The sequence below is a fragment of the Pseudomonas sp. Z3-6 genome, from assembly GCF_051131985.1.
Classification (GTDB): domain Bacteria; phylum Pseudomonadota; class Gammaproteobacteria; order Pseudomonadales; family Pseudomonadaceae; genus Aquipseudomonas; species Aquipseudomonas zanjanensis.
The window spans coordinates 1,259,237-2,181,982 of the sequence record NZ_CP071644.1; the positions used below are offsets into that span (position 1 = coordinate 1,259,237).

General features: G+C 60.9%; 788 protein-coding genes, 16 tRNA genes, 3 rRNA genes, 1 other RNA gene, 9 pseudogenes and 2 riboswitches (2 of these 819 only partly in view). Of the genes and pseudogenes, 462 read left to right on the forward strand and 355 right to left on the reverse strand.

Annotation, left to right across the window (positions count from 1 at the left end):
- Positions 1–536, forward strand: partial view of a heme o synthase gene (gene cyoE / locus J3P88_RS05760; protein ID WP_003178131.1) — the 3' portion only. Its footprint begins 352 nt before the window's first position; only the last 536 of its 888 coding nucleotides appear in the window; its start codon lies beyond the left edge, outside the window; it ends in the stop codon at positions 534–536.
- Positions 537–850: 314 nt separating this feature from the next.
- Positions 851–1,080, forward strand: a pseudogene (locus tag J3P88_RS05765) (helix-turn-helix domain-containing protein).
- Between the two features lie 191 nt (positions 1,081–1,271).
- Here the strand turns inward: J3P88_RS05765 and J3P88_RS05770 are convergent.
- The 4 genes from J3P88_RS05770 to J3P88_RS05785 form a co-directional block, all read right to left on the reverse strand.
- Entirely contained in the window at positions 1,272–1,976 is a 705-nt protein-coding gene (locus J3P88_RS05770; RefSeq protein WP_411385587.1) for a hypothetical protein, read from the reverse strand.
- A 121-nt stretch (positions 1,977–2,097) separates the two neighbouring features.
- On the reverse strand, positions 2,098–2,841 hold the full coding sequence (locus J3P88_RS05775) for a DUF72 domain-containing protein (protein ID WP_434574399.1): 744 nt from the start codon (positions 2,839–2,841) through the stop codon (positions 2,098–2,100).
- Between the two features lie 79 nt (positions 2,842–2,920).
- On the reverse strand, positions 2,921–3,934 hold the full coding sequence (locus J3P88_RS05780; RefSeq protein ID WP_250965157.1) for a sensor domain-containing diguanylate cyclase: 1,014 nt from the start codon (positions 3,932–3,934) through the stop codon (positions 2,921–2,923).
- Between the two features lie 244 nt (positions 3,935–4,178).
- On the reverse strand, positions 4,179–5,081 hold the full coding sequence (locus J3P88_RS05785; RefSeq protein WP_434574400.1) for a LysR family transcriptional regulator: 903 nt from the start codon (positions 5,079–5,081) through the stop codon (positions 4,179–4,181).
- Between the two features lie 98 nt (positions 5,082–5,179).
- Here J3P88_RS05785 and J3P88_RS05790 point away from each other — a divergent pair, with 98 nt between their 5' ends.
- On the forward strand, positions 5,180–6,355 hold the full coding sequence (locus J3P88_RS05790; RefSeq protein ID WP_434574401.1) for an aspartate aminotransferase family protein: 1,176 nt from the start codon (positions 5,180–5,182) through the stop codon (positions 6,353–6,355).
- 153 nt (positions 6,356–6,508) lie between these two features.
- Positions 6,509–7,243, forward strand: coding sequence for an OmpA family protein (locus J3P88_RS05795; protein ID WP_434574402.1), 735 nt, complete (start codon positions 6,509–6,511; stop codon positions 7,241–7,243).
- Positions 7,244–7,491: 248 nt separating this feature from the next.
- Here the strand turns inward: J3P88_RS05795 and ehuA are convergent, their stop codons facing one another.
- The 4 genes from ehuA to ehuB all read right to left on the reverse strand — a co-directional run bounded on the left by ehuA (position 7,492) and on the right by ehuB (position 10,604).
- A complete protein-coding gene (gene ehuA, locus J3P88_RS05800; protein WP_408003292.1) occupies positions 7,492–8,361 on the reverse strand; it encodes an ectoine/hydroxyectoine ABC transporter ATP-binding protein EhuA in 870 nt (289 codons plus the stop codon).
- Entirely contained in the window at positions 8,361–9,017 is a 657-nt protein-coding gene (gene ehuD, locus J3P88_RS05805) for an ectoine/hydroxyectoine ABC transporter permease subunit EhuD (protein WP_250965161.1), read from the reverse strand. The genes ehuA and ehuD overlap by 1 nt, the downstream gene beginning before the upstream one ends.
- Positions 9,014–9,673, reverse strand: coding sequence for an ectoine/hydroxyectoine ABC transporter permease subunit EhuC (gene ehuC / locus J3P88_RS05810; protein WP_434574403.1), 660 nt, complete (start codon positions 9,671–9,673; stop codon positions 9,014–9,016). Before ehuC ends, ehuD begins: the two co-directional genes overlap by 4 nt.
- A 73-nt stretch (positions 9,674–9,746) precedes the next feature.
- Positions 9,747–10,604, reverse strand: coding sequence for an ectoine/hydroxyectoine ABC transporter substrate-binding protein EhuB (ehuB, locus tag J3P88_RS05815; protein WP_434574404.1), 858 nt, complete (start codon positions 10,602–10,604; stop codon positions 9,747–9,749).
- A gap of 290 nt (positions 10,605–10,894) precedes the next feature.
- On the opposite strand from ehuB, the gene J3P88_RS05820 reads away from it, so the two are divergent.
- The 8 genes from J3P88_RS05820 (at position 10,895) to J3P88_RS05855 (ending at position 20,663) form a co-directional block, all read left to right on the forward strand.
- Complete coding sequence (locus tag J3P88_RS05820; protein ID WP_434574405.1) at positions 10,895–12,289, forward strand: PLP-dependent aminotransferase family protein; 1,395 nt, start codon at positions 10,895–10,897, stop codon at positions 12,287–12,289.
- A gap of 363 nt (positions 12,290–12,652) precedes the next feature.
- Positions 12,653–13,624 (forward strand): hydroxyectoine utilization dehydratase EutB, encoded by a 972-nt coding sequence (gene eutB / locus J3P88_RS05825; protein ID WP_186729570.1) that lies wholly within the window; start codon positions 12,653–12,655, stop codon positions 13,622–13,624.
- 22 nt (positions 13,625–13,646) lie between these two features.
- Entirely contained in the window at positions 13,647–14,639 is a 993-nt protein-coding gene (locus J3P88_RS05830) for a cyclodeaminase (RefSeq protein ID WP_434574406.1), read from the forward strand.
- Positions 14,640–14,678: 39 nt separating this feature from the next.
- Positions 14,679–15,869 carry an ectoine hydrolase DoeA gene (doeA, locus tag J3P88_RS05835; RefSeq protein WP_434574407.1) on the forward strand — a complete coding sequence of 397 codons (1,191 nt, stop codon included), beginning with the start codon at positions 14,679–14,681 and terminating at the stop codon, positions 15,867–15,869.
- 3 nt (positions 15,870–15,872) lie between these two features.
- Positions 15,873–16,874, forward strand: a complete 1,002-nt coding sequence (gene doeB / locus J3P88_RS05840; RefSeq protein ID WP_434574408.1) for a N(2)-acetyl-L-2,4-diaminobutanoate deacetylase DoeB — start codon at positions 15,873–15,875, stop codon at positions 16,872–16,874.
- A gap of 309 nt (positions 16,875–17,183) precedes the next feature.
- Positions 17,184–17,663, forward strand: coding sequence for an Lrp/AsnC family transcriptional regulator (locus J3P88_RS05845; RefSeq protein WP_434574409.1), 480 nt, complete (start codon positions 17,184–17,186; stop codon positions 17,661–17,663).
- A gap of 130 nt (positions 17,664–17,793) precedes the next feature.
- Complete coding sequence (locus J3P88_RS05850; RefSeq protein ID WP_434574410.1) at positions 17,794–19,281, forward strand: NAD-dependent succinate-semialdehyde dehydrogenase; 1,488 nt, start codon at positions 17,794–17,796, stop codon at positions 19,279–19,281.
- Positions 19,278–20,663 carry an aspartate aminotransferase family protein gene (locus tag J3P88_RS05855; RefSeq protein WP_434574411.1) on the forward strand — a complete coding sequence of 462 codons (1,386 nt, stop codon included), beginning with the start codon at positions 19,278–19,280 and terminating at the stop codon, positions 20,661–20,663. The genes J3P88_RS05850 and J3P88_RS05855 overlap by 4 nt, the downstream gene beginning before the upstream one ends.
- 244 nt (positions 20,664–20,907) lie before the next feature.
- On the opposite strand, the gene J3P88_RS05860 is transcribed toward J3P88_RS05855, so the two are convergent.
- A complete protein-coding gene (locus tag J3P88_RS05860) occupies positions 20,908–21,345 on the reverse strand; it encodes a YhcB family protein (RefSeq protein ID WP_434574412.1) in 438 nt (145 codons plus the stop codon).
- A 148-nt stretch (positions 21,346–21,493) separates the two neighbouring features.
- On the opposite strand from J3P88_RS05860, the gene J3P88_RS05865 reads away from it, so the two are divergent.
- From J3P88_RS05865 to zapE, 3 genes are all read left to right on the forward strand, one after another.
- Positions 21,494–22,123, forward strand: a complete 630-nt coding sequence (locus J3P88_RS05865; RefSeq protein WP_434576359.1) for an alpha/beta hydrolase — start codon at positions 21,494–21,496, stop codon at positions 22,121–22,123.
- A gap of 24 nt (positions 22,124–22,147) precedes the next feature.
- Positions 22,148–23,503, forward strand: a complete 1,356-nt coding sequence (locus J3P88_RS05870) for a tryptophan--tRNA ligase (RefSeq protein ID WP_434574413.1) — start codon at positions 22,148–22,150, stop codon at positions 23,501–23,503.
- Between the two features lie 101 nt (positions 23,504–23,604).
- A complete protein-coding gene (gene zapE / locus J3P88_RS05875) occupies positions 23,605–24,699 on the forward strand; it encodes a cell division protein ZapE (protein WP_186705116.1) in 1,095 nt (364 codons plus the stop codon).
- A 213-nt stretch (positions 24,700–24,912) separates the two neighbouring features.
- Here the strand turns inward: zapE and J3P88_RS05880 are convergent, their stop codons facing one another.
- The 5 genes from J3P88_RS05880 to J3P88_RS05900 form a co-directional block, all read right to left on the reverse strand.
- Positions 24,913–25,902 carry an asparaginase gene (locus J3P88_RS05880; RefSeq protein WP_434574414.1) on the reverse strand — a complete coding sequence of 330 codons (990 nt, stop codon included), beginning with the start codon at positions 25,900–25,902 and terminating at the stop codon, positions 24,913–24,915.
- A 76-nt stretch (positions 25,903–25,978) separates the two neighbouring features.
- On the reverse strand, positions 25,979–27,196 hold the full coding sequence (locus J3P88_RS05885) for a hypothetical protein (protein ID WP_434574415.1): 1,218 nt from the start codon (positions 27,194–27,196) through the stop codon (positions 25,979–25,981).
- Between the two features lie 15 nt (positions 27,197–27,211).
- Positions 27,212–28,099, reverse strand: a complete 888-nt coding sequence (locus J3P88_RS05890) for a nitrilase family protein (protein WP_434574416.1) — start codon at positions 28,097–28,099, stop codon at positions 27,212–27,214.
- 186 nt (positions 28,100–28,285) lie between these two features.
- A complete protein-coding gene (locus J3P88_RS05895) occupies positions 28,286–30,232 on the reverse strand; it encodes a flavin monoamine oxidase family protein (RefSeq protein WP_434574417.1) in 1,947 nt (648 codons plus the stop codon).
- 204 nt (positions 30,233–30,436) lie between these two features.
- Positions 30,437–31,333 (reverse strand): GlxA family transcriptional regulator, encoded by an 897-nt coding sequence (locus tag J3P88_RS05900; protein WP_186705196.1) that lies wholly within the window; start codon positions 31,331–31,333, stop codon positions 30,437–30,439.
- 244 nt (positions 31,334–31,577) lie between these two features.
- Between J3P88_RS05900 and J3P88_RS05905 the strand changes: the two genes are divergently transcribed.
- Positions 31,578–32,714 (forward strand): acyl-CoA dehydrogenase family protein, encoded by a 1,137-nt coding sequence (locus J3P88_RS05905; RefSeq protein WP_434574418.1) that lies wholly within the window; start codon positions 31,578–31,580, stop codon positions 32,712–32,714.
- A gap of 116 nt (positions 32,715–32,830) precedes the next feature.
- On the opposite strand, the gene J3P88_RS05910 is transcribed toward J3P88_RS05905, so the two are convergent.
- Positions 32,831–33,871 (reverse strand): NADP(H)-dependent aldo-keto reductase, encoded by a 1,041-nt coding sequence (locus J3P88_RS05910; protein ID WP_053124986.1) that lies wholly within the window; start codon positions 33,869–33,871, stop codon positions 32,831–32,833.
- Between the two features lie 245 nt (positions 33,872–34,116).
- On the opposite strand from J3P88_RS05910, the gene rplM reads away from it, so the two are divergent.
- From rplM to J3P88_RS05945, 7 genes are all read left to right on the forward strand, one after another.
- On the forward strand, positions 34,117–34,545 hold the full coding sequence (rplM, locus tag J3P88_RS05915) for a 50S ribosomal protein L13 (RefSeq protein ID WP_003205365.1): 429 nt from the start codon (positions 34,117–34,119) through the stop codon (positions 34,543–34,545).
- Positions 34,546–34,559: 14 nt separating this feature from the next.
- Complete coding sequence (gene rpsI / locus J3P88_RS05920) at positions 34,560–34,952, forward strand: 30S ribosomal protein S9 (RefSeq protein ID WP_003205364.1); 393 nt, start codon at positions 34,560–34,562, stop codon at positions 34,950–34,952.
- A 256-nt stretch (positions 34,953–35,208) separates the two neighbouring features.
- Positions 35,209–35,802: a ubiquinol-cytochrome c reductase iron-sulfur subunit gene (gene petA / locus J3P88_RS05925; protein WP_039591565.1), complete on the forward strand. Its 594-nt coding sequence runs from the start codon at positions 35,209–35,211 to the stop codon at positions 35,800–35,802.
- Positions 35,802–37,013: a cytochrome b gene (locus J3P88_RS05930; RefSeq protein WP_186705118.1), complete on the forward strand. Its 1,212-nt coding sequence runs from the start codon at positions 35,802–35,804 to the stop codon at positions 37,011–37,013. The genes petA and J3P88_RS05930 overlap by 1 nt, the downstream gene beginning before the upstream one ends.
- Positions 37,013–37,795, forward strand: a complete 783-nt coding sequence (locus J3P88_RS05935) for a cytochrome c1 (RefSeq protein WP_186729579.1) — start codon at positions 37,013–37,015, stop codon at positions 37,793–37,795. Before J3P88_RS05930 ends, J3P88_RS05935 begins: the two co-directional genes overlap by 1 nt.
- Before the next feature lie 151 nt (positions 37,796–37,946).
- Positions 37,947–38,564, forward strand: a complete 618-nt coding sequence (locus J3P88_RS05940) for a glutathione S-transferase N-terminal domain-containing protein (protein ID WP_003178195.1) — start codon at positions 37,947–37,949, stop codon at positions 38,562–38,564.
- A 16-nt stretch (positions 38,565–38,580) separates the two neighbouring features.
- The gene (locus J3P88_RS05945; protein ID WP_053124982.1) at positions 38,581–38,994 is read left to right on the forward strand and encodes a ClpXP protease specificity-enhancing factor; all 414 of its coding nucleotides are present in this window, start codon (positions 38,581–38,583) and stop codon (positions 38,992–38,994) included.
- 900 nt (positions 38,995–39,894) lie between these two features.
- Here J3P88_RS05945 and J3P88_RS05950 read toward each other — a convergent pair.
- The 4 genes from J3P88_RS05950 to J3P88_RS05965 all read right to left on the reverse strand — a co-directional run bounded on the left by J3P88_RS05950 (position 39,895) and on the right by J3P88_RS05965 (position 43,339).
- Positions 39,895–40,473, reverse strand: coding sequence for a BON domain-containing protein (locus tag J3P88_RS05950; protein ID WP_030139689.1), 579 nt, complete (start codon positions 40,471–40,473; stop codon positions 39,895–39,897).
- On the reverse strand, positions 40,470–41,063 hold the full coding sequence (locus J3P88_RS05955; RefSeq protein ID WP_007928463.1) for a phosphoheptose isomerase: 594 nt from the start codon (positions 41,061–41,063) through the stop codon (positions 40,470–40,472). Before J3P88_RS05955 ends, J3P88_RS05950 begins: the two co-directional genes overlap by 4 nt.
- Before the next feature lie 102 nt (positions 41,064–41,165).
- The gene (locus J3P88_RS05960; protein WP_186705120.1) at positions 41,166–41,528 is read right to left on the reverse strand and encodes a YraN family protein; all 363 of its coding nucleotides are present in this window, start codon (positions 41,526–41,528) and stop codon (positions 41,166–41,168) included.
- On the reverse strand, positions 41,528–43,339 hold the full coding sequence (locus J3P88_RS05965; RefSeq protein ID WP_186705121.1) for a penicillin-binding protein activator: 1,812 nt from the start codon (positions 43,337–43,339) through the stop codon (positions 41,528–41,530). The genes J3P88_RS05960 and J3P88_RS05965 overlap by 1 nt, the downstream gene beginning before the upstream one ends.
- Positions 43,340–43,694: 355 nt before the next feature.
- Between J3P88_RS05965 and rsmI the strand changes: the two genes are divergently transcribed.
- From rsmI to lpxC, 18 genes are all read left to right on the forward strand, one after another.
- Positions 43,695–44,600 carry a 16S rRNA (cytidine(1402)-2'-O)-methyltransferase gene (rsmI, locus tag J3P88_RS05970; RefSeq protein ID WP_434574419.1) on the forward strand — a complete coding sequence of 302 codons (906 nt, stop codon included), beginning with the start codon at positions 43,695–43,697 and terminating at the stop codon, positions 44,598–44,600.
- A gap of 74 nt (positions 44,601–44,674) precedes the next feature.
- An RNA gene (gene rnpB / locus J3P88_RS05975) (RNase P RNA component class A) lies at positions 44,675–45,028 on the forward strand.
- A 308-nt stretch (positions 45,029–45,336) separates the two neighbouring features.
- On the forward strand, positions 45,337–45,792 hold the full coding sequence (mraZ, locus tag J3P88_RS05980; protein ID WP_003205355.1) for a division/cell wall cluster transcriptional repressor MraZ: 456 nt from the start codon (positions 45,337–45,339) through the stop codon (positions 45,790–45,792).
- Positions 45,789–46,736, forward strand: a complete 948-nt coding sequence (gene rsmH, locus J3P88_RS05985) for a 16S rRNA (cytosine(1402)-N(4))-methyltransferase RsmH (protein WP_434574420.1) — start codon at positions 45,789–45,791, stop codon at positions 46,734–46,736. Before mraZ ends, rsmH begins: the two co-directional genes overlap by 4 nt.
- A complete protein-coding gene (gene ftsL, locus J3P88_RS05990) occupies positions 46,733–47,026 on the forward strand; it encodes a cell division protein FtsL (protein WP_003178214.1) in 294 nt (97 codons plus the stop codon). The genes rsmH and ftsL overlap by 4 nt, the downstream gene beginning before the upstream one ends.
- The gene (locus J3P88_RS05995; protein ID WP_434576361.1) at positions 47,026–48,765 is read left to right on the forward strand and encodes a peptidoglycan D,D-transpeptidase FtsI family protein; all 1,740 of its coding nucleotides are present in this window, start codon (positions 47,026–47,028) and stop codon (positions 48,763–48,765) included. The genes ftsL and J3P88_RS05995 overlap by 1 nt, the downstream gene beginning before the upstream one ends.
- Entirely contained in the window at positions 48,765–50,228 is a 1,464-nt protein-coding gene (locus J3P88_RS06000; RefSeq protein WP_434574421.1) for a UDP-N-acetylmuramoyl-L-alanyl-D-glutamate--2,6-diaminopimelate ligase, read from the forward strand. The genes J3P88_RS05995 and J3P88_RS06000 overlap by 1 nt, the downstream gene beginning before the upstream one ends.
- On the forward strand, positions 50,221–51,588 hold the full coding sequence (locus tag J3P88_RS06005; protein WP_434574422.1) for a UDP-N-acetylmuramoyl-tripeptide--D-alanyl-D-alanine ligase: 1,368 nt from the start codon (positions 50,221–50,223) through the stop codon (positions 51,586–51,588). The genes J3P88_RS06000 and J3P88_RS06005 overlap by 8 nt, the downstream gene beginning before the upstream one ends.
- Positions 51,588–52,670, forward strand: a complete 1,083-nt coding sequence (gene mraY / locus J3P88_RS06010; protein ID WP_063324484.1) for a phospho-N-acetylmuramoyl-pentapeptide-transferase — start codon at positions 51,588–51,590, stop codon at positions 52,668–52,670. The genes J3P88_RS06005 and mraY overlap by 1 nt, the downstream gene beginning before the upstream one ends.
- Positions 52,671–52,675: 5 nt before the next feature.
- Positions 52,676–54,022 carry a UDP-N-acetylmuramoyl-L-alanine--D-glutamate ligase gene (gene murD, locus J3P88_RS06015; protein ID WP_434574423.1) on the forward strand — a complete coding sequence of 449 codons (1,347 nt, stop codon included), beginning with the start codon at positions 52,676–52,678 and terminating at the stop codon, positions 54,020–54,022.
- Positions 54,019–55,236: a putative lipid II flippase FtsW gene (ftsW, locus tag J3P88_RS06020; RefSeq protein WP_411385565.1), complete on the forward strand. Its 1,218-nt coding sequence runs from the start codon at positions 54,019–54,021 to the stop codon at positions 55,234–55,236. The genes murD and ftsW overlap by 4 nt, the downstream gene beginning before the upstream one ends.
- Positions 55,226–56,296 (forward strand): undecaprenyldiphospho-muramoylpentapeptide beta-N-acetylglucosaminyltransferase, encoded by a 1,071-nt coding sequence (gene murG / locus J3P88_RS06025; RefSeq protein ID WP_186705126.1) that lies wholly within the window; start codon positions 55,226–55,228, stop codon positions 56,294–56,296. The genes ftsW and murG overlap by 11 nt, the downstream gene beginning before the upstream one ends.
- Positions 56,289–57,749 (forward strand): UDP-N-acetylmuramate--L-alanine ligase, encoded by a 1,461-nt coding sequence (gene murC / locus J3P88_RS06030; protein ID WP_053124957.1) that lies wholly within the window; start codon positions 56,289–56,291, stop codon positions 57,747–57,749. The genes murG and murC overlap by 8 nt, the downstream gene beginning before the upstream one ends.
- Positions 57,746–58,711: a D-alanine--D-alanine ligase gene (locus J3P88_RS06035; RefSeq protein WP_053124955.1), complete on the forward strand. Its 966-nt coding sequence runs from the start codon at positions 57,746–57,748 to the stop codon at positions 58,709–58,711. Before murC ends, J3P88_RS06035 begins: the two co-directional genes overlap by 4 nt.
- Positions 58,712–58,714: 3 nt before the next feature.
- The gene (locus J3P88_RS06040; RefSeq protein ID WP_186705128.1) at positions 58,715–59,581 is read left to right on the forward strand and encodes a cell division protein FtsQ/DivIB; all 867 of its coding nucleotides are present in this window, start codon (positions 58,715–58,717) and stop codon (positions 59,579–59,581) included.
- A 15-nt stretch (positions 59,582–59,596) separates the two neighbouring features.
- Positions 59,597–60,856, forward strand: a complete 1,260-nt coding sequence (gene ftsA / locus J3P88_RS06045) for a cell division protein FtsA (protein WP_003205342.1) — start codon at positions 59,597–59,599, stop codon at positions 60,854–60,856.
- A gap of 97 nt (positions 60,857–60,953) precedes the next feature.
- Positions 60,954–62,147, forward strand: coding sequence for a cell division protein FtsZ (gene ftsZ / locus J3P88_RS06050; protein ID WP_042729563.1), 1,194 nt, complete (start codon positions 60,954–60,956; stop codon positions 62,145–62,147).
- 112 nt (positions 62,148–62,259) lie between these two features.
- A complete protein-coding gene (gene lpxC, locus J3P88_RS06055; RefSeq protein ID WP_030139673.1) occupies positions 62,260–63,171 on the forward strand; it encodes a UDP-3-O-acyl-N-acetylglucosamine deacetylase in 912 nt (303 codons plus the stop codon).
- A 427-nt stretch (positions 63,172–63,598) separates the two neighbouring features.
- Here lpxC and J3P88_RS06060 read toward each other — a convergent pair whose 3' ends face one another.
- The 5 genes from J3P88_RS06060 to J3P88_RS06080 form a co-directional block, all read right to left on the reverse strand.
- Positions 63,599–65,092: a sensor domain-containing diguanylate cyclase gene (locus J3P88_RS06060; protein WP_186705129.1), complete on the reverse strand. Its 1,494-nt coding sequence runs from the start codon at positions 65,090–65,092 to the stop codon at positions 63,599–63,601.
- A 230-nt stretch (positions 65,093–65,322) separates the two neighbouring features.
- Positions 65,323–66,690: a heavy metal sensor histidine kinase gene (locus tag J3P88_RS06065; protein ID WP_434574424.1), complete on the reverse strand. Its 1,368-nt coding sequence runs from the start codon at positions 66,688–66,690 to the stop codon at positions 65,323–65,325.
- On the reverse strand, positions 66,677–67,360 hold the full coding sequence (locus tag J3P88_RS06070) for a heavy metal response regulator transcription factor (RefSeq protein ID WP_186705131.1): 684 nt from the start codon (positions 67,358–67,360) through the stop codon (positions 66,677–66,679). The genes J3P88_RS06065 and J3P88_RS06070 overlap by 14 nt, the downstream gene beginning before the upstream one ends.
- 9 nt (positions 67,361–67,369) lie before the next feature.
- The gene (locus J3P88_RS06075) at positions 67,370–70,486 is read right to left on the reverse strand and encodes a multidrug efflux RND transporter permease subunit (protein ID WP_434574425.1); all 3,117 of its coding nucleotides are present in this window, start codon (positions 70,484–70,486) and stop codon (positions 67,370–67,372) included.
- Entirely contained in the window at positions 70,483–71,640 is a 1,158-nt protein-coding gene (locus J3P88_RS06080; protein WP_434574426.1) for an efflux RND transporter periplasmic adaptor subunit, read from the reverse strand. The genes J3P88_RS06075 and J3P88_RS06080 overlap by 4 nt, the downstream gene beginning before the upstream one ends.
- Before the next feature lie 466 nt (positions 71,641–72,106).
- Between J3P88_RS06080 and J3P88_RS06085 the strand changes: the two genes are divergently transcribed.
- Entirely contained in the window at positions 72,107–72,364 is a 258-nt protein-coding gene (locus tag J3P88_RS06085; RefSeq protein WP_186705134.1) for a hypothetical protein, read from the forward strand.
- Positions 72,365–72,392: 28 nt separating this feature from the next.
- Here J3P88_RS06085 and J3P88_RS06090 read toward each other — a convergent pair whose 3' ends face one another.
- On the reverse strand, positions 72,393–73,361 hold the full coding sequence (locus tag J3P88_RS06090; RefSeq protein ID WP_186705135.1) for a LysR family transcriptional regulator: 969 nt from the start codon (positions 73,359–73,361) through the stop codon (positions 72,393–72,395).
- A gap of 351 nt (positions 73,362–73,712) precedes the next feature.
- On the opposite strand from J3P88_RS06090, the gene J3P88_RS06095 reads away from it, so the two are divergent.
- From J3P88_RS06095 to J3P88_RS06110, 4 genes are read left to right on the forward strand one after another with little or no spacing between them, the layout of a single operon-like run.
- The gene (locus tag J3P88_RS06095; protein ID WP_434574427.1) at positions 73,713–75,290 is read left to right on the forward strand and encodes an efflux transporter outer membrane subunit; all 1,578 of its coding nucleotides are present in this window, start codon (positions 73,713–73,715) and stop codon (positions 75,288–75,290) included.
- Between the two features lie 11 nt (positions 75,291–75,301).
- Entirely contained in the window at positions 75,302–77,506 is a 2,205-nt protein-coding gene (locus tag J3P88_RS06100) for an FUSC family protein (protein ID WP_434576363.1), read from the forward strand.
- Positions 77,496–77,696 (forward strand): DUF1656 domain-containing protein, encoded by a 201-nt coding sequence (locus J3P88_RS06105; RefSeq protein ID WP_003205331.1) that lies wholly within the window; start codon positions 77,496–77,498, stop codon positions 77,694–77,696. Before J3P88_RS06100 ends, J3P88_RS06105 begins: the two co-directional genes overlap by 11 nt.
- Before the next feature lie 10 nt (positions 77,697–77,706).
- On the forward strand, positions 77,707–78,570 hold the full coding sequence (locus J3P88_RS06110) for an efflux RND transporter periplasmic adaptor subunit (RefSeq protein WP_434574428.1): 864 nt from the start codon (positions 77,707–77,709) through the stop codon (positions 78,568–78,570).
- Positions 78,571–79,038: 468 nt separating this feature from the next.
- On the opposite strand, the gene J3P88_RS06115 is transcribed toward J3P88_RS06110, so the two are convergent.
- The 15 genes from J3P88_RS06115 to yaaA all read right to left on the reverse strand — a co-directional run bounded on the left by J3P88_RS06115 (position 79,039) and on the right by yaaA (position 98,778).
- Positions 79,039–79,863, reverse strand: a complete 825-nt coding sequence (locus tag J3P88_RS06115) for an SDR family oxidoreductase (RefSeq protein WP_434574429.1) — start codon at positions 79,861–79,863, stop codon at positions 79,039–79,041.
- 33 nt (positions 79,864–79,896) lie between these two features.
- On the reverse strand, positions 79,897–80,361 hold the full coding sequence (locus J3P88_RS06120; protein WP_434574430.1) for a multidrug transporter: 465 nt from the start codon (positions 80,359–80,361) through the stop codon (positions 79,897–79,899).
- 174 nt (positions 80,362–80,535) lie between these two features.
- The gene (locus J3P88_RS06125; RefSeq protein WP_186705139.1) at positions 80,536–81,987 is read right to left on the reverse strand and encodes a mannose-1-phosphate guanylyltransferase/mannose-6-phosphate isomerase; all 1,452 of its coding nucleotides are present in this window, start codon (positions 81,985–81,987) and stop codon (positions 80,536–80,538) included.
- A 217-nt stretch (positions 81,988–82,204) separates the two neighbouring features.
- Positions 82,205–82,870, reverse strand: a complete 666-nt coding sequence (locus tag J3P88_RS06130; RefSeq protein WP_186705140.1) for an alginate O-acetyltransferase AlgF — start codon at positions 82,868–82,870, stop codon at positions 82,205–82,207.
- Positions 82,871–82,884: 14 nt separating this feature from the next.
- Positions 82,885–84,060 (reverse strand): alginate O-acetyltransferase, encoded by a 1,176-nt coding sequence (locus J3P88_RS06135; RefSeq protein ID WP_186705141.1) that lies wholly within the window; start codon positions 84,058–84,060, stop codon positions 82,885–82,887.
- 11 nt (positions 84,061–84,071) lie between these two features.
- Positions 84,072–85,637: an MBOAT family O-acyltransferase gene (locus tag J3P88_RS06140; protein ID WP_434574431.1), complete on the reverse strand. Its 1,566-nt coding sequence runs from the start codon at positions 85,635–85,637 to the stop codon at positions 84,072–84,074.
- Between the two features lie 221 nt (positions 85,638–85,858).
- Entirely contained in the window at positions 85,859–86,995 is a 1,137-nt protein-coding gene (locus J3P88_RS06145) for a mannuronate-specific alginate lyase (RefSeq protein ID WP_186705143.1), read from the reverse strand.
- Positions 86,996–87,006: 11 nt separating this feature from the next.
- On the reverse strand, positions 87,007–88,458 hold the full coding sequence (locus J3P88_RS06150; RefSeq protein WP_186705144.1) for an alginate O-acetyltransferase: 1,452 nt from the start codon (positions 88,456–88,458) through the stop codon (positions 87,007–87,009).
- Between the two features lie 11 nt (positions 88,459–88,469).
- Entirely contained in the window at positions 88,470–90,062 is a 1,593-nt protein-coding gene (gene algG / locus J3P88_RS06155) for a mannuronan 5-epimerase AlgG (protein ID WP_434574432.1), read from the reverse strand.
- Between the two features lie 26 nt (positions 90,063–90,088).
- Positions 90,089–91,579, reverse strand: a complete 1,491-nt coding sequence (locus tag J3P88_RS06160) for an alginate export family protein (protein WP_411387551.1) — start codon at positions 91,577–91,579, stop codon at positions 90,089–90,091.
- Between the two features lie 5 nt (positions 91,580–91,584).
- Positions 91,585–93,069, reverse strand: coding sequence for an alginate biosynthesis TPR repeat lipoprotein AlgK (gene algK, locus J3P88_RS06165; RefSeq protein WP_434574433.1), 1,485 nt, complete (start codon positions 93,067–93,069; stop codon positions 91,585–91,587).
- A gap of 15 nt (positions 93,070–93,084) precedes the next feature.
- Positions 93,085–94,254: an HlyD family efflux transporter periplasmic adaptor subunit gene (locus J3P88_RS06170; protein WP_434574434.1), complete on the reverse strand. Its 1,170-nt coding sequence runs from the start codon at positions 94,252–94,254 to the stop codon at positions 93,085–93,087.
- 35 nt (positions 94,255–94,289) lie between these two features.
- Entirely contained in the window at positions 94,290–95,771 is a 1,482-nt protein-coding gene (gene alg8, locus J3P88_RS06175; RefSeq protein ID WP_411385554.1) for a mannuronan synthase, read from the reverse strand.
- Between the two features lie 100 nt (positions 95,772–95,871).
- Positions 95,872–97,188: a nucleotide sugar dehydrogenase gene (locus tag J3P88_RS06180; RefSeq protein WP_053124910.1), complete on the reverse strand. Its 1,317-nt coding sequence runs from the start codon at positions 97,186–97,188 to the stop codon at positions 95,872–95,874.
- 810 nt (positions 97,189–97,998) lie between these two features.
- Complete coding sequence (gene yaaA / locus J3P88_RS06185) at positions 97,999–98,778, reverse strand: peroxide stress protein YaaA (protein WP_434574435.1); 780 nt, start codon at positions 98,776–98,778, stop codon at positions 97,999–98,001.
- A gap of 299 nt (positions 98,779–99,077) precedes the next feature.
- Between yaaA and J3P88_RS06190 the strand changes: the two genes are divergently transcribed.
- The 6 genes from J3P88_RS06190 to J3P88_RS06215 all read left to right on the forward strand — a co-directional run bounded on the left by J3P88_RS06190 (position 99,078) and on the right by J3P88_RS06215 (position 104,409).
- Positions 99,078–100,202, forward strand: a complete 1,125-nt coding sequence (locus tag J3P88_RS06190) for a polysaccharide deacetylase family protein (RefSeq protein ID WP_250962857.1) — start codon at positions 99,078–99,080, stop codon at positions 100,200–100,202.
- A 335-nt stretch (positions 100,203–100,537) separates the two neighbouring features.
- A complete protein-coding gene (locus tag J3P88_RS06195) occupies positions 100,538–101,932 on the forward strand; it encodes a PhoH family protein (RefSeq protein ID WP_186705150.1) in 1,395 nt (464 codons plus the stop codon).
- Positions 101,933–102,199: 267 nt separating this feature from the next.
- On the forward strand, positions 102,200–102,673 hold the full coding sequence (gene moaC / locus J3P88_RS06200) for a cyclic pyranopterin monophosphate synthase MoaC (protein ID WP_434574436.1): 474 nt from the start codon (positions 102,200–102,202) through the stop codon (positions 102,671–102,673).
- A complete protein-coding gene (moaD, locus tag J3P88_RS06205) occupies positions 102,670–102,912 on the forward strand; it encodes a molybdopterin converting factor subunit 1 (protein ID WP_186705151.1) in 243 nt (80 codons plus the stop codon). The genes moaC and moaD overlap by 4 nt, the downstream gene beginning before the upstream one ends.
- Before the next feature lie 3 nt (positions 102,913–102,915).
- The gene (gene moaE / locus J3P88_RS06210) at positions 102,916–103,368 is read left to right on the forward strand and encodes a molybdopterin synthase catalytic subunit MoaE (RefSeq protein ID WP_053124900.1); all 453 of its coding nucleotides are present in this window, start codon (positions 102,916–102,918) and stop codon (positions 103,366–103,368) included.
- 264 nt (positions 103,369–103,632) lie between these two features.
- Positions 103,633–104,409, forward strand: coding sequence for an ABC transporter substrate-binding protein (locus J3P88_RS06215; protein WP_434574437.1), 777 nt, complete (start codon positions 103,633–103,635; stop codon positions 104,407–104,409).
- A gap of 125 nt (positions 104,410–104,534) precedes the next feature.
- Here the strand turns inward: J3P88_RS06215 and J3P88_RS06220 are convergent, their stop codons facing one another.
- From J3P88_RS06220 to J3P88_RS06245, 6 genes are all read right to left on the reverse strand, one after another.
- Positions 104,535–105,161: a helix-turn-helix transcriptional regulator gene (locus J3P88_RS06220; protein WP_186705153.1), complete on the reverse strand. Its 627-nt coding sequence runs from the start codon at positions 105,159–105,161 to the stop codon at positions 104,535–104,537.
- A gap of 89 nt (positions 105,162–105,250) precedes the next feature.
- Entirely contained in the window at positions 105,251–106,378 is a 1,128-nt protein-coding gene (locus J3P88_RS06225; RefSeq protein WP_434574438.1) for an NAD(P)/FAD-dependent oxidoreductase, read from the reverse strand.
- 146 nt (positions 106,379–106,524) lie between these two features.
- Positions 106,525–107,475, reverse strand: coding sequence for an ornithine cyclodeaminase family protein (locus J3P88_RS06230; RefSeq protein ID WP_434574439.1), 951 nt, complete (start codon positions 107,473–107,475; stop codon positions 106,525–106,527).
- 159 nt (positions 107,476–107,634) lie between these two features.
- Complete coding sequence (locus J3P88_RS06235) at positions 107,635–109,251, reverse strand: glycosyl hydrolase family 18 protein (RefSeq protein WP_434574440.1); 1,617 nt, start codon at positions 109,249–109,251, stop codon at positions 107,635–107,637.
- A gap of 222 nt (positions 109,252–109,473) precedes the next feature.
- Positions 109,474–110,937 carry an ATP-dependent RNA helicase RhlB gene (rhlB, locus tag J3P88_RS06240; RefSeq protein ID WP_434574441.1) on the reverse strand — a complete coding sequence of 488 codons (1,464 nt, stop codon included), beginning with the start codon at positions 110,935–110,937 and terminating at the stop codon, positions 109,474–109,476.
- Between the two features lie 98 nt (positions 110,938–111,035).
- A complete protein-coding gene (locus J3P88_RS06245) occupies positions 111,036–111,692 on the reverse strand; it encodes an alpha/beta hydrolase (RefSeq protein WP_434574442.1) in 657 nt (218 codons plus the stop codon).
- A gap of 473 nt (positions 111,693–112,165) precedes the next feature.
- Between J3P88_RS06245 and J3P88_RS06250 the strand changes: the two genes are divergently transcribed.
- From J3P88_RS06250 to J3P88_RS06265, 4 genes are all read left to right on the forward strand, one after another.
- On the forward strand, positions 112,166–113,197 hold the full coding sequence (locus J3P88_RS06250; RefSeq protein WP_186705158.1) for an amino acid ABC transporter substrate-binding protein: 1,032 nt from the start codon (positions 112,166–112,168) through the stop codon (positions 113,195–113,197).
- Positions 113,198–113,262: 65 nt separating this feature from the next.
- Positions 113,263–114,444 carry an amino acid ABC transporter permease gene (locus J3P88_RS06255; RefSeq protein WP_434574443.1) on the forward strand — a complete coding sequence of 394 codons (1,182 nt, stop codon included), beginning with the start codon at positions 113,263–113,265 and terminating at the stop codon, positions 114,442–114,444.
- Between the two features lie 10 nt (positions 114,445–114,454).
- Positions 114,455–115,552 carry an amino acid ABC transporter permease gene (locus J3P88_RS06260; RefSeq protein ID WP_434574444.1) on the forward strand — a complete coding sequence of 366 codons (1,098 nt, stop codon included), beginning with the start codon at positions 114,455–114,457 and terminating at the stop codon, positions 115,550–115,552.
- 10 nt (positions 115,553–115,562) lie between these two features.
- Positions 115,563–116,327, forward strand: coding sequence for an amino acid ABC transporter ATP-binding protein (locus J3P88_RS06265; protein ID WP_003178331.1), 765 nt, complete (start codon positions 115,563–115,565; stop codon positions 116,325–116,327).
- A 225-nt stretch (positions 116,328–116,552) separates the two neighbouring features.
- Here J3P88_RS06265 and J3P88_RS06270 read toward each other — a convergent pair whose 3' ends face one another.
- Entirely contained in the window at positions 116,553–117,035 is a 483-nt protein-coding gene (locus J3P88_RS06270; protein ID WP_186705161.1) for a type II toxin-antitoxin system MqsA family antitoxin, read from the reverse strand.
- Positions 117,032–117,343, reverse strand: coding sequence for a type II toxin-antitoxin system MqsR family toxin (locus tag J3P88_RS06275; protein WP_134925673.1), 312 nt, complete (start codon positions 117,341–117,343; stop codon positions 117,032–117,034). The genes J3P88_RS06270 and J3P88_RS06275 overlap by 4 nt, the downstream gene beginning before the upstream one ends.
- Positions 117,344–117,508: 165 nt before the next feature.
- On the opposite strand from J3P88_RS06275, the gene J3P88_RS06280 reads away from it, so the two are divergent.
- The 5 genes from J3P88_RS06280 (at position 117,509) to J3P88_RS06300 (ending at position 121,421) form a co-directional block, all read left to right on the forward strand.
- A complete protein-coding gene (locus J3P88_RS06280) occupies positions 117,509–118,168 on the forward strand; it encodes a FadR/GntR family transcriptional regulator (RefSeq protein ID WP_434574445.1) in 660 nt (219 codons plus the stop codon).
- Complete coding sequence (locus tag J3P88_RS06285; protein WP_434574446.1) at positions 118,158–119,474, forward strand: CynX/NimT family MFS transporter; 1,317 nt, start codon at positions 118,158–118,160, stop codon at positions 119,472–119,474. Before J3P88_RS06280 ends, J3P88_RS06285 begins: the two co-directional genes overlap by 11 nt.
- Before the next feature lie 97 nt (positions 119,475–119,571).
- On the forward strand, positions 119,572–120,042 hold the full coding sequence (locus J3P88_RS06290) for a nuclear transport factor 2 family protein (RefSeq protein WP_434574447.1): 471 nt from the start codon (positions 119,572–119,574) through the stop codon (positions 120,040–120,042).
- A 40-nt stretch (positions 120,043–120,082) separates the two neighbouring features.
- Positions 120,083–120,406: a GIY-YIG nuclease family protein gene (locus J3P88_RS06295; protein ID WP_186705165.1), complete on the forward strand. Its 324-nt coding sequence runs from the start codon at positions 120,083–120,085 to the stop codon at positions 120,404–120,406.
- A gap of 79 nt (positions 120,407–120,485) precedes the next feature.
- Positions 120,486–121,421, forward strand: a complete 936-nt coding sequence (locus J3P88_RS06300) for a glutathione S-transferase family protein (RefSeq protein WP_186705166.1) — start codon at positions 120,486–120,488, stop codon at positions 121,419–121,421.
- 184 nt (positions 121,422–121,605) lie between these two features.
- On the opposite strand, the gene yejK is transcribed toward J3P88_RS06300, so the two are convergent.
- Positions 121,606–122,610, reverse strand: a complete 1,005-nt coding sequence (yejK, locus tag J3P88_RS06305) for a nucleoid-associated protein YejK (protein WP_030139623.1) — start codon at positions 122,608–122,610, stop codon at positions 121,606–121,608.
- A 396-nt stretch (positions 122,611–123,006) separates the two neighbouring features.
- Here yejK and J3P88_RS06310 point away from each other — a divergent pair, with 396 nt between their 5' ends.
- Positions 123,007–123,288, forward strand: a complete 282-nt coding sequence (locus tag J3P88_RS06310) for an HU family DNA-binding protein (protein WP_058544106.1) — start codon at positions 123,007–123,009, stop codon at positions 123,286–123,288.
- A gap of 110 nt (positions 123,289–123,398) precedes the next feature.
- On the opposite strand, the gene rlmF is transcribed toward J3P88_RS06310, so the two are convergent.
- The 5 genes from rlmF to J3P88_RS06335 all read right to left on the reverse strand — a co-directional run bounded on the left by rlmF (position 123,399) and on the right by J3P88_RS06335 (position 130,133).
- Positions 123,399–124,424: a 23S rRNA (adenine(1618)-N(6))-methyltransferase RlmF gene (gene rlmF / locus J3P88_RS06315; protein ID WP_186705167.1), complete on the reverse strand. Its 1,026-nt coding sequence runs from the start codon at positions 124,422–124,424 to the stop codon at positions 123,399–123,401.
- A gap of 254 nt (positions 124,425–124,678) precedes the next feature.
- The gene (locus tag J3P88_RS06320) at positions 124,679–127,525 is read right to left on the reverse strand and encodes a valine--tRNA ligase (RefSeq protein ID WP_434574448.1); all 2,847 of its coding nucleotides are present in this window, start codon (positions 127,523–127,525) and stop codon (positions 124,679–124,681) included.
- 242 nt (positions 127,526–127,767) lie between these two features.
- Positions 127,768–128,145: a DNA polymerase III subunit chi gene (locus tag J3P88_RS06325; protein WP_186705169.1), complete on the reverse strand. Its 378-nt coding sequence runs from the start codon at positions 128,143–128,145 to the stop codon at positions 127,768–127,770.
- An 8-nt stretch (positions 128,146–128,153) separates the two neighbouring features.
- Positions 128,154–128,582, reverse strand: a complete 429-nt coding sequence (locus tag J3P88_RS06330; RefSeq protein ID WP_186705170.1) for a DNA polymerase III subunit chi — start codon at positions 128,580–128,582, stop codon at positions 128,154–128,156.
- Positions 128,583–128,642: 60 nt separating this feature from the next.
- On the reverse strand, positions 128,643–130,133 hold the full coding sequence (locus J3P88_RS06335) for a leucyl aminopeptidase (protein ID WP_434574449.1): 1,491 nt from the start codon (positions 130,131–130,133) through the stop codon (positions 128,643–128,645).
- A 308-nt stretch (positions 130,134–130,441) separates the two neighbouring features.
- Here J3P88_RS06335 and lptF point away from each other — a divergent pair, with 308 nt between their 5' ends.
- From lptF to pdxJ, 8 genes are all read left to right on the forward strand, one after another.
- A complete protein-coding gene (gene lptF / locus J3P88_RS06340) occupies positions 130,442–131,563 on the forward strand; it encodes an LPS export ABC transporter permease LptF (RefSeq protein ID WP_186705172.1) in 1,122 nt (373 codons plus the stop codon).
- Complete coding sequence (gene lptG, locus J3P88_RS06345) at positions 131,556–132,617, forward strand: LPS export ABC transporter permease LptG (RefSeq protein ID WP_186705173.1); 1,062 nt, start codon at positions 131,556–131,558, stop codon at positions 132,615–132,617. The genes lptF and lptG overlap by 8 nt, the downstream gene beginning before the upstream one ends.
- A gap of 236 nt (positions 132,618–132,853) precedes the next feature.
- Positions 132,854–134,653 (forward strand): translation elongation factor 4, encoded by a 1,800-nt coding sequence (gene lepA, locus J3P88_RS06350; protein WP_135847028.1) that lies wholly within the window; start codon positions 132,854–132,856, stop codon positions 134,651–134,653.
- 5 nt (positions 134,654–134,658) lie between these two features.
- Complete coding sequence (lepB, locus tag J3P88_RS06355; RefSeq protein WP_186705174.1) at positions 134,659–135,513, forward strand: signal peptidase I; 855 nt, start codon at positions 134,659–134,661, stop codon at positions 135,511–135,513.
- A 185-nt stretch (positions 135,514–135,698) separates the two neighbouring features.
- Positions 135,699–136,388, forward strand: a complete 690-nt coding sequence (gene rnc / locus J3P88_RS06360) for a ribonuclease III (RefSeq protein WP_186705175.1) — start codon at positions 135,699–135,701, stop codon at positions 136,386–136,388.
- Entirely contained in the window at positions 136,381–137,283 is a 903-nt protein-coding gene (era, locus tag J3P88_RS06365) for a GTPase Era (protein ID WP_079303829.1), read from the forward strand. The genes rnc and era overlap by 8 nt, the downstream gene beginning before the upstream one ends.
- Positions 137,284–137,452: 169 nt before the next feature.
- Entirely contained in the window at positions 137,453–138,136 is a 684-nt protein-coding gene (recO, locus tag J3P88_RS06370) for a DNA repair protein RecO (protein ID WP_186705176.1), read from the forward strand.
- Positions 138,137–138,185: 49 nt separating this feature from the next.
- The gene (pdxJ, locus tag J3P88_RS06375; RefSeq protein ID WP_434574450.1) at positions 138,186–138,929 is read left to right on the forward strand and encodes a pyridoxine 5'-phosphate synthase; all 744 of its coding nucleotides are present in this window, start codon (positions 138,186–138,188) and stop codon (positions 138,927–138,929) included.
- Between the two features lie 186 nt (positions 138,930–139,115).
- Here the strand turns inward: pdxJ and mltF are convergent, their stop codons facing one another.
- Complete coding sequence (gene mltF / locus J3P88_RS06380) at positions 139,116–140,576, reverse strand: membrane-bound lytic murein transglycosylase MltF (protein ID WP_186705178.1); 1,461 nt, start codon at positions 140,574–140,576, stop codon at positions 139,116–139,118.
- A 288-nt stretch (positions 140,577–140,864) separates the two neighbouring features.
- Here mltF and purL point away from each other — a divergent pair, with 288 nt between their 5' ends.
- A complete protein-coding gene (purL, locus tag J3P88_RS06385; protein ID WP_186705179.1) occupies positions 140,865–144,761 on the forward strand; it encodes a phosphoribosylformylglycinamidine synthase in 3,897 nt (1,298 codons plus the stop codon).
- A gap of 4 nt (positions 144,762–144,765) precedes the next feature.
- Positions 144,766–145,077 (forward strand): YqfO family protein, encoded by a 312-nt coding sequence (locus tag J3P88_RS06390; protein WP_186705180.1) that lies wholly within the window; start codon positions 144,766–144,768, stop codon positions 145,075–145,077.
- Between the two features lie 348 nt (positions 145,078–145,425).
- On the opposite strand, the gene nagE is transcribed toward J3P88_RS06390, so the two are convergent.
- Genes nagE through J3P88_RS06415 form a run of 5 tightly spaced genes read right to left on the reverse strand, consistent with a single transcriptional unit; the run spans position 145,426 to position 152,598 of the window.
- Entirely contained in the window at positions 145,426–147,141 is a 1,716-nt protein-coding gene (nagE, locus tag J3P88_RS06395; RefSeq protein WP_434574451.1) for an N-acetylglucosamine-specific PTS transporter subunit IIBC, read from the reverse strand.
- A gap of 33 nt (positions 147,142–147,174) precedes the next feature.
- Positions 147,175–149,688: a phosphoenolpyruvate--protein phosphotransferase gene (ptsP, locus tag J3P88_RS06400; RefSeq protein WP_434574452.1), complete on the reverse strand. Its 2,514-nt coding sequence runs from the start codon at positions 149,686–149,688 to the stop codon at positions 147,175–147,177.
- A gap of 51 nt (positions 149,689–149,739) precedes the next feature.
- Positions 149,740–150,762 (reverse strand): SIS domain-containing protein, encoded by a 1,023-nt coding sequence (locus J3P88_RS06405; RefSeq protein ID WP_434574453.1) that lies wholly within the window; start codon positions 150,760–150,762, stop codon positions 149,740–149,742.
- Positions 150,743–151,849, reverse strand: coding sequence for an N-acetylglucosamine-6-phosphate deacetylase (nagA, locus tag J3P88_RS06410; RefSeq protein WP_434574454.1), 1,107 nt, complete (start codon positions 151,847–151,849; stop codon positions 150,743–150,745). The genes J3P88_RS06405 and nagA overlap by 20 nt, the downstream gene beginning before the upstream one ends.
- Before the next feature lie 17 nt (positions 151,850–151,866).
- On the reverse strand, positions 151,867–152,598 hold the full coding sequence (locus J3P88_RS06415) for a GntR family transcriptional regulator (RefSeq protein WP_181286541.1): 732 nt from the start codon (positions 152,596–152,598) through the stop codon (positions 151,867–151,869).
- A gap of 1,512 nt (positions 152,599–154,110) precedes the next feature.
- Between J3P88_RS06415 and J3P88_RS06420 the strand changes: the two genes are divergently transcribed.
- Both J3P88_RS06420 and J3P88_RS06425 read left to right on the forward strand, forming a co-directional pair.
- Positions 154,111–154,563: a hypothetical protein gene (locus J3P88_RS06420; RefSeq protein ID WP_434574455.1), complete on the forward strand. Its 453-nt coding sequence runs from the start codon at positions 154,111–154,113 to the stop codon at positions 154,561–154,563.
- Positions 154,564–154,811: 248 nt separating this feature from the next.
- Positions 154,812–155,168 (forward strand): DUF6124 family protein, encoded by a 357-nt coding sequence (locus J3P88_RS06425; protein ID WP_434574456.1) that lies wholly within the window; start codon positions 154,812–154,814, stop codon positions 155,166–155,168.
- A 296-nt stretch (positions 155,169–155,464) separates the two neighbouring features.
- Here the strand turns inward: J3P88_RS06425 and J3P88_RS06430 are convergent, their stop codons facing one another.
- The 3 genes from J3P88_RS06430 to J3P88_RS06440 form a co-directional block, all read right to left on the reverse strand.
- Complete coding sequence (locus tag J3P88_RS06430; protein WP_434574457.1) at positions 155,465–156,535, reverse strand: scabin-related ADP-ribosyltransferase; 1,071 nt, start codon at positions 156,533–156,535, stop codon at positions 155,465–155,467.
- 388 nt (positions 156,536–156,923) lie between these two features.
- Positions 156,924–157,430: a L,D-transpeptidase family protein gene (locus J3P88_RS06435; RefSeq protein ID WP_039591469.1), complete on the reverse strand. Its 507-nt coding sequence runs from the start codon at positions 157,428–157,430 to the stop codon at positions 156,924–156,926.
- Positions 157,431–157,471: 41 nt separating this feature from the next.
- Positions 157,472–158,023 carry an NUDIX hydrolase gene (locus J3P88_RS06440; RefSeq protein ID WP_186705189.1) on the reverse strand — a complete coding sequence of 184 codons (552 nt, stop codon included), beginning with the start codon at positions 158,021–158,023 and terminating at the stop codon, positions 157,472–157,474.
- Between the two features lie 146 nt (positions 158,024–158,169).
- Between J3P88_RS06440 and J3P88_RS06445 the strand changes: the two genes are divergently transcribed.
- From J3P88_RS06445 to J3P88_RS06455, 3 genes are read left to right on the forward strand one after another with little or no spacing between them, the layout of a single operon-like run.
- The gene (locus tag J3P88_RS06445) at positions 158,170–158,769 is read left to right on the forward strand and encodes a CoA pyrophosphatase (protein WP_250966037.1); all 600 of its coding nucleotides are present in this window, start codon (positions 158,170–158,172) and stop codon (positions 158,767–158,769) included.
- A 17-nt stretch (positions 158,770–158,786) separates the two neighbouring features.
- Positions 158,787–159,311 carry a gamma carbonic anhydrase family protein gene (locus tag J3P88_RS06450; RefSeq protein ID WP_250966038.1) on the forward strand — a complete coding sequence of 175 codons (525 nt, stop codon included), beginning with the start codon at positions 158,787–158,789 and terminating at the stop codon, positions 159,309–159,311.
- Complete coding sequence (locus J3P88_RS06455; RefSeq protein ID WP_411385531.1) at positions 159,308–159,517, forward strand: DUF1289 domain-containing protein; 210 nt, start codon at positions 159,308–159,310, stop codon at positions 159,515–159,517. Before J3P88_RS06450 ends, J3P88_RS06455 begins: the two co-directional genes overlap by 4 nt.
- 160 nt (positions 159,518–159,677) lie before the next feature.
- On the opposite strand, the gene J3P88_RS06460 is transcribed toward J3P88_RS06455, so the two are convergent.
- Positions 159,678–160,337 (reverse strand): Pr6Pr family membrane protein, encoded by a 660-nt coding sequence (locus tag J3P88_RS06460; RefSeq protein ID WP_434574458.1) that lies wholly within the window; start codon positions 160,335–160,337, stop codon positions 159,678–159,680.
- A 15-nt stretch (positions 160,338–160,352) separates the two neighbouring features.
- Complete coding sequence (locus tag J3P88_RS06465; protein WP_003205228.1) at positions 160,353–160,583, reverse strand: VF530 family DNA-binding protein; 231 nt, start codon at positions 160,581–160,583, stop codon at positions 160,353–160,355.
- A gap of 496 nt (positions 160,584–161,079) precedes the next feature.
- Between J3P88_RS06465 and J3P88_RS06470 the strand changes: the two genes are divergently transcribed.
- Positions 161,080–163,494 carry a glucose/quinate/shikimate family membrane-bound PQQ-dependent dehydrogenase gene (locus J3P88_RS06470; RefSeq protein ID WP_434574459.1) on the forward strand — a complete coding sequence of 805 codons (2,415 nt, stop codon included), beginning with the start codon at positions 161,080–161,082 and terminating at the stop codon, positions 163,492–163,494.
- 308 nt (positions 163,495–163,802) lie between these two features.
- On the opposite strand, the gene purT is transcribed toward J3P88_RS06470, so the two are convergent.
- The 4 genes from purT to J3P88_RS06490 form a co-directional block, all read right to left on the reverse strand.
- Entirely contained in the window at positions 163,803–164,984 is a 1,182-nt protein-coding gene (gene purT / locus J3P88_RS06475) for a formate-dependent phosphoribosylglycinamide formyltransferase (RefSeq protein ID WP_207966776.1), read from the reverse strand.
- 90 nt (positions 164,985–165,074) lie between these two features.
- Positions 165,075–165,542 carry a preQ0 transporter gene (locus tag J3P88_RS06480; RefSeq protein WP_434574460.1) on the reverse strand — a complete coding sequence of 156 codons (468 nt, stop codon included), beginning with the start codon at positions 165,540–165,542 and terminating at the stop codon, positions 165,075–165,077.
- A gap of 247 nt (positions 165,543–165,789) precedes the next feature.
- Positions 165,790–166,587 carry a siderophore-interacting protein gene (locus J3P88_RS06485; protein ID WP_434574461.1) on the reverse strand — a complete coding sequence of 266 codons (798 nt, stop codon included), beginning with the start codon at positions 166,585–166,587 and terminating at the stop codon, positions 165,790–165,792.
- Positions 166,584–167,162 (reverse strand): helix-turn-helix transcriptional regulator, encoded by a 579-nt coding sequence (locus tag J3P88_RS06490; RefSeq protein WP_434574462.1) that lies wholly within the window; start codon positions 167,160–167,162, stop codon positions 166,584–166,586. The genes J3P88_RS06485 and J3P88_RS06490 overlap by 4 nt, the downstream gene beginning before the upstream one ends.
- A gap of 427 nt (positions 167,163–167,589) precedes the next feature.
- On the opposite strand from J3P88_RS06490, the gene J3P88_RS06495 reads away from it, so the two are divergent.
- The 8 genes from J3P88_RS06495 (at position 167,590) to J3P88_RS06530 (ending at position 175,912) form a co-directional block, all read left to right on the forward strand.
- On the forward strand, positions 167,590–168,075 hold the full coding sequence (locus J3P88_RS06495; protein ID WP_434574463.1) for a CS1 type fimbrial major subunit: 486 nt from the start codon (positions 167,590–167,592) through the stop codon (positions 168,073–168,075).
- A 127-nt stretch (positions 168,076–168,202) separates the two neighbouring features.
- On the forward strand, positions 168,203–170,737 hold the full coding sequence (locus J3P88_RS06500) for a TcfC E-set like domain-containing protein (protein ID WP_434574464.1): 2,535 nt from the start codon (positions 168,203–168,205) through the stop codon (positions 170,735–170,737).
- A gap of 164 nt (positions 170,738–170,901) precedes the next feature.
- Positions 170,902–172,143, forward strand: coding sequence for a hypothetical protein (locus tag J3P88_RS06505; RefSeq protein WP_434574465.1), 1,242 nt, complete (start codon positions 170,902–170,904; stop codon positions 172,141–172,143).
- A 41-nt stretch (positions 172,144–172,184) separates the two neighbouring features.
- Positions 172,185–173,429 (forward strand): hypothetical protein, encoded by a 1,245-nt coding sequence (locus J3P88_RS06510; protein ID WP_434574466.1) that lies wholly within the window; start codon positions 172,185–172,187, stop codon positions 173,427–173,429.
- A gap of 60 nt (positions 173,430–173,489) precedes the next feature.
- Positions 173,490–174,233, forward strand: coding sequence for a molecular chaperone (locus J3P88_RS06515; protein ID WP_434574467.1), 744 nt, complete (start codon positions 173,490–173,492; stop codon positions 174,231–174,233).
- A gap of 43 nt (positions 174,234–174,276) precedes the next feature.
- Positions 174,277–174,759 (forward strand): CS1 type fimbrial major subunit, encoded by a 483-nt coding sequence (locus J3P88_RS06520; RefSeq protein ID WP_434574468.1) that lies wholly within the window; start codon positions 174,277–174,279, stop codon positions 174,757–174,759.
- A 90-nt stretch (positions 174,760–174,849) separates the two neighbouring features.
- The gene (locus J3P88_RS06525; RefSeq protein WP_434574469.1) at positions 174,850–175,344 is read left to right on the forward strand and encodes a CS1 type fimbrial major subunit; all 495 of its coding nucleotides are present in this window, start codon (positions 174,850–174,852) and stop codon (positions 175,342–175,344) included.
- A 73-nt stretch (positions 175,345–175,417) separates the two neighbouring features.
- Positions 175,418–175,912 carry a CS1 type fimbrial major subunit gene (locus J3P88_RS06530; RefSeq protein WP_434574470.1) on the forward strand — a complete coding sequence of 165 codons (495 nt, stop codon included), beginning with the start codon at positions 175,418–175,420 and terminating at the stop codon, positions 175,910–175,912.
- A 19-nt stretch (positions 175,913–175,931) separates the two neighbouring features.
- Here J3P88_RS06530 and J3P88_RS06535 read toward each other — a convergent pair whose 3' ends face one another.
- Positions 175,932–179,039 (reverse strand): transglycosylase domain-containing protein, encoded by a 3,108-nt coding sequence (locus J3P88_RS06535; protein WP_434574471.1) that lies wholly within the window; start codon positions 179,037–179,039, stop codon positions 175,932–175,934.
- A 568-nt stretch (positions 179,040–179,607) separates the two neighbouring features.
- Here J3P88_RS06535 and J3P88_RS06540 point away from each other — a divergent pair.
- The 4 genes from J3P88_RS06540 (at position 179,608) to J3P88_RS06555 (ending at position 184,063) form a co-directional block, all read left to right on the forward strand.
- Positions 179,608–180,069: an REP-associated tyrosine transposase gene (locus tag J3P88_RS06540; RefSeq protein WP_434574472.1), complete on the forward strand. Its 462-nt coding sequence runs from the start codon at positions 179,608–179,610 to the stop codon at positions 180,067–180,069.
- A 468-nt stretch (positions 180,070–180,537) separates the two neighbouring features.
- Positions 180,538–181,959, forward strand: a complete 1,422-nt coding sequence (locus J3P88_RS06545; RefSeq protein WP_434574473.1) for an amino acid permease — start codon at positions 180,538–180,540, stop codon at positions 181,957–181,959.
- Positions 181,960–182,135: 176 nt separating this feature from the next.
- Positions 182,136–182,510, forward strand: a complete 375-nt coding sequence (locus J3P88_RS06550) for a GtrA family protein (RefSeq protein ID WP_434574474.1) — start codon at positions 182,136–182,138, stop codon at positions 182,508–182,510.
- A complete protein-coding gene (locus tag J3P88_RS06555) occupies positions 182,507–184,063 on the forward strand; it encodes a glycosyltransferase family 39 protein (RefSeq protein WP_434574475.1) in 1,557 nt (518 codons plus the stop codon). Before J3P88_RS06550 ends, J3P88_RS06555 begins: the two co-directional genes overlap by 4 nt.
- Before the next feature lie 153 nt (positions 184,064–184,216).
- Here the strand turns inward: J3P88_RS06555 and J3P88_RS06560 are convergent, their stop codons facing one another.
- The 8 genes and pseudogenes from J3P88_RS06560 to J3P88_RS06595 form a co-directional block, all read right to left on the reverse strand.
- On the reverse strand, positions 184,217–186,529 hold the full coding sequence (locus tag J3P88_RS06560) for a glycoside hydrolase family 3 N-terminal domain-containing protein (RefSeq protein ID WP_434574476.1): 2,313 nt from the start codon (positions 186,527–186,529) through the stop codon (positions 184,217–184,219).
- A gap of 453 nt (positions 186,530–186,982) precedes the next feature.
- Entirely contained in the window at positions 186,983–188,602 is a 1,620-nt protein-coding gene (locus J3P88_RS06565; protein WP_434574477.1) for an FMN-binding glutamate synthase family protein, read from the reverse strand.
- Positions 188,603–188,997: 395 nt separating this feature from the next.
- Positions 188,998–189,666, reverse strand: a complete 669-nt coding sequence (locus J3P88_RS06570; RefSeq protein ID WP_434576367.1) for an ATP-binding protein — start codon at positions 189,664–189,666, stop codon at positions 188,998–189,000.
- A 57-nt stretch (positions 189,667–189,723) separates the two neighbouring features.
- Positions 189,724–189,810: pseudogene (locus tag J3P88_RS06575) on the reverse strand (hypothetical protein); the annotation flags it as partial.
- Between the two features lie 590 nt (positions 189,811–190,400).
- Positions 190,401–192,203 (reverse strand): DAHL domain-containing protein, encoded by a 1,803-nt coding sequence (locus tag J3P88_RS06580; RefSeq protein ID WP_434574478.1) that lies wholly within the window; start codon positions 192,201–192,203, stop codon positions 190,401–190,403.
- Positions 192,200–193,159 carry a cytochrome-c peroxidase gene (locus J3P88_RS06585; RefSeq protein WP_434574479.1) on the reverse strand — a complete coding sequence of 320 codons (960 nt, stop codon included), beginning with the start codon at positions 193,157–193,159 and terminating at the stop codon, positions 192,200–192,202. Before J3P88_RS06585 ends, J3P88_RS06580 begins: the two co-directional genes overlap by 4 nt.
- Before the next feature lie 42 nt (positions 193,160–193,201).
- Positions 193,202–195,076 carry a putative bifunctional diguanylate cyclase/phosphodiesterase gene (locus J3P88_RS06590; RefSeq protein WP_434574480.1) on the reverse strand — a complete coding sequence of 625 codons (1,875 nt, stop codon included), beginning with the start codon at positions 195,074–195,076 and terminating at the stop codon, positions 193,202–193,204.
- Positions 195,073–197,364: a GGDEF/EAL domain-containing response regulator gene (locus J3P88_RS06595; protein ID WP_434574481.1), complete on the reverse strand. Its 2,292-nt coding sequence runs from the start codon at positions 197,362–197,364 to the stop codon at positions 195,073–195,075. The genes J3P88_RS06590 and J3P88_RS06595 overlap by 4 nt, the downstream gene beginning before the upstream one ends.
- A gap of 228 nt (positions 197,365–197,592) precedes the next feature.
- Here J3P88_RS06595 and J3P88_RS06600 point away from each other — a divergent pair, with 228 nt between their 5' ends.
- The 4 genes from J3P88_RS06600 to J3P88_RS06615 all read left to right on the forward strand — a co-directional run bounded on the left by J3P88_RS06600 (position 197,593) and on the right by J3P88_RS06615 (position 200,750).
- On the forward strand, positions 197,593–198,960 hold the full coding sequence (locus tag J3P88_RS06600; protein ID WP_434574482.1) for an HD domain-containing phosphohydrolase: 1,368 nt from the start codon (positions 197,593–197,595) through the stop codon (positions 198,958–198,960).
- Between the two features lie 216 nt (positions 198,961–199,176).
- A complete protein-coding gene (locus tag J3P88_RS06605) occupies positions 199,177–199,593 on the forward strand; it encodes an NUDIX hydrolase (RefSeq protein WP_434574483.1) in 417 nt (138 codons plus the stop codon).
- A 24-nt stretch (positions 199,594–199,617) separates the two neighbouring features.
- Positions 199,618–200,256, forward strand: a complete 639-nt coding sequence (locus J3P88_RS06610; protein WP_186709917.1) for a LysE family translocator — start codon at positions 199,618–199,620, stop codon at positions 200,254–200,256.
- Positions 200,253–200,750: a GNAT family N-acetyltransferase gene (locus J3P88_RS06615; RefSeq protein WP_434574484.1), complete on the forward strand. Its 498-nt coding sequence runs from the start codon at positions 200,253–200,255 to the stop codon at positions 200,748–200,750. The genes J3P88_RS06610 and J3P88_RS06615 overlap by 4 nt, the downstream gene beginning before the upstream one ends.
- Before the next feature lie 128 nt (positions 200,751–200,878).
- On the opposite strand, the gene metR is transcribed toward J3P88_RS06615, so the two are convergent.
- A complete protein-coding gene (metR, locus tag J3P88_RS06620; protein ID WP_053124730.1) occupies positions 200,879–201,796 on the reverse strand; it encodes a transcriptional regulator MetR in 918 nt (305 codons plus the stop codon).
- 109 nt (positions 201,797–201,905) lie between these two features.
- Between metR and metE the strand changes: the two genes are divergently transcribed.
- Together metE and J3P88_RS06630 are read left to right on the forward strand one after the other, a co-directional pair.
- Positions 201,906–204,218 carry a 5-methyltetrahydropteroyltriglutamate--homocysteine S-methyltransferase gene (metE, locus tag J3P88_RS06625; protein WP_434574485.1) on the forward strand — a complete coding sequence of 771 codons (2,313 nt, stop codon included), beginning with the start codon at positions 201,906–201,908 and terminating at the stop codon, positions 204,216–204,218.
- Positions 204,219–204,525: 307 nt separating this feature from the next.
- A complete protein-coding gene (locus tag J3P88_RS06630) occupies positions 204,526–205,545 on the forward strand; it encodes an alpha/beta fold hydrolase (protein WP_434574486.1) in 1,020 nt (339 codons plus the stop codon).
- Between the two features lie 193 nt (positions 205,546–205,738).
- On the opposite strand, the gene J3P88_RS06635 is transcribed toward J3P88_RS06630, so the two are convergent.
- A complete protein-coding gene (locus J3P88_RS06635) occupies positions 205,739–206,620 on the reverse strand; it encodes a LysR substrate-binding domain-containing protein (protein WP_434574487.1) in 882 nt (293 codons plus the stop codon).
- A 158-nt stretch (positions 206,621–206,778) separates the two neighbouring features.
- Between J3P88_RS06635 and J3P88_RS06640 the strand changes: the two genes are divergently transcribed.
- Positions 206,779–208,410 carry a 5-guanidino-2-oxopentanoate decarboxylase gene (locus J3P88_RS06640; RefSeq protein WP_434576370.1) on the forward strand — a complete coding sequence of 544 codons (1,632 nt, stop codon included), beginning with the start codon at positions 206,779–206,781 and terminating at the stop codon, positions 208,408–208,410.
- Positions 208,411–208,551: 141 nt separating this feature from the next.
- Here J3P88_RS06640 and J3P88_RS06645 read toward each other — a convergent pair whose 3' ends face one another.
- Positions 208,552–209,481, reverse strand: coding sequence for an AraC family transcriptional regulator (locus tag J3P88_RS06645; protein WP_186706400.1), 930 nt, complete (start codon positions 209,479–209,481; stop codon positions 208,552–208,554).
- Positions 209,482–209,593: 112 nt separating this feature from the next.
- On the opposite strand from J3P88_RS06645, the gene J3P88_RS06650 reads away from it, so the two are divergent.
- From J3P88_RS06650 to J3P88_RS06660, 3 genes are read left to right on the forward strand one after another with little or no spacing between them, the layout of a single operon-like run.
- Positions 209,594–209,755 carry a hypothetical protein gene (locus J3P88_RS06650; protein ID WP_186706399.1) on the forward strand — a complete coding sequence of 54 codons (162 nt, stop codon included), beginning with the start codon at positions 209,594–209,596 and terminating at the stop codon, positions 209,753–209,755.
- A 53-nt stretch (positions 209,756–209,808) separates the two neighbouring features.
- Complete coding sequence (locus J3P88_RS06655; protein ID WP_053124710.1) at positions 209,809–210,162, forward strand: putative quinol monooxygenase; 354 nt, start codon at positions 209,809–209,811, stop codon at positions 210,160–210,162.
- Between the two features lie 43 nt (positions 210,163–210,205).
- Positions 210,206–210,439, forward strand: a complete 234-nt coding sequence (locus J3P88_RS06660) for a hypothetical protein (RefSeq protein WP_186706398.1) — start codon at positions 210,206–210,208, stop codon at positions 210,437–210,439.
- Between the two features lie 163 nt (positions 210,440–210,602).
- Here J3P88_RS06660 and J3P88_RS06665 read toward each other — a convergent pair whose 3' ends face one another.
- The 6 genes from J3P88_RS06665 to J3P88_RS06690 form a co-directional block, all read right to left on the reverse strand.
- Positions 210,603–211,223, reverse strand: a complete 621-nt coding sequence (locus tag J3P88_RS06665) for a flavin reductase family protein (RefSeq protein WP_186706397.1) — start codon at positions 211,221–211,223, stop codon at positions 210,603–210,605.
- A 299-nt stretch (positions 211,224–211,522) separates the two neighbouring features.
- Positions 211,523–211,951 (reverse strand): heme utilization protein, encoded by a 429-nt coding sequence (locus J3P88_RS06670; RefSeq protein ID WP_434574488.1) that lies wholly within the window; start codon positions 211,949–211,951, stop codon positions 211,523–211,525.
- A 298-nt stretch (positions 211,952–212,249) separates the two neighbouring features.
- Complete coding sequence (locus J3P88_RS06675; RefSeq protein WP_186706395.1) at positions 212,250–213,569, reverse strand: MFS transporter; 1,320 nt, start codon at positions 213,567–213,569, stop codon at positions 212,250–212,252.
- Positions 213,570–213,994: 425 nt separating this feature from the next.
- The gene (locus J3P88_RS06680) at positions 213,995–215,320 is read right to left on the reverse strand and encodes a sigma-54-dependent transcriptional regulator (protein WP_434574489.1); all 1,326 of its coding nucleotides are present in this window, start codon (positions 215,318–215,320) and stop codon (positions 213,995–213,997) included.
- Complete coding sequence (locus tag J3P88_RS06685; RefSeq protein WP_434574490.1) at positions 215,313–217,079, reverse strand: sensor histidine kinase; 1,767 nt, start codon at positions 217,077–217,079, stop codon at positions 215,313–215,315. The genes J3P88_RS06680 and J3P88_RS06685 overlap by 8 nt, the downstream gene beginning before the upstream one ends.
- A gap of 430 nt (positions 217,080–217,509) precedes the next feature.
- Positions 217,510–219,033, reverse strand: coding sequence for a fumarate hydratase (locus J3P88_RS06690; protein ID WP_003178511.1), 1,524 nt, complete (start codon positions 219,031–219,033; stop codon positions 217,510–217,512).
- Between the two features lie 464 nt (positions 219,034–219,497).
- Here J3P88_RS06690 and J3P88_RS06695 point away from each other — a divergent pair, with 464 nt between their 5' ends.
- The 3 genes from J3P88_RS06695 to J3P88_RS06705 are packed head-to-tail and all read left to right on the forward strand — an operon-like array spanning position 219,498 to position 222,310.
- Positions 219,498–220,604, forward strand: a complete 1,107-nt coding sequence (locus J3P88_RS06695) for a GGDEF domain-containing protein (RefSeq protein WP_186706392.1) — start codon at positions 219,498–219,500, stop codon at positions 220,602–220,604.
- The gene (locus tag J3P88_RS06700; RefSeq protein ID WP_434574491.1) at positions 220,597–221,532 is read left to right on the forward strand and encodes an iron-sulfur-binding ferredoxin reductase; all 936 of its coding nucleotides are present in this window, start codon (positions 220,597–220,599) and stop codon (positions 221,530–221,532) included. Before J3P88_RS06695 ends, J3P88_RS06700 begins: the two co-directional genes overlap by 8 nt.
- A gap of 28 nt (positions 221,533–221,560) precedes the next feature.
- Entirely contained in the window at positions 221,561–222,310 is a 750-nt protein-coding gene (locus J3P88_RS06705; protein ID WP_434574492.1) for an enoyl-CoA hydratase, read from the forward strand.
- A 329-nt stretch (positions 222,311–222,639) separates the two neighbouring features.
- Here J3P88_RS06705 and pyk (J3P88_RS06710) read toward each other — a convergent pair whose 3' ends face one another.
- Positions 222,640–224,091, reverse strand: a complete 1,452-nt coding sequence (gene pyk / locus J3P88_RS06710; protein ID WP_053124684.1) for a pyruvate kinase — start codon at positions 224,089–224,091, stop codon at positions 222,640–222,642.
- Positions 224,092–224,416: 325 nt separating this feature from the next.
- On the opposite strand from pyk (J3P88_RS06710), the gene J3P88_RS06715 reads away from it, so the two are divergent.
- Together J3P88_RS06715 and J3P88_RS06720 are read left to right on the forward strand one after the other, a co-directional pair.
- On the forward strand, positions 224,417–224,788 hold the full coding sequence (locus tag J3P88_RS06715) for a tetratricopeptide repeat protein (protein WP_207964963.1): 372 nt from the start codon (positions 224,417–224,419) through the stop codon (positions 224,786–224,788).
- A 285-nt stretch (positions 224,789–225,073) separates the two neighbouring features.
- Entirely contained in the window at positions 225,074–225,433 is a 360-nt protein-coding gene (locus J3P88_RS06720) for a PilZ domain-containing protein (RefSeq protein ID WP_434574493.1), read from the forward strand.
- 182 nt (positions 225,434–225,615) lie between these two features.
- On the opposite strand, the gene J3P88_RS06725 is transcribed toward J3P88_RS06720, so the two are convergent.
- From J3P88_RS06725 to J3P88_RS06760, 8 genes are all read right to left on the reverse strand, one after another.
- The gene (locus J3P88_RS06725) at positions 225,616–225,963 is read right to left on the reverse strand and encodes a DUF6124 family protein (protein WP_434574494.1); all 348 of its coding nucleotides are present in this window, start codon (positions 225,961–225,963) and stop codon (positions 225,616–225,618) included.
- Between the two features lie 470 nt (positions 225,964–226,433).
- Positions 226,434–227,765 carry a DUF58 domain-containing protein gene (locus J3P88_RS06730; protein WP_434574495.1) on the reverse strand — a complete coding sequence of 444 codons (1,332 nt, stop codon included), beginning with the start codon at positions 227,763–227,765 and terminating at the stop codon, positions 226,434–226,436.
- Positions 227,766–228,054: 289 nt separating this feature from the next.
- Positions 228,055–229,062, reverse strand: coding sequence for an AAA family ATPase (locus J3P88_RS06735; protein WP_186729429.1), 1,008 nt, complete (start codon positions 229,060–229,062; stop codon positions 228,055–228,057).
- 83 nt (positions 229,063–229,145) lie between these two features.
- A complete protein-coding gene (locus J3P88_RS06740) occupies positions 229,146–230,333 on the reverse strand; it encodes a Fic family protein (RefSeq protein ID WP_434574496.1) in 1,188 nt (395 codons plus the stop codon).
- Positions 230,334–230,491: 158 nt separating this feature from the next.
- The gene (locus tag J3P88_RS06745) at positions 230,492–231,655 is read right to left on the reverse strand and encodes a DUF4350 domain-containing protein (protein WP_434574497.1); all 1,164 of its coding nucleotides are present in this window, start codon (positions 231,653–231,655) and stop codon (positions 230,492–230,494) included.
- Positions 231,652–233,202, reverse strand: coding sequence for a DUF4129 domain-containing protein (locus J3P88_RS06750; RefSeq protein WP_434574498.1), 1,551 nt, complete (start codon positions 233,200–233,202; stop codon positions 231,652–231,654). The genes J3P88_RS06745 and J3P88_RS06750 overlap by 4 nt, the downstream gene beginning before the upstream one ends.
- A complete protein-coding gene (locus J3P88_RS06755) occupies positions 233,189–234,163 on the reverse strand; it encodes a stage II sporulation protein M (protein ID WP_434574499.1) in 975 nt (324 codons plus the stop codon). The genes J3P88_RS06750 and J3P88_RS06755 overlap by 14 nt, the downstream gene beginning before the upstream one ends.
- Positions 234,160–234,885, reverse strand: a complete 726-nt coding sequence (locus J3P88_RS06760) for an RDD family protein (RefSeq protein ID WP_186729424.1) — start codon at positions 234,883–234,885, stop codon at positions 234,160–234,162. Before J3P88_RS06760 ends, J3P88_RS06755 begins: the two co-directional genes overlap by 4 nt.
- A 370-nt stretch (positions 234,886–235,255) precedes the next feature.
- Here J3P88_RS06760 and sbcB point away from each other — a divergent pair, with 370 nt between their 5' ends.
- The gene (gene sbcB / locus J3P88_RS06765) at positions 235,256–236,692 is read left to right on the forward strand and encodes an exodeoxyribonuclease I (RefSeq protein ID WP_434574500.1); all 1,437 of its coding nucleotides are present in this window, start codon (positions 235,256–235,258) and stop codon (positions 236,690–236,692) included.
- Positions 236,693–236,774: 82 nt separating this feature from the next.
- Here sbcB and mvaT read toward each other — a convergent pair whose 3' ends face one another.
- Entirely contained in the window at positions 236,775–237,152 is a 378-nt protein-coding gene (gene mvaT, locus J3P88_RS06770) for a histone-like nucleoid-structuring protein MvaT (RefSeq protein ID WP_003205091.1), read from the reverse strand.
- Between the two features lie 306 nt (positions 237,153–237,458).
- Between mvaT and purU the strand changes: the two genes are divergently transcribed.
- Together purU and J3P88_RS06780 are read left to right on the forward strand one after the other, a co-directional pair.
- Positions 237,459–238,307 (forward strand): formyltetrahydrofolate deformylase, encoded by an 849-nt coding sequence (gene purU, locus J3P88_RS06775; protein WP_003178545.1) that lies wholly within the window; start codon positions 237,459–237,461, stop codon positions 238,305–238,307.
- Between the two features lie 233 nt (positions 238,308–238,540).
- Complete coding sequence (locus J3P88_RS06780) at positions 238,541–238,714, forward strand: hypothetical protein (protein ID WP_186706377.1); 174 nt, start codon at positions 238,541–238,543, stop codon at positions 238,712–238,714.
- 4 nt (positions 238,715–238,718) lie between these two features.
- On the opposite strand, the gene J3P88_RS06785 is transcribed toward J3P88_RS06780, so the two are convergent.
- From J3P88_RS06785 to J3P88_RS06795, 3 genes are read right to left on the reverse strand one after another with little or no spacing between them, the layout of a single operon-like run.
- A complete protein-coding gene (locus J3P88_RS06785; RefSeq protein ID WP_434574501.1) occupies positions 238,719–239,714 on the reverse strand; it encodes a lysylphosphatidylglycerol synthase transmembrane domain-containing protein in 996 nt (331 codons plus the stop codon).
- Positions 239,711–240,478 (reverse strand): DUF2334 domain-containing protein, encoded by a 768-nt coding sequence (locus J3P88_RS06790; protein WP_434574502.1) that lies wholly within the window; start codon positions 240,476–240,478, stop codon positions 239,711–239,713. Before J3P88_RS06790 ends, J3P88_RS06785 begins: the two co-directional genes overlap by 4 nt.
- A gap of 16 nt (positions 240,479–240,494) precedes the next feature.
- Entirely contained in the window at positions 240,495–241,616 is a 1,122-nt protein-coding gene (locus J3P88_RS06795) for a glycosyltransferase family 4 protein (protein WP_434574503.1), read from the reverse strand.
- A gap of 313 nt (positions 241,617–241,929) precedes the next feature.
- Here J3P88_RS06795 and J3P88_RS06800 point away from each other — a divergent pair, with 313 nt between their 5' ends.
- Positions 241,930–243,417 carry a helicase HerA-like domain-containing protein gene (locus tag J3P88_RS06800; protein WP_434574504.1) on the forward strand — a complete coding sequence of 496 codons (1,488 nt, stop codon included), beginning with the start codon at positions 241,930–241,932 and terminating at the stop codon, positions 243,415–243,417.
- Positions 243,418–243,958: 541 nt separating this feature from the next.
- Here the strand turns inward: J3P88_RS06800 and J3P88_RS06805 are convergent.
- A complete protein-coding gene (locus J3P88_RS06805; RefSeq protein ID WP_053124648.1) occupies positions 243,959–244,414 on the reverse strand; it encodes a DUF721 domain-containing protein in 456 nt (151 codons plus the stop codon).
- A gap of 307 nt (positions 244,415–244,721) precedes the next feature.
- On the opposite strand from J3P88_RS06805, the gene secA reads away from it, so the two are divergent.
- From secA to J3P88_RS06825, 4 genes are all read left to right on the forward strand, one after another.
- Positions 244,722–247,457 (forward strand): preprotein translocase subunit SecA, encoded by a 2,736-nt coding sequence (secA, locus tag J3P88_RS06810; RefSeq protein WP_186706369.1) that lies wholly within the window; start codon positions 244,722–244,724, stop codon positions 247,455–247,457.
- 120 nt (positions 247,458–247,577) lie between these two features.
- Complete coding sequence (gene argJ / locus J3P88_RS06815; RefSeq protein ID WP_250963403.1) at positions 247,578–248,795, forward strand: bifunctional glutamate N-acetyltransferase/amino-acid acetyltransferase ArgJ; 1,218 nt, start codon at positions 247,578–247,580, stop codon at positions 248,793–248,795.
- A 151-nt stretch (positions 248,796–248,946) separates the two neighbouring features.
- Complete coding sequence (locus J3P88_RS06820; RefSeq protein WP_434574505.1) at positions 248,947–249,579, forward strand: glutathione S-transferase family protein; 633 nt, start codon at positions 248,947–248,949, stop codon at positions 249,577–249,579.
- On the forward strand, positions 249,576–250,520 hold the full coding sequence (locus J3P88_RS06825; RefSeq protein WP_186706366.1) for a Nudix family hydrolase: 945 nt from the start codon (positions 249,576–249,578) through the stop codon (positions 250,518–250,520). The genes J3P88_RS06820 and J3P88_RS06825 overlap by 4 nt, the downstream gene beginning before the upstream one ends.
- A gap of 145 nt (positions 250,521–250,665) precedes the next feature.
- Here the strand turns inward: J3P88_RS06825 and J3P88_RS06830 are convergent, their stop codons facing one another.
- Genes J3P88_RS06830 through J3P88_RS06840 form a run of 3 tightly spaced genes read right to left on the reverse strand, consistent with a single transcriptional unit; the run spans position 250,666 to position 254,249 of the window.
- A complete protein-coding gene (locus J3P88_RS06830; protein WP_434574506.1) occupies positions 250,666–251,247 on the reverse strand; it encodes a cob(I)yrinic acid a,c-diamide adenosyltransferase in 582 nt (193 codons plus the stop codon).
- A gap of 2 nt (positions 251,248–251,249) precedes the next feature.
- The gene (locus J3P88_RS06835) at positions 251,250–253,286 is read right to left on the reverse strand and encodes a sensor histidine kinase (protein ID WP_434574507.1); all 2,037 of its coding nucleotides are present in this window, start codon (positions 253,284–253,286) and stop codon (positions 251,250–251,252) included.
- Positions 253,287–253,331: 45 nt separating this feature from the next.
- Complete coding sequence (locus J3P88_RS06840) at positions 253,332–254,249, reverse strand: putative 2-dehydropantoate 2-reductase (RefSeq protein ID WP_434574508.1); 918 nt, start codon at positions 254,247–254,249, stop codon at positions 253,332–253,334.
- 142 nt (positions 254,250–254,391) lie between these two features.
- On the opposite strand from J3P88_RS06840, the gene J3P88_RS06845 reads away from it, so the two are divergent.
- A complete protein-coding gene (locus J3P88_RS06845) occupies positions 254,392–254,877 on the forward strand; it encodes a YajQ family cyclic di-GMP-binding protein (RefSeq protein ID WP_186706362.1) in 486 nt (161 codons plus the stop codon).
- A gap of 144 nt (positions 254,878–255,021) precedes the next feature.
- Positions 255,022–255,864: a mechanosensitive ion channel family protein gene (locus J3P88_RS06850; RefSeq protein WP_186706361.1), complete on the forward strand. Its 843-nt coding sequence runs from the start codon at positions 255,022–255,024 to the stop codon at positions 255,862–255,864.
- A 167-nt stretch (positions 255,865–256,031) separates the two neighbouring features.
- Here the strand turns inward: J3P88_RS06850 and J3P88_RS06855 are convergent, their stop codons facing one another.
- A complete protein-coding gene (locus tag J3P88_RS06855; protein WP_186706360.1) occupies positions 256,032–257,285 on the reverse strand; it encodes an OprD family porin in 1,254 nt (417 codons plus the stop codon).
- Positions 257,286–258,166: 881 nt separating this feature from the next.
- On the opposite strand from J3P88_RS06855, the gene J3P88_RS06860 reads away from it, so the two are divergent.
- Both J3P88_RS06860 and J3P88_RS06865 read left to right on the forward strand, forming a co-directional pair.
- On the forward strand, positions 258,167–258,592 hold the full coding sequence (locus tag J3P88_RS06860) for an HIT domain-containing protein (RefSeq protein ID WP_434574509.1): 426 nt from the start codon (positions 258,167–258,169) through the stop codon (positions 258,590–258,592).
- Positions 258,593–258,595: 3 nt separating this feature from the next.
- Complete coding sequence (locus J3P88_RS06865) at positions 258,596–258,802, forward strand: SlyX family protein (protein WP_060740896.1); 207 nt, start codon at positions 258,596–258,598, stop codon at positions 258,800–258,802.
- 71 nt (positions 258,803–258,873) lie between these two features.
- Here J3P88_RS06865 and J3P88_RS06870 read toward each other — a convergent pair whose 3' ends face one another.
- Positions 258,874–259,479: a cold-shock protein gene (locus J3P88_RS06870; protein WP_186706358.1), complete on the reverse strand. Its 606-nt coding sequence runs from the start codon at positions 259,477–259,479 to the stop codon at positions 258,874–258,876.
- 396 nt (positions 259,480–259,875) lie between these two features.
- Between J3P88_RS06870 and J3P88_RS06875 the strand changes: the two genes are divergently transcribed.
- The 18 genes from J3P88_RS06875 to J3P88_RS06960 all read left to right on the forward strand — a co-directional run bounded on the left by J3P88_RS06875 (position 259,876) and on the right by J3P88_RS06960 (position 273,753).
- Entirely contained in the window at positions 259,876–260,349 is a 474-nt protein-coding gene (locus J3P88_RS06875) for a Dps family protein (RefSeq protein ID WP_053124624.1), read from the forward strand.
- Between the two features lie 205 nt (positions 260,350–260,554).
- Positions 260,555–260,896, forward strand: a complete 342-nt coding sequence (locus J3P88_RS06880) for a ribbon-helix-helix domain-containing protein (protein ID WP_434574510.1) — start codon at positions 260,555–260,557, stop codon at positions 260,894–260,896.
- A 284-nt stretch (positions 260,897–261,180) separates the two neighbouring features.
- A complete protein-coding gene (locus tag J3P88_RS06885; protein ID WP_434574511.1) occupies positions 261,181–261,402 on the forward strand; it encodes an FmdB family zinc ribbon protein in 222 nt (73 codons plus the stop codon).
- Positions 261,403–261,477: 75 nt separating this feature from the next.
- Positions 261,478–263,253 carry an aspartate--tRNA ligase gene (aspS, locus tag J3P88_RS06890; RefSeq protein ID WP_411385476.1) on the forward strand — a complete coding sequence of 592 codons (1,776 nt, stop codon included), beginning with the start codon at positions 261,478–261,480 and terminating at the stop codon, positions 263,251–263,253.
- 120 nt (positions 263,254–263,373) lie between these two features.
- Positions 263,374–264,120, forward strand: a complete 747-nt coding sequence (locus tag J3P88_RS06895) for a YebC/PmpR family DNA-binding transcriptional regulator (protein WP_434574512.1) — start codon at positions 263,374–263,376, stop codon at positions 264,118–264,120.
- Between the two features lie 153 nt (positions 264,121–264,273).
- Positions 264,274–264,798 carry a crossover junction endodeoxyribonuclease RuvC gene (ruvC, locus tag J3P88_RS06900; RefSeq protein WP_014339919.1) on the forward strand — a complete coding sequence of 175 codons (525 nt, stop codon included), beginning with the start codon at positions 264,274–264,276 and terminating at the stop codon, positions 264,796–264,798.
- Positions 264,799–264,912: 114 nt separating this feature from the next.
- Positions 264,913–265,521, forward strand: coding sequence for a Holliday junction branch migration protein RuvA (gene ruvA, locus J3P88_RS06905; protein WP_434574513.1), 609 nt, complete (start codon positions 264,913–264,915; stop codon positions 265,519–265,521).
- Positions 265,522–266,583, forward strand: a complete 1,062-nt coding sequence (gene ruvB, locus J3P88_RS06910) for a Holliday junction branch migration DNA helicase RuvB (protein ID WP_003178599.1) — start codon at positions 265,522–265,524, stop codon at positions 266,581–266,583. It abuts the gene before it with no gap.
- Positions 266,584–266,710: 127 nt separating this feature from the next.
- Positions 266,711–267,178 carry a tol-pal system-associated acyl-CoA thioesterase gene (gene ybgC, locus J3P88_RS06915; protein ID WP_186706354.1) on the forward strand — a complete coding sequence of 156 codons (468 nt, stop codon included), beginning with the start codon at positions 266,711–266,713 and terminating at the stop codon, positions 267,176–267,178.
- Positions 267,168–267,863 carry a protein TolQ gene (gene tolQ / locus J3P88_RS06920; RefSeq protein WP_030140798.1) on the forward strand — a complete coding sequence of 232 codons (696 nt, stop codon included), beginning with the start codon at positions 267,168–267,170 and terminating at the stop codon, positions 267,861–267,863. Before ybgC ends, tolQ begins: the two co-directional genes overlap by 11 nt.
- Positions 267,864–267,886: 23 nt before the next feature.
- Positions 267,887–268,339 carry a protein TolR gene (gene tolR, locus J3P88_RS06925; protein WP_172681749.1) on the forward strand — a complete coding sequence of 151 codons (453 nt, stop codon included), beginning with the start codon at positions 267,887–267,889 and terminating at the stop codon, positions 268,337–268,339.
- Positions 268,339–269,418, forward strand: a complete 1,080-nt coding sequence (gene tolA, locus J3P88_RS06930; RefSeq protein WP_003205033.1) for a cell envelope integrity protein TolA — start codon at positions 268,339–268,341, stop codon at positions 269,416–269,418. The genes tolR and tolA overlap by 1 nt, the downstream gene beginning before the upstream one ends.
- Positions 269,415–270,716: a Tol-Pal system beta propeller repeat protein TolB gene (gene tolB / locus J3P88_RS06935; RefSeq protein WP_434574514.1), complete on the forward strand. Its 1,302-nt coding sequence runs from the start codon at positions 269,415–269,417 to the stop codon at positions 270,714–270,716. Before tolA ends, tolB begins: the two co-directional genes overlap by 4 nt.
- 52 nt (positions 270,717–270,768) lie before the next feature.
- Entirely contained in the window at positions 270,769–271,266 is a 498-nt protein-coding gene (gene pal / locus J3P88_RS06940; RefSeq protein WP_003205029.1) for a peptidoglycan-associated lipoprotein Pal, read from the forward strand.
- A gap of 6 nt (positions 271,267–271,272) precedes the next feature.
- On the forward strand, positions 271,273–272,106 hold the full coding sequence (gene ybgF, locus J3P88_RS06945) for a tol-pal system protein YbgF (RefSeq protein ID WP_434574515.1): 834 nt from the start codon (positions 271,273–271,275) through the stop codon (positions 272,104–272,106).
- Between the two features lie 166 nt (positions 272,107–272,272).
- Positions 272,273–272,920, forward strand: a complete 648-nt coding sequence (queE, locus tag J3P88_RS06950) for a 7-carboxy-7-deazaguanine synthase QueE (protein ID WP_434574516.1) — start codon at positions 272,273–272,275, stop codon at positions 272,918–272,920.
- A 19-nt stretch (positions 272,921–272,939) separates the two neighbouring features.
- On the forward strand, positions 272,940–273,614 hold the full coding sequence (gene queC / locus J3P88_RS06955; protein ID WP_163006903.1) for a 7-cyano-7-deazaguanine synthase QueC: 675 nt from the start codon (positions 272,940–272,942) through the stop codon (positions 273,612–273,614).
- 63 nt (positions 273,615–273,677) lie between these two features.
- A tRNA-Lys gene (locus J3P88_RS06960) sits at positions 273,678–273,753 on the forward strand.
- A 302-nt stretch (positions 273,754–274,055) separates the two neighbouring features.
- On the opposite strand, the gene J3P88_RS06965 is transcribed toward J3P88_RS06960, so the two are convergent.
- The 6 genes from J3P88_RS06965 to J3P88_RS06990 all read right to left on the reverse strand — a co-directional run bounded on the left by J3P88_RS06965 (position 274,056) and on the right by J3P88_RS06990 (position 280,708).
- Positions 274,056–274,991: a LysR family transcriptional regulator gene (locus tag J3P88_RS06965; RefSeq protein WP_434574517.1), complete on the reverse strand. Its 936-nt coding sequence runs from the start codon at positions 274,989–274,991 to the stop codon at positions 274,056–274,058.
- A 277-nt stretch (positions 274,992–275,268) separates the two neighbouring features.
- Positions 275,269–276,456: a cyanate transporter gene (locus tag J3P88_RS06970; protein WP_434574518.1), complete on the reverse strand. Its 1,188-nt coding sequence runs from the start codon at positions 276,454–276,456 to the stop codon at positions 275,269–275,271.
- A gap of 258 nt (positions 276,457–276,714) precedes the next feature.
- Positions 276,715–277,626 (reverse strand): copper homeostasis membrane protein CopD, encoded by a 912-nt coding sequence (gene copD, locus J3P88_RS06975; protein ID WP_434574519.1) that lies wholly within the window; start codon positions 277,624–277,626, stop codon positions 276,715–276,717.
- A gap of 4 nt (positions 277,627–277,630) precedes the next feature.
- Complete coding sequence (gene copC, locus J3P88_RS06980) at positions 277,631–278,008, reverse strand: copper homeostasis periplasmic binding protein CopC (RefSeq protein WP_186706347.1); 378 nt, start codon at positions 278,006–278,008, stop codon at positions 277,631–277,633.
- Positions 278,009–278,052: 44 nt separating this feature from the next.
- The gene (locus J3P88_RS06985; RefSeq protein ID WP_434574520.1) at positions 278,053–278,955 is read right to left on the reverse strand and encodes a copper resistance protein B; all 903 of its coding nucleotides are present in this window, start codon (positions 278,953–278,955) and stop codon (positions 278,053–278,055) included.
- 10 nt (positions 278,956–278,965) lie between these two features.
- Positions 278,966–280,708 carry a copper resistance system multicopper oxidase gene (locus tag J3P88_RS06990; RefSeq protein WP_434574521.1) on the reverse strand — a complete coding sequence of 581 codons (1,743 nt, stop codon included), beginning with the start codon at positions 280,706–280,708 and terminating at the stop codon, positions 278,966–278,968.
- Between the two features lie 358 nt (positions 280,709–281,066).
- Here J3P88_RS06990 and nadA point away from each other — a divergent pair, with 358 nt between their 5' ends.
- Positions 281,067–282,125 (forward strand): quinolinate synthase NadA, encoded by a 1,059-nt coding sequence (gene nadA, locus J3P88_RS06995; RefSeq protein WP_003205010.1) that lies wholly within the window; start codon positions 281,067–281,069, stop codon positions 282,123–282,125.
- Between the two features lie 180 nt (positions 282,126–282,305).
- Here nadA and J3P88_RS07000 read toward each other — a convergent pair whose 3' ends face one another.
- From J3P88_RS07000 to J3P88_RS07035, 8 genes are all read right to left on the reverse strand, one after another.
- The gene (locus J3P88_RS07000) at positions 282,306–282,794 is read right to left on the reverse strand and encodes an RDD family protein (protein ID WP_186706344.1); all 489 of its coding nucleotides are present in this window, start codon (positions 282,792–282,794) and stop codon (positions 282,306–282,308) included.
- Positions 282,795–282,887: 93 nt separating this feature from the next.
- Positions 282,888–283,100 (reverse strand): cold-shock protein, encoded by a 213-nt coding sequence (locus tag J3P88_RS07005; protein WP_003175786.1) that lies wholly within the window; start codon positions 283,098–283,100, stop codon positions 282,888–282,890.
- A gap of 394 nt (positions 283,101–283,494) precedes the next feature.
- A complete protein-coding gene (gene gcvT, locus J3P88_RS07010) occupies positions 283,495–284,619 on the reverse strand; it encodes a glycine cleavage system aminomethyltransferase GcvT (RefSeq protein ID WP_434574522.1) in 1,125 nt (374 codons plus the stop codon).
- Between the two features lie 31 nt (positions 284,620–284,650).
- On the reverse strand, positions 284,651–286,027 hold the full coding sequence (locus J3P88_RS07015; RefSeq protein ID WP_434574523.1) for an L-serine ammonia-lyase: 1,377 nt from the start codon (positions 286,025–286,027) through the stop codon (positions 284,651–284,653).
- A 202-nt stretch (positions 286,028–286,229) separates the two neighbouring features.
- The gene (gene gcvP / locus J3P88_RS07020; protein WP_434574524.1) at positions 286,230–289,079 is read right to left on the reverse strand and encodes an aminomethyl-transferring glycine dehydrogenase; all 2,850 of its coding nucleotides are present in this window, start codon (positions 289,077–289,079) and stop codon (positions 286,230–286,232) included.
- 10 nt (positions 289,080–289,089) lie between these two features.
- Positions 289,090–289,473: a glycine cleavage system protein GcvH gene (gene gcvH, locus J3P88_RS07025; protein ID WP_434574525.1), complete on the reverse strand. Its 384-nt coding sequence runs from the start codon at positions 289,471–289,473 to the stop codon at positions 289,090–289,092.
- A gap of 425 nt (positions 289,474–289,898) precedes the next feature.
- The gene (locus J3P88_RS07030; RefSeq protein ID WP_186706339.1) at positions 289,899–291,407 is read right to left on the reverse strand and encodes a sigma-54-dependent transcriptional regulator; all 1,509 of its coding nucleotides are present in this window, start codon (positions 291,405–291,407) and stop codon (positions 289,899–289,901) included.
- A gap of 217 nt (positions 291,408–291,624) precedes the next feature.
- Positions 291,625–292,530, reverse strand: a complete 906-nt coding sequence (locus J3P88_RS07035; RefSeq protein ID WP_434574526.1) for a LysR family transcriptional regulator — start codon at positions 292,528–292,530, stop codon at positions 291,625–291,627.
- A 113-nt stretch (positions 292,531–292,643) separates the two neighbouring features.
- Between J3P88_RS07035 and J3P88_RS07040 the strand changes: the two genes are divergently transcribed.
- On the forward strand, positions 292,644–293,522 hold the full coding sequence (locus tag J3P88_RS07040) for an MBL fold metallo-hydrolase (protein WP_434574527.1): 879 nt from the start codon (positions 292,644–292,646) through the stop codon (positions 293,520–293,522).
- Positions 293,523–293,784: 262 nt separating this feature from the next.
- Positions 293,785–294,399 (forward strand): NAD(P)-dependent oxidoreductase, encoded by a 615-nt coding sequence (locus J3P88_RS07045; protein ID WP_434574528.1) that lies wholly within the window; start codon positions 293,785–293,787, stop codon positions 294,397–294,399.
- 8 nt (positions 294,400–294,407) lie between these two features.
- On the opposite strand, the gene J3P88_RS07050 is transcribed toward J3P88_RS07045, so the two are convergent.
- From J3P88_RS07050 to J3P88_RS07100, 11 genes are all read right to left on the reverse strand, one after another.
- Complete coding sequence (locus tag J3P88_RS07050) at positions 294,408–294,737, reverse strand: GlpM family protein (RefSeq protein ID WP_434576373.1); 330 nt, start codon at positions 294,735–294,737, stop codon at positions 294,408–294,410.
- Positions 294,738–294,762: 25 nt separating this feature from the next.
- A complete protein-coding gene (locus J3P88_RS07055; protein ID WP_238349475.1) occupies positions 294,763–296,043 on the reverse strand; it encodes a sigma-54-dependent transcriptional regulator in 1,281 nt (426 codons plus the stop codon).
- A gap of 44 nt (positions 296,044–296,087) precedes the next feature.
- On the reverse strand, positions 296,088–297,989 hold the full coding sequence (locus tag J3P88_RS07060) for a sensor histidine kinase (RefSeq protein WP_186706334.1): 1,902 nt from the start codon (positions 297,987–297,989) through the stop codon (positions 296,088–296,090).
- Between the two features lie 216 nt (positions 297,990–298,205).
- Positions 298,206–298,940, reverse strand: a complete 735-nt coding sequence (locus J3P88_RS07065; protein WP_018614195.1) for an amino acid ABC transporter ATP-binding protein — start codon at positions 298,938–298,940, stop codon at positions 298,206–298,208.
- Entirely contained in the window at positions 298,937–299,608 is a 672-nt protein-coding gene (locus tag J3P88_RS07070) for an amino acid ABC transporter permease (protein WP_014339892.1), read from the reverse strand. The genes J3P88_RS07065 and J3P88_RS07070 overlap by 4 nt, the downstream gene beginning before the upstream one ends.
- Positions 299,608–300,354: an amino acid ABC transporter permease gene (locus J3P88_RS07075; protein ID WP_053124568.1), complete on the reverse strand. Its 747-nt coding sequence runs from the start codon at positions 300,352–300,354 to the stop codon at positions 299,608–299,610. The genes J3P88_RS07070 and J3P88_RS07075 overlap by 1 nt, the downstream gene beginning before the upstream one ends.
- Before the next feature lie 190 nt (positions 300,355–300,544).
- The gene (locus tag J3P88_RS07080; protein ID WP_434574529.1) at positions 300,545–301,459 is read right to left on the reverse strand and encodes a glutamate/aspartate ABC transporter substrate-binding protein; all 915 of its coding nucleotides are present in this window, start codon (positions 301,457–301,459) and stop codon (positions 300,545–300,547) included.
- 449 nt (positions 301,460–301,908) lie between these two features.
- Entirely contained in the window at positions 301,909–303,447 is a 1,539-nt protein-coding gene (glpD, locus tag J3P88_RS07085; protein ID WP_434574530.1) for a glycerol-3-phosphate dehydrogenase, read from the reverse strand.
- Positions 303,448–303,766: 319 nt separating this feature from the next.
- The gene (locus tag J3P88_RS07090) at positions 303,767–304,522 is read right to left on the reverse strand and encodes a DeoR/GlpR family transcriptional regulator (RefSeq protein ID WP_186706331.1); all 756 of its coding nucleotides are present in this window, start codon (positions 304,520–304,522) and stop codon (positions 303,767–303,769) included.
- Between the two features lie 85 nt (positions 304,523–304,607).
- Positions 304,608–306,113 (reverse strand): glycerol kinase GlpK, encoded by a 1,506-nt coding sequence (gene glpK / locus J3P88_RS07095; protein ID WP_186729806.1) that lies wholly within the window; start codon positions 306,111–306,113, stop codon positions 304,608–304,610.
- A gap of 73 nt (positions 306,114–306,186) precedes the next feature.
- On the reverse strand, positions 306,187–307,038 hold the full coding sequence (locus J3P88_RS07100) for an MIP/aquaporin family protein (RefSeq protein ID WP_434574531.1): 852 nt from the start codon (positions 307,036–307,038) through the stop codon (positions 306,187–306,189).
- Between the two features lie 325 nt (positions 307,039–307,363).
- On the opposite strand from J3P88_RS07100, the gene ybaK reads away from it, so the two are divergent.
- Both ybaK and J3P88_RS07110 read left to right on the forward strand, forming a co-directional pair.
- Positions 307,364–307,834, forward strand: a complete 471-nt coding sequence (ybaK, locus tag J3P88_RS07105) for a Cys-tRNA(Pro) deacylase (RefSeq protein ID WP_053124560.1) — start codon at positions 307,364–307,366, stop codon at positions 307,832–307,834.
- A 174-nt stretch (positions 307,835–308,008) separates the two neighbouring features.
- Positions 308,009–308,797, forward strand: coding sequence for a PhzF family phenazine biosynthesis protein (locus J3P88_RS07110; RefSeq protein ID WP_186706327.1), 789 nt, complete (start codon positions 308,009–308,011; stop codon positions 308,795–308,797).
- 107 nt (positions 308,798–308,904) lie between these two features.
- Here the strand turns inward: J3P88_RS07110 and J3P88_RS07115 are convergent, their stop codons facing one another.
- The gene (locus J3P88_RS07115; protein WP_186729807.1) at positions 308,905–310,014 is read right to left on the reverse strand and encodes an ABC transporter ATP-binding protein; all 1,110 of its coding nucleotides are present in this window, start codon (positions 310,012–310,014) and stop codon (positions 308,905–308,907) included.
- Positions 310,011–310,931 (reverse strand): ornithine carbamoyltransferase, encoded by a 921-nt coding sequence (gene argF, locus J3P88_RS07120; RefSeq protein ID WP_186706325.1) that lies wholly within the window; start codon positions 310,929–310,931, stop codon positions 310,011–310,013. Before argF ends, J3P88_RS07115 begins: the two co-directional genes overlap by 4 nt.
- Before the next feature lie 403 nt (positions 310,932–311,334).
- Here argF and J3P88_RS07125 point away from each other — a divergent pair, with 403 nt between their 5' ends.
- From J3P88_RS07125 to grxD, 3 genes are all read left to right on the forward strand, one after another.
- Entirely contained in the window at positions 311,335–311,622 is a 288-nt protein-coding gene (locus tag J3P88_RS07125) for a hypothetical protein (protein WP_053124551.1), read from the forward strand.
- Between the two features lie 131 nt (positions 311,623–311,753).
- Entirely contained in the window at positions 311,754–313,862 is a 2,109-nt protein-coding gene (locus tag J3P88_RS07130) for a molybdopterin oxidoreductase family protein (protein ID WP_434574532.1), read from the forward strand.
- A gap of 89 nt (positions 313,863–313,951) precedes the next feature.
- Complete coding sequence (gene grxD / locus J3P88_RS07135; protein ID WP_186643646.1) at positions 313,952–314,293, forward strand: Grx4 family monothiol glutaredoxin; 342 nt, start codon at positions 313,952–313,954, stop codon at positions 314,291–314,293.
- A gap of 228 nt (positions 314,294–314,521) precedes the next feature.
- Here grxD and bfr read toward each other — a convergent pair whose 3' ends face one another.
- Positions 314,522–314,995 (reverse strand): bacterioferritin, encoded by a 474-nt coding sequence (bfr, locus tag J3P88_RS07140; RefSeq protein WP_186706323.1) that lies wholly within the window; start codon positions 314,993–314,995, stop codon positions 314,522–314,524.
- A gap of 198 nt (positions 314,996–315,193) precedes the next feature.
- On the reverse strand, positions 315,194–315,412 hold the full coding sequence (locus J3P88_RS07145; RefSeq protein WP_003178704.1) for a bacterioferritin-associated ferredoxin: 219 nt from the start codon (positions 315,410–315,412) through the stop codon (positions 315,194–315,196).
- A 313-nt stretch (positions 315,413–315,725) separates the two neighbouring features.
- Here J3P88_RS07145 and J3P88_RS07150 point away from each other — a divergent pair, with 313 nt between their 5' ends.
- On the forward strand, positions 315,726–316,328 hold the full coding sequence (locus J3P88_RS07150; protein WP_003204949.1) for a peroxiredoxin: 603 nt from the start codon (positions 315,726–315,728) through the stop codon (positions 316,326–316,328).
- A gap of 236 nt (positions 316,329–316,564) precedes the next feature.
- On the opposite strand, the gene rnt is transcribed toward J3P88_RS07150, so the two are convergent.
- Entirely contained in the window at positions 316,565–317,242 is a 678-nt protein-coding gene (rnt, locus tag J3P88_RS07155; protein WP_003204947.1) for a ribonuclease T, read from the reverse strand.
- Positions 317,239–318,285, reverse strand: coding sequence for a dihydroorotase (gene pyrC, locus J3P88_RS07160; protein WP_186706322.1), 1,047 nt, complete (start codon positions 318,283–318,285; stop codon positions 317,239–317,241). The genes rnt and pyrC overlap by 4 nt, the downstream gene beginning before the upstream one ends.
- A gap of 192 nt (positions 318,286–318,477) precedes the next feature.
- Here pyrC and J3P88_RS07165 point away from each other — a divergent pair, with 192 nt between their 5' ends.
- Both J3P88_RS07165 and J3P88_RS07170 read left to right on the forward strand, forming a co-directional pair.
- Positions 318,478–319,479 (forward strand): OmpA family protein, encoded by a 1,002-nt coding sequence (locus J3P88_RS07165; protein WP_186706321.1) that lies wholly within the window; start codon positions 318,478–318,480, stop codon positions 319,477–319,479.
- 128 nt (positions 319,480–319,607) lie between these two features.
- On the forward strand, positions 319,608–320,825 hold the full coding sequence (locus J3P88_RS07170) for an argininosuccinate synthase (RefSeq protein ID WP_053124536.1): 1,218 nt from the start codon (positions 319,608–319,610) through the stop codon (positions 320,823–320,825).
- 90 nt (positions 320,826–320,915) lie between these two features.
- On the opposite strand, the gene J3P88_RS07175 is transcribed toward J3P88_RS07170, so the two are convergent.
- Complete coding sequence (locus tag J3P88_RS07175; RefSeq protein ID WP_434574533.1) at positions 320,916–321,401, reverse strand: hypothetical protein; 486 nt, start codon at positions 321,399–321,401, stop codon at positions 320,916–320,918.
- A gap of 466 nt (positions 321,402–321,867) precedes the next feature.
- On the opposite strand from J3P88_RS07175, the gene J3P88_RS07180 reads away from it, so the two are divergent.
- Positions 321,868–322,494, forward strand: coding sequence for a response regulator transcription factor (locus tag J3P88_RS07180; protein ID WP_109753848.1), 627 nt, complete (start codon positions 321,868–321,870; stop codon positions 322,492–322,494).
- 55 nt (positions 322,495–322,549) lie between these two features.
- On the opposite strand, the gene J3P88_RS07185 is transcribed toward J3P88_RS07180, so the two are convergent.
- From J3P88_RS07185 to metG, 8 genes are all read right to left on the reverse strand, one after another.
- Positions 322,550–322,735, reverse strand: a complete 186-nt coding sequence (locus tag J3P88_RS07185; protein WP_186706319.1) for a PA3496 family putative envelope integrity protein — start codon at positions 322,733–322,735, stop codon at positions 322,550–322,552.
- Between the two features lie 107 nt (positions 322,736–322,842).
- On the reverse strand, positions 322,843–323,481 hold the full coding sequence (gene nth, locus J3P88_RS07190; protein ID WP_186706318.1) for an endonuclease III: 639 nt from the start codon (positions 323,479–323,481) through the stop codon (positions 322,843–322,845).
- Positions 323,478–324,011, reverse strand: a complete 534-nt coding sequence (locus J3P88_RS07195; protein WP_434574534.1) for an Rnf-Nqr domain containing protein — start codon at positions 324,009–324,011, stop codon at positions 323,478–323,480. The genes nth and J3P88_RS07195 overlap by 4 nt, the downstream gene beginning before the upstream one ends.
- On the reverse strand, positions 324,004–324,615 hold the full coding sequence (locus J3P88_RS07200; RefSeq protein WP_434574535.1) for an RnfABCDGE type electron transport complex subunit G: 612 nt from the start codon (positions 324,613–324,615) through the stop codon (positions 324,004–324,006). Before J3P88_RS07200 ends, J3P88_RS07195 begins: the two co-directional genes overlap by 8 nt.
- On the reverse strand, positions 324,612–325,598 hold the full coding sequence (locus J3P88_RS07205; protein ID WP_434574536.1) for an RnfABCDGE type electron transport complex subunit D: 987 nt from the start codon (positions 325,596–325,598) through the stop codon (positions 324,612–324,614). Before J3P88_RS07205 ends, J3P88_RS07200 begins: the two co-directional genes overlap by 4 nt.
- Positions 325,585–326,592, reverse strand: coding sequence for an electron transport complex subunit RsxB (gene rsxB, locus J3P88_RS07210; RefSeq protein WP_434574537.1), 1,008 nt, complete (start codon positions 326,590–326,592; stop codon positions 325,585–325,587). Before rsxB ends, J3P88_RS07205 begins: the two co-directional genes overlap by 14 nt.
- Entirely contained in the window at positions 326,589–327,161 is a 573-nt protein-coding gene (locus tag J3P88_RS07215) for an Rnf-Nqr domain containing protein (RefSeq protein ID WP_434574538.1), read from the reverse strand. The genes rsxB and J3P88_RS07215 overlap by 4 nt, the downstream gene beginning before the upstream one ends.
- A 129-nt stretch (positions 327,162–327,290) precedes the next feature.
- Entirely contained in the window at positions 327,291–329,336 is a 2,046-nt protein-coding gene (gene metG, locus J3P88_RS07220; protein WP_434574539.1) for a methionine--tRNA ligase, read from the reverse strand.
- A 299-nt stretch (positions 329,337–329,635) separates the two neighbouring features.
- On the opposite strand from metG, the gene apbC reads away from it, so the two are divergent.
- Positions 329,636–330,730 carry an iron-sulfur cluster carrier protein ApbC gene (apbC, locus tag J3P88_RS07225; protein WP_434574540.1) on the forward strand — a complete coding sequence of 365 codons (1,095 nt, stop codon included), beginning with the start codon at positions 329,636–329,638 and terminating at the stop codon, positions 330,728–330,730.
- Between the two features lie 129 nt (positions 330,731–330,859).
- Here the strand turns inward: apbC and J3P88_RS07230 are convergent, their stop codons facing one another.
- A complete protein-coding gene (locus tag J3P88_RS07230; protein WP_186706310.1) occupies positions 330,860–331,618 on the reverse strand; it encodes an SDR family oxidoreductase in 759 nt (252 codons plus the stop codon).
- 164 nt (positions 331,619–331,782) lie between these two features.
- Between J3P88_RS07230 and J3P88_RS07235 the strand changes: the two genes are divergently transcribed.
- The 4 genes from J3P88_RS07235 to groL all read left to right on the forward strand — a co-directional run bounded on the left by J3P88_RS07235 (position 331,783) and on the right by groL (position 335,289).
- Entirely contained in the window at positions 331,783–332,514 is a 732-nt protein-coding gene (locus J3P88_RS07235; protein WP_434574541.1) for a HugZ family protein, read from the forward strand.
- Positions 332,515–332,580: 66 nt separating this feature from the next.
- Positions 332,581–333,057, forward strand: a complete 477-nt coding sequence (locus tag J3P88_RS07240; RefSeq protein WP_434574542.1) for an FxsA family protein — start codon at positions 332,581–332,583, stop codon at positions 333,055–333,057.
- A gap of 244 nt (positions 333,058–333,301) precedes the next feature.
- Complete coding sequence (locus tag J3P88_RS07245; protein ID WP_003204913.1) at positions 333,302–333,595, forward strand: co-chaperone GroES; 294 nt, start codon at positions 333,302–333,304, stop codon at positions 333,593–333,595.
- 50 nt (positions 333,596–333,645) lie between these two features.
- Positions 333,646–335,289, forward strand: a complete 1,644-nt coding sequence (gene groL, locus J3P88_RS07250; RefSeq protein WP_053124505.1) for a chaperonin GroEL — start codon at positions 333,646–333,648, stop codon at positions 335,287–335,289.
- Positions 335,290–335,502: 213 nt separating this feature from the next.
- Here the strand turns inward: groL and J3P88_RS07255 are convergent, their stop codons facing one another.
- Positions 335,503–336,246, reverse strand: coding sequence for a phosphatase PAP2 family protein (locus J3P88_RS07255; protein ID WP_434574543.1), 744 nt, complete (start codon positions 336,244–336,246; stop codon positions 335,503–335,505).
- A gap of 244 nt (positions 336,247–336,490) precedes the next feature.
- Here J3P88_RS07255 and colR point away from each other — a divergent pair, with 244 nt between their 5' ends.
- The 5 genes from colR (at position 336,491) to J3P88_RS07280 (ending at position 340,166) form a co-directional block, all read left to right on the forward strand.
- Positions 336,491–337,174, forward strand: coding sequence for a two-component system response regulator ColR (gene colR / locus J3P88_RS07260; protein ID WP_024779529.1), 684 nt, complete (start codon positions 336,491–336,493; stop codon positions 337,172–337,174).
- Entirely contained in the window at positions 337,164–338,441 is a 1,278-nt protein-coding gene (locus J3P88_RS07265) for a sensor histidine kinase (protein WP_186706307.1), read from the forward strand. Before colR ends, J3P88_RS07265 begins: the two co-directional genes overlap by 11 nt.
- Positions 338,442–338,555: 114 nt before the next feature.
- Positions 338,556–339,224, forward strand: coding sequence for a class I SAM-dependent methyltransferase (locus tag J3P88_RS07270; RefSeq protein ID WP_434574544.1), 669 nt, complete (start codon positions 338,556–338,558; stop codon positions 339,222–339,224).
- A 4-nt stretch (positions 339,225–339,228) separates the two neighbouring features.
- Positions 339,229–339,942: a lipopolysaccharide kinase InaA family protein gene (locus J3P88_RS07275; protein ID WP_434574545.1), complete on the forward strand. Its 714-nt coding sequence runs from the start codon at positions 339,229–339,231 to the stop codon at positions 339,940–339,942.
- Entirely contained in the window at positions 339,939–340,166 is a 228-nt protein-coding gene (locus tag J3P88_RS07280) for a hypothetical protein (RefSeq protein ID WP_186706304.1), read from the forward strand. The genes J3P88_RS07275 and J3P88_RS07280 overlap by 4 nt, the downstream gene beginning before the upstream one ends.
- Before the next feature lie 254 nt (positions 340,167–340,420).
- Here the strand turns inward: J3P88_RS07280 and J3P88_RS07285 are convergent, their stop codons facing one another.
- From J3P88_RS07285 to J3P88_RS07335, 11 genes are all read right to left on the reverse strand, one after another.
- Positions 340,421–343,447, reverse strand: coding sequence for a multidrug efflux RND transporter permease subunit (locus J3P88_RS07285; protein WP_434574546.1), 3,027 nt, complete (start codon positions 343,445–343,447; stop codon positions 340,421–340,423).
- 13 nt (positions 343,448–343,460) lie between these two features.
- Positions 343,461–344,609 (reverse strand): efflux RND transporter periplasmic adaptor subunit, encoded by a 1,149-nt coding sequence (locus J3P88_RS07290; RefSeq protein ID WP_434574547.1) that lies wholly within the window; start codon positions 344,607–344,609, stop codon positions 343,461–343,463.
- 155 nt (positions 344,610–344,764) lie between these two features.
- Entirely contained in the window at positions 344,765–345,862 is a 1,098-nt protein-coding gene (locus J3P88_RS07295; protein WP_434574548.1) for a DUF1513 domain-containing protein, read from the reverse strand.
- Positions 345,863–345,864: 2 nt separating this feature from the next.
- Positions 345,865–346,929 (reverse strand): imelysin family protein, encoded by a 1,065-nt coding sequence (locus J3P88_RS07300; protein ID WP_250963916.1) that lies wholly within the window; start codon positions 346,927–346,929, stop codon positions 345,865–345,867.
- A 28-nt stretch (positions 346,930–346,957) separates the two neighbouring features.
- Positions 346,958–348,385 (reverse strand): di-heme oxidoredictase family protein, encoded by a 1,428-nt coding sequence (locus J3P88_RS07305; RefSeq protein WP_434574549.1) that lies wholly within the window; start codon positions 348,383–348,385, stop codon positions 346,958–346,960.
- Positions 348,386–348,611: 226 nt separating this feature from the next.
- The gene (locus tag J3P88_RS07310; protein ID WP_186706298.1) at positions 348,612–349,952 is read right to left on the reverse strand and encodes a sensor histidine kinase; all 1,341 of its coding nucleotides are present in this window, start codon (positions 349,950–349,952) and stop codon (positions 348,612–348,614) included.
- A gap of 66 nt (positions 349,953–350,018) precedes the next feature.
- Complete coding sequence (locus J3P88_RS07315; RefSeq protein ID WP_434574550.1) at positions 350,019–350,456, reverse strand: Spy/CpxP family protein refolding chaperone; 438 nt, start codon at positions 350,454–350,456, stop codon at positions 350,019–350,021.
- Positions 350,457–350,769: 313 nt separating this feature from the next.
- A complete protein-coding gene (locus J3P88_RS07320) occupies positions 350,770–351,447 on the reverse strand; it encodes a response regulator transcription factor (protein ID WP_186706296.1) in 678 nt (225 codons plus the stop codon).
- A gap of 7 nt (positions 351,448–351,454) precedes the next feature.
- Positions 351,455–351,865 (reverse strand): translation initiation factor 2, encoded by a 411-nt coding sequence (locus J3P88_RS07325; protein ID WP_434574551.1) that lies wholly within the window; start codon positions 351,863–351,865, stop codon positions 351,455–351,457.
- A gap of 103 nt (positions 351,866–351,968) precedes the next feature.
- Complete coding sequence (locus tag J3P88_RS07330; RefSeq protein ID WP_250963920.1) at positions 351,969–352,268, reverse strand: YciI family protein; 300 nt, start codon at positions 352,266–352,268, stop codon at positions 351,969–351,971.
- A 1-nt stretch (position 352,269) separates the two neighbouring features.
- Entirely contained in the window at positions 352,270–352,866 is a 597-nt protein-coding gene (locus J3P88_RS07335; RefSeq protein WP_186706293.1) for a septation protein A, read from the reverse strand.
- An 87-nt stretch (positions 352,867–352,953) separates the two neighbouring features.
- On the opposite strand from J3P88_RS07335, the gene J3P88_RS07340 reads away from it, so the two are divergent.
- The 5 genes from J3P88_RS07340 (at position 352,954) to rluB (ending at position 357,821) form a co-directional block, all read left to right on the forward strand.
- On the forward strand, positions 352,954–353,817 hold the full coding sequence (locus J3P88_RS07340) for a PHP domain-containing protein (protein WP_186706292.1): 864 nt from the start codon (positions 352,954–352,956) through the stop codon (positions 353,815–353,817).
- Between the two features lie 13 nt (positions 353,818–353,830).
- Positions 353,831–354,460, forward strand: coding sequence for an L-threonylcarbamoyladenylate synthase (locus J3P88_RS07345; protein WP_186706291.1), 630 nt, complete (start codon positions 353,831–353,833; stop codon positions 354,458–354,460).
- A 132-nt stretch (positions 354,461–354,592) separates the two neighbouring features.
- Positions 354,593–355,291, forward strand: coding sequence for a segregation and condensation protein A (locus J3P88_RS07350; RefSeq protein WP_186706403.1), 699 nt, complete (start codon positions 354,593–354,595; stop codon positions 355,289–355,291).
- Positions 355,292–355,302: 11 nt separating this feature from the next.
- Positions 355,303–356,250 (forward strand): SMC-Scp complex subunit ScpB, encoded by a 948-nt coding sequence (gene scpB / locus J3P88_RS07355; RefSeq protein ID WP_434574552.1) that lies wholly within the window; start codon positions 355,303–355,305, stop codon positions 356,248–356,250.
- Positions 356,251–356,585: 335 nt separating this feature from the next.
- Entirely contained in the window at positions 356,586–357,821 is a 1,236-nt protein-coding gene (gene rluB, locus J3P88_RS07360) for a 23S rRNA pseudouridine(2605) synthase RluB (RefSeq protein WP_186706289.1), read from the forward strand.
- Positions 357,822–358,094: 273 nt separating this feature from the next.
- On the opposite strand, the gene J3P88_RS07365 is transcribed toward rluB, so the two are convergent.
- Together J3P88_RS07365 and J3P88_RS07370 are read right to left on the reverse strand one after the other, a co-directional pair.
- Complete coding sequence (locus J3P88_RS07365) at positions 358,095–359,060, reverse strand: leucyl aminopeptidase (RefSeq protein ID WP_186729823.1); 966 nt, start codon at positions 359,058–359,060, stop codon at positions 358,095–358,097.
- Positions 359,061–359,152: 92 nt separating this feature from the next.
- Complete coding sequence (locus J3P88_RS07370; protein WP_003178782.1) at positions 359,153–359,290, reverse strand: hypothetical protein; 138 nt, start codon at positions 359,288–359,290, stop codon at positions 359,153–359,155.
- Between the two features lie 655 nt (positions 359,291–359,945).
- Between J3P88_RS07370 and J3P88_RS07375 the strand changes: the two genes are divergently transcribed.
- Positions 359,946–361,364: an amino acid permease gene (locus J3P88_RS07375; RefSeq protein WP_186706287.1), complete on the forward strand. Its 1,419-nt coding sequence runs from the start codon at positions 359,946–359,948 to the stop codon at positions 361,362–361,364.
- 285 nt (positions 361,365–361,649) lie between these two features.
- On the forward strand, positions 361,650–362,063 hold the full coding sequence (gene arfB / locus J3P88_RS07380) for an alternative ribosome rescue aminoacyl-tRNA hydrolase ArfB (protein ID WP_434574553.1): 414 nt from the start codon (positions 361,650–361,652) through the stop codon (positions 362,061–362,063).
- Here arfB and J3P88_RS07385 read toward each other — a convergent pair.
- From J3P88_RS07385 to J3P88_RS07395, 3 genes are all read right to left on the reverse strand, one after another.
- The gene (locus J3P88_RS07385) at positions 362,060–363,259 is read right to left on the reverse strand and encodes an MFS transporter (RefSeq protein WP_434574554.1); all 1,200 of its coding nucleotides are present in this window, start codon (positions 363,257–363,259) and stop codon (positions 362,060–362,062) included. The genes arfB and J3P88_RS07385 overlap by 4 nt on opposite strands.
- A gap of 102 nt (positions 363,260–363,361) precedes the next feature.
- The gene (locus J3P88_RS07390) at positions 363,362–363,592 is read right to left on the reverse strand and encodes a hypothetical protein (RefSeq protein WP_434574555.1); all 231 of its coding nucleotides are present in this window, start codon (positions 363,590–363,592) and stop codon (positions 363,362–363,364) included.
- Positions 363,593–363,629: 37 nt separating this feature from the next.
- Entirely contained in the window at positions 363,630–363,773 is a 144-nt protein-coding gene (locus J3P88_RS07395; RefSeq protein ID WP_162893862.1) for a hypothetical protein, read from the reverse strand.
- A gap of 288 nt (positions 363,774–364,061) precedes the next feature.
- On the opposite strand from J3P88_RS07395, the gene J3P88_RS07400 reads away from it, so the two are divergent.
- Entirely contained in the window at positions 364,062–365,687 is a 1,626-nt protein-coding gene (locus J3P88_RS07400; protein ID WP_434574556.1) for a methyl-accepting chemotaxis protein, read from the forward strand.
- Positions 365,688–365,894: 207 nt separating this feature from the next.
- Here the strand turns inward: J3P88_RS07400 and J3P88_RS07405 are convergent, their stop codons facing one another.
- From J3P88_RS07405 to J3P88_RS07415, 3 genes are all read right to left on the reverse strand, one after another.
- Positions 365,895–366,917, reverse strand: coding sequence for a transporter (locus tag J3P88_RS07405; RefSeq protein WP_186706282.1), 1,023 nt, complete (start codon positions 366,915–366,917; stop codon positions 365,895–365,897).
- Between the two features lie 186 nt (positions 366,918–367,103).
- Positions 367,104–367,409 (reverse strand): PepSY domain-containing protein, encoded by a 306-nt coding sequence (locus J3P88_RS07410; protein ID WP_186729826.1) that lies wholly within the window; start codon positions 367,407–367,409, stop codon positions 367,104–367,106.
- Positions 367,410–367,534: 125 nt separating this feature from the next.
- Positions 367,535–368,662, reverse strand: a complete 1,128-nt coding sequence (locus J3P88_RS07415) for a glycerophosphodiester phosphodiesterase (RefSeq protein ID WP_186706280.1) — start codon at positions 368,660–368,662, stop codon at positions 367,535–367,537.
- 244 nt (positions 368,663–368,906) lie between these two features.
- On the opposite strand from J3P88_RS07415, the gene J3P88_RS07420 reads away from it, so the two are divergent.
- The gene (locus J3P88_RS07420) at positions 368,907–369,233 is read left to right on the forward strand and encodes a DUF2025 family protein (RefSeq protein ID WP_186729827.1); all 327 of its coding nucleotides are present in this window, start codon (positions 368,907–368,909) and stop codon (positions 369,231–369,233) included.
- Positions 369,234–369,479: 246 nt separating this feature from the next.
- Here the strand turns inward: J3P88_RS07420 and J3P88_RS07425 are convergent, their stop codons facing one another.
- Positions 369,480–369,794, reverse strand: a complete 315-nt coding sequence (locus J3P88_RS07425) for an antibiotic biosynthesis monooxygenase family protein (protein WP_434574557.1) — start codon at positions 369,792–369,794, stop codon at positions 369,480–369,482.
- A complete protein-coding gene (locus J3P88_RS07430; RefSeq protein ID WP_434574558.1) occupies positions 369,791–370,501 on the reverse strand; it encodes a CTP synthase C-terminal region-related (seleno)protein in 711 nt (236 codons plus the stop codon). The genes J3P88_RS07425 and J3P88_RS07430 overlap by 4 nt, the downstream gene beginning before the upstream one ends.
- Before the next feature lie 14 nt (positions 370,502–370,515).
- Here J3P88_RS07430 and J3P88_RS07435 point away from each other — a divergent pair, with 14 nt between their 5' ends.
- Positions 370,516–371,463: a LysR family transcriptional regulator gene (locus tag J3P88_RS07435; protein ID WP_434574559.1), complete on the forward strand. Its 948-nt coding sequence runs from the start codon at positions 370,516–370,518 to the stop codon at positions 371,461–371,463.
- A gap of 3 nt (positions 371,464–371,466) precedes the next feature.
- Here the strand turns inward: J3P88_RS07435 and J3P88_RS07440 are convergent, their stop codons facing one another.
- Positions 371,467–372,075, reverse strand: a complete 609-nt coding sequence (locus J3P88_RS07440; RefSeq protein WP_186710581.1) for a TetR/AcrR family transcriptional regulator — start codon at positions 372,073–372,075, stop codon at positions 371,467–371,469.
- 188 nt (positions 372,076–372,263) lie between these two features.
- Between J3P88_RS07440 and J3P88_RS07445 the strand changes: the two genes are divergently transcribed.
- Positions 372,264–373,322 (forward strand): MBL fold metallo-hydrolase, encoded by a 1,059-nt coding sequence (locus tag J3P88_RS07445; RefSeq protein WP_434574560.1) that lies wholly within the window; start codon positions 372,264–372,266, stop codon positions 373,320–373,322.
- A gap of 17 nt (positions 373,323–373,339) precedes the next feature.
- On the opposite strand, the gene J3P88_RS07450 is transcribed toward J3P88_RS07445, so the two are convergent.
- On the reverse strand, positions 373,340–373,657 hold the full coding sequence (locus J3P88_RS07450; RefSeq protein ID WP_207965732.1) for a helix-turn-helix domain-containing protein: 318 nt from the start codon (positions 373,655–373,657) through the stop codon (positions 373,340–373,342).
- A gap of 83 nt (positions 373,658–373,740) precedes the next feature.
- Positions 373,741–374,517 carry an AraC family transcriptional regulator gene (locus J3P88_RS07455; protein ID WP_434574561.1) on the reverse strand — a complete coding sequence of 259 codons (777 nt, stop codon included), beginning with the start codon at positions 374,515–374,517 and terminating at the stop codon, positions 373,741–373,743.
- A 112-nt stretch (positions 374,518–374,629) separates the two neighbouring features.
- Here J3P88_RS07455 and J3P88_RS07460 point away from each other — a divergent pair, with 112 nt between their 5' ends.
- The gene (locus tag J3P88_RS07460; RefSeq protein ID WP_434574562.1) at positions 374,630–375,445 is read left to right on the forward strand and encodes a sulfite exporter TauE/SafE family protein; all 816 of its coding nucleotides are present in this window, start codon (positions 374,630–374,632) and stop codon (positions 375,443–375,445) included.
- Between the two features lie 6 nt (positions 375,446–375,451).
- Here the strand turns inward: J3P88_RS07460 and J3P88_RS07465 are convergent, their stop codons facing one another.
- Positions 375,452–376,441, reverse strand: coding sequence for a hypothetical protein (locus J3P88_RS07465; RefSeq protein WP_434574563.1), 990 nt, complete (start codon positions 376,439–376,441; stop codon positions 375,452–375,454).
- Positions 376,442–376,754: 313 nt separating this feature from the next.
- On the opposite strand from J3P88_RS07465, the gene J3P88_RS07470 reads away from it, so the two are divergent.
- Positions 376,755–377,627, forward strand: coding sequence for a LysR family transcriptional regulator (locus tag J3P88_RS07470; protein WP_434574564.1), 873 nt, complete (start codon positions 376,755–376,757; stop codon positions 377,625–377,627).
- Between the two features lie 27 nt (positions 377,628–377,654).
- Here the strand turns inward: J3P88_RS07470 and J3P88_RS07475 are convergent, their stop codons facing one another.
- Positions 377,655–378,275, reverse strand: coding sequence for a LysE family translocator (locus J3P88_RS07475; RefSeq protein WP_053124424.1), 621 nt, complete (start codon positions 378,273–378,275; stop codon positions 377,655–377,657).
- 338 nt (positions 378,276–378,613) lie between these two features.
- On the opposite strand from J3P88_RS07475, the gene J3P88_RS07480 reads away from it, so the two are divergent.
- The gene (locus J3P88_RS07480; RefSeq protein ID WP_434574565.1) at positions 378,614–378,859 is read left to right on the forward strand and encodes a type II toxin-antitoxin system Phd/YefM family antitoxin; all 246 of its coding nucleotides are present in this window, start codon (positions 378,614–378,616) and stop codon (positions 378,857–378,859) included.
- A 194-nt stretch (positions 378,860–379,053) separates the two neighbouring features.
- On the opposite strand, the gene J3P88_RS07485 is transcribed toward J3P88_RS07480, so the two are convergent.
- The 3 genes from J3P88_RS07485 to J3P88_RS07495 all read right to left on the reverse strand — a co-directional run bounded on the left by J3P88_RS07485 (position 379,054) and on the right by J3P88_RS07495 (position 381,958).
- Positions 379,054–379,563, reverse strand: a complete 510-nt coding sequence (locus J3P88_RS07485) for a BRO-N domain-containing protein (protein WP_434574566.1) — start codon at positions 379,561–379,563, stop codon at positions 379,054–379,056.
- Between the two features lie 391 nt (positions 379,564–379,954).
- On the reverse strand, positions 379,955–381,205 hold the full coding sequence (locus tag J3P88_RS07490; protein ID WP_030142465.1) for a ribonucleotide-diphosphate reductase subunit beta: 1,251 nt from the start codon (positions 381,203–381,205) through the stop codon (positions 379,955–379,957).
- A 489-nt stretch (positions 381,206–381,694) separates the two neighbouring features.
- Positions 381,695–381,958 carry a DUF2790 domain-containing protein gene (locus J3P88_RS07495; RefSeq protein ID WP_186729835.1) on the reverse strand — a complete coding sequence of 88 codons (264 nt, stop codon included), beginning with the start codon at positions 381,956–381,958 and terminating at the stop codon, positions 381,695–381,697.
- Between the two features lie 532 nt (positions 381,959–382,490).
- Between J3P88_RS07495 and acs the strand changes: the two genes are divergently transcribed.
- The 13 genes from acs to astE all read left to right on the forward strand — a co-directional run bounded on the left by acs (position 382,491) and on the right by astE (position 397,500).
- Complete coding sequence (gene acs / locus J3P88_RS07500; protein WP_434574567.1) at positions 382,491–384,446, forward strand: acetate--CoA ligase; 1,956 nt, start codon at positions 382,491–382,493, stop codon at positions 384,444–384,446.
- 718 nt (positions 384,447–385,164) lie between these two features.
- Positions 385,165–385,938 carry an ABC transporter substrate-binding protein gene (locus tag J3P88_RS07505; protein WP_411385420.1) on the forward strand — a complete coding sequence of 258 codons (774 nt, stop codon included), beginning with the start codon at positions 385,165–385,167 and terminating at the stop codon, positions 385,936–385,938.
- Between the two features lie 90 nt (positions 385,939–386,028).
- Positions 386,029–386,718 (forward strand): ABC transporter permease, encoded by a 690-nt coding sequence (locus J3P88_RS07510; RefSeq protein WP_003178836.1) that lies wholly within the window; start codon positions 386,029–386,031, stop codon positions 386,716–386,718.
- Positions 386,715–387,413 (forward strand): ABC transporter permease, encoded by a 699-nt coding sequence (locus J3P88_RS07515; protein WP_053124415.1) that lies wholly within the window; start codon positions 386,715–386,717, stop codon positions 387,411–387,413. The genes J3P88_RS07510 and J3P88_RS07515 overlap by 4 nt, the downstream gene beginning before the upstream one ends.
- Before the next feature lie 56 nt (positions 387,414–387,469).
- A complete protein-coding gene (locus J3P88_RS07520) occupies positions 387,470–388,234 on the forward strand; it encodes an ABC transporter ATP-binding protein (RefSeq protein ID WP_434574568.1) in 765 nt (254 codons plus the stop codon).
- Between the two features lie 113 nt (positions 388,235–388,347).
- Positions 388,348–389,328 (forward strand): GlxA family transcriptional regulator, encoded by a 981-nt coding sequence (locus J3P88_RS07525; protein ID WP_434574569.1) that lies wholly within the window; start codon positions 388,348–388,350, stop codon positions 389,326–389,328.
- 353 nt (positions 389,329–389,681) lie between these two features.
- On the forward strand, positions 389,682–390,902 hold the full coding sequence (locus tag J3P88_RS07530; RefSeq protein WP_186707070.1) for an aspartate aminotransferase family protein: 1,221 nt from the start codon (positions 389,682–389,684) through the stop codon (positions 390,900–390,902).
- A 176-nt stretch (positions 390,903–391,078) separates the two neighbouring features.
- Positions 391,079–392,098 (forward strand): arginine/ornithine succinyltransferase subunit alpha, encoded by a 1,020-nt coding sequence (aruF, locus tag J3P88_RS07535; protein WP_003178851.1) that lies wholly within the window; start codon positions 391,079–391,081, stop codon positions 392,096–392,098.
- Between the two features lie 54 nt (positions 392,099–392,152).
- The gene (astA, locus tag J3P88_RS07540; protein WP_434574570.1) at positions 392,153–393,178 is read left to right on the forward strand and encodes an arginine N-succinyltransferase; all 1,026 of its coding nucleotides are present in this window, start codon (positions 392,153–392,155) and stop codon (positions 393,176–393,178) included.
- Complete coding sequence (astD, locus tag J3P88_RS07545) at positions 393,175–394,644, forward strand: succinylglutamate-semialdehyde dehydrogenase (protein ID WP_434574571.1); 1,470 nt, start codon at positions 393,175–393,177, stop codon at positions 394,642–394,644. Before astA ends, astD begins: the two co-directional genes overlap by 4 nt.
- A gap of 132 nt (positions 394,645–394,776) precedes the next feature.
- Complete coding sequence (astB, locus tag J3P88_RS07550; RefSeq protein ID WP_434574572.1) at positions 394,777–396,123, forward strand: N-succinylarginine dihydrolase; 1,347 nt, start codon at positions 394,777–394,779, stop codon at positions 396,121–396,123.
- Positions 396,124–396,192: 69 nt separating this feature from the next.
- Positions 396,193–396,480, forward strand: a complete 288-nt coding sequence (locus tag J3P88_RS07555) for a hypothetical protein (RefSeq protein WP_003178862.1) — start codon at positions 396,193–396,195, stop codon at positions 396,478–396,480.
- Positions 396,481–396,492: 12 nt separating this feature from the next.
- Positions 396,493–397,500: a succinylglutamate desuccinylase gene (astE, locus tag J3P88_RS07560; protein WP_434574573.1), complete on the forward strand. Its 1,008-nt coding sequence runs from the start codon at positions 396,493–396,495 to the stop codon at positions 397,498–397,500.
- Positions 397,501–397,623: 123 nt separating this feature from the next.
- Here astE and J3P88_RS07565 read toward each other — a convergent pair whose 3' ends face one another.
- Positions 397,624–398,133 carry a 6,7-dimethyl-8-ribityllumazine synthase gene (locus J3P88_RS07565; RefSeq protein WP_186707065.1) on the reverse strand — a complete coding sequence of 170 codons (510 nt, stop codon included), beginning with the start codon at positions 398,131–398,133 and terminating at the stop codon, positions 397,624–397,626.
- A 98-nt stretch (positions 398,134–398,231) separates the two neighbouring features.
- A riboswitch (FMN riboswitch) is annotated at positions 398,232–398,399 on the reverse strand.
- Between the two features lie 269 nt (positions 398,400–398,668).
- On the opposite strand from J3P88_RS07565, the gene ltaE reads away from it, so the two are divergent.
- From ltaE to J3P88_RS07600, 7 genes are all read left to right on the forward strand, one after another.
- The gene (gene ltaE / locus J3P88_RS07570; protein ID WP_186707064.1) at positions 398,669–399,673 is read left to right on the forward strand and encodes a low-specificity L-threonine aldolase; all 1,005 of its coding nucleotides are present in this window, start codon (positions 398,669–398,671) and stop codon (positions 399,671–399,673) included.
- A gap of 146 nt (positions 399,674–399,819) precedes the next feature.
- Positions 399,820–402,441, forward strand: coding sequence for an alanine--tRNA ligase (alaS, locus tag J3P88_RS07575; protein ID WP_434574574.1), 2,622 nt, complete (start codon positions 399,820–399,822; stop codon positions 402,439–402,441).
- A gap of 90 nt (positions 402,442–402,531) precedes the next feature.
- Positions 402,532–403,773 carry an aspartate kinase gene (locus J3P88_RS07580; protein WP_053124398.1) on the forward strand — a complete coding sequence of 414 codons (1,242 nt, stop codon included), beginning with the start codon at positions 402,532–402,534 and terminating at the stop codon, positions 403,771–403,773.
- A gap of 184 nt (positions 403,774–403,957) precedes the next feature.
- Positions 403,958–404,146, forward strand: a complete 189-nt coding sequence (gene csrA, locus J3P88_RS07585) for a carbon storage regulator CsrA (RefSeq protein WP_003178872.1) — start codon at positions 403,958–403,960, stop codon at positions 404,144–404,146.
- Positions 404,147–404,208: 62 nt separating this feature from the next.
- A tRNA-Ser gene (locus J3P88_RS07590) sits at positions 404,209–404,299 on the forward strand.
- A gap of 107 nt (positions 404,300–404,406) precedes the next feature.
- A tRNA-Arg gene (locus J3P88_RS07595) sits at positions 404,407–404,483 on the forward strand.
- A 72-nt stretch (positions 404,484–404,555) separates the two neighbouring features.
- Positions 404,556–404,632, forward strand: a tRNA-Arg gene (locus J3P88_RS07600).
- A 40-nt stretch (positions 404,633–404,672) separates the two neighbouring features.
- On the opposite strand, the gene J3P88_RS07605 is transcribed toward J3P88_RS07600, so the two are convergent.
- Positions 404,673–405,176 carry a cell envelope protein SmpA gene (locus J3P88_RS07605; protein ID WP_434574575.1) on the reverse strand — a complete coding sequence of 168 codons (504 nt, stop codon included), beginning with the start codon at positions 405,174–405,176 and terminating at the stop codon, positions 404,673–404,675.
- 321 nt (positions 405,177–405,497) lie between these two features.
- On the opposite strand from J3P88_RS07605, the gene mgtE reads away from it, so the two are divergent.
- A complete protein-coding gene (gene mgtE / locus J3P88_RS07610; RefSeq protein ID WP_060741018.1) occupies positions 405,498–406,940 on the forward strand; it encodes a magnesium transporter in 1,443 nt (480 codons plus the stop codon).
- Between the two features lie 810 nt (positions 406,941–407,750).
- Here the strand turns inward: mgtE and J3P88_RS07615 are convergent.
- Positions 407,751–408,077 carry an Arc family DNA-binding protein gene (locus tag J3P88_RS07615; protein WP_186707061.1) on the reverse strand — a complete coding sequence of 109 codons (327 nt, stop codon included), beginning with the start codon at positions 408,075–408,077 and terminating at the stop codon, positions 407,751–407,753.
- 527 nt (positions 408,078–408,604) lie between these two features.
- Between J3P88_RS07615 and J3P88_RS07620 the strand changes: the two genes are divergently transcribed.
- The 5 genes from J3P88_RS07620 to J3P88_RS07640 all read left to right on the forward strand — a co-directional run bounded on the left by J3P88_RS07620 (position 408,605) and on the right by J3P88_RS07640 (position 421,283).
- Positions 408,605–408,681, forward strand: a tRNA-Arg gene (locus tag J3P88_RS07620).
- A 450-nt stretch (positions 408,682–409,131) separates the two neighbouring features.
- Entirely contained in the window at positions 409,132–410,793 is a 1,662-nt protein-coding gene (locus tag J3P88_RS07625; RefSeq protein ID WP_434574576.1) for a ShlB/FhaC/HecB family hemolysin secretion/activation protein, read from the forward strand.
- 9 nt (positions 410,794–410,802) lie between these two features.
- The gene (locus tag J3P88_RS07630; RefSeq protein WP_109753925.1) at positions 410,803–411,321 is read left to right on the forward strand and encodes a toxin-activating lysine-acyltransferase; all 519 of its coding nucleotides are present in this window, start codon (positions 410,803–410,805) and stop codon (positions 411,319–411,321) included.
- 45 nt (positions 411,322–411,366) lie between these two features.
- Positions 411,367–420,672, forward strand: a complete 9,306-nt coding sequence (locus tag J3P88_RS07635; protein WP_434574577.1) for a hemagglutinin repeat-containing protein — start codon at positions 411,367–411,369, stop codon at positions 420,670–420,672.
- Positions 420,669–421,283 carry a GAD-like domain-containing protein gene (locus tag J3P88_RS07640; protein ID WP_434574578.1) on the forward strand — a complete coding sequence of 205 codons (615 nt, stop codon included), beginning with the start codon at positions 420,669–420,671 and terminating at the stop codon, positions 421,281–421,283. Before J3P88_RS07635 ends, J3P88_RS07640 begins: the two co-directional genes overlap by 4 nt.
- Before the next feature lie 98 nt (positions 421,284–421,381).
- Here J3P88_RS07640 and J3P88_RS07645 read toward each other — a convergent pair.
- A pseudogene (locus tag J3P88_RS07645) lies at positions 421,382–422,724 on the reverse strand (IS4 family transposase).
- Between the two features lie 324 nt (positions 422,725–423,048).
- Between J3P88_RS07645 and J3P88_RS07650 the strand changes: the two are divergent.
- The 5 genes and pseudogenes from J3P88_RS07650 (at position 423,049) to J3P88_RS07670 (ending at position 429,652) form a co-directional block, all read left to right on the forward strand.
- Positions 423,049–423,948 (forward strand): annotated as a pseudogene (locus J3P88_RS07650) (PoNe immunity protein domain-containing protein).
- A 403-nt stretch (positions 423,949–424,351) separates the two neighbouring features.
- Positions 424,352–425,959 carry a tetratricopeptide repeat-containing response regulator gene (locus tag J3P88_RS07655; RefSeq protein ID WP_186707053.1) on the forward strand — a complete coding sequence of 536 codons (1,608 nt, stop codon included), beginning with the start codon at positions 424,352–424,354 and terminating at the stop codon, positions 425,957–425,959.
- Entirely contained in the window at positions 425,952–426,644 is a 693-nt protein-coding gene (locus J3P88_RS07660; protein WP_186728824.1) for a sensor histidine kinase, read from the forward strand. The genes J3P88_RS07655 and J3P88_RS07660 overlap by 8 nt, the downstream gene beginning before the upstream one ends.
- Positions 426,645–426,984: 340 nt before the next feature.
- Positions 426,985–428,226, forward strand: coding sequence for a glutamine synthetase family protein (locus J3P88_RS07665; RefSeq protein ID WP_434576376.1), 1,242 nt, complete (start codon positions 426,985–426,987; stop codon positions 428,224–428,226).
- Between the two features lie 70 nt (positions 428,227–428,296).
- Positions 428,297–429,652, forward strand: coding sequence for an MFS transporter (locus J3P88_RS07670; protein ID WP_186707052.1), 1,356 nt, complete (start codon positions 428,297–428,299; stop codon positions 429,650–429,652).
- 157 nt (positions 429,653–429,809) lie between these two features.
- Here the strand turns inward: J3P88_RS07670 and J3P88_RS07675 are convergent, their stop codons facing one another.
- The 4 genes from J3P88_RS07675 to flgA all read right to left on the reverse strand — a co-directional run bounded on the left by J3P88_RS07675 (position 429,810) and on the right by flgA (position 432,415).
- Positions 429,810–430,556: a flagellar brake protein gene (locus J3P88_RS07675; protein ID WP_186707051.1), complete on the reverse strand. Its 747-nt coding sequence runs from the start codon at positions 430,554–430,556 to the stop codon at positions 429,810–429,812.
- Positions 430,557–430,648: 92 nt separating this feature from the next.
- Entirely contained in the window at positions 430,649–431,116 is a 468-nt protein-coding gene (locus J3P88_RS07680) for a flagella synthesis protein FlgN (protein WP_186707050.1), read from the reverse strand.
- 47 nt (positions 431,117–431,163) lie between these two features.
- Positions 431,164–431,478, reverse strand: a complete 315-nt coding sequence (gene flgM, locus J3P88_RS07685) for a flagellar biosynthesis anti-sigma factor FlgM (protein ID WP_434574579.1) — start codon at positions 431,476–431,478, stop codon at positions 431,164–431,166.
- A 172-nt stretch (positions 431,479–431,650) separates the two neighbouring features.
- On the reverse strand, positions 431,651–432,415 hold the full coding sequence (gene flgA / locus J3P88_RS07690) for a flagellar basal body P-ring formation chaperone FlgA (protein WP_186707048.1): 765 nt from the start codon (positions 432,413–432,415) through the stop codon (positions 431,651–431,653).
- Between the two features lie 78 nt (positions 432,416–432,493).
- On the opposite strand from flgA, the gene J3P88_RS07695 reads away from it, so the two are divergent.
- The 6 genes from J3P88_RS07695 to flgE all read left to right on the forward strand — a co-directional run bounded on the left by J3P88_RS07695 (position 432,494) and on the right by flgE (position 437,596).
- The gene (locus J3P88_RS07695) at positions 432,494–433,420 is read left to right on the forward strand and encodes a chemotaxis protein CheV (RefSeq protein ID WP_186707047.1); all 927 of its coding nucleotides are present in this window, start codon (positions 432,494–432,496) and stop codon (positions 433,418–433,420) included.
- Positions 433,421–433,478: 58 nt separating this feature from the next.
- Positions 433,479–434,306 (forward strand): protein-glutamate O-methyltransferase CheR, encoded by an 828-nt coding sequence (cheR, locus tag J3P88_RS07700; protein ID WP_186707046.1) that lies wholly within the window; start codon positions 433,479–433,481, stop codon positions 434,304–434,306.
- A gap of 352 nt (positions 434,307–434,658) precedes the next feature.
- Entirely contained in the window at positions 434,659–435,066 is a 408-nt protein-coding gene (flgB, locus tag J3P88_RS07705) for a flagellar basal body rod protein FlgB (RefSeq protein WP_186707045.1), read from the forward strand.
- Between the two features lie 3 nt (positions 435,067–435,069).
- Positions 435,070–435,513 (forward strand): flagellar basal body rod protein FlgC, encoded by a 444-nt coding sequence (gene flgC / locus J3P88_RS07710; RefSeq protein WP_039591882.1) that lies wholly within the window; start codon positions 435,070–435,072, stop codon positions 435,511–435,513.
- Positions 435,514–435,528: 15 nt separating this feature from the next.
- Positions 435,529–436,251 carry a flagellar hook assembly protein FlgD gene (flgD, locus tag J3P88_RS07715; protein WP_434574580.1) on the forward strand — a complete coding sequence of 241 codons (723 nt, stop codon included), beginning with the start codon at positions 435,529–435,531 and terminating at the stop codon, positions 436,249–436,251.
- 28 nt (positions 436,252–436,279) lie between these two features.
- A complete protein-coding gene (flgE, locus tag J3P88_RS07720; protein WP_411385401.1) occupies positions 436,280–437,596 on the forward strand; it encodes a flagellar hook protein FlgE in 1,317 nt (438 codons plus the stop codon).
- 345 nt (positions 437,597–437,941) lie between these two features.
- On the opposite strand, the gene J3P88_RS07725 is transcribed toward flgE, so the two are convergent.
- Positions 437,942–440,833, reverse strand: coding sequence for a ribonucleoside-diphosphate reductase subunit alpha (locus J3P88_RS07725; protein ID WP_053124363.1), 2,892 nt, complete (start codon positions 440,831–440,833; stop codon positions 437,942–437,944).
- A gap of 877 nt (positions 440,834–441,710) precedes the next feature.
- On the opposite strand from J3P88_RS07725, the gene J3P88_RS07730 reads away from it, so the two are divergent.
- A complete protein-coding gene (locus J3P88_RS07730; protein ID WP_434574581.1) occupies positions 441,711–442,433 on the forward strand; it encodes a response regulator in 723 nt (240 codons plus the stop codon).
- The gene (locus tag J3P88_RS07735; RefSeq protein ID WP_186707041.1) at positions 442,430–444,040 is read left to right on the forward strand and encodes an ATP-binding protein; all 1,611 of its coding nucleotides are present in this window, start codon (positions 442,430–442,432) and stop codon (positions 444,038–444,040) included. The genes J3P88_RS07730 and J3P88_RS07735 overlap by 4 nt, the downstream gene beginning before the upstream one ends.
- Positions 444,041–444,156: 116 nt before the next feature.
- Here J3P88_RS07735 and J3P88_RS07740 read toward each other — a convergent pair whose 3' ends face one another.
- Positions 444,157–444,882 carry a 4'-phosphopantetheinyl transferase family protein gene (locus J3P88_RS07740; RefSeq protein WP_434574582.1) on the reverse strand — a complete coding sequence of 242 codons (726 nt, stop codon included), beginning with the start codon at positions 444,880–444,882 and terminating at the stop codon, positions 444,157–444,159.
- Positions 444,883–445,081: 199 nt separating this feature from the next.
- Positions 445,082–445,873 (reverse strand): dienelactone hydrolase family protein, encoded by a 792-nt coding sequence (locus J3P88_RS07745; protein WP_434574583.1) that lies wholly within the window; start codon positions 445,871–445,873, stop codon positions 445,082–445,084.
- A gap of 145 nt (positions 445,874–446,018) precedes the next feature.
- Between J3P88_RS07745 and J3P88_RS07750 the strand changes: the two genes are divergently transcribed.
- The 3 genes from J3P88_RS07750 (at position 446,019) to J3P88_RS07760 (ending at position 448,749) form a co-directional block, all read left to right on the forward strand.
- Entirely contained in the window at positions 446,019–446,618 is a 600-nt protein-coding gene (locus J3P88_RS07750; RefSeq protein ID WP_186707038.1) for a hypothetical protein, read from the forward strand.
- Positions 446,619–446,728: 110 nt separating this feature from the next.
- Positions 446,729–447,406, forward strand: a complete 678-nt coding sequence (locus tag J3P88_RS07755; RefSeq protein ID WP_053124352.1) for a response regulator — start codon at positions 446,729–446,731, stop codon at positions 447,404–447,406.
- Positions 447,403–448,749 (forward strand): ATP-binding protein, encoded by a 1,347-nt coding sequence (locus J3P88_RS07760; RefSeq protein WP_434574584.1) that lies wholly within the window; start codon positions 447,403–447,405, stop codon positions 448,747–448,749. The genes J3P88_RS07755 and J3P88_RS07760 overlap by 4 nt, the downstream gene beginning before the upstream one ends.
- A 162-nt stretch (positions 448,750–448,911) precedes the next feature.
- On the opposite strand, the gene J3P88_RS07765 is transcribed toward J3P88_RS07760, so the two are convergent.
- A complete protein-coding gene (locus J3P88_RS07765; RefSeq protein WP_434574585.1) occupies positions 448,912–449,910 on the reverse strand; it encodes an AraC family transcriptional regulator in 999 nt (332 codons plus the stop codon).
- 332 nt (positions 449,911–450,242) lie between these two features.
- On the opposite strand from J3P88_RS07765, the gene J3P88_RS07770 reads away from it, so the two are divergent.
- Together J3P88_RS07770 and J3P88_RS07775 are read left to right on the forward strand one after the other, a co-directional pair.
- The gene (locus tag J3P88_RS07770) at positions 450,243–451,574 is read left to right on the forward strand and encodes a dicarboxylate/amino acid:cation symporter (RefSeq protein WP_186707035.1); all 1,332 of its coding nucleotides are present in this window, start codon (positions 450,243–450,245) and stop codon (positions 451,572–451,574) included.
- Positions 451,575–451,879: 305 nt separating this feature from the next.
- On the forward strand, positions 451,880–453,061 hold the full coding sequence (locus J3P88_RS07775; protein WP_434574586.1) for a CaiB/BaiF CoA transferase family protein: 1,182 nt from the start codon (positions 451,880–451,882) through the stop codon (positions 453,059–453,061).
- Between the two features lie 120 nt (positions 453,062–453,181).
- Here the strand turns inward: J3P88_RS07775 and J3P88_RS07780 are convergent, their stop codons facing one another.
- Together J3P88_RS07780 and J3P88_RS07785 are read right to left on the reverse strand one after the other, a co-directional pair.
- Positions 453,182–453,676, reverse strand: coding sequence for a SprT family zinc-dependent metalloprotease (locus J3P88_RS07780; protein WP_250964199.1), 495 nt, complete (start codon positions 453,674–453,676; stop codon positions 453,182–453,184).
- Between the two features lie 148 nt (positions 453,677–453,824).
- On the reverse strand, positions 453,825–454,427 hold the full coding sequence (locus J3P88_RS07785; protein ID WP_039591896.1) for a Yip1 family protein: 603 nt from the start codon (positions 454,425–454,427) through the stop codon (positions 453,825–453,827).
- Between the two features lie 395 nt (positions 454,428–454,822).
- Here J3P88_RS07785 and ttcA point away from each other — a divergent pair, with 395 nt between their 5' ends.
- Positions 454,823–455,647: a tRNA 2-thiocytidine(32) synthetase TtcA gene (gene ttcA / locus J3P88_RS07790; protein WP_003178962.1), complete on the forward strand. Its 825-nt coding sequence runs from the start codon at positions 454,823–454,825 to the stop codon at positions 455,645–455,647.
- Between the two features lie 67 nt (positions 455,648–455,714).
- A complete protein-coding gene (locus tag J3P88_RS07795; RefSeq protein WP_109753950.1) occupies positions 455,715–456,389 on the forward strand; it encodes a DNA-3-methyladenine glycosylase I in 675 nt (224 codons plus the stop codon).
- Between the two features lie 99 nt (positions 456,390–456,488).
- Here J3P88_RS07795 and J3P88_RS07800 read toward each other — a convergent pair whose 3' ends face one another.
- The 3 genes from J3P88_RS07800 to arsC are packed head-to-tail and all read right to left on the reverse strand — an operon-like array spanning position 456,489 to position 457,862.
- Positions 456,489–456,914, reverse strand: coding sequence for a DUF2069 domain-containing protein (locus tag J3P88_RS07800; protein ID WP_434574587.1), 426 nt, complete (start codon positions 456,912–456,914; stop codon positions 456,489–456,491).
- Positions 456,907–457,512, reverse strand: a complete 606-nt coding sequence (wrbA, locus tag J3P88_RS07805; RefSeq protein ID WP_186728806.1) for an NAD(P)H:quinone oxidoreductase — start codon at positions 457,510–457,512, stop codon at positions 456,907–456,909. The genes J3P88_RS07800 and wrbA overlap by 8 nt, the downstream gene beginning before the upstream one ends.
- Positions 457,509–457,862: an arsenate reductase (glutaredoxin) gene (gene arsC / locus J3P88_RS07810; RefSeq protein ID WP_186728804.1), complete on the reverse strand. Its 354-nt coding sequence runs from the start codon at positions 457,860–457,862 to the stop codon at positions 457,509–457,511. Before arsC ends, wrbA begins: the two co-directional genes overlap by 4 nt.
- A 113-nt stretch (positions 457,863–457,975) precedes the next feature.
- Here arsC and J3P88_RS07815 point away from each other — a divergent pair, with 113 nt between their 5' ends.
- The gene (locus tag J3P88_RS07815) at positions 457,976–458,443 is read left to right on the forward strand and encodes a TlpA family protein disulfide reductase (RefSeq protein WP_250964195.1); all 468 of its coding nucleotides are present in this window, start codon (positions 457,976–457,978) and stop codon (positions 458,441–458,443) included.
- 227 nt (positions 458,444–458,670) lie between these two features.
- Here J3P88_RS07815 and J3P88_RS07820 read toward each other — a convergent pair whose 3' ends face one another.
- The 8 genes from J3P88_RS07820 to J3P88_RS07855 form a co-directional block, all read right to left on the reverse strand.
- Entirely contained in the window at positions 458,671–459,075 is a 405-nt protein-coding gene (locus tag J3P88_RS07820) for an META domain-containing protein (RefSeq protein ID WP_186707027.1), read from the reverse strand.
- The gene (locus tag J3P88_RS07825; protein ID WP_003204688.1) at positions 459,075–459,509 is read right to left on the reverse strand and encodes a hypothetical protein; all 435 of its coding nucleotides are present in this window, start codon (positions 459,507–459,509) and stop codon (positions 459,075–459,077) included. Before J3P88_RS07825 ends, J3P88_RS07820 begins: the two co-directional genes overlap by 1 nt.
- Before the next feature lie 197 nt (positions 459,510–459,706).
- Complete coding sequence (locus J3P88_RS07830) at positions 459,707–460,696, reverse strand: 2-hydroxyacid dehydrogenase (RefSeq protein ID WP_434574588.1); 990 nt, start codon at positions 460,694–460,696, stop codon at positions 459,707–459,709.
- A 188-nt stretch (positions 460,697–460,884) separates the two neighbouring features.
- Positions 460,885–463,635, reverse strand: a complete 2,751-nt coding sequence (locus J3P88_RS07835) for a response regulator (RefSeq protein WP_434574589.1) — start codon at positions 463,633–463,635, stop codon at positions 460,885–460,887.
- Between the two features lie 196 nt (positions 463,636–463,831).
- Complete coding sequence (locus J3P88_RS07840) at positions 463,832–464,959, reverse strand: SbmA/BacA-like family transporter (protein ID WP_434574590.1); 1,128 nt, start codon at positions 464,957–464,959, stop codon at positions 463,832–463,834.
- Between the two features lie 46 nt (positions 464,960–465,005).
- Complete coding sequence (locus J3P88_RS07845) at positions 465,006–466,418, reverse strand: TolC family protein (RefSeq protein WP_434574591.1); 1,413 nt, start codon at positions 466,416–466,418, stop codon at positions 465,006–465,008.
- On the reverse strand, positions 466,415–468,550 hold the full coding sequence (locus tag J3P88_RS07850; RefSeq protein WP_434574592.1) for a peptidase domain-containing ABC transporter: 2,136 nt from the start codon (positions 468,548–468,550) through the stop codon (positions 466,415–466,417). Before J3P88_RS07850 ends, J3P88_RS07845 begins: the two co-directional genes overlap by 4 nt.
- Positions 468,551–468,561: 11 nt before the next feature.
- A complete protein-coding gene (locus tag J3P88_RS07855) occupies positions 468,562–469,836 on the reverse strand; it encodes an HlyD family secretion protein (protein WP_434574593.1) in 1,275 nt (424 codons plus the stop codon).
- Positions 469,837–470,056: 220 nt separating this feature from the next.
- On the opposite strand from J3P88_RS07855, the gene J3P88_RS07860 reads away from it, so the two are divergent.
- From J3P88_RS07860 to J3P88_RS07880, 5 genes are all read left to right on the forward strand, one after another.
- On the forward strand, positions 470,057–470,497 hold the full coding sequence (locus J3P88_RS07860) for a hypothetical protein (RefSeq protein ID WP_434574594.1): 441 nt from the start codon (positions 470,057–470,059) through the stop codon (positions 470,495–470,497).
- 463 nt (positions 470,498–470,960) lie between these two features.
- Positions 470,961–472,694 (forward strand): hypothetical protein, encoded by a 1,734-nt coding sequence (locus J3P88_RS07865; RefSeq protein WP_434574595.1) that lies wholly within the window; start codon positions 470,961–470,963, stop codon positions 472,692–472,694.
- 161 nt (positions 472,695–472,855) lie between these two features.
- A complete protein-coding gene (locus J3P88_RS07870; protein WP_434574596.1) occupies positions 472,856–473,356 on the forward strand; it encodes a toxin-activating lysine-acyltransferase in 501 nt (166 codons plus the stop codon).
- Positions 473,357–474,341: 985 nt separating this feature from the next.
- Entirely contained in the window at positions 474,342–474,752 is a 411-nt protein-coding gene (locus J3P88_RS07875) for a hypothetical protein (RefSeq protein WP_434574597.1), read from the forward strand.
- Positions 474,753–474,845: 93 nt separating this feature from the next.
- Complete coding sequence (locus J3P88_RS07880) at positions 474,846–475,070, forward strand: hypothetical protein (protein WP_434574598.1); 225 nt, start codon at positions 474,846–474,848, stop codon at positions 475,068–475,070.
- Between the two features lie 122 nt (positions 475,071–475,192).
- Here J3P88_RS07880 and J3P88_RS07885 read toward each other — a convergent pair whose 3' ends face one another.
- Complete coding sequence (locus J3P88_RS07885) at positions 475,193–475,393, reverse strand: response regulator transcription factor (RefSeq protein ID WP_207965670.1); 201 nt, start codon at positions 475,391–475,393, stop codon at positions 475,193–475,195.
- A 1,407-nt stretch (positions 475,394–476,800) separates the two neighbouring features.
- Between J3P88_RS07885 and cysM the strand changes: the two genes are divergently transcribed.
- The 5 genes from cysM (at position 476,801) to J3P88_RS07910 (ending at position 483,028) form a co-directional block, all read left to right on the forward strand.
- On the forward strand, positions 476,801–477,703 hold the full coding sequence (gene cysM / locus J3P88_RS07890) for a cysteine synthase CysM (RefSeq protein ID WP_434574599.1): 903 nt from the start codon (positions 476,801–476,803) through the stop codon (positions 477,701–477,703).
- Entirely contained in the window at positions 477,703–479,073 is a 1,371-nt protein-coding gene (gene rlmD, locus J3P88_RS07895) for a 23S rRNA (uracil(1939)-C(5))-methyltransferase RlmD (RefSeq protein WP_434574600.1), read from the forward strand. Before cysM ends, rlmD begins: the two co-directional genes overlap by 1 nt.
- 101 nt (positions 479,074–479,174) lie before the next feature.
- Positions 479,175–481,421, forward strand: a complete 2,247-nt coding sequence (gene relA, locus J3P88_RS07900; protein WP_186707019.1) for a GTP diphosphokinase — start codon at positions 479,175–479,177, stop codon at positions 481,419–481,421.
- A gap of 207 nt (positions 481,422–481,628) precedes the next feature.
- Positions 481,629–482,462, forward strand: coding sequence for a nucleoside triphosphate pyrophosphohydrolase (gene mazG / locus J3P88_RS07905; protein ID WP_434574601.1), 834 nt, complete (start codon positions 481,629–481,631; stop codon positions 482,460–482,462).
- A gap of 26 nt (positions 482,463–482,488) precedes the next feature.
- Complete coding sequence (locus tag J3P88_RS07910; protein WP_053124301.1) at positions 482,489–483,028, forward strand: DUF2058 domain-containing protein; 540 nt, start codon at positions 482,489–482,491, stop codon at positions 483,026–483,028.
- 230 nt (positions 483,029–483,258) lie between these two features.
- Here J3P88_RS07910 and J3P88_RS07915 read toward each other — a convergent pair whose 3' ends face one another.
- The 4 genes from J3P88_RS07915 to purM all read right to left on the reverse strand — a co-directional run bounded on the left by J3P88_RS07915 (position 483,259) and on the right by purM (position 486,267).
- Positions 483,259–483,453 carry a hypothetical protein gene (locus tag J3P88_RS07915; RefSeq protein WP_186728790.1) on the reverse strand — a complete coding sequence of 65 codons (195 nt, stop codon included), beginning with the start codon at positions 483,451–483,453 and terminating at the stop codon, positions 483,259–483,261.
- A gap of 383 nt (positions 483,454–483,836) precedes the next feature.
- Complete coding sequence (locus J3P88_RS07920) at positions 483,837–484,550, reverse strand: DUF3108 domain-containing protein (RefSeq protein ID WP_186707016.1); 714 nt, start codon at positions 484,548–484,550, stop codon at positions 483,837–483,839.
- An 8-nt stretch (positions 484,551–484,558) separates the two neighbouring features.
- Entirely contained in the window at positions 484,559–485,209 is a 651-nt protein-coding gene (gene purN, locus J3P88_RS07925; protein WP_186707015.1) for a phosphoribosylglycinamide formyltransferase, read from the reverse strand.
- Positions 485,209–486,267 (reverse strand): phosphoribosylformylglycinamidine cyclo-ligase, encoded by a 1,059-nt coding sequence (gene purM / locus J3P88_RS07930; RefSeq protein WP_003204658.1) that lies wholly within the window; start codon positions 486,265–486,267, stop codon positions 485,209–485,211. Before purM ends, purN begins: the two co-directional genes overlap by 1 nt.
- 364 nt (positions 486,268–486,631) lie before the next feature.
- Between purM and J3P88_RS07935 the strand changes: the two genes are divergently transcribed.
- The 5 genes from J3P88_RS07935 (at position 486,632) to J3P88_RS07955 (ending at position 491,240) form a co-directional block, all read left to right on the forward strand.
- Positions 486,632–487,690: a DUF2066 domain-containing protein gene (locus tag J3P88_RS07935; RefSeq protein WP_434574602.1), complete on the forward strand. Its 1,059-nt coding sequence runs from the start codon at positions 486,632–486,634 to the stop codon at positions 487,688–487,690.
- Positions 487,691–487,722: 32 nt separating this feature from the next.
- Positions 487,723–488,796 (forward strand): AI-2E family transporter, encoded by a 1,074-nt coding sequence (locus J3P88_RS07940; protein ID WP_434574603.1) that lies wholly within the window; start codon positions 487,723–487,725, stop codon positions 488,794–488,796.
- 169 nt (positions 488,797–488,965) lie between these two features.
- Positions 488,966–489,670: a DnaA regulatory inactivator Hda gene (gene hda / locus J3P88_RS07945; RefSeq protein ID WP_003178999.1), complete on the forward strand. Its 705-nt coding sequence runs from the start codon at positions 488,966–488,968 to the stop codon at positions 489,668–489,670.
- Positions 489,671–489,914: 244 nt separating this feature from the next.
- A complete protein-coding gene (locus tag J3P88_RS07950) occupies positions 489,915–490,541 on the forward strand; it encodes a C40 family peptidase (protein WP_186707012.1) in 627 nt (208 codons plus the stop codon).
- Positions 490,542–490,706: 165 nt separating this feature from the next.
- Positions 490,707–491,240: a C40 family peptidase gene (locus J3P88_RS07955; RefSeq protein WP_186707011.1), complete on the forward strand. Its 534-nt coding sequence runs from the start codon at positions 490,707–490,709 to the stop codon at positions 491,238–491,240.
- Positions 491,241–491,376: 136 nt separating this feature from the next.
- Here the strand turns inward: J3P88_RS07955 and J3P88_RS07960 are convergent, their stop codons facing one another.
- Together J3P88_RS07960 and J3P88_RS07965 are read right to left on the reverse strand one after the other, a co-directional pair.
- Positions 491,377–492,693, reverse strand: coding sequence for a PQQ-dependent sugar dehydrogenase (locus tag J3P88_RS07960; protein WP_434574604.1), 1,317 nt, complete (start codon positions 492,691–492,693; stop codon positions 491,377–491,379).
- Between the two features lie 288 nt (positions 492,694–492,981).
- Positions 492,982–493,566, reverse strand: coding sequence for a hypothetical protein (locus J3P88_RS07965; protein ID WP_434574605.1), 585 nt, complete (start codon positions 493,564–493,566; stop codon positions 492,982–492,984).
- A 159-nt stretch (positions 493,567–493,725) separates the two neighbouring features.
- Positions 493,726–493,934, forward strand: a riboswitch (cobalamin riboswitch).
- 81 nt (positions 493,935–494,015) lie between these two features.
- Here J3P88_RS07965 and cobO point away from each other — a divergent pair.
- The 13 genes from cobO to J3P88_RS08030 all read left to right on the forward strand — a co-directional run bounded on the left by cobO (position 494,016) and on the right by J3P88_RS08030 (position 509,564).
- Entirely contained in the window at positions 494,016–494,642 is a 627-nt protein-coding gene (gene cobO / locus J3P88_RS07970) for a cob(I)yrinic acid a,c-diamide adenosyltransferase (protein ID WP_189656241.1), read from the forward strand.
- A gap of 11 nt (positions 494,643–494,653) precedes the next feature.
- Positions 494,654–496,051, forward strand: a complete 1,398-nt coding sequence (locus J3P88_RS07975; RefSeq protein ID WP_434574606.1) for a cobyrinate a,c-diamide synthase — start codon at positions 494,654–494,656, stop codon at positions 496,049–496,051.
- Positions 496,048–496,698: a 5,6-dimethylbenzimidazole synthase gene (gene bluB, locus J3P88_RS07980; protein ID WP_434574607.1), complete on the forward strand. Its 651-nt coding sequence runs from the start codon at positions 496,048–496,050 to the stop codon at positions 496,696–496,698. Before J3P88_RS07975 ends, bluB begins: the two co-directional genes overlap by 4 nt.
- Entirely contained in the window at positions 496,695–497,603 is a 909-nt protein-coding gene (gene cbiB / locus J3P88_RS07985; protein WP_434574608.1) for an adenosylcobinamide-phosphate synthase CbiB, read from the forward strand. The genes bluB and cbiB overlap by 4 nt, the downstream gene beginning before the upstream one ends.
- Positions 497,596–498,588, forward strand: a complete 993-nt coding sequence (gene cobD / locus J3P88_RS07990; RefSeq protein WP_434574609.1) for a threonine-phosphate decarboxylase CobD — start codon at positions 497,596–497,598, stop codon at positions 498,586–498,588. Before cbiB ends, cobD begins: the two co-directional genes overlap by 8 nt.
- Positions 498,585–500,036, forward strand: coding sequence for a cobyric acid synthase (locus J3P88_RS07995; protein ID WP_434574610.1), 1,452 nt, complete (start codon positions 498,585–498,587; stop codon positions 500,034–500,036). Before cobD ends, J3P88_RS07995 begins: the two co-directional genes overlap by 4 nt.
- 365 nt (positions 500,037–500,401) lie before the next feature.
- On the forward strand, positions 500,402–500,923 hold the full coding sequence (gene cobU, locus J3P88_RS08000) for a bifunctional adenosylcobinamide kinase/adenosylcobinamide-phosphate guanylyltransferase (RefSeq protein WP_434574611.1): 522 nt from the start codon (positions 500,402–500,404) through the stop codon (positions 500,921–500,923).
- Complete coding sequence (gene cobT, locus J3P88_RS08005; RefSeq protein ID WP_434574612.1) at positions 500,920–501,975, forward strand: nicotinate-nucleotide--dimethylbenzimidazole phosphoribosyltransferase; 1,056 nt, start codon at positions 500,920–500,922, stop codon at positions 501,973–501,975. The genes cobU and cobT overlap by 4 nt, the downstream gene beginning before the upstream one ends.
- Positions 501,972–502,547, forward strand: coding sequence for an alpha-ribazole phosphatase family protein (cobC, locus tag J3P88_RS08010; RefSeq protein ID WP_434574613.1), 576 nt, complete (start codon positions 501,972–501,974; stop codon positions 502,545–502,547). Before cobT ends, cobC begins: the two co-directional genes overlap by 4 nt.
- A gap of 2 nt (positions 502,548–502,549) precedes the next feature.
- On the forward strand, positions 502,550–503,284 hold the full coding sequence (locus tag J3P88_RS08015; RefSeq protein WP_434574614.1) for an adenosylcobinamide-GDP ribazoletransferase: 735 nt from the start codon (positions 502,550–502,552) through the stop codon (positions 503,282–503,284).
- A gap of 189 nt (positions 503,285–503,473) precedes the next feature.
- Entirely contained in the window at positions 503,474–505,444 is a 1,971-nt protein-coding gene (locus J3P88_RS08020) for a hypothetical protein (RefSeq protein ID WP_434574615.1), read from the forward strand.
- A gap of 293 nt (positions 505,445–505,737) precedes the next feature.
- Positions 505,738–507,942: an autotransporter outer membrane beta-barrel domain-containing protein gene (locus J3P88_RS08025; RefSeq protein ID WP_434574616.1), complete on the forward strand. Its 2,205-nt coding sequence runs from the start codon at positions 505,738–505,740 to the stop codon at positions 507,940–507,942.
- A 119-nt stretch (positions 507,943–508,061) separates the two neighbouring features.
- On the forward strand, positions 508,062–509,564 hold the full coding sequence (locus tag J3P88_RS08030; RefSeq protein WP_434574617.1) for a hypothetical protein: 1,503 nt from the start codon (positions 508,062–508,064) through the stop codon (positions 509,562–509,564).
- A 312-nt stretch (positions 509,565–509,876) separates the two neighbouring features.
- Here the strand turns inward: J3P88_RS08030 and J3P88_RS08035 are convergent, their stop codons facing one another.
- Both J3P88_RS08035 and J3P88_RS08040 read right to left on the reverse strand, forming a co-directional pair.
- The gene (locus J3P88_RS08035; protein ID WP_434574618.1) at positions 509,877–514,847 is read right to left on the reverse strand and encodes an RHS repeat domain-containing protein; all 4,971 of its coding nucleotides are present in this window, start codon (positions 514,845–514,847) and stop codon (positions 509,877–509,879) included.
- A 23-nt stretch (positions 514,848–514,870) separates the two neighbouring features.
- Positions 514,871–515,449, reverse strand: coding sequence for a hypothetical protein (locus J3P88_RS08040; protein ID WP_434574619.1), 579 nt, complete (start codon positions 515,447–515,449; stop codon positions 514,871–514,873).
- A gap of 169 nt (positions 515,450–515,618) precedes the next feature.
- On the opposite strand from J3P88_RS08040, the gene J3P88_RS08045 reads away from it, so the two are divergent.
- The 5 genes from J3P88_RS08045 (at position 515,619) to J3P88_RS08065 (ending at position 529,266) form a co-directional block, all read left to right on the forward strand.
- Positions 515,619–517,139 (forward strand): hypothetical protein, encoded by a 1,521-nt coding sequence (locus J3P88_RS08045; protein ID WP_434576667.1) that lies wholly within the window; start codon positions 515,619–515,621, stop codon positions 517,137–517,139.
- Positions 517,140–517,184: 45 nt separating this feature from the next.
- Positions 517,185–519,572 (forward strand): hypothetical protein, encoded by a 2,388-nt coding sequence (locus J3P88_RS08050; RefSeq protein ID WP_434574620.1) that lies wholly within the window; start codon positions 517,185–517,187, stop codon positions 519,570–519,572.
- Positions 519,573–519,612: 40 nt separating this feature from the next.
- Positions 519,613–522,513, forward strand: a complete 2,901-nt coding sequence (locus tag J3P88_RS08055; protein WP_434574621.1) for a hypothetical protein — start codon at positions 519,613–519,615, stop codon at positions 522,511–522,513.
- 125 nt (positions 522,514–522,638) lie between these two features.
- Positions 522,639–527,234, forward strand: a complete 4,596-nt coding sequence (locus J3P88_RS08060) for an RHS repeat domain-containing protein (protein ID WP_434574622.1) — start codon at positions 522,639–522,641, stop codon at positions 527,232–527,234.
- A 382-nt stretch (positions 527,235–527,616) separates the two neighbouring features.
- Positions 527,617–529,266 (forward strand): fibronectin type III domain-containing protein, encoded by a 1,650-nt coding sequence (locus J3P88_RS08065; RefSeq protein WP_434574623.1) that lies wholly within the window; start codon positions 527,617–527,619, stop codon positions 529,264–529,266.
- 151 nt (positions 529,267–529,417) lie between these two features.
- On the opposite strand, the gene J3P88_RS08070 is transcribed toward J3P88_RS08065, so the two are convergent.
- Complete coding sequence (locus J3P88_RS08070; protein WP_434574624.1) at positions 529,418–529,693, reverse strand: helix-turn-helix transcriptional regulator; 276 nt, start codon at positions 529,691–529,693, stop codon at positions 529,418–529,420.
- 494 nt (positions 529,694–530,187) lie between these two features.
- Here J3P88_RS08070 and J3P88_RS08075 point away from each other — a divergent pair, with 494 nt between their 5' ends.
- From J3P88_RS08075 to J3P88_RS08085, 3 genes are all read left to right on the forward strand, one after another.
- Positions 530,188–530,592, forward strand: a complete 405-nt coding sequence (locus J3P88_RS08075; RefSeq protein WP_434574625.1) for a MarR family winged helix-turn-helix transcriptional regulator — start codon at positions 530,188–530,190, stop codon at positions 530,590–530,592.
- 52 nt (positions 530,593–530,644) lie between these two features.
- Positions 530,645–531,853 carry an MFS transporter gene (locus tag J3P88_RS08080; RefSeq protein WP_434574626.1) on the forward strand — a complete coding sequence of 403 codons (1,209 nt, stop codon included), beginning with the start codon at positions 530,645–530,647 and terminating at the stop codon, positions 531,851–531,853.
- A 181-nt stretch (positions 531,854–532,034) separates the two neighbouring features.
- Complete coding sequence (locus J3P88_RS08085) at positions 532,035–532,586, forward strand: glutathione peroxidase (RefSeq protein ID WP_434574627.1); 552 nt, start codon at positions 532,035–532,037, stop codon at positions 532,584–532,586.
- An 88-nt stretch (positions 532,587–532,674) separates the two neighbouring features.
- Here J3P88_RS08085 and J3P88_RS08090 read toward each other — a convergent pair whose 3' ends face one another.
- From J3P88_RS08090 to J3P88_RS08100, 3 genes are all read right to left on the reverse strand, one after another.
- Positions 532,675–533,949: an OmpP1/FadL family transporter gene (locus J3P88_RS08090; protein WP_434574628.1), complete on the reverse strand. Its 1,275-nt coding sequence runs from the start codon at positions 533,947–533,949 to the stop codon at positions 532,675–532,677.
- Positions 533,950–534,093: 144 nt separating this feature from the next.
- Complete coding sequence (locus J3P88_RS08095) at positions 534,094–534,576, reverse strand: hypothetical protein (RefSeq protein ID WP_434574629.1); 483 nt, start codon at positions 534,574–534,576, stop codon at positions 534,094–534,096.
- A 276-nt stretch (positions 534,577–534,852) separates the two neighbouring features.
- The gene (locus J3P88_RS08100) at positions 534,853–535,077 is read right to left on the reverse strand and encodes a hypothetical protein (protein ID WP_008051046.1); all 225 of its coding nucleotides are present in this window, start codon (positions 535,075–535,077) and stop codon (positions 534,853–534,855) included.
- A gap of 1,093 nt (positions 535,078–536,170) precedes the next feature.
- On the opposite strand from J3P88_RS08100, the gene J3P88_RS08105 reads away from it, so the two are divergent.
- Both J3P88_RS08105 and rmuC read left to right on the forward strand, forming a co-directional pair.
- On the forward strand, positions 536,171–536,494 hold the full coding sequence (locus J3P88_RS08105; protein WP_186728746.1) for a sel1 repeat family protein: 324 nt from the start codon (positions 536,171–536,173) through the stop codon (positions 536,492–536,494).
- Between the two features lie 188 nt (positions 536,495–536,682).
- Positions 536,683–538,071: a DNA recombination protein RmuC gene (gene rmuC / locus J3P88_RS08110; RefSeq protein WP_186728854.1), complete on the forward strand. Its 1,389-nt coding sequence runs from the start codon at positions 536,683–536,685 to the stop codon at positions 538,069–538,071.
- A gap of 174 nt (positions 538,072–538,245) precedes the next feature.
- On the opposite strand, the gene J3P88_RS08115 is transcribed toward rmuC, so the two are convergent.
- The 4 genes and pseudogenes from J3P88_RS08115 to J3P88_RS08130 form a co-directional block, all read right to left on the reverse strand.
- Complete coding sequence (locus J3P88_RS08115) at positions 538,246–541,716, reverse strand: hybrid sensor histidine kinase/response regulator (protein ID WP_434574630.1); 3,471 nt, start codon at positions 541,714–541,716, stop codon at positions 538,246–538,248.
- A gap of 250 nt (positions 541,717–541,966) precedes the next feature.
- On the reverse strand, positions 541,967–542,914 hold the full coding sequence (locus J3P88_RS08120) for an IS110 family transposase (RefSeq protein WP_186710884.1): 948 nt from the start codon (positions 542,912–542,914) through the stop codon (positions 541,967–541,969).
- 490 nt (positions 542,915–543,404) lie between these two features.
- Positions 543,405–543,509 (reverse strand): annotated as a pseudogene (locus tag J3P88_RS08125) (TetR family transcriptional regulator); the annotation flags it as partial.
- A 283-nt stretch (positions 543,510–543,792) separates the two neighbouring features.
- Positions 543,793–543,921, reverse strand: a pseudogene (locus tag J3P88_RS08130) (TetR family transcriptional regulator); the annotation flags it as partial.
- Between the two features lie 101 nt (positions 543,922–544,022).
- On the opposite strand from J3P88_RS08130, the gene J3P88_RS08135 reads away from it, so the two are divergent.
- The 3 genes from J3P88_RS08135 to J3P88_RS08145 all read left to right on the forward strand — a co-directional run bounded on the left by J3P88_RS08135 (position 544,023) and on the right by J3P88_RS08145 (position 547,542).
- The gene (locus J3P88_RS08135) at positions 544,023–544,334 is read left to right on the forward strand and encodes a cupin (RefSeq protein WP_434574631.1); all 312 of its coding nucleotides are present in this window, start codon (positions 544,023–544,025) and stop codon (positions 544,332–544,334) included.
- Positions 544,335–544,437: 103 nt separating this feature from the next.
- A complete protein-coding gene (locus tag J3P88_RS08140) occupies positions 544,438–545,586 on the forward strand; it encodes a TDT family transporter (RefSeq protein ID WP_434574632.1) in 1,149 nt (382 codons plus the stop codon).
- Positions 545,587–545,667: 81 nt separating this feature from the next.
- Positions 545,668–547,542 (forward strand): MFS transporter, encoded by a 1,875-nt coding sequence (locus J3P88_RS08145; RefSeq protein WP_434574633.1) that lies wholly within the window; start codon positions 545,668–545,670, stop codon positions 547,540–547,542.
- Positions 547,543–547,723: 181 nt separating this feature from the next.
- Here J3P88_RS08145 and sugE read toward each other — a convergent pair whose 3' ends face one another.
- The 3 genes from sugE to rdgC all read right to left on the reverse strand — a co-directional run bounded on the left by sugE (position 547,724) and on the right by rdgC (position 550,187).
- Positions 547,724–548,038 carry a quaternary ammonium compound efflux SMR transporter SugE gene (gene sugE / locus J3P88_RS08150; protein WP_003204587.1) on the reverse strand — a complete coding sequence of 105 codons (315 nt, stop codon included), beginning with the start codon at positions 548,036–548,038 and terminating at the stop codon, positions 547,724–547,726.
- A gap of 118 nt (positions 548,039–548,156) precedes the next feature.
- Entirely contained in the window at positions 548,157–549,122 is a 966-nt protein-coding gene (locus tag J3P88_RS08155; protein WP_186709877.1) for a bile acid:sodium symporter family protein, read from the reverse strand.
- Positions 549,123–549,266: 144 nt separating this feature from the next.
- Complete coding sequence (gene rdgC / locus J3P88_RS08160; RefSeq protein ID WP_014339706.1) at positions 549,267–550,187, reverse strand: recombination-associated protein RdgC; 921 nt, start codon at positions 550,185–550,187, stop codon at positions 549,267–549,269.
- A 160-nt stretch (positions 550,188–550,347) separates the two neighbouring features.
- Between rdgC and J3P88_RS08165 the strand changes: the two genes are divergently transcribed.
- The 4 genes from J3P88_RS08165 (at position 550,348) to J3P88_RS08180 (ending at position 550,866) form a co-directional block, all read left to right on the forward strand.
- Positions 550,348–550,423, forward strand: a tRNA-Val gene (locus J3P88_RS08165).
- A gap of 20 nt (positions 550,424–550,443) precedes the next feature.
- Positions 550,444–550,520 (forward strand) — tRNA-Asp (locus J3P88_RS08170).
- A 176-nt stretch (positions 550,521–550,696) separates the two neighbouring features.
- A tRNA-Val gene (locus tag J3P88_RS08175) sits at positions 550,697–550,772 on the forward strand.
- 17 nt (positions 550,773–550,789) lie between these two features.
- Positions 550,790–550,866 (forward strand) — tRNA-Asp (locus J3P88_RS08180).
- Between the two features lie 646 nt (positions 550,867–551,512).
- On the opposite strand, the gene J3P88_RS08185 is transcribed toward J3P88_RS08180, so the two are convergent.
- Together J3P88_RS08185 and J3P88_RS08190 are read right to left on the reverse strand one after the other, a co-directional pair.
- Entirely contained in the window at positions 551,513–552,649 is a 1,137-nt protein-coding gene (locus J3P88_RS08185) for a catalase family protein (RefSeq protein ID WP_434574634.1), read from the reverse strand.
- 31 nt (positions 552,650–552,680) lie between these two features.
- Positions 552,681–554,486, reverse strand: coding sequence for a di-heme-cytochrome C peroxidase (locus J3P88_RS08190; RefSeq protein ID WP_434574635.1), 1,806 nt, complete (start codon positions 554,484–554,486; stop codon positions 552,681–552,683).
- A 270-nt stretch (positions 554,487–554,756) separates the two neighbouring features.
- Here J3P88_RS08190 and J3P88_RS08195 point away from each other — a divergent pair, with 270 nt between their 5' ends.
- The 7 genes from J3P88_RS08195 (at position 554,757) to J3P88_RS08225 (ending at position 562,833) form a co-directional block, all read left to right on the forward strand.
- A complete protein-coding gene (locus J3P88_RS08195; protein WP_030142016.1) occupies positions 554,757–555,470 on the forward strand; it encodes an FKBP-type peptidyl-prolyl cis-trans isomerase in 714 nt (237 codons plus the stop codon).
- 293 nt (positions 555,471–555,763) lie between these two features.
- Complete coding sequence (locus J3P88_RS08200; RefSeq protein WP_186709871.1) at positions 555,764–556,219, forward strand: YkvA family protein; 456 nt, start codon at positions 555,764–555,766, stop codon at positions 556,217–556,219.
- A gap of 102 nt (positions 556,220–556,321) precedes the next feature.
- Positions 556,322–556,663, forward strand: a complete 342-nt coding sequence (locus tag J3P88_RS08205; protein ID WP_186709869.1) for a helix-turn-helix domain-containing protein — start codon at positions 556,322–556,324, stop codon at positions 556,661–556,663.
- Positions 556,660–557,031, forward strand: a complete 372-nt coding sequence (locus J3P88_RS08210; protein WP_003179080.1) for a hypothetical protein — start codon at positions 556,660–556,662, stop codon at positions 557,029–557,031. The genes J3P88_RS08205 and J3P88_RS08210 overlap by 4 nt, the downstream gene beginning before the upstream one ends.
- Positions 557,032–557,433: a sel1 repeat family protein gene (locus tag J3P88_RS08215; protein ID WP_434574636.1), complete on the forward strand. Its 402-nt coding sequence runs from the start codon at positions 557,032–557,034 to the stop codon at positions 557,431–557,433.
- 184 nt (positions 557,434–557,617) lie between these two features.
- On the forward strand, positions 557,618–562,417 hold the full coding sequence (locus J3P88_RS08220) for an RHS repeat-associated core domain-containing protein (protein WP_434574637.1): 4,800 nt from the start codon (positions 557,618–557,620) through the stop codon (positions 562,415–562,417).
- The gene (locus J3P88_RS08225; RefSeq protein ID WP_434574638.1) at positions 562,417–562,833 is read left to right on the forward strand and encodes a hypothetical protein; all 417 of its coding nucleotides are present in this window, start codon (positions 562,417–562,419) and stop codon (positions 562,831–562,833) included. Before J3P88_RS08220 ends, J3P88_RS08225 begins: the two co-directional genes overlap by 1 nt.
- A gap of 228 nt (positions 562,834–563,061) precedes the next feature.
- Here J3P88_RS08225 and J3P88_RS08230 read toward each other — a convergent pair whose 3' ends face one another.
- Both J3P88_RS08230 and J3P88_RS08235 read right to left on the reverse strand, forming a co-directional pair.
- Positions 563,062–564,849 carry a bifunctional diguanylate cyclase/phosphodiesterase gene (locus J3P88_RS08230; RefSeq protein WP_186710139.1) on the reverse strand — a complete coding sequence of 596 codons (1,788 nt, stop codon included), beginning with the start codon at positions 564,847–564,849 and terminating at the stop codon, positions 563,062–563,064.
- Positions 564,850–564,967: 118 nt separating this feature from the next.
- Entirely contained in the window at positions 564,968–567,046 is a 2,079-nt protein-coding gene (locus J3P88_RS08235; protein WP_186710148.1) for a carboxy terminal-processing peptidase, read from the reverse strand.
- A gap of 139 nt (positions 567,047–567,185) precedes the next feature.
- On the opposite strand from J3P88_RS08235, the gene J3P88_RS08240 reads away from it, so the two are divergent.
- The 3 genes from J3P88_RS08240 (at position 567,186) to J3P88_RS08250 (ending at position 569,911) form a co-directional block, all read left to right on the forward strand.
- A complete protein-coding gene (locus tag J3P88_RS08240; RefSeq protein ID WP_434574639.1) occupies positions 567,186–568,148 on the forward strand; it encodes a zinc-binding dehydrogenase in 963 nt (320 codons plus the stop codon).
- 324 nt (positions 568,149–568,472) lie between these two features.
- A complete protein-coding gene (locus J3P88_RS08245; RefSeq protein WP_434574640.1) occupies positions 568,473–569,108 on the forward strand; it encodes a DUF1326 domain-containing protein in 636 nt (211 codons plus the stop codon).
- Between the two features lie 2 nt (positions 569,109–569,110).
- Positions 569,111–569,911 carry a DUF2182 domain-containing protein gene (locus tag J3P88_RS08250; protein WP_434574641.1) on the forward strand — a complete coding sequence of 267 codons (801 nt, stop codon included), beginning with the start codon at positions 569,111–569,113 and terminating at the stop codon, positions 569,909–569,911.
- A gap of 212 nt (positions 569,912–570,123) precedes the next feature.
- Here J3P88_RS08250 and J3P88_RS08255 read toward each other — a convergent pair whose 3' ends face one another.
- The 6 genes from J3P88_RS08255 to J3P88_RS08280 form a co-directional block, all read right to left on the reverse strand.
- The gene (locus tag J3P88_RS08255; protein ID WP_186710133.1) at positions 570,124–570,777 is read right to left on the reverse strand and encodes an HAD family hydrolase; all 654 of its coding nucleotides are present in this window, start codon (positions 570,775–570,777) and stop codon (positions 570,124–570,126) included.
- A 45-nt stretch (positions 570,778–570,822) separates the two neighbouring features.
- Positions 570,823–571,812: an ABC transporter ATP-binding protein gene (locus J3P88_RS08260; protein ID WP_434574642.1), complete on the reverse strand. Its 990-nt coding sequence runs from the start codon at positions 571,810–571,812 to the stop codon at positions 570,823–570,825.
- Positions 571,809–572,609: an ABC transporter permease gene (locus J3P88_RS08265; RefSeq protein WP_186710129.1), complete on the reverse strand. Its 801-nt coding sequence runs from the start codon at positions 572,607–572,609 to the stop codon at positions 571,809–571,811. The genes J3P88_RS08260 and J3P88_RS08265 overlap by 4 nt, the downstream gene beginning before the upstream one ends.
- Positions 572,596–573,432: an ABC transporter permease gene (locus tag J3P88_RS08270; RefSeq protein WP_186710146.1), complete on the reverse strand. Its 837-nt coding sequence runs from the start codon at positions 573,430–573,432 to the stop codon at positions 572,596–572,598. Before J3P88_RS08270 ends, J3P88_RS08265 begins: the two co-directional genes overlap by 14 nt.
- Positions 573,433–573,437: 5 nt before the next feature.
- Entirely contained in the window at positions 573,438–574,244 is an 807-nt protein-coding gene (locus J3P88_RS08275; protein WP_434574643.1) for an alkaline phosphatase family protein, read from the reverse strand.
- Between the two features lie 212 nt (positions 574,245–574,456).
- Positions 574,457–575,524: an ABC transporter substrate-binding protein gene (locus tag J3P88_RS08280; protein ID WP_186710124.1), complete on the reverse strand. Its 1,068-nt coding sequence runs from the start codon at positions 575,522–575,524 to the stop codon at positions 574,457–574,459.
- A gap of 349 nt (positions 575,525–575,873) precedes the next feature.
- Between J3P88_RS08280 and J3P88_RS08285 the strand changes: the two genes are divergently transcribed.
- Complete coding sequence (locus J3P88_RS08285) at positions 575,874–576,605, forward strand: UTRA domain-containing protein (protein ID WP_434574644.1); 732 nt, start codon at positions 575,874–575,876, stop codon at positions 576,603–576,605.
- 22 nt (positions 576,606–576,627) lie between these two features.
- On the opposite strand, the gene J3P88_RS08290 is transcribed toward J3P88_RS08285, so the two are convergent.
- The 6 genes from J3P88_RS08290 to minC form a co-directional block, all read right to left on the reverse strand.
- Positions 576,628–576,810, reverse strand: a complete 183-nt coding sequence (locus J3P88_RS08290; protein ID WP_186730647.1) for a hypothetical protein — start codon at positions 576,808–576,810, stop codon at positions 576,628–576,630.
- Positions 576,811–577,042: 232 nt separating this feature from the next.
- Positions 577,043–578,332 (reverse strand): M18 family aminopeptidase, encoded by a 1,290-nt coding sequence (locus J3P88_RS08295; protein ID WP_072406529.1) that lies wholly within the window; start codon positions 578,330–578,332, stop codon positions 577,043–577,045.
- A 270-nt stretch (positions 578,333–578,602) separates the two neighbouring features.
- Complete coding sequence (locus tag J3P88_RS08300; protein ID WP_018612476.1) at positions 578,603–579,238, reverse strand: RluA family pseudouridine synthase; 636 nt, start codon at positions 579,236–579,238, stop codon at positions 578,603–578,605.
- Positions 579,239–579,421: 183 nt separating this feature from the next.
- Positions 579,422–579,676, reverse strand: a complete 255-nt coding sequence (gene minE, locus J3P88_RS08305; protein WP_003179111.1) for a cell division topological specificity factor MinE — start codon at positions 579,674–579,676, stop codon at positions 579,422–579,424.
- Positions 579,676–580,488 carry a septum site-determining protein MinD gene (gene minD / locus J3P88_RS08310; protein ID WP_003179114.1) on the reverse strand — a complete coding sequence of 271 codons (813 nt, stop codon included), beginning with the start codon at positions 580,486–580,488 and terminating at the stop codon, positions 579,676–579,678. The genes minE and minD overlap by 1 nt, the downstream gene beginning before the upstream one ends.
- Before the next feature lie 200 nt (positions 580,489–580,688).
- Positions 580,689–581,426: a septum site-determining protein MinC gene (gene minC / locus J3P88_RS08315; protein ID WP_411385352.1), complete on the reverse strand. Its 738-nt coding sequence runs from the start codon at positions 581,424–581,426 to the stop codon at positions 580,689–580,691.
- Positions 581,427–581,544: 118 nt separating this feature from the next.
- Between minC and J3P88_RS08320 the strand changes: the two genes are divergently transcribed.
- Both J3P88_RS08320 and J3P88_RS08325 read left to right on the forward strand, forming a co-directional pair.
- On the forward strand, positions 581,545–582,477 hold the full coding sequence (locus J3P88_RS08320) for a lipid A biosynthesis lauroyl acyltransferase (protein ID WP_434574645.1): 933 nt from the start codon (positions 581,545–581,547) through the stop codon (positions 582,475–582,477).
- Positions 582,478–582,513: 36 nt separating this feature from the next.
- Complete coding sequence (locus J3P88_RS08325; protein ID WP_186710114.1) at positions 582,514–583,668, forward strand: patatin-like phospholipase family protein; 1,155 nt, start codon at positions 582,514–582,516, stop codon at positions 583,666–583,668.
- Positions 583,669–583,880: 212 nt separating this feature from the next.
- Here J3P88_RS08325 and J3P88_RS08330 read toward each other — a convergent pair whose 3' ends face one another.
- From J3P88_RS08330 to puuE, 6 genes are all read right to left on the reverse strand, one after another.
- On the reverse strand, positions 583,881–584,666 hold the full coding sequence (locus J3P88_RS08330) for an outer membrane protein OmpK (RefSeq protein WP_434574646.1): 786 nt from the start codon (positions 584,664–584,666) through the stop codon (positions 583,881–583,883).
- Positions 584,667–585,151: 485 nt separating this feature from the next.
- Complete coding sequence (locus tag J3P88_RS08335; protein ID WP_411385349.1) at positions 585,152–586,453, reverse strand: urate hydroxylase PuuD; 1,302 nt, start codon at positions 586,451–586,453, stop codon at positions 585,152–585,154.
- 51 nt (positions 586,454–586,504) lie between these two features.
- Positions 586,505–587,008: an ureidoglycolate lyase gene (locus J3P88_RS08340; RefSeq protein WP_039594514.1), complete on the reverse strand. Its 504-nt coding sequence runs from the start codon at positions 587,006–587,008 to the stop codon at positions 586,505–586,507.
- Between the two features lie 153 nt (positions 587,009–587,161).
- Positions 587,162–588,157, reverse strand: coding sequence for an allantoicase (alc, locus tag J3P88_RS08345; RefSeq protein WP_434574647.1), 996 nt, complete (start codon positions 588,155–588,157; stop codon positions 587,162–587,164).
- A gap of 68 nt (positions 588,158–588,225) precedes the next feature.
- Complete coding sequence (gene uraD / locus J3P88_RS08350; protein ID WP_039594512.1) at positions 588,226–588,741, reverse strand: 2-oxo-4-hydroxy-4-carboxy-5-ureidoimidazoline decarboxylase; 516 nt, start codon at positions 588,739–588,741, stop codon at positions 588,226–588,228.
- Positions 588,738–589,664: an allantoinase PuuE gene (gene puuE, locus J3P88_RS08355; RefSeq protein ID WP_434574648.1), complete on the reverse strand. Its 927-nt coding sequence runs from the start codon at positions 589,662–589,664 to the stop codon at positions 588,738–588,740. The genes uraD and puuE overlap by 4 nt, the downstream gene beginning before the upstream one ends.
- Positions 589,665–590,077: 413 nt before the next feature.
- Here puuE and uraH point away from each other — a divergent pair, with 413 nt between their 5' ends.
- A complete protein-coding gene (gene uraH, locus J3P88_RS08360; RefSeq protein WP_250964843.1) occupies positions 590,078–590,431 on the forward strand; it encodes a hydroxyisourate hydrolase in 354 nt (117 codons plus the stop codon).
- A 196-nt stretch (positions 590,432–590,627) separates the two neighbouring features.
- On the opposite strand, the gene J3P88_RS08365 is transcribed toward uraH, so the two are convergent.
- The 3 genes from J3P88_RS08365 to J3P88_RS08375 form a co-directional block, all read right to left on the reverse strand.
- A complete protein-coding gene (locus J3P88_RS08365; RefSeq protein WP_186710089.1) occupies positions 590,628–591,254 on the reverse strand; it encodes a LysE family translocator in 627 nt (208 codons plus the stop codon).
- A 62-nt stretch (positions 591,255–591,316) separates the two neighbouring features.
- Positions 591,317–592,666 carry an NCS2 family permease gene (locus J3P88_RS08370; RefSeq protein ID WP_434574649.1) on the reverse strand — a complete coding sequence of 450 codons (1,350 nt, stop codon included), beginning with the start codon at positions 592,664–592,666 and terminating at the stop codon, positions 591,317–591,319.
- Positions 592,667–592,907: 241 nt separating this feature from the next.
- Positions 592,908–593,345: a MarR family winged helix-turn-helix transcriptional regulator gene (locus tag J3P88_RS08375; RefSeq protein WP_053124112.1), complete on the reverse strand. Its 438-nt coding sequence runs from the start codon at positions 593,343–593,345 to the stop codon at positions 592,908–592,910.
- 80 nt (positions 593,346–593,425) lie between these two features.
- On the opposite strand from J3P88_RS08375, the gene J3P88_RS08380 reads away from it, so the two are divergent.
- Positions 593,426–594,592, forward strand: a complete 1,167-nt coding sequence (locus J3P88_RS08380) for a PLP-dependent aminotransferase family protein (RefSeq protein WP_434574650.1) — start codon at positions 593,426–593,428, stop codon at positions 594,590–594,592.
- A 145-nt stretch (positions 594,593–594,737) separates the two neighbouring features.
- On the opposite strand, the gene J3P88_RS08385 is transcribed toward J3P88_RS08380, so the two are convergent.
- The 5 genes from J3P88_RS08385 to J3P88_RS08405 form a co-directional block, all read right to left on the reverse strand.
- Positions 594,738–595,109, reverse strand: a complete 372-nt coding sequence (locus tag J3P88_RS08385) for a glutathione S-transferase N-terminal domain-containing protein (protein WP_186710078.1) — start codon at positions 595,107–595,109, stop codon at positions 594,738–594,740.
- A 104-nt stretch (positions 595,110–595,213) separates the two neighbouring features.
- Entirely contained in the window at positions 595,214–595,759 is a 546-nt protein-coding gene (gene folE / locus J3P88_RS08390) for a GTP cyclohydrolase I FolE (protein ID WP_003204506.1), read from the reverse strand.
- Positions 595,760–595,836: 77 nt separating this feature from the next.
- Entirely contained in the window at positions 595,837–596,394 is a 558-nt protein-coding gene (locus J3P88_RS08395; protein ID WP_025214971.1) for a Smr/MutS family protein, read from the reverse strand.
- Positions 596,395–596,467: 73 nt separating this feature from the next.
- Positions 596,468–596,788, reverse strand: a complete 321-nt coding sequence (locus J3P88_RS08400) for a hypothetical protein (protein ID WP_186710076.1) — start codon at positions 596,786–596,788, stop codon at positions 596,468–596,470.
- Between the two features lie 130 nt (positions 596,789–596,918).
- Positions 596,919–597,509 (reverse strand): cysteine hydrolase family protein, encoded by a 591-nt coding sequence (locus J3P88_RS08405; RefSeq protein WP_014339619.1) that lies wholly within the window; start codon positions 597,507–597,509, stop codon positions 596,919–596,921.
- Between the two features lie 254 nt (positions 597,510–597,763).
- On the opposite strand from J3P88_RS08405, the gene prmB reads away from it, so the two are divergent.
- Positions 597,764–598,672 (forward strand): 50S ribosomal protein L3 N(5)-glutamine methyltransferase, encoded by a 909-nt coding sequence (gene prmB, locus J3P88_RS08410; protein WP_434574651.1) that lies wholly within the window; start codon positions 597,764–597,766, stop codon positions 598,670–598,672.
- A gap of 171 nt (positions 598,673–598,843) precedes the next feature.
- On the opposite strand, the gene J3P88_RS08415 is transcribed toward prmB, so the two are convergent.
- Together J3P88_RS08415 and J3P88_RS08420 are read right to left on the reverse strand one after the other, a co-directional pair.
- Positions 598,844–599,632 carry a hypothetical protein gene (locus tag J3P88_RS08415; protein ID WP_186710072.1) on the reverse strand — a complete coding sequence of 263 codons (789 nt, stop codon included), beginning with the start codon at positions 599,630–599,632 and terminating at the stop codon, positions 598,844–598,846.
- A gap of 106 nt (positions 599,633–599,738) precedes the next feature.
- Complete coding sequence (locus J3P88_RS08420) at positions 599,739–600,704, reverse strand: alpha/beta hydrolase (RefSeq protein WP_434576381.1); 966 nt, start codon at positions 600,702–600,704, stop codon at positions 599,739–599,741.
- A 143-nt stretch (positions 600,705–600,847) separates the two neighbouring features.
- Between J3P88_RS08420 and aroC the strand changes: the two genes are divergently transcribed.
- From aroC to J3P88_RS08435, 3 genes are read left to right on the forward strand one after another with little or no spacing between them, the layout of a single operon-like run.
- Positions 600,848–601,939, forward strand: coding sequence for a chorismate synthase (gene aroC, locus J3P88_RS08425; protein WP_186710070.1), 1,092 nt, complete (start codon positions 600,848–600,850; stop codon positions 601,937–601,939).
- 34 nt (positions 601,940–601,973) lie between these two features.
- Positions 601,974–603,119, forward strand: a complete 1,146-nt coding sequence (locus J3P88_RS08430; RefSeq protein WP_434574654.1) for an MFS transporter — start codon at positions 601,974–601,976, stop codon at positions 603,117–603,119.
- A 34-nt stretch (positions 603,120–603,153) separates the two neighbouring features.
- Positions 603,154–603,699, forward strand: coding sequence for a 1,2-dihydroxy-3-keto-5-methylthiopentene dioxygenase (locus J3P88_RS08435; protein WP_434574655.1), 546 nt, complete (start codon positions 603,154–603,156; stop codon positions 603,697–603,699).
- 1,193 nt (positions 603,700–604,892) lie between these two features.
- On the opposite strand, the gene J3P88_RS08440 is transcribed toward J3P88_RS08435, so the two are convergent.
- On the reverse strand, positions 604,893–605,171 hold the full coding sequence (locus J3P88_RS08440) for a DUF3509 domain-containing protein (RefSeq protein WP_003204481.1): 279 nt from the start codon (positions 605,169–605,171) through the stop codon (positions 604,893–604,895).
- A 356-nt stretch (positions 605,172–605,527) separates the two neighbouring features.
- On the opposite strand from J3P88_RS08440, the gene J3P88_RS08445 reads away from it, so the two are divergent.
- From J3P88_RS08445 to J3P88_RS08460, 4 genes are all read left to right on the forward strand, one after another.
- Positions 605,528–607,354, forward strand: coding sequence for a long-chain-acyl-CoA synthetase (locus J3P88_RS08445; protein WP_434574657.1), 1,827 nt, complete (start codon positions 605,528–605,530; stop codon positions 607,352–607,354).
- A 94-nt stretch (positions 607,355–607,448) separates the two neighbouring features.
- On the forward strand, positions 607,449–607,967 hold the full coding sequence (locus J3P88_RS08450) for an ankyrin repeat domain-containing protein (protein WP_186708178.1): 519 nt from the start codon (positions 607,449–607,451) through the stop codon (positions 607,965–607,967).
- A 234-nt stretch (positions 607,968–608,201) separates the two neighbouring features.
- Positions 608,202–608,732 carry a hypothetical protein gene (locus J3P88_RS08455; RefSeq protein WP_186730941.1) on the forward strand — a complete coding sequence of 177 codons (531 nt, stop codon included), beginning with the start codon at positions 608,202–608,204 and terminating at the stop codon, positions 608,730–608,732.
- A gap of 71 nt (positions 608,733–608,803) precedes the next feature.
- A complete protein-coding gene (locus tag J3P88_RS08460) occupies positions 608,804–608,995 on the forward strand; it encodes a PLDc N-terminal domain-containing protein (RefSeq protein ID WP_003204476.1) in 192 nt (63 codons plus the stop codon).
- A 60-nt stretch (positions 608,996–609,055) separates the two neighbouring features.
- On the opposite strand, the gene J3P88_RS08465 is transcribed toward J3P88_RS08460, so the two are convergent.
- The 9 genes from J3P88_RS08465 to gcl all read right to left on the reverse strand — a co-directional run bounded on the left by J3P88_RS08465 (position 609,056) and on the right by gcl (position 620,124).
- Positions 609,056–610,258, reverse strand: coding sequence for an MFS transporter (locus J3P88_RS08465; RefSeq protein ID WP_434574660.1), 1,203 nt, complete (start codon positions 610,256–610,258; stop codon positions 609,056–609,058).
- 317 nt (positions 610,259–610,575) lie between these two features.
- Positions 610,576–611,574, reverse strand: a complete 999-nt coding sequence (locus tag J3P88_RS08470; protein WP_434574662.1) for a sulfate ABC transporter substrate-binding protein — start codon at positions 611,572–611,574, stop codon at positions 610,576–610,578.
- A 94-nt stretch (positions 611,575–611,668) separates the two neighbouring features.
- On the reverse strand, positions 611,669–612,493 hold the full coding sequence (locus J3P88_RS08475) for an ion transporter (RefSeq protein ID WP_186708170.1): 825 nt from the start codon (positions 612,491–612,493) through the stop codon (positions 611,669–611,671).
- Positions 612,494–612,514: 21 nt separating this feature from the next.
- Positions 612,515–613,426: an urea transporter gene (locus tag J3P88_RS08480; protein WP_434574664.1), complete on the reverse strand. Its 912-nt coding sequence runs from the start codon at positions 613,424–613,426 to the stop codon at positions 612,515–612,517.
- Positions 613,427–613,548: 122 nt separating this feature from the next.
- Complete coding sequence (gene pyk / locus J3P88_RS08485) at positions 613,549–614,964, reverse strand: pyruvate kinase (protein ID WP_434574665.1); 1,416 nt, start codon at positions 614,962–614,964, stop codon at positions 613,549–613,551.
- Positions 614,954–616,234 (reverse strand): glycerate kinase type-2 family protein, encoded by a 1,281-nt coding sequence (locus tag J3P88_RS08490; protein ID WP_434574666.1) that lies wholly within the window; start codon positions 616,232–616,234, stop codon positions 614,954–614,956. The genes pyk (J3P88_RS08485) and J3P88_RS08490 overlap by 11 nt, the downstream gene beginning before the upstream one ends.
- Before the next feature lie 149 nt (positions 616,235–616,383).
- Complete coding sequence (locus tag J3P88_RS08495; protein WP_434574668.1) at positions 616,384–617,274, reverse strand: 2-hydroxy-3-oxopropionate reductase; 891 nt, start codon at positions 617,272–617,274, stop codon at positions 616,384–616,386.
- A gap of 160 nt (positions 617,275–617,434) precedes the next feature.
- Positions 617,435–618,217, reverse strand: coding sequence for a hydroxypyruvate isomerase (gene hyi, locus J3P88_RS08500; protein ID WP_053123988.1), 783 nt, complete (start codon positions 618,215–618,217; stop codon positions 617,435–617,437).
- Between the two features lie 131 nt (positions 618,218–618,348).
- Positions 618,349–620,124, reverse strand: coding sequence for a glyoxylate carboligase (gcl, locus tag J3P88_RS08505; protein ID WP_434574670.1), 1,776 nt, complete (start codon positions 620,122–620,124; stop codon positions 618,349–618,351).
- A 268-nt stretch (positions 620,125–620,392) separates the two neighbouring features.
- Between gcl and J3P88_RS08510 the strand changes: the two genes are divergently transcribed.
- A complete protein-coding gene (locus J3P88_RS08510; protein WP_186730936.1) occupies positions 620,393–620,833 on the forward strand; it encodes a GlcG/HbpS family heme-binding protein in 441 nt (146 codons plus the stop codon).
- Between the two features lie 213 nt (positions 620,834–621,046).
- Entirely contained in the window at positions 621,047–621,505 is a 459-nt protein-coding gene (locus J3P88_RS08515; protein ID WP_186730935.1) for an REP-associated tyrosine transposase, read from the forward strand.
- A gap of 123 nt (positions 621,506–621,628) precedes the next feature.
- On the opposite strand, the gene J3P88_RS08520 is transcribed toward J3P88_RS08515, so the two are convergent.
- Positions 621,629–622,234: a TetR/AcrR family transcriptional regulator gene (locus J3P88_RS08520; protein WP_186708156.1), complete on the reverse strand. Its 606-nt coding sequence runs from the start codon at positions 622,232–622,234 to the stop codon at positions 621,629–621,631.
- A gap of 131 nt (positions 622,235–622,365) precedes the next feature.
- Here J3P88_RS08520 and J3P88_RS08525 point away from each other — a divergent pair, with 131 nt between their 5' ends.
- On the forward strand, positions 622,366–623,280 hold the full coding sequence (locus J3P88_RS08525; protein WP_434574672.1) for a DUF808 domain-containing protein: 915 nt from the start codon (positions 622,366–622,368) through the stop codon (positions 623,278–623,280).
- Positions 623,281–623,414: 134 nt separating this feature from the next.
- On the opposite strand, the gene J3P88_RS08530 is transcribed toward J3P88_RS08525, so the two are convergent.
- Together J3P88_RS08530 and J3P88_RS08535 are read right to left on the reverse strand one after the other, a co-directional pair.
- Complete coding sequence (locus tag J3P88_RS08530) at positions 623,415–624,203, reverse strand: MlaA family lipoprotein (protein WP_186708152.1); 789 nt, start codon at positions 624,201–624,203, stop codon at positions 623,415–623,417.
- Positions 624,196–625,494: a serine/threonine protein kinase gene (locus J3P88_RS08535; RefSeq protein ID WP_411385326.1), complete on the reverse strand. Its 1,299-nt coding sequence runs from the start codon at positions 625,492–625,494 to the stop codon at positions 624,196–624,198. Before J3P88_RS08535 ends, J3P88_RS08530 begins: the two co-directional genes overlap by 8 nt.
- A 422-nt stretch (positions 625,495–625,916) precedes the next feature.
- Here J3P88_RS08535 and J3P88_RS08540 point away from each other — a divergent pair, with 422 nt between their 5' ends.
- The 3 genes from J3P88_RS08540 (at position 625,917) to J3P88_RS08550 (ending at position 629,051) form a co-directional block, all read left to right on the forward strand.
- The gene (locus J3P88_RS08540) at positions 625,917–626,771 is read left to right on the forward strand and encodes a glycine betaine ABC transporter substrate-binding protein (protein WP_186708148.1); all 855 of its coding nucleotides are present in this window, start codon (positions 625,917–625,919) and stop codon (positions 626,769–626,771) included.
- Positions 626,772–627,084: 313 nt separating this feature from the next.
- Positions 627,085–627,396: a DUF485 domain-containing protein gene (locus tag J3P88_RS08545; protein WP_186708146.1), complete on the forward strand. Its 312-nt coding sequence runs from the start codon at positions 627,085–627,087 to the stop codon at positions 627,394–627,396.
- Complete coding sequence (locus tag J3P88_RS08550) at positions 627,393–629,051, forward strand: cation acetate symporter (protein ID WP_186708144.1); 1,659 nt, start codon at positions 627,393–627,395, stop codon at positions 629,049–629,051. The genes J3P88_RS08545 and J3P88_RS08550 overlap by 4 nt, the downstream gene beginning before the upstream one ends.
- Before the next feature lie 279 nt (positions 629,052–629,330).
- On the opposite strand, the gene gltA is transcribed toward J3P88_RS08550, so the two are convergent.
- The gene (gltA, locus tag J3P88_RS08555) at positions 629,331–630,620 is read right to left on the reverse strand and encodes a citrate synthase (protein ID WP_003204440.1); all 1,290 of its coding nucleotides are present in this window, start codon (positions 630,618–630,620) and stop codon (positions 629,331–629,333) included.
- A gap of 365 nt (positions 630,621–630,985) precedes the next feature.
- On the opposite strand from gltA, the gene sdhC reads away from it, so the two are divergent.
- From sdhC to J3P88_RS08610, 11 genes are all read left to right on the forward strand, one after another.
- Positions 630,986–631,360, forward strand: coding sequence for a succinate dehydrogenase, cytochrome b556 subunit (gene sdhC, locus J3P88_RS08560; protein ID WP_003179220.1), 375 nt, complete (start codon positions 630,986–630,988; stop codon positions 631,358–631,360).
- Positions 631,354–631,722, forward strand: a complete 369-nt coding sequence (gene sdhD, locus J3P88_RS08565; RefSeq protein WP_030138327.1) for a succinate dehydrogenase, hydrophobic membrane anchor protein — start codon at positions 631,354–631,356, stop codon at positions 631,720–631,722. The genes sdhC and sdhD overlap by 7 nt, the downstream gene beginning before the upstream one ends.
- A 3-nt stretch (positions 631,723–631,725) precedes the next feature.
- On the forward strand, positions 631,726–633,498 hold the full coding sequence (gene sdhA / locus J3P88_RS08570; protein ID WP_053123969.1) for a succinate dehydrogenase flavoprotein subunit: 1,773 nt from the start codon (positions 631,726–631,728) through the stop codon (positions 633,496–633,498).
- A gap of 11 nt (positions 633,499–633,509) precedes the next feature.
- Entirely contained in the window at positions 633,510–634,214 is a 705-nt protein-coding gene (locus J3P88_RS08575) for a succinate dehydrogenase iron-sulfur subunit (RefSeq protein WP_053123967.1), read from the forward strand.
- 263 nt (positions 634,215–634,477) lie between these two features.
- A complete protein-coding gene (locus J3P88_RS08580) occupies positions 634,478–637,309 on the forward strand; it encodes a 2-oxoglutarate dehydrogenase E1 component (protein WP_434574676.1) in 2,832 nt (943 codons plus the stop codon).
- 44 nt (positions 637,310–637,353) lie between these two features.
- Positions 637,354–638,577, forward strand: a complete 1,224-nt coding sequence (gene odhB, locus J3P88_RS08585) for a 2-oxoglutarate dehydrogenase complex dihydrolipoyllysine-residue succinyltransferase (protein ID WP_186730471.1) — start codon at positions 637,354–637,356, stop codon at positions 638,575–638,577.
- Between the two features lie 113 nt (positions 638,578–638,690).
- Entirely contained in the window at positions 638,691–640,127 is a 1,437-nt protein-coding gene (lpdA, locus tag J3P88_RS08590; RefSeq protein WP_186708138.1) for a dihydrolipoyl dehydrogenase, read from the forward strand.
- 196 nt (positions 640,128–640,323) lie between these two features.
- Positions 640,324–641,490 carry an ADP-forming succinate--CoA ligase subunit beta gene (sucC, locus tag J3P88_RS08595; protein ID WP_003179235.1) on the forward strand — a complete coding sequence of 389 codons (1,167 nt, stop codon included), beginning with the start codon at positions 640,324–640,326 and terminating at the stop codon, positions 641,488–641,490.
- Positions 641,490–642,374 (forward strand): succinate--CoA ligase subunit alpha, encoded by an 885-nt coding sequence (gene sucD / locus J3P88_RS08600; protein WP_014339581.1) that lies wholly within the window; start codon positions 641,490–641,492, stop codon positions 642,372–642,374. The genes sucC and sucD overlap by 1 nt, the downstream gene beginning before the upstream one ends.
- Before the next feature lie 529 nt (positions 642,375–642,903).
- On the forward strand, positions 642,904–644,217 hold the full coding sequence (gene brnQ, locus J3P88_RS08605) for a branched-chain amino acid transport system II carrier protein (protein WP_053123957.1): 1,314 nt from the start codon (positions 642,904–642,906) through the stop codon (positions 644,215–644,217).
- Positions 644,218–644,488: 271 nt separating this feature from the next.
- The gene (locus J3P88_RS08610; protein ID WP_186708136.1) at positions 644,489–645,226 is read left to right on the forward strand and encodes a DUF599 domain-containing protein; all 738 of its coding nucleotides are present in this window, start codon (positions 644,489–644,491) and stop codon (positions 645,224–645,226) included.
- A 73-nt stretch (positions 645,227–645,299) separates the two neighbouring features.
- Here J3P88_RS08610 and J3P88_RS08615 read toward each other — a convergent pair whose 3' ends face one another.
- Positions 645,300–645,560, reverse strand: coding sequence for a hypothetical protein (locus J3P88_RS08615; protein ID WP_186708134.1), 261 nt, complete (start codon positions 645,558–645,560; stop codon positions 645,300–645,302).
- 158 nt (positions 645,561–645,718) lie between these two features.
- Between J3P88_RS08615 and J3P88_RS08620 the strand changes: the two genes are divergently transcribed.
- The 4 genes from J3P88_RS08620 to J3P88_RS08635 all read left to right on the forward strand — a co-directional run bounded on the left by J3P88_RS08620 (position 645,719) and on the right by J3P88_RS08635 (position 649,443).
- Positions 645,719–646,195, forward strand: coding sequence for a PaaI family thioesterase (locus J3P88_RS08620; protein WP_434574679.1), 477 nt, complete (start codon positions 645,719–645,721; stop codon positions 646,193–646,195).
- On the forward strand, positions 646,192–646,653 hold the full coding sequence (locus J3P88_RS08625) for a PaaI family thioesterase (protein ID WP_434574681.1): 462 nt from the start codon (positions 646,192–646,194) through the stop codon (positions 646,651–646,653). The genes J3P88_RS08620 and J3P88_RS08625 overlap by 4 nt, the downstream gene beginning before the upstream one ends.
- A gap of 87 nt (positions 646,654–646,740) precedes the next feature.
- Entirely contained in the window at positions 646,741–648,645 is a 1,905-nt protein-coding gene (gene htpG, locus J3P88_RS08630; RefSeq protein ID WP_434574683.1) for a molecular chaperone HtpG, read from the forward strand.
- 69 nt (positions 648,646–648,714) lie between these two features.
- Complete coding sequence (locus J3P88_RS08635; RefSeq protein WP_186708128.1) at positions 648,715–649,443, forward strand: dienelactone hydrolase family protein; 729 nt, start codon at positions 648,715–648,717, stop codon at positions 649,441–649,443.
- 159 nt (positions 649,444–649,602) lie between these two features.
- Here the strand turns inward: J3P88_RS08635 and J3P88_RS08640 are convergent, their stop codons facing one another.
- The gene (locus J3P88_RS08640; protein ID WP_434574685.1) at positions 649,603–650,463 is read right to left on the reverse strand and encodes a pirin family protein; all 861 of its coding nucleotides are present in this window, start codon (positions 650,461–650,463) and stop codon (positions 649,603–649,605) included.
- Between the two features lie 183 nt (positions 650,464–650,646).
- On the opposite strand from J3P88_RS08640, the gene J3P88_RS08645 reads away from it, so the two are divergent.
- Complete coding sequence (locus J3P88_RS08645) at positions 650,647–651,600, forward strand: amidohydrolase family protein (protein WP_434576384.1); 954 nt, start codon at positions 650,647–650,649, stop codon at positions 651,598–651,600.
- Positions 651,601–651,811: 211 nt separating this feature from the next.
- Positions 651,812–652,276 (forward strand): DUF3859 domain-containing protein, encoded by a 465-nt coding sequence (locus J3P88_RS08650; RefSeq protein ID WP_018610122.1) that lies wholly within the window; start codon positions 651,812–651,814, stop codon positions 652,274–652,276.
- Positions 652,277–652,467: 191 nt separating this feature from the next.
- Here J3P88_RS08650 and fabB read toward each other — a convergent pair whose 3' ends face one another.
- The 5 genes from fabB to J3P88_RS08675 all read right to left on the reverse strand — a co-directional run bounded on the left by fabB (position 652,468) and on the right by J3P88_RS08675 (position 659,418).
- Positions 652,468–653,688, reverse strand: a complete 1,221-nt coding sequence (gene fabB, locus J3P88_RS08655; RefSeq protein ID WP_434574686.1) for a beta-ketoacyl-ACP synthase I — start codon at positions 653,686–653,688, stop codon at positions 652,468–652,470.
- An 11-nt stretch (positions 653,689–653,699) separates the two neighbouring features.
- On the reverse strand, positions 653,700–654,215 hold the full coding sequence (fabA, locus tag J3P88_RS08660) for a 3-hydroxyacyl-[acyl-carrier-protein] dehydratase FabA (protein ID WP_003204400.1): 516 nt from the start codon (positions 654,213–654,215) through the stop codon (positions 653,700–653,702).
- Positions 654,216–654,463: 248 nt separating this feature from the next.
- Positions 654,464–656,365: an ATP-binding protein gene (locus J3P88_RS08665; RefSeq protein WP_434574688.1), complete on the reverse strand. Its 1,902-nt coding sequence runs from the start codon at positions 656,363–656,365 to the stop codon at positions 654,464–654,466.
- Complete coding sequence (locus tag J3P88_RS08670) at positions 656,362–657,294, reverse strand: ABC transporter substrate-binding protein (protein WP_434574689.1); 933 nt, start codon at positions 657,292–657,294, stop codon at positions 656,362–656,364. The genes J3P88_RS08665 and J3P88_RS08670 overlap by 4 nt, the downstream gene beginning before the upstream one ends.
- The gene (locus J3P88_RS08675) at positions 657,295–659,418 is read right to left on the reverse strand and encodes a TonB-dependent receptor plug domain-containing protein (protein ID WP_434574691.1); all 2,124 of its coding nucleotides are present in this window, start codon (positions 659,416–659,418) and stop codon (positions 657,295–657,297) included.
- A gap of 199 nt (positions 659,419–659,617) precedes the next feature.
- Here J3P88_RS08675 and J3P88_RS08680 point away from each other — a divergent pair, with 199 nt between their 5' ends.
- From J3P88_RS08680 to J3P88_RS08715, 8 genes are all read left to right on the forward strand, one after another.
- Positions 659,618–660,643, forward strand: coding sequence for an NAD(P)H-dependent glycerol-3-phosphate dehydrogenase (locus J3P88_RS08680; protein WP_434574693.1), 1,026 nt, complete (start codon positions 659,618–659,620; stop codon positions 660,641–660,643).
- 29 nt (positions 660,644–660,672) lie between these two features.
- Positions 660,673–661,020, forward strand: a complete 348-nt coding sequence (locus J3P88_RS08685; RefSeq protein WP_053123936.1) for a DUF4389 domain-containing protein — start codon at positions 660,673–660,675, stop codon at positions 661,018–661,020.
- On the forward strand, positions 661,017–661,460 hold the full coding sequence (sixA, locus tag J3P88_RS08690) for a phosphohistidine phosphatase SixA (RefSeq protein WP_186708112.1): 444 nt from the start codon (positions 661,017–661,019) through the stop codon (positions 661,458–661,460). The genes J3P88_RS08685 and sixA overlap by 4 nt, the downstream gene beginning before the upstream one ends.
- Before the next feature lie 96 nt (positions 661,461–661,556).
- Positions 661,557–662,000, forward strand: a complete 444-nt coding sequence (locus tag J3P88_RS08695; RefSeq protein ID WP_186708110.1) for a hotdog fold thioesterase — start codon at positions 661,557–661,559, stop codon at positions 661,998–662,000.
- A 274-nt stretch (positions 662,001–662,274) separates the two neighbouring features.
- A complete protein-coding gene (locus tag J3P88_RS08700; RefSeq protein ID WP_057451981.1) occupies positions 662,275–663,069 on the forward strand; it encodes an alpha/beta fold hydrolase in 795 nt (264 codons plus the stop codon).
- Entirely contained in the window at positions 663,066–663,917 is an 852-nt protein-coding gene (locus J3P88_RS08705; protein ID WP_434574696.1) for an alpha/beta hydrolase, read from the forward strand. The genes J3P88_RS08700 and J3P88_RS08705 overlap by 4 nt, the downstream gene beginning before the upstream one ends.
- Before the next feature lie 129 nt (positions 663,918–664,046).
- Positions 664,047–664,865, forward strand: a complete 819-nt coding sequence (locus J3P88_RS08710) for a DUF4892 domain-containing protein (protein ID WP_434574697.1) — start codon at positions 664,047–664,049, stop codon at positions 664,863–664,865.
- 64 nt (positions 664,866–664,929) lie between these two features.
- Positions 664,930–665,967 (forward strand): AI-2E family transporter, encoded by a 1,038-nt coding sequence (locus J3P88_RS08715; RefSeq protein WP_434574698.1) that lies wholly within the window; start codon positions 664,930–664,932, stop codon positions 665,965–665,967.
- A 378-nt stretch (positions 665,968–666,345) separates the two neighbouring features.
- Here J3P88_RS08715 and J3P88_RS08720 read toward each other — a convergent pair whose 3' ends face one another.
- Together J3P88_RS08720 and J3P88_RS08725 are read right to left on the reverse strand one after the other, a co-directional pair.
- Positions 666,346–667,389, reverse strand: a complete 1,044-nt coding sequence (locus J3P88_RS08720) for a sensor histidine kinase (protein ID WP_434574699.1) — start codon at positions 667,387–667,389, stop codon at positions 666,346–666,348.
- Complete coding sequence (locus tag J3P88_RS08725; protein ID WP_186708100.1) at positions 667,389–668,135, reverse strand: response regulator; 747 nt, start codon at positions 668,133–668,135, stop codon at positions 667,389–667,391. The genes J3P88_RS08720 and J3P88_RS08725 overlap by 1 nt, the downstream gene beginning before the upstream one ends.
- A gap of 288 nt (positions 668,136–668,423) precedes the next feature.
- On the opposite strand from J3P88_RS08725, the gene pyrF reads away from it, so the two are divergent.
- Positions 668,424–669,122 (forward strand): orotidine-5'-phosphate decarboxylase, encoded by a 699-nt coding sequence (gene pyrF / locus J3P88_RS08730; protein ID WP_434574701.1) that lies wholly within the window; start codon positions 668,424–668,426, stop codon positions 669,120–669,122.
- 153 nt (positions 669,123–669,275) lie between these two features.
- On the opposite strand, the gene J3P88_RS08735 is transcribed toward pyrF, so the two are convergent.
- Positions 669,276–670,280, reverse strand: coding sequence for an NADP-dependent oxidoreductase (locus J3P88_RS08735; protein ID WP_434574703.1), 1,005 nt, complete (start codon positions 670,278–670,280; stop codon positions 669,276–669,278).
- Positions 670,281–670,506: 226 nt separating this feature from the next.
- Between J3P88_RS08735 and J3P88_RS08740 the strand changes: the two genes are divergently transcribed.
- The 4 genes and pseudogenes from J3P88_RS08740 (at position 670,507) to J3P88_RS08755 (ending at position 674,929) form a co-directional block, all read left to right on the forward strand.
- Positions 670,507–671,268: an SDR family oxidoreductase gene (locus tag J3P88_RS08740; protein WP_434574705.1), complete on the forward strand. Its 762-nt coding sequence runs from the start codon at positions 670,507–670,509 to the stop codon at positions 671,266–671,268.
- A 194-nt stretch (positions 671,269–671,462) separates the two neighbouring features.
- On the forward strand, positions 671,463–672,851 hold the full coding sequence (locus J3P88_RS08745) for a PLP-dependent aminotransferase family protein (RefSeq protein ID WP_434574707.1): 1,389 nt from the start codon (positions 671,463–671,465) through the stop codon (positions 672,849–672,851).
- A 992-nt stretch (positions 672,852–673,843) separates the two neighbouring features.
- Positions 673,844–674,020: pseudogene (locus J3P88_RS08750) on the forward strand (HAMP domain-containing protein); the annotation flags it as partial.
- Positions 674,021–674,224: 204 nt separating this feature from the next.
- Positions 674,225–674,929, forward strand: coding sequence for a methyl-accepting chemotaxis protein (locus tag J3P88_RS08755; RefSeq protein ID WP_434576387.1), 705 nt, complete (start codon positions 674,225–674,227; stop codon positions 674,927–674,929).
- A gap of 158 nt (positions 674,930–675,087) precedes the next feature.
- Here the strand turns inward: J3P88_RS08755 and J3P88_RS08760 are convergent, their stop codons facing one another.
- On the reverse strand, positions 675,088–675,846 hold the full coding sequence (locus tag J3P88_RS08760) for a hypothetical protein (RefSeq protein ID WP_186708088.1): 759 nt from the start codon (positions 675,844–675,846) through the stop codon (positions 675,088–675,090).
- A 373-nt stretch (positions 675,847–676,219) separates the two neighbouring features.
- On the opposite strand from J3P88_RS08760, the gene J3P88_RS08765 reads away from it, so the two are divergent.
- From J3P88_RS08765 to J3P88_RS08785, 5 genes are all read left to right on the forward strand, one after another.
- Positions 676,220–676,295, forward strand: a tRNA-Glu gene (locus tag J3P88_RS08765).
- A 2-nt stretch (positions 676,296–676,297) separates the two neighbouring features.
- A tRNA-Gly gene (locus tag J3P88_RS08770) sits at positions 676,298–676,373 on the forward strand.
- Positions 676,374–676,477: 104 nt separating this feature from the next.
- Positions 676,478–676,553: transfer RNA gene (locus J3P88_RS08775), tRNA-Glu, on the forward strand.
- Positions 676,554–676,556: 3 nt separating this feature from the next.
- Positions 676,557–676,632: transfer RNA gene (locus J3P88_RS08780), tRNA-Gly, on the forward strand.
- A 250-nt stretch (positions 676,633–676,882) separates the two neighbouring features.
- Positions 676,883–677,515, forward strand: coding sequence for a LysE family translocator (locus J3P88_RS08785; protein WP_434574709.1), 633 nt, complete (start codon positions 676,883–676,885; stop codon positions 677,513–677,515).
- Positions 677,516–677,730: 215 nt separating this feature from the next.
- Here J3P88_RS08785 and J3P88_RS08790 read toward each other — a convergent pair whose 3' ends face one another.
- The 4 genes from J3P88_RS08790 to J3P88_RS08805 all read right to left on the reverse strand — a co-directional run bounded on the left by J3P88_RS08790 (position 677,731) and on the right by J3P88_RS08805 (position 682,477).
- The gene (locus tag J3P88_RS08790) at positions 677,731–678,987 is read right to left on the reverse strand and encodes a PLP-dependent aminotransferase family protein (protein ID WP_434574711.1); all 1,257 of its coding nucleotides are present in this window, start codon (positions 678,985–678,987) and stop codon (positions 677,731–677,733) included.
- Between the two features lie 60 nt (positions 678,988–679,047).
- Positions 679,048–680,184, reverse strand: coding sequence for a PLP-dependent transferase (locus tag J3P88_RS08795; protein WP_434574713.1), 1,137 nt, complete (start codon positions 680,182–680,184; stop codon positions 679,048–679,050).
- Positions 680,181–681,665, reverse strand: a complete 1,485-nt coding sequence (gene amrS / locus J3P88_RS08800; protein ID WP_431481309.1) for an AmmeMemoRadiSam system radical SAM enzyme — start codon at positions 681,663–681,665, stop codon at positions 680,181–680,183. The genes J3P88_RS08795 and amrS overlap by 4 nt, the downstream gene beginning before the upstream one ends.
- Positions 681,666–681,763: 98 nt before the next feature.
- Positions 681,764–682,477 (reverse strand): YczE/YyaS/YitT family protein, encoded by a 714-nt coding sequence (locus J3P88_RS08805; RefSeq protein WP_434574715.1) that lies wholly within the window; start codon positions 682,475–682,477, stop codon positions 681,764–681,766.
- A 199-nt stretch (positions 682,478–682,676) separates the two neighbouring features.
- On the opposite strand from J3P88_RS08805, the gene J3P88_RS08810 reads away from it, so the two are divergent.
- Entirely contained in the window at positions 682,677–683,108 is a 432-nt protein-coding gene (locus J3P88_RS08810; RefSeq protein ID WP_060741195.1) for an Lrp/AsnC family transcriptional regulator, read from the forward strand.
- A gap of 27 nt (positions 683,109–683,135) precedes the next feature.
- On the opposite strand, the gene J3P88_RS08815 is transcribed toward J3P88_RS08810, so the two are convergent.
- Positions 683,136–684,005 (reverse strand): response regulator transcription factor, encoded by an 870-nt coding sequence (locus tag J3P88_RS08815; protein ID WP_434574716.1) that lies wholly within the window; start codon positions 684,003–684,005, stop codon positions 683,136–683,138.
- Positions 684,006–684,306: 301 nt separating this feature from the next.
- On the opposite strand from J3P88_RS08815, the gene J3P88_RS08820 reads away from it, so the two are divergent.
- The 12 genes from J3P88_RS08820 (at position 684,307) to J3P88_RS08875 (ending at position 694,544) form a co-directional block, all read left to right on the forward strand.
- On the forward strand, positions 684,307–684,498 hold the full coding sequence (locus tag J3P88_RS08820; protein WP_434574717.1) for a Flp family type IVb pilin: 192 nt from the start codon (positions 684,307–684,309) through the stop codon (positions 684,496–684,498).
- A gap of 144 nt (positions 684,499–684,642) precedes the next feature.
- Positions 684,643–684,834 (forward strand): Flp family type IVb pilin, encoded by a 192-nt coding sequence (locus tag J3P88_RS08825; RefSeq protein ID WP_434574719.1) that lies wholly within the window; start codon positions 684,643–684,645, stop codon positions 684,832–684,834.
- A 26-nt stretch (positions 684,835–684,860) separates the two neighbouring features.
- Positions 684,861–685,391, forward strand: a complete 531-nt coding sequence (locus tag J3P88_RS08830) for an A24 family peptidase (RefSeq protein WP_434574721.1) — start codon at positions 684,861–684,863, stop codon at positions 685,389–685,391.
- A 2-nt stretch (positions 685,392–685,393) separates the two neighbouring features.
- Entirely contained in the window at positions 685,394–686,722 is a 1,329-nt protein-coding gene (locus J3P88_RS08835; protein WP_186707160.1) for an AAA family ATPase, read from the forward strand.
- 15 nt (positions 686,723–686,737) lie between these two features.
- The gene (cpaB, locus tag J3P88_RS08840; protein WP_186707161.1) at positions 686,738–687,553 is read left to right on the forward strand and encodes a Flp pilus assembly protein CpaB; all 816 of its coding nucleotides are present in this window, start codon (positions 686,738–686,740) and stop codon (positions 687,551–687,553) included.
- Positions 687,554–687,624: 71 nt separating this feature from the next.
- Positions 687,625–688,941: a TadE/TadG family type IV pilus assembly protein gene (locus tag J3P88_RS08845; RefSeq protein WP_186730972.1), complete on the forward strand. Its 1,317-nt coding sequence runs from the start codon at positions 687,625–687,627 to the stop codon at positions 688,939–688,941.
- Between the two features lie 8 nt (positions 688,942–688,949).
- Positions 688,950–689,414 (forward strand): TadE/TadG family type IV pilus assembly protein, encoded by a 465-nt coding sequence (locus tag J3P88_RS08850; protein WP_434574724.1) that lies wholly within the window; start codon positions 688,950–688,952, stop codon positions 689,412–689,414.
- Positions 689,414–689,908, forward strand: a complete 495-nt coding sequence (locus J3P88_RS08855) for a TadE family protein (RefSeq protein WP_207964778.1) — start codon at positions 689,414–689,416, stop codon at positions 689,906–689,908. Before J3P88_RS08850 ends, J3P88_RS08855 begins: the two co-directional genes overlap by 1 nt.
- Positions 689,902–691,122 carry an AAA family ATPase gene (locus J3P88_RS08860; RefSeq protein ID WP_434574726.1) on the forward strand — a complete coding sequence of 407 codons (1,221 nt, stop codon included), beginning with the start codon at positions 689,902–689,904 and terminating at the stop codon, positions 691,120–691,122. Before J3P88_RS08855 ends, J3P88_RS08860 begins: the two co-directional genes overlap by 7 nt.
- 3 nt (positions 691,123–691,125) lie before the next feature.
- Positions 691,126–692,568: a CpaF family protein gene (locus tag J3P88_RS08865; RefSeq protein WP_186707166.1), complete on the forward strand. Its 1,443-nt coding sequence runs from the start codon at positions 691,126–691,128 to the stop codon at positions 692,566–692,568.
- Positions 692,565–693,551, forward strand: a complete 987-nt coding sequence (locus J3P88_RS08870) for a type II secretion system F family protein (RefSeq protein ID WP_434574728.1) — start codon at positions 692,565–692,567, stop codon at positions 693,549–693,551. The genes J3P88_RS08865 and J3P88_RS08870 overlap by 4 nt, the downstream gene beginning before the upstream one ends.
- A 27-nt stretch (positions 693,552–693,578) precedes the next feature.
- Positions 693,579–694,544, forward strand: coding sequence for a type II secretion system F family protein (locus J3P88_RS08875; RefSeq protein ID WP_434574730.1), 966 nt, complete (start codon positions 693,579–693,581; stop codon positions 694,542–694,544).
- 1,039 nt (positions 694,545–695,583) lie between these two features.
- Here J3P88_RS08875 and J3P88_RS08880 read toward each other — a convergent pair.
- The 5 genes from J3P88_RS08880 to J3P88_RS08900 form a co-directional block, all read right to left on the reverse strand.
- Positions 695,584–695,853, reverse strand: coding sequence for a DUF3613 domain-containing protein (locus J3P88_RS08880; protein ID WP_186707169.1), 270 nt, complete (start codon positions 695,851–695,853; stop codon positions 695,584–695,586).
- Positions 695,854–695,875: 22 nt separating this feature from the next.
- Positions 695,876–696,589: a tetratricopeptide repeat protein gene (locus J3P88_RS08885; RefSeq protein WP_186730583.1), complete on the reverse strand. Its 714-nt coding sequence runs from the start codon at positions 696,587–696,589 to the stop codon at positions 695,876–695,878.
- 56 nt (positions 696,590–696,645) lie between these two features.
- Entirely contained in the window at positions 696,646–697,869 is a 1,224-nt protein-coding gene (locus J3P88_RS08890; protein WP_186707171.1) for a type II and III secretion system protein family protein, read from the reverse strand.
- Positions 697,870–698,329: 460 nt separating this feature from the next.
- The gene (locus J3P88_RS08895) at positions 698,330–698,653 is read right to left on the reverse strand and encodes a hypothetical protein (protein ID WP_434574733.1); all 324 of its coding nucleotides are present in this window, start codon (positions 698,651–698,653) and stop codon (positions 698,330–698,332) included.
- Between the two features lie 196 nt (positions 698,654–698,849).
- Positions 698,850–699,476 (reverse strand): alanyl-tRNA editing protein, encoded by a 627-nt coding sequence (locus J3P88_RS08900; protein ID WP_434574736.1) that lies wholly within the window; start codon positions 699,474–699,476, stop codon positions 698,850–698,852.
- A 91-nt stretch (positions 699,477–699,567) separates the two neighbouring features.
- On the opposite strand from J3P88_RS08900, the gene J3P88_RS08905 reads away from it, so the two are divergent.
- The gene (locus J3P88_RS08905; protein ID WP_186707173.1) at positions 699,568–700,566 is read left to right on the forward strand and encodes a LysR family transcriptional regulator; all 999 of its coding nucleotides are present in this window, start codon (positions 699,568–699,570) and stop codon (positions 700,564–700,566) included.
- Between the two features lie 186 nt (positions 700,567–700,752).
- Here the strand turns inward: J3P88_RS08905 and J3P88_RS08910 are convergent, their stop codons facing one another.
- Positions 700,753–701,160, reverse strand: coding sequence for a PA2817 family protein (locus J3P88_RS08910; RefSeq protein ID WP_186707174.1), 408 nt, complete (start codon positions 701,158–701,160; stop codon positions 700,753–700,755).
- Positions 701,161–701,263: 103 nt separating this feature from the next.
- On the reverse strand, positions 701,264–703,711 hold the full coding sequence (locus J3P88_RS08915; RefSeq protein WP_434574738.1) for an acyl-CoA dehydrogenase: 2,448 nt from the start codon (positions 703,709–703,711) through the stop codon (positions 701,264–701,266).
- 400 nt (positions 703,712–704,111) lie between these two features.
- Here J3P88_RS08915 and J3P88_RS08920 point away from each other — a divergent pair, with 400 nt between their 5' ends.
- The 4 genes from J3P88_RS08920 to J3P88_RS08935 all read left to right on the forward strand — a co-directional run bounded on the left by J3P88_RS08920 (position 704,112) and on the right by J3P88_RS08935 (position 707,290).
- Positions 704,112–704,771, forward strand: a complete 660-nt coding sequence (locus J3P88_RS08920) for a transglutaminase-like domain-containing protein (RefSeq protein WP_434574740.1) — start codon at positions 704,112–704,114, stop codon at positions 704,769–704,771.
- 44 nt (positions 704,772–704,815) lie between these two features.
- Positions 704,816–705,439: a glutathione S-transferase family protein gene (locus J3P88_RS08925; protein ID WP_434574742.1), complete on the forward strand. Its 624-nt coding sequence runs from the start codon at positions 704,816–704,818 to the stop codon at positions 705,437–705,439.
- A gap of 136 nt (positions 705,440–705,575) precedes the next feature.
- A complete protein-coding gene (locus J3P88_RS08930) occupies positions 705,576–706,508 on the forward strand; it encodes an ABC transporter ATP-binding protein (RefSeq protein WP_186707178.1) in 933 nt (310 codons plus the stop codon).
- Between the two features lie 2 nt (positions 706,509–706,510).
- Positions 706,511–707,290, forward strand: coding sequence for an ABC transporter permease (locus J3P88_RS08935; protein ID WP_434576390.1), 780 nt, complete (start codon positions 706,511–706,513; stop codon positions 707,288–707,290).
- Between the two features lie 169 nt (positions 707,291–707,459).
- Here the strand turns inward: J3P88_RS08935 and J3P88_RS08940 are convergent, their stop codons facing one another.
- On the reverse strand, positions 707,460–707,975 hold the full coding sequence (locus J3P88_RS08940; protein ID WP_046063671.1) for a DUF2062 domain-containing protein: 516 nt from the start codon (positions 707,973–707,975) through the stop codon (positions 707,460–707,462).
- A 145-nt stretch (positions 707,976–708,120) separates the two neighbouring features.
- Here J3P88_RS08940 and J3P88_RS08945 point away from each other — a divergent pair, with 145 nt between their 5' ends.
- The 8 genes from J3P88_RS08945 to murB all read left to right on the forward strand — a co-directional run bounded on the left by J3P88_RS08945 (position 708,121) and on the right by murB (position 714,983).
- Positions 708,121–710,367, forward strand: coding sequence for a DNA internalization-related competence protein ComEC/Rec2 (locus tag J3P88_RS08945; protein ID WP_434574745.1), 2,247 nt, complete (start codon positions 708,121–708,123; stop codon positions 710,365–710,367).
- Between the two features lie 95 nt (positions 710,368–710,462).
- Entirely contained in the window at positions 710,463–711,098 is a 636-nt protein-coding gene (locus J3P88_RS08950; RefSeq protein WP_434574747.1) for a MotA/TolQ/ExbB proton channel family protein, read from the forward strand.
- A complete protein-coding gene (locus J3P88_RS08955; protein ID WP_207964794.1) occupies positions 711,095–711,523 on the forward strand; it encodes a biopolymer transporter ExbD in 429 nt (142 codons plus the stop codon). Before J3P88_RS08950 ends, J3P88_RS08955 begins: the two co-directional genes overlap by 4 nt.
- Positions 711,523–712,533, forward strand: coding sequence for a tetraacyldisaccharide 4'-kinase (gene lpxK, locus J3P88_RS08960; RefSeq protein ID WP_434574749.1), 1,011 nt, complete (start codon positions 711,523–711,525; stop codon positions 712,531–712,533). Before J3P88_RS08955 ends, lpxK begins: the two co-directional genes overlap by 1 nt.
- Before the next feature lie 23 nt (positions 712,534–712,556).
- Positions 712,557–712,742, forward strand: a complete 186-nt coding sequence (locus J3P88_RS08965; RefSeq protein ID WP_003179363.1) for a Trm112 family protein — start codon at positions 712,557–712,559, stop codon at positions 712,740–712,742.
- Positions 712,739–713,503 (forward strand): 3-deoxy-manno-octulosonate cytidylyltransferase, encoded by a 765-nt coding sequence (gene kdsB, locus J3P88_RS08970; protein WP_434574750.1) that lies wholly within the window; start codon positions 712,739–712,741, stop codon positions 713,501–713,503. The genes J3P88_RS08965 and kdsB overlap by 4 nt, the downstream gene beginning before the upstream one ends.
- Positions 713,503–713,967, forward strand: a complete 465-nt coding sequence (locus J3P88_RS08975; protein ID WP_186707183.1) for a low molecular weight protein-tyrosine-phosphatase — start codon at positions 713,503–713,505, stop codon at positions 713,965–713,967. Before kdsB ends, J3P88_RS08975 begins: the two co-directional genes overlap by 1 nt.
- Positions 713,964–714,983 carry a UDP-N-acetylmuramate dehydrogenase gene (gene murB, locus J3P88_RS08980; protein WP_434574752.1) on the forward strand — a complete coding sequence of 340 codons (1,020 nt, stop codon included), beginning with the start codon at positions 713,964–713,966 and terminating at the stop codon, positions 714,981–714,983. Before J3P88_RS08975 ends, murB begins: the two co-directional genes overlap by 4 nt.
- Positions 714,984–715,069: 86 nt before the next feature.
- Here the strand turns inward: murB and J3P88_RS08985 are convergent, their stop codons facing one another.
- Positions 715,070–716,323 (reverse strand): SEL1-like repeat protein, encoded by a 1,254-nt coding sequence (locus J3P88_RS08985; RefSeq protein WP_434574754.1) that lies wholly within the window; start codon positions 716,321–716,323, stop codon positions 715,070–715,072.
- Positions 716,323–718,142: pseudogene (locus J3P88_RS08990) on the reverse strand (phospholipase D-like domain-containing protein). Before J3P88_RS08990 ends, J3P88_RS08985 begins: the two are co-directional and overlap by 1 nt.
- 605 nt (positions 718,143–718,747) lie before the next feature.
- On the opposite strand from J3P88_RS08990, the gene J3P88_RS08995 reads away from it, so the two are divergent.
- Genes J3P88_RS08995 through J3P88_RS09010 form a run of 4 tightly spaced genes read left to right on the forward strand, consistent with a single transcriptional unit; the run spans position 718,748 to position 723,112 of the window.
- The gene (locus tag J3P88_RS08995) at positions 718,748–719,218 is read left to right on the forward strand and encodes a (2Fe-2S)-binding protein (RefSeq protein WP_053123841.1); all 471 of its coding nucleotides are present in this window, start codon (positions 718,748–718,750) and stop codon (positions 719,216–719,218) included.
- On the forward strand, positions 719,215–721,530 hold the full coding sequence (locus J3P88_RS09000; RefSeq protein WP_434574756.1) for a molybdopterin cofactor-binding domain-containing protein: 2,316 nt from the start codon (positions 719,215–719,217) through the stop codon (positions 721,528–721,530). The genes J3P88_RS08995 and J3P88_RS09000 overlap by 4 nt, the downstream gene beginning before the upstream one ends.
- The gene (locus tag J3P88_RS09005) at positions 721,530–722,501 is read left to right on the forward strand and encodes an XdhC family protein (protein ID WP_434574758.1); all 972 of its coding nucleotides are present in this window, start codon (positions 721,530–721,532) and stop codon (positions 722,499–722,501) included. Before J3P88_RS09000 ends, J3P88_RS09005 begins: the two co-directional genes overlap by 1 nt.
- Positions 722,502–722,521: 20 nt before the next feature.
- Entirely contained in the window at positions 722,522–723,112 is a 591-nt protein-coding gene (locus J3P88_RS09010; RefSeq protein ID WP_434574760.1) for a nucleotidyltransferase family protein, read from the forward strand.
- Positions 723,113–724,303: 1,191 nt separating this feature from the next.
- Here the strand turns inward: J3P88_RS09010 and rne are convergent.
- Positions 724,304–727,495, reverse strand: coding sequence for a ribonuclease E (gene rne / locus J3P88_RS09015; RefSeq protein WP_434574762.1), 3,192 nt, complete (start codon positions 727,493–727,495; stop codon positions 724,304–724,306).
- Between the two features lie 699 nt (positions 727,496–728,194).
- Here rne and rluC point away from each other — a divergent pair.
- From rluC to J3P88_RS09030, 3 genes are read left to right on the forward strand one after another with little or no spacing between them, the layout of a single operon-like run.
- The gene (gene rluC / locus J3P88_RS09020) at positions 728,195–729,151 is read left to right on the forward strand and encodes a 23S rRNA pseudouridine(955/2504/2580) synthase RluC (protein ID WP_434574764.1); all 957 of its coding nucleotides are present in this window, start codon (positions 728,195–728,197) and stop codon (positions 729,149–729,151) included.
- Positions 729,141–729,803, forward strand: a complete 663-nt coding sequence (locus J3P88_RS09025; protein WP_186707189.1) for an HAD-IA family hydrolase — start codon at positions 729,141–729,143, stop codon at positions 729,801–729,803. The genes rluC and J3P88_RS09025 overlap by 11 nt, the downstream gene beginning before the upstream one ends.
- Before the next feature lie 20 nt (positions 729,804–729,823).
- Positions 729,824–730,813, forward strand: a complete 990-nt coding sequence (locus J3P88_RS09030; RefSeq protein WP_186707190.1) for a S49 family peptidase — start codon at positions 729,824–729,826, stop codon at positions 730,811–730,813.
- Between the two features lie 146 nt (positions 730,814–730,959).
- Here J3P88_RS09030 and J3P88_RS09035 read toward each other — a convergent pair whose 3' ends face one another.
- Positions 730,960–731,538: a Maf family protein gene (locus J3P88_RS09035; protein ID WP_250962544.1), complete on the reverse strand. Its 579-nt coding sequence runs from the start codon at positions 731,536–731,538 to the stop codon at positions 730,960–730,962.
- A gap of 105 nt (positions 731,539–731,643) precedes the next feature.
- Between J3P88_RS09035 and J3P88_RS09040 the strand changes: the two genes are divergently transcribed.
- The 23 genes from J3P88_RS09040 to araH all read left to right on the forward strand — a co-directional run bounded on the left by J3P88_RS09040 (position 731,644) and on the right by araH (position 752,127).
- A complete protein-coding gene (locus J3P88_RS09040) occupies positions 731,644–732,171 on the forward strand; it encodes a YceD family protein (protein WP_003204262.1) in 528 nt (175 codons plus the stop codon).
- Between the two features lie 13 nt (positions 732,172–732,184).
- Positions 732,185–732,367 carry a 50S ribosomal protein L32 gene (gene rpmF, locus J3P88_RS09045; RefSeq protein ID WP_003179396.1) on the forward strand — a complete coding sequence of 61 codons (183 nt, stop codon included), beginning with the start codon at positions 732,185–732,187 and terminating at the stop codon, positions 732,365–732,367.
- Between the two features lie 4 nt (positions 732,368–732,371).
- Positions 732,372–733,382 (forward strand): phosphate acyltransferase PlsX, encoded by a 1,011-nt coding sequence (gene plsX, locus J3P88_RS09050; RefSeq protein ID WP_186707192.1) that lies wholly within the window; start codon positions 732,372–732,374, stop codon positions 733,380–733,382.
- A 123-nt stretch (positions 733,383–733,505) separates the two neighbouring features.
- Positions 733,506–734,444 carry an ACP S-malonyltransferase gene (gene fabD, locus J3P88_RS09055; protein ID WP_434574767.1) on the forward strand — a complete coding sequence of 313 codons (939 nt, stop codon included), beginning with the start codon at positions 733,506–733,508 and terminating at the stop codon, positions 734,442–734,444.
- Between the two features lie 15 nt (positions 734,445–734,459).
- Positions 734,460–735,203, forward strand: a complete 744-nt coding sequence (gene fabG / locus J3P88_RS09060) for a 3-oxoacyl-ACP reductase FabG (RefSeq protein WP_186707194.1) — start codon at positions 734,460–734,462, stop codon at positions 735,201–735,203.
- 191 nt (positions 735,204–735,394) lie between these two features.
- Positions 735,395–735,631 (forward strand): acyl carrier protein, encoded by a 237-nt coding sequence (gene acpP, locus J3P88_RS09065; RefSeq protein ID WP_003175607.1) that lies wholly within the window; start codon positions 735,395–735,397, stop codon positions 735,629–735,631.
- 108 nt (positions 735,632–735,739) lie between these two features.
- Positions 735,740–736,984, forward strand: coding sequence for a beta-ketoacyl-ACP synthase II (gene fabF / locus J3P88_RS09070; RefSeq protein ID WP_018613569.1), 1,245 nt, complete (start codon positions 735,740–735,742; stop codon positions 736,982–736,984).
- The gene (gene pabC / locus J3P88_RS09075; RefSeq protein ID WP_434574769.1) at positions 736,984–737,799 is read left to right on the forward strand and encodes an aminodeoxychorismate lyase; all 816 of its coding nucleotides are present in this window, start codon (positions 736,984–736,986) and stop codon (positions 737,797–737,799) included. Before fabF ends, pabC begins: the two co-directional genes overlap by 1 nt.
- Positions 737,800–737,802: 3 nt before the next feature.
- A complete protein-coding gene (gene mltG, locus J3P88_RS09080) occupies positions 737,803–738,963 on the forward strand; it encodes an endolytic transglycosylase MltG (RefSeq protein ID WP_434574771.1) in 1,161 nt (386 codons plus the stop codon).
- A 20-nt stretch (positions 738,964–738,983) separates the two neighbouring features.
- Positions 738,984–739,616, forward strand: a complete 633-nt coding sequence (gene tmk, locus J3P88_RS09085) for a dTMP kinase (protein WP_186730601.1) — start codon at positions 738,984–738,986, stop codon at positions 739,614–739,616.
- Entirely contained in the window at positions 739,609–740,595 is a 987-nt protein-coding gene (locus J3P88_RS09090) for a DNA polymerase III subunit delta' (protein WP_186707198.1), read from the forward strand. The genes tmk and J3P88_RS09090 overlap by 8 nt, the downstream gene beginning before the upstream one ends.
- A 42-nt stretch (positions 740,596–740,637) precedes the next feature.
- Positions 740,638–740,994: a PilZ domain-containing protein gene (locus J3P88_RS09095; RefSeq protein WP_186707199.1), complete on the forward strand. Its 357-nt coding sequence runs from the start codon at positions 740,638–740,640 to the stop codon at positions 740,992–740,994.
- An 11-nt stretch (positions 740,995–741,005) separates the two neighbouring features.
- A complete protein-coding gene (locus J3P88_RS09100) occupies positions 741,006–741,800 on the forward strand; it encodes a TatD family hydrolase (protein WP_434574773.1) in 795 nt (264 codons plus the stop codon).
- A gap of 384 nt (positions 741,801–742,184) precedes the next feature.
- Entirely contained in the window at positions 742,185–742,823 is a 639-nt protein-coding gene (locus tag J3P88_RS09105; protein ID WP_186707201.1) for a TetR/AcrR family transcriptional regulator, read from the forward strand.
- A 155-nt stretch (positions 742,824–742,978) separates the two neighbouring features.
- Positions 742,979–743,947, forward strand: a complete 969-nt coding sequence (locus J3P88_RS09110; RefSeq protein WP_434574775.1) for a GTP 3',8-cyclase MoaA — start codon at positions 742,979–742,981, stop codon at positions 743,945–743,947.
- 206 nt (positions 743,948–744,153) lie between these two features.
- The gene (locus J3P88_RS09115; RefSeq protein WP_186707202.1) at positions 744,154–744,759 is read left to right on the forward strand and encodes a DUF4823 domain-containing protein; all 606 of its coding nucleotides are present in this window, start codon (positions 744,154–744,156) and stop codon (positions 744,757–744,759) included.
- 15 nt (positions 744,760–744,774) lie between these two features.
- Positions 744,775–745,335: a DUF1285 domain-containing protein gene (locus J3P88_RS09120; protein WP_434574776.1), complete on the forward strand. Its 561-nt coding sequence runs from the start codon at positions 744,775–744,777 to the stop codon at positions 745,333–745,335.
- A gap of 341 nt (positions 745,336–745,676) precedes the next feature.
- Positions 745,677–746,423 carry a FadR/GntR family transcriptional regulator gene (locus J3P88_RS09125; RefSeq protein WP_060741242.1) on the forward strand — a complete coding sequence of 249 codons (747 nt, stop codon included), beginning with the start codon at positions 745,677–745,679 and terminating at the stop codon, positions 746,421–746,423.
- The gene (locus tag J3P88_RS09130; RefSeq protein ID WP_434574778.1) at positions 746,420–747,295 is read left to right on the forward strand and encodes an SMP-30/gluconolactonase/LRE family protein; all 876 of its coding nucleotides are present in this window, start codon (positions 746,420–746,422) and stop codon (positions 747,293–747,295) included. The genes J3P88_RS09125 and J3P88_RS09130 overlap by 4 nt, the downstream gene beginning before the upstream one ends.
- 235 nt (positions 747,296–747,530) lie before the next feature.
- Positions 747,531–748,349 carry an SDR family oxidoreductase gene (locus tag J3P88_RS09135; RefSeq protein WP_434574780.1) on the forward strand — a complete coding sequence of 273 codons (819 nt, stop codon included), beginning with the start codon at positions 747,531–747,533 and terminating at the stop codon, positions 748,347–748,349.
- Between the two features lie 174 nt (positions 748,350–748,523).
- Positions 748,524–749,528: a substrate-binding domain-containing protein gene (locus tag J3P88_RS09140; protein ID WP_434574782.1), complete on the forward strand. Its 1,005-nt coding sequence runs from the start codon at positions 748,524–748,526 to the stop codon at positions 749,526–749,528.
- 75 nt (positions 749,529–749,603) lie between these two features.
- Positions 749,604–751,148, forward strand: coding sequence for an L-arabinose ABC transporter ATP-binding protein AraG (araG, locus tag J3P88_RS09145; RefSeq protein WP_186707207.1), 1,545 nt, complete (start codon positions 749,604–749,606; stop codon positions 751,146–751,148).
- A 10-nt stretch (positions 751,149–751,158) separates the two neighbouring features.
- Positions 751,159–752,127, forward strand: coding sequence for an L-arabinose ABC transporter permease AraH (gene araH, locus J3P88_RS09150; protein ID WP_025214842.1), 969 nt, complete (start codon positions 751,159–751,161; stop codon positions 752,125–752,127).
- A gap of 401 nt (positions 752,128–752,528) precedes the next feature.
- Here araH and J3P88_RS09155 read toward each other — a convergent pair whose 3' ends face one another.
- Positions 752,529–752,909: a Rho termination factor N-terminal domain-containing protein gene (locus J3P88_RS09155; RefSeq protein WP_186707208.1), complete on the reverse strand. Its 381-nt coding sequence runs from the start codon at positions 752,907–752,909 to the stop codon at positions 752,529–752,531.
- A 32-nt stretch (positions 752,910–752,941) separates the two neighbouring features.
- The gene (locus tag J3P88_RS09160; RefSeq protein WP_207964821.1) at positions 752,942–753,289 is read right to left on the reverse strand and encodes a hypothetical protein; all 348 of its coding nucleotides are present in this window, start codon (positions 753,287–753,289) and stop codon (positions 752,942–752,944) included.
- A gap of 191 nt (positions 753,290–753,480) precedes the next feature.
- Here J3P88_RS09160 and J3P88_RS09165 point away from each other — a divergent pair, with 191 nt between their 5' ends.
- On the forward strand, positions 753,481–753,963 hold the full coding sequence (locus J3P88_RS09165) for a GNAT family N-acetyltransferase (RefSeq protein WP_014339485.1): 483 nt from the start codon (positions 753,481–753,483) through the stop codon (positions 753,961–753,963).
- Positions 753,964–753,966: 3 nt separating this feature from the next.
- Here J3P88_RS09165 and J3P88_RS09170 read toward each other — a convergent pair whose 3' ends face one another.
- Complete coding sequence (locus tag J3P88_RS09170; RefSeq protein ID WP_434574785.1) at positions 753,967–754,599, reverse strand: glutathione S-transferase family protein; 633 nt, start codon at positions 754,597–754,599, stop codon at positions 753,967–753,969.
- 189 nt (positions 754,600–754,788) lie between these two features.
- On the opposite strand from J3P88_RS09170, the gene J3P88_RS09175 reads away from it, so the two are divergent.
- The 5 genes from J3P88_RS09175 to J3P88_RS09195 all read left to right on the forward strand — a co-directional run bounded on the left by J3P88_RS09175 (position 754,789) and on the right by J3P88_RS09195 (position 759,971).
- On the forward strand, positions 754,789–755,769 hold the full coding sequence (locus J3P88_RS09175; RefSeq protein ID WP_434574786.1) for a 2-dehydro-3-deoxygalactonokinase: 981 nt from the start codon (positions 754,789–754,791) through the stop codon (positions 755,767–755,769).
- A gap of 19 nt (positions 755,770–755,788) precedes the next feature.
- Positions 755,789–756,409, forward strand: a complete 621-nt coding sequence (locus J3P88_RS09180) for a 2-dehydro-3-deoxy-6-phosphogalactonate aldolase (RefSeq protein WP_434574788.1) — start codon at positions 755,789–755,791, stop codon at positions 756,407–756,409.
- 49 nt (positions 756,410–756,458) lie between these two features.
- Positions 756,459–757,607 (forward strand): galactonate dehydratase, encoded by a 1,149-nt coding sequence (gene dgoD, locus J3P88_RS09185; RefSeq protein WP_186707213.1) that lies wholly within the window; start codon positions 756,459–756,461, stop codon positions 757,605–757,607.
- Positions 757,608–757,797: 190 nt separating this feature from the next.
- Complete coding sequence (locus tag J3P88_RS09190) at positions 757,798–759,108, forward strand: MFS transporter (protein WP_186707214.1); 1,311 nt, start codon at positions 757,798–757,800, stop codon at positions 759,106–759,108.
- 59 nt (positions 759,109–759,167) lie between these two features.
- A complete protein-coding gene (locus J3P88_RS09195; protein WP_013693986.1) occupies positions 759,168–759,971 on the forward strand; it encodes an IclR family transcriptional regulator in 804 nt (267 codons plus the stop codon).
- Between the two features lie 6 nt (positions 759,972–759,977).
- Here the strand turns inward: J3P88_RS09195 and J3P88_RS09200 are convergent, their stop codons facing one another.
- Complete coding sequence (locus J3P88_RS09200) at positions 759,978–761,030, reverse strand: NAD(P)-dependent alcohol dehydrogenase (RefSeq protein WP_434574791.1); 1,053 nt, start codon at positions 761,028–761,030, stop codon at positions 759,978–759,980.
- Positions 761,031–761,210: 180 nt separating this feature from the next.
- On the opposite strand from J3P88_RS09200, the gene J3P88_RS09205 reads away from it, so the two are divergent.
- Positions 761,211–762,101 carry an AraC family transcriptional regulator gene (locus J3P88_RS09205; protein WP_186730202.1) on the forward strand — a complete coding sequence of 297 codons (891 nt, stop codon included), beginning with the start codon at positions 761,211–761,213 and terminating at the stop codon, positions 762,099–762,101.
- 183 nt (positions 762,102–762,284) lie between these two features.
- Here J3P88_RS09205 and J3P88_RS09210 read toward each other — a convergent pair whose 3' ends face one another.
- On the reverse strand, positions 762,285–763,949 hold the full coding sequence (locus J3P88_RS09210; protein WP_434574793.1) for an electron transfer flavoprotein-ubiquinone oxidoreductase: 1,665 nt from the start codon (positions 763,947–763,949) through the stop codon (positions 762,285–762,287).
- A gap of 544 nt (positions 763,950–764,493) precedes the next feature.
- On the opposite strand from J3P88_RS09210, the gene J3P88_RS09215 reads away from it, so the two are divergent.
- The 14 genes from J3P88_RS09215 to J3P88_RS09280 all read left to right on the forward strand — a co-directional run bounded on the left by J3P88_RS09215 (position 764,494) and on the right by J3P88_RS09280 (position 776,106).
- On the forward strand, positions 764,494–765,243 hold the full coding sequence (locus J3P88_RS09215; protein ID WP_003179445.1) for an electron transfer flavoprotein subunit beta/FixA family protein: 750 nt from the start codon (positions 764,494–764,496) through the stop codon (positions 765,241–765,243).
- Positions 765,244–765,245: 2 nt separating this feature from the next.
- Positions 765,246–766,175 carry an electron transfer flavoprotein subunit alpha/FixB family protein gene (locus J3P88_RS09220; protein WP_053123770.1) on the forward strand — a complete coding sequence of 310 codons (930 nt, stop codon included), beginning with the start codon at positions 765,246–765,248 and terminating at the stop codon, positions 766,173–766,175.
- Between the two features lie 76 nt (positions 766,176–766,251).
- A complete protein-coding gene (locus J3P88_RS09225; RefSeq protein WP_434574796.1) occupies positions 766,252–767,076 on the forward strand; it encodes a substrate-binding periplasmic protein in 825 nt (274 codons plus the stop codon).
- Positions 767,077–767,085: 9 nt separating this feature from the next.
- Entirely contained in the window at positions 767,086–767,445 is a 360-nt protein-coding gene (locus J3P88_RS09230) for a DUF4398 domain-containing protein (protein ID WP_186707219.1), read from the forward strand.
- The gene (locus tag J3P88_RS09235) at positions 767,442–768,251 is read left to right on the forward strand and encodes an OmpA family protein (RefSeq protein ID WP_186707220.1); all 810 of its coding nucleotides are present in this window, start codon (positions 767,442–767,444) and stop codon (positions 768,249–768,251) included. Before J3P88_RS09230 ends, J3P88_RS09235 begins: the two co-directional genes overlap by 4 nt.
- A 200-nt stretch (positions 768,252–768,451) precedes the next feature.
- Entirely contained in the window at positions 768,452–769,894 is a 1,443-nt protein-coding gene (locus tag J3P88_RS09240) for a PLP-dependent aminotransferase family protein (protein ID WP_014339472.1), read from the forward strand.
- 85 nt (positions 769,895–769,979) lie between these two features.
- On the forward strand, positions 769,980–770,456 hold the full coding sequence (locus J3P88_RS09245; RefSeq protein ID WP_434574798.1) for a translation initiation factor 2: 477 nt from the start codon (positions 769,980–769,982) through the stop codon (positions 770,454–770,456).
- Between the two features lie 148 nt (positions 770,457–770,604).
- Entirely contained in the window at positions 770,605–770,859 is a 255-nt protein-coding gene (locus J3P88_RS09250; protein WP_186707222.1) for a YkgJ family cysteine cluster protein, read from the forward strand.
- Between the two features lie 53 nt (positions 770,860–770,912).
- Positions 770,913–771,518, forward strand: coding sequence for an START domain-containing protein (locus J3P88_RS09255; protein ID WP_434574800.1), 606 nt, complete (start codon positions 770,913–770,915; stop codon positions 771,516–771,518).
- Positions 771,519–771,656: 138 nt separating this feature from the next.
- Complete coding sequence (locus tag J3P88_RS09260; RefSeq protein WP_186730199.1) at positions 771,657–771,893, forward strand: hypothetical protein; 237 nt, start codon at positions 771,657–771,659, stop codon at positions 771,891–771,893.
- Between the two features lie 201 nt (positions 771,894–772,094).
- Entirely contained in the window at positions 772,095–772,436 is a 342-nt protein-coding gene (locus tag J3P88_RS09265) for a ribonuclease E inhibitor RraB (protein ID WP_003179463.1), read from the forward strand.
- A 500-nt stretch (positions 772,437–772,936) separates the two neighbouring features.
- Complete coding sequence (locus J3P88_RS09270) at positions 772,937–774,346, forward strand: circularly permuted type 2 ATP-grasp protein (RefSeq protein WP_434574803.1); 1,410 nt, start codon at positions 772,937–772,939, stop codon at positions 774,344–774,346.
- A 9-nt stretch (positions 774,347–774,355) separates the two neighbouring features.
- Positions 774,356–775,306 carry an alpha-E domain-containing protein gene (locus tag J3P88_RS09275; RefSeq protein WP_186707225.1) on the forward strand — a complete coding sequence of 317 codons (951 nt, stop codon included), beginning with the start codon at positions 774,356–774,358 and terminating at the stop codon, positions 775,304–775,306.
- The gene (locus J3P88_RS09280; RefSeq protein WP_186707226.1) at positions 775,303–776,106 is read left to right on the forward strand and encodes a transglutaminase family protein; all 804 of its coding nucleotides are present in this window, start codon (positions 775,303–775,305) and stop codon (positions 776,104–776,106) included. The genes J3P88_RS09275 and J3P88_RS09280 overlap by 4 nt, the downstream gene beginning before the upstream one ends.
- Positions 776,107–776,233: 127 nt before the next feature.
- Here the strand turns inward: J3P88_RS09280 and J3P88_RS09285 are convergent, their stop codons facing one another.
- Entirely contained in the window at positions 776,234–777,046 is an 813-nt protein-coding gene (locus tag J3P88_RS09285) for a c-type cytochrome (RefSeq protein WP_434574805.1), read from the reverse strand.
- Between the two features lie 611 nt (positions 777,047–777,657).
- Here J3P88_RS09285 and J3P88_RS09290 point away from each other — a divergent pair.
- The 3 genes from J3P88_RS09290 (at position 777,658) to J3P88_RS09300 (ending at position 781,855) form a co-directional block, all read left to right on the forward strand.
- Positions 777,658–778,863 carry an acetyl-CoA C-acetyltransferase gene (locus J3P88_RS09290; protein WP_434574807.1) on the forward strand — a complete coding sequence of 402 codons (1,206 nt, stop codon included), beginning with the start codon at positions 777,658–777,660 and terminating at the stop codon, positions 778,861–778,863.
- 24 nt (positions 778,864–778,887) lie between these two features.
- The gene (locus J3P88_RS09295; RefSeq protein ID WP_434574809.1) at positions 778,888–781,032 is read left to right on the forward strand and encodes a 3-hydroxyacyl-CoA dehydrogenase NAD-binding domain-containing protein; all 2,145 of its coding nucleotides are present in this window, start codon (positions 778,888–778,890) and stop codon (positions 781,030–781,032) included.
- An 88-nt stretch (positions 781,033–781,120) separates the two neighbouring features.
- Positions 781,121–781,855, forward strand: a complete 735-nt coding sequence (locus tag J3P88_RS09300; RefSeq protein WP_186707230.1) for an amidotransferase — start codon at positions 781,121–781,123, stop codon at positions 781,853–781,855.
- A gap of 83 nt (positions 781,856–781,938) precedes the next feature.
- Here J3P88_RS09300 and J3P88_RS09305 read toward each other — a convergent pair whose 3' ends face one another.
- From J3P88_RS09305 to J3P88_RS09315, 3 genes are all read right to left on the reverse strand, one after another.
- Positions 781,939–782,910, reverse strand: a complete 972-nt coding sequence (locus tag J3P88_RS09305; protein ID WP_434574811.1) for a magnesium and cobalt transport protein CorA — start codon at positions 782,908–782,910, stop codon at positions 781,939–781,941.
- 135 nt (positions 782,911–783,045) lie between these two features.
- A complete protein-coding gene (locus J3P88_RS09310) occupies positions 783,046–783,768 on the reverse strand; it encodes a 1-acylglycerol-3-phosphate O-acyltransferase (RefSeq protein WP_186707232.1) in 723 nt (240 codons plus the stop codon).
- Positions 783,769–784,124: 356 nt separating this feature from the next.
- Positions 784,125–784,814 (reverse strand): crotonase/enoyl-CoA hydratase family protein, encoded by a 690-nt coding sequence (locus tag J3P88_RS09315; RefSeq protein WP_434574813.1) that lies wholly within the window; start codon positions 784,812–784,814, stop codon positions 784,125–784,127.
- A gap of 307 nt (positions 784,815–785,121) precedes the next feature.
- On the opposite strand from J3P88_RS09315, the gene J3P88_RS09320 reads away from it, so the two are divergent.
- The 5 genes from J3P88_RS09320 to J3P88_RS09340 all read left to right on the forward strand — a co-directional run bounded on the left by J3P88_RS09320 (position 785,122) and on the right by J3P88_RS09340 (position 787,536).
- Positions 785,122–785,211 (forward strand) — tRNA-Ser (locus tag J3P88_RS09320).
- A gap of 325 nt (positions 785,212–785,536) precedes the next feature.
- The gene (locus tag J3P88_RS09325) at positions 785,537–786,019 is read left to right on the forward strand and encodes a nuclear transport factor 2 family protein (RefSeq protein ID WP_434576392.1); all 483 of its coding nucleotides are present in this window, start codon (positions 785,537–785,539) and stop codon (positions 786,017–786,019) included.
- A gap of 160 nt (positions 786,020–786,179) precedes the next feature.
- On the forward strand, positions 786,180–786,407 hold the full coding sequence (locus tag J3P88_RS09330) for a zinc ribbon domain-containing protein (protein WP_186707235.1): 228 nt from the start codon (positions 786,180–786,182) through the stop codon (positions 786,405–786,407).
- A gap of 158 nt (positions 786,408–786,565) precedes the next feature.
- Entirely contained in the window at positions 786,566–786,898 is a 333-nt protein-coding gene (locus J3P88_RS09335) for a type II toxin-antitoxin system HigB family toxin (protein ID WP_434574816.1), read from the forward strand.
- Positions 786,895–787,536: a helix-turn-helix domain-containing protein gene (locus J3P88_RS09340; RefSeq protein ID WP_434574818.1), complete on the forward strand. Its 642-nt coding sequence runs from the start codon at positions 786,895–786,897 to the stop codon at positions 787,534–787,536. Before J3P88_RS09335 ends, J3P88_RS09340 begins: the two co-directional genes overlap by 4 nt.
- A gap of 16 nt (positions 787,537–787,552) precedes the next feature.
- On the opposite strand, the pseudogene J3P88_RS09345 reads toward J3P88_RS09340, so the two are convergent.
- A pseudogene (locus tag J3P88_RS09345) lies at positions 787,553–787,687 on the reverse strand (DMT family transporter); the annotation flags it as partial.
- 189 nt (positions 787,688–787,876) lie between these two features.
- Here J3P88_RS09345 and J3P88_RS09350 point away from each other — a divergent pair.
- Both J3P88_RS09350 and J3P88_RS09355 read left to right on the forward strand, forming a co-directional pair.
- Positions 787,877–788,458 (forward strand): hypothetical protein, encoded by a 582-nt coding sequence (locus J3P88_RS09350; RefSeq protein WP_186707238.1) that lies wholly within the window; start codon positions 787,877–787,879, stop codon positions 788,456–788,458.
- 49 nt (positions 788,459–788,507) lie between these two features.
- Positions 788,508–789,068 (forward strand): GNAT family N-acetyltransferase, encoded by a 561-nt coding sequence (locus J3P88_RS09355; protein ID WP_434574820.1) that lies wholly within the window; start codon positions 788,508–788,510, stop codon positions 789,066–789,068.
- Between the two features lie 34 nt (positions 789,069–789,102).
- Here the strand turns inward: J3P88_RS09355 and J3P88_RS09360 are convergent, their stop codons facing one another.
- A complete protein-coding gene (locus tag J3P88_RS09360) occupies positions 789,103–790,218 on the reverse strand; it encodes a S1C family serine protease (RefSeq protein ID WP_434574822.1) in 1,116 nt (371 codons plus the stop codon).
- Between the two features lie 202 nt (positions 790,219–790,420).
- Here J3P88_RS09360 and J3P88_RS09365 point away from each other — a divergent pair, with 202 nt between their 5' ends.
- Complete coding sequence (locus J3P88_RS09365) at positions 790,421–791,581, forward strand: PDZ domain-containing protein (RefSeq protein WP_186707241.1); 1,161 nt, start codon at positions 790,421–790,423, stop codon at positions 791,579–791,581.
- 40 nt (positions 791,582–791,621) lie between these two features.
- On the opposite strand, the gene J3P88_RS09370 is transcribed toward J3P88_RS09365, so the two are convergent.
- The gene (locus J3P88_RS09370; RefSeq protein ID WP_434574825.1) at positions 791,622–791,951 is read right to left on the reverse strand and encodes a DUF2834 domain-containing protein; all 330 of its coding nucleotides are present in this window, start codon (positions 791,949–791,951) and stop codon (positions 791,622–791,624) included.
- 116 nt (positions 791,952–792,067) lie between these two features.
- On the opposite strand from J3P88_RS09370, the gene J3P88_RS09375 reads away from it, so the two are divergent.
- The 3 genes from J3P88_RS09375 (at position 792,068) to J3P88_RS09385 (ending at position 794,315) form a co-directional block, all read left to right on the forward strand.
- Positions 792,068–792,877, forward strand: a complete 810-nt coding sequence (locus J3P88_RS09375; protein ID WP_434576395.1) for a helix-turn-helix domain-containing protein — start codon at positions 792,068–792,070, stop codon at positions 792,875–792,877.
- A gap of 112 nt (positions 792,878–792,989) precedes the next feature.
- A complete protein-coding gene (gene dapF, locus J3P88_RS09380; protein ID WP_434574827.1) occupies positions 792,990–793,793 on the forward strand; it encodes a diaminopimelate epimerase in 804 nt (267 codons plus the stop codon).
- A gap of 75 nt (positions 793,794–793,868) precedes the next feature.
- A complete protein-coding gene (locus J3P88_RS09385) occupies positions 793,869–794,315 on the forward strand; it encodes an NUDIX hydrolase (protein ID WP_207964854.1) in 447 nt (148 codons plus the stop codon).
- A gap of 302 nt (positions 794,316–794,617) precedes the next feature.
- Here J3P88_RS09385 and J3P88_RS09390 read toward each other — a convergent pair whose 3' ends face one another.
- On the reverse strand, positions 794,618–795,178 hold the full coding sequence (locus tag J3P88_RS09390; RefSeq protein ID WP_434576397.1) for a nucleotidyltransferase family protein: 561 nt from the start codon (positions 795,176–795,178) through the stop codon (positions 794,618–794,620).
- A 98-nt stretch (positions 795,179–795,276) separates the two neighbouring features.
- Between J3P88_RS09390 and J3P88_RS09395 the strand changes: the two genes are divergently transcribed.
- Positions 795,277–795,765 carry a GNAT family N-acetyltransferase gene (locus tag J3P88_RS09395; RefSeq protein WP_434574829.1) on the forward strand — a complete coding sequence of 163 codons (489 nt, stop codon included), beginning with the start codon at positions 795,277–795,279 and terminating at the stop codon, positions 795,763–795,765.
- 130 nt (positions 795,766–795,895) lie between these two features.
- Positions 795,896–796,711, forward strand: a complete 816-nt coding sequence (locus tag J3P88_RS09400) for a suppressor of fused domain protein (RefSeq protein WP_434574831.1) — start codon at positions 795,896–795,898, stop codon at positions 796,709–796,711.
- Positions 796,712–796,744: 33 nt separating this feature from the next.
- On the opposite strand, the gene J3P88_RS09405 is transcribed toward J3P88_RS09400, so the two are convergent.
- Complete coding sequence (locus J3P88_RS09405; RefSeq protein WP_434574833.1) at positions 796,745–797,200, reverse strand: GNAT family N-acetyltransferase; 456 nt, start codon at positions 797,198–797,200, stop codon at positions 796,745–796,747.
- A 173-nt stretch (positions 797,201–797,373) separates the two neighbouring features.
- Between J3P88_RS09405 and J3P88_RS09410 the strand changes: the two genes are divergently transcribed.
- From J3P88_RS09410 to J3P88_RS09425, 4 genes are all read left to right on the forward strand, one after another.
- Positions 797,374–797,988: an alpha/beta fold hydrolase gene (locus J3P88_RS09410; RefSeq protein ID WP_434574835.1), complete on the forward strand. Its 615-nt coding sequence runs from the start codon at positions 797,374–797,376 to the stop codon at positions 797,986–797,988.
- A gap of 89 nt (positions 797,989–798,077) precedes the next feature.
- Positions 798,078–798,701, forward strand: coding sequence for an SMI1/KNR4 family protein (locus J3P88_RS09415; RefSeq protein ID WP_434574837.1), 624 nt, complete (start codon positions 798,078–798,080; stop codon positions 798,699–798,701).
- A gap of 241 nt (positions 798,702–798,942) precedes the next feature.
- On the forward strand, positions 798,943–799,344 hold the full coding sequence (locus tag J3P88_RS09420) for a GFA family protein (protein ID WP_434574839.1): 402 nt from the start codon (positions 798,943–798,945) through the stop codon (positions 799,342–799,344).
- A 122-nt stretch (positions 799,345–799,466) separates the two neighbouring features.
- Entirely contained in the window at positions 799,467–799,904 is a 438-nt protein-coding gene (locus tag J3P88_RS09425; RefSeq protein ID WP_434574840.1) for a GNAT family N-acetyltransferase, read from the forward strand.
- 144 nt (positions 799,905–800,048) lie between these two features.
- Here the strand turns inward: J3P88_RS09425 and J3P88_RS09430 are convergent, their stop codons facing one another.
- The 5 genes from J3P88_RS09430 to J3P88_RS09450 all read right to left on the reverse strand — a co-directional run bounded on the left by J3P88_RS09430 (position 800,049) and on the right by J3P88_RS09450 (position 803,347).
- Complete coding sequence (locus tag J3P88_RS09430; protein WP_434574842.1) at positions 800,049–800,735, reverse strand: HD domain-containing protein; 687 nt, start codon at positions 800,733–800,735, stop codon at positions 800,049–800,051.
- A gap of 36 nt (positions 800,736–800,771) precedes the next feature.
- Entirely contained in the window at positions 800,772–801,341 is a 570-nt protein-coding gene (locus tag J3P88_RS09435) for a DJ-1/PfpI family protein (protein WP_434574844.1), read from the reverse strand.
- A 75-nt stretch (positions 801,342–801,416) separates the two neighbouring features.
- Positions 801,417–802,472, reverse strand: a complete 1,056-nt coding sequence (locus tag J3P88_RS09440) for an alpha/beta hydrolase family protein (RefSeq protein WP_434574846.1) — start codon at positions 802,470–802,472, stop codon at positions 801,417–801,419.
- A gap of 135 nt (positions 802,473–802,607) precedes the next feature.
- A complete protein-coding gene (locus J3P88_RS09445) occupies positions 802,608–802,895 on the reverse strand; it encodes a hypothetical protein (protein WP_434574848.1) in 288 nt (95 codons plus the stop codon).
- A gap of 173 nt (positions 802,896–803,068) precedes the next feature.
- A complete protein-coding gene (locus J3P88_RS09450) occupies positions 803,069–803,347 on the reverse strand; it encodes a hypothetical protein (RefSeq protein ID WP_053123691.1) in 279 nt (92 codons plus the stop codon).
- 563 nt (positions 803,348–803,910) lie between these two features.
- Here J3P88_RS09450 and J3P88_RS09455 point away from each other — a divergent pair.
- From J3P88_RS09455 to J3P88_RS09485, 7 genes are all read left to right on the forward strand, one after another.
- Positions 803,911–806,100, forward strand: coding sequence for a response regulator (locus tag J3P88_RS09455; RefSeq protein WP_434574850.1), 2,190 nt, complete (start codon positions 803,911–803,913; stop codon positions 806,098–806,100).
- A gap of 129 nt (positions 806,101–806,229) precedes the next feature.
- Positions 806,230–806,442, forward strand: a complete 213-nt coding sequence (locus J3P88_RS09460) for a hypothetical protein (RefSeq protein WP_434574852.1) — start codon at positions 806,230–806,232, stop codon at positions 806,440–806,442.
- 424 nt (positions 806,443–806,866) lie between these two features.
- The gene (locus J3P88_RS09465; protein ID WP_186709693.1) at positions 806,867–807,277 is read left to right on the forward strand and encodes a glycine zipper domain-containing protein; all 411 of its coding nucleotides are present in this window, start codon (positions 806,867–806,869) and stop codon (positions 807,275–807,277) included.
- A 390-nt stretch (positions 807,278–807,667) separates the two neighbouring features.
- Positions 807,668–807,841 (forward strand): hypothetical protein, encoded by a 174-nt coding sequence (locus J3P88_RS09470; protein WP_162893857.1) that lies wholly within the window; start codon positions 807,668–807,670, stop codon positions 807,839–807,841.
- A gap of 71 nt (positions 807,842–807,912) precedes the next feature.
- Positions 807,913–808,116: a hypothetical protein gene (locus J3P88_RS09475; protein WP_434574854.1), complete on the forward strand. Its 204-nt coding sequence runs from the start codon at positions 807,913–807,915 to the stop codon at positions 808,114–808,116.
- A gap of 88 nt (positions 808,117–808,204) precedes the next feature.
- Positions 808,205–808,588, forward strand: a complete 384-nt coding sequence (locus tag J3P88_RS09480) for a hypothetical protein (RefSeq protein ID WP_186709690.1) — start codon at positions 808,205–808,207, stop codon at positions 808,586–808,588.
- Positions 808,589–808,849: 261 nt separating this feature from the next.
- The gene (locus tag J3P88_RS09485) at positions 808,850–809,545 is read left to right on the forward strand and encodes an HAD-IA family hydrolase (RefSeq protein ID WP_186709688.1); all 696 of its coding nucleotides are present in this window, start codon (positions 808,850–808,852) and stop codon (positions 809,543–809,545) included.
- An 86-nt stretch (positions 809,546–809,631) separates the two neighbouring features.
- On the opposite strand, the gene J3P88_RS09490 is transcribed toward J3P88_RS09485, so the two are convergent.
- A complete protein-coding gene (locus tag J3P88_RS09490; RefSeq protein ID WP_434574856.1) occupies positions 809,632–810,378 on the reverse strand; it encodes a 3-oxoacyl-ACP reductase family protein in 747 nt (248 codons plus the stop codon).
- 125 nt (positions 810,379–810,503) lie between these two features.
- Between J3P88_RS09490 and J3P88_RS09495 the strand changes: the two genes are divergently transcribed.
- Positions 810,504–811,427, forward strand: coding sequence for a LysR family transcriptional regulator (locus tag J3P88_RS09495; RefSeq protein ID WP_434574858.1), 924 nt, complete (start codon positions 810,504–810,506; stop codon positions 811,425–811,427).
- 146 nt (positions 811,428–811,573) lie between these two features.
- Here the strand turns inward: J3P88_RS09495 and J3P88_RS09500 are convergent, their stop codons facing one another.
- The 3 genes from J3P88_RS09500 to J3P88_RS09510 all read right to left on the reverse strand — a co-directional run bounded on the left by J3P88_RS09500 (position 811,574) and on the right by J3P88_RS09510 (position 815,084).
- Entirely contained in the window at positions 811,574–812,302 is a 729-nt protein-coding gene (locus tag J3P88_RS09500) for an aspartate/glutamate racemase family protein (RefSeq protein WP_060741345.1), read from the reverse strand.
- A gap of 60 nt (positions 812,303–812,362) precedes the next feature.
- Entirely contained in the window at positions 812,363–813,889 is a 1,527-nt protein-coding gene (locus J3P88_RS09505; RefSeq protein WP_434574860.1) for an NCS1 family nucleobase:cation symporter-1, read from the reverse strand.
- A 451-nt stretch (positions 813,890–814,340) separates the two neighbouring features.
- On the reverse strand, positions 814,341–815,084 hold the full coding sequence (locus tag J3P88_RS09510; RefSeq protein ID WP_434574862.1) for a phosphoadenylyl-sulfate reductase: 744 nt from the start codon (positions 815,082–815,084) through the stop codon (positions 814,341–814,343).
- 173 nt (positions 815,085–815,257) lie between these two features.
- Between J3P88_RS09510 and thrH the strand changes: the two genes are divergently transcribed.
- The gene (thrH, locus tag J3P88_RS09515; RefSeq protein ID WP_186730177.1) at positions 815,258–815,875 is read left to right on the forward strand and encodes a bifunctional phosphoserine phosphatase/homoserine phosphotransferase ThrH; all 618 of its coding nucleotides are present in this window, start codon (positions 815,258–815,260) and stop codon (positions 815,873–815,875) included.
- 147 nt (positions 815,876–816,022) lie between these two features.
- Here thrH and pabB read toward each other — a convergent pair whose 3' ends face one another.
- The 4 genes from pabB to J3P88_RS09535 all read right to left on the reverse strand — a co-directional run bounded on the left by pabB (position 816,023) and on the right by J3P88_RS09535 (position 820,703).
- Positions 816,023–817,366, reverse strand: a complete 1,344-nt coding sequence (pabB, locus tag J3P88_RS09520) for an aminodeoxychorismate synthase component I (RefSeq protein WP_434574864.1) — start codon at positions 817,364–817,366, stop codon at positions 816,023–816,025.
- A 276-nt stretch (positions 817,367–817,642) separates the two neighbouring features.
- Complete coding sequence (locus J3P88_RS09525) at positions 817,643–818,629, reverse strand: alpha-L-glutamate ligase-like protein (RefSeq protein ID WP_186709677.1); 987 nt, start codon at positions 818,627–818,629, stop codon at positions 817,643–817,645.
- Positions 818,629–820,161 (reverse strand): inactive transglutaminase family protein, encoded by a 1,533-nt coding sequence (locus tag J3P88_RS09530; protein WP_186709676.1) that lies wholly within the window; start codon positions 820,159–820,161, stop codon positions 818,629–818,631. The genes J3P88_RS09525 and J3P88_RS09530 overlap by 1 nt, the downstream gene beginning before the upstream one ends.
- A 5-nt stretch (positions 820,162–820,166) precedes the next feature.
- Positions 820,167–820,703, reverse strand: coding sequence for an ATP-dependent zinc protease family protein (locus J3P88_RS09535; RefSeq protein ID WP_434574866.1), 537 nt, complete (start codon positions 820,701–820,703; stop codon positions 820,167–820,169).
- A gap of 285 nt (positions 820,704–820,988) precedes the next feature.
- Between J3P88_RS09535 and J3P88_RS09540 the strand changes: the two genes are divergently transcribed.
- From J3P88_RS09540 to prpF, 5 genes are all read left to right on the forward strand, one after another.
- A complete protein-coding gene (locus J3P88_RS09540) occupies positions 820,989–821,702 on the forward strand; it encodes a GntR family transcriptional regulator (protein ID WP_053186063.1) in 714 nt (237 codons plus the stop codon).
- Positions 821,699–822,583, forward strand: coding sequence for a methylisocitrate lyase (gene prpB, locus J3P88_RS09545; RefSeq protein ID WP_186709668.1), 885 nt, complete (start codon positions 821,699–821,701; stop codon positions 822,581–822,583). The genes J3P88_RS09540 and prpB overlap by 4 nt, the downstream gene beginning before the upstream one ends.
- Before the next feature lie 119 nt (positions 822,584–822,702).
- Complete coding sequence (gene prpC, locus J3P88_RS09550; RefSeq protein ID WP_186709666.1) at positions 822,703–823,830, forward strand: bifunctional 2-methylcitrate synthase/citrate synthase; 1,128 nt, start codon at positions 822,703–822,705, stop codon at positions 823,828–823,830.
- A gap of 201 nt (positions 823,831–824,031) precedes the next feature.
- Positions 824,032–826,623, forward strand: a complete 2,592-nt coding sequence (gene acnD, locus J3P88_RS09555; protein WP_434574867.1) for a Fe/S-dependent 2-methylisocitrate dehydratase AcnD — start codon at positions 824,032–824,034, stop codon at positions 826,621–826,623.
- 53 nt (positions 826,624–826,676) lie between these two features.
- The gene (gene prpF / locus J3P88_RS09560) at positions 826,677–827,867 is read left to right on the forward strand and encodes a 2-methylaconitate cis-trans isomerase PrpF (RefSeq protein WP_434574869.1); all 1,191 of its coding nucleotides are present in this window, start codon (positions 826,677–826,679) and stop codon (positions 827,865–827,867) included.
- Between the two features lie 958 nt (positions 827,868–828,825).
- On the opposite strand, the gene J3P88_RS09565 is transcribed toward prpF, so the two are convergent.
- From J3P88_RS09565 to soxR, 10 genes are all read right to left on the reverse strand, one after another.
- Positions 828,826–829,719 carry a metal ABC transporter substrate-binding protein gene (locus tag J3P88_RS09565; RefSeq protein ID WP_186730985.1) on the reverse strand — a complete coding sequence of 298 codons (894 nt, stop codon included), beginning with the start codon at positions 829,717–829,719 and terminating at the stop codon, positions 828,826–828,828.
- On the reverse strand, positions 829,720–830,619 hold the full coding sequence (locus tag J3P88_RS09570) for a metal ABC transporter permease (protein WP_014339414.1): 900 nt from the start codon (positions 830,617–830,619) through the stop codon (positions 829,720–829,722).
- The gene (locus J3P88_RS09575; protein ID WP_434574871.1) at positions 830,619–831,371 is read right to left on the reverse strand and encodes a metal ABC transporter ATP-binding protein; all 753 of its coding nucleotides are present in this window, start codon (positions 831,369–831,371) and stop codon (positions 830,619–830,621) included. The genes J3P88_RS09570 and J3P88_RS09575 overlap by 1 nt, the downstream gene beginning before the upstream one ends.
- Positions 831,368–832,297 carry a metal ABC transporter substrate-binding protein gene (locus J3P88_RS09580; RefSeq protein ID WP_053123647.1) on the reverse strand — a complete coding sequence of 310 codons (930 nt, stop codon included), beginning with the start codon at positions 832,295–832,297 and terminating at the stop codon, positions 831,368–831,370. Before J3P88_RS09580 ends, J3P88_RS09575 begins: the two co-directional genes overlap by 4 nt.
- Before the next feature lie 35 nt (positions 832,298–832,332).
- Complete coding sequence (locus J3P88_RS09585) at positions 832,333–832,908, reverse strand: DUF6162 family protein (RefSeq protein ID WP_434574873.1); 576 nt, start codon at positions 832,906–832,908, stop codon at positions 832,333–832,335.
- Positions 832,905–833,231, reverse strand: coding sequence for a hypothetical protein (locus tag J3P88_RS09590; RefSeq protein ID WP_186709646.1), 327 nt, complete (start codon positions 833,229–833,231; stop codon positions 832,905–832,907). Before J3P88_RS09590 ends, J3P88_RS09585 begins: the two co-directional genes overlap by 4 nt.
- Positions 833,228–833,770, reverse strand: coding sequence for a thiamine pyrophosphate-binding protein (locus J3P88_RS09595; protein ID WP_434574875.1), 543 nt, complete (start codon positions 833,768–833,770; stop codon positions 833,228–833,230). The genes J3P88_RS09590 and J3P88_RS09595 overlap by 4 nt, the downstream gene beginning before the upstream one ends.
- Entirely contained in the window at positions 833,767–834,981 is a 1,215-nt protein-coding gene (locus J3P88_RS09600) for a PepSY-associated TM helix domain-containing protein (protein ID WP_434574877.1), read from the reverse strand. The genes J3P88_RS09595 and J3P88_RS09600 overlap by 4 nt, the downstream gene beginning before the upstream one ends.
- A 216-nt stretch (positions 834,982–835,197) precedes the next feature.
- On the reverse strand, positions 835,198–835,656 hold the full coding sequence (locus tag J3P88_RS09605) for a VOC family protein (protein ID WP_434574879.1): 459 nt from the start codon (positions 835,654–835,656) through the stop codon (positions 835,198–835,200).
- Between the two features lie 104 nt (positions 835,657–835,760).
- Positions 835,761–836,213 carry a redox-sensitive transcriptional activator SoxR gene (gene soxR, locus J3P88_RS09610; protein WP_250965315.1) on the reverse strand — a complete coding sequence of 151 codons (453 nt, stop codon included), beginning with the start codon at positions 836,211–836,213 and terminating at the stop codon, positions 835,761–835,763.
- 96 nt (positions 836,214–836,309) lie between these two features.
- On the opposite strand from soxR, the gene J3P88_RS09615 reads away from it, so the two are divergent.
- The 5 genes from J3P88_RS09615 to J3P88_RS09635 all read left to right on the forward strand — a co-directional run bounded on the left by J3P88_RS09615 (position 836,310) and on the right by J3P88_RS09635 (position 840,956).
- Positions 836,310–836,675, forward strand: a complete 366-nt coding sequence (locus J3P88_RS09615; RefSeq protein ID WP_186709636.1) for an antibiotic biosynthesis monooxygenase — start codon at positions 836,310–836,312, stop codon at positions 836,673–836,675.
- Positions 836,676–836,791: 116 nt separating this feature from the next.
- Positions 836,792–837,058 carry a hypothetical protein gene (locus J3P88_RS09620; protein ID WP_434574882.1) on the forward strand — a complete coding sequence of 89 codons (267 nt, stop codon included), beginning with the start codon at positions 836,792–836,794 and terminating at the stop codon, positions 837,056–837,058.
- Between the two features lie 103 nt (positions 837,059–837,161).
- Positions 837,162–837,776 carry a LysE family translocator gene (locus tag J3P88_RS09625; protein ID WP_053123629.1) on the forward strand — a complete coding sequence of 205 codons (615 nt, stop codon included), beginning with the start codon at positions 837,162–837,164 and terminating at the stop codon, positions 837,774–837,776.
- 159 nt (positions 837,777–837,935) lie between these two features.
- Positions 837,936–839,102, forward strand: a complete 1,167-nt coding sequence (locus J3P88_RS09630; RefSeq protein WP_186730978.1) for a cysteine desulfurase family protein — start codon at positions 837,936–837,938, stop codon at positions 839,100–839,102.
- A gap of 45 nt (positions 839,103–839,147) precedes the next feature.
- The gene (locus J3P88_RS09635) at positions 839,148–840,956 is read left to right on the forward strand and encodes an aminopeptidase P family protein (protein WP_434574884.1); all 1,809 of its coding nucleotides are present in this window, start codon (positions 839,148–839,150) and stop codon (positions 840,954–840,956) included.
- Positions 840,957–840,965: 9 nt separating this feature from the next.
- On the opposite strand, the gene J3P88_RS09640 is transcribed toward J3P88_RS09635, so the two are convergent.
- Positions 840,966–841,556: a 2-hydroxychromene-2-carboxylate isomerase gene (locus J3P88_RS09640; RefSeq protein WP_434574886.1), complete on the reverse strand. Its 591-nt coding sequence runs from the start codon at positions 841,554–841,556 to the stop codon at positions 840,966–840,968.
- 34 nt (positions 841,557–841,590) lie between these two features.
- The gene (locus J3P88_RS09645; protein ID WP_434574888.1) at positions 841,591–842,319 is read right to left on the reverse strand and encodes an SDR family oxidoreductase; all 729 of its coding nucleotides are present in this window, start codon (positions 842,317–842,319) and stop codon (positions 841,591–841,593) included.
- An 89-nt stretch (positions 842,320–842,408) separates the two neighbouring features.
- On the opposite strand from J3P88_RS09645, the gene J3P88_RS09650 reads away from it, so the two are divergent.
- Positions 842,409–842,978: a TetR/AcrR family transcriptional regulator gene (locus J3P88_RS09650; RefSeq protein ID WP_434574890.1), complete on the forward strand. Its 570-nt coding sequence runs from the start codon at positions 842,409–842,411 to the stop codon at positions 842,976–842,978.
- Between the two features lie 6 nt (positions 842,979–842,984).
- On the opposite strand, the gene J3P88_RS09655 is transcribed toward J3P88_RS09650, so the two are convergent.
- A complete protein-coding gene (locus J3P88_RS09655; protein ID WP_014337379.1) occupies positions 842,985–843,266 on the reverse strand; it encodes a hypothetical protein in 282 nt (93 codons plus the stop codon).
- Positions 843,267–843,434: 168 nt separating this feature from the next.
- Positions 843,435–844,325 carry a threonine/homoserine exporter RhtA gene (gene rhtA, locus J3P88_RS09660; protein ID WP_186709621.1) on the reverse strand — a complete coding sequence of 297 codons (891 nt, stop codon included), beginning with the start codon at positions 844,323–844,325 and terminating at the stop codon, positions 843,435–843,437.
- A 681-nt stretch (positions 844,326–845,006) separates the two neighbouring features.
- Here rhtA and J3P88_RS09665 point away from each other — a divergent pair.
- The 5 genes from J3P88_RS09665 (at position 845,007) to rrf (ending at position 850,296) form a co-directional block, all read left to right on the forward strand.
- Positions 845,007–846,543, forward strand: a 16S ribosomal RNA gene (locus tag J3P88_RS09665).
- Positions 846,544–846,703: 160 nt separating this feature from the next.
- Positions 846,704–846,780 (forward strand) — tRNA-Ile (locus J3P88_RS09670).
- A gap of 30 nt (positions 846,781–846,810) precedes the next feature.
- Positions 846,811–846,886 (forward strand) — tRNA-Ala (locus tag J3P88_RS09675).
- Positions 846,887–847,132: 246 nt separating this feature from the next.
- Positions 847,133–850,024 (forward strand): 23S ribosomal RNA (locus tag J3P88_RS09680).
- A gap of 156 nt (positions 850,025–850,180) precedes the next feature.
- Positions 850,181–850,296: ribosomal RNA gene (gene rrf, locus J3P88_RS09685) — 5S ribosomal RNA — on the forward strand.
- Together the 16S, 23S and 5S rRNA genes with 2 tRNA genes alongside form the textbook arrangement of a ribosomal RNA operon.
- A gap of 116 nt (positions 850,297–850,412) precedes the next feature.
- On the opposite strand, the gene J3P88_RS09690 is transcribed toward rrf, so the two are convergent.
- A complete protein-coding gene (locus J3P88_RS09690) occupies positions 850,413–850,814 on the reverse strand; it encodes a lysozyme inhibitor LprI family protein (RefSeq protein ID WP_434574893.1) in 402 nt (133 codons plus the stop codon).
- 153 nt (positions 850,815–850,967) lie between these two features.
- On the opposite strand from J3P88_RS09690, the gene J3P88_RS09695 reads away from it, so the two are divergent.
- Positions 850,968–851,426: an SRPBCC family protein gene (locus tag J3P88_RS09695; protein ID WP_434574895.1), complete on the forward strand. Its 459-nt coding sequence runs from the start codon at positions 850,968–850,970 to the stop codon at positions 851,424–851,426.
- Positions 851,427–851,906: 480 nt separating this feature from the next.
- On the opposite strand, the gene J3P88_RS09700 is transcribed toward J3P88_RS09695, so the two are convergent.
- Entirely contained in the window at positions 851,907–852,854 is a 948-nt protein-coding gene (locus J3P88_RS09700) for an AraC family transcriptional regulator N-terminal domain-containing protein (RefSeq protein WP_434574896.1), read from the reverse strand.
- Between the two features lie 203 nt (positions 852,855–853,057).
- Here J3P88_RS09700 and J3P88_RS09705 point away from each other — a divergent pair, with 203 nt between their 5' ends.
- Positions 853,058–853,795, forward strand: coding sequence for an SDR family oxidoreductase (locus J3P88_RS09705; RefSeq protein WP_186710396.1), 738 nt, complete (start codon positions 853,058–853,060; stop codon positions 853,793–853,795).
- Positions 853,796–853,981: 186 nt separating this feature from the next.
- On the opposite strand, the gene inhA is transcribed toward J3P88_RS09705, so the two are convergent.
- Positions 853,982–854,668, reverse strand: coding sequence for an isonitrile hydratase (gene inhA, locus J3P88_RS09710; RefSeq protein ID WP_434574898.1), 687 nt, complete (start codon positions 854,666–854,668; stop codon positions 853,982–853,984).
- A 99-nt stretch (positions 854,669–854,767) separates the two neighbouring features.
- Between inhA and J3P88_RS09715 the strand changes: the two genes are divergently transcribed.
- Positions 854,768–855,760: a GlxA family transcriptional regulator gene (locus J3P88_RS09715; RefSeq protein WP_434574900.1), complete on the forward strand. Its 993-nt coding sequence runs from the start codon at positions 854,768–854,770 to the stop codon at positions 855,758–855,760.
- Here J3P88_RS09715 and J3P88_RS09720 read toward each other — a convergent pair.
- On the reverse strand, positions 855,729–856,631 hold the full coding sequence (locus tag J3P88_RS09720) for an alpha/beta fold hydrolase (RefSeq protein ID WP_434574902.1): 903 nt from the start codon (positions 856,629–856,631) through the stop codon (positions 855,729–855,731). The genes J3P88_RS09715 and J3P88_RS09720 overlap by 32 nt on opposite strands.
- Positions 856,632–856,659: 28 nt before the next feature.
- Positions 856,660–857,037 (reverse strand): hypothetical protein, encoded by a 378-nt coding sequence (locus J3P88_RS09725; RefSeq protein WP_186710392.1) that lies wholly within the window; start codon positions 857,035–857,037, stop codon positions 856,660–856,662.
- 568 nt (positions 857,038–857,605) lie between these two features.
- On the opposite strand from J3P88_RS09725, the gene J3P88_RS09730 reads away from it, so the two are divergent.
- Positions 857,606–857,974: a DUF6124 family protein gene (locus tag J3P88_RS09730; RefSeq protein ID WP_434574904.1), complete on the forward strand. Its 369-nt coding sequence runs from the start codon at positions 857,606–857,608 to the stop codon at positions 857,972–857,974.
- A gap of 145 nt (positions 857,975–858,119) precedes the next feature.
- On the opposite strand, the gene J3P88_RS09735 is transcribed toward J3P88_RS09730, so the two are convergent.
- The 4 genes from J3P88_RS09735 to tam all read right to left on the reverse strand — a co-directional run bounded on the left by J3P88_RS09735 (position 858,120) and on the right by tam (position 862,975).
- Complete coding sequence (locus tag J3P88_RS09735) at positions 858,120–859,943, reverse strand: glycoside hydrolase family 15 protein (RefSeq protein ID WP_434574906.1); 1,824 nt, start codon at positions 859,941–859,943, stop codon at positions 858,120–858,122.
- Positions 859,936–860,736, reverse strand: coding sequence for an SDR family oxidoreductase (locus J3P88_RS09740; RefSeq protein WP_434574908.1), 801 nt, complete (start codon positions 860,734–860,736; stop codon positions 859,936–859,938). The genes J3P88_RS09735 and J3P88_RS09740 overlap by 8 nt, the downstream gene beginning before the upstream one ends.
- Before the next feature lie 243 nt (positions 860,737–860,979).
- Positions 860,980–862,113 carry a cupin-like domain-containing protein gene (locus tag J3P88_RS09745; protein WP_434574910.1) on the reverse strand — a complete coding sequence of 378 codons (1,134 nt, stop codon included), beginning with the start codon at positions 862,111–862,113 and terminating at the stop codon, positions 860,980–860,982.
- Positions 862,114–862,204: 91 nt separating this feature from the next.
- On the reverse strand, positions 862,205–862,975 hold the full coding sequence (tam, locus tag J3P88_RS09750) for a trans-aconitate 2-methyltransferase (protein ID WP_434574911.1): 771 nt from the start codon (positions 862,973–862,975) through the stop codon (positions 862,205–862,207).
- Between the two features lie 240 nt (positions 862,976–863,215).
- Here tam and J3P88_RS09755 point away from each other — a divergent pair, with 240 nt between their 5' ends.
- From J3P88_RS09755 to J3P88_RS09775, 5 genes are all read left to right on the forward strand, one after another.
- Complete coding sequence (locus J3P88_RS09755; protein ID WP_186710381.1) at positions 863,216–863,950, forward strand: alpha/beta fold hydrolase; 735 nt, start codon at positions 863,216–863,218, stop codon at positions 863,948–863,950.
- Between the two features lie 262 nt (positions 863,951–864,212).
- Positions 864,213–876,767, forward strand: a complete 12,555-nt coding sequence (locus tag J3P88_RS09760; protein ID WP_434574913.1) for a non-ribosomal peptide synthase/polyketide synthase — start codon at positions 864,213–864,215, stop codon at positions 876,765–876,767.
- Positions 876,768–887,855: a non-ribosomal peptide synthase/polyketide synthase gene (locus J3P88_RS09765; protein WP_434574915.1), complete on the forward strand. Its 11,088-nt coding sequence runs from the start codon at positions 876,768–876,770 to the stop codon at positions 887,853–887,855.
- Positions 887,855–900,394, forward strand: coding sequence for a non-ribosomal peptide synthase/polyketide synthase (locus tag J3P88_RS09770; protein WP_434574917.1), 12,540 nt, complete (start codon positions 887,855–887,857; stop codon positions 900,392–900,394). Before J3P88_RS09765 ends, J3P88_RS09770 begins: the two co-directional genes overlap by 1 nt.
- 186 nt (positions 900,395–900,580) lie before the next feature.
- Complete coding sequence (locus tag J3P88_RS09775) at positions 900,581–901,543, forward strand: alpha/beta hydrolase (protein ID WP_434574919.1); 963 nt, start codon at positions 900,581–900,583, stop codon at positions 901,541–901,543.
- Positions 901,544–902,102: 559 nt separating this feature from the next.
- Here J3P88_RS09775 and J3P88_RS09780 read toward each other — a convergent pair.
- Entirely contained in the window at positions 902,103–904,538 is a 2,436-nt protein-coding gene (locus tag J3P88_RS09780) for a TonB-dependent siderophore receptor (RefSeq protein WP_434574921.1), read from the reverse strand.
- 103 nt (positions 904,539–904,641) lie between these two features.
- Positions 904,642–906,291, reverse strand: coding sequence for a cyclic peptide export ABC transporter (locus J3P88_RS09785; RefSeq protein WP_186708668.1), 1,650 nt, complete (start codon positions 906,289–906,291; stop codon positions 904,642–904,644).
- Positions 906,292–906,824: 533 nt separating this feature from the next.
- Here J3P88_RS09785 and J3P88_RS09790 point away from each other — a divergent pair.
- Complete coding sequence (locus J3P88_RS09790; protein ID WP_434574923.1) at positions 906,825–909,302, forward strand: TonB-dependent siderophore receptor; 2,478 nt, start codon at positions 906,825–906,827, stop codon at positions 909,300–909,302.
- Positions 909,303–910,030: 728 nt separating this feature from the next.
- On the opposite strand, the gene pvdO is transcribed toward J3P88_RS09790, so the two are convergent.
- Genes pvdO through pvdM form a run of 3 tightly spaced genes read right to left on the reverse strand, consistent with a single transcriptional unit; the run spans position 910,031 to position 913,577 of the window.
- A complete protein-coding gene (pvdO, locus tag J3P88_RS09795) occupies positions 910,031–910,906 on the reverse strand; it encodes a dihydropyoverdine dehydrogenase (RefSeq protein WP_434574925.1) in 876 nt (291 codons plus the stop codon).
- Positions 910,907–910,929: 23 nt separating this feature from the next.
- Positions 910,930–912,210, reverse strand: coding sequence for a pyoverdine-tailoring periplasmic protein PvdN (pvdN, locus tag J3P88_RS09800; RefSeq protein ID WP_434574927.1), 1,281 nt, complete (start codon positions 912,208–912,210; stop codon positions 910,930–910,932).
- The gene (pvdM, locus tag J3P88_RS09805; protein WP_434574928.1) at positions 912,207–913,577 is read right to left on the reverse strand and encodes a pyoverdine-tailoring dipeptidase-like protein PvdM; all 1,371 of its coding nucleotides are present in this window, start codon (positions 913,575–913,577) and stop codon (positions 912,207–912,209) included. The genes pvdN and pvdM overlap by 4 nt, the downstream gene beginning before the upstream one ends.
- Positions 913,578–913,913: 336 nt before the next feature.
- Here pvdM and pvdP point away from each other — a divergent pair, with 336 nt between their 5' ends.
- Complete coding sequence (gene pvdP, locus J3P88_RS09810; RefSeq protein ID WP_434574929.1) at positions 913,914–915,530, forward strand: pyoverdine maturation tyrosinase PvdP; 1,617 nt, start codon at positions 913,914–913,916, stop codon at positions 915,528–915,530.
- A gap of 205 nt (positions 915,531–915,735) precedes the next feature.
- Here the strand turns inward: pvdP and J3P88_RS09815 are convergent, their stop codons facing one another.
- The 4 genes from J3P88_RS09815 to J3P88_RS09830 form a co-directional block, all read right to left on the reverse strand.
- Positions 915,736–916,062 (reverse strand): DUF6124 family protein, encoded by a 327-nt coding sequence (locus J3P88_RS09815; protein WP_186708679.1) that lies wholly within the window; start codon positions 916,060–916,062, stop codon positions 915,736–915,738.
- Between the two features lie 569 nt (positions 916,063–916,631).
- Positions 916,632–918,026 carry an efflux transporter outer membrane subunit gene (locus tag J3P88_RS09820; RefSeq protein WP_434574931.1) on the reverse strand — a complete coding sequence of 465 codons (1,395 nt, stop codon included), beginning with the start codon at positions 918,024–918,026 and terminating at the stop codon, positions 916,632–916,634.
- A gap of 10 nt (positions 918,027–918,036) precedes the next feature.
- On the reverse strand, positions 918,037–920,007 hold the full coding sequence (locus tag J3P88_RS09825) for a MacB family efflux pump subunit (protein WP_434574932.1): 1,971 nt from the start codon (positions 920,005–920,007) through the stop codon (positions 918,037–918,039).
- The gene (locus tag J3P88_RS09830; RefSeq protein ID WP_434574933.1) at positions 920,008–921,156 is read right to left on the reverse strand and encodes an efflux RND transporter periplasmic adaptor subunit; all 1,149 of its coding nucleotides are present in this window, start codon (positions 921,154–921,156) and stop codon (positions 920,008–920,010) included.
- Positions 921,157–921,616: 460 nt separating this feature from the next.
- Between J3P88_RS09830 and J3P88_RS09835 the strand changes: the two genes are divergently transcribed.
- Entirely contained in the window at positions 921,617–922,099 is a 483-nt protein-coding gene (locus J3P88_RS09835) for a sigma-70 family RNA polymerase sigma factor (RefSeq protein ID WP_186708687.1), read from the forward strand.
- Positions 922,100–922,245: 146 nt separating this feature from the next.
- On the forward strand, positions 922,246–922,746 hold the 5' end (the start) of the coding sequence (locus J3P88_RS09840) for a lysine N(6)-hydroxylase/L-ornithine N(5)-oxygenase family protein (RefSeq protein ID WP_434574935.1). It continues 834 nt past the right edge of the window; only the first 501 of its 1,335 coding nucleotides appear in the window; the start codon lies at positions 922,246–922,248; its stop codon lies off the right edge, out of view.

The window sequence follows — 922,746 nt, forward strand, 5'->3', positions numbered from 1 at the left end:
TCATCTACGTCGGCCTCTACAGCCTGTACCTCAAGCGCAAGTCGGTCCACGGCACGCTGGTGGGCAGCCTGTCGGGGGCGATGCCGCCGGTGATCGGCTATGTCGCGGTCAGCAACAGTTTCGACATGGCGGCGCTGACGCTGCTGGTGATGTTCAGCTTGTGGCAGATGCCGCATTCCTACGCCATCGCGATCTTCCGCTTCAACGACTACCTGGCAGCCTCGATTCCGGTGTTGCCGGTCAAGCGCGGCATCCGCGTGGCCAAGAAGCACATCCTGCTCTACATCCTGGCCTTCCTGGTGGCGACCTTGATGCTGACCTTCAGCGGCTACGCCGGCATGAGCTACCTCGCCGTCGCCGCTGCCATGGGCATGTACTGGCTGTACATGGCCTGGACCGGCTACAAGGCGGTGGACGATACGGTCTGGGCACGCAAGCTGTTCGTGTTCTCGATCTTCACCATCACCGCCCTGAGCGTCATGATGTCCCTGGATTTCAAGGTGCCGAGTGAGTTGTTGCTGACTTACGCGCCTTAAGCGCCAGAGCTGCAAAAAAAGCCCCGCCTTCGAGAGAAGCGCGGGGCTTTTTCTTGGGTGTTATTTCGGCTGACGAAGTTCCTGTGGGAGCGGGCTTGCTCGCGAAAGCGGTGGGTCAGTGGAGCTGATGTTGACTGACACGGCGCCTTCGCGAGCAAGCCCGCTCCCACAAGGATTGCTGCGTATCCATTATTGCTTTATGAATGCTGGTCCGCGCAGGATGTTCGCTAAGGGAGAGTTGGGGGAGCCGATCTCCGATCGAGAGAAAATATCCGGCGCGCCATAGAAGCTGAGTTGAAAGTACGAAGTACCTTATGAAAAAGCGCGATCTGTTTGCCGAGATGATGCAAGGCGTCGAGGAGATGGCCGCTCACCGCGAGGGCAAGATCACGCTTAAGCCGTCTTCGCCAAGAGCATCAGGACCAGCCCGGGCACCCTTGGAAACTGGGAGCAGGAAAAGTCCAAGCCTAATGCCCAGGCGGCTTTGTTGATCAAATTGGTCGAGAAGTTTCCGGATATGGTCGAGCGGCTTGGTGCTGTTTGAATCGCCGAAAGCTACGAAAAATCCCCGCCTTCGAGAGAAGTGCGGGGCTTTTTCTTGGGCGTTATTTCCGCTGACGATGTTCCTGTGGGAGCGGGCTTGCTCGCGAAAGCGGTGGGTCAGTTAAGTTGAAGTTGGCTGACCGGACGCATTCGCGAGCAAGCCCGCTCCCACAGGGGAAACTCAACCTGGGCTTATTGCTGGGCGATGCTGTAGCCGTCGAACGCTTTCTGCTGTTGCAGCGCGGTGACGATGCTTTTGCGGGTGACCGGTTGTTCAGTGCCGTCGTTGTCCAGGAAGGTTTCGCTTTCCAGCTCGGCTTCGTCGCCTTCGCCGACGAAGTTGAAACCCAGGAACTCGAAGGCTTCGCGGTCCACGTTCGGCTTGGAGCGCGGCGTGCGCAGGGGCAGGGTGACGCTGATGCCGTCCTTGCTGATAACAAACACTTCGGCTTCCTTCTTGGGCCGCGAGGCCTTGCCCTTGCTGCCGCTCGGGTTGCTGATGGCCTGGTGAGTCTGGTTCAGCACTTTCAGGGCCAGGCCGTAGACCAGCTCCTGGAACGACGGGTCGTCTTTGTAGCTGGAAAGAATGCGGCTGATCGGGAAGCGGCTGCCCAGGTCTTCCAAGGCTGCAAAATCCGCAGCCTCAGCGTCCTTGAGCTGCTTGAGCTGACCCATCAACTCGTAGGCCTTGTCGTCATCGAACGCATCGTGGGCCTGGCGAATGGCGTTGCGCAGTTCGCGGATCTGGTCGCTTTCGCGGTTCGACTGGAACGCATCGAGGACCATTTCGCTGATGGTCTTGGCCTGGGGCAGATGCTGTGAAAGATTGATGGAGTTTTCGTATTCCGCTTTGGACGACAGGGTGACTACGGATTCAGCGGTGTTGGAATCGGACATTGAAATTTCACTACTTCTGTTAGCGGGATGTGGCGAGAAAGGCATTGAGCTTTTTTCCGGCCGCCTAATCTATTGGACGCGGGCGGTGTTGTCACGGTCGGAGCGGTGGCCGGTACGTATTTCATTCGCGCATCAGTTCCATCAGCCGCAATGCGTCCGGCGTTGCGGCGCCGCTGGCGGTGTTGTCGAAGATGCACCAGGTCGGCGTATCCGCAGCGCTCTTCAACTGTTGCGCGAGCTGCTTCAGCCAAGTCTCCTCATAAGGGGAATAGTAGATTCGCGGCGAGCCATGCAAACGGTAATAACGAATGCCAGGCCAGCCTGCCGGTAGATCGCCCCCCGATAAGGGGGACGGATCGGCAGCAACACGACCGATCCGCTCGTTCTCCAGCATCGCCATGGCCTGCGGCGCGAGCCAGCTCGGGTGTCGGGGCTCGAGAACCGCGGGGCCCTGATACCGATCCCGCAAAGCCTCGAAGAAGCGCTCGGCTTGGCTGTTGTCGAAGGCCAGTGATGGCGGCAATTGGATCAACAGGCAACCCAGTTTTTCGCCCAACTGTGAACACTGCCCAAGGAACTCATCCACAAGCCCCTCGCAATCGTGCAGTCGTCGATCGTGAGTGATCTGCTTTGGCACCTTGACCGAGAAGCGAAAGTCCGGCCCCACGCTGTCCGCCCACTTGGCGTAAGTGGCGGGACGATGTGGGCGATAGAACGAACTATTGATCTCCACCGCCGGGAAGCGTGCGCTGTAGCGCTGCAAATGGCTGCCTTCATCGGGAAACGCCGGCCAATGTGCCCTGGGCAACGACCAGCCGGCACAGCCCAGGAAAAGGTTAGGAGAGCAGGGGAGTCGAGTCGGCAACGTGGGAGACCTATCGCGGGGGGGATAAAGCTATGACCGCGACAAACGCCTCATGGATTCATTCCTGGCAATTGCGGCTTCAGTTGCAGATCACGTTTTTGCCGGCCATCTTGGAGCGATACAGCGCCTGGTCCGCCCGATCCATCAGTACCTCTTGCGTCTCGTCGTCGAGCCGCTGCACCACACCAAAGCTCATGGTGATCGGGAAGTCGCCCACCGGGAGCAGGTCGGACAGGCCTCGGCGAATGGTTTCAGCCATCAGGACCGCATCGGCCAACGACGTGTTTGGCAAGATCATGATGAATTCATCGCCGCCCCAGCGCACCAACAGGTCACCGTCGCGCTCGCAGCGTTTGACCGCCTGCACCACCTGCACCAGCGCTGCGTCTCCAAAGGCGTGGCCGTAGCGGTCATTGATGTCCTTGAAGTCGTCGACGTCCATGGCGATCAGCGACAACGGTTCGCGAAAGCGCTGGGCACGCTCACAGGCCAGTGGCAGCGCCTGCTCCAGGCGATAGCGGTTGGCGACCAGGGTCAAGGCGTCGGTTTCGGCGAGCCTGCGGTTTTCGTCGAGTTGGATCTGCAGTTGATGGTTGACTCGAGACAACTCGCGAGTGCGCTCTTCGATGATCGCTTCCAGGGATTTGTTACGCCGTTCGAGTTGCTCGAACAGGCGTTTCTTGTCGTCGATGCTGCGATGGGCACCGATCATTCGAGCGACGCTGCCGTCGGGGTTGCGAGCAATCACGTAACCGCGGTCTTCGATCCAGATATAGGAGCCGTCATGGGCCCGGCAGCGGTATTCGGCTTGGTATTTCGGCGACCGTTGTTCCAGGTAATCGTCGAACAGGGCCATCACCTGGGGATAATCCTCTGGATGGATCACGCTTTCCCAGGTCAGCACGGTATTGCTCAGGGAATGGGGCGTATAGCCGAGCATGGTGTACCAGCCGGGGTTGCGATAGACGAACCCGGTATTGGCGTTCCAGTCCCAGATGCCGTCGCTGACCAGCTCCATGATGGTGTGCAGCACGCTTTCGTCCAGATCGGACAAATCGAACCGCAGCAAATCGATCTTCGAGGCGTCGTCCATCGTTGTTCCCTCAATCAGCCCTGATATCAAAATGCTCTTCAGGGGAGAAGAGTAGCCGATGGGGCTCGGCGTCACTAGCGGGCAGCGCTTCGGGTGAACGCCTGAACTGTGGCGAGAGAGCTTGCTCCCGCTGGGCCGGTCCGACGCTTCGGGCGAAGCAGCCCCAAAGCAGGGCTGCTTCGCGCCCCAGCGGGAGCGAGCTCCCTCGCCACGGGATTTATCCAACACTTATCGAGCACGCCCATCAGGGTTTGCCCCATTTCTCCAGCGCAAACTCGACAAAACTGCGCAGCTTCGGCAAACGGTAGCGATCCTGGGCGTACATCAGGCTCATCGGCCGATGGGGCAGTTGATAATCCTGCAGCAGCGCCACCAGATCCCCTTCCTGTAGATCCTTTGCCACCAGCGCGTCGGGCAGCATCACCACACCCATGCCGGCCAACGCGGCGCGGTGCAGGCCCGAGGAGCTGTTGATCAGCATCGGCCCGGTCACCGGCACCTTGATTTCGCCTTCTGGCCCGTTGATAGGCCAGAGGTCCTGGGCGAAGCGCCATTCGTCAGCGGCAGAATAGGCAAACGACAGGCAGTCGTGCTGTTGCAGGTCATCGGGTTGTCGTGGCGTGCCTCGCCGTGCCAGATAAGCCGGGGACGCGCAGATGGTCAAGGTGTAGTCCACCAGGGGGCGGGCGATCAGCTTGGGATCGACTGGACCCAGGCGGACGGCGACGTCGAAACCGTGGTCGAGCAGGTCGAGTCGCTGGTTGGTCAAGACCACGTCGAGCTTGACCTGTGGGTAGCGCTGGCTGAATTCGGCCAGGGCTGGCGCCAGGAGCTCCGTGCCGAAGGTCAGCGGCGCGGTGATGCGCAAGGTGCCGGTGGGGTCGCCCTGGGTCTGCTCCGCCAGGCGCTCGGAGTCGGCGACCAGCCCGATGACTTCCAGGCAGCGTTGATAGTAGGTCGCGCCGAACTCGGTCAGGCGCTGGCGCCGCGTCGTACGATTGATCAGGCGCACGCCGAGGCGCTGCTCCAATGCGCGAAGGTGATTACCCACCATGGTGGTGGACATCTCGCAGGCCTGGGCCGCCGCCGTCAGGCTGCCGGCTTCCACGACTTTCACGTAAACGGTCATTGCCTGGAACAGGTCCATTATCAAGCTCAGCTTTTAAATGATTGAAGTAAAGCGATGTTTATCCATTGAGGGTGGCTAACCATACTGGAAAAAACCACCCGATGGAGTTTGATGCCATGACCGCTGCCTGCCTGATGACCACTTACCAACCCCTGGCGTTGAATTTCACCCATGGCTTGGGGACGCGCCTGTGGGACCAGGACGGCCGCGAATACCTCGATGCGGTGGCGGGCGTGGCGGTGACCAATGTCGGCCACTCCCATCCGCGGCTGGTTGCCGCCATTAGCGAGCAGGCCGGCCTGCTGTTACACACGTCCAACCTGTACAGCATCGACTGGCAGCAGCGCCTGGCGCAAAAACTCACCCGGCTGTCCGGCCTGGAGCGAGCGTTTTTCAACAACTCGGGCGCCGAGGCCAACGAAACCGCGCTGAAACTGGCGCGCCTCTATGGCTGGCACAAGGGCATCGAGCAGCCGTTGGTGGTGGTCATGGACAACGCGTTCCATGGGCGCACCTTGGGCACTATGTCCGCCAGTGACGGTCCGTCCGTGCGGCTGGGCTACAACCGCTTGCCGGGGGACTTCATCAAGGTGCCGTTCGGCGATCTCGCGGCGCTGGAACAAATCCAGCAGGTTCACGCCGAGCGCATCGTCGCGGTGCTGGTGGAGCCGATCCAGGGCGAAAGCGGCGTGCAACTCGCCCCGCCGGGTTACCTCAAGGCCTTGCGGCAGCTGTGCAGCCGGCGCGCCTGGCTGCTGATGCTCGACGAGATCCAGACCGGCATCGGTCGTACCGGCCAATGGTTTGCGTTCCAGCACGAGGGCATCGTGCCGGACGTCATGACCCTGGCCAAAGGCCTGGGCAACGGCGTGCCCATCGGTGCCTGCCTGGCGCGGGGCAAAGCCGCCGAGCTGTTTACCCCGGGCAGTCATGGCAGCACGTTCGGTGGCAATCCATTGGCTTGTCGGGTCGGCTGCACGGTGCTGGACATCATCGAGGAACAAGCCCTGGTGGCTAACGCCAGGCAGCAGGGCGAACAATTGCTGGGTCGGCTGCGGGCCGAACTGGCGGACAACCCGAACGTATTGGCGATTCGCGGCCAAGGCTTGATGATCGGCATCGAACTCAAGCAACCGGTCCGCGACCTGACCCTTCGTGCTGCCCAGGACCACGGCCTGCTGATCAATGTCACCCGGGGCCAGACCATTCGCCTGCTGCCGCCGCTGACGATCGATGGGCGCGAAGTGGAGATGATTGTCAGGGGCGTGAGCCGCTGTCTGGCGCAAGGTTGAGGATACTTCGCCCGGACGACGGATTCTTATCCGGCAGCCGGGCGAAGCGCAACGCAGCGGGACGGAATTTTTAACGGTTGTCGCGTTCCAACGCCTGCCAGAGTCGATTGCCTACACTTTGGCAACCAGACTGAAAATCCCAGGAGCATCTTCATGTTCACCTCGCGTCGCTTGATCGTTGTCGCTACTGCTGTGGCCTTGTTGTCCGGCTGTGCGTCGCCCAACCCCTATGACAACCAGGGCCAGGCCTCTACCGAATCGTCGGGCATGAGCAAAACCGCCAAGTACGGCGGCCTCGGTGCACTGGCGGGGGCGTTGGCCGGTGCGGCCATCGGTCACGATAACCGTGGCAAGGGCGCCTTGATCGGCGCGGCGGTGGTGGGGGCTTCCGCGGCCGGCTACGGCTACTACGCCGACCAGCAGGAAAAGAAACTGCGCGCCAGCATGGCCAATACCGGTGTTGAAGTGCAGCGCCAGGGCGACCAGATCAAGCTGATCATGCCGGGCAACATCACCTTCGCCACCGACTCGGCGAACATCGCGTCCAGCTTCTACCAGCCGCTGAACAACCTGGCCAACTCCCTCAAGGAGTTCAACCAGAACCAGATCGAAATCGTCGGTTACACCGACAGCACCGGCAGCCGCCAGCACAACATGGACCTGTCCCAGCGACGCGCCCAGAGCGTGGCGACCTACCTGACGTCCCAGGGCGTGAGCGGTGCCAACCTGTCGGCCCGTGGCGCCGGCCCGGACAACCCGGTGGCGAGCAACGGCGACGTCAATGGCCGCGCGCAGAACCGTCGGGTCGAGGTCAATCTCAAGGCGATTCCTGGGCAGCAGTACCAGGCGCCGCAGCAGCAGGGCCAGACTTACCAGCAGTACCCTTGATCGCTGGGCGGTAAATGAAAGGGGGACTCGGAAATGGGTCCCCCTTTTTTGCGGCTGGCGTTTGGGCTTTTGTGGCGAGGGAGCTTGCTCCCGCTGGGCTGCGAAGCAGTCCTGAGAGCATTCGCCTAGATTCTCCCGACACACCGCGTTCGCTGATTTGGGGCCTGCTGCGCCCGAAGCGTCGGACCGGTCCAGCGGGAGCAAGCTCCCTCGCCACAAAGGTGTTCACTTGAGTGATGGGTTAGGGGTTAGTTAGCCTCTTTCACCGCACTCAAGAACGCACACGTACGCTCCTGCTGCGGATTCTCGAAAATCTGCGCCGGTGTGCCCTGCTCATGAATCTGGCCCTTGTAGAAAAAACAGACCCGATCAGCGAACTCCCGCGCAAACCCCATCTGGTGGGTCACCATCAGCATCGTCAGGTTGTGTTCGGCCCCCAGCTTGCGAATCACATTCAGCACCTCGCCGCACAACTCCGGATCCAGCGCCGAAGTCACCTCGTCAAACAACATCACCTTGGGCCGCATCGCCAGCGCCCGGGCAATCGCCACCCGCTGTTGCTGGCCACCGGACAGTTGCGACGGGTAATGGTCGAGCTTGTTGCCCAGCCCCACCAGCTCCAGCAGGTCGGCGGCGCGCTCCCGGGCTTCCTTCGGGTTCATGCCCAGCACCTGCACCGGCGCCTCGATCACGTTCTGCAGCGCGGTCATGTGGGGGAACAGGTTGAAGCTCTGGAACACCATGCCGATCTTGCCGCGCACCCGGCGGATGTGCCGGTCGTTGGCCGGCACCAGTACGCCGTTGCGGTTGGGCATGTGGGTCAGCGAGTCGTCCTCGACGCGGATCTGGCCCTGGTCGATGCCTTCCAGGGTCATCAACACCCGCAGCAGCGTGGACTTGCCCGAGCCGCTGGGGCCGATGATCGCGACTTTTTCACCGGGCGCGACATCCAGGTTCAGATGGTCGAGTACCGTGAAGCTGCCATAGCTTTTGGTCACGTCCTGGAAACTCACAATCGGCCGGGACGGTGTCGGAATTTGCATGGCCGGGGCCTCCTGCTGTGACGCCAGCGTGCTGCGCCGGGACAAATCGGTGGGCGTGGACAGGGGTAAAGTCATTAGCGTAGCTCCATGCGCGTTTCAAGGCGCCGTACCAGATAAGCCAAGGCGAGGCTCAGGGCGAGGAAGAACAGGCCGACCAGGGTGATGGGTTCCAGGTAACGGAAATGCTCGGAACCGATGTTCTTGGCCTGCTGCATGATTTCCACCACGGTGATCGCCGACAGCACCGGCGTGTCCTTGAGCATCGCCACCAGGTAGTTGCCCAGGGGCGGCACGATCGGTCGCAGCGCCTGGGGCAGGATGATGTTGCGGTAGGCGTCGTACGGCGCGATGTTCAACGCCGTCACCGCTTCCCACTGCGCCCGTGGCACCGCGTCGAGGCCACTGCGATAGACCTCGGCGATGTAGCAGGCATAGTGCAGGCCGATGCCGAGGATGCCGACTTGCATGGCCGTCAGGCTCAAGCCGTAGTTGGGCAGCACGTAGTAGAGGAAATACACCTGGATCAGCAGCGGCGTGCTGCGGATGAACTCGATCACCGCCGTGGCCGGCCACGACAGCCAGAACTTGCGACTGCGCCGGCCAATCGCCAGGAACAGCCCCAGCACAATCGCGATCAGGAAACCGATCAGGGTAATGCCCACGGTGTTGAGGGAGGCGCGCAGCAGGTCCGGGAGGATCAGTGCGGCGTAGGACCAGTCGAACAGCGTCATGACAGACCTCCACGCATCCGGCCCCGGCTCAGCCGTCGCTCGACGTTGCGCATGCCGAAGTTGATGGCTTGGGCGAGAATGAAGTACAGCACCAGCGCCAAGCTGAAGACCTCCAGGGTCTGGAACGTCGCCTGATCCAACTGGCGCGCCCGGAAGCTCAGGTCGGACAAGGTGATCAGCGACACCAGCGAGGTGTTCTTCAGCAACTCGATCAACAAGTTGGTGCCCGGTGGAATCGCCGCCAGCAACGCCTGGGGCAAGATGATTCGCTTGAAGCGGGTGAAGCCGCTGAAATTCAACGCCGTGCAGGCTTCGTATTGGCCCTTGGCGACCGAGCTGATGGCGCCGCGCATCACTTCGGCCCCGTAGGCGCCGATGTGCAGGCCCAGACCGACGATCGCCACGGCGTAAGGGCTCAGTTCGATGTTGAAGGGCGGCAGTGGCAGCACGAAGAACAGCCAGAACAATTGCACCAGCAACGAAGTGCCACGAAACACTTCGATGTAGGTGATGGAAAACCAGCGCAACGCGCGCCACGGCGACAGCCGTCCGAGGGCCGCGAGGACCGCCGCGACAATTGCCAGCAGCGAGCCGAAGAACGTTACCTGGAGCGTAACCCAGGCCCCTTGAATCAATAACGGAAGTAATTCGCCCATGGTTCAACCCGATATCCGATGAAGCAGGGAACAGGCATCACGCTCTGCGCGTCATGCCCGTTTCGGCGTGCCATTAGGGCTGAGCGCAAAGCTCGGCCACGGTCTTGCTGGTGACGTTGGATTTGTCGAAACCGAATGGCGCGACGGCCTTGAGGTGTTCCTCCGAACCCAGCCACTTCTTCAGCTCGGCATTGACCGCGTCGCGCAGGTCTTTGTCCTCGGGTCGGAAGGCCAGCGCGCCGTAGCCGATGTGGGACGGGTCGTCCTTGAATTCGGTCATCGCCTCTACTTTATCGCCACCCTTGCTGGCCAGGCCCTTCATGGTCAGTTGGGTGCCGACGGCCGCGTCGGCGCGACCGGCGCGCACGGCTTGCAACTGCGCGGTGGTGTCGGGGACCTGGAGGATCTGATCGTCCTTGACCCCGGAGTCGCGGGCATAGGCCAGGTTCACCGTGCCGGCCATGATGGCCAGCTTCACGTCCGGTTGCTTGGCGATGTCTTCATAGCTGTGGAGTTTTTTCGGGTTGCCCTTGGCCACGAGCAAGGCGTCGGGCAATTGATACTGCGGATCGGTGAACAACACTTGCTTGCAGCGCGCCGGGGTGATGTACATGCCGGCGGCAATCACATCGAAGCGACCTGCGCGCAGGCCAGGGATTAGCGAGCCCCATTCGGTGAGCACGCCATTGACCTGCTTGATGCCCATCCTGGCGAAAATGATCTTGGCGATCTCCGGCGACTCACCGGTGACGGTGCCGTCGGTTTCGGTGAAGGCGAATGGGGTTTCGTTGGCGTAGCCGATCCGGATGCTGCTGTTGCTTTTGACGGTATCCAAGGTGGCCGCTTGAACGCTGCCGGCCAGGCCCAGTGCGGCACAAGTCAACAAGAGTCGGCGCAAGGGTGTGAAAGTGCTGGGAAGAAAATTGCTCATCGATAAAATCTCCTGTTTCTTGTGGATCCGTCAGCGGACGGTTCTGTGTTAGGAGGCAGTGTGACAAGAGCAAAGCGTACAGCGGCGGATCCGGGCGGGGCCTGGAAGCGGTAACGGCGCCGGTACAGGTCGATCCGGCTTTTTATCGGGGCAATGAACCCGCCTGGAGGACGACCTTGGACCGAGCATACAAAAGCCCCGACGCGGATTGTATTGCACTAGGACAATTGCTTTGCCGCCATGGCCGCGCAATGCTGTGCGCCCCCGTTCTCACGCCGGTTGCAGCCGTTATGGATAAGTGGAAATCAGCCTTGGACCTCGCCCGCAGCGGTGAATCCAAATACAAGATCCTGGTGCAGGCCATCGCCGACGATATCGAACAGGGCGCCTTGGCCAACGACCAGCGCCTGCCGCCGCAGCGGCAGGTGGCCGACGCCATGGGCATCAGCGTGCAGACCGTCACCAATGCTTACAAGGAGCTTGAACGCCAAGGGCTGGTCCGTTGCGAAGTAGGGCGCGGCAGTTTTGTTTCGCGGCGCATGAGCGACCGGGTCGCCACCTACATACTCGACAGCCCCGAGCGGGCGCTGGTGGATTTTTCCATCACTCGCATCCTCCACACTCGCGAGCACGACCAGGCCTGGCGGGATACCTGCGCGGCGCTGAGCACTGAAGAGGACCAGCCGTGGATTCACGCGTTTCGGCCCATCGCCGGTTTCGAGTCCCATCGCGAAGCGGCGGCGCAGTGGATTGGCCGGCAAGGGCTGAAAGTCGACCGTAACGATGTGCTGATCACCAACGGCGCGGCCCATGGGATCTTCCTGGCGCTCGCTTCCCTGGCGGGCCCCGACGATGTGGTGCTCTGCGAAGGCTTGACCGACCACGGCGTGATCGGCAATTCCCAGGTGTTGGGCTTCACCCTCAAGGGCCTGGAGATGGATCGCCATGGCATCGATCCCGAACATTTCGAAGACATGTGCAGCAACGAGCGCATCACGGCGCTGGTGTGCACACCGAACCTGAACAACCCCACCACCAGCCTGATGCCCGACGCCCGGCGCCGGGAAATCGCCGAGATCGCCCGGCGCTTCGGTGTGCACATTATCGAGGATGATGTATACGGTCCGCTGCTGGACGAACGCCGCGCGCCGCCCATCAGTCACTATCTGCCGGAGTTGTCGTTCTACTGCACGAGCATGACCAAGTCGGTGCTCACGGGGTTGCGCATCGGTTACCTGGTGGTGCCCAAGCGCCTGGCACTGCGCACCGAGAGCATTTTGCGGGTGAACAGCTGGATGGCCACGCCGATGGTCTCGGAGATCGCCGCACGCTGGATCCGCGACGGGCGCGCCGATTCGTTGCTGCATCTGCAAAGGCGCCTGTTGGCCGGACGCCAGGCGATGGTCAGCGAGTACATGGGCGAACATGTATTGGCCCAGCATCCCCATGCCTTGAACGCCTGGATCGGCATCCCGCCCCACTGGGAAGTGGACAGCCTGGTGCGGGCGCTGCGCCACAAGCACATCGCCGTCACTTCCCCCGACCCGTTCACCGTACGCGGCACTCCCCGGCCGCGCGCGGTGCGAGTGTGTGTCGGCGCCGAATGCAGCGATGAAGAAATGCGCCATGCGCTGATCGGCATGCGCGAGATCTTCAACCAGTATCCGCAGATTCATGATTTCTAAACGCCGAATGTGTGAGCGACTCATCCCTTTTTGTGGGAGCGGGCTTGCTCGCGAAAGCGGTCTGCCCGTCACATCAATGCTGGATGTGCCGCCGCCTTCGCGAGCAAGCCCGCTCCCACAGGGGATTTGCGGCGGTCGCTGGATTTGTGTTTGCCCCCCCAAAAATGTGGGAGCGAGCTTGCTCGCGAAGGCGGTGTGACAGCCAGCAGGGAGGTTAACTGTGAGGGCCTCATCGCGAGCAAGCTCGCTCCCACAGGGGATTTGTGGCGGGGGCAAGTAATCGATTTAAATTGCCCTAGTACATTCATCACCACAATCCAGCCCTCTTAGACTGCGCCCAACACATCTGCTCGGGACGCAGTCATGACAGGGTTGCAGCTTCAGGACATTTACCTCGCCCGCCAGCGCATTGAGTCGCAGGTCAGGCGCACGCCCATGGAGCATTCCCCGAGCCTGTCGCGACGGATCGGCGTGCCCGTATACCTCAAGCTGGAAGCCCTGCAAATCACCGGCAGCTTCAAGCTGCGCGGGGCGAGCAATGCCGTCGCGCAACTCAGTTCCGAGCAGAAGGCCCAGGGCGTGGTCACCGCGTCGACCGGTAATCATGGCCGGGCGCTCGCCCACGCGGCCTCGCAGCAGGGCGTCCGGGCGATTGTCTGCCTGTCGAACCTGGTACCGGCCAACAAGGTGCAGGCGATTCGCGATTTGGGCGCCGAGGTGTGCATCGTCGGCCAGTCCCAGGACGATGCCCAGCGCGAAGCCGAGCGCATCGCCCGAGAGCAGGGGGCAACGTTTTTACCGCCCTTCGATCACCCAGCGATCATCGCCGGCCAGGGCACCCTCGGCCTGGAGATCCTCGAACAGCAGCCGGACGTGGCCCAGGTCCTGGTGCCGTTATCCGGCGGCGGCCTGTTCGCCGGGGTTGCCCTGGCCCTCAAAGGTGCCAACCCCGCGATCCAGGTCCACGGCATCAGCATGGCCCGTGGTGCGGCGATGCACGCCAGCCTCGCCGCCGGACAACCGGTGGACATCGAAGAGTTGCCGACCCTGGCCGACTCCCTCGGGGGCGGCATCGGCCTGGACAACCGCTACACCTTCGCCATGACCCGGCAACTGCGTGATGACCTGCATCTGCTCTCGGAAGCCTCCATCGCCAATGCCATCCGCCACGCCTATCACCACGAACGCCTGGTGCTCGAAGGCGCCGCCGTGGTGGGCATCGCGGCGCTGCTCGACGGCCTGGTCGAGCCGCGCGGCCCCATCGTCCTGGTGGTCAGCGGGCGCAACGTCGACATCGAACAACATGCCCGCGTGATCGCTGGTGCCAATGCCTGATAACCGTTAACGGAGCCCTGTCATGAGTGACGTCACCCTATTGAGCGAAGCCGACCTGCGCAGTTGCGTGGCCCTCGACCTGGCCAGCATCGACGCTGTCGAGCAGGCCTTCGTGCTCCTGGCCACCGCCGCCGTGGCGATGCCGCCGATCCTGCGATTGGACATTCCCGAGCACAACGGCGAAGTGGATGTGAAGACCGCTTACCTGCCGGGCCTGGAACGCTTCGCCATCAAGGTCAGCCCGGGTTTTTTCGATAACCCCAAGCTCGGCCTGCCCAGCCTCAACGGCATGATGATGCTGCTCTCGGCGCGCACCGGCTTGCTGGAAGCGTTGTTGCTGGACAACGGTTACCTCACCGCCGTGCGCACCGCAGCGGCCGGGGCAGTGGCGGCGCGTTGCCTGTCTCGCGAGGAAAGCCGCAGCGTCGCGCTGATCGGTGCCGGCGAGCAGGCGGCGTTGCAGCTTCAGGCACTGCGCCTGGTGCGGCCCATCGACGAGGTGCGGGTCTGGGCGCGCGATGCGCAAAAGGCCAAGGCGTTCAGTCAGGAACTGACGCGTGACACCGGGCTTGCCGTCACGCCATGCGTTTCCATCGACGATGCCCTGGAAGGCGTGGACATCGCCATCACCTGCACCCCCAGTCGCGAGCCGCTGATCGAAGCCCGCCATTTGCACCCTGGCTTGCACATCACGGCGATGGGGTCGGACGCGGAGCACAAGAACGAAATTTCCCCGCAAGCCCTGGCGGCCATCGATTGCTATGTCGCCGATCGCCTGAGCCAGACCCGCGTACTCGGCGAACTGCACCACGCCCTGGCGGCCGGCACCGTACACGATGACCTGGCGCTTCTGGAGTTGGGACGAGTATTGGCAGGGCAACGGCAGGGGCGCTCCGATGCGGCGCAAGTGACGCTTTGCGACCTGACCGGCACCGGCGCCCAGGACACCGCCATCGCCAACCTGGCGTTCGAGCGGGCGAGGGCGGCGGGCAAGGGCTTTGCGTTCGGTCGCTAGATCATTTTCTTCATGAGTTATTGAACAGAGGGCAGGTGGATGTCAGAGATCGTCGTCAATCTTCCGTTTAAACGGGAGGAATACGCCCAGCGCCTGGCGAAGGTTCGCGCGGCCATGCAGGCCCAGGGCCTGGAGCTGCTGCTGGTCACCGATCCGTCGAACATGGCTTGGCTCACCGGCTATGACGGTTGGTCGTTCTATGTGCACCAGTGCGTGCTGCTGGCGCTGGAGGGCGAGCCCGTGTGGTTCGGTCGCGGCCAGGATGCCAACGGTGCCAAGCGCACGGTGTTCATGCAGGCCGACAACATCGTCGGCTACCCGGACATCTACGTGCAGTCCCGCGAGCGCCATCCCATGGACTACCTGTCCCGGGAGGTGATCATCGCCCGTGGCTGGGGCGCGCTGAGCATTGGCGTGGAGATGGACAACTATTACTTCAGCGCCGCCGCGTACCTGTCGCTGCAAAAGCACTTGCCCGAGGCGACGCTGGTAGACGCGGTGGGCCTGGTGAACTGGCAGCGGGCCGTGAAGTCGCCCCAGGAAATCGCCTACATGCGCATCGCCGCGCGCATCGTCGAGAACATGCACAGCCGGATCCTCGAACGCATCGAACCGGGCATGCGCAAGAACGAACTGGTGGCCGAGATCTACAGCAGCGGCATCCTCGGTGCCGATGGCCATGGCGGCGACTACCCGGCCATCGTGCCGCTGTTGCCCACCGGGGCCGATGCCAGCGCGCCGCACCTGACCTGGGACGATTCGCCGTTCGAACAAGGCGCCGGCACGTTCTTTGAAATCGCCGGTTGCTACAAGCGTTACCACTGCCCGCTGTCGCGGACGATTTACCTGGGCAAGCCGCCCCGACATTTCCTCGACGGCGAAAAAGCCGTGGTCGAGGGCATCGCCGCCGGCCTGGACGCGGCCAAGCCGGGCAACACCACCGGCGACATTGCCGTGGCGTTTTTCAAGGTGCTGGAGAAGTTCGGCATCCACAAGGACAGCCGTTGCGGCTACCCCATCGGCATCAGTTATCCGCCGGATTGGGGCGAGCGCACCATGAGCCTGCGCCCTGGCGACAACAGCGTGTTGCAACCGGGCATGACCTTCCACTTCATGCCGGGGCTGTGGATGGACGATTGGGGCCTGGAAATCACCGAGAGCATTTTGATCACCGAGACCGGCGTCGAGACGCTGTGCAACGTGCCTCGTCAATTGTTTGTGAAGGATTGAGCCATGCCCGACTTGCCCAACAATCCCATCAGCGCCACGATCGACTTCAGCCGCGAGGGCGTGCAGCACGGCTTTCTCAAACTGCCGTATTCGCGGGACGATTCGGCCTGGGGCGCGGTGATGATCCCCATCACCGTGATCCAGCGCGGTAGCGGCCCGACGGCGCTGCTCAGCGGTGGCAACCACGGTGATGAATACGAAGGCCCGGTGGCCTTGAGCAAACTGGCCCAGCAGTTGACCGCCGAGGACGTCAGCGGGCGAGTGATCATCGTGCCGTTCATGAATACCCCGGCGTTCCATGCCGGGCGCCGCACTTCACCCATCGACAAGGGCAACCTGAACCGCAGTTTTCCCGGCCGGCCGGACGGCACCGTCACCGAGAAAATCGCCGACTATTTCAATCGCACGTTGTTGCCGTTGGCGGACATTGTCCTGGACATTCACTCCGGTGGTCGGACCCTGGATTTCCTGCCGTTCGCCGCCTGCCACGTCTTGCCGGACAAACAGCAACAGGCCCGCTGCGAGGCCGGAATGCTGGCGTTCAACGCGCCGTATTGCATGCGCATGTTGGAGCTGGACGCCGGGGCGATGTACGACACGGCGGCCGAATCCCAGGGCAAGGTGTTTGTCACTACCGAACTGGGCGGCGGCGGTTCATCAACCGCCCGCAGCGTGGCGATTGCCGAGCGCGGGGTGCGCAACCTGCTGATCCACGCCGGCATCCTGCGGGGCACGATCGAGCTGCAGCCGTCGCTGGTGCTCGACATGCCGGACGCCAGTTGTTTCATCGCCAGCGAGCACAACGGCTTGCTGGAAATGTGCCGTGATCTTGGTGAAAACGTCATCCAGGGTGAGGTGGTGGCGCGTATCCATGACACCACCCGCAGCGGCGTCGCCCCGGTCGAATACCGCGCCGCCCGCAGCGGCCTGCTGGTGGCCCGGCACTTTCCCGGGTTGGTGCAGTGTGGCGATACGTTGGTAGTGATTGCGGATGTGTTGGCTTGATAGCAGCCAGCCACAAATTTCCTGTGTACATATAAAAACTGTGGGAGCGAGCCTGCTCGCGATGGCGGTATAACAGATGATAGAGGTGCTGAATGTAATGGCCTCATCGCGAGCAGGCTCGCTCCCACAGGGATTTACGGTGATTGCAGGTTGGTGATTCGCCACAGATAAATGTGGGAGCGGGCTTGCTCGCGAACGCGGTGTGACATGCAATGGATATGTTGAGTTTGATGGCCTCTTCGCGAGCAAGCCCGCTCCCACAAAGGCCTGCGTTGAGTCTGAGTTTTTAACCACCCGGAGCCCGGCCCCATGCACAAACTCGATCGCTACGACCTCAAGATCCTGCAGATCCTCGCCGAGGATGGGCGCATCACCAAGTCGAGCCTGGCCGAGGCCATCAACCTGTCGGTGACGCCGGCCTGGGAGCGGGTGCGCAAGCTGGAAGCGGCGGGCTTGATCATCGGTTACCGGGCGCAGATCGATTGGGGCGCGGTGTTCAAGCGCCAGCAGGTGCTGGTGGAGATCACTCTGGCCCGGCACACCGCCCAGGATATGCGTCGTTTCGAGCAACGCATGATCGCCGCGCCGGAAGTGGCATTCTGTTACGCCACCGGTGGCGGTGTGGATTACCTGGCGATGATCCAGGCACCGGACGTTGATGCCTACCAGCGTTTCGTCGATCAACTGCTGCTCGAAGACCTCGGCATCGAACGCTACTTCACCTACATCGTCACCAAGACCATCAAGACTGCCGGTGCCTTGCCGGCGGAGTTGGCGTCCTCTTCCTGAGCACCGCAGAAAACACTGTCCAGCAGGTCGTTTCCAGAAAAAAGCCAAGGTCTGACCACGCGCAAACACCCGAAAGCCCAAGCGCCGCTGCCCTAGCATGGATTCACGCACACGCTCTGGAGTGAACGTCATGCCTTACCAACATCCGCTGCTGTTCAAAGCGCTTTGCTACATCGATGGCCATTGGGTCCACAGCGACAGTGGCCAAAGCATCGCGGTGCACAACCCTGCCACCCGCACGGTTATCGGCCATGTGCCGATGCTCGATCAGCCACAGATCGTCGCGGCGGTGGACGCGGCGCATCGCGCCTTCCCGGCGTGGCGCGAGCAGAGCCTGGAGACGCGCGGCGCGATCCTGCGGCGCTGGGCAGCGTTGATCACCGAACACAGCGATGACCTCGCACACATCCTCAGCCTGGAGCAGGGCAAACCGTTGGCCGAGTCCCGTGGCGAAATCGTCTATGCCGCCAGCTTCATCCCTTGGTTCGCCGAGGAAGCCCGGCGCCTTTACGGCCAGAACATCCCCAGCCATATCCCGAATGCGCACCTGGGCACCATCAAGGAGCCGGTGGGCGTCTGCGCGCTGCTCACGCCGTGGAATTTCCCTTCGGCGATGATTACCCGCAAGGCCGCCGCGGCCCTGGCTGCCGGCTGCACGGTGGTGATCAAGCCCGCCCACGAAACGCCGTACTCAGCGTTGGCCCTGGCGCAATTGGCCGAGGAAGCGGGCTTTCCCGCCGGGGTCTTCAACGTAGTCTTGGGCGAGCCGCAAATGGCCATGGAAACCCTGGTCAAGGACCGTCGTGTACGCTCGGTGAGTTTCACTGGCTCGACCCGGGTCGGCAAGCTGGTGCTGCAAGCGGCGGCCCATGACGTGAAGAAAGTCGCGCTGGAACTGGGCGGCAACGCGCCGTTCATTGTCTGCGCCGATGCCGACCTGACGCTGGCGGTGAAAGTCGCTGTGGAAGCGAAGTTCCAGACCTCGGGCCAGGATTGCTGCGCGGCCAACCGAATCATGGTGCAACGCCCGGTGTACCCAGCGTTCCTCAGTCGTTTCGCCGCAGCGGTGCGTGCCTTGCGCGTCGGGCCGGCCATGGTCGGTCAACAGGAACAGGACGTGGATGTCGGGCCGTTGATGCACCAGGCGGCGTTCGATGCGACCGCTGATCGTGTCGCCGATGCCCTGGCGCTAGGCGCTCAGCGCCTGGTGGGGGGCGAGGCCCACGCCTTGGGCGGGTTGTTCTATCAACCGACTGTGCTGGCCGATGTCACGCCGCAGATGCGCATCTACCGTGAAGAAAACTTCGCGCCCATTGCCGGGGTGATGCCGTTCGACACCCTGGACGAAGCCATCGAAATGGCCAACGACACCGAATACGGACTGGCGGCCTATATTTGTTCGAACCGCCTGGACGTCATCTATCCGCTGATTCGCCGTCTCGACCACGCCATGGTCGCGGTCAACGGCGTCAAGTTCACCGGCCACCCGATCCCCTTCGGTGGCATGAAAGCCTCCGGCCTTGGTCGTGAGGGTGGCAGCGAGGGCTTCGAGCCCTTTGTCGAAACCAAATATTTTTGCCTGCACCATCAAGGCCAGTTCCCAGGAGAGTCCGCATGAGCCAAGAATTCAACACGCTGTTCGAACAAGACCGTGCGCATTTCATGCACCCCTCGACCCACGCCCATGACCACGCCAGCGGCGCGCTCAAGGGCCGGATCATCAAGAGCGCGTCGGGCGTTCGCATTCGCGACCATGAGGGCCGTGAGTTCATCGACGCCTTTGCCGGGCTCTACTGCGTGAACATCGGCTACGGCCGCACGGAGGTGGCTGACGCCATCTATAAGCAGGCCAAGGAACTGGCCTACTACCACACCTACGTCGGCCACTCGAGCGAGGCGATCATCGAACTGTCCCGTCGCATCATGGACTGGGCGCCGGAAGGGATGAAGAAGGTTTACTACGGATTGTCCGGCTCCGATGCCAACGAGACCCAAGTCAAGTTGGTGCGCTACTACAACAACGTGCTGGGCCGGCCGCTGAAGAAAAAGATCATCTCGCGGGACCGTGGCTACCATGGTTCGGGCATCATGACCGGCAGCCTGACGGGGCTGGCGACCTTCCACCAGCATTTCGACCTGCCGGTGGAAGGGGTCAAGCACACCGTGTGCCCGCACTGGTATCGCAAGGCCCCGGTGGGCATGGACGAAGCGGCATTCGTGCGCTATTGCGCCGATGAGCTGGAGAAAATGATTCTTGCCGAAGGCCCGGACACCGTGGCGGCGTTCATCGGTGAACCGCTGATGGGCACTGGCGGCATCATTGTCCCGCCCGCCGGTTACTGGGATGCGATCCAGGCCGTGTTGAAGAAGTACGACGTGCTGTTGATTGCCGACGAGGTGGTCTGCGCGTTTGGTCGCCTGGGGTCGAAGATGGGTAGCCAGCGCTACGGCATGAAGCCGGACCTGATCACCACCGCCAAGGGGCTGACCAGCGCCTATGCGCCATTGTCGGCGGTGATCATCGGCGAAAAGGTCTGGAGCGTGATTGAAAAGGCCTCCCAGGCCGAAGGCGCCATGGGCCATGGCTGGACCTATTCCGGGCATCCGATCTGCGCAGCGGCGGCGTTGGCCAACCTCGACATCCTCGAACGGGAAAACCTCACGGCCAATGCCGAGGATGTTGGCGGCTACTTGAACTGTCGGTTGCGTGAAACGCTGGAAGGTCATCCGCTGGTGGGGGAGGTTCGCGGCGACGGCATGCTGGCCGCCGTGGAGTTCATGGCCGACCGCGAACAGCGCACGGCGTTCGACCCGGCACTCAAAGTCGGCCCGAAGGTCTCGGCTGCCTGCCTGGAGCGCGGCATGATCGCCCGCGCCATGCCCCACGGCGACATCCTGGGCTTCGCCCCACCGCTGATCCTGACCCGGGAGGATGCGGACCTGATCGTCGACATCACCAAAGGGGCTATCGACCAGGTGGCAGAAGAGGTGTTGGCTTAACTGAGATGCCTCAGTACACCGATCCCTGTGGCGAGGGAGCTTGCTCCCGCTGGGCCGCGAAGCGGCCCCAAAACCAGGCAACTCGGTGTGCCAGGAAAATCGAGTTCGCTGCTATAGGGCTGCTCCGCAGCCCAGCGGGAGCAAGCTCCCTCGCCACGGGAGATCAAATTGAAATAGGGAATTGGAACCAATAAAAGCCCGCCTGATCATGGGATCGGGCGGGCTTTTGGGTGTCGCTTGGAAATTACTTCTTCAAACCGTAATGCTCATCGAGCATGCCGGGCGAATTCGGGGCCTTTGGCGCGTAGTCCCGTGGCGGTTCCTGGATCCCTTTGGGTGGGGTCAGGCGTTCCCGTGGCGTCTGTGCCGTATCGGCTTGCAGGGCAGCCAGCAGGCGCTGGCGAGTCTGCTCGTCCAGGGCCAGGCGATTGGCACCCTCGGACAAATGATCCTGGACTTCCTGGTAGCTCTGGGTGAGTTTTTTCACCAGAGAGGCGGTGCTGTTGAAGTGGGTGACCACTTCATTCTGATAACTGTCGAAACGTTCCTGGATGTCGTCCAGCTGACGTTGGGTGCTGTTGGGCACCGCGTTGGGCAGCAGGCGGGCAAGCAGGAATCCAATGGCGACACCGGCAACCAGGGCAAGAGTCGGCAACAACCAAACTAAGAGCGAGTGTTCCACGAGTCCTTCCTCTATAAACGGCTTTGCTTTACGTTAACGGCTCGGACCTGCGCTGTATACCGCGAAGAACATCGCAATCATGCCAGGCACAGACTTTTAGCTAGACGAGTCGACCCCATTCGGGGTCACGGAGTTCTTTCCCTTGCTTATGCGCGAAACCCCTGTAGTCATCGATGGCCCCGTGGGCCAACTGGAAGCCTTGTACCTGGACAACGAGGCCCCCCGTGGCCTGGCGCTGATCTGCCACCCGAACCCGGTGCAGGGCGGGACCATGCTCAACAAAGTGGTCTCGACCCTGCAACGCACCGCCCGGGACGCCGGGCTGGTTACGTTGCGTTTCAATTATCGTGGCGTGGGCGCCAGTGCCGGCACTTTTGACATGGGCACTGGTGAAGTGGACGACGCCCAGGCGGTCGCCCACTGGCTGCGGGAAAAATACCCGCAATTGCCCCTGACCCTGTTCGGCTTTTCCTTCGGCGGATTCGTCGCCGCCAGCCTGGGCGGGCGCCTGGAAGCCCAGGGACAACCGGTCAAGCACTTGTTCATGGTGGCCCCGGCGGTGATGCGCCTGGATGAGCAGTCGCCTTTGCCGACCGGTGGCGAATTGACCGTGATCCAGCCGGAAACCGACGAAGTGGTCGATCCGCAGCTGGTTTACGCATGGTCCGACACGCTCCAACGTCCCCATGAGCTGCTGAAAGTGGCAGAATGCGGACACTTTTTTCATGGCAAGCTGACTGATCTCAAGGATCTGATCCTGCCGCGCCTCTCGAATTGACAGCAGTCTGACAAGCGATAACCCATGACGACGCGTACCCGTATCCTGACCGGCATCACCACCACCGGCACCCCACACCTGGGCAACTATGCCGGCGCCATCCGTCCGGCGATCCTCGCCAGCCGCGACAGCAACGCCGATTCGTTCTACTTCCTGGCCGACTACCACGCCCTGATCAAGTGCGATGACCCGCTGCGTATCCAGCGTTCGCGCCTGGAAATCGCCGCTACCTGGCTGGCCGGCGGCCTGGACGTGGACCGCGTGACGTTCTATCGCCAGTCCGACATTCCCGAGATCCCGGAGCTGACCTGGCTGCTGACCTGCGTCGCCGCCAAGGGCCTGCTCAACCGCGCCCACGCCTACAAGGCCTCGGTGGACAAGAACGTCGAGGCCGGCGAAGACCCGGACGCCGGCGTCACCATGGGCCTCTACAGCTACCCGATCCTCATGGCCGCCGACATCCTGATGTTCAACGCCCACAAGGTGCCGGTCGGTCGCGACCAGATCCAGCACGTGGAGATGGCCCGGGACATCGGCCAGCGCTTCAATCATCTGTTCGGCCAGGGCAAGGAATTCTTCACCATGCCCGAGGCGCTGATCGAAGAAAGCGTCGCCACATTGCCGGGCCTCGATGGCCGCAAGATGTCCAAGAGCTACGACAACACCATTCCGTTGTTCAGCAGCGCCAAGGACATGAAGGACGCGATCTCGCGAATCGTCACCGACTCCCGCGCCCCGGGCGAAGCCAAGGACCCGGACAATTCGCACCTGTTCACCCTGTTCCAGGCTTTCGCCACTGCCGAGCAGTCCGCCGAGTTCCGCAGCGAACTGTTGCAGGGCCTGGGTTGGGGCGAAGCGAAGAACCGCCTGTTCCAGTTGCTCGACAGCGAGCTGGGTGAGGCCCGCGAGCGTTATCACCAGTTCATCGAACGTCCATCGGACCTCGAAGACATCCTGCAACTGGGCGCGAGCAAGGCCCGGGCCGTGGCAACGCCGTTCCTCAATGAACTGCGCGAGGCCGTTGGCTTGCGGTCCTTCGTCAGCCAGGTCCAGGTGGCCACCCAGACCAAAAAGAAAGCGGCCAAGGCGGCACGTTTCGTCAGCTTCCGCGAGGAGGACGGCAGTTTCCGTTTCCGCCTGCTTTCCGCCGAGGGTGAGCAACTGTTGCTCTCGAACAATTTTGCCGACGGCAAGACCGCAGGGCAGGTGACCAAGCAATTGCAGGCCGGCCAACCCCTGGACGTACGCAGCGACGAGCTGAGTTTCAGCGTCTGGCTCGAAGGCGAATGCGTGGCGAATAGCGCAGCGTTCACCGACAGTGCCGCCCGGGACGCGGCCATTGATGCCTTGCGCATTGCCCTGACGCCTGCCCAGGACTGATCCGGCACGTCACCCGACCATCGGCCCGAATAAGGGCCGATTGCCATTCTTCTGGGCCATCGCTACAGTGACGGCCCGTTTTTGTTGCCTTGCTAACGAATATGACGCCCCTAGAACGATATCAAGCTGATCTGAAACGCCCGGAGTTCTTCCACGACGCAGCCCAGGAAACGGCGGTGCGGCATTTGCAGCGCCTGTACGACGACCTGGTCGCGGCCTCGAACAACAAGCCGGGCCTGTTGGGCAAACTGTTCGGCAAAAAAGACCAGGCGCCCGTCAAGGGCCTGTACTTCTGGGGCGGCGTTGGCCGTGGCAAGACCTACCTGGTGGATACCTTCTTCGAAGCGCTGCCGTTCAAGGAAAAGACACGCACGCACTTCCACCGCTTCATGAAGCGCGTGCACGAGGAAATGAAGACCCTGGGTGGCGAAAAGAACCCGCTGACCATCATCGCCAAGCGTTTTTCCGACGAGACCCGGGTGATCTGCTTCGATGAGTTCTTCGTTTCCGACATCACCGACGCGATGATCCTCGGCACCTTGATGGAAGAGCTGTTCAAGAACGGCGTGACCCTGGTCGCCACCTCGAACATCGTGCCGGACGGCCTGTACAAGGACGGTCTGCAACGAGCGCGTTTCCTGCCGGCCATCGCGCTGATCAAGGAACACACCGAAATCGTCAACGTCGACAGCGGCGTCGACTACCGCCTGCGCCACCTCGAACAAGCGGAGCTGTTCCACTTCCCGTTGGATGCGGCCGCCGAAGAAAGCCTGCGCAAGAGCTTCCGCGCCCTGACACCGGAATGCACCCAAGCGGTCGAAAACGACGAGCTGATCATCGAAAATCGCAAGATCCGCGCCATTCGCACCTGCGACGACGTCGCCTGGTTCGACTTCCGCGAACTGTGCGATGGCCCACGCAGCCAGAACGATTACATCGAACTGGGCAAGATCTTCCACGCTGTGTTGCTCAGCGGCGTCGAGCAGATGAGCGTCACCACCGACGACATCGCCCGTCGCTTCATCAACATGGTCGACGAGTTCTACGACCGTAACGTGAAGCTGATCATTTCGGCTGAAGTCGAACTCAAGGACCTCTACACCGGCGGTCGCCTGACCTTCGAATTCCAGCGGACCCTGAGTCGCTTGCTGGAGATGCAGTCCCACGAATTCCTGGCGCGGGCGCATAAGCCTTAGAAAATTCGGAACACCAAAAAAAGGCCTGCGATTGCAGGCCTTTTTATTTATTGATTCCCCACCGGACCCTGTGGGAGCTTGCTCGCGATAGCGTCCTGCCAGCCAACGTCCATGCTGCTGAACCACCGCCATCGCGAGCAAGCTCGCTCCCACAGTGGATCGGTGCCAGCCTCCGAGCTAACGCCGCAATGAATCGGTAAATTCTCAAAGCTACTAAAACCGGATGTCCTCTTTCAGATAACGAGCCAAATCATCCTGTCGCTGGCAGCCAATCAGCAGCCACAGGAGAATCCTGGCTTTGCGTGGGCAGAAAAAGCCAGCCATCGATGCGCCTCTGCGAATCAAATCCATCTCGCCACCCTTGAACCCGTAAGTTGAACGAGCCGTGGATCCTGAGCCGCAGCGAGTTGCAATAATGACCGGGATTCTTTTGGCAATGAGATCAACCAACGCTGTCCAGCTTTCAGAAAGATGTCCTGCACCGAAACCAGCGATCACTAACCCGTCGTAGCCCAGCGTGACAATGTTTTCCAACAACTGGGTGTCGGCAGACAGTGACGCTTGTAGCAAGGCAACTTTCTGTGTCGTTTGCTTCGGTAACGGCAAAACGTTGCGTCGCAGCGTGGGATGAGAGTAGTGAACGCTGCTTTCCAATAACAGACCGTTTGGGCCCACAATGGGCGACGAAAAAGCCTGCATTGCCATCGCATCGGTTTTGCGAACAGCCTGCGCCGAATGAATCTGCCCGTTCATGACCACTTGGACGCCACGCTGCCGGCTGCTCCTGGCCAGGCCAACCCGGCAGGCGTCCAACAGATTTCCCGGCCCATCGGCGCCTGCCTGGGTTGCCGAGCGCATTGCTCCCGTCAGAACCAATGGTTCGTCGTGGTCCCACAGCAGGTCGAAAAAAACCGCAGTTTCTTCCAACGTATCCGTACCTTGTGTGATGACAATACCCACCGCACCTTGCTCGATCTGATCGTTCGCCCAGCAGAGAACGCTCAATAAAAACTCGAAATCCAATGAAGCGCTGGGCAACATCCCCAGTGTTTCAACAGTAATGCGTGCCAGCTTCTTCAGTTCCGGCACCGAAGCCAGCAGGGTTGCGCCACTGATGGTCGGGACCACTCCTTCTCCTGCAGCCCGGGCCTGCATGCTTACGGTGCCGCCGAGTGACGCGATGGCCAGTTTGGGCAAGTCCATGTGGATCACCTCGCTTTTTAATAGGAATTGGCTGTACGCGCCTCAGGGGCGGCAATACAGCCATGGGATGGAAGGCTCAGCTGATCATCAGAAATCCGATAAACGGAACGACTAGCAGGGTGCTGATGGCCATGGACAGGACATTGGCGATGTAGGCATGCATGTCAGCGGGTAACCGTTTGGCAATTGCGCACGCCAGCGGCGGCGCAATCAATGCGCCCAGCAAAGCGCTTGAAGCAATGACCAGCCAACTGCCGCCGTAGGTCAAAACCGCCGCCGGTACGACGGATACCAACGGTATGTAGGTGGGGTACCACCCGCGTAGTATCCATTGTCGACGCCAGATGATCACGCCCAGAGCCGAGGTCAATGCTTGGGCACCGATCAGTTGAAGGAGCAAGCCCGAGCCGTAGGCAGGGCTCATAGGGTTCAAGCTATAAGCCAGTAATGCACCCACTATCAGCCCGAGGCTGGCCCACTCATTGCCGAAAAACGGCGCCTCCGAAAAGTCCGCCAAGACCCGGCGTAAGCTCCAGACGACACCGTAGTCAGGTTTCTTCGTGAGGGTGAGGGCTGGTTGTGGTTCTGATTCCGATGACTCTGCTTGAGCCTGCGACTGCATAAGGCTTGGCACGTAGCGACAGAGCAGGAAGGCAATGACGCTGGCGACAGCCATTCCCGAGACATTGCCAATCACGACGGGCAAGCCGAGCGGATTGCAGGCGTAGTTGACGATCAATAGACATGCAGGGGTAACCAGCAGGGCACCCATGATTGCGCCATTTATCGCGATCTTCCAGCCGCCGCCAAACATCAGCACCATCGCCGCTGGCAATGAAACGAAAGCCGCAAATGTGGGCTGCCAAGTCGTGGCTGTCACTGTCCAGCCCCACAAAAGGTTACTCAGCAAGAGCCCCAGCAATGAGCTGGTGACCAGCCACGGCCACAGGCCGCTGCCATAGCAGATGGAAAAACCTTGCCAGGCTTTTCCGGTCCAATTGGCCCGGTACGCCAGGTAGGCCCCGGCTAGTAATCCAATAGAGGCGAACTCATGTTTGTAAAAGGCAACCTCGCTGATATCGCCCAATACCCAGCGTAACCAGGCAGTGGGCTGTGGCAGGTTCGATACCATGTGGCTGTAGTCTGGCCAATGGGCAGGCCAGGAAGCGCTGTGGGTGAATGAAAGCCAGATGACCAGCATTATCGTGCCGAGCATCAGCAAAACGATGGCAACGTCCAGTAGTGATCTTGCAGTCTGCTGGGGTTGTTCGAGCTTTTCGCTTGCAGTTTCCATCGGGTCGCTCTCTTATCAACGTGGCAGACAAGGGTGCTGGGTATAACCGAGCATCTGATCGTATAGGTCAGATCGACGATCGCGGTGTAGATCATTCAAGTCGTTCCAGATGGCCGCGCTACGGGAGCTGGTCAGGTCGATATCGGCAAACAGGACTTCTTGCTGGTCAGCGGAAGCTACCGCGCCAATCGGCCAACCGTTGGTGCCCGCGATTAGCGAACAGCCTAGGTAGCGAGCACCTCGCTCTTCCCCTATGCGACTTGCCGCTGCGATAAATACATTGTTCACGTGAGCGGCTGTCATCGTCAGGTAGGACGCCATGCATTTGCCGGCATCATCAAACAGAGGCGGTGGCGTCCAGACCCAATTGTTCAAGCTGCATATGATGTCTGCGCCTTGCTGGCTGAGAATTCGCGGCACTTCCGGAAACCAGATGTCCCAACAGATCAACAACCCGATGCGACCTATAGCTGTTTCAAACACTGGAAAGCCCAAATCACCTGGCGTGAACCAGAGTTTTTCCAGATTCCACAGATGTGCCTTTCGGTATTTGCCGATGAAGCCGTCAGGCCCCACCAAGACGCCAGTGTTGAAGAGCCGCATGCCTTCGCGCTCCGTCAAACCGGCTACCAGGTAGATCTGGTGCTGGCGGGCGAAGTCCATCCAGGCCTGCACGCTTTGCCCGTCGGGGATCGACTCGGCGTGTTCAAACGCATCCTGTCGGTTGTGGAAGAAATAGCCAGTATTCGATAGTTCGGGCAGGACGATGAGATTGGCACCGCCGTCGACCGCTTTCTGCGCCAGTGCAAGGCTGCGATGCAGATTGGTTTCTCGATTGGTGATGCCTACCTGTGGGTCGAATTGCACGACGGCGACACGAACAGGGCTGGTTGGCTCGCTCATTGGGGTAACCTCTTTTTATTGTTATTCACGCTGTGTAGTGGCGTGTATATGAGAGGCTAAACAGGCAGGGGTGTAAGTCGGCCGTTTCCGTACAGGTTGTAGGCAGCTTCTGAAGATGAGTAATTGAAAGGATTGGTGAATCGGCAGCGCCATGCACAAACGTGCATGGCGCTAAGCGGACCAGGATCAGGTTCCAAGCTTATAGTGCGGGTAGTCGTTCAGGGAGAATCCGCCATTGAAGATCGCAGCGGTTTTGTCGCAGATGTGGATGACGGCATCGACGGCGCCTCGAAAGCAAGGTTCTGTCCAGCCGGCGTCCACGGAAAACGATTCTCCGGAAAAATACAGGCCCGAATGATGGCCAAAATCCCTGTTGTACTTCATCAGGCTCACAGCGTCGTAGTAGGTACCTGGTCGGTATAACTTTGCACAACCCAGCGAGTTTTTATCGGTTATCCACCGTTGGACCACGGCTTGGTCGAGTCCGATGTAGGGCGAAATCCTCTCTTGGATATTGGTACATTTCATGAGTATTCGATCCAGCTCCCTGGCGCACTTGCTGACAAGCTCCTTGTCGCTGAATGACGCGAGTTTGGTGGCATCGTCTTCCCACGTATAGCTCAGCAGAATGCAGTCGTAGCTGTAGTGGTCGTTGTAGCGATAGGTGTAGACGTCGTGAATGAAGCTGTCGGTGACGATGGCCTGTGGAATTTTGCTGTTTTTCGAAAGAAATGACTTTTTCAATGGCGCAAAGACTTTGCAACTGGTCTCCCAATGAGCGGTTTTATAGGCATTGATTGTCTCGAAGGGGAGCATTTTGGGGGTGAAGTTTTCAAGCTCGATACGAGTTTCAATCAGCCACGAGGGCAGCGTCATGATGACTGAGTCGAAATCCTCGAAACGGTGTTGGGTCTGTTCGGGCTGGCTGTATTTCCACTCGAAGTGGACGCGCGTCTTTTGGTTGGCCAGTTTTACCAGTTTTGTTACGGATGAATCTGTAAGCAGACCGTCGTTTCCTTCGAGGCAGTGTTCATAAAAAGACTTTCGAGTTTCATCGGTTTTCATGAATAACAGGCACTCGTTCAGCGCCCCTAGCCCGATGTAGCGGGGGCTGTCGAAAATCAGGCCCTTGGAGTCAAACACGGCTTCGCTATGCAGGTAGGGCGAAGCGAGCGGGTCCCCCGTCGAATCCACCCGACCATGAATCAGCTGCAGGTGGCTGCTGAATCCGAAGATGGCGGTACGCAGGGGATAAAGCGAGCAGACGTCATAGAAGGCACCCCAGCTGCCATCGCCTATGCCGATCGCATAGAAAATCGCGGACTCTTCCAGGGACATTCCCATCCCGCCAAAGTCCCCCGGTGAGCGTTCATTCCAGGTTTTTAAGGCCGGCATAGTCACCAAGTCGCGAAACGAAACGCCCTCGTACCTTGAAACAATAGCGGCCCACATGGTTTCCCACCCATCGCTGGCGTAAACCTCCGCGACGTGTCGAGTCATACGGTCGGCAAAGGTTTTCCACTTGGAATAGACCTTTTGCAATTCTCTGCCGGGAGGTGGTGTATGGCCGTCTTCATTTTTCCAGATTTGCATTTGCGGAGTCGATTCGCCGCCAATGCTACCCTCGCGCAGGTAAATACCCGTCGAGCGGACCCATTGGCTTCCTGGATTGGCGAAGTCCGAAGTCGATAAATCAAACGTTTTTGCGTAATAAGCCAACATCGACCGCCCTTCTGTCGGCGGCTCACCCGTCCGGTTAAAGAAAGGCATGCGCATCGCGCCCATCTCAAAGGGGGTATGGCTCGCGGTGGAGTGTTTGCTTCCGGGTACGGTCAGGTGCCTGCCGCCTATGCGCCTGGATTGCTCTATTAAGGTTATATGGGTGAATCCGCAACGATAAAGCTCTCTGGCGGCAGTCAATCCGGTGATGCCGGCGCCTATGATGCAAATTCTGTGTTGTGGATCAGTGGCCTTGGCGATGCCATTTTTCTGCTCGACCAACGCCCTGTAGTCGAAGCATAAATCGGGTGGGTTTGGAAAGCGAGCCGCCCATTTTCTGCCACCCGAACGCTTAGTCCGAGCGATTTCCCTAGCTGCGGAGGCGGGGTAGTCATAGCTTGATCCGATGGTCATTGTTGCTCTTCCCTGATGATGTTGTTCAGGGAGTGATGTTGCGGTGTTCACACGGCAGTGTATGTGAGCGAAATCCAGTGCTTAGGCGCTCCGCGTTCCGCTTTTTATGTAGGAATGTGCAAGAAGGTCGGCCTTGCGTCGTGCGCACGATCAAAGGCAGCGAGCAAGCTCGCTCCCACAGTGGATCGTTGCCAAACCCTCGGCCTACGCCGCCTGCTGAAACTGCTGCCGATACTGGTTTGGCGACAAGTCGGTGTGTTGCCGGAACAGCCGCGCAAAAAAACTCGCATCGTCGTAGCCGACTTCGTAGCTGATGGTCTTGATGCTCTTGCGGCTGCCGGAGAGCAGGCCCTTGGCGGTTTCGATCCGCAGCCGTTGCAGATAATGCAGCGGTTTGTCGCCCGTGGCGGTCTGGAAGCGGCGCATGAAGTTGCGGATGCTCATGCCATGCTCCCGGGCAACGTCCTCAAAGCGGAACTTATCGGCGAAGTGCTCTTCGAGCCATTGCTGGATCTGCAGGATGATCACGTCCTGGTGCAGTTTCTGCCCGCCGAAGCCGATCCGTCCTGGCGAATAGCTGCGTTGCACTTCATACAGGATGTCCCTCGCCACGGCCTGGGCCACGTTGGCGCCGCAGAAGCGTTCGATGAGGTAGATGTAGAGGTCGCAGGCTGAGGTCGTGCCGCCAGCGCAGAACAGGTTGTCGGCGTCGGTCAGGTGCTTGTCCTGGTTCAGGTGCACCTGGGGGAAGCGCTCCTTGAAGGCATTGAAGAAGCGCCAGTAAGTGGTGGCTTCCTTGCCGTCGAGCAGCCCGGCCTCGGCCAGCCAGAACACCCCGGTGGCTTCGCCGCAGAGGACTGCGCCGCGAGCGTGTTGTTCGCGCAGCCAGGGCAAGACCTGGGGATAACGTTGGCAGAGGCCGGCGAAATCATCCCAGAAGGCCGGCAGGATGATGACGTCGGTATTTTCCAGGCCACCGTCCACCGGCATGATCACATCGCTGAAACTGTTCACCGGTTTGCCATCGGGACTGACCAGCCGGGTTTCAAACGCCGGCGTCAGGCCGTGGCCCAGTTGTTTGCCATAGCGCAGGCTGGCCAGGTGGAAAAAATCCTTGGCTTGCATGAGGGTAGAGGCGAAGACCCGGTCGACTGCCAGGATGCTGACGCGCCGCAAGGGCGTGGAGGCGTGCATAGACATAATTCATCTTTATTTTTATAGGGGAAAGTGGTCAACAGACGGCTGGATCGTCTTATTTTTTGTCGGATGTGTCCAGTGTCCTGTCGTACGTCGCAGGCTTAGGCTCTGTCGGATAACCACGCCCAACAATAACCAAAGGTGCGCCATGATCCCAAGAACCCTGTTCAGTCCCGAGCACGAATTGTTTCGCGACAGCGTACGAACCTTCCTCGAAAAAGAAGCCGTGCCGTACCACAGTCAGTGGGAAAAACAGGGGCATGTCGACCGTCAACTCTGGAACAAAGCGGGGGAGGCGGGCATGTTGTGCTCGCACCTGCCAGAGGCCTATGGCGGCCTCGACGCGGATTTCCTCTACAGCACCGTGGTGATCGAGGAGATCGGCCGCCTGGGGCTGACGGGGATCGGCTTCTCGCTGCATTCCGACATCGTCGCGCCGTACATCCTGCATTACGGCAGCGAAGCGCTGAAACACAAGTACCTGCCGAAACTGGTGTCTGGCGAAATGGTCACGGCCATCGCCATGACCGAGCCGGGCGCCGGTTCCGACCTGCAAGGGGTGAAGACCACGGCGGTGTTCGACGGGGATGAATACGTCATCAACGGCTCGAAGACATTCATCACCAATGGCTTCCTGGCGGACCTGGTGATTGTGGTCGCCAAGACCGACCCCAAGGCCGGCGCCAAGGGCACCAGCCTGTTCCTGGTGGAGGCGGGCACCCCGGGCTTTGAGAAGGGCAAGCGCCTGGAGAAAGTCGGCATGAAGGCCCAGGACACGTCGGAACTGTTCTTCCAGGATGTCCGCGTGCCGAAGGAAAACCTGCTGGGGCAGGCCGGAATGGGCTTTGCCTACCTGATGCAAGAGCTGCCCCAGGAACGCCTGACCGTCGCCATCGGCGGCCTGGCTTCGGCCGAAGCGGCGCTGCAATGGACCCTGGACTACACCCGTGATCGCAAGGCGTTCGGCAAATCCATCGCCGACTTCCAGAACACCCGTTTCAAGCTCGCGGAAATGGCCACCGAAATCCAGATTGGCCGGGTCTTCGTCGACCGCTGCCTGGAGTTGCACCTGCAAGGCAAGTTGGACGTGCCGACGGCGGCGATGGCCAAGTACTGGGGCACCGACCTGCAATGCAAGGTGCTCGACGAGTGCGTGCAGCTGCATGGCGGCTACGGCTTCATGTGGGAATACCCGATTGCCCGGGCGTGGGCGGATGCGCGGGTGCAGCGGATCTATGCCGGGACCAATGAAATCATGAAGGAGATCATTGCGCGGTCGCTTTGATCATGGGGTGAATTCAAGATTGCTTTCGCGAGCAAGCCCGCTCCCACATAGGATTTGTGTCGATCACAAATCCTATGTGGGAGCGGGCTTGCTCGCGAAGGCTTTTTACTTGGCGATCAGGGCGCCGGGTTCGGCTGATCCTTGTGAATCGCCTCGATCCCCGCCAGCACTTCATCCGACAGCTTCAGATCGAAGCTGGCGATGTTGCTGTCCAACTGCTCCAGCGTGGTGGCGCCAATGATGTTGCTGGTCACGAACGGCTGCTGGGTGACGAACGCCAGGGCCATCTGCGCCGGGTCCAGGCCATGTTCACGGGCCAGGGCGACATAACGGCTGCAGGCGGCCTCCGATTGCGGGTTGAAGTAACGCATGAAGCGGCTGTAAAGGGTCAGGCGGCCCTTGGCGGGCCGTGCGCCGTTTTCGTATTTGCCCGACAGGAAGCCGAACGCCAGTGGCGAATAAGCCAGCAGGCCGCATTGTTCGCGAATGGCGATTTCCGACAGGCCGATCTCGAAGCTGCGGTTGAGCAGGTTGTACGGGTTCTGGATCGACACCGCCCGCGGCCAGCCACGGGCCTCGGCCAGGGCGAGGAATTTCATGGTGCCCCAAGGCGTTTCGTTGGACAGGCCGATGTGGCGGATCTTGCCGGCGCGGACCTGCTCGTCCAGGGCTTCGAGGGTTTCCTCCAGCGGGGTGAACGTTTCGTCGGCCTTGTGCTGGTAGCCCAGTTGACCAAAGAAATTGGTGCTGCGCTCGGGCCAATGCAGCTGGTAGAGATCGATCCAGTCGGTCTGCAGGCGCTTGAGGCTGGCGTCCACCGCTTCGACGATGTGGCGGCGATTGTGCTTGAGGTTCTTGTCGCGGATGTAGTCGATGGTGTTGCCGGGGCCGGCGATCTTGCTCGCCAGGATCCAGTCGGCACGGTCGCCACGGCTCTTGAAGTAATTGCCGATGTAGCGCTCGGTGGTGGCGTAGGTCTCGGCCTTCGGTGGCACCGGGTACATCTCGGCGGTGTCGATGAAATTGATGCCGGCACCCTTGGCGCGTTCGATCTGGGCGAAGGCCTCTGCCTCGCTGTTCTGCTCACCCCAGGTCATGGTGCCGAGGCACAGGGCGCTGACATTCAGATCGGTACGGCCTAGCTGGCGATAGTCCATCGGGAACTCCTTGGGCAAAACAATCATAAAAGCAGGTTGAAATATTTTTCGCAATCTGCATAATTGCGCACCTCTTTCTGCAGTGGAAGTGATGCGCCGCCGCCGAAGAATCTTGCCGTTGAACGGACGCGCCGACCCGAGCCCCCGAAAGCGTCTGTATCCGGCTGCCTTTGACTTGTCAAAGTACGCACTATTCAGTAAGATCCGCCGTCTAATTTACAGGGCGGCCCCTGAGGCTATAAAGAATGAAAACTTTTACTGCTAAACCGGAAACAGTAAAGCGCGACTGGTTTGTCGTCGACGCTGCTGGTCAGACCCTGGGTCGTCTGGCCACCGAAATCGCGAGCCGTCTGCGTGGCAAGCACAAGCCTGAGTACACCCCTCACGTTGACACCGGTGACTACATCGTCGTGATCAACGCTGAGCAAGTACGTGTTACTGGCGCTAAAACCACTGACAAAATGTACTACTCCCACTCCGGTTTTCCTGGCGGCATCAAGTCGATCAACTTCGAAAAGCTGATCGCCAAAGCCCCTGAGCGCGTGATCGAGACCGCGGTTAAAGGCATGCTGCCTAAGAACCCACTGGGTCGCGACATGTATCGTAAGCTGAAGGTTTATGCGGGCGCTGCTCACCCTCATACTGCTCAGCAGCCCCAAGAACTGAAGTTTTAACGGAATAGTTCATTATGTCGGCGACTCAAAATTACGGCACTGGCCGTCGCAAGACTGCAACCGCACGCGTTTTCCTGCGTCCGGGCACTGGTAACATCTCCATCAACAACCGCTCCCTGGATAACTTCTTCGGCCGCGAAACTGCCCGCATGGTAGTTCGTCAGCCGCTGGAACTGACCGAGACCGTCGAAAAATTCGACATCTACGTCACTGTTATCGGTGGTGGTGTAAGTGGTCAAGCTGGCGCAATCCGCCACGGCATCACTCGCGCCCTGATGGATTACGACGAGACTCTGCGTGGTGCTCTGCGCAAAGCCGGCTTCGTAACTCGCGATGCTCGCGAAGTTGAACGTAAGAAAGTCGGTCTGCGTAAAGCGCGTAAGCGTCCGCAGTACTCGAAGCGTTAATTTCGCTTCCGCTTTCAAAAGGCGCCCAGTTCCTCACGGAGCTGGGCGTTTTTTTATGGGCAAAAGAATTGCTCTGTGACAACTTGCCACATTCGTAGAGCCCCTATACTACAAGGCTTGGCGGTTTGGCCGCTTGGTAATTACCTTGTCAGAATTGGGGCTTTTCATTACCATTCGGCAAAATTTTTATAAGTTCAGATTTTTACTTAGTAGACGCCTGATCTAACAGGCCACAAAGCTGATGGGAGAGGACTGAATGAGCAATGACGGCGTGAATGCAGGCCGGCGTCGCTTCCTGGTAGCAGCCACATCCGTGGTGGGTGCTGCAGGAGCGGTGGGGGCTGCGGTCCCGTTCGTGGGGTCATGGTTTCCCAGCGCCAAGGCGAAAGCCGCAGGTGCACCGGTGAAAGTGAATGTCAGCAAGATCGAGCCAGGCCAGCAGATGATTGCTGAGTGGCGCGGCCAGCCGGTGTTCATCGTCCGCCGTACAGAGGAAATCCTGGGGAATCTGAAAAAGATCGAGGGTCAGTTGTCCGACCCGTCCTCCAAGAACTCGGTCCAACCGGAATACGTCAACCCTGAAACGCGTTCGATCAAGCCAGAGGTTCTGCTGCTGATCGGTATCTGCACGCACCTGGGTTGCTCGCCAACGTTCCGTCCTGAAGTGGCCCCTGCCGATCTGGGCAAGGACTGGGTCGGTGGCTATTTCTGCCCTTGCCACGGCTCCCACTACGACCTGGCCGGTCGCGTCTACAAATCGCAGCCTGCACCTCTGAACCTGCCAGTTCCCCCGCATTCCTATGAAACCGATGACATCATTGTCGTTGGCGTCGATACGGAGAAAGCGTGATGAGCAAACTTATGGATTGGGTTGATGCGCGCTTTCCCGCGACCAAAATGTGGGAAGACCATCTCAGCAAGTACTACGCCCCGAAGAACTTCAACTTCTTCTACTTCTTTGGCTCCCTGGCGCTGCTCGTTCTGGTCAACCAGATCGTCACCGGTGTCTGGCTGACCATGAGCTACACCCCGTCGGCGGAAGAAGCGTTCGCCTCCGTCGAATACATCATGCGCGACGTCGAGTACGGCTCGATCCTGCGTCTGCTGCACTCCACCGGCGCTTCGGCGTTCTTCATCGTGGTCTACCTGCACATGTTCCGTGGCTTGCTCTACGGTTCGTACCAGAAGCCTCGTGAGCTGGTATGGGTCTTCGGCATGCTGATCTACCTGGCGCTGATGGCCGAGGCCTTCATGGGTTACCTGCTGCCGTGGGGCCAGATGTCCTACTGGGGTGCCCAGGTGATCATCTCGCTGTTCGGTGCGATCCCGGTCATCGGCGACGACCTGACCCAATGGATCCGTGGTGACTACCTGATCTCGGGTATCACCTTGAACCGCTTTTTCGCCTTGCATGTCGTGGCCCTGCCGATCGTGATCCTCGGCCTAGTGGTGCTGCACATCCTCGCGCTGCACGAAGTCGGTTCGAACAACCCGGATGGCGTGGATATCAAGAAGCACAAGGACGAGAACGGCGTACCGCTGGATGGCATCGCCTTCCACCCGTACTACACCGTGAAAGACATCGTCGGCGTGGTGGTCTTCCTGTTCATCTTCTGCTCCATCGTATTCTTCTTCCCGGAAATGGGCGGTTACTTCCTCGAGAAGCCGAACTTCGAGCAGGCGAACGCATTCAAGACCCCTGAGCACATTGCCCCGGTCTGGTACTTCACGCCGTTCTACGCGATTCTGCGGGCGATCCCGGACAAGCTGCTGGGTGTTATCGCCATGGGCGCGGCCATCGCCGTGCTGTTCGTCCTGCCGTGGCTGGACCGCAGTCCCGTCAAGTCGATGCGCTACAAAGGCTGGCTGAGCAAGATCTGGCTCGTGGTGTTCTGCGTCTCGTTCGTGATCCTGGGCGTGCTGGGCGTACTGGCACCGACACCGGGCCGGACGCTGCTGTCGCAGGTCTGCACCTTCCTGTATTTCGCCTACTTCATTTTGATGCCGTTCTACACCAGGCTCGAGAAGACCAAACCGGTTCCGGAAAGGGTGACTGGCTGATGAAAAAGCTATTTGCTGTACTGATTCTTGCTGCTATGCCTGTACTGTCCTTCGCGGCTGAACACGGTGGTCCGGAGCTCGAAAAAGTCGACATCGATGTTTCCGACAAGGCGGCCATGCAGGACGGCGCCCGTACGTTCGCCAACTACTGCATGGGTTGCCACAGTGCCAAGTTCCAGCGCTACGAGCGTGTTGCCGATGACCTGGGCATCCCTCATGAGCTGATGCTCGAGAAGCTGGTGTTCACCGGTGCCAAGCTGGGTGATCACATGAACATCGGCATGCAGCCGGCGGACGCCAAGACCTGGTTCGGCGCCGCGCCGCCGGACCTGACCCTGGTTGCCCGTGTGCGTGGCACCGACTGGCTTTACGGCTACCTGCGCTCGTTCTACGAAGATCCTTCGCGTCCATGGGGCGTGAACAACAAGGTCTTCCCGAACGTCGGCATGCCTAACGTTCTGGTCGGCCTCCAGGGTCGCCAGGTGGTAGGCTGCAAACAGGTCCAGATCGTTGAAGACGGTAAAAAGCAATTCGATCCGCTGACCGGCTCCGCGTTGACTCACGAAGCTTGCGACCAGCTGACCGTATTGCCGAACACCGGCAGCCTGACCCCGGAGCAGTTTGACGAGAAGGTCAAGAACCTCGTGACCTTCCTGGCCTACTCGGCCAACCCGGTGAAGCTGGAACATCAGCGCATTGGTACCTATGTATTGCTGTACCTGGCGTTCTTCTTCGTATTCGCTTACCTGCTCAAGCGTGAATACTGGAAAGACGTGCATTGATAAAGCTGTAAGCCATTGCTGTTAATCGTGCGCGCCCAAGGGCGTCTCTGAAAATGTAACTAGCCTGGCCAGCCAGGTGTTACGGGAGGCGCCCTCTGGGCGCGCTCGCTTTTCCGTTTTTCGATAATTTCAACAAGCGAGGAGGATCGCCATGGGCGTGACCAATCGGTTGGCCTGTTACTCCGACCCCGCCGACCACTATTCCCACCGGGTACGCATCGTACTGGCAGAGAAGGGTGTCAGCGCCGAGATCATTTACGTCGAAGCGGGCCGTCAGCCGCCGAAGCTGATCGAGGTGAACCCTTACGGCAGCCTGCCCACCTTGGTCGATCGTGACCTGGCGTTGTGGGAGTCGACTGTGGTGATGGAATATTTGGATGAGCGTTATCCGCATCCACCTTTACTGCCGGTTTATCCTGTCGCGCGTGCCAACAGCCGTTTGCTGATCCATCGCATCCAGCGTGACTGGTGCGGGTTGGTGGACTTGATCCTGGATTCCCGGACCAAGGAGCCGGCGCGGGTCGTGGCGCGCAAGGAATTGCGTGAAAGCCTGACAGGCGTATCGCCGCTGTTCGTCGACAAGCCGTTTTTCCTCAGTGAGGAACAAAGTCTGGTGGATTGCTGCCTATTGCCCATACTCTGGCGTTTGCCGATTCTGGGTATCGAACTGCCGCGGCCTGCCAAGCCGCTGCTTGATTATATGGAGCGCCAATTTGCGCGTGAGGCATTCCAGGCGAGTCTGTCTGGTGTCGAACGCGACATGCGCTAAGGCTTAGGGAGCCGCTATGAACTCCAGTCGACCTTATCTGGTCCGCGCGCTCTATGAGTGGATTGTGGACAACGATTGCACCCCGCACATGCTGGTCAATGCCGAGTTTCCGTCGGTGCAGGTGCCGCAGGGTTTTGCCAATGACGGGCAGATTGTCCTGAACGTGTCGCCAGCCGCCGTGCGTCATTTGCACATGGATAACGACGCTGTCAGTTTCGAAGGGCGCTTCGGTGGTGTGCCGCATACCCTGTACGTGCCTGTTGCTGCGATCCTGGGCATTTATGCCCGGGAGAATGGCCAGGGCATGGTGTTCGAGCTGGAAGCGCCGCTGGACGGTGAGGAAGAGTTCGAGCCGGATGATGATTTGCCGCCACCGGATGACGAGCCGCCGCGTCCTAGCGGGCGGCCGAGTTTGAAAGTGGTGAAGTAGGTTGTAGATAAGTGCCAGTCACTGGTCGTGTGAGAGTCTGCAACTTGGTTAAGAAAATGCCTGTGTCGTGAGATGCGGGCATTTTTTTGTGTCGTGGTTTTGTGTGTATATCCGTTTCTGCGGTAACGCGTGCTTATGGTTCCGCTCTTACAACCATCCCTTTCAAGGTCCTGTGGGAGCGGGCTTGCTCGCGAAGAGGCCGGCAAGCCCAGTATCCATTCGACTGAACCACCGCCATCGCGAGCAGGCTCGCTCCCACATCCAACCTCCAGTGAACACAAAATTCATATCCAACACAGAACCCCTGTGGGAGCGGGCTTGCTCGCGAAGAGGCCGGCAAGCCCAGCATCCATTTGACTGAATCACCGCCATCGCGAGCAGGCTCGCTCCCACCTTCAATCTCCAGTGAACACAAAATTCATATTCAACACAGAACCCCTGTGGGAGCGGGCTTGCTCGCGAAGAGGCCGGCAAGCCCAGCATCCATTTGACTGAACCATCGCCATCGCGAGCAGGCTCGCTCCCACATCCGACCTCCAGTGAACACAAAATTCATATCCAACACAGAACCCCTGTGCGAGCCTGCTCGCGATGAGGTCAGTAAACCCTACATCCATGTGACTGAGTTACCGCCTTCGCGGCGGCCCGCGGAGCAATGCCATCGTTCAGGCATGCCGAGCCTAGGCGAGGCGCCGAGTGGTGGGGCAGAAGCGCTTTGGTTACTTTCGACTGGGCCGGCTTCCGGGCTTTTCGAAAGTGACCCGCCGTCAGGGCGGAACCCTAAGCGGCCGTTATCGCAGCAATGGATATACACACCGACCAACCAGCCCCAAAACGAAGCCATAAAAAAACGGCGCCTTCCTTTCCAGGAAAAGCGCCGTTCGTGTACCAGCATCTATATCAGTCAATGTACTCAAACAACTTCACAATCTTCTGCACCCCGGACACACCCTGCACCAGATTGGTCGCCTGCGCCGCTTCCTGCTTGGTCAGCAACCCCAGCAGATACACGATGCCATTCTCAGTCACAACCTTGATGCGCGAACCAGGAATGCTGGCGTCGGTCAGCATCTGCGTCTTGATCTTGGTGGTCAGCCAGGCATCGTTCTGGCGCGCCAGCAGCGAAGACGGCTGCAGAACCTGAAGCTCGTTATGCACGGTCTTGACCCGCTGCACAGCGCTGGCTTCCTGTTCGGCCTTGGCCTTGAGGTCGGCGCGTGGGGTCTGGCCGGCCAGCAAGACGACACCGTTGAAGCTGGTGACGACGATGTGCGAGTTGTTGTCCAGGTCCGGATCGGCCTTGGCGATGTTCACGCCGACCTTGGTTTCAATCAGGGAGTCGTCGATCTTGCTGCCGAAGGTGCGGGTGCCGCGGTCATCTTCAATCGGCTTTTCCCGGCTGGCGTTAACCACCGATGTGCAGCCGCTGATGCCGAGGCACAGGGTCAGGGCCAGAAGGCCTAGGCGATTAGGGGTCATTCTTCACTCCCGAACAGTTGGCTGTCGATCAAGTCGCAAAGGCAGTGGATCGCCAGCAGGTGGACTTCCTGGATACGTGCGGTGACATTGGCCGGTACGCGGATCTCGACGTCTTCGGGCAATAGCAGTGACGCCATGCCGCCGCCGTCACGACCGGTCAATGCTACGACAATCATTTCGCGATCATGTGCGGCCTGGATCGCTTGAATAATGTTGGCCGAGTTGCCGCTGGTGGAAATCGCCAGCAGGACATCGCCGGGTTGGCCCAGGGCGCGGATCTGTTTGGAGAAGACTTCGTTGTAGCTGTAGTCGTTGGCGATCGAGGTAATCGTCGAGCTGTCGGTGGTCAGGGCGATTGCCGGCAGGCTCGGGCGTTCGCGCTCGAAGCGGTTGAGCAGTTCCGAGGAGAAGTGCTGGGCGTCGCCGGCCGAGCCGCCGTTGCCGCACGAAAGCATCTTGCCCTCGTTGAGCAAGGCGTTGACCATCACTTGGCTGGCTTGCTCGATGTGCGGTGCAAGTACGTCCATCGCCTGTTGCTTGGTGTCGATACTGGCCTGAAAAAGCTGGCGAATTCGCGATTGCATGTCCATCTGTGTGACCTTAAGTAGCGCGACTTATCGGCACAAACATGTGCGGCGCGCAAAGCAAAGAGCAAAAAAGTTAGGTGAAGGTGTCCGGCTCGGCATGGGTGCTCAACTGTCGAAGGCGTTCTGCAGCCAGTTCAACTGGTCGGCGTTACTGTCGATGGCAACCACGTCGAAGCGGCAGGGATGATCGGCCCAGCGAGACTCGCGTTGCAGGAAGTACTGCGCGGCGAAAATCAACTTTTGGCGCTTGCGCCCGTCAATGCTGTCGAGCGCGCCACCCCATTGGGTATTTTTTCTATAGCGGACTTCGACGAATACTACTGTATCGCCGTCAAGCATGACCAGATCAAGCTCGCCACGTTTACACAACCAGTTCTGCGCCAGCAGCCGCAGGCCGTGTTGCTCGAGATGCGCGAGGGCCTGGCCCTCGGCATCCCGTCCGCTTTGCTGGCGTGATCGGTCAGGCATTAGCGCTGGGTGTCCGGCAGGCGCTGCACCTGGCCATTGACGAACTCGGCCCAGGGCAGTTGACGCTGTACGCGCTGGGTGGGAGATACGGCCAGGCTGCCCGACAGGCCTTCGATGCGGCTGTCCGGCAACGTCTTGAGCTGGCCCAGGCGCGGCGCCAGGCGATAGGCGTCCGCCCCCATCGCGTACAACCGACCCAGGCTGCCACCCGCCTGGGGCCACTGCGCGGTGACCTGCTTGCGCAACGGGTCATTGGCGTCGAGCAGCCAGGGGGTTTCACAGAAGCGGATGCCGCTCATGTCGTTGTACTGGTTCTGGTCGCCGCTGGCGCTGAACACCGAGGACGTTGCGTAGACCGGCACGTCGCCGGCGTACTGGAAGTTCAGGGTCGGCTTGATCTGCTGGGCCTGCTGCGGTGTCGAGGCAAGGAAGATGAACTCGATGTCCTGGCGACGGGACGGCTGGGCCGCGACCGTGGTGCCGACGGTGTTTTGCAGGCTCTTGGCGCGACCTTCGCTCTGGCGCAACTGGAACATGTCGGCGATCTGCTGGGCCAGTTGGACCGGCTGGTCGACACGTTCGATGGCGACGATGGTGCCGCCGTTGGCCTGCCAGTCCTGGCTGAAGGCCTTGAGCACGCGATCGCCCCATTCGCCCTTCGGTACCATGACGGCGGCGCGGTGCAGGCCATCGGCACGGGCGCGGCGGGACACTTCGCGGGCTTCATCCTCAGGCGCCAGGCCGAACTGGAACAGTTGCGGTGGCCCTTGTTCGCCTTCGCTGTAGTTCAGTGCCAGGGTGGTGATCGGCAATTGCGGGCGGGTGCTGATCTGCTTGACCAGCGGTTTTTCCAGCGGGCCGATGACCAGTTGCACGCCGTCGGCCTGGGCCTTGCGATAGAACTCGTCCATGGAGGTCAGGCTGGCGCTGTCATAGAATTGGATGCTTGGCGGCGTCTGCCCGGCCTGCTGGGCCTGGTAGTGGGCAGCCATGAAGCCCTCGCGCAAGGCCTTGGCAACCGCGGCCAACTGGCCATTCTGTGGCAGCAGCAGGGCGATCTTGCTCAGTGGCTGGCTGGCCAGTTCCTTGAGCTTGACCAGGGGTGTCGGCAGTTGGAGGGCGGCAGGGTGCTTCGGGTTCTGTTCGCGCCAGTGGTCGATGGCCGCCTGCTGCTGTTCCAGGGTCCCAGCGGTCTTGACGACTTGGGCCAGGCTCAGCCAGCCGCCGAGGTCGTCGGCGGAGGTGGGCTGCAACTGGTCGGTGGGCAGCGAGGCGATCAGCGACCAGATGGTTTCGTGGTTTTTCGCCGCGGCGTCGTTCTCCAGCAGGGGCGCAATGAAAATGCGCTCCTTGGCGGCGGCCAGGGTCTGGCCATCGGCCTCGAGGGCGCGGGCACGGACGGTGCCGGTGCGGACCTGCTGCTCCACCGGCATTTCGCTCAGGTGTTGCAGGCTTGGATGGCTCAGGGCGGTCAGCGCAGCCTTGGGCTGGTTGCGGGTCATTGCCAGTTCAGCCGACAGCGTGCTGGCGAAAATCTGCTGGCCGGGCTTGAGTTGCTCCATCGGCACTTGTTGCAGGATCTGTGCGGACTGGCCGGCATTGCCCTGGCGGTAGGCCAGGTCTGCGGCGCTCAGGCGCAGCAGGGCGGCTTTTTCCGGGTTTTTGCTTTGGGTGGCCTGTTCGAGCAGTTGCTCGATACTGGCATCCGGGGTCCGTGGGAGTTCGCCAAGGCTGGACGAGGGCGAGCTGGCGCAAGCCGCCAGGAGGGCAGCGAGGCAGAGGGCGGAGAGCAGCCGCAGGCAAGCGATCATGTAAGTGTTCCTGATACGAGATCAAATTAGCGTCGAATTGTACCCAAGCACTGGCCGGGGCGCGATGTTAGTGGCGTGAATCGATCAATTTAGGTATTTCAAAGAGTGCGGCGCAGCACAAAAGACAGGCATTGACCCTTTGTGGCGAGGGAGCTTGCTCCCGCTGGGCTGCGTAGCAGCCCCAAAAAACATTCAACACGCTACCTCAGGATGTGGCTGCAGATTTTTACGGCTGCTGCGCAGCCGAGCGGGAGCAAGCTCCCTCGCCACAAAGGCTGGTGCAACCTTCCAAAGGCCGGCATTGCTTCGGGTTACCCGTTACCGCGAACAGCCGAGACCGCCGCTACACGCTACAATGGCGGTTTTTACCGATCATGAGGTGCGCGTTTTGACTGCTCCAGGTGCTTTGAATTCCGCTGCCGGCTCGCTTTATGTGGTGGCGACGCCCATCGGCAACCTGGACGATATCAGTGCCCGGGCGCTGAAAATCCTGCAGGAGGTCGCACTGATCGCGGCTGAAGACACGCGCCACTCCCAGCGCCTGCTGCAGCATTTCGGCATTTCCACGCCGTTGGCGGCCTGTCATGAGCACAATGAGCGGGACGAAGGCAGTCGTTTTATTACTCGGCTGTTGGCGGGCGATAACGTGGCGTTGATTTCCGATGCCGGTACGCCGCTGATTTCCGATCCCGGCTATCATCTGGTGCGCCAGGCCCGGGCGGCCGGCATCAGTGTGGTGCCTGTACCGGGAGCTTGCGCATTGATCGCGGCGCTGTCGGCGGCAGGCCTGCCGTCGGACCGTTTCATTTTCGAAGGTTTCCTGCCGGCCAAAGCCGTTGGGCGACGGGCGCGCCTGGAGGCTATAAAGGAGGAGCCGCGCACGCTGATCTTCTATGAGGCGCCGCACCGCATCCTCGAATGCCTGCAAGACATGGAGCTGGTGTTCGGCCCTGAGCGCCAGGCGCTGTTGGCCCGTGAGTTGACCAAGACCTTTGAAACCCTCAAGGGCCTGCCCTTGGCCGAGTTGCGCGCCTTCGTCGAAAGCGACAGCAACCAGCAGCGCGGTGAGTGCGTCGTGCTGGTGGCAGGCTGGACGCCGCCGCAAAGCGAGGACGCCGTCAGCAGCGAGGCGATGCGCGTCCTGAGCCTGCTGCTGGAGGAAATGCCCCTCAAGCGCGCCGCGGCGCTGGCGGCGCAGATCACCGGCGAGCGCAAGAATGTGCTGTACCAGGTCGCACTGGAAAAACAGAAAGACCAGTGAAACCGGGACACGGTGCTGGCTCGGGGCTTTTAGCGCTTGTTCTTCAAGCGCTCTACCGTTAACCTTCGCGGCGGAGAGTCGATCGGACAGTCGCTGCCCTCTATGAAAATTAGAGGGGGGAGGAAAGTCCGGGCTCCATAGGGCGAAGTGCCAGGTAATGCCTGGGAGGCGTGAGCCTACGGAAAGTGCCACAGAAAATAACCGCCTAAGCGTTTCGGCGCCGGTAAGGGTGAAAAGGTGCGGTAAGAGCGCACCGCACGGCTGGCAACAGTTCGTGGCTAGGTAAACCCCACTTGGAGCAAGACCAAATAGGGTCCCAAGGCGTGGCCCGCGCTGGGACCGGGTAGGTTGCTAAAGATGTCCAGTGATGGCCATCGTAGACGAATGACTGTTCAAGACAGAACCCGGCTTACAGATCGACTCTCCACCTTTTCCCTTCCTGCCGGAATCACTGGCAGACGCAGTTCCTAATACCAAAAAAATCTTACTCTTAACAAATCACTTTAACTTGTGCGCGCAGTCCCCTGTGCTGCTTCAGGTTAGGGCGATTTTTCCTACGTCAGATTCTTGTTACCCCTCCTGAAACGCTCCTAAATCTCCGATCTATAAGGCTTTTCCTTCATTGCGCGCCTTGACGGTGCGGTGGGCGCATTCCTATAGTGTGCGCAAGTGGCGGAAAGTGGCATGAAGTGGGTTTTTTTGAAGGTAAAACGCCAAAAAGTGGAGAAACGCAGACGTGTTTCGCGGAGCTAACGCTATCAGTCTCGATGCAAAAGGCCGGCTAGCCATGCCTAGCCGGTATCGTGACGAGCTCGTTTCGCGAAGTTCGGGGCAGTTAATCGTCACGATCGACGCCGTTGACCCATGTTTGTGCGTTTACCCTCTGGATGAGTGGGAAATCATCGAAACCAAACTGCGCGCATTGCCTTCGCTGCGTGAAGAAAACCGCCGACTGCAACGCTTGCTGATCGGTAATGCCGTCGACCTCGAGCTCGATGGCAGCGGTCGTTTCCTGGTGCCGCCGCGCCTGCGCGAGTACGCCAAGCTGGATAAGCGCGCGATGCTGGTGGGCCAACTGAACAAGTTCCAGCTGTGGGACGAAGATGCCTGGAATGCGGTTTCTGCCGCTGACCTCGCTGCTATTCAACAACCGGGCGCCATGCCTGATGAACTGCGTGATTTGATCCTGTGACTATTGATAGCGGCTTTAACCACATCACCGTACTGCTTGACGAAGCCGTCGAGGCTCTCGCCGTACGTCCTGATGGCTGTTATCTGGACGGCACGTTCGGGCGTGGCGGACACAGTCGGCTGATTCTCAGCCAGCTCGGTCCGGACGGCCGGTTGCTGGGGTTCGACAAGGATCCTCAAGCGATTGCCACCGGGCAAGCGCTGGCGGCCGAAGACGGCCGCTTTGTCGTTGTGCAGCGCAGCTTTGCCGAGCTGGGCGCCGAAGTCGCCGAGCGTGGCCTGGCCGGCAAGGTCAGTGGCGTGCTGCTTGACCTGGGCGTGTCGTCGCCGCAACTGGACGACCCGGAACGCGGCTTCAGTTTCCTCAATGACGGTCCGTTGGACATGCGCATGGACCCGTCCCGTGGGATCAGCGCCGCCGAATTCGTCAATACCGCGCCAGTGGAAGAAATCGCCCGTGTCTTCAAGGAATACGGCGAAGAGCGTTTCTCCGGCCGCATGGCCCGCGCCGTGGTCGAGCGCCGCGACATCAAGCCCTTCGAGCGTACCGGCGACCTGGCCGAAGTGCTGAAAGTGGCCAACCCGGCCTGGGAAAAGGGCAAGAACCCGGCGACCCGTGCTTTCCAGGGCTTGCGCATCCACGTGAACAACGAGCTGGGCGACCTGGAAGTCGGTCTCGAAGCGGCGCTTGAAGCGCTGGAGATCGGTGGTCGGCTGGTGGTGATCAGCTTCCATTCCCTGGAAGACCGCATCGTCAAGCTGTTCATGCGCAAGCTCACCAAAGGCGAAGCCGATAACCTGCCGCGCAACCTGCCGGTGCGTTTCGAAGCCTTCGTGCCGAAAATCAAGATCCATGGCAAAGCGCAGTTCGCCTCCGACGCCGAACTCAAGGCCAACCCACGTGCCCGTAGCGCCGTCATGCGTGTCGCGGAGAAGTTGCGGTGAGCAAGCTCTTCGCCAAGCCCCTGCCTGGCGGCAGCTTTTTCATGCTGCTGCTGTTTATAGGCGTGCTCGTGTCGGCCATCGCCGTATCCTATAGCGCGCACTGGAACCGGCAGTTGCTCAACACCCTCTACAACGAGCTGAGTGTGCGCGACAAGGCGCAGGCCGAGTGGGGCCGGTTGATCCTGGAGCAAAGCACCTGGACCGCCCATAGCCGTATCGAAGTACTGGCCACCGAACAGCTGAAAATGCGCATTCCCGGCGCCGCCGAAGTGCAAATGGTGGCGCCATGATGAAACTCGAAGGGGCGCTGTTCCCGTGGCGGTTTCGTCTGGTCCTGGGCTTGCTCGGGATCATGGTGGCGGCGATTTCGTGGCGCATCATCGACCTGCAGGTCATCGACCGTGACTTCCTCAAGGGGCAGGGCGACGCTCGCAGTGTGCGTCATATTCCAATTCCGGCGCACCGTGGCCTGATCACCGACCGCAACGGCGAACCCCTGGCCGTGAGTACCCCGGTGACCACCTTGTGGGCCAACGCCAAGGAAATGCAGCAAGCCAAGGAAAAATGGCCGGCCTTGGCCGCCGCCCTCGGGCAGGACCCGAAGGCCCTGGCCGAGCGTCTTGAAGCCCAAGCCAATAAAGAATTCATCTATCTGGTGCGCGGATTGACGCCCGAGCAAGGCCAGAGTGTGCTCGACCTGAAAGTGCCCGGTGTCTACGGCATCGAAGAATTCCGGCGTTTCTACCCGGCCGGTGAAGTCACCGCCCACATGGTCGGGTTTACCGACATCGATGATCGAGGGCGCGAAGGGGTCGAACTGGCCTATGACGAATGGCTTGCCGGGGTCGCCGGCAAACGCCAGGTTATCAAGGACCGGCGCGGCAGGCTGATCAAGGATGTCCAAGTCACCAAAAACGCCAAGGCCGGCAAGCCCTTGGCGTTGTCCATTGACCTGCGCCTGCAATACCTGGCCAACCGCGAGCTGCGCAACGCCATCGTCGAGAACGGTGCCAAGGCCGGCAGCCTGGTGATCATGGACGTTAAGACCGGCGAGATCCTGGCGATGGTCAACCAGCCGACCTACAACCCGAACAACCGCCGCAACCTGCAACCGGCGATGATGCGCAACCGCGCGATGATCGACGTGTTCGAGCCGGGTTCGACCATGAAAGCCGTGTCCATGGCCGCCGCCCTGGAAACCGGGCGCTGGAAGCCAAGCGACACCGTCGAGGTCTACCCGGGCACTCTGCAGATCGGCAAGTACACCATCCGTGACGTGTCCAAGACTGAAGGCCCGGTGCTCGACCTGACCGGCATCCTGATCAACTCCAGTAACGTCGGCATGAGCAAGATCGCCTTCGATATCGGCGGCGAGACGATTTATCGCCTGGCCCAGAAAATCGGCCTCGGCCAGGACACCGGCCTGGGCTTTCCGGGCGAGCGTGTCGGCAACCTGCCGAACTACCGTGACTGGCGCAAGGCTGAGACCGCCACGTTGTCCTATGGCTACGGCGTTTCCGTGACCGCGATCCAGTTGGTCCACGCGTTTTCCGCGCTGGCGAACAACGGGCGCATGGCACCGCTGACCCTGATCAAGACCGACAAGCCACCGCAGGCCACCCAGGTGATCCCGGAAAACGTCGCCAAGACCATGCAGGGCATGCTGCAACAGGTGATCGAGGCGCCGCGTGGTGTCTACCGCGCCCAGGTGCCGGCCTATCACGTGGCAGGCAAGTCGGGTACGGCCCGCAAAACCTCCGTGGGCACCAAAGGCTACGCCGAGAATTCCTACCGTTCGCTGTTTGCCGGCTTCGGCCCGATGAGCGACCCACGCTACGCCATCGTCGTGGTCATCGACGAACCGAGCAAGGCAGGCTATTTCGGTGGCCTGGTCTCGGCGCCGGTGTTCAGCAAAGTGATGTCCGGCACCCTGCGCCTGATGAACATTACCCCGGATAACCTGCCGCCGACCCAGCAGGCCAATACCGCACCGGTCATTCCCTTGAAAGCCGAAGGAGGGCGTGGCTGATGTCCCTGAGCCTGAACAAGATTTTTGCCCACGCCGGTCACGATCTGCTGATTCGTGAGTTGGCCCTGGACAGCCGCAATGTACGTGCCGGGGACTTGTTCCTGGCGGTGCCGGGTGGCCGTGTCGATGGTCGCGACCATATCGCCGACGCCCTGAAGCGCGGCGCGGCTGCCGTGGCGTACGAAGTGCAAGGCGCGACCGTGCTGCCGATCACTGACGTGCCGCTGATTCCGGTGAAGGGCCTGGCGGCGCAACTGTCGGACATCGCCGGGCGGTTTTATGGCGACCCGAGCCGCCACCTGAACCTGGTGGGCGTGACCGGCACCAACGGCAAGACCAGCGTGACCCAACTGGTGGCCCAGGCCTTGGACCTGCTCGGCCAGCATTGCGGCATTGTCGGCACCTTGGGCAACGGTTTTCATGGCGCGCTGGAAAGCGGCCTGCACACCACGCCGAACCCGATTGCCGTGCAAGCGACCCTGGCGGACTTGAAGAAGGCCGGTGCCAAGGCCGTTGCGATGGAGGTCTCGTCCCATGGCCTGGACCAGGGTCGTGTGACGGCGCTGGCGTTCGACGTCGCGGTGTTGACCAACCTGTCCCGCGACCACCTGGACTACCACGGCACCATGCAGGCCTACGGCGAAGCCAAGGCCAAGCTGTTCGCCTGGAATGATTTGAAATGCCGGGTCATCAATCTCGACGACGAGTTCGGCCGGCAACTGGCCGCCGACAAGCGCGAGTCCCGGTTGATCACCTATAGCCTGGAAGATACCAGCGCCTACCTTTGTATACGCCAGGCGCAGTTCGACGATGAAGGCGTGCGCGCCACGCTGGTCACGCCCCAGGGCGAGCACCATCTGCGCAGCACCTTGCTCGGCCGCTTCAACCTGAGCAACGTATTGGCGGCCATTGGCGCCTTGCTCGGCCTGGACTACGCGCTGGACGAAATCCTCAAGGTGTTGCCAAGACTTGAAGGGCCGGCCGGGCGCATGCAGCGCCTCGGCGGCGGGGCTCAACCGTTGGTGGTTGTCGATTACGCCCACACTCCCGACGCGTTGGAAAAAGTCCTCACGGCCTTGCGTCCTCACGCCAAGGGCCGGCTGCTGTGCCTGTTCGGCTGCGGCGGCGATCGCGATCGCGGCAAACGCCCGTTGATGGCAGAAGTGGTGGAGCGTCTGGCGGACGGCGTGCTGGTCACCGATGACAACCCGCGCAGCGAAGACCCGCTGCGGATCTTCGATGACATCCGCGCCGGTTTTACCGCCGTGGATAACGTCACCTTCGTCGCCGGTCGCGGCCAGGCCATTGCCCAGTTGATCGCCAGCGCCTCGGCGGACGATGTCATCGTCCTGGCCGGCAAGGGCCATGAGGACTATCAGGAAATCAACGGCGAACGCCATGGGTTCTCCGATCTGGTGGAAGCCGATCACGCCCTGACCGCGTGGGAGGTGGCCCATGCTTAAGGCCCTGAAACTCAGCGAACTGACCAACGCCCTGAATGCGCGCCTCATTTCTGCGGACGCCACCTTCAGCGGCGTGAGCATTGACAGCCGGGCGATCGCGCCGGGGCAATTGTTCGTCGCCTTGGCCGGGCCGCGTTTTGATGGCCACGATTACTTGAACGAGGTCGCGGGCAAAGGCGCGGTCGCCGCATTGGTCGAGCGGGAAGTGAGCAACAGCACGTTGCCGCAATTGCTCGTCAGCGACACTCGCCAGGCCCTGGGCCAGCTCGGTGCGCTGAACCGCGCAGCGTATGGCAACCCGGTCGCGGCCATTACCGGTTCCAGCGGCAAGACCACGGTCAAGGAAATGCTTGCCAGCATCCTGCGCACTCGTGGTGCGGTGCTGGCGACCCGTGGCAACCTGAACAACGACCTCGGTGTGCCGCTGACCTTGCTGGAACTGGCGCCGGAACACAGCGCCGCCGTCATCGAACTGGGGGCTTCGCGGCTCGGCGAGATCGCCTACACCGTGGCCATGACCAAGCCCCACGTGGCGGTGCTCAACAACGCCGGGACCGCCCACGTCGGCGAGTTCGGCGGCCCGGAAAAAATCGTCGAGGCCAAGGGCGAGATCATCGAAGGGCTGGATGCCAATGGCGTCGCCGTGCTGAATCTCGACGACAAGGCCTTCGAAATCTGGAAGACCCGGGCGGGGGAGCGCAAGGTGCTGACCTTTGCCCTGAGCAACCTCGCCGCGAATTTCTACGCCAGCGACCTGGACCGTGATGCCCGCGGTTGCCCGGCCTTCAACCTGCACAGCCCCGACGGTGCCGAGCGGGTCCAATTGAACCTGCTGGGCACCCATAACGTTGCCAACGCCCTGGCCGCCGCGGCTGCCGCCCATGCCCTGGGCGTGTCGCTGCCGGGCATCGTTGCCGGACTGAACGCCGTGCAGCCGGTCAAGGGGCGCTCTGTCGCGCAACTGGCCAGCAACGGCATGCGCGTGATCGATGACACCTATAACGCCAACCCGTCGTCCATGTGCGCGGCGGTGGATATCCTCGCCGGTTTCTCCGGCCGTACCGTGCTGGTGCTGGGGGATATCGGCGAGTTGGGCGAATGGGCGCAACAGGGACATCACGATGTCGGTGCCTATGCGCGCGGCAAGGTCGATGCGCTGTATGCGGTCGGTCCGATGATGGCCCATGCGGTCGCTGCGTTTGGCGAGCACGCACGGCATTTCACTACTCAAGCCGAATTGATCCAGGCCCTGGGCGCCGAGCAGGACCCGAACACCACCTTATTGATCAAGGGTTCACGCAGCGCAGCGATGGAAAACATCGTCGCGGCGCTGTGCGGCACCACCACGGAGAAACATTAATGCTGCTGCTGCTAGCGGAGTACCTGCAACAGTTCCACAAAGGCTTCGCGGTCTTCCAGTACCTGACCCTGCGCGGGATCCTGGGTGTGCTGACCGCGTTGTCGTTGTCGCTGTTCCTGGGCCCGTGGATGATCCGCACCCTGCAGAACCTGCAGATCGGCCAGTCGGTCCGTAACGACGGTCCGCAATCGCACCTGTCCAAATCCGGTACCCCGACCATGGGGGGCGCGCTGATCCTGTCGTCCATCGGTATCAGCACTTTGCTCTGGGCCGACCTGGCGAACCGCTACGTCTGGGTCGTGCTGCTGGTGACGCTGTTCTTCGGCGCCATCGGTTGGGTCGACGACTATCGCAAGGTCATCGAGAAGAACTCCCGTGGGCTGCCAAGCCGCTGGAAATATTTCTGGCAATCGGTGTTCGGCCTCGGCGCGGCGATCTTCCTTTATATGACCGCCGCCTCGCCGGTGGAAACCACCCTGATCCTGCCGATGCTCAAGGACTACAGCATTCCGCTGGGCGCTGGCTTCATCGTGCTGACCTACCTGGTGATCGTCGGTTCGAGCAACGCGGTCAACCTCACTGACGGCCTCGACGGCCTGGCGATCATGCCGACGGTCATGGTCGGCGGCGCCCTGGGAATCTTCTGCTACCTGTCGGGTAACGTGAAGTTCGCCGAATACCTGCTGATCCCGTATGTGCCGGGCGCGGGTGAATTGATTGTGTTCTGCGGTGCGCTGATCGGTGCCGGCCTGGGCTTCCTGTGGTTCAACACCTACCCGGCGCAAGTCTTCATGGGCGACGTCGGCGCGCTGGCGCTGGGCGCGGCCCTGGGCACCATCGCCGTGATCGTTCGCCAGGAAATCGTCCTGTTCATCATGGGCGGTGTGTTCGTGATGGAGACCCTGTCAGTCGTCATTCAGGTGGCCTCCTTTAAATTGACCGGCCGCCGCGTATTCCGCATGGCGCCGATCCACCACCACTTTGAACTCAAGGGCTGGCCCGAGCCACGCGTGATCGTCCGTTTCTGGATCATCACCGTGATCCTGGTGCTGGTCGGCCTTGCCACCCTGAAGCTGAGGTAGAACGAGTGTCCCTGATCGCTTCTGACCACTTCCGCATCGTTGTCGGCCTCGGCAAGAGCGGCATGTCCCTGGTTCGCTTCCTGGCGAACCGGGGCGTGTCGTTTGCCGTGGCCGATACGCGGGAAAATCCGCCTGAGCTGGCCACGCTGCGCCGTGACTATCCCCAGGTGGACGTGCGTTGTGGCGAGCTGGATGTCGAATTCCTGTGCCGTGCCGATGAGCTCTACGTGAGCCCCGGCCTGGCCCTGGCGACCCCAGCCCTGCAGGCTGCCGCCGCCCGTGGTGTGAAATTGTCCGGCGACATCGAGCTATTCGCGCGCAACGCCAAGGCGCCGATCGTTGCCATCAGCGGTTCCAATGCCAAGAGCACCGTCACCACCTTGGTCGGTGAGATGGCTGCGGCGGCCGGCAAGCGCGTCGCCGTAGGCGGCAACCTGGGTACCCCGGCGCTGGACCTGCTCAGCGACGAGGTCGAGCTGTACGTGATGGAGCTGTCGAGCTTCCAGCTCGAGACCACCGACCACCTGGGCGCCGAAGTGGCCACCGTGCTCAACGTCAGTGAAGACCACATGGACCGCTACAGCGGCCTGCCGGCTTATCACCTGGCCAAGCACCGGATCTTCCGTGGTGCCCGGCAAGTGGTGTTCAATCGCCAGGATGCCCTGACCCGTCCGTTGCTGGGCGAGGGCATGCCGTGCTGGTCGTTCGGCCTGGGCGTGCCGGACTTCAAAGGCTTCGGGCTGCGTGAAGAGAATGGCGAGAAATACCTGGCCTTCGAATTCCAGAACCTGATGCCGGTGCGCGAACTGAAGATTCGTGGCGCCCACAACCAGGCCAATGCCCTGGCCGCGCTGGCCCTGGGGCATGCGGTCGGCCTGCCGTTCGACGCCATGCTCTCGGCCCTGCGCACCTTCGCCGGCCTTGAGCACCGCTGCCAGTGGGTACGCGATCTCGATGGCGTGGCCTGGTACAACGACTCCAAGGCCACCAACGTCGGTGCCGCGCTCGCGGCCATCGAAGGCCTGGGCGCGGACATCGACGGCAAGCTCGTGCTGATCGCCGGCGGCGACGGCAAGGGTGCCGATTTCAAGGACCTGCGCGACCCCGTTGCCGCCAACTGCCGCGCCGTGGTGCTGATGGGCCGTGATCGCGAATTGATCGCCCAGGCCCTCGGCGATGCCGTGCCGCTGGTGCGCGTCGCTTCGCTGGACGAGGCGGTGCAGCAATGCCGCGCCCTTGCTCAACCGGGCGATGCAGTCCTGTTGTCGCCGGCCTGCGCCAGTTTCGACATGTTCAAGAACTACGAAGAGCGTGGGCAGTTGTTCGCCCAGGCCGCGGAGGACTTGGCATGAACCTGATGAACATCATCAAGCCGTACCCGTCGCCGCTGATCACCGGTCGTGGCATCGATCTGGATTTCCCGATGCTCGCCGGTTGCCTGGCCTTGCTGGGCCTGGGCCTGGTCATGATCACCTCCGCGTCGTCGGAAGTGGCCGCCGTGCAGTCGGGCAACACCCTTTACCACATGATCCGCCACCTGATTTACCTGGTGATCGGCCTGGGCGCGTGCATCGTCACCATGATGGTGCCGATCGCCACCTGGCAACGCCTGGGCTGGATGATGTTGCTCGGTGCCTTCGGCCTGTTGGTGATGGTGCTCTTGCCGGGTATTGGCCGCGAGGTCAACGGCTCGATGCGCTGGATCGGCTTCAGCTTCTTCAACGTCCAGCCTTCGGAGATCGCCAAGGTCTTCGTGGTGATCTACCTCGCCGGTTACCTGGTGCGTCGCCAGAAGGAAGTGCGCGAGAGCTGGATGGGGTTCTTCAAGCCGTTCATCGTGTTGCTGCCGATGGCCGGCCTGCTGCTGATGGAGCCGGACTTCGGCGCCACGGTGGTGATGATGGGCGCGGCGGCGGCGATGCTGTTCCTCGGCGGCGTCGGGCTGTTCCGTTTCACTTTGATGGTCGCGCTGGCGGTGGCGGCGGTGACGGTGCTGGTGCAGGCGCAACCGTATCGGATGGCGCGCCTGATCACCTTTACCGATCCGTGGGCCGACCAGTTCGGTTCCGGCTATCAATTGACCCAGGCGCTGATTGCCTTCGGTCGCGGCGAGTGGCTGGGCGTGGGCCTGGGCAACAGCGTGCAGAAGCAGTTCTACCTGCCGGAAGCCCACACCGACTTCGTGTTCTCGGTCCTGGCCGAAGAACTGGGGATGGTGGGTTCCCTGTGCACCGTCGCCCTGTTCGTGTTCGTCTGCGTGCGTGGCATGTACATCGGCTTGTGGGCGGAAAAGGCCAAACAGTTCTTCGCCGCCTATGTGGCGTATGGCTTGTCGTTCCTGTGGATCGGCCAGTTTTTGATCAACATCGGCGTGAACGTCGGCCTGTTGCCGACCAAAGGCCTGACGCTGCCGTTCCTCAGTTACGGCGGCAGTTCCCTGGTGATCTGCTGTGCCTGTCTCGGCCTGTTGCTGCGCATCGAATGGGAGAGTCGAACCCACCTGGGCAGCGAAGAGATGGAATTCCAGGAGAGCGACTTCGCCGAGGAGCCGACTCATGGGCGCTAACGTGCTGATCATGGCGGGCGGTACCGGCGGGCACGTATTCCCGGCGCTGGCCTGTGCCCGGGAGTTCCAGGCACGCGGCTACACCGTGCACTGGCTGGGCACGCCACGGGGCATCGAGAACGAACTGGTGCCCGGCGCCGGCCTCGAACTGCACCGGATCGACGCCAGCGGCCTGCGGGGCAAGGGCAAGCTGTCGTTGCTCAAGGCACCGCTGATGCTGCTCAAGTCGGTCTGGCAGGCGCGGGCAATCATTCGTCGGCTGCGGCCGGTGTGCGTGGTCGGGTTCGGCGGTTATGTGACCGGGCCGGGCGGCGTTGCGGCAAAACTGGCCGGTGTGCCGGTGATCGTCCACGAGCAGAACGCCGTGGCCGGTACCGCCAATCGGTTACTGGTGCCGTTGGCCGCCCGGGTCTGTGAAGCCTTTCCCGACACCTTTACCCTGTCGGGCAGCCGTCGCACCACCGGCAATCCGGTGCGTACCGAGCTGTTCCTCGAAACACCGCGCCCGGCCCTGGCCGGACGCAAGGCGCGTTTGCTGGTCCTGGGTGGAAGCCTGGGGGCGGAACCGTTGAACAAATTGCTGCCCGAAGCCCTGTCGCAGGTCGCCCCCGAACTGCGCCCGGAAGTGTTTCACCAGGCCGGCAAAAACCACGATGAAGTGACCGCCGAGCGCTACCGCGCCGCCGGCGTCGAGGCGCAAGTGCAGCCTTTCATCAAAGACATGGCCCAAGCCTATGGCTGGGCCGACCTGGTGGTCTGCCGCGCAGGCGCGTTGACCATCAGTGAACTGGCTGCCGCCGGTCTGCCCTCGATGCTGGTGCCTTTGCCCCACGCCATCGACGATCACCAGACCCGTAACGCCGATTATTTGGCCCGTGAAGGCGCTGCCTTCCTGATGCCGCAAAGAACGACTGGCGCCGCGGATCTTGCCGCCCGCCTGACAGAGGTTTTGATGCAGCCGCAACGACTTGAAGACATGGCCCGCGCCGCGCGCCGCCTGGCCAAACCCGATGCCACGGCCCAAGTGGTCGATACCTGCCTGGAGGTGGCCCATGGTTGAGAATCGCAAAGCCATGCCGCAACCGGAAATGCGCCGTATCCGCCGCATCCACTTCGTCGGTATCGGCGGCGTGGGCATGTGCGGGATCGCCGAGGTGCTGCTGAACCTGGGTTACCAGGTCTCGGGTTCCGACCTGAAGGCTTCCCCGGTTACCGAGCGCCTGGAATCCTTCGGCGCGCAGATTTTTATCGGCCACCGTGCCGAGAACGCCGCCAATGCCGACGTGCTGGTGGTGTCCAGCGCCGTGAACACCTCCAACCCGGAAGTCGCCACCGCCCTGGAACGCCGCATCCCGGTAGTGCCACGGGCCGAAATGCTCGCCGAGCTGATGCGCTATCGCCACGGCATCGCCGTCGCCGGTACTCATGGCAAGACCACCACCACCAGCCTGATCGCCTCGGTGTTCGCCGCTGGTGGCCTGGACCCGACGTTCGTGATCGGTGGCCGCCTGAATGCCGCGGGCACCAATGCCCAGCTGGGCACCAGCCGCTACCTGATCGCCGAAGCCGACGAGAGCGATGCGAGCTTCCTGCACTTGCAACCGCTGGTGGCCGTGGTGACCAACATCGACGCCGACCACATGGCGACCTACGACGGCGACTTCAACAAGCTGAAGAAAACCTTCGTGGAGTTTTTGCACAACCTGCCGTTCTACGGTCTGGCGGTGGTGTGCCTGGACGATCCGGTGGTGCGTGAGATCCTGCCGCTGATCAAGCGTCCGACCGTGACCTACGGTTTTGGCGAAGACGCCGACGTACGCGCCATCAACGTGCGCCAGCAGGGCATGCAGACGTTCTTCACCGTGTTGCGTCCTGATCGCGAGCCGTTGGACGTGTCGGTGAACATGCCTGGCAACCACAACGTGCTCAACGCCTTGGCCACTATCTGCATCGCCACCGACGAAGGTGTCAGCGATGAAGCCATCGTCCAGGGCCTGTCCGGGTTCCAGGGTGTGGGCCGACGCTTCCAGGTCTACGGCGAATTGCCGGTGGACGGCGGCAACGTGATGCTGGTGGACGACTACGGCCACCACCCGACCGAAGTCGCGGCGGTGATCAAGGCCGTGCGCGGTGGCTGGCCGGAGCGGCGCCTGGTGATGGTCTACCAGCCGCACCGCTACAGCCGCACCCGCGACCTGTATGACGATTTCGTCCAGGTGCTGGCCGACGCCAACGTGCTGCTGTTGATGGAAGTCTACCCGGCCGGTGAAGAGCCGATCCCGGGGGCCGACAGCCGCCAGCTGTGCCACAGCATTCGCCAGCGTGGCCAGTTGGACCCGATCTACATCGAACGCGGCGTGGACCTCGCGCCGTTGGTCAAGCCGCTGCTGCGCGCCGGCGACATCCTGCTGTGCCAGGGTGCCGGCGACATCGGTGGCCTGGCCCCGAAACTGTTGAACAGTCCGTTATTCGCCGGAGCCATCGTGGCGTCCAGCGAGGGGAAACTGAAATGACTGCTGCCTACGCCAACCTGGTCTCGACCCTCGATCCGAAAGCCTTCGGCCGCGTTGCCGTGCTGTTCGGTGGCAAGAGCGCCGAGCGCGAGGTCTCCCTCAAGTCCGGCAACGCCGTGCTGCAAGCCTTGCAAAGTGCCGGCGTCGACGCCTTCGGCATCGATGTGGGCGACGATTTCCTGCAGCGCCTGCTCAGCGAAAAGATCGACCGCGCCTTCATCATTCTCCACGGTCGCGGCGGTGAAGACGGCAGTATGCAAGGCCTGCTCGAATGCCTGGGCATTCCCTACACCGGCAGCGGCATCCTCGCGTCCGCCCTGGCGATGGACAAGCTGCGCACCAAGCAGGTCTGGCACAGCCTCGGCATTCCAACGCCGCGTCATGCCGTGCTGGCGTCCGAGGCCGATTGTATTTCGGCGGCCACGGAACTGGGCTTCCCTTTGATCGTCAAACCGGCCCATGAAGGTTCAAGTATCGGCATGGCGAAAGTGAATTCGCTGCCTGAGTTGACCGCAGCCTGGAAGGACGCCAGTTCCTACGATTCGCAAGTGTTGGTCGAACAGTGGATCACCGGTCCCGAGTTCACCATCGCCACCCTGCGTGACCAGGTGTTGCCCCCGATTGCGCTGGGCACGCCCCACACGTTCTACGACTACGACGCCAAGTACATCGCCAACGATACCCAGTACCGCATTCCCTGCGGGCTGGATGCGGCCAAGGAAAAACAACTGATGGACCTCACGGCCAAGGCCTGTGAGGCGCTGGGTATCGCCGGTTGGGGCCGGGCGGACGTGATGCAGGACGCCGATGGGCAGTTCTGGTTCCTGGAAGTCAACACCGCCCCTGGCATGACCGATCACAGTCTGGTGCCGATGGCGGCCCGCGCCGCCGGCCTGGATTTCCAGCAACTGGTGCTCTCGATCCTGGCCGCCAGTGTCGGCCAACAAGAGCCAAGAGGTTAAGCCATGCAAGGCGCATCGCTTCGTCATCAGCCATCCGCACCCGGTCGCAAGCCGGTGCCGCGGGGTGCCAGCCGAATGGTGGCCAAAGAGCCGATGTCGGCGCGCTTGCCGAAAGCCAATTTTGGCTTTCTCAAGAGCCTGTTCTGGCCAGTGATGCTGGTTGCGCTGGGGTTCGGTACGTATGAAGGCGCGCAACGGTTGTTGCCGTATGCCGATCGGCCAATCGCGCGGATCAACGTCCAGGGCGACCTGAGCTACATCAGCCAGCAGGCGGTGCAGCAGCGGATCGCCCCGTTCGTCGCGTCGAGCTTCTTCACCATCGACCTGGCGGGCATGCGCACGGAGCTGGAGCAGATGCCCTGGATCGCCCACGCCGAAGTCCGGCGGGTGTGGCCCGACCAGGTGTCGATTCGCCTGGAAGAACAGCTGCCGGTGGCCCGTTGGGGCGACGAGTCGCTGTTGAACAACCAGGGCCAGGCGTTTACGCCGCGGGAACTGGCCAACTATGAACATTTGCCGCAACTGTTCGGTCCACAGCGGGCCCAGCAGCAAGTCATGCAGCAATACCAGGTGTTGAGCCAGATGTTGCGGCCGTTGGGCTTCTCCATCGCGCGCCTGGAGTTGCGTGAGCGCGGCAGTTGGTTCCTGACCACTGGCGCGGGCAGCTCGGGGCCGGGCATCGAGCTGTTGCTCGGTCGCGGCAACCTGGTGGAAAAGATGCGCCGCTTCATCGCCATCTATGACAAGACGCTCAAAGAACAGATTACGAACATTGCGCGCATCGATCTGCGCTACGCCAACGGCCTGGCTGTTGGCTGGCGGGAACCTGTAGCGCCGACGACGGCCGAACCCGCCGTCGCGAAGAATTAAGAAGAGGCAGGACCCATGGCAAACGTGCAAAGCGGGAAAATGATCGTCGGTCTCGATATCGGCACTTCCAAGGTGGTGGCGCTGGTAGGCGAAGTCGCGGACGACGGCACGCTGGTCATCGTCGGGATCGGTACACACCCGTCCCGCGGCTTGAAGAAAGGCGTGGTGGTGAACATCGAGTCCACCGTGCAATCGATCCAGCGCGCCATCGAAGAGGCGCAACTGATGGCCGGTTGCCGGATCCACTCGGCGTTCGTCGGCGTGGCGGGCAATCACATCCGCAGCCTGAATTCCCACGGTATCGTGGCGATTCGTGATCGCGAAGTCAGCTCCGCGGACCTTGAGCGCGTCCTCGACGCGGCCCAGGCCGTGGCGATCCCGGCCGACCAGCGTGTGCTGCACACCCTGCCGCAGGATTACGTGATCGATAACCAGGAAGGCGTGCGCGAGCCCCTAGGCATGTCCGGCGTGCGCCTCGAAGCCAAGGTCCACGTGGTGACCTGCGCGGTGAACGCTGCACAGAACATTGAAAAATGCGTGCGCCGCTGCGGCCTGGAAATCGACGACATCATCCTCGAGCAACTGGCTTCGGCCTACTCGGTGCTGACCGACGACGAGAAAGAACTGGGCGTGTGCCTGGTGGACATCGGCGGCGGCACCACCGACATCGCGATCTTCACCGAAGGCGCCATTCGCCACACGGCCGTGATTCCGATTGCTGGCGACCAGGTGACCAACGACATCGCCATGGCGTTGCGCACCCCGACCCAGTACGCCGAGGAAATCAAGATCCGCTACGCCTGCGCCCTGGCGAAACTGGCCGGTGCCGGTGAAACCATCAAGGTGCCAAGCGTCGGCGACCGTCCACCGCGCGAACTGTCGCGCCAGGCCTTGGCCGAGGTGGTCGAGCCGCGTTACGACGAGCTGTTCACGCTGATCCAGGCCGAGCTGCGTCGCAGTGGCTACGAAGACCTGATCCCGGCCGGCATCGTGCTGACCGGCGGTACCTCGAAGATGGAAGGCGCGGTCGAGCTGGCCGAGGAGATTTTCCACATGCCGGTGCGCCTGGGCGTGCCCCATGGCGTCAAGGGCCTGGATGACGTGGTCCGCAACCCGATCTATTCCACCGGCGTGGGCCTGTTGATGTACGGCCTGCAAAAACAGTCCGACGGGATCTCGTTCTCGGGCATTGGCAGTCGCGACAGCTACAGCAGCGACGAGCCGAAGGCACCGCTGTTCGAGCGTCTCCAGGCTTGGGTCAAGGGCAACTTTTAACAGTTTCAAAGCTTCACGCGGCAGGTTTCAGGCTTGGCGCTGGAAGACGCAGCAAACGCAGTAGGCGAAAAAACTAGAGAATGAAAGGAGAGGGAACATGTTCGAACTCGTAGACAACATCCCCGCTAGCCCGGTTATCAAAGTAATCGGTGTCGGCGGTGGCGGCGGCAACGCTGTCAACCACATGGTCAAGAGCAACATCGAAGGCGTCGAGTTCATCTGCGCCAACACCGATGCTCAAGCGCTGAAAAACATCGGCGCGCGGACCATCCTGCAACTGGGTACCGGCGTGACCAAGGGCCTGGGTGCCGGCGCGAATCCCGAGGTTGGCCGTCAGGCTGCCCTGGAAGACCGCGAGCGCATCGCTGAAGTCCTGGCCGGCACCAACATGGTGTTCATCACCACGGGCATGGGCGGTGGTACCGGTACCGGTGCTGCGCCGATCATTGCCGAAGTGGCCAAGGAAATGGGTATCCTCACCGTTGCGGTGGTGACCCGTCCGTTCCCGTTCGAAGGCCGCAAGCGCATGCAGATCGCCGATGAAGGCATCCGCGCGCTGAGCGAAAGCGTCGACTCGTTGATCACCATCCCCAACGAGAAGCTGCTGACCATCCTGGGTAAAGACGCAAGCCTCTTGTCGGCTTTCGCCAAGGCCGATGACGTGTTGGCCGGTGCCGTTCGCGGTATCTCCGACATCATCAAGCGTCCAGGCATGATCAACGTCGACTTCGCCGACGTACGCACCGTGATGTCCGAAATGGGCATGGCGATGATGGGCACTGGCTGCGCCAGCGGTCCGAACCGTGCGCGCGAAGCCACCGAAGCGGCCATCCGCAACCCGTTGCTCGAAGACGTCAACCTGCAGGGCGCTCGTGGCATCCTGGTGAACATCACCGCCGGTCCGGACTTGTCCTTGGGCGAGTACTCCGACGTGGGTAGCATCATCGAGGCGTTCGCTTCCGACCACGCGATGGTCAAGGTCGGCACCGTGATCGATCCGGACATGCGTGACGAGCTGCACGTGACCGTGGTTGCCACTGGCCTGGGCGCGAAAATCGAGAAACCGATGAAGGTGATCGACAACACCGTGCAGACCGCCATGGCCTCCCAGCCACAGCAGCAAGCCCCCGTTCGTCAGGAACAGCCTGCGGTGAACTACCGTGACCTGGACCGTCCGACCGTCATGCGCAACCAGGCCCAGGCCGGTGCCGCGACTGCCGCGAAGATGAATCCGCAAGACGATCTGGATTACCTGGACATCCCAGCTTTCCTGCGTCGTCAGGCCGATTGATGAAATGTATCAGGGGGATACGGGTGATTGGTGTTCAGCAAAGGTCTGGTCTGCTATTATCGCCAGCCTTTGTTGATACCAGTTCGCAATTTGCGCTGAAGCGGCCCATGCCATGATTAAACAACGCACCCTGAAGAATATTATCCGTGCCACAGGTGTCGGCCTGCACTCCGGCGAGAAGGTCTACCTGACCCTCAAGCCCGCGCCTGTCGATACCGGCATCGTGTTTTGTCGTGCCGACCTCGACCCTGTGGTGCAGATTCCTGCTCGCGCGGAAAACGTTGGTGAAACCACTATGTCGACCACGTTGGTCAACGGTGACACCAAAGTGGATACGGTGGAGCATTTGCTCTCGGCCATGGCTGGCCTGGGCATCGATAACGCCTACGTCGAGCTCTCCGCGTCCGAAGTCCCGATCATGGATGGCAGTGCCGGACCCTTCGTATTCCTGATTCAATCGGCTGGCCTGGAAGAGCAGGACGCAGCCAAGAAGTTCATCCGCATCCTGCGGGAAGTGACAGTGGAAGACGGCGACAAGCGCGCCACTTTCGTCCCTTTCGAAGGTTTCAAGGTGAGCTTCGAGATCGATTTCGATCACCCGGTTTTCCGTGACCGCACCCAGAGTGCAAGCGTGGATTTTTCCAGTACTTCGTTCGTAAAAGAAGTCAGCCGCGCCCGTACCTTTGGTTTCATGAGTGATATCGAGTACCTGCGCAAGCACAACCTCGCACTCGGCGGCAGTGTTGAAAACGCGATCGTGGTCGATTCCGATGGTGTATTGAACGAAGACGGTCTTCGCTATGAAGACGAATTCGTCAAGCATAAGATCCTCGATGCAATCGGCGACCTCTACCTGCTGGGCAATAGCTTGATTGGTGAGTTCAAGGGCTTCAAGTCCGGACACGCACTGAACAACCAGCTGCTGCGCAAGTTGATTGAGCAGAAAGATGCTTGGGAAGTCGTGACGTTCGAAGACGCCAGCACCGCACCAATTTCTTACATGCGTCCTGTCGCGGCCGTGTAAGCAAAAAACCTCTCTAGTTTTTGAAGGCTGCCTTTGGGTGGCCTTTTTTTATGGGCGCGTTTTGGGTGTGTATATCCATTTCTTCGGCAACGGCTGCTTAGGGTTCCGCCCTGATGGCGGGTCATTTTTGGAAGAGCCGTGTTCCTCCTGTGGGAGCGAGCCTGCTCGCGAAGGGGCCGGTATATCCAACATCACCGCAAACTTACACACCGCCATCGCGAGCAAGCTCGCTCCCACAGTGTTTACCGTTGATCAATCTGTGGCGTGATGGCTGGGAAGCTTTTGTGGCGAGGGAGCTTGCTCCCGCTTGAGTGCGCAGCGCTCATCGCTTTTTTGGGGCCGCTGCGCGACCCAGCGGGAGCAAGCTCCCTCGCCACAGGACCGTGCCGCTCCCAAAACCCTTGTGGGTATCCAACATCACCGGACATCACATCGCACAAACCACACGATTTCGCCCACTGGCCTTCGCCTGGTACAGCGCCTTATCCGCAGCGAACAAAAGTTGCGAAAGCTCACCATATGGCCCATTCAGCCAAGTAGCGATGCCGATACTTACCGTCATGGTCGCTCCCCCCTCGGTCACTGGCGGTAATTGTTCAACCGCGTCGCGAATGTTCTGGGCCATGGTAAAGGCGCCCGCAGTGGTGGTCTCCGGCAGAATCACCGAGAATTCTTCACCGCCATAGCGCGCCGCCAGGTCGGCGGGGCGTCGCACATGCTGGCCGATCAACTGCGCCAAGGCCCGCAGGGCCTCGTCACCCTGTTGATGACCATGGCGATCGTTGAACGCCTTGAAGTGATCGGCATCGATCATCAACACCGACAACGGTTGACCCGAACGTTGCGCACGCAACCACTCCTGCTGCAACGTTTCGTCCAGGGTTCGCCGGTTGGCAAGGCCTGTGAGGGCGTCCGTGGCGGCCAGCTGTGCCAGTTCCCGTTCGGCATTGTGGCGGCGGCGCAATTCCCGGCGCAGCAGCCAGGTGAGCCAGAGCAAACCGATGCACAGCGCACCGGTGGCGCCACTGACCAGCAATGCCGTGCGTTGCCAGGACGCGAAGACCTCTCGGGAGGAGAGCGCCACCACGACGATCAGTGGCAGGTTGCCTACCTGGGAAAAGGTGTATAGGCGCTGTGTCTGATCGACACTGGATATGCTGGTAAAACTGCCGTTGCCCTCGCGCAGGATACGCACGAAGTTCGGTCGGTTGCTGAAGTCCTTGCCAATCATGTCGTCAGCCAGGGGCGGTTCCTGGGCCAGCAGGATTCCATCGCGGCTGACCAGGTTGACCGTCCCATGGCCGATGTTCAGGCTCTTGAACAACTGGCTGAAGTAGTTCAGGCGCATCGCGGCTTCGGCCACGCCCATGAACTCGCCCTGGTCATCGCTCAGTCGATAGCTGAAGCTGATGCGCCAATCCTTGGTGGCACTCCTGGAACGGAACGGGCGGCTGATCATCATGTCCGGAGTCGGGTTTTGGACATGGGACTGGAAATACTCCCGGTCGGCGTAGTTGCCTTTGCGCGGTTCGACCGAGGCGGAGTCGGCGATCACATCGCCCCGCTTGTCGAGCAGCAGGATGTCGCCTTTATAGGGAACGGTGGTGGCGCGGTCGAACAGGGCCAGGTGGCGGATCGTTGGCGAAACGTCTTTCAGGTCGTCGCGTTTTGCCGTGGCGATCAAGCCTTGTAGCGACAGGTCGTAGAGTTCGACGTTGCGCAGCACGTCGGCATCGATCAGTTGCACGATATTGTTCGCCGCGCGTGTGGCCGCCTGCTGAGCCGTTGCGTGTTCGCGAATCAACAGGAACGTCACGATACTCAGGATGGCAATGACAACCAGCGAGCTGGCCAGTACGAGTACCCGTTCCGAACGTATCGAAGACGGGGTGTTGCCGGGTGTCGCACTGCGCGCGCTCATGGTTCCGATGTCTGCATTGTCATAGGGTTGGGATCCGTCCCAAAGGATTGCAAACCGGCAAATGCACCAGATGCTGGCCTTTTGCTGATTGTGCTTGGATCGATGAGAGCGGGCAATCAGTGTTTGCGCAATAACTCGGTAGGAGCTGCCGAAGGCTGCGATCTATTGATTTTGGTCGAGTTGGCTTTCGCCCAGCATTCAGATGGAAAAGATCGAACCTTTAAGCGGTGTCAGGCAGGCAAGCGGATCCCGAACGTGTTGGCGCCCTGGTCGCTGTGCACAAAAACATCGCCACCATGCATCAGTGCGATGGCCTTGACGATGGCCAGCCCCAGCCCATGGTTGGCGCCGCTGTTGCTGCGCGAGGCATCGACGCGATAGAAGCGTTCGAACAGGCGCGGCAGGTGTTCGCCGGCAATCGGGTCGCCGGGGTTGGTGACGGCGAGGCAGATCTGCTCGCCAAGGGCTTCGATGCGCACATCGATCACTTGACCGGGCGCCGTGTGCTGGACGGCGTTGCTCAACAGGTTGATCAGCGCCCGGCGCAGGTGGGCGATCTCGATGTTGGCCTGGGCATCGCCGCTGACCCGGACCTGGACTTGGGCATCTTCCAGAATGAAGTCCAGGTAATCGAGGGTGGTTGCCACCTCGCTGGCCAGGGAGGTGCTGGTCAACTTGGTGGCCTTGCTACCCTGGTCGGCGCTGGCCAGGAACAGCATGTCGTTGATGATCGAGCGCAGCCGCTCCAACTCCTCGAGATTCGATTGCAGCACTTCGAAGTAATGTTCGGCCGAGCGACCACGGGTCAGCGCCACCTGGGTCTGGCCGATCAGGTTGGTCAAGGGCGAGCGCAGTTCATGGGCGACGTCGGCGTTGAACGACTCCAGCCGTGAGTAAGCCTGTTCGACCCGGTCCAGAGTGGCGTTGAAGGAGCTGACGAACTGGTTCAGTTCCGGCGGCAAGGGCGACAGTTGCAAGCGCCCGGACAGGCGGGGCGGGGTCAGGCGTTGGGCTTCATCGGAGAGCTTGATCAGCGGCTTTAGGCCGATGCGTGCGACCCAGTAGCCCAGCAACGAAGCCAGGAGCACGCCGACAATCGCCAGGCTTACCAGCGCCACCAACAGGCGATGCTGGGTCTGGTAGAAGGTCTCGGTGTCGATGCCAATCATGAAGCGCAGCGGCGGGCGTTGGTCCTTGGCCGGGAACTGGCTCACCAGGACTTTTATCGGATAGTGTCGATGGGGCAACGTCAGGTCGCGTTTACCCAGGGGACCTTGGGCAAAGGTGCGGATCTGCCCATCGGGATCGCCGTACTCAAAGCGCGGATCGTCACTGACGATCCAGAAATGGATGCGCTTGTCTTCCTCGCCGAGCAATCGCAGCTTGTTGTTGATCTTCACCCAGTGTTCAGGCGTGCCATAGCGACCGACAGTAGACTCCAGGACACTGTAGCGGGCATCGAGCTCGGCTTCGGGCAACAGGCCCAGGCCTTTGGCGACTTGTTGATACAAAGCGCCACCGATCAACAGGAACACCAATGCCGCCACCAGCGTGAACAGGCCGCTGAGGCGCAGGGCGATGCTGTCAGGCAATTTCATTGCCGCGATTCTCCAGCACATAACCCATGCCGCGAATGGTGTGCAGCAACTTCTGCTCGAATGGCCCGTCGAGCTTGGCCCGCAAGCGTTTGATCGCCACTTCCACCACGTTGGCGTCACTGTCGAAGTTGATGTCCCAGACCATTTCGGCAATGGCGGTCTTCGAAAGGATTTCGCCCTGGCGGCGGGCCAGGACACTGAGCAGGGAGAACTCCTTGGCGGTCAGGTCCAGGCGCTGGCCGGCGCGTGTGGCCTTGCGGCTGATCAGATCGATCCACAGGTCGGCGATGCTCACCTGCACCGGTTCATGGCCGCCACTGCGGCGGGTCAGGGCTTGCAGGCGGGCCACCAGTTCCAGGAACGAAAAGGGCTTGCCCAGGTAGTCGTCGGCGCCGTCGCGCAGCCCCTTGATGCGGTCCTCGACCCGTTCCCGGGCGGTGAGCATGATCACCGGCGTCTGCTTGCGGGCGCGCAAGGCCCGGAGCACGCCGAAGCCGTCCAGGCCCGGCAGCATCACGTCGAGCACGATCACCGCATAGTCGGTTTCCAGGGCGAGGTGCAGCCCCTCGATGCCGTCCGGCGCCACGTCCACGGTGTAGCCCTGTTCGGTCAGGCCGCGGTGCAGGTAGTCCGCGGTTTTTTCTTCGTCTTCAATGATCAGAACGCGCATGGCTCCGCCTCAGTGGTCTGTGCTTGCCAGCGCCGCCGTCGGCGCCGACCCTGGCTGATGGGCAGGCCGATGGAACAGGCGCTCGAGCCACAAGTATATGACCGGTGTGGTGAACAGCGTCAGCGCCTGGCTCACCAGCAGGCCGCCCACCACCGCGATGCCCAGGGGCTGGCGCAGTTCCGCGCCGGCGCCGTAGCCGAGCATCAGCGGCAGCGCACCGAGCAGGGCGGCCAGGGTGGTCATCATGATCGGACGGAAGCGTGTCAGGCACGCCTGGAAAATCGCCTCCTGGGGCGCCAGCCCTCTGTTGCGTTGGGCGTCGAGGGCGAAGTCGATCATCAGGATGCCGTTCTTCTTGACGATCCCGATCAGCAGCACCAACCCGATCAGCGCCATGATCGAAAAGTCCTGGCCCAGCAGCCAAAGCATGATCAGCGCGCCGAGGCCGGCCGAGGGCAGGGTAGAAATGATCGTCAACGGGTGTACGAAACTCTCGTAGAGCACGCCGAGGATGATGTAGACGGCCACCAGCGCGGCGAGGATCAGCCATGGCTGGCTCGCCAGCGAACTTTGGAAAGCCTGGGCCGCGCCCTGGAAATTACCGGTGATGGCGGCGGGCATGCCGATTTCGTTTTTTGCCTGGTCGAGCAGGCGCACCGCGTCTCCCAGGGCCACGCCGGGCGCCAGGTTGAACGACAGGTTGGCGGCCGGGAACATGCCGTCGTGGGCAATGGACAGCGGGCCGTTGCTCGGCGCATCGAAGCGGGCCAGGGCCGAGAGCGGCACCATTTCCCCGCTCAAGGGCGAACGCAGGTAGAAATATGCCAGGCTTTCGGCCTTGCCCCGCTGCGCGGTGTCGAGCTCCAGAATCACGTTGTACTGGTTGGTCTCGGTCTGGAATTCATTGATCTGCCGCTGGCCGAAGGCGTCGTACAGGGCTTGGTCGACATCGGTGGCGGTGAGGCCGAAACGCGCCGCCGCGCTGCGGTCGATGTTGATGTGGGTGATGCTGCCGCCCAGTTGCAGGTCGTTGGAGATGTCGCGGAACGCCGGGTTGCCGCGCAGCTTGTCGGTGAGTTTTTGCGTCCAGGCGTTGAGGCTCGGCCCGTCGTTGCTCTTGAGCACGTATTGGTACTGGGCGCGACTGGGGCCGGAGCTGAGGTTGATGTCCTGCCCGGCCCTGAGGTACAGCACCACGCCAGGGATTTTCAACAATTGCGGGCGGATCCGGTCGATGAAGCCACTGGCCGACACGTCACGCTCGCCCCGGGGCTTGAGGGCGATCCAGAAGCGGCCGTTGGCGATGGTCTGGTTGTTGCCCGAGACACCGACGGAGTGGGAGAAGGTCTGCACCGCCGGGTCGGCGGCGACGATCTCGGCCAGGGCCTTGTGCTTGGCCACCATGTCCGGGAACGACACATCGGCGGCGGCTTCGCTGGTGCCCAGCACCAGGCCGGTGTCCTGTACCGGGAAGAAGCCCTTGGGAATGAACACATAGCCGACCACTGCCAGTGCGAGGGTCAGGCCGAACACGCCGATCATCAGTTTTTGATGGGCGAGGGCCCGACGCAGGCCGCGCTCGTACCAGCCCAGCAGGCGTTCGCCGAACCCAGGTGCGCCGTGGGCGTGGTGCACCGGGGCACGCATGAACAGCGCGGCCAGGGTCGGCGCCAATGTGAGGGACACCACCACCGAAATCAGGATGGTCGAGGTGGCGGTCAGGGCAAACTCCTTGAACAGACGCCCGACCACGCCGCCCATGAACAGCAGTGGAATGAACGCGGCGATCAGCGAGAAACTGATGGAAACCACGGTGAAGCCAATTTCGCCGGCGCCCTTGATCGCCGCCTCGCGCATGCCATCGCCGGCCTCCAGGTGCCGGTGGATGTTTTCCACCACCACGATCGCATCGTCCACCACGAACCCCACCGAGATGACGATCGCCACCAGGGTCAGGTTGTTCAAGCTGAACCCCATCACGTACATCAGGGCGAAACTGGCGATCAGCGACACCCCCAGCACCGCCGAGACGATCAACGTCGCCGAGAGCTGGCGCAGGAACAATGCCATCACCGCCACCACCAGCAGCACCGCGATCAGCAAGGTGATCTCCACTTCATGCAACGAGGCGCGGATGGTCTGGGTGCGGTCGATCAACACTTTGACCTGCACCGCGGCGGGCAACATCGCTTGCAAGGTGGGCAGGGCCGCCTGGATGCGGTCGACGGTCTCGACGATGTTCGCCCCCGGCTGCCGGAAGATCACCAGGTTGACCCCCGGCTCGTTGTCGGACCAGGCCTGGACGTAGGCGTTCTCCGAGCCGTTGACCACCTTGGCGATGTCCTTGAGATGTACGGGTGCCCCGTCCCGGTAGGACACGATCAGCTCGCCATACTCGGCAGGCTGGAACAATTGGTCGTTGGTGGACAGGGTGGAAATGCTCGACTCGCCGTACAGCGCGCCCTTGGCCAGGTTGAGGCTGGCCTGTTGCAGCGCCAGGCGAATGTCCGCCAGGGTCAGGCCGATGGCGGCGAGCCGGTCGGCCGAGGCCTGGACGCGGATCGCCGGGCGTTGCTGGCCGGTGATGTAGATTTGTCCGACGCCGTCGATCTGGCTGATCTGGCGGGCGAGCAGGGTTTCGACGTAGTCGCTCAGTTCGGTGCCGGGCATCAGGCTGGAGCTGATGCTGAGGATCAGCACCGGGCTGTCGGCGGGGTTGACCTTGCGCCAGGTCGGCAGGTTCGGCATGTCGTTGGGCAATTTGCCGGCGGCGGTGTTGATGGCGGCCTGCACTTCCTGGGCGGCGGTGTCGATGCTTTTATCGAGGCTGAATTGCAGGATCAGGTTGGTCGAGCCCAGGGCACTGCTGGACGTCATTTGGGTGATGCCGGGAATGGCGCTGAATTGCACTTCCAGCGGCGTCGCCAGCGACGACGCCATGGTTTCGGGGCTGGCCCCGGGCAACTGGGCATTGACCTGGATGGTCGGGAACTCCGCCTCCGGCAACGGCGCGACGGGCAGGCGAGGAAAGGCGATTACCCCCAGCAATACCAGGGCAAATGTCAGCAGTACCGTGGCGATGGGGTGGTCGATGCACCACGCCGAAACCGAGCCGCGGCCCTTCATGGTTGCGGCTCCACAGTCTTGGCCAGGGCGGGCGGATCACTGAGCACCTGGATGTGGCTGCCCGGCTTGAGCCGTGACTGGCCGTCGCTCACCAGTTGGTCGCCGGCGTTGACTCCCTTGATGATGTGCAGGTCGCTGTCCTGGTAAACCATCGTCACCGGCACGCTCTCGACCTTGTCGCCCTTGATCCGGTACACGAAGTGTTGCTCCAGGCCACGCTGGACCACGGTGGGCGGCACCACCAGGGCGTCCTTGTCGATGGCCGTCTGGATTTTCAGCGTCACCAGTTGCCCAGGCCACAGTCGTTGCGCGGCGTTGTTGAATTCGGCCTTGGCCCGCAGGGTTCCGGTGTTGGCGTTGATCTGGTTATCGATGAGGCTCAGGCGCCCCTCGCCGAGCAGTTCCCCGGTGGCGCCATCGGCACCGATGTAAGCCTTGACCAAGGCTTGCTCAGGGGCGGCGATCAACCGTTGCAAGGTCGGCAGCATTTGTTGGGGCAGGGAGAACTCCACCGCGATCGGGTCGATCTGGGTCACCGTGTACAGGCCTTCGGCATCGCTGGTGCGCAGGAAGTTGCCTTCGTCTACGTTGCGAATGCCGACGCGCCCGCTCACCGGGGAGCGGATCTGGGTGTAGGACAGTTGCACCTGTGCCGAGTCGATGGCCGCCTGGTTGCCCTGGGCGGTCGCCTTGAGCTGGTTGACCAGGGCCTGTTGCTGGTCATAGGTCTGCTTCGAGACGCCGTCATCGACGCTCAGCAACTTGTAGCGCTTGAGGTTGACCTGGGCCACCGCCAGCTGCGCCTGGCTCTCGCCGAGCTGGGCCCGGGCCTGGTCGAGGCTGGCGCGGATCGAGCGGTCGTCGATGGTCGCCAGCAGGTCACCCTTCTTGACCAGTTGCCCTTCCTTGACCAGAAGCCGGGTGAGGATGCCGTCGATCTGCGGCCGGATCACCACGCTGTGCAGCGACAGGACCGTGCCGATGCCGCTGGCAAAGCGCGGCACATCCTTTTGCACCACGCTGACGGCCCGTACCGGAACGGCGGCGGGGGCGCCGGGCTTGGCGGCCACGGGCTTGAGCGCATACCAGAGGACGAGGGCCGCCAGGGCGACCAACAGCATGACAAGCAGGACAGTTTTCTTCTGGGTGCGCATGGATATGAAGGGCCGGTTCGGGACGCAGGAGTTTGAGCTTTCTTATATAGCGTTGCGAGCCGGTCAGGAAGGTGACGGCTAACTGACAGGCGTGTCAGTTTTGTCCTGGATTGCTGTCGGATGAAGGGATGTTGGGTTTGCTGGCCCCATCGCGAGCAAGCTCGGCTCCCACAGTGGCTCTGCGTTGGATATCAGTTTTGTGCCCACTGAAGATTAATGTGGGAGCGAGCCAGCTCGCGATGGCGGTGGTTCATGTTGGATGAAACTGGCCTGCGCGCCGGGATATCGGGCAGGTATACTGCCGTCTTTCGCGGCTTGCCTACCGAGCCCGGCATACTGAATTGTGGCGAGGGAGCTTGCTCCCGCTGGGCTGCGAAGCGGCCCCATCCCTGTGAGCGCTTCGCACTCAAGCGGGAGCAAGCTCCCTCGCCACGGGTTTGTTGTCCTACTCAAGTGAATAATTCAAATGACTTCCTCAATACCATCGCCCGCGGACGAACGCTCGCAAGGCGAACCGTCTGGCCAGACGGACAGCGATGTTTCCAGCAGCGAGGACGTGAAAGCGGCGATCCCCGCCTTCAAATTCCCATTCAAACCCGGTGAACTGGCTGCGGCCAAGGGCGCCGGCCAGCAGCCGTGGTACAAGAATGGCGCAAAGAATGGCCACACCAAGACCCCGGGCGCCGCGCCTCCCGGCACGCGCCGTTCAATGGGCAAGCGCTGAAGTCATCCTTCGAGCATGGGGCACGACTTCAGTTCGCGACCCGTGTGCCTGCCAGGCTGCCGCTCAATTCATAAGCCGTCAGTTCAGCCTGGTGCGCCGCGAGGATTTCCGGCAACGAGCCGCGCAGGTATTCGACCCAGGTCTTGATCTTCGCGTCCAGGTATTGGCGCGACGGGTAGATGGCGTAGAGGTTCAGTTCCTGGGAGCGGTAGTTGGGCATGACCCGCACCAGCGTGCCGTTGCGCAAGCCTTCGATGGCGGCGTACACCGGCAGCACCCCCACGCCCATGCCACTGGTGATCGCGGTTTTCATCGCATCGGCGGAATTCACCAGGAACGGTGAGCTGTTGATGGTGACCATCTCTTGGCCTTCCGGGCCGTCGAACACCCATTTTTCCAGCGGGATGACCGGGCTGACCAGGCGCAGGCAGGCGTGGTTGAGCAGGTCGCTGGGTTTTTGCGGGCAGCCGCTGGCTTTCACGTAGGCGGGCGACGCGCAGACGATGCTGTAGGTGATTCCCAGGCGTTGGGAAACGAAGCCCGAATCCGGCAGTTCGCTGGCGAGCACGATGGAGACGTCGTAGCCCTCGTCGAGGATGTCCGGCACGCGGTTGGCCAGGGTCAGGTCGAAGGTCACGTCCGGATGAGTCTTGCGGTAGCGGGCGATGGCGTCGATCACGAAATGCTGGCCGATGCCGGTCATGGTGTGAACCTTCAACTGCCCGGCCGGCCGCGCATGGGCGTCGCTGGCCTCGGCTTCCGCTTCTTCGACATACGCCAGGATCTGCTCGCAACGCAGCAAGTAGCGTTTACCCGCCTCGGTCAACGCAATGCGTCGGGTGGTGCGGTTGAGCAGACGGGTTTGCAGGTGGGCTTCCAGGTTGGAAACCGCACGCGAGACGTTGGCTGTGGTGGTATCCAATTGCGCGGCGGCGGCGGTGAAACTGCCGGCTTCGGCCACACAGCTGAACGCGCGCATGTTTTGCAAGGTGTCCATGGAGGGCTCTCTTGGGAGGTGGCAAATTGTGACATGAAGTTACAGAGATGCGGGACCCGACTAATGGATTATCGCGTTAACGGTAACAAAGATTCGCAGAAAGGTCGGCTTATCGCCGGGGAGGGCGATGCCTAGAATTGCCGCCAATCCTGGGTCACTGACTCCTGTGGAAGCGAACTTTGTGGGAGCCGAGCTTGCTCGCGATGAACGATGACGCGGTCCTGTGGTTAAACCGTGTCGTCCCCATCGCGAGCAAGCTCGGCTCCCACAAAAGCTTGCTCCCACAGGTCTTGTGTCCACAGGCAAGCACTCTCATCCCATCGTTGTGCCCCTCTCAGGAATTTTGCGCCAGTGCCGCGTTGCATCAGCAGAGAGCTGAAGACTCTCAGTGTTTGGGTTCTGACATTAACCATCAGCGGTTGCATCGGCACAGGCGGCATTGCGCCACACGGCCAGGTAGTGCGGGCCAACCAACTGGCAACCGATGCCGGCATCCGCGAGGCCGCCCGCGATGCCCGCTGGCCCGCCGGCCAATGGTGGCAAGCCTACGGTGATCGGCAATTGGATCGCTGGATCGACCTGGCGGTGCAGGGCAGCCCGAGCCTGGCCATGGCGGCCGCCCGGGTGCGCCAGGCCAAGGCCGTGGCCGGTGTTGCCGAGGCCGCCGAGTCGCTGCAGATCAATGGCCAGGCGATCCTCAAGCGCCATGACTGGCCTACCGATCAGTTCTACGGCCCGGGCGAGTTGGCCGACACCACGACCTGGGACAACAAGGCTTCCCTGGGCTTGAGCTATGCCCTGGACCTGTGGGGTCGTGAGCGTAATGCCAGTGAACGGGCGGTTGATCTGGCCCACGTAAGCGTCGCTGAAGCACGACAGGCGCAACTGGAGTTGCAGAACAACATCGTGCGCGCCTACATCCAGTTTTCACTGCACTATGCCCAGCGCGATATCGTCGCCGCGACGCTTCATCAACAACAGCAGATTCTCGCTCTGGCGCAAAAGCGTCTGGACGGCGGCATCGGTACCCAGTTTGAAGTCAGCCAGGCCCAGGCGCCCCTGCCCGAGACCCATCGCCAACTCGACGCCCTCGACGAAGCCATCGCCTTGAGCCGCAATCAGTTGGCGGCGCTGGCAGGCAAGGGGCCGGGCGCAGGCGCGCCGTTGCAACGCCCGACCCTGGCCCTCGGCGCGCCCTTGAAGCTGCCGTCGGCCTTGCCCGCCGAACTGCTTGGCCAGCGGCCGGATGTGGTGGCCGGGCGTTGGCAAGTGGCGGCCCAGGCCCGGGGCATCGATGTGGCCCGGGCCGGTTTTTATCCCAACGTCGATCTGGTGGGGAGCCTCGGCTACATGGCCACCGGGGGTGGGGCGCTGGAGTTCTTGACGGGTAAGAAGCTCACCTACAACGTCGGGCCGGCGATCACCTTGCCGATCTTCGACGGCGGGCGCTTGCGTTCGCAGTTGGGCGAGGCGGCCGCCGGTTTTGACATCGCCGTGGCGCACTACAACCAGACACTGGTGAACGCCCTCAAGGGCATTTCCGATCAGTTGATCCGCCGCCAGTCCCTGGACAAGCAACAGGTCTTCGCGGCTGAATCGGTGGCTGCGGCCCAGCGCACCTACGACATCGCAAGGGTGGCGTTCCAGCGCGGGCTCACCGACTACCTCAACGTGCTCAACGCTCAAAGCCTGTTATTCAAACAGCAACAGGTGCAACAGCAGGTGCAGGCGGCCCGGTTGAGTGCCCATGCCGACTTGGTGACGGCGCTGGGTGGCGGGCTTGAGGCCGGCAACGACAGTCCTGACTCGGGCCATACCCTGTGGCGAGGGAGCTTGCTCCCGCTGGGCTGCGCAGCAGCCCCTCCAATCGCGCCGCAAAGTGGGTGCTGCGCACCCAAGCGGGAGCAAGCTCCCTCGCCACAATGCTGAGTCGTTCTATTGTGATGTCTTTATTCGCCCCTGCCCGCTGGCTGTACCGTCTCGAATGGCGCCGTGGTTTCTTCGACTGGGCCCGCAGCGACGGGGTGACCTGGGTTTATATCTTCAAGGTCCTGTTGGCCGCGTTCCTGACCTTGTGGCTGGCGATGCGCCTGGAATTGCCACAACCACGCACGGCCATGATCACCGTGTTCATCGTCATGCAACCCCAGAGCGGGCAGGTGTTCGCCAAGAGTTTCTATCGTTTCCTCGGCACCCTGGCCGGCTCGGCGGTGATGGTGGCGCTGATCGCCTTGTTTGCCCAGAACACTGAGCCATTCCTCGTTTGCCTGGCGATCTGGGTCGGCCTTTGTTCGGCGGGAGCGGCGCGTTACCGCAACTTCCGCGCCTATGGTTTCGTGCTGGCCGGTTATACCGCGGCGATGATCGGCCTGCCGGCCCTGGCCCATCCAGAAGGTGCATTCATGGCGGCGGTCTGGCGGGTGCTGGAAATTTCCCTGGGGATTCTTTGCGCCACCCTGGTCAGTGCCGCGATCCTGCCGCAAACCGCCAGTGCCGCCATGCGCAATGCCTTGTACCAGCGCTTCGGGGTGTTTGCCCTGTTTGTCACCGACGGCCTGCGTGGACGCAGCCAGCGAGAGGCGTTCGAGGCGCGCAACGTGAGCTTCATTGCCGAGGCCGTGGGCCTGGAAAGCCTGCGCAGTGTGACTGTGTTCGAAGACCCGCACATGCGCCGGCGCAACGGTCGGCTCAGTCGCTTGAACAGCGAGTTCATGGGTATCACCACTCGCTTCAACGCCTTGCACCAGTTGCTTGAGCGCTTGCGCAGCAGCGCGGCGGGTCATGTCGTCAATGCCATCAAGCCTGGTTTGCAAACCCTGGCCGAACGGTTGGACGGTTTCAGTGGCCGGGCCCTGACCGACGCCGATGCGGCCCGTCTGTCGGCGACGCTGGCCGAGTACAAGGCCGATTTGCCGGCCCAGGTGCGGCGGCTGCGGACGGTTTTCCAGGACACCGCGCCGAGCGACGGGCAACTACTGGATTTCCACACCGCCTATGAACTGCTGTATCGCTTCGTCGACGACCTGCATGGCTACGCTCAGACCCACGCGTCCCTGGCCGAGCATCGCCATGACCGTGAACGCTGGGACGAGCCGTTCGTGCCGCAGACCAACTGGCTGGCCGCCACGGCGTCGGGGGTTCGCGCTGCTTTCATCCTGTTGTTGCTGGGCAGCTACTGGGTCGCCACCGCCTGGCCGAGCGGCGCAACCATGACGATGATCGCCGCCGCCACCGTGGGCTTGTCGGCCGCGACGCCGAACCCCAAGCGCATGGCCTTCCAGATGGCCTGCGGCACGTTGGCCGGGGCGTTGATCGGCTTCGTCGAAATGTTCTTCGTCTTCCCGTTGATCGATGGTTTCCCATTGCTCTGCGTGATGCTGGCACCGGTGATCATGCTGGGCTCGTTCCTCAGTTCGCGTCCCCAATACGCCGGGGTCGGGCTGGGGCTACTGATCTTTTTCTGCACCGGCTCGGTGCCGGACAACCTGACGGTCTACAACCCTTACGCCTTCATCAACGATTACATCGCGATGATCCTCGGCATGCTGGTGTGCGCCGCGGCCGGGGCGATTATTCTGCCGCCCAACAGCCGCTGGCTGTGGCGTCGGCTGGAACAGGACCTGCGCGAGCAGGTGGTGTTTGCCATCAGTGGCAAGCTCAAGGGCCTGGCCTCGGGTTTCGAGAGCCGTACCCGCGACTTGCTGCATCAGGCCTACGGGCTGGCGGCGGGGCAGCCTCGGGTGCAACGGGACTTGCTGCGCTGGATGTTCGTGGTGCTGGAAGTCGGCCACGCGATCATCGAGCTGCGCAAGGAACAGGCGATTTTACCGGTGCATCCGGCGTATGCCGAAAGCCAACCGTGGCGCCAGGCGATCCGGGTGATGGGGCGGGCGCTGGTGCGGCTGTTCCGCCAACCGAGCCCGAGCAATCTGGAGCGTGCCCTGGTGGCGGTGGATCATGCCATCGGCCGCGTGCAGGCCACCGACGAACCCTTCGCCCCGCATTTCGACACCTCGGCCCTGCGCCGGGTGAAAAGCTACCTGCATTTCATCCGCACCTCGTTGCTCGACCCGCAATCGCCTTTGGCCGGCTATGTCATACCGCATGCCATGCCGTTGCTCCAGGAACCTGAACATGCCCCGTGAAATCGCCTTCCATGGCGTGTACATGCCCACCATGACCCTGATGTTTTTCATCGCCGCCGGCCTGGCCTGGGCCTTGGACCGGTTCCTGTCGGGGCTGGATTTGTACCGCTTCTTCTGGCACCCGGCGTTGCTACGCCTGAGTCTGTTTACCTGTCTGTTCGGCGCACTGGCGCTGACGGTCTACCGTTGAGAACGATGCGATGAAAAAGTTTTTCAGCCTGCTGGCGACGCTGTTGGTACTGGCCTTGGCGTTGTGGATCGGCCGTACGCTGTGGGTCCATTACATGAATACGCCCTGGACCCGCGATGGCCGGGTGCGAGCCGACATCATCAACGTGGCCGCCGATGTCAGCGGCGAGGTGGTCGAGGTGCCGGTGGGCGACAACCAGTGGGTGAAAAAGGGTGATCTGCTGATGCGCATCGACCCCGAGCATTACCGCATCGCGGTGAAGCAGGCGCGCTCCCTGGTGGCGTCGCGCAAGGCCACCTGGGAAATGCGCAAGGTCAACGCCCATCGGCGTGCCGACCTGGACAGCCTGGTGATCTCCCGGGAAAACCGCGACGACGCCAGCAACATCGCCGACTCGGCCCTGGCCGATTACCAGCAGGCCCAGGCGCAATTGGAAGCCGCCGAATTGAACCTGTCCCGTACCGAGGTTCGCGCAGCGGTGGACGGCTACGTCACCAACCTCAACGTCCACCGTGGCGACTATGCGCGCATCGGCGAGGCGAAGATGGCCGTGGTGGACATGCATTCGTTCTGGGTCTATGGCTTCTTCGAAGAGACCAAGTTGCCCAAGGTGCGGGTCGGCGATTCGGCGCAGTTACAGTTGATGAGCGGTGAGGTGCTCAAGGGGCATGTGGAAAGCATCTCCCGTGGTATCTACGACCGCGACAACCCCGAAAGCCGCGAGCTGATTGCCGATGTCAACCCGACCTTCAACTGGGTACGCCTGGCCCAGCGGGTGCCGGTGCGTATCCATCTGGATGAGGTACCGGACGGCGTGCTGCTGGCGGCGGGGATGACCTGCACGGTGGTGCTAGAACCCCGCGACAAGCGTTGAGGCCAGTGGCTTGCTTGTGGATGATGTTGAGTTTGTTGCACACCAAAAAAACCTGTGGGAGCGAGCCTGCTCGCGATAGCGGTGGTCCAGCTTGAACTGATGTTGGCTATGGCGCCGTCATCGCGAGCAGGCTCGCTCCCACATTCGATCTTCGCTAGGCCTGAATGTTGTGTTCACCCCAGGTCCCTGTGGGAGTTCAGCTTGCTCGCGATAGCGGTGGTCCAGCTTGAACTGATGTTGACTGTGCCGCCGTCATCGCGAGCAAGCCCGCTCCCACTTTTTCCGGTTGCACCCGGAACTCTCGTTCACCCGTGGCGAGGGAGCTTGCTCCCGCTGGGTGGCGAAGCCACCCCAAAACAGGCATTGCGGTGCGACGGATTAACCGTGCCAGCCGGGTTACGACTGCTGCGCAGCCGAGCGGGAGCAAGCTCCCTCGCCACAACAGCCAAAAAGCCAGGTTTGCGATGATTACAGCGATTTGCCCAACCCAAACCGCTTCATCAACCCCTTCTCCAGCAACCCTTTTGGCAACAAACCGGCCATCATGGGCAACGCCCGGCTGCCATTGCCCAGTCGCAGCAGGCGGGGCGGCTTGGGTTGTTGTACGGCCTTGAGCAGCGCGGCGGCGAATTCGTGGGCCGGGGTCGGGTTGTCCTGGGAGGCCTTGGCCCGGGCGCGGATGCCCTCGCGCAGGGGCCACCAGGGCGATTGTTCGCTGATCAATTGTTCGGCTTCGTGGCCGGCATTCTTGGCGAAGCTGGAGGCGATCGCGCCAGGCTGGACCTCCATCACGCGGATGCCGAACGGCGCCAGTTCCATGCGCAAGGCATCGCTCAGGGCATGCACAGCCGCCTTCGAGGCGCAGTAGGCGCCGGCAAACGGCGTGACCAACACCCCGGACACGCTGCCAATGTTCACCACCAGCCCCCGGGCCCGACGCAATACCGGAAACAGCGCCCGGGTGACCCCGACGATGGCGAACACGTTGGTTTCGAACTGACGTTGCATGGCCGGCACGCCGCCATCCAGCAGTGGGCCCATGGCGCCGTAGCCGGCATTGTTGACCAGCACATCCAGGCCACCCTGCTGCTGGTTGATCCGTTCGCTCAACAGCTCCAGCGCCTGGCCATCGTTGACGTCCAGTTGCACGGCGGTGAACCCGGCCGTGGCGAGCGTCGCCACGTCCTCAGCCTTGCGCGCCGTGGCCCAGACCTGATAACCCGCGGCCTTGAAGGCGTCGGCGAGGGCGCGGCCAATGCCGCTGGAACATCCGGTGATCAACGCAACAGGCATGGCGCGTTCCTTGTGCAAAAAGTGGGGAGGCAATCAGTTGGAGAAGCTGCCGTGCAAGCGCTCGGCGCGAAACTCCAGGGTTTGTGGGCGATAACCTGGACGCAGGGGCGGCAGGGGCAGGCAATCCTGCCAGTCGGCGCCGGCCTGCAATTCGCCAGGGCCACGGTAGCGTGGTGCGTCGTAGGGACTGTCGGCCAGGTTGATGGTGTCACCAGGTGCATAGGCCGCGACCCGCCAGCGCAGTTCGAGCAGCGGCACGTCGTTGTTGTTCTTCAGGGTCAGAGACAGCGGCCGGTCGGCGGGGCACAGTCCGGGGGCATAGCTGATGCGCAATTCCAGGCGCTCCAGTTGCCGGGTCTCGCGACTTTCCTGCCAGAGCACCCACACGGCGACCAGTCCCAGCCCGATGAACGCCGCGAGGGAGACCGGCAAGGCCTTGGCCGGGTAGCGCAGCAGCAGGATGAGCCAGGTGATGACCAGCAAGACGCCGATAAGCATGGTGGAAGCCTCCGTTACCGTAGGCACATCCTACCGAAGGGCGCGGGCAATGTTGAAGCAATGATGCCCGGCCATGACTTACTTGCAAAAAAAAAGCCCCCACCCAACCCACTGCGGATAGGGGACGCAGTGGGCTGGATGGGGGCTTCTTGTACGGCTGATCGTTGCTGCGGGTTACTGTGCGATGGTCTTCACCGACACGCCACGTTCGATCGGGGTGGAGCGACCGTAGATATCCTCGAAACGCTCGATGTCGTCTTCGCCCAGGTAGCTGCCGGACTGCACTTCGATGATTTCCAGCGGGATCTTGCCCGGGTTGCGCAGGCGGTGCACCGACGCGATCGGGATGTAGGTCGACTGGTTTTCGCAGAGCAGGAACACGTTCTCGTCGCAGGTCACCTCAGCGGTGCCGCTGACGACGATCCAGTGTTCGGCGCGGTGGTGGTGCATCTGCAGCGACAGGCACGCACCCGGCTTGACCGAGATGTGCTTGACCTGGAAGCGCCCGCCCATGTCCACCGAGTCATAGGAACCCCACGGACGATAGACTTCGCAGTGGTTCTGAGTCTCGGTACGGCCCTGTGCGTTGAGGGTGTTGACCATCTGTTTCACGCCTTGGACCTTGTCCTTGTGGGCGATCATCATGGCGTCCTTGGTTTCGACCACCACGATGTTTTCCAGGCCGATCACCGACACCAGCTTGCCGTTGCCGTGGATCATGCAGTTGCGGCTGTCCTGGACGACGACGTCGCCCTTGGTGACGTTGCCATTGGCGTCTTTCTCGTTGACTTCCCACAGCGACGCCCAGCAGCCGACATCGCTCCAGCCAGCCGACAGCGGTACGACGCAGGCACGCTGGGTCTTTTCCATCACGGCGTAGTCGATGGAGTTGTCCGGGCAGCAGGCGAAGGTGGCTTCGTCGAAGGTGATGGTGTCGGCGGTCTGCTCACTGCGCTCCAGGGTCAGCAGGCAGGTGTCGTAGATGTCCGGATCGTGCTTTTTCAGCTCTTCGAGGAAGCGGCTGGCGCGGAACAGGAACATGCCGCTGTTCCAGAAATAACCGCCGGCCTCGACGAACTCGGTGGCACGCTTGACGTCGGGTTTTTCGACGAAGTGCGAGACGCGGCTCACGCCCTCGGGCAGCAGCGCATCGTTGGTCGACTTGATGTAGCCGTAGCCGGTTTCCGGTTTGGTGGCCGGTACGCCGAACAGCACCATTTCGCCACGCTCGGCGGCCACGGTGGCCAGGGCCAGGGCGCGTTGCAGGGCTTTCTGGTCGTCGATCACGTGGTCGGCCGGCAGCACCAGCATCAGCTCGTCGCGGCCTTCGTTGACCAGCATCATCGCGGTCAGCGCCACGGCCGGAGCGGTGTTGCGGCCGAACGGTTCCATCAGGATGCGCTGGGTTTCGAGCTTACGGGCGCTCAGTTGCTCGTTGACGATGAAACGGTGGTCTTTGTTGCAGACCACGATCGGCGTGTCCATGCCTTCGAACACCAGGCGCTCGAGGGTCTGCTGGAACAGGGTGTGTTCACCGGTCAAGGCCAGGAACTGTTTAGGGAATTGCTTGCGCGAAAGCGGCCAAAGACGTGAGCCACTACCACCTGACAAGATCACCGGAATCATGTTTGTTACTCCTTGAAGCGAAATGGTTGTTAGAGCTACTGCGTTCTGTCGTTTCACTCTCTTGTTGTTGTTCCGTACCCGATTGACACCCCGATTCAGGGTGGGAGCGGGCTTGCTCGCGAAAGCGGTGGTTCAGCCAACATCAATGTTGAATGTGAGACCGTATTCGCGAGCAAGCCCGCTCCCACAGGGGTACAGCGTCAATCAGGTGAATTCATCATCGGGTCGACACTGGGCGTTTCACCCACACTGGCGACAGGCTGCTGCCTGAACCGGTGACGTACAGCACGGCCGCTTCGCCGCGCTCCAGGGCCACGGGCTTGACGTCGCCGACTTTCTTGTCGCCTTCGAACAGGGCCAGGGACACTTTCACTGGGTTGATTTCACGTTCGCCACGGCCCTTGGCGGCCACGTTCGGCACCACTTCGGTCTTGCCGTCGGCGGTCTTGAGGGTCAGTGCCTTGTCGCTGAGGTTCTGTACGCGGACCAGGGACTTCTGTTTGTTCTTGAACGGTGGCTCTTCGATCAGTTGCGGCTGGCCGGTGGCGTTGTTGACCAGGGTGTAATAGTGATCGGAGGCCAGTTTCACCGGCACGGACTGGCTGCCGACCTTGGCGCTGTAGTCGCCACCGGGCATGAAGCTGAAGTCGCTGCTGGCCAGGGGGGCTACGTCGCTGATGTTGGTGCTGCCGACGGTGGCGCTGACTTCGGCGTTGCTGGCGTTGTACACCCGCACGAAGCTCGAGCCTTTTGGCGCGACCGGACCGTAGAGGGCCGAGTCACCGGCGAAGGCCGAGAAGGAAAGGGCGCTCATGCTGGCGACCAGGGCAACGGCCTTGAAGGAGCGAGCAGCGAGACGGCGAGGAGTAGTGTTGAAAGTCATGGTGGACCTCTCTTTCAGTTTTGCGCCCGGTCGGGCGTCTCGGATTGTGTGTTAGCAGCTACGTTCTGTTGGCGGGCGCCGGCCTGCTTGAGCTCGGCGACCCACTGCGGATCGGCGTCGCCGATCTCGTTGTTCACGGGCAGATAACGTTCAGGGAACTCCCAGATCAGCACCTGTGGCGGGCTGTTCTTGAAGGCATCGCTCTTGAGGTAGCTGAGCATCGGCAGAATCGGCCCATGGCCGTCTTCGGCGTAGTTGACGACGTCGCTGTGCAGGGCTTGCTTGAGCGCACCGACGAAATTCCAGTTGGGGTTGGCGCTGTAGCTGGTGCCGATCAGGGCCACGGGCACCTGGGCATCGGCGAACAGTGCGTCATCGCTGGCCGGCTGGTCGTCGGCTTCGCGGGTGTTGCGCTTGACGAGCGGCTCCTGGGCCGGCATCAGGTTTTCGAACAGCGGGTCCAGCGGCAGGAACTGACGCAGGTCGCCTTTATGAATGACTTTTTCTGCCGGCTCAGTGACGAAACGCTGTGGTTCGCCATTGAGTGGTGTGCGTTCGGCAATGGCTTTGGCCAGATGTTCCGCAGCAATTTGCGCGCCTTCCGGTGTCCAGTGGGTGTCGGTGCGCAGGAACACTTGCTGGCCGCTTTGCTTGGCCTGCTGCAGCGGGGCGAGCAGGTCAGGGGCGACGATCTTGTCCGCTGCCACGCGGGCATGGAAGTCCTGGTACAGGTTGGCGTGAATGCTCGAAGGCTTCACTTCACCCAGGTGCTCGGGGTACAGCCGCGCCTTGGCCGGCACGATCGCCATGACGAGGGTGATGCCTTGCTCCTTGAGCTTCTGGCGCACGCCTTCGATCAGCGCGTAGTTGCCTTGCAGGTTCTGGTCTTCGTTGACGATCGGGTTGAACTCTTCGTCGCTGTACAGCCACTGGTCGCGGCCCAGGACCACGCCTTTGCGGCCCTCGTTGAACAGCTTGTAATCCAGCGCGGCCCAGATGTTGGTGCCCAGGCGCTTGATCGGAAACTCTTCGTCGTAGTGCGTTTCCACGGCCTTGGCCCAGCGCCCGTTGAGCACGGTCGCGTCGGGGTTGGTGCTGAAGCCGAAGAAGCTGCGCATCGACCACAGGCCCAGCGCTGTCAAAATCAGCATGAACAGTGCGATGTAAAAGATGCGTAATGAGCGGGTCATGTTCAGATCCCTCAGAACTGGAAGTAAAGGAACGGCGAGAAGCTTTGCGCCGAGAGTTTGAGAATCGAGGCAATGAACAGCAGCAGCACCAGGGCGCGCATCACGTAGCGTGACCAGTCCACGGTCCAGTAGGCCGGTTGCACTTGGGCCTCGACGCCGACGGTGTAGCCCGGCTCGTGGATCGCCGCTGGGTTGTCACCCGGCACGGCCCTGATCATTCCCGGTTGCGCGGTGGCCGGGCCGTTGGCTTCGGTATTGACCTCAGGCTTGGTCTTGACCGGTGGACGGTTGGTGTAGAAGTCCCGCAGGCCGAAGAAGGCGAGGGTGGCGTAGGCCACTACCAGCGTGGCGATCTGCAGGCCGGTGAGGTTGGCGCGGGTCAGTTCCGACAGCGACCAGTCGCCGAAGCTGAACATCGCGCTGTACATGCGACCGGCCACGTGCAGGTTTTCGGCGCGGAAGATCACCCAGCCCATCACCACCAGCAGGAAGGTCAGCGCCCAACGAATCGGGTTGATGCTGCGTGGGTTGGTGTCGATGCCTACCGCTTTTTCGATGGCCAGCCACATGCCGTGCCAGGCACCCCAGATCACGTAGGTGATGTTCGCGCCGTGCCACAGACCACCGAGCAGCATGGTCAGGAACAGGTTGCGATAGGTCATCAGCGTGCCTTTGCGGTTACCGCCCAGGGTGATGTAGAGGTAGTCGCGCAGCCAGGTCGACAAACTGATGTGCCAGCGGCGCCAGAACTCGGTGATCGACTGGCTGATGTAGGGCTGCTTGAAGTTTTCCATGAAACGGAAACCCATCATCAGGCCCAGGCCGATGGCCATGTCGCTGTAGCCGGAGAAGTCGAAGTACAGCTGTGCGGTGTAGGCCAGGGCGCCGAGCCAGGCATCGCCCGTGGTCGGGTTCTGCAAGGCGAAGCAATGGTCGGCCACCACCGCCAGGGTGTCGGCGATGAACACTTTCTTGATGAAGCCCTGCATGAAGCGGGTGCAGCCTTCGGAGAACTTGTCCAGCGTGTGGGTGCGGTTGTTGAACTGGTCGGCCAGGTCGCGGAAACGCAACACGGGGCCGGCGATCAGGTGCGGGAAGATCGCCACGAATGCCGCGAAGTCGATCAGGTTGCGAGTCGCCGGTGTGTCACCGCGATAGACGTCGATGATGTAGCTGATGGACTCGAAGATGTAGAACGAGATCCCGATCGGCAACAGCACGTGGGTCAGGATGAACGGGTTCAGACCAAAGCCGGTGATGATCGCATTGAGGCTGTCCACGCCGAAGTTGGCGTATTTGAAATAGCCCAGGATCGCCAAGTCCACGCCCACGCCGAGCAACAGCCAGCGCTGGGCCGGTTTGGTGCGCACGCCGGCGGCGCCGACTTTCAGGCCGATCCAGTAGTTCCACAGGGTCACGCCGGCGAACAGCGCGAGGAAGTCCACGCGCCACCAGGCATAGAACACGTAGCTGGCGATCAGCAGCAGCAGGTTGCGATAGCGTTGCCCGCTCAAGTAGTACAAGCCGAGAAAGATCGGCAGGAACAGGAACAGGAACACGTTGGATGAAAATACCATCCCGATCTCTCCATGTTGAATCAACAGTCAAGGGCCAGAGCCCCCCCAACCCCCCCCATGAAAACCGGGGGGCGTATACAGTTCATGTCTGACACTGCCCCTGTGGGAGCGGGCTTGCTCGCGAAGGCGGTGTATCAGTCGACATCATTGTTGGATGTCAGACCGATTCGCGAGCAAGCCCGCTCCCACAATGGGTTTGCCGCCAGGCAAGGGGTACGGTGTCAGCTCCCTTTCTCGCCTTTCTCCCGCGAAGGGTCATACACCCGGGTCAAGTCCCCGCCGAGGCGGAAGGTCTTGAACGGTTGCATTTCGTGCTTGCGTTCCAGCACGTCCTCCGAGCAGGTGTAGAGGCTGCAGAACGGTTCGAGCCAGGCGAATTTCGAATCGACCTTCAGGTCCTTCATGTCCTGCTCTTCGCCGTTCTTCTCTTCGAAGATGTCCGGGTCTTTCACCCCGGCCAGCACCCGGTCGCCCAGGCGCTTGAGCGCACCGTTGTTTTCCTGGCGCAGGTCGACGCCGTTGACCTGGGCGAAACTGGCGATCATCGCCAATGGCGGCAGGGCGTAGTTGTGGTAGGACAGGGCCCGTTGCTTGCGCTTGAGTTCGTTGGGCAAATAGCCTTCGGCGTCGACTTGATTGACGCCGACCTTGTATTCCTTGACGGCCCAATCGAACAGGTCGCGGCGGTTGGTTGCCACGGAGGTGGCCATCACCGACCAGGCAGCCCAGTAGGAATGGTTGTTGATCTTGTCCAGCGGCAGGTTGTCCCAATCGCTGACCACCTGGTCGGCCATCCGACTGAACCAGCCTTCGATCAATTGCGCCTGCTCCGGGTGATTGGCCAGCGGACGGGACTCGGAGAACTTCAGGCGCACATAGGCCGAAGCCATGCTGCCCAACGCCCATTTGCGCATGGACTTGCCGGTGTGGTTGAAGTCCTTGGACATCAACGCATCGGCCTGGGCCCAGGCGGTCAGCCAGTTCAGCGTGCATTCCAGTTGCTCGGGGCGGCCGTCACGCATGAACTGCATCACTTGCTTGCTGACGCCACGCTCGATCTTGGTGATGTCGGCGGTGCTGTCGCGGAAGGCTTTTTCCGATTGCACGTTCAGCGTCGCGCGGGCCTTGTCGGAGCCCTCGTACTTGCTGCGAAATTGCAGGGAACCGGTGTAGGGCGTCGGCGTGGCGTCGCAACCTTTGGCCGCTTCGCCGGCCTTGACCTTCTCGATCGGTGCGAAGTAACCCTGTGGCGGGCGCAGCGGGGCCGCCGCCTGCGTGGCCCCGGCGAACATCGCCAGGGTCAGCAGGGAGGGCGCCAGCAGCGTTTTCAACGTTCGGGTGCGCGTGGTACTGGTCATGAGACGAGACCTCATTGTCCGATTTGAGCCGTTTGTTGCCCGGCTTGCGGAGATGCGTTGCGTTTGCAGACTTTCGCTTCCACTTGCAGTGGCTCCTTGCCGGCTTCAGGACCCTGGACCTCTAGAGCCAAGAGGTTCTGGGAGGCCCAGTCCTCGTCGGTACGCAATTGGAAGGCGAAACGTCCGTCGGTGTCGGAGGTATTCGGTTTTTCGATCTTGATGTCCTCGTGGCGCCCATTCATGTACCAGAGGGTGGCTTGCAAGGTTTTCACCGAGGTGTCGGCGAAGCGGATGTCGACCTGGTGGCTGCCGTTACGCAGATCCATGTTCTGGCTGTTGACCATCAATTCGTTCTTGCCCGGCTTGAGCTTGGCCTTGCTGCTCATCAGGGCCGGCTTGCCTTCGCAACCGTTGTTGTCCAGCAGCGCCATCATCTGGCGGTAGATGGTTTCCTGGTCCAGGCGATACAGCGGCGAGAATTCCCAGATGAGAATCTTCGGCGGGTTCTTCTGGAACTCTTCGCTGCCCAGGTACTGGATCATCGCGCCCTCGAAACCACCGCCGGGGAAGGCGACGTTGAGGATGTCGGCGCCGATGGCTTCTTCCAGGAAACCGGCAAAATTGTAGTTCTTGCCGCTGTGACTGGTGCCCACGAGGGTGATCTGCGGGTTGCCGGAATCGCCGAACAGGTCGCCGTCGCCGGCCTCGCCCTTGGGTTCGGTGGTGAACTGGTCCATGTACTGGATCGCGTAGCTGGTGCCGCACAGCTGCCCGGCCATGTTGTGCAGGGTGCCGGTCTTGCCCATGCGGCCGGACTTCTTGGTCTCGAACTCACGCTTGGGGATGTCGGCGAAGGCCGGGATCTGCTTGACCTTCTCGGCCACGACCTTGGCGGTGCGCTGGGCGCCGTATGGGGTCCAGTGCTGGTCGCCACGGAAATAGAAATCGTGGGCCGGCAGGGTTTCGGGCAGGTTTTCGTTAGTCAGCGGCGACAGGTCCGGCACCACATAACCCATCTGGGCGAAACGGCCGAGCATGGATTTGTAGTTGGCCAGGGCTTTCTCATAGTCGAAAGCGGCTTTTTCCTGCGGGTTGAGCTTGTTGCGGTTCACCAGGCCCCGGGTCGGCTGGTAGACGAGCACCAGCTCGACGCCTTTGGCCTTGAACGCATCGTGCAACTGCTGCAGGCGCTTGTAGCCGGCCGGCGTGGTGTTGAATTCGGTGCGCAGGTCTTCCTGGGTCCGGAACAGCCAATCGCCCTGGGCTTGTACCAGCGTGGTGAAGTTCTGCTGGTAGCGCGTGGTGTAGTTCTTCGCGTCATGGGCCGCCGGGCACAGGTTGCAGCACGGTTCGGCGGTGAAGCTCGGTGCCTTGACTTCATCGGCGCGCGCGCCACTTGCAGCGGCGAGAATGCCGGCAGTCAGGGCGGACAGGCCCAAAAGTTTGATCATCTGTGGGTTCATAAAGGTCATCCTCAGTCCCGCATTTCGGTCTGGCGTTCGACAGGGTCGATCAGCACGGCTTTCTGCTGGCGCACCAACAGGTCGAGAATTTCATCCTGGCGCTCGCCAAGGATCCCCGTGAAGCTGATGCCGCTGGATTTGGTCGGCGCGAGCATGGACACGCGGTACAGCTCAACGCTCAAGGGCGAGTCAATGGACAATGGGCCGCTGCCATTGGCGGCGAGTTCGCCACCCACCACGATCAATGACACTTCGGTATCGAACGGGTCGAGCTTGATGTCCCGGTCGGTGTCCGACAGGTCTTTGATGTGGCCGTAGAGACCGGTCAGGCCGTTGGCCATGGACACGTTTTCGTAGAGGCGGATGTTCACGCTGTTACGAATCCGGATGCCGTGGCGGCGGTTGCTGATCACTTTGTTGCCCCACAGCAGGTTGTCACCACTCTCGTACAGCGTGATGCCGTCGGTGTGGTTCTTGTAGATCTCGTTGTAGGCGATCAGGTTGTTCACGCTGTTACGGTCGATCACCAGGCCCGAGAGTTTGTTGTCATAGCTGCGGTTGTTGAAAATGAAACTGTCGTTGACCTCACGGGAAATAATGATCCCGTGCTTTTTCTTGGTCCCGTAGACGGTGTTGTCGGCAATGATCAGCCGATGGGAACGGTCGTGGGGGTCGATGCCGTAGACGATGTTGTCCTTGTAGGTATTGCCCTTGACCACGAAGTCGTTGGTTTCGTAGCAGTAGAAGCCGTACCACATGTCCGAGAACTCGGAACCGATGATCCAACCGGTCGGTTCCGGGCGCTTGAGGACCTTGGCCATGTTCGGCGTGTACTGGGAAATACTCACCCCGTACGACTTACTGTTGGCGTAGCCGAAACTGGCCATCTTGCTGTTGACGATGTAGGTCTCGGTGCCGCCCCAGGACAGCAGGAACGGACGGAATTCATTGGGCGAGCGGAACGTGGCAGGGCCGTTTTCCTTTTCGCGCCAGCCGGTGACCTTGGTGTCGCGGATGAACATCCGGCCATCGTTGATCAGGAATGCGCCGCCCTCCTGGGACAGGCGCAATTCCTGGGTTTGCTTGTCGATCTCAAGGATGCCTTTCTCGCCGACCACAATCGGAATCCTGGCCAGGAATACGCCTGGCGAGGTTTCGCTGAGGTACTGCTTGGGCACCTTTTTGACCAGGTCCTTGAGGTTCATGTAGCCATCGTCGATGAAGATGGCCTGTGGGATGCCGCGCTGGCGCACCACCCACTCGGCCATCTTGTTGTCGCCGCCGATGAAGTCCTTCAAGGCGTTTTCCTGCATCATCCGGCGCACGCTGATCTTGCCGGGCTTGCTGCGCACGATCTTGGCCGCGACCGCTTCGGGCGTATAGCCTTTGAGGTCGGGCAGGGTCGGCGCGGCCAGCTCCAGCGGTGCGGTCGGCGCGCTGCTGACGGTGTAGGTCTTGGCTTGTTGCAGTTCCTTGGCCACGTTGCCCGGCTTGACCACCGGTTCAACGTTGGCGAACGCCGGCGAGCCGGCCAGCAGCATCGCTGCGACCAACAGGCTGATCGAACCTTTCATCGCCTGGCTGTTCCTGAGGTAGCGGTTCATATCGGGCACTCCCATGGCCATTCGCATCAGAAGCGCCAGATCACGTCGACAAAGGCGCGATGCATGTACGAATCGACCTCTTTGCCGTAGGCGTCGCCTGGCTTGAACACGCCGCCACGAAAGCGCACCAGCGCCGACGGCTCATCAATGGACTGACTCAGCGCGGCCGGCAGCAGGCCTTGCTTGAAGTACTTGGTAACGACGAGGTCGACTTCCTGGCCCAGGTCCTTGTCGCCATCACGCAGCGGCAGGGTCGAGGTGGACAGGATCGCGCCGGTCACGTCGTCGGTGTTGTTTTCCACGGCGTTGATGCCGTTGCTGCCCACCGGCTTGTTGCCGTCCACGCGCCAGAACTTGTGGTACACAAGGCTTGCGTCGTATTCGTCACGCAATTGCCAGGAACCGAACAGGCTGGCGCTCTGGGTGTTGGCCATTTCGCCGCGGAACGCTTCGCCGAAACGGTGCACGCGCGAGCGGGTGCCGGTGAAGTTCGAGCGGTTGCTTTGCAGGCCGTTCTGCTCGTAGTCCTCGCTGGCGCGGGCATAGGCCGCACCGACTTGCCATTGCGGGTCCAGACGCAGACGGATACCCAGGTCGGTGGCCCAGCCGTCGACGTCATCGCTGTGCTTGGCTTCTGTTGGGCGCGTGCCGTCGGCGTTGAGCGGGTTGACGGTGTCGCGGTCGCCGGTCATGCCGGTGAGGCTCGCCCAGTAGTTGACGGTGTTGGTGTTGCGCCAGTTGTAGGCGTCGCTGTTGGCTTCCAGGCCCAGCCAGGTCAAGTCACCGTTCTCGGTCTTGTCCAGGGTGTCGGTGGCTTCGCCCGGGGTCGGGTAATCGAGGCTGCCGCTGTCATGGGAGTGGTGGGCACGGATCCCGGCCCACTGGCCTGGCATCCACTGGTAGCCCACGTCGCCGTAGACGTGCATGCGGTCCTTGTCCTTGGGGGACAGTTCCTTGAGGTCGGTGCGGTATTCGCTGAACCGTTCGGCCACGCCGAGGTTGGCCCGCAGCAAGGTGGTGTCGAAGGTCCAGTTCAGGGCTTCGATGTTGGTGTCGCGCCATTGGCCGTCGTCGTTGCGCAGGCGCTGGCGACCGAACTTCAACTGCTCGCCCGGGTAAGGGGTCAGGCCACGGTAGCCGATCCAGAACTCGCGCATGGCCAGGTAGCTTTTCTTGGCTTCGCGATCACCGCTGTCGGTTTGCTGGGTGTTGCCATCGGACTGCTGCAGGGTGTCGGTCTCGATGATGTCGCTGGACGTCACGGCCTGGGCCATGGCGTAGGCGCTCCAGGCGCCGCTTTCGCTTTCGCCGTAGACCCATGGACGCAGGTCCAGGCCGACACCGTTGACGTCGCCACCGCTCTGGGTGCCGAGGTCACGGTCGTCTTCGGACTGGCCGGTGATCTTCACTTCCAGGCCGAAGTTCTTGGTGTCAGTCAGGGCCGCCAGGGTCGGGCTGGACCACAACAGGGCAAACGACAGGCCAATACCAGCCTGTACAAAAGGATTGAGCTTCAAAAGCTTCATAGAGGTTCCTCGCCGTCATCTTCTTTTAGGGCTTGCAGTTCAAGCGTATCGGGGCTCATTGCGCCGCGAATGGCCTGCTCTTGTTGTAGCAGGCGTTGCGCTTGTGCAAGTTGTTCCGGCGGTAATTGTGCTTCGAGGGTTTGGGCAAGCTCGGTGGCTTGCGGGGTGTTCTGCGCCTTGGCCAACTGGCTGAACACATACGCGTTGACCGGGTTGGGCTTGGTGCCCTTGCCCTGGGAGAACAGCTGGGCAATGGCGTAGTCGGCGCTGTTCTGGCCGTTGCGGGCGGCCTTGAGCAGGTGGTCCAGGGCTTTTTGCGAGTACACCTGGCCCAGGTAACCGCGGCGATAAATCTGGCCGAGGTAATAGTCGGCGGCCACTTCACGGCCCACGGCTTTCTGGAAATGCGCCTCGGCGACCTTGGCATCGGCCGGGACCCACTTGCCTTCGTAGTACAGCTTGCCCAGCAACAGATCAGCGCGCGACTGGTCGGCGGCGCGGCCGTTTTCCAGGTACTGCATCATCTTGTCGACGTCACCCAGTTCCGGGAAGTCGTAGAGCAGTTGCGCCAGGCTGACCCAGGCAGCGGGGTAGCCAGGGGCGATGCCTTCGAGCAGCGATTGGGCGGTCTTTTCATCGGTCTTGCCCAGGCTGGCATCGGCCAGGACGCGGGCGACGCTGTCCACGCGCTGGGCGGAAACGACGCCACGGGCGTGGCCGTCCTGCATTTGCTTGAGCAGCGCGGCCTGCTGTTCCGGCTGGCCGCGTTTCTGATAGACGGTGGCCAGTTCGACGTAGCAGATGTCCGTGGTCGCCAGCGCGGCCTTGCAGACTTTCTCGACTTCATCCAAGTGCTGGTCGTAGGTGCCTTGGGTGCGGTAGAGCAGGATTTGCGCCAGGCCCGCTTCCGGATAACCGGCGCTGCGCCATTGACTGATCTGCTGCTGGGCGTTGACGTTCGGGAAGCTGTGGGGATATTGCAGGTACAGCATCGCCAGCGGGATCAGGGTGTTGCCTTCGCCGTTGGCGAAGGCTTTCTTCAACAGGCCTTCGGCTTCGTGTTTTTCCGCTTCGGTGGAACCGGGCTTGGCCACCAGCAGGCGACCCAGGCGCGCCTGGGCCCGCGGCGAGATGTCGGCCGCGGCGCGGTAAGTCGCCTCGGCTTTTTTCATCTGTTCGGGATCGCGGCTGTCCACCTGGATATCGGCCAGGCCTACTTGGGCTTCGCTGTAGCCCAGGTCGGCCAGTTGCTGGTAGTTCTGCTGCGCCAGCGCCGTGTCGCCGCGCTTGAGGGCTTCGTTGGCCAGGCGTTGATCGGGCAGGCCGGCGCAACCGGCCAGGCTGACGGCCAGTGCCAAGGCACACAGTGTTCCCATCTGGGAACGAGCTTGCGGCATATCATCCTGACCGCGTGGATCCTTTCGCGAGCAGGCTCGCTCCCACAGGGCCTGTGGGCTGTTCAGGATTTTTATAATGGTCACGGGCATATCCTCGACTTAAATACCGACGGCCATGGCTTTGTCGATCAGCCAGTTCAGGTTCGGGCCACGGTCGCTGGTGACTTCTACCGGACGGCCGGCCAGCGCGCTGTCCAGGGGTTCGTCAGGCTGGATCAGCACACGGATATCGGAGGACAGGTCGGCACTTTTCAGGCTGGTGCTGCTGACGATCTTGCCGGTACGGGTGGTGTCTTCGCCGGCGACCTGGAAGCTGACCGGCGTGCCTGGGCGCACGTCGCCGAACTGGCGATAGGAGAAACGCGCTTCGACGTTGGCCTCAGTGCCCCGTGGAACCAGTTGGAAGATCACGTCGCCCTTGCTGGCGTACTGACCGTTGGCAACCAGTTGTTGGGCCACGATGCAGTCGCACGGCGACGTCAGGGTGCCGGTCATTTGCTTGCCGAACAGCTCTTCGACTTTGGACGGCTGCAATTGGTTGTCGTCCAGGTGACCCTTGAGCACATCGAGCATGCTGGTGCTGAAGGTCGCCAGTGGGGCGCCCTTGGCGGCCACGCCGTCGGCCTTGACCAGGCTCTGCACAGTGCCGTCGCGCGGCATGGTGATCGCCATGCCCGGTACGTTCACCAGGCCTGCCTGGGCGTGGCTGACGAAGTACATGCCATACACCGACTTGAAGATGAACCCGAACGCCGCCAGGCCAACGATGAAGATCCCGAGGCTGAAGGTCACGGCGCGCAGGCGACCGAAGGCGCTCATGCCGCCGTTGTCGTCTTTCTGCTTGCGAGCCTTGGTGAAGTTGTCGCGCTGCAGGGTCGCCAGCACGTCGCCGACGCCGACGATGTCGCCGGCCAGGTGCGAGGTGATGATGTGACGCAGTGTCGAGATGTCCCGCGGCTCCAGGTTCTGGAATTGGCAACCGGTACGGCCGGTCTCGCGGTCGTAGGAGCGGATCTGCAATTCCACGTCCATGGCCAGGCCAAGGTTGTCGATGACGAATTGCAGGCGAGCCTTGTAGGTCTCGCCAATCTTGAGCGGCAGCTGGCCGGCGTTGAAGCACAGCCCGCCGGCGGACAGGTCCAGGACCTTGACTTCCATGGGCGTGCGGTCGGGACCGAAGAAGCGCAGCTTGGCCGGGATTTTGACCCGGGCGTGTTGGCGCTGGGCTTCGGATTCATGCACTACGTTGACATTCACGGCGGTGTTCATAGGGGCGATTTCCTAGTTAATTCATTCAAGTCCGGTCAGACCATCGTCAGCAGCACGGCGACAAAAATGCTGCCGGCGGAGAAGGTCATGGTCCGAGACGACCAAGTGTTGAACCAACGTTGAAAGCTGGCGAGATCACGGGTCAGGTGGGTGGGCTGGCGAGTCCAGGACTGCTGGTCGAGGCGGAAGAACACGTAGATCTTCACCAGGGCACCGACGATCTGGTTGTAATAGAGAATCGCCGGGTAGGCAGGGCCGATCTTGTGTCCGGAGCACGACAGCAGCAGGGTCAGCAGGAACCGGGTGATGCCGATCCACAGCAGGTACACCAGGATGAACGCGGTGCCGTACTTGAAGCTGGCGATCAAGGCCACGGTCAGGCCCAGCAGCGAGGTCCACATCGACACCCGTTGGTCGAACAGCACCACCGAGGTGAACAGGCCCAGACGCCGCATGCCCAGGCCCAAAGCCCGGGAGTTCTGCCGCAGGTTGTTGCCGTACCAGCGGAACATCAGCTTGCGGCTGGCCTTGATGAAGCTCTTCTCCGGCGGATGCTCGACGGTGTTGATCGCCGCATCGGGCACGTAGAAGGTGTCGTAGCCCAGGCGCATCAGGCTGAACCAGCTCGACTTGTCATCGCCGGTCAGGAACTTGAAGCGGCCCAGGCGCCAGTGTTGCAGCGAGTCGCTTTCCACATCGGCGATGAAGTCCGGGTTGGTGACCACGGTGGCGCGGAATACCGACATGCGCCCGGTCATGGTGAGCACGCGCTTGGACAACGCCATGGAGCACATGTTGATGTGCCGCTGGGCGAAGCGCAGCTTGTGCCACTCGCTCATGATGTAGCCGCCGCGCACTTCGCAGAACTCGTTGGTGGTCAAGCCGCCGACATTGCCGAACAGTTGGAACCACGGCACGGTCTTGCGCACGACGCCTTCGGCGAGCACGGTGTCGCCGTCGATCACCGCCACCACGGCGCGGTCGTCCGGCAAGTGACGGGAGATGGCGCGGAAGCCGAAGGCCAGGCCGTCGCGCTTGCCGGTGCCGGGAATGCGCACGAAGTCCAGCTTGACCCGCGCTGGCGGGTTCATGCGGGCCCAGAGGCTCTTGACCAGCAGTTCATCGGACATTTCCACGATGGAGCAGACCACGGTGGTGGGCAGCCCGCAGTCGATGGCCTCGCGAATAACCGAGCTATAGACCTGGGCCGTAGTCAGCGCGTCGATCCGGAAGCTGGTGACCATCAGGTACACATGGGACGGATCCGCCGCCTTGCCCAGCTTGCGGACCTTGCGGCGCAGGTGCGGGTAGACGATGTACAGGAAGATCATGCCGCGCACGAAATGCGTCGCTCCCATGGAGTAACGCCAGATGCCCACGGCGCCGATCAGGAAGATGAAATCCTTGGATTCGGAGTCGAACGTGGACGTGGGCAGCGCCATGGCGATGCCCATCAATAAACTCATGTAAAACAGCCAACCGGCGGCCTGAAGCAGGCCGTGCTTTAGCCTGTGCATAATCTGCATCCGTCTCTATCTCGGGCGGGCCTTGTGGGCGGCCCGATGGGTTAAGGCAGGCGAAAGGCCGGCCAGGGCATGCCCCGGCCGGCAAACAGACTTACCAGCAGATGCCTTCGGTCCGGCCACTCGGGTTGGTGGCCTTGGACATGAAGCCGACCAGGTCGATGACCTGCTTGCCTTCCGGTACGTTTTCGGTCAGCGCGCGGAACTTCTCGTCGCGGTTGCCCAGGATGATGATGTCGGAGCTGTCGATCACCGAGTCGAAGTCGGCGTTGAGCAAGGACGAGACGTGAGGAATCTTCGACTCGATGTAGTCCTTGTTCGCACCGTGGACGCGGGCGTATTCGACGTTGCTGTCGTAGATCTTCAGGTCGAAGCCCTTGCCGATCAGCATTTCCGCCAGTTCTACCAACGGGCTTTCACGCAGGTCGTCGGTGCCGGCCTTGAAGCTCAGGCCCAGCAGCGCGACTTTGCGCTTGTCGTGGCTGGAAACGATGTCGAAGGCGTTCTGCACTTGGGATTCGTTACTGCGCATCAACGAGTTGAGCAGCGGTGCTTCCACGTCCAGGGCGCCGGCGCGGTAGGTCAGGGCACGAACGTCCTTGGGCAGGCAGGAGCCGCCGAAGGCGAAGCCTGGACGCATGTAGTACTGGGACAGGTTCAGGGTCTTGTCCTGGCAGACCACGTCCATCACTTCACGACCATCGACGCCGACGGCCTTGGCGATGTTGCCGATCTCGTTGGCAAAGGTCACCTTGGTGGCGTGCCACACGTTGCAGGTGTACTTGATCATCTCGGCAACGGCGATGTCCTTGCGGATGATCGGCGCGTCGAGTTCTTCGTACAGCGACTGCAGAACGTCGCCGGAAGCGGTGTCGAACTCACCGATCACGGTCATTGGCGGCTGGTCGTAGTCCTTGATCGCGGTGCTTTCGCGCAGGAATTCAGGGTTGACCGCGACACCGAAATCGACGCCGGCTTTCTTGCCGGAGCAGTCTTCCAGGATTGGGATGACAACGTTTGCCACCGTGCCCGGCAATACGGTGCTGCGAACCACGATGGTGTGGCGGGTGGTCTTGTCACGCAGGACAAAACCGATCTCGCGGCACACGGCCTCGATGTAGTTCAGTTCCAGGTCACCGTTCTTTTTGCTGGGTGTGCCGACGCAAATCATCGACAAGTCAGTATCACGAATGGCTTCGGCGAAGTTGGTTGTACCGCGCAGTCGGCCTGTTTGAATGCCTTGCGCCAATAGCTCGCCAAGACCAGGTTCAACGATCGGCGATTTGCCCGCGTTGATCATGTCGATTTTGTCTTTGGCGACATCTACGCCAACTACATCATGGCCCCGTGCAGACAGGCAACCGGCACATACTGCACCGACGTAACCCAAACCAAATATGCTAATGCGCATCGCATTTACCTCTGTTTTTCACGCCATTAAATGGCCGGAGTTAATAGTGTTCAGCGGTCATCGTGCACTCGGAAGTGTGGAATGCAGGCGCCACAGTGCCGTGTGCAGGCATACTAAGTTCCGAGTGTCTAAATAATTGCACTCAAGTTGTGCGCAAAGCGGCCTAGTTGTTATGACCTGCCCTGTTATGCAGCCAGTCCTCGTTGTCGGGAACGCTCGTGCAAAGGTCCTTCACTTCCAATCCCTGGCGAAAAGCCCACAAAATCAGAAGCTTGTGTGCTCGGGTGAGCACGTTATAGGGGCGCAGCCTTGGCCTTGTAGGGGATAGTAATGGTGCGTTATCTCCCATCCTTTAAGGGTGGATCCAATTAGACGACCGTTTCGCTAAGTTGTCGTGACAACTTGGTTAATCCGTTCGACGTCCTGTGTAAGTTATCTCCTACAGATCTGCGAAGAATCGTTACGGGTGGTATGAGCCGTGCGATTTCACATAGTTCCGATCCGCTCATCGCGATTTTCGAAATTTTTCGAAATATTATCGAAGATGGCACTGCTCTCAAGATGATGGCACTTGCCGTTTTGGCCTTTATAAATGGGGAGTTAATGAGCTGAGATATTTTTGTGCCACTACCGATGAAAAAAATCGGTGCCACTACGCAAAAAACTGACGAGTGTCGAGTGAAAGAAAAGTTAGCGGGGGAGCGGGGCGATTTATTGACGCCATGAAACTGGCGAAACAGGCGAGGAACTAAGATGACAGATCGGGGCTTGATCGAAGCCCCCGATCAGAGAACGATATAAGGGGGTGCCTTATTCGGGAGCGTGATCGCGCAGGAACACCAATTTGTTCTGGCTCGATTGCTCGGGGTTGAAACGATAGCCTTGCACGTCGAATTGGCTGAGTGCCGCAGGGTCGTTGATCCGTTCCTCGATCACGAAACGACTCATCAGGCCCCGGGCTTTCTTGGCGTAGAAGCTGATGATTTTGTACTGGCCGTTTTTCAGGTCGCGGAATTCGGTATCGATGACGCGCGCTTTCAGTGCGCTGCGCTTGACCGCCGAGAAGTACTCATTGGAAGCCAGGTTCAGCAGTATGTCGTCGCCCTGGTCGGCCAAGGCTTCGTTCAGCCATTCGCTGATGCGCGTGCCCCAGAAGGCATACAGGTCCTTGCCCCGGGCGTTGGCCAGCTTCGTGCCCATTTCCAGGCGATAGGGTTGCATCAGGTCCAGTGGCCGCAACAGGCCATAGAGGCCGGAGAGCATGCGCAAATGTTGCTGGGCATAGTCGAAATCGGCTTCGCCAAGGCTTTGCGCATCGAGGCCGGTATACACATCACCCTTGAAGGCCAGCAGCGCCTGCTTGGCGTTGGCCGGGGTGAACGCCGGTGTCCAGCTGCCGAATCGCGCGGCATTGAGGCCGCCGATCTTGTCGGAGACGTGCATCAGCTCGCTGATCTGTGCCGGCGAGAATTCGCGTAGCTGTTGGATCAGTTCCTGGGAGTGATCCAGGTACTGCGGCTGAGTGAAACGCGCGGTGGCCGGCGGTGTTTCGTAATCGAGGGTCTTGGCGGGGGAAATCACCATCAGCATGCAATCGTCTCCTTGAAGGTGCGGCGATTCTAGGGGGTTGTCCGGGTGGACTCCAGCTATTGGGGTGATAGGTGATGGATGGGCGTGTTTGGATGGTTGCTCTCCTGGGCAGGCGCTTTTGTGGCGAGGGAGCTTGCTCCCGCTCGGTTGCGCAGCGACCGCAAAAATTCTGGGGCCGCTTCGCAGCCCAGCGGGAGCAAGCTCCCTCGCCACAAGGGCTTGTCCGCCAAGTTTGCGCAAGGGGGACACGTCAGGATCAGCTATCATGCCGCGCGGGTTTCGTTATGGAGACATCCCTTTTGCGCATCGCCCTTCTGTTATCGGCCTGGTTGTTGAGCCTGGGTGCCAGTGCCGCGCCCAACGACGTCGCCACCCTGGACCGCAGCACCTGGCCGGAACAACTTACCAGCCCGACGCTGTTCGACGTGGCCTCGCGGGCCGAGATCCTGATGTTCGCCCGGGGCCTGCTGGATATCGATGCCATGGATGAAATCGCGCTCAAGCAGTACTTGGGGTTGCGCACGGTCAACATGGCTGCGGTCGACGCGCTTCGCGCACGGCTGTGGCAGCGGCTGCTGGCCAATTACAACTTTGCCCAGCGCAGTTGCGATCAGGATGCTTCTTTCTGTTATTTGGTCGAGGACATGGCCACCCTGCGCGAAGAGGCTCGCAGGTTCCATCTGGATGACAACTCCTACTACATCAAATGGGCGGCGCCGAGCCAGATTTTCCATACCCAATATCGCGATGAACTGCTGCGTAAAGCCGCGCTTTTTCCGCAAACCAGCAGTGAAGTCGCTCGTTTTGGCGACTACGAGCGCAATGGCGAGAACATGAACGATCGGCTGTTCCTGCTGACCTTCGACAGCGCCGCCAACGTGGTGCCGGACAACACCCCGTGGCTGACCGATTACCTGCGCAAAGCCAACATGAACGGCACTTTTTTCGTGCTGGGCAAGGACATCCAGGCGCGGCTGGAGGAACGCTCGGCCAACAGCCTCCAAATGTTGTATGCGGGGCAGTGCGTGGGTGTGCAGGGCTGGGAGTTTCGTTCCCACAGCCATTGGCAGGACTGGCAAGACTCGGTCCGGCGCAGTGTCGAGCTGGTAAAAGGCAAGTTGCCCGAGAATTACGTACCGCTGTTCCGTCCGCCCCAAGGCCAGCGTCGAGGCGATGCCGAAGGGTTTTTCCGGCAGCAGGGCCTGCAAGTGGCGCTGTGGGACATCGATCCCCAGGACAGCGGCAATCGGCTCAAGCCTGAGCAAAGCGCCCAGCGTGTACTGACCCTGATGCTGCTATGGCGTCACGGGGTGATCAATTTCAACGCCAAGCAGGATGGGGTGAAAACGGCAATGCCCTGGCTCATGGCGCAGACGGCGCAGAGCGGGATCGGTTGGGCGGACTGCCAGGAAGCGTTTCGCTGAAACCGGAAAAAGCCCGGAAACATTGGGGAGGGAGGAAAACCCGGGCCACATTCGTGACAACCGGACTTCCGACTTTAACGGCGCAATGACGGTACGCCAAGGGTTATTCGTCACTCTGAAAAATAAACTTCAAAAAAACGTCAAAGTGCTTTTTCCTGTCATGTGTTTTGGAGTATCAAGAAGTCAGACCGCCGAAACCTGCAACACAGGTGGCGTCTTCCAAGACCCAATTGTGTGCAGTTCACCTGAATCCTCGCGGGTGAATTCGGTGGCTACCTCGAGGCGCAGCACTGTCACGGTATTGCGTCGAATGGCCCCCACATAGGTGACCGAGTATGGATGACCACGGACGTAGCCCTTCCTCCAACCAGCCAATCCTCTATGTACTCGATACCAACGTATTGATCCACGATCCAAACGCGCTCCTGAACTTCGAAGAACACCACGTTGCCCTCCCGATGACCGTGCTTGAAGAGCTGGACAAGCTCAAGAGCGGGCACCACAGCGTTGCGGCCGAATGCCGGCAGGCGATCCGCCTGATCGACAAGACCCTGGGCGATGCATCCCCGGAAGATGTCGAACTCGGCGTGCCGATCCAGCGTGGAAAAAGTGGCCCCAAGGGCCTGCTCTCGATCCTGATGAGCAAGCGCACCGAACCCAACCTGGTGCTGCCTGAACACCTGAACGACAACATCATCATCAACCAGTTGATCGACCTGCACGCGCGCAACAAGGACCAGGCCGTGGTGTTGGTGACCAAAGACATCAACATGCGCCTCAAGGCACGCGCCTGCGGGATCGCGGCGGAGGACTACAGCACCGACCAACTGGTCGACGACGTTTCGCTCTTGCCCAATGGCTACCACAACATGACCGGTTCCTTCTGGGACCGTGTGAGCAAGGTCGAGACCCGCCAGGACCATGGCCGCACCTGGCACCAGGTGCAACTGATCGACAACCTGCCGGCGGTGCACATCAACGAATTCATCATCGACGAACAAGGCTTCGTCGGCTGGATCAAGGAAATCCAGGTCGACAAATTGCTGATCCTGGATTTGCACCAGGAACCGCTTTTGCATCAAGAGGCGTGGGGCCTCAAGCCTCGTGACATCTACCAGAGCCTGGCGCTGTTCGCCTTGCTCGATCCGGATATCCACCTGGTCAACCTGTCCGGCGCCGCCGGTTCCGGCAAGACCATCCTGGCCCTGGCCGCCGCTATCGAGCAGACCATGGTCAGCAAACGCTACCGGCGCATCATCGCCACCCGCAGCGTGCAGGGCCTGGACCAGGAGATCGGTTTCCTGCCCGGTACCGAAGCGGAGAAAATGGAGCCGTGGCTGGGGGCGATCACCGATAACCTCGAAGCCTTGCACATGGATGATGAAAGCACCCATGGCAGCGTCGACTACATCCTCAGCAAAGTGCCGTTGCAGTTCAAATCCCTCAACTACATTCGCGGGCGCAGCTTCCAGCAGAGCCTGATCCTGATCGACGAATGCCAGAACCTGACCCCGCACCAGATGAAAACCATCATCACCCGTGCCGGTGCCGGTTCCAAAGTGGTGTGCCTGGGTAACCTGGCGCAGATCGACACCCCGTACCTGTCCGCGACCAGCTCCGGGCTGACCTACCTGACCGAACGTTTCAAGGACTTCCCCAACGGGGTCCACATCACCCTGCAGGGCGTACCGCGCTCAATCCTGGCCGAATACGCCGAATCCCATCTGTAACTAATCATAAAAACCGGGCGACCTCACCGTCGTCCGGTTTTTTAATGCCTGACACATAACCCCCTTGTGGGAGCGGGCTTGCTCGCGAAGGCGGTGCACCAGTTGACCTATATGTTGCCTGACACACCGCCTTCGCGAGCAAGCCCGCTCCCACAGATGGGATTTGCAGTGTTTGGGAAATAACAGTCATCACAAGGTGCGACAATCAGCCCTGCCGGAATCTGACCCACGGGTTTACAATCGACGTTCCTGATCAGGAGTAACCCTGTGCTGACTCATCTCGATTCCCAAGGTCGCGCCAATATGGTTGACGTGACCGACAAGGCCGTGACTTTCCGTGAGGCCACGGCCGAAGCTTTTGTGCGCATGCTGCCCGACACGCTGCAGATGATCGTCAGCGGCGGTCATCCCAAGGGCGATGTATTCGCCGTTGCGCGCATTGCCGGCATCCAGGCGGCCAAGAAAACCAGTGACCTGATTCCGCTCTGCCACCCGTTGATGCTCACCAGCGTCAAGGTCGAACTCAATGCCGAAGGCGAGGATCGGGTGCGCATCGTCGCCCGCTGCAAACTGTCGGGACAGACCGGCGTGGAAATGGAAGCGCTCACCGCCGCCACCGTCGCTGCGCTGACCATCTATGACATGTGCAAGGCCGTCGACCGGGGCATGACCATCGAAGGCGTGCGGGTGCTGGAAAAGCTCGGCGGCAAGAGCGGCCATTTCCAGGCGGATGCGTCATGAACATCACCGTGAAGTTCTTTGCTCGCTACCGTGAAGCGCTAGGCGTGGACTCGGTAAAGGTGGAAGGCGATTTCGCCACGGTCGACGATGTGCGCGCATTGCTCGCCCAGCGGGACGGTGCCGAGGTGCTGAAAGAGCAAAACCTGATGTGCGCGCGCAATGAAGATCTGTGCCAGCTCGACGAACCATTGGCGGACGGTGACGAAGTTGCGTTCTTCCCCACCGTGACCGGAGGCTGAACCATGGCGATTCGTGTGCAGGTCGAACCGTTCGACCCGGGTGTTGAAGTCAACGCGATGCATGCGGCCAATGTCGGCGTGGGGGCGGTGGTGAGCTTTGTCGGCTACGTGCGCGACTTCAATGACGGCCTCGATGTGTCAGGGATGTTCCTGGAGCATTACCCGGGCATGACCGAAAAAGCCCTGGGCAAGATTGCCACCGAGGCCGAGCAGCGCTGGCCGTTGCTCAAGCTAGAGGTGTTGCACCGTATCGGGGCGCTGGAGCCGGGTGAGCCGATCGTTTTTGTCGGCGCCGCCAGTGCCCATCGCCAGGCGGCGTTCGACGCCTGCGCCTTTGTCATGGACTACCTCAAGACCCGCGCGCCGTTCTGGAAGAAGGAAAACACCGTCGACGGGCCGCGCTGGGTGGAAGGGCGGGACAGTGATCATGCGGCGGCGGATCGCTGGAAGCAGTGAGTAGCCTGAGAGTCCGCTATCGTCGGATCGCCGCCCGGAGCAGGCTCGCTCCCACATTTGATCTGTGTGGAACACAAATGTCGTGTATGACACGGATTCCCTGTGGGAGCGAGCCTGCTCGCGAAGGGGCCATCAGCCTCCCATCACATTCCCTGTTTCCCCCAATTGACGATATGTACATTAAAGTCCACTATGGATTTATAAGTACAAAACAGTCGCGCCCACCTTTCTCTGCCAAACCAACAACAACCGCGAGAGAACATCATGAGCAAACTCCCCCTCATCACCGGCCTGGCCTTGAGCCTGTTGGCCTCCAGCGGCCTGTTCGCCGCTGAGAAAACCCTGCGCATCGGCATCGAGGCGGCTTATCCGCCGTTTGCTTCCAAGACCTCGGAAGGCAAGATCGAAGGTTTCGATTACGACATCGGCAACGCCTTGTGCACCCAGATGCAGGTCAAGTGCGAGTGGATCGAGGGTGAGTTCGACGGGCTGATCCCGTCGCTCAAGGTGAAGAAGATCGACCTGGCGCTGTCGTCCATGACCATCACCGAAGAGCGCAAGAAGTCGGTGGATTTCACCCACAAGTACTATTTCACTTCATCGCGGCTGGTGATGAAGGAAGGCGCTGTGGTCGATGACCAGTACGCCAGCCTCAAGGGCAAGACCGTGGGCGTGCAACGGGCGACCACCACGGATCGCTACGCCACTGAAGTGCTCGAACCCAAGGGCGTGGTCGTCAAGCGCTACAGCAACAACGAAGAAATCTACATGGACCTGGCGTCCGGTCGCCTGGACGCGATTTTCGCCGACACCATCCCGCTGGAAGACTTCCTGTCGATGCCTCGTGGCAAGGGCTACGCGTTCGTCGGGCCGGAGCTCAAGGACCCGAAATACGTGGGAGAGGGCGCTGGTATCGCAGTGCGCAAAGGCAATACCCAGTTGGTGGCGGACTTGAACAAGGCCATCGATGGGATTCGGGCGAATGGGGAGTATCAGAAGATCCAGGCCAAGTATTTCAAGTCTGATATCTACGGCGACTGATCAATCGCCTTCGCGAGCAAGCCCGCTCCCACATGGATCTTCGTCGGACATAAATCTCGTGTTCAACGCAAATCCCTTGTGGGAGCGGGCTTGCTCGCGAAGGCGTCAGTAAGGCATCAAAGGTCTCAGCCCTTCAACTCCTTCAAATGCTTGTACACCGTCGCCCGCCCCATGTTCAGCACATTCGCCACATAGTTGGACGCACTCTTGCCCTTGAACGCGCCTTCGGCATGCAGCGCCAATACCAGCTCGCGTTTGTGGTCGCGGGTCAACAGGTTCAAGCTCAGTTGACGCTCGCGCATCCAGGCGTGCAGGAAGGTGTTGATCCGCTCCTGCCAGTCATCGCGAAACAGTGAATCCGGCTGGGGGATCAGCTTTCCCGGCGACAGGAACAGATCCAGCGCGGCCTTGGCATTCTCGAACAGCGAAATATTCAGGTTGATGCACAGCACCGCCAACGGACGACCCTGGGCATCGCGCAGGACGCTGCTGAGGCTGCGAATCTTCTGTCCGTCCCAGTTCAGTTTTTCATACGGCCCGATGTTACGTTCGCTGACGTCCTCACTGAGCATGTCTTCCAGGGACGAGTCATCACCGATTTCGCGCTTGGACAGGTTATTGGCGATGTAGTCGACCTTCTGGGTGCGCAGGTCGTGCAGCACCACTTCGGCGTGGGGGTAGAACAGCGTGGCGATGGCGTCGGCGATGGTGCGGAAGTTTTCCAGCGCCGTATCGGAGGGCGAAGCAGTCATGACAGGGCTCCAGGCAGCGTCAGCGCCCCGTGGAACAGGGGCGCGGGGGGAGTGTGCCGCAATCGTGGCGATGCGTCACCTGAGTGGGTTCATCCCAAGCGCTCGGGAGAGAGCATGGCGCTGCTCAGGCCGAAACGCGCCAGGGCTTCGGGCAGCGGTTCGCCACGCACCAGCGCCGCGCTGGCCTGGCCCATGGCCGGGGAGGTCTGGATGCCGTAGCCGCCCTGTGCCGCGACCCAGAACAGCCCGGGCACCTGTGGATCGAAACCGGACAGCAGATCACCGTCGTGGACGAAACTGCGCAACCCGGCCCAGGTGCGGGTCGGACGGCGAATGGTCAGGGTGGTGGCCTCTTCGATCTGGTAGATGCCCATGGCGATGTCCAGCTCCTCCGGCTGCACGTCGTGGGGTTCCACCGGGTCGGCGTTGGCCGGCGAGCCGAGGAACATGCCGGCGTCGGGCTTCATATAGAAGGATTCGTCGAGGCTCACCAGCATTGGCCAGTCGTGGATATCCACGCCCTCGGGGCCGGCGAAGATGAACGCCGCGCGGCGCTTGGGTTGCAGGCCCAGTTTGCGGGCGCCGGCCATTTCGGCCAGTTGATCGGCCCAGGCGCCGGCGGCATTGATCACGATGGGGGCGGTGAAGGTCTGGCTGGCGGTTTTCACCTGCCAAAGTCCTTGGTCATCGCGGCCCAGGCCCAACACTTCGCTGTCGGTGTGCACACTGCCGCCGCTGCGACGGATGCCACGCAGGTAGCCTTGGTGCAGGGCATCCGTATCGATGTCGCAGGCCGTGGGGTCATAGATCGCCCCGTGGACCTTTTCCCGCCGCAGGATCGGCAGCCTCACGCAAGCTTCGTCGGCGCTGAGCAGTTGCATCTGCGGCACCGTGGCCTTGGCGCTCAGGTATTGGTTGTTCAGCTCGGCGGGGTCACCGGTGAAGTCCACGGTCATTTCGCCCCGTGGGCTCAGCAGCGGGTGCTCGCAGAAACCGGCCGGTGGTGCGTCGAAAAAATCCCGGCTGGCCTGGGTCAGCGCCCGCACCTGAGGGGTGCCGTAGGCCGCGGTGTACAGCGCCGCCGAGCGTCCGGTGGAATGGTAGGCCGGGTGCGATTCGCGTTCGAGTACAACGACCCGGCCGTGGGGTGCCAGCCAGTAACCGGTGGAAGCACCGGCAATGCCGCCGCCGATGATGATGAAGTCTGCTTGTGTCATGAAACGCTCCTGTCGAGCACATTGCCGGGAGTTCGCGGAACCTGTGGGAGCGGGCTTGCTCGCGAAAGCGGCGTGTCTGCCACATCAATGTTGAATGTGCTGCCGCCTTCGCGAGCAAGCCCGCTCCCACAGGGAATCGAGTTGTGTCAGTGGTGGTGCAACCGATACAGCGCATTCGCCAACGCAACATCCTCCAGCCCCAGGCCGATGGAGCGGAAGAATACGTGGCGGTGGTAGTCAGGACGCTCCACGTGTTCGCTGAGCAATTCAGGTAAGTCACCGATGATGCTCGACGCTTGCCAGCCGTGCTGTTCGCTGGCGATCAACATTTCACCGGCCGAACCCGGGGTGGTCTGACGATAGTCGCAGAATACGTCCATGTCATTGAGGCGCTGGGGCGGTATTTCGTGGGCGCGTGGGGCGTTGGTGCTGATCGATGTAATCAACGCCGGCTTGCCCAGAGCCTGGGGGTCGAACACCGCTTTGGCGGACGAGGTGCAGAGCATCACCACATCGGCATCGTGCAGCGCCGCTTCGAGGGTGTCGGCGATTTGCAGGCGCGGGTCCAGGCCGGTGAGCGAGGCAAGTTCCTGTGCCGACTTGGTTTTCAGGCCGGGCGAAAACAGGCTGATGCCTTGCCAGTCCCGCAGGTCCTTGACGTAGTGCACGTGCGCCTGGGCCACCGCGCCACTGCCGATGACCGCCAGGCGCCGGGCGGTATGCGGAGCGAGGGCATCGACGGCGACGGCAGTGGTGGCGGCGGTGCGGGCGGTGGTCAGCTCGGCGGCATCGCACAGCAGCAGCGGCTGGCCGGTCTGCATCGACATCAGCAAGGTCCAGGCGGTGACCAGTGGGCCTTGCTCGCGCACGATATAAGGCGAGGTCTTGATGCCGTAGACCTGCTCCTCAGCCAGCACACCCAGGTAGTTGATGAAGTCCCCGGCGCCTTGGGGAAATACCACCAACTGCTGGGGTGGCTGCACCGCTTGCCCGGCTGCGAGATCACGAAACAGCTTGCGCAGGATCTGCAGCACGTCGATTTGCCCGAGCAGTTCGTGGGCCTGGGTTCGGGTCATGATATAAGGCGTGCTGGGCATGGGGGGCTCCGGGGTACTCAGATAAACTAATTTATCTATTATGGACAAATTAGTTTAGCTGAGCAATTCCCGGGATGGAAAGGAACCTATTTCTCACCCGGGCTGATAGAAGGCATTGTCAACGGTGTATCCGCGACCCCTTCCCTCGATATCGATGTTTCAGGACTTTTCGTCGGATCGAGCATTTTTTCCTGGGTTATAAAACCGAGCCATATCGACCGTGGCGGGAGCCACCAGTTGAGCCCCCAACCCCTCTCGAGCTGCGTTGGTTAAAAGACCGTTGTCGCTGTCGATCATCCAGAGGAATAGACCACCCAAATTATTGTCCTTGACGTATCTGGCTTTCTCCAACACGGTACGTGGTGTCTCAATTGACATGAATACTCCCGTTTGATCGTTATAAAGAAACTCGGCTTTGCATTGCGCGTCACGATGAAGTTCGAAGCCGTTGATACCTTCCAAATCCTCATCCAAGTACAGACGAAGTAGATCGGGCCATTCGGTTAAAGCTGCTTCAAAAGAACCAACGGTATTATCTTCGTTTGGTTGCCGGGGTTCATAACGGCCGGTTAGAGGTGAAGTGCGTTCGATCTCGGCTCGTTGGGCATTGCGCGTATAACTGGCGAATCCGATATTAATCATTTTTGAATCGATACCAAGCCCGATCAAGTAACTTACCGCATCGTTGGCCGAGTTTAATGGGGGGGTAAACCCTGTAAGGGGGCGAAACAAATTGGTATGATGCATCAGCCTGTCTGCCCAGGGCGACCCGAAAAAGTCATAGGTCATGACATTAAGTCCTTCGACGCCAGCCTCGATAAGTTTTGGGATGTTGGCCTGTTCAAGTTTTTCCGGGACGGCGATGGTGGCGATGCTGATCTTGACGTTGGGCAACGCGTCCTTGATTGCTCTAATGAGCAATGCGTAGTTGTCGGCATCTTCTGGTCCGTAATCGTTGCCGGGCGCTCCTTCGACACCGGGATACTCCCAGTCCAGATCCAACTCGGTAAACATCGGAAATTTAATCACGATGTTTTTTAAACTTTCCGCCAGTTTTTCTCGGGCGATGGGCTCTTTCGCTATATGGTGAAAAGCCTGGCTCATGGTCCAGCCACCCAGACTCATGCCAATGGTCATGCTCGGTGATTGCCGGTGCAACTTGACCAGCGCGCCCAGTACCCCCTGGGCCCTGTTAGCATCAAACAGCATTGGATAATCATTGCTAATCCAACTGTTGAAGCCGCAGTTGACGTAGGCAGCGACATCGCCCCATGGGTCGGTGAACGTGGCGCGACCACGCTGTGCGGGTAAGTCTCCCGGACTGGAGGCTATCTTGAAGTCGAGTGCCGCCGCGTTGATAGTGTCTTCATTGGCGCCTTGATCGCCAATGATTGCGGTAAAACCTACAATGATCTTGTCATACAGCGGGGGACTTCCATTGGGAGTTAGCAAACGCATGATGTCGGTGCCACGGCCACCTATGCGATAGTCTACATTTTGATCGTCAAAGTTTTCTCCATAACGACCGTCATATATGCCCCAGTCTGAAAGATAGCCAAATACCTTATAACCTGGTGTGGGTTGATAGCGGTTGTACATATATCTGGCGACTCTACCGGGGGTGTAGGTAAGTCCCGTATCGGCCGTGGCCGGATCGAAACTATTTGCTGTGTAGGTTTTCTCTGCTGCGCCTCTTCCGGCATGAAGATTTCCCGCCGCAGTTCCAGGGTCGGGAACAATAACCAAGTTGCTTTCTTTGAGTATTTTATCGGTCATGATTATCTGCACCTTTGATAAGGAGTTTACGTCCGTGGAATCCGTTTGCCCAGATCGTGTTGGGGAGTATCAGCCTGTAGATGCAGTAGGGGTACTGTCAGAGATGACAGGTCTTTAGCCCGATTTGGAATGAATAACTGTTGGTTATATTGATTTAATTGAAGCGCTATTAAAAAACCGCCTGGAATAGGCGGTTTTTTTAGTGGCTGGCTTGGCAGCGCATTAAAAGTGTTTGCGCGCAACCGGCCGGAGCAGATGAGTCGGCGGGGTTTCACAGTTGATTTTTTTTCCCAGCAACGCCTCGATCGACGGCAACTGATAAGAATCATCCTCCCCAGCGAAACTGATCGAAACCCCTGCAGCCCCGGCACGACCGGTACGGCCGATACGGTGCACGTAGTCGTCCGGCACTTCCGGCAGGGTGAAATTGATCACGTGGCTGATGCCATCGATGTGAATGCCGCGACCGGCCACGTCAGTGGCAACCAGCACGCGGATCTTGCCTTCGCGGAAACCTTCGAGGGTCTTGATGCGCTTGTGCTGGGGCACGTCGCCCGAAAGCTGGGCCGCGTTGACGCCATCGCGCACCAGGCGTTCTTCGATGCGTCGCACTTCGTCCTTGCGGTTGGCGAACACCATCACCCGTTCCCAACCGTTGTCGTTGACCAGGTTGTAGAGCAGCTTGTATTTGTCGGCACCGGCCACTGCGTAGATATGTTGCTCGACGTTTTCGCTGGCGACGTTCTCGGCTTCGATCTCGACGATGGCGGGGTCGGTGGTCCACTGCTTGGCCAGGTTCATCACGTCTTCGGTGAAAGTGGCGGAGAACAGCAGGGTCTGGCGTTCGCTTTTCGGTGGGGTCTGGCGAATGATCTGGCGCACTTGTGGGATGAAACCCATGTCGAGCATGCGGTCGGCCTCGTCCAGCACCATCACTTCGACCATGTCCAGGTGCACGTCGCCGCGCTGGTTGAAGTCCAGCAGGCGGCCCGGGGTGGCCACCAGGATGTCGCAGTGGCGGGCTTCGAGGTGCTTGAGTTGCTTGTCGAAATCCATGCCGCCGACGAACGTCATCACGTTCAGGCCGGTGTACTTGGTCAGGTCGGCGGCGTCCTTGGCGATCTGCACCACCAGCTCGCGGGTCGGCGCGATGATCAGTGCCCGCGGTTCGCCCATGTAGCGTTCCTTGGGCGGCGGGGTCTGGAGCAATTGGGTGATGATGGAGATCAGGAACGCGGCGGTCTTGCCGGTGCCGGTCTGGGCGCGACCGATGGCGTCTTTGCCGGCGAGGGTGTAACCGAGCACTTGCGCCTGGATCGGCGTGCAATAGGGGAAACCCAGGTCCTGGATGGCATGCATCAATTCAGGGGCGAGCTTGAAGTCGTGGAAGCGGGTCTTGCCTTCCTGGGGTTCTACGGCGAAGTCCTCGAGTTTCCAGGCGACGACCGGTGGTTTCGGTGCGCGTTCGTGGCGCGGCCTGGGGGCTTCGTTGCGAGGTTTCTCGGGCTTGGGGGCCGTGACAGGCTGGACGACGGGTTCTTTTGTTACCTGTGCAACAGGTGCCGCCCGGCGCGGTTGTTGCGCATCGGTATGGCTCGGGCCGTGGGTCGGCGCTGTGGGGCCAGGCGCGAGTTGCTCGGCCTCGCTTTTACCGAACATCTTCTTGAGTGCTTTGAGCACGGTCATCTCATCGATTGGTTAAGGAATGTACGCCGGCCAGTGTAATGCAAGAAACGGGCGCGGCGTAGTGGGATCGTCAAAGGACCGGCGTGGCGATTGGCCGCTTAGCGCAACCGCTCGGCCAGCCAGGTGCCGATGTCGCGAATCTCCTCGGGTAACACTTCGTGGCCCATTGGGTATTCCTGCCATGTCACGGTGACACCATGCTGCTTTAAATACTCTTTAGCAGTCCGCCCCATGGGGTTGAGTACCACTTCGTCGTATTGACCATGCAGCGCCAGGACCGGAATGCGCTGCTGGCTGGCCGATAATTGCAGTTCTTCGCTGAAGGTCGGTGCATAAGTAGACAGTGCGACCACGCCGCCCAGCGGGCCCTGCCATTTCGCGAAAGCGGTGTGATAGACCACCGCGCCACCTTGGGAAAAACCGGCGAGGAAAATCCGCGAGGCGTCTATTCCGCTGGCTCGCTGGGTTTCGATCAGGTCAATGACCCGTTGCGCCGAGGCTTCGAGTTGCTGTTCGTCGATGGCCCGGGCCGGGCTCAAGGCACGAATGTCGTACCAACTGGGCATGGCATAGCCGCCGTTGATCGTTACTGGTTGGGTCGGGGCCTGGGGTAGAACGAAACGTGTGGTGAGCAGGCTTTGCTGCAACATTTCGGCGACCGGCAGGAAATCAAAACGATCGGCGCCCAGGCCGTGGAGCCAGATAACGCACGCGTCAACAGTGCCGCTGGGCTCGAGAATCAAGGGGTCGGTCATGGTTGTGCTCCAAATCTGTGCGGGTGCGCTCAATCAGTGCGTGATTACAGTGCGCTTCCGGTGTCTCAGTTAATTAGATGTCGCAAAGTTGAAAGTTTTTGTCTTGACGTGTTTTACATGGCCTAAGCGCAGCGGTCTGGTACGGGCTTTGCTATGGGGTAGCTGAGTGATGATTCTTACGCTGCGCGGTAACACTATCAGTTAGACGCGCCGCATGGGATATCAGAAATCCGGTGATGAATGTTCGCCAATAGCCGCTACGGGGCTTCGCGAACGTGAAGGGCTACAGCCCGTTCGGCCGATTGGTGAGAGATGGGCATGACCACTGTTTACGGACATCCTCATTAGTAGACCCATAGCGAAAGTCCAGACGTCGGTTGACCCTAAAAAAAGCCAACAAGGGTCGGCAATGCCCCAAAAGGGTGCGACAGGGCTCGAGCTCCGACACAACAAGAGCAAAACTGGAGGTTTGAATGAAGTTACTGAAATCCACCCTGGCAGTCGTGACTGCAGCAGCAGTCCTCGGCGTCAGCGGGTTCGCTCAGGCGGGTGCAACCCTGGATGCCGTGCAGAAGAAAGGTTTTGTGCAATGTGGTGTAAGTGACGGCTTGCCGGGTTTCTCGGTACCTGATTCCACCGGCAAGATCGTTGGTATCGACGCTGACTTCTGCCGTGCCGTGGCCGCTGCGGTGTTTGGCGACGCGACCAAGGTCAAGTTCAGCCAGTTGAACGCCAAGGAGCGCTTCACCGCGCTGCAATCCGGCGAAATCGACATGCTGTCGCGCAACTCCACCATGACCAGCTCCCGTGATGCGGGCATGGGCCTGAAGTTTCCTGGCTTCATTACCTACTATGACGGCATCGGTTTCCTGGCCAACAGCAAACTGGGCGTCAAGAGCGCCAAGGAACTGGACGGTGCGACCATCTGCATCCAGGCCGGTACCACCACCGAGCTGAACGTGTCCGACTACTTCCGCGCCAACGGCCTGAAGTACACCCCGATCACTTTCGACACCTCCGATGAAAGCGCCAAGTCGCTGGAATCCGGCCGTTGCGACGTGCTGACCTCCGACAAGTCCCAACTGTTCGCCCAGCGCAGCAAGCTGGCGTCGCCGAAGGACTACGTGGTCCTGCCGGAAACCATCTCCAAGGAGCCACTGGGCCCGGTCGTGCGTAATGGCGACGACGAGTGGCTGGCCGTTGTGCGTTGGACTGGCTACGCCATGCTCAATGCTGAAGAAGCCGGCATCACTTCGAAAAACGTCGAAGCTGAAGCCAAGTCCACCAAGAACCCGGACGTCGCTCGTATGCTGGGCGCTGACGGTGAATACGGCAAAGACCTGAAGCTGCCGAAGGACTGGGTCGTGCAGATCGTCAAGCAAGTCGGCAACTACGGTGAAATGTTCGAGCGCAACCTCGGCAAGGACACCCCGCTGCAGATCGATCGCGGCCTGAACGCTCTGTGGAACGCAGGCGGCATCCAATACGCACCACCAGTGCGCTGATGGTTCTATCACCCGGTGGGCCAACCACCGGGTGATGTTCTGTTCCATTCTTTGCGGGGCACTTCATGCAAAATTCAATCGGCGCACCTAAGCAGAGGCTCAGCCTCAGCGATCCACGAGTGCGTGCGTGGGTATTTCAGATCGTCACCATCGTGGCGGTTATTTCGCTGGGCTGGTTTCTGTTCGATAACACGCAGACCAACCTGGAACACCGGGGCATCACGTCCGGTTTCGGCTTTCTGGAACGCAGTGCCGGGTTCGGCATCGCCCAACACCTGATCGACTACACCGAAGCGGACAGCTATGCCCGCGTCTTTGTCATCGGTTTGCTCAACACCCTCCTGGTGACCTTCATTGGCGTGATTCTGGCGACCATCCTGGGGTTCATCATCGGCGTCGCACGCTTGTCGAAGAACTGGATCATCTCCAAGCTGGCGACCGTCTATGTGGAGGTTTTCCGTAACATTCCACCGCTGTTGCAAATCCTGTTCTGGTACTTCGCCGTATTCCTGACGATGCCGGGACCACGGGCTGCCCACAATTTCGGTGACACCTTCTTCGTCAGCAGCCGCGGCCTCAACATGCCAGCGGCGCTGATGGCGGATGGGTTCTGGCCGTTCGTGGCCAGTGTCGTGCTGGCGATCGTCGCTATCGTGCTGATGACCCGCTGGGCCAACAAGCGTTTCGAAGCGACCGGCGAGCCGTTCCATAAATTCTGGGTGGGCCTGGCGCTGTTCCTGGTGATCCCGGCACTGTGCGCCGTGATCTTCGGTGCGCCTGTGCATTGGGAAATGCCGGAACTCAAGGGCTTCAACTTCGTCGGTGGCTGGGTACTGATCCCTGAACTGCTGGCCTTGACCCTGGCCTTGACCGTGTACACCGCGGCGTTCATCGCCGAGATCGTGCGCTCGGGCATCAAGTCCGTGAGCCATGGCCAGACCGAGGCGGCCCACTCACTGGGCCTGCGCAACGGTCCGACCCTGCGCAAGGTGATCATCCCGCAAGCCTTGCGCGTGATCATCCCGCCGTTGACCAGCCAATACCTGAACCTGGCGAAAAACTCTTCCCTGGCTGCCGGTATCGGTTACCCGGAAATGGTTTCGCTGTTTGCTGGCACGGTGTTGAACCAGACCGGTCAGGCCATCGAGGTGATCGCGATCACCATGAGTGTGTACCTGGCGATCAGTATCAGCATTTCCTTGCTGATGAACTGGTACAACAAGCGCATTGCGCTGATCGAGCGGTGAGGAAAAGCGCATGACATCCCATACTTTCAAACCTGATATGCCGCCACCGAGCAAAGTGTTCGGGCCGGTGGCATGGATGCGCGCGAACATGTTCTCCAGCTGGCTCAACACGCTGCTGACATTGTTCGCGTTCTACCTGATCTACCTGATAGTTCCACCGATCCTCGGTTGGGCTATCCTCGATGCCAACTGGGTGGGCACCACCCAGGCCGACTGCACCAAGGAGGGCGCCTGCTGGGTGTTCATCCAACAGCGTTTCGGCCAGTTCATGTACGGCTATTACCCGACGGGCCTGCGCTGGCGCGTAGACCTGACCGTGTGGGCGGCAGTGCTGGGTGTGGCGCCGCTGTTCATCTCGCGCTTCCCGCGCAAGGCGATCTACGGCCTCGGCTTCCTGGTGCTGTACCCGATCATTGCCTGGTGCCTGCTGCACGGTGGCGTTTTCGGTCTGGATACCGTGGCGACCAGCCAGTGGGGCGGCCTGATGCTGACGTTGGTGATCGCCACCGTCGGTATCGTCGGTGCTCTGCCGCTGGGCATCGTCCTGGCCCTGGGCCGGCGCTCGAACATGCCGGCGATCCGCGTGGTCTGCGTGACGTTCATCGAGTTCTGGCGCGGTGTGCCGTTGATCACGGTGCTGTTCATGTCGTCGGTGATGCTGCCGCTGTTCCTGCCCGAAGGCATGAACTTCGACAAGCTGCTGCGGGCATTGATCGGGGTGATCCTGTTCCAGTCGGCCTATGTGGCCGAAGTGGTGCGCGGCGGCCTGCAAGCCATTCCGAAGGGGCAGTACGAAGCGGCCGCGGCGATGGGCCTGGGTTACTGGCGCAGCATGGGCCTGGTGATCCTTCCACAGGCACTGAAGATGGTGATCCCGGGGATCGTCAACACCTTCATTGCACTGTTCAAGGACACGAGCCTGGTGATCATCATCGGCCTGTTCGACCTGCTCAACAGCGTGAAACAAGCTGCCGCCGACCCGAAATGGCTGGGCATGGCCACTGAAGGCTATGTGTTTGCCGCCTTGGTGTTCTGGATTTTCTGTTTTGGTATGTCCCGCTATTCCATGCATTTGGAACGCAAGCTGGACACTGGCCACAAGCGTTAGGAGTTGACTCATGAGTGAAGCGATCAAACAGCCTGTGAGCCCTGAAGGCATTATTCAGATGCAGGGCGTGAACAAGTGGTACGGCCAGTTCCACGTGTTGAAAGACATCAACCTGAACGTCAAGCAGGGCGAGCGTATCGTGCTGTGCGGCCCGTCGGGTTCCGGCAAGTCCACGACTATCCGCTGCCTCAACCGCCTGGAAGAGCACCAGCAGGGTCGCATCGTGGTCGATGGCGTGGAACTGACCAACGACCTCAAGCAGATCGAAGCGATCCGCCGTGAAGTCGGCATGGTGTTCCAGCATTTCAACCTGTTCCCGCACCTGACCATCCTGCAGAACTGCACCCTGGCGCCGATGTGGGTGCGCAAGATGCCCAAGCGCAAGGCCGAGGAAATCGCCATGCATTACCTGGAGCGCGTACGCATTCCAGAGCAGGCGCACAAGTATCCGGGCCAGCTCTCGGGCGGTCAGCAACAGCGTGTGGCCATTGCCCGTGCCCTGTGCATGAAGCCGAAAATCATGCTGTTCGACGAACCGACCTCGGCACTCGACCCAGAGATGGTGAAAGAGGTGCTGGACACCATGATCGGCTTGGCCGAAGACGGCATGACCATGCTCTGCGTGACCCACGAGATGGGCTTCGCCCGCACCGTGGCCAACCGCGTGATCTTCATGGACAAGGGTGAAATCGTCGAACAGGCCGCGCCGAACGACTTCTTCGACAACCCGCAGAACGATCGCACCAAGCTGTTCCTGAGCCAGATCCTGCATTGATCGGCGTTAGGCAGTGAAATAAACCCGGACTTGTCCGCAATGCTGTTCACGTAAGAAAAACGGTGAACCCGTGGCGAGGGAGCTTGCTCCCGCTTGAGTGCGAAGCGCTCACAAAGAGGGGGCCGCTACGCAGCCCAGCGGGAGCAAGCTCCCTCGCCACGGATTTTTCTACCGCCCGATGTGAATAGCGTTGGACTTGTCCGTTTTTTTTGCTGTTTTGGCTGCTCAGTGAGTCGTGAGGGTTTCGTGCTCTTTGTGCGCTGTAGTCTTGAATCCTCTCAAATCCGCACCTTCAGCCAGGGTTCGTGCATCTACGAGCAAATGCGGGTAGCGATCAAGCAGGCGCATCAGTAGCATCAACGCTTTTGGTGGCAATACCTCGCCGCGCTCATAGCGGGAAAACGCGTTGTGCCCGCCACCTGACAACAGCGCTACCGCTTCTTTTTGAGAGAGATTCAGTTTGCGCCGGACACGTTTGATCTCTTCGCCAATCATTCGCCTGGCCGCATTGACCAGCTCATCACCGGCGTGGTCATAGCGATCCGAGCAGCTTGAATCGAGCTCGACTTCGCCGCACATCTGACATTCCCAGCCAGACAAGTCATCGACCCGGCGTTCCAGTCCCTTGACGCTGATGGTTTCGCCGCGACCTTCGAAATGCAACATGCCCTCCGGGGCACCACAGCTGAAGCATTGCTGGTGTTTCATGAGTTTTTCTCCTTGAAGGAAATTACCGGTGGGCCTCCGCTGGGGCGGTACGTCACTTTCAGGTAAATCTGCAGACCGTGTGAATTGGCGTGGTAGACGTCATGCCAGACTCGATGATCGTCATAGGTGGTCATCGATTTATAGAACTGTTTGCGCTCAAGCCCATGGATGACCTGCTGCATATCCGAGACGTTTAAACCGAGTGTCCGAGCAGTGTTCTTCGCAGTGCTGGTGAAAGCTTTCCCTTTAAGTCGCCTGACATCCGCCTGTATCGCCACCAAGGCGTAATGGGGTGTGTTCTTTTCCATGGAACGGTGCGTCCTGTTCGTAAAATTACCCTCAAAGGGTAATTTTGACTAATCGAAAATCTCGTTTCATTTGCCTCCGATTGACCCTAGGCAGTTGCCGTCCTACACGAAGCTGACTAACATGTCAGAAAATTCATCCCATGATTGGATGAAAGGGCGGACTCTATGTCAGATATTTCTCCATTAACGAAACGCTCCCTGGTCGATCAGGCCCTGGAGCAATTGCGTCGACGAATCAGCGAGGGCGTGTGGGCTGTCGGCCAGCGCTTGCCCACCGAGCCAGAGTTGGTGGCGGAGCTGGGTATCAGCCGCAACACGGTGCGCGAAGCCATGCGCGTGCTGGCGTTTTCCGGTTTGATCGAGATCCGCCAGGGCGATGGCAGCTACGTGCGGGCGATGGTCGATCCGCTGGATACCCTCAAGGTGTTGTCGCGCTGTTCGCTGGAACAGGCCCGGGAAACCCGGCACATCCTGGAAGTAGAGGCCATTGGCCTGGCGGCGCTGCGGCGTACTGATGAGGATTTGCTTGCCTTGCGCCAGGCGCTGAAAACCAGCGGCGAGCATTACCACGGCGACCTGGAGCACTACATTAAGTGCGACCTGGTGTTCCATCGCCTGCTGGTGGACGCCGCGCATAACCCGGCCCTCAGCGAGCTGTATCGCTATTTCTCCAACGTGATCGGCGCGCAATTGCGCCAGAGCCTCAACATCATTCCCCGTCATCAACATGTGTTCGATTTGCATATCGAGATTCTCGAAGCCGTCGAACGCCAGGATCCGGAGCGGGCCAAGGCCCTTTGCCGGCAGTTGATCAATGAACCCTGAACCAGAGCTTTCCATGTCCCGCGATCCGCTTGACCGCACCCCTTTGACGCCGAAAAAACGCGCCGCCGAACTCGAAGAACTGTTGATCGACGCCGAAGCCGACGATGAGCAGGCCCAGCAGAGCCACCCGTTGGTACGACGTCCCTGGTTGTTGCTGCTTGGGTTGATTCTGGTGGCGCTGAACTTGCGTCCGGCGCTGTCGAGCATGGCGCCGTTGCTCAGCGAGGTTTCCAAGAGCCTTGGCCTGTCGGCTGCGCAAGCAGGTTTGCTGACGACCCTGCCCGTGCTTTGCCTGGGATTGTTCGCACCGCTGGCGCCTGTGCTGGCGCGACGCTTTGGTGCTGAGCGCGTCGTGCTGGGCATTTTGCTGACCCTGGCCTGCGGCATCGTCTTGCGCAGTTCGTTCGGCCAGTTCGGCTTGTTCGCCGGCAGCATCCTGGCGGGCGCCAGCATCGGCGTCATCGGGGTGCTGCTGCCCGGCATCGTCAAGCGCGACTTCGCCAAGCAGGCCGGCACCATGACCGGTGTCTACACCATGGCGCTGTGCCTGGGCGCGGCGATGGCGGCCGGGGCGACGGTGCCGTTGAGCGAGCACCTTGGCCACGACTGGGCCTTGGGCCTGGGGTTCTGGGCGGTCCCAGCGCTGCTGGCTGCGGTGTTCTGGTTGCCGCAAGTGGGCGAAAAACACGGTGCCCATCAGGCGGCGTACCGGGTTCGCGGTTTGCTGCGCGATCCCCTGGCCTGGCAAGTGACCTTGTACATGGGGCTGCAGTCCTCCCTGGCCTACATCGTCTTTGGTTGGCTGCCCTCGATCCTGATTGGGCGTGGCCTGACCCCGACCCAGGCCGGGCTCGTGCTGTCCGGTTCGGTCATCGTGCAGCTGATCAGTTCGCTGGCGGCGCCTTGGCTGGCCACGCGCGGCAAGGACCAGCGCCTGGCCATCGTGGTCGTCATGGTCATGACCCTGGGCGGGTTGTTCGGTTGCCTTTACGCACCCATCGATGGCTTGTGGGGCTGGGCGATCCTGCTGGGCCTGGGGCAGGGCGCGACGTTCAGCCTGGCGCTCACGCTGATCGTGTTGCGTTCGCGGGACGCCCATGTGGCCGCCAACCTGTCCGGCATGGCCCAAGGCTTTGGTTATACGCTGGCGTCGCTGGGGCCCTTCGCGGTGGGCGTGGTCCACGACTTGACCGGCGGCTGGAATGCACTGGGCTGGATCTTCGGCCTGATTGGCCTGGGGGCGATCATTGCGGGCATCGGCGCGGGCCGGGCATTGTATGTCGGCGTCAGCAGCGAAAGGGTCTGACCTTCGTTGATATCATTTTCATGGCGAATGACGATGGTCTTCCCCACGGCGGCAGATTATCGTGCTGGCCTACTGAAACGTTTTTCGGAGCCTGTCCATGAGTGATGCCCACAACGCCTTGATCACCCGTTTTTACCAGGCCTTCCAGCGCCTGGACGCCGACGCCATGAGCGCCTGCTACACCGATGATGTGGTGTTCAGCGATCCAGCGTTCGGCGAACTGCGCGGGCGTGATGCCGGTGACATGTGGCGCATGTTGACGACCCGGGCCAAGGACTTCTCCCTGACCTTCGATAACGTGTGCAGCGACGAACGTACCGGCGGTGCGCACTGGGTGGCGACGTACCTGTTCAGCCAGACCGGCAACATCGTGATCAACGACATCCAGGCGCGCTTCGTGTTTCGCGATGGCAAGATCTGCGAACACCATGACAGCTTCGATCTGTGGCGCTGGTCCCGCCAGGCGCTGGGCACCAAGGGCCTGTTGCTGGGCTGGACGCCGCTGGTGCGCAACGCCATCAGGGCCCAAGCGCTCAAGGGGCTGCGGGCGTTCCAGGCCAGTCGCTGATAAGATCGCGGTTTGTCCTGGCTCACCTGTTGAACATTTTGTGACGACCGTCGACTTATCCTCCGATCTGCCTGCACAAGGCGCCGCCGAACCGGACAAACCCTGGTTCGTCTACCTGGTGCGGGCCGCCAACGGCTCGCTGTACTGCGGCATCAGTGATGACCCGGTGCGGCGCTTCGCCAAGCATCAAAGCGGCAAGGGCGCGCGCTTCTTCCTGTCCAGCCCGGCAGTGGCCCTGGTGTACACGGAGGCCTGCCGCGACAAGGGCGAGGCCTTGCGTCAGGAGCGGCTGATCAAAAAGCTCAGGAAAAGCGCCAAGGAATGCCTGGTGGCCAGTGCGCTGCCCCTTCATCAGCCTGGCTGATAGGCCTTTATCAGGCCGGTAGGCTGGCCCGATCAGGCGCGCTAAGCTGCAAGACTTCATTCCTGCAGTGGCGAATCTCATGTCAGAGTTGATTCTTCATCATTACCCGACGTCTCCTTTCGCGGAAAAAGCCCGGTTGTTGCTGGGTTTCAAGGGCTTGTCCTGGCGTTCGGTGAGCATCCCGCCAATGATGCCCAAGCCTGACCTGACGGCGCTGACGGGTGGCTATCGCAAGACGCCGGTGTTGCAGATCGGTGCGGATATCTATTGCGATACGTCGCTGATTGCTCGTCGACTGGAGCAGGAGAAAGCCTCGCCGGCGCTGTTCCCTGAAGGCCGCGAGATGATCGCGGCGTCCTTCGCGGCATGGGCCGATTCGGTGGTGTTCCAGCATGCCGTGAGTCTGGTGTTCCAGCCGGAGTCGGTGGCGGTGCGGTTCGCCAAGCTATCGCCTGAAGCCATCAAGGCATTCATCAGCGACCGCGCCGGGTTGTTCAGTGGTGGCACGACCACGCGCTTGCCCGCCGACCAGGCCAAGCACCAGTGGCCGACGATCATGGCGCGCCTCGAACAACAATTGCAGCGCGAAGAGGGCGATTTCCTGCTGGGCGATCCGTCGATTGCCGACTTCGCCATGGCTCATCCGCTGTGGTTCCTCAAGGGCACGCCCGTCACTTCGCCGTTGGTGGACGAATACCCGGCGGTATCGGCGTGGCTCGCGCGGGTGCTGGGTTTCGGCCATGGCGCGTCGAGCCAGATGAGTTCCGAAGAAGCCTTGGAGGTTGCCCGCAATGCGACGCCGGCCGCGCTGCCGGATGAGTCGTTTGAAGAGCCGAACGGGTTCGCGGTTGGGCAGCAGGTGACCATCGCCGCGACGGACTATGGTGTCGATCCCGTGGCCGGGGAGTTGGTGTTTGCGGGCAGTGAGGCGTTGATCGTACGCCGGGAAGATGAGCGTGGCGGGGTGGTGCATGTGCACTTTCCGCGGTTTGGGTTTCGCGTCGAGGCTCGATGAACAACGAATGATCTTGTGGGAGCGAGCTTGGTGGGAGCAAGGCTTGCTCGCGATGAAGGCACCGCGGTCTCTTGAGTACCGCAGCGTCTGGATCGCGAGCAAGCTTTGCTCCCACAAAGCTCGCGATGAGGCTCTCAAATCTATATCGCGACAGCACCCTATCGAACTCGCACTCTGCCGAGCATCAGTTGCGGCGCTTGAGCTGATCAGTCAACGAAGTCGGCAACCCCTTGATGATCAACGTCCCAGCCTCTTCGTCATATTCGATCTTGGAACCCAGCAGGTGCGCTTCGAAGCTGATGGACAAGCCTTCGGCTCGGCCGGTGAAGCGGCGGAACTGGTTGAGGGTGCGTTTGTCGGCGGGGATTTCCGGCGATAGGCCGTAGTCCTTGTTGCGGATGTGATCGTAGAAGGCTTTCGGGCGCTCTTCGTCGATCAGCTCGGAGAGCTCTTCCAGGCCCATCGGCTCGCCGAGCTTGGCCTGGCTGCTGGCGTAGTCCACCAGGGTCTTGGTTTTCTCACGGGCATCGTCTTCCGGCAGGTCTTCACTTTCGACAAAGTCACTGAAGGCCTTGAGCAAGGTGCGGGTCTCGCCGGGGCCGTCGACCCCTTCCTGGCAGCCGATGAAGTCACGGAAGTACTCCGAGACCTTCTTGCCGTTCTTGCCCTTGATGAACGAGATGTACTGTTTGGACTGCTTGTTGTTCTGCCATTCCGACACGTTGATCCGCGCCGCCAGGTGCAACTGGCCCAGGTCCAAGTGACGGGACGGGGTCACGTCCAACTCATCGGTCACCGCCACGCCTTCGCTGTGGTGCAGCAGGGCGATGGCCAGGTAATCCGTCATGCCCTGCTGGTAATGCGCGAACAACACGTGGCCACCCACCGACAGATTGGACTCTTCCATCAGTTTCTGCAGGTGTTCCACCGCCACGCGACTGAACGCGGTGAAATCCTTGCCGCCGTCCAGGTATTCCTTCAACCAGCCGCTGAACGGATGCGCCCCGGACTCGGCGTGGAAAAAGCCCCAGGCCTTGCCTTGCTTGGCGTTATAGCTTTCGTTGAGGTCGGCGAGCATGTTCTCGATGGCCGTGGACTCTGCCAGTTCGGAGTCACGGGCATGGAGCACAGCAGGGGTGCCGTCGGGTTTTTTGTCGATCAGGTGGACGATGCAATGACGGATCGGCATGGATTTCTCGGCTGATGAAAGAGAGGAGGGCACGCTCCCCGAAAAAGGGCCCAGTGTACCGCAATCACTGGTTTTGGAACCCGGCAAAGGCCCTTTCAGAGCCGTCCGACAGCCTATATGCAATTTTTTAACGTTTTAGCGCAAGAAAGCTGACCAAATGGGTAGCTAGAGGCGGATATTTCATAGGCATTGTGCTAGTTTTGCCCGGTCTTACGCGATGTCACTGCGTTAAGCGTGCATTCAGCATCTGTCAGGTCGAACCAAACCCGGTTTTCGGCATCTATTACCCCGATCCGTCGTGGTGATTGCCGAGGGTGCCTGATCCACAGAGATCGGGCTCGATGGCTGACACTGCACTCTGCAATCCATATGAATTTGATAGGGAAGGAACACTACATGGCTCTTACTAAAGACCAACTGATCGCTGATTTGGCTGAATCTGTAGACGCACCAAAAGCTACCGTGCGTGCTCTGCTGGACCAACTGGGCCAAGTCGTTGCCGATCAGCTGGAAAATGGCGGCGAAATCACTCTGCCAGGCGTTGGCAAGCTGAAAGTCACCGAGCGTCCTGCCCGTACCGGCCGTAACCCTTCGACTGGCGCTGCCATCGAAATCGCTGCCAAGAAAGTGATCAAGCTGGTTGTGGCCAAAGGCCTGACCGACGCGGTCAACAAGTAAGACCGCTGTAAAAGAAACCGTGCCTCGGAGCGATCCGGGCACGGTTTTTTATTGCCTTGTAAAAAGTGGTCTGTGGTGAGGGCATTTGTGGGAGCAAGGCTTGCATCCACTCAGCCCTTGCGGACCCAGCGCTCACGCCGCCAGATCTGCTGCTCGGACTTGGTCTGGAAAGTCCACGCCACAAAGCGACTCTGCTTCTGCCCCTGCGACATCTCCACCACCTGGCTCTCCAGCGCGCCAGCCTTCTTCAACGCAGTTTCGATCGCCGGCAGGTTCGAGGCTTTCGACACTAACGTACTGAACCACAGAACCTTGTGTTGGAAGTTCGCACTTTCGGCAATCAACTGCGTCACAAAGCGTGCTTCACCGCCTTCACACCATAACTCCGCCGATTGCCCGCCGAAGTTCAGCACCGGCAGCTTGCGCTTCGGATCAGCCTTGCCCAGGGCCCGCCACTTGCGCTCGCTGCCCTTGGTCGCTTCTTCCATCGAGGCGTGGAACGGCGGATTGCACATGGTCAGGTCGAAACGCTCGCCCGGTTCCAGCAAGCCGATGAGGATGTGCTTGCGGTTTTGCTGCTGGCGCAACTGGATGACCTTGTTCAGATCGTTGGACTGAACGATGGCCCTGGCGGCCGCCACGGCTGTCGGGTCGATCTCCGAGCCGAGGAAGTGCCAGCGGTATTCGCTGTTGCCGATCAGCGGATAAACGCAATTGGCGCCCATGCCGATGTCCAGCACATTGACGATTGCGCCACGCGGCACCTTGCCGTCGTTCATGCTCGCCAGCAGGTCAGCGAGAAAGTGCACGTAATCGGCGCGGCCTGGAACCGGAGGGCAGAGGTAATCCGCGGGGATGTCCCAGTGCTGGATGCCATAGAACGCCTTGAGCAGCGCCCGGTTGAACACCCGCACCGCGTCGGGGCTGGCGAAGTCGATGCTTTCCTTGCCGTACGGGTTGGTGATCACAAACTTGGCCAGTTCGGGTGTGCTCTTGATCAGCGCCGGGAAGTCGTAACGACCCTGATGGCGGTTGCGCGGGTGCAGGCTGGCCTTCTCGCGCGGCTCGACGGCTTTGCTTGGGGACGCGGCGTCAGGCTTCTTGCGTGCGGGTTTGGGAGTGCGGGGGGCGTTCATGGGCGTGGCCGATTCGGGTATGGCTGAAAATGGCGGGTATTGTCCCACATCCCGCGCGCTCTTGATGGTAATGCGGACTAAATGTGGGAGCGGGCTTGCTCGCGAAGGCGTCGGTACATTCCAAACAGAGACAAGCTGATCTACCGCTTTCGCGAGCAAGCCCGCTCCCACAAGGGTTTTTCATTGTCTGGTAGAAAGGGGCGGGCATAAAAAAGGAGGTCCAGCTGGACCTCCTTTTTCATTGCGAACCACCGTTACAGGCTGGAGATCCGCGCATGCTGCTCAGCCAGCTTGCCCAGGGCCTGTTCGGCCTCGGCCAGCTTGGCCCGTTCCTTCTCGATGACCTCGGCCGGCGCCTTGTCGACGAAGCCGGCGTTGGACAGCTTGCCGCCGACTCGCTGCACTTCGCCTTTGAGGCGCAGGATTTCCTTGTCCAGGCGCGCCAGTTCGGCCGCCTTGTCGATCAGCCCGGCCATCGGCACCAGCACTTCCATTTCGCCGACCAATGCGGTGGCCGACAGAGGCGCTTCTTCACCCGCAGCCAGCACGGTCACCGATTCAAGCTTCGCCAGCTTCTTGAGCAACGCTTCGTTTTCGTTCAGGCGGCGCAGGTCTTCGGCGCTGGCGTTTTTCAGGAACAGGGTCAGCGGCTTGCCCGGGCCGATGTTCATTTCGGCGCGGATGTTACGCAGGCCGAGCATGAAGGTCTTGAGCCACTCGATGTCATCCTCGGCCGCTGGATCGATGCGGGTCTCGTTGGCCACCGGCCACGGTTGCAGCATGATCGTCTTGCCTTGGATGCCCGCCAGCGGTGCGATGCGCTGCCAGATTTCCTCAGTGATGAATGGCATGAACGGATGCGCCAGGCGCAGGGCCACTTCCAGTACGCGCACCAGGGTGCGGCGGGTGCCGCGCTGGCGTTCGACCGGTGCGTTTTCGTCCCACAGCACAGGCTTGGACAGTTCCAGGTACCAGTCGCAATACTGGTTCCAGATGAACTCGTACAGGGCTTGCGCGGCCAGGTCGAAACGGAACTGGTCCAGTTGGCGGGTCACTTCGGCTTCGGTGCGTTGCAACTGGGAAATGATCCAGCGATCGGCCAGGCTCAGCTCATAGGCTTCGCCGTTCTGGCCGCAGTCTTCGCCCTTGTCCAGCACGTAGCGCGCAGCGTTCCAGATTTTGTTGCAGAAGTTGCGATAGCCTTCGACGCGGCCCATGTCGAACTTGATGTCGCGACCGGTGGACGCCAGCGAACAGAAGGTGAAGCGCAGGGCGTCGGTGCCGTAGCTGGCGATGCCTTCGGCGAATTCTTCGCGGGTGGCTTTCTCGATCTTCTTCGCCAGTTTTGGCTGCATCAGGCCGGAGGTGCGTTTCTGCACCAGGGTTTCCAGGTCGATACCGTCGATGATGTCCAGCGGGTCCAGGACGTTGCCCTTGGACTTGGACATTTTCTGGCCCTGGCCGTCGCGCACCAGGCCGTGGACGTAGACGGTCTTGAACGGTACTTGCGGGGTACCGTCTTCGTTTTTCATCAAGTGCATGGTCATCATGATCATCCGGGCGACCCAGAAGAAAATGATGTCGAAGCCGGTGACCAGCACGTCGGTGGAATGGAATTTCTTCAGGAACTCGGTCTGCTGCGGCCAGCCCAGTGTGGAGAAGGTCCACAGGCCCGAGCTGAACCAGGTGTCGAGGACGTCGTTGTCCTGCGCCAGGGCAACGTCCGGACCGAGGTTGTGCTTGGCGCGGACTTCGGCTTCATCGCGGCCGACATAGACCTTGCCCGACTCGTCGTACCAGGCCGGGATGCGGTGGCCCCACCACAGCTGACGGCTGATGCACCAATCCTGGATGTCGCGCATCCACGAGAAGTACATGTTCTCGTATTGCTTGGGCACGAACTGGATGCGGCCGTCTTCTACGGCGGCAATCGCAGGCTCGGCCAACGGCTTGGTGGACACGTACCACTGGTCGGTCAGCCATGGCTCGATGATGGTGCCGGAGCGGTCGCCTTTCGGGACTTTCAGGGCGTGATCGTCGACGCTGACCAGCAGGCCGGCGGCTTCGAATGCCGCGACGATCTGCTTGCGCGCCTCGAAGCGGTCCAGGCCGGCGTATTCGGCCGGGATCTGGCCGTCCACGTTTTCGTTCAGGGTGCCGTCGAGGTTGAAGGCCTGGGCGGCCGGCAACACATGGGCGTTCTTGTCGAAGATGTTCAGCAGCGGCAGGTTGTGGCGCTTGCCGACTTCGTAGTCATTGAAATCGTGGGCCGGGGTGATTTTCACGCAGCCGGTGCCGAATTCGGGGTCGCAGTAATCATCGCCGATGATCGGGATCCGACGGCCAACCAATGGCAACTCGACAAACTTGCCGATCAGGGCCTGGTAGCGCTCGTCGTTCGGGTTCACCGCCACGGCGGAGTCGCCCAGCATGGTTTCCGGACGCGTGGTGGCGACGATCAGGTAATCCTTGCCGTCGGCGGTCTTGGCTCCGTCGGCCAGCGGGTATTTCAGGTTCCACAGGAAACCTTTCTCGTCGTGGTTCTCCACTTCGAGGTCGGAAATGGCCGTGTGCAACTTGGTGTCCCAGTTGACCAGGCGCTTGCCGCGATAGATCAGCCCGTCCTCGTGCAGGCGCACGAAGGCTTCCTTCACCGCTTCCGAGAGGCCGTCATCCATGGTGAAGCGCTCGCGGCTCCAGTCCACGGATGAACCGAGGCGGCGGATCTGGCGGCTGATGTTGCCACCGGATTCGTCTTTCCATTCCCAGACTTTCTCGAGGAACTTCTCGCGACCCAGGTCATGGCGATTCTGGCCCTGGGCTTCAAGGCGGCGCTCCACCAGCATCTGCGTGGCGATACCGGCGTGGTCGGTGCCCGGCTGCCACAAGGTGTTGCGACCTTGCATGCGGCGGAAACGGATCAAGGCGTCCATGATCGCATTGTTGAAGCCATGGCCCATGTGCAGGCTGCCGGTGACGTTCGGCGGCGGGATCATGATGGTGTAGGAATCGCCCGCGCCTTGCGGAGCGAAATAATTCTCGGACTCCCAGGTGTTGTACCAGGAAGTTTCAATGGCGTGCGGCTGGTAGGTCTTATCCATGCGCGGCGGGACCCTATTGGCATTTATTCAGGAAAAGCCGGGAAGTATAGCGGGGCGTGGGGCGCAGGGCGAGTCGGGGTGGCTGTGATCGCTTCATTCAAGCCGAGAAACATTGTGGCGAGGGAGCTTGCTCCCGCTGGGGCGCGAAGCGGCCCCAAACTGGCAGGCTTTTCACGACTGCTTCGCAGTCGAGCGGGAGCAAGCTCCCTCGCCACAAAAGCAACCACAGCCGGGTTGCCGGATTATTCGTACTGACTCAACAACCGCTCCATTCGCGCATCCAGCCGGCGCTTGATCTCGGTTTCGATGTGCGGGGCGAAGTCGTCGATGACGTCTTGCATGATCAACTGCGCGGCGGCACGCAATTCGCGGTCCAGGTGCAGCAGGGCGTCGGGGCCCTTGGCTTCGGCCTTGGCGGCAGGCTCGGGTTCGGGCTGGCCGTTGATCGGATCGAACAACAGGGGAATCTGTTCGTCATGCACCGGCTCATGAGCGGGCTCATGCACGACCGTGTCGGTCAGCAGCGGCGGTTGCAGGTTGTCGTCGCCGAGCAGTTGGCGGATCGACTCAAGGTCATCCAGCAGGTGCGCGGGCTTTTGTGGCGATTTTGGAGTGTCCATCGTAGGGCTCAGAGTCGCTGTAAACGGTGGTCTTGCAGAGGATAGCCCTGTTCGCGGTAGAAACGGAAACTCTCCCGCGCGGCTTGTCGAATGGCCGGGTCTTCCACCACCACTTCCGCCACACGGGCGAAGCGCTGGGCAAAGGCCGGTACTTTCAGGTCGAGGTTGACCAACAGGTCCTGGTGCTGACCGCAGTCATTCCCCAGTCCCAGTACGATCAGGCCCTCGGGTTCGCTTTCGGCCGGGCCGTGGGGCACGAAGCTCTCACCCTTGAATGCCCACAGCCGTGCGTCCAGGTCCTCGCGCTGGGTGGCATCGCTGCAATGCAGGTAAATGCGGTGTCCCATGCGCCAAGCCTTTTCGGTGAGCTTGCAGGCGAAATCCAGCCGCGCCGACGGATCGGCGCTGGGCAGGATATAAAAATCGACTTTGGTCATTGCGGTTCCTGAGCCGTCGATGACGCCACCCGAGGGCGACGCCAACGACGGTCATTGGTGTCAGGCCTTGGCGCGGTCCAACAGGTACTGGGTCAGCAGGGGCACCGGACGACCGGTGGCGCCCTTGTCCTTGCCGCCGCTGGTCCAGGCCGTGCCGGCGATGTCCAGATGAGCCCAGTTCAGGTTCTTGGTGAAGCGCGACAGGAAGCAGGCCGCGGTAATGGTCCCGGCTTTCGGGCCGCCGATGTTGGCGATGTCGGCGAACGGGCTGTCCAGTTGTTCCTGGTACTCGTCGAACAGTGGCAACTGCCAGGCGCGGTCGTCGGCTTGCTGGCCGGCGCTGAGCAGTTGGCCGATCAGCTCGTCGTTATTACCCAGCAGGCCCGAGGTGTGGGCGCCGAGGGCGACGACGCAGGCGCCGGTCAGGGTCGCGATGTCGATCACCGCTTGCGGCTTGAAGCGTTCGGAGTAGGTGAGGGCGTCACACAGCACCAGGCGGCCTTCGGCGTCGGTGTTGAGGATTTCCACGGTCTGGCCGCTCATGGTGGTGACGATGTCGCCCGGACGCGAAGCCGTGCCGCTGGGCATGTTCTCGGCGCAGGCCAGGATGCACACCAGGTTGATCGGCAGTTGCAGTTCGAGCACGGCGCGCAGGGTGCCGAACACGCTTGCGGCGCCGCCCATGTCGTACTTCATTTCATCCATGCCGGCGCCCGGCTTGAGGCTGATGCCGCCGGTGTCGAAGGTGATGCCCTTGCCGACCAGTGCGTACGGCTTCTCGGACTTCTTGCCGCCGTTGTATTGCATGACGATCAGGCGTGGTGGCTGGGCGCTGCCCTGGCCCACGGCATAGAACGAACCCATGCCCAGGTCCTTGATCTTCTTCTCGTCGAAGACTTCGACTTTCAGGCCCTTGAACGCTTTGCCCAGTGCCTTGGCCTGTTCGCCCATGAAGGTCGGGTGGCAGATGTTCGGCGGCAGGTTGCCCAGGTCACGGGTGAACGCCATGCCATTGGCAATCGCGGTGGCGTGGGTCACGGCGCGCTGGACTTCAGCCTGGGCGGCCTTGATGGTCAGCAGGGTGATTTTCTTCAGGGCGCGAGGTTCGGCTTTCTGGCTCTTGAACTGGTCGAATTGATATTCGCCGTCCACCAAGGTTTCGGCCAGCAGGCGGTTCTTGCCATAGCTGTCGCGACCCTTGACCACCAACTCGTCCAGCGCCAGGACGGCATCACCGCCGCCGAGGCCTTTAAGGGTGGCCAACACGCCGGCGATGATTTTACGGAACGGACGGTCGCCCAGTTCGGCGTCCTTGCCCGCGCCCACCAGCAGCACGCGTTCGGCCTTGAGGTTGGGCAGGCTGTGCAGCAGCAGGCTCTGGCCGACCTTGCCGGCCAGGTCGCCGCGCTTGAGCACGGCGCTGATGGCCCCGCCGCTCAGGCTGTCGAGCTGGGTGGCGACGATGCCGAGCTGGCGGTTTTCGCCGACGGCAACTACCAACGTGGCGGTTTTCAACGTTTCTGGGCTGACGCTTTTTACAACCAGTTCCATGTCCGGATCCCTGAATGAATGGTCAAGAGGCCAGGCGCCGAAACAATGGCGCGCTGAACAGCTGTCTTCTCTATAGAAGCGCCGGTACTTGCCGGCGACAAAGGCCGCAGTTTGAACCCCGGCGCCCGAGCCTGACAACCCTCGGCGCCCCTAACTTTTCGGCTTTGAGCAGCGGGTTAAAGCGTGCGAAGTGACAGGCGCCTTCAATCACAGGATAATGCGGCTCTTTTTTCGGCGGCTCGCAATATGAGTCGGCTCGATACGTTTCTTGTTCGGCCGCCTAGCCTGACAATCGTGGAGTGTCTGGTTTGATCGTCTTTCGTTATCTGTCCCGCGAAGTCCTGCTGACCCTGAGCGCCGTCAGCGCCGTGCTGCTGGTCATCATCATGAGCGGGCGCTTCATCAAATACCTCGCCCAGGCAGCCTCCGGTGCCCTGGATCCGGGTTCACTGTTCCTGATCATGGGGTTCCGCCTGCCCGGCTTCCTGCAATTGATCCTGCCGCTGGGGTTGTTCCTCGGCATTTTGCTGGCCTACGGGCGCTTGTACCTGGACAGCGAAATGACCGTGCTGTCGGCCACCGGCATGAGCCAGCAACGCCTGTTTCGCATGACGCTGTTCCCGGCCACCTTGGTGGCGCTGGTGGTGGCGTGGCTGAGCCTGAGCCTGTCGCCCCAGGGCGCCAACCAATTCCAGCTGCTGATCAACCAGCAGGACGCCATGACCGAATTCGACACCCTGGTACCAGGGCGCTTCCAGGCCCTGCGCGACGGCACCCGGGTGACCTACACCGAACAGCTCTCGGATGACCGGGTCGACCTGGGCGGCGTCTTCATCACGCAAAAGAATGTGTCTGCGGACACCAAGAAGGACCGTGGCATTTCCGTGCTGGTGGCCGAGAAGGGCCGGCAGGAAATCAACCCCGACGGCAACCGCTACCTGATCCTGGAAAATGGCTATCGCTACGACGGCAAGCCAGGGCAGGCCGATTACCGGGCCATCAAGTACGACACCTATGGCGTGCTGCTGCCCAAGCCCGAGGTCAGCGACGAAGTCACCGACCGCGACGCGATGCCGACCGCCAGCCTGCTGGGCAACGAAGACATTCGCGCCCGCACCGAGCTGCAATGGCGCCTGTCGCTGCCGCTGCTGGTATTCATCGTGACCCTCATGGCGGTCCCGCTGTCGCGGGTCAACCCGCGCCAGGGCCGTTTCCTCAAGTTACTGCCGGCGATTCTCCTGTATATGGCTTACCTGACCATCCTGATTTCCGCCCGCGGCGCATTGGAGAAGGGCAAGATCCCGCCGGCGCTGGGCTTGTGGTGGGTGCACGGCATCTTCCTGGCCATCGGCCTGGGGCTGCTCTATTGGGAGCCGCTGCGCCTGAAGCTGGCCAGCCGTCGCAGTGCGATGGAGGTGGCCCGTGGTTAAACTCGACCGCTACATCGGCAGCAGCGTGTTCATGGCGATCCTCGCAGTGCTGGGGATCATCCTTGGCCTGGCGACCTTGTTTGCCTTCATCGATGAAATGAGCGACGTCAGCGATACCTACACCCTGATGGACGTGGCGAGCTATGTGCTGCTGACCGCGCCACGCCGTCTGTACGACATGCTGCCGATGGCCGCGCTGATCGGCTGCCTGATCGGCCTGGGCAGCCTGGCCAGTAACAGCGAACTGACCATCATGCGCGCCGCCGGCGTGTCCATTGGTCGGATTGTCTGGGCGGTGATGAAGCCCATGCTGGTGTTGATGCTGGTGGGCCTGCTGATCGGCGAGTACATCGCCCCGGCCACCGAAAACACCGCCCAGGCCAACCGCTCCCTGGCCCAGGGCGGCGGTGATGCGCAAAGCGCCAAGCACGGCCTGTGGCACCGCCAGGGCGACGAGTTCATCCACATCAACTCCGTCCAACCCAACGGCATTCTGTACGGCGTGACCCGTTATCGCTTTGACGAGCAGCGGCACATGCTGTCGTCGAGCTTCGCCAAGCGTGCGCATTTCGTCAAGGACCACTGGCAACTGAGGGATGTGACCACCACGCTGTTCCATGACAAACGCACCGAGGTGGTCGCCGCCCGGAAGGAGCGTTGGAATGTGTCGATCAGTCCGGAGTTGCTCAGTACCGTGGTAATGGCGCCGGAGTCCTTGTCGATTACCGGTTTGTGGGGGTACATCCACTACCTGGCGGACCAGGGCCTGAATAACGGCCGCTATTGGCTGGCTTTTTGGGTCAAGGTGTTGCAACCGCTGGTCACTGCCGCCCTGGTGTTGATGGCGATTTCCTTCATTTTCGGCCCGTTGCGTTCGGTGACCCTGGGGCAACGGGTGTTTACCGGCGTGCTGGTGGGCTTCACCTTCCGTATCGCCCAGGATCTGCTGGGGCCGTCGAGCCTGGTGTTCGGTTTCTCGCCGCTGTTTGCGGTGCTGGTGCCGGCCGGTATCTGCGCACTGGCCGGGCTCTGGCTGTTGCGTCGGGCGGGTTGATCCATTTTCTTGTGGCGGGGGGAGCTTCTGTGGCGAGGGAGCTTGCTCCCGCTGGACTGCGCAGCAGGCCCCTGCAGCCTGCCTGACACATCGCCGTGGCGCATATTCGAGGGGCCGCTTCGCAGCCCAGCGGGAGCAAGCTCCCTCGCCACACGTGACGCTTGCGCGGTGTATCAGGTACAATTCCCGGCTATTTTTCGGCGGGCCATGCCTGCAGCCTTTTTGAGTGTTGATCCGTGAGTGATTTGAGTCATATCCGCAATTTCTCCATCATCGCCCACATTGACCATGGCAAGTCGACGCTGGCTGATCGCTTCATCCAGATGTGCGGCGGCCTGGCCGAGCGTGAAATGGAAGCCCAGGTCCTGGACTCCATGGACCTCGAGCGTGAGCGCGGGATCACCATCAAGGCCCATAGCGTTACCCTCTACTACAAGGCTCGCGACGGCGTCACCTATCAGCTGAACTTCATCGATACCCCCGGCCACGTCGACTTCACCTATGAAGTCAGCCGGTCGCTGGCGGCCTGTGAAGGCGCATTGCTGGTGGTCGACGCTGGCCAGGGCGTTGAAGCCCAGTCGGTTGCCAACTGCTACACGGCCATCGAGCAGGGCCTGGAAGTCATGCCGGTGCTGAACAAGATCGACCTGCCCCAGGCCGATCCGGACCGCGTGAAGGAAGAAATCGAGAAAATCATCGGCATCGACGCCACTGACGCGGTCACCTGCAGCGCCAAGACCGGCCTGGGCGTCGACGAAGTGCTCGAGCGCCTGGTCGCCACTATTCCTGCACCGACCGGCAATATCGAAGATCCGCTGCAAGCGTTGATCATCGATTCCTGGTTCGACAACTACCTGGGCGTGGTCTCCCTGGTTCGCGTGCGCCATGGCCGCGTGAAGAAGGGCGACAAGATCCTGGTCAAGTCCACCGGCAAGATCCACCTGGTGGACAGCGTTGGTGTCTTCAACCCGAAACACACCGCCACCGTCGACCTGAAGGCCGGTGAAGTGGGCTTCATCATCGCCGGCATCAAGGACATCCACGGGGCGCCGGTCGGCGACACCCTGACCTTGAGCTCTACCCCCGACGTCGATGTGCTGCCAGGCTTCAAACGCATCCAGCCGCAGGTCTACGCCGGCCTGTTTCCGGTCAGCTCCGACGATTTCGAGGATTTCCGCGAAGCACTGCAAAAGCTGACCCTGAACGACTCGTCGCTGCAGTACACCCCGGAAAGCTCCGACGCCCTGGGCTTCGGTTTCCGTTGCGGGTTCCTTGGCATGCTGCACATGGAAATCATCCAGGAGCGCCTGGAGCGCGAGTACGACCTGGACCTGATCACCACGGCGCCGACGGTAATCTTCGAACTGCTGCTCAAGAACGGCGAAACCATCTACGTCGACAACCCGTCCAAGTTGCCGGACCTGTCGGCCATCGAGGACATGCGCGAGCCGATCGTGCGGGCCAACATCCTTGTGCCTCAGGAGCACCTGGGTAACGTCATTACCCTGTGCATCGAGAAGCGCGGCGTGCAGCACGACATGCTGTTCCTCGGCACGCAGGTCCAGGTGACCTATGACCTGCCGATGAACGAAGTGGTGCTGGACTTCTTCGACCGTCTCAAATCCACCAGTCGCGGCTATGCTTCGCTGGACTATCATTTCGATCGTTACCAATCGGCTAATCTGGTAAAGCTGGATGTGCTGATCAACGGTGAGAAAGTCGATGCCCTGGCATTGATCGTGCACCGCGACAACGCGCACTACAAAGGTCGTGCATTGACCGAGAAGATGAAGGAACTGATTCCGCGGCAGATGTTCGATGTGGCAATCCAGGCCGCCATTGGCGGGCAGATTGTGGCGCGTACAACCGTCAAGGCGCTCAGAAAGAACGTATTGGCCAAATGCTACGGCGGCGACGTCAGCCGTAAGCGCAAGCTGTTGGAAAAGCAGAAGGCCGGTAAAAAACGCATGAAGCAGGTCGGTAACGTGGAAATTCCACAGGAAGCCTTCCTCGCGGTGCTCAGGTTGGATAGTTAGGTCCTATGTCGCTAAATTTCCCGCTGTTGCTGGTTATCGCCGTGTTTGTCTGCGGTCTGTTGGCGTTGCTTGATCTGTTGTTCCTGGCGCCTCGGCGCCGGGCGGCCATCGCCTCGTATCAGGGCAGCGTCAGCCAGCCTGATGGTGTGGTGATCGAAAAACTCAACAAGGAACCGCTGCTGGTCGAATACGGCAAGTCGTTCTTCCCGGTGCTGTTCATCGTGTTGGTGCTGCGTTCGTTCCTGGTGGAGCCGTTCCAGATCCCGTCCGGCTCGATGAAGCCGACCCTGGATGTGGGCGATTTCATCCTGGTGAACAAGTTTTCCTACGGGATCCGCCTGCCGGTGATCGACAAGAAAGTCATCGAGGTGGGTGACCCGCAACGGGGCGATGTCATGGTGTTCCGCTTCCCTAGCGACCCGAACGTCAATTACATCAAGCGCGTGGTCGGCCTGCCGGGCGACACGATCCGCTACACCGCTGACAAGCGTTTGTTCGTCAATGGCGAATCGGTGGCCGAACAGTTGCTCGGCTCCGAGCCGGGGACGCTGGGCAGTGCCGAACTCTACCGGGAAAAACTCGGTGAGGCCGAACACCTGATCCGCAAGGAAATGAGCCGCTACCGCGCCGCGCCGGACCGTTCCTGGACCGTGCCGGCGGGGCACTATTTCATGATGGGCGACAACCGTGACAACTCCAACGACAGCCGTTACTGGGATGATCCGAACATTCCCAAGAACCTGCTGGGCATGGTCCCCGACCGGAACATCGTCGGCAAGGCCTTCGCGGTCTGGATGAGCTGGCCGGAACCCAAACTCAGTCACCTGCCGAATTTCTCGCGGGTTGGCCTGATCAAGTAATCACCCACGGCGCTGTTGAACACAGCGCCGAATGCTTTTCTGGAGCCTGTACAAGGGTTGCCCGGAGGCATGAAGCCAACGATAGTCAGGACGTCATTTTTGAACACAGCGTTAATTGTCCCAAGCCAACGGTGCCTTGCCGCCGTGGCGGTGGAATCCAGCCACGAACTCAGCGTGGGTAAACCGTGAGCGTTTCTCTAAGCCGTCTCGAGCGTCAGCTCGGCTACACCTTCAAGGACCCGGACCTGATGCTCCTGGCCCTCACTCACCGCAGTTTTGCCGGGCGCAACAACGAACGCCTGGAATTCCTCGGTGACGCCATCCTTAACTTCGTCGCTGGCGAGGCGTTGTTCGAGCGCTTCCCGCTGGCCCGCGAAGGCCAGTTGTCGCGTTTGCGCGCGCGACTGGTAAAAGGTGAGACGCTGGCCGTATTGGCCCGTGGTTTCGACTTGGGCGATTACCTGCGCCTGGGCTCCGGTGAGTTGAAAAGCGGCGGTTTCCGGCGCGAGTCGATCCTGGCCGATGCCCTGGAAGCGTTGATTGGTGCGATCTACCTGGATTCAGGCATGGAAATGGCGCGCGAGCGCGTGCTGGCCTGGCTGACCTCCGAAATCGACAGCCTGACGCTGGTGGACACCAACAAGGACCCGAAGACCCGCTTGCAGGAATTCCTGCAATCGCGCAGTTGCGAACTGCCGCGCTACGAAGTGGTGGATATCCAGGGTGAGCCGCATTGCCGAACCTTCTTCGTCGAATGCGAAGTTGTCCTATTGAATGAAAAAAGCCGGGGTCAGGGTGTGAGTCGTCGTATTGCCGAACAGGTAGCGGCCGCCGCAGCACTGATTGCCCTGGGCGTGGAGAATGGCAATGACTGATACAACCGTCACCCGCTGCGGCTATGTCGCCATTGTCGGTCGGCCGAACGTGGGCAAGTCCACGCTGCTGAACCACATCCTGGGCCAGAAATTGGCGATCACCTCGCGCAAGCCGCAGACCACCCGCCACAACATGCTGGGCATCAAGACCGAAGGCGCCGTGCAGGCGATCTACGTCGACACCCCGGGCATGCACAAGGGCGGTGAAAAGGCCCTGAACCGCTACATGAACAAGACTGCCTCGGCGGCGTTGAAGGACGTCGACGTGGTGATCTTCGTGGTCGACCGCACCAAGTGGACCGAAGAAGACCAAATGGTCCTCGAACGCGTCCAGTACGTGACCGGCCCCTTGATCGTGGCGCTGAACAAGACCGACCGTATCGAAGACAAGGCTGAGCTGATGCCGCACCTGGCCTGGTTGCAGGAGCAGTTGCCGAACGCCCAGATCATCCCGATCTCTGCCCAGCACGGCCATAACCTCGATGCGTTGGAGCGGGTGATTGCCGAACACCTGCCGGAAAACGATCATTTCTTCCCTGAAGACCAGATCACCGACCGCAGCAGCCGTTTCCTCGCCGCCGAGCTGGTGCGCGAGAAAATCATGCGCCAGATGGGCGCCGAGCTGCCGTACCAGATCACCGTCGAGATCGAAGAGTTCAAGCAACAGGGGAAGACCCTGCATATTCATGCGTTGATCCTCGTCGAACGTGACGGCCAGAAGAAAATCATCATTGGCGACAAGGGCGAGCGCATCAAGCGCATCGGCACCGAGGCGCGCAAGGACATGGAGCTGCTGTTCGACTCCAAGATCATGCTCAACCTGTGGGTCAAGGTGAAGGGTGGCTGGTCCGACGACGAGCGGGCGTTGCGTTCGTTGGGTTACGGCGACCTGTAAAACGTCCAGCGGTACACCACCGACCTTGTGGGAGCGGGCTTGCTCGCGAAGGCGGTGTGTCAGTTGACATCATCGTCGACTGACACGCCGCCTTCGCGAGCAAGCCCGCTCCCACATTGGTTTCGGGTTGTTTAGAAAATTTGCCCGCTCAGTGAGAACTGCGACTTCAATGTCCCAACCCACCGCCCAGCCCGCCTACGTCCTCCACAGCCGTGCCTACCGCGAAAGTAGCGCCCTGGTGGACTTCCTCACGCCCCAAGGACGGCTGCGGGCGGTGTTGCGCGGAGCGCGGGGCAAGGCCGGGACGCTGGCGCGGCCGTTCGTGCCGCTGGAAGTCGAGTTCCGCGGCAGGGGCGAGCTGAAGAACGTAGGGCGCATGGAAAGCAACGGTGTCGCGGCCTGGCTCAACGGCGAGGCGTTGTTCAGCGGTTTGTACCTCAATGAACTGCTGATCCGCCTCCTGCCCGCCGAAGATCCCCACCCGGCGGTCTTCGACCACTACACCGCCACGCTGCTGGCCCTGGCCGAAGGCCGGCCACTGGAACCGCTGCTGCGCTCGTTCGAGTGGCGGCTGCTGGATGACCTGGGTTATGGCTTTGCGCTGAATACCGACCTGCACGGCGAACCCATCGCGGCTGATGGCCTGTACCGCTTGCAAGTGGACGCCGGCCTGGAGCGGGTCTACCTTCTGCAACCAGGGCTGTTCAACGGTGCCGAACTGCTGGCCATGGCCGAGGCCGACTGGCGTGCGCCGGGTGCCTTGTCGGCGGCCAAGCGCCTGATGCGCCAGGCCCTGGCCGTGCATCTGGGTGGTCGGCCCTTGGTCAGTCGCGAGCTGTTTCGCAAGCCCTGATCAACCCGTATGCTGTGAGCCGACTATTTGTCCTTTCAGGAGCCTTTTCGTGAGCACCAGCAATCGCATTCTTCTCGGCGTGAACATCGACCATGTCGCCACCCTGCGCCAGGCCCGTGGTACGCGCTACCCGGATCCGGTCAAGGCCGCACTGGACGCGGAAGAAGCGGGGGCCGACGGCATCACCGTGCACCTGCGTGAAGACCGTCGCCACATCCAGGAGCGCGACGTGCTGCTGCTCAAGGACGTGCTGCAAACCCGCATGAACTTTGAAATGGGCGTGACCGAGGAAATGATGGCGTTCGCCGAGCGCATCCGCCCGGCGCACATCTGCCTGGTGCCGGAGACGCGCCAGGAACTGACCACCGAAGGCGGCCTCGATGTAGCGGGCCAGGAGTCGCGGATCAGCCTGGCGGTGGAACGCCTGTCGAAAATCGGTGCCGAGGTCTCGCTGTTCATCGATGCCGACGAACGGCAAATCGAGGCAGCCAAACGTGTCGGCGCCCCCGCCATCGAACTGCACACCGGCCGGTACGCCGACGCCGAGACCCCCACGGACGTGGCCGATGAGCTGCAACGGGTCGCCGATGGCGTCGCCTTTGGCCTGGCCCAAGGCTTGATCGTCAACGCCGGCCATGGCCTGCACTACCACAACGTCGACGCCGTCGCGGCCATCAAGGGCATCAACGAACTGAACATCGGCCATGCACTGGTGGCCCATGCCTTGTTCGTCGGGTTCAAGTCGGCTGTGTCGGAAATGAAAGCCTTGATCCTGGCTGCCGCCAAGTCCTGATCCACCACAAAACTTCTGAACACCCCAATCAAAACTGTGGGAGCGGGCTTGCTCGCGAAGGCGTCAGGTCAGTCACCATTGAAGTGGCTGACACACCGCTTTCGCGAGCAAGCCCGCTCCCACAGGGGATCTGGGTAGGTACAAGACTTGTGGGTATCCAAGCAAAGCTGTGGGAGTGTACAGCTGTCAGAGCTGCGGGGATTCCTGGCTCGGCTTGCTCTTGTCCACACCCGGCACATGCAGATTGCCCTCGGCCACTTGGTCGCCTTCAAGCTGCGGCTGTGTCACCCAGGTCAGGATGTCGTAGTAGCGACGGATGTTCGCCACGAAATGCACCGGTTCGCCGCCCCGGGCGTAGCCGTAGCGGGTCTTGCTGTACCACTGTTTCTGGGACAGGCGCGGCAGGATTTTCTTCACGTCCAGCCATTTGTTCGGGTTCAGCCCTTCCTTGGCCGCCAGTTTGCGGGCGTCGTCCAGGTGGCCGCTGCCCACGTTATAGGCGGCAAGGGCGAACCAGGTACGGTCCGGCTCCTCGATGCTCTCGTCCAGCTGTTCCTTCATGTAGGCCAGGTACTTGGCGCCGCCCATGATGCTTTGTTTCGGATCCAGTCGGTTGGACACGCCCATGGCCTGGGCAGTGTTCTGGGTCAGCATCATCAGGCCGCGCACGCCGGTCTTGGACGTGACCGTTGGTTGCCAGAGCGATTCCTGGTAGCCAATGGCAGCCAGCAGGCGCCAATCGACTTTCTCTTTCTTGGCGTAAGCCTTGAAGTGTTGCTCGTATTTGGGCAACCGTTGCTGCAAATGCTGGGCGAAGGTTGTTGCGCCCATGTAGCCGAGGACGTCGACGTGCCCGTAGTAGCGGTCCTTGAGCCGCTGCAGCGTGCCGTTTTTCTGCACCTTGTCCAGATAGGCATTGATTTCGTTAAGCAGGCTATTGTCTTCGCCGGGGCCCACCGCCCAGCTTTGGCTGCGGACGTCGCCAAGGTCGAAGGCGACGCGCACGTTGGGGAAGTACACCTGGTTCATCGCCACTTCGTTGGAGTCCACCAGCGTCAGGTCGATCTGGCCCTCGTCCACCATGCGGAGCAGGTCGACCACCTCAACCGCGTCGGACTCTTCGTATTCGATGCCCGGGTATTGCTGCTTCAACTGCGCCAGTTGTTCGGCATGGCTGCTGCCCTTGAGCACCATGATTTTCTTGCCCGCCAGGGCGGCCGCGTCGGTGGGGCGTGATTGGCCGTTGCGGTAGATGATTTGGGGGGTGACTTCCAGGTAGGAGCGGGAAAACCGCACCTGCTTCTTGCGCTGTTCGCTGCTGACCAGGCCCGCGGCGGCCAGGACCGGCCCGTTGGGCTTGCCCACCTGGCCGAACAGGTCGTCGAGGTTGTCGGCGGTCTCGATTTTAAGCTCGACTCCCAAATCCTCGGCGAAACGCTTCACCAGCTCGTATTCGAAGCCGGTCTCACCACTGCGATCCTGGAAGTAGGTGGCGGGGCTGTTTCGGGTAACCACCCGCAGCACGCCATCCTCCTTTACGCGCTCCAGTGTGTTGGGTTTCTCAACACAACCACTGAGCACCAGGAAGAGTCCGGTTGCGATCAGCCATTTGGCATATCGCGGACGCAAAGCCGTTGGGGAAAACATCTGCGCAGTATACGCAAACGGCCCCTACCGCCATATCTCGACAGCAAAAGGCCAGTCTGCTAGCCGTTGCAAAACATGTCCGCAACACCGGCCGGCCGGGCTGTGGCGGGCTTTGCGCCGCTGAAAAATATCTGTGCGCGAACCTTGGCACGGGTGTCCAATACCGCCGTGCACGCAAAGACCGACATTCGGCCAGCACCGCGCGTGCCGTTTCGGGTGCCGTTGCCGGCGGTTTAGGCTAGAATGCACGGCCTCAAAGCACACCCCCTTCCCGAGGCTGTCCCGAAGATGTTGATCCTGCGCGGCGCTCCTGCCCTTTCTGCCTTTCGCCACAGCAAACTCCTTGAGCAACTGAGCCAGAAGGTTCCGGCTGTCAGTGGCTTGTATGCTGAATTCGCTCACTTCGCCGAAGTCACCGGCGGTTTGACCGGCGACGAACAGCAGGTGCTCGCGCGCCTTCTGAAGTACGGCCCCAGTGTTCCTGTCCAGGAGCCGGCCGGTCGCCTGTTCCTGGTGTTGCCGCGTTTCGGCACCATTTCGCCGTGGTCGAGCAAGGCCAGCGACATCGCCCGCAACTGCGGCCTGGCGAAAATCCAGCGCCTGGAGCGCGGCATTGCCTTTTATGTCGCCGGTGAGTTCAGCGAGGCCGAGGCCCAGTTGATCGCCGAAGGCCTGCATGACCGCATGACCCAGGTCGTGCTCGGCAACCTGGAGCAGGCCGCCGGTCTGTTCAGTCACGCCGAACCCAAGCCCCTGACCGCCATCGACGTACTGGGCGGTGGCCGTGCCGCGCTGGAAAAAGCCAACGCCGAGCTGGGCCTGGCCCTGGCCGAAGACGAGATCGATTACCTGGTCAACGCCTTCCAGGGCTTGAAGCGCAACCCCCACGACATCGAACTGATGATGTTCGCCCAGGCCAACTCCGAGCACTGCCGCCACAAGATCTTCAACGCCAGTTGGGACATTGACGGCCAGGACCAGGAAAAAAGCCTGTTCGGCATGATCAAGAACACCTACCAGATGCACAACGAAGGTGTGCTGTCGGCCTACAAGGACAACGCGGCGGTGATCGTCGGCAGCGTTGCCGGTCGCTTCTACCCGAACCCCGAGACCCGCCAGTACGGTGCGGTCCAGGAGCCGGTGCACATCCTGATGAAGGTCGAGACTCACAACCACCCGACCGCCATTGCCCCGTTCCCGGGCGCGTCCACCGGTTCCGGTGGCGAGATCCGCGACGAAGGCGCCACAGGTCGCGGTGCCAAGCCCAAGGCCGGCCTGACCGGCTTCACCGTGTCGAACCTGCAGATCCCGGGCTTCGAGCAGCCATGGGAAAAGCCGTACGGCAAGCCTGAGCGCATCGTCAACGCCCTCGACATCATGATCGAAGGTCCCCTGGGCGGCGCGGCGTTCAACAACGAATTCGGCCGTCCGGCCCTGACCGGTTACTTCCGGACCTTCGAACAGTCCATCACCACTCCCCGTGGTGAAGAAGTCCGTGGTTACCACAAGCCGATCATGCTCGCTGGCGGCATGGGCAACATCCGCGCCGAACACGTGCAGAAAGGCGAGATCCTGGTCGGCTCCAAGCTGATCGTCCTCGGCGGCCCGGCCATGTTGATCGGCCTGGGTGGCGGCGCGGCTTCCTCCATGGCCACCGGCACCAGCTCGGCCGACCTGGACTTCGCTTCGGTCCAACGGGAAAACCCGGAAATGGAACGCCGTTGCCAGGAAGTCATCGACCGTTGCTGGCAGTTGGGTGAGCACAACCCCATCAGCTTCATCCACGACGTCGGCGCGGGCGGCCTGTCCAACGCCTTCCCGGAACTGGTCAACGACGGTGGTCGCGGTGGCCGCTTCGAACTGCGCAACATTCCAAACGACGAGCCGGGCATGGCCCCGCACGAAATCTGGAGCAACGAATCCCAGGAACGCTACGTCCTGGCGGTCGGTCCGGCCGACTTCGAACGCTTCCAGGCCATTTGCGAGCGCGAGCGTTGCCCGTTCGCGGTGGTGGGTGAAGCCACTGCTGAGCCACAACTGACCGTCACCGACAGCCACTTCGGCAACAGCCCGGTGGACATGCCGTTGGAAGTGCTGCTGGGCAAGGCCCCGCGCATGCACCGTTCGGCGGTCCGCGAAGCGGAGCTGGGCGACGATTTCGATCCGTCCACCCTCGACATCGCCGATTCCATCGAGCGCGTGCTGCATCACCCGGCCGTGGCGAGCAAGAGCTTCCTGATCACTATCGGCGACCGGACCATCACCGGCCTTGTGGCCCGCGACCAGATGGTCGGCCCATGGCAAGTGCCAGTGGCCGATGTGGCCGTGACCGCCACCAGCTTCGACGTCTACACCGGCGAAGCCATGGCGATGGGCGAGCGCACGCCGCTGGCGCTGCTGGACGCCCCGGCCTCGGGCCGCATGGCGATCGGCGAGACCCTGACCAACATCGCGGCGTCGCGCATCGGCAAGATGTCCGACATCAAGCTGTCGGCCAACTGGATGTCCGCCGCCGGTCACCCGGGTGAAGACGCCCGCCTGTACGACACCGTCAAGGCGGTCGGCATGGAGCTGTGCCCTGAGCTGGGCATCACCATTCCAGTGGGCAAGGACTCCATGTCCATGGCCACGCGCTGGAACGACGAAGGCGTGGACAAGAGCGTAACCTCGCCGCTGTCGCTGATCGTGACCGGTTTCGCGCCTGTCACCGATATCCGCCAGACCCTGACCCCGCAACTGCGCATGGACAAGGGCACCACCGACCTGATCCTGATCGACCTGGGCCGTGGCCAGAACCGCATGGGCGCCTCGATCCTGGCCCAGGTGCATGGCAAGCTCGGCTCGCAAGCACCGGACGTCGATGATGCCGAAGACCTGAAGGCGTTCTTCGCCGTGATCCAGGGCCTCAACGCCGACGGTCACCTGTTGGCCTACCACGACCGTTCCGACGGTGGTTTGCTGACCACCGTGGTGGAAATGGCCTTCGCCGGTCACTGCGGCCTGAGCCTGACCCTGGACAGCGTTGCCGAATCCAAGGCCGAGATCCCAGCCATCCTGTTCAACGAAGAACTGGGTGCCGTGATCCAGGTTCGCCAGGACGCCACGCCAGACATCCTGGCCCAGTTCAGCGCGGCCGGCCTGGCCGATTGCGTCTCGGTGATCGGCCAGCCGATCAACAACGCGCACATCAACATTACCTTCAACGGCGACACCGTCTTCGAAGGCCAGCGTCGCCTGTTGCAGCGCCAGTGGGCGCAAACCAGCTACCAGATCCAGCGCCTGCGGGACAACGCCGAGTGTGCCGAGCAGGAATTCGACGCGCTGCTGGAAGAAGACAACCCAGGCCTGAGCGCCAAGCTCAGCTACGACGTCAACGACAACGTGGCCGCGCCTTACATCAAGAAGGGCATCCGCCCACAAGTGGCGGTCCTGCGTGAGCAAGGCGTCAACGGCCAGGTGGAAATGGCGGCAGCGTTCGACCGCGCCGGTTTCAACGCGATCGACGTGCACATGAGCGACATCCTGGCCGGTCGTGTCGACCTGAACGACTTCAAGGGCATGGTCGCTTGTGGCGGTTTCTCCTACGGCGACGTACTGGGCGCCGGTGAAGGCTGGGCCAAGTCGGCGCTGTTCAACAGCCGCGCCCGCGATGCGTTCCAAGGTTTCTTCGAACGCACCGACAGCTTCACCCTCGGCGTGTGCAACGGTTGCCAGATGATGTCCAACCTGCACGAGCTGATTCCGGGCAGCGAGTTCTGGCCGCACTTTGTGCGTAACCGTTCCGAGCAGTTTGAAGCCCGCGTGGCGATGGTCCAGGTCCAGGAATCGAACTCGATCTTCCTGCAGGGCATGGCCGGTTCGCGCATGCCGATCGCCATCGCCCACGGCGAAGGCCACGCGGAATTCGAAAGCGAAGAAGCCTTGCTCGAAGCCGACCTGTCCGGTTGTGTGTCGCTGCGTTTTGTCGACAACCATGGCAAGGTCACCGAAACCTACCCGGCCAACCCGAACGGCTCGCCGCGCGGGATCACCGGCCTGACCAGCCGCGACGGCCGCGTCACGATCATGATGCCGCACCCGGAGCGGGTGTTCCGCGCGGTGCAGAACTCGTGGCGTTCGGACGACTGGAACGAAGACGCGCCATGGATGCGCATGTTCCGCAACGCGCGCGTCTGGGTGAACTAAGACGGTGTACAAGCTCTGCTTCTTCGTCCCGGACAGCCATGTGGACGAGGTCAAAAACGCCGTATTCGCTGCCGGTGGCGGGCGAATCGGCGACTATGACCACTGCGCCTGGCAAGTACTGGGCCTGGGCCAGTTTCGCCCTTTGGACGGCAGCCAGCCGTTCATTGGCGAGGCGGGGCAGGTCGAGCAGGTCGAGGAATGGAAGGTGGAGCTGGTGGTGGCCGATGCGTTGATTCGCCCCGTGGTGGAGGCGCTGAAGCAGAGCCATCCCTACGAGACACCGGCGTATGAGGTATGGCGGTTGGAGGATTTCTGATTTTCCCTCCGCCCAAATAAAAAAAACCGCTGATCTAATCAGCGGTTTTTTTTGCGTGCGATTCTGTGTACACGAACCCTTGTGGCGAGGGAGCTTGCTCCCGCTGGGCTGCGTAGCGGCCCTAAGCTTTTTGGCGGTTGCTGCGCAACCGAGCGGGAGCAAGCTCCCTCGCCACGGGATTGTTGTGTGTCAGATATAGGTGTTGGGTGTGTGCAGGCCCCTTCGTCGATCGCCGCCCGGAGCAAGCCCGCTCCCACAGTGGATTTGTATTGTCCACAGAACTTGTGAACGACATCAGACCTGTGGGAGCGGGCTTGCTCGCGAAGGGGCCAGGCAGTCGGCGAAGGCCTAGGCTTTGACATCCGCCTTACGACTCAGCACCACCGCCTCCAACGCCCGCCACAACCCCGGCGCTTTCTCCCCTAGCAACAAGTGCCAAACCCCGCCTTCCAGCGAACTGATCCCCTGGCAACCCAGCGCCTTGAGCTGGCTTTCCGACAACCCCTTGCCATCAGCCAACCGCACCCGCAAACGGCTCGTCGCCACGCAATCGAGCTGCAACACGTTCCTGCCACCGCCCAGGGCATCGAGCCATTGTTGTGCTTCGGCCTCCGAGACGATTGTAGTCAGGGCCGGCTCGATCACGGCGTTCGTGGGCGCACTGACTGGCCTATCGGAAGAAGGCAATGCCAAGCGGATTTCATCGGCGATGCTGTCGGCCATCGGCCCCACCACCACCTGCAAGCTGCCGCCATTGCCGGGGCGAACCACAGCCATGGCGCCGAGGGCCTTGAGTTGAGCGTCGGACGCCTTGTTGCGATCCACCAGGTCCAGCCGCAGGCGCGTGGTACAAGCGCCGAGTGTGATCAGGTTGTCAGCGCCACCCAAGGCCTGGATGTAGGCGGCGGCCCGCTGGTTTTCGGCGATGACCGGTTTGTCGCCCGCCGGCACGTCTTCACGCCCCGGCGTCTTCAGGTCGAAGCGGCGGATGCAGAAGTCGAACACCAGGTAATAGATCGCCGCATAGGCCAGGCCCACCGGAAAGACCAGCCAGCCGTTGGTGGATTTGCCCCAGCCCAGGACCATGTCGATAAATCCGCCGGAGAAGGTAAAACCCAAGTGGATGTCCAGCAGATTGGTCACCGCCATCGACAGGCCGGTGAGCAGCGCGTGGACCAGGTACAACAGCGGCGCAAGGAACATGAAGGCGAATTCGATGGGCTCGGTGACGCCGGTCAGGAACGAGGTCAGCGCCATCGACAACAAAATCCCGCCCATGACCTTGCGCCGCTGGGGCAGGGCGTTGCGGTACATCGCCAGGCAGGCGGCGGGCAGGCCGAAGAGCATCACCGGGAACATGCCGGTCATGAACTGGCCGCCCTTGGGGTCGCCGGCGAAATAGCGGGTCAGGTCACCGGTGACCACCGCTCCGGTAGTCGGGTCGGTGAAGCTGCCGAAGATGAACCAGGCCATGTTGTTGAGGATGTGGTGCAGGCCGGTGACGATCAGCAACCGATTGAATACACCGAAGACGAACGCACCAAAGCTGCCGCTGGCCATCAACAGCTCGCCGAAGCTGTTGATGCCGTGCTGGATCGGTGGCCAGATCAAACCGAACACCACGCCAAGGCCCACCGCGCTGAAGCCGGTGACAATCGGCACGAAGCGTCGCCCGCCAAAGAATGCCAGGTATTCCGGCAGCTTGATGTCCTTGAAGCGGTTGTACAGCGCGCCGGCCAACAGGCCGCTGATGATCCCGGCGAGCATGCCCATGTTGATGGTCGCGTCGAGCACCTTCAGCGTCGCGATCATCACCAGGTAACCAATGGCCCCGGCCAGCCCGGCCGTGCAGTTATTGTCCCGGGCGAAACCCACGGCGATGCCGATGGCAAAGATCAGCGCGAGGTTGGCGAAAATCGCCTGGCCGGCATCGTGAATGATCGCGATGTTCAACAGGTCCGTGTCACCCAGGCGCAGCAGCAGGCCGGCGATCGGCAGGATCGCGATGGGCAGCATCAGCGCCCGGCCGAGGCGCTGAAGCCCTTCGATGAAATGCTGGTACATGGCGTCTCTCCTTTTATTGTTGTCCGACGTGGCTCAGCCCAGGGGCCAGTGTTGGTGACAGGCCTGGCGCACGGCGGCGGCGCTGGCCAGGTTCAGCAAATCGGTACTGACGCCGAGGCACTGGGCGGCATCGAGGTGACGCACGCGGTCCTTGATTTCGCCGACCTGGGGCGGGCTGACCGACAGCTCCCGTACCCCAAGGCCGATCAGCACCGGCGTCGCCAGGGGATCGGAGGCCAGGGCCCCGCACACCCCGACCCAACGCCCATGCTTGGCGGCGCCAGCGCAGGTCTGGGCGATCAACCGCAACAGTGCCGGGTGCAGGGCATCGACCCGGGCGGCGAGACCGGCGTGGTCGCGGTCCATGGCGAGGGTGTACTGGGACAGGTCGTTGGTGCCGATGGAGAGGAAGTCCGCGTGCTCGGCCAACTGTTCGGCCAGCAAGGCGGCGGCCGGCACTTCGATCATCACCCCCAGCTGCGGGCGTTCGCTCACGCCGAGCTCGGCACCCAGGGTGTCGAGGAGCTGGCGGATGTGCAGCAGTTCGTCGACCTCGGTGACCATCGGCAACAAAATCCGGCAGCGGTGCAGAGGGCGCGTTTGCAGCAGGGCGCGTAATTGCTGGTCCAGCAGTTCCGGCCGCGCCTGGGCCAGGCGAATGCCCCGCAGGCCGAGCACCGGGTTGGCTTCGGCCGGCAGCGGCAGGTAGTCCAATTGTTTGTCGCCGCCGACGTCGATGGTGCGGATGATCACCGGCCTGTCGCCCATGGCATCGAGCACGGCTTGATAGGCCTGGCGCTGTTCTTCTTCATCGGGGGCGGTATGGCGGTCGACGAAGAGAAATTCGGTGCGCAGCAAGCCAACGCCCTCTGCACCGTTGGCGAAGGCCTGGCTGGCTTCGGCGCTGGAGGCGACGTTGGCGGCGACTTCAACCTGCACCCCATCGACGGTTCGTGCCGGCGTGTGGGCGAGGGTCTGTTGCTCGGCGCGCAGGGCTGCGCGTCGCTTCTGTGCTTGCTGCACCTGCGCCAGGCGCTCGGCGGTTGGCGTGAGTTCGAGGCGGCCACCGTCCGCGTCCAGCACCACCGATTGCCCCGGCGCCTGTGCAAGCAGTGCCTCGCCCAGCGCCACCAGGCAGGGCAGGCCTTTGCCACGGGCCAGGATCGCCACGTGGGACGTCGCGCCGCCCTCGGCCATGCACACACCGGCCACGCCTTGGGCACTGAGTTGTAGCAGGTCCGACGGGGTCAGCTCCTGGGCGATGACAATGGCGCCCGCCGGCACGTCGAATTGCCAGGCTTCACCCAGCAGCGCCCGCAGGACTCGCTGGCGCAGGTCATGTAAATCATTGGCGCGCTCGGCCAGCAACGCGCTTTGCAATTGCCGCAGCACTTGGCACTGCACGTCGATGGACCGGCTCCAGGCGTGGGCCGCTGCGCTCCCTTGCTCAATAGACAGGTAGGCGGCGTCCAGCAGGACCGGATCTTCCAGCAACGCCAGATGGGCGCTGAAGATCGCTTGTTCGTCAACGTGGCGCCGGGCCTTGGCGTTCTCCAACGTCAACTCGATGTCGCGACTGACGTGCGCCAAGGCATCGCGCAGCCGTTGCCGTTGTTCTGCGACGTTGTGGCCACCGACGTCCTCGGGCAACTGTGTGCCTTCCAGCCGAACCAGCGGTCCGCTGACCAGCCCGGGCGCGGCACAGACGCCGTGGAGCACACCGTCTTCGGCGGTGTGGCTCGGCGCCTTGGCCTGTGGTGCCTCGGCATGGGCTTCTTCGGCCAAGGCTGTGGATAACGTTTTCAGCAGCGCTTGCAACGCCGTTTCGGCATCACTGCCGCGGCAACTGACGTGCACTTCGGCCTGTTCGGTGATCGCCAGCCCCATCATGCCCATCACACTGTCGCAGGGCGCCGAGCGGCCACCGAAGTGCAGGTGTGAGCGACTCTTGAACCCTTGTGCGGCCTGGCGAACCAAGGCGGCCGGCCGCGCGTGCAGGCCGCCTCGATGGGCGATACGGATCTGGCCGAACACTTCGATGCCGACGTCCGGCTCATCGTCGCGTGTTTCGCTCGGTTTCTTGCTGACGATGTGCAGCAACGGCTCGCCGACCTTGACGCCCTTGAGGGTAATGGGCCGTGCCTGGAAGTGTTCGCCATTGGTGAGGATCAGCAGGCTGACCAGGCTTTTGCAGCGCCGGGCCACGCTGTCCACGTCATAACGCAGCAGTGCCTGGCCGTTGCTGACCCGCGCGCCTTCCTTGACCAGCATGGAAAAGCCGTTGCCCTGCAACTCGACGGTGTCCAACCCCAGGTGCAGCAGCAGTTCGGCGCCGTTGTCGGCCCGCAGGGTCACAGCGTGGCCGGTGCGCGCGACGTGGATCACCTCGCCGTCACAGGGGGCGTAGAGGGTGTCGTTCAGCGGATCGATGGCGATCCCGTCGCCCATGGCGCCGCTGGCGAACACCGCGTCCGGGACGTTGGCGAGGGTGAGCACCGGCCCGCTGAGTGGGGCGCTGAGGATCAGCTCTTTATTGTTGTTGGGCATGGGCTCGCTCTCTGTGAAGTCTTATTGGCCTTGCGTTAAAGGGCCATCGGTTCAGTGGGTCCGGGTGACCTTGCTCAAGTACCGTGGCTGGTCCGGGTCCAGGCCTCGGGCCACGGCCAGGTTGGCGGCCATCCGGTAAAAGCTCTGGATCGCCAGGATCGGGTCCAGGGCTGGGTGTTCGGCACGGGTCAGCGTCAGGTCACGCTCGGCGATGTCATCGGGCGCGGCCAGTAGCACCCGGGCGCCGCGCTGGCGCATGTCGGCGGCCAGGCTCAACACACCGGCCTGCTCGACACCGCGGGGGGCGAATACCAGCAGCGGATAATGCTCATCGATCAGTGCCATCGGCCCGTGGCGAACCTCGGCGCTGCTGAAGGCTTCGGCCTGGATCGCCGAGGTCTCCTTGAATTTGAGTGCCGCTTCCTGGGCGATGGCGAACCCGGCGCCACGGCCGATGACCATCAAGCGCTGGCATTCACGCAGCGCCTCGACGGCAACGTTCCAATCCTGGTGCGCGGCTTCACGTAGGCCTTCGGGCAGCGCGGCGCCGGCGTCGAGCAACTCGGCATCGTCTTTCCAGTGGGCCACCAGGCGCGCGCTGGCGCTGAGGGTGGCGATGAAACTCTTGGTGGCGGCGACACTGCTTTCGATGCCGGCGCACAAGGGCACGCTGAATTCACAAGCCGCCTCCAGCGGAGAGTCTTCTGCGTTGACCATCGCCACGCTCAAGGCGCCGCGCTTGCGCAACAGGCGCAGGCTGTTCACCAAGTCCGGGCTCTGCCCCGATTGAGAAAACGCGAACGCCACCTGGCCACTGACCTTCAACGGCGCCTGCTGCATGGTCACCACCGACATCGGCAACGAGGCCACCGGAAAACCCAGTTGTTGCATGGTCAGGTAGGCAAAGTAGCTGGCGGCATGGTCGGAGCTGCCACGGGCCACGGTCATCGCCACCTGCGGCGGTTGGCGGCGCAGGCGTCCGGCAATTTCCTGCAGGGCGGGGTCCAATCGCTGCAATTGGCGCTCGACGGCGTCGGACGAGGTCAGGGCCTCTTCAAGCATTTTGGAAGTCAATGGCTTCTCCTTCGACCATCACGTCGATCAGGTTCAGGGCACGGTCAAGGCGCACGCAGTCGGCCCAGGCGCCGGATTGCAGGCGCCCGCGCTCGGGCAGGCCGAGGTAGTCGGCGGGGAATTGCGACAGGCGTCGGGAGGCTTCGTCGATCGGCAGGCCGATCTTCACCAGGTTGCGCAGGGCCTGGTCCATCGTCAGGGTGCTGCCGGCCAGCGTGCCGTCGGCCAGCCGCACGCCACCCAGGCATTTGGTCACGGTGTGGCTGCCCAACTTGTATTCGCCGTCGGGCATGCCGGCGGCGGCGGTGGAATCGGTGACGCAATACAGGCACGGGATCGAACGCAACGCCACGCGCATGGCGCCGGGGTGTACGTGGAGCAAATCCGGGATCAGCTCGGCATATTGCGCATGGGCCAGCGCCGCGCCGACGATGCCGGGCTCGCGGTGATGCAGCGGGCTCATGGCGTTGTACAAATGGGTAAAACTGCTGGCCCCGGCCGCCAGCGCCGCGACGCCTTCTTCGTAGCTGCCGAGGGTATGGCCGATCTGCATGCGCACGCCCCGGGCGCTGAGGGCGCGAATCAAGGCATCGTGGCCGGCGATTTCCGGTGCGACGGTGATCACTCGGATCGGCGCCAGGGCCAGGTACGCCTCCACTTCAGCCATCAACGCGGTGTGGGCGAAATTCGGTTGGGCGCCGAGTTTGCCAGGGTTGATATAAGGGCCTTCCAAGTGCACACCCAGGACTCGTGCGCTACCCCTGGTCCGCTGTTCGCAGAATTCACCGAGGGCCTTGAGTACGCTGGCGATCTCTTCGCTCGGCGCCGTCATGGTGGTGGCGAGCAGCGCCGTGGTGCCGAAGCGCACATGGGTGCGGGCAATGGTGTCGAACGCCGGCGCGCCTTCCATGATGTCCTTGCCGCCACCGCCGTGCACATGCAGGTCGATGAATCCCGGCAGCAGGTAGGGCAGGTCGTTGCTCGTCGGGTCGCAGGGCTGGCCTTCGATGGACACGACCTTGCCCTGTTCATGGACCAGGCGGCCGCGTATCCAGCCGTTGGCGGTGAGGATGTTGTTTTCGGACATGGGGATTCTCTGATCGTCTAGCGCCGCAACTCGGCGACGAAGTCGTAGTAGTCGTTGCGGCAATAGGTGTCGGTGACTTCGATGGGCGTGTTGTCTTCCAGGTAGCCGACCCGGGTCATCAGCAGCATCGCGGTGCCGGGGGCGATGCCCACCAGGGCGGCGAATTCGTCCGAGGCGTTGATCGCCTGGATGTGTTGCAGGGCGCGCACCACGGGTTTGCCGATGCCGTCGAGGAATTCATAAAGCGAATCGCCCACTGCCTGCGGCTTGGGAATAATCGAGGCGGGCAGGGTGCTCATCTCAATGGCCATGACCGTATCGTCGGCCTTGCGCAGCCGTTTGAGCCGGGCGACTTTGTCAGTGGGCGACAGGCCCAGGCGGATCAGTTCTTCGTGGGTCGGCGGGGTGATTTCTCGCTCCAGCCACTGGGACCCGGGTACGAAGCCTTTGAGCCGGAGCATCTCGCTGAAGCCGCTGAGGCGTGACAGCGGTTGTTCCAGGCGCGGGGTGATGAACGTGCCCGAGCCTTGGTTGCGGCGGATCAGGCCTTGTTCGAACAGCACCTCCAACGCCTTGCGGGCGGTGACTCGGGAAATGCCCAGTTGCTCGCTCAGGCTGCGCTCGGATGGCATCGCTTGCTCGGCTTTCCACTGGCCGGCGTGGATGGCGGCTTCGAGGTTGCGGGCCAGTTGCAGGTAGAGCGGGGTGGGTTGGGTGTCGTCGGGGCGTAGGGTCTGGATGTTGTTCATTTGTTTGTCCGATGCGGTTTTTTGGGCGTTGTCGCTCGGTGATTGGGGTGGAAGCTAATACCACTTTAATACCATGTCAACGCTGCTTTTCTGGGGTTGCCCAATGTTTTCTGGGTATTTATTCGGGTGTAGTTTAAGTGGTATTAGGGTGGTTTTTGTGGGGCGTGGAATTACAGCGTTGGGATGGGGTTTTTGAAGGTCAGTGGTATGCACAGAGGGCGGGTTGCGGAGTTTGATATTTATTTTTATGGCGACCGGTGGTAGTTCGTTTTGTGTGTATATCCGTTGCTGCGGTCACGGCGGCTTAGGGGGCCGCCCTTACTGCGGGTCACTTTTGAAGAGCCCGGAAGCGAAGGCATCGTGGTTAACGGGCGCCCCGAGATCAAAGCCCGTCCCGAGGCGGCCTGGTAGCCGACCTGGTTCTGAGTGATCGCATTTCCCCTGTGGGAGCGAGCTTGCTCGCGAAGGCGGAGGGTCAGTTTGCGGTGACGTTGGATATCCACAAAGGTTTTGGGAACGGCACGGTCCTGGCGAGGGAGCTTGCTCCCGCTGGGGCGCGCAGCGGCCCCAAAAAAGCGATGAGCGCTACGCACTCAAGCGGGAGCAAGCTCCCTCGCCACAAAAGCTTTCCCAGCCATCACGGCACAGATTGATCCACGGTAAACACTGTGGGAGCGAGCCTGCTCGCGATAGCGGTGGCTCTGTCAATGAAGATGTTGGATGTGCCGGCCTCATCGCGAGCAAGGGATATCCACAAAGGTTTTGGGAACGGCACGGTCCTGTGGCGAGGGAGCTTGCTCCCGCTGGGGCGCGCAGCGGCCCCAAAAAAGCGATGAGCGCTACGCACTCAAGCGGGAGCAAGCTCCCTCGCCACAAAAGCTTTCCCAGCCATCACGGCACAGATTGATCCACGGTAAACACTGTGGGAGCGAGCCTGCTCGCGATAGCGGTGGCTCTGTCAATGAAGATGTTGGATGTGCCGGCCTCATCGCGAGCAAGCTCGCTCCCACAGGGGACTGGGTGCACATGAATTTTGGGTCTGCTGAAGATCCAGTGTGGGAGCGAGCTCGCGATAGCGGTACTTCAATTACCCAGATTTGGATTGGCTACCGTCATCGCGAGCAAGCTTTGCTCCCACAGGATAAACGCAGTCCGATCAAGAACCAGGTCGGCTATCAGGCCGCCTCGGGCATGCCGAGCCTAAGCGAGGCACCGAGTGGTGGGGCAAAAGCGTTTTGCTTACTTTTGACTGGGCCGGCTTCCGGGCTTTTCAAAAGTGAGCCGCCGTCAGGGCGGAACCCTAAGTCGCCCTTACCGCAGCAATGGATATGTACCCAACCCCATCCAAAAAACCTATCTGAAATTTGTGCGAAACATCCCTGACTAGATGGAGGGGCTGTCAGACGCCCCGAAGTTTCCGACATGTTTTTAAGGTTGTGCCTCGGAAGCGAGAGCTTCAGCCTTTGGATACTGCTGTCGATGTGACAGTTTTCAAATCATCAAGGAGTACAAATGAAGAAGATAGTGAGCAGCCAAGACCTCTTGCTTGCTCTCGAGACCTTGGTCAAAAAACCATTGAATAAGGCAGATGATGTGGCGCTTGTGAGCGCAGCCAAGGCTGTCTGGTATTCCAATTTGGACTTGATCAGCGCAGCCCAAGCTTTTTTAAGCCAACACACTGATGAGGTCGAGTTGCGTCGTGCAGGGTATTTGCTCGAACGACTCACCCGATTTTCCTGCGTCACGGACAGTCGTGCATTGGAAGTCTTCAAAGCCCTTGAGCTGTTTTTACGCTCGACACCCAAGCAAGCCATAACTTCACAAACCGCAGTTGCGCTTCGCAAGCGCCGTGATGAACTCGCTCTCTCTTGGGGGCTGAATGAAGGTCTTGGCTTGAAGGTACAAACCCTCTTGCCTTTCCAGACTCGGCATTATGAGGCTGAGCAGCGCGCAGCGTTTGTGTGAACCCAAATGTCATCCTCGAAAACCGGTCTAGGCCGGTTTTTTGTTGTGTGAATGATCACCCTTTGGTCTGTCAGACGCCCCGAAATTTCCGACATGTTTTTAAGGTTGTCCCTCGGAAGCGAGGGCTCTAGCCTTTGGGTGTCGCTGCCAATTCAGCGACCGGGTTTGACCGTCCGAAAAAAAATCAAGGGGCAACGGGCAGGCCCGGACGTTTTGTCCTGGGCTCCATTAAATTAAAGGAGCTTCAATTGAAAAATAATTCTGACACGCCAAAACCCGCCTCCACCTTCCCCTACGGCGACTACGCCCCCGACAAGCTGAAAGAAGCCGCCGACCGCGCGATGGATCATTACCTCAAACCCGACGACAGCGAACCAGAACCCAAACCCTCGGTGCAGTTGTTCACCGTATCGGACAGCGTTGACACCGAAACCCTGCTAGCCAACCTCAGCGAAACCCTGGCCTCGGCCAATGCAGTGCTTAGCGACCTCATGTTTGATTTGGACGGCTCACGGCGGCATGTGGCGTCGGGGGTGGCGCAAATGATCGAACTGGGGACGTTGCTGGCGAACAAGGCCTTGGACCGGGTTGAGCTTCGGACTTGATGCCGTAGTTGCCGGCCTCATCGTCGGATCGCCGCCCGGAGCAAACTCCCACAGTGGTTTCGTGTCGTTGACAAATAGGCCAATCGACACCAAACCCTGTGGCGAGGGAGCTTGCTCCCGCTGGGACGGTCCGACGCCTCGGGCGAAGCAGCCTAGAACCCGGCAACCCGGAGTGTCAGGCAGATTGAGTCGCCTGCTTTGGGGTTGCTGCGCAACCCAGCGGGAGCAAGCTCCCTCGCCACAGTGATTCACGCAAGCCTTGAGTAACAGCATACGCGGCTGGCATGGATTGGAAACTATTGATGACGGTTTTCGAGGCGGCAAACCTCTTTTTCTATGCCAATGCACTCGACCGGTTCACTCACGCCTTTCGCAAACCGACGTGCGTTCATCAACAGGCCTCCCTTGATGCCGCCGATAAAAGCGAAGGCGCCTTCACGTGAACCAGCGTTACGCACCGACAAATCCACCGCCACGCTGTTGGGTCTGACTTCATAGACCCAGCCGCCGTTTGATGCGTCCTGGGTGGCCCAGAGCTTGGCTTCGCTATAGTCGCGAAACGCCAAAACGATCGATTGAGCCTCGTGGGACTCCTGCAACATCGCCTGTCTCAAATTCGCTGGTAAGGAGTTAAAGCCCCGTAACCCATTGGCAAGCGCATCCGCGCCCTGCACAGGATTGACCAGCGTAGAACTGACCGCCCAGAGAGACTCCTTGGTCGTTACCCATGTCAGCCCCGCGGGAGGTGTCAGCCGGTTCCAGTCGATGGAAATCGCCGCCACATCCTGCATCGACTCGTGGCCGGTGGGTTCTCGGTAATTTTGGTTAGGCGTGCATCTGGCAAGATCGTCCTTGTTGCAGGCGTTCTTGATGAAATGCCCCTTGACCCCGCCCGGGAAGCTGATTTCCTCCTCGCGAGGAAAAGGTCCCCCGGATTGCACTTGATCGATTCCATGGGGGGCAGTAAATTCGTACACCCACTCGCTGGCGTAGTGTTGGGCCCAGACCGGGCTGCGCGTCGTACTGCTGAACACCGTCCCCGCGCTTCCGCTCGCGTGGGTGATCCAGTCGTACCCCCATTGCTCCTCGGGAGTGCCCACGGCTTTGGGCAACAATCCCGTCTCGAAAGCATCGAGGCCCTGACCCGTCGTATCTCCACGGTAGAGGCTGTCCATGTCGGTGCGCCAGTGCAATGACGGCTTGGTATCGCGAATCGGTACGCTTGGATCCGCCGTGACCTGAAGCCAGGCTCTAAACCACGGTTCCTCTTCATCGGCTCCCCAGGCGTCGGTGCCCGGTTGCCCCACGCCTGCGAACACCACTGCCGCGACGGCTGCCGCGCGCATGAAACTATTATTGATTGTCATGATTCGATGCCTTATCAGGAACGGTGAAGCCCTGTCGAATCACATACGTCATGACTTCCTATGCTTCGACGTGACACGTCTCACTTTTGGATTCTGCGGGGGCCGAGCGAGCCGAGCCATCGCATCAGTTCTGAGGGTAGATCAAGGCGGGGGGAGGGGTTGGCGTTGCGGTGCGTGGACTTGTAACAAAAAGGCTGGTCGACACAGTTCCCTGTGGCTAGGGAGCTTGCTCCCGCTGGGCTGCGAAGCGGCCCCAAAGCAGGCAACTCAATTTGCCTGAGGCACCGAATTGCCTGGTTTTAGGGTTGCTGCGCAACCCAGCGGGAGCAAGCTCCCTCGCCACAGAAACGCCCTATCCACAGACGCTTCTCGCCGCAAGAACGGGGCGCTACGGACGAATTTCGATCATCGTCCCATCCGGCACCAGGTTCCACACCTCGCGCATGTCCACGTTGCGCATGGCGATGCAGCCGTCGGTCCAGTCCAGCGTATGGAACAACTGCTCAGGATTGTCTTCAGAATCCGGTGTGCCGTGGATCATGATCATGCCCCCCGGCTCCACGCCTTCACGGCGGGCGCGGGCGGCGTCGCTGATGTTGGGGTAGGAGATGTGCATCGACAGGTAGAACTTGTCGCTGACCTTGCGCCAGTCGATCCAGTAAAAACCTTCGGGGGTGCGCTTGTCGCCTTCGATCAGCTTGGGGCCTTTCTTGGCGCCCTTGCCCAGGGAAATGCGATAGGTCTTGAGCGGCTTGCCGTCGTTGATCAGTTGCAATTGATGGGCGGACTTCAGCACCAGGACTTTTTCAATGACCTTGCCGTTATAGGTTCCCACGGCGGCGGCCTGGGACACCGCGGTGAATGACAAGCAGAACAGGACAAGCAACCAGCGCATTGAAACGATATCCCTAGAGGTGTCGCGGCTATATTGGATTTTCAAGTATTGGCAGGCTGGGCCAGCGGCGGTATCGACTCGGATCGCACCGGGTAATCTTCGGCTCGCCGATCAGCGTAGAAGTATTCTAGGGTACGGCCCACTGTGCGGAAAGCCAGCTCGTCCCAGGGAATGTCGGCTTCTTCAAACAGCTTCACTTCCAGGCTTTCGGGCCCGGCAGCGAAGTCCAGGTCCATCAACTCGGCGCGGAAGAATACATGCACCTGGCTGATGTGCGGTACGTCGATCAGCGTATAGATGCTCAGGTTACGCACCCGGGCGCAGGCTTCCTCGGCGGTTTCGCGCACCGCGGCCTGCTCGACAGTTTCGCCGTTCTCCATGAAGCCCGCCGGCAGTGTCCAATAACCGCGCCGTGGCTCGATGGCGCGTCGGCACAACAGGACCTTGCTGCCCCAAGTCGGTACACATCCGGCAACGATATTGGGGTTCTGATAATGGATGGTATGGCAAGTGTCACAGACAAAGCGCAGTCGCGAGTCGCCCTCGGGTATGCGCTGGGTCACCGGGTTACCGCACTGGCTGCAGAATTTCATGCTTGGATTCCTGGAGGCTGCGCCTATCTTGGCGTGTACGGGGCGGTATCGGCAAGTTGTCGTTTCGCGACATGACGCGGTCCGGGGCTTGGGCCGCTTGCGTGATTGGTGCATGATGCTAGGCAGCGAATAAATCGAGAAGTCTCATGCTGGACGAGCTACTGCATCGAGTAACCAACCACACGCCGCGCGATCTGGAGACCGATCGGCGTTTCCCTGAAGCGGCGGTGCTGGTGCCGATCACTCGCAGTGATGAGCCGGAGCTGGTACTGACCCTGCGCGCCAGCGGTCTGTCGACCCACGGCGGCGAAGTGGCGTTCCCCGGCGGACGTCGAGACCCGGAAGACCCCGACCTGATTTTCACCGCCCTGCGCGAAGCGGAAGAGGAAATCGGCCTGCCCCCCGGCCTGGTGGAGGTGATCGGTCCCCTCAGTCCACTGATTTCGTTGCATGGAATCAAGGTCACGCCTTACGTCGGCGTGATCCCGGATTACGTCGAATACCAAGCCAACGACGCCGAGATCGCCGCAGTGTTCAGCGTGCCGCTGGAGTTTTTCCGCAAGGATCCGCGCGAGCACACCCACCGCATCGACTACCAGGGCCGTAGCTGGTACGTGCCCAGCTATCGTTTCGAGGGTTACAAGATCTGGGGGCTGACAGCGATCATGATCGTCGAGTTGGTCAACCTGCTGTACGACGCCGATATCGACCTGCATACCCCGCCAAAGAGTTTCATCAATACCTGATGCCCCCGAGGATTCCCATGAAATACCGCCTGGGCGATGCCCGTGTCGAAACCCATCCACAGAGCTGGGTCGCGCCCAACGCCACGCTGGTGGGCAAGGTCCGCCTCGAAGAGGGCGCCAATGTCTGGTTCAACGCCGTGCTGCGCGGTGACAACGAACTGATCCTGATCGGCAAGGACAGCAATGTGCAGGACGGCACGGTGATGCACACCGACATGGGTTATCCACTGACCATCGGCACCGGCGTGACCATTGGCCACAACGCCATGCTCCATGGCTGTACGGTAGGCGACTACAGCCTTATCGGCATCAACGCGGTGATCCTCAACGGCGCGAAGATCGGCAAGCACTGCATCATCGGCGCCAACGCGCTGATCGGCGAGAACAAGGAGATTCCCGACGGCTCGCTGGTGATGGGCTCGCCCGGCAAGGTGGTGCGCGAATTGACCGAGGCCCAGAAGAACATGCTCGTGGCCAGCGCGGCGCACTATGTGCACAACGCCCAGCGCTACGCCCGCGACCTGGTCGAGCAGGAACCATGAGCGCCATTGAGCGCCCGGTGCCGTCGCCCTGCGTGAATATCTGCGCGCTGGACGATGACGACATCTGCACCGGCTGCCAGCGCACCGTGGCCGAGATTACCCGTTGGAGCCGGATGGACAACGAGGAGCGACGCGCGGTTTTGGCGTTGTGTCATGAACGGGCCAAGGCCAGTGGGTTGGTGTGGATGTTGCCGGCGAGGCGCTGATTGTGAATACGCTCCACTGTGTGGCGAGGGAGCTTGCTCCCGCTGGGCTGCGAAGCAGCCCCAAAATCAGGCGCCTGGTGTATCAGGAAAATACGGTGGCTGTTTAAGAGGGGCTGCTGCGCGGCCCAGCGGGAGCAAGCTCCCTCGCCACAAGGGCATCTCACAAGGCTTTAATCGATCGTCGTCCAACCCACCGATCCAACCCCACCACCCCCAGCGCAATTCCGACAAACCCCGCCAATATCCCCCCGGCATTGATGAACACCTGTGGATAACCCAGGCTCGCCACGTCGATGAAAGGGTAGGGGTAGGTCGCCAGCAAATCGCCGCGCAGCAGGACATAGGCGAAATAGACCAAGGGGTAGATCATCCACAGCCCGATGTGCCCCAGGCGCAAGCTGCCTTTGGGCACGCACCGCCACCAATAGGCGATGTACAGCAACGGCACCACCTCATGCAGTAATTCATCGGCCACGAACTGCCAGCCTTCGGGTTGCCAGAGATGGCGCAGCAACAGGTTGTAGGCCAGGCTGACCAGGGCGATGCTCACGGCGATGCCGCTGCGTACGCTGGGCCTGAGGAACCAGCGTCGGGCCGGGGAGGGGCGCAGGGTCAGCTCCCAGGTCAGCACCACCGCCACCAACAGGTTGGTCAGCACCGTAAAGAAGCTGAAGAAACTCACCAACCCGCCCAGCAGGCTCGCGCCCAGTTCCCAGCGGCCCAGCAGAATCAGATACAGCTGGATGCTCAACCCCGCCCAGGCCAGCAGCGCCGCCACCGACACGAAGCGCTGTCGCAGGGTGAGGTGAGGACCTCTCACAATCCCCACGGCTATTCAGACCGGCCGTTTGGTGCGCATCAACTTGATGTACAGGCGCTCGACTTTCTCCCGTGCCCAAGGCGTCTTGCGCAAGAAAGTCAGGCTCGACTTGATGCTCGGGTCGCTCTTGAAGCAGCGGATATCGATGCGTTCAGCCAGGCCGGACCATTCGTAATGCTGCACGAGGGCATTGAGGATCTGCTCCAGCGTCACGCCGTGCAGCGGGTTGTTGTTGGGTTCGGTCATTGGAGGCCTTCGCGGGAAAAAGGGTAAAGCCGCGCACCTTAGCCGAGGTGCCCTTGTGGTGGAAGCATAGCCTTCGTCGTGGCCTCCTGGGCCAGGCGCACTGTTACTGAATCCGAAATGATTCATGTCAATAAAAGCGCTTTCTCTATTTGTAACTGGACATTATCCTTGCGCCGCCTGCTGAAACGCTTCTTCTGGTGTGCCAGAGCCTCTGCGTACAGCTCACTCCTATCGAATTATCAAAAATGCCCGTTGTTCTGACTTTATAAAGACAGCGCTATCTCAGACTGATTCCTGTGGGAGCGGGCTTGCTCGCGAAGGCCATTTTACATTCAACGCCGAGCTGACTGATCCGCCGCTTTCGCGAGCAAGCCCGCTCCCACAAGGGATCGCGGCGGCCAATTTGCCTTTTTCAACTGAACCATGGCCCCTCAAGATCGTCATCTAAAGTGACTACTTGCGCGGGACTCCTCAAAACGACACGGAGAATCACACTATGAGCACTGAGGGTGCTTTGAGTCGAAGCCGTCTGCTACCGAGCTTGCTCGGCATTCTGCTTCTATTGATGGGCCTGGCCCTGCTGGCCGGGGGAATCAAGCTGAGCACGCTCGGCGGCTCGCTGTATTACCTGCTGGCTGGTATCGGCCTGGCGCTGACCGGCGTGTTGCTGATCATGGCCCGTCGCGCGGCCCTGGGCCTGTACGCGCTGGTGCTGTTCGCCAGCACCGTGTGGGCACTCTGGGAAGTGGGCCTGGATTGGTGGCAGCTGGTGCCGCGCCTGGCGATGCTGTTTGCCTTGGGCATCGTCATGTTGCTGCCGTGGTTCCGTCGCCCGCTGTTGGCCGCCGATGCCTCGGCCATGGGCACCCGCGCATTGGGTGCCGCCGTGGTCATCGCCGGTATCGCCGCGCTCGCCAGCCAGTTCACTAACCCGGGTGAGATCAAGGGCCAACTGGACCGCGACAGCGTGCCGGGCATGGCCAACACCGCACCGGCCATGCCGGACGGCGACTGGAACTCCTACGGGCGCAGTGCCCATGGCGACCGCTATTCGCCGCTGGCGCAGATCACCCCTGAGAACGTCGGAAAGTTGAAGGAAGCCTGGTCCTATCGCACCGGCGACCTGCCAGGGCCGAACGACCCGGGTGAAACCACCGCCGAAAACACCCCGCTAAAGGTCAACGGCATGCTCTACGTGTGCACGCCTCACAGCCAGGTGATTGCCCTGGAGCCTGAGACCGGCAAGGAAATCTGGCGTTTCGATCCGAAGCTTTCCACGCAAAAAGCGGAAAACTTCAAGGGTTGGGCCCACATGACCTGCCGAGGCGTGACCTACCACGATGACGCCGTGTACGCCTCCGCCGAGCAGAGCCCGACCGGCACCGCCAGCACTACGCCGGCCAGCACCGTGTGCCCACGGCGGATCTTCCTGCCGACCGCCGACACCCGCCTGATCGCCCTCAATGCCGACACCGGCAAGATGTGCGAAGACTTCGGCGACAAGGGCCAGGTCGACCTGACCGCCAATATCGGTGGCTTCACCGCGGGTGGTTACTACTCCACGTCGCCACCGGCGGTCACCCAAAACCTGGTGGTGATCGGCGGTCACGTCACCGATAACGTTTCCACCGACGAGCCAAGCGGTGTCATCCGTGCCTACGACGTGCACACCGGCAAGCTGGTGTGGAACTGGGACAGCGGCAACCCCGACGACACGACGCCGATTGCCGAAGGCAAGACCTACACCCGCAACTCGCCGAATATGTGGTCCATGTTCAGCGTCGATGAAAAACTCGGCATGCTCTACCTGCCGATGGGCAACCAGACCCCCGACCAGTTCGGCGGATTCCGCACACCGGAATCGGAGAAATACGCCGCCGGCCTGACCGCCCTGGACATCGCCACCGGCAAGGTGCGCTGGTACTTCCAGTTCACCCACCACGACCTGTGGGACATGGACGTCGGCGGTCAACCGACCCTGATGGAACTGAAGACCGCCGATGGCGTGAAACCGGCCGTCCTGGCGTCGACCAAGCAGGGCAGCATTTACGTGCTGGACCGCAGCAACGGCCAGCCGATCGTGCCGATCAAGGAGATCCCGGTGCCGCAAGGCGCGGTGGAAGGCGACTTCACCTCGCCGACCCAGCCGATGTCCGACCTGAACTTCGTACCGCCGGTCCTTCAGGAACGCGACATGTGGGGCGTGACCCCGTTCGACCAGATGCTGTGCCGGATCGACTTCAAATCCTTGCGTTACGACGGCATGTTCACGCCGCCGTCGTTGCAAGGCTCGATCGTCTATCCGGGTAACTTCGGCGTGTTCGACTGGGGCGGCATTTCGGTCGACCCGGTGCGCCAGATCGCTTTCGTCAACCCGAGCTACATGGCGTTCAAGTCGAAACTGGTGCCGGCGGCCGAAGTGGCCGGTGGCCCGGGTCGCAAGAGCGAAACCGAAGGCGTGCAGCCGAACAAGGGCGCGCCCTATGGCGTGATCCTCGAAGCGCTGCTCTCGCCCATGGGCCTGCCGTGCCAGGCGCCTGCGTGGGGTTATGTCGCGGCCGTGGACCTGACCAACAACAAGACCCTGTGGAAGCACAAGAACGGCACCGTGCGCGACAGCTCGCCGGTTCCGATCCCGCTGAGCATGGGCGTCCCGAGCCTGGGTGGCACGTTCACCACCGCCAGCGGCCTGGCGTTCCTCAGCGGCACGCTGGACCAGTACCTGCGTGCCTACGACGTGAAGAACGGCAAGCAGCTGTGGGAAGGCCGCCTTCCCGCCGGCGCCCAGACCACGCCGATGACCTACACCGGCAAGGACGGCAAGCAATACGTGCTGGTCGTTGCCGGTGGTCATGGTTCCCTGGGCACCAAGCAGGGTGATTATGTGATTGCCTACAAGCTGCCGGATTAAGCTCAACCGGCGACCATGAAAAAGGTGACACCCTTGCGGGTGTCGCCTTTTTTTAGCAGCGCGGAGTCTCTGCGAACGCAGGCCTCCGAGCTTCCGAGCTTCCGAGCTTCCGAACTTTTGAGCTTCTGAACTTTTTAGCTTTTTAGCTTTTTAGCTTTTGTGGCGAGGGAGCTTGCTCCCGCTGGGCTGCGAAGCGGCCCCCTGCTTTGCCAGCCATCACACTGCAGGGGATGCTGACGCATCCAGCGGGAGCAAGCTCCCTCGCCACAGGGGATCGTGCTCAGCCTTGGGGTTGTGCTCAGCCTGTTTTACAGCTCGATCTTGACCGCCTGGGAAGCCCGGGTCGCCTTGGCGCGGGCGGCTTCGATGGATTCATCGCGGGCCAGGGCCACGCCCAGGCGGCGCTGGCCGTTGACTTCCGGCTTGCCGAACAAGCGCAGGGCGGTGTCCGGTTCGCTCAGGGCCACGCCCAGATTGGCGAAGGCGGTCTGGGTCGATTGACCTTCCACCAGGATCACCGCCGAGGCCGACGGGCCGAACTGGCGGATCAGCGGAATCGGCAAGCCGAGAATGGCACGGGCATGCAAGGCGAACTGCGACAGGTCTTGGGAAATCAGCGTCACCAGGCCGGTGTCGTGCGGGCGTGGCGAGACTTCGCTGAACCACACTTGGTCACCCTTGATGAACAGCTCGACGCCAAACAGGCCGCGACCACCCAGGGCTTCGGTCACCGCCTTGGCGACGCGCTCGGATTCGGCCAGGGCCACCGGGCTCATGGCCTGGGGCTGCCAGGATTCCTGATAGTCGCCTTTTTCCTGACGGTGGCCGACCGGTGCGCAAAACGTGGTACCGCCGACGTGACGCACGGTGAGCAAGGTGATTTCGTAGTCGAAGTCGATAAAACCTTCGATGATCACCCGGCCCTTGCCGGCACGGCCGCCTTCCTGGGCATAGTCCCAGGCTTTCTGCACGTCATCAGCGCTGCGCAGCAGGCTCTGGCCCTTGCCCGACGAACTCATCACCGGCTTGACCACGCACGGGAAACCCAGGGTCTCGACGGCCTTGCGGTAGTCCTCCACGGTGTCGGCGAAAAAATACGGCGAGGTGGGCAGGCCCAGCTCTTCGGCGGCCAGGCGACGGATGCCTTCACGGTTCATGGTCAGTTGCGCGGCGCGAGCCGTAGGAATCACCGTGAAGCCTTCCGCTTCCAGCTCCACCAAGGTGGCGGTGGCGATGGCTTCGATTTCCGGCACGATGAAATGCGGTTTCTCGGCCTCGATCACCGCACGCAGGGCCGCGCCGTCGAGCATGTTGATCACATGGCTGCGGTGGGCCACTTGCATGGCCGGCGCGTTGGCGTAGCGATCCACGGCAATCACTTCAACGCCCAGGCGCTGCAGTTCGATCACCACTTCCTTGCCCAGCTCGCCGCTGCCACACAACAAAACGCGGGTCGCGGTGGGCGACAATGGGGTTCCGATACGGGTCATCTGAAGGTCCTCAAACAGGAGCGGATCATCGGGGCGCGCGCCGGGCGAGCTGCCCATGGGGAGAAAGCGCGGCATTTTACATGAACCGCGTCAGCCGGCGACGGCCTGTTTGCGCAGACGCCAGGCCATGATCAACCAGACGGCCGTCACCCCGGCGAATTTCGAGAGCAAGGCAGTGATCACTACGGCGGGTGTAAGGGCGTCGATCAGGCCGAAGAAAATGAACGTGTCGATGGGGATGCTCAGGGCCGAACTGATCCACAACCGGTCATGGAGCGGGCGCTTGGTGATCGTGAACACCAGCCAGTCGATGCATTCGGACACCGCGAACGCCGTGGCGCTGGCCAGGGCGATGGTCGGATCCGAGGTGACATAGGACAACACCAGCGCCGCCAGCATCGCCGCAAGGGCGCCGTGACCGAAACGGGTCTGCACCATGTCCCGCAGGATAAACACCAGCCCGCCCCAGGCCGACCAGATGATGTCCAGGTGCGGCGCGGCGGAAAACGCGAAGTTGATCAGCACGACGCTGCTGATGTAGGCGAGCAGGAAGAGCATGGGGCGGGGTACCTGGTGGGGATGGAATGTCGGTGAAACCCTCAAGGGCAAACAGCCCCCTGTGGCGAGGGAGCTTGCTCCCGCTGGGCTGCGAAGCAGACCCAAAACCTGACAACTCGGTGAATCAGATAGATCGAGGTGACTGTTTTTTGGGGGGGCTGCTGCGCAGCCCAGCGGGAGCAAGCTCCCTCGCCACAAAGGCTGTGCTCAGTCAGTGAGTGAAGGGTACTTCAGCACCGCCCGTCCCTCAATCTTCCTCACTGCCCTCCAGCTTCCAATACCCCATCGCCTTCACGAAATCCTGATCCAGGCCTTTCTCTTCCAGCAACACCTTGCGAATCTGCCGCGACACCTTGCTCTCGGTCGCGACCCAGGCATACAGCTTGCCGCCGGGCATGTCCAGCTGTTGCACGGTGCGCAGCAGGTTGTCCTGACGGCCCTCGCGCAGCACCCAGATCACGTGCACCTGCGCCGGGCTCTGGAGGATTTGCTGCTCGGCGCCGTTTTCCACCTCCACCACCACCAGGGCCCGCCGGTTGGGCGCCAGGCCTTCGAGGCGGCGGGCGATGGCGGGCAGGGCAGTTTCGTCGCCGACCAGCAGGTAGCTGTCGAAGATGTCCGGCACGATCATCGAGCCCCGGGGCCCGGCGATGTTGAGGTATTGCCCGGGCGCCGCCTGGGCCGCCCAGGTCGAGGCCGGGCCGTCGCCGTGGAGCACGAAGTCGATGTCCAGCTCCAAGGTGTCCAGGTCATAGCGGCGCGGGGTGTAGTCGCGCATCGGGGGCATCGGGCCCTGGGCCTTGTCGATGCTGGGGCTAGGGCTGGGATTGAAGTTATCCAGGGCGGCCTGTTCCTCGGCGTTCTGCGGGAACAGCAGTTTCACATGGTCGTCTGTGCCCAGGCTGGCGAACCCGGCCAGTTCCGGCCCGCCGACGGTGATGCGGCGCATGCGCGGGGTCAGGTCCTCGACCCGCAGCACTTGCAGGCGACGGCGTTTGATCTCGTGGCTGACACGGTGGATGGTGTTTGGATCGACTTCGGTCATTGGCTTGACTCCGAGACTGATGGACGGTCGGGGCCGTCGACGATGGCTTTGGCGGTGGCGTCGAGCAGGTCGCGCACCCGCCGGATTTCTTCCGGGCTCCAGTGGCCATGATGCTTTTGCAAGGCATGGCGCAGGTTATACACCGCTTCATGGATTTCCGGGGGGCGTTCATGGCCGCGCAATGCGCGCTTGCTGGTTTCGATGCGCGTACGCACCTCATCCAGCGCTTCGGCCTGTTCCTCAAGGGATAGACGTCCGGCATCGGTCACGCTGTAGCATTTTTTTCCATCTTCGACGCCGCAACTGATCATGGCGTTCATTTCCAGGAAGGTCAGGGTCGGGTAGATGACGCCTGGGCTGGGGCTGTAGGCGCCCTCGAACATGTGCTCGATCCGGCGGATCAGGTCGTAGCCGTGGCACGGCTGCTCGGCAATCAACGCCAGCAACAGCACTTTTAAATCACCGGCGGCGAAGACCCGGGGCGCCCGGCTGCCACGCGAACCGGTCGGGCGTCGTTCGAAACCGTCGTGTTCGTGTTTGGAGGAAGAATCGGAATGAGAATAAAGGGGGTTCATATGCTGTCTCCGTTCTGCATATAGATAGCACTCAGATATATCTTGAGTAAAAGATATATCTTTTGGCTTAATCATTTTTCGTAAACTAAGATATATCTTGTTTTTGCGGCGGGTTACTTGCGTTCAGGGAATGACCTTACAGGAATGCTCAATGTATGCGGGGGGCGGCGGCATACATTTGTAATGATAAAAATGGCGCAGGCTTAAAATGTGGGCTGTTTCTGACAGCTAAACTTATGCTTTAACAAAAACTGCATATTTTTCGCTCTTTCGTATGCCGTAGGTACTACAAGCCTATAGGAAGTTGCCTGCTTTTTTTTAATTAAAGAGCGCCGATCATGCTCGGCGTTGGAGGGCCAGCCAAGTTGCGCTTGGTTTGCAAGCTCCAGCCATTTCTCTTTATTGCTTAAAAACAGGTGTTAACAACATGCTCAAACAACTCGTATCCGGTACTGCCCTGGTCGCCGCTACCCTGGGTTCCTCGCTGGCATTCGCTGCCGATGATGCACGCTCTTCCATCCACATCACCGCGAACATCCCGACCCAGCAGTTCCATGTGCTGCCGCGCAACCCAGACTTTGGTAAAGATGAAACCATGAACTACAACACGGTCAGCGGCACCCTGACCTCGTTGCGTCAGACCTTCGATGTGAAGAACACTGACGGTTCGGTAAACGCTTATATCGAAGGCGGTCCGGCTTCGCTGTTCAACGGCAGCGACGCCATTGCCCTGACCACCACGTTCAATGGCGTCACCCTGACCGCCTTGTCCCAGGAAGTAGTGGACGACGCTACCTCAACTCCAGGTACCCAGGCTGAAATGGTCATCATCCCGGCCAAGCCGCTGGACACCCAGAACGGCCTCTATACCGCTGATATGACCGTCATCTTCGACGCCGTGCCGCGTCCTTGATGGCCGTCGATGCCCGTTGAGTTTCACCTCGCCCCACGGGCATCGCCGCAGGCCGGCCGGTTCTCCCCAGCCGGTCGGCCCGCACCTGAAACGCCCCGATAGCGCACAGATTAATGAGAGTCCGTTGATGTTTCCGATGACACCCATCGCGGGTGCGCTCGCGCTGTTGTTGTGCGCGAATGCACTGGCCGCGCCGACTGCCCCCGGTACTACCCCCAGAAGCCTGTTGGCCCAGGCCAAGGGCCTGCCGGCGGAGTTCGAAGCGCATTTCTTCGATGTCCCTCTTGCGGTTCGTGTTGAACTCAACCAGCAGTATCTCGGTGAAGCCATGGTGGTCTTGACGCGGGATGATCGAATCACCCTGCTGGAGTTCACGGACACTCAGGAAAGCACCATCAAAGCGATCGAGCGTGAGCAATGGGAGCAACTTCTCAAACAGGGGCTGGCACTGGGTGCCTGCGAAGCCAACTGTTCGTCAGGGCTGCTGGCTGTGCATTACAGTCTCGAAAATTCCTTGGTGACGATCCTGACCAGGGACGTGGAACGCGTCACCGAAACCAAGCGTTACTACGATCAGCCGGAAGGCGGCAGCCTCGGACTGATCCTGAACAACCAACTCAATATCAATGGTGGCCAGGAACAGGACACCGGTGGCCGTTATGGCCTCAACGCCAGTTCCAGCCTGGGCAACTGGAGCCAGTCGCTGGACCTCCAGCTCTCGCGCCTGGGTGGGCCGGATGACAAGATCTACCATGCTGTCCACGAGCTCTATACCCAACGGGAGCTGGAAGGCACTTTCTTTCGCCTGGGTTATTTCACGCCAAGCTCCGATGGCTTGAATCGGCAGATCCGTTCGTTCGGTGCCAACCCGGACACGGCGTTGGGGGTGATGTATGGCAGCTCCGACAGCCTGGTGATCGATAATCCCAAGCCCAGCGTCTACCCCATCTATGTCACCGCCAGCCGTCAGGCTTCGGTGGAAATCTATCGCAACGGCTTGTTGATCAATACCCAAGCCGTCAGCGCCGGCTTGCAAAGCCTGGATACCCGGAGCTTGCCCGGCGGCATTTATGAAGTGGAAGTCAGGCTGATCGAGGACGGGCAAACCACCGCCACCAGCCAGGAGTTGGTCTATAAACCCAACAATTGGAACAGTACCGAAGACCGTTGGCGCTACAACCTGTTCGCCGGGCGGGAGACCCGACTCTGGAGCAACTGGGAAGACCAACCCTCGGGTTTCAACACCGCCGGGCTTGGCGTCAACTACCTGTTGCACCCCCGGGTCATCCTGGGCGCCTCCACGCGCCAGGTGCAGGACAAATTGCAAGTCGGCACCTCGGTGGACTGGACGCTGGGCAGCAATACCAGCCTCTATGCCAACGTCTATCAGACGGAGCAGTACGGCAACGGCATGGACCTGCAAGGCCTGTACAGCTACGGCAATGGTAGCGTCGTCGCCAGCCATAACCGCAGTTGGCTTGACACCCGCAACACCTACGAGACCTTGCCGGACGGCACGCGCATTCGCCAGCGCAATGTATATGTAGGACATACCAGCAATTCGTCGCTGTCGGTCAACCATCGCTTGAGCAACAAGACCTCCGTCAACGGGCGGCTGGCCTATAGCGAAGGCAACGTACAGGGCACGGGCCTGGACCTTGGCTGGACGCAGCGCACAACGTTTCGTGGCAGCGATGCCAACTGGCGACTATCGGTGTTCGACCGTCCCGGTACGTCGAGCACGGGCGACAAACGCAATCGCGGCCTGGACCTGAGCCTCAGCGTGGCCTTGGGCGGGCCGGGTGAATACTGGTCGGGCAGCATCGGCACGCGCACCTCGCGCGATGGCGAGCGCGACAACAATGCCTCGCTGTCGTATCGCCGCAGCCTGGAGGACCATGTGCTGCAAAGCGTCTCCGGCACGGTGCTGGCCGACACGTATGGTGTGGGCCTGTCCGGCCTCGCCAGCTTCGAGACCGATTCACTGTTCGGCGATGGCTTCGTCCAGCGCTCTTCCTATAACGACAACCTCACCGGCGGTTTGAACCTGAGCAGCACAGTGGCCGTGGGCGGCCAGAAAGCCACGTTCACCGGCGTACCCCAAGGGCGCGGCGCGGGGATGATCGTCGATGTGGAAACCGATCTGGACGCCGTCGCCCTGCGCGCCGACGATTTGACCGGCGGCAGCACCCTGTTGCATCCCGGTCGCAACTTCGTGCCGATCACTGCCTACAAGAACAGCATGGTGACCTTCGATTTCGAGGGCCTTCACCCGCCGGCGGCGAACATCGAGCCGTCGCGCACCCGCTATCACCTGAACAAGGGCGGCGTGGACTATCGCAGGATCCAGGTCCTGCGGACGGTGACGGTGCTCGGGCGCTTGCTCGATGCCCAGGGACAGCCGCTCAAGGGCCATCACGTGATCAACCACGCCAGCCGCGGCATCAGCGAGGTGGACGGGTTCTTCTCGATGGAAATGAATGCCGGCTCGCCGACGCTGGAAGTGCGCTATGGCAATGAATTGTTCTGCCGGTTCCGGCTTGACCCCGACAACGCCGATCGCGAAGGCGATGTGTTGATGATCGGTGACTTGCGCTGCACGCCGGACACGTTGGCCGATACGGCGGTTGCCGAGGCTGACACTGCGAAACAGCGCTCATGAACCGCCAAGGCTGTGGGAGCACAACCCTATTGGCTAATGCTGGTCGCTCAAGATCAACGATGAACCCGTGGCGAGGGAGCAAGCTCCCTCGTCACGGGTTCACCGATTCTCGGAAAGAACAGTGTTGCACGCAGTTATTTGTCTTGATGTATGAGGTTGTATAAATGAAACCCTTATCGGTTGCAGTGCGCAGCGTGGTCTCTGTGTTGTTGTTTGCGTGTGTGCCTACGGCCAATGCCTTGAGTCGGGATATCACGGCGGTGTTCAGGCCCGACCCCTCGAAACCCAACGAGAATACTTTTCTCAACACCACGCCGGTAAGCGGTCACTGCGCGTCCAATCCCTGCTACAGCATGTTCAGCATTCGATTGCCCCTCACTGCCGATGGGAACAGCGCTATCCAGGCGAATCATCAAGATCCTCGGCAAGGCGCTATGTTCAGTGTGCCTACCAATTGGCGTCCGGTACAAGTTACCCATACGGGTACGGGCGAATCAGAAACTGTTGAAGTGCGGTGGTCCGGCTTTGGCTCGAAACACCGGTTCACCCCCAATGTGATCCAATTGGTAGGCGGGGGCGTGAGCGCACTGGAAGCTCACGACATGTTATGGGGCGGTCGTTGGGGAGCGCATCCACCCCCTCCATGTCGATACGTCAGTGGGGGAGGTTTTGACGATCGGGTCTATACCTTTTTCTTGCGGACGCCAACAGAAGGCGCGTGCGCCAAGACCGCCCGTTATTTGCTTCCTGCCGGAACCATGAATTATGAGTATTTGGACTTCGCCTATGAATTGCGCACACCCAATCCTTTAAAAATGTCCTCCGGCCAATACACAGGGTCGCTGACTTATAGCATAGGGCCTCGGCAGGATATTGATCTGGGCGATGTCATGGTTCCGAGTGATTCGGCGCTCACGCTCAATTTCAAACTCGACGTCGAGCACATCCTCAAAATAGATGTTCCCCCCGGGGGCAACCGGGTCGAACTGGTGCCTCAGGAAGGCTGGCAATCCTGGCTGAACAGCGGTCGTAAGCCAACGCGGCTGTTTCGTGACCAACGCTTCCATATCTCCGCCTCTTCGCGCTTCAAGATGATGCTCGAATGCGAGCAAGTCAGCGGCAATACCTGCGCGGTATCCGAGGCCGGCAGCGGCCATGCGGTGCCGGTCGACATCAGCGTGACCCTGCCCAACGGCTTGACCGACGGCGCCGGGCAACCCGTCAATCGGCGTCGGCTGTTGCGTGACGGCAGCGGCACCGAACTGTTTCAACCGGGCCAGTATGTCGATCGCGGGCCGGGAACCCTGCACTTCGAAATTGGTCGCGACAGCGTCGAACAAATGCTCGACAGCGGTGCGAAGGCGTATTCCGGCAGCGTCACGGTTGTCTGGGACTCGGAAGTTTAAAAAACTTGGTCTATTCAACGGATTTGAATGAGGTCGTACCAATGAAAGGATCACCAGTAATAGCAGGCTGTGTGGTTTCAACGTATTTGTTTTTCGGCGTTCCTGTTGCCAACGCATTGAGCCAGAACATCACCGCATTGTTCAGGCCCGACCCGTCCAAGCCTCAGCAGAATGCTTTTACCAATACCACGCCCAATAGTGGTTATTGCCAAGAGCATCCATCGCAGTGCGCGGGTACGACATTCAGCATCCGGTTGCCAATGAGTTTTGAATCGAACGCACCTATCCAGGCAAACCATGGTGACCCTCGCCAAGGTGCGATGTTCGAAGTGCCCGCTAATTGGCGTATCACCCAAGTGACGCATGCCGGTACAGGTGAAACGGCCTTCGTTGAAGTACGTTGGGCCGGTTTGGGATCGCGTCATGAGTTTGATCGCAAGGTGGTCGATCTGGTCGGCGGAGGCGTGAGTACGATTCAAGCGCACCGAATGTTATGGAGTGGTCTTGATTGGGTATATGCCCCCGCGCCCTGCCGGTACAGCGGTGTTGGCTGGTATAACGAAAGGTCCTATCAGTTCTTCTGGAAAACGCCGACAGAGGGTACGTGTGCAAAAAGGGCCAACTACCTGGTCCCGTCGATGAAGTACAACTATCTGGATTTTGCCTATGAACTGCGCACGCCTAACCCTCTGAGGATGTCGTCCGGCCAATACACAGGCTCGATTACCTACAGTGTCGGGCCGGGACGGGACATCGACATGGGTGATGTCATGGTGGCCAGTGATTCGGTGATCACCCTCAATTTCAAACTCGACGTCGAGCACACGCTCAAGGTCGACGTGCCTCCAGGTGGCAACCGTGTAGAGCTGGTGCCGCAGGAAGGCTGGCAATCCTGGCTGAACAGCGGGCGTAAGCCGACGCGGCTGTTTCGTGACCAGCGCTTCCATATTTCGACCTCTTCACGATTCAAGATGCTGCTTGAGTGCCAACACGTAAGCGGTAACACCTGTGCGGTATCGGAGACCGGCTCCGGCCATGCCGTGCCGGTGGCGGTCAGCGTCAGCCTGCCCGACGGTTTGACCGACGCGGCCGATCAGCCAGTCAACCGGCGTCGGTTGTTACGTGACGGCAGCGGCACCGAATTATTCCAGCCGGGGTTCTATATCGACCGACGACCTGGGGCTTTGCATTTCGAAATTGACACAAGCGGTGTCGAGGCGATGTTGGACAGTGGGGCCAGCATTTACACCGGCAACGTCACGGTCATCTGGGACTCGGAAGTTTGAATGGCTTGACGGCCACACTCTATTAGTAATTGCGCTTGATGCACGAGGTTAGACAAGTAAATGAAACAGCTATTGGCATGGATTGGATTCGGTCTTTTTTGCAGCGTGGCCCAGGCGGGGCCGCAGATCGGCGTTGGGGTGGTCTACGACTACCTGGACGGTGACAAAAGCACCTACATGAAACGGGTTTTCAACGGCGGCACGTCCACAGCCTTCGTCAAGGTCAACATCCTGGAAATCGTCTACAACGAGGACGGCACTTATCAGGAAGTGCCGCTGCAGAACCAGGCCAGCGCAACGGCCAAGGATGGCCTGATGGCCAGCCCGGCGCGCCTGATCGTGCCGGCCAACGGCATGCAGGGCACGCGGTTGCTGTTCATGGGCAACCGCGACAAGGAGCGTTACTTCCGGGTGCGTTTCGTGCCGGTGGTGCCCGAAGCCGAGGATGAGTTTGCCGTCAGCGCCGAGGAACGCGAAGCCTACAAGAAGGAACGCGTGGAGGCGGGGGTCAAGGTCCTGGCGGGTTACGGCACGGTGTTTTTCGTGCGGCCCAAAAATACCCGTTTCGAGACGGTGATCGATGACAACGCCAGCCGCTATCTGATGCGCAACAACGGCAACAGCGTGGTGGTGATCGATGAATTCAAGGATTGCGCCGCGCAGAAAGAAAACGATTGCCGTCCGACCACCAAGCACCACGTCATGGCCGGTCGGTCCTTTTCCTTCGACAAGGAGGCGGGCCGTGAGTATCGCTTCACATTGATCGAGGGTGGCCAGAGCAAAGCCGTCGAAATCAAGGGTTGACGGCTATCGTCGCCGAATCGTCATTGCGCTACAGGTAATCGATATGTCCAAGACACTGCTATGCCTCCTTGCGTCGATCGGGCTGACATTGCCCTGGTTCCCGGCTTGGGCGGCGGTCGAGCGGGAAACGTTCGAACTCTACGTGACCATCCCGACGGCAGAGTTTCACGTGTTGCCACTCGATCCGGAGCTGGTACAGCGCGAACAGCGCTTGCCGTTCAACACCATCAAAAACGACCTCATGCCCTTGCGCGCGACCTATGAGGTCAAGAACACCAATGGCGCCATCGGCGCCCGGCTGGGCGAAGAAGCCTATCTGTCCAATGGTCGCGAGCGTATCGACTTGAGGGTCAAGTTCAATAACGTTGAACTGAGCCTGGATTCATCCCAGGTCGTGTCGGCCAGCGAGGCCAGGCCGGGGCGCCAGGTGCCGTTGGAAATTGCCGCGATCAAGCCCGGTGACGCCTATGTGCCCGGTGACTATTACGGCACGGTGCACATGGTATTCGATGCTTTGGCGCCGTAGGGCGATCAGCGCAAGCGCACGGAAGGGTGAGGCTCATAGCGTGCAAGCTCCCTCGCCAAAGATGTTATTAACCATAAAAAGGTGTCAAAGATGTTTGAAAAAATTATGTTCGTTACTGCTCTGGGGGTTGCTGCCCTGAGTTCCTCGTGGGTGTTCGCTGCCGATGATGCACGCTCGAACATTCACATCACGGCGAATATTCCGAACAAACAGTTTCATGTGCAACCACGGGACCCGGAGTTCGGTAAAGACGAAGTGATGCACCTTGACCCTATCACGGGCTTTTTAAGACCTTTGCGCCAAACCTTTGATGTAAAGAATACCGATGGCTCCGTGCATGCTTATCTTCAGGACGGCCCGGCTTGGCTGAGCAATGGGAATGCCCGAATTGACCTGTCGGTGTCGTTCAATTACGTAATCCTGAGTAGCGAGCCTAAGGAGGTCGTGGATGATGCGTCGTCCACGCCAGGCACCCAGGCCGAGATGGTTATCTCTGCATCCAGGAATCCAGATGGAGAATCACCAGGCTTGTATACCGGTAACTTCACCGTCATTTTCGATGCAGTCCCTCGTGTAACCCTCTGATCCATGCCCCTGTGCACGTTAGCTGGTTTGCTAGCCGCAGCTTGCTCTATTAACTATAAGAAAGGCGTAAAACATGCTTAATAAAATGATGTTCGTGGCTGCTCTGAGTGTCGCTGCCTTGAGTTCCTCGTGGGTATTCGCTGCCGATGATGCGCGCTCATCCATCCATATCACCGCGAACATTCCTAATAAACAATTTCATGTGCAGCCACGCGATCCGAACTTTGGTAAAGATGAGCGCATGTATTACAACCCTGTATCCTTCGAATTGAGTTCCATACGCCATACCTTTGATGTGAAGAATACCGACGGCTCGGTTCATGCTTACCTAGAGGGGCGCCCTGATCTGTCTAATGGTAGCGTGATCAGACCTCTGCGCGTTTGGTTCAATAACGTACAGTTGGGCTATGCGCCTAAAGAGGTAGTAGATGACGCCACATCCACGCCAGGGACCCAGGCGGAGATGCTCATCATCCCGGTTAATTGGGGCATCCCTCACTGGTCCGCGGGCCTGTACACCGCGAACTTCACGGTCATCTTCGATGCGGTGCCTCGCGTAAACCTGTAATACAAAGGCGGTCTACAAGTCACTGGTTTGCCACTAACGGCTTGCACTGGGTATGACTTCCCGGCTGCAAGTACGGCGAGAGAAATGGCGCCATGCCCTTGAGCACCTGCACCGGCAGCGCTGAGGTGAACTTGAAGTTCTGCGCCGACGCACCTGGAACGAAAGCGGTCAACGTGCCGAAATGGCTGTCGCCGATGTAGAACACGAACGTGGCGGTGCGGTTGATCGATTTGGAGCTGATCACCCGTCCGCCGGAACCCACCGCTTCGATGCGGTTGTCACCGGTGCCGGTCTTGCCACCCATGGCCAGCGGCGTACCGTCGGCCAATTTGAAACTGCCGGCCACGCGTTTCGCGGTGCCGGCATCCACCACCTGGGACAGCGCACCGCGCAAGGCCCGGGCCACTTCCACCGGCATCACGCGCTTGCCATTGTCCGGGTCGTTGACCAGTCGTGTTTCGTAGGGCGTATTGACGGCAAAGTCGAGGCTATCGACCCGCAAGGCCGGCTGCCGGACGCCGTCATTGAGGATGGTGCCCACCAGTTCCGCCAGGGCGGCGGGGCGGTCGCCGGAGCTGCCGATGGCGGTGGCCAGCGACGGCACCAGGTGATCGAATGGATAGCCGACTTGCTGCCAGCGCTGGTGGATATCCAGGAAGGCTTCGATCTCCAGCATGGTGCGGATGCGGCTGTCGCGGGCGCTCTTGTGTCGGCTCTTGAACAGCCAGCTATAAACTTCCTGGCGCTCGAACTGGCTGGCCTTGACGATCTGGCTGAACTTGGCGTCGGGGTTGTTCAGCAGGTAGCCCATCAGCCATAGGTCCAATGGGTGGACCTTGGCGATGAAGCCCTGGTCTGGCAGGTCGTAGGCGCCGGGGCCATAGCTTTGATAGAGACGTTCGAGGCGTTCTTCGGTGAGTTTTTCAGCGCTCTTGGCCGATTTCAAATGCGCGCGGACGAAACGGTTGAAGCTCTCCTGGCTGTCGTTGGGAAAGAAATAACGGTGCACGGCGGCCAGGCGAATGGCGGTCGGGCGCATGCCGTCGAGGAAAGTTTCCAGGCGCTGGGCGGTGTCCTTCTTCTGGTATTTCTTCCAGAACCTGAGCAGGAACGAGGTGCCTTCGCGGTCGGCGAATTGGGCTAGGTATTCCTGGCGACGTGGATCCTTGTCGTCCTTGAGCAATTCAGAGCTGTTATTGGGCCCGGCGTAGGTGGCGTAGCGCACCAGGTCGCGCATCAGGCGAATGAACGGCAGGTTGATGGATTCGCGCAGGGAGTCGCGCAGCGTGGGCAGGCGGCCGTCGTCTTCCTTGCGGAAGTTATGGAAGGTGTGAAGCCCGCCGCCGGTAAAGAACGCCTCGCCGGGGCTGGCTGAATAAGTGCGGTCCAGCGCCGCTTCGAGCATCGTCGGCAGGTTGCGGTCGGTGTTTTCGATCAGATAGTCCACCGCCCAGCGGGACAGGCGGTCCTGCTCGGCGATCTCGGTTTTCTTCAACGCCGCCGGAGTCTGTTGGGCATAACGCTCATGCAGTTCGGCGATGATCTGCAAATAGGTGGTCAGCACCCGAAGCTTGGCGGTGGAACCCAGTTCCAGCTTGCTGCCTTCGTTGATGTCGAAGGGCTGGTCGGTGCTGTCGGTCTGCACCCGCACGCGCGAGCCATCGGGGGTCAGTTCCAGCAGGGTGAAGCTGTAGCGCACCTGGGTGGTGCTGGTGGGGGTCAGCAGGCGTTCTCCCATCAGGCCGATCTCGGCGGCGAAGGCCGGGTCGGCCAAGCGCTTGAGGTACTCGGTGGCCTGGGCCTGCAAATCGCTTTGCAAGGTGCTGGTGGCGGAGAGGTCGAGGCGATCGAGGTCGTACAGCGGGCGGTTGAGCAACGTGGCGAGGCGACTGCGGGCGGCGCTGATGCCTTTGTTGGTTTCGATGGGCTGGACGGTCGGGTCCTGGACCCAGTCGCGATAGGTGACCTTGCTCGCCAGGGCCGCCTCGGCCAGCGCCGCGTCGATCACACCGTTCTGTGCCAGCAGGCGGATGTGGCTGTCGGTCAGGCGCGCCAGTTCATCATGCCCCTTGGACAAGTAATGGGACGGGCGGCGTTGAGCGATCATCAATGACAGCATTTCCCGCAGGGCCAGGCCTTTTTCCGCCAGGCTCTTGGGGTCGGTGGCGGTGCTGGACAAGCGTTCATTGGCGCGCTTGAAATCGGCGCCATACCAGACCCGCAAGCCTTCGGCCATGCCGTGGACTTCACCGTGTCCCGGCACGGCGGAGAGTGGCACGCTGTTGAGGTAGTCGCGGATGATCCGTTGCCGCGCCTCGAGGGTCTGCGGGCCGGCCTGGTAAGCACGCACGCTGGCGGAAATCATCTGGCGGATCTTCTCCGCGCCGGACACAGTCAGGCCTTCAGGCGAGTGACGGTACTTCTCCAGTTGTGTCGCCAAGGTGCTGCCCCCGGCGGACTGCCCCGGCAGGCTCAACAGCTTGGCGACTTGCGACCAGGCCGCCATGCCGAAGCGCGGCCAGTCCACGGCCGGGTTGGCCAAGGGTTGCTTGGGGTCGAGCAGAAAACGGTTCTCGATGAACAACAGGCTCTGCACCACCACGGGCGGGATCGCTTCGAAGTTCGCATACAGTTGCTGCGGGTACTTGAACTGATAGACCGGCGCGGCGCGGCAGTCGGTGATGGTCAGCCCGGCCTGGATCTTTTCCGAATAGGGTACGAACAGGCCTTTTTCGACGTAGTCCATCAACGCCGGCGAAAACCGCGCCTGGGCCTGGATCACGTAGTCACGCTTGAGCAGGCGCGGCAGGAACTCCCCGAGCGCGCTGTAGCCCAAGCGCCGGTCGAATGGGCCCGCGCCCGGATAGACGATGGCATCGCTGGGCCCCGGCTGCACCGAATAGCTCAGGGACTCGGCGTACTTGCTGAGCTCCCGGGCCTGAAACCGCGACGTGCGCATTTCCTTGGCCACCGCCAGGCCGACCACCACGACGATAATCAGCAACAACAACCAGAATGCCCGCCAGCCATGCCGTGCGCGGCGTTTTTTTTCAGGTAAAGGCGCTTCTTCCATACGTTCAGTCGGGACCACAGGTTCATTCGAATCGGTTTGCCACAAAGCGCCCATAGTCGACTGATCCATTAAGCAGATTGATCGGACTTGCTTGAAGCTTAGACGGTGGTTGGCGTGGGGGAGGGGAAATTGTGGACAGCCGACATGCGAACTCTTGTCGGAGGTCATTGGCTGATGAGCCTTTGTGGCGAGGGAGCTTGCTCCCGCTCGGCTGCGCAGCAGACGCGACGGTGGCATGGCTGAAGCGATTGCGGGGTTGAAAAAGCGGGGCGGCTGCGCCACCCAGCGGGAGCAAGCTCCCTCGCCACGGTAGGTGTGTTTTCAGGATAGGTGGTTGCCAGCCTTGCGCGAGGAATGCGCAGGTGCTTGTGGTCGTCATGGTCTGATGAGCCTTTGTGGCGAGGGAGCTTGCTCCCGCTCGGCTGCGCAGCAGACGCGACGGTGGCATGGCTGAAGCGCTTTCGGGATTGAAAAAGCGGGGCGGCTGCGCCACCCAGCGGGAGCAAGCTCCCTCGCCACAGGTACTACGCCGTTTTCGGAAAAGTCACTCAACTATCATCGCGTCGGAGCGTCGCGGGTGAGGCTACCGTAAGTAGACACCCCAACCACAGGAAGCCAAGGAATGCATCCTTTACGCCCAAACTCTCATCGCTTACGTCGCGGACGCTCTTCGGAACCGGGGCGAGGTTATCTCATCACTACGGTCGTTCACCGACGCACACCCATTTTCAAGGACTGGCGACTGGGCCGCTTATTGATTGCAGAAATGCGCCTGGCTCATGAGCGAGGTCAGGTCAATTCGCTGGCCTGGGTTGTGATGCCGGACCATCTGCATTGGCTGGTGCAGCTAGAGCAAGCTCAGCTCACCCAAGTGATGCAGACAGTCAAATCCCGCAGCACCCTCACAATCAACCGAGCAATGAACAGAAAGGGGGCCTTCTGGCAAAGCGGCTTCCATGACCGCGCGATCCGCGACAGCGAGGACCTGCGACCTTCTGCCCGCTACATCATTGCCAATCCGCTTCGTGCAGGATTAGTAGATCGGATTGGCGACTACCCACTGTGGGACACGGTGTGGCTGTAGTCGCTTTTTGTGGCGAGGGAGCTTGCTCCCGCTGGGGGGCGAAGCCGCCCTCGCTTTGCGGCTTTTGAATGCAGGCGGCGGCTGCGCAGCCGAGCGGGAGCAAGCTCCCTCGCCACGGGGGCGGTGGTATCCTGAAAGCCTCGCGCTAGAGCCTTCGCCGCCTGCAAAGACATGACGCTGCACGCTCCCTGTGCAATACTCGGCGTCGTTTCTAAACGACCATTAGCTTAGGCAATCCCTCTTCAAAAAAGCCCCATGGGCTTGGGCATTCCCTGAATTAACCTGCTTTTATGGTGAAACTTTCTGTTCCCGGCTTTTTATACTGCACGGCCCGCTGATCTTGAGGAGTTTTCCTACAGGACGGTCTGCCCACAAGGCAGGCCCGGTTTCGGCAATGCTCGCAGGCCCACCCGCCCGCAGCCTTGGACACTCGGTGGCTAATCCAATAACAAGACGAGGTTTATCCCTATGCCTGTCGGCAATCATCTGCCCCATGGCGAGACCGCCCAGGGTGGTCCGCTCAAACGTGAACTCGGCGAGCGGCATATCCGCCTGATGGCGCTCGGCGCCTGCATCGGTGTCGGGCTGTTCCTCGGCTCGGCCAAGGCCATCGAAATGGCCGGGCCGGCGATCATGCTGTCCTACATCATCGGTGGCCTGGCGATCCTGGTGATCATGCGCGCCCTCGGTGAAATGGCCGTGCACAACCCGGTGGCCGGTTCGTTCAGCCGCTACGCCCAGGATTACCTCGGCCCACTGGCAGGCTTCCTGACCGGTTGGAACTACTGGTTCCTGTGGCTGGTGACCTGCGTGGCGGAAATCACCGCCGTGGCGGTGTACATGGGCATCTGGTTCCCCGACGTGCCCCGCTGGATCTGGGCCCTGGCCGCGCTGGTCAGCATGGGCTCGATCAACCTGATCGCGGTCAAGGCCTTCGGCGAGTTCGAATTCTGGTTCGCCCTGATCAAGATCGTCACCATCATCGCCATGGTCATCGGCGGCATTGGCATCATCGCCTTCGGCTTCGGTAACGACGGCGTGGCCCTCGGCATTTCCAACCTCTGGGCCCACGGCGGTTTCATGCCCAACGGCGTGTCCGGCGTGTTGATGTCCCTGCAAATGGTGATGTTCGCCTACCTGGGCGTGGAGATGATCGGCCTGACTGCCGGTGAAGCGAAGAACCCACAGAAAACCATCCCCAACGCCATCGGCTCGGTGTTCTGGCGGATCCTGTTGTTTTACGTCGGCGCGTTGTTCGTGATCCTGTCGATCTACCCATGGAACGAAATCGGCACCCAGGGCAGCCCGTTCGTGATGACCTTCGAGCGCCTGGGCATCAAGACCGCCGCCGGCATCATCAACTTCGTGGTGATCACCGCCGCGCTGTCCTCCTGCAACGGCGGGATCTTCAGCACCGGACGGATGCTCTACAGCCTTGCGCAGAACGGCCAGGCCCCGGCCGGTTTCGCCAAGACCTCGGCCAACGGCGTACCGCGCCGCGCGTTGCTGTTGTCCATCGCCGCGTTGCTGCTGGGCGTGCTGCTCAACTACCTGGTGCCGGAGAAAGTCTTCGTCTGGGTGACGTCCATTGCCACCTTCGGCGCGATCTGGACCTGGGTGATGATCCTGCTGGCCCAGCTCAAGTTCCGCAAAAGCCTGAGCGCTTCAGAGCGTGCGGCGCTCAAGTACCGCATGTGGCTGTACCCGGTCAGCTCGTACCTGGCGCTGGCATTCCTGGTGCTAGTGGTGGGGCTGATGGCGTACTTCCCGGATACGCGCGTGGCGTTGTATGTCGGCCCGGCGTTCCTGGTGTTGCTGACGGTGTTGTTTTACACGTTCAAGTTGCAGCCGACCGGTGATGTAGCGGGCTCGGTGCGTTCGGCTTCGTAGGTTTACTGTGACGCATGAGAAAGCCCCGGTCGGATGATCGGGGCTTTTTTTTGAAACTTGTCGCGTAACACACAGGAGATTTAACAATCGGGCACCTGTTAGTTCTTACAGTAGACCGCGTACCGAGAGGGTCCTAGATTGGTTTTGGTGCAAGCCCGACCCGGGCGAGGGCGTGTATGAACGCGATATGGAAGAGATTTTTCAGCTACTCACTGGTTGGCATAGCCAATACGTTGATTCATTGGCAGATTTTTTTCGTGCTACGCGTGGGGGCCGGCCTCGATCAGTCGACGAGTAATTTCGCTGCCTTTTGTGTGGCGGCTACATTCTCCTTTTATGTCAATGCGCTCTATACCTTCGAGGCCAAACCCTCGGTGTTGGGCACTGTTCTTTTCCTCGGTTTCATGGGCGCGCTCAGTTACATAGTGGGTTCTCTGGGGGATCGATGGCACCTCCACGGCTTGCTGACCGTGGCAGGTTTCTCGCTGCTGAGCCTGCTATTGGGTTTCCTCTTCTACCGGTTCGTGGCGTTTCGCGAGCGTGTCGCATGATGTCTACTCGCACCTACTTGGACAAACGATCAGGCCGTTTTTTCGATCTCTCAGCTTTAGCAGCCATAGTAGTCCTTGCGCTAACCGTGCGATTTCACGGAATCACGCTGCCTGCCATCTGGTATGACGAAGCCTTTAGCATTCTGCTTGCCAGGCACGAGCCATCGCAGATCTGGTCTATTACGGCGCGAGATATTCACCCACCTTTTTACTACCTCCTGCTGCACTACTGGATGATTTTGTTTGGCGACGGGGCCTTGGCCGTAAGGTCTCTCAGTGTGGTAGCAGATGTGGGCACGGTTTTGCTGAGCATAAAGTTGATGAGCCTGGTTGCCACGCGAAGAGCAACATGGATAGCTGCGTTGCTATTGGCGTTGCTGCCGATCTCGGTCCGTTACAGCCAGGAAGCGCGCATGTACACCCTGCTTGGATTCTGGCTGATGGGCGCAACCGTGGCGTTGGTGTGCTGGGTTAAAGAACCAGAAAAAAAGCGTTTCCCAGCCATTTATGTGCTGTTGATGACGGCCGCTTTTTATACGCATTATCTCGCCGCGTTGGGGGTGCTGGTTCATGGGGGCTATTGGCTGAGCCGCTTGAGAGCGGGTCCAAACGTCCCCTCCCTGCACCTCTTGATCTTGGTCAACGGTGCAATCCTTGTCCTGTTTCTGCCCTGGCTACCTCATTTTATCGATCATCTCTCAGGCCGGCCGGGGCTTAGTTGGATACCGGCTATCACTTGGCAGGCAGTTGTGGATGTTGTTTGGCAGTTCACCGTGATGACAATCTGGGAGGGACAATCGTCGCTTACCCGCGTTTTGCCTTGGGTGGTGGTGATCGCCTGTGCAGCGCTGCTGGTCCGCAAAGACGCCGGTCTGCATCGCTTCAGTGTGCTATTGACCGGTTACTTTTTAATTCCCGTCCTCGCGCTGGCCTTCATGTCGTTGATTGCCCCGCTATTCGTTCCGCGCTACTTGGTCTTCGCTGCGGTCGGATTGCCGCTTCTGCTCTCAGCCGCGCTGGATGCAGTGGGGTTGCGACCTACGACTTTGTGCTTGGCCATCACGATTATGGCTGCAGCAGAAGTACAGGGACTGCTGACGGTGTATCGGCAAGCGGACGGCCTGAATGGAACTGAATTAAGAGCGGATTTCCGACTTGACGAGTTGGCAGCTGAGGTCAGGCAAGCGGCTCGGCCAGGCGATCAGATCGTATTGGACAGTGCTATCTGGTACTTGCCATTCACTTATTACAATCACACGGGCATACAGCCGAAGTTCTATATCTCATCATTCAAAGCCAATGATCTGGACGCCTTGGAACGGGGTGGAAACGCCCTCATTTCCGAAGGAAGCCAGTGGATATATTTCAATCAGATGAAGTTGTTAACACGGGGTGGAAACAGGGTTTGGTGGGTCGGGAAAGTGGTTGATGCCGGCCCGTTCCTGGAGAAGTATTGGGAAGAGACCCTTACCTTTGTCGATGGGCAGATGAAGGTCTCACTGTTTACTCTCAAAGCGGCCCCCGTCCCGGTCGAGACGGGTTCAGGCGGTTAGTGCCACGCAGCCGAGACTTCCATCGGCTCTAAACTTTCCCCCGCTCATCTGCCACATCCGCGAATAAAACGCCCCATTGACCTCTCCGTAGATAACAGCATTGACCCACGCCACAAGAGCCTGTGCAACTCAGCAAACGCAGTGATAGCTCATTTAGCGCGCCGATGAATCACGCAAGGTGCGTGGGATGGCTGAGCCGGGGCCGATCAGTTGTGCACTGGTGATCACTTCAAACTTCGCCTGATTATCAGTGGCAGAACTGCCGCCGATGAACACCGTAAAGACGCCTGACTCCACGAATCGCAAGAGGTCATGGTTGAGCAACGCCCAGTCGTCTTGATCGAGCAAAAAACTGACGGTTGTACTTTCCCCTGGATCAAGTCTGACTTTGGAAAAACCGCGCAGCATGCGCACCGGACGCGTGATGCTCGCGACGTTTTGCCTCAGATACAACTGCACGGTTTCTTCTCCTGCGCGTTGACCGCTGTTATGGACATCTACTTGGACGGTCAATGTTTCATCGAAGGCCAAGCGCCGTGCACTGAGTCTCGGGGTTCCATAGGTGAATGTGGTGTAGCTCAGGCCATGACCAAACGGGTAGAGAGCCGTCCACTTGGAGTCGATGTAGCTTGAGGCGTACGCATTGATGTTGCTCGGCGGTCGCCCCGTGTTCTTGCGGGCCAGATAGATAGGAACTTGCCCCACTGTGCGCGGAAAAGTAATAGGTAGCTTTCCGCTGGGGTTCACATCACCGAAAAGTACATCCGCCACTGCGTGGCCCATTTCGGTACCCAGAAACCAAGCCTCGAGTATTGCCGGGATATGTTCGTCCACGGTGGGAATGGCCAGCGGACGTCCATTCATTAGGACGACTACCACTGGCTTGCCTGTTTTGATCAGTTGCGCGACCAGCGCATCTTGCGCCCCTGGCAGGCCAAGGGAAGTGCGGCTTCGTGCTTCGCCGCTCATGTCTGCCGTTTCCCCCAGCGCGGCGACGATCAGATCGGCATCCAAAACGGCACGCTGGACCTCTTCGATACCGGACGCGTCGGTACTGTCGGGAGAGGCCGCGGGGAGGTAGACAACCTCTGTCGCGGGCGATACGGCGCGCTTTATGCCCTCCAGCACGGTGATTGATTCGTTGGCGTGACCATTGTCGGACCAAGAGCCCAACGTGGATACAGCATCATTTGCCAGGGCACCCACCACGACAAGTTTGCGCAGGTTCTTTGAAAGCGGCAGCAATGCATTGTCGTTTTTCAGCAGGACGATGGATTTTTGCGCCGCCTCTCGTGCTAGCGCACGTGTAGAGGGGGAGAGTAGTTGCGCCTTCTCGCGAGCCGGGTCGCTGTAGCGATATGGATCGTCGAACAGGCCCAGGCGTTGTTTCGCCTGGAGCACCCGACGCACGGCCTGATCGAGGGCGTCTTGTGGAAGTTGACCGCTACGCACCAGTGCCGGTAGTTCGGCGGCGTAGTCACCGCTGACCATGTCGATGTCGACGGTGGCGTTGAGGGCAAGTCGAGCGGCTTCTTGGGGGGTGGAGGCGACGCCGTGCTGTATCAGATCCCTGATGCCTGCCCAATCCCCGATGACGATTCCCTGAAAGCCCCATTCACCGCGCAGTTTATGCTTGAGCAGTTTTTGGTTCGCGTGCATCGGCATGCTGTCTACTTCATTGAACCCGGGCATTATCGTGTCGGCGCCCGCTTCGACAGCGGCACGAAACGGTGTGAGATAGACCTCTTCCAACGTGCGCTCGGACAGGTCGGAAATGTTGTAGTCACGGCCGCCTTCGGCCGCGCCATAAGCGACGAAATGCTTCGCCGTGGACAGGATTGTCGTGGTGTCGGGAGGGCCTTTGCCGTGAAAGCCTCGCACACGGGAAGCAGCGAGCGCGGCCCCCAGGAACGGGTCTTCGCCAGCGCCTTCGACCACTCGGCCCCAACGCGGGTCCCGGGCGATATCGACCATCGGGGCGAAGGTCCAGTGCAGGCCGCTGGCCGTCGCTTCGACCGCGGCGGCCCTGGCGGTTCGTTGTGACAGGTCTGGGTCCCAGGCCGAGGCCTCGGCCAGCGGTACGGGAAAAATCGTTCGGAAACCGTGGATCACATCGAGCGAGAACAACTGCGGTATATGCAGGCGCGAGCCTTGGACCGCTTCGTGCTGCAATGTTCGAGTGGTTTCGGCGCCATAGGCCCCTACTAGCGAACCGGCCTCGGAGATCTTTATTTTTTTCCGGTCAGTGGCGTCCACGACTGGGCCGGTGGGTATGGTTTGTACGCTTAGTTGGGTCAGTTGACCGGCTTTTTCTTCCAAGGTCATCTGCCCGATCAACCGCTCGATGAACGTAGCGTCTTCTTGTGGCTTTTGGGACCGTTCATCGGCGTAGGCCAGTGAGTGAAGCCATGCGTCGATGATCAACATACCAAGCAAGGTTGCCGAGGCCAGGTGGGTCCAGTCCATGGGATCAGACCTTCGGTACGCTGGGCAACGGTTGTCCAGCCGCCGCACGGCAAACCTCACCGAACCCAATGCCACAAAAAGCGAAGCAAAACCAACCAGATCACGTCGCGCCAACATATGCACCTTCCATGACGAGCGAACCATCGGGATGGATGGTCAATCGTGAGGAAGGTGACGTCTACTGTCAGAACTTACAGGTGGGTTGTGGATTCGGCGTAAAAAGTCGGGTAATGCAGTGCACTTGAGAGGCGTAAGGACCTTGTGGCGAGAGAGCTTGCTCCCGCTCGGCTCTGTAGGAGCTGTCGAGTGCAACGAGGCTGCGATCTTCCCCAGACTATGGAGTCCTGAGCGAAAGATCAAAAGATCGCAGCCTTCGGCAACTCCTACGCGCAACCCAGCGGGAGCAAGCTCCCTCGCCACAAGAGCTGGTGCGCACCAGCCAATATGCGGTGCTTAAGCCGCTGCGCTTTCCCGCGGCTCAAAACTGTCCGCCCGCGCCATCTGCCACATCCGCGAATAAAACGCCCCATTCACCTCACCCGTGAGCAATTCCCCCGGTTTCAAAAACACATGCAACTGCGAGAACAATTTTACCTCGGTCGCCGACATCCGCCGCACCAAATGCTTGGGCTGCAGTTGCGAAGGATGCTCAAGCCCGGCGGCGGCGAGCATTTCCGCCAGGGCCTTGAGGGTGTTGCGGTGGAAGTTGTAGACCCGCTGGGCCTTGTCCGGGACGACCAGGGCGCGTTGGCGCAGGGTGTCCTGGGTGGCGACGCCGGTGGGGCATTTGTTGGTGTGGCAGCTTTGCGACTGGATGCAGCCGATGGCGAACATGAAGCCGCGCGCGGCGTTGGCCCAGTCGGCGCCGATGGCCAGGACGCTGGCGATGTCGAAGGCGCTGACGATCTTGCCACTGGCGCCGAGCTTGATCTTGTCCCGCAGGTTCAGGCCCACCAGGGTGTTGTGCACGAACAACAGGCCTTCGCGCAGCGGCACGCCGATGTGGTCTGTGAACTCCACTGGCGCGGCGCCGGTGCCGCCTTCCTTGCCGTCCACCACGATGAAGTCGGGCAGGATCCCGGTTTCCAGCATGGCCTTGGCGATGCCCATGAACTCCCATGGATGGCCGAGGCAGAATTTGAAGCCCACCGGTTTGCCGCCGGACAATTCACGCAGTTTCTGGACGAACTGCATCAGTTCGATCGGCGTGGAAAACGCACTGTGGCATGACGGCGAAATACAATCCTCGCCCATGAGGATGCCGCGGGTCTCGGCGATTTCCCGAGTGACTTTGTGCTTGGGCAGGATCCCGCCATGGCCGGGCTTGGCGCCCTGGCTCATCTTGATTTCGATCATCCGCACCTGCGGGTTCTGCGCTTGGGCGGCGAAGCGCTCCGGGTCGAAGCGTCCGTCGCTGGTGCGGCAACCGAAATAGCCGCTGCCCAGTTCCCAGGTCAGGTCGCCACCGTGTTCGCGGTGGTAGGGGCTGATGCTGCCTTCGCCGGTGTCGTGGGCGAAGTTGCCCAGCTTGGCCCCCTGGTTCAACGCCCGGATGGCATTGGCGCTCAGGGAGCCGAAGCTCATGGCCGAGATGTTGAACACCGAGGCAGAGTAGGGCTGGGTGCATTGCGGGCCGCCGACTGTCACGCGAAAACCGCTGGGGTCGCTCAACGGCGCCGGGCGCATGGAGTGGCCGATGAATTCGAAACCGGTCTGGTAGACGTCGATCAAGGTACCGAAGGGTTTGTCGGCGCTTTCGTTCTTGGCCCGGGAGTACACCAGCGAGCGCTGGGCGCGGGAGAAGGGCAGGGCATCGCTGTCGGATTCGAGCAGGTACTGGCGGATCTCTGGGCGGATGCCTTCGACCAGGTAGCGGATATTGCCCAGGATCGGGTAGTTGCGCCGAACGGCGTGACGGCTTTGCAGCAGGTCGAACAACCCCAGCAGGCTCAACAGCCCGGTCACCAGCGCAATGGGCCAGAGCCAGTCGTGTTGCAGGAAGGGCAGGCTGGCGAGGGTGAAGATGACGCAGCCAGCAAAGAAGGCGTAACGGCTCAGCAGCGACAGGCTCATGCGGGTTCCTTGGGGTTGAGCGACTGGCGAGACATTAGCTTGGAATGCGGTCCGTGGCGAGGGAGCAAACTCCCACAATTGGTTTTGTGGTGAAACGCGGGACATTGTGGCGAGGGAGCTTGCTCCCGCTGGGCTGCGAAGCGGCCCCCTTGGGGTCATTGCGAGCATTCAGACAGACCGCGTGAGCCGGTTTTACGACGGCTGCGCCGCCGAGCGGGAGCAAGCTCCCTCGCCACAGGGGTTTGTTTGGTGCTGGAGTAATCAGTTTATGAGCGCCAGAAAAACTTATGGGAGCGAGCTTGCTCGCGATGGCGGCCGCACACTCAACTCCTGCATTGACTGTCGCACCGCTATCGCGAGCAAGCTCGCTCCCACAATTTGAACTGCCGGGGGGCTCAGCCTGCCTGCTTCATCTGCCGCACCGGCAATTCCACGCGGAAGGTGGTGCCGACGCCGACTTCGCTGCGGACGGTGATTTCGCCGTGGTGTTTTTTCACGATGCCGTAGGACAACGACAGCCCCAGCCCGGTGCCTTGGCCAATCGGTTTGGTGGTGAAGAACGGGTCGAAGATTTTCTGCAGGGTCTCGGGGGGAATGCCCGAGCCGTTGTCCGCCACTTCGATCCACACGGTTTCGTCACCGACCCCGTTGCGCAGGGTGATGGTGCCGCGTTCGGGGCCGATGGCTTGGGCGGCGTTGACGATCAGGTTCATGATCACTTGGTTGATCTGCGACGGCAGGCATTCCACCTCCGGCAACGGCGTGTACTCCTTGACCACGTCGGCCTTGTACTTGATCTCATTGGCAACGATGTTCAAGGTCGAATCCATGCCTTGCTGCAAATTGGCCATCTGCCATTCCTGGCTGGAGTCGACGCGGGAAAAGTCCTTCAAGTCCTTGACGATCTGCCCGACCCGGCCGATGCCATCCTTGGATTCCTTGATCAGCAGGGGAATGTCCTCCACCAGGAAGTCGAGCTCCACCTGTTCGCGCAGCTTTCTCAAGTTCACCACCAGCTCCGGCGAGGCGATGGCCTCCTCGGCACTGCTGTAGGCGCTGAGCATTTCCTGGAGCTTGCCGAAGTAGCCGTCCAGCGCCCCCAGGTTCGAAGAAATGAAGCCAATCGGGTTGTTGATTTCGTGGGCCACGCCGGCCGCCAACTGGCCCAGGGAGGCGAGTTTTTCCGATTGCACCAACTGGGTTTCCAGCATCTTGCGTTCGTCGATCTCCATTTGCAGCAGTTCGCTGGCCTGTTTGAACGCCTGGGTACGTTGCTCCACCAGGTCTTCCAGCTTGTTCATTTTCAACTGCGCACGGGAGGTCATTTCCCATTTGGTGGTCAGGGTGTTGGCCATCTGCTGGACTTCGATGTTGTCGAACGGCTTCTTCAGGATCAGCAAGCGGTCATGGCCGTTCAGGCGGTCGAGCAGTTCATCCCAGGAGTAATCCGAATAAGCGGTGCACACCACCACTTGCAGCTGCGGGTCGCGCTTCCATAGTTCTTCGATGGTCTTGGCGCCATCCCAGCCTTCGGGCATGCGCATGTCGACAAAGGCCAGGGCATAGGGTCGTTCCTTGGCCGCTGCCGCCAGCAATTTGTTCAGGCCTTCCTGCCCGCCATAAGCCGAGTCGAGTTCGAACACGGTGGCGGCAGGTTTCGGCGCTTCGCCGAACAGGGCGCTTTCCATGTCCTGCAAGTCCGTGTTGCCCTCATCTTCCGGGGTGAGGATCTTGCGGAAATCTTCATGAATGGCGGGTGTGTCGTCGATCAACAGGATGCGACGGTTACTCATACTGTTCATGGCTCACCTTCTGCAAGTTTCAGGGGCACCTGCAATTGGAACGTCGCCCCTTTTCCTGGCCCCTCACTGTGGGCGGTGAGGTGGCCGTTCATTTCAATGGCCGCCAATGCGCAGCTGTGCAGGCCGAAGCCGTGGCCTTCCTTACGCGTGGTAAAGCCATGGGCGAAGATGCGCGTCATGTTCTCCTCCGGAATGCCTTCGCCTTCGTCCTTGACGCTGATTTGCAGGGTCTCGCCATCGACGACGTCCGCCTTGAGCGTCATGTTCCGCGCATGGTTGGACACCCCGGCCATGGCGTATTTGGCGTTGCTGATCAGGTTGATCAGGATCAACAGCAAGCGGTGCTTGTCGCCCATGATCCGCGGCACATCACCGTATTCCTTGATCACCGTAACATGGTGGCGGGTCAGGGCGCCGGAGTTCATGCGCAGGGCGTCTTCGAGCAGCTCGCTGACCACCAGCGGTTCGAGCAGGCTGTTGGCCCCGGCATAGGATTGCTGTGTGGCGACGATGTCCTTGATGTGGTCCACGCTCTTGCTCAACTGCGCCAGCTCATCGGTCAGGCTCTGCTGCTCCGACGCGATGGCCTCCACCAGTTGGTTGAGGTAGCCGGGCAGCAGCTTGCCCTTGGCGTCTTCGGTGAGGAAGTGCCCGAGGTCGTCGGTGTGTTCATTGATCAATTGCATCGCCTTGCCCAGCCCCAGGGCCTTGCTGCTGCGCAGTTTGCGGCTGACCAGGTCGGCGGAAATGTTCACGCTGTTGAGCACGTTGCCGACATTGTGCAGCACGTTGGTGGCGATTTCCGCCATGCCGGCCTGGCGGGCGGTGTCCATCAGCTCGCTCTGGGTGTCCTTGAGTTGGCGGGTACGCTCTTCGACCCGTTGTTCCAGCTCGTCGTTGGCGGTTTGCAGGGCGTTGTTGACCCGCTTGATCTCGGCAAAGCTGCGGATCAGCCGGATCCCCAGCCAGATCAGAATCAGCACCAGCAGCGTGGCGAACACCAGCAGGTAAACGTGGTTGCGCTCGTATTTGGCCGCGGCTTTTGCCTGGTCTTTCTCGAGTAGGTTGGTAATGGTGTCCAGGCGGCCGGCCAAGGGGACCATTTCGATGCCTGTTAATAATTCATTGACCTTTGGCTGTTCCCGCAGGATCACCCCGATGTGCCTGCGCAGGACTTCGACGGAGTTGAGCAGTCCCTCAGGCAGGCGCTCCTTGTTGACCTCCAGCTGGTTCAACCCCAGCAGGACCTCGGCCGCGATATCAGGGGAGCTGAGCTGGGCGAACTCCATGCTGCTGAGCAACAGGTCGTAGGTGTCGATGGCAACGTTCTGCAACTCCAGCCGATACGTGTCGGGCAGCCGGGCGAACTGGCCCTGGATATCGTCCTCGCCAGTGGGCAGGAAGGCCAGGGAGTTGCGCAACACCGCGTTATGGGACTTGAACTGTTCCACCAAGCGGGTCTTTTCCTTGACCAGCTTGAGGTATTCGTCGCGCTGGGCCTCCCAGAGTGACGGCCCATGCCGGCCCGGCTCCGCCTCGATGGCGTCCAGGCGTTGCCACAGGCGTGTCATTTCGTGCAGCGGGGAGACCAGCGGGTCGTAGTTGTGGGTCAAGGCGATCCGCGACTTGAGGATTTCGTTGTCCCAGATGGCGTCCTGTTGCTTGAGCAGGCGGATCAGGTCCCGGGATTCAATGTACGAGGCGGCCTGTTGGGCGCCCGAGTTGACGTACATGAATAACAGGATGCCCGCCAGCAAGACGCCAATGAAGGCCAGGCCGAGGCGACGGAGGACTGTCATAGGGGCTTGCCCTCCCATTCACCGGTCAGGGTCTTGAGGAATTCGACGATCAGCTCGGTATCGTTCTTGAGGGGCTCACGACCCAGTTGGTACTTGAACATGACCTCTACCGCGCGTTCCAGGGTTGGCGCCGACCCATCGTGGAAATAGGGCGCGGTAACGGCCACGTTACGCAGGCTCGGTACTTTGAAAACCTGGTGATCATTTTCATCACCGGTGATGTTGAAGCGTCCTTCGTCGGCCCGGGTGGGGTTGCCGCGGTCAACGAAGTAGTCACCCATGATGCCGAATTTCTGGAACATGTTGCCCCCGATGTTCACGCCCTGGTGACAAGCGATGCAGCCGTATTCCTTGAACCGCTGGTAACCGAATTTTTCCCGGGGCGTGAGGGCATCGGTATTGCCCAGCAGGTACTGGTCGAAGCGCGAATTGGGTGTCTGCAAGGTCCGTTCGTAGTCGGCCAGGGCGCCCTGGATATTGGGCTTGGTCACCCCGTCGGGGTAGGCGTCGTTGAAATCCTTGGCATAACCCGGGTCATCGGCGATGCGCTTGACGACAGACTCCCAGGTGCTACCCATTTCCGCCGGGCTGGTCACGACGATGTGGACCTGTTCTTCCAGCGTATCGACGCGGCCATCCCAGAATTGGTGGAAGTTGAGGCCAGCATTGAACACGGTCGGCGTATTGACCTCCACTGGCTTGCCGTCGAAGCCCAGGGAAAACTGTTTGTCGTCGGCGCCGCCCTTGTCCAAGCGATGGCAACTGGCGCAGGACAGCGTGTTGTTGACCGACAGCCGCGGGTCATTGAACAGCCGCAGCCCCAGCTGGACGCGCTTGGGGTCCAGGGTCGGAATCGGTGGCAGGGGCTTGAGGGGTTCGTCCAGTGGGGCGGCGTGCGCGGTCACGCTCATTCCCACGAGCAGGCCGAGCGCCAGAGTCAGTCCATGTAACGCCATGGGATGCTTTCCTTGAAACGTTGGTTGAGGACACTCCGGTGTTCACGAAAACGGGTTCTGGCGTTTTTCCCATTCGGTCATCCAGTCGGCAAAGGCCTGTGGTTCGACGGCCTTGCTGAAGTAATAACCTTGGACTTCCTCGCATTGGTGCTGCTTGAGAAATTCAAGCTGCTCAAGGGTTTCCACCCCTTCGGCGATGATGTGCAGATTCAGGCTCTTGCCCAGGCTGATGATGGTGCTCACCAGCTTGGCATCGTTGCTGTCGATGCTCAGGTCACCAACGAACGACTGGTCGATCTTCAGCACATCCACCGGAAATTTCTGCAAGTAGCTCAGGCTCGAATAGCCGGTGCCGAAGTCATCGATGGCCAGGCGTATCCCCAGCTGCTTGATGGCCTTGAGGATGGCGACCGTGGTATCGACGTTCTGCATCAGTACGCTTTCGGTGATCTCCAGTTCTAACTGTGTCGGTTCCAGGCCGGTTTCCTTGAGGGTGCGGGCGATGCCTTCGACGAAGCCGCGCTGGCGAAAGTCGATGGCCGAGACGTTCACCGACAGGCACAACGGCCGCATGCCCTCGGCTTGCCAGCGACAGGCCTGCTGGCAGGCTTCCTGGAGCACCCATTGGCTCAGCGGGACGATCAGGCCGCTGTCCTCGGCCACCGGAATGAAATGCGAGGGATAGACCAGGCCATGATCCGGTCTGTTCCAGCGTACCAGCGCCTCGACGCCGACCACCTTGCCGCTCTTGAGGTCGAGCTTGGGCTGGTAATGCAGCACGAATTCCTTGCGTTGCAGGCCCAGGCGCAGGCCCGATTCGATGGTCTGCTGCTGCCGGGCCCGGCGGTTCATGTCTTCAGTGAAGAAACGGTAGTCGTTGGGGCCGGTCTCCTTGACGTTGCGCATCGCCGTCTCGGCTTTCTTGATCAGCGCCACGGCGTCGAAACCGTCGGTCGGGTAGACGCTGATGCCCAGGCTCGCGGTGACGCTCAGGTCATGGCCATCGATGGGCTGCGGGGTGTGGATGGCCGCCAGCAGTTTGTCGGCCACGCCTTTGATCTGCTGCGGATCGACAATGTCCCCCAGCACCACGACGAATTCATCGGAGCCGTAGCGAAACACCGAGTCGGACTCGCGCACCACGGTTGCCAACGTCCGCGCCACGCGCTTGAGCATCTCATCGCCCACCGGATGGCCCAGCGCGTTATTGATGCGCTTGAAGCGGTCCAGGCCGAGGAACATCACCGCCAGTTGCCGGTCGTGCCGACGGCACTGGGCCATGGCTTGGGTCAGGCGGTCGCCGAGCAACATGCTGTTGGGCAACTCGGTGAGCACGTCGTATTGCAGCAGGTGAGACACCTTGAGCAATTCCTGGACGCGCTCTTCGATCGTGCGTTCCAGGCTGCGCATTTTCCTCGCCGCATCCTGGGCCAGTTGCCATTTCCAGGTCATGGCGCTGGCCATCTGGCGGATTTCCAGGGTGTCGAAGGGTTTCTTGAGGATCAGCAACTGATCGTCGAACTCGATCCGTTCGGACATGGTTTCCCAGGAGTAATCCGAGAAGGCCGTGCACAGGGCGATTTGCAGCCGTGGGTCGGCCTTCCACAGCGCCTCGATGGTTTGCAGGCCGTCCCAGCCCGGCGGCATGCGCATGTCGGCGAACACCAGCGCATAGGGCTGGCCTTCGGCCTGCGCGCGCTTGACCAGTTCCAGCGCCTCCTCGCCCTGGTAGGCCGAGTCGATCTGGAACTGCAGCCGGCTGACCTGCGGGGTGCCGAACAGCAGGCTCTCGGTGTCGTCCAGCGAGTCATCGAGGCCGACGCTGGGGCTGAGGATCTTGCGAAAGTCCTGGTGGATCGCCGGCGTATCGTCCACCACCAGGATTCGCCGGTTGGCAGGTACCGACATGGGGTTCATGGATTGCTCTCCGATAGCTGGCTCGCTGGTCGGGTCCAGTGGTCTGTCGCGGGAATGATGGTGCCGGCCTTGAGCAGTTCGGCGGCCTGGCCGCTGTCGACCACGGTGCTGAAGTAATGCCCCTGGGCCTGCATCGCCCCGCCGCTGGACATCAGCGTGGTGCGTTGCTCCTGGGTCTCGACGCCCTCGGCAATGATCCCGATGCCCACGTCCCGGGCAAAGTTGATGATCGCCCGCAAGGTCGTGGCGTTTTCGGGATTATCACTGGCACTGTCCAGGAACCGCTGGGCGAGCTTGAGGTGATTGACCCGGTAGGTCTTGAGGTAGTCGAACGAGGAGTATTCGGTGCCGAAGTCATCGATGGCGATCTGCACACCCAATTCGCAGAGGCGCGGCAGTACGTCGTTGTGGGTCCACTTGGTCTGGGCCAGGGTGGCTTCGGTGACGTCGAAGCGCAGGTCCCAGGGCGCCAGTTCCCAGCGCGCGGTGGTGCGCAGCACGTCGTAGATCAGTTCCGGGCCGGTCTTGAGCTGGGTCAGGGACAGGTCGATGGCGATCACCGGCGGCGCCATGCCCTGGTCGCGCCATTGGCGCATTTGCTGGCAGGCCTGGTCCAGCACCCAATGCCCCAGGCCAATGATGATCCCGGTCTTCTCGGCGGCGGGCATGAAGGCCGCCGGTTCCAGCCAGCCCCGTTCGGGGTGGTTCCAGCGCACTTGTACGCCCATGCCGAGGATCTTGCCGGTGCCGAGGTCGACTTCCGGCAGGTAGTGCAAGTGCAGTTCGTGGTTTTCGATGGCTTGGCGCAGGTCGTTGGCGAGGGCGACCCGGTCGGTGACTTCCTGGTTGATTTCCTCGTTGTGGAAGTGGTACTGGTTGCGGCCCTTTTCCTTGGAGCGGTACAGGGCCATGTCGGATTGCGCCATCAGGCTGTCGGCACTCAGGCTCTGTGGGGTGTACAGGGCGATGCCGATGCTCACCGAGATCCGCACGTCGTTGCCGTCCAGGGAGTACGGCGCCACGAGGGCGTCGCGGATCTTGCCCGCCAGCGCGGCGCAGTGGGTCGCTTCATGGACGTCCAGTTGCAGCAGGGCGAATTCGTCGCCGCCCAGGCGCGCCACCACGTCGTTTTCCCGGGTACAGGCCTTGATGCGCACGGCGACTTCCTGCAACAGCAGGTCGCCGATGGGATGGCCCAGGGTATCGTTGATACGTTTGAAGTGGTCCAGGTCCAGGTAGAACATGGCAAACGGCGCCGCCCCGCGACGCGCGGCGGCAAAGGCCTGGTGCAAGCGCTCGATCATGGTGGCGCGGTTGGCCAGCCCGGTCAGGCCGTCGGTGCGGGCGAGCAGGGCGATCTTTTCTTCGGCCAGCTTGCGTTCGGTGATGTCGAGGATGATGCCTTCCACCTCCAGCAACAGACCCTGGTCGTTGCGCACCGGGATGTAGCGGTTCTCCACCCAGCGGAACGTGTCGTCGCCGGTGCGCATGCGAAACTCGATGGACGCCCCCACGGTGTCACGGTCGAGGACGCGCACCATGGCCTCCTGGACTTTGGACTGGTCATCGGCATGGATCAGGGTTTCTGCCCAGTCCGGCGAGTTGATCAGTTGCGCCGCGGAATGACCGAACTTGGTGATGTTATGGGAGATGTACATCAACGCGAACGGCGGTTCGCCCCGCAAGCGATAGAGGATGGTCGGGCTGTTCTGCACGATGATATTGGCGTCGGCCAACTCTCGGGTGCGTTCCTCGACCGCTCGTTCGAGCATGTCCATTTTCAGCGCTGCGTCTTCGGTCATCTGCCATTTGACGGTCAAGGCGCTGGCCATCTGGCGGATCTCGATGGCGTCGAAGGGTTTTTTCAGGATGAGCAGGCGGTCGCCCAGTTCCAGGCGCTCGGAAATATCTTCCCAGGAATAATCCGAGTACGCGGTGCACAACGCCACTTGCAGCTTGGGGTCGGCGCGCCATAGCCGTTCGATGGTTTCCAGGCCGTCCCAGCCCGGTGGCATGCGCATGTCGATGAACGCCATGGCGTAGGGTTGCCCTTGGGCCAGCGCCGCTTCGACCTTGTTCAAGGCCTCCATGCCCTGGAACGCCGAGTCGAGCACGAAACTCGTGCCGGCGACCGCCACCGGCGCGCCGAACAGGGCTTCTTCGGCGCTGCTCAAGTTATCTTCGGCGCTCATCTGCGGGCTGAGGATCTTGCGAAAATCCTCATGGATGGTCGGGGTGTCGTCGACGATCAGGATCCGCCGATTGGTTTTATCCAAAGGCAGGCTCATGGCCGTGCACCGTTTTGATGCGGACTATAGAACCTTGGGAACATCTGCTATCCCTTTCGCTGGCATGAGTATTCGGCCTATACATGGCCCTTCATGGGGTACAGCATAGTCGTCTGATCGGGATGCGCTCGGCCACTGATGGCAAATGTGTCTAAATCTTCGCAATCTACTAGCCTGTTTTTTGGGGCTAAGGTAGAACGGTTGTCGTGAATCAGGAGGGGGTTGCAAATGGAAGGTCAATCGCCGGATGTTCCGGTAAAGAAGCCGACGGTGCTGCTGGTCGATGACGAAGAGTCGATTCTCAACAGCCTGCGTCGGCTATTGCGCAGCCAGCCGTACGAGATCCTGCTGGCAGACAGTGGCGCCAAGGCGCTGGAAATTCTCAAGGAGCGCCCGGTCGACCTGGTGATGACCGACGCGCGCATGCCGAACATGGATGGCGCCACGCTGCTGGCCGAAATCCGCAAGTTGTATCCATCGACCTTGCGCATCCTGCTCACCGGTTATGCCGATGTGGACATGATGACCAAGGCCATCAACGAGGGGCAGCTTTATCGCTACCTCAGCAAGCCGTGGAACGATGAGGAGTTGGTGCAGGCCTTGCGCCAGGCCCTGGCCCACCAGCACTCCGAAAGCGAGCGCCAGCGCCTCGAAGCGCTGAACCGCGAGCAGAACCAGCAACTCAAGACCCTGAACGCCACCCTGGAAAAACGCGTGGCGTCGCGCACCTCCGAGCTGCAGCAGACCGCCGACATGCTTGACCTGGCTTATGACGAGCTCAAGCGCAGCTATGTGACCAGCACCGAGGTGTTTTCGCTGATCGCCAACCTGCGCCTGCCCAAGGCCAAGCAGACCAACCGGCAGATCATCGAGCTGATCCGCGTCTATAGCCGGCTCAATTTTCTCGATGAGTCCACCGACCGCGACCTGACCATGGCGGCGGCGCTCTACAACATCGGCAAGCTGAGCTGGACCGACAACATGATGGTCACGCCCGCCGACATGCTGCACCACACCGAACTGGAGCTGTACCGCGCCTATCCGAAGCAGAGCGAATCGCTGCTGATGACCCTGGACCCGATGAAGGACGCGGCGCGGATCATCCGCCATCACCAGGAGCGCTGGGACGGCAGCGGTTTTCCCGAGCACCTTCGGGGCGAGGCCATTCCGTTCGGTTCGCGGCTGTTGAAGCTGGCGGTGGATTTCATCGAGCTGCAGCGTGGGTTGATCCTGGAGCGGCAGATGAACAGCGACGAAGCGCTGGTCTACATCCGCAAATACGCCGGCAAGCTGTACGACCCGGACATGATCGAGGATTTCATCAAGGCCTGTGCCGAATACCTGGAAGACGTGACCTTGTCGGATCCGACGGTGCAAGTCTCCGCCACTCGCGAGTTGACTGCAGGGATGATCCTGGCGCGCAACCTCAATGCTGACAACGGCATGTTGCTGCTCAACGCCGGCAAGGTCCTGAGCGGCCCGTTGATCGAAAAACTCATTGCCTTCGAAGCGATGGAAGGCGCGCGGTACAGCGTGTTCGTCAAGAAGCCGGAAGAGGAGGCCGACCCTTCGGCGCCGAAGCCGATTTTGGGGTGAGCGGGCTCTGAGTCACAACGCAAAACCCCTGTGGGAGCGGGCTTGCTCGCGAAGGCGGAGTATCAGTCACAAATTTATTGACTGACGCTCCGCCTTCGCGAGCAAGCCCGCTCCCACAGGGGATGTGGGTTGGTTTTGAAATCGGGCCGGGCTTTGCTCCCACCGCCACGCGCTGTAATCTGCCCGCCATTTCCCCAGTCTAGGTTTCTATCACCCATGACCACCCCCCTCATCCGCATCGCCGCCGCCCTGCTGCTCGGGCCGGACGGGCGAACCCTGCTGGTGCGCAAGCGCGGCACCCGGGCCTTCATGCAGCCGGGCGGCAAGATCGAGGCCCATGAACAACCGGTGCAGGCGCTGGCCCGTGAGCTGGAAGAAGAGCTTGGACTGCGGATCGACCCGGCCCAGGCCCGCCACTTGGGCGTGTTCAGCGCACCGGCGGCCAACGAGCCGGGGTTCACCGTGCAGGCCGAGGTGTTTTTGCTGAGCATCGACGCTGCGGTTTCGCCAGCGGCCGAAATCGAAGAGGTGTGCTGGATCGATCCGGCCGGCGACAGCGATCTGGTGCTGGCACCGTTGACAGGCGAGGTGATCCTGCCGTTTTATCGAGCTACACTGCTCGCCCCCTGCTGATTCACATTTCAAGGACCGATGCCCATGATTCCATTGCCAGATCTGCTGATTTTCGCCGCCGCCGCGTTGCTGATGGTGCTGACGCCCGGCCCGAACATGATCTACCTGATCTCCCGTTCGATCTGCCAGGGCCGCAAGGCTGGCGTTACGTCCTTGTTGGGCGTGGTGGCGGGTTTCTTCGTGCACATGTTCGCTGCCGCGGCGGGGCTGACGGCGGTGTTCCTGGCGGTGCCCATGGCCTATGAAGTATTGAAATGGGCCGGTGCGCTGTACCTGTTGTGGCTGGCCTGGCAGGCCGTGAAGCCGGGTGCGCGCTCGCCCTTCGAGGCCCAGCAACTGCCGGCAGACTCGACGCGCAAGCTGATCACCATGGGCTTTCTCACCAGCGCGCTGAATCCCAAGATCGCGGTGTTCTATCTGTCGGTGTTCCCGCAGTTCATCAGCCCGGAACACGGTTCGCTGTTCACCCAGAGCCTCATCCTCGGGCTGACCCAAATCAGCGTCAGTTTCAGCGTCAACCTGCTGATCGCCCTGTTCGCCGCCGGCATCGCCTCGTGGTTCGTCCATAACCCGAGCTGGCTGGCGGTGCAGCGCTATGTCATGGGATTTGTCCTCGGTGCCCTGGCCCTGCGCCTGATGCTCGAGCAGCGGCGTTCGGCGTGAGCATCCGACGCCTGCGGGCTGGCGATGCCGATGCCTATCGCGAGCTGATGCTCCAGGCGTATGCCTTGCACCCCCAGGCCTTCACCTCCAGCGTCAGCGAGCGGGCGATGTTGCCCATCAACTGGTGGGAGTCACGCCTGGGCAGTCGGCTCGATGTACTGTTGGGGGCGTTTGTCGAACAAGAACTGGTCGGCATCGTCGGCCTGGCCCTGGAGCCCCGGGAAAAAGCCCGACACAAGGCGCTGCTGTTCGGCATGTACGTCGCCGACGAACATCGCCATCGCGGGCTCGGCCACCAACTGGTGCAGGCCACCCTCGACGAAGCCCGGCGCCACACCTTCCTGCGCCTGGTGCAACTGACCGTCACCGCTGGCAACGAGCCGGCGCTCAAGCTCTACCAGCGCTGCGGTTTCGTCTTGTACGGCCTCGAGCCGATGGCGATCCGGGTGGACGACGAATACCTCGATAAAATCCATATGTGGCTAGAACTTTGATCGAACCACTGATTTGAGTGATGGAGCTTTTGTGGCGAGGGAGCTTGCTCCCGCTGGACTGCGCAGCAGACCCGTTTTGTGGCCGCTTCGCGCCCAAGCGGGAGCAAGCTCCCTCGCCACAAAAGCAGTCAGCGCACGGCACTGACACCGTCGAGGGTGGAAAACGACGTGTCCTTGGCCGTCAGTAAGAAATCGCGCATGTATGGCGCGTCGAGCATGTCGGTGCGCACCGCTGCGTACAGCGTGGCGAACAAGCCTTTCTCCCCCAGCCGCTTGGCTTTCACATAGCCCCGTGAGCTGTATTCATGCAGCGCCCAGTGCGGCATGCCGCACACGCCACGGCCGCTGGCCACCAGTTGCATCATCATCACCGTCAGCTCGGACGTGCGCACCTGGGCCGGTTCGATGTCGGCCGGTTCCAGGAAGCGGGTGAAGATGTCCAACCGATCTCGCTCCACGGGATAGGTGATCAGGGTCTCGCTGACCAAGTCCTCGGGCACGATGTAGGGCTTGCCCGCCAACCGATGTTGGTTGGCGACGGCAAGCATCGCTTCATAGGTGAACAGCGGCACGTAGGTAATGCCGGCCAGTTCCAGCGGGTCGGAGGTCACCACCAGGTCAAGGTCGCCTCGGGCCAGGGCCGGCAACGGCGCGAAAGCGAAGCCCGAGGCCAGGTCCAGCTCGACTTCCGGCCAGGCATCGCGGAACTGGTCGATGGTCGGCATCAGCCACTGGAAGCAGCTGTGGCACTCGATAGCCATGTGCAGGCGCCCGGCGGTGCCGCCCGCCAGCCGCGCGATGTCCCGTTCAGCACTGCGCAGCAGTGGCAGGGCGGCATCGGCCAGTTGCAACAGGCGCAGGCCGGCGCTGGTGAAGCGTACTGGCTTGGTCTTGCGCACGAACAACTGCATGCCCAGGCGCTCTTCCAATTCCTTGAACTGATGGGAGAGGGCGGACTGGGTCAGGTGCAGGCGTTCGGCGGCTTCGACCAGGCTGTCGGCTTCGCGCAGGGCGTGCAGGGTCTTGAGGTGACGGAGTTCAAGCACCGGAGTAGCTCCATGAGTAAAACTTGTGATCAACACGAAAAGGTTGAGTTTGTCTCATGCAGGTCGGGTTGTCGACAATGGCGCCATCTTTTACAGGAGGACGCACACCATGGCCCTGGCCCACACCCTCGGTTTCCCCCGCATCGGCGCCGACCGCGAATTGAAAAAAGCCCTCGAGGCCTACTGGAAGGGCGACCTGGCCCCGGTAGCGTTGCAGGCCGTAGGCCGTGAACTGCGGGCCCGGCACTGGCAACTGCAAAAGGACGCCGGCATCGACCTGCTGCCCGTCGGCGACTTCGCCTGGTACGACCAAGTGCTTAGCCACACGTTGACCCTGGGCGCCGTCCCGCAGCGTTTCCACAGCACCTTGAATGCCCAGGGACGACCGACCCTCGACACCTTGTTCGCCATGGCCCGTGGCGCCACGGCCAGTTGCTGCGGTGCCGACCACGGCCAGGCGCAATACGCCCAGGAGCTGACCAAGTGGTTCGACACCAACTACCACTACCTGGTCCCGGAGTTTTCCGCCGACCAGGCCTTCGCCCTGAGCTGGGAACAGTTGTTTGACGAAGTGGACGAGGCCCATGCCTTGGGCCACCGGGTCAAACCGGTGATCATCGGCCCGTTGACCTACTTGTGGCTGGGCAAGGCCAAGGGCGAGGCGTTTGACAAACTCGACCTGCTGGAGCGCCTGCTGCCGGTCTATGGTGAAATCCTCAACCGCCTCAAGGCCCAGGGCGTGGAATGGGTGCAGATCGACGAACCGATCCTCACCCTCGACCTGCCTCAGGCCTGGAAGAGCGCCTTCGAGCGCGCTTATCACATCCTCCAATACTCGCCGTTGAAAAAACTCGTGGCCACCTATTTCAGTGGCCTGCAAGACAACCTCGGCCTGGCGGTGAGCCTGCCGGTGGACGGCTTGCACATCGACGCGGTACGTGACCCGGAACAACTGGGCCAGGTGCTGGACCGCCTGCCGACGTACAAGATTCTCTCGGTGGGCCTGGTCAACGGTCGCAACGTCTGGCGCTGCGAACTGGAACAGGCGCTGGCGCACTTGCAGCCGGCCCAGGAGCGCTTTGGCGACAACCTCTGGGTCAGCACCTCGTGCTCGCTGCTGCACAGCCCGGTGGATCTGGAGCGTGAAGATCGGCTCGATCCGGAACTCAAAAGCTGGCTCGCCTTTGCCGTGCAGAAGTGCGGTGAAGTCGCGGTGCTGCGCGATGCGCTGAACGATCCCCTGGCCCCCGCCGTGCGACAGGCCTTGAGCGACAGCCGCGCGGTGCAGGCCCGCCGCGCCGGCTCGGCGCGTATTCACAAAGCCGAGGTCCAGGCGCGCCTCGCAGCGATCAGTCCACAGGACAGCCAGCGGCGCTCGCCGTTTGCCCAGCGCATCGAACGCCAGCGCGCACGCCTGGCGCTGCCGACCTTTCCCACCACCACTATCGGCTCCTTCCCGCAGACCCCGGCCATCCGCCTGGCGCGCCAGGCCTACAAACAAGGCAAATTGTCGGCCAACGACTATCAGGACGCCATGCACACCGAGATCCGCCATGCCGTGCAGATCCAGGAGCGCCTGGGCCTGGACGTGCTGGTGCACGGTGAAGCCGAACGCAACGACATGGTGGAGTACTTCGCCGAGCAACTGGACGGCTATGCCTTCACCCGTTTCGGCTGGGTGCAGAGTTATGGCTCGCGGTGTGTGAAGCCGGCGATCATCTACGGCGATATCAGCCGCCCGAAAGCCATGACCGTCGACTGGATCCGTTACGCGCAAAGCCTGACCGACAAGGTCATGAAAGGCATGCTCACCGGGCCCGTGACCATGCTGATGTGGTCGTTCCCCCGCGAAGACGTGTCGCGCCAGGTCCAGGCCCGGCAACTGGCCCTGGCCCTGCGGGACGAAGTGTTGGACTTGGAAAAAGCCGGGATCAAGATTGTGCAGATCGACGAAGCGGCGTTCCGCGAGGGGTTGCCGTTGCGTCGCGGGGAATGGCAGGCCTACCTGGATTGGGCCGTGGAGGCTTTCCGCTTGTGCGCCTCGGGCGTGGCGGATGACACCCAGATCCATACCCACATGTGCTACAGCGAGTTCAATGATGTGATCAAGGCCATCGCCGACATGGACGCCGATGTGATCACCATCGAAACCTCCCGTTCGGACATGGAATTGCTGGAAGCTTTCGAGGCGTTCGACTACCCGAACGACATCGGCCCGGGCGTCTACGACATCCACTCGCCACGGGTGCCGGACACCGCCGAGATGGTTGCGCTGATGAGCAAGGCGGTGAAACGGATCGCTGCCGAGCGGCTGTGGATCAACCCCGACTGCGGGCTGAAGACTCGGGGCTGGCCAGAAACGGAAGCGGCGCTGGTGAACATGGTGGCGGCGGCGCGGCAGTTGCGTAGCCAGTTGGCCTGAGATCCGGATGTAGTAGGCGAGCGCCAATTTCTGGCAAGGGCGCTTTTTTTTGTGGCGAGGGAGCTTGCTCCCGCTGGACCGCGAAGCGGTCCCAAAAGGCCTCAACCTCAACATAAGATCAAGGCATGAAATGTTGGGGCTGCTACGCAGCCCAGCGGGAGCAAGCTCCCTCGCCACAGAATCACCACATGGCTTCAGATAACCACTCGGCAATCTTCATCAAACTGTCACGCAACTGTGGCAGCGCGCTTGAACAAACTTCATCAGACTCGCGCTCTACTGGGGTTCTGCGTTTTGGTGTTTCTTCATGCGTGTATTCATTTTCCTGGCCGTGCTGTTGTTCGGCCTGCCGTCGATGGCGGCGTCTCGTTGTGATGTCAATGTTGCAACTCAACATGTCGACCTGGATCAGGTCAGCCTGGCTTACCAAAGCATTGGCCGTGCCTCGGATCCTGCCTTGCTGTTGGTGATGGGCCTGGGCGGGCAACTGATCCATTGGCCGGACGAAGTGGTGGTCGCCCTGTGTGAGCAGGGTTTCCGGGTGATTCGCTACGACAACCGCGATGTTGGCCTGTCCACCTGGCGTCAGGCGCCCGGCAGCGCCAACCTGACTTTTGAAGCCCTGCGCTACAAACTCGGCTTGCCCGTGGCCGCGCCGTATACCCTGACGGACATGGCCGACGACGGGCTGGGGCTGATGGATGCCTTGCAGGTGCAGCGCTTCCATGTGCTGGGCGCGAGCATGGGCGGGATGATCGCCCAGCACATGGCCGCCATGGCGCCTGAGCGGGTTGAAAGCCTGACCCTGATCATGACCAGTTCCAGTGCCGCCGGCTTGCCCGCGCCCAGCGAAAGACTGGTGCAGCTGTTGTCCCGGCGTGGTGCGCCGAATCGCGAAATGGCCCTTGAACAGCAAGCCGATCTGCTGGCCGCGTTGGGCAGCCCGGTGGTGATGGACGATCGCCAGGCCTTGCTGCATCAGGCCGCCGTGGCTTATGACCGGGCCTTCAATCCTGAAGGCGTGAAGCGCCAGATCATGGCGATCATGGCCGAGCCGAGCCGGGTGGCCCTGCTCAATCAACTGCGGGTGCCGACCCTGGTCGTCCACGGCACCGCCGACCCTTTGCTGCCGGTGATGCACGGCGTGCACTTGGCGGCGCACATCCAAGGCAGCCAACTGAAACTGATCCCGGGCCTGGCCCATCGCTTCCAGGACGCGTTCAAGGCGCCCTTGCTGGGGGCAGTGCTGCCGTACCTGCAGCAACACCGTGAAGACACTTCGCACTGGGCGCAGATCGAGCCGGCGCAGGCGCCGAATCTGCTTTGATGGAACACTTTTTCTAAGGTCCTGCCCGGCTTTTGTGGCGAGGGAGCTTGCTCCCGCTGGGCCGGTCCGACGCTTCGGGCGCAGCAGCCCCAACATTTCATGCCTTGATCTATTTTGAGGTTGAAACATTTTGGGACCGCTTCGCGCTCCAGCAGGAGCAAGCTCCCTCGCCACAAAAGCACCTTGCGAGCATTCAACGTGTTTGAGCCTGCTCCACCAACCACCCCATCAATGCCTGCAATGGCCCCGAGGCCTGGGGCTTGCGCGGGTGCACCAGGTGATAGCCCAGGCCGGTCTTGACCTTCAGCTCGAACGGTATCACCAGTCGGCCGGCGCTCAGGTCGTCGCCGATCAGCGACCAGTCGCCAATCGCCACGCCAGTGCCCTGGGAGGCCATGGACATTGCCAGGTCCAGGGTTTCGAAGTGCTGGCCCTTGCTGACATTGCTTAAATGCACATCGGCCGCCGCCAGCCAGGCGTTCCAGTCGCGCTGGTCAAGGGCCGGGTGCAACAGCAGGTGGTGTTGCAGGTCGGCGGGATCATGCAACGGCACCAGGCCTTCCAGGACCGGGCGCGAGCACACGGGCGTCAGTTGCTCATCGAACAGGTGCAGGCACGCCAGCGAGGTGTCCGGCGGCGGGCCATAGACCACCGCGGCGTCGAAGGCTTCACGCTGGAAATCCACGCCGTGCCTGACGGTAGTGGTCAGCTCCACCGGCACGTCCGGCCGTTCCTTTTGCCACTGCAACAGACGCGGCAACAACCAGCGCATCACGCAGGTCGGGGCCTTGAGCCGCAGGACCTGGCGCTTCTCGCCGATCTGCTCGACCGCTTCGTCGATCAGGCTGAACACCTGCTGCACCCGTGGCAGCCAGGCCTGGCCCTCGGCGGTCAGGCTCAGGCCGCGCGCCTGGCGCCGGAACAGCGCATAACCCAAATGATCTTCCAGCCCGGCGATCTGCCGGCTCACCGCGCCCTGGGTGATGTGCAGCTGTTCGGCGGCCCGGGTGAAGTTGCAACATTGGGCCGTGATCAGAAACGTGTGCAGCGCTGGCAACGGGGGGAGTCGTTTCATTTCGATCCAGCCATGACGTGAGGACATGGCTAGTATGACTTTTTATCCATTGTTGGCGCCATGCCCGGACCGTTCCAATAACCCCATTCCCAAGACAGGAAAGGGGCCGCCGCCTGCGCTGCGCGGCCCTTTATCCGACCAGAAGAAAGGCAATGGCAATGGCGACGTGCGGCGAAGTATTGGTCAAGTTACTTGAAGGTTATGGCGTGGAGCAGGTGTTCGGCATTCCCGGCGTGCATACCGTCGAGTTGTACCGCGGGCTGGCCCGTTCGAGCATCCGCCATGTGACGCCGCGGCATGAGCAGGGCGCAGGCTTCATGGCCGACGGTTACGCCCGCGTCAGTGGTAAGCCCGGCGTGTGTTTCATCATCACCGGCCCGGGCATGACCAATATCACCACCGCCATGGGCCAGGCCTATGCCGATTCGATCCCGATGCTGGTGATCTCCAGCGTGCAGTCGCGCAGCCAGTTGGGCGGCGGCCGCGGCAAGCTGCATGAACTGCCGAACCAGTCTGCGTTGGTAGGCGGTGTCGCGGCGTTTTCCCACACGCTGATGTCCGCCGCCGAGTTGCCCGGCGTGCTGGCCCGGGCGTTCGCGGTGTTCCAGGCCGGGCGCCCACGGCCGGTGCACATTGAAATCCCGCTGGATGTGCTGGTCGAAGACGCCGATGCCTGGCTGGCCAGCGTGCCAGTGAATATCAGCCGCGCCGGTGCCGCACCCCATGCGGTCAAACAAGTGGCTGGCCTGCTGGCGACGGCTCGACGGCCTTTGATCCTGGCCGGTGGCGGGGCCATCGACGCCGCGGCCGAATTGACCGAGTTGGCCGAACGCCTCGGCGCACCCGTGGCGTTGACCATCAATGCCAAGGGCCTGCTGCCGGCGCGCCATCCGTTGTTGATCGGCTCCACCCAGAGCCTGGTGGCGACCCGTGCCTTGGTGGCCGAAGCGGACGTGGTGCTGGCCATCGGCACCGAATTGGCCGAGACCGACTACGACATTACCTTCGCCGGCGGCTTCGAAATTCCCGGTGCGCTGTTGCGTATCGACATCGACCCGGACCAGACCGTGCGCAACTACCCGCCGCACCTGGCCTTGGTGGCCGACGCCCGCATCGCGGCCCGGGCCGTGCTCGACGAATTGGGCCGGCAACCCTTGGCTGAACGCCACGCCGATTGGGGACCGGCGCGTGCCGCCCGGTTGCGCGCCGAGCTTCAAGGCAGTTGGGACGCCGCGACCCGGGCCCAGACGGTATTTCTCGACACAGTCTTGCAGACGCTACCGGAGGCGGTGTTCGTCGGCGATTCCACGCAACCGGTGTACACCGGCAACCTGACCTTCAACCTGGAACAGCCGCGCCGCTGGTTCAACTCCTCCACCGGCTACGGCACCCTCGGCTACGCATTGCCGGCGGCCATCGGTGCCTGGCTCGGCGGCAAGGACCTGGGCCACGGCCGCCCGGCGGTGGTGTGCCTGATCGGCGACGGTGGGTTGCAGTTCACCCTGCCGGAACTGGCCAGTGCCGTGGAAGCGCGCACGCCCGTGATCGTGTTGCTGTGGAATAACCAGGGTTACGAGGAGATCAAGAAATACATGGTCAACCGCGCCATTGAGCCGGTGGGGGTGGACATCTACACCCCGAATTTCATCGGTGTTGCCAAGGCGTTGGGCTGTTTTGCCGAGGCCAACGATGATGTGCCGTCGCTGAGGGCCGCGTTGCTGGCGGCGCGTGAGCGGCAGGGGCCGACGTTGATTGAGATCGATCAGGCGCGCTGGAAACCGACGAGTTGAGTCGCAACGACTGGCCTCTTCGCGAGCAAGCCCGCTCCCACAGGGGATCTGTGGTGATGACAGATGTTGTGTTCACCGCAAATCAAATGTGGGAGCGGGCTTGCTCGCGAAGGGGCCGGCAAGGGCTGCACAAACCTCAGATCAAACAGTCATCCGCAACCGCGCCAGATCCCTTAGCGGCGGCGCGCCGAACAACCGGCTGTACTCGCGGCTGAACTGCGAAGGACTTTCGTAACCCACCCGATACCCCGCCGCCGAAGCTTCCAGCCCTTCGGCCAGCATCAGTCGGCGGGCTTCCTGCAAGCGCAGTTGCTTCTGGTATTGCAGCGGGCTCATGGCGGTCATGGCCTTGAAGCGGTGATGCAGGGTCGAGACGCTGAGGTTCACTTCCCGGGCTAGGTCATCGATGCGCAACGGCTGTTCGAAATGACCGTTGAGCCATTTGATCGCCTGGCTGATGCGGTGGCTCTGACTGTTGGCGATAGCGATTTCATACAACCGATAGCCCTGCGGGCTGCGCAACAGGCGATAGAGGATTTCCCGGCGCACCAGGGGCGCGAGCATGGCGATGTCTTTCGGCGTGTCGAGCAGCCGTGCCAGGCGCAGGACGGCGTCGAGCATCGGCGTGTCCAGCCGTTCGACATACAGCCCACGCCCGGCGGGGCGGGTCGGCACGCCCAAGGGGCCGGCGTCGGCGATCAACGCGGTGATTTCCGTCGGGTCGATGTCCAGGCGCAAGGCCAGGACCGGCAGTCCGGCGGAAACGTCGGTGATGCATCCGCTGAGTGGCATCGAGACCGAGACCACCAGGTAATGCAGCGGGTCGTACTGGAACGACTCATCCGCCAGGCACACCTGTTTGCTGCCCTGGGCCATGATGCACAGCGCCGGTTGCGCCAGCACCGGGGCGAATCGATGAGGCTGGCTGTGCCGCGACAGGTTCAGCGAGCCGATGGCCGTGGCGTAGCTGCCGTCTTCGCTGGTGTTGCGGTCAATGATCGACGCCAGTTCGGCGCGCTGTTGTTCCAGGTACGTGTCCAGCGGGACGTGGGCGTGATCGAGTGGCGACATGCCGGAATCCTCAGGCAATAGGGAGCAATGGACAAAGCTTATGTTTGTGCAAGGCGCAGCGGTAGCCACATCCTGTTGAAAGCTTGCCTGATCCTGCACGGCGCAATGGGCCATGACGGTGCAACGCTGCCGAAACTTGCTTGAAACCTTTTGTTTCAACTTCCCGGGTTGCCAGCGGATCGTTGGCGGATTTTGTGCGGCCGATGCGCAGGATCGTGCAATGGGTCGGCAGGAATCGACTAACGAAGCTGGCGGCGCGGCGCTTAACCTTTGATCCTGTCGCAGCCTGTCCCCGGCTGCACAACGGATTACCTGGGAGGGTTGAACATGACTACACACATCCCCGTCAGCCACATGGCTTTTGTCCGGGCCCGCGGCGGTTGCTCCAAGCAATTGGGTGCGCGCCTGAGCACGCTGATCGCACCTTCGCGCCAGGCGCCCGGTTGCCTGCACTTTGCCTTGCAGCAATCGCAATGCGACGCTGATTTGTGGCTGGTGTCCGGGCTCTGGGTCAATCAGCCGTCCATGGACGCTTACTTCAATTCGCCGGCCATGGCGATTTTCGCCGAGCTGGTGCAAGACCTGGTGGTGAGCAGCCTGGATTTCCATACCTTCAGGGAAGTCTCCGCCGCCCAGGCGACCGAAGGGTGCCGGGCACAGGTACACAAACTGGCGGGTTGAAGGTTTAATGGCGGTCATTTTCCACCGCCAGGATGCACAAGACATGGCACGTAAAGCCTTTGAAACCTTTGAAGCTGTTTCTGCTGTTGTTCCCAAGGAGGGCGGTGGTTACCACGCCGCCATAGCCACCAAGGCCATCGGCGGCTCAGGTGCGCCGCGCTTCAACAAGGTGCTTGAAGAGCAGACCTTCGAGACCGCCGTCAAAGCCGATGAAGCGGCAGCCCTGCAGCTGACCCACCTCAAGGGTGTCGATGACGAGGGCGGGTTGGTCTGGTAAATCAGCATTGATGGGAATGCTTTTGTGGCGAGGGAGCTTGCTCCCGCTGGGCTGCGCAGCGGCCCCTTTTTTGGTGGGCGCTGCGCACCCAAGCGGGAGCAAGCTCCCTCGCCACACACACCTTCATTTCAAGTGAGCGGTGTTGTTTGCAGGATTTTATCGTTTACTTCGGGCGATGCATCTTGAACAACGCCTCAGGCCCCAATTGGAAATAATCCGCCGGCCCGCCACCGCGCAAGATCGGCTCGGCGGCGGCGGTGTCGTACACCCCATCCTTCAACAGCCACTGGGCGATATGCACGGCGACGACTTCGCCGAGGATCAGCCAGCTCGGCACCCGCTCCTTGTCCGCCCGCTGCAATTGAATGATCTGCGTGACCTTGCATTCGAAGGACACCGGGCTTTCGGCGACGCGCGGTACCTGGATCACCCGTGACGGGGCCGCCGTCAGACCCGCGAGTTCGAACTCATTGACCTCGGGCGCGACCATCGCGCAGCTCTGGTTCATCTGCTCGGCCAGCGGGCGAGTGGCCAGGTTCCAGGCGAATTCACCGGTCTGTTCGATGTTGTTCAGGCTGTCTTTGCGCCCGACGCTGGAGAAACCAATGATCGGCGGCACGTAGTTGAAGGCGTTGAAAAAACTGTAGGGCGCCAGGTTCAGGCGGCCTTCGCCATCCTGGGATGAAATCCAGCCAATGGGCCGTGGGCCGACGATGGCGTTGAACGGATCGTGGGGCAGGCCGTGGCCGTTGGCGGGTTCGTAGAAGTGGATGTCATCGGGCATCGGGCCGGGTCCTGAATGGGTTGAAAACGAAGGGATAGTGCAAGGGTTGGTGAGTTATTTCCAGCCGAGCAAGCAAAACCTGAGCGCCCGATACCTTTGTGGGAGCGAGCCTGCTCGCGATAGCTGTCTATGACGCGCAACCGTTGCCGCGTCTGATGATGTCATCGCGAGCAGGCTCGCTCCCACATTAGTTCTTCAGTGTTTTTCACTTTGTGCTCGGCTTGAGGCTGCCCGTTTTCCTGTGATCCAAAAACAACTAAGCCCGGCCGAGGCCGGGCTGTGAGGGTGTGGTGATCGGATTAGCTGATGGCAGCAGCGTTGGTGCGGTCGAAGCCATCTTCAGCGATTGCGCTGTTGGTGCGGTCGAAACCGTCGGCAGCGATTGCGCCGTTGGTGCGGTCGAAACCGTCGGCAGCGATTGCGCCGTTGGTGCGGTCGAAACCGTCGGCGGCGATTGCGCCGTTGGTGCGGTCGAAACCGTCGGCAGCGATTGCGCCGTTGGTGCGGTCGAAACCGTCGGCGGCGATTGCGCCGTTGGTGCGGTCGAAGCCATCTTCAGCGATTGCGCCATTAGTGCGGTCGAAGCCATCGGCGGCGAGGGTAGAAGCGCCGGTGCGGTCGTAACCATCAGCGGCGATGGCCGAGCTGGTGCGGTCGAAACCGTCGGCAGCAAAAGTGTTGGCGGCCAGTACGGACAGGGTCAGGGCGATGATCAGTTTGGTTTTCATGGTCGTGCTCCAGAATGTTTGGCGTTAGGCGCCTTGGGTGTGGACTTCATATTACGCTCGTTAATTTGATTAAAAAGCGCAAATAAATGCTTAAATCTATCAATTAAATAGATCTATATTGGGTTACCACAGAACGGTCAATGAGGCCCATTGCCGGCGTATCGAATGGCGTTCTGTTGAGGGTGAGGATGGAGGTCAGGCATTAACCAGAGATTAATGTCGGATAAATCTTTGGACAGGCAGAACGAAAAAAGGGCGAACCTGTAGGTTCGCCCCTTTTGTGCGTACGACTTGGAGATCAGTCGGTCACGATCCGTGAATGCTTGCGTGTATCTTTCATGGTGATGTACACCAGCAGCGACACGGCAATGCAGGCCGTCACGTACCAGTAGTAGCCGGTCTCCATACCGATGCTCTTGAACCACAGCGCGATGTATTCAGCGGTGCCGCCGAAAATCGACACGGTCAGCGCGTAGGGCAGGCCGACGCCCAGGGCGCGGATTTCGGTGGGGAACAACTCGGCCTTCACCACGGCGTTGATCGAGGTGTAGCCGCTGACGATGATCAGCGCGGCCATGATCAGGAAGAACGCGCCCCACCAGGTCTCGATGGTGTGCAGGGTGGTGAGGATCGGCACGGTGAACAGGGTGCCGAGGATGCCGAAGGCGATCAGGATCGGCCGACGACCGATCTTGTCCGACAGCCCGCCGATCAGCGGTTGCAGGCACATGAACAGGAACAGCGTTGCGGCGGAGATGGTGGTGGAGTCGGAGATGCTCATGCCGACGGTGTTCACCAGGTATTTCTGCATGTAGGTGGTGTAGGTGTAGAAGGCCAGGGTGCCGCCCATGGTCAGGCCGACCACGGTCAGCAGTTCCTTGGGATGACGCATCAAGGTGCGCATGGCGCTTTCCTTGGCTTTTTCCTTCTTGGTGAACGACTCGGTTTCTTCCATGCCGCGACGCAGGTACAGCGCCACCACCGCACACAGCGCGCCGATGGCGAACGGGATGCGCCAGCCCCACGCGTACAGCTGCTCGGTGGTCAACATTTGTTGCAGCACGATCAGCACGCCGAGGGCGATGAGCTGGCCGGAAATCAGCGTTACGTACTGGAAGCTAGAGAAGAAACCGCGGCGTTCCTTGGTCGCCATCTCGCTCAGGTAGGTCGCCGAGGTGCCGTATTCGCCACCCACCGACAGGCCTTGGAGCAGGCGGGCAAACACCAGCAGGATCGGTGCGCCGACACCGATGGTTTCGTAGCCGGGGCTCAGGGCGATGATCAGCGAGCCAAAGCACATCAAGTACACCGAGGCCATCAACGCGCGTTTGCGACCAGCGCGGTCAGCGTACAAGCCCATCAGCCAGCCACCGATCGGGCGCATCAGGAAGCCGACGGCGAAGATCGCGGCGGTGTTGAGCAATTGGGCGGTGGTGTCGCCCTTGGGGAAGAAGGCTTTGGCGAAGTACAAGGAGAAAGCGGCGTAGACGTACCAGTCGTACCACTCGACCATGTTGCCGACCGAGCCACTGAAGATCGACTTGATCCGGCTGGCGGTGGTTCTTTCACGGGCGGGCACGGCAGCCGACCCGATGGGCAGGGTGTTTGAGTTATCCATTGAAGGATCCTTCGTTTAATTGTTTTTGTGGAGCGCGTGGGAACGCAGCCTGACAGGGCTATAGCAGGAGCTGTGCCAGCTGGGAGAAGGCCGGTTTAGAGGGGGTTGGGGCGTTGCGTAAGCGGAAATCCGCTTATTGTGGCGGCGGGTGTGGGCGGGAATCCGCTTATGCAGGGGGAATGTGTGTTGTCAGTACCGGCCTCATCGCGAGCAGGCTCGCTCCCACATTTCTGTCCGGTGTACATATGATCCTTGTGGGAGCGAGCCTGCTCGCGAAAGCGGTGTGTCAGTCCACTCGATATCGACTGACCCGACGCCTTCGCGAGCAAGCCCGCTCCCACATTTTGCCCGGTGTACACAGGCCCCTGTGGGAGCCGAGCTTGCTCGCGATGAGGGCGGTTCAGACACAGCGAATTCAGCGGGCCCTACAAAAACATCTCCCGACTCAACCCATGCCGCTGCATCTTTTCATTGAAGGTGCGGCGCGGCAGTTGCAGTTCCTCAAGCACGGCTTTCACATCACCTTTGTGCCGCGTCAGGGCGGCGCGCAGGCACTGGGCTTCGAAGGCTTCCTGTTGGGCCGCCAGGGACTGGCCCGGCTCTGCTTCTAGAACGGGCAGTTGATCGAGCCCCAACACCTGGCGTTCGGCGACGTTGGCCAATTCCCGCACATTGCCCGGCCAGTCGTGGCTGAGCAGATGGCTCAACTGCGGCCCGCTCAAGGGCGCGGCGGGACGGCCCAGGCGTTCGGCGGCGTGGTGGGTGAAATGTTCGAACAGCAAGGGGATGTCCTCGCGCCGTTCGCGCAGCGGTGGCAGGCGCAGTTCAGCGATGTTCAGGCGATAGGCCAAGTCTTCGCGAAAACGCCCGGCCCGGGCTTCGTCCAGCAGGTCGGGTTTGGTGGCGGCAATGATGCGCAGGTCCACGTTGATGCTCTGGTTGGAGCCCAGGCGTTCGAGCTTTTTTTCTTGAAGAACTCGTAACAGCTTGGCCTGCTGGGCCAGGGGCATGCTTTCGATTTCATCGAGAAACAGCGTGCCGCCATCGGCGTATTCGAGCTTGCCGATGCGCTTGCCCTGGGCCCCGGTGAAGGCGCCGCTTTCATGGCCGAACAGCTCGGCTTCGAACAGCGGTTCGGGAATCGCCGCGCAGTTCAAGGCCACGAAAGGTTTGCTCGCCCGCGGGCCGAAGTCGTGCAGGCAGCGGGCGACCAACTCCTTGCCACTGCCGGTTTCACCACGGATCAACACGTTGACCGGCAATGTCGCCAGGTCCAGCACTTGGCGGCGCAGGTTTTGCAACGAGCGGGAGACGCCAAGCAAGCTGGCGTCGAGCCTGGTCCTGGCATCGGCCTGCTCGTGCAATCGACGGTTTTCCAGCACCAGGAAACGCTTGTCCAGGGCCCTGCGCAAACTGCCAAGCAGGGCTTCCGGGCTGAAGGGCTTTTCCAGGAAGTCGTAGGCACCGTCGCGCATGGCCTCTACCGCCATGGGCACGTCGCCGTGACCGGTCAAGAGAATCACCGGCAGGTCTGGATCCCGGCGGCGCACTTCGGCCAGCAGATCCAGGCCACTGAGGCCGGGCATGCGCACGTCGCTGAGGATCACCCCGGGGAAATGCTCCGGCAACCGGGCCAGGCATTCGTCGGCGCGGCTGAACAGTTGCACCTGGAACCCCGACAGGCTCAACCATTGCTCGACGGCACTGCGAATGCTGCCTTCGTCATCCACGACCATGACTGAATCAAGCATGCCGTTGCGCCTCCTGATCGATGGGCAAGGTCACGCAGAATACCGCGCCGTTCCCGTGGTTGTCCGCCGTCAGCCGCCCACCAGATTCATGAATGATTGCGAACGAAACCGCCAGCCCCAGGCCCAGGCCGTCGCCCACGGCCTTGGTGGTGAAGAACGGATCGAACACCTGGGCCAGGTGCTCCTCGGCGATGCCGGTGCCGCTGTCGCTGACGGTCAGGCGCCACAATTGCTCATCGGCCTCCAGGCGCACTTCCAAACGTTTGAGCGGTTGGCCGGCCATGGCGTCGAGGGCGTTGCGCAGCAGGTTGATCAACACCTGTTCGAGGCGGATCGCATCGCCGCGCACCCACGCCGGGCGGGTCAGGTGCAGCACGGTGCTGATCTGTTCATCGCGCAGGCGTGTTTCCAGCAGTTGCAGGGCTTGGTCCACCACTTCCGCCAGGTCCAGGCGTTCGCGCAGGCCGCTGGGGCTTTTGCGCGCGAACGTCTTCAAGTGGCCGGTGAGGGCGGCCATGCGGGTCAGCATGTCATCCACCGGCTTGAGGGCCTTGTAGGCGTCATCGACCCGACCGTGATCCAACAGCAGGCGCAGGGTTGCCAATTGCATGCGCTGGGCGGTCAACGGTTGGTTGATTTCATGGGCCAGGGCCGCCGACATCTGCCCCAACGCCGCCAGCTTGGCCGATTGCACCAGCCCGTCCTGGGCCGTGCGCAGATCCCGAGTGCGCTCCTCCACCAGCCGTTCCAGCTCTTCGCGGCTGCGCTGGCGCAACCTTGCCAGGCGCCAGCGCTGGTTGAGAAACAGCAACAGGAACACCAGCGCCAACCATAAGCCAGCGGCGGCGAGCCCGGCGTTGCGCAAGTCTTCGAAGGTGATTTGCGGGCGGCGCAGCAAGTGCAGGGTCCAGCCCTCGGCGGTCAACGGCAAGGATTCCCACAGGTAATCCTCCGAGCCATCGGGGGCTTCGACCCGGGCCAGATGGCTGTTGTCATCGAAGCGGCGCAGCGGTTCATGGGCCAGGGCTTGCAACGGTTGTTTGTCGTATTGGCGGGTGGCCTTGAGTTCGGCGCGGTCGTTGTCGGTCAGCGGTTGCAAGTGACGATAACGCCAGCCTGGGCGATTGGCGATGAAGATGATGCCCCGGGCATCGCTGACCAGCAGGGTATCGCTGCCCTGGCGCCATTCGCGCTCCAGCTCCGGAAACTCCAGCTTTACCACCATCGCGCCAAGGAACGCGCCGTCGTCGCCGGTCACGGCGCTGGAGAGGAAATAACCCGGTATGCCGCTGGTCACGCCCACCGCGTAGAACCGCCCGGTGCCCTGGGTGCGGGTCTGGATGAAATAGGGGCGGAAACCATAGTTGTGCCCGACATAACTGCTGGGCAGGCGCCAGTTACTGGCCGCGACGGCCAAGCCACTGTGGTCGAGCAGTTCCAATGTGGATGACTGGGCGGCGCCATTGATCTGTTCGAGCTTGCGGTTCAGCGCATCCTGCTGAGTCGCACTGAGCGGCCCCTTGAGGGCCGAGCGCAATTCCGGGTCCAGCGCCAGCACGGCGGGCAGGGCGCGGTAGCGTTCGATCAGGGTGTGCAACGAATTGGCATACAGCGCCAACTGCTGGCTGGCACGGCTGGCGTCTTCTTCCAAGGCCTCGTGCTCGGCGTGGCGCACGGCGAGGGTGGCGGCAACGGCCGCGCCGGCGAGGATCAGCAAGGTGTACAACGACAGGCGCAAGGTACGGGGGTTCGGCAGCATGCTGGCGTGAACCAGTGGAAAGTCGGGTGGCCACGATAGCATGGCGGTTGCTTCGAGCGATCAGGTAGTTAGCCTCCAACAGGGATTGGTCGTGGATTGGGGTGTTGTGTCACCTGAGATCCAGTGTGGGAGCGAGCCTGCTCGCGAAGACGCCAGCACATCCAACTTGATGTCGACTGACCCACCGCTTTCGCGAGCAGGCTCGCTCCCACAATGACCGCAGTGATCCCCAAACTTATGAACACCCAAGATCACCTGTGGGAGCGGGCTTGCTCGCGAAGAGGCCGGCCCATCCAACATCACCGCAAACTGACACACCGCTTTCGCGAGCAAGCCCGCTTCCACAGGGGGCGGCTGTGGCATCACTGCATAAAAAAAGGCCGGTGGGGTTGTTGCCCCGCCGGCCTTTTTCACTGCGCCAAAATGCCTGTTACTGCACTTCGACCGCCAGGCTGTCGCTGATCTTTTTCTGCCAGATGGCAGGACCCGTGATATGCACCGACTCGCCCTTGCTGTCCACCGCAACCGTCACTGGCATGTCCTTGACCTCGAACTCGTAGATCGCTTCCATGCCCAGTTCGGCGAACGCCAGGACCTTGGATTTCTTGATCGCCTGGGCCACCAGGTAAGCGGCACCGCCGACGGCCATCAGGTAGACGGCTTTGTTGTCCTTGATCGCTTCGATGGCGGTCGGGCCGCGCTCGGATTTGCCGATCATGCCCAACAGGCCGGTCTGCTCGAGGATCTGGCGGGTGAACTTGTCCATCCGTGTGGCGGTGGTCGGACCGGCTGGGCCGACCACTTCGTCGCCGACCGGATCGACCGGGCCGACGTAGTAGATGAAGCGGCCCTTGAGGTCCACCGGCAAGGTTTCACCCTTGTTCAGCATCTCGACCATGCGCTTGTGCGCGGCGTCGCGACCGGTGAGCATCTTGCCGTTGAGCAGCACGGTTTCGCCCGGCTTCCAGCTCTGCACGTCTTCCGGGGTCAAGGTGTCGAGGTTGACGCGACGGGCCGACGGGCCGGCTTCCCAGACGATTTCCGGGTAGGCGTCCAGCGGTGGCGCTTCCAGCGAAGCCGGGCCGGTGCCGTCCAGCACGAAGTGGGCGTGACGGGTGGCGGCGCAGTTGGGGATCATGCACACCGGCAGGGAGGCGGCGTGGGTCGGGTAATCCATGATCTTCACGTCGAGCACGGTCGTCAGGCCACCCAGGCCCTGGGCGCCGATGCCCAGTTGGTTGACCTTCTCGAACAGCTCCAGGCGCATCTCTTCAATACGGTTCTGCGGGCCGCGGGCCTTGAGCTCATGGATGTCGATGGATTCCATCAAGACTTCCTTGGCCATCACCGCGGCTTTCTCGGCAGTGCCGCCGATGCCGATACCGAGCATGCCCGGTGGGCACCAGCCGGCCCCCATGGTCGGAACGGTCTTGAGCACCCAGTCGACGATGGAGTCGGACGGGTTGAGCATGGCCATCTTCGACTTGTTCTCGGAACCGCCGCCCTTGGCCGCTACGTCCACTTCCACGGTGTTGCCCGGGACGATGGAGTAGTGGATGACCGCCGGGGTGTTGTCCTTGGTGTTTTTGCGTGCGCCTGCCGGGTCGGCGAGGATGGAGGCACGCAGGACATTTTCCGGCAGGTTGTAGGCGCGACGCACGCCCTCGTTGATCATGTCGTCCAGGCCCATGGTCGCGCCATCCCAACGCACATCCATGCCCACGCGCACGAACACAGTCACGATGCCGGTGTCCTGGCAGATCGGCCGATGGCCGGTGGCGCACATGCGCGAGTTGATCAGGATCTGCGCCATGGAGTCACGGGCCGCCGGCGATTCTTCGCGCAGGTAGGCTTCGTGCATCGCCTGGATGAAATCCACGGGGTGGTAGTAGGAAATGAACTGCAGGGCGTCGGCGACGCTCTGTATCAGGTCATCTTGCTTGATCACGGTCATGAGTCGCGCTCCTCTCTAAAGACGGGAACATTCAATAAGGTGCCGGCCGCTTGGGTGCATCGGTCGACGGGCGGCACCTCTATAAGGCACGCCGGGCATGCTGGCGCGACGCTAAAAAGGCGCGGCAGTATATCGCAGGCCAGCATCCTGTGGGAGCGAGCTTGCTCGCGATCGCGACGGACTGATGAGGATGGCGGTGAAAGCCTGTGGCGAGGGAGCTTGCTCCCGCTGGGCTGCGCAGCGGCCCCAGGATTTTGCGGTCGCTGCGCAACCGAGCGGGAGCAAGCTCCCTCGCCACAGGGATATCAGGGGCGCGAGCCACTGCGTCAATTGGGCCATTGCTTTGACGCCATTTTTCTGCTCCAGAATTGAATGGTCATTTGTCCTACACGCCACTAAAGTGGCGTCTGGCCTGTAGCGTAGGACGCCTCCTGTCAGTTTCCTTTCCCATGGTGAGTCAACGATTGACCCATAACGCCATTCAACGTCTTTTGCTGAAACGCTTCGCTTTGGCGGCCGCGACGTACGCGCTGGCACTGGTTTTGTTGTGGCTGGCATTTTTCAGTGGGCATTACCTGGACTCGTTGCGCGGTGTCATCATCGGCAGCGTGTTGGTCGTGCTGTGCCAGGCCGGGCTGTTCACATTGTTTATCACCGACCGCAACCTGCGCTTTGCCGACCCCAGCCTCACCGAAGTCCAGGTGTTGATCGGCTTGGGTTGGCAGACCTGGATGATGGCGCACCTGGACCAGGCCCGGGGCGTGTTCCTGGTGTTCTATGTGCTGATTCTGTTGTTCGGGCTGTTCCACCTGTCACGCCGGGCGTTTGTGCGCTGCGCGTCGCTGGTGTTCATCAGTTTCACCGCAATTACCCTCTGGGACGGTTACTTCTTCAGGCTTCCCGATCCCACCCTGGCCGGGTTGCAGGTGGCCGTGCTGTTTCTCGTGCTGGTGTGGCTGGTGTTTTACGCCCGCTACGTCCAGACCTCACGCCAGCGCATGCGTCAGCGGCGGTTTGCCTTGCAGGCGCACCAGGACACCTTGCGCGGGATGATGCGCCAGCTCGAAGACCTGGTGGCCACCGATGAGCTGACAGGGCTGTTCAATCGCCGGCATTTCCTGCGCCTGGCCTCCCGCGAACTCAACACCCTCCGGCCCGGCGTCGCCCATGGCCTGGCCCTGATCGACCTTGACCATTTCAAGCGCATCAACGACCTGCACGGCCACGCCGCCGGCGACCAGGTGCTCCAGGCGTTCGCCGCGGTCGCTACGGCATGCCTGCGCGAAGGCGATGTATTGGCCCGTTACGGCGGCGAGGAATTCGTCATGCTGCTGCCCGCTTGCGACCCCCAGCGCCTGACGGCCTGTTGCGAGCGGCTGCGGCTGGCGTTCACCGAAGTCGAACTGATCGGCCTGCAGGTCGGCGCCCTCAGCCTGTCGGCGGGCATGACGATGCTGGACATGGGCGATGACCTGGATAACGCGTTGCAGCGGGCCGACCAGGCCCTGTACCGTGCCAAGCGAGACGGCCGCAATCGGTGCGCCGCCGCTTGGGAGAACGTCGATGCCTGAACTGACAGTCGCCGGTCGGCACTGGACGGTGGCGGCGGGCAGTAACCTGCTGGACGCCTTGAACGGTGCCGGCGTGCCGGTCCCCTACAGTTGCCGCGCCGGGAGCTGCCACGCCTGCCTGGTGCAGTGCGTGGGTGGCGACGTGCGCGACAGCCGTCCCGATGCCCTGAGCCCGACGCAGCGCGACCAGGGCTGGCGGTTGGCCTGCCAATGCCAGGTGGTGGAGGATGTGCAGATCCATACCTTCGATCCGCAACGTGACGGCCAGGCCGCCCAGGTGATGGCAGTGGATTGGCTGGGCGGCGAGGTGTTGCGCTTGCGCGTCACGCCCGAGCGGCCGCTGCGGTATCGGGCTGGGCAGCATCTGGTGCTGTGGGCCTGCGAGGTGGCCCGGCCATATTCCCTGGCAAGCCTGCCCGAAGAAGACCGTTTCCTGGAGTTCCACCTCGATTGCCGTGAGCCCGGCCAGTTCATCGAGGCGGCCCGGCAGATGAACGCCGGCGACCCGATCCGGCTGGGCGAGCTGCGCGGTGGCGCCTTGCACTACGATCCCGACTGGCATGCCAGGCCGCTGTGGCTGCTCGCCGCCGGGACGGGCTTGGCGCCGCTGTTCGGCTTGCTGCGCGAGGCGTTGCGCCAGCATCACCAAGGCGCGATTCGCCTTATTCACGTGGCCCATGATGCGGCCGGGCATTACCTGGCCAAACCCCTGGAGGCGCTGGCGGCCAAGCATCAAAACCTCTCGGTGGAGCTGCTGACCGCGGCCGAGGCGCCGTCCGCCTTGGCGCAACTGCGGCTTGTTTCCCGGCAAACCCAAGCCTTACTCTGCGGCCATCCCGACCGGGTCGAGGCCTTTGCCAAGCGTTTGTACCTGGCCGGCTTGCCGCGCAATCAACTGCTGGCCGACGTCTTCCTGCCCCGTGGTTGAGCGCTGATTCCCAGACGCGAGACCGACCATGACCGAAACCCTGTTGCTCGACCGTGAACGCGGCCTGCTGACCGTGCGCTTGAACCGCCCGGACAAGAAAAACGCCCTCACCCGGGCGATGTACAGTCAATTGGCCCACGCCCTGACGATGGCCGACACCGACCCGCAGATTCGCGCGGTGCTGCTCACCGGCTCCAGCGATTGCTTCACCGCCGGTAACGACATCGTCGACTTCCTCGAACAGCCGCCGAACGACCTCGATAACCCGGTATTCCAGTTCATGCTCAGCCTGCTCGATTGCCGCAAACCGGTGATCGCCGCCGTGGTTGGGCCGGCGGTGGGCATCGGCACGACGTTGCTGCTGCATTGCGACCTGGTCTACGTCAGCCGGGATGCGCGGCTGCGCATGCCGTTCGTCAACCTGGGTTTGTGTCCGGAGTTCGGCTCCAGCCTGATCCTGCCGCGGCTGCTGGGCCAGGCCAGGGCTGCGCAATTGTTGCTGTTGGGCGAGGGCTTCAGTGGAGAACAGGCGGTCGCATGGGGCATCGCTACCGAGGCGCTGGACAATGGCGAAGCGGTATTGGCCAAGGCCAGGGAAGTGGCATTGCGCTTCGAATCGCTGCCGCCGGAAGCGGTGTGTATCAGCAAGCAACTGATGAAAGCGCCGGACCGGGAGCAACTGCGCAAGGTAATTGAAGAAGAGGGCACGCTGTTCACCCAGCGCTTGCGCTCGCCCGAGGCGGTGGCGGCGTTGTCGGGGTTTATCAACAGGCGTTGAGTTTTTTGGTGCCTGGTCCGGCCCTATCGCGAGCAAGCTTTGCTCCCACAGTAGATCTGTGGTGTTCAGGAATAATGTGTTCAACACAAAATCCCTGTGGGAGCGGGCTTGCTCGCGAAAGCGGTGGGTCAGCTTGCATCCATCTTGAATGAGCTGACGCCTTCGCGAGCAAGCCCGCTCCCACAGGTGAGATGTGTACGCAGTCCAAAATGTGGGAGCAAAGCTTGCTCGCGATGGCGGCAGATCAGGCAGCACAGGCTTCAGCAGGCAAAAACCAAAAAGCCCCACCATTCACATGGCAGGGCTTTTGTTTTTCAGCGCTCGGTCACTCAGACCATCGGGTCGCCAACATGCAGGATTTTCATCCCGTTGGTGCCGCCGATGGTGTGGTAGCTGTCGCCCTTGGTCAGGATGACCCAGTCGCCGGTCTGCACCACGCCGCGCTTGACCAGTTCATCCACCGCCGCCTGGCTGACTTCGCCCGGTTGCAGGGCCGCTGGGTCGAATGGCACGGTGTAGACGCCACGGAACATCGACGCGCGGGCCTGGGTTTCGCGGTGTGGGGAGAACGCGTAGATCGGCACCGAGGAGCGGATGCGCGACATGATCAGCGGCGTGTAACCACTTTCGGTCAACGCGATGATCGCCTTCACGCCCGGGAAGTGGTTGGCGGTGTACATCGTCGCCAGGGCGATGCTTTCGTCGCAGCGCTCGAAGGTCTTGCCGATGCGGTGGCTGGAGGTCTTGCTGGTCGGGTGCTTTTCAGCGCCGATGCAAATACGCGCCATGGCCTGCACCGCTTCGAGCGGGTAGAGGCCGGCGGCGCTTTCGGCCGAGAGCATCACGGCGTCGGTGTAGTCGAGCACGGCGTTGGCTACGTCGGACACTTCGGCGCGGGTCGGCATCGGGTTCTGGATCATCGACTCCATCATCTGGGTCGCAACGATCACTGCTTTGTTGTGGCGGCGTGCATGCAGAATGATCTTCTTCTGGATGCCCACCAGCTCGGCATCGCCGATTTCCACGCCCAGGTCGCCGCGGGCCACCATCACGGCGTCGGACGCCTTGATCAGGCCGTCGAGGGTTTCGTCGTCGGCCACGGCTTCGGCGCGTTCGATCTTGGCCACCAGCCAGGCGGTGCCGCCGGCTTCGTCGCGCAGTTGACGGGCGTATTCCATGTCCGCCGCGTCACGGGGAAAGGAAACGGCCAGGTAGTCGACTTCCATTTCCGCCGCCAGCTTGATGTCGGCCTTGTCTTTTTCGGTCAGGGCTGGGGCCGTCAGGCCACCGCCGCGACGGTTGATGCCTTTGTGGTCCGACAGCGGGCCGCCGATGGTCACGACGCAGTTCAGTTCGGTGGCGGTAGCGGTCTCGACGCGCATCACCACGCGACCGTCGTCAAGCAGCAGCTCGTCGCCGACGCCGCAATCCTTGACCAGGTCCGGATAGTCGATGCCGACCACTTGCTGGTTGCCTTCGGTCAGCGGATGGCTGGTGGAGAAGGTGAAGGTGTCACCGATCTTCAGCTCGATGCGCTTGTTGGCGAATTTGGCGATACGGATCTTCGGGCCTTGCAAGTCACCCAGCAGGGCAACGAAGCGGCCGTGCTTGGCAGCGAGGTCGCGCACCAGCTTGGCACGAGCCTTGTGCTCGTCGGGGGTGCCGTGGGAGAAATTCAGACGGGCAACGTCCAGGCCAGCCAGAATCAGCTGTTCGAGAACTTCCGGCGAATTACTGGCCGGGCCAAGGGTAGCGACGATTTTGGTGCGACGGACGGACATGCAAGACTCCTCAAGTTCAAGCGCCAGCGAAGGCTACTATGCTCTTTGGGTGTAGTCATTGTTCATATGCACTACTTTTTCGTTTGTTTTTCGAAATGAACATTCCTGAAAATTTTTGCGCCTTTAACTACTAAAGCCGAACACTGCTCTTGTGGCGAGGGAGCTTGCTCCCGCTGGGCTGTGCAACAGCCCCAAGATTTTACGGTCGCTACGCAACCGAGCGGGAGCAAGCTCCCTCGCCACACAGGTGTTCACCATCGGAGTGTTTTCAGCTGAAGATTTTCCCCGTCAGGTCGATACAGAGCTCAAGACAGGAGAACCTCCCATGCGATTCGTGCTTTTTGTTGCCCTGGCCCTGAGCGTCACGGGCTGCACCCGTTGGTCGATGAACCACCACATGAACCTGGCCTACAAGGCTTATGACCGTGGCAATTGCGAGCAGGTCATGCTCGAACTGTCCAAGGTCGACCGCGCCAGCCGCGCCCGCCGCTATATGCAGCCGGAAGTCTCGATGCTGCGCGGCCAATGCCTGGAGCGGCAGAAGCTGTTCATCGATGCAGCGCAGACCTACCAGTTCATCATCACCCAATACCCTAACAGCGAATACGCGTTCCGCGCTCGCGCCCGGCTCGAAACCCTGCAGAGCCTGGGCCACTACCCGACCCGCAGCGCCTCGGCGATTCGTCCTGCTTCTTGACCCTCCCTCCCGTGGCCAGGAGTAATCCTGGCCATCCGTCCTCTGCCCGTCGTGTTTATGAAAATTAATACATGGGACTGGTTGCCTTCTAACCTTGGGCTATATTTGTACAAGTCGTAGTTAGAGCTAGATCTCTACTTTATAGAAGCACCTGAGACCGGCAGAAATAGGCTCAAGGCGGTTGATAGCGTCTGGCACCGGGATTGGGGAGAGCGGGCTCGCTTGGGTTCGTTCCGAAGTGATCGGTTGGCCCTGTATGTGGCCGCTAAGAAAGCGATACAAGACATGTACAAGGAACGCCGAATCGAACGGCATCAGTTGCCGTATTTCCTCAAAGTGTTCAACGGTATCAACGACAGGCCCATCGGTTTCCTGGGCAATGTTTCCGAGAATGGGCTGATGTTGATCAGCCATTTACCGTTGATGGTCGGTGCGGATTTTGACTTGCTCCTGAAAATCCCCGCCGAGGAAGGGCCGCAGCAGAACATCCAGTTGAAAGCCAGGTGCCTGTGGTGCCATGAAGACGTGACGCCACAACATTTCGATGCCGGCTTCAGCCTGCTGGGGGCATCACCGGACTATGGGCAACTGGTGAGCGCGTTGCGGCAGTATTTCTGTTTTTATCCGTTGCCGGCGTCGGCTTGATGCCGCTTGGGTCCTAGCCGCAAGGCCTGGTTCCTGCGGGTGTACCTCACTTAATTGTGGGAGCGGGCTTGCTCGCGAAAGCGGTGGATCAGCTTGCAGCAATGCTGAATGTGCCGCCGCCTTCGCGAGCAAGCCCGCTCCCACAGGACCTTCATCCGCCTGCGTCTACAGGCATTCGGCCCTCAGCGCTGACCCCTCGCCTCGTTATCCAGCATCTTCTCCAGCAACAACACCCCCATCTCGCCCATCTGGTGAATCGCCAACGCCAGGTTGCGCGGGGCGCCTTCCAGGTCTTCCGATAGATCCAGGATCAACGTGCTTACTGAGCAGAAGGTTTCGTAGGTGTGGGCGAGCATGCCTTCGGGGTCGGCGTCGGGGGCGACGATGAAGTAATCCGGTTGTTTGTAAGGTTTTTTGTCGGGTTGGCCGTGGTTGGGCTTGAGGTAGTAGTCGAGGGCTCTTTGGGCGGCTTCGTCGAGCTTTTCGGGGTCAGGGGTTTCGTGGGGTGGATTTGGGGTCGGCTTGATCATTTACTGCTCCTTTAGAAATGGAGCCGTCACTTTTTCGCGACTAAACGAAGGGGGTGGCGGCTGTACGCAGGTTAGTCGACCGGGAGGAGTAGCAAAACCGGCGCGCCCGAGAGCGCCCTGCGTACAGTCACCATCAAGTGCAGGGATAGGGAGGCCTGACTGGATGACGCTTGTGCACACGCTACTACTGCCCGGGCGACTAAACCCGATCGCTGGATATCAGCGACGCGAATCAAGTTACGGGGCGAGGCCAAGGTGCACAAGCCGGCGGATTCTGGCGGATCTGTAGTCCGTTGCGCAAGGCGCTGTAGTCAGCCGGAGTTTTGCTGGCTCGCTGTAGGACCCATGCGGTTCCGCATGACCGGGCTGGCGCTTTAGGGCGAAGCGCTCCCTAAAAAAGTGGCTGCTACGCAGCCCAGCGGGAGCAAGCTCCCTCGCCACGGGTTCATCGCTTTCTTAAGTGATCAGCTTCAGGCGGTTCCGGCTTTTTTCCAGGCCAGGTATTGGGTCACCAGGGCCGCGCCCAATTCGCTGGGGCGCGAATCCAGGGTTGGCACGCCGTGGGCGGCGAGCTGCTTGTGCAGCTCGGCCCGCGCATTCAAATAGTCCACCGTCCCGCAATAGGCCAAGGCCTCGGGCAAGGTTTGCACCGGTGCCTGGCGCAACCGATCGAGGGCTTCTTCCCGCAGGCTGGCCACCAGCACCCGATGCTGTTGCCCCAGCCGTTTCACGGCGGCGAGCAGTTGCGCATCGTCTTCATCCCGCAGGTTGGTCACCAGCACCACCAAGGCCCGGCGTTTTTGCCGGGCCAACAGTTCGGTGACGGCCGCCTGGTAGTCGGCGGGGCGTTGGCTGCTGTCGAGGTCGTACACGGTGTTGAGCAGGACGTTGAGTTGGCCGGTGCCTTTGACCGGGGCGAGGTAGCGGCTTTGCTCGCTGGCGAAGGTGCTCAGGCCCACGGCATCGCCCTGGCGCAGGGCGGTGTAGCTGAGCAGCAGGCAGGCGTTGAGGGCGTGGTCGAAATGCGCCAGCTCGCCGTCCTGGCTGCGCATGCGTCGGCCGCAGTCGAGCATGAAGATGATCTGCTGGTCGCGCTCGTCTTCGTATTCCCGGGCGATCGGCGTGCGATGGCGGGCGGTGGCTTTCCAGTCGATCTGGCGCAGGCTGTCGCCCTCGCGGAATTCGCGCAGTTGATGGAATTCCTGCCCCTGGCCGCGGCGTTGCCGCTGGCGAATGCCGAGCTGGCTGAGCCAATTGTCCACCGCCAGCAACTGGCCGTCGTAGAGCCTGGCGAAATCCGGGTAGACGCGGGTGTGGTCGACGGCGTCCAGCAGGCGTTTGTCGGTCCACAAGCCCAGCGGGCTCGGCAGGTTGGTTTCGCACTGGACGAAGGTAAAGTGACCGCGCTTGAGCGGGCGCAGGCGGTAGCCGACCTGGCTGCGCTGGCCGGGTTGCAGTTCGACCGACTGCGGCAGGTTTTCGAAGTCCAGGCCATCGGGAACATGATCGAAAAGCTGCACGTGCAGCGGCTGGGCAAAGTCGTGGCTGACTTCCAGGCGGACATCACCCCAGCGGCCCAGGGCCAGGCTCCCGGGCATTTGCCGTTGCACCCGCGGCGAGGGCAGGCGCCGGACGCGCACCGCGTCGAGCAGCGCCAGGGTCAGCAAGGCCAGCAGCAACCCCCAGTTGATCGACAGCAGCGTCGATGGCACCGCGATGCCCAGCGCTCGCAGGGCGCCGAGCATGATACTCACGGCCAGCAGCACGGCGAGCCAGGTCAGCAGCAGGCGTGAGGGTTTCATCGGCGCATGCCCTTGCAGGGGATGTTGGCCTTGGCAAAGAAATTTACTGCAGTGAGGTTTCCTGTGGCGAGGGAGCTTGCTCCCGCTGGACGCGCAGCGTCCCCTGGCGGTGTATCAGATAGAACTTGGGGGCTGCTTCGCAGCCCAGCGGGAGCAAGCTCCCTCGCCACAAAAAGCATGCCTGCCACAAAGAATTTTCCTGGCACAAAAAGCATTCCTGGTACAGAAGACATTCCTGCCATAGAAGGTATTCCTGGCACAAAAAGCACGCTTGGCACAGACGCCCTCATCACAACCGCGGCGCCGGCACTTGATCGAGCAGTTGCCCCAGCACCTGGTCCACCGACAGCCCTTCGATGTCCAGTTCCGGCGCCAGCCGCACGCGATGGCGCAGTACGGCCAGGGCGCAGCCCTTGATGTCGTCCGGCACGACGAAGTCGCCGCCGCGCAACAACGCCCGGGCCCGGGCGCAACGCACCAGCGCAATCGACGCGCGAGGCCCGGCGCCGAGGGTCAGGCCCGGCCAACTGCGGGTGGTGCGGGCCAGGCGCACGGCGTAGTCGAGCACCTGGTCGTCCATCGGCAGGTCGCTGGCGATGCGTTGCAACGCTTGCACGTCCTTGGCCTGCAACACCATGCGCAGCGGTTGCACGTCGAGCATGTCGGCGCGGGTCGAACGGCTGACCTGGCGGACCATGTCCAGCTCCTGGTCGGCATCCGGGTAATCCATGCGAACCTTGAGCATGAAGCGGTCGAGCTCGGCTTCCGGCAGCGGGTAGGTGCCTTCCTGTTCGATGGGGTTCTGGGTGGCGAGGACCATGAACGGCTGGGCGATAGGCAGGGCGCGGCCCTCGAGGGTGACCTGACGCTCCTGCATGGCTTCGAGCAGCGCGGCCTGGGTCTTGGCTGGCGCACGGTTGATCTCGTCGGCCAGCAGCAGATGGGTGAACACCGGGCCCTTGCGCAGCTTGAACTGCTCGGTCTGCAAGTCGTACACCGCGTGTCCGGTGACGTCGCTGGGCATCAGGTCGGGGGTGAACTGGATGCGCGCGAACTCGCCGTTGAAACAGCGAGCCAGGGCCCGCACCAGCAAGGTCTTGCCCAGCCCGGGAACGCCTTCGAGCAGCACATGCCCGCCGGCGATCAGCGCGGTGAGCACATCGTCGATCACACTGGCCTGACCCACCACCGCCTTGCGCAGCTCGGTGCGGATGGCCTGGGCCAACTGACTGGCGCGCTGGCGCTGTTGAACGGCATGGGCCTGGCCGTCGGTTGGTTCGTTCTGTTCAGTCGTCAATTCTGGCGTTCTCCTAACGGTTAAATCCTATGACTCGCGACAGGGTGCAGTGCCGGGCGCTGACAACTGAGTCGCTGCACACCTTAGCCCATTTGAAAATGCAGGTTCGGAAAGATCAATCCGGCGAAGCGTGCGGGCAGACCCGCTTCCACCGTGCGGGACCGGGGGGTACTGCTGACCACGATCCCCGCTTCGATCAAGCGGCCCAGTTCTTCGGTTGCCAGCCGATCCTTCAAGCCTGTGAACACCTTGAACTCCGCACGTGGCATCGCACCTTGAGTGAGAAGCGCCAGCACAGCGGCTGCACTGGTGGGCCGGATGCCGGCACGGCGAAGCTCGGGATCCGTCGAGAACACATGAACAACCTGCTCGCGCAGCTTGGCCGGGTTTAGCGAGGTGGTCATGTACTCAATCTGGTCGCGGCAGACATCGAGCATGAATTCGATGAAGTTGAAGTAGTGACGCTGTGAAAGTTGGCCACGCCCGTCATAGTCACCTTCGCGAGGGCGATCAGCCAAGGCCAGGAAGCGATAGTACTCATCTTGCCTGCGAGCCAGGCCACGAGACAGTGACCAGAGAAAAGGTTTCAGCCCAAGGTGAACAAGCTGCAGGTGGGTGAGCATTCGAATCACTCGACCATTACCGTCCAGGAAGGGGTGAACAAGCGCCACCCGGTGATGGCCTGCCAGGGCCGCGATCAATTGGCGCCGCGGATCCCTGATTCGTCCGTAGTGCAGCTGCAGATGCTCAAGCATGGGCAATACAACGGCCGCCGCGGGAGCGACATGGGCGCCAACCTGGACCTGCTCGTTCTCTTCGGCCCGCAGCCTGCCGGGTTCCATCATGCGCCCATCGCCCAGGGTCAGTTCCTGCTTGGACGCGTCCTTGAACAGTCGACGATGGATGGCCGCGATCAACTTGGGATCGAACAGGGCGGAGAAATTGTCCGCTGGCCGCATGCGAAGTAGCCGCTCCATCACCTCCTGCTGCGTCATGTGCTGCACGGCCAGCTCTTTGAGTTCCTTTCTTTCCCGTTTTGGTGTCGTGCGAGCAACCTGGAGGTCGGCAATCTCGGTGCGATGCCCTTCGATCAGGTTCGAGTAGTAGGTGTTGGTGATGCGCAACAGGCCCGCCAGTTGCCTGGATGTCTCATCGGCCAGACGTCCGGCCAGAAAGGCTGCCTTGCACGGCAATTGATCCGCAGCCTGAATGATCGAGTCGGGCAGACTTTCTGGCAGTACGGGATCAAGGTACGTTTTCGAGGTGATCATCGTTTGCTTCCAGCGAACATAACGGCTGTTTATTGGGCAATACCTGCGGAAATTTTTGCGGAAAATAAAACGGCTTGTAACGCCTTTTATTACTAGCTTTAGCGATACCGTACGATAGGCGATTTCCAGTGATTTTGCGGATTTTTTTGCGGAAAAATCTATAAGGCATTCCTAAGGGTTTGCAAATGGGCGACCTGGCGGCAGAACTCGGCGCCGGACATCCGCTGTTTCGGCCGTGGGCTCAAGGCCTGGCTGATGGCCCGCGTCGGTTGCCGGGTCAGGCGGGCGAGGACCTGCCATTGTTCGGCGACGGCCAGTTGTTCGAAACCTGGGTGAAGGTGGCGTGCCCGGCGCAGCACGTCTTGCTGCAAGGTGTGCAACAGGTGCTGCTGGCCGTTGTGGCGCAGGTGGAAACCGGCGCTGGCCTGCACGTGTTCTTCCAACTGGCGCCGCGCCTTGGAGGCGGGTGGTTGCAGCGGGCCATGGCGCACCGCCGAATGCCAGAACCACAGGGCAACCAGGGCCAGCAGTGCCACCAGCGCTTGGGGGAAATAGCGCAGCAACAGGGTCAGCAGGTCGTCGTGGTCGGTATTGAACAGCAGCGTGACGTCCGTGTCGGCGCTCAAGTACCAGAGCAGCCAGGCGTTGTCGTACTGGTCGATCGCATCGTTCTTCCACAGCTCGGCATCGGTGAGCACGGTGATCGAGCCCAGGCCGAGGGTCAATTGCATCATGTGAGTCGACGACGCGCTGTTGGCCCAGGCCTGGGCCAGGTTATGCGGGTCTTCGAGGTGAAAGTCGGTGTCGAAGCTGATATAGGCCGGCGCCTCTTCGTCTTCCAGGTAGAGCTTGGTCAGTTCCGGATAACGGTCCTTGATCAGTTCGGGCGCGGGTTCCTTGAGGTCCTTGCTCAGGAATTGGCGCAGGCGCACGCGGTCGAGCAGCAGGTCGCCGCTGCTGCCGGCGCTGTCGTCCCACAAGGCTTCGGCCACGATGAGCAAGCGCCCGCCGGCCCGGGTCCAGTTCATCAACCGGTCGACTTCCCGGGGCGTCATGTGGGTGCGCTCGCCCAGCAACAGCAGGCTGTGCTGGCGAGGCTCCAGGGTGGGCAATACATCCAGGCTGTTGGCGTGTTCGACGTTGATGCCCCGCTGGCGCAGGAAATGCTCGGCGGCCAGGTAAGGGTTGGCCTGGGCTTCGGGAGAAGGGCCGTGCTCGACGACCTCTTCATAGGGCACGGCTTTGGCGTAGAGATAGAAGCCGAATGCGCACACCACGGCGGCCAGCACGGCGCCGATCAGCCACCCCGCGTGCCGGCTCATCGAGACGCTCCCGGACCGAACAGCCCGCGCCAGCCGTCACACAGTTCCTGTTGCAGGTGGGTCGGCGGTGGGCGATGCCCGTAGGCAATGTTTTGCCAATGCAGCGTCAGGGCTTTGCTGAAGCCCAGCAGCTCGTCCTGCTTGAGCTGTTCGACGCGTTGCAGCACCTGGCCTTCGGTGTCGGACGGTTTCAAGGGGATCTTGAAGTCATGATGCAACCGGCTGAGCAGTGCCCGGTACAGCAGGCCCAGGGCTTCACGGGGTTGCGTGGCCCACAGTTGTTCGACGCTGGCGGCGATGTCGGTCGGCAGGCTTTCTTCACGGATATCCAGGCCGAACATGCGTGCCGGCGCCGCTCGTTCCACGGGCAGGCGTGGCGTTGGTCGGCGATTGACCAGGGCCTTGAGCCGCTCCCGATAGTGCCAGGCCAGCCAGACGATCGCGCCTGTCAAGCAGGCCCACAGCGCGATCTGGATCAGCGAGGCGGCGATGTCGAAGCGTTGGCCGCCGAGCCATTTGAACAGGGCCTTGAGCCAGCTCGGTTTGGCCTCGGTCTCTTCGGTCTCCTCGGCGGGTTCAGCGGTGTCTTCGCCGAAACGATAACGGGTGACGGTCTCGGAGTTCTTGAAGGGCGGAGCGTCGAGGATCGCCTCGATGCCGTCCCGGGAGGCTTCGCTGGTGAGGGGCTGGTTGAGCAGCCGCGGGCTGTCGGGGCCGTTGGTGTCCTCAGCGGCAAACGCCGGGGGCGCCAATGGCAGCATCACCAGGGCCAGGAGCAACAACACCGGGGCTACGCCGCTCAGCCGCTGGCGCAGGCGCCGGAACACCAGTTCGATGTCCCACGCTTCGAGGATTGTCCGCCGGTTCAGATAGAGGCTGAAGCCGCAGGCGACGTACACCGGTTCCCACAAGATCAGCAGCAGCGGATACAGGAAGTTGACCAGGTGCTCGAACCACAACCAGTCGTGTTCGGCTGCGGACACCAGCGTCTCCCAATCCCATTGCAGTTCGACTTGTTGCGGCACGAACAGGTAGAACAGCGCCATCAGGCCGAACCACAGGGCGGTTTCCAGGTGCATGCCGATGATGGTCAACCATTGCGAAGCGCCGCGATTACGTTGCAGCAATACCCGTATGCGTTGCTCCCGCGCTTCACCGGCGAGCCCTTCGAGTTGCACCACCGGCAGCAGGAAGCTGCGGCTCAGGCTCAGCCGGCGCCAGGTCAGGCTGGCCAGCAACTGGGGTTTGAGCAGCGCTGGCCATTGGCGCAAGGCCTGCCTCAAGGTCGGGGTTTCGCCAAACAACGCCTTGGACAGAATGTACAAGGGCAAACGGTCAAAGGCCGGCTTCAGCCACCAGAACAGCATCACCACCAGGGACGGTGAATCCCACAGCAGCAGGGTCAGCAACAGGTACACCGGCAACGTGATGATCGCCCAACTGGTCATCAGCAGGCGTCGATGCTGCTGGCTCATCAATATGCCAAGGTCCATGGCTTCCCAGGTGGTGCGTGGGCGGATGACGACGGTGGCATCACTCAGGCGCATGGCGGACCCGTCCGGCAAACGACAGATAGCTGATCACCAACAGCCACAACAACGCGCCCACCGTGTATTTGGTGGCGGGCGTCACGGCGCTGGAGGACCAGTAGGCCTCGATGAACGCGGCGATGAGCAGGAACAGCATCACGCCACCGATCATCAGCACGCTTTTGCCCGCCGCGAGTCGCAAGGCCTCGCCCCGGGTCAGGCGTCCCGGCGCGATCAAGGCCCAGCCCAATTGCAGGCCCGCGGCGCCGGCCAGGGCGATGGCGGTGAGTTCGAAGGCGCCGTGGCCGATCACGAACGACCAGAACGTTCCCCCCGAGCCGATCTGGGTCAGGTGCCCGGCCACCGCGCCGATGGTCAGGCCATTGAAAAGCAGGAAGAACGCGCTCCCGAGCCCAAACATCAAGCCACTGGCGAACGTCTGAAAAGCAATGCCGATGTTGTGCATGATGTAGTAGCCGAACATGACCCAGTCTTCGCTGGCGGCCCGTTCGACCGAGCGCCCCAGGTGCCCGGAGGCGGGGTCATACATGCTGCGGATCTGGCTGATTTCGTCGGCGCCCAGCACGCTGTAGACCAGTTCCGGAAACAGATAGACCAGCAGCCCGATGCCCACCAGGCTGCCCAGGAACATCAGGCTGGCGGCCAGCACAAAGCGCCATTGTTCACGCACCAGGCGAGGGAAACCGACCAGGATGAAGGCCGAGAGGCTGGCCGAGGGGCGGCTGCGATCCCGGTAGAGTTGCTGATGACCGCGTAGCGCCAGTTGTTGCAGGGTGTCGACCAGCAAGCTGCTGTAGCCCCGGGCCTGGGCCAGTGCCAAGTGATGGCAGAGCCGTCGATAGGCGGCGGGGAAATCACCGCTCTGGGGCGCGTTGCGGCTGCGCTCCAGTTGATCGAGTTGCCGGGACAGGTGCTCCCATTCGCTTTGGTGGCGGCTTTCGAACAGGCTTTGCTTCATGTCGGCCCCAACAAGCCACGGGCGATGCCATTGAGCTCGGCGGTGGCGTTCGGCCCTTGGACGTTCAGTGGCGCGGCCAGGATCGCCGCCAGTTCGTTGACCCGCGCCCGGGACAGATCTGCCTGGCGTTCGGCGAAGCCCAGCACGGCGCGTTGTTCATGCAAGTTCAGGGTGAAAGGCGTGCGTATCGGCGGGGCCATGGGCAATGCGGGGCGTTTGACCGGTTGTTCGCGATACACCACCAGCGTGCCGGCCGCGAGATCGCCCAGGCGCTTGAACGCCGGATGCTGCAGGCAGCAAATGGCCCCGAAGGTGTAGCCAAAGGGCAGCATGTCGACGAAACGCAGCAGGTTGCGGATCAACGACGCCGACCAGCCGATGGGCCGGCCATCGTCCTGCACCACGCGCAGCCCCATGATCTGCTTGCCGGGAGAGCGCCCCTGGTTGAGCACCTCGAACAGCACCATGTACCACCAACTGACGACAAACAGCAGGATGGAACCCAGGCCGAGCCCCAGCTCACCGAAAAATGCCAGGACCAGGAAGAAAAACCCCAGGACCAGCCCGCGTATGCCCAGGTCAATGGCGAAGGCGATTGCACGCGGCATCAACCCCGCCGGGCGCAGCGGCAGGTCGATGCCTTCCGGCGTTTCAACCTGATAACGCGTGTCCAGGGGCGCGGGCAGCGTCGCGTTCCTTTGCAGTGCTGGTGTCTCGAGCATGGGCAACCTGTGATGGGCCAGACCGAATGTTCAATCTCGGCCCCGATGCTAGCAGTCTTCGCGCGGGCAAACGATAGAACTGTGTGGGTCATTTCATGGTTTGCAACAGGATTGGGAGGGCGAACACGGTCTGTACCTCCATGCCGGGATTGCACTCGCAGGCACCGCAGACCAACTGTGGGAGCGGGCTTGCTCGCGAAAGCGGTGTGCCAGCTTGCATTGATGTTGAATGTATCGCCGTCTTCGCGAGCAAGCCCGCTCCCACACAGATCCACTATCCCTGGTATTAGTCTTCAAAAGTTACAGCACTGCTGGTCGCAGGCGGGTTCGAGCGCCTAGACTTCGCCAGTCTTCAGTTCAGGAACAGCCCGTGACTTCCATCTTCTGGTACGACTACGAAACCACCGGCATCAACCCGCGTTGCGACCGGCCCTTGCAGGTGGCGGGTATCCGTACCGACTTCGAGCTCAATGAAATCGACGAACCGGTGAACCTGTATTGCCGACCCAGCGATGACATCCTGCCGCATCCGGCGGCCTGTGCCATTACCGGCATCACCCCGTCATGCCTGGCGGAAAAAGGCTTGAGCGAAGCCGATTTCATGACCCGTGTCCACGACCAACTGGCCGCGGCCGGTACCTGTGGCGCCGGCTACAACACCCTGCGCTTCGACGATGAAATGACCCGCTACAGCCTCTATCGAAACTTCTTCGACCCGTACGCGCGGGAATGGCAGGGCGGTAACAGTCGCTGGGATTTGATTGACCTGGTGCGCGCGGCCTATGCGCTGCGCCCACAAGGCATTGTCTGGCCGCAGGAAGACGGTCGCGTCAGCCTCAAGCTCGAACGCCTGACCGCCGCCAACGGCATCGATCATGGCCAGGCCCACGATGCGTTGTCGGACGTGCGTGCGACCATCGCCCTGGCTCGCCTGATCCGCCAGCAGCAGCCCCGGCTCTACGACTGGCTGTTCCAGCTGCGCAGCAAACAGAAGGTGATGGACCAGATTCGCCTGTTGCAGCCGATGGTGCATATTTCCGGTCGCTTTTCGGCGGCGCGCAACTACATCGGCGTGGTCCTGCCCCTGGCCTGGCATCCGAAAAACCGCAACGCCCTGATTGTCTGCGACCTGCACCTGGACCCCCAGGGCTTGTTGGACCACGACGCCGACAGCCTGCGCCAACGGTTGTATACCCGCCGTGAAGAGTTGCTCGAAGGTGAGCTGCCAGTGCCGCTCAAGCTGATCCATATCAACAAATGCCCGGTGGTCGCGCCGCTGTCGGTGCTGCGCGTCGAGGACCAGCAGCGGCTGGCGCTGGACATGGAGGGTTACCAACAGCGGGCATTGCGGCTAACTGACGCACAGAAAGTTTGGCAAGATAAACTTCAGGCTATTTATGGCCGCGAAGATTTCACCGCCAGCGAGGATCCCGAGCAACAGTTATACGCAGGCTTCTTGGGCGACCGCGATCGGCGTTTATGTGAACAAGTCCGCCTGGCGGACCCGGCGCAATTGGCTCAAGAGCGCTGGCCTTTCGATGATGAGCGTCTGCCGGAACTATTGTTCCGATATCGCGCACGCAACTTTCCAGACACCTTGGATCCCGAAGAGCAGGGGCGTTGGAGACTTTTCTGTCAACAACGTCTGTCCGCCCCGGAATGGGGAGCGCCTAATACCTTGCAAAGTTTTGACGAGGCGATGGGAGAGTGGCTGGGCCTGTCGACACCCATGCAGCGAGAAGTACTCATGCAATGGCAAGGCTACAGCCAGCAATTGCGTAAACGTTTAAGCCTTGAGTCGCAATGAATTGAAAAGATGACAGGCATAAAAAAACGCCAGCAATCGCTGGCGTTTTTTGTTCGCAAAGAAGCATGCGACGCGGTGAGGCTTAGCCCAGCAGGGTTGCCCAGCCTTCTACCACGTCACCGCCCCACTTGGCTTTCCACTCTTTCAGCGTCTTGTGGTTGCCACCTTTGGTTTCGATGACTTCGCCGTTGTGCGGGTTCTTGTATTGCTTAACTTTGCGAGCGCGCTTGGTGCCAGTAGTTTTGACGGCGCCACGTGGCGCTTTGCTCGACTTGGCTTCTGGATCCAGCAGGGCAATGATGTCACGCAGCGACTTGGAGTATTCGCCCATCAGCGTGCGCAGTTTGCCTTCGAATTCCAGCTCGGTTTGCAGTTTGTCGTCTTGCGACAGATTTTTCAGGCGAGCTTGCAGTTCTTTGATGGCTTCTTCTGTGGCGCGGTATTCATTGATCAAGGACATGTGGACTACCTTATGTAGGACGCGGGTGACAAGGAGACAGTGCGGCAATAGTAATCAGACAGTTTCATCAAGTAAACATTTAACCGGTGTTTTATTTAATTAATTAGTGCTGCGCCACAAAAATGCCTGTTGCAGTTAAATACCGTGACAGTGTCTTCACATCTATTCACACATATAGCCTGCCTTGCCAGGCCTCGCCGGCCATGGCCTGGGGCGGTCGCCCAGGCTCCGGCGTGTCATCGATACTGCAGTTTTGCCGCGCAATGGCTAGAATGGCCGCCTTTGCGAAGTTCTGGAGTTTCCCTAATGCGCACTTTTCGTCTGGTGATTGCTTGCCCGGACCGCGTCGGCATCGTTGCTAAAGTCAGTAACTTTCTGGCGTCCCATAACGGCTGGATCACCGAAGCGAGCCATCACTCGGACAATCAAAGCGGTTGGTTTTTCATGCGTCACGAGATCCGTGCCGACTCGCTGCCCTTCGGTATCGAAGCCTTCCGTGAAGCGTTCGCACCCATTGCCGAAGAGTTCTCGATGGACTGGCGCATCACCGACACCGCGCAGAAAAAGCGCGTGGTGTTGATGGCCAGTCGTGAGTCTCACTGCCTGGCTGACCTGTTGCACCGCTGGCACAGCGATGAGCTCGATTGCGACATCGCCTGTGTGATATCCAACCATGATGACTTGCGCAGCATGGTGGAATGGCACGGCATCCCGTACTACCACGTGCCGGTCAACCCGCAAGACAAGCAGCCGGCATTCGCCGAAGTCTCGCGGTTGGTCAAGCAGCACGACGCCGAAGTGGTGGTGCTGGCCCGCTACATGCAAATCCTGCCGCCGGCGTTGTGCAGCGAGTACGCCCATAAGGTCATCAACATCCACCACAGTTTCCTGCCGTCGTTCGTCGGTGCCAAGCCGTACCACCAGGCCTCGATGCGTGGTGTGAAGCTGATTGGCGCCACCTGCCACTACGTGACCGAAGAGCTGGACGCCGGCCCGATCATCGAGCAGGACGTGGTGCGCGTCAGCCACAGCGACAGCATCGAAGACATGGTGCGTTTCGGCCGTGACGTCGAGAAAATGGTGTTGGCCCGTGGCCTGCGTTATCACTTGGAAGACCGGGTGCTGGTGCACGGCAACAAGACCGTGGTCTTCTGACTACACTTCAAAAGGCCTGGACGAGCGATCGCCAGGCCTTTTTATTGACTAAAGAACAACGATGCCCCGTGGCGAGGGAGCTTGCTCCCGCTGGGCTGCGAAGCAGACCCAAAACCATTCAACACCGTGCACCGGGGAAAAGAGTAGGCAGGCTTTACGACTGCTGCGCAGCCGAGCGGGAGCAAGCTCCCTCGCCACAGTGATTCATACCGCTCAAGGAGCAACGCTGCGCCATGACCGACCCATTGGACAAAGCCACCTCCAAGGCCCCAACCACCCTGGGCGAAGGCTGCCTCAGCCGCTACGATCCTGACGCATTGAGCCCGGAGGACGGCACCGAGTTTCCCGACGCCGCGCAATTGTGGGAGCAACTGCATCCCCAGGACGAGGCCGAACAAAAGCCGTGACCGGTCAGGCTTGCCTGAGCCTGATCAGCTTCTTGATCAACGGCCGCCCGACCATCAGGAAAAACACCGGCCCGCCGGCCACCAGGTAAAAGTAATAGGTCACCGCCCGCCAGATCAGGATCGCCGCCGCCGCGGTGGACTTGCCCACCATGGGCGCCAGCAGCGCCGCCGAGGTCAGTTCGGCCGCCCCGGCACCGCCCGGCAGCAGGCTGAACTGTCCCGCGCTCAAGGACAGCATCTGGATCAGGAAACTCCAGGCCCACTGCAAATCCGCGCCCAGCCCCTTCAAGGCCAGGTACAACACGCTGTAGCGCAGCGCCCAATGCAGGCAGGTCAGGCCGAAGACCTGGAACAGCGTCTGTCGCGGCAGTTTCAACGTGTCGGTGAACGCCGCGAGGAAGTTCAGGATCTTGCGGCCCCAGCGTTGGCGGGTGGCGGTCTTCACTCGCAAGTGTCGCAGCACGCGAGCGCCCAGCAGGATCAGCCGGCGGTGATAACGGGCCACCAGCACGCAGCCGAACAGCCCGCCAAACAATGAAATCGCGCTCAACGCCAGCATCCATTCCAAGCGCTGGCTGAGGTTCTGGAACAGCGCGTAGAACAGAATGCCCACCAAGGCACAGAGGAAGAACAGCAAGTCGCTCAGTTGATCCATGGCAAACACCGCACTGCCATGGGCCGGGCGCACACCGTTGCGCGCCAGCAGGGCCATCAGCGTCAGCGGGCCACCACTGCCACCGGGTGTCGCGCACATGGCGAACTCGGTGGACATCACCACGCCCATGCTTTTCCATCGGCCGATGCGCCCACGGTATTCACCCAGCAGCAGGCGCAAGCGCACGGAATTCAAACCCCAGCACAGCACGATCATGCCGAGCATGGTCAGCAGCAATGACAGGGGAAAGCGCTGCACCCGCGACCACATTTCCCCGCCACCGACCAGCAACGGCACCAACAGCGCCGTGAGCAAGGCGGCGCCCAGCCAGATCAGCCGTTTCATGCGGCGCTGCGGGCCCGCAGCCCCTGGGTCGCCAGCCAGTTGACCTTGGTCATCGGCACTCGACCGTCGTTGAGCAGGCGTTCGAGGGTGCGCAGCCAATAATCCCGGGAAAACCCATGGCGCATGTCCACCGGGTGCAGGCCCAGGCGAATCACCGGGGCCTGGCGCCAGCGCTGTTCACGTTGGTCGCTGATGACTTTCGACAGGCCACGGCGCCAGGCACTGCGGGCACTCCAGACCAGGCCCGGCGCGTCGATGGCAGTGAAGTCGGGCAAGCGATAAAGGTGTTGGGTATCGCTGGTGTAGCTCAGTGGCAACTGGCGCAAGGCCTGGCGCGTGCCTTCGCTCATCAGCCAGGCCGGGGCGACGAAACCTTCCAGCGGCCAATGGTAGCGCTCGAAGGTTTCGATCCCGGCGCGCAGGCGGGCTAGGGCGGCGGCCTCGGACAGGTTGTAGAACTCCCCCTCATGGGTATAGACCCGGCGCATGAACCAATCCTTGGGGTGGCGGCCGAGAGGGCCGTCGTCGCAATGGTAATAACCATGCAGTACCAACTCGTCGCCGCGCTCGACCCGGCTGTCGAGCAGGCGCCGAAAGCCGGGGTGCGCCTCCAGGGCATTGGCGCGGTGAAAGTCCGGCACCACCAGCCAGGTCATCGGCACCTGGCCGAGGGCATCGACGGCCTCGACGAAGGGCTGGTAATCGGGCCAGGTTTGCGGTGCCACGTCGTGCAGCACCAATAGAACACTGGGCGAGGAACTCATCGACACGGACCTCGCCTCAACCATTGGCCAGCAGCGGCAGCTGTTCGCCGAGCACGGCGTGGTAATGCCCCAGCAAACTGTTGACCACGGTATCCCAGGCGTAATGCCGTTCCACATGCCGGCGCGCCAGTGCGCCACGGCGCTGGCAGCCTTCGGCAAACAGTTGCCGCACGGCATTGGCCATGGCCTGCGGGTTGTTGGGCGTGCACAGCAACCCGCAGTCCTCTTTGACGATTTCGGTGAAGGCCCCGGCCGCCACCGCCACCACGGGAATACCGCTGGCCATGGCTTCGAGGATCACCAGGCCGAAAGTCTCCTGGTCGCCGGCGTGCAACAGGGCATCGGCGCTGGCCATGAGCCGGGCGACTTGCGGCGCCGGGCAGAATTCATCGACCACCGTGACGTTGTCCGGCACCACGGCGGGCATCGACGAGCCCACCAACAACAGGTGATAGCGCTCGCCCAGGCGTTTCATGCACTTGAGCAGCACCGGCAGGTTTTTTTCCTTGGAGCCGCGACCGGCGAAAATAAGCAGGCGCGTGTCTTCGGCAATGCCCAGCTCGGCCCGCAGTTCCGGGTCGCGGGCGGCGGGGGTGAAGGTTTGCAGGTCGACGCCCAAGGGTTGCACGAAGACGTTCTTGACCCCCAGCCCGGTCAGTTTGTCGGCCATGACCTGGCTTGGCGCCAGGACCCGGTCGAAATTGCCATATAACTTGCTGACGTAGGCTTCGATGTTGGGCGTGAACCAGTTGCCCATGCGGTTGCTCACCAACAGTGGCAGGTCGGAGTGATAGAAGCCGATGACGGGCACGTCGAGCTGACGACGGGCATCCAATGCGGCCCAGGCAGTGAGGTACGGATCGCCAACCTCGATCAGGTCCGGCTGCAGATCGCGCAGGACATTGCGCCAGGGCGCCAGGCGAAGGGGAAAACGATAGCCCTTGCCGAACGGCAGCGCAGGGGCCGGAACCTTGTAGATTCCGTCGTGCTCGCTCAAATGCGCGCCGGGAATCAACAGGCTGTGACGAATACCGGGCCGATCGCCCAGGCGCCGGTGCTTGGCATCCAGGTAAGTGCGCACGCCTCCGCTGGCAGGGGCGTAGAACATGGTTATGTCCGCGATATGCACGATGAACATCCCTCCGGTCTGTGTTCTCCTGTGTTGACCTTTAGTAAGAATAGATGTTCGGTTGGGGTTGTGGTGACGTAGCGGTCATGCAAATGAATATGTGGCGAGGGAGCTTGCTCCCGCTGGACCGGGCTGGCGCTCCAGTGCGAAGCGCTCCCAAGATTTTGGGGCCGCTGCGCAGCCCAGCGGGAGCAAGCTCCCTCGCCACATGAGTGCGGTCAAATGTGGTTTTTATTTCCAGCGCCAGGGCCTTAATGCCCCAGGCATGCTTTTATATAAGCGTGCAAAATGGCGTCATATCGCAAACACCACGGGTGACCACATGCCTGACTCATCGCAACTCGTTATCGGCGCCGACCTCAGCGGCCAGCCCATCGGCCAGGCCATGCGCCTGGCGAACCGCCATGGCCTGGTGGCGGGCGCCACCGGTACCGGCAAGACCGTCACCTTGCAGCGCCTCGCGGAAATGTTCAGCGATGCCGGCGTGGCTGTGTTCGCGGCGGACATCAAGGGCGACCTGTGCGGCCTCGGCGCGGCGGGCACCCCCCAGGGCAAGATCGCCGAGCGTATCGCGGGCATGCCCTGGCTCGATCACAAACCCCAGGCTTATCCGGTGACCTTGTGGGATATCCACGGCCAGTCCGGTCATCCGCTGCGCACCACCTTGAGTGAAATGGGCCCGTTGTTGATCGGCAGCCTGTTGGAACTGACGGACAGCCAGCAATCGGCGCTCTATGCCGCGTTCAAGGTCGCCGATCGCGAGGGCCTGTTGCTGCTGGACCTCAAGGACCTGAAGGCGCTGCTCAATCACCTCAAGGACAATCCCGAGTTGCTGGGGGACGACGCGGCGCTGATGACCACCGGCTCCAGCCAGGCGCTGCTGCGGCGCTTGTCCACCTTGGAGCAGCAGGGCGCGGACGCGTTGTTCGGCGAGCCGGCCTTGCAGCTCGAAGACATCCTGCAACCGGCCAGCGATGGCCGCGGCCGCATCCACTTGCTCGATGCCAGCCGCCTGGTCCACGAAGCGCCAAAGGTCTACGCGACGTTCCTGCTGTGGCTGCTGGCCGAGCTGTTCGAGCAATTGCCCGAGCGCGGCGATGCGGACAAGCCGCTGCTGGCGCTGTTCTTCGACGAGGCGCACTTGCTTTTTGCCGGTACGCCCAAGGCTTTGCAGGAGCGTCTGGAGCAAGTGGTGCGGCTGATCCGCTCCAAGGGCGTGGGGGTGTATTTTGTGACCCAGTCGCCCGGCGACTTGCCGGACGACGTGCTGGCGCAATTGGGGTTGCGCATCCAGCACGGGTTGCGAGCCTTCACGGCCAAGGAACAGAAATCCCTGCGGGCGGTGGCCGACGGTTTCCGGCCCAACCCGCAGTTCGATGCCTTGGCGGTGTTGACCGAACTGGGCATCGGTGAAGCCCTGGTGGGCACCTTGCAGGAAAAAGGCACGCCGGAAATGGTCCAGCGCGTGCTGGTGGCGCCGCCGCAATCGCGGATCGGGCCATTGAGCGAGGCCGAGCGCGCCGGGCTGATCGCCAGTTCAGCGTTGCAAGGGCGCTACGACAAGCCGATTGATCGCGAGTCGGCTTATGAGGTGCTGATGGGGCGCAAGGGGCTGGAACCCCAGGCCGAAGCGGTACCGAGCAAGCCGGCGGCTGAAGCGCCCAGCTTCACCGAACAAGCCGGCGAGTTCCTCGGCACGGCGGCTGGCCAGGCACTTAAATCGGCGATGCGCCAGGCGGCCAATCAATTGGGCCGGCAGCTGGTGCGTGGGTTGATGGGATCGTTGCTGGGGGGCAGCAAGCGCCGGTAGTCAGGACCGAGTCGCCGCCCTTCGCGAGCAAGCCCGCTCCCACAGTGGAGCGATGTCGTACGCAAAATGTGCGTCCGCTGAAGAACCCTGTGGGAGCGGGCTTGCTCGCGAAGGCGGTCTGGCAGGCGAAAAATAGGCTGGCTGACCTGCTGCTATCGCGAGCAGGCTCGCTCCCACCGTGGATCGATGTCGTACGCAAAAATGTGCGTCCGCTGAAGATCCCTGTGGGAGCGGGCTTGCTCGCGAAGGCGATCTGGCAGGCGAAAAATAGGCTGACTGACCTGCTGCTATCGCGAGCAGGCTCGCTCCCACAGTGGAGCATGTCGTACGCAAAATGTGCGTCCGCTGAAGAACCCTGTGGGAGCGGGCTTGCTCGCGAAGGCGGTCTGGCAGGCGAAAAATAGGCTGGCTGACCTGCTGCTATCGCGAGCAGGCTCGCTCCCACAGGGGATCGGCGCTATATCTGAAATAAGTGCCCGCCGCAGATCCCCCTGTGGGAGCGAGCCTGCTCGCGATAGCTATCTAACAACCGCCGAAAATCTCAATCCTTGGGCCTGGCATGGGCCGCCAACCGTTCCAGCGCCGCCCGCAGGTTGGGATCGCTGATGCCGTCCGCCGTGGCCTGGATGGTCGCGGCGGCGTCGGTGGACAAGTCCAGCGTATGCCCCTTGGCGCCGACCTGGACAGTAGGCGGTTGGACCTTGAACAGGATCCGCGTCAGGTTGGCGAATTCTTCGAACGCCTGGAGTTGGCGCAGCAAGCGTTTTTGCTGGTAGCGCAGGCGCGTGGCCCAGTGGCCGTCGGTGACAATCAGCAACAAGCTGCCTTCGCGCCACGACGCTACGTGGCAATGTTCGCGCGCGGCCGGTTGCAACTGGCTGTCCAGCAGGCGCTGCAAGTGGCCCAGGCGCCGGGCGTGGCCGAAGATGGCTTTCAGCGGCTTGGCTTCGCGCAGCAGAACGGCGGGTGCCTTGGCTGGAAGAGGGCGAAAGGCCATGAATGAATACCGCAAATGACAGAGGCGCCATGGTAGCAGAAAGCGCCGGATGCGCCTCGACCCTCTCACCCAGCGGCTTTTAGCTGCACAATCAATGAGTAACTTCTGCACCTTGCGGGTTGAAGTTCGCGCAAAAGCCCTTATTTTAGTGTGGCCCCGTCACAGCGCTGTGCCAGCATCGTGGAATAACGCCACTTTCCTCTCCATCGTTTCCGGGTAGAATGCTCGTTCGCATGCGGCCATGAGGGCTGCACGGGCGACTCATGGGGCCGCCCTCCATCCCTTTAGTGTGGAAGATCCTGCCGATATGTTTGCGCCTTTGTTAAAGAAACTTTTTGGAAGCAAGAACGAGCGTGAAGTCAAGCGCATGCTCAAGACGGTACAGACTGTCAATGCCTTCGAAGAGCAAATGGTGGCCCTTTCGGACGATCAGTTACGCGCCAAGACTGCCGAATTCAAGGACCGCATCGCCAAAGGGGAAACCCTTGACCAGCTCCTGCCCGAAGCCTTTGCGGTCGCCCGTGAAGCCGGCAAGCGGGTCATGGGCATGCGCCACTTCGACGTTCAGTTGATCGGCGGCATGACCTTGCACGAAGGCAAGATCGCTGAAATGCGTACCGGTGAGGGCAAGACCCTCGTGGCGACCCTGGGTGTGTACCTCAATGCCTTGTCCGGCAAGGGCGTGCACGTGGTGACGGTCAACGACTACCTGGCCCGCCGCGACGCCAACTGGATGCGCCCGCTCTACGAATTCCTCGGCCTGACCGTCGGCGTCGTCACGCCGTTCCAGCCGCCGGAAGAGAAGCGCGCCGCCTATGCCGCCGACATCACCTACGGCACCAACAACGAATTCGGGTTCGACTACCTGCGCGACAACATGGCGTTCAGCATGGAAGAGAAATTCCAGCGTGAACTCAACTTTGCCGTGATCGACGAAGTCGACTCCATCCTCATCGACGAAGCCCGTACCCCACTGATCATTTCCGGTCAGGCCGAGGACAGCTCCAAGCTGTACATCGAGATCAACAAACTGATCCCGCAGCTCAAGCTGCACGTCGAGGAAGTCGAGGGCGAAGTGACCCAGGCCGGGCACTACACCGTTGACGAGAAGACCCGCCAGGTCGAACTCAACGAAGCCGGTCACCAGTTCATCGAGGAAATGCTCACCCGCGTCGGCTTGCTGGCTGAGGGCGAGAGCTTGTACTCGGCCCATAACCTGGGCCTGCTGACCCACGTCTATGCCGGCCTGCGTGCCCACAAGCTGTTCCATCGCAACGTCGAATACATCGTGCAGGACGGCCAGGTCGTGCTGGTGGACGAGCACACCGGCCGTACCATGCCGGGCCGTCGCCTGTCCGAGGGCCTGCACCAGGCCATCGAAGCCAAGGAAGGCCTGAACATCCAGGCCGAGAGCCAGACCCTGGCCTCGACCACCTTCCAGAACTACTTCCGCCTGTACAACAAGCTGTCCGGCATGACCGGTACCGCGGACACCGAAGCGTTCGAATTCCACCAGATCTATGGCCTGCAAGTGGTGGTGATTCCGCCGAACAAGCCGCTGGCTCGTAAAGACTACAACGACCTGGTGTTCCTGACCGCCGAAGAGAAGTACGCGGCGATCATCAACGACATCAAGGAAGGCATGGCCCAGGGCCGTCCGATCCTGGTGGGTACCGCCACCATCGAGACCTCCGAGCACATGTCCGCCTTGCTCAACAAGGAAGGCATCGAGCACAAGGTCCTCAACGCCAAGTTCCACGAGAAGGAAGCCGAGATCATCGCCCAGGCCGGTCGCCCGGGTGCGCTGACCATCGCCACCAACATGGCCGGTCGTGGTACCGACATCCTGCTGGGCGGCAACTGGGAAGTGGAAGTCGCCAGCCTGGAAAACCCGACGCCTGAGCAGATCGCGCAGATCAAGGCCGACTGGCAGAAGCGTCACCAGCAGGTGCTCGAGTCCGGCGGTTTGCAGGTGATCGCGTCCGAGCGTCACGAATCCCGTCGCATCGACAACCAGCTGCGTGGCCGTGCCGGTCGCCAGGGCGACGCCGGTTCCAGCCGTTTCTACCTGTCTTTGGAAGACAGCCTGATGCGCATCTTCGCCTCTGACCGGGTGAAGAACTTCATGAAGGCCCTGGGCATGCAGCCAGGCGAGGCGATCGAGCACCGCATGGTGACCAACGCCATCGAAAAGGCCCAGCGCAAGGTCGAAGGCCGCAACTTCGATATCCGCAAGCAATTGCTCGAGTTCGACGACGTCAACAACGAACAGCGTAAAGTGATCTATCACATGCGCAACAGTTTGTTGGCCGCCGACAACATTGGCGAAACCATCGCCGATTTCCGCCAGGACGTGCTCAACGCCACCGTCAGCGCCCACATCCCGCCGCAATCGCTGCCGGAACAGTGGGACGTCGCCGGCCTGGAAGCCGCCTTGCAGAGCGACTTCGGCGTGGCATTGCCGATCCAGCAATGGCTCGACGAAGACGATCACCTGTACGAAGAAACCCTGCGTGAAAAACTGCTGGCCGAACTGATCGCCGCCTATAACGAGAAGGAAGACCAGGCGGGCGCCGAGGCCCTGCGTTCCTTCGAGAAGCAGATCGTGCTGCGGGTGCTGGACGACTTGTGGAAAGATCACCTGTCGACCATGGACCATCTGCGCCACGGTATCCATTTGCGTGGTTACGCCCAGAAGAACCCGAAGCAGGAGTACAAGCGCGAGTCCTACACGCTGTTCTCCGAGTTGCTCGATTCGATCAAGCGCGACTCGATCCGTGTGCTGTCCCACGTTCAGGTTCGCCGCGAAGATCCGGCCGAAGAAGAAGCTCGCCTGCGCCAGGAAGCCGAAGCCCTGGCCGCGCGCATGCAGTTCGAACACGCCGAAGCCCCTGGCCTGGAAGTGGTCGCCGAAGAGGGCGTCGATGTGGATGTCGCCCTGGCGACCGCACCGGTGCGCAACGAGCAGAAGCTGGGCCGTAACGAACTGTGCTACTGCGGTTCGGGCAAGAAATACAAGCATTGCCACGGGCAGATCCAATAATCCCGTTTCAACGCTGAACGACCCCGCGCCGCGACAAGAGTCTCTTGTCGCGGCGTTTTGCCATTTGATCAGTCGTCTTGATAAGGACGATGCTGAATACATTTATTAAGGAGCGCATTCATGGCTGTTGGTCTTGGTCCGTTGCCCACGTTGCACCCGGTTGCCGGTTTTGAACTCGGTATTGCCTCGGCCGGCATCAAGCGCCCCGGGCGCAAGGATGTGGTGGTCATGCGTTGCGCCGAAGGCTCGACGGTGGCAGGCGTGTTCACCCTCAACGCCTTCTGTGCCGCGCCGGTGATCCTGGCCAAGCAACGTGTGCAAGGGCCGGTGCGTTACCTGCTGACCAATACCGGCAACGCCAACGCCGGCACAGGCGCGCCAGGCCTGGCCGCCGCCGAGCGTACCTGCGCCAAGCTGGCTGAGCTGACCGGCGTCGACGCCAGCCAGGTGCTGCCGTATTCCACCGGTGTGATCGGCGAGCCGCTGCCGGTGGAGAAGATCGAAGGCGCGCTGCAAGCCGCTCTCGATGACCTGTCGGAAAACAACTGGGCCGCGGCCGCCACCGGCATCATGACCACCGACACGCTGCCCAAGGGCGCGAGTCGCCAGTTCCAGCATGACGGCGTGACCATCACCGTCACCGGCATCAGCAAGGGCGCCGGCATGATCCGCCCGAACATGGCGACCATGCTCGGCTACATTGCCACCGACGCCAAGGTCTCGCGCCAGGTGCTGCAAGACCTGATGCTCGACGGCGCCAACAAGTCGTTCAACCGCATCACCATCGACGGCGACACGTCCACCAATGACTGCTGCATGCTGATCGCCACCGGCCAGGCCAACCTGCCGGAGATCACCGAGGCCAGCGGTTCGTTGTTCGCCGCCCTGAAGCAGGCAGTGTTCGAAGTGTGCATGGAAGTGGCCCAGGCCATCGTCCGTGACGGCGAAGGCGCGACCAAGTTCGTGACCGTGCAGGTCAACGGCGGTGGCAACCACCAGGAATGCCTGGATGTCGGCTACACCGTCGCGCACTCGCCGCTGATCAAGACCGCGCTGTTCGCCTCCGACCCGAACTGGGGCCGGATCCTTGCCGCCGTCGGCCGGGCCGGCGTGCCTGAGCTGGACGTGAGCAAGATCGACGTGTTCCTCGGTGAGGTCTGCATCGCCAGCCAAGGTGCGCGCGCTGCCACCTACACCGAAGCCCAGGGCGCGGCGGTGATGCAGCAGGAAGAAATCACCATCCGTATCGAGCTGGGACGGGGTGATTGCAGCGAAACGATCTGGACGACTGATTTGTCCCACGAGTACGTCAAGATCAACGCTGAGTACCGGACTTAAACCGAGTCGTCCCATTCGCGAGCAGGCTCGCTCCCACAAGGGGTTTTCCGGGTGATATAAAACCTGTCCAAACCACAATTCCCCTGTGGGAGCGAGCCTGCTCGCGAAGACGCCAGTACAGCCTCTACAAAACCACAAGAAAGGAATCCCCATGAGCCTGCACCTGATCATCGGCGACAAAGATCTCTCTTCCTGGTCCATGCGCGGCGCGCTCGCCCTGGCGCTGACCGGTGCGAAGTACACCGAAGAGTTGGTCAGGCTCGGCCAGCCGGATACCCGTGAAAAGCTGCTCAAATATTCAGCCACGGCCAAGGTCCCATTGCTCAAGACCGAATTCGGCGTGATCTCCGATTCCATGGCGATTGCCGAATACCTGGCCGAACAATTTCCCGAGGCCAATCTCTGGCCCAAGGACGTGGCTGCCCGGGCCCAGGCGCGCTCGGCCTGTGCGCAGATGCACAGCGGCTTTTTCGCCCTGCGCAACCATATGCCCATGGATCTGCTGCACGATGCGCCGCTGTCACCGATGCCATCCGACGTGCAGGCGGACATCCAGCGGATGCTGGCGTTGTGGGCCGAATGCCGTGCGGCGGCGACCGAAACCGGTCCTTACCTGTTTGGCCGCGTAAGCCTGGCCGATGCATTTTTTGCCCCGGTTGCCGTACGCTTGCGCACTTATCAAGTGGCACTGCCGGAGGTCGATGAGGCCTACGTCCAAACCCTATATCAATGGTCAGCGTTCAAGGCGTGGCAACAAGCTGGCCTGGAGGAAACTACGCGGTGAAACGAGTCCATGTGGCGGCGGCGGTGATCCGCGACGCTGCCGGCAAAATCCTCATTGCCCGACGGGCCGACACCCAACACCAGGGTGGCCTGTGGGAATTTCCTGGTGGCAAGGTCGAGGCCGATGAGTCCGTCGAGACGGCCCTGGCCCGCGAGCTTCATGAGGAACTGGGCATTGTCGTCGACGTTGCCCGGCCGTTGATCAAGGTGCGTCACGATTACCCGGACAAACAGGTGTTGCTGGACGTCTGGGAAGTTTCGGCGTTCAGTGGCGAACCCCATGGCGCCGAAGGTCAACCGTTGGCCTGGGTGACGGCCCGCGACCTGACGAATCATGAATTTCCAGCGGCCAACCAGCCGATCGTCGCGGCGGCCCGTTTGCCGGGTGAATACCTGATCACCCCGGAAGGCCTTGAGACGCCAGCCTTGCTGCGCGGCATGCAGAAGGCGATTGCCGGCGGGATCAAGTTGGTCCAGTTGCGTGCGCCTAATGGCTACGACCCGCAATACCGCGATCTGGCGGTGGATGCGGTGGGGTTGTGTGCCGGCAAGGCCCAACTGATGCTCAAGGGACCGTTCGAGTGGCTGGGGGATTTTCCTTCCGCTGGCTGGCACATTACCGCTGCGCAACTGCGCAAGCATGCCGCGGCCGGCCGACCGTTCGGTAAGGATCGCTGGCTGGCGGCTTCTTGCCATAACGCCGAGGAGCTGTCCCTCGCGCAGCAGATGGATGTGGACTTTGTCACCCTTTCGCCGGTGCAGCCGACCCAGACCCATCCCGATGCGCAGCCGTTGGGCTGGGCGGAGGCGGCGCGGTTGATCGAGGGCTTCAACCGTCCGGTCTATCTGTTGGGCGGGGTAGGGCCTGGCGAGCAGCAAAAAGCCTGGGAGGCCGGGGCGCAGGGTGTGGCGGGGATTCGGGCGTTTTGGCCTGAGGCTTGATGGTGTGGTGTGACTGCCGGCCTCTTCGCGAGCAAGCCCGCTCCCACAGTAGATTTCTGCCAGGTACAGAATGTGTGCCTGCCGCAGATCCCCTGTGGGAGCGGGCTTGCTCGCGAAGGCGGACTGACAGGCGATACACCTCTGATCAGCCTTCAGGCTTGGCCGCCGCCACCCAAAGCACCTCCTCCACCCCCTGCCGCCGGGCAATGACCCGCGCGGTCACGAACAGCAGATCCGACAACCGATTGATATAGGCCAGCCCCGGCCCGGCCAGCGGCTCCACCGCGTTCAATTGCTGGCAACGACGCTCGGCGCCGCGGGCCAGGGCTCGGCAGACGTGAGCTTGCGCGATCAAGGAAGAGCCGCCGGGCAGGATGAAGTTTTCCAGCGGCCCCAGTTCTTCATTCCACAGGTCAATCGCCGCTTCCAGCCGCTCGATTTCCGCCACATTCAAGGCTTGGTACGCCGGCATCGCGAGCTCACCACCCAAGTCGAACAACCGGTGCTGACACGGCGCCAACACTGCGATGATTTCCTCCAGCGCCGGATGCCGGACGGACTCCTCGGCCAGCCCGGCGAGCAACAAGCCCAACTGGCTGTTCAGTGTGTCCACTTCGCCGATGGCCTCGACTCGTGGATGATCCTTTGCCACGCGGCGACCATCGCCCAACCCGGTTTCACCTTTGTCGCCGGTGCGGGTGTAAATCTTCGACAGGCGAAAGCCCATGCTCAGCGCTCCAGTTGTTTGTTTTCCTGTGGCACCATCGACGTGCCCGCCAGGGGCAGGCGCAGCGTGAAGCAGGTGCCTTGGCCCGGCGCCGACTGCACTTCCATCTGGCCCTTGTGGTTGTTGGTGATGATGAAATACGAGACCGACAGCCCAAGGCCGGTGCCCTGGCCGATCTCCTTGGTGGTGAAGAAGGGTTCGAAGGTGCGCTTGCGCACGTTCTCGCTCATGCCGATGCCGTTGTCCTCGACCTGGATTTCCGCCCACGGCGGATTCAACCGTGTGCGCAGGATAATGCGCCCGGGCTCGCTGTCGTCCTGGCGCTGATGAATCGCCTGGGCGGCGTTTTTCAGCAGGTTGAGCAGCACCTGTTCCAGTTCGTTGGCCGTGCCGGGCACCGGCCCCAGGTTCGGGTCGAATTGACGGATAATCGCCTGGCCCTTGAAGTCGAAGCCGATCGCCAGGTCGAAGTCGTTACCGGCGATTTCCACCGCCTGGTCGATCAGTGCGGGCAGGTCGCAAGGCGCCATTTGCCGGGTGCTGCGCCGGCTGAAACTGAGCATGTGGGTGACGATTTTCGCCGCCCGGGCGCCGGCTTGCTGGATGCCGTCGAGCAACTGCGGAATCTCGCGGCTTTCCAGGTAGCGGTTGACCACCGGCAGTTCGATGCCCAACTGCTCGGCCTGTTCGAGGTTCTTTGGCAACTCCGGTGACAGCCGCCGACGGATGTTCTGCACGTTGTGCAGGATGGCGCCCAAGGGGTTGTTGATTTCATGGGCCATGCCCGCCGCGAGGCCACCGACCGAGAGCATTTTTTCCGATTGCACCATCATTTCTTCCAGCGACAGGCGCTGGGTGATGTCATCGATGCGGATCACCACGCCACGCCCGGCGCCGCCCATCAACGGGTAGAAGGTCAGGGCGTAATGCCGGGCTTCGTCGTCCTTGGTCCAGGTGACGCGTTCGATCTTGGCCACCGTGTGTTGCTCGACGGTCTGCTTGAGTTGGGGCAGGTACGGCTTGAGCGGTTCGAAGGCGAGGAAGATCGGCTGGTTCAAGGCTTCGTCCAGGCGCGTGCCGGAGAGGGCGCTGGCTTCCTGGTTCCATTGGGTCACGTAGAGTTGTTCGTCGAGGGCGATCAGCGCCGACGGCATGGAGTCGATGATGCTGTTGAGGTAGTTCTGGAAGCCCGTGAGTTTTTTCTCGATCTTGCTGCGCACCTGGACTTCCAGCTCCAGCTTGCGATTGGTATGGCGGGTTTCTTCCGCCAGGCCCTGGGCCTGGTCGTAGGCGGCCTGTGAGTCGTCCCGCGCGCGCTTGAGTTGCTGTTCCCGGGCTTCGATCCGCGACAGCATGGTATTGAACGCCTCGGCCAGGCTGCCGATTTCATCATGGTTGCCCCGGGCGGCGCGCAGGGCATAGTTTTCCTCGCGGGTAACCTGGCGTGACAGCTCTTCGAGCTGATGGATCGGCTGGGTGATCAGGCGTTTGATCTGTTGGGCAATGACCAGCCACAGCAACACGCTGAAGATCAGGATGCCAAGGCTGGCGGTCAGGGTGCCGGTGTAGAACGCCGTGGGCAATTCGCTGCTGGCCACCAGCAACAGGTGGCCGGGCTCGGTGCCGGGACGGGGCAGGGTAATGACCTTGTTACTGCGAAACTCACCCGCTTGCCAGGCTTGTATGTTGCGGTAATGGTCCGGCAGCTTGAGCTTTTCGCCCTGTTGCAGCTGTGCCAGGCGCTCGCCCTGGCCGTCGTACAGCGCCGCCGCCCGCAGCGGTGCATAACTGTTGAGCTCGTCGAGCAGGCGTTGGGCACTTTGGGGCGATTGAAGGGCCTCGGAGATCAGGCTCGGATTGGCGATCAGCCGGCCAATGGTCTGCAGGGCCTGGGGCGCCATGCTTTCCTGGGAAATATAGTAGGCGGCGCTGATAAAGGTCAGGTTGGCCACCAGCAGGACAGTGGTCAACAACACCAACAGGGCGGCCAGCAGTTTCTGGCCGACCGGGAGGTTTTCAAGGCGCTGGCGCAATGGCATCAGACTCGTCGCTAAGAAGGAACACGAGGCCAGCGTAGCCGCTGCTCAGTCGCTGGGCAATCCGAGGTTGTCCAAGTGGACAATCAGTCGCTGGCGCAGCTGTTCCAGATGCGGCACGCTCAGCTCATGGCGTTGGGCGACCTTGCAGGCGTAACCGAGCAAATAGCTGATTTCGGTGCGCCGCCGATTGGCGACGTCCTGGTACATCGAGGAGTAGTTGGCGGCCGTGGCCTGGATCACCCGTTCGACTTCCGGCTGCAAATCCTCGGCCGCCGCGGGCTGGCCGCAACGTTCGAGCAGGTCAGTGAGCTCCGCGCACAAGGTCGCGACTTCGCAGCGGTGTTCCTGCAAGCCACCGTTCTTGCAGTGATGCAGCACGGTCAGTGGATTGATCGCACAATTGAGCGCCAACTTGCGCCAGAGTCGGGTGAGGATGTCGGCGCTCCATTCGTGGGGAATGCCGGCGGCGGTCAAGTCGTCCAGCCAGAACGGCGCGACCGGGTGCGCCGGGTCGCCCAGCCAGGTGTAGCCGTGGCCGGCGAACACCACGCGCCAGTCACCGTCGCGGAACGCGCCTTCGGTGCTGGAGGCGCTGATGCAACGGGCCTGGGGCACACAGTTGGCCACCGCGTCCTGGCTGCCGAGGCCGTTTTGTAGCAGGATCAGTTCCGATTCGGCGCCCAGGCGATGGGCCACCGAATTCACGGCTGCTTCTGCGTCGTAGGCTTTGCAGGCCAGAAGCAGGCGCTTGATGGGCGCCGGGCTGTTCGCCGTTTCGCCCGGCACCGGGTAGCACTGCGCCTGGCCTTGTTCCACCAGGGTCAGGCCGCCGGCGTTGCGGTAGGCCTGCAAGCGCGCTTCGCTGCGCAGCACCAACCGCACCGGCAACCCGGCCCGGGCCAGGCGCGCGGCCCACAACGTGCCGAGACTGCCGGCCCCGAGGACATGCCAAGTGGTCGACATCAGTTTTTTGCTCGGATTGATGCAGGCATCGGAGGGCTCGCAGTGTCGGCAGGAAAAGAGCCGTTATAATGAGCCCGATTTTAACCACAAGCCAAGCGCGCGCCGTTGATACTGGCGCGCCTTTTTATTTGGAGAACACTACATGCCGTCATTCGACGTGGTATCCGAACTGGACAAGCACGAAGTCACCAACGCGGTTGAAAACGCCGTCAAGGAACTCGACCGTCGTTATGACCTCAAGGGCAAGGGCAGTTTCGAGTTCAAGGAAAAAGACCTGACCGTGAACCTGACCGCCGAGGCCGACTTCCAGCTCGAGGCGATGATCGAGATCCTCAAGCTGGCGCTGGTCAAGCGCAAGATCGATGTGCAGTGCCTTGAAGTCAAGGACGCCTATGCCTCGGGCAAGTTGATGAAGCAGGAAGCCGTGCTCAAGGAAGGCATCGACAAGGAGCTGGCCAAGAAGATCGTCGCTCACATCAAGGACGCCAAGCTCAAGGTACAAGCCGCCATCCAGGGCGAGCAGGTGCGGGTCACCGGCAAGAAACGTGACGACTTGCAAGAAGCCATTGCGGCACTGCGCGCCAAGGCATTCGACATGCCCCTGCAATTCAATAATTTCCGCGACTGATTTCGGATTTTCGCGGTTACCGTGGCGAGGGAGCTTGCTCCCGCTTGGGTGCGCAGCACCCATCAATAGGGCCGCTAAGCAGCCCCGCAGGAGCAAGCGCCCTCGCCACACAATGCCGCGTGCAACAGGAATAAGGAGAATTAGATGGACTTGAACGCTGAAGTGGACAACCTGGTCAAGGCTTCCCAGACCTGGATTCCCATGATCATGGAATACGGCAGCCGCGTACTGCTGGCCGTCATCACCCTGGCCATCGGCTGGTGGCTGATCAACAAAGTGACGCAGAAACTGGGTGCGCTGCTGGCCCTGCGTAACGCCGACCTGGCCTTGCAAGGGTTTATCAGCACCCTGGCCAACATCATCCTGAAGATATTGCTGATCGTTAGCGTCGCTTCGATGATCGGTGTGGAAACCACTTCGTTCGTCGCCGCCATCGGTGCCGCCGGCCTGGCGATTGGCCTGGCCTTGCAAGGCAGCCTGGCGAACTTCGCCGGTGGCGTGCTGATCTTGCTGTTCCGTCCGTTCCGCATCGGTGACTGGATTGAAGCCCAGGGCGTGGCTGGTACGGTCGACAGCATCCAGATCTTTCATACGGTGTTGCGCACCGGTGACAACAAGACCGTCATCGTGCCCAACGGTAATCTCTCCAACGGCATCATCACCAACACCAACCGCCAGCCGACCCGCAAAGTCGTGTTCGACGTCGGCGTGGACTACCAGGCCGACCTGCAAAAGGCCCGGGAAGTGTTGCTTGAGTTGGCCAAGGATGAACGCGTGCTGGCGGATCCAGCGCCTGAAGCAGTGATTTCCACCTTGGGCGACAGTGCGATCACGGTGTCGCTGCGTATCTGGGTCAAGACCGCGGACTACTGGAACGTGATGTTCATGCTCAATGAGCTGGCGCGGGATCGCTTGAAGGACGCGGGCATTGATATTCCGTTTCCACAACGAGTGATTCGGGTGGTTCAGGAAGGGCCGGCGCAATAACGACTTGAATATAACTTGGCACTGGAGTCAGGTTATGTTTAGTTAGCTTGCTATTTAATGAGTTGCGTTAAAGCTGACATTGCAATGGGCATAAAAAAAACCGCTCACCTGGAATCAGGTGAGCGGTTTTTGTTTGTAGCGGGTGAAGCTATCGAACTAGCACTGAATTACAAGATGCTCAGTGGGTATTCGACGATTACGCGGAAATCATTGTTGTCGTTGCCGTTGATGCCGTTATAGGCAGTGTTGGCACGGTAGAACGCGCTACGTACACGGAAAGACAGGTCCTTGGCTGGACCGCTTTGCAGAACATACTTGGTTTCGATGTCCCACTCGTGCTCTTTGCCTTCTTCGCCGCCAGTTTCGATGTTGTCACCGGTAACGTAACGAGTCATGAAGCTCAGGCCAGGAATGCCGTAGGTCTTCATGTTCAGGTCGTAGCGAGCCTGCCAGGAACGCTCGTCCTGACCGTTGAAGTCGGAGTACTGGATGGAGTTGGCGAGGAAAATGGTACCGCCGCCGTCAACGCCGTACACGTAGCCGGTATCACCGGTGGAGCGCTGGTGAGCCAGGGTGAACTTGTGGGCACCGATTGCATAGGCTGCTGCGAGGGACCAGATGCGGTTGTCAACGTCGCCGCTGAGCTTCTGGCCTTGGTCCTGGCTGTCATAACCGTTGAAGTCGAAGTTCAGGGACTGATCTTCGTTGATCGGCAAGGTGTAGTTCAGGTTCAGGTATTTCTTTTTGTAGTGGTCTTCAACATCGGAAGCCGCTACGCCACCGACGAAATTGTCGGTGAACTGGTAGGTTGCGCCAACGATGTCAGCGGATTTCAGGCCAAGGCCGTCATCACCCATGCCAGTTTGCGAACTGATGGCGTTGAAACGACCTGCGGTCAGCTCCAGGCCTTTGATTTCTTTACTGGTGATCAGGGTACCAGTGGCAACTTCCGGCAGCAGACGGCTGTCGTCAGTGGAGAAAACCGGGCTGGTAGTGAACTGGTTACCGTATTTCAGGACGGTGTCGGACAGACGGAATTTAACCGCGCCACCCACTTTCGATTGTGTGTCTTCCAGGTTGCCGTCGCTGTCACGAGCGAACAGACCGTTACCGGCACGACCGCTACCGCCATCGATGCGAACGGTGCCAAATGCGAAGCCGTCAACGCCTACACCAACGGTGCCTTGAGTGAAGCCCGACTCGTAAATGGCACGAGCGGCAACACCAGACTCTTCACGATAACTTTGCGAAGTGCTTGGGTTGTTCTTGAAATCACGGTTCATGTACAGCGCACGGGTCAGAACGGTCAAGCTCTGATCTTCAATAAAACCCTTGGATTCCTCTTGGGAGGACGCCATTGCGAACTGCGAGGTACTGGCCGATACAGCCAGTGCGATCATGCTCCACTTCATCACGCGCATCGTGATTTGCTCCTTTGGTTTTTAGAAGAGTACTGCCGTCCCACCTGTTTTTTTATCTGGGCGGCTCTTTCTTTTTGTGTCGGCGCAAACTTATATCACGTCGACATTCTTTGGCGATACTTGCCCATTCAACCTTTCAGCTTCTTTACGACCCTGTCGCCAATGGCTCGATCCATGTCGCATTTCAGCTGTTCCGACGCAACCGTATTCACAACTTTTATGTTGTTTTCTTTTTTCGGCGTCGGTGTAAAGAGTCCGTCATTACCGCGTTTGAAGCTCCTGTGGGCAGCCTTGCCACTTTAATTTGTGTGTCGGCAGGTTCTCGCTTCCGGCGAGCCCCTTGGACAGTGCGAGTATGAATGCAACAAGCATGCTCAAACCCGGATTTCGTTTACATTTTTTTCACATTTCACCGGTTGACGCGGTGAAACCTCATGAAACCGGGCTCCAAAGGCCTTGTTTTAAATAGGGTTGACTCGTGTGAGCTCCCGTGTTTGGCATCGGCAAATGCGGCAAGACAACCAAAAACGTTACCGGTTCACCCTACCCAGTGAGTAAATCACGGATGCTTTGTGCACTGAGCGTAGACGTACTGTGCTGTTTTGGTGCAAAAAAATTTCATGTTGTACGAAAATCTTACAGCGTCGAGGCTTTGCCTGGGCCCTGGCATGGTCCTTCCAGGGGATTGCCGTGCCGCTTGCGCTGTGTTGGTGCGTCAGCTGCACAGGTTGATGCCGTATGTTGAAAAAAACTCGAAGAAACGGCGTCGGGCGCGCTACGCAGTGATCGATCCTGCATTCGCGGGTATGCTGCACCTCTGTGTCCGACGCAGGCCTGCGGGCCGCTGAGCCGGGCAGAATCGATAACGAGGAGTACGCGCGGTGTTTGCCTTAGATCCACGACTGCAACAAGACACATTGCCTATCGGCGATTTCCCGTTGTGCCGTTTGCTCTTGTCCAACGACGCCAACTACCCGTGGTTCATCCTCGTGCCGCGGCGAGAAAATATCAGCGAATTGTTTCAGTTGGATGACATCGATCAATTGCAGCTGTGGAAAGAAACCACGGCGCTGGCCGAAACCCTCAAGGATTCGTTCGATGCCGACAAGATGAACGTTGCAACCTTGGGTAACGTGGTCAGTCAATTCCACATGCATGTCATTGTGCGCAAGCGCGATGATGCCGCCTGGCCTGCGCCGGTCTGGGGCAAGCATCCGGCCCAGCCATATAATGCGGGGCAGGTCGCGGCCATTCGCGAACGGTTGCGAGTGGCCCTGGCCGATGATTTCAAGTTTCTGGAGGGCTGAACCATGAACCTTGAAGAACGTGTAACCGATCTGGAAAGCCGTCTGGCATTTCAGGATGACACCATCCAGGCATTGAATGATGTGCTGGTGGCGCAACAGCGCGTTGTCGAGCGTCTGCAGCTGCAGATGGCGGCGTTGCTCAAGCGCCAAGAGGAAATGGCCGGGCAATTCGAGTCGTTCGAGGAAGAAGCGCCGCCGCCTCACTACTGATGTGGCCTTGATTGCCAGGCAATAAAAAACCGCGAGCAGCCAGGCTGCATCGCGGTTTTTTTACGCTTGGATCAGCGGCGCGGCAGCGCGGCGATCACATCTTCGGCTTGCAGGCCCTTGTCGCGGTTCATCACGGAGAATTCCACGCGCTGGCCTTCCACCAGGACGCGATGGCCTTCGCCACGAATGGCCCGGAAATGCACGAAAATGTCATCGCCGGAGTCGCGGGAGATGAAGCCGAAGCCCTTGGACGTGTTGAACCACTTCACCGTGCCGGTATCGCGGTTGGACATGTCGTAGTTCTGCGCAGCGGCGGCTGGCGACGACTTCTTGTAGAAGCTGACGGCCAGGTGCAGTGCCACGGCGAACAGGGCCGCGCCCAGGCTGAACAGAATGGCCGGTTGACCGCCGATTTCCGGCATCGGTGCCAGCAGGGCCAGGGTTTGCAAGGCAACGGCCAGCACCAGCAGGGCGCTGACCAGGTTTTGCAGTTGGTGACGTGGACCTTTGTTCCAGTAAGGGATGACAGGTGCAAGGGTCAGGTTGAGCAGGCCGAAAAAGGCCAGGTACAGTGCATCGGGATGTTGCAGGTAAGGTGTGGCTTCGGAACCCAGGCTAGGGATGAAGGACAGCAGCAGGGCAGCTGCGCCCATTAGCAAGTGGACGATTTTCAACATTTTGATTGGCTCACGGTTAAGACAGGTCACAAGGAAGAGCGGGTCGGGGACGGTTCGCTTCGAAACAATGAGAGGCGTTGGACACGTACCCGAATCAGCCTATGCGCTACGCCCGGGAAAATAAGCGTAGCGACACACTGCCTATTTAACAGCAAAGCTTGGGCCTTCTCAAACCCGTTACGGGCGCGCACCGCGCTGTTCGTCGGCCAGAAAAGCTGCGCCGATGTCTGGAGGTGCCAGGCAAGCGGCGTTGAATTGCCCGGGGTGTCGGAACCGTGAGCGGTCCTGGCTTGTCGGTTCTGGAGGGCTGGCGATCTGTCGCAGGCCGCAGGCGGCCAAAACCACTAGAGTGGGTAGGGCGTTTGTCGAATTCATCACTTTCAGGAGATCAACCCAATGGCAATTGATATCGGTATCAGTGAAGAAGATCGCAAGTCCATCGTCGACGGGCTTTCGCGCCTGCTGTCGGACACCTACGTGCTGTACCTCAAGACCCACAATTTCCACTGGAACGTCACAGGGCCGATGTTTCGGACCCTGCACCTGATGTTCGAGGAGCAATACAACGAGTTGGCCTTGGCGGTGGACCTGATTGCCGAGCGAATTCGCGCCCTTGGCTTCCCGGCCCCGGGCGCCTACTCGGTGTATGCGCGCCTGTCTTCTATTAAGGAAGAGGAAGGCGTGCCTGCCGCCGAAGACATGATCCGACAACTGGTCGAGGGTCAGGAGGCAGTGACGCGTACGGCCCGTGGCATCTTTCCTTTATTGGACAAGGTCAGCGACGAGCCCACCGCTGACCTGCTGACCCAGCGCATGCAGGTCCACGAAAAGACCGCGTGGATGCTGCGCGCGCTGCTCGAGGGCCAATAAGCCCAGGCCGGGGATGACGTGGGGTGGGGCTTATTGCCTGCACGTGCCGTGTAGGACGACGTAATTCGTCGCCGGCCTGCTGTTGGCTTGTCCTACGCCCATGGTCATAAAGTCATCTGGAACTGGCGGTGCCGTTGAGCTTCCATAGAGCCACGGATGGGTTGTTCCAACCCAGAGGCTCGTATGGCAAAGGAGTGTCAACGGTATGATTCAAGGAAAAGAACCCGGAGAAGGGGGGCGGGGGCGTTTCCAGCCCATCAGCGTCGACCCGTTCGTCCGGGGGTTCGATATGCAACTGGCCCGGCCACTGGCCCGATCCGTTCGCTTGAACGGGTTCGCCACCTGTCTGCGGCTGGAGCAGGTTTATTGGGATATCCTCGGCGACATGGCCGAGCTCAACCGCTGCTCCATCAGCACGTTGCTGTCCCATGTGGACAGGGAAGTGCACCTGCGTCACGGCGGGGTACGCAATTTCAGCGGGTTGGTGCGCGTGGTCTGTGTGGTGCACAGCTTGAAAGAGGCGGGAATGGATCATCGTGTGGTCTAGCCCCGTCAATGGTTGCGAGCGCGGTGTCCCCCAGGGGAATGAGTTCATTCGTGGCGAGGGAGCTTGCTCCCGCTGGGCTGCGCAGCAGCCCTCTTTGTGAGCGCTTCGCACTCAAGCGGGAGCAATCTCTGGCCACGATGAGTCGCGCAAGCCTTTAATGAACAAAAGGATCGGCAATGACTGTGCGGTCTTACGGCTGCACAGGCCGCATTTAATGGATATAATCCCGCTCTTTGCCGCAAAGCCTGCCTTTGCGCGTGTAACCTGATCGCCGAGACAACCCCATGCCGATGTACGACTACCAATGTGCTTCCTGTGGTCATCAGATGGAAGCCATTCAAAAGATCAGCGCTGCACCGCTGGTCGACTGCCCTGCCTGCCAGGCGCCGGAACTGAAAAAGATGCTCTCCATGCCCGGTTTTCGCCTCGGAGGCACGGGCTGGTATGAAACCGACTTCAAGACCGGCGCCAAGAAGAACCTGGCCGGTGGCGACATAGCTGATTGAGTTGAATACGCGCGAGTTCTTGCACGGGCAGGGCCTCCAACCGAATGTCGAATTACGAGAAGTGAAACCACTACCATGATGCGCAGCCATTATTGCGGCCAACTGAACGAAAGCCTGGAAGGTCAGGAAGTTACTCTTTGCGGATGGGTCCATCGTCGCCGTGACCATGGCGGGGTGATTTTCCTCGATATCCGTGATCGTGAAGGCCTGGCCCAGGTGGTGTTCGATCCGGACCGCGCTGAAACCTTCGCCACCGCCGACCGCGTGCGCAGCGAATACGTCGTCAAGATCACCGGCAAGGTGCGCCTGCGCCCGGCCGGCGCCGGCAACGCCAACATGGCGTCGGGCATGATCGAAGTGCTGGGCTACGAGCTGGAAGTGCTCAACGAAGCGGAAACCCCGCCGTTCCCGCTCAACGAATACTCCGACGTGGGCGAGGAAACCCGCCTACGCTACCGCTTCATCGACCTGCGTCGCCCGGAAATGGCCGAGAAGCTGCGCCTGCGTTCGCGCATGACCACCAGCATCCGTCGTTACCTGGACGAGAACGGCTTCCTCGACGTCGAGACGCCGATCCTGACTCGCGCCACGCCGGAAGGCGCCCGCGACTACCTGGTGCCGAGCCGTACCCACCCCGGCAGCTTCTTCGCCTTGCCGCAATCGCCACAGCTGTTCAAGCAACTGCTGATGGTGGCTGGGTTCGATCGCTACTACCAGATCGCCAAGTGCTTCCGCGACGAAGACCTGCGTGCCGACCGTCAGCCTGAGTTCACTCAGATCGACATCGAGACCAGCTTCCTCGACGAAAAAGACATCATGGGCCTGACCGAGGGCATGATCCGCAACCTGTTCAAGGAAGTGCTGGGCCTGGAGTTCGGCGAGTTCCCGCACATGACCTTCGAAGAGGCCATGCGTCGCTACGGTTCCGACAAGCCGGACCTGCGTAACCCGCTGGAACTGGTGGACGTGGCCGACCAGCTCAAGGAAGTCGAATTCAAGGTGTTCAGCGGCCCGGCCAACGACCCGAAATGCCGTATCGCGGCCCTGCGTGTTCCAGGCGGCGCCAGCATGCCGCGCAAGCAGATCGACGACTACACCAAGTTCGTCGGCATCTACGGTGCCAAGGGCCTGGCGTACATCAAGGTCAACGAGCGTGCCGCCGGTGTCGATGGCTTGCAATCGCCGATCGTGAAAAACATCCCGCAAGACAATCTCAACGTGATCCTCGATCGCGTCGGTGCGGTTGACGGTGACATCGTCTTCTTCGGCGCCGACAAGGCCAAGATCGTCAGCGAAGCCCTGGGTGCGCTGCGCATCAAGCTGGGCCACGACCTGAAGCTGCTGACTTGCGAGTGGGCCCCTATGTGGGTCGTTGATTTCCCGATGTTCGAAGAAAACGACGACGGCAGTTTCTCCGCGCTGCACCACCCGTTCACTGCGCCGAAGTGCTCGCCGCAAGAGCTGGAGGCCAACCCGGCCACCGCGTTGTCGCGCGCCTACGACATGGTCCTGAACGGCACCGAGCTGGGTGGCGGTTCGATCCGTATCCATCGCAAGGAAATGCAACAGGCGGTGTTCCGTCTGTTGGGTATCGATGAAGCTGAACAGGAAGAGAAGTTCGGCTTCCTGCTGGACGCCCTGAAGTTTGGTGCACCGCCCCACGGTGGCCTGGCCTTCGGCCTGGATCGCCTGGTGATGCTGATGACCGGCGCCCAGTCGATCCGTGAAGTGATCGCGTTCCCGAAAACCCAGAGCGCGGCCGATGTCATGACCCAGGCGCCGGGCGTGGTGGACGCCAAGGCGTTGCGCGAGTTGCACATCCGCCTGCGGGAACAGCCAAAGGCTGAGTAAGGCTGGCACCTGAGAGGGCGCATCTTCGGATGCGCCTTTTCATTGGCGTCGATATTTCTGATTGTCGGCCACTGCGCACGCGCAGGGCGGGCAATGTTCCAAAAAGAAACGGAGCGAGTTATGGCAGGTCATTCCAAGTGGGCGAACATCAAGCACCGCAAAGAACGTCAGGATGCCAAGAGAGGCAAGATCTTCACCAAGTGGATCCGTGAGCTGACGGTCGCGGCCCGCCAGGGTGGCGGCGACCCGGGTTCCAACCCGCGCCTGCGCCTGGCCCTGGACAAGGCCTTGGGTGCCAACATGAGCCGCGACATCATCGACCGGGCCATTGCCCGTGGCGCCGGTGCAACCGAGGCGGATAACGTTGAAGAGCTGACCTACGAAGGTTACGGCCCGGGCGGCGTGGCGGTGATGGTCGAATGCATGACCGACAACCGCAACCGTACCGCCGCCGCCGTGCGTCATGCATTCAGCAAATGCGGTGGCAACCTAGGCACCGATGGCTCGGTGGCCTATCTGTTCGAACGCAAGGGGCAGATCAGCTTCGTCCCGGGCCTCGATGAGGATGCCCTGACGGAGGCGGCCCTGGAGGCCGACGCCGATGACGTGGTCAGCCATGAAGACGGCTCGTTCGACGTGTTCACTTCGTTCGCCAGCTTCTATGCCGTGCGCAACGCCTTGGAAGCCGCCGGCTTCAAGCCTGCCGACGCGGAAATCGTCATGCAGCCGACCACCAGCGCCGAACTGGACCTGGAAGGGGCCGAAAAGGTACTCAAGCTGATCGACATGCTGGAAGACCTGGATGACGTGCAGAACGTTTATTCCAACGCTGATATTCCGGAGTCGGTGGCTGAACAGCTCGGTTGATATTCTCTTATCCGATAGCATGAGTACCAGGGTGGGAGCGGGCTTGCTCGCGAAGGCGGTGTGTCAGACAACAAAAATGTTGAATGACACACCGCCTTCGCGAGCAAGCCCGCTCCCACAGGTCCAGGTATCCCTCTTCAAACCGCAGGCGTTATGACTTTAATCCTTGGTATCGATCCTGGTTCGCGCATCACCGGCTACGGTGTGGTTCGCGATACCGGGCGCGGCTGCGTGTACGTCGCCTCTGGTTGCATCCGCACCGGGGCGGGTGAGCTGCACGAGCGCTTGCAGATCGTTTATCGCGGCGTGCGCGAAGTCATCCAGACCTACGGCCCGGTGACCATGGGCATCGAGCGGGTCTTCATGGCGCGCAACGCCGATTCGGCCCTGAAGCTGGGGCAGGCCCGGGGGGCGGCCATTGTGGCGGGCGCCGAGGAAAACCTGGAGATCGCCGAGTACACCGCGACCCAGGTCAAGCAGGCGGTCGTCGGCACTGGAGCGGCGAACAAGGAACAGGTGCAAATGATGGTGATGCACCTGTTGAAGCTGGTCAGTAAGCCACAGATCGATGCATCCGACGCCCTGGCCATCGCCATTTGCCATGCCCACACCCGTTCCAGTCTGTTGCCCCATGGCCTGGGAACCGCACGCAGTCGTGGCGGGCGCCTGCGTCTCTGATAGCATCAGCGCTTCATTCATGAACCCGAGCCCGTTGCGCCTGTATCGTCGGCCTGAATGCTCGTGTTGTTACTCGCCAGCCTGGGGGCTGGCCAACGCCCAAGGATCTGAAACGTGATTGGACGCTTGCGCGGCACCCTGGCTGAAAAACAGCCGCCGCACCTGATTCTGGATGTAAACGGCCTGGGCTATGAGCTGGAAGTGCCCATGACCACGCTGTATCGCTTGCCGTCGGTCGGCGAGCCGCTGACCCTGCACACCCATTTGGTCGTGCGCGAGGATGCGCAGTTACTCTATGGTTTCGTCGGCAAGCGTGAGCGGGATTTTTTCCGCGAGCTGATCCGTCTCAATGGCGTCGGTCCGAAACTGGCCCTGGCCTTGATGTCGAGTCTGGAAGTCGATGAACTGGTGCGTTGCGTGCAGTCCCAGGACACCTCGGCCCTGACCAAGGTGCCGGGGGTGGGCAAGAAAACCGCGGAGCGCCTGCTGGTCGAGCTCAAGGGCCGCTTCAAGGCCTGGGAGGCGGTGCCGGCCATGTTCGCCCTGGTGCCGAACCAGCCGGATGCGCCAGTGCCAGCGGTCAGCGCTGAAAACGATGCGGTCACCGCGCTGATCTCCCTGGGCTACAAGCCTCAGGAAGCCAGCAAGGCGATTTCCGCCATCAAGGAAAAAGGCCTGAGCACTGAAGACATGATTCGCCGTGCCCTGAAGGGAATGATTTAAGTGATTGAAGCTGACCGTCTGATCGCCGCCACGGGCGCGCCCCGTGACCGCGAGGAAATCCAGGATCGCGCGATTCGTCCTGTCAGCCTGGCCGACTACATCGGCCAGCCGACCGTGCGCGAGCAGATGGAGCTGTTCATCCAGGCCGCCCGTGGGCGCAGCGAATCGCTGGACCACACCCTGATCTTCGGCCCGCCGGGCCTGGGCAAGACCACCCTGGCCAATATCATTGCCCAGGAAATGGGCGTCTCGATCAAGAGCACATCGGGGCCGGTGCTCGAGCGGCCGGGCGACCTGGCGGCGCTGTTGACCAACCTTGAGCCTCATGACGTGTTGTTCATCGACGAAATCCATCGGTTGTCGCCGATCGTCGAAGAAGTGCTGTACCCGGCCATGGAAGACTTCCAGCTCGACATCATGATCGGCGAAGGGCCGGCGGCGCGCTCCATCAAGCTCGACCTGCCGCCGTTCACCCTGGTGGGCGCCACCACCCGCGCCGGCATGCTGACCAACCCGCTGCGGGACCGTTTCGGTATCGTCCAGCGCCTGGAGTTCTATAACAACGCCGACCTGGCGACGATCGTCAGCCGCTCGGCGGGCATCCTCGGGTTACCACTGGACCCCGACGGGGCCTATGAAATTGCCCGGCGTGCCCGGGGTACGCCGCGGATCGCCAACCGCCTGCTGCGTCGGGTGCGGGATTTTGCCGAAGTCCGGGCCAAGGGCCACATCACCAAGCCGATTGCCGACCTGGCGTTGAACCTGCTGGACATCGACGAGCGGGGTTTCGACCACCAGGACCGGCGCCTGCTGCTGACCATGATCGAGAAGTTTGACGGTGGCCCGGTGGGCGTGGACAGCCTGGCGGCGGCCATCAGCGAAGAACGCCACACCATTGAGGATGTGTTGGAGCCTTACCTGATCCAGCAGGGCTACATCATGCGCACCCCACGCGGGCGCGTGGTGACCCGCCATGCCTACCTGCATTTTGGCTTAAACATCCCGACACGAATGGGCGAGATGCCGGTGGTAGACGAATTCCTCGATGCCGTGGACGATTGAACGAGCTCCGAATGCCGACTTTTTTCCAGTTCGTGCTGTCCCAGACGACGCCTGGAGCGTCAATGCGTTCGAGAATGAAAAAACAGTTGCCTGGCCGATTGGCAACCTGAGGAGTAAGCACTAGAGTATGCGCGCGCAAAACGGGCTGGAGTCGTTCGCACATCGCTGTCGCGTTTATTACGAGGACACCGATGCTGGCGGCATCGTCTACTACGTCAATTACCTCAAGTTTATGGAACGGGCTCGAACCGAACGGCTGCGGGAACTGGGTTTTGCCCAATCCGCGCTGGCAGGGGAGGACCTGTTATTCGTCGTGCATTCCAGCGAAGCGCGCTACCACGCGCCGGCGCGACTGGACGACGAGCTGATGGTAAGTGCCGATGTCATCGAATTGAACCGTGTCAGCCTGCGCTTCAAGCAGCAGGTCAGGCGGGCTACGGATAACGTGCTGCTCTGCGAAGGGCAGTTTTTGGTGGCCTGTGTGCGCACCCATAGTTTGAAACCCCGGGCCATTCCCGAAGCTCTACGCGCGGCCTTTGCCGGCGTGAGCGGCGCGGGTACACACTCAGAGCAGGAGATAAAGCGTGGAAGCTAACGTCGTCGACCATTCCTCCATGTGGAGCCTGGTCAGCAATGCCAGCGTCGTGGTGCAACTGGTAATGCTGACCCTGGTAGCCGCATCGGTGACCTCATGGATCATGATCTTTCAGCGCAGCAACATGCTGCGCGCCGGTCGCCGTGCCCTGGAGAGCTTCGAAGAGCGCTTCTGGTCCGGCATCGACCTGTCCAAGCTGTACCGCCAGGCCGGCAGCAACCCGGACCCGGATTCGGGCGTCGAGCAGATCTTCCGCGCCGGTTTCAAGGAATTCTCCCGCCTGCGCCAGCAGCCCGGTGTGGATCCTGAAGCGGTCATGGAAGGCGTGGCCCGTGCCATGCGCGTCGCCATCTCCCGCGAAGAAGAGAAACTCGAACAGGGCCTGCCGTTCCTGGCGACCGTCGGTTCGGTCAGCCCGTACATCGGCCTGTTCGGTACCGTGTGGGGGATCATGAACTCCTTCCGTGGCCTGGCATCCGCCCAGCAAGCGACCCTGGCCACCGTGGCCCCAGGTATTGCCGAGGCACTGATCGCCACCGCCATCGGCCTGTTCGCGGCGATCCCGGCCGTTATCGCCTACAACCGCTTCGCTGCCCGCAGCGAAACGCTGACCAGCCGTTACTACACCTTCGCCGATGAATTCCAGGCGATCCTGCACCGCAAAGTGCACACCAGCGAAGAATAAGCAGGTATTTCCCAATGGCTTTAATCGCTCGAGCCCGAAAAAAGCGCAAGCCGGTTGCCGAGATGAACGTGGTGCCCTACATCGACGTGATGTTGGTGCTGCTGGTCATCTTCATGGTGACCGCGCCCATGCTCAATCAGGGCGTGAAGGTCGATCTGCCCAAGGTTTCCAGCGAAGCCTTGCCGCAGGACAACAACACCCAGGTATTGACCATTTCGATCAAGGCTGACAAGACCTATTACTGGAACCTTGGCAGCGAAGTGGATACCGAGAAGCAGCAGGACCGGGCCATGACCTTGCCGCAGATGACCGACGCGGTGACAAAGATCATTAACGCCGGTAACGGCAACGGCAAGCGTACCCAGGTCTTCATTCGCGGCGACAAGACTGTCGACTACGGTGCCGTGATGGGCGCCATGGGCGGGCTGCAGAAAGCCGGGGTCGGTAATGTTGGCTTGATCACCGAGGCCCCCTGATGCAGCAACAGCGAGAGCCGTCCGCCTCGGAAAGCTACTTCTGGCCCAGTGTCCTGGCCATCGGCCTGCATGTGCTGGTGTTCGGCATGCTGTTCGTCAGTTTTGCCATGACTCCGGAGCTACCGCCGGCCAAGCCGATCGTGCAGGCGACGTTGTACCAGCTCAAGTCGAAAAGCCAGGCCACTACGCAGACCAACCAGAAGCTTGCCGGTGAGGCGAAGAAATCCGCCGCGCGCCAGACCGAAGTCGAGCAAATGGAGCAGAAGAAGGTCGAGCAGGAAGCGATAAAGGCCGCGGAACAAAAGAAAGAGGAAGCGGCTCAAAAGGCCGAGGAAGCCAAGAAGGCCGATGAGGCGAAGAAAGCGGACGAGGCGAAAAAGGCTGACGAAGCCAAGAAAGCCGACGAAGCGAAGAAAACCGCCGAGGCCAAAAAGGCAGAAGAGAAACAATTGGCTGATATAGCCAAGAAGAAAGCCGAAGAAGAAGCCAAGAAAGCCGCTGAAGAAGAGGCCAAGAAAGCGGCCGCTGAAGAAGCGAAGAAAAAGATCGTCGAGGACGCCAAGAAAAAAGCGGCCGAAGACGCCAAGAAGAAAGCTGAAGCTGAAGAGGCGAAAAAGAAAGTCGCCGAAGACGCGAAGAAGAAAGCCGCCGCCGACGCCGCCAAGAAAAAGGCCCAGGACGCAGCGCGTAAATCCGCCGAAGACAAAAAGGCCCAGGCCTTGGCAGATTTGCTTTCCGACACGCCGGAGCGCCAGCAGGCCTTGGCCGATGAGCAGGGCGATGAAGTCGCCGGCAGCTACGATGATCTGATTCGCGCCCGAGCGGCGGAAGGCTGGGCTCGTCCACCTTCGGCGCGCAAAGGCATGACGGTAGTATTGCAAATCGGCATGTTGCCCGACGGTACGGTTACCTCGGTCAGCGTCGCCAAGTCCAGTGGTGACGGTCCGTTCGACGCTTCGGCGGTCGCAGCGGTCAAGAACATTGGGCGTTTGACGGAAATGCAAGGAATGAAGCCGAGCGACTTTGCTCCCTATCGTTCATTCAAGATGACATTCACACCTGAGGATCTAGCCTTGTGAGAAACCTTCTTCGATCAATGCTGGTCGTTATCTGCTGCCTGGCAGGGATAGCGGTAGCAGAGGAAAAGAACATCCTGGTCACCAGCGGCAGCGACCGGGCCACCCCGATCGCCGTCGTACCGTTCGGCTGGCAGGGCGGTAACGTGCTGCCGGACGACATGGCGGAAATCATCGGCAACGACCTGCGCAACTCGGGTTACTACGCGCCGATTCCGAAGCAGAACATGATCAGCCTGCCAACCCAGGCCAGCGAAGTCATCTACCGTGACTGGAAGGCCCTGGGCGCCCAGTACATCATGGTCGGCAGCATCGTTCCGGCCGGCGGTCGCCTGCAGGTGCAGTACGCCCTGTTCAACGTCGCCACCGAGCAGCAAGTGCTGACCGGCAGCGTGTCGGGCAGCGTCGACCAGTTGCGCGACATGTCGCACTACATCGCCGACCAGTCGTTCGAAAAACTCACCGGCATCAAGGGCGCGTTCTCCACGCGCATGCTCTATGTGACGGCCGAGCGCTTCTCCGAGAACAACACCCGCTACACCCTGCAGCGTTCCGACTACGACGGCGCGCGTGCGGTGACCCTGTTGCAATCGCGCGAGCCGATCCTGTCGCCGCGCTTCGCCCCCGATGGCAAGCGCATCGCCTATGTCTCGTTCGAACAGAAGCGTCCGCGCATTTTCGTGCAGCACATCGACACCGGTCGTCGTGAGCAGATCACCAACTTCGAAGGCCTGAACGGCGCGCCAGCCTGGTCGCCGGACGGTTCGCGCCTGGCGTTCGTGCTGTCCAAGGACGGTAACCCGGACGTCTACGTGATGAACCTGGCTTCGCGTTCGATCTCCCGCGTCACCAACGGCCCGGGCATCAACACCGAACCGTTCTGGGGCAAGGATGGCTCGACCATCTACTTCACCTCCGACCGCGGCGGCAAGCCACAAATCTACAAGACCAGCGCCGGTGGCGGCGGTGCCGAACGCGTAACCTTCGTCGGTAACTACAACGCCAACCCTAAACTGTCGGCGGACGAAAAGACCCTGGTGATGATCCATCGCCAGGATGGTTTCACCAATTTCAAGGTGGCGGCCCAGGATTTGCAGCGCGGTAGCGTAAAAATCCTCACTGATAGCACTCTGGACGAGTCACCTACTGTTGCGCCCAACGGCACCATGGTAATCTACGCCACCCGCCAGCAGGGCCGGGGAGTCTTGATGCTCGTGTCCATTAATGGACGCGTGAGGCTCCCGCTTCCTACCGCTCAAGGCGAAGTCAGAGAACCGTCCTGGTCCCCTTACCTGAACTGACGCGGCGCAATACGTTTTACTTAACACACTGGGGTTCATTAGGAGTTTCACGATGGAAATGCTGAAGTTTGGTAAATTTGCTGCGCTGGCTCTGGCCATGGCTGTAGCTGTAGGTTGCTCGTCCAAAGGCGGCGACAATGCCGGTGAAGGCGCTGTTGATCCAAACGCTGGTTACGGCGCTAACACCGGTGCAGTTGACGGCTCCCTGAGCGAAGAAGCTGCTCTGCGCGCAATCACCACCTTCTACTTCGAATACGACAGCTCGGACCTGAAGCCAGAAGCCATGCGCGCTCTGGACGTTCACGCCAAAGACCTGAAGTCGAACGGCGCTCGCGTTGTTCTGGAAGGCAACACCGACGAACGTGGTACTCGTGAGTACAACATGGCACTGGGCGAGCGTCGTGCGAAAGCCGTTCAACGCTACCTGGTACTGCAAGGTGTTTCCCCAGCTCAGCTGGAACTGGTTTCCTACGGCGAAGAGCGTCCAGTTGCTACCGGCAACGACGAGCAGTCCTGGGCTCAAAACCGTCGCGTCGAACTGCGTAAGTAATTCGTCATGCGAACGTGCCGTCGTGCTGTAACTGTTCTAGCTCTCAGCCTCGCGCCGCTTGCGGCGTGGGCTGCGGTTCCTGTGGTCGATAACGATGCCGGCTATAACAATAGCGGGAGCAGCTATCCGCCTGCAGGTTACGGTACGAACGGCGCCTATGCCGGGGGAGGGGTTTCGACCCCTGTCTCGGCACAGGGCCAGCTGTTCAACCAACTGCAGCAAATGCAGGATCAGATCTCGCGCCAACAAGGTGTGATCGAAGAACTGCAAAATGATATCTCGCGCATGAAGCAGGAAAACCTGGAGCGATACCAGGATCTTGATCGGCGCATAGGAACCGGCGTTGCACCTGCCGCGACTCCTGAGAATTCTCCTGCCGGTGGCGACTTGAACGCCCCCGGTGCAGCCGCAGGCGCGGGGGCAGCCGCTCCGGCAGCACCTGCCGCCGGTGGCGAACCGGCTGATCCGGCGAAGGAAAAGCTCTATTACGATGCTGCCTTCGACCTGATCAAGGCCAAGGATTTCGACAAGGCCAGCCAGGCCTTTGCCGCTTTCCTGCGCAAATACCCAAACAGCCAGTACGCGGGCAATGCCCAATACTGGCTGGGCGAAGTGAACCTGGCCAAGGGCGACCTGCAAGGTGCCGGCCAGGCGTTCGCCAAGGTGTCGCAACTGTATCCCAAGCACGCCAAGGTGCCGGATTCGCTGTACAAGCTGGCTGACGTAGAGCGCCGCCTTGGTCACACCGACAAGGTGAAAGGCATTCTGCAGCAGGTGGTGGCCCAGTACCCGGGGACATCCGCCGCCCAGTTGGCCCAGCGTGATCTGCAACGCATGTAAGCCGGCTTGAGCTGTTTTGAAGAAACCCGCGCCTGTCGCGGGTTTTTTCGTTAGAATTCACGCCCTTTTTCTGAAACACGCTTTTTGGGATCTGCGCGTTGGCGGGGTTCCTTGAAGTGCCTGACGGAGGCGGACAGCCTGTTTAGCTGTTACGCCCGTGGCGACTATGCAAGACACATTGAGAATCACCGAAGTTTTTTACTCGTTGCAGGGTGAAACGCGAACGGCTGGGCTGCCCACGGTATTCGTGCGCCTCACCGGTTGTCCGTTGCGTTGCCAATACTGTGACAGCGCCTACGCCTTCAGCGGCGGCACCGTGCGATCCCTCGACGATATCCTGGAGCAAGTGGCCAGTTATCGTCCGCGTTATGTCTGTGTCACGGGCGGCGAGCCCTTGGCGCAACCCAACGCCATCCCCTTGCTCAAGCGATTGTGCGATGCCGGTTACGAGGTTTCGCTGGAAACCAGCGGCGCCCTGGATATCTCGGCCGTCGACCCGCGCGTCAGTCGCGTCGTGGACCTGAAAACCCCAGGCTCCAAGGAAGCGCATCGCAACCGTTACGAAAATATCGAACTGCTGACGCCCAACGACCAGGTCAAGTTCGTGATCTGTTCGCGAGAGGATTACGACTGGGCCGTGTCCAAGTTGATCCAGTACGGGCTCGATCAGCGGGCTGGCGAAGTGTTGCTATCGCCGAGTCATCACGATTTGAGCGCCCGGGATCTGGCGGATTGGGTGGTGGCGGATAACTTGCCGGTGCGCCTGCAATTGCAGCTGCATAAATATCTTTGGAACGACGAGCCGGGGCGCTGAGATGACTGAATATACGAACATGGCTGAAAAACGTGCGGTTATCCTGTTGTCCGGTGGCCTGGATTCGGCCACGGTCGTGGCCATGGCCCGTGCCGAGGGTTATCGCTGCTACACCATGAGTTTCGACTATGGCCAGCGCCACCGCGCCGAGCTGCACGCCGCCGAGCGGGTGGCCCGGGACTTGGGCGCAGTGGAACACAAAGTCATCGGCCTGAACCTCAACGGTATCGGCGGTTCGGCCCTGACCGACAGCTCCATCGACGTGCCCGAGGCACCAAGTGAAGGCATTCCGGTGACCTATGTGCCGGCGCGTAACACGGTGTTCCTGTCATTGGCGCTGGGCTGGGCGGAAGTGCTGGGCGCCCGCGACATTTTCATTGGCGTCAATGCCGTGGATTACTCCGGCTACCCGGACTGCCGCCCGGAGTTCGTCGAAGCGTTCGAACGCATGGCCAACCTGGCCACCAAGGCCGGCGTGGAAGGGCAGGGTTTCCGCATCCAGGCGCCGTTGCAGAATCTGAGCAAGGCCGACATCGTCAAGGCGGGCGTGAAGCTTGGCGTGGACTACGGACTCACCGTTTCCTGCTATCAGGCCGACGATCAGGGCCGCGCTTGTGGCAAATGCGACAGCTGCCGCCTGCGTGCAGAAGGCTTTGCGGCGGCGGGTGTGAGCGATCCAACCCGTTATTTTTGATTTATTTCAAATTAAGTGTTGAATAGTCCTTAGAAATCAGTATTATACGCGCCACCACACAGCGGGTCGTTAGCTCAGTTGGTAGAGCAGTTGGCTTTTAACCAATTGGTCGTAGGTTCGAATCCCACACGACCCACCATTTTTTGCTGTTTTAAAAGTCTGGAAGGCCCACGAAAGTGAGGATTTCCGGATTTTTTTTTGCCCATGAAAAAGCCCACCCTCTGAAGTCAATGCTGTTCACTTAAGGCAATCGGCAAACCCGTGGCGAGGGAGCTTGCTCCCGCTGGGCCGCGAAGCGGCCCCAGAACCTGCCAAGTGCGGCGTATCAGACACCGCACCCGCCGGTTTACGACTGCTTCGCAGCCGAGCGGGAGCAAGCTCCCTCGCCACAGGGTCATCATTGTTCTTAAGTGAACGGCATTGCACCCACCGAAGTGGGGCTCAGAGCAGGCCCTCCTCGGCGCATACTTGCATGATCTGCTCGCGAAGCCAGATGTTGGCGCTGTCCTGGCTCGCTTTCTCGCTCCATACCATCTCCAGGGTAAAGTTCGGTAAGCCCGTGGGTGGCGGGTGTTCGCCGAATCGTGCTTGATCGCAAATCAATGCCTGGATACGCCGAGGCAATGTCAGGAGGAAGTCGGTTCCAGCGATCAGGTTCAACGCTGCTACGTAGCTGTTGGCTCTTGCGACTATCTTGCGGCTATAACCCTGTCGGGCGAGCCAGCCATCGATCATGTTGGTGTCAGACGTCCACGGTGTTGGAAACACGTGCTGGCGGGCGGCGAACGCTTCCAGGCTGAAGTCTTCTTGCGGCCCTGGGAAATTTTTATCGAGCACGCACACCAACTCGTCTTCGAGCAGCACCTGCGAGCGCAGGCCTATGACGTCGCCATGGAAGTGTGGCCCGAAACAGACGACAAGATCGAAGCGATCGTCCCGCAGTGCATCAACCGGTATATCCCGATGAAATTTCGTCGTGTTGATGACCACCGCAAAGCGCTTGCCGATGAAGCGTTTGACCAATTTGGGCAGGATCAGCAGTTCAAAGTATTCCGGCGCACAGAGGTTGAAGGTGATTTCTTCCTGATTCGGATCGAATGTCTGGAAACCGGAATGGCATTGATTGATCGCCTGGAGAACCCCCAGTATCTGGCCGTACATGGCGGTGGCTTTATGAGTGGGGCGCATGCCGGAGCGGGTACTGATGAACAGCTCGTCTTGGAAACTGGTGCGCAGTTTCCTCAGGCAGTAGCTCACGGTTGACTGGCTGACGCATAGGGCCTCGGCGACCTGGGTGACGCTGCCTTGTTCGTACACCGCTACAAAAACCATCAGGTCTTGCATGTCCAGCTTTCTGAGCAGGTTACTGACCAGCATCAGCTATTCTCGGCGTCATCCCTGCGTCTCTCTTTGTCCTGGCGAAAGTCCTCCATTTATACAGGAGCCCGGGGCTTTTATCTTTCAGTCAGGTGCAGGGCTTACGACAGGCGCTGTCTAGTGGCCTGTGTGGCTAATTCGTGCACTCAACTTCGGCGCCAGAACTTGCCAGCCTGCGTTGCCATTCCTCGCCGTAGCGGGCTACGACTCGTCATGGCGCCTTGCCTGGCAAGCCCTGACACTCGAATTTGAGTACTCGAATTAACCGTACAGGCCACTAGTCTATATGCCGCGCGTATTGCTTGGGATCGAAGCGCAGGACCATCAGGAGCATCAACGCCATGACGGCAGTGAGTGACCACCAGGCCCATTCGAAGCTGCCCGACTGATCGCGAATCACCCCGGCAATCAATGGCGAGAGCCCGGCGATCAGGTAGCCAATGCCTTGCACGAACGCGGTCAGGCCACCGGCCCGTCGCGGGTTATCCAAGTGGTCGAGGGAGACGATCAAGCTCATTGGGAACAGGCCGCCGATGCCCAGGCCCAACAGGCAGGGCCACAACAGGCTGAAACGTTCCGGGCTGAGGATCAGGCCGCAGAAGCCGCCGATGATCAGGGCCAGGAGCCCGGTGAGGACCCAGCGTTTATCCCGGCTGCGGTTGGCAATCGCCGGAGTGACGAGGCCGGACAGCACTTCCATGGCCGTGAGGAACCCCAACAGCAGGCCTGCATGTTGTTCGCTCCAGCCCTTCTCCACATAGTACGGGGCCAGCCAGGCCAGTACACAGGTGTAGGAGGCGGTGCCCAGGCCGAAGAAAATCGCCAGCAGCCAAGCTCGGGAATTGCTGAAGAATGACGCTTGCTGCCGGACAGGCGCTCCGGGCAACGGGGGCACGGCTGCACGCTGGGCGTACCAGCAACCCAGTGCGATCAATGCCAACAGTGCCCAGATCGCCAGGCCGATGCGCCAGCTGCCAGTTTGCGACAGGACAAACGGCGAAAACGATGCGGCAAGCGCCGCCCCGCCCATGATCGACGTGACATACAAACCCATGAACAGCGAGACGTTGTCGGTGTAGCGCGACTTGATCAGGGCCGGCATCACCGCCTGGATCAACGCGATGCCGAGCCCGGCCAACACCGCGCTGACGATCAGTTCGGCGGCGCTGTCCAGATACAAGCGCGATGCGGTGGCGATACCGATGATCAACAGCGACAGCACGATGGTGCGGTGCTCGCCGATGCGCAGGGCGATGCGCATGCCCAGGAACATCGCCAGGCCCATCGCCATGACCGGCAACATGGTCAACAGCGAAGCGGTGCTGAAGCTCAGCGGGACCTCCCCGCGAATGGCGGATAACAGCGGCCCGACGGCGGCCATCGAAGGCCGCAGGTTCAGCGCCACCCACACGATGCTGACCATTAGCCAGACGGCATGGGTGCTTGAGGTTCGAACGTTTTCCATGACAGGGCCTTGGCTGGATAAAGCTTCATTTAGGCCAGGGCATCTTGCGATGGGCAAACTGAAAACTGGCTGCTGGTATTGAAAAATTAAATACCGCGCCCGGCTGCCCTTTGTGGCGAGGGAGCTTGCTCCCGCTGGGCTGCGAAGCAGACCCGAAAGGTATGGGTACCCTTTGCCTGACACACCGGGTGCTCAGGTTTTGGGGGGCGCTTCGCACCCCAGCGGGAGCAAGCTCCCTCGCCACGAATTCAGTGCCGGTTATTCCATCCCGGGGCTTAACGTCCCCAACCAGGCCACCAACCCCAGGATGACCACCGCCACGGAGAACTCCAGGACCATGCTGCGCCGCAGAGCCTTCACCGCGACCCCATGCTCGCCGCTCTGTCGGGCACTTTCCAGGAGTGGGCTCAGGTGAAATCGGTTCAACGCGGCGAACACCAGCATGGCCGTGAACAAAATAAGTTTGAGCGCCAGCAACTGACCGTAAAGGCTGTCGAGCACTCCGACGATACTTGGGCCAACGATGAACAAATAGTTGACCACCCCCGTCACACTGATAACCACCACGATCACCGCCCCGGCGGTTTCAAACCCGATCAATGTCCGGGCCAGCACCGCCAGTTGCGGTTCCGCCTGGCGCAGTAGCAGGGCAAACGCAGCCAGGGCACCGATCCAGCCACCCGCCGCCCACAGGTGCATAAAGTCGGTGATGAAATGCCAGTTGCGGCGTGCCCCTTCATCCATCGCGCCGTGGCCTGCCCAGGCCAGCGTCGCCAGGGCTACGGCTCCGCCCAGCGCGACCAGGCCGAGGCTGGTGGTCGGCCAACGCTGATTGAGCGTCACGGCGACACCGGCCAGCAGCAACGCCGCCATGCGTAGCATCCAGGCCAAACCGAGGTCGGTCTCCACGACCATCATTTCAATGTGCGGCCACAGCTCGGCCCACGTCGAAACACCGCTCATGGCCCAGGCCATGCACGCCATGGCGGCCAGGGAGAGCAATCCGCCCAGCACCGCCGTGGCCAGCAGCAGTGGCGCGAAAGGCAACTGCGCACCCGACACCCGCTCCTGGCCTCGCAGGCTATACAGGCCAAACGCGGCCAGGCCGAACAGCAACATCAAATCCAGGTACAGGGCAAAGCGCAGCGCGATGTTGATCGAGTCGCTCATCAACTCACTTCACCTTGAATGTGACGTTGCCGGTGATCGGGTGCGTGTCGGACGAAACCGCGCGCCACTGGACCTGATAGGTGCCCGCGGTGAGAGGGGCATTCGGCGTGATGACCATGGTTTTCGGATCATCGCTGCCGGACACCTTGGCCGGCATCGGCATGGGCGAATGCGCTGCCATGCCCGGCATCGCAGTCATCATCAGCTTGGCGCCGGAAAACTTGGTCAGCAGGTTTTCGGAAAAGTGCAGCTCGATCTTTGCCGGTGCCGCCCCTTCGGCACCTTCGGCCGGGGTGGAGGACAGCAGTTTTGGATGAGCCTGGGCCAGGCCACTGAGCAACAGGCCAACGGACAATACAACAGCGGTTTTGATGACTGACATGCAAGGACTCCTACAACTTGGTTTTTAGTTTTTAGTGAAACAGATCAGAACCACAGGCGCAGGCCCAGCACCAGGCGGGCTTCGCTGCTGTCTTCGCCCTCTTCTCGGACGTAGTCGGCGGTGTTGCCGTAGACCCGATTCCAGGTGACGCCAATGTAGGGCGCGAATTCCCGGCGTATTTCGTAGCGCAGCCGCACGCCGAGTTCGGTGTCCGACAAGCCCGAGCCGACGCCACGGGCGGGATCGTTCTTGCCATAGAAGTTGGCTTCTGCGGTGGGCTGCAGGATCAACCGATTGGTCAACAAGATGTCGTAGTCGCCTTCCAGGCGCGCCGCGCTCTGGCCACCTTCGCCGATGAACGCGGTGGCCTCCGCCTCGAAGTTGTACAGGGCCATGCCTTGCACGCCGAAGGCGGCCCAGGTTTGCGAATCGCCCGGCTTGAAGTCCTGGCGCACGCCGGCCACCACGTCCCACCAAGGACTGATGGCGTGGCCCCACAACGCCTGCAATTCGGCTTCTTCGGTCTTGCCATTGAGGCGTTCACCTTCGGAGCGCAACCACAAACGGTCGATGTCGCCACCGATCCAGCCGGAGGCGTCCCAGCTCAGGGCGCTGCCGTCATCGGCGTCCTGCCATTCCAGTTGGTCGATGAGGAAAAACGAATGGATGGCGCTGTCGTGCACCGCGTGTCCGCCATGATCCTCGTAGACGGCGGCGCGGTCGGCGGCGGTCAGTGCCGGGATCGGCGTGCGGCTGTTGGTCGGCGCTGGTTGCATGGGTTCCATGCCCTGCATCGAGTCCATGCCTTGCATCTGGCTGTGGTCCATACCCTGCATCTGGCTGTGGTCCATGCCGGGCATGTCATTGTTCGCCGCCCAGGCCGAGAGGCTGCTGCCAAAAGCAAGAATGGCCAGGGGCAGGGCGGGGTATTTCACGATAGGGGTCATGGTCGCTTCCTCATTCCTGCACCCGAACTTCACGGAACATGCCCATCTCCATGTGATACAGCAGATGGCAGTGATACGCCCAGCGCCCGAGGGCATCGGCGGTGACCCGGTAACTGCGCCGGGCGCCCGGTGGCACGTCGATGGTGTGCTTGCGGACCATGAACTGGCCGTTCTCATCCTCCAGGTCGCTCCACATGCCGTGCAGGTGGATAGGGTGGGTCATCATGGTGTCGTTGATCAGCACGATACGCAGTCGCTCGCCGTACTTGAGCAGCAGCGGTGCGGCGTCGGAGAATTTCACGCCGTTGAACGACCAGGCGAATTTCTCCATGTGCCCGGTCAGGTGCAACTCGATCGTTCGGCCCGGCTCGCGGCCGTCGGGGTCGGGAAAGGTGCTGCGCAGGTCGGCGTAGGTCAGCACTTTGCGTCCGTTATCGCGCAGCCCCATGCCTGGGTCATCGAGCTTGGGCTTGGCGTCCATGGCCTGCATGTCCACGAGGGGATTGTCTTTCTCGGTGTCGGGGTGCGCGAGCATGCTGTCCATGCCCTGCATGGCACCGTGATCCATGCCGGCCATGTCACCCATGCCCTGCATCTGGCTGTGATCCATGCCTTGCATGCCGCTGTGGTCCATGCCCGCCATGCCCATGTCGTCCATGGTCACCAAGGGGCGTGGGTCCAGGGGCGGCACCGGCGCCGACAACCCGGCCCTGGCCGCGAGGGTGCCGCGGGCATACCCCGTGCGGTCCATGGACTGGGCGAACAGGGTGTAGGCCTCTTGGGTTGGTTCGACGATGACGTCATAGGTTTCCGCCACGGCGATCCGCAACTCATCGACGCTCACCGGCTTGACGTATTGGCCGTCGGACGCCACCACCGTCATCTTCAGGCCGGGAATGCGCACGTCGAAATAGCTCATGGACGAGCCGTTGATAAAGCGCAGGCGCAGACGTTCGCCAGGCTTGAACAGGCCGGTCCAGTTCATGTCCGGCGCCTGGCCGTTCATGAGGTAGGTGTAGGTGGCGCCACTGACATCAGCCAGGTCAGTAGGGTTCATCTTCATCTCGGCCCACATCTTGCGATCGGCCACGGTGCTGGCCCAGCCGTTCTTGCCCACATCGTCGATGAAGTCGCCAACGGTGCGTTTGTTGTAGTTGTAGTAGTCCGACTGTTTCTTGAGCTTGCGCAGGAGGGCGCCAGGGTCTTCGTCGGTCCAGTCGGTGAGCATCACCACGTAGTCCCGTTCGTACTGGAAGGGTTCGGGTTCCCTGGCATCAATCACCAGCGGGCCGTAGACCCCGGATTGTTCCTGGAAACCGGAATGGCTGTGGTACCAGTAGGTGCCGTTCTGCCGGACCTTGAACTGATACACGTACATACCGCCGGGCTCGATGCCCTTGAAACTCAGCCCCGGAACGCCGTCCATGTTGGCCGGCAGCAGGATGCCGTGCCAGTGGATGGAGGTGGTGTCCTCCAAGCGATTGCGTACCCGCAGGGTCACGGTGTCGCCTTCACGCCAGCGCAACAGCGGGCCGGGGATGCCACCGTTGATGGTCTGGGCGGTGCGGGGGCTGCCGCTGAAATTGACCGGGCTTTCGCCGATGAACAGGTCGAACTCGGTGCCTGTCAGTACGCTGGGCAGGCCCGAGCCGGTGACTGCCCAGACCGGCGCACGCCACAAGCCCAGGCCGCCGAGGATGCCGCCGGCAGTCAGGCCCTTTACGAAGGTTCGCCGGGAAGTTTTTGTTTGCATGGGATGAAAGTCCGTCCGTCGATTCGCTGCGAACACCGGTTCCCCAGTGTCGCGTTGAAAAGAAGATGACATAAGCCGGCGGAGCGGGTGATTACATTTCAGTCAGCTTGCCCGAGGCGAGCACCGGGGCGCTTTTGTGGCGAGGGAGCTTGCTCCCTCGCCACGGGGGGCTGCGTCCTGGCTTGTGGTCGGGCACAGGTCAGAATGATCTTTTGCATCGACGGGATATTCTGTAGCCTTGCCGGCTTCACGCTGTCCCGTGCCTGATTGATACCCACTTTCCCGGCGGTACCCGAGTGGTCCGGAGCCGGGTGTATACTCGACTTTCGCGCTAAACGCGCTTGCAGGTCTTGCGAACATGACGCAAATTTCCGAACGCCTTCTGGTCCAGGCCCACCTCGACGCCAAGCAGCCCAAGCCGCTGACCGCCGAGCAAGAGGCCTGGTACCGCGCCGCCATCGCCGCTGAGCTCAAGGCTCAGGACGCGGTGCTGGTCGCGCACTTCTACTGTGACCCGATCATCCAGGCCCTGGCCGAGGAGACCGGGGGCTGTGTCTCCGATTCCCTGGAAATGGCCCGCTTCGGCAATGCCCATCCGGCCAAGACCGTGGTGGTGGCCGGGGTCAAGTTCATGGGCGAGACCGCCAAGATCCTCAACCCCGAAAAACGCGTGTTGATGCCGACCCTGGAGGCCACCTGCTCCCTGGACCTGGGTTGCCCGGTGGACGAATTCTCGGCGTTCTGCGACCAGCATCCGGAGCGCACCGTGGTGGTTTATGCCAACACCTCGGCGGCGGTCAAGGCCCGTGCCGACTGGGTGGTGACGTCCAGTTGCGCGCTGGAAATCGTCGAAAGCCTGATGGACAACGGCGAGACGATCATCTGGGGGCCGGACAAGCACCTGGGCACCTACATCCAGCGCAAGACCGGCGCCGACATGCTGCTCTGGGACGGTGCCTGTATCGTCCACGAAGAGTTCAAGTCCAAGCAGTTGGAAGACATGAAGGCGTTGTACCCGGACGCCGCGATCCTGGTGCATCCGGAGTCGCCGACCTCGGTGATCGAACTCGCGGATGCCGTGGGTTCTACCAGCCAGTTGATCGCCGCGGCCCAGACCCTGCCGAACAAGACGCTGATCGTCGCCACCGACCGCGGCATTTTCTACAAGATGCAGCAGCTGTGCCCGGACAAGGTCTTCATCGAGGCCCCTACTGCCGGTAACGGCGCGGCATGCCGCAGTTGCGCACACTGCCCATGGATGGCGATGAATACCCTGGAACGGACCCTCAAGAGCTTGCAGGAAGGCGCCAACGAGATCTTCGTTGACCCGGCGCTGATCCCCCAGGCGATTCGCCCGCTCAAGCGCATGCTGGACTTCACCCAGGCGGCGCGGATGAAGCTGGCGGGCAATGCCTGAAGCTGAAGAAGATTGCGGGGCTGCGAGATTTTGTGGCGAGGGAGCTTGCTCCCGCTGGGCTGCGTAGCAGCCCCAAACGAGCCACCGCGCGGTTATTCTGTCATACCGCATTGGCTGGATTACGACTGCTGCGCAGCCGAGCGGGAGCAAGCTCCCTCGCCACGGGGATGTAGTGCGTTCCTACTTGGTCTTCTTGGGAATCCGTACCAGCTGCGTATCCGAGTAGATGTCATGCCAGCTGCGCTGGCGCTTGTCGAACAGCGCCCAGATAAAGCCCAGCCCCACCAGCAGCAATGACGCAATCGACACCACGAACCGCAACAGCGCCTGCCACAGGCTGATGGCGGTGCCATCGGCGTTCTGCACACGGATGCACCACACCTGCATGCCCAGGGTCTGGCCGTTGTGGGTCCAGAACTTGGCGAAGAAGCCGAACAGCACGAACAGCAGCACGGTGGACAGCAGCGGATCGCCGTCCAGGGCACCGGCTTCGGTCAGGGCGCGCATTTTTTCTTCGCCGATGATCGCCATCTGGATCATCTTGTAGGCACCGCTGGTCACGATCAGCAGCGCCGTGCACAGCAAGAAGTCATAAAACATCGCAGCCAGGCGACGGCCCAGGCCGGCGGGAGGAAAGTCACCTTGAGGGGTGAGCAAGTGTTTCGACATGACGGCCTCGAACAAAAAAGAAGCCATTTTACGGATTTACGCCCATAAAAAAGCCCCTGATATCAATCAGGGGCTTTTTAGTTCGCGAAAGCCTTAGGCTTCGGCTTGAACCTCGTCAGCCTGCATGCCTTTCTGGCCTTGCACGGCAACGAAAGTGACTTTCTGGCCTTCTTTCAGGCTCTTGAAGCCGTTGCCCTGGATGGCACGGAAATGCACGAACAGATCCGGACCGCTTTCAGGTGTGATAAAACCAAAACCCTTCTCGTCATTGAACCACTTGACGGTACCGCTCTGACGTTGAGACATTTTCTTATTTCCTTTGACGCTAAAATTGATGACAGCCTCTTTCACATGAAAGAGTACTGGGGCTGGGTTGCAGGAAAGTAAGAGACGTCGAACGGGATGTAGCGAACTTCATAAGCTACTGCCCAGGTCACGATTCCAAGCGACCCATGCAAACACAGTGACCAAACTCTACGCCAACTTCGAATGAAAAAACAACCCCCCGGAAGGCCCTGTATTTGCTCAGCTTGCCAGCATTTACGCCGCTTGCGGAGCGGGGGTTATTCGATAGGCTAGTTCAATTGTTTGCCCACGTTATAAGGAACGATCACCTCTAAAGATATGCACCTTTTTATGGCGATTGCGTTACACATTAGTGCACGTATAACGCAATCGCGTTACTTATAGAAACAACCAATCAGCCGCGGTAGTAGCGCTGTGGAACGAATGGCATTTTGCTTACAAGCAAAGGCACCTTTTTCCCACGCACGATGGCCCAGACCGGCGTATCCAGCGCTACATAGGCGCTGTCCAGGTAACCCATCGCCAACGGAGCGCCCAAGGTCGGGCCGAAACCGCCGCTGCACACCGTCCCGATAATCTCGCCCGCTTCGTTGACGATCTCTGCGCCTTCGCGCACCGGTGTGCGTTCCTGGGGCAGCAGGCCGACGCGTTTGCGCTTCACGCCGCCCTGTTGTTGGGCGAACACGCTTTCAGCGCCAGGGAAACCGCCAGCGCGAGCGCCGTCGGCACGACGTACTTTGGAAATCGCCCACAGCAGGCTGGCTTCGATTGGCGTGGTCTCGGTGTTCATGTCGTGGCCGTAGAGGCACAAGCCAGCTTCCAGGCGCAGGGAATCACGGGCGCCAAGGCCGATGGCCGCGACTTCCGGCTCGGCCAGCAGGGCGCGGGCGAGTTTTTCCGCATCGGCGGCGGGCACGGAGATTTCGAAACCGTCTTCACCGGTGTAGCCCGAACGGCTGACAAAGCAGTCCACGCCCAACAGCGTGACGCGCTGGAACTGCATGAAAGTCATTTTCACCATGTCCGGTGCCAGGCGGGCGAGCACGTTGACGGCGGCCGGGCCTTGCAGGGCGAGCAGGGCACGGGTTTCGAACAGCGGCTCGATGCTGCACTGGTCGCCGATTTTCCCTTGCAGGTGAGCCAGGTCCTGATCCTTGCAGGCGGCGTTGACCACCAGGAAGAGTTCGTCATTGCCCAGGTTGGCGACCATCAGGTCGTCGAGGATGCCGCCGTTGTCGTTGGTGAACATGGCGTAGCGCTGCATGCCCACCGGCAGGTCGATGATGTCCACCGGCACCAGGGTTTCCAGGGCCTTGGCAGCACCTGCGCCGGTCAGGCGGATCTGGCCCATGTGGGACACGTCGAACAACCCGGCCTGATCGCGGGTGTGCTGGTGTTCCTTCATCACGCCCAATGGGTACTGCACCGGCATGTCGTAGCCGGCGAACGGCACCATGCGGGCGCCGAGTTCGAGGTGCAGGGCGTGCAGCGGGGTTTTCAACAGTTGTTCGGTGGACATATCAACTCCTGGAAAATGAAAATGACGCGCGTCAGCATTCGATGATGTTGACCGCCAGACCGCCGCGGGCGGTCTCCTTGTATTTGCTTTTCATGTCGGCGCCGGTCTGGCGCATGGTGCGGATGACTTTGTCGAGGGAGACGAAGTGATGCCCGTCGCCGCGCATGGCCATGCGCACCGCGTTGATGGCCTTCACCGAACCCATGGCGTTGCGTTCGATGCACGGCACCTGCACCAGGCCGCCGATCGGGTCGCAGGTCAGGCCGAGGTTGTGCTCCATGCCGATCTCGGCGGCGTTTTCCACTTGCTGCACGGTGCCTCCGAGCACTTCGCACAAGGCACCGGCGGCCATGGAACAGGCCACGCCCACTTCACCCTGGCAACCGACTTCGGCGCCGGAGATGGAGGCGTTTTCCTTGTAGAGGATGCCGATGGCGGCGGCGGTCAGCAGGAAGCGCACCACGCCGTCCTCGCTGGCCCCGGGGATGAAGCGCATGTAGTAATGCAGCACGGCCGGGACGATGCCCGCCGCTCCGTTGGTCGGGGCGGTGACTACGCGCCCGCCGTAGGCGTTCTCTTCGTTGACGGCCAAGGCATACAGGTTGACCCAGTCCAACACCGACAGCGGATCGCGCAGGGCGGCTTCGGGGTTCTTGCATAACTGGCGGTGCAACGCCGCGGCCCGGCGCTTGACCTTCAGCCCGCCCGGCAGAATCCCTTCGTTGCGACAGCCCGCCGCCACGCAGTCCTGCATCACCTGCCAGATCTTCAGCAGGCCGGCGCGGGTCTCGGCTTCGGGGCGCCAGGCGCTTTCGTTGGTCAGCATCACCTGGCTGATGGACAGGCCATAGGTGCTGCAATGGCCCAGCAGGTCCTTGGCACTCTTGAACGGGAAGGTCAGGGGCGTGGCGTCTTCGACAATGCGGTCGGCACCGGCGGCGTCTTCATCGACGACAAAGCCGCCACCGACCGAGTAGTACTCGCGGCTGCGCACTTGCAGCCCGGCGGCATCGAAGGCGCGGAAGATCATGCCGTTGGGGTGAAAGGCCAGCGGCTTGCGGATCATCGCCAAGTGCAGCTTTTCATTGAATTCGATGGAGCGTTCGCCGAGCAGGTTCAGGCGACCGTTGCTGCGGATCTCCTGGAGCCGGGCGTTCACCGTCTCGGTGTCCACGGTGTCGGGGTGCTCGCCCTCCAGGCCCAGCAACACGGCCTTGTCACTGCCGTGGCCCTTGCCGGTGGCCCCGAGCGAGCCATAGAGCTCGACCTTGACGCTGGTAGTGCTTTCAAGCAGATCGTCACGGCGCAGCCCCTCGACAAAACGGGCAGCGGCACGCATCGGGCCGACGGTATGGGAGCTGGAAGGACCGATACCGATCTTGAACAGGTCGAACACGCTTAACGACATGGTGTTTCTCCGGTTTCTTTTTATGAGATCGACGGTTTTTATGAGATTCGCGTAGATCCAATGTGGGAGCGGGCTTGCTCGCGAAGACGGGGTGTCAGCCAAGTAAGCGTCGACTGATACGCCGCCTTCGCGAGCAAGCCCGCTCCCACAAGGGGATAGGCGGTGTTTGTTGAGAGGGCGAGCGGACCCGCCCCTTCACAGATCAAGCGTAGCTTTCGATCGACGGGCAGGCGCAGACCAGGTTGCGGTCGCCGAACACGTTGTCGACCCGGCCCACGGGCGGCCAGTACTTGCCTTCGACCAACGACGCCACCGGGTACACCGCCTGTTCGCGGCTGTACGGGTGGGTCCAGTCGCCGACCAGTTCCGCCGCGGTGTGCGGGGCGTTCTTGAGCGGGTTGTCGTCTTTGTCCAGGCTGCCGTTTTCCACCGCGCGGATTTCTTCGCGGATGCAGATCATGGCGTCGCAGAAACGGTCCAGCTCTTCCTTGGATTCGCTTTCGGTCGGCTCGATCATCAACGTGCCGGCCACCGGGAACGACATGGTCGGGGCGTGGAAACCGAAGTCGATCAGGCGCTTGGCCACGTCATCGACGCTGATGCCGCTGCTGTCCTTGAGCGGACGCAGGTCGAGGATGCATTCGTGGGCCACCAGACCGTTGCTGCCGGAGTAGAGCACCGGGTAATGCTCTTCCAGGCGACGGGCGATGTAGTTGGCATTGAGGATCGCCAGTTGCGAGGCGCGCTTGAGGCCGGCGCCGCCCATCATGCGGATGTACATCCAGGTGATTGGCAGGATGCTCGCGCTGCCGAACGGCGCCGCGCACACCGCGCCTTCCTTGCGTTCCATGTTGGCGTGGCCCGGCAGGAACGGCGCCAGGTGCGACTTGACGCCAATCGGGCCGACGCCCGGGCCGCCACCGCCGTGAGGGATGCAGAAGGTCTTGTGCAGGTTCAGGTGCGACACGTCGCCGCCGAACTTGCCCGGGGCGCAGAGGCCGACCATGGCGTTCATGTTGGCGCCGTCGATGTACACCTGGCCGCCGTTGTCATGAATGATGCCGCAGATTTCGCGGATGCCTTCTTCGAACACGCCGTGGGTGGACGGATAGGTGATCATCAGCGCAGCGAGGTGTTCGCGGTGCTCGATGGCCTTGGCGCGCAGGTCTTCGATGTCGACGTTGCCACGGGCATCGCAGGCGGTCACGACCACGCGCATGCCGGCCATGTTGGCGGTGGCCGGGTTGGTGCCGTGGGCCGAGGAGGGGATCAGGCAGATGTCGCGGCGGTCTTCGCCACGGCTCTGGTGATAGGTGCGGATCGCCAGCAGGCCGGCGTATTCACCCTGGGAACCGGCGTTGGGTTGCAGCGACACCGCGTCATAGCCGGTGGCGGCGCAGAGCATGGCTTCCAGCTCGTCGGTCAGTTGCTGGTAACCAGCGCTCTGCTCGGCCGGGGCGAACGGGTGCAGGGCGCCAAACTCGGCCCAGGTCACCGGGATCATTTCGCTGGCGGCGTTGAGTTTCATGGTGCAGGAACCCAGCGGGATCATGGTGCGATCCAGGGCCAGGTCCTTGTCGGCGAGCTTGCGCAGGTAACGCATCAGCTCGGTTTCGGAGTGGTAGCGGTTGAACACCGGGTGGCTGAGGATCGCCGTTTGGCGCACCAGCTCGGCCGGGATGCGGCTTTGCACGTTGGCGGCCAGTGCGGCGAAGTCTGGCAGGGCCTTGCCGTCGGCCAATAGGTTCCACAGTGCTTCAATGTCAGCCTGGTTGGTGGTCTCGTCCAGGGACAGTCCCAGGCGTTCAGTGTCCACCACGCGCAGGTTGATGCGTTGGGCGCGGGCCTTGTCGTGCAGGACGGCGGTTTGCGCGCCGGTGTGCAGGGTCAGGGTGTCGAAAAAGCTCTCTTGCTCGACGGTCAGGCCCAGCGCGCCCAGGCCCTTGGCAAGGATTGCAGTCAGGTGATGGATGCGGTTGGCAATTTGCACCAGGCCCTTGGGGCCGTGATACACGGCGTACATGCTGGCGATGTTGGCCAGCAGCACTTGGGCGGTGCAGATGTTGCTGGTGGCTTTCTCGCGGCGGATGTGTTGTTCGCGGGTCTGCATCGCCAGGCGCAGGGCCGGCTTGCCGAAACGGTCCACGGAAACGCCGACCAGACGGCCCGGCATGTCGCGCTTGAACGCATCCTTGGTGGAGAAATAGGCCGCGTGCGGGCCGCCGAAGCCCAGCGGCACGCCGAAGCGCTGGGCGCTGCCGATGGCGACGTCGGCGCCGAATTCGCCCGGAGGCGTCAGCAGGGTCAGGGCCAGCAGGTCAGCGGCGACGGCCACCAGGGCGTTGGCGGCGTGGAAGCGTTCAGTCAGTTCGCGGTAGTCGAACAGGTCGCCATTGCTGGCCGGGTATTGCAGCAGGGCGCCGAAGAAACCGCTGACGTCGCTCAGTTCGCGCTCATCGCCCACCACCACGTCGATGCCCAGGGGCTCGGCACGGGTGCGCAGCACGTCGAGGGTTTGCGGGTGGCTGTGGACTGAGGCGAAAAAGGCGTTGCTGCCCTTGTTCTTGCTCAGCCGCTTGCAGAAGGTCATGGCTTCGGCGGCGGCGGTGGCTTCGTCCAGCAAGGAGGCGTTGGCGATCGGCAGGCCGGTGAGGTCGCTGATCAGGGTCTGGAAGTTCAGCAGTGCTTCGAGACGGCCTTGGGAAATTTCTGGCTGGTACGGAGTGTAGGCGGTGTACCAGGCCGGGTTTTCCAGCAGGTTGCGCAGGATCGGTGCTGGCGTATGGCAGTTGTAGTAGCCCTGGCCGATGTAAGTCTTGAACAGTTGGTTCTTGCCGGCGATGGCCTTGATCGAGGCCAGTGCATCGGCTTCGCTCTGGCCGTCGCCCATGTCCAGCACGCTGGTGCCCTTGATGCTTTCCGGGATGACGCTGGCGCTCAGGGCTTCCAGGGAGTCGTAGCCCAGGCGTTCGAGCATGGCTTGCTCGTCGCCTGCACGCGGGCCGATGTGGCGGGCGATGAATTCGTTGGCGGTGCCGAGATTAACGGTCATGGGGCGCTCCTCAGGCTTCGGCGTTGGCTTTGATCAGGCGATCGTAGGCATCTTGATCCAACAGCTTAGCCACTGCGCCGGCGTCGGTCGGTTTAAAGCGGAAGAACCAGCCTTCGCCCAGCGGATCTTCGTTGACCAGTTCTGGGCTGGCGTCGAGTTTGTCGTTCACTTCGAGCACTTCACCGTCCAGGGGCATGTACACGCCGCTGGCGGCCTTGACCGACTCCACGGTGGAGGCTTCGGCGCCTTTTTCGTAGGCCTGCAATTCAGGCAGTTGCACAAAAACCACGTCGCCCAATGCGTTCTGCGCGAAAGCGGTGATGCCTACGGTGACGCTGCCGTCGGCTTCGGCGCGCAGCCATTCGTGATCTTCAGTGAAACGCAACTCGCTCATGGAAACTCCTGGGGCCAGATTCGTCTGGTGGACGCGAAGAAAGGCGCGGGGCTTGGCCCGGCCGAATGGTTATTCCCATAGCAAGAATGCGGCCAATGTTATTAATGGCTTATATATCAATGGGTTGAGTGGAGATGTCGAGATGTGGATTGGCTTGGCTGTAGCGAAATCGCTACAGCTGCAGGCCTGGAAAAAATCGTTGTGGGATCAAAGCCTTGCACCATGCAGGTTAGCGCGGCGTGTAGCGATATCGTTCCGCTGTAGCGCTTTCAGTACAGTGGAGGTCGTTTTTGACGCGATTTCGACCACAGCTCAGAACCTCTGTGGGAGCGGGCTTGCTCGCGAAGACGGTGTGCCAGCCAAGTTGATGTTGACTGACACACCGTCTTCGCGAGCAAGCCCGCTCCCACATGAACCGAGTAAAGCTAAGGCTTCCCGGAAATACCGTACTTGCGCAACCGATGGGCAATCGCGGTATGGGAGGTCTGCAGGCGGCTGGCCAACTGGCGGGTGGACGGGTAGTTGGCATACAAACTTTCAAGCAGGTGCTTCTCGAAGCTTTCCACAGCCTGTTCCAGGCTCTCGACTTCCACATCACCTTGGCGCGCTACCGAGGTGCCGGCGATGTCGAGGTCGCCGATGTCCACCAGGCTGCTTTCGCAGATGGCGGCGGCGCGGAAGATCACGTTCTGCAATTGCCGCACGTTGCCCGGCCAGCGATTGCCCAACAGTGCCGGATACGTGCCGGGAGCGAGGCGGCAGACCGGGCGCTGGATCTGCGCGCAGGCCTGCTGCATGAAATAACGCGCCAGCAGCAGGATGTCCTGGCCGCGCTCACGCAGCGGCGGCACTTCGACGTTGAGCACGTTCAGGCGATAAAACAGGTCTTCGCGGAACGAGCCTTCGCTGACCATTTTCTCCAGGTTGCGGTGGGTGGCGCTGAGGATCCGTACGTTGACCTTGATTTCCCGGTCGCCGCCCACCCGGCGGAAGCTGCCATCATTCAGGAAACGCAGCAACTTGGCTTGCAGGTACGGCGACATCTCGCCAATTTCATCGAGGAACACCGTGCCTTGGTTCGCCAGCTCCATCAGCCCTGGCTTGCCGCCCCGTTGTGCGCCGGTGAAGGCGCCGGGGGCGTAGCCGAACAGTTCGCTTTCGGCCAGGTTCTCCGGCAGCGCGGCGCAGTTCAGGGCCAGGAACGGCGCGCTGTGTCGGGCGCTGATGGCGTGGCAAGCCCGGGCCACCAGTTCCTTGCCGGTGCCGGTTTCGCCCTGGATCAGCAACGGTGCATCCAGGGCCGCGACGCGCTGGGCCCGGGCCTTGAGGGTGCGGATCGCCGGGGATTCGCCCAGCAGCGCGTCGAAACCTTCGGCGTGATCGTGATGCAGGGCCGACAGGCGCTCGCCGATGCGGTTGGGCTGATAAAGCGTCAGCAGCGCGCCGGCATCGGTGATGGGCGTGGCATCCAGGAGCAAGGTCTGGCCGTTGAGGGTGATTTCTCGAAGCGGCAAGCGGAAACCGTTCTCCAGCAGGGCGCCGAGCAATGCCTCGTCACCGAACAGCTCGGCCACGCTTTCCCCGGCCGGTTCACGCCCGTACAGGGCAATCAGCGCCGGGTTGGCCAGCAACACCTTGCCGGCGCTGTCCAGGGCCAGCACCGGGTCGGTCATGGCGGCCAGCAAGGCATCGAGCTGCAAGTGCCGGCGCTGGCCCGGCAGGATGTCCACCACGGTAACGGCCTGCACGCCGCGCACGCTGAACAACGCCTCGCGCAACTCGTCGAGCACTTGCGGGCTGAGGGTCGGGGCGTCGATGTAGACGTTGGGCGGCACCATCTCCACGGCATCCAGGTTGAGATTGCGCCCACCGAGCAAGGCCAGGACTTCCTGGGTGATGCCGACGCGGTCGATGAAACTGACGTGGATACGCATGGGGCGGTTTAGGGTTCTGGAGTGCGGAGGGTGGCCAGTATGCCTTGGGGCGGGCTGTTGGTGAAATCCCGACGCAGCCTTGAGAGCAACGGTGACCCCCCTGTGGGAGCGGGCTTGCTCGCGAAGGCGGTGTATCAGTCGACATCTAATTGGCTGACACTACGCCTTCGCGAGCAAGCCCGCTCCCACAGGAGATCGGAGGTGAGACGGGTATCGTTTAGAGCCCCACATCCCACTCAGGCGTCTCAGGAAACTTCAACACCAGAAAATCCAGCAGGCTGCGCAACGCCGACGGCATGTGCTTGCGTGAGGCGTACACCGCATACATGTTCATCCGGCGCGGTTCGGCGTGGCCCAGCAGGCGCACCAGTTCACCGCTCTGGATATGCGGGCCAGCCTGGTAGCTGGGCAGCATCGCCACGCCCGCGCCGGCTATCGTGGCCTGGAGCAAGGTGCTGGCTTCGTTGGCGCTGATATTGCCTTGCACCGGCACCGCGATCGGCTCGCCGTCTTGCTCGAAATGCCACAGGCTCTTGCCAACGTAGGAATGGGTCAGGCAGTTGTGCCGGCTCAGATCTTCCACGCGCAGCGGTGTCGAGTGCTCACGCAGATACCGCGGCGACGCGCAGATCACCGAGCGGCAGACGGTAAGGCGGCGTGCGATCAGGTTCGGGTCCAGGTCGTTGCTCATGCGGATCGCCAGGTCGATGCGTTCATCCACCAGGTTGACGGTGCGGTCGAGCATCTGCAGATCGACGCTCACCCCTGGGTAGCGCTTGACGTATTCGGCCATGGCGCTCGCCAGTTGGGCCTGGCCGAAGGAGGTGCTGGCACTGATGCGCAACATGCCCCGTGGCGCGTCGTCCGGGGTGCCAACGGCGGCTTGCATGTCGCCGGACAACTCCAGCATTTGCCGGCAGCGCGGCAGGATCTCCGTGCCGGCGGCGGTCAGGCTCAGTTTGCGCGTGGTGCGGTGCATCAGCCGGGCACCGACCCAGTCTTCCAGCTCCGCCAGGTAGCGTGACACCACCGGCCGCGACAGGTCCAGGTGCTCGGCCGCCGCTGACTGGCTACCGAGGTCGACCACCGTGACGAACACCCGCATTGCTTGTAGACGATCCATGATTTGCCCGCTTTCAGAAACAAACTATGTCCCAGCATCGCATTTTTTGTAACGAGTCAGGCAACTAAGCTCAGTCACATCCCCTGACGGGTTTTTGGACAACGGAGCACACCATGACCGGACTTATCCCACTCAAGCGCCTGCTGCTGGCCACCGCCGCCCTGGCCTTCACCGCCCAGGGCTGGGCCGCCGATTTGACGCTCGACGTCTACAACCCCGGTGCGGCGGCGGTTTTTCCAGTGACGTCGGTGTTGGTCAGCGGTGAGAAGGAGGCGATTTTGGTGGACGCCCAGTTCGGCAAGACCCAGGCCGAGCAGGTGGTGGAGAAAATCCGCGCCAGTGGCAAACGGCTGACCACGATCTACATCAGCCATGGCGATCCTGACTACTATTTTGGCTTGGAAACCCTCACCGCCGCGTTCCCTGAGGCCAAGGTGCTGGCGTCGGCGCCGACCGTCGAACACATCAAGCACACCCTGGACGGCAAGCTGAAATATTGGGGGCCGATCCTGAAGACCGATGCACCCACCAAGGCCATCGTGCCTCAGGTGTTGAAGGGCGACAGCCTGACCCTGGAAGGCCAGCGCCTGCAGATCGTCGGCCTCGATGGCCCGCAACCGGACCGCAGTTTCGTCTGGATTCCATCGATCAAGGCGGTGGTTGGCGGTGTCGTGGTGGCCGAGAACATTCATGTGTGGATGGCCGACACCCAGACGCCGAAGTCTCACAAGGATTGGCTGGCGACGCTGGATCACATTGAAAAGCTGCAACCGGCCACGGTCATTCCCGGCCATTACCTGGGTGAAAGCGCCCGTTCCCTGGCCCCGGTGACATTCACTGCCGGTTACATCAAGGCCTTCGATGAGGAAACCGCCAAGGCCAAGGACTCTGCCGCGTTGATCGCCGCCATGAAGCAACGCTACCCGAAGTTGGGTGAAGACAGTTCCCTGGAACTCAGTGCCAAGGTGGCGAAAGGCGAGATGAAGTGGTGAGGTATTGAGACAGCGATGAGGCTGGGCTGATGCGCTTTTGTGGCGAGGGAGCTTGCTCCCGCTGGGCTGCGCAGCGGCCCCAATACCAGACAGTGAGTCGTACCTGGCGCTCCGCATGAGCATTTTTGCGACTGCTGCGCAGCCGAGCGGGAGCAAGCTCCCTCGCCACAAGGGCTTCATTTCAAGCCCTAAAGGCTCATGTCACTTGGAAATATTCAAGCAACTGCTTCAGTAGCATCTTGTGTAATCAACGGAGAATACCATGAGCAAAATCGCAATCATCGGCGCCACCGGGCGTGCGGGTAGCCAGCTGTTGGAAGAGGCCCTGCGCCGTGGTCACAGCGTAACGGCCATTGCCCGCAACACCGCGAAAATTGGCGAAAGGACCGGGGTGGTCAGCAAACAGCTGGATGTATTGGACAGCGAGGCGTTGACTGCGGCCATCGCCGGCCACGACGTGGTGATCAGTGCCGCGCACTTTGCCACCGTGCCGGCCGACAAAATCATCGCACCGCTGAAGGCCTCCGGGGTCAAGCGCTTGCTGGTGGTCGGCGGGGCCGGTTCGTTGCTGCTGCCGGATAACAGCCGGGTGATCGACAGTGATGGTTTTCCTGAGGAATACCTGGCCGAAGCCAGCGCCGGTGCCGTGTTCCTGGATGTGCTGCGCAAGGAACAGGACTTGGACTGGACCTTCCTCTCGCCTTTGGCGGAGTTCGTTGAAACCGAGCGCACCGGGCAGTTCCGAGTGGGCAAGGACCACCTGCTGTTTGATGACACCGGGCGCAGTTGGATCAGCTTTGCCGATTACGCCATCGCGATGATCGATGAAGTGGAAACGCCGCAGTTTTCGCAAAAGCGGTTTACCGTCGGCTATTGATCACAGAATCAGCCGTGAAGCCGCACCCAGACGCTGACCAGCACCGTCGCCGCCATCAGCCAGGCGACGGCTGCCACGGCCAATGAGGCTTCGAGGCGCATGCGGTCGATCATCACGTACAGCGTTGCGAGATAGACGAAGTACGGAATGATCGACCACATGCCAAACACGATGGTGGTCTTCAGGTCGTCCACCGAGCGGCCCTTGCCGACGATGTAGTGGGCGATCAGGGCGAAGGTGGGGAACAGCGGCACCAACCCGGCGATGTAGTAATTCCTGGTCTTGGCGAGCATCGCCAGGATGACCACAACGGCGGCACCCAGCGCCGCCTTGAAAATCAGATCCACAGCTTCACATCCCAGGTCAGTGGCTCAGGCCATATTTTTTGACTTTGTCGAACAGCGTGGTCTTGGCCATGCCCAGTTCCTGGCTGGCCTGGGTCAGGTTGCCACCGCTGCGTTGCAGGGCGTCCACCAGCAGGTTGCGTTCGAAGGCTTCCACCGCTTCGGCGAAGGCCAGGCCCTGGCTGCCACCGCTGGCGCCGGAGCGCTTGAAGGCCGGCAGGCCCAAGGCGTAGCGCTCGGCGACGTTGCGCAGCTCGCGCACGTTGCCCGGCCAGTCATGGCTCATCAGGTTCGACAGGGTCTGGTTGTCCAGCTCCGGCACCGTGCGGTCGAAGCGCAGGGACGACTGCTGTAGGAAATGCTCGAACAGTTGCAGGATGTCTTCGCGCCGCTCGCGCAGGGGCGGCAGCTCCAGGGTCACCACGTTGAGGCGGTAATACAGGTCGCTGCGGAACTGCCCGGAGCGGCCCATTTCGTCCAGGTCGGACTTGGTGGCGGCGATCACCCGGCAATCCACGGCCACGCTCTGGTTCGAACCCAGGCGTTCGAGGGTGCGTTCCTGCAACACGCGCAGCAACTTGATCTGCAAGGGCAGGGGCATGCTCTCCACTTCATCGAGGAACAGCGTGCCGCCGTCGGCGTGCTCGATCTTGCCGATCCGGCGCTTGCCGGCACCGGTGAAGGCATTGGCCTCGTGGCCGAAAATCTCGCTTTCGAACAGGTTTTCCGGCAAGCCGCCGCAGTTCAGCGCGACGAACTGCTTGTCATGGCGCCGACTGAAATCATGCAGGCAGCGGGCGACCAATTCCTTGCCGGTGCCGGTTTCGCCTTCGATCAGCACGTTGGCCGAGGTGTCGGCGACGTTGGCGATCAGCGCGCGCAGGTGCTGCATGGCCGGCGAGCGACCAATGATCCGGCCTTCCAGGGAATCGCGTTCGGCCAGTTGCCGCCGCAGCGATGACACTTCCCGTGCCAGGCTGCGCTGCTCCAGGGCGCGGCGGGCGACGTCCACCAAGCGTTCAGGAGAGAAGGGCTTCTCCATGAAGTCATAGGCGCCTTTTTGCATGGCGCCCACGGCCATGGAAATGTCGCCATGGCCGGTGATCAACACCACCGGCAGGCTGCGGTCCCGCGCCTTGAGACGGGTCAGCAGTTCCAGGCCGTCGATGCCCGGCAGGCGAATGTCGCTGATGACGATGCCGGCAAAGTTATCGTCGACCCGCTCCAGCGCCTCTTCGGCGCTGCCCACGCCGACGCAGGGAATGTCTTCCAGGCTCAAGGCCTGCTGGCAGCCCAGCAGGACGTGGGGGTCGTCTTCGACGATCAGTACGCTCAGGTCGTGGTTCATAGCGGCTCGGCAGGTGAAGGGTTCACCAACGGTAGGTTGAGGACAAACGTGGTGCCACGCTCAAGCGGGTACTCGACGCCCAGGTGCCCACCCGCGGCGGCGGCCAGGCTCGCCGAGAGCGTCAGGCCCAGGCCCAGGCCTTGTTCGCCAGGCTTGGTGGTGAAGAACGGTTCGAACAAATGCTTGCGGGCCTCAGGATCGATGCCGTGGCCATTGTCGCGCACCCGCAAGCGATATTTACCGTCGGCGGCCTGGCCTTCGAGCCACAGTTTCGGCTCGGGTTGCGTCTGCATGGCGTCCAGGGCATTACCGATCAGGTTCACCAGGATCTGTTCCAGGCGGGTCTGGTCGATTTGCAATTGGACGTCATCGAAACCGCTGTGGATCTGGATGTCGAGGTTTTCCAGGCGTCCGCCCAGCAGTTGCAAGGCGGCTTCGACGGCTTTGCCCAGGCTCGCTCGGCCCTGGTCATCGCCGCGGCGGGCAAAGGCGCGCAGGCTGGCGGTGATCCGGCCCATGCGGTCGATCAATTCGTTGATGGTATTGAGGTTGGTGCTGGCGATGTCCAGTTGGCCGCGCTCAAGGAAGCGTACGGTGTTGCCGGACAAGGTGCGCAACGCCGCCAGCGGCTGGTTGAGTTCATGGGCAATACTGGTGGACATCTGGCCGATGGCCGCCAGTTTTCCGGCCTGGACCAGTTCGTCCTGGGCCCGGCGCAAGGTCTCTTCGGCCTGGCGTCGCTCGCGGATCTGGCCCTTGAGTCGTTCGTTGCTGGCACGCAGGTCGGTGGTGCGTTCGGTAATCCGACGCTCGAGCTGGTTGTTGGCTTCCTGCAACGCTTCCCGGGCCGCGAGACGGGTGGCGATGACCTTGCGCCGTTCGTTCCAGGCGATCAGCAGGAACGCCACCAGGGCGAAGGCCACGGCCACCAGGATGCCTTGGTTGATCGCCTGGCGACGCAGGTCTTCAAGGGGCGTCAGCAGGGTGAAATTCCACGGGGTATCGCTCAAGGGCCGGGTTTGCGACAAATAGCTGATGGCGCGCTCGTCGGACACCAGTTGGGTGTTGGCCGGGAAGGTCAGCTTCTCCATGCCTTCGGCCAGGCGCTCCCGGGCCAGGGGCACCAGCTCGTTCAAAGGGAACCAATAATATTGCAGGCTGCGGGCCAGGCGTTCCTTGGTCTCGTCGCTCAGGGGGCGCACCGACTTGAGCCGTCGCGCCGAGTCGCTGGACAGGATGATGATGCCGTTTTCATCACTGACGAACGCCTCCAGCCGCGCCCGCTGCCAGCGCTCCTCCATGGCTTCGAGGCGCACCTTGACCACGGCGACGCCGATGATCTTGCCCTGTTGTTCCAGGCCATGGGCGAGATAGTAACCGGGCTCGCCATTGGTGCTGCCGATGCCATAGAACCGTCCCGGCTGGCCGCGCACGGCGTTCTGGAAGTAGGCGCGGAAGGACAGGTCTTCGCCCAGATAACTGTCGACATCACGCCAGTTGCTGGTGGCCATCACCCGGCCGGTGGTGTCCATCACGTAGATGGCCCGGCTGCGACTGCGGCGGTTCAGGCCTTCGAGGTATTCGTTGACGGTCTTGCGATGCTCGGGCGTCGGGTCGTCCAGCAGTTGCGAGACGCTCGACTCAAGCTCCAACAGGCTGGGCAGGTAGGTGTACTTGCTGATCTCGCTCTCGACCGCACGGGCGTGCAGTTCCAACTGGCGCTCACCATTCTCGGCGAGGCCGCGTACGCCGTAGTGCTCGCTGATCCAGAAGCCGAGGTAACCCAGGCCGATCATCAGCGCAATGACCAGCGGCGGCAGGAACAGATGGCGGATCAGGCGGGGTTTCACGGCGAGTGATGGCGGCGCGGCGCGATAAAGGGTGGGGTCGCATTTCATCACAGAAGCCTTGGGTCAACCAGTGTGGCGGCGGTCGTCCTTCGAACGCGGTCCTGTGGCGAGGGAGCTTGCTCCCGCTCGGCTGCGAAGCAGTCGCAAAACGGTTCATGCGGTATGCCAGATACATTGCATTTGCCGGTTTTGGGGCCGCTGCGCGACCCAGCGGGAGCAAGCTCCCTCGCCACAAGGATCAGCGCGCCTAAAGAAGGCGACGCTTTAGTGCTGCAGGATTTTCTCGAGGAAATGCTGCGCACGTTCGGAGCGGGCGCTGATGTCGCCGAAGAACTCTTCTTTCGGGCAGTCTTCGATGATCTGGCCCTGGTCCATGAAGATCACCCGGTTCGCCACTTTGCGGGCGAAGCCCATTTCGTGGGTCACGCACATCATGGTCATGCCTTCGTGGGCCAGTTGCACCATCACGTCGAGCACTTCGTTGACCATTTCCGGGTCAAGGGCCGAGGTCGGTTCGTCGAACAGCATCACCACCGGGTCCATCGCCAGCGCACGGGCAATCGCCACGCGCTGCTGCTGGCCGCCGGAGAGCTGGCCCGGGTGTTTGTGGGCGTGGGCCGAGAGACCCACGCGCTCAAGCAATTGCAGGCCTTTCTTGGTGGCTTCTTCCTTGCTGCGGCCCAGCACCTTGATCTGCGCGATGGTCAGGTTCTCGGTGATGGTCAGGTGCGGGAACAGTTCGAAATGCTGGAACACCATGCCCACGCGCGAACGCAGTTTCGGCAGGTTGGTCTTCGGGTCGGCGATGGACGTGCCATCGACCACGATGTCGCCCTTCTGGAACGGCTCCAGGGCGTTCACGCACTTGATCAGCGTGGACTTGCCCGAACCCGACGGCCCGCACACCACCACAACCTCACCCTTGCTGACCTCGGTGCTGCAATTGGTCAGTACCTGGAAGTCCCCATACCACTTGTTGATGTTCTTGATAGAGATCATACGGCGAACCTTTTTTGCAGACGCTTGACCAGCAGCGAGGCGGCAAAGCTGATTGTGAAGTACACGAGACCTGCGATGATCAGGAACTCATTGGAGCGGCCGATGATGTCGCCATTGGCCCGCGAAGCATTGAGGAAGTCCACCAGGCCGACCGTGTAGACCAGCGAGGTGTCCTGAAACAGGATGATGCTCTGTTGCAGCAACAGCGGGGTCATCTTGCGAAACGCCTGGGGCAGGATGATCAGGCGCATGACCTGGCCATAGTTCATGCCCAGTGCCTGTGCCGCGCCCATCTGGCCCTTGGGGATCGACTGCACGCCGGCCCGCACGATTTCGCAGAAGTACGCCGCCTCGAACATCATGAACGCCACGACGCAGGAGCCGAACGCACCGATCGGCGTGTCTTCGCCGGTGATCCAGCGCAGCACGAACGGCACCGCCAGGTAGAACCAGGTGATGACCAGCAGCAGCGGGATCGAGCGGAAATAGTTGACGTAGGCGCCAGCGATATTGGAGACCAGCTTGTTGTGGGACAGGCGCATCAGCGCCAGGATCGTCCCCAGGATGATCCCGCCGACGACACCCAGGGCCATCAGCTTGAGGGTCATCACCATGCCGTTCCACAAGCCGGGAATGGCCGGGATGATGCCAGTGAAGTCGAATTCCATTATTTACCCCCCACGGAGATCAGGCCGGGCACCGCGACTTTCTTCTCGACCATGCGCATCAGCAGCATCAGGCTCATGTTCAGGGTGAAGTAGATCAGCGTCGCCAGGGTAAAGGCTTCGAACAGGTTGGCCGAGAACTCGGCGGTCTGCTTGGTCTGCGCGAGCAACTCCATCAAGCCGATCAGCGAGGCCACGGAGGAGTTCTTGAAGACGTTGAGGAATTCCGAGGTCAGCGGCGGAATGATGATCCGGTAGGCCTGGGGCAGCAGCACGTTCCAGTAGATCTGCGGCAGCTTGAAGCCCATGGCGCGGGCGGCGGATTCCTGGCCGCGCGGCAGCGCCTGGATGCCGGTGCGTACCTGTTCGCAGACCCGCGCGGCGGTGAACAGGCCCAGGCACACGACGACGCTCAGGTAGGCCGAGGTGGTCGGGTTCAGGTCCTGCTTGTACCACTCCTGCATGTCGGCGGGCAGCAGGTCCGGCACCAGGAAGTACCAGATGAACAGCTGAACCAGCAGCGGCACGTTACGGAAAAGCTCTACGTAGCACGTGGCGATACCCGACACCAGCCGGTTCGGTACGGTACGCATTACACCCAGGATCGAACCCAGCAACAGGGCGATGATCCAGGCGACGACGGCGATGGCGATGGTCCAGCCCAGGCCGGCCACGTACCAGTCGAGATAAATCTCGCTGCCCACGCCGGTGGACTTGAAGAACACGCCCCAGTCCCAGTTGTAATTCATTAGGGTCTCCCCTCAGATCGTTCGATATACAAATGCCCGCCTGGGGAAGCTCCGTTCCCGCCCGGCTTGGAGGCCAGGCACACGCGATCGGCTCGACAGCCACCGGTTCGAGTATTTCCAGATTTGCCAGCAGGGAGTGACCATCCCCTGAAAGAGCGGGGCCCCTTCAGGAGATAAGGTTAGTCAGAAATCAGGATTTCTTGTCGTCAGCCGCTTTATCGGTCGGCGTGGCGATCAGTGCCTTGAGTTCGTCGCTCATCGGGAAGTTGAGATTCAGGCCTTTTGGCGGGATCGGTTGCATGAACCATTTTTCGTAGATCTTGTTGATCTCGCCCGAAGCGTAGGTGGCCTTGATGGCGTCATCGACAACCTTTTTGAACGGCTCGTCGCCCTTGCGCATCATGCAGCCGTAGATTTCGTAGGACTGTGGGGTGCCGGTGACAGCCCAGTCATCGGCCTTCTTGGCCTTGGCGGCTTCGCCAGCCAGCAGGGCGTCGTCCATCATGAACGCGACGGCACGACCCGATTCCAGCATCTGGAAGGATTCGCCGTGGTCCTTTGCGGAGATGACGTTCATGCCCATCTGCTTGTCGGCGTTCATGGCCTTGAGGATGCGCTCGGACGTGGTGCCGGCGGTGGTCACGACGTTCTTGCCCTTGAGGTTGTCGAAATCCTTGTACTTGGAGTCTTCCTTGGACAGCAGCTTGGTGCCGATCTCGAAGATGCCAACGGAGAAGGCGACTTGTTGCTGGCGCTCGACGTTGTTGGTGGTGGAGCCGCACTCCAGATCCACGGTGCCGTTCTGCACCAGCGGGATACGAGTTTGCGAGGTGACCAGGTTGTACTTGACCTGCAGGTTCGGTACGTCGAGCTCTTTCTTCAGGGCTTCGACAACTTTCAGCTGGATGTCATGGGAGTAGCCGACCGGCTTGCCGGAAGCGTCTGCGATGTAGGAGAACGGAATGGAAGCGTCGCGATGCCCAAGCGTAACGACGCCGGACTCTTTGATCTTTTTCAGTGTGCCGGTCAGTTCGGCTGCGAAAACCGGCGTGCTGATCAGAGCGGCAGCAATGGCTGCGCCCAGGAGATGGGGAACGATACGCATCGATGTTTCCTCGACATTGTTTTTTTTATTTCGGCCGGTTCGTCGGCCCTGAGTACTTCGAAATGCCTGGCAGCTCCTGGTGTGTTGGCGTACAGGCATTCGTCTCGAGGAGTGTAGAGCATGAGTCGTGCCAGGCCAGGGCGGTCTGTTTAACTTGTTGTTTTACCTGGTGATTAATGTTCTGTTTCAGGTTTCGTGCGGGCTTCTTTATCCGGTTAGCCGAACTGACTGGCGGGTCTTGTTCGGAAAACCGAATGCCTTGGGCCTTCACACAATCCCTGTGGGAGCGGGCTTGCTCGCGAAGACGGTCTACCTGAACCGATGATGTTGAAAGTGCCGCCGTCTTCGCGAGCAAGCCCGCTCCCACAGGGTCTCTGTGATGGGCTCCAGAATGCGAAAAGCCCCTGAATCGCGGGATTCAGGGGCTCTTCGGTTTAGCCGGGTATCGCTCAGGCCGCTTCGATCTTGCGGCGATTGTGCTCGACCTTATCCAAGTACTGCTGCAGCTTCTGTTGCTCGGCGGGGGTGGTGAACAAACCCAGCTTGCTGCGGCGCCAGAGGATATCCTGGGCATCGACGGCCCACTCGTCGCCGCACAGATAATCGATTTCGCGGGTGTAGAGGCCGGCACCGATGTGCTCGCCCAGATCGCCGAGGTCGTGCACGCCTTCGAGCATGCGCCAGGTACGGCTGCCATAGGTGGTGGCCCAGCGTCGGGCGATGTCGGTTGGCAGCCAGTCGAATTTGTCCCGCAGCGCCGAGCACAATGCTTGCGGGGTGGTCATGTTTTCCCCGCCGGGGAGGGCTTCCACGGCGGTCCAGCTCCCGCGCATCTGTGTGAAGTAGGGGGCCAGTTGCGCCATGGCTGATTCGGCCAGTTTGCGATAGGTGGTCAGCTTGCCGCCGAATACCGACAGCAACGGGGCCTCTTGACCGCCGCCCGACAGCGCCAGGGTGTAGTCCCGTGTCACGGCCGATGGGTTGTCGGATTCGTCATTGCAAAGCGGGCGTACACCGGAGTAGCTGTGCAGGATATCGTCGCGGCTGATTTGCTTCTTGAAGTGAGCATTGACCACTTTCAACAGATAATCGGTTTCGCCTTCGGTAATCGCCACTTTGGCCGGATCGCCGGTGTATTCGCGATCCGTCGTACCGATCAAGGTGAACTGATTCAGGTACGGAATGGTGAACACGATGCGCTGATCTTCGTTTTGCAGAATGTGCGCATGCTCGCCTTCGTAAAGTTTCGGCACGATCAGGTGACTGCCCTGGATCAGGCGGATGCCATAGGGCGATTCCAGCTTCAGGTCATCACGAATGAACTTGGCCACCCACGGGCCCGCAGCGTTGACCAGCGCCTTGGCGTGGATCGAAAACAGGCTGCCGTCGGCGCGTTCCAAGTGCAAGTGCCACAGACCTTTGCTGCGACGGGCATTCACGCAACGGGTGCGGGTGTGGACATGCGCGCCTTTCTCCCGGGCGGCCATGGCATTGAGCACCACCAGCCGCGCGTCGTCGACCCAACAGTCGGAGTATTCGAAGCCTTTGGTGATCTCGCTTTTCAGTGCGCTGTCGGCCCCGAACTTCAGGCTCCTGGAGCCGGCGAGTTGCTCGCGTTTGCCCAGGTGATCGTAGAGGAACAGGCCGGCGCGAATCATCCAGGCCGGGCGCAGGTGCGGGCGGTGGGGCAGCACGAAGCGCATTTGCTTGACGATGTGCGGGGCCTTGGTCAGCAGCACTTCACGCTCGGCCAAGGCTTCGCGTACGAGGCGGAATTCATAATGTTCAAGGTAGCGCAGGCCGCCGTGGATCAGCTTGCTGCTCGCCGACGAGGTATGGCTGGCCAGATCGTCCTTTTCGCAAAGGAACACCGAAAGACCGCGACCGGCAGCGTCCGTGGCAATCCCCACGCCATTGATACCGCCACCAATGACGGCGACGTCATAGATCTCGGCGAGAGGGGGCGTAGGCAAGGTAGAAGTGGGCATCGGCTGGCCTCGGGCTCTTTTTCACAATATTTGAATTCGAACATAAATGTTCATTTGCGAAAATACTAGCCCATAAGCACAGTCACGACCAGTCGAATTCGATTGAAATTACTGATCGAATGCGGCTGAAAGGAAAATTTACGAACAAAAAGAGAATTGTGGAATGCTTCTGTGGCGAGGGAGCTTGCTCCCGCTGGATGGCGAAGCCATCCCAAGCAGGCTGGCGTTTTTCTTCAGGCTAACCGCACCAGGCCGATTTTACGACGGCTACGCCGCCGAGCGGGAGCAAGCTCCCTCGCCACAGGGGATCGGGGTGAAGTCAGACCACCTCCAGCCGAATCTTGTGCTGGGTCAATAGTTGCGCCAGGGCCGGTACCGGCTGCTGGTCGGTCACCAGGCAGTCGATCAGGCTGATAGGCCCCAGGCGGACCATGGCGTTGCGCCCGAATTTGCTGGAGTCCGCCGCCAACAGCACTTGCCGGGCGTTGGCGATGATGGCTTGGGAAACCCGCACTTCCTGGTAGTCGAAGTCCAGCAGGCTGCCATCTTCATCGATCCCGCTGATGCCCACCAAGGCGAAGTCGACCTTGAACTGATTGATGAAGTCGACGCTGGCCTGGCCCACCACGCCGCCATCACGCCGTACGTTACCGCCAGCGACCAGGACTTCGAAATCGTCCTTGGCACTGAGGATCGAAGCGACGTGCAGGTTGTTGGTGATGACCTTCAGATGGTTGTGATTGAGCAGCGCCCGGGCGATGGATTCGGTGGTGGTGCCGATGTTGATGAACAGCGAGGCGTGATCGGGGATCTGGGCGGCGATGGCTTCGGCGATGCGTTGCTTCTCGTCGCGCATCTGGTCCGCGCGCATGGCGTAGGCAGTGTTTTCCACGCTTGAATCGTAGGCGGCGCCGCCGTGGTAGCGGCGCAGCAGGTTCACTTCCGCCAGTTGATTGATGTCGCGGCGGATGGTTTGCGGGGTGACGACGAATAGCTGCGCCATTTCCTCGATGCTGACATAGCCGCGCTCGCGGACCAGTTCGAGGATTTGTTGCTGGCGTGGAGGCAGATTCATGGGGCTTCCTTTGGGCTGCCGTACAAAATTTGCCCATGATGCCGCAGGAATCCACTCCCGACCAGTTTCGGAATCTTGTCGGCCTTTATTCCGCGTCTTCGTGGGGCTCCCAATCGCGGGTGCGGCTGACGGCTTTCTGCCAGCCGGCGTAGAGTTTCTCTTTCGCCGGCTCCTCCAGTTGCGGTTCGAATTCGCGCTCGATCACCGCTTTGCCCCGCAGTTCTTCCAGGCTGCCCCAGAAGCCGCACGCGAGGCCGGCCAGGTAGGCGGCGCCCAAGGCCGTGGTTTCACGCATTTTCGGCCGCTCGACCCGGGTGCCGAGGATGTCGGCCTGGAACTGCATCAGGAAATTGTTCGCCACCGCGCCACCGTCGACGCGCAGGGCCCGGAGGCGTTCGCCCGAATCCTGCTGCATGGCGTCGAGTACGTCGCGGGTCTGGTAGGCAATCGACTCCAGCGCTGCGCGAATAATGTGATCGACCCGTACGCCGCGGGTCAGGCCGAACAGCGCGCCACGGGCATAGGGGTCCCAATACGGCGCGCCGAGGCCGGTGAAGGCGGGCACCAGGTACACACCGTTGCTGTCCTTGACCTTGTTGGCGAAGTATTCGGTGTCCAGGGCGTCGTTGATGATCTTCAGTTCATCGCGCAGCCATTGGACCGTGGAGCCGCCATTGAATACCGCGCCTTCCAGGGCGTAGGCCACTTCGCCACGTGGGCCGCAGGCGATGGTGGTGAGCATGCCGTGATTGGATTTCACGGCCTTCTTGCCCGTGTTCATCAGCAGGAAGCAGCCGGTGCCGTAGGTGTTTTTCGCCTGGCCCGGCTCCACGCACATCTGCCCGAACAGGGCGGCCTGCTGATCGCCAGCGATGCCGCCGATAGCGATGCCGCTCTTGGTGCGCCCGTAGATTTCCGAGGACGACTTCACTTCAGGGAGCATTTCGCGAGGGATGTCGAGGATCTCGAGCATCTTCGTGTCCCATTCCAGCGAGTGGATATTGAAGAGCATCGTGCGCGAGGCGTTGGTGTAGTCGGTGACGTGGACCTTGCCGCCGGTGAATTTCCAGATCAGCCAGCTATCGACGGTGCCGAACAGCAGCTCACCGTTGCGCGCGCGCTCGCGGCTGCCTTCGACGTTGTCCAGGATCCACTTGAGTTTGGTGCCGGAGAAGTACGGGTCGGTGACCAGGCCGGTGGTCTGGCTGATGTATTGCTCGTGGCCGTCGCGCTTGAGCTGTTGGCAGATCTCGGTACTGCGCCGGCACTGCCAGACGATGGCGTTGTAGATTGGCCGACCGGTGGTCTTGTCCCAGACCACGGTGGTTTCCCGCTGGTTGGTGATGCCGATGGCCGCCACTTGGTCATGGTGCAGGCCGGCCTGGGCCAGGGCCTCGACCATGACCGCGCTCTGGGTGGCGAAAATTTCCATCGGGTCGTGTTCGACCCACCCGGCTTGTGGGTAATGCTGGGCGAATTCGCGCTGGGCGGTGCAGACCACGTTGGCGTCACGGTCGAAGATGATCGCCCGCGAGCTGGTCGTACCCTGGTCGAGGGCAATGATGTAATTCTTGTTCTGGATATCGGTCATGTCGATTGCCTTGGGACGTAAAAGGAAGAAGCCACGGCGCAGGTTCGATGGGCAAGAGCCTGCGTCGACTGTTTCAGGATGTTCTGGGCTTGCCGTCAATGGCCGGTGTTGCATCCTTTGTAGCAGTTATGGCGCTGGGCAGGTGGCGGGCAATCAACCCGCGATAAGCCGCGGCACCGAGGCACGCACCGACGATCGGCGCAAAAACCGGAACCAGGAAGTACGGGATATCGCGTCCACCCGTGAGGGAAATTTCACCCCAGCCTGCGAAGAAAGTCATCAGTTTAGGACCGAAGTCCCGCGCCGGGTTCATCGCAAAGCCCGTCAGTGGTCCCATGGAACTGCCAATCACGGCAATCAGCAAGCCGATCAGCAACGGCGCCAGTGGGCCACGAGGCAAGCCGTTGTTGTCATCTGTCAGGGACATGATGACCCCCATCAGAATGGCGGTGATGATCGCTTCCACGAGAAAGGCCTGGCCAGTGGACAGTGCCGCGTGCGGGTAGGTGGAGAACACCGAGGCCAGTTCGAGGCTCGCTTCGGTGCCGCGAACCATGTGCCGGGATTGTTCGAAATCGAAGAATAGATTGCTGTACAGCGTATAGACCAGAAAGGCGCCGCAGAAAGCGCCGGTCACTTGGGAAATGATGTAGAAGGGCAGCTTGCGTTTTTCAAAGTCGGTGAACAGGCACAGGGCGATGCTGACGGCGGGGTTGAGATGGGCGCCGGAAATGCCCGCGCTCAGATAGATTGCCATGCTGACACCGACGCCCCAAATGAGGCTGATTTCCCACAAGCCGAAACTCGCACCCGCGACCTTGAGCGCCGCGACGCAACCGGTGCCGAAAAAGATCAGCAGGCCCGTTCCCAGGAATTCGGCCAGGCATTGGCTGGACAGGGGCGGCTGTTGTAAAGCAGTTGTCATTCAAACCTCGGTTTTTTTGTTGTTTTGCAGCGCGTTCGATACGGCACGATTGCGCGATTTCCACCGAGACAGGATCCCCATCCTGATCTCGGGTTGCAGCTTGAGACATGTAATGTGACTTTCAGTTTCGAAAAAATATAGACAAGAAACGCTGGTGTCAAAGGTCGAAAGTGAACCGTCGGTCATATTTAAACTATTCGCGCTGTGAATGACTCTCCTGTTGGCGCGGCATCACCGGTCTTTGCAGTGCAGTCCCGGAGCCTTTTCACAGGCGATGGCTTAGAATCCGCTCACTCGTTTTGGATTTCCTTTTTCAGGAGCGGTCATGACACCCGCGTTGGATCTGCTTAAGAAAGTGCGCGCCGAACATCGCATCCACAGCTATGAACACGACCCCAAGGCTGCTTCCTATGGCTTGGAGGCGGCGGAAAAGCTCGGGCTGGATCCGGCGCAAGTGTTCAAGACGCTGTTGGCGGCCAGCGAAAAAGGTGAGCTGTTGGTGGCGGTAGTGCCTGTGGCCGGGAGTTTGGATTTGAAAGGCCTGGCCCATGCCGCCGGGGTGAAAAAGGTCGAGATGGCCGACCCGGCCGCCGCGCAGCGTTCGACCGGGTATTTGCTCGGCGGTATCAGCCCATTGGGGCAGAAGAAGCGTCTGCGCACGTTTATTGACAGTTCCGCACAGCCGCTCGCCAGCATGTTCGTCAGTGCGGGGCGGCGTGGGTTGGAAGTCGAGTTGGCGCCTTCGGTATTGAAGGAGCACACCGGGGCGGCGTTTGCCGATATTGGGCGGGCTTGATAGCCGGGTGGCTGCTGGGCAGCCAAGCGGGAGCAAGCTCCCTCGCCACAGGGGCGTAAGGCCTGGTCGGTGTTTTTATCCGGCGCTGTAGGGTGAAAATTCTGCTGATCTGTCTCTGGATAAGCCTTGCCGTTGCACCCATGCTGGCGCATCAGAAAAATAAGGAGAAGTGCCATGCAGCTTGCGTTTCATCAGGTCGATGCGTTCAGTGACCGGCCATTCGGCGGTAACCCGGCGATGGTCTATCGGCTCGACGGCTGGCTTGCCGATGACTTGATGCAGAAGATTGCCGCCGAACATAACCTGGCTGAAACCGCGTTTCTGGTGCGTGAAGGCCAGCATTGGCATATCCGCTGGTTCACCCCCACCACCGAAGTCCCGCTGTGTGGGCACGCCACGTTGGCCAGCGCTTATGTGCTGTTCGAGGTCTATCACGAACCCGTTGAGCGCCTGGATTTCATATGCCGGTCCGGTTCGCTGAGCGTGACGCGCGAGGGGGATCGGCTGTGGCTGGATTTTCCGGCCGTCGTGCCTGCCGAACTGGGCGCCTCCCTGGCGGTGCAGAGTGCCTTGGGCGTCGAAGCGGTGGATGTGTTGAGTTCCAACGAACTGTTCGTGGTACTGGAATCGGAGCAAGCGGTGCTCGATTGCAAGCCGGACATGGCGGCCCTGGCGAAACTGCCTTGGCCCGGCGCTATCGTCACCGCACCGGGGAGCAAGCATGATTTTGTCTCGCGCTATTTTGCCCCGGCGATCGGCATCAACGAAGACCCGGTGACTGGCTCGACCCATTGCAGCTTGATTCCCTACTGGTCCAAACGCCTGGGTAAACACGGGCTGACGGCTTATCAATGCTCGGCCAGGGGCGGGGCGTTGTTTTGCCGGTTGGAAGGTGAGCGGGTGAAGATTGGCGGGCATGCGACGTTGGTGGCGAGTGGGACGTTGATGTTGGGGGCGCACTGACTTTTGTGGGAGCGGGCTTGCTCGCGAAGGCGGTGTGTCAGCTACATTGATGTTGAATGTGCTGCCCTCTTCGCGAGCAAGCCCGCTCCCACACTGGGGGTGCGTTATCAGTTGGCGGCGCTATAGCGCCGTACACCGCTGTCCACCGGCGGGATCTGCGCTGCCGTGCTGCCCGAGGCCTGGAACAGCACCAGGTGCTCAGCCGCCACGCGGATGCCGACGTCGGCGCCCACCTGATGGTCGGCATGGCTGGGGAAGATCGATTCCAATTGCGCGCCGGTGGGCAACTGCAGGCGATACAAGGTTGAGGCGCCCAGGAAGGTCTTGCCGATGATTCTACCGGTGAGGGGGCTGTCCGGCGCATAGACGATATCGTCTGGGCGCAGCAGCACGTCCACCGCACCGCCGATGGGCCAAGTGTAGGCGCGGTTGCCACGCAGGATGCCCAGTTCGGTCTGCACCGATTCCGGGCTGTCGAGCTGGCCACGAATGAAATAGCCCTGGCCAATGAAACTGGCAACGAATGGCGTCAGCGGTTCGTGGTACAGGTTGTAGGGCGTGTCCCACTGTTCCAGTCGACCTTCCTTGAATACGCCGACATGGTCACTCACGGCGAAGGCTTCTTCCTGGTCATGGGTGACCAGGATCGCGCTGGTGCCACGGGCCTTGAGGATGTCCCGTACTTCATGGCTGAGCTTGCGGCGCAGCTCGCCATCGAGGTTGGAGAACGGCTCGTCGAGCAACAGCAACTGCGGTTCCGGCGCCAGCGCACGGGCCAGGGCCACGCGTTGTTGCTGGCCGCCGGACAGTTCATGGGGAAAACGCTTGCCCAAGTGTTTCAGGTTGACCAGTTCCAGCAGCTCTTCGACGATGCGGTCCTTGTCCGGATGCTTGCGAATGCCAAAGGCAATGTTCTGTGCCACGCTCAGGTGGGGGAACAGGGCGTAATCCTGGAACACCATGCCGATGCGACGCTTTTCCGGGGCGAGGGTGAAACCGGCGCGGGAGATGGTTTCCCCAGCCAGTTGGATTTCACCCTCATGCACCGGTTCGAAGCCGGCAATGGCGCGCAACGTCGTGGTCTTGCCGCAGCCGGACGAACCGAGCAGGCAACCGATGTCACCGGCATTGAGGTGCAGGTTGAGGTTCTGGACGACCCGCTGGTCCTGGTAGCCGCAGGCCAGGTTGTGCAAGTTCAGCAGTAGGGCGTGGCTCATGCGTGGTGATACGCCGGCTCGACCAGGAACTCGAGCAGGGCCTTTTGCGCGTGCAGGCGATTTTCGGCCTGGTCCCAGGCTACCGAACGCGGATCATCCAGCAGGTCCATGCTGATTTCCTCGCCACGGTGGGCCGGCAGGCAGTGCATGAACAGCACGTCGGCATCTGCCAGGTCGAGCAGGGCCCGGTTGACCTGCAGTGGCGCGAACAGCTCCAGGCGCCTGGCGGTCTCTTCTTCCTGGCCCATGGAGGTCCAGACGTCGGTGCTCACCAGGTGCGCACCGGCCACGGCCTGTTTCGGATCGCGGACGATGGACACTCGGTCCCCGGCCTTGGCCAGCAGCTCGGCATTGGGGTCGAAGCCTTCAGGGCAGGCAATGCGCAGCTGGAAGTCGAATTGCATCGCCGCTTCTATATAGCTATTGCACATGTTGTTGCCATCGCCGATCCAGGCCACGGTCTTGCCTTGGATCGAGCCACGGTGCTCGAGGAAGGTCTGCATGTCGGCCAGCAACTGGCAAGGGTGCAGATCGTCGGACAGGCCGTTGATCACCGGTACGCGGGAATGGGCCGCGAACTCGGTCAGGGTGCTGTGGGCAAAGGTACGGATCATCATCGCGTCCAACATGCTCGACATGACGATGGCGCAGTCGCTGATGGGTTCGCCACGGCCCAGTTGGGTGTCACGGGGCGACAGGAAGATTGCCTGGCCGCCCAGCTGGATCATGCCGGCTTCGAAAGAGATGCGGGTGCGGGTCGATGACTTCTCGAAGATCATCCCCAGCACGCGGTTTTTCAAGGGCTCGAACAGTACGCCGCGGTTACGCAGGTCCTTGAGCTCCACGCCTCGACGGATCACGCCGAGCAACTCATCGGGCGTGAAATCCATCAGGGAGAGAAAGTGCCTTGCGCTCATGATTGACTACCTTTTTGTAACTGACCGCAGATGCTCAAAGCCTTGTCTAATGAAAAAACGGGCGAGACCTGCGGCAAAAGCCGCACGGGGCGACGAAATAGGGGAAGGCGCGATCTTATAATTAAATGTCGCGTCTTACCAATAGGGCTACGGTTTTTGGGGAGTTCAGCGAGGCCATCACGCGAATGCGATGGCGTAGTTGAGGCCGGTTTCCTGACAGCAGCGGTCCATTTGTACACTGGCGTTGCTCGGCTTGGCAATCAAGCCCGGCGCGCGCGCGGTGGTCGATGGCCCGTTTATGCCATGTCATTCCATCCTTTCGCCTGTCTGCTGGTGCTTGTGAAACATTTCCTAATGCAAAGGCCTGGGTTATAAATGAGCCTCAGCGGCACAGGAGCCCGAAATGGATTCGAAAGAGCAACAACTGATGGAATTGCTGGGGCTGACCGCACGCTCGCTGACGCACCTGACGGCTTCGGTGACGTCCATGTCATTCGAATTGCTGCGCAGCGATGACGAAGTGACCAAGGCCGCCGGCCGGCGGATGATCGATCGCATGGCCACGATCAGCAGCGGCCTCGACGAGCATTGGCGGTTGATTGGCGAGCTGACCGGTGTACCCATCGCCCAGGAACAAGTGGAAACCATCGAGGAAATCCAACTCCTGGCGCCACCTCCCGAAGGTCCTTGAACGCACCTCATCGGCGGGCCTGATGCCCGGCAATTCACAGGACGAACGTCGCTGGCGCTGCCGGGAATCACGCGCCATAGTTTTGTTCCCGCGGCCGAAAGTGCCCGCCACGAATAAAACAGAGACTGGCCATGACCAAGACTCTCCACCACCGTGCGTGCCATCTGTGTGAAGCCATCTGTGGCTTGACCCTCGAAACCACCGAAACCGACGGCCAGGGCCTGGCGATCACCTCGATCAAGGGCGATGCGCTGGACACGTTCAGCCGTGGTCACATCTGCCCCAAGGCCGTGGCCCTGCAAGACATCCAGAACGATCCAGACCGCTTGCGCCAACCCATGCAACGCGTCGGCAGCGAATGGCAACCCATCGCCTGGGACGATGCCTTCGCGCTGGTGACCGAGCGCCTGGCGGCTATCCAGGCGCGTCACGGCCAGAACGCGGTGGCCGTCTACCAGGGCAACCCCAGCGTGCATAACTATGGGCTGATGACCCACAGCAACTATTTCCTGGGGTTGTTGAAGACCCGCAGCCGTTTCTCGGCGACCTCGGTGGACCAACTGCCTCATCATTTGACCAGTCACCTGATGTACGGTCACGGCCTGCTCCTGCCGATTCCGGACATCGACCACACCGATTTCATGTTGATCCTCGGCGGCAACCCGCTGGCTTCCAACGGCAGCATCATGACCGTGCCAGACGTGGAAAAGCGCCTCAAGGCGATCCAGGCCCGTGGCGGCAAAGTGGTGGTGGTCGATCCACGCCGCAGCGAAACGGCGGCCATCGCTGACCAGCACGTCTTCGTCCGCCCGGGTGGTGATGCGGCACTGCTGTTTGGCTTGCTCAATACTTTGTTCAGCGAAGGCCTGACCCGTGACAGTCATCTGCCGGTGGACGGCCTGGACGAGGTGCGCGCGGCCGTCGCTTCCTTCACGGCTGAAGCGATGAGTCCGCTCTGTGCGGTGCCGGCCGCGCAGATCCGGCAATTGGCCCGGGACTTCGCCGCCGCGCCGTCAGCGGTGTGCTATGGACGGATGGGCGTGTCGACCCAGGCGTTCGGCACGCTGTGCCACTGGCTGATCCAGGTAATCAACCTGGTCACCGGCAATCTTGACCGGGTGGGCGGTGCGCTGTGCACCGAGCCGGCGGTGGACCTGGTGGCCACCACCTCGGGCGGTCATTTCAACCGTTGGCAGAGCCGGGTGTCCGGGCGTCCCGAGTACGCCGGGGAGCTGCCGGTGTCAGCCCTGGCCGAGGAGATGCTGACCGAGGGCGAAGGCCAGATTCGCGCGTTGGTGACCGTGGCCGGCAATCCGGTGCTGTCGACGCCCAACGGGCGGCAACTGGAGCAGGCCCTGGATGGGCTGGAGTTCATGGTCAGCGTCGATTTGTACATCAACGAAACCACCCGTTACGCCGACCTGATCCTACCCTCGACCTCGGCCCTGGAAAACGATCACTACGACACCACGTTCAACCTGTTCGCCGTGCGCAACGTGACCCGTTTCAACCGGGCGATCCTGCCCAAGCCCGAGGGGGCGCTGCATGACTGGGAAATCTTCGTCGGCCTGGCCAAGGCCTTCGCCGCCCGGACCGGCAAGGAGCTCAAGCCGACCATGCCGCCGGCACAGATGATCGATTTTGGCCTGCGCAACGGGGCGTATGGCGATGCCTCGCCGCACAAGCTGTCCCTGGCGACCCTGTTCGACCATCCCCATGGCATCGACCTCGGCGCACTCAAGCCCAACCTGGCGGCGCGCCTGAAAACCGAAAACCAGCGGGTGCAGGCCGCACCGGCGGTGATTCTCGCTGACCTGGCGCGCTTTGCCGCGTTGCAGGCGCCTGAGCCGGATGAGTTACTGATGATTGGCCGTCGCCATGTGCGCAGCAATAATTCCTGGATGCATAACTTCCATCGACTGGTGAAGGGCAAGCCGCGTCATCAGTTGCTGATGCACCCGGATGACCTCGCCGCGCGTGGCCTTGCCGATGGGCAGCGCGTGACCGTCAGTTCGCGGGTGGGGGTCATCGAAGTCGAGGTGCTGGGCAGCCTGGACATGATGAAAGGCGTGGTCAGCCTGCCCCACGGCTGGGGCCATGCCCGGCCGGGCGTGCAGATGACCATTGCCAGCGCACAGCCAGGCTCCAGCGCCAACGACTTGACCGATCACTGTCAGCTCGATGAGTTATCCGGCAACGCGGCGCTCAACGGTGTACCGGTGAAGGTGGCGGCTGCGTAAAATTGTCCCTGAGCAGCACGTTCTGCTTTCCGTTACAATGCGCCACCGTGTCGACATCTGAAGTCGCAAAGTTTAAGCCGAGGTGCTCCGTGGATATCATCGAAACGATTAAAGACCAGATTGCCAACAACACCATCCTGCTTTACATGAAAGGCTCGCCGAACGCGCCACAGTGCGGTTTCTCGGCCAAGGCCGCCCAGGCGGTGATGGCGTGTGGCGAGAAGTTTGCCTACGTGGACATCCTGCAGAACCCGGAAATCCGCGCCAACCTGCCCAAGTACGCCAACTGGCCAACCTTCCCGCAATTGTGGGTGGGTGGTGAGCTGGTCGGCGGTAGCGACATCATGACCGAGATGGCCGCTGACGGCTCTCTGCAGTCCACGATCAAGGCAGCTGTGGAAGCAGCAGCGGCGAACAAGACCGAAGCCTGATCCACATATCCGTATTCAGCACACAGTTTGTGGCTGAATGCGGACACTGTGGGAGCGGGCTTGCTCGCGAAAGCGTTGTACCAGAAACATCAACAGAGACTGACACACCGCTTTCGCGAGCAAGCTCGCTCCCACAGTGGTTTTAGGTGTGGCCTGGAACCCAGGCAATAAAAAGCCCCGCCTCTCGCAAGAGGGCGGGGCTTTTTAGTGGCTTGCTACTGGGGAAGCTTACTCTTCACCCATCTGCGATTGCAGGTAGTTCTCCAGACCGATTTTGTCGATCAGGCCCAGTTGGGTTTCCAGCCAGTCGATGTGCTCTTCCTCGGATTCGAGGATGTCTTCCAGCAGTTCACGGCTACCGAAGTCGCCAACGCTTTCGCAATGGACGATTGCGGCCTTCAGGTCGGCATGGCCGGTGCGCTCGATGCGCAGGTCGCACTCGAGCATTTCCCGGGTGTGTTCGCCGATGTGCAGCTTGCCCAGGTCCTGGACGTTCGGCAGGCCCTCGAGGAACAGGATGCGCTTGATCAGCTTGTCCGCGTGCTTCATCTCGTCGATGGACTCGTGGTACTCATGCTTGCCCAGCTTGTTCAGGCCCCAGTCCTCGTACATGCGCGCATGCAGGAAGTATTGGTTGATCGCGACCAGCTCATTGGCAAGGATCTTGTTGAGATGCTGGATGACTGTAATGTCGCCTTTCATGATGAGGCCTGCCCTTTAATAGCTGTGTATAGGGCGGAGTTTGAGCCGCGTATTTACCAGTGTCAAACCTAAGTTATTGAATAGTAAATGAAAATTAATCGGAATAAGAATGTTTGTGTTCCGCGTCTGGACGCTAACTATTTGATTTGCAGGCATAAAAAAACCGGACATTAAGTCCGGTTCCTTGAAAAGCTGTGTTTACGCGGCAGTAAATTCTACCGGGTAAGGGATCGAGGCCTGTGCCGTTTGCACCTTGGCGAGGGTTTCACGCACCACTTCCTTGGCCAGGCAGGCACATTTGCCGCATTGGCTGGCTACGCCGGTGGCCTGACGGACTTCGCGATAGCTGCAGCAACCTTCATAGATCGCTTCGCGGATTTGTCCGTCGGTGACGCCAGTGCAGAGGCATACATACATAAGTGAGAACCGTCGCTGGTTGTGACTCAATTGAGACGGATCTTAATGTTAACGAGAATGATTGTCAAAGTGGTTTCTCAAGGACTTTCACCCAGATGACGACAGGCTGACGAACGGTTTTATCCAGCGCGACGAAAGCGGCCCGCAGCGGGGCGGCGATTTTTCGATACCACGAAAAACCGTTGAAGACAGTCCAAATGCGCGGTGTATGATGGTCGGCCCTTGTAAGCGGGTTCGTGTCACAGGGCTGTCGCCTGAGGGTGGCAGGCTGGCCCGGACCTTGTTTTCACGCTATTACATCAGGAGATATCCCATGAGCGTACTCGTAGGCAAACAAGCCCCAGACTTTACCGTTCCAGCCGTCCTCGGCAACGGCGAAATCGTCGACAGCTTCACCCTGTCCTCGGCCATCAAAGGCAAATACGGCCTGGTGTTCTTCTATCCTCTGGACTTCACCTTCGTCTGCCCATCCGAGCTGATCGCACTGGATCACCGCATGGACGATTTCAAGGCGCGCAACGTTGAAGTGGTCGCTGTTTCGATCGACTCGCACTTCACCCACAACGCCTGGCGCAACACCCCGATCAACAATGGCGGTATCGGCCAGGTGAAATACACCATGGCTGCCGACATGAAGCACGAAATCGCCAAGGCCTATGACGTTGAGTCCGAAGGCGGCGTGGCTTTCCGTGGCGCGTTCCTGATCGACGACAAGGGTGTCGTGCGTTCGCAGATCATCAACGACCTGCCGCTGGGCCGTAACATGGAAGAGCTGATCCGTCTGGTCGACGCGCTGCAATTCCACGAAGAGCACGGCGAAGTCTGCCCGGCCAACTGGAAAAAAGGCGACAAGGGCATGACCGCATCGCCTGAAGGCGTTGCCGCTTACCTGGGCGAGCACAGCGACAAGCTGTAAGCGCACCCAGGCATAAAAAAACCGGCCCTCGATGGGCCGGTTTTTTTATGGGCAGTGCAAGCCGAATGGTTGGCAGAGACGCAGAGCCCTTTGCACTGAACCCTGTGGCGAGGGAGCTTGCTCCCGCTGGGTGGCGTAGCCGCCCCAAATATTTTGTGAGCGCTTCGCGCTCAAGCGGGAGCAAGCTCCCTCGCCACAAGAGCCACAAGAGCCACAAGAGCCAGGCTTGGCCAATGTCAGTCGTCGAAATCCTGCCAGCCACCCATCTCTTTCCACCGGTTGACGATGCCGCAGAACAGCTCGGCGGTCTTCTCGGTGTCATAGCGGGCCGAGTGGGCCTCGCGGCCATCGAAGTCGATGTCGGCTGCCTGGCAGGCCTTGGCCAAGACAGTCTGGCCGTACGCCAGGCCCGCCAAGGTCGCGGTGTCGAAGCTGGAGAACGGATGGAACGGGTTGCGCTTCATGTCCAGGCGCGCGACGGCGGCGTTGAGGAAGCCGAGGTCGAAGCTGCTGTTGTGGCCGACCAGGATCGCTCGCTTGCAACCGTTGGCTTTCAGCGCCTTGCGTACGCCACGGAAGATGTCGGTCAGGGCTGTTTCTTCGCTGACCGCCATGCGCAGCGGGTGATCGAGCTTGATCCCGGTGAACTCCAGGGCCGCCGCTTCGACGTTGGCGCCTTCAAACGGTTCGACGCGGAAGAAGTAGGTGTGATCAGGGAACACAAAGCCTTTTTCGTCCATGCCGATGGTGGTCGCGGCGATTTCCAGCAGGGCGTCGGTGGCGGAATTGAAACCACCGGTTTCGACATCGACGACGACCGGCAGATAACCACGGAACCGCGCGGCCATGGGGTGACGGGCGCCGCCCGAACCACCGTTGCCGTCCAGCTCGTCGTCGAAATGATCTTCACTCACGCGTTTTCCTCCAGCAGGCGCCAGCGCAGTTTTTCACCGGCGCGCAGCGGGATGACGGTCTGCTCGCCGAAGGGCAGGCTGACAGGGGCGGTCCATTCGTCACGGACCAGGGTAATACGATCGGTGTTCACCGGCAGGCCATAGAAACGTGGGCCGTGCAGGCTGGCAAAGCCTTCGAGCTTGTCCAGCGCGTTGCGCTGTTCGAACGCCTCGGCGTACATCTCGATGGCGGCATAAGCGGTGTAGCAGCCGGCGCAACCGCAGGCCGCTTCCTTGGCGTGCTGGGCGTGGGGGGCCGAGTCGGTGCCGAGGAAAAACTTGGCGCTGCCGCTGGTGGCGGCGTCCAGCAAGGCTTCCTGGTGGGTATTGCGCTTGAGGATCGGCAGGCAATAGAAGTGCGGCCGGATCCCGCCCACCAGCATGTGGTTGCGGTTGTACAGCAGGTGATGGGCAGTAATGGTCGCGCCGACGTTTGCCGGTGCCTCGTTGACGAACTGCACGGCATCGCCGGTGGTGATGTGTTCGAACACCACCTTGAGGGTCGGGAAGCGCTCCACGACGCGGCGCATGTGCTCGTCGATGAAAATCTTCTCGCGGTCGAACACGTCGACGTCGCCCCGGGTGACTTCACCATGGATCAACAACGGCATGCCGACTTCGGCCATGGCCTCCAGCGCCGGGAAGATCTTGTCGATGCTGGTGACGCCGGAATCGGAGTTGGTGGTCGCGCCGGCGGGGTACAGCTTGGCGGCGTGGACAAAACCGCTGGCCTTGGCGTCGCGAATCTCTTCGGGCTGGGTGCGGTCGGTGAGGTAAAGCACCATCAGCGGTTCGAAGCGGCTGCCAGCCGGGCGCGCGGCGAGGATACGCTGGCGATAGCCATCGGCCTCGGCGGCGTTGCGCACGGGCGGAACCAGGTTAGGCATGATGATTGCGCGCCCGAAGGTGCGCGCGACATCGGCGACGGTATGGGTCAACACAGCACCATCGCGAAGATGAATATGCCAGTCGTCGGGACGCAGCAGGGTCAGGCGGTCGGACATTGGGGGGCTTCCAGGCGGGTCAAACTCTGGGGAATGCTACCGGAAAAGACCGATTCAGGCACCCGCTATCAAGTTCTGCCACAACTTACCGATAGCTCCTACAGGTGTGCCACGAATCCGTGCAGTGCCCCGGACAGGCGTCATGCCCTCAAGCAGGCGTCGATCTTTGTATTAAAGTCAGTGGAGCCTCCCGTGCGCCAGCGTTATCTAGCCTTGCTCAGTGTGTTTGCCAGCCTTCCCGCCATGGCGCTCACTTTCCAGACCCGTCTGGAGAGCATCGAGTGGACGGTCGAAGGCGACAAGTTCGAGTGCCGGCTGAGCCAGCCGATCACCGATTTTGGCAGCGGCGAATTCGTGCGCAAGGCGGGGGAGCAGGCCACGTTCCGCCTCAAGGCTTATAACCCGATGCTCGGTGGTGGCTCCGCAACGTTGCTCGCGGCCGCGGCGCCCTGGCAGCCAGGACGGGGCGATATCAACCTGGGCTCGGTCAGGATCGGCAGCGGCGATGTGCTGTTCGACAGTTCCCAGGTACAGGCAGGCCGACTGATCAGCGGGTTGATGGAAGGCCGCAGCCCCGTGGTTCGACGCAACACCGAGGATGGGCGCGTTTCCGAAGTTCGGCTGCTGCCCGTGCGCTTCAACAAGGCGTTCAACGATTACCAGGGCTGCGTGGCGAAACTGTTGCCGAAAAACTTCGAACAGATCAAGCAAACCCAGATCGGCTTCCCCGGAGAGGGGATTGAGCTGGATGCTCGGGCCAAGGCTCAGTTGCAGGTCATGCTCGACTTTATCAAGGCAGACCCGAGCGTCAATCATGTCGAGCTTGATGGCCATTCCGACAACAGTGGCAACCGCCTGACCAACCGTGAGCTTTCACGCCGTCGGGCCCTGGCGGTTCAGGACTTCTTCAAGGCCAACGGCTTCCAGGAGTCCCAGTTCACCGTGCGCTTCCACGGCGAGCGTTATCCGCTGGTCGCCAATACCAACGCCGCCAATCGGGCCAAGAACCGTCGTGTCGTCGTAAAACTGGAGCGAGTGGCGGCCACCCAGGCCCCGGCGCCACAACCGCCAACACCAGCGGCAACGCCTGCATCACCTGCTGTGGCACCCGCTGCTGCGCCGGGCAAGACGGCGGCGCCGGTTGTCCCGGCCAAGGCGGTTGCGCCTGCTGCGACGGCTGCGCGCACTTCCTGATCCCGCGCGGATCGTCGCGCAGTCGACATAATCTGTCGCTTCGTCGTCATAAGCTGTCGCGCCTCTGTAAATTATCCGCGCTGGACGTTAGACTTCCCGGCTTTCCGTACAACCCGTGGAGTGATGGCATGGCGGACGTAAACAAGGTCGTTCTGGCGTATTCCGGCGGCCTGGACACTTCGGTGATCCTCAAGTGGCTGCAGGACACATATAACTGCGAAGTGGTGACCTTCACCGCTGACCTGGGGCAGGGCGAAGAAGTCGAGCCTGCACGCGCCAAGGCCCAGGCCATGGGCGTCAAAGAGATCTACATCGATGACCTGCGCGAAGAATTCGTCCGCGACTTCGTGTTCCCGATGTTCCGCGCCAACACCGTTTACGAAGGCGAGTACCTGCTGGGTACGTCCATCGCCCGTCCGTTGATCGCCAAGCGCCTGATCGAAATCGCCAACGAAACCGGCGCCGACGCCATTTCCCACGGCGCCACCGGCAAAGGCAACGACCAGGTGCGTTTCGAACTGGGCGCCTATGCCCTCAAGCCGGGTGTGAAGGTCATTGCACCGTGGCGTGAATGGGACCTGCTGTCTCGCGAAAAACTGATGGACTACGCCGAGAAGCACGCGATCCCGATCGAGCGCCACGGCAAGAAAAAGTCTCCGTACTCGATGGACGCCAACCTGCTGCACATCTCCTATGAAGGCGGCGTGCTGGAAGACACCTGGACCGAGCACGAAGAAGACATGTGGCGTTGGACCGTCTCTCCGGAGAAGGCCCCAGATACCCCGCAGTACCTGGAACTGACCTATCGCAACGGCGATATCGTCGCACTGGACGGCGTGGAAATGAGCCCGGCCACCGTGCTGGCGACCCTGAACCGCATCGGCGGCGAACACGGCATCGGTCGCCTGGACATCGTCGAGAACCGTTATGTCGGCATGAAGTCCCGCGGCTGCTACGAAACCCCGGGCGGCACCATCATGCTGCGCGCCCACAGGGCGATCGAATCGATCACCCTGGACCGCGAAGTGGCCCACCTCAAGGATGAGTTGATGCCCAAGTACGCCAGCCTGATCTACACCGGCTACTGGTGGAGCCCTGAGCGTCTGATGCTGCAACAGATGATCGACGCTTCCCAGACCAACGTGAACGGCGTGGTACGCCTGAAGCTGTACAAGGGCAACGTGATCGTGACCGGGCGCAAGTCCGACGACTCGCTGTTCGATGCCAACATCGCGACCTTCGAAGAGGACGGTGGTGCCTACAACCAGGCCGACGCCGCCGGCTTCATCAAGCTCAACGCACTGCGCATGCGCATCGCTGCGAACAAGGGTCGCAAGCTGTTCTGACCTTGGCTACCCAAAAAAACGGCCTGCCTTGAGCAGGCCGTTTTTTTTGTCCTCTTTTTTTGTGCATGCCGCAGGTTCGTACCCGATGGCTCATTTATCCTGCCCGTGGGCTGCAAGATCTGTCTGGTTGTAGATGATGTACACGACGATGCCGGCGTGCCTTGAATGCTCCGATCGACAGGTCTCGATCAAGCGCTGGGATTGGCTGCATAAGGTACACAGGGTGTCCGGCGATTCACGGCTGTGTCGATGCAGGCCTATCAGCAGCAGTCGTAGCTCCTTGCCCGTCTGGCGCAGCATTCGTTTACGCCGACCGGTCGTGTCATCCATGGTCTTTATAAAGTGTTTGCTCTTGCGAAAATCCGAAGGTGAATACAAGGAGCGATAATTGAAGTTGAGTGTGATGAAAAAAAGCAGCAACAGATAAAACGGAAAGCTGATCAGGAACCAGAGGTAATACTCGCGATCCTGATCATCCAGGAACGGCAGGGAAATCGCCGCGGAAGTTTCGGATAAAGTTGCGAATATGGCGATAAGGGTCATGGGGTTGGTGATGGTTTTCAAAGGTTTGTTCATCGTTAATGCTCATGGAATATTCATGCTCGGTGAGTAAAGTGAAAAAGAGTGTTTTGGGATAATAAGGTGTCGTGATAACCGTCAGGGATGCTGGCGTTTAATGTCAGGTGCCTGAGCGTCTTTTATATATGAATTCCTGTTGCTGAAGTGAGGTGTGGCAGTTTTAACAGCAAACAATTCAGTTACTCTTTATGAATAAAGAGCTTTCCGGCGGTCGGTCCGCGCCGGGCAGGGCGGTGAAAGAGCGCATTATTCGTGGGGGATACCGGAGGGTTGGTGAGGTCGATCTTTCTCTGAAAAAAATTCAGGACACATTTTTCCTGCCAGAATTTGTAGGAATTTTCTGCATATCTTGTAGGTTCTGTCTCTCGGTGCGAGCGGTCAGGGGGGGGCAGTATGCCAAGGTAGAAATGACTAGGCTATTGTGCGTGCTCTAAAAATTCGAACAGCGAAGTTGGATTTGCCCATGAATAAAGTGCTGATCGTGGATGATCATCCCGTCATTCGTCTTGCTGTACGTTTGCTGATGGAGCGTCATGGATATGAGGTCGTTGCCGAAACCGACAACGGCGTCGATGCGCTACAACTTGCTCGTGAACTTATGCCCGACATCGTCATTCTTGATATCGGCATTCCGAAACTGGACGGGCTGGAGGTTATTGCCCGTTTGGCGGCCATTCCTTCATCAATGAAAGTGCTGGTGCTGACTTCCCAGGCGCCTGGACATTTTTCGATGCGCTGCATGCAAACGGGGGCGGCCGGGTATGTCTGCAAGCAACAGGACCTTACTGAGTTATTAAGTGCAATAAAGGCAGTGCTGTCCGGTTACAGTTACTTTCCCAACCAGGCACTGCACACGGTGCGATCGAGCCTGGGTAATGCCAGCGAGTCCGATATGGTTGATCGGTTATCGGGGCGGGAAATGATGGTCTTGCAGCAACTGGCGCGCGGCAAGACCAACAAGGAAATCGCCGATGGAATGTTCTTGAGCAACAAGACCGTCAGTACTTACAAGACGCGTCTGTTATTGAAACTCAATGCCCGTTCGCTGGTCGACCTGATCGAACTGGCGCAGCGCAATGGGTTGGTGTGAGGCTTCAGGTCACGCGTACTTAGTAAAAAGCCTCCATCGGGGAGGCTTTTACGTGTCAGAGATCAAAATCGTATTCGGCCAGTTGCTTCTGTAAACGACGCTCTTCCAACAGGTTATCGATGGTGCGCCGCTTGCTCAGGTTGGTTTTCGCCACTTCCGGCACGGCCACAGGTTCGACGTCGTCGGCTTCAGCGGCGGTGAATTCGTCTTCTACATCCAGTTGTTCTTTGCCAGCACTCATGGGTTCGACTCCAGGCTAAGACTGCCATTGGCGCTCCTTATATCGATAAACCACGAGCGGGTAAAAAAGATTTTTTCAATCGATGGATCGAGAAAAGCAATAGCGCCTCAATCGTCCGACGTCTTGTGCTTGTATTCGCATAAATCTTCGATCCGGCAACTGCCGCAGCGGGGCTTGCGGGCCAGGCAGACGTAGCGTCCGTGGAGGATGAGCCAGTGATGGGAGTCCAGCAGGTATTCCTTGGGGACAAATTTCATCAGCTTCTTCTCCACTTCCACCACGTTTTTGCCGGGGGCCAGCCCGGTACGGTTGCTGACGCGGAAAATGTGGGTGTCGACGGCCATGGTCAATTGCCGAAATGCGGTGTTGAGCACGACGTTGGCGGTTTTGCGACCGACGCCTGGAAGGGCCTCCAGCGCTTCACGGGTCTGGGGGATTTCACTGCCGTGGCGCTCGATCAGCAGGCGGCAGGTTTCAATCACGTTTTTAGCCTTGCTGTTGAACAGGCCGATGGTCTTGATGTACTCGGACAACCCTTCAACGCCCAGGGCATGGATCGCCTCTGGGGTATTGGCGACCGGGAACAGTTTGGCCGTGGCCTTGTTGACGCCGACGTCGGTGGACTGCGCCGACAGGATGACCGCGATCAGCAACTCGAACGGAGAGGAATAGGCCAGTTCGGTTTTCGGCTCCGGGTTGTCTTCGTGAAAGCGACGGAATATTTCCAGGCGTTTTGCGGCGTTCATGGGCGCGGCGTTTCCTCGAGGGTTGAAGGGGATTTGGCGGCCGTCCAAGCCTGTCGGGCGGCCAGCAGCAGCCCGAGCAGAATGAACCCGCCAGGAGCGAGCAAGGCCAGGGGCAGGCCGCTGCCGATCAGTTCACGGATGGCGCCCAGGCTGATCATCAAGAGGCCGAACACCTCAACCAGCCGCAGGCGCACAAGCAGGCCAGACTCAACGAAGAACCCACCATGCTCCAGCGCCACGCAGCTCAGGGCGATCCAGCCCATGTACAGGCTCAGCGGTTGATACAGTTCCAGCGCCCAGGCCTGAATGAGCAAGCCTGTACAGGTGGCCAGGGTGGTGGCCAGCACAATGGCTGCGAGCAGCCTTTGCCCGGACGTCAGGCGCTGCCGGACAAGCCCCATTGCCAAGCCTTGGCAGGAGAGAATCAGCGTCCAGGCCAGCCATAGCGCCAGTGCGCCGACTAATGAATGACTAGCGCCAACCAACGGGACGAGCAGCAGGCCGCGTGTCAGGCCCCATGGCTTATTCATCCGCAGACACTCCCGTTAACTGGGCCTTGTGCTCGTCGAAATAACGCAACGCGTCATGAACCGCCTGGAGCACCGCCCGGGACGTCACCGTTGCGCCGGTCAATTGATCGAACTGACCCTGGTCCTTTTTCAAGGCCCAGCCGCTGCCATCAGGCGCCTGGCGTGATTTGCCGGTGAAGGTCTGCAACCAGGCGTTCGGCCAGCCGGCAATCGCCGCGCCCAACCCGGGCGTCTCGGCTTGGCGCAGGGTCTTGACCCCCAGCAACCGGCCTTGTGGATCGATGGCGACCAGCAATTCGATGCTGCCTTCATAACCCAGCGCCTGGCTACGCAGCAGCACGGCGCTGGGCTGGCTGTTGCGGGTCGCCAGGTAACCGCCCAACAGCGTGCTATGGGCCAGGGTTACCGCGGTTGTGAAAACGGGGCGCGCCAACGGCTGATTGTCATAGCGGGCAGTGGGCAGTACCTCGAGCAAGGTCTTGTTCGCCAGCATCTGTCGCTGGGCCTCGATGCGCCCGGCCGTAGCAAGGTGCGTGAGGTAAGTGGCACCGCTACCGAGGCCAATCAACAGGATCAGGATTGCCATGCCGCCGGGATTCTTCATGTCAGCGGTCGCCGTTGTCGCGCCTCGGCGAATCGGTCCAGTGCCGGCACGCCGAGGTTCATCAGCAACACGGCGAACGCTACGCCGTCCGGGTAGCCGCCCCAGGTTCGGATCAGGTAGATCAGCAGTCCCATGCCCGCACCAAACAGCAGCCGGGCAAGCGGGGTCTTGGCCCCCGAGACCGGTTCGGTCGCGATAAAAAAGGCGCCGAGCATGGTCGCGCCGCTGAACAGATGAAACAGCGGTGAACCATGGGAATCGGAACCCGACCCGTTCCAGCACAACAGGCTGATGATGAACAGGCTCGCCAGCAGGCCCACCGGCGCATGCCAACTGAACACCCGTTGCTGCAACAGGAACAGGCCGCCTGCCAGGAAGGCCAGATTGACCCATTCGGCGCCTCGACCACCGAAACGCCCGAACGCCGGATCGGTGCCGAACAGTTCATCGATGGTCAGGTTCGTGTTGATCCGCAGGCTGTCCAAGGCGGTCGCCCCGGCCCAGGCATCGGGCGCCGGATGAGTGCCGAACACTTGTTGCAAACCTTCCAGCAGGCCCATGCCGTGGGGCGCGGGCCATTGACTCATCTGGGCGGGAAACGCCACCAGCACCAAGGCGTATCCGAGCATCGCCGGGTTGAACGGGTTGCTGCCGACGCCGCCCCACAGGTGCTTGCCGAACAGCAAGGCGCAGGCGGCCGCCGTGACGGTCAGCCACCAGGGGCAATACGCCGGCAAGGCCAGGGCCAGCAGCGTGGCACTGACCAGCGCGCTGCCATCGTTCAGTTCGGGTTTGAGTGGTCGCTGCCGCACACACAACACGAACGCTTCGACCGCCAGCGCGGTGAGGCCGGACAATAGCAGGTTGAGCGCCACGCCCCAGCCTTGGAACCACAGCAGCGCCAGCACGCCGGGCAGCGTCGCCAGCAACACTTGCATCATCGCTGGTCGCAGCCGTTCGTCCACCGGCTCAGGAAGCGGCATGGGCGTCCACCTGGCGTTCGGCATCCTTCACCGCTTGCTCCAGCGCCTGCAACTGTTCATCCGACACCGCGGCCGTCCGGGCTTTGCTGAGTTCGGCGCGGCGCATCGCCAGTTGGATCTTGGCCCGCTTCAGCTCGGCGTTTTGCGCCGGTGCCGGGGGCGCGGTGACCGCAGGTGCGGCGTTTTCCAGTTGGCTCAGGGCCTGCTCGGCGGCTTCGAACTGGCGTTGCAGCACGATCAGTTGCGATTGCTGCTCGAAGGTCGGCGGATGGCCGAACGCTTTCAAGGATTTGTTCAATTGCGCCCGGCTCATGGCCAGGTCGATCTTGGCTTTTTTCAAGGCGGCATCGGCGGTGGCGGCTTTTTGCGCGCGTACGCGTTCCAATGCGACTTGTACGGGGTCGAGCGACGGCTCCTTGGCCTGCGCCGCCCTGTGGGTACGGGCCAAGCGCTCCGCCTGGCGCTGTTCTTCTTCGCGGCGCAGGCGCGCATTGCGTTGTTCGAAGCGACGTCGGGCGTGGTTGCGCTTGGCGGTTCGCGCCTGCTGCTCATCGGTACTGAAGGCCAGGCCACCGACAATCGGCAGCACGGTCGCCATTGGCAGGGGGTGCATCTCGATGCAATCGACCGGGCAGGGCGCCACGCAAAGGTCGCAACCTGTGCATTCATCGATGAGAACGGTGTGCATCAGCTTGGCCGCGCCAACAATCGCGTCCACCGGACAGGCCTGGATGCACTTGGTACAGCCGATGCATTCGGCTTCGCGGATAAAGGCGATTTGCGCCGGGGCCGCGCCGCGGCTGGTGTCCAGTTCCAGCACGGGTATTTTCATCAGCTCGGCCAGGGCCGCGATGGTTTCGCGCCCACCGGGCGGACATTTGTTGATCGGCTCGCCTTGGGCGATGCCTTCGGCGTAAGGCTTGCACCCTGGGTGGCCGCATTTGCCGCATTGGGTTTGCGGCAGCAGGGCATCGATACGTTGAATCAGGCTCATGTCTTGACCAGCCCGCGCAATCCGAGAAAGACCACCGCCATCAGTCCGGCGCTGATCAACTGAATCGGCAGGCCCCGAAAGGGCAGGGCAATAGCGTTATTGGAGGTGCGCTGGCGCAAATCGTCGAACAGGCTCAGCACCAGCCAGAAACCCAGCCCGGCACCCAGGCTCAGGGCCATGGCGTGGCCCAGGCCTCGGTCATCCTGGCTGTTGAGCAGCGTCACGCCCATTACGCCGGCATTGCCCAGCAACAGCGGCCACAGCCCATCGAATGGCAGGGTCGGCAGCCAGCGCGCCAGCAGGCGCAGCAAGGGGGCGATCAGCAAGATGCTCAAGGACAGCCACGCCAACAGGCGCAGCGACACCAGGTTTGTCGGCATCAACAGCCCATGTTCGATCAGGTAGCCCAGGGTGCCGACGACCAGCATCAAGCACGTCGTCGCCAGGCCCAAGGCGTGCACCTGCTTTCTGCCGCTGGCCGCCAGCAGTGGATCGACGCCCAGCGGCCAGTGCAACACCAGGTTGTTGATCAGGGCAGCGCTAAACAGCGTGAGGAGGATTTCGGTCATGGGCGTGTTGGTGACGAGGGGCCTGTTACAAGATTAGGCATTATCCGGCACGCCGGGCGCGTGGGCCAGATATGAAAATCCCACAGCCACCTGCGAGGCGACTGTGGGATCGGTGCGGCGGAAGTCGTATTACTTGATCCGCTGGCCCGGCTTGGCGCCGCTGTCAGGGCTCAACAGGTAGATTTCCTCACCGCCGGGGCCCGCCGCCATCACCATGCCTTCGGAGATGCCGAAGCGCATTTTGCGCGGCTTGAGGTTGGCGATCATCATCGTCAACCGACCTTCAAGCTTGGCCGGGTCCGGGTAGGCGCTCTTGATGCCGGAGAACACGTTGCGTTGCTCGTCGCCGATGTCCAGGGTCAGGCGCAACAGCTTGTCCGCTCCTTCGACGGCTTCGGCCTTGAGGATCAGCGCCACGCGCAGGTCAACGGCGGCGAAGGCATCGAAATCGATTTCCGGCGACAGCGGGTCCTTGGCCAGTTCGCCGTTGCCGGCAGGGGCGCCGGTGTCGGTCTGGCTGGCGGCCAGGTCTTCCTTGGAGGCGTCGATCATGGCTTGGACCTTGGCGGAATCGATACGGGTCATCAACGGCTTGAACTCGTTCAACTGATGGTTGCTCAGCAGGGTCTGGTGGTCGTTCCAGGTCAGCGGCGCAACGTTCAGGAACGCTTCGGCATCGGCGGCCAGCAACGGCAGTACCGGCTTGAGGAAGATCACCAACTGGCGGAACAAGTTGATGCCCAGGGCGCAGATGGCCTGGACTTCGTCCTGCTTGCCTTCCTGCTTGGCCAGCGACCAAGGGGCCTTGTCGGCGATCCAGGCGTTGGCGCGGTCGGCCAGGGCCATGATTTCGCGCATGGCGCGGGCAAAATCGCGGCTCTCGTAGGCTTCGGCGATGCTGGGCGCGGCCGCCAGGAAGGCGTCGGTCAGTTCCGGCGCGGCGTTACCGGCGACCAGGACGCCGGCGTTGCCCTTGTGGATGAAGCCGGCGCAACGGCTGGCAATGTTGACGACCTTGCCCACCAGGTCGGAGTTGACCTTTTGCACGAAGTCTTCGAGGTTCAAGTCCAGGTCATCGACGCCACGGCCGAGCTTGGCGGCGTAGTAGTAGCGCAGGTATTCCGGCGACAGGTGGTCCAGGTAGGTCCGGGCCTTGATGAAGGTACCGCGGGACTTGGACATTTTCTGCCCGTTGACGGTCAGGTAACCGTGGACGTTGATGGCGGTCGGCTTGCGGAAACCGGCACCTTCGAGCATCGCTGGCCAGAACAGCGCATGGAAATTGACGATGTCCTTGCCGATGAAGTGATACACCTCGGCGGTGGAGTCCTTGCCCCAGAACGCGTCGAAGTCCAGCTCCGGTGTGCGGTCGCACAGGTTCTTGAAGCTCGCCATGTAGCCGATGGGCGCATCCAGCCACACGTAGAAATACTTGCCAGGCTCGCCGGGGATTTCAAAGCCGAAGTACGGTGCATCGCGGGAAATGTCCCACTCTTGCAGGCCGGAGTCGAGCCATTCGGCGAGCTTGTTGGCCACCGCGTCGTGCAAGGTGCCACTGCGGGTCCAGGTTTGCAGCATCGCCTGGAAATCCGGCAGCTTGAAGAAGAAATGCTGGGAATCCCGGAGCACCGGGGTGGCGCCGGAAATCGCCGACTTCGGGTCTTTCAGGTCGGTCGGTGCGTAGGTGGCGCCGCATTTCTCGCAATTGTCGCCGTACTGGTCTTCGGTGCCGCATTTCGGGCAGGTGCCCTTGATGAAGCGGTCGGCCAGGAACATGTTCTTTTCCGGGTCGAAATATTGGGTGACAGAACGGGTGGCGATATGCCCGGCGTCACGCAGCTTCAGATAGATCTGGCTCGACAGCTCACGGTTTTCTTCGGCGTGAGTGGAGTGGAAGTTGTCGAAGTCCACCAGGAACTCGGCAAAGTCGGCGCTGTGTTCAGCCTGGACGTTGGCGATCAGCTGTTCCGGGGTGATGCCTTCCTTTTCCGCACGCAGCATGATGGCCGAACCGTGGGCGTCGTCGGCGCAGACATAGATGCACTGGTTGCCGCGATGTTTCTGGAAGCGCGTCCACATATCGGTCTGGATGTATTCCAGCATATGGCCGAGGTGAATCGAACCATTGGCATAGGGCAGGGCGCTGGTGACGAGGATCTTGCGTGGCTCGGACATGGGGCTCGGCTACTTGATGAAACGGAGGTCGGCCACTATAAAGCGCCGGCGGCTTTTTTTCACCCTTCGGGGCTGTTTGTGGCGAGGGAGCTTGCTCCCGCTGGGGGGCGAAGCCGCCCCAAAATGGTTCTACGCCCTGGCGTATCGGCAGCGTCAGCCTCGTTGCGACTGCTGCGCAGCCGAGCGGGAGCAAGCTCCCTCGCCACAAGAGCGTTCGCCGGCCTTAATCGGGTCGCCACAAAAGCACGCGCGGCGTAGGATAGCGGCCTGTTTTTCAAGTCTTGCTATCGGAGTTGCCCATGAGCGCCGTCAACCGCGCAGCGGTGGAAACCGTCCTTCGCCAGTACACCGACCCCTACCTGAACCAAGACCCGGTCAGCGCCGGATGCGTGCGCGCCATCGACATCCAGGGCGATCGCGTCAGCGTCCAGCTGGAAATCGGCTACGCCGCCGACCTGTTCAAGAGCGGCTGGGCGCAGATGCTGCAAATGGCGATCGAAGGCCTGGACGGCGTGACAGCCGCGACTGTCCAGATCACCAGCGTCATCGCCGCGCACAAGGCCCAGGCCCAGGTGCCGGGGCTGGCGAACGTCAAGAACGTGATCGCCGTGGCCTCGGGCAAGGGCGGCGTGGGCAAGTCCACCACCGCCGCCAACCTGGCCCTGGCCCTGGCCCGTGAAGGGGCGAAGGTCGGGATTCTCGATGCGGACATCTACGGTCCGAGCCAGGGCATCATGTTCGGGATCGCCGAGGGCACCCGGCCCCAGGTCAAGGATCAGAAGTGGTTCGTGCCGCTGCAATCCCATGGCGTGGAAGTCATGTCCATGGCCTTCCTGACCGACGACAACACGCCGATGGTCTGGCGCGGGCCGATGGTGTCCGGTGCCTTGCTGCAACTGGTCACGCAAACCGCGTGGGGCGACCTGGATTACCTGGTGATCGACATGCCGCCGGGCACTGGCGATATCCAACTGACCCTGGCGCAGAAAGTCCCGGTGGCCGGTGCGGTGATCGTCACCACCCCCCAGGACCTGGCCCTGCTGGACGCGCGCAAGGGCGTGGAGATGTTCCGCAAGGTGAACATTCCGGTGCTGGGCGTGGTAGAGAACATGGCCGTGCACATCTGCTCCAATTGCGGCCATGCCGAGCACCTGTTCGGCGAAGGTGGCGGGGAAAAACTGGCGACCCAGTACGGCGTCGAATTGCTGGCTTCGCTGCCGCTGTCGATGGTGATCCGTGAACAGGCCGACGGCGGCAAACCGACGGTCATCGCCGAGCCGGACAGCCAGATCGCCATGGTCTATCAGGAACTGGCCCGCCACGTGGGCGCGCGGATCGTGTTGCAGGAAGCGGCATCGCCGGCGATGCCGAATATCACCGTCAGTGACGATTGAATAGGCCGTAATACAATCCATTGTGGGAGCGGGCTTGCTCGCGAATGCAGTGTGTCATTCAACGGATAAGTTGACTGATCCAGCGCATTCGCGAGCAAGCCCGCTCCCACATTGTGTTATGCGGTGGGTTTAGATCCGCATCCCGCCATCCATCTCCAGGATCCGACCGGTGTAGTAGTCGTTCTCAAAGATATAGGCGGCCGAATGGGCAATTTCCTCGGGTTTCCCCATGCGCTTGAGCGGGATCGCGGAGGTCATTCTTTCCAGGGCCTCGGGCTTCATGCCCAGGGTCATCTCGGTTTCGATGAAACCCGGTGCAATGCCCGCCACACGGATGCCGTAGCGCGCCAGCTCCTTGGCCCAGGTCACGGTCGCTGCGGCCACGCCGGCCTTGGCAGCCGAGTAGTTGGTCTGGCCGACATTGCCGGCGCGGGAGATCGACGAGATATTGATGATGGCGCCGCTGTTCTTCAGCTCGACCATTTTCGCCGCCACTTCACGGGTGCACAGGAACACACCGGTGAGGTTGACATCGATCACCGCCTGCCACTGGGCCAGGCTCATCTTGGTCATTTCGCCATCCTTGACCTTGAGCAGCAGGCCGTCGCGCAGGATCCCGGCGTTGTTGATCAAGCCGTGGATCGCGCCGAAGTCCTCGGCCACCCGGGCGACCATGTCGATCACCTGATCTTCATTGGCGACGTTGCACAGGTAGGCACGGGCCTCGACGCCCTTGGCCGCGCAGGCGGCCACCGCCTGGTCGAGTTTTTCCTGGTTGAGGTCCACCAGGGCCAGCTTCGCGCCTTTACCCGCGAAATACTCGGCCATGGAGCGACCCAAGCCCTGGCAACCGCCGGTGATAATGATTACTTTGTCAGTGAGTTGCATTCTCATGTCCAGATGGCGCAGCGGTGGAGGGGACCCTTTGGGCGGCCTCTCGATTCGCGACGGTGTAGCCCGACTGCACACGAGAATCGTCCCCTAGGTGTACCGGAACATTACTCCAGTCGCCTGACCGTTTTCTAGACGGTTTTTATAAAAGGAGTCATAAATTGAGCGTTGAAGCTGCCAAGCATGCCCGGGAACTGCTGCTCAAGGAATACCGTGGAATGCTCTCCACGCATTCCAAATCGATGCCCGGTTTTCCGTTCGGTTCCGTCGTGCCCTATTGCCTGGACGCAGAAGGCCGGCCGCTGATCCTGATCAGCCGCATTGCCCAGCACACGCACAATCTGCAAAAAGACCCCAAGTGTTCGATGCTGGTGGGCGAGCGCGGTGCCGAGGATGTGCAGGCCGTCGGGCGCCTGACTTACCTGGCCGAGGCCCGGAAACTCGAAGACAGCGACGCCATCGAGGCGGCCGCCGAGCGTTATTACCGCTATTTCCCTGACTCGCAGAACTACCACAAGGCCCATGACTTCGATTTCTGGGTGCTTGACCCGGTGCGCCATCGCTACATCGGCGGCTTCGGCGCCATTCACTGGATCGACTCGCTCACCCTGGCCAATCCCTTCGCCGGCAAGGCCGAAGCCAGCATGATCGAGCACATGAACGCCGATCACGCCAAGGCCATTGCCCATTACGTGGAGCTGGCCGGCCTGCCGAAAAGCGAACCGGCGCAACTGGTGGGCATCGACAGCGAAGGCATGCACCTGCGTATCGGGCAGGGCTTGCACTGGCTGGCGTTTCCAACGCCTTGCAACACGCCGACACAAGTACGCGAAGCCTTGGTTTACCTGGCTCACGCCGAGCAATGGCCAAAAAATGCCGAGGCCGACGCTTGAATTCACGAAAGGTCGACGTCATTTAGGTTTTCATAGCAAGGCATTCTTGCGTAGAGGAACCCTTTGATGCGCCCTTTTTTGTTGCTCTTTCTGCTGTTCCCGGTGTTGGAGCTGTTCGTATTCGTCAAGGTCAGCGGTGCGATCGGGTTTTTCCCGGCGCTGCTGCTGGTCATTCTCGGCTCGATGCTCGGCGTGTTCGTGCTGCGCATTGCCGGTCTCGCCACGGCGCTGCGTGCCCGTGAAAGCCTGACCCGTGGCGAGCTGCCCGCCCAGACCATGCTCGAAGGCCTGATGCTGGCCTTGGGTGGCGGCCTGTTGATCCTGCCAGGCTTCATCAGCGACGTGCTGGGCCTAGTCATGCTGTTGCCGTTCACCCGTCGGTTGCTGGCCAATAAAATGCGCCAGCGCGCCGAGGAGCAGGCGATGCGCCAACGGGCCTTCGCTGATGACCTCCAGCCCCGCGGCGGGCCGGCTCCGCGCGAGCCCGTGGGTCGTGAGCCCAACGTGATCGAAGGTGAATTCGAACACCGGGATTCCAAGTAAAACTTTCTCCACGGCGCCTTCGGGCGCCGTGTTCGTTTTGGCTGCGTGAAGTAAAAAATTTTCTGCTTGCGCCCTTGTAATCCACTTGTACGCCCTTATGTAACGGTCACCGCAAGGTTTCCGGTGGCGACACCGGACAGACTTCCGCGGTTCGACTGACGAACCGCAACCGGCTCTGCCGGCTTTGTTAAACCCGCCGGGACTACACCGGCCGATGAAAACCAAAAATTAGGAGAGATCGACAATGAAGCTTCGTCCTCTGCATGACCGCGTCGTCATCCGTCGCAGCGAAGAAGAGAAGAAAACCGCTGGCGGTATCGTCCTGCCAGGTTCGGCTGCTGAAAAAGCCAACCACGGTGAAGTTCTCGCTGTAGGTCCAGGCAAGGCACTGGAAAACGGTGAAGTACGTGCGCTGGCCGTGAAAGTGGGTGACAAGGTTGTGTTCGGCCCTTACTCCGGCAGCAACACAGTGAAAGTCGACGGCGAAGACCTGCTGGTAATGAGCGAGAACGAAATCCTCGCTGTTCTCGAAGGCTGATTCCCCCGCCCATTTTCCCGTTACTACAAAGTATTTAAGGAATATCGATCATGGCTGCTAAAGAAGTTAAATTCGGCGATTCCGCCCGCAAGAAAATGCTCGCCGGTGTCAACGTCCTGGCTGACGCAGTAAAAGCGACCCTGGGCCCGAAAGGCCGTAACGTGATCATCGAGAAGAGCTTCGGCGCTCCGACCATCACCAAGGACGGCGTTTCCGTAGCCAAAGAAATCGAACTGAAAGACCGTTTCGAAAACATGGGCGCGCAACTGGTCAAAGACGTTGCCTCCCGTGCCAACGACGACGCCGGTGACGGCACCACCACCGCGACCGTACTGGCTCAGTCGATCGTCAACGAAGGCCTGAAAGCCGTCGCTGCCGGCATGAACCCGATGGACCTCAAGCGCGGCATCGACAAGGCGACCATCGCCATTGTCAAAGAGCTCAAAGCCCTGTCCAAGCCATGCGCTGACACCAAGGCGATCGCTCAGGTCGGCACCATCTCCGCCAACTCCGACAACTCCATCGGCGACATCATTGCCGAAGCCATGGAAAAAGTCGGCAAGGAAGGCGTGATCACCGTTGAAGAAGGCTCGGGCCTGGAAAACGAACTGTCGGTCGTAGAAGGCATGCAGTTCGACCGTGGCTACCTGTCCCCGTACTTCGTCAACAAGCCGGACACCATGACCGCCGAGCTCGACGGCCCGCTGATCCTGCTGGTGGACAAGAAGATCTCCAACATCCGCGAAATGCTGCCAGTGCTGGAAGCCGTTGCCAAAGCCGGCCGCCCACTGCTGATCGTGGCTGAAGACGTCGAAGGCGAAGCCCTGGCGACCCTGGTCGTGAACAACATGCGCGGTATCGTTAAAGTCGCAGCCGTCAAGGCGCCAGGCTTCGGCGATCGTCGCAAGGCCATGCTGCAGGACATCGCCGTACTGACCGGCGGTACCGTTATCTCCGAAGAGATCGGCCTGAGCCTGGAAAGCACCACCCTGGAACACCTGGGTAACGCCAAGCGCGTGATCCTGTCCAAGGAAAACACCACCGTGATCGACGGTGCCGGCGTCGAGGCTGACATCCAGGCTCGCGTGACCCAGATCCGCGCCCAAGTGGCCGAGACTTCGTCCGACTACGACCGTGAAAAACTGCAAGAGCGTCTGGCCAAGCTGTCCGGCGGCGTTGCGGTGATCAAGGTTGGCGCCGGCTCCGAAGTTGAAATGAAAGAGAAGAAAGCCCGCGTTGAAGACGCCCTGCACGCGACCCGCGCAGCCGTCGAAGAAGGCGTGGTACCTGGCGGTGGCGTGGCACTGGTTCGCGCTCTGCAGGCTATCTCCGAGCTCAAAGGCGACAACGACGACCAGAACGTGGGCATCCAGTTGCTGCGTCGCGCTGTAGAAGCGCCGCTGCGCCAGATCGTTGCCAACTCCGGCGACGAGCCAAGCGTTGTGGTCGACAAGGTCAAGCAGGGTTCGGGTAACTACGGTTACAACGCTGCGACCGGCGAATACGGCGACATGATCGAAATGGGTATCCTGGACCCAGCCAAAGTGACTCGTTCGGCTCTGCAAGCGGCTTCGTCGATTGCCAGCCTGATGATCACCACCGAGGCGATGATCGCTGAAATCAAGGAAGACGCTCCAGCTGGCGGCGGTATGCCAGACATGGGCGGCATGGGTGGCATGGGCGGCATGATGTAAGCCAGCCTTACCCCTGTAGCGAAAAACCCCGCCTGCGAAAGCCGGCGGGGTTTTTTATTGCCTTGGATTCAATCCCGCATTGGACTGGGCCACAGCTGTCTCTGTGGGAGCAAAGCTTGCTCGCGATGGCGGTGGGTCAGCTTGCCAGGATACTGAAGCTGCCATTGCGATCGCGAGCAAGCTTTGCTCCCACAGGGGTTGTCCGGTGCGTATTCAGGCGTTGGCGGGTTGGCTCAGCGCTATGCGATCAGCCATGGCGGCCGGTCGGTACAGGATGTAGTAGTAACACCCCAGGCAAATCAACCAACAGAACACCGCCGTCCACACGTTGTGGGAAAAGAAATGCGCCCCTTGCATCATCCGCCCCAGGGAAAACACCGTGCCCAGGGTGAAGGTGAGCACCAAGGCCTGGCGGGCCAGGCGCGGGCGGCGATCGCGCAGGACGAAGAACAGCGCAAACAGCGTGAACCCGGTGGCGGCGTGACCGCCGGGCCAGCATCGACCGGGTTTGTCCGTGGCCGGGCGTGGGCTGAGCAGCTCACTGTAGGTCTCCTTGCCGCCGAACTCTTTCAGGCTCCAGGGGCATTGCACCGCCGTCACCGCTTTCATCGGCGTGACGAAGGACGTCGCCAGTGCCAGGGACAGCACCAGACAGCCCAGTTCCCGCTTGAAGGGTTTGAGCCGGGTGATGAAAAACGTACCGATAAACCCCATGACCGCCAGCAGGGAAAACGCGATCACTACCTCCTTGGCTCGATCGTGCAGGATATCCTCGAGGAAAAAGCTGTGCCGACCGATAAACCCACCCGCTGTCGGATCGTAAAACAACTTGGCGAGGTCCATGTCCAGGGTGGTCAGTTCCAGCAACACCAGGATGGCTGCTACGACGGCAGGCAGGCCCAGGGCGACCCATAAATTCAGCGGCCTGGATGCGGGGCGGATGGCGGTGGGAACCATGGCAGTACCTTTGGGAGTTTTCGTTTTCAGCGTGTCGCGCAGTCTGGTCCGTGTTGCGTTCGGGCGGTGTGAAGGTTGGGTGAAAAACTCGTCAATGACTGTCGGCGCGGCCCCTGTGGGAGCAAGCCCGCTCCCACAGGGGGGGCATGCGCTGCTATGGCGGACACAACCCTAGCCGTGAGCCACGCTTGGCCGTAAGCTGCGCGGGCCAAGCCAGCCGTTAACCGTGCACGCAGAGGTGCCCATGCGAATTCTATTGGTCGAAGACAACCGCGACATCCTGGCCAACCTGGCCGATTACCTGGGGCTCAAGGGCTATACCGTCGATTGTGCCCAGGACGGTTTGTCGGGGTTGCACCTGGCGGCGACCGAACACTACGACCTGATCGTGCTCGATATCATGCTGCCGGGCATCGATGGCTACACCTTGTGCAAGCGCCTGCGCGAGGACGCCCGGCGCGATACGCCGGTGATCATGCTCACTGCCCGGGATCAGTTGGACGATCGCCTGCAGGGCTTCAAGTCCGGCGCCGATGACTACCTGATCAAACCGTTCGCCTTGTCGGAACTGGCGGCGCGGATCGAAGCCGTCATGCGTCGCGCCCAGGGTGGTGGCCGGCGGGCCTTGCAGGTCGGCGACCTGAGCTACGACCTCGATACCCTTGAAGTGACGCGCGAAGGCAAGCTGCTCAAGCTCAACCCCGTGGGCCTGAAACTCCTGGCGGTGCTGATGCAGAAAAGCCCCCACGTGTTGCGCCGTGAAATCCTCGAAGAAGCGTTGTGGGGCGACGATTGCCCAGACAGCGACAGCTTGCGCAGCCACGTCCATCAACTGCGCCAAGTGATCGACAAACCGTTCGAAAAACCGCTGCTGCATACCGTGCACGGCGTCGGCTATCGCCTGGCCGAGGGCCGCGATGGAGTTTAAGCAGAGCCTTGCCCAACGGATCATCATCGCGTTTGCGCTGATGAGCGCATTGGTGGCCGGCGCGTTCGCCATGGGCATCGTGGCGACGGTTCATTTGGTCGAAGAAAAGCTGATTTCCGCCGGGCTGGGTGGCGACCTGCAACGCCTGTTGCTGATGGACAGCGTCTCGGACTGGAACCATCGGCCGGAACCCGACCAACTGTTCTATTTCAGCGGCGGTCCGGGGGACTTCGAATTACCCAGGGACCTGCGCCATCTGGAGCGTGGTTTCCACGAAGTGTTTCGCGAGCAATTGTCCTATCACGCCATGGTCGAGATCGTGGATGGTCGGCACTACGTGTTGCTGCAAGACCAGAGCGATTTCGAGGAGCGCGAGCGGGTGCTGTTTGCCGTGGTCCTGGTGGGTTTCGTGCTCAGCCTGGCGTTGGCGGTATTTTTGGGTTGGGTCCTGGCACGCCGGGTGATGGCGCCTGTGGTTCGCCTGGCCCGGCAAGTGCGCCATCGCGACCAACTCCTCGGTCTCGCTCCGCCGCTGGCCCCGGACTATGCCGCCGATGAGGTGGGTGAGTTGGCCGTGGCGTTCGATGCCACACTGGGGCGCTTGCGCCAGGCCCTGACCCGCGAGCGCTTGTTTACCAGCGACGTCAGCCACGAATTGCGTACGCCGCTGATGGTTCTGGCGACCTCCTGTGAACTGCTGCTGGAAAACCCGGCGCTGGATCCGCGCGGTCGTACCCAGGTCGAGCGCATCAGCCGGGCCAGCGAAGAGATGCGCGAACTGGTGCAAACTTTCCTGATGCTCGCCAGGTCCGAACGCGAAGACAACGGCATGTCGCCTCGTCTGACCCTGGGGCAGGTGGCCGAGAACCTCCTCGGCGTATGGCGCGCGCCCATCGAATCCAAGGGCCTGACGCTGATCTTCGAACCCGGGCAAACCGTCGACACCCTGTATAACGCCACGTTCCTGACGGCGGTGATGGGCAACCTGCTGCGCAATGCCCTGCACTACACCGACCAGGGGTTCATCCGTCTGTCGCTGACCAGCACCGGATTCATGGTTGAGGACAGCGGTGTGGGCATTCCCGAGGAAAAACGCGAGGCGATGTTCGAGCCCTTCGTGCGTGGTAACGAAAAGCGCGGCGAGGGCCTGGGGCTGGGGTTATCCCTGGTGCAGCGCATTTGCGAGAACCGAGGCTGGACAGTCAGCCTCAGCACGATGGAACCCAACGGTTGCCATTTCGAAGTGGAATTGAATCCAAAGGGCTAAGCGACTGTGTTGAAAAGTCTTGTAAACATTGGAAGGTTTACCTGACTTTATTTTCACAAGGACATGACATCCCGATTCATAAGGTGGGGCCGATCAGTCATCGAGGCCCCGCCAATGTCCAAGCCCGTCAAGTTGGCTTTTTCCGAAAAATACAACGAGCAGCACGCCAGGGAATATTTTCATAAACATCGCACTGGTTTGAGTCGTCGTCTTTCCAATCAGCGAGACCAGCAATTGGCCCGGCGCGCATTGGCACTCGTCGGTGACCCCGGCCTGGTCCTGGACTTGCCGTGCGGTGCCGGGCGTTTCTGGCCCCTATTGGCCGAAAAACCGAACCGGGTGATCATCGGCGCGGACAATTCCGAGGCCATGATCAATACCGCATTGGAAGCTCAACCGAGCGACGTCGTAAAACGGGTACGGCCTTTGCACACTTCTGCGTTCGACATTGCCTTGCCTGATAACGCCGTCGATAGCATTTTTTGCATGCGCCTGCTGCACCACATCGGTGAACCCGCGCATCGAGTGGCAATCCTGAAGGAATTCGAGCGTGTCAGCCGTGACAGCGTGATCGTTTCATTGTGGGTCGATGGCAATTTCAAGGCCTGGAAACGCAAGCGCCTGGAACGCACCCGTGGGCAGAAAGACTACCAGAATCGATTTGTGTTACCGACGGATACAGCAGAGAAGGAGTTTCGGCAGGCTGGGTTTCGCATTCAAGAACGGCTGGATTTCCTACCGCTTTATGCCATGTGGCGAGTCTATGTATTACGCAAGGGGTAACAGCATGGTTGTGCAGGCCGTAGAGACACCTGGCATTTCCCGCAGCAGCTTTGAACACTTCTGGAATCAGCAAGGCGACTGGGTGGAAGAACCCAATGTGCGGCGTGGTGGTGAAAGCGGCGTGCAGCGGATCAGCAACAATGGTGAGTTGTTGTATGCCAAGCGTCAAACCGGACATATTTATCGCAGTTGGTTGTACCCGCTCGGTCGTCCGACCGTGCTGCGAGAGCAAGACGCGTTGCTGGCCTTGAGCCGCCTGGATGTCCGTGTGCCCGAGCTGATTTTTTGCGGCGCCCAGCGCGACCCGGCCTGCAAGTGGCGGGCGCTGCTGGTGACCCATGCCTTGGAAGGTTTCGAGCAGATCAAGCACTGGTACGCCGGAGGCGGACGTGAGCGCCATGGCGAAGCGGTGCATGACCAGATCCTCCAGGGCCTGGCTGAGAACCTGGCCCGCATGCACAAGGGCCGCTGGCAACATGGCTGCCTCTACATCAAGCATGTCTTTGTACGTGTGACAGGCGAGGGCGAAGCGGCGAAGGCTGAAGTCGCCCTGCTGGATCTGGAAAAATCTCGCCAGCGCCTGACTGCCCGGCAGGCGGCCTTCCATGACCTGAGGCAACTGCGGCGCCATTCGTCGTTCAGCGAGGCTGACTGGAAAAAAGTCGTCTATTTTTATGAGGCGGCGTTTGGCAGCGCTATCAAAGGTTTATGGCAATGAAACTCGAAATTGCTAGAGGTTTGTTTTTAGTAGGAGCCTTGGGAGTTGCATCGATGGCGGTGGCGGTATGGGAACAGCCACGCTCGCAGGTCCTCAGCGTTTCGAATGCTGGTACACATTGTCCTTTGCCACGGGTGGCAAAGGCCAGCGAGGCGATCCAACCGGACAATGACCTGCTGCTGTTCATGTTCAGCCTGTCCCAAGGGATGAGGCCGCAAAGTTGAAAGTCCCGAAACCAAGATAAAGGCCTCCCTTGTGTGAGGCCTTTATTTTTTGGTTTTTCCAATGCCACCACAAACCTTCAGCCAAATACACAACCCGTGGCGAGGGAGCTTGCTCCCGCTGGACCGCGAAGCGGTCCCCATCGGTTCAGGGTCTGGCAGCGGTCATTCAATGACGACTGCTTCGCAGCCGAGCGGGAGCAAGCTCCCTCGCCACAAAAACATCCCGTATCCGCGTGAGTTTGCTTGAACAGTCCTCAGGCCTTGTCCGGCTTGGCCAGCAGCGTGTAGATGCAAGGCAAGACGAACAGCGTGAACAGGGTCCCAATCGACATGCCGGTGGCGATCACCATGCCGATGTCGAAGCGGCTGACTGCCCCGGCGCCTGTGGCGAAAATGAGCGGTACCATGCCGAACACCATCGCCGCAGTCGTCATTAACACCGGCCGCAGGCGGATCGACGCGGCTTGTTCTATTGCTTCTCGCGGCGTCAGATGTTGTTCCCTGCGCAGTTGGTTGGCGAACTCGACGATCAGGATCCCGTGCTTGCTGATCAGCCCGATCAGCGTCACCAGGCCCACCTGGGTGTAGATGTTCATGCTCGACCAACCGAGGAACAGCGGAATCAGGGCACCGCAAATGGACAACGGTACAGTCACCAGGATCACCAGTGGGTCGCGGAAGCTTTCGAACTGCGCGGCCAGCACCAGGAAAATAATCGCCAGGGCCAGGGCAAAGGTTACCCACAACGCGCTGCCTTCCTGTACGAATTGGCGCGAAGCTCCTGCGTAATCGAAGGCGAACCCCACCGGCGCTTCTTCCCGGGCGATCTGACGGATGGTCTCGATGGCCTCGCCCATGCTCACGATGGGGAAGCCTGAAATCGTCACCGCATTGAGCTGCTGGAACTGGTTCAGCTGTCGCGGTCGCGCCCGGTCGCTGACTTTGATCAGGGTCGACAGCGGTAGCGATTCACCCTGGGCATTTTTCACGTAATAGCTGTTCAACCAGTCCGGGTTGTCCCGGAACGGCCGTTCGACTTGGGCAATGACTTTGTAGCTGCGGCCCTCGAGGGTGAAGCGGTTGATCTCGGATTCGCCCAGCAGTGTCGCCAAGGTGCCGCCCAAGTCCTCCATGGATACACCCATCTGGGCGGCCTTGGCGCGATCGATATCCACCACGACTTCTGGCTTGTCGAACGCCAGGTCAATGTCCATGAAAGCGAACTTGCCGGATTCCAATGCACGCTTTTTGACCCGGTCGGCAACCTCCAGCAACGTTGCATAGTCTTTCGGGGAGTTGATGACGAACGCGAACGGCAAGCCTTCGCCAGTGCCCGGCAGCGAGGGCAGGTTGAAACCGAAGATCTGCAGGCCAGGCACGCTTTCCAGCCTGGCCTGGACCTCTGGCAGGATTTCCATCTGGGTGCGGCTGCGTTCGTTCCAAGGCTTGAGCAGGAAGCCGCCGATGCCCGACTGCACACCGTCATAACCATTGATCTGGAACGAGGAGTAGTACTCCGGGAACTCCTTGAAAATGGTGATGAAGTGATCGGTATACGTGTTCAGGTAGTCGAGGTTGGTGGGCTGCGGGGCGTTGGCCATCATGAAGATGATGCCCTGGTCCTCGTCGGGGGCCAGTTCGGACTTGCTGAACATGACCAGCACCGGGATCAGCAGCAGCACGATCGCCGCGAACACCAGCACCACCGGCCGGGTGTTGAGCGTGCCATGGAGCATGCGCTGGTAACGGCTCTTCAAGCGTTCGAAAAGCCTATCCAGCCGATGGGCCAGGCCCGAGGGATTCTCGTCGTGGCGCAGGAGCAGGGCGCACATCATCGGCGACAGGGTCAGGGCGACGATCCCGGAGATCACCACCGCCCCGGCCAGGGTCAAGGCGAACTCCTTGAACAAGGCGCCCGTCAGGCCCTCGAGCAGGCCTATCGGTGCATACACCGCCGCCAGGGTGATGGTCATCGAGACCACCGGCATGGCGATTTCCCGGGCACCTTCTATCGCAGCGTCGAACGGGGTCTTGCCTTCCTCGATGTGCCGGTGGATGTTTTCCACCACCACGATGGCATCGTCCACCACCAGGCCGATGGCGAGCACCATGGCCAGCAGCGTCAGGAGGTTCATCGAATAGCCCATCAACTGCATGAAGAACATCACGCCGATCATCGACAAGGGGATGGTCACCACCGGGATGACCACCGAGCGCAAGGCGCCGAGGAACAGGAACACCACGACGATGACGATCAGCACTGCCTCGAACAGGGTTTTCACCACCTCGTCGATGGACGCCTGGATGAACAGGGTGGCGTCGTAGGCGATCTCGGCCTTGAGATTGGTCGGGAGCTGGGCCTCCATCTCCGGCATGATCTTGCGCACTTCCTTGATCACATCCAGCGGGTTCGCACCCGGCGTGGCCTTGATCCCGATGTACACCGAGGGCGTGCCGCCAAAGGAACTGATGCTGTCGTAGTTCTCTGCGCCCATTTCCACGCGGGCGACGTCCCGCAACAATACACGGCTGTCGCCCTCGGTCTTGAGCGGGATCGCGGCGAAGTCCTCGGCGGACTTGAGTTCGGTGTTGGCGTTGATGCTGGTGACGACGTATTCGCCTTTCACTTCACCGGCGGCGGAGAGGAAGTTGTGCTGGCGCACGGCATTGGTCACGTCGGCGGCCGTCAGGCCGAAGCCTGCGAGCTTGATCGGGTCCAGCCACAGGCGCATCGCGAAGACCTGGTTGCCGAGGATCTCTGCCTCGGCCATGCCGGGCAGTGTCGCCAGCTTGGGCTGGATCACCCGGGACAGGTAGTCGGTGATCTGCGGGTTGTTCAGTTCCTTGCTGAAGAAGCTGATGTACATCAGTGCCGAGGCATCGGCGGCCTCGCGGCTGAGGACCGGGTCCTCGGCGTCCTGGGGCAGTTGGTTCTTGACCTCGTTGGCCTTGGCCAGCAGTTCGGTAAAGAGCCGGTCGCTGTTGGAGCCGATGCGGGCATAGACCGAGATCACCGAGAAATTCTGGCGACTGACCGAGGTCATGTAGTCGATGCCCTCGGCACTGGCCAGGCTCTGTTGCATCGGTTGGGTGATGTAGCCCTGGATGGTCTCGGCGTTGGCCCCGGGGTAGGCGGTGGTTACCGTGATCAGGGCGTTTTCCATTTGTGGATACTGACGCAGGGGCAGCTTGCTCCAGGCCTGGAAGCCCAGCAGCACGATCAACAGGCTGACCACGGTGGCAAGCACCGGGCGGCGGATGAACGGATCGGTAAAAGCCATGGGGGTTCCTTGATCAGTCCGCGCGCGGCGGGCTGTTCTGTTCGGTCAGGGTCTTGTCGTCGCTGATGGCGATCGGCGTACCGTTATCGAGCTTGAGTTGGCCGGCGATCACGACTTGTTCGCCGCTCTGCACGCCTTTGGACACCAGTACCTGCCCGTCGCGTCGCTCACCGGTTGCAACGAAACGCCGTTCGGCGATCAGGACCGGCTGGCCCTTGTCGTCTTTCTCGACAGTGCCGTCGGCGGCTTTCTTTTGCGTCACCACGTACATGGAATTGCCGTAGAGGGTGTAGGTCACGGCGCTTTCCGGGACGACGATCCCGGCGGCGACGTCCGGCAGGATCACCTGCAGGTTGGCGAACATGCCGGGCAGCAGTTTGCCGTCGGGGTTGGCCAGGGTGGCGCGCACCAGAACGTTGCGGGTGCTGTCCTCGACCTTGGGGTTGATCGCGCTGATGGTGCCGACGAAGGTCTGCCCGGGGTAGGCCGAGACGCTGACATTGACCGGCTGTGCCACGGCGAGCCGGGGCACGCTTTGCTCAGGGACGTAGAAGTCCACGTACAGGCTGCTGAGGTCCTGCAGGGTGGCGATCACCGTGCCACTGGCCAGGTAGTCGCCGACATCCACCTGGCGAATGCCGATGGTGCCGCTGAACGGCGCCAGGATGTGTTTCTTGGCCAGCGAAGCCTTGAGCTGGTTGACCGTGGCCTGGTTTTTCTTCAGTTGCGCCGAGAGCCGGTCGAATTCGCCCTTGGAGATCGCCTGGCTGCCCACCAGTTGTCGGCCACGACCAAAATCCAGTTGCGACAGGCCAAGATCGGCCTCGGCGGTTTCCAGCAGGGCGTTTTCGACTTCGCTGTCCAGTTGCAGGAGCGGCTGGCCGGCCTTGATCTTCTGTCCAGACTGGAATTGCACCTTCTGCACGGTCCCGGCGATTTCCAGGCTCAGGTCCACGCCTTGCAGCGCCTTGAGACTGCCAACGGTGGGTAGGCGGGCCTGCCAGGGTTGCTGGGCCGCTGTGGCCACGGCGACGCTGACCGGTGGTTTGGGGGCAGAAAACGTCTGGATCTGCTGGTAAACGGAGAAGGCCTTGTAGCCGGCGAGCAACAGCACCACCAGCAGCACAACACCCAACATGATCAGCATGCGGCGTCGCAGCATGTTCCACTTCCTTGGAAAGAGCCGAGAGAAAATACGGATAGGCGGGCACATTACTCTGAGTGTGCGGGCTATTCCAGATGCTGGCGGGACGGTAGTGCGTGGGGTTTTTCCGAAAAGCAGGGGCGCTCGGCGCCGATCGGCTTCGCTCCCCTGCGTCAGACCAGATGCAAATGGTTGTCCCAGAGCCCTGCCGGCAGATCCAGTGGTTTTGCAACCAGTTGTGTCTGCCGACAATCGTAATAGCGACAACGGCCTTGGCCCGACGTCACGACAAAACCGTCGGCCACCGCGCCCACGCCAGCGCAGTCCGGCAGGGGCGCGTCCAGGCGCACTTCGCCGCTGTCCAGGTCCCAGATGAAAAAGCGGTTGCCGCGGGGGGCGGTCAGGGCCACCAGGCGCAAGTCGCTGTGTACGGCAACGCTGGCGGTGTAGTGCCCCATGGCCTGCAATTGCTCTGCGGGCACGGGGAATGCCTGGAACGGTTGTCCTGGCCGTTTGATCGCCACCAGTTCCGACGGTTCGTGGGCTGCGCCCATGAACTGCTGGCCGGAGACGATGGTGCCGTCGCTGGCGATGCCCAGGTGGCGCACGCTGTTCATCGATTGGGCGAGGGTTTCCTTGCTCAGCAGGGTGCCATCGCGTTGCATCAGCACCAGACTCGGCTCCATGGCGTCGAGGTTCATTTCGACCCGGCTTTCGGCCTCGGTGCGAATGCCGCCGTTGGCGACCACCAGCGTCTCGCCATCGGGCATCCACGACACCTGGTGAGGACCGATGCCATGGGTAGAGATTTCGCCGCTGTGCACCAGCCGCTCGCCTTCGAAACGGTACACGCCCAACAGGCCGCGTCCCGGATCGGTGGTGTCGTTCTCGGTGGCATACAGCCATTCGCCGCTTTTATGGATGACCGCGTGGCCGTAGAAGTGCCGGTTCGGCAACGAGGCGATGGTTTGCAGCAGCGTCCCGTCGCGCAGGTCGATCAGGTAGCTTTCGGTGCCCGGGCGACGGGCGACGAACAGCGCAATCGGCTGCGTCGGATGGTTGATGATGTCATGGCAGCGCTGGCCGACCTGGGTGGCAAACACCCGCGTGCCGTCCAGCCGATAGCCGACGGCATAGTGCTTGCCGTCGCCATCGTCCCGTGCCGAAAGCAAGAGTGGCTGCTTGTCCTTTTGCTTGAACAGCGTCCAGCCGCCCAGGGTGACGGCGCCGAGCAGCAAGCTGCCCAGTGCCAGGACCTGACGTCGAAACATGATCAGTCACCGTCGTTGGCATTGAAGCCCAGTTGAATGCCCAGCGCCTTGGCCAGTTCGCCTTCGTGCAGGCGATGGACAACGTTGAGGCTGTCGTACAAATCGTTGAGTTGCTGGCGCCCGGCATCGTCGCCGAGCATTTCGGTCAGCGAGCGCTGGCTGCTGGCGAACAGTTTCAACGAGGCATCGTAGGCGGCGTCGATCTTGTCCGCCAATGGCTTCTGGTCGCTCGGCAGCAGGCCGCGCAGGCCCTTGTTGTCCACGCCGACCCAGACGGTCCTGGCCGCGCCCAGGCTGGCTTCCAACCCTTGCAACGACGACTGGCTGCGCCAGGCATCGGCCTGGAATGGCTGAGGTACGCCTTTGCTCTGGCGGCCCATCGGCGTGCCGAGTTTTTTCTTCAAAGTATCCAGGGCAGTGACCTGCACACGGAGCAGGTCGGCGATGGCCTCGTGGGAATCGGCGTAGCGCTGGTTGGGAAACTTGCTCATCTGGGCGAGCATGCCGTCGTTGCTGTTCCAGCCCGACAGGATCTCTTCGGCCAGCTGTTTCTGGCGTTCGCCGATGGCGATGAGCAGCGGGCAGTACTTGGCTTTCTGTGCGCTGTCGGCCATGTCGATTTTCGCGTCGAACAGCAGGTATTCGTAGGCCGACAGCCCTTGTACGACCACGCTGGACTTGGCCAGGCCTGCGGCGTCGATCTGTGGCTGGCTGTTGACCAATTGCTCGACCTGACGACCCACCAGGTTTTTCTTGTCCGGCCAGAACTGCACCTGCCAGGCGCGGTTGCCCTCGGCCAGCGGCCCGATCAGCAGCGGTTGCAATTCGGCCCAGGCTTTTTGCGCCTTGAGGAAGTCGGCGCGGGCGGTCTCCAGGTTTTCTTTACCTTGGCAGAACGCCAGGGCGCTGGTCGCCAGTTGCCGGTCGGCCTCGACCCAGCGGCTGTAGGTCGGCAGGATCACTTGCTTGGCGATGGCGGCCGAAGTGACGGCTTGCGGATCCTGGGGCGAGCAGGCGCCGAGGGCGAGGGCGGCGAGGCTGGTGAACAACAATTTGGGACGGAACATGTCAGGCTCCCATTTCTGGAAAAGGCATTTAAAGGGAATTCAGAAAGGCCAGCAACGCAGCGCGCTGCTCGGCATTGAACGCTAAAACCTGTCGCTGCGCCGCTTGTGCTTCGCCGCCATGCCACAGCACGGCTTCGAGCAGGTTGCGGGCACGGCCGTCATGCAGGAACTGGGTGTGGCCGTTGACGGCTTCGGTCAAGCCGATGCCCCACAGCGGCGGGGTTCGCCAGTCGCGGCCGCTGGCCTTGAATTCGCTGCGGTTGTCGGCCAGGCCTTCGCCCATGTCGTGCAGCAGCAAGTCGCTGTAGGGGCGGATGACCTGGTTCGCCAGTTCCGGCTCGGCGGCGTTGGCGGCGGTGGTGTATTTCGGTGTGTGGCAGGACTGGCAACCGACCTGGAAAAATAGATTCTTGCCTGCCAGCACTTGGGACGAATTCACGTCGCGACGGGCCGGCACCGCGAGGTTGCGGCTGTAGAACAGCACCAGGCGCAGGATGTTGTCGCTGACTTCCGGTTCGCCGTCCGGCCCATTGCCGCTGGGCGCACGCTTGCAGTCGACTTGGGTCTCGGTGCAGTCGTCGAGCGGCCGCAGGCTGGTCGTCAGGCCCATGTCGCCGGAAAACGCATGGACGTTCTGTTGGTTGAGGTTGGGCTGTCCGGCTTTCCAGCCGAAACGTCCCAGCACGGTTTTCTGCTGCTCATCGTCCCAGACCTGGTTGGGCCGACCGGCGATGCCGTCGTTCTCCCGCGCCTGGGCTTCGGCGTTCGCCAGCAGCGCCTCGTCGGGGATGGCTTCCAGCAGGCCCAGGCCGATCATCGGCGGTGCCACGCGGGCCGAAAAAAGCGTGTAGGGGTGCATCGGGCCATACCCCAACTGGGTGATCTGCAGGATTGGCTTGCGTAATTCGACGACGGTGCCGTCCTTGAAGCGCACCGGGACCGGGGTGTAATCGACCCGTACCTTGCCTTCGGGGGCGACGCCGGGCACCGACATGTCCTGCAACTGCCCACCATAGACCGGCTCGGGCACTACGCCCAGTTGCTCGATGACCTTGGCGTAGGCCGGTGCGTCGGGAATCGACAGGCGCACCAGCATCGACACCGCGCTGGTCGCATCCGGCGCCGGCGGATGGCCGCGACCGTCCTTGACGTGACAGTTCTGGCAGGCGTTGGTATTGAACAAGGGCCCGAGGCCGTCCCGGGCGGTGGTGGTCGAGGGGGCGATCACCCAGGGGCTGCGGAAGAAACTGTTGCCGACACTGAAATCCACGCGCCGCGAGGGTGGCAGGTTGGCCGAGGGCAGGGAAAAGGCGTTCTGGTCACTCTTGCGGACTGTCGCGGCGCCACCGGAACGGGCTTCACCCGGTTCGGCCTGGGTAAAACGCGGGGCATCATCGCAGGCACTCAGGCCCAGGGCCATGAACAGTGCACATAAACGAAGAGGCAACGACGGCATCGGGCGTCCCGGGGATGAGTGAAAACGAGGGCGCAAAGTCTAACAGGGCGGGGCAGTTTGAATAAGAGGAATTATCGTTTGGTTGATAGGACCGCGCTTGATTCACTGTGGCGAGGGAGCTTGCTCCCGCTGGGCTACGAAGTAGCCCCAAGATTTTGCGATTGCTGCGCAGCCGAGCGGGAGCAAGCTCCCTCGCCACGGGATAGTGTTGGATGCATTTTCGGTGTTACGGCTGGACGACAGCTCCCGGCACCAACGGCAGCTCCAGTGTCGCAATGAAACCACCCTCGGGATGATTGCCCAGCACCAGCGCACCGCCATGGCGTTCGGCGGCACGGCGTGCGATGGCCAGGCCCAGGCCATGGCCGGCGGCGGTCTGGCCGGGGGCGCGGTAGAACGGCTCGGCCAATTGCCCGAGGTGTTCGGCCTCAACCCCGGGCCCGTGGTCACGCACGCTGACCAGGATCCGTTCGCCTTGGCGCCGCGCGTGCATCTCGATCGATTGCCCGGCCGGATTGAAGCGCTGGGCGTTGCGCAGCAGGTTGTCCACTGCTCGCTCGATCATGGTCGGCCAACCCTTGAGGGTCAGGTCCGCCTCGGCTTCAAGCTGTACGGTTTGCTCCGGTGAAGCCAGTTGCGCATCTTTTTGCAGGGTGACCAGCAGTGCGTTGAGGTCGACTTCTTCGGCGCTGGCGTTGTCGGCATCGACCCGGGCCAGGACCAGGATTTCGCTGATCAACGCCTCCAGGCGATCGCATTCACGGGTCAGGCGCGGCCAGAGCTTTTCACGCTCCTCGGGGCTGGCCCGTTCCGCCAATGCCAGGGCAATGCGCAGCCGGGCCAGGGGCGAGCGCAGTTCGTGGGACACGTCCCGTAGCAGTTGCCGCTGGCTGGCGATCAGGCTTTGCAAACGCGCGCCCATGCGGTTGAAGTCGGTGGCCAGTACGCCGAACTCATCCCGCCGGTTGGCCAGTTTGGCGAGGCTGTTCTGCTGGTAGGTGGCTTGACCCAGGTCATGCACCGCACCGCGCAGTCGACTCAGCGGACGAGTGATGGAGAGCGTCACCAACAGGCTGAACAAGGTTAGCACCACCAACGCGATCCCCAGGGCACTGAGGGGCCAGAGCAGACTGCCGCGGTGCCAGGCGTCCAGTTCGGGATGGGGGATGCGGTAGATGAATAGGTAGGTGTCGCCGCTTTTGGCGCTGGTGAACTCGTCGGTGAGCCGGCGCCAGGGCAGGCGGCGGTCGTCGTTGTTCTGCCGAGCCTCGAAGGCGGCGGCGCGATGGGGAAAAGTGCCACGCACCACCGGGTCGCCGCTTTCGTTGAACACCTGGACGTCAATGTGATACTGGCGCTTGCGCTGTTTCAGAATTTCCTGGGCGGCGTCCTCGCCTTGGGTTTCGTAGGTCTGCGTCCACTCTTCGGGCAGGGTATTGAGTCCCGGGTGGCGGCTGAGGATCCAGGCGTCCTGGTTCAGCATGTGGCCCATCAGGATCGAAAGTCCTGCAACCAGAGTGATGGCCAGCCAGAAACTGGCCAGGATGCGCCAGAACAATGAACGCACGATAAATCCTCGAAAACAAAGAAAGCCCAACGGTGATTGACCGTTGGGCTGGAGAGCTTCAGTGCATTATTGCGCTTTTTGCGGCTGTTGCGCTTTCCAGGCCTTGAATTCGGCCCACTCGGCGCGACGCTCGGCCTGTTTCTTCTGGATCGCGTCGAATTCTTTTTGCTGCTCAGGCTTCAACAATCCACGAATCTGGGCGTCGACCTTCTGGTGCCGGGCTTGCATTTCGTCCTGCATGGCTTTCTGGTCGGCTGGGGACAGCTTGGCCAGGTACTTGTCGACCAGTTCCCGTTGTTCGTGGCGCTGTTCGCCCATGATCTGGCGAATCTGCTGGCGTTGCTCGCGGCTCAGGTCCAGTTGGCTGTACGGGCCTTTGTCGTGCATCTGGCCGCCGTGACGCGGGCCGTCCATCGGCCCCATCGGGCCAGGGCTTTCGGGCATGGCCATGGCCACGGTCGGCAGGGCGGCGGCGAACATCAGAGCGATAAGGGTCTTGCGCATGGTGTGTCTCCTTGTCTCGTTCCCGGTCAGTTCCGGATGTGTGCAGATTACGGAGATCAAGGTCAGCGGCGGTCAGGGGTGGGTAAAGCTTGGGTAAAGACGGTTTGGTGCGAACCTGACAAATCTGCAGGGCCGGACACAAAGACCTGTGATGGGGGGTACTTGCTGTGGTGAGGGGGCTTTTGTGGCGAGGGAGCTTGCTCCCGCTCGGTTGCGCAGCAACCGCAGAATCTTGGGGCTACTTCGTAGCCCAGCGGGAGCAAGCTCCCTCGCCACAAAAGTCTCTAGGGGCTTGTAATAACAGCCAAAGCCTCTAGAGGCTGTAGTAGTAACCCCGGCTACGCAGCGCCACGATGCGCGGGCGGCCGTCGGGGTGGGGGCCGATTTTCTTGCGCAGGTTGCTCACGTGCATGTCGAGGCTGCGGTCGTACAGGGTCAGCTTGCGGCCCAGGGCGATCTGCGCCAGTTCCTGCTTGTCCAGCGGCTCGCCCGGCTGCTTGAGCAGCGCTTCGAGCAGGCGGCTTTCGGACACGGTGAGGGTCTGTTCCTGTTCGTCGATGCTGACCACGCCACGCACCGGGCTGAAGGTCAGGTCACCCAGTTCGATCTGGCTGGACACGGCCGTCGGATGGCTGCGGCGCAGCACGGCGCGCAGGCGGGCGGTCAGTTCCCGTGGGTCGCAGGGCTTGGCCAGATAGTCGTCGGCCCCCAGTTCCAGGCCCAGGATACGGTCCAGCGGTTCACCCCGGGCCGACAGCATCAGCACCGGCAGCTCCGCGTGATCGTTGCGCAATTGCTTGAGCAGTTCCAGGCCACTGCCATCGGGCAGCATCACGTCCAGGACCACGGCAGCCGGGGCGGTTTCGGCCAAGGCCTTGCGGGCACTCTGGCCATCGTGACAGGCGCGGACCTGAAACCCTTCCTGGCTCAGCCAGCTTACGAGGAGCTCACACAGCTCCTGGTCATCATCTATCAGTAACAGCTCGCTCATGACTCACTCAATTTAGCCATTGCCGACGTTGTCTACGTCCACCGCTGGCAAAGATACCGCAGAGCAAGGCCAATAGCGCTACCCCGGCACCAATGACGAACCATTGCTGTTGATCGGTCAACAGGCGCGGCAGGGGGCTGGCCTGGGCTTCCTTGAGTTGCAGTTTCAGGCGCTGGTTCTCCTGGCGCAGCCGGCCCACCAGCGCGCTTTCGCGTTCGCCGTTGGTGTTTTGGAGTTGCTGGGTGAGTGCTTCACGCATGCGCTCGCTGTCTTTCAAGCGTTGCTGCAATTCGGCGATCTGGCCGCCAGCGCTCAGGGACAAGGGCGCCGAATGACTGCCCTCGGTGCTTTCCTCGCCATGGGCGGGCGCCCCGGTCGCCAACGAGACCAACAACAGGCACAACGGACCTTTGCGCATTGCAACTCCTGAATTCCAATCGAGATTAGACAGGTTGTCGGCAGGCAAATGAGAAAGATGAGCAACAGGGCAATGAGCCGCGCAGGCTCATTGCCCTGGGGATTTACGGCAGGACTTGCTTGAACGGCTTGACCACGACCTCGGCGTAGACGCCGGCCTCCACGAACGGATCGGCCTTGGCCCAGGCTTGCGCGGCGGCCAGGGAGTCGAATTCGGCCACGATCAGGCTGCCGGTGAAACCCGCGGCGCCCGGGTCATTGCTGTCCACCGCCGGGTGCGGGCCGGCCAGCACGATGCGACCTTCGGCCTTGAGCTGTTGCAGGCGCTCCAGGTGGGCCGGGCGCACGGCCAGGCGTTTTTCCAGGGAGTCGGCGACGTCGGTGGCAATGATTGCGTAGAGCATGTCAGTCCTCGGTTTTGGGCGTGGTGGGGTCGGCTTCGTGCAGGTGACGGGACAGGTAGATGCCCTGGCCAATCAGGAACAGCAGCGTCATGCCCAGGCTGCCGAAGACCTTGAAGTCGACCCAGTACTCCTGGAACGTGAACGCAACGAACAGGTTGGCGGCGCCGCAGAACAGGAAAAACGCGATCCAGGCGATGTTCAACCGGGTCCAGATCAGGTCCGGCAGGTTGATGGCATGGCCCATGATGCGCTTGATCAGCAGGCGGTCACCGATGAAATGGCTGCCAATGAACGCGAGGGCGAACAGCCAGTTGACCACCGGAGCCTTCCATTTGAGGAAGGTTTCGCTGTGGAACGCCAGGGTCAGGCTGCCGAATACCAGGCAGGCGATCAGGGTCAGCCACTGGCTCTTCTCCAGCTTGCGCTGGGACACGAACAGCGCGCCGTAGACCACCAGGGAACTGATGATCAGGACTGCGGTGGCGCTGTAGATACCGCCTACAGTCAAGGAGTGACCGGCGAAGTCGACGGTGCGCGGATCGAGTTTGTAGACGATGAAGAACAGCAGGAGCGGGATGAAATCGATGAATTGTTTCACAGTGGCAGCCAGAAGCAGGATGTGGCGGCATAATAACAAACATCCTTGGCCGCGATAGGGCCAGCTGATTTGAGGTAACAAACTCTCGTGAATGTTGATTTGCACTGCCATAGCACGGCCTCCGATGGTGCCCTGGCGCCTGCGGTTCTGGTGGCGCGGGCGTTCGAGCACGGCGTGCGAGTCCTGGCCCTGACCGATCACGACACCCTCGAAGGCCTCGACGAGGCCCGTGGCGCCGCCACGGCGCTGGGCATGCAGCTGGTCAACGGGGTGGAGTTGTCCTGTACCTGGGGCGGGGCGACCATCCATGTACTGGGCTACGGTTTCGATGTGAATGCGCCGGCGCTGGTCCAGGCCATCGCACAACTGCACGACGGGCGCTGGCTGCGGTCCGAAGAGATCAGTCGCAAGCTGGCCCTCAAGGGCATGCCTGGCGCGCTGGACGGCGCCCGGCAGATCCAGCAGGAACTGGGCGACAGCGGCAACGCACCGGCCCGGCCACATTTTGCCGACTGGATGGTGCGCGAAGGGTTCGTCAAGGACCGCGCCGAAGCGTTCCGCAAATGGTTGGGGGCCGGCAAGCTGGGGGACGTCAAGCAGCATTGGCCGACCCTGGAAGACACCGTCCAGACCCTGCGGGCAGCGGGTGCCTGGGTCAGCCTGGCGCATCCATGGCACTATGATTTCACCCGCAGCAAGCGCCGACGCCTGGTTGCCGACTATATTCAAGCGGGGGGCCATGCCATCGAGGTGGTCAACGGCCATCAGCCTGCCGAACAGGTCGGCAGCCTGGCGATCCTGGCCCGTGAGTTCGGCCTGCTGGTCACCGCCGGCAGTGATTTCCATGGCCCTGGGGGCTGGTCCGAGATCGGCGAATACCGCCCGTTGCCGGAAGATCTGCCACCACTCTGGTGTAGATTCAAACATGATCCCGTTATCGCCGCCGTCTGAACAGGTAGAACACGTGAGTCAATTTTTCCAGATTCATCCGGAAAACCCGCAAGCGCGCCTGATCAAACAGGCCGTGGAAATCATTCGTGGCGGTGGCGTGGTGGTCTATCCCACCGACTCGTCCTACGCCATCGGTTGCCAGATCGGCGACAAGAATGCCGTGGAGCGTGTCAGACGCCTGCGTCAACTGGACGACAAGCACAATTTCGCGCTCATCTGCAGCGACCTGTCGCAGTTGGGCCTGTTCGCCAAGATCGATACCGGCACCTTCCGCCTGCTCAAGGCGCATTTGCCGGGGCCGTACACTTTCATCCTCAACGCCACGCGGGAAGTCCCGCGGCTGTTGCTGCACCCGAAAAAGCGCACCATCGGCCTGCGGGTGCCGAGCCATCCCATCGCCCTGGCGCTGCTGGCGGAACTGGGTGAGCCGCTGATGAGCGTGACGCTGATCATGCCCGGTGAAACCGAGCCGTTGAACGATCCCTATGAGATGCGCCAGATACTTGAGCATCAGGTGGACCTGATCATCGACGGTGGTTTCGGCGGCATGTCGGCGTCCACGGTGATCAACCTGGCCGATGGCGAGCCCCAGGTGGTGCGCGTCGGTTGCGGCGATCCGACGCCGTTCATGGTCGAGGCCTGAATGTCCGTCGTGGAAACCGCCGTGGACAATGTCGACAGCCAGGCCGGCGCGCAGCAGGAGTTGCCGTTCGCCATGGTCTATGGCCAGGCGGTCATGGAAATGCCCCTGGACCTGTACATTCCGCCGGATGCGCTGGAGGTATTCCTCGAAGCCTTCGAGGGCCCGCTTGACCTGCTGCTGTACCTGATCCGCAAGCAGAACATCAACATCCTCGACATCCCCGTGGCGGAAATCACCCGCCAGTACATGGGTTACGTCGAGTTGATGCAGTCGGTGCGCCTGGAACTCGCCGCCGAATACCTGGTGATGGCGGCCATGCTCGCCGAGATCAAGTCGCGGATGCTGCTGCCGCGCTCGGCAGAGGTCGAAGAGGAAGAAGACGACCCGCGAGCCGAGCTGATCCGCCGCTTGCAGGAATACGAACGCTTCAAGGCCGCCGCCGAAGGCATCGACGGCTTGAGCCGGGTGGGGCGCGATGTGGTGGTGCCCAAGCTCGATGCGCCCGAAGCGCGGGCGCGCAAGTTGCTGCCGGACGTGAGCCTGGAAGAGTTGCTGATGTCCATGGCCGAGGTCCTGCGCCGGGGCGATATGTTTGAAAGTCATCAGGTCAGCCGCGAAGCGCTGTCCACCCGCGAGCGCATGAGTGATGTGCTGGAGCGACTCAAGGGCGGCGGCTTCGTGCCGTTCGTCGAGCTGTTCACCGCCGAGGAAGGTCGGTTGGGGGTGGTGGTGACGTTTATGGCGGTCCTGGAATTGGTCAAGGAATCCTTGGTCGAGCTGGTGCAGAATGAGCCGTTCGCAGCGATCCACGTGCGGGCACGAGCCGAATAACGAGCAAATCAATGAATCTGACTGAACCCCGCGAGCTGGCTCCCTTGCTTGAAGCTTTCCTGTTGGCCTCGGGAAAGCCGCAATCGATGGAACGCCTGTTCGAACTCTTCGAAGAAGGCGAGCGGCCCGAGCCGGCCGTGTTCAAGAAAGCCCTGACATTGTTGGGCAAGTCCTGCGAGGGGCGGGCTTTCGAACTCAAGGAAGTGGCGTCGGGGTACCGCCTGCAAATCCGCGAGAAGTTCGCGCCGTGGGTGGGGCGCCTGTGGGAGGAACGGCCGCAGCGCTATTCCCGGGCGCTGCTCGAAACCATGGCGCTCATCGCCTATCGCCAGCCGATCACCCGGGGCGAGATCGAAGATGTGCGGGGCGTGGCGGTCAATAGCAACATCGTCAAGACGCTGCTGGAACGCGAGTGGATCCGCGTCGTCGGTTATCGCGATGTGCCTGGCAAACCGGCGATGTTTGCGACCACCAAGGCCTTCCTCGATCACTTCAATCTGAAGAACCTGGACGACCTGCCGCCGCTGGCCGAATTGCGGGAACTGGAACCCGAACCGATGCTGGAGTTCGACGACGCCCCGGTGCCCCAGGGCTTGCAGGAACTGGCGGACGCCAGTGCCGAGCCCGAAGAGCCGAAGGAGGAGACCAGTTTCCACTCGTTGTTGCTGGAGCTGGACACCATGGAGGAGGGCTTGAAGACTGATTTCGACGACCTGCTGCGGGAAGGTCCTGGTCCTGAGGGCGACTCGGATGAGCTGGCGGAGCCCGATAGCGCGGCGGCGCCGGAGCCAGAAGCAGAAGCGGAAGAAGATACCCTCGGCGTTGCCCAAGCCCGGGAAAAACTCCTGGCCGCCGTCGCCGCTCTCCAGCCGCCGGAACCCGAACTGAGCGACGAAGAAGCCGAAGCCCGGGCGTTGGCCGAAGCGATCGAGAACGAACGGCGCGAGTTCGACGATTGATCCGATTTGTGTCGCCGACATTGCTGGCACACCACAACTCCTGTGGGAGCGGGCTTGCTCGCGAAGGCGGCGGGTCAGTCGGCACTGATTAACCTGACACGCCCTCTTCGCGAGCAAGCCCGCTCCCACATGGATGATGCAATGCATCATGAGCGCCAAGCCGGGCATCACCGGTCGGCGGAAAAAGCGCCGGGCGCTGGTTGATCAGCTAGTCTCTGATGCGCAATCGCTTCAACGCGCGTATGATTCGCGACCCCTTGGCGATCCCTTCGCCAAAGACCCGTATTCAAAGCGTCAGGCCAAGCCTGACCCGACCACACCGGGAGGTGCCCAGAATGAAAGACCAAGACCAGAACGACAGCCAGGAAATCGGCCCAGCAGGCGAGAAACTGCAAAAAGTCCTCGCCCGTATCGGCGTCGGTTCGCGCCGTGACGTGGAAGCCTGGATCACCCAAGGCCGGATCAAGGTCAACGGCAAAGATGCCACCTTGGGCCTGCGGGTCGACATGCACGATGCCATCACCATCGATGGCAAGGTGATCAAGCGCGAAGAGGCCGCCGAAACGGTGCGCCGCGTGATCATGTACAACAAGCCCGACGGCGAGATCTGCACCCGTGACGACCCGGAAGGTCGCCCGACCGTGTTCGACAAGATGCCGCGTCCGAAAGAAGGCCGCTGGATCAACATCGGCCGCCTGGACATCAACACCACCGGTTTGCTGATGTTCACCACCGATGGTGAACTGGCCAACCGCTTGATGCACCCGTCCTACGAGATGGACCGCGAATACGCCGTGCGTGTGCGGGGTGAAGTCGACGACGAGATGATCGAGCGCCTCAAGGCCGGCGTTGTGCTGGAAGACGGCCCGGCGCGTTTCACCGACATCAAGCAGGCGCCCGGCGGTGAAGGCTTCAACCATTGGTACCACTGCGTGGTGATGGAAGGCCGTAACCGTGAAGTGCGACGTTTGTGGGAATCCCAGGGGTTGGTGGTCAGCCGCCTGAAGCGCGTGCGTTTCGGTCCGGTGTTCCTCAATTCCGACCTGCCGATGGGCCGCTGGCGCGAAATGAGCCAGTACGAAGTCGACATCCTGGCCGCCGAAGTGGGCCTCAAGCCGGTGGCAATGCCGCAGATGACCGCCAAGAGCAAGGACAAGCTGGAGCGGATGCAGCGTAAATCCTCCCGTCCGATGGGCAAGACCGAGCGCGTGCGTACGCTGCGCCCGGCTGCTGATGGTGTGGCGACCGGTCCGCGTCCTTCGCGCGAGCCGCAGATCGAAGGCGAACGCCCGGCCCGCAAGCCTGCACCGCGTCAGGACGGCGAGCGTGGCCCACGCACGCCGCGTCCGGCCAATGGTCGGACTGAGCGCGGCGAAGGTCGCGGTGCACCGGCGGGTCGCGGTACGCCCGTCGCCGATCGCCCGGCCGACACCAAGCGTCCGGCCAAGCCGGCACCGAAAAAGCGCCCGGGCATCATCCTGGCCGACCGCGACACGCCATCGGGCAAGCGCCGTGGTGCCCCGGCAGGTTCGGGACAGCGTCCGGGTTTCGGGCGTCGCAAGCCGGAGTGAGGCAGCGGTGAGTTTCTAGCTGCAAGCTGCAAGAAAAACGCCAACCGTTGGGTTGGCGTTTTTTTTTGTCTGGCTTTAGGGATGCGGTGCCTTCGAAACCGTCTTCGCGAGCAAGCCCGCTCCCACAGTGGCATAGCGGCGAACGCACCTCTCTCATCCACTGCAGATCAACTGTGGGAGCGGGCTTGCTCGCGAAGAGGCCAGTAATACCAGCGCTATCTGAAGGTTATGCGCTCCGTCTTGCCGCTTGAAGCTCGCAGCTTGAAGCTGCCCCTAAAGCACAAACCGCCCATCAAACATCGGCTCTTTGTCCAGCGCCAGCACACCGCTTTCGAAAATCAGATCCAAATGGTGGCTGCCCTTGGCCCCGCCACCCAATCCCAGGTGCAGGCCGCAGTGGCGCTCTTCGAAACCGGCGTTGCGGGCGTACAGGCTCTTGACCCCTTCGTTGGTGCCGATCCCCAGTTCTTCGATGCGGCGGTTGGACGGGTTGGCGTCCAGGTATTTGTTGAAGTCGTGTTCCAGGCCCGGCACGTCGGTGGCGATTTTCTGGATGGTGGAGTCTTCGATCCACAGCTCGAGGGGCGATTGCAGCACGCCGTACTTGCGTGCGAACGGGATGGTGCTCAGGAACGTGCCGACGAATTTCACCTGGCCGTTGATGGTGTCGCTGTGGGTGGCGATTTCGCCGGGGGCCAGGTCGTAGTTGCCGAGGCCGTTGATGTCGGTCCACTTCTTCACGCTGCCCAGGGCGGTGTCGAAATACGAACCGTGGTCATCCTGGAAGCTCAGGGTTGTCGCCTGGGACATGCGCCGGATCAGGTGACTGTTGAGCCCGGCGATACGTTGGGGAATCACGCTGAAGGTGTCGTAGAAATAATCGCCGTAATCCTTGAACAGCAGCGATTTCTTCCAGTTGTCGGCCATCACGCCTTGCAATGCCCGAACAAAGTCCGGGCCGTCGGGGCGTGGATTGGGCAGGGTGGAAGAGTCGTAGAAGAAAATATACAGGTCGCTGTCGGCAATGGCCTTGGACAGGCGCTCCGTGGATTCGAGGTCCAGGCGCATGGCGCTGAACCGGAACGGCGAGCCGCTGCCCGCCTGTTCGGCAATGGCGCCGGTCAGTGCTTCGTAGTCAGCGGTATGGCCGAGCAACACCTTGGCGGGCTGGATGCCGGCCAGGGCGGGATGGTGTTCGAGGTAGTAAAGGAAATGTGAGATGGCTCGTTGTGTGTCCATGCTTATTCTTCCCTGACACGTTCATTTAATGTCCCTGACAACCGACAAGAGTGGCGGAGTCGACCGGCCGGATCGCCTCCGCCGGGCAGTGCCTACAGAGGCCACATCGCCGTGCCGAACGGAACCACGGCGTCGGCTTGCATCATTTCAACGGCAGCCTCATGGGTCGGCGCTTCAAACCATTCGTCCAGTTGCAGTTCGGTTTCCAAGTCTTTGTCCAGTGCTTGCATAGTGAATCTCCTAGATGACTTTTGCGGAAAACGCGGGCCGATTCGGCGAGTCATACCCGACAGAACCGGCACCGCAGAACTTGTCGGCACGATGCCTTGGCAAGTCGCTGAAAACCTAGTCGAGGGTTTTTTGGATTGCAAAAAATAATTTTATTTTTTTCTTTTGAACTTTTTGTTCCATTTTTGGCGTTGAAATTACTCATTCAAAAACAGCTGCCTGGGTGATTTATTTAATAGGTAGCTACCTACCGTCAATTTGCAGTCAGCCTACAGAATATTCCTACGTGGAAAGCCTGCGTTACGCGCTGTAAAGGAATGCTGACGATTTTGGCCGTTCGAACTGACCGGTATCGGCGTTTGGAAGGGCTGTAAGAAAAAGCTGCCGAGTAGACCGGCTTGGCGGGTTTTTTGAGACTTCGCAGCGCTTGTTTCAAGCCAACGGGAAAGGTCAGATGCGCGCCAGACCTCAAGTGTGGGGGTAGACGCTGATCCGGTGGTGTCTGGCAGCAGGGGGACTGCAGTGTACAATGCGCCGCGTTTTACTGTGACCCTTCGCGTACCCACGCACTTTCAAGGTTATCCGCCTTGTTCACTCCGCCACGCCACAAGCGTGTCGGGTTCGATTTCGTCACAGATAAAAACAAATAGGTGACGCATGACCGTTGTAGAAAATACGCATTCGGGCGAGCTGAAACGCGGCCTGAAAAATCGCCATATTCAACTGATCGCCCTCGGTGGCGCGATCGGCACCGGCCTGTTCCTTGGCTCGGCGGGGGTGCTGAAATCCGCCGGCCCGTCGATGATCCTCGGCTACGCCATCTGCGGCTTCATCGCCTTCATGATCATGCGCCAGTTGGGCGAAATGATCGTCGAAGAGCCGGTGGCCGGTTCCTTCAGCCACTTCGCCCACAAGTACTGGGGCGGTTTCGCCGGGTTCCTGTCGGGTTGGAACTGCTGGATCCTCTACATCCTGGTGGGCATGTCGGAGCTGACCGCGGTCGGCAAGTACATCCATTACTGGGCGCCCGAGATTCCGACCTGGGTGTCGGCGGCGGCGTTTTTCGTCCTGATCAATGCGATCAACCTGGCCAACGTCAAAGTCTTCGGCGAGGCCGAGTTCTGGTTCGCGATCATCAAGGTCGTGGCGATTGTCGGCATGATTGCCCTGGGCAGCTATCTGCTGGTCAGCGGCCATGGCGGCCCGCAGGCGTCGGTGACCAACCTGTGGTCCCACGGCGGGTTCTTCCCCAATGGCGTGAGCGGGCTGGTGATGGCCATGGCGATCATCATGTTCTCCTTCGGTGGCCTGGAAATGCTCGGTTTCACCGCCGCTGAGGCCGACAAACCGAAAACCGTGATCCCCAAGGCCATCAACCAGGTGATCTACCGGATCCTGATTTTCTACATCGGCGCGCTCGTGGTGCTGTTGTCCCTGACCCCTTGGGACAGCCTGCTGAGCACCCTCAACGCGTCCGGCGATGCCTACAGCGGCAGCCCGTTCGTGCAGGTGTTCTCGATGCTGGGCAGCAACACCGCTGCGCATATCCTCAACTTCGTCGTGCTGACCGCCGCGCTGTCGGTGTACAACAGCGGCACCTACTGCAACAGCCGCATGTTGCTGGGCATGGCCGAGCAGGGCGATGCGCCCAAGGCCTTGTCGAAGATCGACAAGCGGGGCGTGCCGGTGCGTTCGATCCTCGCGTCGGCGGCGGTCACGCTGGTGGCAGTACTGTTGAACTACCTGGTCCCGCAGCATGCGCTGGAGTTGTTGATGTCGTTGGTGGTCGCGACCCTGGTGATCAACTGGGCGATGATCAGCTACTCGCACTTCAAGTTCCGCCAGCACATGAACCAGACCCGCCAGACGCCGCTGTTCAAGGCGCTGTGGTACCCGTACGGCAACTACATCTGCCTGGCGTTCGTGGTGTTCATCCTGGGCGTGATGTTGCTGATCCCCGGCATCCAGATCTCGGTCTATGCGATTCCGGTGTGGGTGGTGTTCATGGCCGTGTGTTATTGGATCAAGAACAAGCGCAGTGCCCGGCATGAACTGGCGGTGGCGGCTGCCAAGTAAGCACGAAACCCTGTGGGAGCGAGCCTGCTCGCGATGGTGGTCTGGCAGGTGAAACCTATGCCGGATGTACCGGCCTCTTCGCGAGCAAGCCCGCTCCCACAAGGTTCGGCGGTGAACACACATTCTGCGAGCACTGTAGATCCAATGTGGGAGCGGGCTTGCTCGCGAAGAGGCCATCAAAGGCGAGATCTGTATCGACTGTGCCTGCGCTATCGCGAGCAGGCTCGCTCCCACAGGTCTGTGGGATTCGCGGTATCCTGTGGGCCCTGACACCGGACACCTTCCATGCTGGTCATTTCCAACACCGTGCACATCCCGGACGCCGAGATCGAGCTGACGGCCATCCGCGCCCAGGGGGCAGGGGGGCAGAACGTCAACAAGGTTTCCAGCGCCGTGCATTTGCGCTTCAACATTCCGGCCTCGTCGCTCCCCGAGTTCTACAAGGAGCGGCTGCTGGCGCTGCGCGACAGTCGCATTACCAGCGACGGTGTATTGATCATCAAGGCCCAGCAATACCGCACGCAGGAACAGAACCGCGCCGACGCGCTGGAGCGCCTGACCGAACTGATCCTCAGCGCCACCAAGGTCGAAAAGAAGCGCCGTCCGACCAAGCCGACCCTGGGGTCGAAAAAGCGTCGCCTGGAATCCAAGACCAAGCGCGGCTCGATCAAGGCCGGCCGCGGCAAGGTGGACTTCTAGTTCTTTTCCCGCGCTTCACGGTACCGAGGCGCCTGCCGGTACAAGTAGACGCTCAAGGCCAACCCACCCAGGGCCGCCAGGGCAGCGAACAGAAAGATCGAGGCAAAGCCCAAGCCTGCGGCAATCGCACCGGCCAGCGGCCCGGTGATCCCCAGCGACAAATCGATGAACAGTGAATAAGCGCCCACCGCGGCCCCACGGCTGGAGGCCGGCACCAGGTTGACCGCTTCCACGCCCAGCGCCGGAAACACCAGGGAAAAGCCGAAACCGCTCAGCGCCGCGCCCGCCAGGGCCCAATGGGCATCCGGTGCGAGCCACAACAGCAAGAGCCCCAGGGTTTCCACCGACAGGCAGGCAATCGCCACGCGAAAGCCGCCCAGGCGGTTGATCAGGTTGCCGAACAGCAGGCGCGCGCCGATGAAGCTGGCGCCGAACAGGCTCAGGCACAGCACCGCGTTATCCCAATGCTGAGTGGCGTAATACAGGGTGATGAAGGTCGCGATGGTGCCAAACCCGATGGAACCCAGGGCCAAACCGCAGCCGTGTGGCAGCACACGCCCCAACACGTGCATGAACGGCAGGCGTTCGCCAGAGACAATGGGCGCAGCAGTCTTGCGCCAGGCCAATGCCAGTCCCAGCAGGCCCAGCAAGATGATGCTGGCGCCCATGCTCCACAGCCCCAACGCGTTGACCAGCCACACCCCCAACGGCGCACCGATCGCCAGCGCGCCGTAACTGGCGATACCGTTCCAGGAAATCACCTTGGCGGTATTGGCCGCGCCAACCCGGCCGATGCCCCAGCCAATCGAACCCGACCCCACCAGGCTTTCGGCACTGCCCAGCACCAGGCGACCGATCAGCAGGCTGATCAGGCTGAACGTTGGCAGGTGAGGCGTCCAGGCCGACACCAGCATGAACACACCGCTCAGCCCGCAGCCGGCGAGGCCGAACATCACCGCGCGCTTGCTCCCCAGGTTATCGATGATTCGCCCTGCGTAAGGACGACTGAGCAGGGTGGCCAGGTATTGCACGCTGATCACCAGCCCGGCGATCACCGCGCCGAAACCCAGTTCGCCGTGGACGAAACCGGGCAGCACGGCCAGGGGAATGCCGATATTCAGGTAGCCGATGAACGTGAACAGGACGATGGAAACCACTTGCAGCGTGACCGCCAGGGGGCGCTGGGAATCTGACATGGGAAAGAGGTCCACGGAGCAGCTGGATAGATAGGCTGCTTATGATAACGGCGACCGTGGCGTCCGGGCGGGGAAAAGTAAAACTATTTGCCCAATGGTGGCTCAGCGGTCGTTCTGTTCGCTGACCAGGCGCGTGGTCACCAGCGCGGCGATGGCGTTTTCTTCGCTGCCAAACCGGGCCAGCAGGGCCGCTTGTTTCTCGGTGGGAAGGCGGGTCCAGATCTCGACCATTTTCTCGGCGGTGCCGATCAGGACGCTGGCCTGGGCTTCGCTGAAGGGAGGGGTGTCATCGGTCATGGGGCGCTCGGGATTCAGGCAGTGTGGAAAGCGCATCTTAGCGCTTTCCACACGGTCTGGTGGTGCGGGTCAATCAGTCTTCGCTGTCGGCCTGGCGGCGTTCAGTGGCTTCCTTGGGCTCGGGTTGCTGGGCGTCAGGTTGCCCTCCGGCTTGTAGCGTGGTCGTCTGCTCAGTGTCGTGCAGGCTTGGGAAGGGGAGATTAGGGATCTCGTGCATTTCGCGCTCCTCGCAAAGTCTGTGGATAGATCTGGTAGATCCGCGCTTTTACAAAGCTTGGGCAGGATACAGCAGGAGAAATGACAAAAAGACTTTTAAATCCCATCACGCCGACAAAAGGGATTGTCTGGACAGGTCATGTCCAGTCAGCAAGAACGATCCCTCTACCGGTGTTCGCCACCGCTCAAGAACGCCCCGTACAGGCCGATGGCTTGCACATATCCTCCACATTCCGTTGTAACAGTGGACCCTGGTCATGGAGGTTCTTTATTTGAAGAGATCGACTCCATGTTTCTACAAAAATCCCTGAGAGCCCAGATTCTCGCCCTGCTCAGCGGCAGCCTGCTGGCCATGTTGCTGATCGCCCTGGCGTCCTTTCACTTCCTTTCCGATGGTATCCAGAATTATCGCCAACTGCTCGACGGTCCGTTGCGTGCGTCGCAATTGATCGACGAGGCCAACCTGCAATTCAAGGTGCAGGTCCAGGAGTGGAAAAACGTCCTGTTGCGCGGCAAGCAGCCAGCGGACCTGGATAAATACTGGAAGCAATTCGAGGCACGCCAGAGCGATGTCCAGGGCGTCCTTGGCCAGTTGACGACCCACGAAGGTGTCCCGGCGCAAATCAAGACACGTATCGAGCGTCTGCGGGGCGAACATGCCCAGCTGGGTGCGGCCTACCAGAAGGGCCGTGATGCGTTTGTGGCGGCGGGCGGCGACGCGGCGGCGGGCGATGCCGCGGTCAAGGGTGTGGACCGCGCGGCCAGTGAGCAGATGAGCGAGTTGGTGGTTGAGCTGCATAAGCTGGGCGATGAGCAATCGGCAATGATCAGTGCCGGTGCCGACCGCACGATCATGCTGGGTACGGTGATCATGCTCGCCTCAGGGCTGCTGGTCGGGTTGTTGAGTGTGTGGCTGGTCAACCGCAACCTGGTGCAGCCCATCCGTAACCTGATCGCGTACGTGACTCAACTGAGCCGCGGGCGTTTCGCCGAGCGTGTCACGAGCACGCGCCAGGATGAGTTGGGCGACCTGGCCCTGGCGGCCAATACGCTGCGCGATTTCCTTGCTGAAACCTTCACACGCTTGCAACGCAGTGCCACGGAGCTGGACAGCGCCAGCGGTGAGCTCAATGCGATTGCCAGCCTGATGAGCCAAGGCACCAGCGAGCAATTCGAACGCACCGATCAAGTCGCGACCGCGATGAACGAGATGTCCGCCACCGCCCAGGAAGTTGCCCGCCATGCCGCCGATGCGGCGCAGGCTGCCGATGATGCCGATCATTCGGCGCAGCAGGGCGAGAAAGTGATGCAGGGCACGATCCACACCATCACCCAAATGCGTGGCGAAATTGCCAACACCGCCACGGTGATCCGGCGCCTGGAAGCCGACAGCGGACGCATCGGCAAGGTGCTGGAAGTGATCCGCGGGATCGCCGAGCAGACCAACCTGCTGGCCCTCAACGCTGCCATCGAAGCCGCACGGGCGGGTGAGGCCGGGCGTGGTTTTGCGGTGGTCGCCGATGAAGTCCGCAGCCTGGCCCAGCGCACGGCGTCGTCCATCAACGAGATCAACCAGATCATCCAGACGGTTCAAACAGGCGCGGTGGACGCGGCCCAGGCCATCGAAAGCGGCCAGTCGCGCAGTGAGGAAAGTGTCGAGCAGGTGACTCAGGCCGGCGCGATGCTGGAACGCATCACCCAGGCGGTGGAAGCGATCCGCGACATGAACCGTCAGATCGCCACCGCTGCGGAAGAGCAGACCTCGGTGGCCGAGGATATTTCGCGCAACCTGACTGAAATCACCTGCATTGCCAGTACCAACCTGGATAACGTACAGCGCACCGAAGCGGCCAGTCGGGATCTGCACGGGTTGTCCGGGCAGTTGAATGAAGTGACGGCGCGTTTGAGTGCCTGACCGTATGTTCCTGATGCAGTGGCTCCCCTGTGGCGAGGGAGCTTGCTCCCGCTGGGCTGCGTAGCGGCCCCAAAGCCATTCAGCGCGGTGCATCAGGCATAAGATGGTTGGCAGATTTTACGACTGCTGCGCAGCCGAGCGGGAGCAAGCTCCCTCGCCACAAAAGCTCATGGAAATCTGGAGTGAGCAGCCAGCAGGGCATCACCCTCAATAATCGCGACGCTTGCGAAAGGCCCATCGGCCTGCAATCACGGTGAAGGTCGCCACCAGCGCTACCAGGATCCAGAAGCCCTCGGGATCTTCGGCCAGAGGCACGCCGCCGACGTTCATGCCGAAGAAACCGGCAATGATGTTGATGGGCAACGCCAGCACCGTGACCACCGTCAAGGTGAACAGCGTGCGGTTGCTTTGTTCGTTGAGGTTGGCGGCGATCTCTTCCTGCAGCAATTTGATCCGTTCGCCCAGAGCGGTGAGGTCGTTGATGATCAGGGCGAACTCCTCGGTGGACTTGCGCAGCTCCTTGACGTCTTCCTTCTGCAACCATTGCGGCGGGCGGTTGAGCAGGCGCAGCAACGAGCCCGGCTCCAGGGCCAGCAGGCGTTGCAGGCGTACCAGCACGCGGCGCTGGCTGCCCAGCTCGGCGCGGTTGTTGGACACGCGCGAAGACAGCAGTTGGTCTTCGATCTGGTCGACGCTGAGGCTGGTCTTGCGCACGATCTGGGTCAGCACTTCGCCTTGGTCGCGCAGCAGATGCACCAGCAATTCCAGCGGCGAGCGAAAGCTCTCGCCGGCCTTGACCGATGAGCGCAGCTTGTCGACCGAGTGCAAGGGTTGCAGGCGCGCACTGATGATCAGTCGACTGTGTACGCACACCCACAAGGTGGAGACATCCGAGGACACCAGGTTGCTGAGGTTGAACACCACATCGTTCACCACCGCCAGCAGTGCCGAGTCCACGTGTTCGATACGGGTCGATCGCGAGCCTTCGTGCAGGGCTTCGAAGAATTCCTCGGGCAAGGCCAGATGGCTTTTCATCCAGCGCTCGCAGGCGGCGTGGGCCAGGTTCAGGTGCAGCCAGAGGAATTCGTCGGCGTCTTGCGGTTGTTGCAGGCTTTGCAGGGCTTGGGCCGAATCGATTTCCCGGCCACGCTCGCCGGGGCGAAAACGAAACCCGTAAAGCAGGCCGAACAGGTCCGGATCGCGATGGCTTTGGTCGATGCTGTGGTTCATGAAGGCTCGCTGGCGGGAAGTGCCTGTCGCAGCGGCCACAGGTTCACTTGAGCGGCATCATTGCAGGGTTTTTTGATGGTTGTATGACAGTTGCGCGGCGTCGTCGGATCGGCGGCGGTTTACAGACGGCGTACATAAAAAAGCCGCGCAACTCGAAAGTTGCGCGGCTCTTCTTTAACCGATGGATCAAGTGTCTTGTTTGTTGGACAGGACTTTGCCGGTAGTTGCGTCGAAGTCCACGTCAAACTCTTTGCCGTCGGCCGTCTTCAGTTCCACTTCATATTCATAACCGTCGAAGTGGTTATCCAGGTCGGTGTCGGTGATGGTCGCGCCTGGGTGCAACTTCAGGGCTGCTTCGTTCATTTCTTCCAGAGGCTTGATCTTGCCGTCCTTGACCAGTTGAGGAATCTGGTCGATTCGTACATCCGCCTGGGCCAGGCCAGCGGTGAGGGTCAGGGCAGCAGCGGTAAACAGGGCAGTCAACGTTTTCATGAGTGCTTTCCTTGGTGTCGTTATTAAGGGTGAGTCGTTTAAGTGGGTTCAGATTATCTGTGGCAACTTAATTCACCCTTAATTCGAAAAATCTTGAAGCAAGTTTCCTGGAAAGGTCTTTCGACTCAGTAGCCGTTCTTTTCCAATAGCTGCGCCACGCTGCCTGTCTCGGGACGCTTGAAGTACTTGAGCAGCTCACTGGCCCGGTTGGTGAAGATGCCATCGACGCCGGCCTCCATCACTTTCTTGAAGTCCACCGGCTCATCCACGGTGTAGACGTGCACCAGCAAACCCTGGTCGTGGGTGTACTGGTTCATCCACGGTTGTACCAGGTCCGAATAGCTCTGGCTGCCGCCATGGGTCAATGCCGCCGAAGGGCCGGTGCCGATGGCGCCATGGGCCTTGGCGTACTGGACCCATTGTTCGAACTCGGCCTTGTCCTTGGGCTCCTGCTTGGCGTAATAGACGGCCTTGTCCGTTTCGCCGGACTCGGCAAACGTCACCTTGGACTTGGGTTCGATGTTGCCTTCGCCCACCCACAGCAGCAGGATTTTCGGCACCTTCGGCATCTCTTTGTGCAACAGTTCGAGACTGCTTTTTTCAAAGGTCTGCAGCACCACTTTGCCCTTGCCCTGGCCGACGCCGGTGGCGCTTTTGGCCAATTTCGACCCAGCGGGGCTCAGCCAACCACGGTCCTGCAGTTTGTCCTTCAGGTCGCGCTCGATGCCGGGGAACAGCTTCGGCTCCTTGGTTTCGATGTACAGCCCCGGTTTATGCAGCGGGTTGCCCTCGGCGATGTTGATCACTTCATCGAGGGTGAGGATTTTCTGGCCGACGAACGAAGGGCGGGCGCGGTCCGGGTAGGCGGTGTTGAACCAGCTGCCGGCATCGAGGGTTTTGAGTTCCGCCATGGTGAATTCATTGGCGGTGCTGTCCTTGCGTTCGGGAAACTGGGTCGCGACATCCGTGGTGCGCAGCAGGCTGTCGTCATGCAGGACGAACAACACGCCGTCCTTGCTGCGCTGCAGGTCCAGCTCCAGGTAATCGGCGCCCAGGTCACGGGCCAGCTTGTAGGCGGCGGCGGTGGATTCCGGCGCGTCGAACGAGGCACCACGGTGGGCGATGACTGCCGGGTGTGGAATGCCTTGAAGGGTGGCCAGGGCCTTGGGACTCGGGGCCTCGGAGGCTTGTGTCTGGCTGAAACCGAGCAACAGGCTCAGCATCAAGGCGCTGCGGGTGAAGGTGACAGGCATGCTCGAGATCCTTTCGTAGAGGAGGCAAAACCTATCTTTTAACAATTGAACGCTGTCGGCGCTATCGCCATACCGACATAAACCTGTGTGAAGCAGATTTTTCCCACCCATTTTTCGGCCGCTTTGCAGTACCCTTGGCCGCACCAGTTTCCCCGGCAGAGGGAAACCTTAAAACCTGTGTTCACTTGCCCTGCGTGTAAACCATCGATCAGACGTCCCAAGGGACGCATCCATGAGGTTTACCATGCGCACCACTTCGACACTCATCTGCCAGGCCGCCGACCAGCTCAAGGGTTTTGTCGGCCTGAACCGCAAGACCGGCCACTACATCGTGCGGTTCAGCGAAGACGCCTTCGGCATGGACGTGGCTGACGACGGCATCATCCCCACCAGCGAATTTGTCTGGGCCCCCGCGGCGGATGGCACCATGACCCTCAGTCGCGAGCGAATCCAACTGTTGCTGGACCAGAACATCGACGACCGCATCAACCTGACCGAACCTTTGCGGGTGTACATGGCCCGCGACGACCTGGCGGAAATCATGGCGGTGCGGCAGTTAGTGGAGGGCTGAGCCCCGATCCTGAAGTGAACGGAAACCCTGTGGGGTTCACAAGAATTTTTGGAACGGCATGGTCCTGTGGCGAGGGAGCTTGCTCCCGCTGGGGCGCGCAGCGGCCCCAAAAAAGCGATGAGCGCTGCGCACTCAAGCGGGAGCAAGCTCCCTCGCCACAAAAGCTTCCAGCTATCACGCCATAGATTGATCAACGGTGAACCCTGTGGGAGCGAGCTCGCTCCCACAGGGATTTTTGTTTTGGCATCAGGTTTTGCGTTGGAAGGCATAGTCCCGTTCAACCTTGCACACCCTCGTCTGGCATTGGGTATACCAGGTGGATCGGCCTCGCTCACGAATCGCGCTGTGTACGGGATGTTGCTTCCAGGCCAGGATTGCCGCTTCATCGCGCCAATAGGACACGGTAATCCCCAGACCATCGTCGCCACGGGCCGATTCAACGCCTAAAAATCCAGGTTGTTCCCGAGCAAGGGCCAGCATCCGCTCGGCGGCTTCGGCGTAGCCTTGGTCCCCCTCGGTACGCAGGGAGGTAAAAATCACTGCGTAATAATGGGCGCTCATGACATTTGCCTCGCGCAGGCTTCGACAAACGCGCTGACCAGCGGTGGCACGCGGCCTTCCAGTGCGGCACGTTCAGGCTGGAACAGCGTGGCGACAAAAAACGGATGGTCTTGCAGTTCCACCGCTCGCAAGTCACCGGCCGAATCCCGGGCAACGGCGTGCAGGCGCTGGCTCAGCAAGTCTCTTTCAAAGTCTGGATTGACCCCGAAGCGGCAATGATAGCCCTCGAACGCGGTCTGTCGGCCGTAGGCCTTGGCAATCAACGAGCCCGCATCGAACTGGAGGCTGTCGATGGTTTCGACCAAGGCACAGCTCAGCGGTGTCAGCAGCGCCTGTTCAGCCTTTGGAGAGGTTTCACCATGGACGGCATCGACCCAACCCATCACGTGACGGGCATATTCCAGCACGGCATGCTGAAAACCGCCGCAAGTGCCCAGGAAAGGGCGACGCTGTTCGCGGGCAAAACGAATGGCCAGCACGGCACCGGCTTCGTTTTGGTAGGGGCTGCCGGGCACGCACCAGACACCGTCGAAATCTTCCAGCACGGCGGTGTCGGCGATGAGCGACGTTGCCAGCCATTGGAAGCGAATGGCCTGGCCGGTTTGTGTGCCCGCCAGCTCAAGTGCGAGGGGGATTGCCCGGTGAGCGGTGATTTGAGGGTCGTGGTCGCCGATCAGGGCGATGTGTAAAGGACGTTGATTTTCCATGGGAGGCTCGCCGCTTGTTGATTCCTGGTGGCCACTATAGATTGGCGTTCACGCAATCAATATTGGCGTTTACCCAAGTGATCAATGCAGCGACGCACTATCGTCTGGACTACCCCGACCTGTCCCTGATCCTCGCGCTGGTCCGTGGTGGCTCGCTGGCCAGGGCCGCTCGGCTGCTGCAGGTGGACGTCTCGACGGTGTTTCGTTCGGTACGTCGATTGGAAGCGGCCCTGGGTCAGCCCTTGTTCGAGAAAAGCCGTTCCGGGTATTTGCCCACGAGCCTGGCCCAGGCGTTGGCTGAACAAGCCGAGCGCGCCGAGCAGGCGTTGGAGGCGGCGCGGGTGGGAGTTGAGCAGGGCGGTGAAGTCGTCAGCGGGACGGTACGCCTGACGTGCAGTGATTCAGTCTTGCAAGCGTTGTTGCTGCCGGCTTTAGCGCGTTTCATGCCTGCTTATCCGGCGTTGAGCCTTGAGTTGAGCACTTCGAACGACTTCGCCAACCTGAATCGCCGCGACGCCGACATTGCGTTGCGACTGACCCGTACGCCACCGGAACACCTGGTCGGTCGCAACCTGGGCAAGGTGACCTACCGGGTATGCGCCAGCGCCACGTATCTGCGCTTGGTAGAGGCGGGTGACCTGGCTTTCATGACCTGGGTCGCGCCAGACGATTTCCTTCCGGATCACCCCACCGTGGCCTGGCGCCGCCAGCATCTACCCGGCGTGATGCCTGCCTATCGCTGCAACAGCATGCTCTCGGTCACCGAACTGGTGCGGGCTGGTTTAGGCGTTGCGGCGCTGCCGGACTTTCTGATCGACGAACGCCAGGGCCTGATGCCCCTTGGCGAATCGCTGGAGGGATACGACACGGCGCTGTGGCTCCTGACCCGCCCGGACTGTCGGGCCTTGCGCTCGGTGGTGACCTTGTTCGATGAGCTGGGGCGCAACCTGCGCTGGGGTTGAGATTCAGGCCTGGTAACGACTCAGGAACAGGTCGAGGGCCGATTCGATGACTTGGGTTTGCTCCTCCTGGGTCAGGCTCGGTTGCCCCATCGAAACCTGCGGCCAGAAAGCGAATGTCTTGAGCAGCCCATGCATTTGTTGGGCGGCAAAGGCCGGCTCCACGGGTTTCAATCGGCCATCGGCCTGGGCCTGGCGAATCCAGGCGGTCAGGCCTTCCTCACGCTGGCCCATGCGCGAGACCATGTCTTGGGCGCGCTCCGGGGAGTGAATGGTTGCGGCGATGGCGATGCGCGCCAGGTCGAGGAAATTTTCGTCCGCCAGCAGATGCAGTTTGGCTTGCAGCAACGTTTGCAGTTGCTCCCGTAGCGGCGTCTGCGGGCTGTAGGGCATGTCCTGTTCTGCGGTGATGCTGTTCCATAACCGATTCAGGATTTCCGCAAACAACGCTTCCTTGCTCGGGAAATGGTTATACACCGTGCGCTTCGATACGCCGGCGGTCGCCGCGATCCTGTCCATGCTGGTGATCTCGAAACCGCTGCTACGGAATTCAGCAATCGCGGCCTGGAGGATGGCTTCGCGTTTTCGCTCGGTAAGGCGCTGCGGTACGGTCATGGGCATTCGTCGGTTGAGAGGAGAGAACTTACACTCGGCAGTTTACTTGCTCCCGGGATTCATGCAATCTGGAAACTACACCGAGTGGTGTAGGTTTTCGTCTGACGGCTATGCGTGCATGCAACGGCCATCCAGCGTCCCACAACGACGAAGCGCAATGGCGACGACGTCCTTGGAGTTATCGCACCATGACCATCCCCTCTCATTCGACCGAAAGCCCGTCTGCCCACGATTCATCCCGGCAAGAGCAGGGCAAGTATCGCAATCATGCCTACACACCGCGAGAAGGTTTTGGCACCACCCTGCGCATCATCTGGAACATGATCTTTCACAAGCCGCATTCCACTCGCCCTGCAGGTGCCATCGACGTTCAACCGCTGACGCGCGCCGCGCTGCTGGCTGCGCCGAACCACAGCGTCTTCCGTCTTGGCCATTCCACCGTGCTACTCAAGCTGCGGGATAAATTCTGGCTGACAGACCCGGTGTTCTCCGAGCGTGCCTCACCCGTGCAATGGGCCGGACCGAAGCGTTTCCATCAGCCGCCCATCAGCCTGGACGAGTTGCCGCCCATCGAAGCGGTGATCCTTTCCCACGATCATTACGACCACCTCGATCATCAGGCCATTCTCAAGCTAGCGACCAAGACCCGCCACTTCCTGGCGCCCTTGGGTGTGGGCGACACCCTGATCAAATGGGGCGTCGACGCCAGCAAGGTACGTCAGCTGGACTGGTGGCAAGGCACCGAGGTGGACGGCATCGAGTTCATCGCCACGCCCTCCCAGCATTTTTCCGGACGCGGCCTGTTCGACAGCAACAGCACTTTGTGGGCGTCGTGGGTGATGATCGACGGCGGCACGCGAATTTTCTTCAGCGGCGACACCGGTTACTTCGAGGGTTTCAAACGCATCGGCGAACAATACGGCCCCTTCGACCTGACGCTGATGGAAACCGGCGCCTATAACGTTGACTGGCCCCATGTCCACATGCAGCCGGAGCAGACCTTGCAGGCCCATATCGACCTCAAGGGCCGTTGGCTACTGCCAATCCACAACGGCACGTTCGACCTGGCGATGCATGCCTGGTATGAACCCTTCGACCGCATCCTGGCCTTGGCCTGGGAACGCAACGTTTGCATCACCACACCGCAAATGGGCGAAGCCTTCACCCTGACGCAGCCGCAACGTGGCCGTGCCTGGTGGCTGGATGTGGACCCCTCGACCTATCAGGACCAGGCCGGTATCGCCTAGAACCTGCGCTGCGGGAATCATTCGATCATCGCGTAATCGGAACGCCCCATCGGGTCCGGGGTCGCGCCCTTGATGTTCATGCCGCGCCCCGGAGCGAAGCCGGGGAAGAACACCAGGCCCTCGGCCTCCAGGCGAAACGCCAGGGCCAGGCGGGTGACATCGAGCAATTCGCCACCGGCCTCAAAGCGGCGGATGGCCTGGACCGAGACGCCGGATTGCCGGGACAGCTCCTCGACACTCCAGCCCAACATGGCTCGCGCCTGTGCACAGTGGGCGGGGGTGAACTGATAAACAGCGATGCGTTCCAGGGTGGTTTTGATTGCGAGAGAGGCCATGGGGGTGCTCCAAAGCTGTGGGATTAAAAAATACTGTGTTTTTGTACAGTTGTTTTGAATCCCGATCAATCTCATTTTTTTGATCAATGACCGGCGGTCTTCGCCAACCAGGCGCTCGGCGCGTGACCCAATACGCGACGGAACATGGTGGAGAACGCAGCGGGACTGTCGTAGCCCAGGTCCAAGGCTATGCGTGTAACCGAATCCCCTTCAGCCAGGCGGGCCAACGCCGACATCACACACGCCTGCTGCCGCCACTGGCTGAAACTCAGCGTGGTCTGCCGGTTGAACAGGCGATTGAACGAGCGCAGGCTGATGTGCAATTGCGCCGCCCATTCCACGGGCGAGGCATGGGCGTCGGGGTGTTCCAGGAACGCCTGGCACAGGCTGAGCAGGCGAGGATCCTTGGGCAGCGGAAGGTGCAGGGGCAGGTGGGTGCTGCGCAGCAACTCGTGTAGTAGCAGATGAATCAACGCCCCGTCCCGACCCGCCTCGTCGTAGTCCGGCGCAAGCTCGACGGCCTCCATCAGCAACTGGCGCATCAGGGGCGACACACTGATGACCTGGCACTGCGTCCCCATGGCCATTACCGTGTCCGGTTCGATGTACAGGCTGCGCGTACTCACGCCCAGCATTAGCACCTCATGATCGACCCCCGGCGGAATCCACACCGCCCGTTGCGGCGGCACCACCCAATTGCCGTCCGCCGTGCTGACCTGCATGACCCCGGTGGCACCGTAGAGCAACTGCGCGCGGCGATGGCGATGCAGCGGCAATACGTGTCCGTGAGCGTAATCGGTGCCGATGGCAACGACGGCCCTGGGTGTCGCATCCAATAAATCGATCGAACTGTTGCGCATCGATGGGCCGCTCACGATTGGCGTAAATGCGAACATTATTGGCCTGTTTGCTGCTGCAGGCCAAGCTTCGCCTCCCTATCGTAGGCGCCTCCCATTCCACGGATTCGTCTCGATGTTCTATGTATTGCTTGCCTGCTTCGGCTGCCTGAGTGGCATCACCGCCGTGCTGTTCGGCTTCGGCGGCGGCTTCGTCGTGGTGCCCTTGCTGTACCGCATGCTCACCGCCAGCCACGGTGCCGACGACCCTGTCGGCCAATCGGCGATGCACATTGCCGTGGCCACCTCGACCTGTGTGATGATCGTCAACGCACTGATCGCCACGGTGAAGCATCACCGCGCCCGCAACCTCATTCGCCATTATGTATGGCCGTTGGGCGGCTTCATCGGCCTGGGTGCGGTCGTCGGAGCTGTTGGCGCCATGTGGGCGAGCAGCGAAGTCATTCGCTATGGGTTCATCGTTTATTTGGGCGTGACCATTCTGGACTGCTTGTTCAGACGCGGTTTTCTGACACAGTCTGACGGTGCAGTCCCACGGCGATTGGGCAGGGCAGAGGTCTCGGCTGGCGGGATCAGCATCGGTGCCATCGCTACTTTCCTGGGCGTGGGCGGCAGCGTCATGACGGTGCCGCTGTTGCGCCGTTGCGGGCTGAACATGTCACGCGCGACGTCCATGGCTAACCCGTTGAGTTCGCCGGTTGCGGTGGCCGGGACGCTGACTTACATGGCCATGGCCGGGTTTACCGAATTTGATTTGGGGCCGTGGTTTGTGGGTTACATCGACTTGATGGCCTTCGCTGTGCTCACACTTGGCGCGCTACTGGGTATCCGTCTGGCAACACCATGGATCGGACGGATACCGGATAAGGTCCATGCGCGGGTGTATGTGGGATTGTTGATGTTGGTGCTGATCGGGATGTGCCTGAGGTAGGGGTCGTTATTGACCCGCCAACCCCGGCGCCTCACGGATGATGAAGTGATCCAGGTTCTCGATATTGGCACTGAACACCCCGAACGTTTCTTCGGGGTTCTTCTTGCTCGGCACCTGTTTCAACTCCGGCGTCACGCCATAAAAGAAGCAATACAACGGCGCGTCACTGTCGATGGCATGCTTGATCTCTGCCAGGAACGCCTTGCGCTTGCGGTAGTTATCGATCAGCTTCTTGCTCAGGTAAACGTTGACCGAGTAAGGCTTTTTCTTCGCCTCGTCCGGCTGCTTGAACCAGACCTTTGCTTCGAAGTCGATGCGAAAACTCAGGGTGTAATCCTTGATCTCCTTGATCTTGCCCCAGTAAATCAAGCCCTTGTTGTCCTGCAAATACTCGATCTTCTTGAAGAACGATCCATAGGGCGCCGTGTGCTCGCCAATCTTCAGCGGCTTGCGCTTGAGCAGATCCTTGTTATCGAAATTCGAAACGAAACACTCCACCGGATGGGCGAAGACACTGGTCTTGTCCGGTGTCGAGTCCTGGGCGGAATGAGCGCTATCACCGTGGGAAGATACGGAGGGAGGCGTAGGCCGAGTCGCGTCAACATCCTTCGATGGATCGGACGGCTTACGCACATACTGACGCCGAGTCAGCAACAGCTCCGACGGAAAATGTTCCTCGCGGTCGTCATCCGTTTCCGCCTCGCCACTCTCTACACCCAACCCCGGCGTTTTCGGACTGACATAAGGGCAGCCCTCGATATGCTGGCTCGTCGGCTGATTCTTGAAATGTGGCGTGCGGATGTAATTGACGTTTTTGGCATTGAACGTCGTCAGCCGATTTCCCTCATCGAACGCCGCCCGACAGGCATCGTTGGGGCACTGAAAGCGCTCCTTGGCCGAGTCGAAGGCCATGGTCTCGTCGAAATTCAGATCCCGAACGTCATAGATCGAAAGCTTGGCATCGAGGCTGAGGCAGTAGGCAGTGTCGAATTTCATCGGGGCTCGGGTCCGTGAGAGGAAGTGTATTAATACCGAAGGACGCGGCGGGCTGCACCCAAAGTTTCAGCCCACCACAAACCCTGTGGGAGCGAGCCTGCTCGCGATTCCCAAACCCAACCCAACCATCAAGCCTGCCACCCGTGGCGAGGGAGCTTGCTCCCGCTGGGCTGCGAAGCGGCCCCCGATCCGCAGTTTCTTACTCAGGGAAATCGATATCATAGTGCTGGTTTTTGCTCGACAACGTGGCCTCTAGTTATTTCGAACAGAAATAGGAGAGATCGATTTTTCCTTTTTTGGGTATGTCATCAACATGGATTGGGATGATCTGAAGGTCTTTATCTTCGTGGCTAAATCGAACAACGTGACCGAGGCTGGAATCTCGCTCAAGGTTTCGGCCTCGACGGTGTCGCGCAAGATCGCAGCGCTTGAGGAATCGCTCGGTACGGTATTGTTTTCGAAGAAAACCAACGGCTACTTCCTGACTGAGGCGGGAAGGGCGTTGTTGCCATTGGCACTGGAAACGGAGGAGCGTTTCAAACTGATCGAGCGGCAGATGTCGCAACCGGGTGATCGGATGGCGGGACAGGTGCGCATTGATTGTCCGGAGCTCATGGGCACGCACTTGATCATTCCGCAACTTGCGGTATTTCACGATCAGCACCCCGAGATCAGCTTCGACTTCATTAACTCGGCGGTGTCGTCGAAACTCACACAAAGCCACAGCGACATCATTATCCGCTTGCGCAGGCCGGAGAACGGTAACTTCACCATGCGCCGGGTCGGGACACTGACGCAGGGGCTTTTCTGCTCCCAGGCGTATGCCGATGCCAACGGCCTGCCGGCCGAACCCGCCGACCTCAAGCACCACAGCCTGATCGGCTGGACCGAAGAAATGTCGTACATGCCGCTCGCCCAATGGTTGAGCGAAATGGCTGGAAACCATAGGCTGTGGATGCGTGTTTCAAACCTGAATGCGCAGCTCAAGGCGGTCGAAGCCAATCTGGGGATTGCCGCGTTACCCGTCTATGTCGGACATCAGTCCGGTCTGTGCCAGGTGTTGGCCGATCGCCCTGCGCGCAGCTCGGAAATCTGGTTGTTGCGCAATCAGGCGACCCAGGGTGTGAGCCGCGTTGATCGAGTGGTGGAGTATCTGACGGAGCTGTTTCACCGCGATATTGCATGAACAATGGGTCTGGCCCTAGAAACCTCCTTAAAGCGGACCGATGCGCAGGAAAATCCAAACAGCCACCGCTATCAGCATCAGGCCGAACGCAGCGTTCTGGAACATCAGCAATTTAGGGCGCGATTGGATCAGCTTCTGCACGGTCGACCCCATCGACACCCAGATGACGTGCGAGAAGAAGTTCAGCGAAATCAGCGCCGCACTGAGGATCAACACGACGGTGCTGCTGGTCTCGCCGGAAGGCATGAACGTGGAAAACATCACCAGTAACATCACGATCCCTTGCACGTTGCCCAGTTGTACAACAATGCCGTCCCGAAATTGCAGGTGCATGGCCTTGTCGGTGGGCGCCTTCAGTGGCCGACGCAGCATGCGCACACCGAGCCACAAGATGTAGAAGCTGCCCACCACTTGCAGCGCCCATACCAGCGTCGGATTGTTCGTCAGCGTGTGATAAAGGCCTAAGCCGACCAGCACGGCGATCAGGAAGTAAGTCATGTCGAGCCCAACGATAAACCGCACCGAACGACGCACACCGCTTTGCGCACCCGACGTCGCCACCATCAAGTTGCCCGGGCCTGCACTCAGGGTCAGTGGCACCATGGTCGATAGCCAAAGCAACCAGTTGATGCTGAAAATTTCTTGCATGTTGTCTTCCTTAATCACAACGCGGACTGAACTCCGGCAAGTCTAATTCGCGGTTGCTTTTAAGGTTATGACGAGGAGCGCAAGGCGGTTTTTCATAAATGGGGGAAGGGTGGTGGGGAGGGGAGGCGCTCGCGACTACCACAAACAATTCAGCCATCAGGCCTGCCACCTGCCTGCGCCCTGACACCAACCCGTGGCGAGGGAGCTTGCTCCCGCTGGGCTGCGCAGCGGCCTCCGTTCCGCAGTTCCCTACTCTGAGAAATCGATATCATGATGCTGGTTCTTAGCTCGATCTGGAATTCTAATGGCTGCTTAGCTAAATCCATGGAGGCCGTTGTATGAGTGAACAGGTGCAAGTAACCCTGCAAGAAGCAAAATCCCAGCTCTTACAACTGGGGGCGCGTGCATGGCAGGGCGACAAGGTGGTAATCACCAACGCCGGCAAGCCTTATCTGGATCTGCTGCCCCATGTCGATACGCTTCAGGCGCGCAAGCCTGGACGGTTGAAGGGGACGATTCGGATATCAGCGGATTTCGACCGCACCCCCCAGGATCTCATCGATGGTTTTGAGGGCCGGTTCTGAGTACAGAATCGCCAAAGCCGTGGAAACCTGCCCGAAATTTTCAAAACAACGCAGCAACCAAGCCCGACACCAACCTATGGCATGAACCCCGTGGCGAGGGAGCTTGCTCCCGCTGGGCTGCGCAGTAGCCCCAATTCAATATTCCCAACAAAAAACCGCCGCCCGAACAACGGACGACGGCTTCCGATTGAATCTCAAAACCCTCGCAAAACCCGAGAAGCTTTCCGCCACCAGGATTCATGCTGACTAAACGGATCATCCACCAGCACCGCCGGCATATCCCGCAAGCGAATCCATGGCTCATCCTGCCAGTGCAGCATGCAGAGTGACATCTTTGGCCAATCCAACACGCTCAATGTAGGCCGTTCCACCTTATGCGAGTAGCGCTCATCCCGCAGGGTTGGCACCACCTGATGCGTGATCCACTCACGCAGCAATCGATACTCAGGGCAGTAGTGATAAACCAGCAACGCATAGACGCCCGACTCGCTGAGCATCAGACGCTCTTCGACCAAGCCGTGGACATGCACGAGCATCATTCTGCGTTGGTCAGGATCAAGCTTGCGGGTCATGCGCTCATCCAGGTGCTTGCTCATCAAACGCCCCAAATCGGATGCGCTGAACCAAGCCTGGTTTTCAACCAGGAGGGCATGCAGATGAATGTTATGGCGGGTGAAAACCGCCGGAATGTAAGCATTAGGCATGATAAGTCTCCGAGTTATACGGAGAGCAGAGCTGCGTTTTTGTGGGCATAGCTACCTCTACGTTTGACGGTTGGCGGCGCGAGCCCGACGTAGAGGATTCAAGAAAATCCCAACGAGCTATCTCTCCCACACAGAACTGCAAATGTCCTTGGACAGTACGCGGCTCTATGTTTGGCGATTAGCTACTACGTTGGGCATTTCTTAGGCACCTGCGATTAAGATAGGTAACGAGGCGATGTAGCGTCAATACGGAACAATTCTGAGTTTTGCGTAGGGGAACGGTAGGGTGCCGGCCTCAGAGTTAAACGCGGTTTTTGGTTCTGTAGAACAAAAAAAACCCCGTTTTCACGGGGTTTCTGTTACGCGTGCAGCCCAGGATTTTTCTGTCGAATCAATCCCAGCTCAAAGCCCCACCCGTCTGATACTCAATCACGCGCGTCTCAAAGAAGTTCTTCTCTTTCTTCAAGTCCATGATCTCGCTCATCCAAGGGAACGGGTTGGTCGTCCCTGGGTACTCTTCTTTCAACCCAATCTGCGACAAACGACGGTTAGCGATGAACTTGAGGTAGTCCTCCATCATCGCCGCGTTCATCCCCAATACACCGCGAGGCATGGTGTCGCGGGCGTATTCGATTTCCAGTTGGGTCCCTTGCAGGATCATCTGGGTCGCTTCTTCCTTCATCTCGGCGTCCCACAGGTGTGGGTTTTCGATTTTGATCTGGTTGATCACGTCGATGCCGAAGTTCAGGTGCATGGATTCGTCGCGCAGGATGTACTGGAACTGCTCGGCGACGCCGGTCATTTTGTTGCGGCGACCCATGGAGAGGATCTGGGTGAAGCCGCAGTAGAAGAAGATGCCTTCCAGGACGCAGTAATAAGCGATCAGGTTGCGCAGCAGCTCTTTGTCGGTGTCCGGGGTGCCGGTTTCGAACTTCGGATCGGAGATCGAACGGGTGTATTTCAGGCCCCAGGCGGCTTTTTTCGCGACCGATGGGATCTCGTGGTACATGTTGAAGATTTCGCCTTCATCCATGGCCAGCGATTCGATGCAGTACTGGTAGGCGTGGGTGTGGATCGCCTCTTCGAACGCCTGGCGCAGGATGTACTGGCGGCATTCCGGGTTGGTGATCAGGCGGTACACGGCCAGGACCAGGTTGTTGGCAACCAGGGAGTCGGCGGTGGAGAAGAAGCCCAGGTTGCGCATCACGATGCGGCGTTCGTCGTCGGTCAGGCCTTCCGGGTTTTTCCAGAGGGCGATGTCGGCGGTCATGTTGACTTCTTGCGGCATCCAGTGGTTTGCGCAGCCGTCCAGGTACTTCTGCCAGGCCCAGTCGTATTTGAATGGCACGAGCTGGTTGAGGTCGGCGCGGCAGTTGATCATGCGCTTTTCATCGACGGCGACACGGGCGGAGGCGCCTTCGAGTTCGGCGAGGCCTTCGGCGACGTCGAGTTTGTCGAGGGCGGCCTTGGCGCGAATGATCGCGGCCGAGTCGCTGGCCGTCACGGCCCGGGCTTCGAGGGCGGCGGCACCGCCGGCGCTGTCGAGGCGGTCCATGTTGGCTTCAGAAGCGTGGCCGGCGTTGGCGCCTTTTACAGCGACTTCGCCACTGTCTTCTTTGTCGAATTCGTCCCAGCTCAGCATGACGTGTCGTCTCCTGCGTGAGGGCCAGATGCCCGATGAAGGCCTACTGGCCGCGGTGGATCTTGAAAAATCGTTTGTTGCAGCAGCTGACGCAGGCAATAAACAGAAAAATGTACGGGTCGTTCCGGAGCGGCGGTGAACGCGAGGAGGCGATTGGCCTCTGCGTGGGCTCCGGGCTGGCGTGATCCCCTGTAAGGGAATATTGCAGGCCCGTTTAAGGCGGCATTATAAGGACTTTTTTGCCTACGTGCTGCGGCGAAATGGCTCACGGAAGGGGTGGCGGGTGGGATATCCGCGTGGGAGCGAGGGTTTACAAGGCTTTGGCCGCTCAAGATTTTTTTTGCATGGCGCGGATCGTGGTTTTTTTTGATCAAAAAATCAGCGTTTTTTGCGGTTTTGCACTACATGTTGTGTTTGTGGAGGGTTTTCGGCGGTTCTAGACACAACCTGGCCCGATCGAAATCGGGCCATGGAAATTGCCAGTTGTGATCAGCCGTTGGAGCAACCGTTGCCCATGATGCTGTAGCGCAGGATGTGGCGTTGGCCTTTGGAGTCGTCGTATTCCATCTTCGCCGGGACCACTTCGCAGACGTTGGGGATGTCGCTCATGGAGATGACTTTGGCGATGTCCAGGTGGGTGGAGTAGGTGTACTCCTCGATGGCCGGTTTTTGCTGTGCTGCGTCGGTCGGGGCCTCATCCGCCATCGCGGTGGCGCATAGGCTGCCGAGGACCAGGACCCATAAAGCTTTCATTTGTATTTCACCTTTTTTGAGGTCGAGTGGGGTCACGCAACCGTTTTGGGGTTGCGTGTGGAGCAAGTGTTGGAAGTTGGATTAACGGCCTTCGTGGGGGCTGTGTTGCGCTAATCGTGTTTGCCGGTTGGCGAGGTGGATTTTAGAAGGTGAGGGTGGGGGTAAACAGACTCGGTTTTGATAAACACTGTTGGTTGATCTGGTAATAATCGCTAGAGGTGGTGGGGTGTCTGTGGCATCTGTGTTGGATTTACCACCGTCTTCGCGAGCAAGCCCGCTCCCACAGAGGGTCAGTGTTGGACACAAAATAGGTGTTCACTGAAATTCAACTGTTGGAGCGGGCTTGCTCGCGAAGGCGGCGTTACATCAAAGATTGATATTGGCTGACCCACCGTCATCGCGAGCAAGCTCGGCTCCCACTAGTACCGACATTTTGTAGGGACTTGTTACTACCATCGTCGAATGGTTCTATAGGCCCGCCCCGGGCTACAACGGGATCATACAAAAACAACTATTCACCGAGGTAAGAAAGATGAGTGCGGCTTCTTTGTATCCCGTTCGTCCCGAGGTAGCGGCCAATACGCTGACTGACGAGGCGACCTACAAGGCCATGTACCAGCAGTCGGTCGTCAACCCCGATGGCTTCTGGCGCGAGCAGGCCAAGCGCCTCGATTGGATCAAGCCTTTCACCACGGTGAAGCAGACTTCCTTCGACGATCACCATGTCGACATCAAGTGGTTCGCCGACGGCACCTTGAACGTTTCCTACAACTGCCTCGACCGCCACCTGGCCGAGCGCGGCGATCAAATTGCGATTATCTGGGAAGGCGATGACCCGTCCGAGAGCCGCAACATCACCTATCGCGAGCTGCACGAAGAAGTCTGCAAGTTCGCCAACGCCCTGCGCGGCCAGGACGTGCACCGCGGCGACGTGGTGACCATCTACATGCCGATGATCCCTGAAGCCGTGGTCGCGATGCTGGCCTGTACCCGGATCGGTGCGATTCACTCGGTGGTGTTCGGCGGGTTCTCCCCTGAAGCCCTGGCGGGTCGGATCATCGACTGCAAATCCAAAGTGGTGATCACTGCCGACGAAGGCATTCGCGCCGGCAAGAAGATTCCGCTCAAGGCCAACGTCGATGATGCGCTGACCAACCCGGAAACCAGCAGCATCCAGAAAGTCATCGTGTGCAAGCGCACGGCGGGCAGCATCAAGTGGAACCAGCACCGTGACATCTGGTACGAAGACCTGATGAAGGTAGCCGGTACCGTTTGCGCGCCGAAAGAAATGGGCGCCGAGGAAGCGCTGTTCATCCTCTACACCTCCGGCTCCACCGGCAAACCGAAGGGCGTGCAGCACACCACGGCTGGCTACTTGCTGTACGCGGCGCTGACCCATGAGCGCGTGTTCGACTACAAACCAGGCGAGGTCTACTGGTGCACCGCCGACGTGGGTTGGGTGACCGGCCACAGCTATATCGTCTACGGCCCGCTGGCCAATGGCGCGACCACGCTGCTGTTCGAAGGCGTGCCGAACTACCCGGACATCACCCGCGTGGCCAAGGTCGTCGACAAGCATAAGGTCAGCATCCTCTACACCGCGCCGACCGCGATTCGCGCGATGATGGCCTCGGGCACCGCCGCGGTCGAAGGCGCCGATGGCAGCAGCCTGCGCCTGTTGGGTTCGGTGGGCGAGCCGATCAACCCGGAAGCCTGGGACTGGTACTACAAGAATGTCGGCAAGGAGCGTTGCCCGATCGTCGACACCTGGTGGCAGACCGAAACCGGTGGCGTGCTGATCAGCCCGCTGCCAGGCGCCACGGCGTTGAAGCCAGGTTCGGCCACGCGTCCGTTCTTCGGCGTAGTGCCGGCACTGGTGGACAACCTCGGCAACCTGGTCGAGGGCGCCGCTGAAGGCAACCTGGTGATCCTCGATTCGTGGCCAGGCCAGGCGCGTACGCTGTACGGCGACCATGACCGTTTTGTCGACACCTACTTCAAGACCTTCAGTGGCATGTATTTCACCGGTGACGGCGCCCGTCGCGACGAGGACGGCTACTACTGGATCACCGGTCGGGTGGATGACGTGCTCAACGTGTCCGGCCACCGCATGGGCACCGCCGAGATCGAAAGCGCCATGGTCGCCCACCCGAAAGTCGCCGAAGCGGCGGTGGTGGGTGTGCCGCACGACATCAAGGGCCAGGGCATTTATGTCTACGTCACCCTCAATGCCGGCGAAGAAACCAGCGAGGCCCTGCGCCTGGAACTGAAGAACTGGGTGCGCAAGGAGATCGGTCCGATTGCTTCGCCAGACGTGATCCAGTGGGCACCGGGGCTGCCGAAGACCCGCTCCGGCAAGATCATGCGCCGCATCCTGCGCAAGATCGCCACGGCGGAATACGACGGGTTGGGTGATATCTCCACCCTGGCCGACCCGGGTGTGGTGGCGCACCTGATCGAGACGCACAAGACCATGAATGTGGCCTGACGGTAGCGTGTAGCACCTAAGAGCCCCGCCCGGCGTTTGCCGGGCGGGGCTTTTTTATGGGCGCTGGTGCGCGCTATGTGAGCCGGGAGTGGAAGTGCCTTTGTGGCGAGGGAGCTTGCTCCCGCTCGGCTGCGCAGCAGTCGTAAACCGGTCAATGCGGTATGCCTGAACAAACGCGGTGCCTGGCTTTTGGGGCTGCTGGGCAGCCCAACGGGAGCAAGCTCCCTCGCCACGGGTCTGGTGGGTGAATAAATATCGGCGTTTAAAGTAGGAGGTGTCTGAACGTTACCGACGTTTCGAAATGTGTAACCAAAGGCGCCATAACGGGGCGATGTGAAACGCGAAGCCCCGTCATAGGGCGGTTCCAGGCATACCTGAAAATAAGCCGACACGCTGTGCTTGCCGGATTAGAAGGGTTTGCGAATAATGGGCCCGCTATTTGCAGCATAGATCGGTTTCCCTTCTTTTGCTCTTGCATGAATTTGCGAGGCTGTCAATGTGCTCGAACAGCTTTCTCGGTGCTTCTGTAATTTGTTGTCGCATTGAAGAAATATCGGCTTCGGGCCTGTCGTTAGAATGCCGATCACTCGCTCGTCGTGGCTCGCGTTGGATAAATCGTGAGCTTCCTAGGACGCAGCACCAAAGTTCGTTTCACCCATTCGCATATTGGGCTGTTGCTCACTCTGCCGTTTTTGCCCTTTACCGATGGAGTCCCAAGATGAAGAAACTTGTGCTGCTTGGCGCCCTGGCACTGTCCGTGCTGTCCCTGCCGACCTTCGCTGATGAGAAGCCTCTGAAGATTGGTATCGAAGCGGCTTACCCTCCGTTCGCCTCGAAAGCCCCGGATGGCAGCATCGTCGGTTTCGACTACGACATCGGCAATGCGCTGTGCGAAGAGATGAAGGTCAAGTGCGTGTGGGTCGAGCAAGAGTTCGACGGCCTGATCCCGGCGCTGAAGGTGCGCAAGATCGACGCGATCCTGTCGTCCATGTCGATCACTGAAGATCGCAAGAAGTCGGTTGATTTCACCAACAAGTACTACAACACCCCGGCCCGCCTGGTGATGAAGGCCGGCACCCAGGTCAGCGACGGCCTGGCCGAGCTCAAGGGCAAGAACATCGGCGTGCAGCGCGGTTCGATCCACGAGCGTTTCGCCCGTGAAGTCCTGGCCCCGCTGGGTGCCGAGATCAAGCCGTACGGTTCGCAGAACGAGATCTACCTGGACGTGTCCGCCGGCCGTCTCGACGGTACCGTGGCAGACGCTACGCTGCTGGATGACGGCTTCCTCAAGACCGATGCCGGCAAGGGCTACGCATTTGTAGGTCCAGCCTTTACCGACGAGAAATACTTCGGCGACGGTATCGGTATCGCGGTTCGCAAGGGCGATGCCCTGAAAGGCAAGATCAACAACGCGATCACCGCCATTCGCGAGAACGGCAAGTACAAGCAAATCCAGGACAAATACTTCGCTTTCGATATCTACGGCAAGTAACGACGTCCCGCCACTCGTGCGAAATGGCGCAAGCAACAGGATCTCTGCGGTTTGCGCCATTTTTTCATCCCACTTTCGAGGACCTGAATCATGTTGAAAGGCTACGGGGCTGTCATCCTCGATGGCGCATGGTTGACGCTTCAGCTCGCCTTGTCGTCCATGGCCCTGGCCATCGTCCTGGGGTTGATTGGTGTCGCGTTGCGCCTTTCGCCGGTGCGCTGGCTGGCGTGGCTGGGCGACCTGTATTCCACGGTCATCCGCGGCATTCCCGACCTGGTGCTGATCCTGCTGATTTTCTACGGCGGCCAGGACCTGCTCAACCGCGTCGCGCCGATGCTTGGCTATGACGACTACATCGACCTGAACCCGCTGGCGGCCGGTATCGGCACCCTGGGCTTCATCTTCGGTGCGTACCTGTCGGAAACCTTTCGCGGTGCGTTCATGGCGATCCCCAAGGGGCAGGCCGAGGCGGGCATGGCGTACGGCATGAACGGCTTCCAGGTGTTCTTCCGGGTGCTGGTGCCACAGATGATTCGCCTGGCGATTCCGGGTTTCACCAACAACTGGTTGGTGTTGACCAAGGCCACTGCGCTGATTTCCGTGGTGGGCCTGCAAGACATGATGTTCAAGGCCAAGCAGGCGGCGGATGCCACTCGCGAGCCTTTCACCTTCTTCCTCGCAGTGGCGGCGATGTACCTGGTGATCACCAGTGTCTCGTTGCTGGCGTTGCGTCACCTTGAGAAGCGCTACTCGGTAGGCGTAAGGGCGGCTGATCTATGATCTTCGACTACAACGTCATCTACGAAGCTTTGCCGCTGTATTTCAGCGGCTTGCTGACCACACTGAAGCTGTTGGCCCTGTCGCTGTTCTTCGGCCTGCTGGCGGCGCTGCCCCTGGGGTTGATGCGGGTGTCCAAGCAGCCGGTCGTCAACATGACGGCCTGGCTCTACACCTACGTGATCCGCGGCACGCCGATGCTGGTGCAGCTGTTCCTGATCTACTACGGGTTGGCGCAGTTCGCGGTCGTGCGCGAGAGCTTTCTCTGGCCATGGCTGTCCAGCGCAACGTTCTGTGCGTGCCTGGCGTTCGCCATCAACACCAGTGCCTACACCGCCGAAATCATCGCCGGCAGCCTGCGGGCCACGCCCAACGGTGAGATCGAAGCGGCCAAGGCCATGGGCATGTCGCGCTACAAGCTGTATCGCCGGATCCTGCTGCCGTCGGCCCTGCGCCGGGCGCTGCCGCAATACAGCAATGAAGTGATCATGATGTTGCAGACCACCAGCCTGGCCTCCATCGTGACCCTGATCGACATCACCGGGGCCGCGCGCACGGTGAACGCGCAGTATTACTTGCCGTTCGAGGCCTACATCACGGCCGGCGTTTTCTATCTGTGCCTGACCTTCATCCTGGTGCGCCTGTTCAAACTGGCCGAGCGCCGCTGGCTGGGTTACCTGGCCCCGCGCAAGCACTGATAACGCATCGATCCGATCGACTGCTCAACGACTGACGTTTTGTGAGAACCGACCGCATGTACAAGCTTGAAGTCCAAGACCTGCATAAACGCTATGGCAGTCACGAAGTGCTCAAGGGCGTGTCCCTGAAAGCCGCCGCTGGCGATGTGATCAGCATCATCGGCTCCAGTGGCTCCGGCAAGAGTACTTTCCTGCGTTGCATCAACCTGCTTGAGCAACCCCATGCCGGCAAGATCCTGCTCAACAATGAAGAGTTGAAGCTGGTGGCGGGCAAGGACGGCGCCATGAAGGCTTCGGACCCCAAGCAACTGCAGCGCATGCGTTCGCGGCTGTCGATGGTGTTCCAGCATTTCAACCTGTGGTCCCACATGACCGCGCTGGAAAACATCATGGAAGCGCCGGTGCATGTACTGGGCGTGGCCAAGGCCGAAGCACGGGAGAAGGCTGAATACTATCTGAACAAGGTTGGCGTGGCTCATCGCAAGGATGCCTACCCGGGTCACATGTCCGGCGGAGAGCAGCAGCGCGTGGCGATTGCCCGTGCGCTGGCGATGGAGCCTGAGGTGATGCTGTTCGACGAGCCGACCTCGGCGCTGGACCCGGAACTGGTGGGCGACGTGCTCAAGGTGATGCAGGCCCTGGCCCTGGAAGGCCGGACCATGGTGGTGGTGACCCATGAAATGGGCTTTGCCCGTGAAGTGTCGAACCAACTGGTGTTCCTGCACAAAGGCATCGTCGAAGAAAGTGGCAACCCGCGCGAAGTGCTGGTGAATCCGCAATCCGAGCGCCTGCAACAATTTCTGTCGGGCAGCCTCAAGTAATCGCTCCCGTTACGCACCTGATTTGGGTCATGCTGCGCACCGCGCGCCAGATGGTCTAATTTGGTTGCAGCCGCTTTTGGCTTTAACACTGTTTTCGCTTCGGATCGCCCGCCATGACTGCCCATCGAATAGGTTTCCTGATTTGGCCCAGCACTAATGCCTTGACGCTGGCGCTGGCCGAGGACGCCTTGCGTGTCGCCCAGCGGGTGCATCCGGATGTGGTCTACGAGTTGTCGTTCTTGCAGGCCGAGCCACCAGCCGACGGCGCCTGGCAATTGCCGGGCGAACCCTGGGCCGGCAAGCTCGAGGGTTTCCAGAAACTGTTCCTGCTGGCCGATGAGCCGCCGACCACGCTGGCCTCGCCCCTGAGCAGCGCCCTCAAGCAACTGGTGCGTGCCGGTTGTGTGATCGGCGGTTTGTCGGCGGGTGTCTATCCCCTGGCGCAATTGGGGTTGCTCGACGGTTACCGTGCCGCCGTGCATTGGCGCTGGCAGGACGATTTCTCCGAGCGCTTCCCCAAGGTCATCGCCACCAGCCATCTGTTCGATTGGGATCGCGACCGCCTGAGCGCTTGCGGCGGCATGTCGGTGCTGGACCTGTTGCTGGCGGTGCTGGCTCGGGATCACGGCGCGGAACTGGCCGGCGCGGTGTCGGAAGAACTGGTGGTCGAGCGCATTCGCGAGGGGGGCGAGCGCCAGCGCATCCCGTTGCAGAACCGCCTCGGCTCCAGCCATCCAAAGCTCACCCAGGCGGTGCTGCTGATGGAGGCCAATATCGAGGAGCCGCTGACCACCGACGAAATCGCCCAGCATGTGTGCGTATCCCGTCGGCAACTGGAGCGGATCTTCAAGCAATACCTCAACCGCGTGCCCAGCCAGTATTACCTGGAGCTGCGTCTGAACAAGGCCCGGCAGATGCTGATGCAGACCAGCAAGTCCATCATCCAGATCGGCTTGTCCTGCGGTTTCTCCTCGGGGCCCCACTTCTCCAGCGCCTACCGCAACTTCTTCGGCGCCACGCCGCGAGAAGACCGCAACCAGCGACGCAGCAGCAGCCCGTTCGAGTTGTCCTCGGTGCCGTCCGAACGCGGCTGAGCGGCACAACTTGCTTCTGTGGGAGCAAGGCTTGCCCGCGATGCAGGCGACGCGGTCCTTGGTGAACCGAGGCGCCTGCATCGCGAGCAAGCTTTGCTCCCACAGATAAGTCCCCTCGCCACAAGTGTTTTGCATGGCCGAGGGAAATGTAGAAGCCAGCGCCTCAAATACACCGGCAACGTTTAAACTGCGCCTTTGCGACGCTATTTGTCGCATTGCCGTAAACCCGCGCAAAACGTGGGTTGGCGCTATAAGAAGTTGTCGCTTGGCGGCAAGGCCGGGCTGAAAACTGTCCTTACAATCCTTACCAAGCTCGCCAGTTCCAGGCGGGTGTTCCTCATCAGGAGACTCCGATGTCCGTTGAGCAAGCCGCGGTACAACGCGCCGATTTCGACCAGGTTATGGTTCCCAACTATGCACCTGCTGCCTTCATTCCTGTGCGTGGTGCCGGTTCCCGCGTATGGGACCAATCCGGTCGCGAGCTGATCGACTTTGCTGGCGGGATCGCAGTCAACGTACTGGGCCATGCCCACCCGGCGCTGGTCGGTGCACTGACCGAACAGGCCAACAAGCTGTGGCACGTCTCCAACGTCTTCACCAACGAACCGGCCCTGCGCCTGGCTCACAAACTGGTCAACGCGACCTTCGCCGAGCGCGCGTTCTTCTGCAACTCCGGCGCCGAAGCCAACGAGGCCGCCTTCAAGCTGGCCCGTCGCGTTGCGTTCGATCGTTTCGGCAGCGAAAAATACGAAATCATCGCCGCGCTCAATAGCTTCCACGGTCGCACCCTGTTCACCGTCAACGTCGGCGGGCAATCGAAGTACTCCGACGGTTTCGGGCCTAAAATTACCGGCATTACCCACGTTCCTTATAACGACCTGGCTGCTTTGAAAGCCGCCATTTCCGACAAGACCTGCGCCGTTGTGCTGGAACCGATCCAGGGCGAGGGCGGTGTGCTGCCGGCCGAGCAGGCCTACCTGCAAGGCGCCCGCGACCTGTGCGATGCCCACGATGCGCTGCTCGTCTTTGACGAAGTGCAAACCGGCATGGGCCGCAGCGGCCATCTGTTCGCCTACATGCATTACGGCGTGGTCCCGGACATCCTCACCAGCGCCAAGAGCCTGGGCGGTGGTTTCCCGATCGCGGCGATGCTCACCACCGAAGCGCTGGCCAAGCACCTGGTCGTCGGCACCCACGGCACCACCTACGGTGGCAACCCGCTCGCGTGTGCGGTGGCCGAGGCGGTGATCGACGTGATCAATACCCCTGAAGTGCTCGGTGGGGTCAAGACCAAGCACAACAAATTCAAGGCGCGCCTGGAGCAGATCGGCGAGAAATACGGCCTGTTCACCCAGGTGCGTGGCCTGGGCCTGCTGATCGGTTGCGTGCTGAACGACGCCTGGAAAGGCAAGGCCAAGGACATTTTCAACGCCGCCGAACAGGAAGGCCTGATGATCCTCCAAGCCGGCCCGGACGTGATTCGCTTCGCCCCGAGCCTGGTGGTGGAAGACGCCGACATCGACGCCGGCCTGGACCGCTTCGAGCGGGCTGCGGCGAAGTTGACGCAAGCCTGAGGCTGACCCGGACCTCCCTTGTGGGAGCGGGCTTGCTCGCGAAGAGGCCATCGCATTCAACGCAAATGTTGACTGACAAACCGCCTTCGCGAGCAAGCCCGCTCCCACACTGAGTATTTTTTTCTCTGTGTCGACGTGACCGTCGAACCGTTTATTTCAAGTTAAGGAGTGACACCATGCTGGTGATGCGCCCCGCGCAAATGGCTGATCTGGGCGAGGTACAGCGTCTGGCTGCGGACAGTCCGATCGGTGTCACCTCCTTGCCGGATGACGTTGAACGCCTGAGCGACAAGATCGCCGCCAGCGAAGCCTCGTTTGCCGCCGAAGTCAGTTTCAACGGCGAAGAGAGCTATTTCTTCGTCCTCGAAGACACCGCGACCGGCAAGCTGGCCGGCTGTTCGGCCATTGTCGCTTCGGCCGGTTATTCCGAACCGTTCTACAGCTTTCGCAACGAGACCTTCGTTCACGCGTCCCGTGAGCTGAAGATCCACAACAAGATCCACGTACTCTCCCAATGCCACGACCTGACCGGCAACAGCCTGCTGACCAGTTTCTACGTGGTGCCGGAGCTGGTGGGTTCGCCATGGTCGGAACTCAATTCCCGCGGGCGGCTGTTGTTCGTCGCCAGCCATCCGGAGCGGTTCGCCGATTCGGTGGTGACCGAGATCGTCGGCTACAGCGATGAGAATGGCGACTCGCCGTTCTGGGACGCCATCGGTCGCAACTTCTTCGACCTCAACTACGCGGCGGCCGAGCGTTTGTGCGGGCTGAAAAGCCGTACCTTCCTCGCCGAACTGATGCCCCATTACCCGATCTACGTGCCGCTGTTGCCGGACGCCGCCCAGGAAGCCATGGGCCAGGTTCATCCGCGGGCGCAGATCACCTTCGACATCCTGATGCGCGAGGGTTTCGAGACCGATCACTACATCGACATCTTCGACGGTGGCCCGACCCTGCATGCCCGCGTCTCGGGCATCCGTTCGATTGCCCAGAGCCGCGTGGTGCCGGTCAAGATCGGCGAACCGGTCAAGGGTGCCGGCCGCCAATACCTGGTGGCCAATGCCCAACTGCAGGATTACCGCGCCGTGCTGCTCGAGCTCGACTACGCGCCAGGCAAGCCTGTAACGCTGGACATGGAAGCGGCCGAAGCCTTGGGCGTTGGCGAAGGCGCCAGCGTACGTTTGGTAGCGGTATAACGCTTTACAGCTGAGTTTCGCGGGTGGCGAGAGCGGCCCGTCTGAGGAGATAGCATGATCGTTCGTCCCGTACGCAGCAGCGACTTACCCGCTCTGATCGCCCTGGCCCGCAGCACGGGCACCGGCCTGACTACCTTGCCGGCCAACGAAGAACGCCTGGCCCATCGGGTCGGCTGGGCCGAGAAGACCTTTCGCGGCGAAGCCGGGCGTGGTGACGCGGACTACCTGTTCGTGCTCGAAGACGATGACGGTCGCGTGGTGGGCATTTCCGCCATCGCCGGCGCGGTGGGATTGCGTGAGCCCTGGTACAACTTCCGGGTCGGCCTGACGGTCAGCGCGTCCCAGGAGTTGAACATTTATCGGGAAATCCCGACGTTGTTCCTGGCCAACGACCTGACCGGCAATTCCGAGCTGTGCTCGCTGTTCCTCCACGCCGACTTCCGCAATGGCCTCAACGGCCGGATGCTGGCCAAGGCGCGGCTGTTGTTCATTGCCGAATTCTCGCAGTTGTTCGGCAACAAGATCATCGCCGAGATGCGCGGCATGTCCGACGACAACGGGCGTTCGCCGTTCTGGGAAAGCCTGGGCCGGCATTTCTTCAAGATGGAATTCAGCCAGGCCGATTACCTGACTGGCGTTGGCAACAAGGCGTTCATCGCCGAGCTGATGCCCAAGTTCCCCCTGTACACCTGCTTCTTGTCCGAAGATGCCCGGGCCGTGATTGGCCAGGTTCATCCAGATACCGAACCGGCGCTGTCGATGCTCAAAAGCGAAGGGTTCAGCTACCAGGGTTACGTCGACATCTTCGACGCCGGCCCGGCGGTGGAATGCGAAACCGGCAAGATCCGCGCGATTCGCGACAGCCAGGCACTGGTGCTGGCCATCGGTACGCCGGGCGATGACGCCACGCCGTTCCTCATCCATAACCGCAAGCGCGAAGACTGCCGCATCACCGCTGCACCGGCGCGCTTCGCCGCAGGCACACTGGTGGTCGATCCGCTGACCGCCAAACGTCTTCAACTCAACGCCGGCGATCAAGTGCGTGCCGTCGCGTTGTCTGCTGCCCGGGAGTCGAAATGATGAAGTCGTTGTACATCGCAGGTAGCTGGCTGGAAGGCCAGGGCGACCTCTTCGAGTCGTTGAACCCAATCACCCAGCAGGTGTTGTGGTCGGGCAACGGTGCCACTGCGGCGCAGGTGGAATCGGCGGTGCAGGCCGCGCGCCAGGCGTTCCCGGACTGGGCGCGCCGCTCGCTGGATGAACGCATCCAGGTGCTGGAGGCCTTTGCCGCGTCCCTGAAGAGCCATGCTGACGAACTGGCCCGGTGCATTGGTGAAGAAACCGGCAAGCCGTTGTGGGAAGCGGCGACCGAGGTGACCAGCATGGTCAACAAGGTCGCCATTTCGGTGCAGAGCTACCGCGAGCGGACCGGCGAGAAGAGCGGCCCCCTCGGCGATGCCACCGCTGTGTTGCGCCACAAACCCCACGGTGTGGTGGCGGTGTTCGGCCCCTATAACTTCCCCGGCCACTTGCCCAACGGCCATATCGTGCCAGCGTTGTTGGCCGGCAACAGTGTGTTGTTCAAACCGAGCGAACTGACGCCGAAAGTCGCCGAGCTGACGGTCAAGTGCTGGATCGAGGCCGGTCTACCGGCGGGCGTGTTGAACCTGTTGCAAGGCGCGCGGGAAACCGGTATCGCCCTGGCGGCGAACCCGGGCATCGACGGGCTGTTCTTCACTGGTTCCAGTCGTACCGGCAACCTTTTGCATCAACAATTTTCCGGACGCCCGGACAAGATCCTGGCGCTGGAAATGGGCGGTAACAACCCACTGGTGGTGGATGAGGTGGCGGACGTCGATGCGGCGGTCTACACCATTATCCAATCCGCCTTCATTTCCGCCGGGCAGCGCTGCACGTGTGCGCGCCGCCTGCTGGTGCCGGAAGGCGCCTGGGGCGATGCGTTGCTGGCGCGCCTGGTGGCGGTCAGTTCGACCCTTGAAGTCGGTGCCTTCGACCAACAACCGGCACCGTTCATGGGCTCGGTGATTTCCCTGGGCGCGGCGAAGGCGCTGATGGATGCGCAGAACCATTTGCTGGGCAAAGGCGCCGTGCCGCTGTTGGCCATGACCCAGCCGCAGCCCCAGGCAGCCTTGCTGACGCCGGGTATCCTGGACGTGACGGCTGTGGCGGAGCGTCCCGATGAAGAGCTGTTCGGGCCGTTGCTGCAAGTCATCCGCTACAAGGATTTCGCAGCGGCAATCACCGAGGCCAACAATACGCAATATGGCCTGGCGGCCGGGTTGTTGTCCGATTCCCAGGAGCGTTACCAACAGTTCTGGCTGCAAAGCCGCGCCGGTATCGTCAACTGGAACAAACAGCTGACCGGCGCCGCCAGCAGCGCGCCGTTCGGCGGCGTCGGTGCCTCGGGCAACCATCGCGCCAGCGCTTATTACGCGGCGGATTATTGCGCTTATCCGGTGGCTTCCCTGGAGACACCGAGCCTGGTCATGCCGGCTGCCTTGACCCCCGGTGTGCGCATGTCTTGAGACCGCCATCGCGGGCAAGCCTTGCTCCCACAGGAGTTATGCAAAACCTGTGGGAGCAAGGCTTGCCCGCGATAGCCGCGACTCGGTTGTTATTGATGCCTATAAAAAACAGATTCTCGTGGAGCCTCGCTGATGAAATCCTATGAAGTCAACTTTGACGGTCTAGTGGGGCCGACCCATAACTACGGCGGGCTCTCGTACGGCAACGTCGCCTCCCAGAGCAACAGCCAGCAGTCTTCCAACCCCAAGGAAGCGGCGTTGCAAGGCCTGGCGAAAATGAAAGCGCTGATGGACATGGGTTTCCAGCAAGGCGTGCTTGCACCGCAGGAACGCCCGGACGTGGCGGCCCTGCGCCGGCTGGGCTTTGCCGGCAGCGATGCCCAAGTCATCCAGCAGGCCGCGAAAGAAGCGATGCCACTGTTGGTCGCCAGTTGCTCGGCCTCAAGCATGTGGGTGGCCAACGCCGCCACGGTCAGCCCGAGCGCCGACACCGCTGATGGCCGCGTGCACTTCACCGCCGCCAACCTGAACTGCAAATACCACCGCAGCATCGAGCACCCGACCACCAGCCGTGTGCTGGGGGCGATGTTCGCCAACCCACAACACTTCGCCCATCACGCCGCGTTGCCGGCGGTGGCGCAGTTCGGTGATGAAGGCGCGGCCAACCACACCCGTTTCTGCCGCGCCTACGGCGAGGCCGGCGTCGAATTCTTCGTCTTCGGTCGCAGTGCCTTCGACACCCGTTACCCCGCACCGCAGAAGTACCCGGCACGCCAGACCCTCGAAGCCTCCCAGGCGGTTGCGCGCCTGCACGGTCTGCGGGAGGAGGGCGTGGTCTACGCGCAACAGAATCCGTCGGTGATCGACCAAGGCGTGTTCCACAACGACGTGATCGCCGTGGGCAATGGCGAAGTGCTGTTCTATCACGAGGACGCGTTTCTCGAGACCGACAAGATGCTGGCCGAATTGAGCAGCAAACTCGCCAAGGTCGGTGGGAAATTTCAATCGGTGTGCGTACCGCGTTCGGCGGTCACCGTCGATGATGCGGTTCGTTCCTACCTGTTCAATAGCCAGTTGCTGTCGCGCCCCGACGGCTCGATGCTATTGATCGTGCCGGAAGAATGCCGTGGCAATGAACGCGTCTGGCAATACTTGCAAGGCCTGACGGGGTCTGGCGGGGTGATTCGCGAAGTGAAGGTCTTCGATCTCAAGCAAAGCATGCAGAACGGCGGCGGCCCCGCTTGCCTGAGATTGCGTGTAGCGCTGAACGAAACCGAACTGGCGGCCGTCAACCCAGGGGTTATCATGACCGCGCCGCTGTACGAGTCGTTGACCCAATGGGTCGAGCGTCACTACCGCGACCGCATGACCGAGAATGACCTGGCAGACCCGCAGTTGCTGCTCGAATGCCGCGGGGCACTGGATGAACTGACACAAATCCTTAAACTTGGCGCGGTTTATCCTTTCCAGATCAATTGAAAGCGCGCGCGACCTGACTACAGTCAAAGCAGGGCGCGTTGCCTTATCCCCAGACGAGAATGTAAAGACATGAGCGATACCCTGCAGCTGATCCTTGAAGACACCGACGGCACCCAACTGGAAACCTCCTGCACCCGCGTCGCGGTGATGTGGCAAGGCAAGGAATTGTGGATCCAGCAGGATGGCCGCGGTCAGCTGCTGATCGGCGTTGACGTCGAGGAAGGGGACGAGGAATACGCCAACCTGTTGTTGCGTCCATTGGCGACCAACCTGGTCAGCCTGCAATTGGAAATGGAACCGGCGGACGTCGGCGACGATGACCATGTCCATGGCCCGGATTGCGGCCACGACCATTAAGGAAACCGCGCTATGCTCGCCCTCGGCAAACTGCTTGAACTGACCCTCGCCGGCCGTGAACCGGCGGAGAAGACTCAACTGACTGTCGAAGGCGTACGGATGCGCTGGTTGAGCGAGGGCGCGCTGGAGGTCAAGCCGCCCGAAGCCCGGGATAATGGCCTGGACCTGCTGCTATCAGCCGGTATCCACGGCAACGAAACCGCGCCGATCGAATTGCTCGACCGCTTGCTGCACGACATCGCCCGTGGTGATCTGAAACCGCGGGCACGCATTCTGTTCCTGTTCGGCAACCCCGAGGCCATCCGGCGCGGGGAGCGTTTCGTCGAACAGGACGTCAACCGGCTGTTCAACGGTCGCCATGAACTGAGCGGCGGTCCTGAAGCGCTACGGGCCTGTGAGCTGGAACGGCTGGCCGCCAGTTTCTTCAGTCGGCCGGAGCGCAGTCGCTTGCACTACGACCTGCACACTGCGATTCGTGGCTCGAAAATCGAGCAGTTCGCCCTCTATCCATGGAAAGAAGGTCGCCAGCATTCACGCCGGGAACTGGCGCGCCTGCGTGCCGCGGGCATGGAGGCGGTGCTGCTGCAGAACAAGCCGTCCATCGTGTTCAGTGCCTATACCTACGATCAGCTCGGTGCCGAATCCTTCACCTTGGAGCTGGGCAAGGCCCGGCCATTCGGGCAGAACGACGGGGTCAACGTCAGCCTGCTGGAAACTGGCCTGCACCAGATCATCGAAGGCAACGAGCCGGAGTTGGACGAGGGTCTCGATGGCCTCCAGCTGTTCAGCGTGGCCCGGGAAATCATCAAGCACAGCGACAGTTTCCGCCTTAACCTGCCGGCGGATGTCGAGAACTTCTCCGAGCTTGAAAAAGGCTATGTGCTGGCCGAAGACATCGCCCAGACCCGCTGGGTGATCGAAGAGGAGGGCGCGCGGATCATCTTCCCGAACCCCAAGGTCAAGAATGGCTTGCGGGCTGGCATTCTGATCGTGCCGACGACGGACGAAAGCCTGGTCTAAAACCCACCTCATTCCAGTGTGGGAGCGGGCTTGCTCGCGAATGCGATGTGTCAGGCAATATATTTGTTAACTGACACACCGCATTCGCGAGCAAGCCCGCTCCCACAGGTTTTTTAGCCGCTTTTACACCGCTACCGCTCGCTGTTCACTGCGACGCAACGCCCGGGTCTTGTGCAAGGTATCGGCGCAGGTCTTCGCCGCTTCCTGGCCCTTGTGCACGAAATGCTCGAAGAAGAACTTCTGGTGTTCGTCCCCGGCATGGAAGTGATGCGGCGTGAGCACGACCGAGAACACCGGCACTTCGGTTTCCAGTTGCACCTGCATCAGGCCACTGATGACCGATTGGGCGACGAACTCGTGGCGGTAGATACCACCGTCCACCACCAGGCCGGCGGCGACGATGCCGGCGTAGCGGCCTGACTTGGCCAGCAGCTTGGCGTGCAGCGGAATTTCGAAGGCGCCGCCGACTTCGAAGAAGTCGATATCACTTTCCTGGTAACCCTGGAGGATCATTTCGGCGACGAAGCCTTTCCGGCTCTGGTCGACGATTTCCTTGTGCCAGCAGGCCTGGATGAACGCGACGCGCTCGCCCGGATGACTTTTGCTTTTGCTGTCGATTGCAGTGGGTTGCATGTTCTGGTTCCTGTTTGTGTGAAAAACAGGGCGTCATGAATCGAAGGGGATTCGAGGGTACGCCGCGCACGGAGTCGCAGTCGGCCCTTGGGTGTCGATCCCGTTCTCTCTTCATCCGGACTATGACCGTCGGCCCCGGAATCACACCGGGTCTGCTGACCTTGTCGCTACACCCCAACAGTGATGTATCGCCAAGCGCTCGCGGGCTATGCACGTTGCGTGCAATTACCGCCGGTGGGGAGTTGCACCCCGCCCTGAGAACGTTTTGCCGCCACATTTTGTAACGGCGGACGATTTTTAACACATATTCCGGTGCAGTGCATGACTTGGAAGCCTTGAGCACACATTGTGGCGAGGGAGCTTGCTCCCGCTCGGCTGCGAAGCAGCCGCAAAAGATGGGCCTGCTTCGCAGTCCAGCGGGAGCAAGCTCCCTCGCCACGGAAATTACTTCGAGCGGGCTTGATTATTCTTGCCCATGCCCGCAGTAATTGTCCTTCGAAAGGGAATTCCCCAAACAGCACCCGAGGCCAGATTCATGAGTGTTATCGATCTTCGCAGCGACACGGTCACCCAACCTTCCGCCGGCATGCTCGATGCCATGGCCAGTGCGCCGACCGGCGACGATGTGTATGGCGAAGACCCGACCGTCAATCGCCTCGAAGCCGAACTGGCCGAACGCCTGGGTTTCGCCGCGGCGCTATTCGTGCCCACCGGCACCATGAGCAACCTGTTGGGGTTGATGGCCCACTGCGAGCGTGGCGATGAATACATCGTCGGCCAGCAGGCCCACACCTACAAGTACGAAGGTGGCGGTGCGGCGGTGCTCGGTTCGATCCAGCCTCAGCCTCTCGAAGTACAGGCGGACGGTTCCCTGGACCTGGCGCACGTCGCCGCGGCGATCAAGCCCGATGACTTCCACTTTGCCCGCACCCGCCTGCTGGCCTTGGAAAACACCATGCAGGGCAAGGTGCTGCCGCTGGAATACCTGGCTCGGGCCCGGCGTTTCACCCAGGAACATGGCCTGGCGCTGCACCTGGACGGGGCGCGGTTGTACAACGCCGCGGTCAAGTTGAATGTCGATGCCCGGCAGATCACGCAACATTTCGATTCGGTGTCGGTGTGCCTGTCCAAGGGCCTTGGCGCGCCGGTGGGCTCGGTCCTGTGCGGCAGCGTCGAGCTGATCGGCAAGGCGCGCCGGCTGCGCAAGATGGTCGGTGGCGGCATGCGCCAGGCCGGGATTCTCGCGGCGGCGGGGCTGTATGCCCTGGACCATAACGTCCAGCGCCTGGCCGATGATCACGCCAATGCCCAGCGGCTTGCCGAGGGCTTGCGCGCGGCGGGCTACGAGGTCGAGCCGGTGCAGACCAACATGGTCTACGTGCAGATGGGCGAGCGGGCCGAGGCGATCAAGGCGTTTGCCGATGAGCGGGGCGTCAAGCTCAGCGCGGCGCCACGCTTGCGAATGGTGACGCACATGGACGTGAGCGCGGCGCAAATCGACCAGGTGGTCGCCACTTTCGTCGAATTTTCCCACCAATGACCCGCCAATCGGGGCAATTGACAGTTTCTATTGCATAAACACGCTGTACCCCACGCGCGGGGCCGATATAATGCGGCCCTTTGCCGTTGCTTCGTCTGTTGACGTTTTGCACAGGCCTTTGGCCGCAGCCTCCGTGGAAGAACCTAATGAAAAGCGCAGAAATCCGTGAAGCCTTCCTTCGCTTCTTCGAAGAGCAAGGCCACACTCGAGTAGCCTCCAGCTCTTTGATTCCGGGCAACGACCCGACCCTGCTGTTCACCAACGCGGGGATGAACCAGTTCAAGGACTGCTTCCTGGGCCAGGAAAAACGTGCCTACACCCGTGCAGTGAGCAGCCAGAAGTGCGTGCGTGCCGGCGGCAAGCACAACGACCTGGAAAACGTCGGCTATACCGCACGTCACCACACCTTCTTCGAAATGCTGGGTAACTTCAGCTTCGGTGATTATTTCAAGCGCGACGCCATCACCTTCGCCTGGACCTTCCTGACCTCCGACAAGTGGCTGAACCTGCCCAAGGAGAAGCTCTGGGTAACGGTCTACGCCACTGACGACGAAGCCTATGACATCTGGACCAAAGAGGTCGGTGTCCCTGCAGAGCGCATGGTGCGCATCGGCGACAACAAAGGCGCGCCTTACGCCTCCGATAACTTCTGGACCATGGGCGACACCGGCCCATGCGGTCCTTGCACCGAGATTTTCTACGATCACGGCGCCGACATATGGGGCGGCCCACCCGGCTCGCCGGAAGAAGACGGCGACCGCTACATCGAGATCTGGAACAACGTGTTCATGCAGTTCAACCGCACCGCCGATGGCGTGTTGCATCCGCTGCCAGCGCCGTCGGTGGACACCGGCATGGGCCTGGAGCGGATCAGTGCGGTGCTGCAGCACGTTCATTCCAACTACGAGATCGACCTGTTCCAGAGCCTGCTGAGCGCGTCGGCCAAGGCCATCGGTTGCACCAACGACAACCAGGCTTCGCTGAAAGTCGTCGCTGACCACATCCGTTCCTGCGGTTTCCTGATTGCCGACGGTGTACTGCCTTCCAACGAAGGCCGCGGTTATGTGCTGCGCCGGATCATCCGTCGCGCCTGCCGTCACGGCAACAAGCTGGGCGCCAAGGGCAGCTTCTTCTATCAGATCGTCGGAGCGTTGGTGGCCGAGATGGGCGAAGCCTTCCCGGAACTCAAGTCCCAGCAGGCGCACATCGAGCGCGTGCTCAAGGCGGAAGAAGAGCAATTCGCCAAGACTCTGGAGCAAGGCCTGAAGATCCTCGAGCAGGACCTGGCCGAACTCAAGGGCAACGTGGTCCCGGGCGACGTGGTGTTCAAGCTGTACGACACCTACGGTTTCCCGATGGACCTGACTGGCGACATCGCCCGCGAACGCAACCTGACCCTCGACGAGGATGGTTTCGAGCGCGAGATGGAAGCCCAGCGGGTGCGCGCGCGTTCCGCCAGCTCCTTCGGCATGGACTACAACAGCCTGGTCAAGGTTGACGTGGCCACCGAGTTCACCGGTTATGCCGGCACCACCGGTTCGGCCAAGATCGTTGCCATCTATAAGGATGGGCAGTCGGTGGACATCCTGAGCGAAGGCCAGGAAGGCGTGATCGTGTTGGACAAGACGCCGTTCTACGCCGAATCCGGCGGCCAGATCGGCGACAGCGGTTACCTGCAAGCGGGCAGCTCGCGTTTCGACGTGCGTGACACCACCAAGACCGGCGGCGCCTTCTTGCACCACGGCGTGCTGGCGTCGGGCAGCTTGATGATCGCCGCTCCCGTGGCGGCCCATGTCGATGCCGAGGTTCGCCACGCGACATCGCTGAACCACTCCGCCACGCACTTGCTGCACGCAGCGTTGCGCCAGGTGCTGGGCGAGCATGTCCAGCAGAAGGGCTCGTTGGTGGACAGTCAGCGCCTGCGCTTTGACTTCAGCCATTTTGAAGCCATCAAACCTGAGCAGATCAAGGCGCTGGAAGAGATTGTCAACGCCGAGATTCGCAAGAATTCCCCGGTGGAAACCGAAGAAACCGACATCGAAACTGCCAAGCGCAAGGGCGCGATGGCGTTGTTCGGCGAGAAATACGGCGACAGCGTGCGTGTGCTGAGCATGGGCGACTTCTCCGTTGAGCTGTGCGGTGGCATTCACGCCAACCGGACCGGCGACATTGGCCTGATGAAAATCATCAGCGAAGGCGGCGTGGCCTCCGGCGTGCGCCGGATCGAAGCGGTTACCGGCGCTGCGGCCCTGGCGTACCTCAACGCGGCCGAAGAACAACTCAAGGAAGCGGCCATCCTGATCAAGGGCAGCCGCGACAACCTGATCGACAAGCTGTCGGCTGTGCTGGAACGCAACCGCCTGCTGGAAAAGCAATTCGAGCAGTTGCAGGCCAAGGCCGCCAGCGCCGCGGGCGACGATCTGTCGGCCCAGGCCGTGGACGTCAAGGGCGTGAAGGTGCTGGCCGTGCGTCTGGACGGCCAGGATGGCAAGGCGCTGTTGGCACTGGTCGATCAACTGAAAAACAAACTCGGCCGCGCAGTGATCCTGCTCGGCAGTGTCCATGAGGAAAAGGTCGTTCTCGTCGCAGGCGTGACCAAAGACCTGACTGGCCAACTCAAAGCCGGTGATTTGATGAAGCAGGCCGCCGCGGCAGTGGGCGGCAAGGGCGGTGGTCGTCCGGACATGGCGCAAGGCGGTGGTACCGACGTCGGCGCACTGGACGCGGCACTGGCCCAGACCGTTGCATTTGTAGAGCAGGGTATTTAAGGCAGCGTCGCGGGCTCGTGGTCTAGTGACGAGCCCGCGCGCTGCTGATTGAATTATTGGGCGCCCTTCATGGGCAGAGGCGGCTTTGAAATGGCTTTGATCGTACAGAAATTTGGAGGCACCTCGGTCGGCACTGTCGAGAGAATCGAACAAGTCGCCGACAAGGTTAAGAAATTCCGTGAAGCGGGCGATGACCTGGTGGTTGTGCTGTCGGCCATGAGCGGCGAGACCAACCGTCTGATCGATCTGGCCAAGCAAATCAGCGGCGACCAGCAACCGGTTCCCCGCGAGCTGGACGTGATCGTTTCCACTGGCGAGCAGGTGACCATCGCCTTGCTGGCCATGGCGCTGATCAAGCGTGGTGTGCCGGCGGTGTCCTACACCGGCAACCAGGTGCGCATCCTGACGGACAGCGCGCACAACAAAGCGCGTATCCTGCAGATCGACGACCAGAAGATTCGCGGTGACCTGAAGGCTGGCCGTGTCGTGGTCGTCGCTGGTTTCCAGGGCGTGGACGAGCAGGGCAACATCACCACCCTCGGCCGTGGCGGTTCCGACACCACCGGCGTGGCGCTGGCAGCGGCTCTCAAGGCTGACGAATGCCAGATCTACACCGATGTGGACGGTGTCTACACCACCGACCCACGGGTCGTGCCTGTGGCCCAGCGCCTGGACAAGATCACATTCGAAGAAATGCTGGAAATGGCCAGTCTCGGCTCGAAGGTGTTGCAGATCCGGGCGGTTGAATTCGCCGGCAAGTACAACGTTCCGCTGCGCGTTCTGCACAGCTTCAAAGAGGGTCCGGGCACCCTCATTACTATCGATGAAGAGGAATCCATGGAACAGCCGATCATTTCCGGCATCGCTTTCAACCGCGATGAAGCCAAGCTGACCATCCGTGGCGTGCCAGACACCCCCGGCGTGGCGTTCAAGATTCTCGGCCCGATCAGCGCCGCGAACATCGAAGTCGACATGATCGTGCAGAACGTTTCGCACGATAACACCACAGACTTCACCTTCACCGTGCACCGCAACGACTACCAGTCTGCCGAAGCGATCCTGAAAAAGACCGCTGGCGAGATCGGTGCCCGGGAAGTGGTGGGCGATACCAAGATCGCCAAGGTCTCGATCGTTGGTGTCGGCATGCGTTCCCACGCGGGCGTGGCCAGCCGCATGTTCGAATCCCTGGCCAAGGAAAGCATCAACATCCAGATGATCTCTACCTCGGAAATCAAGGTTTCCGTGGTCATCGAAGAGAAGTACCTGGAACTGGCCGTGCGCGCCCTGCACACGGCTTTCGAACTCGACGCTGCTGTCCAACAGGGCGAATAAAGCGTTGTCTTGAGGGCGCGGCTGGACCGCGCCCTTTGTTTTTCTGAATGGCGCGTCTCAAAACTGTTCTTTTGCCCGCGCTGGTCAATACTAGGCCTGTAGGCTTCGACCGTTTCGGTTGTAGGTCCAATGCCTTTTTTTTGCAGACTGTTGTCCCTTAAGTGAATTGCGTGAGGAGAAAGGTATGCTGATTCTGACCCGTCGGTGTGCAGAAAGCCTGATTATTGGCGATGGCGAAATCACCGTGACCGTGCTCGGCGTCAAAGGAAACCAAGTGCGTATCGGCGTCAATGCCCCGAAAGAGGTCGCTGTACACCGGGAGGAAATCTACCTGCGTATCAAGAAAGAGAAGGACGACGAACCAAGCCATTAATTTTTATCGATTTTTATGTTTGCAAACGGGGATGAAGGTGGTTAATATACGCCCCGTGTTGCGGAGAGCTGGCCGAGTGGCCGAAGGCGCTCCCCTGCTAAGGGAGTACACCTCAAAAGGGTGTCGGGGGTTCGAATCCCCCGTTCTCCGCCATTATTCGTTTAGTGCGTCAGAACCTGGCTTTATCGGTAAGTGGTTGAAATTACTGAAAAAAGCGCTTTACAAAAGGAATTGACGACCTATAATGCGCGGCAACAAATGCACTCGTAGCTCAGCTGGATAGAGTACTCGGCTACGAACCGAGCGGTCACAGGTTCGAATCCTGTCGAGTGCACCATTTAAGAGTCGTTTGCAGCAATGCAAATAACTTGGCTTCAACCAGTTGTGATCTGGTATAAAACCACAACTTGCACTCGTAGCTCAGCTGGATAGAGTACTCGGCTACGAACCGAGCGGTCACAGGTTCGAATCCTGTCGAGTGCACCAAACACCAAAAAGCCCGCGTTTAACGCGGGCTTTTTGCTGTCTACGATTTGCCTTTCACGCACCCCTTCTCATCGAACACAACCTCGGCGCTGCGACCTTTCTTCGCCTTGTAGGTATAGCGTGTGCTCGAATTCCTGACTTTGATCGAATCTGGCTTGCCCAAGGCGCTCTCTACGTCTTGTTGGCTCATGCCGACGACGATGCGTCGTTCCAGGATGGCATCGCGCCGTTGCCTGGCATCGATGAGGTTCCCGCAGCGGTCCTGGAACTGGCCAACCACGGTCGGTTCCTTGCGGGCGGTTGTGTTGCCGGATGTTTGTCGGCGCTCCGCTTCGGGCAGCATCGCTTCGGTCGTCGGCTCGCTCGTGCCAGGGCTGTACGGGTGGATCTGCTGCAGCGACAGGGCTTCTCCCGGGCCGCAGCTCAAGGTGGTGAACGTCACGTGCCCTGCAAGACTTTCGCAGCGGTGCACGGTCTGCCCGGCTGCCCACAACGGCAGGCAGGGCAGGGCGGCGAGCAGGAACAGGTAGTGGCTGACAGGCATCCGATCGTCCTCCTTGACGGTGCAGGAGAAAAGGGTAGTCGCTGCATTCCTATCGGCGCGTGTGTTTTCTTTTCTGAATAAGTCGTCGTAAGGGGATGGTTCAGCCTGTGTTCAGGTTTGTCTCGCAAGCGCTTGTTCTTGCCATGATTTTTTAGCGTTTTAAAGCGACAAGCGGTGTATGATTGCGCCCGTCAGCCCCGCCGGGGCTTTGGAATATCTCCATGGACTTACCCAGTAGTTACTCAATATCTAGTTTTGCCAATCATGAATTAACTGATTGATCCTTCCGGCGTGCTCCACTGCTGGGAGTGGAGTTCGCCTATGACCCAAGTAGAAGTAAAAAAAACGCAGGAAAGCCTTCAGGATCGCCTCGCTCAAGTCGTTGAGCTGCTGCAGCGCCAGCGGGTCGTCGAAGACCTGACGCATCGCCAGGAAGGCCCGAATCATGACCGGGTCGAGAACCTGGTCCACCGGCAGAACCTCGTCGAGCTGCAACGCAAGCTCGATGACCTGCACTCCGCCGACGTCGCCTACATTCTTGAAGCCCTGCCACTGGAAGAGCGCCTGACGGTCTGGCAGTTGGTCAAGGCTGACCGCGACGGTGACATCCTGCTCGAAGTGTCGGACTCGGTTCGGGAAACCCTGATCGCCGACATGGACGATCACGAGTTGCTGGCGGCGGCCAAGGAGATGGACGCCGACGAACTCGCCGACCTGGCGCCCGAACTGCCACGGGATGTTGTCCACGAGCTGATGGAAGCCCTCGACGGCCAGCAGCGTGAGCGTGTGCGCTCGGCGCTGTCCTACGACGAGGAGCAGGTCGGCGCGTTGATGGACTTCGAGATGGTGACGATCCGCGAGGACGTCAGCCTTGAAGTGGTCTTGCGTTACCTGCGCCGTCTCAAGGAGCTGCCCGGCCATACCGACAAGCTATTCGTGGTCGACTATGACGGCGTGCTCAAGGGCGTGCTGCCCATCAAGCGCCTGCTCGTCAACGACCCGGAAAAGCAGGTCGCCGAGGTCATGGCCAGCGACCCGGTGAGCTTTCACCCGGACGAAGACGCCTACGATGCGGCCCAGGCATTCGAACGTTATGACTTGATTTCCGCACCGGTGGTCGACAAGAACGGCAAGCTGATCGGCCGTTTGACCATCGATGAAATGGTCGACTTGATTCGTGAGGAAAGCGAAAGCGAAGTCCTCAACATGGCCGGTCTGCGCGAAGAGGAAGACATCTTCGCCTCGGTCTGGAAGTCCCTGCGTAACCGCTGGGCCTGGCTGGCGATCAACCTGATCACGGCGTTCGTGGCTTCCCGGGTCATCGGCCTGTTCGAAGGCTCCATCGAGAAGCTGGTGGCGCTTGCGGCGCTGATGCCCATCGTCGCCGGTATCGGTGGCAACTCCGGTAACCAGACCATCACCATGATTGTCCGTGCCATGGCGCTGGACCAGGTCAGCACCGGCAATACCTCGCGGTTGATGCGCAAGGAGCTGGCTGTCTCCTTGATCAACGGCGTGATCTGGGGTGGCGTGATCGGTGTGGTGGCTTATCTGCTTTATGGCAGCTGGTCGCTGGGGGTGGTCATGACGGCCGCGATGACACTCAACCTGCTGCTGGCGGCATTGATGGGGGTATTGATCCCCATGACGTTGGCCCGTATGGGGCGTGATCCTGCCATGGGTGCCAGCGTCATGATTACCGCGGTGACCGACAGTGGCGGGTTCTTCATTTTCCTGGGGTTGGCGACTATCTTTCTGCTTTGATCATTTATCGGGAAAGCCGCCTGTTGGCGTAATACTGTTCACTTGGGAAAAACGGCGCTTGTTTCAGAAATGAAAAGCGCCGTTTTTTTTTGAAAAGTCTAATCGCCTTTTTCCAAGCGGGTGGTGCGCATATCCGTTTCTGCGGTAACGGCTGCTTAGGGTTCTCCGAGGCGGCCTGGTAGCCGACCTGTTTCTTATTAAAGGCCGCGATCTCCTGTGGGAGCGAGCCTGCTCGCGATGAGGCCGGAAAACCTGGCATCCATTTGACTGAGCTACCGCCATCGCGAGCAGGCTCGCACCCACATTCAATTTCCAGTGAACACAAAATTTATATCCAACACGGAACCCCCTGTGGGAGCGAGCCTGCTCGCGATGAGGCCGGAAAACCTGGCATCCATTTGACTGAGCTACCGCCATCGCGAGCAGGCTCGCTCCCACATTCAATTTCCAGTGAACACAAAATTTATATCCAACACGGAACCCCTGTGGGAGCGAGCCTGCTCGCGATGAGGCCGGAAAACCTGGCATCCATTTGACTGAGCTACCGCCATCGCGAGCAGGCTCGCACCCACATTCAATTTCCAGTGAACACAAAATTTATATCCAGCACGGAACCCCTGTGGGAGCGAGCTTGCTCGCGATGGGGCCGGCAAGCCCAACATCCATGTGACTGAACCACCGCTATCGCGAGCAAGCTCGCTCCCACAGGTTGGCGGGCTTTCTTATGGGCACGAGAAAAATGGGGAAGGAGGGCCAAACGCCAGGCATAAAAAAGCCAGCACGAAGCTGGCTTGAGTGTTTTGTGTGTGATCAGCTCGGCTCTGCGGCCATCTCTACGTCATGAGCAATCAGCGAAACGAGGGCGTTCTGCTGGCGGTGGGAAAGTTGTCGGAAGCGTTGAAGCAACTCGCGTTCATGCAAAGACAGCTCTGGGCTGTCCAGGCGCATGCTCAACTCTTCACCCAGTGCACCTTCCTGAATCAGGCTTTGCTCCAGGCGCGCAATGATTTCAGAGTTCATGCTGCGATGATGATTACGAGCCACCTCGGCAATGCGTTCCCGCATTCCGTCTGGCAGACGTACGACGAACTTGTCAGCCGTACGGCTGGAATAAATTGCCTGTTTCATTGGGCGCATATTTATTTAACCGGTTAGTTCAGGGGAGCGGTTCTTGGGATTGGCCGCAGGATGTCGATAGGACAAGCCCCGTTGCCAAATGTTCAACCTGAATTGTTAAGAGGCCCGCATCATGCCTCAAAATTGCCAGATCATTGGCGCCAATTCTGTGACAAATTCTGATCCGGGTAAAGGCGTTATGCCAGCACCTTTCATCAAAAAAATGCGGACTGGTTGGAAAAAACAACAGGTTCGCATTTTGTGACCGTCAGATTGTGTCGTTGTGCCATACCGTTTGGCGGATAACGGAAATGGACAAAAACGCCTGCCGTCCCTGTCTTGTACAGGATAGTGGCAAATGGCCGATTTACTAGGATGAACAAGCCTGGGGCAGATGAATGGTGGCCGAGGCATGGCTGTCTGGCCTATCCAGCCTTCCGAGCAATACCATTTTGCCTACACTTAAAAAAGGGACGACATGACAAACGCAGGGCAGGTCGTTAACATGCACGCCGTTCCGCGCACCGCATTCCTCGTGGTCGACTCGTGTCTCAGTAGCTCAATTGGATAGAGCATCCCCCTCCTAAGGGGAAGGTTGGCAGTTCGAACCTGCCCTGGGACACCATTATAAACAGTGGGTTAGCGTGTTTGCCGCTCACTTTCCCCTGCTTCATTCCCCGTCCCAAGCGATCATCTTCGCCTTCAGCGCGCCATGCGTGCCTTGCACCACTCTTCATTCCCCAGGCTGTGATCGACTGCCCATTTTTGCTCTTTTTTACCGAGCCTGTTTCGGTAACGCGAAACTTTCTCCCCCCTCTGCCATCAGACCGTCTCGGTACGTTGTAGGACTTTTCCTTCGTAGCCGATGGATTCGTACCTCTTTTTTACCGATGTCGGTGCCGCATTTCGCAGGCCTGACCCACCGTGTCTTTGATTCAGGCCACAAGGATGTGACATGCAGCCAGCCGCACCCTGCCGAACGTGTAAACCGAGCAGCCCTCGCCGTTGTGTTGACGCAACCCGTTCATCCGCACAGAACGCCAGGCGTCTCGCACTGCTGTTGATGGCGGCCTGGATGACGGGCGCGTGGAGCGCTGCACAGGCGGCTGGGCCTGAAGAAGAGCTGCTGCGCCAGCAAGAACGCGAACGGGTACTGAGGGAGCAATTGGAGTCCCGGCCGGACGTACGCTTGCAGGCGACACCCGTGGATGAAGGTGTCGAGCGCTTGCCCGCCAAGGAGAGTCCCTGCTTCGCCATCAATGACATTCGCCTGATCGGCGAAGCGTCGGAACAATTCCAGTGGGCGTTGCGCGCCGCCAACCCCAAGGATGATCCGGCCATTGGCCGTTGCCTCGGTGGCGACGGGATCAACCTGACGATGAAACGCATGCAGAATGCGATCATCGAGGCCGGCTACGTCACCACGCGCGTACTGGCCGAAGCCCAGGATCTGAACAGTGGGGTCCTGGTGTTGACCCTCGTGCCGGGGCGCATCCGTGAGATTCGTTTCGAAGAGGGCACCAGCTCCCGAGCCAATGCCTGGAACGCGATGCCGGCCAGTCCTGGCGATCTGCTCAACTTGCGCGACATCGAGCAGGCGCTGGAGAACTTCAAGCGCGTGCCGACCGCCGAGGCCGACATCAAGATCGCGCCCGCCCGTGCCGCCGACGCCAAACCCGGTGAGAGCGACGTGGTAATCGCCTGGAGCCAGCGGTTCCCCGCTCGGGTGAGCCTGTCGGTGGACAATTCGGGCAGCAAGACCACGGGTAAATACCAGGGCAACGTGTCGCTGTCCCTGGACAACCTGCTGTCGCTCAACGATTTGTTCTACGCCAGCGTCAACCATGACTTGGGCGGTGGCGAGTCCGGCCATCGCGGCTCCGATGGCAGCACGCTGCATTATTCGCTGCCGTTCGGTTATTGGCAGTTGGGGTTCACCAGCAGCGAATACAACTACGAACAGTCGGTCGCCGGCGCCAACCAGACCTATCAGTACCGGGGCGAGAGTCGCAACAACGAGGTGCGCCTGTCACGCCTGCTGTACCGTGACGCCGTTCGCAAGACCACGGCCTGGGGCAGCCTGTGGACGCGCTCCTCTGAGAACTTCATCGACGACACCGAAGTCGGCAACCAGAAACGCCGCATGGCCGGTTGGCAGTTGGGGTTGGATCATCGGGAGTTCATTGGCGCTTCGATTCTTGACCTGGGCGTCGCTTATCGTCGCGGCACCGGTGCCCATGATGCGCTCAGGGCGCCTGAAGAAGACTTTGACGCCGGCACGTCACGCTCGCAGATCATCACCGCCGATGCCCAATTGCAGGTGCCGTTCCAGGTTGGCGATCAGCGCCTGCGCTACATCGGCGGCTGGCGCGCGCAATGGAACCGCACGCCGCTGGTGCCTCAGGATCGTTTCTCCATCGGCGGGCGCTACAGCGTGCGCGGCTTCGATGGCGAAAACATTCTGTCCGCCGACCGTGGCTGGACCCTGCGCAACGAAATCGGCCTGTCCCTGGGGCAGACCGGCCAGGAACTCTACACCGGTATCGACTATGGCGAGGTCAGCGGCCAATCCAGTGAATTCCTGATCGGCCAGCGCCTGGCGGGGGCCGTGGTGGGTATACGCGGCGGTTACAAAGGCCTGTCCTATGACTGGTCGGTGGGGACGCCGTTGAAGAAGCCCGATGGTTTCGAGACGGCCAACGTGACCAGCGCGTTCACCGTCATCTGGTCATTCTGAGGTGATTCCATGCAGTTCGAGACGCTAGACATTATCGCCCCCGGCCTGATCGACGAGCCTTGGAGCGAAGCCGCGGTGTTCGGCTCCGCCACCTGGTTGTGGATGCACTCCAAGGCCCATCGCGACGCGCCGTTGCACACCTTGCCAACGCTGCTGCTGCCGGCGCTCAAGCATCGCCAGTTCGTGCTTGGTTCCGAACACGGCAAGCCGGTGTTCTACCTGTCCTGGCTCAACCTCGACGAGGCGGCGGAGCAACGCTACCTGCGGCAGTCGCCGTTGGCGCTGACCCAGGACGACTGGAACAGCGGCGAGCGCCTCTGGCTCAACGACTGGGTCGCTCCCTTTGGCCACACGGCGGTATTGAGCCGCTTGTTGCAACGTCATCTTTTTATCGATCGCTGCGCCCGTGCCCTCTATCACCGAGGCGACGAGCGCGGCCTGCGGGTCAAGACATTCCAAGGCATCGGGGTCATTCCCGAACAGGCCCAGGCCTGGTTTGCCGCCCATCCGCTGGCAATCGAAGCGTAACTCCAACCACTGCTCGTGCGGGCCGGCTCCGCAAATGGAATTGCTATGAACAAGCATCTGTACCGAATCGTTTTCAACAAGGCTCGCGGACTGTTGATGGTAGTGGCCGAGAACGTTACCAGCCAAGTCAAGGCGCCGGGGACTCGTTCTGGCCCGGCGGCGGGCGCAGCGGCTTGCACGGCGACGCTCGGGGCGTTGCGCTTTGCCTTGATGACAGCGATTGGCCTGGTGTCCTTGAGCGTGGCGCCGACCTGGGCCGGCACCATCGTCGCCGACCCGGGCGCGCCGGCTGGCCAGCGACCGGTGATCATACAAAGCGCCAACGGCACGCCGCAGGTGAACATCCGCGCGCCTAGCGCTGGCGGTGTCTCGCGCAACACCTACAACCAGTTCGACGTCGATGGCCGCGGGGTAATCCTCAACAATGGCGCGGGCAATAGCCAGACGAAACTGGGCGGTTGGATCGAAGGCAACCCGATGTTGGGCAATGGCAGCGCGCGGGTCATCCTCAACGAAGTCAATTCCAGTAATCCCAGCCAATTGCGCGGTTACGTCGAAGTCGCCGGCCAGCGCGCCGAAGTGGTGATCGCCAACCCGTCCGGTATCACCTGCAACGGTTGCGGCTTCATCAACGCCGACCGGGCCACCCTCAGCACTGGTCGGGCGCAGTTGGAGAACGGTCGCATCACCGGCTACACCGTGCAGGGCGGGACCATCAACATCGAAGGCAAAGGCCTGGACGCCCGCGAGGCCGACTATACGGATCTGATTGCCCGTTCGGTACAAGTCAACGCCGGGGTGTGGGCCAACGACTTGAAGGTTACGGCCGGACGTAATCAGGTCAATGCCGACAACACCCAGGCCACGCCGCTACCAGGCGCCGAGGGAGAAAAACCCACCGTTGCCATCGACGTGGCCAAGCTCGGCGGCATGTATGCCGGGAAGATCATGCTGGTGGGCACCGAATCCGGCGTGGGTGTGCGCAACGCCGGGCAGATCGGCGCCATGGCGGGCGAGGTGGTCATCAGCGCCGACGGCAAGTTGCAAAACCAGGGCGCCATCAGCAGCACAACGGCGACCCGGGTTGCTGCCACCAGCGTTGAAAACAGCGGCACGCTCTACGCCAAGGGCGACCTGAGGCTCGACAGCACCGGTGACATCGACAACAGCGGCACGGTTGCCAGCCAGACCCACACCACGCTGACCGCCAAGACCATCCGCAGCACCACGGCCTCGAGCCTGGCGGCGGGCGTCGGCGCGGACGGCAAACTGGGCAGCAGCGGCAACCTCGCGCTACGGGCCGCCACCGTCAAGGCGCAGGGCCAGAATCTTGCTGGCGGCGATGTCAGCGTCGAGGCCGCTGACCTGGACCTGAGCGGCAGCCAGACCCTGGGCCGCAATGTGACCCTGACGGCCAGTACCGGCGATGCCAACCTCACTGGCAGTCAAGTCGATGCGACCCAAGTGCTGAATACCAAAGCGGCCAAGACCTTGCGCACCGATACGGCCAAGGTCACCGCGGGTAACCTGCAGATGGGCGCGCGGGATATTTCCAATGTCGGTGGCGAGCTGGTGCAGACCGGCACGGCCGACACGTCGATCAAGGCCACCGCCACGTTCGACAACAGCGACGGCCGGATTGCCTCCAATGCCACCAATGTGAAACTTGGCGCCGACCGGCTCGACAACAGCACGGGCAAGGTCGAGCACGCCGGCAAAGGCACCCTGGACATCCAGGCCACCCAGTTGGCCGGCAGCAAAGGTACCTTGGCGAGTAATGGCACATTGAGCGTCAAGGCCCGCGAGGTGGTGGTCGATAATGGCCTGACCCAAGGCCAGCAGATCACGCTCGACACCACGACGTTGTCCAACCAGCGTGGACGTATTCTCCAGACCGGCGCGCAACCGTTGCAGGTCACTGCCCGTGAACGCTTCGACAATCAGGCCGGGCAAGTCAGCAGTCCTGGTGCAGTGGTGCTGAAGGTCGGCGCGCTGAACAACCAGGGCGGCAAAGTCCTCGCCACCGTTGGCGGTGACTTGACCGTCACGGCCGACGAAAAGGTCAACAACGGCGGTGGCACGCTGGCCGCCAGTGGGACGACAAAGGTCAGCGGCAAGGCGCTGGATAACGCCCAAGGCACCGTGAGTGCCGGCGGTGAGCTGCACGCGAAGTTCGACCGCTTGGACAATATCGGCGGCACGCTCGCCGCCACCCAGCGCATGGAGATCATCGCCGGACAGTTGAACAACACCAACGGCGTGCTGGGGTCGGTGAAGTCCGGGTTGCAGGTCACCGTCTCGGCGGATGCGCTGAACAACAGCGGCGGACGCCTTGAAGCGCTGGGCGATATCACGCTGTCGGCCCTGGGCCTGAATAACCAGGGCGGGGTGATCAGTGGCCAGGCTTTGGACCTGAATAGCCACGGCCTGCTGATGGACAACAGCCAAGGCACGTTGAATGCCGGTGCGACCCTCGACCTGCGCAGCGGTGAATTGCGCAACGCGGCGGGCCTGATCCAGGCTAAGGGCAAGCTGTTCATCGACACCGGCACCCAGGCGCTGAACAACCTTCAGTCCGGCACCACCCAAGGCATCAGCGGCCAGGACGCGGTGGAAATCCACAGTGCCCATTTCAACAACAGCGCCGGTTTCCTCGGTGCCAAGGGCGCGCTGGTGCTCAAGGCCACCGACGTTACCAACGGCAGCGGCGGCCAGATCATTGGCCAGAAGAGCGTACAGGTCGAAGGCGCCCGGGTGGATAACCGCGGCGGTCAATTGCAGGGCCTCGGCGATGTCCAGTTGGCGCTGGGGGATACGCTCAGCAACCAGGGCGGACTGGTGCGCAGCGCGGGCACGTTGGGCGTGACTGCCGGCGTGCTCGACAACAGCGCCACCCAAGGTGCCAATCAGGGCCTTGAAGGCGGTGCCATGAGCCTGGTGCTCGACACCTTCGGCAACCAGGCCGGAGCCGTGCGCGCCGACGAAGGATTGTCCATCGGTGTCAGCCAAGCGCTGGATAACCAGGGCGGCCTGATTTCCTCGGGGGCCGGCCTGACCATCACCGATCGCGATCCGGCGCAACGTCGCCAGGCGGTGCACAACCTCGACGGGACCTTGCTCGCCGGCAGCCTGTTGTCCCTCAACGCCGCCTATTACTCGGGCACCGGCCGAGCCCTGAGCCTGGGGGACCTGACGTTCAGCCTGCAAAATGGCCTGGACCTGAGCGGACAGATACAGGCCAATGGCAAGATTGACCTGAGCACCGAAGGGGCTTTCAACAACAGCGGAAAACTGCTGGCGGGCAATCTCCTGCTGGTGCGCTCGCAAACCCTGGACAACGCCGTCAGCGGCGAGATCAGCGCCGGCCAGGTTCGCCTGACCGTCAACGACAGCTTGACCAACCGTGGCCTGATCGACGGCCAGCAAGTGCGTGTGCAAGCGCTGTCGCTCAATAACCTGGGCACGGGACGTCTATACGGCGACCGATTGGCGATTGCCACTTCGGCTCTGAGCAACCGCGATGAGAATGGCGTCGCCGCGACCATCGCCGCCCGCGAGTCGCTGGACATTGGCACCGGCACCCTGGACAACCGCGAGCAGGCAATGATCTTCAGTGCCGGGGACCTCGCCATTGGCGGTGCGCTGAGCGCCACTGACAAGGCCCAGGACCGGGCCCAACTGCTGACCAACGCCAGTGCGACCATCGAGGCCCTCGGCAACCTGTCGCTCGATGTGCAAAGCGTGCGCAACACCAACGAACACTTCAGTACCCAACAGGTGGAAGTCAGCCGCACCGCCTTGCAGGAATTCCAGCTCAGCGGTTCGCCGAACCGTTACCAGGGCAACCAGATTTCCGTGAGCCACGACGAGGTCAATTACCTCAACACGCCTGAGGGGAGCAAAGATAGCTGGAACCGCTACGACTACACCCGCGTGGTCCAGGAAACCCAGATCGCCACCTCGGCACCGGCGCAGATCCTCTCGGGCGGGACGATGCAGATCAATGCAGGGGATGTGCTCAACGACAAGAGCCGCATCATTGCCGGTGGGTTGTTGCAGGCCAACATTACCAGCCTGACCAACACCGAACTGACTGGCCAACGCACCACCACCGACAGCGGCACCGCAACGAGCTTCTATCGCATCCAGCGCAAGGGCCGGGACCGTCAAGGAACAGCCATCACGGCCTACACGCCTGCGCCGTTGATCCAGGACATCACCCTGCAACCGACCGTGTTCGCCCAGAACGCCGCCGGCAACGGTACCGGCGCCCAGATCAGCGCCCGCGCCACACAGGGCGTCGGCGAACAGATCGCCGCCACGGGCACGGTCAGCGCTCCGGTCGACAGGACCTTTCAAGTGGCGCCCATCGTTCAGGTCGCGGCCCAGACCACCCTCAACAGCAAGGGCGTGGCCGAGCAGATCCGCAGTGGCGGGCCCTCCCTGGCATTGCCGAACAACAGCCTGTTCACCACTAATCCCCAGAACACCAGCAGCTACCTGATCGAAACCGATCCGCGTTTTGCCAGCTACCGCACCTGGCTGTCATCGGACTACATGCTGCAGCGCCTGCAAGTCGACCCGGCACTGACGCAACAACGCCTGGGCGACGGCTTCTACGAACAGAAATTGATTCGTGAACAGATCGCGCAACTCACCGGCCGCCGTTTCCTCGACGGCTACGCCAATGACGAAGCGCAGTACCGTGCCCTGATCGACAACGCCGTGACCGTCGCCAGCCAATGGCAACTGGTGCCCGGCGTGGCCCTGACCTCCGCGCAGATGGCCCAGTTGACCAGTGACATCGTCTGGCTGGTTCAGAAGCAGGTCACCCTGGCCAACGGCGACACCCGCAACGTGCTGGTGCCGCAAGTGTACGTACGGGTCCAGGAGGGCGACCTCAACGGCTCCGGTGCCCTGATTGCCGGGCAGCAGTTGAACCTGAACATCGCTGGCGACCTGGTCAACAGTGGCAGCCTGGCCGGGCGCAGTGTCATGGCGATCACCGCGCAGAACATCGAGAACCTCGGCGGGCGCATCCAGGCCGACAAGGCATCGCTCACCGCGCGGGAAAACCTCAACAACCTTGGCGGCCTGATCGGTGCCGTGGACAGCCTGTCGCTCAAGGCCGGGCAGGACATCAACGTCGTCTCCAGCAGCCGGGACAGCAGCAGCGCCCAAGGCACCCGCACCAACCTGTCGCGGGTGGCCGGGCTGTTCGTCAGCGGCGCCCAAGGCACGATGGGCGTGAGTGCCGGCAACGACCTCAACCTCACCGGGGCCCAGGTGGTCAATGCCGGCAAGGGCGGCAGTACCTTGCTGGAGGCGGGCAAGAACATCAACCTGGCCACCGTCGGCGAAGCCCACGAGCAAGCGCTGGCCTGGAACAGCAGCAACTGGCGCAAGGATGCCAGCCAGACCGAAGTCGGCTCCCAGATCCAAGGGCAGGGCGACGTGCGCTTGAGCGCCGGCCAAGACCTCAACGCCCGCGCGGCCCAGGTCACCAGCGAGCAAGGGGCGGTGTTTGCCGAGGCCAAGCGCGACGTCAACCTGACCGCCGGCCAGAACTACCAGTTCGCCGATGAAGCCCACAAGGTCAAGGGCAGCAACGGGATGTTTTCCAGCAAGACCACCACCACCCGCGACACCATCAGCCAGACCTCGGTCGAAGGCTCCACCCTCAGCGGCGAGCAGACCTATGTGCAGGCCGGTCGCGACATCAACCTGAAGGGTAGCAACGTGGTGTCCACGACCCAGACGGTGCTGGTGGCGGACAACAACGTCAACATCGAAGCCGACACCGCCAGCAGCAGCGAACGCCATGACAAGTCCGTGAAGAAAAGCGGCCTGTTCAGCGGCGGCGGCATCGCCGTGACCATGGGGACCCAGCAACAGAGCGTCAAGGACCTCACCACCGAGCACACGGCTGTGGCGAGCACGGTCGGCTCGACCACCGGTGATGTGCTGATCGAAGCGGGCAAGGGCTATCGCCAAGTGGGCAGCCAGGTGTCGGCGCCACAAGGCAACATCGACGTCACGGCGCAGACCATCGACGTCGTAGAGGCGCGCAACACCCGCGAGCGCGAGCGTGAAACCCTGTTCAAGCAGACCGGGTTCACCCTCACCGTGACCAACCCGGTGATCAGCGCGATCCAGACGTCCCAGCAAATGAAACGGGCATCGGAGAAAACCGACGACGGGCGCATGAAGGCCCTGGCCGCCGCCACCGCCGTACTGGCGACCAACAATGCCGCCACCGCCGTGGCGATGGACCCGGGCGCGGCGGGCGGGATCAACATCAGCCTGTCCCTGGGCACCAAGAAGAACGAAAGCACCACCACCTACACCAGCGACAGCGCGGCCGGTTCGACCATGACCGCCGGCAACGACGTTCGCCTGCGCGCCACGGGCGCGGGTGCCGCCAGCAACATCACCGTACAAGGCAGCGATATCAAGGCCGGCCGCAACGCCAGCCTGCTGGCGGACGGTGACATCAACCTGCTCGCCGCGCGCAATATCGACAAACAGGAAACCGACAGCAAAGGCAGCAGCGCCAGCATCGGCATCGGCTTTTCTCTCGGTGCTCGCAACGGTTTCACCCTGGATCTGGGGGCATCCGGCAGCCGTGGCCAGGCGGATGGCGATGGCCTCACCCACACCAATACCCATGTCCAGGCGGGCAACCAGTTGTTGCTGTCCTCGGGCGGTGACACCAACCTCAAAGGCGCGGTGGCCAGCGGCAAGCGAGTGTTGGCCGATGTTGGCGGCGACCTGAACATCGAAAGCCTGCAAGACACCAACACCTATGTGGTCGACGAGAAGAGCCTGGGCGTTGGCATTAGCCTGTGCATTCCGCCGTTCTGCTACGGCATGAGTTCGGTCAACGGTGTCAGCGGCAGCTTCGGCGCCACGGATATCGATTCCAACTACGCCAGCGTGACCGAGCAATCGGGCATCAAGGCCGGGGACGACGGCTTTGACATTCGCGTGGGGGGCAACACCGATCTGGTCGGCGCTGTCATCGCCAGCAGCGACAAGGCCGTGCAGGACGGCAAGAATCGCCTGGTCACCGCCAGCCTCACCAGCCGCGACATCAAGAACAAGGCCGAGTACGACGCCAGCACCGTCAGCGTCGGTGGCGGCTATCGCGAAGTCGGCAAGGACCAGCAGGGCAACGCCACCAGCGGCGGCACGCAAACCCCTGGCACCGACCTGCCGAAGAACGACAACGACCTCAGCGCCACCATGCCGATCGCCATCAGCGCCAGCGACGACGCCAGCAGCGTCACCCGCAGCGGCATCAGTGGCGGCACCATTGTCATCAGCAACGACGCCGAGCAACAGAAGCGCACCGGCAAGAACGGCGAGCAAACTATCGCCAGCCTCAACCGCGATGTCTCCAGCGATCGCGACACCACCAACACCCTCAAGCCGATCTTCGACGAAGACGAAATCCGTGCCGGTTTCGAGATTGTCGGGGCGTTCTCCAACGAAGCCAGCACCTTGCTCGCCAACAAGGCCAAGGAAGTCGACCTCAAGCGCAAACAGGCCGAGAAAGCGCAGGCAGCGGCCCTGGACCCCAACGCCAAACTCACCGACAGCGAACGCTTGGCGCTGCTCGGCAGCGCTCAGCGGCTGAATGCCGAAGCCAGCGGCATCGCCGACAAGTGGGGCGCGGGCGGCACCTACCGGCAGATCACCACCGCCCTGGTCGGCGCGGCCAGCGGCAACATCAGTGGCGGCAACAGTGCGTTCCTCCAAGGGCTGGTGGTCAACTACCTGCAGCAGCAGGGCGCCGGCTACATCGGTGACCTGGTGGCGGACGGCAAACTCACCGAAGGCTCGCCACTGCACGCCGCCCTGCACGGCATCGTCGCCTGCGCCGGTGCCGCCGCCAGCAGCCAGAGCTGTGGCAGCGGAGCCGCCGGCGCGGCGGCGTCGAGCCTGCTCACCGGCCTGTTCTCCGAAGCCAGCCCCGATGAAAGCGAAGCCCAGCGCGAAGCCAAGCGCAACCTGATCGTCAGCATTGTCACCGGGTTGGCCGCCACCAGCTCCTCGCTCGACCCGGCTACCGCCAACAGCGCGGCCGGTGCAGCGGTGGATAACAACTGGCTGGCGACTCAGCAGCTGGTTCAGGCGGAGAAGGAGTACAGCGCGGCTGACGGTCTCGGGGCCAAAGCGCAGGTGATCGCCAAGTGGGCGTACATCCACAAGAAACAAGACGTCCTGACCCGCTTCGGCGTGGGCAAAGGTTTGGCGCAGGCGGGTTGGAGCGATGTCGAAGGCTTGGCGCAATTCCTCCTCAATCCGGTTGAAGGGATCAAAGGTATCAAAGCCTTGATCGACGATCCCGAGGCGCGCCAGAGATTAGGCGATGAAATGGTCGGTGACGCCAAAGCCAAAATCGCACGTATCGAAGACGCCCTTGAACACGGCGGCGACGAACGTGCCGTGCAACTGGGCCAGGATATTGGCGAACTGGTCTGGCAAGTCGGCACCATCGCCACGGGCGTGGGCACGGCGGCCAAGGGCGGCGTGGCGCTGGCGAAAACCGGGATCAAGGTGGGGGCCAAAGAGCTTGAAAAAATGGCCGATATGGCCAACATTGCCAAAGCTGAAGTGTCGGCCGGTAAGCCGATGAACTGGAGCAGCGTGGAGGGGGCGTATAGCAAGAAGCTTGAGGGGGGGTATGGCACTGTCACGACGACGGTTAATGGGAAGGTTGTTGAAAACACCGTGGACTATAGTTCGGGTGTTAAGGGGACTCAACCAACCAAGGTGATTGATCGTCTTGATGAGCTGAAGCTAGACGGTTTTAATCCCTACGATAATCCTCGCTACAAAGAAATGTCCCCCGATCAGCAGAAAACATTTTTGAAGGAGTACAACAAGCAGTTGCAAGCTCAGCAGGATGCGATTAATAGCATGACAGCTGATGAGTTTAAAATTGCACGGGATGCCTACATTCAACAAGGCCGCAATCCCGCAGCTGATTCAATGCAGCGAAGTCTAGGTCGTGAGTTCGAGAGAGAAGTGTCTGAGAGTATTCGACAAAGTTTAATAAATAAAGGTGTCGATCGTTCTACGGCAACGCAGATGGCAAAAGATCGCGCCAAGGAAATTAAATCTAGTCTTGCAGCCTTGCACGAGCCTGACATGGTTGCAGGCGGTTGGACGACGCCAGCGCCGGTAAGGATGGGGGACACCAATGTGAACTCATCCATAGGTGCTAGCTGGTCAAGTCGTTTATCATCTGTCGATCAAGCCGTAGATACGGCCATTTCCACCGGTGCTGGCAGCGCTAAATTGAATGTCCGGCTAGAGCTACTCAGAGGAGCACAGGCAAGATGAGGGACGAAGATTTCCAGTATTTCATCAGCGTGATGGGGGAAGCCACATCTCATCGACATGTGCCTGACTCCCAAATTGCTAAATATCGTGGGGTGCTGCCTGAGGCGTTGCTTGACTATTGGCAGGATGAGGGGTGGTGCGGATATGCCAATGGCCTTTTCTGGACGGTAAATCCGGATGATTATAAACATCTGCTCGATATGTGGCTCGCGGGCACTGAATTTCCACAAATAGATAACTACCACGTTATTGCGAGGAGCGCGTTTGGGACTCTCTATGCTTGGGGTGAAAAATACAATCAGAAGATTGTTGTTTCGTGTCCGACGGGGTCTATCGTCGCGTTAATGAGTAAACTGAAAACGCCTAACAAAAATCCGGATCTAGCCCTTCAGACATTTTTCGCTATGTCTGATAAGGAGCGTTATGATTTGGAGGATGATCAAGGTGAGTTTCTATTTGAGCGAGCGCTAGATAAGTTGGGGGCGCTTGATGAGAGTGAGCTTTACGGCTTTGAGCCGGCATTGTTTGTTGGGGGGACTGCTTCGCTAGATCATTTGGTTAAATGTAACTTGGAGGTTCATTTAATGATCCTGCGACAGATGCGTTCTTGAACGAGTAAGAGGGAAAGGAGGAAAGGGGATAAATTTGTTTGTTGGAAGGGCGGATTATTTAATTCCTAGTTTCCAAATAAGTCTGTCCCGAATGGCACTTACTTAACCTTCTTCGGGTGTCCATTCTTCCTGACCTCAGCCCTTGCTGATCGACGTGTTTTCATCAGCATGGGGTAAGGCTTGGGTCTTCGTTTTATGGTGCGCGGCTCAATTCTGCCAGGACGCTTTCCGACCCGTTTTTGGGCAATCAGCGCAAGCAGATTCAGCAGACGATCCTCTTGCTCCTGAGCCCTGTACTGCCTCAACGCTAGACACAGCTGAAGGCTATGCTTGAAGCTCAGTTCGCGAGGCAGACAGTCGGCCAACAGAGCTGATTGCGCCATGAGCATCCGTATCAGGTTGTGCGCCAGCAAGTAGATCCACAACTCTTTGACGGCCATACCTGGCGTTTTGCAGGTCAGTGCTTCAAGCCCCAGCGTAGTCTTGAGGTTGCGCAGATCCAGCTCCACGTGCCATCGGTCTTTAAACAGTGGTTTAAGAGCAGTTTTTGGCACCTGCTGTGGACAATTCAAAGTGATGACCAGGATTTTTCCACCGGCCTTCAACTCACGTACTGTCAACGTTTCAGGTGCCTCGTCGTAATAGGCCTGACTCATCCAGGACGGCTTTGCCTTGGGTTTTTTCAACTCAACCAAATGATCTTCCGTCCCCAAGGGCTTTCCCAACTGAAAGTCCGTGCTACGCCGTCGAGCGCCATATTGTTCGAACACCCCGTCCACGCCTCGATGTTGCAATTCACACAACAAAAAGTAGGTTGCGTAGTAGGCATCGCCCAGCACAATGTCAGCTCGTTCCAAGGTATTGAGCATGGTTCTGAGCAGCGTCTGCTCATCACCTCCTTTACCGCGGAAACGTCCCAACGAGGCATCCAAAACAGCACCGCTGGCGAGGCAAACAATTCCCACCACCCGGCAGATAGGAAAGCCCAGTCCGGCTTTCTGCCCACGAGATTGCGGATAGGCCTCTTGGTGGGCCGGCGTATCCGGCAGGGTAACTGTAGTGCCATCCACGAGGCGCACAGGTCGCCCCCTCCAACGCCACGATGACGGAGCCCGGTTGCTCATCGATAACCCCGTGGAGCGCAACAAGGTTGAAACCATCTCCACCGGCAGCCGGGCTCTGGCTTTGCAGTAAGCACCGGTATGAATGCTGTTGGGCTTGAACCCCTCGTAGAGCGCCTGACAGAAAAATCATTCACGGCATTCTGACAGGAGCGATCGGCGCTCATCGCCTGGGACAAAAACAGGGACAGTGTTTCGGTCGGGGGGAATAGCCGCTGGCGATGCTTGGGTATCGACGACTCGACACCCCGCAATAGCTCTGGGTCGTTGAGCAGTTTGAAGAAAGCATGGGCATTGCTGTTCGTGGCGTGCTGGCGCATACGGTGCTATTGATGTCGGACGATTTGGCGTCTACGATTCACTCGGGCTGTGTCCTTGCTTGATCGGTGTGTGTTCGCAACTATCACCGTAGACCAAGGCCAGCCTTTTTTCATTTTTTGCAGCCGTATCAGCTAGTTAGCCGTTAAGTAAGTGCCATTCAAGTCTGTCCCCTTTTTACATGGCGAGCCGGAGGACGGTGTGCTCTCACCGGGAGTGGGTTCTTAGTGGCTCACTAAATTCGGGCTTTAGATATAGGCGCGATCACTGGCTCCCAGCTTAAATGCAGGAAAATTCCAGGATGTTGAATTTCGGAGGAAACATAGGTGATTCGGGCACCGCTGGGAGACTCCCGCTACTGGTCGGAATGGGTTGAGTATGGTGATCAGAGCATCGTCGACGCGCTGGAAACCGCCGCTAAACCTGCCGGCGATCCCGATTACGCGCCGCAGTACGTTTTCATCATCGCGTAGAAACACTGGCACCAGATGCTGTGCCGGTATTCTGCTGGCGATCTGATAGCGGACCTGTCGCGATACTTTCCCGGGCTGCTCGATGCCTGGGAGGAGGCCGAGCGCCTTGGCGCGACGGTCTGGACCCAGGAGCAGCAATTCACTCGCCATAGCTGGCGCGTCAACTACGACCATTACATCACCTGCTTCTGGCTGGTGGGCTTGGGATTGGCGCTGGATATTGCGGATGACCAGTGGAGGCGGTTGCTGGCGTTGATCGGTAACGAAGGCGAGGACGTGCTGCTCGACCGGATCATTGCGAGTCGCAGCCCTGAACGCAAAATAGGTTCTGTGCTTCTTTACCCGAAACCCTACGCTCGGTTACTGACGGCGGTAGACGCTCCGGCGGATTCGCAAGCATCGCTGTTGAGTGCGTTCGTCAAGCATTGGTACGCGGAGGTGCGTACCGGTGCCAAGTCTGGCTCTGATCCTCAGGCTGTCAGTTATAGACATCCCTATTGGTATACCTATGGCGATGAAAATTTCGAGGGCGGCGCCTATTTCGGTCGTTGGTGCGTAGAGGCCGTGGCGGCGGTCAAGGCTTTTGATATGGACGATTCACAGTGCTTGGGGCTGGAGCATTACCCAGGGGACTTGTTGAGACCCAATAGGCCGAGTACGCATCCGCTCAGGCAGGAAGCTGAACCGCCTGCTACGGTGGTTGTGGAGAATAAGGGAGGTTTTTGGGCGAGGTTGTTGAGGCGACGTGAGTGAGCAAGTTTCGTTTGATCAGTCGAGGGGCTGAAGCCTGACATCACCCTTCGTGGCGAGGGAGCTTGCTCCCGCTCGGTTGCGCAGCAGCCGCCAAAAACAGGTCCGCTGCGCGGCCCAGCGGGAGCAAGCTCCCTCGCCACGGGTGTTCAGCCAGTCGTCTGCACTCGGTTTCTCCCACACCTTCCCCTTAACGGAACGCCATCGCCTGCCGATAACCTGATGAGCCCGGTTGTTTCCTGCGTTTCGGCTCGCAATGTGCGTCACGACACAGCCAGGCCAAGCGGGTGCTGAAATCCCTTGAACGTTGCTGGCTGGTGACTATCATCTGCGCGCCTCGGGGTTGTGACACGGCGTTTCGTTGTTATGCCATTGGGTTATTTTTTTACTTGCCTGGACATCCTCGATGCTGGCGTACCACCAAAAAAGCTTTTTGATCGTCGATGATTTCTCGGATTTCCGCAGTTCGATCCGCTCCATGCTGCGTGAGCTGGGCGTCAAGGACGTGGACACCGCCGACACCGGTGAAGTGGCGCTGCGCATGTGCTCGCAGAAGCGCTATGACTTCATCCTGCAGGACTATCACCTGGGCGACGGGCGCAAGAATGGCCAGCAGGTGCTTGAAGACCTGATGGTCGAGAAGTTGATCAGCCATGAAAGTGTCTTCCTCATGGTGACCGCCGAGACCAGTCAGGCGATGGTGCTCAGTGCCCTGGAGCACGAGCCGGATGCGTACCTGACCAAACCGTTCAACCGCTCCGGCCTGGCCCAGCGGCTGGAGCGGCTCGAGCAACGCAAGACCCTGCTCAAGCCGATCCTGCAAGCCCTCGACCGTGGCAAGCCGATGGAAGTGCTCAATGCCTGCATCGCCCTGTGCAAGCAGGACCCGCGCTATGGGCCGTTGTGCCTGCGTTATCGCGCCGATGCGTTGCGCGACCTGAATCAGAATGAGGCCCTTGAACGGCTGTACAACTCGATCATCGCCGATCGCCCGTTGCCGTGGGCCTACGCGGGGTTGGGCAAGTTGATGTTCAAGCGCGGCCAGGTGACGCAGGCCAAGGCCGTTTACGAAAAAGCCCTGAAAGTCTTTCCGATGATGCCGGCGTTGTACGACGGCATGGCCGAAGTGTTGATGGCCGAAGGCGACACCAAGCAGGCGCAGCACGTGCTGGAAGAGGCGGTGCGCCTGTCGCCGCTGGCGGTGCGCCGTCAGTCGTTGCTGGGCAAGCTGGCGATGACCAACGAAGACTTCGACACGGCGTCCCGAGCCTATCGCCAAGCGGTCGGGCAAGGCGCGCAGTCGCGCTTCAAGGACCCGGAAAGCAATCTCGGCCTGGCCCATGCGCTGATCAGCAAGGGCAGCGAAAAAGGCCTCGACACCCGGACGCGGCTGGAGATCAACACGACCCTCAGCGCGGTGGCGAAGGAGAATCTCAACGACCCGGGTTTGCAGGTCCGGGCGCGGTTGATGAAGGCCACGAGCCTGTTGCTCAACGATGCCGAAACCGCCGAAAAGCTCACCGAGCAGGCCTTGCAGCGCCTCGATGGCATGGAGCAGTTCATGAGCGCCGAGGCCGCGTTGCTGGTGGCCAAGCAGTTGCAAATGCTCGGCCAGACCAGCGCCGGCGAGTCGATGCTCAAGAACTGCGCGGAGATCTACGGTGATGACCCGACGGTGATGCAAGGCATCGCCAAGCTCACCGACGACCCGAACATTCTCAACCAGGGCAATGCCGCCGCCGAGTTGAACCGCGAAGGCGTGCGGGTCTACAAGACTGGCGCATTGCCAGAGGCGCGAGAACTGTTCCGCCGCGCCCTGAAGATGCAACCGAAGAACATCAGTATTGCCCTGAACATGGCGCAATCGCTGCTGCATGGCACCGACACCACTGTGGAGTCGGAACTGCTGCAGGAGTGCCGCGCCTGCCTGAAACTGGTGGGCATGATGCCCGACACCGATGCGCGTTTTGCGCGCTATCAAAAACTGCGAAGTAAGGCATTTGGCGATGAATGACAGCGAACAGGCACTCGATTTTTCCACGGTGATCGCGTCGACCGTGCATGACATGAAAAACTCCCTGACCTTGCTCATGCAGGCGCATGGGCAATGGCTCGAGCGCTTGCCCGAATCCGAGCGACAGACCTCGGAGCAGGGCGTCATCGAGTTCGAGTTCGCCCATCTCAACGGCCTCATGGTGCAGTTGCTGGGGTTGTACAAGCTCGGCGTCAACCAGTTGCCACTGCACCCGGCCTACCATGAGCTGGATGACTTCATCGAGGCGCAACTGGCTGGCCATCAGGATGTATTCCGCAGCCGTGGGATCATGGCCACCTTCGACGTCGATCCGCTCAGCCCGCTGGGCTTTTTCGACCGCGAGTTGGTGGCGTCGGTGCTCGACAACTGCATCAATAACGCCATTCGCCATGCGCGCCAGGCGCTGTTGATCAGTGTGAGCGACGAAGCCGGGCAACTGGTGCTGACCATCAACGACGACGGCGAGGGTTACCCGCCAGAGATGATCGAGCGTCAGGCCGAGTATGTGCAGGGCATCAACCACAGCAGCGGCAGCACCGGGCTGGGCCTGTATTTCGCCGCGCGGATCGCCGGACTGCACCAGCGCGGCGGCGTGAGCGGGCGGACCGAGATTGCCAATGGCGGTGTGTTGGGCGGTGGGGTGTTCCGGCTTTACTTGCCCTGAGCGTGCCCTAAAAAAACACCACAAATCCCCTGTGGGAGCGGGCTTGCTCGCGAAAGCGGTACATCAGTCATACTTATGCTGACTGACACACCGCTTTCGCGAGCAAGCCCGCTCCCACACTGGACCTCACATTCCCCGCACTCGTGTTTATTGTTTGTGGGCGCTTGATATTCCGAACAGCCGGAGCCTATTTTGTACGGGTTGCCGTTCGCGGCTCGCACATAACAAGGATTGCGTCATGACAACCGATGGCCAGCGTTCACTCGCGCAGCGACTGACGGGCATTGATGAGATTGAATGCGTCACGCCGGATTTGAACGGCGTGCCGCGAGGCAAGGTGATGACCGCCGAGGGGTTCCTCGAAGGCCGGCGGTTGCAGTTGGCGCGGGGCGTGCTGCTGCAATGCATCATGGGCGGTTATCCGCCGTCGCGCTTCTACGGCAGCGATGACGGCGACCTGGCGCTGGTGGCCGATCCGAAACAGATCCACCGCTTGCCCTGGAGCCAACAGCCCCGTGCCCTGGCGATCTGTGACGCCGACGAGCTGACCGGTGAAAGCTCCCGGCTGTCGACACGCGGCCAGCTCAAGGCAGTTGTCGCGCGTTATGCGGCCCTTGGCCTGGCGCCGGTGGTCGCGACCGAGCTGGAATTTTTCGTCTTCGCCCCCAACCCGGACCCGACCCAGCCGTTCCAGCCGCCGATGGGCCTGGATGGACGGCGCGAAGACGGCCAATCGGCGTTCAGCATCAGTTCCAACAATGGCCTGCGCCCGTTCTTCAGCGAAGTCTATGCCTGCATGGCGGCGCTGGGCTTGCCTCGCGACACCTTCATGCATGAAATGGGCGTGAGCCAGTTCGAAATCAATTTGCTACACGGCGACCCTTTGTTGCTGGCGGACCAGACTTTCCTGTTCAAGCACCTGCTCAAGGAAGTCGCCCTCAAGCACGGCCTGACCGTGGTCTGCATGGCCAAGCCCCTGGCCCATACGCCGGGCAGCTCGATGCATATCCACCAGAGCGTCGTCGAGGCGGCCAGCGGCGGCAACGTGTTCACTGACGACGCGGGCGACCCGACGGCCGCGTTCCGGCATTTCATCGGCGGGCAACAGGCGTGCCTGGCGGACTTCACCGCGTTGTTCGCGCCGAACGTGAATTCCTACCAACGCCTGTGCCATCCGTTCGCTTCGCCGAACAATGCCTGTTGGTCCCATGACAACCGTTCGGCCGGGTTGCGGATTCCCGCCAGTTCGCCGGTGGCCCGACGGGTCGAGAACCGCTTGCCCGGGGCCGATGCCAACCCCTACCTGGCGATTGCCGCCAGCCTGGCCGCCGGGCTGTACGGGATCGAACATCGCCTGGAGCCGAGCGCGGCGATCCAGGGCGAATTCGAAGTGCCGGATAATCTGTCGCTGCCATGTACCTTGCATGCCGCCCTGGAGCGTCTGAAGCGTAGTCATCTGGCGAAGGAACTGTTCGGCACAGAGTTCATCGAAGGCTACATCGCCTCCAAGACCTTGGAACTGACCAGTTTCTTTGACGAAATCACGCCCTGGGAGCGGCGTGTCCTCGCGGCCCAGGCCTAACGAACCGTCGCATTCGGGCTATCTTCAACGGATAGCCCTTACTTACCTCAAGGAGCCGCTCGGAACGCCGATGCGCCAAATCTGGAAACCTTTTCGAGCGCTTTATTTCGCCTCGCTGATGATGTTGATCGGCTCGGGCCTCTTGAGTACTTACCTGGCCTTGCGCCTGGCCGCCGACCATGTGGACAGCCTCTGGGTCGGTGCGCTGATGGCCGCCAACTATTTCGGCCTGGTGCTGGGCGGCAAGATCGGTCACCGGCTGATCGCCCGCGTCGGACACATCCGCGCCTACTCGGCCTGTGCCGGGATCGTCGGGGCGGCCGTGCTGGGCCATGGCCTGGTGAACTGGCTGCCGGCCTGGATCGTGCTGCGGATGATCGTTGGCCTCGGCATGATGTGCCAGTACATGGTCATCGAGAGCTGGCTCAACGAACAGGCCGACGCCAAGCAGCGCGGTGTGGTGTTCAGCGGCTACATGATTGCCTCGTACCTGGGGTTGGTACTGGGGCAGTTGATCCTGGTCATGCACCCCGCCCTGGGCCTGGAACTGCTGATGCTGGTGGCGCTGTGTTTCGCCCTGTGCCTGGTGCCGGTGGCGCTGACCCGACGGATTCACCCGGCACCGCTGCATCCGGCACCGATGGAGCCGCGTTTCTTTATAAAACGCGTGCCACAGTCTTTGACCACGGTGTTGGGCTCGGGGCTGATCGTGGGTTCCTTCTACGGTCTGGCGCCGCTCTACGCCTCCCAGCAGGGCCTGAGCACCGAACAGGTCGGCCTGTTCATGGGTAGCTGCATCTTTGCCGGCCTGCTGGTGCAGTGGCCGCTGGGCTGGCTATCGGATCGTTATGACCGCGCACTGTTGATCCGCTGCTTCGCTCTGGCCCTGGCGGTGTGTGCATTGCCCCTGGCCATCTTGTCGAAGGTGCCGCTGGAAATATTGTTCGTCGCGGGGTTCTGCTGTTCGTTGGTGCAGTTTTGCCTGTACCCGCTGGCGGTGGCGTTTTCCAACGACCACGTCGAGGGCGATCGCCGGGTGTCGCTCACGGCGATGCTGTTAGTGACCTACGGCGTGGGCGCCAGTATCGGCCCATTGGTGGCCGGCGTGCTGATGAAGCTGTACGGCAGCCAGATGCTGTATGGCTTCTTTGCTTTGTTTGCGTTGGTGCTCGTGTGGCGGATTCGGCCGAAAGCAGTCACCAATCTGCATCAGGTCGATGATGCGCCGCTGCACCATGTGGCCATGCCGGACAACATGACCAGCTCGCCCTTGGTGGCGTGCCTTGATCCGCGGGTCGACGAGCAGGTCGTTCAGGAGCAAATGCAGACATCGCCCAATCCGGACGGGGAGCCTGAGCCAGCCGCCGAAGCCGCTGCGGAAACCGAAGAGCCCGAGGGCCCCAGTTTTACCCAGGCCAGGCCTTGAGCTTGAACACTGGAGAGCCAGTGTGGGAGCCGAGCTTGCTCGCGATGAGGTGAGCCCAAACACAACAACACTTGGATCGAAGTGAAACCGTCCAGGGCAGGCATAAAAAAAACGGGCAGTCACCGCAAGGGACTGCCCGTTTTTTATGCCTTGAGGATCAGAGGTCGTCTTTGTCGAAGCGGCGGGCTTCGCGCTGGAGCTGGTAGACGAACCGCTCGACTTGCCGTTGCACCAGGCCGCTGATGTTGTGGAAGCGTACGCCGGCGAAGGTGGTGTTGAATCGTTCTTCGAAGTGCAGGTAGCGCAGCTCGACGGGGGCGGTCATGTTGCCAAACGGCAGGGCTGCGACGAAGCGCTCGTACACTTGGCCCAATTGCAGTCGCTCGGTGATATCGCCGTCGAAACGCAACTTGCAACCGGTGGCGGAAATGTCCAGCAGCTTGCCTTCTACGGGGGACTTCATCTTGTCGCCGCCCAGTTCAACGCTCACCAGTTGTGCCAGCTTCAAGGCGGCGCGGAAGGCGTTGCGACGTTGGTGGTAGACCACCTCGTCGGGCAGGGCGCCGCGGTAGCAGCGACCGTCGCTGGATTCATCGATGGTCAGCGGGCCCTTGCCATCCCACGCGATGCGCACGCCGTCATGGAAGCCCTCGACGCGAAACGGCTCGCCGGCCAGTAGGAAACGCTCGCCGTCCCGGGGAATCATTTCATCCAGGGCGATGGAGTTGGTCTCGCGATCGACATTGACCAGATAACTCTGAAAGCGCTGGGTACGTTCATGGAACGTAATGATCAGCGGGTCGTGGCTATCTTGCAGCATCCGCAGGTTGCCGGAGATTTCCAGGGGCGTGGTAAGGACCTTGGGTGGCTGCGGAGCATCATCCGCGTTTGAGGCATTGAACACGGTGGGTCAATCTCCAGGCAAAATACGACTACGAATGGCTAGCATTTTGCCAGCATGTTTCGCGCGTTGATAGAGCGAAGGCATAGTTCGTTTCATGCCTGGCTGAGCGGACGGTGCTTGACCATTCTGGCCGTCGAACCGCTGGCGTCATACAGTGTCGGGATCTCGCCGCCGTTGAGAATGCGCAATTGGTTGGCGGTGGCGGCCTGCTGCATCTGGATCGACTGGCCGTTGCGGGCGTTGGTGGCCTGGCATTGGGCGAGCAGGTCGTTGAGCACCTTGCTCTGGGACAGCAACTGATCGCCGACGGTCGACTGACCGGCCAATTGCTCGAGGCCGTCATGATTGGCGGGCAGGTTGAGGCTGGCGAGGATCTCGCTGCGCTTGCGGCCATGCTGGTCGAGCAAGATGATCAGTGCCTGTTTCTGCGCCAGGATGTTTTCCAGCAAAGGCATGTCACGACCGTGCAGGGCCACGGATTCGGCCTGCAATAACTCCAGCAATTGTTGCGCTGGTACGAAGTCGTCGATGATCAGTTGCAATAATTGAGTGTCGTGCATGGCTGGCCTTGGGTCTTAGCGTCCAAAAGCCTGGCGCAGGCGGCGGCCTAGCGCTGGGCTTCGAAGTTGAGCAGTTTGCTGGCTACGCGGTTGCTGTCGACTTTGTAGCTGCCATCGGCGATGGCTGCTTTCAACTCGGCCACGCGGGCGTTGTTGACGACAGGTTGATCGCGCAGCTTGTCAGTGAGCTTCTGGAACTGCTGAGCCTCATTGCTGAGGTGTACCGACTCCCCGTTGCTGACTTCGGCTGGCGTGGACAGCGGCGCGGATTTGTCGGTTTCGACGGTTTCCTTGGTGGCGCTGGTACGCGTAGTGCCTGTCAGCGGTGAAGAGCTGTTTAAACGATTGAAATCGATGACCATGGTAAAAAACCTCTGGGTATTTGGACGCTTGCCATGTTTTCGGCCATTCCCAAAAAAACTTTAGGCTCATTTATTCAATGAACGTGCGCACGTCTGCGCTTGCCTTTGCATAAGGCACAGTCTAGGGAACACCGGGATCAAGCGCCAGCTTTCTACCTCCTCTATCGGGTCATCACATCGCCACTTCCACTTGGCCTGGGGCCATCACCTGCGCCTTGATGACGCGCTGGGAGTTAAGGTTTTTTACTCGTATCTGTTCACGCATGCCGCCATTGGACAGGGCCTCGCCGGGCATCCGCACGGCCAGGGAACCGCTGCGGGCGGTGATGACCACCTGGTCGCCCTTGCGGACCACCTCGGCCTGTTCCAGGTGCACCAGGGTCACGACTTGGTCGGCGACCATTGGTCGGACAAGTTTCTGCCCGACGGCCTGATCGACCGAGGTCAGGAAACCCTGGGTGATCTGGCTGATGTCGCGCTCGCGCAACATGACGTCCTGGGGCTCGACGATCCCGGCCCGCTTGAGCGGACGGGTGGTGGTGACAATTTCCCGGAACAGGCGCACTTGAGCGGGCACGAACACCGTCCAGGGCGCGGCGCTGTCACAACGGACCTTCACCGTGACGCGACCCAGGGGCCGGGCCGGGCTCTCCAGGGAAGCAGTCAATTCCTTGTCACACATGGGCATGCGCAGGCGCGGGTCGAGCTGGTTGACTTCGATTTCGTAACGACCTTCGGTTTGACTGGTTGCCAGATAGTCTTCTACGGTGAATTCAAGAAAGCCCTGAGTGACGCCGATAAGGAGATCAGGCAAGGTAACCGGAACCGCCGCAAGGGCAGGACCGCCCGAGGTGAACAGGCAGGCAGCCAACAGTGCACCGAGCCAGTGGCGGCAGTGAGTGGTCAGGCGTCGAGAAAATGTCGTTTGTGCGTTCATGCCGGTTCAATAGCAAGCCCCGTGCCGTTTAGTGATGAATGCGCGTCGGACACATTAGCGTTAGGTAGGAGTCAGGGCATGGCGGGAGTAATGGATTCGGTAAACCAGCGCACTCAGCTGGTCGGTCAGAATCGCCTGGAGCTGTTGTTGTTCCGTCTCGACGGCCAACAAATGTATGGGATCAACGTATTCAAGGTCCGCGAGGTGCTGCAATGCCCCAAGCTGACCCTGATGCCCAAGTCCAGCCCCGTCGTGTGCGGTGTGGCCAATATCCGGGGTGCGACCATCCCGATTCTCGACCTGGCGATGGCGACCGGTTCCGGTCGGCTGCTGGACCAGAGCAATCCGTTTGTGATCATCACCGAGTACAACACCAAGACCCAGGGTTTCCTGGTGCGCTCGGTGGAACGCATCGTCAACATGAACTGGGAAGAGATCCATCCGCCGCCCAAGGGCACCGGTCGCGATCACTACCTGACGGCGGTGACACGGGTCGATAACCAGTTGGTGGAAATCATCGACGTGGAGAAAATCCTCGCCGAAGTGGCACCCACGCCGGAAGCGATCTCCGCGGGCGTGGTGGACGCCGAGACCCAGCACAAGGCGATTTCGCTGCGGGTGCTGACCGTCGACGATTCTTCGGTGGCCCGCAAGCAGGTCACTCGTTGCCTGCAAACGGTCGGCGTCGATGTGGTGGCGTTGAACGACGGGCGACAGGCGCTGGATTACCTGCGCAAGCTGGTCGACGAGGGCAAGAAGCCCGAGGAAGAGTTCCTGATGATGATCTCCGACATCGAGATGCCGGAGATGGACGGGTACACCCTGACTTCGGAAATCCGCAGCGACCCGCGTATGCAAAAGCTGCACATCATCTTGCATACTTCGTTGTCCGGTGTTTTCAACCAGGCGATGGTCAAGAAGGTCGGTGCCGACGATTTCCTGGCGAAATTCCGCCCCGATGACCTGGCGTCCCGGGTCGTCGATCGGATCAAGGCAGCAGAATAAAGTAGAGGTCGGGTGCGTTGTGCGCCCGGCAAGTCAACACGATGAAAGAGGCGGTATCTTGTCTACGGGTAATTTGGATTTCGAACAGTTCCGGGTCTTCCTGGAAAAAGCCTGTGGCATCCTGCTTGGTGAAAACAAGCAGTACCTGGTGTCGAGCCGTCTCAATAAATTGATGGAGCAACAGGGCCTCAAGTCATTGGGCGAGCTGGTGCAGCGTATCCAGACCCAACCGCGCAGCGGCTTGCGCGAGATGGTGGTGGACGCGATGACCACCAACGAAACCCTGTGGTTTCGTGACACCTATCCATTCGAGGTGCTGAAGAACAAAGTGCTGCCGGCGGCCATCAAGGCCAGCCCGGGCCAGCGCCTGCGGATCTGGTCGGCGGCCTGTTCGTCGGGCCAGGAACCCTATTCGTTGTCGATGTCGATCGATGAGTTCGAGCGGACCAACTTGGGCCAGCTGAAAGGTGGCGTGCAGATCGTTGCCACCGACCTGTCCGGCACCATGCTCAATAACTGCAAGACCGGCGAGTACGACAGCCTGGCCATCGGCCGTGGCCTGTCGCCGGACCGCCTGCAACGCTACTTCGACCCGAAAGGGCCGGGCAAGTGGGTGGTCAAGGCGCCGATCAAGAGCCGGGTCGAGTTCCGTTCGTTCAACCTGCTGGACAGCTACGCCAGCCTGGGCAAGTTCGACATCGTGTTCTGCCGCAACGTGTTGATCTACTTCTCCGCCGAAGTGAAGAAAGACATCCTGCTGCGTATCCATGGCACGCTCAAGCCGGGTGGCTACCTGTTCCTCGGCGCCTCCGAGGCGTTGAACGGTTTGCCGGATCATTACCAGATGGTCCAGTGCAGCCCGGGGATCATCTACCAGGCGAAGTGATTGGCTTTGTAAAAGAACGGGAGCCCCATGGGTTCCCGTTTTTTTTGCCTGCCGGTTTTCTCTAATCCACCACAGTCCCCTGTGGGAGCGGGCTTGCTCGCGAAAGCGGTGTGTCAGTCAAGATAACAGTCACTGACACACCGCCTTCGCGAGCAGGCTCGCTCCCACAATGGGATGCATGCATGTGGCGAAAGCGGCAGAAAAGCGGCAGCCAGCGGAAGCCGATTGCCGCTTTTCTGGCATTGCCGCTTTGCCGATCCCCGCAAAGCCCCGGTTTACGGGGTTTCTGAAAGTGGCACGACGCTTGCTAAAGCCATCGTACGTACATTCTGGTCACCCAAAGGTTTCCGACATGAGTATCAGCTTCGATAAAGCGCTCGGTATCCACGAACAGGCCCTGAGCTTCCGCGCCCAGCGTGCCGAAGTCCTGGCCAACAACATCGCCAACGCCGATACCCCGAACTACAAGGCGCGTGACCTGGACTTCTCCAAGGTGCTCGCCGAGCAGAACGAGAAGACCAAGAACGGCCACTTCGCCTTGAACATGACCAACAACCGTCATATCGAAGCCGAAGGCGTGGGCAGCGGCGACGAATCGCTGATGTATCGCACGCCGATGCAGCCGTCGATCGACCAGAACACCGTGGACGCTCAACTGGAACAGTCCAACTACGCGGAAAACTCCGTGAACTTCCAGGCCAGCTTCACCCTGCTCAACAGTAAATTCAAAGGGCTGGTATCGGCCCTGCGTGGAGAGTAAGCCATGTCGATCGCGAGCGTTTTCAACATCGCCGGCAGTGCCATGAGTGCCCAGACCACTCGCCTGAACACCGTCGCCAGTAATATCGCCAACGCCGAGACCGTTTCGTCGAGCATCGACCAGACCTACCGCGCCCGCCACCCGGTGTTCGCCACCATGTTCCAGGGCGGCCAGTCCGGCGGCAGCGACTCGCTGTTCCAGGACCAGGACGCGGCGGGGCAGGGCGTGCAAGTGCTTGGCGTGGTCGAAGACCAGAGCAACCTCGAAGCACGTTATGAGCCAAACCATCCGGCCGCGGACGCCAAGGGTTATGTCTACTACCCGAACGTCAACGTCGTCGAAGAAATGGCCGACATGATTTCCGCCAGTCGTTCGTTCCAGACCAACGTCGAAATGATGAACACCGCCAAAACCATGATGCAGAAGGTCCTGACCCTCGGTCAGTGATAAGGGGCGATTCATATGAGCGTCACCAGTACAACAGGCGGTTTGAGCCTCAACGAGATTCTGGCCAACTCCTCGGTCAAGACCAACACCACGACCGATGGCCTGGGCGCGGCGACCAATGCGGCGAGCGGCAACCAGGAATTGGGCAAGGATGCGTTCCTGCAACTGCTCGTTACCCAATTGAAAAACCAGAACCCGCTGGAGCCACAGGACAACGGTGAATTCGTTGCCCAACTGGCGCAATTCAGCAGCCTGGAAGGCATCACCACGCTCAACGACACCGTCAGCGGCATCGCTGGCAATTACAACTCGTCCCAGGCGTTGCAGGCTTCGTCCCTGGTCGGTCGCTCGGTGATCGCGCCCGGTGACAAGGCCGTGGTCGACACCTCCAAGAGCCTCAACGGCACGGTGGTGGTACCGGCGGCAGTGTCTTCCCTCTCGGTCAAGATCATGGACAAGGATGGCAAGACCGTCCGCACTATCGACCTGGGCAGCCAGAAGGCCGGCAACTCCGCCTTCATCTGGGATGGCAAGAACGACGCGGGCGCGACGGTCGAGTCGGGCACGTACACCTTCGCGGCCTCGACCACCATCGATGGCAAGGCCACGTCGTTGATCACCAACCTGCCGGCCACGGTCAGCAGCGTGACGATCAGCCAGACGGGCGGTGAGCTGATGCTCAACCTGGCCGGGCTGGGCAGCATTGCCCTGTCCAAAGTACAAACTATTGGTATGTAGAGCCGACTAACCGGCAAAAGGAGTCAACATGTCTTTCAACATCGGCCTTAGCGGTCTCTATGCAGCCAACAAACAGCTGGACGTGACCGGCAACAACATCGCCAACGTGGCGACCACCGGTTTCAAATCGTCTCGCGCGGAATTCGAAGACGTCTATTCGGCCACCAAGCTGGGTTCGGGCAGCAAGACCGTCGGCAACGGCGTGCGCCTGGCCAACGTTTCCCAGCAGTTCGGCCAGGGTGACGTGAACAACACCGGCAACGTGCTGGACATGGGCATCCAGGGCCAGGGCTTCTTTGTCCTGAGCAACGACGGCTCCCTGAGCTACACCCGTGCCGGTACGTTCAAGACCGACAAGGAAGGTTTCATCACCAACAGCGATGGCACCTCGCGCCTGCAGGGCTATGGCGTGGATGCCAACGGCAAGATCCAGAACGGCATCCTGACCGACCTGCGCATCGACACCTCGAACCTGCCGCCGACCGCCACCAGCCTGGTATCGTCGACCATCAACCTGAACTCGACAGCGACGCCGATCACTGCCGCGTTCAACCCGGCCGACACCGCTACGTTTACCAAGCAGTTCACGACCCCGGTCTATGACACCCAGGGCAACCAGCACTCCATGGACCAGTACATGGTCAAGACTTCCGGCAACACCTGGAATGTCTACACCTTGATCGATGGTCGTAACCTCAATGGCAGCGCGCCGACCACGACCGGTGCGAACGCGCCGATCCCTTCGACCATGTCCTTTGATTCGAGTGGCCGGTTGACGCAGGTCAGCACGCCGCCAGTGCCGCCTGCCACTACGCCGACTATCAACAGCGATCTGGTATTGACTGGTTGGGTTCCTGGCACCGTGACCAACGGAACATGGACCGCCAACGGTGCCGCCAGTGCGCCGACCATTACGATTTCCATGGGCAACACCACCCAGTTCAACGCCGACACCGCCCGTTCGATCCCAACCCAGAACGGCTACGCCACTGGCCAGATCACTAACCTGACCATCGATGGCAGCGGTGTATTGCTGGCTAACTTCAGCAACAACCAGACCAAGCCGATCGGCCAGCTCGCCCTCGCCAGCTTCACCAATGAGCAGGGCCTGCAGCCAGTAGGTGGCACCAGCTGGAAAGAAACCTTCGCCTCGGGCATCCCGGGCTACGATGCGCCACAGACCGGTACCCTGGGTTCGATCGTCTCCAACTCCCTGGAAGAGTCCAACGTCAACCTGACCAACGAACTGGTCGAGCTGATCAAGGCCCAGAGCAACTACCAGGCGAACGCCAAGACCATCTCCACCCAGAGCACCATCATGCAGACCATCATCCAGATGGCTTGATGTCGATGGCTGTTTGAAGGCTGTACAAGGAGCCCCTCGAAAGAGGGGCTTTTTTATGGGTGGCTATTTTGTGTTGCCTGTCCCGGCCTCATCGCGAGCAAACAACTTCCGACTGTGGGAGCGGGCTTGCTCGCGAAGGCGTCGGCACAATCAGCATTGACGGTACCTGACCCACCGCTTTCGCGAGCAAGCCCGCTCCCACAGGGTTATGTGTACGCAGTTCTACATCCTGCTCGCGATGGGGCCAGGCGCCGACTTTCCTCCAGACAAAAGAAAACCCCCGATAAACCAGCGGTCTATCGGGGGCTTCTTCAGCGGGCGCTTTTACACGCCCACCCGCTCAGCTTATTGGCAAGCTTCGCAATCCGGCTCGTCGATCGCGCAGGCCTTCGGCACTGGCGCAGGTCCGGCTGGAGCAGCCAGGACCGAATCGTCACCGTGGTTGCCGCCGCTGGAAACCGCGTTCAGCTTACCGGTGTTGATGGTCGACTTCTCGGTGCTGGTAGCGGCCAGGGCACGGAGGTAGTAGGTGGTTTTCAGGCCACGGTACCAGGCCATGCGGTAGGTCACGTCCAGCTTCTTGCCCGAGGCGCCGGCGATGTACAGGTTCAGCGACTGAGCCTGGTCGATCCACTTCTGGCGACGGCTGGCGGCGTCGACGATCCACTTGGTGTCCACTTCGAACGCGGTCGCGTAGAGCGCCTTGAGCTCTTGCGGGATGCGCTCGATCTGCTGCACCGAACCATCGTAGTACTTCAGGTCGTTGATCATGACCGAGTCCCACAGGCCGCGAGCCTTGAGGTCGCGAACCAGGTACGGGTTGATCACGGTGAATTCGCCCGACAGGTTCGATTTCACATACAGGTTCTGGTAGGTCGGTTCGATCGACTGCGACACGCCGGTGATGTTGGCGATGGTGGCGGTCGGTGCGATGGCCATGATGTTGGAGTTACGGATGCCTTTCTGCACGCGGGCACGAACCGGTGCCCAGTCCAGGGATTCGTTCAGGTCAACGTCGATGTACTTCTGGCCGCGCTGGGCGATCAGGATCTGTTGCGAGTCCAGCGGCAGGATGCCCTGGGACCACAGCGAACCCTGGAACGTCTCGTAGGCGCCACGCTCGTCGGCCAGGTCGCAGGAAGCCTGGATCGCGTAGTAGCTGACCGCTTCCATGGACTTGTCGGCGAACTCGACCGCAGCGTCCGAACCATACGGGATGTGCTGCAGGTACAGCGCGTCCTGGAAGCCCATGATGCCCAGGCCCACCGGACGGTGCTTGAAGTTGGAGTTCTTCGCTTGCGGCACCGAGTAGTAGTTGATGTCGATCACGTTGTCGAGCATGCGCACGGCGGTGTTCACGGTGCGTTGCAGCTTGGCGGTGTCCAGCTTGCCGTCGACGATGTGGTTCGGCAGGTTGATCGAGCCCAGGTTGCAGACCGCGATCTCGTCCTTGTTGGTGTTCAGGGTGATCTCGGTGCACAGGTTCGAGCTGTGGACCACGCCCACGTGCTGCTGCGGGCTGCGCAGGTTGCACGGGTCCTTGAAGGTCAGCCATGGGTGGCCGGTCTCGAACAGCATCGACAGCATCTTGCGCCACAGGTCTTTGGCCTGGACGACTTTGAACAGCTTGATCTTGTTGTACTCGGTCAGGGCTTCGTAGTACTCGTAGCGCTCTTCGAAAGCCTTGCCGGTCAGGTCGTGCAGGTCCGGCACTTCGGATGGCGAGAACAGGGTCCACTTGCCGTCATCGAAGACGCGCTTCATGAACAGGTCGGGGATCCAGTTGGCGGTGTTCATGTCGTGGGTACGACGACGGTCATCACCGGTGTTCTTGCGCAGCTCGATGAACTCTTCGATGTCCATGTGCCAGGTTTCCAGGTAGGCACAGACCGCGCCCTTGCGCTTGCCGCCCTGGTTGACCGCGACAGCGGTGTCGTTGACTACTTTGAGGAACGGCACGACGCCCTGGGATTTGCCGTTGGTGCCCTTGATGTACGAGCCCAATGCGCGAACCGGAGTCCAGTCGTTGCCCAGGCCACCGGCGAATTTCGACAGCATGGCGTTGTCGTGGATCGCGCCGTAGATGCCCGACAGGTCATCCGGAACGGTGGTCAGGTAGCAGCTCGACAGCTGCGGACGCAGGGTGCCGGCGTTGAACAGGGTCGGGGTCGAGGCCATGTAGTCGAAGGACGACAACAGGTTGTAGAACTCGATCGCACGGTCTTCACGCTGCTTCTCTTCGATGGCCAGGCCCATGGCCACGCGCATGAAGAAGATCTGTGGCAGTTCGAAACGCACGCCATCCTTGTGGATGAAGTAACGGTCGTACAGGGTTTGCAGGCCCAGGTAGGTGAACTGCTGGTCGCGCTCGTGGTTGATCGCCTTGCCGAGTTTTTCCAGGTCGAATTCGGCCAGGACCGGGTTCAGCAGTTCGAATTCGATACCCTTGGCGACGTAGGCTGGCAGGGCCTTGGCATACAGGTCGACCATTTCGTGGTGGGTCGCGCTCTCGGCAACTTCCAGGAAGCTCAGGCCTTCGGCACGCAGGGTGTCCATCAGCAGGCGGGCGGTCACGAAGGAATAGTTCGGCTCGCGCTCCACCAGGGTCCGCGCGGTCATCACCAACGCGGTGTTGACGTCCTTGAGGGCGACGCCGTCATAGAGGTTCTTCAGGGTTTCGCGCTGGATCAGGTCGCCATCGACTTCTTCCAGGCCTTCGCAGGCCTCGGTGACGATGGTGTTCAGGCGGCCCATGTCCAGCGGCGCCAGGCTGCCGTCGGCGCGTGCGATGCGGATCGAAGGGTGGGCCTGGACCGGGGCGTCGGCAGGGGAGCGGGTAGCACGCTCCTTGGCGCGGGAGTCACGGTAGATCACGTAGTCGCGGGCCACTTTCTGCTCGCCGGCACGCATCAGGGCCAGTTCGACCTGGTCCTGGATTTCTTCGATGTGGATGGTGCCGCCCGACGGCATGCGACGCTTGAAGGTCGCGGTGACCTGTTCGGTCAGGCGGGCCACGGTGTCGTGGATTCGCGACGAAGCGGCAGCGGTGCCGCCCTCAACTGCGAGGAACGCTTTGGTGATGGCGACGGTGATCTTGTCATCGGTGTAAGGAACGACAGTGCCGTTACGCTTGATCACGCGCAGTTGGCCCGGCGCGGTGGCGGACAGATCCGGGCTCGAATCGGCGGCCAGCGGCGCGGTGCCCTGCGGGTTCTCGCGAGTTGTGTCGGTGTGCATGGGTGTCTCCACGTTCTCTATGTTTGTTTGGGCACCATCACGGTGCCCACCGTTCCGTCCTGAAGCACTACAACCGACTGGCGCCGGGCATAACAACTTCGGGACAGTAGGAAGCAGGCGTTTAATGCCGCTTCCATCCGAAGTTCTCAGGTTGCGAGCGAGGCTCGAAACCGGGTTGCCGGGGTGGCAGCAATTGACTGCAACACCCGTACCGTTTCGGTCGTTTCGGACCTTGAAACAGTTGCCATCCGCAGGGGCGGTCTGGGCTTGGGGAAATGCGATGTTCCAGTTGGACAGAAGCAAGAAAAGCGCTTGAATTCTCTGCCCGACTTGTGTTTGGTTTTTTGGCCTGAAACCCTACATGTAGGGTTTTTTACGCGGCGGGCTACAAGATAATGCGTTTTGGGGGGGTATGCAACGTACTACCTGTGGATAAGCCTGTGCGTAATTTGTGTGCGAAACGTGGAACAGCTCTGTAGGCCGCGACCTAGCTGGAGTGGACCTTTTTTCATTGGTTTCGACGATCCGAAAACAGCTTGAAGGTTTTTGCGGGCGCGGACGTTACCACAGAAAACCCACCCGATCGAAACGCATTTGTCTGCTTGTTTTCTGCGCAGGCGACGTTTATACAATCGGCCCATGCATGGGTGTGTTTATCCTCCTTTAACATGACAAAAAGATGGGGGGAGGTGTTTCCGAATAGTTGAAGCGGGCACTTTGTGGCGAGGGAGCTTGCTCCCGCTCGAGTGCGCAGCGCTCGCAAGTTTTTGGGGCTGCTTCGCCCGAAGCGTCGGACCGCCCCAGCGGGAGCAAGCTCCCTCGCCACAGGGGTTTGCGCTGATCCTTCCTTTTATATTCGCAGCAAGACGAGGCCCCAGTGGAACAAGAAGCCTGGCAGGTATTGATCGTCGAGGATGACCAGCGTCTGGCCGAGCTGACCCGGGAATACCTCGAAAGCAACGGGTTGCGTGTCGCCATCGAAGGCGACGGTGCGGTGGCGGCGGCGCGGATCATTGCCGAGCAGCCGGACCTGGTGGTCCTCGACCTGATGCTGCCCGGTGAAGACGGCCTGAGCATTTGCCGTAAAGTGCGCCAGCACTATGACGGGCCGATCCTGATGCTCACCGCTCGCACCGACGACACCGATCAGATCCAGGGCCTGGACCTGGGCGCCGATGACTACGTCTGCAAGCCGGTTCGCCCGCGTCTGCTCTTGGCGCGCATCCAGGCCCTGCTGCGGCGCAGCGAGCCGGAGCCGAGTACGGTGCAGAGGCCGCGGCGCCTGCAATTCGGCCCGCTGGTGGTCGACGATGCCCTGCGCGAAGCCTGGTTGCAGGGCAACGGTATCGAGCTGACCAGCGCCGAATTCGACCTGCTGTGGCTGCTGGTGTCCAATGCCGGGCGCATCCTGTCCCGGGAAGAAATCTTCACCGCCCTGCGCGGCATTGGTTATGACGGCCAGGACCGCTCCATCGACGTGCGCATTTCGCGAATCCGCCCCAAGATCGGCGACGACCCGGACCATCCACGGTTGATCAAGACCATCCGCAGCAAAGGCTACCTGTTCGTTCCTGAAGCTTGCGTAGACCTGGCGCCGTGAATTCGATCTTCCTGCGTATTTACGGCGGCATGTGCGCGGCGCTGGTGTTGGTGGCGATCCTCGGTGTGCTGGCCCTGCACCTGCTCAACCAGACCCGCGGCGAGCAATACCGCGAGCGCCTGGCCCACGGCACGTTTTCGTTGATGGCCGACAACCTGCGGCCGATGAACGACACCGAGCGCCGCCGGGCGCTGGCGGTGTGGGAGCGCCTGCTGGGCATTCCCCTGGCGTTGCAGACCTTCACCCAGACCGACCTCGACCTCGGCCAGCGCACCCGCGTACTGCGCGGCCAGGCGCTGGTCGAGCAGACCGGGCCGCACGCGGCAAAGGTCTATCGGCTGGTCAATGATGCCGAGCAATTGATGTTGGTGGGGGAAGTCCAGCAGATCAGCGAGCAACTGGCCCGCGCGACCATTTACCTGTTGGCCGACGAACTGGTGCGTTACCCGGTGGCCGAGCAACCCAAGCGGTTGGCGCAACTGGAGCAGGAAAAAGGCTTTGGTTTCGACCTGCGACTCATGACCGCCGAGCAGGCTGACATGGACGAAGACCAGCGCCGTCGCGTGTCCGAGGGCGATACGGTGATGGCCCTGGGCAAGGGCGGCGACTCCATCCGGGTCTTCGCTGGCATGGTCGGTACGCCGTGGGTGCTGGAGATTGGCCCGCTGTACCAGATGAACCCTTATCCACCGCAATGGCTGGTGTTGATTGCGGCGCTGGGCTTGAGTCTGATCGGCTTGATCGTCTATCTGTTGGTGCGTCAGTTGGAGCGACGGTTGCGTGGCCTGGAATCGGCCGCCACCCAGATCGCCCAGGGCAGCCTGGAAACCCGGGTGCCCGCCCGAGGCGCCGACTCGGTCGGGCGACTGGCTGCGGCGTTCAACGGCATGGCCGAACACCTGCAGCAACTGTTGGCGATCCAGCGCGAGCTGGTGCGGGCGGTGTCCCACGAATTGCGCACCCCGGTGGCGCGCCTGCGCTTCGGCCTGGAAATGCTCGGCAGCGCCACCACGCCTCAGGCCCGGGATAAATACCTGGCGGGCATGGACCACGACATCGAAGACCTGGATCGGCTGGTGGACGAAATGCTCACCTACGCGCGGTTGGAACAAGGCTCACCGGCCTTGAATTTCCAGCGGGTGGATCTGGATGCGCTGGTCAATCAGGTGATCGATGAACTGGGACCGTTGCGGGCCGGAGTCATCGTCGAGCGCGGCCTCTGCCTGTCGGCCGCTGATTGCGACGGCGCCTGGGTCGAGGCCGAGCCACGCTTCCTGCATCGCGCTTTGCAGAATCTGGTGGGCAATGCCATGCGCCACGCCCATTCCAAGGTCACGGTCAGTTATCAGGTGGGCCAGTTGCGCTGCCGGGTGGATGTGGAAGACGACGGGCCCGGCGTGCCGGAAGCGGCATGGGAGCGGATTTTCAAGCCGTTCCTGCGCCTGGACGACAGCCGCGCCCGGGCTTCGGGCGGCCACGGACTGGGGTTGTCGATCGTGCGGCGGATCATCCACTGGCACGATGGCCGGGCATTGATCGGCAAGAGCAAAAGCTTGGGAGGGGCGTGCTTCAGCTTGAGTTGGCCGAGGCATCAGGACAGGTCTTGAGAGATGCAGTGATCGATAGTCCCCCTTCGCGAGCAAGCCGCTCCCACATTTTGGAATGCATTCCATCTGTGGGAGCGGGCTTGCTCGCGAAGGCGGCATTCCAGGCACAACAAGTCTCAGGCCCTGATCCCCACCAGGCTCAACAACTGCCCATCCTTCACCCCAAACTGCGCCTGCAGCTCACTGCCATGGCGCCACTCGGCCGACAGGTCCGTCAGCAGACGCAATCGCACCTGTCCATCGGGTGTCCAGTCCAGCACCTCGGCATGCTCGAAATAAAAACGCTGCCTGACAATGGGGTACAGCGCCTTGAACAGACTTTCCTTCACTGAAAAGGTCAGGGTCACCAGCAAGGCCCGGTCATCGCGGGCGAGCCGGGTCATGCGTTGCAGCTCTGGCGAGGTCAGGATTTCACCGGCCAGGCGTTCGGCGCGTTCGGGGTCGAGCAGGTTCTCCACGTCCATGCCCAAGCCTTGCCAGTGTTCTTTTTTCGCGACGATGGCCGCTGCCCGGCCCGTGCTGTGGGTGATCGAGCCGCTGATATGCGCCGGCCACACCGGGGCGCGGTCTTCGCCAATGGCCGGTACGCAAATCTGGCCGTCGAGTCGCTGCAACGCCGCCCGAGCGCAGATCCGCCCGGCCAGGAACTCTGCCTGACGCTTGGCCACCGAGCGCTGGATGCTCGCCGGTGGCTCGATGACGCTGTTGGTGAAGTCGGCGCCCACCAGCAACAACGGGTCGAAGCGGGTGCTCAGCAACACCGTATCGGGCAGGGCGTCGGGCAATAGCCAGTGCTCATCCAGGGGCGAGCAACAGGCGGGGAGGGTGGGGAGTGTCTTCATGCCGGGCATTTTGCCGGGTTGGCTTGAGGCTGGGTAGTGGGGGGCGTGTGTATGGGGCAGAGGCTGGCTTTTGTGGCGAGGGAGCTTGCTCCCGCTGGGCTGCGAAGCGGCCCCAAAAGATCTGTGAGCGCTACGCACTCAAGCGGGAGCAAGCTCCCTCGCCACAAAAACATCATTTTTTCAGCTGAAAGAAGTGTGCTCAGCCAAAGATTTTCTTGAAGAACTTCTGCATATCCGCCCACGACTTCTCGTCGGCTTCCTTGTTGTAGGCGATGTCCGGTCCGCCATGCTCGCCGTGGCTCAAGCGGTCGGCGTCGGGGTTGCTGAAACCGTGCTTGGCGCCTTCGAGGTTGACGAATTTATAGTCGACACCGGCCTTGTCCATCTCACTCTTGAACGCGGTCACGTTGTCCTGGGTAACCATGCTGTCCAGGGCACCATGCTCCACCAGCACCTTGGCCTTGACGCTGCCTGGCGTGGCCGGGGTATTGGTCACCAGCGCACCGTGGAAGCTCACCACGCCGGCCAGTGGCACACCCTGGCGCGCCGCGTCGAGCACGACTTTGCCGCCGAAGCAGTAGCCAATGGCAGCGAGTTTGTCCGGATCGGTCTGGGGCTGTTTTTTCAGCAGGTCGAGACCGGCCTGGAAGCGGGCGCTGGCCGCCTTGCCGTCCTTGAGCGCCGCCTGCATGAAGGCCATGGCGTCCTTGGGGTGCTCGGTGTTCTTGCCGTCGCCGTACATGTCGATGGCCAGGGCGCTGTAGCCCAGGCCCGCGAGATCACGGGCACGGCGCTTGGCGTAATCGTTCAGCCCCCACCATTCATGCACCACCACCACGCCTGGGCGCGGGCCTTTGACGGCGTCGTCATAAGCGTAATAACCGACCAGCTGGGTGCCGTCGGCACTGGTGTAGGGGATCTCCTGGGTCTGGATGGCGGCGTGGCTCACACCGCTCATGGCCAGAAGTACAACAGCTAGCAGCCTGCGCATGACGGATCTCCTTATAAAAAGTGGTCCGCACAGATTAGCCGATTCATTCAGCGCCGGTTCAGAGAACGTTCAACGGGTGTTCAGGGACCGCTGGTTAAGGTGACGGCGACTTCACAACACATCCACGCTGCAAAGGAACTTGATCATGACTGCTATGAAAAAACTGCTGCTGGCTTTCACCGTGCTGGGCGCCAGCGCCATGGCCCACGCCGATGACAATTTCGCCAGCCTGACCCTGGGCCAGACCAGCGACAAGGTGAAGAAGTCCGACGCCTTGAACAGCGCCCTGAACAACCCGAACGCCGACGGCATCATCGGCAAGGACACCACCTATGGTCTGCGCCTGGGCAAGCAGAACGACCAGGGCCGCTACTACGCCACCTACGACAACGTCTCGGGCACCCACAACGGCATCAAGTTGCGCCAGGAAAACCTGTTGGGCAGCTACGATGTGTTCTATCCGGTCACCGGCAGCACCAAACTGTTCGGTGGCGGCACGGCGGGCCTGACCAAGCTGACCCAGGATTCGCCTGGCTTCAGTCGCGACAGCGACATCGGCTACGCGGTGGGCTTGCAGGGCGGCGTGCTGCAACAAATTTCGCAAAACACCTCGATTGAACTGGGTTACCGTTACCTGCGCAGCAACGCCAGCACCGAGATGAGCCCGCACGGTGGCGCCAAGGTTGGCTCGCTGGACCTGACCAGCAGCGCCCAGACCTACCTGTCCGCCAACTACACGTTCTAAGCAGGCGAGGGCACGGTGAGGAGATCCAGCCGGATCGGTCGAAGACGATCCGGCGCCTTTCGTTGAGGTGCGCCGCACTGGATTGTTTGATTTGCCTGGGGAGAGGCTCCATGAAATTACTGGTCGTCGAAGACGAAGCGCTGTTGCGTCATCACCTGCAAACCCGGCTCACCGACAGCGGCCATGTGGTGCAGGCCGTGGCCAATGCCGAGGAGGCCTTGTACCAGGCCCGGGAGTTCAACCATGACTTGGCGGTGATCGACCTGGGCCTGCCCGGCATCAGCGGGCTGGAGCTGATCCGCCGGCTGCGGGCCCAGGACAAGACGTTTCCGATCCTGATCCTGACCGCCCGCGGCAACTGGCAGGACAAGGTCGAAGGCCTGGCCGCCGGTGCCGACGACTACGTGGTCAAGCCGTTCCAGTTCGAAGAGCTGGAGGCTCGGTTGAACGCCCTGTTGCGCCGCTCCAGCGGCTTCACCCAGTCGACCATCGTCGCCGGGCCGTTGCTGCTGGACCTCAACCGCAAGCAGGCGTCCCTCGACGAGGAGCCGCTGGCGTTGACCGCCTACGAATACCGCATCCTCGAGTACCTGATGCGTCATCACCAGCAGGTGGTGGCCAAGGATCGCTTGATGGAGCAGCTTTACCCCGACGACGGCGAGCGCGATCCCAATGTCATCGAAGTGCTGGTAGGACGCCTTCGCCGTAAGCTGGAGGCCCCGGCCGGCTTCAAGCCAATCGACACCGTGCGGGGCCTGGGTTATCTGTTCAACGAGCGCTGCCAGTGATTCGTTCGCTTCGGCTGCGGCTGATGCTGGCCGCCATGACCCTGGCGGTGCTGTTCATGCTGGCCTTGCTGCCGGCCATGCAAGGGGCGTTCAGCCTGGCCTTGCAGGAATCCATCGAGCAACGCCTGGCCTCGGACGTGACCACGCTGATTTCCGCCGCCCGGGTAGAAAACAACCGCTTGAAGATGCCGGCGCAGTTGCCCGATGAACGCTTCAACCTCGCCGACGCCCGCCTGCTGGGCTATATCTATGATCGCGAGGGGCGGCTGGTCTGGCGGTCGAAGGCGACCCAGGAAGAAAACATCAACTACACGCCGCGTTATGACGGCCAGGGCAACCAGTTCGCCCGCATTCGCGAGAGCAATGGCCAGGAGTTTTTTGTCTACGACGTCGAGATCAAGCTGCTCGGCGGCCAGAGCGCGGCGTTCAGCATCGTCACCCTGCAACCGGTGCGCGACTACGAGGTGACCTTGCAGGGACTGCGGGACAATCTCTACCTGGGCTTTGGCGCGGCCCTGGCGGTGTTGCTGGCGCTGTTGTGGATCGGCCTGACCTGGGGCCTGCGGGCGTTGCGGCGCCTGAGCCAGGAGCTGGACGAAATCGAAAGCGGGGCCCGGGAAAGCCTCAGCACCGAGCACCCCCGGGAACTGTTGCGCCTGACCGGCTCCCTCAACCGTTTGCTCCACAGCGAGCGAGAACAGCGCAGCCGTTATCGCGACTCCCTCGATGACTTGGCCCACAGCCTGAAAACCCCGCTGGCGGTGTTGCAGGGCGTCAGCGAAGACATGGCCCGGCGCCCCGAGGACCGTGGCCAGGCCTGGGTGCTGCAAACCCAGATCGAGCGCATGAGCCAGCAGATCGGCTACCAATTGCAGCGCGCCAGCTTGCGTAAGAGCGGGCTGGTGCGTCATCAGGTGCGCTTGCGCCCGGTGCTGCAAAGCCTGTGCGATACCTTGGACAAGGTCTATCGCGACAAGCGGGTCACCGTCAGCTTCGATCTGCCGGAGCACTGCCAGGTGCCGATCGAACAGGGTGCCTTGCTGGAAATGCTCGGTAACCTGCTGGAGAACGCCTATCGGCTGTGCCTGGGCGAGGTGCGCGTGAGCATGCACCAGACCCTCGGCGGCACGGAGTTGAGTGTCGAGGACGACGGGCCGGGCGTGCCGCCGGATCAACGGGCGCGGATTCTCCAGCGTGGCGAGCGGCTGGATCGCCAGCATCCGGGGCAAGGCATTGGCCTGGCGGTGGTCAAGGACATCATCGACAGCTACGGCGCCAAGTTGACCCTGGGGGATTCAGAGCTGGGCGGGGCGGCGTTTCGGATTCACTTTCCGGTGGTTTGACTGGAGTATTTTCGGTGTGTGTGCTGGCCTTTGTGGCCAGAGATTGCTCCCGCTGGGCTGCGAAGCGGCCCCAAAAACTTGCGAGCGCTGCGCACTCGAGCGGGAGCAAGCTCCCTCGCCACAGGAGACGGTGGATACACCACAGAAGTTGGATGTGATCACTCAGTTCTCCAACTCCCGATAAGCCCCCGGCGTCACCCCCGTCCACTTCTTGAACGCCCGGTGAAACGCCGAAGGTTCGGAGAAACCCAACTGCTCGGCAATCTGCTGCAACGATAGCTCGGCACGCCCCAGATGGTAGATGGCGATATCCCGCCGCAGTTGATCCTTGAGTTCCTGGAAGCTGGTGCCTTCCTCCCGCAGATGCCGGCGCAAGGTCTGCGGGCTGATGTGCAAATGGGCGGCGACGGTGTCCAGGTCCGGCCAGCGCGCCGTGTCGCGGCTGAGCAGGCGGCGCAGCTGGCTGCTGAGGCTGTGGCCATCGTCCGGGCGCGACAGCAGGTCGGCGGGGGAGTGTTCGAGGAAATGCTTGAGGGTGCGTTCGTCCTGCAACAGCGGCATGTCCAGGTAGCGGCTGTGGAACAACAGGCTGCTGCCGGGTGCGTCGAATGCCAACGGGTAGGGGAACAACAAGTCGTACTCAGCCGCGTGGGCGGGCTTGGTGTAGCCGAACGTCACCTGCTCCAGGCCGATCCGCTGGCCGATTAGCCAACTGGCGAGGCGATGCCAGACCACCAGCAGGCTTTCGGTCAGGAAGTGATCCGGATCCCACAGCGTCGAATCGTCCAGTACCAGCCGCACGCGTTCGCCTTCGGTTTCCAGCGTCAGGCGCGGGGCGTCGGGGAATAACCCATAGAACAACAAGCCGCGCTGCAGGGCCTTGCCCAGGGTCCGACAGTGGATCAACGCGTGACACATCATCGCAAACGTCCCGGGTTTACTCGGTGCCCGGCCGAACCCCAAATATTCGTCCTCCATTGCCAGCCACAGGGCCTGCAACAGGCGGGCGAACTGCTCCGGCGCAATCCGCGCGCGCGGCTCATCCAAAAGTTCGGGGCTGATGCCCAGCTGTTGCAGCAAAGGCAAATAGTCGAAGCCTTGCCGACGCGCACCGCCCAAGGCGGCGCGGGCGAAGTGGCTGGCGATCGTGCGTTGGCGCATGGCAGAAATCCGTCCGTTAAGCGGGCGATGGTAGCAGGGGGCCGAGGTTGGACAAGGCGGATATCCGCCAAATCCCGGAGTGATAAACACCCTGTTGGCGGAAATCCGCCATGTTCTGCCGCCGTGTTTAACCGCTGAGGAATCCACAACGCCTTCTGTAATAACGGTTGTAGGGCATTTCCAGAAAATGGCACGGGCTTTGCGATAGAGCCTGCAGGTCTGCCGCGTGCAGCCGAACAAAACAAATCCCTCCAGTGCAGGAGGGTTCGCAATTGAGGTGCCGTGGACGACAGGTGGAAGTCGTCATGCGGGACTCTTGAGGAAGGTTTGCCATGACGACTCGTCAGCCACTGTACAAATCCCTGTATTTCCAGGTGATCGTAGCCATTGCCATCGGCATTTTGCTCGGCCACTTCTACCCGCAGACCGGTGTTGCCCTCAAGCCATTCGGCGACGGGTTCATCAAACTGATCAAAATGGTCATTGCTCCCATCATCTTCTGTACCGTCGTCAGTGGTATCGGCGGCATGCAGAACATGAAATCGGTGGGCAAGACCGGCGGCTACGCGCTGCTGTACTTTGAAATCGTCTCCACCATTGCCCTGCTGATCGGCCTGGTCGTGGTCAACGTCGTGCAACCGGGCGCCGGCATGCACATCGACGTGTCGACGCTGGACACCAGCAAGATCGCTGGTTTCATCAATGCCAGTAAAGACCAGAGCATCATCGCCTTCATCCTCAACGTGATCCCGAACACCATCGTGGGCGCGTTCGCCAACGGTGACATCCTGCAAGTGCTGATGTTCTCGGTGCTCTTCGGTTTCGCCCTGCATCGCCTGGGTGCCTACGGCAAGCCGGTCCTGGACTTCATCGATCGCTTCGCCCACGTCATGTTCATCATCATCAACATGATCATGAAGCTGGCGCCTATCGGTGCGTTCGGTGCCATGGCCTTCACCATCGGCGCCTACGGTGTCGGTTCGCTGGTGCAACTGGGCCAGCTGATGATCTGCTTCTACATCACCTGCGTGGTGTTCGTGCTGGTAGTACTGGGCGCCATCTGCCGCGCCCACGGCTTCAGCGTCGTCAAGCTGATCCGCTACATCCGTGAAGAACTGCTGATCGTGCTGGGTACTTCCTCCTCGGAATCGGCCCTGCCACGCATGCTGATCAAGATGGAACGCCTGGGGGCCAAGAAGTCGGTCGTAGGCCTGGTCATCCCGACGGGCTACTCGTTCAACCTCGACGGTACGTCGATCTACCTGACCATGGCTGCGGTGTTCATCGCCCAGGCCACCGACACCCCGATGGACCTGACTCACCAGATCACCCTGCTGCTGGTGCTGTTGCTGTCGTCCAAAGGTGCGGCTGGCGTGACCGGTAGCGGCTTCATCGTACTGGCGGCGACCCTGTCGGCCGTAGGCACCTTGCCGGTGGCTGGCCTGGCACTGATCCTGGGTATCGACCGCTTCATGTCCGAAGCCCGCGCCCTGACCAACCTGGTGGGCAACGCCGTTGCTACGATCGTGGTTGCCAAGTGGGTCAAGGAGCTGGACGAAGACCAGTTGCAGACCGAGCTGGCTTCCGGCGGTCGTGGTATCTCCGACGTCCGTGAAGATGACGACGTGGTGGCAACCGCTGAAACCGCAGTGCCAACGAAGTAATCTTCAGGCTGCAATGAAAAACCCGCTTCGGCGGGTTTTTTATGGGTTCTCGATTTTGAAGCTGGCGCGCTTCTGTGGCGAGGGAGCTTGCTCCCGCTGGGCTGCGCAGCGGCCCCTTGCGAATTACCTGAAGCTACGCGGTGGCAGATATATTGGGATTGCTTCGCAACCCAGCGGGAGCAAGCTCCCTCGCCACGACAGCCCTCTGGATTGAGCGGATTGGTCAGCCCGAACGATGCCCCCGGTGATTGCCCCACCCTCCATCCCTGCCTAGTCTTCAATCATCACCCTCTCGGAGATCGCCCATGCAAGGTCCATTGGCATCGCTCAAGGTTCTGGACTTCTCGACCCTGTTGCCCGGCCCGTTCGCCTCGCTGTTGCTGGCGGACATGGGGGCCGAGGTGTTGCGCGTCGAGTCGCCGACCCGCCAAGACCTGCTGCGGGTGCTGCCGCCCCATGACCAAGGCGTATCGGCCAGCCATGCCTACCTCAACCGCAACAAGCGCAGCCTGGCCCTGGACCTCAAGCAGCCGGAAGCGTTGGAGGTGGTCACGCAGTTGCTGGGGGACTACGACATCCTGCTGGAACAGTTTCGCCCCGGCGTGATGGAGCGGCTGGGCCTGGGCTACGAGGCCTTGAAGGCCATCAATCCGCGGCTGATCTACGTGTCGATCACCGGCTACGGCCAGACCGGCCCCTATAAGGACCGTGCCGGTCACGACATCAACTACCTGGCCCTGGCGGGGCTGGCCAGCCACACCGGCCGTGCCGGCAGCGGGCCGCTGCCGTTGGGGATCCAGGCGGCGGACATCGCCGGTGGTTCATTGCACAGCGTGATCGGGCTGCTAGCGGCGGTCATCGCCCGTCAGCAGACCGGGCAGGGACAGCACCTGGACGTGAGCATGACCGACTGCGTGTTCAGCCTCAACGCCATGGCCGGCGCCGGTTACCTGGCCTGTGGCGTGGAACCGGGTTGGGAGAACCAGATGCTCAACGGCGGCAGCTTCTATGATTATTACCGCACCCGTGATGGTCGCTGGATGTCGGTGGGCAGCCTGGAACCGGCCTTTATGCAGGCGCTGTGCGAGGCTTTGGGGCGGCCGGAACTGGCGGCCACGGGGTTGTCGCCCAAGCCTGAACAGCAACACGCCCTCAAGCAGGCGCTGCAGGCTGAGTTCGAAAAGCGGGATTTTGCCGATCTGTGCAGTTTGTTTGCCGGGATTGATGCTTGTGTCGAGCCGGTGTTGAGCCTGGAAGAAGCCGTGCGGCATCCGCAGCTACAGGCTCGGGAACTGGTGACACAGGTGCCACGTGGGGAGGGTTCAAGTCAGGCGCAGATGGCCTGTCCATTGAAGTTTTCCCAAGGGCTGCCCGAGCCTCGGCACATAGGGGCGAGGCTGGGGGCGCATACGGATCAGGTGTTGGGGGCGTTGGGGTTCAGTGTTGAGCGAATCGCTCAATTGCGCAGTGCCAAGGTGGTTTTGTAGTGCCCTTTAGGACCTCTTCGCGAGCAAGCCCGCTCCCACAAGGGGCTCATGCACGCTGCAGATCCAGTGTGGGAGCGGGCTTGCTCGCGAAGGGGCCAGCCCTGACACCGCATAAACGTACTATTCGACCCGAGTCTCCCCACTGAACACCAAGGTACCGCGACAGCTGCGGCACAAATACCGCCGCCCCTGGCGCACCAGGCTGTGGCGCTGGGCCGTGAACGGAAAGTCGCTGCCGTCGCAAGGGCATTTATAGATATAGCGGGTCACGCTGCGGCGTTTGATTTCGTAGGTGTGGCAACGGTTGGGCGGCAGTTCGTACACCCCGCGCATGATCAACTGCCATTCTTCGCCGTGGGCTTGGATACGGTCGCCAAACAGTTGGTGGGCGATCAGGTGCGCGACTTCGTGGGCGACGGTCTGCTTGAGGAAGTCCTCTGCATTTTCCCGGTACAACTGAGGATTGAAGCGCAGCAGATTTTCATGCAGGTGCGCGACACCGGCCTTCTGGCCGCGCAATTTGAAGCTGACCACCGGGCGTTTGAAAGGACGTTTGAAAAAGGCTTCGGCTTGTTGGTAACACTCTTCGACGCGGGTATTGAGTTGCTCGAGCATGCTTTACGGGTCTCCAGAAGCCCGAGTATGCCGCAAGCGCCGGCCGTTGCGAATCGTCCAGGTGCCCAGTGGTCGTTTCGAACACAGGAAGGCCGCCTTGCGGCGGCCTGTGTCGGCAGATCCTGCTTTTTTATAGGAGGGCGCTACGTCAGTTGGTATAGACCGGGCCGACGCCCAGCCCCCAGACGATCACTGTGAACGCCATGATGGCCACCAGCACCACCAGGCCGACGGCGAGCACCGAGCTGGAAAACAGAAAACCTTCGTCCTGGGGAATGTTCATGAACGTCGGCAGACCGACGTACAACAGGTAGACCGTGTAGCAGATTGCTGCCGTGCCAACGATCATCCCCAGCCACATGTGCGGGTAGAGCGCCGCGAGGCCGCCGATGAACAAAGGTGTCGCGGTGTAGGTGGCGAACGCAACGCAACGGGCCAGGCTCGGATTGGCGTCGTAGGTGCGCGCCATCCAGTGGATGAAGGCCCCCATGACCGCCACGCCGCCCAACATGGCCAGGTACGACATGATGGTCATCCACAGCGCGCTTTCCTGCGTGAGCATGACCGGTGGACGATTGCCGATGACCCATCCCACCTGCGTGGTGCCGATGAACGCCGAAACCGCGGGAATGGCCGCCAGGATCAGCGTGTGGGTGAGGTACATGTGGCTGATGCTTTCCTCCTGATCGCCACGGATTTCTTTCCATTCTTGATCAGGGTGGGTAAAGAGCCCCACGACATGATGGATCATAGTCAGTCACTCCTTTGTTATTGCCATCGCCCCCCAACGGAGCGCCTACGGGCCAAGTGGCCGGGTAAGTGAAGGTCTGTAAGTGTGTGCGACCTTATGCCGCAGTATAGAAAGGAGTTACCCCGAGGGGGATGGGGGGCTTAGAGCAAATCGCGCTGTAGCGGGGCCGGTTAATCGCCGCTTGATCTGTATGCACAATTTCGCTGGCGAACAGATTCCCCTGTGGCGAGGGAGCTTGCTCCCGCTGGGTTGCGAAGCGACCCTCTGGGGTCGTCCTGTTGGCGTCTGCTTCGCAGCCGAGCGGGAGCAAGCTCCCTCGCCACAAGGGCCGTGCCACAGCGGGGATTTTTTGCGTAAAATGCCGGCCTTTCGTCACACCTCACGGATTTCGCGTCATGGGCACTCTTACGGTCAACCAGAACAAACTGCAAAAGCGCCTGCGCCGCCTGGCCGGTGAGGCGGTCGCCGATTTCAACATGATCGAGGACGGCGACAAGGTCATGGTCTGCCTGTCCGGCGGCAAGGACAGCTACACCTTGCTCGACGTGTTGATGCATTTGCAGAAGGTGGCGCCGATCAAGTTCGACATCGTCGCGGTGAACATGGACCAGAAGCAGCCCGGGTTCCCCGAGCACGTGCTGCCGGCCTACCTCGAGTCGCTGGGCGTGGAATACCACATCGTCGAGAAAGACACCTATTCGGTGGTCAAGGAACTGATCCCCGAAGGCAAGACCACCTGTTCGCTGTGCTCACGCCTGCGCCGCGGCACGCTCTACACCTTCGCCGACGAAATCGGTGCGACCAAGATGGCGCTGGGGCACCACCGCGACGACATCGTCGAGACCTTCTTCCTGAACATGTTCTACAACGGCTCGCTCAAGGCCATGCCGCCCAAGCTGCGTGCCGATGACGGGCGCAACGTGGTCATTCGTCCGCTGGCCTATTGCAACGAGAAAGACATCCAGGCCTATTCGGATTTCAAGCAGTTCCCGATCATCCCCTGCAACCTGTGCGGCTCCCAGGAAAACCTGCAACGCCAGGTGGTCAAGGAAATGCTCCAGGAATGGGAACGCAAGACCCCGGGCCGCACCGAGAGCATTTTCCGCGGCTTGCAGAACGTCATTCCGTCGCAACTGGCGGACCGCAACCTGTTCGATTTCACCAACCTGCGCATCGACGAAAACGCCACGCCGCGGTTCGTCAATGTGGTGAATCTCTGACGGTCGCAGCGACATTTATTCACGGCGCTTGCGAGCGCCGTTTTCATTTTTTAACTCAGGAGAGGGCATGCGCGATTACAAGTGGCTGCACGAGTACTGTCTGAACCGCTTCGGTTCGGCGGCTGAACTGGAAGCCCACCTGCCTGTTCCCAAGACCCCGGCGCAACTGCGCAAGATCAGCGACGACCGCTACCTCTCGACCATGGCGCTGCGGGTGTTCCGCGCCGGGCTCAAGCACAGCTTGGTGGACGCCAAGTGGCCGGCCTTCGAAGAAGTGTTCTTCAAGTTCGACCCGGAAAAAGTCGTGCTGATGAGCGCCGAACACCTGGAGCGGCTGATGCAGGACGCGCGGATCATCCGCCACCTGGGCAAGCTCAAGAGCGTACCGCGCAACGCGCAGTTGATCTTGGACGTGGCCCATGAAAAGGGCAGCTTCGGCGCGCTGGTCGCCGACTGGCCGGTGACCGATATCGTTGGCCTGTGGACCTACCTGAAGAAGCACGGCCATCAATTGGGCGGCCTGTCGGCGCCGCGCTTCTTGCGGATGATGGGCAAGGACACCTTCGTGCCCAGTTATGACGTGGTGGCGGCGCTCAACGCCCAAGACATCATCGACAAAGTCCCCACCAGCCTGCGGGACCTGGCGACGGTGCAGAATGCCTTCAACCAGTGGCATGAAGAGAGCGGTGGGCGGCCGATGTCGCAGATATCGATGATGCTGGCTTACACAGTGAATCATTGAGACCGCGTTGCGCCAATCGCGAGCAAGCTCGCTCCCACGGGGGATTTTCAGCGTTCAAAAATCCAGTGTGGGAGCGGGCTTGCTCGCGAAGGCGGCCTATCAGACGACGGAGGGCTCGCCTTCTCCCGCCAACCGCCGATTCAACTGAAACCGCCAGCGCACATACAGCAAGGCCGAGCAGAACACCGCCACGCTTGCAGCCATTTCCAGCACGCCGAACAGCTGCCGGTTCGGGTCATAGGCCGCCAATGCGCCCTTGATGAAATACAGGTTCACCACGAAGCACATCCACGAATGTCCACGGGCACTGCCGCTGAGCATGCCGGGCGCAAGTATCAGCAGTGGCACCAGTTCGATCAGCAGAATCACCCAGGGCCGGGCGCCGTGCAGGTCGGCGATCAGCAGGTAATACGCGCTGAGTAATCCCACCAGGCCGAAAAAGCACAGCAGGCTGAGGACGCGGGCCAGGCGTACGCGCGGTTCCAGCCATTGGATGGAAGGCAGGATCTTCGGCTTCTTAGCCACGGCCGTTCTCCAGCAACAGGGCGGTTTTCGCCAGGCGCGAACCCAGGGCCCGGCAGAGGGCGACTTCATGCTCGTTCAAGCCGCTTTTCCCGTCGGCCCCGGCGTGATGGCTCGGGCCGTAGGGCGTACCGCCGCCCAGGGTGTCGATCAGGGCCGATTCGCTGTAGGGCAGGCCGGTGATCAGCATGCCGTGGTGCAACAGTGGCAGCATCATCGACAGCAGGGTGGTTTCTTGGCCGCCATGCAGGCTCGCGGTGGAGGTGAACACTCCGGCCGGTTTGCCCACCAGCGCGCCGGTCAGCCACAGGTTGCTGGTGCCGTCGAGAAAGTACTTGAGCGGCGCGGCCATGTTGCCGAACCGGGTCGGGCTGCCCAGGGCCAGGCCGGCGCAGTTCTTCAGGTCATCAAGGCTGGCGTAGAGCGGGCCTTGCTCCGGAATGTCCGGGGACACTGCTTCGCACTCGGTGGAAATCGCTGGCACCGTACGCAGCCTGGCCTCCAGCCCGGCCTGCTCGACACCACGGGCGATCTGCCGGGCCATTTCGTTGGTGGAGCCGCTGCGGCTGTAATACAACACCAGGATATACGGCGTGGTCACGGCAGGATCTCCAGGATCTTTTCCGGCGGACGGCCGATCACGGCCTTATCACCGGCTTCCAGGATCGGCCGTTCCATGAGTTTCGGGTGGGCGGCGATGGCGGCGATCAACTGGGCCTGGCTCAGGCTTTCGTCGGCCAGGTTCAAGTCCTTGTATTCGTCCTCGCCGGTGCGCAGCAACTGCCGGGCGCTGATGCCGAGCTTGGCCAGCAGGCGCTCCAGTTGCGCGGCGTCGAGCGGGGTTTCCAGGTAGCGGACCACGGTCGGCGCCAGGCCGCGGGCCTCCAACAGTTCCAGCGCACCGCGGGATTTCGAGCAGCGCGGGTTGTGATAAAGCGTCAGATCGGTCATGAGCGGGTCGCATCTTGCGTAAGGTGGCGGCTATTCTACTGTGCCGCGAAGTCCCTAGCACCTTAGAGAGGCGAAGGGTCGCAGCAGCGTTCACATCAGACAAGGATTGGCACATGACAAGGCGATTGACGGCGGCACTGACATTCATGGGCATCCTGTTGCTCGCCGGTTGCGGAAACGACTACGGGGTGGACCAGAACGGCCAGGCCATCGCCTCCCAGCGGCTGGACAAACAATGGCTGGTGCTCAACTACTGGGCGGAGTGGTGCGCGCCGTGCCGCACCGAGATCCCGGAGTTCAATGCCCTGGCCGAACAGCTCAAGGGGCGCAACATCGGTGTGTTCGGGGTCAACTTCGACCAGGTGCAGGGCGAAGAACTCAAGAGTGCCAGCGACAAGATGGGGATTCGCTTCACGGTGCTGGCGCGAGACCCGGCCGAGATCTTCGACCTGCCTCGCAGCGAAGGGTTGCCGGTGACCTACATCATCGACAACCAGGGCAAGGTACGCGAACAGTTGCTGGGGGAGCAGACGGCGGCGGGGGTGATGGCCAAGCTTGAGGCGTTGCAGGCACTCAAGTGATCCCGAACTGACATAGGGCGTTTGGTTATATAGGTTCTGTGACAGGGAGCTTTTGTGGCGAGGGAGCTTGCTCCCGCTGGGCCGCGAAGCGGCCCCAGATGTACCTGTCACTTTGATGTGTCAGACAGAATGGAGGGGGCCGCTGCGCAGCCCAGCGGGAGCAAGCTCCCTCGCCACAGGGTCAACCATGTCCCTGGTCCAAACTGGGGTGTCTGCAGGCTCAGGCCTCAGCCTTCCTCCAGCCACCACCGCAACGGCTTGCCCTGGGCCGGCCAGAAGCGCATTTGCTCGATGGGCGAGACGTCCCAGCGTTCGACCTTTTCCAAGGCCTGCAAGAAACGCGTCTCCTGCTCCATCACCGCCGGGGCGCAGAGTTTGCGGGTGCTGCCGATCTTGCCGAAGCTCAAGCGGTGGCCTTCCAGCGTGTAGGGCGCGAACCAGTGGTTGCAGCCGCCGTTGCCGTAGGCGCGGCCGTCATCCCCAAGGGTGATGGTCAGGTGGCTGTAGTCCATCAATGGCCGTTCGCCGATCCACTCCAGGATGTAGCTGCGGTTAGGTTGCAACTGCACAGGTTCAGCGGCACACCCCATCAGGCTCATGCCGATCGACGCGGACAGGGCCAAACGTTTCATCAGGCGGCTTCCTGGCATTTCGGGCACAGGTGTTTTTCACCCACGGTGGTCCAGCCCAGTTCGGCGATTCGCGCGGTGGCGGCCGGCTTCTCGGCCTTGACGCCAAGCTTGGCATCGACGGCGAATTCGAAGCTCAGTTCTTTGGCGCAGCTATCGCAGTTGACCTGCCAGGTATGGATCGCCAGTTCGCCGAACACCGGGCCGGTGGTCATGGCGGTCCATTGGCCCATGGGCTTGAGCAGGTGCCGCACGGTGTCCACGGTCAGACGCATGGACAAGTCCTTGCTGCCCTTGAGCGTGACGAGCAACACATCGTTGGCCTGGATCGAACCGCCATTGCCGGTGACCTGGTAGCGGCCCGGCGCCAGGGCGCGGACTTCGGTCAATGTATGCTGCGGGTTCATCAGGGTGTAGCGGAAATCGTGTTCGGCCATGGGTCCTCCAAATAGGCGCGACATGCTAGCACGGGGCATGGGTTGGGATGGTCAACCACGAATCTTGCCGACGAAACTCCATTCCTAATGTGGGAGCGGGCTTGCTCGCGAAGGCGGTGTGTCAGCAACACATAGGCTAACTGAAGCTCCGCCTTCGCGAGCAAGCCCGCTCCCACAGGAGGTGGTGACCTGGGGGATCAGCTATCCACCAGGTTCTGCGGCACACCAGCCGCCCAGGCGGCGATGTTGTCCAGGGTGGTCATGGCAATGGCGGCCAACGCCTCATGGGTCAGGAACGCCTGGTGGGCAGTGACGATCACGTTGGGAAAGGTCAGCAGCCGTGCCAGCACGTCATCTTGCAAAGGCAGGTCTGAGCGATCCTTGAAAAACAACTGGGCCTCCTCCTCGTACACATCCAGGCCCAGGTAGCCCAACTGGCCGCTTTTCAAGGCCGCGATCAAGGCCGGTGTGTCCACCAGGCCGCCGCGCCCGGTGTTGATCAGCATGGCGCCGCGTTGCATCGCGGCCAGCGTTCGGGCGTTGATCAGGTGTCGGCTCTGTTCGTTCAGTGGGCAGTGCAGGCTGATGATCTGTGCTTGCGCCAGCAATTCGTCCAGGGGCAAATAGCGGGCGCCCAGGGCTTCGACCTGCGGGTTGGGGTAGGGGTCGTAGGCCAGCAACTGGCAGCCGAAACCGGCCATGATCCGTGCGAACGTAGCACCAATCTGCCCAGTGCCGATCACCCCGACGGTCTTGCCCACCAGGTCGAAGCCGGTCAGCCCATGGAGGCTGAAATTGCCGTCCCGGGTGCGGTTGTAGGCGCGATGAAGGCAACGATTGAGGGCCATGATCAACGCCACGGCATGTTCGGCCACGGCGTGAGGCGAATAGGCCGGGACCCGGACGATGCTCAAGCCCAGGCGCTTGGCGGCGAGCAGGTCGACGTGGTTGTAGCCGGCCGAGCGCAGGGCGATCAGCCGCGTGCCGCCTGCGGCCAGCCGCTCCAGCACCGGGGCGCTGAGGTCATCGTTGATGAAGGCGCACACCACGTCATGCCGTTCGGCCAGGGCCACGGTGTCCATGTTCAGGCGGGCGGGCTGGAACTGCAACTCAAGGCCGGCGGGTGTCGGGGCCTGGGTGAAGCTGTCGCGGTCATAGGTCTGGCTGCTGAAAAAAATCACGCGCATGGCGGCCTCCTGGCAGAAAAAACAAGCCCGTAGGAGCTGTCGAGTGCAACGAGGCTGCGATCTTTGCGCTGACCATTGAATCGCAAGTGAAAGATCAAAAAATCGCAGCCTCGCTTCGCTCGGCAGCTCCTACGGGCCGGGATAGCGGACATTTTCAGTGATTCCGATTTCCAGGGTATTGCCCTGGATCAGGCACTGATACGCGCCTCGCTGGCCAGGCGATTGATGGCCCGCTCCAACTCTTCCAAGGCGGCGGCGGCCTTGGGATCCTGTTGCTTGAGCAGGGTTTCGCTGCGCTGGCAGGCCGCACGCAATTGCGGCACGCCGCAGTAGCGGGTGGCGCCGTGCAGGCGGTGGACCCGTTCGATCAAGGCGTTGTGATCGTTGGCCTCGCTGGCCTGGCGGATGGCTTCGCGGTCGGCTTCCAGGGACGCCAGCAGCATCGCCAGCATGTCCGCCGCCAGGTCGGCCTTGCCGGCGGCCAGGCGCAAGCCTTCTTCATGATCGAGCACCAGCAGCTCGCTGGCACCCTGGGCATCGTTGCTGCGCTCCGGCGACTGGTTGCGCAGGGCCAGGCCGGTCCACTTGAGCACCACCTGGGCCAGTTGCCGTTCGCTGATGGGTTTGGTCAGGTAGTCGTCCATGCCGCTTTGCAGCAGGGCGCGCTTTTCGTTGGCCATGGCGTGGGCGGTGAGGGCGACGATCGGCAGCGGCGTGCAGTGCCGCTCGCTTTCCCACTGGCGGATCGCCTCGGTGCTCTGGCGACCGTCCATGCCGGGCATCTGCACGTCCATCAGGACCAGGTCGAAGGTTTCCTTCTGCACGGCCTTGACCGCCGCGTAGCCGCTTTCCACCGCCAGCACCTTGGCGCCCATGTCTTCGAGCAGGGTCTGCACCAGCAACAGGTTGGCCGGGTTGTCGTCCACGCACAGCACTTTCGGGGCGCGGCTGGAAACCGGCTCGCTGGGTTCGCTGCGGGTCGGGCGGGGGTTGACCAGGTCGGACAACGAACGGCGCAACTTGCGGGTGCAGGCCGGCTTGGCCTGCAACTGACTGTGAGGGTTGGGCACCGAAAGGTGGTACAGGGTCTGTTCGGTGGTGGGGCACAGCACGAGCACTTTGCAGCCCAGGTGCTCAAGGTCCCAGATGTGCTGGTTGAGGCGCTCCGGCGGCATGTCGTTGCTGGTGATGCCCAGCACGGCAAGATCGATCGCCTGGTCGGTCTGGTGGGCGACGGTGATGCCGTTGGTCAGGCTCTCCAGGGTGTTGAACGGCGTCACTTGCAGGCCGCAGTCTTCGAGCTGGTGCTGCAAGGCCTGGCGGGCCAGTTCATGATTCTCCAACACCGCCACGCGCCGGCCCAGCAATGGCGGGCCCGGCAGGTCCTCGGCATCATCACGGGTCTTGGGCAGGCGCAGGCTGATCCAGAATTCCGAGCCTTCGCCCGGTGTGCTGTCGACGCCGATCTCGCCGCCCATCTGTTCCACCAGGCGCTTGGAAATCACCAGGCCCAAGCCGGTGCCACCCGGTTGTCGCGACAGCGAGTTGTCGGCCTGGCTGAACGCTTGGAACAGTGCCCGCACGTCCTGGCTGGACAGGCCGATGCCGGTGTCCTGGATGCTGATGCGCAACTGCACGCTGTCTTCGTGCTCGTCCTCAAGCATGGCCCGGGCGACGATAGTGCCCTCGCGGGTGAACTTGATCGCGTTGCTCACCAGGTTGGTGAGGATCTGCTTGAGGCGCAGTGGATCGCCCACCAACGACAGCGGCGTGTCCCGGTAGACCAGGCTCACCAGTTCCAACTGCTTGGCGTGAGCGGCGGGGGCGAGGATGGTCAGGGTGTCCTGCAGCAGGTCCCGCAGGTTGAACGGAATGTTGTCGAGCACCAGCTTGCCGGCCTCGATCTTCGAAAAGTCGAGGATCTCGTTGATGATCCCCAGCAGGCTGTCGGCGGATTTCTCGATGGTGCCCAAGTAGTCGAGCTGGCGTGGAGTCAGCTCGCTTTTCTGCAACAGGTGGGTAAAACCAAGGATGCCGTTGAGCGGTGTGCGGATTTCATGGCTCATGTTCGCCAGGAACTCGGATTTGATCCGGCTCGCTTCCAGCGCTTCCTTACGGGCCAGGTCCAGCTCGATGTTCTGGATCTCGATGGTTTCCAGGTTCTGGCGCACGTCTTCGGTGGCCTGGTCGATGCTGTGCTGCAATTCTTCCTGGGCGTTCTGCAAGGTGCTGGCCATGCGGTTGATGCCCGAGGCCAACTCGTCCAGCTCCTGGCTGCCCAGTGGTGGCAGGCGGGTTTCCAGGTGGCCGTCCTTGAGTTGCGCCACGGCTTGCTTGATCTGGCTCAGCGGACGGTTGATCGTGCGGCCCATGCGCAAGGCCAGCAGCGCGGTCAAACACAGGCCGGCGCCGATCAGCAACAGGCTGGCGAACAGGCTGCGATAGCCACGCAGCAACATGCCGCTGTGGGACAACTCCAGCTCGACCCAGCCCAGCAGGCGGTCGGCCTCTTCGGGGATCAACTCGCCCGCCAGGTTGCGGTGCTTGCCGAATACCGGCAGCAGGTAGCGCGTGGCGTCATTGCCGGTGCGTTGCAGCAACTGCGCACCGTTGCCCTCCGGCGCCCGGTTGAGCATGGTCGGGCCGGCATGGGCCAGCGGCGCGCGGTCAGGGGCGAGGAAGGTCACGGCGCGCACGTCCGCTTGCTCAAGGGATTGGGTGGCGATGCGCTCCAGCAGATCGATGTCCTGGCGGCTCATGGCCGGAGCGACCAGCGGGGCCAACTGTTCGGCGATCATCTCGCCCCGTTGCAGCAATTGGGCATGCAAGTCCGCTTGCTGCATCCAAGTGAAATAGCCGCCCAGGACCAGCGCCATCAGGCTGGTCGGCAACAGGGTCAGCAACAGCACACGGCCTTTGATTCCCAGTTTCTTGAGCACACTTGTCTCCTGCATCCAGCGGTCTGATTGAGCTGTGCGCGCATCCGGCACGCAATACCTGCGCAGTGTAGCGATTTGCGGGCGGGGGATCTTTGGAAAAATGGTGTCTGCTGTGCATCGGTTCGACCGGAGGCTTGTTGCAGTGGGATTTGCAATCGCCTAGTGGATATCCGCCGACAGAGGTTGCGGCTGAACTTTAGGTAGGTGGCTCAGGAGCACGAAAAGATGAGCAGTCATGCTGTGGATACTTCGGCGTCTCCGCAGGAGAGTTCGTCATCACCTTATTGAAAGCGATCAGCCGATCTGTCGTTGCTTTCCAGTCTGCGATCCTGCTGTAGGCGTTGATAAACCAGCTTAAATTTTCACTTAGATTTCCAAAAGCTGAATTAATTTGCATCAGGTCACCAAAGGTTATATGGCCGGCAAAGAAGCGTGGGGCGGCTAATAAACTGCTAAGAATCAAGGCGAGTTGGCCATATGTCTCTGTGAACAAGGATAGACGCATTTTTATCTGTATTATCTTGCGAAAATTCGCCAGGCTACCTTCGAGCTTGTGATTAATGCTATTTTTCTCAGGTTCGTACCTCAACGGGGACGGAGGTTTTCTGAACTTTTCCCGAAGCCTAATTAAGAAGTAGCGTAGATCAGCTTCCAATCTTTGTTGGTTGTTGCTTAAGGCGATTAGTTTGAAGCCGATTTTTTGACTGATCAGAGTCCCGATAAAAGCATAAACAATAGCGGCTAGGAACATGTAGCAAGGAATCGTGATTCCCATAAGTACAGCATCACCGGAGGCGCTGATTAATACTATGCTGAAGGATATTACGCTGGCGGCGGTAAAAATTAGCCCGCAGGTCAAGTCAATGGTTTCAAAGGTGAATTTATTAATGTCCTCTGCGATACGTTGGTCAGGATTATCGACCTCGTTTCCAGTTTGGTCGACTTGGGCAGGATCTAATGTCCAAAGGCGAAGGTAATGATTGGTTAACCATCTTCGCCATCTCAAAGCCAGGATGTCAACCAGATAGGCTATCAGGACCGACCTGAAGACAGAAAAAATGACGACACCTATGAATATCAAGGCCAAGAGGTAAAATTGTTTTATGTTGCCTTCCTGTATTGCATCGTAGAAGTGTCGATACCATTCGTTAACGACCAGCGCTGTGGCAACGGCCATAAGCGATAAAAATATAAGCAGTGTTGCTGTAATCCATGCAAATATTCGCTCCTCACTTTGCCAATACGGCAATAAGATGGAAAAGGTGCTCCTGATAAAGCTTTCATTGTGTTGCGAAGGTCTGGGATTTAAAGGGTCACGGTCCATGCTGGTCTCATTGTGAGGTTCCTTGTTTATGATCTGTTGTGCTGCGTTAGTGCAACCTCCAAAAGCCCAGCAATCCCAAGTTTTCCGAAAGTCTTAATCGTGCGGTGTGCCAAGCATCCAAGGCGTTAATGTGCTGAGCTTCAGCGCCTGCGTAGGTGTTTAAAGCGCTTAACAATTCAATCATGCTACCCACCCCGGATCGATAGCGACCTTGCACTACCTCGAGGGATTGTTGTGACTGTGTGATCAACTTGTTGGTATGATTCAGTCGCTGAAGCTCATTGCTTAGGGTTTGATAGTTTTCCCAGAGATCAAGCGATAACCTCAGTTGCTCCTCCAGAAGTTCTTGCTTACTCGCCTCAAGACGGGCGAGGTCACTGCGTATCTGATACTTCCGGCTGAAGCCATCGAACAGCGGAACATTTAATTGCAGGCCAACGGCTCTATCCCGGTCACGTCTGTTGCCGTTAAGCATCTGGGATTGATCAATCCGGGTATGGGAAATATCCGCTGTTAGTGAAAGGGTCGGTTTTCCAGCCGCGCGACTCTCATCAAGCTTCGCTTCAGTGGCTTTGATTCGAGCCCTAGCGGCTATCAAGGTGGGATGATCTTGTTGGGCTTGTTGAAATAGCTCGTCAATTGTCTTGATGAATCGCGTATCGGGTAACGTCGTAAGGTTTCCCTCCAGTCCGAATGCCGTCTCAGGAGAGAGGCCCATGCGCATCGCAAGCATCCCAGTGGCATTGCGAAGCGCTCCCTGATCGCGAATCTGATTCAGACTGGCTTGGGAATAGGCTGCTTTCGCTTGCAATAAATCGGAAAGCGCCGCGGCTCCAGATCGATACTTCGCTTCTGCTGCGTCGAGATTTTCGGCAGCAAACGATGTAACTTTTGATGAGGTGATCAAGCTGCGCTGAGCGGCAAGAGCTCTGTAATAAAGCTCTGCTGCGGAAGCGAAAGATTTTTGCAATACGGCGTCCTGATTGGCATTGGCTGCAACCAAAAGCTGCATGGATCTTCTTAGCTCAGCCTCCCTATGCCCAAAATCGAACAATACCCAACTGAAATGCAACCTATTGAAAACCTGCCGTTGGTTTCCTTCGCTGGAAAGTTCGCTGCGTTGCTCATAATCAGTAACGGTCCGTCCCGTAGATACGCCGCTGCTGCCGGTGAACTTCGGAAAATATAAAGATCGACTGACTCCGATTTGAGCGGCTTGCGCTTTTGCATGAGCCCAGGCCGAGCGTGTTTTCGGATCATTGCAAAGTATCCGTTCTATGGTCTCCTGCAGAGATAATTTTGTAGGAATACTTCCGAAGGCGCACGGCTGATCCGTGTAGATACTTGCCTTTGAAGAAACTGATGTGACGTGGTTAGGCGCAACAAGCTCAGCCCCCATAGCTGATAACGTTATGCCCCCGACAAGTAGGGAGAGCGCACAGTTGGAATAGCCCATCATCTGATTGCATTCACATTTGCGTGGAAGGGGGACGGTTTTAATTTACCGGATTCTAATATGAAAACCCGATCCGCCGACGCGATCGTCTCGGGCCGATGGGCGACTATTATTCGAGTTATTTTGAGCGAGCGTATGGCGTCGTTGACTAATTGCTCGCATTGCAGATCGAGATGGCTGGTGGCTTCATCAAGGAATAAAATTCTGGCTTTTTTATAAAGTGCACGAGCCAACAGTACGCGTTGTTTCTGCCCGCCTGAGAGCACCGTCCCCATGTCCCCAACCAGCGTGCTGTATCCCATAGGCATTGATTGGATACTATTATGGATCGCGGCCATTTCTGCACATTGCATGATCCAGGACATATCAGCATCCTGATCGAAAAAAGAAATGTTCTCCGCCAGTGATCCGGCAAACAAGACATCATCCTGCATCACCGTGCCGACCATGTCTCGGAGTGTGCCTACGCCCATGTCTTTTACTTCTATTCCGGCAATCTTGATTTGCCCTTCGCTGGGAGGAAGAATCCCTAGCATCAAGTTGATCAAAGTGCTTTTTCCGGCACCGGAGGCTCCCGTGATAGCTATCGATTCTCCCTCGGCGATAGATAAGTTCAGCTTGTCAATAATATAAGACTCTTGGTCAGAGTAACGGTACATCAAGTCTCTTATTTCTATATGGGCGCTCCGTGTACAGGGAATGGCTAGTTTAATGTCCCCGTGGCTATCCTCCGGCGGATGAAGAACAATATCGGCTAAACGCTCACCGTAGAGTTGAAGCATATGCAATTCGAAAAAATGGTCGACCAGGTTCGATACCCTACTGACAAATTGTGTCTTATAGGCGGTGAAGGCCATTAATACACCTACACTGAAATGTCCACTCATTACCATGCCGGCGCCAAACCACACCGCCAGCAGGTTTTCAATGCCGAAAAGTAACCCGTTCATTTGAATGTAAAGAAGCTGCATCTTTTGGGTTCGGATATCTGCATTAATTTGCTCAATCAACAGGCCTAACCAAGTGGAGCGTCGCTCATCGGGTCGCCGGAATAGTTTGATCGCCCGAACACCTCTGATGGTTTCCAAGAAGTGGCTCTCCTGACGCGCCGCGTGGATAATTTGCTCCTCCGTTGCCCGGCGAAAAGGGGCGTACCAGATGCAGCGGCCTAATATATAGAGCACCATGGTGATGAGGGAGATAGAAGCCAGAGTAGGACTGTACATAAACATCAGTACTAACGTTGCAATACTCATAAGGCCATCAAGAACGCTGGAAAAAAACGCGGCGGTGAGGGTTTGTTGGATATGGTCCACTGCGCCAAGACGCGATACGACATCGGCTAGATGTCGTCTTTCAAAAAAGTGAATGGGCAATCTCAATAAATGAGTGAACACATTGGCGCGCCATTGCACGCTAATCATCGTGTTCATATGTATCAATACCCAGGCCCGAATGGCTGCCACCCCCTGTTGCATAAGCATTAATAACCCAAAGCCTAATACAAGGGTTTTCAACAACTCGTTATATTCACTGACAAGCACATTGTCAATCGTCCATTGGAGAAGAAACGGACTGACGAGAGAAAATATTTCCAGCGCGAGCGCCAGTAGAAGTACTTGCAATAATGAACGATACAGTCCTGCCGTTTTCCCAAGCATCTGGGAAAGTCTGATGCCTGGCTTCTTTTTCTGCTCTTCAAAATTAAACTCTGGCCATAATTCCAGAGCTATTCCGGTAAAAAATTCGCTGCTCTCGGTAAGTGATATATGCCGAATGCCTCGGGCCGGATCGTGTAAGACAAGGTGGTTTTTACGTACGGATTTCAAGACGACAAAGTGATTGAAGTCCCAGTGAAGAATACAGGGCAGCTTCAGTTGCAGAAGGTCTTTCATATCAAGCCTGACGGCGCGTGTACCCAGCTTCAATTGGTCGGCTATTTGAATGATTTGTTTTAATGTCATGCCTTTTAATGAGGTTTGGAATCTGTTGCGGAGTTCATACAAACTTGAGTTATGCCCATGGTAGCCAAGTATCATGGCTAAACAGGCCAGGCCGCATTCAGTGGCTTCGGTTTGCAGTAATAATGGAAGCCGGCGTCCCCAGTGGAGTGAAATTGCATTTGTATAATTCAACTGCGTTGCTCCTAGAGCCTACCCGTCAGGCTATAAAGAGGCTCAAGAACCCATTCATAAAGATGACGCGTCTCTTGCATGATGTCCGCTTCAAGTAACATGCCGGTTTGCAATGGCCGTTGTTCGCCATAGGCCAGGACATGCTGCTTGTCCAGACCTACGCGTATTCGGTAATAGCGTTCGCCGTCCAGACCAACGCCGGGTATTTCTCCGACCGTGTTTGCAAGTTCCACGGCAGAAACCGAGGCCTTGGAGATGGATTTGACTATCCCGTCGTGTTGCCCGAATTTTTGATAGGGATAGGCTTGATAGCGAATACGTACTTCATCGCCAACTCGGATGAAACCGATGGACTTACTCGGAGAGTAAAGCTCAGCCTGCAATAAGGCGTTATTTGGGACGATGCTTAACAGCGGTCTAGCGGTGCCTGTGGTCTGTCCGGGCTCTGCAAAAATGACGGTCACGACACCTTCTTGAGGAGCCTTGATAACTAATATACGCCGCGCCTCACTCTCGATGATCTCTCGATCAATCTCCGATAGCGTTCTATGAATGATGGCAAGTTGATTTTCATGTCGAGCGGCTAAGCCAGAAAGATCGTTGCGGCGTTCGGTTATCTGTTGTCGCAGCGCGGAGCGGTCACGTTCAAGGGCATTTAGTTTCTGTCGATGATTGAGTAGCTCTGCCTGCCGCTGCTGTAGCTGATCCATGGCTATATATCCCTTTTCCATTAAACCTGAATAGCGACTGGTGGCATTGGAAGCCAAGGCAACCAGCTGTTGTTGACTGGAAATTTGTCCGGCTAAAATATCCAACTCGTTTTTTAAGCTGCTTAAATGGCTGGTAAGGCTTTTCCTTTGATCAGCCTGCAATGTTTTTGTTTTTGTGAGTTCATCAATTAAGGACCGTTTTCTTTCCTTAAGGTTGCTACTAATACTTTCCTGGATCGGATCGGAATTTTCGCCATAGTGCTCACTGGATAATGTGAGCAAGTGCGTGCCCGCCTTAACGTGCTGCCCCTCCTGAATAAAGCTTTCAAGCACCCTTCCTTGTTGTGGTGCATAAACTTTTATCTGGCCTGAGGAGGGCAGTAATTGCCCCGCTATGGTGCTTCGCTTGGTATAGCTTCCCCATAGGAAAAAAATAACAACGATTGATGCAAGGGCTGTGGCGAAGGCTGTGAGGAAGGCGAACGAGACAGGGCGAATCAGGACGATGCTGCCTAACCATTGCACCTGTTGGGCTTCCAGGGCCTCTGTTCTGAATAACGACGTGTCTTGGGTCAATGTGAGCATTCCTTGCTGACAATAGTTGCATCCCGGAGCTCCTTGGGAAGGCATGCCGCATAGCGGCGAGGTAGTAGAGATTCCCATAGACGGCCGCTTGGGTCACCCCTACATGTGTAGGGTACAAATCTTCGAATTTCGTCGTTATCGTTGATTTATGTGTGCTGTTTGGAATGGTGTTGGGTGAGCGATTTAAAAGTTGTGCAGCGAGGACGAATAGATGACCGAAAATGTTTTGAAAAGGTTAAAGCTTAGGGAGCAGTTGTCAGGAGATCCTTTCAAGATATTCGTTTTGGTTGAAAGAAATATAATGGTCGCCCTACTGATAACTTTGGTATTTATTTTTATGGATGAATTATCATTGAGAAATGATTTTTCAGGTTGGGAGGTCGTGGGAGGAACAATTGGATACTTGGCGGTAACTGCTAAGAAAATGTATTTTGATGAGGCATCTTCTGAATTAAGAGTTGGAACTAATAATATGGAGCCAAGCTTGTTGCGGAACGCAATGCTATCTATCGGATATTCAGAGCAGCGTGATGGTGTGTATTTCTCGGATGATTGCAAATCCGAAGTTATCACATGCTCCATCCAAAGGAGTGTCGCAATTTTTACTGGGCCATACAACCGACTGGTGACATTATCACGTGCTCTACAGTGAAGGTTTCTGGTAGTTGATTAGTGCTTGCAGGCGATATCGCAATGGTCGCCTATTCTGTGGGGTAAAATAGCTCCCCATTCTTTGGGTTGAATGAGCATTATTGTGACGGCCTCCAACGTCTGTTTATGAATGATGCGTTCTTAGATATTTAATGGCTTTCGCCGTATTTCCTAAACGAAAACGAAAGTCAATGATCTAGGTTTTCCCTTTGTTCCACTCTAGTTCGGTGCTGCCTAACCACCGAGCGCGCCGGACTCCTAACAAGCTGTTGGCTCCACGTAAGTGCTGATCATGATTGCATTCCCGCGCCCTGGTGAAGGTATGCCGCGTCGCGACGAGGCAGTGGAGACATCCCACAGATGTCCTTTTAAGTCACCCCTACAAGTGTAGGGTACAAATCATCGAATTTGGTCGCTATCGTTGAACCATATGAGCTGTTCGGAACGGCGTGGTTGAGCAATCTATGAAAAAATTATCGGATCTGCATGAGGTCTTCTTGAGCTTTAAGGCGGAGAAAGCTGAAGGCACTTCTATCGTCTTTATTAATAAAGGCCTGAAGTTTAACCTGACCGAAGAAGAGATACTCTCTAAGTACAGCTATGTTGTAGGCTGCAGAGGCATCGGTGGCGGGAAGACCAGGCACGAAAAAGAATTCTACGCCGAGAGATACGGTGGTGACGGTATTCTGCGAAATGGTGGAGGCGGGCGCTGTGGCTTCGATGGTGACTACCAACTGAAGGGAATTGGGCCAAATAATTTAGTAGGCGCAAATTCGGACGAGGCTCATGGCAACGGCCTTTTGTCTCTTGAGACCGCAGTTTATGAGTCAATATGGGCAGAAATTATAAATATTGCACTACCCTATGGCGCAATGAGAACCGTTGCCATTATTTCCATGGGGACTGAGTTTAATCAGGATGGAAAAACATATGCACGCGGACTTTTGGTCAGAGAAGCCGCTGTACGGCCTGCACATTTCATCAGGGCTCCTTACTTTAATGACATATCTCCGGATTCACTATGTAGTGACGCTAGGCGCGTAAAATTGGCAGTTCAGAGGTTGATTGAGTTTCTTCCGGCAGGGCCGGATGGTGAGCTGGTTAGTAATTTAGGTTTTGGTTTGGTGGAGCTAGCGAAGCGTTATGCTCGACAGTTTGCTGCTGCGAGGGCGAAGAGAATAATTCATTATAATGTAAGCGCTTCGAATGTTTCGTTGAATGGTGCGTGGCTTGATTTAAGTGGAACAAGAATATTTTCTCAGCTTATCACGGGTGACAAACTGGATATTGATCGTTTTGTTGGTGAGTACATACCGGCCTTGGATAGTATTCGATGCTTATGTTATGGCCTATGCAAGTACTCGGTGGTTTCTGCGGAAGATGCAGATATGGTATGGATGGATGTATTACTTCAGTTCGAAGCGGAGTATGAGCTTAGGTTTGGTTACTATCTCGCATTGCAGGCCGGCTTTTGTTCACGTCTTTTAGACGATTGTATAGGTAGTTCTTGTTTTCTGGAATTTTCTCGAGCGCTGAAAAACGTATTGCTACTAGATGAGTTTAGTATGTCTTTAGTAGCTGAAGGGGTGGTGAAGGGCGGTTATGAGTTCTGGGGGAAAGATTTGTATTTGTCTCTATTGCTGGGCAAGGTTTCTAAGTTGGTAAATGGAACTTTCGGAATTTGGATAGACTCCCTACGACTGGAAAGACTAAGTTTAGCGTACTCTTCTCTTTTTGATTTGATTCTGGAGCGGGCTCTTTTAAATAAGATCGGAAGAGTGGGTGTGATCCGTGGTATGGCCATTAATTTAGTAAGACTTAATAGAAGTGATAATTTGTTGCTTGATTTGAAGGACCATATTTTTAGTGCATTGAGTAATGTGAAAAAAACTTCGTCCTCTGCGGAGCTTGATCGACTAGTTGAAGAGGTTGTGCAGGTGGCTTCAATTAATTACGCTAATGAAGGTAGTTTTGTTGTGCCGCTTTGGGAAAGCGAGCCTGTAAAAATTGGGTACGATATCGAGCGTGATTGTTTTATTGTAAAGCCTAAGGGGAAGGAGTCTTCTGTAGTTCGGGGCTTGTCCGAGGTTGTTTCGGTAAGTGGGGAGATAGAAAAGGCAAAAAACTATTACGAGCCCGTCTGGGATTATTTTATGAAGGAAACATTTGACCTCTATACTGATTATGAGAGCCAATAGTCGTAAGGAGCGAGGTGGTTGGGATTCCTTGGCGTGATAATTTGTATGTATAGGCGTTATGTGGATTTGTATTCAGTAAAGTTTTATCGAGGTTTCAGTCGCAAAAAAAAACGGAACGGCTTAATGTAGTTGTCTTTTATGCTTGTATAGGGGTGTTGTTGATGAAAAGGAAGTTCGATTTATATACTTCTTGTGGATGTGATGCTGTTTTGGATAAGGCAAAACAACTGGGTTTTGCTTGCATGATTACGTCTATGTGTAGGAGGTATTCTTCTTTTTCGATGACTACATTGAAATATTGGATTTCTCCAGCAATAGATCACAGACAAATTTTGTTTTTGTTTGATAAAACGTCCTCTCCTCTTGGCTATGTAACGTGGGCGCACTTGGCTGCTGATAGTGAAGAGCGTCTACTTACGCGTCTTGATTTTGTAATTCATCCTTCTGAGTGGAATGAGGGTGGAAGGACCTGGATAGTTGATTTTTGTTTTCCTTGTGGAGGTGTGTATGAATCTTTAAAAATAATTAGAAATCATCTTTGGGAGCGGGGTGTTAATAAGGTTTATTGGGTCCGTCGAAACGATGATTATACAGTTCGAAGGAGCGCTGGTTATCAAATGAAAGGTGACATATATATGAAAAAAGTTTTTTTGCAAAATTAGTGGTGTAATTGAATAGTGGATAGCTTTGATGTGAGCTTGCTGTGGATTGTTGGTATTGCTCGCTTAAGACAATATTGGAAGGAGGATTAGAAATGCGCGAGATTTCATTGGTCGAAGCAGCTGCTGTGGGAGGCGCCAACGGCGCCTTAATTGCCGGGGCCGCTATAGGTGGTGCGGCGGCAGCCGCTGGATATATTGGGACTTCAGTTGGTGGTGGGACATTTAACACAGGGGAATTTGTAGGGACGACTGTAATAGGAGCAATTGGTGGGGTGTTTACGGGGCCGACAGGAGCCGTGAGCACGAATATAATAAAGGGGGTCGGCGTTGGATACGGGGCCGGAGTGATTGGTGGAGGAATAAGTCGCCAAATGCAAGGCGCATGACGGATGAGGAGTGGCAAAGAAATAATCTAATTGCAGTATAACCATTTAAAAATGGTTGTGTTGGATTTCTTTGTTTTTCATTTTGGTTGTTGATTATTCTGTTGGTGGCGCTATGTATATGGTGTGTCTGTTGTTTTTATGTATGCTCATAGCGCTTGCCGACAGAATTTAGCTGATTTGCAAAAAAATGTTTTCAGCTAATCTTACCGAATGGTAGGTCATCAGCTTTAGTCTCTCACACGGATTAGCTTGATTTCCGTTACTCACGCTCGTACAGCGCTAAGGGTAAGGAGAATGTATTAAAGTGGAGTCGGGGGTTGGTATGTCTATTCTGTTATGGATTTTAATGGGGGGGGTGATGGGACTTGCTTTAAGAGGGCTGATTTCGGTATGTAAGTCTGCATTTGATTATACGATTTCAGATAATGTGATGTTCATGTTTATCTTTCCGGTTTTTATTGTGTTTCTAATTCAGATGGTCCCGCCACTGATAATTTGCCTGGAGGGGAGGGGGAGCTAAAATATTTCGATTAGCTACGGAAACTTACAGTTTTTGGTGATATGTTCCTGGTTGTATGCATGTTTGACGGAAGGTTCGCGTGAAAGACGAAGTCGTTTTGAGATATTTCGAGTTTTCTGCTCATACGGTTGGTAGTGTGTTGATTGTTCAAATTATACTTTTTTTAAAGTTGGACTTGTGGGTTGGCTTGTCTCTGATTTTGATTTGGTTTTCGTTGTTTTTGTTGTTGTATTTTAAGGGGCGTAGATTGCTTTGGCTGGAAGGGGGGCGAATTTGCTTTAGGCGTAAATTTAAAACGGTGTCATTTGATCGAGATGTGGTTGAAGTTAGCATAACAAACTGTATATTTAAACCAATTGAAATAGTGCTCAATATGTCTGGACGAAGAGAGGTTTTTTTACTGCCAAGATTTATACCTGAAGAGCAACGAGAGTTTGTAATTAAGATGATTGAAAAGTTTTGCTTGGAGCATAATATAGCTTATCAATGATTTTGTTAGGTTTGAGTTTGTTGGATGTTTTGCTTTGAATGAGTGGAATAGGCTTATGTTTAGTGTCTGACTCCGTTGTGTTGGTGTGGTTTGGTGTTCGATCAGGGGGAGATGATGTCTATATTGTTGGTGTGTGTGGCAGGAGGGGCGGCGGGTTTAGCAATAGGGTTGTTTTTTAAAGGTGCTGAATTAATCCTGAAAAAGGTGTGTGGTTATGTTGTGCCGGATAGGTATAAACAGCTGTACTTTTTCTTTGGGATCATGTTCATGGTTGTGTACGGAACGCAAGCTTTGAATGCTTACATTGGTGTCGGTTAAGTGTTGTGCTCAGGAAGTATTGATTTTAGAAGAGCACCTATCTGGTGGTGATATGAGTACGTTGTTCGATCAAAATTTTTAATGGTGGGATACTGGAGGGAGTGGTAAGGCGCGTAATGCCTTTAAGGTTTGTTTAACTTCTCCGAGAACAATTTCCCTCTGGAATTTACGCCTTTCTTTCGTAAAATTGAGGAGACGTATTCTCGCACCGTGAAATCGCTAATGCCGAGCGCTAAAGCTATTCTTTTGTTTGTTTCGCCTTGTAGAAGCAACTGCAAAACTTCGTGCTCTCGCTTTGTTAAGTCTTTATTGTTTTTCTTCAATTGTCTGTTCCTTGGCTAAGATCGAGCGCTGAATTGCTTGGTAATAATATTATCGGTATATCTGATGACTCGCTAGTTCATGGATGTCTCGACGAGTCGCGGGAAAGATCCGATAAAAAATCGTGTTCCTACAGACTTTTATGTGCTGCGAGGAAAGAACTTCCCTTTGGGGGTAATAAGTACTACAGAAAGTGGCAGGTCTGACAGTTAGATGGAGCGAATATGGAGGAAGCAGCAGGTTGGCTACGTCTCTATAACTTCGCCCTGTTCGAATACGCTCCTGTCGTCCTGGGGCTGCGTTGGGTCAGGTAACGTCCCATAAATCATCGAGCGTGGCCTCCATGGCGTGGAAGCTTGCTCTCACCGGGGCGCAACTTTCATCCCCAGCTTAGCGGCACAGCCAGGCTGTCAATGGATTTACGGAAGTCGACGGGGTTGGGGTGTGGATAGACTTTTCGACTTGGGTGTCGGGGCGATCATGGCGGATGGGCTTCAGAAGGGGGTCGGGAGCGCAGCATTCGAGATCAGATGGAAGGTTTGAAGGCGGGGTTTTAACTTTATGTATAAGTCAACGATAAAGCCTTGGCGCAGGGACAGGTCTGGCCACCCAGTTAGCCATTGATCACAACCAGCGTGCCGGCAGCCAATTAGCGTTTTCCAATCAGGCAAGGAAAGTCGAGGAGTTGGGGAGCGTCGGGGAGGGCACCCACCAGTCCCAACCCCGCGAACCTGTTAGATCCTCTCCTACTCCCGACGTATGTCACGTGCCCGCTCACCCTCCCCAGTCACCAGCCACACTTCATTGACACTCAGCAACCGTGCCAATGGCTCCACCCGCTGTCGAGGTATACCCCGCGTGCTCCAGTTCGTCAGGCATTGAGGGCTGATGCCGAGCACCTTGGCAAACCCTGAGGGAGAGATGTCGTATTCTTCCAATAGGCTGCGCAAGCGTTGCCCGCAAGTCCGCCGGGCGCTGGGTTGTGGATCTTTTTGTTTCGCGTTGGCCATTGTTATTGCTCACTCCCTACCAATACGTTTAGCGCTACAACTGTAAAGAACATGGTGCCAAGCCAGATAGCTTTGGCCGCTTTGTCATCAATACAAAAGGAACGAGCCTACAAACCAGCAGGAGGAGTGCCTACAGACGGTGCTTACAACAGGCATCCATGGGCGATTCGAGCGCTCCGATCTGTAGGAAAAACGTTCTGTGGAGTACCGAAACTCGACTACATGGGCCTGAGCATCACGCGCGCGCGAGGATCCGGTGGCGAGTGATCAAGCTCCCCCGCAAAGCAGCACACACCTCGCTTATTCCCATAAGCCATAACCCCCTCACTTTGCGTGATATGGCCTCGCCGGGTTTGCCGGTATGATAGGCGCCCCCGCAGCCCGGATTGCGAATACGCCATGACTTTGCAGTACCCCACCATCGCCGATTGCGTCGGCAATACTCCGCTGGTCCGCTTGCAGCGCTTGCCCGGCGAGACCACCAATACGCTTTTGCTCAAGCTCGAAGGGAACAACCCGGCGGGCTCGGTCAAGGACCGGCCGGCGTTGTCGATGATCACCCGTGGTGAATTGCGCGGGCAGATCCGGCCCGGCGATACGCTGATCGAGGCGACTTCCGGCAATACCGGGATTGCCTTGGCGATGGCGGCGGCGATCAAGGGTTACAAGATGATCCTGATCATGCCTGATAACTCCAGCGCCGAGCGCAAGGCGGCGATGACGGCCTATGGCGCCGAGTTGATCCTGGTGACTCAGGAGGAGGGCATGGAAGGCGCCCGGGACTTGGCCAAGCGCATGCAGGCCGAGGGGCGTGGCAGGGTGCTGGATCAGTTCGCCAACGGCGACAATCCCGAGGCCCACTATACCTCCACGGGCCCTGAGATCTGGCGCCAGACCGACGGCACGATTACCCATTTCGTCAGCTCGATGGGCACCACCGGCACGATCATGGGCACCTCGCGCTACCTGAAGGAACAGAACCCCAACGTGCAGATCATCGGCCTGCAGCCGATGGAAGGCTCGGCCATTCCGGGCATTCGTCGCTGGCCCGAAGAGTATCTGCCGAAGATCTACCAGGCCGACCGGGTGGACCGGATCATCGACATGGCCCAAAGCGAAGCCGAGGATGTGACCCGTCGCTTGGCTCGCGAAGAAGGCATCTTCTGTGGCGTGTCTTCGGGCGGTGCCGTGGCGGGGATGCTGCGCTTGTCCAAGGAATTGGAGAATGCGGTGATTGTCGCGATCATCTGTGACCGTGGCGACCGTTACCTGTCGACCGGCATTTTCGACGCGCCCAACTGATGGCCAAGCATGAAAGAGGCTTGCGCTTCCAGCCCAGCGGCGGAAGCCGGGCCCCGCAAGTGCCCACCGGTAAAAAGCAGCGCTTGACCATTGAACGCCTGGCCAACGATGGCCGGGGCATTGCGTTTGTCGACGGCCGCACCTGGTTCGTCATCGGCGCCCTGGCCGGTGAAGAGGTCGAGGCGCGGGTGCTCGGTGCCCATGGCAAAGTGGTCGAGGCGCGCACCGAGCGCGTATTCCTGTCCAGTGAACTGCGCCGCCCAGCGCCGTGCATTCATGCCGGTCGTTGCGGCGGATGCAGCGTCCAACATTTGCCCCATGACGAACAACTCGCCCTGAAACAGCGCATGCTCGCCGAGCAACTGTCGCGGGTTGCCGGTGTCGAGCCCGATGAATGGGCCGCGCCGTTGAGCGGGTCGGAGTTTGGTTATCGACGTCGCGCCCGGGTGGCGGTGCGTTGGGACCAGAAGGCGAAAAAGCTCGAAGTGGGTTTCCGCGCCGCCGGCAGCCAGGACATCGTCGCCATTGGCGATTGCCCGGTGCTGGTACAGCCCTTGCAGCCGATCATGAGCCGCCTGCCGGACATGCTGCGACGCTTGAGCAAACCCCAGGCGTTGGGGCATGTGGAGTTGTTCGCCGGTTCGTCCCTCGCGGTATTGCTGCGTCATATGGCGCCGCTGTCGGAGGCCGACCTGACGATCCTCAAGGATTTCTGCGCGTTTCACGAGGCCCAGTTGTGGCTACACGGTGAAGGTGAGCCGCAACCGGTCGAACCCGGACAGGCGCTGGGGTTTCGCCTGGATGCCTGGGATCTTGAGCTGGCGTACCGGCCCGGGGATTTCATCCAGGTGAACGCCGGCGTCAACGAGGCGATGATCGCCCAAGCGTTGCAATGGTTGGCGCCCCGCCCCGAGGAGCGGGTGCTGGATCTGTTCTGCGGCTTGGGCAACTTTGCCTTGCCGCTGGCCCAGAACGTGCGCCAGGTGGTGGCCGTCGAAGGCGTGCAAACCATGGTGGACCGCGCGGCGGCCAATGCCGTCAGCAACAATTTGAATAACACTGCCTTTTTTCAGGCCGATTTATCCCAGCCTCTGGCGGATGCCGAATGGATCGGCGAAGGCTTTTCTGCGGTACTCTTGGACCCACCCCGTGACGGTGCTTTCGAGGTGGTGCGCAAGCTGTCGTCCCTGGGGGCCAAACGGTTGGTTTATGTATCGTGCAACCCGGCAACTTTGGCCCGGGATACGGTCGAACTGATCAAGCAGGGCTACCGGTTAAAACGTGCCGGGATTCTCGATATGTTTCCTCAAACGGCGCATGTCGAGGCCATGGCGTTATTTGAAGCGAGCCAGGATGGCTTGTCCGACTGACCCGTTCGTGCCAACCCGCCATAGCCTTGGGCGGAAACACGGACAGCGAAGGTCAGCGAAGTTGACGCATTGAATCTGCGTCGTAGGGAAGGTAAGTAAAGATGGTACAGGTGAGAGCACACCAGCCGATCAACACCGACGGCAGTATCAATCTCGAGGCTTGGCTCGATCACGCGGTCAGTATCGACACGGCACTGGATCGCGAAGCCTTGAAGGCCGCCTGCGAGTTTGCGCGCGAGGCGGAGCAGCAACACAACGCGGCGAAGAACCTCTGGTCCGAAGGCACCTCGAGTTTCCAGACGGGCCTGGAGATCGCGGAAATTCTCGCTGACCTCAAGCTCGACCAGGACTCCCTGGTGGCGGCGGTGCTGTACCGCGGCGTGCGCGAAGGGCAGATCCAGCTACCGGTGGTCAGCCAGCGCTTCGGCACCGTGGTGGCCAAGTTGATCGACGGCGTGCTGCGCATGGCGGCCATCAGCGCCAGCCTCAGCCCGCGCCAGTCCATGGTGCTGGGCACCCAGGGCCAGGTGGAAAACCTGCGCAAGATGCTGGTGGCGATGGTCGACGACGTGCGCGTCGCGCTGATCAAACTGGCCGAACGCACCTGTGCGATCCGCGCGGTGAAGTCCGCCGATGACGAAAAGCGCAATCGCGTTGCCCGGGAGGTGTTCGACATCTATGCGCCCCTGGCCCACCGTCTCGGCATCGGTCACATCAAGTGGGAGCTGGAGGACCTGTCCTTCCGCTACCTGGAACCCGATCAATACAAACAGATCGCCAAGCTGTTGCATGAGCGACGCCTGGATCGCGAACGCTTCATCACCGACGTGATGACCCAGTTACGCGAAGAATTGCAGGCCACCGGCGTCGAAGCCGACATCAGTGGCCGGGCCAAGCACATTTACTCGATCTGGCGAAAAATGCAGCGCAAGGGCCTGGAATTCAGCCAGATCTACGACGTTCGCGCCGTTCGCGTACTGGTCCCGGAAATGCGCGACTGCTACACCGCGCTGGGGATTGTCCATACCTTGTGGCGGCACATTCCGAAGGAGTTCGACGACTACATCGCCAACCCCAAGGAAAACGGCTATCGCTCGCTGCACACCGCGGTGATCGGCCCCGAGGGCAAGGTCCTGGAAGTGCAGATCCGCACCCACGCCATGCACGAGGAAGCCGAGCTGGGCGTCTGCGCCCACTGGAAATACAAGGGCACCGACGTCAAGTCCGGGTCCAACCACTACGAAGAGAAAATCTCCTGGCTGCGCCAGGTGCTGGAGTGGCATGAGGAACTGGGCGACATCGGTGGCCTGGCCGAACAGCTGCGCGTCGACATCGAGCCGGACCGGGTCTACATCTTCACCCCCGACGGCCACGCCATCGACCTGCCCAAGGGCGCGACACCGCTGGACTTCGCCTATCGCGTCCACACCGAGATCGGCCACAACTGCCGTGGCGCCAAGATCAACGGGCGGATCGTGCCGCTCAACTACAGCCTGCAGACCGGTGAACAGGTCGAGATCATCACCAGCAAGCACGGCACGCCGAGCCGCGACTGGCTGAACCCGAACCTGGGGTACATCACTACGTCCCGGGCGCGGGCGAAAATCGTCCACTGGTTCAAATTGCAGGCCCGCGACCAGAACGTCGCCGCCGGCAAGACCTTGCTCGAACGTGAACTCGGTCGCCTGGGCCTGCCGCAGGTGGATTTCGACAAGCTGGCCGAAAAAGCCAACATGAAGACCGCCGAGGACATGTTTGCCGCGCTGGGTGCTGGCGATCTGCGCTTGGCGCAGTTGGTCAACCTGGCCCAGCAGCTGGTGGAGCCGGAGCGGGGCAACGAGCAACTGGAGCTGATCCCGCGCAAGGCCACCGGCTACAAGCCGGGCAAGCGCGGCGATATCCAGATCCAGGGCGTGGGCAACCTGATGACCCAGATGGCCGGTTGCTGCCAGCCATTGCCGGGGGATGCGATTGTCGGCTACATCACCCAGGGGCGCGGCGTGAGCATTCACCGCCAGGACTGCGCCTCGGTGCTGCAACTGGCCGGTCGCGAGCCGGAGCGAATCATTCAAGTCAGTTGGGGCCCGGTGCCGGTGCTCACCTACCCGGTGGACATCGTCATCCGCGCCTACGACCGATCCGGTCTGCTGCGTGATGTGTCCCAGGTGTTGCTGAACGAGCGGATCAACGTGCTGGCGGTGAACACGCGTTCGAACAAGGAAGACAACACCGCGCTGATGTCCTTGACCATCGAGATTCCGGGGCTGGATGCGCTGGGACGGTTGCTGGGGCGGATCTCCCAGCTGCCGAACATCATCGAGACCCGGCGTAACCGAACGCCGGGTTAAAGGTCAGGCGCACTCCAAAAATGTGGGAGCAGGCCTGTGGGAGCAAAGTCTGTGGGAGCAAGGCTTGCTCGCGATTGTGGTGGTGGCCCCAGCCTATCCGGAGACTGACCCACCGTTATCGCGAGCAAGCTTTGCTCCCACAGGCTCACTCCTCTTGGCTTATTGAATTATTTCCCACAGGGCTTTTTTTTGTCATGGGATGAATTGATGTACAGCCTCGAAGACCTGCTCCACCTGATGAATCGCCTGCGGGACCCGCAGTACGGCTGCCCGTGGGACATCAAGCAAACCTACCGGACCATCGTCCCCCATACCTTGGAAGAAGCCTATGAAGTGGCCGACGCGATCGAGCGCGGCGATTTCGATCATTTGCAGGGGGAGTTGGGCGACCTGTTGTTCCAGGTGGTGTATTACAGCCAACTGGCCCGGGAAGAAAACCGCTTCGAATTCGCCGGCGTGGTCGACAGCATCACCCGCAAGTTGATTCGCCGTCATCCCCATGTGTTTCCTACCGGTGACCTGTATGCGCCCGTGGACATCCCGCGCCTGAACGAAGACCAGGTCAAGCAGCGCTGGGAGGAAATCAAGGCCGAGGAACGGGCCGAGAAGGCCACGGCGCCCGAACAATTGTCGCTGCTCGACGATGTACCGGCGGCGCTGCCGGCGTTGTCCCGTTCGGCGAAGTTGCAAAAGCGTGCCGGCCAGGTCGGTTTCGATTGGCCGGGGCCCTTGCCGGTGCTTGATAAAGTCCGGGAGGAACTGGACGAAGTGCTCGAAGCCATGGCCGACAACGATCCGGTGGCCATCAGCGACGAGATCGGCGATCTGCTGTTCAGCGTGGTGAACCTGGCGCGCCACCTCAAGGTCGACCCGGAAACCGCGCTGCGCGACGCCAACGGGAAATTCGAGCGACGCTTCCGATTTATCGTACAGGCATTGCGCGACACCCATCGCCCAATGGAAGATTGCACCCTCGAAGAGTTGGACGCCTTATGGGGCGAAGCCAAACGTCAGGAAAAGAATTTGCCCAGCTGTGGCTGAGGCCGTTGCCTAAGTGAGTAAGCACCATGAGCCTTTCCCTTCGCGACCAGTTGCTCAAAGCAGGGCTGGTCAACCAAAAGCAGGCCAAGCAGGTCGGCAAAGAGAAACAGAAGCAGCAGCGCCTGGCCCATAAAGGCCAGATCGAACTGGATGATTCCCAACAGCGCGCAGCGCAGGAAGCCATGGCCGAGAAGGTCAAGCGCGACCAGGAACTCAACCGGCAGCAGCAGGAAAAGGTCGAGCAGAAGGCCCGGGCCGCGCAGATCAAGCAATTGATCGAAGTCTCGCGCCTGCCGAAGCTGACCACCGAGGACTACTACAACTTCGTCGACGACAAGAAGGTCAAGCGCATCTCGGTCAATACCCTGATGCGCAACAAGTTGAGCAGTGGCTCCCTGGCGATCGTCCACCACGCCGGTGGCTACGAAGTGATCCCGCGCGAGGCCGCCCTGAAAATCCAGGAACGCGACCCCAAGCGCATTGTCCAGCTCAACACCCAGACCGAAGAAGTGGATGCCGATGATCCGTACGCGGCCTACCAGATTCCTGATGATTTGATGTGGTAAGCAGGGCGCAATGCCATTGAGTTGAAGCGCAAGACCTGCAGAAGGCTTGAGAAGCATCTGTAGGGAGTACGGATCTATAGGAATTTGTAGGAATTTGTAGGAATCTGTGGGAGCAAAGCTTGCTCGCGATAGCTGATTATCAGGCCACATTATTTGTCGGCTGACTCAGCGCCATCGCGAGCAAGCTTTGCTCCCACAGGTTCCACAGGACCCATAGGGTCTTGTGTGGTTCAGGATTCAGCGGTCTCCCGCGAACGCTGCCGCTCCTCGCGCTCCAGCTCAGCCCTGTAGCTATGGGCATCCGTCTCGGAGTGGAACATCCCTACCAACAAATCCTGTTGATGCACGTCCCAAATCCGGATACCGGCGGCAATGCCTTCGTGGGACATGTGGGCGTCGTCGCGTTCAGTTACTTTCACAGTCATCTTGCAAGCTCCAATCTCTGTTATCTGCAGCAAGGCGTGTGCAGGACTTTGTTATAGGTTTGGATAGCGTGCTAAGTAAATGCTTCGGCGGGTTAAGAAGTTTTCATGCAAAGCGCAGCAGTCCTGCAGGCCAGGCGGTGCGCGGCATTCGGTCGCAGGTGGCGTGCATGAAGAAGGTTTCATGTGGCAGCGCCAATCCTTGAGTGAACGCAAACCCCCTGTGGGAGCGGGCTTGCTCGCGAAAGCGGTGTATCAGATGGAGCTGCTTTGTCTGACACACCGCTTTCGCGAGCAAGCCCGCTCCCACAGGGTCATTGGGTGGTCATGAAGTCCTGGCAAATAAAAAGCCCCGCATCGGCGGGGCTTTTTGTTATCGGCGTCGATCAGCTGCCTTTCACAGCCTTGCCATTGACCGTACCGTCCTGGAGCATGATGTTGTACTCCTTGCCGTCGGTCTCGACCTGTTGCAGGCGCACCAGCAGGTAGTCCCAGTCCTTGGCGAACCAGAGCACGGTGATGCGCTTGCTTTGTGTCGGGTCGCGCACGCGCTCGACCTTGATTGCGTCGATCTGGCCGGCCTTGGTGTCGACCTTCTCCGAGCCCAGGACGCGGAAGTCATAGGTATCGATTTCGCCATCGTCCACGACTTGGTAGCTCATGCTTTTCTTGCCGGCGGCCACGTCATGCTGCAGGGCCAACTGGTAAGTGGATTTGTCCACCATGCCACGGTTGAGCGGCAGCTTGACCGCGTCACCGCGATCGGTGCCGGTGACCATCTTGGTGTTCCAGTCGAAGTCCAGGTCGGCCTTCTTGGCCTTGCCCAGGCCACCGCGTTCGAAGTGGTAGGACTGTGGCAGCAGGGTGTCCTTGTCCAGGGTCAGGGTGCTTTCTTCGGTCAGGCTGGCGATCATCATCGAAGCCTTGAAGCTCAGCTTCCAGGTGCCGTTGGCTTCCTTGGTCAGGCTGCGCTCGGCAGTGCCGCTCATGGGCAACTGCTTCCAGTCGGCGGTGTAGCTGGCGGAGAACGGTTGAAGGTCTGCGGCCTGTGCCAGGGGCAAGGCAAGCAGAGCGCAAGCGAAGAGCAGGGCGCGACGCATAAAATCTCCTAGTATCGAATCAAATGGCCGCTGGCGGCGAGCAACTGGCCGTCCAGTGAGGCACCGCGATCGTCGAGGGTCAGCCTTCCTTCGGCAAACCAACGCACGGCCATCGGGTAGATCTGGTGCTCGCGGGCGTGAACCCGTTGCGCCAGGCTTTGCGGCGTGTCGTGCAACTCTACCGGTATTACTGCCTGTACGACCAGTGGTCCGCCATCGAGTTCCTCGGTGACGAAGTGCACAGAGCAGCCGTGCTCAGTGTCTCCGGCCTCCAGCGCGCGCTGGTGAGTGTGTAACCCTTTGTATTTGGGCAGCAGCGACGGGTGGATATTGAACAGGCGACCCTGGTAGTGACGCACGAAGCCAGCGCTGAGGATGCGCATGAAACCAGCGAGTACCACAAGTTGCGGATTGAAGGTGTCGATCTGTTCGATCAGCGCGGCGTCGAAGGCTTCGCGGCCCTCGAACGCCTTGTGATCCAGGACGCGGGTATCGATGCCTGCGTCCTTGGCACGTTGCAGGCCGTAGGCATCGGCGCGGTTGGAAATCACCGCGCGGATGCGGACCGGGCTGTCGCCGGCCCGCGTGCTGTCGATCAAGGCCTGCAAGTTACTGCCGGTGCCGGACAGCAGCACCACCACGTCACAGGTTGCGGACATCAGTGCGCCTTAAGGTTTTTCAGCTCGACCTGTGCAGCGCCTTCCGCCGCGGTGGCGATCTGGCCGATGACCCAAGGCTGCTCGCCGGCTTCACGCAGGACGTTCAGGGCGGTCTCGACGTGCTCCTGAGCCACGCAGATGACCATGCCCACGCCGCAGTTCAGCACGCGGTGCATTTCGGTTTCATCGACGTTGCCTTTCTCTTGCAGCCAGTCGAACACGGCCGGGCGGGTCCAGCTCGCCACGTCGACCACGGCCTGGGCGCCTTTTGGCAGCACGCGCGGGATGTTGTCCAGCAAGCCACCGCCGGTGATGTGGGCCATGGCCTTGACGGCGCCGGTGTCCTTGATCAGCTTGAGCAGCGGCTTGACGTAGATGCGGGTCGGGGCCATCAGCAGGTCGGCCAGCGGCTTGCCGTCGAGCTGGGTGTTTTCAATGTCGGCACCCGAGACTTCGATGATCTTGCGGATCAGCGAGTAGCCGTTGGAGTGCGGGCCGGAGGACGGCAGGGCGAGCAAGGCATCGCCGGCGGCGACTTTCGAGCCGTCGATGATCTCGGCTTTCTCCACGACGCCGACGCAGAAACCGGCCAGGTCGTAGTCTTCGCCTTCGTACATGCCGGGCATTTCAGCGGTTTCGCCGCCGACCAGGGAGCAGCCGGACAGTTCGCAGCCGGCGCCGATGCCAGTCACGACCTGAGCGGCAGTGTCGACGTTCAGTTTGCCGGTGGCGTAGTAGTCAAGGAAGAACAGCGGCTCGGCGCCGCAGACCACCAGGTCGTTCACGCACATGGCCACCAGGTCGATGCCGATGCTGTCGTGCTTGTTCAGGTTCAGGGCCAGGCGCAGCTTGGTGCCGACGCCATCGGTGCCGGAGACCAGGACCGGTTGCTTGTAGCCGGCCGGGATCTCGCAGAGGGCGCCGAAACCGCCCAGGCCGCCCATGACTTCCGGACGCGCAGTGCGCTTGGCGACGCTCTTGATGCGTTCGACCAATGCTTCACCGGCGTCGATGTCTACACCGGCGTCCTTGTAGCTCAGGGAGGGTTGCTTGCTCATGATCCAGGCCTTTAGGGGGGATTTCTGGGTAACGACCGACGCCGGGGCCATTGAATAACCGTTGTACGAATTATTCCGGGAGCCCAGCCATTGCCGGTCTGCGAAGGCGCGCGATTTTATCAGGCTTGAGGGGCAGCGGCCATCCTCGCGCCGACGGGCAGGGACATATCCACGGAAAAAAACCGATATTTCTTATATTGGTACTGCGTAGCGCGTCTGTATAAGGTGTAGCGGTAACCGGTTATGGTGATGACCGTGCGAAACTTCCACCGGGCGTGTGAATGTTTTGCCGGGTGCTGTGGTCACAGCCATGCTCAATCTTCTTCACACGGCCTATTCCAGCCGTTATGTCCGGGAATCTTCCATGCGTTTGTTCAAATTCTTGTCCGTGGGCTGCTTGTCGCTGATCAGCCTGGCGAGCCATGCCGAAACCGTCAATGGCCTCTATCAAGTGCTCGAACCGGTCGCCAGCCAAACGCCGGATGAGCGCAACCAGGCGACGCTGCGCGCCCTGGATACGTTGGTGCTGCGCCTGACCGGCGACGCCAAGGCGGCCCAGAATCCCGGGTTAGCGGCCATCCGCCAGGACCCGCAACAGATCATTCTTCAATATGGCTACGATGCCGGCCCGCCGGAAAGCCTCAAGGTCGACTTCGACCCGGCGAGCACTGATCGGGCATTGCGCTCGGCAGGCTTGTCGCTGTGGAGCGCGAACCGACCGTCGATCCTCGGTTGGTGGCTGAACGACTCGGCCGAAGGCTCCAGCCTGGTGGGCGATGGCCAGGCCAGCGCCACCCCGCTGCGGCGTGCTGCACAGCATCGGGGCTTGGCACTGCACCTGCCGCTGGCGGATTTGAGCGAGCAGATCATCGCCACCGCGCCGAACCTGGAAGGCAGCGACCCGGCACCTTTGCGTGATGCTTCGGAGCGCTACGCGACGGACGCCTTGCTGGCGGTCCATGCCAAGGAAGAGGGCGGACAGTGGCAAGGCACCTGGCGCCTGTGGCTGGGGGACCAGCGCGAACAGGGTACCGCCCAGGGCGCAAATCCTGCGGCCCTGGCCGATGCGGTCATGCTCGCGGTGAGCCAGCGCCTGGCACCGCGTTTCGTCGCCAAGCCGGGCGTGGCCACCGAGCAACTGCTGGAAGTGCAGGGCATGAACCTGGAGCGTTATGCAGCGCTGGGGCGTTTGCTCGAGCCGTTCGGTGGGCAGTTGCAGCGGGTCGAAGGGGATCGGATCGTCTATAAGGTCAACGGCAGCGCCGAGCAACTGAAGGCGCAATTGGCCCTGGCAAAACTGCAGGAAATTCCAGCAGGCGAGGCTGTAGCGCCGGTGCCTGAAGCGTCGCCCGCAGCCGATGGCTCGGTCCCGGTTGCAACACCTGCGCCAGCACCGGCCGCCAACTTGCGGTTCCGCTGGTAGGTTGTCTTTCTTTATATAGCTAGGAGTGGTTCATGGGCGATACGCGGCGTTGGTTCTGGTTGGGTGGGGTCGCCCTGCTGTTCGCGTTTATCTATCTGCTGCACCCGATCCTCACGCCGTTCCTGGTTGCGCTGCTGTTGGCCTACCTGTTCGACCCGGTGGTGGATCGCCTGGAAAAGCTCGGCCTGTCGCGGACATGGGGCGTTGTGACGGTCTTTGCATTGTTCACCTTGATCGTGGTCGCGTTGTTGCTGGTGCTGATCCCGATGCTCGCCAAGCAACTGCTGCGCTTGTACGAATTGGCGCCGCAGATGCTCGACTGGTTGCAGCACAGCGCGGTGCCGTGGGTGCAATCGAAACTGGGGCTGGCCGACGGCTTCTGGAAGTTCGACAAGGTCAAGGCCGCTATCAGCGAGCACATGGGCCAGACCACCGACATCGTCGGCGTGGTGTTGAGCCAGGCCACGGCTTCGAGCCTGGCGTTGATCGGCCTGCTGGCGAACCTGGTGCTGATTCCCGTGGTGGCCTTCTACCTGCTGCGGGACTGGGACTTGATGATGGCGAAGATTCGCAGCCTGCTGCCGCGTCATCGCGAAGAACGCATCATGACCCTGACCGGCGAATGCCATGAAGTGCTGGGGGCGTTCGTGCGCGGGCAACTGCTGGTGATGGTGGCCCTGGGTTTCATCTATGCGGCAGGGCTGATGCTGGTTGGACTGGAACTGGGGCTGTTGATTGGCTTGATCGCCGGACTGGCGGCCATCGTCCCGTACATGGGCTTTGTGATCGGTATTGGCGCGGCATTGGTCGCCGGGTTGTTCCAGTTCGGCGGCGACTTGTACCCGATGGTTGGCATCGTGGCGGTGTTCATGGTCGGGCAGGCCTTGGAGGGCATGGTACTGACGCCGCTGTTGGTGGGCGATCGCATTGGCCTGCATCCGGTGGCGGTGATTTTCGCCATCCTGGCGGGGGGCGAGTTGTTCGGCTTCACCGGGATCCTGCTGGCGCTGCCGGTGGCCGCGGTGATCATGGTGCTGGTACGGCATATGCACGATCTGTACAAAGATTCAGATATCTACAGTGGCGTCGAAGACCCCGATCTATAGGGCAAAGGGCAGGCGGGGTGTCAGGGAAACTGACGCTTCGCGCCCTTGTCGCTGCAAACCTTTGATTTTGCTCGTGGTCCGGCGCATTGTGCGGTCCGCGTCACGGGTATAAACTTTGCGCACTTTACACAGAGGCCACTAACGGTTCCCGAGGAACTGTTCAGTCAGCATGAAACCGATTCAGCTGCCCCTAGGTGTGCGTCTGCGTGATGACGCCACCTTTATCAATTACTACCCAGGCGCCAATGCCGCTGCACTCGGCTATGTCGAGCGGCTTTGCGAAGCCGACGCCGGCTGGACCGAAAGCCTGATCTATCTGTGGGGCAAGGACGGGGTAGGGCGCACGCACCTGTTGCAGGCCGCGTGCCTGCGGTTTGAGCAACTGGGGGAACCGGCGGTGTACCTGCCATTGGCCGAGTTGCTTGATCGCGGCGTCGAAATCCTCGACAACCTTGAACAGTACGAACTGGTGTGCCTGGACGATCTCCAGGCCGTGGCCGGCAAGGCTGACTGGGAAGAGGCGCTTTTCCATCTGTTCAATCGACTGCGCGACAGCGGTCGACGCTTGCTGATCGCCGCCTCGACTTCGCCTCGGGAGCTGCCGGTGAAGCTGGCGGACCTCAAGTCACGTCTGACCCTGGCGCTGATTTTCCAGATGCGCCCGCTGTCCGACGAAGACAAACTCCGTGCCTTGCAGCTGCGTGCTTCCCGCCGCGGCCTGCACCTGACCGACGAAGTCGGGCATTTCATTCTCACCCGCGGCACCCGTAGCATGAGCGCATTGTTCGAGCTGCTCGAACGCCTCGACCAGGCCTCGCTCCAGGCCCAGCGCAAGCTGACTATTCCTTTTTTGAAAGAAACCCTGGGTTGGTAAAAATTTTTTGGGCGAGATCTTATGTGGCGAGGGAGCTTGCTCCCGCTTGAGTGCGAAGCGCTCACAAAAGGGGCCGCTGCGCAGCCCAGCGGGAGCAAGCTCCCTCGCCACAGTCAAAATGGGCTTAAGCGCTTAGATGTAAACGTAAAACCGAGAAGTCACATTTGCATCGATTGAATTTGCAAATGAGGTTGATAGAAGGCATAGTCTCGCCATCTTTACTACTTCAGCCACGGTCGTGCCCATGCTAAATCGCTTCGCACCCCTCGTGCCTCTCGCACTCGTTACCCTGTTGTTCGGTTGCGCTGCCCACACTCCGGTGTCCCAGCAAGCGCCCCAGCCACAGGTCCAGAACTCTGTTACTGCCCAGTCTTCCTCCGTTGCGTTCCAGGAAGAAATGGCCTCCGACAAAGAACTCGCCGCCTTCGCCGGCAGCAAGCCTTACCAGCTTCCAGTACTGGCTGACAGTATCCTGGAGCGCGGCATGTCGTTGATTGGTACCCGCTATCGTTTTGGTGGTACTTCTGAAGCCGGCTTCGATTGCAGCGGTTTCATCGGCTACCTGTTCCGTGAAGAGGCCGGCATGAACCTGCCGCGTTCCACTCGCGAAATGATCAACGTGAACGCCCCCCTGGTAGCGCGCAACCAGCTGGAGCCCGGTGACCTGCTGTTCTTCAGCACCAACGGTCGTCGCGGTCGCGTCAGCCATGCCGGTATCTACCTGGGCGACAACCAGTTCATCCATTCCAGCAGCCGCCGCAGCGGTGGCGTGCGGATCGACAGCCTGGGCGACAGCTACTGGAGCAAGACCTTCATCGAAGCCAAGCGAGCCCTCGCCATGGCACCGACAACGGTCACTGCTCGCAAGTAAGCACACAGTTTGTAAGGCAAACTTAAAGTCTTACTTGAAGTTTGCCATATAGCCGCTAGAATCCTTGATCATTGATTGATGGCAATCCGCCTGCGTACTCCGCAGGCGGATTTGTTTTCATGCCCACGGCAGAAAAGCCGCATCCAGATCAGGATTGTTCTGCATATGTCGACGTCGGCCCGCCTCGCGCTCATCTTCCTCGCCGCACTGCTCAGTGCATGTGCCAGCCGTACCCCGCCGCCAGCACCCGTACGGGCCCCGGTGGTCTTTGCTCCCTCGCAAACCTTTTCTCCGGCCGCCGAAGACGTACTGTTCCGGGCGCTGGGCCTGGTGGGCACGCCTTATCGTTGGGGTGGCAACACGCCGGATTCGGGCTTCGATTGCAGTGGCTTGATCGGTTATGTATACCGCGACGCCGCCGGTATTGCACTGCCACGGTCCACGCGGGAAATGATCAGCATGCGGGCGCCAGAAGTGGGTAAGGACGCGTTGCAGAGCGGTGACCTGGTGTTCTTCGCCACCAATGGCGGTTCCCAGGTCAGCCACGCCGGGATCTATGTCGGCGAAGGGCGCTTTGTCCACGCGCCGGCGACGGGTGGCACGGTCAAGCTCGACAGCCTGTCCAAGGCTTATTGGCAAAGGGCCTATCTGGGCGCCAAGCGTGTGCTGCAACCGGAGCACCTGGCGCGCAATCCCTGACGATTGAGTTTTTGCGCCGCAAGAGCGCTCTTGTGGCGAGGGAGCTTGCTCCCGCTGGGTTGCGCAGCAGCCCCAAGCTTTTAGCGGTTGCTACGCAACCGAGCGGGAGCAAGCTCCCTCGCCACGGGGATCGGTTTCAGCCCTGTTTTTTCGACACCCGCCAAATCTTGTTCCCCACATCATCAGCCACCAACAACCCACCCTGCTTGTCGATCACCACGCCCACTGGCCGGCCTTGGGCTTTTTCGTCGGCGTCCAGGAAACCAGTCAGCACATCCATCGGTTGTCCCACCGGTTTGCCGCCGTTGAACGGTACGAAAATCACTTTATAGCCACTGTGGGGCTTACGGTTCCAGGAGCCGTGCTGGCCGATGAAAGCCCCTTCGGTAAACGGTGCAGGCAAGCTGCTGCCCTCGGCGAAGGTCAGTCCCAATGACGCCGTGTGCGGGCCGACGGCATAGTCTGGGGCGATGGCCTTGGCCACCAGGGCCGGGTTTTGTGGCTCGACCCGGGCATCGACGTTCTGCCCGTAATAGCTATAAGGCCAGCCATAAAAGGCGCCGTCCTTGACCGACGTGATGTAGTCCGGCACCAGGTCGCTGCCGATCTCGTCCCGCTCGTTCACTGCCGTCCAGAGCGCAACAGTGCGCGGTTCCCAAGCCAGGCCGTTGGGGTTGCGCAGGCCTGAGGCGAAGATCCGGTGCTTGCCGCTGGCACGGTCCACTTCCCAAATGGCGGCGCGACCTTCCTCGGCCTCCATGCCATTTTCCCCGACGTTGCTGTTCGAGCCAGTGGTGACGTACAGCTTGCTGCCGTCGCGGCTGGCAATCACATTTTTAGTCCAGTGGTGGTTGAGGGTGCCGCCGGGCAGGTCGACGACCTTGGTCGGTTGTGCCTTGATTTGCGTGTCACCCTCTTTGTAGGGGAAGCGGATCAACCGGTCGGTATCGGCCACGTACAGGTCATTGCCGACCAGGGTCATGCCGAACGGTGAGTTGAGGTTTTCCAGGAACACCGTACGGGTTTCGGCGATGCCGTCGTGGTTGGCGTCGCGTAGCAGCGTAATGCGATTGGGGCTGGGCACCCCGGCACCGGCGCGGCCCATGACTTTTTTCATCACCCAACCACGGATGCCCTTGGAATCGTCTGGCTTGGGCGGGGCATTGGTTTCGGCCACCAGCACATCGCCATTGGGCAGCACGTAGAGCCAGCGCGGATGGTCCAGCCCTTCCGCGAAGGCGCCGACTTGCAGGCCTTGGGCCGGGGTTGGCTTGGCGCCTTGCGGCCAGCCGATGGCTTCGGCGATGTTGACGGTGGGGATCAGGGTCTTGTTCGGTTCGGGCAGTTTCGGTGCAGGGCCAGTGCCGTCGGAGACTTGCAAGGTGGACGATTCGCCACAAGCGACAAGCCCGGCGGCAAGGGCGACGATCAGAAGATGAGGTGGCTTGAGCATGCTGGCGTCCCTATGAATGCATGTGGTTATTCATAGAGGAGCGTAGACGCGCGATGGTTCAACTCAGGCAGATCCCGCAGTGGACGCAGATTTTTGACCATTGAACAACCCTTTGTGGGAGCGGGCTTGCTCGCGAAGACGGCAGCACATCCAACATCAACGCCAACTGACATACCGCTTTCGCGAGCAAGCCCGCTCCCACAGGAGAACTGTGGTGAGCGCAGGATTTGTGAGTATCCGAGTGCTCGCTCCCACATGAGGTCACCTCGCAGTTCCTTGCTGAACGAATCAACCATGGGCCTGCTTGAACAGCACCGCAATGCCAGGATGGTACTGCCCGGCTTCGTTGCGCAATTTGCGATAGGCGTAAGGGAAGTACCAGGCCACGGCGCAGGTGTTTTCCTTTTGCAGGTCGTCGATCATGTCCTGCAGTTCTTCGGGCGTGGCACTTTGCTGGGTTTTTTGCGGCGAGACGAACAGGCAGCCCAGCTTCAGGTCGCTGGCGTAGCTGATGCGCTTGGCATCGCTGGTGGCTTCGAGCAGCGGTTGGGTCAGGTTCAGGTTGTTGACCTTGGGCCAGCGTTGGGTGGCCTGGATGAAGGCGCGCTCCTCGGTACTGGCGATGAACAGGTCGGCGCTGACGTTACGTTCGCCCTCTTCGTTCTGCTTGCGGGTCGGGGCGTTCTGCAGCGTGACCATTTCGGCCATCCAGGCAGCGGCCGACAGCAACCCAAGGTTGGCACGTTCATCGAACCAATAGGGTGTGTCGTTATCGCCGCGCACGGCGTTGTAGCGGTCGATACAATCAAACCAGCGTTCCAGCAGCGGGCGCAGGAATTCCAGCTTTGGATTGCTGATGAGCATGCCTTGCATGTTTTTGCCCTCTTGTTCTTGTGATATCGGGTCGTGATGCCTATTTGATATCACTTGCCGTAGCGTGGCACAAGATTGACGTCACTTTATTGATCCTGGCCAATGTTCCGTGCACGAGCCATGGCAGCTTTAATTGACGCTCCACCCCCAACCCTCTAACCTTCGCCGCTTGTTTCAGGTGCTCTGTGACCGCGTTCGACAGAGTGAAACAGGGAAGCCGGTGAGTGAACACGAACCCGGCGCTGCCCCCGCAACGGTAAATGAGTCAACGCTGTGCAAAAGCCACTGTGTCGCAGACATGGGAAGGCGCGCAGCCAGGCACCACGCCGCTCATGAGCCCGGAGACCGGCCTGATTCATCCAACGGCATCACGGTGGGCGATGCCAGGCTCGTTGCCGTCCTTTTTTGTGCCCGCCCGCCGTTATCCAATCCCCAGCGGAGGCTTCCCCATGACCGACTCCCTCATCACCGATACGTCTGATCGCGACGAACGCCACCTGGCGCGCATGCTGCGCAAGAAAGCCGTGATCGACGAGCGCATCGCCAACTCGCCGAACGAATGCGGCTTGCTGCTGGTGCTGACCGGTAACGGCAAGGGCAAGAGCAGTTCGGCGTTCGGCATGCTGGCACGGGCCATGGGCCACGGCATGCAGTGCGGCGTGGTGCAGTTCATCAAGGGCCGCAACAGCACCGGTGAAGAGCTGTTCTTCCGCCGCTTCCCGGAACAGGTGCGCTTTCACGTCATGGGTGAAGGCTTCACCTGGGAAACCCAGGATCGCCAGCGCGACATCGCCGCCGCTGAAGCCGCCTGGGCCGTATCGCGTCAATTACTCAGTGATCCGTCCATTGGCCTGGTGGTGCTCGACGAATTGAACATTGCCCTAAAGCACGGTTACCTCGACCTCGATCAGGTGCTGAGCGATCTGCAGGCCCGCCCACCGATGCAGCATGTGGTGGTGACCGGTCGCGGCGCCAAGCCCGAGATGATCGAGCTGGCCGACACTGTGACCGAAATGGGCATGATCAAGCACGCGTTCCAGGCGGGTATCAAGGCGCAGAAAGGCGTCGAACTGTGAGTGATCCCGCCATGACCAGCCGCCGCTGTCCGGCGGTGCTGATCGCAGCGCCGGCCTCGGGCCAAGGCAAGACCACCGTCACCGCAGCGCTCGCCCGGTTGCATCGCAACCAGGGACGCAAGGTGCGCGTGTTCAAATGCGGCCCGGACTTTCTCGACCCGATGATCCTGGAGCGGGCCAGCGGCGCGCCGGTCTATCAATTGGACATGTGGATGGTCGGCGAGCAGGAAAGTCGCCGACTGTTGTGGGAAGCCGCTGCTGAAGCGGACCTGATCCTCATCGAAGGGGTGATGGGGCTGTTCGACGGCACGCCGTCCAGCGCCGACCTGGCGCGGCATTTTGGCGTGCCGGTGCTGGCGGTGATCGACGGCACGGCCATGGCCCAGACCTTCGGTGCCCTGGCCTTGGGCCTGGCCCGTTATCAACCGGACCTGCCATTCGCCGGTGTCCTGGCCAACCGGGTCGGCACCTTGCGTCACGCGCAATTGCTCGAAGGCAGCCTGACCGAAGGCCTGCGTTGGTACGGCGCGCTGTCCCGGGAAACCGGCATCGAATTGCCTAGTCGTCATCTCGGGTTGGTCCAGGCCAGCGAGTTGAACGACTTGGACGCGCGCCTCGACGCGGCCGCCGATGCCCTGGCCGGCAGTTGCGAAGTGGCGCTGCCGCCCGCCGTGGCGTTCGCCGCGCCCGAGGTGGTCGCCGTTGAGCCGTGGCTCGATGGGGTGCGCATCGCCGTGGCCCGTGACGAAGCGTTCGCCTTCACCTATGGCGCAAGCCTTGATCTGCTGCGGGCCATGGGCGCGCAGTTGCGCTTCTTTTCGCCGATTCATGACAGCGAACTGCCCGAGGCGGACAGCCTTTATTTGCCTGGCGGTTATCCGGAGCTGCACCACGTTGCACTGGCTCGGAACGCGCCGATGCTCGCCGCGATCCGTGCGCACCATGCCGCCAATAAGCCGTTGCTCGCCGAATGCGGCGGCATGTTGTATCTGCTCGATTCACTGACCGACGTCGACGGCGTGCGCGCCGAACTCCTGGGGTTGCTGGCCGGTGATGCGCAGATGCAAAAGCGCCTGGCGGCCCTGGCGTTGCAATCGGTGGACCTGCCCGAAGGCAACCTGCGTGGGCATACCTATCATCACTCCCTGACCAGCACCGAGCTCAAGCCGATTGCCCGTGGCCATAGCCCGAATGGCGGGCGAGGGGCGGAGGCGGTTTTCCGACAGGGGCGGATGACGGCGTCCTATGTGCATTTTTATTTTCCGTCCAATCCGCGGGCGATTGCTGCGTTGTTTGCGCCTGACCTTGAGGCCGCCTTCGCGAGCAGGCTCGCTCCCACAGGGGATTGTGTGATCTCAAGTACAGCGCCTGTCACTGTGGGAGCGAGCCTGCTCGCGAAGAGGCCATGACAGACACCACTTTTTCCCAGGCCGAACGCGACGCCGTCTACCGTGCCATCGCCGAGCGCCGCGACATGCGCCATTTCAGTGGTGGCACGGTGGAGCCGGCCTTGCTGCGCCGCCTGCTGGAAGCCGCGCACCAGGCCCCCAGCGTCGGCCTGATGCAGCCATGGCGATTCATCCGCATCAGCGATCGCCCCTTGCGTGGGCAGATCCGCCAACTGGTGGAAGAAGAACGCATCCGTACCGCCGAGGCCCTGGGCGAGCGCAGCGACGAATTCATGAAACTCAAGGTCGAAGGCATCGACGACTGCGCCGAAGTGCTGGTGGCGGCCTTGATGGAGGATCGCGAGCGGCACATTTTCGGTCGCCGGACCTTGCCGGAAATGGACTTGGCCTCGCTGTCCTGCGCGATCCAGAACCTGTGGCTGGCCTCCCGTGCCGAAGGGTTGGGGATGGGCTGGGTGTCGTTGTTCGAGCCCCAGGCCCTGGCCGACCTGCTGGGGTTGCCCGCCGGGGCCAAGCCGCTGGCGATTCTTTGCCTGGGCCCGGTCGAGGGTTTCTACCCGGCGCCGATGCTCGCCCTGGAAGGCTGGGCGCAACCGCGTCCGCTCAATGAACTGCTGTATGAAAACCGTTGGGGAACGAGCCCATGAGCGTGGCCCTGCTCAGTGCCGCCGCAGTGGCGCTGGATGCTTTGCTGGGCGAGCCCCGGCGCTGGCATCCGCTGGTGGCGTTCGGCGGTTTTGCCGATCGCATCGAACAACGCTTCAATTCCGGCGGACGTGGTTGGCGCAGCCATGGGGTGACGGCGTGGATCATCGCCGTGGTGCCGTTGACCTTGCTCGCCACGGCCCTTTCGTGGGCGCCGATGGTGGGCTGGCTGGTGGAGATCCTGGCGTTGTACTGTGCCCTCGGCCTGCGCAGCCTCGGTGAGCATGTCGAGCCGGTGGCGCGGGCGTTGCGCAGCGGTGATCTGGACGAGGCACGCAAGCGTGTCGGTTACCTGGTCAGTCGCGAGACGGCTGAACTGGATGAAACCGCCGTGGCCCGCGCCGCCACCGAATCGGTGCTGGAAAACGGCAGCGATGCGGTGTTCGCCGCGTTGTTCTGGTTCGCCGTGGCCGGCGCGCCCGGTGTGGTGCTGTATCGCCTGAGCAATACCCTCGACGCCATGTGGGGCTATCGCAACGAACGCTTCGAGCGCTTCGGCTGGGCGGCGGCCAAAATCGACGATGCACTCAACTACATTCCGGCGCGCCTGGTGGCATTGACCTACGCGCTGCTCGGCAAGACCCGCTTGGCGCTCAAGTGCTGGCGCACCCAGGGCCCGACCTGGGACAGCCCCAACGCCGGGCCGGTGATGGCCGCCGGGGCCGGAGCGCTGGGTGTCGAGTTGGGCGGGGCGGCGGTTTACCACGGTGAACTGCACCAACGTCCGCCCTTGGGCGAAGGCGTGCCGGCGAGTGCCGATTCCATTGATCGCGGCTGGCAATTGGTCCAGCGCGGGGTATGGTTGTGGTTGCTGATTCTCTGCCTGGGAGCTGAGTTCTATGCTTGAGCACGGCGGGCGCTTGCGCAACGCAGCCCGGCAATACGGCATTGCCGAGGCCGATTGGCTCGACTTGTCCAGCGGCCTTGCGCCTTGGCCGTTCGACGTCCCGGCGATTCCCCTGCGCGCCTGGGCGCGCCTGCCGGAAACCGATGACGGCTTGGAACAGGCGGCCTGCGATTACTACGGTGCGTTGGATGTGCTGCCGGTGGCGGGTTCGCAGATGGCCATCCAGCTGTTGCCGCGCCTGCGTCGCAGCGGCAAGGTCGGCGTCTTGTCGCCCTGTTACGCCGAGCACGCCGAAGCCTGGCGCCGCAGCGGCTACATCGTTCGCGAAGTGCTGGAGGCGGAAGTGGACTTCTTTCTCGACAGCCTCGACGTGCTGGTGGTGGTCAATCCGAACAACCCCACGGGCTTGAGCCTGGCGCCCGAGCGCTTGCTGGACTGGCATGCCCGCCTGGCCCAGCGCGGTGGCTGGCTGGTGGTGGATGAAGCGTTCATGGACGTCACGCCGGCGCTGAGCCTGGCGGCGCATACCCAGTTGGTCGGGCTGATCGTGCTGCGTTCGTTCGGCAAGTTCTTTGGCCTGGCCGGGGTGCGCCTGGGCTTTGTCTTGGCCGAGCGGCGCTTGCTCAAGTTGCTCGCCGAACAGGTCGGGCCGTGGGTGGTCAGCGGGCCGACCCGGGTACTGGGCCAGGCGTGCCTGCTGGACACCGACGCCCATGCGCGCCAGCGCCAACGCTGCGAAGCCACCAGCCAACGCCTGGCGCTGTTGCTCGAACGTCAAGGCTTCAAGCCGCAAGGCGGTTGCGGATTGTTCCAGTGGCTGGTCACCGAACAGGCCCAAGGGCTCCACGATTTCATGGCCCAGCGCGGCATTCTCCTGCGTCTGTTCGTGAATACCAGCAGCCTGCGCTTTGGGCTGCCGGCCGATGACAGCGAATTCCTGCGCCTCGAACAGGCTTTCGAGGCCTACGCCAAGGACAACCGATGACCACAGTGATGGTGCAGGGCACCACGTCCGATGCCGGCAAAAGTACCTTGGTCACGGCTTTATGCCGCTGGGTCCGACGCCAGGGTGTAAGCGTGGTGCCGTTCAAGCCGCAGAACATGGCCCTCAACAGCGCCGTCACGGCCGACGGCGGCGAAATTGGTCGCGCCCAGGCAGTGCAGGCCCAGGCCGCCGGCCTTGAACCACACACCGACATGAACCCGGTGCTGCTCAAGCCCAACAGCGACACTGGCGCCCAGGTCATCATTCATGGCCGCGCCGTCACCACCATGAACGCCGTGGCTTATCACGATTACAAAGCCATCGCGATGCAAGCGGTGCTGGCCTCTCATGCGCGCTTGAGCACGGCCTATCCGGTGGTGATGGTGGAAGGCGCCGGCTCGCCGGCGGAGATCAACCTGCGTGCCGGTGACATTGCCAACATGGGCTTTGCCGAGGCGGTGGATTGTCCGGTGCTGCTGATCGCCGATATCAATCGTGGCGGGGTGTTCGCTCATCTGGTCGGTACCCTGGAGTTGCTTTCCCCCAGCGAACAGGCACGGGTCAAGGGTTTCATCATCAACCGTTTTCGCGGCGACATCGCCTTGCTGCAACCGGGCCTGGACTGGCTGGAAGCGCGCACCGGCAAACCGGTGATCGGCGTGTTGCCCTACGTGATGGATTTGCACCTGGAAGCCGAGGACGGCCTCGACCGGCGCCAGATCGACAAGGCCGATCAGGTGCTGAAAGTGGTGGTGCCGGTGTTGCCGCGCATCAGCAACCACACCGATTTCGATCCACTGCGCCTGCACCCGCAGGTCGACTTGCAATTCATCGGCCCCGGCCAGCCCATCCCGCCGGCTGACCTGATCATCCTGCCCGGTTCGAAAAGCGTGCGCAGCGACCTGGCCTACCTGCGTACCAACGGCTGGGCAACGGCGATCCATCGTCATCTGCGCTACGGCGGCAAGTTGCTGGGCATCTGCGGCGGATTGCAGATGCTCGGCCAGCAGGTCCACGACCCGTTTGGGCTGGAAGGCGCGGCCGGTTCCAGTGCCGGGTTGGGCCTGTTGGATTTTGAAACGACCCTGGAACACGAGAAGCAGTTGCGCAATGTGCGCGGGCGGCTGGCCTTGGAAGAGGCTGAGGTCAGCGGCTACGAAATCCACGCGGGCGTGACCAGCGGCCCGGCCTTGGAAAATCCGGCGGTGCATCTGGAGGACGGCCGTTGTGACGGCGCCCAGAGCCTCGACGGACAGGTGTTCGGCACTTACCTGCATGGATTGTTCGAATCACCGGCGGCCAGTAGCGCGTTGTTGCGCTGGGCCGGGTTGCAGGATGTACAGGCGGTGGATTACCACGGGTTGCGCGAGCGGGACATCGAGCGGTTGGCGGATCTGGTGGAGCGGCATCTGGATACCGGGATGTTGCGTGAACTCTGTGGGATCTAGGGTGGCTGGGCTGGCCCCTTCGCGAGCAGGCTCGCTCCCACATTGGATCTCTGATGACCACGGCATTCATGTACGCCCTGGACCAACTGTGGGAGCGAGCCTGCTCGCGAAGAGGCCGGCAGCCACACCGCCATAAAAAGGAATAGCCCATGCTCCACATTGGATCTCTGATGACCACAGCATTCATGTACACCCTGGACCAACTGTGGGAGCGGGCTTGCTCGCGAAGAGGCCGGCCGCAACACCGCCAATAAAAGATACCCAATGTTCCAGCATCGGATCTGCGGGTATACATAAGTCCCCTGTGGGAGCGAGCTTGCTCGCGATGGCGCCAGTCGCCACACCGCCAATAAAAGGAATAACCCATGCTGCAACTGATCCTCGGCGGCGCCCGCTCCGGCAAGAGTCGCCTGGCTGAAAAACTCGCGGCGGACTCCGGGTTGCCCGTGACCTACATCGCCACCAGCCAACCCCTGGACGGCGAGATGAACGAGCGTATCGCCCAGCACCGCACCCGGCGGCCGGTCGAATGGGCGCTGGTGGAAGAGCCCTTGGCCCTGGCCCAAGTGCTGCGAGAGAATGCCGCCCCCGGGCAATGCCTGCTGGTGGATTGCTTGACCCTCTGGCTGACCAATCTGCTGATGCTTGACGATCCCGAACGGTTGATCGCCGAGCGTGAAGCGCTGCTGGATTGCATCAGCGCGCTTCCCGGCGAAGTCATATTCGTCAGCAACGAAACCGGCATGGGCGTCGTGCCGCTGGGCGAGCTGACGCGCCGTTACGTCGATGAAGCCGGTTGGCTGCATCAAGCCTTGGCCGAACGGTGTCAGCGCGTCGTGCTGACCGTCGCCGGCCTGCCCATGACTCTCAAAGGTACTGCGTTATGAATCATCGCTGGTGGCTGGACCCGTGCAAGCCCGTCGATACCCAGGCCCTGGAACAGGCCACGGCCCGTCAGCAACAATTGACCAAACCGGCCGGTTCCCTGGGGCGGCTGGAGTCGGTCGCGGTGCAATTGGCGGGCCTGCAAGGGCAGCTCAAGCCGAGCCTGGACCGGTTGTGGATCGCGATTTTCGCCGGCGACCACGGCGTGGTCGCCGAGGGCGTATCGGCCTATCCCCAGGAAGTCACCGGGCAGATGCTGCTCAACTTCGTCAGCGGCGGCGCGGCCATCAGCGTCCTGGCACGGCAACTGGGCGCATCCCTGGAAGTGGTTGACCTCGGCACCGTCACGCCGTCGCTGGACCTGCCCGGTGTACGGCACTTGAACATCGGGCCGGGCACGGCGAATTTTGCCCAGGGCCCGGCCATGACCCTGGGCCAGGGCGAGCAAGCCTTGCACGCCGGCCGCGACAGTGTGCTGCGTGCCGTCGCGACGGGGACGCAACTGTTCATCGGCGGCGAGATGGGCATCGGCAATACCACCGCCGCCAGCGCCCTGGCCTGCGCTTTGCTCGACTGCCCGGTAGCGCATCTGGTGGGGCCGGGCACGGGGCTGGACGCGGCGGGTGTCAGCCGCAAGGCCCAGGTGATCGAACGGGCCCTGGCCCTGCACGCTGCCCAGGGCAACGACCCGTTGCAGACCCTATTCAACCTTGGCGGTTTTGAGATCGCCGCGTTGGTCGGTGCGTACCTGGCCTGTGCCCAGCGGGGCGTCGCCGTGTTGGTGGACGGCTTCATCTGCAGCGTCGCGGCCCAGGTGGCGGTGCGGCTCAATCCGGCGTGCCGGCAATGGTTGCTGTTCGCCCATCGCGGCGCCGAACCGGGCCATCGCCACGTGCTGGAGACCCTCGGTGCCGAACCGCTGCTGGACCTCGGCCTGCGCCTGGGCGAGGGCAGTGGCGCGGCGTTGGCGGTGCCGCTGTTGCGCCTGGCCTGTGACCTGCACGGGCAGATGGCGACGTTTGCCGAAGCGGCCGTGGCGGATCGCCCGGCATGAGCTTGCGCCTGGACCTGCTGCGTCACGGCGAAACCGAACGGGGCGGCGGCTTGCGCGGCAGCCTCGACGATGCCTTGACGGCCAGGGGCTGGGCGCAGATGCACACGGCTGTCGAGCAAGGCGGGCCCTGGGATCGCCTGGTGAGTTCGCCGTTGCAGCGCTGCGCCCGTTTCGCCGAGCAACTCGGCGCCCGGCTCAACCTGCCGGTGCACTTGGACAAAGACCTGCAAGAGTTGCATTTCGGCGCTTGGGAAGGCCGCAGCGCAGCGGCGTTGATGGACACCGACGCCGAGGCACTGGGCCAGTTCTGGGCTGATCCCTATGCCTTCACGCCGCCCGAAGGTGAGCCGGTGCTGGTATTTTCCAGCCGCGTCCTGGCGGCAATCGAACGCCTGCACGCGGCCTATGCCGGGCAGCGGGTGTTGCTGGTCAGCCACGGCGGCGTGATGCGCCTGCTGCTGGCCCAGGCCCGCGGCCTGCCTCGGGAGCAGTTGCTCAATGTCGAAGTCGCTCATGGCGGGCTGTTTTCCCTGACAGTGGCGGCAGGTGTTGTGCTCAAAGAGGCGGACTGACCATGTTGCCCTTCTGGATCGCCCTGCAATTTCTCAGCAGCTTGCCGGTGCGCCTGCCCGGCATGCCCGAGCCCGAGCAACTGGGTCGTTCGCTGCTGTTCTATCCCTTGGTGGGGCTGGTGTTCGGCGCCGTGCTGTGGCTGCTCGATGCACTGCTGCTGGGGGCGCCGCCATTGCTCCACGCCGCACTGTTGCTGACAGCGTGGGTGTTACTCAGCGGTGGCCTGCATTTGGACGGCCTGGCCGACAGCGCCGACGCTTGGTTGGGCGGCTTTGGCGACCGCGAACGCACGCTGCTGATCATGAAGGATCCGCGCAGCGGGCCGATTGCGGTGATCACGTTAGTGTTGGTGCTGCTGCTCAAGTTCGCCGCGCTGGTGGCGTTGATCGAGCAGGGGCAAGCGTTGGCCTTGATCATCGTGCCGGTGCTGGGGCGTGCGGCGTTGCTTGGCCTGTTCCTCACCACGCCGTACGTGCGGGCCGGTGGGTTGGGTCAGGCGCTGGCCGATCACCTGCCCCGGCGCGCGGGCTGGTGGGTGTTGTTGGCGTGTGCGTTGGGCTGCGTGCTGGTGGCCGGGTGGGCGGGTGTCTGTGGGCTGGCCGTTGCCTTCGCGGTGTTCGTCGGCTTGCGGCGGATGATGCTGCTCAGGCTCGGGGGCTGCACGGGGGATACGGCTGGGGCGTTGTTGGAGTTGCTTGAAATGGCATTGCTGGTTGGGGTGGTGCTGAGCCGATAAAGCCGCACTGTGCAGATAGCCACCTGTCAACTCTGACAGTTTCGGCCTATTTAAAAAAAGCGCTTACTTCCCTCCAGTGCAGAACGACGGGAAGCGTCTGGGCAGTGCCCGCAAATCATCGGTCTGCTTTTCGAACTGAAGCGCCATGGGTAGCCATGGCTTCCAGGTATGAATACGGAGAGCGATAACATGGCTGGTCCAGATAAAAAAGAGCCGTTCACCTCAAATGAAGGCGCGTCCGGCGGACCTGCGCCGTTTGAGGTCCAGGATCCGGTTGTGAAGCCTGACCCCCTATCCGGGTTGCCGGTGGGGCTTATTCGCAGAGACCATCTTGATACAGGCTTAACGACAACCATTGCGACCTGGGGTAACCCGGTACCAGACGGAGAGACGGAATATTTCCGACTGCAAATTGCGCGAGCACAAAGTAATGAGTGGGTGACGCTTAGGGAGCATTCTTTTACAGGAGGCAATACATGGGTACCGCTGGTTTTCGATATTCCCAGTGGTTATTTGCTGGACCCGGAGCACGAAGGCGCTTTTGACCTGCAATACGAGCATGAGAACTTCGCTAGCGTTCCCGATTACTCCGAGCGAACGAACATCTACATCGACAAGACCCCGCCCAACGGTGCGGTCCCTCCAAGGAAAATGGTATTCACCGTCACGCCACCCATTACCGATGCAACTTTTGGTGTAAATGATTACTTGGAAGCGACCATTCCATCTTGGACGGGCGATCAATCCGATGTGAAAGTCGCGTTCGGCTGGATAAAGGGGGAGCTGCCTGAAGATCCCTCGGCTATAGACCTGATTGGTCCGCAGCCGATTGCTTCGGGGGGGGGGCAGGTACAGATACCCAAAGCCAAATTCGTTGCCGCCGGAGATGGCCTATGCTGCGGCGGCTACGTACTGCTCGACAAGGCTGGCAATATCAGCCAGCTCTCTCTATATGAATTGATGTCGGTCGCCCTCGACCCCCTGCCTGTTGCGCCATTGGACCCGCCCACGGCGGCGGATGCAACGGGAGGCGAGTTGCTGCGCTCGGACCTTGTCGACGGGAACGTGCTCGTCAATGTGCCTCATGTCACCAATGGCAAGTCAACCGATACCGTCATTGTTAAATGGGGCACCAAGGAAGTCACGCCGGGTACGCCTCTAGGCAGCAACCCATCGGGCGGGATCAACATCCCTGTGCCTTGGGCGACTCTCTGGGACGAATACGGCAGTACCGAGACAGGCGTGGTACCTACGCCACTTTCCTATACGGTGCTGCGGGGAGTGGAACCTTTTCGCTCAACTCCAGTTTCGGTCCCATGTAACTTTTCCGGCCCTGGGCCGATCAACCCGGATCCGGAACCCGGCAACGACCTACTGGAAGTGGTCACGGTCGTGGGTGAGTCGGATGTTGACAATGAGCTGGAGGCAAGCGACGAAGACGGCGAGATCAAGGCCAAGATCGAACTGGTCGCCCCACTGGCCAACGGTGATACCTATCAAGTCCTGTGGAACGGAACGCCCATCGGAGCCCCCTATGCGATCGACACCAGCAGGGACAACGTGGGGGACGTCATCGAGATTGATCTTGATTGGGACGTCATTCGCGGCGAAGGCCCGGGTACGGCCATGCCGGTCTGGTACGTATTGACCAACCCGGCTCATGTAAACCCGCAAGAGCCTAAACAACGCACCTCGGTCAAGATCGACTTCCTGGTCCAAACCTTGCCGGCGGCCATCCCTCAACACACCAACACAAACGGTATCGTGACCTGCCTCTCACTGCGCTGGGATCCGGCTAGTACAACCTTTGGCATCGAGTATCTGATACCGCCGAGCCCCTATTTGAAACAGGGCGATTCGGTCGAGGTGGAATGGAAGGCCTATACCGACTTCTCGAACCCGGTTCACGTTCCCGCCGCCAATAAAAGGCACACGTTCAGCGATATCACCCAAGAGCAGGCGGACAACGGGATTGTCTGGCTCATCGAACCCTACGCCACTCATGTTCTGCCCACTTGGCAAAGCACTGCCCAGATAGGCAAGGGTGAAGTGAGTTACAAAATCACGGGAAAACCTCTTCAAGAAACGCCCACCAATACCAGGGTGGCGATGTCGCAGGGCGAGGGGACTTGCAACGTACCACCGCCGGCGAATCCTTGAGCATGCGCGCCCTCAGCCGCATACGAGGATTCATGGGAGGCACCCTGCGGCGAGGGAGCTCGCCCCCGCGGGCTGTGCAGCAATCCAAAATGGTTGCTGCACAGCCATCGACAGAGATGCCCCTACTCCTTGGCTAGATACTCACTTAACTGATCGGCATGAGGTGCGTGAGTGAGTTCCTACAGTTTGCTTCATCGTGTGAGTGGGTTGATTCAGAATAGTCCTACATACCATGGTGTCGGCGTTCTGTAGCCTGCGCGGCCTTCTGTATTCTATTGTCACAGGGTGCCTGTATGTCCTCGTCTAAGTTATTCAAGCTGCGTCCGCTGTTCCGTGCCTTGAAACTGCTGTCCATTCCGCCCTTGTTGCTGATCGCCGAGATGGGGCACGCGCGGGTTCTGATTCCCGGGGAAATCCTGTCCATCGATAGCACCACAGCCTCCGATAATTACGTGCTGAACGGCGAGTCGACATTGAATGCCGATGGCGCCGAGACCCGCGACATCACCGTTAATAATTCAACCCTGAACCTCAACGGCACCGATGTGAAGGCAACAAACGCCAATGGCGTTCTGCTGAATGCTGGTCGGGCCAACATCAGCGGCAACAGTACCATCACCAGTGACCGGACAGGCCTGGCGGTCAGTCGCGATTCCACGGCTACCCAGGGTTCCACCGCGACAGTGAGCGACAGCACCATCATCGGCGGGACGACCGGCGTTTCGGTCACCGGTTTGAGCGAGGTAACACTGGTGCGATCAACCGTGGTGGGCACGGGTGCCAATGCTGCCGGCCTGCGACTGTTCGGAGGGACTGCGACGGCTATTGGCAGCACGATTTCCGGGGCGAGGAACGGGATCGAAATTGGCGGGGATAGCGTTGTGAACGCCCCCGCGAACTTGACCCTGGACGGCACCCATGTCGAAGGTCTCAACGGATCGGCGATCGTTGTCGATACCTTGGGGTTGGGGGCGAGTACCGCCAACATCTCAGTGGTCAACGGCTCCACGTTGTCGGCCAGCAATGGCATCCTGATGGATGTTCGCCGTGGCGCCGAGGGTAATTTGAGTGTCAGCGGCAGCACACTGGTCGGCGATATCGTTGCCGACGACAGCAGCACCGCCAATGTGCTGCTGGAGAACGCCGCGACCCTGACCGGAAACCTGAAAAATGTCCAGGACCTGGGCATCAATAGCAGTGCCCGCTGGATCATGGTCGGCGATGGCGAGGTCGAGAACCTGGTCATGAATGGCGGCGCCATCCAGTTTGGCAACCCTGGTGAGTTCTTCAAGCTGAACGTAGGCACTCTGTCGGGTGATGGCGGTACGTTCTACATGCACACCGATTTCAAGACCGGACAGGTCGATACCCTGACGGTAACCGGCACGGCCACCGGCAACCACACCATCGCCATTGACGCCAGTGGTTCAGAACCCGTAGGTGCCGGCTCCACCGCGGTGGTGAAGATTGGCGGCGGCGATGCGACGTTTGCCCTGGCCGGTGGCGAAGTAGACCTGGGGGCTTATTCATACGATTTGATCAAGCAAGGCAATGATGCCTGGTACCTCAATACCCTCACGCGCACGATCAGCCCGGGCACCCGTTCGGTGATTGCGCTGTTCAACGCAGCCCCAACCGTCTGGTATGGCGAACTCAGCACCTTGCGCAGCCGCATGGGTGAAGTGCGCATGAACCCTGATCAGAGCGGTGGCTGGATTCGCGCCTACGGCAACAAGTTCAATGTCAGCGCAAATTCCGGTGTCGCTTACCAGCAAGTCCAGCAAGGCTTGTCGTTTGGCGCGGATGCGCCGTTGCCGGTGGGCGACGGTCAGTGGTTGGTCGGTGTGTTGGGTGGCTACAGCAAGTCCGACCTTGACCTGAGCCGCGGTACCAGCGCAACGATCAACAGCTACTATCTGGGTGCCTATACCACCTGGCTGGATGAGCAGAGCGGCTATTACTTCGACGGCGTGCTCAAGTTCAACCGCTTCCAGAACGAATCCGACGTGCGACTGAGCGACGGCAAGAAAACCAAGGGAGACTACGACAGCCATGGGGTTGGTGGCTCCCTGGAGTTTGGCCGGCATATCAAGCTGGCGGACGACTATTTCGTTGAGCCGTTCACTCAGTTGTCGGGTGTGGTTATCGAGGGCAAAGACTACACGCTGGACAATGGTCTCTCTGCCGAAGGCAGTCGGTCACACTCTCTGTTGGCCAAGGCCGGTGCGACCGTAGGACGCGATTTCACTTGGGGTGACAAAGTTGTGCAGCCCTACATTCGTGCTGCTTTCGTGCACGAGTTTGCCAACAACAATGACGTGCAGGTCAACAACAACCGGTTCAACAACGACCTTTCGGGTTCCCGTGGTGAATTGGGCACTGGTGTTGCCATGACCGTGACCGACAAGGTTTCGATTCACGCCGATTTCGACTACAGCAATGGCAACAAGATTGAACAACCGTGGGGTGCCAATGTAGGCGTGCGCTACCTCTGGTAGGTAGTGTCGGCATGCCGAATCTGATTTCGGCATGCTCCCTTGCGGCATTCGAATGTTCATCAGGATTTCCCCCCGGTCTTGGGCTGGGGGTTGATATTCAGCGATGGAGAACATGAATAATGTCATCGACCAAGTCCACCAAGCTCCCTCCTACTATGACCGCCCCTTGGACCGAGCCCGCACCGTTGGCGGATGTTCCTGGCGGCGAGCCAAACCTGCTGCATCGTTCGGCCTGGAGCGACCCGGACAATCCGCTGAAAGTCATGCTCAAGCCCTGGTACGACGACGATCCGCCGGGCGGTCCGTGGAAAGAGCAGATCGATGTTTTTCTGGATGATGACGAGAGCGATATCATTGGGTCCCGGGAATGGGATCTGCCTATGGATCCGGATGATTACTACGTACCGATCAGTGCCGACCGGTTACCGTCCGGGAGGCATACGCTTAGCTTCATCATGACCAATTTTGTGGGCACGCCGGACCGATCATATCCGTTTACGGTTACCGTCGATAAAAGCCCTCCAATACTCGCCACCGATAGCAAGTTGATCTTCCCTGCCGCTGTTCTCCCTCCCAATAAACTCACTGCCCACTACCTTGAGCAGAACAACGATGAGGTCAAAGCCAATCTCCCGAGATACACGGACCCCCGACCCTGGGATCGGATCACCTGGTACTGGGGATCTACACCAGGCACCCAGGACGAAGGCGATGTCATCGAACTTGATGACCAGAATTTTTCTGATCCCGTCGTGGTTACGATCAGCGCTGATTTAATACAGGACAGGGGTGATGGCTGGCGGTATGTGTGGTATCAGGTGGAGGATCGGGCGGGTAACGTGAGTTTGCGCTCCGAGCCGGTCGAGCTGGATGTTGCCGCCACGCCGATCCCCCGTGATTTGCCTTGGCCCTCTATTGAAGGCGCGGTTGGGACGGGGGAGCTACAAACGTTGGACCCGTGGGTGCCCGTTAACGGCGTTGTGATTGTGCAAGTGCCGGACACCGCCGTTATCTACCCGGGAGAGAAGGTTTGGGTGCAATGGGGGGAGCCTGGCACCCTGGGCGCTACTCGGGTCGAACAGCCCATCAGTTCAGGCTCACGTCGTTTTCGGGTGGAAATGCAGTACCTGGCGGCTCATATCGGCAGGGTGTTGCCGGTATCCTATGGTGTCATCGATGCGATGGATCAGGAGCACCCTTCTGACCGACGCCGGCTTCAGGTACGGACCCTCCCAAGTAATCGACTCGAAGCCGTCCAGTGCGAGGGCCTTTCCGGCGGTAATCTGAGCTATAACTCGGTGGCACCGGAGGGCGCACGACTGACGCTGAAAAAATGGCCGCTCATCACAACCGATCATTGGGTCATGATCACGATGACCGGCGTCATTTCAGGCCAGGACTCGGTATTTCCGGCCGTGAACGAGCGTGCGGTCACTGAGCAGGAGACTTTTGCCGGCATTGGTTTTGGTACTGAGGTCAGGGTGTCCAAGGCGTTTTTAAATACGCTACAACGCAATGCGCCATTGACGGGCAAAGCCTATGTCAGTTTTGATGGCGGGGAGACTTGGCCGCCTTTGGCGTCGCCTAATTTCCCACTGTTGCAGTTGACTCTGGTTGAGTGAAGCCCGTCAAAGATAAAACAAACGATGCCCTACCCGTGGCGAGGGAGCTTGCTCCCGCTGGGTCGCGAAGCGGCCCCGAAAGGTGACTGTTTCACAGTCCATCGGAAGCAAGCTCCCTCGCCACGGGCTTGATCACTTGTGTCAGGTCTCACTTCTCGTTGTTGATTGTATGCCTGAAATCATTTCAGTCAGTGATATTTCCATTAGCAGAGATTTACGGGAGAGGTGGAGGAAGTGGCTTTATGCTTGTCAATGACTCATGAAAAACCAAGTATGAAATTGAAAGGCGGTTTTATACTTGGTTTTAAATATTTATGGAATAAACATCTGATGTAGCGGATTTCCCGCAACGTTGAGATTCTTCGTTCCGCCGGTCAATCTTGTAATGCCTCTAATTGCTTGGGCTTTCTGCGCTGGAGTTAGAGTTCCCGCTTGTTGGTTTGATGCCTTTAGCGCTGCACTGGGTGACGGAGGAGTCCATTCGGATGAACCAGACGAACTAGACGAACTAGCCGAACTCGACGAACTAGATGAACTAGATGAACTAGATGAACTAGATGAATTACTCGAATAATCGACGGAGGGGGTGCGCATAGAATGATGTGATGAGTTGCCGGATGAGCTGGGACTACTAGAAGTACTGCCCTCGGAAGACACAGATGCAAAACTAGGGCTTCTGCTCCTCGGGGCATTTGAAGATGCAGCAGTGCTGCCCCTGGGGGTACTGGAAGCGGCCGGAGCTTTAGATCCTGAATTGCGACCGAAAAATGCACCGGCACTTATGAGGCCACCGATAGCTGTTAGTATCATGCCAATTGACATTATTGCCTCATTGTTTGTTTCAGTTCCATACACAGTCAGTCCAACGCCTATAGTCACTACTGCTAAGCCGACAAGTGCCAACGTCGCCCCCCCAGTTACAACGGCTGAAGCGATCGCGCCAACCAGTGCAACCGCTGCAAAAGCGTAACTCACTATTTTCCCCCATATAGATGTTTTTTGTTCCGGCTCTTCGATGGGGTCGATATACCCAGGGTTATCCGGCCGACGATAGTTGGTCCGATGTCCGGTCGGGTCACGGAACGTAATCGGATTGCCCAGGCAATACGCATAGGGGTTGACCCCGCCCGAGCCGAACGGGCTATACGAATCCGGACTATGAAAACGCATCAGGTTAGGGTTGTACACCCGGTAGCCACGGCCCAGCAGATACCAATGACTGGCGTTCTCGCACACCTCGCTGTTGAATGCCAGCAAGCTATGCAAGGCCTCCTCGCTGCTGCGAATACCGTAGGCGCTATAGGCCACCGCGTGCACCTCCGATTGCACGCACTCCCCTATGACGTTGGGACTGGCGTCTGTCATCAGCAAGAGGGTCTGCTCATGGTTATCGATTTGCTGCTGCCCCAAAGGGCGTTCTTCATGGAACAAATACTGCGTGCCGATGCCATTGTGCAGCGTGTGGCTCAGGTTGTAGCCCTGATAGAAGCGCAGTGTTTCCGGCTCGTTGCCTTGACGAACGCCCACCAAGTGATTATGCCCGTCGTAGCGATAGCTCACGACAAGCTGCTCTTGCGCATCCTTTACCGCAACCAGGCGGCCATGATCGTCGTAGATCAAGCGTCGATTGAGTTCGTCATTGAGCATATGGCCATTGGCGTCATACTCGAACTCAAGCAGCGCTGGATAGCCGCCGGTCGTATAGCTATGGGTAATTTTTTTCAATTGAAAAGGATCGTCGGCATCATAGGTGAATACGGCAGTGTCGCTGAGATCGCCATCGAATTGGGTAGTCACTCGAAGGATATTATCAAACTCATCGAACCTGAATAACTGGCTGAGGATGCTGTTGCCGTAGGCGTCCTTGGGCAGGGCACTGCCCGCGCAGGTGTGATGAACGAGCCGGTTGCGCGAGTCATATAAAAATTCCTCATCGAGCAGGCTCTCCTCATTCAGGAACACGTGTCGGCTCTTGAGTTGATTGTCGCCTTGCCAGATTTGAGTAATGATCCGTGGGGCTTGGCCATTGAGGGACAATGTCCGCTCGACCTCCCGGCCCTGCGGGTCGTATTTGACCTCGGCAACCAATGTCGACGTCGGGCTGCGCGTCGTGGTGCGGCACAGTTGGCCGAGTGTGTCGTAGTCGAAGTCGGCACTGAGCGCGCCTTGGACGACTGTTTTGGCCCGTCCGCAATCGTCATAGGTGTAAACGGTATCCAGGCCGTCGGTATGGCTTCGACTGATTTGCCTCCCTTGGAGAGAGGTCCGGTAGGTGGTCTCCATCTTTTTGCCGTCGATGTCGGTCCAACTTTCGTATTCCAGCTCTCCGGCGTCGCTGTATCGATATTCACGCTGGCCTTGATTATTTTGCGCGCTGGTTATTGCACCGGTCTTGAGGTCATACACGTAAGTCGTCGATTCATCTTTGGAGGTGGTAATCGCCAAAGGCTGCAGAGTCAGCTCTGGTTTGTATTCGTAATCGAAAACTTCTTTGGCCGGGGTGATCCGCTGGCTGGGTTGCATCTGGCTGCCGGTGTATTTGAACTCCTCGATTCGCGGATTGACCATCGAACCGACACGCCGTTCGGTCATGCGCTGAAGGCTGTCGAATGACTGTTGGCCGACAGTGATCGACGGCTTGGCGCTGGGTTTCACGCTCATGCTGGTGGTTTGTTCACCTAAACTGTGCGCGGCAAACTCCCGGCTGGCGACCGTGTTGTCGGGCAGGGTGGTGGCTTTCACTCGATCCCACGGGTCATAGGCAAAACGCGTCTTGCGTTCCTGCCCGTCATACAGTTCTATTTGTTGTACACAGTGGTTCTTGCCGTCATAGGTGTATTCAACCGCGCCAACGGTCGGCAGCCCTGTCGTTTCAAGCAGGTGGCGCAGATGCTCTGCGACCGGGCGTTCGGGTTGTTGGTGGCACAGATCGATCAAGGGCTGTGCGTCCAATCGTTCGAAGCGGTCAAGCTTGCCGAAATCGTTGTACTTGTCCACGGTCAGGCCGCTGATAAGTGTTGTCGTTTCAGTCTCCGGGGTTTCCAGCCATTGGTGCTCGACCGGCCCTTTGCTGCCGAAAGGCGACCAGAGGTAACGGCTCACAACGCCATCGGGCATTGTCGTGCGATGGGCGATACCCCAGGCGTCGTATTCAAAGCCCCGGCGCAAGGGTATGGGTCTATCTTCCAGCCAGTCGTAGTTGGTTTCTTCGACCAGGTTATCCAGCTGGTCGTAGCTGGCGGCGTAGATCTGGCGCGGTGCTTTTGTTTTCTCGACCCGTTCCTGATAAATCGTTCGTCCCATACCGTCGAAGCGGGTGTGGGTCGTTATACCGCTGACGTCTGTCAGGCTCTGTGAGGCCTTTTGCCCATCGGCATTGACCAACGTATAGGTATAAACACGTTCGGCTCGAACGTCGGGCGATTTAGGCGAGACGATTTCCTTGATGACCCGCCCCATTGCGTCTAACTGGCGAAGTAGCTGCACACCATCGACGTCGGTGGTCAGCACTGCTTCGCCCGTGATCAGCGAGTTTTGCAGAGACATCGTTTTTTCGATGCCGTCAAAACCGGTAAACAACTCGCGTGTTTCCAGCACGTCCTCCCCGGCCAGCGCGCTGGGGCCCTTGTCGTACTCATACAAGGTCGTACTGGTCGTGCCATTGAGCAGGGTTTGCTGGCTGGCCAAGCGACCATGCAAGAACGCATCGCCAGTCAATTCGTGGTAACTGCGCAAGGTCTGCTGCAAGGTGGTTTCGTTGGCGCCTTCCACCTGCATCAGGGTTTCGCTGTCCATCGCCAGCCAGTCATCCAGCCCGCTGCCGCTCAGCGGCTTGTGCGCGCTGTAGCGCAGACGGGTGCGCAGTGTTGGCGCGCCCGGCTCACCCTGGGATGATGGATACACCGTAGTGTCTTTGAGGTTGCGTTCGAAGCGGTCCGCCGGGCAACCGTCCTCGCCGTTCTTGGAATAGTAGGTGTAGACGGTCCTGATACCGTTGGGCTCAACTTGTTCGGTATGGTTGCCCTGGTCGTTGTAGGCGCTGCGGGTGATTTCAGCGCGGTATTGGGTCGCGTCGTTGTCCAACTCCCAACTGGTGGTGACTTCCTTGGGAAACTGGAACTGCGGCACTTGGCGCTCGAACGGCACATCCTCGTCGTAATACCGGGTCCTGACGCGCTTGACGCAATGTTCCTGCAGGGTTTTTTCTTCCACCAGCAAGTGGAAACGGTTGTAGCTGCGTTCGACTGTGCGTGCCACCTGGCTGCCGACCATCAAATTGGCGGTGCTACCGTATTCATAGCTGGCCTGCAATTTGTACAGCGGGTCCATCCCATCTTCCCAACTGACGGTTTCACCAGCACCGAGGAAGTTATGGCTGGTGTAGCTGAATTCCACCTCGATCATCGTTTCATCGGCGTTCGGCTGGCCGAAATCGGGGTAGCTGCGATGGCGGGTGACCCGCGGCAGGTTGGGGCGCACGACGCCGTGCGGATACGGGTGCCCGGTGTCGGCGTACTCGAGGGTTTCCAGTCCGCCGACCGGTGTCTTGATTTCGTGCAGGCACAGGATGTTGCGGATCGGCCCGTTGCCATAGCCAAAACGCCAGGAGCCTTTGTCGGGCGTGGGCAAGACAATCTCGGTGACCCAACCGCTGGTGTTGAGCTTCATTTCATAACGCGCTAGCGCGGCGCCGTCGTTGGGCCGTACGAGGATCTCCACCCACTCATCGTTGGCCTGGCGGTTGATTTGCAACAGTTCGCCCTGGGCATCGCTGATGCTGTGCAGGCACTGTCCGCCACGGAACGACCTATAGGCAAACGTGAGGCTGTGGCCGGCGGGCGACGTCAGGCTCACGGGCAATGCGACCTGGGTAAGATCGCCGCCGACTTGAAGCTCTTCGACCGTCCCCGACTTATGCAACACGCGGTAGCGTCCGCCGCCCGGGCTCTCGAAGTGAAAGGTGTCGAGTTTCTTTTCCTTGATGTCCGGGAGAGGAGCGCTGCCGGTCACTTTGAAGGTCTCCCCGGTACTCAACGCCAAAATATCGTCGGAGAGCGTGAACTGGCTCAGGTTCAGGTTCCAGCCCACTCCGAAGCCGGAGTCCAGGGTGTTGATTGGACTGAAGGTCAGGTTCAGGGGGAGGGCTGGGCCAGAAAGCCAGTTACTTTGGACCTCGGGTAGATCGATGGAAACGGTGTATTGGCCGGTACGGGGGTCAACGCCGCTTTGTACGTAGCTCATGAAACTGAAGGCTTGGGAGTGCACGGCTTTCGAGGTGGTCATGGTCCGTTCCTCATCAATTAAAATCAAGGTGTTGCCACTGGGGGGGCGGGAGGCAGAGCGGAAGTGGTTACTTCGATGCAGGATATTCTGTCTCTAAAGTTCTCAGCTTCTTTTTGATAACTGAGCAATTGCAGCCCCGAGTCAATGATTTGCTTCTCCTGAAATGTCATAAGATAGTCGATTTCGTGAATTGCTGTGGTGGTTTGTTTTTTTGTTGTTCTTAGTAATATCCACGTATTATAAATGGCGGACTGGCTGCAGGTCGGCGCGTCACTCAATAGAATTCTGGTGGCTGAAGGCATTTCAGCAAATTGGATTGAGCGAATTCTGTCATTCCATCCCTTGCACACTACGGGGTCGGTGTCTCCGAGATAGTAACGGTGCTGGGATGTACCCGGCCCTGGCAAAAACAGGCTGCACTGCGCATTGTCCTTATCTCTAATAATAATGGTGCCAGTCGTTTTGTTTTGTTCCGGTAGTGCGGCGTTGGCTGCTTTATCGTCGCTGGTTACAGCGGGGGCACTCTCCGAAAATGCATCAATGGAATAAATGATATTGCTGGTCAGCAATAAGTAAAAAACGATCGCCTTGACGGGGTTCATGGTCACTGTCCCATATCGAGTGGTGGCTGATGCGGAAAACTAAACACAACGTTATCATCGAAATGAGCCCTTGAAACCTAACAGTTCTGTTAGTAGACAGCGTTCCCCCACGAAACCTACAGTGTCATCGCTGATGTTCTCTTGAATTTGAATACTCAAGGAATAAGTCATGGTGGACTCGAACTTACGCCCAGAGCTCCCAGCCCAGCAGCCGGCGGATTCTGATGAAAGAGGGGCAGAATCGCTTCGAGCATCCTGCCACACAGGAAAACATCTCGAAGTCAGCAAGCTGCCTGTCCCGCACATAAAGGAATCTCACGACCGGTCGGTGAAAACCGTCGATGTCACGTCAGCAGGCGCCACGGCTGTGGTGCCGCCCTATCAGGCCATGCGTGTCGGGGATGAGGTCATCTTCAGTTGGCAAGGCTACTTCCAAGGCGCACCGGAACCTGTGCATGAGGAGTCCAAAGAAATCAGTGCTGAGCACTTGAACCAGCCGTTGACGTTCACCGTGCCCTATATCGAGATTATTTCTATTGAGGGGGAATATGCCGATATCAGCTATCGTGTTGAGTATGCTGAACAACCCTCACAGCCCAGTGAGTCCGTAGAACAGCGGATTGACATCGTCGATCCCGGTTCCGCTTTGTTGCCTTCTATCACGGTCAAAGGCCATACCGCGGGCCCAATCAACCCGGGACATTACCCTGATGGCCTGACCTTGCAGGTGAAACCGCTTTACCCAGACATCCAGGAAAACGATTGGGTGCTGTTGTATTGGACCGGAAGCGAGAAAATCAAGAGTGTCACCAAGGCCCTGCGGGTCGATCGTTCGACATTGGATAGCGGTCTTTTCGAGTTTTACATCGAGCCGCACTGGCTGACAGTAAACAGCAACGCCCAGGTAAAAGTGCTTTATCAGTACGCCCGGGCCGGTGCTGCGCTGTCGGCTGAACCTTTGCTGTTGGATATCAGCAAGCCACGCTACCTGCCTCCCCCGATTATTGAAGACGTCACCCCGGGTGCGGACAACCATGGGACTTGGGCGGCGACTACCAGTGGGGCCTACGTCAATGTCCCAGATACCGCGGAAATCGGGTCGGCCAGAGTAGAAGTGCACTGGGAAGGGCATCCGAATGGTGGGCGCCATGTTGCGACTGATCCTGTTTCGGGCAGACGTTTTCATATTCCAGCCACTGCCATTGCAGCCAACATGTCGACCGTTGCACAGGGTCGGTATTTCCCGGTGTTTTATTGCGTCGACGGTGAGCCTTCTGTTCGTTTCAACCTGCTTGTCGAGCCGTTGCCAGCGACACGCTACCCAGTTACAACCTCCCCGCACATCTCGGGCGGTCAGATGAGGCTGTCCGCACTGTCGTTTAGCGGCGCGGATTTGATCATAGAGTCTCCGGGTTTTGATGCTTGGCCATTCATGGCAGTAGGGCAACTTTTGGTGATGGAAGCCACTGGCGTTAGGCAGGATGGCAACGGCACCTTATACCCCGTACGTAATGCGTTGCCGGTTACAGAGGCTGAGTTCGGAAACAAAAAAGTAACGGCAAAGCTGCCAAAGGATTTTTTGGAAACACTCAAGCTTAATGAATCGTTTTCGCTAAAAGCACGCGTCAGCTTTGACGGTGGTGAAACGTTTACAAACTTTGGAGATACCACTCCAAGACTGGCTAGCTAAACCAGGGTACAAGTCGATGGCGCTATTAACGGTGAGAGGCTCGTCATGGAAATCAATTCTATAGATACGCTGTTGGACTGGCTTAAAGTGAAACCCCGGACTTTGGGTTGGGGGGCGATTTTGGCCTATGGACGCAGTGAGACCAACAAGGTGTTATTGCAGGAATACATCACGCGCTTCGGTACCGAGCATTACATGCAGCCAATCACCGAGGAAATTCGGGACGATACCACGCCGACGCAAAAGAATTTTTTGCATAACTATCAAATGGACGCGCCGCGACTGTCCTTCATGGGCTCTAACTTGCAGACGTCCGCAGCGAAATTAACGATGAAGGAGGTTGGTGGCACTCACCTGTCCTTCACCAAACAGGAAGGAGCCCAACAATGGTCGCTGACTCGAATTTCCGAGAAAAACGTGCTGGATGGTCCAGGGCTTAAGTTTGATATCAATCTTATTGAGAACACGGGGTCGGTTACCTCGGCGGGGCGGGTGGAGCTCGATATCTCGAAGGGGCGTAACTATCGTTTGATTGACATGCCGTCCGAGCACTTGCAAACGGTGGCGGGTGAACGTTTCAAGACTCGCTTCAGTGCGTTACCGGAGGACCAGAAAGTTTTTGTGCTGAATGAATTGCAGTTTGAGCCGGATCAATTTCTTAAACCTTCAAAATTCGTTATTCGCACCCATAATAAACAGGGCGCCGGTGCCAGGCTCTTGGCCGGCGAAGACGAGGGGGAAGGTGCAGTATTGATATTTATCACCATGGAGGGGGAGGCTAATGGAACCGTGCCCATCGATAATGCAGACCTGAAATATCTATTGCCGGATGGCTATTCGGCTACGGTGTTGTTAGACAGTGAGCTGATATCTAAACTGATTGCTAATGGTATCAAGAATCTCAGTGATCAGTCGCGTAGGCCGTTTCGTGCGGAATTTAGGACGCCGAATGGTTTCACTGAAATGATCGGTTTTGGAGAGACGTCCAGATCAGGGGTGAATATTTATACAAACGACTCACCAGACGCTACTATACGGAAAGTTTCGCTGTTTAAAATGTACGTGCATTTTTCTGATTTTATTCATAGCCATCATCCTGGGACAGGGAATATTTCCATTCGGCCAGTGCTTGGGACAAATAAAGGACGTTTGGAGTGGACAGGGACAGCGGTGCAGGCTCTAAATTTGGACGCTGGGCCGGATGTGATGCCCTCTGATGATTTAGACTCTAGTTGGGATTGTTTTTGGGAGTTTGACTTTGAGCTTTCAGCATCAGGAGCTGTCACCTTAAATTTTTCTGAGGGGTCCTTGAATTTTGGCGTCGATTTGGGTGATTTTGATCACAGCCCGCATTTTGTAACAATTTTTTCTACAGTAAAGAACAATTTAATCAAAGAAATGGAGAAATTAGTTCTAGAAATTGCTGGTGGTCTGTCCTTTGCAACCTTCGGAATTAACGTGTTCACGCTTAACAGTTTATTATTCCGCGGCACCGATTCAGTAAAATTCGACAGTGTTTATTTTCCTGGCGACATGGCCGTATTCGGCCATGTTGGCCCCACACAAACCGCCTTCAGCATCACCGACCTGGAACCCATCATCCCCCATACAGTGCCATGGCAATTCATTACCGAACCACCTCGCACCGATTTGACCTGGTCGGTGCGCAATATCCTTGGTGAAGACATTCCCAAAGGAAGCATCACTAATACGGGGCGCTACACCCCGCCCACCGACGCGGAGATGCCACGCAGCTCCATCCGGGTGGTGGTCTCCGCCACCGATGGCACCCACACCAGCTCGGCGCTGGTCGGTATCACGGCCCGGAGTCTCGCCGTCAACCCGTTGATCATGATCGCCACCGCCGGCGATTCCCTGGCCCATGACGTCTCGGCCGGCGCCGTGGACGGAGGCGCCTTGACCTGGTCCATCGAGGATCCGAGCTCAGGGGCTGACGTGCGGCCGAACCCGGCCGCCGACAAGGACCACAGCTATGTGCCGGGGCCGAAGATAGACAAGTCGCCGCCCACCGTCGATACGATCGTGGTGACCAACCCCCGGACCGGGTTGAGTGAAACGACGAGCGTGTTGGTACTGCATCGTGCGCCAACGATTGAAGTGGTGATCAATGATGCGGTGAGTTTGCCGGAGAACCAGCTCCAATTGTCGATCATGGCGGAGGACGGCCCCATCAATCCCGGTGATTGGGGCGAGGAGTGGCAGGTATTGCTGGGCAGCGGCTCGGCGCAAATCGATGCCGCCAGGGGGCTGCTGACATTGAACCCTGCCGGGCCGGACAAGTTTCTGGTCATTACTGTCTTGGTGCCGCCCGCGCGGCCGGGTGGGGCTTCGGAAGATGGTTACATCGTTCTGCCGTTGCCGTTATTCAGTGTGCCCGAAACGATCCGGATGTTCCGTGCCGACGGCCAGTAAGGGGCCAGTGGCTAAGGCGAATGATAGTAGGAGAATAAACATGTCAAATTCACTGGAAATTTTGCTGAATCGCATGCGAGGGCATTCTATCACTAATAAGTGGGGAGCAATCGTCGCATTCGGTCGTGAGCAACTCAATCGCTTGCTGGAAGTGCAATATTTAACCTGGTTGCACGACGGACGCTTCATCCCGCCAATCAATGGTGTGGCGTATATCGACGATCGAACGGAGTCGATGACGTTGGATGGCGTGCTTCTGGGCAAGCCAGTGCTGTCGTTCGAAACGGCATCGCTGAACGAGTCCAAGGTGACCTTGACCATGAACCTGGTCGCGGGCACCTATACTGCCAAGAGTCACCCCATTGGCGGTGGCGCGGTCCGCTTGCTTTCCAGCTTCACTATTACTGAAGCGATGGGCTACAAAGTCCAGATGAAGCTCAGTCTGAACCAGATTGAAGGAGACGTGGATAAACGGGGGCGGGTGACGTTGGATGTGGCGAGCGACCTGTCGATGACTTGCAACCTGGGAGGAATGCCCGGGGTCGAGAAACACGTGGCGGCATTAATTCAAAGCCGCTTGGCTGTGCTGCCGCAGGATCAGCGTATTTTTGAGCTGGGGTTGTTTGACTTCAGTGGTTACAACCCTTTGAGCCCAACGGGATTTTACATTCGTACGCAGAAGGCCCCGGGTTCCGATGACCCGGCTGACGGCGCGGTGTTGCTGTTCATTCGGTTGAAAATCCACGATGAAAATGGAGTGGGAATTCCTATCGAAGGCAGCGACTTCCCTTATCTGATTCCGGACGACCAGGTGAGTGGGCGACGTCTGTATTCGGCTTCACTGGTGCTGAACAGCGAATGGACAGAATTGCTCGACGAAGTGCAGCTTGACGTGCTGAAGAACCTGCTTTTTCCAAACGATAACTTCTTCATCGAAAGTGAGAATGGACGGCATACACCTCATGACTTATTGGTGCTGGGCAATACTGGACCGAAATCCGATACGGTGATCGTCGAGCCGACGTTCATCAGTCTGAAGAGTGGTGGTGTGCACCAGGAGTTTGTCGCGCGCAAGAGTGATGGGGCGCGCATTAACAACGCTCAATGGACTGTCACCAACCCTGTTAGTCCGCTTTCGGTTGGCACTATAACGCCAACGGGTGGGGTTTATACGCCGCCGGACCGAACTCGAATGGGGAAAGAACAGCAGCCGATCGTGGTAACCGCTCAATACACGATGGGGGACAAATCGAGGACAAGCTCAGCACTGGTGCTGGGCGTTTTCGAAAGCATGAACATTACACCGCGGGTTTGCTTGCGTGGGGTTGGCAGTAATCCAACCCCCGTTGAGTTAACCGTGACAACCCTGGGTAATAGGATCTTGCATTGGCTCACACTTTCTCCGGATGGAGGGACGCTTGATGTCATCGATAACAATCATGCGATCTACACGCCGCCTACTAGCCTGACCGACCCGTTGGCGGTGCAGAGAATCATCGTGACTGATCAGCAGAGTAACGAGACGATTGAGGCAACAGTTGTGTTGATGAAAGCAGCGCACACGCTGCCGGTCGATCCGCCCTATGTCCCGGCGGTAACGGCTGGCGATCCGATCCAGTTGTACGCTGATTTAGAACTTGGTGATGAGGTTCGCTGGGTGGTTATCGGCGAAGGGGAAGTGGATGAAAATGGCAGGTTTACACCTCCGGCCCAGCCCACATCGCGAATCAGTGTGGTGAGGTGTTCCTATCTGGTGAATGGTTCGGCCAGATCCAGCGGTTTCAGTGTTATTCAACTCTCTGAACAGGTACTACCAGAGCCGCATTGGCTAGAGCTTAGCCAATTTAAAATCGCTGTTAATGGCGGTCGTGACAGCTGTTTCAGTAATGGTTTTCAACAGATTCCGGTCACTATCACCATCGGAACTAAATCCGTTAACATCGGGGGGGAACAGCGGTTTATTCCCGTCAGTGATGCTGAGTTGGCTACGCTCAGGTTAGTTGATAAAATTTCCAATACGCGAGTTCCATTCATAGCGGTAGGCCAGGAAGGTATTGAATATGGTAATACCACTGTCTGGGCCGTCAGCAAAATAAGAAACCGCTTCAAATTTTCTTCGGCCACTTCCATGCGAGCCGACCCACTGGCACCGCCGATGCCAAAAAATGATGGCATACGTTATCGTGAATTCTATATACATCTTGCACAAGAGGGTGGCCGGACCTTTTATGCACAGTTTGATTCGCCTTACGGTACGCAAAACTCAACTGATAAGAAAGAGGAGGATTTTGAGGTGACGGTGCGAGGTATCCGTCCCGAGACGCCGTCGTTATCTAACTATGAATTTAAACGTGAACGCAAATGGCAAGATAAGGATGGGCATGATGTGCCTCCCAGCAATGCGAATCCGGAGTGGGACTATTTCAGCTACTATCGCCAGTCGATTGATTACTGGTATTTGAGCTATTTGCGGCGTGGCATCGATCAAGTTCTTTTTGCCACTTTATCCATTGAAAATAATATTTCAACGGTACAGTGGGAAAGTGAGCTGATCGATGAGGTTTTTTTTAGTTACACCGGCTATGCTTTCCATCCTGCCAATTATGAAAATAGCGACAGCCCGGTGCCCGAAGGTTTGTCTTTTGATCCCTATTTGTGGAGCTTGATGAGAAATTACCAGAAAAATCTCAAGACTTCGTTTGACGGCGAACGCCCGGCGCCGGGTGAGTTGATTATTAGTTTGCATCGGATGGATGATGTGAAATATTGGTATGACGGGTTGGCGAGCGGTGATAAGCGAAAAATGTATCGTCAGCAATTGGATCCCGGTATTTATCTTGTCTTGCTCGACGAAGAAGGGAATCGGCATTCTTTGGCCGTTGGGTTTGCCTCGTCATCCAAAGAGAATAGTCGTAATACGTTAATACTAAGTCGGAGGTGATCAGGGAGAGGTGTTGCCTCTTTGAATGACCGAACAGGCATTTCGCATATTATGGCCACTGTATTCTATTGCCTGCATTGCGAATGCTGAGAGAGGTTGAATCGTTATTTTTGAGGATATGTAGCATGACAACTTCAAGCGTCGTACATTCCCAAGCCTTCGGCTTCATGAGCTACGTACAAGGTGGTGTCGACCCGCGCACCGGGCAATACACCGTTTCCATCAACCTGCCCGAGGTCCAGAGTAACTGGCTGTGCGGCCCGGCGTTCCCTCTGAACCTGACCTTCAGCCCAATCAACACCCTGGACTCCGGGTTCGGGGTCGGCTGGAACCTGAACCTGAGCCAGTTCACGCTCTCCGACGATATTTTGGCGTTGAGTACCGGGGAGACCTTCAAAGTGACCGGCAGCGCTCCTCTCCCGGACATCAAGGAAAAAAAACTCGATACCTTCCACTTCGAAAACCTCAGCGGCGAGCGCTACCGCGTGTTGCACAAGTCGGGGATGGTCGAAGAGCTTCTGGTCGGCGGCGTTCTCACCCGGGTAGCATTGCCCGAGTACGTCAAATCGCCCGCCGGTCATAGCCTCACGTTTGCCTATAAGTCGTTCCGTGGCGGACAGTGCCTGCACAGCATCAGCGATGCTCAGGGCGAGCTGCTGCAAATCAACCGTGACGACTATGACGAGTGGGTCGAGATCCTCGTGCGGCCCGATGGCCCTAATGGCACCGCACTGGCGCGTTATGAAATGAAGCTCAACACCAGCGGTTGGGTCACCGAGATTGTCTTGCCCACGCCCGACAAAGGCTCCTGGCGTTTTGGCTATGGCAACGGGCCGATCCGCAACATCCTGTGCCTGCACGAAATCAAGACACCGGTCGGCGGACTGGAAACCCTCGAGTACGCCGACACCGGGCACCCGTATCCGCACGGCGTCGTGCGCCCCAACCTGCCGCGGGTCACCCGCCATCGCAGCTACCCCGATTTCGGCCAGCCGAACGCCGATGAAACGATGATCGAGGTGGAATTCAGCTACACCAGCCATAACTTCCTCGGTGCTGGTGAAACCGTCAGTTGGGAAGATGGGATGGACCCGCTGTACAAACTGCAGGCCAGCTATGAATACGGTAGCACCGCCAATTTGATGGTCGGCAGCCAGGTGGCACGCACAGTCGAACGCAGCTACAACCGTTTCCACTTGCTGGTGGAAGAAAAAACCCTGCAGGAACATTGCGTCAAGCGCGTCAGGACCCGGTATTACGACGAGGATGTGCCGTTCGAGCGCCAAGTGCCGCAGTTCCAGTTTCCCAAGGAAGTCACCACCAGTTGGGAGTTGGACAACGACGCGACCCAATACCGCGCTGAAATCACCCGCAGCGCCTACAACGACCAGGGCAACCATACCGAACAAGTTGAGCCCAACGGTATCAGGACCGTCTACACCTACTATTCCAAGAACGGCGAGGACGGTTGCCCGGCGGACCGTTTCGAACGCAACCTCAAAGACACTACGGTGTATCCATCATCCCAGGGTGAGCCGGGCGCGCCAACACTGCGCACCCGTCTGCGCTACAGCGCGCACAAGCCGCTGAGCGGCAGCGGGCTGGATGACTGGCTGGCGATGGACAGCGAAACCCTGATGCAGGTGGAAGGCGCCAACGAAACCACCTTGCAGCAGACCTTGCGCAGTTACCATGAACTGACCGACGATCCATTCTTGCATGGCCGCCTGGCCAGCCAGCAAACCTTGCTCAATGGCACCACCAGTACGACCTTGTATGAGTACGACAAGGGCCCCAGCGCGCTGGCCGGTGAAACCGTGTTGGAAACCACTGAAACCTACATCGGTTACGATGACGCGCCCGATAGCGAGGTTCGAAAAACAATCGTCAGTGAAGACTCGTTGCTTCACGGCCAGCCATTGCTGACTCGCGACGACAATGAAGTGAAAATTCGCTACACGTACGACGCCCTGACTCGCGTCGTGACCGAAACCGTCGCGCCGGACGAACCGGAGTTCGAAGCAACACGCCAGTATTCGTACCTATTGACCGCCCTGGACGGACAGCGGGCTGAGCAATTGGTCACCGACGTCAAGGGTGTGGAGACCCGGACACGGGTAGATGGGCTTAACCGTCCGGTGTATGAAGAGCGCCAGGACGCCGATAACCCTGTGCGCGCCGAAGAGTTCCGTCAGACGTATTCGGCGAGTTACGACGTGTTTGGGAACCTGACCGAGGAAACTCAATACGATTGGCGCGATGAGCAGCAGGCGGCGTTGGCCTCCACCTACGAGTACGACGGGTGGGGGGCGCAGCGCAGTGTCACCGGACCGGACGGAGTCAAGGTCTACGAGGAAACGAATCCGATTGGTTCTGAGCTATGGCAAGGCCCTATCCAGACCGCTTGGCGGGAAGGGACCGACACTGAGGCGAAGGTCAGCGGTAAAACGGTGACCTACTTGAACTTGCTGGAGAAACCCGATCAGGTAGAGCGCTTCGAGACCGACGGAACGTTGATCAGTCGGCACCGCTATGGTTATGACGGACTCGGACGAACTGCCGAGGAAACCGATGCTCGCGATGCGACTACAAAATACACCTACGATGTCTTTGACCGTATGGTCGCCACGGTTCTTCCTGGCGGTGCTACGGTTCGACGCAGCTATGCGCTGCATAGTTCGGAAGACCTGCCCACGGAAATAAGCGTCGATGGTATTGAATTGGGCCAACAGGTTTTCGATGGATTGGGGCGCCGGGTCGAGTCAATCACGGGTGGGCGCAAGCAAACGTTTACCTACGACCCGGGGCAAACTCAACCGGCGACGCTGACGACCGCCAGCAATCAACTTATCCATTATGTGTATCAACCTCAGTTGGGTGAGGAGCCTAGCCAGCGGCGCCTACCTGGCGATGTCACGGCTGAATATGTGCGTGACCGTAAAAACGCTCGATTGGTCAGCTGCACGGAAGGTGGACTGGAACTTTCACGTGAATACTTCTCGACCGGCGAACTGAAAAGTGAGACGCGCGTACAGGGGGCGGATACTTATGCGATGCACTATAAGCACAGTCGACTAGGTTTATTAGAAACTTATACAAATGTGCTGGAACAGACCCAGTCGTATACCTATGACAACGCTAATCGTTTGGAGCAAACCTGTTTGGACGACACTCTCTCTTCGGGTTTTACTTACGATAGCCTGGGGCAGCTCAGTTCTATCAGCACCCAGGACGGCGACGGCGGGAAGAGCGTGACAATCAACCTGCAGTACGACGGGTTGGGGCGTGAAACACAGCGAAACTTTGATCTTGGTGGCGTCGAGCAGCAACTGACCCAGGTATATAACAGTGTTGACGCATTGATCGAGCGAACCCTGTCCCAGGGCGAGACGCTATTGCGCAAGGAAACATACGAATACGATCCGCGCGGGCGCTTGGTGCTCTATACCTGTGAGGGCAGCGAACCGCCTGTGGGTCCTTACGGTAAAACCATTCTCCGTCAGTTGTTCCGATTCGATGCGTTGGACAACCTGATCCGTGTGAATACCACGTCTCCTGAAGGTACCAATGTTGCTGTCTATACCTATGACGACACAAAGGACCCGACGCAATTGAGCAAAGTAACCAATACGGGAGTCCCCGGATACCCATCTGAAATAGTGCTGGAGTATGACGCCGACGGCCATCTGATCCGCGACGAAGAAAACCGTACGCTCGAATACGACCCCCTCGGCCGGTTGATTTCCGTCAGTGGCCTGTCGGGTGAACCCCCTGCTGGCTACAGCTACGACCCGTTGGACACACTGACCGGCCTGGACGATGGGAGCGGGAAAGAGCAGCGCTTTTACCAGGACGGCGAATTGTCGAGTCAGGTCAAAGGCGCCGACAGCAGCACTTTTATCCGCGCGGAAGGTGTCGTGCTCGCCGAGCGCCAGGCGGGTGCTGACCCAAAGTCGTTATTGTTGGCCGGTGATAGCAAGAACAGCGTGTTATGGGAAATCAATCAGGATGCAACCCAGGAGGTTGTTTATGCGCCGTATGGCCATCGCGCGGAGGAGGAGGCGGTCAGCGGCCACCTGGGTTACAACGGCGAGCGGCGGGAGGCGCAGACCGGTTGGTATTTGCTGGGGCAGGGATATCGGGCGTTCAATCCGGTGTTGATGAAGTTTCACAGTCCGGACGACTTGAGCCCGTTTGGTGAGGGGGGCTTGAACGCGTACATGTATTGCGAGGGGGATCCGATTAATTATGTGGATCCGACGGGGCATAGTCCTTGGGGATGGCTTCTTCGAAGTTTTAGAACAACTACTGCATCTCCTGTTGCTAAAACACTTCCAACGAGCTTTGTCACGAATCCACATAAAAATAGGGCGGCCTCGTTAACAACTATCAAGAGTAAACATGTTGTTAATCTCAAAAAAACAGCGCTTAACTATTACAAAGATGCCCAAGCCGTTCCGGAGGATACTGACAAATACAGAAGTCTCATTGGTAACGCGAAGTCAACCGCTGATGACTTTCAATTTGCGGAAGAAAATGTAGGAAAAATAGGTATTACCAAGTACCGCGCTAAAGAAATCGAGGTGAAAGCAAAATTCTATGACAAACGAATGGCGGCTGAAAAAAGAAGGAAGCTTAGGGAGCATAAACAACAAGCAGCCGAGGATAACCAGCGAATAAGAACCCAGAGAACTAGTGGTGAAAAAAAGTTATCTGGGTGATGGCTATAGTTAACTGATCTATTGTTCGGGATAGCAACTAAGTTAAACGTTGTTATCCCAGCTTTTCGCTCTCCAGTTTGGGTTTCATTGAGCATATGCTAAATGACTGATCCCGCTGATCTTGCCCACTCAGAGAGTTCAAGTACATCACGACCGCTGCAACGACACCACCGGAACGCTCAGATCAACCCTCGTTGCATTGATCGAGCGAACCCTCAATTGCGCAAAGTGACCAATATGAGAGGAGTCCCTGGATACCCATCCGAAATATTGCTCGAGTATGGCGCCGACGGACATATGATTCAGGACGAAGAGGGGCGTCTTTTGGACTACGACGCCTTAGGCCGCCTGACCAAAATCAGCTCTGTGGGGTGAAGTTACTATGAATCGTTCGTCTCCTCTCCGCGATTCTGTTAGCGCTGCGGTGACTGTGCGCCTTTGTGCTCCAGGCTATGTGAGAGACACGCAGACGTTGTCCAGTGTCCTGCTGAGTTGGGATGAGCCCTATTCCGCGTGCCCTTTATGCCCCAACGTCATTGGTTATGAGGTGGTCGTAGAGGGTTTCCCGGCAAAAATAGTGGACGGCTCGCCTTGCGAAATAACGGGCCTGGCAACCGATGTCCCGTACACCGTCTACATCAAGGCAATCGCAGCCGGGAACATCGTATCGCAACCCAGTGTTCACTTCCTGCGCATAAGGCCTGCTCCCCCCAGCCAGCCGGGAGAGTTGGACGTAAGCGATATATCATTTTGGTCGGCGAAGCTTAAGTGGAGACCGTCGATAAGCAATCTTGGAAACCCTCGCTATAGAATTTATCTCAATGATTTTCTAATAGGCCAGGTCGATCAGCCTTTGTTCAATATCGAGCACTTGCGAAGTGGTGCTAATTATCATGTCAAGGTCGTCGCAATTAATGCAGCAGGTTCGTCAGAGCCTGCAAATATAACCTTCAAGACTTTATTGAGGGCGCCGTCAAATTTAAAGCTGAAACACCATGCCGGAATATGCAGGCTTTCGTGGGATCCCATGTTCGGTGTATGGCCGACTCATGAGGTTTCAATAAATGGTAGAACTTTTACTGCGGGCTTTCTGGGTTTTAATTTTAATCTGGCTGAACTATCTCCTGGGGCGCCTCCGCACTCATTCGATTTTGCGGTCTACGCTAAACTTGATGAGCAGATATCGGAAACCACGAGGTTTGAAACGATATTGCATGATGTCGAGCCTCCCACTCGACCTGGACAGCCTGTCGCGACGAACATCACTGACCGTTCGGTGGATCTGGCCTGGCCGCCGTCAAGTGACAATGTAGGAGTGACGGGTTATAGAGTGTTTGTCAACGGTATCCCATATATTTTCCTTAGTCCTGTTACCCATCAGAAGATCCTAGGGTTAGTCAGCGGAGCCTATTATTGGGTTTTCGTATGCGCACGGGACGCCGATGGGAATCTTTCAGTTCCTGGCCCGGTGACAACATTCAAGACCCTGGGAGAGGCGCCAGTTCCTCCCCCTCTTGCTCCCACCGATGTCAGTATCACGCCACTGACTTCTACGTCTGTTGTGTTGCGGTGGACACTTGGAGAGGGCGAGGTGACGTCGGGGACGAGGATCAATATTGATGGAGAGTATAAGAATGTAGCTTTGGCATCCAGTTGGAAATTAACTGGTCTAATTCCAGATATGGAATATTCAATAAAGTTACAAACATTTGACTACTTTGGACAGTTGTCAGAGTCGGTCAATCTTATTTATATCCCCAAGGACACCCAGCCACCCAGTGTGCCTAAAAATTTGCGTGAAATTGCGTCATCATCCGACACCGTGACGCTGTCTTGGGAGGAATCAACAGACGACATCGGGATGTGTGGCTATGTCATCTACAATAATCTTGAATATTTCGACACCACTCCGCTTACCCGCTACACCGCTGTCGATTTGCTTCCGGGTACATACGTATTTGACGTCTGTGCTTTGGATATTTCCGGTAACGCGTCCGAGCCAGCCTCAATAGCAGTTGAAATCAAAAGCTGACTGTCTGGAAGGGGGCCTATGCGACAATCGCGTATCGTCACAAGTGCTGAGGCCGAGCGTGTCGCGGCGTCCAGGCCTGTCGTTCAGATTCGTTGATGCCTCTACAATGTCCAAGCACATCCAGACCGCTGCAGGCACCCCATCGAAGCGCTCAGATCAACCCGCGTTCACGGGCAATCTTGCCCGCGAGATGCCGCGAGCTGACGCCGAATTTTCGGCGGATATTATTGAAGTGATAATTGACGTTGGCTTCGCTGCAATCGACGATCATGGAAATCTCCCAGGAAGATTTGCCGGCTTCGCTCCATTGCAGGAATTCCTTTTCACGTTTGGTGAGTCGTATCGCTTGAGGTGGGTTGCTCTCTGTGGAATGGAGAGGGTCCTGGTATGGCGACGAACGTCCAGAAATCACGGTGCTGTGGTACATGACTGAAACTCCCATTCATCATCAATGATGGCGTGGGGGCAGCGGAATCTCCTACTACTTGATGGCATGGTTCACACGACCCATCTTCAACCCCTGAGGCAGGGCTGGAGGCACGGTTTCGTTTATAGCTCGATCCAAACCAGCTGAAACCTGTCAGACATTACAGGTCCTGAATCTCGATAAGGTGTTATTGGAAAGCCTTTAATGCCCAAGCGGTTGATATTTATTATTTTTTCTGTCCATGCGAGACGACGATCAAAAGCGCAAGAACGGATAAAGGGATGGGCACGACGCTGCTCACGGGGTCAGATTGAATCCGTGGCGAGGGAGCTTGCTCCCGCTGGGCTGCGCAGCAGCCCCCTTTTTTATGAGTGCTGCGCACTCAAGCGGGAGCAAGCTCCCTCGCCACGGATTAGTCAATTGTTCAGTGCGAACGGGCGCGGATTTTTCATTTAGAATTTGCATTCAACCAACCCCGGGTATATACACGCACCATGCTTCCTTCCCAATGTTTGTGCATCAACCTGCGTCGTGCCGCCCGTGGCGTCAGCAGGTATTACGACGGCGCCCTCGACGGCTTCGGGATCAACGTTGCCCAGTATTCTTTACTGAACAACCTGGCGCGCCTGGACCAGCCGAGTATTTCCTCCCTGGCCGAGGCCATGGGCCTGGACCGCAGCACCCTGGGGCGCAACCTGCGGGTGCTTGAAGGCGAGGGGCTGGTGGCGTTGGCCGAGGGCGATGACTTGCGTAACCGTATCGTCGTGCTCACTGAGACGGGCCGGGCCCGCTTGGCGGCAGCGCTGCCGGCCTGGGATGCGGCGCAACAGAAACTGATCGATAAGCTGGGCGCGGAAAAGCGCGCTACTTTACTGGCCTTGCTGGATGAACTGGCGTGAAGCCGGTTCGTCCGATGATAAGTGGGTATATACCCACGACTGGAGAACAAGAATGACATCGATGTGGCGTACCTGTGGTTGGGTCCTGGTGGGCAGCGCGCTGATCCTGGCGTTGTCCCTGGGCGTGCGGCATGGCTTTGGCCTGTTCCTGGCGCCCATGAGTGCCGAGTTCGGCTGGGGCCGAGAGGTGTTCGCCTTCGCCATTGCCTTGCAGAACCTGATCTGGGGCCTGGCGCAGCCGTTCACCGGCGCGTTGGCAGACCGCTTCGGTGCGGCGAAAGTGGTGCTCATCGGCGGGGTTCTTTATGCCGTCGGCTTGGTATTCATGGGCATGGCCGACTCGCCATGGTCCTTGTCGTTGAGCGCGGGTCTGTTGATTGGCATCGGCCTGTCGGGCACGTCTTTCTCGGTGATCCTGGGCGTGGTCGGACGGGCCGTGCCGCCGGAAAAACGCAGCATGGGCATGGGCATCGCCAGTGCCGCCGGTTCCTTCGGCCAGTTCGCCATGCTGCCGGGTACGCTGGGGTTGATCGGCTGGCTCGGTTGGTCGGCGGCGCTGCTGGCGCTGGGGCTGTTGGTGGCGTTGATCGTGCCGCTGGTGAGCATGCTCAAGGATGCGCCGGCGCCGCTGAGCGGCAAAGAGCAAACCCTGTCCGAAGCGTTGCGCGAGGCGTGCGGTCATTCAGGTTTCTGGCTGTTGGCCGTGGGCTTTTTTGTCTGTGGTTTCCAAGTGGTTTTCATCGGGATACACCTGCCGGCCTATCTGGTGGACCAACACCTGCCCGCCAGTGTCGGCACCACTGTGCTGGCCCTGGTCGGGCTGTTTAACATCTTTGGCACCTACACCGCCGGTTGGCTGGGCGGGCGCATGTCCAAGCCGCGCCTGTTGACCGGGTTGTACCTGATGCGGGCGGTGGTGATCGGTTTGTTCCTGTGGCTGCCGGTGACGACCACCACGGCGTACCTGTTTGGCATGGCGATGGGCTTTTTGTGGCTGTCGACGGTGCCGTTGACCAATGGCACGGTAGCGACCCTGTTTGGCGTACGAAATCTTTCGATGTTGGGTGGGATCGTGTTCCTGTTCCACCAGTTGGGCTCGTTCCTCGGTGGCTGGTTGGGCGGGGTGGTGTATGACCGGACCGGCAGCTACGACTTGATCTGGCAGGTATCGATCCTGCTCAGCCTGCTGGCTGCGGCGTTGAACTGGCCGGTGCGTGAACGGCCGGTAGCGCGCCTGCAAGTCCAGGTCGGTGCGGCATGAGTCGCGTCGGCCCGTGGTTGATCGCTGCTGGTGCCGGCCTGCTGCTGGCGTTCGCCTGGTGGGGCTGGCATCAGGGCGGCTTGGCCTTGATGCAATTGGGAATGGGTACCTGCTGAACAATGGACGGCATCGGACGCGGCGAGTAACGTCGTGGTCTGGCATGCTTTTAAGGAAAACCGACATGTTGATGCGCTGGTTTGCTGTTCCCGCCCTGTTGCTGGCTGTGGCCGGGCAAGTCTGGGCCGCCGATTGCCCGCCGTTGCTGGAAGGCTCGTTGCCCAAGCTGCGGGCCAAGGAAACCGTCGACTTATGCCAGAGCTTCGCCGGCAAGCCCCTGGTGGTGGTCAACACTGCCAGCTTCTGTGGGTTCGCCCCGCAATTCAAAGGCCTCGAGGCGCTCAACCAGCGCTACAAGGACCAAGGCTTGCAGGTGCTGGGCGTGCCGTCCAATGATTTCAAGCAGGAAGCCAAGGACGGGGCTGAAACCGCCAAGGTCTGCTACGTCAATTACGGCGTGACCTTCACCATGACCGAACCACAGCCGGTGCGCGGCGCCGACGCGATACCGCTGTTCAAGCACTTGGCTGAACAATCCGCCGCGCCGAAGTGGAATTTCTACAAGTACGTGGTGGACCGCCAGGGTAAAGTCGTTGGCAGTTTTTCCAGTCGGATCAAGCCTGACGATCCGGATTTCATCAAGGCTGTGGAGACGGCCATCGCCTCAAAACCCTGATTGCTCGTCACGAAAAAGCCCCGCTTCTTTGCAGAGAGCGGGGCTTTTTTTGCTTCAGGTGGCGAGAGTTCAGGTTCGCCGCGAAACATTAGAAGCGGTAGGTTGCACCCACGCCGAAACCGTTGGCGCTGTTTTCGTATTTGGCGCTGTAGGACTGGCCGAGGGCGTTGCTGCCGCTGACGTTGACTTTTTCTTCCTTGAGGTAGGAATAAGCTACGTCGATGGTCAGGTCTTCGGTCGGGCTCCAACCGGCGCCCAGGCTGAAGATGGTCCGGTCGCCGGTCGGGATGCGTGGCGAGCGATCGGTGTTGTTGGTCGGCGCCTGGTCGAAGGTCAGGCCGGTACGCAGTACCCACTGCTTGTTCAACTGGTAGGAGGTACCGATGGCGTAGGCCCAGGTGTCGTGCCAGTTTTGCTCTTCGGTGATGGTGCCGAAAACAGGGTTCACGAAACCGCCGCCAGTGCTGGTGCCTTCGTTTTCCACGGTGATTTCTTTCAGGCGGCTCCAGCGAGTCCAGGTACTGCCGGCGTAGACGGTCCAGGCATCATTGATTTGCTGGGTAACCGAAAAATCCACCGATTCAGGCGTGGTGATGTCCAGCGAAGCGTCGTAGCGTGCGCCACTCAGTACGGGAGGAGGAGTGCCTGCACCTGGGTTCACTTCAGTGTGACCTTCAAGCTTGTACTTGACCTTGGAGTGATAGGTCAGGCCAACACGCGTGGTGTCCGTTGCCTGGACCAGTACGCCAATGTTGTAGCCGTAGCCGATATCGTCACCCTTGATCTCCACGCCGGCCTCAGGCAAGCCTGGCACGCCGAGCTGCGATTCCAGGGAGCCGGAAATACGGTTGATGGTCGGGCCGAAACCGATCGATACCTTGTCGTTGAAGGCATAGCTGACGGTTGGCTGGAACGTGACGACTTTGACTTCGCTCTTGCTGCCGAAACTCCGGCCCTGGAAACCATTTTCGTAGTCGGTGATCAAGCCGAACGGTGCGTAGACACCCAAGCCGAACGCCCATTGATCATCGATAGGCTTGACGTAATAACCCATCGGAACGCCAGTGAGCGGAACCATGTCGCCCTTGTTGGTACCGGACTGGGTGCCGCTGGCATCGTCGATGTCGGTCGAGGCATCGATGGCGGCGAAACCACCGGTGACTTGCTGGCGCTTGAGGCGCGACATGCCGGCAGGGTTGCCGAACACGGTGCTGGCGTCATCGGCAGAGGAAGAACGACCTGCGAAACCAGTGCCCATGCCACTGATGCTTTGTTCGTTCAAGGCAAAGCCACTGGCGAAAAGTTGCGTGGATGCCAAGGTAACGGCAAGGCCAAGTGTGGTTTTGAGCATCATTTTTTTCATTGTTAGAACTCCTGGTGATCACCGGGGCGAAAATTACCAACATTTTCGTTCAAGCGCTATAGCCTGGATGGCTTGATTTAGAGCGGTTTTGTAGGACAATCCGACCAGATTCGCGACCGTTGTAGGAACTTTCGAAATTTACCGTCAGCAAGCGACCTGATTCAGTGGTGAAACACAGCTTCGCCAAGCGCAGGTGAAATCTCGCAGGCGCCCTTGGGGGTGAAAGGTCTGGCGCCAGATGCGGGCCATGCCCAGCAGGTCATCGGCGTCGGGAAGCGCGGGGTTCTGTTCCTCCACCAACAGCCAGGCGATGGCGGTGGCGTAGCGCAGGTTGACGGTCAATTCCAGGTGCGGGCCGCTGAGGAAGGCGTGCTGGCTGGCCAGGCCGCGTACCAGGCTGGCGCGTTCCGGGTCCCGCGCCAGGTAATGATCCCAGAGTGCCTGGTGTCGGGTTTCGGTAATGCGATACAGGCCATGCCCGCGTCGATCATGCAGGGCAGAACCCAGGGCCGACTGGCTGGCGGCAATGCCCAGCAACAAGGATTCCGCGGTTGCGCTGTGACACTCCAGGTAGAGGAGCGTCGGGCGGATCACATATCGACACAGTTCGCTGGCAGCGATACCCATAAAATCCTCGTGATGTGAGGTGGGCGGAGCCTGAAGAGTGTGGGCTTGGCAGCAGTGGATCGGTCCAGGCCCCGCCAGAAGCGGATCATGCCGCTTGACTTGAAGTGTAGTGTCATATTCCCGCTGTAAAGGACTGTTTTTAAAACATCTTCGGCGAACGGTTATAACTGTTATATCCCTTGGTGCTTACGCCGTTTCGCTTTATCGAGAAATTTCAGGCAATAAAAAGCCCCGCTTTATGGGCGGGGCCTTGGGGGTTTCAGCCTTGCTGGCGTCTCAGGCAACCAGTGCCTGACGGGTACGCTCGATCACGGCCTGCAGCGGTTCGGCGCTGGAGTACTGGTCGGGGTACAGGCGTTCGCTGTGACGGGCGATGCCGTGTTCGTTGACCAGAGTGAAGCTGAAGCAGCCTTTGCGAGCGGCCATGATCAGGCAGTTCATTGGAGCAAAAGCGTTGGTTAGGGTGCGGATGGCATCCTGTGTCTGGATTTGAGTAGACATGTTATGGGTGTTCCTACAAATGACACGGTTAAGAACCGTGCAACGTTAAAACGTTCCAGTAACGTCGACCACCATTGGTCGAACGAAGAACCCGACTGGAACAAAGCAGCCAGTTTGAGCGCTATATGAAGTGCGCGCTTGGGCTGGCAGGTAGGTACTTAGGAGGGCAGGCAACACATCGAGGGCAAAGGTTCTGGGCCCGGGGTGAAGATCCTGATCAATTTTGCAGGTTGGTTCGGTCAGAGTAATGAGCCTGGCAACACCCTTCGCATTCGATCGAAGGCTGTGTTGGCGCAAGGTTTACCTGGAAACCATCGAGGGGGGCGGTCTCCTTTTTTCGGTGAGCGTCCTTTGGAGGGTGGCTGACCGCGGAGATGTGTTCGACCCGGAATTGACTTTCAGCTTGGTACTAACGTCGCGGATACTAACGGATCGATCCCATGAAGGGAAGAGGATGGTTGAAAAATATTCAAATTAGCCCTGGCAGCAAGTCGGGCATGGCCTGTGGCGAGGGAGCTTGCTCCCGTTGGGCTGCGCAGCAGCCCCAAAAGAAAGGGCCGCTGCGCGCTGGAGCGCCAGCCCGGCCCAGCGGGAGCAAGCTCCCTCGCCACGGGTTGGTTTTCAACCCGATCCAAGAACGAAGGCGTAGCACAGGATCCCAACGACTGCTGGTGTGGTCAGGTTACCCACGCGTCGCCCATGGCCTCAGGTTATCCCCAGCTTCATACCGCCAGATGCGCCAAAAAATAGCAGCGTTATAACCCGTTCAGCTGTTACTTGTGCACACTCGCCGCACCACCTGTCACCTTACTGTCATGTCGAAACAATCCGGGGTGGCTGCCTGTATCCAAAATTTAAGTCAATGAAAAACATCGCTTTTTTTTACTGGTGAAAAAATCGTCAGTTTAAGCGCAGGCCCCGTTCCACAGGGCTTTGCGCGAGTTCAGGGTCGGTTGTCCACTGAGTTATCCACAGCTTCTGTGGATTGTCCCAAGCGCTTGCTCTAGCACGGGCGTGCCGGTTTTTTTTCGGCTTTACCCGTACGAAAAAAGGAGTAAAGTGGCGCGCCTTCCGATCTGTCCCACAGTGTTTTATGAAGTTTCGCTCAGTATCAAATCCTGTTACTTCAGCACCCTCTGGTGTTACCCCACCCAAGCGTATGTCGATGCGGGTGGCTGAGTGGCTGCTCGACAGCCCGCGGCTCGGGGACAGCCCCAGCGTCAAGCACTTGGCCGGTCGTTTGCTCAAGCAACCGGCCCGTGAAGGCGTGGTGGCTGCGCAAAGTCGCCTCGGGCAGTTGATGTGCCGTGAATGCGGCAACGCTCGGGATCGACGCATCGGTCACGACCTGCTGCGCCAGGCCGCCCGGGCCGGCGATGATCGTGCCCGCCGGGCCCTCGGTGAAATCGAAGACTGAAATCGCAGACTGCGCTGGGCAACCCCCAGCCGCTTGGTTAACCTTCGGGCTTTATTTGATCGGCAGGAATTGTCATGGCTATGGATTTGACCAGCCTGTTGTTTGGCCTGGCAGGCGCCGCGGTGCCGTTGCTGGCACTGGCCTGGCACCTGCAACGCCAAGCCGCCACTGCCCAGACCGAATTGGCTCTGCTGGAAGAGCGCCTGGCCACCGCCCATATGGCCCACGATGGCCTCAACGCCCAGCTCGATGCCTGCCGCGACGAGATCAGCGACCTGAGCCAGGCCAACGCCGCCAAGCAAGCCGAGCTTGCCGCGGCCTGTCGCGAAGTCGATTTGCTGCAGATCGAGCGCGACAATGCCCGGGATGCGGCCCACGCCTGGAACCTTGAACGCGCCAACAAGGAAGCCGAGCTGCGCCGGCTCGATGCCCAGGCGGCATCGTTGCAGGCCGAACTGCGCGAGCAACAGGAAAGTCATCAGCAACGCCTGGATGACCTGCAAGGTTCGCGAGATGAGCTGCGGGCACAGTTCGCCGAGCTTGCGGGAAAGATCTTCGATGAGCGTGAGCAACGCTTCGCCGAAACCAGCCAACAACGCCTGGGCCAGTTGCTCGATCCGCTGAAAGAGCGCATCCAGTCCTTCGAAAAACGCGTTGAAGAAAGTTATCAGGCCGAGGCCCGGGAGCGTTTCTCCCTGGGCAAGGAACTGGAGCGCCTGCAACAACTGAACCTGCGCCTGAGCGACGAGGCCACCAACCTCACCCGCGCGCTCAAGGGCCAGAAAACCCAGGGCAACTGGGGCGAACTGATTCTGGAGCGGGTGCTTGAACATGCCGGCCTGGAGAAGGGCCGCGAGTACCAGACCCAGGTCAGCCTCAAGGGCCCGGACGGCGAGCGTTTCCAGCCGGACGTGTTGATTTACCTGCCGGGCGACAAGCAAGTGGTGGTCGATTCCAAGGTCAGCCTCACCGCCTACCAGCAGTACGTGGCGGCTGAAGATGACGCCATCGGCCAACTCGCCCTCAAGCAACATGTGCTGTCGTTGCGAACTCACGTCAAAGGCTTGGCCGGCAAGGACTACAAGCGCCTGGACGGTTTGCACAGCCTGGATTTCGTGTTGTTGTTCGTGCCGATCGAGGCGGCGTTTTCCGCAGCCCTGCAAGCCGAGCCGAACCTGTTCCAGGAAGCCTTCGACCGCAACATCGTGATCGTCAGCCCGACCACGCTGCTGGCGACACTACGGGTGATCGACAGCTTGTGGAAGCAGGAACGCCAGAGCCAGAACGCCCGGGAAATCGCCGAGCGGGCCGGGTGGCTGTATGACAAATTCGTTTTGTTTATCCAGGATCTGGACGAGATCGGCAGTCGCTTGCAGCAGTTGGACAAAGCCTACAGCGCAGCGCGCAACAAACTGACGGAAGGGCGCGGCAACCTGATCAGCCGCAGCGAACAGCTCAAGCTGCTCGGCGCCCGGGCCAGCAAGAGCTTGCCCAGCGAACTGCTCGAACGGGCGATGACCGATGCGGATGGGCTGCCGGAGTTGCCGGAAGAAGCCAGCGAGAAAACCCAGGGCTGAAGTGAACCCAAAGCTGAAGCCGCCCTCGGGCTGAATCAGATCTCAAGGCAAAAACAGCACCCTGTGGCGAGGGAGCTTGCTCCCGCTGGGCTGCGCAGCGGCCCTCTTTTTGTGAGTGCTGCGCACTCAAGCGGGAGCAAGCTCCCTCGCCACAGGAGCTATCATTTGCCGAAGTTACAACGGCAAATGCCGACTCAACAACGCCCGCAACGCCGCCGGCTTCACCGGCTTGGCCAGGTAATCCAGGCCCGCCGCATGCACCTGGGCCACCGTCTCGGGCCGGCCATCGGCGCTGATCACCACCCCTGGCACCGGTTCCCCCATGCGCGTGCGCAACCAGGCCATTAGTTCGGTACCGGTCTCGCCGTCGTCCAGATGAAAATCCACCAGCGCCAGTTGCGGTCGGCCGCCCTGGGCCAGCCAACGCTCGCATTCCTCGCGGTTGCGCGCCGTCCACACCTGGCAACCCCAGCGCGTCAGCAGGCTGTTCATGCCGATCAGGATGCTGTCTTCGTTATCGACGCACAGCACCTGCGCGCCGCTTGGCAAATGACCGTTGGGCTCGGTCACGGCGCTCGGTGCGACGGCTTGCGTCTGGGCCAAGGGAACGCTGACGCTGAATACGCTGCCACGCCCAGGCCAGGAGCGCACCTGCAGGCTATGGCCCAGCACGCGACAGAGCCCGTCGGCGATGGCCAGGCCCAGCCCCAGGCCTTTTTCGGCGCGAGTCTGGTGGCTGTCCAGGCGCTTGAACTCTTCGAATATGACCTGCAGCTTGTCCTCGGCGATGCCCGGCCCGCGATCCCAGACCTCCAGGCACAACTCGCCGTTGCGCCGGCGCACGCCCAGCAACACCGGCCCCTTGGCGTAGCGGAACGCATTGGTCAGGAAGTTCTGCAAAATACGTCGCAGCAGCTTGATATCGCTGTCCACGCGCAGGGATGAGCCGCGAACCCGGAACTTCAAGCCTTGTTCCTGGGCCAGCGCCGTGAACTCTGCACCGAGGGTATCGAACAGGTCGTTGAGGGCGAAGGGCTTGCGGTCGGGGTTGATCTTGCCGTTTTCCAGGCGGGAGATATCCAGCAGGTCGGTGATCAGGTCTTCCGCCGAGCGCAGCGAACTGTCCAGGTGGTGCACCAGTTGCCGGGCCTCGCTCGGCAACGCGTCGTGCTGATGGGACAGCGCGGCGGAGAACAAGCGCGCGGCGTTGAGCGGTTGCATCAGGTCGTGGCTGACCGCGGCCAGGAACCGGGTCTTGGACTGATAAGCCGCTTCGGCGGTGCTCTTGGCGTCGGTCAGGGCCAGGTTCAGTTGGGACAGTTCCCGCGTGCGTTCGGCCACCCGCTGCTCCAGCCCTTCGTTGGCTTCCGTCAACGCCTGGGCAGCTTCACGGAAGGCGGTGATGTCGGTGAAGCTCATGACGAAACCGCCACCGGGCATCGGGTTGCCGATCAGCTCGATGACCCGGCCGTTGGGGAACAGTCGCTCGGAGGTATGGGCGCGGCCCTGGCGCATCCAGTGCAGGCGCCTGGCGACGTGGACTTCCGCCTCGCCCGGCCCACAGAGGCCACGTTCGGCGTTGTAGCGGATGATGTCGGCAATGGGCCGGCCGACACTGATCAAGCCATCCGGGTAGTTGAACAGTTCCAGGTAGCGACGATTCCACGCCACCAGCCTGAGGGACTGGTCGACCACGCTGATGCCCTGGCTGATGTTTTCGATGGCGCCTTGCAGCAGGGCGCGGTTGAACTGCAGCACTTCCGACGCTTCGTCCGCGATCCGGACCACGTCTTCAAGCTGCATTTCCCGACCTTCAATAGCGGCTTTTACCACGGCGCGCGTCGAAGAGGCGCCGAGTACACCGGCCAGCAGGCGTTCGGTGTGGGCGATCCATTCGCTGTCGGCGTTCTGGTTCGGGTTGAAGCCTTTGCCTTGGCGGTAGGCAAAGCGGATGAAACTCTGCCGCGCCCGTTCTTCACCGACGAAACGCGCGGCCAGTTGCAACAGGTCTTCGATGTGCACCGCCAGCATTGAGCGAGGGTTGGGGCGGGCGCTGATTTCCTGACCGATGAAGCGTCCGGCCTGCCAGTGTTCCGAGACACGTGTGCGCGACAGCACGGACACCCAGGCAAACAGCGTGAAGTTGCCGGCCAGGGACAGGACCACCCCTTGGGTCAGTGGGGTAATCGGCAGGTTCAGCGGATTGCCGTGCAACCAGGCCAGGCCCGGGAAGGTGCTGAGCGACCAGCCCAGGCTGTGGGCGGCGATCGGCAGGACCAAGGTGTAGAACCACAGGAATATCCCCGTGGCGAGGCCGGCGAATACGCCGCGGCGGTTGGCCTGTTTCCAGTACAGCGCGCCGAGCATGGCTGGGGCCAGTTGGGTCACGGCGGCGAAGGCGATCTGGCCGATGGTCGCCAGGCTCGCCGTCGAACCCAGCAGACGGTAACTGACGTAGGCCAGCAACAGGATCACCACGATGCTCACCCGGCGCACCGAGAGCATCCACTGGCGGAACACCTCGAAAGGGCGTTCGGCGGCGTTGCGGCGCAGCAGCCACGGCAACAACATGTCGTTGGAAACCATGGTCGACAGCGCCACGCTGGCGACGATCACCATGCCGGTGGCCGCCGAGGCGCCGCCGATGAACGCCAGCACGGCCAGGGCCGGGTGGGCCTGGGCCAGCGGCAGGCTGATGACGAACGAGTCCGGCAGCACCGAGCTGGGCAGCATCATTTGCCCGGCGAGGGCGATGGGCACCACGAACAGCGCGGCCAGGGCCAGGTAGGCGGGGAACACCCATTTGGCCAGGCGCAAGTCCTGGGGCTCGATGTTTTCCACCACGGTCACGTGGAACTGCCGCGGCAAGCAGATGATCGCCATCATCGCCACCCCGGTCTGCACCACCATGGACGGCCAGTTGATGGTTTCTTTCCAGTATTGCTCCAGGCGTGGGGCGAGCATCGCCTGATTGAACAGGTCGTCGAAGCCGTCATACAGGCCGTACGTGACGAACGCACCGACCGCCAGGAAGGCGAACAACTTGACCAGGGATTCGAAGGCAATCGCCAACACCATGCCGCGGTGGTGTTCGGTGGCGTCCAGGTTGCGGGTGCCGAACACGATGGTGAACAGCGCCAGGATCAGCGAGACGATCAGCGCGGTGTCCTGGGCGCGGGTGCCCATGGCATCGGCGCCGGCGCCGATCAACAGGTTCACCCCGAGCACGATGCCCTTGAGCTGCAAGGCGATGTACGGCAGCACGCCGACCAGGCAGATCAACGCGACCACCACCGCCAGGGATTGGGATTTGCCGTAGCGGGCGGCGATGAAGTCGGCGATGGAGGTGATGTTCTCCTGCTTGCTGATCATCACCATTTTCTGCAGCACCCACGGCGCGAACACCAACAGCAGGATCGGCCCGAGGTAGATCGGCAGGAATGACCAGAGCTGTTCGGCGGCCTGGCCCACGGCGCCAAAGAACGTCCAACTGGTGCAATAGACCGCCAGCGACAGGCTGTAGACCCAGGCCCGCACCCGTGGCGGCAGCGGCGTGCTGCGCCGGTCGCCGTAGAAGGCGATGGCGAACATGATGGCCATATAGGCCAGGGCAACAACGGCGATCAGCCCGCTGGACAACGACATGGAAACTCCCCGACAAAGACACCGGGGCTTGAGCCCGGCAGGACAGTCTCGCATGCCCGCTCGGGTTCGTCAGTGTCGACCAAGGTCGAGGCGTGGTGGGGTGTCGCAGGTGGGGAGAATCTTGGGTTATGCAGGGGTTTTGCTGGCCTCATCGCGAGCAGGCTCGCTCCCACATTGGGTCTGTGGTGGATACAAATCTTATGTCCACTGGAGAACCCATGTGGGAGATTCTATGGTTGAGGAGAAGCCCTCAAGCCGCTTTTGGTTGGTATTCGCTTTGTCCTTTCAGCAAAGCGAATACGATCCGAGCAAGCTTGCGAGCCAGTATTACTAGCGCCTGCGTGGTAGCGAAGCCCCGAGCTCTTAGTTTTTCATAAAAGCCTTTCCAGGCAGACGTACGGCTGGCCGACATGGCTGCGTTGTGTAAAAGCCGACGAACTTCCGGGTCGCCGCGTTTGCTCAAGCTTCGCCGGTCATCTTTTTGTCCTGATTGGGACACTCGCAAATCCATTCCCAAGAAAGCGATAAAAGCGTCTGCATTCTTGAAGTCGCCCCGCTGAAATGCCGTAAGCAAACGAGCTCCGGTCAAAAATCCGATGCCCTCGACTTTCAGGCAACGGTTCAGTTGACCTAGCAAACCGGCATTTTTCAGATGATCCTTGATCGTCTTCTCGATCAATGTCTCAAGCCTCTGCATGGCGGCGATTTGCTCGGCGAAAGCTGTCTTCAGTAGTGGCTCGTTCGCCCAGCTTTGTACCAGGGCGACTCGAGCCTGAACCAAGGCAGCACGACGGCGGAAAAGGCTTAGAAGCTGGCGATACAACGGAGATGGCGGCGCCCATGGATGAAGCTCATGCCCTTCGTTCTTCAGGTAACGAGCCAGCAGCTTGGCATCCAGCGCGTCGGTTTTGGCGCGTATTTTTACGCCTTTGCGGTAATGATGAAGTTCATAACCGCCCACCATATAGATCGTGCAACCGGCCTCATAGGCCAGATCAGCAAAATCCAAGTGATAGATATTGGTCGACTCAATGGCAACATCGACGGGTCCCGGCAATACTTTCAACCACCTTTTGATGGCCGCCTTGTCGTTAGGAATCGCTTCCAACACATCAAGCTCTGCGTGATAGATCACCAGCTCGTTCTTGGCGACATCCACGCCCACGATTGGCTTTGTGACAGAAACCGGCATTGCCATTGAAAATCCTCCGGGCTAAGGTTTGAACACTTGAAGGGGTCACCCAGAGGCGCAGGCTTGTCTCTATCGTCGATCCAGGCCGAAGCATTCTTTATCGGCGCTTGGGTGAAAGGAGGAGGGGCGAAATCTTCCACGGTCTGTACTGCGCGAACAGTCAGAATCGAGCCTTGTCCCTCCTCCTCCCTTCAAGTCCTACCATACAAGCGAGCCTGCTCGCGAAAGCGCTGGGTCAGCTTGCATCGATGTTGAATGTGCCACCGCCTTCGCGAGCAAGCTCGCTCCCACAGGGTTTTGTGGTGAACGCAGATATGGCTGACACCACAAGTCCACTGTGGGAGCGGGCTTGCTCGCGAAGGCGGTGTACCTGTCACTGGGATGCTGGATGTACCACCGCCATCGCGAGCAAGCTCGGCTCCCACAGGGTTTTGTGGTGAACGCAGATATGGCTGACACCACAAGTCCACTGTGGGAGCTTGCTCGCGATGGCGCCTTACTGACCCAACGCAATATCCACCAGCCGATACAACTCCCCAACCTCCAGCGGCGCGTTAGCAAAGAGAATGCGGAACACCGTCGGCGCCACCACCACATTGAGCCTGCTCGCGAAAGCGCTGGGTCAGCTTGCATCGATGTTGAATGTGCCACCGCCTTCGCGAGCAAGCCCGCTCCCACAGGGTTTTGTGGTGAACTCAGATATTGCTGACACCGCAAGCCCACTGTGGGAGCGGGCTTGCTCGCGAAGGCGGTGTACCTGTCACTGGGACGCTGGATGTACCGCCGCCATCGCGAGCAAGCTCGGCTCCCACTGGGTTTTGTGGTGAACGCAGATATGGCTGACACCACAAGTCCACTGTGGGAGCTTGCTCGCGATGGCGACCTTACTGACCCAGCGCAATATCCACCAGCCGATACAACTCCCCAACCTCCAGCGGCGCGGTGGCAAAGAGAATGCGGAACACCGTCGGCGCCACCACCACATTGATCAGCCGCTCGACTGCGTCAGTCGGTGAAACCAGTCAGCGATGGCGTACGGCCTTGAAGCCGAGCATGCAGGTGCCGCCGGCAGTGGGTTAGTCTTGGCGCCTCAACCTTCTTACGGACGGACCCCTTGAAAATCATTCGCAGCAAGTCCTTCACCGGTGACCGTGCCTGGGCGGCGCTGGACATCGCCAACATGAACGGCATCACCACGCGCCTGCACTGGACCGACCAGCCGTACAAATGGCACATCAACGACGGTCAGGAAGTCTTCGTGGTGCTCGATGGGCAAGTGCGGATGTGCTATCGCGAAGACGGTGTCGAAAAGGCGACCCTGCTGGACGTTGGGGACATTTTCTACGCCTCGGTGGGCACCGAACATGTCGCCAAGCCTTTGGGCGAAGCGAGAATCCTGGTGATCGAAACCGAGGGCAGCGTCTGATACTTATCTGTAAAACAGATTACATATAGAGAAATTACCCGTTATATAGATATTCGATCCCGCTCTAGCATGGCTCCACCTCATCCGAGGACAGGAGTTCGCCATGACATGCTGTGCCGCGAAAAACCGCTTGCGCCCGTTGAGCCATTTGCCCAGGCCGCTGGAAGCCATTCGCCAATTCACACCTAACTGGTTCGCCGTGACCATGGGCACCGGTGTGCTGGCGCTGGCCCTGGCGCAATGGCCGGCGCAGATGCCGGGCCTGCGCGCCTTGGGCGAAGGGTTGTGGTTGTTCAACACGCTGTTGTTCGTGGTGTTCGCCCTCATGTACACGGCCCGTTGGGTGCTGTTCTTCGACGAAGCGCGACGGATTTTCGGCCATTCGACGGTCTCGATGTTTTTCGGCACCATTCCCATGGGGCTGGCGACCCTCATCAATGGCTGTCTGGTCTTTGGGCTGCCGCGCTGGGGGCAGAGCGTGGTGGCGGTGGCCGAGGCGTTATGGTGGATAGACGTGGCCATGTCGCTGGCCTGTGGCGTGCTGATCCCTTTCCTGATGTTCACTCGCCAGGAACACCGGATCGACCAGATGACCGCCGTGTGGTTGTTGCCGGTGGTGGCCGCCGAAGTCGCGGCGGCCAGCGGCGGGCTGTTGGCGCCGCATCTGGCCGACGCTCATGCACAACTGGTCATGCTGGTGACCAGCTACGTGCTCTGGGCCTTTTCCCTGCCGGTGGCGTTCAGCATCCTGACGATTCTGCTGTTGCGCATGGCCCTGCACAAACTGCCTCACGAGAACATGGCCGCCTCGAGCTGGCTGGCCCTCGGCCCGATTGGCACCGGTGCCCTGGGCATGTTGCTGCTGGGCAACGATGCCCCGCTGATTTTTGCCGCCAATGGCCTGCCCAGCGTGGGCGACATCGCCGCCGGCTTGGGCCTGGTGGCCGGCATCACGCTGTGGGGCCTGGGGTTGTGGTGGATGTTGATGGCGCTGCTGATCACCGCGCGCTATCTGCGCGAAGGCATTCCCTTCAACCTAGGCTGGTGGGGCTTTACCTTTCCCCTGGGCGTGTACGCGCTGACGACGCTGAAGCTTTTCGAGCTGCTGGGCCTGGGTTTCTTCGGCGTGTTCGGTGCTGTGCTGGTGGCCTTGCTGGTGGTGATGTGGCTGATCGTTGGGCGGCGTACGGTGCTGGGCGCCTGGCACGGTGAGCTGTTTGTGTCGCCCTGCATTGCAGGGCTGGCGAAATAATCGCTAAAGACAGGTAATGTGTGGCCTGGATCGAAAAACCTTCATTCCAATAAGCGTCCACGCCACTCAGGAACATGGAAGATGAGTCACCCTTCGCAGTTCACCTTGCTTCGCACGCGGCGTTTTCTGCCGTTCTTCATCACGCAGTCCTTGGGCGCGTTCAACGACAACATTTTCAAGCAGTCGCTGATCCTCGCCATCCTCTACAAATTGACCATCGAAGGCGACCGCTCGATCTGGGTCAACCTCTGCGCGCTGCTGTTCATCCTGCCATTCTTTCTGTTCTCGGCATTAGCGGGGCAGTTCGGGGAAAAATTCGCCAAGGACGCGTTGATTCGCCTGATCAAGCTTGGCGAAATCGCCATTATGGCGGTGGGCGCGGTGGGTTTCCTGTTCGATCACTTGTGGCTGATGCTGCTGGCGCTGTTCGCCATGGGCACGCATTCGGCGTTGTTCGGTCCGGTGAAGTATTCGATCTTGCCGCAGGCCTTGCGTGAAGATGAGTTGGTCGGCGGCAACGGCCTGGTGGAGATGGGGACGTTCCTGGCGATCCTGGCCGGCACCATCGGCGCCGGGATCATGATGTCCTCGGCGCATTACGCCCCGGTGGTGGCTAGCGCGATCATCGGCATCGCCGTGCTCGGTTACCTGGCCAGTCGCAGCATTCCGCGCGCGGCGGCGGCCTCGCCGCAAATGCGTCTGAACTGGAACATCTTCAGCCAATCCTGGGCAACCCTGAAATTGGGGTTGGGGCAAACCCCGGCGGTGTCCCGGTCGATTGTCGGCAACTCGTGGTTCTGGTTTGTCGGGGCGATTTACCTGACGCAGATTCCCGCTTATGCCAAGGAGTGGATGCACGGCGACGAGACCGTGGTGACCCTGATCCTGACGGTGTTCTCGGTGGGGATCGCGTTGGGTTCGATGCTGTGTGAAAAGCTTTCCGGGCGCAAAGTCGAGATCGGCCTGGTGCCGTTCGGTTCGTTCGGTCTGACCGTGTTTGGCCTGCTGTTGTGGTGGCATTCCGGTGGGATTCCCGCCAGCGTCGAGGGCCACGGTTGGCTTGAAGTGCTCGGTTTCGGCCATGCCTGGCTGGTGTTGATCGACATCCTCGGATTGGGCGTCTTTGGCGGTTTCTACATCGTGCCGCTGTATGCGCTGATCCAGTCGCGCACCGTGGAGAACGAGCGGGCGCGGGTGATTGCCGCCAACAATATTCTCAACGCGTTGTTCATGGTGGTCTCGGCGATTGTCTCCATCGTGTTGCTGAGCCTGGCCAAGCTGTCGATCCCGCAGCTGTTCCTGGTGGTGTCGTTGCTCAACATCGGCGTCAACGCCTACATCTTCAAGATCGTCCCCGAGTTCAGCATGCGTTTCATGATCTGGCTGCTGAGCCATTCCATGTACCGCGTGGAGCATCGCAACCTGGAGGCGATACCGGATGAAGGCGCAGCGCTGCTGGTCTGCAATCACGTGTCCTTCGTCGATGCCTTGCTGATTGGCGGCGCGGTGCGTCGGCCGATTCGCTTCGTGATGTACTACAAGATCTACAACCTGCCGGTGCTGAATTTCATCTTCCGCACCGCCGGCACCATCCCGATTGCCGGGCGCCAGGAAGATATTCATATCTATGAAAAAGCCTTCAAGCGAATTGCCCAATACTTGAAGGACGGCGAGCTGGTGTGCATTTTCCCTGAAGGAAAACTGACCGCTGACGGAGAGATCAATGAGTTCAAGAGTGGACTGACGCGCATCCTCCAGGAAACCCCGGTGCCAGTGATTCCCTTGGCGCTGCAGGGTTTGTGGGGCAGTTTCTTCAGTCGCGACCCGGCCAAGGGGCTGTTTCGCCGATTCTGGTCGCGGGTGACGTTGGTGGCGGGCTCGGCGGTTGCGGTGGAAGTGGCTGAGCCGGCGAAGTTGCAAGCGTTGGTGGGGGAGTTGCGTGGCACGGTCCGCTAGAACGAAAAACTGAAGGAGAAGACCTGTGGGAGCAAGGTGCTGTGGGAGCAAAGCTTGCTCGCGATGGCGTCCCTGAGATCGCTATCGCGGGCAAGCCTTGCTCCCACAGCTCTTTGTTCCCACAGGTTTTGCTCCTACAAGTTCCACTGTTCCTAGAAGGTCTTGCTCCTACCGGGAGGGCTCAGGCGCTGACCTTGAGGCCGATCAATCCGGCGACAATCAACGCCACGCTGGCCAGGCGAACCAGCGCCATCGACTCACCAAACAAAATGATCCCGGCGATCACCGTGCCCACGGCACCGACCCCGGTCCAGATCGCATAGGCCGTCCCCAGCGGCAGTTCCTTCATCGCCAGGCCGAGCAGGCCGAGGCTGATCGCCATGGCGGCGATGGTCAGTGCGGTGGGAAGAGGGCGGCTGAAGCCGTCGGTGTACTTCAGGCCAACAGCCCAGCCGACTTCGAACAGGCCGGCAAAAAACAGAATGATCCAGGACATCACGCACCTCATCGATGGGTGGGGTCGTCCCCGGATAGTGAACTCTTTGGCGTTGCGGGGTCGTCCCCGCATTGGGCGCAAGAGTGCCCAATGCTGACTGTTTGGTCAAGTCGCTCGGTCAGTCTGCCGCTTGACGGTCAAGTAGCTCGCGGTCCTGTTTTTCGCTCATGCGCCGGAAGTACGTCGAGAGCAGGGCTCCGGAGATATTGTGCCAGACGCTGAACAGCGCACTGGGCACCGCCGCCAGTGGCGAAAAGTGCGCGCTCGCCAGCGCCGCGCCGAGGCCGGAGTTCTGCATGCCGACTTCCAATGAAAGGGTTTTGCGTTGGGCCAACGGCAAGCCGAACAAACGGCCGGTGAAGTACCCCAGCAGATAACCGAAGCTGTTGTGCAGCATCACAATGGCCATGATCAGCAGGCCGGATTCGGCGATCTTCGCCTGACTGGCCGCGACCACCGCCGCCACAATGATCACGATGCTCACCACGGATATCAGCGGCAGCACGTCTATGGCATGACGAACCCGGGCACCCAACAGGCGTTGGGCGACGATGCCCAGCGCGATCGGCACCAGCACGATTTGCAGGATCGACCAGAACAGCGCCGAGAACGACACCGGCAACCAGGCCGAGGCCAGCAGCCAGATCAGCGCAGGGGTCAGCAGCGGAGCAAGCAGGGTGGTGATGGCGGAAATCGCCACGGCCAAGGCCAAATCACCGCGAGCCAGCCAGGTCATGACGTTGGACGATGTGCCGCTCGGGCAGCAACCCACCAGGATGACGCCGACGGCGATCTCCGGCGGCAGGCTGAACACTTGGCAAAGCAACCACGCCGTGCCGGGCATGATCACGAATTGGGCAACCACTCCCAGGGCTACGCGTCCCGGATGGCGGGCGACTTCGGCAAAGTCCTCCAGCTTCAATGCCAGGCCCATGCCGAACATCACCAGGCCCAGTAGCGGCACGATGGCGACTTTCAGGCCGACGAACCATTGCGGTTGCAGGAAAGCCAGTACCGCGAAAAACAGTACCCAGTAAGCGAAGGTATTGCCGACGAAGCGACTCAATGCAGCCAATGCGCGCATGACCTGATCCTTATTATTAAGAACACCACAAATATAAAATGTGGGAGCGGGCTTGCTCGCGAAGGCGGTGTGTCAGACAGCATAGGGGTTGCTGACACACCGCCTTCGCGAGCAAGCCCGCTCCCACACTAGAGATCACCGCCTTTAGATCCCCTGGGGAATCTCTTCACCACCCAACGCTTCCACCAGCGCCGGCAAGAACTCGCCGAACGTCAGCATCATCAGCGTGAAGCTGGCGTCCAGTTGGCCGAGGGCTTCGTCGCCGCCGTCCTGCTCTGCCTGGTCCTGCAACAGGTCTTCGAACTTCAGGCGCTTGACCACCATCTTGTCGTCGAGCACGAAGGACAACTTGTCCTGCCAGGCCAGCGACAGTTGCGTCACCACCTTGCCGGTGTTCAGGTGCAGCTGGATTTCGTCGCTGGTCAGATCCTGGCGCTTGCAACGCACGATGCCGCCGTCTTCATGGGTGTCGCGCAGTTCGCATTCATCCAGCACGAAGAAGTCGTCCGCGGCTTTCTGGGTCTTGACCCAGTCGGTCATGGTGGCGGTCGGGGCCATCTTGACCGTCAGTGGGCGTACCGGCAGCGAACCGATGACTTCGCGCAGGGTCGACAGCAGGTCTTCGGCGCGTTTCGGGCTGGCCGAGTTCACCAGGATCAGGCCCTGTTTCGGCGCGATGGCGGCAAAGGTGGACGAGCGACGGATGAACGCACGGGGCAGGAACGCCTGGATGATTTCATCCTTGAGCTGGTCCCGTTCCTTTTTATAGACCTTGCGCATTTGCTCGGCTTCGATCTCTTCGACCTTTTCCTTCAGGGCATCGCGCACGACGCTGCCCGGCAAGATGCGTTCTTCCTTGCGCGCGGCGATCAGCAGGAAGTCCTGGCTGACGTGCACCAGCGGCGCGTCTTCGCCTTTGCCAAACGGCGCGACGAAACCGTAAGTGGTCAACTCCTGGCTTGCACATGGACGCGCCAGTTTGCTGGCCAGTGCAGTTTCCAACGCCTCGGCATCAAAAGGCAGATCTTGGGTCAGGCGATAGATAAGCAGGTTTTTGAACCACATGGGGTGAGTCTCTCCTTTATACAAAGGGGGGCATTATTCTCTTCGCGGCGCCATAGGCCAACCCTTCGCTAAGCCTTTGGAAGGCCTGAAAAAATTAATTTAAAAAGTGCTTGCCAGCTTAAAGAGTGCTCCGTAGAATGCGCGCCACACCGAAAGCGAAGGGTGATTAGCTCAGCTGGGAGAGCGTCTGCCTTACAAGCAGAATGTCGGCGGTTCGATCCCGTCATCACCCACCATTTCGCTCAACGTGTTACGCGCAGCGGTAGTTCAGTCGGTTAGAATACCGGCCTGTCACGCCGGGGGTCGCGGGTTCGAGTCCCGTCCGCTGCGCCATATTCGGTAACCTGGAACACTGAACGCCAGGTCACCACGGAAAGCCCGCTAACGCGGGCTTTTTGCTGTTTGCAGTTCCCGCGGTGTGTGTTGCTCATGTTTTTTTGCTGAATTTGCTAATTAAATCAGCACGTTACAAAAAACTGTGAGAGAATGCGCCCCGCATCGAAAGTGAAGGGTGATTAGCTCAGCTGGGAGAGCGTCTGCCTTACAAGCAGAATGTCGGCGGTTCGATCCCGTCATCACCCACCAAACTTTCAATGTTACGCGCAGCGGTAGTTCAGTCGGTTAGAATACCGGCCTGTCACGCCGGGGGTCGCGGGTTCGAGTCCCGTCCGCTGCGCCATATTTGGTTACCTGGAATGCTGAACGCCAGGTGGCTACTAGAAACGACGCTTTTCCTTTACGAGGGAAGAGCGTCGTTTTTTTTTATTCTCTTTTTTTGTGTGTATCCGTTGCTGCAGTAACGGCGACTTAGGGTTCCGCCCTGGCGGCGGGGCACTTTGAAGAGCCCGGAAGCCGGCCCAGTCAAAAGTAACCAAAGCGCTCATGCCCATCACGGTTTCATAGTCGATGAAGGTGTTGGATGGGCTGACCTCATCGCGAGCAGGCTCGCTCCCACAGGTTTTGCGGTGCACACGGATTTTGCGTCTGCTGAAGATCCCCTGTGGGAGCGAGCCTGCTCGCGAAGGCGATGTCACAGTCGATGAAGATATTGAAAGGGCCGGCCACTTCGCGAGCAAGCCCGCTCCCACAGGTGATCTCGGGCGTACATGAGACTTGGGTTCATCGCAGACCCATTGTGGGAGCGAGCCTGCTCGCGAAGGCGGTGGGGCAGTTTGTATTGATGTTGGCTGTGCCGGCCACTTCGCGAGCAGGCTCGCTCCCACAATGGGTTCTGCGGTGTATATACGCTTTGTGGGCTGCTGAAGATCAGGTGCGGGAGCGAGCTTGCTCGCGATAGCGGAACGGATATACACCCAACCCCCCGTCTACTGCTCAGCATTCCGCCGATGCCGATAATCGCTGACCGCCTCATACACCGCCTTACGCAACCGATTAATCCCCCCAATCGGCCGATGCGCCTCAATCCCAAACCAAGGATTGAACGACTGATTATCACAAGCCAGATTCAGCTTGGGCGTATCAAAATCCTGAGCCGGCACCTTAATGCGCGCCACGGTTTCGAACGGCGCATCACTTTCCTGCCATTCAATACTGGTGTCTTCGATCGGCATGTACTTGCTCGGATCCTGACGCTGGACCTGCAAGACAAAACACGCCGGCATCCGGTCTGTGGACAACTGCTGGTTCAGCGCGCTGCGCAAGAAATTCGGCAAATCCTGATTCTGCGGTGGCAGGGTATAGCTTGGACAGCTGTCCGGATCCGGCGCGACGCGAAACTTGGCGTTGGCCTCGCCAAACTTATAAGGCGATACCGAGAAATAAGTGGTCTGGGTCGGACTGGCCGGGGCCGGCGAGAGGGTCGCCAAAGCGATGAACAGATGCCGAATCTGCCAAGTGCGCGGGTCCAGACTCGGAAAAAAAGCCATCGCCTTCTTCCCGTCAGCCTGAGCGGCCACATTCTGACGGTACTCGGCGACATCGCTGACAAAGAAGTTCGGATGATTGAACATCACGAAATCCTGCTCGCCGAATGATTGCCGGTCCGCCAGCAATTGCTTGCCGGGCACGTTCAGCAGTTTGATTGCCATCCCCCGGGCATCGCGCAGGCTGTCGAATTGCGGATAAGCGTTGCCGTTGGACAGGCGGATCGTGGCCTGCCAGGTCTTGCCCGGTTCGGCGAACACCCCCTGGCGCAACGGGGTAGGCAGGTCGCTCTGCACCTGGACCTCGGCCATGACGCAACCGTGCGCCTTGGCATGGGCATCACGCAGATAGCGTGTGCCTTCGCGGTGCTGATCGACGATGCGGATCGCAGTCTGGATGATGTCCTGGGTCATGGCGGCTTCGCCGGGTGCCACCTGTTCCTTGTCCGGGACAGGTCCCCTGTGTTGCCAGGCAAACCAGGCCGAGGACAGTGCCCAGCCGAGCAACCCGATGCCGAGCAGCCACAAGAGCGTCTTGCCCAAAAAGGCGCCGAGGCGCAGCCAGAGCGTGATCAACATGCCAACATCCTTTTACCGGTGGGGTTCATCATTACAGTTGCGACTCCAGTGGCCCGCCCAGTACTTTTAAATACTCCAGCAAGGCCCAGCGTTCCTGCGGTTGCAGCAGGCGGCCAATGACGCCGTTGCCGCGTTCGCCCGCGCGAAATTCATGGCCGCTGTTGTGATTGCCGGTAACCCGGGTATCGAAGTTAAAGCCGTTAGTGAAGGCTTCGGTGCGATAGCCCAAATGGCGTGGGTCGTATTCGAAGTTGCCTTTATAGAAGGTGGTCGCCCGCTCAGCCTGGGGGGACAACAGTTGATAGATCGTCGGCACCGAGCCGTTGTGCAGGAACGGTGGCGTGGCCCAGACACCCGCCAACGGCCGGGCCTTGTAGGCGCGCAATTCACGTACGCCGATGGGCAGGCCGAAACCGTCCAGGGCCGGGCGCTCGGCGAGGGTGACCCCGGCGTCGCGGTAAGCACGGTTTTCGACGAAGGCAGTGACGTAGGCCAAGCCTTTGGCGACCGAGAGTTGGCTCAGGTCCAGCGGCTCCGTCGGGGTCGGGTGCAGTTGCACTTCCAGCTTCGCCAGTTCAGCCGGGTTCCATTGCAGGCTGGTCAGGTCGTAACGGTAATCAGCAATATTATTGGCAGTGCCCGGGTCGGTGCCGATCACTTTCACCGGCAGCATGTGCAACTGCTGTACCGGCCTGTCGGTCCCCTGGACCACTTTGGGCACATGGCAGCCGGCGCAGTTTTCGACGAACAGGGCCCGGCCCTTGGCGGCCAGCGGTTTATCGACCGCGCCCAGCAACGCTTCCGGCCACACGGGCGCCTTGAGCAGTTGCAAGGTCTCTTCGATCTTGTTCAAGTCGCGCACGCGCACGCTGGAGGGGTATCGCGCGTCGCCCTGCAGCGGTTTGCCCTGGGCGTCGAAGAAATTCAGTGTGGCGCCTACTCCCAGCGCTTCACCGACGTTTCGGGCCATCGGTTGCTGGGCCGATCCGTTCCACTGCACCCAGTCGAAGGTCCACATTTCCCACAACTGTGGATAGTCCACCGGCGCGTTGGCGACCCGGTAGTTTTCCGCCGAGATGGCGTCGCCGAAGCTGGCATTGGCAATGCGGCCGAAGGCGTCGGTACGGCCAGGGCCTTCTTCGGTGGGGTAGAGGCCGCGATGGGTATCGTTCCAGGCCACCCGCAGGAAAGTATCCAGGGAGTCCTTGAACGCCTTGCGCAGGTCCTCGTGGCGGGCGTCGTAGTCCTTGCCCAGGACTTGGCGGGCGAAGCGTTCGAATTTCCAAGGGTTGTAGTACGTAGACGCCAGACTGGCGACTAATGCCTGTCCGAAACTGCCACCGCGTAGCGTAGGAACGCTGGAAGGCAGCACGTGCTGTGCCGAGCCGCCGTCGATCCGTATCGCCTGGCCCTTGAAGCGCAATTCGCCGGTGTGGCACGCAGCGCAGGTGATATCGAGGAATGGGTCGGCGCTGCCTGCGTTCTGGTGCCGGGTGAAACCCACCGGCAGATTGCCGGGATTCTCGGGCGTGGCTTTCTGGGCCGGATCGATAAGGAAGCCAAAGCGCGCCAGATACTCCGGCGATGCGAAGCGTTGTTGCGAAAACGGCAGTTCGAGGGCCGTGAACCAGTCGTAGCGCAGGCCTTTGACCTGGGTGCCCTGGGGCGTGAAGTAATAGGTCTGGCGTTCGGCGGCGCTCCATTGATCCAGGTAATGCACCTGTTGGATGGGCTCATAGAACGGCAGCCGGGGATTGGCGACGTAATAAAGCACCACGGCCACGACGACGATCAGCAGCGCGAGGAGCAGCAAGAGAATGCGAGAGAGGAGGCGCACGGTTACGTCCTTGTTTTTTTTGATATGCCCTTATGCCTCAGCGCTGCGCGGCGGGCAAGTGGCCAGTAGCCCCGTCCTGTGGGGGAGCGGCAAGGTGTCCCTGCGCGTAACGGATGACAGATGCTTCATTTGCCTGGGATCAAAAAGCGTTTGCGGACCTGAACTTATCATCACTTTGCGGCTCACATGCCGGTAGCCATTGGTCGTGGCCGCCTGATAAGCTCGCGGCTTTACTCGATTGCCCTTTAGGCGCATGAACAAGGAAATAGCATGAAACAGCATCGGTTGGCGGCGGCGGTAGCCCTGGTTGGCCTGGTACTCGCGGGTTGCGACTCGCAGACCAGCGTAGAGCTGAAAACCCCGGCGCAGAAAGCTTCCTACGGTATCGGCCTGAACATGGGCAAAAGCCTGGCTCAGGAAGGTATGGATGACCTGGACTCCAAAGCAGTTGCCCAGGGCATCGAAGATGCCGTCGGCAAGAAAGAACAGAAGCTGAAAGACGAAGAACTGGTCGAAGCCTTTGCCGCGCTGCAAAAGCGTGCCGAAGAGCGCATGGCCAAGATGAGCGAAGAGTCGGCAGCCGCCGGCAAGAAATTCCTCGAAGAAAATGGCAAGAAAGCCGGTGTCACCACCACCGCTTCCGGCTTGCAGTACGAAGTGGTCAAGAAAGCCGATGGCGCGCAGCCTAAGCCGACCGACGTAGTGACCGTTCACTACACCGGCAAGCTGACCAATGGCACCGTGTTCGACAGCTCCGTCGAGCGTGGCAGCCCGATTGACCTGCCGGTCAGCGGCGTGATCCCAGGTTGGGTCGAAGGCCTGCAACTGATGCACGTCGGCGAGAAGTACAAGCTGTACATCCCGAGCGACCTGGCCTACGGCGCCCAGAGCCCGAGCCCGGCCATCCCGGCCAACTCGGTCCTGGTGTTCGACCTGGAGCTGCTGGCGATCAAGGATCCGGCAAAAGAAGACGCAGCCAAGTAATCGCGTCTGTTATAACGACAACGCCTCGCTTATGCGGGGCGTTGTTGCATCTGGGCGGCGGTAAGATGGCAAAAAAACGAACGCCCGGTGCAAGCTATAGTCATAGGCATTGCAGGCGCTGTGCTAGACGCAGTCGGCTGGTCAAGTCAATGAAATATTGGGTTTTTTTATGTGAGTAAAAAACGCCCGATCTAAGCCGGGCCCTTATGGAACGGGGGCTTCAGCGGTGAAATGCAGCTCTGTTCACAAGGTTATCCACAATTTGTGTGGATAACATTTCAGTGGGAGAAAAAATGAAGGCCCCGTGGAATTTTGCGCGATTTCTGCCCTTGGCAGGCCGCCTGCTGGCCCGCGGTCGATTGCCGACATTGCTCTTCGCCGTCGCCAGCAAAGGTGCCCGGGAGGGTGGGCGGCTGGGCAAGCTCAAGGAGGACCTGCGCCTGTTGCAGGCCTTGTGCCTGGCCTACTGGCGCGGCGAGTACCGCGCGGTCAGCGCCAAGTCGATGCTGTCGATAGTGGCGGGGCTCATGTACTTCCTCAGCCCCTTGGACGCCATTCCAGACCTCTTGCCCATGTTTGGCATGTTCGACGACATCGCGGTGCTGGCCTGGATCATGAAAACCCTCGACGTTGAGCTCGAGGCATTCCGCGCCTGGCGTTATCGACAGTCACCCGAGACGCTGGCCAAAGTCGAAAGGCTTCCCGACACCCCGGAACAACTCCAGCTCCAAGGTCAGAAAAAGCCCTGATCCCCTGAGAATGCATCACCCCGCGACCTTAGCCGGCATTTAGGATTACACTTCCAAGGAAAAAGGCTGACTCGCTAAGTGTTGTTGTCCTACGGGGTAGACATGGATATTCAAATAATCACACGTGACGGAGAACCCGAGTACGCGGTTTTGCCGTGGGATCAGTACCAAGCGTTGTTGAAAGCAGCAGGTGTCAATCAAGCTCCGCCGCGTGAAGCGACAGTCCGGCACGCGGCGGCACCCGACCAGGTTCTCCCTGGCCTGGATCAATTACGCAGTTTGCGCGAAGGGAAGGGCATCGCCATTGAGGCGTTGGCTCGCACGGTAGGTATCAGCCCGTCTTATCTGGCCTTGATCGAGAGCGGCGAGCGACAGCCCGATGCCGCGATTCGGCGCAGTCTGGCCTGGGAGTTGACGGTGCCGGGTTGGAGGGAAGAATCGTGAGTGTACGCATCAGTCGGCAGCATTGGGATGGGTTGTTGGGTGAATTGGACCAGGCGCGGCGCCAGCGCCATTTATTGACTTACCGCGCCTTGCTGGAGCGCTTGCAACTCCCCAGCCCGGCCATGCAGACCTTGACCGCGGCCCTTGAGCATTTGGCGGCGCTGGACGCCCGGGCAGAACAGCCACTGCGCAGTTCCCTGGTGATCAGCCAGGGCGCGAGCCGGTTGCCGCGTACGGGGTTCTTCGAGTGCGTAGAACGCCTGGGCCGCTTTTCCGGGCCTTCCGATGGGGTGGCCGCCGCTTCCTGGCACGCTTCGGAAGTGGTCCGGGTGTTTGAATACGAATACCCCGAGTCGGCGGAGGCCTGAGTGCTCTGGCGACTCAAGGCGCGGCTCGGTTATTGGCTGGCGCGTCGGTTGTTTCACTGGCCCTGGTTCGTCCGCCAGCCGCGTGGCTGGGCCTGGCTCGAGGGCCAGTTCTCGCGCATGGCCAACCTGGGCGATGTCGGTGCGCAAAGTTTCTACGGGCACATCCTCACCTTTCGCGGCCAAGGGCTGGGCGCCCGTGAAGAAGGGATTCGCCTGCTGCGCCTGGCGGCACTGGCCGGTGATGGCAAGGCCGCCTACCAAGTCGGCGTGATCAGCCTGGCCGGTACCACCAACCAGGCGCCGGACCCGCTCGAAGCGGCACGCTGGTGGACCTTGGCGGCGAAAGCCGGGCATCCGTTGGCCGAGATCAAGCTCAAGGCCCTCGAAGCCCGCGACTCTTAGCGTTATCCACAGGCTATTCGTGGCAGCGGGGCGAATTTAGCGAATCGCCCTACATCCTTTGTCCCGTTCCCCTGACTTAATTCCCCCGCCATCCCCGGCACAGTCTCGCGCTCCTTGAGTGCTGCGAGACATTGCCCATGTTCGACCGTTTTTTCCTGCCGGCCCTTGAGCGAGCCCTGTCCTGATGGAACAGGTGAACCGTATCGAGCAGGAACTCGACCGCTTCAAAGACACCTTGTCGGTCTACCGCGAGCAGCTTGAGCGCTGGTACAGCCGGGCGGCAGACCGGGCCAGCCACGCGGCCGACTTGCCCTCGCTGATGGGCATGGAGCGGCTGATCCGTTTCGGCGACAGCACCACTGCCGTCGGCGCCCGTGACGATGATTTTCTCTCCACGGTCGTCCAGTGCCCCCTGGGCGGCGTGATGACGATCGAGAGCAAGTTCGAGTCGGTGTACGACATCCCCTTGGGCGACATCGTGGTGGATGTGGTGGCGGTGGAGGGCGGCGAGGTTACGCCGGTCACTCTGGACGCCCGGGGCCTGGGGACCTTCAAGGGGGAGGCGGGCAAGTCCTATCGGGTTCACGTTCAGGGCGAGGTGTCCGCCAAGCAAATAGAGAACTTGTTTTCTTCCTACGATGGCTTGGCCGGTGATCTGACGGACTGGCTACGACACGAGTGGCAAGGTTTCAAGCCGCGATGGGCGCAGCAGTCCTTGGCGACGTCGGCGGCTGCGGTGGGGAACGGGTTGCTCGCTGGCAGTTGGGCGGCGATCGAGGGGGTGTGGGACAGCATCAGTCTGCTCTCGGACATCCTCAAGGACCCCGGTCAGTTTGTTGATCGGTTGGGTGAAAGCGCTGAGCAGTTGAAGAAGCTGGCGCAAGACACCCCGGCGGTGATGGCGAAGCTGCAACTGCTGGCCAGTGACGAAGCGGCGCTGTGCCTGTTGGTGCGCACTGCCAGTCTCTGGTTGGACATGTTGCCGCCCAGCGAAGTCGCCGGCGAAACGGCCGAAGCGCTCTCCACTGTGGTGGTGCAACTGGTGATCGACTTGCTGATCGGCGTGGTCTTGACCTTTGCGGGGGCGGGGGCTGGGATCGCCTATCTATCGATGCGGTTGGCCAGGCATGGTGCAAGCCTGCTGAACGCAGTGCAGCGTTTCGTCAAGGCGATCTTCGCGGTGGTCAACGGCTTCATGACCTACGTGGACCGCTACAAAACCGTGGCGGCACGCGGCATCGCGGCGGGGATAAAAAAAGGCCGGATGCAGCTGCGCTGGGATGCACAGCGCAACACCACACTGAAAAAACACGAACCCCACGACGACGCCCCCGCCCAATCGAAAAACCCCAACGGCGACAGCGCCGACACCGCCGCCCAGACCCAGACCAGCGGCTGCCCGGTGTCGATGGTCACCGGCGAAGAACTACTGACCCTCGACGACGGCACCCTTGATGGCCGCTTGCCGTTTGTCTTCACCCGTTTATACCGCACCAGCGCCGCCAACCTGGACGTCGGCCTCGGGCGCGGTTGGAGCCATGCCCTGGCCCATCGCCTGGAGTTCGACGGCGAGCAAGTCACCTGGGTCGACCAGGAAAACCGTCGCACGCTTTTTCCATTGCCCAGCACCCAGCGCCCGGCGATCCACAACAGCCTGGCCCGGGCGGCGATCTACCTGGGCAGCGAGCCGGACGAGCTGATCGTCGCCCAACCGGGGGAAAACGCCCCGTTCCTGCACTTTCGCGACGGCCGCCTGACCGCCCTCAGCGACCGCTACGACAACCGCCTGACCCTCCAGCGCAACATCCACGGCGACATCTGCCGCCTGGATAACGGCGCCGGGCGTTCCCTGCGCCTGCGCTACGAACAGCGTCACCTGATCGCCGTCGACTACCAGAGCTTCCACCCGGCCATCACCCTCGACGAAGCCTGGCGGACCGAGCAGACGCTGGTGTCCTACCGCTACGACGGACGTTTCCGACTGATCGAAGCGACCAATGCCGCCGGTGAAAGCGAACGCTACGACTACGACGACCAGCACGTCATCCTCCAACGGCAATTGGCCGGCGGAGCGAGTTTTTATTGGGAGTGGCAAGGCGTCGGGCCGGCGTCTCGCTGTGTACGGCATTGGGCTTCGTTTGCGCAGATGGACAGCCGCTACACCTGGGGCGAGGACGGCAGTGTCACCGTCCGGCACCTGGATGGCAGCCAGGAAGTGTATGTCCACGACGACCGGGCGCGGCTGGTGCGCAAGGTCGAGCCCGACGGCGGCGAACACCTCAAGGCCTATGACGAACAGGGCCGGCTGATCGCCGAGCAAGACCCGCTGGGGGCGGTCCGCGAATACCGCTACGACGACGTCGGACGACTGTTGGCGCTGATTCCTCCAGATGAAGCGCCGACGTCCTACGAATACCGCAACGGTTTCCTGCACACCCGTCAGCGCGGCCAGGCCGTATGGACCTACCGCCGCAATGACCGGGGCGATGTGATCGCCAGCATCGACCCGGACGACCAGCGTACGGAATATGCCTACGATGCCCATGGGCAACTGCTGGCAAGGTACGACCCGGACGGCGGCGAACATCGCTTCACCTGGAGTCGCCTGGGCCAACTGACTGAAGAAGTCCTGCCCGACGGCGGTCGCCGGTGTTTTTCCTACGATGCCTTGGGACGTTTGCTCAGCCGCCGGGACGAACACGGCGCCCTCACGCACTACCAATGGGACGCCGTCGGCCGACTGCTGCAAGTCACCCTGCCCACCGGCGCCATCCGGGCCTGGAGCTACAACGCCTACGGCAAGGTCATTGCAGAGCGCGACGAACAGGGCCGCACCACCCGCTACGAATACGCCGATGACCTGCACCTGGTCAGCCGTCGCCTGAACCCCGACGGTAGCGAGCTGAAGTACCGCTACGACTCGGCGCGGCTGTTGCTGACCGAGATCGAGAACGAATCCGGCGAACAATATCAGCTGGACTACACGCCCAACGGCTTGATCCGACAGCAAATCGGCTTCGACGGCCAACGCACCGCCTACGCCTACGACCTCAACGGTCACCTACTGGAAAAAATTGAGCACGGCGAGGACGGTTCGCAATGGGTCACCCGCTACCAGCGCGACGCGGCCGGGCGGCTGCAACTCAAAACCTTGCCCGACGGCCAGGCCATCGAATACCGCTACGACGAACTGGGCCGGCTGGTCTACGTCGATGACGGCAGCGACCATCCGCTGGCCTTCGAATACGACGCCCAGGATCGGCTGATCACTGAGCACCAGGGCTGGGGCACCCTGCGTTATCGCTACGATGCCTGCGGACGCCTCAACCACCTGCGCCTGCCGGACGACAGCCAGCTCGACTACCACCACGCCCCGGGCGGCGCACTGACCGCCATCGACCTCAACGGCGCGCGCCTGACCGAACACCGCTTTGACGGCAGCCACGAACGGCAGCGCCAGCAAGGCCAGTTGCTCAGCGACTACAGGTACGACGAACAGGGCCGCCTCAAGGCCCAGACCGCGTGGCAGAACCCACAGCAGCAACTGCTCTGGCGCGACTATACCTACAGCCCCAAGGGCAACCTGCAAACCCTTTCCGACCACCGAAACCGCCGCAGCTACCAGTACGATTCTCTAGATCGCCTGACCCGCATCGACTTTTCCCACAGCGAACCGCCGGAACACTTCAGCCACGACCCGGCCGGCAACCTGCTGATGCAGGACCGCCCCGGCCCGACCACCCTCAAGGGCAACCGCCTGCTGAAGGAGGGCGACCGCCACTACGACTACGACGCCTTCGGCAACCTGATCCGCGAACGCCGCGGCGAGGCCCTGGTCAGCGCCTACCGCTACGACAGCCAACACCGCCTGATCGGCGTCACCACGGCGGACGGCTGCGAAACGTCCTACCGCTACGACGCCTTCGGCCGACGCATCAGCAAGACCGTGGACGGCCTGACCACGGAGTTTTTCTGGCAGGGCGACCAAGTCGTCGCCGAAAACAGCCCGCGCCATCACCGCAGCTACGTCTATGAACCCGGCACCTTCCGTCCACTGGCGATGCTCAACGGCGAAGGCCCGGAAAACGCCGCGCCGTTCTACTACCACCTCGACCACCTGGGCACGCCCCAGGAACTGACCAACCCCGCCGGCCAGATCGTCTGGTCGGCGCGCTACAACGGCTACGGCAAAGTCACCGCACTCAGGCACGGCGACGGCGAGCAGCTTGAACAACCACTGCGCTTCCAGGGCCAATACTTCGACCCCGAAAGCGGCCTGCACTACAACCGGCACCGCTACTACAATCCCGAGACTGGCCGCTATTTGACGCCTGACCCGAGCAAGTTGGTGGGTGGGCTCAATGGGTATCGCTACACCCTGAATCCGACGGGGTGGGTGGATCCGTTGGGGCTGGAAGGTTGCCCGGGCGACGGATGTAAAAAGCCCGCCGTCGGTAAGCAAGACCCGACGGTTAAGGTTGGGGTGGATGAGGGTGAGCCGGCGCTGCCGATGACGGCGGAGCAGCGGCGGGCGCGAATTGATGAGTTGGGGGAGGCGAATGCTAAGCGACGAGTTGTTGCTATGGAGGAAAAATACAGTATGCACACCGTTGAAAAACACAGTTCGGAAATCTTAGACGTTGCGCTCAAGCAGCGAGCCATTAACGGTGCGAATCCGCATACGGGTGAAATTCCAAAAGGAGCTAATGGAAGCTTAAGCTCCCAATTCAGTAACTGGCGAATTCATTTGAGTGCACTGAATAAAGCTATGACAAGAGAAAGGCTTGGGCTAGATCCATTTACAGGTCTGGATCACAAAAAAGATAGAGTTGTCAGGCAGGAGCTGCCAGGGGCAGGGCGTGGCTACAAGCCCAATAAAAAGGATAAGGGAAATCCTAAATTGAACGAGAATTTAAATTGGTTTGAAGTTAAGTTTAGTAAAGATGGTGTGCCTTACACCGGATTTCCTATGGAGAAAAAATAATGCTAAAGAATCCTTTTGTAGACGAGGAGTTTGTTCCTGATTTGATGTGGTTTATAGGTCAGTTTGATGTGTATGATCGTGAGGAAACACGTGGGGTAATACTAGCGGGCTACAATCCTGACGACGGGCACGATAGATCAGTGCTGATTGTTAAATACGGCTTGGATTTGGAATGCCTGTCCTACAGGCATAAATATGTATTGATGAACTTTTTAGAAAGTAAGCTTGATGATCCTGGCTTCGATTTCCAAAGTTTATTTGAAATAGACGAAGACTGCGCAGGTAGCTGGCCCAGAGGGGAGTGGTATAACTTAAAGGATCCGAAGGGATTTCTTCAGGATATTTATATCTTGGCAAAAAAAACTTGGAAAGAAGATCTCCAAAAAGCAGCCCGTGAGGATCCATCTACTTGGTAGGTCAAGAGGTGAGTAGTTGAGCTTTTCTACTGGTTAATCACCAAACCGCTTTCGTGGCGAGGGAGCTTGCTCCCGCTGGGCTGCGAAGCAGCCCTAAAAACAACCCACTCGGTCAGTCAGACACACCGAGGCGTCGGTCAGAAGAGGGGGGCTGCTGCGCAGCCCAGCGGGAGCAAGCTCCCTCGCCACAGGGGTAGCGTCAGGCGTTCGGGCCAATGCGGGACTCACTTACACCGACAACCCCAACTCCATCACAACCGCCCGCTCAGCCAACCCCTCCACCAAATACACACTCCCTCCCAAAATCTCCTTGGCATGGTGCTTGGCCTGGGAAGCCAGTTCCGCCAGCTGGCTGGCATCCAACTCCCCACAAGCCTCGGCACGCAAGTGCACCACGCCAATCGACAATGACAATAACGCAAACTCCTGCCGAATCCCCTGCCGATTCAACGCCGTAAAGCATCCCGCCTCCAAATGCTCGGGGCGGTAGAAGCGGCGGCAGTGGGTCTGGAAGTCGCTGAGCAACTGGTCGAGGCGCTTGCGCCAGTCGTCCGGTCCGAGGACCAGCAGGAAGTCGTCGCCGCCGATGTGGCCGACGAAGTCGCGGCTGGGGTCGATGCGTTCGTTCAGACATTGGGCCAGGCACAGCAGGACTTCGTCGCCGCGACCGTAGCCGTAGATGTCGTTGAAGGGCTTGAAGCTGTCGATGTCGACGTAGCAGATCACCGATTCCTGCCGTTGTTGCAGCAGGCGCGTGAGGCATTGCTGGATCGGCACGTTGCCCGGCAGCAGGGTCAGTGGGTTGGCGTAGCGGGCCTGTTGGATTTTCAGTTCGGTGATGAGCTTGAGCACGTCGATTACCCGGCCAAGGCCCAGGTAGCCACCGTTGAGGGTGATGATGAAATCTTCTTCGATGCGTTGCCGGGCGCGGCTGGTGATCAGGCGGCTGACTTGTTGCAGCGACTGGTTCAACTCCACCGCCAGGAAGTCATCGCTCATCAGCCGACTGATGGGCTTGCGGGCGAACAGGTCGGTGGCAAAGGGCTTGAGCAAGGCGTCCGAGAGTGAATGGCGATGGACGATGCCACAGGGCTGGTTCTGATTGTCCAGCACCGCCAGGGAGTTGAGATTGGCCTGGCGCCGGAACGCTTCCAGCACGGACGCTGTCGGCGTGTCGTGAGCCACCGCCGGCTGTTCGTTGAGCAGCGCACTGAGGTCGTTGACCTCATCATTCAGCGCCACCACGCCGCTGTCCTGCCGGGGCATCAGTGCCCTGGCATCGCGCGACGGTTGTTCCTGGGGCCGGGCCAGCAGATAGCCCTGGACCAGGTCGACGCCCATTTCGATCAGCACCGCCAGCTCTTCCGGCAGTTCGATGCCCTCGGCAATCACCTGGGCGCGGGAAGCCCGGGCGATTTTCAGGATCGAGCCGACGAACTCGCGCTTGAGGGCGTCCTGATGAATGCCGTCGATGAAGTGCCGGTCGATCTTCACATAGTCGGGGCGCAATTCGGACCACAGCCGCAGGCTCGAATAACCGGCACCGAGGTCGTCCAAGGCAATCGAGAAACCCATCGCCCGGTAATGATGCAGGGCGGTTTGCAAGAGCTGGAAGTCATCGATGGGGGTCTGTTCGGTCAGTTCGATCACCACCTGGCTGGGGGCGATGCCGAAGTCTTGCAGCAATTGCAGCGTGCGTCCCGTCTGGTGCGCGGATTCCAGCAGGGATTCGGGCGAAACGTTGAGAAACAGCTTGCCCGGCAGCTTTTGCTCATTGAAGCGTTGGCAGGCGCTGCGGCGGCAGGCCAGTTCCAGCTCGCTAAGGCGTCCGGCTTGGCGCGCTACCGAAAGCAATGCGATAGGGGAGTGCAGCGGGCTGTTGGAAGGGCCGCGGGTCAAGGCTTCATAGCCCACGATGCGCCGTTCGGAAAGGCAGATGATCGGTTGGAACAGGCTGTGCAAACCGCTTTGAGCCAGGATCGAACTCAAGGCACTCAGCTGTTCTGTCGTGGTCATGGCAATCTCTGGCGATAAAAAAAGGACCGGGTGCGGGGCACCCAGTCCTGTATTTCACGACAGACTGATGTCAGTTTGATGACACTCCGACGAGCATCACCATTAAATGGCCATCATCTTAGTGCTTGGCGATCGCCGTGTTGAGTTTCAGGTAATCCAGCAGGATCCGCCCGGTCTCGCTCAGGTAGGCGTCGTCTTCCGGCTTGGTTTTCTCCGGCTCGGTGATCAGGTCTTCGTCCTCTTTCTTCAGCTCTTTGAGCGGTTCTTCGCCCTTGGCCTTGCGACGCAGGTTTTCCATGGCCAGTTGCTTGGCCTCGATGTCGGCATGCTGCGCCCGACGGTCGGCTTCGTTGAGGGTGACGGTTTTTTCCATCATTAATTTCTGCGCCAGGGCCAGCTTGTCGCGGATAAACACGAACTCTGCGTCCTGGGACGAACGCGCGTCATGGTCCGACTTGAGCTGGGCCAGGAACGGCTTGAACGGGTCCACGGCCGGTTTGATCGCCGGTCGGATGGTGTCCCACGGCATGGCTTCGGGCAGGGCGCTTTCACCGATTTCCTTGGTGTCGATGATCGATGGGTAATCGATGTCAGGCAGCACGCCCTGGTGCTGGGTGCTCTGGCCGGACACCCGGTAGAACTTCGCCAGGGTCAGCTTCAGTTCGCCGTGGTTGAGCGGCTGGATGGTCTGCACGGTGCCTTTGCCGAAGGTCTGGCCACCGATGATCAACGCACGGTGATAGTCCTGCATGGCGCCGGCGAAAATCTCCGAGGCCGACGCCGACAGGCGGTTGACCAGCAAGGCCATCGGCCCCTTGTAGAACGCGCCCGGATTTTCATCTTCCAGCACATCCACTCGGCCATCGGCGTTGCGCACGAGCACGGTCGGGCCCTTGTCGATGAACAGGCTGGTCAGTTCGGTGGCTTCCTGCAGGGAGCCGCCGCCGTTGTTGCGCAAGTCGATGACCACGCCGTCGACTTTTTCCTTCTGCAGTTCGGTCAGCAGTTTCTTGACGTCGCGGGTGGTGCTTTTGTAGTTCGGATCCCCGGCGCGGAAGGCCTTGAAGTCCAGGTAGAAAGCCGGAATCTCGATGATGCCGAGCTTGTAGTCCTTGCCGTCCTGCTTGAGGTTGAGGACCGATTTCTTCGCCGCCTGTTCTTCCAGCTTCACCGCTTCGCGGGTGATGGCCACGATCTTGCTGGTCTGGTCGTTCGGCGCATTGCTGGCCGGGATGACTTCCAGGCGCACCACCGAGCCTTTCGGGCCACGGATCAGCTTGACCACTTCGTCCAGGCGCCAGCCGACCACGTCGACCATTTCCTTGTTGCCTTGGGCGACGCCGATGATCTTGTCCGCCGGGCTGACCTGCTTGGTCTTGTCCGCCGGGCCTGCCGGAACAAGGCGCACGATTTTCACCTGGTCGTTGTCGCTCTGCAGCACCGCACCGATGCCTTCCAGGGACAGGCTCATGTTGATGTCGAAGTTTTCCGCGTTATCCGGCGACAGATAATTGGTGTGCGGGTCGTAGGACATGGCGAAGGTATTGATGTACGCCTGGAAAATATCCTCGGCGCGGGTCTGGTCCAGGCGCGCCAACTGATTCTTGTAGCGCTTGGTCAGGGTTTCCTGGATCTGCTTGGAGTCCTTGCCGGCGATCTTCATGCGCAGCACTTCGTCCTTGACGCGCTTGCGCCACAGGTCATCGAGTTCGGCCGTGCTTTTGAGCCAAGGGGCGTCCTTGCGGTCGACCTGCAAGGTTTCCTTGGCATTGAAGTCGATTTTGTCGACGCCTTTGTTCAGTTCGGCCAGGGTGTAGTCCAGGCGCGCCTTCACGCGGTCCAGGTAACGCTTGTAAATGGTGAACCCGGCGTTCAGGTCGCCGCTCTTGAGGAAATCGTCGAACTGGGTTTTCCACTTGTCGAATTCGGCGATGTCACTGGCCAGGAAGTAACTGCGCGATGGATCGAGCAGCTTCAAGTAGCTGTCATAGATGATGACCGAGCGCGCATCATCGAGCGGTGGCTTGCTGTAGTGATGGCGCTTGAGCAATTCGACGACGTTAAGGCTGGCAATCACTTCGTCGCGATCGGGCTGAAGCTTGTCCCAGCTGTTGGCTGCGAACGTATCGTTCGACAACGGTAACAGGCCGAGGCCAATGACGAGCGCGAGGGCGGTGCTGGGGAACAGGTGCTTCATGCTGATTCGACGCAGGGACAATTGATAACGCATATTAGGCCGTCTTTGAAGTCGCCGGTTCCATGTGGCCCGGGCGCATAATGCAAGAAAGCCCGGCGTTGAAGCAGCGGGCCCAGTCGAGACTCACTATGGAGGCACCGTGAAAGCATTGCAAGGCGTTGAAGGCCAAGTGGTATGGGCTGATGAGCCAAGTCCGGCATGTGATGTCGGGCAAGTTCGCATCCGTGTGGCGGCCGCCGGCCTGAATCGGGCCGATTTGTTGCAAAAAGCCGGACTTTACCCGCCGCCACCCGGCGCCAGCCAAGTGTTGGGGTTGGAGTGTTCGGGGGTGATCAGCGAGGTGGGGCCGGGCTCGTCCTGGCAGGTGGGCGACCGCGTCTGCGCGTTGCTGGCCGGCGGCGGGATGGCCGAGGAGGTGGTGGTCGATGGCCGGCATGTATTGCCGGTGCCGGAGGGCTTGTCATTGTCTGAAGCGGCCGCGCTGCCTGAGGTCTACAGCACCGCGTGGCTGAATCTGTTCCAGTTGGCGGCGCTCAAACCGGGCGAGAAAGTGCTGTTGCACGCCGGCGCCAGCGGCGTCGGTTCGGCCGCGATCCAGTTGTGCAAGGCCTTTGGCAACCCGTGCTGGGTCAGTGTCGGTTCGGCCGAACGGCTGGCCTATTGCGAGGCCCTGGGCGCCCAGGGCGGTGTAATTCGCACCGATGGCCTGGAGAGTCTGAACGACCTCGGTCCCTTCGATGTGATCCTCGATCCGGTGGGCGGCAGCTACGCCAAACTCAACGTGAAACTTTTGTCAGTTGACGGCCGCTGGGTGTTGATCGGCCTGATGGGCGGGCGCACGACCGAGCTTGATCTGGCCCAGGTGCTGGGCAAGCGTATCCAACTGCTCGGCTCGACCTTGCGCAGCCGCGACGAGCAGTTCAAGGCCGACCTGATCAGCGAACTGGGGCAACACGTGTGGCCGCTGTTTGCCGACAAACGCCTGAGCCCGCAACTGGCCCGGACCTTTGCGATCAAGGATGCCGAGGCGGCGTTTGCCGAGCTGGCAACCAACAGGGTGTCCGGGAAATTGGTGCTGCTGATCGATGAAAGCCTGAGCTGATTCCCGAAGCTGGATGCGAACTTGTGGGAGCAAAGCTTGCTCGCGAAAACGATGGATCAGTTTGCATTGATGCTGAATGTACGGCCGCCATCGCGGGCAAGCCTTGCTCCCACATTGGTTTCGGGCGCTCACAGGAAGTTACAGTCGGAAATTATAAGCCTTGGTGTAGCGCCGCAAGTCTGGGCTGCTTCGTCTTGCGCCACACGCACAAGCGGACCTCTGGTCGGCAGTCCGTATCCGTTGCACTAACCCTGCTAGCGTTAATCAATGAGGGGATGGGGTAACCGCAGCTTTCATTTCACCCGTGAGGTGAAGAGGTTGATCATGGCCATCGCCGAATGGCGCATGCAGGGCGTCGAATTCATTGCCTGCAACTGCAATTGGGGCTGCCCCTGCCAATTCAATGCGCCACCGACCCACGGCCACTGCCAGGCGGTGGCGTCGATGCGAGTGGAACACGGGTATTTCAATCAGGTGGCGCTGGACGGCTTGTGCTGGGCCGCCACCTTCGCTTGGCCTGGCGCCATCCACGAGGGCAACGGCAGTTGTCAGGTGTTCATCGACGAACGTGCCGACGAGGCGCAACGCCAGGCCCTGCTGACCATTCTTTCAGGCTTGGAGAGCGACCCTGGGGCCAACGTGTTCCAGGTGTTCAGCAGCACCATGACTGAAGCGTTCGATCCGCTGTTCGTGCCCATCACCCTATCCATCGATGTCGACCAGCGCTTGGCGCACCTGGACATTCCAGGTGTGTTGCAGGCCAGCGGCGAGCCGATCCGCAGCCCGATCGACGGCTCACCGCATCGCGTCCGCCTGTCCCTGCCCGAGGGCTTCGAGTTCCATGAGGCCGAAGTCGCCAGCGGCAGCTACCAGACGCATGCAGCCCTCAAGCTGCAATCCCAGGGCAGTCATAGCCACCTCGCCCATGTGCACTTCACCGGCCACGGCATAGAGCCGTAGCGATGGCAGAACCTCAGGCGGCGACCCCGGGCAAGCGGCTGACAGGCGAGCAGTGGCTCCTGCTGCTCTGTCTGCTCGGGCTGACCGCCCTGGCCTGGCTGACACTGCTGCGCATGGCCCGCGACATGAGTGCGCCGGGCGGCATGGCGGATGCGGCAATGGCTGGCATGATCATGCCCTGGAGTCCGGCCGATGCGCTGCTGATGTTCGCCATGTGGACGGTGATGATGATCGGCATGATGCTGCCCAGCGCCCTGCCCATGTTGCTGATCTACCAGCAGATGCTGCGCAAGCGCATGCCGACACCGCAGCGACACCTGGCCCTGCTGCTGTTCTGCAGTGCCTATGGCCTGGTCTGGGCCGGCTTCGCCCTCGGCGCCACGGCGTTGCAATGGGCGCTTGAGCAGCTCGCCTTGCTCAGCCCGGGGATGCGCACCACCAGTACCGCGCTGGGCGCCGGCCTGTTGCTGGTCGCTGGGGTCTATCAGTGGCTGCCAGGCAAGGAGGCCTGCCTTGAGCATTGTCGCGGGCCGCTGCATTTTCTTCTCGGCTACTGGCGCCCCGACGTGCTTGGCGGGTGGCGCATGGGCCTGGCCCATGGCGCTTACTGCCTGGGCTGCTGCTGGGCGCTGATGGGCCTGCTGTTCGTGGTCGGGGTGATGAACCTGCTTTGGGTGGCAGTGATCGGCGCCTTCATCTTGCTGGAAAAAAACTTGCCCCAGGGACGCAGGCTCAGTCGTCTCTGCGGTGTGTTGTTGATCGGCTGGAGTTTTTGGCTGCTGCTGGGCAACAGGCCCTGGTAGAACCAGGTTGAACCTGAACCTGTGGTCTTGTATTCGCAGGCATGGATCGCCCCCGTGGCGAGGGAGCTTGCTCCCGCTGGGTGGCGCAGCCGCCCCAATCGGGACGACGCAACTATCCAGGTAGACCGCGTCAGCCGGTTTACGACTGCTTCGCAGCCGAGCGGGAGCAAGCTCCCTCGCCACAGGGACCGGAGTTTTTTCCCGTCCGGTGTTTATTTCCAGGTATGAATCGGCCAGCCGGCCGATTCGGCATGGGCCTTCAATACCGGGTCGGGGTTCACCACGTGCGGATGATCGACCTTGAGCAACAGCGGCAAGTCATTGCGCGAGTCGGAATAAAAACTCGCGCCTTCCAGGTTCTCTTCCTCGGCATCCAGCCAGTCCAGCAGCCGGGCGATCTTGCCTTCGCGGTAGGTCAGGGTGCCGACGGTCTGGCCGCTGTACACCCCATGGGCCACTTCCAGTTCGATGGCCAGGATTTCGTCGATGCCCAGGCGTTCGGCAATCGGCTTGACCAGGTGTGTGCCCGAGGCGGAAATCACCAGGATCCGGTCACCAGCCTTGCGGTGCTCAGCGATGGCCTTGGTGGCGTCGCTGAAGATGATCGGCTCGATGAAATCTTCCACCCATGGCGCCACTAGATGTTCTATCTCCTCGGGCGTGCGGCCGATCATCGGCTCCAGGCTGAAGTCCATGTACGTTTCCATGCTCAACTTGCCGTGGCTGTAGGCGTCCATCAGCTCGTTGTTGCGCCGCATGAACGACTCGGGATCGACCCAGCCCAGGCGGCCCATTTGCTCACTCCAGAGGGTGGCACAGTCGCCGTGGATCAGGGTTTCGTCCAGATCAAAAATTGCCAGGGCCATCAGCGCGTTTCCTTTTCAAAATCAGTTTCAAAATCAACAAAGCCGTCAGGCTACCTCACACAGCGCCGACGGATCGATGGAAAGTGACAACCGTGCGCCATCGGGGTGCAGGTCGGCGGCCGAACGATTGAGCACATCCACCACCAATTCCACGCCGCGGGCCTCGACCCGGTAGCGGATGACGTTGCCCAACAGGCTGTGGCTGCGGATCAGCGCGTCGGTCTCGCCGCTACGGCTCAGCTCGATGGCTTCCGGGCGGATGGCGATGCGGCCACTCACCGGCCGCTGCAGCAGTTTGCTCGCGCTGTCGGCGTCCAGCAGGTTGTAGTTGCCGATGAAGCCGGCGGCAAAGACATCGACTGGCGCCGTGTAAAGGGTTTCGGCATCGCCGCTTTGTACGATCTTTCCCTGGTTCATCAGGAAAATCCGGTCAGACATGGTCAGGGCTTCTTCCTGATCGTGTGTGACGAAGATCGTGGTCAGGCCCAACTCACGCTGGATCTGTCGGATCTGTTCGCGCAAGTGCTTGCGAATTCGCGCATCCAGGGCCGACAGCGGCTCGTCCAGCAGCAACAGGCGCGGCCGTGTGACCAGGGAGCGGGCCAGGGCGACGCGCTGGCATTGGCCGCCGGAGAGTTGATGGGGATAGCGGCCGGCAAACTCATGCAGCTCCACCAGGCGCAGGATCTCCAGTACGCGCTGGCGGCTGTCCCCGGCATCGACCTTCTGCATGCGCAGGCCGAAGGCGACGTTCTGCTCCACGGTCATGTTGGGAAACAAGGCGTAGCTCTGGAAAACCATGCCGATGCCGCGTTTCTGCGGGCTCAGCGGGACGATGTCTTGTCCGTCGAGGATGATCTGGCCGGCATCCACCGCAGTCAGGCCGGCGATGCAGCGCAACAGCGTGGATTTGCCGCAACCGGAAGGGCCGAGGAGGGTGACGAATTCGCCCTTGCCGATCTCGCAGTTGATGTCGCTGAACACCGGCGTGCCGGCGTAGCTTTTTTGCAGGTGTTGGACGCTGACGTAGCTCATTGGCTTTTGTCCTTGCTCAAGATGTTGGCCGCCCAGGTCAGGACCAGTACGAAGAAGAAATAGGAAATCACCAGCGCACTGGTGAAGTGACCGCTGCTGTTGCGCATGTTGTTCAGGTACACCTGCAGGGTTTCATAGCGGGTGCCGACGAGAATGTTGGCAAACACGAACTCGCCGAACAGGAACGAAAAGGACAGCAGCAGCGCCACCATCAGGCCCTTGCGCAGGTTCGGCAGCACCACCAGGAACGCGGCCTGGAAGGTGCTGGCGCCGAGCAGTTGGGCAGCGTCCATCAAGTCGCGCAGGTTGATCGCTTGCAGGTTGTTGGTGATCGCCCGGTACATGAAGGGCAGGGCGACGGTGAAGTAGCAACCGATCAGGATCCACGGCGTTCCGACCATCGCCAGCGGCCCGGAACCATAGAGTTGCAACAGCCCCACCGACGACACCACCGGCGGCACCGCGAAGGGCAGCAGGATGAGGATGTTCATCAGTGCGTCGAGCTTGGGGAAGTGGTAATGCACCACGAACAGCAACGGCAGGATCAACACCACCGAGAGCACCAGCGCACCGACACAGACCAGCAGCGACTGACCGAAGGCGTGGAGAAAACGCGGATCGCTCCACAACTGCACATACCATTTGAAGGTGAAGCCGCTGGGCAGCACGGTGGCCGACCAACTGCTGGCGATGGAGTAGACGAGTGTGCCGGCCAGGGGCAGCAGCAGGATGGCGAACAGCAGGTACACCACCACCCGATGATAAAGCCCGACGGAGCCCGGTTCAGCGCGAGACATGGTAGCTCCTCTTGAGCAGCAACTGATGGACGACGGTCACCACGGTCATCAACGCCACCAGTATCACGGCCAGGGCACTGGCCATGTTCGGGTCGAGGGAAATGTCGCCGGAGACCATGGCGGCGATGCGGATCGGCAGCACGTTGAAGTTGCCGGTGGTCAACGCGTAGACCGTGGCGTAGGCGCCGAGGGCGTTGGCCAGCAGGATCACGAAAGTGCCCAGCAGCGCCGGGGTCAGCACCGGCAAGCCGATGTGCCGCCAGAACTGCCAGCCGTTGGCGCCGAGCAACTCGGCGGACTCGCGCCAGTCTTCGCGCAGGGCGTCGAAGGCTGGATAGAGCAGCAGCACGCCCAGGGGAATCTGGAAGTAGGTGTAGAGAATGATCAGCCCGGTTTTCGAATACAGGTTGAAATCCTCGATGATCCCCGCCTGCTTGAGCATGAGCGTGATGCTGCCGTTGAACCCCAGCAAGATGATGAAGGCGAAGGCCAGGGGCACGCCGGCGAAGTTGCTGGTCATGTTGGCGAACGCATTGACGAAGTTGCGCAGCCGCGAATCCACTCGGCGCAGGGAATAGCTGCCGAGCACGGCAATGACGATGCCGAACACGCTGGACCAGAAGCTGATCTCCAGGCTGTGCTGGATTGCCTGCCGATAAAACTTCGAGCTGAAGATCTTGCTGAAGTTGGCCAGGCCCCAGCCGAACTCTTCCGATTCCAGGCTGTTGACCAGCACCCAGAGCAGCGGGGCGATCTGGAACACGATGAAGAAAATCGCGAAGGGCACCAGGCACAACGCTGCCAGCCATTTGCCGCGCGTCATGGCGTTCACTTGAGTAGCTCCTGGCAATAAGGTTTGTCGTGGTCGACGCCGAGTAATTGGCAAATGGTGCCGCACAGTTCGGTCTGCTTGGGCGCGGCAGCGGGATCGAAACTGAAGCTGTCACCCAGGACGAACAGCGGTACTTCCCGTTCTTCAGCCAGCAGGCCGTTGTGGGAACGGTCGTTGTTCATGCCGTGGTCGGCGGTCACCAGCACCTGGTAACCGGCGTCGAGCCAGCCTTGCAGGTAGACCGCCAGGTTGATATCGGCCGAGCGGGCGCTGTTGCGGTATTGCGGGGTGTCGAGGCCGTGCTTGTGGCCGGCGTCGTCGATGTTCATCGGGTGCACCAGCAGGAAGTTCGGCAAGTAGCGTTGGCGCAGGTGTTCGGCGTCGGCGAACAGATGGGAATCGGGGTAGTGGTCATTCCAATAGAAATGCCCGTATTGGATCGGCAGGTCGGGGTTGTCGGTGTGACGGTCGCGACCGGCGACGAAGGGGGACGCGTTGTAGAGTTCGCTGACCCAGTGATACGCCGCAGCCGCCGTGCTCAGGCCGGCCTGGGTGGCATAGTGGAAAATGCTGCGCTGGTTCGACAGGCGCGAGACGTTGTTGTGCACGATCCCGCTGTCGATGGGCACGACGCCGGTGAGGATGCATTCGTAGAGCGGGCGGGACAGGGCGGGCAACTCACATTCCAGTTTGTAGAGGGCCGCGCGTCCTGCGCCGACGTAAGCCTGCAAATGCCCCATGGCATGCCGGGCGACCTCATGGTTGAGACCGTCGAGCACCACCAGGATGACGTTGTGCTTCATGGGTACCGGGACTCCGGGCAGATACCAGAAAACTCGGGGAACCAGCGAGCTCCACTGTGAGAGCAGGCCTGTGGGAGCAAAGCTTGCTCGCGATGCTGGCGACACGGTTCAACTGCAAGACCGGGTCATCGTTTATCGCGAGCAAGCTTTGCTCCCACAGGGACTCTTCCACAGTTGGGTGCCCAGTGGATCTCCGAGCGGGAGCGACCGCCTTATTGCATGTTGATGATCACTTCTTCCTGCCACTTCTGCGGCAGTGCCTTGGAAGTTTTCTCCCACGCATCCGCATCCTTGATCGGGGTCACGCCTTTGTACTGCTCGTTCGGCAGCAGTTTGGCCTGGACCTCTTCCGGCAGTTTCAGGTGCTCGGCGCGGATTGGACGGGCGTTGCCCTTGGCCAGGTTGATCTGGCCGGCATCGCTGAAGATGTACTCACGGGCCAACTTGGCGGCGTTCGGGTGCTTGGCGTATTTGTTGATGATGGTGGTGTAGCCGGAGATCACCGAGCCGTCGGACGGAATCAGTACGACGTAGTCATCGGGGTTGGCCATCTTGGCCTTGTAGCTCAGGCCGTTGAAATCCCAGACCACGCCGACTTCGACTTCACCTTTTTCCATCGTGGCGATGGTCGGGTTGGCCATGGACAGGCGCCCTTGCTTGGCGATATCGGCAAACATCAACAGCGCCGGCTGGACGTTCTTCTCGTCGCCGCCGTTGGCCAGGGCCGCGGCCAGCACGCCGTTGGCGGCCTGGGCGGCGGTGCTCACGTCACCGATAGAGACTTTGTACTTGCCGGTCTTCAGGTCGGCCCATTTGGTCGGCACTTCGGAGCCGTGCAGCAGCTTCTTGTTGACGATGAAGGCGATGGTGCCGGTGTAGGCCAATGCCCAGTTACCGTCCTTGTCCTTGGCCCAGGCCGGTACTTGTTCCCAGGTGCTTGGCTTGTAGGGCTGGACCACGCCCTGCTTGACCGCGATCGGGCCGAAGGCCGCACCGACGTCGCCGATGTCGGCGCTGGCGTTGTCTTTTTCGGCGGCGAACTTGGCGATTTCCTGGGCCGAGCTCATGTCGGTGTCGATGTGTTTCAAGCCGTAGAGCTTGGCCAGGTCGTCCCAGGTGCCTTTCCAGTTTGCCCAGTCATCGGGCATGCCGACGCTGTTGACGGCGCCTTCCGCTTTCGCAGCGGCTTCCAACGTTTTCAGATCGGTGTCAGCGGCCATGGCGGCGGTGCACATGGCAATGGTCGAGCCTAACAGTGATGCCAGGAAAAGCTGTTTCATCCGAAGCTCCTATGGGCGTTTTCAACGCTGCGATTGCGGTTGTGTTGGTCTAGGTCAGCAATACCTGAGCCAATGTAGGCGAGCCCTGTGACATTTTGATGTCGGTGCCGCAGGCGGCCGGAAATGCCAGGCTCGTGGGGGTTGGCTGCGAATTAAGCGTAGACCATGGTTAAACGGCTGATCTGCAAGGACTTGGCCGTTAATTTGCACGCTGGCAAAACGACCGTTCGGCGGCTCTGTCATCTGCCAGTCATGTGCAGTGCCTAGGCTTGCTGGACTCAGAAGCGGATCGATGAGCCGTCGATCCTGCCCCGAAACAGTGCTGGTCTAGTCCAGATAGGTAACGTTGATGCGCATCGATGCAACCAAAGCGGTGACAGCCATTGGACAGGTGCTGCAGGAGCAACTCGACCACGGGTTGCTGGCGCCAGGCAGCAAGTTGCCGGCCGAGCGCAAGCTCAGTGAATTGTTCGGGACCACGCGGATCACCGTGCGCGAAGCGTTGTTGCAGCTCGAAGCCCAGGGGCAGATCTTTCGGGAGGAGCGCCGGGGCTGGTTCGTCTCGCCGCCGCGCCTGGCCTACAACCTGATGCAGCGCAGCCATTTCCACGCCATGGTCGCGGCCCAGGGGCGTGTGCCTTCTACCCAAGTGATTTCTGCACGCCTGCAACCGGCTTCGGCGGCCGTGTGTGCCTGGTTGCAGTTGCCGGCGCTGTCCAGCGTGATCCAGATCTGTCGTGTGCGGCGTATCGATGAGCGGCTGGTGCTGTACGTCGAGCACTACCTGAACCCGCAGTATTTCCCGGACATCCTCGGGTTCGACCTCAACCAGTCCATCACCGAGCTGTACGCTCGCCATTACGACCTGCACTACGGCCGGGTGAAGTTCGAAATCGTGCCCACCTCGTTACAACCGGAAGCGGCGGCGGCTTTGAGGGTCTCGGTGGGCAGCCCTGGGCTGCGCATCGCACGGGTCAACTATGACCAGCACCAGCGGCTGATCGACTGCGACCTGGAGTTCTGGCGCCACGATGCGATCCATGTCGGCGTGGATGTGCCGGAGCAACCTGTGCCGGAATAATCGCCGGTGGCCGGCGCCAGGCTCAGAGCGATTCGTTGAGCTTGCTCAGGATCTTGATCACCACCGTGGCGAGGATCAGCAGCATGCCGATCCACATGGCGAAGACGCCGACGTTCTTGTCACGGAAGTTGAAGCCGATGGCCAGCAGGATCATGCCGGCGATGATGGGCACCAGCATGGCGTTGAGTGCAGACATCGAGATCATGACGACGGCCTTGTCGAGGGGGATAAGGACAGTCTAGTTGGGGTTTGGTTGGGGTGGGCTGATGTGTGTCACAGCCTCCTCGAATCTTGAGGTGGACATCATTGTGGCGAGGGAGCTTGCTCCCGCTCCAGTGCGCAGCGCTGGCCAATCTGCATCCAGTTACAGATTAGGGGCGGCTGCGCCACCCAGCGGGAGCAAGCTCCCTCGCCACAGGGTTTAGCCGCAATTGCAACTATGGCAACTCGCGAGACGCGTAGAACGCGCTCAGCACCTTCACCAAATGCGCCAGGTCATGGCTGCCACACAGTTCGCGGATCGAATGCATGGCGAAGGTCGGCAGGCCGATGTCCACGGTGCGCACGCCCAGCTGACTGGCGGTGATCGGGCCGATGGTCGAGCCGCAGCCCATGTCGCTGCGCACCACGAAGCTCTGCACCGGCACTTCTTCGGCCATGCACAAATGGCGGAAGAACCCGGCGGTTTCGCTGTTGGTGGCGTAGCGCTGGTTGCTGTTGACCTTGATCACCGGGCCGGCGTTGAGCTTGGGGCCGTGGTTGGCGTCATGTTTGTCGGCATAGTTGGGGTGCACACCGTGGGCGTTGTCCGCCGAAACCAGCAGGGATTTCTGAATGGTCCGTACGAATTCTTCACCTTCAGGCAGCAGGCGACGCAGGGTCTGTTCCAGCATCGGCCCGTCGGCGCCACAGGCTGAACATGAGCCGACCTCTTCGTGATCGTTGCACACCAGCACGCAGGTTTCCTCAGTGTCGGCGTTCAGCAAGGCTTGCAGGCCGGCGTAGCATGACAGCAGGTTGTCCAGGCGCGCGCCGGCAATGAAATCACCATGCAGGCCAATGACCGCAGCGCTTTGGGTGTCGTAGAAGCTCAACTCGTAATCGAGCACCACGTCGGCGTTCAGGCCGTGTTCCCGGGCCAGTTGATCGGTGAGCACCGCACGGAAGTCGACGCGCTCGTCACCGGCGAACTGAGCGAGGATCGGCGGCAGCTCGTTCTGCGGGTTGATGGCCCAGCCCTGGTTGGCTTCGCGATTGAGGTGGATGGCCAGGTTCGGAATCGTGGCGATCGGCGCCTTGAAATCGATCAGTTGGCTCTCGACCTTGCCATCGCGGCGGAAAGTCACGCGTCCGGCCAGGGACAGGTCACGGTCGAACCATGGCGCCAGCAGCGCGCCGCCGTAGACCTCCACCCCCAGTTGCCAGAACCCGTGGCGTTGCAGTTCCGGCTGCGGCTTGACCCGCAGGCAGGGGCTGTCGGTGTGGGCGCCGACCAGGCGGATGCCGTCGTGCAGCGGTGAGTGGCGGCCAAGCTTGAAGGCAATGATCGAGGAGTCGTTGCGCGTGACGTAATAACGACCGTTGGCCTCGGTGGCCCAAGTCTCGCGTTCGTCAAGACGCTGGTAACCGGCCGCCTCCAGGCGCTTGGCCAGGCTGGCGGTGGCATGAAACGGGGTGGGGGAGGCCTTGAGGAAGTCGATCAGGCCTTGGTTCAACTCTGCGCGCATAAGTCACTCCAGACAGCGATGGGCGGGAGTTTACCGTATTGGTGTCGGATGGGGAGGGGTATGTATATGGCGAACTTGGGCTGTCGAACCTGTGGCGAGGGAGCTTGCTCCCGCTGGGCTGCGTCTGTAGGAGCTGTCGAGTGCAACGAGGCTGCGATCTTTCCCCAGCCACTTGAATCTCAAGCGAAAGATCAAAAGATCGCAGGCTTCGCCAGCTCCTACAGAGTCCAGCGGGAGCAAGCTCCCTCGCCACAATGCCGGTGGTGTCCCTCAGAACGGTGCCGGGCACTCGAAGCGCAGGCGCTCGCCGCTTTGCGGGTGGGTGAAGCTCAACATGCTCGCGTGCAGGCACAGGCGCGGCCAGGCGGCGAGGGCCTGCGGGTGGGCGTAGAGCCCGTCGCCCAGCAGCGGGTGACCGATGGAGAGCATGTGCACGCGCAGTTGGTGCGAGCGTCCGGTGATGGGTGTCAGCTCGACCCGGCACCAGTCGCCGCAACGTTCCAGTACGCGCCAGAAGGTCAGGGCGTGTTTGCCCTGTTCATGGTCCACCACATGCCGGGGTTTGGTCGGCGGGTCGTAGCGCAGGGGCAGGTCGATGCTGCCGCTGTCCAGCTCCGGTTGGCCCCAGCACAATGCCGTGTAGGCTTTTTCGGTTTCGCGGTCATGAAATTGCCGGGACAGTTCGCGATGGGTGTCCGGGTCACGGGCCAGCAGGATAATGCCAGAGGTTTCCCAGTCCAGTCGGTGCACGATTCGCGCTTCCGGATAGCCGTTTTCCTGCAGGCGGGTGATCAGGCAGTCCTTGTTGTCGTCGGCCCGGCCGGGCACGGAAAGCAACAGGGTCGGCTTGTCGACCACCAGGACAGCGGCGTCCTGATGAATGATGCGGATGTTGGACAGGGGCATTAAAAACAGTCTCGCTACAAACGCCAACGGCGGCTCGGGCCCGGCCCTTGTGGGAGCGGGCTTGCTCGCGAAAGCGGTGTCTCAGACACATTGATATCGAATGCGTCACCGTCTTCGCGAGCAAGCCCGCTCCCACAAAAAAGGCTGTGGGGACCCGAGCCGCCGTGGCTCCCGCCGGTGCGATCAGCGATCCGGCAGGGTGATATTGAGTTCCAGGATCGAGCAGCTGCCCTGGCTTTCCAGCGCCACATGCACGTCATCGCTACCGATGTTGACGTATTTGCGGATCACTTCCACCAGTTCCTTCTGCAAGGCTGGCAGGTAGTCAGGGGTACTGCGTTGGCCGCGTTCGTGCGCCACGATGATCTGTAGACGCTCTTTCGCGACCGAGGCGGTACTGGGCTTTTTGTTGGCACGAAAGAAGTCAAAAAGGTTCATTACCTACCTCCAAACAGGCGCTCGAAGAAACCTTTCTTCGTTACATCGAGGAAACGATGCTCCACGGTTTTGCCCAGCAGGCGATCGACGGCATCGCTGTATGCCTGGCCGGCATCGCTCTGGTCGTCGAGGATCACTGGCACGCCGGAGTTGGAAGCCTTGAGGACCGCTTGGGATTCCGGAATGACACCCAGCAGGGTGACGGCGAGGATTTCCTTGACGTCTTCGACGCCCAGCATTTCGCCATCGCTGACTCGTTGCGGGTTGTAGCGGGTCAGCAGCAAGTGCTCCTTGATCGGCTCTTCGCCCTTCTCGGCGCGCCGGGACTTGCTCGCCAGCAGGCCCAGCATGCGGTCGGAGTCGCGGACCGACGACACTTCCGGGTTGGTCACGACAATCGCTTCGTCGGCGAAGTACATGGCCAGGTGGGCACCTTTCTCGATACCGGCCGGGGAGTCGCAGACCACGAACTCAAAGTCTTCCTTGAGCTGCATCAGCACTTTTTCCACGCCTTCCTGGGTCAGCGCGTCTTTGTCGCGGGTCTGGCTGGCGGCCAGCACGTAGAGGTTTTCAAGGCGCTTGTCCTTGATCAGGGCCTGCTGCAGGTTCGCTTCGCCGTTGACCACGTTGACGAAGTCGTAGACCACGCGACGCTCGCAACCCATGATCAGGTCGAGGTTACGCAGGCCGACGTCGAAGTCGACGATGACTGTCTTGTGGCCGCGCAGAGCGAGGCCGGTACCGATAGCGGCGCTGGTGGTGGTCTTACCCACACCACCCTTGCCGGATGTAACCACGAGAATCTTGGCCAAGGTGTTTCACCCCTAAGGAAAAAGGACTTTGTCAGCCCCTGAAAAACATCTCTGGAAAACCGCTGCAATTGGACAGGCTTGGCTGGAATCGGCTGTCGGGCGGGGTCTACCTCCGGTAAACACTGCCTGATCCTTTTTCCTACGTCGTTTAAGCCGTTTTCGCTCGTTTTAGAGATGCTTGGAAAATGCGGCAGTATCCGTTAAAGCCGAATGATGTTCAACACGTCGCCTGACAGGCTGATCTGGACGCCGGCCCCCCACAACGGGTCGCGGCGCAAATCTTCGGAGACCTTGTACTGCCCGGCGATGGAAACCAGCTCGGCGCTCAATTGCTGGCAGAATATCCTGGCCTTGGTATCACCCTTGACGCCGGCCAGTGCTCGACCCCGCATCGGGCCGTATACATGGATGTTGCCATCGGCCAGAAGTTCCGCCCCCGGGCTGACCGAGGAGACGATGACCAGATCGCCACCCTGGGCATAAATCTGTTGCCCGCCGCGCACGGGCGAGGTGATCACGCGCGTCGGCTTGACGCTGGGCTCCGGTGGTTTTTCCGGAATTTTCTTCGCTTCGACCGGATTCAGTTCCAGCACGCGCTCCCGGGCGCCGGACGGCGGCAGCACCGGAATGTCCACGGCGATGGCGGCGGCGATGTCTTCGATGCGGCTGGCGCGGATCGCCAGGGTGCGCAGGCCGTGCTGGCGGCAGACGCGCATCAGGCCCGGCAGGTCCACTGAGCCGTCGCCGGCCGGCAGCTTGTCCAGGGCCAGCACCAGGGGGGCATTGCTGAAGAAATTCGGGGCCTGGGCGACTTTCGCCGCCAGTTGCCGGTCAAGGCTCTCCAGGTCGTTGCGGGCCAGTTCCAGCACCGTAATGGCGAGCATGCTGCCCTTCAGCTGGAACACGGGATCTTGGTCTAGCGGTTCGGTTTGGCTCATGGTCGGCGTACAACGGCTTGTCACTAAAAGTGCCGAGACTTATAACGAGATCGTCCGCCAGCCGCAACCCGGGTCGAACAATGTAGAATGCGCGGCCCATGTCTTAATGGAAGCTGTAATGGATCGCCCGCGTTTTCGAGCTGCATTTTTTCATCCGCGTTTCTGGCTGCTGTGGTGCGGCCTGGGGTTGTTGTGGCTGATCGTTCAACTGCCTTATCCGTTATTGCTGCGGGTCGGTCGCGCATTGGGCGCACTGATGTATCGGGTGGCCGGCGACCGACGGCGCATCGCCCGGCGCAACCTGGAACTGTGCTTCCCGAAAAAATCCGCCGCCGAGCGCAAGCGTCTGCTCAAGGACAACTTTGCCTCCACCGGCATCGCCTTTTTCGAGATGGCCATGAGTTGGTGGTGGTCGCGTTCGCGTTTGGCGAAACTGGCCCATGTCGAAGGGCTGGAGCACCTCAAGCAGGCCCAGCGCGAGGGCAAGGGCGTGATCCTGATGGCGTTGCATTTCACCACGCTGGAAATCGGCGCGGCCTTGCTTGGCCAGCAGCACACCATCGATGGCATGTACCGCGAGCACAAGAACCCGCTGTTCGACTACATCCAGCGCCGGGGCCGCGAGCGGCACAACCTCGATTCCCTGGCGGTGGAACGTGACGACGTGCGTGGCATGCTCAAGCTGCTGCGGGCCGGGCGGGCGATCTGGTATGCGCCGGACCAGGACTACGGCGCCAAGCAAAGCGTGTTCGTGCCGCTGTTCGGCGTCCAGGCCGCGACGGTCACCGCCACCAGCAAGTTCGCCCGCCTGGGCAAGGCGCTGGTGGTGCCTTTCACCCAGGAGCGGCTGGCCGATGGCAGCGGTTATCGCCTGGTGATCCAGGCGCCGCTGACGGATTTTCCGGGCGAGACCGAGGAAGCCGATTGCATCCGCATCAACCAGTGGGTAGAGCGGTCGGTGAGCGATTGTCCCGAGCAGTACCTTTGGGCCCACCGGCGCTTCAAGAGCCGTCCGCCGGGCGAGCCCAAGCTGTACGACAAACGCGGCTGAGTTTTTTTGATATCACCTTGAGCACGGAGCATTGCGATGACCCCAGCTGAACCGGTTACAGGTTTGATTCTTTCCGGCGGCGGGGCTCGAGCGGCGTATCAGGTAGGCGTACTGGCGGCCATCGCCGAATTGCTGCCGGATGGGGCGGATAACCCGTTTCCGGTGATTGTCGGCACCTCGGCCGGGGCGATCAACGCGGTCAGCCTGGCGAGCGGGGCGATGGACTTCAAGACGGCCATCGAGCGGCTGACCGCGTTCTGGCAAGCGGTGCGCAGCCATCAAGTCATGCGCAGCGACTGGCGGGGCGTGCTGGCCCAGTCGATGCGTTTCTTCTTCCACAGCCTGCTGGGCCTGGGGGCCAAGTTGCCAGTGGCGCTGATCGACAGTTCGCCGTTGCGCGAACTGCTCCAGGCCCAGTTCCACGCCTCGGGCATCGAGCAGGCCATCGCCGAGCAGCAGTTGCGGGCGGTGGCGGTGACGGCGTTCGGTTATGAATCCGGCCAGGCCGTTACGTTCTATCAGGGGCGCGGGACCATCGATGCCTGGTTGCGCCATCGGCGTATCGGTGTGCCGACGCAGTTGTCGGTGGAGCATTTGCTGGCCAGTTCGGCGATTCCATTGTTGTTCGCGCCGGTCAGGATCGGCCCGCAATATTTCGGCGACGGCGCGGTGCGGCAATCGGCGCCCATCAGCCCAGCCCTGCACCTGGGGGCCAACCGTGTGCTGGTGATCGGTGTCAGCGGCAATCCCCGTGGCGCCGGCGGGCAAGATCCGCGCGAGCGCAGCTACACCGGCCTGCAACCGACCCTGGCGCAGATCGGCGGTCATATGCTCAACAGCACGTTCATCGACAGCCTGGAAAGCGACATCGAGTTGCTTGAGCGCCTGAACGGCTTCAGCCACTTGCTTCCCGATGACGTCCCGGCCCACGCCCTCGGCGCCGCGCCGGTGGACGTGCTGGTGATTTCACCCAGCCAACCGATCGACGAAATCGCCGCCCGCCATCGCCAGGAGTTGCCCCGTGCGTTGCGCGTCTTCTTGCGCGGGCCGGGCGCGACCAAGACCAGCGGCGCAGGGGTGCTGAGCTACCTGTTGTTCGAGGCGGGGTATTGCAGCGAGCTGATCGAGCTGGGGCGCCAGGATGCGTTGGCGCAGCGTGAGGCGTTGAGTCGGTTTCTGGGGTTGGCTTAGAGCAGCTCCGCCGCGATCGCGAGCAGGCTCGCTCCTACAGAGGATCCGGGGTGGATGCTGAAACTGAACCCAATACACAAACCAGTGTGGGAGCGGGCTTGCTCGCGAAGGCGACTGAACATTCAACATTGATGTTGGCTGATAGTCCGCATTCGCGAGCAAGCCCGCTCCCACAAAAGCTGTGCGGTGGTTTCTAAATCCAATGAATCAGATCAGAAATGGTACTTCAGCAAAAAGCTGGTCGTGCTCTGGTTGGTCTTGAACCCGTCGCTGTCTTCGATCGCGTACTTGTTCTTCCAATAGTCGTATTCCACCCCGACGTATAGCTGCTTGGCGCCGAGCTTCAAGGCCTTGCCCAAGTCATATTTGACCTGCGGGACGATGTGCAGGTTGGCGTGGTAGGTGCCCTTGGAATTGGTGTCGTTGTCCACCACCCAGTCGATGAACCCGTCGAACAGGATATCGGATGAACCCACCGGAAGGGTGTAGGCCCAGACCGGAGTGATCTGCCAGACGTTGTCGCCGGCGCGTGGGCCTTCGGTCTGGCGGTTGTAGATGTTCAGCTGGAAGTAGTCGAAGCCGGGAATCGCCAGGTCGAAACCCGGGCCGATCAGGTACGACTCGTTGTCGCCTTCCCCGAACTCATAGGTCATGGCCAGCAGCACATCCTTGATCGGCCCCAGTTCCAGCTTCTGGTCGAAGATCTTGCCGAACGACAGGCGCGGGCTGAACTCACCGTAGTAGGTGTTCGGGCCGGACTGGCTGTCGTCCTGGCCGTTGTAGAAGATCCGATCGAGGAAGAAGAAGTTGTCCCCGTATTTCCAGGCATCGGCGTGTTCGAAGGTCACCGTCTGCTGGATACGCGGGTTGATCTGGAAATCCTTGCCATACAGGTAGCTCAGGCTGTTGTTCTGCCACTGGAACAGGTCGTCGGCCATCGCCTGGCCGGCGGCCAGCAAGGATCCTGCGAGTATCAGGCTGGTGCACGTACGTTTCATTCGGTTTGCTCCCAAAGGTAAGTGGTACCGCTTTTTTTCGAGTCAGCGCTCTGGTGTGGCGCCTTTTTTCCATGGATGAAAAACATCCGTTCGGTCAGCTTTTTGAGCGTGGCGAATGCTGATAGCAAGAGCTGAGCCAAGGCAGGTGGGAAACCCGCAGAAGACTCATCCAGCTGTTTGGAACAGTCGAAAAGAGGATGCTTATTCTATTCACCGGTGCCGGGCTAAGTTGGCGGACCAGTCAGGATCTGAGGGGGGGTTTGTGCCGGCCGGTTTCGAGCGGCCGCGCAGGATACGGGCTTGTCTTGAAGGGCTCAAGTGCCCTGTAACGGCGCGTGTGCGGCGAATTTGGGGCGTGATGGCAGGGCTTGGTCATCAGGTGCTTTCCTCTTGTTTTTATTGTTGAGGCGCAGGCAGTCGCTGACGGGCGACCGGTCATTGCCGGTCGGCCTGTCAGCGGTGGGACATTTATTGAAAGCAGTGGCTCAGTTGGTGCGCGCGCCCTGATTGATCCAGGCGCCGATCAGGTCGCGTTCCTGCTGGGTCATCTGGGTGATGTTGCCCAACGGCATGATCTGGGTGGTCACGGCCTGGGCCTGGATGCGCGCGGCTTCTTGCTGAATCTGCTGCGGCGTATCGAACATCACCCCGCCCGGCGCGGCGCTGAACAACGGGCTGGTGGGCTTGGCCGAGTGGCAGACCGAGCAGCGTTCCTGGATCACGCTGTGGACCTTCTCGAACGAAGGGCCTTGGGGGCTGGCGGCCTGGGCCGGTTTTTCCGCAGGCGCTGCCGGGGCAGTTGCGGGCTTGGCGCCACCGCCCACGGCGGTTTCCGGCAGGGGCTGGTACTCGATGGCGGCCGGCGCTTTTGCCACTTCCGGTGCGCTGGAGATGGGTTTGGGCCCGGTGACGTAGGCCAGGCAAATCATCGCCAGGGCGCCGACCGGCAGCGTCCAGGCAAACCGGTTGCTGTCATGGCGCGTGTTGAAGTAATGCCGCACCAACACCGCCGCCACGGCGATACCGGCCAGGATCAGCCAGTTGTATTGGCTGCCGTAGGTGCTCGGGAAGTGGTTGCTGATCATGATGAACAGCACCGGCAGGGTGAAGTAGTTGTTGTGGCGCGAACGCAGCAAGCCCTTGGCCGGCAGCGCCGGGTCGGGGGTACGGTTCTCGGCGATGGCCGCGACCAGGGCCCGTTGTGCCGGCATGATGATGCGGAACACGTTGCCCACCATGATCGTGCCGATGACCGCCCCGACATGCAGGTAGGCCCCGCGACCGCTGAACACCTTGCTGAAGCCGTAGGCCGCAGCGATCAGCAGCACGAACAGGATCAGGCCGAGCAGGGCGGGGCGCTTGCCCAGGGCCGAGTCGCAGAGAAAGGAATAGACGAACCAGCCGACGAGCAACGAACCGATGCCCAGGGCCACGCCTTCAGCACCGCTCAGGCTGCTGCCGGGGGCCAGCAGGTAGACGGTCGGGTTCCAATAGAACACCACGCACAGCAGGGCGATGCCCGACATCCAGGTGAAGTAGGCTTCCCATTTGAACCAGTGCAGGTTGTCCGGCATGGACGGTGGCGCGAGTTTGTATTTTTCCAGGTGGTAGATGCCGCCACCATGGATGGCCCACAGGTCGCCGGCCAGGCCGCTCTTGGGGTTGACGCGATTGAGGTTGTTTTCCAGCCAGACGAAGTAGAACGACGCGCCGATCCAAGCCACGCCAGTGATCATGTGAACCCAGCGAATGCTCAGGTTCAGCCATTCCAGCATATGTGCTTCCACAGTCTTTACCTCTCGCCCGTCACGCTTGTTTTCGCGTGATCGGACCTTCTCTTATTGGTGGGGGGCGAGGATCAAACACTCATCCTCTTTGAAAAAATGCTCATCGCAGTTATTGCCTGTGCCACTGCGATCAACCACCAGGAAGTCATCCCGCTTTTCGATCGTCAGCACCGGGTGGTGCCAGACGCCGCGATGGTAATTAATGCCCTGCCTGCCGTTGGTGACGAAGGCGCGGACCAAGCCTGATACAGGTGCATCGCCAAGTGGCGCGACCACGATCAGAAAGGGGTTGCCGAGCAGCGGAATGAAGGCCTGGCTGCCCAGCGGATGGCGCTCCAGCATGCGCACGGTCAGCGGCATGTCCAGCGCGTCGGCGCGGAAGATGCTGATGATCGCCTTGTCGTCCGGCGTGGCGGTTTCCACCGTCGCCAGGCGATGGAAGCGCATGGTCGAACCGTTGTTGATCATGAAGTGATCGCTGCCGTCGGTTTCGATCACGTCACCGAATGGGGCGAAGGCTTCTTTGGTCAATGGTTCGATCTTGAGAGTGCGCATGCTGGTCTTCTTATCCAAAAATTCTGTGTTGTGGTTCAGCTTTTGTGGCGAGGGAGCTTGCTCCCGCTGGGTTGCGAAGCGACCCCGCTTTTCAAAAAATGGGACTGCTGCGCAGTCCAGCGGGAGCAAGCTCCCTCGCCACAGGTGCGTCGTTTACTTCGATACCTTGCCGAGCACCCGCAGGCGACTCACGCCACCGTCCGGGAACACGTTCAGGCGGATGTGGGTGATCGGTCCCAGGGCCTTGATCTGCTCGGCGAAGGTGTGTTCGGCGTGCATTTCCAGCTTCTGGCTCGGCAGCAGTTCACGCCAGAACAACGACTGGGTTTCGATCTGGCTGTCGGTGCCGCCCTTGACGAACGCGCCCTGGATCGAGCAGCTGTCGGGGTAGTTGCCCTTGAAGTGCAGGGTGTCGACGACGACCTGTTCAACGATGCCGGCATGGCCCAGGGCGACGATCACCCAGTCATTGCCCGGGGTACGACGACGGGCGGTTTCCCAGCCATCGCCCATGTTCACGCCACGGCCCGGGTTGAGGATGTTGCTCATGCGCCCGAAGTGTTCGTCGGAGCAGGCCAGGGCGCGGCCACCGTTGAGGGCGGCGGCCAGGTCGATCTGTTCGTTGTCGCCCACGGCCGACCAATCGCGGTACGGAATGCCGTAGACCCGCAGGCGAGCCACGCCGCCGTCTGGATAGATGTTGAAGCGCAGGTGGCTGAAGGCCTGGTCATTGCTGATTTCGTGGTAGTGGTGGCTGTTGCCTTGCAATTCGACGGCCGACAGTACTTCAGTCCACTGGGTGTTTTCGTCCGGTTCGCCTTCGCTCAGGAAGCAGGCTTCCAGGGAGGCCGACGGTGGGTAGTTGCCGGTGAAGAATGAGGTGTCGATGTCCACGCCCTTGATCGAGCCCGCCACGCCCAGGCGGATCACCGCGCTGTCGTAGCCTTCGAAGCGCTTGCGCCGCGATTCCCAGCCGTCCATCCACTTGCCATTGTCATCGAACACGCCCTCCTTCCACACGGCCGGGGTCGGCTGGAACAGGCGGTTGGCGTCGGCGAACCAGTCATCGGTGACCGAGATGATCTTGGTGCCCAGGCGGGCGTCGGCCAGGTTGACGAATTTCTCGAAAGGTACGGCGTAAGCTTTCATTCTTCTTGTCTGCCTTTAAATAGGTTGGCTGGGGATGCTTGCAGGGCCTCGGGTCGCAGGGCTGCTCGCTAAAGGGTCAGTAATCGGAACAACGCGATTTTGTTGATCTCTGCCAGCGCGCATTTGAATTCGGCGTCGGCCGAGTGATGGATGCGCGTTTCGAATGCCGCGAGGATCTGGTGCCGGTTGCTGCCTTTTACCGCCATGATGAAGGGAAACTTGAACTTGGCCTTGTAGGCGTCGTTCAGCTCGGTGAAGCGCTGGAACTCTTCGGCCGTGCATTGGTGAATACCGGCGCCGGCCTGTTCGTTCGTGCTGGCTTCGGTCAGTTGGCCCTGGACGGCGGCTTTACCGGCCAGGTCCGGGTGAGCGTTGATCAGCGCCAGTTGGCTGGCGTGATCGGCACTCAACAGGATGTCGCTCATGCGCTGGTGCAGGGTTTCGATTTCGTCGATCGAGGGATCCTGGCCCAGGTCGAAGGCCTTCTCGGCCACCCATGGCGAATGTTCGTAGATATCGGCAAAGGCTTTGACGAACGCTTCGCGACTCAAGGTGGAAGGCTTGAGGGTCTGGAACGCGGTCATTTGGACGCTCCCTGATACGGATGGGTTTGCTGCCAGTGGCGAGCGATGTCGACACGACGGCTGAACCAGACGTGATCATGGCCTTTGACGTATTCGAGAAAGCGCTTGAGGGAGGCCAGTCGCGCAGGGCGGCCGATCAGCCGGCAATGCAGGCCGATGGAAAGCATCTTCGGCGCCTCGGCCCCTTCGGCGTACAACACGTCGAAAGCATCCTTGAGGTACTGGAAGAAATCATCGCCCTTGTTGAAACCCTGCACCTGGGTGAAGCGCATGTCGTTGGTGTCGAGGGTGTAGGGGATCACCAGGTGCGGCTTGCCGGTGGAGTTGTTCGGCTCCCAGTAGGGCAGGTCGTCGTCGTAGGTGTCGCTGTCGTAGAGGAAACCGCCTTCTTCCATCACCAGCCGACGGGTGTTCGGGCCGGTGCGGCCGGTGTACCAGCCCAGCGGACGTTCGCCAGCGATTTCGGTGAGGATGCGGATCGCTTCGAGCATGTGCTCGCGTTCCTGTGCCTCATCCATGTACTGGTAGTCGATCCAGCGATAGCCGTGGCTGCAGATCTCGTGGCCGGCGGCGACCATGGCGCGAATCACGTCTGGATGGCGCTGGGCGGCCATGGCCACGGCGAAAACGGTCAGCGGGATATCGAATTCCTTGAACAGCTTGAGAACACGCCAGACGCCGGCACGGCTGCCATACTCGTACAGCGACTCCATGCTCATGTTGCGCTCGCCCTGCAGCGGTTGCGCCGCGACCATCTCCGAAAGGAACGCTTCGGATTCCTTGTCGCCATGGAGGACGTTGCGCTCGCCGCCTTCTTCGTAATTGAGCACGAAGGACAGGGCGATGCGAGCATTGCCCGGCCAATGGGGATGGGGAGGGTTACTGCCGTAACCGATCAGGTCGCGTGGGTAGTCAGCGCTCACTGCAGTTTTCCTTCTTGTTCGAACCATGTAGGTGGCGCCCCGGTGATGAGTTTCAGGCTGGCGTCACGACGATGGAGTGATTGTATACAACTTTATGCGCGATTTGTAAGCCTGAATTTTTGCCTTTTTCACTGTGGCCCTGGCAGGGTCTACACTGCAAGAAACCTGCCCAGTCGGTCAATGAATCGTCGGGAGGCTCTTGTATTCATTGGTTTGACTTAAACCTGGGGTTGACGTGCCGTCGCGCAGTCGAAGGGCCAAATATCTGTTTTTTATTGTGTACAATTTTCTTTTAAAGTGTCTTAATTCGTTCATCGCCGTGGCGTTTCGTGCTCCGAAACGGTGCGGCCTGTCTTTCAACTGAATCAGGAGGCGTCGGGCCGGACTGCACTGCAGCGAGGCGCGCACAAGCAATGGGACGTTTGACTACTCACGTTTTGGATGCCGCACATGGCTGCCCGGGCAGCTCGATCAAGATCGAACTGTACCGCGTGGAAGATTCGCAACTACAGTGGGTCGCCAGTGCACTGACCAACAGCGACGGCCGTTGCGATGCGCCCCTGTTGCAAGGGGATGACTACCGTTCGGGCGTTTATCAATTGCAATTCCACGCCGGTGATTACTACCGCGCCCGTGGCGTGCAAATGCCCGACCCAGCGTTCCTGGATGTGGTGGTGCTGCGCTTCGGTATTTCGGCCGAGCAAGAGCACTACCACGTGCCCTTGTTGATTTCGCCCTACGCCTATTCAACGTATCGAGGCAGTTGATCCCCCAAGCAACTGCCTTGTCCTGGAAGCGACTGCGCATAAGCTTCTTTGGTTTTTAGCCTGCTCACACTGCGGGCTTTTTTTTCGTCCATGAAAAATTGGGTGCCTGGGAGGGTGCCTTCGCGAGCAAGCCCGCTCCCACACTTGAAATGCATTCCAATTGTGGGAGCGGGCTTGCTCGCGAAGCTTTTGCCTTTCAGCGACTCAACAACGAGGCCGCCCCCGCGCCACCAAACAACCCGGCGCTGACCCGGTTGAACCAGCCCTGGCCTTTACCCGTACGCAGATACCGCGCCGCGCCGTGGGCACCGAGGCCATAAGCCAGCTTGCACAGCAGGTCGAGTACGGTCCAAGTGGCGATCATGATCAGCAGTTGTGGCAGGAATGGCTGTTCGGCGCTCAGGAATTGCGGCAGGAACGCAGCGAAGAACAGAATGTCTTTCGGGTTGCTTGCCCCCAGCACGAACGCGCGGCCGAAGAGGGTGCGAAAGCGCGGGACGGCGACAGCCTGGGGCACTTCGGCGCCTTGGGCCGGTTGGCGCGATTGCTGCCAGCTCTGCCAGGCCAGGTAGAACAGGTACAGGGCGCCGACGATCTTCAGGGCGCTGAACAACTGCTCCGAGGCCATCAACAATGCACCGAGCCCCAGCGCCGAAGCGCTCAGCAGGCAGATCGACGCGATCACGCCCCCCAGGAATGCCGGATAGGAGCGGCGCAGGCCGTAGTTCAGGCTATTGCCGATCATCAACAACGACAACGGGCCGGGGATGAGGATCACCACCAATGCGGCGCCACTGAACAACAGCCAGGTTTCCAGATTCATTGCTTTGCTCCTGATGTACAAAAGCCTCACCCAGGGGGTGAGGCGAGTGAATACGGTTGCGCTTACAAGAAGATGAACTTGGCGATGAAGATCGCGCAAAGCACCCACAGGCTGACGGAAATTTCCTTGTGTTTACCGGTGCCGGCCTTGAGCACCACATAGGTGATGAAACCCAGGGCGATGCCGTCGGCGACCGAGAACGTCAGGGGCATCATGATGGCCGTGACGATGGCCGGAATGCTGTCGGTTGCTTCGTCCCATTCGATGTGGGCCATGCCGCCCATCATCAGCATGGCGACGTAGATCAAGGCCCCGGCCGTGGCGTAGGCCGGAATCATCCCGGCCAGCGGTGCGAAGAACATGGCGGCAATAAATAGCACACCGACGGTCACGGCGGTAAGCCCCGTGCGGCCACCGGCGGCCACACCGGCGGCGCTTTCCACGTAGCTGGTCACTGGCGGTACACCGACCATGGCGCCGAATACGCTCGAAGCGCTGTCGGCTTTCAAGGCGCGGGACAGGTTCTCGATCTTGCCATCGGCTTTCACCAGGCCGGCGCGCTGGGCAACGCCCATCAGGGTGCCGGCGGTGTCGAACATGTGCACGAAAAGGAAGGCCAGCACCACGCTGATCATGCTGATGTTGAACACGCCGGCCACGTCCATCGCCATCCAGGTCGGAGCCAGGCTCGGCGGTGTCGACATGACGCCGTTGTACTGCACCAACCCCAGGCCCCAGCCGGCCAGGGTCACGGCGATGATGCTGATCAGGATCGCGCCGAACACACGGTGATAACTGAGCACGGCGATCATCAGGAAGCACACCGCGGCCAGCAACGGACCGGGTTCGCGCAACGAGCCGAGCTTGATCAAGGTGGCAGGGCTGTCCACGACGATCCCGGCGGTTTTCAGGCCGATCAGCCCGAGGAACAACCCGACCCCCGCGCCCATGGCGAAGCGCAGGCTCACCGGAATGCTGTTGAGCAGCCACTCGCGCACCCGTGACAAGGTCAGGAACATGAACAGCACACCGGAGATGAACACCGCGCCCAATGCGGTTTCCCAGTTGTAGCCCATGGTGCCGACCACGGTGTAGGTGAAGAAGGCGTTCAGACCCATGCCCGGTGCCAGGCCCACCGGCCAGTTGGCGTACAGGCCCATCAGCAGGCAACCCAGGGCCGCGGCGATGCAGGTGGCGACGAATGCGGCGCCGTGATCGATGCCGGCGTCGGCCATGATGTTGGGGTTGACGAAGATGATGTAGGCCATGGTGATGAAGGTTGTCAGGCCAGCAATCAGCTCGGTCTTCACCGTGGTGCCATGCAAGCTGAGTTTGAAGAGGCGTTCAAGCCAGCCACTGCGTAGTGGCGGCGAGAGGTCCAGCGTCCGGGCTTCGGGTTTGCGGCTTTCCACAGCGAGTACTCCTCAAGAGTCTTATTGTTATTTCCAGCACCGCACACGCCCTGGGGGTGGCCGCGATGCGCTGAGGCAGGTAAGGCTGGCGAGGGTATGTTGACCTACTGGTCAGGAACTCGCACGAAGCGAATTATGCTTTTGTATACAAATAATGCAAATAATGTTTTCTGTGTTGTCGACGAAATGTTTGGCGATAGGGATATATCGCCTATGCGGACGCTATCGCGAGCAGACGCCGTCAGTCACTGGATTTCCCCAGTGCCAGGTTCACCGCCAGCCACCCATCCACCGCCGCTTCCCCGGCTTCGGCAAACACCCGCTCCAGCAATTTCACCTGTTCACGCCGCAACGCCTGCTCGAACCGCCCGCCCTCGGCGGTCAGTTCCAGCAGCCGTTTGCGTTTGTCGGTCTCGGACGCGACGCTGTTCACCAAGTGCATTTCCATCAACTGCCGCAACGGCATGTTCAACGCCTGCTTGCTCACCCCAAGCAGGGCCAGCAATTCCTTTACGCTCAATGACGGATAGCGGGCGATGAAAAAGACGATGCGCTGGTGGACCCGGCTCAACCCCCGACGCTCAAGCATTTCATCGGCCTTGGCGGTGAACGCCTGGTAACCGAAGAAAAACGCTTCCATGGCCATTTGTTGGGAGGCAGGGTTTTTAAGGTCAAGCATATTGACGTATCCACAGAGGTCGGCGTAATTTCGGTCAACCAGTTTGACTCATTATTCCAGCGACCGGCTACAGGTGACCCATGGCTTTTTCCGAACGTGTCTCGCGCCTCAAAAGTTCTTTGATTCGAGAAATCCTCGCGGCGGCGCAGCGTCCTGAGGTGATGTCGTTCGCCGGCGGCCTGCCGGCCGAAGCCATGCTGCCGAAAGTGGAATGGGCGGCCATGCCATTGTCCATGGGCCAGTACGGCATGAGCGAAGGCGAACCGGCCCTGCGTGAGGCCCTGGCAGCCCAGGCGCGGGCGCTGGGCGTGGCCTGTGAGGCGAGCCAGGTGCTGGTGGTCAGCGGCTCCCAGCAAACCCTCGATTTGGCGGCCAAGCTGCACATCGACGTGGGCACCGAAGTGATGCTCGAAGCGCCGACCTATCTGGCGGCGTTGCAGATTTTCCAGCTGTTCGGCGCCGACTGCATCACCGTTCCCCTGGAGGCCGACGGCCCGGACCTGCAGCAGTTGCGGGCCCGGTTGGAGCAGCATCGCCCAGCGTTTATCTACCTGATCCCGACCTTCCAGAACCCTTCGGCGGTGCGCTACAGCGAGACCAAGCGCGATGCGGTGGCGGCGCTGCTGGACGAGTTTGGCGTCACCCTGATCGAGGACGAACCTTATCGCGAGCTGACCTTCGATGGCGGCAGTGCCACGCCGATTGTCAGTCGCTTGAAGAGGGCCAGTTGGATCTACACCGGCACCGTGTCGAAAACCCTGTTGCCGGGGCTAAGGGTGGGCTACCTGATCGCCAGTCCGGATCTGTTCCCGCATCTGCTGCGGCTCAAGCAATCGGCGGACCTGCACACCAATCGCATCGGCCAGTGGCAGGCGCTGCAATGGATCGGCACCGAGCAGTACCGCAGCCATTTGAGTGAGTTGAGGGATTTCTACCGGGACCGTCGCGATCGGTTCCAGGCGGCGTTGCAAACGCATTTCTCTGATATCGCGGACTGGAACGTGCCCCAGGGCGGGTTGTTTTTCTGGCTGATCCTCAGGCAACCGCTGGACACCCGCACCTTGCTCGCCGCCGCCCTGGCGGCCGACGTGGCATTCATGCCGGGAGAGCCGTTCTTTCCTGAGCCGGACCAGCATCCGGGGCACTTGCGCTTGAACTTCAGCCACATTGACCCGGCGCGGCTGGATGAAGGGCTCAAGCGGCTGGCGGGGGTGGTGCGGGAGGCGTTGGCTGTGAAAGCAGCCTGATTCATGTGGTGACTGGGCTGGCCCCATCGCGAGCAAGCTCGGCTCCCACAGAGGACAGTGGTGAATACAAATCCAGCGTTCACCAAGTCCCCCTGTGGGAGCCGAGCTTGCTCGCGATGAGGCCAGTCGCCACACCATAAAACTATCAGGCCGCAGAAAACCGCTTATCCAGATAATCAATGATCACCTTGGACTCATACATCCAGGTGGTCTCGCCATTCTCTTCAATGCGCAGGCACGGCACTTTGATCCTGCCCCCTTGCTCCAGCAGCGTCTGACGATCCTGCTCGTTGTTTTTCGCATCGCGCAGGGCCACCGGTACGTTGAGGCGACGCAGGGTACGGCGAGTCTTTACGCAGAACGGGCAGGCATGGAATTGATACAGCGTCAGGCTGCGAGCGGCCTGGTCGACCTGCGCCTGGGCCTCGGCCGGGCGCTGTTTCTTGCCAGGGCGGGTGATGAAGTCGATGAAAATGATGAGCTGGCCCAAGCCAACTCGAAGCGCTTTGACGATCACGGTATTCAGCCTCGCGGCAGGGAAGAAGAGGGCGCGCAGCTTACCTGATTTTTCACGGGCGAAAAAAAACCGGCGATCAATGCCGGTTTTCTTCTTGCGACGCGTTACTTGATAAGGCTGAGGAATTCGCTGCGAGTGGCGGCGTTTTCCCGGAACTCGCCGAGCATCACCGAAGTGATCATCGAGGAATTCTGCTTTTCCACACCGCGCATCATCATGCACATGTGCTTGGCCTCGATCACCACCGCCACGCCCAGGGCGCCGGTCACTTGCTGGACCGCGTCGGCGATCTGGCGGCTGAGGTTTTCCTGGATCTGCAGGCGACGGGCGTACATGTCGACGATACGCGCGACCTTCGACAGCCCCAGTACCTTGCCGCTCGGGATGTAGGCCACGTGGGCCTTGCCGATGAAAGGCAACAAGTGATGCTCGCACAACGAGTACAACTCGATGTCCTTGACCAGCACCATCTCGCTGTTATCGGAGCTGAACAAGGCACCGTTGGTGACTTCTTCCAGGGTCTGTTCATAACCGCGGCAGAGGTACTGCATGGCCTTGGCAGCGCGCTTGGGCGTGTCGAGCAGGCCCTCGCGGGAAACGTCCTCGCCCAGTTGGCCGAGAATCGCGGTGTAATTCTGTTCCAGAGACATGAAACTACCTGTGGGATTTTACGCAAAGGGCAAGGGTACGGTGGCGGACACGGCGCTGCAAGCTCGGCAAGCGAGGGCTATTCGTCGCGGCCTTCCATCATGGTGCGCTTGAGCATCACGTAGACCGCCCCGGCGCCGCCGTGTTTTGCCTGGCAGGAGGTGAAGCCCAGCACTTGCGGGTGCTGGCGCAGCCAGGTGTTGACGTGGCTCTTGATCATTGGCCGCTTGCCGTCCAGGCGCACGGCTTTGCCATGGGTGACGCGCACGCAGCGGATTTCGAACTTGGTGGCTTCGGCCAGGAACGCCCAAAGGGTTTCCCGGGCCTTTTCGACGGTCATGCCGTGCAGGTCGAGGCTGCCTTCGAAGGGGATTTGGCCGACCTTCAGCTTGCGCATCTGGCTTTCCTGGACACCGTCGCGGGCCCACATCAACTCGTCTTCCGGCCCGACGTCGATCACGAACTGATCGGACAAGCCGTCCACGGTGGTGGCGTCGGTGCGCACGGTGGCGGCCTGGCGCAGCTTGGCGATTTGCGCGCGATCGGCCTTGGGCTTGCCGGTCTCGGCACGGTCGTGTTTGATCGGTTTTACGCCCTGGATCGCACTTTTGAACAGGGAAAAGTCGTCGTCTTGCATGTCAGCCTCCGCGAAGCCGGCCAGTTTACCCAACTCTGGCGGGATCCGGCGCGACAAAACGTCGGGTGGCGAGTCAGTCGTGCTTTTTCATCAGGTGCGGAGCCATGGCCAGCTCCAGGGATTGGCGGGCGCGACGGCGGCAGCGGCGCCAGAGCCAGACGCCCAGCAACAGTACGAAAAGCCCGACTGCCAGGATGATCGTCGAACCCATTGGGGTGGCATTCAACTCGCCCAGTGCGGGAGGGCGGCCCAGCAGGCTGGCGGCACCGGCCATGGCCAGCAGTACACCGAGTGTTGCCAGCAGCGCGGCGATCGCCGCGCCGAAACGAAACCGCCAGTTGCTTGGGCCCTTGGGCCGCAAGCGACGTGCGTCAAAACCATCGGATAACTTCATTCCGACCTTCCTCAATGGGTATCGGCCCTTCGACCGGAAGATATTCGGGTTGTTCCTGAAGGTAAGGCAATTACGGCAAATGAGAGGCTTTTGCGGATGAGCGGCGGGAGTGGCCGCTCATCAAGGCGCATCAGATGAAGTCGCGGGTCAGGGCCAGGGTGGCGAAGTTGTCGGCCATGATCGCCATTTCGGTCTGCTGCACGTGCTCGGCGCTGAGGACGCCGCCCTTGTACGGCAGGTCGCGCGTGGCGCAGGCGTCTTCCACCAGGGTGCAGCGAAAGCCCAGGTTCTTGGCGGCGCGCACGGTGGTGCTGACGCTGGAATGGCTCATGAACCCGCACACGATCAGGTCCAGGGGGCCGAAGTCTTCCAGGCGTTTTTTCAGCTCGGTGCCGTGGAAGGCGCTGGGCAGCAGCTTTTCGACCACGGTTTCGTCGCCCTGGGGTTCGAGGCCGGGGATGAACTCCCCGCGTTCACCTTGTGGATCGAACAGCCCGCCATGGGTGCCCAGGTGGCGCACATGCACGATCGGGCGACCGGCTGCGCGGGCCGCGCCGAGCAATTGCTTGATGTTCGCGACGGCTGCATCCATGCCGCTCAGGGCCAGGGGCCCGGCGAGGTATTCTTTCTGGGCATCGATGATGATCAAGGTCGCTTGACTCAGGTTGGCCGCTGCATAACCACGGCCGCTGAGTTGAAACATCGTTTTTGGAACGGACATTCTGGGGCTCCTTCGAGTGGGGCTTTTGCGACATTCTCCTCTGGCTGAGCGGTTCTGTGAATCGCTTCCATCGCAAGGGCCGCCGTTGCTGGCCTACAGCCTTGTCAAGATGCTCGTCTCGTTCAATAGGCGATGCAAAAAACGGATGATTCCTACGGTTGGTCCGGCGCTTTTCGTTCGTCATCGGGGCGCGTTTGGGTGACGCCGCGTTTGACTGGTAGACTCGCCCGTCGATTTTTCTGGAGTTTGCCGCCGTGATCACTTCCCGTCTCCGTACCCTGCGCGACCATATCCGTTGGGCCGTCAGCCGTTTCCATGGAGAGGATCTGTTTTTCGGCCATGGCACCGACAATGCGTGGGACGAAGCCAGGCAACTGGTGTTGGGCGCGTTGCATCTGCCGTGGGAAATCGCCGACAGCTACCTGGACTGCCGTCTTGAAGACGAAGAACTGGTCCATGTGCAGCGTCTGCTGCGCCGACGCATTGCCGAGCGCATTCCGACGGCCTACCTGTTGGGTGAGGCCTGGTTCTGCGGGATGTCGTTTATTGTTGATGAGCGCGTGCTCATTCCGCGCTCGCCCATCGGTGAGCTGATCGAAAAGCGTTTTGAGCCTTGGTTGGGCCAGGCGCCGGCACGGATTCTCGATCTGTGCACCGGTTCCGGCTGCATCGGCATCGCCTGTGCCTATGAATTCCCGGAAGCCGAAGTGGTGCTGGCCGACCTGTCGTTCGAAGCGCTGGAAGTGGCCAACCAGAACATCGAGCGCCACGGTGTCGATGAGCGCGTGTTCACCGTCCAGGGTGATGGTTTTGAAGGGTTGCCAGGGCAACGTTTCGACCTGATCGTGTCGAACCCGCCCTACGTCGATGCGGAAGATTTCGCCGATATGCCCCAGGAATACCAGCACGAGCCGGAATTGGGCCTGGCCTGTGGCGATGACGGCCTGGACCTGGTTCGGCGGATGCTGGCCGAGGCGGCCGATCATCTGACCGAGAAGGGGCTGTTGATTGTCGAGGTGGGCAACAGCCAGGTGCACGTCGAGGCGTTGTACCCGGAAGTCGATTTCGCCTGGCTCGACTTCGAGCGCGGCGGGCATGGCGTGTTCATGCTCAGCGCCGAGCAGTGCCGCCAGCACCAGGCGTTGTTTGCTTCGCGGGTTTGATCTCTGTGACCGCTTTTGTGGCGAGGGAGCTTGCTCCCGCTGGGCTGCGAAGCAGCCCCCGCTTTAATGGCTCAAAATGGTATTTGCCAGATTTACGACTGCTGCGCAGCCGAGCGGGAGCAAGCTCCCTCGCCACGGGATTGGATGTGGTCATCTCATTCAACGTTGGGATCAGTGCCGCGTCGCAATCCAGATCAGCAACCCCGCCTGAAACATGGCGAAGGCCACCAGGCAGGTGATGGTGAAGCGCAAGCCGGTGTCTTCGCGCTTGAACTTGGTGACCTTCTCTTCCTGCTGCTTGAGTTTGACTTCCTGTTCCGCCAGGTTCTGCTCGGCTTGTTGCAGCATCTGCGCAGCTTCGAGGATGGTCACGAACTGCAGCTTCTCGGTGTTCCAGTCACCGACCAAATCGCCAACCTGGGCCGACTTGATACTACCCTTGAGGTGCTGGGCGTCGGCGTAGGCCACCTCGAAACCCTGGGCCTTGAGGAAGCGATCGCGGCGCAGGCGCGTGTCTTCGTTCAGGGCGTCCTTGTTATCCAGGTCGGTGCCGTCTACCTGATAGGCCGACCAGCGCTTCTTGGCCCAGGTAATACCCTGGGCCGCGAGGAAACGGCCGATGCCACGGTTCAACGGCTCGACTTGCAGGTTGTCCGGGGAAAAAGTCAGGCGTTTCTCGACGTGATCGGCCCAGACGTCCAGATGATTCTGTTCCTTGCGCACCCGCTGGTTCGGCAGCTGGAGGGTCATGCGCAGCAAGCTGCGTTCCTTGCTGTGGCGCTCGACATAGCTGAACTCGACAAACCGCAACGGCCGAACACCGGTGGCGCGGTCGGTTTTGAGCGGCGCCAGCCGGAGCATTTTGTGATGCTCGGTATGTACGTCGGCCCACGGCAGCTCAGCCACGGACGAGGCGGGGGCTTCGGCAGCGGTGTCGGGGGAAGCTTGAGTTTCAGTCATAACGGCAAAATCCTGTCCAGGCCGGCGGGTCGGTAGCCATTGCGCTATCCGACACCGGGTTATCGGCCAATTTTGCCATTACTGAAATTAAATCGACTAAAACCGCCTAACGCGCGGCTAACGAGTCAATAAAACGCAGAATCCGCGCACCGAGTTCGGCCGCCAGGGGCAAGTTGGGGTCCTTATAGGAGGCCAGTTGCCGTTTCACGTCGTTGGACACGATGCGCATCACGTGATTCATGCCCTCGATCAGCGCCAGTTCGGCGTCGGGCTTGGCGGCTTTCAACTGCCGGGCATCATCGACGCTGACCTGGATGTCGTTGCTGCCCTGGATGATCAAGGCCGGCATCTTCAACGCGGCGAAGGCCCGGGCCGGGTCCTGGCGGAACAATGAGATCAGGTAGGGTTGTACGCTGGGGCGGAAAATCACCTGCAGTTGCGTCGGCACGTTGTCGTCGAGTCGACCGGCCTTGAGGTTGTCGAGCAGCTCATTGCTGCGCAACATCAGCGGCGGTGGCAGGCGGTTGCTCAATTGTTGGCGCAGTACCTGGTCGATTGGCCGGGCACTGCCGGACAGGGAAATGACCGCCGCCGCGTTGGCCTGGGGCGCGGCGAGGCTGGCGATCAACGCGCCTTCGCTGTGGCCCAGCAGGATCAACGGGCCCAGGCGTGGGTCGGCGGCGAGCTTGCGGCTCCAGGCCACGGTATCGGCGACATAGGCCTCGACGCTCAGGTTGCGCTCGTCCGGTGTCGCTGCGAGGCTGGCGGCCACGCCGCGTTTGTCATAGCGCACGCTGGCAATGTTGTGCCTGGCCAGGACCCAGGCCAGGCGCTTGAGGCTGTCGTTGCGCCCGCCCTCGGGGTTGTTACCGTCGCGGTCTGTAGGACCGGATCCAGAAATGATCAGGACAACCGGCACGGGCGTGTCGGACTTGGGCAGCAACAATGAGCCGAATAGTTCGCCATTGCCGGTGTCGAGACTGATCGGGCGTTGCAGTACCGTGGCCTGGGCCAGGCAGGAAAACAGGCCGGTGAACAAGGTAAGGCTTAGGGCTAGCAGCTTTAACATCATCACGCCATTAGTTGCGAAGGTGCCGGTTGGACTGGTGGCCGCCGATAAGGTTCGAGGATGAACTACGCGGGGAGCCTGCGTATACTGGCGCCCACTACGAATCCAAGGTTGAGTCTCTCAGCGTTTTTCACGGAGCACCCTGCATGTCCGGCAATACCTACGGCAAGCTGTTCACTGTCACCACCGCGGGCGAAAGCCATGGCCCGGCGTTGGTCGCCATTGTCGACGGCTGCCCGCCGGGCCTGGAGATTTCCCTGGACGACCTGCAGCGTGACCTGGACCGCCGCAAGCCCGGCACCAGCCGCCACACCACCCAGCGCCAGGAAGCCGATGAAGTCGAAATCCTCTCCGGCGTGTTCGAAGGGCGCACCACCGGCTGCGCCATCGGCCTGTTGATTCGCAACACCGACCAGAAGTCCAAGGACTACTCGGCCATCAAGGACCTGTTCCGCCCGGCCCACGCCGACTACACCTACCACCACAAATACGGTGAGCGCGACTACCGTGGCGGCGGTCGCAGCTCGGCCCGGGAAACCGCCATGCGCGTGGCGGCCGGGGCGATTGCCAAGAAGTACCTGGCCAGCCAGGGCATCGTCATCCGTGGTTACATGAGCCAGTTGGGCCCCATCGAAATCCCGTTCAAGACCTGGGACTCGGTGGAGCAGAACGCCTTTTTCTGTCCCGATCCGGACAAGGTGCCAGAACTCGAGGCCTACATGGACCAACTGCGCCGGGACCAGGACTCGGTCGGCGCAAAGATCACCGTGGTCGCCGAAGGCGTGATGCCGGGCCTTGGCGAGCCGATCTTCGACCGCCTCGACGCCGAGCTGGCTCATGCGCTGATGAGCATCAACGCGGTGAAAGGCGTGGAAATCGGCGCCGGTTTTGCCTGCGTCGCCCAGCGTGGCACCGAGCACCGTGACGAACTGACGCCTGAGGGTTTCCTCAGCAATAATGCCGGTGGCATCCTCGGCGGCATTTCCTCGGGCCAGCCGATCGTGGCGCACCTGGCCTTGAAGCCGACGTCCAGCATCACCACGCCGGGGCGCTCCATCGACATCCATGGCAACCCGGTCGATGTGATCACCAAGGGCCGTCACGACCCCTGCGTCGGCATTCGTGCCACGCCCATCGCCGAGGCGATGATGGCCATCGTGCTGATGGATCACCTGCTGCGTCATCGCGGCCAGAACGCCGACGTGCGCGTCAGCACCCCGGTGCTGGGGCAGCTTTGATGGCCGGCCTGCCAGCCGCCGTGGCCTGACGACCGTGGCGGCACTGCCGTACTGGCGGCTTTCCAGCTTCTATCTATTCTATTTCGCGCTGCTCGGTTCGACGGCGCCGTTCCTGGCGCTGTATTTCGATCACCTGGGGTTCAACGCGGCGCGCATCGGCGAGCTGGTGGCCATCCCCATGCTGATGCGTTGCGTGGCGCCGAACATCTGGGGTTGGCTGGGGGATTACACCGGCCGACGCCTGGCAATCGTGCGGTTTGGCGCGATCTGCACGCTGTTGGCCTTCTCGCTGATCTTCATCGATAAAAGCTACGCCTGGCTGGCGATGGTCATGGCGTTACACGCATTTTTCTGGCACGCGGTGTTGCCGCAGTTCGAAGTCATCACCTTGGCCCATCTGAGCGGGCAGGCCTCGCGCTACAGCCAGATCCGCCTGTGGGGCTCCATCGGTTTCATCATCACTGTGGTCGTGCTCGGCCGCTTGTTCGAATGGCTGAGCCTGGACATCTACCCGCTGGCCCTGGTGTTGATCATGGCCGGCATCGTCCTCGCCAGTTTCTGGGTGCCCAATGCCCAGCCATTGCAGGGGCCGCGAGTCGCGGGGGAGGGCTTCCTGCGGCAACTGCGCAACCCTGGCGTACTGGCGTTCTACACCTGTGTGGGCCTGATGCAGGTGAGTCACGGGCCGTATTACACCTTCCTGACGTTGCACCTCGAACGCCTGAGCTACAGCCGCGGTTTGATCGGCCTGCTCTGGGCGGTCGGCGTGGTGGCAGAGGTGTTGGTCTTCCTGCTGATGAGCCGGATCCTGGCGCGGTTTTCCGTGCGCCGGGTACTGCTGGCGAGTTTCCTGCTGGCGGCGTTGCGCTGGTTGTTGCTGGGTTCGCTGGCCGAATTTCTCTGGGTATTGTTGTTTGCCCAGGTGTTGCACGCGGCGACCTTCGGCAGCTTTCACGCCGCCGCCATCCATTTCGTGCAACGCAGCTTCGGCCCTCGCCAGCAAGGCCAGGGGCAGGCGCTGTATGCGGCGCTGGCCGGCACGGGCGGGGCCTTGGGCGCGTTGTATTCCGGCTACAGTTGGAATGCCCTGGGCGCCAGTTGGACGTTCAGCCTCGCCAGCCTCGCGGCCTTTGCGGCAGCCGTTATCATTGCGACACGTATGCAAGAGGACCGGCCATGAGCCTTCGAACCGTTAATTTGCTGGAGCCTTTGTCATGAGTAGCCTGTCCGTCTATCACGTTTCGAGCCCTGAGATTCCGAACAAGGTGTTGACCCACTTCGAGGACATTGCCGCGACGTTGGCTGAGCAAGGTGTTCGCTTTGATCGTTGGGAAGCGGCGGTGAAAATCCAGTCGGGTGCCAGTGAGGAGGAGATCATTGCGGCTTACCAGGTTCAGATCGATGGGGTGATGACCGAGCGGGGGTATGTTGCGGTCGATGTGGTTAGCGTTAGAAACGATCACTCGGAACAGGCCGAGCCGCAGGCTGAGTGGCTTGATGAGTATCGCCATAGCCAGGACGAGGTACGGTTTTTCGTCAGTGGTCGAGGGTTGTTTAACCTGCACATTGGCGATTATGTCTTCGCTGTATTGTGTGAAAGGAACGATTTGATCACGGTGCCTGCTGGTATGCCGCATTGGTTTGATGGGGGGGAGCGGCCGTATTTCGTTTCGATTCGGTTGTCTGGTGATTTGCAGGGGTCGGTTGCTGAGCTTACTGGAAATGATATTGCTCGGCGGTTTCCTCGTTTGGAGGATTGACCGCGTTCTTTGGGTTTGTGTGTATATCCATTGCTGCGGTAACGGCGATGAGGCCGGCACATCCAACATCACCGCAAACTGACCCACCGCCTTCGCGAGCGGCTCGCTCCCACAATGGATCTGCGGTGAACACAAGACTCATGAACACCCAAGATCCCCTGTGGGAGCGAGCCTGCTCGCGAAGAGGCCGGCACATCCAACATCACGGCAAACTGGCCCACCGCCTTCGCGAGCAAGCCCGCTCCCACAATGGATCTGCGGTGAACACAAGACTCATGAACACCCAAGATCCCCTGTGGGAGCGAGCCTGCTCGCGAAGAGGCCAGCTCACACATCCAACATCACCGCAAACTGATCCACCGCCTTCGCGAGCAAGCCCGCTCCCACAATGGATCTGCGGTGAACACAAGACTCATGAACACCCAAGATCCCCTGCTCGCGAAGAGGCCGGCACATCCAACATCACCGCCAACTGACCCACCGCCTTCGCGAGCAGGCTCGCTCCCACAATGGATCTGCGGTGAGCACAAGACTCATGAACACCCAAGATCCCCTGCTCGCGAAGAGGCCGGCACATCCAACATCACCGCCAACTGACCCACCGCTTTCGCGAGCAAGCCCGCTCCCACAATGGGCCGCAGTGAACACAAGACTCATGAACACCCAAGATCCCCTGTGGGGAGCGAGCCTGCTCGCGAAGAGGCCGGTACATCCAACATCACCGCAAACTGATCCACCGCCTTCGCGAGCAAGCTCGCTCCCACAATGGGTCTGCGGTGAACACAAACTCATGAACACCCAAGATCCCCTGTGGGAGCGAGCTTGCTCGCGAAGAGGCCGGCCCACCAACATCACCGTCAACTGACACACCGCTTTCGCGAGCAAGCTCGCTCCCACAATGGATCTGCGGTGAACACAAGACTCATGAACACCCAAGATCCCCTGTGGGAGCGAGCTTGCTCGCGATGAGGCCGGCACATCCAACATCACTGCAAACGGGCCCACCGCCTTCGCGAGCAAGCCCGCTCCCACAGGAGGAACGCGGTCCCCATCAGTCATAAGTGGCCGTTACCGCAGAAACGGATATACACACCGATCAATTGCCCTCAAAAGAAGGCGCAAAAAAACGACGCTTCTCATCTCTGAAAAAGCGCCGTTTCCAAGTAAACAGCAAAGCAAATTGACCAGCAGACTCAAGCGCTATGGTAAGTCGGCAGCGCAAACCGATGCTGGCTCTGCAGCAAGGTGATCTGTGGCAACTCGCTGGCCTGTTCAGCCAGGTCGCGACGGATCGCGCTGATCGCCCAGGACAACTGGTCCCCCGCATGTAACTGAGCATAGGAAATCGTGCGCTTGAACAGCTTGCCGTCGCTATTGCGCAAGGTCAGCAGAATGCCGCCATCCGGGCGGGGCTGAGTGGTCACTTCGTAGTTGGAAAACAGGGACGCAAACTTTTCTTGAATCATGTTCATAGTTGACTGCTCCATGGTGTGGCAAACCGTGGAGGGGTGGTTGCACTGTCTGTGCCAGTATCTAATTTTTAAATAAACACTTTAAAAACAACATGTTACGTTTTTCGTTGGATTTTGCTTTCGTGCATCTTGCATGAATGGCCACCGTGCATCCTGCATTTTGCGTGGTCCGGCAATGATTTTTGGAACCAAATCGTTTTCCGGCGCTCACGCTTCGCCTGTCTCGGGCAGCGGATACAAAACATTGCAAAAACCGCGTGTACAGCCCCGCAAGTGCGAGCGTACTTTCGAGCCAAAATCACCGCCAGCCCGATAACAAGAACCGAGACCCACGAGGTCGAACGGGGAAGATCACCATGAGTCGTACACCCAACGACACCATTACCTGGGGCATGATGCTGCGCAAGTTGCCTGCCATCGCCAGGGCCGTCCCGCGCATCGTCAAAGGCATGAAGCTGGCCAATGTCCAGGACCCGACCCAGCCTTGTGGCCTGGGCTGGTGTTTCGAACAGGCCACGCAACGCAATCCCCAGGGCCCGGCACTGCTGTGTGGCGACACGGTGTTGAGTTATGCACAGGTCAACGCGCAAGCCAATCGCATCGCCCATTACCTGTTGGCCCAAGGCATCGGCAAGGGCGATTGCGTGGCGATCTTCATCGAGAACCGGCCGCAGCTGTTGATCAGCGTGCTGGCGATGGCCAAGGTTGGCGCGGTCAGTGCCATGCTCAACACCTCGCAAACCGGCGATGCGCTGGTGCACAGCCTGGCCCTGGTCAACCCGGTCGCGGTGGTGGTCGGGGACGAGCGGGTCGCGGCCTTCAACGACGTGCGAGCGCGCACCGCGCTGTCGAGCGGCAGGACCTGGTGGGTAGCGGATCAGGACAGTGGCGATGTTCCGTCCGGCTTCGTCGACCTGATGGCTGATTGTGCGGATTACCCCGGCGATAACCCGGCGTGCAGCCAGCAGGTTTTTTGCAACGATCCATGTTTTTATCTCTACACCTCGGGCACTACCGGGCTGCCCAAGGCCGGAGTCTTTCGCCATGGTCGCTGGATGCGCACGTCCACCAGCTTCGGCCTGATCGCCTTGGACATGCAGCCCGACGATGTCGTCTATTGCACCTTGCCGCTGTACCACGCCACTGGCCTGTGCGTGTGTTGGGGCGCGGCGATCTGTGGCGCATCGGGGTTCGCGATTCGCCGCAAGTTCAGCGCCAGCCAGTTCTGGAGCGACGTACGCCGCTACCGGGCGACCACCCTGGGGTATGTCGGCGAGTTGTGCCGCTACCTGATCGACCAGCCTGTCGCTGCCGATGACCGCCACCACAGTGTGAAGAAAATGATCGGCAACGGCCTGCGCCCCGGGGCCTGGTCGACCTTCAAGACGCGCTTCGGCGTCGACCACATCTGCGAGCTGTATGCGGCCAGCGACGGCAATATCGGGTTCACCAATATCCTGAATTTCGACAACACCGTCGGGTTTTCCCTGATGGGCTGGGAGCTGGTGCAGTACGACCAAGCCAGCGGCTTGCCGTTGCGCAACCTGCAAGGGCGCATGCAAAAAGTCCCCAGGGGCCAACCGGGCCTGCTGCTGGCGCGGATCGACGAGAAGGCACCATTGGACGGCTACACGGATCCCGCCAAGACCGAAAAAACCATCTGCCGGGATGTCTTCGTGCCGGGCGACCGTTACTTCAACACCGGGGACCTGCTGCGCAACATCGGCTTCGGGCATGGGCAGTTCGTCGATCGCCTCGGCGACACCTATCGCTGGAAAGGCGAAAACGTCTCTACCACGGAAGTCGAAAACGTCTTGCTGCAACACCCGCAGGTGGCCGAGGCGGTGGCTTACGGTGTGGAGATCAATGGCACCAATGGCCGCGCCGGCATGGCAGCGATCACCCCGTCCGAATCCCTGGCGACCCTGGATTTCAGCGAGCTGCTGCAATTTTTGCACTGCAAGTTGCCCGTATATGCCGTGCCGCTGTTCCTGCGCATCAAGGTGAAAATGGACACTACCGGCACCTTCAAGTACCAGAAGACGCGCCTCAAGACCGAAGGGTTCGATCCGTGTGGCACTGGCGATGAGCCGGTCTATGCCTGGCTGCCCGGCACCGACACGTACGTGCGGGTCGACCGGCAACTGGCGACCCGGATCCAGGGCGGCCAATTGCGTTATTGATTCTGGCTATGACGGGCACAGTGAAAAAAGGGATGACAGCGCCCAGGTCCCTCGGGAAACTAGCCGCTTTGCGAAGACCCGAGTGGAGTTCCCCATGTCCGATACAAGCCGCCAGATGACCCCGGAAGAGGCTGCCGAGTTTGCCGAGCAGGTGTTCAACGTCGCGCGCCAGGGCGACGCCGCCATGATGGCCGCGCTGTTGAGCAAGGGCCTGCCGCCCAACCTGCGCAACCACAAGGGTGACACCCTGTTGATGCTGGCCGCTTACCACGGGCATGTGGAAACGGTGAAAGTGCTGCTGGAGCACAAGGCCGATCCGGAAATCCGCAACGACAACGGCCAGAGCCCGATTGCCGGCGCGGCGTTCAAGGGCGACCTGGCCGTGGTCGCGGCGCTGGTGGATGGCGGCGCGCAGGTGGAAGGCGCATCCTTCGATGGCCGTACCGCCTTGATGATGGCGGCGATGTTCAACCGGGTGGAAATCGTCGACTACCTGATCGGCAAAGGCGCCGACCCGAAAGCCAAGGACGCCAACGGCGTCTCGGCCCTCGATGCCGCGCGGACCATGGGCGCGGTGGACACCACGGCGCAGTTGGAAAAGTTGTTGGGCTGAAGGCCCAAAGCAGATCCCGACCGCTTTTGTGGCGAGGGAGCTTGCTCCCGCTGGGCTGCGCAGCAGCCCCAAATCCAGCCACCGCAACCTGTCAGGTTTACCCTGCCCAGCGGATTTACGACTGCTTCGCAGCCGAGCGGGAGCAAGCTCTCTCGCCACAGGTTCCTGACTCGACCGGTGCGATGCGTTATCCTGCCCGCCCTCAAAACACCCTTCGCCACAGGATTCACCGCCATGAAAGCCGCCCTCATCGAACTCATCGGTAAAATCAGCTCCGGCTGCCTCGGCGAGGCGGACATCGAGAAAATCGCTGCTGAAGCGGCCCAGGCCTACGCAGACCCGACGGCTTTCCTGGCGGCCAATCCCGATATCAACTACGACGACACGTTCCCGATCCCGCTGGGGGAATGGGTGGTGGTGGGCAGCCTGCCGGACACCGTGCTGTTCCAGGCCGACACCTACGTGGACCTGTTCGAGCAGATCGTCGCCTCGTTCGGCCCCGGTGTGGCGTTCAACCTCAAGCCCAAGCAATTGGCGAAGACCGAAGCCCTGACCGCGCTCAACCGCATCCAGATCCAGATGGGCAGCCTGAACAAGGAAAATGGCGGCTACGTGCTGATGAACTTCAGCCAGTTGCTCGACGATGAATTGCAGATGGTGCTGGTGTACGGCAACGACGTGCCACGGGTGCTGGAGCTGTGTGCCGAAGTCGGTATCGCTGCCGCGCCGGCCCTGGAAGCCCTCAAGGTCGCGGTCCACGTCTGAGGCAATAAAACGGAACCCTTGCCGGAGGCCCGCTATCCTAAGGGTGCACACCACCATTTGGGAGCGACACCATGGGTTCCACCTTCAACGGCCTGGTCGGCCTGATTATCCTGGCGCTCGATATCTGGGCGATCATCAATGTCCTCAAGAGTGGCGCGGAAACCGGGATGAAAATCCTCTGGGTGCTGCTGATCCTGCTGCTGCCGGTCCTGGGCCTGATCATCTGGGCGATTGCCGGGCCGCGTGGCAACGTGCGGATTTGAATGCTCCATGAAAAATGCCCGGGCGCCTTGAGCGACCGGGCATTTTTTGTGCCTGGGTAATCAGGCCGTGGCCAGGGAAACTTTCTTCGAGGCACTCAGGAAGCGCAGCAAGGCCAACAGCGGGAAGGCGCTGCCGACGATGACCACCCACAACCAGCCGCCGTGCTCGTACACCGCACTGGCAATCGATGAGCCGAAGGCGCCGCCGACGAAGATGCTGGTCATGTACAACGCATTCAACCGGCTGCGGCTCTTGGCATCGAGGGCGTAAATGGTGCGCTGGCCCAGGACCATGTTCATTTGCACACAGAAATCCAGGACCACGCCAGTCACCGCCAGGCCGATCACGCTGTAGAGCGGATGGATGAACGCCGGCAGGAAACTCACGCTGGCGAACAGCATCGCCAGCAGCGAGGCATTACGGGTATGGCCGGCATCGGCCAGGCGGCCGGCGATGGGCGCGGCGATGGCACCGATGGCGCCGACCAGGGCGAACAGGGCGATTTCAGTCTGGGACAGGCCGTGGTTGCGGGACAACTCCAGCGGAACGGCGGTCCAGAACAGGCTGAACGTGGCGAACATGCAGGCTTGGTAGAACGCCCGTTGCCGCAACAGCGGCTGTTGGCGCAGCAGGGTGCCGAGCGAACCCAGCAGTTGGCCATAGGAGGCGCTATGGCCGGGCTGGCGCTTGGGCACGGTCAGCGCCAAGACGATGCTGATCGCGGCCATCAACGCGGCGGCGATGATGAACATGGCGCGCCAGCCGAAGTGATCGGCCACGACGCTGGAGATGGGCCGCGCCAGCAGGATGCCCAGCAGCAGGCCGCCCATGATCCCGCCGACAACCCGTCCCCGGGATTCTTCTGGCGTCAGGTGCGCGGCCAGCGGAATCAGGACTTGCACCGACACCGAACTGAAACCCACCAGCAGCGAGACCAGCAGGAACACGTTCGGCTGGTCAGTGAAGGCCGCCCCCAGCAGGCTGGCAATCGCCACCAGCGTGGTGAGGATCATCAGCCGGCGGTTCTCCAGCAAGTCCCCCAGCGGCACCAGGAAAAACAGGCCCAGGGCATAACCGATCTGGGTCAGCGAAACGATAAGACTGGCCAGGGTGCTGCTCAGGCCGACGTCAGGGGCGATCAGTTCGATGATGGGTTGGGCGTAGTAGATGTTGGCGACAATGGCGCCGCAGCAGAAGGCGAAGAGCAGGACCATGCCACGGGTCAGGGTGCTGCCGGGCGTGGTGGGGGGATGAGCACTCATGGCAATCTCGTCAGTGAACAGGAAAGATGGCGCGAGGCTAAAGCGTTACAGGGCTCTGGAACAGGGCTTGTGGTTGATAGCTGTCATGCCCGCGGTTAATGGTAGACACAGCACAGCAGATTAGACACAGCACAGCAGATCAGGCACAGCACAGCAGATCAGGAACAGCACAGCAGATAAGGGAGTGCCTTTGTGGCGAGGGAGCTTGCTCCCGCTGGGCTGCGTAGCGGCCCCCTTCTGGCGGTCGCTGCGCAACCGAGCGGGAGCAAGCTCCCTCGCCACAAAAGCTTGCATGCAATTCTGGTTGAACCAGTGTCTTACTGCCCGCTATAGATCTGGTCGAAAACCCCACCATCATTAAAGTGAGTCTTCTGCACCGTGCGCCAGTCACCAAAGGTTTTTTCCACCGACAGGAAGTCTACTTTCGGGAAGCGGTCGGTGTATTTGGCCAGTACCGCCGGATCCCGTGGACGCAGGTAGTTGGCGGCGGCGATTTCCTGGCCTTCGGGCGACCACAGGTATTTGAGGTACGCCTCGGCGGCTTCGCGGGAGCCTTTTTTCTCGACCACTTTGTCGACGACGCTGACCGGTGGCTCGGCCTCGGCGGAAACGCTTGGGTAGACCACTTCGAACTGATCGCGACCGAACTCGCGGGCGATCATTTCCGCTTCGTTTTCAAACGTCACCAGCACGTCGCCGATCTGGTTGGTCATGAAGGTGGTTGTCGCGGCGCGACCACCGGTGTCCAGTACCGGCGCCTGCTTGAACAGCTTGCCGACGAAGTCCTTGGCCTTGTTCTCGTCGCCGCCATTCTTCAGTACATAGCCCCAGGCCGACAGGTAGGTGTAGCGACCGTTGCCGGAGGTTTTCGGGTTGGGCACGATCACCTGCACGCCGTCCTTGAGCAGGTCGGGCCAGTCTTTCAAGGCTTTCGGGTTGCCTTTGCGCACGATGAACACTGTGGCGGAGGTGAACGGCGCGCTGTTGTTCGGCAGGCGGGTGACCCAGTTATCAGGCACCAGTTTGCCGTTGTCGGCCAAGGCGTTGATGTCAGTGGCCATGTTCATGGTGATGACATCCGCCGGCAGCCCGTCGATCACTGAGCGCGCTTGCTTGCTGGAGCCGCCGAAGGACATCTGCACGGTGATGTTTTCGTTGTGCTCGGCCTGCCAGTGTTTCTGGAAGGCGGCGTTGTAGTCCTTGTAGAAATCGCGCATCACGTCGTAGGAAACGTTGAGCAGGGTCGGGGCGGCGTGGGCCAGGCCGCCAAAGGCCAGGCCGGCGGCGAGAAGGGAGGCGCCAAAGAAGTTCTTCACTGCGAATTCCTTTTTATTAACGGGGGTTCCGGGCAATTAGCCAGCAACACTAGCGGCAAGCCAATAGGCCATCAAGCATTAAAAAGTGCTTTGCTTATTCCAACTTCTTAAACAACGCATTGCCACAACGGGAGCAGAAAGCGGCGCCGTGTTCATGGTTGTTTTTGCTGCACACCGGGCAATCGTGCTTGAGCTGGTCGCCGCGCATGGCCGTGGCCAGTTCAGCGGTGAAAATGCCGGTCGGCACGGCGATGATCGAGTAACCGGTGATCATCACCAGGGATGACACCACTTGGCCCAGTGGCGTCTTGGGCACGATGTCGCCGAAGCCTACGGTGGTCAATGTCACGATAGCCCAATAGATGCCCTTGGGAATGCTGGTGAAACCGTGCTCGGGACCTTCGATGACGTACATCAGCGTGCCGAAGACGGTCACCAGGGTCGAGACGCTGACCAGGAACACGATGATTTTCTGCTTGCTCCCGCGCAGCGCCGCCATCAGGTAGTTGGCTTGCTTGAGGTAAGGGCTGAGCTTGAGCACACGGAAAATCCGCAGCATGCGGATGATCCGAATGATCAGCAGGTATTGGGCATCGCTGTAGTACAGCGCCAGGATCCCCGGCACGATCGCCAGCAGATCCACCAATCCATAGAAACTGAAGGCATAGCGCAGCGGCTTGGGTGAGCAATACAGGCGCAGGCCGTACTCTACGATGAAGATGAAGGTGAAACCCCACTCGATACCGGCCAGCAGGGCGGCGTAGTTTTTGTGCACGCTGTCGATGCTGTCGAGCATCACGATCACCAGGCTGGCGAGGATGATCAACAGCAGGGTGCTGTCGAAGCGCCGGCCGGCCACGGTGTCGGTCTGGAAAATGATGACGTAGAGGCGTTCACGCCAATTGTTGCTGCTGTCCATACTCTTCGCCTGAACCCGGAATCAGCGAAGCCTAGGGCGATTGCCCCGCAGAGCGCAAGGCGCGCTGTCGAGGCTGGCCTGGTGCCACGCCCGGCCGCCGGCCTGGATCAGCCAGCAAGCAAGGATGAACGGTGCCGTCAGGGGCGGCAGGCCGAGGGCGGTAAACCCTGGGGTGAGCATGACCGCCAGGAGGATGCCCGTCAGCGGCAGCCACGGGCGACGCTGTGGGCTGAGGGCCAGCGCCACCAACACAGGGTTGAAGCCGCCCAGTCCGGAAAGGGCGGTTGCGTTCCCCTGTTGCGACAAAGCGAAGGCCAGGCCGACGGCGGAAGCGAACAAGGCCCATGTCGCGGCGCGACGGTTGGCCAGCAACAAGCCCAGCGCAATCAGTGCACCGGCCGCAGGGTGGCCGAGAAACATGACCTGGCCCAGTCCGCTCAAATGCGCGGCCACCAGGTTGGGAATGGTCATTTCGATCGAAGTGGTTGGGGACGTCGGCGCGGTGACACTCATCAGCAGCCACGCCAACCCTACAAACGGCGCGGTGTAGGCGGGCAGGCAACGAGGGCCGCGGGTGCGCTTGAGCCATTGCTGGGTCAGCATCGCACTGAGGCCGCCCGCGGCGATGATCAACGGCGGTAACAGCACCGACCAGGGCAACGCCTGGCTCAGCAACAAGCCCAGCAAGATGCCGTTGTAGCTGAACAGCCCGGCTTGCCGGTCGGCCTTGGCGTAACCACGTCGCTGGGCCGTCAGCAACCCGGCCACCCCGCCCAGCAGCGCGCCGCCGAACAGGGCCGGCGCCGTCAGCAGAATCGCCAGCAGGCACAGCAGGCCGCACAGCGGATGGCGCTGGAGGAAGATTTGGCTGAAGCCGTTGAGCAGGGCGGTGGCCCAGTCGGGGCAGTGGGGGTTGGAGGAATGGTTGGGCATGATGGGTCAGGAATAAGAGAACTGTGGCGAGGGAGCTTGCTCCCGCAGGGTCGCGCAGCGGCCCCTCTTTTTGCGGTTGCTACGCAACCGAGCGGGAGCAAGCTCCCTCGCCACAGAAAAGCTCAGAGCAGCGTCTCAATGCGCAGCGAATTGGTCGACCCCGGCTGCCCGAACGGCACGCCCGCGGTAATCAGCAGGGTATCGCCACGCTGGGCCATGCCTTGGGCCTGGGCGATTTCCAGGGCGGTGGAACAGACTTCATCCACCTGCTTCAACCGGTCATTGACCACCGAGTGCACGCCCCAGGCCACCGTCAGGCGGCGGGCGGCCTGCAGGTTCGGCGTGAGGTTGAGGATCGGCACTGTCGGCCGTTCCCGCGCCGCGCGCAGGCTGGAACTGCCCGATTCGCTGTAGTTCACCAGCACCGCCACCGGCAGGATGCTGCTGATGCGCCGGATCGCGCAGCTGATGGCGTCCGACACCGTGGCCTCGGCCTTCGGCCGGCTGACGTCCAGTTGCGCCTGGTAGTCGGGGCCGTTTTCCACCTGGCGGATGATCTTGCTCATCATCTGCACGGCTTCGAGGGGGTAATCGCCGGACGCGGTTTCCGCCGAGAGCATGACCGCATCGGCCCCCTCGGCCACGGCGTTGGCGACGTCAGTGACTTCGGCACGGGTGGGGGCCGGGGAGAAGCGCATCGACTCGAGCATCTGAGTCGCCACCACCACCGGTTTGCCGAGGGCACGGCAGGTGCCGATGATGTTTTTCTGGATCTGCGGCACGCTTTCGGCCGGGACTTCGACCCCCAGGTCGCCACGGGCGACCATGATCGCGTCGCTCAATTCGGCGATCTCGCGCAGCTGGCTCACCGCCGACGGCTTTTCGATCTTCGCCATCAGGAACGCCTTGTTGCCGATCAGCCCACGCGCCTCGCGAATGTCCTCGGGACGCTGCACGAACGACAGCGCCACCCAGTCCACGCCCAGCTCCAGGCCGAAACTCAAGTCGCGCCGGTCCTTGGCGGTCAACGGGCTCAGGTCGAGCACGGCCTGGGGCACGTTCACGCCCTTGCGGTCCGACAGCTCGCCGCCGTTGAGCACCTCGGTGTCGATGGCGTCGCCGTGCCTGGCGATCACGCGCAGGCGCAACTTGCCGTCGTCCAACAGCAGGTCCATGCCGGGCTCCAGGGCCGCGATGATTTCCGGGTGGGGCAGGTTGACCCGGCGTTGATCGCCCGGTGTCGGGTCCAGGTCCAAGCGCAGGGCCTGGCCTCGTTGCAGCAGGACCTTGCCATCGGCGAACCGGCCGACCCGCAGCTTCGGGCCTTGCAGGTCCATCAGGATGCCCAGGGGGTAGTTGAGTTGCTGCTCGACCTCACGAATCCACTGGTAGCGCTGGGCGTGGTCGGCGTGCTCGCCGTGGCTGAAGTTCAGGCGGAAGATGTTCACCCCGGCCTGTACCAGCTCGCGGATGTCATCGATGCCGCGGGTGGCGGGGCCGAGGGTCGCGAGGATCTTGACCTTTTTATCAGGCGTCATGTTTGGGGTTCTCGAGGATCAGGATGGCGCGAAAGTCGTTGACGTTGGTGCGGGTCGGTTCGGTGACGATCAGCGCATCCAGGGCAGCGAAGTAGCCGTAGCCATTGTTGTTGTCCAACTCGTCGCTGGCGCACAGGCCCAGCTCGGCGGCGCGGCGATAGCTGTCCGGGGTCATGAGGGCGCCGGCGTTGTCTTCGGAGCCGTCGATGCCGTCCGTGTCGCCGGCCAGCGCATAGATGCCGGGATGGCCCTTGAGGTTGTCGGTCAGGCTCAGCAGGAATTCGGCATTGCGCCCGCCACGGCCATCGCCGCGCACGGTGACGGTGGTTTCACCGCCGGAAAGAATCACGCACGGTGCTGCCAGCGGCTGGCCGTGCAGGGCGATTTGCCGGGCGATGCCGGCGTGGACTTTGGCCACCTCCCGGGATTCGCCTTCCAGGTCGCCGAGGATCAGTGGGCTGAAACCGGCCTGCCGGGCCTTCACCGCCGCGGCTTCCAATGACTGCTGGGGGCGGGCGATCAACTGGAAATGGCTGCGGGCGAGGCTCGGGTCACCGGGCTTGACGGTTTCCGACGCCGGGCTGCGCAGCCAGGTGCGCACCGAGGCCGGCACCTCGATGTGGTAGCGCTGGAGAATCGCCAGGGCGTCGGCCGACGTGCTGGGGTCGGCCACGGTGGGGCCGGAAGCGATGACCGTGGCGAGATCGCCGGGTACATCGGAAATCGCGTAGGTGTACACCGTCGCCGGCCAGCAGGCCTTGCCCAGGCGCCCGCCCTTGATCGCCGAGAGGTGCTTGCGCACGCAATTCATCTCGCCGATGGTCGCGCCGGATTTGAGCAAGGCTTTGTTGATCGATTGCTTGTCGGCCAGGGTGATGCCTTCGGCTGGCAACGCGAGCAGGGCCGAACCGCCGCCGGACAACAGGAAGATCACCCGGTCGTCTTCGCTGAGATTGCTCACCAGCTCCAGCACCCGTTGGGCCACGGCCAGGCCAGCGGCGTCAGGCACCGGGTGGGCGGCTTCCACCACTTCGATTTTCTGACAAGGCGCGCCATGGCCGTAGCGGGTCACCACCAGGCCGGACACGTCGCCCTGCCAGCAGCGCTCGACCACTTGCGCCATGGCCGCCGCGGCCTTGCCGGCCCCGATGACGATCACCCGGCCGCTGCGGTCGCTGGGCAGGTAGTGTTCAAGGACTTGCTGCGGATGGGCCGCGTCGATGGCTGTGGCAAACAGCTCGCGCAGCAGTTGTTGCGGATCGACCGACATGGCGGGCTCCCGGGATTCTTGTTATTTGAAGGGCAACGCAGACCCCTGTGGGAGCGGGCTTGCTCGCGAAGGCGGTGTGTCAGTCAACACTTCATTGACAGGAAGATCGCCTTCGCGAGCAAGCCCGCTCCCACAAGGGGGGTGGTGTGTCAGTTATCGCGAATCGAGAAATTGGCCATATGCTCCAGCCCCTTGATCAGCGCCGAGTGATCCCAGTGGCTGCCACCAATGGCCGCGCAGGTGCTGAACACTTGTTGGGCGTTGGCGGTGTTGGGCAGGTTGATGTTCAGCTCCCTGGCGCCTTGCAGGGCCAGGTTCAGGTCCTTCTGGTGCAGGCTGATGCGGAAGCCCGGATCGAAGGTGCCCTTGATCATGCGTTCGCCGTGTACCTCAAGGATCTTCGACGAAGCGAAACCGCCCATCAGCGCTTCACGGACCTTGGCCGGGTCGGCACCGTTTTTCGAGGCGAACAACAAGGCCTCGGCCACGGCCTGGATGTTCAGGGCGACGATGATCTGGTTCGCCACTTTGGCGGTCTGGCCGTCACCGTTGCCGCCCACCAGGGTGATGTTCTTGCCCATGGCCTGGAACAGTGGCAGCGCGCGTTCGAAGGCGGCGCTGTCGCCACCGACCATGATGCTCAGGGTGGCGACCTTGGCACCGACTTCACCACCGGAGACCGGGGCATCGAGGTACTGCGCGCCTTTTTCATTGATCTTCGCCGCGAACGCCTTGGTGGCGGTGGGGGAGATCGAACTCATGTCGATCACCACCTTGCCCGCGCCCACGCCCGCCGCGACGCCATCGGCGCGGAACAGCACGTCGTCGACCTGCGGCGTGTCCGGAACCATGACGATGATGAACTCGGCTTCCTGGGCCACTTCCTTCGGGTTGGCCAAGGCCACTGCGCCGCCGGCCAGCAGGTCGGCCGGGGCCGGGTCGTGGTGCTGGGACAGGAACAGGCTGTGACCGGCCTTTTGCAGGTTCAGTGCCATGGGGTGGCCCATGATGCCGGTGCCGATGAATCCGATTTTAGCCATGGGAAAATCCTCTTGTTTTTATCGTTGCTTCAAACCGATGAAGAACTGCTTTTCTGTGGGAGCGGGCTTGCTCGCGAAGGCGGCGTGTCAGCTCTCGAAGATGCGGTCTGATACACCGCCTTCGCGAGCAAGCCCGCTCCCACATGAGGGAAGAGTTGGGTCAGATCGCGTTATGGGTTTTCAGCCAGCCCAGGCCCGCTTCGGTGGTGGTCAGCGGCTTGTATTCGCAACCGATCCAACCCTGGTAGCCGATGCGGTCCAGGTGTTCGAACAGGAAGCGGTAGTTGATTTCGCCCGTGCCCGGCTCGTTACGGCCCGGGTTGTCCGCCAGTTGCACATGGTTGATCTCGCCCAGGTGCGCCGACAGGGTCCGGGCCAGGTCACCTTCCATGATCTGCATGTGGTAGATGTCGTATTGCAGGAACAGGTTGGCGCTGCCCACCTGCTCGCGGATCGACAGGGCCTGGGCGGTGTTGTTCAAGTAGAAGCCGGGAATGTCGCGAGTGTTGATGGCTTCCATCACCAGCTTGATGCCTTTGGCCTGCAGCTTCTCGGCGGCGTATTTCAGGTTGGCGACAAAGGTTTTTTCCACCAGGGTTTCACTGCAGTTCTGCGGGCGAATCCCCGACAGGCAGTTGACCTGCGTGTTGCCCAATACTTGGGCGTAGGCGATTGCCAGGTCGACCCCGGCGCGGAACTCCTCGACCCGGTCCGGCAGGCAGGCAATGCCGCGCTCGCCCTTGGCCCAGTCGCCGGCCGGCAGGTTGAACAGCACCTGGGTCAGGCCGTTGGCGTCGAGCAAGGCCTTGAGTTCGGCGGAGCTGTAGTCATAGGGGAACAGGTATTCGACACCACTGAAACCGGCCTTGGCGGCGGCTTCGAAACGGGCGAGGAAATCCTGCTCGGTGAACAGCATGGACAGGTTGGCGGCGAAACGCGGCATGGTGGTCTCCTGTAAATAATGTGAACGCACCCCTGTGGGAGCGGGCTTGCTCGCGAAAGTGGTCTGTCAGCCGACATCTTTGTTGGATCTGAAACCGTCTTCGCGAGCAAGCCCGCTCCCACATTGGGATGTCAGTCGAGCAATGAGATGGCTGTGGGTGCATCGTTGCCCACCAGCGCCAGGTCTTCAAACTCATTGACGGCGTTGATCTCGGTGCCCATGGAGATGTTGGTCACCCGCTCCAGGATGATCTCGACGATCACCGGCACCTTGAACTCCTCGATCATCGCCTGGGCCTGGCGCAGCGCCGGTTGGATACCGGCCGGTTCGAACACCCGCAACGCCTTGCACCCCAGGCCTTCGGCCACGGCAACGTGGTCCACGCCATAACCGTTGAGTTCCGGGGCGTTCAGGTTGTCGAACGACAGCTGCACGCAGTAATCCATGTCGAAGCCGCGCTGGGCCTGGCGAATCAAGCCCAGGTAGGAGTTGTTCACCACAACGTGGATGTACGGCAATTTGAATTGTGCACCCACCGCCAGCTCTTCGATCATGAACTGGAAATCATAGTCGCCCGACAGCGCCACGACCTTGCGGCTCGGATCGGCCTTGACCACCCCCAGCGCCGCCGGAATGGTCCAGCCCAAGGGGCCGGCCTGGCCGCAGTTGATCCAATGGCGTGGCTTGTAGACGTGGAGGAACTGCGCGCCGGCGATCTGCGACAGGCCGATGGTGCTGACATAGCAGGTGTCCTTGCCGAATACCTGGTTCATTTCTTCGTACACCCGTTGTGGCTTGACCGGCACGTTGTCGAAGTGGGTCTTGCGTTGCAGGCTGGCCTTGCGTTGCTGGCAATCCTGCAACCAGGCGCTGCGGTTCTTCAGCTTGCCGGCGGCTTGCCACTCGCGGGCCACTTCAATGAACACCGTCAGGGCGGAGGCGGCATCGGAGACGATACCCAGGTCGGGAGTGAACACCCGGCCGATCTGGGTTGGCTCGATGTCCACGTGAATGAACGTGCGGCCTTCGGTGTAGACGTCCACCGAACCGGTGTGACGGTTGGCCCAGCGGTTGCCGACGCCCAGCACCAGGTCCGACTTGAGCAAGGTGGCGTTGCCATAGCGATGGGAGGTTTGCAGGCCGACCATGCCGACCATCAGCGGGTGATCGTCGGGGATCGTGCCCCAGCCCATCAAGGTCGGAATGACCGGGATGCCAGTCAGCTCGGCGAACTCCACCAGCAGGTCGCTGGCATCGGCATTGATGATGCCGCCGCCAGCCACCAGCAAGGGGCGTTCAGCCTGATTGAGCATCGCCAGGGCTTTCTCGATCTGCACGCGGTTGGCCGCGGGTTTGGCCAGGGGCAGCGGTTGGTAGGCGTCGATGTCGAACTCGATCTCTGCCATCTGCACGTCGAACGGCAGGTCGATCAGCACCGGGCCCGGACGGCCGGAGCGCATCTCGAAGAACGTCTTCTGGAAGGCATACGGCACCTGGCCAGGCTCCAGTACGGTGGTCGCCCACTTGGTCACGGGTTTGACGATGCTGGTGATATCCACAGCCTGGAAGTCTTCCTTGTGCATACGGGCGCGGGGCGCTTGCCCGGTGATGCACAGAATCGGGATCGAGTCGGCCGATGCGCTGTAGAGCCCGGTCACCATGTCGGTGCCGGCCGGGCCCGAGGTGCCGATGCACACGCCGATGTTGCCGGCCTTGGTCCGGGTGTAGCCCTCGGCCATGTGCGAGGCGCCTTCAACGTGGCGAGCGAGGACATGATCGATGCCACCCACCTTTTGCAGGGCGGAGTACAGCGGGTTGATCGCAGCACCCGGGATGCCGAAGGCGGTGTCCACGCCTTCACGGCGCATCACCAGAACGGCGGCTTCGATTGCTCTCATTTTGCTCATGGTTTTGTGCCTCTTACGTTTTGTAATTGTATACAAATGGCTTTGCGCAGAGTGTATTCACGGCGAGCGATGCAGGTCAATGCATTTCCTCAAGCACCTGTTTCATTCGTCGGAACGCCTGGTTTTGCTGCGCCCTTTAGTCGTTAAAGGTTGTTTGTGAGAATTATTGTATACAAAAACAATCGTTGTTGTGTTCTATTTGTTAGGTTCGGTTTTGCTGAAAGTGAAGCCCGCAAGGCTTTCCCATAACAAAAGAAGGACAGCACCCATGAGCGTTCTAACCTTGAAAATCGCCATCAACCTGGCCGGGCAAGTGCTTGCCGCAGGACGTGAAATCAGCGCCGCACCCTTGACCGTCGCGGTCCTGGACAGCGGCGGACACCTGGTCGCCTTGCAGCGCGAAGACGGCGCCAGCCTGCTTCGCCCGCAGATCGCCATCGGCAAGGCCTGGGGCGCCATCGCCCTGGGCAAAGGCTCGCGCCTGCTCGCCCAGGACGCCCAACAACGCCCGGCGTTCTTCGCCGCGTTGAATGGATTGGGCCAAGGCAACGTCGTACCGGCCCCGGGTGGGGTGTTGATCAGGGACCAGGAGGGGAAGGTGCTAGGAGCGATTGGGGTGAGTGGAGATGTTTCGGATGTGGATGAGCAGGTGGCGGTGAGGGCTGTGGAGGCGCTGCGGTTGAGGGCGGATGTGGGGGTGGTTGTTTGATTTTGCGGTGAGTTGACTGGCGCATTCGCGAGCAAGCCCGCTCCCACAGGTTTTCGGTGCTCGACACAACATGTATGAACACCGCAAATCCTTGTGGAAGCGGGCTTGCTCGCGAAAGCGATCGACCATACACATCCGGCAAAAAGACCAACCATGATGTTGCATCCCCGAAGCTAGTCTTTCAGAACTTCATCAGGAAAGGGGGGCGACGGAATGCCCGCACGCTCAGCTTCACACCGCCTGCGTATCGGTCGCTATGCAGAAGAGAATCGCATCTATTTATTGACCGCCAATACGCTGGAGCGCGAACCGGTCTTTGAAAACTATGGCTTGGGAAGGGTCGTCATCCATCAATTCAGGGAGGTTCAGGAGCAAGGTATTGCGGACTCCCTGGCCTTTGTCGTCATGCCTGATCATGTCCATTGGCTGATTCGACTGCATCGAGGGTCTTTAGGGCAGTTGATGTGTCGGGTGAAATCCCTCAGCGCCAAAGAGATTAACGAGGCAGCAGGAAGGGTTGGCAGCCTTTGGCAGAAAGGATTTCATGACCGGGCACTGCGGCAGGAGGACGATTTGGTATTTATGGCTCGCTATGTCGTCGCCAACCCATTGCGGGCGGGCTTGGTGAAGCGGCTTGGCGACTATCCGCTGTGGGATGCCATTTGGCTTTGACTTACTATCGAGTTGCCGCTTTCGCGAGCAAGCCCGCTCCCACAGGGGCCCGTATTGAGCACACAATATGTGTACATCACGAAGCTGTGGGAGCGGGCTCGCGAATGGGGGCGCTGCGGTATTTCAATCCACCTCACACCCCTTCAAAACCAACCGAATAATCGTCTGCGCCGCCGCTTCGTAATCCGCTTCATCCAGCTTGGCCTTGCCGGTCACGGCGCTGATTTGCCAGTCGAAATCGGCATAGGTCTGGGTGGCGGCCCAGATGCTGAACATCAGGTGGTTGGGGTCGATGGGGGCGATCTGGCCGCGGTCGATCCAGGTCTGGATGCAGTCGATGTTATGCCGGGCCTGGGCGTTGAGTTGCTCCACCAGGTCGGGGCTCAGGTGCGGGGCGCCGTGCATGATTTCGCTGGCGAAGACTTTCGAGGCGAAGGGCAGTTCGCGGGAGATGCGGATCTTGGAGCGGATGTAGTGGCTCAGCACCTCACCGGGCACGCCGTCGGCGTTGAACGGTGTCGAAGCCTGGAGAATCGGCTCGATGATGCTTTCCAGGACCTCGCGGTAGAGGTTTTCCTTGGATTTGAAGTAGTAGTAGACGTTGGGTTTGGGCAGGCCTGCCTTGGCCGCGATGTCGCTGGTCTTGGTCGCGGCGAAGCCCTTGTCGGCAAATTCTTCGCTGGCGGCACGCAGGATCAATTCTTTGTTGCGCTCGCGGATAGTGCTCATAAACCCAGGGGTTCCTTGCCTGTTCTGGCGGTGGCGCATGGTAGCACCGGCCTCGCGCGGCGCTCAAGAATGCCCCAAGGCACCACGGCTCGCGGTATGCTTCGCGGCATCATTATTCAAGGAGCCCCTTCATGGCTGGAAGCAGTTTGCTGGTACTGATCGACGATATCGCTACCGTACTCGACGATGTTGCGCTGATGACCAAGATGGCCGCCAAGAAAACCGCCGGCGTGCTCGGCGATGACCTGGCGCTCAACGCCCAGCAAGTGTCGGGTGTGCGCGCCGAGCGCGAGCTGCCGGTGGTGTGGGCGGTGGCCAAGGGGTCGTTCATCAACAAGTTGATCCTGGTGCCATCGGCGCTGGCGATCAGTGCTTTCGTCCCTTGGCTGGTGACGCCGTTGTTGATGGTGGGCGGCGCCTACCTGTGTTTCGAAGGGTTCGAGAAACTGGCCCACAAGTTCCTTCATAGCAAGGCCGAGGACCAGGCTGAACATGCGCAACTGGTCGAGGCGGTGGCGGATCCGGCGGTGGATCTGGTGGCTTTCGAAAAAGACAAGATCAAGGGTGCCGTGCGCACCGACTTCATCCTTTCGGCGGAAATCATTGCCATCACCCTCGGCACCGTCGCCGATGCGCCGCTGACTCAGCAGGTGATCGTGCTGTCGGGCATTGCGATTGTGATGACCGTCGGTGTGTACGGCCTGGTGGCGGGCATCGTCAAGCTCGATGACCTGGGGCTCTGGTTGACGCAGAAGCCAGGACAGGTCGCCAAAAGCATCGGCGGGACCATCCTGCGCGCAGCGCCCTATATGATGAAAAGCTTGTCGGTGATCGGCACCGCAGCGATGTTCCTGGTGGGCGGTGGCATTCTTACCCACGGCGTGCCGGCGGTGCATCACTGGATCGAAGGCGTGACGGCCAGCGCCGGTGGCGCCGGGTTTATCGTGCCGATGTTGCTCAATGCGGTGGCGGGGATCGTGGCGGGGGCGGTGGTGTTGGCGGGTGTGCTGGTGGTGGGCAAGGTCTGGAAAGCGCTGAAAGGCTGAACCTGGCAACACAAAACAACTGTGGGAGCGGGCTTGCTCGCGAATGCGGTGTGTCAGTTGACGAACATGTCATCTGACACACCGCATTCGCGAGCAAGCCCGCTCCCACAGTGGGATTTGCGTCAGGCGTTGGGTTACTCGGCTATCTGCAACTTGCGCGACTCGGTGTACACGTAGCGCACCTTTTCATATTCGAACGGCGTGTTCAGTTGGCCGTAGCGGAAACTGGTCTGGTAGCGCTTGTCCACGCCGCGCAGGAGCAAGAGCTCCGGGTGGTTGGAGCTGACTTCCGAGACGTTCAGGAAGTTGATTGCCGATTCGGCGGTGTAGTCCACCAGCAAGCCCGAGGTGTCGCGCAGGTTCGAGGGGCCGAAGATCGGCAACACGAAATACGCGCCGCCCGGCACGCCGTAGAAGCCCAAGGTCTGGCCGAAGTCTTCGCTCTGGCGCGGCAGGCCCATGGCGGTGGCCGGGTCCCACAGGCCGGCGATGCCGACGGTGGTGTTGAGCAGCAGGCGCGCCGTGGTTTCCATCGAACGCTTGCCCTTGAATTGCAGCAGGCTGTTCATCAGGTTCGGCACGTCCCCCAGGTTATTGAAGAAGTTGCTGACCCCGGTGCGCACGAAGCCGGGGGTGATGTAGCGATAACCATCGACCACGGGCAGGAAGACCCATTGGTCGAAGCGGTAGTTGAAGTGATAGACCCGGCGGTTCCAGGATTCCAGCGGGTCATAGACGTTCAATGCGTTGAGGGTCGAACGCTCGAACTCGCGTTGGTCCAGCCCCGGGTTGAACTTGAGCTTGGTCAGCGGTTCCTTGAAACCGTCCGAATCCACCACCACAGGTGCATCGGCCTTGCTGTTGTCGGCCTGGACCATGCCCGCACTGATTAACGCAGCGATAAGCAGCAGATATTTAGCCACGGAAAAACTCCAGCATGGCGTCGCTGTTGACGCGGTAATTAAGGTTGCCGCAGTGGCCGCCCAGTGGATAAACCGTCAGGCGATCGCCAAAGGTCTTGCGCAGGAAGCCCAGGTCGCCCGGGCCGAGAATGACGTCGTCGGCGTTGTGCATGACCGAAATCTTCGTGCTGGCCTGCAAATAATCCTTCAGTGCGTACAGGCTGACCTGGTCGACCAGTTGCAGCAGGCTGCCGCCGTCGGTGCGCGCGCGCCACATCGGGATCACCTGCTCGGTGAGGTAGCAGTCGAAATCGCATTGCAGCGCGCGCTTGAGGAATGGCGTGAGGCTGGTGCTTTCGGTGATCGGGAATTTCGGCGGGATGATCAGGCCCCGGCGGTTGATCAGGTCCGAGGTGAAGGCGATGTCGGCCGCCGAGAAGCGGAACGAGGTGCCGATCAACATCGCCATCTGCTCGTTGCTCAGGTGTTGCTTGGACTGCTGGAAGTCATACAGCAACGCATCGTTGAGGTCGATGTAGCCTTTTTGCTGGAAGTAGCGGGTCAGCTTGTTCAACACCAGTTCATAAAAAGTCGTGGTGCTGTTGATGCCCTTGACCTCGGTCTGGACCAATTTGTCCAGGTTGGTGATCGAGGTGTAGAGGTTCACCGGCGGGTTCAGCAGCAGCACCTTCTTGAAATTGAAGCTGCGCCGGGTTTCGTCCAGGTGGGCGACGAAGGCCGCGTCCAGGGCGCCGAGGCTGTAGCCGGTGAGGTAGTACTCGGTGACGGGGACTTTCGGGTTCTGGGCGCGTACCGCCTGCATCACCCGGTACATGTCTTCGGCGTCTTCCTTGGTGATGCCCGGCGTGGCGAAGCGCGAAGCGGCACTCATGAAGTCGAAGCTGGTGGGCGAGGACAACTGCACCACGTGGTAGCCGGCCTTGTAGTAGAGGCGCTTGAGGTACTCGTTGAGGGTGCTGTCGTAGCGGGCACCGGTGCCGGCGATCAGGAAAATCAGCGGCGCGGGCTTGTCCTGGGTGGCCATGCGGTAGGTGAGGCTTTTTACCGGCCAGAAGTTGTCCGGCAGGATGAACTCGCGTTCCGGGCGCAGGGTCAGGCTGTGGTCCGCCTGATTGATGTCTTCGATCAGTGGCAGCTCTGGACGCAGGTCCGGCGGCGTGGTGGCGATGGTCGCCTCGAACGGGTTGGTCAAGGGGTAGCCATAGCTGGCGGCGTCAATATCTGCCGCCAGCGCGGACGCACTCAGGATAAGGCCGCCGAGGAGGGCAGCGAAGCGCAAGGAACGGAGCATGACTAGATCCCTTAGAGGAAGGTGCCGAATGAGGTTCGCAGCCTATGACCACCGAAGCGGAGCCAAGTGCCATGACAGGCACAAAACAGGCACGGAAGGGGCGCGATAGTAGCGGGACGATACACGGTCACGCGCAGTGGCGGCTAGTTATCTGGTATTTACTGTATTTCGTCTGCAAACCTCACTGGGAGGGGCGCCAATTGCGCGAAATCATTAGCTGGCGTTCTGATGTCGTTTCTCGTTGCTTCGACGTCGCAGGCAGAGCAGGTTCCGGAGCGGCACAGGTTGATGATCGATCCTGTCAGTACTCCACTGGCGTTCAGACCGGTTTGAGGGCGAGCGTGATGGGGGCGCTGAGCATCATAACTATACGTTGACGCCGCCCGGCATCCGTCGGGCGCAGCACTTTCGGGGAAGTAACGATGAAGATGCGACGACTCTTGGGCGCAGGTGCCGCACTGGTACTGGCCATCAGTTCCACCTTGGCCAGCGCCGAAACCAAAACCCTGAGCATCGGTTACGTTGACGGCTGGTCCGACAGCGTCGCGACCACCCACGTGGCCGCCGAAGTGATCAAGCAGAAACTCGGTTATGACGTGAAGCTGCAAGCGGTCGCGACCGGGATCATGTGGCAAGGCGTGGCCACCGGCAAACTCGACGCGATGCTCTCGGCCTGGCTGCCGGTGACTCACGGCGACTATTGGACCAAGAACAAGGACAACGTGGTCGATTACGGCCCCAACTTCAAGGATGCCAAGATCGGCCTGATCGTGCCGGAGTACGTCAAGGCCAAGTCGCTCGAGGATCTCAAGACCGACGACTCGTTCAAGAAGCGCATCGTCGGCATCGACGCCGGTTCAGGCGTGATGATCAAGACCGAGCAGGCGATCAAGGATTACGACCTGACCGGTTATCAACTCAAGGCCAGTTCCGGCGCCGGCATGATCGCCGAGCTGACCCGTGCCGAGAAGAAAAACGAATCCATCGCCGTTACCGGTTGGGTGCCGCACTGGATGTTCGCCAAGTGGAAACTGCGTTTCCTGGAAGACCCGAAAGGCGTCTACGGCGCGGCTGAGACTGTAAACAGCATCGGCAGCAAGGAGCTGGGGACCAAGGCGCCAGAAGTGGCGGAATTCCTGAAGAAGTTCCAGTGGGCTTCGAAGGACGAGATCGGCGAGGTCATGCTGGCGATCCAGGAAGGCGCCAAGCCGGACGCTGCTGCCAAGGATTGGGTCGCCAAACACCCGGACCGCGTGAAGGAGTGGACCGGCAAGTAATCGGCCTGGTATGACTGTTCCGAAAACCGCATGGCTTTTGAGTCATGCGGTTTTTTTGTGCGTGCGATTCCTGACTCCTCCACAAAACCCTGTGGGAGCGGGCTTGCTCGCGAATGCGGTGTGTCAGTTGATCATGTGTTGACTGACACACCGCATTCGCGAGCAAGCCCGCTCCCACAAAGGGAACTGAGAAATGTGCGGAAAACCGGCAAAACCGTCATGTCGTTCTAATACTAAGGTCGTCTGGAACCTGGCCTGGAGCCGCATAGAGTAGAGCTGTTCCAAATAAATCTGTGCTGCGAGGATAAAAACAATGAACGACAGCATTTACCTCTCGATTCAAAACAGCCCGCGCTTCAAGGAGCTGGTGAAGAAACGAGAAAGGTTCGCCTGGATTCTCTCGGCGATCATGCTTGGGCTGTATTCCGGCTTCATTCTTCTGATCGCCTACGGGCCGCATATTCTCGGGGCCAAGATGAGCCCTGGGGCCACCATCACTTGGGGTATCCCCATCGGGGTCGGCCTGATTCTCTCGGCCTTCGTCCTGACCGGTATCTACGTACGGCGCGCCAACGGCGAGTTCGACGACCTGAACAATGCGATTCTCAAGGAGGCTCAGCAATGATCCGGCGTCTACTGGCTCTATTGAGCGTCGCAGCGTTCGCACCCGGCGCCTGGGCGGCTGATGCCCTGACCGGTGCCGTGCAGAAACAACCTCTCAACGTCGCCGCTATCCTGATGTTCGTGGCCTTCGTCGGCGCGACGCTATACATCACCTACTGGGCGTCCAAGAAAAACAATTCGGCGGCCGACTACTATGCGGCCGGCGGCAAGATCACCGGCTTCCAGAACGGCCTGGCAATCGCGGGCGACTACATGTCGGCGGCGTCCTTCCTGGGCATTTCCGCGCTGGTGTTCACCTCCGGCTACGATGGCCTGATCTACTCCATCGGCTTTTTGGTGGGCTGGCCGATCATTCTGTTCCTGATCGCCGAACGCCTGCGCAACCTGGGTAAATACACCTTTGCCGACGTGGCGTCCTATCGCCTCGGGCAAACCCAGATCCGCAGTCTGTCCGCCTGCGGCTCGCTGGTGGTGGTGGCGTTCTACCTGATCGCGCAAATGGTCGGTGCCGGCAAGCTGATCCAGTTGCTGTTCGGCCTGGACTACCACGTCGCGGTGATCCTGGTCGGCATCCTGATGTGCCTCTACGTGTTGTTCGGCGGCATGCTGGCCACCACCTGGGTGCAGATCATCAAGGCGGTGCTGTTGCTGTCGGGTGCTTCGTTCATGGCCCTGATGGTCATGAAGCACGTCAACTTTGACTTCAACATGTTGTTTGCCGAAGCGGTCAAGGTTCACCCTAAAGGCGAGGCGATCATGAGCCCCGGCGGCCTGGTGAAGGATCCGATCTCGGCCTTCTCCCTCGGCCTGGCGCTGATGTTCGGCACCGCTGGCCTGCCACACATCCTGATGCGCTTCTTCACCGTGAGCGACGCCAAGGAAGCGCGCAAGAGCGTGCTGTATGCCACTGGCTTCATCGGCTACTTCTACATCCTGACCTTCATCATCGGCTTCGGCGCGATCCTGCTGGTCAGCACCAACCCGGCCTTCAAGGACGCGGCAGGTGCCTTGCTGGGCGGCAACAACATGGCGGCGGTGCACCTGTCCAACGCAGTGGGCGGCAGCATCTTCCTGGGCTTCATCTCGGCGGTGGCGTTCGCGACCATCCTGGCGGTAGTAGCGGGGCTGACCCTGGCCGGTGCCTCGGCGGTGTCCCATGACCTGTATGCCAGCGTGATCAAGAAAGGCAAGGCCAACGAGAAGGATGAGATTCGGGTCTCGAAAATCACCACCATCTGTCTGGCGGTGCTGGCGATCGGCCTGGGCATCCTGTTCGAGAAGCAGAACATCGCGTTCATGGTGGGCCTGGCGTTCTCCATCGCGGCGAGCTGCAACTTCCCGGTACTGCTGCTTTCGATGTACTGGAAGAAGCTGACTACCCGTGGCGCCATGATCGGCGGCTGGCTGGGCCTGGTCAGTGCCGTGGGCCTGATGGTCCTCGGCCCGACCATCTGGGTGCAGATCATGGGTCACGAGAAGGCGATCTTCCCGTACGAATACCCAGCGCTGTTCTCGATGGCCATTGCGTTCGTCGGCATCTGGTTCTTCTCCATCACCGACAAATCGGCTGAAGGCGTCAACGAGCGGGCGCTGTTCTTCCCGCAATTCGTGCGTTCGCAGACGGGTCTGGGGGCGAGTGGGGCGGTTAGCCACTGATGTAGCGATAAGTGCTTGAAGAAATACCCCGGTCGAGAGGCTGGGGTATTTTTTTGCATGTGATATTTGCGTTGTCTGTGAGGGCGCCTTCGCGAGCAAGCCCGCTCCCACACTGGATCTGTGTACGACGCAAATCCCCTGTGGGAGCGGGCTTGCTCGCGAAGGCGTCAGACCAGTCACCGCGGATGTAAAAGAGGGCATAAAACAAAACAGCCCCTGCTCTTATATAAGAAGCAGGGGCTGTTTCAGTGCCGCTTGGGACCTAGCGCAAGGCAGGTCTTACTTGCGATCTTCCAGCTGGGTAATGTCACGCGACTCGTAGCCGGTGTACAACTGGCGCGGGCGGCCGATCTTGTACGGGCTGGAGAGCATTTCCTTCCAGTGGGAGATCCAGCCCACGGTCCGCGCCAGGGCGAAGATCACGGTGAACATGCTGGTTGGAATGCCGATCGCCTTGAGGATGATCCCCGAGTAGAAGTCGACGTTCGGGTACAGCGAGCGCTCGATGAAGTATGGGTCGGTCAGGGCGATCTCTTCCAGGCGCATGGCCAGTTCGAGTTGCGGATCGTTCTTGATCCCCAGTTCCTTGAGTACTTCGTCGCAAGTCTGCTTCATGACGGTGGCGCGTGGGTCGCGGTTCTTGTAGACCCGGTGACCGAAGCCCATCAGCTTGAACGGATCGTTCTTGTCCTTGGCCTTGGCGATGAACTTGTCGATGTTCGAGACATCGCCGATTTCATCGAGCATGGTCAGTACCGCTTCGTTGGCACCGCCGTGGGCCGGGCCCCAGAGCGCGGCGATACCGGCGGCGATACAGGCGAACGGGTTGGCACCCGACGAGCCGGCCAGGCGCACGGTGGACGTGGAGGCGTTCTGCTCGTGGTCGGCATGGAGGATGAAGATCCGGTCCATGGCCTTGGCGAGCACCGGGCTGATCGGTTTGATCTCGCACGGGGTGTTGAACATCATATGCAGGAAGTTCTCTGCATAGGTCAGGTCGTTGCGCGGGTACATCATGGGCTGGCCCATGGAGTACTTGTAGACCATGGCTGCCAGGGTCGGCATCTTCGCCACCAGGCGGATCGCGGAGATTTCGCGATGCTGGGGGTTATTGATGTCCAGGGAGTCGTGGTAGAAGGCGGAGAGGGCGCCGACAACGCCGCACATGACGGCCATCGGGTGGGCATCGCGACGGAAACCGTTGAAGAAGGTCTTCAACTGTTCGTGAACCATGGTGTGGTTCTTCACCGTGCTGACGAACTGGGCCTTTTGCTCTGCGGTTGGCAGCTCGCCGTTGAGCAGCAGGTAGCAGGTTTCCAGGTAGTCCGATTTCTCAGCCAGTTGCTCGATCGGGTAGCCGCGGTGCAGCAGGATGCCGTTGTCGCCGTCGATGTAGGTGATTTTCGACTCGCACGAGGCGGTCGACATGAAACCTGGGTCAAAGGTGAAACGGCCCGTGGCCGTCAGGCCCCGTACGTCGATTACATCGGGACCAACGGTGCCGGTTAAAATGGGCAGCTCGACGGGGGCTGCGCCCTCGATGATCAACTGCGCTTTTTTGTCAGCCATGTGGCCTCCTATTAATGCTTGGAATCATCAGACAGACCCCCCACGCAGGGCCCGCACCACTATAGTGAGATAAATCCGAATGTCAATTTGCCTAAAGTCTTGCTCCAGAAGGCTTTAACCGGACTTTTTCCGCGAAATTGCCTGCCGTTTACGCCTTTTGCGCCATATGTGCAATGCGCTATTAGGGGAAGGTGAACGCGTTGTCATTAGTAGCCTAACTGTCTATACTCGGCCACCGACCGCCAGGGGCTTTTGGGCCTGCTTTCTTGGGGGTCGTCACTCCCTGGGTGGTGAGTACCTGACCAGTGCGCGCCCCAACAACTTTGCCCTGATTGTTAGGGGCTCTTCAGTGTGAAAAAAAAGCCGTGAAAAGCCAACGACCTGTAAACCTAGACCTAAGGACCATCAAACTCCCAGTCACTGCTTACACGTCCATTCTTCACCGTATTTCCGGTGTCATCCTCTTCGTCAGCCTGGCCATCATGCTTTATGCATTGGACAAGTCGCTCGATTCGGAAGAAGGCTTCGGTCAGGTGAAGGCGTGTCTGACCAGTCCGCTAGCCAAGCTAGTGATTTGGGGCATCCTGTCCGCCTTGCTGTATCACTTGGTTGCCGGTGTGCGCCACTTGATCATGGACATGGGCATCGGTGAGACGCTGGAAGGCGGCAAACTGGGCTCGAAAATCATTATCGCCGTGTCTGCGGTGCTGATCGTTCTGGCAGGAGTCTGGATATGGTAACCAACGTCACGAACCTTTCGCGTTCGGGCCTCTACGACTGGATGGCCCAGCGTGTGTCTGCGGTCGTTCTCGCGGCTTACTTCATTTTCCTGATCGGATATGTCGTGGCAAACCCTGGCATTGGCTATGCCCAATGGCATGAACTGTTCGCAAACAACTGGATGCGTATCTTCAGTCTGCTGGCACTTGTCGCACTGGGCGCCCACGCCTGGGTCGGCATGTGGACCATCGCGACCGACTACCTGACGCAAATGGCGTTCGGCAAGTCGGCGACTGCCGTACGTTTCCTCTTCCAGGCGGTATGCGGCGTTGCGATGTTCGCTTACTTCGTCTGGGGTGTGCAGATTCTCTGGGGTATCTGATTCATGGCTAACATTCCAACGATTTCTTTCGACGCCATCATTATTGGTGGTGGCGGTGCCGGCATGCGCGCGGCGCTGCAACTGGCACAGGGTGGTCACAAGACTGCCGTGATCACCAAGGTTTTCCCGACGCGCTCGCACACCGTTTCCGCCCAGGGTGGCATCACCTGCGCCATCGCTTCGGCCGACCCGAACGATGACTGGCGCTGGCACATGTACGATACCGTCAAGGGTTCCGACTACATCGGTGACCAGGACGCTATCGAATACATGTGTCAGGAAGGCCCGGCCGCGGTGTTCGAGCTGGACCACATGGGCATGCCGTTCTCCCGTACCGAGCAAGGTCGTATCTACCAGCGTCCGTTCGGTGGGCAGTCCAAGGACTACGGCAAGGGCGGCCAGGCTGCGCGTACTTGCGCGGCGTCCGACCGTACCGGTCACGCACTGCTGCACACCCTGTACCAGGGCAACCTGAAGGCCGGTACCACGTTCCTGAACGAGTACTACGCGGTTGACCTGGTGAAGAACCAGGACGGCGCCTTCGTCGGTGTGATCGCGATCTGCATCGAAACCGGCGAAACCACCTACATCCGCGCCAAGGCCACCGTACTGGCGACCGGCGGTGCAGGCCGTATCTACGCATCCACCACCAATGCCCTGATCAACACCGGTGACGGCGTCGGCATGGCCCTGCGTGCTGGCGTGCCGGTACAAGACATCGAAATGTGGCAGTTCCACCCGACCGGCATCGCCGGCGCCGGTGTACTGGTGACCGAAGGTTGCCGTGGTGAAGGTGGTTACCTGATCAACAAGCACGGCGAGCGTTTCATGGAACGTTATGCGCCGAACGCCAAGGACCTTGCCGGTCGTGACGTCGTGGCTCGTTCGATGGTTAAAGAGATCATCGCCGGCAACGGCTGTGGCCCGAACGGCGACCACGTGATGCTCAAGCTCGATCACCTGGGCGAGGAAGTGCTGCACAGCCGCCTGCCAGGGATCTGCGAACTGTCCAAGACCTTCGCTCACGTAGATCCGGTCGTCGCGCCGGTTCCAGTGGTTCCAACCTGCCACTATATGATGGGCGGCGTTGCCACCAACATCCACGGCCAGGCGATCACCCAGAACGGCGAAGGCGTGGACGAAATCATCCCTGGCCTGTTCGCAGTGGGTGAAGTGGCTTGCGTATCGGTCCACGGTGCCAACCGCCTGGGCGGCAACTCGCTGCTCGACCTGGTGGTCTTCGGTCGTGCTGCCGGCCTGCACTTGGAGAAAGCGCTGTCCGACGGTATCGAGTATGACGATGCCACCGACGCCAACATCGAAGCCGCCCTGGCGCGTCTGTCCGCTCTGAACGAGCGTACCGAAGGCGAAGACGTGGCAACCCTGCGTCGCGAGCTGCAAAACTGCATGCAGAACTACTTCGGTGTGTTCCGTACCGGCGAATACATGCAGAAGGGTATCGCCCAGCTGGCGCAATTGCGTGAACGAATCGCCAACGTGAAGATCAACGATAAGTCGCAGGCGTTCAACACTGCCCGTATCGAAGCGCTGGAATTGCAGAACCTGCTGGAAGTGGCCGAAGCCACCGCCATCGCCGCAGAAGTGCGTAAAGAGTCCCGTGGCGCCCACGCCCGCGAAGACTTCGAAGACCGTGACGACGAAAACTGGCTGTGCCACACCTTGTACTTCCCGGGTGAAAAACGCGTCGCCAAGCGTGCCGTGAACTTCTCGCCGAAGACTGTTCCGACTTTCGAACCAAAAGTCCGGACTTATTAAGGGTGACCGCTATGTTGCAAGTCAGTGTTTATCGCTACAACCCTGATCAGGACGCTGCGCCGTTCATGCAGGACTTCCAGGTCGATACCGGTGGTAAAGACCTGATGGTGCTGGACGTGCTGGCCCTGATCAAAGAGCAGGACGAGGGTTTCTCCTATCGTCGCTCTTGCCGCGAGGGCGTTTGCGGCTCCGACGGCATGAACATCAACGGCAAGAACGGCCTGGCCTGCATCACGCCGTTGTCGGCCGTGGTCAAGGGCAACAAGCTGGTGGTGCGTCCGTTGCCAGGTTTGCCGGTTATCCGTGACCTGGTCGTCGATATGAGCATCTTCTACAAGCAATACGAGAAGGTGAAGCCATTCCTGCAGAACGACACGCCGGCTCCGGCCATCGAGCGTCTGCAGTCTCCGGAAGAGCGTGAAAAGCTCGACGGTCTGTACGAGTGCATCCTGTGCGCTTGCTGCTCGACGTCGTGCCCGTCCTTCTGGTGGAACCCGGACAAGTTCCTGGGCCCGGCCGCCCTGCTGCAAGCGTACCGCTTCCTGGCAGACAGCCGTGACACCAAGACGTCCGAGCGTCTGGCTTCGCTGGATGACCCGTTCAGCGTATTCCGCTGCCGCGGGATCATGAACTGCGTCAACGTCTGTCCGAAAGGCCTGAACCCGACTAAGGCCATCGGTCACATTCGTAACATGCTGCTGCAAAGCGGCGTGTGATTCAGCTGCTGTACCCCGTAGGACCGTTGTACCCGTAAAGGCCAGGGCGCGGGCTTCAACCCGCGTCATGGCTATAACCAGAACAGCCGCTTACAAAGCGGCGGTTCTTATTTTGAAGAAATGAGACAAGCAGGGGCATCCGGGCTGGTACCCGGACTATCAGCGTGATCCTAAGTGGCTTGTTTTAGTCGCTGCACTCGGACTTCTGCAAGTTTGCTCGGTGTTTTCGCCGGTGGTGTTCCCCTAATCGAGGGTGACCAAGCATGCAAGAAAGCGTGATGCAGCGCATGTGGAACAGTGCCCACCTCTCCGGTGGTAACGCTGCCTATGTGGAAGAGCTCTACGAGCTCTACCTGCACGACCCTAACGCTGTGCCAGAAGAATGGCGCACCTACTTTCAGAAGTTGCCCGCTGACGGTAACTCTGCCACCGATGTTTCGCACTCGACGATTCGCGACCATTTCGTGCTGCTGGCAAAGAACCAGCGCCGCGCTCAACCGGTGTCTGCCGGCAGCGTGAGCTCCGAGCACGAGAAGAAGCAAGTTGAAGTACTGCGACTGATCCAGGCCTACCGGATGCGTGGCCACCAGGCAGCCCAGCTTGACCCGCTGGGGCTGTGGCAGCGTCCTGCACCTGCAGACCTGTCGATCACTCACTACGGCTTGACCAATGCCGACCTTGATACGACCTTCCGTGCCGGCGACCTGTTCATCGGCAAAGAGGAAGCGAGCCTACGCGAAATTCACGAAGCGTTGCAGCAGACATATTGCCGCACCATCGGCGCTGAATTTACGCACATCACCGATTCCGAGCAGCGCCAGTGGTTCCAGCAGCGTCTGGAAAGCGTTCGTGGCCGTCCGACGTACTCCGCCGACATCAAGAGCCACTTGCTCGAGCGCGTCACCGCCGGTGAAGGCCTGGAAAAATACCTGGGTACCAAATACCCGGGCACCAAGCGTTTCGGCCTGGAAGGCGGCGAAAGCCTGATTCCGATGCTCGACGAGTTGATCCAGCGTTCCGGTTCCTACGGCACCAAGGAAGTCGTCATCGGCATGGCCCACCGTGGCCGCCTGAACGTTCTGGTCAACACCTTCGGCAAGAACCCGCGCGAGCTGTTCGACGAGTTCGAAGGCAAGAAGAAGGTCGAGCTGGGCTCCGGTGACGTGAAATACCACCAGGGCTTCTCGTCCAACGTGATGACCACCGGTGGCGAAGTCCACTTGGCCATGGCCTTTAACCCGTCCCACCTGGAAATCGTTTCCCCGGTGGTCGAGGGTTCGGTCCGTGCCCGCCAGGATCGTCGTAACGATCCGACCGGCGAGAAGGTGCTGCCGATCTCCATCCACGGTGACGCGGCATTCGCCGGTCAAGGCGTGGTCATGGAAACCTTCCAGATGTCGCAGACCCGCGGTTTCAAGACCGGCGGCACCGTGCACATCGTGATCAACAACCAGGTCGGTTTCACCATCAGCAACCCGCTGGACTCGCGCTCCACCGAGTACGCAACCGACGTCGCGAAAATGATCCAGGCGCCGATTCTCCATGTGAATGGCGATGACCCGGAAGCCGTGCTGTTCGTGACCCAGTTGGCCATCGACTACCGCATGCAATACAAGCGCGACGTGGTGATCGACCTGGTCTGCTACCGTCGTCGCGGTCACAACGAGGCCGACGAGCCAAGCGGCACCCAGCCGCTGATGTACCAGCAGATCGCCAAGCAGCGCACCACCCGTGAGCTGTATGCCGAGCGCCTGACCCAGGGCGGCGTGCTGGATGCCGGCCGCGTCCAGGAAAAAGTCGATGAATATCGCAACGCCCTGGATAACGGCCTGCACGTGGTAAAAAGCCTGGTCAAGGAACCGAACAAGGAACTGTTCGTGGACTGGCGTCCGTACCTGGGCCACGCCTGGACCGCGCGTCACGACACGCGTTTCGACCTCAAGACCCTGCAGGAATTGTCCGCCAAGCTGCTGGAAATCCCGGAAGGCTTCGTGGTCCAGCGCCAGGTTGCGAAAATCTACGAAGACCGGCAGAAGATGCAAGCCGGTGGCCTGCCGATCAACTGGGGTTACGCCGAAACCATGGCGTACGCGACCCTGGCGTTCGAAGGTCACCCGATCCGCATCACCGGCCAGGACGTAGGCCGCGGCACTTTCTCGCACCGCCACGCGGCGCTGCACAACCAGAAAGACGCCAGCACCCACATCCCGCTGCAACACCTGTACAAAGGCCAGCCACGTTTCGACCTGTACGATTCGCTGCTGTCCGAGGAAGCCGTCCTGGCGTTCGAATATGGCTATTCCACCACCGAGCCAAATGCCCTGGTGATCTGGGAAGCGCAGTTCGGCGACTTCGCCAACGGTGCCCAGGTGGTTGTCGACCAGTTCATCACCAGCGGCGAGCACAAGTGGGGCCGTCTCTGCGGTCTGACCATGCTGTTGCCACACGGTTATGAAGGGCAGGGGCCGGAGCACTCGTCGGCACGTCTGGAACGCTACCTGCAGCTGTGCGCCGAGCACAACGTCCAGGTTTGCGTACCGACGACTCCGGCGCAGATCTACCACCTGCTGCGTCGTCAGGTCATCCGTCCGCTGCGCAAGCCGCTGATCGTGCTGACACCGAAGTCGCTGCTGCGTCACAAACTGGCGATTTCCACGCTCGAAGACCTGGCCGAAGGCTCGTTCCAGACCGTCATTTCGGAAATCGATACCCTGGACGCGGCGAAAGTGACTCGCCTGGTCCTGTGCAGCGGCAAGGTCTACTACGACCTGCTGGAAAAACGTCGTGCCGAAGGCCGCGAAGACATCGCCATCGTGCGTATCGAGCAGCTTTACCCGTTCCCGGAAGAAGACCTGATGGAGGCCATCGCGCCTTACACCAACCTCACCCATGTGGTGTGGTGTCAGGAAGAACCGATGAACCAAGGCGCGTGGTACAGCAGCCAGCATCACCTGCGTCGCAGCATCGGCAACCATAACAAGGCCCTGGGCCTGGAATATGCCGGCCGTGATGCTTCTGCTGCACCTGCGTGTGGTTATGCGTCGATGCACGCCGAGCAGCAGGAAAAACTGCTGCAAGATGCCTTCACTGTTTAACGCCTTCGCGCTGACTGAAACCGAATTTTAAGGACCCACAGATAATGGCTATCGAAATCAAAGCCCCGTCATTCCCGGAATCGGTTGCCGATGGCACCGTTGCCACCTGGCACAAGAAACCAGGCGAGGCCGTCAAGCGTGACGACCTGATCGTCGACATCGAGACCGACAAGGTCGTGCTGGAAGTATTGGCCGAAGCTGACGGCGTGCTGGGCGCAATCATTGCCGAGGAAGGCGCTACCGTTCTGTCGAACCAGGTCCTGGGCTCGATCGAAGAGGGCGGCGCTGCTGCCGCCGCTCCAGCCGCCGCTGCCGCACCGGCTGCCGCTCAGGCCGCTGCGCCTGCTGCTTCGGGCGAAGACGATCCAGTCGCCGCGCCTGCTGCTCGCAAGTTGGCTGAAGAGAATGGCATCAACATCGCTTCCGTTGCCGGCACTGGCAAGGGCGGTCGTGTGACCAAGGAAGACGTGGTGGCAGCCGTTGCCGCCAAGAAAGCCGCGCCAGCCGCCGCGCCTGCCAAGCCTGCCGCACCTGCCGCCGCCGCTCCGGTGTTCGCTGCCGGTGATCGCGTTGAAAAACGCGTTCCGATGACCCGCGTTCGCGCCACCGTGGCCAAGCGTCTGGTTGAAGCCCAGTCGAACATGGCGATGCTGACCACCTTCAACGAAGTCGACATGACCGAAGTCATGGCGCTGCGTTCGAAGTACAAGGACCTGTTCGAGAAGTCCCACAACGGCGTACGCCTGGGCTTCATGTCGTTCTTCGTCAAGGCTGCCACCGAAGCGCTGAAACGCTTCCCGGCCGTCAACGCGTCGATCGACGGTTCCGACATCGTCTACCACGGCTACGCCGACATCGGTGTTGCTGTTTCCAGCGACCGTGGCCTGGTGGTTCCGGTACTGCGCAATGCCGAACTGATGAGCCTGGCCGAAATCGAAGGCGGCATCGCCACCTTCGGCAAGAAGGCCCGTGACGGCAAGCTGTCCATCGAAGAGATGACCGGCGGTACGTTCACCATCACCAACGGTGGTACATTCGGTTCGATGATGTCGACCCCGATCGTCAACCCGCCGCAAGCGGCTATCCTGGGCATGCACAACATCCTGCAGCGTCCGATGGCGATCAATGGTCAGGTCGTGATTCGTCCGATGATGTACCTGGCACTGTCCTACGATCACCGCCTGATCGACGGTAAAGAAGCCGTGACGTTCCTGGTAACCATCAAGAACCTGCTTGAAGATCCGGCTCGTCTGCTGCTGGATATCTGATTTTCGCCGCGAGGGCCGGTCTGTTGTGACCGGCCTCTTGCTGAAACAACCGGTTTCGTCCCTCGACGGTCATCACAAGTGATCGTCCGGTTTGATTCGAAAAGGAATGACTCATGACTCAGAAATTCGACGTGGTAGTGATTGGTGCGGGCCCTGGCGGCTACGTAGCGGCCATCAAGGCTGCGCAACTGGGCCTCTCCACTGCCTGCATCGAGAAATACACCGACAAGGAAGGCAAACAGGCCTTGGGCGGTACTTGCCTGAACGTCGGTTGCATTCCGTCCAAGGCGCTGCTGGACAGCTCCTGGAAATACAAGGAAGCGAAAGAAAGCTTCAACGTTCACGGTATCTCTACCGGTGAAGTGAAGATGGACGTCGCCGCGATGGTTGGCCGCAAGGCTGGCATCGTCAAGAACCTGACCAGCGGTGTCGCCACCCTGTTCAAGGCCAACGGCGTGACCTCCATCGAAGGCCACGGCAAGCTGCTGCTGGGCAAGAAAGTCGAAGTGACCAAGCCAGACGGCTCGGTTGAAGTGATCGAAGCCGAAAACGTCATCCTGGCACCCGGCTCGCGTCCAATCGACATTCCACCGGCTCCGGTCGACCAGAATGTGATCGTCGACTCCACCGGCGCCCTGGAATTCCAGACCGTGCCAAAACGCCTGGGCGTGATCGGCGCTGGCGTGATCGGCCTCGAGCTGGGTTCGGTATGGTCGCGCCTGGGCGCTGAAGTGACCGTGCTCGAAGCCCTCGACACCTTCCTGATGGCCGCTGACACCGCGGTATCCAAGGAAGCGCTGAAAACCCTGACCAAACAGGGCCTGGACATCAAGCTGGGCGCTCGCGTGACCGGTTCGAAGGTCAACGGCGAAGAAGTCGTGGTGACCTACACCGACGCCAAGGGCGAACAGACCATCACCTTCGACAAGCTGATCGTTGCGGTCGGCCGTCGTCCGGTGACCACCGACCTGCTGGCTGCCGACAGCGGCGTGGAAATCGACGAGCGCGGCTTCATCGCGGTCGATGACCATTGCGCTACCGCCGTACCGGGCGTGTTCGCCATCGGTGACGTGGTTCGCGGCATGATGCTGGCCCACAAGGCATCCGAAGAAGGCATCATGGTCGTCGAGCGCATCAAGGGCCACAAAGCCCAGATGAACTACGACCTGATCCCATCGGTTATCTACACCCACCCGGAAATCGCATGGGTTGGCAAGACCGAGCAGGCCTTGAAAGCCGAAGGCGTTGAAGTTAACGTCGGCACCTTCCCGTTCGCCGCCAGTGGCCGTGCCATGGCAGCCAACGATACCGGTGGTTTCGTGAAAGTCATCGCCGACGCCAAGACGGATCGCGTATTGGGCGTTCACGTCATTGGCCCAAGCGCTGCCGAGCTGGTACAGCAAGGCGCGATCGGTATGGAATTCGGCACCAGCGCTGAGGATCTGGGCATGATGGTCTTCTCCCATCCGACCCTGTCCGAAGCCTTGCACGAAGCGGCCCTGGCCGTAAATGGCGGCGCCATCCACGTGGCCAACCGCAAGAAGCGTTAATAGACAATAAGAAACCACGGCGGTATGGCCCGTCGTGAGCCTTGCGAGCAAGACTCACCGCGGAATATCCGCTGGACGCAGCCTTGCGTAGCGACACTGGTTCACCGGAACGCTACGCAAGCAGCAGTCACAGGTGGTGCGGCACCACAACGGTGCAGCACCGAATGCGCAGTACCTAACGAAGACGGTAATAAGCATGAATCTTCACGAGTATCAGGGTAAGCAGCTGTTCGCTGAGTACGGCCTGCCAGTATCCACCGGCTACGCGGTAGACACCCCGGAAGCGGCAGCAGAAGCTTGCGACAAAATCGGCGGCAGCGAATGGGTTGTCAAAGCCCAGGTTCACGCCGGTGGTCGCGGTAAAGCGGGCGGCGTCAAGCTGGTTCGCAGCAAAGAAGACGCCAAAGCCTTCGCACAGCAGTGGCTGGGCAAGCGTCTGGTGACTTACCAGACTGACGCCAACGGTCAGCCAGTCACCAAGATCCTGGTTGAATCGTGCACTGATATCGCTAAAGAGCTGTACCTGGGCGCTGTCGTTGACCGTTCGAGCCGCCGCATCGTGTTCATGGCATCCACCGAAGGTGGCGTGGACATCGAGAAAATCGCTCACGATACCCCTGAGAAAATCCTCAAGGCCACCATCGACCCACTGGTTGGCGCACAGCCATTCCAGGGTCGCGAGCTGGCATTCCAGCTGGGTCTGGAAGGCAAGCAGGTCACTCAGTTCGCCAAGATCTTCGTAGGTCTGGCCAAGCTGTTCCAGGACCACGACCTGGCACTGCTGGAAGTGAACCCGCTGGTGATCAAGGCCGACGGCGACCTGCACTGCCTCGATGCCAAGATCAACATCGACGCCAACGCCATGTACCGTCAGCCTAAGCTGAAGACTTTCCACGATCCGTCGCAAGACGATCCGCGCGAAGCGCACGCTGCCAAGTTCGAACTGAACTACGTAGCCCTGGAAGGCAACATCGGCTGCATGGTCAACGGTGCCGGCCTGGCCATGGGTACCATGGACATCGTCAACCTGCACGGCGGCAAGCCAGCCAACTTCCTCGACGTGGGCGGCGGTGCTACCAAGGAACGTGTTACCGAAGCGTTCAAGATCATCCTGTCCGACACCAACGTCGCCGCAGTACTGGTCAACATCTTCGGCGGCATCGTTCGCTGCGACATGATTGCCGAAGGCATCATTGGCGCCGTGAAAGAAGTCGGCGTGAAAATCCCGGTTGTTGTTCGCCTTGAAGGCAACAACGCTGAGCTGGGCGCTAAAGTACTGGCAGAAAGCGGTTTGAACATCATCGCTGCTACCAGCCTGACCGACGCTGCTCAACAAGTCGTTAAAGCTGCGGAGGGCAAATAATGAGCGTCCTGATCAACAAAGACACCAAGGTTATCTGCCAGGGTATTACCGGTTCGCAAGGTAGTTTCCACACCCAGCAAGCCCTGGAATACGGCACCAAGATGGTTGGCGGCGTGACTCCGGGCAAAGGCGGCACCGAGCATCTGGGCCTGCCCGTGTTCAACACCGTGAAAGACGCTGTAGCCGCCACTGGCGCTACCGCCAGCGTGATCTACGTTCCGGCTCCTTTCTGCAAGGACTCCATCCTTGAAGCAGCGTTCGGCGGCATCAAGCTGATCGTCTGCATCACCGAAGGCATCCCGACCATCGACATGCTGGAAGCCAAGGTCAAGTGCGACGAGCTGGGTATCACCCTGATCGGCCCTAACTGCCCAGGCGTGATCACTCCGGGCGAATGCAAGATCGGCATCATGCCAGGTCACATTCACTTGCCAGGCAAGGTCGGTATCGTGTCCCGTTCGGGCACCCTGACCTACGAAGCCGTGAAGCAGACCACTGACGCCGGTTTCGGTCAGTCGACTTGCGTCGGCATCGGCGGTGACCCGATCCCAGGCTCGAACTTCATCGACATCCTGAAGCTGTTCCAGGAAGACCCGAAGACCGAAGCGATCGTCATGATCGGTGAGATCGGCGGTTCCGCTGAAGAAGAAGCCGCTGCCTACATCAAGGCAAACGTGACCAAGCCGGTTGTTTCCTACATCGCTGGTGTGACTGCTCCTCCGGGCAAGCGCATGGGCCATGCCGGCGCAATCATCTCTGGCGGCAAAGGCACTGCAGACGAGAAGTTCGCTGCACTGCAAGACGCAGGCGTAAAAACCGTGCGTTCGCTGGCAGACATCGGCAAGGCCCTGGCCGAGCTGACTGGCTGGGAAATGAAGAAGTAAGCTTCGGCTGACCTTTTCGTTCCAGCAACAAAGGCCACCTCCGGGTGGCCTTTGTCGTTTCTGGCCGACTGTACAGCCGTTTTACTTGGGAAATGTAGGGAGGTCCTTGTGGCGAGGGAGCTTGCTCCCGCTCGGCTGCGCAGCAGTCATAAACCAGACTGCGCCGTTTACCTGAATAGATCCGGTTGCCTGTATTGGGGCTGCTGCGCAGCCCAGCGGGAGCAAGCTCCCTCGCCACAAAGGCATGAGTGTATTGCATTGTGGGAGCAAGCTTGCTCGCGATGACGGAATTACAGTCGTCAACCATTTAGATGCAAAAACGCGACACGGGAGCGTCGTGCATCGGATAGTTTGCCCCTTTACAGTGCGTTTTATCGCCAAATTCGTTAGGCTAGCAGCCATTTTTGCGATCGCTGCCCAAAAGGAAGCGCCGCGCTAAACGGGTCGGTCCCATACGGATCGGCAGCATTTCCCTCTACCCTCGGGGAAATCCCTCTCTAAATTCCGATTCAGTAGTGTGGTTTCCTTAATGAAAGTGTTGAAAGGCCAGGACATCCTGGCGCTTGGTTTCATGACATTTGCCCTGTTCGTCGGGGCTGGCAACATCATCTTCCCGCCTATCGTCGGTTTGCAGTCCGGGCCCCATGTCTGGATGGCGGCGCTGGGCTTCTTGATCACCGCGGTCGGGCTGCCGGTCATCACGGTCGTTGCATTGGCCAAGGTCGGCGGCGCGATGGATGCCCTGAGCAGCCCCATCGGAAAAATCGCCGGTGGGTTGCTGGCGGCGGTGTGCTACCTGGCTGTCGGCCCGCTGTTCGCCACGCCACGTACCGCCACCGTTTCGTTCGAAGTCGGCTTGGCGCCTCTGACCGGCGAAAGCCCGCTGGCGCTGTTCCTCTACAGCGCGGTGTATTTCCTGCTGGTGTTTTTCATCTCGCTCTACCCGGGCCGCCTGCTGGACACCGTCGGACGTTTCCTTGCTCCCCTGAAGATCATCGCCCTGGCCGTGCTCGGCATCGCTGCGTTTGCCTTGCCGGCCGGCGATATCGGCGTGGCCACGCCTGAATACGTGGCGGCGCCGTTTTCCCAAGGCTTCATCAATGGCTACCTGACCATGGATACCCTGGGCGCCTTGGTGTTCGGCATTGTCATCGTCAATGCGATCCGCTCCCGGGGCGTCGAGTCACCGGCCCTGATCACCCGTTACGCGATCATCGCCGGGCTGATTGCCGGCGTGGGTCTGGCGCTGGTCTACGTCAGCCTGTTCCGCCTGGGTTCGGGCAGCCATGAAGTGGCCGCGGGCGCAACCAATGGCGCCGCCGTGCTGCACGCCTATGTGCAACACACCTTCGGCAGCCTGGGCAGCGGTTTCCTGGCGGTGCTGATTTCCCTGGCGTGCCTGGTGACCGCGGTCGGCCTGACCTGCGCCTGCGCCGAGTACTTCAGCCGCGTGTTGCCGCTGTCTTACAAGACCTTGGTGGTGATCCTGGCGGCCTTTTCGCTGTTGGTGTCCAACCTGGGCCTGACCAAGCTGATCGCGTTCTCGATTCCGGTCCTCACCGCGATCTACCCACCGTGCATCGCCCTGGTGGCCCTGAGCTTCTGCAAGGATTTCTGGCACGAGCAGGGGCGCATCGTTGGCCCGGTGATGCTGGTGTCGTTCCTGTTTGGCCTGATCGATGCGCTCAAGGGCGCGGGGCTGGCGGACTGGATGCCGACGCAACTGGCTCACTTGCCGCTGAGCGAGCAGGGCCTGGCCTGGCTGGTGCCTTCGGTGATGACCCTGGCGGTCGCGGTGGTGTGTGATCGCCTGCTGGGCAAGCGCAGCGAAGCGTTGGCGTAAGCGACAACAGGCAGATCCACCGGCAAGAACCGAAATGCCCCGTATCAATCGATACGGGGCATTTTTTTTGGGCGGCAGTGTCTTTTTTCGTGGGTAAACGTCGAAGCAGTGTCTTGAAAAACCTGCAGAACCCTGTGGGAGCGGGCTTGCTCGCGAATGCGGTGTACCAGCTACAAATATGCCGTTTGACACACCGCATTCGCGAGCAAGCCCGCTCCCACAGGGGGCCGTTGCAAGTTGCCACAGCTTTGTTTTCGTCACAGGAAATCGAATGTCATTCATCCAAGCCAACCTGATCCATCTGCTTGCCGCCGCCTGGTTCATCATCTGCTGGGCGGGCTACACCCGTTATGCCTCCTGGAAGGCCCGCGACACGGCCTGCCTGGCCAGTGTCATGCACCTGTACCGCGAAGACTGGATGCGCCGCATGCTGCTGCGTGAGAACCGCATCGCCGATGCCAGCGTGATCGGCAACCTGGAGCGCAACGCGTCATTCTTCGCTTCCAGCACACTGATCATCCTGGCGGGCATCCTGACAGTGCTTGGGGCCTCGGATCGGGCGGTGTCGTTGCTGGCGGACATCCCCTTGGTGCAACAGGCTTCCCAGGGCATGGCGGAGGTCAAGTTGCTGTGCCTGGCACTGGTGTTCGTGTATGCGTTCTTCACGTTCAGCTGGTGCATGCGCCAATACAACTTCGCGGCGGTGCTGATTGGTTCGGCACCGATGATCGGCGAGCGCCATGTCTCGGAGCAAGAGCGCAAAGCCTTCGCACTAAGGGCGGCGCGGGTGATTTCCATGGCGGCCAACCAGTTCAACTTCGGCCTGCGTGCCTATTACTTCGGCATGACCATGTTGGCGTGGTTTGTCAGCCCCTGGTTATTCATGTTGATGAGTGCAGGCGTGGTGTTCGTGTTGTATCAGCGCGAGTTTCACTCCGATGTGCTGGATGTGATGGTCTATACCCCCACCGAAGCACCAGCGCCCGAGGCCGGCAAGGAAGCGGCCTGACAGACGTCGCCTCCAAATCACAGGCAAAAGAAAACCCGCGCCAGGCGGGTTTTCTTTTACTGCTAAAACCGTATCAGTTGGTTTTAGGCGCTTCAGGAGCAGGAGCAGGAGCTTGTTCCTGCTGCGCGGCACTGTTCGATTCAGACTGAGCTTTGGCGGCTTCGGCGTTTTCTTTCGCCGCGTCGTTCACTTTATCCTGTGCTTTGTTCATGTCTTGCTGAGCTTGCTCAGCGTGTTGTTGGGCATCTTGAGCTTTGTCCTCGGATTTTTTATCGCAGGCAGCGAGGCCGAGGGAAGCGGCCAACATCAAGGCAATAGCAAAAGTCTTACGCATGGGGTGTTTCTCCTTATGGAAATAACTACTGGCCTTTTGAGCGCGCCCCTTCAGGTTAAGTTCCTCTTTTGCTACAGATATATAACTTTGCACGCTCGCGGAACTTTAGCGAACACGCCCGTTGCCGGGCCTCTGCACAAACGAGGGCATTGATGGACATGGCTGAAGATCCCATTTTTGAGCGTGCTACACGCTTTTTATCCGCCCTGCGGCATTGCCAGGTGCTGGGCTTGAAGCTGCACAGCGCCAGTCGCGATGGGCTGACGGTCATCCTGCCGTTCAGCCCGCAAATCGTTGGTAATCCCCTGACGGGCATCATCCACGGTGGCGCGTTGACCTCATTGATGGACACCGCGTGCGGCATGTCGACCTTGTGTGTGCTGCCGCAATTCGAAGTCTGTCCCACCCTCGACCTGCGCATCGACTACATGCACGCCGCCGAGCCGCACAAGGACGTCTATGGTTTCGCGCAATGCTATCGGGTGACCCCGGACGTGATCTTCACCCGCGGTTTCGCCTATCAGGACGACCCCGAGCAGCCCATCGCCCACGTGGTGGGCACGTTCATGCGCCTGGGCCAGCATGCCAGGGGCATGGGCAAGGCCAGTCCGATAACCACCGTGGGCCAACCATGACCGATACCAACCGGGAACAACTGCGCCGCGCCTGCGAGCAGGGCGACTACGCGCTACTGCTCGCCTCGATTCCCTATGCCCAACTGATCGGCGTCGAATGCACGCGCCAGGGCGACGACTTGGTGTTTCGCCTGCCGGCCAACAAAGACAACATTGGTAACCCTTTACTGCCGGCCATCCACGGCGGGGTCATCGCCGGCTTCATGGAGCTGGCCGCTGCGGTGCATCTATTGATTGCCACCGGCACGCCAGGCATACCCAAAATCATCGACTTTTCCCTGGATTACCTGCGCGCCGGGCACTTTCGCGACACCTACGCCAAATGCCAGGTCTGGCGCCAGGGCCGGCGGGTCGCCAACGTCGCGATCACCGCTTGGCAAGACATCGAGGCCGAACCCATCGCCACCGCCCGGGCGCATTTCAAGATCCAGGAGCCTCCAAAACCGGATCGCCCTTGAAATCATCAACGCTGCCCCCACCTTGAGGACATCCCGCCGCCAATCTCAGCGAGGCGGACACCACCATCCACTTGGAGTTTGATGACCATGAGCGTGGAAACTCAAAAGGAAACCCTGGGCTTCCAGACCGAGGTGAAGCAACTGCTGCACCTGATGATTCACTCGCTGTATTCGAATAAGGAAATTTTCCTTCGCGAGCTGATTTCGAACGCCTCCGACGCTGTCGACAAATTACGTTTCGAAGCCCTTTCCAAGCCTGAACTGCTGGAAGGCGGCGCCGAGCTGAAAATCCGTGTGAGCTTCGACAAGGACGCCAGAACCGTCACCCTCGAAGACAACGGCATCGGCATGAGCCGCGAAGAGGTGATCACGCACCTGGGCACCATCGCCAAGTCCGGCACCGCCGACTTCATGAAGAACCTGTCCGGCGACCAGAAGAAAGATTCCCACCTGATCGGTCAATTCGGCGTCGGTTTCTATTCGGCGTTCATCGTGGCCGACCAGGTCGAAGTGTTCAGCCGCCGTGCCGGCCTCGCTGCGAGCGAAGGCGTGCACTGGTCGTCCAAGGGCGAAGGCGAGTTCGAAGTCGCCACCGTCGACAAGGCTGATCGCGGTACCCGCATCGTGCTGCACCTCAAGTCCGGCGAAGACGAGTTCGCCGACGGTTGGCGCCTGCGCAACATCATCAAGAAGTACTCCGACCATATCGCGCTGCCCATCGAGCTGCCGAAGGAAGTCACCGCCGCCGAAGGCGAAGAAAAGCCTGAAGTGGAGTGGGAAACCGTCAACCGCGCCAGTGCCCTGTGGACCCGTCCACGCACCGAAGTGAAAGACGAGGAATACCAGGAGTTCTACAAGCACATCGCCCACGACTACGAGAACCCGCTGAGCTGGAGCCATAACAAGGTCGAAGGCAAGCTGGAATACAACTCGCTGCTGTACGTGCCGGCCCGCGCACCGTTCGACCTGTACCAGCGCGAAGCGCCACGGGGCTTGAAGCTGTACGTGCAGCGTGTGTTCGTGATGGACCAGGCCGAATCGTTCCTGCCGCTGTACCTGCGCTTCATCAAGGGCGTGGTGGATTCCAACGATTTGTCGCTGAACGTTTCGCGGGAAATCCTGCAGAAAGATCCGATCATCGATTCCATGAAGTCGGCACTGACCAAGCGCGTGCTGGACATGCTGGAAAAACTGGCGAAGAACGAGCCTGATCAGTACAAGAGCTTCTGGAAGAACTTTGGCCAAGTGATGAAGGAAGGTCCGGCCGAGGACTTCGCCAACAAAGAGAAAATCGCCGGCCTGCTGCGCTTTGCGTCGACCCAGGGTGACGATGGCGAGCAGATTGTTGGCCTGGCCGATTACCTGGCCCGCGCCAAGGAAGGCCAGGACAAGATCTACTACCTGACCGGTGAAACCTATGCGCAGGTCAAGAACAGCCCGCACCTGGAAGTCTTCCGCAAGAAAGGCATCGAAGTGCTGCTGCTGACCGACCGCATCGACGAGTGGCTGATGAGCTACCTCAGCGAGTTCGACGGCAAGAGCTTCGTCGATGTGGCCCGTGGTGACCTAGACCTCGGCAACCTGGATTCGGAAGAAGACAAGAAGGCCGCCGAAGAAGTCGCCAAGAGCAAGGAAGGCCTGGTGGAGCGGATCAAGACCGCCCTGGGCGACGCTGTCAGCGAAGTGCGCGTCTCGCACCGCCTGACCGACTCCCCGGCGATCCTGGCCATCGGTGAGCAGGACCTGGGCCTGCAAATGCGCCAGATCCTCGAAGCCAGCGGCCAGAAAGTCCCGGACTCCAAGCCGATCTTCGAATTCAACCCGGCCCACCCGCTGGTGGAAAAACTCGACAACGAGCAGAGTGAAGAGCGTTTCGGCGATCTGTCGCACATCCTGTTCGACCAGGCGGCCCTGGCGGCCGGCGACAGCCTGAAGGACCCGGCGGCGTATGTGCGTCGCCTGAACAAGCTGTTGGTTGAACTGTCAGCTTAAACAAGTGCAGGAAAAACCCGCTTCGGCGGGTTTTTTCATTTCTGGTGTTCAGTCAAAGAGGAGTCCGTCATGAGTCAGGTTACGGTTCGTTCGCTGGTCTATCAGATCGATGGTCAAAGTTATGAAGGGCGCCTGGCCTTCGACATTAACCAGCAGGGCCCGCGCCCGGGTTTGCTGATGGCGCCGAACTGGATGGGTGTCGGGGCGGGTGCCGAGGACATTGCCAAGTCGGTGGCGGCCAACGGTTATGTGGTGCTGATCGCCGACTTGTATGGGCAAACGGTGCGCCCGACCAATGCCGATGAGGCGGGGGCGGCGATGATGCCCCTCAAGAACGACCGGGCATTGTTGCGCAAGCGCATGCAGGCTGCGTTCGAGCAGTTGCAAAGCCAGGGCGAAGCCGAGGTCGACACGACGAAGCTGGCCACGTTCGGCTTCTGCTTCGGCGGTTGCTGTTCACTGGAGTTGGCGCGCACCGGCGCACCGCTCAAGGCCGCGATTTCCTTCCACGGCACCCTGGATACACCGAACCCGGCCGATGCGCAGAACATCAAGGGCGCGGTGCTGGTGATGCATGGCGCTTGCGACCCGCTGGTGCCGAAAGAGCAGCTGCCGGCCTTTGAAGAGGAAATGAATGCCGCCGGGGTGGATTGGCAGTTGCTGAGCTACGGCGGTGCGGTGCACTCGTTCACTGATCCGCAGGCCAACGTGCCGGGCAAGATGATGTACGACGCCAAGGTCGCCGGGCGGGCGTTCCGCTCGATGCATAATTTGTTGGATGAAGTGTTCAAGGGCTGAGGTCGGGGCGGGTACTGAGCATTGTTGGTGTCAGGACTGGCCCCTTCGCGAGCAAGCCCGCTCCCACAGTGGATCTGCGATGCCCACAGTGCTGCGGGCGACTCGGTCCTTGTGGGAGCGGGCTTGCTCGCGAAGGGGCCCAGCCAGACAACCCTGAACTCAGGGCAGCTCGATCCGCTCGCTTTCCCCCGGCACCGTCGGCCAGTCCCCAGCCGCCCAGCGCCGGCGGGCTTCATCGATCCGGGCCGGGTCGCTGGAAACGAAATTCCAGTTCATCCGCCGCGGCCCGTCCAGGGGCGCGCCGCCGAACAGCACGGCATGGCAATCGCTGTCGGCAAACAGTGTCATATCTTCCCCGGCTGGCAATATCACCAGGGAATGGGCTTCTACCGGCTCACCCTCCAATAACGCCTCGCCACTGATCACATACAGGGCCCGTTCTTCATGCTCGGTGGGAATCAGCAAGGTCGTTGCTGTTTGCAGGTTCAACTCGGCGTACAGCGTTGGCGACAGCACCGGTACCGGTGATTCCAGGCAAAAGCCTGCCCCGGCAATCATGCGGATGCTGACCCCCAGGTTCTCACTGACCGGCAGGCTCTGCGCGGGGTGATGGCTGTAGCGCCCCGGGCCCTGTTCGTGGGACTTGGGCGAGGCCAGCCAGACTTGCAACCCGTGCATGGCGAAAGGGCTGCCCAGCAATGACTTCGGGGTGCGCTCGACGTGGGCGATGGCGCTGCCGGCGGTCATCCAGCTGACATCGCCAGCGTCCACCACCTGGTCGGAGCCCAGGCTGTCCTTGTGCTGGAGTTTGCCTTCGAACAGGTAGGTGAGGGTGGACAGGCCAATGTGTGGATGCTGGCGGATGTTCATGCCTTTGCCGGCCGGGTAGGTGGTTGGCAGCATGTGATCGAAAAACACGAAAGGCCCGACGCTGCGGCATTTGGCGGACGGCAGCGGGCGAAGGATCGGCTGGCCTTCGACGTCTTCGGCGCGGGGACGAACGGTCAGGAGGGTGGTCATGTTGTCTTCCAGGTTAAACAACGGTTGGCCGAAGCATAACCCGCCGCCGGCAGACACTGCACATGCGCCTTGAACCCAGGCGGGACGGCGAGGGTCTACGCTGTTCATGGCTTCTGGAGACCGCCCGTGCCTTTGACCCGTTTGATCCTTGCCTGGCTGCTGGTCGTTTCGAGCGCCACCGCCATGGCCCGCGAATATGCCTACAGCGATGCGCACCTGCATTACGTCGATTTCTTCCAGGAGAGCGCCGGCATGCCCAGCTTGCTTCAGGCGATGGCGGACAATCGCATTGAGCATGTGATGATTTCCGGCGTGCCGGTGGCCAAGAAATGGCATGAGGACGAGCCCAAGCGTCCGCGTTATTACGCCGGTGATGACGCGGACGCCTATTGGTACAGCGCCACCGATGTGATCGTCGCCGCGGCAGTGAGCAAGCTGACCGACGAACAGCGCCAGCACTTCCATCCGTTCCTGTCGGGCTTCAATCCCAACGACAAGAACTCCGCCGCCCACATCCAGCGCATGCTCGATCTCTATCCGGGGTTGTGGCAGGGCATCGGTGAAGTCTTCACCCGCCATGACGACCTGACGGCGCTGACCTCGGGCGACACGCCACGGGCCAACAACGAAGCCATGACGCGGATCTATCACCTGGCGGCGGAGAACGACCTGCCAGTGATGCTGCATTCCAACATCACGTCCAAGCGTGAGAAAAATCCGCTGTACCTGGCGGAAATCGAGGAGCCGTTGCGCAATCACCCGCATACGCGCTTCATCTGGGCCCATGCAGGCACCAGCATGGAAATCCATCGTCACCAGACCCGCTTGGATTTTCTGCTGCCGACCCTGACCCGCCTGCTCGAGGCCTACCCCAATCTCTACGTCGACCTGTCCTGGAGCGTACTCACGCCGTACTTGCTGGATGAGGCGGGCAAGCCTCGGGTTGAGTGGGTAAAGCTGGTGGAGCGCTTTCCTGAGCGTTTCATGGTGGGGTCGGATGTGGTTGGGCGTTTCAACAAGTTGGGTGAGGAACTGCGCAGCTTCGATCCGTTCCTCGATGCCTTGCCGCAAGACGTGGCGAGGAGAGTGGCGCGGGATAACTTCCTGGCGGTGCTGCCCCGCTCAGTGGCCCGCTAAGCCCGCTTTTGTGGCGAGGGAGCTTGCTCCCGCTGGGCTACGCAGTAGCCCCAAAATCTGGCGACTGCTGCGCAGTCGAGCGGGAGCAAGCTCCCTCGCCACAGGGGCAACCCTATCTCCGGGCCATAGCTGGCCTGGCCAACATCGCTTTGTCATCAGCCTGTCACTCCCGCGTCATACCCTCGCGCTCATCTCAATCAAGGAGCGCACTATGCACCTCACCCGTTCAAGCGCACTGGTCGCGCTGTTGTTGACCTGCGGCCTGGCCCAGGCGGAAGTTCGTGTCGAAGGCCCGGTGGAATACGGTGTCTTTGAAGGGCCCCAGGCTGAGTTGCAATCGGGCGAGCGGGTCCTGCGGCGCAGCAACGAGCAGATCCGCCAGACCGAGAGCGTACCGGCGAAGCTGGGCACCAAATTCGGCATGCGCTATCAGTTGGCTGGCAAGGTTGCTGACGACCAGCCGTTGACCCTGTTGTACTTCACTCCCGGTATCCGCACCCCCGATGGCGTGCGCCACGACAAATTCGAGGTCATCCAGAAACTGGTACCTGGCGCGCCTCAGGACGTCATGGCCTACGAGTTCACCGAAAGCCACGAAGTGGTGCCGGGAGAGTGGCGATTCATGGTGTTCCAGGGTGATCGGCTGCTGACACAGCAGCGGTTTGTCGTGCGCTGAATTCCACCCACTGCAGATCTCATGTGGGAGCGGGCTTGCTCGCGAATGCGGAGTGTCAGCTAGCAATGTGCCGTCTGATCCGCCGCATTCGCGAGCAAGCCCGCTCCCACAAGGTATTCAGGCATATCCGTCAGGCAAAAAAACGCCCCGAACCAGTCGGGGCGTTTTTTTGTGTGGCGTAGCAGCGGGGCTTACTTGCCCTGCCAGCGCTTCATCACCAGGGTGGCGTTGGTGCCACCGAAGCCGAAGCTGTTGCTCATCACGGTATTGATGGTGGCGTTTTCGCGAGTCTTGGTCAGGATGGGCAGGTCGGCCACTTCCGGGTCCAGCTCGTCGATGTTGGCCGAACCGGCCATGAAGTTGCCTTCCATCATCAGCATGCAGTAGATCGCTTCGTGAACGCCGGCGGCGCCCAGGGAGTGACCCGACAGGCTCTTGGTGGAGCTGATGGCCGGGGCCTTGTCGCCGAACACTTCGCGCACACCCTTCATTTCCGCGACGTCGCCGACCGGGGTCGAGGTGCCGTGGGTGTTCAGGTAGTCGATCGGTGCATCGACGGTGGACATGGCCATCTGCATGCAGCGCACCGCACCTTCGCCGCTTGGCGCGACCATGTCGTAGCCATCGGACGTGGCGCCGTAGCCGACGATTTCCGCGTAGATCTTCGCACCACGGGCCAGGGCGTGTTCCAGCTCCTCGACCACGACCATGCCGCCACCGCCAGCGATGACGAAGCCGTCACGGTCGGCATCGTAGGCACGGGAAGCTTTGTCCGGGGTGTCGTTGCGCTTGCTGGACAGGGCGCCCATCGCGTCGAACAGGAACGACTGGCTCCAATGTTCTTCTTCGCCGCCACCGGCGAATACGATGTCCTGCTTGCCCATCTGGATCTGCTCGACTGCGGTACCAATGCAGTGGGCACTGGTGGCGCAAGCGGAGGAGATCGAGTAGTTCAGGCCCTTGATCTTGAACGGCGTGGCCAGGCAGGCCGAAACGGTGCTGCCCATGGTCCGCGTGACGCGGTACGGGCCAACGCGCTTGACGCCTTTTTCGCGCAGGATGTCCAGCGCTTCCATCTGGTTCAAGGTGGAGGCGCCGCCGGAGCCGGCGATCAGGCCGGTACGCGGGTTGGAAACCTGCTCTTCGGTCAGGCCGGAGTCAGCGATGGCGTCCTTCATGGCCAGGTAGGCGTAAGCCGCCGCATGGCCGACGAAACGGTAGATCTTGCGATCGATCAGTTCTTCGAGGGGAAGGTCAATGGAGCCGGAAACCTGGCTACGCAGACCCATTTCGGCATATTCCGGGTTGAACCGGATGCCAGGGCGACTTGCACGCAGGTTAGCGGAGACGGTCTCTTTGTCATTGCCCAGGCACGAAACGATGCCCAGACCAGTGATAACGACGCGGCGCATGCGGATAACCCTTAGAAGTTGTCAGTGGAGGTGAAAACGCCGACCCGGAGGCCTTCGGCGGTGTAGATCTCGCGACCGTCCACGGCAACCGAACCATCGGCAATGGCCATGTTCAGCTTGCCCTTGAGGACGCGTTTGATATGAATGTTATAGGTGATTTTCTTGGCGGTCGGCAGGACCTGACCAAAGAACTTCACTTCGCCCGAACCCAGGGCGCGACCGCGACCTGGCAGGCCTTGCCAGCCGAGGAAAAAACCGACCAGTTGCCACATGGCGTCCAGGCCCAGGCAGCCCGGCATTACCGGATCGCCTTCGAAGTGGCAGGCGAAGAACCACAGGTCCGGAGTGATATCCAGCTCGGCGACCAATTCACCTTTGCCGTACTTGCCACCCTCTTCGCTGATATGGGTGATGCGATCCACCATCAGCATGTTCGGGGCGGGCAGTTGCGCGTTACCTGGGCCGAACAGCTCACCGCGACTGCAGCGCAGCAGATCTTCCCGGGTAAAGGCGTTTTGTTTGGTCATGCGAGCTCCTCAATAGTCCCATGCGGCAGGGTGGGGCAAATCTTCCCGGCCGATCGAAGCGTTCATGCCTCGAATCGACAGCCTACTCATAGACTATTGCGTTGTAGTGAAAGTCACAGCACACGGGAAATGAATGTACACCTGTGCACTGAAATTTTTATTCAAGCCCCAATCGAGGCTCGTTCGGGTGCCTAAGACTGCCGCACTTTCGCCTTTCACGCCAGTCACAGATGGTCTGGCGAGCTGTTCTAATTCACCCAGCGCTGCAGAATCTGTTGCAGTTCGTTCCTTTTGAACGGCTTGGCCAGGTAATCGTTCATGCCCGCCGCGAGGCAGGCTTCGCGGTCGCCCTGCAAGGCGTTGGCCGTCAGGGCGATGATCGGCACCTGGTCGCAACCCGGCAACTGGCGGATCTGCCGCGTGGCTTCGTAGCCATCGATGATGGGCAACCGGCAATCCATGAGGATCGCTTCGAAAATCAGGCTCTCGGCGCTGCGTACGGCCTGGGCGCCATCGGTGGCGATGCTGACGGTGAAACCCAGGCTGCGCAGCATGGCTTCGACCACCGTCTGGTTGACCGGATTGTCTTCCACCAGCAACACGTTGCGGCCTTCGCCATCGCCGCTGCCGATAGGCAGGCGCGGCACCAGGGTCGCTGGTGTCTGGCGCGACAGGGCCAGCGGGATCTCGAGAGTGAACACCGAGCCTTGGCCTTCTTCGCTCTGGGCCCGCAGCGTCCCGCCCATGCGTTCGGCCAGGGTGCGGGCGATCGGCAGGCCCAGGCCTGTGCCGCCGTAGCGCCGGGAAATCGAATTGTCGGCCTGCTGGAAGGCATCGAACATGCGCTCCAGGCTCTCGGCGGGGATGCCGATGCCACTGTCGCGCACCGTGCAGGTGAACCACAGCAGTTCGTGGTCCAGGGCCTGCCACTGGCATTGCACGGTGACACGGCCTTGCTCGGTGAATTTCAGCGCGTTGCCGATCAGGTTCACCAGGATCTGCCGGATCCGCGTCGGATCGCCCTGGACCTGCAAGGCCTGCATGTCGTCCGGGACCCGCAGGTCCAGGCCCAGCTTGCGCTGCGCGGCGCTGTGCTGGAAAGACTGCGCGCAACTGCCCACCAGTTCGGCCAGGTTGAACGGGATGTGCTCCAGTTCCAGGGCCGAACGCTCGATGCGCGAGAAGTCGAGGATGTCGTTGATCACCTTCAACAGGTGTTCGGTGGATTCCGAAGCCAGCGCCGTGTACTCGTGCTGCTCGTCGGTCATGCGGGTGGTTTCCAGCAGCTGCAACATGCCCAGTACGCCGTTCATGGGCGTGCGCAGTTCATGGCTCATCATCGCCAGGAACTCGGACTTGGCGCTGTTGGCTTTTTCCGCTTCTTCGCGGGTCTTGATCAGCTGTGCCATGGCCTGCTGCTGTTCGCGGCTGGCTTGTTCCAGGCCGTCGGCCAGGTTGTTGATGTGCCGCGACAAGGCCCCCAGTTCGGTGTCATCGACGATGGGCAGCGGGGTACTGTAGTCGCCTTGCTGGATAGCCTTGACCGCGTTGCCGATGTCGCGGATCGGCCGGGACAGGCTGGTCGCCAGCCGACGTGCCACCAGGAAGGTGAACAGCAGGGCGAACAACGCCAGGATCGCGGCCTTGAACAGGATTTCCTGTTGCCGCTGGCTGAAGGCGTCGCTGGACATGCCGACGATCACGCGGCCCAGGTAATCTTCGCCGGACGCCTCCATGGCGGTGCTGTTGCCCTGCAGGAAATCATTGTTCAGGGCAATGCGCTGCAGGCGCACCGGGGCCTGGAAGACGTCGATCTGCTGGGCACGGCTGTGGACCTGCTCGGGTTGTTCGACATACACCAGGACCTTGTCGGCGCTGTCCTGGACTTCCAGGAAGCGCACGTGTGGGGTCGCCAGGGTTGCGGTGAGCAGGCTTTCAAGCACCTCTTTGTTGCCGGAAATCACGCCGTATTCCGTGGCGGGGGCCAGTTGGTTGGCGATCAGTTGCCCGGTGTGATTGAGCTCCTGGCGCAAGTCCTGGATCCGCACGAAGGTAAAGAAAGTGATCAGCAGCAAGGTCAGCAGTAACGCCGGGCCGAGGGCGATGAGCTGGGTGCGGGTGTTGATGTCCCAACGGCGACGCAAGGTCATGGGCGGTGTTCTCCTTCGGCCAACGTTGCCGCGACGGATTCGGCGTCAATCGGTTCGATCCCCAGCGAGCGGGAGACCTGCCGGTTGCCCAGGACTTTGAAGCGGTCCGGATACAGCGTGCGCGGCCAGGTCGTGGCGGGGCGGTCAAGCAGCTCGTCGAGGATCGCCAGCCAGTCTTGTTGGTCGCTGTAGGTGCTGGCCAGGCTGCCGGCCTTGACGAATGCGGCGCTGGGCCCGATCAGCGCGCGTTGCCGGGCATAGCTGCTGAGCAACAGGTTCTTCACGGTCTTGGGGTTGTACAAGTCGGGGTCATCCAGGCCCAGCAGCACATCGCTTTGGCCCAGCAGGTTTTGCAGGGGACGGCTGTCGCTGGTGTCGTCCCAACGTTCGCTGACGATGACCAGGCCCAGCGGTGCCGCGGCCTGTCGGAGGTCCTTGAGCAGGAATTCGCTGTGGGCGTCGTAAAGCACCCCGACCCGTCGCACTTGCGGCAGGATGGTGCGGATCAGCCGCAATTGGCGCGCCATCGGTGGATCGCTCCACAGCAGGCTCAGGTGCGCGGGCGTGGCGTCGCCCAGGCGGTCGCGGGCTTGCTGGCGGCTGATGCGCAGGACCAGGGTGGCCGGGCCCCGCGCGTCTTGCAGGCGCCACTCCAGGCTGGGCAAGTCAAGCAGGATCAGGCGCACAGTGTCCGGCAGCTTGTCCGGCGTCGGCAGGTTGACCAGTGGCGTAAAACGTACGCTGTCTTCGGGGCGCAGGGTTTTCAGGGCCTGGGTGAAAGACTGTACGCCGGGGCTGTCCTCGGCGCCGGTCAACAGTATCTCGGCGGCCCGGGCCTGGAGGGTTGCCAGCCAGCCGGCAAACACCAGGCACAGGGCCAGCGTCAGGCGGCCATGAAATGGCGTCTTGCGGGGGCGGCGCCGGGACATCTAGAACGATAGCTCCGCGCTGAAGTACACCACATGGCGGGAGTCGTAGCGGTTGTCGACGAAGGTCATGGGCTGGTTGTCCAGGCGCTGTTGCAGCACGCCCGCCAGTTCCAGGCTGGCCTTGCCCAGGGGAATGCGCCGGGCGACGCGGGTGTCGACCCGTTCGAAGCGATAACCGTTGAGGTCGTCGGCGGCGTAGTAGAACAGCGCACTGTTCCAGCCTTGGCCCCAATCCCGTAGCCAGCCGGCCGAACCGCTGTTGCGGGCGGTCAGTTGTTCGTCGAGGGGGTTGCTGGCCTGGGCGTCGACATAGGCATAGGTCAGGCGCAGACGGTCGGCGCTGGTCATGCGCCAGTCGAACTGGGTCTCGACCCCGGAGAACTGCGATTCATTGGCATTGCTGGCGATGTACTGATTGTTGCGCAGCGGCTCGCTGATCATGCCGGTGATTTCGTCATGGAACAGCTTCACGTCGACCGCCAGTCCCACGTCCACGAAATAACCGTTGTAGCCCAGTTCCCGAGAGCGCATGTGCTCTTGCTCCAGGTTGCCCGGGCCGCGGGTCCGGACGAAATAACGGGCACTGTTCTGGCCGAAGGCGGCAGGCTGCAGGTTGGTGACCTGGTAGCTCCAGTTGACGTTGTTCTCGAACATGTCCGGCGAGCGCACGGCTTCGGAGTACACCGCCCGCAGGCCGTGGCGCGGGGTGATCAGGTAGTTGACCGCGACCCGTGGGGTCAGCGAGCTGCCGGTCAGGCGGGTGTCCTCGAACATCGCGCCACCCTGCAATAGCCAATGCTCGGTAGCTCGCCATTCGAGCTGGCCGAACAGGCGCCAGGTGGTGTCGTCCAGGGTGCCGTTGAAGTACGTCTCCGAGTCGGCCCGGTCGTAGCGATAATTGGCGCCGGTGACCAGTCGCAGGCTGTCGGACAGGCTCAGGGTGTCCTGGATCTCCAGGTCGTAGCGCGATTCCCGGGCGCTCTGGTCGATATCGCCGCACAGGGTCCGCGAGGCGCCGTTGCGCCACTGGTCGAGCACCTGGTTGGCCAACGCCTGTTCCTGTGGCGTGCCGGGTGGCGCGCCGATGCTGGTATAGCTGGGGATATTGCGCGCCAGCTTCTCGGCATAGTTGGGGTTGAGCTGCCACAGGTCGGTCAGTTGCGGGCTGAAAGACACCTCGGCGTCACAGGCGCGCCAGGTCTGTTGGCGATCCCAGTGCTGGATCGAGCCTTGTACATAAAGGCTGTGGTTGGGATCCAGGTCCAGGTTCCAGCGCAGTGAGCCGGCATAGTCCTTGGCGATGACGTCGGAATTATCCCCAGCGGCGGTAATCCCGGCGAACACGGGACGGTAGGTATAAGGTCGCTGGTTGGTCCCGTCCTTGGCGTTCAATTGCCAGTCGATGCTCTGCCGTTCGTCCAGGGTCTGGCTGACGGACAGATTGAAGCGATTCAGGCGGCGGCTGTCGCGGTAGTCGGCGCCGTTGCGGTCGCTGTCAAAGCCATCGTCCTCCTGGCCGGACAGCGACAACCGCAGGTCGCCGCCTTCCCAGCCGCTGCCCTGGCTGGCGTACCAGTCACTGATGCCACGCTGGCCCCGGGTGATTTTCAACCGGGTGCCATGGCTGTCGGCCGGGACGCGGGTGATGATGTTGACCACCGCCATCAGCGCGTTGGCGCCATAGCTGACGGTGTTGGGGCCGCGGAAGACTTCGATCCGCTCGATGTCTTCCATGGCCACCGGAATATCGCTCCAGTCCACGGTGGCCAGGCCGGCGCGGTACACCGAGCGGCCGTCGATCAGCACTTGCATGCGTCGCGCTTCGCTGGCGTTGGTGCCGTGGTAGTTCACGGCGGCCTGGTTGCCGGTGATGTTGCCGACCATCATGCCCGGTACCAGGCGCAGCAATTCGCTGATGTCCCGGGCGCCGCTGGCCTTGATCAGCTCGCTGTCGAGCACGGTCATGCTGCCTGGCACCGCCGCCGGCGATTGCTTCAGGCGCGTGGCCGTCAGTACCTGGGGCAGGGGCTGGCTGTCCACGAACAAGTCGTCGGCCAGCACTGGCGGGCTGATGATCAGCGCCAAGAGCAGGGACGAACCTGAACGGGAAGGGCCAACGGACACGGCACAGCCTATGAGAATGGACGGATGACGGGCATGTTAACTGAGCTGAACGACTTTTCCATTCACGTTGACAGCATTTTCCTAGGAATTGGTGGTCAGCTTCCTACAGCTGGCGGTAATTGTTGCCGGGGCTGGTCGCCATCCGGCCGCTCCGTATAATGCCCCGCATTGCCACTTGGTATGGATGAACGGATTGCATATGACTGAACAGCGCCCGATTGCGGTCCTGGGGGGCGGGAGTTTCGGTACCGCCGTGGCTAACCTGCTGGCCGAGAATGGCCACCCGGTGCGCCAGTGGATGCGTGACCCGGAACAGGCCGAGGCCATCCGGGTCAACCGCGAGAACCCACGTTACCTCAAGGGCATCAAGATCCGCCCGGAAGTGGTGCCGGTGACTGACTTGCAGGCCACCCTGGAGGGTAGCGACCTGTTCTTCGTCGCCTTGCCGTCCAGCGCCTTGCGTTCGGTGTTGGCACCCCATGCCGGGCGCCTGAGCGGCAAACTGTTGGTGAGCCTGACCAAGGGCATCGAAGCCCAGACCTTCAAGCTGATGAGCGAAATTCTCGAAGAAATCGCCCCCAAGGCGCGGATCGGTGTGATTTCCGGTCCGAACCTGGCGCGGGAAATCGCCGAGCACGCGCTGACCGCCACGGTGGTCGCCAGTGAGGATGAGCAATTGTGCCAACAGGTCCAGGCCGCACTCCATGGCCGCACCTTTCGGGTCTACGCCAGTGCTGACCGTTTTGGAGTGGAGTTGGGCGGTGCACTGAAGAACGTCTATGCCATCATCGCCGGCATGGCGGTGGCGCTGGACATGGGCGAGAACACCAAGAGCATGCTGATCACCCGCGCGCTGGCGGAAATGACCCGCTTCGCCGTCAGCCAAGGCGCCAACCCGATGACCTTCCTGGGATTGGCCGGGGTGGGCGACCTGATCGTCACCTGTTCCTCGCCCAAGAGTCGCAACTATCAGGTCGGCTTTGCCCTCGGCCAAGGCTTGAGCCTTGATGAGGCTGTGTCGCGCCTGGGTGAAGTGGCCGAAGGGGTCAATACCCTCAAGGTGCTCAAGGCCAAGTCCCAGGAGGCGGGGGTGTACATGCCGCTGGTCGCCGGGCTGCACGCGATCCTGTTTGAAGGGCGCACGCTGGAACAGGTGATCGAGCTGTTGATGCGTGGTGAACCGAAGACCGACGTTGATTTCATTTCCACCAGCGGTTTCAACTGAACCGCTATTGAAGCAAGCAGGAGCGAGCCATGAACGATCCGCAAGGGCAACCCCAATACGAATCCATCCTGCTGCGTGTGCTGTGGATGGTGGTTTACCTGCTGGTCTGGCAGGTGGCGCAATTCATCCTCGGCGCCGTGGTGCTGGTGCAATTGATCTATAGGCTGATCTACGGCGCGCCCAGCGCGAGCCTGATGAATTTCGGTGACAGCCTGAGCCAGTTCCTGGCGCAGATCGGCCGTTTCGGCACCTTCCACAGCGACCAGAAGCCCTGGCCGTTCGCGGACTGGCCGACCCCACGCACGCCGGAAGGTGAAGCGCCTCACGCCGTGGCGCCGGCGCCGCATCCGGTCCGGGACGAGGAGCCGAAGCTATGAAACTGTGGGTATTACGTCACGGAGAGGCAGAGCCCCATGGTGTGCGTCCCGATCCAGAGCGGGTCTTGACGGTGCATGGCCGCGAGGAAGTGTTGCTCAGTGCCGGCCGGTTGATGGGTGAGCCATTGCGAGCCATCTATGCCAGCCCTTATGTGCGTGCCCAACAGACCGCGCAACTGGTGCGCGAAGCACTGGGCTTTGAACCTGAACTGATCACCGTCGACTGGCTCACGCCGGAGACCCGGCCGGCCGATGTGTTGCGGCATCTGAAGGATCAGGACGACGTGCTGCTGGTCAGCCATAACCCGTTGGTGGGCAGCCTGCTGGGCCTCCTGCAGCACGGCCACCTGCAACAGCCCGAGCAAGTGCAAACGGCTGGGCTGGCCGAGCTGGAAGGCGATATGCCGCTGGCCGGGGCGATGAGTCTCAAGCGCCTGTAATACCTGATCCACCCCAGCGTCTGCATCGCGGGCAAGCCTTGCTCCCACCGTGCTGTGCAGGATTGAATGTAATAAAACTAAAAAGGAAGGGCAGCGATGAGTCTGTGGCGCACCACCCCCAACATCGAGCAACTGAACGCCGCCGGTAAAAACACCATCAGCGAAGTGCTGGATATCCGTTTCGAGTCGTTCGACGACGAGTCCCTGACCGCCAGCATGGTGGTCGATCAGCGTACCCACCAGCCGTTCGGCCTGTTGCATGGCGGTGCTTCGGTGGTCCTGGCCGAAACGGTCGGGTCCATGGCCGCCTACCTGTGTGTGGATGCCAGCAAGTTCTATTGCGTCGGCCTGGAGATCAATGCCAACCACCTGCGCGGCGTGCGCAGCGGACGGGTAACGGCCACGGCCCGGATGGTTCACCTGGGCCGTACCACCCAGGTCTGGGACATTCGCCTGGTCAATGACGAGGGCAAGCTCAATTGCGTGTCGCGCCTGACCATGGCCGTGGTGCCGCTGGGTGAGCAACCACCGGCGCGTTGAACCCCTTATGGCGGGTGAAACGCCCTTGTGGCGAGGGAGCTTGCTCCCGCTGGACTGCGCAGCAGGCCCAAGACCAGGCGCTGCGGTTTGTCAGGCGGAGGGTTTGGGGGCCGCTTCGCGGCCCAGCGGGAGCAAGCTCCCTCGCCACAAGTTTCATCGCTCATACAACCCCATAGCCCAAGCCCGACTGTCATCATTCCTGTCAGTTACGGTCATTGCCGCGCCGTCGGGTTCTGCGGACAATCTGCCGCAGTTCCCCAATGGATCGGCTGTCATGTCGCAACAGATTTTTTTCGCCCACGCCAATGGGTTTCCCTCGGCCACCTACGGCAAGTTGTTCGCCGCGCTGGCGCCGCAGTACCAGGTCGCGCATTTGGAATTGCACGGCCATGACCCGCGCTTTCCGGTCGACGACAACTGGCACAACCTGGTGGACGAACTGATCCATCACCTGGAACAGCAGCCGGCGCCAGTGTGGGGCGTCGGCCACTCCCTGGGCGGCGTGCTGCACCTGCACGCGGCGTTGCGCTGCCCTGAGCTGTATCGCGGCGTGGTCATGCTCGATTCGCCAGTGCTGACTCGTACCGACCAGTGGGTCATCCTGGCGGCCAAGCGCCTGGGGTTTATTGATCGCCTGACCCCGGCCGGCCGGACCCTGGGGCGGCGCGAGGAGTTTGCCGACCTGGCGTCGGCCCGGCAGTATTTTGCCGGCAAGACACTGTTTCGCGGTTTTGACCCGGATTGCTTCGACGCCTACCTGCAACACGGCCTGCAACAAGTCGGCGACCGGCTGCGGCTGCGCTTCGACCCGGCCACGGAAATCAGCATTTACCGCGGCGTGCCGCACACCAGCCCGGGTCGGCCCCGTAAGCTCAAGGTGCCATTGGCCGTGGTGCGCGGCCGGCAGAGTCGCGTGGTGATGCGCCATCACACCCGTTCGGTGGGACGCATGCTCCATGGCGAATCCCTGAGCATGCCCGGCGGTCACATGTTCCCCCTCGAGCGTCCTCAAGACACGGCGAACCTGCTCAAGAACCTCTTCCAGCGTTGGGAAGGGCGCAGCGCATGAGTGTGGTCGAAGAGGTCCGCCTGAGCCTGCCTCACATCGAACTGGCGGCTCACTTGTTCGGCCCGGAAGACGGGCTGCCGGTGATTGCCCTGCACGGTTGGCTGGACAACGCCAACAGCTTCGCCCGCCTGGCGCCCAGGCTCGAAGGGCTGCGGGTGATCGCCCTGGACATGGCCGGCCACGGTCATTCCGGGCACCGGCCGCCGGGTGCCGGCTATGCCTTGTGGGACTACGCCCACGATGTGCTGCAAGTGGCCGAACAACTGGGCTTGAGGCGCTTCGCCCTGTTGGGGCATTCCATGGGCGCCATCGTGTCGCTGGTGCTGGCCGGTTCCCTGCCGGAACGGGTGACGCACCTGGGGTTGATCGACGGGGTGATTCCTCCGACCGCCAAAGGTGATAACGCGGCCGAACGCATGGGCATGGCCCTGCAAGCCCAGTTGGATTTGCAGCAAAAACGCAAGCCGGTCTACAAAACCCTCGACCGAGCCATCGAAGCGCGCATGAAGGGGCTGGTGGCGGTCAGCCGTGAGGCTGCCGAGTTGCTGGCCCAGCGCGGCCTGATGCCGGTGCCGGGGGGGTACACCTGGCGCACCGACAACCGCCTGACCCTGCCATCGCCCCTGCGCCTGACCGAAGAACAGGCCATGGCGTTCGTTGCCCGGGTCGCTTGTCCGGCGCATCTGGTGGTGGCGGCCGACGGCATGCTTGGCCAACACCCGGAGCTGCTGGAGCGTCTACCCTTCAGTCATGAGCAGTTGCCCGGCGGCCATCATTTGCACCTGAACGACGAGGTCGGTGCCGGGCTTGTAGCAGACTGTTTCAATCGGTTCTTCACCGTTCCTTGACTTGCGCCGGGCAACTGTCGAGGCTGGGCGGGTTGAAAAGGAGACAACCATGACAGACCTCTGTTTGCCAGCTTCGCAGTGCATCGACGACGCCCGTTGCGTTCAAGCGTCCCAGGCCAAGCCGATCCGATGAAATTATCCGTTCACTCACTCGTCCTGCTGGCGCTGGCCTGCCTCAGCCCGGCGTCGTTCGCCGTCGATGTGCCGGGCAGTCGCGACCTGGAACGCGTGCAGCGCATGCCCGATGCCCAAATCGTCGATTACCGGCAAGGCAGCGATCTGGAACGCGTCTACCCCATGGGCTCGATCCGCAAGATCAGCGGCCAGTTGCGCTTTGACGGCCAGGTCGATGCCCGTGGGAATGTCACGTCGGTCACCTACGAACTGCCGCCGGAACATTCCGCCACCCAAGCCTTTACCGCGGCTCGCGAAGCGTTGCAGAAACAGGGTGCCGAGCTGTTGTTCTGGTGCCAGGCCCGCGATTGCGGCGAAAGCAGCCTGTGGGCCAACGACGTCTTCGGCAATGCCAAGCTCTATGGCGCCGACAACGGCCAGGCCTTCCTGCTGCTGCGCCTGGCGCCGCCGGCGGACAACACGCTGATCGCGCTTTATTCCATCACCCGCGGCAATCGCAAGGCCTACCTGCATGTCGAGCAGTTCGAGGCGAACGCAGCGCTGGGAGACTTGCTGCCAACATCGGCCACGCTGTTGCGCCAGCTCAAGGACACCGGTGTCCTGGACTTGCCGCGTCTTGCCGGTGAGCCGGACGACACCTGGTTGCGCCTGTTGTCCCGGGCGCTGAACCTGGACACGGGCCTGCGGGTCGGTATCGCCGGTCCCCGGGCCGAGGACTGGCGTGAGGCATTGGCGGGCCAGGGCGTCCGGGCGGCGCGCATGGAGGCCGCCAGCGGCGAAGCGACGGGATTGCGCCTGGAACTGCTGCGCTAAGCTGTGTCGAGGCAGCGGGTTTCACGCCGCTGTCTCGGTCCTGTTCATTTTTTCGAGACCCTACATGCTCAATAACGATCGGCTGTTGGTGCAGATCCTGCTCCTGGTGTTGTTCGGCGCAAGCCTCTGGGTCATGGCGCCGTTCTGGTCGGCGCTGTTCTGGGGCGCGGTGCTGGCGTTCGCCAGTTGGCCGTTGATGCGCCTGCTGACCCGCTGGGTCAATGGCCGCGAATCCCTGGCGGCGGCGTTGCTGACGGTGGGCTGGATGCTCTTGGTAGCGGTGCCGCTGGTGTGGCTGGGTTTCAACCTGGCCGACCATGTGCGCGATGCCACTGCGTTCATCAAGGACGTACAAGTCGATGGCTTGCCGGAAGCGCCCGACTGGCTGGCCGGCGTACCGCTGGTGGGCGGGCGGCTGGTTGGCATCTGGAACAGCATCGACCAGCAGGGCGCAGCCATGATGGTGTCCATCAGGCCGTACCTGGGACAGGTCGGCAACTGGCTGCTGGCACGTAGCGCGCAGATCGGCGGGGGCATCCTCGAACTGACCCTGAGCATCGTGTTCGTGTTCTTTTTCTATCGCGACGGCCCGCGTCTGGCGGTATTCGTCCATGGGCTGCTGGAGCGTCTGATCGGCGACCGTGCCGGTTACTACATCGAACTGGTGGCCGGTACGGTGCAACGGGTGGTCAACGGCGTGATCGGCACCGCGGCGGCCCAGGCCGTGCTGGCGCTGATCGGCTTCCTGATCGCCGGGGTGCCGGGAGCACTGGTGCTGGGGATCGTCACGTTCCTGCTGAGCCTGATTCCCATGGGCCCACCCCTGGTCTGGATCCCCGCCACGGCGTGGCTGGCGTGGAAGGGCGAATACGGGATGGCGGTGTTCCTCGGCATCTGGGGCACGTTCATCATCAGCGGCGTGGACAACGTGCTCAAACCCTACCTGATCAGCCGTGGCGGCAACTTGCCCTTGGTCATTGTGTTGCTGGGGGTGTTTGGCGGGTTGATCGCCTTCGGTTTCATCGGCCTGTTCATCGGCCCGACCCTGCTGGCGGTGGCGTACAGCCTGTTGACGGACTGGAGCAAAAGCCAGGCGCGGTAGGTTGAGTGGCGAGTACCTTGTGGCGAGGGAGCTTGCTCCCGCTGGGTTGCGAAGCGACCCCAAACCAATACCTCGGTCAGCCTGATACTCCGCAGTGCCTGGTTTCAGGGCTGCTGCGCAGCCCAGCGGGAGCAAGCTCCCTCGCCACAGGGTGATCGCCGACCCATCAGGCTCCACAAAGCCTCCAGATCAATGCTGGCCCATCAGGCTCCACAAGCCTCCAGATCAATGCTGGCCCAGGCTCCACAAAGCCTTCAGATCAACGCCGCCCCTGTGGGAGCGAGCTTGCTCGCGATAGCGGTATGTCAGTCAATGTCGATGTTGGCTGACGGGGCCTCATCGCGAGCAAGCTCGCTCCCACAGGGAAGATAAGCGGGCTTATGGGCGAGGCAAGCTGATCACCGCCGTCAAGCCACCTCCAGGCGTCTCCTCCAGGCTCAACTGCCCGCCCAGGCGTTCCGTGGCTTCCCGAGCGATGGTCATGCCCAGGCCAACACCGCCGGAGTTGCGATTGCGCGAACCTTCTAGGCGGAAAAAGGGTTCGAACACCGCCTCGCGCTTGTCCGCGGCAATACCGGGGCCGTGGTCGACGACTCGGATCAGCAGCAGATGTTTCTGGTCCTGCAAGGTAATCAAGGCATGGCCGGCGTAGCGCAGGGCATTGTCGATGAGGTTGTTGAGGCACGAGCGCAGTGCCATCGGTTGCACCTGCAGCGGCGCGCAGGTCCCGCTGACCTGCACATCCGAGCCCTGGTCCTGGGCGTTTTCGCTCAATGATTCGGCCAAGGCCTGCACGTCCATCCATTGCAGCGCTTCACTGGTGCGCTGTTCGTGCAAGTAGGTCAGGGTGGCATCGAGCATGCCGATCATGTCGTCCAGGTCCTGGCGCATCTGGCCTTGCAGCTTGACGTCATCGATCTGCTCCAGGCGCAGCTTGAGCCGCGAAAGCGGTGTGCGCAGGTCATGGGACACCGCGCCGAGCATGCGCGAGCGCTGCTGCACCTGCTCGCGGATCCGTTGCTGCATCAGATTGAACGTATGGGCCGCCTGCCGTGCCTCACGAGGGCCGTTTTCCTCCAGCGGCGGGCTGTCGAGGTTTTCGCTCAGGCGCTCGGCGGCATCGCTCAGGCGCTGGATGGGTCGGGTCAGAAGCTTGGCGCCGTACCAGGCCGCAATGATCAGGCACACGAATTGAAACGTCAGCGGCACCACCGGGCCGCCGAACCAGGGGCGTGGACGGCGGTTGGAGGGCGGACCGAAGCGCGGCGGACCGTCACCTTGCTGGCTCATTCCAGGCGGCCCGGGAGGTGGCGGTTGGTCGTAATGGAAAAACCAGGCAAAGGCCAGCAGATGCGCCAGGACAATCGCCAGCAGCAGCACGCCAAACAGGCGACCGAACAAGGAGTCCAGGCGCAATCGCATCAACCGATGTCCCTGGCGTCGAACAAATAACCCTCACCGCGTACGGTCTTGATCAGTTGCGGGGCCTTGGGGTCGTCGCCCAGCTTTTGGCGCAGGCGTGACACGAGCAAGTCGATGCTGCGGTCGAACGCTTCGATGGAGCGACCACGGGCCGCATCCAGCAGTTGCTCGCGGCTGAGCACCCGGCGCGGTCGTTCGATGAAGACCCACAACAGGCGGAACTCGGCATTGGACAGTGGCACCACCAACCCGTCGCCCGAGATCAGTTGGCGCAACACGCTATTGAGCCGCCAGTTGTCGAAACGAATATTGGCCCGCTGCTCGGTGCGGTCGTCGCGCACCCGGCGCAGGACGGTCTGGATGCGCGCCACCAGTTCCCTGGGTTCGAACGGCTTGGCCATGTAGTCATCGGCGCCCAGTTCCAGGCCGATGATGCGGTCGGTGGGCTCGCAACGGGCCGTGAGCATCAGGATCGGGATGTCCGATTCGGCGCGCAACCAGCGGCACAACTGCAAGCCGTCCTCACCCGGCAGCATCAGGTCGAGCACGACCACGTCGAAGTGCTCGGCCTTCATCGCCTGGCGCATGGCCGCGCCATCGGTCACGCCGCTGGCCCGAATGCTGAAGCGGGCCAGGTAATCGATCAGCAGTTCGCGGATCGGCACGTCATCATCGACGATCAGCGCGCGGGTGCTCCAGCGCTTGTCATCTTGAGCGTCAGAATTTGCAACAGGGGTGTTCTGCATGGATGCATCATCTGCCAGGTTGGCTGCCAACCACAAAGAAGGCGGCGAGGTTGAGGCTTCAGCATAGGCGTCGTGCCGCGACGCGTGAAGCGCCGAAAGAGCGGGTTGCGGCGGACGGTAGCGTGACGACGTGTTGTACGCATGTCATATATGTATCGGCTTCGACACAAAAGTCGGTATTGTCCGTATTGCCCGGGGAGGCGGTGAGATTTACCGATCATCGGGTCCCGCACGGGCGCTCGTTCCGCTACAATGCGCGCCGATTTCGACTTGCCTGAGAGCCCGCTCATGTCCGCCTGCCAGACGCCCATCATCGTCGCCCTGGATTTCCCCACCCGTGACGCCGCCCTGAAGCTGGCCGACCAGTTGGACCCCACGCTTTGCCGGGTCAAAGTCGGCAAGGAACTGTTCACCAGTTGCGCGGCGGAAATTGTCGGGACCCTGCGTGACAAGGGTTTCGAAGTGTTCCTGGACCTGAAATTCCACGATATTCCCAACACCACCGCCATGGCCGTCAAGGCGGCTGCGGAGATGGGCGTGTGGATGGTCAACGTGCATTGCTCCGGTGGCCTGCGCATGATGGCGGCCTGCCGTGAAGTGCTGGACCAGCGCAACGGCCCGAAACCGTTGCTGATCGGCGTGACCGTGCTGACCAGCATGGAGCGCGAGGACCTGGCCGGGATCGGCCTGGACATCGAGCCCCAGGAGCAGGTGCTGCGCTTGGCGGCGCTGGCGCAGAAGGCCGGCCTGGACGGTCTGGTCTGTTCGGCCCTGGAAGCCGGCGCCTTGAAAGCGGCTCACCCGACGCTGCAATTGGTGACCCCGGGGATTCGTCCGGCGGGCAGCGCCCAGGACGACCAGCGTCGCATCCTGACCCCGCGCCAGGCGCTGGATGCCGGCTCCGACTACCTGGTGATCGGTCGCCCGATCAGCCAGGCCGCCGATCCGGCCAAGGCCTTGGCGGCGGTCGTGGCCGAACTGGCCTGAGCAAACACTGAGAGCCCTTGTGGGAGCGGGCTTGCTCGCGAATGCGGAGTGTCAGGCGCCCTTTAGGCCTGCTGACCCACCGCATTCGCGAGCAAGCCCGCTCCCACAGTTGTTTTGTGTCAGGCCTTAACCTGCATCCACAGCTGATGCGTATCAGACCTTGAGGACGAGCTTCCCGAAGTTCTCCCCGCTGAACAACTTGGTCAGCGTCTCGGGAAAGGTCTCCAATCCTTCGACGATGTCTTCCTTGCTCTTGAGCTGCCCCTTGGCCATCCAGCCGGCCATTTCCTGCCCGGCGGCAGCGAACTGCGAGGCGTAGTCCATGACCACGAAACCTTCCATGCGTGCCCGGTTGACCAGCAGTGACAGGTAATTGGCGGGGCCTTTCACCGCTTCCTTGTTGTTGTACTGGCTGATGGCGCCGCAGATCACCACGCGGGCCTTGAGGTTCAGGCGGCTGAGCACGGCATCGAGGATGTCGCCCCCGACGTTATCGAAATACACGTCCACGCCTTTGGGGCAATCGCGCTTGAGGCCGGCATGGACGTCTTCGTTCTTGTAGTCGATGGCGCCGTCGAAGCCCAGTTCATCCACCAGGAATTTGCATTTGTCGGCGCCGCCGGCAATGCCCACCACGCGACAGCCCTTGAGCTTGGCAATCTGCCCGGCAATGCTGCCTACCGCACCGGCGGCCCCCGACAGCACCACGGTCTCGCCGGCCTTGGGCGCGCCGACGTCCAGCAGGGCGAAGTAGGCGGTCATGCCGGTCATACCCAGGGCGGACAGGTAGCGGGGCAGCGGTGCCAGTTTCGGATCGACTTTGTAGAAGCCTCTTGGCTCGCCGAGGAAATAATCCTGCACACCCAAGGCTCCGTTGACGTAGTCCCCGACCGCGAACCCCGGGTTGTTCGAGGCAATCACCTGGCCGACGCCCAATGCTCGCATCACTTCACCGATGCCGACCGGCGGGATATAGGATTTGCCCTCGTTCATCCACCCGCGCATGGCCGGGTCCAGGGACAGGTATTCATTCTTCACCAGGATCTGGCCGGCTGCCGGTTCGCCCACCGGGACTTGCTGATAGGTGAACGTCTCGCGGGTCGCGGCGCCTACCGGGCGTTTGGCGAGCAGGAACTGGCGATTGGTCTGGGCGGTCATGGTTGGCACTCAAGATGAATGAAGTCTTGTTGATAGACCTTCGAAGCATTTGCCGCAAGCTTTGCCGATACAGCGAATGCAGTTCGATCCAACAGAGTGATAGTTCGCCCAGGGGCCTTATCACTGGCGCCCATGAATGCTCAACCGGCAGTTGGATAGTGCTGCCGTGCTCTCGGGACCTGTGGCTAGACTGGCGTCATCTCCCGCATTCTTCGAGGAACTGACAATGAGCATGACGTTTTCCGGACAGGTCGCCGTGGTCACGGGCGCCGCCGCTGGCATTGGCCGCGCTACCGCTCAGGCCTTTGCGGCAGAGGGCCTGAAAGTCGTGGTGGCCGACCTGGACATAGCGGGCGGCGAGGGCACCGTGCAGTCGATTCGTGATGCGGGCGGCGACGCGGTGTTCGTGCGCTGCAATGTCACGCTGGAAAATGAGGTGCGGCACCTGATGGATGAGGTGATCAGGACCTACGGTCGCCTTGACTATGCCTTCAACAACGCCGGGATCGAGATCGAGAAGGGCAAGTTGGCCGACGGTACCCTCGATGAGTTCGACGCGATCATGGGGGTCAATGTGAAGGGCGTCTGGTTGTGCATGAAGTACCAGTTGCCTTTGCTGCTGGCCCAGGGCGGCGGCGCTATCGTCAACACGGCCTCGGTGGCCGGCCTGGGCGCAGCGCCGAAAATGAGCATCTATGCCGCCTCCAAGCACGCCGTGATCGGCTTGACCAAATCGGCCGCCATCGAATACGCCAAGAAAAAGATCCGCGTGAACGCGGTCTGTCCGGCGGTGATCGACACCGACATGTTCCGTCGGGCCTATGAGGCAGACCCGAAAAAAGGCGAGTTCGCCAATGCCATGCACCCGGTGGGGCGTATCGGCAAAGTCGAGGAAATCGCCAGCGCCGTGCTGTACCTGTGCAGCGACGGCGCGGCGTTCACCACCGGCCACTCCCTGGCGGTGGACGGTGGGGTCACGGCGTTCTGAGGACGCTTCCCTTGGCTTGTAGGACGAAGCCCGCACTGGTTGCGGGCTTTTTCTTTGGGGGGGGGAACGGTCTATCAATGTGTTTCAAAGAGTGAGAATCAGCGGTTTTGGCGACTTTGTCGTACATCGCTCGGGGGTGGCCTGTGCTTAACTGTTTCCGGAAATAAAACAAACGCTTAGGAGCTTGGTTACTCATGGAGTTGAGAATCGACCGGCAGGCCTTGGTGCCTGTCGTGCAGCAAATCGTCGACGCGCTGACCGGATGGATCCGACAGGATGCGGTGCAACCAGGGACTCGCCTGCCGTCCGTGCGCCAACTGGCGCGGCAGAACCTGCTCAGCCAGTCCAGCGTCAATGAAGCGTGTGAGCGCCTGGTTGCCCAAGGCCTGCTGGCGTCCCGGCATGGTTCCAGTTTTTTTGTCGCACCATCCCCTGTGCCCGGGGTCGTGTCCACCGACCCGAGTCGCCAGCAGGACACGCTCGCTGGAGCCGGTGAAACCCCGCAATGGGCGTTGCAATTGGGGTGTGGCGGGTTGCCCGAGAGCTGGCGTGAAAGCGATGACCTGGGCTATGCGATCCGTCAGGTCACCCGCACCGATATGGCGGGGTTGTTCAACTACAGCACGCCGTTGGGGCTGCCCGCCTTGCGCGAGCAACTGTCCAGGCGCCTGAAGCAATTCAATATCGAGGCTGATAAAGACTCGATCCTGACCACCGCTGGGGCGACCCAGGGGCTGGACCTGATCGTGCGGACACTGTTGCAGCCAGGCGCTTGCGTGATAGTGGAGAGCCCAGGCTATTCAAACCTGTTTGACCTGCTCCGGTTGCACAAGATCGAAATGCTCGAACTGCCCAGGACCCCGCGCGGCCCGGACGTCGATGTGCTGCAAGACTTGTTGGCGAAACACCGGCCCAGTGCGCTGTTCGTCAACAGCGCCTGCCACAATCCGACCGGCACCAGCCTGGCCCCGGCCGTGGCCCAACGGTTGCTGCAATTGACGAAGCAACACGCCGTGCTGGTGATCGAAGACGATGCCTATGGTGACTTCCAGAACTCGGCGCGGACCCGGCTGGCGGCGCTGGATGCCGACGTGGTCTACGTGGGCAGTTTCTCGAAGACCCTGAGCAGTTCGTTACGCGTCGGTTTTGTGGTGGCCGCGCCGTCCATCATTGCGCGTCTGAGCGAGGTCAAGGGCATTACCAGCATGGGTGTGTCGCGGTTCTGTGAGTCGGTGCTTGCCAATCTCCTGGCCAACGGGGCCTATCGCAAGCTGGTCCAGCGCCAGCGGCAACGCCTGGGCGTCGATACGGCGGCGCTGTTGCAGGTATTGGAGGACGCCGACTGGGAGGTGTTTGGAAAACCCACCGGAGGGCTTTTCATCTGGGCGAAACCGCCAATCAGCGACTACGCTGGATTACAGCGTCTGGCCAGGCGCTTCGGTGTGCTGCTGTCTTCGTCTACGGCCTTCAGTCCTTCGGGCGCTGACAGCGACTGGCTACGGATCAACGTGGCCTATGCCCGTGATCCCCGGGCGCTGGTTTTTTTCCGGGCCGCAACGCTGGATCGACCTCAAGTGTCCTGAAAACGACGAAGCTGTAGCTTTTTGCCATTATTCCGACGCCAGCATCTTGTGTTGCAGGGCGTCTCGTTGCGAATCTGCAATCAACACACACTGGCAGAGGACTGGGCGCAATGATTTCGGCCGTGCAAGGACGTTTTGCCAACTTGGGTATGGCAAAAAAACTGGGTATCGGATTTGTCCTGGTGCTGCTGTTGACCGCTGTGGTCGCGGCCATTGGCGTCTGGTCCCTGCAAACCATCAGCCATCGTTTCGGTGGCCTGAAACAGATGTCGTCCCTCAACAGCGGGTTGCTCAAGGTCCGGCTGCTGGAGCAGGAGTACGCCTCGCGCTCCGACCCCAAGACGGCCGATGCCCTGCGCCAGGGGGTCGACGGGCTTGTGGCCCTGGCGAACGAGCTCAAGGCACAGTCGGCTGCCAATGTGCCGGTGATGAATGACGTCGAGCAGGCGCTGGGCGCGTACCGCAAGGCGTTCGACGAGTTTGTCGGATTGAGCCAGAGCAAGGACCTGGCACTGGAAATGGCCAGTTGGTCGGTGTCCAGCGTGGCCAACAACCTTGATGTGTTGCAGGCCGGGCTGGCGGATGACGGTACCTATACCTTGAAAGACTCCGAAGGCAAGGAGGGTGCCGAATTCATCGAGCAGGCCAACCAGATCAGCGAAGTGTCGCGGTTGATGTTGCAGGCCATGAATGAAGCGCGGGTCCGCCTGGACCAGAGCCGCAAAGGCAATGTCGAGGGCGCCGGGGAAGGCAGCATTGAACAGGCCGAGCAGGCGATGAAACAGGCCGAAGCGCTCAAGACCACGGTCAAGGACCCGGGTTACCAGACCGTGCTGAACGAAGTGGCCGGGCACATCGCCGGCTTCAACCAGCAACTGGCCGAGTACACCGGGCTGCTGGCGAAGGAAAAAATCGTCTACCAGCAACTGCACGAGCGGGCCGACCAGGTGGTGGCGCGGGTCGACCAGGCCTTCAGTGCCGAAGACCAGGCCATGCAGGCAGAATTGAAGAAGAACTCGCTGCTGATCGTCGGTTCGTCGGCCTTGGCGTTGCTGGTGGGGTTGATCGCGGCGTGGGTCATCACCCGGCTGATCGTGACGCCGCTGCGCAGCGTCATTCGCGTTGCCCAGCAGATTGCGGCGGGTGACTTGAGCGCCACGGTCGAAGTGACGCGCCGGGACGAGATTGGCCAGTTGATGCTGGCCATGCAACAGATGGGTGCAGGGCTGAGCAGTATCGTCAGCGGTTTGCAGGCCGGGATCGAGCAATTGGCCAATTCGGCGCAGTCACTGTCGGCGGTGACCGAGCAGACCAACCTGGAAGTCAGCAGCCAGAAAGAGGAAACCGAGCAGGTCGCCACGGCCATGAACCAGATGACCGCCACCGTGCACGATGTGGCGCGCAATGCCGAAGAAGCGGCGCAAGCGGCCCAGACGGCCGACGACAAGGTCGAAAGCGGCCAGCAGGTGGTGCGCCAGAGCATGGTGCGCATCGAACAACTGGCCGATTCGGCGACGTCGGCCAGTTCCAGCATCGAAAGCCTCAGCGCCGAGATCCAGAACATCGGCACGGTGCTGGAAGTCATCAAGAGCGTGGCCGAGCAAACCAACCTGCTGGCGCTCAATGCCGCTATCGAGGCGGCCCGCGCCGGGGAACAGGGCAGGGGCTTCGCGGTCGTGGCCGATGAAGTGCGGGCCCTGGCCAGGCGCACGCAACAGTCCACCGAGGAGATCGAACGGCTGGTGAGCGCCTTGCGTTCAGCGGCCCAGGCCTCCGTTCAGCAGATCCAGAGCAGCGGCGAGCTGGTGAAGATGGCGGTCAGCGACGCACTGCAGACCGAGAGCGCCTTGGGCAGCATTGCGGCGGCGGTGTCGTTGATCCAGCAGATGAACCAACAGATCGCCGCGGCGGCCGAGCAACAGAGCTCGGTGGCTGAAGAGATCAATCGCAGCGTGACCAGTATTCGCGCCAGCGCCGATCAATCCTCCCTGGCGATGCGCGGCAATGCCGCATCCAGCATCGAGCTGGCGCAGTTGGGGGTTGAGTTGAAGGGAATGGTGGGGCATTTCAGGTTGTAAGCCGGTGGCGGCTCGTCAGCGATACCTGTGGCGAGGGAGCTTGCTCCCGTTTGGGTGCGAAGCACCCACCGCTCAAGGACCGTTGCGCCCGAAATGTCGGGCCGGCCCAGCGGGAGCAAGCTCCCTCGCCACAAGGGAACTCGCTTCGGCCCTTAATCTCAGTCGTAGACCTTCTTCTTTTTCCACTCGTCGTTTATTTCGTCGTCCTTCAAGCCCTCAGTCAACTGGTTGACCTCGCCCTCGACCGGCTGGGTGCTGGCCAGGACCTGGGCATTGGCGCGGGCCAGGAGTTTCTCCAGGTAGGCCAGTTGTTCGGCGTAGACCTGGGGTTCCTGTTGCTTGCGCAAGTACTGCACGCCGCGCTCGAAGGCCAGGCGGGCTTGCCCGGGTTGTTCCTGCTGCAACGCCTGCTGGCCGAGATTGTTGAAGAACTCGATGTGCAGCAGCACCAGGATGTGCCGCACTTCGCGGATCCAGCGCTTGGCTTCGTTGGGCGGCAGGAAACCGTCCTGGGCGGCGCGGGTAATCTGGCCGTGCAACGCCTCGAGCAGAAAACGTACGTCCTTGGCCTTGGCTTCGGTCTGGATCGGTGCCGGCGGATTGTTCACCGGGATCGATTCACCTTGGGCGGCCAGTGCGCTCAATTCGTCCAGGCGTGCCTTGACCGTGGAATTGGTTTTCTCCAGGTTCAGCAAGCGCTGGCAGACGTTCATCTCGAGGCGGGTCATCAACAGCTTCAGGGCAGGGGTCATCAACTGCCCGGGAAAGGTTTCGGTGAGCTCGCCACAGCGACGCATGCGGTCGTTGAGTTCTACCTTGGTGCGGGCCTTTTCCAGCTTGTTGTTTTCCACCACGTGGTTCATGTAGCCAATGGCGATCAACAGGGCGATCCCGGCTACGACGAGCAGGGTGATCATGAGTGGTGTCACCGGTAAGACCTCTTTATTAGGGTACGCATGTCATGAGTGTAGTGGCTTGGCTTTTAAGCGCATAGGCCCGAGCAACGCGATTAGACGGGCGTCGTGCTGTTTGTAGGAAGCATAACCGGGTAGGAGCACATTGCCATCATTTGCCGGGCGCGACTATAGCGTCTCGGCGGGCGACAGAATATAGGCGTCAGAGACCGGACGAGGGAAATGCGCGGATCGCCCCCTCAAACCGGGCGAAGTCATTGATTTAAATAAATTTATATCTGGGGGTTGACGACCCTTCAATCCATCCATAGAATGCGCGCCACTTACAGCGTAAAGCACTCAGCCAAACGCTCTAAGCAGTGAATGTTGTACGTGTGTCCCCTTCGTCTAGTGGCCTAGGACACCGCCCTTTCACGGCGGTAACAGGGGTTCGAGTCCCCTAGGGGACGCCAATGCGGGAATAGCTCAGTTGGTAGAGCACGACCTTGCCAAGGTCGGGGTCGCGAGTTCGAGTCTCGTTTCCCGCTCCAATTTAAACAGCGTTGCTTTCGGGCAGGGCTGAGTGAAGCCAGAGCCGACATCTTCGGATGCGGATTTGGGCACTGAAATACACACCATGTGTTTCAGTTAGTGTGTCCCCTTCGTCTAGTGGCCTAGGACACCGCCCTTTCACGGCGGTAACAGGGGTTCGAGTCCCCTAGGGGACGCCATTTGCGGGAATAGCTCAGTTGGTAGAGCACGACCTTGCCAAGGTCGGGGTCGCGAGTTCGAGTCTCGTTTCCCGCTCCAAATTCAAAAAAACGCCGCTCATATGAGCGGCGTTTTTTTATGCCCGTAAAAAGGCCGTCCAGCGCTCTTATGCCTACAACGAGCGATTTTCGTTGGCTGAGGAGACGGGTGGCGTTTTACCTTAAAAATGAAGGTGAAACGAAATGACTTCATGCAAAACTTAAGGGAAAACCTTAAGGAAGATTAATAGTTCATTCCTAAAAAAAAGCACTTCTCCTAACCTTCCAGTACCCATTCTGGAGGTGCACTTATGCTGGTTTTTATTAAATCGATGGTCATTGGGCTATGTATTGCAGCCCCGGTGGGACCCATTGGGTTGTTGTGCATACAAAGAAGCCTGATGCAGGGATGGAGGGCTGGTTTCGCGACGGGATTGGGGGCGGCCACCGCCGATTCGATCTATGGATTCATCGGGGCCCTGGGGGTCACGGCCATCATCGCGACGCTGATCAGCTTTAAACCTTGGTTGTGCATCTTCGGCGGGCTGTTCCTCGCCTATATCGGCTATCAGACAATACGTGCGAAAGGCGGCGCGACCGCCATGGCGGGTGAGCGGGCCGATATGTTCAAAGCCTACTCGACAACGCTGTTCCTGACCCTGTCGAACCCCATGACCATCTTGTCGTTTATCGCGATATTTGCCGCGTTGAGCGATGGCATGGCCGGCGGCCAAGGCGGCCAGCACGCCTTGTTACCGATGGTGACCGGTATATTCCTGGGCTCGGCGGCCTGGTGGCTGGGGTTAAGCGGGTTCTCCTCCATTTTCAAGGCACGGATTGCCGAATCGAAGCTACGGCTGATCAACTATTTTTCAGGGACGATCATCGCTGTTCTGGGGGCCTATCAGGTCGCCACGGGTGTCATGCTGGTTACGGCAACCTGATCGAAAGCGATGCATGAATAGAGGTCCTACTGCCTAATGCCTGTCAATTAAGTGGATAGCACGGGCAAACACACAAACCGTGGCGAGGGAGCTTGCTCCCGCTGGGCTGCGTAGCAGCCCCAAAAACAGGGCCGCTTCGCGACCCAGCGGGAGCAAGCTCCCTCGCCACAGGGTTACTGCCTGGCTTTATTTCGCTTAACTGATCGGCATTGGTCCTACTGCCGCCTGGACTCAACATACGCCCTGAATCGACTTATGGCCTGGGTGACGTCTGAGGCGGTGGCATTGCTGAATGAAAGCCTGACTTGGTTAGCCGCCTCATTCGTCAGCGAAAATAAAGTGGTCGGGAAGACGATCACTTTGAACTGCTGGGCGCATTCGCGCATTTCAGCTTCGCCAAAGACGAAAGGCAGCTGCACGTTGATAAAGAAGCCGCCTGTCGGGTGATTCCAACTGACCGATCTTTGAACGCCGGCCTTGAGCGGAAATTCACGTTCAAGGCATTCAAGCATGTGGTTCCTTTTGTTCGTATAGGACAACACCCTGGGCCGGTTCAGCCCCTTCAGCGAGTAGTCGTTCTCGATCAGCACGCCGGCGACGACCGCTTGGCACAGGGCTGGAGTGTTAACGGTGATCAGGCTTTTGGCCTTGCACAACCTTGTGTTGAACGACATGACGCCTGGGCCCTGCGGAGCGACCACATAACCCATGCGCAAGCCCGGAAAAATCGATTTGGCAAAAGAACCGAGCAAGAACACCCGACTGCTGTCGATGGACTTCATGGACGCAATGGCAGCGCCTTCGTACCTGAAGTAGCGGTAGGCCGTGTCTTCAAGGATGAAAAAGCCCTTTTCCCTGGCCAAGGCAAGCATGGCTGTCCTGGCGTGATAGGAAAGGCTGTCGGCGGTCGGATTGCTGAAGTCTGGAACGGCATAAAGTGCTTTGATTTTTTCTCCTCTGGACTCAAGTGCTTCAACGATCTTGCGCAGGGCGATCGGGTCGAGAAAAGCCGCCATGGGGACTGGGACGATCTTTATGCCCAGCAGTTTTGCGATGCCGGTGATCCCGGAAAACACCGGGTCAGGCACCAACAACACCCCACCGCCTTCAAGGATGGACAGGAGCGTCAAGGCGCAGGCTTCCTGAAACCCCAGGCACACCACGATGCTTTCAGGATTGGAGACGGTTATCCCCTCATCCACCTGCAAATAGGTGGCGATCGTTTCATTGATGATCCCGGAGGTTTTTCCATATTGGCAAAGCAGCGTCGCCAGCGATTGCTCGGTGCCGGCGACATGATGTTTGTAGTGGGCCAGGCCCTTGTCGATGAGCGCCGGGTCGCACTGCTGATCATCGGGTCGACCGGAAGCCAGTGAAATGGCCTGGGGGTTTTCTTGGGCGATGGAATTTAGAAGGTGGATAACGTTCAGGATGGGGTCGTCGAATATCGTGTTTTCGAATGCGCCGGTCACTTTCTTTGCTCCATAAAAAAGCAACGAGCCATTGAAGGCTCGTTGCTCGTGATGACACCGCTATGCAGGATCTTTCTGATCGACCTTGCTTTCCATGGTTTCGAATGCCTGGAGCAGATCCTCCTTGAGATCGTCGAGATCCTCCAGGCCAAAGCACAATCGAACCAGGCCCTTCTCGATGCCCATGTCGGCTTTTTCCTGATCCGTCATCGAGGCGTGGCTGCCACTGAAGGGCTGGGCGACCATTGACGTGACACAGGCCATTCCAGTGCCCGTGCCAAACCATTTGAGTGCGCTGGTGAACGTTTTGTAAAAGGGCACTAGGTCCGGCCGAATATCAACAAACACAATGCCGCCATAACCGGTCAATTGCTTGCCATCGATGCGTGGGTAATAGACATGCTCGATGAAGGGCAACTCACGCAGATAATTGAGCATGCTAGCGGTCGTCTGGGTGTGTTTTTCCATGCGCAGGTTGAACGTCTGCATGCTCCTGCGCAGCAACCAGGCGCTATTGGGGGTCAGTATCGTGCCTGAATAAAAGCGGCCCTCAAGGAGGCGGTTATAGATCGTCTCATTGTTGACCAGCACCAGGCCGCCCATGACATCACTGTGTCCGGAGAAGTATTTGGTTGCGCTGTACAGGGAAATGTCGGCGCCAAAGTTCAACGGCTTCTGGAATATCGGCGTGGCCCAGGTATTGTCAACGACCACCAGGGCCAGCGGGTTGTTTTGCTTGACGGCCCTGCTGACGGCATGGATATCAATGTCTTTCAGGAACGGGTTGGTCGGTGTTTCGAATATCACCATGTCGACGTTCGCCGGCAAGCCCTTCAAACCCTCGGCCGTGGTGAGATCCAGAATCGTCAGGTGCGCGCCGATACGTGCCGCATAGCGCTGGAACAATTTATAAGAGCAGCCATAAATGTATTTGTTGATGACCAGCGAAGCGCCCGGTTTCAACAATTCCAACACCATATAGATCGCGCTCATCCCGGTGCTGTAGGCCAGGGCATATTCGCTGCCCTCCAGGGACGCGACGACCTGTTCCAATTCAGTCACATTGGGGTTGGCTTTCCTTGAGTAGAAGAAGGCCGAGTCCGCGTTGAACGCGCTGCACTGATAAATAGGCGTTACCGAAGGGTGAGCGTCCCGGTCATCCACCTTGATATGAAGTATTTCAGTCGACACTTTCATGCTTGGCTGACCAGTTTGATGACCTGTTCATACATGTTCTGCTTGCCCTCGTAACCAACGGTCGGGGTGATGTCATTTTGCGAAATGCCGATCTCTTCAATCGACTCTGTCGGGAAGTGAGCCCTGTCGAAAACTTCATGGAGGTTGGAGTTCACGCCGTTGGGGAGCCAGACCTCAGGGCCTGTTTCATCGATGCGGGCCTTGGCAATGATGAATCGATAGCTTTCATGGGGACGCAAGGTCAATGACTTCCACTCACTGTTGTGCCCATCGGTGTAATTGCGTCGCAGGTAGACGGTCTGTTCGAAGTCTTCGGTATTGAGCACTTGGGCGTGCAGCGACACGATGTCCCCGTGCCACTCGAACTTACGCTTCTCATAAGCGCTCAACGCGTCCTCGCGCAACTCGACGGGGGCGTACGCCTGGTGTTCGCCGAGTAATTTGAAATGCGCATCGTGCCCGCACTGAGAGCAGCACCCTTTGCTGTCCAGCCCGATGATTTCCGCGTTCAAGCCATAACGGGTGACGAGCAGGGCGTTACAGTGGTTGCAACTGGTGTTGGTCCCTTCGACGTCATTCACGTTACCCAGGTAGACATGCTCGACGCCCATGCTCCGAGCCACGTCCCGAGCCTTCAGCAGCCTGTCCACCGGCGTACGGATGCTGTTGCTCATCTTGTAATCGGGGTGAAACCGGACGAAGTGCAGCGGTACGTTCGGCCCCAGTTCATCCAGGACCCACTGGCTGATTTTCCGGGCCGTTTCTTCGTCGTCGCTGATGTCGGTCACCATCAAGGTGCTGACCTCGACATATTTGCCGGCGTCATAGACTTTCTTGATGCCCGCCAGAACGGGCTCTACCCAGCCGGTAGTGACCTTGCGGTAGTATTCCGGGGAGATGGATTTCAGCGAAATCGAGAAAATATCGATGACCGGCAGTAATTCATCGATGGCTTCTTCGCTGATGAAAAACGCCGATTTATAAAGATTGATCAGGCCCGCTTCCTTGGCCAGCTTTGCTGTGTCGAGGATGAATTCATGCCAGACAACCGGATCGTTATAGGTCCAGGAAATGACGCGTATGCCGTGTTTGAGCGCGGTCTCCACCACCTGTTCGGGGGTGTAGTAGTAAACGTCCTTGTCGGTGACGTACTTGGCCTGTGATGTCTTCCAGTTGTGACAGTAACCACAGTTGAGCATGCAGCCGATATTGCCCAGGGACAGGATCCGCTCACCGGGGGCAAAGTGGAAAACGGCTTCGGTTTCGATTGTTTCCTCGGTGCTGTGGACGCCCTTGCCATAGTTCAATGTAACGAGCCTGCCCCCACGGTTTCCGCGTACCTTGCAAAACCCTACCTTGCCTTCCTGAATGACACAGTTGCGTGGGGAAAGATGACACTTCACGGCACCCCCAGGAAGTATTTCTTCCAATTTTGCCGGGCTGCTTTCCAAGGTCCAGTTTTTATTTTTTGTAGTGTCCATCTTTCACTCCTCATCACGGAAGTTGCCATCAATAGCATCGGTTTAAAAAAATCGAGGCGAAGCCATCCTGCCGCCCTAGAGGGCAGTCATGTTTCTTATTAGTAAGAGGATGAAGCGCTCATCAATCCATAGTTCTTAAGTGCAAAGCGCTTGGCATTCATGTTCATGAACGGTTGAATAAGCGGGCCAATTACCAGCAGGAATGCAATTGTTCCTATACCGAACGGCCCGCCTAAAAGCCAACCGCTGGAAAAGATGCCGATTTCAATAATCATTTTGGCTTTGGTGAATGACCAGTTCCATTTGGATACCATGGTCAATACCACAAGATCCATGATCCTGATGCCAATACCGCTCATGATGATCAATGCGGATGAATAGGCACATAACATCAGCCCCGAGGCCAATAACGCGTACTCATTCATTCTGACGATCAAATACTCTCCGAGCCCCAGCCACGACCAGAGATCAATCAGCAGTCCGGTCAGCGTCGTGGTAATGAAGGGGCTTATCGGCGGGTATTTTTTGTTCCAGAGCATCCACCAGGTCAGGAAGAACAGCGACACGATAGCCGAACAAACACCCATGCCGAGCAGAAGAATTTTATCGATCGAGATGATCAAGACGTCTAGAGGATCGGTACCCAGTTGACTGATGATGAAACACTTGGCACCCAGCGAAAAGAAGCTGACGCCCATCAGGTACATCAGTATCTGGTCTTTCTTGAAGTGGCGGAGATTTAGGACTTGCGTGCCAATGTGCTGAATCAACGGGTGAGGCTTTTTTCCACACTTTTTCTTTTCATCTTCCATGCGAACACCATCCCTGGAGAGAATATTTTATTATGAGTGCGTCACGCTAAAGAGCAGGGCTATTGATTACCCGGATTCTTTTTCAGGTTTTTCAGGCTGGGAATAGACTAGCGCGCTGCTTTATTTTGGTGCATGCTTTTTTTAATGAAAAATGCGGGGTTTTCATTAAAATTTATACTTTGAACCGGGGAAAACGCACATGGATCGTATAGACGTCAAAATCCTGGGTAAGGTACAGGACTGTGGTCGCATTTCCATCACAGAGCTTTCCAAGCATGCTGGGCTTTCTATTCCTGCCACCAATGACAGGTTGCGCAAACTTGAAGACTCCGGGGTCATCAAGGGCTATTGCGCTCAGTTGGATCCTACCAAGCTGGGCTACGGCATATCGGCCGTCGTCGGCATTACCACCCTCAAGCCGGCAAAAGCCAAATTGATCGCGACGCTCACCGACATACCCGAGGTCGTCGAGTGCCTGCACATCACGGGGAATGACTCCTATCTGATTCGGATCTACGCCAGGTCCATGGCTGAGATCGAGGACATCATCGCGAAAATCAACGCGTACGGAGAGACGCGGACCAGCATCGTGCTGTCCATTCCAATCGAGAGAAGAAAGCTCGCCCCATGAGCCTGGGCTGCGCGCACCGACTACTGTTCAACCCTCAAGGCTGTGCACCAGGTTTTCAATCGCTTCCAGGGCCGCCTCATCCGCAGGCTCCGGTGCAGGACTCGCGCTGCGCATCTGGTACGCGAGACGGTACTCGCTTGGCGTGCAACTGGCGTATTGCTTGAAGGCGCGGGCAAAGTAGGACGGGTCTTTGAAGCCGGCCTCATAGCCGATGCTGGTGATGGGCATCTGGCTGTTGTCGAGCAGTTCCTTGGCGAAGCTCATGCGTTTGTTCAGCACGTAGTCGGTGAAGCCGAGCCCATTGGCTTCCTTGAACACCCGGCTGAAGCGAAACGTCGTCATGCCACAGCGCTTGGCCAGGTCGCGCTGATCGATGCTGTCACGAAAGTGCTGGTCGATGTACAGCATGATGTGGCTGAGGGCCTGGTGTTTCTGGTGCCCGGAAGTCAGGCGAATGCTGTCCGGCAGGGTCGGAGAGTGGTCGATCTGCGAGGTTCTTCCCCGGCCGCTGGTAGTGCGGCGCAGCTCACACAGCTGGGCCACGGCGGTGAGGTAGCGCTTTCGCTCGGCGACGGACAAGGGCAGCACCATGTATTCCCAGACGCTGGAGCGCATCGCCCACACCGCCAGTTCCTCGGAGTGCTGCACGGTGAACATGGTGATGGGGGTGCCGGGCACGGTCCGCTTGATCTCCAACAGGCGTCGCAGGCCCGGCGTGTCCGGGCGGTCGAAATGGATGCAGATCATGTCGACCTGTACCGCGCTGGGCAGCATGGCGTTTTTTGCCAGCGTGCAGTCGCAGGTGTCCCGGAACTGGGAGACGAGTTCCTGAGTGGACCGATCATGAGTCAGATCGAACCATAACAGCTTTGGCTTTCCAGTCGGATTGGGTGCCATAGGACGACTACTCACAGGTTCTTTCTGCCCTTTAGCTAGCAGTATTGTCACTGTGCTATCACTTCGCCGGATTATTTTTCATAAAAATCCTATTTCTTCCCGTCATCCTCTCGCGGGACGCCTGCCCAGGGCTGTCGCAGGGGCCAACTCCCCGCCCCGGCCTCTTTCCCACCCCGCGCAAAAAAATCCTAGCGATGTGCAAAATCCTCCTAACGGCAATGACCACCCGCTGACTAGGGTTGCATCAGGCAGTTCGCAATGTACTGCCTCTTGAGAAAACAACCCCAATGAGGTGTGCGAAATGACTCTTCAAACAATCAAGGCTTCGGTAGTGAAGTTCGCCAAAGATGAAGATGGCCTGACCATTGTGGAATACGCCGTGGCCGGTGGGTTGATCACGGTGGCGGTGGCGGCGATGTTCGGCTTGCTGGGTGGCGCCGTAAATACCCGGATTACCGCACTCTGCGCCGCGGTCAAGGGCGCTGCTTGCTGACAACCGCCCCTGTCGGGAATGGGATGAAGCCCATCGAGGCGCCGGTTTCAGCAGGATCTGATAAAGCTTCGAAGTAGTTGCTCAATGGGCTTCGCGTTGTTCTTGATCAGCCGGCTTTATTGCCGTTGAAGTGAGGTAAATGACATGAAAGTTCAAAGACTGAGCACTTCGATAGTTAAGTTTATCGACGATGAAGATGGCCTGACTATTGTGGAATACGCCGTGGCCGGTGGGCTGATTACGGTGGCGGTTGCCGCGATGTTCGTTCTGCTAGGCGGTGCGGTGAATGATCGGATCACTGCACTTTGTGCCGCGGTTAAAGGCGCTGCCTGCTAACCCCAACCGCATTATGGAGACGCATCATGTCCATGGAATTGCTGGTGTCGACGGTACTGCTGGTAGGACTGCTGGGTGTGGCGGTGGTGAGCGATCTGCGTCGCCACCGCATCCCCAACACGCTGGTCCTGTTGGGCCTTGCCCTGGGCTTGGCCGGCCAGGTCTATACCGGCGGGATCGGCGGCCTGGGCGACAGCCTGCTGGGCATGCTGGTCTGTTTCGGGTTGTTCCTGCCCATGTACGCAGTGGGTGGCATGGCCGCCGGCGACGTCAAGCTGATGACCATGGTCGGCAGCTTCCTGCCTTTTCATTACGCACTGTGGGCGGCGCTGTTCAGCCTGATCGCCGGCGGTGTGTGCGGTTTCCTGATCGTCCTGGCCCGCGGCCAACTGCTCCAGACCCTGGGACGCTACTGGTTGATGGTGCGAGCCCAGTCCTACCTGGCGCCGACGTCGGATGAAGTAGCCGGCAAACCCTTTCCTTATTCGATTGCGATCCTGATCGGTACTTTGAACAGCGTCTACTGGCAACTGGTTGCCGGCGGCTGGGGAGTCTAGTCATGCACGTCATCAACGATAGCGATGCCTACCCCAGCGAACGGGAAGCGGTGCAACGCCTGGCACCCCAGCCATGCACCATTCGCGACACCGGCCTGAGCGACAGTTTCCTCGGTGAGCTGGTGTGCAAGCACCTGCACGATGGCGGTGTGCTGGACATGTCGCGGCTGGTGGAGCGCCTGGCCCTGACCGGCGCGGTACTGGAAGAAGTCCTGGCGTTCCTGCGCAAGGATGGTCGCGTCGAAGTGCTGGGTCAGTTGGGCCAGACCGGCGGGCAGACGTTGCGTTATGGCCTGACCGAGCGCGGCCGAAGCTCCGCCCGTGATGCCCTGGCCCGCAGTGGCTACATCGGCGCTGCGCCGTTTCCGGTGAGCACCTATCGCTCGCTGATCAAGATCCAGACCATTCACCACGGCCGCATCACCGCCAAGGACATGAACCAGGCCTTGGCGGGGATGGTGCTGAGCCAAGGCATGCTCGACCAGTTGGGCGTCGCCCTGAATTCCGGGCGAGCGATCATGATCTACGGCCCGGCGGGCACCGGCAAAACCTACGTCAGCAGCCGGCTGATCCGGTTGTTCGCCGAAGCCATCTGGGTGCCCCACGCGATTGTCATCAACGAGTCGGTGATCGAAATCTACGACCCACAGGTGCACCAGCGCCTGGATGACAACAGCCAAACCAACAACCTGATGCTCAACGAAGGCATTGACCGCCGGCTGCTGTGCTGCAAACGCCCGATCGTCATCACCGGCGGCGAGTTGAGCATGGAGCAGTTGGACGTGCGCTACGACCCGTTCACCCGGCAATACCAGGCGGCGTTGCAGCTCAAGGCCAGCAACGGCCTGTTCATCATTGACGACATGGGTCGCCAGCGCATGGCCCCGGCCGAATTGCTCAATCGCTGGATCGTGCCCATGGAGGAGAAGCGCGACTTCATCAACCTGGGCGGCGGTCGGCATTGCGAGTTGCCGTTCGACCTGGTGCTGGTGTTTTCCACCAACCTCAATCCCCTCGAATTGGCCGACGAGGCCTTCCTGCGGCGCATTGGCTACAAGGTCCAGTTCGGCTACCTCAAGCCCGAGGAGTACGAACGCATCTGGCGCCAGGAATGCGAACGCCTGGGCATCCCCTATGACCCGTTGTTGGTGCGTTATGTCCTGCAGCGGTTGTATGGCGGCGAAGGCATGCCGCTGGTGCCTTGCCATCCCCGTGACCTGTTGAACATGGCGCTCGACCGCCAGCGTTACCTGGGCGGTTCCGGGCCCCTGTCGCCGCAAGAGCTGGATTGGGCCTGGCACAACTACTTCGTTCAGCTCGACTTCCTTTGATCTGGAGATACCGACATGAGCTCTCGTACGCTTCCGCTGATAGGCGTTTCCCTGGTAATGGGCCTTGGTGCCGCATGGATGGCTGACTCCTGGCTGAGCGCGCGACTCAACGCGACCCCCGATGATCACCTGCGAAGCGTGGTGGTCGCGACGGTGGAAATTCCCTTCGGGCAAATGGTCGAGGCCCAGCAGGTCACGACCGTGCGCATGCCCATGGACACGATCCCGGACGATGCCTTCGATGCCAGCGAACAGGCCGTGGGCAAGATCGCCACCTTCGACATCCTGCGCGGCGACATTGTGCGGGGCGCACGCCTGAGCGAGCACCTGGGCGGCAGCACCCTGGCTTCGCTGATCGCACCGGACAAACGCGCCATTTCGGTACGCGTGGACGATGTGGTTGGCGTGGGGGGCTTCCTCTTGCCAGGTAACCGGGTCGATGTCTTGGCGACCAAGACCACCAACGCCGGCAGCAACAGCGCCACGTCGCGGACCATCCTGGAAAACCTGCGGGTGCTGGCGGTGGACCAGACGGCGGGCACCGACAAGACCCAGCCAGTGGTGGTGCGGGCCGTGACCCTGGAAATGTCCGCCACCGAAGCCGAAGCGCTGGTCACCGCGCAGACCGAAGGCAAGCTGCAGCTGGCCTTGCGCAACCCGTTGAACCTGGAAAAAAAGGCCGTGGCCGTTGCGCCGCCAGCCCCTGCGCCGGTCATCGCCATGGCAGCCGCCCCGGTGCCCAAACCAGTGGTGCAGCGCAGTGCCAAGCCGCAAGGCGGGGCTGTCACGCTGATCCGCGGGGTTGAAAGCAGCGTGATCAATGTCCGCTGAGTGATCCCTCCATGCCAGGCCTTTGCGGGCCGTGGCGATGCCGATCCTCAAACGTTGTAGGTGAGGGCTCGATGATGAATGCCAATATCCGGCGCCAGGGAGGGGCGGTGAGTGTACTGATGGTGATCGCGTTGGTGGCGATTTCCATGATGGCGGCGTTGGCCCTCGATGGCGGGCACATGCTGCTGAACAAGACGCGCCTGCAAAATGCGGTGGATGCCGCGGCCTTGGGTGGCGCCAAGACCCTGAGCCAGGTGAGTGGCGGCATCAACATGGCCAGCACCACCCGCGCGGCTGCCCTGGATACGCTGAACAGAAATGCCAGCGCCGTGGGCAACACCGAGCTGGCCACCGCGGTTGCCGGCAACCCGGGCGCGTTCGCCGTGGTGGAACTGGCCAGCAGCGTCTATGGCCCGTTCTCCTACCCTGGGCCTAGCGATGCCAAATACGTGCGGGTGTCGGTGGCCAGCTATCAATTGGACGGTTTTTTCTGGAGCTTCGTGCAAACCATGGGCAGTGCCGGGCTCGGTAACAAGCGCGTGGCGGCGATTGCCACGGCGGGTCCCAGCCCCACCTCGCCGTGTGACCTGGCGCCGTTGATGGTCTGTGGCGAGCCCACTGAGTACAACCCGGCCGCCGGCAACTTCTGGGGGTATCAATTTGGCGATCTGGAAGTCTTGAAGACGGCGGCGGGGAACACCTCGCCCATCGGCCCGGGCAACTTCCAATTGCTGGATTTCGGCTCCGGCGGCAGTGCGGTCCGCGAGGACCTGGCCGGCGGGGGCTCGGTCTGCCGCAGCGTTGGCGACAACGTCCAGACGGCGCCGGGCAATAAAGCCGGCCCGACTTCCCAAGGCTTGAACACCCGTTTCGGTGTCTATAACGGCCCGGTCAGTTCTTCGGATTATCCACCGGACCTGGTCACGTCTTCAGGCAGCCCGGCAATCACCTACAACGATTCGGTCCCCCGGCCGGAATACAAAGGCCAGGCGATCACCTCGAGCAACGGCGATCTCTCGGCGGGCGGCGAGGCGATACAGGACTACAACGACTGGCGGGCCCAGGTCGCCGCCTGTGTGGCGGGGGGCGCCAGCGGCTGTGAAAGCAACGGGGTCTTCGAGCGCCGGATGCTGAAGATCGTGATTGGCGATTGCGCCGGGAAACTGAGCGGCTCGACGTCGATTCCGGTCCTGGGGTTTGGCTGCTATTTCGTCCTGCAACCGGTGAACGGTGGTGGTTCGGAGTCGATCATCTTCGGCCAGTTCGTCCAGGAGTGCGAAGGCGACAACGTGCCCGGCCCGACGCCATCTTCCGACTCCGGCCCACAGATCATCCAGCTCTACAAAACCTATCTCAACGGCAGCGGCACGCCGAGCACCGACTCGTAGGAGGCGTCATGGGACTTTCTCATTTCAAACCCGCAAGAGCCCAACAAGGCGTGGCGCTGGTGGAGTTCACCCTGGTGCTGCCGTTGCTGCTGTTGCTGCTGCTGGCCTTCGGCGAGTTCGGCCGGATGCTCTACCAGTACAACGTGCTGTTGCAGGCCAGCCGCGATGCCGATCGCTTCGTCGCCAGCCAGGCGTGGAACACCACCCTGGGCGGCATCACGCTGAACAACACGTTGCTGACCCAGACGAAAAACGTGGCGGTGTATGGCGTGCCCAGCAATGCCGGCGACGCCGTGGTGCCCGGGTTGACCACGGCCGACGTGGAGGTCGTCACCGAGGGCATCGATCATGTGCGCGTCACCATCAAGCACACCTTCTCGCCGGTGATCGGCACGGTGATCCCTGGTTTTTTCGGTGCGTCCACCGTCTTGGGCATCGAACTGGTGGCGACCACCGTCATGAGGGCGCTGTGATGAATCGCAAACACATGGGCGGCACCTACATCGTGGAGTTCTCCTTCGTCGGCTTGCTGGTGTTCATCCTGCTGTTCGGCGTGGTGGAAATGGGCCGGCTGTACTTCACGGTCAACGCCCTGGATGAAGCCGCGCGACGTGGCGCGAGGCTGGCGGCGGTGTGCAATGTCAGCGACCCGGTGGTCCTGCGCCGGGCCATCTTCAACGCCGCGACGGACGCTGGCACCAGTCAGTTGATCAGCAACCTGGCGACCTCGAACCTGGCGCTGACCTACCTGGACGTCAACGGCGCCGTGGTGGCGAACCCCACCAACACGTCCGGCACCACCGGCTTTCGTGCCATCCGCTATGTGCGGCTGAGCGTGCAGAACTTCGTGTTCAACCTGTTTATTCCCGGCTTGGGCGTGCCCATTACCTTGCCGACGTTCCGGGCAACCTTGCCACGCGAAAGCCTTGGGCGTCATTCCGATTCCGCGGAGATCACACCATGCTGAACACCAGGGAAAATCCGCTTTCAACCACCACTGGCAGAGCCGGGCTGCGGATACTGATCAGCAGTCGCGATGCCACGGCGCTGCGCGACCTGCAATGCGTCTGCCAGCGCATGCCGGGCCTTGAGGTCAGCACGCGCCTGGTCAGCAATGGGCATGTCGATCCGCTCTATGGGCTGGATCGCATGCCCGATCTGTTGCTGCTGCGGGTCAGCCATTTGTGGCGCGAAGAACTCTCGGCGTTGCTGCAACGTCCGGCCCATGAACGGCCGCCGATGCTGGTGTGCGGTCCTTTGGGCGAGCAGGAAGGCATGCGCCTGGCGATGCAGGCCGGTGCCCGGGATGTGTTGCCCGAACCCATCGCCGATACGGAGCTGGTGGCGGCGCTCAATCGCCTGGTGGCGGACGTTCGTCTCGGCAACGGCAACGAAGGGAAGTTGGTCGCGGTGATCAGCGCCAAGGGCGGCTCCGGCGGCACCTTGGTGGCCTGCAACCTGGCCCAGCAGCTTAGCGCCCGGGCAGGCAATACCCTGTTGCTGGACATGGACCTGCAATTTGGCAGCGTGACCCATTACCTGGACGTGGCGCAGTCCCACAGTCACCTGGAAGTGCTGCAGCAGGTCGATGAGATGGACAGCGTCGCGCTGCGAGGCTTTTGCAGTCACTTCAGCCCGACCCTGCACGTATTGGGTGGTCGGGCCGGTGAATTGTGCCTGCCCCAGGACGCCCAGTCTGAACAGCTCGATGCCCTGCTGCAACTGGCCCGCGCCAGTTATGACTGGGTGGTGGTGGACCTGCCGCGGCAGATCGATCACCTCACCGGCTCGGTGCTGGAACAGGTGGACCGGGTGTACGTGGTGGTGCAGCAGAGCGTCAGCCACCTGCGTGATGCCAGCGCCTTGGTGCGGATTCTTCGCGAAGACCTCGGTGTGCGCGGGGACCAGTTGCAGATCGTGATCAACCGCTATGACAAAAACGCCGCCGTCAGCCTCAAGGACATCGGCGAGGCCCTGCGTTGCGCGAACCTGTCGAAATTGCCCAATGACTTCAACCTGGTCAGCCAGAGTCAGAACACTGGCGTGCCGTTGGGGCTGCATGCGCCGAAGGCGGCCATCACCGCCGCCCTGCGCGATTTGACCGAAGACCTGGTCGGTCACCAGATGGCCACGAACAAGGGCCTGCTTAAACGCGCCTTCAACCGTTTCTTCGGGGGATGACCCATGATCAGCGACTTTCGTAACCGCTTGCGCAAACAGCCCGCCAAACCTGGCACCTCGGCGGGTGCCCAGCCCGGCGACAGCTTGCCGGACCCGACGGACGCCTTGATGGCCTGGGAACAGGCCATCCCGGATGTGCTGTATGAAACCCGCAGCCAGGTCACGCCGGTGGAAGCCGAGTGGCGGGAAAAGATCTACCAGCAACTGCTCAAGGTCATGGACCTGTCATTGCTCGATGCCCTCGAACAAGCCGAGGCCGCGCGGCAGATTCGCGATATCTGCCAGCGCCTGCTGGAAGAACATTCCGCGCCGGTGAGTACCGCCAGCCGGCAGTTGATCATCAAGCAGATCACTGACGAAGTGCTCGGCCTTGGGCCGCTGGAACCGCTGTTGGCCGACCATAGCGTGTCCGACATCCTGGTCAACGGCTTTGCTTCGGTCTACGTCGAACGCTTCGGCAAGCTGCAACGCACCGACGTGCGTTTTCGCGACGACCAGCATCTGTTGAACATCATCGACCGCATCGTCTCCAGCCTGGGGCGACGCATCGACGAGTCCTCGCCGTTGGTGGACGCTCGGCTCAAGGACGGTTCGCGGGTCAACGCGATCATTCCGCCGCTGGCCATCGACGGTCCGAGCATGTCGATCCGGCGCTTCGCCGTGGACCTGCTCAATACCGACAGCTTGATCCAGGTGGGCACTATGACCCCGGCCATTGCCTTGCTGCTCAAGGCCATTGTTCGTGGGCGGTTGAACGTGCTGATTTCCGGTGGGACCGGCAGCGGCAAGACCACCATGCTCAACGTGCTTTCCAGTTTCATCCCCCACAACGAGCGCATCGTCACCATCGAGGATTCGGCCGAGCTGCAACTGCAGCAGCCCCACGTGGTACGCCTGGAAACCCGACCGTCGAACATTGAGGGGCGTGGCGAGGTGAGCCAGCGGGAACTGGTGCGCAACAGCCTGCGCATGCGCCCGGACCGCATTGTCATCGGCGAGGTGCGTGGCGCCGAGGCGATGGACATGCTCACGGCGATGAACACCGGCCACGACGGTTCGCTGACCACCGTTCACGCCAACACTGCACGGGATGCCCTGGGGCGAATCGAGAACATGGTGTCGATGACCGGGGCGACGTTTCCGATCAAGGCCATGCGTCAACAAATTGCCTCGGCCATCGATGTGGTCATCCAGCTGGAGCGTCAAGAAGACGGCAAGCGCCGCGTGGTGAGCATGCAAGAGATCAACGGCATGGAAGGCGAGATCATCACCATGACCGAAATTTTCTCCTTCGCGCGCCAGGGCATCGGTGAGCATGGCGAGGTGCTTGGGGAGTATCGGCCCAGTGGCATGATCCCGGCCTTCCGCGATGTGCTGGCCAAGCGCGGCATCGAGTTGCCGCTGACCTTGTTTCGCCCTGAGTGGATGGAGGGCCGGACGTCATGAGCAATATCCCCAGCGAGTTCATCCTGATGTTCCTGGGCATGGTGTTCATCGCCGTGTTCCTGCTGTCCCAGGGCGTGGTGGTGCCGGTGTTCGGCGAGGCCGGCAGGATGCGCAAGCGTATTCGTGGGCGCCTGCATGTGCTGGAGAAGGCCAACCACTTGCCCAACATGCAGACGGTGTTGCGGCAGAAATACCTGACGCGCCTGTCACCCTTGGAAGCGCGGCTGGAGCAGCTGCCATTCATGGCCAACCTGACGCAACTGATCGAACAGTCCGGCCATGAATACCGGGCTTATCGGGTCATGCTGCTCGGTCTGATCCTGGGGACGGCGGCCGGGGCCTTGGTGCTGATGGTTTCGCCAGTCTGGTGGATGGCGCTGCTGGCGGCCTTTGCCGTGACCTGGGTGCCGGTGTTGAAAATCCTGCGGGACCGCAACAAGCGTTTCGCCGCGTTCGAGGAAGGTCTGCCGGATGCGCTGGACGCCATGTGCCGGGCCTTGCGCGCCGGGCACCCGTTCAACGAAACCCTGCGCCTGGTCGCCGAGGAGCACAAGGGGCCGGTCGCCCAGGAGTTCGGCATGACCTTTTCCGACATCAACTACGGCAACGACGTGCGCCGGGCCATGCTCGGCCTGCTGGAGCGGATGCCGAGCATGACGGTGATGATGCTGGTGACCTCGATCCTCATTCACCGCGAGACCGGTGGCAACCTGACCGAAGTGCTGGAGCGCCTGAGCCGTTTGATCCGCGGGCGTTTCCGGTTCCAGCGCAAGATCAGGACGCTGTCGGCGGAAGGGCGCATGTCGGCCTGGGTGCTGGTGGCGATCCCGTTCGTGCTGGCGATCGCCATCGTGCTCACCAGCCCCAGCTACATGCCGGTGCTGATCAATGACCCCATAGGGCACAAGCTGATCATCGGCGCGTTCTGCGCCATGTTGATCGGGATTTTCTGGATCAGAAAAATCATCCGGATCCAGGTTTAAGCGCTGTTGCGTCGAGAGGTTTCAGCCATGGACTTTCTGCTCGGATTGTTGAGTCGGTTCACCGGTAACGAAGAACTGGCCCGCCTGTTGTTCATCGCCGCGATTGGCCTCAGCACGGTGCTGACGGCCGTTGCGCTCCTGCTGTTGGTGCTGGGCTTGCAGGATCCGGTGCAGCGGCGCCTGGCGCTGATCAAGCGCGGTTACGCCGGCACCGGCGCAGGGCAGGAGGCGCCGGGTAATTTGCAGCTCTTGCTGGAGCGAATCGGCCAGCGTTTTGCCTCGACCGACCAGGCCCACACGTCCGCCACCCAGACTTTGCTGACCCACGCCGGTTACCGGTCTGCCTCGGCGGTGCAGATGTATTGGGCCGTGCGCCTGATGTTGCCGCTGTTGCTGGTTGGCGTTGCGTTGTTGCTGCTGCCGATGGTCAAGGTTTCATTGGCCGTTGGCTTGCTGGGGGTGACCCTCATGGCGGGCATTGGCTGGTTGATCCCGGCGATCTACGTCGGCAAACGCAAGCAGGCCCGCCAAGGCCGGCTGCGCGCCGCGTTCCCGGATGCGCTGGACCTGATGGTGGTGTGCGTCGAGTCGGGCCTGGCCCTGCCGACGACGATTGAGCGGGTGGCTGAGGAAATGTCGGTCAGCCAGGTGGAACTGGCCGAGGAACTGGCGTTGGTCAATGCGCAGATCCGGGCGGGCATCACCAGCACCGAGGCGCTCAAGCAACTGGCCGTGCGCACCGGCCTGGAGGATATCCAGGGCCTGGTCAGCCTGCTGGCGCAAAGTATCCGTTTCGGCACCAGCGTGGCCGATACCCTGCGGATCTACGCCGACGAGTTTCGCGACCGGCGAACCCAGGCCGCGGAAGAGATGGGCGCCAAGATTGGCACCAAGCTGATCTTCCCGCTGATCTTCTGCCTGTGGCCGAGCTTCTTCCTGGTCGCCATTGGGCCGGCCATGATCGGGGTGTTCCGGGCTTTCGGGAATATGTAGGCCGCGCCTATTTGTGGTGATGAGGCTTGTGTTCACCACAGCCCATTGTGCGCGATCTGTGGGAGCAAAGCTTGCTCGCGATAGCGGTGGGTCAGTCGGTCAAGGTAGTGACTGTCCGTCCGCTTTCGCGAGCAAGCTTTGCTCCCACAGGTTTTTCTGGCATCCGTCTACTGATCACTCCGGTCAACACACCGCACCTGTGGCGAGGGCGTCTGCTCCCACAGGTTTTTCTGACACCTACCTACTGATCCTTCCAATCGAAACACTGCACCTGTGGCGAGGGAGCTTGCTCCCGCTGGGCTGCGCAGCGGCCCCGGCTTTTTGCGGCGGCTCTGCACCATTGTGTGCGAGCTTGCTCGCGATAACGGTGGGGCAGTCAGTTAGGTGTTGAATGTAAGTCGGCCATCGCGAGCAGGCTCCCCACAGATGATCTTGGGTGTTCATGAGGCTTGTGTTCACCACAGTCCCATTGTGGGGACATCTGTGGGAGCAAAGCTTGCTCGCGATAGCGGTGGGGCAGTCAGTTAGGTGTTGAATGTAAGTCGGCCATCGCGAGCAGGCTCCCCACAGATGATCTTGGGTGTTCATGAGGCTTGTGTTCACCACAGTCCCATTGTGGGGACATCTGTGGGAGCAAAGCTTGCTCGCGATAGCGGTGGGTCAGTCAGTGACGTGTTGAATGGCAGTCCGCCTTCGCGAGCAGGCTCGCTCCCACAGGTTTTTCTGGCACCTACCTACTGATCATTCCAATCGAAACACCGCACCTGTGGCGAGGGAGCTTGCTCCCGCTGGGCTGCGCAGCGGCCCCGGCTTTTTGCGGCGGCTCTGCACCATTGTGTGCGAGCTTGCTCGCGATAGCGGTGGGTCAGTCAGTGACGTGTTGAATGGCAGTCCGCCTTCGCGAGCGAGCCCGCTCCCACAGGTTCAGGCCTGTGGTCTGCCGGCCGCTCAAGCTAAAAGACCGCAGCCCTCGGCAGTCCCTGCATCGGATCAAATGCAGGGACTGTCGAAGGCTGCGGTGTTTCGTTTCCAGCGTGTTTCATTTGCCGCTGGTAATTTCTCCTGCCGAGTCCTGGTCAAAGAACTCCGGGATCGGATAGTTGAAGCTGTTGAGCCAACGCTGCATGGCCATCTCGCGCTCGGCGGCCGAGGCGGTTTGCAGGTGGGTGGAGGCCGCCACGCCGCGAATCTGCAGTTGCATCCAGCTCTCGGTGCCTTGCTGAGCGGCCGAGGAGGGGCCTGGCTCAATGGCCCAGGCGGCGGTGGACAGGCCCACCATGCACACGATCATCAATTGTTTGGTCATCATTTCTTGAACTCCTCGTAACGCTCTACTTGACCGCGCCGGTTGAAGCATCGACAACTTCGGTCAGGCGGTTGGCGGGTGACGTCACTGCCTGAGGGGCCGAGCCCCTGATTTTTTCCGCACGGGCCTGGGCATCTGCTACTTGCCGGGGGCTGAGCTTGGCCATGTTGGCGAGCTCGGCGGCCTGCTTCCAGTTGTCCTGGTAAATCAGCAGGGTCACCATGTTGATCGCGGCCAGCGTGTCGGACTGCTGGAGCTCCATGGCGGTCATGAACTCGAAGCGGGCTTCTGAAATGCGCCGCTGGTTGAGGTAGACCACCCCCAGGTCATTGCGGATCTTGCCCTCGGTCGGGGCCATTTTCGCGGCGCGTTCGAGGTACTGTGTCGCGGCCGCATTGTCATGTTTGGCCGCCGCCAGCTGACCCAGGCCATGTTCACCGTCAGCGGCCAGGCACGTCCCCTGCAGGCTTTTATACAGCGGTTCGGCCTCGTTGCGGCCCATCAGCCGCAGCACCCGAGCCTTGCGCAGGCGGACCTGGACCAAGTCCTCGGGCAAGCGTTCGAGGTTCGCCAGGCTGGCGTATAGACGGCCCTCGTTGGCCATGTCTTCCGCCATGTTCAGGGCCAGCTCCTGGTCGGCCCCGGGCTTGGCACAATCGGCCGAGCGTGAAGCCACCACACCGTTGCTGGCGCAGCCGGCAAGCATCAAGGCCGCCGTTAAAGCGATCACTGTTTTCATGGAATACCCCTTGGCGAGCCGTTGGACATCGAACGCCTTGCACATCAGGCGCCGGCTCATTGGGAAAGCCCGCTGCGGTTGTCAAACTCGCCACTTTCAAGGAAGTACATGCGATAGAAGTTCGGGTCGTAATTGCGCAGTTGCTCGCCGGGCAAGCTCGGCAGTTGCGCGTTGGCTGCCAAGGGTTGGACCAGGTGTGGGGTGACGATCATCAACAGTTCGCGTTCTTCGCGGTTGATGGAATTGTCACGAAAGAACGCGCCGAGAATCGGCACGTCGCCCAGCCCTGGAAACTTGTTCACCTGGGAGCTGTTACGGGTGCTGATCAGGCCGCTGATGACAAAACTTTCGCCATCGGCCAGGGCGATGCTGGTATCGGTGCGGCGTACCGTGAGGGCGGGTACCAATGTCCCGGCGATGTTCACGGCGTTGGTGAAGTCCAGCTCACTGACTTCCGGCGCCACCTTCAAGACGATGCGATTCTTGCCGATGACGGTGGGGGTCAGGGTCAGGCGGATGCCGAACTCCTTGTACTCGATGGACACGTTGTCGCTGCCGGCACTGGGCACCGGGATCGGCACTTCGCCGCCGGCCAGGAAACTCGCACTCTGCCCGCTGAGGGCCACCAGGCTCGGCCGCGCCAGTGTGTAGGCGAAACCGCTGCCTTCCAGGGCGTTGATCATTAACAGGGTCTTACCGGTGGCGAACGACAGGTTGAACATGTCGTTATTGACCGGCAATGAAGGCCGGACCACACCGCCGATGGTGGGCAAGGTCCTTGGTGAACCGAACAGGAAGTTGCCGCGGGTGCCGAAAATCGAGGTCGAGGCTTCCTTGAGCTTGGTCCGGCTGACTTCCACGAAACGGATGTCGGTCTGTACCTGGGCGAGCAGCATCGGGTCTTCGGAAGGCATGCTCGCAGCGCTCGTCAGCGCCTCAGTGGCCCTACCTCTGACAAAGACCATGCTCTGGCGCGGTATTTTCGAACAGTCGGTCCAGACCATCAGGCTGGTGGCGCCGGGCGCCAGGCCCGTGAGAATGAAGGCATCGCTGCCACTGGGTTGCACATCGGCGATTTTCGGGTCGCCGACGGCCAGTTTCGTCACGGGGGCGAGGATGCGCAGTTCGCTCTGGAGCCCTTGGCCAACCTCGAAGGTCGCCGGCAAGCTGTCCAGTTGCGAACAGTTCGCCGCTGCGGCCTGCGCCGCCTCCAGGCCAAGACTCATCCAGAACAGGCCGTGAATGAAATGTTTTAAAACGGGTGCGGTGCGCTGGGTCATGAAGTGATCCTCGATGGAGAGGCCTTCCCTAGGCTTGCCTGATGCCTCGGATCACTTAAGAGGCCCGGGCTGCCCCTTTTCATCTCGCCAGATTGTTCATGAGTACCGGCTTCGGGCCTCATCGCTACCAGCGAACGGGCGCATTACACCGGCCCGACTGAACGACAGGCAGCTTGCGAACAACCTTTTTGGGTCCCGGGATCTCCGGGACTGTCGAGGGCAGTGACGGTATCGATCAGGGCGTATGAGGCACTTTTTACCGGCCCCGTCCTCGCTTGTGTTTGACGGTAGTTCACGCATGGCAAAGCGCCACGTCTCGGGACAAAAAAATGACTAAAAGCTGACGGGCGGAAAAGTCGGTGAAAATTCGCGTCAATAATCTGTCTTTTGTTGCGGTTTTCGGTTGACGTATTCACATGGAAAGAAAGGGGTTAGCTACGCTGATGTTTGTTTTGAACGTTTAGAGCTCGCCGGCAAGAGCGATCAGCAACGCTTTGGGTTGGTCGGGTTCATGGAACAGGCTAAGGCTCAGTTGCAATAACAAATCATGGTCTGGATGAGCTTCCGAGCCAATTTGAGCTACCTCAAAAACTACATAAGGTTCGTGTGGGTAGGCTTGGCGAGTTTCGAAAGCTGCTCGCAGTACCTGGCTAAGTCGATCGAACAGCAGTGTCTCCGGGTGATTTGAATGCTCAGGCAGTACTGCGCGTTCCCATGCCCCGGGAGTGAATACTACGGGTAACTGAAGGGGGGAGAGCCCTTGCGGTTTGGGTGAGTCGGACATGGTGTGCCTCTTTTGAATGGGCGAAGAAACCTGCCCCATGGGAGAAAGATCTTTCCCGTGGTGGGTTCAAGAGAACATGTTGGTTTATCTGGAGAGCAGGACGCAGTGCCGATCGAGGTTCTCGACGGTAAGGATCTTAGGGCTGATCAATGTATAGGCCTGCGAACCGCTATCAGGCCGCAGGCTACGGTGGGTGTCAGTCCACGTGATAATGAACTGACAACATTCCTTTCTTCTGTGAAAGCGAGGCGATGGTGACCGCTCCCAATTCCTGCAGCCGCCGTATATGGGTGCCGCCGCAGCCGTAGGCGGTCAGCTCACCGAAGCCGACTTCCCGGGTGCCTTGGCGAAGTGCGACCAGGCGAGGCAGGTCCTCGGCGATCCAGGCATCGATGCCCTGCTGGATGATCGATGTATCCAACTCCTTGGCATGTTCGCCAGGCTGGAACTGCACGCGGCTTTCGCCGGGCCAGTGATGGGCCTTGATCGGTTTCCAGCCACGGCTTTCGGCGAAATGGCCGATCAGGTGTCCGGCCGAGTGCAGGCGTGAGTTCAACAACCGCCGTTGCTCATCCACGCGGATCGTGGCCATGCCCGGGGCCACTGGGCGATCGACGTAATGAACGATCTGTTGCCCGTCCTGAACGACGCGCAGCACCTGGGCGTCGTCGATCCATCCGGTGTCGCAGGGCTGACCGCCGCCCTGGGGATGGAACAGGGTGGCGCGCAGTACCACGGCAAATTCATTTTCCTGGGGGCTGCAATCCAAGACTTCCGCGTTGGCCTTGAGGTCATCGCTATGGAAAAAAAGGCGAAGCGTCATATTCCATATCCTTATCAGAATTTCCTGTCGCGATTATAAAGTATGCTGAAATTGGTGATAATCCGTTCCAATTTCAAAGGACTGTTGCGCCATGAGCACAAATCTACCGTTGCCGTTGCTTGCCGAAATGGCCATCTTCGTCAAGGTCGTGGAGACCGGCAGCTTTTCCGAAGCGGCCCGTCAATCCGGCTCATCGCCGTCGGCCATCAGCCGCAGCATTTCCCGCCTGGAGAAAGCCCTGGCGACCCGATTGTTGCAGCGCACCACCCGCAAGTTGCGCTTGAGCGATGGCGGGGAAGAGGTGTTCAAGCGCTGCCAGGAAATGGTCGCCGCCGCTCGGTCGGTGATGGAAATCAGCGGCCAGTTCACCCAGGAAGCGCAAGGGCGTATCCGCGTCAGTGTGCCCAAGGCGGTAGGGCGTTTCGTGATTCATCCCCACATGCCTGAATTCTTGCGCCGTTATCCCAAGGTCGATGTGGAGCTGTTCCTGGAAGATCGACAGGTCGACTTGATCGATGATCATGTCGACCTGGCCATCCGGATCACCGATCAACCGCCGGCCGGGCTGGTGGGGCGCCAATTGCTGACCATTGACCACTTGCTCTGCGCCACGCCGCAATACCTGGCGGAACACGGGGTTCCCACGCATCCCCACGATTTGCTGGAGCACAGCTGCATTTACCTGGGGGAAACCCCGAACGATGCGCGCTGGAAATTCAAGAAGGGCAGCAAGGCCGTCACCGTAGCCGTGCGCGGACGCTATGCGGCCAATCACACGGGCGTGCGGTTGGGGGCGGTTTTGCAGCACATCGGCATCGGTAGCCTGCCGTATTTTACCGCCCGACATGCTTTGGAACAGGGGTTGATCGTGCAGGTGCTGGCTGACTGGACGTTCCTGGCTTCCTACCACGGTGGCTTGTGGTTGCTGCATTCGCCGACCCGCTACCTGCCGCCGAAGCTGCGGGTGTTCATTGATTATCTGGTGGAGTGCCTGGCGAAGGAGCCGACCTTGAACAAAGTGGGCACGGGGAGTCGGTCCGGCAAGGTCGCGGCGCACTATGAATTGCCGGAGAGTGATGGGTTGTTCTGACGGGCGCCATCGCGAGCAGGCTCGCTCCCACAGGAGGCCTGCTGTGCACACGAATCCCATGATCAAATATAGTCATTGTGGGAGCGAGCCTGCTCGCGATGAGGCCCATCCAGGCAACACACTTTGTCCAGACAAAAAAAGGCCCGCAGGGTTAACCGTGCGGGCCTTTTGCATGACGGATCGTTATCAGTGCTTGCTGTCCTGGTCCGACATCGCCAGCAATTGCTTTTCCTGGTTCCAGTCGAAAGGCTCGTCGTTCTGCTCGGCTTCGAAACGACGCTCTTCCAAGGCTTGGTACAGGGCGATTTCTTCGTCGGGCATATAGTGCAGGCAGTCACCGGCGAAGTACCAGAGCAGGTCGCGAGGCACCAGGTGGGCGATCTGTGGATAACGGACGATTACCTGGCACAGCAGGTCCTGACCCAGGTACTGGCTTTCGATCGGGTCGACGGGCAGTTGCGCGCGCAGTTCGTCGAAGCGCTCCAGGAACAAGGCGTGGCTTTCTTCGGGCACCTGTTCGGCCTCACCTACGGCGACCAGGATGCTGCGCAAATGGTCAAGCAAGATAAGGTGGTCGGCAACGATGTTGGACACGAGATAAGTCCTCAAGAGCAAAACGGGCGCAGGAGTATAAAGCCCTTGCGCCCGCTTTTATAGTTGAAGAGCTATAGCTGGCGAGCGTACCTGGCCGTCAGCGTCAACGGACCTTGTCCTGCGCCAGTGTCAGCTCGTCCTTATCGAAATCATCCACGTCGATGACCTTGCGCCGCGCCGCCTCGGCCGCGCGCAAGGTCTGCGCTTCGCCGGCTTGCAGCACACCGGCTTCCAGCGCCGCGTCGATGAGGGGTTCGCCTGGCGCCGGGTTGAGCTGGCCCTGCTTGAGCGCACCGTGCAGTTTCTTGTGCAGCGGATGGGCGGCCGCCAGCAGATCGGCGGCGTGTTGCAAGGCGCCCACCGGGTCGTCGGTCGATTGCGGACGATAGCAACCTTGCAGCAACTCTTCGAGGGTCGGGTCACCCTTGGGGCGGCCAATGACCGCGGCGACCTCGGCGTCGAGCCTGTCGCTCGGGCCTTTGTGACGACGACCGAAGGGGAACACCACCAGGCGCAACAGGCAACCCGGCACCCGGTTCGGAAAATTGCCCAGCAGCTCATCCAGCGCGCGTTCCGCCTGGCCGAGGCTTTCCTCCATGGCCCAGTTGAACAGCGGCGCCATGTGCTCCGGCGAATCGAGGTCGTGATAACGCTTGAGCGCGGCGGACGCCAGGTACAGGTTGCTCAAGACATCGCCCAAGCGGGCCGACAGGCGTTCGCGGCGTTTGAGCTCGCCGCCCAGCAGCATCATGCTCAGGTCTGCCAGAAGGGCGAATGCCGCTGCCTGGCGGTTGAGGGCGCGAAAATACCCCTGGCTCAAGGCATTGCCGGGTGCTCTCTCGAAATGCCCCAGGCCCAAGTTGAGCACCAGGGTGCTGGCGGCGTTGCTGACCGCGAATCCGATGTGCTTGAGCAACAAGGCATCGAACTCGACCAGTGCCTGGTCCTTGTCTTCACGGGTCGCCAAGGCCATTTCCTTGAGCACGAACGGATGGCAGCGAATGGCGCCCTGGCCGAAGATCATCAGGTTACGCGACAGAATGTTCGCGCCTTCGACCGTGATGAAGATCGGCGCACCTTGCCAACTGCGACCCAGGTAGTTGTTCGGGCCCATGATGATGCCCTTGCCGCCATGCACGTCCATGGCGTGGCTGATGCACTCGCGACCGCGTTCGGTCAGGTGGTACTTGAGAATGGCCGACAGCACCGAGGGTTTTTCCCCCAGGTCCACCGCGTTGGCGGTCAGCATGCGTGCCGCATCCATCATCCAGGCATTGCCGCCGATGCGCGCCATGGCTTCCTGGATGCCTTCGAATGCCGACAACGGTACGTTGAACTGCTCACGCACCTGGGCGTACTGGCCCGTTACCAGGCTGGTGAATTTCGCTGCACCGGTGCCCACCGCCGGCAAGGAAATCGAGCGTCCGACCGACAGGCAGTTCATCAGCATCATCCAGCCCTTGCCGAGCATGGCCTGGCCACCAATCAGGAAGTCCAGCGGGATGAACACGTCCTTGCCCCAGTTCGGCCCGTTCATGAACGCGGCGCCGAGGGGCAGGTGACGGCGGCCGATGTGCACGCCAGGGGTGTCGGTGGGAATCAACGCGAGGCTGATGCCCAGGTCCTCTTCGTCGCCCAACAGGTGATCGGGGTCATACGCCTTGAACGCCAGGCCCAAGAGGGTGGCCACCGGGCCGAGGGTGATGTAGCGCTTTTCCCAGTTCAGGCGCAGGCCGAGGGTTTCCTGGCCCTCCCATTCACCCTTGCAGATGATGCCGGTGTCGGGCATGGCTCCGGCGTCAGAGCCGGCCAGCGGCCCGGTCAGAGCGAAGCAGGGAATGTCGTCGCCACGGGCCAGGCGCGGCAGGTAGTGGTCGCGTTGTTCATCGGTGCCGTAGTGCAGCAGCAGTTCCGCCGGGCCGAGGGAGTTGGGGACCATGACGGTGGAGGCCAGGTCGCCGCTGCGGGTGGCCAGTTTCATCGCCACCTGGGAGTGGGCATAGGCGGAGAAGCCCTTGCCGCCATATTCCTTGGGGATGATCAGCGCGAAGAACCCGTGCCTCTTGATGTGCGCCCAGGCTTCAGGCGGCAGGTCCATGGCCTGGCCGATCTGCCAGTCGCTGACCATCGCGCAGAGTTCTTCGGTGGGGCCGTCGAGGAACGCTTGCTCCTCCTCCGTCAGTTGCACCTTGGGGTAAGACAGCAGCAGGTCCCAGTCCGGGCGGCCGCTGAACAGTTCGCCGTCCCACCACACCGTGCCGGCATCGATGGCGTCGCGCTCGGTCTCGGACATGGGCGGCAGGGTTTTCTGGAACCAGTCGAACATCGGCGCACTGAAATATTTGCGGCGCAGGTCCGGTAGCAGCAGCGGGGCCGCGACAGCCGCGAGCGCCACCCAGAGAATCAGCAGCAGCCAGCCGGGCGCATGGCTGAAAATGCCCATGGCGAACAGGTAGACCGCGACGATACCCAGCGCGGGCAGCGGGTCGGTGCGCCGATGCGCCAGCCAGGCGATCCCGACGACCAAGACCAGTATCCACAACAACAGCATATGTAATCCTCCGTGAACCAAGGCAAAACCGACCTTCAGAGCTTAGACGGCCTCTGCAAAACCGGCGGTCAGCGCGATGTGATTGATTTCGTGGGAAACCCTGGGTTCATTGCGCCAGTCTGGTTGGCAACAGCCGTGGGAAATCGTTCGTTATCGAAGTGAGAAAACGCCATTGTTTGGCCGGAATGCCGTTATCGCTGGGCTGGGGCTGTGGATAGACTCGTGTTTGCCCGATGCCCGTTCTTAACCGCTGTTGTGGCGAGGGAGCTTGCTCCCGCTCGGTTGCGCAGCAACCGTAAAAGCCGGGGGCCGCTACGCAGCCCAGCGGGAGCAAGCTCCCTCGCCACAAGGATCTGGTTCGGCATACCAGCGGTGATGTTTCCCAAGAGGTCTTCCTTTTATGCAGCAATACCTGAACCCCAGCCGCTTCATCGACAGCGACCACCCCGCGGTCATCGACTTCGCCGAAACCCACCGCGGCGCCGATCGCGACCCGCTGGCCCAGGCGGTCAGCCTGTATTACGCCGTGCGCGAGGCGGTGCGCTACAACCCCTACACCTTCAGCCGTGACCCGGCGACCCTGCGCGGCAGTTACGCGTTGATGGCAGGCGAAAGCTATTGCGTGCCCAAGGCCACCTTGCTGGCCGGATGCGCCCGGCATTGTGGCATCCCGGCGCGTATTGGCCTGGCGGATGTCCGTAATCACCTGTCTACGCCGCGCCTGCTGGAATTGCTCAGGAGCGACGTGTTTGCCATGCACGGTTATACCGAGCTGTACCTGGACGACCGCTGGGTCAAGGCCACGCCGGCTTTCAACCAGGGTTTGTGCGAGTTGTTCGATGTGGCCCCGCTGGAGTTCGACGGTCGCCACGACAGCGTCTTCCACCCGTTCAATCGGCAAGGGGCGAAGCTGATGGAGTACGTCACCGAGCACGGCCAGTTCGCCGATGTGCCCGAGGCCTTCTTCTTCGAACACCTGGAAAAATGCTATCCGCACCTGTTCGGCGAGCAGGTGCCGCGCTTGCTCGGCGACATGCAGGGCGATTTGAGTCGCGCCTGATCCGGCGTATGCTGCTGCGGCATTTATCCATCGAGGACGCCGTGATGCTGAAGATATGGGGCCGGAAAAATTCATCGAATGTGCGCAAGGCATTGTGGTGCGCAGAAGAGTTGGGGCTGGCCTACGAGGCCATCGATGCCGGCGGGGCATTCGGTGTGGTGGACACGCCCGAGTACCGTGCGAAAAACCCCAACGGCCGCGTGCCGATGATCGAGGACGACGGCTTCGTACTTTGGGAATCCAACACCATCGTGCGTTACCTGGCGGCGCGCCATGCGTCGGGCTCGGCCTGGTATCCGGCTGACGTGCAGGCACGGGCCCAAGCTGAGAAGTGGATGGACTGGACCACATCCAGCTTTGCCGCACCGTTTCGCACGGTGTTCTGGGGCGTCTTGCGTACCCCGGCCGAACAACAGGACTGGGCGGCCATCGATGCGGCGATCAAGGAATGTGACGACTTGCTGGCGATGGTCGAGCAGACCTTGAGCGAGCAGCCTTACCTGTCGGGAGATGAAATCGGCATGGGCGACATTCCCCTGGGCAGTTTCATTTATGCCTGGTTCGAGATGCCCATCCAGCGCGCCGAGCGGCCTGGTGTACAGGCCTGGTACGGGCGGTTGCAGGAGCGTGCGGCCTACCGCAAGGCCGTCATGACCGCGTTGACTTAATACTTACTATCGACACACTTGACTGTACTTGTGCGGCGACGCCAAGCACCATTGCCTTCGTGCGCCGTGGTTGTATTGCTCGCCGCCCGCCCTTATCTATTCTTTTCTTCCCTCCCTTCTTGGTGCGTAATCCGATATGAGTTCCGCTCTGTCCATCCGGCAGTTAACCAAAACCTACGGCAACGGTTTCCAGGCCCTGAGTGGTATCGATCTGGATGTCGCCGAAGGTGATTTCTTCGCCTTGCTCGGCCCTAACGGTGCCGGCAAATCCACCACCATCGGCATTCTTTCCACCCTGGTGAACAAGACCAGCGGCACGGTGAATGTCTTTGGTCATGACTTGGACCGCGAGCCCGCCGCCCTCAAGCGCTGCATCGGCGTGGTGCCCCAGGAGTTCAACTTCAACCAGTTCGAAAAGACCTTCGACATCGTCGTGACCCAGGCCGGTTACTACGGCATCCCGCCGAAGATCGCCAACGAGCGCGCCGAGCAGTACCTGACCCAACTGGGCCTGTGGGACAAGCGTGACGTGCCGTCCCGCTCGCTGTCCGGCGGCATGAAACGTCGACTGATGATCGCCCGCGCGTTGGTGCATGAGCCGCGCCTGCTGATCCTCGACGAGCCGACCGCCGGCGTGGATATCGAGCTGCGTCGTTCGATGTGGAGCTTCCTGACCGAGCTGAACCAGAAAGGCATCACCATCATCCTCACCACCCATTACCTGGAAGAGGCTGAGCAGTTGTGCCGCAACATCGGCATCATCGACCACGGCACCATCGTCGAAAACACCAGCATGCGCCAGTTGCTCAGCCAACTGCATGTGGAGACCTTCCTGCTGGACCTTAAAGGCGACCTGGCGACCGCGCCCCAGCTCATCGGTTATCCGGCTCGCCTGGTGGACAGCCACACCCTGGAAGTGCAAGTGGACAAAGCCGCGGGCATCACCGGCTTGTTCACCCAGCTGGCCCTGCAAAACATTGAAGTGCTGAGCTTGCGCAACAAAACCAATCGCCTTGAGGAGTTGTTCGTGTCCCTGGTGGAGAAAAATCTGGCGAAGGTGGCGGTATGAGCATGAGTTCCGAACTGCGCCCCAACCTCATCGCCCTCAATACCATCGTCTACCGTGAAGTCCGCCGCTTCATGCGGATCTGGCCACAGACGCTGCTGCCGCCAGCCATCACCATGGTCCTGTACTTCGTGATCTTTGGTAACCTGATCGGCCGGCAGATCGGCGACATGGGTGGCTTCACGTACATGGACTACATCGTGCCGGGGCTGATCATGATGTCAGTGATCACCAACTCCTACGGCAACGTGGTGTCGAGTTTCTTCGGCAGCAAGTTCCAGCGCTCGATCGAAGAGCTGATGGTGTCGCCGGTGTCGCCCCATACGATCCTCGTTGGCTACACCTTGGGCGGCGTGCTGCGCGGCCTGGCGGTGGGCCTGATCGTGACGCTGCTGTCGTTGTTCTTCACCGATCTGCAGGTGCATCACTTGGGGGTGACGGTCTTGGTGGTGGTGCTCACGGCCACGATCTTTTCGCTGCTGGGTTTCATCAATGCCGTGTTTGCGCGCAACTTCGATGACATCTCCATCATCCCGACGTTCGTGCTCACGCCGCTGACCTACCTGGGCGGGGTGTTCTACTCGATCTCCCTGCTGCCGCCGTTCTGGCAGACCGTGTCCCTGGCCAACCCGGTGCTGCACATGGTCAACGCCTTTCGCTACGGCATCCTCGGTGTGTCGGACATCAAGATCAGCATCGCCATCACCTTCATGCTGGTGGCGACCGTGGGGCTCTACATCGGCTGCGCGCGGTTGCTGGTCAGCGGGCGCGGGATGCGGACCTGAGAAGTCCGCGTCGCCTTCTTCGCGAGCAAGCCCGCTCCCACATTCGATATTCAGTGAACGCAAGATTGGCGTTTGGCATGGATCAGTGTGGGAGCGGGCTTGCTCGCGAAGAGGCCAGCAAGAACACCACAAAAAAAGGCCTCCATTCCCAAGAGGCCTTTTTTGCATCTCACATCCGGCTTTTCTTGCGCCGCCGCCACTGCCGCGCCACCCACCAGCGCCAATAACTCATGGTGACGAAGTAGGCCAGGGCGCCGAGCACCAGGCCGGTCACCACCGAGCCCAGCAGGAACGGTTGCCACAAGGTGGACAACTGGCCACTGATCCATTCCCAGGTCAGTTCTTCGGGCAGCGTCCGGGCGGGTACGTCCATCAACCAGGCGCCGGTCTGGTAGGTGCAGAAAAACACCGCCGGCATGGTGATCGGGTTGGTCAGCCACACCAGGCTCACCGCAATCGGCATATTGCCGCGCACCGTAACGGCCAGCGCCGCGGCCAGCAACATCTGCAACGGGATCGGCAGGAACGCGGCGAACAGGCCAACGGCCATCGCTCGGGCCACTGAGTGCCGATTGAGGTGCCAAAGGTTGGGATCGTGCAGCAGGGTGCCGAGAAAACGTAAGGACTTATGTTCCCGAATGCTCTCTGGGTCTGGCATGTAACGTTTGAATAGGCGCCGGGGCATAAGGCTTCTCGGTCGGTTCAACGCAATTAAAGCCGCAAGTATGTCTGGATTCTACGGCTGGCAGATTCAGACTTTGTGACAATTGATAACGCCAGCGGTGCCGCGAACCGTCTATGCCTGAAGAGGGCACTCTCAAGGACGGGTTATGCGCACAGGATTAGTCGCGCTTGCATTGGGGCTGGTGGCCCCGATTTTTTTACCGGCACTGCCGCCGTTGTGGCTGGTTGCAGCCATGCCGCTGCTGGCGTTGATGGTGTTGCCGTTTCGAACCTACCCGCTGGGTTTTTTCCTGTTCGGGCTGGCCTGGGCCTGCCTGTCGGCGCAGTGGGCGCTGGACGATCGGTTACCCGCTACCCTGGACGGAGAAACCCGCTGGGTCGAAGGGCGCGTCGTCGGTTTGCCGCAACAGGGCGACGGCGTGGTGCGCTTCGAACTGGCCGATGTCCAATCACGTCGTACCCGCTTACCGAAAACGCTGCGCCTCGCCTGGTTTGGTGGCCCGTCCGTCAACAGCGGCGAACGCTGGCGATTGGCCGTGAAGCTCAAGCGACCCGCCGGGTTGCTGAACCCGCACGGCTTCGATTATGCCGCCTGGTTGTTGAGCCGGGGTATCGGCGCGACCGGGACGATCAAGCAAGGGCATCTCCTGCAAGCGGCCCGGGGCGCCTGGCGTGACGAGGTGCGCCAGGCGCTGGCACAGGTCGATGCCTACGGCCGCTCCGGTGCGCTGGCGGCATTGGTCCTGGGCGACGGTGGCGGGCTGAGTCGCGAGGATTGGCAGGTTTTGCAGGACACCGGCACCGTTCATTTGTTGGTGATTTCCGGGCAACACATCGGCCTGCTTGCCGGCCTGGTGTACCTGCTGGTGGCCGGCGCGGCACGTTATGGCCTTTGGCCGACGAGGCTCGCGTGGTTGCCTTGGGCCTGTGCGCTGGCCTTTTGCGCCGCCCTGGGCTACGGCTTGCTCGCCGGGTTCGAGGTGCCGGTGCGACGGGCCTGCGCGATGATCGGCCTGGTGTTGTTGTGGCGCTTGCGCTTCAAGCAGCCTGATCCCTGGTGGGCCTGGCTGCTGGCCTTCGCCGGGGTGCTGGTGTTCGACCCGCTCGCCAGCCTGCGGCCGGGATTTTGGTTGTCGTTCGCGGCCGTCGCCATCTTGATGTTCACCTTTGGTGCTCGCCTGGGGCCCTGGCGCTGGTGGCAAACCTGGACCCGAGCCCAGTGGCTGGTTGCGCTCGGCCTGTGTCCGCTGCTGTTGATCGTGGGCTTGCCGGTCAGCCTCAGCGGACCGCTGGTGAACCTGTTCGCGGTGCCGTGGATCAGCCTGCTGGTCTTGCCACCGGCGCTGCTCGGCACGGCGTTGTTGCCAGTGCCGCTCATCGGCGAAGGGCTGCTGTGGGTCGCAGGCGGTTTACTCGATCTGCTGTTCAGGGGGCTGGCGTTGGTGGCTGGGCGATTGCCCGCCTGGGTGCCGGTTGCGGTCCCGTCCTGGGCCTTGGGTATCGCCGCCCTGGGGGCTTTTTTGCTGCTATTGCCCAAAGGGGTGCCGCTGCGCTTGCTGGGGTGGCCGATGGTCTTGCTGATGGTGTTCCCGCCGCGAGAGAACCTGCCGCCAGGGCACGCCGAGGTCTGGCAACTGGACGTCGGTCAAGGACTGGCGGTGCTGGTACGCACCCGGCATCACACCTTGCTTTACGACGCCGGGCCGCGTTTTGGCGAGGCCGATGTGGGCGAACGTGTCGTGCTGCCGACCTTGCGTAAACTCGGCGTGCATGGCTTGGACCTGATGCTTCTCAGCCATGCCGATGCCGATCACGCCGGCGGCGCCCGCGCCGTGCGCAAGGGACTGCCGACGATGGAAGTGATCAGTGGCGATCCCGACGCTCTGCCTGAGCAATTGCAGGCCGGGCCTTGCGACAGCGGCAGGCGTTGGGAGTGGGATGGCGTCGGGTTCGAATTGTGGCGGTGGGCCTCTGCCGTCGAAAGCAACCAGAAGTCCTGCGTCTTGCTGGTAGAGGCCGGCGGCGAACGCCTGCTGCTGACCGGCGATATCGACACCCCTGCCGAGCGCGCCCTGCTCGACGAAGCCTTGGCACTGCCGATCCAGTGGCTGGCCGCGCCTCATCACGGCAGCCGCAGCTCGTCGTCGATGGCCTTGCTGTCGCGCCTCAAGCCGCATTCGGTGCTGATCTCCCGAGGGCAGGGCAACGCGTTCGGTCATCCCCATCCCCAAGTGATGGCCCGGTACCGCCGCTCGGGCCTGGCGATTTACGACAGCGCCGAGCAGGGTGCCATTCGTCTGCAACTGGGCGCGTTCGAGTTGCCGCGCACCGAGGCCGGGCACCGACGCTACTGGCGCGATCCGCCCGCCGTCGGGCCACCGCGGCAACATTGATCCAGGGCAATCGGCGGATGCGCTTATCGGCGGGACGGGTCTGCAAGGCGAGTCTGTGTGATAAAGTGGCGCACTTTTTCGAGGGGGCAGTCACTGTGTGGGAATTGGTCAAATCCGGCGGCTGGATGATGTTGCCGATCATTCTGAGTTCCATCGCGGCACTGGGTATCGTTGCCGAACGCCTGTGGACCCTGCGGGCCAGCCGCGTGACCCCGGAGCATCTGCTCGGGCAGGTCTGGGTCTGGATCAAGGACAAGCAGCTGAACACGGACAAGCTCAAGGAGCTGCGGGCCAGTTCGCCGCTGGGGGAAGTCCTCGCGGCTGGCCTGGCGAACTCCAAGCATGGTCGCGAGATCATGAAGGAGTGCATCGAGGAGGCCGCTGCCCGGGTCATCCATGAACTGGAGCGCTACATCAATACCCTGGGCACCATCGCCGCCATGTCCCCGCTGCTGGGCCTGCTGGGTACGGTGCTGGGCATGATCGACATCTTCAGCGCATTTACCGGTTCCGGCATGACCACCAACGCCGCCGTACTGGCAGGGGGTATTTCCAAGGCCCTGATCACTACCGCCGCTGGCCTGATGGTCGGTATTCCGGCGGTGTTCTTCCATCGATTCCTGCAACGCCGCGTCGACGAGTTGGTGGTGGGCATGGAGCAGGAAGCCATCAAGCTGGTCGAGGTGGTGCAGGGTGATCGTGACGTGGACCTGGCTGGGGGCAAGAAGTGAAATTCCGCCGCAAGCCCCGGGAAAACATCGAGATCAACCTCGCGTCGCTGATCGACGTGGTGTTCATCCTGCTGCTGTTTTTCGTCGTGACCACCACGTTCACCCGGGAAACCCAGCTCAAGGTTGAGTTGCCGGAAGCCGTCAGCGGCTCGCCGGCCGAAGACCAGCAACTCAAGAACCTGGAAGTCACTATCAGCGCCGAAGGGGCGTTTTCGGTGAACAACCAATTGCTGCCCAAGAGCGACCTGGCGAGCCTGATCGAGGCCTTGCAGAAAGAGTCTGGCGGCGACACCAACCTGCCGCTGTCCATCAGCGCCGACGGCAAGACCCCTCATCAATCGGTGATCACCGCCATGGACGCGGCCGGCAAGCTCGGTTTCAGCCATCTGCGCATGACCACGGTCGAGGCGGCTCCGGCACCCTGATGGCCATGTCCGATCGATTGCTTGCCGCGTGGTATGACGGCCACCCGGCCCTGACCTTGCTGCGCCCACTGGAATGGTTGTACCGGCGGGTGGTGGTGGGCAAGCGCGAGCGTTTCCTGGCGGGTGAGGGCCAGATCTACCAGCCGCCCGTGCCGTTGGTGGTGGTCGGCAATATCACGGTCGGTGGCACCGGCAAGACGCCGTTGATCCTGTGGCTGATCCAGCACTGCCAGCGCAGTGGCCTGCGGGTCGGGGTGGTCAGCCGGGGCTATGGTGCCAAGCCGCCGCAACTGCCGTGGCGGGTCGCGGCCGAGCAGGGCGCCGATGTCGCGGGGGACGAGCCGTTGTTGATCGTCCAGCGCACGGGCGTGCCGCTGATGATCGACCCCGATCGCAGTCGCGCGGTCCAGGCGCTGCTGGAGAGCGAACCGCTGGACCTGATCCTGTCCGACGATGGCATGCAGCATTATCGGTTGGCCCGGGACCTTGAGCTGGTGCTGATCGACAGCGCCCGCGGCCTCGGCAACCGACGTTGCCTGCCCGCCGGGCCATTGCGCGAGCCGGTGGAGCGCCTGCAATCGGTCGACGCCGTGCTGTACAACGGTGCCAGTGCCGACCGCGAAGACGGCTTCGCCTTCCAACTGCGTCCCACCGAATTGGTGAACCTGGCCAGCGGCGAGCGCCGTCCCCTCGACCATTTTCCATCCGGCCAGGCCTTGCACGCCGTGGCCGGCATCGGCAATCCCCAGCGTTTCTTCAAGACCCTCGAAACGCTACACTGGCGGCCCATACCGCACGGGTTTGCCGACCATGCCGAATACAGCGCCCAGGCCTTGAATTTCACGCCATCCCTGCCGGTGGTCATGACGGAAAAAGACGCGGTCAAATGCCGTGCCTTCGCCGCGCCCGACTGGTGGTACCTGGCGGTGGACGCCGCGCCGTCGCCGGCCTTTGCGGCCTGGTTCGATACGCAGTTGATGCGCCTGTTGCCGGATCGGCTCTTGCCTTAACACCTTTTACCCAGGGGAATTCCATGGACACCAAACTGCTCGATATTCTGGCCTGCCCAGTCTGCAAAGGCCCGCTCAAGCTCAGCGCCGACAAGACCGAACTGATCAGCAAGGGCGCCGGCCTGGCTTACCCGATTCGCGACGGCATCCCGGTGATGCTCGAAAGCGAAGCCCGTACCCTGACCACCGACGAGCGCCTGGATAAATGACTACCGCCTTTACCGTTGTCATTCCGTCGCGCTTTGCCTCGACGCGCCTGCCCGGCAAGCCGCTGCTGTCGATTGCCGGCAAGCCGATGATCCAGCATGTCTGGGAACAAGCCTGCAAGAGCAACGCCCAGCGCGTCGTGGTGGCGACTGACGATGCGCGCATCGTCGAGGCCTGCAAAGGCTTTGGCGCCGAGGTCGTACTGACGCGCGAAGACCATAATTCCGGCACCGATCGCCTGGCGGAAGTCGCGGCGAAGCTTGGACTGGCCGCCGACGCGATCGTCGTCAATGTGCAAGGTGACGAGCCGTTGATCCCGCCGAGCGTGATCGATCAGGTCGCCGCCAACCTCGCGGCCCACACCGAAGCGCGCATGGCCACCCTGGCCGAGCCGATCGAGGATGTGCAGACCTTGTTCAACCCCAACGTGGTCAAGGTGGTCAGCGACCTCAATGGCCTGGCGTTGACCTTCAGCCGCGCGACGTTGCCCTGGGCGCGGGATGCCTTCGCCCAAGACCGCGACGTGCTGCCAGAAGGCGTGCCGTACCGCCGTCACATCGGCATCTACGCCTACCGCGCCGGTTTCCTCCAGGACTTCGTCACCTGGGGCCCGTGCTGGCTGGAAAACACTGAAGCGCTGGAACAACTGCGGGCCTTGTGGCATGGCGTGCGGATCCATATCGCCGATGCGTTGATCGCCCCGCCGACCGGTGTCGACACCGCCGAAGACCTCGAGCGCGTTCGTCGCCTGCTGGAGGCTTGATGCGGGTCCTGTTCGTCTGCCTCGGCAATATCTGCCGCTCGCCCACCGCCGAAGGCATCTTGCGCCACAAGTTGCGCGAGGCCGGGCTGGCCGGGCAGGTGGAAGTCGCTTCCGCCGGCACCGGTGACTGGCACGTCGGCAAGGCCCCGGACAAGCGCAGCCAGGCCGCGGCCCTGCGGCGTGGCTACGACTTGTCGGCCCAGCGCGCGCAACAAGTGACGCGCGCCGACTTTGCCGCCTACGACCTGATCCTGGCGATGGACAGCAGTAACTTGCGCAATCTCCAGGCCCTGCAACCGGCGAAGGGCAGGGCCGAGCTGGATCTGTTCCTGCGGCGCTACGAAGCCGAACTCGACGATGTGCCGGACCCGTATTACGACGGCGAGCAGGGTTTCGAGCAGGTGCTGGACTTGATCGAACGCGCCACGGATCGCCTGGTGATCGAATTGAAGGGGCGGTTATGACCTTGCAGGTGCGGGCGGGCGTCAGCCTCAAGCCCTTCAACAGTTTTGGCGTGGACGTCAGTGCCCGCTTGTTCGCCGAAGCCCACAGCGACGCCGATGTACGCCAGGCGCTGGCCTACGCCAGCGAACATGGCGTGCCGTTGCTGATGATCGGCGGCGGCAGCAACCTGCTGCTGACCGGCGACATCGATGCCTTGGTGGTGCGCATGGCCAGCCAGGGGATCCGCCTGGTCAGCGATGACGGCGAGCGGGTGGTGGTCGAGGCCGAAGCCGGGGAACCCTGGCATCCCTTCGTCCAGCACACGCTGGCACAAGGCTGGTCGGGCCTGGAAAACCTCAGCCTGATTCCCGGTACCGTGGGCGCGGCACCGATGCAAAACATCGGCGCCTACGGTGTGGAGATCAAGGATGTCTTTGCCGGCCTCACCGCGCTGGATCGTCAGACCGGCGAACTGCACGAGTTCACCCTCGAAGAATGCCGTTTCGCCTACCGCGACAGCCTGTTCAAGCAACAGGCCGGGCGCTGGCTGATCCTGCGGGTGCGCTTCGCCCTCAGTCGCGCTGCGCACTTGCACCTGGAGTACGGTCCCGTCCGCCAGCGATTGACCGAGCAGGGCATCGATCAGCCGACGCCCACGGATGTGAGCCGGGCCATTTGCAGCATCCGCAGCGAAAAACTCCCCGACCCGGCCGTGCTGGGCAATGCCGGCAGTTTCTTCAAGAACCCGCTGGTGCCGGCCACGCACGTGACGCATCTCAAGCAGCAATACCCCGACCTGGTGGCTTATCCACAGCCTGGCGGGCAAATGAAAATCGCTGCTGGCTGGCTGATCGAACGGGCCGGCTGGAAGGGCTTTCGCGAGGGCGATGCCGGGGTGCATAAGTTGCAGGCGCTGGTGTTGGTCAATTACGGCAACGCTACCGGCCCGCAATTGTTGGACCTGGCCCTGCGCATCCAGAAAGACATTGCCGAACGTTTTCAGGTTGAGTTGGAGATGGAGCCTAATTGGTATTGATGGGCTGATTGTTAGCGGTGGCAGATCGATCAGCACCTTATGGATCGGGGGCGGGAATAACTGGGCGCATTCCCGCGCTTGATAGCTCATCCGTAAAATATCCAATCCACCTTTTCTGGGCCGACCGTCACCCGGTCAGGGAGCAGGAAACGGTACTCGCGATGACGCACGTTCAGCGTCGGCAGGGTCTGGCCTTCTTCGAAGCGGCGGATGACGGCATACCCGGCGGCGATCCAGTACCCGGTTTGCGTACAGGCCTGGCCGCTTTGGCAGGTTGTCGAGGGTTGCTCGGCCCTGATGAAGGCGGGTGAATCGGGCGTGGGTTTGCCGGTGGCGGGCTCGAGACCCTTGGCCTTGGCCAATTCGCGGATCAGCGCCTCGCTGGGTTTTTGCGGTGGGACATTGGCCAGGCGGGCTTCGAGCCATTGGAGCTTGCCGTCCCACTCGGGCAGTTCGGCGGGTGGCAGGGGGAGGATGTCGTGGATTTCGGGGACGGTGGGGTTGGCGTAGGAGTAGTTGCCCAGCACTTTGCCTATTTGCTTATAGCGCTCGACGCGTTCAAGGTCTTGTTGCAGGTCGAGGTAGTGCGACCGATTCTCTGGCCGTGGCCCACGAAAGCTTTGTTCCAATACGTAAGCAGAGGTTTCATCACCAGCAGCTACGCCTAGTTGGAATGCTTCAACTGCCTCCTGATATAGATCTGAGTTTTTTAAGTCGATGCCCAAAGCCAGAGCTGCTTCGCCACTACCTTGTTCAGCAGCACAGCGGCGCATCTGTCGCGCTACGTCTGGAGCAATTTTTATCGGTGCCAACTTATCGCCAACAGAATACTGAGCCTGAGCGTTGCCTTGATCAGCCGCTTTACGGAAGTAACGCAACGACATCTCGGGGTCCTGATGCAGACCCGCCGAGCCTTGTTGCAGGAAAATCCCGACGAAGTAGTAACCCGTTGCCACGCCTGCTTCGATCAATTGTTGGCTCATACGCAAGTGCTGGGCGCCACTGAGCTCGAAACGACCGCGCATGGCGCCATTCTGTAGGTTGATATTGGCTTTGAAATGGCCGTTCTCGGCGGCGATGCGGTAAAGCCGTTCTATCTCGATATCAACGGTTTCGTCCTGCTTGAGCTGGTTGTTCTTTTGCAACCAACGGGCGTATTGAAATAACACCTCACTTTCAGCGGACGGTGCAGGGATCGTTTCGTGTTGGCAGGTAAAGGCCAGCTTGGCCTTGATCTCGGTTAAAGGCTTCACGGAAGGGTCCTTCTTTGGAAAATTAAAAGCGCCACCGGTGCCGCAGGCAACCAGCAACAGGCAGGACAGCAGCAGGATCCAACGCATCAGTCGAGGTCCTTCAAGATGGCTTTGTCGTAGTAGAATTCAACTAGCGAAGTGTCGGGCGACCATTCCTTGGTTTGACGGTCTTTGTTCTCTTTAATGATGTTCTCCCAAGCCTTAAACGCCTCCTCCGCATCATCCTGCGATCCCTTCTTTTTCGTATGCAGATCCCACAACCGCCGCCGCAACGCCTGGGTCACGCTCATCCACTCATGGGCAATGTTCAGCTCGCTGTCCACCTGCATGCTGCGGGTGTTGATGTTGGCCGAACCATGAGTGGTGAACACGTCGTTGATGATCATCAACTTGGAGTGGATATACACCGGCATCCAGGGTTCGCCCGCCGGTGAGTCGGGGGCGACCAGGGAGCATATGTGCACCTTCAAGCCGGGTATTTCCTCGGGCACAACGGTGCTGTCGAGGATTTTTTGTTTCTTGCGTTCGAGATCGGCCTTCCATTGGGCCTGTTCCAGTTGGCCGATACGGTCGTTCGGGTCGGCGCGGGGCATGGGCGGGGCATGGGCGGGGCGTCCTGTTGCATTTTTTGAATGCGCCGCAGTTTGGTAACGCCTGGGATGGTGTTGGCGCGCCCGAGGCTTTCGAGCATGCGTTGGGTGTTCACGGTGCCGGCGCCGATGCCATCGTCGGTGGCGTTGGTGACCACGAACAGATGCAGCGCACCGTGCAGGCCGGGATCGCGCCCGGCCTGGGTCTGGGTGGCGGCGACCGACTTGATGAATTCGGCCAGCGGTGGCCAGCGGAAATACTGGTTTTCGATGTAGATGAACTGCGTCGCGTTGTTGACGGCTTGCATGTAGAGCCGCTCGATATCGCGTTTGCCCTCCTGCGGTTGAGTGCGCAGGATCTGAGCGATTTGCGGCAGACCGAGGGTGTGCAGTTGCGGCCCCACCTTCATGGATTGGCGCGAGGCGAGCAGGTCTTCGCCGGTTTCCTTGCGCCAGGCAACGGCGAAGTTGTGGTGCAGGTGTTCCAGGATCGGCCCGCTGACCTGGCTGGAAATGTCCTGGCGTGGCGTATCGCCGCGCGGGCCACGGTTGGGGGCGGGTTTGGTGCTGTCGGAACGACTCAGTGCCGAGTGCCGGTCGGTGTCCCAGTATTCATCGAGCATGTTGTGGCCCATGACGAAGCCGACCGCGCGGTCCGGTAGTTCGAAATCGACCAACACACTTTTCTGGTGGTGGGTGGCCGTCCACCTCAGCGTTTGGCGCATCTTGGTACTGATTTCGCTGTCCAGGCTCGCGTACTTCACCCAGTGGGCGATCTCGCTCCTTTCATCCAGGTTGAAACCGCGACTGACAAACACCGGAAGTCCTCCACTGGCGGTACGTTGCGCGGCCTCGTGATCGGCGACCGCAGAGGTCGCAAACCACTGGCGATCGAAGGCGTACTGCTCTTCGGTGGCGCGCTGCATCACTCGGTCCATGAGGCGGATCGAGCCTTTGCCGGGCAAGTTGGCTTCACCGGCAAAACCGGCGGTATTGAATGGCATCTCCCACCCCAACAGCCGCACCTCGACGCCTTCCCGCGCCTTGGCCATCAACAGTTCGCCAATGCTCGGCGCGTTGCCGTCCCGGATGAAATACATCGACGGCTGAAACCCCCAGCAAATGATGTCGATGCTCTTTTTGGCCTGGGCAATGGCCTGGTGCACGGCGCTGAAAGTTTCCTCGCCATTGACCAGCGGTTGATAGCCGGCCGCCACGGGATGGTATTCCGTGTGTTGGACGTACCACGGCGGGGTGCAAACGGCTTCCTCGGTGTGCCGTAGGCAAATGGGTACGACGATATCTGGCAGAATCATAGGTTGGTTTCTTCCTTGTTATGGTCTGGACCGCCCATCTGGACGGCGTACAGCGCGCGGTGGTCCGTGTGCGCAGAGGGTGCGTTGACTTCGGTCTTGGCAAGTCAAGGCTGGCCAGATTGGCCTGCTCGGTATTGCACTCGCGATGCATTGGGTTGCCTTACCAAGGACCGCTAGATCGGATCAATATAAAGGGGGAACTCCAAGTCAGGCCTGTACGTATCGCCCGTTTTTAAGCGTTTCAGAAGCGTCCTATGGGGAATCACCGCAACGTCCTAGGAAATGGCCCACATAAGGGCGGTCTATGGAGATAGAAGGGTAAATATTGGCTGTGGTTGTTTTGCTCCAGATTGAAGCTGACCCGAATTCAAAAAAACGCCCTGCACACGATCATTTGTGCAGGATTGTGCAGGGCGTTTTGCTTGATCCTGGGTTAATTTAGCCTCCTAACGATGCGACCATCGCATCCAAAAGGCCCGATGCAGACGCCTGCGTGCGCTTGCATAAGAGAGCCTGATCAGCCTGAGCCAGTCTGCGCGAACCGAACCGCTAACCCAGCGGCAGATTGCTCGACCCCATAATTCGATCACTGTGCGGGCGTGCCCATGATTACCCTGAAACTCAATGGAAAAGACCATCAACTGGATGTGACCGAGGACATGCCACTGCTGTGGGCTATCCGGGATGTGGCCGGTTACAACGGCACCAAATTCGGCTGCGGCATGGGCCTGTGCGGCGCCTGCACCATCCACATCGACGGCGCCCCGGCGCGCAGCTGCATCACGCCAATCGGTTCGGTGAAAGGGCAGGCCATCAGCACCATCGACGGGCTTCACGCCGACCCGGTCGGGCAAGTCGTCCAGAAGGCCTGGCTCGATACTGCCGTGGCCCAGTGCGGTTACTGCCAGGGCGGGCAGATCATGTCCGCCACGGCGCTGCTCAAGACCAACCCCAACCCGAGCGATGAGCAGATCGAGGAAGCCATGGTTGGCAACCTCTGCCGCTGCGGCACCTACAACCGGATCAAGACCGCGATTCGCCAGGCCTCCACTCACCTGAAGGAGGCCAAGGCATGAGCCGCTTGCCCGATGATTTCGTGCTGAGCAACCTCAGCCGTCGTGGTTTCCTCAAGGGCGCGAGCGCCACCGGTGTGCTGGTGCTGGCGGCCACGTGGGGCCTGCCGGATGCCTTTGCCGAAGAGAAAAAATTCGGCGCCGAGGGCATGCCCCATGGCGCGGTCGACGATCCCAAGGTCTATGTGAGCATTGCCGCCGATGGCAGCGTGACCGTGATCTGCAACCGTTCGGAAATGGGCCAGGGCGTGCGCACCAGCCTGAGCATGGTCGTGGCCGATGAGCTGGAAGCCGACTGGGCACTCGTCAAGGTCAAGCAAGCGCCGGCCGATGAAGCGCGTTTCGGCAACCAGGATACCGACGGCTCGCGCAGCATGCGTCACTGGTACGAGCCGATGCGCCGCTGCGGGGCCGCCGCCCGGACCATGCTGGAACTGGCCGCCGCTGCGCAGTGGAACGTGCCAGTAGGCGAATGCCGTGCGCAGATGCATAAGGTGGTGCACCAGCCTTCGGGGCGCGAACTCGGCTATGGCGAGTTGGCCGCTGCCGCGAGCGCCTTGCCAGTACCTGCCCGTGACAGCCTGCGCCTCAAGCAGCCGTCCGAGTTCCGCTATATCGGCAAGGAAGCGAGCCGGGCCATCGATGGCGCGGACATCGTCAACGGTCGCGCAGTCTTCGGGGCTGACGTGAATTTCGAGGGCATGCTCTATGCCGTCATCGCGCGTCCGCCGGTCTATGGCGGCAAGGTCAAGAGCGTGGACAGCAGCGCGGCGCTGAAGGTGCCGGGCGTGGTCAAGGTGGTGTCGATTGAAGGGCGACCGCTGCCCTCGGAGTTCCAGCCGTTGGGCGGCGTGGCGGTGGTGGCGAAAAACACCTGGGCGGCGATCAAGGGTCGCGAGGCCCTGAAGATCCAGTGGGACGACGGCCCGAATGCCGGCTACGACTCCATTGCCTATCGCAAGGAGTTGGAAGCGGCGGCCCTCAAGCCTGGAAAAGTCGTGCGCAGCAGCGGCGACCTCGACGATGCGCTGGCCAAGGCTGATTCGACATTGGAGGCATCGTATTACTTACCGCACCTGTCGCAATCGCCTATGGAGCCGATGGTTGCCGTCGCTCGGTTCAAGGATGGCCAATGCGAGGCCTGGGCACCGAGCCAGGCGCCGCAGGTCACTCGTGAACGTGTCGCTGAGCGCCTGGGCATTCCTTTCGAGAAGGTCACGGTGAACATCACCTTGTTGGGCGGCGGTTTCGGACGCAAGTCGAAACCCGACTTCGTCGTCGAAGCGGCGGTGCTCGCCAAGGAAATTCCCGGCCAGGCCGTACGCGTGCAGTGGACCCGTGAGGACGATATTCATCACTCGTATTTCCACACCGTGTCGGCCGAATACTTGAAGGCTGGCTTGAACAAGGACGGCATGCCTTCCGGTTGGCTGCATCGCACCGTGGCCCCGACCATCACCGCATTGTTTGCACCGGGCATGACCCACGAGGCGCCGTTCGAAGTGGGCATGGGCGTGACCAACATGGCCTACGCCATTCCCAACCTGCGCCTGGAAAACCCCGAGGCGGTGGCCCATACCCGGGTGGGCTGGTACCGCTCGGTGTCGAACATTCCCCATGGTTTTGCGATCCAGAGCTTCATTGACGAGTTGGCCCACAAGGCCGGCCAGGATCCGCTGAAGTACCACCTCAAGCTGCTGGGCCCGGACCGCAGGATCGATCCGAATAGCCTCAATGACAGTTGGAACTACGGCGAATCCCCCGAGCGTTATCCGATCGATACGGCGCGAATCCGCACGGTGCTGGAAACCGCTGCGAAGGCTGCCGGTTGGGGGCGCGAGTTGCCCAAGGGCCGTGGGTTGGGGCTGGCGGTGCATTACAGCTTCGTCACCTACGTGGCGGCGGCGATTGAAGTCGAGGTCAAGGACGACGGCACGGTGATCGTGCACAAGGCGGACATCGCCGTGGACTGCGGTCCGCAGATCAACCCCGAACGCATCCGCTCACAGTTCGAAGGCGCCTGTGTCATGGGCCTGGGCAATGCGATGGTGGGCGAGATCAGCTTCAAGGACGGCAAGGTGCAGCAGGACAACTTCCATATGTATGAAATCGCGCGCATGTCCCTGGCGCCCAAGGACGTGGCGGTGCATCTGGTCACGCCGCCGGGCGAGGTGCCGTTGGGCGGTGTCGGCGAGCCGGGCGTGCCGCCGATTGCGCCGGCCTTGTGCAACGCGATCTTCGCCGCCACGGGCAAGCGTATCCGTAACCTGCCTGTGCGCTATCAGCTGCAAGGCTGGCAACAGGCGAAGGCCTGATGGACAGCGTCGATCTGAATGTCTTGCGCAGCGTGCTTGAATGGCGCCGCGCCGGGCAGCGGGTGGTGTTGTTCACCGTGGTCCAGACCTGGGGCACCGCGCCCAGGCCGCCGGGGGCGATGCTGGCCCTGCGTGAAGATGGCGTGGTGATTGGTTCGGTGTCGGGCGGTTGTGTCGAGGATGACCTGATCGCCCGGTTGCACGACGGTCGCATTCCGGCGGACGGTCCGGCGGTGCAACTGATCACCTATGGCGTTACTCGCGAAGAGGCGGCGCGCTTCGGCCTGCCGTGCGGTGGCACCCTGCGCCTGACCGAAGAGCGGGTGGGCGATCCACACTGGGTCGCCCAGTTGCTGGAGCGTTGCGAGGCCCATGAAATCGTTGCCCGTGAGCTGACCGTCGCCAGCGGCAACGTGGTCTTGACCCCGGCCAGCAAGACCGACGCTTTGATGTTCGATGGGCAGGTGTTGCGGGCCATTTACGGCCCGCGTTGGCGGCTGCTGCTGATCGGGGCCGGACAACTGTCGCGCTACGTGGCGGAAATGGCCCGGCTGCTGGATTTCGAGGTGCTGATCTGCGATCCGCGCAAGGAGTTCGTCTACGGTTGGGAGGAGCAGCATGGGCGCTTCGTCTCCGGCATGCCTGACGAAGCGGTGCTGAGCATCCAGACGGACGAGCGCACGGCCATTGTGGCTCTGACCCATGATCCACGTCTGGACGACATGGCGCTGCTCACGGCGCTGGACTCCAAGGCTTTTTATGTCGGCGCCCTGGGTTCGCGGGTCAACAGCCAGAAGCGCCGGGACAACCTGGCTCAGCTAGGCTTGTCAGCAGAGGCCATTGAACGCTTGCATGGACCGATTGGCTTGCACATCGGCAGTCACACCCCGGCGGAAATCGCCTTGTCGTTGCTGGCGGAAATCGTGGCCATCAAGAATGGCGTGGAGCTGCGGCAGAAAAAGCCGCTGTAAGCCATGGGCAAGGAGGACGTATGGGCGATTCGATTGGCGTGATCATCCTGGCAGCGGGAGCGGGTAGCCGTTTCCGCCGGATTGCAGGTCCCGACAAGGATAAATTGCTCGCCGATTGCACCGGGCGTGACGGCGCCGTGCGGTCGGTGATCGAGCAGGTGCTGGTGAATCTGCCGGCCTCCCTGGAAAAGCGTGTGTTGGTGACGAACAAGGACCGGCCACAAGCCATACGCATGGCCCAGGCGTATGGGTGCGATTTCCTGGAGCTGGACTCCCCCGGCCTGGGTGACAGCATCGCCGCGGGTGTCCAGGCTTGCCCTGATCTTGATGGCTGGCTGATAGTGCTGGGCGACATGCCCTTCATCTTGCCGTCGAGCATCGAGCAGGTGGCGGCAGGGATTCATGAGGATGGGATCAGCGTGCCGGTCCTGGCGGGGGAGTACGGGCATCCGGTGGGATTTGGTCGTGGGTTTGGCCCGAAATTGATGGCGTTCACTGGAGATCGTGGCGCCAAGGCATTGTTTGCCGGGGCGCAGGTAGTCGAAGTACCGGTGGACGATCCGGGCGTGACGTGGGATGTCGATGTGCCAGAGGCACTGACCTTCAAATAACAGGCGACGCAAAACCCTTTGGGAGCAAGCTCGCGAGGGCGGAGGGTCAATTTGCAGTGATGTTGGATACCACCAGGTTTCTCGGAACAGCACGGTCCTGTGGCGAGGGAGCTTGCTCCCGCTGGGTCGCGCAGCGGCCCCAAAAAAACGATGAGCGCTGCGCACTGGAGCGCCAGCCCGGTCAAGCGGGAGCAAGCTCCCTCGCCACAAAAGCTTCCCAGCCATCACGGCACAGATTGATCAACAGTAAACATTGTGGGAGCGAGCTCGCGAAAGCGGTTTGGCATTCAACATTGATGCTGGCTGAGACGACGCTATCGCGAGCAAGCTCGGCTCCCACATTGGATCTCCAATGGATATAAGCCTTGTGCCGGGCCCCGGCCTCCTGTGCGAGCGATGGCGTAGGGTCAATTTGCAGTGATGTTGGATACCACCAGGTTTCTCGGAACAGCACGGTCCTGTGGCGAGGGAGCTTGCTCCCGCTGGGTCGCGCAGCGGCCCCAAAAAGCGATGAGCGCTGCGCACTGGAGCGCCAGCCCGGTCAAGCGGGAGCAAGCTCCCTCGCCACAAAAGCTTCCCAGCCATCACGGCACAGATTGATCAACAGTAAACATTGTGGGAGCGAGCTTGCTCGCGAAAGCGGTTTGGCATTCAACATTGATGCTGGCTGAGCCGACGCTATCGCGAGCAAGCTCGGCTCCCACATTGGATCTCCAATGGATATAAGCCTTGTGCCGGGGCACGGCCCCCGTGGGAGCGAGCGATGGCGCAGGGTCAATTTGCAGTGATGTTGGATGCCACCAGGTTTCTCGGAACAGCACGGTCCTGTGGCGAGGGAGCTTGCTCCCGCTGGGTCGCGCAGCGGCCCCAAAAAAACGATGAGCGCTGCGCACTGGAGCGCCAGCCCGGTCAAGCGGGAGCAAGCTCCCTCGCCACAAAAGCTTCCCAGCCACCACGGCACAGATTGATCAACGGTAAACATTGTGGGAGCGAGCTTGCTCGCGAAAGCGGTTTGGCATTCAACATTGATGCAGGCTGAGACGACGCTATCGCGAGCAAGCTCGGCTCCCACATTGGAGCTTCGGCGGATATGAGTCTTGTGTCCGGCCCAGTTCCCCTGTGGATAAGTCTGCAGGCATAAAAAAGCCCCGCCTGGCGTTACCAGGCGGGGCTTTTTACTGGGCGGTGGAATCAGGCGTGAGGTTTAGGCTCGTGCTCTTTTTCCTGGGCTTCAGTGTGACGCGGTGCGATTTCCTCAGCGACGTGCTGAGGTTCGTCGAACGTAGGAGCTGATTCAGCCGGGGTTTCGGCGACCGGGGCAGGGGCTGCCTCGGCTACGTCTTCCACGACTGGAGCTGGCTCGGCGGCAGGCGCTTGAGCGGCGGCAGCGGCAGCTTGTTCGGCTTCCTTCTGCAGACGCTCGGCTTCACGCTTGCGACGACGCACTTCACGTGGATCGTTCGGCGCGCGGCCATTCGCGGTCAGGGCACTGGCCGGTGCAGGCTCTTCCAGCGGGGCAGGGGCTTCGGCAACCACGGGCGCTTCGACCACTGGAGCAGGCTCGACCACTTCTGGCTCGACCGCTTTCACGGGCTCTGGTGCCGGCTCAGGCTCGACAACCGGTGCCGGTGCGGCAGGCTCGGCGGTCCAGTTGAACGCCGTCTGCTCTTCGCGGACAGGCTCGGGTGCCTTTTCTTCGGCCGGTGCTTCGACGACCGGTTCGGCAGCCACCACTGGCGTCTCGACGACCGGTGCAGGCTCGGCGGCGACTTCAGCGTCAGGCTGGGCTTCAGGTGCCGGAGCGAGTTCCACTTCTGGCGAAGCGGTGGCTTCTACCGGGGTGGTGGCTTCGACCGCAGGCGCTTCAACCGGCGCGCTTTCCACCGCAGCGGTGGCACGTTCAGCTTGTTCGTGCGCCTGGGCTTCGGCCGGAGCGCTGATCGCGCTGCTGGCAACGGCCGCAGTCACGGCCAGGCCGGCGGCCAGATCCGCAGCGCTTGGCGCTTCGGCGTTTTCGCTGGACTCGGACTCTTCCGAACCTTCGATCACATTGCCGTTGGCGTCGCGTTGACGCTCACGACGGTTGCTGCGACGACGCTGGCCACGGGAGCGGCGGCGTGGACGATCACCTTCGGCGGTGTCCTGGCCGTCTTCCTGCAACTGCTCTTCGGCGTTCAGCACTTCTTCTTCGCTGGCAGCGGCGGCTGCCTGTTCAGCGCGAGGCTGGCGCTCCTCACGTGGCGGACGCGGCGCGCGTTCTTCACGAGGCGGGCGAGCCGGACGCTCTTCAGCAGTGGCAACAGCCACGGCCGGGGCGGCATCCAGTGGCTCGCGCAGTTCGCGAACACGCTCTTCACGCTCGCCACGTGGCTTGCGATCTTCACGCGGTGCGCGCGGCTGGCGTTCTTCACGCGGCGGACGCGGTGCGCGTTCTTCGCGGGCTACGACTGGCGCTTCCTCACGGGCCTCGCGCGGCTGGCGCTCTTCACGCGGCTCACGCGGCGCGCGTTCTTCACGCGGTGCACGTTCTTCGCGAGGCTTGCGCTCTTCGTCGCGACGGCCGTTGCGGTTGCGGGTTTGCTGGCGACCGTTGCGGCGTTCTTCGTTGCGGGCCGGACGCTCGGTAGCGGCGGGCTTGGCGACGACGGCCGGGGCAGCTGGCTCTTCCTTGGTTGCAAACAGGCTGACCAGCGACTTCACCAGGCCTTTGAACAGGCTCGGCTCCGGGGCTGCGGCCGGGGCGGCAACCGGGGCAACCACTTCGGTAGGAACCGGAGCGTTGGCGCGGGCCGGTGCGGTCTTGACCGCGGCTTCCTGGCGAACCAGGGTGCGAGTGGCGGCGGCCGGCTGGACTTCTTCCACTTCGGCAGCGGCAGCAGCGATTTCGTAGCTGGACTGGTTGGTGTGGGCTTCCGGGCTGTCATCGCGCAGGCGCTGCACTTCGAAGTGCGGCGTCTCGAGGTGATCGTTCGGCAGGATGACGATACGGGCGCGGGTGCGCAGTTCGATCTTGGTGATCGAGTTGCGTTTTTCGTTGAGCAGGAACGCGGCCACCGGGATCGGCACTTGGGCGCGAACTTCGGCGGTGCGGTCCTTCAGGGCTTCTTCTTCGATCAGGCGCAGGATCGCCAGGGACAGCGACTCGACGTCACGGATGATGCCGGTGCCGTTGCAACGCGGGCAAACGATGCCGCTGCTTTCGCCCAAGGATGGACGCAGGCGCTGGCGGGACATTTCCAGCAGGCCGAAGCGCGAGATACGACCGACCTGGACGCGGGCGCGGTCGGCTTCCAGGCATTCACGGACTTTTTCTTCCACGGCGCGCTGGTTCTTGGCCGGGGTCATGTCGATGAAGTCGATGACAATCAGGCCGCCAATGTCGCGCAGGCGCAACTGACGGGCGATTTCCTCGGCTGCTTCAAGGTTGGTCTGCAGGGCGGTTTCTTCGATGTCGCTGCCTTTGGTGGCGCGCGCCGAGTTGATGTCGATGGACACCAGGGCTTCGGTCGGGTCGATGACGATGGAGCCGCCGGACGGCAGTTCGACGACGCGCTGGAAGGCGGTCTCGATCTGGCTTTCGATCTGGAAACGGTTGAACAGCGGAACGCTGTCTTCGTAGAGCTTGATCTTGCTGGCGTACTGCGGCATCACCTGGCGAATGAAGGTCAGGGCTTCGTCCTGGGCTTCGACGCTGTCGATCAGCACTTCGCCGATGTCCTGGCGCAGGTAATCGCGGATGGCGCGGATGATCACGTTGCTTTCCTGGTAGATCAGGAACGGCGCGGAACGATCCAGCGAGGCTTCTTTGATGGCGGTCCACAGTTGCAGCAGGTAATCGAGGTCCCACTGCATTTCTTCGCTGCTGCGACCCAGGCCTGCAGTGCGCACGATCAGGCCCATGTCGGCCGGTGCGACCAAGCCATTGAGGGCTTCACGCAGTTCGTTGCGCTCTTCGCCTTCGATGCGACGGGAGATGCCGCCGGCACGCGGGTTGTTCGGCATCAGGACCAGGTAACGGCCGGCGAGGCTGATGAAGGTGGTCAGGGCCGCGCCCTTGTTGCCACGTTCTTCTTTTTCGACCTGGACGATGACTTCCTGGCCTTCGCTCAGGACGTCCTTGATGTTGACGCGGCCTTCAGGGGCCTTCTTGAAATATTCGCGGGAGATTTCTTTGAGGGGCAGGAAGCCGTGGCGCTCGGAGCCGAAATCGACAAAGGCAGCCTCAAGGCTTGGTTCGATACGAGTAATCCGGCCTTTATAGATGTTGGCCTTCTTCTGCTCGCGTGCACCGGATTCGATATCCAGGTCGTAGAGGCGCTGGCCGTCTACCAGTGCAACACGCAACTCTTCGGGTTGAGTTGCGTTAATCAGCATTCTTTTCATGTAGTACCGTCGGTTTCCGGGCTGCCGGAAACGGCGTTCGGCACACACGACTTCTCACGGTCGGTGTCAGGTGCGTCCTGGAGGTGGCAAGGCCATTCCAGTGTCCAGCGAGTTCGGCCCAATGATGGCGAAGTCGCGACGGACGCGTCCTGCTTGCTGGTACTCAAGCACTCAGTCAGGAGGAGGAATCAACCGGCGTCTGTGGACGAGATGAAGCGTCTAAATATAAGCCTAGTGCTACACAGTCCGACGGTTGTACGTCTCCACCCTACACGTATCCCTGATAATTCGGGTGCTGCCGCGCGCAGAATCCGCAGCGGGTTGGCATTTACCGTGAGCTCCGGAAGGGGAGGTCACGCATCATGGCTAATTTAGGCGTTGTTTCCGAAGCTCTCGCTCGGGGTCGTTCGCAGCTGACTGCACTTTGTGAACTGGCCGTGAATGTGGCGCGCAAGGCGAGTCAAAACTCTGCTTTGCGGCGTATCTCAGGCCTCATGTCACCTGCGCTCGTTACACCTGAAAACTCTACCGTTACGTAGCGAAAGCCCCGTAGGACGGCCTCTCGTCCTCGTGAATTGCGTTGGTCAGGGCCGGTTTTTGACCGCTGGTCCACTGTCCAGCCACTTTTGGCGGCGTTCGCGACTATAGCAGCAATGATTAAGTGCTTCAATTCCATAAAAAATTGTTATGATCGCCGCCATGACAACTACTGCCCCTTCGACCCCTGGCGTTCAACTGCTCGAGGTCTCGCCGGAATATGCCGGCCAACGAATCGATAATTTCCTGCTGGCCCGGCTCAAAGGCGTGCCCAAGACCTTGATCTACCGCATTTTGCGTAAAGGCGAAGTGCGGGTGAACAAAGGTCGGATCAAGCCTGAATACAAGCTCCAGGCCGGCGACATCGTGCGCGTGCCCCCGGTTCGCGTGCCCGAGCGCGATGAGCCGGTACCCCTGGCCCAGGGATTATTGCAACGCCTTGAAGCCTCGATCGTCTATGAAGACAAGGCCCTGATCGTGATCAACAAGCCCGCGGGCATTGCGGTCCACGGCGGCAGCGGCCTAAATTTCGGCGTGATCGAAGCCTTTCGTCAGTTGCGTCCGGACGCCAAGGAACTGGAGCTGGTCCATCGCCTCGACCGCGACACCTCCGGCCTGCTGATGATTGCCAAGAAACGCAGCATGTTGCGCCACCTGCACGAGCAATTGCGCGGCGATGGTGTCGACAAGCGCTACATGGCGCTGGTGCGGGGGCGCTGGGAGACCTCCATCAAGCAGGTCCGTGCGCCGCTGCTCAAGAGCAACCTGCGTTCCGGCGAGCGCATGGTGGAAGTCAACGAGGGGGGCAAGGAGGCGCTGACGGTGTTCAAGGTATTGCGCCGTTTCGACGACTTCGCCACCTTGGTCGAGGCCAAGCCGGTGACTGGGCGTACGCACCAGATCCGCGTCCATACCCTGCATGCCGGCCACTGCATTGCCGGTGACAGCAAATACGGCGACGACGATTTCACCAAGGAAATCCGCGACCTGGGCGGCAAGCGCCTGTTTCTCCATGCCTATATGCTCACCGTGCCGCTGCCCGATGGTGGCGAGCTGAAGTTGCAGGCCCCGGTGGATGACATGTGGGCCAAGACCGTGGAGCGGTTGAGTGCATCCTGACTACAAATTGCTGATCTTCGATTGGGACGGCACTCTGGCGAACTCTGTTGGTCGGATTGTCGAAGCGATGCATGTCGCATCGGATCGTTCGGGTTTGGCCCGGTGCGACGATTTTGCAGTGAAGGGCATCATCGGCCTGGGATTGCCGGAAGCGATTCGCAGCTTGTACCCGGATATCGATGACGATGCGCTGGTGGTTTTTCGCCAGCACTATGCCGATCACTACATCGCGCTGGAGGCTGAGCCTTCGCCGTTGTTCGAGGGGGTGGTTCATACCCTTGAAACCTTGAAAGGCGAGGGTTATCGCTTGGCGGTCGCGACCGGCAAGGCTCGTCGGGGGTTGGATCGGGTATTGAAGGCCCATGGGTGGGATGATTATTTCGACATCACTCGTGCCGCCGATGAGACGGCCAGCAAACCGCATCCGTTGATGCTCGAACAGATACTGGCCCATTGCGGTGTGGAGCCTGCGCAAGCGTTGATGGTGGGGGATTCCTCGTTCGACCTGCAGATGGCGCGTAACGCCGGCATGGGTTCGGTGGCTGTCAGCTATGGTGCGCAGTCCATCGAGGCGCTCAAGGCGTTCGAGCCGCGACTGGCGATCGACCATTTTCCTGAATTGCACGCCTGGCTGAGCCGGCGCGCTGATTAAAGTCTGTTGAGGATGCATGTATGACCGATGAATGGAAGGCACCGGCCAAAGCGAGCGCTGACAACGGTGACGAAAAAAGCTGGAAGCTGTTGGAGAAGACCCTGCTGGCCGGGGTGGAAGAGCAGCGTCGTGCGCGCCGGTGGGGGATCTTCTTCAAGTGCCTGGTCTTTATCTATCTGTTTTTCGGCTTGGCGCTGATCTACCAGGCGGTTGACGGGAAAACGAGTCCGGGAGGTGGTGCAGCCTATACGGCGGTCATCGATATTGAAGGCATGATCGCCGACAAGGAAGCGGCCAGCGCGGACAACATCATCGGTAGCCTGCGAGCTGCGTTCGAAGACTCGAAAGTCAAAGGGGTGGTGCTGCGCATCAATAGCCCGGGCGGCAGTCCGGTACAGGCCGGCTACGTCTATGACGAAATCGTTCGTTTGCGTGCGGCGCACCCGGACATCAAGCTCTACGCGGTGATTGCCGATCTCGGCGCCTCCGGTGCTTATTACATCGCCAGTGCCGCGGACCAGATCTATGCCGACAAGGCCAGCCTGGTGGGTTCCATTGGCGTGACGGCGGCCGGTTATGGCTTCGTCGAGACGCTGGGCAAGCTTGGGGTGGAGCGTCGGGTCTATACCGCGGGCGAGCACAAATCCTTCCTGGATCCGTTCCAGCCGCAAAAGCCTGAGGAGACGGCGTTCTGGCAGGGCGTGCTCGACACCACCCATAAACAGTTCATCGCCAGCGTCAAGAAAGGGCGGGGCGAGCGCCTGAAAGACAAAGAGCATCCAGAGTTGTTCTCCGGGCTGGTCTGGTCGGGCGAGCAGGCTTTGCCGCTGGGCTTGATCGATGGCCTGGGCAGCGCCAGTTCCGTGGCTCGGGATGTGATTGGTGAGAAAGAGTTGGTGGATTTCACCGTCGAAGAGTCCCCGATCGACCGCTTCTCGAAGAAGTTGGGTGCCAGTGTCGCCCAGCACCTGGCGATGTGGATGGGGTTCCAGGGGCCTGCGTTGCGCTGATTGCCTTGAAGTTTTCGCTACAGGGGAAGGTTGACACTACCCCTGTGGCGAGGGAGCTTGCTCCCGCTGGGCTGCGAAGCGGCCCCAGATTTTGCGGTCGCTGCGCAACCGAACGGGAGCAAGCTCCCTCGCCACGGATTTTAGCGTTAGGGAACCTGCACGCCCTCGGCCAGCAACATATCCACAAGACGAATCAACGGCAGCCCGATCAGGCTGGTGGCGTCCGGCCCTTCGGTGCTCTGGAACAGGCTTACGCCAAGCCCCTCGGCCTTGAAGCTGCCGGCGCAGTCGTAGGGTTGTTCAGTGCGCAGGTATCGTTCGACGCGCCCAGGATCCAGGGTGCGCATGTTGACGGTAAACGGAACGCAATCGACCTGGCAGGCGCCGGTCTGGCTGTTGAGCAGTGCGAGGCCGGTCAGGAACGTGACCCTGGTGCCGCTGGCGGCCAGCAGTTGCTCGCGAGCATTGTCGAAGGTGTGGGGTTTGCCCAGGATGCGCTCGCCGAGCACGGCGACCTGGTCTGAACCGATGATCAGGTGTGCCGGATGGCTGTCGGCCAGCGCCAGGGCTTTTTCCCGGGCCAGGCGCTTGACCAGCTCGACGGCGGGCTCGCCGGGGCGATGGCTTTCGTCGATATCGGGTGAGCTGCAGACGAACGGCAGTCCCAGGCGGGCAAGCAATTCCCGGCGATAGACCGAGCTCGAGGCAAGTAATAAAGGCAGCATGGACGTCTCCAGGAGGCAGGGGTGAATTCTAGCGAGGCACGCAAGTGACGGACAGGGCTGAATTTCCTTTGACATGGCTGGGGGCATCCCTATAATGCTGCGCCTATGTTGAATGACCCGATTCCACCTCACGTTGACCCGCGCAAATTGGCTGACCGTGGCACCACCCTTCAAGGTGAACTGCTGCTGGCCGATTTGAAGAGACTCTGCGACCCGCTTTCCGACGATGTCGGTACGGTCCAGGCCAAATTCGTTTTTGAACGAGATGAACGTAAATCTGTGGTTATCCACAGCTTTATCGACACCGAAGTCAAAATGGTTTGCCAGCGTTGTCTTGAGCTGGTCACCCTGCCGATCCACAGCGAATGCAGTTACGCCGTGGTGAAGGAGGGTGCGAATACCCAGTCGTTGCCGAAAGGTTATGACGTGCTGGAACTGGGCGAAGATCCATTGGATCTGCAGTCACTGATCGAGGAGGAGCTTCTGCTCGCCTTGCCCATTGTGCCTGCTCATCATCCGGAAGAATGCCAGCAGCCGGCGGGAGCAGATGAGCCCGAACCGAGCGAGGACGAGGTAACGCGGTCCAACCCGTTCAGTGTATTGGCGCAGTTAAAGCGTGACCCAAACGTTTAGGAGTTAATCAATTATGGCTGTTCAGCAGAACAAAAAATCCCGCTCTGCCCGTGACATGCGCCGTTCGCACGACGCTCTCGAGGCTAGCACCCTGTCCGTAGAAAAGACCACCGGTGAAGTTCACCTGCGTCACCACGTATCGCCAGAAGGCGTATACCGTGGCCGTAAAGTGATCGACAAGGGCGCCGACGAGTAATCACTTGTCCGCTCAAGTCATCGCGATTGACGCAATGGGCGGGGACTTCGGTCCCCGCAGCATTGTTCAGGCCAGCCTTGCTTGCCTGAATGCTACTCCCTCGCTGCACCTGACCCTCGTCGGTCAATCCCCTCTCCTGGAAGACATGCTCAGCGGCCAATCGGCTGTGGATCGCGCGCGCCTGACGATTGTCCCGGCGTCGGAAATCATCGCCATGGACGAAAAGCCAGCCCAGGCCCTGCGCGGCAAGCCTGACGCCTCGATGCGGGTGGCCCTTGAGCTGCTGCGCGATGGCAAGGTCCAGGCCTGTGTCAGTGCCGGCAATACCGGTGCACTGATGGCACTGTCGCGCTACGTACTCAAGACCTTGCCGGGTATCGACCGGCCCGCGATGGTGGCGGCGATCCCGACCCAGCGTGGGTTCTGTCAGTTGCTCGACCTGGGGGCAAACGTCGACTGCAGTGCCGAGCATTTGCTGCAATTTGCGGTGATGGGCTCGGTCGCGGCTGAAACCCTGGGCATCGTGCGTCCTCGCGTGGCGCTGTTGAATATCGGCACCGAAGACATCAAGGGTAACCAGCAGGTCAAGCTGGCGGCCACGTTGTTGCAGGCTGCGCGGGGTATTAACTACATCGGTTTCGTCGAAGGCGATGGCTTGTACCGTGGCGAGGCCGATGTGGTGGTCTGTGACGGCTTCGTGGGCAATATCCTGCTCAAATCCAGCGAGGGGCTGGCCACCATGATCGGCCAGCGCATCGAGACTTTATTCAGGCAAAGCCTCGCCTCGCGGGTGGTCGGCGCCTTGGCGCTGCCGTTGATGCGCCGATTGCAGGCGGACCTGGCGCCGGCGCGGCACAACGGAGCGAGCTTCCTCGGGCTGCAAGGTATCGTGATCAAGAGTCACGGATCGGCGGGCGTGCTGGGGTTCCAAAGTGCGATCAACCGAGCGGTGATCGAGATCCAGGAGAACCTGCCGGAGCGCTTGCACGGTCGCCTCGAGGATTTGTTAACTTAGGCGTTTTCGTCCGACAATGCTTAAATGTGACCGGTCGGTTCAACCCGCCATCCAATGTGCAGTTTGCTAGCGCCCCCAGGGGCGTCAATTTTTGACGACAAGATCATTAGGGGCTTTGTTTTCATGTCTGCTTCCCTCGCATTCGTCTTTCCAGGGCAGGGCTCGCAGTCCCTCGGCATGCTGGCCGAGCTGGGCGCGCAATACCCGCTGGTCCTCGAAACATTCAAAGAAGCTTCCGATGCGCTCGGCTATGACCTGTGGGCATTGACCCAGCAAGGGCCGGAAGAGCAGCTCAATCAAACCGATAAAACCCAGCCAGCCATCCTCACCGCTTCGATCGCCTTGTGGCGCTTGTGGCTGGCTGAAGGCGGCGCGCGCCCGGCGTTCGTCGCCGGTCACAGCCTGGGCGAATACAGCGCCCTGGTGGCCGCTGGCAGCCTGAGCCTGGGCGCCGCGGTGAAACTGGTGGAGCGTCGTGGCCAGTTGATGCAAGAGGCCGTTCCGGCCGGGCAGGGCGGCATGGCCGCGATCCTGGGTCTGGAAGACGCTGATGTGCTCGCCGCCTGTGCCGAAGCGGCACAAGGCGATGTGGTCAGCGCGGTGAACTTCAACTCCCCGGGCCAGGTAGTCATTGCCGGTGCCAAGGCGGCCGTCGAGCGTGCCATCGAAGGCTGCAAGGCTCGTGGTGCCAAGCGTGCCATGCCGCTGCCGGTCAGCGTGCCGTCGCACTGTGAACTGATGCGTCCGGCCGCCGAGCGCTTTGCCGAATCCATCGCTGCCATCGACTGGCAGGCTCCGCAGATTCCCGTGGTGCAGAATGTCAGCGCCAACGTGGCGCCAGATATCGAGACCCTCAAGCGTGATCTGCTGGAGCAACTCTACAAGCCGGTTCGCTGGGTCGAATCGGTACAGGCCCTGGCAGCCAAGGGCGCGACCGAACTGGTCGAATGCGGTCCTGGCAAAGTGCTGGCAGGCCTGAACAAACGCTGCGCCGAAGGCGTGTCGACTTCCAATCTCAATACCCCAGATGCCTTCGCTGCCACCCGTGCAGCGCAGGCCTGAACAGGAGAAGCTTGCATGAGTCTGCAAGGTAAAGTTGCACTGGTGACCGGTGCAAGCCGTGGCATCGGCCAGGCCATCGCCCTGGAACTGGGTCGTCAAGGCGCCATCGTCATCGGCACCGCGACTTCCGCTTCGGGCGCCGAGCGCATCGCCGCGACCCTGAAGGAAAACGACATCCAAGGCACCGGCCTTGAACTGAACGTCACCAGCGACGAATCCGTTGCGGCGGTGCTGGCGAGCATTCAGGCGCAGTTCGGTGCGCCGGCGATCCTGGTCAATAATGCCGGTATCACCCGCGATAACCTGATGATGCGCATGAAAGATGACGAATGGTTCGACGTGGTCGACACCAACCTGAACAGTCTGTACCGGCTGTCCAAGGGCGTTCTGCGTGGCATGACCAAGGCGCGCTGGGGTCGAATTATCAGTATCGGCTCGGTTGTGGGTGCCATGGGCAACGCAGGCCAAGTAAACTATGCTGCGGCGAAGGCCGGTCTGGAAGGTTTCAGCCGTGCGCTGGCGCGTGAAGTGGGTTCGCGCTCGATTACGGTAAACTCGGTTGCACCGGGTTTCATCGACACCGACATGACCCGTGAACTGCCGGAAGCACAGCGTGAAGCCTTGTTGACGCAGATTCCGCTGGGTCGTCTGGGGCAAGCTCAAGAAATCGCGTCCGTGGTCGCTTTTCTTGCGTCGGACGGTGCGGCATACGTGACCGGGGCTACAATCCCGGTGAACGGCGGGATGTACATGAGTTAAATGTGACGGATTGCTTCAAAAAAATGTCATACGAGCTGTCTAAAATCCGTTATAAAGCTGCAATCAATTTATAGACGGCGGGCCGCTGGGTTTGAGGAGTGAAGCTTTCGGTTGAAAAACCGAAAAGTTCTTCTATACACTTACCCACCGGCCAGCTGCCTGAATTTGTCCATTAGGAGTGAAAACAAGGTATGAGCACCATCGAAGAGCGCGTCAAGAAAATCGTTGCCGAGCAACTGGGCGTTAAAGAAGAAGAAGTTGTGAACACCGCTTCCTTCGTAGAAGACCTGGGTGCCGACTCCCTTGACACCGTTGAGCTGGTGATGGCTCTGGAAGAGGAATTCGAGACCGAGATTCCTGACGAAGAAGCTGAGAAGATCACTACTGTACAAGCTGCTATCGACTACGTTACCAGCCACCAGGCGTAATCGTTCTTAGTCGTCGCTAGCTGTCATGGAAAAACCGCACTGCCATCACGGCGTGCGGTTTTTTCTTTAGGCCTGATGCAAAGTCGTCATTAGAAAAAGGAGAGTGCTGTGTCGCGTAGACGCGTCGTAGTCACCGGTATGGGTATGTTGTCGCCACTGGGCACGGATGTGCCGAGCAGTTGGCAGGGCATTCTGGCCGGCCGCAGTGGCATTGGTCTGATCGAACACACCGACCTTTCTGCCTATTCCACCCGTTTCGGCGGCTCGGTAAAGGGCTTCAATGTCGAGGAATACCTGTCGGTCAAGGAAGCCCGCAAGCTTGACCTGTTTATTCAATACGGCCTGGCAGCCGGTTTTCAGGCAGTGCGTAACGCCGGCCTGGAAGTCACCGACGCCAACCGTGAACGCATCGGCGTGGCCATGGGCTCGGGTATTGGCGGCTTGACCAATATCGAAGAAACCAGCCGCACGCTGCACGAATCGGGGCCGCGACGGATTTCTCCGTTCTTCGTGCCGGGCTCGATCATCAACATGATTTCCGGTTTCCTGTCCATCCACCTGGGTGCCCAGGGGCCCAACTACGCCATCGCCACGGCGTGCACCACCGGTACCCACTGCATCGGCATGGCCGCGCGCAACATCATGTACGACGAAGCCGACGTGATGATTGCCGGTGGCGCCGAGATGGCCGCATGCGGCCTCGGCATGGGCGGTTTCGGCGCATCCCGCGCGCTGTCGACCCGCAACGACGAGCCCGCCCGCGCGAGCCGGCCGTGGGACAAGGGCCGTGATGGCTTCGTGTTGTCCGACGGTGCCGGTGCGTTGGTGCTCGAGGAGTTGGAGCACGCCAAGGCGCGCGGCGCGACTATCTATGCCGAGCTGATTGGCTTTGGCACCAGTGGCGATGCGTACCACATGACTTCGCCACCGGCCGACGGCGCCGGTGCGGCCCGTTGCATCGCCAACGCCTTGCGTGACGCGAAGCTCAACGGCGAGCAGGTGCAGTACATCAACGCCCACGGCACGTCGACCCCGGCCGGCGACCTGGCCGAAGCCCAGGCGATCAAGACCGTGTTCGGCGAGCATGCCTACAAGCTGGCGGTCAGTTCGACCAAGTCCATGACCGGTCACCTGCTGGGTGCGGCAGGGGCGGTGGAAGCGATCTTCAGCGTCCTGGCGATCAACAGCCAGACAGCGCCGCCGACCATCAACCTCGATGAGCCGGACGAAGGCTGCGACCTGGACTTCGTGCCGCACACTGCCCGCAGCATGGACATCGATGTGGTGCTGTCCAACTCCTTCGGCTTTGGCGGGACCAACGGTTCGCTGGTGTTCCGCCGGTTCGCCGGTTGATGGAAAGCTGGGTCGACGGTCAGCCGGCCGACGTCCTGTCGCTGAAAGATCGTGGCCTGGCTTACGGCGATGGGTTGTTCGAGACCCTCGCCGTGCACGATGGCAGACCGGTGTTGCTTGAGCGTCACCTGCAACGCCTGGAAACCGGTTGCCGGCGGTTGGCTCTCAATGTCGACATGAGCGCGTTGAGCACCGAGCTGAATGCCTATGCCCGGTGCCTGGGCGCCGGCGTGCTGAAGCTGATCGTGACCCGTGGCGACAGTCTGCGCGGTTATGCCGCAGATCCCTCGACCTCGGCCCGGCGCATCCTGCAAGGGAGCCCGCCAGCCGCTTATCCCACCGCCCATGCCGAACAAGGCGTTCACCTGTTTCCTTGTACCGTGCGTTTGTCCGAGCAGCCCTTGCTCGCCGGCCTCAAGCACCTCAATCGCCTGGAACAAGTGTTGGCCCGTGCCGAGTGGCGCGATGGGCAGTACGCCGAAGGTTTGATGCTGGACACGTCCGGGCGGGTAATCGAAGGCGTATTCAGCAACCTGTTCCTGGTGCGCGATGGCGTGTTGTTCACGGCGGACCTGAGCCGTTGCGGTGTGGCCGGTGTGATGCGCGCGGAATTATTGTTTCAAGCCAAGTCCCAAGGCATCGCTACGCAAATCACCGACCTCAGCCTTGAACAGTTGCACCAGGCCGATGAAGTTTTCGTCTGCAACAGCGTTTATGGCGTGTGGCCGGTACGCGGATGCGGTTCGGCGCGCTGGTCGGTTGGCCCGCTCACCCGTAAACTGCAGACCCTTGCCCGTGCGCTATTGGATGCTTGATTCGTGAGACGTAAATTCTTGCTGCTGCTGGAGACCGGACTGGTCCTGGCAGGGCTGTTGTTGGGCGCTTCGGCCTGGAAAATTCATTCGGCGCTGCAACAGCCGCTGAACATTACCCAGGAAGAATTGCTGGACGTGCCCAACGGAACCACCCCGACCGGAACCCTCAAGCGCCTCGAGGCCGATGGCCTGATCAAGGACGCCTTCTGGCTGCGTGTCTATTGGCGCTTCAATCTTGCCGGCCAGCCGTTGCACTCCGGTGAATACCGGATGGTGCCAGGCATGACCATGGAGGGGCTGATCGGTGTCTGGAAGCGCGGTGAAGTGGTGCAGTACAGCGTGACGCTGGTGGAGGGCTGGAATTTCCGCCAGGTGCGCGCCGCACTGGCCAAGGATGAAAAACTCCAGCAGACCCTTGCCAACCTGAGCGACAGCGAGGTCATGGACCGTCTGGGTCATTCGGGAGTATTTCCCGAAGGCCGGTTCTTCCCGGACACCTACCGCTTCGTGCGCGGCACATCGGATGTCGACCTGCTTAAAAAAGCCTACGACCGTCTGGAAGACGTGCTCGCCAAGGAATGGGCACAGCGTGCCGCCGATGTGCCTTACACCATGCCGTACCAGGCGCTGATCATGGCGTCCCTGGTGGAGAAGGAAACCGGCGTACCCCAGGAGCGTGGGCAAATTGCCGGCGTCTTTGTCCGGCGCATGCGCCTGGGCATGCTGCTGCAGACCGATCCCACAGTGATCTACGGGTTGGGTGAGCGCTACACCGGCAAGCTCTCCCGCGCCCATTTGAAAGAAGAAAACCCGTATAACACCTACCTGATCCCGGGCTTGCCGCCGACGCCGATCGCGATGGTGGGGCGCGAAGCGATTCATGCCGCGTTGAACCCGGCACCGGGCAACAGTCTTTATTTTGTCGCCCGTGGCGATGGCAGCCATGTGTTTTCCGATGACCTGGAATCGCACAACAACGCGGTGCGCGAGTTCCAGCTCAAGCGCCGTGCCGATTACCGCTCCAGTCCGGCGCCGGTAACGCCGGACGAGCAGGCGCCGATCCCGGCGGCATCGCCCGACACGGCACCTGAAGCGGTGCCCCATGTGCCACCTCAGGTACCTGCCCCGGAACCGGACGCCAGCGAGCCACCGAGCCCGCAATGAATTTGATTAAGGATCGCCCCGTGACTGGCTTGTTTATAACGCTGGAAGGCCCGGAAGGCGCCGGCAAGAGCACCAACCGCGAATACCTGGCCGAACGCCTGCGGGCTGCCGGCATCGAGGTGGTATTGACCCGTGAACCGGGCGGTACGCCACTGGCCGAGCGAATTCGCGAGGTGCTGCTGGCGCCCCTCGAAGAAGTCATGAACCCTGACACTGAGCTGCTGCTGGTGTTCGCCGCCAGGGCGCAGCATCTGGCCGAGGTGATCCGCCCGGCGCTGGCCCGTGGCGCCGTGGTGCTCTGCGATCGTTTTACCGATTCGACCTATGCCTACCAGGGCGGCGGCCGGGGATTGTCCGTGGAACGCATCGCCGCGTTGGAAAGCTTCGTCCAAGGTGAGCTGCGCCCAGACCTGACCCTGGTGTTCGACCTGCCGGTGGAAATCGGCCTGGCCCGCGCCAGCGCCCGTGGCCGGCTGGATCGTTTCGAGCTTGAGGGCCAGGCTTTCTTCAATGCCGTGCGCAATGCCTTCCTGGGGCGCGCCAAGGCCGATCCGGCGCGTTACCTGCTGATCGATGCCGCGCAGCCGCTGACCCAGGTCCAGCAGTCCCTGGATAGCTTGCTGCCACGTTTGCTGGAGCGTGTCCGTGGCTGAAGCCTATCCCTGGCAAGACGGTCTCTGGCAGCAACTGGCCGGTCGTGCCCAGCATGCCCATGCTTATCTGCTACACGGCCCGGTCGGCATCGGCAAGCGGGCGCTGGCCGAGCGGCTGATGGCCAGCCTGTTGTGCCAACGCCCGGGGGTCTCCAACGCTTGCGGCGAATGCAAGTCCTGCCTGCTGCTCAAGGCCGGCAGCCATCCCGACAATTACGTGCTGGAGCCGGAAGAGGCGGACAAGGCGATCAAAGTCGACCAGGTTCGCGACCTGGTCAGCTTCGTGGTCCAGACCTCGCAGATGGGCGGGCGCAAAGTGGTGCTGATCGAGCCGGTCGAGTCGATGAACATCAACGCTGCCAACGCCTTGCTCAAGAGCCTCGAAGAGCCTTCTGGCGATACCGTGTTGCTGCTGGTCAGCCACCAGCCGAGTCGCTTGCTGCCGACCATCAAGAGTCGTTGCGTGCAACAGGCCTGCCCGCTGCCGAGCGAGGCGATGAGCTTGCAATGGTTGGCGCAGGCCCTGCCTGACAGCAGCGACGAAGAGCGTGTCGAGCTGCTGACCCTCGCGGCTGGCTCGCCCCTGGCGGCTGTCAGCCTTCAGGCCCAGGGCGTGCGTGAGCAGCGGGCCTTGGTGGTGGACGGGGTCAAGAAACTGCTCAAGCAGCAGCAGTCCCCCACGCAACTGGCCGAGGGCTGGAACGCCATCCCGCTACTGTTGCTGTTTGACTGGTTCTGCGACTGGTCGAGCCTGATCCTGCGTTACCAGTTGACCGAAGACGAGGCCGGCCTGGGGCTGGCCGACATGCGCAAAGTGATCCAGTACCTGGCGCAAAAAAGCAGCCAGGATAAAATCTTGAACATCCAGGACTGGATTCTTGCCCAACGTCAGAAGGTGCTGAGCAAGGCGAACCTCAATCGAGTGCTGTTGCTCGAGGCGCTGTTGGTGCAGTGGGCGAGTTTGCCTGGTCGAAGTTGACAGGTACCGCCTAGACTCAGCTCAATCGCAGCGGAGATCAGCATGAACGAACCTGTCAGTCCCGGTCCACGCAACGGCATCCTGTCCCTGACCATCAAGGACAAGTCGGTGCTTTATGCCGCCTACATGCCCTTCATCAAGAACGGCGGCCTGTTCATTCCGACCAACAAGAATTATCGCTTGGGCGACGAGGTGTTCATGCTCTTGAGCCTGATGGATGAGTCGGAGAAAATTCCGGTCGCCGGCAAGGTGATCTGGCTGACCCCCAAGGGCGCCCAGGGCAATCGGGCCGCCGGCGTGGGCGTGCAGTTCAGCGACGGCGACAATTCAGCCCGCAATCAGATTGAAACCCACTTGGCCGGCTCCCTGAAGTCCGACCGTCCCACCCATACGATGTAGCCTGACCTTTTATGCTTGTAGATTCCCATTGTCACCTTGACCGTCTCGACCTCGCTGCCCATGGCGGTTCCCTGGATGCCGCGCTGGACGCGGCCTGGGAGCGGGGCGTCGGCCACTTCCTGTGCATCGGCGTCAGCGCCGACAACGCTGCCGACGTGAAGGCCCTGGCCGAGCGTTATGCCGATGTCGATTGTTCGGTCGGCGTCCACCCACTGGACGTCCAGCCCGGCGCCGCGCCAGCGCTCGATTGGCTGTTACGTGAGCTCGATCATCCACGTGTGGTCGCCATTGGCGAAACCGGCCTGGACTATCACTACGAGCCAGAAGCCGCCGACGTGCAACAGGCGTCGTTCCGGCTGCACCTGGAGGCCGCCCGGCAGACCGGCAAACCGGTGATCATCCACACCCGCGGCGCCCGGGCCGACACCCTGGCCTTGCTGCGTGACGCCGCGCTGCCCCAGGCCGGTGTGCTGCATTGCTTCACCGAAGACTGGGACATGGCCAAGGCTGCTTTGGACATGGGCTATTACATTTCCTTGTCCGGGATTGTCACGTTCCGCAATGCCGATGCCCTGCGCGACGTTGCCAGCAAAGTGCCGGCTGATCGGCTGCTGGTGGAAACCGACTCGCCTTACCTGGCGCCGATCCCCTATCGCGGCAAGCCGAACCTTCCGCAATACGTACGGGAAGTGGCGGAGTTTCTGGCGATGCTGCGGGGCGAGTCCTACGAGCGATTTGCCGAGCAGACGACGGAAAATTTTAAGCAATTGTTTCCGCTGGCTCACGTTCGATCGGCGCACGCCTGAATTTCATGCAAAAAAAACCCGGGTTCTGGGGGGTGAATCCGGGTTAAGACCATTAGGAGTAAAACAAAGGCACGCGGTCCGTTGGCACCTTTATCAGCGCGTCACTTGGGGGAGATGTCACGCCGACAGTTCAAGTATTGATCAGTATGCCCACCCGTCCAGTCTGGCCGGGGCGGTTTTTAAACAAATTTGGAATACGCTCGCTTCGGATAAGTTCTCACTGTCCTCAAAGCTCGCCAGTACGGCCCGTTGGCAAGGGAAACGGCGAGCCGGGTGCGCACGGTTTTGTGAAGAACGGTGGCCGAGAATGGATGATCCGTGCATTTTTGCGTAAGTTAGGCATAATACCCGGCTTCGAATTTTGACCCTTCAGACCTTTTTCTTATGCACAAAGAACCCCGTAAGGTCCGTGAGTTTCGCCGCCGCGAGCAGGAAATTCTCGACACCGCGCTCAAGTTGTTCCTCGACCAGGGTGAAGACAGTGTCACCGTCGAGATGATTGCGGATGCCGTGGGTATCGGCAAAGGCACGATTTATAAACATTTCAAATCCAAGGCGGAGATCTACCTGCGCCTGATGCTCGACTACGAGCGCGATTTGAACGAGCTGCTGCATTCGGCCGATGTGGACAAGGACAAGGAGGCCCTGTCCCGGGCCTACTTCGAGTTCCGCATGCGCGACCCGCAGCGCTACCGCTTGTTCGACCGCCTGGAAGAGAAGGTGGTGAAGGGCAACCAGGTCCCGGAGATGGTCGAGGAACTGCACAAGATCCGCGCCTCCAACTTCGAACGCCTGACCCTGTTGATCAAGGGCCGGATCAGCGAAGGCAAGCTCGAGGACGTGCCGCCTTATTTCCATTACTGCGCCGCCTGGGCGTTGGTGCACGGCGCGGTGGCGCTGTATCACTCGCCGTTCTGGAGCAACGTGCTGGAAGACCAGGAAGGTTTCTTCCAGTTCCTGATGGACATTGGCGTGCGCATGGGCAACAAGCGCAAGCGCGATACTGATCACCCGAGCACCTGACTGGCCACCCGAGCCAAGACATTCAGCTGCCTTATTGCGCCATGTCCGCTTACATGGCGCAGTGCCCCAGTAATATACTCAGGTTTGGGTCTTGCGAAATCTTGATTTCTAGGTCAAGTTTCGCCAGTCCGATTTTTCTCGTGCCGGAGTGATCCATGATCGTTGACCGTCAAGGCAGGCGCTTCCGCAATCTGCGGATCAGCCTGACCTCAGCCTGCAACTACGCCTGTACCTACTGCGTGCCTGACGGCAAGCGGTTGGTGGCTGCGCAGGATGAACTGTCAGCCGAAGCCATGGCGCGCGGCGTGGCGTATTTGATCGAGGCCGCCGGTATCGAGCGGCTGCGCATCACGGGCGGCGAGCCGCTGGTCAGCCCCAAGCTCGAGCGTTTCATGACGGCGGTGGGGCAGATGGGGCTGGAGGACATCAGCCTGACCACCAATGGCCAGTTGCTCGCGAAAAAACTACCGTTGCTGGTGGATGCCGGTATCCGTCGCATCAACGTTTCCCTCGACACCCTGGACCCCGCCGCGTTTCGCAGTATCGCCCGTGGCGGCGACCTGGCGACCGTGCTCGATGGCATGGAGCAGGCCCGGGCCGCCGGGATGAAGATCAAGGTCAACATGGTGCCGTTGCGCGGGCAAAACCTCGACCAGGTGATGCCGTTGCTCGAGTACTGCCTGGAACGTGGTTATGAGTTGCGTTTCATCGAGTTGATGCGCATGGGCCACCTGGCCAGCGATTCCAACGCCTTCCTGCAGCAGTTCGTCAGCCTTCAACAATTGCTCAGCCTGATCGGCGACCAGTACGAATACCTGCAGGCCGACGCGCCGGTGGACGCCACGGCGGTGCGTTATGAGATACCGGGGCTGGGGCACTTCGGTGTGATCGCCAACGAAAGCGTGCCTTTTTGCCGTACCTGTTCGCGACTGCGGCTGTCTTCCACGGGCTGGCTGCACGGCTGCCTGTCGTCGAGTAACCGTCACTTCGTCGGCGATCTTCTGGACAAGCCACGCCATCAGGCCTTGCCGGCGCTTCAGCGCTTGTTGGTCAAGGCGCTGGGGGATAAGCAGGAAGTGGCGTTCTCCGGCGGTGCGACCGTCATGAAAATCATCGGCGGCTGAATAAGGCTTTTGTGGCGAGGGAGCTTGCTCCCGCTCGACTGCGAAGCCGTCGCAACGTCCAGAGGGGCCGCTCGCAGCCCAGCGGGAGCAAGCTCCCTCGCCACAGGTATTCCAAGGTGCAACCCCAACCATCCTGCGAGCTGGCGCAAAAGCTGCATCCCACGACCATTCGCCGGTTTTCCGACACCGGTCTTTGGAGGAATAGGATGCGTAGCCTGGTTTTGCTGCTGGCCGTTTTGGTGCTTGGCGGTTGCATGAATGTCAGCGACATGGGGGAGGGCGTTCGTTATCACATGAGCGATGCCGGCCTGCTGGACCATAGCGACAGCCGTCGTGTGAACAACCTGCGAATCCAGCCCGACTCGTTCATCTACATCGCCCAGGGCGCCTTCGCTCCGCCGGGCAGTGCCTATCCACGTCCCAATGTCGTGGCCGAAGAAGCCTTCAACGGCTTCATCGAATATTTCCCCATGGTTCGTCGCGCCCGTGTTCCCGAAGGCCTCGATCAGGCGATGGGCGAAGCCCGTGCCGCCGGTGCTCACTACCTGTTGTACACCCGGTTCGCCAAGGCCGATAACCGCATCGGCAACTCCGACGAATGGCTGGATGAAGAGGCCGTGGATCGCCTGGGTGTCGATACCGGCGTGATTCAAATCATGTTGATCGAGACCAGCACGCAGTATTTGATTGATACTGCACGGATCAAGAGTCGTGGCGGTTTACTGACGTTCCACGACAAGCAGCCCCAAGACCTCATCGCCGCGCCGCTGCGTGAATATGCCCGCAGCCTGTTGGGGATGAGCGACCAGTAACTACGAGGAGTCACCATGAGCGGACCGCAAAAAGCCAATGACTTGCTGGGGCAGATCCCCAAGACCAAAGGCCTGCCGCCGGTCCACTTGTGGAACCCCGACTTCTGCGGCGACATCGACATGCGCATCGCCCGGGACGGCACCTGGTATTACCTGGGTACGCCCATCGGACGAAAACCGATGGTCAAGCTGTTCTCCACCATCATCCGCCGCGACGGCGATGATTATTTCCTGATCACCCCCGTGGAAAAGGTCGGCATCAAGGTCGATGACGCGCCGTTCGTGGCCGTGACCCTGGAGGTGGAAGGCCAGGGAGAAGGACAATTGTTGCGCTTCACCACCAATGTCGAGGAAACCACCGAGGCCGGCACCGAGCACCCGCTGCGGGTGGAGATCGATCCCCAGACCCAGGAACCGACGCCCTACGTGCATGTGCGCAGCAACCTCGAAGCACTGATCCACCGCAACGTGTTCTATCAACTGGTGGAGCTGGCGGTCAGTCGCGAGATCGATGGGCAGCGCTGGCTGGGTGTGTGGAGCGGCGGCGAGTTTTTCCCCATCGGCCTGGAGCCCTGATCCCTTGTGGAAGTGAGGGTTGATCCAACATCCGCGTCGGCTGAAGGATCGCTATCGCGAGCAAGCCCGCTCCCACAGTAAATTTGGAGTGCCTGCACTATCTGTGTGCACCACCAAACCTGTGGGAGCGAGCTGTGGTGAACGCTAATAATGTGAACGCCCGGAATCTACTGTGGGAGCGGGCTTGCTCGCGAAGGCGCCAGCACAGCCAACATCTTCTTAGCTGACCCACCGCTATCGCGAGCAGGCTCGCTCCCACAGGGTTTTGCAAAATTCAAATTGACACCCAATCATATGATGATTAGCGTGGGCCACCAATAAGAGTGGCCCGCGGGGTTTTCATGTCCAGCAGTTTTCACGCATCGACCGTCGATTGGCTGGGGGGCTGGATCGCCGCTGGCCAGGTCAAGCCTGGGCAAACCATCAAGGTCGAAGCGGACTTGGGCGAGCAACTGGGCGTCAGTCGCACAGTGATTCGCGAGGCGATCAAGACCCTGGTGGCCAAAGGCATGCTGGAAGTCGGGCCGAAAGTCGGCACGCGGGTATTGCCGGTGCGCCGCTGGAACCTGTTCGACCCTCAAGTGGTGGGCTGGCTGTCACGCAGCGGCCTGCCGGAAAACTTCGTCGACGACTTGCTGGACCTGCGCCGTACCATCGAGCCGATGGCGGTGCGCTGGGCCTGTGAGCGGGCCACGGCCGATCAGGTGCAGGCGATCCGCCTGGCCTACCATGCCCTGGAACGGGCAGTGGACAGCGGCGCCGATTACAACCGCGCCGACCAGTTTTTCCATGAGTGCATCCTGGCCGCCAGCCATAATCAATTCATCGAACAAATGGTCCCGGCCCTCGGTGCATTGCTGGCGGTGTCGTTCGAGGTGTCGGCGGCCGACCCGGATGAACTGCGCCGCACCTTGCCCATCCACAAGGACATCGCCGACGCCATCGCCGCCCGTGACGCGGCCCGGGGTGTCTGGGCCTGCATGACCCTGATCGATAACGCTGACCTGGCGATCAAACGCTTTTACCCCAATGTCATGGCCGGTCGAACAGACGCCGCCGGGCAAGTCGGGAACGGGAGGTTTCAATGAAGTGGACGGCTGTGACGGAACACCGGGCGAAGTTGGGCGAGGGGCCCTTCTGGGATGCGCCGACCCAAGCGTTGTATTGGGTCGATATCGCTGGCAAGCAGGCACTGCGGCTGATCGGCGCCAACGTGGAGATCTGGCAGATGCCCGAGCATGTGTCCGCCTTCATACCGACCCAAAGTGGCGACGCACTGGTAACCCTGAGCAGTGGCGTCTATCGCCTCGATCTTGATTCGCCGGGCCTTGAGCCGCGCCTGACGCTGCTGTGCATGGCCGACCCCCAACTGGGTAATCGTGCCAATGAGGCCCGTTGCGACGCCCTGGGCCAACTCTGGCTAGGCACCATGCAGAACAACATCGGTGCCGACGGCGAGGACTTGCCGATCGAACAACGATCCGGTGGCCTGTTTCGCGTCGGTGGCGACGGTCGGGTCATGCCCTTGTTGCGCGTGTTGGGCATCCCCAACACGTTGCTCTGGAGCCCCGATGGCACCACGGTGTATTTCGGCGACAGCCTGGACGGCACGGTGTATCGGCACTTTATCTATCCGGAAGGTAATCTCGCGCCGGCCGAGGTCTGGTTCGGCCCACACCCGCGTGGCGGCCCGGATGGCTCGGCGATGGATGCCAGGGGCTATATCTGGAACGCTCGCTGGGACGGCAGTTGCCTGCTGCGGCTGACGCCGGACGGGCAGGTCGACCGGGTGATCGAATTGCCCGTCAGCCGACCGACCAGTTGTGTGTTCGGCGGCGACGACCTCAAGACGTTGTACATCACCAGCGCGGCGAGCCCCTTGGGTCATCCGCTGGACGGTGCGGTGCTGTCGATGCGTGTCGATGTGCCTGGCGTGGTCTGTACAAGGTTCGCGGGGTAATCCCAAAATATGGGATGTAAATATATATATTGAGATTATTTGGCGGCCGGGTTTATAGTCGGCTCCATCGGCAATACGCACTCACACTAAAAAAACAAAACAGGTGAAGTGATGCAACGATCTTTCCCCGTACGCCCCGGCGGCGTACGCCGGCCACTGTTCTTCCAAGCGCCTTTGCGCCGGTCATCCGCGGATGCCCGCTTTTCGTCGTGCCCGCACACAGGAGCCTTGAGCCATGGCTGAGCCCTTGGTCTTGCCGCCCATGCCGGAGCCCCCGAAGGGCGAACGCCTGAAAGACAAGGTCGTGCTGTTGACCGGCGCCGCCCAAGGCATTGGCGAAGCCATCGTCGCGGCGTTCGCTTCGCAACAGGCCCGACTGGTGATCAGTGACATCCAGGCGCAGAAAGTCGAGGCGGTGGCCGCCCACTGGCGTGAACGCGGTGCCGATGTGCAAGCGTTGCAGGCCGATGTGTCGAAGCAGCAGGACTTGCAGGCCATGGCCCGTCGCGCCGTCGAGCTGCACGGTCGCATCGATGTGCTGGTCAACTGCGCCGGCGTCAACGTCTTCCGCGACCCGCTGGAAATGACCGAAGAGGACTGGCGCCGCTGCTTCGCCATCGACCTGGATGGCGCCTGGTACGGTTGCAAGGCGGTGCTGCCACAGATGATCGAGCAGGGCGTGGGCAGCATCATCAACATTGCCTCCGTCCATTCGTCCCACATCATTCCCGGCTGTTTCCCTTACCCGGTGGCCAAGCACGGCCTGCTCGGCCTGACTCGCGCCCTGGGCATCGAATACGCGCCCAAAGGGGTACGCGTCAATGCCATCGCTCCGGGTTACATCGAGACCCAGCTGAACGTCGACTACTGGAACGGCTTTGCCGATCCCCACGCCGAACGCCAACGTGCGCTGGATATGCACCCGCCACGGCGCGTCGGGCAACCGATCGAAGTGGCGATGACGGCCGTGTTCCTGGCCAGTGACGAAGCACCCTTCATCAATGCCTCATGCATCACCATCGATGGAGGACGTTCAGTCATGTACCACGACTGAATATTCTTGGATTGCAGTGGGAAACTTCGCCTGTAATCCAATCATCATACGATATGACTATTTAGGCCTATGCTGTGTAGCAACTTGATGTAACCGCCCAGCCTGCGTATTTCCACCGACGGTGGAGCAGACCCTGGACGTTTGGCTTTCAATAAAAAAAACAAGGAGTCAACTATGAAACATCGTCGTGGGATCCGTTCCCTGTGTCGCGCCGCCCTGGCGGTTACCGCGTTCAGCCTCAGCAGCCACTTGCTGGCGGCCGATGCGGTAAAAATTGGTTTCCTGGTCAAGCAGGCCGAGGAGCCTTGGTTCCAGACCGAGTGGGCGTTTGCCGAGAAGGCGGCCAAGGATAAAGGCTTCCAACTGATCAAGATCGCCGTGCCTGACGGCGAGAAAACCCTCTCGGCCATCGACAGCCTGGCCGCCAACGGCGCCAAGGGCTTCGTGATCTGCCCGCCGGACGTGTCCCTCGGCCCGGCCATCATGGCCAAGGCCAAGCTCAACGATCTCAAGGTCATTGCCGTGGACGACCGTTTCGTCGACGCCAACGGCAAGTTCATGGAAGACGTGCCGTACCTGGGCATGGCCGCGTTCGAGGTGGGCCAGAAGCAGGGCGCCGCCATGGCCGCTGAAGCGAAGAAGCGTAATTGGGAGTGGAAAGATACCTACGCGGTGATCAACACCTTCAACGAGCTGGACACCGGCAAGAAGCGCACCGACGGTTCGGTCGATGCCCTGAAGAAGGCCGGGATGCCGGAAGACCATATCCTGTTTACGGCGCTCAAGACCCTCGACGTACCCGGCAGCATGGACTCCACCAACTCGGCGTTGGTGAAGCTGCCAAGCGCTGCGAAAAACCTGATCATCGGCGGCATGAACGACAACACCGTGCTGGGCGGCGTGCGCGCCACTGAAGCGGCCGGGTTCAAGGCAGCCAATGTGATCGGCGTCGGCATCAACGGTACCGACGCCATCGGCGAACTCAAGAAACCCAATAGTGGCTTCTTCGGTTCGATGCTGCCAAGCCCGCACATCGAAGGCTACAAGACCGCCGAAATGATGTACGAGTGGATCACCACCGGCAAGGAACCGCCGAAGTACACCGCCATGGACGAGGTGACGCTGATCACCCGGGAGAACTTCAAGCAGGAGCTGGAAAAGATCGGCCTGTGGAACTGACGGTCGGTTGATTCAAAAGCGGCCCTGGCCACATGAGTGGCGGGGTCGCTTGATCTCTGTAAGTTCGAGGTGGTTATGCAAGCGCAAACAGCGACACGGCAACACAACATCGGCGGCAGCTTGCGGTTCAACGGGATCGGCAAATCCTTTCCCGGCGTGCAGGCGCTGGCCAATATCAGTTTCGTCGCGCATCCGGGGCAGGTGCATGCCTTGATGGGCGAGAACGGCGCGGGCAAGTCCACGTTGCTGAAGATCCTCGGTGGCGCCTACATCCCAAGCAGTGGCGACCTGCAGATCGGCGAACAGACGATGGCCTTCAAAGGCACCGCCGACAGCATCGCCAGCGGGGTGGCGGTGATTCACCAGGAGTTGCACCTGGTGCCGGAAATGACCGTTGCGGAAAACTTGTTTCTCGGCCATTTGCCGGCGCGTTTCGGCCTGGTCAACCGTGGTGTGCTGCGCCAGCAGGCGCTGGCGCTGCTCAAAGGCCTGGCCGACGAAATCGACCCGCAGGAAAAAGTCGGTCGCCTGTCCCTCGGCCAACGGCAATTGGTGGAAATCGCCAAGGCCTTGTCCCGTGGCGCCCATGTCATTGCCTTCGACGAACCCACCAGTAGCCTGTCGGCCCGGGAAATCGACCGCTTGATGGCGATCATCGCCCGCTTGCGAGATGAGGGCAAAGTGGTGCTGTACGTCAGCCACCGCATGGAAGAGGTGTTCCGTATCTGTAATGCGGTGACCGTGTTCAAGGACGGTCGTTACGTGCGGACCTTCGAGAACATGAGCGAGCTGACCCACGATCAGTTGGTCACCTGCATGGTCGGCCGCGATATCCAGGACATCTATGATTACCGTCCTCGGGAACGCGGCGATGTGGCGCTGCAAGTGAAGGGCCTGCTGGGGCCGGGTTTGCGCGAACCGGTGAGTTTCCAGGTGCACAAGGGCGAGATCCTCGGCTTGTTCGGGTTGGTCGGCGCCGGTCGTACCGAGCTGTTTCGCTTGCTCAGTGGCCTGGAGCGCCAGAGCGAGGGCAGCCTGGTCCTGCACGGCCAGGAACTGAAACTGCGTTCGCCACGGGATGCCATTGCCGCTGGCGTGCTGCTGTGCCCGGAAGATCGCAAGAAGGAAGGCATCATCCCGTTGGGCAGCGTGGGAGAGAACATCAACATCAGCGCCCGACCGTCCCACTCGACCCTCGGCTGCCTGTTGCGCGGTGATTGGGAACGGGGCAATGCCGACAAGCAAATCAAGTCGCTGAAGGTGAAGACGCCAGCGGCCAGCCAGAAAATCATGTACCTGTCCGGCGGCAATCAGCAGAAGGCGATTCTCGGTCGCTGGCTGTCGATGCCGATGAAAGTCCTGCTGCTGGACGAACCGACCCGTGGCATCGACATCGGCGCCAAGGCGGAGATCTATCAGATTATCCACAACCTGGCGGCGGACGGCATCGCGGTGATTGTGGTGTCCAGCGACCTGATGGAAGTGATGGGCATTTCCGACCGAATCCTGGTGCTCTGCGAAGGGGCCATGCGTGGCGAACTGCCGCGCGACCAGGCCAACGAATCCAACCTGCTGCAACTGGCGCTGCCGCGCCAACGCGTTGCCGACGCGGCGAACTGAGAGGTAAATCATGACCATTCAAAACAATGCACTGCCAACGGCACGCAAACCCCTGGACCTGCGCCGTTTCCTCGACGACTGGGTCATGCTGTTGGCCGCCATCGGGATTTTCGTGCTTTGCACCCTGATGATCGACAACTTCCTGTCGCCGCTGAACATGCGCGGCCTGGGCCTGGCGATCTCCACCACCGGTATCGCGGCCTGCACCATGTTGTATTGCCTGGCGTCCGGGCACTTCGACTTGTCGGTCGGTTCGGTGATTGCCTGTGCCGGCGTCGTCGCGGCGGTGGTGATGCGCGACACCAACAGCGTGTTCCTCGGCGTCAGCGCGGCGCTGGCGATGGGGCTGATCGTCGGCCTGATCAACGGCATCGTCATCGCCAAGCTGCGGGTCAACGCCTTGATCACTACCCTGGCGACGATGCAGATCGTCCGCGGCCTGGCCTACATCTTTGCCAACGGCAAGGCGGTGGGTGTGTCCCAGGAATCGTTCTTCGTGTTCGGCAATGGCCAACTGTTCGGCGTGCCGGTGCCGATCCTGATCACCATCGTCTGCTTCCTGTTTTTCGGCTGGCTGCTGAACTACACCACTTACGGGCGCAACACCATGGCCATCGGTGGCAACCAGGAAGCGGCGTTGCTGGCGGGGGTGAACGTTGATCGCACCAAGATCATTATCTTTGCCGTGCATGGCCTGATCGGCGCGCTGGCCGGGGTCATCCTGGCGTCGCGCATGACCTCGGGCCAGCCGATGATCGGCCAGGGCTTCGAGTTGACCGTGATCTCGGCCTGCGTGCTGGGCGGGGTGTCGTTGAGCGGCGGCATCGGCATGATTCGCCACGTCATCGCCGGCGTGCTGATTTTGGCGATCATTGAAAACGCGATGAACCTGAAGAACATCGACACCTTCTACCAATACGTCATCCGCGGCTCGATCCTGTTGCTGGCGGTGGTGATTGACCGGTTGAAGCAGCGCTAGGCAGTAGGGATTACTGGCGACTGATCTGCCGCCATCGCGAGCAAGCTCGCTCCCACAGGGTTTTGTGCTAGGCGCAAAGCTCAGGCATACCGAAGATTCAATGTGGGAGCGAGCCTGCTCGCGAAGGCGTCGACACATCCAACACTTCCTTAGCTGACCCACCGCTTTCGCGAGCAAGCCCGCTCCCACAGGTTTTTAGTGTCAGGCTCAGGGCCTCGGCACAGCACAGACCCCATGTGGGAGCGGGCTTGCTCGCGAAGGCGTCGGCACATTCAACACTACCTTAGCTGACCCAACGCTTTCGCGAGCAGGTTCTTGTGCCAGGCTCAGAACTTCGGCGCAGTGCAGAACCAGTGTGGGAGCGAGCCTGCTCGCGAAACGGGTATCCCTGACGCCAACTATCACCCGGCCTTGCGCAACGCTTCGACCAGTTCCTGCTTGCGCATCTTCGAACGTCCGGGAATGTTTTTCGCCCGGGCTTCCTTCATCAAGCTATCCACCGTCTGGGCCCCATGGGAGGCTTTGCTGGTGCGTGGGTGACCTTCGCGAGTCTTGGCGGCGCGGCGGGCTGATTCCTTGCGGTCGGTTTTCTTGGCCGCCGCCGGTTTTTCCTTGCCTGAGCCACCGGAGCGTTCGCCGCCACCGGACTGCTTGTTCACCGTCGCCCAGGCCCGAGCTTCGGCCTCGCCCTCCGACACACCTTTTTGCTCATAACTTTCTTCGATGTGCTCGGCCTTGCGTTTTTGCTTGTCGGTGTATTTGTCTTTGCTTCCACGAGGCATGGGATGTTCCTCCTCAAATGTCCGGGCAAAGGCTACTGGCTGGCGGCGCCACCTTCGGAACCCGAGCCACCGGTCGTGGTTTTCGAGCCCACTCCGGTCTCGGCGTTATCTGGTGCGGTGGAGTCCGGCGTATTCATGCCACCCTGGCGCCCGGTGTCATTGCCCTGCACGCGTGGATCGGTGCCGGTGGCCGGTGGCTGGCCATTGTTCAGGCTACCGCCACCGGTGCCGTCGGTGTTCAACTTGGGGAGGCCTTGCGTGGCAGGGGAGTTTGGCGCTTGCACCGGGTCGGTTGGCCCAGTGCCGTCGGTAGAGGCCGCGAAGGCCACCGAGGACAACAGCGCGGCGAAGGTGAATGCGGTCAGCCTTGAAGTGATCATGGGTGTCGCCTCCATTTTTCAGAATGCTTACCTGATCTTGGGCCTTGGCGGCTTGGCGTTGGTGCCTTGGGCGCGACGAATGGCAGTTTTGGGAAGAGCCGTGCGCCCGCGATCAAATAGTTGGATCGGTATGTGACGAGCGCCGCGCAGCGGCTTAGTATGGCGCTTTCAATTGGCTACAAGGCCTGTTCATGTCGATCGAGATCCGTCCTGCGCAACCCAGCGATGCGCCTCAAATCCTTGCCTTCATCACCGAGTTGGCCGATTACGAAAAAGCCCGCCACGAAGTCATCGCCAGTGTGGCCGACATCGAGCGCAGCCTCTTCAGCGAAGGCGCAACCGCCCACGGGCTGATCTGCCTGCGTGACGGCGTGCCGATCGGTTTCGCGGTGTTTTTCTTCAGCTATTCCACCTGGCTGGGCAGCAACTGCCTGTACCTTGAAGACCTGTACATCACGCCGGAGCAGCGCGGTGGCGGGGCGGGGAAGACGCTGTTGCGCCACCTGGCGAAGATCGCCTGCGACAACGATTGCGGCCGCTTCGAATGGAGCGTGCTGGACTGGAACACGCCGGCCATCGAGTTCTACAAATCCCTCGGCGCGCAACCCCAGGAAGAGTGGGTGCGCTACCGAATGGACGGCAAGGTGCTACGGGATTTCGCTAACGGCAATTGATGCTCATGAGTATGCGTTGGACGCGTATTCGGCGAATCCGGGGCGTTGTTCGAGCCGCTTGCAATAGGCGGCCACCGCTGGATAGTCCGGGCGTTCCATTGGTGTCTGGCGCCAGCGGTGTGCGGACAGACCGATAAGTACGTCCGCAAGGGAAAACGCCGTACCGGCCACGTAGGCGCCGGTGCGGTTCAACTGCTGTTCCAGCAAACCCATCTTCTCGTTCCAGCCTTTGACGCCCGCGGCGATAAGCTGTGGGTCCTGGAAATCCGGGTGTTTGCGCACCAGTCCGTAAAACGCATCGCCCCAGGAAGGATTGAGTTCCGTGGCCTGCCAGTCCATCCACTGCTCGATGCGTGCCCGTGCGGCAGGTTCGACGGGCAGCAGATCGCCGCGCCCATGCTTGCCCACCAGGTAGCGACAAATAGTGTTCGACTCCCAGAGCACACCGTTCTCATCAATGATCACCGGCACCTGGGCATTCGGATTCATGGCCAGGAACGCCGGGTCATGGGTCGAGGCAAAGCCGATGCCCCAGTCTTCGCGCTCGTAGGCGATGTCCAGTTCCTGGCAGGTCCACAGCACTTTTCTGACGTTGATCGAGGAAGTGCGGCCGAGGATTTTCAGCAATTGTCCCATCACTTTTTCCCTGAGTTGTTTAGCGTCCGACCAGAAAACTAGCAGGGTCTTGGACGGATGGCGATTGGCTTTGCGGTTGGCTTATCAAAATCCCAATATATGGGAGTGATATTTATATATTGAGATTTTATCGTCCCCAGGTTTATAGTCCGTTTCACTCACTGCCAAAAAACAAAACAGGTGAAGCGGATGCAGGCGCAATTGATCGCGCTCGATTGGGGGACCACCTCATTACGGGCTTACAAACTCGCAGCCGGTGGCGAGGTGCTCGAGCAGCGTTCGCTGTCGTCGGGGATCATGCAGTTGCCCTCCGGGCCACGAACCGTGGCCGGCCGGGTCTGCATCGACGGTTTCGAGCTGGCCTTCGACGAGGCCTGCGGCGACTGGCTCGATGCTCAACCGGGCTTGCCTGTGATTGCCTGCGGCATGGTGGGCAGTGCTCAGGGCTGGCGCGAAGCGCCTTACTGCGACACACCCGCCAACGTCGCCAATCTCGGACATTCCCTACAAACCGTTCGCAGCCTACGCGGCGTCGATGTGCACATCGTGCCCGGCGTGATCCAGCGTTCACGTTTGCCCAATGTCATGCGCGGCGAAGAAACCCAAGTGCTCGGTGCCTTGCACAGCCTGCCGGATGAAGCGGTGCTGATCGGCCTGCCTGGCAGTCATTCGAAATGGGTGGAAGTGGCCGATGGCTGCATTGTGCATTTCGATACCTTCATGACTGGCGAGATCTTCGCCGTGCTCAGTGACCACAGCATTCTCGGCCGCACCCAGCAACGGGGGACGACCTTCGATGGCGTGGCGTTTGACCGTGGCGTGCAGGTGGCGCTGTCGGTGGACGGTCAGATCGGCCCGTTGTCCACCGTGTTCAGCGCCCGCAGCCTGGGCTTGACCGGCGAGCTGGCGGCCAGTGCCCAGGCGGATTACCTCTCGGGCCTGTTGATCGGCCATGAGCTGGCGGCGCTGGCCGAGGTGCAGCGCCGTCGCCGCGACAGCCTGCACCTGCCGACGGTGGTGCTGATCGGCAACTCCCAACTCTGTGTCCGTTATCAACGGGCCCTCGACGCCTGCGGCTTCGCCCGGGTGGTCCTGGCCGAACAGGCCACCGAACGCGGTTTGTGGCAACTGGCCGTGGCGGCCGGGTTGCTCGATTCCACCGCCCCCTGAACCTGACTGGAGGTCTGACATGCTCACACAAGCACTGGCGCACAACGGGTTGATCGCGATCCTGCGTGGCCTGCGTCCCGAGGAGGCGGCGGCCATCGGCGAGGTCCTGTACAACGCCGGATTTCGTGTCATCGAAGTGCCGCTCAATTCCCCCGAACCGTACGAAAGTATCCGCATCCTGCGCAGTACCTTGCCTGCCGATTGCCTGATCGGTGCCGGCACCGTGCTCACGCCGGAACAGGTCGGGCAGGTGAAAGCCGCCGGCGGCCAAGTGATCGTCATGCCCCACAGTGACCCGAAGGTGCTGCGTGCGGCGAAAGCGGCGGGCTTGTACCTGTCGCCCGGCGTCGCCACGCCCACCGAAGCCTTTGCCGCGTTGGCCGAAGGCGCTCATGTACTGAAGATGTTTCCCGCCGAGCAAATGGGCCCGGCGGTGGTCAAGGCCTGGCTCGCGGTGTTGCCGGCCGGGACCGTGCTGGTGCCGGTGGGCGGGATTACGCCGGACAACATGGCGGTGTTCGTCGAAGCCGGCGTCAAGGGTTTCGGCCTCGGTTCCGGGCTGTTCAAGCCGGGCCTGACAGCGGATGAAGTGGCGGTACGCGCCAAGGCCTACGTGGCCGCATGGAATGCCTTGAACTGAAGATTTTTCCAGCGCCCCGCGCGCTGCATCTGACAAGAGAGACAACAAGATGAAAATTACCAAGCTGACCACGTTTATCGTTCCGCCGCGCTGGTGCTTCCTCAAAGTCGAAACCGACGAGGGCGTGACCGGTTGGGGCGAGCCCGTGGTCGAAGGCCGTGCCCACACGGTGGCGGCGGCTGTCGAGGAATTGTCCGACTACCTGATCGGCAAAGACCCACGCAACATCGAAGACATCTGGACCGTGCTCTATCGCGGCGGCTTCTACCGCGGCGGCGCCATCCACATGAGCGCCCTGGCCGGCATCGACCAGGCGTTGTGGGACATCAAGGGCAAGGCCCTGGGCGTGTCGGTCAGCGATTTGCTGGGCGGCCAGGTGCGGGACAAGATCCGTGTGTATTCGTGGATCGGCGGCGACCGGCCAGCGGACACCGCCCGCGCGGCGAAGGAGGCTGTAGGGCGGGGCTTCACCGCGGTGAAAATGAATGGCACCGAAGAGTTGCAGTTTCTCGACACCTTCGAAAAAGTCGACCTGGCCCTGGCCAACGTGGCGGCGGTGCGCGATGCGGTCGGGCCGAACGTCGGCATTGGCGTGGACTTCCACGGCCGCGTGCACAAGCCGATGGCCAAGGTGCTGATGAAGGAACTCGATCCTTACAAACTGATGTTCATCGAAGAGCCGGTGCTCAGCGAAAACTACGAAGCCCTCAAGGAGCTGGCGCCGCTGACCAGCACCCCGATTGCCCTCGGCGAACGGTTGTTCTCGCGCTGGGACTTCAAGCGCGTACTCAGCGAAGGCTACGTGGACATCATCCAGCCGGATGCGTCCCACGCCGGCGGCATCACCGAAACCCGCAAGATCGCCAACATGGCCGAGGCCTACGACGTGGCGCTGGCGCTGCACTGCCCGCTGGGTCCCATCGCCCTGGCAGCGTGCCTGCAACTGGACGCGGTCTGCTACAACGCGTTCATCCAGGAGCAGAGCCTGGGCATCCACTACAACGAGAGCAACGACCTGCTGGATTACATCAAGGATCCGCAGGTGTTCGACTACGACAAGGGCTTCGTGAAGATCCCGAATGGCCCGGGCCTGGGCATCGAGATCAACGAGGAATACGTCATCGAACGCGCAGCCATCGGCCACCGCTGGCGCAACCCGATCTGGCGCCATGCCGATGGCAGTTTTGCCGAATGGTGAGTGAGTACTGAGGCAACTCGGTTCCCTTGTGGGAGCGGGCTTGCTCGCGAAAGCGGTGTGTCTGCGATACATCCGCTAACTGACACAGTGCCTTCGCGAGCAAGCCCGCTCCCACCCTCAACCTCCTTATGCAGGGGGATTATCCCAACGCTCCCGAATTCCTCAATAAACATAAAAAGAGGCACCTCACATGCAAGCGCACACCCTGAGCGCGCAGGCGTCGTTGGTGACGCCTAGCCGCAAGCGTTTTTTCATCATGGTCCTGCTGTTCATCACCGTGGTGATCAACTACCTGGACCGCAGTAACCTCTCGATTGCCGCCCCCGCGCTAACCAGTGACCTGGGCATCGACCCGATTCATGTCGGACTTATTTTCTCCGCGTTCGGCTGGACCTACGCCGCGATGCAGATTCCCGGCGGCTGGCTGGTGGACCGGGTGCCGCCGCGCATCCTCTACAGCGTGGCGTTGCTGCTGTGGTCGGTGGCGACGGTGATGCTGGGGTTCGTCTCCAGCTTCATCGCGTTGTTCGTGCTGCGCATGGCGGTCGGTGCCCTGGAAGCGCCGGCCTATCCAATCAACAGCCGCGTGGTAACGACCTGGTTTCCCGAGCGTGAGCGGGCCACGGCCATCGGTTTCTACACGTCTGGGCAATTCGTCGGGCTGGCTTTCCTGACCCCGGTATTGGCCTGGCTGCAACACACCTTCGGTTGGCACATGGTGTTTGTCGCCACAGGCGCGGTGGGCATTCTCTGGGCAGTGATCTGGTACGCGGTGTATCGCGAGCCGCGGGATTTCAAAGGCGCCAACGCCGCCGAAATCGAGCTGATCCGCGAAGGCGGCGGGCTGGTGGACATCCAGGCCGAGACTGCCAAGGTCAAGGCCAAGTTCAGCTGGGCCGACCTGGGCATCGTCCTGACCCAACGCAAGTTGTGGGGCATTTACCTGGGGCAGTTCTGCCTCAACTCCACGCTGTGGTTTTTCCTGACGTGGTTTCCGACCTACCTGGTGAAATATCGCGGCATGGACTTCATCAAGTCTGGCTTGCTGGCGTCGTTGCCGTTCCTCGCGGCGTTTGTCGGCGTGCTGTGCTCCGGGTTCTTCTCCGACTGGCTGATTCGCCGCGGCGCCACGGTGGGCTTTGCCCGCAAACTGCCGATCATTGGTGGGCTTTTGATTTCCACGGCGATCATAGGTGCCAACTATGTCGAATCGACGCCGCTGGTGATCGCCTTCCTGGCCCTGGCGTTCTTCGGCAATGGCCTGGCGTCGATCACGTGGTCGCTGGTTTCCACCTTGGCACCGGCGCGATTGCTCGGGTTGACCGGCGGGGTGTTCAACTTCATCGGTAACCTGGCGGCCATCGCCACGCCGATTGTCATTGGCTTCCTCGCCAGCGGCGATTCGTTTGCCCCGGCCATTACCTATATCGCTGTCCTGGCATTGGCTGGCGCGCTGTCCTACATCCTGCTGGTCGGGAAGGTCGAGCGCATCGAGTTGTAGTCCGACGGGGCGGGCGACCATAATGCCGCCCGTTCCCCGCTCACTGTTGAAGGTCGGCTATGCAGCAAGACGATCCAAAAATCACCAAGGACGCCGCGCCTACCGGCACGCAGACATTGCTGCGTGGCCTGGGCGTGGTCCAGGCGGTCGCCAGTGGCGCCCGCGACTTGAAGGAAATCGCCCGGCTGATCGGCACCACCCGCAGCACCACCCATCGCCTGGCCAGTTGCCTGGTGGACGAACGTTACCTGCGCGTGGTGCCGCAAGTGGGTTACCTGCTGGGGCCGAAGTTGATCGAGCTGGGTTTCCAGGCCCGGGAAGAGCTGCCCCTGGTGAGCCTGGCGGGGCCGTACCTGGACGAGCTGTCGGCGCTGACCGGGGACACCGTTCACCTGGCGATTCGCGAGGGCGACGAAGTCTTGTACCTGCTGAAGAATCCGGGGCGCAACGGCCCGGAAATGCGCTCGCGCGTAGGCCATCGCATGCCGTTGGCGCGCACCGGGATCGGCAAGGCGCTGATGCTCGATGATTCGCAGGAACAATGGAAGCGGCTGTACGAAATCAGCCTGCCGGCGGGAGGGAAAAATCAGTTCTGGCCCCAGCATCAGGAGCAATCCTGGGAACAGTTCCAGCAACGGATGGTGGAATACGTGGCGGGGGGCTATGCCTTCGACCTGGAAGACAACGAGCCGTCGATTCGCTGTGTGGCGGCGCCGATTCGAGACGCGGGCAAGCGCATCGTCGCTGGTATCAGCATCGCCAGCACCGTGCCGTACATGCCGCTGGAAAAGATGGCCGAGCTGATTCCCCTGGTCAAAGGGGTCACAGCCCGGCTGTCGGCAGAGCTGGGCGCCAAGGTCTGACGAGCGTCAGGCCTTGAGCGTCGCCATGTCGATGACGAAGCGGTACTTCACGTCCCCGGCGATCATGCGGCTGTAGGCCTCGTTGATCTGGCGGATGTCGAGCATTTCAATGTCGCAACTGATGTCGTGCTCGGCGCAGAAATCCAGCATTTCCTGGGTTTCTGCGATACCGCCGATCAGCGAGCCGGCCAGCACTCGGCGACCCATGATCAGTTTTGCCGCGTGTACCGGTGGGTCGACCGGCTCGACCAGGCCCACGATGATGTGTACACCGTCGAAATGCAGCGTGTCGAGGTAGGGGTTGAGGTCGTGCTGCACCGGAATGGTGTCCAGCAGGAAATTGAAGCGTCCGGCGGCAGCCGCCATCTGTTCGGCGTCGGTTGACACGATCACATGGTCCGCGCCCTGACGACGGGCTTCTTCAGCCTTGCTCGCCGAGCGGGTGAACAACGTCACTTCTGCGCCCATGGCCTTGGCGAACTTGATGCCCATGTGGCCCAGGCCGCCCATGCCCAGCACGCCGACCTTGTCGCCAGCCTTCACGCCGTAGTGTTTGAGGGGCGAATAGGTGGTGATGCCGGCGCACAGCAGCGGCGCGGCGCTGGCCGGGTCGAGTGTTTGCGGGATGCGCAGCACAAAGTGCTCGCTGACCACGATGCTGTCGGAATAACCGCCCATGGTGTGGCCACCACTGACGCGGTCCGGGCTGGCGTAGGTCTGGGTCATGCCTTCGAAGCAGTATTGCTCCAAGTCCGCCCGGCACGCTTCGCACTCGCGGCAGGAGTCGACCATACAGCCCACACCGACCAAGTCGCCGACTTTGTGAGCGGTAACATTCGCACCGACGGCGGTGACTTTTCCGATGATTTCGTGGCCGGGCATCAGCGGGTAGACGGCAATGCCCCATTCATTGCGGGCCTGGTGGATGTCGGAGTGGCAGACCCCGCAGTAGAGAATATCGATCGCCACATCGTCGGCTCGCGGGCTGCGACGCTCGAACTTCATGGGGGCGAGGGGAGTGGTGGCTGATTGGGCGGCATAGCCGATGGCTGTGTACATGATGGACCTCGCTAAGCAGTGAACGGTGAGGGAATCCATTCTGGGAGTCATGGCGGTAGGCGGCGATGGCGATTCCTCCGCCTGTCATGCCTAATCCTCCGGCATTGGCCAGGATTTGATTCCATGTGACGCCAGACCTGCGATGATGGTTTCATCCCATTTTTCGTGAAGTTTTTGCCCATGTTGTTGACCCGCCATCTCGACGCCAATGCCACGCTGGTTTCACTGATAGAACCCTTGGCGACCCGCGACGGTTTCGTCCCAACGAGACTGCCTGGCGTGCACGCGCTGCGTGCCAGCCAGGATGTCGCTCGTGGCCCGCAGCTCTACGAACCGAGCCTGGTGATCATCGCCCAAGGCAGCAAACTGGCCTACCTGGGGCCACGCACAATGGAATATGGCGCCGGGCATTATCTGATCCAGGCCTTGCCGGTGCCGTTCGAATGCGAAACCTACGCCATGCCCAATGCTCCGCTGTATGGCGTTTCCGTTGCGATCGACCGGGCGATGTTGGGGGAGTTGGTGCTTTCCATGGGGTTGATGCCAGGTCGGAATCTACCGCCCCAGACACCGGAATCCATGACCTGCGCTGTGCTCGATGACGCCATGCGTGGGTGTGTCGAGCGCTTGTTGCGCTGCCTGCACGATCCGCTGGAATGCCAGGTCATGGGCCAGGCGCGGTTGCGGGAGTTGCTGTTCGTCGCGTTGCGCGGTCCCCAGGCTGATGTGCTGCGGGCGCTGGTGGAGCAGCAAGGCCAGTTCGCCCGGATTGCCGCGGCCCTGAGCCATCTGCATGCGCATTTCACCGAACCACTGAACGTCGAGACCTTGGCCAGTTGCGCGAACATGAGCGCTTCGACCTTCCATGAGCATTTCAAGCGCAGCACCTTGCTGTCGCCGGTGCAGTATCTCAAGCGGTTGCGCCTGCTCAAGGCCCAGCGCCTGCTGATGTGCGAGGGCATGAGTGTGGCCCATGTCGCGCACCAGGTGGGGTATCAGAGCCCGTCGCAATTCAGTCGCGAATACAAGCGCTACTTCGAGCGCAATCCCGGGGAAGAGCGCGCGGCCTGATCCACTCAGGATCCCTGTGGGAGCGGGCTTGCTCGCGAAAGCGGCGTATCTGCCAGTATTTTTGTTGACTGACACACCGCTTTCGCGAGCAAGCCCGCTCCCACATTTCGACTGTTGTGTTGCTTGAATCGGGGGCAACAAAAAGGCCCCCATTGCGGGAGCCTCGATGTTCGGCGTGTCGGCTTACATGTTCGGGTAAGTCGGCCCGCCAGCGCCTTCCGGCGATACCCAGGTGATGTTCTGCGCAGGATCCTTGATGTCGCAGGTCTTGCAGTGGACGCAGTTCTGGGCGTTGATCTGGAAGCGCTTCTCGCCGTCTTCGTTGGTCACCACTTCGTACACGCCTGCCGGGCAGTAGCGCTGGGCCGGTTCGTCGTACAGCGGCAGGTTCTTGCTGATCGGGATGCTCGGGTCGGTCAGCTTCAGGTGGCAGGGTTGTTCTTCTTCGTGGTTGGTACCGGAGATGAACACCGAGCTGAGTTTGTCGAAGCTGATCTTGCCGTCTGGTTTCGGGTAGTCGATCTTCTTGCAATCGGCCGCCAGTTTCAGGCACGCGTAGTCGGGCTTGTTGTCATGCAGGGTGAACGGAATCTTGCCGCCGAAGATGTTCTGGTCGAGCCAGTTGAAGCCGCCACCGATGATTGCGCCGTATTTGTGGATCGCCGCACCGAAGTTGCGGCTGGCGAACAGTTCTTCGTACAGCCAGCTGTTCTTGAAGCTGTCGACGTAGGCGGTCAGTTCATCACCGCCTTCGGACTCGGCGAACAGGCGATCAGCCACGGCCTCGGCGGCGAGCATGCCGGATTTCATGGCGGTGTGGCTGCCCTTGATCTTGGCGAAGTTCAGGGTGCCGAGGTCGCAACCGATCAGCGCACCGCCCTTGAAGACCATTTTTGGCAGCGAGTTCAGGCCGCCCTTGCAGATGGCGCGGGCGCCGTAGCTGACGCGCTTGCCGCCTTCCAGGTACTGCTTGAGCACCGGGTGGTGCTTGAGGCGCTGGAACTCGTCGAACGGCGACAGGAAGGTGTTGCTGTAGGACAGGTCGATAATCAGGCCGACAACTACCTGGTTGTTTTCCAGGTGATAGAGGAATGATCCGCCGGTGTTCTCGGTGCCCATGATGTCTAGCGGCCAGCCAGCAGTGTGCACCACTAGGCCGGGTTGATGCTTGGCCGGGTCGATTTCCCAGATTTCCTTCAAGCCAATGCCGTAGTGCTGGGCGTCGGCCTCGCTGTCCAGGTTGAAGCGCTTGATCAGTTGCTTGCCGATGTGACCACGGCAGCCTTCGGCGAATAGCGTGTATTTGCCACGCAATTCCATGCCGGGGGTGTAGAGGCCTTCCTTTGGATTGCCTTCGCGGTCGACACCCAAGTCGCCGGTGATGATGCCGCGAACCACGCCGTTTTCGTCGAACAGCGCTTCCTGGGCGGCGAAGCCCGGGTAGATTTCCACGCCCAGGTTCTCGGCTTGCTGGGCCAGCCAGCGGCACAGGTTGCCCAGGGAAATAATATAGTTGCCTTCGTTGTGCATGGTCTTGGGCACAAAGAAGTCAGGGATTTTGCTCGCGGCCTCGGCGTTTCTCAGGACATAAATGTCATCGCGTACGACAGGCGTGTTCAACGGTGCGCCGAGTTCTTTCCAGTCCGGGAACAGCTCATTCAAGGCGCGGGGCTCGAACACCGCGCCGGAGAGGATGTGCGCGCCGACTTCGGAACCTTTTTCGACCACGCAGACGCTGATTTCCTTACCGGCTTCGGCGGCCTTCTGTTTCAGTCGGCAAGCGGCAGACAGGCCAGCGGGGCCGGCACCGACGATGACCACGTCGAATTCCATGTATTCGCGTTCCACAGGCTATCTCCTACTCAAGGCTCACAGTTTTTCTAATTGGAGGTTTGGCGTTGCATCCGTTGTTTCCTTCGCGAAAAGCGACGAAAGCGGCAATGGATGAAACGCGGGTCTCTCTTAAGCGGCGCATTATATCTACACCACTCTCAGGGTCCAATACAAACGTTTGTTTGAAATTGCCGCAGCCCAGATAAATCACTGACGTACGGCTTATGACTGACCATTTTGCCGTATTGACCGGAATAGGCGTTCCGGTCAAGATACGGGCGGTTTTGCGCTCGCCGTAGGCTGACTGTTGGTTCCAAGAGCACCTCTAAAGACAGGGCGAAGGCAGCACAAAGTGACGTATTGCGCGGTTCCGAGGCGCAGTTTACACGCCGCGATAATGAATGACTCCTCGGTCATCACTGACGAATGGTCTTCACTCCCGTGAGCTGGGTCATGTGTGGTTCATGCCGGCGTTTTTAGAGGTGCCCTTGCGCCCATGAGCATCAACCGCCAGGTTCGCCTAGGCGACTTTTTTTCACCGGAGAGTAACGAGGAATCCATGAAGGTTCTTGTAGCTGTCAAACGAGTGGTCGACTATAACGTCAAGGTTCGCGTCAAGGCGGACAACTCCGGCGTCGACCTCGCCAACGTCAAGATGTCGATGAACCCCTTCTGCGAAATCGCCGTGGAAGAAGCCGTCCGCCTGAAAGAGAAAGGCGTGGCAACGGAAATCGTCGTCGTCTCCATCGGCCCGACCACCGCCCAGGAACAACTGCGCACCGCGCTGGCCCTGGGTGCCGATCGCGCCATCCTCGTCGAATCCGCCGAAGACCTGACTTCCCTGGCCGTGGCCAAGCTGCTCAAGGCCGTTGTCGACAAGGAACAGCCATCGCTGGTGATCCTCGGCAAACAGGCCATCGACAGCGACAACAACCAGACCGGCCAGATGCTCGCGGCATTGAGCGGCTACGGTCAGGGCACCTTCGCTTCGAAAGTCGAAGTGTCCGGCGACAGCGTTGCCGTGACCCGCGAGATCGACGGCGGCGCGCAGACCGTTTCCCTGAAACTGCCGGCCATCGTCACCACCGACCTGCGTCTGAACGAGCCGCGTTATGCGTCGTTGCCAAACATCATGAAAGCCAAGAAGAAGCCGCTTGAAGTGCTGACTCCGGATGCTTTGGGTGTTTCCACCGCCTCCACCAACAAGACCGTCAAAGTCGAAGCGCCGGCTGCACGCAGCGCGGGCATCAAGGTCAAGTCGGTGGCTGAACTGGTCGAGAAACTGAAAAACGAAGCGAAGGTAATCTGACTATGACTATCTTGGTAATCGCCGAACACGATAACAAAGCGTTGGCTCCGGCCACGTTGAACACCGTTGCTGCCGCTGCCAAAATCGGTGGTGACGTGCACGTTCTGGTGGCCGGGCAGGGCGCAAGCGCCGTTGCCGAAGCCGCTGCGAAAATCGCTGGCGTGGCAAAGGTGCTGTCGGCCGACAACGCCGCCTACGCTCACCAGTTGCCGGAAAACGTTGCGCCATTGGTTGCCGAGCTAGGCAAGGGCTACAGCCACATCCTGGCTGCCGCCACCTCGAACGGCAAAAACATCCTGCCGCGCGTTGCTGCCGCACTGGACGTCGACCAGATCTCCGAGATCATCTCGGTAGAAAGCGCTGACACCTTCAAGCGTCCGATCTACGCCGGCAACGCCATTGCCACCGTGCAATCGACCGCTGCGATCAAGGTCATCACCGTCCGTGCCACCGGTTTCGACCCGGTTGCCGCCGAAGGTGGCTCGGCTGCCGTTGAAGCCGTAGGCGCTGCTCACGACGCCGGCATCTCCAGCTTCGTCAACGAAGAACTGGCCAAGTCCGACCGTCCTGAACTGACCGCTGCCAAGATCGTCGTTTCCGGCGGTCGCGGCATGCAGAACGGTGACAACTTCAAGCACCTCTACGCCCTGGCCGACAAGCTGGGCGCCGCCGTCGGTGCTTCCCGCGCCGCGGTCGACGCCGGTTTCGTGCCGAACGACATGCAGGTCGGCCAGACCGGCAAGATCGTTGCGCCACAGCTGTACATCGCCGTCGGTATCTCTGGCGCGATCCAGCACCTGGCCGGCATGAAAGATTCCAAGGTGATCGTTGCGATCAACAAGGATGAAGAAGCGCCGATCTTCCAGGTGGCTGACTACGGCTTGGTAGCGGACTTGTTCGAAGCCATCCCTGAGCTGGAGAAGCTGGTCTAATCCGGCGTCTTCACTTATAAAGAGCCCGGCCCTTTGGCCGGGCTTTTTATTTTCCGCATCAGAGGAGCTTATCGCCATGGATCTGCGTCGCTTGACCGGCTGGTGGTTGCTGTGGGCGTTGGCGTTCGTGCCGGGCCTGTCTTTCGCCGCCGGCAAATGTGAACGACTGATCGCCACCGGCAGCCCGGACGCACCGCCTTACCTCTGGCAAGACCCTCAAGACCCCAAGCACCTGATCGGTGCCGGTGCCGATCTGCTGGCGCACGTCGCGGCGGAGCTGGGGATCAAGATCGAACTGCTGTATGCCGGCAAGCGCGCCCAGGCGTTGGACGAAGTGCGCAGTGGGCGCATGGACCTGCTCACCGACGCTCCGCTGACCCCCACCGGGCTTGACGCGCTGGATTACGTTCATCCGCCCTTGCTGGAAAACGATTACCTGGTCTGGACACGCAAGGACTCGAGCCTGGTCATCAACCAGCCCGAAGATCTTCACGGTCACTCCGGCGCCTTGTCGGAAAAGTCTCGCATGACCCAAGGATTTGGCGTCTTTGCCGAGCAGAAATTATCCCTGGTGCGCACGCCCAACCTGACCCAGGCCTTTCAGAAATTGCTGCTGGGAGAGGTGGAATATGTCCTGGCAGGGCGCTATTCGGGCCTGGCGATGGCGCAGACACTGGGGATGGCCAGCGACCTGCAAGCCGTATCGCAACCGGTGGACAAGCCCGGGCTGTTCCTCGCGGTTTCCCATAACTCCGCCTGCAATGACCCATGGTTACGCGGACAGCTGGCGCAAAAGATGACAGAATTGGCCGCGTCCGGTCTGACAGAGGCTGTGTTGCAGCGCAATCTCGAGCGTTGGAACACACAGTTGCAGCCACCTGTCAGTGCCCCCAAACAGTAGGGAACATTAGTGACTATTCGACCTCTTTTCGCTGCCCTGGCCGTTCTGGCTCTGGCGGGCTGCGCAGCCGATCCGGCGCCGAATGAACAGATCCGCCTGACCGAACAGGCATTGAAGCAAGCCCGGGCCGTTGGCGCCACTGTCGACGAAGTGCCCGAATTGAAACTGGCTGAAGAGAAATTCGCCCGCGCCAAATCCAATATGGCAGACGAATCCTACAAGAAGGCGCGCATGCGGGCCGAACAGGCTGAGCTCGACGCCCGACTGGCCGAAGCGAAGGTGCTGACCCTCAAGAGCCAGGAGCAACTGAACGTGCTCGACACCCGCATCAAGCGCTTGCGCAAACAATTGAGGGAGGATGCCCAATGAAGCACTCCCACGTATTGGGCGGCCTGGTCCTCGCCAGCCTTGCCAGCTTGTATGGCTGTGCCGGCCAGCGCAGCGAAGCGGCGCTCGAACAGGCCAGCACCGATTTCCAGAAGGTCAAGGAAGACGCCAACGTATTGCGTGCCGCGCCCCGGGATGTGATCCGCGCTGGCGAGTCCCTGGCCCGTGCCGATCGCCTGTCCAGCTACTGGGGCAGCGGTCAGGATGTGCAGCATTACGCCTACCTGAGCCAGCGCTACAGTGCGATCGCCCGGGAGCACAGCAACCAGGTGCTCAACGAAGAGCGCGCGGCGAAGCTCGAGCTGGAGCGCCAGCGCCTGCAGTTGGCCTTGCGTGAGTCCAAATTGTTGAGCGTGCAGCAGCAGGGCAAATGGCTCGAAGAACAGATCATGGCGATGGCGACCACCCAGACCGATCGCGGCTTGGTGATGACCTTGGGTGACGTGCTGTTCGACACCGGCGAAGCGGAACTGAAAAACTCGGCCAACCGGGTCGTGCTCAAGATCGTGCAGTTCTTGCAGCTCAACCCCAAGCGCGTGGTGCGTATCGAGGGGTACACCGACAGCACCGGCGGCAAGCAGGAAAACCTCAAGCTGTCCCGCGACCGCGCACAGTCGGTGGCGGATGTGCTGGTGGACTTGGGGATTGATGAAAAACGCATCCAGGTCGAAGGCTACGGTGATGAGTATCCGGTGGACGTCAACGCTTCCGAGCGTGGCCGGGCACAGAACCGTCGCGTGGAAATTGTGTTCTCCGACGAAAAAGGCCAGCTCGGCGCCGCCCGCTAAGGGCTGCGTCACTGGAAAACCCGGCCCCTGTAAAAGGCGCCGGGTTTTTTTGGCCCTGCAATCGATGCAGGATGAGTACAGTTAGAGCTGTCACTCCACTGTACTGTCGAGTAATCTGGCAACTGTCCCAGTACACTTCTAAACTGTTCCGGTATCGTTTCCGACAAGAATAAAATGCCCGTGAAATCGAGTGCTGCGTCATGACCAACCTCCTGCTCTATCAACGTATTGCTCAACAGCTGGCTGAAGACATCCGACGCGGTGTGTATCAGCCTGGTGAACGCGTGCCTTCGGTGCGCAAGATGAGCTCGCAGCTCAACGTCAGCCACGCCACGGTGCTGCAGGCCTATGCGAACCTTGAAGACCAGGGGTTGATTCGCGCACGGCCGCAATCGGGCTACTACGTTCACCAGACGCCGGCCCTGACCGCACCGACGCCGGACATTGCCCGGGTTGAGCGTCCGGGGCTGGTGACGCGCAGCAGCATCATCCAGCAGGTATTGGTCGAGTCGCGCCGCGAAGGGGTATTCCCCCTGGGCGCGGCGGTGCCGAGCGTCGACTATCTGCCGGTTCGGGCCTTGCATCAGCAATTGGCCAAGGTCACGCGCTTCCACAGCCCGAGGGCGTTCAGCTACATGTTCAGCCCAGGCTTCGAGCCGTTGCGGCGCCAAGTGGCGATTCGCATGCGCGATGCCGGTGTCGTGGTGGACCCTTCCGAAGTGGTGATCACCCACGGTTGCGTCGATGCGCTACAGATGTCCTTGCGGGTGCTGACGCGGCCGGGGGACTTGATCGCTGCCGAGTCGCCGACCTACTACGGTTTGCTGCAACTGGCGGATCTGTTGGGCCTGAAGGTCATCGAGATTCCCAGCGACCCGGTTACCGGGATGAGCCTGGAGGCCTTGCAGTTGGCGGCCAACCAGTGGTCGATCAAGGCGTTGGTGCTGACCACGCGCCTGAGCAATCCCCTCGGCGGCACCATGCCCGAAGAGCGGCAAAAGCAGTTGCTGCGCCTGGCGTCGGACTTCGATATCCAGATCGTCGAGGACGATATCTATGGCGAGCTGATGTTCGAGCAGGGGCGCACCAAGGCCCTCAAGGCCTACGACCGACTGGATCGGGTCATCTACTGTTCGAGTTTTTCCAAGACATTGTCACCGGGCGTGCGCATCGGCTGGATGATCGCGGGGAAATTCCAGCAGGAAATACAGCGGCTCCAGACCTTCAGCACGCACTCGGCATGCAGCGTCACGCAAATGGGCATCGCCGCGTACCTGGAAAACGGCGGCTATGACCGACATTTGCGCTATATCCGCCAGGAGTACCGCAAGAACCTCAGCGCTTTCCAACTGGCGGTGCAACAGTATTTCCCCGAAGGCACGCAAATGAGCCGCCCCACTGGCGGGTTCATCCTGTGGGTCAGTCTACCGGGGCGGGTCAATACCCAGGAATTGCATGTGCGGGCGTTGCAACAAGGCATCAGCATCGCGCCAGGGCTTATCTTCAGCAACACCGAGCAGTTCAACCACTGCATTCGCTTGAACTGCGGCACACCCTGGAACCGCGAGGCAGAGCGGGCCCTGATGACGCTGGGATTGTTGGCGACACAATTGTGCCAAGAGACGGCCAACGGGTTCCTATAGAAATCAGCGGCTTAGCTTGATGTGCTTGTCAGCGCCTGATTATCAGGCGAGCATGGGGATCTCTGCCGTCAGTGCCGTTGTGTCTATGAAAGCCATTGTTCCTGTTGCCTGGGTTTTGATCGGCCTGTTGAGTGCCTTCCAAATGGGAGGCGTTGCCGTGGCGGCTCCAACGCAGGAAAAACCGGCCGACAGTGCCACGAAGAACGCGCCGAAAAAAACCGCAGCGGCCAAGAAGCCTTCCCCTAAAAAGGTGACTGCGGCGAAGAAAAAGCGCGCGCCCGTCGCTTCCAAGAGCAAATCCGCCCATGAAGTCGCCAAGACCCCATTGCCGCCGGCCAAGCTGGACTTGAGCCTGCCCCGTGACATGGTCGAGGAACTGCAGCCACCGGGTAAGGTGCAGCCGCCCAAGCGTGAACCGCTCTTGCCGTCAATGTTTGGAGATAAGCCCGGACCGTTCCAGCTCAACGGCCGGTTGCTGAGCAACGAAATGCAACTGCCATTGCGCAATCAGGAGCGCAATGAGGTGGAAGGTGCGGCACTGGAGTTTGAATTCAAGCAGTAGGCCTCTCACAGGCGTGCCGCTCGTCACTGACCGTTCGGTCATTTCGCCAAGGGCAAAAAAACACGCAGACGGTAATTTAAAACGAGTGTTTTAGCCGTTACTCTGTGTTCTGTTATTCATCATTACCTGTCGCGAGGATGTGGTTGTCGTGAAATGCCGTGAAGGCTGTGGTGCCTGTTGCATCGCCCCCTCTATCAGTTCGCCTATCCCTGGGATGCCCCAAGGCAAGCCTGCGGGAGAACGGTGCGTGCAATTGTCCGTCGATAACCTGTGCCAGATCTTCGGCCAGTCGGAGCGCCCGGCGGTATGCTCGGCGTTCGAAGCCGACATCGAGGTGTGCGGCGACAGCAGTGAAGAGGCCATCCGCTTGATCGGTTGGTGGGAGCAAGTCACGGCAGCGTGATGGGGCAATGAACGGATCCGAAATGAACGAACTTGGACAATAAGGAAAACACTATGGGTTCGCTGCATCGTATGGCTGTGTTGTGTGGGTTGACCGTGTTGCTGGCAACGGCCACCGCTCAGGCAGAGGATTGGCAGGTTGCCAAGGAGAAGGACGGCATCAAGGTTTCCCTCAGTGAAGTAGCGGGCTCCGAGTACAAGGCTTATCGCGGCGTGACAGTGATGAAAACCACCATGGCCAAGCTGCGCAGCTTGCAAGAGGACGTAGCGGGCGCCTGCGCCTGGATTCATGAATGCAAGAGCCAGAAACTGCTCAAGCACGAAGGCGACAAGAGCTGGACTTACACCCAATTCAACACGCCATGGCCGGTGACGCCCCGGGACTCGGTGCTGAAAGTCACGACCGAGGAGGGCGCCGATGGCAGCTTGACCCGCAAGCTCGAGGGCTTACCTGGGTACTTGCCAGAGGAGAAGGGTTTTGTGCGTGTGACCAAGGTCGAGGGTTTCTGGAAGTTCATTCCCAAGGACGGCCAGGTCGAAGTGACCTATCAAGTCCATACCGAGCCGGGTGGTAGCGTACCGTCCATGGTGGCCAACAAGTTCGTGGTGGATGCGCCGTTCAATACATTGAAAGCGTTGAAAGAGCTCGCTGAAAAATAAACAGTATTCGCTGATGAAAAGACCGCCCTCGAGGCGGTCTTTTCATGTGTGCCGTCCGAGCACCCAGCGGAACGATTGTTCCACCGCCAATGTCGAGATAGAGGTAAGCCCGGCCCTGAATTGATCAAGGAGACACTGATGCAAAAGTGGGAAATCACTTTCATTGACGATCACGGTGAAACCACCGTCGAGCAGTTCGACTATGACCAGAAGCCCACCATGGAGCAGGCTGCCCAACTGATTCGCGAAAGGTTGCTTCCAGTGCTCAACAAGCTGGATATGAACGACTTGGAGAACCGCACCGAAGACCCGACGGTCAAGAATCTCAAGTCCCAGAACAGTATCGAAATCGTCAGCATTACACCCATTTCATGAAACCTTGCCAGGTCTCGCTTGGCAGTGGCCATCACTTGCGGCTACTCTGCAATTGAGATCAGCGAAAGGATCGCCAAGGTCCGGTCTTGTCAGCTACATGCTTGTGTCCCGACGGTCATTTGATGCCGTATCGCTTGCAGCCTACGGGCTTCACGCACGGGAAGACGGAAAGTCTATCCATCGGTTTTAGGAGGACGTTTCATGAGCACAGCCTATCAAGAAGACATCAGCACCAGCGTATTGCGCCGCATGAAAGAAGGCGGTTTCGATTTTTCCCGATTCCATCCCATTGAGTTCTACGCCATTTTCCCGGACGAGGAGCGGGCGCGCAGGGCGGCAGGTCATTTTCGGGGAGAGTCGTTGAACGCGCAGATCAGTGCACGGGACGACGGGGCTTGGTCATTGGAACTGAGCCGGGTGATGTACGCCACTTACGATGATATTGGCGACTTCGAGCAAGACTTCGAGGCCGTCGTCGAACCTTTGGGTGGTGTGATCGAAGGGTGGGGCGTCAAGCAAGAGATCCGGCGCCTGCAGGCCTGACAATCACTTACCGCAACCACAGCAACGGCTGACCTTTGTGTCGGCCGTTTTCATGTCTGCTAGCCGCCAATAAACTCCTGTGGGAGCCGAGCTTGCTCGCGATGACGGTGGGCCAGCTTGCATCCATGTTGAATGTGCCGACGCCATCGCGAGCAAGCTCGGCTCCCACAGGGGGGCTCACCGATAATCCATTGTGGGAGCGAGCTTGCTCGCGATGGCGGCCGCAAACCAACATCACTTTCCCGCTGATTCATCACCATCCTTCTCCAGGTTTTGTACCTAACTGTATCGAGACCAAGCCGCGTCGTTTTTCCGTGACTATGCTCATGAAAGCGACGCCCCTGCGTCGCAATGAAGCGGGGGGCAGCGGGTTGGGGGATTTGCCGCACCATAAAAGTGCGTCGCCTGTGAGTGGAGAATCCAACCCGTTGATCATAAAGCGTTTATGCCGATGGCACGGGGCTTGCGAAGCTTGCTGCCAGGGTGACAAGGAGTACGGCATGATCCGCAGCGGTTTTGATGAAATGTATGACGCCGACGGCCAGGTCCGGCCGCACTACCAGGCGTTTGCCCGCTGGTTGGCCGACACGCCTGACGAGCTGCTGGCGCAACGCAGGCGCGAAGCCGACCTGTTGTTTCATCGTGCCGGCATTACGTTCACGCTGTACGGCGACGAGCAGGGGACCGAGCGCCTGATTCCGTTCGACACGATCCCGCGTAGCATTCCGGCCAGCGAATGGCGGGTGGTGGAGCGCGGCTGCATCCAGCGGGTCAAGGCGCTGAACATGTTCCTGGCCGACCTCTACCACGAACAACGGATCATCCGCGCCGGCATCATTCCCGCCGAGCAGGTGCTGGCCAACGAGCAATACCAACTGGCGATGCAGGGGCTGGACCTGCACCGTGACATCTATGCGCACATTTGCGGTGTTGACCTGGTGCGCGACGGTGACGGTACGTACTACGTGCTCGAAGACAATCTTCGTACGCCCAGCGGTGTCAGCTACATGCTCGAAGACCGCAAGATGATGATGCGCCTGTTCCCCGAACTGTTCGCCGCCCAGCGCATCGCCCCCATTGACCATTATCCGAACCTGCTGCTCGACACCCTGAAAAGCTCCAGCCCACTGGACGACCCCAGCGTCGTGGTGCTGACGCCGGGGCGTTTCAACAGCGCGTTCTTCGAGCACGCGTTCCTCGCCCGGGAAATGGGCGTGGAATTGGTGGAAGGCGCCGACCTGTTCGTGCGGGATGACAAAGTGTTCATGCGCACCACCGACGGCCCGAAAGCGGTTGATGTGATCTACCGTCGCCTCGACGATGCGTTCCTCGATCCCCTGGCCTTCAATCCGGATTCGATGCTCGGCGTACCGGGTCTGTTGTGCTCCTACCGTTCCGGCAACGTGGTGCTGGCCAATGCCATCGGCACAGGTGTAGCAGACGACAAATCGGTGTACCCGTTCGTCACCGACATGATCCGTTTTTACCTGGACGAAGAGCCGATCCTGAAGAACGTTCCTACCTGGCAGTGCCGTAATCCCGCTGAACTTTCCCACGTACTGGCGAACCTTCCCGACCTGGTGGTCAAGGAAACCCAGGGTTCCGGCGGTTATGGGATGCTGGTGGGGCCAGCCGCGACCACGGCGCAGATCGATGCCTTTCGCGAGCGGATCAAGGCCAAGCCGCACGCCTACATCGCCCAGCCGACGTTGTCGCTCTCGACCTGCCCGACCTTTGTCGAAAATGGCATCGCCCCGCGCCACATCGACTTGCGTCCGTTCGTGCTGGCCGGCCGCGAGACCCGCGTGGTCCCTGGCGGGCTGACACGGGTGGCGCTGCGCGAGGGCTCCCTGGTGGTGAACTCATCCCAGGGCGGTGGTACCAAGGACACTTGGGTGGTCGAGGATTGAGGAGCTGCCATGCTGAGTAGAACCGCCTCGGACCTGTACTGGATGTCGCGCTACCTGGAGCGGGCGGAAAACCTCGCGCGGATGCTCGACGTGAGCTATTCGTTGTCGTTGATGCCCCAGGACGGGCGTGGCGACGGCCTGCACGAACTGGCCATGCCATTGCTGATCACCGGCACGCTGGACGATTACCGGGAGCGACACGGCGATCTGCACGCCGAGCGCCTGCTGCATTTCTTTGCCCTGGAAGCGGCCAACCCGGCCAGCATCTACAGTTGCCTGGGCTCCGCGCGAGCCAGTGCCCACGCGGTACGTGGGCGAATCACCGCCGACATGTGGGAAAACATCAATGCCACTTGGCTGGAAATTCGCGGTATCGCCGAGCAAGGCTTGAATCGCTACGGCATGAGCCGTTTCTGCGAGTGGATCAAGGAGCGCTCGCACCTGTTTCGCGGCGCAACCTACGGCACCATCATGCGGAACGACGCGTTCCGGTTCATTCGCCTGGGGACCTTTATCGAACGGGCCGACAACACCCTGCGCTTGCTCGATGCGCGCTACGAAATGGCCGGTGACCAGGCCGACGCGGTCAGCGATGGCACGGCTCACGCGTACTACCAATGGAGCGCCTTGTTGCGGGCCTTGTCGTCCTTCGAGGCCTACACCGAGATCTACCGTGAGGCCCCGGGCGCTCGCCATGTGGCGGAGTTGCTGCTGTTGCGCGCCGACGTGCCGCGCTCGCTGCGCGCCTGCACTGAAGAAATCAACCAGATCCTCGCCAGCCTGCCGGGCACCAACGGCCGGCAGGCACAACGGCTGGCGGCGGAAATGGACGCACGCCTGCGCTACACCGGCATCAACGAAATCCTCGACGGGGGCCTGCATGCCTGGCTCACCGAATTCATCCCACTGGTCCGTGAACTGGGCAATGCCATTCACAGTTCCTACCTGGAGGTCATATGAGACTCTCGATCAGCCACGAAACGGCCTACCACTATGAAGACCAGGTTCGCGCCAGCATCCAATATCTGCGCCTGACGCCCCACGACAGCGAACGCCAGCACGTGCTGAGCTGGCAGCTTGATTTGCCACGGCCAGTGCGGGCGCAACTGGATCCGTTCGGAAACATCCTGCACGTACTGACCCTGGATGAGCCCCACGAAACGGTGATCATCGGCGCCCGCGGGCAGGTGGATATCGATCCGTCGCGCGAAGCCGAACATGAAAGCCAGTCGGCGCTGCCGTTCCTGCGTTTCACCCGGCTGACCGAGGCGGACGAGGCTCTCCGAACCTTCGCCGCGCAGCAATGCCAGCAGCGTCGCGATCGCACGGCGCTGATCGACCTGATGCTGGGGCTGAACCAGCACATGATCTATACCCCTGGCACGACGGCAATCGAGACCAGCGCGGCCCAGGCTTTTGCCGGTCGTAGCGGGGTGTGCCAGGACCATACCCACGCCTTCCTAGCCTGCGCGCGTAGCCTGGGCGTGCCGGCGCGTTATGTGTCGGGGTATCTGTTCAGCGAAGAAAGCGAACACCTGGCGAGCCATGCCTGGGCAGAAGCCTGGCTGGACGACGCCTGGTACAGCTTTGACGTGACCAACCAACTGGCCCGTCCGGAGCGGCACCTGAAACTGGCCGTGGGCCTGGATTACCTGGACGCCTGCCCGGTGCGAGGCATGCGCCGCGGCGGCGGTTGCGAGCAGATGCACGCCAAGCTGGTGGTGACAGCGGCGCCGGTGATCACGGTGCAACAACAATGATCATCTAATGAGCGAGCTTCTGTGGCGAGGGAGCTTGCTCCCGCTCGAGTGCGAAGCGCTCGCAAGCTTTATAAGGGCTGCTACGCAGCCCAGCGGGAGCAAGCTCCCTCGCCACAAAAAAGCGATCTCAAGGGGCCGCTGGCTGCTTGCGTCCCGCCATATGCTTCAAATAACCCACCAGCAAATCCAGCTCTGAGTCCGGCAGCACCGCTGTGGAGAACCCGGGCATTTTTCCCTGTGGCCAGCGTCGCAGGCCTTGCGGGTCGCGGATGTAGCGCTTGAGGAAATCCCCGGAGAAGTATTCGGTGGGGTTGAACGGAATGTTCAGGTCAGGACCGAACTGCGCATCGCCGGCGCCATTGAGCCGATGACACGCCAGGCAGTTTTTCTGAAACAGCTCGAAACCTTTATTGACCGGGTCGTCCTTGGCCAGGTTGGGCGCCGGCAGCAGGGCCGGGAAGCGCTCAGCCACGGCCGACAGGCGCTTGATGCTCGCCACCGCGTAGGGCCATTGTTCCGGGCTGATCTGACCCGCCTGCGGATCGGTCCAGACCAGATAAAAAGGCCCGGCGCTGGACTTGCCTTCCCCCAGCGACGGCCAAGGCTTGGCCGGGTCCTCGATCGCCAGCCAGGCACGGGCTCCGCTCTTGCCGAGGAGTGGCGCCGCGGGCATTTCGGCAGCGAAGCCGTCCAGGGCAACAGCTTGCAGATGGTCGTCCGGCTGGATACCCGTCAGGAGTGAAGTCAGTGGCACCGCTCGATAACTCATGGGTTTCTTGTAGGAAACGTCCTCGGCAATCTGGACCGTCCGCGCATCCGGGTGCTTGAGCAGTTCTTCGGTTTGCCAGGTGCGCGTGCTCGCGCCCAACTCCAGCACCAGTTGCGCGGCATAAAGGGGCGAGCTGAGCAGCAACGCCCCGAACACAATGAGAGCTTTCAAATCGGTCGCCTTCCATGTCGAGGGGAGCCGCGAAGGTTGGCACAGCCATCGCAGCTCGAACAGTGAACCCATCACATTTTTTGGCGATACAACGCATTGGATGATGCAGGTGCCCACGCGCAGGGTTTCAGCCAATCACCTTGGTGATATTCGGCAAAATCAACAGCAGCGTCGTGGCAAAGAGAATGAGTCCGGCTTGGCGAACTTTCGATTGTTTGAACATGGCTGACCCGCCTTTTTTGTTATTTCCTAAAAACCAGCCTGCATATCCATGACGGCTGGTGGTGCACTTCCTGTTCCGACAAGCGCCTCGGCAAAACCCGACGACTTACTTGTACAAGGATTACATTAGGGGCCGCGGCCGCCTTGGCTTAGATCCAATTCGTATCAGCTTTTAGCTCGTGGCTATAAAAATGATATGAGGCGGATTGCCACCTTCCTGCTGGGCCTTTTGCTAGACAGCTTGCCCTCCTGAAACGGTTAACCCGATAGCTCGCTACCGTTCGTCTGAGCGTGGTCGTCAACGTCATTGAGCGCTGTGGTCATTGAATCCGGCGCCGCTGGGCTTATGGTTGAGGCATCGCATTACGCCCGTGGTTTCGAGGATGGTCATGACCCAAGCTTTGATTTTCGACGCATTACGCACCCCTCGCGGAAAGGGTAAGGCCGATGGTGCCTTGCACAGCGTCAAGCCGGTGAACCTGATGGGCGGCCTGCTCAGTGCCTTGCAGCAGCGTATGGACCTGGACACCAGCCAGGTCGACGACATCGTGCTCGGTTGCGTGACGCCGGTGGGCGAGCAGGGCGCCGATATCGCCAAGACGGCTGCGCTGGTGGCCGATTGGGATGTCAGTGTGGCCGGCGTGCAACTCAATCGGTTTTGCGCCTCGGGCCTGGAAGCGGTGAACCTGGCGGCCATGAAAGTGCGTTCCGGGTTCGAAGACCTGGTGGTGGCCGGCGGCGTCGAATCCATGTCCCGGGTGCCCATGGGCAGCGATGGCGGTGCGTGGGCGCTGGACCCTCAATCCAACCTGCACGGCCATTTCATACCCCAGGGCATCGGCGCCGACCTGATCGCCGCCCTGGAAGGCTTCAGCCGCGAGGATGTCGACGGTTATGCACTGCATTCCCAGCAAAAAGCCGCGCGCGCCCGGGCTGACGGTTCGTTCGATAAATCCCTGGTTGCCGTGCGGGACCAGAATGGCATCGTGCTGCTGGACCACGACGAATTCATCCGCGCCGACTCCACGCTCGACGGCCTGGGCAAGCTCAAGCCGAGTTTCGAAGCCATGGGCCAGATGGGCTTCGATGGCACGGCGCTGCGGGTGTATAGCCATGTCGAGCGAATCAATCATGTGCACACGCCGGGCAACAGTTCCGGCATCGTCGACGGTGCGGCGCTGATGTTGATCGGTTCCGAAGCCAAGGGGCGCGCCATGGGCCTGCAACCCCGGGCGCGAATCGTCGCCACGGCCGTCACCAGCACCGACCCGACCATCATGCTCACCGGCCCGGCACCGGCCACCCGCAAGGCCCTGGCCAAGGCCGGGCTGCGGGTGGAGGACATCGACCTGTTCGAAGTCAACGAAGCTTTCGCCTCGGTGGTGCTCAAATTCATCCGGGACATGGCCATCGATCCCGCCAAGGTCAACGTCAACGGTGGCTCCATCGCCCTGGGACATCCCTTGGGAGCCACCGGCTGCGCAATCCTGGGCACGTTGCTCGACGAGTTGGAAGCGCGTCGCCTGCGCTATGGCCTGGCGACCCTCTGTGTCGGCGGCGGCATGGGCATTGCCACCGTCATCGAACGCCTCTGAGCCCGACTTCAAGGAACACCTTTCATGACCGATGCCATCCGTTACGAAACCGGCCAGGACCGGATCGTCGTCCTGACCCTGGACATGCCGGGCCAGAGCGCCAACACCATGAACGCGCGCTACCGCGAGGCCATGGCCGCTTGCGTCGCCCGTTTGAAGGCTGAAAAGGACTCGATTGCCGGTGTGATCATCACCTCGGCCAAGCACACGTTTTTTGCCGGTGGTGACCTCAACGAGCTGGTCAAGGTCGGCAAGCCCGAGGCCAAGGCTTTTTATGAAATGGTCCTGCTGCTCAAGGCGCACCTGCGTGCCTTGGAAACCCTGGGCAAGCCCGTGGTGGCGGCCATCAATGGCGCGGCCCTTGGCGGTGGCTGGGAGATCTGCCTGGCCTGCCATCATCGTGTGGCGCTGGACCTGCCATCGGTGCAGCTCGGTTTGCCGGAGGTCACCCTCGGCCTGTTGCCGGGCGGCGGCGGGGTGGTGCGGATGGTGCGCCTGCTCGGCTTGGAAAAGGCCTTGCCCTACCTGCTCGAGGGCAAGAAGGTCAATGCGCAACAAGCGCTGCAGGCGGGTTTGATCGATGAGCTGGCGAAGGATCGTGACGAACTGCTGGCCAAGGCCCGGGCCTGGATTCTCGCCAACCCCAGCGCCGTGCAACCCTGGGACGCAAAGGGCTATCGGCTGCCGGGCGGCACGCCGTCCGACCCGAAAGTCGCGCAAATGTTGGCAATCGCCCCCTCGATCCTGCGCAACAAGACCCAGGGCTGCCTGCCGGCACCGGAGAAGATCCTCTGCGCCGCGGTGGAGGGCGCCCAGGTGGATTTCGACACGGCCCACCTGATCGAAACCCGCTACTTCACCGAACTGACCACCAGCCAGGTGGCAAAGAACCTGATCGGCACCTTCTGGTTCCAGCTCAACGAGATCAAGGCCGGCGGCTCTCGCCCACAAGGTTTGGCGCCATATCTGACGAAAAAAGTCGGCGTGCTCGGTGCGGGCATGATGGGGGCAGGTATTGCTTATGTTAGCGCCGCGGCCGGCATTGCGGTGGTGCTGAAAGATGTCGATCTGGCGGCAGCCGAGAAGGGCAAGGCCCGTTCGGCGGCGTTGCTGGATAAAAAGATCGCCCGCGGACAACTCACTGCCGAGCAGCGCGAAGCCACGCTGGCGCGGATTCACCCTACCGACAGCAACGCGGACCTGGCCGGTTGCGACTTGATCATCGAAGCGGTATTTGAAGATCGAGCCCTGAAAGCCAGCGTGTCGGCCGCCGCCCAGGCAGTGTCGGGAGATGATGCGGTGATCGCTTCCAACACCTCGACCTTGCCTATCACCGGCCTGGCCATGGCCGTGCCGGACCCGACGAAGTTCATCGGCCTGCACTTCTTCAGCCCAGTGGAAAAAATGCCCCTGGTGGAGATCATCAGGGGCGCTCATACCAGTGACGCGACCTTGGCCCGGGGTTTCGATTTTGTCCTGCAGATCAACAAGACGCCGATTGTGGTCAACGACAGTCGCGGTTTCTTCACGTCGCGGGTATTCGGCACCTTTACCAGTGAAGGCATCGCCATGCTCGGCGAGGGCGTGAGCGCGCCGATGATCGAGACCGAAGCGCGCAAGGCCGGAATGCCGGTCGGACCTCTGGCGATCTCTGACGAAGTTTCCCTCGGCCTGATGAGCCATATCCGCACGCAAACCGCCAAGGACCTGCGTGCAGAAGGGAAAACGCCGACTGAGCATCCGGCGTTCGCCGTAATTGACTTGCTGCTCAACGAATACAAGCGCCCGGGCAAGTCCGCTGGCGCCGGCTTCTACGAATACCCGGCCACTGGACAAAAGTATCTGTGGCCACAGTTAAAGAGCCGCTTCGAGAAAGTCGACGGGCAGATTTCCCCGCAGGATATCCGGGATCGCCTGCTGTTCATCCAGGCCCTGGAAACCGTGCGCTGCGTGGAGGAGGGCGTACTGACCTCGACGGCCGACGCCAACGTCGGCTCGATCCTTGGCATCGGCTTTGCGGCCTGGACCGGTGGTGCGCTGCAATTCATCAACCAATACGGCCTGCCGGACTTTATCGGTCGTGCCCAGTACCTGGCCGAGCAATACGGCGAACGCTTCTCACCGCCGGCCTTGTTGTTGGAGAAAGCCGCCCGGCACGAACTGTTCTGACAAACCAGGGAAGGGGCTTGCCTTGGGACCGTGTTTCAAGGCAGGCTCTGGGGTGTGCAATATTCCCATCACGTGTCAGGTATTTTTTATGTCGCTACGCATCTGCATTCTGGAAACCGATATCCTGCGTCCTGAACTGGTCGACCAATATCAGGGTTACGGGCAGATGTTCCAGCGGCTTTTTTCACAGCAGCCCATCGCGGCCGAATTCATCGTGTACAACGTGATGGAGGGGCATTACCCCAGCGATGACGAGGCGTTCGATGCTTACCTGGTGACCGGCAGCAAGGCGGACTCCTTTGGCACCGACCCTTGGATTCAAACCCTCAAGACCTACCTGCTGGAGCGCTACCAGCGCGGCGACAAATTGCTCGGTGTGTGCTTCGGTCATCAACTGTTGGCGTTGTTGCTGGGCGGCAAGACCGAGCGCGCTACCCAAGGCTGGGGCGTTGGCACCCATCGCTACAAACTCGCCGCCAAGGCGCCGTGGATGAGCCCGGTGATGGAAGAACTGACCTTGCTGATCAGCCATCAGGACCAGGTCACCGAACTGCCCGAAAGCGCGACCGTCATCGCCTCCAGCGATTTCTGCCCCTTCGCCGCCTACCACATCAACGACCAGGTGCTGTGCTTCCAGGGCCACCCGGAGTTCATCCACGATTACTCCCGGGCCTTGCTGGAGATTCGCCAGCAACACCTCGGCGAGCAGATCTACAGCCAGGGCGTGGCAAGCCTGGCCCATGAGCACCACGGCACCACAGTGGCGGAGTGGATGATGCGTTTTGTGGCGCACAAGCCGCAGGTTGAAACCAGCCAAGCCTAAAGGTCACACGCTGAGCAGGACTTAATGTGGGAGCGAGCCTGCTCGCGATGGACGCCACACAAATCCCACCGGATGATGCTCGCCTACAACCACCCCGACCGCTTGAAACTCGCCCACAAAGCGGTGCACCCCACCCCGATGAATCCAAGCACCAGAAAATACCCATAGTGCCAGGTCAACTCCGGCATATTTTCGAAGTTCATCCCATAGATCCCGGCTACGGCTGTGGGAAACGCCAGGATCGCCGCCCAAGCGGCGAACTTGCGTTGCACCACGCTCTGGCGCGACGCTTCGAGCAGCACGCCGACTTCGATGGTCTGGCTGGCGATGTCGGCCAGGGTCGCCAGGTCTTCCATTTGCCGCGTCACGTGAATCTGCACATCGCGAAAGTACGGGCCCATGTTCTTGTCGATGAAGGGGAAGTCGAGTCGCTGCAGCTCTTCGCTGATTTCCACCATGGGGGCTGCATAGCGACGCAGGCGCAACACGTCGCGGCGCAAGCTGTGCAGGTTCTGGATATCCCGCTCGTTCAGGGAGCTGCACAACACGTTACGTTCCAGCTCGTCGATTTCGGCATGAATGGCTTCACCCACCGGCTGGTAGTTCTCAATCACGAAATCAAGGATGGCGTAGAGGACAAAATCTTCCCCATGTTTCAGTAAGAGCGGACGTGCCTCACAACGCTGTCGGACGTAGGCGTAGGACGCGGAATGACCGTTGCGAGCGGTGATGATGTAGCCCTTACCGGCAAAGATATGGGTTTCGATGAACTCCAGCTTGCCGTCCTTGCGTATTGGCGAATACGTGACGATGAACAACGCATCGCCAAAGGTCTCCAGCTTGGGGCGGCTGTGTTTTTCCATGGCGTCTTCGATCGCCAGTTCGTGCAGGTTGAATTGACGCTGCAGGTTGGTCAGCTCCAGCGTGCTGGGCTCTTCGAGACCGATCCACACAAAGTGACCCGGTTTGGCAGCCCACGTGCTGCCTTCGTCGAGGGTGATATTGGTGACTTTCTTACCGGCACTGTAAACCGCAGCGGCAACGACTCTACCCATAATGGTGGTTCACTTCTTATTGGAAAATGGCAGTGGCAGGCAGCGTTCAGCTTAACGTGCCCTGTTGCTTGAGAGTCAATGAAATCTGCGGAGTTCGGCGGTAAAAGAAAACCCGCCGTAGGGCGGGTTTTCCATTCACGCGGCTTGCAACTGCCGGTCCATGGTCGCGATGCATTCGCGCATCTGCTCGCGGCATTCGGCGATGAGCCGGGGCATGTCATCCATGCTCAATCCGGCCGTAGGAATTGCCGGCAACGAGCGTATGAGAATGTCACCGCTGCGCCAGCGATTGAGGCGCATGTGCTTGATGTAGCTGCTGACGCACACCGGAATAATCGGGACCCCAGCGGCGATTGCCATCTGGAATGCACCTTTCTTGAAGGGCAGCAGGTCCTCGCCCAGGTTGCGCGTGCCTTCCGGGAAGACCCAGATCGACGTGTCCTCATGCTGCAACGTATGAGTGGTGGTCAGCATCGATTGTCGCGCCTTGATCGCGTTGCCGCGGTCGATCAACACATTGCCCGCCAGCCAGAACAACTGCCCGAACAGCGGCACCCATTTCAGGCTCTTCTTGCCAATGCACACGGTACGGCGCGGCACCACGTTGCCGAACATGAACAGGTCATAGTTGGATTGGTGATTGGCGATGATCACGCAGCCGTTGGGCTTATTCACCAGCGTGTCGACCTGCGTCCGGACCCGCAGGCGCAAAATGCACATGGCCGGCAACGCGTACAGCCTGGCGCATAAACGACTGTTGTCCGGATTGAACGGCCGGCACAGGCCCAGAATCACCCCAAGCACACCCGCCAGGACAAAGTGCAGGCCCATCAACAACATACGCAATACAAACAGCATCTACAGGGCCCCATCGGGACAAAAGGTGGCGCAGTGTACGGACGTGCACTGTTTTCAGCAATTGCCCCTATAGAGGTAGGAAATGGACGATGTTTAAGCGCATGTTTCTAAGTAGTGCGCCAGAAGCGTCCTAGAGCGGTTGGAGATTTTTAAGCGGCCCATGTAGGAAAAAGCCCAACGCTAGGGGAGGGGCTTAAATCCGTGGCGAGGGAGCTTGCTCCCGCTGGGCTGCGCAGCAGCCCAGACCATTCCACACGGTGCATCAGGAAAAACGGCTGGCAGTTTTTTACGACTGCTGCGCAGCCGAGCGGGAGCAAGCTCCCTCGCCACAATGATGTTTGAGTGATTTGTGAGCGTCAGCCCATATGCTCCTGATCCAGCAGAATCGCACTGTCCAGCGTTTCCAGCAGCGCCTTGCGAACTTTCAGCTTGGTGTTCTTGTGGGCTGACATATTGATTTTTTTCAGCTGACGCGCTGCTTCCAGGGCTGCGCCCTGCAGCTCTTCGGCCGACACCACCTTGTCGAGGAAACCGGCATCCACGGCGCCTTGGGGATTGAACATCTCGGCGTTAATCACCGAACGGTGGAACGCCGACTTGCGCAGGCGATCACGGGCCAGTTCGATACCGGCATGGTGCATGGTCATGCCAATCTGCACTTCGTTCAGGCCAATGCTGAACGGGCCTTCAACACCAATGCGGTAATCCGCCGACAGCAGCAGGAACGCACCCTTGGCCACCGCATGCCCAGGGCAAGCGACAACGACAGGGAAGGGGTGCGACAGCAGGCGACGGGCCAGTGTCGAGCCGGCCGTGACCAGGCTCACCGCTTCCTTGGGACCGGCAGTCATCACCTTCAAATCGTAACCACCCGACAAAATCCCCGGCTGCCCGGTAATGATCACCACCGCCCGATCCGCCGTCGCCTTGTCCAGCGCTGCGTTGAACGCGGCAATCACATCCGGCGAGATGGCATTGACCTTGCCGTTGTTCAAGGTCAGGGTCGCGATACCGTCTTCGAGATGGTAGGCAATCAAGTCGCTCATGACGCTATTCCTTGTAAGAGAAGTGTCGCAGACGTTACCCACCGCCGAAGGCCAGGTAAAGCGCCGTGACTGACTCACCGGTCAGCCCCTAACCTCGCAAACAGCCTGGCCCGCCCATCCCGCCACGCCTTCCTCTATAGAGCAGTACCTACGTAGCCCCGAAGATTGGCCGGTTTGCCCTGCCCAGGCGCGTTTTAATGCCCGACGAAGCTTAACCGCATGAAAATTCTGAAAAAAACCTTTGCCATCGGAAAAGCTTTCGACTACATTAGCGCGCCTCGACAGACTGAACAGTTTAGCGAGATACGGTGAAGTGTCCGAGTGGCTTAAGGAGCACGCCTGGAAAGTGTGTATACAGGAAACTGTATCGAGAGTTCGAATCTCTCCTTCACCGCCACATTCGATACACACAAAACCCCTGGTTTCCAAGAAACCAGGGGTTTTGTGGTTTCTGCCGTCTGAAAAATACGCAAGGCGCGTGGAATATCCAGGAATAAGCACTGGCCCTGTGGGAGCGAGCTTGCTCGCGATGACGGCCATACATCCATGTGACTGATCCACCGCTATCGCGAGCAAGCTCGCACAGTGGCCTCGCCACTGAACAGCATCGGGCAACCTCACAGCAGTATCGGGCAAAGGTTTCTGGGCACACGCCGTTAAGGTTCTCTTGGAAGAGCGTCCTATCAACTGCATTGCTGTGAGAGAACATCATGACCATATGGATGAATTTGGCTTGGCGCGTCCAGGCTCTTGCCCTGTCTTTAGTGTTTGTCACGAGTAACGTCTGGGCTTCGGAACCTATTCAAAACGCCAATACGGATCTGGTCCGCCAGGCCTTCGCGAATTGGCAACAAGGCAAAGGCACGGTATTCGATCTGCTGGCGCCCAATGCGAAATGGACCGTGGCCGGGACGAGTCCTGTTTCTGGTGTCTATAACAACAAGGCTGAGCTGGCCCATGTCGTGCGGTCGATTACCGCTCGGCTGGCAACACCGATTGTCCCCACGGTGCAGAACATCGTTGCTCAGGATGATGTCGTGGTTGTGATGTGGGACGGAACAGCCACGGCGCTTGATCACAAGCCCTACAACAACACCTACCTGTGGCACATGACCTTCAAGAATGCTCAGATCATTGAAGTCACAGCCTTTCTGGACACCTACGTGCTGGACGACCTTATCCGGCGCGTAAAACCTGCACAGTAGCGGTTCGGCCGAAACAATTGCGTTGGGCTATCTTGTTGGCTGTGAAGCAGTTCGCTTTTCCGTCGTGTGCTTTTCAAAAGGTTCACTCGACTCAGAACAAAAACCGGAAAGGCATGGTCTTTGTCAGTACCCCAAGTTCGTCTCTTCCTGAGGTCACGCAATGAGTCTGATCGATTGCCCTGAATGCGCATCCCGAATTTCCGACAAGGCCTACGCCTGTCCACATTGCGGCAATCCTTTCCGGGAGCCGAGTTTCCGCCTGACCGAGAAGAACGTGGGGCAGATTGCCGGGGTAACCGGCGTCTGGCTCACCGCGCCGTGGGTCGCGCGGATGGTCTTTGGCGTGGTGGCCGTGATTGCGGTGGCGGCGGTGTTGATCTTACGGTGATCGGTCTCCGTGATCGCTGGCTTATGTCCTGGCTCATCTGGCCCAATGCTTCCGGCCAAATCGCCGGCTCGCCACAGCATGAGTCCCGCCATCGCCAATAAAATGGAGTTGTGAAAAAACACAACCAGAGTACCATCGGCTCAAAGACAAGGAAGCCCATGGATATACTCACGCCATCACGTTTTGACGACGCTGCGATTTTGTACCCCAACGACAAGGCCGGGCTTGATCGATGCCTGCGCATTCTGAGGATGGCGCGCCCCAAGGCGTTCGCCGACCTGCAAAAGCTATTCGGTACGCACGGTGTCGACTTGTTCAAGCCCAGAGCGGCAATGAACTGGGTGGTGATCGACGTAGGCGGCAATAATCTCAGGGTGATAGGCGGCGTCAACTATGCCCGGCAGAAGTTCTACGTCAAACACATCTACACGCATGCCGATTACGACGTTGCCAACAGCTGGTATGCAAGAAATAAAGGGGTAAGACGATGAGCGCAGCCCGGAACGACTTTCAAACCGTGATCGCGACGCTTGGCGAGCTACACGCCGTACTGGATCGCCTGCGCGGTGAGTTTGTGCATGGCATCAAGACCCCTGCCGACTATGCGCGTGCGACGGCCCTGCTCGATGCGCTTACCGACGGGCGCGAGCTGAGCAGGACCGAGGAGAGGATTCTCGTTGAGCTCGAGGACGAAATCCTGGCCTATCAGTGCGATTCTGACCAGTTTCGCGAATCGAATGCCGCCTTTGAGGCGAGCTGCACGCCTGTGCAGTTGATCAAGGACTTGATGGAGACGCTCGGGCTCACCGGTTCAGACCTCCCTGAAATCGGTGATAAAACGGCGGTGTCCAAGGTGCTCAATGGAGATCGGCCGATCAGTCACAAGATGGCGTACGCGCTGGCAGAGCGGTTTGCGCTGGAGCCGAGTGCTTTCTTGCCAGCGGCCTCTGCAAAGGTGGCCGCTCATATCGAAACTGTCCCTCTTCCTGTCAGTAAAACTTCCACCCATTACGTTTTGCACGAGGACGCCCTGACCGCATATTCAGTGGAAGAGGCCGGTTCCGGTGAATACAAAGTGGTGACTTCGAAGGGTCGCAGAAAGACAGCCAAAGGGCTGGACAAGGGGTAGGGCAATCATCTGCTGATCAAGGGGCGGCGTTGGTTGTCGATCCACGCGAGTTGAGGATGATCCGCACCCCCATGACCACCCCAACCAGCACAGCCGCAAGACCTGACATCTCCAGAAGTGTCGGCAGCCGATGATGAAACCACAAGCCCAGCTCAGCGTCGCGACCACGGCGAGGGCCAATCCGGTGATGAGGTTTGAGTGGGCCTGGATCATCAGGCGTGCGCCCCGGTACGTCGACTATTGCAGCCAATCCCTGAACCCTCTATAAAATCTCGCGCTGACATCGCGTTCCTCTTGACCGTTGTTGGCCCTGGATATCTGACCCGCATGGAGCATCATCGTGAGCCAATCGCCACACCCCCTCATCTCCCAGGCTGATATTTGCCCGGGCACTACCTCCCGCGTCCTGCGACATGCCTTGAACTTCATCTTATTGACGCTGCTCACCGGCTGCGGAGCGCTGTCGGATGTCCGCTCTTTCTCCACCCCTTATTCCACGCCTGACGGTGGCGAGACCGCACGCTTGCGGGTGATCAGCGATGGCATGGTCAGGGCCGTACCCAAGTCCGATTGTGTGGACTTCCGCCTGCCGGGCGCGGGCGTCATGGTGGCGTTCCGGGATGGCTACGCCAATCGCAACGGCGAACGACTGGGCATGCCAGACGACGACAAACATTCATCTTCCACGGTAATGACTGAGCTGCTGGTGCCTGCCGGACAGCCCATCGCTTTTCATTACATCGGTGCTCAATGCTACAACATGTTCCGCTTTGTCCCTAAAGCAGGGGCGGATTACCAACTGGAGGCTGCGGGGCGCTTCAAGTGCACGGTCACCCTCAAGCAACTGTCCGTGAAAACGACCGAGCTTCCCCCTTTATCCTTGGAGGACAGCAAGCTGTGCAGGATCACGGATAACTTGTAGCGTGAAAACTTTTCAAGGACGCCATAACGTTTGAAAAGGAATCTTCATCATGGACCCTATCCCCACGTTCCAAACCTGCCGCCTCATCCTCACCCCCCTTGAACTGGCGGATGCACCGGCGATTCAACGATTATTCCCATACTGGGAAGTGGTCCGTTACCTGGACAGCCGCGTGCCCTGGCCGTACCCGGATGACGGCGCGCTGACCTATGTGCGCGACCATGCGCTCCCCGCTGTCGCCGCCGGGCGCGAGTGGCACTGGATGATCCGTATTGCCGAGGACCCGGCACAGGGTATCGGCAGCATCAGCCTCTACGATCAGCCAGGCAACAACCGTGGTTTCTGGCTGGCGCCGCAGTGGCAGAGGAAAGGCTATATGCGCGAGGCGTGCCAGGCGATCAATGCCTATTGGTTCGAAACCTTGGAACGCCCCGTCATGCAGGTGCCCAAGGCCGTGGGCAACCTGGCTTCGCGCAGGGTGTCGGAGCGCGAAGGCATGCGCATGATCGGGACGCAGCAGGGGGAATTTGTCTGTGGGCCGTTGCTTAAAGACGTCTGGGAAATGACGCGTGAGGCGTGGCTTAAAGCGAAAGCTTCATCGAACATCTGATTCCCGCGCCGGCCAGAGCCACCCATCGAGACAGTTACTGACTCGCCAACGGACGCCACGCGGTGGTCTGCAGATAAGGCCACTGTTTAAACAGTAGACCCCGCGTTGTTTCCACGCCCTGCAAGGTTTCTGTGCAATTGATCATCGCGGTAAAGCTGCGCTCGGTCAGCATGAAACTCTCCGACCCCAGTGCCTGGCACTGTTCGCTGGCACCGATTGGCTGGCAAAACATCGGTTGCATTTTCACGTCGTAGCCTTGGGACCGAGTGAATGCCTGGAACTCCGGCATAGCGAGCCGAGCGGGTGTGCCGCTCAGTGCCGGGCCTTGCCAGACGGCGGTGATGAGGCCCCTTGATGGATAGTCGCTCAGCCCCTGGACTTGTCTGGCCTCGAACAAGGCAAAACAGAACGAAGTATGGGTCGCGCTATTGCTTGCTGGCGATGTCACGGGAGCGGCGAGGGGGCGCGTCGGCGCGTCGGCTGCCGCAGGTGCAAGCGCTACCGAGGGTGCCAAGCCCGATGAGTCGCCTATTTCCACCAACGCGTCGATGGGGGCCCGGTTGCGCCACACCTTCAACGGCGCCGCGAAGCCAGGTCGAATACGACTGGCGACAGCGGTCAGCTCGGCAGGGCTGTTGACCGGAGTCCCGGCAATTTGCAAAACGATATCGCCGGCCAACATGCCGGCTTTTTCCGCGCCTGTTCCTGGCACTGGCCTCACGACCAATACGCCGCTGGTTGCGGCTAAGCCAAATTGCTGAGCCACCGCCGGTGTAACGCTGGTGATGTGCAGGCCCAAGCCCCCAGACTGATTAGGTTCCGATGCGGGCATTGTCGCGGACATCCCGGGCGTCGGTGACACCGCAGCGGCAACTGGTGCTGGAGCGCTACCGGCTGAACAATCGCGTTGTCTGGCGACTTGTTGGATCACCAGGTTAACGGGGTCGCCCGCCATGCTCGGATGCTTTTCCCAGCCCTGTTTGGTCGCCAGGAACGTTTCACAATCCATGGCGTAGTAGGTCGCCGGATCTTTGACCTTGCGCAGGTATTCCGCCGTTTCGGCTCGCTCGGCGGAGCTGTACATCGGGTTGACGCAAGACGCCAGGAGAGGGGAGAGCACCAGTAGTGCGGCAAGGCATTTTGTCGACATGGGCTTCTCTGAGGTCGTGGCGTTTAGGCAGGTCCAGGCAAGGTACTATTTGGCCATCATCCTGTCCAACCTCAACCAGGCACTTCGCTGCCGTGGTGATTGAGACGGGTGGCATCTGGGCAAATGTGCATTCGATATACAACTGAAAGGCACTTTGCCATGATGCGGCACGATCCACTCGAATCAATCACTGAGTAGCGAAATGTCCGCATCTGCCTTGAAATCAAGCACCAGGCTTGCCGTTGCACTTTCGCTCACTGCCTTGGCTGGCTGTGCCTCTGATGGCGGTCTCGGTGAGGCGGCGGTAGTCGGTGCGATGCTGCTGCCCATGGGAGGCGTCGATACCAGCATGATGACCAGTGCAGCAGGCCTTGCGGCCGGTGCCTACGTGGTCTCATCGGTTGCCAGTGCGGACTCTGCCAGCGTCTCCCCCGCAACCTCCACCGTTGCCGCCCCCCAAGGCTTGCCACCCATTGACTTGCAAAAGCTGGTGACCCGGGAAACGCCTGACCGGTATCGCTCCAAATCTTGCGAATACATCGAAATGTCCCTCAGCGAGGTGCCGATGTACCAGGCGAGCGCTGAGCCCATCCTGAAGCAGGTCGCCACGGCTCGAAAAGAAGCGGCCAGCCAGGTCTGGCTTGAAAAAGGCTGCCAGCCGGCCAATTTACCTCGCGGCAGGATCGGCGCCAGCATCGAGACCATCGATCCGAAGCGGGCGATGGCGCTGTCAGCGCCTCCCGCCGGAGTTGTGGTGCAGGGGACTGTTCCGGGCAGCGGTGCGCAACAGGCCGGGATCTTGCCTCAAGACGTGATCGTGGCCGTGGATAACGGGCTTATCGCCGATTCAATCGATTTCAGGGTGGCCGTTGCCAAAGCGCCAATCGGCTCGCGGGTGAACCTGAAGGTCTGGCGAAACAACGCGTTTAGCATCGTTCCGGTTCTGGTGGGGCCTGGTGGGACGCAAGTCGCGATGACACCTACGGTGATGGCCAACGGTGCCACGGCGGTGGTCCCGGCCGCAGCCATGTATTGCACCGCCGTACTGTCCACCCAGCATACGTACGGCGCTGCGGTCAGCCCGGTCAAATTGATTGCCGGTGCCGCGAGCGACATGCAACCCTCGCTCAAAAGCTACATCGCCAAGGTGAAGCAGGAACAGCCCGGCGTTTGGGGTGATTTCAAACTCAACAGCGCCGTTTGCACACCGGGCGCCGTGGTGTGCATGGCCGAAGCCAAGGGGCCGACCGGCAAGACCCAGAACGCCTTCGAGTTCTGCCACGCGACGCAAGCCAAGGCGGATGCTGAACTGGCCCAGATGCGTCAGGGGGATCCGAAAGCGGTGCTTGTTGATTGGCCGTGAGCTGTGATTGTCCGTTGCGGTGCATGAGTTGAGGAACTGGCTAATCATGAGTACCTGTCAGCGACGGTTGGTGTCCAAATCCGTTGACGACGATGTACAACAGCGGACCGACTGATACGAAGATGGCCGTGATCAGGAAGTAAGGCAGCAGCGATGTGAGCGACCGGCCTTTCGAACGTGCGTCCCGGTACATCCAGACGCAGGCCATGCAAGCGAGTAGATAAAGATCGATGACAACCTGCGCGGTGTCTGGGCGCGACATGAGCCCGAGGCCGAACGCCAGGAGCGATTGCTCGGCGACAAACAAAGTACTCGCCGTGTACACGGAAAAAAGCAGCAATGTCACCAGTGCGATGTAAGGTTTCTTCAAGTTGCCTCCCTGGACAAGTTCGTTGATCAGGGAGGTAGGCTAGTGATTTGACCGTCATGGTTTCAATGACCTCTGAGGTCATCGACGCCGTTCACCCGCAATGCCAGAGTCAACGGATGACCAGTCGACCTTTCTCTCGAACAACGCCGCCAACCTCGGCCGGTGCCCAACTGCGTCACTTGCGCCAACAGGCCGGGCTGAGTCAGTTGGACTGCGCGCTGATGACAGGGCTATCTCAGCGTCACCTCAGTTGCATCGAGACGGGACGCGCGAAGCCAAGTCCCGGCACCCTGCATAACTTATTGACTGCCCTGGATGTACCTTTGGAACGATGCAATGACATCTTCCTCGCTAGCGGCTACGCCCCTCGCTACGAAACGACGCCGCTCACATCATCGACAATGGAGGTGGTGCGTGCTGCCATTGATCACATCCTTCACGCCAATAACCCCGCCCCAGCAATTGTCTTGGATGCTCAATGGGACATCCTTGCCGCCAACGCCAGCGCGGGAGTCTTGTTCGATCTGGTGGGGCTTGCCAGAGAAGCGGCAGAGGGGCTTAACCTGTTGGTGACACTGCTGCAACCCGGCGGCTTGGGCGATCATTTGAGTAACGCCGAGGAAATAAGGTTAGTGGCTTGGCAGCGCGCATCCAGGGAAGCCTTGAGTAATCCGGCGCTGGCTGAGATCCTGAAGAGCCTGCCGGCCCCACACAGCGCTGCGCTGGCTAACGAACTGCCTCCGCTGCTGCTGACGCGAGTCGACTCTTCCCAGGGGGAGCTGAGGTTCATGTCGACGTTCACCACCTTCGGTATGCCGCTCGATATCACGATGAGCTCATTGCGTATCGAGCATCTGATTCCTGCCGACACTAGAACTTGGGAGGTCATGACGACGGCATATAAGAAGACGCAACACTCAGACTGATCAAGGATGAATACATGCAACCGTCACTCAATCGAATCATGTTGTATGTCCGGAACGCTCAGGCAACCTGCAATTTTTACTACGGTAATTCCATCTCCAGCAGAGCGTTTGCATGCCACTGAGCTTTCATAAGATGCATGCCAATGGCGACGACTTCATTATTGTCGACTCGCGCAATGCAGCCAGCCCAGTGACAAGTGCCCTGGCCCGGCGTATGGGCGATAGGAACCGGGGCGTGGGCTTCAACCAGCTCGCGGTGTTGCTCGATTGCGACGATGCCGATGCGCGGGTGATGTTCTGGAACGCAGATGGCTCCCCGCTGGATGTTTGCGGCAGCGCGACGCGAGGAGCGGCGGATCTGCTGATGCGCGAAGCAAATGCTACTTCGCTGGTACTGCGCACCAACCGCGGTCTGCTGACTTGCGAGCGTACTCCAACCGGCGACATTTCCGTCGCCATGGGCGTGCCGCTTTTCGGCTGGTCGGACATTCCTTTAGCGCAAGCACTGGACACCGCCGCCTTGCCACTGGCCGGCAGTCCCGCCGCGTGCAGCATGGGTAATCCGCACTGCACTTATTTTGTCGATGATCTGGCCAGCGTTGATATCGCGACGATCGGCCCGGCCATCGAAACCAACGCCCTGTTTTCGCTCAAGACCAACGTTCATTTCGTCCAGATCATTGATCGCACGCATATTCGGTTGCGCATCTGGGAGCGCGGTGCAGGGATTGCGCAGGGGTCGGGGTCCTGTTCGTGTGGTGCGGTTGTTAACGGCATCCGTCGTGGTTTGTTGGACAGCACCGTCGAGGTTGAATGTGATGGCGGAAGCGTAACGGTTCAGTGGAATGGCGTGGGTGCGGTCGTTCTTATCGGGCCGGTGGAGGAAAGTTTTTCGGGAACGATGAGTCAAGGTTGAGTGGGTGGTGTTTAAACCCTGATACTGATATTTGCAGGACGTTGTGCATCATTAAATCAAAAGGAAGTTTTACTCATGTCGGAGCAACGCATTCGGCCCCTCGCTCTTTGTATCTTTCATCATCACGGAAAAATACTGGTCAACCAGTTTTACGATGCCAATAAAAAACAGATGTTTTTTCGTCCCGTTGGCGGTGGTATTGAGTTCGGCGAAAGAAGCCATGAGGCCATCGTCCGAGAAGTGCAAGAGGAGCTGGGTGCCTCGATCAGCGACCTTCGACTGATTGGCACCTTGGAAAGCATTTTCACCTACGCCGGCAAGCCTGGGCACGAGATCGTCCAAGTCTACGATGCAAGGTTTGACGACGCCGATCTCTACAAACAACCCTGGCTGGAAGGCTTTGAAAGCGACGGTGCATCGTTCAAGGCCACGTGGTGCTCCAGTGACAGCTTCACGGCTCTGTCACCGCTGGTGCCTGAAGGACTTTACGATTTGCTCAAGTCGGCTTCGCTCCTGGAATAAGTCGGATCAGTGAAGGTCATCCATAATCCGGAGCTACGGCTAAGATGCCTGGACCGGATCGTGCCGCAAAGGCAGCTCTCAACTGATAGTCCTGTGTTTTTTTACACATGATCCGCGAAGCCGGCAGCAAGTACACACATAATCTTAATAGATACACACTCCGTGGCGAGGGAGCTTGCTCCCGCTCGGCGGCGTAGCCGTCGTAGACCATTGTCCCCGTTTTTTCTGAAAAAAGTACTTTGGGGCGGCTTCGCCACCCAGCGGGAGCAAGCTCCCTCGCCACGGGATTATCGAGATTGGCATCATTTCTCCACAATCCTGAGCCACGGCCAGCGAGCCTGATAACTCTTCGCCTTCTCATCGAACAAATCCGGCTGCGGATTATTTGGATTGATACGCAGAAAGCCTTGCTCGATATCCTCTAGGCCAAAGGGCGCATAGACCTCACCGGTTTCAACATCCAGCCCAACACACGTGCCCCCAATCAAGTAACGATCAATGCCATCCTTGGCCGACTGAAGCTGAGGATAAGGCTTGCCAAACCGCTGACCGTACCAAAGGTGGACGCGAGCCTGATTCTTGACCTCAATGTTGACGTCGAGGTCCTGGAAGAGTCGCTGGGCGGCGTTGAGCACTTCGTTCTCGGCTTCCCAAGACAGGTCCGGGTCAAAGTAAAAAACATCGTAATCCTTAACGCCCCAAGAAGGCGGTTGCTGTGATTGTTGATTCCAGACGGCTTGGAACAGGCAGCCAGCCGTGAGCATGCATTGATTTAAACCGAGTGCAGGCAAGCGCGAAGTGATTTGTGCGTTGATTGGATTAGTCATTGCTATTTCGACCAAACGTTCAACCGTCAATGTCATGTTCATCTTTGAAATCTATCCAGTCCTGCCGCCCGACAGATGCCTGAGCAAAATCAGCTGAGCTAAGATACCAAACGCATCAATCTCAAGGACGCCCAATGACATTGCAAAGCAGGCCAGTGACGGCCGATGACATCAAGACCATCTGCAGCTTTGTGCTGGACGCTCGGGAACTGTTTTATATGTTCCCGAAAGCCCAATACCCTTTGACCAGTGCTCAGTTGGCTGGCGCTATCGCTCAACGATTCGATTCGACGGTCGTGGAGGCAGGGAAGCGTGTCGTTGGTTTTGCTAATTTCTATCGGGCTGAAAAAGGTGGAGTTTGCTGTATCGGTAATCTCATCGTCGCCCAAGAAGCGCGAGGTAAAGGAGTCGCAACCTTTCTGGTGGAAACGATGACGGCCCTGGCGTTCGACCGCTATGACGCGTCTGAGGTGCAGATATCGTGTTTCAATGAAAACACGGCTGGCTTGCTGCTTTATCCAAAGCTGGGCTTTTTGCCCTTCGCTGTCGAAGAGCGAGTTTCTCCAGATCATCGTAGAACCGCACTTATCCATATGCGTCGCGGTAGAACGGGCGGGGCATAGGCCTGCGCCTCATCATCCTGACCACGTTTTCATATCTACTCCAACACGCCACAATGCAATCGACGCCTGCCATCGGATCAGCGAATGCTGACGCGGATGACGCCGAGCGAAAACCCAGCAAGGAACGCCCATGAATTTCTTCAAGAAGCTCTTCGGTTCATCAAAAGCCCCTGAAACCCAACACGACCAGCCCGCGCCGCAATCCCCTGAGCTTGTCGACCTGACTGAGGCTGAAGCCGCCAGTCTGGCCGTCCGGGAAGCCGGCGCAGCGTGCCTGGATCGTCATTGGAGTGCTGTCGGCACGGTCGAGCGGGATGTCCTTGCCTACTTGATCAGCCCGACCTTTTCCGGCGGCCCGTACTGGCCTTCGACTCGCCAGGCCTATCGCGTGGTTCGCCGTGGCGACACGATCATCCTCGCCACCGAAGGCCTGTCCGATCCATTCGATGATACGGAAGGCATGGGCAACGGTTTCGAAATGGAGTTGTTCGTCGAAACCGCGGACATCCCCGAACACGCCCATGGCCCCGTGGGCGAGGTCGATCCTTTCAAGGGCAGTTGGGCATTCGAATTGGTGGAACACGTCGCCAAGACGGTGGCCGACGCTGGCGGCATCACCCACCAACTTGACCAGTATGGGGCGCTGTCCCTTGAACTTCCCGGGCTCAGCCAATCGCACCACATGAGCGACCAATTGCCCAAACACTTCGTGACCGATGACGATTCCACCGGCGTTCTGCTCGGTGCCCCGGCGCCGGATTTCCCGACCCAACTGGATGACATGCCGTTGTCGCCGGTCAGATTGGTGCCGGTGGTATTGATCACCGCGGCGGAGCTGGAGTACGTGCGTTCGGGTGGGCGAGCGGCGCGGGAGGATCTGGTGAGTCGTTTGCAGGCGGCGGGGGTTGGGCATTTGAGCAGTCTGCATCGGGCAAGCGTGGTGTGATGGCGCAGGGATACCTTCTTGGACGCTGCAGTGCTACAGGTCCAAGGCTTTCGTCATGATGATCGTGCGCTCTGATTTGTGGAACTCATCCCGGGCTTTTTTAAACCCAAGCGAAGCATAAAAGCCTTCTGCGGTGATTGAAGAGGGGACCCGCAGCAGCTTCAGGCCTGCGTTGATGGCGATCGATTGAATCCTCGCCATCAGGTGTCTCCCGAGACCCTTCCCTTGATAGCTCGGGTCGACAAACACGCTTCGGACCACGTCCTGATCGAGACTCGCCGTTGCAACGATATGATTGTCGACTGTTGCTACGAGTATCTGGCGTTGAGCCAATAATTGAAGAATTGCCGGCGGGGAAAAATTTTGCGCCACTTGATCGATAATTTCGGGTGAGTAGTCTTGGGCATTGGACTGGCGCAAGGCATTGATGATCGTTTGACTGATGGCCGGGGCATCGGTATCCATAGCGTTTCGAATCAGGTAATCCATTAGGTGGCTCCTTGCGCATAGTCGCTTGAGCATAGAAGGATTCGGCTTCACTGACCAAAACGGACGGCGCAATGGCTGCTGTCGTCCACAATCTCTCTTTCATAAAGGGCCGCTATGGATGATAGCTCTGCCTTCTTGCTGACCCTTTCAATTCCACGCTCAAGGACGAACCCGTGACCGCATCCCCCGCCAAACTGATCTTCTTGCCCGGCGCCTCAGGCAACACCCAATTCTGGCATCCGGTCGCTGAACGCTTGGCCCACCCGGCGCAGCAAGAACACATCGGCTGGCCCGGCTTCGGAGACACGCCGCCCGTGCCCGGCGTGACCGGCATGAATGACCTAGTGGCGCGAGTGCTGACCGAGATCGACCGACCCACAGCGCTGGTGGCGCAATCCATGGGCGGTATCGTCGCTGTGCTCGCAGCACTTGAACGCCCTGAGCTGATCACCCACCTGGTGCTGACCGTCACCTCGGGCGGTGTGGACATGTCGGCGCTGGGCGCGCACGACTGGCGTCTGGATTTTGCCGCCGCCAACCCGACACTGCCGAGTTGGTTCCTCGACGACTGCACCGACCTCACACACCGCTTGGTCGAGTTGCGCATGCCGGTCCTGCTGCTCTGGGGCGACGCCGATCCGATCAGCCCCGTTCGCGTCGGCCAGCACCTTGCCCAACTGTTGCCTCGCGCTGAACTGCACGTTTTCCCTGGCGCCGATCACAGCCTGGGCTTTACTCACGCAGATGAGGCGGCGAGGCTGATCGAGAGACATCTGGCCAGCGAGTGAGCGGAGCACTCGTTATCGACGTGTCGGACTGATTGTGCGGCGCGGTGTGTTTCAAGACCTCCAGGACTCAATACCTTTTCGAGATAACAATGGCTAACTACCGCGGACTCATCCTCGAAGACACCCGTGAAGGCGCCACCGAGCGTGCCATCGCGCAACTGGAAAGCAGCCTGGGGGCTCGCTTGCCGGACGACTATCGCCATTTCCTCAAGGCCTGCAACGGTGCCTACGTGGAATACGATGTGCTGGCGACCCTGGCCAATGGCGACGAGGAGCTACTTAGTTTTTCACTGTACGGGTTGGACCCGGACAAAGAGTATGAATCAAACCCCTTTGAACTGGAGCAACTGCGGGCGCAGCCCGGCTTCCCCGCAACGGGATTGCTGCCGATCGGTCGCGACGGCGGCGCGAGTATCTTGCTGCTTGATGTGCGGGAAGGGCGCCAGGACGTGGCGGCGATGGTGGCGGGTTTACCGGCCTGGACCGGGCGCCGTCAGCAGGGCGATGAGTACGTGGAGTTGGCGGATTCTTTCAATGGCTATCTGGACTTGCTGCATCTATCTGAAGAGCGGGTCGAGGAGCATATCAATCACTTCATGATCAGCCCTGAGAGTGTTGAAGCGACGTTGGAGTGGTTGGATAAGGGGAGCCCGGGGTGGCGGGAGCGGTATCGGGATTTGTGGAATGCGCGGGTTTTGGATTGGTTGATTTGATGACTTGCCGGTGAGTGACATCCTTGGATGTATACAGGCTCCTTTGGGTCGACTATGCCTGAAGGGGCTGCAGCCGACTCTTTATGGACTCTCAGCGTTATCCATATCGGTCTGTCCCCGATGCTTCGGGGTCTTGGCTCGATAGCTGCGTCGTAGCAGGCAGCAGACGGCAAGTAACGGTCGGTCGACTGATTGGACTGGGACAGTTACGCTGGGGTTTCTCATCTGCACGGAACGGCCTATGACACAGCTATACCGAGGAAGCTGCTTATGCGCTGCCGTCAGTTACGAGCTACTCGTCTCACCAAAAGCAGTGAGTCATTGTCATTGTAGCCAGTGTCGCAAGGGGCACGGGGCAGCATTTGCATCGTACGGCAGCATTCCCCGTAGCGCGCTTCGAGTACTTCGCGGTTCCACCAACATCAAAAGCTATGCTTCGTCAGAGGCCGTATTACGTGAGTTCTGCATTGATTGCGGTTCGACTCTGTTTTGGTCCCGATCTGAAGGTAAATTCTCCGACTGGGTCTCGATAGCGTTGGGCACGCTTGATACACCCTTCCTGCCTCAAAAGCAGAAGCATGTTCATGTCGACTCCGCAGTCCTCTGGTTCAAGTCATCTAACCTGTGTTCTCAGGTCGACTGACGGCTCTGATCGCTTTCTGCCGGTCTCAGTTACCCAGCGTGTCGGTTAAGTCCGATGCAAACGATAGGTCAAGTCGAATTCAAAGAGTGGACAAGCCTGTGCAATACCCAGTTGAGAACAACATGAAAGTTCGAAAAGCCTTACTAACCGATGCAGAATCTGTGTCCAGGCTCCTGGGCCAGTTAGGCTACCAAGCCTCGCCGAAGCTGATCCGAGATAAGCTTGAAGCATTAGAACTTAGCGCTCGCGATACCGTGCTGCTGGCACAAGACGGTAAAAATATTATCGGTGTCATAAGCTTACATGTACTTGAGCTGTTTCATCAGTCGGGTAGGCTCGGACGCATTACCTCGCTTGTCATCGATGAAGACTCCCGAGGACAAGGAGTAGGGGCAATGCTAGTTTTCGCTGCTGATGCATTTTTTATAGAACAACTTTGCGTCCGGTCTGAGGTGACTAGCAGCGACCACCGAATGCAGGCTCACATTTTTTATCAGCAGCAAGGTTACGCGGTCGACGAGCGTCGGTTTGTCAAACGGTATGATTCTTCCGGGGCATAGTAAGTTTAAATTCGACGAGCACGTCACCTTGATCAAGATTTGCAGCTTGATTAGATGGCTGAGTCCCGATTTTTCGAATGACGGCGGTCACCATGGTTGAGCGCCGGCGGATCTGAATATCCCTTCGCGGCTTGAATCCAGCCTTCAGTCGAGACGTTCGATGGCGCGTGCAAGATTGGCGCGCGCCTGCTGCTCAAATGCATCGAAGTACGCTGCGTTCGTATAGATCCGTCCACGCGCCAGGAAGCCTTCAAGGACCTGGCGCCGTTTCTGGCGGTACACAGGCAGAGGCACAAACGAGTACTCGCGGCGAATTTGTTGGTCGTATTCCTCGAACCGCTCGAACGATGCTCCAAGGATCGCCAGATCCGTGTCCACCAAGACCGCTTCGTCTGCCGTTGCCGGGGCGCCGTCGTGTCGCGTCACCATCACCAGGTCGTAAAGCCTGCGTCGCGTTTCATCGTCCAGGCCGCTATCGCGTGCCACGTCGTCCAACCATTGCGCACTGCGCAACTCGTTGTCGCTGCGAAGGGGATCATAGATCGCGTCATGGAACCACAGCGCGAGGTCGACTTCTGCGGGAGCCTGGCAGGCCGCGTTGATGTATCGGCGCACCTGAAGGCATTCCTTCAGATGCTGGAGATTGTGATAGGCGCGGTGCGGCTCGCCGTAGTGTCGAAGGAGTTCTTCGTACGTTTCTCGTGACGCGTCTCTGACGCCAAGCTCTGCCCAGACGCGAACCCAGGGGGCGAAAACTGTGCCATCGGCCACGTCGAGGTCATCGTGTGTGCTGGCCGGGAATAGACCGTTCCTTTCTGGCGAACCCGTCATCGTTTCTCCTGCGCTTCAAAAATGGAAAAAGGGCAATTACCCATGTTCTGCTGCCAACATCGACCTGAACTCAGAAATGATCTCTGAAGATAACCCGGCACCTTCGAACACTGCGCAGGTGAAGCTCACGGGGGCAGGGCCTGGAGCAGTGATGATGCGGTCCGCAACCACAGCGACTGGGCTGCTTCGATAAAACTCATTTCCTTCATAACCCACGGCATTCTTTTGCAAGAAGTCGGCGCTGTTCGAGGTATGAGGAACCGTGTCGAGAAGCCCGGCCCTGGCAAGGGCTAGCGTTCCTCCGCAGATACCGGCAATTGTCGCGCCACTTGATCGACTCGCTTGAAGAAAATCGCGAATGTCGGGTGCTTCGGCACGTTCCCAGACCATTCCTCCAATGACGACGACAACGTCCGGTTTCCAATCCAGGCATTCTTGCAAACTGCTATCAACCGTTACGGCCAATCCACCCTGGGAACGGAACTGCCCCGCAGCGGGAGCGAAAAACCTGAGGTCGATCCCGTAAAAAGGGGACGCAGTTCCAGCGATGAAAGCATATTCCCAGTCCGCAAAACCGGGTGTCAGTATCAAACCCATGCGTGCCATCAGTCAGAATCCTCCATGAATGCCAAATGTTTACCACGGCATTTTCGTTAAGCCGCTGCAAGTCAGTACCACCGGTTACAAACTGGCTTTTTTGTCTGCTGGGGATTGCGCCAGAAACTCCGCGATCAGCGACACAACCTGCTGCTGAATCACCCCCCGAGCACGACCGCCATCACCATCCCGACAAATGATCCCATCCCCTGGCACTTCCTCTTCAAGCATTTCTTCCGCGCCAGGTTTGCACATCGACATGAAGCTGAAATGGCTCGCGTCTTTGATCTCGACGTAACGGCTTGTCGCCGATGAAAGTCGCTTGGCCAGGTTGGCAGACTCCAACTCAGCGGGAAGCTCTTGCGACGGTACACCGGCAGCGATCACCAGGGCGGGGACAGGTAACGCGGCCAAGCTCTCATCGGTCAGGCCCCGTGACAGGCCCAAGTCCAACGTCACCACGGCAGTGACGCGTTTATCGCGCCAATCAGCGGCCAGTTCGGTCTTTGCTTCCGAGGTACTGGCGGGGTTCATCTGTTGGTAAACGGTGCAACTGGCTAGCTGCGAATGAGCCTTACAGTCTTGGGCGAAGCGCACAGGGTCGAAGCGCGCGCCGGCGATTTCCAGGGCGGTCCAGCCGCCGAGTGAATGGCCCACGGCTGCAATTCGGCCATTGGCGACACGGCCAAATTTTTCCGGTTGAGCCGTGACCGCATCGATGGCCCGACGCAGGTCAACGGGTCGCTGCCATAGCTGCGCCGCTGCTTGGGGGCTGCGGTCATGGGTGGTGCTGCCGGGGTGATTGAGGGCGGCGACGATGTAACCCTTTTGGGCCAAGGCGCTGGCCAGCCAGATCTGGTTGCTCCAGTTGCCCCTGTAGCCGTGGGAGAGCACCACCAGTGGATGTTCGCCGTCCGTTGGCTGCGCGTTACGCACGGCGGAGGCGCCGACAAATACCGCGTTATCGGCGATCAGTTGCGCGGTTGCGGTGGTTGCGCTGGGGTACCAAACGACCATCTCCAGGGCGCGGTCATTGTTTGGATCCGGCAGGGTGGAGGACTGGAAACCGATGGGGTGTTCGTTAGCGAATGCGGTAGTTGTCAGGCAGGCCAACAGCAGAGCGCCGAGAGCTGTTTTCAATGTCGTTTCTTCCTTGATTAGACGAATGGAGCTGTCGATAGGCCCCGGCATTAAAGCTCAGATTCGAACCGCAGTGCATAACTTTTATCGACCCGAGAAACTAGCTCGAAGGCAAACTTCGAGAGGGAGAATTTATCACCGGTGTCCATACGAATATTGCGCAACGCCACTACGTTTCTTGGCGCGTCTTTTTTCTTGAAGGTACTCACCTTGGAGCGTCAGGATCTCAGACTTGCTCAGAATGCCCTTCCTCTTGAGATTGACGAGCAACTGTTCGACGTTATCCAGTTCGACGACGTCGCCGGTCAGACGGGTGATGGTCACGGCCATACGACTTATGGCGTCTAGCTCAGCAGTGATATTGTGGGTTTCAGCAAGCCTGCGGACCTGAGTTGCGACACTGTCGGTAGCGGTTGGCGTCATTGGGGAGTCCTCCACTACAGCCAAACCATGACATGGAGCTGTTTCTTTTGTGGCGAGGGAGCTTGCTCCCGCTTGAGTGCGAAGCGCTCACAAAAGGGGCCGCTGCGCAGCCCAGCGGGAGCAAGCTCCCTCGCCACAGGTTGTCGGCTGGCTGGCTTATTCGGCTGGCAGGCTTATAGAGTGGAACCGGCCGGTGCCGCATCCAATCTTCGGGCAATCACATCGATCACGTCGCACCCATCACGCAGTGGGATGCAGCAAAGCTGTGCCAAATCTTGCAAGGTCGCGGGATCGATGGTCAGTTCATCACGCATCGCCAAGTTCTCCAGGAACTGGGTGGCGGCACGGATTCGGTAGGCGGCTGAGTCGAGCAGGATGTGTAGTGGGGCGGTGGTATCGACGTAGAGGGGTTGGTCGTCGGCGTTGCTGGTGAGGCCCATATATCGGTTCATATCAATTCCTTGTGTCATGAATGAACTGCCACACTTTGTCGCCAAACAAAGGGTGACAGCTGTACGCAGGTTGGCGAACCGGTGACACAAGGAGCCGGCAGACCCGAAGGTCTCCCGCGCACAGCTGCCATAAAGCAGTTTCTGTGAGCACGAGTGTGCTTCTGCCACAGCAGAAAGCACCGTTGCACTTGTGTCAATCGAGTCGCCAAACCCGGCCACCATTTGGGCGACGCCAAGACTATAGTCGCCACCGCAAAAAATACGCAAGGGATTGATAGGGAAGGGGATTCCCAATCATATGTAGGACGTCGCCATAGCCCTGACTATCCGAGCTGTATGTCTTACAACCAGGCAAGCCCCTCACGTACATCCGGCCAAAACACAACGATTTGTAGGATATTTCTGTAGCCTTATCGCCCATATCTGCCCGTTACCCCCCATTTACCCCCCGACGCATCCCACATTCCAATCGCGCATTCCCACCCCGCGCGGGATAATACGGCCCTGCCTGGGGTCACAAGCTTTCCCCTCGTTGGTATTGGCGTCTCAGAAGGATCGAACGCATGACAGATTGGCTCCAGAGCTACGGAGAAATGGCTGAACGGGTCCGCCGCCATCCTTGGGAGGGCACGTCGCTTGGGCCGCCGGGGCAGTGGCCCGATGTGTTGAAAACCACCGTGGCGCTGAGCCTGGCCTCGCATTTTCCCCAGGCCATCGTCTGGGGCCCGGACCTGATCACGCTGTACAACGATGCGTTCCTGCCGATCCTTGGCAGCAAGCCCGAGGCGCTGGGGCGAGGGTTCGATGAGGTGTGGCAGGAGGTCTGGCGCGATATCGGGCCGATCGTGCAGGCCGCCTTCGAGGGGCAAGCCACTTATATAGAGAACTTCCCCCTGATCATCGAGCGCGGCGGCGGTCCTGAACAGGCCTATTTCACGTTCTGCTACAGCCCCATCCGTGACCAGTTCGGCAAGGTGGTGGGCATGCTGGATACGGTCACCGAGACCACTTCCACGGTGTTCATGACCCAGCGGCTGGCGGTGCTGGACGCCATCGGCACCGCCGTGGCGAACGCCACCGACCCGCAGGCCATCATGGCGACCACCACGCGGATCCTGGCGGCGCACTTGAACCTGTCCAATTGTGCCTACGCCGACATGGATGAGGACGAGGACGGTTTCACCATTCGCGGCGATTGGGCCCGGGTGGGCTCGCCGCATATTCTTGGGCACTATCGGCTGGCTGATTTTGGCCGACTGGCAGTCACGAATCTGCGGGCCGGCAAGCCGCTGGTGCTCAACGATAATCTCAAGGAGCTGCCGCCGGAGGAAGCGGCGGCGTTCCAGGCCCTTGGCATCGCGGCGACCATTTGCGTGCCGTTGATCAAGGGTGGGCGATTGACCGCGCTGATGGCTATTCACGACAAAACGCCGCGGATCTGGTCGTCCAACGATCTGGCGCTGCTGATGGAAGTCACCGAGCGCTCCTGGGCCCACATTGAGCGCGCCCGTGCCGACGCCGCTGTGCGCGAAGGCCTGGCGGCCCTGGCCGAGTTGAACGCGACGTTGGAGGAACGGGTCGAGGAACGCACCACGCGGTTGAAACAGACCGAAGCGGCGCTGCGCCAGTCGCAAAAGCTCGAAGCCATCGGCCAGCTCACCGGCGGCGTGGCCCATGACTTCAACAATCTGCTGACCATCATCCGTTCTTCTGTCGACTTTTTGCGAATGCCCAACCTGTCCGATGATCGCCGGCAACGCTACATGACGGCGGTGTCCGAAACGGTGGAGCGCGCCTCCAAGTTGACCAGCCAGTTGCTCGCGTTTGCCCGGCGCCAGCCCTTGAAGCCGCAAGTCATCGACGTGGGCAAGCTAGTGCAGAGCCTGGGGGACATGCTGCAAACCGTCACCGGGGCGCGGATCCAGGTCAACGTCGAGTTGTGTGATCGGCCCTGTTACATCCGTGCGGATTTGAGCCAGTTCGAAACGGCGCTGATCAACATGGCCCTCAACGCCCGGGATGCCATGAATGGCCAGGGCACGCTGTGGCTGCGGCTCAGCTGTGGCGGTGGCATGCCGCCGATCCGTGGTCATGCCGGGGCCGGGCAATCCTTTGCCGCCATCGCCTTGGCCGATACGGGTACGGGTATCGACGCGCAAGTGCTCGAGCACATCTTCGAACCCTTCTTCACCACCAAGGAAGTGGGCAAGGGCACGGGGTTGGGCTTGTCCCAGGTGTTTGGCTTTGCCAAGCAGTCCGGTGGAAACGTCGATGTTTCCACCGTGGTGGGCGAAGGGACGGTGTTTACCTTGTACCTTCCGGAAGTGGAGCCCGAGAAAAACCACGAGCCGGTCAAGGAAGAACACACGCCCCTGGTGCTGGAAAAGGGCAAGCGTCGGGTCTTGGTCGTGGAAGACAATTTGGAGGTGGGGCGTTTTGCCAACCAGATCCTCCAGGACCTGGGCTACGAAACCGCCTGGGCGACCAACGCCGAAGAAGCGCTGGAGATGGTCGGCCAGGATGCGATGGCATTCGACGCGATATTTTCTGACGTGGTGATGCCCGGCATCAGCGGGATTGCCCTGGCGAGAGAACTGCGCCAGCGTCGCCCGGACCTGCCGGTGGTGCTGACTTCTGGTTACAGCGAAGAGTTGGCCCACAGCGGTCATGAGGGCTTCGAGTTCTTGTCCAAACCCTATTCAGCCGATCAGGTTTCCCGGGTTTTGAACCGGACGATGCTGGGCGCTGAATGAGTGTTTCCTTTCTGAAACAGTGAGTTCCATTCGTCGGCGAAGGGCGTTGTTGAATCAACAGTCTGTTGATGACCGACTAGTCTCACTGTCGTGAAGGTCGATATTGTCAGGCAACCGGTTGTTGCCGGTATGGACCTCAATGAAAGGGGAAAGGCAATGGGAACACCGTACAGCGAGGAGCACGGAGCCGCATATCCGATCAATGAAGGGTTGCAGTGTGGCCAGTCGACCTACCATGCAGACTTTGGCGATGAGCCGATCAAGTCCATCAGGACGAAGGTGGCTAAGGTGGAGCGAGGGGAGAAGGCCAAGTTTTTGCCCAGGGTTCCGGTCAAGAAGTGACGACGAGTCGTGGCCAGAGATCGTTCCCGCCGGGGCTGCGCAGGAGCTATGTGGGAGCTGTGTAGGAGCTGTCGAGTGCAACGAGGCTGCGATCTTTCCCCAGACAATTGAGTCTCAAGCGAAAGATCAAAAGATCGCAGCCTTCGGCAGCTCCTACAAGGATATCCCGGTCGTTACATAAATATTTTTCATCTTTTCTCAATCGGCGGTTTCTTTCACGTTTCTTTCACAAGCAGGTACGTACTCTGAGCTCATCCGTTAGAAAGCAGTACCTGCCCGTTTCCCCAGCGGGCTTTTTTTTGCCTGTCATAAAATAATCCGCCGTTTCGTTGTCCAACCGTCATGGCTGACGTTGTGTGGCGTAAACTCGCGCCCGCACGCATCGGCCATTTCTCCCCGATGCGGCATTCTTGAGGTTTCTATCATGCGTTTGACTTTGTCCACCTTGTTACTGGGGTTAGTGGTTGCCCAGGGCGCGATGGCTGCCGGCGACGGTACCGCCGCGGTCGGCGGTGGTCTGGGCGGTGTGTTGGGCAACGTGGTCGGCCAGCAGATGGGCGGCAGCACAGGCGCCGCGATTGGCGCCGGTGTCGGCGGCGCAGCCGGTAGCGCCGTGGGCGCGCGCAAAGGCAGCCGCACGGAAGCCGCCATCGGCGGTGGCCTGGGCTCGGCCGGTGGCTCGATTGTCGGTAACCGCCTGGGCGGCTCCACCGGCTCCACTATCGGCGCAGGCATCGGCGGCGCGGCGGGCGGCGCGTTGGGCAGCAACCTGTCCAATGACAACGACGGTCACTCCGGTGGCAAGAAGCACAAGCACAAGAGAAAGCACCGCTAAGCGGAGGCTTGGATGAATGGATCCGGCCTCATGCCGTGATGCTGTTCAACTGGAAAAAACGGCGCTTCTTTCAGAAATGAAAAGCGCCGTTTTTTTTGGGGCTTCTTTTGATGCCTAAAGCAAGGGCAACAAACAGCGCCAGCCGCTATGTAACAGCGGCACCGCCATCGCGAGCAGGCTCGCTCCCACAGGGGATTTGGGGTGTTCGTAACATCTGCGTACGACACAAAAAAACTGTGGGAGCGAGCTTGCTCGCGAAGAGGCCAGCACATCCAACATCGTCATCGACTGTGACACCGCCTTCGCGAGCAAGCCCGCTCCCACACAGGGGAACGATTGCCGCCGCCCCGCCTCAAATTCATACATCCATCAGCAATCGCGAGGTGTGTCATGACGCCGGAAACTGAAGGCAAGGAAGAAAAAGGCCCGACGGGCGTTCCCTTCATCAATGACCCAGGCCCCAACGACCCAGGCAACGAAGACCCCGGTTCCCTGATGGACGACGCACAAGTGCCCTTGCTCGACGATGAGGATGCTGAACTTGAGGACGAATCCTACAAGTGAAAGCCCTTAAACGGATCGCCCGCGTTCTTTAAGCTGCAGAACAGGTGCGTTCACCTGCCAGGAGGTTATATATGACTGCCCATTCGCCCGCCCGCGACGACGAAGAAACCCCGGAATACCCGCTGCCGTCGCCGACCAACCCGCTGAGCCGCGACCAGCTGCCGCCCGATGACGAAGCGGGCGTCGAGCAAGTGCCCAGCGACGACGAGGATGTCGAGGCGACCCCGGATGATCCGGACATCGCCGGTGAAGACGCCTCCGGCAAGCCGAGCTGATCGACAGCCCCGCCCGTCGATCCAGTGGCACCATCGCCCCTTCACGCATGCCACACATCAGGTAAGTACCTTGAAAAGGAGACTCACCATGATGAAGTCCAACATGACAGCGCTGACACTCGCCGGGATTCTTTCGGTCAGTTCGTTGGCCGCTTTCGCACAATCTTCCAGCGGCACGCCTCCCGTGGACAAGGGCGGGATGCCACCTTCTTCGGAAATGGAGGCTGGCTCAACGTCCGGTGCCAGCGGTAACGCCTTGCCCCCAGGCTCCGTCGGTGGTGGCAATGGCGGCGATGCCAGCGGCAGCAGCACCAGCCCCGGCACCGGCAGCGGTTCGATGAGTGGTGGCAGCACGATGGGCGGCGCCGACGCCGGCGGTGGCACCAGCGGAGGAACCGGTACCAGCGACAGCGGTGGCAGCTCGGGCGGCAGCGGCTCGGGATCGGGCGGCTCCGGCAGCTCGGGTCAATAACCGCTGCATCGTCATCCAAACCGATCCGCTTTTGTGGCGAGGGAGCTTGCTCCCGCTGGGGTGCGAAGCAGCCCCACGATCTTACGGTCGCTGCGCAACCGAGCGGGAGCAAGCGCCCTCGCCACAAAACCCGTCCATGGATTTCCCATTGCCGGTTCCAAGCCCCCTTCGTTATCCTGCTGAATCCTTTAAGGCAAACACGCTACCCTGGCCGCACCTGAGCCATCCCTGGAATGTTGTGTTGATAACGGATCAGATGCGATGAATGCACCGCTGAAAGAGTTTGGCCCGATCAAGGCTGTGATTTTCGACATGGACGGGCTGTTGTTGGACACCGAGGGGATCTACACCGAGGTGACTTCCATCATCGCCGAGCGCTATGGGCGCACGTTCGATTGGAGCGTCAAACAGAACATCATCGGACGCGGGGCCGTGGACCTGGCCAATTACGTCGTCCAGGCGCTGGAATTGCCGATCACGCCCCAGGAATTCCTGGCCATCCGCGAGCCCTTGATGCGCGAGCGTTTTCCTCACGCCCTGGGCATGCCCGGCGCCGAGGAACTGGTGCGGCATCTGAAGGCCCACAACATTCCGATAGCGGTGGGGACCAGTTCGTCGAGCCCTACGTTCGAGCTGAAAACCACCTTGCACCGGGACTGGTTCGCGCTGTTCGATTGCATCGTGACGGCGGATGACCCCGAAGTCGGCGCGGCAAAACCGGCACCGGATATCTTCCTCACCGCCGCCCGGCGCCTGGGTGTCGAGCCGCGCGATTGCCTGGTGTTCGAGGATTCCCCGTTCGGCGTGACGGCCGCGAAAGCGGCCGGCATGACCGCCATTGCCATTCCGGATTCGGCCATGGCAGACGAAAAATACGCCCATGCCGACGGGATCATCCGCTCCTTGAGGATGTTCCAGCCAAGCCTTTGTGGTTTGCCGGAGTTGGAGTGGGCCTGAAAAAAAGGGCCGCTGCGCGGCCCAGCGGGAGCAAGCTCCCTCGCCACATGGGATGAAGCCATGACCGGCGTTTTTCCATGCCTGGATCAGGCGCCGAAACCACCGTCGATGGTCAGGCTGGCACCGGTGATGTAACCGGCTTCCGGCCCAGCCAGGTAGGCGACGAAACTGGCGATTTCATCGACGTTGCCGTAGCGGCCGACGGCCATCAGCGACATCAGGCTGGAGGCGAAGTCGCTATCGGCCGGGTTCATGTCGGTGTCCACCGGGCCGGGCTGCACATTGTTGACGGTGATGCCGCGCGGGCCGAGGTCACGGGCCAGGCCTTTGGTCAGGCCGACCAGCGCCGATTTACTCATGGCGTACGTGGCGCCGCCAGCGAAGGGCATGCGGTCGGCATTGGTACTGCCGATGTTGATGACGCGACCGCCTTCGGTCATGTGCCGCGCCGCCGCCTGGGTGGCGACGAACACGCTGCGCACGTTGATGGCCAGGGTCTGGTCGAAATCTTCGAGTGTGAATTCCTCCAGCGGTCCCATGGCCAGCACGCCCGCATTGTTGACCAGGATGTCCAACCGACCAAACGCCTCGACCGTGGCGGCGACGGCGTTACGCACGGCGTCGGCATCGGCGCTGTTCGCCTTGATCGCCAGGGCCTTGCCGCCCGCTGCGGTGATGCTGTTCTGCAGTTCTTCAGATTTCGCGCCGGAGCTGACATAGGTGAAGGCCACGGCGGCGCCTTCTGCCGCGAGGCGTTTGACGATAGCGGCGCCGATGCCGCGCGAACCGCCTTGGACCAAGGCGACTTTACCGTTCAGTGCTGGGTTGTTCATGATGTTCTCCAAAGTGTGCCGGGGCGAGATGCCGCGGTGATGGAGCGAGTATCAAGAAGCGGTCATGGGCTGTGTAGACCGTCGTTGCTATAGTCTGTCTAAACCAAAAGTTTAGAGTGGCGCCCATGGAGACCTTCAACAGTATCGAATGCTTTGTGCGCAGCGCCGAAGTCGGCAGCTTTGCCGAGGCGGCGCGACGCTTGAGCGTGACCCCGGCGGCGGTGGGTAAAAGCGTCGCCAAGCTGGAGGCGCGAATGGGCGTACGCCTGTTCCAGCGCAGCACCCGCAGCCTGCGGCTGACCGAAGCCGGCCAATTGTTCTTGACGGAGGTCGGCAGCAGCTTCAACACCATCCAGAACGCTGTCGCCAACCTGGCCAGCGCTGGTGGGCAACCGGCGGGGACGCTGAAGGTGAGCATGGGCACGGCGTTCGGTCGATTGTATGTCGTGCCATTGCTGGGGACGTTCCTGCGGCGCTACCCAGCGATCAACCCGGATTGGCATTTCGATAATCGCCAGGTGGACCTGATCGGCCAAGGCTTCGATGCCGCCATCGGCGGCGGTTTCGAGCTGCCCCAGGGCGTGGTGGCGCGCAAGTTGACGGTGGCCCATCGGGTGCTGGTGGCTTCCACGGACTACCTGCAAACCCATGCCGCGGTGAAAGAGCCGGAAGATCTGTCACAGCACCAGGGCATCCTGATTCGCTCGCCACAAACCGGGCGCGTGCGTTCCTGGCAGTTGACCAGCCGCAGCCGCGAACATAGTCCGTTGACGCTCAAGACGCGCATGACCATGAGTGATTCGGAAGCCGACTGCGCGGCCGCGGCCCAAGGCCTTGGCATCGGTCTGGTGAGCATGCCGATCGCCGTTCCCTTTCTGGAAAACGGGGCGCTGCAGCGGGTATTGCCGGATTGGTACGTCGACGACGGCAACATCTCCATCTACTACGCCGAGCACAAGTTGCTGCCGGGCAAGACCCGGGCGTTCGTGGATTTCATCATCGAGCAGTTTGCCGAGCAGGGGTTGGCGCGGCGGTTTAGTGCGGTTTGAGCCAGGCTTCGGACCGAGTCGCGCCCTTCGCGAGCAAGCCCGCTCCCACATTTGATTGTATTGATCAAAAGATTTGTGTACGACACAGATCTTCTGTGGGAGCGGGCTTGCTCGCGAAGGGGGCGCCCCGGTCTAAAGTCATGCACTCACCGCCCAAACCGCCCCGGCCAGCCAATAATGGTCTTGGGCCGCGGCGTGGCATAGGTGCGCACTTTCGACGTCGACAATCCCAACCGCACCAGCGATTCGGCAATGGTCACCGCCGCTGTCACCCCATCGACCACCGGCACCCCGGTGCGCTGGCGGATCTGTTCATCGAGCCCGGCCATGCCGCCACAGCCCAGGCAGATCACTTCGGCCTTGTCCTGGCTGACTGCCAGCTCGGCCTGCCGGACGATGGCTTCAACCGCCCGCTGCGGATCCTGCTCAAGCTCCAGCACCGCCAGGCCACTGGCCCGTACCGAGGCGCAGCGGTCGAACAGGCCGGACAGCTTGAGCCGGTCTTCGATCAGCGGCACGGTGCGGTCCAGGGTGGTAACCACCGAATAGGCATGGCCGAGGAACATGGCCGTGCTGGCGCCCGCATCGGTGATGTCCACCACCGGCACGTTCAGCAGTTCCTGCAGGCCTTCACGACCGTGTTCGCCATAGCCGGCCTGGATCACCGCATCGAACGGCTGGTCGTAGGACATCACCCGGTCCATCACCGCGATGGCCGCCAGGTAGCTTTCAAAATTGCCCTCGATGGAGTCGGCGCCGAAATGTGGCGTGAGCCCGACGATCTCGGTGCCCGGCGCGGCGACGGCCTGGGCCTGGCGGGCGATGGCTTGGGTGATGGATTCGGTGGTGTTGACGTTGACCACGAGAATTCGCACGAGCTGTCCTCCTTAACACACAAAAGTAAGCGGCCCGAACCGGGCGGGCCGTTCGGGCGATCAATGATGAACGTTATCCACAGCGATGGACTCACCGCTGACGTCCTCGTAATACGGCTGGCGCTTGGCGATGATCAGGTAAAACAACCCTGCAATCGAAGCGCCAATCAGCCAGGAAAACGGTGAGACGGCGTCAAAACCGGGCACCAGGGCCAGGATGATGGCGATCAGCGCGGCCGGAATAAATGCCGCCACGGCACGCAGGTTGACCCCGTTGCTGTAGAAGTACGCACCGTTTGGGTCCTCGCTGTACAGTTGCGGCACGTTGATGCGGCCTTTTCGCAGCAGCCAGTAGTCGACCATGATCACGCCGTACAACGGCCCGAGCAGGGCACCGAGGCCGGACAGGAAGTACACGATCACCAGCGGGCTGTTGTAGAGGTTCCACGGCAGGATCAGCACGGCGATGGCGGCGCTGATCAGCCCGGCGCGGCGGAAGGTCAGGTACTTGGGCGCCAGGTTGCTGAGGACAAAGGCCGGGGCGACGAAGTTGGCCATGATGTTCACCGCCACGGTGACGATCAGGAAGGCCAGGCAGCCGAGCACGAGGAAGAACGTGTTGGGAATCGAGGCGATGACCTGGGTCGGGCTTTCAATGATCTGCCCGTTGATCTGGAATTGGGCGCCGCAGAGCAGGATGGTGATCCCGGCAAACACCAGGATGTTCACCGGCAGGCCCCAGAAATTGCCGACGATGATGGTCCGGCGGCACGGCGAGGAGCGGGCGAAATCGCAGAAGTTGAGAATCAAGGTGCCATAGATCGACAGCCACAGCGCGCCACCGGCAAAGATATTGCGCCACATTTCGCCTCCGGTCAGCGGCTCGCGAATTGACCAGGCAATGGTGGCGTCGGCCTGGGTGTACATCCAGCCGGCGAGGGCCGCGACAGTCACCAGGATCACCGGGCCGGCAAAGCCTTCATAGCGGCGCACCATCTCCATGCCGTAGGCCAGGATCACCAGTTGCACGAACCAGATCGCCACGAAACACACCCAGCCCAGGCTCGACAGGCCGAGGATCGAGTCGCGGTCGTAGTCGGCGAATCCCGGGTGTATCGCCACCAGCAACACGCGGAACACCACCGATGCCAGGTAGGTCTGGATCCCGAACCAGGCAATGGCGATGACCGCGCGGATCAACGCAGGAATCTGCGCGCCGTGGATGCCGAAGCTGATCCGGCTGATCACCGGGAACGGCACCCCGGTTTTCTGGCCCATGTAGCCGGACAGGTTCATGAAGCCATACACCAGCGCCGCGCCGATCCCCAGGGACAGCAAGATTTGCCAGCCACCCAGGCCCAAGGCATAGAGGCCGATGGCGAAGGAGTAGTTGGCGATGTTGTGTACGTCGTTGGTCCACAGGGCAAAGATGCTGTAGCGGCCCCAGCGGCGGCCTTCGGCCTTGGTCGGCGCCAGGTCCTTGTTGTGCAGCCTCGGGCTCAGTGCCAGGGACGCGGTGTGGTCTTCGAGGGCGGGGGTGGAGGAGGGCAGATCCAGCGCGATGTTATTGGAGAGACTTGTACGCATTCCGGCAGGCTCCTGATTCTCGGCGCTGCGATGACTGTGCATGAGCGCGAGGCTCGACAAATCTTCGTCGCGGCGGGCGAGCATCATTGGTTACGGGGCATCTGCAGCCTGTACGGGATAGGGCGCTTCAGGCTTGCGGATCTAAGTGTGTGTATGTTTTATAGATGTTGTATACAAAACACTTGTCGACTCAAGCCAGATTTATGCCACTTACGGACCTATCCGTTGCAGCACTAATTTCGTTTTGTTATGGGCTTTAAATAACTAGCTGAAATACCGTGATTTAAAACTGACCGTTTAAACAGGTATTTATTTTTTGGCGAACGCCAGTGAAGAAGGGAGAGCAGATAACGCGGGAGGGAAGGTGTAACCTTTCGGGGCAGTTACGAAGTAAGTGCACACAAAAATGGCACTTGTGGTGACATTTTTGTGTACAGAGTCTGGCGCTCGCTTAGACGGTCTTGGATTTGGCAATGATGTTGCCGGCGTGCAGCCCGCATTCTTTCTGCGTGGCTTCTTCCCACCACCAGCGGCCTTCGCGCTCGTGTTGGTTCGGCAGCACCGGGCGGGTGCAAGGTTCGCAGCCAATGCTGATGAAGCCGCGTTCATGCAGGCTGTTGTAAGGCAGTTCGAGCATGCGGATGTAGCCCCAGACTTCTTCGCTGGTCATCTGCGACAGGGGGTTGAATTTGTACAGGGTGCGCTCGGGGGTAGAGAACGCCGTGTCGATTTCCAGCACCGCCACCTGGCTGCGGGTGCCGGGGCTCTGGTCACGGCGCTGGCCGGTGGCCCAGGCGCGGACATCGGTCAGTTTGCGCCGCAGCGGCTCGATCTTGCGGATGCCGCAGCACTCGCCATGACCGTCCTTGTAGAAGCTGAACAGGCCTTTTTCCTTCACGAAGGGTTCAAGTTTCGTGTGGTCCGGCGACACCAGTTCGATGTCGATCTTGTAGTGCTCGCGCACTTGGTCGATGAACCGATAGGTCTCCGGGTGCAGGCGACCGGTGTCGAGGCTGAACACCTTGACGTTCTTGTTCAGTTTCCAGGCCATGTCCACCAGCACCACGTCTTCGGCGCCGCTGAAGGACAACCACAGGTCATCGCCGAATTCGGCGAAAGCCAGCTTGAGGATGTCCTGCGGGGACTTGTTGGCATAGGTCGTGGCGAGTTCCACGACGTCAAACGATGGGCTCATCAGGGCGGTTTCCTACAGGTCGGTGGCGCTGGGCGCTCTATATGGGGCTGATGGTAACAAAAGCTGTCGGGGCTGGCGCGTCCCTGTGCGTTGCGCGGGCTTCGACGAATGGCTAGAGTCGGCAGGCCTTTTGTTCGCTCAACCGATAAACATCAAAAAAATGGGAGTGTCTTGTGGAAATTGCCTGTCTCGACCTGGAAGGTGTGCTGGTCCCGGAGATCTGGATCGCCTTCGCTGAAAAAACCGGGATTGAATCCCTCAGGGCAACCACTCGGGACATTCCCGACTACGATGTGCTGATGAAGCAACGGTTGCGCATCCTCGACGAGCATGGCCTCAAGCTCTCCGATATCCAGGAAGTCATCGCCACCCTCAAGCCGCTGGACGGTGCCATCGAGTTCGTCGACTGGCTGCGCGAGCGCTTCCAGGTGGTGATTCTGTCCGACACGTTCTATGAGTTTTCCCAACCGCTGATGCGCCAGCTGGGCTTCCCGACCTTGCTCTGCCATCGCCTGATTACCGATGACGGCGGGCGGGTGACCGGCTACCAGTTGCGTCAGAAAGATCCCAAGCGCCAGTCGGTCCTGGCCTTCAAGAGCCTGTACTACCGGGTGATTGCGGCGGGGGATTCCTACAACGACACCACGATGCTGGGCGAAGCCGATGCCGGGATTCTGTTCCATGCGCCGGAGAATGTCATTCGTGAGTTCCCGCAATTCCCGGCGGTGCATACGTTTGCCGAGTTGAAGCAGGAATTCCTCAAGGCCTCGAACCGCAATCTGAGCCTGTAACCCCAACCCCTGTGGGAGCGAGTCTGCTCGCGATTGCGGTATGCCAGCTGGCATTGATGTCGACTGACACACTGTCATCGCGGGCAAGCCTTGCTCCCACAGGTGGCACCACACCAACCTGTGGGAGCAAGGCTTGCCCGCGATGCTTTAGAGGTTCTGCAAGGTTTCGAGCAACACCCGAACCTTGGTAATCGACTCCTGATACTCGGCCTCCCAATCCGAGTCCGCGACAATCCCGCCACCGCCCCAGCAGCACACTTGCCCATCCTTGACCAACAGGCTGCGGATGGCGATGGAACTGTCCATTTCCCCGCGCACGTCCAAGTACAGCAACGAGCCGCAATACAGCCCGCGCCGGGTCGGTTCGAGTTCGTCGATGATTTGCATGGCGCGGATTTTCGGCGCGCCGGTGATCGAACCTCCAGGGAAGCTGCCCGCGATCAGGTCCAGGGCGTCTTTATCCACAGCCAGTTCGCCCGTCACGCTGCTGACCAGGTGATGCACGTTGGGGTAGCTTTCCAGGCTGAACAACTCCGGCACCCGCACCGAGCCGATGCGGCAGGTGCGGCCCAGGTCGTTGCGCAGCAGGTCAACGATCATCAGGTTTTCCGCCCGGTCCTTGGGGCTGGCCAGCAGCTCGGCGGCGTGGGCCGCGTCCTCCTCGGGCGTTGTGCCACGGGGGCGGGTGCCCTTGATCGGACGGGTTTCGACCTGGCCTTCGCTGACCTTGACGAAGCGCTCCGGGGACAGGCTCAGCACCGCGCCGCCCTCCGGCAGGCTCTGGAAACCGGAAAACGGCGTTGGGCACGCCGCCCGCAGCGCCTGGTAAGCGGCCCAGGCATCACCCTGGCAAGGCGCGCGAAAGCGTTGGGCAAAGTTGACCTGGTAGCAGTCGCCGGCCTGGATATACGCCTGGATGCGTTCGAACGCCTGTCGATAGGCGTCGGCGCTGAGGTCCGGCGTCATCGGTCCTTCAAGGCTGAACGGCGGAAAGGGCGCCGGGGTCGGCTGGCTGAACAGTGTAATCAGGCGCTGGCGGTCGCCTTCGCCGCAATGGGGGTGGAACACCAGTTGGCTGGTACCCGCCTGATGGTCGCTGACCAGCGCCCAGTCGTACACGCCGAAACGTGCGTCGGGCAGTTGCAAGTCGTCCTGGGCGTGGGACGGCAGGGTTTCGAGGTGCCGGCCGAAGTCGTAGCTCAAGTAGCCGATCAGGCCGCCGGCGAAGGGCAATTGCACCGTGGCCGGCAGTACCGCGTCGCCCAGTTGCGTCAGATGAGTACGCAGGCGTTGCAGGAAATCGCCGCCGCTCTCGTTCGGCAACACCGCCAGTTGTGCCAGCGGCCAGGCGCTGAGCAGGTCGTAACGCCCACGCTCGGCGCTTGGCCGGCCACTGTCGAGCAGCACGCTGCCGGGAGCATGACGAATCGCCGCGAAGTATTCGGCGGGGTTGGCGCGGTAGGGCAACGGGTGTACGGAGCAGGTTGGCATGGGCGGGGTGGGTCGGCCGTTCAGGCGGGGGAGCGATTGTAATCCCCTGTAGGATTTGCTCCTAGGGGGATGTCGGTATTGAACAGGTCTGAAGCTTCAATGAGACCCGTGGCGAGGGAGCTTGCTCCCGCTGGGCTGCGAAGCGGCCCCCTGGGCAGTTGAGCGCATCATTCTGATACACCGAGGTGCTGGGCTTTGGGGTTGCTGCGCAACCCAGCGGGAGCAAGCTCCCTCGCCACAGGGTTCAACCTTCAGCTTCGGTTTTCATCCTCAGCTTCACCCCTCAACCGGCGGAATATGCCCAAACAACTCCTGGGCAAACGCCACGCGCTCTTGCGCGGTTTCGATAACGCCGCGGGCCTGGAGTTCTTCCAGGCGGGCTTCCACCGCGTGGGTGCGCAAGGTCAGGCCGCAATCGTTGGCGATCTGGATGTTCAGGCCCGGGCGGGCGTTCAGCTCCAGGATCAACGGCCCTTTCTCCTGGTCCAGCACCATGTCGACGCCGATGTAGCCCAGCCCGCACAGTTCATAGCAACCGGCGGCCAGTTTCATGAAGCCGTCCCAGTAGGGCAGTTGCACGCCGTCCACCGCGTTGGTGGTGTCGGGGTGTTTGGTGATGATGTTGTTCAGCCAGGTGCCGCGCAGGGTCAGGCCGGTGGCGAGGTCGACGCCCACGCCGATGGCGCCCTGGTGCAGGTTGGCCTTGCCGCCGGACTGACGGGTCGGCAAGCGCAGCATGGCCATCACCGGATAGCCCATCAGCACGATGATGCGGATGTCCGGCACGCCTTCGTAGCTGATGCTCTTGAAGATCTGGTCCGGCGTCACGCGGTACTCGATCAGCGCCCGGTCACGGTGACCGCCCAAGGAATACAGGCCAGTGAGGATGCTGGAGACATGGTGCTCGATCTCCTCATGGCTGATGATCTTGCCGGACACCGTGCGATAGCGACCTTCGAAGCGGTCGGCGATGACGATGATGCCGTCGCCGCCAGCGCCCTGGGCCGGCTTGATCACGAAGTCGGTGCGCCCGCCGATGATCTCGTCGAGCTTGTCGATTTCCTTTTCGGTGGAGATCACCCCGTACAGCTCCGGCACATGGATGCCGGCGGCGATGGCCCGTTCCTTGGTGATGATCTTGTCATCGACGATGGGGTACAGGCTGCGCTTGTTGTACTTGAGCACGTAGTCGGCATTACGCCGGTTGATGCCCATGATGCCCCGGGCCTCCAGGGCCTTCCAGGTCTTCCAGAAGCCGAACATCAGGAGTCTGCCTTGAGGAAGGCCTTGAACCGCACCAACTCGGTCAGGCGGTAGCCGCGATAACGACCCATGGCCAGCATGAAGCCCACCAGGATCAGCAGGATCGCCGGGAAGGTGAACACGAAGTAGACCAGTTCCGGCACGCTCATGATCAGGTGCGCCAGGGACGCGGCGAACAGGGTGCCAATGGCGACTTTCATCGCGTGGCCGGCGCCGCGCTCTTCCCAGGTGATGGACAGGCGTTCGATGGTCATGGTCAGGATCACCATTGGGAACAGCGCCACCGACAAGCCGCGCTCCAGGCCCAGCTTATGGCTGAACAGGCTGATGGCGGCGATCAGCACCACCACGAACGTCAGCACCACCGAGAGCCTCGGCAGCATTTGCAGCTTGAGGTGCTCCAGGTACGAACGCAGCGACAGGCCCAGGGTGGTGATCACCGTGAACAGGATGATGCCGAAGCCCAGTTGGGTTTCGCGGAAGGCCAGGGCGATCAGCACCGGGGTGAAGGTCCCCAGGGTTTGCAGGCCGATCAGGTTGCGCAGCACCAGGATCACCAGCACACCAATCGGGATCATCACCATGATCATGAAGGTTTGCTGGGTCTGCAGCGGCAGGCCATAGAGGGAATATTCGAGGAAGTTGGCGTCGGTGTTCTCGTCCGTCAGCTTGGCCAGGCGAATGGCGTTCATTTCGCTGTTGTTCATGCTGAAGGTGACGGTGGCTTTCTTGCCGCCATCGACGGTGATCAGGTTTTCATCGCCGGTCCACCACAGCAGGCGGTCGGTGGGCAGGCCCTGTTCGCCGGAGTCCGGGTTGAAATACAGCCAGTCGGTGCCGTTGAAACTGCGTAGCCACAACTCAGGTGTCTGCGGTTGGTCGGCCACCAGGCGGATGGTGTGGACCTTTTCCACCGGCACGTGGGCGATGGACAGCACCAATTCGACGATGCGCGCCTTGTTGGCCGACGAAGGGTCACCGGCCAGCAACAGCTTGACGTTGTCGTCGTTGAGGTTGTTGACCCGCTTGATCGCTTCGCTGATGAACGTCTCGACGTCGGCCGAGTGCTGGCGGATCGGTGCGAGCAGGGCTTCGGCGGCGAGTTTTTCCGGGCCTTCGACGGCGATGCTGTCGCGGAAGGTCGGGCCCTTGACCTTGGTTTTCTCGGCGCTGTAGCGCTTGGTCAGCACCAGACGGTAATACAGGGTCTGGTTGCCCTTGGCGCGACGGGCCGACCAGGTCACCTTGCGGTTGCCGTCGACCCGGTTCACCGCCACACCGTAGTTATTGGAAATGAAACTCTCGTTGAGGCTCACGTAGTCACGGCTCAGGGGCGGCACGAACATCTGGATCTTCACCGGATCCTTGGCGTTGGGCACGAACTCGACCTTGGCGTCGATGTTCCACAAGTCGTCGGTGGCGTCTTCGGTGACCGGGATGCCGAGCACGAAAATCTGATAGGCCGTTACCGACAGGCCCAGCACCACCAGGATGGCGATCAGCATTTTCAGATGGAGGGTAAGGGAGCGCATTGGAATTACTCTGCGGTTTGAGCGGCATTGGCGCAGGCGGGTTTGCCGGCAGCGTATTTAAGACTGGGGTCGACCAGCGCGTCGAAGCGCTTGAGCGCCTCGGAACCGATCAGCAACGGGTATTGGAAGGCGCTGCGGTCGGTCAGGTTCACTTCGATGCTGCGCAGGGCCGAGCCCATGCAGATGTCCAGTTCGATGACCGGCCGGGCCGTGTATTTCTTGCCTTCATCCGGGTCGTAGTCACCGGCGCGGCGCTTGATCTTGCTGACCCGGGCCAGCGGACGTTCGATGGGGTGCGAGTGGGCCGCGTCGATGGCCAGGTAAAAGCGCACCCAGGATTCGCCCTTGCGCTTGAAGCGCTTGATGTCCCGGGCACTGAGTGAGGCGGTCTTGGCGCCGGTGTCCAGCTTGGCGGCGACCTCCAGGTCGATGCCCTGCAGGGCGGCATATTCGTTGAGGCCGTACACGGTTTTTTCACCCGCCACGGCAAGCCCCGGCAGGCACATGAAATAGAAAGCAGCAGATAAGGGCTTGAGTGTCATAGATCCTGGTGCGCAGCGTTCCGTTTATCGGTTCAGGCCCTGGCATTGCTGCACAAGCTCCCTAGGCAGCCTTTCTCTATAAAAAGGAGAGCGGCGAATAACCGCGGCATTCTAGCACGGTGGTTTTCTGACGCCACCGCTGGCCGGACGCTACGAGTCTCTTCATGCAGCAGGGTTATCGCTAAGGCGTTTATTAGACGATTGTCGACAATGTTGATTTTTGTTTTGACGCTAAGGGCGATATTGGTTAGTTTTTGCCGTATTGATTTTCAAGGTGTCGACAATATGCTCGATCAGCTCGAAACCCCGGTGATGGTTCAGGACGACTCGGAGACCCTGTCCGAGAACGTCTTCCGGCGTATCCAGGCCGCCATCGTCAAGGGCGAGATCGCCCCCGGCAGCAAGATCTCCGAGCCCGAGCTGGCGCGCACCTACGGCATCAGCCGCGGGCCGCTGCGCGAGGCCATTCACCGCCTGGAAGGCCAGCGCCTGCTGGTACGGGTGCCCCACGTCGGTGCCCGGGTGGTCTCGCTGAGCCACGCCGAGCTGCTGGAACTCTACGAGATCCGTGAATCCCTCGAAGGCATGGCCTGCCGCCTGGCGGCCGAACGCATGACCCTGGAAGAAATCGACGAACTGCGCCGGGTCCTGGAGACCCACGAGCGCGATGCGGCGTTCCAGGCTGGTGTCGGTTATTACCAGCAGGAAGGCGATTTCGACTTTCATTACCGGATCATCCAGGGCAGCGGCAACCGCACCCTGACGCAGATGCTGTGCGGCGAGCTATACCAATTGGTGCGCATGTACCGCATCCAGTTCTCCACCACGCCCAACCGTCCGCGCCAGGCCTTTGCCGAGCACCATCGGATCCTCGACGCCATCGCCGACCGTGACGGCGAACTGGCTGAATTATTGATGCGCCGGCACATCGGCGCCTCCAAACGCAACATTGCGCGTCATTTCCAGGACAGCGCCGCCACTGAACGAGGTGAGTCATGAGCAACAGCACTCCAGGCCAGCGTTTCCGCGATGCGGTCGCCAGCGAGCATCCGCTGCAAGTGGTCGGCACGATCAACGCCAACCACGCGCTGCTGGCCAAGCGCGCCGGTTTCAAGGCGATTTACCTGTCGGGTGGCGGCGTCGCGGCCGGTTCCCTCGGCGTGCCGGACCTGGGCATCACCGGCCTGGATGACGTGCTGACCGATGTGCGTCGCATCACCGACGTGTGCGACCTGCCGCTGCTGGTGGACGTGGACACCGGTTTCGGCTCCTCGGCGTTCAACGTGGCGCGCACGGTCAAGTCGATGATCAAGTTCGGCGCGGCGGCGATCCATATTGAGGACCAGGTTGGCGCCAAGCGTTGCGGCCACCGTCCGAACAAGGAAATCGTCTCCCAGCAGGAGATGGTCGACCGCATCAAGGCCGCCGTCGACGCCCGTACCGATGACAGTTTCGTGATCATGGCCCGTACCGATGCCCTGGCGGTGGAAGGCTTGGAATCGGCCCTGGACCGCGCCGCCGCGTGCATCGAGGCCGGTGCCGACATGATTTTCCCCGAAGCCATCACCGAACTTGAAATGTACAAGCTGTTCGCCAGCCGCGTGAAAGCGCCGATCCTGGCCAACATCACCGAATTCGGCGCGACCCCGCTGTACACCACCGAACAGCTGGGCGGAGCCGACGTGTCCCTGGTGCTGTACCCGTTGTCGGCCTTCCGGGCCATGAACAAGGCGGCCGAAAACGTCTACACCGCGATTCGCCGCGACGGCACGCAACAGAATGTCATCGACACCATGCAGACCCGCATGGAGCTTTACGATCGCATCGACTACCACACCTTCGAGCAGAAGCTCGATGCGTTGTTCGCGGCGAAAAAATGAACAGATCGCAGCCTCGCTTCGCTCGACAGCTCCTCGTAGGAGCTGTGTAGGAGCTGTCGAGTGCAACGAGGCTGCGATCTTTTTCCAATCTCTACAAATCTAAAAAATGGAGACAGCCAATGGCCGAAGCAAAAGTACTCAGTGGCGCCGGGCTCCGTGGCCAGGTGGCCGGGCAAACCGCCTTGTCCACTGTGGGCCAATCGGGCGCCGGCCTGACCTATCGCGGCTACGATGTTCGCGACCTGGCGGCAGATGCGCAATTTGAAGAAGTCGCCTACCTGCTGCTGTACGGCGAGCTGCCGACCCAGGCCCAGTTGGACGCCTACACCGGTAAACTGCGCCAGTTGCGCGATTTGCCCCAAGCCTTGAAAGAAGTGCTGGAGCGCATTCCCGCCGACGCCCACCCGATGGACGTGATGCGCACCGGTTGCTCGTTCCTGGGCAACCTGGAACCCGAGCAGGATTTCTCCCAGCAGCACGACAAGACCGATCGCCTGCTGGCCGCGTTCCCGGCGATCATGTGCTATTGGTATCGCTTCAGCCACCAAGGCCAGCGCATCGACTGTGTGACCGACGAAGTGTCCATCGGCGGGCACTTCCTGCACCTGCTGCACGGCAAGAAACCGAGCGAGCTGCACGTCAAGGTGATGAATGTCTCGCTGATCCTCTACGCCGAGCACGAATTCAACGCTTCGACCTTCACTGCCCGGGTCTGCGCCTCCACCTTGTCGGATCTGTTCTCCTGCATCACCGCCGCCATCGGTTCCCTGCGGGGCCCGTTGCATGGCGGGGCCAACGAAGCGGCGATGGAAATGATCGAGCGCTTCAGCTCACCCCAGGACGCCATCGAAGGCACCCTCGGCATGCTGGCGCGCAAGGACAAGATCATGGGCTTCGGCCACGCGATCTATAAGGACAACGACCCGCGCAACGAGGTGATCAAGGGCTGGTCGAAAAAACTCGCTGACGAAGTGGGCGACACGGTGCTGTTCCCGGTCTCCGAAGCCATCGACAAGACCATGTGGGAGCAGAAAAAACTGTTCCCCAACGCCGATTTCTACCATGCCTCGGCGTACCACTTCATGGGCATCCCGACCAAGTTGTTTACGCCGATCTTCGTTTGCTCGCGCCTGACCGGCTGGGCCGCCCACGTGTTCGAACAACGCGCCAACAATCGCATCATCCGACCGAGCGCCGAATACACCGGCGTCGAACAGCGCAAGTTCGTGCCAATCGAACGACGCTGAGCTGGAGGGTTCTAGCCGCAGGAACTGAAGGAACCGAAAACCCCTTGTGGGAGCGGGCTTGCTCGCGAAGACGGACTGACATTCAACATTGATGTCGGCTGATACACCGCATTCGCAAGCAAGCCCGCTCCCACAGGGGAATGTGTTGACTTCAATGGTTGCGCCAACCCTTCTGAAACCACCGTGACCCGAGTCCTGACGATGAACACAGAATTTCGCAAACCGCTGCCCGGCACTTCGCTGGATTATTTCGACGTTCGCGGGGCAGTGGAGGCCATCCGCCCCGGCGCCTATGACGGCCTGCCGTATACCTCCCGCGTGCTGGCGGAAAACCTGGTGCGGCGCTGCGACCCGGCCACGCTGCGCGAGTCGCTGCTGCAACTGATCGAGCGCAAGCGCGACCTGGACTTCCCGTGGTTCCCGGCGCGCGTGGTGTGCCATGACATCCTCGGCCAGACTGCCCTGGTGGACCTCGCCGGTTTGCGTGACGCCATCGCCTTGCAGGGTGGCGACCCGGCGCAGGTCAACCCGGTGGTGCCGACGCAACTGATCGTCGACCATTCCCTGGCGGTGGAAAGCGGTGGTTCCGACCCGCAAGCCTTCGCCAAGAACCGCGCCATCGAAGACCGCCGCAACGAAGACCGCTTCCACTTCATCAACTGGACCAAGAAAGCCTTCAAGAACGTCGATGTGATTCCGCCGGGCAACGGGATCATGCACCAGATCAACCTGGAAAAAATGTCGCCGGTGATCCAGCAGCGTGACGGCGTGGCCTTCCCCGACACCTGCGTCGGCACCGACAGCCACACGCCCCACGTCGATGCCCTGGGCGTGATCGCCATCGGCGTCGGTGGCCTGGAAGCCGAGAGCGTCATGCTCGGTCGCGCCTCGTGGATGCGCCTGCCGGAAATCGTCGGCGTCGAGCTGACCGGCAAGCTGCAACCGGGCATTACCGCCACCGACATGGTGCTGGCGCTGACCGAGTTCCTGCGCAAGCAGAAAGTCGTCGGGGCGTGGCTGGAGTTCTTCGGCGAAGGCGCCAGCGCCCTCACCTTGGGCGACCGCGCGACCATCTCCAACATGGCCCCGGAATACGGCGCCACGGCGGCGATGTTCCATATCGATCAACAGACGATCGATTACCTGAAGCTCACCGGCCGCGAAGACACCCAGGTGCAGTTGGTGGAAACCTATGCCAAGCACGTGGGCCTGTGGGCCGATAGCCTCAAGGGCGCGCAATACGAGCGTGGCCTGACCTTCGACCTGTCGTCGGTGGTGCGCAACATGGCAGGTCCCAGCAACCCCCACGCCCGTGTCGCGGTGTCGGACCTGGCCGCCAAAGGCATCTCCGGCCGGTGGGACGATGTGCCCGGACAAATGCCCGACGGCGCGGTGATCATCGCCGCGATCACCAGTTGTACCAACACCAGCAACCCGCGCAACGTGATCGCCGCCGGCCTGCTGGCGCGCAACGCCAACCGCCTGGGCCTGGCCCGCAAGCCGTGGGTCAAGTCGTCCTTGGCGCCGGGTTCGAAAACCGTGGCGTTGTACCTGGATGAAGCCGGCCTGACGTCCGAACTCGAGAAGCTGGGCTTCGGCGTGGTGGCGTTCGCCTGCACCACCTGTAACGGCATGTCGGGTGCGTTGGACCCGGTGATCCAGCAGGAAATCATCGATCGCGACCTGTACGCCACCGCCGTGTTGTCGGGCAACCGCAACTTTGACGGGCGTATCCATCCGTACGCCAAGCAGGCGTTCCTGGCCTCGCCGCCGCTGGTGGTCGCGTATGCCATCGCCGGGACCATTCGTTTCGACATCGAGAAGGATGTGCTGGGCGTGGTGGACGGTCGGGAAATCCGCCTCAAAGACATCTGGCCGAGCGATGAAGAAATCGACGCCGTGGTCAAGGCGTCGGTGAAACCCGAGCAGTTCCGCCAGGTGTACATCCCGATGTTCGCTATCCAGGAAGACACCGGGCCGAAAGTGACGCCGCTGTACGAATGGCGCCCACAAAGCACCTACATCCGCCGTCCGCCGTATTGGGAAGGCGCGCTGGCCGGTGCGCGGCCGCTCAAGGGCATGCGCCCGCTGGCGGTGCTGCCGGACAACATCACCACCGATCACCTGTCGCCGTCCAACGCCATCATGCTGGACAGTGCCGCCGGCGAATACCTGGCGAAAATGGGCCTGCCGGAAGAGGACTTCAACTCCTACGCGACCCACCGCGGCGACCACCTGACCGCGCAGCGCGCCACTTTCGCCAACCCGAAACTGTTCAACGAAATGGTCGTTGAGGACGGTAAGGTCAAGCAGGGTTCCCTGGCCCGGGTCGAGCCGGAAGGCAAAGTCATGCGCATGTGGGAGGCCATCGAGACCTACATGGAGCGCAAGCAGCCGCTGATCATCATCGCCGGTGCCGACTATGGCCAGGGTTCGTCCCGGGACTGGGCGGCCAAGGGCGTGCGCCTGGCGGGTGTCGAGGCGATCGCGGCCGAAGGGTTCGAGCGCATCCACCGCACCAACCTGGTGGGCATGGGCGTGTTGCCGTTGGAGTTCAAGCCCGGTACCGATCGCAAGACCCTGGGCATCGACGGCAGCGAAATCTATGACGTGATCGGCGAGCGCACCCCGCGGGCGACGCTGACCCTGGTCATCACTCGCAAGAACGGCGAGCGCGTCGAAGTGCCAGTGACCTGCCGCCTCGATACCGCCGAAGAAGTGTCGATCTACGAAGCCGGGGGCGTGCTGCAACGTTTTGCCCAGGACTTCCTTGAGTCGGCGGTGGCCGTTTAAATCGCTTGGGTGGCCCTTTTCCGGCCACCCGTTTTTTCAGGAGTTGGAGCACCATGGCTCACTCGCCTCAAATCAAGATCCCCGCGACCTACATGCGTGGCGGCACCAGCAAAGGCGTGTTCTTCAGCCTGCAAGACCTGCCCGAAGCGGCCCGCGTCCCTGGCCCGGCCCGGGACGCCCTTCTGCTGCGGGTGATCGGCAGCCCTGACCCGTACGAGAAGCAGATCGATGGCATGGGTGGCGCGACGTCCAGCACCAGCAAGACGGTGATCCTGTCCAAGAGCACCCGGGCCGAGCACGATGTCGATTACCTGTTCGGCCAGGTGTCCATCGATAAACCGTTCGTGGACTGGAGCGGCAACTGCGGCAACCTGTCGGCGGCGGTGGGGTCGTTTGCGATCAGCAGTGGTTTGGTGGAGCCCGACCGTATTCCGCACAACGGCGTGGCCGTGGTGCGGATCTGGCAGGCCAACATCGGCAAGACCATCATCGCCCATGTGCCGATCACCGAGGGCGCGGTGCAGGAAACCGGTGACTTCGAACTCGACGGCGTGACCTTTCCGGCGGCCGAAGTGCAGTTGGAGTTCATGGACCCGGCGGCTGAGGAAGAGGGCGGTGGCGGCTCGATGTTCCCGACCGGCCATTTGGTGGATGACTTGGAGGTGCCCGGTGTCGGCACTTTGAAGGCGACGCTGATCAACGCCGGGATCCCGACGATTTTCATCAATGCTCGCGATGTGGGCTACACCGGCACCGAGTTGCAAGGTGCTATCAATGGCGACCCCAAGGCGTTGGCGATGTTCGAAACCATTCGCGCCCACGGTGCCTTGCGCATGGGCTTGATCAAGCACCTGGACGAAGCCGCCCAGCGCCAGCACACGCCGAAAGTGGCATTCGTGGCACCGCCGGCGGACTACGTTTCATCCAGCGGGAAAGCCGTGGTGGCTGGTGACGTTGATCTGTTGGTACGGGCGTTGTCCATGGGCAAGCTGCACCACGCCATGATGGGTACGGCAGCAGTGGCCATCGGCACGGCCGCGGCGATTTCCGGCACCTTGGTGAATCTCGCGGCGGGGGGCATCGAGCGCAACGCCGTGCGCTTCGGTCATCCGTCCGGTACCTTGCGCGTCGGCGCCGAGGCCAGCCAGGTCAACGGCGAATGGACCGTGAAAAAAGCCATCATGAGCCGCAGTGCGCGGGTGTTGATGGAAGGGTTCGTGCGGGTGCCGGGGGATGCTTTCTAACTCAATACTTCAGGAATAACCAAAACCTGTGGGAGCGAGCCTGCTCGCGATGGCGGTCGATCAGTCGACGCCAATGTTGAATGTGCCGACCCTTTCGCGAGCAAGCCCGCTCCCACAGTGGATTTGTGGTGAACACAGAATCTTCGAACATCCACGATCAAACCTGTGGGAGCGGGCTTGCTCGCGATGGCGGTGTATCAGTCGACGCCAATGTTGAATGCGCCGACCCTTTCGCGAGCAAGCCCGCTCCCACAGTGGATTTGTGGTGAACACAGAATCTTCGAACATCCACGATCAAACCTGTGGGAGCGGGCTTGCTCGCGATGGCGGTGTATCAGTCGACGCCAATGTTGAATGTGCCGACCCTTTCGCGAGCAAGCCCGCTCCCACAGTGGATTTGTGGTGAACACTGAATCTTCGAACATCCACGATCAAACCTGTGGGAGCGAGCCTGCTCGCGATGGCGGTGTATCAGTCGACGCCAATGTTGAATGTGCCGTCCCTTTCGCGAGCAAGCCCGCTCCCACAGTGGATTTGTGGTGAACACAGAATCTTCGAACATCCACGATCAAACCTGTGGGAGCGGGCTTGCTCGCGATGGCGGTGTATCAGTCGACGCCAATGTTGAATGTGCCGACCCTTTCGCGAGCAAGCCCGCTCCCACAGTGGATTTGTGGTGAACACAGAATCTTCGAACATCCACGATCAAACCTGTGGGAGCGAGCTTGCTCGCGATGGCGGTGGACCAGTCGACGCCAATGTTGAATGTGCCGGCCCTTTCGCGAGCAAGCCCGCTCCCACAGTGGATTGGTGGTGAACACAGAATCTTCGAACATCCACGACAAACCTGTGGGAGCGGGCTTGCTCGCGAAAGCGGTGTGTCAGTCCACATCAATGTTGAATGCGCCGACCCCATCGCGAGCAGGCTCGCTCCCACAGGTTGATCGTATTTCTTCCGTCAGTTCGCCGTCAGTGCGGTGACCACCAGCCCAACATTGCTTTCCAGCTCGGCCACCGGATCGGGCCCGTCGGTGCTCAACACCAGCAGTTGGCTACCTCCTTCGGTAATGGCGGCCTTCAGCGCATCCGAGGGCTGGCGGTGATGCAGCACCAGCGCCACGTCGTTGTCTTTCAATGTCGCACTCAACTGCTTGAGGGCTTCGGCTGTCCACTCGGCGTCGGGTCGGGTGTCGGTGCTGATGGCGTCCAGGTTGAGTCCGCTGATCAGGTAGCCGAAATGCTCGCTCAGGCTGACCACGCTCAAGTTATCGGCGCTGGCGAGGCGTTTTTCGCTGTCGGCGCTGAGTTTGAGCAGGCGCTGCTTGAGGGCCGCCAGGTTGGCGTCGATTTTCGATTTGTCCGCCGGGGCCAGGCGCACCAGGTCGGCGGCGATCACGTCGGCCATGCGCCCCAGGTTATGGCTGGCCATCCATGGTTGGCTTGCCAGGCCGTCAGCCATGCCCGGTTGCACGGCGATACCGGGCAAGGCGCCGTCCACCGGGCGCGCGGCATCGACTTCGACGATGCGGATATTGCTGCGTCGGGCCATGGGGTACAGCGGATCGTCCGGCCACAGCGAGCGCAGGCCGATCACCCCGTCGGCATTGCTGGCCAGTTTGCTCAAGGCCGGTGCTCCCCGGCCGCTGAAGTAGGCGCTCTGGCGGGTGCCGGGCAGATTGTCGGGCGCGGCCCGCTCCAGGCTGACCTCGGTGCCCTTGAGCAAGGCCTCGCTCAACCCATAGGTGACCGGCAGCGATGCCAGCAGACGGACCTTTTCGTCGGCGAATGACGAGGTGACGGCCACGCCGCACAACGCGACGGCCAGGGTCAGTTGTCGCAATGAAAAAACCATTTATCCAAGATTCCCTTTGAGGCTGGGGACGACACCACGGGCGATGGCGCTCAGGGCGAAGGCGATGCCGGCCACCAGGATGATCGCGGCACCGGACGGGATCGGCAGGTCGAACACAATCGGCGCGAGGATCCCGCACAAGGTACTGACGGTGGCGATCAGCACCGAACACCAGAAGAAGCCTTTCAATGATTGGCTGAGCAAGCGCGCCGCCGCAGCGGGAATCACCAGCAACGCGCCCACTAGGATGGCACCGATGACTTTCACCGCCGCCACGGTGATCAACGTCACCAGGACCACGAACAAGTAGTCCAGGGTCTTGACCGCCACCCCGCGTACCGCCGCCAATTGCGGGTTGAAGCTGGCGAGCATGATGCGGTTGTACAGCGGCAAGGCCAGGGCCATCACCAACGAGCCGACCACGGCCAGTACCAGCAGGTCGTTGCCATTGACCGTCAGCACCGAGCCGAACAGCACGTTTTCCAGGATGTGCACGTTGATCTTGCCCGCCAGGATCAGCAGCAGGCTGGCCCCCAGGGCCAGGGACACCGACAGGAACACGCCGATCAGCGTATCGGGCGCCAGGCCGGTGCGGTTGCGCAGGTAGTTGAGCAGGATGCCGAACAACAGGCAGTAGCCGAACAGGCTGCCGTAAGGCCCGGTGTAGGGTTCACCGAGCAGGATACCAATGGCCACGCCAGTCAGCGCCGCATGGCCCACCGCCTCGGAGAAAAACGCGAAGCGCTTGACCACCACCAGCGTGCCGAGACCGCCCAGTACCGGGCCGATCAACAGCCCGGCCAGCAATGCATTGACCACGAAACCGTAGGCCAGCGCTTCAGGCAAGTAACCGGCCGATGCCCAGCCCTGGACCATCAAACGAAAGGCTTCATAACTCATCAGGCCGCGCTCCCGTTCGTGCGTGGATGGGTGGAAAACAGCGTCAGCAGCCGCTCCGGGGTCAGGGTCTGGCGTGGCGGGCCGTCGAACAGCACCCGGCGATTCAGACCCGTGACGCGGTCGGCCAGGCGCCCGACGGCTTCCAGGTCATGTTCGATCCACAGCACGGTAATCCCGGCCTGGCGCCAGTCCTGCAGCAACCGTTCGAACACCTGGATGCCAGCTTCGTCCAGGGCTGACATCGGTTCATCCAGCACCAGCAGTTGTGGCGAGGGAATCAGCCCTTGGGCCAGCAATACCCGTTGCCGCTCGCCGCCGGACAGCGCGCCCATGCGCCGCTTGCGCTTGTCTTGCATGCCGACCCGCTCCAGGGCCTGGCCAATGGCGCCAGCGTAGTGCTTGCTCAAGCCAAGAAAAGCGGGGCGCCGCTGACACATGGCCGCCATGAAATCGTCCACCGTCATCGGCAGGCCCCGGTCGAATTCCAGCGCCTGGGGCACGTAGCCGATCACCCCGGGTTCGCCCGGCCATTGCAGGCTCAAGCGGCCCTGGTGCGGCATCTGCCCCAACAAGGTCTTGATCAGCGAGCTCTTGCCGCCGCCATTAGGGCCGACCAGGGCATGAATGCTGCCGGGCTCCACCTGGAAAGCGACGTTGTCGAGAATGCTGGTGCGGCCCAGGTTCAGGCTGACCTCGGCGAACGCAATCAAGGGACCCGCGCGGTGCAGGGTGAGGGGTTCCTGGACAGTCATGCGCCGGACTCCTGGATCGCCCGGACCACGGTGTCGAGGTTGCCGGCCATTTCCTTTTCGTACTTCTCGGCACTGTAGTCGCCGTAGGAAATGTGCGAGAGCGGGTACAGCTTCACGCCCGATTCACGCTGGATGGTGTCGACGTAGGTGGAAGGGAAATCCATCTCCGAGAAGATCACCTTCACGTCCAGCTCGCGCAATTGATCGATGGTTTTCTTCAATTGGCTGGGGCTCGGCTCGATGCCATGGGCCGGCTCGACCACGGCGGTCACTTCCAGGCCGAATTCGCGCAGCAGATAGTCGTAGGCGGCATGCACCGTGGCGACCCGCAATTCGGCATTTGGGGCCTGGGTCAGTTTCGCCAGGGCGGCGGCGCGCATCTGCCGCAGGCGCTTGCCGTAGGCGCGAGCGTTCTGGGTGTACGCCTTGGCATTGTCCGGGTCGAGCTTGCCCAACTCCCGGGCAATGTTATTGACCTGGGCGATAGAGGCGCTGATGGACAGGAAGGTGTGCGGGTTCACCACCTTGCCCGCGCCTCGGGCGGCGGTGCCGGTGGCGGCCAGCAGGGGCACGTTCTCGTTGGCCTCGATGACCTTCACGTTCGGGGTTTCGCTGGCGGCGATCATGCGGTCGGCGAAATCGTCGTGACCGACGCCGTTTAGCACGATCACGTCGAGGCCGCCGATACGCTTGATGTCTTCGGCCCGGGGCTCATAGGCGTGGGGGTTGAAACCGGCCGGGATCAGCGGCACGACCTCGGCCTTGTCGCCGACGATGTTGGCCACGTAGCTGTAATACGGGTGCAAGGTGATACCGATGCGCAGGCGCTTGGCTGTTTCGGCGCTCACCGGCGAGGTGAACAGGCAGGCCAGCAGGCCGATCAACAGCAGGCGCAGCAAGGGTCGGCGTTGGGATGCAATAGGCATGGGCAAACGGTCTTCTCTCGAATGAAGGCGTGGGGTCAGTGCCGGTGCTGGCGGGTTACGCCGGCATCGTATTGCGCGACGATCTGTCGCCAGCCAGCGGCGGACAAAGCCGCGTCGTCCAGGGTGGTGGGCGTCGCGAGGTCCGTGCCGCGGTTGAGCCAGATGTCCGGGGCGGCGTCGGACGCTTCGCCGATGCGCATCAGAAACGAACCGGCCACGGACGAATTGGCACTGGCGCCGAAGTAGGCCTGGTCCTGCAGTTGTTGCCAGGCATGGCCGCCGCGGCTGACGGAACTGGCGTCCTGGGCGAACGGCGCAAAGCCTTCCTCGGCCAGGGTTTGCGGGGCGGGCAGGGTATGTTGGTCTTCGCGCAGCAAGCGGATTTCATCCAGGGTCACCCGCAGGTCGGCATAGATACCTTGCTCGGCGGCGCTGAGATCGCGGCGGGCGTCGAGTTGGTTCGAGGCCAGGTGAGGGGCCTCTTCGGCTTTGCCATGCCACGCCACCACGGACCCGGCCACCAGCACGATGACCAGGCACAGCAACAACACATACAGGGTTTCATGACCCGCGCCGGCGGGACGGATGACTTGAGTCGTGGCGTTGCTCATGGGGCCTCGATGTCGGCTTGGTCGATTTCCACCACGTGGCCGGGGCCGGCGTCGAAGAGTACGTAGAATTCAGCGTTCGGTTTCTTGAAGGTCAGCTTCGAGTCGGCGCCGAGCTTGCCCGGGACGAGGATGGTTTCGTCATAACCGATCACGTCGAGGGTCACCCCCGGCGCACCGCTGCCGTCGGAAAAACCACCGGTGCATTGGATCTGCTCGGCGTCGATGGCCTTGCACTCGCACATCGGGTTGTGGGCCAGGACGCTGGTGCTTGCGCCCGCGCATAACAGCAGCGCCAGGCCCTTGGATAAGGCGCGAAGGGTCATGGTTTGGCTCCTTGATTCTTCAGCCAGGCAACAGTGGCCGGGGAGGCCTGGCTCAGGGGGATGGAAGCCTGATGCATCGAACCGTCCCAACCCTCCAGGGTTATCCACAGTTCGGCGTCGGGCTGGGTCTTTGTCGGGACTGGCAACAAGGCACCCATACGGTAGGGCGAGCCGAAGAAAATCACCCCGGCGGCCCTAAGGCTGCGAGGTTTGCCGATGCGCAGGTAGCTGGCCTTGACCTGGCCGATACAGCTTTGGCACAGGGCCGCGTTGAAGTGTTTCATGGGCCCGGCAGGCCCTTGGACGCGTGGGGCTTCGTTGCGAAATTCTGCCAGGCGCAGGCTCCAGGGGCCGACCTGGACTTCGCCGACTTCCCGCTCGCCCAGCCCGGCATCACCGCGGAACAGCGCGGCTTCGGAGAGGTATTTGGGCATGAACCCCAGGGGGATCAGCAGCAACAGCACGTTGAGGTGGAAGCGCCATTTATGCCAGAACAGGCTCAGGCGCGACGGTGATGAAGCGGCATTGGATGGGTTCACAGGCTGCCCTCCGACGATTCGCGGTGGACGGACGGCTGCAATGCCTGCGTGAGGCGGGCGCCACGGGTAGGTTTCTGGCTACGCTTGAAGGCATTGGCGGTGGCCAGGGCCGTGCGTTTGGTCCAGATCAGCAGCCCGCTGAGGACCATCATGCTCATGATCAAACCGAAGAAAAACCAGATGAGCTTGATCCAGAGGCCGCCAAAATCCCCGGTGTGCAAGGGCCGCATGGATTCGGTGACGAACTCCAGGGTCGTGCGATCGGACAGCAGCCGCGAGGCGGCCACGTCACCGTTGTAGGGGTTGATGGTGGCAGTCTGGAACATCAGCGGGTACCAGCCGCGGCCGCCGATTTCCAGATGGCTGTAGGCATTGGCGGGCAGGCTGATGAAACTTGCTTCCAGTCCCGGGATGCGTTGCTGGGCGATCTCGATGGCTCGGTCCAGGTTCAACAGCGGGGGTGGCAGGCCATCGACGGATAACGGCACGTTTTCACGGGCCACCACCGGGATGACCGGTTCGCTGGAAATGGAGATCTGGTTGTCGCCCAGCAAGGCCTGGATCAGGAACCAGGTGCCGGTGACGGAGATGACCGCGATGAACCAGATCGACCAGATCCCGCTGAGCCGGTGGAAATCACCCCAGAAAATCCGCGCGCCATGGCGAATTCGCAGGGTCGGACGCAAGAAGCCTTTCCAGAAACGCTTGTAGACCACCAGCCCGGTCACCAGGGATGCGAGCAACGGCAGGCCCAGGAACGACACCAGGTACCAGCCCCAGCTGTAGCCGTTGGTGAACGGCACCAGCCACCAGCCATGCAGGGCGCGGGTGAAGGCCTGGAAGTTGAACGTCGGCGCCGAGCCCTGGATGGCGCCGCTGTACGGGTTGACGTAGACCGTGTCGGGACGTCCATCAGGGTAGGTCACGCCGACTTCCAGGGCAAAATGCGACTCGTCGGGGCGAATGATTCTTTGCACCTGGGTTTGCGGCTGGGCCTGCTTGATCGCGCTGATGATCTGGTCGTAGCTGAGCAGCGCGGCATCGTCCGACGGCTTGCTGGCGCGCATCTCAGGGTTGACGAGCCAGACGATCTCCTGGCTGACCACCGCCAGGGTGCCGGTGACGCAGACAATGAGCACGAAGAACCAGATGGGCAATGCCAGCCAGCTATGGACCAGGAACCAGAGTTTGGAGCGGGATTTCTTCGACATGATTGAGCGTCTTGATTCGATGAAAGGTTCCGTATTACGGGCTTCGTAACACCAGTGAACCCAAAAAGCAGGCCGTGGCTTTTGCCGACGCGGCCTGCTGCATCTAATTAAGACGAACGAGCGATCCCAATCCTGAAGGGAAAGATGAAAGAAAATGTTTCGTGTTTAGTTTTAGTGCCTCTGTGGCCAGGAACTGAGCCCCCTGGCCACGGACGGTCAGCCTTGTTGAAACATCTCCCTGGCCCGTTGCTCGATCTGTTCCTGGCTCAGATCCTCTTTGTGTGTCGCCAGGAACCATAGATGCCCATAGGGATCCTTCAAGGTGCCGGTGCGATCCCCATAGAACTGGTCCTTGACCTCGGAAATCACCGTGCCGCCCGCGGCAATGGCCTGGGCGAATGCGCTGTCCACATCTTCGACATAGAGATGCAGGCCGACCGATGGCGATGTGTCCGGGTTACTCAGCGGGCCTTGATCGCAAGGCGTGCCGAGCATGATCGGATATCCGTTGATCCGCAGTTCGGCATGCCCGATGCCGCCATCGGGCATGGCCAGGCGCATGACCTCGGTGGCATTGAAGGCTTTTTTATAGAAGTCGATGGCTTCGGCGGCTTTTTGAATGCCCAGGTAGGGCGTGATGTTATGGAAAGCTTCGGGAATAGCGTTGACGCCCATGACGTTTCTCCTTTTGTTATGGGAGGCGAAGAGAGTCTTCGTCGATTTGCGCCCCTCCACTATAGGCCTGCGAGCCTGGGTGGGCGTGGAGCCCGACGAACGCTTCAGGGCTGTTCCAGCAGATGAGCTCCTGGCCCGTGCTGGCCCAGCACATCGCCCTGATTGCGCAGCGGACATGCTTCCATCGACAGGCATCCGCAGCCAATGCAGCCGTTGAGTCGATCACGCAGCGCCATCAATTGGCTGATGCGCTCGTCCAGGTCCCGGCTCCACTGCGCCGACAAGGTCTGCCAGTCGGCGGCCGTTGGGGCGCGGTTGTCCGGCAGTTTTTTCAACGCCTCGCCGATCTCCGCCAAGGGAATGCCCAGGCGCTGGGCGACCTTGATCAGTGCCACGCGGCGCAATACCGCCCGTGGATAACGACGTTGGTTGCCCTGATTGCGCGTGCTTTTGATCAGTCCCTTGGATTCGTAGAAGTGCAGGGCAGTCACCGCCACGCCGCTGCGGGCGGCCACTTGGCCGACGGTGAGTTCCTTGTGGACATCGATTTGCGCCATCGCCTCAATTCACTGCTTGACCTTGACTTAACTAGAGGTTTTACCCTGCACGCCTTCGGATCGCAAGATCCGCCTGACCTGCATAGGGGACCTTTCATGCAATCGCCAAGGAACAATCGCAGTTTCACCCAACTGATGGAATTCGACATCGAACCTCAATGGCAGCAGGCGCTGGTCACGGCCTTGTCGGAACAGACCGAGCGCCTGGCCCGGGACCACCAGGGTTTCCTGAGTGCGAGTATCCAGGCCAGCGAGGATGGTCGGCGCGTGCTCAACTATTTGCAGTGGCAAACCCGCGAGGCCGGCGAGGCGGCGCTTCGAAGCTTCGAAAGTGGCGACTCGGGTTTCTGGCGGCTGATCCAGGTTCACCGAGCCAAAGCCGTCACATTCGGCTCGTTCCAGGTGCTACGCAACATTGAGCGCAGCCTGGACAACGCGCTGCATTGCCAGTTGGTCGATTAAGCGCAACGGCTGATCCAAGTAGGCAATACCCACTATCGAGAGGGTTGATTTCTGCAGCGCAAGGCCGGCGGGTAGCCTTTGTTCATCGCCCAACTCCAGAACACCGGACACCTGCCATGAACCGTACCTTAGCTGTTTTGCTGCTGTTGACCGCCACCCTCTTGGGCGGCTGCGCCAGCTCCTCCCCGGAGCTGCGCCCCTACACCGCCGACGAGACTCGCGAGCTGGCCCTTGAAGCCTTGAATCGCCGAGGCCTTTCGTTCGAGGAGTACCACGCAAAGAAAGCCGAGCTGCTCGGCTCGTCACCGAAAAACGTGGGGTTCGACGATCAAGGCCAGATGAGCGCCGAGCAGGTCGTGCAACAGCCAGGCCGGTCAAGCTAAGGGACTGTACCGCTCAAAGTTTTGCCTAACTGTCCGTGGGTTTGGGCCAGGACGTGGGGTAGGGTCGTGACTTGACTGACCGCCCCTGATGGACTGACCTGACATGACCCTTTCGCTTGACCTGCTGCTGGGCTTCGCCCTGTTTGCCCTGGTGACTTCGATCACGCCCGGCCCTAACAACACCATGTTGTTGGCCTCGGGTGTCAATTTCGGTTTCAACCGCACCATTCCGCACATGCTGGGCATTACCTGCGGCTTCTTTTCCCTGGTGCTGGCGGTAGGCCTTGGCCTGGGTGCGGTGTTCCAGACTTATCCACTGCTCTATACCGCGCTGCGCTACATCGGTGCCGCATACCTGTTGTACCTGGCGTGGAAAATTGCCCACTCCGGTCCGGTTTCGGACAGCCAGCCGGGGAACAATACGCCGATCAGCTATTGGGGCGCCGCGGCGTTCCAATGGGTCAATCCCAAGGCCTGGATCATGGCCATCGGTGCCATCAGCACCTACACGCCACTCCAAGGCTACTTCTTCAATGTGCTGGTGATTGCGGCGGTGTTTGCCTTGATCAACCTGCCAAGCGTGAGCCTGTGGGTGGTGTGCGGCAGCCTGTTGCGCAACCTGTTGCGGGACCGTCGCTGGCTGCGCGTGTTCAACTGGGGCATGGCGCTGTTGCTGGTCGCTTCGATGTATCCGTTGTTGCTCGAAAGCATCAGTTGAGGGCTGAGCTTCGACGCGATGCCTGCTAAGCTCGCTGTTCAGGAGCGTTCCTACGCACTTTTAAATGAAGTCCGACTTCTTTAAGGTCTTTGATCAGGTATTGCTAGTCTCGAACCCAACGAGGGCGCCTGGTCCCGGAGCAGGCTCTGCGAGTTTCCTATGAATAAACGTCCTTTGTATTTCGACTACGCCGCCACCACGCCGGTGGATGAGCGGGTCATCCGAGTCATGGTCGAGTGCCTGGGTTTTGACGGCAACTTCGGTAACCCAGCTTCCAGTTCCCACGCCTTCGGCCAGGAGGCCCGGCGCTCGGTGGAGCGTGCCCGCCAGCAGGTGGCGCAGTTGGTGGGGGCCCAGCCCGAACAGATCGTCTGGACGTCCGGCGCCACCGAATCCAACAACCTGGCCCTCAAGGGTGTGGCCCAGGCACGCGGTGCTTGCGCCGGCCACATCATCACCAGCCTGATCGAGCACAAGGCGATTCTCGATACGGCACGCCAACTCGAAGAGAGCGGCGTCGCGGTCACCTGGCTGGCGCCGGACGCCGAGGGGCTGGTCAGCCCACAGGCGGTTCGCGAGGCGTTGCGTGAAGACACGTTCCTGGTGTCGCTGATGCTGGTGAACAACGAGTTGGGCACCGTCAACGACGTCATCGCCATCGGCGAGATCGTTCGCGAGCACGGTGCGTTGTTTCATGTGGACGCCGCCCAAGGCGCCGGCAAGGTACAGATCGACCTGTCCCGCTGGCCGGTGGACCTGATGTCTTTTTCCGCGCATAAAATCTACGGCCCCAAGGGCATCGGTGCGCTCTACGTCGGCGACCGTGCCCGGCCACGGCTGTCGGCGCAGATTCATGGCGGTGGTCATGAGGGCGGTTTGCGTTCGGGGACCCTGGCGACCCACCAGATTGCCGCCATGGGCGCCGCATTCGAATTGGCAGCCACGGCATTCGACGAAGAACTCGCTAAAGTCGCCCGATTGCGCAATCGTTTGCTCGAGCCGCTGCTGGCCTTGCCCGGAGTGTGTATAAACGGCAGTGCAAGCTGCCGGATTCCCCACACCCTGAGCCTGACGTTCAACGAAGGTGAGTTCAATCCGGCGACATTGGGCGCATCGATTGCGTTTTCCGCGACCTCGGCCTGCAATTCGGCGCAGAACACGCCGTCCCACGTGCTGCTGGCCCTGGGTCACGATGCCCGGGCGGCCGGGCGGACCATTCGCTTGAGCTTGGGGCGCTTTACCACCGAGCAGGATATCGATGAGGCGGTGCGGTTGATCAAGGCCGCGTGCGCGACTGCGCCGGCATTCTGGGCCACCACTCAATAAGCCGTCTTCGGCATCGAACAACAATTTCAATGAGCAGGAGAAACAATGAGCACCGAGCCTTTGCCCCATGGACTGGTTCCCCAGCGCCTGGCCCGAATCCGTCAACTGATGAGCCGAGAGGGCGTTCACGCATTGCTGGTGCCATCGGCCGACCCGCATCTGTCTGAATACCTGCCGGGTTATTGGCAGGGACGACAATGGTTGTCGGGGTTCCATGGTTCGGTGGGTACCTTGATCGTAACCGGCAGTTTCGCCGGTGTCTGGGCCGACAGCCGTTATTGGGAGCAGGCGACCAAGGAGCTGGAGGGCAGCGGTATCGAGTTGGTCAAGCTCATTCCGGGCCAGCCCGGTCCGCTGGACTGGCTGGCCGAACAAACGCCCGAGGGCGGGGTGGTCGCGGTCGATGGTGCAGTCATGGCCGTGGCCTCGGCCCGCACCTTGGGCGGCAAGCTCGCCGAACGCGGCGCGCGGTTGCGCACCGACATCGACCTGCTCAAGGAGGTCTGGGACGATCGCCCTAGTTTGCCGGATCAACCGGTCTATGCCCATTTGCCACCCCAGGCGACCGTCAGCCGCGTTGAAAAGCTCGCCAAGTTGCGCGAATCCCTCCAGGAGCGTGGTGCCGACTGGCATTTCATCGCCACGCTGGACGACATCGCCTGGTTGTTCAACCTGCGCGGTGCAGATGTGTCGTTCAACCCGGTGTTCGTCTCCTTTGCCTTGATTAGCCAGCAGCAGGCAACGCTGTTCGTGGCCCTGGACAAGGTTGACGCACCGTTGCGGGCCGTTCTGGCGCAGGACGGCGTGACCCTGCGTGATTACAGCGAAGCCGCCGCCGCGTTGCGTGAAGTGCCGGACGGCGCGAGCCTGCAGATCGATCCGGCGCGGGTGACGGTCGGTTTGCTGGATAACCTGGGCAGCGGCGTGAAGCTGGTCGAAGGCCTGAATCCAACGACGTTGGCTAAATCGCGCAAAAGCCTGGCCGACGCCGAGCACATCCGTCGCGCCATGGAGCAGGACGGCGCGGCGCTCTGTGAGTTTTTCGCCTGGCTGGAAGGGGCCTGGGGCCGCGAGCGCATCACCGAGCTGACCATCGACGAGCACCTGACCGCCGCCCGCACGCGCCGGCCAGACTTCGTCTCCCTCAGTTTCAACACCATCGCTGCCTTTAACGCCAACGGCGCGATGCCTCATTACCACGCGACGGAAGAAGCCCATGCGGTCATCGAAGGTGATGGCCTGTTGCTGATCGATTCCGGCGGCCAGTATTTGGGAGGCACCACGGACATCACCCGTATGGTGCCGGTCGGAACACCCACCGCTGAGCAGAAACGTGATTGCACGCGCGTGCTCAAGGGGGTGATTGCCCTGTCCCGGGCCAAATTTCCGCGGGGTATTCTTTCGCCCTTGCTCGATGCCATTGCTCGGGCGCCGATCTGGGCGGAGCAGGTCGATTACGGCCACGGCACCGGCCATGGCGTAGGCTATTTCCTCAATGTCCACGAAGGCCCGCAGGTGATTGCCTATCAAGCCGCTGCCGCGCCGCAAACGGCGATGCAGGCCGGGATGATCACCTCGATCGAACCGGGCACTTATCGTCCCGGCCGCTGGGGTGTGCGCATCGAGAACCTGGTGCTGAACCGCGAAGCCGGAAGCAGCGAGTTCGGTGAGTTCCTTGAGTTCGAAACCCTCACCCTGTGCCCGATCGACACCCGCTGCCTGGAACCTTCGCTGCTGACCCAGGATGAAAAAGACTGGTTCAACGCCTACCATGCCGAGGTTCAGCGTCGATTGAGCCCATTGCTGGACGGTGACGCACTGCAATGGCTCAACACCCGGACGATGGCGATCTGATCTATAGGATCAGGCGAGGGCTTCACGGACGAAGTCCAGCCGATCCTGGCCGAAAAACAGCTCGTCGCCGACAAACATGCTCGGGGCGCCAAATATGCCCCGGCCGATGGCTGCTTCGGTGGCGCTCTTGAGTGCTTGTTTAACCTGCTCGTCGCTCGTCAGGGCCAGCACGTAGTCGGCGTCGAAACCGCCTTCGTTCAGGACCGATGCGACAGTCGCCGGGTCATTGAGGTTGCGGGCGTCCACCCAAAAGGCGCGGAACAGGCAATCGACGAATACCTCGAAGCGTTCGGGGTGGCGCAGTTGCATGCCGGTCACTGCGCGCATCAGCAACAGTGTGTTGACGGGAAAGTGTGGATTGAACTGGAACGCGACGCCGTAGCGTTTGGCGAAGCGATTCAGATCCTTGAACAGGTAAGGGTTCTTGGCCGGCACTGTTGCCGGCGATGCGTTGCCGGTCGCCTTGAAGACGCCCCCCAATAACATCGGACGGTAGATCAACTGGCTGTTTGTCTGTGCACACAGCGTTGGCAGCTGGGTGTAGGCCAGGTACGTGGTCGGACTGCCCAGATCGAAGTAAAACTCCACGGATTTGCTCATGGTAACTGTGCTCTTGTTGTTATGAGGGGAGGGGTTACCAGCGTTCGCTCCAAGGGCGCAGGTCCAGCTCGAAGGTCCAGGCGTCGCGGGGTTGGCTGTGCAGGTACCAATAATTGTCGGCAATGTGTTCGGGGTTCAGGATGCCGTCCTGATCCTTGGTGGCATACTTTTCCGGGAAATGATCGCGGATGAAGTCGGTGTCGATTGCGCCGTCCACCACCACATGAGCCACATGGATATTCAGCGGTCCAAGTTCACGGGCCATGCTTTGGGCCAGCGCCCGAATGCCATGCTTGGCCCCCGCGAATGCGGCGAACCCCGAAGCACCACGTAATCCCGCTGTTGCCCCTGTAAACAGGATTGTCCCGCGCTGGCGCTTGACCATGCGCTTGGCCACTTCCCGTGCGTTGAGAAAGCCTGAGAAGCAGGCCATTTCCCAGATCTTGAAATACTTGCGCGCGGTTTCTTCCAGGATGCTGCAGGGGACGTTGGCGCCGATGTTGAACACGAAGGCTTCGATCGGGCCGATCTGGTTCTCTATTTGCTCGATGAGTGCGATCACGTCGTCTTCTTTGCGTGCGTCACAGGCAAACCCGTGGGCTTCGCCGCCTTCGGCGCGGATGCGGTAGACCAGCGGCTCGAGTTTATCGGCGCTGCGACGGGTCACACAGGCCACGTAACCTTCCTGGGCGAAGCGTTTGGCAATCGCTCCGCCAGTGGCATCGCCTGCGCCAACAACCAGTACGACCTTCTTGTTATTCATGGTTAGCCTCATTGGTAAACGATCGTTAACTAAACGGACGTTATGCTAAGATCCGGCAAGCGTCAAGGTGAGCGATCAGGGGCAGGACCATGCGATATTCAGCCAATCACAAAATGGAAACCCGCGAGAAACTGCTGGCCAGCAGTGCCGTATCCGCCAAGAAATCAGGTTTCTCCACGGTCGGTGTCGATGGCCTGATGAAAGCGATCGGGTTGAGCGGCGGCGCGTTCTACAGCCACTTTTCATCCAAGGATGAGCTGTTCAAGGCCATTGTTGAGCGGGAACTGGCCCAAAGCCTCGACCGCTTGAGCGGCGACGGTGCCATGGACTCGATGAAACTGGAGCGCTGCCTCAAGCAATACTTGAGCATGAGCCATGTCGAGCAGCCCGAGGCAGGGTGTGCGTTGCCGGTACTGGGCGCTGAGATCGCACGATCGGATGTCCAAGTGAGGGAGGCGGCGCAAACGTGGATCTGTCGCTTGCACGAAAGTTGGGCACGAATATTGGGAAGCGACAGCCTGGCCTGGGCCATCCTGTCTCAATGCGTGGGAGCGTTGGTGGTTGCGCGGATGCTGGTCTCGCCGCAAGTCCAGCGTGACGTACTCAAGTCCAGCCATGAGGAAATCAGTCGTCGAATGGCCGACCAAGGGCTCGACTAAGGTCGCTTATTTGCAGATGACAATCATGCTGCGGCTGGTATAGCCGGCGGGATTGAGGCCGAAGGGATAGTCCCCGGGTTCTTCGACGGCGTCGCCGGACTTGGCAATGACCTTGTAACCCTTGGGAGCGCATGAGTTGGCGGCGCTGGCGGCGCACTGGTCCCAGGATGAGGACAGGCCGGAGCAGTTGATGTGCAGGCCTTTTTTGCCGCGCTTGACTTCAGTTTTCGATGTCGCCGCACAGCCCGCTACTGCCAGTACGGCGATCAGTATCAAAATTCGTTTCATTCCCGTCCTTATAATCGCCGCGGATCTTGTGTCCGCGTACGATCGTGTTCGCTCTTGCGTGAAGCGTTCATGACGTCCTGTATGAAAAAATCCATGTCTGACATTAGGTTACGGACCTAAACATGGCCTAAATGCGCGGCAAATACCAGAGCTTCGTTAAATCCTGCTTCAATCTGCCGCGACGGCAGGCTTTGCCGTGTTGGCCATGGTCAGCGTTGCACCCACCGACGCGAGGATGATGCAGGTGATGGCCATCCACTGGGCCAGGGACAAGTACTCATGAAGAAAGACGAGTCCCGACAAGGCTGCGATTGCCGGTTCGATGCTCATCAGGGTGCCGAAGGTGCGGGCAGGCATTCGAGTCAGGGAAATCATTTCCAATGTATAGGGTAGGGCTGTGGACAGGATGGCGACGCCGATGGCGATTGGAATCAGGCTCGGTGTGAGCAGTGCGGCGCCCGCGTGGACAATGCCGATGGGCGCGACGAACAGGGCCGCGATCATGACCCCCAGTGCAGCGGTCTGCACACCATTGTCCGCTCCGGCTTTCTGGCCAAACAGGATGTACAACGCCCAGCAGAAGCCGGCACCGAGTGCGTAGCCGGCACCCACCAGGTCGATACTGGCGCTGGTCGCGCCGGTCGGTATGAGCAGCAACAGACCCACCACTGCCAGGGCAATCCAGAGAAAGTCGATGGCCCGGCGCGAGGCGTAAATGGCGACTGCCAGAGGCCCGGTGAATTCCAATGCAACGGCGATGCCCAGCGGAACGGTACGAACTGACATATAGAAGAGGAAATTCATGCCGCCCAGTGCCATCCCATAGACGATCACCGTGCGCAGGGACTGGGCGGTGAGCTTGGCGCGCCAGGGGCGTAGCATCAACAGCATGATGAGGCTGGCAAAGATGAGTCGCAGCGTCGTAGTCCCTTGTGCGCCCACTACCGGGAACATGCTTTTGGCGAGGGAAGCCCCCGCTTGAATGGAAGCCATGGCTATTAATAGCAAGGCAACCGGGTACAGGGTGGAGGCCAGGTTGCGATGTGAAGGGGGTGTCATTGCGAAGTGTCGTCCAGAGTAAGGGCGGAGAAGCTGAGTTGAGCAGTATATTGCGCATCTGCAGGGATTCCGTCTATATAGCGGCCATATTTAAGTGCCGTCTCGACGCGTTAGATAGAAAAATCAAATTAAGGGTTGACGGCAGATTCTGGAAGTCTATAATTCGCCCCACTTCCGGCGCAGTCGAAACGGAAAACTCCTTGAGATTCAACGAGTTAAGTAGGTTTTGAAGGTGCAGGGCTTCAGTTCATCGAAGCTTGGAAGGAGCAGATGGAGCGGTGATGTTTGGCTCTATCGGCGGTTCGATCTTCTCGGTCGAAAGCGGTGAAAAAGAGGTGTTGACAGCAGCGAGTAACGCTGTAGAATTCGCCTCCCGCTAACGAGAGATCGGAAGCGCAAGTGGTTGAAGTTGTTGATGTTTCCGAAGCGAAACTTTGAAAACTTCTTAAAATAACCGCTTGACAGATACACGGGGCGCTGTAGAATGCGCGCCTCGGTTGAGACGAAAGGCTCAGCCAACCGCTCTTTAACAACTGAATCAAGCAATTCGTGTGGGTGCTTGTGGAGTCAGACTGCTAGTCAACAGATTATCAGCATCACAAGTTACTCCGCGAGAAATCAAAGATGTAACCAACGATTGCTGAGCCAAGTTTAGGGTTTTCTCAAAACCCAAAGATGTTTGAACTGAAGAGTTTGATCATGGCTCAGATTGAACGCTGGCGGCAGGCCTAACACATGCAAGTCGAGCGGTAGAGAGGTGCTTGCACCTCTTGAGAGCGGCGGACGGGTGAGTAATGCCTAGGAATCTGCCTGGTAGTGGGGGATAACGCTCGGAAACGGACGCTAATACCGCATACGTCCTACGGGAGAAAGCAGGGGACCTTCGGGCCTTGCGCTATCAGATGAGCCTAGGTCGGATTAGCTAGTTGGTGGGGTAATGGCTCACCAAGGCGACGATCCGTAACTGGTCTGAGAGGATGATCAGTCACACTGGAACTGAGACACGGTCCAGACTCCTACGGGAGGCAGCAGTGGGGAATATTGGACAATGGGCGAAAGCCTGATCCAGCCATGCCGCGTGTGTGAAGAAGGTCTTCGGATTGTAAAGCACTTTAAGTTGGGAGGAAGGGCATTAACCTAATACGTTAGTGTTTTGACGTTACCGACAGAATAAGCACCGGCTAACTCTGTGCCAGCAGCCGCGGTAATACAGAGGGTGCAAGCGTTAATCGGAATTACTGGGCGTAAAGCGCGCGTAGGTGGTTCGTTAAGTTGGATGTGAAAGCCCCGGGCTCAACCTGGGAACTGCATTCAAAACTGTCGAGCTAGAGTATGGTAGAGGGTGGTGGAATTTCCTGTGTAGCGGTGAAATGCGTAGATATAGGAAGGAACACCAGTGGCGAAGGCGACCACCTGGACTGATACTGACACTGAGGTGCGAAAGCGTGGGGAGCAAACAGGATTAGATACCCTGGTAGTCCACGCCGTAAACGATGTCAACTAGCCGTTGGGAGCCTTGAGCTCTTAGTGGCGCAGCTAACGCATTAAGTTGACCGCCTGGGGAGTACGGCCGCAAGGTTAAAACTCAAATGAATTGACGGGGGCCCGCACAAGCGGTGGAGCATGTGGTTTAATTCGAAGCAACGCGAAGAACCTTACCAGGCCTTGACATCCAATGAACTTTCCAGAGATGGATTGGTGCCTTCGGGAACATTGAGACAGGTGCTGCATGGCTGTCGTCAGCTCGTGTCGTGAGATGTTGGGTTAAGTCCCGTAACGAGCGCAACCCTTGTCCTTAGTTACCAGCACGTTATGGTGGGCACTCTAAGGAGACTGCCGGTGACAAACCGGAGGAAGGTGGGGATGACGTCAAGTCATCATGGCCCTTACGGCCTGGGCTACACACGTGCTACAATGGTCGGTACAGAGGGTTGCCAAGCCGCGAGGTGGAGCTAATCCCACAAAACCGATCGTAGTCCGGATCGCAGTCTGCAACTCGACTGCGTGAAGTCGGAATCGCTAGTAATCGCGAATCAGAATGTCGCGGTGAATACGTTCCCGGGCCTTGTACACACCGCCCGTCACACCATGGGAGTGGGTTGCACCAGAAGTAGCTAGTCTAACCTTCGGGAGGACGGTTACCACGGTGTGATTCATGACTGGGGTGAAGTCGTAACAAGGTAGCCGTAGGGGAACCTGCGGCTGGATCACCTCCTTAATCGACGACCGCAGCTGCTTCATGAGCTCCCACACGAATTGCTTGATTCATTGAAGAAGACGATAGAAGCAGCCAAAAGGGTTGTAGCTTGGTTGGTTAGAGCGCACCCCATGCTCTGTGGTAAAGAGCAGGGTGAGGTCGGCCTTAGTAGCTCGAAATTGGGTCTGTAGCTCAGTTGGTTAGAGCGCACCCCTGATAAGGGTGAGGTCGGCAGTTCGAATCTGCCCAGACCCACCAATTTTGTGTGGGAAACGCCTGTAGAAATACGGGGCCATAGCTCAGCTGGGAGAGCGCCTGCCTTGCACGCAGGAGGTCAGCGGTTCGATCCCGCTTGGCTCCACCACTACTGCTTCGATTGTATAAAGCTTAGAAATGAGCATTCCATCGGTTCGATGGTGAATGTTGATTTCTAGTCTTTGACTAGTTCGTTCTTTAAAAATTTGGGTATGTGATAGAAAGATAGACTGAACGTTACTTTCACTGGTAACGGATCAGGCTAAGGTAAAATTTGTGAGTTCTCTTAGTTGAGAAATTCGAATTTTCGGCGAATGTCGTCTTCACAGTATAACCAGATTGCTTGGGGTTATATGGTCAAGTGAAGAAGCGCATACGGTGGATGCCTTGGCAGTCAGAGGCGATGAAAGACGTGGTAGCCTGCGAAAAGCTTCGGGGAGTCGGCAAACAGACTTTGATCCGGAGATGTCTGAATGGGGGAACCCAGCCATCATAAGATGGTTATCTTGTACTGAATACATAGGTGCAAGAGGCGAACCAGGGGAACTGAAACATCTAAGTACCCTGAGGAAAAGAAATCAACCGAGATTCCCTTAGTAGTGGCGAGCGAACGGGGACTAGCCCTTAAGCTTCTTTGATTTTAGCGGAACGCTCTGGAAAGTGCGGCCATAGTGGGTGATAGCCCTGTACGCGAAAGGATCTTAGAAGTGAAATCGAGTAGGACGGAGCACGAGAAACTTTGTCTGAATATGGGGGGACCATCCTCCAAGGCTAAATACTACTGACTGACCGATAGTGAACTAGTACCGTGAGGGAAAGGCGAAAAGAACCCCGGAGAGGGGAGTGAAATAGATCCTGAAACCGTATGCGTACAAGCAGTGGGAGCCCACTTTGTTGGGTGACTGCGTACCTTTTGTATAATGGGTCAGCGACTTATTTTCAGTGGCGAGCTTAACCGAATAGGGGAGGCGTAGCGAAAGCGAGTCTTAATAGGGCGTCTAGTCGCTGGGAATAGACCCGAAACCGGGCGATCTATCCATGGGCAGGTTGAAGGTTGGGTAACACTAACTGGAGGACCGAACCGACTACCGTTGAAAAGTTAGCGGATGACCTGTGGATCGGAGTGAAAGGCTAATCAAGCTCGGAGATAGCTGGTTCTCCTCGAAAGCTATTTAGGTAGCGCCTCATGTATCACTGTAGGGGGTAGAGCACTGTTTCGGCTAGGGGGTCATCCCGACTTACCAAACCGATGCAAACTCCGAATACCTACAAGTGCCGAGCATGGGAGACACACGGCGGGTGCTAACGTCCGTCGTGAAAAGGGAAACAACCCAGACCGTCAGCTAAGGTCCCAAAGTTATGGTTAAGTGGGAAACGATGTGGGAAGGCTTAGACAGCTAGGAGGTTGGCTTAGAAGCAGCCACCCTTTAAAGAAAGCGTAATAGCTCACTAGTCGAGTCGGCCTGCGCGGAAGATGTAACGGGGCTCAAACCATACACCGAAGCTACGGGTATCACGTAAGTGATGCGGTAGAGGAGCGTTCTGTAAGCCTGTGAAGGTGAGTTGAGAAGCTTGCTGGAGGTATCAGAAGTGCGAATGCTGACATGAGTAACGACAATGGGTGTGAAAAACACCCACGCCGAAAGACCAAGGTTTCCTGCGCAACGTTAATCGACGCAGGGTTAGTCGGTCCCTAAGGCGAGGCTGAAAAGCGTAGTCGATGGAAAACAGGTTAATATTCCTGTACTTCTGGTTATTGCGATGGAGGGACGGAGAAGGCTAGGCCAGCTTGGCGTTGGTTGTCCAAGTTTAAGGTGGTAGGCTGGAATCTTAGGTAAATCCGGGATTCCAAGGCCGAGAGCTGATGACGAGTTACCCTTTGGGTGACGAAGTGGTTGATGCCATGCTTCCAAGAAAAGCTTCTAAGCTTCAGGTAACCAGGAACCGTACCCCAAACCGACACAGGTGGTTGGGTAGAGAATACCAAGGCGCTTGAGAGAACTCGGGTGAAGGAACTAGGCAAAATGGCACCGTAACTTCGGGAGAAGGTGCGCCGGTGAGGGTGAAGCACTTGCTGCGTAAGCCCACGCCGGTCGAAGATACCAGGCCGCTGCGACTGTTTATTAAAAACACAGCACTCTGCAAACACGAAAGTGGACGTATAGGGTGTGACGCCTGCCCGGTGCCGGAAGGTTAATTGATGGGGTTAGCTAACGCGAAGCTCTTGATCGAAGCCCCGGTAAACGGCGGCCGTAACTATAACGGTCCTAAGGTAGCGAAATTCCTTGTCGGGTAAGTTCCGACCTGCACGAATGGCGTAACGATGGCGGCGCTGTCTCCACCCGAGACTCAGTGAAATTGAAATCGCTGTGAAGATGCAGTGTATCCGCGGCTAGACGGAAAGACCCCGTGAACCTTTACTATAGCTTTGCACTGGACTTTGAATTTGCTTGTGTAGGATAGGTGGGAGGCTTTGAAGCGTGGACGCCAGTCTGCGTGGAGCCATCCTTGAAATACCACCCTGGCAACTTTGAGGTTCTAACTCAGGTCCGTTATCCGGATCGAGGACAGTGTATGGTGGGTAGTTTGACTGGGGCGGTCTCCTCCTAAAGAGTAACGGAGGAGTACGAAGGTGCGCTCAGACCGGTCGGAAATCGGTCGTAGAGTATAAAGGCAAAAGCGCGCTTGACTGCGAGACAGACACGTCGAGCAGGTACGAAAGTAGGTCTTAGTGATCCGGTGGTTCTGTATGGAAGGGCCATCGCTCAACGGATAAAAGGTACTCCGGGGATAACAGGCTGATACCGCCCAAGAGTTCATATCGACGGCGGTGTTTGGCACCTCGATGTCGGCTCATCACATCCTGGGGCTGAAGCCGGTCCCAAGGGTATGGCTGTTCGCCATTTAAAGTGGTACGCGAGCTGGGTTTAGAACGTCGTGAGACAGTTCGGTCCCTATCTGCCGTGGACGTTTGAGATTTGAGAGGGGCTGCTCCTAGTACGAGAGGACCGGAGTGGACGAACCTCTGGTGTTCCGGTTGTCACGCCAGTGGCATTGCCGGGTAGCTATGTTCGGGAAAGATAACCGCTGAAAGCATCTAAGCGGGAAACTTGCCTCAAGATGAGATCTCACTGGGACCTTGAGTCCCCTGAAGGGCCGTCGAAGACTACGACGTTGATAGGCAGGGTGTGTAAGCGCTGTGAGGCGTTGAGCTAACCTGTACTAATTGCCCGTGAGGCTTGACCATATAACACCCAAGCAATTTGCTGACTCGAAAGAGCGCCAGATTGCGGTGTGTGAAGACGAAACGAACCGAAAGTTCGAATCTCACAAAACACCGACGCTATCACATACCCAATTTGCTGAAGCGAGGCCATCAGGCCACGACTCGGTACCCGAATTTCTTGACGACCATAGAGCATTGGAACCACCTGATCCCATCCCGAACTCAGCAGTGAAACGATGCATCGCCGATGGTAGTGTGGGGTTTCCCCATGTGAGAGTAGGTCATCGTCAAGATTAAATTCCGAAACCCCTATCTGCTGATGCAGGTAGGGGTTTTGTTTTGCCCGTAATAAAAGCGCTGACCAAAAAAAGGATGACCTGCAGAGGTCATCCTTTTTACATCCCGGCTATCAAGCCTCGGGTACAGGGCAGCTCAGATCCCCTTCCTTGCACTTGAGATAGGTTTTGAATGCCTCGACCCGGGCTTTGGTCTGGGCGGTGATGCAATTGCCATAGATCAGCGGATAGACGCTGCCGCCCTCGACGCCAGAGGCGGAGAATTCACATTCGGCATCACGGAAGCCTATCCAGGCACGCTGTGCCTTGACCAGCATTTTCGTGGTCTCTGGATTGTCCTTCAGGCGTGCGGTGATCTGCTTGTACAAGCTGTTCAGCTCGTTGTCGGCGGCTTTGCTTTCCTTGGCTGCGCACTGGTTCATTTCGCCTTGGGTGATGGCGTTGGCGCAGTCGTCGGCCTGGGCGGCGGCGACAAAAAGCAACGGTGTCAGGGTCAGAAGCCAGCGTGGGGACATGTCGGGTCTCTCCTTGAGGGGTGGAAAACGCCGGGGGAGTTTACAACGCTCCATACTGTTTTAACGTCGGCAGCGCTAAACAACTCTCTGATACAACTTTCCGGTTGGCCTTGTGGTCTTACAAGCCTACTGTTGAAACACAGGAGGTGACACATGCATTCATCCGACCGCATCGAACGAAAGATCCTGCTCAAGGCCCCGCGCTCCCAAGTCTGGCGCGCCCTGGCCAATGCCGAAGCCTTCGGCCAGTGGTTCGGTGTCGCCCTTGAGGGGAAACGGTTTGTGGCAGGTGAGCGTACCCAGGGGCAAATCACTTACCCAGGTTACGAACACCTTATCTGGGACGTCGCGGTGGAGCGGGTGGAACCCGAGCGAGTGTTTTCGTTTCGCTGGCATCCTTACGCAGTCGAACCGCAGGTGGATTATTCAAAAGAATCTGAAACCCGGGTGTTATTCGAACTTGAAGACATGGATAGCGGTACTTTGCTCAAAGTCGTGGAGTCGGGTTTCAACAACATCCCCGAGGCTCGCCGACTGAAGGCTTTTCGCATGGACAGCCGTGGCTGGGATGAGCAAATGGCCAATATTGAAGCCTTCCTGAACAAGGCTTGAGATCGAACGGCTGGTGGCGCTAAGGGTTTTCGGAAGGGCAGGTATAGCGAATGTCTTACACGAGATGGTAGCTATGTCGTCTATTTCGCTTTGGATCCGAGGCGTAATCTGGACTCATCCACTGAAGCACAGGAAGTGCTCAGGATCAGGGACGATCGACCATGCAAGGATTAGCTATCGACAGGGAGTCGTAATGGTCTTGGAAAAACCCGCTTCGGCGGGTTTTTTTTCGTCTGCTGGAAAGTGTCAAAGGGTTCTATAGCGAAACGCTTACACGGCGTTGCTGCTTTCTCGTCTTTTCCCAGGACACCGGGAGGCCTAATCTATATTCATCCACTGGGTACAGGGAGTGCTCAGGGTCATGGATGATTGGACCAGGCATGGAATGCCGGACAGGGAGTCAAATTGGTCCTCAAAAAACCCGCTTCGGCGGGTTTTTTTTCGTCTGTGAAAAAGTAGCCTGATGTGCCAAACGCAGGGTCAAGCGCCACTGGCTTGCAGCGCCTGGGCACGCAAACGAGCGATGTCCTTGCTCGGCGAGGCGCCAAATAGACGGCTGTATTCGCGGCTGAACTGCGAAGGACTTTCATACCCCATCTTGTAGCCGATTGACGAAACATCGCTGCTCTGCGCCAACAACAACCGGCGGGCCTCTTGCAGGCGCAGCTGTTTCTGATATTGCAACGGGCTCATGGCGGTCACGGCCTTGAAGCGGTGATGCAGGGCCGAAGGGCTGAGGTTGATCATTTGTGCCAGGCTGTCGATGTTCAGCGGCTCGGCGTAATGGCTATTGAGCCACTCGATGGCGCGGCTGATGCGATGGGTCTGGGTGTCGGGAATGGCGATATCGTGCAAGCGCCGGCCTTGGACGCCACGCAGCAGCCGGTAGAAAATTTCCTGTTGGGCCAGCGGCGCGAGCGTGGCGATATCGTCCGGGCTGTCCAGCAGCCGCAGCAAGCGCAACACCGCGTCCAGCAATGGCGCATCGATGCGATCGAGGAACAACCCGCGTCCGGTTCTTTCGCTCGGTACGCCGATGGGACTGGCGTCGGCAATCAGGCGACAGATCTGTGCCGGATCGATGTCGAGGCGGATGCACAGGTAGGGGCGCTCGGGACTGGCTTCAATCACCTGGCCGGCCAACGGCAGGGTCACCGAGACGACGAGGTAATTGAGCGGGTCATACACGTAGCATTCATCCGCCAGGCGCACTTCCTTGCGCCCCTCGACAATCACGCACAAACCAGGCTTGTGCACGGTGTGCAGGGCTTCGGTTGGCTCGTCGCTGCGGATCAGGTGCAAGGCCTCGATGGCCGTGGGATGGACGCCGAAGTCTGGAGCGAAGCGCATCATCAGGCTCGCCAGTTCGGCGCGACGCTGACTAACGCCGTCGTCTGACGCCGTGTGGATGGACGTGGATACCGACATGCCGATCAATCTCCCAGGCCAAATGAGTGGACCGCGCTAGTAAAACCGATTGCGCGGTTGTCGGCCAGAGTCGCATTTATCGCTACAGGATCGTGCAAGTGCGCAGGAGGATCCGACTAACCCAGGCAAAGGTCGGTTGCCTAATCTGGACCTGTCAAAACGCTCCCACCCGGGGGCCAACACGTCCAGACGAGGAAACCATCATGTCCGATATTCAAAACAAAGTCGTGGTCATCACCGGCGCCAGCAGCGGGATTGGTGAAGCGGCGGCGCGGTTGCTCGCGGCTCGCGGTGCTCGTGTCGTACTCGGCGCCCGGCGTATCGATCGTTTGCAAGCGCTGGTGCAGGAACTCGAAGCCGCCGGCCAGCAGGCGGCCTGCAAATCCGTGGACGTGAGCCGCCGCGATGACGTCCAGAGCCTGATTGACTTCGCTGTCGAACGGTTCGGTCGGGTCGACGTGATCATCAACAACGCCGGGGTCATGCCGCTCTCCAAACTCGAGGCGCTGAAAGTCGAGGAGTGGGACCGTATGATCGACGTCAATATCCGTGGCGTGCTTCACGGCATCGCCGCCGGCCTGCCGCTGATGCAGCGCCAGCGTAGCGGGCAGTTCATCAACATCGCATCCATCGGTGCCTACGCCGTCAGCCCGACGGCCGCTGTGTATTGCGCCACCAAGTACGCCGTGCGGGCGATTTCCGAGGGCTTGCGCCAGGAAGTCGGAGGCGATGTGCGCGTGACGGTGATTTCCCCCGGCGTGACCGAGTCGGAACTGGCCGAGAGCATTTCCGATGAAGGTGGGCGTGCCGAAATGCGTGAGTTTCGCAAGATCTCCATTCCGGCCGAAGCCATCGCCCGGGCAATCGCCTATGCCATCGAACAGCCCGCGGATGTGGACGTCAGCGAACTGATTGTGCGACCCACTGCCAGTCCGTTCTAAGTCGAGTTGAACCGACAAGGAAACCCTTTGTGGCGAGGGAGCTTGCTCCCGCTGGGTTGCGAAGCGACCCCAAGATTTTGCGACCGCTGCGCAGTCGAGCGGGAGCAAGCTCCCTCGCCACAATGGGACTGCCTCAAGGTTGTGTCCAACCCGACATAGTCTGTGCGCCGGCTTTGGGGCTTATCGTTACGCCAGCTCCAACCGCGCCGCAGCACGCTGGGTGATCTGCGAGCGCACCCGGAACGACTCGGCCGCACGCCGTTGGGCTTCTTCCAGGACGCGCGTCGGCGCGGTGTCCGGGCTGCCGGCGGTGAACGGCGGGGCTGGGGCGTATTCGAGTTGCAGCTGGACCAGCTCGGCGGTGTCCTGGTCGAACAGTTCGGCCGCCAGGGTCAGGGCAAAATCGATCCCGGCCGTGATGCCACCCCCGGTGAGCAGGTTGCCGTCGCGGACCACGCGGTCCTTGACCGGCGTCGCGCCCAGGGTTTGCAAAAGGCTGTGATAGGCCCAGTGAGTGGTGGCGCGCTTGCCTTGCAACAGGCCTGCCGCACCGAGCACCAACGCACCGGTGCACACCGAGGTGATGTATTTCGCGTCGGCGGCTTGCCGCTTGATGAAGGCCAGCGTCTGCTCGTCTTCCATCAGCGGCCCGACGCCGGTCCCGCCGGGGACGCAGATCACATCGAGCTTCGGGCAGTCCTCGAACGTGGTGGTAGGCAGCAGTACCAGCCCGGTACTCGCGGTGACCGGGGCCAGGTCCTTCCAGATCAGGTGGACCTTCACATCTGGCAACGAGGCCAATACGTCATAAGGGCCGGTCAGGTCCAACTGCTGGACTTGGGGGAATAACAGCAAACCGATCTGCAACGTCATGTCGCGTTCTCCTTTGGATGATGCCCGAGGGGTGGACGGTTTGACTTTAGATCCGTAGGCTCTGGCGTATACGCCAATAAGCCCACGAATCACGCCAATATGCCCAACCCACCGAAAACCGTTCATGTCCTGGCCTTCGCCAACGTGCAAGTGCTGGATGTCACCGGGCCCTTGCAGGTGTTTGCCTCGGCCAACGATTTGGCTCGCCAGCAAGGCCTGCCGCTGCCCTACACACCAACGGTCATCGCGGTGGGTGGCGGGGCGGTCATGTCCTCGGCGGGCTTGGCGCTGATGGCCGAGCCGCTGCCGAGCGAAGGCAGCGACACGTTGCTCATTGCCGGTGGTTGGGGCGTGTATGAAGCGGCGAAAGACCCGGCGCTGGTGGCCTGGGTCAAGGCGCACGGCCTGCGTTCGCGAAGGGTGGCGTCGGTGTGCACCGGGGCGTTCCTGCTGGCCGCCAGCGGTTGGCTGGACGGACGGCGCGTGGTGACGCACTGGACCCGCTGCGAGCAATTGGCCGAGCAACATCCGCAATTGCGGGTCGAACCCAACCCGATTTTTATCAACGACGGTCCGGTCTGGACCTCGGCCGGGGTGACGGCCGGCATCGACCTGGCCCTGGCGCTGGTCGAGGAGGACTTGGGCCGCGCGGTGGCGCTGGAGGTCGCCCGGCAACTGGTGGTGTTCCTCAAGCGTCCTGGCGGGCAATCGCAGTTCAGCGTGACGTTGTCGCTGCAAAAACAGGGCAGTCGGTTCGATGACCTGCACGCCTGGATCGCCGAAAACCTCACCCGTGACCTTGGCCTGTCGAGCCTGGCCGCCGAGGTGAGCATGAGCGAGCGCAGCTTTGTGCGTCACTACCGCGCCGACACCGGCCAGACCCCGGCGCGGGCCGTCGAGTTGATTCGCGTGGAAACCGCGCGCCGTTTGTTGTCCGACACCGCGGTGTCAATCAAACGGGTGGCGGTGCAATGTGGCTTTGGCAGCGAAGAAACCTTGCGCCGAAGTTTCCTACGGGCCATGGGCGTGACACCCCAAGCCTATCGCGAGCGGTTCGCCGTCAACCCTCAAGCAGATCCAGCAACGCCTTGAGCGTGGCCTCGGGGGCTTCCTGGGGAATGTTGTGGCCGACACCGGCGAGCACTCGGCGCTCGTAAAAACCGCTGAAATGCTCGGCATCTTCATCGTGCTTCGGCGCGGGCCCCACGCCGTCGTCGCCCCCGCACAGGGAAATGCTCGGCACGCTGATGGCCGGTTGCGCCGTCAATTTTTCCTCCATCCACTCCAGCGTCGGATCGCCCGGTGCGTACATGAAGCGATGACGGTAGGAGTGGATTACCACGTCGACGAAGTCCGGGTTGTCGAACGACGCTGCGCTGAGGGGATACAGTTCGGCGCCACGTTTCCAGGTCGGCGACCACAGGCGCCAAAGCAAGCCACACAGCTCGCGCCGGTTCTGGGTCAGGCCCTCGACACCCCGGGCCGTGTGGAAGTAGTACTGATACCACAGCCGATGTTCGGTTTCCGGATCCAGCGGTTGCCTGGAGCGCGGAATGTCCTGCAGATTGTAGCCATCGCCGGTCACCAGGCAGCGCACGCGTTCGGGCCACAGCGCCGCGACGATACACGCCGCCCGACCGCCCCAGTCGTAGCCACACAGCGCCGCTTGGGGGATGGAGAGTGCGTCCATCAGATCCAACAGGTCCTGGGCCAGGGCGGCTTGCTGGCCGGAGCGCAGGATGGCCGGGTTGTTGAAACGGGTCCGGCCGTAGCCGCGCAGGTAGGGCACGACGACCCGATAGCCACGTTGGGCCAGGGCCGGCGCGACTTCGTCGAACGCCCTGGGATCGTAAGGAAAACCGTGCAGCAGGATGATCGGGTCGCCGCTGGCGGGACCGTGTTCTTCGTAGGCAATGCGCAGCAACGGCGTGACGGCGAAGTTGATCCTGGGCTCAAGGTTCATGTCGGCCTCCGGCAGTGTGCGGTTGTGTTCAGGCAGGTTCCTGGTTGACGTATTTGGCCCGATCCGGCGTGAACGTCACAATCATATTGGTGTTGGAACAGGTCAGGGTGCGCTCCTGGGTCAGGTCGATGTCCAGGTCTTCACCGCGCAGTCCCTGCCATTGGGCGAGGTATTTGAGGCAACCGAATTTTTCGTTTTTCTTCAGGCTGCGGCTGACGCCACCTTTCCAACCCAGCACCGGCAACTCCCCGGCCACACAGCGTTGCGCCAGTTCGGGAAACTTCGCCGAACGTTCGCGGCCGATTTCCCAGCACTTGATCAAGCCCCGGTCGTGGCCTTCCCAGAGGTCTTCGCGGGTCAGGCCTGTTCGGGGTGGGGTGGTGATGGGGCGTTTGATATGGGTCATGTCAGGTCCTTGAGTCGGGTTTTTATCGGGCAGCTCCGCTGCACCCGTGAGAGCGTCGATCTTAGGAGGGGTTGGCGGGGCTGGCAACTCGAAAGGGGGCGTAACGCTAAATGGGTGACTTGCGGTGATTGCTTCTGTGGCGAGGGAGCTTGCTCCCGCTGGGTTGCGAAGCGACCCCATACCAGACGCTGGTTCTTTGGAGGCTGGAAGATTTTTGCGCCTGCTGCGCAGTCGAGCGGGAGCAAGCTCCCTCGCCACGGGGTTGTGTTCCTACAAAAAAATAGGTGAACCGGAATTTTCTGACGAGTCGCGTCGGTTGTCGGTTCGGAAGGGGCGGGGATAGGCTTTGCCCGTCGCTGCAAAATCAGCGACCGGGTTTGGTCGCCCGGGTTTAGAATGGCGCACAATGCCGCGCGAGCGGCTGTCTGCTTTATGGCTGACTGTGCGTGGGAGGGCTTCGGGCCCTGCCGGGTATCCATTCCCTGGTCGACCAACCTGCGTACAGTTCGCCACCCTTCTGCTTGGTCGCGGAAATGGCGAACTCCACTTTCGAATGGAGATTCACATCATGGTCAAGATCACCCCCAACCCACCACACGCCGAAAACCTCTCTGCCTACACCACCTTCGATACACAAAAACTCCGTGAAGCCGCCGACCGGGCGCTGAACGTTCACTTGTCTCCTCCCGCCCCACCCAAGCCCGACACCCAGGACGGTCAGGTTTTCACCGTGGTTCCCGGCCTCAACGCCGAGTCGGTGCTGACCACCCTCAGCGAAACCCTGGCCTCGGCCGATGCGCTGGTCAGTGACTTGGGGTTCGAGTTGGAAGGTTCCCGGCGTCATGTTGCGTTGGGGATTCAGCAGTTGATCGAACTGGCCAGGTTGCTGGCCAACCGAGCGTTGGATGACCTCGAACTGGCTGACTCAACACAATAGTCAGCCCACCGTTTTCCCTGTGGCGAGGGAGCTTGCTCCCGCTGGGTTGCGAAGCGACCCCAGGATTTTTGCGCCTGCTGCGCAGTCGAGCGGGAGCAAGCTCCCTCGCCACAGGGACTGTGCCCAGTCTGAAGGGCCATTCAGCTCACGGCTGCCAATGATTTTTCTCGCCGCTCAACTTGCGGTCCAGGAAGCTCGCCGCACTGATCAGCGCCAGGTGGGTCAGGGCCTGGGGAGTATTGCCCAGGTGGTAGCCGTGGCTGTCGAACTCTTCGGCGTACAACCCCAGCGGGTTGGCGTAGCGCAGCAGTTGTTCGAATTCCAGCTGGGCTTTTTCCACGCGGCCGGCGCGGGCCAGGCATTCGACGTACCAGAAGGAGCAGGCGGCGAAGGAGCCTTCGGTGCCGCTGAGGCCGTCGATGGGGCTGTCGTCGTTGCGGTAGCGGTAGACCATGCCGTCGCGCACCAGGCTTTTTTCGATGGCATCGAGTGTCGACAGCCAGCGCGGGTCGCGGGCGCTGACGAAACGCACCAAAGGCATCAACAGCATTGAACCGTCCAGGGCGGTGCTGCCCAGGCGTTGGATAAAGTGCTGGTGTTCGTCGTTCCAGAAGTTGGCCCAGATGTCTTGGTAAATGGCCTGGCGGGTCTCGTCCCAGCGAGCGAACGGGGCGGGCAGGGAGCGCTTTTCGGCCAGGCGGATGGCGCGGTCGACGGCGACCCAGCACATCAGCCGCGAGTGCAGGAAATGTTGTTTGTCACCGCGCATTTCCCAGATGCCCACGTCCTTGTCCTGCCAGACAGTGCATACCTGGTCGATCACTTCGACGGTGTGTTTCCAACCTTGATGGGAAATGGCTTCGCCGTATTTGTTGACCAGGTACACGGCGTCCATCAGCTCGCCGAAAATATCCAATTGCACCTGTTGGTAGGCCAGGTTGCCGATGCGCACCGGTTGCGCGTTGCCGAAGCCGCTCAAGTGCGGCAGCTCGGTTTCCGGCAGTTCCTGCCTGCCGTCCAGGCCATAGAGGATGTTGAGTTTGGTCGGCTGGTCGCAGCAGTCGCTGACCCGGCCCCGCAGCCAGCGCATGTAGGCGTTGGCTTCGTCGACGAAACCCAGGCGCATGAACGCATAGACCGTGAACGAAGCGTCGCGGATCCAGGTGTAGCGGTAATCCCAGTTGCGCTCGCCCCCGCGGGTTTCCGGCAGGCCGAAGGTGGCGGCGGCGAGGATGGCGCCGTGTTTGCGCGAGGTCAGCAGTTTCAGCGCCAGGGCCGAGCGGTTGACCACTTCGCGCCAGCGCCCGCGATAGTTGGATTGGCCGATCCAGCCGCGCCAGAACGCCAGGGTCCGCTCCAGGCACATCGCGCTGGCATCGTCCTGCAGGCGCGGGTCGTCGATGCCGCCCAGCAGGAATTCGGCGCGCTGGCCCTGTTCCAGGGTGAACTCGGCCACGGCGGCGTTGCCGTCCAGCGTCATGGGCTGATCGCCGCATAAACGCAGGCTCGGATGCCCTGGCGCGCTGAAGCAAATGTGGCTGCCGTCCTGGCTCGCGGTCGTCGCGGCCCGGGCATAGTCATGCCGCACCGCGCAGCGCAGGCGAAACGTCGCACTGCCGACGGTCATGTGGACCTTGCGCATCAGCACCGGCAAATCGTCTTCGCTGTCGCCGATGGGCAGCAGGTCGGTGATTTCCACCACAGCGCCGTCGCTCAGCCAACGGGTTTGCAACACGTTGGTGTCGGGCAGGTAGATCTGTTGCCGACGGGCGTTCGGCAGGTCAGGCGCGAGTTGGAAAATGCCCGCCTCCGGGGTGTCGAGCAGGGAACAGAAGATCGACGGGCTGTCGAATTCCGGCCAGCAGAAGAAATCGACGCTGCCCCGGTCGTTGACCAGCGCGGCGCTGCGCATGTCGCCGATGATGCCGTGGTTCTCGATGGGGCTTTGCGGTTCGTCATGATCAGCCATTGCCGCGAAACCCCGGATAAAGGCTCATCCCGCCATCGATGAACAGCGTGGTGCCCACCACATAATCGGACCAGTCCGAGGCCAGCCAGACCACCGCATTGGCGACGTCCTCGACATCGCCGACGCGACCGTAAGGAATCAGCTCCAGCAGTTTCTGCTCCTGCTCGCCCTCGGTGGCTTCGCGGTTGATGGCCGTGCGGATGGCGCCGGGAGCGATGCTGTTGATGCGGATGCGCTGGTGGCTGGTTTCCTGGGCCAGGCTCTGCATCAGCAGATCGACACCGCCCTTGGACGCGGCGTAATTGACGTGGCCGGCCCAGGGAATGCGCTGGTGCACCGAGCTCATGTGGATGATCTTGCCGGCGGCCCGGGACACGCCCTGGCGAATGCCCTGGCGATTGAAGATTCGCAGGGCGGCGCGGGCGCAAAGGAACTGGCCGGTGAGGTTGGTGCCGATCACGGTGTTCCAGTCTTCCAGGCTCATATCGACGGCGGCGGCGTCTTTTTGCAAACCGGAATTGGCCACCAGGATGTCCAGTGTGCCAAAGGCATCGAGGGCTTGGGCAAACAGGTGCTCGACCTCCTGTTCCTTCGACACGTCGGCCCCCACGGCGATGGCGCGGCCGCCGTTGGCGTTGATTTCACGGGCCAGTTCTTGCGCCGGCTCGGCGTTGGAATGGTAGTTGAGCACCACGGAGGCACCCACATCTGCCAACGCCTTGGCCGCGCCTGCGCCAATGCCGGAGCTGGCGCCGGTGACCAGGGCAACCTGTCGGGCGAGGGATATCTGCATGGTCTAGCACCTTGAGTTGAGGGCCTTACCTGCTGACTGGTTTGAGGTGGGTGGAGTTCAGTTGGGTGAGGTGGTCTTCATATTCCAGGTCCAAACACAAACCTGTGGCAAGGGGACTGTGGGAGCAAAGCTTGCTCGCGAAACAGGCGACTCGATTTCCGAAAGACCGCATTGTCTTCATCGCGGGCAAGCCTTGCTCCCACAATCTGTCTGCCAGAAAAAGAATGTGCTTCAGGGCCGCTGTTACCACCCCCGCCCCGAATTCACCCAGAAATTAACCGACAACGACGTCGACACCGACTCCACCTGGTGAAACCAGCCTTCCGGCAAAAACAGCAAATCTCCAGCCTCCAGCGTCACGCGCAGGAAGGTCACGTCACGGGCCCGGGGGAAGCGTTGGTAGTCCGGCGCGTCCGGGTTGAAATCGCAGCCGTCCAGCCCGCCTTGGGGCGCCGTGGACCAGGTGCCCAGGGCTTCGCGGTGATGAGGCGCGGCGAGGGTGAAAGTTTTCTGGCCCCAGACCTGGGCGAACAGATTGTCGGTGTCGTCGCGATGCAGGGGCGTCAGGGTGCCCTTGGGGCCGATCCAGATACGCGGTGGGATGAACAACGACGGGTCGAAGTAGGGCGGGTACTTGATCTGCTCCATCAGCTGCGCCGGCAGGATGTTGTTGCCCATGTAGGCCGGTGGTTCACCGTCGGCACCCTTGGCCGCCGGACTGTCGAGGGAAGCGATAAAGTCGGCCATGGACGTGGCGCGAAAATCCCGCTCGGTGGAGAAGGTCTTCTTCACGTAGTCGCCATGACGGGTGATGCCTTGCAGCTCGGCGAAATGCACCAGGGATTCTTCGCGGCTGAGCTTGAACAATGGCCAGTCCTGCAGGGCATCGCTGATGACCAGCGGAATGCCGTGGGGCAGGTACTGGGCGCGGAACTGCTGCACCGACAGCCCGCTGCGCGGCCGCCGTTCCACGCTGCGTTGGGTCGGCAGGCTGGCGGTGAGTTTTTCGCTGAAGCGCGGCGGGGTCGGGTAGCGCTTGTTCATGTCGACCTTTTCCACCACGCCACCGCCATGCCGGGCATGGTCGATGATCTGCGGCAGCAACGTCGCCAGGCCCATGTTGCCGCCGATTTTCAGGCGACCGCTGGCGAACAGTTCCTCGACATTGGCCATGCCGGCCATGATCCCGAGGAAGTCCTTCTCCGCCACCTCGATGGTCACGTCGGGGCTGGTGTGGCGGCCCGCCTCGGTGCGGCTGCTGGCCTTGACCTCGGACCAGTACGCCTGGTGCGGGCCGAACACGAATTGGAAGACGCCTTCGATACCAACGGCGCCGGCATTGGCGAACAGCTTGCCCAGGATGGTGTGCAGGTCCACGGCGGTCACTCTTGCGGGTTTTTGGTCTTAGCAGGTAACGAGGGCCCGGATCAGAAATTTAGGCCCTGTCGCTGCGTCATCGACCCTCGCCCTAGCGCGTCGCGACCATGAACAGCCGGGGAAACGACAGCAGCACCGTCCCATCGTCCTGGGCTGGGTAAGTCTGTTCGATCGCCTTGAGATACTGCTCCAGGTATTGCTCGCGCTGTGTTTCGTCCAGCGGCTCGAGAAACGGCCGCAAGGCGCTGCCCTTGAACCATTCCACCACGCCTGCGGCACCGCCGGCCAAGGGGTGATGGTAGGTGGTGCGCCACACATCGACGCGGCTGCAGTGGGGCTTGAGCATCGCGTAATAGGCGCTGGCATCCGCCATCTCGGTACGCGAATCAGCCGCCGCGGCCAGTTGGCTGGCCCAAGGCCCGTTGGCGGCGATTTCCCGCATCAAGCGGTGGGAGGGCTGGTGCAGGTTGTCGGGCATCTGGATCGCCAGGCTGCCGCCGGGGGCGAGTTTGCCGATCAGCGAGGGCAGCAGGGTGGCGTGGTCGGGCAGCCATTGCAGCACCGCGTTGGCGAAGATCACGTCGAACGGCCCGGGTTCATCCCATTGGCCAATGTCGGCCGTATCGAATGCCACGGCGGGCAAGCGCTTGCGTGCGGCGTCGATCATGTCGCTGGAACTGTCCAGGCCGCGTACCGTGGCGCCGCTGAAATGTTCCACCAACAACTCGGTGGAGTTGCCCGGGCCGCATCCCAGGTCGATCACCGTGCGTGCCTCCACGGGAGGAATGGCGGCGAGCAGGTCCCGGGACGGACGGGTGCGTTCCTGTTCGAAGGTGACATATTGCTTGGCGGACCAGCCCATGGCGTTCTCCTGTGCAGTGATCGAGATGTCGCCAGTATAAGGTCGTGTGGGAAGATGAACCGCGTTATCGTTCATCGCGGGCAAGCCTTGCTCCCACATGCCTTGCTCTCACAAGCCTTGCTCCCACATGCCTGGCTCTCACAAGGGGTAGGCATCTCGTCGCGAACGTCACGGTTTTGACTAATTCCATGGGTTAGGATTTCGTTATCTTCCCTACACGACCGATCGGAGAAAACCGCAGTGACCCAACTGACCCTGCTGTGCCTGCCTTATTCCGGCGCCAGCGCGATGGTGTATAGCCGCTGGCGGCGCACGTTGCCGCAATGGCTGCACGTGCAACCGGTTGAATTGCCGGGGCGCGGTGCACGCTTCGACGAGCCACTGCACACCGACATGGGCCCGTTGGCGATGCAACTGGCGCGGGAGCTGCACCCGACGCTCCAGGCCCCGTACGCCTTGTTCGGCCACAGCCTGGGCGCGCTGCTGGCCTGCGAAATTGCCCATGCCCTGCGTGAGCTTGGCAGCCCGGAACCGGTGGCGCTGTTTGCCTCCGGCACCGCGGCGCCGACGATGCGCGCCGACTATGATCGCGGTTTTGCCAAGGCGAAAACCGACGCTGAGTTGATCGAGCAACTGCGCACCCTCAATGGTACGAGCGAGGAGATCCTGGCCAATGAAGAGCTGATGGACCTGACCCTGCCGATCCTGCGGGCCGACTTTTTGCTGTGCGGTCGTTTCCAGCCACGGCAGCGGCCGCTGCTCAAGTGCCCGGTGCATGTATTCGGCGGCACGGCCGACAAGGCCACCACGGAGCAACTGATGGGCTGGCGGCGGGAAACCACGGGCAGTTTCTCGGTGGACATGCTGGCGGGCGGGCACTTCTTCATTCATGAGCACGAGGCCAAAGTGCTGCGGCTGATCAAGGATCAGTTGAGCGTGCATCATCGGCGGCATGGGTTGGCGATCAGCGCCTAGCCCGTTCAAGACCCGCTTCTGTGGCGAGGGAGCTTGCTCCCGCTGGGCGGCGAAGCCGCCCCAAAGAAACTTGCAGTAGTCCAGACAGACCGCATCAGCCGGTTTACGACTGCTGCGCAGCCGAGCGGGAGCAAGCTCCCTCGCCACGGGTTTCTTCCTTTCTGACACTTGTTCCCAAGCGCTAATTTTTCCGGTTTGCATTCGTTTCATAGGGACGACTTGCCTTTGTGCCTTGTGCCCACTGATTCCGGATACCCCAGAAATGAATGCTGAAGACGCCTTGAAACTTGCTCGCCGGTTTATCGGGTTGCCCCTGGAAAAGCGCCGGATGTTCCTGGTCGCGTTGGCCAAGGAGGGCGTGGAGTTCAGCGGGTTTCCCATTCCCCAGGGCGTCGAGGCCGAGGACCGCCAGGCGTTGTCCTATGCCCAGCAGCGCATGTGGTTTCTCTGGCAACTGGAGCCGGACAGCGGCGCCTACAACCTGCCCGGGGCGGTGCGGCTCAAGGGCGCGTTGAGCCTGCCGGCGCTGGAGCAAGCCTTCGCCAGCCTGGTGGCCCGTCATGAAACCCTGCGCACGGTGTTCCAGCGCCAGGCCGACGACAGCCTCCTGCAAGTGCCCTCCAGCGCCGCACTGGTGATCGGGCACAAGGACTTCAGTGCCTTGCCGGTTGCCGAGCGCGAGCAGGCGGTGCGCCAGGCCGCCGAAGCCCAATCGCTGCAGCCCTTCGACCTGTCCAGCGGCCCGTTGCTGCGGATCGAACTGCTCAAGCTCGATGATCAAGAGCACGTGCTGCTGCTGACCTTGCATCACATCGTCTCAGACGGCTGGTCGATGAACGTGCTGATCGACGAATTCATTCGCTGTTATGACGCCCATGAGGCGGGGGTGGAACCACAGCTGGCCGACTTGCCGATCCAGTACAGCGACTATGCCTTGTGGCAGCGCCGCTGGCTGGAAGCCGGCGAGCTGCAACGTCAACTCGATTACTGGCAAGCACAACTGGGCGACGAACATCCGGTGCTGGAGCTTCCTATCGATTATCCACGCCCGGTGCTGCCGAGTTATCGCGGTCGTCGCCTGGAACAGGTGGTGGACGCCGCGCTGGTCGAGCAACTGCGCGGCGTTGCCCGCCAGCATGGGGTCACGTTATTCATGCTGCTGCTGGGGACGTTCAATGTCCTGCTGCACCGCTACACCGGGCAGGACGACTTGCGCGTCGGCGTCCCGATCGCCAACCGCAACCGCCGGGAAATCGAAGGGCTGATTGGTTTCTTCGTCAACACCCAGGTATTGCGAGTGCAACTGGATGGCCGGACGCGCCTCGGCGACCTGTTGCATGACATCAAGGAAACCGCCCTCGGCGCCCAGGCCCACCAGGATCTGCCCTTCGAACGGCTGGTCGAGGCGCTGAAACTTGAGCGCAGCCTCAGCTACAACCCGTTGTTCCAGGTGATGTACAACCACCAGCCGGAAGTGGCCGACGTCACCACGCTGAAAGTCGGCAGCGGTTTGGAGCTGGGGGTCATCGAATGGGAAAGCCGCAGCACCCAGTTCGACTTGAGCCTGGACACCTACGAAAAGGGCGGACAGTTGCATGCGGCGTTCACCTACGCCAGTGACTTGTTCAACCCCGACACCATCGAGCGTATGGCGCGGCATTGGACGCTGCTGTTGCGCAACATCGTCAACGACCCGCAGCAGCGCGTCGGCGAGCTGGCGTTGTTGGGACCGGCCGAATATCGGCAGGTGGTGACAGATTGGGGGCGTCACGACGCGACCTGGCCGAGTGATCGCCCGGTGCATGAACTGTTCGAGGTGCAAGCTGAACGCAGCCCGGATGCCGTCGCCTTGATCTGCGATGGACAACGATTGAGCTATGGCGAGCTCAACGCCCGCTCCAACTGCCTGGGGCGCACGTTGGTGGCGGCGGGCGTCGGTCCGGACGTGCTGGTGGGCATCGCCGTCGACCGGAGCCCGGACCTGGTGGTGGCCATTCTCGCCGTGCTCAAGGCCGGTGGTGCCTACGTGCCGCTGGACCCCCAATACCCGGTCGATCGCCTGCGCTTCATGATCGAAGACAGCGCCAGCCGTTTGCTCTTGAGCCAAAGCCATTTGCTTGAACGGCTGCCGGTGCCCGACGGCGTGCGTTGCCTGTGCCTGGATCAGGCCGAGTCCTGGGAAAGCGCCGAACCCGGCAATCTGCAACGCAAGGTGTGGGTCGATAGCCTGGCCTACGTCATGTTCACGTCCGGCTCGACGGGGCGCCCGAAAGGTGTCGGTATCAGCCACGGCGCGCTGAGCAAGCATGGGTTCGCCTCGCAGCACTATTACGGCTTGAGCAGCGCTGATTGTGTGCTGCAATTCGCGACCTTCAACTTTGATGCTTTTGGCGAGCAGCTGTTCGGTCCGCTGACCTGCGGCGCCTCGGTGGTGTTGCGCGGCAACGAGGTGTGGGACAGCGAAACCCTGTACCGCCAGATCGTCGAGCAGGGCATCACGGTCATGGACTTGACCACTGCCTACTGGAACATGATCGCCAAGGAATTTGCCGCTGTCGGTCCGCGTGACTATGCGGCGCTGCGCCAGGTCCACAGTGGCGGTGAAGCCATGCCGCCCGAAGGCGTACAGGCCTGGCGCCGGGCCGGGCTGGAGCAGGTCAAGTTGCTCAACACCTACGGTCCGACCGAGGCCACGGTCACGGCCACCACCCTGGATTGCAGCGATTACGTCTTCAATCGTCGGCCGCTGCCGCTGACCTTGCCCATTGGTCAACCGCTTCCTGGCCGGCATACCTATCTGCTGGATGCGCATCTGGCGCCCACGCCGGTTGGGGTAACCGGCGAGCTGCTGATTGGCGGCGAGTTGCTGGCGCGTGGTTACTTCCAGCGTCCGGCCTTGACCGCTGAACGTTTCATTCCCGATCCGTTTTCCACCACGGGTGCGCGCCTGTATCGCACCGGCGACTTGGCGCGCTTCAATGCCTTGGGCCAAATCGAATACGTGGGCCGCGTAGATCATCAAGTGAAGATCCGGGGCTTGCGCATCGAACTGGGCGAAATCGAAGCGCACCTGCTGGAACTGGAGGCGGTCAGCGACGCCGTCGTACTGGCGGTGCAAGGTGGCAGCAGCCTGCAACTGGTGGGTTACGTGGTGCCCAAGGATGCAACGCTGGTGTCGGCCTCGGCGGATGAACAGGGCGCTGCGCGGGAATCCCTCAAGGCGCAACTCAAGGACTGCGTGCCAGACTACATGGTCCCGACCCAATGGTTGTTCCTTGGGCGATTGCCGCTGAGTCCCAACGGGAAGCTCGACCGCAAGGCCCTGCCTTCAGCCGATGCCAGCCAACTGCAACAGGCCTTTATCGCCCCTCGCAGCGAACTGGAGCGAGGCATCGCGGCGATCTGGCAGGACGTGCTCAAGCTTGAACAGGTCGGCTTGACCGACAACTTCTTCGAGCTGGGCGGTGACTCGATCATCTCGATCCAGGTGGTCAGCCGCTCGCGGCAGGCCGGGATCCATTTCACCCCCCGTGACCTGTTCCAGCATCAAACCGTGCAAGGCCTGGCGAGCGTCGCGCAACAAGGCGGCAGCGAGCTGCAGATCGATCAGGGACCGGTCAGCGGCGAACAGCCGTTGCTGCCCATCCAGCAGATGTTTTTCGAGGAGGCGATTGCCCAGCGCCACCACTGGAACCAGGCCGTCTTGTTGCGCAGCCATCTACCCTTGCAGGCACCCGCGCTGCTGCAGGCGCTCAACGCCGTGTTGGCGCATCACGATGCCTTGCGTTCGCGCTTCGTCGAAACCCCGGCGGGCTGGCGGGCCGAGGTGGCGCCGATCGTGGTCGATCCTGAGGTGTTGTGGACGGCGGACAACCTGAGCGCCGCTGAGCTGCAAGACTTCTGTGCCAAGGCCCAGTGCAGCCTCGGCCTGCACAACGGCCCGTTGCTGCGTGCGGTGCTGGCGAGCATGGCCGATGGCAGCCAGCGTCTGTTATTGGCCGTGCACCACCTGGCCGTGGACGGTGTGTCGTGGCGCATCCTGTTGGAAGATCTGCAACGGGCTTATCAACAGGCCAGCGTCGGCGCCGCCGTCAAGCTGCCGGCCAAGACCAGCGCCTATAAAGCCTGGGGTGAGCATTTGCAGGCCTACGCCACGACCGAAAACGTTCAGTCCGAGCTGACGTTCTGGCAGCAACAACTGCAAGGCGCTGTCGTGGATCTGCCATGGGATAACCCCCAAGGCAGCCGACAAAGCCGTTACGCCAAAGTGCTGCACAGCCGTCTCGACAAAACCCTCACTCAGCAACTGCTGCAACAGGCGCCTGCGGCGTATCGCACCCAGGTCAACGATCTGTTGCTAACCGTCCTGGCGCGGGTGATCTGTCGCTGGACCGGCCACGTCGACACCTTGATCCAACTGGAAGGCCATGGCCGCGAAGAGTTGTTCAGTGGCGTCGACCTAACTCGTACGGTCGGCTGGTTTACCAGCCTGTTCCCTGTGCGCCTCACACCGGCGGATGGCGTGGCCGCCACGATCAAGCAGATCAAGGAGCAACTGCGGGCGATCCCGAACAAGGGCATCGGTTTCGGTGTGCTGCGCTACCTGGGCGACGAGGCGGCGCAAGCCTGTCTCAAGGCCTTGCCATTGCCGTGCATCACCTTCAATTACCTCGGCCAGTTCGACGGCAGTTTCGATGCCCGGGAGGGGGCGCTGTTCAGCCCGGCGGGGGAAAGCGCCGGGCGCGAGCAGAGCCTTGATGCGCCCCTGGACAACTGGTTGGGTGTCGAAGGCCAGGTCTATGACGGCGCGCTCGACTTGCGTTGGACGTTCAGCCATGAGCAATTCAACGAGGCGACCATCGCCCGCCTGGCCGATGACTATACCCGCGAGCTGGAAGCGCTGATTGGCCATTGCTGCCAGGCCGATGCCATGGGCACCACGCCGTCGGATTTCCCGCTGGCGCGCATCACCCAGGCGCAGTTGGACGCGATCCCAGTGCCGGCGACCGCTATCGAAGACATTTATCCACTGTCGCCAATGCAGCAAGGCATGCTGTTTCACACCCTGTACGAGCAGGGCACCGGGACCTACATCAACCAGTTGTGCGTGGATGTCGATGGCCTGGACCCCGAGCGTTTCCGCGCGGCGTGGCAGGCGACAATGGATGCCCACGAAATCCTGCGCAGCGGTTTCATCTGGCAGGGCGAGTTGCAGCAACAGTTGCAGATCATCCACCGCCGCCTGGCGCTGCCCTACACACTGCTCGATTGGCGCCAACGCCGTGACGTCGACCAGGCTCTCAAGGATTTCATTGCCGCTGATCTGGCCATGGGCTTCGACCTGACCCAGGCTGGGCTGCTGCGGGTCACGCTGATTCAACTGAGCGATGAGCGTCATCATCTGATCTTCACTAACCACCATATTTTGATGGATGGCTGGAGCAGCGCGCAGATGCTCGGTGAAGTGCTGCAACGCTATGCCGGTCAACAGCCGCCGCGGCCGGTCAGCCGCTATGCCGATTACATCCAGTGGTTGCAGCGCCAGGACGCCGCCCTCAGCGAAGCGTTCTGGCTGGCGCAACTGGCCGATCTCCAGGAGCCGACGGTATTGGCGAACGCTGCGGCGGCGGGTGGCGAGGTGCGCAGCGAAAGCGGTCACGCCCTCAGGCATTACCAACTGGATGCGTCGGGTACGGGCCGTCTCAACGCCTTCGCCCGTCAGCAGAAAGTCACCGTCAACACCCTGGTGCAAGCGGCGTGGCTGTTGCTGTTGCAGCGCTATACCGGCAGCGACTGCGTGGCGTTCGGCACCACCGTGGCCGGGCGGCCCGCAGAGCTGGTTGGCATCGAGCAACAGGTCGGCCTGTTCATCAACACCTTGCCGGTGATCGCCGGCTCGCGTCCGGACCAGACCGTCGCGGCCTGGCTGGCCGCCGTACAGGCCCGGAACCTGAGCCTGCGTGAGTTCGAGCACACGCCACTGGCGAGCGTCCAGCGCTGGGCCGGGCAGGGCGGGGGCGCGCTGTTCGACAGCCTGCTGGTGTTCGAAAACTTCCCGATTTCCGCGGCGTTGCAACACGGCACCGCCCAAGGCGTGGTGTTCGGCGAAGTCGCCAACCAGGATCAGACCCACTACCCGCTGACCCTGGGCGTGACCCTGGGTGAGACGCTGGCCCTGCACATGAGTTTCGACCAGGCGCATTTCAGCGTTGCAACCATTGAGCGCTTGAGTGCGCAGTTGCTGCTCCTGCTGGAGCGGTTTGCCGAATCCGCCGAGCGTCGCCTCGGCGAGATCGCCCTGGCCAATGACGAGGAGCACAGCGGGCAACAGGCCGCCAATCATCCGCAGCCGTACCCGACCGACATCCCCGTACATCAACGCATTGCCGATCTGGCGGCGCACAAGCCCCACGCCACGGCAGTGATCTTCGACGGCCAGCGTTTCAGCTATGGCGACATCGACCGTCGCGCCAACCGCCTGGCCCACCAGCTCATCGAACTGGGCGTGGGGCCGGAAACCCGCGTTGGCGTGGCCCTGCCGCGCAGCGAAGGGGTGATCGTCGCGCTGCTGGCGGTGCTTAAGGCCGGCGGCGCCTATGTGCCGCTGGACACCAGCTACCCACGGGAACGCCTGGCGTACCTGATCGAGGATTCCGGGCTGGCGCTGTTGCTCACCGACTCCCGGGTGTCGGCGCAATTACCGCTGGAGGGTGCCGACCAGGTGCTGGAGCTCGATCGCCTGGACCTGAGCCAGCAACCGAGCAACGCCCCAGCCGTGTGTATCGATCCGCAGAACCTGGCCTACGTCATCTACACCTCCGGCTCCACCGGCAACCCCAAAGGCGTGAGCGTGGCCCACGGTCCGCTGGCGATGCACTGCCAGGCCATCGGCGAGCGCTACGAGATGCGCGACAGTGATTGCGAATTCCATTTCATGTCCTTCGCCTTCGACGGTGCCCATGAGCGCTGGCTCACCAGCCTGACCCACGGCGCCTCGCTGCTGATTCGCGACGACAGCCTGTGGACCCCGGAACAGACCTACAACGCGATGGGCGAGCACGGCGTGACGGTAGTGGCGTTCCCGCCGGTGTACCTGCAACAACTGGCCGAGCACGCCGAGCGCGAGGGCAACCCGCCGAAGGTGCGCATCTACTGCTTCGGCGGCGATGCGGTGCCCAACGCCAGCTTCGAACGGGTCAAGCGTGCCCTCGACCCGGACTACATCATCAACGGCTACGGCCCGACCGAAACCGTGGTCACCCCGCTGATCTGGAAGGCCGGCCGCGATGTAGCGTGCGGCGCCGCCTATGCACCCATCGGCAGCCGCATCGGCGACCGCAGCGCCTACGTGCTCGACGCTGACTTGAACCTGCTGCCCCAAGGCATGGCCGGCGAGCTGTACCTGGGCGGCAGCGGCCTGGCGCGGGGTTACCTGAACCGTCCGGGCCTGACCGCCGAGCGATTTGTCGCCGACCCGTTCAGTCGCAGCGGAGGCTTGCTCTACCGCACCGGCGACCTGGTGCGCCAACGCGCCGATGGCACTTTTGATTACCTGGACCGTATCGACAATCAAGTGAAGATCCGTGGCTTCCGCATCGAGCTGGGAGAAGTCGAAGCCAGCCTGCAAGCCCTTGAAGGCGTGCGCGAAGCGGTTGTCGTGGCGCAGGAAGGTGCTGCTGGCAGCGGCAAGCGCCTGGTCGCCTATGTGGTGTCCAATGAAGCCGTGCAAAAGGATTTCGCCGAGCACCTGCGTGGACAACTCAAGGCGACGTTGCCGGCGCACATGGTACCGGCCTATCTGCTGCTGCTCGATCGCCTGCCGCTGACCCCCAACGGCAAGCTCGACCGCAAGAACCTGCCCAAGCCCGACGTCAGCCAATTGCAGCAATCCTATGTGGCCCCGCGCAGCGCGCTGGAGCAGCAACTGGTGTCGATCTGGCAGGACGTGCTCAAACTTGAACGCGTGGGCCTGCGGGACAACTTCTTCGAACTGGGCGGCGATTCCATCGTCTCGATCCAGGTGGTCAGCCGCGCGCGGCTGGTCGGTATTCACTTCACGCCGAAGGACCTGTTCCAGCACCAGACCATCGAGGCGCTGGCCGCAGTGGCACAGACTGGCGCGCCGCTGCAATTGATCGACCAGCAACCCGCGACCGGCGAAACCGCACTGCTGCCGATTCATCAATGGTTCTTCGCCCAGCCGATCCCCGACCGCCATCACTGGAACCAGTCGGTGATGCTCAAGCCGACCCAGGCCCTCGATCCCCAGGCATTGGAGCGGGCCTTGGGTGCGCTGGTCGTGCACCACGACAGCCTGCGCCTGGACTTCGTCGAGCAGGACGAACGCTGGACCGCGCGTTATCGCGATGTCGAGGCGCAGGCCGCCGACACGCTGCTCTGGCAAGCCGATGTCGCCGATCTCGCCGCACTCGAAGTGCTGGGCAACCAGGCCCAGCGCAGCCTGCGACTGGCGGGCGGGCCGCTGATCCGCGCACTGCTGGCGAACCTCGCCGATGGCACCCAGCGGCTGTTGCTGATCGTCCATCACCTGGTGGTGGACGGTGTGTCCTGGCGGATTCTGTTCGAAGACCTGCAAAGCGCTTATCGGCAGGTCCTCACCGACGCGACGGTGCAATTGCCGGCCAAGACCAGCGCGGTCAACGCCTGGACCGCTGCGTTGCAGGACTATGCCGCCGGTGCGCCCCTGCAGGCCGAACTGAGCTTTTGGCAGCAGCAGTTGCACGGCGCCCCGGTCGGTTTGCCGTGGGACAACCCCCAGGGCGGGCAGCAACAGGGCCAAGCCGTGACGATTCGCACGGCACTGGACAAAAAGCTCACCCGGCAATTGCTGCAGCAAGCCCCGGCGGCCTATCGCACCCAGGTCAACGACCTGCTGCTGACGGCGCTGGCGCGGGTGATGGTGCGCTGGACCGGCGATGACAGTGTGTGGGTGCAGCTCGAAGGCCACGGCCGTGAGGATCTGTTCACCGACATTGACCTGAGCCGTACCGTCGGCTGGTTCACCAGCCTGTTCCCGGCCCGATTGACGCCGGTAGCGGATGACATTGGCGCCTCGCTGAAGCAGATCAAGGAACAACTGCGGGCCATCCCCAACAAGGGCGTTGGCTTCGGGGCCTTGGCGCACCTGGGCGATGATGCCGCACGTCAAACCCTGCAAGCCTGGCCGAAACCGCAACTGACGTTCAACTACCTCGGCCAGTTCGACGGCAGTTTCGATGCGGCCGCCGATGCCTTGTTCGTCCCGACCACAGAGCGCGGCGGCGAGGAAGTGAACCTGCAAGGCCCGTTGGGCAGCCCGCTAGCCCTCGACGGCCAAGTGTTTGGCGGCGAGCTGGACTTGAGCTGGACCTTCAGCGGCGAGCTGTTCAATACCGCGACCATCCAGCGCCTGGCGGATGACTACCTGCAAGAGCTCACGGCGCTCATCGCCCATTGCTGCGACAGTCACCGCCGGGGCGTGACGCCGTCGGATTTCCCGTTGGCGCGGCTGACCCAGGCGCAACTGGATACGCTGGTCCCAGCCCCCCAGGCCATCGACGACCTCTACCCATTGTCGCCGATGCAGCAAGGCATGCTGTTTCATTCCTTGCTCGGGCAGGGCAGCGGCGACTACATCAACCAGATGCGCCTCGACGTCGACGGCCTCGATCCGCAGCGTTTTCGCGCCGCCTGGCAAGCGGTGGTCGATGCCCATGACATCCTGCGTACCGGGTTCTTCTGGCAGGGCGACCTGGAGCAGCCGGTGCAAATCGTCCAGCGTCAGGTCGAGGTGCCGTTCCGTGTGCTCGACTGGAACGGGCGGACGGAGATTGAGGGCGCCTTGCAAATGCTCGCCGATGAAGAGCGGGCCCAAGGCGTGGACCTGACCCAGGCGCCCCTGATGCGCCTGGTGCTGGTGCGCACGGCGACTGATCGGCATCACCTGATCTACACCAACCATCACATCCTGATGGATGGCTGGAGCAGCGCGCAGTTGTTCGGCGAAGTGTTGCAGCACTACCGCGGCGACAGCGTGGGCCGCCCGGCTGGTCGTTATCGCGACTACATCGCCTGGCTGCAACGCCAGGACGCGAGCCTCGGCGAAGGGTTCTGGATGCAACAATTGCGCACACTGGATGAACCGGTGCGCCTGGCCCAGGTGTTTGCGCGCCCGGCCCAGGACGTCTCGGCGAACCTGTACGGTCATCATCATGTGCAACTGGATGCGCAGCAGACCCAACGCCTGGCCGAATTCGCCCGCCAATCCAAAGTGACCGTCAATACCCTGGTGCAAGCGGCCTGGCTGTTGCTCTTGCAGCGCTACACCGGCAAAGCCAGCGTGGCGTTCGGCGCGACGGTGGCGGGGCGGCCGGCGGACCTGGCGGGTGTCGAGGGCCAGATCGGCCTGTTCATCAACACCTTGCCGGTCATCGCCAGCCCGCGTCCGGAACAGACGCTGGGCGACTGGCTGCACAGCGTCCAGGCGCAGAACCTGGCCTTGCGCGAGTTCGAGCACACGGCGTTGTTCGACATCCAGCGCTGGGCCGGGCTGGGCGGCGAAGCGTTGTTCGACAACATCCTGGTGTTCGAGAACTACCCGATTTCCGAAGCCCTGGAGCACGGTGCGCCTGACGGCTTGCGTTTCGGTGCCGTGGATAACCTGGAACAGACCAACTACCCGCTGACCCTGCTGGTCAGCCTCGGTGCCGAGCTGGCGGTGCAGTTCAGCTACCAGTGCGCCAGTTTCGCCCCGGCCTCGGTCGAGCAGATCGGCGTGCATCTGCAGCGCTTGCTGCTGCAAATGACCGCCGGCACGCAACGGCCCCTGGGGGAACTGAGCTTGCTCGACGACGGTGAAACCCGCCAGCAGGTGCAAGGCTGGAACGCCACCGCGGCCGCTTATCCGGATGAGCATTGCGTCCATCGCCTGTTCGAGGCCCAGGCCCGCCGAACGCCGGATGCCACCGCGCTGGTGTTCGCTGAACAGGCGCTGACCTACGCCGAACTCAACGTCCGGGCCAACCGCCTGGCCCATCGCTTGATCGAGCAAGGCGTCGGGCCCGATCAATTGGTCGGCGTCGCCCTGGAGCGTGGCGTGGAGATGATTGTCGCCTTGCTGGCCATCCTGAAGGCCGGTGGAGCCTACGTGCCGCTCGACCCGCAGTACCCGGCCGACCGGCTGGCGCACATGATCGAAGACAGCGGCATCGAACTGCTGCTGACCCAACGTTCGCAGCTCAACCCATTCGCGCCACCCTGTGGGAGCGAGCCTGCTCGCGATGGCGGTGTTTCAGTCAATGGTGATGGTGGGTGTGCCGACGCTATCGCGAGCAGGCTCGCTCCCACAGGAGTTTGCGTTAACACGCTGGTGTTGGATCAGGGGGATGACTGGCTCGACGGTTATGCCGACGAGGCGCCGGCGACGCGCCTGGATGCGGAGCACTTGGCCTACGCCATCTACACCTCGGGCTCCACCGGCAAACCCAAGGGCGTGATGGTACGGCATGGGGCGCTGGTGAATTTCGTCGCGAGTATGGTCCGCGAACCGGGTATCGCCGCCAGTGATCGGGTGCTGTCACTGACCACGTTCTCGTTCGACATCTTCGGCCTGGAACTCTATGGCGCGCTGCTGAGCGGTGCCTGCGTGGTGTTGGTGGACAAGCAGAGTGCCCACGACCCCGAGGCGCTGCTCAAGACCATCGACCAGCAACAGGTCAGCGTGGTCCAGGCCACGCCATCGACCTGGCGCATGCTGCTCGACCACCCGGCGTCCGCCTTGCTGGCCGGGCGCAAATGCCTGTGCGGTGGCGAGGCGTTGGCCGAGGATCTGGCGGAGCGGTTGCTGGATGTCGCCGGCGAAGTCTGGAACCTGTACGGCCCGACCGAAACCACCATCTGGTCGGCGGCCTACCGCTTGACCGCCGAGCAGCGCCTGCCGTACCTCGGCCGGCCGATTGCCAACACGTCGCTGCATATCGTCGGCGATCACTTCGCGCCGAACCCGGTCGGGCTCATCGGCGAACTGTTGATTGGCGGCGACGGCCTGGCCCGGGGTTACCACGACCGTGCGGCGCTCACCGCCGAGCGCTTCCTGCCGGACCCGTTCGGCAACGGCGCACGGGTGTACCGCACCGGTGACCTGGCGCGCCAGCGGGGCGACGGCGTGATCGAGTACATCGGCCGGGTCGATCATCAGGTGAAGATCCGCGGTTTCCGCATCGAACTGGGGGAAATCGAAGCCTGCCTGCTGGCCCAGGCGTCGATCCGCGAAGCGGTGGTGGTGCCGCAACAAGGGCCAGGCGGCCTGCAGTTGGTGGCATACCTGATCGCCGCGCATCCAGAAACGGCGGAACCGGCGGCCCTGCGCGACGCCCTCAAGGCCCAGCTCGCGCCTTTACTGCCCGACTACATGATGCCGGCGCACTGGCTGTTGCTCGAACGCTTCCCGCTGACCCCCAACGGCAAGCTCGACCGCAAGGCTTTGCCGCTGCCGGACGCCCAGCAACTACTGCGTGCCTACGTGGCGCCCGAGGGCGCGCTCGAGCAGGGCATCGCCGCCATCTGGCAAGACGTGCTCAAGCTCGAGCGAGTAGGGCGCGACGACAACTTCTTTGAACTGGGTGGGCATTCCCTGCTGGCGACGCAAGCGACGGCGCGCCTGCAAATGCAGCAAGGCGCCGCGGTGCCCCTGGACTTGCTGTTCAGCACCCCATCCCTGGCCGACTACGCCGCGCAACTGGCGGCCCACCTGAGCCCTCACTCCAGCGACGACCTGAGTGAGATGCATGATTTCCTGGCAGACCTGGAGACCCTTTGAATGACTCAGCTCGATAACCTGTCTCTGGTTCAGCGATTCATCCGTTTACCGCTCGCCCAACGGCAAGCGTTCCTGCACAAGCTGCACAGCAAGAACATGAGCCTGGCGACGTTGCCGATCCCGGCGATGCGCGACGAGTTCGCGACGCTCGACCTGTCCTATGCCCAGGAACGCCAGTGGTTCCTCTGGCAACTGGACCGCCACAGCGCGGCCTACCACGTGCCCACGGCGCTGCGCCTGCGCGGCGCCCTCGACCTGTCGGCGCTGCAATGCAGTTTCGACGCCTTGCTGGCCCGTCACGACGTGCTGCGCACTGTCTTCATCGACAGCACGGAGGGCCCCCAACAAGTGGTGCAGGCCCACTTGAGCCTGGCGATCGAGCCCCAGGTGGTGTCGGGGCCAGCGGATGAGGCTGCGCTCAAGGCCCTGGTCGATGATGAAATCGCTGGATTGTTCGACCTGCAACAGGGGCCGCTGCTGCGGATCAAGCTGCTGCAACTCGCCGCGGACGATCATGTGCTGGTGCTGACCCAGCACCACATCATTTGCGATGGCGCGTCCGCACAGATCATGGTCAACGACCTGGTCCAGCTCTACGCCGCCCACCGCAGCGGCCAGGCGCCGAGCCTGGCGCCTTTGCCGATCCAATACGCCGACTATGCGATCTGGCAGCGCAAATGGATGGAGGCCGGCGAGCTGGAGCGGCAACTGGCCTATTGGACCGAACGACTGGGGGACGGCGGCGAAGTCCTGCCGTTGCCAACGGACCGCCCGCGCCCGGCGGTGCAGAGCCATCGCGGCGCACGCCTGGACCTGACCGTTGACGCCGGGCTGACCCAGGGCCTGAAGCAATTGGCCCAGCGCGAAGCCTCGACGCTGTTCATGGTCTTGCTGGCGTCGTTCCAGGCCTTGTTGCACCGCTATAGCGGCCAATCGGACATCCGTGTCGGCGTACCGGTGGCCAACCGTAATCGCCCGGAAACCGAAGGCCTGATCGGATTTTTCGTCAACACCCAAGTGCTTAATGCCCAGGTGCGCGGCGACCTGCCTTTCGACCAATTGCTGGCGCAGGTCAAACAGGCTTCGCTGGGCGCGCAGGCCCATCAAGACCTGCCGTTCGAGCAGTTGGTGCAGGCACTGGCACCCCAGCGGCAGGCGAGCCACAGCCCGCTGTTCCAGGTGATGTTCAACCACCAGAGCGGCGGCGCGGCCCAGGCCCTGCAACTGCCGGGGCTGCAGGTCGAGAGCCTCGACTGGAGTTCCCACACCGCCCAGTTCGACTTGACCCTCGACACTCACGAAACCCACGGTGAACTGGGCGCATCCCTGAGCTACGCCACTGACCTGTTCGACGCCAGCACCGTGCAGCGCCTGGCCGAACACTGGCTGAACTTGCTGCACGGCATCGTCGCCAATCCCGGCCAACGTATCGGTGAATTGCCGTTGCTGACGGCCACCGAGCAACAGCAACACATCGCCCAATGGAACCCGGCGCCACGCAGCTTCCCGGGCGAGGCCTGCCTGCATCAGCGCATCGCCGAACAGGCGCGCTTGCGTCCCGACGCCATCGCGTTGCGTTGCAACGCCCAAACCCTGACCTACGGCGAACTCAACACCCAGGCCAACCGCCGCGCCCATCAGTTGATCGCCCACGGCGTCGGCCCGGATGTACGGGTGGGATTGGCCGCCGAGCGGGGCTTCGACATGCTGGTGGGCCTGCTGGCGATCCTCAAGGCCGGCGGCGCCTACGTGCCGCTGGACCCGACGTATCCCCAGGATCGTCTGGCCTACATGATGCAGGACAGCGGCATTCGCTTGCTGCTGACTCAAGCGGCCCTGGTCGGTCAGTTGCCAGTGCCGGAAGGCGTGCAGACGCTGCTGCTGGACGCCGATGTCAGCACGTTTGCCGACAGCGATCCGCACATAGCGATGGACGCTGCGAACCTCGCCTACGTGATCTACACCTCCGGTTCCACCGGTAATCCAAAAGGCACCTTGCTGCCGCACCACAACGTGCTGCGCCTGTTCGAGGCCACCGAACCCTGGTTCAACTTCGGCGCGGAGGATGTCTGGAGCCTGTTCCATTCCTACGCGTTCGACTTCTCGGTCTGGGAAATCTTTGGCGCACTGCTCCACGGTGGCGAGTTGTTGATCGTGCCGTATGACATCAGCCGTTCACCGCAGCAGTTCCACGGATTGCTCTGCGACGCCGGGGTGACGGTGCTCAACCAGACACCGTCGGCGTTCAAGCAGTTGATGCACGAAGCCTGCGCCGATGACCGGGCCAACGCCTTGCGCTACGTGGTGTTCGGCGGCGAGGCGCTGGACGTCAAGTCCTTGCGCCCGTGGTTCGAGCGCTTCGGCGATGCCGCGCCGCAACTGATCAACATGTACGGCATCACCGAAACCACCGTGCACGTGACCTACCGTCCGCTGTCGATAGCGGACCTGGAACAGGACGCCAGCAGCCCGATTGGCGAGCCGATTGCCGACCTGTCCTGGTATCTATTGGACGGCGATTTGAACCCGGTGCCGAAAGGTTGCATCGGTGAGTTGTACGTGGGTCGCGCCGGCCTGGCCCGGGGTTACTTGAATCGTGGTGACCTCACCGCATTGCGGTTCATCCCCGACCCGTTCGGCGAAAGCGGCGCACGGCTGTACCGCACCGGCGACCTGGCGCAGTACCGCAGCGACGGCGTGATCGAGTACGTCGGTCGCATCGACCACCAAGTGAAAATTCGCGGTTTCCGCATCGAACTGGGCGAGATCGAAGCGCGCCTGAACGCCTTGGATTCCGTGCGCGAAGCGCTGGTGTTGGCCCAGGAAGGGCCGAGCGGCCAGCAACTGGTGGCTTACGTGATCCCGGCCCACACCAGCGAAGCCCCAGCCGACCTGCGCGAGCAGATCAAGACCCAGCTCAAGGCCGATCTGCCGGACTACATGGTGCCGACGCACCTGTTGTTCCTCGAACAATGGCCGTTGACCGCCAACGGCAAGCTCGACCGCAAGGCCTTGCCCACCGCCGACGCTAGCCAGGTCCAGCAGGCCTACGTGGCGCCACGAAGCGAGCTGGAACAACAGATCGCCGCGATCTGGCAAGACGTGCTCAAGGTCGAGCGGGTCGGCTTGAGCGATAACTTCTTCGAGTTGGGCGGCCACTCGCTGCTGGCGACGCAGATGGTGTCGCGCATTCGCCAGGCCCTCGGCCTGAACCTGCAACTGCGCCAGTTGTTCGAGAACGCCAGCCTTGAGGCTTGTGTGGCGGCGCTGATGGACGGCGACGTGGCACGGCCGGCGAGCATCCCGCGTCTTTCCCGGGACCAGGCGCCGCTGCCGCTGTCCTACGCCCAGCAACGCCAGTGGTTCCTCTGGCAGATGGAGCCCGACAGCGCGGCGTACCACATTCCGGCGGCGCTGCGGATTCAGGGCGACCTGGACCTGGAGGCTTTGCAACAGAGTTTCGCCGCCTTGGTGCGGCGCCACGAAAGCCTGCGTACCACCTTCGTCCAAGTCGACGAGCAAGCGTTCCAGGTCATTCACCCACAGATGAACCCGGTGGTCATCCCGCAGATGCTCGACGGCGGCAATGAACAGATCCAGGCCTTCGTCCGCCAGCAGATCGCCCAGCCCTTCGACCTGCAAAACGGCCCGCTGCTGCGGGTCGGCCTGCTGCGGGTGGCGGCCGACGAGCACGTGCTGGTGCTGACCCAGCACCACATCGTCTCCGATGGCTGGTCGATGCAATTGCTGGTGCAGGAACTGATGCAGGGGTATGCCGCGTGCCGCCAGGGTGAGTCCCTGGCATTGGCCGAGCTGCCGATCCAGTACGCCGATTACGCAGTATGGCAACGTCAATGGATGGACGCCGGCGAGCGGGAACGGCAACTGGCCTACTGGACCGATGTGCTGGGAGGCGAGCAGCCGTTGCTGGCGCTGCCCACCGACCGGCCGCGCCCGACCCGGCAGAGTTTTGCCGGCGCCCGCCTGGCGATCGACTTGCCGCAGGCCTTGGGCCAACAACTGCGACAGCTGGCCCAGCGCGAAGGCAGCACGCTGTTCATGGTCTTGCTGGCCTCGTTCCAAGCCTTGCTGCACCGCTACAGCGGCCAGTCGGACATTCGTGTCGGCGTGCCCATCGCCAACCGCAACCGGGTGGAAACCGAAGGCCTGATCGGCTTCTTCGTCAACACCCAGGTGCTCAAGGCCGAGGTCGATCCGCAGCAGCGTTTCAGTCAATTGCTGGCGCAGGTCAAACAGGCGGCCATCGGCGCCGAAGCCCATCAGGACCTGCCGTTCGAACAACTGGTCGAAGCCCTGCGGCCTGAACGCAACCTGAGCCACAGCCCGTTGTTCCAGGTGTTGTACAACCACCAGAGCGTGGCTCGCCAGGCACTGCCGGCGCTGCCCGGTCTGGTGATCAAGGCCCAGGAATGGGAAAGCCAGACTGCCCAGTTCGACCTGACCCTCGACACCCTGGAAGCCGAGGGTGAAATCGGTGCGGCACTGACCTATGCCACTGACTTGTTCGACGCCAGCACCGTGCAGCGCCTCGCGGAACACTGGCTGAACCTGCTGCACGGCATCGTCGCCGATGCCCACCAACGCATCGGTGAATTGCCGTTGCTGACGGCCACCGAGCACCAGCAACACATCACCCAATGGAACCCGGCGCCACGCAGTTTCCCGGGCGAGGCCTGCCTGCATCAGCGCATCGCCGAACAGGCGCGCTTGCGTCCCGACGCCATCGCTTTGCGTTTCAACACCCAAACCCTGACCTACGGCGAACTCAACGCCCAGGCCAACCGCCGCGCCCATCAGTTGATCGCCCACGGCGTCGGCCCGGATGTACGGGTGGGATTGGCCGCCGAGCGGGGCTTCGACATGCTGGTGGGCCTGCTGGCGATCCTCAAGGCCGGCGGCGCCTACGTGCCGCTGGACCCGACGTATCCCCAGGATCGTCTGGCCTACATGATGCAGGACAGCGGCATTCGCTTGCTGCTGACTCAAGCGGCTCTAGTCGATCAATTACCGGTGCCGGATGGCGTGCAGACGCTGCTGTTGGACGCCGACGTCAGTGCTTTCACCAACAACGATCCGCACGTAGCAATGGACGCTGCGAACCTCGCCTACGTGATCTACACCTCCGGTTCCACCGGTAATCCGAAAGGCACCTTGCTGCCGCACCACAACGTGCTGCGCCTGTTCGAGGCCACCGAATCCTGGTTCAATTTTGGCGCGGAGGATGTCTGGAGCCTGTTCCATTCCTACGCGTTCGACTTCTCGGTCTGGGAAATCTTTGGCGCGTTGCTGCATGGCGGTGAGTTACTGATCGTGCCGTACGACATCAGCCGTTCACCGCAGCAGTTCCATGAATTGCTCTGCGACGCCGGGGTGACGGTGCTCAACCAGACGCCATCGGCGTTCAAGCAATTGATGCATGAAGCCTGCACTGACTCGCGAAGCAATGCCTTGCGCTACGTGGTGTTCGGCGGCGAGGCGCTGGACGTCAAGTCCTTGCGCCCGTGGTTCGAGCGCTTTGGCGACGCGGCGCCGCAACTGATCAACATGTACGGCATCACCGAAACCACCGTGCACGTGACCTACCGTCCGCTGTCAGTGGCGGACCTGGAACAGGACGCCAGCAGCCCGATTGGCGAACCGATTGCCGACCTGTCCTGGTACTTGCTGGACGGCGATTTGAACCCGGTACCAAAAGGCTGCATCGGTGAGTTGTACGTCGGTCGCGCCGGCCTGGCCCGGGGCTACTTGAATCGTGGCGACCTCACCGCATTGCGGTTCATCCCCGACCCGTTCGGCGAAAGCGGCGCACGGCTGTACCGCACCGGCGACCTGGCGCAGTACCGCAGCGACGGTGTGATCGAGTACATCGGTCGCATCGACCATCAAGTGAAGATTCGCGGTTTCCGCATCGAACTGGGGGAGATCGAAGCGCGCCTGAATGCCTTGGATTCCGTGCGCGAAGCGTTGGTGCTGGCCCAGGAAGGGCCGAGCGGCCAGCAACTGGTGGCTTACGTGATCCCAGCGCACATCGGCGAAGACGAAGCGGGCCTGCGCGAGCAGATCAAGACCCAGCTCAAGGCCGATCTGCCGGACTACATGGTGCCGACGCACCTGTTGTTCCTCGAACAATGGCCGTTGACCGCCAACGGCAAGCTCGACCGCAAGGCCTTGCCCACCGCCGACGCTAGCCAGGTCCAGCAGCCCTACGTGGCGCCGCGAAGTGAACTGGAACAACAGATCGCCGCGATCTGGCAAGACGTGCTCAAGGTCGCGCGGGTCGGCTTGAGCGATAACTTCTTCGAGTTGGGCGGCGACTCGATTGTCTCCATCCAAGTGGTCAGTCGCGCCCGCCAGGCGGGCATTCGCTTTACTCCCAAAGATTTGTTCCAGCACCAGACCGTGCAGGCGCTGGCAGGTGTCGCCCAGACCGGTGGGGAAGCGTCAGCAATCGATCAGGCGCCGGCCGAAGGGTCGACGCCGCTGCTGCCGATTCAACAGGCGTTTTTCGCCGAGGCGATTCACCAGCGTCACCATTACAACCAGTCGGTGCTGCTGCAACCGGCCAGTCCGTTGCAAGCATCGGTGGTGGAGCAGGCTTTGCAGGCGTTGGTGCTGCACCACGACGCCTTGCGTTTGTCCTTCAATGAAACCGCCGAAGGTTGGCGCGCCGAGCACCGTGAGGTGGCGGCGCAACAGCAAGCTTGGGGGAACGACGGTTTGCTGTGGCAGCGTGACGTGGCCGATGCCAGCGCGCTGGAAACCCTCGCCAATCAGGCCCAGCGCAGCCTCGACCTGCACGCCGGGCCGCTGCTGCGCGGCGTCCTGGCGACCTTGGCCGACGGCAGCCAGCGCCTGTTGCTGGTGGTCCATCACCTGGCGGTGGACGGTGTGTCGTGGCGGATCCTGTTCGACGACCTGCAAACCACCTACCAGCAGTTGCTCGCCGGCCAAAGGCTGCAACTGCCGGCCAAGACCAGCTCGGTCAAGGTGTTTGCCGAGCAGTTGCAGGCCCACGCCCGCAGCGCGGAACTGCAACAGCAATTGGCCTACTGGCAAGGGCAACTGCACGACGCCCCGACCGACCTGCCGTGCCTCGACCCCGAGGCGATCGGGCAAAACCACGAGGCCGTCACCGTTCATACACGGCTCGACGCGCACTTGACCCGGCAGCTGCTGCAAGAGGCGCCGGCGGCCTATCGCACCCAGGTCAACGACCTGTTGCTCACGGCCCTGGCCCGGGTGATCTGCCGCTGGACCGGTTACGACAGTCTGTTGCTGCAGCTCGAAGGCCATGGTCGCGAAGAGCTGTTCGCCAATGTCGACCTGACCCGCACGGTGGGGTGGTTCACCAGCCTGTTCCCGGTGCGGTTGTCGCCGGCCGTCGAACTGGCGGACTCGATCAAGTCGATCAAGCAGGGGCTGCGGACGATTCCCGACAAAGGCGTGGGGTTCGGTGCGCTGCGTTACCTGGGCGACGACGCCAGCCGGGCGGCCCTGGAAGCACTGCCGGTGCCGCGCATCACGTTCAACTACCTCGGTCAGTTCGACGGCAGTTTCGATCAGGACCAAGGCGCGCTGTTCAGCCCGGCCAGCGAAAGCGCCGGTGACGAGCAAAGCCCGCTGACCACCTTGGGCAACTGGCTGACGCTCAACGGCCAGGTGTTCGATGGCGCGCTGCGGTTGGGCTGGACGTTCAGCCCGCAACAGTTCGAGCCGGCGACCATCCAGCAATTGGCCGATGACTACGCCAGCGAGCTGGCGCTGTTGATCGCCCATTGCTGCGACCCGACGAACCAGGGCATGACGCCGACGGATTTCCCCCTGGCCGGCCTGACCCAGGCGCAGCTCGATGGCCTGGCGCTGTCGGCGCGCGGCGTGGAAGACCTTTACCCGCTGGCACCGATGCAGCAGGGCATGTTGTTCCACAGCCTCTACGAGGCGGGCAGCGGCCAGTACATCAACCAGATGCGCCTGGACATCGAAGGCCTCGACCCCCGGCGTTTCGAGGCCGCCTGGCAAGCGGCGGTCGATGCCCATGACATTCTGCGCAGCAGTTTTATCTGGCAGGGCAGCGAGCGCCCGGTGCAGGTGGTGCACAAGCAGGTGCGCGTGCCGTTCGCTTCGCTGGACTGGAGCGCCCGCACCGATGCCAGCCAGGCCCTGGACGCGCTGGCGGATGCCGAACGCGAGCGGGGCTTCGACCTGGCCTGCGCGCCGTTGCTGCGCCTGGTGCTGGTGCACACGGGTGAGCTGCGTTATCACCTGATCTACACCCATCACCACATCCTGATGGATGGCTGGAGCAACTCGCAGTTGCTCGGCGAGGTGCTGCAACGCTATGACGGCCAGGCCCTGCCGCGCCCGGCCGGGCGCTATCGGGACTACATCGCCTGGCTGCAAGGCCGCGACGCCCAGGCCAGCGAAACCTTCTGGCTGGCGCAACTGCAACCCCTGGAGGCGCCGACGCGTCTGGCCGAGACCCGTTTCGCGCCGCTGCAATCGGCGCTGGAAAGCAGCCACGCCAGTCACTATCACCACCTGACGCCCGAGCAGACCCAGCGCCTGGGCGAGTTCGCCCGCCAGCATAAAGTCACCCTCAACACCGTCGTCCAGGCGACCTGGCTGTTGCTGCTGCAACACTACACCGGACTCGCCACCGTGGCCTTCGGCGCCACCGTGTCGGGGCGTCCGAGCGAGCTCAAGGGCGTCGAACAGCAGATCGGCCTGTTCATCAACACCTTGCCGGTCATCGCCAGCCCGCGTCCGGAGCAAGCGCTGAGCGAGCTGCTGCTACAGGTCCAAGGCCAGAACGTGGCCTTGCGCGAGCACGAACATACGCCGCTGTTCGAGATCCAGCGCTGGGCCGGGCAGGGCGGCGACGGTTTGTTCGACACCTTGCTGGTGTTCGAAAACTACCCCGTGTCCCAGGCCCTGCAAGAGCAGGCGCCCTCGGGCTTGAGCTTCGGCAGCGTGGCCAGCCAGGAACAGACTAATTTCCCGTTGACCCTGGCCGTCAATCTAACTGACATCCTGAGCCTGCACTTCACCTATGCCCATGCTGCTTTCCCTACACACACCGTCGAGCGCCTGGCTGAGCAGGTGGCACACATGCTCGCGCAGATGGTGAGCCTGCCGGCTGGCGGTTGCGTGGGCGACATCCAACTGCTGGATGCGACGACCCGCGACAGGCTGCTGGGCGACTGGAACGCCACGTCGGTGGTGGAACCGCCTCGGCGCCTGGTTCATCAATGGATCGAGGCCCAGGCCCAAAACAGCCCCGACGCGGTCGCCCTGGTCAGCGAGCAGGAAACGCTCACTTACGCCGAGCTCAATGCCCGGGCCAATCGCCTGGCCCATGGCTTGATCGAACGCGGCATTGGCCCCGATGTCTTGGTGGGCCTGGCGTTGTCGCGCAGCGTGCAGATGGTGGTCGGCTTGCTGGCGGTACTCAAGGCCGGTGGCGCCTATGTGCCGCTGGACCCGGCCTATCCCCGGGATCGACTGGCGTACATGGTCGAGGACAGCGGTATCGCCTTGCTGCTCACTGAAACCGAGGTGCTGCCGCTGTTCGGCGACGCTGCCGTGGCCGCGCTGCTGTTGGATCAACCCGGGCAATGGCTGGCCGGCTACAGCGAGCGCGACCCTGGCGTGGTCATCGACGGCGAGAACCTCGCTTATGTGATCTACACCTCCGGCTCTACCGGCAAGCCCAAGGGCGTGACCTTGCGCCATGCCGCCCTGAGCAACCACATGGTGTGGATGCAAGGTTGCTTGAAACTGACGGCCGCCGACCGCGTCCTGCAAAAAACCGCGATCAGTTTCGATGCCTCGGTCTGGGAGTTCTGGCTGCCGTTGATGAGCGGCGCGCAGCTGGTGCTCGCCAACCCGCACCTGAACCTCGACCTGACCACCCTCTGGGCCGACGTGGCGCGGTGGCGCATCAGCGTGCTGCAAATGGCGCCGTCGCTGTTGCAGGCCTTGCTGCCAGTGGCGACCCGCGAACAGCTGGCCTCCCTGCGCCTGCTGCTGTGCGGTGGCGAAGCCCTCAGCGCGCACCTGTCGCGCCAGGTCATGGCGCTGTTCGAGGGTGAACTGCGCAACCTGTATGGCCCGACCGAAGCGACCATCGACACCAGCAGCCATGCCGTGGTGCGCGACAGCGAGGACGACGCCGAGCGAATCATCGCCATTGGTCGTCCCATCGATAACGTGCGCACCTACGTGCTGGATGCGGCATTGCAGCCTTGCGCCGTGGGCGCCGTCGGCGAGTTGCACATCGCCGGTGATTCCCTGGCCCGTGGTTACCACCAGCGACCGGCCCTGAGCGCCGAGCGCTTCATTCCCGATCCGTTCGCCCCCGTTGCGGGCGGTCGCCTGTATCGCACCGGTGACCTGGCGCGTTATGGCGCGGACGGGGTGATCGAGTACCTCGGCCGGATCGACCATCAAGTGAAGATCCGTGGCCTGCGCATCGAACTGGGGGAAATCGAAGCGCGCCTGCAGGCCGATGCCGAGGTGCGCGATGCGGTGGTGCTGGCGCGGGACGATGTGAGCGGACCGAACCTGGTGGCCTATCTGGTCGGCCAGGACGGCTCCCTGGATTCGGCCAGCCTGGGCGACCGACTCAAGGCGCGACTGGCGGCCCAGGTGCCGGACTTCATGGTGCCGACCCATTGGGTCTTCCTCGACCGCTTGCCGCTGACCCCCAACGGCAAGCTCGATCGCAAGGCCTTGCCGGCACCGGACACCCGTGCCCTGCAACCGGCTTACCTGGCGCCCCGGAGCGACCTGGAATGCCGGGTCGCGGCGATCTGGCAAGACGTGCTCAAGGTCGAGCAGGTCGGGCTGGGCGACGACTTCTTCGAGCTGGGCGGGCATTCGCTGCTGGTGGTGAGCGTGGTCTCGCGCCTGCAACTGGAACTGGGCTTGACCTTGACCCCGCAATTGATTTTCCAATTCCCGGTACTCGGCGCGTTCGTGGCGCAACTCGAGCCTGCCGGCGAACCCATGAGTACGTCGAAATTGAGCAAGCTTGAAGCGCTGCTCGATGAATTTGAGGAGGTTTGATGGACACCGCTGTCGCACAACGTATTGCCAGGCGCTTCATAACGCTGCCGCTGGAAAAACGTCGCTTGTACTTGCAGAAAATGCTCGAAGAGAACGTTTCCCCGGCGAACCTGCCCATTGCGCCTGTCAGTGCCGAGTTCGACACGTTGTCGCTGTCGTTTGCCCAGGAACGCCAATGGTTCCTCTGGCAGTTGGACCCCGAGAGCGCGGCTTATCACATGCCCACGGCCCTGCGCTTGCGCGGGCCGCTGGACATCGCTGCGCTGGAGCAAAGTTTCACGGCGTTGGTGGCGCGTCACGAGAGCCTGCGCACCACCTTCCAGATCCATGGCGAGCAGGTCGTGCAGCAAGTGCACGCGGCGGCGCCGGTGCGTTTGCAGGCCGACGCCCTGGAACCATTGCCGGACGAGACGCAGCTGCGCCGGTTGATCGAAGCAGAAACTCGCCAGCTCTTCGACCTACAACAGGGGCCACTGCTGCGTACGCGCCTGCTGCGGTTGGCTGCGGATGATCACGTGTTGATCGTGACCTTGCACCACATCGTTGCCGATGGCTGGTCGATGCAGGTGATGGTCGAGGAATTGGTCAACGGCTACGCCGCCTTCAGCCAGGGCCGCGCGCTGGAACTGCCGGCGCTGCCGATCCAGTACACTGACTACGCCATCTGGCAGCGGCACTGGATGGAAGCGGGCGAGCGCGAGCGCCAGTTGGAATACTGGACCGCACGCTTGGGGGGCCAGCAACCGGTGCTGGAACTGCCGACCGATTTCCCGCGTCCGGCGGTGATGAGCTATCGCGGCGCGCGGCTGGAGCTCGCCATCGACGGGGTACTGGCCGGCGACCTCAAACACATGGCCCAGCGTGAGGGCGTCAGCCTGTTCATGATTTTGCTGGCCTCGTTCCAGGCGCTGCTGCATCGTTACAGCGGCCAGAACGACATCCGCGTCGGCGTGCCGACGGCCAACCGCAACCGGGTCGAGACCGAGCGCCTGATCGGCTTTTTCGTCAATACCCAGGTGCTCGACAGCGATGTGCAGAGCGAGGATGCGTTTGGCGCCTTGCTGCAACAAGTGAAACAGACAGCCCTGGGCGCCCAGGCTCACCAGGAGCTGCCGTTCGAACAATTGGTCGAAGCGTTGCAGCCTGAGCGCAACCTGAGCCACAGCCCGCTGTTCCAAGTGATGTTCAACCACCGGACCCAAGGCCCGGCGGGTGAGGGGCCGGTCGGTGCGTTGAAAGTCGAGGGGCTGAGCTGGGATTCGCACACGGCACAATTCGACCTGACCCTGGAAACCGTCGAGCATGGCGAAGGCCTTTCGGCTGCACTGATCTATGCCACCGACCTGTTTGGCGCCGAGACGATTGCGCGCATGGCCGGGCATTGGCAGAACCTGTTGCGGGCCATCGTGGCTGACCCGGCACAGCGCATCGGTGAATTGCCGTTGCTCGACGCGGCCGAGCGCCGGGCCTTGCTCGACGACGGCCAGCGCACCGCGGTGCCGGCGCCCGAGGCGGGTTTTGTCCACCAACTATTCGAGCGACAAGCGGCGCGCACCCCGGACGCCCCGGCGCTGGTGATCGACGGCGAGCGCTGGAGCTACGGCCAACTCAATGCCCGGGCCAATCAACTGGCGGGGAAACTGCAAAGCCTCGGCGTGACTTCCGATGTCCTGGTGGGCATTGCCGTGGAGCGCAGTGCGCACATGTTGGTGGGCCTGCTGGCGATCCTCAAGGCCGGCGGCGCCTACTTGCCGCTGGACCCGGCGTTCCCCCAGGACCGCCTGGCATACATGATCGAAGACAGCGGCATCGAGCTGCTGCTGACCCAGAGTTCACTGCTCAACCAGCTACCACTGTCCTGTGGGAGCGAGCCTGTGGGAGCACAGCTTGCTCGCGATGGCGGTAGTTCAGTCAATGGTGATGGTGGGTGTGCCGACGCTATCGCGAGCAAGCTGTGCTCCCACGGGCTCGCTCCCACAGGGGCCGGGGTTGGCGTTAAGACATTGGTATTGGACCAGGAGGGTGACTGGCTCGACGGCTATAGCTGCGAGGCGCCGGCAACGCGCCTGGATGCGGAACACCTGGCCTACGCGATCTACACCTCCGGCTCCACCGGCAAGCCCAAGGGCGTGATGGTGCGCCACGGCGCGCTGACCAACTTCGTCGCGAGCATGGCCAAGGCACCGGGCATGACGGCCCAGGATCGGGCGTTGTCGCTGACCACGTTCTCGTTCGATATTTTCGGCCTGGAAATCTACGTGCCGCTGATGGTCGGCGCATGCATCGTGCTGACCGGCCAACACGTCGCCCAGGACCCGTACGCGGTGTTGGCATTGATCGCGGCCGAGCAGGTCAATGTGCTGCAGGCCACGCCGTCGACCTGGCGCATGTTGCTGGACAATGAAAACGCCCAGGGTCTGCGTGGCTGCAAATGCCTGTGCGGGGGCGAGGCGTTGCCCCGGGAACTGGCCGTGCGCATGCTCGCCCTCGGCGGTGAAGTGTGGAACCTCTACGGCCCGACGGAAACCACCATCTGGTCGGCCTTGCACCCGTTGCAAACCCAGGCCGCGCAACCGTGGCTCGGCGGGCCCATCGACAACACCACGCTGTACATCGTCGGTGCCGACCTGATGCCGGTGCCTTATGGCGTGGCCGGGGAATTGCTGATCGGCGGCCAGGGCCTGGCCCGTGGTTATTTCCAGCGCCCGGCGCTGACCGCCGAACGCTTCGTGCCCCATCCGTTTATCGCCGGCGAGCGCCTGTATCGCACCGGTGACCTGGCGCGCCAGCGTGCCGACGGGATCCTCGAATACCTCGGGCGCATCGACCATCAAGTGAAGATCCGCGGCTTTCGCATCGAGTTGGGAGAGATCGAGGCACGCCTGCTGGAACAGGACAGCGTGCGGGAAGCGGCGGTGCTGGCCCAGGACGCGCCGGGCGGCCAGGCGTTGGTGGCGTACATCGTGCCGAGTACAGAGCTGAGTGACCTGGACGCCACCGCCCAGAGCGGCCTGCGCGACAGCCTCACCACACGGCTCAAGGTCAACCTGCCCGACTACATGGTGCCGTCCCACGTGGTGCTGTTGCCGCGCTTCCCGCTGACGCCCAACGGCAAGCTGGATCGCAAGCAATTGCCCAAGCCCGATGCCAGCCAATGGCAGAAAACCTATGTCGCGCCGCAGACGTCCAGGCAGCAGGCGGTGGCGACGATCTGGGCGGATATCCTCAAGGTCCAGCGGGTCGGCCTGGACGACAGTTTCTTTGAGCTGGGTGGCCACTCCTTGCTGGCGACCCAGGTGATGTCACGGATTCGCCAGCAACTGAATATTCAGGTGCCGTTGCGCCTGTTGTTCGCCCATCACAGCCTGCGGGCGTTTGTCGAGGCCATGGGCACGGCATCGGCGCACGATGAAGCGAGCATCCCACGCATTGCTCGCGACCAGCCGCTGGCGCTCTCGTTCGCCCAGCAACGGCAGTGGTTCCTCTGGCAACTGGAACCCACCAGCAGCGCCTATCACATTCCCGCGGCCCTGCGTTTGCGCGGTACCCTCGACCGTGGAGCGTTGCAACGGAGCTTCGATGCGCTGGTGGCGCGTCACGAGAGCCTGCGGACCCGCTTCGTGCTCGATAACGAGCGCCCCCTGCAAGTGATCGACGAACCGGCGCCGCTGGCCCTGGCGGTCGAATCAATCGACGCCACTGTCGATGACCAGGCCTTGCGCGGCTTGATCGAAGCCGAAACCCGGCAGTTGTTCGATTTGCAGCGCGGCCCGTTGCTGCGGGTCAAGTGGCTGCAACTGGGCGCTGATGACCATGTGCTGATCCTGACCCAGCACCACATCGTCTCCGATGCCTGGTCGATGCAGATCATGGTCGACGACCTGCTACAGTTGTACGCAGGTTTCAGCCAGGGCCAGGCCGTGGAACTGGCGCCGCTGCCGATCCAGTACGCCGACTACGGTCACTGGCAGCGGCAATGGCTGGCGGCGGGGGAGCAGCAGCGTCAACTCGACTACTGGATCGCGCAGTTGGGCGGTGAGCAACCGATTCTCGAACTGCCGACCGACCATCCGCGCCCGGCCCAGCAAAGTTATCGCGGCGCCCGGCTGCCCATCGTCATCGAACCGGCGTTGGCCGAAGGCCTCAAGCGCCTGGCCCAGCAGCACAACAGCACGCTGTTCATGCTCTTGCTCGCCGGCTTGCAGACCTTGTTGCACCGCTACAGCGGCCAGGACGACATCCGCGTCGGCGTGCCGATTGCCAACCGTAACCGGGTGGAAACCGAGCGCCTGCTGGGTTTCTTCGTCAACACCCAGGTGCTCAAGGCCGACATCGACGGCAACCTGCGATTCGACCAGTTGCTCGATCAGGTCAAGCAACGCGCATTGGGTGCCCAGGCCCACCAGGACCTGCCATTCGAACAACTGGTGGAACGGCTGGAGCCAGCGCGCAACCTGAGCCACACGCCATTGTTCCAAGTGATGTTCAACCATGCCAGCGATGCCCGCCGGGACCTGTCGGCGTTGCCGGGCCTGAGCCTGGAGCCACTGACCTGGGATGCAGGCACCGCCCAGTTCGACCTGACCCTGGACACCTTCGAATACGCCGATGGCCTCAGCGCCGCGCTGACTTACGCCAGCGACCTGTTCGAGCCGAGCACCATCGCCCGCCTCGGCGAGCACTGGCTGAACCTGTTGCGCGCCATCGTCGTCAACCCGACCCAGCGCATCGCCGAACTGCCGATGCTGGACGGGGCGCAGCGGCGCCTGATCGTCGAGGACTGGAACCGCACCTTCGCCGATTACCCGAACCATCTCCCGGTGCATCAGTTGATCGAAGCCCAGGTCGAGCGTGACCCCAACGCCGAGGCGCTGGTGTTCGAAGGGCAGTCGCTGAGCTATGCCCAGCTCAACGCCCGCGCCAACCCGTTGGCCCACGCCTTGATCGCTCGCGGCGTCGGCCCGGATGTGCTGGTGGGCATCTCGGTGCAGCGCAGCGTGGAAATGGTCGTTGGCCTGCTGGCGATCCTCAAGGCCGGCGGCGCCTACGTGCCGTTGGACCCGGACTACCCGCCGGAGCGCCTGGCCTACATGATCGAGGACAGTGGCATCGAGTTGCTGCTGACCCAAAGCTCATTGCTCAACCAATTCTGTGGGAGCGAGCCTGCTCGCGATAGCGGCCTGACAGTCGATATTGATGTTGAATGTGATGGCCTCTTCGCGAGCAGGCTCGCTCCCACAGAGGGTGGTGTCACCACGTTGGTGCTGGATGGGGATGACGATTGGTTGCGCGACAACCCCACCGACAATCCGCCTGTCCGGGTCGTCGCCGAGAACCTGGCCTACGTGATCTACACCTCTGGCTCCACCGGCAAGCCCAAGGGCGCCGGCAACAGCCATGGCGCGCTGACCAACCGCTTGTGCTGGATGCAACAGGCCTATGGCCTGGGCGCTGGTGACAGCGTCCTGCAGAAGACGCCGTTCAGTTTCGACGTGTCGGTCTGGGAGTTCTTCTGGCCGTTGGTGACCGGCGTACGCCTGGTCGTCGCGGCACCGGGCGATCATCGTGACCCGCAAAAACTGGTCAGCCTGATCGAACGGGAAACCATCACCACCCTGCATTTCGTGCCGTCGATGCTGCAAGCGTTCGTGCTCGACGCCAACGTCAGCCGTTGCACCAGCCTGTCTCGCATCGTCTGCAGCGGCGAAGCCCTGCCGGTGGATGCCCAGCAGCAGGTGTTCGCCAAGTTGCCCAATGCCCGGCTGTATAACCTCTACGGTCCGACCGAAGCGGCCATCGACGTGACCCATTGGACCTGCCGCGACGAAGGGCGCGATGCAGTGCCCATTGGCGAGCCGATTGCCAACCTGATGACCTACATCCTCGACGATGAGCTGAACCCGGTGCCGAGCGGCGTCAACGGCGAGCTGTACCTCAGCGGCCAGGGCCTGGCCCGCGGTTATCACCGTCGTCCCGAACTGACGGCCGAGCGTTTCGTCGCTAGCCCGTTCGTGGCCGGCGAGCGGCTGTACCGCACCGGCGACCTGGCGCGCTATCGCCCGGACGGGGTGATCGACTACATCGGCCGGATCGACCATCAGGTGAAGGTCCGCGGGTTCCGTATCGAGTTGGGGGAAATCGAAGCACGTTTGCTCGAACACGGGGCGGTGCGCGAAGCGGTGGTGGTGGCCCAGGACAGCCGCAGCGGCAAGGTGCTGAGCGGCTACGTGGTCGCCCAGGCCGAGGCAACCGGCGCTTGGTCCCAATTGCGTGAAGCGCTCCTGGGCCATTTGCGCCTGAGCCTGCCGGAACACATGGTGCCGACGCACCTGACCCGCCTGGAACACATGCCACTGAGCCCGAACGGCAAGCTCGACCGCAAGGCGTTGCCGGCGCCGGACCTGGCCGAGCGCCAAGAGGCGTTCACCGCACCGGTCAACGCCATCGAGCGGGCGCTGGTGGAGATCTGGCAAGGGGTGCTCGGCGTCGAGCGGGTGGGCACCGCCGACAACTTCTTCGCCCTGGGCGGCGACTCGATCAACTCGATCCAGGTGGTCAGCCGGGCGCGTGCCCAAGGCATCGGCCTGACCCCCAAGGATCTGTTCCTGCACCAGAATATCCAGGCCCTGTCGCGGGTCGCCACCGCCACCGACGAAGGGCTGATCGACCAGGGGCCGGTCACCGGCGACAGCGCGCTGGTGCCCATGCAGCACTGGTTCTTCGCCAGCGATATCCCGCACCGCGATCACTGGAACCAATCGGTCCTGCTGACCCCGCGCGAACCGCTGGACATCGCGCACCTGCAACAGGCCCTCGCTCAGGTGGTGGCCCATCACGATGCCCTGCGCCTGCGGTTCACCCAGGCCGACGATGGCCGTTGGCACGCCAGCCACCAGGCCATGGATGAGCAGCCCCTGGAGATCTGGCGGCGCACTGCGCAGGATGCCACCGAGATCGTCGCCATCGCCGACCAGGCGCAACGTAGCCTCGACCTGCAACACGGCCCATTGCTGCGTTGCAGCCTGATCGCGGTGCAGGACGGCAGTGCGCGCCTGCACCTGGCGATTCATCACCTGGTCATGGACGGCGTGTCGTGGCGGGTGCTGCTGGAAGACCTGCAAAACGTCTATCGCCAATTGCGGGCGAACCAGGCGCCAGCCTTGCCGGGCAAGTCCACGGCGTTCAAGGCCTGGGCCGCGCGGTTGCAGGATTACGCCCACGGCGAAACCCTGAACAAGGAATTGGATTACTGGGTCGGGCAACTGGATCAGCCCTTGCCGCCATTGCCACGGGCCCGTCCCGAGGGCAGCCAGGCTGCGGCCCATGGCCGTTCGGTGAGCACGTGCCTGGATGCCAACCAGACCCAGCGTTTGCTCAAGCAAGCGCCGACGGCCTATCGCACCCAAGTCAACGATTTGCTGCTCAGTGCGCTGGCGCAAGTGGTCTGCCAATGGACCGGGCAACCGGCCTGCCTGGTGCAGCTCGAAGGCCATGGCCGCGAAGAGCTGTTCGAGGGCGTCGACCTGAGTCGCACCGTCGGTTGGTTCACCAGCCTGTTCCCGGTGTTGCTGACGCCGGCGAGCGACCCCGCCGAATCGATCAAGCGGATCAAGGAACAACTGCGCGCGGTGCCGAACAAGGGCTTGGGCTACGGCGTCCTGCGTTACCTCGGCGCCGAAGCGGTCCAGCAACGGCTGGCAAAACTGCCGCCAGCGCGCATCACCTTCAACTATCTGGGGCAGTTCGACCAGAGCTTCGATGAGCAGGCGCTGTTCGTCCCGAGTGAGGAGGGCAGTGGCGCAGGGCACGGCGACGACGTGGCGCTGGGCAACTGGCTGACCATCGACGGGCGGATCTTCAACGGCCAATTGTCCCTCGATTGGACCTTCAGTGGCGATGTCTTCGACGAGGCCACGCTCCAGCAATTGGCCGATGCCTACTCGGTGGCGTTGCAGCAACTGATCGACCACTGCTGCACCGACGGGCACCTGGGCCTGACACCTTCCGACTTCCCGCTGGCACGGCTGAGCCAGGCGCAACTCAACGGCCTGCCGGTGCCGGTGGCGCAGGTGGAGGACATCTATCCACTGTCGCCGATGCAGGACGGCATGTTGTTCCATACCCTGGCCGACGACAGCTCCGGCTTGTACATCAACCAGATCTGCCTGCCGGTGCATGGCCTGGACACCGAGCGTTTTGCCCGGGCCTGGACCTCGGTGATCGAGCGCGAGGACATCCTGCGCACCAGTTTCCACTGGCAGGATGGCTTGAGCGCGCCGGTGCAAATCGTCCACCGCCACGTTGAATTGCCGCTGCAGGTCGAAGACTGGCGCGGACAGGACATCAGCGAGCAGGCGATCAGCGCCCGGGCGACCGCCGACTACCTGGCCGGTTTCGACTTGAGCCGCGCGCCCCTGCAACGGGTGCTGTTGCTGCGCCTGGAAGATGATCGCTACCAGATGATCTGGACCTGCCACCACATCCTCATGGATGGCTGGAGCAGTTCGCGGTTGTTCGGTGAAGTGCTGCAATTCTACGCCCACGGGCAGGTGCCCAGCCGCAATGGCCGCTACCGCGAATTCATCGAATGGCTGCAACGCCAGGACCAGGGTGCGCTGGAACGCTTCTGGCGCAGCCGCCTCGATACCCTGGAGCAGGCGACCTCCCTCAACCAGGCGATGTTCCCGCGTCACGCCGAGGCACTGCCGGGGCACGAGGCGTTGTATTCGCGCTGGGACGTGACGCAGACCGCTCGCCTGCAACAGGCCTGCCGCGCCTTGCAGATCACCCCCAATACCTTGATCCAAGGGGCGTGGCTGCTGTTGCTGCAACGCTTTACCGGGCAGGACACCGTGGTCTTCGGCGCCACCGTCGCCGGGCGTCCGGCGGGGCTGGTCAACGCCGATAACATTCTCGGCCTGTTCATCAACACCTTGCCGGTGATCCAGACCCTGGATCCCGAGCAGCCGCTGGATCAATGGCTGCAACAGTTGCAGGCCTACAACCTGGACCTTCGTGAGCATTCCCATGCGCCACTGGCGGACATCCAGCGCTGGTCGGGCCTCGGCGGGCAGGGCTTGTTCGACAGCATCATCGTGTTCGAGAACTACCCCATCGACGAACGCCTGGGCGAGCAGCAGGACACCGGCCTGAGCTTCGGCGAGTCGCGCAACCATGACGTGACCAACTTCCCGATGGACCTGGCGGTGAACCTGGGCGAAACGTTGTCCATCGAGTACCTGTTCCTGCGTAACGCCTTCAGCGTCGAAGCGGTGGAACGCATCCGCCGGACGATGGAAGACACCCTGGAAGCGATGATCCATGCACCCCACGCGTGCCTGGGCAATTTGCAGCGCTTGTCGGTGGAACAATGGCAGGCCTTCGAACAATGGAGCGCGGCGCCGAACGGCTGCTATCAGCCGCAGCTGTTGCCGGAGCTGATTGGCCGGCATGCCCAGTCGCGACCGCAGGCCTCGGCGCTGGTGTGTGGCGACGATTCGTTGAGTTACGGCGAACTGGAGCGCCGGGCCAACCGCCTGGCCCACCGCTTGATCGAACTCGGCGCCGGCCCGGAAGTGGTGGTCGGCGTGGCCCTGGAGCGTTCGGTGGACATGGTCGTGGCGCTGCTGGCGGTGATGAAAAGCGGCGCGGCGTATGTGCCGCTGGACATCGATTATCCACCCGAGCGCCTGGCGTTCATGATCGACGATTCGGCCATGGCGCTGTTGCTGACCCACAGCCGGGTACAGGGGCGCTTGCCGGATCTCGACGGTTTGCCGCGCCTGGCCATCGACGGTTTCGACAGCCGTGGCTACAGCGACTTGCCGCCGCGCAGCGGTTTGCTCGGCGGCAACCTGGCCTACCTGATCTACACCTCGGGTTCCACCGGTCGACCCAAGGGTGTCGCCGTGGCGCACGGGCCGATGAGCATGCACTGCCAGGCCATCGCCGGGCTGTATGACATGGACGAGGACACACGTGAGCTGCATTTCATGTCGTTCGCTTTCGACGGTGCCCATGAACGCTGGCTAAGCACCTTGTTCAGTGGCGGCACCCTGGTGATTCGCGACGGCGCACTGTGGACACCGGAGCAGACCTTCGACGCCTTGCACCGCCATGGCATTACCATCGCCTGCTTCCCGCCGGCCTACCTCAAGCAACTGGCCGAATACGCCGCCCACAGCCAACTGGCGCCACCGCCGGTGCGGGTGTACTGCTTCGGCGGCGATGCGGTGCCGGACCAGACCTTCGAGCAAGTGAAGACGGCGCTGCGCCCACGATTCTTCACCAACGGCTACGGCCCGACGGAAACCGTGGTCACACCCATGTTGTGGAAGGTGCCGGCCAGCCAACGTTGCGAGGCCGCCTACGCGCCGATCGGGCGGGCGGTGGGCGAGCGCGCCTTGTATGTGCTCGACGACCACCTCAACCCGTTGCCGCCGGGCATTGCCGGCGAGTTGTACATCGGTGGCACGGGCATCGCCCGTGGTTATCACCGTCGCCCGGACCTGAGTGCCGAGCGCTTCGTGCCGGACCCGTTCGGCCAACCGGGCGATCGCCTGTATCGCAGCGGCGACCTAGTGCGCCAGCGCGCCGACGGCGTGCTCGATTACGTCGGGCGTATCGACCACCAGATCAAGGTGCGGGGCTTCCGCATCGAACTGGGGGAAGTCGAGGCCAGCCTGCGGCAACTGGACGATGTCAGCGATGCGTTGGTGATCGCCCGTGACAGCGCCTCGGGCAAGCAACTGATCGGCTACGTGGTCACCCCCGATGGCGTGGCCATCGGCGATCGGCTCAAGGCCGAGCTGCGGGTGCAATTGCCGGACTACATGGTGCCGGCCCAGGTGATCTGCCTGGAGGCGTTGCCGGTCACGCCGAACGGCAAGCTCGATCGCCAGGCCCTGCCGGAGCCGGAGTTCAAGGGCAGCGAGTATGTGCCGGGGCGCAACCGCGATGAGCAACTGTTGGCCGAGGTCTGGGCTGATGTGTTGCAAGTCGAGCGGGTGGGCATCACCGACAATTTCTTCGAGTTGGGCGGTGACTCGATCCTCAGCCTGCAAGTGGTCTCGCGGGTGCGCAACCATGGCGAGCTGAAGATGGAGCTCAAGCTGCGGGACTTGATGCGCGGCCAGACCATCGAGGCGATTTTCGACCAGCGTTCGAACACGCGCGCCGTGACGGCCGAGGATATGACCCAGGTGGCCGCCGAAGGGCAGTTCAACCTGATTCCGATCCAGCAGTGGTGGTTCGACCAGCGCATGAGCGAACCCCATCACTACAACCAGGCACTGATGCTGCGGGCCCGCCAAGGATTGAACCTGACGGCGTTGGAATTGGCGTTGCGCGGCATGATGCAGCAGCACGACGCCTTGCGCCTGCGCTTCAGCGAAGCCGGCGGACGTCACCTGCAGCATTACCAGGCGCTGGAAGACATGCAGGCGCAGTGGGCCAGCGAACCCTTGCTGTGGCAGCACAGCGTGGCCGATGAGGCTGAACTGGAGTTGTACGCCGAACAGGTGCAACGCAGCCTCGATCTGCACAACGGCCCGGTGTGGCGCACGGCGCACGTGACCTTGGGCAACGGTGAAATCCGCGTGTTGATGGTCATTCATCACCTGGTCATCGACACGGTGTCGTGGCGTTTGCTGCTGCAGGATTTGCAGACCGCTTATACGGCCTACAGTGAGGGCCAGGCACCGAACCTGCCGATTCGCACCAGCAGCTACCGGGCCTGGGCCGAGGGCCTGCAAGTCTATGCGCTGGATTATCCGGCGCAGGAAAAAGCCTGGTGGCTGGAACAGATTGACCAGCCGGGCAGCGAGTTGCCGTGTGACAACCTGCGGGGCAAGAACCAGGTGCAGTACCAGTCGGTGGCGCATTTGAGCTTGTCGGAGCAGCACACCCAGCAGTTGCTCAAACAAGTGCCGGCGGTCTACCAGACGCAGATCAACGACGTGTTGCTGGCGGCGCTGAGTCGGGTGTTGTGCCGTTGGAGCCAGCAGCCTTCGGTGCTGATCCAGTTGGAGGGGCATGGTCGCGAGGACTTGGTCAAGGACATCGACCTGAGCCGTAGCCTGGGCTGGTTCACCAGCATGTTCCCGGTGCGACTGGCCCCGAACCCTGAAGCCGATATCGGCACGTCGGTGCGGGCGGTGCAGCGGCAGTTGGCCGCGGTGCCGAACAAGGGCTTGGGCTACGGCGTGTTGCGCTACATGAGCGGCGAGCCGCTGGCCGCCACCTTGGGGCGTGCGCCCCAGGCCCGGGTGACGTTCAACTACCTGGGGCAGTTCGACCAGAGCTTCGACGACAAGGCATTGCTGGTGCCGGCGGCGGAAAGCTACGGCAGCTGCTACAGCCCCCATGCCGCACTCGGTAACTGGCTGGAAGTGGTGGGGCAGGTGTACGACGGACGCCTGGCGCTGCGTTGCATCTTCAGCACCCGCCGCTACCGTGCCGAGACTGTCGAGGGCTTGATGCGTGCTTACCAGGAGGAACTGGAAGCGTTGATCGAGCACTGCGTGGCGCAGGCGGCTTAAACCTTGTCTCTGTGGCGAGGGAGCTTGCTCCCGCTGGGTCGCGAAGCGGCCCCAAGCCTTTTGTCTGGGAACAAAAACTTGGGCCTGCTGCGCAGTCCAGCGGGAGCAAGCTCCCTCGCCACAGGGTTTTGCATGGGCCTGTGTGGCTCAGCTTTTATCCCTGGTTTTTCATAAGGAACCCCTCCGATGTCCCTGCATCCGGAACTCAATGCCTTCCTCGACCTGGCCGAAGAAAGCCAGGCCGAGGGCCCCGGGCCGTTTCACCTGTCGACACCGGCCCAGGCCCGCGAGGCGTTCGAGCGCACCACGGTGCAATTGCGCTGGAGCGCTCCGGCGGATGTGCAGTGCGCCGCTCACTCATTCACGACCCGTGACGGCGCGACGCTGGCGCTGCGCCTGTACCGTCCCGCCACGGCTCCGGCCCAGGCGCTGCCGGTGCTGGTGTACTTTCACGGCGGTGGTTATGTGGTCGGCAGCCTGGAATCCCACGACGGCGTCTGCCGCGAATTCTGCGCGCGGACACCCTGTGCGGTGTTGTCGGTGGGCTATCGCCTGGCCCCGGAACACACTTTCCCGACCCCGCTGAACGACGGCGCCGATGCCCTCGACTGGCTGGCCCGGCAGGCCCACGTCGAGGGTTTGGATATCAGCCGCGTGGCGTTCGGCGGCGACAGCGTCGGCGCGACCCTGGCGACGGTGCTGGCGCTGCAATCGGCCTTGGAACCCGCCTCCCTGGCGGTCAAGCCGTGCTTTCAATTGCTCTGCTACCCGGTGACCGATGCGTCCACCAGCAGCCCGTCCACCGAGTTGTTCGGCGAAGGTTATCTGCTGGAGAGCGAAACCCTCGAGTGGTTCTACCGGCACTACGCCAATGAGCCCACCGATCGTCTGGACTGGCGTTTCTCGCCGTTGCTGGCGCCCGGTTGCCCAGGCCTGGCCCCGGCCCTGATCGCCCTGGCCGGCCATGACCCGCTGCTCGACGAAGGCCGCGCCTACGCCCGGCGTTTGCAGGCGCAGGGGGTGAGCGTGGAACTGATCGAATACACCGGCCTGATCCACGACTACCTGCGCTTGCAGAGCGTGGTGCCGGAGATTGATGAGGTGTATGGGCAACTGAGCCAGGCGCTGCGGGTTGCACTGACTGCCTGAGGGCCTACTATTCCCTGTGGGGTGGCCTCAGGATTTGCATACGCCACAAATCCCTTGTGGGAGCGGGCTTGCTCGCGAAAGCGGAGGGTCAGCCGGCATTTGAAGCGACTGATACACCGCTATCGCGAGCAGGCTCGCTCCCACAGTTATGTTTGGGTGGTCTGAGGATTTGCATACGCCACAAATCCCTTGTGGGAGCGGGCTTGCTCGCGAAAGCGGTGGGTCAAACGACATCGATGTTGACTGTGCTGCCGTCTTCGCGAGCAAGCCCGCTCCCACAGTGTTTTTGGGATGACTTCAAGATCTGCAGGCACAAAAAAACCGGGCCAGGCCTAATGCCTGTCAGTTAAGTGGATAGCACGGGCAAACACACAAACCGTGGCGAGGGAGCTTGCTCCCGCTGGGCCGGTCCGACGCCTCGGGCGTAGCAGCCCCAAAACAGGGCCGCTTCGCGACCCAGCGGGAGCAAGCTCCCTCGCCACAGGGTTACTGCCGGGTTTTATTTCGCTTAACTGATCGGCATTAGGGCCAGGCCCGGTTTTTTTGTGTGCGGTGTTGCTTAGAAGTCGTAGGTCACGTCCAGCGAGGCCACGCGTTCCTGGCCGTAGTAGCAGCCGAACGAGTAGTTGCAGTTGGACACGTACTCGCGGTCGAAGACGTTCTGCACGTTCAGGCTGGTGGTGACGCCACGCAGGCTTGAGGTGGCCTTGCCCATGTCATAGCTGATGGTGGCGTCGAACACGGTGTAGGCAGGGACGTCGAACGAGTTGGCCGCGTCGCCCGGCTTGCGGCCGGTGTGGCGGGCGCCTGCGCCGAAGGTCAAGCCATTGAGCGTGGCCTGGGTGAAGTGGTAGTTGGCCCACAATGTGGCGGAGAACGGTGCCTGTTGCTCGCTGCGGTTGTCCTCGTTGCCGTAGTTGTCCTTGGTGTAGAACGAGTCGAGGTAAGTGGCGGCGGCCATGACTTCGATGTTGTCGAGGGTGGATTTGATTTCCAGCTCGACACCCCGTGAACGTACCTGGCCCGACTGGATCGAATTCTGGGGATCGGCAGGGTCGCCGGTGACCAGGTTCTTCTGTTTGATCTGGAACACCGACGCGGTAATCATCGTTTTGTCGAACGGCTGGTATTTCACACCCACTTCGTATTGTTCACCCTCGGTCGGCTTGAAGGCATTGCCGCTAGCGTCCGTGCCCGTGGTCGGCAGGAAGGATTCCGAGTAACTGATATAGGGCGCGAGGCCGAAATCGGTGACATAGGTCAGGCCGATCCGGCCGGTGAACTTGTTGTCACGCAGTGAGGAAACGGTGCGTGCCAGCAGGTCCTTGTTATCCACTTCGGCCCAGTCCTGGCGACCCCCCACGGTCAGGATCCACTTGTCCAGCTTGATCTGGTCTTGCAGGTAGACGCCGGTCTGGCGAACGGTGTTGTCCCATTGGGTGTCCAGCGTCGGGGTTACGTCGCTGGTGTCATAGTTGTTGTTATTGCCGTACAGGTCGATTGGCGCGCCTGTGATGTTGTAGCCCTTGTATTTGCGGTTGAAATGGCGATAGTCCACGCCCGCCAGGGTGGTGTGCTCGAGGGCGCCGGTGTTGAATTTGTATTCCACATTGTTATCGATGGTGTAGGCGGTGTTGTGCTGCTGCCAGTCGAGTTTGTTGCGAGTGGCCTGGGTCTGGTCATTCCCAACGAAACCACGCAGGTAGAAGCCCCGATACTGGTCACGCACATCGGTGTAACGGGCGGTGGAGCGGAATGTCAGGTCATCGGTGAAGTTGTGGCTGAAGTCGTAGCCGAGAACGAACTGGTCACGCTTGTAGTCGTTCCACCGAGTGTCGCCGGAGAAAAAGTCCCGGTCGATCCGCTGGCCGTTGGGGCCGCGCTTCAGGGAGCCGATCATCGGCAGGGCCTGATAGTCTTCCAGGCCGTCATCGCGCTGGATCTGCGCCAGCACCGTCAGCGAGGTGTCTTCATTGGGCGCCCAGGTCAGGCTCGGTGCGAGCAGCATGCGTTCGCTGTGGGTGTGATCGACCTGTTGGTTGCCTTTTTTCGCCACGCCGATGACGCGGTAGCTGAATTCCTTTTGATCGTCGATCGGGCCGCTGGTGTCGAACGCGCCGTTGACCCGGTCGTAGCTGCCCGCGCCCAGTTTGATCTGGCTGCGCTGTTCAGTGGTCGGGCGCTTGGAGACCATGTTGATCAGGCCGCCCGGCTGGTTCTGCCCGTACAGCACCGATGAAGGGCCCTTGAGCACTTCGATGCGTTCCAAGGTATACGGATCGATTTGCGGCGCGCCGCCCAGGCTGCCGGCATAGGGCAGGTAGGCACCGTCGAGGTACAGCTGTGTCGGCGCGAACCCGCGGCTGGTGATTTCATCGGCGATGGTGTTGCGGTCGGTGAAGCCACTGGTGTCCAGGCCCGGCGTGTAGCGCAAGGCCTGGGTCAGGTTGCGTGCGCCCTGGATGGCGATCTGGTCGGCGGTGACCACGTTGATGGTCTGCGGGATCTCCAGGATCGGCGTGTCGGTCTTGGTGCCGGTGGCGCTGCGGGTGGCGACGTAGCCGTCCACCGGGCCGTAGGCCGATTCCGCGGTTTTACCGGTGATGGTCGTGGCGCCCAGTTCCAGCGAATCCCCTGACGTCCTGGCGCGCACGCTGGCCGTGTTGCCCTGGATCGTGAACATGACGCCGGTCCCCACCAGCATCTGCGACAACGCTTGCGCCGGCGACAACCGGCCACTGACCGGCTGGCTGCGCAGGCCCTGGACATCATCGGCGCTGTAGAGCACTTGCATGTTCGTTTGATTGCTCAACGCCTGCAGGGCACTCGACAGCGACTGCGCCGCGATGTTGAGGTCGACTTCCTGTGCCTGGACCTGTGCGCTGAACGGCATGGCCAGTGCCAGGCTGAACGCGGTGGCGCTGAAGCCTGGTTGCAGCAGGCGCCGCATGATCAGTGCCTTGGTAAAACGTGGAATCCCCGGAGTTGCTGGCATGTGTTTCACTCTTGCAGGTTTTAGTTTTAATAGGGTGTAGTTGTGATCGATTCTTAATTAGGACGCACCACCCCAGAAAAACCAGAATGAGAATCGTGATTATTCAGGCGGATGTCAGTTCGGTGATGACGCGGCCGGCTTCCATGCGCACCAATTGGTCGGCCACGTCGAAGTAACGGTCGTCGTGGGAAATCACGATGATGGTCTTGCCCAGGCGCTTGAGGTCCGGCAGCAACTCCGTGTAGAAAATCCGCCGGAAGGTCGGGTCCTGGTCGGCGGCCCATTCGTCGAAGACCAGCACCGGACGCTCTTCCAGCCACGCATTGACCAGCGCCAGGCGCTTGCGCTGGCCGGTGGACAGGTCGGTGGTGGTGAAGGCGCCGTCGCGCACGCTGACCTTGTGGGCGATCTCCAGGCGTTGCAGGTATTGGTTGGCGTCGTCCGGGATATGGGTGTCGCCCTGGACGATGTCGTCGAACAGGTAGTAGTCGGCAAAAATCGTCGTGAACAACTGGCGATAGTCATCGCGGGTCACAGCCGTCACGGCGTGGTCGTTGAGGCGGATTTCCCCTTGCTGCGGCGCGTAGAGGCCCAACAGCAGCTTGATCAGCGTGGTCTTGCCACAGCCGTTTTCACCGACGATGAACACGATGTCGCCCTGGTCGATCTTCAGGTTCACCGGCCCCAGGCGGAACGGCGCGGCGCCTTCCACCGCCGGGAAGCTATAGGACACGTTGCTCAGTTCCAGCGTCTGCACCGGCGTTTTCGGCTGGCCTTGGTCGTTGAGTAGCAAGTGGGGTTCAGGGGATGAAAACTGTTCCGACAATTCGGCGATGCGGCGGAAGGCGATCTGCGCACGACTGACGATGGGCAGGGTACCGATCAGGTGTTCCAGCGGGCCTTTCATGTACAGCAACACCAGCACGAAACCGCTCATCACCGCTTTGTCGGCGCTCGGCCACAGTGACTGCAGGGCCAGGGCCAGGCCGATCACCACGAAGAACAGCATCGAGCCGAAGGTCTTGGCGATCACGAAAATGTTCACCGAGCGGATCTGCGTGTCGCAGATCTTGTCGGCGGTGTGCTCGATGCCCGAGACGAACATGCGGTGCCGACGAGGGCGATGGATGCGCAGCTCCTTGGCGCCTTCGGCGATGGCGTTGTAGTGCTTCTGCAACTCGTCCTCGGAGTCGCGCGCCTCCATGAAGCCCTTGATCCCCCGCCCGCGGGCGATGTACTGCACCACGGTGCCGATGATGATCGCCACGACCATCATCAGGAACATCGGCCACGACAGCATTGCCAGGTACCCCATGCACCCAAGGGTGACGGTCAGGGAAATGGCCAGGGGGGCGAAGGCGAAGGCGAAATCGCTGATGGTGTCGACGTCGTGGGTCAACACCGGGATCAGGCGATGGCTGCGGTAGCGTTCGATCTGCTGGATCGGTGCCGACAGGACTTTTTCCCCCAGCTCCTTGCGCAGCTTGGCGATGATCTTCTGGCCAACGTAGTTGGTGCCGATGTCGGAACAGATGGAGCTGATCAGGGCCAGCAGGCACAACCCGGCGAACACGCCCACCACGGTGTGACTCAGCCCGCCTTCGGCGTGCAGCACCTGGTTGATGGTGGCCAGCAGCACGGTGACGCTCAGGCCACCGACCATGCCCAGCAGGATGGCGCCGATGACAATCAGCCGGAAGGGTTTGAGCAGGGTGAACAATTCATTGATCACCCCGCGTTTTGGTTGGCTCATGGAGGTTTCCCTGCAAGATGAAAAGGACGAACGCCATCGCGGGGACATGCACCGCATGGGCTGGAGGACGGCGGCACGCCGGGTTGGGTCGCGCCCATCTGTAGAACGATTGGACGGGAGGGGGATTTAGCGAGGAACCGGCTGACACACAATTGTGGCGAGGGAGCTTGCTCCCGCTCGGTTGCGCAGCGGCCGCAAAATCTTGGGGCCGCTTCGCCCGAAGCGTCGGACCGGCCCAGCGGGAGCAAGCTCCCTCGCCACCGTTGTGTTCGCAGCCCTGGTATTGGCTGTGTCCATGGAATCCAGGATTAAAAGGTCGGCGCCCAACAGAGCCGGCCTTTTTTTTGATCATTTTCGCGAATGATAAGTAAAGTCATTCCGGTTTTGCCAGATGCTGCGTCTTACTTAGGTAGGTGGGCACATCGGGTCGGCCACGCCCTGACACATTGCCCTGGGGCGGGTTCACGTGTGCCGGCGAGCGGCGGGCCCTTCGGCCCCATGGACTTTTACTTCGACCAATAATAGAGAACACGATGTCATCCATTCATGAGTTGAAACCTCTTTTCAAGGCACTCGTCATGTCCCGCGGCCTGCGTTCGCGGCGGGTGTTGGCCGGTTTGGGGTGGGTCTGCGTACTGCCCCTCAGCACTCAGGTAATGGCGCAAGACGTCAGCATCGACATCCCAGCGCAACCGCTGCCGCAGGCACTGCAAGCCTTCGGTCAGCAGACCAACCAGCAAGTGATCTACAACGCTGGCGACATGGCCGGGCTGAAAAGCACCCGCGTCAGCGGCACGATGAGCCCGCAGGCGGCCATCGCCGAATTGCTCAAGGGCACAGGCGTGCGCTACAGCCTCGAGGGCAATACCTTGATGCTGATGCGCAGCCCTGCCACGGGAGGCCTTGAGCTGGGTGCGACCACCATCAGTGCACAAGCGTTGGACGCGACAACCGAAGGCAGTCATTCCTACACCAGCAAGGCCGTGACCCTCGGCAAGGGCACCCACACCCTCAAGGAAATTCCCCAGTCGGTCACCGTGATGACGCGCAAGCAGATGGATGACCAGAACCTGGTCAGCCTCAAGGACGCCGTCAACCAGACTACCGGCATCGTCGGCCTGCAGGGCGTCGGCCAAGGCATGATCCTGTCGTCACGGGGTTTCCAGATCGACGATTGGCAATACGATGGTGTGCCGATCCTGCGCAATAACTATTCGCTGGGCAACTGGGCGACCCAGGACCTGATCTTCTTCGACCGCCTGGAAATCATGCGCGGCGCGGCCGGCTTGCTGCAAGGCACTGGCAGCCCCGGCGGTGCCGTCAACCTGGTGCGCAAGCGTGGCCAGCATGCCCCGACCGTAACCCTGACCGGCAAGGCCGGCTCCTGGGATCACTACGGCCTGCAACTGGACGCTGGCGGCCCGCTGAACCAGGCCGGCAATATCCGCGGCCGTGTCGTCATCGACGAAGACCAGAGCAATTCGTTCGTCGATCATGCGTGGAGCAAGACCCATTCGCTGTACGGTGCGCTGGATGTCGACCTGAGCGAAGACACCACCCTGGGCCTTGCAGTCAGCCAATCCAACGGCGAATCGCGCGGCAACATCCGTGGCCTGCCACGCTACGCCGACGGGTCGATGCCGGACGTGTCGCGTTCGACCTATACGGGGGCGCGGTGGAACCGTTCGGAAATCGATGTCACCACCTACTACACCGACCTGGAGCATCGGTTCAACGATGACTGGGCGTTCAAGGTGGGTGCCGTGTACATGACTGAAGACAACCAGGCGAAAAACCAGCGAGTGCAAAGGGGGGGTGGTCTATTGCCTGATGGCAGTGGCGTGCAATATGCCGATTTCGTGACTGATTTCCAGTCCACGAAGTCTGGTCTGGACATGAACCTGATCGGCAAGTTCGAAGCCTTGTCGATGGAGCAGGAAGTCATGCTGGGCGGCAATTTCTCGCAGTTGGAGACGGATGATCGCTACGCCCGTACATTCAACAGCACCAGCGACTCCATCTTCGACCTGAACAATAACCGGCCGGACATCAGCTATGAGAGTCTGATCAACAGCCCGGGCGGGCGGGGCGTCCTCAGTAAGTACGATATCCGCCAGAAGGGTGTGTATGGCACTTGGCGCGTCAAGCCGATCGATGATCTGACGCTGGTGCTGGGTTCCCGGGTCAGCTGGTATGACTTCAGCTACAAGTCGAGAACCGAAGACTCAGCCGGTATTACCCCCTACACGGCAAACACTGGAACTGAAACCGGAGTGGTCACGCCCTACGGCGGTATCATCTATGACCTGAGCCGTGAGTGGGCGGTGTACGCCAGCTACACCGATGTATTCCAGCCCCAGACCGAGGTCGATACCAGCGGTTCGGTGCTCAAGCCCATCGTTGGCACCAACTACGAAGTCGGCCTCAAGGGTGAGCTGATGGACGGTCGGGTCAATACCTCCCTGGCTGTCTTCCGTTACGATCACGAGAACCGCGCCATCCAAGACATCGCCGGCGGGATGGTATGTGAGGGAGGGTATTGCTCGGCAGCCTCGGGGAAAGTGCGCAGCCAGGGTTTCGATGCGGAAATCAGTGGTGAAGTGGTAGACAATCTGCAGTTGTTCGCGGGCTACACCTACAACACCACCAAGTACCTGGAGGAGCCGGGGAAGGACGGTGTTGTCTTCAGTAGCTGGACGCCGAAACACATGCTGCGGGTATGGGGCAACTACCAGCTGACCGGCGACTGGAGCCGTGTCAGCACTGGCCTGGGCTTCACCACCCAAAGCCACACACTGGTTTACCAGGAAAAGACCGACGTACCGGGTTATACCGTGTGGAATGCCCGTGTCGGCTACCAGCTGACGCCAGAAATCGCTTTGGCGCTCAATGCCAACAACCTGTTTGACAAGACGTATATAACGCCCGCTTACAACCAGCTTGATGGCAACAACAACTTCGGTGATCCGCGAAACCTGATGTTCAGCGTGAAGTACACCCCGGAGTTCTGATTCTTGTGGGAATGAAATAGACCTGCCTTGTGCGTGATGCTGTTCACTTAGAAAAAACGGCGCTTCTTCAGAAATGGGAAGCGTCTTTTTTTTGTCTTTTTTTGGGGGGGGGATTACAGCCAATGAAAAGGTTGGATGTGCCGGCCTCATCGCGAGCAAGCTTTGCTCCCACAGAATGACTCCGGGTGCACGCGGATATTGTGGCTGCTGAAGATCCAATGTGGGAGCGAGCCTGCTCGCGAAGGCGGCGTCACAATCAATGAAAAGGTTGGATGTGCCGGTCTCATCGCGAGCAAGCTTTGCTCCCACAGAAGGACTCCGGGTGCACGCGGATATTGTGGCTGCTGAAGATCCAATGTGGGAGCGAGCCTGCTCGCGAAGGCGGCGTCACAATCAATGAAAAGGTTGGATGTGCCGGTCTCATCGCGAGCAAGCTTTGCTCCCACAGAAGGACTCCGGGTGCGCGCGGATATTGTAACTGCTGAAGATCCAATGTGGGAGCGAGCCTGCTCGCGAAGGCGGCGTCACAATCAATGAAGAGGTTGGATGTGCCGGCCTCATCGCGAGCAAGCTTTGCTCCCACAGAAGGACTCCGGGTGCGCGCGGATATTGTGGCTGCAGAAGATCCAATGTGGGAGCGAGCCTGCTCGCGAAGGCGGCGTCACAATCAATGAAGAGGTTGGACGTGCTGGCCTTATCGCGATCAAGCTTGCTCCCACAGGGGGCGCCTACATATCCCGCGCTACCCGAAAACCGATCCAGTCGCCGCGGTCGCCCGGCACCAGCGCATTGCGATTGCCGGAGCGGGAGAACACCGGCGCCTCGCCCCAGTCGTTGCCGCGGATGCGTTTGAATTCGCATTTGCCGGTCAGCCAGGCGCTGCCGTCGCTCGGGGCGCCCACGTAGTTTTCGTTGTAGCAATCGGCGGTCCATTCGTAGATGTTGCCGTGCATGTCATACACGCCGAAGGCGTTGGGTGCGAAGCTGCCGGCCGGGGCGGTGAAGTTGTAGCCGTCGGCGGCGCCGTAGGTGTTGGCATGCTGGGCGATGCTGTAGTCCTTGCCCTCGTCGAACGGGAAGGGGAACGGCCCGGTGCTGCCGCCGCGTGCCGCATACTCGCGCAGGGATTCGCTGACCAGCCGGTATTGCTTGCCGGTCTTTTTCGACAACCAGGCCACGTAGGCATTGGCCTCGGCGAAGTCCATGCACACCGCCGGGTGCCGGTCGGTGTACTGCTTGCGCGGGTCGCTGCCCTGGTAGTCCGGGATGCCGGCCTTGCAGGCCCGGCCGGGGCGCTCGTCGCCGTCGGGCATCGTGTAGCCGGTGTCGCGCAGGTAGGCGACCCATTCACCCTTGAGCACTTGGAAGCGACTGATCGCCAGCGGTTTGGCGAACGTCACCGGGTGCATCGGGCCTTCGTCGGGCTCGCGGCCTACTTCGTCTTCCGGGGTGCCCATCTGGAAGGTGCCGGTGGGCAGCACGACCATTTCCGGACAGTCCTTGCAATCACGAAAGACCTGGCCCGCTTGAGACGCCTGGGCGCCGGAGGGCAGCAGGGCGGCGAGGGCCAGTACCGGGAATAACGTCAACGAAAAACTGTTCATCCATCTCTCTCGATAAGTCAGGTTCAGAGTGTCTTGCCCAGCAAGCCCATGAAGCGATCGATCTCGGCTTCGGTGTTGAGCAGCCCCGGCGCGGTGCGGACCACCGGCCCCGCATCGCGATGCACGGCGTCGGCGATCACGTGGTTTTTCATCAGGTAAGCGGCGACCTCGTCGCTGTCGCGGCCCTTGACCCGGAAGAAGGTGAAACCGGCGGACAGATCTGGGTTCAGCGGGGTGACCAGTTCGATCTGCGGCTGTGCCACCAGCTGTTTTTTCAAGTAACTGTTGAGGGCATGGATGCGCGCCTGCACTTCGGCCTTGCCCAGTTGCAGGTGCAACTTGAACGCTTCATCCGCCGCCCAGCGATGCTCGAAAGCGTGATAACCGCCCGGGGTCATGGTGGTGGAAAACGCCGTGGCTTCAGAGAACGTTGGAATGATCGGCGTGACGTACTTGAGCTCTTCGCTGCGGCTGCACACCAGGCCCGTACCGCGCGGGCCGAACATCCACTTGTGGGTGCCGGCGATGAAAAAATCGCAATTCATGGCGGGGAAACTCAGGTCCTCGACGCCGAAACCGTGCACGCCGTCCACTACATAAATGATCCGCTGCTCATCGCTGCGGCCTTGGTTGTGCTTGTCCACCAGGGCGCCGATCTTGTCGATCGGCAGCTTCACGCCGCTGCCCGAGTGCACCCAGGTCATGCCCAGCACGCGGGTTTCGGGACGGATGTTGCGGTCGATGGCCGTGAGGATCTGTTCGTGGCTGGCGTCGTGGGCGTTGTCGAACAGCTTGATCTTGCGCACCCGTGTGCCCGTCCGTTGGGTGCGCAGGTCGAGAATGGTGTGGGTCGCGTAGTGTTCGTGGACGGTGGTGAGGATTTCCTGGTCGGCCGCCACCTGGACACCGCCGTAGATCATCGACAGGCCTTCGGTGGTGCTGCCGGTGAGGGCGATCTGCGCAGGATTCGCCTGCAGGTAGCGGCCGGCCCAGGTGCGGACGTTTTCCTCGCGTTCTTCGGTGACGCCCAGGTCCCAATCCATCAACAGCCCGGGGTTGTTATCCAGGGCCGCGCGGTGTTTTTCGATGGCCTCGCGCACCGGGCTCGGGTGGGTGGTGACCAGGAAGTTGGAGAAGTGCAGGTAGTCCGGATCCTGGTTGAACAGCGAGCGCAGTTGCGCCCATTTGTCCTTGGGCAGCGGTGGCAGGGGAGCGGCGTTGGCTGTGGCGGGCAGGCTGGCGGCGAGGGGCAGGCCGGCGGCGAGAATCCCGGCGTGCTTCAGGAAGGTGCGACGCTCGTTCATGGCTGGGCCGCCTTCTGGGTCGAGGCGATGGCGGGGCGGGCGGCTTTCTGGACCTGATCCCAGACCCGCAGGAAATTGCCGCCCCACAGTTTGGCGATGTCGGCTTCCGAGTAACCGCGGGTCAGCAGTTCGGCGGTGACGTTGCGAATGTCGCCGACGTTCTCCCAGCCCTCCACACCGCCGCCTTCGTTGAAGTCCGAGCTGATGCCGACGTGGTCGATGCCGATCTTGCGTACGGTGTAGTCGATGGCGTCCCCCAGGTCCTTGAGGCTGGCCTTGGGTTCCTCTTCGAGGATGCCGTAGAGCTGGCCGGCATATTCGCCGAACTTTTGTTCCGGCCACGCGGCGATGATCGGGTCGCCGGGCATCAGCGCCATTGCCAGGTTGGGCAGTGGCGGCAAGTCGAAGCGTTCGCGCAAGGCGTTGAGTTTGTCCTGGGTCTTTTGCGTCAGTGGGCGCAGGTATTGGGAGAAACCGACGATCTGCACCACGCCGCCGCTGGCCTTGATCAGTTGCATTTCCTTGTCGCTGAGGTTACGCGGAATGTCGACCATCGCCCGTGGCGCCGAATGGGACGCCACCAGTGGGGTGCGGCTCAGTTGCGCGACTTGCTCCAGGGCTTGGGTCGACATCTGCGACACGTCGATGATCACGCCGAGGTCGTTCAAGCGCGTCACCGCCTGCTTGCCGATGTCCGACAGGCCGCCGAGGGCGTCGGGCGAGTCGTTGAAGAACGGCAGCGGACGGGAGGAGTCGGCCCAGTCGTTGTTACCGATGTAGCTGAAGCCGAACATGCGCATGCCCCGCGCCGTCCACAGGTCCAGCAAGCTCAGGTCGTGGCCGAGGGGATAGGCGTTGAGCATGCTGATGAAGATCGCGAATTTGCCTTCGCCGTGCAGGCGGCGGAAATCATCCGGGGTGTAGGCGATGGCGACCTGGTTGGGAAAGTCCCGGACCAGGCCGGTGATGATTTTGTAGCGCACTTCCTGTTGGTTGCGCGCTTCCTCGACGAAGCCGGCGGTGGGCTTGTGCGGCGCGTTGGGCCCGTTCCACAGCTCGGGCCAGCCGAACACCGTCAACGCCGCACCGGACAGCTGCCCGCGGTTGGCTTTCACCAGGTCGAACTGGCCGCTGCCGTCCTTGTCGGCTTCGTTGCCGGCGGTGCCGAAATCCAGCGGCACGGTGATGTGGCTGTCGAAGGACAGCAGGCGTTCGTGCAGCTCCCTGGCTTCGTTCATGACTTTGACCGGGTAGCCGGGGTTATCCCGCCACCAGTGGTCCCAAGCCGCGACGCCAGCACCGACGGCCAACGCCAGGGCCAGGGGCAGGCCGATGAAAAGAGCCTTTTTCGAACGAGGTGTTGTCATTGCCGATCTCAGTCAGGTTCGCCTTGGAAGGACAGGCGCGGGGCCTTTGCTATCTGGGGAGAACGAGTGATCGGGCGGGAAATTTAGGCGCTCTCGGGGCGGCCATCGCGAGCAAGCTTTGCTCCCACAGTGGAATTGCAATGCGCTCACCTGTGGGAGCAAAGCTTGCTCGCGATAGTGGCCTTGAAACCCACCCATCTCTTGCGGATGTACTCAGATCCATTGTGGGAGCGAGCCTGCTCGCGATGAGGCCCTCACAGCTGCCTATAAATTTGTCAGCCCACCCAACGTTCTAGCTTGGATAAAGCCCACCCCAGGGCGAACACAGGTAAGGCAATGACGATTTCTCGACGATGGTTCATGGCAGGCCTGGCGCTGACCGGTGCCGCCGTGCCTGCGGTGTATTACGGGCATCGCGAACTGACCCGTCCGGACCCGACCATCACCCCCGGCGAGGCCTCGTTCGACGTGGCCGACGTGGCGGGCCAGCGCCGGGCCGATACGTTGCGGGGCATCTGGACGATCCGTTTCACCGGCCGTGACGCCGGTCTCGAAGGTTTGCCGCAGGCCGATTTGCAACTATTGCTCGATATCGGCCAAAGGGGCCGTGGCCTGGTGGGCTACCTCGACAGCGCCGAACGCTTGCGCGCTACCGATGAGCCGCGTTATCGGGTGCTGGGCGACCTGGCCGGCACCGACCCGAAGCAACTGAGCTGGCGGCTGACAGGGGCTCAGCACGACGCGCCGGACTATGAATTCATCATGATCCTGGACGAAGTCTGGGCCGGTTTCGGCAATGCCGGCAGCGCCACCCTCAGCGGTCGCGTGTTGCGCCTGGACCGTCCCCTGGCGCTGCCTGAACAGGACAATCATTTCATCGCCATCAAGCAACGCTTCCCCGAGGCCCGGGAACGCACGCCGCTGAGCCCGGCGCTGCTGGCCTGGCTGGTGTCGCCCGAGCATCGGCTGTTCCACCAGCTCTGGCACGCCTCTCGGGACAAATGGCACACCCTGGACGAGGACAAGCGCAATGCCCTGCGCGGCATCGGCTGGCAGCCCGGCCCGCGGGACCAGGAGCGTGATGCCCGTGGCCCGCGCAAGGATCGCAACGGCTCCGGCGTGGATTTCTTTTTCATGCACCGGCACATGCTCGGCACGGCCCGTTCGTTCCAGCCGCTGCCGTCGTGGCCGCGCTTTCCCTTGCCGCAACCGGAGCTGGAACGCGATCGCCTTGGGTTTGCCCGCTACCTCGATAACCACGATGGTACGGCCTTGCCGCCGACCTGGTTGGCCGATGGCGACGAGCAGTACGCCCAGTGGGTCAGCGACATCAAGACCGCCGAGACCTACCACAGCAATTTCCAGGTCTGGGAATCGCGCTACCGCGACCCGCGCTACCTGTCGAAATTGACCTTGGGCCAGTTTGGCTCGGAAGTGGAATTGGGCCTGCACGACTGGCTGCACATGCGCTGGGCCTCGGTGCCGCGTGACCCTTCCAACGGCCACCCGGTGCCGTTCGCCCGCGACCCGGACGACTTCGCCGCGCGCTGGTACGCCCCGGAAAACGACTTTCTCGGTGATCCGTTTTCCTCCCACGTAAGCCCAGTGTTCTGGGCCTTCCATGGCTGGATCGACGACCGCCTCGAAGACTGGTTCCGTGCCCACGAACGTTTTCATCCGGGGGAAGTGAGCCGACTCGACGTCAACGGCGTGCCCTGGTTCGCCCCGGGCCGCTGGGTCGAAATCGCCGACCCCTGGCTCGGCCCGGACACCCACGGTTGCAGCACCACGCCGGGGCTGCAGGTTGGACGTTCGGTGGAGATGGACCCGGAAACCATGAAGCTGGCCCTGCGCATCACCTTCGGCAGCGATGACAAAAAGCTCTCTGAACTGTTCCGCCGCGTGCCGCAGCGGCCTTGGTATGCGCGCAATCTCAAATCCAAACCGGTTTAACCCCAACTTGGACTGATCGAACCTGGGTTGTGCGAATGATCGCTTTTGTGGCGAGGGAGCTTGCTCCCGCTGGGTTGCGAAGCAGCCCCAAAACCAGCCCCCTCAAAAACACCTGACCCACCGAGGTGCTAGCCATTGGGGCTGCTGCGCAGCCCAGCGGGAGCAAGCTCCCTCGCCACAGGTGTTGCTTGGCTCTGAAGAGGTGTCAGCGCGGCGCGGCGATGTCCAGGGCACGGTTCGCCAGCAGCTCACTCAGCTCGACCATCTGCTGGATGCCCAGGGCAAAACTTCGCCGTGCGCCTTCTAGATCAAAGGCCAGCTCGTTGGCCATGGCATTGACCGAGGCGAGGGTTTCGCTGAGGTTGGCCAGCAGGCATTCCAGGTCCGCACTCTCTGCAACGGTGAACAACTGGCCCGGTGGTGGCTTGGGTGTTTCAGGTTTGGGGTCGAGGTAGTAGGCGAGGGCGCGGTCAGCGGCTTCGTCGAGTTTCTTGGAATCGTCTGCGGGGGGATTGGGGGTGATCTTGAACATGGTGTAACTCCTAGTATTCATTTTCAGGAGCCGGAACCATCGCTACCAAACGATTGGGTGGCGGCCGTACGCGGGTTGGTAGACCGGAGCACTAGGAACCCGGCGCGCCCGAAGACGCCCTGCGCACGGCCACCATGACACAGACACGAGAGAGCATCTGTAGAAGGTGGCGCTTGCGCCTAGTTGACTCGCGGGCTACCAAACCCGATCGCTGACATCAGCGACCCGGAAACAGTAAAAGCCACGAGCCAAGCGCACAAGCCGGCGGATTCTGGCGTAGTTGTAGGCAATCACGCAAGGCAACGTAGCCTCGCTCGGGAGTCCTACATGGCCCGATAAACAGAGCCCAAGTCGAACACAGTTTATGAGAAGTGGAGAGTTATCTGTGGCGAGGGAGCTTGCTCCCGCTGGGCTGCGAAGCAGCCCCCAAACCAGTCCCCTCAAAACACCTGACCCACCGAGGTGCTGGCCATTGGGGCTGCTGCGCAGCCCAGCGGGAGCAAGCTCCCTCGCCACAGAAATAACCCTGGCCACCCTGTATTACTTGGCTTCGAAGGTGGGTTTGAGGCCTACATCACCCGCCAACCCCCACCCAACGCTCTGTACAACGCCACGCTCGCCTGCACCCGCGCCAATCGCAGTTGCACGTTCATGTCCTGGGCGGCGTACAGCGTGCGTTGGGTTTCCAGTACCGTGAGCAAATCTTCGGCGCCGGCCTGGTAGCGGCGTTGGGCGATATCGAAGGCGGTCTGGGCCTGGTGCAGTTCCTCGCTTTGCCATTGCCGTTGGCGGTCCAGGCCGTGGATGCCGTTCAGGGCTTTTTCGACGTCGGCGAAGCCGTTGATGATGGCGGCGCGGTAGAGCTCCAGCAGTTCCTCTTGGCGGGCGCTGGCTTTGTCCCGTTCGGCCTTCAGGCGGCCGTTGTTGAAGATCGGCGCGGCCAGGCCAGCGGTGAGGTTGTAGACGTTGTTGCGCAGCAACTGATCGGCAATGTCGGCGCCGGTGGCGAGGCTCAGGCCCAGGGTCATGGTGGGCAGCATGGCGGCTCGGGCCACGGTGATGTCGGCCTGGGCGGCGGCGAGGCGGGCTTCGGCGGCGGCGATGTCGGGGCGACGGCGCAGCAGTTCGCTGGGCACGCCGGCGTCAATGGCGGGCCAGTACAGGTGGTCGAAACTGTCGTCGTCGAGCCTGACCGACTGCACCGGTTGCCCCAGCAGCGTCGCCAGGGTGATCAACGCTTCGCGGGCTTGTTGTTGCACTTGCGGCACGCGGCGTTGCTGGGCCGCCACCAGGCTTTTTTGCTGGGACAGTTCCAGGGCCGTGGCGCTGCCGGCGTCGTAGCGGGTCTGCACCAGATCGAGTACACGCTGGGCGTTGTCCAGGTTTTGTTCGGCAATGCGCTGTTGCTCGCGCAGGGAAAACGCCTGGGTGTAGCTGTTGGCGACGCCGCTGAGCAGGGTCAACTCAACGGTCGCGCGGTCGAACTGGCTGGCCGACAACGTCTTTAATGCACTGTCCCGGGCCGCCCGTTTGCCACCCCAGAAGTCCAGCTCATAGGTGGCGCTGAGGTTGGCGTCGTAGTAATCGATGGTCCGGTTGTCTCGATCCACATCCAGTTGGCTATAGCCCTTGCCGCGCATCAACTCCTGGCGATTGCCGTTGAGCCCCGCCGTGACCGCTGGCAGCAATGGCGCGCCGGCGATCACGGCGCTGGCCTCGGCCTGGCGCACCCTGGCCATGGCGGCGGCCAGGTCGTGGCTGTCCAGGCGCGCCTGCTCGATCAAGCGATTCAATTGCGGGCTGCCGAAGTGCGTCCACCATTGCAGGTTTACCGCTTGGGCGCTGGGTGTATCGAGGCTCTGCCAGGCCTGTGGCGGTTGAATGCCGCTGTCGGGCGTCGACAATGGAGTGGCGCAGGCCGCCAGCAACAGGCTGGCGGCCAGGAGGGTCAGGTGCGCTTTCATAAAGTGGGGTTCATTCACTGGTGAGGGCCGCCACCGGGTCGAGGCGGGCGGCCTTGCGGGCAGGCATGAAGCCGAAGACAACGCCGGTGACCAGGGCGCAGCCAAAGGCGCCGAACACCGCCAGCCATTCGAAGGCCACGGCGATCTTGCCCAGCAACAGGGCGCCACCCACCAGCAGGGCCAGGCCGATACCGGCGAGCCCGCCGACCACCGAGAGCATCACCGCTTCGGTGAGGAATTGGCGCAGGATGTCCCGTTGGCGGGCGCCGGTGGCCATGCGGATACCGATCTCGCGAGTGCGTTCGCGCACGGTCATGAGCATGATGTTCATCACGCCGATGCCGCCCACCAACAGCGAAATAGCCGCGATAGCGCCGAGCATCAGCGACAGCGTGCCCTGGGTACGGGCCTCGGCCTGGATCATCGCGGCGTTGTTGGTCAGTTCGAAATCCTGCTTGCCTTCATGCAGGCGCAACAGCGTTCGGGAGACGGCTTGCTCGGCCTCCTGGACCTTGCTTGCATCCCGGGCGGCGATCACCACGTACTCGGGATGGCGGCTGCCGAACAGCCGCACACTGGCGGCGGAGTATGGGATGGCGACGCGATTGTCGGCGTCCGAATCCCCGGAGCTGGCGCCTTTTTCCGCCAGTACGCCGACTACCTGGAATGGCATGTTCTCGATCAGGATGTAACGGCCGATGGGGGCGGCGACGTCCTTGAGCAGTTTCTCCCGGACCTTGTGGCCGATCACCGCCACCGCCGCGGCGCCGCGTTCGTCGGCATCGGTAAAGTAGCTGCCCTCGGCCACTGGCCAATTGAAGATGATCGGGAAGTTCGTATCGTTGCCGCCGACGTAGCTGGTGTGGTCGAGGTTGCCGAAACGCACGCTGGCTTCGGCGCCGTTGACCGGCATGATGCGCTGCACCTCGGGCAGGGCGGCGAGAGCAGCCAGGTCGTATTCGCTGATGATGCCCTTGGTGGCGCGTGGCGAGGGCGCGCTGCCGTTGAGGTAGATGATGTTCGAACCGAAGGCGCCCATCTGCGCCATGACCTGGCGCTTGCTGCCTTCGCCCACGGCCAGCATCACCACCACCGAGGCCACGCCGATGACAATGCCGAGCAAGGTCAGGGCGGTGCGAAAGCGGTTGATCCACATCACCCGCCACGCCGCTTGCACCGCGTCCACCAATTCGCCTTTCCAGGCACCGTTGTGTTCGCTGCCGGCACTCAGGCGCTGGCGCAGGTCCACGGCCTGCAACGCCTTTGGATTGGCTGGCACCTCGTGCGGCAAAGCGGTGGCGCTGTCACTGATGATCAGCCCATCGCGGATCTCGATGATGCGCTTGGCCCGGGCCGCCACTTCGCGGTCGTGGGTTATCAGGATCACCACGTGGCCCTGGCTCGCCAGTTCGTCGAGCAAGGCCATGACCTCGATGCCGCTCTGGCTGTCGAGGGCGCCGGTGGGCTCGTCGGCGAGGATGATGTGGCCACCGTTCATCAAGGCCCGGGCAATCGACACCCGTTGCTGCTGCCCGCCGGAGAGTTGATGGGGACGGTTGCCGGTGCGGCTGGCCAGGCCAAGGCGGTCAAGCAGGGCGCTGGCCCGGGCGTGGCGCTCAGCGGCGGAAGTGCCGGCGTAGATCGCCGGCATTTCGACGTTTTCCTGGGCGGTGCCGGAGGGAATCAGGTGATAGCCCTGGAACACGAAACCGAACGCTTCGCGCCGCAGCCAGGCCAATTCATCGCTGCCCAGGTTGGCGACGTCTTCGCCCGCGAAACGGTACTCGCCGCGGGTGGGGCGGTCGAGGCAGCCAAGGATGTTCATCAAGGTGGATTTGCCGGAGCCGGACGCCCCGACAATCGCCAGGAACTCCCCGGCGTGAATGGCCAAGTCGATGCCGCGCAGCACCTCCACCCGAGGGCTGTCGCCGCCGCCATAGGCCTTGCGAATGTCCCGCAGTTCGATCAGGGGCGTATTCATTCAGCCTCCGCTGCCGCTGGCCGAGCCGATCAGCACCCGGTCGCCTTCGCTCAAGCCGTCGAGAATCTGCGTGCGCAGGCGATCGCTGACGCCCGTGCGAACGGTGCGCGGCTGGACATCGCCATTGTCGGCCAGCACCTGCACCTGATTGGCGTCTTGCAGGGCAGCGATGGGCACGGTCAGCACGTCCTTGGCTTGGGCGGCAACGAAAAACACCTGGGCGGTCATGTCGGTCATCAAGGCGCGGTCGGCGTTGTCCACGTCCAGCAACACGGTGTAGAGCACCACCCGTTCGCTGCCGCTGCGGCCACCGGTGGGGCTGCCGCCCTGGCTGGCTTCCAGCGGGCGCGGCGGCACCGGGAGGATCTGGCGCACGGTGCTGCTCCAGCGCCGGTTGCCGCCGGCCAGGGTGGTGAAGTAGGCGGTCATGCCCGGCTTGACGTGGCCGATATCGGCTTCCGACACTTCGGCCCAGACCGTCATCGGCGACAGCCGGGCGATGCGCAGGATCAACGGCGTCTGCTGCTGGGCGTTGAGGGTCTGGCCTTCCCGGGCGCCGACGGCGACCACGGTGCCGCTCATCGGCGCATAGATGCGTGTGTAGCCCAACTCGGCCTCGTCGCTGCGCAGGCTGGCCTGGGCCTGGCGGATCTGGGCCTGGAACATGTCGATGCGAGCCTGGGTCGCGCGCACTTCGGCCTGGGCGGTCTGCACGTCTTCCTCGCGGGTGGCGCCGCCGGCCTTGAGTTGCTGCTGGCGACGGAATTTCTGCTGCGCCAGGTCGTGCTGGGCGCGTTGCTCCTGAAGCTGGGCTTTGAGGTTCTCGATGGAAAAGCGCCCGGCGTCGAGCTTGGCTTTTTGCGTGGACGGGTCGATTTCCACCAGCAACTGGCCTTCATGGACCTCGTCGCCGGCTTCCACATGAATCTTCTGGATCTGCCCGGACGCCTGGGCGCCGACGTCGACATAACGCCGCGGTTGCAAGGTGCCCAGGGCAGTGACGCTGTTTTCGATATCGCCCCGGGTGACGGGGGCAGTGACCAGGGGCTCACGACTTGGCGCGACCGCTTGCCACGCGGCGAAGGCCACGGCCGGAAGCAGGGCGAAGGTGAGAAGCCAGGCGCGTCGGGTAGGGCGGGGACGTTTCATGCAGGGTTCCGGCCAGTGATATCGGGCCCGTCCGAGGAAGGGCAGGGATGGGAGGCTGTTCTGGTAAACGAGCGTTCCGGGCGGGAATTTACTGGTGTGAAACACTTGGTAGCAGGTTGGAAAAAATCAATTGCAGCGCCACAGCCCCTGTGGCGAGGGAGCTTGCTCCCGCTGGGGCGCGAAGCGGCCCTAAAACCTGAATCCCGGTTATGTCAGATTCAATGGTGTTACCTGCCTTGGGCCTGCTGCGCAGGCCAGCGGGAGCAAGCTCCCTCGCCACAAAAGCAATACCTGGCGGCGGTTGAAGTAAACGAATCAGCCTTGATACAAACCAACCCTTTAAATCTATATGAGAATTACTATAAATTACGCGATTGAATCTGCCACTATCGTGCCATGCCCTTTTCAGGCATGCCGGGTGGCACAAGGATAGCTGTCGCAGTCATTGCGCACGGGAGTCATGTTGGAAAACTACTATCGCGAGCTGGTGTGTTTCCTGAACGCCAGGCTAGGCAACCGCCAGGCGGCCGAGGATGTGGTGCATGACGCTTATGTGCGGGTGCTGGAGCGTGCCAGCGACACGCCCATCGAACAGCCGCGGGCGTTTCTCTACCGTACGGCGCTGAACCTGGTGATCGACGGGCATCGGCGCAATACCCTGCGTCAGGTCGAATCCCTGGATGTGCTGGACAGCGAAGAACGCTTCTTCACCCCATCGCCCCATATCAGCTTCGACCATGGCCAGCGCCTGGACATGCTGCAGCGTGCCCTGGCCGAGCTGCCGCCGCTATGCCGCGAGAGTTTCCTGCTGCGCAAGCTCGAAGGCCTGTCCCACCCGCAGATCGCCGAGCGCCTGGGCATTTCCCGGGCGCTGGTGGAAAAACACATCGTCAACGCCATGAAGCACTGCCGCGTTCGCGTGCGACAGTGGGACGCGCCCTGATTCGATCGTCACCGGTCACCCTGCGGTAAATTTTTTTTCATTGTCCTCGTTCCTCTCAACAGACGACTTGCCGGCGCCTCGAGCGCCGGTCAGGTTCCCCAGGCTTTTCGTGCCCTGTTGAGGGGCTTTTCCAGAGGACACTGGACATGACACAGGCAATTGCATCGCCCATCGTTCACGACTTGATCGGCATTGGCTTCGGCCCTTCGAACCTGGCGCTGGCCATCGCGCTGCAGGAGCGGGGGCCGGCCCAGGGTGAACTGGACGTGTTGTTCCTCGACAAGCAGGCCGATTACCGCTGGCACGGCAACACCCTGGTGACCCAGAGCGAGTTGCAGATTTCCTTCCTCAAGGACCTGGTGACCCTGCGCAACCCCACCAGCCCGTATTCGTTCGTCAATTACCTCAAGCACCACGGCCGCCTGGTGGATTTCATCAACCTGGGCACCTTCTACCCGTGCCGCATGGAGTTCAATGACTACCTGCGCTGGGTGGCCGGACACTTCACCGAGCAGAGCCGTTATGGCGAGGAAGTGCTGCGCATCGAACCGGTGCTGCATAACCAGCAGGTCGAAGCGCTGCGAGTGATTTCCCGCGATGCCCAGGGTGAAGAGTTGATCCGCACCACCCGCTCTCTGGTGGTCAGT

What these genes read in the sequence shown, in the direction of transcription:
- J3P88_RS05770 (WP_411385587.1), bottom strand. Translation starts at nt 1,976, where the DNA reads ATGTCCGATTCCAACACCGCTGAATCCGTAGTCACCCTGTCGTCCAAA.
- J3P88_RS05780 (WP_250965157.1), bottom strand. Translation starts at nt 3,934, where the DNA reads ATGGACGACGCCTCGAAGATCGATTTGCTGCGGTTCGATTTGTCCGAT.
- J3P88_RS05785 (WP_434574400.1), bottom strand. Translation starts at nt 5,081, where the DNA reads ATGGACCTGTTCCAGGCAATGACCGTTTACGTGAAAGTCGTGGAAGCC.
- J3P88_RS05790 (WP_434574401.1), top strand. Translation starts at nt 5,180, where the DNA reads ATGACCGCTGCCTGCCTGATGACCACTTACCAACCCCTGGCGTTGAAT.
- J3P88_RS05795 (WP_434574402.1), top strand. Translation starts at nt 6,509, where the DNA reads ATGTTCACCTCGCGTCGCTTGATCGTTGTCGCTACTGCTGTGGCCTTG.
- ehuA (WP_408003292.1), bottom strand. Translation starts at nt 8,361, where the DNA reads ATGACTTTACCCCTGTCCACGCCCACCGATTTGTCCCGGCGCAGCACG.
- ehuD (WP_250965161.1), bottom strand. Translation starts at nt 9,017, where the DNA reads ATGACGCTGTTCGACTGGTCCTACGCCGCACTGATCCTCCCGGACCTG.
- ehuC (WP_434574403.1), bottom strand. Translation starts at nt 9,673, where the DNA reads ATGGGCGAATTACTTCCGTTATTGATTCAAGGGGCCTGGGTTACGCTC.
- ehuB (WP_434574404.1), bottom strand. Translation starts at nt 10,604, where the DNA reads ATGAGCAATTTTCTTCCCAGCACTTTCACACCCTTGCGCCGACTCTTG.
- J3P88_RS05820 (WP_434574405.1), top strand. Translation starts at nt 10,895, where the DNA reads ATGGATAAGTGGAAATCAGCCTTGGACCTCGCCCGCAGCGGTGAATCC.
- eutB (WP_186729570.1), top strand. Translation starts at nt 12,653, where the DNA reads ATGACAGGGTTGCAGCTTCAGGACATTTACCTCGCCCGCCAGCGCATT.
- J3P88_RS05830 (WP_434574406.1), top strand. Translation starts at nt 13,647, where the DNA reads ATGAGTGACGTCACCCTATTGAGCGAAGCCGACCTGCGCAGTTGCGTG.
- doeA (WP_434574407.1), top strand. Translation starts at nt 14,679, where the DNA reads ATGTCAGAGATCGTCGTCAATCTTCCGTTTAAACGGGAGGAATACGCC.
- doeB (WP_434574408.1), top strand. Translation starts at nt 15,873, where the DNA reads ATGCCCGACTTGCCCAACAATCCCATCAGCGCCACGATCGACTTCAGC.
- J3P88_RS05845 (WP_434574409.1), top strand. Translation starts at nt 17,184, where the DNA reads ATGCACAAACTCGATCGCTACGACCTCAAGATCCTGCAGATCCTCGCC.
- J3P88_RS05850 (WP_434574410.1), top strand. Translation starts at nt 17,794, where the DNA reads ATGCCTTACCAACATCCGCTGCTGTTCAAAGCGCTTTGCTACATCGAT.
- J3P88_RS05855 (WP_434574411.1), top strand. Translation starts at nt 19,278, where the DNA reads ATGAGCCAAGAATTCAACACGCTGTTCGAACAAGACCGTGCGCATTTC.
- J3P88_RS05865 (WP_434576359.1), top strand. Translation starts at nt 21,494, where the DNA reads ATGCGCGAAACCCCTGTAGTCATCGATGGCCCCGTGGGCCAACTGGAA.
- J3P88_RS05870 (WP_434574413.1), top strand. Translation starts at nt 22,148, where the DNA reads ATGACGACGCGTACCCGTATCCTGACCGGCATCACCACCACCGGCACC.
- zapE (WP_186705116.1), top strand. Translation starts at nt 23,605, where the DNA reads ATGACGCCCCTAGAACGATATCAAGCTGATCTGAAACGCCCGGAGTTC.
- J3P88_RS05880 (WP_434574414.1), bottom strand. Translation starts at nt 25,902, where the DNA reads ATGGACTTGCCCAAACTGGCCATCGCGTCACTCGGCGGCACCGTAAGC.
- J3P88_RS05885 (WP_434574415.1), bottom strand. Translation starts at nt 27,196, where the DNA reads ATGGAAACTGCAAGCGAAAAGCTCGAACAACCCCAGCAGACTGCAAGA.
- J3P88_RS05890 (WP_434574416.1), bottom strand. Translation starts at nt 28,099, where the DNA reads ATGAGCGAGCCAACCAGCCCTGTTCGTGTCGCCGTCGTGCAATTCGAC.
- J3P88_RS05895 (WP_434574417.1), bottom strand. Translation starts at nt 30,232, where the DNA reads ATGACCATCGGATCAAGCTATGACTACCCCGCCTCCGCAGCTAGGGAA.
- J3P88_RS05905 (WP_434574418.1), top strand. Translation starts at nt 31,578, where the DNA reads ATGATCCCAAGAACCCTGTTCAGTCCCGAGCACGAATTGTTTCGCGAC.
- J3P88_RS05910 (WP_053124986.1), bottom strand. Translation starts at nt 33,871, where the DNA reads ATGGACTATCGCCAGCTAGGCCGTACCGATCTGAATGTCAGCGCCCTG.
- rplM (WP_003205365.1), top strand. Translation starts at nt 34,117, where the DNA reads ATGAAAACTTTTACTGCTAAACCGGAAACAGTAAAGCGCGACTGGTTT.
- rpsI (WP_003205364.1), top strand. Translation starts at nt 34,560, where the DNA reads ATGTCGGCGACTCAAAATTACGGCACTGGCCGTCGCAAGACTGCAACC.
- petA (WP_039591565.1), top strand. Translation starts at nt 35,209, where the DNA reads ATGAGCAATGACGGCGTGAATGCAGGCCGGCGTCGCTTCCTGGTAGCA.
- J3P88_RS05930 (WP_186705118.1), top strand. Translation starts at nt 35,802, where the DNA reads ATGAGCAAACTTATGGATTGGGTTGATGCGCGCTTTCCCGCGACCAAA.
- J3P88_RS05935 (WP_186729579.1), top strand. Translation starts at nt 37,013, where the DNA reads ATGAAAAAGCTATTTGCTGTACTGATTCTTGCTGCTATGCCTGTACTG.
- J3P88_RS05940 (WP_003178195.1), top strand. Translation starts at nt 37,947, where the DNA reads ATGGGCGTGACCAATCGGTTGGCCTGTTACTCCGACCCCGCCGACCAC.
- J3P88_RS05945 (WP_053124982.1), top strand. Translation starts at nt 38,581, where the DNA reads ATGAACTCCAGTCGACCTTATCTGGTCCGCGCGCTCTATGAGTGGATT.
- J3P88_RS05950 (WP_030139689.1), bottom strand. Translation starts at nt 40,473, where the DNA reads ATGACCCCTAATCGCCTAGGCCTTCTGGCCCTGACCCTGTGCCTCGGC.
- J3P88_RS05955 (WP_007928463.1), bottom strand. Translation starts at nt 41,063, where the DNA reads ATGGACATGCAATCGCGAATTCGCCAGCTTTTTCAGGCCAGTATCGAC.
- J3P88_RS05960 (WP_186705120.1), bottom strand. Translation starts at nt 41,528, where the DNA reads ATGCCTGACCGATCACGCCAGCAAAGCGGACGGGATGCCGAGGGCCAG.
- J3P88_RS05965 (WP_186705121.1), bottom strand. Translation starts at nt 43,339, where the DNA reads ATGATCGCTTGCCTGCGGCTGCTCTCCGCCCTCTGCCTCGCTGCCCTC.
- rsmI (WP_434574419.1), top strand. Translation starts at nt 43,695, where the DNA reads ATGGCGGTTTTTACCGATCATGAGGTGCGCGTTTTGACTGCTCCAGGT.
- J3P88_RS05995 (WP_434576361.1), top strand. Translation starts at nt 47,026, where the DNA reads ATGAAACTCGAAGGGGCGCTGTTCCCGTGGCGGTTTCGTCTGGTCCTG.
- J3P88_RS06000 (WP_434574421.1), top strand. Translation starts at nt 48,765, where the DNA reads ATGTCCCTGAGCCTGAACAAGATTTTTGCCCACGCCGGTCACGATCTG.
- J3P88_RS06005 (WP_434574422.1), top strand. Translation starts at nt 50,221, where the DNA reads ATGCTTAAGGCCCTGAAACTCAGCGAACTGACCAACGCCCTGAATGCG.
- mraY (WP_063324484.1), top strand. Translation starts at nt 51,588, where the DNA reads ATGCTGCTGCTGCTAGCGGAGTACCTGCAACAGTTCCACAAAGGCTTC.
- ftsW (WP_411385565.1), top strand. Translation starts at nt 54,019, where the DNA reads ATGAACCTGATGAACATCATCAAGCCGTACCCGTCGCCGCTGATCACC.
- murG (WP_186705126.1), top strand. Translation starts at nt 55,226, where the DNA reads ATGGGCGCTAACGTGCTGATCATGGCGGGCGGTACCGGCGGGCACGTA.
- murC (WP_053124957.1), top strand. Translation starts at nt 56,289, where the DNA reads ATGGTTGAGAATCGCAAAGCCATGCCGCAACCGGAAATGCGCCGTATC.
- J3P88_RS06035 (WP_053124955.1), top strand. Translation starts at nt 57,746, where the DNA reads ATGACTGCTGCCTACGCCAACCTGGTCTCGACCCTCGATCCGAAAGCC.
- J3P88_RS06040 (WP_186705128.1), top strand. Translation starts at nt 58,715, where the DNA reads ATGCAAGGCGCATCGCTTCGTCATCAGCCATCCGCACCCGGTCGCAAG.
- ftsA (WP_003205342.1), top strand. Translation starts at nt 59,597, where the DNA reads ATGGCAAACGTGCAAAGCGGGAAAATGATCGTCGGTCTCGATATCGGC.
- ftsZ (WP_042729563.1), top strand. Translation starts at nt 60,954, where the DNA reads ATGTTCGAACTCGTAGACAACATCCCCGCTAGCCCGGTTATCAAAGTA.
- lpxC (WP_030139673.1), top strand. Translation starts at nt 62,260, where the DNA reads ATGATTAAACAACGCACCCTGAAGAATATTATCCGTGCCACAGGTGTC.
- J3P88_RS06060 (WP_186705129.1), bottom strand. Translation starts at nt 65,092, where the DNA reads ATGAGCGCGCGCAGTGCGACACCCGGCAACACCCCGTCTTCGATACGT.
- J3P88_RS06065 (WP_434574424.1), bottom strand. Translation starts at nt 66,690, where the DNA reads ATGAAATTGCCTGACAGCATCGCCCTGCGCCTCAGCGGCCTGTTCACG.
- J3P88_RS06070 (WP_186705131.1), bottom strand. Translation starts at nt 67,360, where the DNA reads ATGCGCGTTCTGATCATTGAAGACGAAGAAAAAACCGCGGACTACCTG.
- J3P88_RS06075 (WP_434574425.1), bottom strand. Translation starts at nt 70,486, where the DNA reads ATGAAGGGCCGCGGCTCGGTTTCGGCGTGGTGCATCGACCACCCCATC.
- J3P88_RS06080 (WP_434574426.1), bottom strand. Translation starts at nt 71,640, where the DNA reads ATGCGCACCCAGAAGAAAACTGTCCTGCTTGTCATGCTGTTGGTCGCC.
- J3P88_RS06085 (WP_186705134.1), top strand. Translation starts at nt 72,107, where the DNA reads ATGACTTCCTCAATACCATCGCCCGCGGACGAACGCTCGCAAGGCGAA.
- J3P88_RS06090 (WP_186705135.1), bottom strand. Translation starts at nt 73,361, where the DNA reads ATGGACACCTTGCAAAACATGCGCGCGTTCAGCTGTGTGGCCGAAGCC.
- J3P88_RS06105 (WP_003205331.1), top strand. Translation starts at nt 77,496, where the DNA reads ATGCCCCGTGAAATCGCCTTCCATGGCGTGTACATGCCCACCATGACC.
- J3P88_RS06110 (WP_434574428.1), top strand. Translation starts at nt 77,707, where the DNA reads ATGAAAAAGTTTTTCAGCCTGCTGGCGACGCTGTTGGTACTGGCCTTG.
- J3P88_RS06115 (WP_434574429.1), bottom strand. Translation starts at nt 79,863, where the DNA reads ATGCCTGTTGCGTTGATCACCGGATGTTCCAGCGGCATTGGCCGCGCC.
- J3P88_RS06120 (WP_434574430.1), bottom strand. Translation starts at nt 80,361, where the DNA reads ATGCTTATCGGCGTCTTGCTGGTCATCACCTGGCTCATCCTGCTGCTG.
- J3P88_RS06125 (WP_186705139.1), bottom strand. Translation starts at nt 81,987, where the DNA reads ATGATTCCGGTGATCTTGTCAGGTGGTAGTGGCTCACGTCTTTGGCCG.
- J3P88_RS06130 (WP_186705140.1), bottom strand. Translation starts at nt 82,870, where the DNA reads ATGACTTTCAACACTACTCCTCGCCGTCTCGCTGCTCGCTCCTTCAAG.
- J3P88_RS06135 (WP_186705141.1), bottom strand. Translation starts at nt 84,060, where the DNA reads ATGACCCGCTCATTACGCATCTTTTACATCGCACTGTTCATGCTGATT.
- J3P88_RS06140 (WP_434574431.1), bottom strand. Translation starts at nt 85,637, where the DNA reads ATGGTATTTTCATCCAACGTGTTCCTGTTCCTGTTCCTGCCGATCTTT.
- J3P88_RS06145 (WP_186705143.1), bottom strand. Translation starts at nt 86,995, where the DNA reads ATGACCAGTACCACGCGCACCCGAACGTTGAAAACGCTGCTGGCGCCC.
- J3P88_RS06150 (WP_186705144.1), bottom strand. Translation starts at nt 88,458, where the DNA reads ATGAACCCACAGATGATCAAACTTTTGGGCCTGTCCGCCCTGACTGCC.
- algG (WP_434574432.1), bottom strand. Translation starts at nt 90,062, where the DNA reads ATGAACCGCTACCTCAGGAACAGCCAGGCGATGAAAGGTTCGATCAGC.
- J3P88_RS06170 (WP_434574434.1), bottom strand. Translation starts at nt 94,254, where the DNA reads ATGAACACCGCCGTGAATGTCAACGTAGTGCATGAATCCGAAGCCCAG.
- alg8 (WP_411385554.1), bottom strand. Translation starts at nt 95,771, where the DNA reads ATGCACAGGCTAAAGCACGGCCTGCTTCAGGCCGCCGGTTGGCTGTTT.
- J3P88_RS06180 (WP_053124910.1), bottom strand. Translation starts at nt 97,188, where the DNA reads ATGCGCATTAGCATATTTGGTTTGGGTTACGTCGGTGCAGTATGTGCC.
- yaaA (WP_434574435.1), bottom strand. Translation starts at nt 98,778, where the DNA reads ATGCTGATGGTGATTTCCCCCGCCAAGACCCTCGATTACGAAACACCG.
- J3P88_RS06195 (WP_186705150.1), top strand. Translation starts at nt 100,538, where the DNA reads ATGGATGACCACGGACGTAGCCCTTCCTCCAACCAGCCAATCCTCTAT.
- moaD (WP_186705151.1), top strand. Translation starts at nt 102,670, where the DNA reads ATGAACATCACCGTGAAGTTCTTTGCTCGCTACCGTGAAGCGCTAGGC.
- moaE (WP_053124900.1), top strand. Translation starts at nt 102,916, where the DNA reads ATGGCGATTCGTGTGCAGGTCGAACCGTTCGACCCGGGTGTTGAAGTC.
- J3P88_RS06215 (WP_434574437.1), top strand. Translation starts at nt 103,633, where the DNA reads ATGAGCAAACTCCCCCTCATCACCGGCCTGGCCTTGAGCCTGTTGGCC.
- J3P88_RS06220 (WP_186705153.1), bottom strand. Translation starts at nt 105,161, where the DNA reads ATGACTGCTTCGCCCTCCGATACGGCGCTGGAAAACTTCCGCACCATC.
- J3P88_RS06225 (WP_434574438.1), bottom strand. Translation starts at nt 106,378, where the DNA reads ATGACACAAGCAGACTTCATCATCATCGGCGGCGGCATTGCCGGTGCT.
- J3P88_RS06230 (WP_434574439.1), bottom strand. Translation starts at nt 107,475, where the DNA reads ATGCCCAGCACGCCTTATATCATGACCCGAACCCAGGCCCACGAACTG.
- J3P88_RS06235 (WP_434574440.1), bottom strand. Translation starts at nt 109,251, where the DNA reads ATGACCGATAAAATACTCAAAGAAAGCAACTTGGTTATTGTTCCCGAC.
- rhlB (WP_434574441.1), bottom strand. Translation starts at nt 110,937, where the DNA reads ATGACCGTGCTCAAAGCACTCAAGAAGATGTTCGGTAAAAGCGAGGCC.
- J3P88_RS06245 (WP_434574442.1), bottom strand. Translation starts at nt 111,692, where the DNA reads ATGACCGACCCCTTGATTCTCGAGCCCAGCGGCACTGTTGACGCGTGC.
- J3P88_RS06250 (WP_186705158.1), top strand. Translation starts at nt 112,166, where the DNA reads ATGAAGTTACTGAAATCCACCCTGGCAGTCGTGACTGCAGCAGCAGTC.
- J3P88_RS06255 (WP_434574443.1), top strand. Translation starts at nt 113,263, where the DNA reads ATGCAAAATTCAATCGGCGCACCTAAGCAGAGGCTCAGCCTCAGCGAT.
- J3P88_RS06260 (WP_434574444.1), top strand. Translation starts at nt 114,455, where the DNA reads ATGACATCCCATACTTTCAAACCTGATATGCCGCCACCGAGCAAAGTG.
- J3P88_RS06265 (WP_003178331.1), top strand. Translation starts at nt 115,563, where the DNA reads ATGAGTGAAGCGATCAAACAGCCTGTGAGCCCTGAAGGCATTATTCAG.
- J3P88_RS06270 (WP_186705161.1), bottom strand. Translation starts at nt 117,035, where the DNA reads ATGAAACACCAGCAATGCTTCAGCTGTGGTGCCCCGGAGGGCATGTTG.
- J3P88_RS06275 (WP_134925673.1), bottom strand. Translation starts at nt 117,343, where the DNA reads ATGGAAAAGAACACACCCCATTACGCCTTGGTGGCGATACAGGCGGAT.
- J3P88_RS06280 (WP_434574445.1), top strand. Translation starts at nt 117,509, where the DNA reads ATGTCAGATATTTCTCCATTAACGAAACGCTCCCTGGTCGATCAGGCC.
- J3P88_RS06285 (WP_434574446.1), top strand. Translation starts at nt 118,158, where the DNA reads ATGAACCCTGAACCAGAGCTTTCCATGTCCCGCGATCCGCTTGACCGC.
- J3P88_RS06290 (WP_434574447.1), top strand. Translation starts at nt 119,572, where the DNA reads ATGAGTGATGCCCACAACGCCTTGATCACCCGTTTTTACCAGGCCTTC.
- J3P88_RS06300 (WP_186705166.1), top strand. Translation starts at nt 120,486, where the DNA reads ATGTCAGAGTTGATTCTTCATCATTACCCGACGTCTCCTTTCGCGGAA.
- yejK (WP_030139623.1), bottom strand. Translation starts at nt 122,610, where the DNA reads ATGCCGATCCGTCATTGCATCGTCCACCTGATCGACAAAAAACCCGAC.
- J3P88_RS06310 (WP_058544106.1), top strand. Translation starts at nt 123,007, where the DNA reads ATGGCTCTTACTAAAGACCAACTGATCGCTGATTTGGCTGAATCTGTA.
- rlmF (WP_186705167.1), bottom strand. Translation starts at nt 124,424, where the DNA reads ATGAACGCCCCCCGCACTCCCAAACCCGCACGCAAGAAGCCTGACGCC.
- J3P88_RS06320 (WP_434574448.1), bottom strand. Translation starts at nt 127,525, where the DNA reads ATGGATAAGACCTACCAGCCGCACGCCATTGAAACTTCCTGGTACAAC.
- J3P88_RS06325 (WP_186705169.1), bottom strand. Translation starts at nt 128,145, where the DNA reads ATGGACACTCCAAAATCGCCACAAAAGCCCGCGCACCTGCTGGATGAC.
- J3P88_RS06330 (WP_186705170.1), bottom strand. Translation starts at nt 128,582, where the DNA reads ATGACCAAAGTCGATTTTTATATCCTGCCCAGCGCCGATCCGTCGGCG.
- J3P88_RS06335 (WP_434574449.1), bottom strand. Translation starts at nt 130,133, where the DNA reads ATGGAACTGGTTGTAAAAAGCGTCAGCCCAGAAACGTTGAAAACCGCC.
- lepB (WP_186705174.1), top strand. Translation starts at nt 134,659, where the DNA reads ATGTCGCTAAATTTCCCGCTGTTGCTGGTTATCGCCGTGTTTGTCTGC.
- era (WP_079303829.1), top strand. Translation starts at nt 136,381, where the DNA reads ATGACTGATACAACCGTCACCCGCTGCGGCTATGTCGCCATTGTCGGT.
- recO (WP_186705176.1), top strand. Translation starts at nt 137,453, where the DNA reads ATGTCCCAACCCACCGCCCAGCCCGCCTACGTCCTCCACAGCCGTGCC.
- mltF (WP_186705178.1), bottom strand. Translation starts at nt 140,576, where the DNA reads ATGTTTTCCCCAACGGCTTTGCGTCCGCGATATGCCAAATGGCTGATC.
- purL (WP_186705179.1), top strand. Translation starts at nt 140,865, where the DNA reads ATGTTGATCCTGCGCGGCGCTCCTGCCCTTTCTGCCTTTCGCCACAGC.
- nagE (WP_434574451.1), bottom strand. Translation starts at nt 147,141, where the DNA reads ATGTACCAGCATTTCATCGAAGGGCTTCAGCGCCTCGGCCGGGCGCTG.
- ptsP (WP_434574452.1), bottom strand. Translation starts at nt 149,688, where the DNA reads ATGCCCAACAACAATAAAGAGCTGATCCTCAGCGCCCCACTCAGCGGG.
- nagA (WP_434574454.1), bottom strand. Translation starts at nt 151,849, where the DNA reads ATGTCCGAAAACAACATCCTCACCGCCAACGGCTGGATACGCGGCCGC.
- J3P88_RS06415 (WP_181286541.1), bottom strand. Translation starts at nt 152,598, where the DNA reads ATGAACAACATCCAGACCCTACGCCCCGACGACACCCAACCCACCCCG.
- J3P88_RS06420 (WP_434574455.1), top strand. Translation starts at nt 154,111, where the DNA reads ATGAAGAAGATAGTGAGCAGCCAAGACCTCTTGCTTGCTCTCGAGACC.
- J3P88_RS06430 (WP_434574457.1), bottom strand. Translation starts at nt 156,535, where the DNA reads ATGACAATCAATAATAGTTTCATGCGCGCGGCAGCCGTCGCGGCAGTG.
- J3P88_RS06435 (WP_039591469.1), bottom strand. Translation starts at nt 157,430, where the DNA reads ATGCGCTGGTTGCTTGTCCTGTTCTGCTTGTCATTCACCGCGGTGTCC.
- J3P88_RS06440 (WP_186705189.1), bottom strand. Translation starts at nt 158,023, where the DNA reads ATGAAATTCTGCAGCCAGTGCGGTAACCCGGTGACCCAGCGCATACCC.
- J3P88_RS06445 (WP_250966037.1), top strand. Translation starts at nt 158,170, where the DNA reads ATGCTGGACGAGCTACTGCATCGAGTAACCAACCACACGCCGCGCGAT.
- J3P88_RS06450 (WP_250966038.1), top strand. Translation starts at nt 158,787, where the DNA reads ATGAAATACCGCCTGGGCGATGCCCGTGTCGAAACCCATCCACAGAGC.
- J3P88_RS06455 (WP_411385531.1), top strand. Translation starts at nt 159,308, where the DNA reads ATGAGCGCCATTGAGCGCCCGGTGCCGTCGCCCTGCGTGAATATCTGC.
- J3P88_RS06465 (WP_003205228.1), bottom strand. Translation starts at nt 160,583, where the DNA reads ATGACCGAACCCAACAACAACCCGCTGCACGGCGTGACGCTGGAGCAG.
- J3P88_RS06470 (WP_434574459.1), top strand. Translation starts at nt 161,080, where the DNA reads ATGAGCACTGAGGGTGCTTTGAGTCGAAGCCGTCTGCTACCGAGCTTG.
- purT (WP_207966776.1), bottom strand. Translation starts at nt 164,984, where the DNA reads ATGACCCGTATCGGAACCCCATTGTCGCCCACCGCGACCCGCGTTTTG.
- J3P88_RS06480 (WP_434574460.1), bottom strand. Translation starts at nt 165,542, where the DNA reads ATGCTCTTCCTGCTCGCCTACATCAGCAGCGTCGTGCTGATCAACTTC.
- J3P88_RS06485 (WP_434574461.1), bottom strand. Translation starts at nt 166,587, where the DNA reads ATGACCGAAGTCGATCCAAACACCATCCACCGTGTCAGCCACGAGATC.
- J3P88_RS06490 (WP_434574462.1), bottom strand. Translation starts at nt 167,162, where the DNA reads ATGAACCCCCTTTATTCTCATTCCGATTCTTCCTCCAAACACGAACAC.
- J3P88_RS06495 (WP_434574463.1), top strand. Translation starts at nt 167,590, where the DNA reads ATGCTCAAACAACTCGTATCCGGTACTGCCCTGGTCGCCGCTACCCTG.
- J3P88_RS06500 (WP_434574464.1), top strand. Translation starts at nt 168,203, where the DNA reads ATGTTTCCGATGACACCCATCGCGGGTGCGCTCGCGCTGTTGTTGTGC.
- J3P88_RS06505 (WP_434574465.1), top strand. Translation starts at nt 170,902, where the DNA reads ATGAAACCCTTATCGGTTGCAGTGCGCAGCGTGGTCTCTGTGTTGTTG.
- J3P88_RS06510 (WP_434574466.1), top strand. Translation starts at nt 172,185, where the DNA reads ATGAAAGGATCACCAGTAATAGCAGGCTGTGTGGTTTCAACGTATTTG.
- J3P88_RS06515 (WP_434574467.1), top strand. Translation starts at nt 173,490, where the DNA reads ATGAAACAGCTATTGGCATGGATTGGATTCGGTCTTTTTTGCAGCGTG.
- J3P88_RS06520 (WP_434574468.1), top strand. Translation starts at nt 174,277, where the DNA reads ATGTCCAAGACACTGCTATGCCTCCTTGCGTCGATCGGGCTGACATTG.
- J3P88_RS06525 (WP_434574469.1), top strand. Translation starts at nt 174,850, where the DNA reads ATGTTTGAAAAAATTATGTTCGTTACTGCTCTGGGGGTTGCTGCCCTG.
- J3P88_RS06530 (WP_434574470.1), top strand. Translation starts at nt 175,418, where the DNA reads ATGCTTAATAAAATGATGTTCGTGGCTGCTCTGAGTGTCGCTGCCTTG.
- J3P88_RS06535 (WP_434574471.1), bottom strand. Translation starts at nt 179,039, where the DNA reads ATGGGCGCTTTGTGGCAAACCGATTCGAATGAACCTGTGGTCCCGACT.
- J3P88_RS06540 (WP_434574472.1), top strand. Translation starts at nt 179,608, where the DNA reads ATGCATCCTTTACGCCCAAACTCTCATCGCTTACGTCGCGGACGCTCT.
- J3P88_RS06545 (WP_434574473.1), top strand. Translation starts at nt 180,538, where the DNA reads ATGCCTGTCGGCAATCATCTGCCCCATGGCGAGACCGCCCAGGGTGGT.
- J3P88_RS06550 (WP_434574474.1), top strand. Translation starts at nt 182,136, where the DNA reads ATGAACGCGATATGGAAGAGATTTTTCAGCTACTCACTGGTTGGCATA.
- J3P88_RS06555 (WP_434574475.1), top strand. Translation starts at nt 182,507, where the DNA reads ATGATGTCTACTCGCACCTACTTGGACAAACGATCAGGCCGTTTTTTC.
- J3P88_RS06560 (WP_434574476.1), bottom strand. Translation starts at nt 186,529, where the DNA reads ATGGACTGGACCCACCTGGCCTCGGCAACCTTGCTTGGTATGTTGATC.
- J3P88_RS06565 (WP_434574477.1), bottom strand. Translation starts at nt 188,602, where the DNA reads ATGAGCCTGTCGCTGCTGAGCCGTTACGCCTTCTTTGCTGGCTGCGTC.
- J3P88_RS06570 (WP_434576367.1), bottom strand. Translation starts at nt 189,666, where the DNA reads ATGCTCAGCGCCTACAGCAGTGCCGAGGAGGCCATCGCCTCGCCGGAG.
- J3P88_RS06580 (WP_434574478.1), bottom strand. Translation starts at nt 192,203, where the DNA reads ATGACAGTCCTCCGTCGCCTCGGCCTGGCCTTCATTGGCGTCTTGCTG.
- J3P88_RS06585 (WP_434574479.1), bottom strand. Translation starts at nt 193,159, where the DNA reads ATGGCGTTACATGGACTGACTCTGGCGCTCGGCCTGCTCGTGGGAATG.
- J3P88_RS06590 (WP_434574480.1), bottom strand. Translation starts at nt 195,076, where the DNA reads ATGAACCCCATGTCGGTACCTGCCAACCGGCGAATCCTGGTGGTGGAC.
- J3P88_RS06595 (WP_434574481.1), bottom strand. Translation starts at nt 197,364, where the DNA reads ATGAGCCTGCCTTTGGATAAAACCAATCGGCGGATCCTGATCGTCGAC.
- J3P88_RS06600 (WP_434574482.1), top strand. Translation starts at nt 197,593, where the DNA reads ATGGAAGGTCAATCGCCGGATGTTCCGGTAAAGAAGCCGACGGTGCTG.
- J3P88_RS06605 (WP_434574483.1), top strand. Translation starts at nt 199,177, where the DNA reads ATGACCACCCCCCTCATCCGCATCGCCGCCGCCCTGCTGCTCGGGCCG.
- J3P88_RS06610 (WP_186709917.1), top strand. Translation starts at nt 199,618, where the DNA reads ATGATTCCATTGCCAGATCTGCTGATTTTCGCCGCCGCCGCGTTGCTG.
- metE (WP_434574485.1), top strand. Translation starts at nt 201,906, where the DNA reads ATGGCCCTGGCCCACACCCTCGGTTTCCCCCGCATCGGCGCCGACCGC.
- J3P88_RS06630 (WP_434574486.1), top strand. Translation starts at nt 204,526, where the DNA reads ATGCGTGTATTCATTTTCCTGGCCGTGCTGTTGTTCGGCCTGCCGTCG.
- J3P88_RS06635 (WP_434574487.1), bottom strand. Translation starts at nt 206,620, where the DNA reads ATGAAACGACTCCCCCCGTTGCCAGCGCTGCACACGTTTCTGATCACG.
- J3P88_RS06640 (WP_434576370.1), top strand. Translation starts at nt 206,779, where the DNA reads ATGGCGACGTGCGGCGAAGTATTGGTCAAGTTACTTGAAGGTTATGGC.
- J3P88_RS06645 (WP_186706400.1), bottom strand. Translation starts at nt 209,481, where the DNA reads ATGTCGCCACTCGATCACGCCCACGTCCCGCTGGACACGTACCTGGAA.
- J3P88_RS06650 (WP_186706399.1), top strand. Translation starts at nt 209,594, where the DNA reads ATGACGGTGCAACGCTGCCGAAACTTGCTTGAAACCTTTTGTTTCAAC.
- J3P88_RS06655 (WP_053124710.1), top strand. Translation starts at nt 209,809, where the DNA reads ATGACTACACACATCCCCGTCAGCCACATGGCTTTTGTCCGGGCCCGC.
- J3P88_RS06660 (WP_186706398.1), top strand. Translation starts at nt 210,206, where the DNA reads ATGGCACGTAAAGCCTTTGAAACCTTTGAAGCTGTTTCTGCTGTTGTT.
- J3P88_RS06665 (WP_186706397.1), bottom strand. Translation starts at nt 211,223, where the DNA reads ATGCCCGATGACATCCACTTCTACGAACCCGCCAACGGCCACGGCCTG.
- J3P88_RS06670 (WP_434574488.1), bottom strand. Translation starts at nt 211,951, where the DNA reads ATGAAAACCAAACTGATCATCGCCCTGACCCTGTCCGTACTGGCCGCC.
- J3P88_RS06675 (WP_186706395.1), bottom strand. Translation starts at nt 213,569, where the DNA reads ATGGATAACTCAAACACCCTGCCCATCGGGTCGGCTGCCGTGCCCGCC.
- J3P88_RS06680 (WP_434574489.1), bottom strand. Translation starts at nt 215,320, where the DNA reads ATGCTTGATTCAGTCATGGTCGTGGATGACGAAGGCAGCATTCGCAGT.
- J3P88_RS06685 (WP_434574490.1), bottom strand. Translation starts at nt 217,079, where the DNA reads ATGCTGCCGAACCCCCGTACCTTGCGCCTGTCGTTGTACACCTTGCTG.
- J3P88_RS06690 (WP_003178511.1), bottom strand. Translation starts at nt 219,033, where the DNA reads ATGACCGTGATCAAGCAAGATGACCTGATACAGAGCGTCGCCGACGCC.
- J3P88_RS06700 (WP_434574491.1), top strand. Translation starts at nt 220,597, where the DNA reads ATGCCTGAACTGACAGTCGCCGGTCGGCACTGGACGGTGGCGGCGGGC.
- J3P88_RS06705 (WP_434574492.1), top strand. Translation starts at nt 221,561, where the DNA reads ATGACCGAAACCCTGTTGCTCGACCGTGAACGCGGCCTGCTGACCGTG.
- pyk (WP_053124684.1), bottom strand. Translation starts at nt 224,091, where the DNA reads ATGTCCGTCCGTCGCACCAAAATCGTCGCTACCCTTGGCCCGGCCAGT.
- J3P88_RS06715 (WP_207964963.1), top strand. Translation starts at nt 224,417, where the DNA reads ATGCGATTCGTGCTTTTTGTTGCCCTGGCCCTGAGCGTCACGGGCTGC.
- J3P88_RS06720 (WP_434574493.1), top strand. Translation starts at nt 225,074, where the DNA reads ATGTACAAGGAACGCCGAATCGAACGGCATCAGTTGCCGTATTTCCTC.
- J3P88_RS06725 (WP_434574494.1), bottom strand. Translation starts at nt 225,963, where the DNA reads ATGATCAAGCCGACCCCAAATCCACCCCACGAAACCCCTGACCCCGAA.
- J3P88_RS06730 (WP_434574495.1), bottom strand. Translation starts at nt 227,765, where the DNA reads ATGAAACCCTCACGCCTGCTGCTGACCTGGCTCGCCGTGCTGCTGGCC.
- J3P88_RS06740 (WP_434574496.1), bottom strand. Translation starts at nt 230,333, where the DNA reads ATGATCACCTCGAAAACGTACCTTGATCCCGTACTGCCAGAAAGTCTG.
- J3P88_RS06745 (WP_434574497.1), bottom strand. Translation starts at nt 231,655, where the DNA reads ATGAGCCGGCACGCGGGGTGGCTGATCGGCGCCGTGCTGGCCGCCGTG.
- J3P88_RS06750 (WP_434574498.1), bottom strand. Translation starts at nt 233,202, where the DNA reads ATGCGCCTGAGTGATGCCACCGTCGTCATCCGCCCACGCACCACCTGG.
- J3P88_RS06755 (WP_434574499.1), bottom strand. Translation starts at nt 234,163, where the DNA reads ATGAAGCAAAGCCTGTTCGAAAGCCGCCACCAAAGCGAATGGGAGCAC.
- J3P88_RS06760 (WP_186729424.1), bottom strand. Translation starts at nt 234,885, where the DNA reads ATGCTCGAGACACCAGCACTGCAAAGGAACGCGACGCTGCCCGCGCCC.
- mvaT (WP_003205091.1), bottom strand. Translation starts at nt 237,152, where the DNA reads ATGTCCTTGATCAATGAATACCGCGCCACAGAAGAAGCCATCAAAGAA.
- purU (WP_003178545.1), top strand. Translation starts at nt 237,459, where the DNA reads ATGCGCACTTTTCGTCTGGTGATTGCTTGCCCGGACCGCGTCGGCATC.
- J3P88_RS06780 (WP_186706377.1), top strand. Translation starts at nt 238,541, where the DNA reads ATGACCGACCCATTGGACAAAGCCACCTCCAAGGCCCCAACCACCCTG.
- J3P88_RS06785 (WP_434574501.1), bottom strand. Translation starts at nt 239,714, where the DNA reads ATGAAACGGCTGATCTGGCTGGGCGCCGCCTTGCTCACGGCGCTGTTG.
- J3P88_RS06790 (WP_434574502.1), bottom strand. Translation starts at nt 240,478, where the DNA reads ATGAGTTCCTCGCCCAGTGTTCTATTGGTGCTGCACGACGTGGCACCG.
- J3P88_RS06795 (WP_434574503.1), bottom strand. Translation starts at nt 241,616, where the DNA reads ATGTTCATCGTGCATATCGCGGACATAACCATGTTCTACGCCCCTGCC.
- J3P88_RS06800 (WP_434574504.1), top strand. Translation starts at nt 241,930, where the DNA reads ATGCCTGACTCATCGCAACTCGTTATCGGCGCCGACCTCAGCGGCCAG.
- J3P88_RS06805 (WP_053124648.1), bottom strand. Translation starts at nt 244,414, where the DNA reads ATGGCCTTTCGCCCTCTTCCAGCCAAGGCACCCGCCGTTCTGCTGCGC.
- secA (WP_186706369.1), top strand. Translation starts at nt 244,722, where the DNA reads ATGTTTGCGCCTTTGTTAAAGAAACTTTTTGGAAGCAAGAACGAGCGT.
- argJ (WP_250963403.1), top strand. Translation starts at nt 247,578, where the DNA reads ATGGCTGTTGGTCTTGGTCCGTTGCCCACGTTGCACCCGGTTGCCGGT.
- J3P88_RS06820 (WP_434574505.1), top strand. Translation starts at nt 248,947, where the DNA reads ATGAGCCTGCACCTGATCATCGGCGACAAAGATCTCTCTTCCTGGTCC.
- J3P88_RS06830 (WP_434574506.1), bottom strand. Translation starts at nt 251,247, where the DNA reads ATGGGCTTTCGCCTGTCGAAGATTTACACCCGCACCGGCGACAAAGGT.
- J3P88_RS06835 (WP_434574507.1), bottom strand. Translation starts at nt 253,286, where the DNA reads ATGCCATTGCGCCAGCGCCTTGAAAACCTCCCGGTCGGCCAGAAACTG.
- J3P88_RS06840 (WP_434574508.1), bottom strand. Translation starts at nt 254,249, where the DNA reads ATGTCGACCACTTGGCATGTCCTCGGGGCCGGCAGTCTCGGCACGTTG.
- J3P88_RS06845 (WP_186706362.1), top strand. Translation starts at nt 254,392, where the DNA reads ATGCCGTCATTCGACGTGGTATCCGAACTGGACAAGCACGAAGTCACC.
- J3P88_RS06850 (WP_186706361.1), top strand. Translation starts at nt 255,022, where the DNA reads ATGGACTTGAACGCTGAAGTGGACAACCTGGTCAAGGCTTCCCAGACC.
- J3P88_RS06855 (WP_186706360.1), bottom strand. Translation starts at nt 257,285, where the DNA reads ATGCGCGTGATGAAGTGGAGCATGATCGCACTGGCTGTATCGGCCAGT.
- J3P88_RS06865 (WP_060740896.1), top strand. Translation starts at nt 258,596, where the DNA reads ATGAACCTTGAAGAACGTGTAACCGATCTGGAAAGCCGTCTGGCATTT.
- J3P88_RS06870 (WP_186706358.1), bottom strand. Translation starts at nt 259,479, where the DNA reads ATGTTGAAAATCGTCCACTTGCTAATGGGCGCAGCTGCCCTGCTGCTG.
- J3P88_RS06875 (WP_053124624.1), top strand. Translation starts at nt 259,876, where the DNA reads ATGGCAATTGATATCGGTATCAGTGAAGAAGATCGCAAGTCCATCGTC.
- J3P88_RS06880 (WP_434574510.1), top strand. Translation starts at nt 260,555, where the DNA reads ATGATTCAAGGAAAAGAACCCGGAGAAGGGGGGCGGGGGCGTTTCCAG.
- J3P88_RS06885 (WP_434574511.1), top strand. Translation starts at nt 261,181, where the DNA reads ATGCCGATGTACGACTACCAATGTGCTTCCTGTGGTCATCAGATGGAA.
- aspS (WP_411385476.1), top strand. Translation starts at nt 261,478, where the DNA reads ATGATGCGCAGCCATTATTGCGGCCAACTGAACGAAAGCCTGGAAGGT.
- J3P88_RS06895 (WP_434574512.1), top strand. Translation starts at nt 263,374, where the DNA reads ATGGCAGGTCATTCCAAGTGGGCGAACATCAAGCACCGCAAAGAACGT.
- ruvC (WP_014339919.1), top strand. Translation starts at nt 264,274, where the DNA reads ATGACTTTAATCCTTGGTATCGATCCTGGTTCGCGCATCACCGGCTAC.
- ybgC (WP_186706354.1), top strand. Translation starts at nt 266,711, where the DNA reads ATGCGCGCGCAAAACGGGCTGGAGTCGTTCGCACATCGCTGTCGCGTT.
- tolA (WP_003205033.1), top strand. Translation starts at nt 268,339, where the DNA reads ATGCAGCAACAGCGAGAGCCGTCCGCCTCGGAAAGCTACTTCTGGCCC.
- pal (WP_003205029.1), top strand. Translation starts at nt 270,769, where the DNA reads ATGGAAATGCTGAAGTTTGGTAAATTTGCTGCGCTGGCTCTGGCCATG.
- ybgF (WP_434574515.1), top strand. Translation starts at nt 271,273, where the DNA reads ATGCGAACGTGCCGTCGTGCTGTAACTGTTCTAGCTCTCAGCCTCGCG.
- queE (WP_434574516.1), top strand. Translation starts at nt 272,273, where the DNA reads ATGCAAGACACATTGAGAATCACCGAAGTTTTTTACTCGTTGCAGGGT.
- queC (WP_163006903.1), top strand. Translation starts at nt 272,940, where the DNA reads ATGGCTGAAAAACGTGCGGTTATCCTGTTGTCCGGTGGCCTGGATTCG.
- J3P88_RS06965 (WP_434574517.1), bottom strand. Translation starts at nt 274,991, where the DNA reads ATGCTGGTCAGTAACCTGCTCAGAAAGCTGGACATGCAAGACCTGATG.
- J3P88_RS06970 (WP_434574518.1), bottom strand. Translation starts at nt 276,456, where the DNA reads ATGGAAAACGTTCGAACCTCAAGCACCCATGCCGTCTGGCTAATGGTC.
- copD (WP_434574519.1), bottom strand. Translation starts at nt 277,626, where the DNA reads ATGAGCGACTCGATCAACATCGCGCTGCGCTTTGCCCTGTACCTGGAT.
- copC (WP_186706347.1), bottom strand. Translation starts at nt 278,008, where the DNA reads ATGTCAGTCATCAAAACCGCTGTTGTATTGTCCGTTGGCCTGTTGCTC.
- J3P88_RS06985 (WP_434574520.1), bottom strand. Translation starts at nt 278,955, where the DNA reads ATGACCCCTATCGTGAAATACCCCGCCCTGCCCCTGGCCATTCTTGCT.
- J3P88_RS06990 (WP_434574521.1), bottom strand. Translation starts at nt 280,708, where the DNA reads ATGCAAACAAAAACTTCCCGGCGAACCTTCGTAAAGGGCCTGACTGCC.
- nadA (WP_003205010.1), top strand. Translation starts at nt 281,067, where the DNA reads ATGACGCAAATTTCCGAACGCCTTCTGGTCCAGGCCCACCTCGACGCC.
- J3P88_RS07000 (WP_186706344.1), bottom strand. Translation starts at nt 282,794, where the DNA reads ATGTCGAAACACTTGCTCACCCCTCAAGGTGACTTTCCTCCCGCCGGC.
- J3P88_RS07005 (WP_003175786.1), bottom strand. Translation starts at nt 283,100, where the DNA reads ATGTCTCAACGTCAGAGCGGTACCGTCAAGTGGTTCAATGACGAGAAG.
- gcvT (WP_434574522.1), bottom strand. Translation starts at nt 284,619, where the DNA reads ATGTCCACCGAACAACTGTTGAAAACCCCGCTGCACGCCCTGCACCTC.
- J3P88_RS07015 (WP_434574523.1), bottom strand. Translation starts at nt 286,027, where the DNA reads ATGTCGTTAAGCGTGTTCGACCTGTTCAAGATCGGTATCGGTCCTTCC.
- gcvP (WP_434574524.1), bottom strand. Translation starts at nt 289,079, where the DNA reads ATGACCGTTAATCTCGGCACCGCCAACGAATTCATCGCCCGCCACATC.
- gcvH (WP_434574525.1), bottom strand. Translation starts at nt 289,473, where the DNA reads ATGAGCGAGTTGCGTTTCACTGAAGATCACGAATGGCTGCGCGCCGAA.
- J3P88_RS07030 (WP_186706339.1), bottom strand. Translation starts at nt 291,407, where the DNA reads ATGCGTATCCACGTCAGTTTCATCGACCGCGTCGGCATCACCCAGGAA.
- J3P88_RS07035 (WP_434574526.1), bottom strand. Translation starts at nt 292,530, where the DNA reads ATGGATCGTCTACAAGCAATGCGGGTGTTCGTCACGGTGGTCGACCTC.
- J3P88_RS07040 (WP_434574527.1), top strand. Translation starts at nt 292,644, where the DNA reads ATGACCGGACTTATCCCACTCAAGCGCCTGCTGCTGGCCACCGCCGCC.
- J3P88_RS07045 (WP_434574528.1), top strand. Translation starts at nt 293,785, where the DNA reads ATGAGCAAAATCGCAATCATCGGCGCCACCGGGCGTGCGGGTAGCCAG.
- J3P88_RS07060 (WP_186706334.1), bottom strand. Translation starts at nt 297,989, where the DNA reads ATGAAATGCGACCCCACCCTTTATCGCGCCGCGCCGCCATCACTCGCC.
- J3P88_RS07065 (WP_018614195.1), bottom strand. Translation starts at nt 298,940, where the DNA reads ATGATCTCTATCAAGAACATCAACAAGTGGTATGGGGACTTCCAGGTA.
- J3P88_RS07070 (WP_014339892.1), bottom strand. Translation starts at nt 299,608, where the DNA reads ATGGAATTCGACTTCACTGGCATCATCCCGGCCATTCCCGGCTTGTGG.
- J3P88_RS07075 (WP_053124568.1), bottom strand. Translation starts at nt 300,354, where the DNA reads ATGAATTACAACTGGGACTGGGGCGTGTTCTTCAAGTCCACCGGCGTG.
- J3P88_RS07080 (WP_434574529.1), bottom strand. Translation starts at nt 301,459, where the DNA reads ATGCGTATCGTTCCCCATCTCCTGGGCGCAGCCATTGCTGCCGCTCTG.
- glpD (WP_434574530.1), bottom strand. Translation starts at nt 303,447, where the DNA reads ATGCCCACTTCTACCTTGCCTACGCCCCCTCTCGCCGAGATCTATGAC.
- J3P88_RS07090 (WP_186706331.1), bottom strand. Translation starts at nt 304,522, where the DNA reads ATGAATCTGCCTCCACGCCAGCAACAAATCCTCGAACTGGTCCGCGAG.
- glpK (WP_186729806.1), bottom strand. Translation starts at nt 306,113, where the DNA reads ATGACCGATATCCAGAACAAGAATTACATCATTGCCCTCGACCAGGGT.
- J3P88_RS07100 (WP_434574531.1), bottom strand. Translation starts at nt 307,038, where the DNA reads ATGACAACTGCTTTACAACAGCCGCCCCTGTCCAGCCAATGCCTGGCC.
- ybaK (WP_053124560.1), top strand. Translation starts at nt 307,364, where the DNA reads ATGACACCCGCGTTGGATCTGCTTAAGAAAGTGCGCGCCGAACATCGC.
- J3P88_RS07110 (WP_186706327.1), top strand. Translation starts at nt 308,009, where the DNA reads ATGCAGCTTGCGTTTCATCAGGTCGATGCGTTCAGTGACCGGCCATTC.
- J3P88_RS07115 (WP_186729807.1), bottom strand. Translation starts at nt 310,014, where the DNA reads ATGAGCCACGCCCTACTGCTGAACTTGCACAACCTGGCCTGCGGCTAC.
- argF (WP_186706325.1), bottom strand. Translation starts at nt 310,931, where the DNA reads ATGAGCGCAAGGCACTTTCTCTCCCTGATGGATTTCACGCCCGATGAG.
- J3P88_RS07125 (WP_053124551.1), top strand. Translation starts at nt 311,335, where the DNA reads ATGGATTCGAAAGAGCAACAACTGATGGAATTGCTGGGGCTGACCGCA.
- J3P88_RS07130 (WP_434574532.1), top strand. Translation starts at nt 311,754, where the DNA reads ATGACCAAGACTCTCCACCACCGTGCGTGCCATCTGTGTGAAGCCATC.
- bfr (WP_186706323.1), bottom strand. Translation starts at nt 314,995, where the DNA reads ATGAAAGGCGACATTACAGTCATCCAGCATCTCAACAAGATCCTTGCC.
- J3P88_RS07145 (WP_003178704.1), bottom strand. Translation starts at nt 315,412, where the DNA reads ATGTATGTATGCCTCTGCACTGGCGTCACCGACGGACAAATCCGCGAA.
- J3P88_RS07150 (WP_003204949.1), top strand. Translation starts at nt 315,726, where the DNA reads ATGAGCGTACTCGTAGGCAAACAAGCCCCAGACTTTACCGTTCCAGCC.
- pyrC (WP_186706322.1), bottom strand. Translation starts at nt 318,285, where the DNA reads ATGTCCGACCGCCTGACCCTGCTGCGTCCCGACGACTGGCATATTCAT.
- J3P88_RS07170 (WP_053124536.1), top strand. Translation starts at nt 319,608, where the DNA reads ATGGCGGACGTAAACAAGGTCGTTCTGGCGTATTCCGGCGGCCTGGAC.
- J3P88_RS07175 (WP_434574533.1), bottom strand. Translation starts at nt 321,401, where the DNA reads ATGAACAAACCTTTGAAAACCATCACCAACCCCATGACCCTTATCGCC.
- J3P88_RS07180 (WP_109753848.1), top strand. Translation starts at nt 321,868, where the DNA reads ATGAATAAAGTGCTGATCGTGGATGATCATCCCGTCATTCGTCTTGCT.
- J3P88_RS07185 (WP_186706319.1), bottom strand. Translation starts at nt 322,735, where the DNA reads ATGAGTGCTGGCAAAGAACAACTGGATGTAGAAGACGAATTCACCGCC.
- nth (WP_186706318.1), bottom strand. Translation starts at nt 323,481, where the DNA reads ATGAACGCCGCAAAACGCCTGGAAATATTCCGTCGCTTTCACGAAGAC.
- J3P88_RS07195 (WP_434574534.1), bottom strand. Translation starts at nt 324,011, where the DNA reads ATGAATAAGCCATGGGGCCTGACACGCGGCCTGCTGCTCGTCCCGTTG.
- J3P88_RS07200 (WP_434574535.1), bottom strand. Translation starts at nt 324,615, where the DNA reads ATGAAGAATCCCGGCGGCATGGCAATCCTGATCCTGTTGATTGGCCTC.
- J3P88_RS07205 (WP_434574536.1), bottom strand. Translation starts at nt 325,598, where the DNA reads ATGCCGCTTCCTGAGCCGGTGGACGAACGGCTGCGACCAGCGATGATG.
- rsxB (WP_434574537.1), bottom strand. Translation starts at nt 326,592, where the DNA reads ATGAGCCTGATTCAACGTATCGATGCCCTGCTGCCGCAAACCCAATGC.
- J3P88_RS07215 (WP_434574538.1), bottom strand. Translation starts at nt 327,161, where the DNA reads ATGACCGAAATCCTCCTCACGCTGTTTAGCGCTGCCCTGATCAACAAC.
- metG (WP_434574539.1), bottom strand. Translation starts at nt 329,336, where the DNA reads ATGTCCGAGCCACGCAAGATCCTCGTCACCAGCGCCCTGCCCTATGCC.
- apbC (WP_434574540.1), top strand. Translation starts at nt 329,636, where the DNA reads ATGAGCGCCGTCAACCGCGCAGCGGTGGAAACCGTCCTTCGCCAGTAC.
- J3P88_RS07230 (WP_186706310.1), bottom strand. Translation starts at nt 331,618, where the DNA reads ATGCAACTCACTGACAAAGTAATCATTATCACCGGCGGTTGCCAGGGC.
- J3P88_RS07240 (WP_434574542.1), top strand. Translation starts at nt 332,581, where the DNA reads ATGCGCCCTTTTTTGTTGCTCTTTCTGCTGTTCCCGGTGTTGGAGCTG.
- J3P88_RS07245 (WP_003204913.1), top strand. Translation starts at nt 333,302, where the DNA reads ATGAAGCTTCGTCCTCTGCATGACCGCGTCGTCATCCGTCGCAGCGAA.
- groL (WP_053124505.1), top strand. Translation starts at nt 333,646, where the DNA reads ATGGCTGCTAAAGAAGTTAAATTCGGCGATTCCGCCCGCAAGAAAATG.
- J3P88_RS07255 (WP_434574543.1), bottom strand. Translation starts at nt 336,246, where the DNA reads ATGGTTCCCACCGCCATCCGCCCCGCATCCAGGCCGCTGAATTTATGG.
- colR (WP_024779529.1), top strand. Translation starts at nt 336,491, where the DNA reads ATGCGAATTCTATTGGTCGAAGACAACCGCGACATCCTGGCCAACCTG.
- J3P88_RS07265 (WP_186706307.1), top strand. Translation starts at nt 337,164, where the DNA reads ATGGAGTTTAAGCAGAGCCTTGCCCAACGGATCATCATCGCGTTTGCG.
- J3P88_RS07270 (WP_434574544.1), top strand. Translation starts at nt 338,556, where the DNA reads ATGTCCAAGCCCGTCAAGTTGGCTTTTTCCGAAAAATACAACGAGCAG.
- J3P88_RS07275 (WP_434574545.1), top strand. Translation starts at nt 339,229, where the DNA reads ATGGTTGTGCAGGCCGTAGAGACACCTGGCATTTCCCGCAGCAGCTTT.
- J3P88_RS07280 (WP_186706304.1), top strand. Translation starts at nt 339,939, where the DNA reads ATGAAACTCGAAATTGCTAGAGGTTTGTTTTTAGTAGGAGCCTTGGGA.
- J3P88_RS07285 (WP_434574546.1), bottom strand. Translation starts at nt 343,447, where the DNA reads ATGGCTTTTACCGATCCGTTCATCCGCCGCCCGGTGCTTGCCACCGTG.
- J3P88_RS07290 (WP_434574547.1), bottom strand. Translation starts at nt 344,609, where the DNA reads ATGCTGCGACGCCGCATGCTGATCATGTTGGGTGTTGTGCTGCTGGTG.
- J3P88_RS07295 (WP_434574548.1), bottom strand. Translation starts at nt 345,862, where the DNA reads ATGTTTCGACGTCAGGTCCTGGCACTGGGCAGCTTGCTGCTCGGCGCC.
- J3P88_RS07300 (WP_250963916.1), bottom strand. Translation starts at nt 346,929, where the DNA reads ATGTTCCGTCCCAAATTGTTGTTCACCAGCCTCGCCGCCCTCGCCCTC.
- J3P88_RS07305 (WP_434574549.1), bottom strand. Translation starts at nt 348,385, where the DNA reads ATGCCGTCGTTGCCTCTTCGTTTATGTGCACTGTTCATGGCCCTGGGC.
- J3P88_RS07315 (WP_434574550.1), bottom strand. Translation starts at nt 350,456, where the DNA reads ATGCGCAAGACCCTTATCGCTCTGATGTTCGCCGCCGCCCTGCCGACC.
- J3P88_RS07320 (WP_186706296.1), bottom strand. Translation starts at nt 351,447, where the DNA reads ATGAGCGAGCTGTTACTGATAGATGATGACCAGGAGCTGTGTGAGCTC.
- J3P88_RS07325 (WP_434574551.1), bottom strand. Translation starts at nt 351,865, where the DNA reads ATGCGCAAAGGTCCGTTGTGCCTGTTGTTGGTCTCGTTGGCGACCGGG.
- J3P88_RS07330 (WP_250963920.1), bottom strand. Translation starts at nt 352,268, where the DNA reads ATGCTCTACGCAATCATTGCCACCGACGTCGCCGACTCCCTGGAAAAA.
- scpB (WP_434574552.1), top strand. Translation starts at nt 355,303, where the DNA reads ATGAATCTGACTGAACCCCGCGAGCTGGCTCCCTTGCTTGAAGCTTTC.
- rluB (WP_186706289.1), top strand. Translation starts at nt 356,586, where the DNA reads ATGAAAGACCAAGACCAGAACGACAGCCAGGAAATCGGCCCAGCAGGC.
- J3P88_RS07365 (WP_186729823.1), bottom strand. Translation starts at nt 359,060, where the DNA reads ATGGACACACAACGAGCCATCTCACATTTCCTTTACTACCTCGAACAC.
- J3P88_RS07370 (WP_003178782.1), bottom strand. Translation starts at nt 359,290, where the DNA reads ATGCAAGCACTGGACAAAGACTTGGAAACCGAACTGCAACTGGACGAA.
- J3P88_RS07375 (WP_186706287.1), top strand. Translation starts at nt 359,946, where the DNA reads ATGACCGTTGTAGAAAATACGCATTCGGGCGAGCTGAAACGCGGCCTG.
- arfB (WP_434574553.1), top strand. Translation starts at nt 361,650, where the DNA reads ATGCTGGTCATTTCCAACACCGTGCACATCCCGGACGCCGAGATCGAG.
- J3P88_RS07385 (WP_434574554.1), bottom strand. Translation starts at nt 363,259, where the DNA reads ATGTCAGATTCCCAGCGCCCCCTGGCGGTCACGCTGCAAGTGGTTTCC.
- J3P88_RS07390 (WP_434574555.1), bottom strand. Translation starts at nt 363,592, where the DNA reads ATGCGCTTTCCACACTGCCTGAATCCCGAGCGCCCCATGACCGATGAC.
- J3P88_RS07395 (WP_162893862.1), bottom strand. Translation starts at nt 363,773, where the DNA reads ATGCACGAGATCCCTAATCTCCCCTTCCCAAGCCTGCACGACACTGAG.
- J3P88_RS07400 (WP_434574556.1), top strand. Translation starts at nt 364,062, where the DNA reads ATGTTTCTACAAAAATCCCTGAGAGCCCAGATTCTCGCCCTGCTCAGC.
- J3P88_RS07405 (WP_186706282.1), bottom strand. Translation starts at nt 366,917, where the DNA reads ATGAACCACAGCATCGACCAAAGCCATCGCGATCCGGACCTGTTCGGC.
- J3P88_RS07410 (WP_186729826.1), bottom strand. Translation starts at nt 367,409, where the DNA reads ATGAAAACGTTGACTGCCCTGTTTACCGCTGCTGCCCTGACCCTCACC.
- J3P88_RS07415 (WP_186706280.1), bottom strand. Translation starts at nt 368,662, where the DNA reads ATGCCTGTCACCTTCACCCGCAGCGCCTTGATGCTGAGCCTGTTGCTC.
- J3P88_RS07420 (WP_186729827.1), top strand. Translation starts at nt 368,907, where the DNA reads ATGCGCACCACTTCGACACTCATCTGCCAGGCCGCCGACCAGCTCAAG.
- J3P88_RS07425 (WP_434574557.1), bottom strand. Translation starts at nt 369,794, where the DNA reads ATGAGCGCCCATTATTACGCAGTGATTTTTACCTCCCTGCGTACCGAG.
- J3P88_RS07430 (WP_434574558.1), bottom strand. Translation starts at nt 370,501, where the DNA reads ATGGAAAATCAACGTCCTTTACACATCGCCCTGATCGGCGACCACGAC.
- J3P88_RS07440 (WP_186710581.1), bottom strand. Translation starts at nt 372,075, where the DNA reads ATGACCGTACCGCAGCGCCTTACCGAGCGAAAACGCGAAGCCATCCTC.
- J3P88_RS07445 (WP_434574560.1), top strand. Translation starts at nt 372,264, where the DNA reads ATGACCATCCCCTCTCATTCGACCGAAAGCCCGTCTGCCCACGATTCA.
- J3P88_RS07450 (WP_207965732.1), bottom strand. Translation starts at nt 373,657, where the DNA reads ATGGCCTCTCTCGCAATCAAAACCACCCTGGAACGCATCGCTGTTTAT.
- J3P88_RS07455 (WP_434574561.1), bottom strand. Translation starts at nt 374,517, where the DNA reads ATGCGCAACAGTTCGATCGATTTATTGGATGCGACACCCAGGGCCGTC.
- J3P88_RS07460 (WP_434574562.1), top strand. Translation starts at nt 374,630, where the DNA reads ATGTTCTATGTATTGCTTGCCTGCTTCGGCTGCCTGAGTGGCATCACC.
- J3P88_RS07465 (WP_434574563.1), bottom strand. Translation starts at nt 376,441, where the DNA reads ATGAAATTCGACACTGCCTACTGCCTCAGCCTCGATGCCAAGCTTTCG.
- J3P88_RS07470 (WP_434574564.1), top strand. Translation starts at nt 376,755, where the DNA reads ATGGATTGGGATGATCTGAAGGTCTTTATCTTCGTGGCTAAATCGAAC.
- J3P88_RS07475 (WP_053124424.1), bottom strand. Translation starts at nt 378,275, where the DNA reads ATGCAAGAAATTTTCAGCATCAACTGGTTGCTTTGGCTATCGACCATG.
- J3P88_RS07480 (WP_434574565.1), top strand. Translation starts at nt 378,614, where the DNA reads ATGAGTGAACAGGTGCAAGTAACCCTGCAAGAAGCAAAATCCCAGCTC.
- J3P88_RS07485 (WP_434574566.1), bottom strand. Translation starts at nt 379,563, where the DNA reads ATGCCTAATGCTTACATTCCGGCGGTTTTCACCCGCCATAACATTCAT.
- J3P88_RS07490 (WP_030142465.1), bottom strand. Translation starts at nt 381,205, where the DNA reads ATGCTGAGCTGGGACGAATTCGACAAAGAAGACAGTGGCGAAGTCGCT.
- J3P88_RS07495 (WP_186729835.1), bottom strand. Translation starts at nt 381,958, where the DNA reads ATGAAAGCTTTATGGGTCCTGGTCCTCGGCAGCCTATGCGCCACCGCG.
- acs (WP_434574567.1), top strand. Translation starts at nt 382,491, where the DNA reads ATGAGTGCGGCTTCTTTGTATCCCGTTCGTCCCGAGGTAGCGGCCAAT.
- J3P88_RS07505 (WP_411385420.1), top strand. Translation starts at nt 385,165, where the DNA reads ATGAAGAAACTTGTGCTGCTTGGCGCCCTGGCACTGTCCGTGCTGTCC.
- J3P88_RS07510 (WP_003178836.1), top strand. Translation starts at nt 386,029, where the DNA reads ATGTTGAAAGGCTACGGGGCTGTCATCCTCGATGGCGCATGGTTGACG.
- J3P88_RS07515 (WP_053124415.1), top strand. Translation starts at nt 386,715, where the DNA reads ATGATCTTCGACTACAACGTCATCTACGAAGCTTTGCCGCTGTATTTC.
- J3P88_RS07520 (WP_434574568.1), top strand. Translation starts at nt 387,470, where the DNA reads ATGTACAAGCTTGAAGTCCAAGACCTGCATAAACGCTATGGCAGTCAC.
- J3P88_RS07525 (WP_434574569.1), top strand. Translation starts at nt 388,348, where the DNA reads ATGACTGCCCATCGAATAGGTTTCCTGATTTGGCCCAGCACTAATGCC.
- J3P88_RS07530 (WP_186707070.1), top strand. Translation starts at nt 389,682, where the DNA reads ATGTCCGTTGAGCAAGCCGCGGTACAACGCGCCGATTTCGACCAGGTT.
- aruF (WP_003178851.1), top strand. Translation starts at nt 391,079, where the DNA reads ATGCTGGTGATGCGCCCCGCGCAAATGGCTGATCTGGGCGAGGTACAG.
- astA (WP_434574570.1), top strand. Translation starts at nt 392,153, where the DNA reads ATGATCGTTCGTCCCGTACGCAGCAGCGACTTACCCGCTCTGATCGCC.
- astD (WP_434574571.1), top strand. Translation starts at nt 393,175, where the DNA reads ATGATGAAGTCGTTGTACATCGCAGGTAGCTGGCTGGAAGGCCAGGGC.
- astB (WP_434574572.1), top strand. Translation starts at nt 394,777, where the DNA reads ATGAAATCCTATGAAGTCAACTTTGACGGTCTAGTGGGGCCGACCCAT.
- J3P88_RS07555 (WP_003178862.1), top strand. Translation starts at nt 396,193, where the DNA reads ATGAGCGATACCCTGCAGCTGATCCTTGAAGACACCGACGGCACCCAA.
- astE (WP_434574573.1), top strand. Translation starts at nt 396,493, where the DNA reads ATGCTCGCCCTCGGCAAACTGCTTGAACTGACCCTCGCCGGCCGTGAA.
- J3P88_RS07565 (WP_186707065.1), bottom strand. Translation starts at nt 398,133, where the DNA reads ATGCAACCCACTGCAATCGACAGCAAAAGCAAAAGTCATCCGGGCGAG.
- ltaE (WP_186707064.1), top strand. Translation starts at nt 398,669, where the DNA reads ATGAGTGTTATCGATCTTCGCAGCGACACGGTCACCCAACCTTCCGCC.
- alaS (WP_434574574.1), top strand. Translation starts at nt 399,820, where the DNA reads ATGAAAAGCGCAGAAATCCGTGAAGCCTTCCTTCGCTTCTTCGAAGAG.
- J3P88_RS07580 (WP_053124398.1), top strand. Translation starts at nt 402,532, where the DNA reads ATGGCTTTGATCGTACAGAAATTTGGAGGCACCTCGGTCGGCACTGTC.
- csrA (WP_003178872.1), top strand. Translation starts at nt 403,958, where the DNA reads ATGCTGATTCTGACCCGTCGGTGTGCAGAAAGCCTGATTATTGGCGAT.
- J3P88_RS07605 (WP_434574575.1), bottom strand. Translation starts at nt 405,176, where the DNA reads ATGCCTGTCAGCCACTACCTGTTCCTGCTCGCCGCCCTGCCCTGCCTG.
- mgtE (WP_060741018.1), top strand. Translation starts at nt 405,498, where the DNA reads ATGACCCAAGTAGAAGTAAAAAAAACGCAGGAAAGCCTTCAGGATCGC.
- J3P88_RS07615 (WP_186707061.1), bottom strand. Translation starts at nt 408,077, where the DNA reads ATGCGCCCAATGAAACAGGCAATTTATTCCAGCCGTACGGCTGACAAG.
- J3P88_RS07625 (WP_434574576.1), top strand. Translation starts at nt 409,132, where the DNA reads ATGACGGGCGCGTGGAGCGCTGCACAGGCGGCTGGGCCTGAAGAAGAG.
- J3P88_RS07630 (WP_109753925.1), top strand. Translation starts at nt 410,803, where the DNA reads ATGCAGTTCGAGACGCTAGACATTATCGCCCCCGGCCTGATCGACGAG.
- J3P88_RS07635 (WP_434574577.1), top strand. Translation starts at nt 411,367, where the DNA reads ATGAACAAGCATCTGTACCGAATCGTTTTCAACAAGGCTCGCGGACTG.
- J3P88_RS07640 (WP_434574578.1), top strand. Translation starts at nt 420,669, where the DNA reads ATGAGGGACGAAGATTTCCAGTATTTCATCAGCGTGATGGGGGAAGCC.
- J3P88_RS07655 (WP_186707053.1), top strand. Translation starts at nt 424,352, where the DNA reads ATGCTGGCGTACCACCAAAAAAGCTTTTTGATCGTCGATGATTTCTCG.
- J3P88_RS07660 (WP_186728824.1), top strand. Translation starts at nt 425,952, where the DNA reads ATGAATGACAGCGAACAGGCACTCGATTTTTCCACGGTGATCGCGTCG.
- J3P88_RS07665 (WP_434576376.1), top strand. Translation starts at nt 426,985, where the DNA reads ATGACCGCCGAGGGGTTCCTCGAAGGCCGGCGGTTGCAGTTGGCGCGG.
- J3P88_RS07670 (WP_186707052.1), top strand. Translation starts at nt 428,297, where the DNA reads ATGCGCCAAATCTGGAAACCTTTTCGAGCGCTTTATTTCGCCTCGCTG.
- J3P88_RS07680 (WP_186707050.1), bottom strand. Translation starts at nt 431,116, where the DNA reads ATGCACGACACTCAATTATTGCAACTGATCATCGACGACTTCGTACCA.
- flgM (WP_434574579.1), bottom strand. Translation starts at nt 431,478, where the DNA reads ATGGTCATCGATTTCAATCGTTTAAACAGCTCTTCACCGCTGACAGGC.
- flgA (WP_186707048.1), bottom strand. Translation starts at nt 432,415, where the DNA reads ATGAACGCACAAACGACATTTTCTCGACGCCTGACCACTCACTGCCGC.
- J3P88_RS07695 (WP_186707047.1), top strand. Translation starts at nt 432,494, where the DNA reads ATGGCGGGAGTAATGGATTCGGTAAACCAGCGCACTCAGCTGGTCGGT.
- flgB (WP_186707045.1), top strand. Translation starts at nt 434,659, where the DNA reads ATGAGTATCAGCTTCGATAAAGCGCTCGGTATCCACGAACAGGCCCTG.
- flgC (WP_039591882.1), top strand. Translation starts at nt 435,070, where the DNA reads ATGTCGATCGCGAGCGTTTTCAACATCGCCGGCAGTGCCATGAGTGCC.
- flgD (WP_434574580.1), top strand. Translation starts at nt 435,529, where the DNA reads ATGAGCGTCACCAGTACAACAGGCGGTTTGAGCCTCAACGAGATTCTG.
- flgE (WP_411385401.1), top strand. Translation starts at nt 436,280, where the DNA reads ATGTCTTTCAACATCGGCCTTAGCGGTCTCTATGCAGCCAACAAACAG.
- J3P88_RS07725 (WP_053124363.1), bottom strand. Translation starts at nt 440,833, where the DNA reads ATGCACACCGACACAACTCGCGAGAACCCGCAGGGCACCGCGCCGCTG.
- J3P88_RS07740 (WP_434574582.1), bottom strand. Translation starts at nt 444,882, where the DNA reads ATGAAGACACTCCCCACCCTCCCCGCCTGTTGCTCGCCCCTGGATGAG.
- J3P88_RS07745 (WP_434574583.1), bottom strand. Translation starts at nt 445,873, where the DNA reads ATGCGCAGGCTGCTAGCTGTTGTACTTCTGGCCATGAGCGGTGTGAGC.
- J3P88_RS07750 (WP_186707038.1), top strand. Translation starts at nt 446,019, where the DNA reads ATGACTGCTATGAAAAAACTGCTGCTGGCTTTCACCGTGCTGGGCGCC.
- J3P88_RS07755 (WP_053124352.1), top strand. Translation starts at nt 446,729, where the DNA reads ATGAAATTACTGGTCGTCGAAGACGAAGCGCTGTTGCGTCATCACCTG.
- J3P88_RS07765 (WP_434574585.1), bottom strand. Translation starts at nt 449,910, where the DNA reads ATGCGCCAACGCACGATCGCCAGCCACTTCGCCCGCGCCGCCTTGGGC.
- J3P88_RS07770 (WP_186707035.1), top strand. Translation starts at nt 450,243, where the DNA reads ATGACGACTCGTCAGCCACTGTACAAATCCCTGTATTTCCAGGTGATC.
- J3P88_RS07775 (WP_434574586.1), top strand. Translation starts at nt 451,880, where the DNA reads ATGCAAGGTCCATTGGCATCGCTCAAGGTTCTGGACTTCTCGACCCTG.
- J3P88_RS07780 (WP_250964199.1), bottom strand. Translation starts at nt 453,676, where the DNA reads ATGCTCGAGCAACTCAATACCCGCGTCGAAGAGTGTTACCAACAAGCC.
- J3P88_RS07785 (WP_039591896.1), bottom strand. Translation starts at nt 454,427, where the DNA reads ATGATCCATCATGTCGTGGGGCTCTTTACCCACCCTGATCAAGAATGG.
- ttcA (WP_003178962.1), top strand. Translation starts at nt 454,823, where the DNA reads ATGGGCACTCTTACGGTCAACCAGAACAAACTGCAAAAGCGCCTGCGC.
- J3P88_RS07795 (WP_109753950.1), top strand. Translation starts at nt 455,715, where the DNA reads ATGCGCGATTACAAGTGGCTGCACGAGTACTGTCTGAACCGCTTCGGT.
- arsC (WP_186728804.1), bottom strand. Translation starts at nt 457,862, where the DNA reads ATGACCGATCTGACGCTTTATCACAACCCGCGCTGCTCGAAATCCCGC.
- J3P88_RS07815 (WP_250964195.1), top strand. Translation starts at nt 457,976, where the DNA reads ATGACAAGGCGATTGACGGCGGCACTGACATTCATGGGCATCCTGTTG.
- J3P88_RS07820 (WP_186707027.1), bottom strand. Translation starts at nt 459,075, where the DNA reads ATGAAACGTTTGGCCCTGTCCGCGTCGATCGGCATGAGCCTGATGGGG.
- J3P88_RS07825 (WP_003204688.1), bottom strand. Translation starts at nt 459,509, where the DNA reads ATGGCCGAACACGATTTCCGCTACACCCTGATGAACCCGCAGCATACA.
- J3P88_RS07830 (WP_434574588.1), bottom strand. Translation starts at nt 460,696, where the DNA reads ATGCGCGTGATTTTTTTCAGCAGCCAGACCTATGACCGCGACAGCTTC.
- J3P88_RS07840 (WP_434574590.1), bottom strand. Translation starts at nt 464,959, where the DNA reads ATGGACCGTGACCCTTTAAATCCCAGACCTTCGCAACACAATGAAAGC.
- J3P88_RS07845 (WP_434574591.1), bottom strand. Translation starts at nt 466,418, where the DNA reads ATGATGGGCTATTCCAACTGTGCGCTCTCCCTACTTGTCGGGGGCATA.
- J3P88_RS07860 (WP_434574594.1), top strand. Translation starts at nt 470,057, where the DNA reads ATGACCGAAAATGTTTTGAAAAGGTTAAAGCTTAGGGAGCAGTTGTCA.
- J3P88_RS07865 (WP_434574595.1), top strand. Translation starts at nt 470,961, where the DNA reads ATGAAAAAATTATCGGATCTGCATGAGGTCTTCTTGAGCTTTAAGGCG.
- J3P88_RS07870 (WP_434574596.1), top strand. Translation starts at nt 472,856, where the DNA reads ATGAAAAGGAAGTTCGATTTATATACTTCTTGTGGATGTGATGCTGTT.
- cysM (WP_434574599.1), top strand. Translation starts at nt 476,801, where the DNA reads ATGACTTTGCAGTACCCCACCATCGCCGATTGCGTCGGCAATACTCCG.
- rlmD (WP_434574600.1), top strand. Translation starts at nt 477,703, where the DNA reads ATGGCCAAGCATGAAAGAGGCTTGCGCTTCCAGCCCAGCGGCGGAAGC.
- relA (WP_186707019.1), top strand. Translation starts at nt 479,175, where the DNA reads ATGGTACAGGTGAGAGCACACCAGCCGATCAACACCGACGGCAGTATC.
- mazG (WP_434574601.1), top strand. Translation starts at nt 481,629, where the DNA reads ATGTACAGCCTCGAAGACCTGCTCCACCTGATGAATCGCCTGCGGGAC.
- J3P88_RS07910 (WP_053124301.1), top strand. Translation starts at nt 482,489, where the DNA reads ATGAGCCTTTCCCTTCGCGACCAGTTGCTCAAAGCAGGGCTGGTCAAC.
- J3P88_RS07915 (WP_186728790.1), bottom strand. Translation starts at nt 483,453, where the DNA reads ATGACTGTGAAAGTAACTGAACGCGACGACGCCCACATGTCCCACGAA.
- J3P88_RS07920 (WP_186707016.1), bottom strand. Translation starts at nt 484,550, where the DNA reads ATGCGTCGCGCCCTGCTCTTCGCTTGCGCTCTGCTTGCCTTGCCCCTG.
- purN (WP_186707015.1), bottom strand. Translation starts at nt 485,209, where the DNA reads ATGTCCGCAACCTGTGACGTGGTGGTGCTGCTGTCCGGCACCGGCAGT.
- purM (WP_003204658.1), bottom strand. Translation starts at nt 486,267, where the DNA reads ATGAGCAAGCAACCCTCCCTGAGCTACAAGGACGCCGGTGTAGACATC.
- J3P88_RS07935 (WP_434574602.1), top strand. Translation starts at nt 486,632, where the DNA reads ATGCGTTTGTTCAAATTCTTGTCCGTGGGCTGCTTGTCGCTGATCAGC.
- J3P88_RS07940 (WP_434574603.1), top strand. Translation starts at nt 487,723, where the DNA reads ATGGGCGATACGCGGCGTTGGTTCTGGTTGGGTGGGGTCGCCCTGCTG.
- hda (WP_003178999.1), top strand. Translation starts at nt 488,966, where the DNA reads ATGAAACCGATTCAGCTGCCCCTAGGTGTGCGTCTGCGTGATGACGCC.
- J3P88_RS07950 (WP_186707012.1), top strand. Translation starts at nt 489,915, where the DNA reads ATGCTAAATCGCTTCGCACCCCTCGTGCCTCTCGCACTCGTTACCCTG.
- J3P88_RS07955 (WP_186707011.1), top strand. Translation starts at nt 490,707, where the DNA reads ATGTCGACGTCGGCCCGCCTCGCGCTCATCTTCCTCGCCGCACTGCTC.
- J3P88_RS07960 (WP_434574604.1), bottom strand. Translation starts at nt 492,693, where the DNA reads ATGCTCAAGCCACCTCATCTTCTGATCGTCGCCCTTGCCGCCGGGCTT.
- J3P88_RS07965 (WP_434574605.1), bottom strand. Translation starts at nt 493,566, where the DNA reads ATGCAAGGCATGCTCATCAGCAATCCAAAGCTGGAATTCCTGCGCCCG.
- cobO (WP_189656241.1), top strand. Translation starts at nt 494,016, where the DNA reads ATGACCGACTCCCTCATCACCGATACGTCTGATCGCGACGAACGCCAC.
- J3P88_RS07975 (WP_434574606.1), top strand. Translation starts at nt 494,654, where the DNA reads ATGACCAGCCGCCGCTGTCCGGCGGTGCTGATCGCAGCGCCGGCCTCG.
- bluB (WP_434574607.1), top strand. Translation starts at nt 496,048, where the DNA reads ATGACAGACACCACTTTTTCCCAGGCCGAACGCGACGCCGTCTACCGT.
- cbiB (WP_434574608.1), top strand. Translation starts at nt 496,695, where the DNA reads ATGAGCGTGGCCCTGCTCAGTGCCGCCGCAGTGGCGCTGGATGCTTTG.
- cobD (WP_434574609.1), top strand. Translation starts at nt 497,596, where the DNA reads ATGCTTGAGCACGGCGGGCGCTTGCGCAACGCAGCCCGGCAATACGGC.
- J3P88_RS07995 (WP_434574610.1), top strand. Translation starts at nt 498,585, where the DNA reads ATGACCACAGTGATGGTGCAGGGCACCACGTCCGATGCCGGCAAAAGT.
- cobU (WP_434574611.1), top strand. Translation starts at nt 500,402, where the DNA reads ATGCTGCAACTGATCCTCGGCGGCGCCCGCTCCGGCAAGAGTCGCCTG.
- cobT (WP_434574612.1), top strand. Translation starts at nt 500,920, where the DNA reads ATGAATCATCGCTGGTGGCTGGACCCGTGCAAGCCCGTCGATACCCAG.
- cobC (WP_434574613.1), top strand. Translation starts at nt 501,972, where the DNA reads ATGAGCTTGCGCCTGGACCTGCTGCGTCACGGCGAAACCGAACGGGGC.
- J3P88_RS08015 (WP_434574614.1), top strand. Translation starts at nt 502,550, where the DNA reads ATGTTGCCCTTCTGGATCGCCCTGCAATTTCTCAGCAGCTTGCCGGTG.
- J3P88_RS08020 (WP_434574615.1), top strand. Translation starts at nt 503,474, where the DNA reads ATGGCTGGTCCAGATAAAAAAGAGCCGTTCACCTCAAATGAAGGCGCG.
- J3P88_RS08025 (WP_434574616.1), top strand. Translation starts at nt 505,738, where the DNA reads ATGTCCTCGTCTAAGTTATTCAAGCTGCGTCCGCTGTTCCGTGCCTTG.
- J3P88_RS08030 (WP_434574617.1), top strand. Translation starts at nt 508,062, where the DNA reads ATGTCATCGACCAAGTCCACCAAGCTCCCTCCTACTATGACCGCCCCT.
- J3P88_RS08035 (WP_434574618.1), bottom strand. Translation starts at nt 514,847, where the DNA reads ATGACCACCTCGAAAGCCGTGCACTCCCAAGCCTTCAGTTTCATGAGC.
- J3P88_RS08040 (WP_434574619.1), bottom strand. Translation starts at nt 515,449, where the DNA reads ATGAACCCCGTCAAGGCGATCGTTTTTTACTTATTGCTGACCAGCAAT.
- J3P88_RS08045 (WP_434576667.1), top strand. Translation starts at nt 515,619, where the DNA reads ATGGTGGACTCGAACTTACGCCCAGAGCTCCCAGCCCAGCAGCCGGCG.
- J3P88_RS08050 (WP_434574620.1), top strand. Translation starts at nt 517,185, where the DNA reads ATGGAAATCAATTCTATAGATACGCTGTTGGACTGGCTTAAAGTGAAA.
- J3P88_RS08055 (WP_434574621.1), top strand. Translation starts at nt 519,613, where the DNA reads ATGTCAAATTCACTGGAAATTTTGCTGAATCGCATGCGAGGGCATTCT.
- J3P88_RS08060 (WP_434574622.1), top strand. Translation starts at nt 522,639, where the DNA reads ATGACAACTTCAAGCGTCGTACATTCCCAAGCCTTCGGCTTCATGAGC.
- J3P88_RS08065 (WP_434574623.1), top strand. Translation starts at nt 527,617, where the DNA reads ATGAATCGTTCGTCTCCTCTCCGCGATTCTGTTAGCGCTGCGGTGACT.
- J3P88_RS08070 (WP_434574624.1), bottom strand. Translation starts at nt 529,693, where the DNA reads ATGTACCACAGCACCGTGATTTCTGGACGTTCGTCGCCATACCAGGAC.
- J3P88_RS08075 (WP_434574625.1), top strand. Translation starts at nt 530,188, where the DNA reads ATGCTTCCTTCCCAATGTTTGTGCATCAACCTGCGTCGTGCCGCCCGT.
- J3P88_RS08080 (WP_434574626.1), top strand. Translation starts at nt 530,645, where the DNA reads ATGACATCGATGTGGCGTACCTGTGGTTGGGTCCTGGTGGGCAGCGCG.
- J3P88_RS08085 (WP_434574627.1), top strand. Translation starts at nt 532,035, where the DNA reads ATGTTGATGCGCTGGTTTGCTGTTCCCGCCCTGTTGCTGGCTGTGGCC.
- J3P88_RS08090 (WP_434574628.1), bottom strand. Translation starts at nt 533,949, where the DNA reads ATGAAAAAAATGATGCTCAAAACCACACTTGGCCTTGCCGTTACCTTG.
- J3P88_RS08095 (WP_434574629.1), bottom strand. Translation starts at nt 534,576, where the DNA reads ATGGGTATCGCTGCCAGCGAACTGTGTCGATATGTGATCCGCCCGACG.
- J3P88_RS08100 (WP_008051046.1), bottom strand. Translation starts at nt 535,077, where the DNA reads ATGTCTACTCAAATCCAGACACAGGATGCCATCCGCACCCTAACCAAC.
- J3P88_RS08105 (WP_186728746.1), top strand. Translation starts at nt 536,171, where the DNA reads ATGAAGTTTCGCTCAGTATCAAATCCTGTTACTTCAGCACCCTCTGGT.
- J3P88_RS08115 (WP_434574630.1), bottom strand. Translation starts at nt 541,716, where the DNA reads ATGTCGTTGTCCAGCGGGCTGATCGCCGTTGTTGCCCTGGCCTATATG.
- J3P88_RS08120 (WP_186710884.1), bottom strand. Translation starts at nt 542,914, where the DNA reads ATGGCAATGCCGGTTTCTGTCACAAAGCCAATCGTGGGCGTGGATGTC.
- J3P88_RS08140 (WP_434574632.1), top strand. Translation starts at nt 544,438, where the DNA reads ATGACATGCTGTGCCGCGAAAAACCGCTTGCGCCCGTTGAGCCATTTG.
- J3P88_RS08145 (WP_434574633.1), top strand. Translation starts at nt 545,668, where the DNA reads ATGAGTCACCCTTCGCAGTTCACCTTGCTTCGCACGCGGCGTTTTCTG.
- sugE (WP_003204587.1), bottom strand. Translation starts at nt 548,038, where the DNA reads ATGTCCTGGATCATTCTGTTTTTTGCCGGCCTGTTCGAAGTCGGCTGG.
- J3P88_RS08155 (WP_186709877.1), bottom strand. Translation starts at nt 549,122, where the DNA reads ATGCGCGCATTGGCTGCATTGAGTCGCTTCGTCGGCAATACCTTCGCT.
- rdgC (WP_014339706.1), bottom strand. Translation starts at nt 550,187, where the DNA reads ATGTGGTTCAAAAACCTGCTTATCTATCGCCTGACCCAAGATCTGCCT.
- J3P88_RS08185 (WP_434574634.1), bottom strand. Translation starts at nt 552,649, where the DNA reads ATGTTGATCACGCTCTGGCTGCGCCTCGGCGCCTTTTTGGGCAAGACG.
- J3P88_RS08195 (WP_030142016.1), top strand. Translation starts at nt 554,757, where the DNA reads ATGAAACAGCATCGGTTGGCGGCGGCGGTAGCCCTGGTTGGCCTGGTA.
- J3P88_RS08200 (WP_186709871.1), top strand. Translation starts at nt 555,764, where the DNA reads ATGAAGGCCCCGTGGAATTTTGCGCGATTTCTGCCCTTGGCAGGCCGC.
- J3P88_RS08205 (WP_186709869.1), top strand. Translation starts at nt 556,322, where the DNA reads ATGGATATTCAAATAATCACACGTGACGGAGAACCCGAGTACGCGGTT.
- J3P88_RS08220 (WP_434574637.1), top strand. Translation starts at nt 557,618, where the DNA reads ATGGAACAGGTGAACCGTATCGAGCAGGAACTCGACCGCTTCAAAGAC.
- J3P88_RS08225 (WP_434574638.1), top strand. Translation starts at nt 562,417, where the DNA reads ATGCTAAAGAATCCTTTTGTAGACGAGGAGTTTGTTCCTGATTTGATG.
- J3P88_RS08230 (WP_186710139.1), bottom strand. Translation starts at nt 564,849, where the DNA reads ATGACCACGACAGAACAGCTGAGTGCCTTGAGTTCGATCCTGGCTCAA.
- J3P88_RS08235 (WP_186710148.1), bottom strand. Translation starts at nt 567,046, where the DNA reads ATGAAGCACCTGTTCCCCAGCACCGCCCTCGCGCTCGTCATTGGCCTC.
- J3P88_RS08245 (WP_434574640.1), top strand. Translation starts at nt 568,473, where the DNA reads ATGGCCATCGCCGAATGGCGCATGCAGGGCGTCGAATTCATTGCCTGC.
- J3P88_RS08250 (WP_434574641.1), top strand. Translation starts at nt 569,111, where the DNA reads ATGGCAGAACCTCAGGCGGCGACCCCGGGCAAGCGGCTGACAGGCGAG.
- J3P88_RS08255 (WP_186710133.1), bottom strand. Translation starts at nt 570,777, where the DNA reads ATGGCCCTGGCAATTTTTGATCTGGACGAAACCCTGATCCACGGCGAC.
- J3P88_RS08260 (WP_434574642.1), bottom strand. Translation starts at nt 571,812, where the DNA reads ATGAGCTACGTCAGCGTCCAACACCTGCAAAAAAGCTACGCCGGCACG.
- J3P88_RS08265 (WP_186710129.1), bottom strand. Translation starts at nt 572,609, where the DNA reads ATGTCTCGCGCTGAACCGGGCTCCGTCGGGCTTTATCATCGGGTGGTG.
- J3P88_RS08270 (WP_186710146.1), bottom strand. Translation starts at nt 573,432, where the DNA reads ATGACGCGCGGCAAATGGCTGGCAGCGTTGTGCCTGGTGCCCTTCGCG.
- J3P88_RS08275 (WP_434574643.1), bottom strand. Translation starts at nt 574,244, where the DNA reads ATGAAGCACAACGTCATCCTGGTGGTGCTCGACGGTCTCAACCATGAG.
- J3P88_RS08280 (WP_186710124.1), bottom strand. Translation starts at nt 575,524, where the DNA reads ATGAAACAGCTTTTCCTGGCATCACTGTTAGGCTCGACCATTGCCATG.
- J3P88_RS08285 (WP_434574644.1), top strand. Translation starts at nt 575,874, where the DNA reads ATGCGCATCGATGCAACCAAAGCGGTGACAGCCATTGGACAGGTGCTG.
- J3P88_RS08290 (WP_186730647.1), bottom strand. Translation starts at nt 576,810, where the DNA reads ATGATCTCGATGTCTGCACTCAACGCCATGCTGGTGCCCATCATCGCC.
- J3P88_RS08295 (WP_072406529.1), bottom strand. Translation starts at nt 578,332, where the DNA reads ATGCGCGCAGAGTTGAACCAAGGCCTGATCGACTTCCTCAAGGCCTCC.
- J3P88_RS08300 (WP_018612476.1), bottom strand. Translation starts at nt 579,238, where the DNA reads ATGCCCCTGTCCAACATCCGCATCATTCATCAGGACGCCGCTGTCCTG.
- minE (WP_003179111.1), bottom strand. Translation starts at nt 579,676, where the DNA reads ATGAACCTTTTTGACTTCTTTCGTGCCAACAAAAAGCCCAGTACCGCC.
- minC (WP_411385352.1), bottom strand. Translation starts at nt 581,426, where the DNA reads ATGAGCCAAACCGAACCGCTAGACCAAGATCCCGTGTTCCAGCTGAAG.
- J3P88_RS08320 (WP_434574645.1), top strand. Translation starts at nt 581,545, where the DNA reads ATGGATCGCCCGCGTTTTCGAGCTGCATTTTTTCATCCGCGTTTCTGG.
- J3P88_RS08325 (WP_186710114.1), top strand. Translation starts at nt 582,514, where the DNA reads ATGACCCCAGCTGAACCGGTTACAGGTTTGATTCTTTCCGGCGGCGGG.
- J3P88_RS08330 (WP_434574646.1), bottom strand. Translation starts at nt 584,666, where the DNA reads ATGAAACGTACGTGCACCAGCCTGATACTCGCAGGATCCTTGCTGGCC.
- J3P88_RS08340 (WP_039594514.1), bottom strand. Translation starts at nt 587,008, where the DNA reads ATGCGCACTCTCAAGATCGAACCATTGACCAAAGAAGCCTTCGCCCCA.
- alc (WP_434574647.1), bottom strand. Translation starts at nt 588,157, where the DNA reads ATGAAAGCTTACGCCGTACCTTTCGAGAAATTCGTCAACCTGGCCGAC.
- uraD (WP_039594512.1), bottom strand. Translation starts at nt 588,741, where the DNA reads ATGACCGCGTTCCAGACCCTCAAGCCTTCCACCTTGAGTCGCGAAGCG.
- uraH (WP_250964843.1), top strand. Translation starts at nt 590,078, where the DNA reads ATGGGACGTTTGACTACTCACGTTTTGGATGCCGCACATGGCTGCCCG.
- J3P88_RS08365 (WP_186710089.1), bottom strand. Translation starts at nt 591,254, where the DNA reads ATGAATCTGGAAACCTGGCTGTTGTTCAGTGGCGCCGCATTGGTGGTG.
- J3P88_RS08375 (WP_053124112.1), bottom strand. Translation starts at nt 593,345, where the DNA reads ATGCTTGACCTTAAAAACCCTGCCTCCCAACAAATGGCCATGGAAGCG.
- J3P88_RS08380 (WP_434574650.1), top strand. Translation starts at nt 593,426, where the DNA reads ATGGCTTTTTCCGAACGTGTCTCGCGCCTCAAAAGTTCTTTGATTCGA.
- folE (WP_003204506.1), bottom strand. Translation starts at nt 595,759, where the DNA reads ATGTCTCTGGAACAGAATTACACCGCGATTCTCGGCCAACTGGGCGAG.
- J3P88_RS08395 (WP_025214971.1), bottom strand. Translation starts at nt 596,394, where the DNA reads ATGCAAGACGACGACTTTTCCCTGTTCAAAAGTGCGATCCAGGGCGTA.
- J3P88_RS08400 (WP_186710076.1), bottom strand. Translation starts at nt 596,788, where the DNA reads ATGAAGTTATCCGATGGTTTTGACGCACGTCGCTTGCGGCCCAAGGGC.
- J3P88_RS08405 (WP_014339619.1), bottom strand. Translation starts at nt 597,509, where the DNA reads ATGTCCGTTCCAAAAACGATGTTTCAACTCAGCGGCCGTGGTTATGCA.
- J3P88_RS08415 (WP_186710072.1), bottom strand. Translation starts at nt 599,632, where the DNA reads ATGACTGAAACTCAAGCTTCCCCCGACACCGCTGCCGAAGCCCCCGCC.
- J3P88_RS08420 (WP_434576381.1), bottom strand. Translation starts at nt 600,704, where the DNA reads ATGATGTTAAAGCTGCTAGCCCTAAGCCTTACCTTGTTCACCGGCCTG.
- aroC (WP_186710070.1), top strand. Translation starts at nt 600,848, where the DNA reads ATGTCCGGCAATACCTACGGCAAGCTGTTCACTGTCACCACCGCGGGC.
- J3P88_RS08435 (WP_434574655.1), top strand. Translation starts at nt 603,154, where the DNA reads ATGAGTAGCCTGTCCGTCTATCACGTTTCGAGCCCTGAGATTCCGAAC.
- J3P88_RS08440 (WP_003204481.1), bottom strand. Translation starts at nt 605,171, where the DNA reads ATGAACATGATTCAAGAAAAGTTTGCGTCCCTGTTTTCCAACTACGAA.
- J3P88_RS08445 (WP_434574657.1), top strand. Translation starts at nt 605,528, where the DNA reads ATGAGTCGTACACCCAACGACACCATTACCTGGGGCATGATGCTGCGC.
- J3P88_RS08450 (WP_186708178.1), top strand. Translation starts at nt 607,449, where the DNA reads ATGTCCGATACAAGCCGCCAGATGACCCCGGAAGAGGCTGCCGAGTTT.
- J3P88_RS08455 (WP_186730941.1), top strand. Translation starts at nt 608,202, where the DNA reads ATGAAAGCCGCCCTCATCGAACTCATCGGTAAAATCAGCTCCGGCTGC.
- J3P88_RS08460 (WP_003204476.1), top strand. Translation starts at nt 608,804, where the DNA reads ATGGGTTCCACCTTCAACGGCCTGGTCGGCCTGATTATCCTGGCGCTC.
- J3P88_RS08465 (WP_434574660.1), bottom strand. Translation starts at nt 610,258, where the DNA reads ATGAGTGCTCATCCCCCCACCACGCCCGGCAGCACCCTGACCCGTGGC.
- J3P88_RS08475 (WP_186708170.1), bottom strand. Translation starts at nt 612,493, where the DNA reads ATGGACAGCAGCAACAATTGGCGTGAACGCCTCTACGTCATCATTTTC.
- J3P88_RS08480 (WP_434574664.1), bottom strand. Translation starts at nt 613,426, where the DNA reads ATGCCCAACCATTCCTCCAACCCCCACTGCCCCGACTGGGCCACCGCC.
- pyk (WP_434574665.1), bottom strand. Translation starts at nt 614,964, where the DNA reads ATGACGCCTGATAAAAAGGTCAAGATCCTCGCGACCCTCGGCCCCGCC.
- J3P88_RS08490 (WP_434574666.1), bottom strand. Translation starts at nt 616,234, where the DNA reads ATGTCGGTCGATCCGCAACAACTGCTGCGCGAGCTGTTTGCCACAGCC.
- J3P88_RS08495 (WP_434574668.1), bottom strand. Translation starts at nt 617,274, where the DNA reads ATGGCTAAAATCGGATTCATCGGCACCGGCATCATGGGCCACCCCATG.
- hyi (WP_053123988.1), bottom strand. Translation starts at nt 618,217, where the DNA reads ATGCCGCGTTTCGCCGCCAACCTGTCCATGCTGTTCACCGAGCAGGAT.
- gcl (WP_434574670.1), bottom strand. Translation starts at nt 620,124, where the DNA reads ATGAGCAAAATGAGAGCAATCGAAGCCGCCGTTCTGGTGATGCGCCGT.
- J3P88_RS08510 (WP_186730936.1), top strand. Translation starts at nt 620,393, where the DNA reads ATGAGCGTTCTAACCTTGAAAATCGCCATCAACCTGGCCGGGCAAGTG.
- J3P88_RS08515 (WP_186730935.1), top strand. Translation starts at nt 621,047, where the DNA reads ATGCCCGCACGCTCAGCTTCACACCGCCTGCGTATCGGTCGCTATGCA.
- J3P88_RS08520 (WP_186708156.1), bottom strand. Translation starts at nt 622,234, where the DNA reads ATGAGCACTATCCGCGAGCGCAACAAAGAATTGATCCTGCGTGCCGCC.
- J3P88_RS08525 (WP_434574672.1), top strand. Translation starts at nt 622,366, where the DNA reads ATGGCTGGAAGCAGTTTGCTGGTACTGATCGACGATATCGCTACCGTA.
- J3P88_RS08535 (WP_411385326.1), bottom strand. Translation starts at nt 625,494, where the DNA reads ATGCTCCGTTCCTTGCGCTTCGCTGCCCTCCTCGGCGGCCTTATCCTG.
- J3P88_RS08540 (WP_186708148.1), top strand. Translation starts at nt 625,917, where the DNA reads ATGAAGATGCGACGACTCTTGGGCGCAGGTGCCGCACTGGTACTGGCC.
- J3P88_RS08545 (WP_186708146.1), top strand. Translation starts at nt 627,085, where the DNA reads ATGAACGACAGCATTTACCTCTCGATTCAAAACAGCCCGCGCTTCAAG.
- J3P88_RS08550 (WP_186708144.1), top strand. Translation starts at nt 627,393, where the DNA reads ATGATCCGGCGTCTACTGGCTCTATTGAGCGTCGCAGCGTTCGCACCC.
- gltA (WP_003204440.1), bottom strand. Translation starts at nt 630,620, where the DNA reads ATGGCTGACAAAAAAGCGCAGTTGATCATCGAGGGCGCAGCCCCCGTC.
- sdhD (WP_030138327.1), top strand. Translation starts at nt 631,354, where the DNA reads ATGGTAACCAACGTCACGAACCTTTCGCGTTCGGGCCTCTACGACTGG.
- sdhA (WP_053123969.1), top strand. Translation starts at nt 631,726, where the DNA reads ATGGCTAACATTCCAACGATTTCTTTCGACGCCATCATTATTGGTGGT.
- J3P88_RS08575 (WP_053123967.1), top strand. Translation starts at nt 633,510, where the DNA reads ATGTTGCAAGTCAGTGTTTATCGCTACAACCCTGATCAGGACGCTGCG.
- J3P88_RS08580 (WP_434574676.1), top strand. Translation starts at nt 634,478, where the DNA reads ATGCAAGAAAGCGTGATGCAGCGCATGTGGAACAGTGCCCACCTCTCC.
- odhB (WP_186730471.1), top strand. Translation starts at nt 637,354, where the DNA reads ATGGCTATCGAAATCAAAGCCCCGTCATTCCCGGAATCGGTTGCCGAT.
- lpdA (WP_186708138.1), top strand. Translation starts at nt 638,691, where the DNA reads ATGACTCAGAAATTCGACGTGGTAGTGATTGGTGCGGGCCCTGGCGGC.
- sucC (WP_003179235.1), top strand. Translation starts at nt 640,324, where the DNA reads ATGAATCTTCACGAGTATCAGGGTAAGCAGCTGTTCGCTGAGTACGGC.
- sucD (WP_014339581.1), top strand. Translation starts at nt 641,490, where the DNA reads ATGAGCGTCCTGATCAACAAAGACACCAAGGTTATCTGCCAGGGTATT.
- brnQ (WP_053123957.1), top strand. Translation starts at nt 642,904, where the DNA reads ATGAAAGTGTTGAAAGGCCAGGACATCCTGGCGCTTGGTTTCATGACA.
- J3P88_RS08610 (WP_186708136.1), top strand. Translation starts at nt 644,489, where the DNA reads ATGTCATTCATCCAAGCCAACCTGATCCATCTGCTTGCCGCCGCCTGG.
- J3P88_RS08615 (WP_186708134.1), bottom strand. Translation starts at nt 645,560, where the DNA reads ATGCGTAAGACTTTTGCTATTGCCTTGATGTTGGCCGCTTCCCTCGGC.
- J3P88_RS08620 (WP_434574679.1), top strand. Translation starts at nt 645,719, where the DNA reads ATGGCTGAAGATCCCATTTTTGAGCGTGCTACACGCTTTTTATCCGCC.
- J3P88_RS08625 (WP_434574681.1), top strand. Translation starts at nt 646,192, where the DNA reads ATGACCGATACCAACCGGGAACAACTGCGCCGCGCCTGCGAGCAGGGC.
- htpG (WP_434574683.1), top strand. Translation starts at nt 646,741, where the DNA reads ATGAGCGTGGAAACTCAAAAGGAAACCCTGGGCTTCCAGACCGAGGTG.
- J3P88_RS08635 (WP_186708128.1), top strand. Translation starts at nt 648,715, where the DNA reads ATGAGTCAGGTTACGGTTCGTTCGCTGGTCTATCAGATCGATGGTCAA.
- J3P88_RS08640 (WP_434574685.1), bottom strand. Translation starts at nt 650,463, where the DNA reads ATGACCACCCTCCTGACCGTTCGTCCCCGCGCCGAAGACGTCGAAGGC.
- J3P88_RS08645 (WP_434576384.1), top strand. Translation starts at nt 650,647, where the DNA reads ATGGCCCGCGAATATGCCTACAGCGATGCGCACCTGCATTACGTCGAT.
- J3P88_RS08650 (WP_018610122.1), top strand. Translation starts at nt 651,812, where the DNA reads ATGCACCTCACCCGTTCAAGCGCACTGGTCGCGCTGTTGTTGACCTGC.
- fabB (WP_434574686.1), bottom strand. Translation starts at nt 653,688, where the DNA reads ATGCGCCGCGTCGTTATCACTGGTCTGGGCATCGTTTCGTGCCTGGGC.
- fabA (WP_003204400.1), bottom strand. Translation starts at nt 654,215, where the DNA reads ATGACCAAACAAAACGCCTTTACCCGGGAAGATCTGCTGCGCTGCAGT.
- J3P88_RS08665 (WP_434574688.1), bottom strand. Translation starts at nt 656,365, where the DNA reads ATGACCTTGCGTCGCCGTTGGGACATCAACACCCGCACCCAGCTCATC.
- J3P88_RS08670 (WP_434574689.1), bottom strand. Translation starts at nt 657,294, where the DNA reads ATGTCCCGGCGCCGCCCCCGCAAGACGCCATTTCATGGCCGCCTGACG.
- J3P88_RS08680 (WP_434574693.1), top strand. Translation starts at nt 659,618, where the DNA reads ATGACTGAACAGCGCCCGATTGCGGTCCTGGGGGGCGGGAGTTTCGGT.
- J3P88_RS08685 (WP_053123936.1), top strand. Translation starts at nt 660,673, where the DNA reads ATGAACGATCCGCAAGGGCAACCCCAATACGAATCCATCCTGCTGCGT.
- sixA (WP_186708112.1), top strand. Translation starts at nt 661,017, where the DNA reads ATGAAACTGTGGGTATTACGTCACGGAGAGGCAGAGCCCCATGGTGTG.
- J3P88_RS08695 (WP_186708110.1), top strand. Translation starts at nt 661,557, where the DNA reads ATGAGTCTGTGGCGCACCACCCCCAACATCGAGCAACTGAACGCCGCC.
- J3P88_RS08700 (WP_057451981.1), top strand. Translation starts at nt 662,275, where the DNA reads ATGTCGCAACAGATTTTTTTCGCCCACGCCAATGGGTTTCCCTCGGCC.
- J3P88_RS08705 (WP_434574696.1), top strand. Translation starts at nt 663,066, where the DNA reads ATGAGTGTGGTCGAAGAGGTCCGCCTGAGCCTGCCTCACATCGAACTG.
- J3P88_RS08710 (WP_434574697.1), top strand. Translation starts at nt 664,047, where the DNA reads ATGAAATTATCCGTTCACTCACTCGTCCTGCTGGCGCTGGCCTGCCTC.
- J3P88_RS08715 (WP_434574698.1), top strand. Translation starts at nt 664,930, where the DNA reads ATGCTCAATAACGATCGGCTGTTGGTGCAGATCCTGCTCCTGGTGTTG.
- J3P88_RS08720 (WP_434574699.1), bottom strand. Translation starts at nt 667,389, where the DNA reads ATGCGATTGCGCCTGGACTCCTTGTTCGGTCGCCTGTTTGGCGTGCTG.
- J3P88_RS08725 (WP_186708100.1), bottom strand. Translation starts at nt 668,135, where the DNA reads ATGCAGAACACCCCTGTTGCAAATTCTGACGCTCAAGATGACAAGCGC.
- pyrF (WP_434574701.1), top strand. Translation starts at nt 668,424, where the DNA reads ATGTCCGCCTGCCAGACGCCCATCATCGTCGCCCTGGATTTCCCCACC.
- J3P88_RS08735 (WP_434574703.1), bottom strand. Translation starts at nt 670,280, where the DNA reads ATGACCGCCCAGACCAATCGCCAGTTCCTGCTCGCCAAACGCCCGGTA.
- J3P88_RS08740 (WP_434574705.1), top strand. Translation starts at nt 670,507, where the DNA reads ATGAGCATGACGTTTTCCGGACAGGTCGCCGTGGTCACGGGCGCCGCC.
- J3P88_RS08745 (WP_434574707.1), top strand. Translation starts at nt 671,463, where the DNA reads ATGGAGTTGAGAATCGACCGGCAGGCCTTGGTGCCTGTCGTGCAGCAA.
- J3P88_RS08755 (WP_434576387.1), top strand. Translation starts at nt 674,225, where the DNA reads ATGACCGCCACCGTGCACGATGTGGCGCGCAATGCCGAAGAAGCGGCG.
- J3P88_RS08760 (WP_186708088.1), bottom strand. Translation starts at nt 675,846, where the DNA reads ATGATCACCCTGCTCGTCGTAGCCGGGATCGCCCTGTTGATCGCCATT.
- J3P88_RS08785 (WP_434574709.1), top strand. Translation starts at nt 676,883, where the DNA reads ATGCTGGTTTTTATTAAATCGATGGTCATTGGGCTATGTATTGCAGCC.
- J3P88_RS08795 (WP_434574713.1), bottom strand. Translation starts at nt 680,184, where the DNA reads ATGAAAGTGTCGACTGAAATACTTCATATCAAGGTGGATGACCGGGAC.
- amrS (WP_431481309.1), bottom strand. Translation starts at nt 681,665, where the DNA reads ATGGACACTACAAAAAATAAAAACTGGACCTTGGAAAGCAGCCCGGCA.
- J3P88_RS08805 (WP_434574715.1), bottom strand. Translation starts at nt 682,477, where the DNA reads ATGGAAGATGAAAAGAAAAAGTGTGGAAAAAAGCCTCACCCGTTGATT.
- J3P88_RS08810 (WP_060741195.1), top strand. Translation starts at nt 682,677, where the DNA reads ATGGATCGTATAGACGTCAAAATCCTGGGTAAGGTACAGGACTGTGGT.
- J3P88_RS08815 (WP_434574716.1), bottom strand. Translation starts at nt 684,005, where the DNA reads ATGGCACCCAATCCGACTGGAAAGCCAAAGCTGTTATGGTTCGATCTG.
- J3P88_RS08820 (WP_434574717.1), top strand. Translation starts at nt 684,307, where the DNA reads ATGACTCTTCAAACAATCAAGGCTTCGGTAGTGAAGTTCGCCAAAGAT.
- J3P88_RS08825 (WP_434574719.1), top strand. Translation starts at nt 684,643, where the DNA reads ATGAAAGTTCAAAGACTGAGCACTTCGATAGTTAAGTTTATCGACGAT.
- J3P88_RS08830 (WP_434574721.1), top strand. Translation starts at nt 684,861, where the DNA reads ATGTCCATGGAATTGCTGGTGTCGACGGTACTGCTGGTAGGACTGCTG.
- J3P88_RS08835 (WP_186707160.1), top strand. Translation starts at nt 685,394, where the DNA reads ATGCACGTCATCAACGATAGCGATGCCTACCCCAGCGAACGGGAAGCG.
- cpaB (WP_186707161.1), top strand. Translation starts at nt 686,738, where the DNA reads ATGAGCTCTCGTACGCTTCCGCTGATAGGCGTTTCCCTGGTAATGGGC.
- J3P88_RS08845 (WP_186730972.1), top strand. Translation starts at nt 687,625, where the DNA reads ATGATGAATGCCAATATCCGGCGCCAGGGAGGGGCGGTGAGTGTACTG.
- J3P88_RS08850 (WP_434574724.1), top strand. Translation starts at nt 688,950, where the DNA reads ATGGGACTTTCTCATTTCAAACCCGCAAGAGCCCAACAAGGCGTGGCG.
- J3P88_RS08855 (WP_207964778.1), top strand. Translation starts at nt 689,414, where the DNA reads ATGAATCGCAAACACATGGGCGGCACCTACATCGTGGAGTTCTCCTTC.
- J3P88_RS08860 (WP_434574726.1), top strand. Translation starts at nt 689,902, where the DNA reads ATGCTGAACACCAGGGAAAATCCGCTTTCAACCACCACTGGCAGAGCC.
- J3P88_RS08865 (WP_186707166.1), top strand. Translation starts at nt 691,126, where the DNA reads ATGATCAGCGACTTTCGTAACCGCTTGCGCAAACAGCCCGCCAAACCT.
- J3P88_RS08870 (WP_434574728.1), top strand. Translation starts at nt 692,565, where the DNA reads ATGAGCAATATCCCCAGCGAGTTCATCCTGATGTTCCTGGGCATGGTG.
- J3P88_RS08875 (WP_434574730.1), top strand. Translation starts at nt 693,579, where the DNA reads ATGGACTTTCTGCTCGGATTGTTGAGTCGGTTCACCGGTAACGAAGAA.
- J3P88_RS08880 (WP_186707169.1), bottom strand. Translation starts at nt 695,853, where the DNA reads ATGATGACCAAACAATTGATGATCGTGTGCATGGTGGGCCTGTCCACC.
- J3P88_RS08885 (WP_186730583.1), bottom strand. Translation starts at nt 696,589, where the DNA reads ATGAAAACAGTGATCGCTTTAACGGCGGCCTTGATGCTTGCCGGCTGC.
- J3P88_RS08890 (WP_186707171.1), bottom strand. Translation starts at nt 697,869, where the DNA reads ATGACCCAGCGCACCGCACCCGTTTTAAAACATTTCATTCACGGCCTG.
- J3P88_RS08895 (WP_434574733.1), bottom strand. Translation starts at nt 698,653, where the DNA reads ATGTCCGACTCACCCAAACCGCAAGGGCTCTCCCCCCTTCAGTTACCC.
- J3P88_RS08900 (WP_434574736.1), bottom strand. Translation starts at nt 699,476, where the DNA reads ATGACGCTTCGCCTTTTTTTCCATAGCGATGACCTCAAGGCCAACGCG.
- J3P88_RS08905 (WP_186707173.1), top strand. Translation starts at nt 699,568, where the DNA reads ATGAGCACAAATCTACCGTTGCCGTTGCTTGCCGAAATGGCCATCTTC.
- J3P88_RS08915 (WP_434574738.1), bottom strand. Translation starts at nt 703,711, where the DNA reads ATGCTGTTGTTGTGGATACTGGTCTTGGTCGTCGGGATCGCCTGGCTG.
- J3P88_RS08920 (WP_434574740.1), top strand. Translation starts at nt 704,112, where the DNA reads ATGCAGCAATACCTGAACCCCAGCCGCTTCATCGACAGCGACCACCCC.
- J3P88_RS08925 (WP_434574742.1), top strand. Translation starts at nt 704,816, where the DNA reads ATGCTGAAGATATGGGGCCGGAAAAATTCATCGAATGTGCGCAAGGCA.
- J3P88_RS08930 (WP_186707178.1), top strand. Translation starts at nt 705,576, where the DNA reads ATGAGTTCCGCTCTGTCCATCCGGCAGTTAACCAAAACCTACGGCAAC.
- J3P88_RS08935 (WP_434576390.1), top strand. Translation starts at nt 706,511, where the DNA reads ATGAGTTCCGAACTGCGCCCCAACCTCATCGCCCTCAATACCATCGTC.
- J3P88_RS08940 (WP_046063671.1), bottom strand. Translation starts at nt 707,975, where the DNA reads ATGCCCCGGCGCCTATTCAAACGTTACATGCCAGACCCAGAGAGCATT.
- J3P88_RS08945 (WP_434574745.1), top strand. Translation starts at nt 708,121, where the DNA reads ATGCGCACAGGATTAGTCGCGCTTGCATTGGGGCTGGTGGCCCCGATT.
- lpxK (WP_434574749.1), top strand. Translation starts at nt 711,523, where the DNA reads ATGGCCATGTCCGATCGATTGCTTGCCGCGTGGTATGACGGCCACCCG.
- J3P88_RS08965 (WP_003179363.1), top strand. Translation starts at nt 712,557, where the DNA reads ATGGACACCAAACTGCTCGATATTCTGGCCTGCCCAGTCTGCAAAGGC.
- kdsB (WP_434574750.1), top strand. Translation starts at nt 712,739, where the DNA reads ATGACTACCGCCTTTACCGTTGTCATTCCGTCGCGCTTTGCCTCGACG.
- J3P88_RS08975 (WP_186707183.1), top strand. Translation starts at nt 713,503, where the DNA reads ATGCGGGTCCTGTTCGTCTGCCTCGGCAATATCTGCCGCTCGCCCACC.
- murB (WP_434574752.1), top strand. Translation starts at nt 713,964, where the DNA reads ATGACCTTGCAGGTGCGGGCGGGCGTCAGCCTCAAGCCCTTCAACAGT.
- J3P88_RS08985 (WP_434574754.1), bottom strand. Translation starts at nt 716,323, where the DNA reads ATGCGTTGGATCCTGCTGCTGTCCTGCCTGTTGCTGGTTGCCTGCGGC.
- J3P88_RS08995 (WP_053123841.1), top strand. Translation starts at nt 718,748, where the DNA reads ATGATTACCCTGAAACTCAATGGAAAAGACCATCAACTGGATGTGACC.
- J3P88_RS09000 (WP_434574756.1), top strand. Translation starts at nt 719,215, where the DNA reads ATGAGCCGCTTGCCCGATGATTTCGTGCTGAGCAACCTCAGCCGTCGT.
- J3P88_RS09005 (WP_434574758.1), top strand. Translation starts at nt 721,530, where the DNA reads ATGGACAGCGTCGATCTGAATGTCTTGCGCAGCGTGCTTGAATGGCGC.
- J3P88_RS09010 (WP_434574760.1), top strand. Translation starts at nt 722,522, where the DNA reads ATGGGCGATTCGATTGGCGTGATCATCCTGGCAGCGGGAGCGGGTAGC.
- rne (WP_434574762.1), bottom strand. Translation starts at nt 727,495, where the DNA reads ATGAAAAGAATGCTGATTAACGCAACTCAACCCGAAGAGTTGCGTGTT.
- rluC (WP_434574764.1), top strand. Translation starts at nt 728,195, where the DNA reads ATGACAACTACTGCCCCTTCGACCCCTGGCGTTCAACTGCTCGAGGTC.
- J3P88_RS09030 (WP_186707190.1), top strand. Translation starts at nt 729,824, where the DNA reads ATGACCGATGAATGGAAGGCACCGGCCAAAGCGAGCGCTGACAACGGT.
- J3P88_RS09035 (WP_250962544.1), bottom strand. Translation starts at nt 731,538, where the DNA reads ATGCTGCCTTTATTACTTGCCTCGAGCTCGGTCTATCGCCGGGAATTG.
- J3P88_RS09040 (WP_003204262.1), top strand. Translation starts at nt 731,644, where the DNA reads ATGTTGAATGACCCGATTCCACCTCACGTTGACCCGCGCAAATTGGCT.
- rpmF (WP_003179396.1), top strand. Translation starts at nt 732,185, where the DNA reads ATGGCTGTTCAGCAGAACAAAAAATCCCGCTCTGCCCGTGACATGCGC.
- fabD (WP_434574767.1), top strand. Translation starts at nt 733,506, where the DNA reads ATGTCTGCTTCCCTCGCATTCGTCTTTCCAGGGCAGGGCTCGCAGTCC.
- fabG (WP_186707194.1), top strand. Translation starts at nt 734,460, where the DNA reads ATGAGTCTGCAAGGTAAAGTTGCACTGGTGACCGGTGCAAGCCGTGGC.
- acpP (WP_003175607.1), top strand. Translation starts at nt 735,395, where the DNA reads ATGAGCACCATCGAAGAGCGCGTCAAGAAAATCGTTGCCGAGCAACTG.
- pabC (WP_434574769.1), top strand. Translation starts at nt 736,984, where the DNA reads ATGGAAAGCTGGGTCGACGGTCAGCCGGCCGACGTCCTGTCGCTGAAA.
- J3P88_RS09095 (WP_186707199.1), top strand. Translation starts at nt 740,638, where the DNA reads ATGAACGAACCTGTCAGTCCCGGTCCACGCAACGGCATCCTGTCCCTG.
- J3P88_RS09100 (WP_434574773.1), top strand. Translation starts at nt 741,006, where the DNA reads ATGCTTGTAGATTCCCATTGTCACCTTGACCGTCTCGACCTCGCTGCC.
- J3P88_RS09105 (WP_186707201.1), top strand. Translation starts at nt 742,185, where the DNA reads ATGCACAAAGAACCCCGTAAGGTCCGTGAGTTTCGCCGCCGCGAGCAG.
- J3P88_RS09110 (WP_434574775.1), top strand. Translation starts at nt 742,979, where the DNA reads ATGATCGTTGACCGTCAAGGCAGGCGCTTCCGCAATCTGCGGATCAGC.
- J3P88_RS09115 (WP_186707202.1), top strand. Translation starts at nt 744,154, where the DNA reads ATGCGTAGCCTGGTTTTGCTGCTGGCCGTTTTGGTGCTTGGCGGTTGC.
- J3P88_RS09120 (WP_434574776.1), top strand. Translation starts at nt 744,775, where the DNA reads ATGAGCGGACCGCAAAAAGCCAATGACTTGCTGGGGCAGATCCCCAAG.
- J3P88_RS09125 (WP_060741242.1), top strand. Translation starts at nt 745,677, where the DNA reads ATGTCCAGCAGTTTTCACGCATCGACCGTCGATTGGCTGGGGGGCTGG.
- J3P88_RS09130 (WP_434574778.1), top strand. Translation starts at nt 746,420, where the DNA reads ATGAAGTGGACGGCTGTGACGGAACACCGGGCGAAGTTGGGCGAGGGG.
- J3P88_RS09135 (WP_434574780.1), top strand. Translation starts at nt 747,531, where the DNA reads ATGGCTGAGCCCTTGGTCTTGCCGCCCATGCCGGAGCCCCCGAAGGGC.
- J3P88_RS09140 (WP_434574782.1), top strand. Translation starts at nt 748,524, where the DNA reads ATGAAACATCGTCGTGGGATCCGTTCCCTGTGTCGCGCCGCCCTGGCG.
- araG (WP_186707207.1), top strand. Translation starts at nt 749,604, where the DNA reads ATGCAAGCGCAAACAGCGACACGGCAACACAACATCGGCGGCAGCTTG.
- araH (WP_025214842.1), top strand. Translation starts at nt 751,159, where the DNA reads ATGACCATTCAAAACAATGCACTGCCAACGGCACGCAAACCCCTGGAC.
- J3P88_RS09155 (WP_186707208.1), bottom strand. Translation starts at nt 752,909, where the DNA reads ATGCCTCGTGGAAGCAAAGACAAATACACCGACAAGCAAAAACGCAAG.
- J3P88_RS09160 (WP_207964821.1), bottom strand. Translation starts at nt 753,289, where the DNA reads ATGATCACTTCAAGGCTGACCGCATTCACCTTCGCCGCGCTGTTGTCC.
- J3P88_RS09165 (WP_014339485.1), top strand. Translation starts at nt 753,481, where the DNA reads ATGTCGATCGAGATCCGTCCTGCGCAACCCAGCGATGCGCCTCAAATC.
- J3P88_RS09170 (WP_434574785.1), bottom strand. Translation starts at nt 754,599, where the DNA reads ATGGGACAATTGCTGAAAATCCTCGGCCGCACTTCCTCGATCAACGTC.
- J3P88_RS09175 (WP_434574786.1), top strand. Translation starts at nt 754,789, where the DNA reads ATGCAGGCGCAATTGATCGCGCTCGATTGGGGGACCACCTCATTACGG.
- J3P88_RS09180 (WP_434574788.1), top strand. Translation starts at nt 755,789, where the DNA reads ATGCTCACACAAGCACTGGCGCACAACGGGTTGATCGCGATCCTGCGT.
- dgoD (WP_186707213.1), top strand. Translation starts at nt 756,459, where the DNA reads ATGAAAATTACCAAGCTGACCACGTTTATCGTTCCGCCGCGCTGGTGC.
- J3P88_RS09190 (WP_186707214.1), top strand. Translation starts at nt 757,798, where the DNA reads ATGCAAGCGCACACCCTGAGCGCGCAGGCGTCGTTGGTGACGCCTAGC.
- J3P88_RS09195 (WP_013693986.1), top strand. Translation starts at nt 759,168, where the DNA reads ATGCAGCAAGACGATCCAAAAATCACCAAGGACGCCGCGCCTACCGGC.
- J3P88_RS09200 (WP_434574791.1), bottom strand. Translation starts at nt 761,030, where the DNA reads ATGTACACAGCCATCGGCTATGCCGCCCAATCAGCCACCACTCCCCTC.
- J3P88_RS09205 (WP_186730202.1), top strand. Translation starts at nt 761,211, where the DNA reads ATGTTGTTGACCCGCCATCTCGACGCCAATGCCACGCTGGTTTCACTG.
- J3P88_RS09215 (WP_003179445.1), top strand. Translation starts at nt 764,494, where the DNA reads ATGAAGGTTCTTGTAGCTGTCAAACGAGTGGTCGACTATAACGTCAAG.
- J3P88_RS09220 (WP_053123770.1), top strand. Translation starts at nt 765,246, where the DNA reads ATGACTATCTTGGTAATCGCCGAACACGATAACAAAGCGTTGGCTCCG.
- J3P88_RS09225 (WP_434574796.1), top strand. Translation starts at nt 766,252, where the DNA reads ATGGATCTGCGTCGCTTGACCGGCTGGTGGTTGCTGTGGGCGTTGGCG.
- J3P88_RS09235 (WP_186707220.1), top strand. Translation starts at nt 767,442, where the DNA reads ATGAAGCACTCCCACGTATTGGGCGGCCTGGTCCTCGCCAGCCTTGCC.
- J3P88_RS09240 (WP_014339472.1), top strand. Translation starts at nt 768,452, where the DNA reads ATGACCAACCTCCTGCTCTATCAACGTATTGCTCAACAGCTGGCTGAA.
- J3P88_RS09245 (WP_434574798.1), top strand. Translation starts at nt 769,980, where the DNA reads ATGAAAGCCATTGTTCCTGTTGCCTGGGTTTTGATCGGCCTGTTGAGT.
- J3P88_RS09255 (WP_434574800.1), top strand. Translation starts at nt 770,913, where the DNA reads ATGGGTTCGCTGCATCGTATGGCTGTGTTGTGTGGGTTGACCGTGTTG.
- J3P88_RS09260 (WP_186730199.1), top strand. Translation starts at nt 771,657, where the DNA reads ATGCAAAAGTGGGAAATCACTTTCATTGACGATCACGGTGAAACCACC.
- J3P88_RS09265 (WP_003179463.1), top strand. Translation starts at nt 772,095, where the DNA reads ATGAGCACAGCCTATCAAGAAGACATCAGCACCAGCGTATTGCGCCGC.
- J3P88_RS09270 (WP_434574803.1), top strand. Translation starts at nt 772,937, where the DNA reads ATGATCCGCAGCGGTTTTGATGAAATGTATGACGCCGACGGCCAGGTC.
- J3P88_RS09275 (WP_186707225.1), top strand. Translation starts at nt 774,356, where the DNA reads ATGCTGAGTAGAACCGCCTCGGACCTGTACTGGATGTCGCGCTACCTG.
- J3P88_RS09280 (WP_186707226.1), top strand. Translation starts at nt 775,303, where the DNA reads ATGAGACTCTCGATCAGCCACGAAACGGCCTACCACTATGAAGACCAG.
- J3P88_RS09290 (WP_434574807.1), top strand. Translation starts at nt 777,658, where the DNA reads ATGACCCAAGCTTTGATTTTCGACGCATTACGCACCCCTCGCGGAAAG.
- J3P88_RS09295 (WP_434574809.1), top strand. Translation starts at nt 778,888, where the DNA reads ATGACCGATGCCATCCGTTACGAAACCGGCCAGGACCGGATCGTCGTC.
- J3P88_RS09300 (WP_186707230.1), top strand. Translation starts at nt 781,121, where the DNA reads ATGTCGCTACGCATCTGCATTCTGGAAACCGATATCCTGCGTCCTGAA.
- J3P88_RS09305 (WP_434574811.1), bottom strand. Translation starts at nt 782,910, where the DNA reads ATGGGTAGAGTCGTTGCCGCTGCGGTTTACAGTGCCGGTAAGAAAGTC.
- J3P88_RS09310 (WP_186707232.1), bottom strand. Translation starts at nt 783,768, where the DNA reads ATGCTGTTTGTATTGCGTATGTTGTTGATGGGCCTGCACTTTGTCCTG.
- J3P88_RS09315 (WP_434574813.1), bottom strand. Translation starts at nt 784,814, where the DNA reads ATGAGCGACTTGATTGCCTACCATCTCGAAGACGGTATCGCGACCCTG.
- J3P88_RS09325 (WP_434576392.1), top strand. Translation starts at nt 785,537, where the DNA reads ATGAATTTGGCTTGGCGCGTCCAGGCTCTTGCCCTGTCTTTAGTGTTT.
- J3P88_RS09330 (WP_186707235.1), top strand. Translation starts at nt 786,180, where the DNA reads ATGAGTCTGATCGATTGCCCTGAATGCGCATCCCGAATTTCCGACAAG.
- J3P88_RS09335 (WP_434574816.1), top strand. Translation starts at nt 786,566, where the DNA reads ATGGATATACTCACGCCATCACGTTTTGACGACGCTGCGATTTTGTAC.
- J3P88_RS09340 (WP_434574818.1), top strand. Translation starts at nt 786,895, where the DNA reads ATGAGCGCAGCCCGGAACGACTTTCAAACCGTGATCGCGACGCTTGGC.
- J3P88_RS09355 (WP_434574820.1), top strand. Translation starts at nt 788,508, where the DNA reads ATGGACCCTATCCCCACGTTCCAAACCTGCCGCCTCATCCTCACCCCC.
- J3P88_RS09360 (WP_434574822.1), bottom strand. Translation starts at nt 790,218, where the DNA reads ATGTCGACAAAATGCCTTGCCGCACTACTGGTGCTCTCCCCTCTCCTG.
- J3P88_RS09365 (WP_186707241.1), top strand. Translation starts at nt 790,421, where the DNA reads ATGTCCGCATCTGCCTTGAAATCAAGCACCAGGCTTGCCGTTGCACTT.
- J3P88_RS09375 (WP_434576395.1), top strand. Translation starts at nt 792,068, where the DNA reads ATGACCAGTCGACCTTTCTCTCGAACAACGCCGCCAACCTCGGCCGGT.
- dapF (WP_434574827.1), top strand. Translation starts at nt 792,990, where the DNA reads ATGCCACTGAGCTTTCATAAGATGCATGCCAATGGCGACGACTTCATT.
- J3P88_RS09385 (WP_207964854.1), top strand. Translation starts at nt 793,869, where the DNA reads ATGTCGGAGCAACGCATTCGGCCCCTCGCTCTTTGTATCTTTCATCAT.
- J3P88_RS09390 (WP_434576397.1), bottom strand. Translation starts at nt 795,178, where the DNA reads ATGACATTGACGGTTGAACGTTTGGTCGAAATAGCAATGACTAATCCA.
- J3P88_RS09395 (WP_434574829.1), top strand. Translation starts at nt 795,277, where the DNA reads ATGACATTGCAAAGCAGGCCAGTGACGGCCGATGACATCAAGACCATC.
- J3P88_RS09400 (WP_434574831.1), top strand. Translation starts at nt 795,896, where the DNA reads ATGAATTTCTTCAAGAAGCTCTTCGGTTCATCAAAAGCCCCTGAAACC.
- J3P88_RS09405 (WP_434574833.1), bottom strand. Translation starts at nt 797,200, where the DNA reads ATGGATTACCTGATTCGAAACGCTATGGATACCGATGCCCCGGCCATC.
- J3P88_RS09415 (WP_434574837.1), top strand. Translation starts at nt 798,078, where the DNA reads ATGGCTAACTACCGCGGACTCATCCTCGAAGACACCCGTGAAGGCGCC.
- J3P88_RS09420 (WP_434574839.1), top strand. Translation starts at nt 798,943, where the DNA reads ATGACACAGCTATACCGAGGAAGCTGCTTATGCGCTGCCGTCAGTTAC.
- J3P88_RS09425 (WP_434574840.1), top strand. Translation starts at nt 799,467, where the DNA reads ATGAAAGTTCGAAAAGCCTTACTAACCGATGCAGAATCTGTGTCCAGG.
- J3P88_RS09430 (WP_434574842.1), bottom strand. Translation starts at nt 800,735, where the DNA reads ATGACGGGTTCGCCAGAAAGGAACGGTCTATTCCCGGCCAGCACACAC.
- J3P88_RS09435 (WP_434574844.1), bottom strand. Translation starts at nt 801,341, where the DNA reads ATGGCACGCATGGGTTTGATACTGACACCCGGTTTTGCGGACTGGGAA.
- J3P88_RS09445 (WP_434574848.1), bottom strand. Translation starts at nt 802,895, where the DNA reads ATGACGCCAACCGCTACCGACAGTGTCGCAACTCAGGTCCGCAGGCTT.
- J3P88_RS09450 (WP_053123691.1), bottom strand. Translation starts at nt 803,347, where the DNA reads ATGAACCGATATATGGGCCTCACCAGCAACGCCGACGACCAACCCCTC.
- J3P88_RS09455 (WP_434574850.1), top strand. Translation starts at nt 803,911, where the DNA reads ATGACAGATTGGCTCCAGAGCTACGGAGAAATGGCTGAACGGGTCCGC.
- J3P88_RS09460 (WP_434574852.1), top strand. Translation starts at nt 806,230, where the DNA reads ATGGACCTCAATGAAAGGGGAAAGGCAATGGGAACACCGTACAGCGAG.
- J3P88_RS09465 (WP_186709693.1), top strand. Translation starts at nt 806,867, where the DNA reads ATGCGTTTGACTTTGTCCACCTTGTTACTGGGGTTAGTGGTTGCCCAG.
- J3P88_RS09470 (WP_162893857.1), top strand. Translation starts at nt 807,668, where the DNA reads ATGACGCCGGAAACTGAAGGCAAGGAAGAAAAAGGCCCGACGGGCGTT.
- J3P88_RS09475 (WP_434574854.1), top strand. Translation starts at nt 807,913, where the DNA reads ATGACTGCCCATTCGCCCGCCCGCGACGACGAAGAAACCCCGGAATAC.
- J3P88_RS09480 (WP_186709690.1), top strand. Translation starts at nt 808,205, where the DNA reads ATGATGAAGTCCAACATGACAGCGCTGACACTCGCCGGGATTCTTTCG.
- J3P88_RS09485 (WP_186709688.1), top strand. Translation starts at nt 808,850, where the DNA reads ATGAATGCACCGCTGAAAGAGTTTGGCCCGATCAAGGCTGTGATTTTC.
- J3P88_RS09490 (WP_434574856.1), bottom strand. Translation starts at nt 810,378, where the DNA reads ATGAACAACCCAGCACTGAACGGTAAAGTCGCCTTGGTCCAAGGCGGT.
- J3P88_RS09495 (WP_434574858.1), top strand. Translation starts at nt 810,504, where the DNA reads ATGGAGACCTTCAACAGTATCGAATGCTTTGTGCGCAGCGCCGAAGTC.
- J3P88_RS09505 (WP_434574860.1), bottom strand. Translation starts at nt 813,889, where the DNA reads ATGCGTACAAGTCTCTCCAATAACATCGCGCTGGATCTGCCCTCCTCC.
- J3P88_RS09510 (WP_434574862.1), bottom strand. Translation starts at nt 815,084, where the DNA reads ATGAGCCCATCGTTTGACGTCGTGGAACTCGCCACGACCTATGCCAAC.
- pabB (WP_434574864.1), bottom strand. Translation starts at nt 817,366, where the DNA reads ATGCCAACCTGCTCCGTACACCCGTTGCCCTACCGCGCCAACCCCGCC.
- J3P88_RS09525 (WP_186709677.1), bottom strand. Translation starts at nt 818,629, where the DNA reads ATGTTCGGCTTCTGGAAGACCTGGAAGGCCCTGGAGGCCCGGGGCATC.
- J3P88_RS09530 (WP_186709676.1), bottom strand. Translation starts at nt 820,161, where the DNA reads ATGCGCTCCCTTACCCTCCATCTGAAAATGCTGATCGCCATCCTGGTG.
- J3P88_RS09535 (WP_434574866.1), bottom strand. Translation starts at nt 820,703, where the DNA reads ATGACACTCAAGCCCTTATCTGCTGCTTTCTATTTCATGTGCCTGCCG.
- J3P88_RS09540 (WP_053186063.1), top strand. Translation starts at nt 820,989, where the DNA reads ATGCTCGATCAGCTCGAAACCCCGGTGATGGTTCAGGACGACTCGGAG.
- prpB (WP_186709668.1), top strand. Translation starts at nt 821,699, where the DNA reads ATGAGCAACAGCACTCCAGGCCAGCGTTTCCGCGATGCGGTCGCCAGC.
- prpC (WP_186709666.1), top strand. Translation starts at nt 822,703, where the DNA reads ATGGCCGAAGCAAAAGTACTCAGTGGCGCCGGGCTCCGTGGCCAGGTG.
- acnD (WP_434574867.1), top strand. Translation starts at nt 824,032, where the DNA reads ATGAACACAGAATTTCGCAAACCGCTGCCCGGCACTTCGCTGGATTAT.
- prpF (WP_434574869.1), top strand. Translation starts at nt 826,677, where the DNA reads ATGGCTCACTCGCCTCAAATCAAGATCCCCGCGACCTACATGCGTGGC.
- J3P88_RS09565 (WP_186730985.1), bottom strand. Translation starts at nt 829,719, where the DNA reads ATGGTTTTTTCATTGCGACAACTGACCCTGGCCGTCGCGTTGTGCGGC.
- J3P88_RS09570 (WP_014339414.1), bottom strand. Translation starts at nt 830,619, where the DNA reads ATGAGTTATGAAGCCTTTCGTTTGATGGTCCAGGGCTGGGCATCGGCC.
- J3P88_RS09575 (WP_434574871.1), bottom strand. Translation starts at nt 831,371, where the DNA reads ATGACTGTCCAGGAACCCCTCACCCTGCACCGCGCGGGTCCCTTGATT.
- J3P88_RS09580 (WP_053123647.1), bottom strand. Translation starts at nt 832,297, where the DNA reads ATGCCTATTGCATCCCAACGCCGACCCTTGCTGCGCCTGCTGTTGATC.
- J3P88_RS09585 (WP_434574873.1), bottom strand. Translation starts at nt 832,908, where the DNA reads ATGAGCAACGCCACGACTCAAGTCATCCGTCCCGCCGGCGCGGGTCAT.
- J3P88_RS09590 (WP_186709646.1), bottom strand. Translation starts at nt 833,231, where the DNA reads ATGACCCTTCGCGCCTTATCCAAGGGCCTGGCGCTGCTGTTATGCGCG.
- J3P88_RS09600 (WP_434574877.1), bottom strand. Translation starts at nt 834,981, where the DNA reads ATGTCGAAGAAATCCCGCTCCAAACTCTGGTTCCTGGTCCATAGCTGG.
- J3P88_RS09605 (WP_434574879.1), bottom strand. Translation starts at nt 835,656, where the DNA reads ATGGGCGTCAACGCTATTCCCGAAGCTTTCCATAACATCACGCCCTAC.
- soxR (WP_250965315.1), bottom strand. Translation starts at nt 836,213, where the DNA reads ATGGCGCAAATCGATGTCCACAAGGAACTCACCGTCGGCCAAGTGGCC.
- J3P88_RS09615 (WP_186709636.1), top strand. Translation starts at nt 836,310, where the DNA reads ATGCAATCGCCAAGGAACAATCGCAGTTTCACCCAACTGATGGAATTC.
- J3P88_RS09620 (WP_434574882.1), top strand. Translation starts at nt 836,792, where the DNA reads ATGAACCGTACCTTAGCTGTTTTGCTGCTGTTGACCGCCACCCTCTTG.
- J3P88_RS09625 (WP_053123629.1), top strand. Translation starts at nt 837,162, where the DNA reads ATGACCCTTTCGCTTGACCTGCTGCTGGGCTTCGCCCTGTTTGCCCTG.
- J3P88_RS09630 (WP_186730978.1), top strand. Translation starts at nt 837,936, where the DNA reads ATGAATAAACGTCCTTTGTATTTCGACTACGCCGCCACCACGCCGGTG.
- J3P88_RS09635 (WP_434574884.1), top strand. Translation starts at nt 839,148, where the DNA reads ATGAGCACCGAGCCTTTGCCCCATGGACTGGTTCCCCAGCGCCTGGCC.
- J3P88_RS09640 (WP_434574886.1), bottom strand. Translation starts at nt 841,556, where the DNA reads ATGAGCAAATCCGTGGAGTTTTACTTCGATCTGGGCAGTCCGACCACG.
- J3P88_RS09645 (WP_434574888.1), bottom strand. Translation starts at nt 842,319, where the DNA reads ATGAATAACAAGAAGGTCGTACTGGTTGTTGGCGCAGGCGATGCCACT.
- J3P88_RS09650 (WP_434574890.1), top strand. Translation starts at nt 842,409, where the DNA reads ATGCGATATTCAGCCAATCACAAAATGGAAACCCGCGAGAAACTGCTG.
- J3P88_RS09655 (WP_014337379.1), bottom strand. Translation starts at nt 843,266, where the DNA reads ATGAAACGAATTTTGATACTGATCGCCGTACTGGCAGTAGCGGGCTGT.
- rhtA (WP_186709621.1), bottom strand. Translation starts at nt 844,325, where the DNA reads ATGACACCCCCTTCACATCGCAACCTGGCCTCCACCCTGTACCCGGTT.
- J3P88_RS09690 (WP_434574893.1), bottom strand. Translation starts at nt 850,814, where the DNA reads ATGTCCCCACGCTGGCTTCTGACCCTGACACCGTTGCTTTTTGTCGCC.
- J3P88_RS09695 (WP_434574895.1), top strand. Translation starts at nt 850,968, where the DNA reads ATGCATTCATCCGACCGCATCGAACGAAAGATCCTGCTCAAGGCCCCG.
- J3P88_RS09700 (WP_434574896.1), bottom strand. Translation starts at nt 852,854, where the DNA reads ATGTCGGTATCCACGTCCATCCACACGGCGTCAGACGACGGCGTTAGT.
- J3P88_RS09705 (WP_186710396.1), top strand. Translation starts at nt 853,058, where the DNA reads ATGTCCGATATTCAAAACAAAGTCGTGGTCATCACCGGCGCCAGCAGC.
- inhA (WP_434574898.1), bottom strand. Translation starts at nt 854,668, where the DNA reads ATGACGTTGCAGATCGGTTTGCTGTTATTCCCCCAAGTCCAGCAGTTG.
- J3P88_RS09715 (WP_434574900.1), top strand. Translation starts at nt 854,768, where the DNA reads ATGCCCAACCCACCGAAAACCGTTCATGTCCTGGCCTTCGCCAACGTG.
- J3P88_RS09720 (WP_434574902.1), bottom strand. Translation starts at nt 856,631, where the DNA reads ATGAACCTTGAGCCCAGGATCAACTTCGCCGTCACGCCGTTGCTGCGC.
- J3P88_RS09725 (WP_186710392.1), bottom strand. Translation starts at nt 857,037, where the DNA reads ATGACCCATATCAAACGCCCCATCACCACCCCACCCCGAACAGGCCTG.
- J3P88_RS09730 (WP_434574904.1), top strand. Translation starts at nt 857,606, where the DNA reads ATGGTCAAGATCACCCCCAACCCACCACACGCCGAAAACCTCTCTGCC.
- J3P88_RS09735 (WP_434574906.1), bottom strand. Translation starts at nt 859,943, where the DNA reads ATGGCTGATCATGACGAACCGCAAAGCCCCATCGAGAACCACGGCATC.
- J3P88_RS09740 (WP_434574908.1), bottom strand. Translation starts at nt 860,736, where the DNA reads ATGCAGATATCCCTCGCCCGACAGGTTGCCCTGGTCACCGGCGCCAGC.
- tam (WP_434574911.1), bottom strand. Translation starts at nt 862,975, where the DNA reads ATGGGCTGGTCCGCCAAGCAATATGTCACCTTCGAACAGGAACGCACC.
- J3P88_RS09760 (WP_434574913.1), top strand. Translation starts at nt 864,213, where the DNA reads ATGAATGCTGAAGACGCCTTGAAACTTGCTCGCCGGTTTATCGGGTTG.
- J3P88_RS09765 (WP_434574915.1), top strand. Translation starts at nt 876,768, where the DNA reads ATGACTCAGCTCGATAACCTGTCTCTGGTTCAGCGATTCATCCGTTTA.
- J3P88_RS09770 (WP_434574917.1), top strand. Translation starts at nt 887,855, where the DNA reads ATGGACACCGCTGTCGCACAACGTATTGCCAGGCGCTTCATAACGCTG.
- J3P88_RS09775 (WP_434574919.1), top strand. Translation starts at nt 900,581, where the DNA reads ATGTCCCTGCATCCGGAACTCAATGCCTTCCTCGACCTGGCCGAAGAA.
- J3P88_RS09780 (WP_434574921.1), bottom strand. Translation starts at nt 904,538, where the DNA reads ATGCCAGCAACTCCGGGGATTCCACGTTTTACCAAGGCACTGATCATG.
- J3P88_RS09785 (WP_186708668.1), bottom strand. Translation starts at nt 906,291, where the DNA reads ATGAGCCAACCAAAACGCGGGGTGATCAATGAATTGTTCACCCTGCTC.
- J3P88_RS09790 (WP_434574923.1), top strand. Translation starts at nt 906,825, where the DNA reads ATGTCATCCATTCATGAGTTGAAACCTCTTTTCAAGGCACTCGTCATG.
- pvdO (WP_434574925.1), bottom strand. Translation starts at nt 910,906, where the DNA reads ATGAACAGTTTTTCGTTGACGTTATTCCCGGTACTGGCCCTCGCCGCC.
- pvdN (WP_434574927.1), bottom strand. Translation starts at nt 912,210, where the DNA reads ATGAACGAGCGTCGCACCTTCCTGAAGCACGCCGGGATTCTCGCCGCC.
- pvdM (WP_434574928.1), bottom strand. Translation starts at nt 913,577, where the DNA reads ATGACAACACCTCGTTCGAAAAAGGCTCTTTTCATCGGCCTGCCCCTG.
- pvdP (WP_434574929.1), top strand. Translation starts at nt 913,914, where the DNA reads ATGACGATTTCTCGACGATGGTTCATGGCAGGCCTGGCGCTGACCGGT.
- J3P88_RS09815 (WP_186708679.1), bottom strand. Translation starts at nt 916,062, where the DNA reads ATGTTCAAGATCACCCCCAATCCCCCCGCAGACGATTCCAAGAAACTC.
- J3P88_RS09820 (WP_434574931.1), bottom strand. Translation starts at nt 918,026, where the DNA reads ATGAAAGCGCACCTGACCCTCCTGGCCGCCAGCCTGTTGCTGGCGGCC.
- J3P88_RS09825 (WP_434574932.1), bottom strand. Translation starts at nt 920,007, where the DNA reads ATGAATACGCCCCTGATCGAACTGCGGGACATTCGCAAGGCCTATGGC.
- J3P88_RS09830 (WP_434574933.1), bottom strand. Translation starts at nt 921,156, where the DNA reads ATGAAACGTCCCCGCCCTACCCGACGCGCCTGGCTTCTCACCTTCGCC.
- J3P88_RS09835 (WP_186708687.1), top strand. Translation starts at nt 921,617, where the DNA reads ATGTTGGAAAACTACTATCGCGAGCTGGTGTGTTTCCTGAACGCCAGG.